A 918,973-nucleotide genomic window follows, 5' to 3' on the forward strand; every position below is an offset into this window, starting at 1 on the left:
GTGGACGCCCTCGTCATCGCCGAACCGGCCACCGACGCGGAGTTCGACGCCGCCGCCCGCGTACAGCACCACGGCTACGGCGGGACGGGCGAACCCGAGGGCGGCGAGGCGGCCTGGCTGCGCAACGCGGTGGCGGGCGGCGGCGTGGCGGCCCTCGCCACCGTGGACCGCGTCCCGGCAGGCGCGGGCGGCTGCTCGGTCCCGGTCGACGGCCTCACCGAACTGGCCGGTCTCGCCGTCGCCGACACGTTCCGCCGCCGCGGCATCGGCGCCGCGCTCTCCGCGCATCTGACCGCGACCGCGTTCGCGCGGGGGTGCCGGGTGGTGTGGCTGGAGCCGGGCGACGCCGATGTGGAACGGATCTATGCGGGCATCGGATACCGCAGGATCGGCGAGAAGCTGAACATCTCGCTCGACCCCGCCTGAGCACCTCGGGAGTCTCGGCCCCGCCGGTGCGCCTGCGGGGCTCTCGGCCCGCCGGTGCGCTTCCGGAGTTCAGACCAGCCGTCGAGCCGTCGCCCACCGCGTCAGCTCGTGCCGGTTCGACAGCTGGAGCTTCCGCAGCACCGCCGAGACATGCGACTCGACCGTCTTCACCGAGATGAACAGCTGCTTGGCGATCTCCTTGTACGCATAGCCGCGGGCGATCAGCCGCAGCACCTCGCGCTCGCGCTGCGTCAGCCGGTCCAGGTCCTCGTCGACCGGCGGCGCGTCCGTCGAGGCGAACGCGTCGAGAACGAAGCCGGCCAGCCTGGGCGAGAACACGGCGTCGCCCTCCTGGACCCGGAACACCGAGTCGATCAGGTCGGTGCCGGTGATCGTCTTGGTCACGTAGCCGCGGGCGCCGCCGCGGATGACGCCGATGACGTCCTCGGCGGCGTCCGAGACGGACAGCGCCAGGAAGCGCACCGGCTTCTCGACCGCGCCCATCAGCGGGGCGCAGCGGCGCAGCACCTCGACGCCGCCGCCGCCCGGCAGGTGGACGTCGAGGAGGACGACCTCGGGACGGGTCGCCGTGATGACGGTGACCGCCTGGTCGACGTCGGCGGCCTCGCCGACGACCTCGACGCCGGTCTCCTCGGTGCGGCCGATCTCGGCCTGCACCCCGGTGCGGAACATCCGGTGGTCGTCGACGAGCACGACCCGTACCCGGCGCTCCGGGCCCCCGGTTGCCTCAGTGGTCTCCGTCATCGCTCGCCCTCTCCATCTCCAGCTCGACTTCCGTGCCCCCGCCGGGCACCGAACGCAGCCGCGCCGTACCGCCGTTGCGCTGCATCCGGCCGATGATTGATTCTCTTACGCCCATTCTGTCCGCCGGTACGGAATCCGGATCGAACCCCGGCCCCCGGTCCCGTACCGAGACGAAGACCGTACGGCCCTCGACCTCCGCGTAGACCTGCACGGCGCCGCCCTCGCCACCGTACTTCGCGGCGTTGACCATCGCCTCGCGTGCAGCCTGCATCTGGGCGGTGAGCTTCTCGTCGAGCGGGCAGTCGCCGACGACGACGACCTCCAGCGGGACGCCGTGCTTGTCCTCGACCTCGGCGGCGGCACGCTTGACCGCTTCGGCGAGGGTCTCCGGTTCGTCGCCCTCGTCCTTGCCGGTGCCCTGGGGGTTGTACAGCCAGTTGCGCAGTTCGCGTTCCTGGGCGCGGGCCAGCCTGCGGACCTCGCCCGGGTCCTCCGCGTTGCGCTGGATCAGAGTGAGGGTGTGCAGCACGGAGTCATGGACATGGGCGGCGACCTCGGCCCGCTCCTGGGCCCTGATACGCATCAGGCGTTCCTCGGAGAGGTCCTGGGTCATGCGTACGAGATAGGGGCCGGCCAGCAGCGCGATGCCGGTGAGGACGGCGATCGCCGCGGTGAGGACGTTGCCGAGCTGAGCCGCGGAGCCGCGTACCACCATGAAGCCGGCGAGACCCAGGCCGACCAGGGCGACCCCGGCCAGCCCGCGGGCCAGATGCAGCACCCGGCGGCGGCTGCCGACCTCCATCCAGCGGGCCCGCCGGGCATTGTCGGCCTGCCGCCACACCAGGACGGACCCCGCGCCGATCAGCAGCGTCGGCCAGATGTAACGGTCGGCCTTGCTGCCCATGTCGACGTTGCCGACGAAGACGACAGCGCCGATCAGCAACGCTATGAGCGCGAAGACCTGCCCCTTGTCGGGCTTACGGAGCCGACGCCGGCCGTCGACGCCGGTCTCGAAGACGGAGCGCGGCGCCTCGACCCCGCCGACACCGAGCGGGACGACGATCCAGAACACGGCGTACAGCAGCGCACCGAGGCCGTCCGCGAAGAACAGGCCGAGGAAGACGAACCGCACCCAGGCGACGGGCAGCCCGAGATGCCCGGCGAGTCCGCGCGCGACGCCGCCCAGCATCCGCCCGTCGGCGCTGCGGTACAGCTTGCGCAGCGGTGGCTCCTCCGGGTCGGCGGTGAGGGAGCTTGCGGCTCGGGGCGTGGCGGCTGGCATGCTCCGATCGTCACATGTCGGGGCGGGCGGCGGCATCAGGGTCGGCCCCCACTCGACCCTGAGACGGCCGGTCGTGCGGAGACCCGAGGGCCTCCCTTCAGGGTCCGGCGCGGCCAATATCAGGGATCGGCCAGGGTCGGCGCGGGTGCCGCGGGCGCGCACGGCCCGTCACCATGGAGCCATGACCGTTCCCCAGGACGCCGCCCCCGGCGTCGCGCCGCCCGCCGCACCCGGTCCGCAGCTGCAGCGCAGCTCGCGGCAGAAAGTGGTGGCCGGGGTGTGCGGCGGGCTCGGCCGGTACTGCGACGTGGACCCGGTGATCTTCCGGATCGTGCTCGGTGTCCTGTCGGTGACCGGTGGCCTGGGCCTGATCTTCTACGGCTTCGCGTGGCTGCTGATCCCGCTGGAGGGCGAGGAGGAGAACGAGGCGCGCAGGCTGCTGTCGGGCCGGGTCGAGGGGGCGTCGCTGATCGCGGTGCTGTTCGCGCTGATCGGCTGCGGGCTCTTTCTCTCCATGCTGGGCAACGGCGGCACGCTGGCGTTCTCCGCGATGCTGACGCTCGCGGTCATCGGCTGCTGTGTCTGGACGCAGCGCCGCAGGACCGCGGCCCCCCAGGACCCGCTGCACCCGGCGGCCGCACAGGCGGTGGCGGACGCACCGCCGGAGGTGAAGGCTCCGCCGTCGCCGGCCGGCCCGTCCTGGTGGCGGGATCCGATCATCAAGGACGGCACCTCGGGGCCGGTGGGCGCCGGCTATCTGTGGGGTCCGGCGGACACGGTGCTCGACGAGGGCACGGTACGGCCCCGCAGGGCCGCGGCGGACGCGCCGTTCCGCGCGCCCGAACGGGCGCGGGCGGACCAGGGGCCGCACTCGATCGGCGGCCTGGTCTTTCTGTTCGCGCTGATCGCGGGCGGTCTGTCCACGGGCCTCAGCTGGGAGACCCATCCGCTCGGTACGAGCCTGCAGTTCGGTCTGGCCGCGGCGCTCGCCGTGTTCGGTGCCGGCATGGTGGTCAGCACGTTCCTCGGCCGGACCGGGTTCGGCACGCTGCTGCTGTCGGTGATCACGGCGGCGCTGCTGGCGGGCGCGGCCGTGCTGCCGAAGGACATCAGCACCCAGTGGGTGCGCGAGGAGTGGCGCCCGGCCTCGGTCGCCGCGGTCCAGCCGCGGTACGAACTGGGCTCCGGGGTCGGCACGCTCGACCTCACAAAGGTGCCGGTCCCGAAGGGTGACACGGTCAGCACCGGGGTGCAGGTCGGCGCAGGCCGGGCGGTCGTCGTCGTACCGAAGGCGGTGACGGTCCAGGTGCGGGCGAAGGCCGGACTCGGGGAGATCCGGCTGCCGGCCGATCCCCCGGGCGATGTGGACGTCAGCCCGGCGCAGAACGAACACCGGACGATCGCTCCGCCGGCCGGCGTCACCCCGGCCGGCACGGTCGAGCTGGACCTGGAAGTCGGTATCGGACAGGTGGAGGTCACCCGTGCTGCGTCATGAGATCCGGCCGGGCCGCGCGGTGGCGGGCATCGCGATGCTCGCCCTGGCGGCCGGCTACGCGGCGGATGCGGCGGGCAGCTGGGACGCCCCTTGGACCTTCTTCTTCCCGGTACTCTTCGGCGGCCTCTGGCTGGCCGCCATCACGACGTGGGTGAGCTATCGGATGCGTCGCCGCCGCGACGCGAAGAAGGCGTCCACGGAGAACGACGCGGCACCACCGAGCACGAGCGGCAGCCATGCCATGAGGTAGGCCAGGTCGTTGCCGAAGTAGTACGGATCGGCCTGCCAGCTCATGGTCAGCCACAGGCTCAGCGAGATCAGTGCCCCGCCGAGTGCGGCGAGCCGCGCCCACAGCCCGATCAGGGTGCCGATGCCGACGGCGAGTTCGCCGAAGGCGATGGCGTACCCGAACGCTCCGGGGTTCTTCAGCGCGAGGTCGACAAGGGCCGGGATCGCGGACGAGTCGCGCACCCCGTGCATCATGTCGCCGACGGAGCCCGGCCCGGCGGCGCGGAAGAAGGCACTGTCCGTCAGTTTGTCGAGCGCGGCATAGATGAAGGTGACGCCGAGAAATATGCGCAGCGGCAGCAGCGCATGCTCCCGTGCCAGCTCCCGCAGGCTCGTCTTCTCGCCCAGACCACCCGTATTCGTGCCGTATCCATGCATAGCGACCCCGCCTTCCGTCGACCCGTCACCAGACCATACGTACGCGGTGAACGCGCTGCTCACCAGCCCTACGGTTCGATCAGGTGCAATCGGCGTGGCTCCGGCCGGCCGTTCAGTCCGTGACGTCGATCTCGACCCGATTCGTCTCCACCCCGGCGGCCGTCACGACCTGTACGTCCACCAGTCCCGGTTCGACCTCCACCGGCACCGGCACGGTGAGCAGGGTGTCCGCCGGGTTGGCGAAGCCGCCTGCCACCGGGACCAGCGGGACATGGACATGGACCCGGCCGATCCGGACGACCACGCGGGCCAGCCGGTCCGGGGCCCCGGCGCCGGGCGGTACGAAACCTGCACCGCGGATCTCGATGTCGTCGCCGGTACGGATCGGTGCGTCCAGATCTCCGGGCTCCCGGGCCCGTACGACGGACAGCACGACCGGACGCCCGCCCTCCGTGTACTTGCCCGCGAAGTACGTCGCCGCGGAGACACCCACCAGGAGGGCCAGCCCCCAGGGCAGATCGGGCAGTTGCTCGGGCCGGCGGGCCAGCCGGACCACTGCGAAGAGTACGGCGACGGCGCTCACCAGCACGTACTGCACGTCGGTGAAACTGCCGCGCCCGGAGTCGTCGGTGAGCAGATCGGCTGCGCGCGGCCGGTCGGCGCGCAGCTTCTGCAAACGCCCGGCGAGGGCGCGTACGGTCACCACTCGGCGCACGACCACGGCGATGGCGCAGACCAGCGCCAGCGCGGTCAGCACCCCGGCGCCACGCGCCAGTTCCAGACCGTCGATCAGCGCGTCGCGCTCCGCGTGTCCGGAGGCGCCCGCCAGCTGGAGTGCGAGGACGAGTACGGAGAAGACGGCGAGCAGCACCCAGGCCACGGCGACCGCACGGGAGGTGGAGAGCCGGTTGTCCTCGCCGATCAGCGGGGCGAGGACGCCGCCGCGGGCCCGGTGGAAGCGGGCGGCTCCGGTCAGCAGCCCGGCGGTGACGAGCGCGGCGACCAGACCGGCGGTACGGGCCGTCGACCAGCCCGCACCGATGGCGGTGCCGGCCTCACCGATGGCGAGCAGGGCGACGCCTCCCCAGACGACGGCCAGGGTGCGCACCCACACCTGGTGAAGCCAGGCGTCGCCCGCCTCCCGGCTGCGCTCGGCGACCGTACGGGCCGACTCGGTCAGCTCGTCGGAGACCCACTGGCGGGTCGCGGACGCGGACTGGGCGACACCGGTCGGCAGCCCCTGGCCCGCGGCGAGTTCGTCCCGCTTGGCCAGGAAGGCGGCCACCGCGCGCCGGTGTCCCTCGCGCGCTCCGTGCGGACAGTCGGCGCACGTACAGCCACCGCCGTGAGCGCCTTGTCGTGCCTCGTCCAACGCCACGGAGAACGCCGCCCTTTCCCGCCCACGTACTGCCAACTGACCACTGATTGCTGCGAATTGTGCCGTACGGGACGGGCCGGGCCCGCATCGGGGCCGCCGGGACGCGCGGATCGTCAGAATGTTCGGGAGATCCTCTTCCACAGCGGCTGGTAGTTGATCCAGGCCACCAGGTCGCTGCCGAGCTGTTCGCGGGTGGCCACCGCCTCCCGGTGCTCGATCAGAACCGGCTTCCCGGCCGCCCGCGCGGCCAGCTGCACCTGGCAGGAACGCTCCATCGTGACGAACCACCAGGCGGCCGCGTCCACCGAGTCGCCGACCGTCAGCAGCCCGTGGTTGCGCAGGATGATCGCCTTGCGGGTGCCGAGCGCGGCCGCGATCCGCCGCCCTTCCTCCTCGTCGACGACGACCCCGGTGTAGGCCTGGTAGACCGCGTGGTCCTCGTAGAAGGCGCAGGACTCCTGGGTGATCGGCTCGATGAACTCACCGAGCGCGGACAGCGCCCGCCCGTGCAGGGAGTGCGTGTGCGCGACGGCGACGACGTCCGGGCGGGCCCGGTGCACCTGGGCATGGACGGCGAACGCCGCCTGGTTGACGTGGTGGCGCCCCTCGACGACCTGCCCGTCACCGTTGACCAGGATCAGCTCGTCCGGCAGGAGTCCGTCGAAGGGGGCACCGAACGGGTTGACCCAGAAGCAGCTGGTGTACTCCGGGTCCCGCGCGGTGATGTGACCGGAGACGCCGTCCTCGTACCCGTACGCCGCGAACAGCCGCAGCGCCCCGGCCAGCCGCTCCTTGCGGTACGCGCGCTCCTCGTCGATCGACTGATGGACGGGCGGCATCGCGAACTGCAGCTGTTCCACGGGTATCGGTGTGGGCTCGGGCATGGCGGCTCCTCGGGGCTCCCAGGGCGTACGGGACCGGAAGTTACCGCCGGTCGCCGCAGGTGGCCAGAGCGATCACGCACCGATTCGGGAACGGTCAGGCGCTCAGCACGAGGTAGGCGAGGGTGAAGTCCCCGCGGTAGCCGCCGTAGTAGCCGGTGCGGCGGGCGTCGACCTCGGCGATCACCTCGTCGTACAGCGGATGGCCAGGGTTCTCCAGCGCCCAGCGCTCACCCCGTCCGATCGGCCCGTTCGACTCGAAGAGGTCCCATTCGCGCTGGTCGGCGACGGTCACCTGGAGTGCGCGCAGCCCGACGGACTCGGCGAGCCTGATCAATTCGAGCAGCGAACCGAAGTCGCCGGGTTCGGCCCCGATGCCGTCGAGTGCGGCGGGGGACGGATCCCGGAGCCAGATCCCGTCGCCGTACAGCACCCGCCCGCCGGGCCGGACGGCGGCGCGCAGGGCCTTCAGCGCCTCGGCCGTCGAGCCGGGCCAGGCATGGGCGGAACCGATGGAAACGGCGAGGTCGTATCCGCTCCCGGTCCACTCGGTGGCGGGCGTCGTGTGGAACCGTACGCGCTCCGCGAGCCCCCGTTCCTCGGCGAGCGCCCGCCCGCGCGCCACGGCGTCGGGGTCGGTCTCCACACCGTCGCCGGTGCTGCCGGGCGCCGATGCCACCAGTCGCATCAGCAGTTCGCCCCAGCCGCTGCCGATGTCCACGATGCGCGCCCCGGGGGCGGGTGCACAGGCCGAGATCAACTGCGCGGCGTGCTCCTCGGAGAGCGGGGTGTTCCAGGTCAGTCGGTAGTTGTGAGGCGCGGAGATGATCGGGCGGATCTGATCGGCAGACATGGTCGCGGAGCCTCGCACGGGCATGCGGGCGGCGCAATCGGTTTTCTCAGCCGGTACGACGATGCCGCCGCTCAAACGAATGAGCGACGGCATCACGTTGACACAGCGGGGAGGGTTACTCCCACTCGATGGTGCCCGGCGGCTTGCTCGTCACGTCGAGGACGACGCGGTTGACGTCGGCGACCTCGTTCGTGATGCGGGTGGAGATCTTCGCCAGGACCTCGTACGGCAGGCGCGACCAGTCGGCCGTCATCGCGTCCTCGGAGGAGACCGGGCGAAGGACGATCGGGTGGCCGTAGGTACGGCCGTCGCCCTGGACGCCAACCGAGCGGACGTCGGCCAGCAGGACCACGGGGCACTGCCAGATGTCACGGTCGAGGCCGGCCGCGGTCAGCTCCTCGCGGGCGATGGCGTCGGCCTCGCGCAGCAGGTCGAGCCGGTCCTTGGTGACCTCGCCGACGATCCGGATACCGAGACCGGGGCCGGGGAACGGCTGGCGCTGGACGATCTCCTCCGGCAGGCCGAGTTCCTGGCCGACCATCCGGACCTCGTCCTTGAACAGCTGGCGCAGCGGCTCGACGAGCTGGAACTCGATGTCGTCGGGGAGGCCGCCCACGTTGTGGTGGGACTTGATGTTGGCGGTGCCGGTGCCGCCGCCGGACTCCACGACGTCCGGGTAGAGCGTGCCCTGCACGAGGAACGCGACGTCCTCGCCGGCCGCGCCCGCCTCGGCGACGAGCTCGGCCTGGGCCTGCTCGAAGACGCGGATGAACTCGCGGCCGATGATCTTTCGCTTCTGCTCGGGGTCGGAGACCCCGGCCAGCGCGTTCAGGAACCGCTCCTCGGCGTCGACGACCTTCAGCTGGACGCCGGTGGCGGCCACGAAGTCCTTCTCGACCTGCTCGGTCTCGCCCTTGCGCATCAGACCGTGGTCGACGTACACGCAGGTCAGCTGGGAGCCGATGGCCTTCTGTACGAGGGCTGCGGCGACCGCGGAGTCCACGCCGCCGGAGAGGCCGCAGATGGCGCGCTTGGTGCCGACCTGCTCGCGGATCAGCGCGATCTGCTCCTCGACCACATTGGTCGTGGTCCAGGTCGGCTCGATGCCGGCGCCGCGGTAGAGGAAGTGCTCCAGGACCTGCTGGCCGTGCGTGGAGTGCAGCACCTCCGGGTGGTACTGGACGCCGTACAGCTTCTTCTCGTCGTTCTCGAAGGCGGCGACCGGCACGACGTCCGTGGACGCGGTGACGGTGAAGCCCTCGGGGGCGGCGGAGCAGGCGTCGCCGTGCGACATCCACACCGACTGCTCGGCGGGCGTGCCCTCGAAGAGCGTGGAGCCGGTCTTGGAGACGGACAGCGGGGTGCGGCCGTACTCACGGGCACCGTTGTCGTCGACGGTGCCGCCGAGCGTGGTGGCCATCAGCTGGAAGCCGTAGCACATGCCGAAGACCGGGACCCCGGCCTCGAACAGCGAGCGGTCGAGGCTGGGCGCGCCCTCCGCGTACACCGAGGAGGGGCCGCCGGACAGGATGATCGCCCGGGGGTTCTTGGCCAGCATCTCGGCCACCGGCATCGTGGACGGGACGATCTCGCTGTAGACCCGGGCCTCACGGACGCGTCGGGCGATGAGCTGGGCGTACTGCGCGCCGAAGTCGACAACAAGGACCACGTCGGGTGTGGTGTCGGGGGCGGCGGGGGGTGCTGCTGGCACGGGGCGGCCTTCCGGCGGTGAAGGGGGGTCGGTCCTCCCGATTCTACCGGGGATGCGAGGGAGACCCTGTTCGCGTCCGCCGGGACGGGGTCGCCGGCCGCTCTCACTGCGGCGTCTCATCATCCGGGCGCCGCGTTGGACCACCGGCGGGGGCGGGTCCATACTGGCTCCATGCGTCAGCACACGACCTACGTCTTTACCTATGGCACCCGGCCCGCCGGCTGCCATGGTCGTGCTGCTTGAGCCACTGACAAGCAACGTTCCAGGCGCCCCGGGCCGACAGGCCCGGGGCGTTCTGGCATTCCGGGTCCGATCGCTTCGGGGGGCCGCACCCCACCAGGACACCAGGAGTCACGGAATGAACAGCACCGCCGTCGCCGCGAAGAAGCTCACCGGGAAGACCCTCACCGAGGAGACCGGCGCGCACACCGACGAGGCCGCCGCCCTGATCGCCGGAGCCCGCGAGCGCATCGATTCACTGGACGACCGGATCATCGGGCTCGTCCAGGAACGGATGGCCGTCTCGGCGGTCATCCAGGAGGCCCGGGTCACCTCTGGCGGCCGCCGGGTCAACCTCTCCCGCGAGATGGAGATCCTCGGCCAGTACCGGGATGCGCTCGGCAAGCCCGGCACCTCGCTCGCCATGACGCTGCTGGAGCTGTGCCGCGGCCGCGTGTGAGACCTGTGAGGCTGCCGCACCGGCCGCGGGGCTGTACGGACGTATCTGCGTTCGGGCCGACTCTCACCCGTACGGCGCGTGACCGGGCGCACGGTGACTTCGTTGGTCCCGGTGTCCGTGCCAGCCAGGGGCGGCTTTCGAAGAATCCACGCGTGGCTCCGTTGGAGCGTGTGGCGTACTGCAGGTACGCCGTGGGACCGCGCCCCAGCGTGCGTGACCGGTCGGCAGGGGACAGCAGCCCGGTCACCCCAAGAACGGTCGGCTTCGGGGACGCCCGGAGCCGACCGTATCCGGTCGAAACGGTTGTGCGGGGCGCAGCCCGTCCAGCACGACGCAAAGGGTAGGTCTCCCCCTCATATCGCACCACCCCTGACTTGGGTCGACACCACTCGTGCGCCCCCGGTACGCCGGGGCGCAGACCCGATGCACCACAGCCTGCGGCACTCCCCCGGCGCCGCTTCTCGGCACCGGCGCTGCCCTGACGTCGGTGCTGATCGACAAGGGCCCCATGGACCGGTTCGCGGCCCACGGGGCCCTTGGTCATGCCCTGATCCTTTTCGTGGCTGCCGTTTCTTGAAGGCACAGCGGGGCCGTCGCGTCAGCAGGGCGACGGCGGCGCACCACAGGTACCGGAGGGGCCACAGAGAGGGACGTGACGGGCGTCACATAAGGATTCTGTGAGGATCCGAACAACCATTACCCCGGACCACGGGTCATGCATGCAGAACAACGGCCCCACCCGTGACCCCACCACGCGGAAGGCCTGTCCCTGCATCCGTGCCGCACCGAAGCGGTACGCCGGACTTCCGAGGTCTTTCATGAAGCTTCGCCGCGCGATGGCGGTGGCCGCAGCCACTGCGGTCATAGCCCCCGCTGCCATCCTGGCCGCCCCGATCGCGTTCGCCGACGACACGGTCCCTGCGACCGAGACGACGTCCGCAGCGCCCACCGAGCCCGCTCAGACCGAGACGCCGTCCGCCGACGTCACCACCACCGCGCCCGCCGAGAGCACCTCCTCCTCGCCCGCCGAGGAGACCGAGGAGCCCGCGGGAGAGACGGGCGACCCCGCCGCGGACGCGTCGTCCACTCCCTCCGGGAGCACCACCCCGTCCGGCACGCCGTCCGGCTCCGTGACCCCGTCGGGCACCCCGTCCGAGTCCGAGGACCCGGAGGAGCCGGCGGAGTGCGAGAAGTCCGCCCTGGACATCTCGATCAACGGCCTGCCCGGCAAGATCGCCCGCGGCAGCGGCTGGCACGAGTTCAAGATGAACGTCTACAACTCGTCGAAGACGACCGTGCACGAGATCGACTACTTCGCGGGCGCCTCCTCCGACAAGGCCGGCGACGACCTGTTCAAGTCGAAGCAGGTCAGCCTCCAGGCCCTCGACCCGGAGACCAAGACGTGGGAGGACCTCAGCGAGGACGGCCGCGCGGTCGGCTACGTCGGTCAGTCCGACGAGATCCAGGCCGGTTACGAGGTCGACATCCCGCTCCGCATCAATGTGAAGTCGACCGCCCCGGTCGGCGCCGGTTTCACCCTCGGCGCCGGTCTGTACGTCGGCGACAAGGACTGCCTGGGCGTCAGCGACGTCGCGTACAAGTTCCAGATCGTGAAGTCCGGCGGCAGCGGCTCGACGCCGCAGACCGGTGGCTCCGCCCCGGTCCCGGCCGAGTCGCCGGCCTCCAACACGACGGGCAACGTCTCCGGCACGCTCGCCGAGACCGGTTCGTCCTCCGCAGTGCCGATGTTCGCCCTCGCGGGCGGCGCGGCCGTAGTGCTCGGTGCCGGTGCGATGTTCGTCGTGCGGCGCCGCAGGAACGGTGACGCCGCCGCGTAACGGGCGACATCACCGGTAGGCGTGAGGGGCTGCACTCGGAGGGGGGTGCAGCCCCTTTCCGCTGCCCTGCTTCTCCCCTACTTGTCCGCGCTCTTCTTCGGCGGAACCGCGGGCAGGCCCAGGAACGGCAGCTTCAGCGCGCCGAAGGCCTCCTTCGGCACCGCCGGCGCCTTCGGTTCGACCGCGGCCAGCCGCTCGTACGCCTCGCCCTGCGCCGGACGCGGGTCCGCCTCACCCTTGTTGGGCCAGAACGACATGGCCCGCTCCGCCTGCGCGGTGATGGTCAGCGACGGGTTGACGCCGAGGTTCGCGGAGACCGCCGAGCCGTCGACGACCGAGATGCCCGGGTGCCCGTACAGCCGGTGGTACGGGTCGATGACCCCCTCGTCGGCGCTCGCGCCGATCGGGCAGCCACCGAGGAAGTGCGCGGTGAGCGGGGTGCCCATGAGTTCCCCGACGTTCGACCCGGCGAACCCGTTGATCTCCTCGGCGAGCAGCGAGGCGCTGCGCGTGGCCTCCTCGATCTGGGTCGGGTTCGGAGCGCCGTGCCCCTGGCGGGCGGTGAGCAGGCCCTTTCCGATGCCGCCCGGCTTGCGGTACGTCGTCAGGGAGTTGTCCAGCGACTGCATGACGAGCCCGATGATGGTCCGCTCCGACCAGCGCCGGTTGGAGAGCGACCGCACGGCGAGGGCCGGATGCCTGGCCATGTTGCCGAGCCAGCCCAGCACCCGGCGGCCGCCGTACGGCACCTGCAGGATCGACATCGCGCCCATGGCGTTGGAGCCCTTGCCGTAACGGACCGGCTCGATGTGGGTGTTCTCGTCGGGGTGGATCGACGAGGTGATGGCGACGCCCTGGGTGAAGTCGGCCTTCGCGGTGCCGTGCTTCTTGCGGTAGCGGCGGTCGCTGGTCTGCGAGCCGACGAGCGCCTCGGAGTTGGTACGGGTCAGCTCACCGAGCCGCGACGACAGCCGGGGCAGCAGTCCCTGGTCCCTCATCGTGTGGAGCAGGGTCTGGGTGCCGTACGTGCCCGCCGCGACGACCACCCTGCGGGCGCGCAGCAGCGTCGGCTCGCCCTTCCTGCGGCGGTCCGTCGGGACGGTGGTGACGTGGTAACCGCCCTCCGGGTCGTCCGTGATCGCGACCACGGAGGTCATCGGGTGGATGACCGCTCCGGCCTTCTCGGCGAGGTGGAGGTAGTTCTCGTTGAGGGTGTTCTTCGCGCCGTGACGGCACCCCGTCATGCATTCGCCGCACTCGGTGCAGGCCTTGCGGGCGGGCCCCGCGCCGCCGAAGTACGGGTCGGCGACCGTCTCACCGGGCTTCGCCCTCGCCGTACCGTCGGCGTCCTTGCCGTCGCCGAAGAAGACGCCGACCGGGGCGAGGTGGAAGGTGTCGCCGACCCCCATGGCCTGCGCGGTCGCCTTCAGATGGACGTCGGACGGGGTCATCGTCGGATTGAGCCGGACTCCGAGCATCCGCTTGGCCTGGTCGTAGTACGGCGCCAGCTCGTCCTGCCAGTCGGTGATGGCGGCCCACTGCCGGTCCTCGAAGAACGGTGCCGGGGGTACGTACAGCGTGTTCGCGTAGTTGAGCGAGCCGCCGCCGACACCCGCCCCGGCGAGCACCATCACATTGCCGAGCAGATGCACGCGCTGGATGCCGAAGAGCCCGAGTGCGGGGGCCCACAGGTAGTTCTTGATGTCCCAGGAGTTCTTGGGGAGGGTGCCGGGGGTGAAGCGGCGGCCCGCCTCCAGGACCCCGACCCGGTACCCCTTCTCGGTCAGCCGCAGGGCCGACACCGCACCACCGAAGCCCGAGCCGACGACAAGGACGTCGTAGTCGTACGCCGCGTCGTCATCGGTCTCGTCGGCCGGTTCGGCCTGATTCTGGGCAGGGCTGTCCTGGGACATGGCTCTCCTCGGTACGAAAAGGGCAGAAGGTGCCGCGGTGTTACGGGGTCAGCGCAGGCGGAACGCCTTCATCGCCTTCAGGCTGCGGCTCATGAACGCCGCGTACTTCTCGTCGTCCATCCCGAAGGCCGGGGCGAGCGGGATCAGCCTCTGCTGGGCGACGGTCTGGGCCTCGGTGTACTTGAGGATGCCCTCGGAGCCGTGCCGCCGGCCGAGACCGGAGTCCTTCATGCCGCCCATCGGGGACTGCACGCTGCCGTACGCGGGGGCGTACCCCTCGTTGATGTTGACCGTGCCGGTGCGCAGCCGGGCGGCAACCTGGTGACCGCGCTTGGAGTCCTTGGTCCAGACGCTGGAGTTCAGGCCGTACGGGGTGGCGTTGGCGAGGGCGATGACCTCGTCCTCGTCGGAGAAGCGGTAGATGGAGACGACCGGGCCGAAGGTCTCCTGGGTGCAGACGGCCATCGGCGCCTCGACGCCGTCGAGGATGGTCGGCTCGTAGAACAGCGGACCGATGTCGGGGCGGGCGACACCGCCGGCGACGAGCATGGCGCCCTTCTCGACGGCCTCCGCGACATGCTGGGTGACGGTCTCCAGCTGGCGCTCGCCGACGAGCGAACCCATGTCGGCGCCGTACGCGAGGGAGTTGCCGAGCCGCATGGCCTTCGTGCGGGTGGCGAACCGCTCCACGAAGTCGTCGGCGACCGACTCGTGAACGTACAGCCGCTCGATGGAGATGCAGAGCTGTCCGGCGGAGGAGAAGCAGGCGCGGACGGCACCGGCGGCGGCCTTCTCCACATCGGCGTCCTCGAGGACCAGCATGGCGTTCTTGCCGCCGAGCTCCAGCGAGACTCCGACCAGGCGGGCGGCGGCGCCCTGGGCGACCTCGCGGCCGGTGCGCGTGGAACCGGTGAACGAGACGTAGTCGGCGTGCTTGACGACCTCGGGCCCGACGACCGGTCCGTCACCGAGGACGACCTGGAACACCTCGGCGGGCAGCCCGGCCTCGATCAGCAGGTCACGGGCCCAGAGCGCGGTCAGCGCGGTCTCCGTGTCGGGCTTCATCACGAGGGCGTTCCCGGAGACGAACGCGGGCAGCGCATCGCCGACGGAGAGCTCGAACGGGTAGTTCCACGGCGCGATCTGGCCGATGACACCACGCGGCTGCCGCAGCTCGGTGACCTTGGTCAACGTCGGAACGACACCGGTGTGCCGCTTCGGCTTCAGGTACGAGGCCGCCCTGCGCCCGTAGTGCCGGGCGGAGACGGCGACCGCCTGCACCTCCTCGTGGGCGTGCAGCCGGGCCTTGCCGGTCTCCAGCTGGATGAGGTCGAGGACCTCCGCCTGCCGCTCGAGCACGAGGTCGTGGAAGCGGAGGAGGACGGCGGCCCTGGTCCGGACGGGGGTGGCGGCCCAGGCGGGCTGGGCGGCGCGGGCCCGCTCGAAGGCGGTCGCGACGTCCTCGGGCGTGGACTCGGGCAGGTCGGCCAGCTTCTCCCCGGTGAACGGGGTGTGGTTCGCGGTACGGCCGGAGCCGACGACACCACGGGTCAGCTGGGCGATCACCTCGGGTGTCACCACATCGGCAGCCGTGCGCACACCCGCGGGGGCGGCGGCCACGGGGTTGGTACCGAGGGGGGCGGCAGAAGCCTGCGAATCCGTCGAGTCCGTCATGAGGGCGAGGGTATGTCCAGCCAACCGCTTTGGGTACCCGTCGGTAATAGGTTTTCACACTCCCCACAAACGAGCCAGTGATCACTGGCAACAAAGCCCCTGATCAGGGAGCTACTGTGGTTTGTGGCCGGTGGAATCCCGGCGGTCTCAGCCGGTGCCGGCCGGTGCGCGCCAGCCGCGCAGCATCGTGTCGAACCGGTCCCGGGTGGTGTCCCAGTCGTCGGCCGGACCCGTCATGTACAGCGCATACTCCGGGCCGCCCTCCTCGTCGTAATACATCTGGTCGATCGCGTGGCGCGGGCCCGGGTGGTCCTTGGACTCGGTCCAGGTGAACTCCCAGAGGGAGCCGGTCCGATCGCGGTAGTTGTGGGAGTGCAGGGTCTTGCGGTCGTACCCGGGCAGCCGCTGGATGAGGCGCGTCTCCATGTTCAGCATGTGCATGTACGAGTTCTCGAAGTCGGGCTCCGGGTCGACGCTGATCCGGATGTAGTGGTTGCCGTCGTCCGGGGTGTAGTCGACGTTCTGCCCGTCCGCCCGGCGCTTCCAGCCGTCCGGTACGAGCAGGCTGAACCCCTCGGGGTCGTCCACCCGGTGCCAGCCGTCGGGCACGACCGCGGTGGACGGTGCGCTCTTCGATGTCTCGGCCGAGGGCCGCGGCGAAGTGCTGCTGCCGTGCAGCGAACCGCTCCCGGCGGAGTCCGCCCCCGAGTTGTCGCCGTACTTCATCGCGGCCAGTCCGGCACCGCCGCCGACCAGCGCCGCGAGAGCGACGACCAGGATCGCCGCACGCCAACGACCGCGGCTGCGGCGGGTCACCGGAGCCGTGGCGGTGAACTGCGGGACGGCGGCGCGTGATTCCGCTCCGGTGCCGTCCGCGCCCATCGAGCGCAGAGCTTCCTCGGACACCCGCTGGGTCGGGACGTAGGCCTGCGCCGCCCGGGGTTCGCGCCCCTCCATCGCCTGCAGCAGCATCCGCTCCGTCTCGGCCGCCGACGGCCGGTCTGCCGGGTCCTTGCGGAGCAGGGCGGTGATCACCGGTGCGAGCGCCCCGGCCCGGGCGGGCGGCGGCGGTTCCTCGGTGACGACGGCCTGCATGGTGGAGATCGGGGACGTACGACGGAACGGCGAACACCCCTCGACCGCTGTGTAGAGCGTGGCGCCGAGGGACCAGAGGTCGGACGCGGGGCCGGGGTCGCCGCCCCGTACCCGCTCGGGCGCCAGATAGTCGATGGAACCGACCAGTTCACCGGTCCTGGTGATGGTCGAGTCGCCCTCTATCGCGGCGATCCCGAAGTCGGTGAGCAGCACCTGGCCGTCACGGGCGAGGAGTACGTTGCCGGGCTTCACGTCCCGGTGCAGCACACCGGCGCTGTGCGCGGCGCGCAGGGCGCTCAGGACATGGAGGCCGATCCTGGCCGCCTCGCGCGGTGCGATCTCGCCGCTCTCCTTGGCGGCGTCGGCGAGTGACGGTCCGTCGACGTACTGCATGACGATCCAGGGCCGGTTGTCGTACTCGACCACGTCATGGACGGTGACCACGCCGGGGTGGGTGATGCGGGCCGCCGCCCGGGCCTCCTTCTGGGTACGGGCATGCAGCACGACCCGGTCGGCCTCCGCGACGTACAGACCGGCGGTCAACTCCTTGACGGCTACGGTGCGGTGCAGCACCTCGTCGTGGGCACGCCAAACCTTGCCCATGCCTCCGCGCCCGAGGACTTCACCGAGCCGGTATCTTCCGGCCAGCACCAGCCCCGCGCCCGTTTCCTGTGATCGGTCCACTTGCCCCCGCCCCGTTTCCTTCGGCTGCCAGGTTACGGAGGGGAGGTACGGCCACGGAACCTCGGATCGCTCACGAGACCTCACTGTGATGCTTGTCGCCCGGCCGCCCGTGTTCCTGCCGACGGTTCAGGAAGTCACGCGGTAGGAGGAGATGGCCTGTTCGTAGATGGCTGTCACCTTGTCGCGCTCGCTGTCCGGACCGAGCACCTGGAGCACGTGGTAGCGGCCGTCGACGATCATCGCGAGGTTGCGGACGTACACCTCGCGCCCGGTGTCGTCCTGCCAGGTGAACTGGCCCTCCGCCATGGCCTGTCGACCGACGTCGATACGGCGCAGCCCCGTCGCCGAGGACCAGCTGGAGTCCCGGAAGGGCTGCAACTCCCGCTCCTTGTCGCGCTGGTAGACCAGCGGATCACCGCCGTGGGCCCGCACGGTGTCGCGCCCCGGCACGATCAGCAGACTGAACCCGTCGCTGCCGTACCGTATCTGCCGGTCCGCGTCGGCGGGGCTGCGCTGCCAGCCCTTCAGCACGCCGACCTCGAAGCCCTCCTCGTCCTTGCGCAGGGTGTATCCGGGGGCGAGCGCGACAGCGGAGCGGCTGGTCTGCGGCTTCTGGGTGCCGGGCGACGGCGACGACCGCGGCGACTGCGACGGCGGCTTCCCGTCGGACGTGCCGGGGGCGCCGGTGTCCGTAGCGGCCGGGGCCGATCCCTTCGAGTCGGATCCGGTGCCGGCCTTGGGCATGAACATCACGGCGTACGCGATGGCCGCGGCCAGGGCCAGCAGGATCAGCACGAGCAGCAGCCGCCCGAGCTGCCGTGGCGCACGGCCGTCACCCTGCTGCGGACGGGGCGGGGTGCGCAACGCCTTGGGCCCCTTGGGCTCACGCGGAGCCCTGGGCGCTCTCTCCACCCGTGACCGCTCATACCGGTCGGGCCTCTCCCTCGTCTGGCGGTGGCGGCCGTGCGCCGAGGCACTGCCCAGCCGGCCGCGGCGCTTACGGACCAGCTCGCCCCGGCGGCGTACGACGGGCAGCCGGGTGTCGTCGACGGACGGCAGGGGCACGACATCGAGACCGGCCTCGGGCTCGGGCGCCGACCGTACGAGAGAGCGCAGCCAGCCGCGCAGCTCCTCGAAGTCCGGCCGCTCGGTGGGGTCCTGGCGCAGCAGCGACTCGACAACGGGGCGCAGCGGACCGCACTCCTCGGCGAAGGCGGGCGGCTCGCCGCAAACCATCTGGACGAGCTCGGCCGCGTTCTCCTCGGGGTACGGGGCATGGCCCTGGACGGCTCGGTAGAGCAGGGCGCCGAGCGCCCAGAGGTCGGTGGCCGGGCCGATGGGCGGCGCCAACTGCCAGTTCTCGTGGACCGGTCCGGCCTGCTCGGGCGCCCAGCGCTCGGTGACCGCACCGACGACGGCGATCCGGGTCTGCCGGGCGCGCTCGGCGGCCAGGGTGGTGGCGGGGCCGCGGTAGGCGGAACTCCCACGGTCACCGGCGACGATGTCGTCCCAGCGGCCGGAGGCGGCCTTCTGCGGTTGCTGATGCCCGCGTTCCGCTGCGGAGGTGGTGCCGTGGCGTCGGGCGTCGGCGCGCAGAGCGTCTTCGTTGGAGCCCCCGGCCGGAACGGGGCGCCCGAAGTCGGCGCCGTCGCCCCAGGTGCCGGTCAGGTGCAACCGCCGGCCGGGCGGCCCCTGCCCACGGTGACCGCCGTTGCCGTCGTCGCCCCTGTCGCTGCCGTACGGGACGCCGTACTCGTTGTCGTCCTCCTCGTCGCCCTCGTCGTCGTACGGGTCGTCGGCGGTGGGGCCCCAGCCGCCCGTCGGCTGCACCCGGCCGGTGTCGGGCCGTCCGGGGCGCTGGACGGGAAGGATGCCGCTCTCCTCCGCTTCCGCCGGCTCACTCGTCCCGGCCTGTCGCCGGTCCTCGCTGACACGTGCGGCGGCGCGAGTGCCCGCCTGGTAGGCAGCGATGGCTCCGGCCCGTGCGGCCCGCAACTCCGCGGCGCTGCCCGTGCCGTGAACGTCGGGGTTCGGCGGCCGTCGTACGGCTTCCAGCTCACCGGCGGGGTGGCGCGAGGCCGGCAGCCCGACCGGATCGACGGACTCGACCGGGTGATCGATGGCCTCGCCCGGCCCGGCGATCCCGACCGGCCCGGCGGGCGGCAGCGACGCGGTGGGCGGAACGTACGGACCGGTCGGGCCCGACTCGACCGCGGGCCGCCCGTACGCGTCCTCGTCGTCGGGCTGCGGCGTCGGCACGTACCCGCACAGCGCCTCCTCCGCCGCCCCGGCCGCCAGGCCGGTCAGCACGACGCGTCCGTCGTCGCAGATCAGCACCGTACGGACGGTGATGTTCCGGTGGGTCCAGCCGTGCGCGTGCAGCACCCGCAGGGCCATCAGCACATCGGAGCCGATCTCGGCGGCCCGGTACGGATTCAGCGGCCGCTCGGCGAGCAGCGCGGCCAGCGGGCGGGCTGCGACCAGTTCACTCACGATCCAGAGCGACCCGTCCTCGGCGAACACATCGAAGACCTGGTCGAGCCTCGGATGGTCGGGCACCTGGGCGGCGGCCTGCGCGGCCTCGATCGCGCGACGGACCGCGGGGTCCGTGGACCGGCGCACCGCCCGCCCGGTGGTCCGCCGGGCGGCCGAGGGCAGCCCGTCGGCGTCGAGCACCTCGGCGTCCACAACCTCCGGCAACGGCAGCTGGCGCACCAGGACTTCCTGGCCGCTGGCCGTGTCGAACGCCCGGGTCTCGACCAGTTCGTACTCGTCCGAAGGGGGCAGCGGCAGGCGGTAGCGGTCGGCAAGCACCCGACCCGCATAGTCGTCCACGACGCCTCCCCAGAGCGCGCTGTCCCCCGGCCACGAACCCCGTACCAACCCGTCAATTGCGGTCACTTACCGTGCAATTGACCTATGCATTCGGCTGCGTACGGTTCTCAAGCTCTCACAATACGTGGCAAGTGCCGGCCGTGCGGCAGGGTCGCCGCAACCCGGCGCTCAGTCCTTGGGCTTGAACGTGGCGAAGGCCGTCTCGCGCAGTGTCCGGCACTCCTTGCTGTTCCACTCGCTCGCCTTGCAGCTGATCATGATCGAGTAGCCGTGCGTGTCGTCGGCCCGGAAACCACGGTTCAGTACCCGGATCCGCTGGCCCTGCTGCGTACGCTCGAACTCCCAGTCGGCGACAGTCGGGTAGCCGTTGTACTCGACCTTCCTTATCCCGAGGTGCCGGTAGCCGTCGCTGCTGGCGGCGACCGCGCTCCTCGCGGCGTTCCAGGCGGCAGCGGCGTCCTTCCCGGGAGAGCTGTTGTAGTCGATCTGGACGCGCGGGAATCCACCGCCGACGGCGTAGATCTGGCCCGAGTTACTGCCCGCGATCTTGTAGCGCGTGAAGTTCTTGGGCATCGCCATCGTGAAGTGGAACTGCTTGTTGGTGACCGTTCTGTACCCGTCGGGCAACGCGTCGCCGGCCTTCGAACTCCCGGTCCCGGAGTCGTCCGACCCCTTGCCCGAGTCGTCGTCCTTGCCCTTGCCCTCGCCCTTGCCCTCGCCCTGATCGTTGCTCGGGTCCTGGCCCTGGTCCTTGCCGCTTGCGTCGCCCTCGCCCGTGTCGGCGGAGGCGCCGGCCGCCGAGGCGGAGGTGCCGCCCTTGCCGGAACCGCTGCTCCCGCTGCCCTTGTCATCCCCACCCAGCGTGAGCGCAAGGACCGTGCCGAGCACGGCGAGCGCGATGACGACCGCAATGATCACCAGGGTGCGGCGGGGCACCACGTCCGTGATGGATGCCCGGACCGGCGCGTTCGACGACCCGCCCGGACGCTGCGGGGGTACGCCACCGACGCCGGAGGCCGGCGAAGCCGTGGGCCGGGCCGGAGCCGAAGGAGCGGTCCGCGGCGCAGTCGAAGCCGCAGAAGCGGAAGCAGTGGTCGTCGAGGCGGCAACAGCCACACCCGCACCGGCGCCCGGCGCCGCCTTCGCGTTCCGCACGGAACGCAGCGCGCCGCGCAGGCGGTCACGCGCGCCCTCCCCGGCCTCCGCGAGCTTCGAAGCCCCCTTGGTGCGGGGGGCGGCGACGCGGCCGGGCAGCGCCATCACCTGGGTGGAGTCGGCCGGCGGGGGCACCACAGGGGCGGGCTTGTCGGGTGCGTGGATCACATCGTTGAGCAGGGCCCGCGCACCCGCGTCGTCGAGCCGCTGCTCCGGGTCCCTGGCGAGCAGACCGTAGATGACCTCCTCCAGCGGACCCGCGTTCTTCGGCGGGTCGAGCGGCTCGGTCATCACCGCGGTCAGGGTCGCGATGGCCGACCCCTTGTCGTACGGCGGGCAACCCTCGACGCTCGCGTACAGCAGTCCGCCGAGCGACCACAGGTCGGCGGGTGGTCCGGGCTTGTGCCCGCGGGCGCGTTCCGGCGAGATGTACGAGGGGGCACCGACGAGCATGCCCGTCGAGGTGACGGACGGGTCGCCCTCGACCTGTGCGATGCCGAAGTCGGTCAGGACGACCCGGCCGTCCTCGGAGATCAGCACGTTGGACGGCTTCACATCGCGGTGCAGAATGCCCTCGCGGTGCGCCAGACGCAGCACGTCGAGGATGGCAAGGCCGACCTCGGCCGCGCGCTTCGGCGTCAGCACACCGTCCTCGCGCACCACCTCGGCAAGCGACTTGCCCTCGATGAGTTCCATCACGATCCATGGCCGGTCGTCCTCGTCGACCACGTCGTAGACCGTCACCGCACCGTTGTTGCGGATCCTGGCGATCGCCTTCGCCTCGCGCAGTGTGCGAGTGATCAGCCGGCGCTTCTCGTCGTCGTCGATGGCCGACGGGAACCGCAGCTCCTTGACCGCCACCGTGCGGCCCAGCGTCTCGTCGACGGCACGCCAGACCGTGCCCATACCGCCCCGGCCCAGCACCTCCCCGAGCCGGTACCTACCCGCAAGGAGACGTCCATCCGTGTCCCGTTGGGGCTCCCGTGCCTGCTCCGCCTCCGACATGCGTCCCCTCTGCGATCAACCCGCCCTGGCAGAGCGTTCATTGTCCCTCACCCCGGGACCGGTCATGGTGCCGGGTCCGTGGTCCGTCATGATGTGGCCGGAGGAAGGGACTCCCCGCCATGCCGATAATCAGGTCGCTGCTCATCACCCCGTTGGTGATAACGCTGCTCGGCCTCGGAACGGCGAGCCTGCCCAGCGAACCACATCTGACTCCCGCAGCCTCCTACCTTCCCCGGCTCGTCGCCCAGGGCGGTGCTCCGACTGCGGCCCTTCTGGCCCATCGGGCCTCCACCGCCCCGTACGACACCTACCGTTCGACAGGCCCCGGCATCCGGCGGCAGGACCGGTTCCGGGCAGGCAGCATCACCAAGACCTTTGTCGCCACGGTCGTCCTCCAACTCGCCCGGGAGGACAGGCTGCAACTGTCGGACACCGTGGACCGGCATCTGGCAGGACTGGTCCGCGGACACGGCAACGACGGCCGCCGCATCACCCTGCGCGCCCTGCTCACCCACACCAGCGGCCTGTACAACTACACGGCCGACACGGACGCCCACCCCGTCACCGCCACCGACGCCGTCCGTGTGGCCATCGCTCACCGTCCCACGAGCACCACCGGCGGTTTCGCCTATTCCAACACCAATTACGTCCTGCTCGGCCTCGTCGTTCAGCACGTCACCGGACACAGCTACGCCACCGAGATCCGCCGCCGCATCATCAACCCCCTCCATCTCACCGGCACGTCGCTCCCCGGCGCCCGCACCGGGCTCCCCGCACCACACGGCCGCGGCTACTCCCGTGACCCGGCCGACGGCAGCCTCCGCGATGTCACCGTCCTCGACCCGCGCACCGCGGGCGCCGCGGGCGAGCTCATCTCCACACTCGCCGATCTGAACCGCTTCTACGCTGCCCTGCTGGGCGGGCGCCTGCTCCCGCCCGCCCAGCTCCACACCCTGCTGAACACCGGTACGGCGGACGGGATCTATGGCATGGCCATCTATCCGCAGAGGCTCTCCTGCGGTATCACCGTCTGGGGCCATAACGGCCATATAGCGGGCAGTTACGTCCGCACGGCCGCCACCCGCGACGGCCGGCACACCCTGACGTTCCGCATCAACACGGACAGCCTGTCCGATGCGACGCTCGAACCGGCCCTTCTCGACGCCGAATTCTGCCGACCTCACCAGGGGCCCTCCGGCGCGCCACGGCCGGGCCGCGGACCGGCTCAGATCGGCACGATGTCCGGTGCCCCGAGCCGCGCCGCATCCGCCGTCTGATCGTCCGGCTGGCGCTGCGACTCCCGCTCCGCCTGCACCCGCTTCTCGTAGTGCTCCACCTCCCGCTCGATCTGGCTCTTGTTCCACCCCAGCACCGACCCCATCAGCTCCGCGCAGAGCCTCGCGCTGCGGATGCCCCGGTCGAAGGTCTCGATGGAGATCCGGGTCCGCCGCGTCAGTACGTCGTCGAGATGGCGGGCCCCCTCGTGCGAGGCGGCGTAGACGATCTCGGCCTTCAGGTAGTCGTCCGCCGCGGGCAGCGGCTCGCCGAGCGAGGGGTCGGCGACGATCAGATCGAGGATCTCCTCGGTCATGGATCCGAACCGGTTCAACAGATGCTCCACTCGGGCGACATGGAGCCCGGTGCGGGCTGCTATCCTCGCCCGCGCGTTCCACAGGGCCCGGTATCCCTCTGCGCCCAGCAGCGGGATGTCCTCCGTGACACAGTCCGCCACCCGCTGGTCGAGGCCGTGGACCGCCTCGTCGACGGCGTCCTTCGCCATCACCCGGTATGTCGTGTACTTGCCGCCCGCGACGACCACGAGTCCCGGCAGCGGATGCGCCACCGTGTGCTCGCGCGAGAGCTTGCTGGTCGCGTCCGACTCACCGGCCAGCAGCGGACGCAGCCCGGCGTAGACACCCTGAACGTCATCCCTGGTCAGAGGGGTGGTCAGGACCGAGTTGACATGCTCAAGCAAGTAGTCGATATCGGCGCTGGAAGCCGCCGGATGAGCCTTGTCCAGGTCCCAGTCGGTGTCCGTCGTCCCGACGATCCAGTGGCGCCCCCACGGGATCACGAACAGCACGGACTTCTCGGTGCGCAGGATCAGACCGGTCGAGGAATGGATGCGGTCCTTCGGGACGACCAGATGAATGCCCTTGGACGCCCGGACATGGAACTGTCCGCGCTCGCCGATCAGCGCCTGGGTGTCGTCCGTCCACACCCCGGTGGCGTTGACCACCTGCTTGGCCCTGACCTCGTACTCCCCGCCCGCCTCGACGTCCTCCACCCGCGCGCCGACGACCCGCTCGCCCTCCCGCAGGAAGCCGATCACCCGCGCCCGGTTCGCCACGTGCGCGCCGTAGCCGGCGGCCGTGCGCACCAGCGTCGCCACATAGCGAGCGTCGTCCATCTGGGCGTCGTAGTACTGCAACGCTCCGACCAGTGCGTCCTTCTTGAGCGCGGGCGCGACCTGCAGGGCACGGCGGCGGGAGAGATGCCGGTGCACGGGCAGCCCGCGACCGTGCCCCGACGACACCGACATCGCGTCGTACAGCGCGACACCCGAACCGGCGTAGAGCCGCTCCCAGCCCTTGTGCTGCAGCGGATAGAGGAACGGCACGGGCTTGACCAGGTGCGGGGCCAGCCGCTCCAGCAGCAGCCCACGCTCCTTCAGCGCCTCCCGTACGAGCGCGAAGTCGAGCATCTCCAGATAGCGCAGCCCACCATGGATCAGCTTGCTCGACCTGCTCGACGTGCCGGAAGCCCAGTCGCGCGCCTCGACCAGTCCGGTCGAGAGTCCTCTTGTGGCCGCATCCAGCGCCGTCCCGGCGCCGACCACGCCCGCTCCCACGACCAGCACGTCCAGTTCGCGCTCGGCCAGCGCGGCGAGCGCCTCGGCACGCTCCGCGGGTCCCAGTGTCGCTGTCCTCACTGCTGCCTCCCGGTAGATCGGGGTGGTCCGGCACAGGGATGCGGTCCGACCGCGGGGTCGGGTGCCCGTGCCCACCACTCGATTCTGTCCGCGGTCCGCGACTTCAGCCACCGCCTGTGGACAACACCCCGTAGACGAGAGCCACACAATGCGACATATAGGTCATATTTACGCCTAGTGTGACATTGCACTGTCCCCAGCGGTTGCGCTTTCTGCCTTCATGGTCTTAGGGAAGGACGGCCACCCACATGCCCGCAGACCTCGCCATCATCGGACTCGGTCACCTCGGCCTGCCCCTCGCCCAAGCCGCCGTCGCCGCCGGTATCCAGACCGTCGGCTACGACACCGATCCCCGCCCGTTCGCCGAGCTCTCCGCCGGCCGCACACCCGTCGAGGGCTCACTCGCCGCTTCGGAGATCCGCCGGATGCTCTCGGGAGGCTTCCGGCCCACCACCGACCCGGCCGAGCTCGGCCGGGTCCGTACCGCCGTGATCTGCGCGCCCACCCCCCTCGGCGCCGACCGCACCCTCGACCTCACCGCCGTCGGCGACGCCGCCCGCGCCCTCGCCGCCCGGCTGCGCCCGCACACCACCGTCCTGCTCGAATCGGCCGTGCCCCCCGGCACCACCGAGAACTTCGTGCGCCCCCTCCTCGAAGAGGGATCGGGGCTGCGCGCCGGCCGCGACTTCCACCTCGCGTGCTCCCCCAGCCGCCTCGACCCCGGCAATCGCACCCACGTCTACAGCAACACCCCCAAGGTCATCGGTGGCCTCACCCCGGCCTGCACCGAATCGGCCGCCACCTTCTACGGCCGGCTCACCGACAAGGTCGTACGGGCCCGCGGGCCGCGTGAGGCCGAGATGACGAAGGTCCTGGAGACCAACTTCCGACACGTCAACATCGCGCTGGTCAACGAGATGGCGGTGCTCTGCCACGACCTCGGCGTCGACCTCTGGGACGTCATCCGGTGCGCCGAGACCAAGCCGTTCGGTTTCCAGCCGTTCCGTCCGGGCCCCGGCGTCGGCGGCCACTGCCCCCCGGTCGACCCGGGCTTTCTCCCGTACAGCAGCCGCACCCCCGGCCATCCGCTGCGAATGGTCTCGCTCGCCCAGGAGATCAACGACCGGATGCCGAGCTACGTGATCCAGCGCTGCGCCACCCTGCTGAACGAACACGGCAAGTCCGTCCGCGGCGCCCGGGTCCTGCTCCTCGGCGTCACCTACAAGCCGGATCTCGCCGACCAGGAGGCCTCCCCCGCCCGGGAGATCGCCACCCGGCTGATGGACATGGGTGCACAGATCGGCTACCACGACCCGCACGTCCTGGACTGGCGCGTCCGCGAACTGCCGGTGCCGCGCGCGGACTCGCTGTACGAAGCCGCGTCGAGCGCGGACCTGACGGTGCTGCTCCAGCACCACCGTACGTACGACCTCCAGGGCCTCGCCGTGAAGGCCCAACTCCTCCTGGACACCCGGGGCGCCACCCCGGCAGGAGCGGCGCACCGGCTGTGAGGGCGGTCCCCCCAAGGATTTCGGTGGGCGATGTCGGAGACGGCTGCTAGCCTGCGGCGTCACTTCTCGCACAGTCGTGCGCTTCCGTCCCAGGGGGGATCCAGCACCATGAGTCAGCCCGTGCCGCCGCCGAACCAGCCGCAGCAGCCGTACGACGCCCAGCCCGGCGACGGCAACCCGTTCGCCGCCCAGCAGCCCGGCCAGCCCGGTCAGCCCGGCGTCCCGACCGGCAACCCGTTCGCCGGTCAGCAGCCCGGCCAGCCCGGCCAGTTCGGTGGCGCGCCGTTCACCCCGGCGGCTCCCGCCCGCAACAACGTGGCCCTCGGCCTGCTCGCCGCGGTCGTCGCCGCCCTCGTCGCCGCCGGCATCTACGGCGGGATCATCGGCGCCACCAAGCACGAGATCGGCTACGCGGCCGTGGGTGTCGGATTCCTCGTCGGCCTCGCCGCGGGCAAGGTCGGCGGCCGCAACCCCGTGCTGCCGGTCCTCAGCGCGGTGCTCGCGCTGGTCGGCGTCTACTTCGGCCAGCTGCTCGGTGTGGCCATGATCAACAAGTCGGACAGTGTGCCCCTCTCCGAGGTCTTCCTCGATCACTTCAGCGAGCTGAACTCCCTGTGGAAGGCCGACATCGACCCGATCGCCTTCCTCTTCTTCGCTCTCGCCGCGTTCGCCGCGTTCTCCGGCGCCAAGAAGGCCGCAGGCTGATCCGGCTCATACGGGAGGGCCCGGACCGCTTGTGCGGTCCGGGCCCTCCCGTATGTCCGAGAAAAATCAGCGGCGGTGCTGCGAGTCCGCCACCGTCACCTCGACGCGCTGGAACTCCTTGAGGTCGCTGTACCCCGTCGTCGCCATCGCCCGGCGCAGCGCACCGAAGATGTTCATCGAGCCGTCAGGGGTGTGCGAGGGGCCGGTGAGGACCTCCTCCGTCGTGCCCACGGAGCCCAGGTCCACCAGCTTGCCGCGCGGCACGTCCTCGTGGACCGCCTCCATGCCCCAGTGCCGGCCGCGGCCGGGCGCGTCCGTCGCACGGGCCAGCGGGGAGCCCATCATCACGGCGTCGGCGCCGCAGGCGATGGCCTTCGGCAGGTCGCCGGACCAGCCGACGCCGCCGTCCGCGATCACGTGCACATACCGGCCACCGGACTCGTCCATGTAGTCGCGACGGGCCCCGGCCACATCCGCGACCGCGGTCGCCATGGGGACCTGGATACCGAAGACGTTGCGCGTGGTGTGCGCGGCGCCGCCGCCGAAGCCGACGAGGACACCGGCCGCACCGGTACGCATCAGGTGCAGCGCCGCGGTGTACGTGGCGCAGCCGCCGACGATCACCGGGACGTCCAGCTCGTAGATGAACTGCTTGAGGTTGAGCGGCTCGGCCGCGCCCGAGACGTGCTCGGCGGAGACCGTCGTACCGCGGATGACGAAGATGTCGACGCCCGCGTCGACGACGGCCTTGGAGAACTGGGCGGTGCGCTGCGGCGAGAGCGCGGCGGCGGTGACGACACCGGAGTCGCGCACCTCCTTGATGCGCTGCCCGATCAGCTCCTCCTGGATCGGCGCGGCGTAGATCTCCTGGAGGCGGCGGGTCGCCGACTCCACGGGCATCTCGGCGATCTCGTCGAGGAGCGGCTGCGGGTCGGCGTGCCGGGTCCACAGGCCTTCGAGGTTGAGGACGCCGAGACCACCCAGCTCACCGATCCGGATCGCGGTCTGCGGGGAGACCACGGAGTCCATCGGAGCGGCCAGGAACGGCAGCTCGAACCGGTAGGCGTCGATCTGCCACGCGATCGAGACCTCCTTCGGGTCGCGGGTGCGACGGCTCGGCACGACGGCGATGTCGTCGAAGGCGTACGCCCGGCGGCCGCGCTTGCCGCGCCCGATCTCGATCTCAGTCACGATGGTGTGGCCTTTCAGTTCCCTAGGCGTACTGTCTGCGTTTTCCAGTATCCCCGACACACAGGTGAGGGGCGGTTCCAGTACGCCCGGACCGCCCCTCACCTGTTCTGTTGCGTTACTTCCTGCTGTAGTTCGGCGCTTCGACCGTCATCTGGATGTCGTGCGGGTGGCTCTCCTTGAGCCCCGCCGAGGTGATCCGGACGAACCGGCCGTTGGCCTGGAGCTCCGGGACGGTGCGGCCGCCGACGTAGAACATCGACTGGCGCAGACCGCCGGTGAGCTGGTGGACGACCGCGGAGAGCGGGCCGCGGTACGGAACCTGGCCCTCGATGCCCTCGGGGACCAGCTTCTCGTCGGAGGCGACGCCCTCCTGGAAGTAGCGGTCCTTGGAGAACGACTTGCGGTCGCCACGCGTCTGCATCGCGGCGAGCGAACCCATGCCGCGGTACGACTTGAACTGCTTGCCGTTGATGAAGAGCAGCTCGCCCGGGGACTCCTCGCAGCCCGCCAGCAGCGAGCCGAGCATCACGGTGTCCGCACCGGCCACCAGGGCCTTGGCGATGTCTCCGGAGTACTGCAGGCCGCCGTCGCCGATGACCGGGACACCGGCCGCCTTGGCGGCGAGCGACGCCTCATAGATCGCGGTGACCTGCGGAACGCCGATGCCGGCGACCACGCGGGTGGTGCAGATGGAGCCGGGGCCGACGCCCACCTTGATGCCGTCGACGCCCGCGTCGATCAGCGCCTGGGCGCCGTCACGGGTGGCGATGTTGCCGCCGATGACGTCGACACCCGACGCGTTCGACTTGATCTTGGCGACCATGTCGGAGACGAGACGGGAGTGGCCGTGCGCGGTGTCGACGACGATGAAGTCGACGCCCGCCTCGACGAGTGCCTGGGCCCGCTCGAAGGCGTCGCCCGCGACACCGACGGCGGCTCCGACCAGCAGCCGGCCTTCCCTGTCCTTCGCGGCGTTCGGGTACTTCTCCGCCTTGACGAAGTCCTTGACGGTGATGAGGCCCTTGAGAACCCCTGCGTCGTCGACCAGCGGAAGCTTCTCGATCTTGTGGCGGCGCAGCAGCTCCATGGCGTCCACGCCGGAGATGCCGACCTTGCCTGTGACGAGCGGCATGGGCGTCATGACCTCGCGCACCTGGCGCGAACGGTCCGGCTCGAAGGCCATGTCACGGTTGGTGACGATGCCGAGGAGCTTGCCCGCCCCGTCGGTCACCGGCACGCCGCTGATGCGGAACTTGGCGCACAGCTCGTCGGCCTCGCGCAGGGTCGCGTCTGGGTGCACCGTGATCGGGTCGGTGACCATGCCGGACTCGGAACGCTTCACCAGGTCGACCTGGTTGGCCTGGTCAGCGATGGAGAGGTTGCGGTGCAGCACACCGGCGCCACCCTGGCGGGCCATGGCGATCGCCATGCGGGCCTCGGTGACCTTGTCCATCGCGGCGGACAGCAGCGGGATGTTCACCCGCACGTTCTTCGAGATGTACGAGGAAGTGTCGATCTGATCGGGCGCCATGTCGGACGCGCCGGGCAGCAGCAGCACGTCGTCGTATGTCAGCCCGAGCGACGCGAATTTCTCGGGCACTCCGTCGACGTTTGCAGTCATGACACCTTCCCCAAATGGCCTTGATCGGTGCGGATGTCCATGCTAACGGCCTCCGGGGGTGTCTCATTCCACGAGCAAGATCACCTAGAGGTTCTGTAGCTTCGTACGGAACTCCGTTTCGGGGTGAAGCCGGTGCTGCTCACTGCTCGGCGAGGGCCCGCAACCTGCTCAGCGCACGGTGCTGGGCGACCCGGACGGCGCCCGGCGACATGCCCAGCATCTGCCCGGTCTCCTCGGCGGTCAGACCGACGGCGACCCGCAGAACCAGCAGCTCGCGCTGGTTCTCCGGGAGGTTGGCAAGGAGCTTCTTGGCCCAGGCGGCATCGCTGCTGAGCAGCGCACGCTCCTCGGGCCCGAGCGAATCGTCCGGCCGCTCCGGCATCTCGTCGGAGGGCACGGCGGTCGATCCCGGGTGCCGCATGGCGGCGCGCTGGAGATCGGCGACCTTGTGGCCGGCGATGGCGAAGACAAAGGCTTCGAAGGGTCTGCCGGTGTCCTTGTAGCGCGGCAACGCCATCAGCACCGCGACACAGACCTCCTGCGCCAGGTCCTCCACGAAGTGGCGGGCATCACCGGGCAGCCGGTTCAGCCGGGACCTGCAGTAGCGCAGCGCGAGGGGATGGACATGGGCCAGCAGATCATGGGTGGCCTGCGCGTCGCCGTCGACGGCACGGTGCACCAGAGCACCGATCACCGTCGTCTCGTCGTCGCGCATCGGACCATGGTGCCTCGGTGCCGCTTCATCCGTGGCACCGCGTCCGTAGTTGTGCACCGAAGCGTTATGAGCGGGTGCGCCGGAAGTCATGTCCTGCGCCCTCCCCTTCCGCTCGACCGAATCGTTCCCGAGGAACTCCACATCTCAAGGATGCGGCATCGGCCGGGAAGCGTCACATACCGCGGGGCACCGGCTCCCGATCTGCGGCCCGGCGCCCCCGTCGCCCCGCCCGCCGGAGGGCGGACGGGGAGACCCCCTACCGGCCATCGCCGGTCATCAGCGCACCAGGCCCCAGCGGAAGCCGAGCGCCACGGCGTGCGCCCGGTCCGAGGCGCCGAGCTTCTTGAAAAGCCGCCGGGCGTGCGTCTTCACCGTGTCCTCGGAGAGGAAGAGCTCGCGCCCGATCTCCGCGTTGGAACGGCCGTGGCTCATCCCTTCGAGCACCTGGATCTCACGTGCGGTGAGCGTCGGCGCCGCACCCATCTCGGCCGACCGCAGCCGACGCGGGGCAAGCCGCCACGTCGGATCGGCCAGCGCCTGGGTGACGGTCGCCCGCAGCTCCGCGCGGGAGGCGTCCTTGTGCAGATATCCGCGGGCACCGGCGGCGACCGCGAGCGCGACACCGTCCAGGTCCTCGGCGACGGTCAGCATGATGATCCGCGCCCCGGGGTCGGCGGAGAGCAGCCGCCGGACCGTCTCCACACCTCCCAGACCGGGCATGCGTACGTCCATCAGAATGAGATCCGAACGGTCGGCACCCCAGCGGCGGAGAACTTCCTCACCGTTGGCCGCCGTCGTCACACGCTCGACGCCGGGCACGGTCGCGACCGCGCGACGGAGCGCCTCTCGGGCAAGCGGGGAGTCGTCGCAGACGAGGACGGATGTCATGACCGTCCTCCGCAGCTGATGCGCGTCACCTTGAGCCTCCAGGCTGAATACAAGTCGTCACCTGTGCGGTTGACACTCTCGGACATCTGCCCGATCGCTTTTTCCGTCAACCGCCTCCGCCCTCTCAACGATGGTCACTCGAAAGAGTTACGGGTCCGACGACCAGGTTCGGCACTCTACGTGAGGAGTCGCACACGGAGGAGAACGGCGCGGATTGTCCAGTCGTCAATCGAAGCTTCACCTGAAGGTATGCCCCATTTAGCGGGTTTTCTTCCCTTTTGCTGGTGTCTGTGGATAGATTCGCAATCAGTCATATTTACATCTACTTACACCGTAGATGTACGGTCATGAGCACGGTCACCGACGAACGACTACCGCGTAGCCGACTCAGCATGGTTTCGAGGGGACAAGCAATGGCAGATTTCTCCCGCCTTCCCGGACCCAACGCCGATCTGTGGGACTGGCAGCTGCTGGCGGCCTGCCGTGGGGTCGACAGCTCACTGTTCTTCCACCCGGAGGGTGAGCGCGGAGCGGCCCGGAGCGCCCGCGAGAACTCGGCGAAAGAGGTCTGTATGCGATGCCCGGTACGCGCCGAGTGCGCAGCGCACGCCCTGGCCGTGCGTGAGCCCTACGGAGTGTGGGGCGGACTGACCGAGGACGAGCGCGAAGAGCTCATGGGACGGGCCCGCAACCGACTGATCGCGACAGCAGGGGCTCCATCGGGGTTGTCCGCCCCTTCAGGGCACGGCTGACCCTCGAACCGCGCAGAACAATCGAAGAAACGTTCCTGCACTCCCTAGCGGGCGGCCGCCAGGGAAAGCTGGTCCAGCGTGGCCGCCACGGCCGGGACCTGCGCCAGGTCCGGGAGCGTCAGCGCGACGATCTCACGCTCGACCGCCGGCTCCACCGTCACGGTGCGGGCCCCTTTGGGACGTACCGACTCGATCGCCAGTTCCGGCAGCACGGCCACCCCCAGACCGGCGCCGACCAGGCCGATCACCGCCGGGTAGTCGTCGGTGGCGAAGTCGATCCGGGGGGTGAAACCGGACTCCTCGCAGACCTCCACCAGTTGACGGCGGCAGCGGGGGCAGCCCGCGATCCAGGACTCGTCGGCCAGTTCACCGATCCCCACCGCATCCGCGTCGGCCAGCCGGTGCCCGTCGGGGACGAGGCCGATCAGGCGGTCGGTGAGCAGCGGACGTACGACCAGGTCGTCCCATTCGGGGCCCGAGGTGCCGTAGCGGAACGCCAGCGCGATGTCGCAGTCCCCCTCCCGGAGCATCTCCACCGAGCGCGGCGGCTCGGCCTCGACCAGGGAGACCCTCGTACCGGGGTGGGCCGCACGCAGGGCGGCGAGGGCGCCGGGAACCAGGGTGGAGCTGCCGCTGGGGAACGAGACGAGCCGGACCCGGCCGGCCCGCAGCCCGGCGATCGCGGCGACCTCCTCCTCGGCGGCGGTCAGCCCGGCGAGGATGCCGGAGGCGTGACGTACGAGCGCATCACCCGCCTGCGTGAGCCGCATCTCGCGACCTGTGCGGATGAGCAGCGGGGTGCCCGCGGAGGACTCCAGGGCCTTCATCTGCTGGCTGACCGCGGGCTGGGTGCAGCCCAGTTCACGCGCGGCGGCGGAGAACGAACCGGTGGCGGCCACGGCGCGCAGGACACGGAGATGACGGGCTTCGATCACCTTTCAACCATAAGGCCCTCTTGGGGCGGACGCCAGTAACCGACCTGTGACTTTGAGACCGGGTGGTTACCGTTGGCCCCTATGAAGCCGATGAAGTTGCTGACTGTGAATGTGGGACGGCCCAAGGCGGTCGACTACACCGACGCTCACGATGGCGTCACCGGGATCGACAAGCGGCCGGCCGACGGCCCGGTACGGGTCACCGATCCCGGCCCCAAGGGCACCGGTGGCAGCGGCGTGGCCGGGGACGCGGTCTGCGACCGGCGCCATCACGGCGGCACCGACCAGGCCGTGTACGCCTTCGCCCGCGAGGACCTCGACGCCTGGGAGAGCACGCTCGGCCGCACGCTGGCGAACGGCGCGTTCGGCGAGAACCTGACGATCTCCGGACTGGACGTGAGCGGCGCGAAGATCGGCGAGCGCTGGCGGATCGGCCCCGACCTGGTGCTGGAGGTGACCTCCGGCCGGATTCCGTGCCGAACGTTCGCCGGTCACCTCGACGAGAGCCGCTGGGTCAAGCGGTTCACGGAGGCGGCCGCTCCGGGTGCCTACCTGCGAGTGGTCGAGCCGGGCGAGATCCGTGCCGGGGACCCGGTCGAGATCGTGCACCGGCCGGACCACGACGTCACCGTGCAGCTGGAGTTCCTGGCCGCGACGACGCGCCGGGAGCTGCTGCCGGAGCTGCTCCCGGCCCGGGACGCACTCCATCCCCGGACGCTGCGCTCCGCCCTGAAGTACGTGGAGTCGAGGACCGCAGGCGAGTGACCCCGGCGGCGGGCGTGGCACTAACGTGCCGCGTATGACGACTGCACTGATTACGGGCGCGACCGCGGGGATCGGGGCCGCCTTCGCACGACGGCTCGCGGCCGAAGGGCACAACCTGGTGCTGGTGGCGCGCAACACCGAGCGGCTCCGGGAGCAGGCAACCGAACTGCACGACCTGCATGGCATCGAGGCCGAGGTGCTGACCGCCGATCTGTCCGAGGACGACGGGATCGCCTCGGTCGAGGCGCGATTGACGGACCGTCGGCAATCCGTCGATCTGCTGATCAACAACGCCGGGTTCGGCAACAAGGGCCGCTATCTGGAGGTGTCGATGGCCGATGAGCTGAAGATGCTGAAGGTGCACTGCGAGGCGGTGCTGCGGCTGACCTCGGCGGCCGCGGCCGGAATGAAGGAGCGCGGGCGGGGCGGGGTCGTCAATGTGGCCTCGGTGGCGGCGTTCGTACCGCGCGGGACGTACGGCGCGTCCAAGGCCTGGGTCGTGCAGTTCACCCAGGGCGCGGCGAAGGATCTGGCCGGGTCGGGGGTGCGGCTGATGGCGCTCTGCCCCGGCTTCGTACGGACCGAGTTCCATGAGCGGGCGGGGATGGGGACCGGCAACATCCCGGGCTGGATGTGGCTCGACGCGGACAAACTGGTGGCGACGGCGCTGGCGGATCTGGCGCGCGGCAAGTCCCTCTCGATCCCGGACGCGCGGTACAAGACGCTGATGGGGCTGGTGAAGGTGGCGCCGCGCGGCCTGCTCGGAGGGGTCACCTCCAAGACCGGCCGCAAGTACGGGCCCCAGTGAGCGGGTTCTTGTCGGATGCCGCGGCCCGCGCGGGCGCCGATGTCGGGGGCGGCGGGCTTCGGCTTGTTGCCGAACCGGTCCTCGCCGCCGTTGTTCTCGATGACGGGGCCGGCGGCGAGGGCGGGCGAGTCCGGGCCGCGCCGGAGGTCGCGGCGCGGCTCCGGGTCCTCGGTGATACGCCGGGGCGCGTAGCACCACGCCGGATGTGACGGATCTTCACCTTCCGTCCGGGATGCCGCCGTTGCACTGCCTGCCGAATGCGCTGTCGTCTCCGCATGTCGCACCGTCGCCCAGTGCCGGGTGGCACCGGACGACGGGCCAGGCGCTGGACGGGATGGCGCGGTTCGCGACCGGTCCGCCCTTCGCGAAACCGGTGCCCATCGAGAGGCCTGAATCACTCGGTCCGACCGCTCCACCCGAACCGTCATGAACCCCGTATCCCAATAAAATGGAACCATCCCATCCAGGCTCGTGAGACCGGGAGACACCATGAGATTCGTACAAGTAATCGACTGCAAGACGGAGCGGTTCGATGACATGGACCGCCTCATGGACGAGTGGGTCGAACAGACCAAGGGTTCCCGGACCGCCACTCACAGTCTGATCGGCAAGGACCGCTCCGACGGGGCCCACTACGTGGAGATCGTCGAATTTCCCTCGTACGAAGACGCGGTGGCGAACTCCAAGCTTCCGGAGACCGACCGGATCTTCCAGGAAATCGTGGCGCTCTGCGACGAGACGCCCACCTTCATCGATCTCGACGTGGTCCGCGACGAACAGTTGAACCAGACACTGTCCCGCAGGTTCTTCCACGAGATCGCCGTCGGCGGCAATCTGGACGCCATCGACGAGGTGTTCGCGCCCGACTACGCCGACCACGACATCGCGAAGGAAGAGGAGACCGTGATCGGGTCCGGCAGCCTCCGGGACGATCTCATCGGATGGCGGGCCGCCTTCGACTTCTCCTTCGACCTGGACCGGCAGATCTGCGAGGGCGACGACGTCGTGACGCTGTGGACCTGGACCGGCACCCACAAGGGCGACTTCATGGGCATCCCGCCGACGGGCAGGCAGTGCATCATGACCGGCACCACGATCTTCCGGTTCAAGAACGGCAGGATCCAGGAGGGCTGGTGGCACGAGGACGTCATGGGCCTGATGCGCCAGCTCGGCGCGGTCGACTGAACCGCGCTCGACCGAGCACCGAGGAACGAAGAACACCGAAGGCCCCCTGTTCCCGCCGCTGAGCGGCGGGAACAGGGGGCCTTCTACGGCTGTGCGCCGGTGCGGCTACGCGTCAGTGCGAGTGACCGTGACCGCCGTGACCGGCGTCGGCCTCGTCCTCGGCCGGCTTCTCGACGACCAGGGTCTCGGTCGTGAGCAGCAGCGACGCGATGGACGCGGCGTTCTCCAGCGCGGAGCGGGTGACCTTGACCGGGTCGATGACGCCGGCCTTCACCAGGTCGCCGTACTCGCCGGTCGCGGCGTTGAAGCCCTGGCCCTTGTCGAGCTCGGCGACCTTCGAGGTGATGACGTAACCCTCGAGGCCCGCGTTCTCGGCGATCCAGCGCAGCGGCTCGACGGCGGCGCGGCGCACGACCGCGACACCGGTGGCCTCGTCGCCGGTCTTGCCGAGGTTGCCCTCGAGGACCTTGACGGCGTGGACCAGAGCGGAGCCACCACCGGAGACGATGCCCTCCTCGACCGCGGCGCGGGTCGCGGAGATGGCGTCCTCCAGACGGTGCTTCTTCTCCTTGAGCTCCACCTCGGTGGCGGCACCGACGCGGATCACGCACACGCCGCCGGCCAGCTTCGCAAGGCGCTCCTGGAGCTTCTCGCGGTCCCAGTCGGAGTCCGTGGAGTCGATCTCGGCCTTGATCTGGTTGACCCGGCCCTTGACGTCGCCGGGCTCGCCGCCGCCGTCCACGATGGTCGTGTCGTCCTTGGAGACGGTCACGCGGCGCGCCGTGCCCAGCACGTCCAGACCGGCCTGGTCGAGCTTGAGGCCGACCTCCTCGGCGATGACGGTCGCACCGGTGAGGGTGGCGATGTCGCCGAGCATGGCCTTGCGGCGGTCACCGAAGCCCGGGGCCTTCACCGCGACGGCGTTGAAGGTGCCACGGATCTTGTTGACCACCAGGGTCGACAGGGCCTCGCCCTCGACGTCCTCGGCGATGATCAGCAGCGGCTTGGAGCCACCGGCCTGGATGACCTTCTCCAGCAGCGGGAGCAGCTCCTGGATCGAGCCGATCTTGCCCTGGTGGATCAGGATGTACGGGTCGTCGAGGACGGCCTCCATACGCTCCTGGTCGGTCACCATGTACGGGGACAGGTAACCCTTGTCGAAGGCCATGCCCTCGGTGAACTCGAGGTCCAGACCGAAGGTGTTGGACTCCTCGACGGTGATGACACCGTCCTTGCCGACCTTGTCCATCGCGTCCGCGATGAGCTCGCCGACCTGCGAGTCCTGCGCGGAGAGCGCGGCCACGGCGGCGATGTCGGACTTGTCGTCGATCGGGCGGGCGGTCGCGAGGAGCTCCTCGGACACGGCCTTGACCGCGGCGTCGATGCCCTTCTTCAGGGCGGCCGGGGACGCACCCGCGGCAACGTTGCGCAGGCCCTCGCGGACGAGCGCCTGGGCGAGCACGGTGGCGGTGGTGGTGCCGTCACCCGCCACGTCGTTGGTCTTGGTCGCCACCTCCTTCACCAGCTGGGCACCGAGGTTCTCGTACGGGTCGTCGAGCTCGACCTCGCGCGCGATGGTGACACCGTCGTTGGTGATGGTGGGAGCGCCGAACTTCTTGTCGATGACGACGTTGCGGCCCTTGGGGCCGATCGTCACCTTCACCGTGTCGGCAAGCTTGTTGACGCCACGCTCAAGGGCGCGACGGGCGTCCTCGTCGAACTTCAGAATCTTCGCCATGGGAGCTGAGCTGTCCTCTCAAACGAACTGCGCCCCTGACCGCCGGCTAGGTATTTCGCAGGGGGCCAGGGGCGCAGAACAGAAGCAAACGTGGGTGAATTACTTCTCGACGATCGCGAGCACGTCGCGAGCCGAGAGGACGAGGTACTCCTCGCCGTTGTACTTCACCTCGGTGCCGCCGTACTTGCTGTAGAGCACGATGTCACCGGTGTTGACGTCGAGCGGAAGACGCTCGCCGTTCTCGAAGCGACCCGGGCCCACGGCCAGGACGACGCCCTCCTGGGGCTTCTCCTTGGCGGTGTCCGGGATGACCAGGCCAGAGGCCGTGGTCTGCTCGGCGTCGAGCGGCTGGACCACAATGCGGTCCTCAAGCGGCTTGATGGCAACCTTGGAGCTGGTGGTCGTCACGATCCGGCCTCCCCCTTCGGAGATCTCGGGGTTAACTGCGGGGTTAACTGTCTGGGGTGGCGACCAGGTGGATCCGTCGTCGCGGGTGCCGGACCTGCCAGTCGCACAGTACTGCTGGCACTCTCCAGTGGGGAGTGCCAGAGCCGAGACTATGACCGCGATTAGCACTCGGTCAAGCGGAGTGCCAATTCGGTGCGGTCGTGGCGTGGCAGCCACGGGCAGGGTCCCCTGGGTCGCAGCCCAGGAGCATGCGCCCCGGGCGAGGCTCGCGGGGCGAAGTTCACGGGCCCGCGACGTCCACGGGCACGCGGCTACCGCCGGTCGCACCCGGCCCCGGGGTCCACGGAGCCGTACGATTCCGGCCGGTCCGGCTGCCGCTGCCTCTGCGGTGGCGACAGCCGGGGGTCCGCGGACTCCTGCGGCCCGTCCCGCCGCCCGCAGGCGGTGACGACCCGCGACCCGGGCGCCTCGTGATCACCCCGCACGTCCGCCTTCGGCCCCGACTCCGACGTCCGCCCCGCCGTCGGCCCCCGGTGCGGGCCGTGCACCTTCTGCGCAGCCTTCCGGCCCAGTCGTTCGATCGGGTCGACCGACTGCGCACACCCGGCGGTGGCAGTCAGAAGAACGCCTGCCGTCAGTAGTCCGGCGAGCAGCCGGCGCGCCCGGCTCATACGTAGTCCTCCGGCCGTGCCACGGCGTACCCCTTGTCCGTGTTGGTCTTCATGACCGCCGTGACCGTCTTCATGACCGCGCGGATCATGGCGGCCAGGCTGCCGCTGCCGTCCAGGTCCGGGGCGCCCCCGGAAGTGCCCGAGGGGCGCGGCCGGAACCGCGTATCCCGGCCGCCCCGTCGCAGGTCACCCTGCCTGCGACGGATCGAGCACGGCCTCCGCCCCGTCATGGCAAATTCTTCCTTTTGTCGTAAAACCGCATGATCTCGGATGGTGGCAGCAGTCGAACGATCACTCGGCCCGACACCGCCGCCGACCCCCGAGCGGTCCCCCGGCTGGCTCACAATGGGCCGGTGAACGCCTTCGCCCCGACCGGCCCGACAGACCCGCGCGACCCGAGCAGCCCGAGCGACCCATCCGGTGTCGCCGACCCGCTCACCGACCCGCTCGTCGCCTTCACGGCACTGCGCACCCCCGAGGGCACGGCGCTCCTGACCGAGCTGCGGTCCTACGACCCCGCCCAGGAGCTCGCCACCGCGACCCGGCTGCGCCGCAGCCACCCGGCCGCGCTGGTCTCGGCGGCGCTGGGGCAGGCGCGGCTGCGGCAGCGGGCGGTGGCGAAGTTCGGTGCCGAGGACGCGTACCGGATGTTCTTCACGCCGAACGGTGTCGAGCAGGCGACCCGTACGTCGGTAGCCACGTACCGGGCCGGCCGGTTCGCCGCAGCCGGTGTCCGCAGCGTCGCCGATCTCTGCTGCGGGATCGGTGGTGACGCCATCGCGCTCGCCCGCGCGGGCATCTCCGTCCTCGCCGTGGACCGCGACCCGCTGACCGCCGAGGTGGCACGCGCCAACGCCGCCGCGCTCGGGCTGGACGCCCTGATCGAGGTGCGGTGCGCCGATGTCACCGAGATCGACACCGCCGCGTACGACGCCGTGTTCGTCGACCCGGCCCGGCGCGGCGGACGCGGCAGGATCTTCGACCCGGAGGCGTACTCCCCGCCGCTCTCCTGGGCGACCGGCGCCGCGCTGAAGGGCCCCCACGCCGCGCTGAAGATCGCCCCCGGCATCCCGCACGAGGCGGTCCCCGAGCAGGCCGAGGCCGAGTGGATCTCGGACGGCGGCGATGTGAAGGAGGCAGTGCTCTGGTTCGGCGAGGGGTTCGCGGCCGGCTCGTACCGCGCCACGCTGCTCCCGGCCGGCGCGACCCTGTCGGCTCCGGCCGCGCTGCCCGCCCCGCCCGTCGGCCCGGTCGGCCGCTATCTGTACGAGCCGGACGGTGCCGTCATCCGTGCGCATCTGGTCGCCGACATCGTGGAGCGGTCGGGCGGCCGGCTGATCGACGAGACGATCGCGTACGTCACGAGCGACGAACCGTACGACTCCCCGTACACCTCCGCGTACGAGATCACCGACCGGCTGCCGTTCAACATGAAGAAGCTCAAGGCGCTGCTGCGGGAGCGGAAGGTCGGCGTCCTGACCGTCAAGAAGCGGGGCTCGGCCGTCGAACCGGAGGAGTTGCGCCGCAAGATGAAGCTCCAGGGCCCGAACGCCGCGACCGTGTTCCTGACCCGGGTCGCCGGGGCGCCGACCATGCTGATCGGCCACCCCGTGCGGCCGGAGATGCCTTAGGCCAAGTCGGTCAGGTCTTCTGCGTACACCTGGGAGAGCGGCTGCGGGCCCACGTACTGCTGGCAGTTGCACTGCCCGGCTTCGAAGCGGACCGGCTTCTTGCTCTCGTCCCAGGCCGCCGGCACCTCGACCCGCTCATGGCACTTGCCCCGCTTGTCATGCTTCGCAAGGTGGTGCGTGCAGCCGCAGACCGGCTCCGGCGGCCGGTTCGCCGCCTCGACGGCCAGGCGTTCCTGCTTGCTCGCCTCCAGCAGTTCCAGCTTGCGGGTGTGCCGGTTGCGCAGCGCCGTACGGACGTTGTCGACCGCCCATCCGAAGCCGCCGGTCCAGAAGACGATCAGCACCCACCAGTACCACTCCATGTGACACCCTCCCCCTGCGCAGATCCTGCTACGCGGCCAGGATAGGGGCGGGGGCAGCGGTGAGCGCCGCCGCTGACGGAGAACAGCGGCTCGGACCCGCGCGCCCCGACGAGCACCCGCAGGAGCCGACGGCGGTGCACGAACGCCTTGGTGACGCCGGCCAGGCCGGACAGCCGGCCGATCGTCGGGAGGCTCATGAACGACAAGTGGGACGGACGGGGTCGGTCGACAGCGCGGAGCCCCGCCCGTCCCGGTCCGGTTCAGTCGTACTGCTCACTGTCCAGGTAGTCGTCGTAGGCATCGGGCTCGCCGGCCGAGCCGAGGTACTCGGAGTCGTGGACGGCATCCGCCACGTCGGGATCGTGCTCCGGCTCGCCGCTGTAGTCGTACTGATCGGACATGGCGCCTCCTCTCTCGACGGGCACCCGATGCGCCCGGTCACACAGTCAACGAGGCCGCCGAACCGACCGGTGCGCCCGCGCGATCGGAGTGACTCCATGCGGATGACCGGCGCCACCTCAGTGGCGTACAGCCCGGCCGGCCGGTTGACCGTGTGCGGCGGCAGCCCCGCCCGGAGTGGCCGCGGCCCGGACCGTCAGGCGTTGAGCAGCGCCTCGATGTCGAGCTTCTTCATGCCGAGCATGGCCTTCATGGCCCGGTCCGCCTTGGCCGGGTCCGGGTCGGAGAGCGCCTCGGACAGCCCGCGCGGGACGATCTGCCAGGACAGCCCGTACTTGTCCTTGAGCCAGCCGCACTGACTCTCCTCGCCGCCGTCGGTGAGCTTGGCCCACAGATCGTCGACCTCCGCCTGCGACTCGCAGTCGACGGAGAGCGAGATCGCTTCGGTGAAGGGGAACTGCGGGCCGCCGTTGAGTGCGACGTACTCCTGGCCGGCCAGCCGGAATTCGACGGTCATGACCGCACCCGGCTCGCCCGGCGACGCCTCGGTGTAGTGCGTGACGCCCAGCACCTTCGAGTCCCCTCCGAAGACGGAGACGTAGTGGTTCGCGGCCTCCTCGGCCTGGTTGTCGAACCACAGGAAGGTCTTGATCTTCTGCATGGCCTGCTCCTCGGCGACTCGTACGGGGGGTGGCTGTGCAAGGTAGACCCTGCCGCCGCCCGAAACTCATCGCGGCGCGCCGCCTTCCTCCGCCTCCTTCTCCGCCCGCGCCAGCAGCAGCGCCCGCTCGCGTGCGTTGCGGGTCAGTCCCGCCGCCCGCACGAATTCCGCCCGCGCCTCGTCCGCACGCCCCAGCCGTGCCAGCAGATCGCCGCGCACGCTCGGCAGCAGGTGGTACGCCGCCAGCGCCCGGTCGCCGGCCAGGGCATCGACCAGTGCGAGCCCGGCCCCGGGCCCCTCGGCCATCGACACCGCGACCGCGCGGTTCAGTTCCACCACGGGTGACGGGGCCGCCTTGGCCAGCAGGCCGTAGAGCGTGGCGATGACCGCCCAGTCCGTCTCCTCGTACGTCACCGCGTGGGCGTGGCACGCTGCGATGGCGGCCTGCAGGGCGTACGGGCCGGGGGCCCCGCCCAGCGCGTTCGCCCGCTCCAGGGCCGCGTACCCGCGCCGGATCAGCAACCGGTCCCAGCGGGACCGGTTCTGGTCGGCGAGCAGGACGGGCTCGCCGTCCGGGCCGGTCCTGGCCGCGGTGCGGGACGCCTGGAGCTCCAGCAGGGCGACCAGGCCGTGCACTTCGGGTTCCTGCCCCATCAGCCCGGCCAGCACCCGGGCCAGCCGCAGCGCGTCCTCGCAGAGCCCCGGGCGCAGCCAGTCGTCGCCCGCGGTGGCCGCGTACCCCTCGTTGAAGATCAGGTAGATCACTTCGAGTACGGAGTCGAGCCGGGCCGCGCGGTCGGCGCCGTACGGCACTTCGAAGGGGACGCCGGCCCGGCCCAGGGTGCGTTTCGCGCGGACGATGCGCTGGGCGACTGTCGGCTCGGAGACCAGGAACGCCCGGGCGATCTCGTCGGTGGTGAGGCCGCCGAGCAGCCGCAGGGTGAGCGCGATCCGGGCCTCGGTCGACAGCACCGGGTGGCACGCGGTGAAGATCAGCCGCAGCAGGTCGTCGTCGATGTCGTCGGCCCCTGCGATGTCGTCCGGCCCGGGCGGCTGCACGTCCTCCAGGGTCCGTCCGACCTCGGCGAGCTTGCGGGCGTACGTCTCCTTGCGGCGGACCAGATCGATCGCGCGGTGCTTGGCGGTGGCCGTCAGCCAGGCGCCCGGCCGGTCCGGGACACCCGACTCCGGCCACTGCTCCAATGCCGCGACCAGGGCGTCCTGCGCGAGTTCTTCGGCGATGCCCACGTCCCGCACGATGCGGGCGACAGCGGCGATGATCCGCGCGGACTCGATCCTGAATACGGCCTCGACCGCCGCGGCCGCGCTTGCTTCCGTCACGGCCACCCATCAGAGCAGCCCATCAGAGGCGGAGCAAGCGCGGCCGGGCCGGGGCGGTAGCGCGTACTGGCTCAGCCCTCGGCGATCTCGCGGACCTCGGCGGTGACCGTCCAGTTGTTCGGGTGGATCTCCAGGAACCGCTTGGTCCACTCCAGCGCCTCGGCCTTGTCCTTGCACTGCATGAGCGCGTAGCCGCCGACGACTTCCTTCGTCTCGGTGAAGGGTCCGTCGGTGTAGCTCAGCTTGCCGTCCTCCCAGCTGACCCTCGTCCCCTGGGAGGTGGGGGCGAGCCCCGCGGTGTCCAGCATGACCCCGGCCTTGGTGATCTCCTCGAACAGCGCCCCCATGCGCGCCTCGAACTCGGGGTCCGGGGTCTGGGCGGGCAGGTTCTGCTCATCGATGCGGATCATCGACAGAAAGCGCGGCATGGTGACTCCTCGGTGCGGGAGGACGGGGGCTTTCCCTGCCTCTCACCCTTGCGTCGAACGGGAGACGCCGCAATCGACACACCTCCGGAAGATTTTTCCGGCCTTTATCGCAGGGACGCCCAGAGCCTGCTCGCGGCGGGCTCCTGCGCCACCACCCGGTTGGGGTCGGACGGGGCCGCGACGACGGGCATGGTGACCGTGGTCAGCCCGGTCGAGGAGAGGGCGCCGAGGCTCTGCGCCAGGCCCCTCAGCTCGCCGAGCGAGTCGAGGCCGGTGTCCGTGGTCAGACTGCCGGTGACCGCGTCCACCATCTTGTACAGGCCGGCCGGGTCGGTCAGCAGATCGGTCTTCCCGGCCTCCTGCAGCAGCGCCTCGACCAGCTGTTGCTGGAGCTTTATCCGGCCCAGGTCGCTGCCGTCGCCGATGCCGTGGCGGGTGCGGGCGAAGGCCAGGGCCTGGGTGCCGTCGAGCCGGTGGGTGCCCGCACCGAGGTGGAGATGACTGCTGTCGTCGTCGATGTCCTGCGTCGTGGTGACGGTCACCCCGCCCAGCGCGTCGACGAGACCGGCGAAGCCGGCGAAGTCGATCTCGATGTAGTGGTCCATCCGGACGCCGGTGAGCTGCTCCACCGTCTTGACCGCGCAGACGGGACCGCCGACCGCGTACGCGCTGTTGAACATCGCCCGGTAGGTCGTCGGAGTGGTGCCGCCCGAAAGGGTCGGACACGAGGGGCGCGTCACCAGGGTGTCGCGCGGAATGCTGACGACGGTGGCCTTCGTACGGTCGGCATCGACATGGACGACCATCGCCGTGTCGGAGCGGGCGCCCGTGCTGTCACCGCCGCCGAGCGCGGAGTTCTCGCTGCCGCTGCGCGAGTCCGACCCGAGAACCAGGATGTTCAGCACACCGGTCGGCAGCGGGGACGCGGAGGCCGAGGGCGACGCCGACGCCGAGGGGGCCGCGGCCGGCACGGTGACGGGCACCCTGGCGGGGCGGTCGTCGCCCAGCGCGCTGTCGATGTCCACACTGCGGATGTTCTGGTTCAGATGCCAGTACGTCCACCCCGCCCCGGCCGCGGCGAGCACCAGGATGCAGCCCATCACAGCCGCGGCCGCCTTGAGCCGACGGGAACGGCGTCTCTTGTCTCCGGTCACGTCGAGGAACGTAGGTCCGAATTATTACGCCGGGAACCCTTGTTCGGTTTTCTTTCGGGAAATCTCAGGATCCGTTGAGTTTTCTCATGTCCCGCCGACATCCCGGCCGGTGTCCGGACCGGCGACCTCGAACCGCCAGCGGTGCACTGCCCGGGTGATCAACTCCGGCTCGGGCTCGGGAAGTTCGGGCAGCACGTCGCCGTACGCCGCCTCCCACCAGGTGATGACCAGCACCCGGTCCTGCGGCGCGCGCAGCAGTTCGTACCGCAGCGGCTCGTACGCCAGCTCGCCCGCGCGCGCCCGCGCCCACTCCAGCAGCTCGGCGCCCCGGCCGGCCACGGCCCGGGCCTCCCACATGAGGGCGACGGTCATGAGTAGAGGTTGTCCTTGCTGACCTCGTGCACATGATCGTGGTCGTGGTGGTGCGCACTGCCCGGCACATGCGTGTCCGTCACCGGCAGCGACGAGTCCGCCGACAGCTCCAGGTCCGACGCCGACCGGTTGCGGGCCACCATCTCGGCGCCCAGCGCCGCGACCATCGCACCGTTGTCCGTGCACAGCCCCGGCCGCGGCACCCGCAGCCGGATGCCGGCCCGCTCGCACCGCTCCTGGGCCAGCGCCCGCAGCCGCGAGTTGGCCGCGACCCCGCCGCCGATCATCAGATGGTCGACGCCCTCGTCCTTGCAGGCCCGGACGGCCTTGCGGGTGAGCACATCCACCACGGCCTCCTGGAAGGACGCCGCCACGTCCCGAACCGGCACCTCCTCGCCCGCGGCCCGCTTCGCCTCGATCCAGCGGGCGACGGATGTCTTCAGGCCGGAGAAGGAGAAGTCGTACGCGGGGTCGCGCGAGCCGCTCAGTCCGCGCGGGAACGCGATGGCCTTCGGGTCGCCCTCCTTCGCCAGCCGGTCGATGACCGGCCCGCCGGGGAAGCCGAGGTTCAGCACCCGGGCGATCTTGTCGAAGGCCTCGCCCGCCGCGTCGTCGATGGTCGCGCCCATCGGCCGTACGTCGTTGGTGATGTCCGGCGCGAGCAGCAGCGACGAGTGGCCGCCGCTGACCAGCAGCGCCATGGTCGGCTCGGGCAGCGGGCCGTGCTCCAACTGATCGACGCAGATGTGCGAGGCGAGGTGGTTCACGCCGTACAGCGGCTTGTTCAGCGCGTACGCGTACGCCTTCGCCGCCGAGACGCCGACGAGCAGCGCGCCCGCGAGCCCGGGACCGGCCGTGACGGCGATGCCGTCGAGGTCGCGGGCGCTGATGCCGGCTTCCTTCAGGGCGCGTTCGATGGTGGGGACCATCGACTCCAGGTGGGCGCGGGAGGCGATCTCCGGGACGACGCCGCCGAAGCGGGCATGGGTGTCGACGCTGGACGCGATGGCGTCGGCGAGCAGCGTCGTACCGCGGACGATACCGACGCCGGTCTCGTCGCAGGAGGTCTCGATGCCGAGTACGAGCGGTTCGTCAGCCATCAGTCAGTCTCTGTCTCTTGTACGGGCTCTTGTGCGGGCTCTTGCACCGTCAGGCGCATGACGAGCGCGTCGATGTTGCCCGGCTGGTAGTAGCCGCGGCGGAAGCCGATCGGTTCGAAGCCGAAGCGTTCGTACAGCTTCTGCGCGCGGGTGTTGTCGACCCGGACCTCGAGCAGCACCTCGGCGCACTCGAAGGCCGTGGCGTGCTTCAGCAGGTCGGTGAGGAGTTCCGAGCCGAGGCCGCCGCCCCAGTGGTCACGGGTGACGCCGATCGTCTGGACGTCGGCGAGGTCACCGGCCGCGGCGAGCCCCGCGTACCCGACGATCCGGCCGGTGACCGGGGACTCGGCGACGACATAGCGCCGGGTCGCCTGCGGGCCGCGCGCGTGCGCCAGCTCGGACCAGAACATACCGGCCGACCAGGCGTCCTCCGGGAACAGCTCGTGTTCGAGCTCCAGCACCGGATCGATGTCCCACCAGCGCATTTCACGCAGTACGGCGGTCGGGGGCGTCACTTCGGGGTGACCACCTTGTAGTTCTTCGGGACCTGGGCGTCGGGCCTGCGCAGATACAGCGGCTGCGGCGGCAGCAGCTGCGCTCCCGCGGCGAGACGCTCGGCGGCCAGGGCTGCGAGCGCACCCGCGGAGACGTGCTCGGGACCGCGGGCGTCCGGGAACGCGTCGGGGTAGAGCGCCGCGCCCGCCCCGACCACCGGAAGGCCGGCGAGCTGTTCGGCGATGTCGGCGGGCCGGTCGACGGCGGGTTCACCGATGCGGGTACGGGGGTCCTCGTACCGCGCCCAGTAGACCTCCTTGCGGCGGGCGTCCGTCGCGACGGCGAACGGGCCCTCCAGGCCGCTGCGTCCGGCGGCGTACGCGAGGCCGTCCAGCGTGCACAGCCCGTACACCGGCACGGAGAGCACCGAGCCGAACGTCGCGGCCGTCACCAGCCCGACCCGCAGGCCCGTGTACGGTCCCGGGCCGACGCCCACGACCACCCCGGTCACGGCGTCGAGTCCCGTCCCGGCGTCGCCGAGGACCCGGTCGACAGCGGGCAGCAGCAGCTCCCCGTGCCGTCGGGCGTCGACCTGACTCGACTCGGCGACGACGGCGGTCCCGTCGTGCAGGGCAACGGTGACGGCGGGGGTGGCGGTATCCACAGCGAGCAAGAGCACGCAAACAGCCTACGGCTCCGGCGACGGCACCACGGCTCCCCGTACGGAGTCCCGTTCCCACCGGCCGCTGCTGCTACCGTCACCCGGTGTACGCGGGTACGACGTAAACGCTTGTACGACATGCGACATACGAAGCGCTTGCGTGACAGACGAAAGCGAAAGGGGCGCGCACGGTGGCAAGGGGCAGCTCGGGAATCGTGGCCGGGCTCACTGCGGCGGCACTCGCCGCGGTCGGTTTCCTGGCCTACCAGGCATCGGCGAATGTCCCCGAGACACTCGCCGTCCCCAGTCCGAAGGCGACCAGCACCGCCCCCGCCGCCGGCCACGCCGCCGAGCACAAGGACAAGAAGAACCCGCTCGCGGTCCCCGCCGACTCCGGCGCCGGGGCGCGGGTCGTGTACGCGCTGGACGACCGGCGGGTGTGGCTGGTCGACGCGAAGGGAAAGATGCTCCGGTCCTTCGCGGTCATGCCGAGTTCCGTGAATCCGCGGCCCGGGTCGTACAAGGTGCGTTCGCGCACGGGCGTCATCAAGGGCTCGGACGGCGTGCCGATCGAGCACGTGGTGCTGTTCGCGATGGCCGACGGCGGCGTGCCCGTCGGGTTCAGTGCGGCGCAGGACGGCTCCATGAAGAGCCCCGACCCGAAGCGGAAGACCGGCGGGGTACGGATGAAGCGGGCGGACGGCAACGCGATGTGGGCGTTCGCGACGGTCGGCGCAAAGGTGGTCGTGGTCCCGTAACGCCCGGGCGGAAGCCGGCTGCGCGTCGTCTCGTGCGGAAGCCCGCTACGCGGCGTCGCGCTCCTCGGACGCCTGCGGCTCCCCTGATTCCTGCCGTTCCTCGGACGGCGGGGTGGAGACCGCGGTGGCCGCGGCGCAGGCCGCCAGTAGATCCTTCATCGACACCGCGGACGGCACTGGCGGCTGCGGCTGCGCTTCACGCTCGGGCGTCGGCATGGATGCCTCCTGGGGCTCCGGTGGAAGGCGTGGTTAGGTAGACCTAACCCGCTCTCGGCATCCATGTGACCACGCCCGGCCTGCCCCGCGCAACAATATGCCGACAGCCTGTCGGAAAACTCGTCTGCGCGGGCTCAGTGCGCCGCTTCCAGCGCCGCCCGCAGCCCGGACCAGCGCGCGCCGATCCCGACCAGCGTCACCGAGCGCCGTTCGTCGGCCGTATCGCCGACCGCGCGGTGGATCACCACGTGCAGCCGGTCGTCCGACAGCTCCTCGACCTTGCCGTCTCCCCACTCCACGACCACTACCGACTCCGGCAGCGACACGTCGAGGTCCAGGTCCTCCATCTCGTCGAGCCCGCCGCCCAGCCGGTACGCGTCGACATGGACGAGCGCCGGGCCGATGCCCAGGGACGGGTGGACGCGGGCGATCACAAAGGTGGGAGAGGTCACGGCGCCGCGCACCCCGAGGCCCTCACCGAGGCCCCGGGTCAGCGTCGTCTTCCCGGCACCGAGCTCACCGCTGAGCATCACGAGGTCGCCGGGGCGCAGCAGGCCGGCGATCCGGCGGCCCAGGGCCTGCATCTGTTCGGGGGAGGTGACGTCGAGACGGGCGGTGACCGGGGTTTCCCCGGCCGGGGCTGCTCCGGCCTGCGTCTCCCCGATCGCCGGGTGCGCGCCCGGTGCGTTTGCGGCGTCAGCCGCCAGGCTGTTGTGCGGTGCTTCCATGCCCGCCAACGTTAGCCGCTGCCGGTACGGCTCCGATCCGGACCAGCAGGTCCGCCATCCGGTCCGTCACCGTCTCCGGGTGCTCCAGCATCACCAGATGCCCGGCGTCCGGCACGATGACCAGCTCCGCGTCCGGCAGCTCGTCGGCGATGGCCTCGCTGTGCGAACTGGGCGTCACCAGGTCCTTGTCGCCCGCCAGGATCAGCACCGGGATGTCGCGGAACGCGGGCAGCGCCGCACTCTTGTCGTGCTCGGTGAAGGCCGGGTAGAACTCCGCGACCACATCGATCGGGGTGGACTCGATCAGCCGCTCGGCGAACCGCTCGACCGCCGGATCCACGTCCCGCGAACCGAACGAGTACCGCTTGATGAGCCCGGCGAAGAGATCGGCGGTCGCCCGCCTGCCCCGCTCCACCAGCTCCGCCTGCGAGCCGAGGGCCTTCAGCACCCCGGGCAGTACCCGTCGCACGGCGTTCACGCCCGCGACCGGCAGCCCGAAGCTGACCTCGCCGAGCTTCCCGCTCGACGTGCCGACGAACGCGACGGCGGCGACCCGGTCCCGGATCAGCTGCGGGTACTGATCGGCGAGCGCCATGATCGTCATGCCGCCCATCGAGTGCCCGACCAGCAGCAGCCGGCCCTCGGGGGCGGCCGCGTCGATGACCGCCTTCAGGTCGCGGCCGAGCTGGTCGATGCCGACCGTCACACCCTCGGCCTGGGCCCGGCCACGCTCGGAGCGGCCGTGGCTGCGCTGGTCCCAGTGCACGGTGCGCACCAGTCCGCGCAGCGCCGCCCGCTGGAAGTGCCAGGAGTCCTGGCTGAGGCAGTAGCCGTGGCTGAAGACGACGGTGACGGGCCCGGGGGCCTTGCGGCCGAAGAGCCGGCGCCGCCGCGGTCCGGTACCGGCGGCCCCGGCGCCCGCCCCCGGTCTGGTACCCGCGCCCGTACCACCGTCCGGTTCGACCTCGTCGGTCTCGTAGTACAGCTCGGTGCCGTCGTCGGCGGTGGCCCGGCCGGGCATGCCGCGCAGCGAGCCGTACGGCCCCGAGGCGTCCAGCGCCAGCCTGGCCCTCCTGCGCATGCCCCGGCCGACAGTCATCCGCTCGACCGCGACCCCGGCCGCCGCACCGGCCGCGATCACGCCTATGGCGGCTCCGGCAATGCCTGCCCGGCGCCAGCCGACCGCCACAGCGGCCGCCGTCGCCATCGCGTCCCCCGCACTGCTCTCGCTCACCGTGCCGCGCTCCTCGTCGATCGTTGTCCGTCAGGTCTGGTCAGGAGATGCAGGACGTGCCGGATCGGGCTTGATCAGGTCGGATCGGGCGCGGTCTCGTTCTCGGCGGCCCGGATCCCGTCCGGGCCGGCCTGGGCGTCGTTCTCGTCGGCCGGGGTCTCGTTCACATAGACGCGCGGTACCCGGCCGCCGATGCGGGTGACGATCTCGTACGCGATCGTGCCGGCCGCCTCCGCCCAGTCCTCGGCACTCGGCTCACCCCGGTCCCCCGGCCCGAACAGCACCGCGTCGCTGCCCACCTCGACGACGTCCCCACCGAGGTCGACGACGAACTGGTCCATCGCCACCCGGCCCGCGACCCGCCGCAGGGCGCCGCCGACGAGGACCGGGCCGCGCCCGGAGGCGTGGCGCGGGATGCCGTCCGCGTAGCCGAGCGGGATCAGGCCGAGCGTCGTCTCGGCGGACGTCGTGTAGTGGTGCCCGTAGCTGACACCGTGACCCGCCGGCACCTGCTTGACCAGGGCGATCGACGCGGCGAGCGTCATCACCGGGCGCAGCCCGAAGTCCGCCGGGGTGCCCAGCTCGGGGCTGGGCGAGATGCCGTACATGGCGATCCCGGTCCGTACGAGGTCGAAGTGCGACTCGGGGACCGTCAGCGTCGCCGGAGAGTTCGCCATGTGCCGTACCTCGGGTTCGACGCCCGCCTTCTCCGCGTACGCCACCATGTCCCGGTACACACCCAACTGGGCGGCGATCGACGGGTGGCCCGGCTCGTCGGCGCAGGCGAAGTGGGACCAGAGGCCGGTGATGCGGACCGTGCCCGCCTGCTCGGCGGTGCGGGCGGCGGCGACCAGCTCCGGCCAGTCGGCGGGCTGGCAGCCGTTGCGCCCGAGGCCCGTGTCGGCCTTGAGCTGGATACGGGCCGGCCGGCCGGCGTCCTCGGCCGCGGCGACGACCTCGCGCAGCGCCCACATACCGCTCACCGACACGTCGATGTCGGCCTCGATCGCCTCGCGCCAGGGTCCGCCCGGCGTCCACAGCCAGCACATCACCCGGCCGCCGAGCCCGGCGGCGCGCAGGGCCAGTGCCTCGTGCGGCGTCGCGGTGCCGAGCCAGGTCGCCCCGGCTTCGAGCGCGGCCCTGGCACACGGCACCGCCCCGTGCCCGTACGCGTCGGACTTGACGACGGCCATGAGTTGCGCGCCGGCCGCCCGGGCACGCAGCGCGCGCACGTTGGCGCGCAGTGCGGCGAGGTCGATCTCGGCTCGGGCTCTCAAGGACGCTGTCTCGTTCATCGCGCCCAGTCTCTCAGAGGCGTACGGCAGGGCCCTCAGGTACCGGGCCCGGGGCGCGTCAGGGGCGTCGGGACCACGCACGACGCCACCGACGTCACCGGTGGCGCAGCTCATGTTCCACATGCTCGACGAGAACCGGGACATGACTGTGCGGGACGTCCTTCACCGCCGTGACCAGGGTCACCGGACCGCCCGCGCGGACCAGTTCCACCAGCTCATGGACCGCCGCCGTGTGCACGGGGTCGGCGAGCTCGGCACGGTAGCGGTCGACGAAGTCGTCGTAGCGGGTGCCGGTGCGGTCCTCGTGGTACCAGGAGCGGAGTTCGTTCGACGGCGTGAGGTCCTTGAGCCACCGGTCGATCCTCGCCCGGTCCTTGGCGACGCCGCGGGGCCAGAGCCGGTCGACGAGGACCCGGGTCCCGTCACCGTCCTCCTGCGGGTCGTACACCCGGCGTACCCGTACCGAACTGCTGCCCACCGTCGACCACTCCTCACCGGCTCTCATCTGCGGTTCCCTGCCTGCTGGTGCTCAGGATCGCTCAGGCCCGTACGTCCCGCCACGCCGCCGGGATCGCGTCCGCGACGTCCTGCGCGGCGACCGGGCCGCCGTCCGAGGCGTGCCGGGCCGCCAGACCGTGCAGATGGGCACCGACGGAGGCGGCGTCGCGCGGATCGAGGCCCGCGGCCAGCAGGGATCCCGTCAGCCCGGAGAGGACGTCGCCGCTGCCCGCCGTGGCCAGCCAGGAGGTGCCGGTCGGATTGACCCGTACGGGAGTGTGCTCGGTGTCGGTGGCGACCAGCGTCGTCGACCCCTTGAGCAGCACGGTGGCGCGGTAGCGGGCGGCGAGTTCCCGCACGGCGGCGAGCCGCCCCGCCTCGACCTCCTCGCGCGGCACGCCGAGCAGCGCGGCAGCCTCCCCGGCGTGCGGGGTGAGCAGCGTCGGAGCGGTGCGCGACCGCACGACGGAGGCGTCGAGCAGCCGCAGCCCGTCCGCGTCCACCAGCACCGGGACATCGGCGGCCAGCACGTCGGCGACCGCCGAGACGGCCGCCGTACCGTCACCGAGCCCGGGGCCGACGACCCATGCCTGCACCCGCCCCGCCTTCGACGGCGGCCCCGAGTGGACGAGGGTCTCGGGGTGCCGGGCGATCACGGCGTCGGCGCCCGGGCCGACGTACCGCACCGCCCCCGCACCGCCCCGCAGCGCCCCGCCGACGGCGAGCACCGCCGCTCCCGGATACCGGGCGGACCCGGCGACGATGCCGACGACCCCGCGCCGGTACTTGTCGCTCTCACTGGCGGGAACGGGCAGCAGCGCGGCGACATCCGCGTACTGCAGCGCCTCCAGATCGGGTACGCCGGGCAGCTCGTCGTCGAGCCCGATGTCGACGAGGCGCAGCGCGCCCGCCCGGTCGGCGGCCGGGTCGATGAGCAGCCCCGGTTTGTACGTGCCGAAGGTGACCGTCGCATCGGCCCGCACGGCGTCGCCGAGCACCTCACCGGTGTCCGCCTCGACACCGCTGGGCAGATCGACGGCGACGATCGGCGCCCCCGTCGCCTCGAGGGCCCGCACCAGCGCGGCAGCGCCCTCACGCAGCCCGCCGCGGCCGCCGATGCCGGTGATGCCGTCGACGACGAGATCGACACGGCCGATCAGGTCCGTGCTCACCTGGTCGGCGCCGTCCACACGCCCGCCCGCCGCGCGGAGCGCCGCGACCCCGCCCTCGTGGGCCCGGTCCGGCGCGGTCAGCAGGGCGCGGACGCCCGCGCCGCGCCGGGCCAGCCGGGCCCCCGCGTACAGCGCGTCGCCGCCGTTGTCGCCGCTGCCGACGAGCAGGACGACCCGGGAGCCGTACACCCGGCCGCTCCGCCGCAGCAGATCGGCGCAGGCCGCCGCGAGACCCGCGGCGGCCCGCTGCATCAGGGCGCCGTCGGGCAGCCGCGCCATCAGGGCGCGCTCGGCGGCCCGTACGGTCTCCACGCTGTACGCAGTTCGCATACGGTCAACCCTCCGCGATCACCACGGCCGACGCCACCCCCGCGTCATGGCTCAGCGAGACGTGCCAGTGCTGTACGCCCAGCTCGGCCGCGCGCGCGGCGACGGTGCCGACGACGCGCAGCCGGGGCTGCCCGCTGTCCTCGACGAACACCTCGGCATCCGTCCACAGCAGATCGCCGGGCGCACCCAGCGCCTTGGCGATGGCCTCCTTGGCGGCGAACCTGGCGGCCAGCGAGGCGATCCCACGCCGCTCGCCGCTGGGCAGCAGCAACTCGCTGTCCAGGAACAGCCGCTGAGCCAGATGCGGCGTACGCTGCAGCGCCGCGTCGAACCGTTCGATCTCCGCCACATCGATCCCGACCCCGATGATCACGCGCTCACTCACTCATTCATTGGTTCACTCGACGGTCACGGACTTCGCCAGATTGCGTGGCTGGTCCACCTCGTTGCCGCGGGCGGTGGCCAGTTCGCAGGCGAAGACCTGCAACGGCACGGTCGCCACCAGCGGCTGAAGCAGCGTAGGCGTAGCGGGGATCCAGATCAGATGGTCGGCGTACGGAACGACCGCCTCGTCGCCCTCCTCCGCGATGACGATGGTGCGCGCGCCACGCGCCCGGATCTCCTGGATGTTCGACACGATCTTCTCGTGGAGCACCGACCGGCTGCGCGGCGACGGCACGACCACGACGACCGGCAGGTCGTTCTCGATGAGCGCGATCGGCCCGTGCTTCAGCTCACCGGCGGCGAAGCCCTCGGCATGCATGTACGCGAGTTCCTTGAGCTTCAACGCGCCTTCGAGGGCCACCGGGTAACCCACATGGCGCCCCAGGAAGAGGACGGTGTCCTGGTGCGCCAGCGAGCGGGCCAGCTCTCGCACCGGCTCCATGGTCTCCAGCACCTGTTCGACCTGCCCGGGGACCTCGGAGAGCTGCCGGACGACGGTCCGGATCTCGTCGCCCCACTTCGTGCCGCGGGTCTGGCCGAGATACAGGGCGACGAGATAGCAGGCGACGAGCTGCGTCAGGAACGCCTTGGTCGAGGCGACGGCGACCTCCGGTCCGGCGTGCGTGTACAGCACCGCGTCGGACTCACGTGGAATGGTCGACCCGTTCGTATTGCAGATGGCGAGGACCTTCGCTCCCTGCTCGCGGGCGTGCCGCAGAGCCATCAGCGTGTCCATCGTCTCCCCGGACTGGGAGATCGCGATGACGAGGGTGCGCTGGTCGAGGATCGGATCGCGGTAGCGGAACTCGCTGGCGAGCTCCGTCTCGCAGGGCAGCCGGGTCCAGTGCTCGATGGCGTACTTGGCGATCATCCCGGCGTGGAACGCGGTCCCGCAGGCGACGATGACGACCTTGTCGACCTCCCGGAGCACATGCGGCGGGATGCGCACCTCGTCGAGGTGGAGCGAGCCCGCGCGGTCGATCCGGCCCAGCAGGGTATCGGCGACCGCCTTCGGCTGCTCGGAGATCTCCTTGAGCATGAAGTAGTCGTAGCCGCCCTTCTCGGCCGCGGAAGCGTCCCAGTCCACGTGGTACTTACGGACATCGGCGGGCTGTCCGTCGAAGTCGGTGACCGTGACGGACTCCCGCCGCAGCTCGACGACCTGATCCTGCCCCAGCTCGATAGCGGAGCGGGTGTGCGCGATGAACGCGGCCACGTCGGAGGCCAGAAACGCCTCCCCCTCCCCGACCCCGACCACCAGCGGCGAGTTCCGCCGGGCCCCCACCACCACATCCGGCTCATCGGCATGCACGGCCACCAGAGTGAACGCCCCTTCGAGCTGCCGGCAGACCTGCCGCATCGCCTCCGCCGGATCACCGCTCGACGAGTACGCCTCGGCGAGCAGATGGGCGACGACCTCGGTGTCGGTCTCGGACGCCAGATCGTGGCCGCGCTCGGCAAGTTCGGCGCGCAGCGCGGCAAAGTTCTCGATGATGCCGTTGTGCACGACGGCGACGCGCCCCGCGTTGTCGAGATGCGGGTGGGCATTGGCATCGGTGGGAGCGCCGTGGGTGGCCCAACGGGTGTGCCCGATCCCGGTGGTCCCGGCCGGAAGGGGCTGCTCCACCAGCGCCTTCTCCAGATTGACGAGCTTCCCGGCCTTCTTCACGGAGGCAAGCCCGCCGTCCGCGAGAACGGCGATGCCCGCGGAGTCGTAACCCCGGTATTCGAGGCGCTTGAGCCCCGCGACGACAACATCAAGCGCGGACTGCCCACCGACGTAACCGACGATTCCACACATAACGATCCTTTCGTGGTCGCCCTCCCCTCGCTTGGCATCGTCGCAGAAGGGGCGCGGGGCGGCCGGGAACATTCGTCGGCGGCGTCGGCGTGGCCCTGACGTGAGGTGAAGTCCCCTCCGGTTCCGCGCGGCGGACGGCTGGAAAACTCACCGCCGCACTGTCCGCGCAGGCTGCTAACCTCCGGTTCTTCGTTGTCTCACCCCGCCCGTCGTCGACACGCCCGCGAGCCGTCCCGCACGCGAGCCCCCACCGGTCGCGTCCGCTCCGAGGACTGTCATGTCACAGACCAGCACCCTGATACGGCCTCAGCTACGCCGAGTACCGCACCTGGCATCTGACCGCGGACGCGGTGCGCGACTGGGCACGGACCCGGTTCACCCGGGACAACGCCGTCCTGTGGATCACCAGTGACACCGTGCCCGACGGACTCGACCTGGCCCTTCCGGCCGGCTCCCCGCAGCCGCCGCCCGTGGTGACGTCGGCGCTGCCCGTCACCCCGGCCTTCATCCACGGTGACGACGGCGGAGTCGTCCTGGACGGCATCGTCCGACGCTCCACGGCCGCCACGCTCCTCCGCGAGGTGCTCGGCCGTGCGCTCTACACCGATCTGCGCCAGAACGGCGGCTACTCGTACATCGCCGACAGCAGCTACCACCCGCGCGACAACGACTTCGCGACCATCACCGCGTTCGCCGACGCCCTTCCAAGAAGCGGGACGCGGTGGTCGGTGGCTTCGTTGACGTGCTGGCCAGGCTGCGGGCGGGCCGCATCGAGCAGTCCGAACTCGACTCGGCGCGTGCCAAGATCCTCAAGGTGTACGACACACCCGACGCCGGGGCGGCCAGACTGCCCTCGTACGCACTGAACCTGCTCTGCGGACACCGGAACCTCACCCCCGACGAGCACCGGGCCGAGCTGGCCGCCGTCACCGTCGGCGACCTGCGCGACGTGGCCCGCGAGCTGCACTCCACGGCACTGATCCAGGTGCCGGGCCGGGACGTCGAAGGGGCCGGGTTCACGTCCGCCCGCAGTGGTCCACCACGTCCCGGGCCCTCGCGGGGACCACGCACCGCTCCCCCGGGAACGACGACGTGGCACTGGTCGTCGGCCCCAGGAGTGTCACGCTGCGCACCCCCGGCGGCGAGATCACCGTGCGGTACGAGGCCTGCGCCGCCCTGCAGGTCTTCCCGGACGGCGCCCGGCACCTCACGGGCCTCGACGGCTTCACCGTCGCGGTGGAACCGACGCTGTACGACCGGCTCGGCCCGGACCGGTCGCGGTGATCGACGCCGGGGTACCGGCCGCCGCGGTGGTACGGATGCCGGAACGTGACGCCGACTCCATCCCCCGGCCCGCGTCCTCTCCCGGCGGCGGGCTGAAGAGCCGGACCCGGTCCGTGCTGAGGTCGCTGCGGATCGGCCGCTGAGGCTGATACCCCCCGCGGCTGCAGGTAGGGCCCGGTGTCCGCCACAGAGGTGCGGACACCGACCCCTGTCGTCGACGGCGGACACCCACGGGTGCATCATGTCGCTGCCGGGTGTCAGCCCACCGGCCGAGCACTCGGGGGGTGCGGGCGCGTGTCCGGCGCCGAGAGACCAGACGTACCGACACGCCCGCCGTGGGACCTCCGGCCTTCTCAGCCGCACCCGGGGCCTCCTCCGCCCCATCGGCCGAAGCGCCCGATGTCGAACGGGACCGCCGTCGTGCTGGGGCTTTGCATCGGTGCGGGCCTCGTGGTGCTCCTTCCCATGGGTCTGGTCATCCTGCGTACCGTGAACGCTCCCCCGGAGCCGGACGACCAGGGCGGACAGCTCGTATTCGCCGCGAACGGCACCTTCAGCGCCACGGAGGCCTGCGGCGACTACCGGGACGCCGGCACCGGCGCCAGTTCCGGATTCGATTTCCCCTCCACCATGACCGGGACCGGAACCTGGGACTCGCAAGTGTCCGAGTACGACGACAACGCCACGGAGGTGTCCGTCGAGTTCGCCCCCAGCGATGTCAGTGGCGAACTCGTGGCCAGGGGCAAGCCCGATTCCGCCCTCCTGTGGACCTTCATCGGCGACCCCGACAGCGGAGAGCTCTGTGTGCTCAGGAAAGTGAGCACACAACCGTAGGTGGCACGTCCGGCACGAGCCCTTTCGTCTCCCCACGTGACCGACCCCACCCCCCACTCCGTCAAAACTCCCGCAACAATGAACCTGTGATCACTTCGCCGCCACGGAGCACCCAGCGACGCGCCGAGCACGCTTCGACGCCGTACGTCGACCTGTCGCGTGCCGAATGGAGTGCCCTGCGCGACAAGACCCCACTGCCGCTGACCGCCGCCGAGGTCGAGCAGCTGCGCGGGCTCGGGGACGTCATCGACCTCGACGAGGTGCGGGACGTCTACCTGCCGCTCTCCCGGCTCCTGAACCTCTACGTCCAGGCCACCTCCGGCCTGCGCGGCGCCCTCAACACCTTCCTCGGGGACGCGGGCAACGGCCACGGTGCGCAGCGCGGCACTCCTTTCGTCATAGGGGTCGCGGGCAGTGTCGCCGTCGGCAAGTCCACCAGCGCCCGTATCCTCCAGGCGCTGCTGGCCCGCTGGCCCGAGCACCCCCGGGTCGAGCTGGTGACCACGGACGGGTTCCTGCTGCCGATGAAGGAGCTCCAGGCGCGCGGGCTGATGTCGCGCAAGGGGTTCCCGGAGTCGTACGACCGACGCGCCCTGACCCGCTTCGTCGCCGACATCAAGGCCGGCAAGGACGAGGTGACCGCGCCCGTCTACTCGCACCTGATCTACGACATCGTGCCGGGCGAGCGGCTCACCGTACGCCGCCCCGACATCCTGATCGTCGAGGGCCTCAACGTGCTGCAGCCCGCGCTGCCCGGCAAGGACGGCCGCACCAGGGTCGGGCTCGCCGACTACTTCGACTTCAGTGTGTACGTGGACGCGCGGGCCGAGGACATCGAGACCTGGTATCTCAACCGCTTCCGCAAACTGCGCGAGACCGCGTTCCAGAACCCGTTCTCGTACTTCCGTAAGTACACACAGGTCTCCGAGGAGGAGGCCATGGAGTACGCCCGCACGATGTGGCGGACCATCAACAAGCCCAATCTGCTGGAAAATGTGGCCCCCACCCGGGGCCGTGCCACCCTGGTGCTGCGCAAGGGCCCGGATCACAAGGTCCAACGTCTGTCGCTGCGCAAACTCTGAGACTCCGACCTCCCGGGAGTACCCGCGTGCTGCACCTGCGCCTGATCGTCCCCGCCGACCGTACGGACGAGGTGCTGCATCTCGTCGAGCACACTGTCGGCACCACGCATCTGGTGGTGCTGCCCGCGGCCGCCCGTGACCCGGCGGGCGATGTGGTGCTGTGCGACGTGGCGCGCGAGGCGGGCGACGAGCTGATCAACGCCCTGCGCACACTCGGTATCGACGAGTCCGGCTCGATCACCGTCGAACACTCGGACCTGACGCTCTCCGCCCTCGCCGACCGGGCCAAGAAGGACGCTCCGGGCGAGGGCGTGGACGCCGTGCTGTGGGAGAAGCTGACGGACGCGACCCACGAGGAGTCGACGTTCAGCATCACCTATGCGGCATTCCTCTCGGTCGCGACGATGCTCGCCGCCTGCGGCGTGATGCTCGACAACGCGATCCTGATCGTGGGCGCGATGGCGGTGGGCCCTGAGTTCGGGCCGCTGGCCGGTATCTCCACGGCGCTGGTGCAGCGCGCCCCGCGTCTGGCGTGGCGTTCGCTGTGGACGCTGATCGCCGGGTTCGCCGTCGCGATAGTGGTGACGGTCGGGTTCGCCTGGATGATGAACGCCTTCGGGCTGTTCACGGAGGCGATGGTCGAGGCGGCCCGGCCCAACACGGCGTTCATCTGGAAGCCGGACTGGATGTCGTTCGTGGTGGCGTTCCTGGCGGGCATCGCGGGGACGCTCTCCCTCACCTCGACGAAGTCCGGGGCGCTGATCGGCGTCGCGATCTCGGTGACGACCGTGCCGGCCGCGGCCAATGCCGCGGTGGCGTTCAGCTACCGGGACTACGGGCAGATGTGGGGCTCGGTGGGCCAGCTGATGGCGAACCTCGGCGGGATCGTGCTCGCGGGGACACTGACGCTGCTGCTCCAGAAGGCGCTGTGGGCAGCCCACCACCGCCGGACCGCCGCCGCGGCCTCGGGCGCCGCCCAGGCCTGAGAGAAGCGCCGGAGGGGCCCGATGCGTGCATCGGGCCCCTCCGGCGCTCGGCAACAGCAGGACGACGCGCTACCCGAGCGCGGACTTCACCACATCGGCCAGCCGCCCGGCCACCGACCGCGCCTGCTCGATGTCGGCCGCCTCGACCATGACCCGCACCAGCGGCTCGGTGCCCGACTGGCGCAGCAGTACGCGGCCGGTGTCACCCAGCTCGCGCTCCGCCTCGTCGATCGCGGCCGCCAGCTCCGCCGACGTCTCCACCCGGGACTTGTCGACGTCCGGGACGTTGATCAGGATCTGCGGGAGCCGCTGCATGACGCCGGCGAGTTCGGCGAGCGTACGGCCGGTGGCAACGACCCGGGCCGCCAGCAGCAGGCCGGTCAGCGTGCCGTCACCGGTCGTGGCGTGGTCGAGGACGATGACATGGCCGGACTGCTCGCCGCCCAGCGCGAAGCCCTCGGCCTTCATCGACTCCAGTACGTACCGGTCACCGACAGCGGTCTGGACGACGTGTATGCCCTCACGCTCCATGGCGATCTTGAAGCCGAGGTTGGACATCACCGTGCCGACCACGGTGTCCTTGCGCAGCTGTCCGGCCTCGCGCATGGCGAGGGCGAGCACGGCCAGGATCTGGTCGCCGTCGACCTCCTCGCCCGAGGCGTCCACGGCGAGGCAGCGGTCGGCGTCGCCGTCGTGCGCGATACCGAAGTCGGCGTGGTGCTCGACGACGGCGGCCTTCAGCAGGTCCAGATGGGTGGAACCGCAGCCGGCGTTGATGTTCAGACCGTCCGGCGCCGCACCGATCGTGATCACCTCGGCGCCGGCCCGTGCGAAGGCCTCGGGCGAGACCCGGGCGGCCGCGCCATGCGCCTCGTCGAGGACGATCTTCAGCCCGTCGAGCCGGTTCGGCAGGACCGCGACGAGGTGCGCCACATACCGGTCGAAGCCCTCTGCGTACTCCGTGACACGGCCCACACCGGCACCGGTCGGACGCTCCCACGGCGCACCGGTGCGGTGCTGCTCGTACAGCGTCTCGATCCGGTCCTCGAGCTCGTCGGAGAGCTTGTGACCACCACGGGCGATGAACTTGACCCCGTTGTCCGGCATGGCGTTGTGGCTGGCGGAGAGCATCACGCCGAGGTCGGCGCCCAGCGCGCCGGTGAGGTACGCCACCGCGGGGGTGGGCAGCACACCGACGCGCAGGACGTCCACGCCGGCGCTCGCCAGACCGGCCACGACAGCGGCCTCCAGGAACTCTCCGGACGCGCGTGGGTCACGGCCCACCACGGCTGTCGGCCGCCGCCCTCCGTCGAGGGTGCCCGTCTCAGCAAGCACATGCGCCGCAGCCACCGACAGACCGAGCGCGAGCTCGGCCGTCAGATCCGCATTGGCGACACCACGTACACCGTCCGTGCCGAAGAGTCGTCCCACTGGTGTCCTCCGAAGATGCTCCGAAACCGAACCGCAAAAACAAAACAAGCCATCACAAGTCAAAACGACTGAGGGCAAGACGCAAGGCGAGACGCGTGGCGACGCGAAGAGTGATGCCGACCAGGGCGGGCCTATGAACGTCTCATGCCGTTATACGCCTGAGGGCGTCTATAGACGAACGCCCCGGAGGCACGAGAAGTGCCGCCGGGGCGAACGTGTAAAGCAGCTGAGCAGGCGGATTAGCGCTTGCTGTACTGCGGGGCCTTACGGGCCTTCTTGAGACCGGCCTTCTTGCGCTCGACCGCACGGTCGTCGCGGGAGAGGAAGCCGGCCTTCTTCAGCGGGGCGCGGTTGTTGTCCACGTCCGCCTCGTTCAGCGCACGGGCGACACCGAGGCGCAGGGCACCGGCCTGACCCGAGACGCCGCCACCCGAGATGCGGGCGATGACGTCGTAGCGGTTGTCGAGCTCGAGCACCTTGAAGGGCTCGTTGACTTCCTGCTGGTGCACCTTGTTGGGGAAGTAGTCCTCAAGGGTGCGACCGTTGATCTTCCACTTGCCGGTGCCCGGAACGATCCGGACGCGGGCAATGGCGTTCTTCCGACGGCCAAGGCCGGCGGCGGGCTGCGGGTCGCCGAAGCGGGACGCCAGCGACTCGCTGGTGTACTCGCCCTCGACGGGAACCTCGGACTCGAAGGTGGTCACCTCGGCGAAAACCTCTTCGCCCTCGGTGCCCTCGATGGGGTTCTCAACAGTGGTCTCGGCCACGATGCTCCTCAGATCTTTCTTTATGTCTTAGGGGGAGGCCGGAACTACTGCGCGACCTGGGTGATCTCGAACGGGACCGGCTGCTGAGCAGCGTGCGGGTGCTGGTCGCCCGCGTAGACCTTGAGCTTCGAGAGCATCTGACGGCCCAGGGTGTTCTTGGGGATCATGCCCTTGATGGCCTTCTCGATGGCCTTCTCCGGGTTCTTGGAGAGCAGCTCGTCGTAGCGCACGGAGCGCAGACCACCCGGGAACCCGGAGTGGCGGTACGCCATCTTCTGGGTCTTCTTGTTGCCGGAGAGGTGAACCTTCTCGGCATTGATGATGATGACGAAGTCGCCCATGTCCATGTGGGGGGCGTAAATCGCCTTGTGCTTGCCTCGGAGGAGGTTCGCAGCCGTGGTGGCCAGACGACCCAGGACGATGTCCTCGGCGTCGATGATGTGCCACTGGCGAGTGACATCGCCGGGCTTGGGGCTGTACGTACGCACTTCGTAGCCTTCGCTTCTTCAGTGGATGAGGTCCAGACACATGGCACCCCTGAAGCGATCATGCAGCTGGGGCCCACAATGCCGGGAACGCTGTCCGTATGCGAGCCACTGGTAACTGCTCCAGAGAACCTACGTAAGGGCTCTTCGCGTGAGAACGACGAAGCCGATACGTATAACAACCCCCGACAGTACCCGCCCCGCCCGGGACGGGTCAAAACGCGCCGGCCCTACCGCTCCCGCTCGACCCTGCGCTCGTCCCACACCGGCTCCACGGTCTCCCGCACCACCCCATCCGACCCGAACACCAGATAGCGGTCGAACGACTTCGCGAACCACCGGTCGTGCGTGACGGCCATCACGGTCCCGTCGTACGCCTCGAGGCCGTCCTGCAGCGCCTCCGCCGACTCCAGGTCCAGGTTGTCCGTCGGCTCGTCCAGCAGCAGCGCGGTGGTCCCCGCCAGCTCCAGCAGCAGGATCTGGAACCGCGCCTGCTGCCCGCCGGACAGCTTCTCGAAGGGCTGGTCCCCCTGCCGCTCCAGCTCGTACCGGCGCAGTACCGACATGGCCCCGCCCCGGTCCTTCGCGTGCTCGGTCCACAGGATCTCGACGAGCGTGTGCCCCATCAGCTCCGGATGGGCGTGCGTCTGCGCGAAGTGCCCGGGCGCGACCCGCGCGCCGAGTTTCCACTCGCCCGTGTGCGCCACCGGCTCCCCGGCCAGCAGCCGCAGGAAGTGCGACTTGCCCGACCCGTTCGAGCCGAGGACGGCGACCCGTTCCCCATAGAAGATCTCCAGGTCGAACGGTTTCATCAGCCCGGTCAGTTCGAGCCCCTTGCAGGTCACGGCGCGCACACCGGTCCGGCCGCCGCGCAGACGCATCTTGATGTCCTGCTCGCGCGGCGGCTCCGGCGGCGGCCCCGCGTCCTCGAACTTCTTGAAGCGGGTCTGCATGGCCCGGTAGCGCGACGCCATGTCGGGACTGATCGCCGCCTGCTGCCGCAGCCGGTGGACCAGCGCCTTCAGCCGGGCGTGCTCCTCCTCCCAGCGCCGCAGCAGCTCCTCGAACCGCGCGAACCGGTCCTTGCGGGCCTGGTGGTACGTATCGAAGCCGGCGCCGTGCACCCACACATCGCTTCCCGCCGGGCTGGGCTCCACGCTGACGATCTTCTCGGCGGCCCGGGACAGCAGCTCCCGGTCGTGGGAGACGAAGAGCACCGTCTTCCGCGTCTCCTTGAGCTTCGACTCCAGCCACCGCTTGCCGGGGACGTCGAGATAGTTGTCCGGCTCGTCGAGCAGCAGCACCTCGTCCGGACCGCGCAGCAGCGCCTCCAGCACGAGCCGCTTCTGCTCGCCCCCGCTGAGCGTCCGCACCTCACGCCACTGCGCCTTCTCGTACGGAACACCGAGCGCGGCCATGGTGCACATGTCCCAGACGGTCTCGGCCTCGTATCCGCGGGCCTCCGCCCAGTCACTGAGGGCCTGCGCGTACTTCATCTGCGCGGCCTCGTCGTCGACCGTGAGGATCAGCTCCTCGGCCCTGTCGACCGCCTGCGCGGCCTCCCGGATGCGCCGCTGGGCGACGGAGACGAGCAGATCCCTGACCGTACGGTCGTCCCGGACCGAGCCCACGAACTGCGGCATCACCCCGAGTCCGCCGCTCACCGACACGGTGCCGCCGTGCGGCTGGAGCTCCCCGGACAGGAGTCGCAGCAGCGTCGTCTTTCCGGCGCCGTTCGCCCCGACGAGGGCGACGACGGCCCCGTCCGCGACCCGGAACGAAGCATCGCCGAGCAGCACCCGCCCGTCCGGTAGGTAGTACTCCAGATGACCCGCTTCAAGATGTCCCATGCACAGCATTGTCACGGCCCGCGAAGCCCTGGCCCAACCGGTTTACGTTCCGTCTAGGATTCGCGGCATGAGCTTTGGGCAAGGGGGGCCCTCCTGGGGGCCCGGGGGCAATCAGACTCCGGACTGGGCGGCGCTGGCCGAGGCATCCGCCGCGCGGAGCCGTCGTAAGAAGTGGCTGCTGATCGGCGGCGGCGCGCTCGCCACCGCCGCGGTCGCGGCAATCGTCGCCACAGCCGTCATCTCGACCAACAACAACGGCGGCTCCACCGGCTCGGACACGAACGCGAGCCAACTGCCGGGACCCGCCGATCTGCCGACCGACTCGGCCGAGCCCGAGCCGTCCTTCTCCACGGTGGCGCCCCCGCCCCCGCCGGACCCGAAGGACTACGTCTCCGACGTGAAGAAGGACAAGGCGCCGCTCACCATCGACTCCTTCTACCCGGGCAAGAAGCTGACGATGGGCGACCGCGGGTACACCAAGGGCGCCACGCACCGCACCACGAACTGCGCGGCGACCACGCAGGGCGCACTCGGCTCGATCCTCATGAACAACGGTTGCGACCAAGTCATCCGCGCCACGTACAGCAGGGCGGGGGTCGCCGTGACCGTCGGTGTCGCGGTCTTCGAGACGGAGGCGCAGGCGAAGAAGTCGGCGCAGCAGGCGTCGGGCGGCCTGGCGTCGCTGAGCGGTGCGGGCGTGCCGACATTCTGCCGCGGTGGTTCGATCTGCCGTCGCACCACCAACTGGTACGGCCGCTACGCCTACTTCACCATCGGCGGCTTCACGAACGGCAAGAACGTCACCAAGGCCGACAAGAACGTCTTCACCGTCGGCGACGACCTGCGGAACTTCACGTTCCGGCAGATACGCCACCGCGGCGAGGTCCAGGCCTCCGCCGCGGCCACCGCGTCGACCGGCTGATCCGGCCCCGAAGACGTCGTGCGCCTTCCCTTCCTGCTCACGCTCCCCCGGGTACTGCGCCACAGCGCCACGATCGGCGCGGACCTGCCGCCGGACGAGGCCGTGGTCGTCGACCCGCCGGACGCGCCGCTGCGTGCGGCACTGACGGCGGCCGCCGCGGGCGACCACGGCCCCGCCCGTGACCTCCTCGCCGCGACCCGCGCGCACGCCCAGTGGGAGCTGAGGGACGGGTACGTCACGCGTCTCGCCGAGGCCGCGCTGCACAACCCCGGCTGGCTGGACGCGTGGCTGGACGGGGCGCCCGAGGATCCGGACGCGGCCCTGGTCAAGGCCGAGCTCCGTATCGGCCAGGCCTGGGAGATACGTACGGCGGCCCGCGCCCGGCATGTCTCGCACGACCAGTTCCAGGCCTTCTTCGCGCTCCTGGAGGACGCGGCCCCGGTGATCGGCGCGGCGGCCGAGCTCAACCCCACCGACCCGGTCCCCTGGCGCATCGCCCTCACCCACGCACTCGGCAGCCAGGCCCCGCGTGCCGTCTTCGACGACTACTGGGCCGAGGCGACCGCCCGCGATCCGCACCACTACGGCTGCCACACCGCGGCCCTGCAGTACCTGTGCGCGAAGTGGCACGGCTCGCACGAGGAGATGTTCGCCTTCGCCGAGAGCGCGGCCGACACGGCCCCGCCCGGCTCCAAGCTGCACGCGCTGCCCCTGTCGGCGGCGCTGGAGTACGAGGTCCTCACCACCGGCCCGACGACCGCCCCCGCCGGCCCCGACCCGTTCGCGCCCCGCGTGGCGGCCGCCGTCACCCGCGCTCTGGCCCTCTCCGCCGAATACGCCCCGGGCAGCCGCGAAGCCGCCGGCTTCCGCAACCAGCTGGCCCTGATGCTGCTGCGCCAGGACCGCTGGCACGACGCCCTGGACACGTTCCGCGCCATCGGTACCGCCGCCACCAAATACCCCTGGGCGTACTTCGGCGACGACCCGCGCCAGGAGTTCCTCGAGACCCGCTCGGGCGTCCGTATCCATGTGGCGACCAGGACCCCGTTCTTCGCCCGTCCCTCGCACCCCCACTCCGTACCGGCCACCGGCTGGACGGCGGACGCCCCGTGCGCGCTCGCGATAGCGGCCGCCCGCCCGGAGGACGTGGCACAGGCCGCGCTGATGTGCGGCATCTCCCTGCGTACGGCCCCGGCATCGGCGACGCACACGTACATCGAGGCCGTCCCCGACCTCAAGCCGGCCAAACGCTCGGTCCTGTCCACGGAGGACCGGCTGACCACGGCGGCCGACAACTTCACCACCGGTGAGAAGTGGCCGACGCTGGTCCTGCGCCGCACCCCCGAACGCTGCGGCTTCACCGTGTTCCACAAGGGCAGACCGCTGGCAGCGCACGAGTGGAACACGACGTCCCCGGCTCCGGACCACACCACGGTCACCGCCACGGCCGCCACCCTGTCCCGGCTCTTCGCCGTCGCGGACCCGCGCCCTCTGACCCACATCCTCCGCTCCACCGGCAACCCGACCCGGCACCAGTCCGACCTGCTGGCCGCCCTCGCCCTGCCACCGCTCCCCGCGGACTTCGGCACCCGCCCGGAGATCCTGGACACCCTCCCCGGCGCCCGGGTCCTCACCCGCCGCGGGCTGCTCGCCGGGATGCGCGACACGATGGCGACGGAGGACGGCAGCCACCCGCCGGCCCCCGGCACCTACGAACCCCGCCCGGTCCGCTGGTGGCTGCTGCGCGTCCTGGGCCTGCTGCTGTTCACGGCGGCCGCGGCCTACGCCTGGTGGACCCCGGACATCGGCCCGGTCCGGTCGACGCTGTCGACGCTCACCGCACTGTTCCTGGCGGGACAGTTGACGGGGGCGTGGTGCCGACGGCGGGCACACCAGGGAAAGATGTCCCGCTGAGCCCGGTCCGCCTCAGCAGCACCCGCGTCCCGGCAGCGACCGCACATTGCGCGCCTCCTTGTTGCGCGCGGCAAGCAACTCATCGGCCGGGTAGGCGACTTCCTCCAGCGTCAGCCCGTGCGGCCGCACCACATGCACTCCCGGATCCCGCACCCCGGCAGCCAGCACCTGGGCGGGCCACGGGTCGGGCCGACGCCCGTCACCCACGAACAGCATCGCCCCCACGAGCGCACGCACCATGTTGTGGCAGAAGGCATCGGCCTGCACGGTCCCGGTGACGACCCCGGACTCCGCGTCCCGTACCCAACTCAGCTTCTGCAGCGTACGGATGGTCGTCGCGCCCTCGCGCTTCTTGCAGTACGCGGCGAAGTCGTGCTCCCCGAGCATCCGGGCCGACGCCGCATTCATCGCGTCCACATCCAACGGCCGGTCGTGCCAGAGCACATGACCACGCATCAGCGGATCGGCCCCACCGGGCCGGTCGGAGATCCGATACGCGTAGCGCCGCCACAACGCGGAGAAGCGCGCGTTGAACCTCACCGGGGCCTCGGCCACCCGCCAGATCCGTACGTCGGGTGCCATCCGCCCGGCCATCCGCCTCAGGAGCAGCTCGCCGTGCTCGGCCCACACCTCGGCCGGCAGATCGACATGCGCGACCTGGCCCCGGGCGTGCACCCCGGCGTCGGTGCGCCCGGCGACCGTCAGGTCGTACGTCCGCGACGACCTCGTCACGGTCCGCAGTGCGTCCTCGATCTCCCCCTGCACCGTGCGCCGGGCGGTCTGCTTCGCCCAGCCGGAGAACTCCTTGCCGTCGTACGCAAGGTCCAGCCGTACCCGCACGAACCCCGGCTCTACTTCGTCACTCACCCAACGATCCTCTCAAGCCTGAACATGCGGAACGGGCCCGCACCGCCCCGAAGGGTGGTGCGGGCCCGTCCAGTGGTCTCAGAACGCTCAGGCGTCCTTGGACTCCTCCGCCGGAGCGGCGTCCTCGACGACCTCGTCGGACTCGGCCGGGGCCGCTTCCTTCTTGAGGGAGTCTTCCTTGACCGCACGCTTCGTCGCCGCCTCGGCCTCACCGGTGGCCTGCTGCGCCACGGTCAGCGCCTCGACCAGCTCGATGACGGCCATCGGGGCGTTGTCGCCACGACGGTTGCCGATCTTGGTGATGCGCGTGTAACCACCGGGGCGGTTCTCGTAGCGCGGGGCGATCTCGGTGAAGAGCGTGTGCACGATGCCCTTGTCCGTGATCGTCTGCAGAACCAGGCGACGGTTGTGGATGTCGCCCTTCTTCGCCTTGGTGATCAGACGCTCGGCGACCGGACGCAGGCGGCGGGCCTTGGCCTCGGTCGTCGTGATGCGGCCGTGCTCGAACAGCGACTTCGCGAGGTTCGCGAGAAGCAGACGCTCGTGCGCGGCGCTGCCGCCCAGACGGGCACCCTTTGCGGGACGCGGCATGGTGTATCTCCTTGTGTGCTGCACCGGCCGTATCAGGTACCGGTGTCAGTTCCCGTGAAGCGGCCGCCTCACGGAAGATCATGGGCCGTCGGGGCTCATCGAGCCCGTCCGGCGATTGAGGCCGGAGCCTCACCCCGGTCCGGGGCGCCCGGAAATCCAGGCGCCCGGCCGGAGGCGTACTAGTACTGCTCGGTCTCGACGAAGCCCGCGTCCGCGTCGTCGTCGGCGCCGAAGGCGTCGGCAGCGGCGGTCGGGTCGAATCCGGGCGGGCTGTCCTTGAGCGCCAGGCCCATACCGGCCAGCTTCGCCTTGACCTCGTCGATCGACTTCGCACCGAAGTTGCGGATGTCGAGCAGGTCGGCCTCGGAACGAGCGACGAGCTCACCCACGGAGTGGATGCCCTCACGCTTGAGGCAGTTGTACGAACGGACCGTGAGCTCGAGCTCCTCGATCGGCAGCGCCAGATCGGCGGCGAGCGCGGCGTCCGTCGGGGACGGGCCCATGTCGATGCCCTCGGCATCGATGTTGAGCTCGCGCGCCAGACCGAACAGCTCGACCAGGGTCTTACCGGCCGACGCCATGGCGTCACGGGGACGCATGGCCTGCTTGGTCTCGACGTCGACGATCAGCTTGTCGAAGTCGGTGCGCTGCTCGACACGGGTCGCCTCGACCTTGTACGTGACCTTGAGCACCGGCGAGTAGATGGAGTCGACGGGGATACGGCCGATCTCCTGGCCCACCTGCTTGTTCTGGACGGCGGAGACGTAGCCGCGACCGCGCTCGACGGTCAGCTCCATCTCCAGCTTGCCCTTGCTGTTCAGCGTGGCCAGGACCAGGTCCGGGTTGTGGACCTCGACACCGGCCGGCGGGGCGATGTCAGCAGCGGTGACCAGGCCGGGACCCTGCTTGCGCAGGTACATCACGACCGGCTCGTCGTGCTCCGAGGAGACGACCAGCTGCTTGATGTTGAGGATGAGGTCGGTGACGTCCTCCTTGACGCCCGGCACGGTGGTGAACTCGTGCAGGACACCGTCGATCCGGATGCTGGTGACAGCAGCGCCGGGGATCGAGGAGAGGAGCGTACGGCGGAGAGAGTTACCGAGGGTGTAGCCGAAGCCCGGCTCCAGCGGCTCGATCACGAACCGGGAGCGGAACTCGTCAACGACCTCTTCGGTCAGCGAGGGACGCTGAGCGATAAGCATGCTTCGATCCTTCAGTCGTGGGCGCCCACTATTTGACGCCCCCAGATACTGACAAGGGTACGGGCGGCACGACCCGAAAGAGCCGTACCGCCCGGACCCACGAGCTCTCCTACTTGGAGTAGAGCTCGACGATCAGCTGCTCCTGCACCTGGGTGTCGATCACCTGGCGCTCGGGCAGGGAGTGCACGAGGATCCGCATCGTCGACGGCACGGCTTCGAGCCATGCCGGAACGGTGCGCTCGCCGGCCTCGGCCTGGGCCACCTGGAAGGGGGTCAGGGCCTTGGACTTCTGGCGAACCTCGATGACGTCGTTCGCGGCGACGCGGGCCGACGGAATGTCGGTCTTCGTGCCGTTCACGGTGATGTGTCCGTGACGCACCAGCTGACGGGCGTGGTCGCGGGACTTGGCGAAGCCGGCCCGGTAGACCACGTTGTCGAGGCGGGTCTCAAGGATGCGCAGAAGGTTCTCACCGGTCTTGCCGGACTTCTTGTTCGCTTCCTTGTAGTAGTTCACGAACTGCTTTTCAAGGACACCGTAGATCCGCGAGCACTTCTGCTTCTCACGAAGCTGAAGAAGGTACTCGCTGTCCTTGGTGCGCCCGCGTCCGTGCTCACCCGGGGGGTAAGGACGGATCTCGATCGGGCACTTCGCGCTCTCGCACTTGCTGCCCTTAAGGAACAGCTTCTGCTTCTCCCGACGGCAACGCTTGCAGTCGGCCCCGGTGTATCGCGCCATTTTCCAGTTGTCTCCGTTGCTTCAGTGCGTCAGACGCGACGGCGCTTGGGCGGCCGGCATCCGTTGTGCGGAGTGGGGGTGACGTCCTGGATCGAACCGACCTCGAGGCCCGTGGCCTGGAGGGAGCGGATCGCGGTCTCGCGGCCGGAGCCCGGACCCTTGACGAAAACGTCAACCTTGCGCATGCCGTGCTCCTGCGCGCGGCGGGCGGCCGACTCGGCGGCCATCTGCGCGGCGAAGGGGGTGGACTTGCGCGAGCCCTTGAAGCCGACGTGGCCGGCGGAGGCCCAGGAGATCACGTTGCCCGAGGGGTCCGTGATCGAGACGATGGTGTTGTTGAACGTGCTCTTGATGTGCGCGTGGCCGTGAGCGACGTTCTTCTTTTCCTTGCGACGCACCTTCTTGGCTGCGCCCTGACGACCCTTGGGGGGCATGTCTTGACTCCAGATGGAGAGGGGAGGTGATCGGTCCTACAGCGAAGACCGCTGGATGCTGCGACGATCCGGGGATCCGAACTGCCGCAGTACGTCCGCTGAGGACTACTTCTTGCCCGGCTTCTTCTTACCGGCGATCGCGCGACGCGGGCCCTTGCGGGTACGGGCGTTCGTGCTGGTGCGCTGGCCGTGGACCGGCAGACCACGACGGTGGCGGATGCCCTGGTAGCAGCCGATCTCGATCTTGCGGCGGATGTCGCCCTGGATCTCGCGGCGAAGGTCACCCTCGGTGCGGAGGTTGGCGTCCACGTACTCGCGGATCTTGACCAGGTCCTCTTCGGCCAGGTCACGAACGCGGGTGTTCGGGTTCACACCCGTGGTGGCAAGGATCTCCTTGGACCGGGTGCGCCCGATACCGAAGACGTAGGTGAGGGCGACCTCCACGCGCTTTTCGCGCGGGATGTCAACACCTGAAACGCGTGCCATTCAATGGCTCCAGTTGTTATTTCGGGGGTCTTCCGCAGTGCCACTCCCGGCCGCCGACCGCTCCGAGGAAGGAGAGGTGGTACGTCCGGGTCCCCGGCCCCCGCCGGAGGTGTCGTCAGCCGTGGCTTGGACGGGCTCTGCGTATGTACGTATTACGTGCGTCGCGCGAAGTGCTGCGAGATGCAGGGGGTCGTGCGTCAGCCCTGGCGCTGCTTGTGGCGCAGGTTGTCGCAGATGACCATGACCCGACCGTGACGGCGGATCACCTTGCACTTGTCGCAGATCTTCTTGACGCTCGGCTTGACCTTCATGGGATGTCAGGTTCTCCGGGTCAGTGCCACCACTCTGCCGAAGCAGGGCGTGGGCAAGATCTACTTGTATCGGTAGACGATCCGGCCACGCGTCAGGTCGTACGGAGAGAGCTCCACCACGACCCGGTCGTCCGGGAGGATTCGGATGTAGTGCATCCGCATCTTGCCGGAGATGTGCGCGAGGACCTTGTGACCGTTCTGGAGTTCCACCTTGAACATGGCGTTCGGGAGGGACTCGATCACGGTGCCCTCAATTTCGATGGCACCTTGCTTCTTGGCCACGCTTCGCCTTTCGAATCGGCTACCTTGATCGACTCTCTGCCCCGTATGTGGACACACGGATGCACGAGAGCCGACGAGTCAGTCTACGTCAGCGGACCCCAAAAGACGAATCCGTCAAGTTTGCCCACCAGAGTAGATCCTTAGACCTGCCCGGGCGAGCGTTCTCGGCCCGGCGGGTCCGGGGCCGCATCGACCGACCCACAAGCTTCGGCCCGCTGCGCCGGACTCCGTCCGTCGGGTGAGTGATCAGCCCAGCGGGTCCGGGGCCACCTCGACGCCGTACTGCGCGAGCTTCGCGCGGCCGCAGTCGGGGGCCGTCAGGACCAGGGGGCCCTGCTCGGTGAGGGCGATCGAGTGCTCCCAGTGGGAGGACCAGGTACCGTCCGTCGTGATGACCGTCCAGTCGTCCTGGAGCACCTCGGTCTGCGCCGTACCGAGCGAGACCATCGGCTCGATCGCCAGGCAGACGCCGGGTACGAGCTTGATGCCCTTGCCTCGCTTGCGCGCGACATAGTTCAGCAGATGCGGGTCCATGTGCATCTCGGTGCCGATGCCGTGGCCGCCGTAGTCCTCGATGATCCCGTACTTGCCGGTGGCGGGGCGGGGCTGGCGGCGGATGTAGGACTCGATCGCCTTCGAGATGTCGACGAGGCGGTTGTTCACCTTCATCGCGGCGATCCCGGCCCACATGGACTCCTCGGTCACCCGGGACAGCTCGATGAGCTCCGGAGCGTGACCGGTGCCGACGAACGCGGTGTACGCGGCGTCGCCGTGCCAGCCGTCGACGATCGCGCCGGCGTCGATGGAGATGATGTCGCCGTCCTTGAGGACGGTCTTGTCGTCCGGGATGCCGTGGACGACGACCTCGTTGACCGAGGTGCAGATGGTCGCGGGGAACCCGCCGTACCCGAGGAAGTTCGACTTCGCACCGTGGTCGGCGATCACCTTGCGCGCGACCTGGTCCAGGTCCTGGGTGGTGGCACCGGGCACGGCCGCTTCCCGCGTGGCCGCGTGAATGGCAGCGACCACCAGCCCTGCCTCACGCATCTTCGCGATCTGCTCGGGGGTCTTGATCTGCACCATTACGCGGCGCCTCTCTGCATCGGACGGGTATCGAAGGGTGACGGGTGCTGCGGCGTACTCCACGATACGGCGCAAACAGAGCCGGCCGCGGCGCCCAAGGACGCCGCGGCCGGCCGTACAGCTACTACGGGTGTTTCCTCAGTCCTCGCCGGACTTCTTGAGGGCCTCCATCGCCCGCTCGGTCACGTCCGTGACCTTGCCGAGCGCGGAGATCGTGACCACCAGGCCCTGGGACCGGTAGTAATCGATGATCGGCTCGGTCTGCGTGTGGTAGACCTCGAGCCGGGTCCGGACCGTGTCCTCCGTGTCGTCGTCACGCTGATACAGCTCGCCGCCGCAGATGTCGCAGACACCCTCGGTCTTCGGCTGGTTGTACGTGACGTGGAAGACGTGCGAACCGTCGTTCCGGCAGATGCGGCGGCCGGCAATGCGCTTGACCACCTCGTCCTCGGGGACCTCCAGGTCCAGGACCGCGTCCAGCTTGGCGCCCTCGTCCTTGAGCATCGCGTCAAGGGCCTCGGCCTGTCCCACGTTGCGGGGGAAGCCGTCGAGCAGGAACCCGTTCGCGGCGTCCGGCTGGGCCATGCGGTCCTTGGCCATCCCGATGGTGACCTCGTCCGGCACCAGCTGGCCTGCGTCCATGTAGGCGCGGGCCTGCTTGCCAAGGTCAGTGCCCTGGCTGATGTTGGCGCGGAAGAGGTCGCCCGTGGAGATCTGCGGAATCGACAGGTTCTTGGCAAGGTACGCAGCCTGCGTTCCCTTGCCGGCACCGGGCGGCCCGACGAGGACGATTCGCATCAGCGGAGGAACCCTTCGTAATTGCGCTGCTGGAGCTGACTCTCAATCTGCTTCACGGTCTCCAGACCCACACCCACGATGATGAGGATGCTCGTCCCGCCGAACGGGAAGTTCTGGTTAGCGCCACCGAAGCCTGCCAACGCCATCGTCGGCACCAGAGCGATCAGACCCAGGTACAGCGAGCCCGGCCAAGTAATCCTGTTGAGCACGTAGCTCAGGTACTCGGCAGTAGGTCGACCAGCCCGGATACCCGGGATGAAGCCACCATACTTCTTCATGTTGTCGGCGACTTCCTCGGGGTTGAACGAAATCGCCACATAGAAGAAGGCGAAGAAGACGATCAACAGGAAGTACGCCGTGATGTAGTACGGGTGGTCGCCCTTGACGAAGTGGTCCTTGATCCATGTGGCCCAGCCCGCCGTGGAGTTGGAGAACTGGACGATCAGGGCCGGGATGTAGAGCAGCGAAGAAGCGAAGATGACGGGAATCACACCCGCCTGATTCACCTTCAGCGGGATGTACGTGGACGTACCCCCGTAGGACCTGCGGCCGATCATGCGCTTCGCGTACTGCACCGGAATCCGACGCTGGGCCTGCTCGACGAAGACCACGAGGGCCACCATCACGAAGCCGACCAGGATGACGGTGCCGAACTCGATCCAGCCGTCGGCCAGCTTGCCGCTCTGCTTGATGGCCCACAGGGCGCCGGGGAAGCTGGCGGCGATCGAGATGAACATGAGGATCGACATGCCGTTGCCGATGCCGCGGTCGGTGATGAGCTCACCGAGCCACATGACGGCGGCGGTACCCGCGGTCATCGTGACCACCATGACGATGGTCGTGAAGATGGAGTGGTTCGGGACGATCTGGTCGGCGACCGGGCAGCCGCTGAACAGTGCGCCGCTGGTGGCGGTGGCCACCAGGCCGGTGCCCTGGAGGATGGCGAGCGCGACGGTCAGATAACGCGTGTACTGCGTGATCTTGGCCTGGCCGGACTGCCCCTCCTTCTTGAGCGCCTCGAGTCGGGGAATGACCACGGTCAGCAGCTGAAGAATGATGCTGGCCGTGATGTACGGCATGATGCCGAGCGCGAAGATCGTGATCTGCAGCAGTGCACCACCGCTGAACATGTTCACCAGGCCGAAGAGGCTGTTGTTGCCCTTACTTGCCTGGTCAACACAGGTCTGGACGTTCTCGTAGCTCACTCCCGGTACCGGGATGTGTGCCCCGAGCCGGTAGAGCACGATGATGCCGAGCGTGAAGAGCAGCTTCTTGCGCAGGTCGGGCGTCTTGAACGCCCGGGCGAACGCGGTGAGCACGGTGCCTCCTGCGACCCCCGCGCAGAGCGAGAGGTGACGGTCTTGAGGATCGACGAATACGTAACAGTCAAAGATTCCTGGGCGTGGGCCCAGGGGTTACCACAGCAACAGTGCTGGCCACCTTACCGGCGACCATGCCCCCCTAGGAACGACCAACCGGGGATGCCCCAAATAAGAGGCATCCCCGGTCGGATGTTCAGGCCATCGAGTTGTCCGAGTTGTCTCAGACGAGCTCAGTGACGGTGCCGCCGGCGGCGGCAATCTTCTCCTTGGCGGAGCCGGAGACGGCGTCAACCGAAACCTGCAGCGCCACGGAGATCTCGCCCTGTCCGAGGACCTTGACGAGGTGGTTGTTGCGCACCGCACCCTTGGCGACCAGGTCGGCCACGGTGACCTCTCCACCCTCGGGGTAGAGCGTCGCGAGCTTGTCCAGGTTCACGACCTGGTACTCGGTGCGGAACGGGTTCTTGAAGCCCTTGAGCTTCGGGAGACGCATGTGGAGGGGCATCTGGCCACCCTCGAAGCGCTCCGGAACCTGGTAGCGGGCCTTCGTGCCCTTGGTACCACGACCAGCGGTCTTACCCTTGGACGCTTCACCACGACCCACACGGGTCTTGGCGGTCTTGGCGCCCGGGGCAGGCCGGAGGTCGTGGGCCTTCAGCGGCTTGTTCTCCGCCATGTCAGTCGACCTCCTCAACCGTCACGAGGTGGCGGACGGTGTGCACCATTCCGCGGAACTCGGGGCGGTCCTCCTTGACAACCACGTCGTGCAGGCGCTTGAGCCCGAGCGAACGAAGGGTGTCGCGGTGGTTCTGCTTGCTACCGATGTACGACTTCGTCTGCGTGATCTTGAGGCGAGCCATTACGCACCCGCTCCCGCACGTGCACGAAGCAGAGCCGCGGGGGCGACGTCCTCGAGGGGCAGACCACGGCGAGCCGCGATCTCCTCGGGACGCTGCAGACCCTTGAGGGCCGCCACGGTCGCGTGCACGATGTTGATCGCGTTGGACGAGCCAAGCGACTTCGACAGGATGTCGTGAACGCCGGCGCACTCCAGAACGGCGCGCACCGGGCCACCGGCGATAACACCGGTACCGGGGGAAGCCGGCTTCAGCAGCACGACACCCGCGGCCCGCTCACCCGTGATCGGGTGAGGGATGGTGCCCTGGATACGCGGAACCTTGAAGAAGTTCTTCTTGGCTTCTTCCACGCCCTTGGCAATGGCCGCGGGAACTTCCTTGGCCTTGCCGTAACCGACACCGACGGTGCCGTCACCATCGCCCACCACGACCAGCGCGGTGAAGCTGAAGCGACGACCACCCTTCACAACCTTGGCGACGCGGTTGATCGCGACAACGCGCTCAACGTACGCGGTCTTCTCGGCGGCAGCTGCGCCGCCGTCACGGCCCTTCCGGTCCCGCCGCTCGCCGCCACCGGCACCGCTTCCGCGGCGCTGGGGTCCAGCCATTGGATTTACCTCTCTCTGTTACGTCCGCTGTGCGTAGGAACCGGGGCTTAGAACTTCAGCCCGGCTTCACGGGCGGCGTCAGCCAGAGCGGCAATCCGCCCGGCGTACTGGTTGCCACCGCGGTCAAACACGACGGCCTCGACGCCTGCAGCCTTGGCGCGCTCGGCGACCAGGGCGCCGACCTGCTTGGCCTGGGCGCTCTTGTCACCCTCGCCACCACGGATGGACACGTCCAGGGTCGACGCCGACGCGAGCGTGTGGCCCGCGATGTCGTCGATGACCTGAGCGACCATGTGGCGGTTGGAACGCGTCACGACCAAGCGGGGACGCTCCGGCGAACCGGAGATGTGCTTGCGGACGCGGATGTGGCGACGCTTGAGGGCAGCGCGCTTGTACGCGTCGCCCTTGGCGATCTTTACGCCGTATGCCATGGCTACTTACCAGCCTTTCCGACCTTGCGGCGGATGACCTCGCCGGCGTACTTGACGCCCTTGGCCTTGTACGGGTCAGGCTTCCGCAGCTTGCGGATCTTGGCCGCGGTCTCGCCGACCTTCTGCTTGTCGATGCCCTCGACGGAGAACTTCGTGGGGGACTCCACCTTGAAGGTGATGCCCTCCGGGGCCTCGATCAGGATCGGGTGGCTGTAGCCCAGGGCGAACTCCAGGTTGGAGCCCTTCGCCTGGACTCGGTAACCGACACCACTGATCTCGAGCGCCTTGGTGTATCCCTGGGTCACACCGGTGATCATGTTCGCCACCAGCGTGCGGGACAGGCCGTGAAGGGCCTTGTTCTGACGCTCGTCGTTCGGGCGGACGACGTTCAGGACGCCGTCCTCACCCTTGGTGACCTCGATCGGCGACGCAACGGTGTGCGAGAGGGAACCCTTGGGGCCCTTCACCGCGACCGTACGGCCATCGATGGTGACGTCCACACCGGCGGGAACCTGGATGGGGAGCTTGCCGATTCGCGACATTAGCTATTCCTCCGTTCCCGACTACCAGACGTAGGCGAGGACTTCCCCACCTACGCCCTTCTTCTGAGCCTGCTGGCCGGTCAGGAGACCGTGGGACGTGGAGATGATCGCCACGCCCAGGCCGCCGAGGACCTTCGGCAGGTTGGTGGACTTTGCGTATACACGCAGACCCGGCTTCGAGATTCGCTTGATGCCGGCGATCGAGCGCTCGCGGTTCGGGCCGAACTTCAGCTCGAGGACGAGGTTCTTGCCAACCTCGGCGTCCTCGACCTTCCAGCCCGTGATGAAGCCCTCCTGCTGGAGGATCTCCGCGATGTGCGACTTGATCTTGCTGTGCGGCATCACGACGGAGTCGTGGTACGCCGAGTTCGCGTTACGCAGACGCGTGAGCATGTCTGCGATGGGATCAGTCATGGTCATGAATTGGCCTTCGGCCTCTCTCGCCGGGGTTTCCTGTATGCGCCATCCCTCTCCCCACTCAGTGGCGGGACGGGTGCGGTGCGGGGACCTACGGCGTAGTAAGTCGGTCTTGGGCGGCAGGCGCCCAACCCCACAAGCCTACGGCATGTGAGGCCGGACTCCTGCCGACCAGATGCTTACCGAGAGCTTCCGTCAATTCCCAACGCCCAGAGGGCGAAGAAGAATTACCAGGAACTCTTGGTCACGCCCGGCAGCTCGCCACGGTGAGCCATCTCACGAAGGCACACGCGGCACAGGCCGAACTTGCGGTAGACGGAGTGGGGCCGGCCGCAGCGCTGGCAGCGGGTGTACCCGCGAACGCCGAACTTCGGCTTACGGGCGGCCTTAGCGATCAGAGCCTTCTTCGCCACGGTCAGTTCTCCTTGAACGGGAAGCCGAGGTGACGAAGGAGGGCACGACCCTCGTCGTCATTGGTCGCCGTGGTGACCACGGTGATGTCCATGCCCCGGACCCGGTCGATCTTGTCCTGGTCGATCTCGTGGAACATGACCTGCTCCGTGAGACCGAAGGTGTAGTTGCCACGGCCGTCGAACTGCTTCGGCGACAGGCCACGGAAGTCACGGATACGCGGCAGCGCGAGCGACAGCGTACGGTCCAGGAACTCCCACATCCGGTCACCACGGAGGGTGACGTGGCAGCCGATCGGCTGACCCTCGCGCAGCTTGAACTGCGCGATGGACTTGCGGGCCTTGGTGACGGCCGGCTTCTGGCCGGTGATCGTGGTGAGGTCGCGCACGGCGCCATCGATCAGCTTGGAGTCGCGGGCGGCGTCGCCCACACCCATGTTGACCACGATCTTGACCAGACCGGGAACCTGCATGACGTTCTCGTACGAGAACTCCTCACGCAGCTTGCCGGCGATTTCCTCGCGGTAGCGCGTCTTCAGACGCGGCGCAGTGGTGGCAGTCATCAGATGTCCTCACCGGTCCGCTTGGCAACGCGGATCTTCTTGCCCTCGTCGTCAAAGCGGTAGCCGACGCGGGTGACGACCTTCTTGCCGTCCTTCTCCACGATCAGCTGAACGTTGCTGACGTGGATCGGGGCCTCGGTGGTGACAATGCCACCGGTCTGCGAGCCGCGAGCCGTCTGACCGGCCTTCGTGTGCTTCTTGACCCGGTTGACACCCTCGACGAGGACACGGTTCTGCACGGGATAGGCCACGATGACCTTGCCCTGCTTGCCCTTGTCCTTACCGGTGATGACCTGAACCAGGTCGCCCTTCTTGATCTTCATGCTTACAGCACCTCCGGCGCGAGCGAGATGATCTTCATGAACTTCTTCTCGCGCAGCTCACGGCCCACCGGGCCGAAGATACGGGTGCCGCGGGGGTCGCCGTCGTTCTTCAGAATGACGGCGGCGTTCTCGTCGAAGCGGATGTACGAGCCATCCTGACGACGACGCTCCTTGACGGTGCGAACGATGACGGCCTTGACGACGTCACCCTTCTTCACGTTGCCACCGGGGATCGCGTCCTTGACGGTGGCGACGATGACGTCACCGATGCCCGCGTAGCGGCGACCCGAACCACCGAGAACACGGATGGTGAGGATTTCCTTCGCACCCGTGTTGTCGGCGACGCGAAGTCGCGACTCCTGCTGGATCACGTCTATCTCCTGATCGTCTGCCGGTTCCCGGCGGGGTTCGAACCTGTGTGGATCCGAACCCCACCGAGCCTGGCGGAACTTGCCTGAGGGGAGTGCCCCTCAGGAATTACTTGGCCTTCTCGAGGATCTCGACGACGCGCCACCGCTTCGTGGCGGACAGCGGCCGGGTCTCCATGAGGAGGACACGGTCGCCGACGCCGGCGGCGTTCTGCTCGTCGTGAGCCTTGAGCTTGTTCGTACGGCGGATGACCTTGCCGTACAGCGCGTGCTTGACACGGTCCTCGACAGCGACGACGACGGTCTTGTCCATCTTGTCGCTGACGACCAGACCCTCACGGGTCTTGCGGAAACCGCGGTCGGTGTTCGTCTCAGTCACAGTCTTCTCGCTCATCAGGCGCTCTCCACCGTCTCGATGCCCAGCTCGCGCTCGCGCATCAGGGTGTAGATCCGGGCGATGTCCTTACGGACGGACTTGAGCCGGCCGTGGTTCTCGAGCTGACCGGTCGCCGCCTGAAAGCGGAGATTGAACAGCTCTTCCTTGGCCTCGCGGAGCTTGTTGAGGAGCTCCTCGTTGCCCAGCTCGCGCAGCTCGGACGCCTTGGTACCGGCCGACATCACGACTCACCTGCCTCGCGCCGAACGATCCGGCACTTCATCGGAAGCTTGTGAGCAGCGCGGGTAAGCGCCTCACGAGCAATCTTCTCGTTCGGGTAGGACAGCTCGAACATCACCCGACCGGGCTTGACGTTCGCGATCCACCACTCGGGAGAACCCTTACCGGAACCCATGCGGGTCTCGGCAGGCTTCTTCGTCAGGGGGCGGTCCGGGTAGATGTTGATCCAGACCTTGCCGCCACGCTTGATGTGGCGGGTCATCGCGATACGAGCTGCCTCGATCTGGCGGTTCGTCACGTACGCCGGGGTCAGCGCCTGGATGCCGTACTCGCCGAACGCAACCTGCGTGCCACCCTTGGACATACCGCTGCGCTTCGGGTGGTGCTGCTTGCGGTGCTTGACCCTACGGGGGATCAGCATTTCGGTCAGGCCTCCGTTCCGGTGCTCTCAGCCGGAGCAGCGGCGGCGGGAGCCTCGGCCTTGGGGGCCTCGGCTGCCGGCGCGGACTGCTGCGGCTTGCGACCGCGACCGCCACGCTCGCCACCACGGCCACCACGGCCGGCCGGGCGGTCAGCGCCGCCACGGGCCGGGCGGTTGCCAGCGCGGGCAGCAGCGTTCTCGGCGCGGACCTCGGCGATGTTCTTGACGTCGCCCTTGTAGATCCAGACCTTCACACCGATGCGGCCGAAGGTCGTCTTGGCCTCGAAGAAGCCGTAGTCGACGTTCGCACGGAGCGTGTGCAGGGGCACACGGCCCTCGCGGTAGAACTCCGAGCGGGACATCTCGGCGCCACCGAGGCGGCCACCGCACTGGATCTTGATGCCCTTGGCGCCGGCCTTCATCGAGCTCTGCATGCTCTTGCGCATCGCACGACGGAAGGAGACGCGGGAGGAGAGCTGCTCGGCGACGGCCTGGGCCACCAGCTGAGCGTCCACCTCGGGGTTCTTGACCTCGAGGATGTTCAGCTGGACCTGCTTGCCGGTCAGCTTCTCCAGCTCGCCACGGATGCGGTCGGCCTCGGCGCCACGGCGACCGATGACGATGCCCGGGCGGGCGGTGTGGATGTCAACGCGGACGCGGTCGCGGGTGCGCTCGATCTCAACCTTCGAGATGCCGGCTCGCTCCATGCCCTTCGTCATCATGCGACGAATGGCGACGTCTTCCTTGACGTAGTCCTTGTACAGCTTGTCGGCGTACCAACGGGACTTGAAGTCCGTGGTAATGCCGAGCCGGAACCCGTGCGGGTTTACCTTCTGGCCCATTACCGGGTTCCTTCCTTGCTGCTGACGACCACGGTGATGTGGCTGGTCCGCTTACGGATCCGGTAGGCACGGCCCTGAGCACGCGGACGGAACCGCTTCAGGGTCGGGCCCTCGTCCACGTACGCCTCGCTGATGACCAGCGAAGAGGCGTCGGTGTGGTCGTAGTTGTGTGCAGCGTTGGCAATGGCGCTGTCAAGCACCTTGCCAACCGGCACGCTCGCGGCCTGCGGGGCGAAACGCAGGACCGCCTGAGCCTCCGTGGCATCCATGCCACGGATGAGGTCCACCACGCGGCGGGCCTTCATGGGCGTGACGCGGATGTACCGCGCCTGGGCCCTGGCTTCCATGGTTGTCCCTTCGGTGTAAGTCATAGTCAGTCACCCCGCGTTAGCGGCGCTTCGACTTCCGGTCGTCCTTGACGTGGCCGCGGAAGGTGCGAGTCGGCGAGAACTCGCCGAGCTTGTGGCCGACCATCGACTCGGTGACGAACACCGGGACATGAATCTTGCCGTTGTGCACCGCGATGGTGTGACCCAGCATGGCCGGGACGATCATCGAGCGACGGGACCAGGTCTTGATGACGTTCTTGGTGCCTGCCTCGTTCTGTACGTCCACCTTCTTGATGAGGTGGCCGTCGACGAAGGGCCCCTTCTTGAGACTGCGCGGCATCTAAACCCGCTCCTAGCGCTTCTTGTTCGTCTTGCGGCGGCGGACGATGTACTTGCTCGATGCCTTCTTCGGCGAGCGAGTACGACCCTCCTTCTGACCCCACGGCGAGACCGGGTGGCGACCACCGGAGGTCTTGCCTTCACCACCACCGTGCGGGTGGTCAACCGGGTTCATCGCGACACCGCGGACGGTCGGGCGAACGCCCTTCCAGCGCATGCGGCCGGCCTTGCCCCAGTTGATGTTCGACTGCTCGGCGTTGCCGACCTCGCCGATCGTGGCGCGGCAGCGGGCGTCGACCAGGCGGATTTCACCCGACGGCATACGAAGGTGGGCCATGGTGCCCTCCTTCGCCAGCAGCTGCACGGAGGCACCCGCGGAACGGGCGAACTTCGCGCCGCCGCCGGGCCGCAGCTCGATGGCGTGGAGGGTCGTACCGACCGGGATGTTGCGCAGCGCCAGGTTGTTGCCGGGCTTGATGTCGGCGGCCGGGCCGTTCTCGACACGGTCGCCCTGCGACAGTCCACGCGGCGCGATGATGTAGCGCTTCTCGCCGTCCGCGTAGTGCAGGAGCGCGATGCGCGCGGTGCGGTTCGGGTCGTACTCGATGTGCGCGACCTTGGCCGGCACGCCGTCCTTGTCGTGACGACGGAAGTCGATCACTCGGTAGGCGCGCTTGTGGCCACCGCCCTGGTGGCGAACGGTCACACGACCGGCGTTGTTACGGCCGCCCTTGCTGTGCAGGGGGCGGACCAGCGACTTCTCCGGCGTGGACCGCGTGATCTCGACAAAGTCGGCGACGCTGGAGCCACGACGGCCCGGGGTCGTCGGCTTGTACTTGCGGATACCCATTTCTCAGTCCTCGTCCGATTTCGGACGATCCAGACCGCCCTTAGGCGGTCGGACCGCCGAAGATGTCGATACGGTCGCCCTCGGCGAGGGTCACGATGGCGCGCTTGGTGTCGGCGCGCTTGCCGAAACCGGTCTTGGTGCGCTTGCGCTTACCCTGCCGGTTGATCGTGTTGACCCCGGTGACCTTGACCGAGAAGACCGCTTCCACGGCCTGCTTGATCTGGGTCTTGTTGGAGCCGGGCGCGACGATGAACGTGTACTTGTTCTCGTCGAGCAGCGCGTAGCTCTTCTCGGAAACGACCGGCTTGACGAGAACGTCGCGCGGGTCCGTGAAGGTCTTGCTGGTTACGGTCGCCTCGCTCATCAGGCGTCGCTCCCTTCGGTCTCATCGGCCTTGGGGCCAGACACGAAGGACTCGAAAGCGGCCTGGGTGAAGACCACGTCGTCGGAGACGATCACGTCGTACGTGTTGAGCTGGCCCGGCTCCAGGATGTGCACCTGGGGCAGGTTGCGGGCGGACAGCCACGCGGCCTCGTCGGCGCGGTCGACGACCAGGAGCAGGTTCTTACGCTCCGAGATCTTGCCGAACAGCGTCTTGGCTGCCTTCGTGGAGACTGCACCGTCGACCACGCCGGTGACGACGTGGATGCGGGAGTGGCGTGCCCGGTCGGAGAGGGCACCGCGCAGGGCGGCGGCCTTCATCTTCTTCGGGGTGCGCTGCGAGTAGTCACGCGGCTGCGGACCGTGGACGACGCCACCGCCGACGAACTGCGGCGCACGGGTCGAACCCTGGCGGGCGCGGCCGGTGCCCTTCTGGCGGTACGGCTTGCGGCCACCACCACGGACTTCGCCGCGACGCTTGGTCTTGTGCGTGCCCTGACGGGCAGCTGCCAGCTGAGCGACAACGACCTGGTGGATCAGCGGAACGCTGGTCTTCGCGTCGAAGATCTCCGCGGGGAGCTCGACGGTACCGGCCTTGTCGCCTGCCGGCGAAAGGATGTCAATGGTGCTCATTACCTCAAGCCCCCTTGGCCGCGGTACGGACCAGGACGAGGCCGCCGTTCGGACCGGGGACTGCGCCCTTGATGAGGAGCAGACCCTTCTCCGCGTCAACCGCGTGGATGGTCAGGTTCTGGGTGGTGACGCGCTCGTTGCCCATGCGACCCGCCATGCGCATGCCCTTGAAGACACGGCCGGGGGTGGCACAGCCACCGATGGAGCCGGGCATGCGGTGCACACGGTGGGCACCGTGGGACGCCTTGCCACCCTTGAAGTTGTGGCGCTTCATCACACCGGCGAAGCCCTTGCCCTTGCTCTTGCCCGTGACGTCAACCTTGACGCCGGACTCGAACACTGCGGCAGTGACCTCCTGGCCCAGCGTGTACTCGCTGGCGTCAGGGGTGCGGAGCTCCACCAGGTGGCGGCGCGGGGTCACGTCGGCCTTGGCGAAGTGGCCCTTGAGGGGCTTGTTCACCTTGCGCGGGTCGATCTCGCCGAAGGCGATCTGGACCGACTCGTAGCCGTCGCTGTCGTTCGTGCGGACCTGGGTGACGACGCAGGGCCCGGCCTTGACGACGGTCACCGGGACAACCCGGTTGTTCTCGTCCCAGACCTGGGTCATGCCGAGCTTCTCGCCCAGGACGCCCTTAATGTTCTTAGCCATCTCGCGCGTCACCTCAGAGCTTGATCTCGATGTCGACGCCGGCCGGCAGGTCGAGACGCATGAGCGAGTCAACCGTCTTCGGCGTGGGGTCGAGGATGTCGATGAGGCGCTTGTGCGTGCGCATCTCGAAGTGCTCGCGCGAGTCCTTGTACTTGTGCGGCGACTTGATGACGCAGTACACGTTCTTCTCAGTGGGCAGCGGCACCGGGCCCGCGACCGACGCACCAGTGCGGGTCACCGTCTCGACGATCTTCTTCGCCGAGGAGTCGATGACCTCGTGGTCGTAGGCCTTGAGCCGGATGCGGATCTTCTGTCCCGCCATGGCTACTAGTAGTCCTGTCTCTCGTAACGCTCTGGAACCCGAGGGCTCTCGTAACTCCACCTCCGACCCACGCGGTCGGGCGTGTCGCATCCCCTCTACGCAGAATTCCCGAAGGAATTCCCAACCAAGGGGGTGCGGGCCATGAGACCGCGGAACCGGGGGCGGAACACCCACCGGGTGCCTGGTCGGCGCCCCACTGTCACTTCCCGGAAGATTCCCGTACGTCCGGCCCGCATGGGGCCGACGAGTACTGTGGGACTCGCTTCCAGTCCTCCCGGCGGGAGGCGTGCAGCATTGACACTCAACCGAGCAACCTGGTCAGTGTGCCATATGCTGCACGGCGCTGGCCAATCGGGCGGAGGATCTTACCCCCCGTGGCCGACTGGTCAAACGCGGCCGGACGTCGCCGGGGAGCTGCGGCGACGCCGACAGGTCCGGACACGGCCATTCCGGCCCGGCCCGCCACCGTGACCAACAGCACGCCGCACGCCCGTGACCGGGCCCGATCCGGCCTGCCTCACAGCCGCTGGAATACTCCGGCCATGGATACGATCACCAAGCCGGCCTGGACGCTGCGCCCGGCGGAACCGGCGGATCTCGAGGCCATGACCGAACTCCGGGCCCTCGTCATGCACCCGGATCTGGAGCGCCTCGGCCGGTACGACGAACATCGCGTACGGCAACGGCTGCGGGACATCTTCGCGCCCGAGCACACCTCGGTCGTCCTCGCGGACGGCGAGTTCGCCGGCTGCGTCACCATGCGTCCGGTCGAGGACGGCTGGTGGCTGGAGAACTTCTACCTCTCCCCCGCGATCCATGGCCGGGGGATCGGCTCAGCCGTCCTGCGGACCCTGCTGGAGCGCGCCGACGCGGACGGGGCGGACGTCCGCCTCGATGTCTTGCAGGGCAGCGCGGCACGTCGGCTGTACGAACGTCACGGGTTCACGCTGGAGCACGAGGACCCGATCGATGTCTATCTGGTGCGCCGCTCCGGCGTGTAGCAGCGACACTCACCGTCAGCGCCCCGATCGCCGTCTAATCTGCCGCGGGAAGCGGCACCCGGCCGGCCGCTCGGACGGGGTGAGCGGACGGAGTACGGCGCGTGACGGATCGATCCGGCCCTGAGTGGGGCAGTGGCGGGGTGCGCCGGCGCAGCATCGTCCGAGCCGCCGCCGCAGCCGCTCTGATGGGCGTCGGTGCCTGTTCCGTACCGGCTCCGCGGCGCAGCGGTCCCATGGCGGACCCGGCCCCCGGCCTCCCGGTCGCCGCCCCCCGGCCGGCCCTGATGATGCAGATCCTCGCCCACCCGGACGACGACCTGTACTTCATGAACCCGGACACCCAGCAGGCCCTGGCCGCCGGGACCCCGCTGGTCTGTGTGTACCTCACCGCCGGTGAGGCCGCCGGCCTCAACAGGATCCCCGGCCGGGCACGGCCCGCCCCCGACAAGGCCGCGTACTCCTCGGCCCGGCACCAGGGGCTGCGCCAGACCTACGCGGCCCAGCTCGGGCTGCCGATGTTCACCCGCTGGCACAAGGCCGTCCTCGGTCTGGCCGGCGGACATCGGGCGGAGATCAACACCCTGGTGGGCAGCGGCCGACGGGTCGAGCTGATCTTCCTCAACACGGCGATGCACATCGGCCGCGGCCGGCTCGGCCTGCCCAGCCTCTGGCACGACCGGGCGCTGAACCTGCGCACCGTCGTCGCCGCCGACTCACCGCTGGAGCGGGCGGCTGCGTACACGTACGACGGGCTGATCGATGCCCTCGTCGGGCTGCTCGACCGGTACCGGCCGACCGTCGTCCACACACTCGACCCGGACCCGGACATCCAGCACAGCACCGAGGCCGTCCGCCGCCAGGACATCGAGCAGCCCGGCTACTCCGACCACGCCGACCACACCGCGACCGCCTCGTTCGCCTGGGCGGCGCTGATCCGGTGGGTGGCCCGCGCGACCGAGGACGGCGGGGGCGTGCCGCGGTTCGTCACCACCGCGTTCCGCGGCTACTACAACCGGCACTGGCCGAAGAACCTGCCGGACGGGGTGCTGAGGGAGAAGGCCGCGCGCCTGGTCCCGTACGGCGGCGAGGCCGACTGGCAGTGCGGGAACCAGGCGGGATGCGGTGACTACAACGTGGGCGGCGACCGGCCCCTGACCAACAGGAAGGGCTGGGTCCGCGCCACCCGCTACCGCTACCCCGGCCCCCGCCCCACCGTCTCCGCCGAACCGGACGGGCGGCTCGCCGTCTACGGGGTAATGGGGCTGCGGGTGGTGCGGTGGCGCGAGAGCACCCCCGGCAGCGGGGTCTGGGACGGGCCGGACGATCTCGGCGGCGGGCCCTTCGCGCCGGTACTGGGCCAGGCCGTGACGGCGGACGGCAGGCTGCTCCTGTTCGGGCTCCGCTTCGCGGCCCTCGGCGGACACGGGGCGGCGAACGAACGGGAGATCGCACTCCTGGAACAGAGCTCCCGGGGCGGCACCTTCCACACCTGGCGCGGACTGGGCAACCCGGAACCGGCCCCGGACCGGGGCCGCCGGATCGGCGTCCCGGTTGCGGTGACCGCACCCGACGGGCGGGTCCATCTCTTCGTACGGAACGCGGACAAGGGCGTGACTACGCGGGTGCGGGGCGCGTTCGGCCGGTGGGGCGAGTGGACGGACCTGGGCGGCGGCGAGATCCAGGACGGGCTGAGCGCCGTGGTGGACGAGCACGGCCTGGTCCATGTGTACGGCGCCGGTCATCAAGCGGTGCACCACTGGACGCAGGAGACACCCCGAGCGCGGCTGACCGCCCAGCGGCAGATCGACGGGGCGCCGGTGCCGGGCGACGGGCCCGCCGCTCGGATCACCACGGACGGTTCCGTCGAACTGCTGTACCGGGCGGCGGCGCGGGCCCGGCTGACGGCCGTCACCGGGGGTGCGGCGGTGGAGCGGACGGACTTCGACGGGTACGGGCCGGTGAGCGTCGCCGACTCGCCGCTCGGGCCGGTGCTGCTGGGCCGCACCGAGGAGGGCCGGATCCAGCTGCGTACGAGCGAACGGCTGTCGGTACGCGTGGGAGGGCCGGTGGCGCTGGACGGTCCCGCGCTGTACGTCGCGGGCCTGGGACGCCCGGCAGTCGTCGGCCTGGGCCCGGACGCCGTCCCCTGGCTCTGGCGTCCGTGACCGCGCGCACCGGGGAATGACGAAGGGCCCCGGTCCACCGCTTACGCGGCGGGCCGGGGCCCTCCTTGATGCTCTGTGCGGAGCAACCAGGTCAGACAGTCAGGTAATTACTTGACGATCTTGGTGACCTGGCCGGCGCCCACGGTCCGGCCACCCTCACGGATGGCGAACTTCAGGCCCTCTTCCATGGCGATCGGCTGGATCAGCACGACGTTCATGACGGTGTTGTCGCCCGGCATGACCATCTCGGTGCCCTCGGGAAGGGTCACAACGCCCGTCACGTCCGTGGTACGGAAGTAGAACTGCGGGCGGTAGTTGTTGAAGAAGGGGGTGTGACGGCCACCCTCGTCCTTCGACAGGATGTAGGCCTGGGCCTCGAACTCGGTGTGCGGCGTGACCGAACCGGGCTTGATGATGACCTGGCCGCGCTCGACGTCCTCGCGCTTGATGCCACGGAGGAGCAGACCGACGTTCTCACCGGCCTGGCCCTCGTCGAGCAGCTTGCGGAACATCTCGATGCCGGTGACCGTCGTGGTGGTCTTCTCCTGCTTGATACCGACGATGTCGACGGTCTCGTTGACCTTCAGGACACCACGCTCGATACGACCGGTGACGACGGTGCCACGACCGGTGATCGTGAAGACGTCCTCGATCGGCATCAGGAACGGCTTGTCGACGTCACGCTCGGGCTGCGGGATCGCCTCGTCGACGGCGGCCATCAGGTTCAGGACCGACTGGCCCCACTCCTTGTCGCCCTCGAGCGCCTTGAGCGCCGAGACCTTGACGACCGGCAGGTCGTCGCCCGGGAACTCGTACTCGGAGAGGAGCTCACGGACCTCGAGCTCGACGAGCTCCAGGATCTCCTCGTCGTCCACCATGTCGGCCTTGTTCAGGGCGACAACGATGTACGGAACGCCGACCTGGCGGGCCAGGAGCACGTGCTCCTTGGTCTGCGGCATCGGGCCGTCGGTGGCGGCGACCACGAGGATGGCGCCGTCCATCTGCGCCGCACCCGTGATCATGTTCTTGATGTAGTCGGCGTGACCCGGGCAGTCGACGTGCGCGTAGTGACGCGACGCCGTCTGGTACTCGACGTGCGCGATCGAGATCGTGATACCGCGCTGGCGCTCCTCAGGAGCCTTGTCGATCTGGTCGAAGGCCGAGGCCTCGTTCAGGTCCGGGTACGCGTCGTGCAGCACCTTGGTAATGGCGGCCGTGAGGGTCGTCTTACCGTGGTCAATGTGACCGATGGTGCCGATGTTGACGTGCGGCTTAGTCCGCTCGAACTTCGCCTTCGCCACTGGGTCCTCCTGTGGAGTGGTTCTGTACGCCTTGCTTCATCGGCGCCAGGTGATCTTTGCTGGGATGCCGGGGCCGGGGGCATTCACCGCATTGCTTGCGCTCTGCGACGAATGCCCCACCAGGCTCCGGTGACAAGCCTAAAGCGTGAGCTCGGGAGAGTTACTCGCCCTTGGCCTTCGCGATGATCTCCTCGGCGACGTTCCGCGGAACCTCGGCGTAGGAGTCGAACTGCATCGAGTAGCTTGCGCGACCCGAGGTCTTGCTGCGGAGGTCTCCGACGTAGCCGAACATCTCCGAGAGGGGCACGAGGCCCTTCACGACGCGAGCGCCGCTGCGCTCCTCCATGGCCTGGATCTGGCCACGGCGGGAGTTGAGGTCACCGATGACATCGCCCATGTAGTCCTCGGGCGTGGTGACCTCGACGGCCATCATCGGCTCGAGGAGCACGGGGGACGCCTTGCGGGCACCCTCCTTGAACGCCTGCGAACCGGCGATCTTGAAGGCGAGCTCCGAGGAGTCGACCTCGTGGTAACCACCGTCGAGGAGGGTGACGCGAACGCCGACCATCTCGTAACCGGCCAGGATGCCGAACTGCATGGCTTCCTGAGCACCCGCGTCCACCGAGGGGATGTACTCACGGGGGATGCGGCCACCGGTGACCTTGTTGACGAACTCGTAGGACGCGTCGCCACCCTCGATGGGCTCAAGGGCGATCTGCACCTTCGCGAACTGGCCGGTACCACCAGTCTGCTTCTTGTGCGTGTAGTCGATGCGCTCGACGGCCTTGCGGATCGTCTCGCGGTACGCGACCTGCGGCTTGCCGACGTTCGCCTCGACGCGGAACTCGCGCTTCATGCGGTCGACGAGCACCTCGAGGTGAAGCTCGCCCATACCACCGATGATGGTCTGGCCGGTCTCCTCGTCGGAGTGCACCTGGAAGGACGGGTCCTCCTCGGAGAGACGCTGGATGGCGACACCCAGCTTCTCCTGGTCACCCTTGGACTTCGGCTCGATGGCGACCTGGATGACCGGCGCCGGGAAGTCCATGGACTCCAGGATCACCGGGTTCTTGTCGTCACACAGCGTCTCACCGGTGGTGGTCTGCTTCAGACCCATGACGGCGACGATGTCACCGGCACCCACCGAGGGGATCTCCTCACGCTTGTTCGCGTGCATACGGTAGATCTTGCCGATGCGCTCCTTCTTGCCCTTGACCGAGTTCAGCACCGCGGTGCCGGCCTCGAGGCGACCGGAGTAGATCCGGACGAAGGTGAGCTTGCCGAGGTGCGGGTCGCTAGCGATCTTGAACGCCAGGCCGGAGAACGGCTCGTCGTCCGAGGGCTTGCGCTTGATGACAACCTCGGGGTCCTTGACGTCGTGGCCCTCGATGGCCTCGACGTCCAGGGGGGAAGGCAGGTAACGGACGACCGCGTCGAGCAGGGGCTGGACGCCCTTGTTCTTGAACGCCGTGCCACAGAACACCGGGGTGACGGTGACGGAGCCCGCGCCGCCCTTCGATGCCAGGGTGATCCGGCGGATCGCCTCGTACAGCTGCTCCTCGGTGGGCTCGACGCCCTCCAGGTACAGCTCCATCATCTGGTCGTCGTTCTCGGAAACGGCTTCGAGCAGCTTGCCGCGCCACTCCTGAGCCGCCTCGATGTGGGTGTCCGGGATGTCGACGGTGTCGTACATCTCGCCCTTGACGGCCTCTTCCGGCCACACAAAGGCCTTCATCGACACGAGGTCGACGACGCCCTTGAAGTCGGCTTCGGCACCGATGGGGAGCTGCATGACGAGCGGGACCGCACCGAGGCGGTCGACGATCATGTCGACACAGCGGTGGAACTCGGCACCCGTGCGGTCGAGCTTGTTGACGAAGCAGATACGCGGCACGCCGTAGCGGTCCGCCTGACGCCAAACGGTCTCGGACTGCGGCTCGACGCCGGCAACACCGTCGAACACGGTGACAGCGCCGTCGAGGACGCGGAGCGAACGCTCCACCTCGACGGTGAAGTCGACGTGACCCGGGGTGTCGATGATGTTGATGGTGTGGTCAACATCATTGAGCGGCCAGTGACAGGTCGTCGCGGCGGACGTGATCGTGATGCCGCGCTCCTGCTCCTGCTCCATCCAGTCCATCGTGGCAGCGCCGTCGTGGACTTCACCGATCTTGTACGAAACACCGGTGTAGAACAGGATCCGCTCAGTGGTGGTCGTCTTGCCCGCGTCGATGTGGGCCATGATCCCAATGTTGCGGACCTTGGCCAGGTCAAGCGAAGTGGTGGCCATAAGGCTCAATCTTCTCTCGGTCTCGATGTGGGTAGCGACTACCAGCGGTAGTGCGCGAAGGCCTTGTTGGACTCGGCCATCTTGTGGGTGTCCTCGCGCTTCTTGACGGCAGCGCCAAGACCGTTGGAGGCGTCGAGCAGCTCGTTCATGAGGCGCTCGGTCATCGTCTTCTCGCGACGGGCGCGGGAGTAACCCACGACCCAGCGGAGCGCGAGGGTGGCGGCGCGACCGGGCTTGACCTCGATCGGCACCTGGTAGGTGGCGCCACCGACACGGCGGGACTTGACCTCGAGCGAGGGCTTGACGTTCTCAAGCGCGCGCTTCAGCGTGATGACCGGGTCGTTGCCGGTCTTCTCGCGGAGGCCTTCCATGGCGCCGTACACGATCCGCTCGGCAGTGGAACGCTTGCCGTTGAGCAGGATCTTGTTGATCAGCGAGGTGACAAGAGGAGAACCGTAGACCGGGTCGATGATGACCGGGCGCTTCGGGGCGGGGCCCTTACGAGGCATTCTTACTTCTCCTTCTTGGCGCCGTAGCGGCTGCGGGCCTGCTTGCGGTTCTTGACACCCTGGGTGTCAAGGGAGCCGCGGATGATCTTGTAACGAACACCCGGCAGGTCCTTCACACGGCCACCACGCACGAGCACGATGGAGTGCTCCTGCAGGTTGTGTCCCTCACCCGGGATGTAGGCCGTGACCTCGATGCCGGAGGTCAGACGCACACGCGCGACCTTACGGAGTGCCGAGTTCGGCTTCTTCGGGGTGGTCGTGAACACACGCGTGCAGACGCCGCGGCGCTGGGGCGAACCCTCGAGCGCGGGCGTCTTGTTCTTCTCGACCTTGTCCTGCCGGCCCTTCCGGACCAGCTGCTGGATCGTAGGCACTACTTCTCCGGTTTCTGTGTGCCGTTCGTGAAACTAACCTGGAACGTCGCCGACCCACGCGGTCGGGTGTGTCGAATGCTGCAGGCTTCTGCCCTGGGGCAGAAGGGGCGCAGATTGCGGTGGCCAAAAACAGGCTCGCCATGCGGTTGAGGACACGCACACGAGCCCAGGCACACCCCAGGCACAAGGTCTGAGCGTACCTACCTCACGGACTCCGGTCAAAACAAATGCTGTCCACGAGGACGGGGCCGCGCGTGACATTCCCGACAGTACCTCTGTTCCGGTACCGACGGGCAACGCCGCAGGGCGGCCACCCCGTACGAAACGGAGTGACCGCCCTGCGGGACGGGACATGCGCCTTACTGGTTGTACGGACCGTAGTCGTAGTCCTCCAGCGGAACGGCCTGGCCGGAGCCCGTGCCGAACGGCGAGTAGTCGATGTCGTCGTAGCCGACGGCCGAGTACATCGCGGCCTTGGCCTCCTCGGTCGGCTCGACCCGGATGTTGCGGTAGCGGGACAGGCCCGTACCGGCCGGGATGAGCTTACCGATGATGACGTTCTCCTTGAGGCCGATCAGGGAGTCCGACTTGGCGTTGATCGCCGCGTCGGTCAGGACCCTGGTCGTCTCCTGGAAGGACGCCGCCGACAGCCACGACTCGGTGGCGAGCGAGGCCTTGGTGATACCCATCAGCTGCGGACGGCCGGAGGCGGGGTGACCGCCCTCGGTGACCACACGACGGTTCTCGGTCTCGAACTTCGAGCGCTCGACGAGCTCGCCCGGCAGCAGCTCCGCGTCGCCGGACTCGATGATCGTCACCCGGCGCAGCATCTGCCGGATGATGATCTCGATGTGCTTGTCGTGGATCGACACACCCTGCGAGTTGTAGACCTTCTGGACCTCGCCGACCAGGTGGACCTGGACCGCGCGCTGACCGAGGATCCGCAGCACGTCGTGCGGGTTGGTGGCACCCACGGTGAGCTTCTGGCCCACCTCGACGTGGTCGCCCTCGCCCACCAGCAGACGGGCACGCTTCGAGATCGGGAACGGCGTCTCGTCGCTGCCGTCGTCCGGGATGACGACGATCTTCTTGGTCTTCTCGGTCTCCTCGATACGGATGCGGCCGGCCGCCTCCGAGATCGGGGCGACACCCTTGGGCGTACGGGCTTCGAAGAGCTCGACGACTCGGGGCAGACCCTGGGTGATGTCGTCACCGGCCACACCACCGGTGTGGAAGGTACGCATCGTCAGCTGGGTACCGGGCTCACCGATGGACTGGGCGGCGATGATGCCGACCGCCTCACCGATGTCGACCAGCTTGCCGGTGGCGAGCGAGCGTCCGTAGCAGAAGGCACAGGTGCCGACCGCGGACTCACAGGTCAGGACCGAACGGGTCTTGACCTCCTCGACGCCGGCGCCCACCAGGGCGTCGATCAGGACGTCACCGAGGTCGACGTTGGCAGGCGCGATGACCTTGCCGTCGACGACGACGTCCTCGGCGAGCATGCGGGCGTAGACCGAGGTCTCGACGTCCTCCGTCTTGCGGAGCACACCGTCCGCACCCTTGACGGCGATCTTCAGCTTGAGGCCACGGTCGGTGCCGCAGTCCTCCTCGCGAATGATCACGTCCTGCGAGACGTCCACCAGACGACGGGTCAGGTAACCCGAGTCGGCGGTACGCAGGGCGGTGTCCGCCAGACCCTTACGGGCACCGTGCGTGGAGATGAAGTACTCCAGAACGGTCAGACCCTCACGGAACGACGCCTTGATGGGACGCGGGATCGTCTCGTTCTTCGCGTTCGACACCAGACCACGCATACCCGCGATCTGACGCATCTGCATCATGTTTCCTCGGGCACCCGAGTCAACCATCATGAAGATGGGGTTCGTCTTCGGGAAGTTCGCGTTCATCGCCTCGGCAACCTCGTTGGTCGCCTTGGTCCAGATCGCGATGAGTTCCTGCGTGCGCTCGTCCTTGGTGATCAGACCGCGCTCGTACTGCTTCTGGACCTTCTCGTCCTGCGCCTCGTAGCCCTGGACGATGGCCTTCTTGGCCTCCGGCACGACGATGTCCGAAACGGAGACGGTGACGCCGGAACGGGTCGCCCAGTGGAAACCGGCCGCCTTCAGGTTGTCGAGCGTCGCCGCCACGATGACCTTGGGGTAGCGCTCGGCCAGGTCGTTGACGATCTCGGAGAGCTGCTTCTTGCCCACCGAGTAGTCGACGAACGGGTAGTCCTCGGGCAGCAGCTCGTTGAAGAGCGCGCGGCCCAAGCTCGTACGCAGCCGGAAGGTGTCACCCGGCTGGTACTCCGGCTCACCCTCTTCGGCGACCGGCGGCACCCAGCCGCGCGGCGGGATGGTGCCCACCGGGAAGCGGATGTCGACCTGCGTCTGGAGCGAGAGCTCCCGGGCGTCGAAGGCCATGATCGCCTCGGCGGTGGAACCGAACGCGCGGCCCTGACCGATGACGTTGCGCTCCTCCTCGTCCGTGGTGAGGAAGAACAGGCCCAGCACCATGTCCTGGGTCGGCATGGTGACGGGACGACCGTCGGCCGGCTTCAGGATGTTGTTCGAGGACAGCATCAGGATGCGGGCCTCGGCCTGCGCCTCCGCGGAGAGCGGCAGGTGCACGGCCATCTGGTCACCGTCGAAGTCCGCGTTGAACGCGGTGCAGACGAGCGGGTGGATCTGGATGGCCTTGCCCTCGACCAGCTGCGGCTCGAAGGCCTGGATGCCGAGGCGGTGCAGGGTCGGTGCACGGTTCAGCAGCACCGGGTGCTCGGCGATGACCTCTTCGAGGACGTCGTACACCACGGTGCGGCCGCGCTCGACCATGCGCTTGGCCGACTTGATGTTCTGCGCGTGGTTCAGGTCGACCAGGCGCTTCATCACGAACGGCTTGAAGAGCTCCAGCGCCATGGCCTTCGGCAGACCGCACTGGTGCAGCTTCAGCTGCGGACCGACGACGATCACGGAACGCGCGGAGTAGTCCACACGCTTACCGAGAAGGTTCTGACGGAATCGACCCTGCTTGCCCTTGAGCATGTCGCTCAGGGACTTCAGCGGGCGGTTACCCGGACCGGTGACCGGGCGACCACGGCGGCCGTTGTCGAACAGCGCGTCGACGGCCTCCTGCAGCATCCGCTTCTCGTTGTTCACGATGATCTCGGGGGCACCGAGGTCAAGGAGACGCTTGAGGCGGTTGTTGCGGTTGATCACACGGCGGTACAGGTCGTTCAGGTCGGAGGTCGCGAAGCGGCCACCGTCCAGCTGCACCATCGGACGCAGGTCCGGCGGGATGACCGGCACGCAGTCGAGCACCATGCCCTTGGGGCTGTTGCTGGTCTGCAGGAACGCGGAGACGACCTTGAGGCGCTTGAGCGCACGGGTCTTCTTCTGGCCCTTGCCGGTACGGATGATCTCGCGGAGGCGTTCGGCCTCCTCGTTGAGGTCGAAGGACTCCAGGCGCTTCTGCAGGGCAGCGGCACCCATGGAGCCGTCGAAGTACGTGCCGAAACGGTCACGCAGCTCGCGGTAGAGCAGCTCGTCGCCCTCGAGGTCCTGGACCTTGAGGTTCTTGAAGCGGTTCCACACCTCGTCGAGACGGTCGATCTCGCGCTGCGCACGGTCGCGCAGCTGCTTCATCTCACGCTCGGCACCTTCGCGCACCTTGCGGCGCACGTCGGCCTTGGCGCCCTCGGCCTCGAGCTCGGCCAGGTCGGTCTCGAGCTTCTTGGCACGAGCCTCCAGGTCGGAGTCGCGACGGTTCTCGACCTGCTGACGCTCGACGGAGACGTGCGCCTCCAGCGAGGGCAGGTCACGCGTACGGCGCTCCTCGTCCACGAACGTGATCATGTACGCGGCGAAGTAGATGACCTTTTCGAGGTCCTTCGGCGCGAGATCAAGCAGGTAGCCGAGGCGCGACGGGACGCCCTTGAAGTACCAGATGTGAGTGACGGGAGCGGCAAGCTCGATGTGGCCCATGCGCTCACGACGCACCTTGGCGCGCGTGACCTCCACGCCACAACGCTCACAAATGATGCCCTTGAAGCGGACACGCTTGTACTTGCCGCAGTAGCACTCCCAGTCCCGGGTCGGACCGAAGATCTTCTCGCAGAAGAGTCCGTCCTTTTCGGGCTTGAGCGTGCGGTAGTTGATGGTCTCCGGCTTCTTCACTTCGCCGTGCGACCAGGTCCGGATGTCGTCCGCGGTGGCAAGGCCGATCCGCAGCTCGTCGAAGAAGTTGACGTCGAGCACTTGTCGTCAATCCCTCTTTCGGGGTCGAGTCTCAATCAATGGTCTGAACGGGTCCGGGGCAGGGCCGGGGCCTCATGAGCGAGGCCCCGGCCAGACCCGTCAGACCTCTTCGACGCTGCTCGGCTCGCGCCGGGACAGGTCGATACCGAGCTCCTCCGCCGCGCGGAAGACGTCCTCGTCCGTGTCACGCATCTCGATGGACATGCCGTCCGAAGAGAGCACCTCCACGTTGAGGCAGAGCGACTGCATTTCCTTGATGAGCACCTTGAAGGACTCGGGGATGCCCGGCTCGGGGATGTTCTCGCCCTTGACGATGGCCTCGTAGACCTTCACGCGGCCGGTCACGTCGTCGGACTTGATCGTCAGCAGCTCCTGGAGGGCGTAAGCGGCGCCATATGCCTCCAGCGCCCACACCTCCATCTCACCGAAGCGCTGTCCACCGAACTGAGCCTTACCACCCAGCGGCTGCTGGGTGATCATGGAGTACGGGCCCGTCGAACGAGCGTGCAGCTTGTCGTCGACGAGGTGGTGGAGCTTGAGGATGTACATGTACCCGACCGAAACCGGGTCCGGGAACGGCTCGCCGGAGCGGCCGTCGAACAGGTGGGCCTTGCCGGAGGGCTGCACCAGGCGGTCGCCGTCGCGGTTCGGGATCGTGGCCTCGAAGAGACCGGAGATCTCGTCCTCGCGCGCACCGTCGAAGACGGGCGTGGCGACGTTGGTGCCGGGGGCGACCTGGTCGGCGCCGATGGCCTGCAGGCGCTTGGCCCACTCGTCACCGAGGCCGGAGACGTCCCAGCCACGGCTGGCGAGCCAGCCGAGGTGGATCTCCAGGACCTGTCCCGGGTTCATTCGGGACGGGACACCCAGCGGGTTGAGGATGATGTCGACCGGGGTGCCGTCCTCCAGGAACGGCATGTCCTCGATCGGGAGGATCTTCGAGATGACGCCCTTGTTGCCGTGACGGCCGGCGAGCTTGTCACCATCGGTGATCTTGCGCTTCTGCGCGACGTAGACGCGGACCAGCTGGTTCACGCCCGGCGGCAGCTCGTCGCCCTCTTCGCGGTCGAAGACGCGGACGCCGATGACCTTGCCGATCTCGCCGTGCGGGACCTTCAGCGAGGTGTCGCGCACCTCGCGCGCCTTCTCACCGAAGATCGCGCGGAGCAGGCGCTCCTCGGGGGTCAGCTCGGTCTCGCCCTTGGGCGTGACCTTGCCGACGAGGATGTCACCGGCGACGACCTCGGCACCGATACGGATGATGCCGCGCTCGTCGAGGTCGGCGAGGACCTCTTCGGAGACGTTCGGGATGTCCCGGGTGATCTCCTCCGGGCCGAGCTTGGTGTCACGGGCGTCGACCTCGTGCTCCTCGATGTGGATCGAGGAGAGGACGTCGTCCTGCACGAGGCGCTGCGACAGGATGATCGCGTCCTCGTAGTTGTGACCCTCCCACGGCATGAACGCCACGAGCAGGTTCTTGCCGAGCGCCATCTCACCGTTCTCGGTGGCCGGCCCGTCGGCGAGGACCTGGCCCTCGATGACCCGGTCGCCCTCGGAGACGACGACCTTCTGGTTGACCGAGGTGCCCTGGTTGGAGCGCGAGAACTTGGCGATGCGGTACGTGGTGTACGTGCCGTCGTCGTTGGTGACGGTGATGTAGTCCGCGGATACCTCCTGGACGACACCGTCCTTCTCGGCCTTCAGGACGTCACCGGCGTCGGTGGCGCAGCGGTACTCCATGCCCGTGCCGACGAGCGGGGCCTCCGACTTGATCAGCGGCACCGCCTGACGCATCATGTTCGCGCCCATGAGGGCACGGTTGGCGTCGTCGTGCTCCAGGAAGGGGATCATCGCGGTGGCGACGGACACCATCTGGCGCGGCGAGACGTCCATGTAGTCGACGTCGTCGCCCGGGATGTAGTCGACCTCTCCGCCACGACGGCGGACCAGGACGCGGGGCTCGGTGAACCGCATGTCCTCGGAGAGCGTCGCGTTCGCCTGGGCGATCACGAAGCGGTCTTCCTCGTCGGCGGTGATGTAGTCGACCTCGTCGGTGACCTGGCCGTCGACGACCTTGCGGTACGGCGTCTCGATGAAACCGAACGCGTTGACACGTCCGTACGAGGCGAGCGAACCGATCAGACCGATGTTCGGGCCTTCAGGGGTCTCGATCGGGCACATGCGTCCGTAGTGGGACGGGTGCACGTCACGGACCTCGAAGCCGGCCCGCTCACGGGAGAGACCACCCGGACCGAGCGCCGACAGACGGCGCTTGTGGGTGAGACCCGACAGCGGGTTGTTCTGGTCCATGAACTGCGACAGCTGGCTGGTGCCGAAGAACTCCTTGATGGAGGCGACGACCGGCCGGATGTTGATCAGGGTCTGCGGCGTGATCGCCTCGACGTCCTGAGTCGTCATGCGCTCACGCACGACGCGCTCCATACGGGCCAGACCCGTACGGACCTGGTTCTGGATGAGCTCGCCGACGTTACGCAGACGACGGTTGCCGAAGTGGTCGATGTCGTCGGTCTCGACGACGATCGAACGACCGGACTCACCGACCGTCTCGGTCTCCCCGGCGTGCAGCTTGACCAGGTACTTGATGGTCGCGATGACGTCGTCGGAGGTGAGCACGCCGGCGTCCAGCGGCTCTTCGGCGCCGAGCTTCTTGTTCACCTTGTAGCGGCCGACCTTCGCGAGGTCGTAGCGCTTCGGGTTGAAGTAGAGGTTCTCGAGCAGCGTCTGAGCAGCCTCGCGGGTGGGCGGCTCGCCCGGGCGCAGCTTGCGGTAGATGTCGAGCAGCGCGTCGTCCTGGCCCTGGGTGTGGTCCTTCTCCAGGGTGGCGCGCATGGACTCGTACTCGCCGAACTCCTCGAGGATCTGCTCGGTGGTCCAACCGAGAGCCTTCAGGAGGACGGTCACGGACTGCTTGCGCTTGCGGTCGATACGGACACCGACCATGTCACGCTTGTCGATCTCCATCTCCAGCCAGGCACCCCGGGACGGGATGATCTTGGCGGAGAAGATGTCCTTGTCGGACGTCTTGTCGATCGAGGAGTCGAAGTAGACACCCGGCGAGCGCACGAGCTGCGACACGACGACACGCTCGGTGCCGTTGATGACGAAGGTGCCCTTGTTGGTCATGAGCGGGAAGTCGCCCATGAAGACCGTCTGGGACTTGATCTCGCCGGTCTCGTTGTTGGTGAACTCGGCCGTGACGAAGAGCGGGGCGGCGAACGTGAAGTCGCGCTCCTTGCACTCGTCGATCGAGTTCTTCGGGGGCTCGAAGCGGTGGTCGCGGAACGTAAGCGACATCGACCCGGAGAAGTCCTCAATCGGTGAAATCTCCTCGAAGATCTCCTCCAGGCCGGACTTGGTGGGGACGTCTTGTCCACTGTCCAGAGCAGCCTCGACGCGAGCCTTCCAGGCGGCATTGCCGAGGAGCCAGTCGAAGCTCTCGGTCTGCAGCGCGAGGAGGTTCGGAACCTCGAGGGGCTCCTTGATCTTTGCAAAAGAGATGCGCAGCGGGGCGGTGCTGGCACCGTTGTTCGTATTCGCGGTCGAGGCGTTGCGCGAGGCGGCCAAGAGGGGGTCCTTCCGAGGGCTCGGACTCACTACGCGCGTACCGGTCCCAAGTTGGACACGGTGACGGAAATCCCAGGTCAGGGACGATCAGTCATCGGTGTTCAAACATCGGGCATGCCCCTGGTGACGGGCAGGAGGCAGCTAACAGGCAGCGCAAAGGGTCAGTGTAGCCAAACGGCACACTGATGTCCAGTCCGGGTTCTCAGAGACCCTCGAAGCTCGCAACAGCTGTTCTCAACACCTATGAATCGCCCTCGCGCGGATGCGCTCTTCTTTACTGCCCTCTTCGCCAACGATCCATGCATCGGATCCGGATCGAGTGACGACGCGTCCTGAGAATTGCGCGCCGCGTGCGGTTCGTCAAGGCCCCCCTGCCGGACAGAGCCCCGAGACCCTCATCCGCCGCCTCTCGGCACCGGCCGCAAGCCCCCGTCGGAGGCGTACGGCGAAGATCACCATACTCGTCAGGCACGGAAGAGCAAGGCGAGCGCCTCGGGTACGCCGAAGGGCGACCACCCGGATGGGTGATCGCCCTTCGCGATGTGACGTCCGTGCCGCGCGGCACGAGCAGTCCAGACGAGTCAGGAGACTCGCAGGGTCACTTGACCTCGACCGAGGCGCCAGCGGCCTTGAGGGAGTCGGCAGCCTTCTCGGCGGCCTCCTTCGCGACCTTCTCGAGGACCGGCTTCGGGGTGCCGTCGACGAGGTCCTTGGCCTCCTTCAGACCCAGGGAGGTCAGCTCACGCACGACCTTGATGACCTGGATCTTCTTCTCGCCGGCGCCGGTGAGGATGACGTCGAACTCGTCCTGCTCCTCGACGGCCTCGGCGGCGGCAGCAGCGCCACCGGCGGCGGCAACGGCGACCGGAGCGGCAGCCTTGACGTCGAACTTCTCCTCGAACGCCTTGACGAACTCGGAGAGCTCGATGAGGGTCAGGGTCTCGAACTGCTCGAGCAGCTCGTCCTGGGACAGCTTCGCCATGATGGCGTCCTTCCACTAAGTCGGCAGGTGCCGGGTGTATATGAAGGCGGGCGTACGGGCCCGCTGCGAGCCGTGGGGCGGAGTGTTACTCCGCCACCTCGGCGTCGGCGGGAGCCGGCGTACCGGCACCGCCCTGCTCGACCTTGGCGCGAAGGGCGTCCGCAGTGCGGACGAACTCCGACAGAGGGGCCTGGAAAGTCGCCGCGGCCTTGGCCATCGACGCCTTGATTCCACCGGCCACCTTGGCGAGCAGAACCTCGCGGGACTCGAGGTCCGCAAGCTTCTTGATCTCATCGGCGGACAGCGCCTTACCGTCAAGGACACCGCCCTTGATGATGAGGTTCGGGTTGTCCTTGGCGAAGTCACGAAGACCCTTCGCCGACTCCACCGGGTCACCGGTGACGAAGGCAACCGCCGTCGGGCCTGCGAACAGGTCGTCCAGCGTGTCGATCCCGGCCTCGTTGGCCGCAATCTTGGTCAGCGTGTTCTTCACCACGGCGTACTGGGCGTTCTCACCGAGCGAACGGCGCAGCTGCTTGAGCTGTGCCACGGTGAGACCCCGGTACTCGGTCAGCACAGCGGCGTTCGAGCTGCGGAACTGGTCCGCGAGCTCGGCTACCGCGGCAGCCTTGTCGGGCCTTGCCATGAGCGTCGGCCTCCTTCCGGGTGATGAGGACCGCTCAGAAGGGGCCGGGAAAAACGAAACGCCCCAGCACAAGTGCCAGGGCGCAGCTCGACCGGACAAAGTCCGGGAGCGTTCCACAGTCACCTGCGCAGGTCGTCCGCACTCAACGGATCCTTCGGTCACTGCACCCTCTTGCGAGAACACAGCAACGACCAGCGGTCTTTGGCTTCTGTAGGAGAGTACGCGACCGGGGTCGCGCCGAGCAAATCCGTCCCGGTTCGGGCGGTGCGGGAGGTTTAAGAAGCGCCCGCAGCACTGCCCTGCTGCCGCTCCAGGGGCTTCTGGAGGTCGACGATGTGGGAGGCCGGGGGCTCCTCGACGGTGACGTCGGTACGGCCGGCCTGGCCAGGGCGTCGTAGGAGTGACGGATCCAGCGCCTGCCGCCCGCCTGCCGGCGAACGCCTCGCCCATGTCTGCGGCCTCCGTGCGGTCGCCTCACGCCGACGCACGGCGCGGACAGCCACAGCTGCGCACGAGAACGAGGACGGGCCCCGCACCTCGAAAGGTTGCGGGGCCCGCCCATGTCACACGAGACGCGGCTTTCGTACGAGCGCGGAGGCTCAGACGGCGGCCGGGTCCTCCTCGACGAGGAGGTTACGGGTGCGGTTGGCGTCCAGCGGGATGCCGGGGCCCATCGTGGTGGCCAGCGTGGCCTTCTTGATGTAGCGGCCCTTGGCGGCGGACGGCTTCAGACGGAGGATCTCCTCCAGCGCCGCGGCGTAGTTCTCGACCAGCTTCGTGTCATCGAAAGAGACCTTGCCGATGATGAAGTGCAGGTTCGAGTGCTTGTCGACGCGGAACTCGATCTTGCCGCCCTTGATGTCGTTGACAGCCTTCGCGACATCGGGGGTGACCGTACCGGTCTTCGGGTTCGGCATCAGACCACGCGGACCGAGCACGCGGCCGAGGCGGCCGACCTTGCCCATGAGGTCCGGAGTGGCGACGACGGCGTCGAAGTCCAGACGGCCCTTCGCCACCTCGTCGATGAGCTCGTCGGCGCCGACGATGTCGGCGCCCGCGGCTTCCGCGGCCGCAGCACGGTCACCGGTCGCGAAGACCAGGACCCGGGCGGTCTTGCCGGTGCCGTGCGGGAGGTTCACGGTGCCACGGACCATCTGGTCGGCCTTGCGCGGGTCTACACCCAGGCAGAACGCGACCTCGACGGTGCCGTCGAACTTGGTGCTGGCGGTGTCCTTGGCGAGACGGACGGCCTCGAGGGGGGCGTAGTTGCGCTCCCGGTCGATCTTGGCGTCCGCAGCGCGGAGGTTCTTGCTGCGCTTCACTGCTGCTCCTGTGGTTTCAAGTGTGGAGGCGTGGTGCGGGCCAGCGCTTGGCCCTACCACTGAGGGACTACGGGGCTGATCAGCCCTCGACCGTGATGCCCATGGAACGGGCGGTGCCGGCGATGATCTTCGACGCGGCGTCCAGGTCGTTGGCATTCAGGTCGGGCAGCTTGACCGTGGCGATCTCGCGGACCTGGGCGCTCGTGAGCTTCGCGACCTTGGTCTTGTGCGGCTCGCCGGAGCCCTTGTCCACACCTGCGGCCTTGAGGATGAGCTTGGCAGCCGGCGGGGTCTTCGTCACGAAGGTGAAGGAGCGGTCCTCGTAGACCGTGATCTCCACCGGCACGACCATGCCACGCTGCGACTCGGTCGCGGCGTTGTAGGCCTTGCAGAACTCCATGATGTTGACGCCGTGCTGGCCGAGCGCGGGGCCGACCGGCGGGGCCGGGTTGGCCGCACCGGCGTTGATCTGGAGCTTGATAAGCCCCGTGACCTTCTTCTTCTTGGGAGGCATTGCTCTCTCCGGGTCCTAGTGAGAGTTTTTCGCCATCATCCGGATCATCCGGATGCAGGCATACCGCACAACGATAACGGGTATAGCTGCGCGACCAAAAACCGAGCAGGTCAGACAGGCTGTAGAGCCTGTCTGACCTGCTCGGTAGGCATGTGTCCAGAAGTCGGCGAAAACCGTCAGTTCTTCTGGATCTGGTCGAAGCTGAGCTCGACCGGGGTCTCGCGACCGAAGATCTCGACGAGGCCCTTGACCTTCTTCGAGTCGGCGTTGATCTCGTTGATCGTCGCCTGCAGCGTCGCGAACGGGCCGTCGGTGACGGTGACCGAGTCGCCCACCTCGAAGTCCAGCACCTGGACCTCGACCTTGCGGGACGGAACCGGCTTGCCCTCGGCCTCTGCGGCCTCGCGGGCGGCCTTCTCCTCGGCCTCCGGGGCGAGCATCTTGACGATCTCGTCCAGGGTCAGCGGGTACGGGTCGTAGGCGTTGCCCACGAAGCCGGTGACACCGGGCGTGTTACGCACGACGCCCCAGGACTCGTTCGTCAGGTCCATGCGCACCAGGACGTAACCCGGGAGCTTGTTCTGACGGACGTTCTTGCGCTCGCCGTTCTTGATCTGGACGATCTCTTCCTCGGGCACTTCGGCCTGGTAGATGAAGTCCTCGACGTTGAGCGAGACGGCGCGCTGCTCCAGGTTGGCCTTTACACGCTTCTCGTAACCGGCGTACGTGTGGATGACGTACCACTCGCCGGGGAGACCGCGGAGCTCGTCACGCAGAGCGGTGACGGCGTCCACCGGAGCGGCCGGCTCGGCCTCTTCCTCGGTCTCGTCATCGCCCTCGGCGGCCTCGTCCTCGCCGGACTCCTCATCGGAGTCGGCCGCAGCGGCCTCGTCCTCGACGTTCACGGCGGCCTGCTCGGCGGGCTCTCCCGCGGCGTCGGCGTCGGCAGCTTCGGCCTGGTCCGGCTCCACAGCGTCAGCCGCCTCGACGATCTCGGCCTCGGCCTCGGCGGACTCGAAGGCGCCCGCCGTCGGCTCGACGGCGTCGTTCAGGTTCGGGTCAGACACGGTGGCTGCTTCTTCCTGGATACAAATGGGTGGAACATGCGAAAGGGGCGCCCATGAGGCGCCCTCCGCGGGATCAGCCGAAGACGTACTTGATGACCCGCTGGAATCCGAAGTCAATCACGGTCACAAGACCAATCATGACGACCACGAAAACAATCACCACGGACGTGTACGTCGTCAGCTGATTGCGAGTCGGCCAGACAACCTTGCGCAACTCGGCGACGATCTGGCGGTAGAACAACGCGAGGCGACCCATGGGGCCCTTCTTTCCGCGCTTGCCGCCCTTCCGAGTCCTCTTCTTCGACTCGGGCACTTCATCCTCGGCATCAGGCATGTCGATGGAGCCCACGGCGTCCGTCACGCTTCTCACCTGATTCCGGGTCATGGCCGTGCCGCGCCCGGTGGAGCCGCACGGCGGTGCATTGAAGTACGTACATGCGCACACATCCTGGCGAAGGAGTGTGTAGCAGGGCCGGAGGGACTTGAACCCCCAACCGCTGGTTTTGGAGACCAGTGCTCTACCAATTGAGCTACGACCCTTTGTGGTTTCCACCAACCTACCGCATCTTCCCCGATGCTCCGGGTGCAGGAACGGTGCGGCTGGTGAAGGCCAACGACAGGTGAGTGTACGTGCTCAGCGGCCTGGCGTCGAACAGATAGCTCCGGACAACTCCTGTCCGGTTCTTGTCCGCATGCTGTCCGGGTGCTGTCCGGTCCCTGAAACCCCTGTGCCGACAGGGATTGCGGTCTGGGAGCATGGGGCCCATGAGCGCTGCAACTTCTCCCTCCGAGCGCCGGGTCTCCGCCCGCATCGGTGCAATCTCCGAGTCCGCCACTCTCGCCGTCGATGCCAAGGCCAAGGCCCTCAAGGCCGCCGGTCGTCCGGTGATCGGCTTCGGTGCCGGTGAGCCCGACTTCCCGACCCCTGGCTACATCGTCGACGCCGCGGTCGAGGCCTGCCGCAACCCGAAGTACCACCGCTACACCCCTGCGGGCGGGCTCCCCGAGCTCAAGGCCGCCATTGCAGAGAAGACGCTGCGCGACTCCGGTTACCAGGTCGACGCCTCCCAGATCCTGGTGACCAACGGCGGCAAGCAGGCCATCTACGAGGCGTTCGCCGCGATCCTCGACCCGGGCGACGAGGTCATCGTCCCGGCGCCGTACTGGACCACCTACCCCGAGTCGATCCGTCTCGCCGGCGGTGTCCCGGTGGAGGTCGTGGCCGACGAGACCACCGGCTACCGGGTCTCCGTCGAGCAGCTGGAGGCGGCACGCACCGAGCGTACGAAGGTCGTCCTGTTCGTCTCCCCGTCGAACCCGACCGGTGCGGTGTACAGCGAGGCCGACGCCAAGGCGATCGGTGAGTGGGCCGTCGAGCACGGCCTGTGGGTGCTCACCGACGAGATCTACGAGCACCTGGTCTACGGCACCGCGAAGTTCACCTCGCTGCCAGCGCTCGTGCCCGCTCTGCGTGACAAGTGCATCGTGGTCAACGGTGTCGCCAAGACGTACGCGATGACCGGCTGGCGCGTGGGCTGGCTCATCGGCCCCAAGGACGTCGTCAAGGCTGCGACCAACCTGCAGTCGCACGCCACCTCCAACGTCTCCAACGTCGCCCAGATCGCCGCGCTGGCCGCCGTCTCGGGGAACCTGGACGCGGTCGCCGAGATGCGGACCGCCTTCGACCGCCGTCGGCAGACCATCGTGCGGATGCTCAACGAGATCGACGGCGTGCTGTGCCCGGAGCCCGAGGGCGCGTTCTACGCGTACCCGTCGGTGAAGGCGCTGCTCGGCAAGGAGATCCGCGGCAAGCGCCCGGCCACCTCGGTCGAGCTGGCGGCCCTGATCCTGGACGAGGCCGAGGTCGCGGTCGTTCCGGGCGAGGCCTTCGGCACGCCGGGCTACCTGCGGCTTTCGTACGCACTTGGCGACGAGGACCTCGCCGAGGGCGTGTCGCGGCTCCAGAAGCTGCTGGGCGAGGCGAAGGACTGACCTCCCCGCCCTTCCGCTCAGGTGCCCCCCGGCCGAGGCCGGGGGGCACCTTTTTTGTGCACATTTTCGATCGAGCTGTCGTACGGGCTTGCGTTCGAGGATCAACTCGATGGGGAATCCCGCTACCGCGACAGCCCACGGGTGCGGCAGGATCTTCGAATGGAGCGTGACGTACGGCTGTTGCCCAAGGCCCATCTGCACTTGCATTTCACCGGGTCGATGCGGCCCACGACGCTGCTCGAACTCGCCGACAAGTACGGCGTACGGCTGCCCGAGGCACTGACCGGTGGCGAGCCGCCCAGACTGCGGGCGACGGACGAGCGCGGCTGGTTCCGCTTCCAGCGGCTCTACGACATCGCCCGGTCCTGCCTGCGGGCACCCGAGGACATCCAGCGACTGGTGCGCGAGACGGCCCAGGAGGACGTCGCGGACGGCTCCGGCTGGCTGGAGATCCAGGTCGACCCCACCTCGTACGCCCCGCTCCTCGGCGGGCTCATCCCGGCGATCGAGATCATCCTGGACGCGGTGGACTCCGCGGCGCGCGAGACCGGGCTCGGGATCCGTGTGGTGATCGCGGCGAACCGGATGAAGCACCCGCTGGACGCGCGGACGCTGGCCCGGCTCGCGGTGCGGTACGCGGACCGGGGGGTTGTCGGCTTCGGACTCTCCAACGACGAGCGGCGCGGAATGGCGCGCGACTTCGACCGGGCCTTCGCCATCGCCAGGGAGGGCGGGCTGCTGGCGGCCCCGCACGGCGGCGAACTGGCCGGCCCATCGAGTGTGCGGGACTGCCTGGACGACCTCGACGCGGCCAGGATCGGTCACGGCGTCCGGGCCGCCGAGGATCCACGGCTGCTGCGCAAGCTGGCGGAGCGCGGGGTGACCTGCGAGGTGTGCCCGTCGTCGAACGTGGCACTGGGCGTCTACGAGAAGCCTGCGGACGTACCCCTGCGCACTCTGTTCGAGGCGGGCGTGCCGATGGCGCTCGGCGCGGACGACCCGCTGCTCTTCGGGTCCCGCCTCGCCGCACAGTACGAGCTCGTACGGCACCACCACGCGTTCACCGACGAGGAGCTGGCGGAGCTGGCACGGCAGTCGGTGCGGGGGTCGGCGGCCCCCTCGGACGTACGGGCGCGGTTGCTGGCGGGGGTCGACGACTGGCTGGCAAAGCCGGCCGACTAGCCGCCTCCTCCTCCCGGCACCGGGCCTGAGCCGGACTTGTGCGTGGACTCAGGCCTGTGTGCCGATCCCGTGCAGCACCGTCCGCGCGACGGAAGCGGCGAATTCGTCCAGAGACTGCGGCGGCCGGCCCTCCTCCGTCGCGTCGTACGCGAACGCACGCTGGACACAGGCGCCGAGCAGCAGCGACGCGGCCGCGTAGGTGTCGGCGCCGGGCCGTACGCGGCCGGCCGCCTGTTCGCTGCGGAGATAGCCCGCGACGCCCCGGATCGGCATGTGCGGGCCGGTGCCGAGCTCGCGCATGGCCGCGTCGTGGCGGCTCTTGAGCCGCGGCTCGGCGTAGAGCGAGGCGGCGATCGGGAAGCTCTGGGCGTAGAAGAGCGCGGCCTCGCGGGCGATGTCGGTGAGATTCTCCTCGACGGTCCGCTCCCCCGCCCCCGGGTCGGCGGTCAGCCGCCGCAGCAGCGGGTTGAGCTTGGGCAGCCGTTCCTTGAGCACGGCCACGAACAGTTCTTCCTTGCTGGGGAAGTGCTTGTAGAGCGCCGCCTCCGAGCAGCCTGCGGCCCGGGCGATCTCCTTGGTGGTGGCCCGTGCCAGGCCGATGGTGAGCATCAGCTGGTGGGCGGCGTCGATGATGCGGCCCCGGGTCGACTTCTGCTCCATGGGCGCTCCAATGAGGCTTGACGCGTGGTGAGTATCCACTCACTCTAGGGGTGAGTGAACACTTACCCACCCCAGGAGGGTGCGCAATGAAACTCACGGTGTTCGGCGCGACAGGCGGCATCGGCCAGGAGATCGTCCGCCAGGCCGTGACGGCGGGTCACGAGGTGACGGCGGTGGTCCGCGATCCGGCGCGGCTGCCGGTCCCGCTCTCCGACGTCACGGTCCACACCACCGCGCGGATCGACGATCCGGAAGAGCTGCGCGAGGCGGTCGCCGGGCGGGACGCGGTGCTCTCGGGGCTCGGCTCGCGCGGCCGGAAGGCCGACGGGATCGCCGAACGGCTCACCGGCTCGGTGATCCGGGCGATGGAGGCCGAGGGGACGCGACGGCTGCTCGTGGTGAGCGCGGCCCCGGTCGCGCCCGAGCCCGCGGACGACCTGCTGCTGGACCGGATGATGCTGAAGGCGATCGGCGCGATCCTCAAGGAGGTCTACGCCGACCTGACCCTGATGGAGGGCGCGCTGGCCCACAGCGCCACGGACTGGACGTCGGTGCGGCCGCCGAAGCTCACCAACGGGCCGCTGACGGGGAGGTACCGGACCGTCTACGGCAGCAACCCGCGCAGCGGCAGGTCCATCTCGCGGGCCGATGTGGCACACGCGATGCTGGCGCTGATCGACGATCCGGCGGCGGTCAAGCAGGGCGTGGGCGTGGCGTACTGACGCCACTGCCCCCAGCGTCCCCGAAAGGCTCGGAAGGCGGGGACCTCAGAGGCTGACGCCGACCGTCACCGGTTCATTGACGAGCGTGACGCCGAAGACCTCGTGGACCCCTGCCACGACCTCGCGGGCCAGCGCGAGCAGATCCTCCGTGGTCGCCCCGCCGCGGTTGGTGAGGGCGAGCGTGTGTTTGGTGGAGATACGGGCGGGGCCGGTGCCGTACCCCTTGGTGAAACCGGCCCTGTCGATGAGCCAGGCCGCCGAGGTCTTGGTGTGTCCCCCGTCCGCCGGGAAGGCGGGGGGCGTCACCTCGGGGCCGAGCCGGTCCTTGGCGCGGGCGAGGAACGCCGCGTACTGCGCGCCGTCGAGGATCGGGTTGGTGAAGAAGGAGCCCGCCGACCACGTGTCGTGGTCCTCCGGGTCGAGCACCATGCCCTTGCCGGCGCGCAGCCGCAGCACGGTCTCACGGGCGGCCGTCGCAGGCACCCGTTCGCCCTGCTCGACGCCCATGGCGCGGGCCGTTTCGGGGTACTTCAGGGGCGCGGAAAGACCACCCGCGTCTTCCAGCTCGAACCGGACACGCAGAACCACGAAGCGGTCGGGTTCGGCCTTGAAGCGACTGTGCCGGTACGAGAATGCGCACTCGTCATTCGGGATGGTGACCGTTTCGCGGGTGTACCGGTCGTAGGCGACGACCTCCGTGATGGTCGACGCCACCTCCTGGCCGTACGCACCGACGTTCTGGATCGGCGTCGCACCCGCGGAGCCGGGGATTCCGGCCAGGCATTCGATACCGGCGAGACCGGCCTCGACGGTCCGGGTGACGGCGTCCGTCCACACCTCTCCGGCGGCCAGTTCCAGCGCCGTGCCGACCAGCTCGAACCCCTTGGTCGCGATGCGCAGGGCGGTTCCTTCGAAGCCCTTGTCGCCGATGACCAGGTTGCTGCCGCCGCCGATGACGAGGAGCGGCGTACCGCTGTCGTCGGCCTCGCGCACGGCTGCGACCACCTCGGCGTCGGTCGTCGCCGTGAGGAGGCGGGCCGCGGGGCCGCCGAGCCGGAAGGTGGTCAGGGGGGCGAGGGGGGCGTCGTGGAGTTCCTGCACGGGGACAAGAGTACGGTCCGTGGCCCCGCCGCTCGGGCGGGGCCACGGACCGCGTACGCAGCGGGCCATCGATCAGGCGGCGACCGGAGCCCGCCCCTCGGCGGGCTCCGCACCCGCCGTCGGGTCCGACTCCGGGTCCACCGCGGGCGCCGGTGCGGTGCGGCGCCCCGGGATCAGCAGGGCGGCGACCGCGGCGAGCACCACCGCCCCGGCGCCGATCCAGACTGCCGGAACGGTCCCGTCCGTGAAGGACTGCGCGGAGCCGTAACCGCCCTGCGCCGAGAAGACCGAGGCCAGCACCGCGACACCGAGGGCGCCACCGACCTCGCGCAGGGAGTTGTTGGCACCGGAGGCGATGCCCTGCTCGGCGGGGCGGACGCTGGACATCACCAGGCTGGCGGCCGGCGCGAAGTAGAGCGCCATTCCGATGCCGCCGATCATCAGGGCGGGCAGCTGGGTCGTGTACGGGGTGTCGGGGGCGATGATCATGGCGAAGAGGGCCAGTCCCACGGCCTGGAGCGCGAGGCCGGTGACGACGACCGGGCGGCCGCCGAACCGGTCGGAGAGATATCCGGCGATCGGGGCGACCAGCATCGGCATGCCCGTCCAGGGCAGCATCCGCAGCCCGGCCTCGCTCGGCGAATAGCCCAGCACGCCCTGGAAGTACTGGCTGAGCAGGAAGATCGAGCCGAACATCCCGAGGAACATCAGCAGGCCGGCCATGTTGATCCCGAAGAAGCCGCGGTTACGGAAGAGCCGCATGGGCAGCATCGGGTTCTTCGCGTGAAAGCCGTGGTGGATGAATCCGCCGATCAGCGCGGTACCGGCGATCAGCCCGGTGAGGACCGTGGGGCTGGTCCAGCCGTCGGCGTTGGCGCTGACCAGCCCGTAGACGATGCCGAAGAGGCCGCCGCTGACCAAGAGGGTGCCGGGGATGTCGAGCCGGGCGTTCGGGGCGTACGACTCCGCCAGACGCAGCCGGGCCAACGGCAGCAGAACCAGGCCGATCGGCACGTTCAGCCAGAAGATCCACTGCCAGGAGAGGTGCTCGGTGAGGCTGCCGCCGATCAGGGGCCCGCTGGCGACGGCAAGTCCGGTGACGGCGCTGAAGATGCCGAGCGCCATGCCGCGGCGGGCGGCGGGCACGGCGGCCGTGAGCAGGGTGAGCGTCAGCGGCATCATGATCGCCGCACCGACCCCCTGGACTGCCCGGAAGGCGATCAGCTCATTGATCCCGGACGACAGGGCCGCGGCGGCGGAGGCGCCGGTGAAGACGGTGAGCCCGGCGAGGAAGAGCCGCCGCCGGCCGAACCGGTCACCGAGGGCCGCACCGAGCATCAGCAGCACGGCGAAGGTCAGGGTGTACGCGTTCACCGTCCATTCGAGCTCCGCCAGTTCGCCGCCGAGGCTCTTGCGAATGGAGGGCAGGGCGGTGGTGACGACGAGATTGTCGAGCGCGGCCATGAAGCCGGCGACGCTGGTGATGACGAGGGCCCAGACCGCTCCTGAGCGGCCTGTGGTGTGCTGGTTCACTGCTCCCCCTGAGGGTTAGTTATTGATTACTAACTTTGATGGGCAGAAAACCGGGCCGAACCCGGGTCGCACTGTTCAGACGGTCGGCCGCGCCGAGGGATAGAAACCGGCCCAGACCCGGTGGTCGGGCGGGAAGCCGAGCGAGGCCAGGGTGTTGATGAGCATGCCGTACGCGAGGAATGTCGTGGTCTCGCCGATGTCGGCGCCGAGCGCGAGGTGGATCTCGTCCCACATCTGCAGCCAGCCGGCCCGCACCGACTCGCCGAACTCGTGGTCCCCGGCAGCCTCGGCCGCGGCGATGGCCGCGTACATCTGCATCTGCAGCAGCAACTTGTCGGGGTCGTCGACGATGAGGCGCTGATACGCCGCCGCCATGCCCTGGCGCGCTTCCTCGCCCTCCAGGCCGTCACCGGCCTCGGCGAAGACCTTCCGGGTGTCCGCCAGGCAGCGGTCGGAGGCGGCGAGGAACATGGCCTGCTTGCTCGGGAAGAGGCGGAAGAGGTACGGCTGCGAGACGCCGACCCGCTTGGCGATCGCCTCCGTGGAGGTGGCGTTGTACCCGCCGCGGGCGAACTCGGCGACCGCCGCGAGGATGACGCTCTCGCGCCGCTCTTCTGCACTCATCCTGACCATGCGGCTAAGTTAGTACTCAATCACTAACTTGGTCAAGCGGTATGCGACGGCACTCGGAAAGCCGCACAAGGAGCCGACGCGTAAGGGGCACCCACCATAAGGCGGGTGCCCCTTACGCACGGATCGACTCAGCGGCTCAGGCGAGCTGCACAACGGCGCGGGACATACCCAGCACCTTCTTGCCCTCGCTCATCGCCGTCAGGTCCACCCGCACCTGATTGTCGTCCAGCAGGGCGGCCACCTTGGCACTGACCTCGACCAGCGCACCCTTGTCGTCGTTCGGCACGACGACCGGCTTGGTGAACCGCACCCCGTACTCCATGACCGCACCCGGGTCCCCGACCCAGTCCGTGACCACCCGGATCGCCTCGGCCATGGTGAACATGCCGTGCGCGATCACATCCGGCAGCCCGACCTCACGCGCGAACTTCTCGTTCCAGTGGATCGGGTTGAAGTCACCGGAGGCACCCGCGTACTGCACCAGCATCGCGCGGGTCACCGGGAACGACTGCGCCGGCAGCTCCGTACCGACCTCGACCGACTTGTACGCAACCTTCGCCGTCATCACGCCTCCTCGGCGGCGCGCGCCACCAGCTTCGTCCACGCGGTCACGACATGCTCGCCGGCCTCGTCGTGGACCTCGCCACGGATGTCGAGGATGTCGTTGCCCGCGAGGGACTTGATGCCCTCGATCGTCGAGGTGACCGTCAGCCGGTCCCCCGCCCGCACCGGACGCACATACGCGAACTTCTGGTCACCGTGCACCACACGGCTGTAGTCCAGACCCAGCTGCGGGTCCTGCACCACCTGCCCCGCGGCCTTGAATGTGATCGAGAAGACAAAGGTGGGGGGCGCGATCACATCGGAATGCCCGAGCGCACGGGCAGCCGCCGGATCCACGTACGCCGGATTGGAGTCGCCCACCGCCTCGGCGAACTCGCGGATCTTCTCCCGGCCGACCTCGTACGGCGCGGTGGGCGGATAGGTCCGCCCCACGAAGGACTGGTCGAGCGCCATGGGCTCGCTACCTCCTGATGGAAAGACGAATGGGCCGAAGAGCAGCCCTGCACAGAACAGCCCTATACAACGACACGAGGCCGCCCCCAGTGGGGACGGCCTCGTGTACGAGCCTGATTCAGCGGGTTTCGCGGTGCGCAGTGTGCGAGTTGCAGCGCGGGCAGTGCTTCTTCATCTCAAGACGGTCCGGGTTGTTACGCCGGTTCTTCTTGGTGATGTAGTTCCGCTCCTTGCACTCCACGCAGGCCAGCGTGATCTTCGGGCGGACGTCGGTGGCAGCCACGTGAGTGCTCCTTGGACGGACGGATGGACGGATGAACGCAAAAAAGAGTAGCCGATCGAAGGACCGACCCCACAATCGGCTACCGTAAGTAGCGGTGACCGGACTTGAACCGGTGACACAGCGATTATGAGCCGCTTGCTCTACCGACTGAGCTACACCGCTTTGATGCCGGATCCCCCCGCCGTGAGGCGGGGTTCCCCGATCACCAGAGCCCCAATACGGAATCGAACCGTAGACCTTCTCCTTACCATGGAGACGCTCTACCGACTGAGCTATTGGGGCGAGCGATGAAGACATTACACGGTCCCTCGCCGATCGCCCAAATCCGTTTCGGAGCCCCCCACCGAGACGTAGATCGCCACCGCCCCGATCCCTTTGATCAGCCACTCGTCCCCAGCCGGTCGAAGACCGGACCGGCCACCTGATCAGCGACTTGATCCACCCCCGGCCACCCCCGGTCCGGCCACCGCACCGACCGCCCCGGCCGCCCACACCCGCCCCGTGGCCCGCACCAGGCCACACCGGTACGACTATTTCGCCCCTGCTCGAACCGGGACGAACACGCCCCTAGGCTCGACTCACTCTGCGTGATCTTGCAACCCATCCAGGAGCACGATGCCCGACAGCCAGCCACGGCAGCCGGACGACCCCGCCGCCGACCTCACCAGCACCACCGAAGCCACCCCGCTGGTGCTGTGCGGCGCCCGTCTCACCGACGGCCGCATCGTGGACGTACGGCTCGGCGGCGGCCGCATCGAAGCTGTCGGCACCACAGGCAGCCTGACCGCACCCGGCGCCCGCGTGGACCTCCGCGGCTACCTCCTGCTCCCCGCCCCCGCCGAACCCCACGCCCACAGCGACACCGCCCTCACCGCCGACAGCGCAGGCCCCCACAGCCGCGGACCCGCCTCGCACCACCCCGAGGACATCCAGCGCCGCGCCACCGAAGCCGCCCTCCTGCAACTCGGCCACGGCGCCACCGCACTGCGCTCACACGTACGGATCGGCGACGCAACCGGGCTCGCCCCGCTCGAAGCGATACTGCAGGCACGCCACTCACTGCGCGGACTCACCGACCTCACCCCGGTCGCCGTACCCCGCCTGCTCACCGGAACCGCGGGCGCCGACAGCCTCGCGATGCTCCGCGACGCGGTGAAGATGGGGGCCGGCGTCGTCGGCGGCTGCCCCGACCTCGACCCCGACCCGGCCGGATACGCCGAAGCCGTCCTGGACATCGCCGCGGAACACGGCTGCCCCGTCGACCTGCATACGGACGGTGACGATCCCGCCCGCCTCACCCGCCTCGCCGCCATGGCGGCCGGCCTGCGGCCCGGAGTCTCGATCGGCCCGTGCGCCGGCCTCTCCCACCTCCCCCCGCAGACCACGATCCGCGCCGCCGATCAGCTCGCCGCCGCCGGAGTGACCGTCATCTGTCTCCCCCAGGGCGGCTGCTGCGCGGCGGAACGCCGGGGCACGGCACCGGTACGGCTCCTGCGCGCGGCCGGAGTGCACGTCGCGGCCGGCAGCGGGGCACTGCGCGACGTCGCCAACCCGGTCGGCCGAGGCGATCCGCTGGAGGCCGCCTACCTGCTGGCCTCACAGAGCGGACTACGGCCCGAGGACGCATACGACACGGTGTCCACCGCCGCCAGAAAGGCCATGGGGCTGCCCGAAGTGCGCGTCGAAGCAGGCTTCCCCGCCGAACTCCTCGCCGTACGCGGCGAACGACTCCCGGGCGTGCTCTCCCTCGCATACAGCCGGATCGTCGTGCACCACGGACGGGTAGTGGCACGCACGAGCGCGGTACGCGAGTACTGCGACTCGGAGACCGTCGTGGCCCTCGACCTGCCGCGCCAGGGACGACCGGATTCCGGTCCGGGCGGCGGGCCTTGAGCGGGGCGGCGCGCCGCGGCGTACGGTCGTGACCATGCGCATTGTCATCGCAGGTGGACATGGTCAGATCGCGCTGCGGCTGGAGCGGCTGCTCGCTGCGCGCGGAGATGAAACGGCAGGCATCATCCGCAATCCGGAACAGAGCGAGGACCTCCGGGCGGCCGGTGCCGAACCGGTCGTCCTGGACCTCGAATCGGCCACCGTGGAGCAGACGGCGGAGGTCCTGCGCGGCGCCGACGCAGCGGTCTTCGCAGCCGGCGCGGGGCCCAACAGCGGTACGGAACGCAAGGACACGGTGGACCGCGGCGCAGCAGTGCTCTTCGCCGACGCCGCGGAACGGGCCGGCGTACGGCGCTACATCGTGGTGTCGGCCATGGGCGCCGATCCGGACCACCCGGGCGACGAGGTCTTCGACGCATACCTGAGGGCCAAGGGCGCCGCCGACATGTACGTACGTTCCAGGACGGCACTCGACTGGACGATCCTGCGCCCCGGAATGCTGACGAACGACGCAGGCACCGGCCAGGTCCAGATGTCCGTCTCGACGGGACGCGGACCGGTGCCGCGCGACGACGTGGCGGCAGCACTGCTGGAACTGCTGGACACCCCGGCGACGGCCGGCCTGACGCTGGAACTGATCTCGGGAGGCGTGCCGCTGACGGTGGCGGTTAAGGACGTCGCGGGGAACTGAGGGGACGGCTGCGCGGCTCCGGGTTCCCGGAGAAGTTCGACGGTGATCACGCACGATCACCGTCGAACGTTCTCCGCACGCCCCTCGCCAACTCTTGATCGCACGGGCATTCTTAGGCCGAATGAGCGACCACCCGCGTCCGCACGACGACGACCGCCACTGGGGCCGGGCGTCGGGGTAGCAGCCCTCGCCGCGGACACCACTCCCACCGGCGCCAAGCTGCCCAGCCGGGACTTGACTACCTGTCTGCCGACAGCGGTGGGGCGCCCCCGAGCTCCTCGCAGACACCGCCGGTTCGTCGCGCGTCGCTTGCGTGGGGACGAACCTGCCGCGCGCGAACTCCGCGTGACCGTCGCCGCTATCACTGCTGCACGGCCGACTCCCTGAGGAGTGCGCGGACCCAGGCTTCATCCGGCTGTTCCAGGACGAGTTGTTCCATCCGTTCGGGGACGCCCGAGCCTGTGAGGGCAGTGACACGATGCTGCCGGGGATGGCCTCGGCCGGGGGCGTGCCGATCCCCGCCGACGCCTCGGACATCCGCTACGTCACCCGGAAGGGCCTCCTCGCCCAGGTCTCCTCGTGAGTGATCGGATGCCGGACTACCTGCACCGCGCTGGAATCGTCCCGGCAGGGGAACCCCTGCTCGACGACGAGAACTACGGCAGCGCGTACGGGCTCGGTGAGGATGCAGGCGAGCTCCCCGCCGGAAGTTCAATGCTGTCCGAGGACAAGTGGGGGAGGGAGTTCGTGTCTTGTCGAGCCCTCGGCGTGCAGATGGGCCGAGCTACACCGTTGCAGTACTAGTGCTGCCCCGCGCAAGTTCGTGGAGGGGTGTTGGTTCTGATCAGGCGGTCTTGAGTGGGCTGCCGTCATAGGTCCACCTGTACGGCTTCGCGGTCTCGTTGCGGCCGATGACGTAACTCTCCAGCTTGTCGATGAGGTCATCGCGGCTGGAGAAGTCACCGTGTCGCAGCACGCGGCGGGTCAGGACAGAGAAGAACAGCTCGATCTGGTTGAGCCAGGAGGCGTGCGGCGGGGTCCAGTGCACGTGCCAGCGCGGGTGGTCGGCGAGCCACGCCTTGGTGTGTTTGGCGGTGTGGGAGGAGCCGTTGTCCAGCACGACATGGATGTCCTGGCCTGGGACGATGGCCGTGTCGAGCTGGTCGAGGAAGGCAGTGAACGTCGCTGCGTCGTTGCGGGCAATGATCTCGGTGAGGACCTCGCCGGTGCGCACATCCAGGGCGGCGACCAGCGAGGCGGTGCCGTGGCGGCGGTACTCGAACTCCTCGCGAGCGGGCTCGCCCGGCCCGGCGGGACGACCGGGGTGGCGCCTGGCGCGGGCGGCGATCGCGGTCTTCTCGTCGATGGACAGCACCACCGCCCCTTCAGGCGGGTCGCGGTACAGGTCGCACACGTCCGCGACACGGTCCCAGAAGTCAGGGGTGTCCCGGCGGGTGAGCCAGCCGCGGACCCGGTGCGGCTTGAGGTCCAAGTCGGCCAAGATTCGACCGACTTGGGAGGCAGAGATGGTGGCGAAGACAGTGCCGGCGACCTGGGCGGCGATCGTGCGGTGCGACCAGGTCGCTTCCGGGTGCGGGGGTGCACTGGTGGCGGCGGCCACGATCGCCACCGTCACCTGGGGCCCGTATCCCTTGGGCCGGCCCGAGCGGGCGGCGTCCTTCAGCCCGTCCCGGCCCAGAGCGGCGAACCGTCCGCGCCATTTACGGACCGTGTTCACGCTGACCGCCAGGTCCCGCGCGATGGCCCCGTTGCTCAGGCCCTCAGCCGCTGCCAGCACGATCCGCGCCCGGAGCACCGCCCGCACCTGCGCTTTCAGGGAAACCGCTGTACGGATCAGACGCTCGCGCACCCTCTCGTCCAACTCCACCACGACCGCCTCGACCATCCCGGCCACACCCTCGCCCGCCCCGACCAAAGTGATGATCATGGCGTATGCGGGGGTGACCCAGCAGGATGGACCCGTGCCGAAGAATCCGCCCGAGTCCATGCAGGATCACCTGCGCCACCGTCTGAACGTCCGCGTCAAGGAACGCTGGCCCCAGCTCGCCCGCGTCCAGGTGCGCTTCCGCTCCGGATTCGCCTACGTGGCAGGGGAACTGCCGGGCGAGGAGGAACCGCTGCCGCTGTGCCGCCTGCGCTTCACCGGCGTCCTGCACACCTGGGGCTTCGCCCTCTACCTCGCCAGCCGAGGCAAGTACGAGGACAACTTCCTGCCCACCGGACTGCCCTTCGGCTCACCCGAAGACGCCCTGGACTGCGCCTGCGGCTTCTACCTCGGCGACCCGACGCCCTGATCAACACCCCTCCACGAACTTCCGCGGAGCAGCACTAGAAGCCGGCCTGGATGCGGGACTGGACGCTGGACTCGTCGACGGGCGGGTCGAAGCCGGCCTCGATGCGGGTCTGGATGCCGAACTCGTCGACGGGCGGGTCGGTACTGCCTCTCGTGCTGACGCCGTCAGGGTCCTCCCTGGCGCGCACATCGGCGCCCCAGTCGATGCCACCTCTTGTGTTGACGCCGTCAGGATCTTCCCTGGCGTGCACGTCGGCGCCCCAGTCCCCGCCATCGCCCCTGGTGTCGCCGTCGCCCCTGGTGTCGTCGTCGCCCTGGTCGGTAATCCCTCTTCCGTTGACGCTGTCAGGGTCATCGTCCAAGGCGACCACGTCCTGCTGCAGCGCTACCGGTGCAGCCACGGCAGCCGCCGGCACTGCCAGGCCGCCACCGGCCAACACCATGGAAGCCGTGACCACCACAAGCCGACGATTGTAAGAATGCTTGGTCATCGGAATTCTCTATTCGGTATTGCGGGGCTCTGCATTCACCCGCGTCGAAAGCTCGGGTATTCACAGCTCCCTGTTTCCCGGGTTCACCGAGACGGGACCTGCTTCCAACCAACCAGGGCTGGAAGCCTCCCGGCACGTCACGACAAGACGTGGCTTGACGATCGAAAACCGGCGGCGGCTCGTTGGGCGCTGACCGCCGGTCTGCGCAGTACCAAACCCTGGCACAGCCGCCGATGCCACCCGTGCATGCAGTAACCCGTACGGCCAGGGCGAGCAATTCGTCGCACGTCACCTGCTAGGCACGGTTCATGGCGTGCGGTGCTACGCGCTCCGGCTCTTGGTCGCGTCGTGAACGCGCTCCGTTTCAGCCTCGATCCCGGTCATCCGAGATCTCCTGATCGGGTAATTGTACCGCTTTACAAGCTCGATCAGCAGGCCTGCTCATCTGCCTGCGCCCCCTGTTTCTCGGGGGAACGACCTGTTCAGAGGCGGGGTACCGGCGGTGCGAGGTGAGACGAGCCGCCATTTCGGCACCCCTCCCCCAGGCCGGTCCAGAGCATGCAGAAACCCCCGCTGATTGCGGGGCAATGCCACTTAGTTAGGAAACGGCGAGGATTTTGATGTGGGGTGGGTCGGGGTGGTGGATGATGGTTTCGGTGGGCTGCTTCTTTCTGTAGGCGTGGACGTGGACACGCTTTACGGCTCGTGGGCTGGTGCGGTGTCTCCGACGGGGGTTGGGCCTTTCTATTATTTCCGTGCGGGCGACTTCAAGGGCCTTCGCGAGGCGGTCAGGGGGAAAAACCCGCCTGGCCTGTGATCTGGCGGCGGATGATACGAAGTGACCGCATGAACGATAGGCGGTCCGGGTCGATGTCGGCCTGTTCGGCTGCCTCACACATCAGGTGCCGGACCGCGTAGTGGGTCAGGAGCAGTGCCCAGATCTCCTGCTCGACCATGTCCGGTGTTTTCGAGCGCAATACACCGCCGCGGCCGCGTTGGTGGGTCTTGATCTCGTCAAGGCTGGACTCGAACTCCCACCGTTCGGCATAGGCAGCGGCGAGTTCAGCGGCACCAGCCTCGTCCGGGTCCATAACGGTGGTGATCAGGCAGAAGATCTCTCCTCTACCTTCGCGGTTCGTCACTTCGTATTCGACGACACGGACCGGAATCCCGGACGGCTCCTCTATGTTGTCCGACCCGCGGTGACGCTGGACTGCACGCCGCCGACGGACCTTCGGGTCAAGCAGGAACGACTCATAGGATCCGTCCTTCAGCGGCCGGACTACCGGCAGATGAGGGCCGTCGGGCATGCGCCACAGCAAATCAGCACCGGTTGCCGCGGCCGCTTCCCACAGACGATATGCGTAAAATCCCCGGTCGGCGGTAACCAGCATGCCTGGTTCGAAATCGGCGACGAGTTCCCCGGCGAGAACGCCTTCGTCCACGCGCCAGGGACCCAGCCGGGCCGCCACCACAGCATGAGTCCCGCATTCACCCAGCCCCACGATCTTCACCTGGGGGAAAGGTGCGGGACTTCGTGTGCCCCCGGACCGGCCGAACTCCCCATCATTTGCTGGGGTGTCAGGAATATCCAGGACGAACCCGTCAATGGCCATCAGACGCCACCGACCCATCCACGCTCCCTGCGTGCCCCGCTGCGCGCAGGGCAATGCCACCCGCTCGAACAGCACCCGCAGCGGCTCCGAACCCAGACGCCGGCGCGCCTGGGAAATCGCACCCGTCGTGGGAATCGTCCAGTCCTTCCGCCATGTCCCCAGAAAACGTAGGCCGTTGACGAGAAGACGCATCACTTCCTCGTACGACTCGCCGAAGAACAGACACAGAGCCATCACGTAATAGACGACGACACGCGCCGGCAGCAAACGTGACCGTTTCTCTGTACGGCCCGTCTCCGCGAGTACCTCATCGACCAGGTCCCGATGAACCAAACGTGTCAGAACCCCGACACCCACCCGGTCGGTCAAGCGCACACCAGAAACCGGCACCACGTTATCCCGCACCCCGCCCATGAGCGAGGAACATAACCGGTTCACCGGCAGGAAGGAAGTGCGGCAACCGGATCAGTTGACCATCCACAAACACCCCGGGCGTGTCCCTGTGCATATGTGGACGACCGATTACCAGACCGCTTATCTAAGTGGCATTGGATTGCGGGGGGCGACGGCGTCGACTACGACCAGTTCGACTCGCTCGGCCCGATGCTGAACGCCGTGGCGCTGCGGAGCACCCGGTACATCCACGCTGCGGTCGGGTCACGAGGTCACTTTGGCAATGAACGCGGCGAGATTCGCCACGGTCCGCTGGACCTTCTCCTCCAGGGTGAGGGACTCGTGGAGGCGTGCGCCGATACCTGCGTCCTTCTTCCCGCGTACATACAGGGAGCAGGCCAGGTCGCTGCACATGTAGACGCCGACCGAGTTGCCCTGCTGCCCGGCCTTCCCGGACCTCGGCGCGACCATCAGGGAGACGCCCCCGGTGTGGGTGGTCACGCACACCGAGCACATGCTGCGCCGCATCTGCCAGGAGCCGACGCCGGAGGAGCGCAGCTGGAGACCGACCGGGCTGCCGTCCAGTTCGATCACGAGGTAGGCCCGGTCGGGGGCCTGAGGATCTCGCCAGCCCAGGAAGTCCAGGTCGTCCCAGCACCGCTCGGCCAGGTCACGGGGGACGGTCAGGCGCTTGGCCTCGCCTTTGGTGCAGTTCACAAACGCGGCACGGATCTCTTGCTCAGTCAGTGGTTTCATAAAGGACACGTTAATTTGCCTAATCAGATTAGGCAAGTGCATAATCGTTGATGCCAGGGATGAGAAGCGATTCGGAGGATGACCATGGGACGGGTAGGACGGGTAGGACTGACCACGGAGCGCCTGGTCCGAGCGGGGGCAGAGCTGGCCGACGAGGTCGGCTTCGAGCAGGCGACCCCCGCGGAACTCGCCCGGCGGTTCGGTGTCAAGACCGCGAGCCTGTACTCGCACGTGAAGAACGCCCACGACCTCAAGACCAAGATCGCCCTGCTCGCCCTGGAGGAACTCGCCGACCAGGTCTCCACCGCGGTGGCCGGACGGGCCGGCAGAGACGCCCTGACCGCTTTCGCGAACGTCTACCGCGACTACGCCCTCAAGCACCCGGGGCGCTTCGCCGCGGCCCAGTTCCGGCTCGACCCGCAGACGGCGGCCGCCAGCGCCGGCGTTCGGCACGCCCAGATGACGCGGGCGATCCTGCGCGGATACAACCTGGCCGAACCGCACCAGACGCACGCGGTGCGGCTGCTGGGCAGCGTCTTCAGCGGCTACGTCGGCCTGGAGACCGCCGGCGGCTTCAGCCACAGCACCCCTGACTCGCAGGAGAGCTGGACCGAAATCCTCAACGCGCTCGACGCCCTGCTGCGCACCTGGCCCACCACTTCCTGACCAACCCTTCCGGCCGGCTCTGCCAACTGACCCTCCTGATCGAAGAGACCGACGAGATGAACACCGAGCACGACTGGACCACCACTCCCATCACCGCCGGCCTCCTGCGCGGCGCCCTCGATCTGGAGCGCACCGAACGCGGCATACTGCCCCACCGGTTGCCCGCGCGCGCCCGGCAGCAGATCCCCGACGGCCAGCTGGCCATGGCGGAGTCACAGCCCTCCGGAGTGCGGCTGGCCTTCCGCACCCGGGCCACCGCCGTCGAGCTGGACGTCGTGGCCACCAAACGGGTCTACGTCGGAGCGCCGCCACGCCCCGACGGGGTGTACGAGCTCCTCGTCGACGGGCGGCTCGCGGGCCGGGCCGGCGCGACCGAGGGCGACACGCTCACCATCGACATGGCCTCCGGGACCGCACAAACCCGTCCCGGGCCGGTGGAGACCCTGCGCTTCACCGATCTGCCGGACGAGGAGAAGGACGTCGAGATCTGGCTGCCGCACGACGAGACCACCCAACTGGCCGCCCTGCGCACGAATGCCCCCGTCCACACTCCACTGCCCAGCGGCCGCAAGGTCTGGCTGCACCAAGGCAGTTCGATCAGCCACGGCTCCAACGCTGCCACCCCGACCGGGATCTGGCCCGCCCTTGCCGCAGCTCTGGGCAAGGTGGAGCTGGTCAACATGGGATTCGGCGGCAGCGCTCTGCTCGACCCGTTCACCGCCCGCACCATGCGCGACACCCCCGCCGACATGATCAGCGTCAAGATCGGCATCAACATCGTCAACGCCGACCTGATGCGGCTGCGCGCGTTCGGCCCGGCCGTCCACGGTTTCCTCGACACCATCCGCGACGGCCACCCCACCACCCCGCTGCTGGTCGTCTCGCCCATCTACTGCGCCATCCACGAGAACACGCCCGGACCCAGCGCCCCGGACCTCAGCGCGATGAGGGAGGGGCGGCTGCGGTTCGTGGCCACCGGCGATCCCGCGCAGAGCGCCGCCGGGAAACTGACCCTCACCGTGATCCGGGACGAGCTGGCCCGCATCGTCCGGCAGCGTGCCGCCACCGACCCGAACCTCCACTACCTCGACGGCCTCGACCTCTACGGCGAGGCCGACCACGCCGAACTGCCGCTGCCCGACGATCTGCACCCGGACCCCGCCACCCACCAGCTCATCGGCGAACGCTTCGCCCACCTCGCCTTCGGCGGCGGCCCATTCACCATGGAGAACCACTGACCGGCTGTCGGACAGGAAGGACGCGCCGGCGCGTCCGGCAGGCATACAGAGTGCCGTGCGGATGCCGCAAGCCCCAGGCCGGCGAACCCGGCCAGGGGCCTCTCGCACTCACCAGCGCGGGCGACCCGATAGATCTGCCGCGCTCACCGGGCTCAACACCTCCTGACAAACAGCCAGAAGAGTGCGCCACCGACCAGTTCGGCGGCGCACGGCGGGCCAACCCGGTCAGAGTCTGTATCTGCGAGTGTCCCCGTCCGGTCATGGAAGGGTTGAACATCCTCTGGTCGGTCTCAGTCGGCGATGGCTCGGCGGCAGCGATTTACCCGTCCTGGCCGTCCCTCCCCTTCCTGCCCTGATGACCATGTCTACCGACATGACCGTCTTCCCCGTTTCGCCCGGGCTTGCCGTCCTTTCCTGGCGGGCCGGAGGGGCCGGGCGGACCGGGGGGGCCGGACGGACCGGGGGGGCCGGACGGACCGGGGGGGCCGGACGGACCGGGGGGGCCGGACGGACCGGGGGAGCTGGGCTCGACGCGGTGCGCCTGGAGGTCGATGTGCTGTGTCTGCAGATCGTCGATCTGCATTTGGTGGGCGACGAGTGCAGCCGACTGCGCGACGAGCACGAAGATCAGCACGGCGCCGAGCACGAGGGGGCGCCACGGCCTACGCGGCGTTTCGTTTACGCTGCTCACATCATTCCTCGCGGTGCGTGACGGCGAAAGTTCAAGTGGCGAGGACCTGGAGGAGGCGGACCTCCTCGTCGAGTGTCTGCCCCGCGGCGACCTCACAGACCCCAAGTTTTTGAGGCGAAGCGCGACCTCACGGTTCGCCGGCACCGTGACTGCGAGTGCCCCCGTCCGGTCATGGAAGGGTTGAACATCTTCTAGTGCGTGACGGAGGCGCCGCCCCGGAGGGTTCTGTCGTCAGCCTCCCCACGGCGACTCCGGGTCTCAGTCGGTGACGGCTCGGCTGCAGCGTCTTGACCGTCCTTCCCGTCCTTGCCCGGCGGGCCGTCCTGCCCATCCCTCCCGTCCCGCCCGTTCTGCCCGTTCTGCCCGTCCTGCCCGTCCTGCCCGTCCTCGCCTGGCGGGCCAGGGGGGCCAGACGGACCAGGGGGGCCGGACGGACCGGAGGCACTGGGCTCGACGAGGTGTCCCTGGAGGTCGATGTGCTGCGTCTGCAGCTCGTCGATCTGCTCTTGCTGGGCGACGATCGCAGCCGACTCCGCGATGAGCACGAAGATCAGCGCTGCCCCGAGCACAAGGGGGCGCCACGGTTTACGCAGCATTTCAGTTACCCTGCCCACGTGATGTCTCACTATGCGTGACGGCGAAAGTGTAAACGACGAGGATCTGGAAGAGGCGGACCTCCTCATCGAGTGTCTGCCCCGCGGCACCCTCGGCCCGGGGGTTGCACGGCCATCAGCTCGGGCCGCCTGCCGGGGGAAGGCGAGAGGACTCCGCTCGCGTCTGGGCTGCTCCGAGTTCGAATGAGTGGCACACAAACGCAGTGGCCACGGAACATGAAGAACCGCCGACCGCCCCGCCGGACACGCCCTGCATCACACTCACCACTCCAGCGATGCGTCAGGCGGCGTAGTCCTCGAAGCCGTGCTCAGCCGACGCTGTTCGTCGCTGCGCGAGCCACCCTGAGACGCGTGGTCCACCGTTCACGGCGTCGCCCTCTCGGACCGTGCGGATGTGCTCGAACCCCTGCTGGAGGTAGTACCGCCGTAGCGCCTCATTCGTTGTCCACGCACCAAGACGGAACCACTTGGCTGCGGGCGCCTTCGGTGTCGTCCGTCAGGGTGGCGACGGTTTGCAGCAGCGGCTGCGAGGTCCCTGGGCAAGACAACAGCGTCGCGCAATGCTCACCTGCGCAACACGAAGAGGGAGGCGGACACCCCGAAGGGTGATCCGCCTCCCGAACCACCGGAAGGGGAAGGCGCGTTGCCTCCGGCCCTACTTTCCGGCCCACTCCCCGCTCGTGGCGATCGACTTCAGCTGCTGCATGGTCAGCGCCGGGGTCTGCCGCGTGGCCTTCGCGTTCTGGGACCCGGAGTTGAACGCGGACACCACGACCTGGAGGCCGTCCGTACGGATGGTGTCGGCGGTCCACATCACCACGCCCGCACCGCCCTTCTCGCCCGGGCCCTGATGTGTGACGACCTTCGTCCCGTCCGGCAGTACCTCCGCCCCGGACCCGAACAGCTCCCCCTCCACGTCGGACATGTTCGGCTGCACATTGATCTGCACCAGGCTCGCGCCCTTGCCGTCATTCACGACGACGTACGCGTATCCGTCGTCACCGCGCTCGGAGGCTACCTTCGCGGACCCGGGCAGCAGCGACTTGAGCTTCCTCAGGATCGCCTGGCCGTCCTGCCCCTGCGCAGGTGGCTGCTGTACCGGCTCCGGGGCCGCCTTCCCCAGAGCGTTCATCACGGGCCGCCACTCGTCGGAGATGACGAGTACCTTCAACTGCCCGGCAGTAAGCAGGGGTTCGGCCCGCGAAACGGCGGCACCCTTCTCTGCGGGCGCGTTCCACTCGCTGACATCGACCGTGTAGCCGTCGGGGGTCACGACATAGGCGTGCCACCACTTGGTGTCCACACGCTTGTCAGGGTATTCGTACCCGCGCAACACCATCAGGCGCGAACCGTCGGCGAGCGTCTCGTTCCGGCAGGAGTCGTACGGCACGAAGGTCTTGCCGGGGCATTCGAGCTGCTGCTCCGCCTCCGTGCCGTCCGGGTCGACGGCGCCGACGCTCACGCCGATCGCAGCTTTGCCTTTGCCGTCGTCGAAGACGAGGTGCGCCGATGGCCCGAACCGGTCGGCCGTGCCGCGCCCTGCCTGCCCGCTGACCTTCCCCTCCGGCAGCAGCCCCTCCAACCTCTCGATCACCTGCTGCGCCGAGAGCTGCGGCCCCTTGCCGGGCGACGACTTCGTCGAAGGGCCGGCCTCCTGCACCTTCGGCTGCGTGGCCACGCCCGCCCCGCCCTGCCCCGAGCCGCCGCCGAACGCCCCTGTGGTGTACGACGCCCCGAACCCCACGACGGCGAGCGCCGCGACGCTGCCGGTCACGGCCGCGATCCGCCTGCGCCGCAGCCCCCGCCGGCCGCGCACGACACCGCCGTCCACCAGCGGGCGCCCCTCCACGGAGAAGCCCTCCCCGGTGCGGCGTAGCGCGTCAGCAAGCCCGCCTTCGAACGCGTCCAGGTCCTCCTGCGTTCCAGACATGCCAAACCACCACCATTTCTCGTAAAAGTCGGTCGGACTGATCAGCGCGCGACGAACTCTCCGATGCTGTCGCCCAGTTGCACCCTCAGCCGGGCGAGTGCACGGGTGCTGCGGGTACGTACGGCTGCGGAGCTGACGTTGAGGACGTCCGCAGTCTCCGTGACGGACCGGTCCTCCCAGTACCGCAGCACGACCACCGCCCAGTCCTTCGCCGGCAGCTTCCGCAGCGCGTCCAGGAGCATGAGCCGCAGCGAGGCGTCACCCCTGCGCGGCCGTCTCCGAGACCTCGGGAATCTCGTCGCTCGGCCGCTCTCCCGACGAACGCCGCCGCTGGTGCGCCAGAAAGACACGCACAAGAACGGTCTGCGCGTACGCCGCCGGATTGCCGAGCTTCGACGACCGGCCCCACACCACATACATCCGCCCGAGCGTCTCCTGCACCAGATCCTCGGCAAGATAGGTGTCACCGCTGGTCAACAGGCACGCCGAACGGAAGAGATGCCCCATGCGGGCCGCCGCGAACTCCCGGAAGCCGCTCTCCTGGGACCGTCTCATCCGCCGAACTCCCCCTTGCCTCGTCGCCTACACCATTTAGATGCGGTGGGGGCGGCGGGATGTTTCACCCGAGGTGCTTCCTCTCCCCGCGAGCTCATCGGCGAGTAGTTCCCGCAGGGCCCGAACACCGAGGTGCCGGTCCCCTCCAGCGCTCAGAGGACGTGCGCCATCGCCCGTATGCCTCTTACGCGCGGAGGTGGGTGTAGGCCCTGGTTGTTGAGTCCGCGCGTGCACTACGCCAACTGTGCGGCGGCCCTCAGCGACGGTTTTCGGGCTGGGTCGTCACCGCGACAGAACGCAAAGGGGTGAGCGCCATCGACGAACGTCTCATCGCGCGGGATGCTATCTGCCCAGGTGAAGACGCTTCCTCGGCCCACCTTGCGGCTGCGCGCCCGGCGGAGCCTGAGCGACGCCTTGCGCCTTGTGCCGTCTTCCGAACCTGCATCCTGGCCCAGGTTGGCCGAACGCACCTGTCGGCGACCACCTGCCGTGCCAGACATCTGCCCAGGTCAACACCTTGGCATGAGTTGGTGTGGCACTGCGGGCGGAAGATGCGGGGAGGGGATCCTCTTCCCGGCTTCTCCCAGGTCCGCATCATTCGCCTACCGCTCTGCCGTCAGTAGTTCCGATCCACGGCGAGACCCTGTTTGTCGTCCGCTTCCCCGGTGATCGTCACGAAGACTGCCGGTAGCCGGTCTTCCTCACTCCGAGCCGCATCTTCCAGAAGAGTCAGTAGTGCCTCAGCAGCGTTCAGTTCGAACCACTCGCTCTCACCAGTGGCAACGGTCAACCACCTATCCGCCGTGGCCAGGCCGGGAATGAAGACCTCCAGGACGAGCCCGGCCCCTTTGTCTGCAGCCTCCCGCACACGGACGCTCACGATGTCCTCGCTTCGCACCCACGCGCCAGTCATTGAGCGAGTGCTCAACCAGACGCGCGGCCCCCGAGCAGCACTGAATCCGCCCCGCAGCACTGCGTAGGCAACGGCGGCAAGGCCCTCTCCAACCGCGTCCGTCAACTGACTGTCACCTGTGCGATTTTCTGCGCGCCTGGCCAGTGCTCCAGCTTTCTTCTCCCATGCGAACACGAGGTGCCCCCTCCCATTTGGATGTCTGTCCACCGTGCAGTCCCCGCCGTGGCGACGCGTATGCGCCTATGGCGGGTGCCATGCGGTGAGAGAGCCGCAGCAGAGGGCGCGAGGCCGCGGAACGCTGGACAGGGTCTGAAGCCCCGGGCTGGGTTCTCGTCTCATGCCCCTGCGGCGCACGCTTTTGTCAGTTCGAGGTCTTGAGGAAGGCCGTCAAGCTTCCCAGGAGCATGGTGGTGCCCTGCTCGGCGACGTCGCGCTCGCCGGCGGTGTCGCAGGTCTGGGCCACCACGATGCGAGTCCGGTGAGCACTCTGCTCGGCAAGTTCGACGGTCATGACCGTCGGCTCGTTCTTCCCGGGTACGTCCATGCCGATCACCAGACGCCGGTTCTCATCGACCTCGGAGTAGGAGCCGGTCAACGGGAACTGCCCGCCGTCCGGGGTGACCATCGTCGCCTTCCACGTCCCACCCGGCCGCACGTCCATCTCGACGGATCCGGGGGCGGCATAGGACCACTGTGCGTAGGACTCCGCAGTGGTCCAGGCGCTCCACACCGCTGCCACAGGAGTCTCCAGCGTCCGCTCCAACGTGTAGGAGAAAGCCTCAGCCGTCGTCTGTTCCGTGGTCATCGCACGCTCCCTGTCTCGCTCTTGCTCGGGTTGTCGCAATGTAGACAAGGGCTGGCCCCAAAAGTCATCGGTCTCCCGCGCCTTTCCTGAGCAGGCACCGATAACAGCGCCAGATCAGCCTCAGCCCCCTTGGCCAACCCCTCCCACAGACATACACATCACCCGCAGGGCTGCGGCAGACGCTACGCAGGCCGCATCCACTCGTTGTTGCTCAGATCTCCCCGCCCTGCGACCAAAGCAACGACCACATCATCGGACCGTCGCGAGATTCGCCGGGCAGACCCTAGAGCCCAACGCCCTCTTCGTCCCGAACGCGATCACGCGCGCAAGTGGCATTCTGCGTCTGTCACTTGTCCTGTGCTATCCAACGTTGAGCTTCGTGCCAACGAATCTTGATCGACCGCGCGTAGGGTGCGCGCACAAGGCGTACGTCGACTACGAGAGGTCACGCACGGGGATCTCGGGCGCAAAGTGGGCGACGGCAGTGGCTAGTCGGTCGTTGTCCAAGCGCCACCCCGTCACTGCCCGTGAGGCCAGCGCGACGTCCGCCGGCACCGGAACGAGGTACTTGAGGGCAGCACGGGCCTTTGGGCCATCTCCCGGGAGGGCCGGAGCGCCTTCCCGCCGGGTGACCCCGACATAGGGCAGGGAAGCGCCGCCCGCGGCCTGGCGCCAGAGCACGAAACCTGTGACGTCATCCCAGGGCACATGGCTGGTGGTGGCCCTGTACCGGGCGGGGCTCCCTCCAAGAAGCACCCCTGTCTCGTCCACCCGGAACGCGACCTTCCGGCTCAGTGCCACGTACGACATGAACAGCCCGCCCCCGCCGAAGAGCGGCAGGCCCAGTATCTGCGCGAACAGCGGTACGCCCGGGAGCAGCAGGACTGCTGTGAAGACGGCGGAAAGCGCGACGACTCCAGCGGTCCTGAGGTCCCAGCCGTAGCGCACCTGGTAGACGGGTGAGCTGTTGTGAGCCATGGCTGGATCATGACAACGGCCAGCCCTTAAGGGAAGCCCTGGGGCAGTGCTGCTCAAGGTTCGATGACACACGCTCAGGGTTCGCTGTCACCTCCGCCCGGAGTGATCGCCGACGGTGGTGATCAGCGGCCTCTGTGTGCCGTCGTTGCCGTCAGGGTTGGCATCACTCACGGATCACTGATGGCTGCACCTCCGCGCAAGCGGAACGGTCCACAGAACCCCTGGCCATGGATATTCTCTGGCGATGTCGAGTCGGTCAGTGACAGCGGGAGTCGCTCTCGCCGGTGTGATGGCGCACTGCGGCGGAAGCCCGGTCGGCGCCATGGAGTTCCTGGTGGGGGCGATAGCCTCCGCGCCGGCGGCCCCGGAGCCCTATGCGGCCCTCGCCGAGTTGTGGCGGGACCGTCGCTCGGAGCTTAAGGAGGGCCTCGAAGGGGACGGGTCCTTGAGCGCTGTGCTGGCACAGGCGTACTTCCTGTTCCTCGACGGGGACATGGACGACGCGGTAATGACCCTCGGTTCGGTCACGGGGGCGCGGCCCGACGTGGCGTGGGGCACCGCCCCCTGGTTCGGCGATGCGCGGTTCCTCAGCGCGGTGAGTGCCGAGGCGTTGGCGGAGGCGTGTCTGCGGACGTTGGACTACGGCCACAACCTGGACACCGACGAGATGCGCGAGCGGTTCACGCCCTGGTTCCATGCCATCGACGTGGTGTCCGAACGGAGTCCCGTGCCGGAGTCGCTGGCCGCCGTGGCCCGGTTGCCCCGTGCCTGCGGCCGCTACGAGCTGGCTTTCGCCCTGTGCGACCGTGGCGATGCCGTCGATCGGGTCATGTGGACTGCGGTCGCACGCGCGGGCACCTGGCGTGCAATGGGCGACCTGGACCAGGCTGCGGTGTCCTTCGAAGGCGCCCTGGCCCTGGACCCTGCCAACTGGTCCCTCTATCTGGACCTTGCCGACGTGCGCGCCGAGCAGGGTGATTTCGCCGCCGCCGTGGGTCTCGTCGAACAGGGCCTGCAACACGAACCGCGGGAAGTCTCCCTGCGCGCGGCGGGTGCCGCCTATCGCACGCGCCTATCCGGCTCGTCTGACGACCTGCGAGCCCTGATCATCCTGGCTCCGGAGCTCGCGAGCACCTCCTACCGGGACCTGCTGATCGACTACGCGTGCGCGGGGCCGGGACTGCCCCACAGACTCGTGGCCAAGGCGCGCCGTATCTGCGAGAACTGAACACGCGCTCTCCGGCAGGACGCTCGGGGGCTGATCTCAGCACGGAGTACAGCGAAAAGGGCCCCGGGACGATCTCCCAGGTCCTTGACCTGTGTGCACTCAGCAGGATCCGAACCTGCAACCTTCTGGTCCGTAGGTGGGTGCGCAGCCAATGCAGCCCCTCCCCCCGCCTCTCCACAGTCACGCGCATGGCCCTTGGCGTGGCTGTGTCCGGCTGCCGGTGTGCGCCAGCGTTGATGTCAGCCGTTGATGTCAGCGGGGGCCGTGCCAACGGCCAGTAGGTGCGAGCTGGCGGCGAGCAACTCCGGGTACGCCTCTGCCATGCACGCTGCCGCCATGACAGAGGCGATCAGGTACTCCATGGGCCCCTCGCCCGGTTGTTGCTCGGCCGCCGTTACAAGAGACCACGCGGGCCCCTCGATACCGAAGGCCTGCATGTCCGTCAGACCGGAGGCAGGCGGCTCAGCCACAAGCTCTTCGGCGCGGTGGAAGTAGGACAGGGCGAACCCCGTACCCCGTCATAGACAGCCGTCCCAAAGATCTTGGAGACGGAGTCATGAATCCGCTCGGTGTGAAGGTGGGCGTACGTGACGTGCTCAAAGAGTGACGCATAACGGTTGATTGCAGCCGCAGCGACCAGCCTGCCTGGCTTCACCACGCGGCGGGCTTCCGCCAGCGCCGCCCTCCCCGAAGCGCGTCCGGAGCATGCAGAAACCCCCGCCGATCTGCTGTGCTAGCAGGTCAGCGGGGGTTTCCCGTTCTGTGGCGGCGCCAGGGTTCGAACCTGGGTAGGCTGAGCCGGCAGATTTGCAGTCCGCGCCCAACGTGCCCGCGGACCAGGCACTTCCTCAGTCGCTGGATGTGGCGCCCCACGCCGACCCCACAGGGCCCCACCAAGAGTTGCAGAGCGCTACGTCAGAACCCGCTTGACCTGGGGTGCCCCGCGGGGCAGCCGACGCATCGGAGACACATGATGGAGCCAGCAGAAGCCCTGAGGTTGGCGGCCTCGTTTCTTGAGCGCAGCCAGCGCGACGACGAACCGCCCCTTGCCATCGATGCAGAACGGGTACGGGAGAGCAACGGGCTTCTGATCGCCCCCTACAACTCTGTTCAATACCTCGCCTCACGCGATCCGAGGCAACAGCTTCTGGATTGCTGGCCCATCCTCGTAGACCTTGACAGCGGAAACGTACGGTTCGGCACGCTCGACGAGCGGCATCTCTGGAGGACCCCGTCCATCTGAGCACCGCTCTCAAGGCTGTTTGCTCAGGATGCAGTACTCGGCGTTGTCCAGCCTCGTCGTCCCACAGCTTGGGCGACTCGACTGTGCCGCCCACGTCATAATCGGCGGACCATTCGGCGAACTCAATCCGTACAGTCGTGACCCTTCGCCCATCAGCCCTTTCGGGATCCCAGGTCAAGAGGTCCCATGCCCCCGTTCCGGTCATGGTGAGAGGCTCTTCGACACCCACGATCTCGTCCCCGGTCGCCGAGTAGTCGCCGCAGACGTCAGTCGCAATAAAGCTTCCGTCCGCAGAGAAGGTGAGACGTCCGTGCGCCTCGTCCCGCCAGGTACCGATCGGATCCTCTGTCAACAGGGTTCGAGGCGGACCGGGCGGTGGCGGCGGGGGATTGAGCAAGAGGCCGCATCCCGACAGCAGTATTCCCAGCGCCGCACAGGCCAGTACAGCCCTGAGGGCCGCACGCGTCCCCAAGTTCATGCCTCGCATGCGCATCCCCCTGCCGGCCACGCCGACTCCCCTGCAATAGCTGGGCGCTCATCATGCACCTGGCGATCGCAAGCGTCCACAGCGGCCCTCCGGCTCACGCAGCCAGAACGAGTGCCGCCGGGTAACGATCCGCGCTCGGATAGCGAGCTTCACCCGCAGCGACTCCGCCTGGGCCGTGGGTGAAGAGATGGCGGCCCCGCGAAGGCGGCCGTCGGGGCGAGGCGTGAAGTGCCCGATCGGAGAGGCGACTGCCGTGGTTCGCCCGATTGGGTCGCTGGGTTGCCATTTGACCAAGGCCGCTCACATTTAACTTGGCGGCTGACTTAGTTCCGAAAACCCCGCCGAAGCGGCGAGTCACCTCTTGGACCTCACCGCATTTCTCCACGGGGGCTACGTTTCGCTGGCGATACGAGAGGATTTGCCTGCTGTTCTGTCGGAAGAAATTAACCGGAGGGTCGACTGTACTATCGTGAGAGCGAAGGCGCGCGTAAAGGGATTGGCTGATCGTTTTCATGGTATAGTCCTAATGAATTTACAGGACGCCACGAAAAAAGGGGAATGGCGTGAATACCGAGAAGGTTACGGCTCGACGTCTTACGGCCGACGAGGTTTCCGAATTGGGCCTCCAGGACGGCATCTTCGTCTCGGCGGAGATGGATGGCCTTCCTCTCGACTGCTGCGCCCCGGCTTTCCTTACGAAGCCGGGTAAGAATTTCGAGGGAGGATCCTTCACCGCGAGGACGATCTTCGGTGAGGAAATTCATGTTCTCCCGGACAATGTCGAAGAGCGCGGGATCTGGATTGCCGACGAGGCAGGGGAAGAAATCGAGGTTCTCCAGAGTGCCGGCGTCCTCCTGAACCTCGCCCTCTTCGTGCCTGACGGGAACAAGGAATCCCTGGAGTCGCTCTACTCCGCCGCACGGGAAGCGTTCGGCGCGGGGATCGTTCAGCGCTGGAGCGAGGAAACCGTCGCGGTGCCGGACGTCAAGGTCGACCTGTACGAGGAGCCGGCCCGGGGGCGGAAGAACACGAACAGCCAAAACCGGGACCGCCGTGCCCTGGACATCTACCCGACCCGAGTGCGGTTCCTGGAGCCCAGCGACGGCTGGAGGTTCATTGTCGAACCGCACAAGGAGATCGTCGATGACACACCGACGATCTGACCTGATGCCAGGTTAGCCTCGATCTTTCGCGGGAGCCCGTCAGCTTGCTGACGGGCTCCCCTTCGCTAGTTGGGGCGTGTGGGCAGAGGGCTCCCGTTGGCCCCTCTCACCTGCGGCTTCTCCGTTTCTAGACACCCCCGGGGCACACCTGGGGAAGGGACCCGAGAACACCGCTTCAGGAGTTCGGCTGTCTGGACGGCTCGCCTGCTTGCCGAACTGACGGCAAGGCGCAGTACGTGCTCCGGGAAGCGGCTAAGTCCGCTTCAGTCTGCCAACGTCGCCGCCACAGACTGCCGTCACCGCAGCTTGTAGAGGACTTGCATGCCGGCACGCCACCAGGCCCGAGTTGTGCGGTCTTACCTGAGGGTTGAGTGGTGTGTGCTCGTCAGGCGAGCGGACCGTCAGCGGTAATGCGGCTCAGCAGTGTGCGGGCTTCCTGGATCCGGGGGTGGAGCGGATGCAGGAACTGCTCGCAGGCGTCCAACGCTTGATGAGCGGTGGCTTCCGCCTCGCTGTGGCGGCCCAGGCCGTGCAGGGCTGTAGCCGTGCCGATGTCCAGGGCCCCGCTCTCGGTGCGGACCCAAAGGGGCGTCAGGCGACGGGCTTCGGTCAACGCCTCCTCGTGTCGGCCCTGCCCGTTCAAGCTGCTTACCAGGACGCAGTGCAGGGTGGCAGCCGTGCCCGCCGGCGCGCGTGGGAGGTTCCCGCGGGCGATGGCCCCCGCCTCTTCGTAACGGCCCTGCCCGCACAGGGCAACTGCCAGGTTGGCCAAAGTGGACAGCTCGATTCCCCACACCTTGGTGAGGTGCGCGAGACGGACCGCGGCCCGCAGTATGCCGTCCGCTTCAGCCTCTGCCTCCGTATACCGCCCCTGGTCGACGAGGGCCGCCACGCGGTTCACCCGGACGTCCAAGAGCAACGCCCGCCCAGCTCCAGTCGTCCGCTCCAGATCCGCGATCAGGGCGTCCAGCTCAGCCAGCACCTCGACTCCACGACCGTGAGCAATGGCCGCTGCCGTGGCCAAGGCCCCGGCCAGCCACTCCACAACGGGGCCCCGGTCCCAGAAGCGCCGGGACGCGGCCGCAAAGGCTCTCGCCCCGACCTCGGCCTCCTCGTACTCGCCCACTTCGAACAGATCCCGCAGGCGGTCGTAGACCACCGCCTGCGAAGGGGTCAGCTGGTCCCGTGCCCACCTGCCCCGCTCGCGGCCCCACACCGTTCCTATGAACCCCACAAGCCGCGAGGCTACGTGAACCCCGTGGCTGCCTTCGACACTCCAGCAACAGCTGTCACTCGGACTGCGATGAGACCTGCTCACGTAGCGCGCCGTAGAGGCGCCGTGCGCGGGCCTTGATGAAGCAGGGAAACGCGCCCCCCTTCTCCACGGCAGAGGTGACACCTTGGGCGGCCTGCACGGCCCTGTTCACCCTGGTTCGCGGTCGTCCGGCGGCCAGGTCACAGATGGGGTCGCTGGGAAGCCGAACGGCCACGAACGGCGATGAACGAGACTGTGGATGAGACTGGACAACGGTCTCTCGCGGCGTCTACCGCTTCTTGCGGATTTGGCGCTTCTTCGCCTTGGCCTCCTTCTCCTTGCGCTGCGCGACCCCGTAGGAAGACCAGGAACCTTGGTGCTTGGCGCAACGAGAAGTGCCGATCACTGCGAGGCTTCGGCACGATGTTCCAGCCTTGGTACGAGCGCCACACTTGGACTGAGATGCCATTGCATACCCCCTCCCGACCTTGATACCTCGAGACCTCACGCACACTCCCACCCGTCGCCCGGGGGCGGGAGGCGCATACGCGATGCACGGGCGCACACTCGCGCTGACTGTCTTTCCGCTGATTGGGATCTCTGGAATCGGCCAGTGCCGCTCGTCGCCGCATCCGCTCGTACCCGGTGTCCTGGACCAGCCCGCCGCACTGGGTGCCCAACGGAGTTCTTCGCTGGCTAAGCGCCCATACGACCTACGTCATGCGGCAATCTCGACCTGGCTCAGTTCGGGCGTGGAACCTCAGGTGGTGGCGCAACGCGCCGGCCACAGCGTGGCCGTACTGTTCCGCGTCTACGCCAAGTGTCTGGATGGTGCCGCGGCGACGGCGAACGTCCGGATCGAAGCAACGCTGCGGGAGGGAAGGTAGCCCGGCTGAACGCTTCCCCACGCCTGCCCCACACAAGCTGGTCACCACGCGAGATCTGGCGCGACAAGGTGAGACAAAGGCCCCATAACGAACTATCGGCCCCACCCAAAGCGAAAGGGTCTGTGACCAACGTTTCCGCTGGTCACAGACCCTCTTGTTCGTGTGGCGACGCCAGGGTTCGAACCTGGGTAGGCTGAGCCGGCAGATTTACAGAGGGCTCCCGTTAGCCCCTCTCACCTGCGGCTTCTCCGTTGCTAGATGCTCCTGGGGCACACCTGGGGGAAGGGGCCCCAGGAACACCGCTTTAGGAGTTCCTTCCGGCGGCCCAAGGGCCGGGTATGCGGCTCGCTAGCGTCCTGCGCAGCGTCCGGCATCGACTTTCCTGGTACGGCAGGGTGCACCGGTGTTGCCGTCAAAGACTGCAGTCAGACCAGCGGTCTCGATGTCCTCCGGCGACAGAGTTCGTCAGGTGGTCACGTCACCTGAATGGCTGCCGCGATTCCCGACCATTCCGATCACGTGTCCGAGGGTCGTGGCACCCCGCTCCGATGCTGCCCGAGCGCGGTCCCATAGCGGGCGGCGGTCAACGGCGCATCCCGTCCTACGACACATGATGTGGCGTCAGTCTGTATTTGGTGAAGGGCTACTGAGTTCACGTCAGGCATTGATCTCACAGCCTCAAAGGCAGGTTCGGCAGCCGTGTGGCGGCGCCGCGAACTGGGTCGCTTCTCTACCGCCCTCGGGAGACATCCGCCGAGGTGTCACACACCCACACGAGGGCTGTCACTTTTTGTGCATGAACGAGCACTCTTAGGCTGATCTAGGTACGTTCATAGAGGGTTCTGATCGATCACCCCAGTCCACGCCGGATTGCCCAAGGGGTCCCACCCCAGCTGCATGAATGTCTTCGGTGCCGTTGGGGCCGATCTCAGGCAACCAATGGGCTGCGAAGTCCTTCCGGCACATCCAGTCACACAGGAGGTACGTCATGAGCGCTTTCTCGATCTTCAACGGCCGCGGTGGCCGAGGTGGTGGCCGCGGTGGCCGAGGTGGTGGCCGCGGTGGCCGAGGTGGTGGCCGTGGCGGCTACAGCGGCCGTGGCGGCTACGGCGGACGTGGCGGCTACGGCGGACGTGGCGGCTACGGCGGCGGCTACGGCGGCGGCTACGGCGGCGGCTACGGCGGCGGCTACGGCGGCGGCTACTAAGCATCGCCGCCTCACCCGAGGATCGTCATCGGGGGGCGACGGCGCGTCCCGTCCGTCGCCCCCCTTCCGCCGCATGCCCCCACCCGGCTCCCTCCCCGAGAAGGTGACCCCGCTTGGCGGACGCGACACCCGCCGACTCGGCTCACATCAAGCCCGTGGCCCCGGCAGCCGAGGACAGTCCAGTGCCCCTTGCGGCGGCCGTGTCTTCGGCCGACGCGTTCCGCCGCTTCTGGCCGTGGGCACGCCCCGACCGGTACCGGCTCGCCGCGAGTGTCGTCCTCCTCATCGCGGGGTCCGCGGGTGAAGTCGCTTCGGTGTGGCTCTTCAAGAACCTGGTCGACCAAGTCCTGATCCCCCACCGGTTCACAGCGTTCCTGCCGCTGGCCGGACTCATGGCCGCCGTGGCTGTGGTCGCGGCGCGCCACGGCATCCGCTTCGACCATTCGCAGGAAGCGAGCGATCTTCCACAACGCGCTCGGCTACGCGGTCGACGCCGGGCTTCTGTCCCAGAACCCTCTCCCCCAGGTCCAGTGGAAGGCGCCTGAGCAGGTGGAAGAGGAGTTGGACCCCGCGACGGTGCCTGACCCTCGACAGGCGCTCGCGCTGCTCGATGAAGTAGGGAAAGTTCTACCGCGCTCGCACAGTGACGGCTTTCAAGACCGTTCTGTGAAGCGTCCCTGCAAGCCTGCGACCTGGCCGTACGAACCGGGAGGGCCTCAACGCTGGCTTCCTGGCCGCAGGTTGGCCGAACGCACCAACCGCCGACCTCTTCGTCCCGAACGCGATCACGGACTCAAGTGGCCTTGTGCGCCTGCTGTTTGACCAGGGATGGCGCGCAAGGCTCTGTCCGTAGTCGTCCGAGGCAGTACGAGGAAGGCTGCTGTCTTTGGCCCCCCGGTTGGCCCCCTGAGCCGGCCAGAGCCAGGTGGGCCTACACCCGCTTTAGGAGCGTGGTGGGGCGGTCCGGACTGTGACCTGCGGACTCTGTATCTGAGCGGGACCTCGTCACGTGCTCCGCTTTGCGCCCCGATTCCCCCTGAGTCCCCGCCCGTTCTGGCACGAGAGTGGCACGGGAAGTTTCCTGAACGGCGATGACGGGCGTCTCGACGGACGTTACGATCGCGCGATGGATGTCGCTCAGGCGGTGCAGGACAACGAGCAGATACCCGGATGGATGCTGCTTGTGTTCTTCGCCATCGGAGCGTTCTGCCTCTGTTTGGGGCTGGCCCTCGTGCGGGACTACCGGGGACTGTCGAGCCAAAATGCAGCTGCCGCGCGCCACCAGGACGCGCAGCGCCTCATCAACAAGATAGTGGGTGGATCTTCATCATCGGTGGTGCCGTCTTCGTGTATGGCGCGACGACTGTCACAATTAAGTTGATCACAAGCTGACAAGCCCCGGCAGACCCGCCGGCGCCCGCACTGACACAGAGTTTGAGGTCTGGCCTCATCCTTATTAGGCCGATCGTGGGGGCCTGTCGATGTCGGTCAGCTCGCTCCGTACTTCGGCCGGCGGGCTGCTGAGGTTCGGCGTTGACCAGCGCCGTTCGTGCCGGTTGGTGTCAGGCGCTGATGTCAGGAATCGGGCTGCCCTTGACGTGCGTCCGTATCCCCGTTTGTAGTGCTTCGAGCTCTCACGGGCCTGCCGAGGATCTGAAGCACCGCGCCGAGCGCGACGAGAACCAGGGCTACGGTGGCGAGGTCCGCGGCCACTTCATAGGACCATCCGACCAGCCTTGGTACTCCGTTCAAGGCCAGGCCGCCGCCCATCGCGATGGCACCCCAACCAGCCTTCCGGGGATGCCGGTACTGCGCTGCTTTCCAACCGTTCAAGGTCAACGTTCCCCCGGCTGCCATCAGGCATCCGGAGGCCAACATGATCCACGCTGTCATGGCATTCCTCCGCCGGGAGATTACCGCGCGGTCGGCGGAGTCTTGTTGAGAGTCAAGCGCCGCTGAGTGCGATCAGTAGCCGAAGAAGTGAGGGGCCGGGTCTCTGACCTGCAACCCTCCAATCGATCAACGCTGCGACCTGCGACTTAGCTGTCGACGGTTGTCAGCGTCAGTCGTCGTTGAGCACCCTCGGACGGCCCACAGACGGCCCGGCTCACGGACCCGATGAGCCGCTGGCCCATGCATCGCGACCAGGTACGACAAGACCCCGGACGGCTACCTCGCCGGACTCCGCCTGCGTGCGTCGATGAGTGCGGACCCGTTACCGTCCGACGACGTTGATGTCAGCCGTGGATGTCAGCCACCGCCGATCAAGCACGACTTCGGAGGCCGTTGCGACTTCCGGCGTGGCGCTGATCAGAGACGAACGATGCTCCTTCGCTCAGGTGCCAATCCACGAATATGCGGCAGCTTGGCCGGCCCGTGCGTTATCGCCTGAGCCGTCCCGGGCAGCCGCGGAGCCATTGGCGACGTCAAATGGAGACGTCAGTGGTAACTGACGCGCCGTTCCCGAGAAGGAGCTCGAGCAGGGCAGCGTCGTGGGGGCGTAGCCAGTAGGACTCGGTGCCGAGATCCACAGCTACGGTGTACCCCATTCGGGCCTGTGTGCCATTCTGCTGCTGGCGCTCCCGACGTGCGGCCACCGGGCCCTGAAGGTTGATCGGCTGGTCAGTACTGCCCTTCCCGCGCTTGCGCCAGGCCAGACAGACCTCGCCGTCCGAGGACTGGTGCAGGAGCACGTGGCCGAGGGTCTGACTGCCGTCGCGCAGGCCAAGCGAGAGCATGCTGAGACGCACTCCTTGCCGAAGCCTCGCGGCGTCGGCCTCGACCGTGCGGGAGGCTCCCAGCCCGAGGCGAGCGGTCAGTTTTGCGGCCCAGCCGCGGTACAGGGCGCAGGTCGCTTGCGCCCCCTTCGGAGCCATGAGGAAGGAAACCGGAAGTAGCGCCCAAATCAACGGCTGAAGAACAAAAAAGAAGATCACGAAGCCCAGCAGACCGAGTGGCGCCCCTCCCAACGTCAGGCCGCCGAAAAACAGACCGAAGCCGACAGCAAACAGGATCAAGAGGTGTATCTGAGTACGGACGTTCACGGTTCCCACCAGTGTGCTTACTGTTCCAATTAGGCGAACCGGCAGGCTACCTGATGATCAGAGCTCGTTGACCATGGAGAACGTAGTGGTTCTCAGGCCAGCCTCGGGCGGGAGTGCGGACACACGTGGGCGTCGGCGCGATCTTTGGTCGATGGCACGCCCGGACTGGGGTCGAGCATGGCCAGGGAGCCGTACGCCAGCCGCGAATGCGGCTGGCTCCTGCCTGCCCGTAACAAGCCCGATCGGCTCCCTCGTCTTGCTCGACGTCGGGTTCCAGGCAACACGTTCTCCGGGTGCGGTGGGGCAGCGACGATCAGTCGGCCTGACGGCTCGAACTACCGAGCCTGTGGCACGGGTGTGGCACGGCCGTGATCACGACAAGGGCCAGCTCCAGAGGATCAAGCCTCTGAACTGGCCCTTAGCCGTGTGCCCCGGCAGGATTCGAACCTGCGACACCCGCTTTGGGAGCGAGGTGAGGTGGTTACAAGCCTGACCTGCGGGTTCACTGCCTTGGGTAGATTCGGCGGCGCGTCCCCCTGCGCCCCCTGATTCCCCGCCCGTTCTGGCACGAGAGTGGCACGGGGACCTGCGCTGGTGACCTTCTCGATGCGAACTACTGGCTGCTCGGTCGCTCAGGTCTGCCGGGCCGGTGGCGTCGTTTCTCCTCCCGTTGGGCGGCCACGTCGGGGATGACGGCAATAGCCTCGGTGAGGCGGCCCTGCCGGATCAGTAGTTCGGCCAGGTCGGTCGCGGCCCGTTCGCCGGGCAATGGGCGTAGGAGGGCGATGGCCTCCTCGACGCGGCCGTCCTGGGCAAGCAGCCAGGCGATGGTCAGCTCGCGGTCCTCGACCCTGTCGGCTGGCAACGCCTGGATCTCCGCGATTGCCTCCCTGGCGCGTCCCGACTCTCCCATCAGCCACCACCGGTTGGACCGGAGCCAGAACTCATCGTTCTCCGCCAGGAATTCGGGGCTGCGCCCTTCCGTGAGTCCAAGGGCTCTGTCGTGCAGGCCCCGGTCGGCGAGCACGATCAGGGTCGCCTGGAGAAGGTTCCCGTCGTAGAGGTCGTCGAACGTGTGCTCCACCGCCTCGATCGCGTCGTCCACCCGGCCCTGACGGATGAGCAGTCCCATCAGTGTGCTCTCGTGCCAACCCGGATGCTTGGCGGCGATGAGGTCGCGCAGGTACGCCTCCGCTTCCCCGGCTCGGCCCAGATTCTCCAGGGCCGTCACGTACGGGCTTACGGCGGCGTACCTCTGGGTGTCGGCAAGGTCGCGAAGTGCCTCAACCCGACCGTGTCGGGCCAGCAGCTCGGCATAGAACTTGACGTTGTTCTGCGGCCCGTACCGGCGTGCGGCCATGTCCACGCCGAGCAGCCGGATTGCCTGGTCCGCCCGGCCGGACCGCTCCAAGACCCGGGCCTGTGCAGGGAGGGCACCCCACAAGTCGTCGCACTGCTTCGGGTCGTGCCGGAACTCCTCGGCGATCGGGGCCAGCAGCTCCAACACCCGCTCGTCGCATCCCTGGCCCTCGGTCATCTCCACCAGGGCCCCCAGCAGGCGCCCGCCGCGCAGATGCGGGCCGAGTACGCCGATCGCGTCGTCCACCCGCCCGGCCCGGACCAGCGCCTCGGCGTAGTCCCGCCACGCGTCGACCGCGTTCTCCTGCGGCCTCTTGGGGTGCGCCAGCTCCAGCGCCTGGTCGACGCGGCCCCACCGCAACAGGACGTCGGCGCCCGCCCGCACCGCCGGCTGCCAACCGGTGGCCGCGAACGGCTCCACCACCGTCCAGGCCCGTCCGAACTCCCCCACCGCACACAACCCCCGCACCGCACCAGCAGCGCAGAACCAGTCCTCACGCTCCCGTGCCGCCTCCACTAGGGCCTCCAGGCCGCCGCGTTCGAGGATCTCGTCCACGATCCGCGGCAGGACGCCGCCGAGGTTGCTCAACTGCCACTGAAGATCATCCACATTCACGGGGGCACCCTAGGGTCAGCCGCCGACACACCCGCGACGCGGCTTGCCGGTTGGCCCACCGAGCCTGTCAGTGGGCCACCCGCTTGCTGCTACGCGCGGTGTCGAGCATCACGGTTAGCGCGTGCGGTCTTCCATTGCCGATCCCTTCGGAGCAGAGGCGTGCTCCTCTTGCTGTTCGGCGGAACGCTGCCCGAAGGTCGCGCCGCGAAGCGGCTCCTTCTTCACGCTTGAGGCGCACCGAACTACAACAGACGCCCCCTCTTTTGTCCTAAGAGGGAAGACGCTGCGTCACCTGCGTCATGCAGGCCGAAAAACGGCCCCTGACCTGCGGCCAAAGCCATGACGTAGACAGCGGCCTCTGCGTCATCCTGCGTCATCTGCGTCATCCGATGACGCACCCCATGACGCTGCGATGACGCACGCCCTAGCTAGTGCGTCAAGCAAAACCACAGGTCAGAAGCCTAAGTGACGCTGATGACGCAATGACGCAGAAATCCACGCCTCGGACACACGCGGACTCCCGACAAGCCCCATGCCCGAAGACCCCGTCACTCCCCCAAAAGATCGACGCCTCGAAGGAGTCGCACCGTGGCACACCCCAAGATGCTCAAGCTCCCTGAAGTCCTCGAAGAGATCGACATGAGCCGCGCCGCCTTCTACCGCATGCGCGCCCGCGGCCAGGCCCCTCGCATCCAGAAGTTGCCCAACGGCCAACTCCGCGTGAGCCGTGCTGACCTGGACGCTTGGTGGGAGCGCTGCGAGCAGCGCGCTGCCGTCTGACCCGATGCAATGCACGCACCCGAGGGCCCGCCGATACGGCGGGCCCTCGGCCTGTTCCTGGAGAGTCATGCCCCTTACGTACGACGTGCGCCTCTATGCGATCGAGGCGCGTCCGGACCGCCCCAAGCCCTATCGGGTGCGCTGGGTGGTCGGGCAGCGCAAGCATTCCAAGAGCTACAAGCTCAAGGCTCAGGCCGACGGGCGCCGTTCGGAGCTGATGGCGGCCGTTCGGCGCGGCGAGCAGTTCGACGACGACAAGGGCCTGCCGACATCAGAGCTCCGGGCCCTTCAAGGCTCGATCACTTGGTACGAGCACACCCGGGCATACATCGACCGTAAGTGGACGACGGCGCCGGCCAAGTCCCGCAAGAACTACTCGGATGCCCTGGCAACGATCACTCCAGCTCTGGTGAAGTCGACTGTCGGAAAGCCCGACGCCGCACTGCTGCGGCGCGCCCTGTACGGGTGGGCGTACAACCGAAACCGGTGGGACGAGGAACCACCTGAGGATGTCGCCCGCGCTCTGCAATGGATGGCCAAGAACTCGCTACCGGTCTCCGCCCTCGAAGACGCAGCCACGGTCCGCGTGGCACTGGACGCCCTGGGGCTGAAGGTCGATGGAAAGCCGGCCGCGCCTCGCACCGCACGGCGCAAGCGTGCCTGCCTCAGTGACGTGCTGGGGCTCGCCGTCGAAGAGCGGTATTTCACCACGCCCGTGAATCCGCTTACGACCGTCAAGTGGGCCGCGCCGAAGTCCGCCGAGGAGGTCGACCCCGACAGCGTCGCCAACCCCCGCCAGGCCCGCTCGTTGCTCAAGGGAGTGCGCGAGCAGGTGCCGCGCGGCGCGCACCTGGAGGCGTTCTTCGGGTGCCTGTACTACGCGGCCATGCGGCCGGCCGAAGCTACCGCCCTTCGCCGCGAGCAATGCCACCTGCCGGAAACGGGATGGGGCACTCTGACGCTGCGCCAGGGGGCCACTCGGGCCGGGCGGAATTGGACCGACGACGGGCAGGCGCACGAGATGCGACACCAAGGCGCGGGCGGTCAAGGACTCGCGTCCCGTACCGATCCCGCCGCATTTCGTACGGCTGCTGCGCCGGCACATCGCCACGCACGGCGTCGCTCCGGATGGTCGGCTGTTCCGGACGAGCCGTGGGGGGGCTGCTCCAGGAGACTGGATACGGCGAGGTCTGGGCGCGGGCCCGCAAAGACGTGCTGACCGAGCAGGAGGCCGCGTCTTTACTCGCCCGCCGTCCTTATGATCTCCGCCACGCCGGGGTCTCGTTCTGGCTCAGTTCCGGGGTGGATCCGATGGAGTGCGCGCGGCGGGCGGGGCACACCATCGCCGTTCTGTTCCGGGTGTACGCGAAGGTGCTGGCACAGACGCAGGAGCGTGCCAACCATCGGATCGATGCGGCGATGCGTGAGTGGAACGAACCGGAGTGAGGGTGCCACCTGTCCCCCGGGGGACAGGTGGGGGACACGACCTGATCAGAGGCGGGATACCGGCGGTAGGAAGTGAGACAAGCCGCCCATTTCGGTCCCCTCCCCGAAACGCATCCGGAGCATGCAGAAACCCCCGCTGATCTGCTGTGTCAGCAGGTCAGCGGGGGTTTCCCGTTCTGTGGCGGCGCCAGGGTTCGAACCTGGGTAGGCTGAGCCGGCAGATTTACAGTCTGCTCCCTTTGGCCACTCGGGCACACCGCCTCGAACGACGCGCTGGAACTCCGTTTGACCGGGGCTCCTTGGCGACGACGTAAACGATACCTGATGACCGGGGGTGCTCCGCCACCTGATTGATCAGTGCTCGCGGCGGTCGGCGGTGGCTAGGCTTTGCCCTGTACCCACCGCATACGACGCAAGGAGCCACACGTCATGGCCGACTCCAGTTTCGACATCGTCTCGAAGGTCGAGCGGCAGGAGGTCGACAACGCCCTCAACCAGGCCGCCAAGGAGATCTCGCAGCGCTACGACTTCAAGGGCACGGGTGCCTCGATCTCCTGGTCCGGCGAGAAGATCCTGATGGAGGCGAACGGCGAGGAGCGCGTGAAGGCGATCCTCGACATCTTCCAGTCCAAGCTGATCAAGCGGGGCATCTCACTGAAGTCGCTGGACGCGGGCGAGCCGCAGCTGTCCGGCAAGGAGTACAAGATCTTCGCCACGATCGAGGAAGGCATCTCCCAGGAGAACGCCAAGAAGGTGGCGAAGATCATTCGCGATGAGGGTCCGAAGGGCGTCAAGGCGCAGGTCCAGGGCGATGAGCTGCGGGTCAGCTCGAAGAGCCGCGACGACCTGCAGGCCGTGCAGGCGCTGCTGAAGGGGCAGGACTTCGACTTCGCCGTGCAGTTCGTGAACTACCGCTAGGTCATTCGGCCGCCCGGCCGGGCGCGGCGCGGGGTCGGGGCGGCGTGGCATGTGCCGGCCGGCCTCGCACCTCCGGGTGCGATGTCCGAATACCGCCAGTCATAGGGAGCGGGCGGGCACAGACTTGTCGGTACGGAGCGATGAATCGGGCAATTCGCGCGATTCGGGTGGCTGGGTGATTCGTCGCCCTGTACGGAGTCGCCCTGTACGGAGGAAGAGAGGGACCGGCCATGACCATGTACGCGACCGTCGACAGCCCGCTGGGCGAACTGCTGCTGGTCGGCGAGGAGGCAGCTGCCGAGGCGGGCGGTGTGGCGCTCGCCTCGCTCTCCGTGCCCGGCCAGAAGGGTGCCGCGGTCGTCCAGGACGGCTGGGTCCACGCGCCAAAGGCCTTCGCCGGGATCGCCGGCCAGCTGCGGGCGTACTTCGAGGGCCGGCTGACTCACTTCGACATCGCGTACGTGGAGGGGCAGGGCACGGAGTTCCAGCGCCGGGTCTGGGGCGCGCTGGACACCGTCCCGTACGGGGAGACGGTGTCGTACGGACAGATTGCCGAGCGGATCGGCACGCCCGGGGCGGGCGTGCGGGCCGTGGGGACGGCGATCGGACGCAATCCTCTGCTGGTCGTGCGCCCGTGCCATCGGGTGATCGGCGCGGACGGGGCACTGCGGGGTTACGCGGGCGGTCTGGAGCGCAAGGAGCGGCTTCTGGGACTGGAAGGTGCCCTGGTGGTGCGCTGAGGGGCCGTGTGCTCCATGGGCGTGCGCAGAGCGGCTGGTGCCGAATGGCGCTGAGTACCGAATGGCGGTGTGCTGAATGGCGGGTCTCTTCCCCAGGCCGCGGACCGCTGTGACGCCGGGGGCGGTGCATGTGCCGGAGTGGCTGTCGGTGGAGCGGCAGCGCGAGCTGGTCGAGGCGTGCCGGGAATGGGCACGGGGGCCGGTGCCGCTGCGGCACACGGTGTTGCCGGGTGGCGGGGTGATGTCCGTGCAGTCGGTCTGTGTGGGCTGGCACTGGCAGCCGTACCGCTACTCGCGCACCGCGGATGATGTGAACGGCGCCCGGGTGGCCGAATTCCCGGACTGGTTGGTGGATTTGGGGCGGGCGGCGCTGGCCGAGGCGTACGGGGAGGAGTACCCGGCCGAGGCGTATGCGCCCGACACTGCGCTGATCAACTTCTATGACGGTGCGGCAAGGATGGGCATGCACCAGGACAAGGAGGAGCGGTCGGACGCTCCGGTCGTCTCGCTCAGCATCGGCGATACGTGCGTCTTCCGATTCGGCAACACCGAGGACCGTGGATGGCCTTACACGGATCTGGAGTTGGCTTCCGGCGACCTGTTCGTCTTCGGCGGGCCGTCACGCTTCGCGTTTCACGGCGTGCCGAAGGTCTGTCCGGGGACGGCTGATCCTGCGACGGGTATGAGCGGTGGCCGGCTCAATGTGACGCTGCGCGAGACCGGGCTGGGCGGACCGGGCGCGGACGGGCGTCAGTGACGTTCTCGTGAGTTCCCGAAGAGCAGGCGGTAGATGATGAGCAGCACCAGTGAGCCGCCGATGGCGGAGATCCACGTCGTGGTGTCGTAGAAGTCGTTGGAGATCGGCCGGTCGAGGAAGTGCGACGATATCCAGCCGCCGATGAAGGCGCCGATGATTCCGATGAGGGTGGTGCCGACCAGCCCGCCCGGGTCTCGGCCGGGGAGCAGGACCTTGGCAATGGCTCCGGCCAACAGTCCGAGAATGATCCAACCGATGATGCTCATGTTGCCGAACCTACCCTTCGCCTGGTTGTGAAACCCAAGACGTTGCACAGGCCTGCGTGGTTGCCGGTCGGGCGGAAAGAGCGGCAGGTCACAGCGGGCTCGGATGCGGGCTCACAGCGGGCTCAGATGCGGGCGTTGTAGTCCGGCCAGGGTTGCAGTTCCGGTGCGTCGTCGTCGAGGTCCTCTCCGTACCAGCCGGTTCCGTCCAGCAGGGCGACGAGTGACTGTTGCCCGGAGAGGGCGGGTCCACCGGTGACCGGCAACAGCTCGCGTGCCGGACCGCGGCCGCCGTCGGTGGTGCGGTTACGGAGGGCGGTGGGCAGCGGCGGCGGGGGAAAGCCGGGGGGCGCCGCCGCACGGGCCACGTCTTCGGCGGTGCGTGCGGCGGGGAGGAGACGGTTCTCCCGTCGCGGGGTGATGTGCGCTGTCTTCTCGACGACTGTCAGCAACTGCTCGGTGTCGTTCATGGGTTCATGGTGGACGACGGCACTGACAGTGGGCAGTTGGCGGGTCGACGAGGTGGTCTTCGGCGGCTGCGCCGCCTCGCTGTCCGGTTGTCCGGCCTGCGTCACCGTCCGGCGAACGGCTCGTCCGTTCGCACGATTTCCTTGCCGAAGGGCATGAGGGAGACCGGGATCAGCTTGAAGTTGGCGATGCCCAGTGGGATGCCGATGATCGTGAGGCAGAGAACGATCCCGGTGGTGATGTGGCCGAGGGCGAGCCACCAGCCCGCCAGGATCAGCCAGAGCACGTTGCCCACGCAGGAGGGCGCGCCGGCGTCGCGGCGGTCGACGACTGTGTAGCCGAACGGCCAGAGGGCGTAGAGGCCGATACGGAAGGCGGCCAGGCCGAACGGGATGCCGATGATGGTGATGCAGAGGAGGATGCCGGCGGCTATGTAGGCGAGGAACATCCAGAAGCCGCACAGGACCAGCCATATGACGTTCAGGATTGTCTTCACGGGCGATGACCTGCCATCTGCTCGAGTCGGGCGATGCGCTCCGCCATCGGCGGATGTGTCGAGAACATCTTGGACATGCCCTGACCGGGGCGGAACGGGTTCGCGATCATCATGTGGCTCGCGGTCTCGATCTTCGGCTCAGGGGGCAGGGGGAGCTGTTTTGTTCCGGCGTCCAGTTTGCGCAGGGCGCTGGCGAGGGCCAGGGGGTCGCCGGTCAGCCGGGCGCCCGAAGCGTCTGCTTCGTACTCACGGGAGCGGCTGACGGCGAGCTGGATGACGGAGGCGGCGAGGGGGCCCAGGATCATGATCAGCAGCATGCCGAGGATGCCGGGGCCTTCGTCGTCGTTGGATCGGCCCACGGGGATCAGCCAGGCGAAGTTCACCAGGAACATGACGACGGAGGCGAGTGCTCCGGCGACGGATGAGATCAGGATGTCGCGGTTGTAGACGTGGCTGAGCTCGTGGCCGAGGACTCCGCGCAGTTCGCGTTCGTCCAGGATCTGGAGGATGCCTTCGGTGCAGCAGACTGCCGCGTTGCGCGGGTTGCGTCCGGTGGCGAATGCGTTGGGTGCCTGGGTCGGGGAGATGTAGAGCCGTGGCATGGGCTGCCGGGCTGCGGTGGAGAGTTCGCGGACGATGCGGTAGAGCTGTGGCGCCTCGAACTCGCTGACCGGGCGGGCCCGCATGGCTCTGAGTGCGAGCTTGTCGCTGTTCCAGTAGGCGTAGGCGTTGGTGCCTACTGCTACGACGAGCGCGACGACGAGGCCTGTACGTCCGAAGAAGCTGCCGATGACGATGATGAGTGCTGACAGGCCCCCGAGGAGTACGGCGGTTCTCAGCCCGTTGTGCCGGCGGTGCACGGTACGCCCTCCAAGTGGTGCAGCAGGGGAACCCTTTGCTGGTGGTGCTCCACTCCCCAGTGGAGCCTCCTGTACTGGTCAACGCCAGGCGAGGAGAGCTAGTTCCCTTGTGCGCACGGCCGGAGGGCGGGCCGTGTCCGGCGGCTTGCCCGGCTGTCGGGGCCGGAGCAGGCATTGGGCCGTACGGGTGTCGGGGGTCGGTGCCGGGCGGCGCCGGGTGGGTCAGCGCTGGGCGGGGAGTTCGGCGAGCGCGAGTGCCTCGGGGTCGGGCTTGACCTCGCTGGTGCAGTGGGCGCAGCGGGAGGCGATGGCGGGGATCTCGGTGTAGCAGCGGGGGCAGTCGCGCAGGGCGGCCTTGATGTCGACCTTCTGGTCCTTGCTGGACGCGAAGCGGTTCTGGACCTTGGTCATCGGGACGACGACGCAGAAGTAGAGCACCGCGGCGGTGATCAGGAAGGCGATGGTGGCGGCGAGGAACTTTCCGTACGGAAATTCTGCGCCCTCGACCGTGAACCGGGCATTGCTGAAGTCGCCGACGGAGCCGGTGGCGAGGCCGATCAGGGGCGTGATGAAGGCGGTGCTGAAGCCGGTGACGACTGCGGTGAACGCGGCTCCGACGGCGAGTCCGATCGCCATGGAGATGACGTTTCCGCGCAGGATGAAGTCCTTGAACCCGTTCAGCACTGCTCTCGCTCCTCTTCGCTGTGTGCGTGTGTGTGTCGTACGTCTGTGTCGTTGTGCGGGCATGACCCTGCCCTGTTCCGTCCGCTCGGGGCAAACCGGTCTTGGGCGGGGATGCCGGGTCAGAAGAGGTTGACCGCGGCGAACCGGAGCACGAGCTGCGGGGCGCCGGAGAGCACGATGCCGACTGCGGCGGTGAGGGCGATCGCCGTGGTGAGCGAGACGGGTGCCGCTACGGGTGCGCGCAGGGTCTGGACCGCCACCGCCGGGCCGTCGGCCAGGGCGGCGGCCGGGGCCGGGGCGGCCGGCTCGGCCTCCTCCGGAGCGCGGAACAGCGCCGCCGTCCACTGCAGATAGTAGTAGAGCGCGATCACGACGTTCACGGCCATGACGACGGCGAGCCAGCCGAGTCCTGCGTCCACGGCGGAGGAGAAGACCGTGACCTTGGCAAAGAGGCCGACGATACCTGGCGGGAGGCCGGCCAGGCAGAGCAGGAAGAAGCCCATCGCGAGGGCGGTGAGAGGGCGGGTGGCGTACAGGCCTCGGTAGTCGGAGAGGCGGTTGTCCGGCTTCGTGCGGGCGACAAGGGCGGCCACGGCGAAGGCGCCGAGGTTCACGACGGCGTACATGAGGGCGTACGCGACGGTGGAGCCGATCTGTTCGTCGCCGGAGTAGGCGGCGGAGGCGATCGGCACAAGGAGGTAGCCGGCCTGGGCGATGGACGACCAGGCGAGCAGGCGTACGGCGCTGCGGGCGCGGGTGGCGGTCTGGCGCAGGGCCGCGACGTTACCGACGGTCATGGTGAGGGCGGCGACGACGGCGAGGGCTGGTCCCCAGACGTCGGCGTACGACGGGAACGCGATCACGGTGACGAGGATCAGCCCGGAGAAGCCGACGGCTTTGCCGACGACCGACAGGTAGGCGGCGACCGGCAGCGGGGCGCCGACGTAGGTGTCGGGGACCCAGAAGTGGAAGGGTGCGGCTGCCGTTTTGAAGGCGAAGCCGACGAGGGTGAGGGCGACGCCCGCCTCGGCGAGGGTGGAGAGCTGGTCGGGGACGTCGTGGAGGCGGGTGGCGAGCTCCGTTAGGTGGAGGGTGCCGGTCGTCGCGTACACGAAGCTGACGCCGAGGAGCATCACAGCGGTCGCGACGACGGAGGAGAGGAAGAACTTGAGGGCAGCCTCGGAGGAGCGCCGGTCGTCGCGCTTGATGCCGACGAGGGCGAAGGCGGGCAGGGAGGCGACTTCGAGGGCGACGACGAGGGTGGCGAGGTCGCGGGCGGCGGGCAGGAGTGCGGCGCCTGCCGCGGAGGACAGGAGCAGGAACCAGAATTCACCGGCGGGGAGTCTGCGGGTGTCGCCGAAGGAGAGCAGCGCGGTGAGCAGGGCGCCGCCGAGGACGAGGACCTGGATGATCAGGGCGAAGTGGTCGGCGGTGTAGCTGCAGGCTTCGGTGCCGGTCCCCGTGGTGAGGCAGAAGGTGGAGTGGTTGCCGCCGCGCAGCGGGATGAGGAGGGCGAGGCCGGCGACGAGTCCGGCGATGCTCGCCAGGCCGAGGAGGGGTTTGCGTTCCTCGGGGAGGAAGAGGTCGGCGACGAGGATGATCAGGGCGACCGTCGCGACGACGACGGGGGGCGCGATGGCCAGCCAGTCGACGGACTGGACGAGGCTGGTGGTGCTGTCGGCCGCTGTGGTCACGACTTGCCTCCTGCGAGGAGCTTCTGCACGGCCGGGTCGGTGAGGCCGAGGAGGACGGCGGGCCACAGGCCGGCGAGGACGGTGAGGGCGGCGAGCGGGGTCCAGGCGGCGAACTCGTACGTCTGGATGTCTGCGATCCGATGCGGTTCCTCGCGCTTCTCGCCCATGCAGACGCGGCGTACCACGATGAGCATGTATGCGGCGGTGAGCAGGGTGCCGAACGCGCCGATCGACATGAAGGTGAGGAAGGCCGGGCGGCTGAGGCCCCGGGCCGGGTCGAAGGCGCCGAACAGGGTGAGCATCTCGCCCCAGAACCCGGCGAGTCCGGGCAGGCCGAGCGAGGCTACGGCGGCGAAGGCGAGGAGGCCGCCGAGCCGGGGAGCGCGGCCGTAGAGGGCGGCTCCGGTGGCGCCGGCGAGGGTGTCGAGGTCGGCGGTGCCGTACCGGTCCTTGACAGCGCCGACCAGGAAGAACAGCAGGCCGGTGATGAGGCCGTGGGCGATGTTGGCGAAGAGCGCGCCGTTGACGCCGGTGGGGGTCATGGTCGCGATGCCGAGGAGCACGAAGCCCATGTGGCCGACGGAGGAGTATGCGATCAGGCGCTTCAGGTCGCCCTTGGAACCGGGGCGGGCGAGCGCCAGGCAGGCGAGCGATCCGTAGACGATGCCGACGACTGCGAACGCGGCGAGGTACGGCGCGAAGGTGTGCATTCCGTCGGGGGTGATGGGCAGCAGGATGCGGACGAATCCGTACGTGCCCATTTTCAGCAGGACGCCTGCGAGGAGCACCGAGCCGACGGTCGGGGCGGCGGTGTGGGCGTCCGGCAGCCAGCTGTGCAGCGGCCACATCGGGGCCTTCACGGCGAGCCCGATGCCGATCGCCAGTACGGCGATGACCTGCACGGACGAGGTGAGCCCACGGCCGTTGTCAGTGGCGAGTGCCACCATGTCGAAGGTGCCGCTCTTCAGTCCGATGAGGAGGAGGCCCAGCAGCATGATCACGGAGCCGAGCAGCGTGTAGAGGATGAATTTCCAGGCGGCTGCCTGCCTCTGTGCGCCGCCCCAGCGGGCGATGAGGAAGTACATCGGGATGAGGACCATCTCGAACGCCAGGAAGAACAGCAGCAGGTCGAGGACGGCGAAGGTCGCGAGGGTGCCGGACTCGAGGACGAGGACGAGTGCGACGAAGGCCTTCGGGGAGGGGCCGTCGGGCATTTTGAAGTAGCTGTAGAGCGCGCAGAGGAAGGTCAGCAGCGCGGTCAGTACGAGAAGGGGGAGCGAGATGCCGTCGATGCCGAGGTGGATGCGGACGTCGAGCGCCGGGATCCAGCTGATGTCGGTGGTGGCCTGCATCTTCGACGGGTGGTCGTGGTCGAAGCCGAGGGCCAGCACGATCGCGGCGATGAGGATCGCGCCGGTGACGGTCACGCCGTGGCGGAGCACGGCCTGGTCGGGGTTCTTTCCCCGCAGCCCGGGCGGGGCCGGCAGGAGGGCGGCGACGGCGCCGACGAGCGGGCCCACGACGATGAACGCGAGAAGGAACTGCATCACGGATTCGCTGATATCGATCACGGCTCACGACCCGGCGTTGACGGTGGCAAAAACGACGGCGGCGATCGCCAGGACAAGGGAACCGGCGAGCAGTGCGCTGAGGTAGGTCTGCACATTGCCGGTCTGAGCGCGGCGGACGGCGGTGCCGAGCAGGCGTGCGCCGGTGCCGGAGCCGCGTACGTACGTGTCGACGACCTCGCGGTCCAGGAAGCGGACGAGGCTCGCCGCGGCCTGGACGGGGCGGACGAACAGTTTCGTGTAGAGGGCGTCCAGGTGGAAGCCGGTGGCGGCGTGGCGGTGGAGCGGGCCGAGCAGCAGACGGCCCGGGTCGGCCGGGTCCGGGGTGCCGGGGGTGTCGCCGTAGCCGGCGGTGTGGTGGGTCATGGCCTCGGCCTCGACGAGTGCGGGTTCGGCGTCGGGGTGGGCGACGACGGCGCCGACGGGGGTGCGGGCGGCGAGGGCCGTGGTGTGGCGCCAGGCGGCGTAGGTGACGAGGCCGCCGACGAGGGCGACGCCTGTGGAGAGGACGGCGGTGGTCACGGTCGGGGTGAGGCTGTGGCCGTCGAACCAGTCGGTGATCACGCCGACGGTCAGTCCGAAGGCGATGGTGGGGATGGCGAGGACCCAGAGGACGGCGGTCATCGCGACGGGCTGCCTGCCGTGGTCGGGGACCTCGGCGCCGCGGCCGCGGAAGGCGAGGAGCCAGAGGCGGGTGGCGTATGCGGCGGTGAGAACGGCGGCGAGCAGTCCGGCGACGAGGACGGTCCAGCCGGCGGCGGCCGGGGCGACGTGCCGGTCGCCGAGTGCGGTGTGTTCGGCCGCGACGAGGACGGCTTCCTTGGAGAAGAAGCCGGCGAACGGCGGGATGGCGGCGAGCGCGAGGAGGGCGACGGTCATCGTCCAGTAGGCGTCCGGGATGCGCTTGGCCAGTCCGCCCATGCGGGACATGGCTGCCAGCGAGTTGGTCCCGGCGGCGTGGATGACGACGCCCGCCGCAAGGAAGAGGACGGCCTTGAACGCGCCGTGCGAGAGGAGGTGGAAGACGGCGGCCCCGCGGTCGCCGACGGCCAGTGCGCCTGACATGTAGCCGAGCTGGCCGATCGTCGAGTACGCGAGGACGCGTTTGATGTCGTCCTGGGCGAGCGCTGCGAGTCCTGATCCGATCATCGTGACCGCCGCCATGACGGCGAGGACGACGAGGGCGGCGCCGGATTCGGCGAAGACCGGGAGGAGCCGGGCCACGAAGTAGATACCGGCGGCGACCATCGTCGCGGCGTGGATCAGCGCGGAGACGGGGGTCGGGCCGGCCATCGCGTCGGGCAGCCAGGTGTGCAGGGGGAACTGCGCGGACTTGCCGGCGACGCCTGCGAGGAGCAGCAGGGCGATGACGGTGGGGTGGTCCAGGCCGCCGTTGGCGACGGCGCCGAGGATGCCGGTGATCCGGAAGGTGCCGGTGTCGGCGGCGAGCGCGAACAGGCCGATCAGGAAGGGGACGTCGCCGAGCTTGGTGACCAGGAAAGCCTTGAGGGAGGCGGCGCGTGCTTCGGGTGTCTCCCAGTAGTGGCCGACGAGGAAGTACGAGCAGATGCCCATGATCTCCCAGCCGACCATCAGCACCATCAGGTCGCCGGAGTAGACGACGAGCAGCATCGCGGCGGTGAAGAGGGAGACGAGGGCCGCGTACGAGGGGTAGCGGGGGTCGTCGCGCAGGTAGCCGGTCGAGTAGATCTGCACGCAGGTCGCGACGAGCCCGACCAGGACGGCGACGAGGACCGCGAAGCCGTCGAGGTGGAGGGCGAGGTCGATCGGGACCGAACCGGTGGGGGTGAACCGGGTCGCGGCGTCGATGGCCGGGCCGCCGCCCTGGCGTGCGGCGACGACGACGGCGAGTACGGCCGCGACGAGGGTGGGGAGGACGGCGAGGGGTCGTACGTAGCCGGGGGCGGTGCGGCCGAGGAGCAGGCCGGCTGCGGCACCGAGGAACGGGAGGAGGGGGACGAGGACGGCGAGGGTCGTGGTGGTCACGCGGTGGCCTCTGCCTTCTTTGCCTTCCCTGCCGGAGCAGTGGCCTGGTCTTCGGTGCTGTCGCCGGGGAGGGCTTCGGCGGCATCGGTTTCGGCGGTGTCGCGGAGGCGGTCGACGTCCGAGCTGCCGCGGTTGCGGTAGACGGCGAGGACGATCGCCAGGCCGATGCCGATCTCCGCCGCCGCGATGGCGATGGTGAAGAGGGTGAGGGCTTGGCCGGAGTGCAGGGCGTCGCGGAGCCAGACGTCGAAGGCGACCAGGTTGAGGTTGACGGCGTTGAGCATCAGCTCGACGGACATCAGGACCAGGATCGCGTTGCGGCGTGCGAGGACTCCGTACAGCCCGGTGCAGAAGAGGAGGGCGGCGAGCACGGCGGGGTAGGCGAGGTGCATCAGCTCTGCTCCTTACTGCGCTTGCGGGACAGGACGATCGCGCCGACGAGGGCGGCGAGCAGCAGGACGGAGAGTGCTTCGAAGGGCAGGACCCAGTGCCGGAAGAGGAAGGCGCCGGTCGCCTCGGTGGACCCGTGGGCCGGTCCGTCCAGGTCGATCCAGGTGGTGCGGAAGGCGTCGACGACGACCCAGACGAGGGCCGCCGCGGCGGCGATCGCCACGCCGAGGGCCGCCCAGCGGTTGCCGGAGTCGGCGTCCGGGGAGGGGCCGATGGGGGCCTTGGTGAGCATCAGTCCGAAGAGAAGGAGGACGACGACGGAACCGACGTAGATCAGCACCTGCACCCAGGCGATGAACTCGGCGGTGAGCAGGAGGTACTCCACGGCGAGGCCGCCGAGCGCGACGACCAGCCAGAGGGCGGCATGGACCAGCTGCTTGGTCGTGACGGTGATGAGGGCCGCTCCGAGGGTGGCGATGCCGACCAGGACGAAGGCGATCTCGATGCCGGTCGGGGAGAGGAAGCCGGGGTGGGCCGTGGCCGCGGTGGCTGCGAGTGTCACTCCTCTCCCTCTTCCTCTCCGTGGGCCTGCTGGGGCGGCTGGGCTGCTTCCTTGGCCTGCTCGGCCTCCTGAGCGCGCTGGGCTTCGAGTTTCTCCGCCGTCTTGCGGGCGGCGGAGATCTCCTTCGGGTCCTCCGCGCCCGGATCGAGCGCGGGCGGTTCGGGCACCGTCCACATCCATTCGCGGAGCTTGTCCCGCTCATGGGTGAGGTCGTGGATGTCCGTCTCCGCGTACTCGAACTCCGGCGACCAGAACAGCGCGTCGAAGGGACAGACCTCGATGCAGATGCCGCAGTACATACAGAGCGAGAAGTCGATCGCGAAGCGGTCGAGGACGTTGCGGCTGCGCTCGCGGCCGCCCGGGACGGCAGCGGGCACCGTCTCCTTGTGGGAGTCGATGTAGATGCACCAGTCCGGGCACTCACGGGCGCACAGCATGCAGACCGTGCAGTTCTCCTCGAACAGCCCGATGACACCGCGGGAGCGGGGCGGGAGCTCGGGCTGGACGTCCGGGTACTGCGCGGTGACCGTCTTCTTCGTCATCGTCCGCAGGGTGACGGCCAGGCCCTTGGCCAGGCCTGAGCCGGGGATCGGAGACATCAGCTGATCGCCACCTTCACGATGCCGGTGAGCGCGATCTGCGCGAGAGCGAGCGGGATGAGTGTGGTCCAGGCGAGCTTCTGCAGCTGGTCCTCGCGGAGGCGGGGGTAGCTCACCCGCAGCCAGATGACGACGAAGGCGAGGACCGCGGTCTTGAGGAGCGTCCAGACCCAGCCGAGTCCGTCGGCGCCGAGCGGGCCGTGCCAGCCGCCGAGGAAGAGGACGGTGGTCAGTCCGCAAAGGACGACGATGCCCGCGTACTCGGCGAGCAGGAACAGTGCGAACCGCAGACCGGTGTACTCGGTGTACGCCCCGAAGATGATCTCCGAGTCGGCGACCGGCATGTCGAACGGCGGGCGCTGCAGTTCGGCGAGTCCGGCCGTGAAGAAGACCAGGGCACCGACGATCTGCCAGGGCAGCCACCACCACTCGAAGGCATTGACGATGCCGGGGAGGGAGACGGTGCCGGCCGCCATCGCGACGGATGCCGCGGCGAGCAGCATCGGCAGTTCGTACGCGAGGAGCTGGGCGGCGGTGCGGAGGCCGCCGAGGAGGGAGAACTTGTTCGCCGATGCCCAGCCGGCCATCAGCGAGCCGAGCACTCCCACACCCATGACGGCGAGCACGAAGAAGATGCCCGCGTCGACCACTTGGCCGACCGCGCCCTCGCTCGGGCCGATCGGGATGGCGACGAGCACCAGGAGGTACGGGAGGAGGGCGACGGCCGGCGCGAGCTGGAAGATGCGGCGGTCGGCGTCGGCCGGGACGATGTCTTCCTTCTGGGCGAACTTCACACCGTCGGCGACGAGCTGGGCCCAGCCGTGGAAGCCACCGGCGTACATGGGACCGAGGCGGCCCTGCATGTGGGCCATCACCTTGTGCTCGGTCTGGCCCACGACGAGCGGGACGACCATGAACACCCCGAAGACGATGACGAGCCGGAGGGCGACGTCGAGTACGTCGTTCACGCGGTATCGCCTCCGGCGGGGGGGTTGGGGGTCGGCTCGGATGCGGGGTCCGGGTTCGGGGTGTCCGGCCGATCCGGGGTGTCGGGCTGGTCAGGGGCGTCGGGCTGGTCAGGGGCGTCGGGCTGCGCCGGAGGCGCGGGCTCGTTCGAGGTGTCCGTGGTGTCGTCGGCGGGGCCGCTGCGCGGGGCCTCTCCCCTGCCCGCACCTTCCCGGACCGGGGGCTCCGCCCCGGGGCCCCCGCTCCTCGGTTGCCGGAGCGGTTGAGAGGCACCCGGCTCCTCGGTCTTGCCCACGGTCTGAGCGGAGCCCTCTTCCGGGGTCTCGTCGAAGGCCGGGCGGGCGCTGTGCCAGGGCGCGTCCGTGCTGCGGGGCGCCGGTGCCGGTTCCGCCGGTGCCGATGTCGGTTCCGTCGCTGCCGGTTCCGTCGCTCCCGGCTCGGGCGCCGCCGCCTCCCCCTGCTGGCTCGCCGAGCCCTGGGACGCACTGCGGGTGCGGCGCGGCGTCGCGGTCGGGGGTGCGGTTTCCGTGCTCGCGGCCGGTGCTGCCGCCTCCGGCTGCTGGCTCGCCGAGCCCTCGCTCACGCTGCGGGCGCGGCGCACCGGGCGGTCGCCCGCGGCCCTGGCGGCGCGGGCCGGGCGGGTCGGGGCGGGTGGGAGTTGGCCCTTGAGAGGGCCCCATTCGTTCGGGTCGGGGACGCCCGGCGGCAGCATCGTGCGTCGCTTCGGTCCACCGTGTTCGGATTCGCCCGGCTCCTTGGCGCCCGGCCAGGCCTTGGCGACCCGGGCCGCCAGCACGAAGTCCTTGCGCAGCGGGTGGCCCTCGAAGCCGTCGGGCAGCAGCAGCGGCACCAGATGCGGGTGGCCCTCGAAGCCGATGCCGAACATCTCGTGCGTCTCGCGCTCGTGCCAGGCGGCGCCCGAGTAGACGCCGACGGCCGTGGGAAGGACGGCGGCGTCGTGCGGAACGGTCGTACGGATCAGGAGCCGGCGGACCTTGCCGTGTGCCGGGGCGGCGACGTGGGCGCAGACGCGGAAACCGGTGCCCGGTTCGTCGACGGCGCTCAGCCAGTCGAAGTAGGTACAGCCCAGCCGGTCGCGGGCCGTTTCGAGGGCGGCGATCCAGGCGGCGGCCGGGACGTCGACGGTCAGCAGGTCGTACGCGTGCTCCGCGGTGGCGTCCTCGCCGAAGAGCTCGGTGACGGCGTCCGGCAGGCTGTCGTACGCCTCGGTGGCGGGAGTGCTGGTCACGTCCGGTCCTCCCCCGGTGCGGGCGGGGCGGCGACCAGGCCGCTGCGCAGCGCGGCGGTGGAGGGCCGGCTGCCGCCGCCCGTCGCGTACCGCTCACCCAGCGACTCGCGGGCGATCTTCTCCTGCAGCTTGAGGATGCCCTGGAGCAGGGCCTCCGGCCGGGGCGGGCAGCCCGGTACGTAGACGTCGACGGGGATGATCTGGTCGACGCCCTTCGTCACGGAGTACGAGTCCCAGTACGGGCCGCCGCAGTTCGAGCAGGCGCCGAAGGAGATGACGTACTTGGGCTCGGGCATCTGCTCGTACAGCCGCTTGACGGCCGGAGCCATCTTGTCCGTCACCGTGCCGGAAACGATCATGAGGTCGGCCTGGCGGGGGCCGGGGGCGAACGGGATCACCCCGAGCCGGATGAAGTCGTGCCGGGCCATGGACGCGGCGATGAATTCGATGGCACAGCAGGCGAGGCCGAAGTTGAAGACCCAGAGGCTGTAGCGGCGCCCCCAGTTGAGGACCACCTTCATCGGCTCCGGTGCGAGCCGGGACAGCACGCCGAGCCGCTTCGGCTCCGGCAGCAGGGTCGTTTCGGGCCGGGGCTGCGACTCGGGGGTCTGCGGGCTCGTCACGTCCATTCGAGGACGCCCTTCTTCCATGCGTAGAGCAGTCCCACGGCCAGGAAACCGAGGAAGATGAACATTTCCACCAGCGTCGTCGCGCCGTATCCGGGTGCGGCGAATACGGTCGCCCATGGAAACAGGAAGATCGAGTCGACGGCGAAGATCACGTACAGGAAGGCATAGACGTAATAACGGACCTGGGTATGTGCCCATCCTTCACCCACGGGGTCCACGCCGCACTCGTACGTGAGGAGCTTTTCCGGTGTCGGAACCACGGGGCGCAGCAGTCGTCCGGCCCCGAAGGCCACGGCCACGAACAACACGCCGATCAGCGCGAGCAGTCCGACCACCGAGTAGCTGTCGAAGTAGTCCGACGCGAGAACGGTCGATTCCGGCAGGTCCGCCACGTAGGCCACGTCCGCCCCTCCGCTCCCTCATACCTGTTCGACGATCTGTACGCACGGGAGTCTAGGCCCTGCTAAAGAGACGGTAAGCAGCCGCGTCGGGCAAGAGGTGGGGTTATCCCTACTTCACCCCACCTATGAACCCCATGGCGTGCGCAGGTCCGGCCCGGCAGGCTGGGCGTATGACCATGAGCCCCCCGGTGCCCGACGGCGACCGGCTGCCGCCCGCCCGCTTCGCCCTCGATCCGTGGACGTGGAAGGAGATCTCTTATCTCCTGTCCAACCTGCCGATGGCTCTTGCCGGGTTTGTTTACACAGTGTTCATGATCGGTGTCGGCGTGGGGCTTTCGGTCACGGTGATCGGTCTGCCGCTGCTGGCCGCCGGGCTGCAGGGTGCGCGGCTGCTCGGCCGGGCCGAGCGGGGCCGGGCCCGGGGGCTGCTCGGGATACGGATCGACGAGCCGAGCTCGGTGGCGCTGGCCCGTCATGACCAGGGCTTCTTTCCGTGGCTGTGGTCGAGTCTCAAGGATCCGGTGGGCTGGCGCGCGGTGCTGTACTCGTTCATCCGGCTGCCCTGGGGCGTGCTCACGTTCACGGTGACGTCGGTGAGTCTGTTCGTTCTGTGGCCCGTGCTGCCCTTCACCGCGCGTCTGCTCACCAATGCGGACCGGGCGATGGCGCGCGGGCTGCTCTCGCCGTCGGACGAGCTGGAGCGCCGGATCGCCGAGCTGGAGTCGGACCGCGGGGTGGTCGTGGACACGGCCGCCGCCGACCTGCGGCGTATCGAGCGCGATCTGCACGACGGCGCCCAGGCCCGCCTCGTCGCCCTGGCGATGGGACTCGGTCTGGCGAAGGAGAAGCTCACCGAGGACCCGGAGGCGGCCGCCCGCATGGTCGACGAGGCTCACGGCGAGGTGAAGGTCGCCCTCCAGGAGCTCCGCGATCTCGCCCGCGGCATCCACCCGGCCGTCCTCACCGACCGCGGCCTGGACGCCGCGCTCTCCGCCATCGCCTCCCGCTGCACCGTCCCGGTGCGGGTGGGGGTGGACCTGCCGGGGCGCCCGGCGGAGGCGATCGAGGGCATCGCGTACTTCACCGTCTCCGAGCTGCTGCAGAACGTGAGCAAACACAGCAGGGCGCGCTCGGCGTCCGTCGAGGTCTGGCGGTCGGCGGAGCGGCTGCTGATCCGGGTCAGCGACGACGGCCGGGGCGGGGCGCGGATGGAGGGCGGTACGGGGATGTCGGGGCTGGCGGAGCGGCTGGGAGCGGTCGACGGGCTGTTCGTCCTCGACTCGCCGGCCGGCGGGCCGACGACGGTCACCGCGGAGCTGCCCTGGCGGGACCGGGACCTGAGGCGGGGCCCGGACCGGGACCGGGGTCGGGACGGCGCGGGCGCCGCTGAGCGCCGTTAGCCGCAGCCCGGAGGCCAGGGGTGGGGAAAACCCCCGGTCGAAGAGGGATACCGGCCTCATGGTGCCTCGTCCCGCAGAACAGCACCCTTGATGTATCAGCCGCTGTACGGGCTGTACCGGACAAGACCACCGCCGAAAGAAGAAACGGACGGCACCCATGGCCACGGCATACGGACCGGACACTCGGGACCATCAGCGGTCCGGTGCCAACCCCGGGAACAACCCCCCGGTGAAGCACTTCTTCCCGGCGGTGCTGCGCGCGCCGCTGGAGGCGAGGACCTGGCGCGAGTTCGGCTATCTGCTGCTGAGTCTGCCGATCAGCGTGGTGCTCTTCAGCTTCGCGATCACCATGACGTCGCTGGGCGCGGGCCTGCTGATCACCTTCCTCGGCATCCCGGTCCTCGCACTCGGTCTGGCGATGTGCCGCGGCTTCGGCGTGATGGAGCGGGCCCGGGCGCGGGGGCTGCTGAAGCTGGAGGTGGCGGAGCCGGCGCCGGTGCGCGGCAGGACGGGCGGCCTGATGTCGTGGGTAGGGGCGGTCCTGAAGAGCGGGGTGTCCTGGCGGCATCTGCTCTACGCGCTGCTGCACTTCCCGTGGGCGGTCTTCGCCTTCACCGTGTCGTTGACGTTCTGGGTGTACGGATGGGCAGCGTTCACCTATCCGCTGTGGCAGTGGGTGTTCCCTGCGTACGTGGGGGTCGACGGCGTACAGCTGTACGGCGACGCCACGCACCACTTCTACCTCGACTCGTCGTTCGAGCTGACCGCGACCAGCGCGTTCGGTCTGGTTCTCGTCCTCCTCACCCCGTGGATCATCCGCGGTCTGGTTTCCGTGGACCGGGTGATGGTGTACGGGCTGCTCGGGCCGTCGCGGCTGGCGTCGCGCGTCGTCGAGCTGGAGTCGGACCGCGGGGTGGTCGTGGACACGGCCGCCGCCGACCTGCGGCGTATCGAGCGCGATCTGCACGACGGCGCCCAGGCCCGCCTCGTCGCCCTGGCGATGGATCTGGGTCTGGCGAAGGAGAAGCTCACCGAGGACCCGGAGGCGGCCGCCCGCATGGTCGACGAGGCTCACGGCGAGGTGAAGGTCGCCCTCCAGGAGCTCCGCGATCTCGCCCGCGGCATCCACCCGGCCGTCCTCACCGACCGCGGCCTGGACGCCGCGCTCTCCGCCATCGCCTCCCGCTGCACCGTCCCGGTGACGGTCGAGGTGGACCTGGCGTCTCGGCCCGCGCAGGCCATCGAGGGCATCGCCTACTTCACCGTGTCCGAACTGCTGCAGAACGTCAGCAAGCACGCGCAGGCGACGCGTGCGACCGTCGATGTGTGGCGTACGGCCGACCGGCTGCTGCTCCAGGTCACCGACAACGGGCGGGGCGGTGCGGATCTGTCGGCGGGCAGTGGTCTCGCCGGTCTGGCCGAGCGGCTGGGGGCGGTCGACGGCGTTCTTGTCGTCGATTCCCCGGTGGGCGGCCCGACGAGGGTCACGGCCGAGCTCCCCTGGCGTGGCTGAGGCGGAGCACCTCCCGGAGAGCGCGCCACACAGAACATTGTCGCGCAGCACATCTCGCGCAGCACATCTATACGCAGGTACGAATCGTCGTGCGGCGCCCGGAGCTCGTCCGGGCGCCGCCGCCGCGTCCCCCGCCCGCACACGAGCGTCCGTCACAGCCCCCGCCCGCGGACCGATGCTGGAATGCTGGGGGCGCGAGGGACGGATCGGGTCGGCCGTGGGCCGACGGACAACAACAGGGGGACAGGGCGTCGTGGTGGAGGACAGGGTGCGAGTGGTCATTGCCGAGGATTCGGTACTGCTCCGGGAGGGGCTCACCCGATTGCTGACCGATCTCGGGCACGACGTCGTCGCGGGGGTGGGGGACGCCGAGGCTCTGATCAAGACCGTGGGCGATCTTGCCGAGCAGGGCGAGCTGCCCGATGTGGTCGTCGCTGATGTGCGGATGCCGCCGACCCACACCGACGAGGGCGTGCGGGCGGCGGTGCGGCTGCGCAAGGAATACCCCGGCATCGGGGTCCTGGTCCTTTCGCAGTACGTCGAGGAGCAGTACGCCACCGAGTTGCTGGCCGGCAGCAGCCGTGGTGTGGGCTATCTGCTGAAGGACCGGGTGGCGGAGGTCCGTGAGTTCGTGGACGCCGTGGTCCGGGTGGCGCAGGGCGGCACGGCACTGGACCCTGAAGTTGTGGCTCAGCTGCTGGGCCGGAGCCGTAAGCAGGACGTCCTGGCCGGGCTGACGCCGCGCGAGCGCGAGGTGCTCGGTCTGATGGCGGAGGGGCGGACCAACTCGGCGGTCGCGAAGCAGCTGGTAGTGAGCGACGGCGCGGTGGAGAAGCACGTCAGCAACATCTTCCTGAAGCTCGGCCTGTCACCGAGTGAGGGGGATCACCGACGGGTGCTGGCCGTTCTCACCTACCTCAACTCCTGATTACCTGACACCCTGTCAGATAATGGCCGGTGGCCGTACCGGGCCGCGGAATGAGCGCCTGCGAGCGCCCGGCCACGCCGACGGAGAGCCCAGGGGGTTCGCGAAATATGGCAAAGCGGCGCGAAAAGGCGTCTCATAGTGGCGTCCACCATGTGACCGGTCCGGGGAAGGCGACCCTTACCGACGTAGGGTGGGCCTTGGGACCGCCGGCGGGCCGGACGGTCCCGAGCCGCCGCCCCGAGGGAGGTCCAGTTCAGTGACCAGCCAGGTCAGTAGCCCAGCCGACCAGGCCGATGAGGCCAATGACGCCGATCAGGCCAGTGAGGCTGTTCTCGGGGAGCAGCGAGCCCCCCAGCCCACCAAACCGGGCGCCGGCGAGAAAGAGATCCGCCGCCTGGACCGGGTGATCATTCGCTTCGCGGGTGACTCCGGAGACGGTATGCAGCTCACCGGTGACCGGTTCACCTCGGAGACGGCGTCGTTCGGGAACGACCTGTCGACGCTGCCGAACTTCCCGGCCGAGATCCGGGCCCCCGCAGGCACCCTGCCGGGCGTCTCGTCGTTCCAGTTGCACTTCGCCGACCATGACATCCTCACGCCGGGCGACGCCCCGAACGTGCTGGTCGCGATGAACCCCGCCGCGCTGAAGGCGAACATCGACGATGTGCCGCGCGGTGCCGAAATCATCGTCAACACGGATGAGTTCACCAAACGCCCGATGGCGAAGGTGGGCTACGAGACCAGTCCGCTGGAGGACGGCTCGCTGCAGGCGTACAACGTCCATCCGGTGCCGCTGACGACGCTGACGATCGAGGCGCTGAAGGAGTTCGGGCTCTCCCGCAAGGAGGCCGAGCGCTCGAAGAACATGTTCGCGCTCGGGCTGCTCTCCTGGATGTACCACCGGCCGACCGACGGCACCGAGACGTTCCTGCGGGCGAAGTTCGCCAAGAAGCCGCAGATCGCCGAGGCGAACGTGGCCGCGTTCCGGGCGGGCTGGAATTTCGGTGAGACGACCGAGGACTTCGCGGTCAGCTACGAGGTGGCGCCCGCCTCGCACACCTTCCCCACCGGTACGTACCGGAACATCTCCGGGAACCTCGCCCTGTCGTACGGGCTGATCGCCGCGAGCCGGCAGGCGGATCTGCCGCTCTACCTGGGCTCGTACCCGATCACCCCGGCCTCCGACATCCTGCACGAGCTCAGCAAGCACAAGAACTTCGGCGTCCGCACCTTCCAGGCGGAGGACGAGATCGCGGGAATCGGTGCCGCGCTCGGCGCGGCGTTCGGCGGCTCGCTCGCCGTGACGACGACGTCCGGGCCCGGTGTGGCCCTGAAGTCGGAGACCATCGGTCTCGCCGTCTCGCTCGAACTGCCGCTGCTCGTCATCGACATCCAGCGCGGTGGCCCGTCCACCGGCCTGCCCACCAAGACCGAGCAGGCTGACCTGCTCCAGGCGATGTACGGGCGCAACGGCGAGGCGCCGGTGCCGATCGTGGCGCCGAGGACCCCGGCCGACTGCTTCGACGCCGCGATCGACGCGGCCCGGATCGCACTGACGTACCGCACACCGGTCTTCCTGCTCTCGGACGGCTATCTCGCCAACGGCTCCGAGCCGTGGCGGATCCCGGACATCGACGAACTTCCGGATCTGCGCGTGCAGTTCGCCACCGGGCCCAACCATGAGCTGGCCGACGGCACCGAGGTGTTCTGGCCGTACAAGCGCGACCAGCACACCCTGGCCCGCCCGTGGGCCGTCCCCGGTACCCCCGGTCTCGAACACCGCATCGGCGGCATCGAGAAGCAGGACGGCACCGGAAACATCTCGTACGACCCGGCGAACCACGACTTCATGGTCCGCACCCGCCAGGCGAAGGTCGACGGCATCGAGGTCCCCGACCTGGAGGTCGACGACCCGGCCGGCGCCCGGACCCTGGTCCTGGGCTGGGGCTCCACGTACGGCCCGATCACCGCCGCCGTCCGCCGGCTGCGCGCGGGCGGGCATCCGATCGCCCAGGCCCACCTGCGCCACCTCAACCCCTTCCCGAGGAATCTCGGCGAGGTCTTGAAGCGTTACGACAAGGTGGTCGTCCCGGAGATGAACCTCGGCCAGCTGGCTGCGCTCGTCCGGGCGAAGTATCTGGTCGACGCCCACAGTTACAACCAGGTCAACGGTATGCCGTTCAAGGCCGAGCAGCTCGCCACAGCTCTCAAGGAGGCCATCGATGCCTAACACCGACGAGGCACTCCCCACCGGTCTCCCGGCACTCCAGCTGGTGCCCAAGGCCGATGCCAGGCAGTCCATGAAGGACTTCAAGTCCGATCAGGAAGTGCGCTGGTGCCCCGGTTGCGGTGACTACGCGGTTCTCGCCGCCGTGCAGGGCTTCATGCCCGAGCTCGGTCTGGCGAAGGAGAACATCGTCTTCGTCTCCGGCATCGGCTGCTCCTCCCGGTTCCCGTACTACATGAACACGTACGGGATGCACTCGATCCACGGCCGCGCCCCGGCCATCGCCACCGGTCTGGCCTCGTCCCGCCGCGACCTGTCCGTCTGGGTCGTCACGGGTGACGGCGACGCGCTTTCCATCGGCGGCAACCACCTGATCCACGCGCTGCGCCGCAATGTGAACCTGAAGATCCTGCTGTTCAACAACCGGATCTACGGGCTCACCAAGGGCCAGTACTCGCCGACGAGCGAGGTCGGCAAGATCACCAAGTCGACGCCGATGGGCTCGCTCGACGCCCCCTTCAACCCGGTGTCGCTGGCCCTCGGCGCGGAGGCGTCGTTCGTCGCCCGCACCGTGGACTCCGACCGCAAGCACCTCACGAGCGTGCTGCGCGAGGCGGCGGCCCATCCCGGTACGGCGCTGGTGGAGATCTACCAGAACTGCAACATCTTCAACGACGGCGCGTTCGAGGTCCTCAAGGACAAGGACCAGGCCGAGAACGCGGTGATCCAGCTGGAGCACGGGCAGCCGATCCGCTTCGGCACCGGGCAGTCCAAGGGTGTCGTACGCGACCCGGCCACCGGTGACCTCAAGGTCGTCGAGGTCACCGCGGAGAACGAGTCGCAGGTCCTGATCCACGACGCGCACGCCGCCAGCCCCACCACGGCGTTCGCGCTGTCCCGGCTGGCCGACCCCGACACCCTGCACCAGACCCCGATCGGGGTGCTGCGCAGCGTGGAGCGCCCGGTCTACGACACGCAGATGGCCGAGCAGCTCGACACCGCGGTCGAGCAGAACGGCAAGGGCGACCTGGCCGCGCTGCTCGCCGGCAACGACAACTGGACGGTCGTCGGGTAGGGCCTTGCTCTCGGGTCGGCCCGCGAGCCGTCAGGATCCGGAAGAGAGGCCGTGGGACACGGACGGGCACACCGTACGGGTGCCGGACCGGGGAGTCTTCACCGCTCCCGGCCCGGCACCCGTTCTCATGTGCCCATGGCCCTGGACCGTCCCGCGTACCGCATCAAACGGCATCTGCTCGGCAAGCCCCTCACCACCGAGCGCATCAGCGACGAGAAACTGAGCAACCGGACGGCGCTCGGGGTACTCGCCTCCGACTGCATCAGTTCGTCCGCGTACGGCTCCGAGGAGATGCTGCGGGTCCTCGTGCCCGTCGTCGGCGCGGCGGCCTTCACCCTGCTCATGCCGGTGACCGGCGCGATCCTGCTGGTCCTGCTGCTCCTGACGCTCTGTTACAGCGATGTCGTCATGATCTATACCCGGGCGGGCGGTTCGTACGTCGTCGCCCGGGAGAACTTCGGGCCGAACATCGCGCAGATCGCCTCCGTGGCGCTGCTCGTCGACTACATCGTGACCGTCGCCGTCCAGGTGTCGGCCGGTACCAACGCCCTCATCTCGCTCGCCCATCTGATCGGGGGCGGCTGGACCGGCCTGGACCATCTGCAGCTGCCGGTCTCCGTAGCGGTGATCGTGCTGCTCGCGTACGGGAATCTGCGGGGCATCCGTGAGGCGGGCCGGACCTTCGCGCTGCCCGCCTATCTCTTCATGGCCGCGGTCGGTCTGGTGCTGGTCGTCGCCGGTGTGCGCGGGCTGACGGGCGGGCTGCCGCACGCCGATCTGCACGCGCCGGGGGTGGTGCCGCTGGGCACGCCGGGCAACGGCTGGCTCTACGGCGCCTCGCTCTTCATCGTTCTGCGGTCCTTCGCCAACGGCGGCTCGTCGCTCACCGGACTCGAAGCGATCTCCAACGGCATCTCCGCGTTCCGCGAGCCGCAGGGCCGCAACGCCCGCCGCACGCTCATCACCATGAGCTGTGTACTCGGCGTCCTCGTCCTCGGCGTCTCCACCCTGGCGCACTTCACGCACGCCGTCCCGTACACCGACGGCACGCCGACCGTCATCGCGCAGGAGGCCCATCTCGCCTTCGGCAGCGGGCCATTGGGGACGGTCGGGCTGATTTTCGTACAGCTGGCGACCGCGCTGGTCCTCTATACGGGCGCCAACACGCCGTTCACCGGCTTCCCGTTCCTCGCCAGCTTCGTGGCCGCGGACCGGTTCCTGCCACGGGTGCTGACCCGGCGCGGGCACCGGCTGGCGTTCTCCAACGGGATCATCGCGCTGACCGTCGTCTCGCTGGCGCTGCTGCTGGCCACCGGCGCCAGCGTGGACAGGCTGGTGGCGCTGTACGCGATCGGTGTGTTCACCGCGTTCACCATGGCCGGGTCCGGCCTCACCGCGTACCATCTGCGCCGCCGCGAGCCGTACCGCAGGGTGAAGATCGTGGTCAACGGGCTGGCCGCGGTCATCTCGGCCGCCGTGGTGCTGATCTTCGCGGTCACCAAATTCACCGAGGGTGCCTGGCTGGTCGTGGTGGTCTTCCCGCTCGGCGTCTGGGCGCTGATGCGGATCAACCGCGAGTACCGGCGTGAGGCCGCCGCGCTGCAGAGCATCCAGGCGCCGGGCGCCGACCGGCCGCGGGTCCGGCGCCATCTGGTCTTCGTCCTCGTCGACACGCTCGATCTGGCGACGCTGAAAGCGCTGCGGTACGCCCATGAGCTGCGCCCGGACGAGATCCGGGCGGTGCACTTCTCCATCGACGAGGCGCACGGCAGGCGGCTGGCCGCCCGGTGGGAGGCGACGGCCGCGACGTCCGTGTCGCTGGAGCTGGTGGCGTGCCCGGACCGGCGGCTGCGTCATGCGATGAAGGAGCTCGCGACCCGGACCACGGCGGACGGGGAGACCTCGCTGACGGTGCTGGTGCCGCGGCGGCTGTACTCCAACGCACTCGGGAAGATCCTGCACCGGGGCACCGGTGAGGCGATGGCCATCGCGCTGGAGCAGCTGCCGCACGTGGCGGTGACGATCCTGCCGTTCGACGTCTCGCGCGCGCTGCGGACGCTGGCGGAGGGGCGGGCCCCTCAACCCGACTGAGCGCCACCTGCCCACCTGGGCCCGGCTGCCCCCGGCTGCCTCCGGCTGCCCCCGAGCGCCTCAGCCCGGCTGGTCCTGCGTCGCCTTCCGCGCGTCGTACGTCTCGCGGGCCGCGTGCACGGCGTCGAGGCGCCGCTCGGTCCAGCGCGCCAGCCCCCACACCTGCTCGGCGGCCTCCTTGCCCAGCCCGGTGAGCGAGTAGTCCACCCGTGGCGGGATCACCGGCTTGGCATCCCGGTGCACAAATCCGTCGCGCTCCAGCGTCTGGAGGGTCTGGGCCAGCATCTTCTCGCTGACGCCGCCGACCTCGCGGCGCAGCTCGCTGAACCGGTACGAGCGCTCCAGCAGGGCGGCGAGGACGAGGACGCCCCAGCGGCTGGTGACGTGTTCGAGCACCAGCCGGGATGGGCACATCTGCCGGTTCACATCCGGCACCTTGCTTACGCTCATATCAGTACCTTACTTCAGAGTGGGTACTTTCCCGTGGTTAGTGCTGCCCTTAGGGTGAGTGACAGAGAGCCCGAACGAGGACCAGAGCAACCAAAGAGGAGAAACCCCCCATGAGCATCGTCGTCACCGGAGCCACCGGAGAGCTCGGCCGTCTCGTCGTCGACGAGCTGCTGGCCACCGTGCCCGCGAGCGAGATCGCCGCTGTCGTCCGCGACAAGGAGAAGGCCGCCGGCCTGGCCGCCCGCGGTGTCGAGCTGCGGATCGCCGACTACGACCGGCCCGAGACCCTCACCGACACCTTCGAGGCCGGCGACCGGGTCCTGCTCATCTCCGGCAACGAGGTCGGCAGGCGCGTACCGCAGCACACCGCCGTCATCGACGCGGCCAAGGCCGCGGGCGTCGCGCATGTCGCGTACACCGGCGTGCTGGGCGGCCCCGACGCCGACTTCCAGCTGGCCGCCGAGCACAAGGTCACCGAGCAGCTGATCCTCGACTCGGGCCTGCCCCACACCTTCCTGCGCAACGGCTGGTACACCGAGAACTACACGGCGAACCTCGCCCCGGTCCTGGCGCACGGCGCCGTCGTCTCCAACGCGGGCGAGGGCCGCGTCGCCTCCGCCACGCGCGCCGACTACGCGGCCGCGGCAGCCGCCGTGCTGACCGGCGAGGGTCACCTCGGCAAGGCATACGAGCTGAGCGGCGATGTCGCCTGGTCGTTCGCGGAGTACGCGGCCGAGGTGTCGAAGGCCACCGGCAAGGAGATCGCGTACAACAACGTCCCCGCCGCCGTGCACCAGGAGATCCTGGTCGGCGCCGGTCTGCCCGAGGGGTTCGCGGCGATCCTGGTCGACGTCGACGAGGCGATCGCGCGCGGGCTGCTCGCCGGGACGAACGGCGATCTGGCCCGCCTGATCGGCCGCCCGACGACACCGCTCGCCGAGACGGTGGCCGCCGCGGTCGCCGCCGCGTAGGGCGTTTCCTCCGGACCGGCCCGGGCCCGGCGTCATGACCGTATCGCAATACGGGTATGACACCGGGCCCTCGTGGCGCTACCGTCGTGCAGTTGGCGGTGCAGCCGAATGGCTGACGCGGAGGATGCCGGGAGGGCCTGTGGCGGGGACAAATGAACAGCGGGCGGGCTTGCTGTCCGGCTTCGGCGCGTACGGCCTGTGGGGCCTCGTGCCGCTCTTCTGGCCGCTGCTGAAGCCTTCCGGGGCGATCGAGATCCTCGCCCACCGCATGGTCTGGTCACTCGCCGTCGTCGGTATCGCGCTGCTCGCGCTGCGCCGCTGGGCATGGATCGGCGAGCTGGTACGGCAGCCGAAGAAGCTGGGCCTCATCGCGGTCGCCGCGGCCGTCATCACCGTCAACTGGGGCCTTTACATCTGGTCCGTGAACAACGGCCATGTCGTCGAGGCGTCACTCGGCTACTTCATCAACCCGCTGGTCACCATCGCCATGGGCGTCCTGCTCCTCGGCGAACGGCTGCGCCCGGTGCAGTGGGTGGCGGTCGGCACCGGCGTCGCGGCGGTGCTCGTGCTGGCGATCGGATACGGGCGTCCGCCGTGGATCTCGTTGACGCTGGCGTTCTCCTTCGCGACGTACGGCCTGGTGAAGAAGAAGGTCAACATGGGCGGCCTGGAGTCGCTCAGCGCAGAGACCGCGGTGCTGTTCGTGCCCGCGCTCGGGTATCTGCTGTGGCTCGGGGCGCAGGGCGACGCGACGTTCGTGTCCGCGGGTGCGGGCCATGCGGCGCTGCTCGCCGCGACAGGTGTCGTGACGGCCGCACCGCTGGTCCTGTTCGGGGCCGCGGCGATCCGCGTACCGCTCTCGACGCTGGGCCTCCTCCAGTATCTGGCGCCGGTCTTCCAGTTCGGCCTCGGCATCCTGTACTTCCACGAGGCGATGCCGCCGGAGCGGTGGGCCGGGTTCGCGCTGGTGTGGCTGGCGCTCACGCTGCTGACCTGGGACGCGTTCCGGACGGCGCGGCGGACGAGGACGCAGGCGGCGCAGCTCGCCGCTTCGGCGCAGCAGCCGCCGCAGCGTCTCCCGCAGCAGCTTCCGGCCGACGGGAGCTCTTCCCCGTACGCAGCCAGAGGGCAGTGACCGGCGCGCCCGGCGTCACCATCGCCACCGGAACGGCGAGAGCCGTCCGGAAGGCCGCCAGGACGGCTTCGGGCATGCCGCCAGGCACTCGGGTGACCACGGTCGACAGTCAAATATGACTCAGTTGCTTTTTTAACTCTGTTGCGTTTTCCTGGATGTCCACGGAACCGCAACCGAGGAGTACCCATGCCCGCATCCCCGCCCACGGCCGCCGTCCTGATCGTGGGGGCCGGACCGACGGGACTCACCCTGGCCTGCGACCTCGCCCGCCGCTCGATCCCCGTACGGATCATCGACAGGTCCCCCGAGTTCCCGCGCAGCTCGCGGGCCAAGGGGCCCAACCCCCGCTCCCTGGAGGTCCTGGCGGATCTCGGCGTCGTCGAGGAGATCCTGGCCGCCGGCTCGGCACCGCTGCCCATGCGCAAGTACCGGGACGGGGTGCCGGTCGCCGACGCCGACCCGTTCGCGACATCGCGCCCGACACCCGACGTCCCGTACGACCGGCCATGGTTGATCGCCCAGTGGAAGCTGGAGGAGATCCTGCGGACCCGCCTGGCGGAGTACGGCGTGCAGGTCGAACTGTCGGCCGAGGTGACGGGGTTGAAGGAGGGACCGGACTCGGTGACCGCGTCGCTCGCCGACGGCAGGGACATCGAGGCGCGGTACGTGGTGGGCTGCGACGGCGGCCACAGCGCGGTACGGAAACTCCTCGGCATCCCGTTCGAGGGGCAGACGAACGAGGAACAGGCCATGGTCTGCGGCGACGTCGAGGTGGACGGCCTCGACCGCGGCTACTGGCACCAGTGGTTCGACGAGGACGGCGCCGTGATGCTGTGCCCGATCCCGGGTACGCGGTCGGGCTGGTGGTTCCAGGCGGGACCCGAGACCGACGCCTCGGGAGCACCCGTACCCCCGTCGCTGGAGAGCTTCCGCCGGCTCTTCGCCCGGCACACCGGACTGCCGGCCACCCGCCTGTCGAACGCCACCCTGCTGTCCACGTACCGGGTCAATGTCCGAATGGTCGACCGCTACCGGGTGGGCCGCGCATTCCTGGCCGGCGACGCCGCGCATGTGCACTCGGTGGCGGGCGGTCTGGGCATGAACACCGGGATCCAGGACGCGTTCAACCTGGGCTGGAAGCTCGCGCTGGTCGTCGGCGGCCAGGCAGGACCGGCCCTGCTCGACACATACGAGGAGGAGCGGCTGCCGGTCGCCTCCTGGACGCTGGACATCACCTCCGAGCGGCTGCGGGCGACACTCGAAGCGATCAAGAAGCCGGGCGGCGGACTGGACGCGGCGGCCACCCCGGAGACCACCGGCCTGAGCCGCGGCTACCGCTGGAGCTCCCTCTCCCACAACGGCACGGGCGGGATCTCCACCGGTCCGCTGCGGGCGGGCGACCGCGCTCCTGACGCCCCCTGCCGCAAGACCGCGACCGGCGCGCCGATCCGCCTGTTCGAGGCATTCGCCGGACCGCACTTCACCCTGCTGGGCTTCGGCTCGGGCACGACTGAGGCACTGCGGGAGGCGACCGTGAAGTACGGCGACGCGTTGCGGGCGTACGAGCTGGACCCGGCGAGCACGGACGGCCTGGCCGACGACGAGGGTCATGCCCACTCGGCGTACGGAATCGTGCCGGGTGAGGACACCCTCGTCCTGGTCCGGCCCGACAACCACGTGGGTCTGATCGCCCCGGCCACGGACGGCCGGGCCGTCGTGGACTACCTCGACCGGCCGGCGTGAGTCAGCAGCCCTTGCGCAGCGGGGTGAAGGACAGCTTGGCGCCCTCCTTGAGCTGGGTGGCCCTGCGGTAGACGTCCGACTCGACCTCGTACCAGACGTCGTCCTTGGTGGAGTTGCCACCGACGTTGTCGAGTTCGACGCACCAGCGTGCCCGGCGCACGACACGGGTGTAGCGCGTGGTGCCCTGCTGGACCTTCTTGCAGTCCTTGTAGGAGTCGTTTGTGTACCAGGTCCGGGTCCTCTTCCGGCGGCCCGTGCCGCTGGTGGAGGTGTGCTTGACCCGCCTGACACGGGACGTGCAGCGCTTGACCATGCGCGGCCGGGTGCCCGTGGTGGTCTTCCGCGTGATGTGGCGGGTGTCGTCGCGCAGTCCGGAGACGGTGCGGTCGGGCGGGCTCGGCACGGTGCCGTCGACCACTCCCGAGCCGGCGGGACCGTTGGGCGCGGCGTGGCTACCGGGACTGCTGGGCCCGTCGGAGTTGCCGCAGGCGGTGAGCAGGGCGGCCAGGAGGACGGCGGCGAGGACCGGACGAATACGGATCCGAGCCGTCGAGGTCCTGACGGACCGTATGGACTGGCTGCTGTCGGGCGGGTTGGTCACGGGACGCCTGTTCTGGACGGCGGGGACAGTGGGGGCTGTTGTCACCACTGGCTGACCTGCGCGAAGGTACCTCACGGCCGACGGCGTGGGTGCCGCGGGCAACGGTCCGGGCCGTCGGCCGAAGGCGCAGGCATCCAGGGTGAGTTCTGTCGGCTCACCCGCGACGCGACGCCGAGGCGGCGCGGCTGCAGGGAATGGGGGCGACACGGCTGCACAAGGTGGCAGAACCGGGGGCACCTGGTGGGTACCGGCCGATCCGGAGGGCAACGAGTTCTGCGCGCAGTGATGCCGGGGCGGGTTCGGGCCTCCCCCTCTGCGCAGTTCCTCCGGCTATGCCCCTGACGGGTCGCCATCGCGCCCCGGACCCGGACCGTCCGTGCAGGTCAGGGCCGTACGACAGAAAGCGGATCTCCCTAGGCTTGGCCCATGCCCATCCCTCCCGCATATGCCCTTGTCGCCACGGACCTGGACGGCACTCTGCTGCGCCACGACGACACCGTCAGCCCCCGCTCCCGTGCCGCGCTCTCGCTGGCCGCCTCGGCGGGGGCGCTCCATCTCGTGGTCACCGGGCGGCCGGTGCCGGGCATACGGAACCTGCTCGCGGAACTGGACTACCGGGGTCTCGCGGTCTGTGGCCAGGGCACGCAGCTGTACGACGCCGGGACCGGGCGCATGGTGCACGCGGTCACGCTGGACCGGGACCTGGCCGACACCGCGCTCGGCAAGATCGAGGCCCAGGTGGGCCCGGTCTTCGCGGCCGTGGACCAGGACGGGCCCGAGGGCCGGACGCTGATCGAGCCGGGTTACCGGATGCCGCACCCGGCCCTGCCCGCCCAGCGGACCGGCCACCGGGACGAGTTGTGGGCCACCCCGATCGTCAAGGTCCTCGTCCGCCACCCCGAGCTCACGGACGACGCACTGGCCGCCGCGGCCCGCGCGGTCGTCGGCGATCTGGCCACCGTCACACTGTCCGGCCCCGGCACGGTCGAACTCCAGCCGTACGGCGTCGACAAGGGCACCGGGCTCGCCCTGGCCGCCGAGGCCCTGGGCGTGGATCCGGCTGCCACGATCGCGTTCGGGGACATGCCCAACGATCTGCCGATGTTCCGCCGGTCCGGGTACGGGGTCGCGATGGCCAACGCCCATCCGGACCTGCGTGCGGCAGCGGACGAGGTGACGGCCTCGAACGGGGACGACGGGGTCGCGTTGGTGCTGGAGCGCGTGTTCGGCTGAGCCACCCCCGGAGCGACATCCGTGCGGCGCCGAAACGGCGTCAGCCGGCGGAAGCGGCGCGTACCCGTTCCCAAAACTATATGCACATGCATACAGTTCAGATGCACGCAGTCGCAGCACGCAACCGTTCACGGGGGACCCGGCCATGACCACTCGTACGTTCCTGTTCCTGCTCGGCAGCAGCCGCACCGACGGCAACACCGAGGAACTCGCGCGGCTCGCCGCCGAACAACTGCCGCCCGAGACCGAGCAGCGCTGGCTGAACCTGAACGAGCTGACGCTCCCCGACTTCGAGGACCTGCGGCACGACGGCGAGGGCCGCTACCCCGCCCCCACCGGCAACGGCGCCACCCTGCTGGACGCGACGCTCGGCGCAACCGATCTGGTGCTCGCGTCACCGCTGTACTGGTACGCCATGTCCACCTCCACCAAGCGGTATCTGGACCACTGGTCGGGGTGGATGCGGGTGCCCGGCCTCGACTTCAAGGAGCGGATGGGCGGGCGGACCCTGTGGGGCGTCACGGCGCTGGCGACGGCCGATCCGAGCGTCGCGGAACCGGCGACGGGCACGCTGCGGACCATCGCCTCGTACATGCGGATGGAGTGGGGCGGGATGCTGCTGGGAGTCGGCAGCCGGCCCGGCGACGTACTGGGCGACACGGCCGCCCTCACCCGCGCCAAGACCTTCTTCGGCTGACGGCGCCTCACCTCACGCTTCCGGTGCGCCCAACGCCCTGAGCACATGCGTGACCAGTGCCGCGATCGTCGCCTCGTCCTGGCTCGGTTTGCGCAGCACATGGCGGTAGTAGACCGGTCCGTAGAGCATCTCCACGGCCAGCGGCAGATCCGCGCCCGGCGGGATCTGGCCCTGCTCCTGGGCTCGGCGCAGCCGGGCCACCGCCTCGCCGAAGCGGGGTTCGATCAGCTGGGTCCGGACCGTTTCGGCGAGTTCGTCGTCATGGTGGAGTTCGGAGAGGATCCCGGCGTAAGCGGGGCCGAACGGCGGCGTGGAGAGCAGTCTCACCGCCCCCGTCACATGGGTACGGATGTCGGCGGCGATGTCGCCGGTGTCGACGAACGGCGTGGCGTCGACCAGCGCCTCCGTGAACGCCTCCAGCAGCACCGCGCTCTTCGACGGCCACCAGCGGTAGATCGTCTTCTTGCTGACGCCCGCCCGGGCCGCGATCGCCTCGATGGTGACGCGGCCGTATCCCTTCTCCGTGCACAGCGCGAGGGCGGCGTCCAGGGTCGCCCGTCGTGATCGCTCGCTACGGCGCAGTGAACTCGGCGATGTGATCATTCGGTGAGCATAGGGGTGTTCGGTCCAATCCTTGTTGACAGGGCGTCGCCAGAAGTCGAACAATACAGACGCAGAAACGGAACGTACCGTGTCGGGTTGTTCCTGCTGTTCGCACCGTTCGTGCCGTTCGTGCCGCGACGAGCCGATCGGGGGACGGCTCGCCCGGCCGACGGCACGGGCGGAATCGCGAACTCCCCGCCGCTCAGGCCGTGATGTCCTTCGCGGTGAGGCGTGCCCAGGCTGCCGAGCCGAACACCGCCGCGTACAGCCCCTGCAGCCCCAGGTTCTTGACCACGTCGTCCCAGTAGACGGGGTCGCGCAGCAGGTCCGCGAAGGACAGCCAGTAGTGTGGGAACAGATATGGGTGCATTCCGCTCAACTGCGGGATCGAGTCCAGGATCTGCACCGTGATCAGCACCCCGACCGTCGCGGCCATCGCCGCGATCCCGCTGCCGGTGAGCGTCGAGATGAACAGCCCGAGCGCCGCGAACCCGATGAGCGACGCCGCCACCGCCACCGCGATCAGCCCGGCCCTCAGCAGCCCCTCGCCGAAGCCGATCTGCGTCCCGGAGATCGTCGTGACCTCACCGACCGGGAACAGCAATGCCCCGACCGCCAGCGCCGACGCCGCCACGACCACCGTCGCGACCAGGCAGAACGCCAGTGTGGAGGCGTACTTGGCGAGCAGCAGCCGGGTCCGGCCCGCGGGCGCGACCAGCAGGTAGCGCAGGGTGCCCGCACCGGCCTCGCCCGCGATCGAATCACCCGCGATGACGCCGACGGCCATCGGGAGAAAGACCGGCAGGGTCACGGAGAGGGCGGCGAAGACCAGGAACAGGCCGTTGTTGGTCACCTGGGAGAGAAACGCCGGGCCGCCTCCCCCGCCCGGGCCGGCAGGCGAGCCGTCGCTCGTCTCGATCCTCACCGCGATCCCGATCAGTACGGGGACGGCGGCCAGCACCCCGAGGAGTGCGAGCGTGCGCCAGCGGCGCAGCGTCGTGGTCAGTTCGGAGCGGAGGATCCCGAAGGTCCACAGCGGGTTGCGGGACCGGCCCACCCCCGCCGGTCCGACTGCTTCAGCCTGCGACATCGAAACCCTCTCCGGTGAGTGCGACAAAGGCGTCCTCCAGCGAGGCCCGCTCGACGCCGAACGACCGTACGCGCACCCCGCCGCGGACCAGCGCGCCGTTCAGGTCCGCGAGTTCGACGTCGGCCGGCGGGGCCTCGGCGCTCACCCGGTCACCATCGGCGGTGATGCCGGTGACGCCGAGCTCCTTGAGGATGCGGGCGGCGTCGCCCGGGTCGGGGGTGGTGACGGCGAGCCGGCCACGGGTGCCCGCCGCGAGGTCGGCGACCGGGCCCTGGGTGATCAGCCGGCCCCGGGCCATCACCGCGGCATGCGTACAGACCTGCTCGATCTCGTCGAGGAGGTGGGAGGAGAGGAAGACGGTGGTGCCGTCCGCCGCCAGTTCCCGGACCAGGGCGCGGATCTCGCGCATCCCCTGCGGGTCCAGTCCGTTGGTCGGCTCGTCCAGGACGAGGAGGCGGCGCGGCTGGAGCAGGGCGGCGGCCAGTCCGAGGCGCTGCTTCATGCCCAGCGAGTACGCCTTCGCCTTCTTGCCTGCCGCCGCGCCGAGCCCGACCCGGTCCAGCGCGGTCGCGACCCGGGCCCGACGGGTGCGCGGATCGGCGGTCGGGTCGGCGGAGTCGTACCGTACGAGATTGTCCCGGCCGGTCAGGAACCCGTACAGCGCGGGCCCTTCGATCAGCGCTCCGACCTGTGGGAGTACGGTGCGGGCGGCGCGCGGCATGGGGTGGCCGAGGACCCGGGCGGTACCGGACGTCGGGTCGATGAGGCCCATCAGCATCCGGATCGTGGTGGTCTTCCCGGAGCCGTTGGGCCCGAGGAAGCCGAAGACGCTGCCGCCCGGGACGCTGAGGTCGAGGCCGTCGACGGCGAGCTGGCCGCCGCGGTACCGCTTGGTGAGACCGCGGGTCTCGATCACGGCCGTTCCGGTCCGGGGCACCGCCTCGGACTCGATCACGGCGCCGGTCTCTGTCATGCGTGACTCCCCATGGGTCGGGTAACCGACTGCCCCGCCGTACGGAGCGTACGGCGGGGCGGTCGCGCGGTGCGGGAGGTGCGGGTCGTCCGGGCAGCAGGGGTGGTGCCGGGGCGTCAGTTGGCGCTGTCGGCCGCCCTGACGAGCGCGTCCTTGGTGACCAGCCCGACGTAGACCTTGCCGTCGTCCGTCATCAGTGCGTTGACCAGGCGGGTCTTGAAGACCGTGCCCGAGCCGAACTTTCCGGTGACCTTGTCGCCGAACGAGTCCAGGAACTGCTGTGCCGCAGGCGGCACATCGCCGGACTTCGGCGACGTCGGGATTGCCCGGCCGCCCGGCGCCTCGATCTCGGCGACCGCGCTCCAGCCCCCGCCGATCACCTTCACCCCCTTGCCGCCGGCCAGCCCGTCCAGCCCGGCCGGTGCACCCGGCACCTTGAACTCCGGTGCCTGCTTCTCGGCTTGCTGCTGCGCCTTCGCGTCGTCGGCCTCGGTCACCTTGGCGCCCTTCGGCGGAGTGAACGTGAACGAGGAGCCGGCGGGCTTCGCGAAGTCGACGCTGGTGAACCCGGCGTCGATCACAGCCTTGCCGCCGCTGCTCGGCGAGAGCGTGAACTTCAGCGGTACGCCGTTCTTCGCGTCGACCGCGACCGTGATCGCGCCGATCGTCGAGCCGCCCTGCTTGGGCTTGATGACCAGCTTGTACGCGTCACGTCCGGCGACCTGCGCCGTGCCGTCGACCGTCACCGACGTGGTGGGGCCGGCCGTCTTCAGCGCCTCTTCGGCGAACGCCTTCGGCGTGGTCGGCACGCCGTCCGGGGTCGTGGCCCCGCCACGCTTCTCCGCGTGGCCCGAAGCCTTGTCGCCGGTCGCGTGGTACGCCTCGTTGGACTTGCTGTCGTACGCCCAGACCTGGTCCCCGTTGCGGATCACGCTGTACTCGGCGGCGCTGTCCAGTATCGAGACGCGCTGCTTGTCGGGGCCGTCGGCGGCCACCCGCAGCGTGTGCGTACCGGAGGCGAGCTCCGTCAGCTTCTCCTGCGGGTCGGCGCTCGAACCATCGTGCGGTCCGTCGCCGCCCTGTGCCAGGGAGCCGGCGAGCCCGCCCAGCGACGGGATGCCGAGGTCGGTGCTGATCTTCACCGTGCCGGAGAGCTGCTCGGTGTCCGATGCGGCGATCTTCTCGATGAGCTGCTGTGCGGTGATCTTCGGCAGATCGGGGTCACCGGAGTCCGCGAGCGCCGGGACCAGCCCGATCGTCGCGGCCGCGACCCCCGCCACCGCGACCGGGACCACGTAGCGCGCCGCCCTGCGACGGCCGGCCATGGTGCCGGTGGCCTCGTCCGCGGCGTTGCCGGTGGTCTCTGCGCTGTCGTTCGGTGCCATGTGTGCCCTACCTCCGTGGTCGGCGGCTTCCGTCCGGATGCACTCGTCCACTCCGTGCCGCCATTCTCACCCGTTTTGGTCAGGAGTGGTTGTTCTCCATCTGACCAAATTCGAGGTGGCGAAGCGTCAGCCCGCGGGAGCAACTCCGCATACCTCTGCGGTATGACACCACCCGGCCGGGCCTCCCCCGACCCGTAGGGGTCGGGGTGCGCAGCACGCCTGCCGGGGTCAGCCCGCGCGGTGAACCACGGCGTCGCACAGCTCTTCCAGCGCGGCCTTCGCGTAGCACTCGGGCAGCGGCGCCAGCGTCGCCCGCGCCTCCTCCGTCCACCGGATGGTGTCCCGCCGGGCCTGCTCCAGCGCCGGGTGCGCGCGCAGCCGGCAGAGCGCCTCGGCGAGCCGGGCGTCGTCGCTGAGGTCGCCGTCCAGCAGCTCCAGCAGCTCCAGGTCGTCCGGCTTGCCGTCGGCCGCCGCCTGCGCCCGCAGGTGCAGCACGGGGAGCGTCGGGATGCCTTCGCGCAGGTCCGTGCCGGGGGTCTTGCCGGACTCGTGGGAGTCGGAGGCGATGTCGAGTACGTCGTCGGCGAGCTGGAAGGCGACGCCGAGCCGCTCCCCGTACTGGGTGAGGATGTCGACGGCCGAATCGTCGGCGCCGGCCATCATCGCGCCGAACCGGCAGGCCACGGCGATCAGCGAGCCGGTCTTGCCGCGCATCACGTCGAGGTAGTGCTCGACCGGGTCGCGGCCGTCGCGCGGGCCCGCGGTCTCCAGGATCTGGCCGGTGACCAGGCGCTCGAACGCCTCCGCCTGGATGCGCACGGCCTCCGGACCGAGGTCGGCCAGTATGTGCGAGGCGCGGGCGAAGAGGAAGTCGCCGGTCAGCACGGCCACCGAGTTGCCCCAGCGGGTGTTGGCGCTGTCGACTCCGCGGCGTACTTCCGCCTCGTCCATGACGTCGTCGTGGTAGAGCGTGGCGAGGTGCGTCAGCTCGACGACCACGGCGGACGGCACGACACCCGGCGCGTCCGCGTCACCGAACCGGGCGGACAGCATCGCCAGCAGAGGCCGGAAACGCTTGCCCCCGGCCCGTACGAGATGCTGCGCAGCCTCTGTGATGAAGGGGACGTCGCTCTTGGTGGCATCGAGCAGCCCCGCCTCGACAGCTGCCAAACCGGTCTGGACATCGGCCTCAAGAGCCTGGTCCCGCACGCTCAGTCCGAACGGCCCGACGACGGTCACGAGGGGATCTCCTGTCTGCTGACGATCACACGGAATGTCGATGTGTCGCTGTCATCACTCAAGTCAGCGTATCCGGTCCCCTTTGGATCACCGTGGGCGCCTTCCCGCCACCGCCGGTATGTTCGGCTTGTCCAGGAGCACCGCGACAGCCGGACGGACCCGGCTGCGTCCCGGCGATGCCCGGGCCCTTTCCGGTCGGCCGGGGGCTCGCGCCCCCGTCCTGCCCCGAGGTCCGGGTGGCGGCCGCCGTCGGGATGACGTTCGGTCCGATCGAGTACCTGCCGGTCCGGCGTCACCTGGCCGGGCGCAGCCACGACGCCGAGTTCCCCGTCGCCCCGGAGCCGCGCCGTACGGCCGATCGTCGGCGGTGCGGTCCCCGCCACCGTCGGCGCCGCCGGACCCCCGCTCGAGCGCCCCATGCCCCCCGTCCACCGAGGTACGCCATGCGCATCCGCGTACGCGGGCCACGGCTACGCCTCCGTACGCGTCGATGCCCGCGGGCACGGCAACAGTGAGGGGCTGCCGGGCGACGCGTACGACGAGACCGGGCCGGCCGACGGGGTTGCCGTCGTCCACTGGCTGGCCGGGCAGGAGTGGTGCTCCGGCCGGGTCGGCATGTTCGGCATCTCCTGGGGCGGCACCATCTCGCTCCGGATCGCCGCGCTCGCCCCCGAGCCGCTGAAGGCGATCGTCACGGTCTGCTCGACCGACGACCGCTACGACAACGACGTGCACTACATGGGCGGCTCGGTCCTCGCCGTCGGCATGCACGCCCGGGCCGCCACCACGCTGGCCGTGGTCGCACCAGTACCCGGACCGCGGCCTGCCGCCGGGCCCGTCGATCGGCTTCCTCCAGGAGACGCTGCGCTGGTGGGACCAGCATCTGAAGGACGAGGACACCGGTGTCATGTCCGAGCCACGGCTGCGGTCCTGGATCAGCGAGTCGCACCGGCTCGCGACGGTGTACGAGACGCTTCCCGGCCGGTGGGTCGGCGACACCGGCTGGCCGTCGAAGAACGTCGTGACGATCGCGTACGCCCTCCAGGGCGGCCCGCAGACCGTGCGCTCGCCGCAGCAGACCGGGCTGGACGCCGGGCGCCTCGTCCCGTTCGGCAACGACGCCGATCTGCCGCCCGACCAGCGCGACGAGGACGCCAAGTCGGTCTCGTTCGAGTTCCCGGTCGAGGACGCCCCCATCGAGATCCTGGGCCGCCCACGGGTGAAGCTCCGGATCCGGATGGACGTACCGCACGGCCAGGCGATCGTCCGGCTCTGGGACGTCATACCCGACGGTGCCTCCACGCTCGTCACCCGCGGCGTCCTCAACCTGTCCGCGCGGCACGGCCGCGACCGGTCCGACGACTGGACGCCCGGCGCGACCGAGGACGTCACCTTCGAGCTGAACGGCATCGGGCACACCTTCTCGCCCGGCCACCGGATCAGGCTCGCCGTCTCCTCCTCGTACTGGCCGTGGATCTGGCCGCAGGCCGGTTCGGCGGGGTTCACCCTGCACGCGGACGGCAGCCTCGTCGAACTGCCGGTGCGCCACCGCACCGAGGAACCGGCGATCACATTCGAGGAGGCGGAGCATGCGGAGCCGCTCGTCGTCGTCCTCCCGGTGACGCTCGACGAGCCGCGCCCCGAGCGCCTGGTGGTCCGCGATGTCGCCAAGGGCGAATGGCGGCTGGAGGTCGACCCGCGCTACGGCGGCACACGCGTTCACCCGGACGGCCTCGAATTCACCGAGGAGGGAGTGGATGCGTACACGATCCAGGAGAACGACCCGCTGTCGGCGCGCACCCGCTCCGACTGGACGATCAGGCTCCACCGGCCGGAGATGGCCTGGGACGTGAAGATCGAGACGCGATCCGAGATCAGTGGGGACGAGCACGACTTCCTCACCTCCGACGAGATGGTGTGCAAGGACGGCGACGAGATCGTCTTCCACCGCACCTGGGTGAAGCGGATCCCCCGCACGGCGGGCTGAACCACCGCCGCACCCCGTCCGACGTGGGGGTACGGCGGAACTTTCGGGGAATGCGGCGAAGTTGGGGCACTGCCGCGCGGTGGCCACACCGACGTAACGTGTCCCCCAAGCGACCTGGAAAGCGAGGCAGCACCACATGCCCGAGCAGAGCAGCCCGCTCGATCTGGCCGAGGGCGATCCCTTCGGTCCGCACAACCTTCCCTACGGCGTGTTCTCCACGACCGGCCACCCCGCCGAGCGCCGGGTAGGTGTCCGCATCGGCAACCATGTGCTGGACGCCGGAGCCGCGGCACACGCGCTCGGCTCGCCCTACGCGCAGCTCCTCGCCCAGCCGGACCTGACCGCACTGCTGTCGGCCGGCCGCACCGCCTGGCGGGACGTCCGGCGGGCGCTGACCGCATGGGTGACGGTCCCGGCACACCGTGCGGACATCGAGCCACTGCTGCATCCCGTCGAGTCGGTGACGCTCCATCTGCCGTACCAGGTCGCGGACTACGTCGACTTCTACGCGAGCGAGAACCACGCCACCAACGTCGGAAGGATCTTCCGCCCGGACGGCGACCCGCTCACCCCCAACTGGAAGCACCTCCCGATCGGCTACCACGGCCGGTCCGGCACCGTCGTCGTCTCCGGAACGGATGTGGTGCGCCCCGCCGGCCAGCGCAAGGCGCCCTCCGACGCCGCCCCGGTCTTCGGCCCCTCGGCCAAGCTGGACATCGAGGCCGAGGTCGGCTTCCTCGTCGGCGTGGGGTCCGAGCAGGGCCGGCCGGTCGCGCTCGGCGACTTCCGCGACCATGTGTTCGGGCTCTCGCTGCTCAACGACTGGTCGGCGCGGGACATCCAGGCGTGGGAGTACGTCCCGCTGGGCCCGTTCCTCGGCAAGTCCTTCGCCACGTCCGTCTCGGCGTGGGTGACCCCGCTCGAAGCCCTGGAATCGGCCCGGATCGCACCGCCTGCCCGGGACTTCCCGCTCCTCCCCTATCTGGAGGACGGGGCCGAGGAGGAGCCGGGCGGCCTGGACCTGCGGATCGCCGTCGCGATCAACGGACAGCTGGTCGCCGAGCCGCCGTTCGCCACCATGTACTGGACGGCGGCCCAGATGCTGGCGCAGATGACGGTGAACGGCGCGTCGCTGCGCACCGGCGACCTGTACGGCTCCGGCACGGTCAGCGGCCCCGAGGCGGGCCAGCGCGGCTCCCTGCTCGAGCTCACCTGGAACGGGCGCGACCCGCTGGACCTCCCGGACGGCAAGCGGACGTTCCTGGAGGACGGCGACACGGTGACGATGACGGCCTGGGCACCGGGCCCGCACGGCACGCGGGTGGGTCTCGGCGAAGTGACGGGCCGAATCGTGCCGACACCATGACCCCGGCCCACCCGGGTCTCACGCTCCCCGAGGAACTGCTGCTGCTCGCACTGGACCCGCAGCGGGGCAAGCCGTACTGCCGTAATCGCTTCCTGGAGTACGGGATGGCGGGCGCGGTCCTCGCGGAGCTGGAGCTCCAGGGCCGGATCACCGAGCAGCTCGGCCGGATACGGGTGATCAACCCGCTGACTCCCCAGGACCCGCTCCTCGCGCAGGTCCTGGGGAGTCTGCCGGCCCCGCACAAGGGCAGGTTCACGGGCGGCGTCAGCGCGAAGCGGTGGATCCGGCGGACCGGCCGGCAGGTCGAGGAGCTGTGCCTGGACCACCTGGTCGACCGCGCGGTCCTGCGCAGGGAGACCCGCCGCTTCCTCGGCCTGCTGCCGTACCACCGCCACCCGGCGGCATCCCCGGACCTGCCGGCCACGGTCCGGGAGCGCTTCACGGCCGCCCGGACGGCCGGCTTCCCGGACCCGCGCAGCCGCACACTGGCCGCGCTGGTATCGGCGATCGGCCTGTCGAGCGCGCTGGCGCAGGGCGGCTGGAGGGCCCGTTCGGCGATGCGCGACCTCGTACGCCAGGAGTGGACCGCGCACGCGGTGCACCAAAACGTCCGTCAGGACAAGGCGAACCGGAGCGGCGGGAGCGCGGGCGGCAGCGGAGGAAGCAGCGGCGACGGAGACTGAGCGGCGGCGGGGGCTGACCGCGGCGTGAGGCGATCAGCCGCAGTCGGGGCCCGATCCGGTTTCCGGCGCGCACGCCCCGGACAGCCGCGGGGCTGTCCGCCCCCGCCCGGCCGCGGGCTCACTCGTACTCGGGCGGCTCCTCGTCCCAGCCGAACTCAGTGTCCGCATCCGGGACCGCGGGTGCGACCGGGCGCGGAGCCGCCGGCTGACGCGTTGCCTCCACCGGATGCGCGGCCGGTTCCCCGTCGCCCGGCTCGGGCGCCCCGGCCTCCCCGAACGACGCGAGCACCTCCAGCACCCCCTCGCCGTACGTCGCCAGCTTCTTCTCGCCGAGGCCGCTGATCGTGCCCAGCTCGGTCAGGGAGCCGGGGCGCAGGGAAGCGATCTCCCGCAGCGTCGCGTCGTGGAAGATGACGTACGCCGGGACGCCCTGCTCCTTCGCCCGGGAGCCGCGCCATGCGCGCAGCGCCTCGAAGACCGGTACGGCCTCCGGGGTCAGCTCGGCGACGGCCGCCGCCGCCTTCGGGCTCCGTTCGCCCTTCGAGGAGCGCGACGCGGGCTTCGGCGCCTCCTTGCGCAGCCGTACCTCCCGCTCCCGGCCGAGCACCGAAGCGCTCTGCTCGGTGAGCACCAGCGTGCCGTACTCGCCCTCGACCTCCAGCAGGCCCTGGGCCAGCAACTGCCGCACCACGCCCCGCCATTCCGCCTCGGACAGCTCCTCGCCGATCCCGAACACCGACAGCTGGTCGTGATCGAACTGGATGACCTTCGCGGTCTTGCGGCCCAGCAGGATGTCGATGATCTGGCCGGCGCCGAACTTCTGGCCGCGCTCCCGCTTCAGCCGCACCACGGTGGACAGCAGCTTCTGCGCGGCCACCGTGCCGTCCCAGGTCTCGGGCGGGGTGAGGCACGTGTCGCAGTTGCCGCAGGCCGCCTTCTGCGGCTCCTGGCCGAAGTACGTCAGCAGCCGGGCGCGGCGGCAGTCGGCGGTCTCGCACAGGGCGAGCATCGCGTCGAGGTGGGCGCCCGCGCGGCGGCGGAACGCCTCGTCGCCCTCGCCGCCCTGGATCAGCTTGCGCTGCTGCACGACGTCCTGGAGGCCGTAGGCCATCCAGGCCGTGGACGGCAGCCCGTCGCGGCCCGCGCGGCCGGTCTCCTGGTAGTAGCCCTCGACGGACTTCGGCAGGTCGAGGTGGGCGACGAACCGTACGTCCGGCTTGTCGATGCCCATACCGAACGCGATCGTCGCCACGACGACCAGTCCGTCCTCGCGCAGGAACCGCGCCTGGTGGCGCGCCCGCGTCCCGGCGTCCAGACCCGCGTGGTACGGGACGGCCTCGATGCCGTTGCGACAGAGGAACTCGGCTGTCTTCTCCGTCGAGTTGCGCGACAGGCAGTAGACGATGCCGACATCCCCGGCGTGCTCCTCCTTCAGGAAGGACAGCAGCTGCTTCTTCGGGTCGGACTTCGACACGATCCGGTACTGGATGTTGGGCCGGTCGAAGCTGGCGACGAAATGCTTCGCGTCGGGCATGCCGAGGCGCTGGGTGATCTCCTGGTGCGTGGCGTTCGTCGCCGTCGCCGTCAGGGCGATCCGCGGTACGTCGGGCCAGCGCTCGCCGAGCACGGACAGGGCCAGATAGTCCGGCCGGAAGTCGTGGCCCCACTGGGCGACGCAGTGCGCCTCGTCGATGGCGAAGACGGAGATCTTGCCCCGCCCCAGCAGATTGAGGGTGGAGTCCAGGCGCAGCCGCTCCGGTGCCAGATAGAGCACGTCGAGCTCACCGGCGAGAAATGCGGCCTCCATCACACGGCGCTCGTCGAAGTCCTGCGTGGAGTTGACGAACCCGGCGCGCACGCCGAGCGCCCGCAGCGCGTCCACCTGGTCCTGCATGAGGGCGATCAGCGGGGAGATCACAATGCCCGTACCGGGTCTCACCAGGGCCGGGATCTGGTAGCAGAGGGACTTTCCGGCGCCGGTCGGCATCAGGACGACGGCGTCACCACCCGCCACCACATGGTCGACGACCGCTTCCTGCTCGCCGCGGAACGCCTCGTAGCCGAACACCCGATGCAGCGTCCGCAATGCGTCGCTCTCGGTCACACCCATGGTCACGCCCGTCCCGCTCATCGCTCTGTCCCCCGGGGTCTGCCCTGTTCTGTCCGGCACCGTCCCTGCCACGATAAGCGCCGCCTACGACAACGCCGGACGGGCTTGACTTCTGGGGCCCGTCCGGCGTTTGCGTGGTCTCTGCGCGTTACCGCACGAACACTCCCGCCTGGCTCGCCAGGTCGAGGAAGTACTGCGGGGCCAGGCCCAGCACCAGCGTGACCGCGACGCCGACCGCGATCGTCGTCATCGTCAGCGGCGACGGGACGGCGACCGTCGGGCCGTCCGCCTTCGGCTCGCTGAAGAACATCAGCACGATGACCCGGATGTAGAAGAACGCGGCGATCGCGGACGAGATCACACCGACCACGACCAGACCGCCCGCCCCGCCCTCCGCCGCCGCCTTGAAGACCGCGAACTTTCCGGCGAAGCCCGAGGTCAGCGGGATACCGGCGAAGGCCAGCAGATACACCGCGAAGACCGCGGCGACCAGCGGCGAGCGCCGGCCGAGCCCGGCCCACTTCGACAGGTGCGTCGCCTCGCCTCCCGCGTCGCGCACCAGGGTGACGACGGCGAACGCGCCGACCGTCACGAAGGAGTACGCGCCCAGGTAGAAGAGCACCGAGGAGATGCCGCTGGGGGTCGTCGCGATGACACCGGCGAGGATGAAGCCGGCGTGCGCGATGGACGAGTAGGCCAGCAGTCGCTTGATGTCGGTCTGGGTGATGGCGACGATCGCACCGCCCAGCATCGTGACGATCGCGACGGCCCACATGACCGGCCGCCAGTCCCAGCTGAGGCCCGGCAGCACCACGTACAGCAGGCGCAGCAGAGCACCGAACGCGGCGACCTTCGTGGCCGCGGCCATGAAGCCGGTGACCGGGGTCGGGGCGCCCTGGTAGACGTCCGGGGTCCACATGTGGAACGGGACGGCACCGACCTTGAAGAGCAGCCCGGTCAGGATCATCGCGCCGCCGATCAGCAGCAGCGCGTCGTTGCCCATGGTGTCGGCGAGCGCCGGGTCGATCTGGGTGACGGATCCGTCGACCACATCGGCGACGGCCGCGTACGAGACGGAGCCCGCGTACCCGTACAGCAGGGCGATCCCGAAGAGCAGGAACGCCGACGAGAAGGCGCCGAGCAGGAAGTACTTCACCGCGGCCTCCTGCGACATCAGACGCTTGCGGCGGGCGACGGCGCACAGGAGGTAGAGCGGGAGGGAGAAGACCTCCAGGGCCACGAAGAGCGTCAGCAGGTCGTTGGCCGCCGGGAAGACCAGCATGCCGGCCACCGAGAAGAGGAGCAGCGGGAAGACCTCGGTGGTGGTGAAGCCTGCCTTGACCGCGGCCTGCTCGCTCTCGCTGCCGGGGACGGACGCGGCCTGTGCGGCGAACGAGTCGACGCGGTTGCCGTGCGCCACGGGGTCGAGCCGGCGCTCGGCGAACGTGAAGACGGCGACCAGCGATGTCAGCAGGATGGTGCCCTGCAGGAACAGGGCGGGTCCGTCGACGGCGATGGCACCCATCGCGGCGATGTGTGCCTTCGTCGTGCCGTACCCCCCGGCCGCGAGGCCGACGACCGCGGCGAACGCGGCGGCGAGGGCGACGACGGTCAGGAAGATCTGCGTGTAGTAGCGGGCCCGGCGCGGCACGAAGGCCTCGACGAGTACGCCGACGACGGCGACACCGATCACAATGAGGACCGGGGTCAGCTGGGCGTACTCGATGACCGGTGCGTTGAACTTCTCTTTCGGGGCGGCCGATGTCACCCCGCCCGCCATTGTCCACAGGCTGTGGACAGCTGTTGCGCTCACTTGGCGGCCTCCACCTCAGGCTGGGGGTCCTTCTTCTGGACGTCCGACATGGTGTGCTGCACCGCCGGGTTGACGATCTCCGTCAGCGGCTTCGGATAGACACCCAGGAAGATCAGCAGCGCGATCAGCGGGAGGACCACCACCAGCTCCCGGGCCTTGAGGTCGGCCATGCCCTGGACCCCGGCCTTCACCGGGCCCGTCATCGTCCGCTGGTAGAGGACGAGGACGTAGAGCGCGGCGAGCACGATGCCGGTGGTGGCGACGATGCCGGCTGCCGGGTAGGCACTGAACGTGCCGACCAGGACCAGGAATTCGCTGACGAACGGGGAGAGCCCGGGCAGCGACAGGGTGGCGAGTCCGCCGATCAGGAAGGTGCCGGCCAGGACCGGCGCCACCTTCTGCACTCCGCCGTAGTCGGCGATGAGCCGCGAACCGCGCCGGGTGATCAGGAAGCCGGCCACCAGCATCAGCGCGGCCGTCGAGATGCCGTGGTTGACCATGTAGAGCGTGGCGCCCGACTGCCCCTGGCTGGTCATCGCGAAGATACCCAGGATGATGAAGCCGAAGTGCGAGATCGACGCGTAGGCGATCAGCCGCTTGATGTCGCGCTGGCCGACGGCGAGCAGCGCCCCGTACACGATGCTGATCAGCGCCAGGACCAGGATCACCGGCGTCGCCCATTTACTGGCCTCCGGGAACAGCTGGAGGCAGAAGCGGAGCATCGCGAACGTGCCGACCTTGTCGACGACCGCGGTGATCAGGACGGCGACCGGTGAGGTCGCCTCTCCCATGGCGTTGGGCAGCCAGGTGTGCAGCGGCCAGAGCGGGGCCTTCACCGCGAAGGCGAAGAAGAACCCGAGGAACAGCCAGCGTTCGGTGCTGGTCGCCATGGAGAGCGAGCCGTTGGCGCGGGCCTCGGCGATCTCGGAGAGCGAGAAGGTGCCCGCGACGACATACAGGCCGATGACGGCGGCCAGCATGATGAGCCCGCCGACCAGGTTGTAGAGCAGGAACTTCACGGCTGCGTAGGAGCGTTGCGCCGCGGCGTTCTCGTCGCTGCCGGCGTGGGCCCGGTCCCCGAAGCCGCCGATGAGGAAGTACATCGGGATGAGCATGGCTTCGAAGAGGATGTAGAAGAGGAAGACGTCGGTGGCCTCGAAGGAGAGGATCACCATCGCTTCGACCATCAGGATCAGGGCGAAGAAGCCCTGGGTGGGGCGCCAGCGCGAGGACTTCGTCTCCAGGGGGTCGGCGTCGTGCCAGCCGGCCAGGATGACGAACGGGATCAGCAGGGCGGTGAGCGCCATGAGCGCCACCCCGATGCCGTCCACCCCGAGTTCGTACCGGACGCCGAAGTCCTTGATCCAGGCGTGTGATTCGGTGAGCTGATAGCGGGCGCCGCCGGGCTCGAAGCGGGCGAGCGCGACGCCCGCCAGCACGAGCGTGGCCAGCGAGAAGAGCAGCGCCAGCCATTTGGCGGCGGTGCGCCGGGCGGCCGGGACGGCTGCGGTGGCGATCGCGCCGATCGCCGGGAGCGCCGCCGTCGCTGTCAGGAGGGGAAAGGACATGTGATCAGACCGCCCTCATCAGCAGGGTTGCGGCGATGACGACCGCCGTACCGCCGAACATCGAGACCGCGTAGGAGCGGGCGTAGCCGTTCTGCAGCTTGCGCAGCCGGCCGGAGAGCCCGCCCATCGACGCGGCCGTACCGTTGACGACGCCGTCGACCAGGGTGTGGTCGACGTACACCAGGGAGCGGGTCAGGTGCTCGCCGCCGCGGACCAGGACCACGTGGTTGAAGTCGTCCTGCAGGAGGTCGCGGCGGGCGGCCCGGGTGAGCAGCGAGCCGCGCGGGGCGACGACCGGTACCGGCCGGCGGCCGTACATCGTCCAGGCGATGGCGACGCCGATGACGAGCACCACCATGGTGGCGCCGGTGACGGTCGCGGCACCGACCGGCGATTCTCCATGGCTGTGGCCGGTGACCGGCTCCAGCCAGTTCAGGAAGCGGTCGCCGATGGAGAAGAAGCCTCCGGCGAAGACCGAACCGAACGCCAGGACGATCATGGGGATCGTCATCGACTTCGGGGACTCGTGCGGATGCGGCTCATGACCTTCCGCATCGGGCTGCCACCGCTTCTCGCCGAAGAACGTCAGCAGCATCACGCGCGTCATGTAGAACGCGGTGATCGCGGCGCCCAGCAGCGCGACACCGCCGAGGATCCAGCCCTCGGTGCCGCCCTTGGCGAACGCCGCCTCGATGATCTTGTCTTTGGAGAAGAAGCCGGACAGGCCGGGGAAACCGATGATCGCCAGATAGCCGAGGCCGAAGGTGATGAAGGTGACCGGCATGTACGTGCGCAGGCCGCCGAACTTCCGCATGTCGACCTCGTCGTTCATGCCGTGCATGACCGAACCGGCGCCGAGGAAGAGCCCGGCCTTGAAGAAGCCGTGCGTCACCAGGTGCATGATCGCGAAGACGTAGCCGATCGGGCCGAGCCCGGCGGCCAGGATCATGTAGCCGATCTGCGACATCGTCGACCCGGCGAGGGCCTTCTTGATGTCGTCCTTCGCGCAACCGACGATCGCACCGAAGAGCAGCGTGACCGCACCGACGACCACGACGACCAGTTGTGCGTCCGGCGCGGCGTTGAAGATCGTGCCGGAGCGGACGATCAGGTAGACGCCCGCGGTCACCATGGTGGCGGCGTGGATGAGGGCGGAGACCGGGGTCGGGCCCTCCATCGCGTCACCGAGCCAGGACTGCAGCGGCACCTGGGCCGACTTGCCGCAGGCGGCGAGCAGCAGCATCAGGCCGATCGCCGTCAGCTTGCCCTCGCTCGTCTCCCCGGTCGATGCCAGGACGGGTCCGAAGGCGAACGTGCCGAACGTGGTGAACATCAGCATGATCGCGATCGACAGGCCCATGTCGCCGACCCGGTTGACCAGGAACGCCTTCTTGGCGGCGGTGGCCGCACTGGGCTTGTGCTGCCAGAAGCCGATCAGCAGGTACGACGCCAGACCGACGCCCTCCCACCCGACGTACAGCAGCAGGTAGTTGTCGGCGAGGACCAGCAGGAGCATCGCCGCGAGGAACAGGTTCAGATAGCCGAAGAACCGGCGCCGGCGCTCGTCGTGCTCCATGTAGCCGATCGAGTAGATGTGGATCAGGGTGCCCACACCGGTGATCAGCAGCACGAACGTCATCGACAACTGGTCGAGCTGGAAGGCCACATCGGCCTGGAAGCCCTCGACCGGGATCCAGCTGAACAGGTACTGGTGCAGCGCCCGGTGCTCGGCGCCCTTCCCCAGCATGTCGACGAAGAGAACCGCACCGATGACGAATGAAACGGCGGCGAGCAGCGTGCCGATCCAGTGTCCGGAGCGGTCCAGCCGACGGCCTCCGCAGAGCAGGACGGCCGCTCCGAGCAGGGGCGCCGCGACGAGCAGCGCAATGAGGTTGTCCACGATTCAGCGTCCCCTTACAACTTCATCAGGCTGGCGTCGTCGACCGAGGCCGAGTGGCGGGAACGGAACAGCGACACGATGATCGCGAGCCCGACCACGACCTCGGCGGCGGCGACGACCATCGTGAAGAAGGCGATGATCTGGCCGTCGAGGTTGCCGTGCATCCGGGAGAAGGTGACGAACGCGAGGTTGCAGGCGTTGAGCATCAACTCGACGCACATGAACACCACGATCGCGTTCCGCCTGATCAGCACCCCGGACGCGCCGATGGTGAACAACAGAGCGGCGAGATAGAGGTAGTTGACCGGATTCACTTGGCGACCCCCTCTTCTTCGTTGTCACGGCCGAGCCGCTCCTCGGAGCGCTGCTCCAGGGCCTTGAGCTGGGCGAGCGACTCCTTCGACACGTCGCGGACCTGGCCGCGCTTGCGCAGCGTCTGCATGACGGTGAGCTCGGACGGGGTGCCGTCCGGGAGCAGACCGGCGATGTCCACCGCGTTGTGCCGGGCGTAGACACCGGGGGCGGGCAGCGGCGGCAGGTGCTTGCCGCGTACGCGCTCCTCGGACATCTCCCGCTGGGTCTTGGCCCGTTCGGTGCGCTCGCGGTGGGTGAGCACCATCGCGCCGACTGTCGCCGTGATCAGCAGGGCGCCGGTGATCTCGAAGGCGAAGACGTACTTGGTGAAGATGAGGCTGGCCAGCCCCTCGACGTTCCCGCCGTGCGCGGCGTTGGCGGTGCCGAGTCCGTTGAAACTGTTCAGGGATGCGTGGGCGATGCCCGCGATCAGCAGCACACCGAAGCCGAGTCCGCACCCCGCGGCCAGCCAGCGCTGGCCCTTGAGTGTCTCCTTCAGCGAGTCCGCCGCCGTGACACCGACGAGCATGACCACGAAGAGGAACAGCATCATGATCGCGCCCGTGTAGACGACGATCTGGACGACGCCGAGGAAGTACGCGCCGTTGGCGAGGTAGAAGACCGCCAGGACGATCATGGTCCCGGCGAGGCTCAGCGCACTGTGCACGGCCTTCTTCATCAGTACGGTCGACAGCGCGCCGACCACGGCGACCGTGCCGAGCAGCCAGAACTGGACGGCCTCCCCGGTCGATGTGAGGGAGGCTGCGGCGAGGCCGGTCATGCGTCCACCTCCTGGGCCGCGCCGTTGTTCTCGTTGTCGTCGTCGGACGGCTTCTCGCCCTTGGAGACCGCGACCTGACGCTCCGTACCGGGCGCGGCCTCCGTCACCAGGCCCCGGTAGTAGTCCTGCTCGTCCATCCCCGGGTAGATCGCGTGCGGGGAGTCGACCATGCCTTCCTCCAGGCCCGCGAGCAGCTCGGCCTTGGTGTAGATGAGGCTCTCGCGGGTGGTGTTGGCGAGCTCGAACTCATTGGTCATCGTCAGCGCCCGGGTCGGGCAGGCCTCGATGCACAGTCCGCAGAGAATGCAGCGCGCGTAGTTGATCTGGTAGACGCGGCCGTAGCGCTCACCCGGGGAGTAGCGCTCATCGTCGGTGTTGTCCGCGCCCTCCACATAGATGGCGTCGGCCGGACAGGCCCAGGCGCACAGCTCGCAGCCGACGCACTTCTCCAGGCCGTCGGGGTGACGGTTGAGCTGATGCCGGCCGTGGAAGCGCGGCGCCGTCACCTTCTGCTGTTCCGGGTACTGCTCGGTCAGCCGCTTCTTGAACATGGCCTTGAAGGTCACGCCGAAGCCGGCCACAGGGTTCTGGAACTTCTCCCCCGAAGGTTCCGATGACTCAGGCACCGTCGGCCTCCTTTCCGTCACTCGGACTTGCGCCCACCTGACTGCCGTCGCTCTGAGTATCCGACCCGCCACTGACAACGAGCTCCCGCTCATGCCGTGACCTGCGGCGCGGTACCGGCGGCAGGGTCTGTCCGGGCAGCGGTGGCACCGGGAATCCGCCCGCCATCGGGTCGAACGCGGGTCCTGGTTCCGGTGCCGGTTCCGCCCCGGTCCCCTTGGCCGAGCGGTCCCGGAAGATGTCGGCGACGAAGGAGACCAGCAGGATCGCGATCACGGCGCCTGCCACGGACAGCAACAGCGTGTTGAAGTCGTAGCCGTCGTTGCGCAGAGCCCGCACGGTCGCGACCAGCATCAGCCAGACCACGGAGACCGGGATCAGGATCTTCCAGCCGAGCTTCATCAGCTGGTCGTAGCGGACGCGGGGCAGGGTGCCGCGCAGCCAGATGAAGAAGAACAGCAGCAGCTGGACCTTGATGACGAACCAGAGCATCGGCCACCAGCCGTGGTTCGCCCCCTCCCAGAAGGTGCTGATCGGCCACGGGGCCCGCCAGCCGCCCAGGAACAGGGTCGTGGAGACCGCGGAGACGGTGACCATGTTGACGTACTCGGCGAGCATGAACATCGCGAACTTGATCGACGAGTACTCGGTGTTGAAGCCGCCGACCAGGTCGCCCTCGGACTCCGGCATGTCGAACGGGGCACGGTTGGTCTCGCCGACCATCGTGACGATGTAGATGATGAACGAGACCGGCAGCAGGATGATGAACCAGCGGTCGTGCTGCGCCTCCACGATCTTCGAGGTCGACATCGACCCGGAGTAGAGGAAGACGGAGGCGAACGCCGCGCCCATCGCGATCTCGTACGAGATCATCTGCGCGCAGGAGCGCAGGCCGCCGAGGAGCGGGTACGTCGATCCGGAGGACCAGCCGGCCAGCACGATGCCGTAGATCCCGACCGAGGCGACCGCGAGGATGTAGAGCATCGCGATCGGCAGGTCGGTGAGCTGCATCGCCGTACGGTGGCCGAAGATCGAGACCTCGTTGCCGGACGGGCCGAACGGGATCACCGCGATCGCCATGAACGCCGGTACGGCGGCGACGATCGGCGCGAGGACATAGACGACCTTGTCCGCCCGCTTGACGATGACGTCTTCCTTCAGCATCAGCTTGATGCCGTCGGCGAGTGACTGGAGCATGCCCCAGGGGCCGTGCCGGTTGGGGCCGATGCGCAGCTGCATCCAGGCGACGACCTTGCGCTCCCACACGATGGAGAAGAGCACGGTCACCATCAGGAACGCGAAGCAGAACACCGCCTTGATGACGACGAGCCACCAGGGATCGGTGCCGAACATCGACAGATCCTCGGCGGCGAGTACGGCACGGTCGGGTGCCGCGGCCAGTTGAGCGAGGGCAGTCACGCTCGCACCTCCGGTGTGACGTCGGGAGTACCCGGTGCGGCGGGGCCGATCCGGACCAGGCCGCCGGGGTGGGCGCCGGTGTCGGCCGGGACACCCCGCCCGACGGAGTTCAGCGGCACCCAGACCACCCGGTCCGGCATGTCGGTGACCTGCAGCGGGAGTTCGACGCTGCCGGACGGTCCGGTGACGGCCAGCAGATCGCCGTCCTTCACCCCCGTCTCGGCGGCGGTGACGGCGGAGAGCCGGGCGACCGCGGCGTGCCGGGTGCCGGCCAGCGCGGCGTCGCCCTCCTGGAGCCTGCCCTGGTCGAGCAGGAGCCGGTGGCCCGCGAGGACCGCCTCGCCGTCGCCTGCCCGGGGCAGCGGCTGCGCCGACTCGTGCGGGTCGGAGGCGTGCGTGCCGGTCCAGCCGCCGAGCCGGTCCAGCTCACGGCGTACGGACTTCACATCCGGCAGCGCGAAGTGGACGTCCAGCGCGTCGGCCAGCATGTGCAGGACCCGGGCGTCCGTCGGCGCGGGCGCCCGCGTCAGCTGGTCGGGCTTGAGCGCGGCCTCGAACATCCGTGCACGGCCCTCCCAGTTGAGGAAGGTGCCGGCCTTCTCGGCGACCGCGGCGACCGGGAACACCACGTCGGCCCGCTCGGTGACCTCGCTGGGCCTCAGCTCCAGCGAGACGAGGAAGCCGACCTGGTCCAGTGCCTCCAGGGCGCGCGCCGGGTCCGGCAGGTCGACGGCCTCGACGCCGGCGACGAGCAGCGCGCCCAGTTCGCCGGTGGCCGCGGCCTCGACGATCTGGCCGGTGTCGCGGCCGAACCGGGCGGGGAGTTCGGCGACGCCCCAGACGGCCGCCACCTCATCCCTGGCCCGCGGGTCGGTGGCCGGGCGGCCGCCGGGCAGCAGCGACGGGATCGCGCCCGCCTCCACCGCACCGCGCTCGCCGGCCCGGCGCGGGATCCAGACCAGCCGGGCCCCGGTCGCGGTCGCGGCCCGTACCGCGGCGGTCAGCCCGCCCGGCACCGCGGCCAGTCGCTCGCCGACCACGATCACGGCGCCCTCGCCACGCAGCGCCTCGGCGGCCGCGGCCCCGTCGCCGTCAAGTCCGACGCTGCCCGCGATCGCGTCCAGCCACTCGGTCTCGGTGCCGGGTGCGGCGGGAAGCAGCGTGCCGCCCGCCTTCGTCAGTCCGCGGGTGGCGTGCGAGGCGACGGCGAAGGTGCGCTGGCCGTGCTTGCGGTTGGCCTTGCGCAGCCGCAGGAAGACGCCGGGGGCCTCCTCCTCCGACTCGAAGCCGACCAGCAGCACGGTCGACGCCTTCTCCAGCGTGGTGTACGTGAGGCCGCTGCCGTCCAGGTCACGTCCGCGCCCGGCGACGCGGGCGGCCAGGAAGTCGGCCTCCTCGCCGCTGTGTACCCGGGCCCTGAAGTCGATGTCGTTCGTATCGAGGGCGATCCGGGCGAACTTGCTGTACGCGTACGCGTCCTCGACGGTGAGCCGGCCGCCCGTGAGGACACCGGTCCTGCCGCGTGCGGCGGCGAGCCCGGCGGCCGCGGCCTCCAGCGCCTCGGGCCAGCTCGCCGGTGCGAGGACGCCGTCCTCGTTGCGTACCAGCGGAGTGGTGAGCCGGTCCCGCTGCTGCGCGTAACGGAACCCGAAGCGGCCCTTGTCGCAGACCCACTCCTCGTTGACCTCGGGGTCGTTGGCGGCGAGCCGCCGCATGACCTTGCCGCGCCGGTGGTCGGTGCGGGTCGCGCAGCCGCCCGCACAGTGCTCGCAGACCGACGGCGACGACACCAGGTCGAAGGGCCGCGAGCGGAATCGGTAGGCCGCCGAGGTCAGCGCGCCGACCGGGCAGATCTGGATGGTGTTGCCGGAGAAGTACGACTCGAACGGGTCGCCCTCGCCCGTACCGACCTGCTGGAGCGCGCCGCGCTCGATCAGCTCGATCATCGGGTCGCCCGCCACCTGGTTGGAGAACCGGGTGCAGCGCGCGCAGAGCACACACCGCTCACGGTCCAGCAGCACCTGGGTGGAGATCGGGACGGGCTTCTCGTACGTCCGCTTCTTCCCGTCGAACCGGGAGTCCGGGTCGCCGTGCGACATCGCCTGGTTCTGCAGCGGGCACTCGCCGCCCTTGTCGCAGACCGGGCAGTCCAGCGGGTGGTTGATCAGCAGCAGTTCCATCACCCCGCGCTGCGCCTTGTCGGCGACCGGTGAGGTGAGCTGCGACTTGACGACCATGCCGTCGGTGCAGGTGATGGTGCAGGACGCCATCGGCTTGCGCTGGCCCTCGACCTCGACGATGCACTGCCGGCAGGCGCCGGCCGGGTCGAGGAGCGGGTGGTCGCAGAAGCGCGGGATCTCGATCCCGAGGAGTTCGGCGGCCCGGATGACCAGGGTGCCCTTCGGCACGCTGATCTCGATGCCGTCGATCGTCAGCGTGACAAGGTCCTCGGGCGGGACCGCCGCCTCGCCGCCCCCGGAGGGCGCACTTGTGGTGACTGTCATGCGTTCACCCCCTGGTGAGAGTTCTTGTCGTCGGCCCAGGCGGTCGACTTGGCGGGATCGAAGGGGCAGCCCTTGCCGGTGATGTGCCGCTCGTACTCCTCGCGGAAGTACTTCAACGAGGAGAAGATCGGCGAGGCGGCGCCGTCGCCGAGGGCGCAGAAGGACTTGCCGTTGATGTTGTCGGCGATGTCGTTCAGCTTGTCGAGGTCGGCCATCTGTCCCTTGCCGGCCTCGATGTCGCGGAGCAGCTGGACGAGCCAGTAGGTGCCCTCGCGGCACGGCGTGCACTTGCCGCAGGACTCATGGGCGTAGAACTCGGTCCAGCGGGTGACGGCACGCACCACGCATGTCGTCTCGTCGAAGCACTGGAGCGCCTTGGTGCCGAGCATGGAGCCTGCGGCGCCGACGCCCTCGTAGTCGAGGGGCACATCGAGGTGCTCGTCGGTGAACATCGGGGTGGAGGAGCCGCCCGGGGTCCAGAACTTCAGCCGGTGGCCGGGGCGCATGCCGCCGCTCATGTCGAGCAGCTGGCGCAGCGTGATGCCGAGCGGCGCCTCGTACTGGCCGGGGCTGGCGACATGCCCGCTGAGCGAGTACAGCGTGAAGCCCGGGGACTTCTCGCTGCCCATCGACTTGAACCAGTCCTTGCCCTTGCTCAGGATCGCGGGAACCGACGCGATGGACTCGACGTTGTTCACCACAGTGGGGCAGGCGTACAGACCGGCGACCGCGGGGAAGGGGGGCCGCAGCCGGGGCTGGCCGCGTCGCCCTTCGAGCGAGTCGAGCAGCGCGGTCTCCTCACCACAGATGTACGCGCCCGCGCCCGCGTGCACGGTGAGTTCCAGGTCGAGTCCCGAGCCCAGGACGCTCGTCCCGAGGTAACCCGCCTCGTAGGCCTCGCGCACGGCCTCGTGCAACCGCCGCAGTACCGGGACGACTTCACCGCGCAGATAGATGAAGGCGTGCGAGGAACGGATCGCGTAGCAGGCGATCACGATGCCCTCGATGAGGCTGTGCGGGTTGGCGAAGAGGAGCGGGATGTCCTTGCAGGTCCCGGGTTCCGACTCGTCGGCGTTGACCACCAGGTAGTGCGGCTTGCCGTCGCCCTGCGGGATGAACTGCCACTTCATGCCGGTGGGGAAGCCGGCGCCGCCGCGGCCGCGCAGTCCGGAGTCCTTGACGTACGCGATGAGGTCGTCCGGCGACATGGCGAGGGCCTTGCGCAGACCCTCGTAGCCGCCGTGGCGCCGGTAGGTGTCCAGGGTCCAGGACTCGGGCTCGTCCCAGAAGGCGGAGAGCACGGGCGAGAGCAGCTTCTCGGGGCTGGCCCCGCTGCCGTTACCGCCCCCGTCGTTGATTTCGGCTGCCAATGTCATCACTCCCCCTCCTCAGCTGCGGGACCGGCCGGGTGGTCCGGGTCGGATGCCGAGGTCTGCTGCGGCGCGTCGTGGGAGCTGAGGTGCTCGGCGCCCGGCTGCGGACGGTCCTGCGGAGCTTCCGCGCGGGCTGCCTCGCCGCGCGGGGCGACGACCTTCGGGTGCGGCTCCTCGCCCCTCGCCAGCCGGAGGCCGACGAGCGAGGCTGGGCCGGCGCCGCCGGTCGCCTCGACGGCGCCGGGGCGCTGGTCGGGGAAGCCGGCCAGGATCCGGGCGGTCTCCTTGTACGAGCAGAGCGGGGCGCCCCGGGTGGGTTCGACGGTGCGCCCGGCGATCAGGTCGTCGACGAGCTGTGTCGCGCTCTCGGGCGTCTGGTTGTCGAAGAACTCCCAGTTGACCATCACGACGGGTGCGAAGTCGCAGGCCGCGTTGCACTCGATGTGTTCGAGGGTGACCTTGCCGTCCTCGGTCGTCTCGTTGTTGCCGACGCCGAGGTGCTGCTTGAGCCGGTCGAAGATGGCGTCGCCGCCCATCACCGCGCACAGCGTGTTGGTGCAGACGCCGACCTGGTAGTCGCCGCTCGGCCTGCGCCGGTACATCGAGTAGAAGGTGGCGACCGCGGTGACCTCGGCGGTGGTGAGGCCGAGCAGCTCGGCGCAGAGCGCCATGCCCGTACGGGAGACGTACCCCTCCTCGGACTGCACCAGGTGCAGCAGCGGCAGCAGCGCGGAGCGGCTGTCGGGGTAGCGGGCGATCACCTCCTTCGCGTCCGCTTCGAGCCTGGCGCGCACCTCGGCCGGGTAGGCGGGGGCGGGGAGCTGCGGCATCCCCAGACTGACTTCCTGACGTGCTTCGGTCACCGGTCGACGCCTCCCATCACGGGGTCGATGGACGCGACGGCGACGATGACATCGGCGACCTGGCCGCCCTCGCACATCGCCGCCATGGCCTGAAGATTGGTGAAGGACGGGTCGCGGAAGTGGACCCGGTAGGGGCGGGTTCCGCCGTCCGAGACGACATGCACACCGAGCTCGCCCTTGGGCGACTCGACGGCGGTGTACGTCTGGCCGGCCGGGACCCGGAAGCCCTCGGTCACCAGCTTGAAGTGGTGGATCAGGGCCTCCATGGAGGTGCCCATGATCTTCTTGATGTGGTCGAGCGAGTTGCCGAGCCCGTCGGGTCCGAGCGCGAGCTGCGCGGGCCAGGCGATCTTCTTGTCGGCGACCATCACCGGTCCCGGGGCGAGCCGGTCGATGCACTGCTCGATGATCCGCAGCGACTGGCGCATCTCCTCGAGACGGACGAGGAAGCGGCCGTAGGCGTCGCAACTGTCGGCGGTGGGGACGTCGAACTCGTAGTTCTCGTACCCGCAGTAGGGGTCCGTCTTGCGCAGGTCGTGCGGCAGCCCGGCGGAGCGCAGGATCGGACCGGTGGCGCCCAGCGCCATGCAGCCGGTCAGGTCGAGGTAGCCGACGTCCTGCATGCGAGCCTTGAAGATGGGGTTGCCGGTGGCGAGCTTGTCGTACTCCGGCAGGTTGTTCTTCATGGTCTTCACGAACTCGCGCAGCTGGTCGACCGCGCCCGGCGGCAGGTCCTGGGCGAGTCCGCCGGGCCGGACGAACGCGTGGTTCATCCGGAGCCCGGTGATCAGCTCGAAGAGATCGAGAACCAGTTCACGATCGCGGAACCCGTAGATCATGATCGTGGTGGCGCCGAGCTCCATGCCGCCGGTGGCGATGCACACCAGGTGCGAGGAGATCCGGTTGAGCTCCATCAGCAGGACGCGCAGGACGCTCGCCCGGTCGGGGATCTGGTCCTCGATGCCGAGCAGCTTCTCGACGCCCAGGCAGTACGCCGTCTCGTTGAAGAACGGCGTCAGGTAATCCATGCGCGTGACGAACGTGGTGCCCTGGGTCCAGTTCCGGAATTCGAGGTTCTTCTCGATGCCGGTGTGGAGGTAGCCGATGCCGCAGCGGGCCTCGGTGACGGTCTCGCCGTCGATCTCCAGGATCAGCCGCAGCACGCCGTGCGTGGACGGGTGCTGGGGACCCATGTTGACGATGATGCGCTCGTCGTCGGACTTGACCGCCGACTCGACGACCTCGTCCCAGTCGCCGCCGGTGACTGTATATACAGTCCCCTCGGTCGTGGCCCGGGGCGTTGCATGTGGAGTAGACATCAGGAGTACGACCTCCGCTGGTCCGGAGCCGGGATCTGGGCGCCCTTGTACTCGACGGCGATGCCACCGAGCGGGTAGTCCTTGCGCTGCGGGAAGCCCTGCCAGTCGTCCGGCATCATGATCCGGGTGAGAGCCGGGTGCCCGTCGAAGATGAGCCCGAAGAAGTCGTAGGTCTCACGCTCGTGCCAGTCGTTCGTCGGATAGACCGTGACGAGCGACGGGATGTGCGGGTCACTGTCCGGGGCCGAGACCTCCAGCCGGATCAGCCGGCCGTGGGTGATCGACCGCAGGTGATAGACGGCGTGCAGCTCCCGGCCCTTGTCGCCGAGGAAGTGGACACCGCTCACCCCCGTACAGAGCTCGAAGCGCAGGGCCGGGTCGTCGCGCAGGGTGCGAGCCACGGTGGGCAGGTGCTCGCGAGCGATGTGGAAGGTGAGTTCGCCGCGGTCGACGACGGTCTTCTCGATGGCGTTCTCGGGAAGCAGGTCCTGTTCCTCCAGGGCCCCTTCGAGTTCGTCGGCCACCTCGTCGAACCAGCCGCCGTACGGCCGGGGCGTGGCGCCCGGCAGCGTCACCGTGCGGACGAGGCCGCCGTAGCCGGAGGTGTCACCGCCGTTGTTGGCGCCGAACATGCCCTTCCGTACGCCGATGACCTCGCCGGTCTCGTCGCGCGGCGCGGGTACGCCGTTGCTGTTCTGCTCGTCGCTCACCGCAGCAGCCCCTTCATCTCGATCAGGGGAAGCGCCTTGAGTGCCGCGTCCTCCGCCTCGCGGGCGGCCTCCTCCGCGTTGACCCCGAGCTTGGAGCTCTGGATCTTCTGGTGGAGCTTGAGAATGGCGTCCATCAGCATCTCGGGACGCGGCGGGCAACCCGGCAAATAGATATCGACCGGGACAATGTGATCAACACCTTGCACAATGGCGTAATTGTTGAACATCCCACCCGATGACGCACAAACCCCCATGGAGATAACCCACTTGGGATTCGGCATCTGGTCATAGACCTGCCTCAGGACGGGTGCCATCTTCTGGCTGACCCGCCCTGCCACGATCATCAGATCCGCCTGCCGCGGCGATCCGCGGAAGACCTCCATCCCGAAACGGGCCAGGTCGTAGCGCCCGGCTCCGGTCGTCATCATCTCGATGGCGCAGCAGGCGAGGCCGAAGGTGGCAGGGAATACGGATGACTTCCGCACCCAGCCGGCGGCCTGCTCGACAGTGGTCAGCACGAAGCCGCTGGGCAGCTTCTCTTCGAGTCCCATGGTGTGCCCCTCAGCCCCTCAGTCCCATTCCAGGCCGCCGCGACGCCATACATACGCATAGGCGACGAAGACGGTGAGCACGAAGAGCAGCATCTCGACGAGCCCGAAGATCCCCAGGGCGTCGAAGGTGACCGCCCAGGGATAGAGGAAGACGATCTCGATGTCGAAGACGATGAAGAGCATCGCCGTCAGGTAGTACTTGATGGGGAAGCGGCCGCCTCCGGCTGGAGTGGGGGTGGGTTCAATACCGCACTCGTACGCTTCGAGCTTTGCTCGGTTGTATCGCTTCGGGCCGATAAGCGTGGCCATGACCACGGAGAAGATCGCAAACCCTGCCCCGAGGGCGCCGAGCACGAGGATGGGCGCGTAGGCATTCACGCTCCTCGCTCCTTCCAGTCGTCCTTGACCGTTGGACCGCATCGGGCGACCGGCTCGCCACCTCACCAAGATCGTGCACATGTGAGGCAGTTCACAAGCCCGACTGCCCCGCATCCTATGCCCGCCGTCCTGTGATCTGCGACACGGGGTACTACACGAGCTTTGTGATCTCCACCACCAGGCGAAGGATCATGAAGCCGGATGAGAGGTGATCTTCGTACGCAAAGCGGCCGGGTGATCACGAGACGTGACATCTGATGTTGTTACCGCTGGTCAAAGCGATGTTCCACTAACAATCAGACGCCTCGAGATGCAAATTGGCAATGGACAACGGGGAGTGATAAGAGGATCCGTCCCGGTCTGAACTCACCCGCGCGAGGGGTTCACGGGGAGCGAAGTGGACGCGTGCGCACATTCGCGATCTTCCGGGTGAAAGGCCACTCGCCCGGCACCGCCGACGGCACCAGGTGCGCCGGGCGCTCTTATGCCCGCCACGTAACAGTCACGCTGTGACCTGTGTCACGCCACTCGACCTTCAACAAAAGCGGGCTTGGCCATTGGTGTGAACGGATGGTAAGTGGCGGGCAATTCGGGCGAATTCCCGAAAGACCGTGATCACGGCGGTGATCACCCCTGCCCGTTTTGCCCGTTACGGCGTCAATAAGGGTCGCCAGAAAGCGGATTCACAGATTCCGTACGTAACTGTGTCGCAACACACGTTTCTTGAAGGGACCCCTGAGGCCCTGATAGCGCTAGTACCCATGTCCCACACCGCTCACATACCCAGCCACCGGAAGCCCCGCCGAAACGCCTCGAAGACGGCGCTGCGGGCCGGAGTTGCCGGTGGCGTCCTCAGCACCATCGCGGTCGCCGCAGCCGCCGGTCCGGCCCAGGCCGAGCCGGTGACTCAGACCATCGAGATGCCCACCCTCACCTCCGGGCTCTCCACCGCCGTCGCCGCATCCGCCGAAGCCACGCAGCAGGTCGCCCTCGACCTGGAGACGCAGGCCCACGAGGACGCCGCCGCCACCACCGCCGCCAAGGCCGCCAAGACGGCCAAGGCCGAGGCCGTGCGCAAGGCGGAGGCCAAGAAGAAGGCGGAGGCGGCCGCCAAGGCCAAGGCCGAAGCCGCACTGCGCGCCTCCCGCTCCGAGGCCCGTACGACGCTCAGCGCCACGTCCGGCTCCGTCTCCGTCGCCTCCTCCTCGTCGAGCGCCACCGGTTCCGCCGCGTCCGTCATCTCGTTCGTCAAGGCTCAGGTCGGCGACGCGTACGTGTCCGGCGGCACCGGCCCCAACTCCTGGGACTGCTCCGGTCTGGTCCAGGCCGCGTTCCGCTCGGTGGGTGTCGACCTCCCCCGCGTCTCGCAGGCCCAGTCGACCGCCGGCACCCAGGTCTCCCTGAGCAACCTTCAGCCGGGCGACATCCTGTACTGGGGCAGTGCGGGCTCCGCGTACCACGTCGGTGTCTATGTGGGCGGCGGCCAGTTCGTCGGCGCGCAGAACCCGAGCACCGGTGTGGTGCTCCGCTCCCTGGACTACGACCCGCCGTCGGGCGCGGTCCGCGTTCTCTGAGTTCTCTGAGTTCTCTGAGTTCTCTGAGTTCTCTGAGTTCTCGGATTCACAAGCGCATGTGATCCGGCTGAGGGCCGTCACTCCCCGCTCGGGAGTGACGGCCCTCAGCCGTGCGGACCGCCCCGGTCGACCCCGAACTCGCCCCGGGCCGAAGGTGTTCGGAAGCCCCGGCCCGAAGCGCACCTCGTTGATGCGCTTGAGAGGCTCCGGCTCGGGCGGCCGGTAATGACCCCAGGTCTGCTCGCGGGTGCACTGCTTGGCTGTCTTCCCGTAGGGAATGCCCGGCTTGTCCCACTCGGAGGCGATCGCCGGGACACAGGCGAGACCGTCGCGGCCCACGCCCCGGAGGACGTGGGCCGTCATCCCGGCTTCAGGAGCGCGGGGCCACCTTCGCCAGGCCGTTGATGATGCGGTCCATCGCGTCGCCGCCCGTCGGGTCGGTGAGGTTGGCCAGCATCTTCAGCGTGAACTTCATCAGCAGCGGGTGCGTCAGACCGCGCTGCGTGGCGATCTTCATGACCTTCGGGTTGCCGATCAGCTTCACGAAGGCCCGGCCCATCGTGTAGTAGCCGCCGTAGGTCTCCTTGAGGACCTTCGGGTAGTTGTGCAGCGCCAGTTCGCGCTGGGCGGGGGTCGCACGGGCGTGCGCCTGGACGATGACGTCCGCGGCGATCTGGCCCGACTCCATGGCGTATGCGATGCCTTCGCCGTTGAACGGGTTGACCATGCCGCCCGCGTCACCGACGAGCAGCAGCCCCTTGGTGTAGTGCGGCTGGCGGTTGAAGGCCATCGGGAGCGCGGCGCCACGGATCGGGCCCGTCATGTTCTCCTCGGTGTAGCCCCAGTCGGCAGGCATCGAGGCGCACCACGCCTTGAGGACCTCGCGCCAGTCCAGCTCCTTGAACGCGGAGGACGAGTTGAGGATGCCGAGGCCGACGTTGGACGTGCCGTCGCCCATGCCGAAGATCCAGCCGTAGCCGGGCAGCAGCCGGTCCTGGGGGCCGCGCCGGTCCCACAGCTCCAGCCAGGACTCCAGGTAGTCGTCGTCGTGCCGGGGCGAGGTGAAGTACGTACGCACCGCCACACCCATCGGGCGGTCCTCGCGGCGGTGCAGGCCCATGGCGAGCGACAGCCGGGTGGAGTTGCCGTCGGCGGCGACCACGAGCGGAGCGTGGAAGGTGACCGGGGTCTTCTCCTCACCGAGCTTGGCGTTCACCCCGGTGATGTGGCCGGTGCGCCCGTCGACGATCGGGGCGCCGACGTTGCAGCGCTCGTACAGCCGCGCGCCCGCCTTCTGTGCCTGGCGGGCCAGCTGCTCGTCGAAGTCGTCGCGCTTGCGGACCAGACCGTAGTCCGGGTACGAGGCGAGTTCCGGCCAGTCCAGCTGGAGGCGGACGCCACCACCGATGATGCGCAGACCCTTGTTGCGCAGCCAGCCGGCCTCTTCGGAGATGTCGATGCCCATGGAGACGAGCTGCTTGGTGGCTCGCGGGGTGAGGCCGTCGCCGCACACCTTCTCGCGCGGGAAGGCGGTCTTCTCCAGCAGGAGAACGTCGAGTCCGGCCTTGGCGAGGTAGTACGCGGTCGTGGAGCCGGCTGGGCCTGCCCCGACGACGATCACATCCGCGCTGTGTTCGGAGAGGGGCTCGGTCACGGTCGGATCTCCCGAAGACTCGAAATCGCGTGCCGCGCGGCACATGTCCCGTGCAGTCTATGGGGGCCTGCTGATCAACCTTCCGAAGGGCTCCCCGATGTCGACCGTGCCCCCCGCCGCCCCCTCCGTGCAGCTGCGTGGCCCGACGGACGAGGACGCCTTCTCCTGGCACCGGGCGTTCGACGACCCTGAGGTCATGGAGTTCTTCGGCGGTACATCGGCGGAGCTCTCTCTCTACGAGGAGTGGACCGCCCTTCCCCAAGCTCTCAGCTTCGTTCGAGCAGGGGAGACCCCATTCGCAGGCACGACGCCGAACTCGGCTACTGCCTGTGGACCGTGCTCGGCGAGGACGGTGAGGTGGTCGGCTTCACCGGTGCGCAGCCATGGCCGCAGACCGCGTACGGCCCGGTGGGCGAGACCGAGATCGGCTGGCGGCTCGGCCGGGCGGCCTGGGGCCGGGGTTACGCCACCGCCGCCGCACGTCTCACGCTGGAGCGGCTGCGCGCGGCCGGGGTGGAGCGGGTGGTGGCGGCGATCGACTCGCGCAACGAGCGGTCGATCGCCGTGGCCCGGCGGCTGGGGATGGAGCGGGCGGAGACCTTCACGACCGAGCGGTCGGGACAGGTGGTGCAGTGCTTCCGGCTGGCGCTGAATGCGTGACGAGCCGGATCAGTCGATGTCGTTGAGCATCCAGGTGGACAGGGCGGTGTCGAAGATCTGCCGGGCGTCCGACCAGTAGCGGTCACGCTCGGTGGTGTAGATCGCGTACTCGGTGCCGTCGTCGGCGATGTAGCTCTGGTCGATCGCGTGGATCGTCTCGCCGCTCTGCTTGTCCTCGTACGTGTACTCCCAGATCGCGCCCCGGAGTCCCTGGAAGGTGTTGGTACCGAGCTGCAGCCGCCGGTAGTTCTTCTGGTTGGCGTCGGCGGTCCGCTCCAGGTTCTGGAAGTTCTCGTACGAGGTGTACGGGGCGTTGCGGATGACGCCGACCTTCAGCTCGGCCCGGCCGGTGGAGCCCGCGTACGTGATCTGGTGGTTCTTCTCGCTCTCCCGGTCCCACCGGACCGGGACGGCGAAGGAGAAGCCGGCGCTGTCGGAAACCATCCGGTAGCCGTCGGGGACGGTGGGCGCGGCGGGGGGCGTGGTCGCGGACGCGCTGGGGGACGTGGTCGGGGACGGCGTCGGGGTGGCTTCGGGGGGCGCGCTGTCGCTGCTCCCGGACGCCGCGGGCTTGTTGTCCTCGGCGGCCGCCGCGGGCGGGTGCTGGTGGTCGCTCCTGTCGTTCCTGAGGAACAGGACTCCGGCGGTGACCCCGCCGCCCAGCACGATGGCCGCGACGAGGGTCACGCTCCAGACGACGACGGAGCGCCTGCGGGCGGCGGTGGCCGCTGCGTCGGCGTCGGCCGGGGGCCGAGCCACTGCGGGGCCGAGTTGTACGGTCCGCGGATCGTACGGGGGGTACGGGGTGGGCGTGGGAGTGGGCGTGGGGACGGTCCCGGGCGGCGTCTGCGGCGGGGGGTTCCAGGCGGGAGGCTGAGGCTGCGTTCCCGGACCCCACGCCGGCGCCGGAGCCACCGGGCCGAGCGGACGCCCCACCAGCCGCAGCAGATGCGGCGCCACCAGCACCGCTCCCCCCACCCACAGCAGCCCGAAGAGCAGCGCATCCGGCACGCTCGGGGCGATTTCCGCCATGCCCTGACCGCCCACACCGGCGACATCGCCCGAGAGTTGCGCGGACACCCCGCTGAACCCGGTGAGCAGCAGATACAGCACGAGGAACAGCCCACCGGCGATGGCCTGTTCACGACGGTCCGCCGAGCGGCGGGCGGCCGACACACCGGCGTACAGCGCGCAGACGACGCCGGTCAGCACCGCACCGGTCACCGCCCACCCGTTCACCGCGTCGCCCAACTCGGAGAGTCCGAAGCCGCCGTGCTCCATCCCGGAGCCGAACCAGCCGAACTCGCCGCGCACGTCGTACTCGACCGGGGCGCCCCAGCTCACCCCGAGCACCGCCAGACCGATGTTGGGCAGCACCGGCAGTGTGAGCAGCATGGCCGTGCCGTCCACCCCGTCGACGTTGGCGTACGCGATGAACCCGATCAGCGCGCAGAGCGCGATGACCGCTCCGAGCGCCCGGACCGCCGTGCCCGTCGCACGGACCACGGCGTGCGCGGCAGGGTGCTGCGCCAGCCACTGGGCCGCCGCGTCCTGTTGCAGGACGCCGCCGGTGACGAGCAGCGAGAGCACGAGCGCGCCGAGCGCCGCGAGCAGCGGGGAGGACGAGACCGAGACCCCGGCGATGTCCGGCTGGGCGAACAGCCCGAGGACCAGGATCGCGCCGGTGACCAGGGCGCTGATCCGCACTGCCGCCTCCATGCCGCCGCCCTGCTTGCGGGCCGCCCGGGTGGCGAGCAGCAGCGCACCCACCCAGAGCACGGTGACGGTGAGCGGTACGAGGGAGAGCGTGGCGCCGGCTTGTCCGGCGGCTCCGTAGCCGGCGCCGAACGCGTCGGAACCGGAGCCGTACGGCGAGCCCGGCCCCTCCGCCCGGAGCTCGAAGCCGCCGCCGAACGCCTGGAGCAGCATGGCGAGTGCGATCCGCAGGCGGTCGCTCCAGCCGACGACGATCTCGTCGCCCTGACCGTACGAGGGGATGGCCAGCGCCACCGCGAGCGCCAGGATCAGCCCGGTCGGCCAGGCGGCCGCCCTCAGCGACCCCGCCCAGTCGCCGCGCATCGCCCGGCCGAGGAACTCCCCCGCGGGCGACGGCCGGACGGGCGCGTGACCGGGCGGGGGCACGTAACCGGGCGACGCCGGTCGGGGTGCGTGGCCGGGCTGCGGGGCCATGGGCGGCAGCCCGGGAGGAGCCGGGTCCGCTGCTCCCGCCGCGGTCGGCTGTTCTCGCCCGCATTTCATGCAGAAGCGCGCCCCTTCGGGCGCGGCGGTTCCACAGTGCGGGCAGTAGGTCGGCGGCATGGGAAGACTCCGGTGCAGCGACGGGGACACAGAGAACCGGTGACACACGGGAACGGAGAAAACGCGTGCCGTATCAACGGACACATCTTCCCGCCCACCGGTTCCCGCATTCACCGAACCCGGCAACTTCCGTCCGGGTTCAACACGGTTCATCGCGGCCGCGCCGCCTCCGAACCGCCTCGGCACCGCCGCCTCCCGACCGCCGCAGGGGTCAGGGGCGTACGCCCCGGTGCAGTGCCACGACACCGCCGGTGAGATTGCGCCAGGCCACCTTCGACCAGCCTGCCTTCTGCAGCAGCTGGGCGAGCCCGGACTGGTCGGGCCAGGCGCGGATGGACTCGGCGAGGTAGACGTACGCATCGGGGTTGGACGACACGGCACGCGCGACCGGCGGCAGTGCCCGCATCAGGTACTCGGTGTAGACCGTGCGGAACGGCGCCCAGGTCGGCTGCGAGAACTCGCAGATCACCACCCGGCCGCCCGGCTTGGTCACCCGGTACAGCTCGCGCAGCGCCGTATCCGTGTCCTGGACGTTGCGCAGCCCGAAGGAGATCGTCACCGCGTCGAACGTCTCGTCGCGGAACGGCAGCTTCGTGGCGTCGCCCGCGGTGAACGGCAGCCAGGAGTGCCGCTTCTTGCCCACCTGGAGCATCCCGACGGAGAAGTCGCACGGCACGACGTACGCACCGGTCGCGGCGAACGGCAGCGAGGACGTCGCCGTGCCCGCGGCCAGGTCGAGAACCTTCTCCGCCGGGCGGGCGTGCACCGCCTTCGCGACCTCCTTGCGCCACAGCCGGGCCTGGCCGAGCGACAGCACGTCATTGGTGAGGTCGTAGTTCGCCGCCACGTCGTCGAACATCGAGGCGACTTCGTGCGGCTGCTTGTCCAGGGATGCTCGGGTCACCCACCCATTCAAGCAGCCCGGCCGACGGCGCCTCGCGCCGGTCGGCACCCGACCCGCCGGAGGCCGGCTTCGACCGTTCGGGTGCGTGGGGGCACTGCGCGTCGCGTGGAAATCCGCCGGGGCGAGAGGCGGCCGTCCACCGCCCGCCCCGGCGCGGGCTCACACCCCCGGGATGCCCCGGTCCTGGAACGCCTTCCGCACGGCATCCGCCGCGCTCCTGCCGTACATCTGCTGCGCGGTCGCGATCGTCGTCAGGGCCGCGTCCTGGAAGGACGTGTCCGGCGCGAAGCCGAACTGGGCGTTGACGATGATCCGGTCGGCCTCGCGCGCGCCGAGCGCGCCGCGGATGTCGAACAGGGCCCGCGACCAGATCTCACCGTCCGCGTGCACCTCGCCCACCTTGTCCGCGTAGGTCTTGTCGCCGTCGACGCGGCGCAGGCAGTGCGGCACGGAGGAGGTGTACGAGACGGAATCCCAGTCCGCGACGCAGCCCGGATCGGTCCTGCGCGGCCAGCCGTACTTGGAGTCCGCGTACGCGCCGACCGACACGGCCAGGTAGTCGCCCCAGGCCTCTCCGATGGACCCGGCCTCCTCCGACGTACCGAAGCCGGGAACCTGGGCGTTGTGCACGGCATGCCCGTACTCGTGGACGATCACCTCCGCGTCCTCGGCATCGTCGACCCCGCCCTTGCCGAAGCGGATCTCGGCCTTCTTGTCGGTGAAGAAGGAGTTGTCGGCGCCCCACTGGTTGATGCGGACGGGCTGGGCCCGGTCGTTGGCACCGGGCAGCTCGCTGCCGAAGCCGAGGCTCTGCAGGTACTCCTGCGCCTCGTTGACCCAGAAGTAGGCCATCACCTGCTCGAACTGGTCGTCGTTGCGGGTGTACGTGCCCGCGGCGGCGACCTTCGCGGAGGATCCGGTGTCGGATCTGATGTACGCCCACTTGCCGGAGAGCCCGCCGCTGCCGTCCAGGTTGCGCAGGGCGGCCAGGGCGTAGGCGTCGGCGGGCACGGCGGTGGCCGAGTCCTTGGCGTCGGCCAGGTTCTGGTCCCCGGAGGACTGCACGGGGTTGACCATGAAGACCCGCCCCTGCGGAGAGCCGGCGGCCGATGCCGTGACGGGGGCGGCGAGGGCGGCGAGCGCCACGGTGGCGGTGGCCGCGGCGAGCAGAACGCGGGATGTGCGGCAGGCCATGAACATCCTCCTGGTGGGAGTACGTGGGCGGCGTGCGGGGGGCGGTAGTGCGCTGCGGGATCTTCCCGCACCCGGGGCCCGTGTGACCAGGGGCCCGACGTCACGGTTCGCCCCGGTCACCGCCGCCGGTACACCAGCCGTCCGCCCAGCACCGTGGCCACGCATGTCGCCGCCCCCGCGGCGCACAGCGCCGCCTCGTCCGGTACGTCGAATACCGCGAGGTCGGCGCGGTCGCCGACGGCGAGCGGGCCGTGCGCGGAGCCGGGCAGGTCGTGCCCCTCCGCGAACGGGTCCAGGCTCGGTTCGCCGATGAGGATGCCGGGGGCGCCGACGGCCGAGACCTCCGTCAGACCCGAGCGGGCGACGGCGGTGCGCACAGCCGGGTCGTGGAACCGGCCCGCGAGGTGCGTCGTCCCGTACCGCAGCATCTGCTGCAGCCCGCGCCGTACGCTGCCCGCCCGCCGCGTCGTGTCCATCCCGTCGGCCAGCCGCTCGAACGCCTCGCCCCACAACGGCCGGTCGCCGAGCTCGTCCGCCTCGCGCGGATCGGGGTGGTAGCAGCGGGTGAGCAGCCAGAGGCCGTGCCACTGCCGCAGACCGGGAGTGATGACGCCGGGCCACTGGCGGACGCGGGCCGTCGGATGGGCGGCCATGACGTCGTCGTACGGTCCGAGGGCGGCGATCCGGTCGCCGTCCACCGCCACCGCGCCCTGCCGGACGGCAGCCGCGCCGACCGGAAGAACCAGCGGCGAGGCATGAACGGTCAGCAATGCGGCCTCAGTTGGCGCTCAGGAGCTTCAGCTCCGGATGCGCGGTGCCGCCCTCGATCGCGGTCGACGAGATGTGCGAGACGACGCGCTCGTCGACCGGGTCGTTCGCCGGGTCGTCGTGGACGACGAGGTGCTCGTACGTCGTGGCGCGCTGCGCCGGGACGCGGCCCGCCTTGCGGATCAGATCGATGATCTCCAGCCGGTTGGAGCGGTGCTTGGCACCCGCCGAGGAGACGACGTTCTCCTCCAGCATGATCGAGCCGAGGTCGTCCGCGCCGTAGTGCAGCGACAGCTGGCCGACCTCCTTGCCCGTGGTCAGCCAGGACCCCTGGATGTGCGCGACGTTGTCGAGGAAGAGCCGGGCGATGGCGATCATCCGCAGGTACTCGAAGAGCGTGGCCTGTGTCTGCCCCTTCAGGTGGTTGTTCTCCGGCTGGTACGTGTACGGGATGAACGCGCGGAAGCCACCGGTCCGGTCCTGTACGTCACGGATCATCCTCAGGTGCTCGATGCGCTCGGCGTTGGTCTCGCCGGTGCCCATCAGCATGGTGGAGGTGGACTCGACACCCAGGTTGTGCGCGGCCTCCATGATCTCCAGCCAGCGCTCGCCGGACTCCTTGAGCGGGGCGATCGCCTTCCGCGGCCGGGCGGGCAGCAGCTCGGCGCCCGCGCCCGCGAAGGAGTCGAGACCGGCGGCGTGGATCCGCTGGATGGCCTCCTCGACGGAGACCTTGGAGATCCGGGCCATGTGCTCGACCTCGGAGGCGCCCAGCGAGTGGATCACCAGCTGCGGGAACGCCTTCTTGATCGCGGAGAAGTGCTCCTCGTAGTACTCGACGCCGTAGTCCGGGTGGTGTCCGCCCTGGAACATGATCTGCGTGCCGCCGAGTTCGACGGTCTCCGCGCAGCGGCGCAGGATGTCGTCGAGATCGCGGGACCAGCCCTTGGCGGTGTCCTTCGGCGCGGCGTAGAAGGCGCAGAACTTGCAGGCCGTGACGCACACGTTGGTGTAGTTGATGTTGCGTTCGATGATGTACGTCGCGATGTGCTCGGTGCCGGCGTAACGGCGGCGGCGCACGGCGTCGGCCGCCGCGCCCAGCGCGTGCAGGGGCGCCGACCGGTAGAGGTCGAGGGCCTCCTCCGGAGTGATCCGCCCGCCCTCGGCGGCTCGGTCGAGGATGGGCTGGAGGTCGGCCTTCTCGGTCACCGGGCTGTCACCTTTCGGCGGTTTTTCAACGGATCAACGGACCGATCCAGCGTACGCCAGCCCCTGCCGGGCTCAGCCGCCGGACCTGCTGAGCGTGCCGTACGGAAGACCCGCGCCCCTCTCCTCGGACCTGAAGCGCAGTGTGCCGTCGGCGGCGAGGGTGAAAACGACGTCCGTCGTGGTGCTCGTGCACAGCCCGGCGGTGCTCGGGCGGTCCGGATCGGTGCGCTCCCGGAGCGTCAGTTCCTCGGCGGTGCCCGAGGAGAGCCGGGCGATGCTGTGGCAGCTGACGGTCACTCCGAGGGTGGAGACCGTGGTGTTCATGCGGACGACGTCCGTGCCCTTCTTCCCCTCGGTGAACACGGCGGTGAGGGTGCCGTGCGGCTGTCCGGTGGTCTTCTCGGTCACCGGCCCCTTCCAGGTGCCGACGAACGCCTTCGGCACTGCGGTGACCGAGTCCGCGCCGCCGGTGCCCGCGTCCGTCGGGGTCGACGGCCGGGTGGCGGACGTGCTGGGCGGGGGCTTGGCCACACCGTCGTGCTCCCCGGCGCCGCCGCCACCGCTGCCCGGCAGCAGATCGAAGAGGAAGGCGCTGCCCACGGTCACGGCGGCAAGCGCGCCCGCCACCGCGAGGGCGACGGTGCAACTGAGCCTGCGGCCGCGGTTCCGGTCGGGGCGGGCGGGCCCGGAGTCGGCGCTGACGGTGAGGGAGAAGCGCGAGTCGGGGGTGCGGGGGCCGGGCAGCCCGGCCGAGTTGTCCCCGACGGCCTCGGCCGGCTGATGCGTCCGAGGAGGAAAGGCCGGCTCGATCGGCGGCCCGAACACCCCGGGCGCACCGCCGGCCCGGCCCACGGACTGCGCCTCGTTGCCACCCGGTGTCCCGTCGGCCTGGCCGTCGAGGAACGCATTGCTGAACGGCACCGGCCCCGACTGCACGGGCGCCTCCTGCGGCTCCAGGTCCAGCAGGGCCACCGCGGCCCGGCTGAGCTCACGCACCAGGGTGCCGGGCAGCCAGCCCGCCGCCACCCGCGCGGCCGCCCCGTCCGGCGCCAGCCGCCGGGCCAGCTCCGAAGGGGTGGGCCGGAGCGCCGGGTCCTTCGCCAGACACGCGGCGATCACCTCCCGCAGCTCGCCCTCGATCTCGCCCAGCTCCGGTTCCTCGTGCACCACCTTGTAGAGGAGCACCGCCGAGGAGTCGCCGAGGAAGGGAGCGAGGCCCGTCGCCGCGTACGCGAGCACCGCGCCGAGCGAGAACATGTCGGCCGCACCCGAGATGTCCAGGCCCCGGATCTGCTCCGGTGCCATGTAGCCGGGCGAGCCGACCGAGACGCCGGTGGAGGTGAGCGAGGCGGTGGCGTCGATGGCGCGGGCGATACCGAAGTCGATCAGGCGGGGGCCGTCGAGGGCGAGCAGCACGTTGGACGGCTTCACATCACGGTGGATGAGTCCCTGCCCATGCACGGCGGCCAGCGCCTCCGCCAGTCCGGCGCCCAGGGTCCGTACCGACTGTTCGGGCAGTGGCCCGTGCTCGGCGACCGCCCCCGACAGCGGCGGCCCGGCGACATAGCCGGTGGCCACCCACGGCACGGGCGCGTCCGGATCGGCGTCCAGGACGGGCGCCGTCCACTGGGCCCCGATCCGCCGCGCCGCGTCCACCTCGAGGCGGAACCGGGCCCGGAACTGCTCGTCGAGCGCGAAGTGCGGATGGACCACCTTGACCGCGACGGTGCGTCCCCCCGCGCTGCGCCCCAGATAGACCCGGCCCATGCCGCCCGCACCGAGCCTGCCGAGCAGACGGTAGCCGCCGATGGTGAGCGGCTCGCCGGCTTCCAGCGGCTGCATATGGACTCCCCCTGTGGACCGGCCGGACCTCCGACCGAAGCCTAGGGGCGAAGGTCATGCGATCACAGAGAAACCATCCGCCGATTTCGCCCCTATGGGAACGAACAGCGGTTTTCGACACAGCAAAAGGCGCGAATGTGTCGTTCACTCGAACGATTCCTGCACTCAACCGGGACTCGCCCCGGACGCCATCCGCTAATCGGATACGGCGTGCGGGGTGACCGGCAGCGGCATTCGCGGCATTCGCCGGAAGGGAATCCCCGGGACCGGGCAATAAATACCGGGCTATAAATAACGCCGGCGCGGGCGGGAAGGGCAGAAGAAGGTTCAGGATTCACCCATTGCCGGTCCCTTTCCCGTACGCAGGGATCAGTGGTCGAGCAGCTCGACGTTCACATCCGCCGGGAAGCCGGTCGTCGGTCCCGTCCGGCGCGCGAACTCCCGTACACCCTCCAGCTGGGCCGCACCGAAGCGGAAGTCCAGCGTCGTGAAGTACCGCTCCAGCAGTTCCGCGTCGAAGACCTCCCACCGCGCCGCGGTCTCCGAGACCTTGGTGACCTCTTCCAGGGACAGGTCACGCGAGGCGAGGAACGCCCGGTGGACCTCGTTCACCATGGCCGGGTGGGCGGCCAGGTAATCCTTGCGGGCCGCCCAGACGGCGAAGACGAACGGCAGCCCCGTCCACTCCTTCCACATCTGCCCGAGGTCATGGACCTGCAGGCCGAGCCGCGGCGCGTCGTGCAGCGAGGCGCGCAGCGCTGCGTCGCCGATGAGCACGGCGGCGTCCGCCTCCTGCATCATCAGGCCGAGGTCGGGCGGGCAGGTGTAGTAGTCCGGCGACACCTCGTAACGCTCGGCGAGCAGCAGCTGAGCGAGGCGGACCGAGGTGCGCGAGGTGGAGCCGAGCGCCACCCGGGCACCGTCGAGCTCCTCCAGCGGCCGCTGGGAGACGATCACGCATGACATGACGGGACCGTCGCAGCCGACCGCGATGTCGGGGAAGGCCACGAGCTGATCGGCGTTGCGCAGGTACTCGACCAGGGTGATGGGGCCGATGTCGAGATCACCGCGGACCAGCTGCTCGCTTAGCTTCTCCGGGGTGTCCTTCGACAGCTCCAGGTCGAGCAGGGTTCCGGTCCGTGCCAGGCCCCAGTACAGGGGGAGACAGTTCAGGAACTGGATGTGGCCGACGCGCGGCCTGCTGCGACGGTCGTCGCCTGCTACGGGAGAGACGGTTGAATTGTCCACATCGCGAGGCTAGACCCGCGCGGGAACCCCGGCGCCACCGGGGCTCGCAGCCTCGCCCGAGCCCGCTCTCCGGACCGCCTCGGACCGCCCCCCGAGCACCCCCGGGTCCCTATGTTCGTCAGCTCATCGGCACGGCTATCAAACATCCGAGTGAAGTGATCTTTCCCTCTACCCCTCCGCACATGCTGCGTGCTAGGCTCATCGCCAAGTTGCAGTTTGGTTTCCCTTGCAGTACAGAGCCTGCGGAGCATGTAACCCGCAGGCTTTTGTAGTTTTCAGACTTCTTTGCAGGTTCTGGAGCAGGGCAACCCTTTGGCCCAAGGAGGGCTTATGGCTACCGGAACCGTCAAGTGGTTCAACGCTGAAAAGGGCTTCGGCTTCATCGCCCAGGACGGCGGCGGCCCGGATGTCTTCGTTCACTACTCCGCGATCAACGCGTCCGGGTTCCGCTCCCTCGAGGAGAACCAGGTCGTGAACTTCGACGTCACTCAGGGGCCGAAGGGCCCGCAGGCTGAGAACGTCACCCCGGCCTAGTTGCCCGGGTCGGCCGATCGCGGCCGGCATGCAGTACCCAAGGAGCCCCGCTCCTCCGCTTCGGCGGGGAACGGGGCTCCTGCCTTTTGGTGCCCCGTCGCGGTGCCGGCGCCACGGACGAGGGGTTGACCTTGACACCGTGTGAGGCCGTGCACTGGGAGACATCATGTTCACCATCGGAGACTTCGCCAGGTACGGACGGGTGTCGGCCCGGATGCTGCGTCACTACGACGCCATCGGACTCCTGCCTCCCGACCGCACCGACCCCGCCACCGGCTACCGCTTCTACGGCGCCGCCCAGCTCGCACGCCTCAACCGCATCATCGCCCTGAAGGATCTCGGCTTCACGCTCCAGCAGGTGCAGGCCGTCCTCGACGACCAGGTCGGCCCCGAGGAGTTGCGCGGAATGCTGCGGCTGCGGCAGGTGGAGCTGGAGGCTGCCATGGCGGCAGCGGCGGCGCGGCTGGCGCAGGTCGAGGCGAGGCTCCGGTCGATCGAGAGCGAGGGACACATGCCCGCTGACGAGGTTGTGGTCAAGAACGTTCCGGCCGTACGCGTGGCGGAACTGACCGGGACGGCGGCGAGTTATCAGCCGCAGGACATCACTCCGGTGATCGGACCGCTGTACGACCGGTTGTTCCCGCTGCTGGAGGCGGCCGGGATCAGGCCCACCGGTCCCGGTGTCGCACGGTACGAGGACGCACCGGGCGGCAACGGCACGATCGTCGTGCACGCCGGAGTGACGGTCTCGGTACCGGCCGGCCCGGTCGGCGACACCGGTGTCACGGTGGTGGAGCTGCCCGCGTTCGAGGCGGCGACCATCGTCCACCGCGGTTCCATGGACGGGGTCCTGATCACCGAGCAGACGCTGGCCCGCTGGCTGGACGCCAATGGATACCGGTCGCTCGGCTACACCCGGGAGATCAATCTGGAGTGCCCCGAGGACAAGGACAAGTGGGTGACCGAGCTCCAGGAGCCGGTGACCAGGGCCTGACCACGGCACGCGGGGGCCCGCCCGAGACGGTGGGCCCCGTGCCGTACCACCCGTCGGCGGGGTCTGCGCGCTACGCCCCTGGCCCCGCCCACAGTCCGTCGGCCGTGAGCCCCAGAAGGTCGATCGCGTTGCGGCGCACGATCCGGTCCACCACGTCCGGGTCCAGGTGCCCCATCTGCGCCTCGCCGACCTCACGGGACTTCGGCCAGGTCGAGTCCGAGTGCGGGTAGTCCGTCTCGTACAGCACGTTCCCGACGCCGATCGCGTCCAGGTTCTTCAGCCCGAAGGCGTCGTCGAAGAAGCATCCGTACACATGCTCGGTGAACATTTCCGACGGCGGCCGGTGCACCTTGTCGGCGACCCCGCCCCAGGCCCGGTTCTCCTCCCAGACCACGTCGGCGCGTTCCAGGATGTACGGGATCCAGCCGATCTGGCCCTCCGCGTACATGATCCGGAGGTTCGGGAATCGTTCGAACTTGCCGCTCATCAGCCAGTCGACCATCGAGAAACAGCAATTGGCGAAGGTGATCGTGGACCCGACCGCGGGCGGGGCATCGGCCGAGGTGGACGGCATCTTCGAGGAGGAGCCGATGTGCATCGCGATCACGGTGCCCGTCTCGTCGCAGGCCCGCAGGAACGGATCCCACTCGTCCGTATGTATCGACGGAAGGCCGAGATGTGGGGGTATCTCGGAGAACGCGACGGCGCGCACCCCTCGCGCGGCGTTCCGCCTGACCTCGTCGGCGGCGAGCTGCGCGTCCCACAGCGGGACGAGGGTGAGCGGGATCAGCCGGCCCCCGGCCTCGGGGCCGCACCACTCCTCGACCATCCAGTCGTTGTACGCGCGCACGCCGAGCAGTCCGAGTTCGCGGTCCTTCGCCTCGGTGAACGTCTGGCCGCAGAACCGCGGGAAGGTCGGGAAGCAGAGCGCGGACTGGACATGGTTGATGTCCATGTCGGCGAGCCGGTCCGGCACCGAGAACGAGCCCGGACGCATCTGCTCGTACGTGATGATTTCGAGCTTGATCTCGTCCCTGTCGTAGCCGACCGAGGTGTCGAGCCGGGTGAGCGGCCGGTGCAGATCCTCGTACACCCACCAGTCGCCGATCGGCCCTTCGTCCCCCTTTGCACCCATGACCGGTGCGAACTTGCCGCCCATGAAGGTCATTTCCTTCAGCGGGGCACGGACGATGCGCGGGCCGCGGTCGAGGTACCTGGACGGGAGCCGGTCCCGCCAGACATGAGCGGGCTCCACCGTGTGGTCGTCCACCGAGATGATCTTCGGGAAGGTCTCCATGCGCACCACGGTAGCGCCGATCTGACGAGCCGTCAGCTCTCTTGACCGGGGCCCCGTGCCGAATCGTTGTCGAGGGCTTGTGCAGAGAGTCACCCACTGCTGACGTGTCCGCCCATGACAAGGCAGACTGTTGAGCGCGATAGCAACGGTAGGGCGCAATCCGGATCCACCCGGCGCACATGGGTGCACCGGTGGACATTCCGAGCAGAAGAACCAGCGGGACCAGCGTGACCGGCAGGACCGGCGGGGCGAGCAGGACAGGGGGCATCAATGGACCGTGACAACGGGCCACGCGTGCGTGTTCCGGAGCAGCGGGCTCCGCAGCAGCAGACGGCCGACACCGACCTCCGCTTCGCCGTACTCGGACCGGTACGCGCCTGGCGGGGCGGCGAACCGCTGCCCTCCGGCTCACCGCAGCAGCGAGCCCTGTTGACCGCCCTGCTCCTGCGCGACGGCCGCACGGCCACCGCCGCCGAACTCATCGACGCCATCTGGGGCGAGGAGCCGCCGTCCCAGGCGCTCGCCGCCGTACGGACATACGCCTCCCGGCTGCGCAAGATCCTCGACCCGGACACGCTGATCAGCAACGCCGGCGGATACGCGATACGGACCCGGCCCGACGCGCTCGACCTCACGGCGGCGCAGGAGCTGGCCGCGGACGCGGAGAAGGCGCGGGCCGGCGGCGACCGGTCCCGGGCCCGCGCCCTGATCAACGAGGCACTGGCGCTGTGGGACGGCGAACCACTGGCCTCCGTCCCGGGGCCGTACGCCGAGAACCAGCGCACCCGGCTGGAGGAGTGGCGGCTCCAGCTCACCGAGACACGGCTCGACCTCGACCTGGAGCTCGGCTGCCACGCGGAGGCGGTCTCCGAACTGACCGCACTCACCGCGGCGCACCCGCTGCGGGAGCGGCTGCGCGAACTGCTGATGATCGCCCTGTACCGCAGCGGCCGTCAGGCGGAGGCACTCGCCGTGTACGCCGACACGCGCCGGCTGCTCGCCGACGAACTCGGCGTGGACCCGCGCCCGGAGCTCTCGCAGCTCCAGCACCGGATCCTGCAGGCCGACGAGGAACTGGCCCACCCGGCCGACGAGGCGGTGCCCGCACCCGCCGCCGTCCGCCCGGCCCAGCTCCCGGCCACGGTCCCGGACTTCACCGGCCGCGCCTCCTTCGTCCGCGAACTGGGCAACCGGCTGGCGACGGCCGAGGGTTCGGTCATGGCCGTGTCGGCGCTGGCGGGAATCGGGGGCGTGGGCAAGACGACGCTGGCCGTGCACGTCGCGCACCAGGCGCGCCCGCACTTCCCGGACGGCCAGCTGTACGTCGACCTGCAGGGCGCGGGCGCACGCGCCGCCGAACCGGAAACGGTCCTGGGTGCCTTCCTGCGCGCCCTGGGCACGGCCGACTCGGCGATCCCCGACTCCCTGGACGAACGGGCCGCGCTCTACCGCTCCACGCTCGACGGCCGCCGCATCCTGGTCCTCCTGGACAACGCCCACGACGCGGCCCAGATCCGTCCGTTGCTCCCCGGCACGGCGGGCTGCGCGGCCCTGGTCACGAGCCGCGTCCGCATGGTCGACCTCGCGGGCGCGCACCTGGTGGACCTCGATGTGATGTCACCCGAGGAGGCGCTCCAGCTCTTCACTCGCATCGTCGGCGAGGAGCGGGTCAACTCGGAGCGCGAGGCGGCCCTGGACGTGGTGGCCGCGTGCGGCTTCCTCCCTCTCGCCATCCGCATCGCCGCCTCCCGCCTGGCCGCCCGCCGCACCTGGACCGTCTCGGTCCTGGCGGCGAAGCTCGCCGACGAGCGCCGCCGCCTGGACGAACTCCAGGCGGGCGACCTGGCGGTGAAGGCGACGTTCGAACTCGGCTACGGCCAGCTGGAGCCGGCCCAGGCCCGCGCGTTCCGGCTGCTGGGCCTGGCGGACGGCCCGGACATCTCCCTGGCGGCAGCGGCGGCGCTGCTGAACCTGGAGGTGCATGCGGCGGAGGACGTACTGGAGTCCCTGGTCGACACGAGCCTGCTGGAATCGGCAGCGCCGGGCAGGTACCGCTACCACGACCTGGTACGGCTCTACGCGCGTGCATGCGCGGAGCGGGACGAGCAGCCGCCGGAGGAGCGGGAGTTGGCGCTGTCGCGGCTGCTGGACTTCTACCTGGCCACGGCGGCGGGGGTGTATGCGCTGGAGCGGCCGGGGGATCGGACGGTCAATCACCTGCAGCGCACGGAACACCCCGGGCTGTCGTTCACCGACCACGGCCGGGCCCTGGACTGGCTGTATTCGGAGGCGAACCCCTTGCTGGCATGCGTGCAGCAGAGCGTCACCACCGGAACCATCCGGCGTGCGGTGGACCTCCTTCTGGCTTCCAAGGACCTCGCGGAGTCAGGCGCCAACTCTCGCCAGTTCGAATCGGTCGCCACCATCGTGCGGGATGCTGCGGCAACTACGGGCGATGCGCGCTCCGAAGCGCGAGCGAGGACAACGCTCGCTCAGGTGCACAGCACCGCCGGCCGTTTCGACCAGGCCGAGGAAGAAGCCCGGCGGGCCATGCTGCTCACTCCTTCGACGGATGATGTATGGACCCACTGCAACGCTCCGAACGAGCTCGGAATCATAGCCGGCTACCGCAATCGGCTCGACGAGGCGGAAGTCCTTCTCCAGCGCACCATCACCGCGTTCCGGGCCGACAACAATCAAGCGGGTGAAGCCAGCGCCCTGTGCAATCTTTCCCGGGTCCATCTGGCTATCGGACAGACCGCGAGCGCAGTGGAACTTGCCGGCCAAGGCATCGCTCTCTACAACCGGTTGGGGCTCACACTGCGCCTGGCGAACGGTCGCTATGCCCTGGGACTCGCACTGGCGCGCGCGGGCCGACACGACGAAGCCGAGGGCCGCCTCTCCGAGGCGCTCTCCGTCTTCCGGGACAGTCGGCAACGGCTGTGGGAGGGAATGACTCTCTTCCGGCTGGCCGAAGTCCACCTCGCAGCACAGCGCTCGGCCCAGGCTGCCGCGCTGGCAGAGCAAGCGTTGACAGTACTGCTCCACATAGGCGGGGAGTGGCGTCGCGCGAATGTGCTGACGGTGCTCGGCCAGGCGCTGGCGGGCATTGGGCAGGCAGATCGCGCGAAGGCCTGCTGGCGAGAGGCGCTCTCGATCTTCGATCAGCTCAAGGCCCCCGAAGGCGACACCGTTCGTGGCCTCCTCCGTCTCGCGACGGCCCCCAACGGGCGCTGACCCTGCGTTCATCGTTCGTTTATCGCCGCCAGGCATTCTCGTACCTGTCGATGCGTCGCGTCGGGGGGCAGACGAGTCGACAGTGGAACCGCGCACTAAGGTGAACGGCTCTGAACAGCCCGTCCGGCGGCCCACGGGGGAGCAGCCGGACGGGCTTTGCCGACCATCCATGCATCGAGCAACGGAGTTCACAGCATGAGCGACGACAAGAAGATCCAGGTGCCCACGCCGAAGGCCGGGACCACGGGCGACGCCAATCCCGAGGACAGCCACATGACCGACGAGCCCGAGATCAAGCCGCTGGACAGCCACATGACCGGCGAGCCCGAGATCAAGCCGCTGGACAGCCACATGACCGACGAGCCCGAGATCAAGCCGCTGGACAGCCACATGACCGGTGCAGATCCGCGCTGAGCCACCCGGCGGGGGCACGGGGAGCACGGGGGTAGGGGGAACGGCCGCGGCGGCGCGGAGGGGGAGCCGTCGCGGCCGCTGCATGTCCGCGCAACATCAGTGCAATCGAGCCGATGTTCGACCGATTTGCGGCTGAGGGGTACCGCCATCGCCCCCCTGTCACTAGCGTCACTTCACGTCCGGAAGCTCTCTCCTATCCCAGGAGTTGGAATGATCCGCACGAAGAAGACGCTTGTCGCCGCCGCGTTCGCCGTGGCCCTCGGCCTCGGCTCGGCCAGCCCGGCCCTGGCCGACATGCACGCCACCGGCGAAACTCCGGTCACCACACAGGACATGCACGCAACTTCGGTGACCACGCAGGACATGCACGCCACCTGAGCCACACCCGCGCGCAAGAGGGGTCCGAGCCGCTGGCTCGGACCCCTCCCCCGTCTCCCCTGCAACCCCTTGACCTGCGCTCCCGGTCGGCACAACTTCCGCATGGCGTCCTCGTCCGAGATGAACACCACCACCCGTCCCCGCTGCCGCCCAGCGAGTCCCGATCTCCGAGTACCACACGCGACAACGCCTTACAGTCGAGCACGTAGCGACGTCGGACGTGGAGGACATCCGACTGCTCACCGCCGGCCATCCCCGGGTGGCAGCGGAGAAGGTCTGATCGATCAGGCGCCCCCTACCTCTGTCCCCGCCCCCGCAGCTCCCCCTTCACCACCTTGCCGCTCGCGTTCCGCGGCAGCTCGTCCACGAACTCCACCGTCCTCGGGACCTTGTAGTTCGCCATCTCCCGCCTCGACCAGGCGATCAGGTCGTCGGCCGTGAGCGTCGCGCCCGGGCGGCGGACCGCGTACGCCTTGCCGACCTCGCCCAGTCTGGGGTCCGGGATGCCGATCACCGCCACGTCGGCCACATCCGGGTGCAGGCCCAGGAGTTGTTCGATCTCCGCGGGGTACGCGTTGAAGCCGCCGACGATGAACATGTCCTTGATCCGGTCCGTGATGCGCAGGTTGCCCGCCTCGTCGAGGATGCCTATGTCGCCCGTGCGGAGCCAGCCGTCCGGGGTGATGGTGGTGGCTGTGGTGCCGGGGTCCTCGAAGTAGCCCTGCATCACGTTGAAGCCGCGGACCAGGACCTCGCCGGGGGTACCGGGGGCCGCCAGGACGCGGACCTCCGTGCCGGGGATCGCGCGGCCGGAGGTGGAGGAGATCACGTCGGGCCGGTCACCGCGGCGGCACATCGTGACGATGCCGCTCGCCTCGGAGAGGCCGTATGCCGTGAGGACCGTCGCGATGCCAAGCTCCGTGCACAGCCGTTCCACCAGTTGGAGCGGGACGACCGCCGCACCCGTCACCACCAGGCGCAGGGCCGAGAGGTCGTGCGCACCCCGCGCCGGGTGGTCCAGCAGGGACTGGTGGAGGGTGGGTGGGCCGGGGAGGACCGAGATGCGTTCGGCGGCGATGTTCGCGAGGACCGTGTCCACGTTGAACACCGACTGCGGGATCATCGTCGCGCCCCGCATCAGGCACGCGATGATGCCCGCCTTGTAGCCGAAGGTGTGGAAGAACGGGTTCACGATCAGATAGCGGTCGCCCTCGCGCAGGCCCGCCAGCTCGCTCCAGATCGCGTAGCAGCGCAGAGTCTGGGTGTGGGTGATCACGGCACCCTTGGGGCGACCCGTGGTGCCCGAGGTGTAGATGATGTCGGAGGGGGACGAGGGGGCGATCGCGTCCGCTCGCGCCCGTACCTCCGCCGGAGAGATCCGCTCGCCCGTCGCCAGGAAGTCCTTCCAGGTGACGTAGGACTCGGGGGCCGCGTCCGCCAGCACCACGACCCGTTCCAGGTGCGGAAGTTCCACCTCCGCCCGGCGCAGCGACGCCACGTACGACGTGCCGAGGAACGTGCCGGTGATGAAGAGCAGCTTCACCCGGCTGCGCTGCAGGATGTACGCCGCCTCCGTACCCTTGAAGCGCGTGTTGACAGGGACCAGGACCGCGCCGGCTGTGACCGCTCCGAGCGCCGAGACGATCCAGTCCAGGGTGTTCGGCGCCCAGACCGCGACCCGGTCCCCCGGCTCCACACCCGACGCCATGCACGCGGCGGCGGCTCGCTCGACGCGGTCGCCCAGTTCGGCGTACGAGATGCGGGTGCGGCCCTCGACGACCGCCTCCCGGTCCCCGTACCGCCGCGCCGCCGTCCGTATCAGTCCCGGGATGCTGCCCCATTCCTCGTCGCCGCGCATCGCATGCCCTCCCGCCGAACCGCAATAGCTGACTATCCGTCAGATTAGCTGTAGCCTCTGCGGCTGTCAGCAGTCATGACGATCGCGGAGGTGGCGGATGGCGACGCTCAAGGACGTGACGGCGATAGCCGGGATCGGGCAGACGGCCTTCGCGAAACACCTTCCCGAGTCCGAGAAGACCCTGGCCTGCCGGGCGATCGTCGCAGCCCTCGACGACGCGGGCATCGCCGCGTCGGAGGTCGACGCGTTCGCCTCGTACACGATGGAGGAGACCGACGAGGTCGAGGTCGCCAAGGCGATCGGGGCCGGTGATGTCACCTTCTTCTCCAAGGTCGGCTACGGAGGCGGGGGTTCGTGCGCGACGATCGCGCATCTCGCCGCCGCCGTCGCCACCGGGCAGGCGAGTGTCGGGGTCGCCTGGCGGTCACGGAAGCGCGGCTCGGGGCCCCGGCCCTGGAAGAACACCACCGTGCAGCTGCCGACCCCCGCCCAGTGGACCCGCCCGTACGGCCTGCTGAGGCCGGCCGACGAGATCGGGATGCTTGCACGGCGGTACATGCACGAGTACGGGGCCACCCGCGACCACCTCTTCAATGTCGCGCTCGCCTGCCGCAACCGCGCCAACCAGAACCCCGATGCGGTGATGTACGAACGCCCCCTGACCCGCGACATGTATATGACCTCGCGCTGGATCAGCGAGCCGCTCTGCCTCTTCGACAACTGTCTGGAGACGGACGGGGCGCTCGCCTGCGTCATCGTCTCCTCCGAACGGGCCCGCGACTGCCGGCACAAGCCCGTCTACATCCACTCCGTCGCCCAGGGCCTGCCCGCCCAGCACCACGGGATGGTCAACTACTGGAACGACGACCCGCTCACCGGACCCGCCTGGACAGCTGCCCGGCAGCTCTGGAAGCAGGCCGACTTCGGTCCGGACGATGTCGATGTCGCTCAGGTCTACGACGCGTTCACCCCGCTCATCCCGCTCTCCCTGGAGGGCTACGGCTTCTGCGGGCGCGGTGAGGGTGCCGCGTTCACCGAGGGCGGGGCGCTGGAGAGCGGCGGCCGGCTGCCCATCAACACGGGCGGCGGCGGACTCAGCGAGGGGTACGTGCACGGTTTCAACCTCATCAACGAGGGCGTGAAGCAACTGCGCGGCACCTCCACCGCCCAGGTGCCGTCCGCCGCCACCTGCCTGGTCACCGCCGGTGAGGGCGTTCCCACCTCCGCCGTACTGCTGAGGAGCTGACATGGAATCGCTGTTGCTGCCCGTCGTCGACGAGGACGGCGCGCCCTTCTGGGAGTACGCCGCCCGGGGTGAACTCCGCGTCCAGGCGTGCGCCGCCCCCGACTGCGGCAGGCTCCGCTTCCCGCCCCGGCCCTGCTGCCCGCACTGCCGGTCGTTCGAGAGCGAGTGGCGGGCGATGAGCGGGCGCGGGCGCATCTGGTCGTACGTGGTGCCGCATCCGCCGCTGCTGCCCGCGTACGCCGCACAGGCCCCGTACAACGCCGTCGTCGTCGAACTCGCCGACGCCCCGCACATCCGGCTGGTCGGCAATGTGGTCAGCGGACCCGAGGCGCCGCTGAACTCGGTCGATCCGGGGAGGTTGCGGATCGGGGCGTCGGTGAAGGCGGTCTTCGCACCGGTGAGCCCGGAGCTGGCCATGGTCCGCTGGCAGTTGGAGCGATGAGGGGCAGGAGGCGTGTGGTGAGGGGACGACGATGACACTGCGGACGGAGACCGACAAGAAGACCGGGGTCGCGGTCGTCACCCTCGACCGGCCCGAGAAGCTGAACGCGATCGATCTGGCGACGGCCGATGAACTGGCCGGTGTCTGGCGGGCGTTCCGCTTCGATGACGGGGTGCGGGCCGTCGTCGTGACCGGCGCGGGCGGGCGCGCCTTCTGTACGGGTCTCGACCGGGACGTGGAGGTGCCTCAGCCCTCGTCCCCTTACACGATCGACGATCCGCTGATCGCGATCGGGCCGAAGGCGAACGACCTGTGGAAGCCGGTGATCGCCGCCGTGGAGGGGATGGCGTGCGGCGGGGCGTTCTATCTGCTGGGCGAGGCGGAGTTCGTCGTCGCATCGGAGGAGGCGACCTTCTTCGACCCGCATACGACGTACGGCATGGTCAGCGCGTACGAGGCGATCCACATGGCGCAGCGGATGCCGTTCGGGGAGGTGGCCCGGATGTCCTTGATGGGTACGGCCGAACGGGTGACGGCCCGCCGTGCGTACGAGACCGGGCTGGTCAGCGAGGTGACGGCGCCCGGCGGCGCGGTGGAGGCGGCGGTGCGGGCGGCGGACGTGATCGCGTCGTATCCGACGGAGGCGGTGCAGGGGACGGTACGGGCGGTGTGGTCCGCGAAGGAGTCCGCGAGGGCGCAGGCGCTGGCCCATGCCCCGCAGCTGATCGCGCTCGGGAACCTGCCGGTGGAGCGGCAGGGGGAGCTGTTCAGGGGGCGGGGGCGGGGCGGCGGGGAGTTCCGGCTGCGGTGACGCGAGGCCGGAACTCCCGCTGCGGTGAGCCGGAGCCCCCGTCCGCTTAGTAGCTGAGTTCGGCCTCGGCCCGGCACTTCTTCACCCGGGACACCTTGCCCGGGCTGTCCATCCGCACGGAGACGGTCGCGCTGTCGACTCCCGTCAGCTCCACGTTCGCCTGGCCGGTGTCGACGGTGTTGCCACGCGCGTCGAGGAAGGTGACATCGACCTCGTACATGTGCGTGCCGAGCTCGCTCGAGCTGACCCGGACGGTGGAGGAGGTCACAGCCCGACGCTTGCCCTTGCGGGGCCGGGCGCAGCGGATCACGGTCGCCCCGGGCTCGTCGGTCGCCGTGGCGCCGGGGGTCGCGGTCTCGTAGGTGGAGCTGCCGGACGAGCTGCTCGACGAGTCGTCGTAGATGTCGTCGTCGTAGTCGTTGTGGTGGTAGCTGCCGTTGCTCTTCTTGGAGTTGGAGCAGCCCCCGCCGCTACCGCTCGAACCGTGACTCCTGCTGCCCCGGCTCTTGCCGCCGTGGCTCGACGTCGAGAAACCGGTGAGTGCGAGCACCACCACGACCAGAACCGCCGAAAGTTTCAGATGCTGCCGCATCATCGATGCAGCCCCCCCTTGATTTGTTGTCATGTCGCTGTCCATGGACCGCGCGACACCGTAACGCATGGCCTATGCAGGAACAGGTGCCAGGCCGGTCCGCCCCTGGTGGCGAGGGTCTACGGCCGGGCGTAGCGTCGACGCCGAGAGCGGTGCAGATCCACGACGCCGATCCGCACACCCGCAGGAGGCCGACGATGATCCGCAACATCCTCGGCTCGATCGTCGCTCTCGCAGGAGCGGCGGCCGTCGTGCTGAGCCCCTTCCGTGTCTGGTACGACGGCCGTCTCGGGCGCCATTACCGGGTCGCGGACCTCTTCAACGGCATCAGTGGTGCGCAGCCGGGTCCGTTGGCATCGATCTGGCTGCCGTTTCTGTTCGCGGCTGCCGTGGCGGCGGTGGGCGTGGTGCTGCGATCGCGGCTGCTGGTGGCCTGCGCGGGCGTGATCGTGCTCGGCTTCACCGTGCTGTGGATGGTGCGGCAGGGGCAGGTGGCCGGGAACCTGACGGTGGCGGCGGACGGGTCCGGGCTGCAGCTGGGGGTGGCGTATGCGGCGGGCGGCGGGGTGTTGCTCCTGCTGGGCGCGCTGCTGATGTCGGGACGGCACGGCAGTGGCAGTCGCCTCGGCCGCAGGGCCCGCAACCAGCCGTACGCGGCGCCGGGAGCGGAGCATCCGGATACCTGGCCGCCGACGCAGGAGCCGGGGCCGTCGGTGCAGACGAGTCCGTGGCCGGAGCCGGAGGTCGATCCGTACACGGGTCCGGACACGCACGGGAAGGACCAGGACACGGCGTCGTACCCGGTGCAGGAGGAGGGCCCTGACACGGCGCGGTACCCCGTGCAGGGGGAGGGCCCTGACACGCGACGCCCTCCCCGGCCGTGACGCGTCCCCCGGTGCAGGGGTTTCCGTCCTCGAACGCCGGACGGGCGGGAAGCGGCCGCTGAGTGGCCGCTTCCCTACGCCCGTGCTCTGTTCCCCGTACCCGTTCCCTTCAGCGCGTCCAGCGCGTACACGCAGCGGTCCTTGCTGCACGCGTACACCACGCCTCCCTGCGCCACCGGTGAACCGGTGATCTCGCCGCCCGTCGCCAGCTTCCATCTCAGCTGGCCACCTGCCGCGTCCAGCGTGTACAGCACATGGTCGGCGGAGCCGAAGTGGACCCGGCCGTCGGCCACGACCGGGGCGCCGACGACCTCGCCGCCCGCGGCGAAGCGCCACTTCGGGGTGCCTGTCACCGCGTCCAGCGTGTAGAGCGCGTTGCCGCTGCCGACGTGGACGTTGCCCGCTGCCACGAGCACCGGTTCGATCGACTGGCGGGCCTCCGTCGCGATGCGCCAGCGGTCCTTGCCGGTCGACGCGTCGAGCGCGTACACCGTGCCGAGGTAGTCGGCCAGGTACACCCCGCCGCCCGTGACCGCGGGGCCCGGTGCATAGGCCGGGGGGGAGAGGAAGACCGCGGGCGACTCGAAGTGCCAGCGCACCCGGCCCGCCGCGATGTCGGCGGCGAGGACCCGGGTGCCTGCGGCGATGTACACGTAGCCGTCCGGCGCCGGCGTCACCCGGACGGGCACCCCGCCGCAGGAGGCCGCGTCGCCGATCGGGTACGACCAGCGCTCGATGCCCGTGCGGGCGTCGACGGCGCGCAGCCGGGCGTCCTGCCACAGGTACACGGTGCCTTCGTGGATCGCGGGCCCGGCCTCCGCCGTCTCGAAGTCGGTCTGTACGCCGCTCGTCTCCCACAGCTTCTCGCCGGTGGACGCCTCCCACGCCTGGACGCCGCCGCCACGCGTGCCGGTGACGACCGTGCCCCGGTCGGCCTTGAGGGAGTACACCCAGGCGTCCGTCTGCAGCCGCCACCGCTCGGCGCCGGTCAGCGCGTCCAGGGCGTACAGCGAAGGGCCGTCGGAGCCGTGGATGCGGCCGCCGTCGAGCGCCATCGACCAGGCCACGTCACGGGTCTTGAACTGGCGCCGGCCGTTGCCGACATCCAGGGCATGCACCTCGAAGGACGTCACGTACAGCAGGTCCCCGGCGACAACCGGCGTGCCCCACACGTCGTTCGACATCCGGAACCGCCAGGGCCGCCAGCGGTCCGGCCCGGCGGGGGCCGCTTCAGGGGCGTGCGCCGGAGCGGGTACGGGCGGGGCGGCGGCCGGGGCCGTGCCGTTCAGCCCGGCGGGCGGGCGCACCCAGCCGGTCGCGGGACCGGCCTCGGCGCCGGCCATGGCACGCACGTCACCGGCGCGCGGCCCGGGCCCGATCGACACCTTCGCACCGCTCAGCCGCACCGGACCGCCCCCGTCCGGACCCTGAACGGGCGACGGGGAGAAGAAGGGTGCCGGGGACGGGGATCTCAGGTCCGCACCGCTGCGCCACGCCGGCTCCCGGTCCGCGCCCGGCGGGCGATGGGGCGGCGGGGGCGCCGGAGCAGGCGCGGGTGCGGGTGCGGGTGCGGACGCCGCGGGTGGCGCCGTACGCCCTCCCCCGCGCCGCTGCTCGATCATTGCCGTGGCCGATGTCGGCAGCCAGGCCGACGCCGTACCGCTGTCGTCGCTGCCGGAGGCGAAGAGGTGCGGGGCCAGCTGGGCCTGCAGATCGGCGGGGCTGGGCCGCAGCGCCGCATCCATCTGCATACAGGACTCGATCAGGGGACGCAGATCGTCGGGCAGGCCCTCCACATCGGGGCCCTCCCGCAGCAGCATGAAGACCGTCTCGACCGGGTTGGCCCCATGGAACGGCGCATGACCGGTGGCGGCGAACACCAGCGTCGAGCCGAGCGAGAAGATATCGCTGGCCCCCGTCACACTGCGCGAGTCCCGCGCCTGCTCGGGCGACATGTAGGCGGGGGTGCCGACCGCCACGTTGGTCATCGTCAGCCGGGTGTTGGAGACGCCGGACGCGATCCCGAAGTCGATCACCCGCGGGCCGTCCTCGACCACCAGCACGTTCGACGGCTTGAGGTCGCGGTGGACCAGGCCCGCGCCATGGATGGACTGCAGGGCCTCGGCGATCCCAGCAGCCAGCCAGCGCACCGCCTGGGTCGGCATCGGACCGCACTCATTCACTATTTCCTCGAGTGAGGGAGCGGGCACGTACGCGGTGGCCAGCCACGGCACGGCGGCGCGCGGATCGGCGTCCACCACGGCCGCCGTGTAGAACCCGCTGACCGCCCGGGCGGCCTCCACCTCACGCGTGAAGCGGACCCGGAACAGCTGGTCCTCGGCAAGTTCTGTACGTACGGTCTTGATCGCCACCCGTCGGCCCGACGCCGAGCGGGCGAGATAGACCAGCCCCATGCCGCCGGCCCCGAGCCGTCCCAGTACCTCGAACGGGCCGATCCGTCTCGGGTCGTGCTGCGTCAGCTGCTCCACCACTTACCTGCCACCTCCCCGTACGGACCTCAGCAACAGAGGCCCGCGAAAAACCGCCCCGTGCAGGGTCTCACCACTGGGCACCACCCGGCGGTGCGCACCCCGATTGTTGCTGGCTGAAGCGATGGTTGCGAACCCGGGGGCGGATCGGGGTGTCACATGTCACTCTGCCCTCTATCGGGACACCGGGGGCTGAAGTACGGCGAACTCGGCACCCTGATTGTCGTGCAGGACCGCCATCCTCCCGTACGGGATGTCGAAAGGCGGCACGGAGACCCGGCCGCCGAGGTGGACGCCGGTCTCGGCCGTGGCGTCGCAGTCCGCGACAGCGAAGTAGTTGAGGAAATAGCTGGGCATCTCGGCCGGGAACGCGTCGGTGATGACGCTGCGCCCGCCGATCGCGGTGTCGGGGCCCGGTTCAGTGCCTGCCGGGGACCACATCCGGAAGTCGGCCCCGGGCATGTCCGCGCCCGATCCGCCGATGCCGGACTCAACCGGGCCGGACTCGGGCGTCTCGGGCTCAGGAGTCTCGGACTCGGGGGGCTCTGACTCAGGGGGCTCGGACTCGGGGGTCTCGGACTCCCCCGTGCCGGGCTCACCGGTCCCGGCCTCGGTCGAGCCGGGCCCGCCGGTGCCGGGCTCCCTCGTTCCGGACTCGCCCCTGCCCGACTCACCCATGCCGGCCGCGCCGAGATCCGTGCCACGGAACCCGAAGACGCGCTCGTAGAAGGCGTCCACGCGGTCCTTCTGCCGGGTGTACACCTCGGTCCAGCAGAAGGATCCCGGCTCGTTCTGCTTCTGGAACCCGCTGCGGTCCCCCGCCTGCCAGAGCCCGAAGACCGCGCCTCCGGGGTCGGCGGCCTGCGCGAGCACCCCAGCACTGCCCACCCTCACGGGGTCGGTGATCACCTGGCCGCCCGCCTGCCGGATCCTGGTGACGGTCGCGGCGATGTCGTCGGTGGCGAAGTAGATGCCCCAGGCGGTCGGCATCCGGCCGTCCTGCTTGGCGGCCAGTGCGGCAACGAGCTTGCCGCCGCTGAGGGCATCGACACCAGGGCCGCCCCTCTCCACCTCTTCGCCGGCCCGGAAGGTCCATCCGAAGAGCTCACCGTAGAAGCGCTTGCCCGCTTCGAGGTCGGGGAGCTGCACATCCACCCAGCACGGCGCGGAGTGCGCGAATGCGGCCATGAGCCCGGATCCTTCCGCAGTAGTGACGCTCGTCACACCCAAAGTAGCCGCGGGCCGTCCGCACCGCGCTGCAACGAGCAGTCGAACACACTCTCGATATTGGAGTTCCCTGCCCACCGCGTCACGGAAAGTTATCCACGGAAGTTGTCCACAGGCTGTTGATAACACAATTCAAGCTGTGGATCGGATCCGCCGAAATCCGGCCACTTGCCCCACACCACCCCACCGCACCTGCGGAACTCCCCATTTGCAGTCGGCCGAATCGCGCTCCGATCACCCCTCGGTAAGCTGACGGCATGACAGGACAAGTGCGCACCGTCGACGGCCGCGTGGCCGGTCGACGCGGACAGGCGACGCGGCAGAAGCTGCTCGACTGCCTCAGCGAGATGCTCAGCTCCTCGCCGTACCGGGACGTCAAAGTCATCGACGTCGCCCGGAAAGCAGGGACTTCACCCGCGACCTTCTACCAATACTTCCCCGACGTCGAGGGCGCCGTCCTCGAGATCGCGGACGAAATGGCCAAGGAGGGCGCCGGGTTGACGGAACTGGTCGCAGGCCGCTCCTGGGTCGGCAAGTCCGGCTGGCAGACCGCCGAAGAACTCGTCGAGGGATTCCTCGACTTCTGGCGGCGCCACGACGCGATCCTGCGCGTGGTCGACCTCGGCGCGGCCGAGGGCGACAAGCGGTTCTACAAGATCCGCATGAAGATCCTGAACTCGGTCACCAACTCGCTTACGGATTCGGTGAAGGATCTCCAGGCCAAGGGCAAGGTCGACAAGGACATCAGCCCCGCGGCGATGGCGGGCTCACTGGTCGCGATGCTGGCCGCGGTCGCCTCGCACCAGAAAGGCTTCCAGACCTGGGGTGTCAAGCAGGCCGAACTCAAGCCGAACCTGGCGCTGTTGGTGCACCTGGGCATCACCGGCAAGAAGCCGACGAAGTAGCGCCGGCTCCCGGCTTCCCCTTCCGCTCCGGGCACCGCACGGCCATCCCGGGCTGCCCATGTCCTGTCGCGCCGACGGCGGACCACGCAATGTGGTCCGCCGTCGGCGTATCCCCGCGCCTTACTAAGTCGCGGGCCGCTCCAGCCGGAAGAGCCGGATCTCCCGCTCCACCCGGGCCTGGTACGTGGCGTACGGCGGCCAGAACCTCAGCGCCGCCTGCCACACCTCCTCCCGCTCCGCGCCCTCCAGCAGCCGGGCGCGTACCGCGATGTCGCGTCCCTTCCAGTTGATGACGGCGTCATCCGGATGGGCCAACAGGTTCGCAGTCCAGGCAGGATGACCCGTACGGCCGAAGTTGCTGCCGATGAGGATCCACGTCCCGTCACCGTGCTCCGGGGTGGGCATACAGGCCAGTGGGGTGGTCCGCAGCTGCCCGCTCCTCGCGCCGCGCACCGTGAGGATCAACCCCGGCAGCATCTGCGCGCTGAGCAGTACCTTGCCGCGGGTGAGCCGGTGGACGGTGCGGTCCATTGCGGGTATGACGTGCGGGGCGATCCTCGCGAAGGTGCGGGTCGAGGACACCTTCTGGATCAGCCGGACTCCGGGTGCCATCAGACCGCCACCTCCATGCGCGGCCCGTGCCCCTGCCCCTCTCCCTGCCCCTGGGTGTCCTGCGTGAAGAGCCCGGCCTGCTCGGCCGCGTGGTCGCGCAGCCGGTGGACCGGCCCGAAGAGCAGTTCGTCGGCGGCGGCCCGCTTGAAGTAGAGATGCGCCTCGTGTTCCCAGGTGAAGCCGATCCCGCCGTGCAGCTGGACGGCCTCGGCGGTGGTGATCCGCTGGGTTTCCAGCGCCTGGGCGAGGGCGAGCCCTCCGGCCGCCGGGTCCCAGGCCGCGTAGTAGGCCGCAGACCTGGCTGCCTGCACCCGCACGTACAGATCGGCGAGCCGGTGCTTCACGGCCTGGAAGGAGCCGATGGCGCGGCCGAACTGCTCGCGCGCCTTGACGTATTCGACGGTCCGGTCGAGTGCACTCGCCGCGGCTCCGACCGCCTCCGCCGCCAGTACGGCGGCGGCGGTGCGCCCGACAGAGGTCAGGGCGCCCGCCGGGCCGGCCACATCGACCGCGTCGTCCGCGCCGAGCAGGTCCGCCGGGGTGTCGCGCAGTTCGATGCGGGCCAGCGGCCGGGTCTCGTCCAGCGAGGTCTGCCGGGTTCGGACGAGCCCGGTCGCCGTGTCCGCGCGGACCAGGAAGAGGAGCGTACGGCTGCGCGGGAAGCCGCCCGCGTGGGCCGCGACCAACAGCACTCCGGCGCTGTGCCCGTCGAGTACCCGTGCGGCCTCCCCGTACAGCCGCCACCCCTCCCGGCCGGACCGGGCCTGTACGCCACCGGCCCGCCCGCCGCCCGCCCAGGCGCCGCCGGTGGTGTCGCCGGTGAGACCGAGGGCGGTGGAGAGCGAGCCTCCGGGGACGGCGAGGGTCGCAGTCAGTTCACCCGCGGCGATGCGCGGCAGCAGGGCGGTGCGCTGGGCCTCGGTGCCGAGTGCGGCGATCAGAGGCGCGGCGAGCACGGCGGTGGCGAGCAGCGGGGACGGCAGCAGCGCGCGGCCGGTCTCCTCGCAGGCGACGGCGAGTTCGACGGGCCCGCAGCCGACCCCTCCGTACTCCTGCGCGAGCGCGAGCCCCGGCAGCCCGAGATCCTGGGCGAGTTGCCGCCACAGGGCCTCGTCATATCCGTGCGCGGTCCGCACGGCGCTCCTGACCTCGCCGGGTCCGCAGCGTTTGACCAGCAGTTCGCGCAGGGTGCGGCGGATCTCGTCCTGCTCCGCGGTGAAGGCGGCGTCCATCGTCGGGCTCCTTCCCCTCAGGGGCCGTAGGCCTCTGATCTGACGGTTCGTCATGCTAGGCGTGATGTTGCGAGAAACCCAGAGCCGCGCACGCGCTCGCCCCACCCCCTCATGCCACATCTGATGTACCGTCAGATTTATGCCTTCCTCGCCCTCCTCTCCCCCGCGCAAGGTCGCTGTCGTCGGCATATCCCTCGCGGACTGCGGACGCGTCGACGGCCCCACCCCGTACGCCCTGCACGCCCAGGCCGCCCGCCGGGCGCTCGCCGATTCGGGCCTGGACCGCTCGGTCGTCGACGGCTTCGCCTCCGCCGGACTCGGCACGCTCGCCCCGGTCGAGGTCGCGGAGTATCTGGGCCTCAAGCCCACCTGGATGGATTCCACCGCGGTCGGCGGGGCGACCTGGGAGGTGATGGCCGCCCATGCCGCCGACGCCGTCGCGGCGGGCCGCGCCGACGCCGTACTGCTGGTGTACGGGTCCACGGCGCGCGCAGACATCCGGGCCGGGCGCCGCACGTCGAATCTCTCGTTCGGCTCGCGCGGCCCGCTCCAGTTCGAAGTGCCGTACGGGCACTCACTGATCGCGAAGTACGCGATGGCCGCCCGCCGCCATATGCACGAGTACGGGACGACGCTCGAGCAGCTCGCCGAGGTGGCCGTGCAAGCCCGCGCGAACGCGGCGGCCAACCCGGACGCGATGTTCCGGGACCCGATCACGGTGGACGACGTCCTGTCGGGCCCGATGATCGCGGACCCCTTCACCAAGCTGCACTGCTGCATCCGCAGCGACGGCGGGTGCGCGGTACTGCTGGCGGCCGAGGAGTACGTACCGGACACGGCGAAGGCCCCGGTGTGGATCCTCGGCACGGGCGAGTACGTCTCGCACTCCACGATGTCCGAGTGGGACGACTTCACGGTCTCCCCCGCCGCGGTCTCGGGCCGGCTGGCCTTCGGGCGTGCCGGGGTGCGGCCCGCCGACATCGACCTGGCCGAGATCTATGACGCCTTCACCTACATGACGCTGGTGACGCTGGAAGATCTGGGGTTCTGCGCGAAGGGCGAGGGCGGCGCGTTCATCGAAAAGGGTCGAATCGGTCGGTCCGGCGAACTTCCGGTGAACACCGACGGGGGTGGGCTTTCGGCCTGCCATCCTGGGATGCGCGGGCTCTTCCTCCTGGTGGAATCCGTCCGCCAACTCCGTGGTGAGGCGGGGGAACGGCAGGTCAGAAGGGCGGACGGCAGCTTTCCCGAGCTGGCCGTTGCCTCGGGAACGGGTGGCTGGTTCTGTTCCTCGGGCACGGTCGTGCTGGGACGGGGCTGAGAAGCCCGAAGCCGGGCGGGCGCTGCCTGAAAGCGCTCTCTCTATAACTTTTTGACCCGGGCACCTCAAGCCTCTAGGTTCTGGCGTCCAGGCTCGGTCCAGCGAGGACGGGCCACCATCGTCCTTGGGGGGACACATGCACTGGTTATCTCGATGTTCTGAAGAAGTACGCGGTGTTCAGCGGCCGTGCGCGCCGCCAGGAGTACTGGATGTACGTCCTGTTCAACGCCATTGCCGCCATCATCGCGTTGGTGCTCGACGCGGCGCTCGGCACGTTGCCGATCATCACCGCGATCTACTACGTCGCTGTCCTTCTGCCCAGCCTCGGTGTCTTCGTGCGCCGCCTGCACGACACCGGCCGCTCCGGCTGGTGGGTGCTGTTCGGGGCCGTCCCGCTGGTGGGCGGGATCACGCTGCTCGTCTTCGCGTGCCTCGAGGGCGAGCGCACCCAGAACGCGTACGGCCCGGACCCGAAGTCGGGCTACGCCGCGGCCTAGTGGGCCCCGCGGTCGGCCCTCCGTCCGACCGCACACATGACCGCATGACCGTGCGCTCACCGCTCTGAGCGCACACCACACAGGGCGTCGCCCGGCAACCCACTGCCGGCCGACGCCCTGTGGGCGTCCGGCCACGGCCGCGCTCCCGGGGATCGTCGTCCCCCACCCGGTCCTCGACGCCGAAGAACTCGTCCGCCTCACACCACCGCGGACCGACCCGGCGGCCCCGCGCCCCGCGCCTCGGCGGGCATGATGGGGCCGCATGACCGATGTGACGCCTGATCCGCACTCCGCCCAGCAGGCCTTCCGGGACCTCCTGCACGCCCAGCGGGTATGGGACGTCGAGCTGCCCTCGTTCGATCCCGCCGCCGCGCCCCTCACCCCGCTCCCCCTCTTCCACGCCTGGTTCGCCGAGGCGGTGGCCGCCGGACAGGCCGAGCCGCACACCATGACGCTGGCCACCGTCGACGCCGAGGGACACCCGGACCTGCGGACGCTGATGCTGCACGACGCGGACGACCGTGGCTGGCACTTCGCCACGCACGCCACCAGCGCGAAGGGCCGCCAGCTCGCCGCGCACCCGCACGCGGCGCTCGGCTTCTACTGGCCCGCGCAGGGGAGGCAGGTGCGGGTACGAGGTCCGGTCACCGCCTGCACCCCCGCCGAGAGCCGGGCCGATCTGCATGTCCGCTCGACCGGGGCACTGGCGTCGGCGCTGGTGGGACGGCAGAGCGAGGTGCTCGGCTCGTACGAGGAGCTGAACCGCGCCTCGGACGCCGCCTGGGAGCGGGCACAGGCGGAACCGGAGGCGGACGTGCCGAGCTGGACACGGTACGTGGTCGAGCCGCGCGAGGTCGAGTTCTTCCAGGGTGACGCGAGGCGGCGCCACATCCGGCTGCGCTACCGCCGGGACGGCGGGGCGTGGGAGCGGGAGCTGCTCTGGCCGTGACCGGCCCGTCCGGCTCACTCGTTCCATCCGGTTTCATTCCGCTTATCGGGTTCCGACGCAAAAGGAGCACTATGGGAGACAGGTGAGTTGCTGGAGGCATTCCATGACACGAACCCGTTCCCGCTACGCCCCCGACCACGGTCTGACCACGCGCATGGTCACCACCATGTTCCTGATCGGACTGCTGTACGTGATCCTGGTGGGCGTGCTCCTCGCGGTGCTGCGGGGCGCCTGGCCGATCATCCTGATCTTCACCGGCGGCCTGTTCATCGCCCAGTTCTGGTTCAGCGACCGCATCGCCGCATTCAGCATGGGTGCCCGCGAGGTCACCCCGGAGGAAGCACCCGAGCTGCACGGCACCATCGACCGGATCTGCGCCCTGGCGGACATGCCGAAACCCCGGGTGGCCATCGCCCGGAGCGACGTACCGAACGCCTTCGCCACCGGCCGCGGCGAGAAGACCGCACTCGTCTGCGCCACCACCGGGCTCCTGCGCAGACTCGAACCCGAGGAGCTGGAAGGCGTCCTCGCGCACGAGATGTCGCACGTCGCCCACCGGGACGTCGCTGTCATGACGATCGCCTCGTTCCTCGGCGTCCTGGCCGGCATCGTCACCCGCGTCGCCCTCTGGGGCGGCTTCTCCCGCAATCGCAGCAGCGACCCCGTCGGCATCGCGATCATGCTGATCCCGTTGATCAGCGCCGTCGTGTACTGCCTGAGTTTCCTGCTCACCCGGCTGCTCTCGCGCTACCGCGAACTCTCCGCCGACCGCGCCGCCGCCCTCCTCACCGGCCGCCCCTCCGCGCTCGCCTCGGCGCTCACCAAGGTCAGCGGCCAGATGGCCAGGATCCCGACGGAGGACCTGCGGAAGGCGGAGCCGTACAACGCCTTCTACTTCGTCCCGGCGTTCTCCTCGAAGGAGAGCCTCAGCCGGCTGCTCTCCTCCCACCCGACCCTCGAACAGCGCCTCGACCAGCTGGCCCGAATCTCCGCCGAACTCGCCCGCCCGTAAGGAACCAGGGAGTCCGCAGTGGGTCTTCTCGACACCATCCTCGGCCGCAGCAAACCGGTCCGCCCCGACCTCGACCAGCTCTTCGCCGTACCGTCCGCCGCCCTCACCCTCCAGGCGGGCGCCGGCTTCACCCCCACCGGACTGGGCTCGGTCTGCTTCGCGGGGGTGGAGGGCGGCACCTTCGCCCGTATCCGGCAGGACGTACAGGAACTGCTCGACGCGGACACGGACCGGGGCGGCATCCCGGTGGAGTTCAGCCAGGACACGTACGGCTACACCTGGCTGCTCTCCCGCCGCTCCCCCGACGATGTGGCCGCCCTGGTCAACGACCTGCACGCGGTCAACACCCTGCTCCAGGACGGCGGCTTCGGCCCGCAGTTGCTCTGCTCGCTGATCGGCTTCCGGGATGCCGAGGGGCGGTCTCTGGCGCTGGTCTACCTGTACAAGCGCGGCACGTTCTATCCGTTCACCCCGGTGCGGGGCGGCGGCGAAAAGCGCGACAACCAGTTGGAGTTGCAGATCAGGGCGACACTCGGGGACGACCTGCGGGTCGAGAAGGATCTCTCCCGGTGGTTCCCGGTCTGGGGGGCGCCCGGACTGTGAGCCGGGCGCCGAGCCGTTCCGTATCATCAGGTTCATGACTGCTGAGCGCCCGAACTCCGTCAGTCGGCTGCGCGCTTCCGACGCCGACCGTGAAGCGGTGGTGGACCAGTTGAGGGAGGCCGCGGCCGAGGGCCGTATCGACCTCGACGAGCTGGATACCCGGCTGGGCCAGGCGCTGGTCGCCAAGACCTACGCCGAGCTGGCGCCCCTCACCGCCGATCTCGGGCCCGCGCCGCAGGACGCGGGGAAGCCGCTGGTCCTCAAGGGTGGCATCCACGGCGCGGTGCGCACCGGGCGCTGGAAGGTGCCCGCGCACATCGATGTGGACGGCGGCATGGGCGGCGCCAGGCTCGACTTCACCCGGACCGACTGCCGGCTGCGCGAGATCGAGCTGGAGGTCAACGGGCAGATGGGCGGGGTCAGGATCATCGTCCCCGCGGGCTGGGCCACGGAGACCGACGAGGTCGATCCCGGCCTGGGCGGCTTCAAGGACCGGACCACGGACGAAAGGCTCCCGGGCACCCCGCTGATCCGCGTCACCGGCACGGCCGGCATGGGCGGCGTGGTCATCCGCCACCCCAACGTCTGGGAGCGGTGGAAGCTGCGGCGCGCGCTGCGGCGCAGCAAGTCGTTCTGAGTCGTACCGGGCGAACGGCGGAGTCAGGGCCGACTCACGGCCGGAAGACCGGGACCGCCTCGCCGCCCTCCTCCTGCCGGAAGGTGACGCGCAGTTCCATACCGATGGCGAGGTCGGACTCAGCGCAGTCGACGATCTCCGTCATCATTCGCGGCCCCTCGGCGAGGTCGACGACGGCCGCCGTGTACGGGACGCGGGCGCCGAACGGCGGCAGGTCGTTCCGGTGGACGACGGACCAGGTGTAGAGCGTGGCACGGCCGCTCGCCCGCTCCCAGGTGACGTCCTCGCTCCAGCATCGCGGGCAGAACTCGCGTGGGTAGTGGTGGGCCCTGCCGCAGGCGTGGCAGCGGCGCAGCAGCAGGTGCCCCTCGGCGGCCGCGTCCCAGTAGGGCCGGGTGAAGTCGTCCGGTCCGGGCAGGTCGAAGCGGGGGGCGGCCGTGGTCATCCGAAGAGTCCGATCACGTGGTCGAGGGACCAGACCTGCCAGGACATGGCGAAGAGGGCGACGAGGGAGATCAGCGCCATCATCGCGTTCTGCCCCTGCTCGGCCCAGTCGTGGATCATCAGCACCAGGTAGAGGAGGTTGAGAAGCAGTCCGCCGAGGAGCGCGACGGGTGTCAGAAAGCCGGCGATCAGGCCGAGCCCCAGGGCGAGTTCGGCGTAGACGACGAGGTAGGCCATGGCCTTGGGGCGGGGCGCGACGATCCGCTGGAAGCCGGTACGTACCGCCGCCCATCGGTGCTTGCCCGCGACGTCCGCCGCCCAGGCGATTCCCGTACCGCGCTCGAACCAGCCCTTCTTGTCCTTGTGCCGCCAGCTCTCCAGCCACCACAGGCCGAGCCCTATTCGAAGGACGGCGAGCCACTCGGCTCCGCCGAGCCAGATCGTCTGCATCGGGGCCCCTCCCACTCAAGGGATCTGACGGTACGTCAGTTCACCCAATCCGGCACCGCCGCGCAAGAGGTACGCAGAACACGGGCCGGACGCACACACTCGTGATCAATTCGCAATCGATTCCGGTCTTGACCGAGACCCATCAAGTAATCGGGCGATTACGCTCCGATCCATGCCCAACAGCACCTCCACCTCCGGCAGTAGTCCCGTGCCCGCGCCCGCCCCCGCGCCCACCGACACCACCGACCACCGGCCCGTCTACGTCGTCGGCGGCGGCCCCGGCGGTCTCGCCGCCGCGGCGGCCCTGCGCGAGCAAGGGGTACGGGCCGTCGTGCTGGAGAAGTCCGGAAGCATCGGCGCGTCCTGGCGCGGCCATTACGACCGGCTGCACCTGCACACCACCCGACGCTGGTCCGCGCTGCCGGGGCTCGCGATGCCACGCCGGTTCGGACGCTGGGTGTCCCGCGACCATGTGGTGCGCTACCTGGAGAAGTACGTCGAACACCACGAGCTGGAGGTGGTGACGGGCGTCGAGGTGACCCGCATCGACCGGGCTGCCGACGGCACCGGGTGGCAGCTGACCGCGACCGGCGGCCGGGTGCTGACCGGGCGGGCCGTCGTCCTGGCCACCGGCTACAACCACACCCCGCGGATCCCGGACTGGGCCGGCCGCGACACCTTCGCCGGCGAGCTGGTGCACGCCCGCGACTACCGCAACCCCGCCCCGTACGCGGGCAAGGACGTCCTCGTCGTCGGGATCGGCAACACCGGCGCGGAGATCGCCGTGGACCTGGTGGAGGGCGGCGCTTCCCGGGTACGGATCGCGGTACGCACCGTTCCGCACATCGTGCGCCGCTCGACGGCGGGCTGGCCCGCGCAGGCGACCGGCATCCTGGTCCGCAGACTGCCGGTGCGGCTGGTCGACCGGGCCGGCCGGCTGATGGCCAAGGTCGCCGTGCCCGACCTCGCCGAACAGGGTCTGCCCCGCCCGGACACGGGCCTCTATTCACGGGTCAAGGACGGCGCCATCCCGGTCCAGGACGTGGGGCTGATCGACGCCGTGCGGGGCGGCCGCGTGGTGCCGGTGGCAACGGTCGAGTCGTTCGACAAGGAAGCGGTCGTACTGGCCGACGGGACCCGGATCACCCCGGACGCGGTGATCGCGGCGACCGGCTACCGGCGGGCCCTGGAACCGCTGGTCGGACACCTCGACGTGCTGGACGCACGCGGGCGGCCGGTGGTGCACGGCAGCCGCACACCGAAGCACGCACCCGGGCTCTACTTCACCGGGTTCACCAATCCGATCAGCGGCATGTTCCGCGAAATGGCCCTGGATGCACGGAAGATCGCCAGGAAGCTGGCGAAGGACACCGGCCGCCTCCGCCCCTGACCCGGACCTTTTGACCGCGTCGACATCACCACCGGGCAGCCGGCGGACCCGCCTGCCCGGCAATCGGTGCATGGAGAAGGGCCTCCGCAACCATGGAGGCCCTTCTCGCTCCCGCCGGGCCCTACTTGGTGAAGATGAAGTACTTCCAGGCGCCGTGGGTGGTGGAGTTCACGTTGTCGCCGGAGGAGTTGTTGACGTACGAGGAGCGCATGCGCATCCGGTAGCCGGTGTCGTGCGTGCCGCCGAGCGTCACGACGGACTTGCCGCTGGTGCCGAGCTTGAAGTACTCCCAGCCCGCGTCGTACCACTTGCCCTGGTAGTAGATCTCCAGGCTCAGCTTCTGGGAACGGCCCTTGTAGTACGTCATGGTCGTGGTGAAGACCGGGTCGGTCTTCTTGTGGAAGTACGCGTACGAGGTCGAGCCGATCTTCGCCGTCCTGTACTGCTTGGCCACCGACGTGGAGACCTTGACCTTGGCGTACGCGACGGACTTCGCGGTCTTCGACGCGTAGCGGGCGTCGCCCGCGAAGACGGCGGTGACGGTGGTGTCACGGGTCATGTCCACGGTGGCGGACAGGTTGCCCTTGGAGTTGACCGTGCCCCGCTTGACCAGCTTCTTCGGCTTGTCCGTGCCGAACGGGTCGGCCCAGATCTCGACCGTCCGGTTCTTGTACGTCGTACCGAGGTGCGCCGTGAACGAGACATCGGTGCCGTACGAGTACAGGGCGCCGTTGTGGTTCAGCGTCAGCGAGGGCGTCGCCCGCGAGACGGCGACCGAGGCGCACGCGGAGGCCGTGGTGTGCGTGGCGTCACCGGCGTACGACACCTTGTACGTGACCTTGCCGCCCGCGGGCGGGGTGTCCGTGAACGAGAACGCGCCGTTCGCGGCGACCGTGCTCGTACCGAGCGACTTGCCCTTCGGGCTGTCGAGGTCGGTACGGACGACCGTGACCTTCGCGTCCGCCGGGAACGGCTTGTCGGAGGTCAGCCTCCCGGTGGCGCCGAGTTGCTTGCCGCGGGTCGCCCGGGCGGGAGCGGAGACGGTCGCCGTGACCGAGTAGCGGGCAGCGTCGTCGAGGACGCGGAGGTAGGTCCTGCCCTGTCCCCGGGCGATGGCGAACAGCCGACTGCCGTCCGGCGCCCAGCTCAGCCCCTGGGCGGCGATGATGTCGCCACCGGACGCGGACGCGCCGTACGTGTACGTGCGGAACGGCTCCGTCATGCCCGGCTTGAAGACGAAGACGTCCTTGTCGTACGGGCTGTTGGCGGCCAGGGCGACCGTGCCGTCCGGTGCGATGGCGGCGGAGTCGGGGCCGTACGCGTCGATCGGGTAGCCGCCGGTGCGGGTCAGGTCACCGGCGTTGATCGCGGTCGCCTCGTATGAGGAGGTACCCGAGGTGGTGACGATCTGCGCGCCGTCGGCACTGAGCGCGAAGTCCGCCATATCGCTGCGGGCATCGGCCTGCGTCCCCTCCTTGCGCAGGACGGGGGCGCCGGTGGACACGTCGTACACGGCCAGCTCCGACCAGGTGCCGTGGAATCCGAGCACCAGGGTGTTCCCGGCGGACTCCAGCTCGGGGGCACCGGTCCACGCATTGCCGGGGAGCTGGTCGAGAGCGATCTCGGGGGTGCCCTGCGCGGGGTCGAACGAGCCCAGGTTGCGCGAGGACGCCTGCCCGTACGCGAACCAGACCCGGCCGCCCGCCACCGCTACGGTCTGCGGATCGGTGTTCTCGCCGGTGGCGTACCGGGCGGCCGCGGTCGAGCCGGTCGTCTCGATGGCCACGACGGCGTCGGCGCCCGGGAGGGCCGCGTAGACGAATCCGGAGTCGGGCGAGATCGCCAGATCCCGCACGCCGGAGAGATCCGGGACGGTCGCCACGACCCGGCCCGTGTAGTCGGTGACGACGACCTTGTTGCCGGTCGGGTCGCTGATGTACACCCGCTTGTGGACGCCGTCCACGGCGATGTCGCCGTACGAGGTGATCGGCAGGGCGCCGGCGGAGTCGGCCGCCGCCGGTCCTGCGGTGCCGACGGCCATGACCGTCGAACTGAAAAGGACCGCGAGCGCGGTCGCCACGGTGCGCATGCGCACGTTGATGAACCCCCAGGGAGAAACCCGGTTCGGTCGGCCGGGTGACGAGTCGGGCCGCGCGACACCCGCACATCGTCATGTGAAGAAGGTGAAGACAACGTGAAGGGCGCGGCCGCACGCGCAGCGTATGTCATGACTGCGGCAAATGGGGAGAGGTTCCTGTGGGGCGGCTGTGCGGCCCGGGGGCCGAAGCGCCCCGGCCCCCCGGACCTCGGGCGCGCAAAGGGGCGGGGAATCCCGGCCAGGGCCCGTCCAGCCTTTGCCTTCCTACCCATTCCTGACTGAGCGTCAGTTCAGTAACCTGACATGGCGTCAGCTAATTGGATGCGGGCGCCCCGAGCCCGGACGGACCTCTAGCAGGAGTGGGCGGAACGATGCTTGGATCGACTCACGGCACCCTCACCACACACTTCCGCGCCCGGGTGGTGGCCTGCGGCGAGGAACCGCACGCCGCCGTCCACAGCATGACGGCCACCGCCGCGGAACGCGATCTCGACGTCAGCGGCCGCCCGCTGCACGCGCCTGTGCCCGACCTGGACCGGTTCTTCCGGCCCGAGTCCGTCGCCGTCATCGGGGCATCCGACGCCGAGGGCCGGCCCCGTACCGGCATCACCCGGCAGCTCGTCGCCTGGGCCGAGCGGGTCGGGGCACGCCTGCACCCGGTCCATCCCACCCGGGAGTCCGTCTTCGGCCGCCCCTGCTCCCCTTCCGTCGCGGACCTGCCGGAGCAGGTCGATCTGGCGGTGCTGCTGGTCGGCGACCCGCTCCCGGTGATCGAGGAACTCGGGCAGGCCAAGGTGAAGTTCGCGGTCGCCTTCGCCTCGGGTTTCGCCGAGACCGGCGAAGAGGGCGCCGCCGCCCAGGCGCGGCTGGCGGCCGCGGTGGAGCGGTCGGGGCTGCGGCTGCTCGGACCGAACACCAACCTCAACGCGTTCGAGGCGTTCCGGGACGACCTCGACGGGCCGGCGATCGCCCTGATCACCCAGTCCGGCCACCAGGGCCGCCCCGTCTACACCCTCCAGGAGCTGGGCGTACGGCTGTCGCACTGGGCGCCCACGGGCAACGAGGCGGATCTGGAGACGGCCGACTTCATCTCGTACTTCTCGCAGCACCCCGAGGTCGGGGCCATCGCCTGCTACGTGGAAGGGCTCAAGGACGGGCGTTCCTTTCTGCTCGCCGCCGACCGGGCGGCACGAGCCGGGGTTCCGGTCGTGGCGGTCAAGGTGGGGCGTACGGAGACGGGGGCCAGGACGGCCGCGTCACACACCGGCAAGCTGACCGGCGCCGACCAGGTGGTGGACGCGGCGATGCGGCAGTTCGGCGTGATCCGGGTGGACGGGCTCGACGAACTCCAGGACACCGCGGCCCTGCTGGCCCGGGCGCGGAAACCGCAGGCCGACGGGGTCGTCGTGTATTCGATCTCGGGCGGCACGGGCGCGCACTTCTCGGACCTCGCAACGGGGGCGGGGCTGAAGCTCCCCACCCTGTCCGAGGAGAAGCAGCGCGAGCTGCACGAGTGGATTCCCGGCTATCTGAACGTTGCGAACCCGGTCGACAACGGCGGGCATCCGGTCGGCGACTGGCGCGGCCGGAAGATCATCGACGCTGTCCTCGCCGACCCGGACGTCGGGGTGCTGATCTGCCCGATCACCGGCCCGTTCCCCCCGATGAGCGACAGGCTCGCGCAGGACCTGGTGGATGCGGCGGAGACCACGGACAAGCTGGTGTGCGTGGTGTGGGGATCGCCGGTCGGTACGGAGGACGCGTACCGCACGACGCTGCTCGGCTCGTCGCGCGTCGCCACCTTCCGCACGTTCGGCAACTGCATCACCGCCGTGAAGGCCTATCTGGACCACCACCGGTTCGCCGGCTCGTACCGCTCGCCCTTCGACGAGGCGCCGCGCACGCCGTCGCCCTCGTTCCGCAAGGCGCAGGCCCTGATGCGTCCGGGCCACCAGCTGAGCGAGCACGCGGCGAAGCAGCTTCTGCGGGCGTACGGCATCCGCGTCCCGCGCGAGCAACTGGTCACCAGCGCGGCGGCGGCCGTCCGGGCGGCGGGTCTGGTCGGCTACCCGGTCGTCATGAAGGCGTCCGGCGCGCGGCTGGCCCACAAGACGGAGCTCGGGCTGGTCAAGGTCGGGCTCACCTCCGCCAGCCAGGTCCGCGACGCGTACCGCGAACTGACCGACATCGCCCGCTACGAGGGCATCGAGCTGGACGGCGTCCTGGTCTGCCAGATGATCGAGCGGGGCGTCGAAATGATGGTCGGCGTCACGCACGATGCCCTGTTCGGGCCGACGGTGACGGTCGGGCTCGGCGGCGTCCTCGTGGAGGTACTGCACGATGCGGCGATGCGGGTGCCGCCGTTCGGCGAGGACCAGGCGCGGGCGATGCTCGGCGAACTGCGCGGCCGGGCCCTGCTGGAAGGCGTACGCGGCGGACCGCCGGTGGATGTCGACGCGCTCGTCGAGGTCGTGCTGCGCGTCCAGCGGATGGCACTGGAACTGGGCGACGACCTCTCCGAACTGGACATCAACCCGCTGATGGTGCTGAGCCGCGGGCAGGGCGCGGTGGCGCTGGACGCGCTCGCCGTCTGCCGCTGACCACCTACGCCACCTGCCGAGGAGCCGCCTCATGCCGTCCTCCCCCGAAGACACCCCCGGGTCCGCCGACCCGCTTGACTCATTGGTACTCCACGCCACTGACAACGGCGTCTCATGGATCACTCTCAACCGCCCCGAAGCGATGAACGCCGTCACCTGGGACCAGCGGGAACGCCTCATCGCCCTCCTCTCCCGGGCCTCCGCCGACCCGGCGGTCCGGGCCGTCGTCCTGACCGCCACCGGCCGCGGCTTCTGCGCGGGCGCCGACCTGCGCGGCGTCCCGTCCACCGGCGACCGGGTCCCCGGCGATGTGGCCCGCACCATCCGGCTCGGCGCGCAGCGCCTGATCGCGGCGGTCCTGGACTGCGAGAAGCCGGTGATCGCGGCCGTCAACGGTACGGCGGCCGGCATCGGCGCACACCTGGCGTTCGCCTGCGACCTGGTACTGGCCGCCGACTCGGCGAAGTTCATCGAGGTGTTCGTACGCCGCGGCCTCGTACCGGACGGCGGCGGCGCGTACCTGCTGCCCCGCCTGATCGGACCGCAGCGTGCCAAGGAGCTGATGTTCTTCGGCGACGCACTCCCCGCGGCGGAGGCGGAACGCCTGGGCCTGGTCAACCGAGTGGTCCCGGCCGAGGAGTTGACGGCGACGGCCCGCGCATGGTCGCAACGCCTGGCGGACGGTCCGACCCGTGCCCTCGCCCTCGCCAAACAGCTGGTCAACGCATCCCTGGACGCCGACCGTGCAACGGCGTTCGCCGCCGAGGCAATGGCCCAGGAGATCAACATGACCACGCAGGACGCGGGCGAGGGAGTGGCGAGCTTCGTGGAACGCCGCGCACCGAAGTACCGGGGACTGTGACGATCCGGCTCAGCCCTTCTTATCTGACGCTCCGTCAGCTTAACTGGGAGATGTGATGGGACACGCAGGCATGGCCGCCACCGCCATCCGGTACCTCAGGTCCGTCGGCGCCGCCACAACCGCCGGCCCGGCACCGGTCGATCCGCTGCCGCGCCCCGATCTGCGGGCCGTCGCGGACGACGAGCGGCTGCCCGTCGATCCGGCCGAATTCCGGCGCGTGCTCGGTCACTTCGCGACCGGTGTCACCGTCGTCACCGCCCACGCCCCGGACGGCCCTGCGGGGTTCGCCTGCCAGTCGTTCGCCTCGCTCTCCCTCGACCCGCCGCTGGTCACCTTCATGGTCGCCCGCACGTCGACGACCTGGCCACGCATCGCCCGCGCCGGGGCGTTCTGCGTCAACATCCTGGGCGCGGAGCAGGACGCGTTGTGCCGGGGGTTCGCGGTGAGCGGGGCCGACAAGTTCGCCGGGGTGACGTACGGGGCCGCTCCCGCGACCGGGTCGCCGCTGCTGGCCTCCGTACCCGCCTGGGTCGACTGCCGCATCCAGGCCGTCCACACGGGCGGCGACCATCTGATCGTGGTCGGGCGGGTGGAGGCGCTGGGGGCGGCGGACGGGGTCGCTCCGCTGCTGTTCCACCGGGGGGCGTTCGGCCGCTTCAACGGGTGAGCGTGTACCGGCGTGGTGCGTCGATGCCGACGTACTGCCGGCCGGGCTTCGGACTTCGCGCACGGTCGGCGACCGCCTCAGCCGGTGCCGGTCAGCGCCGCCGGCTCCGGGGTCTGCGCCTGCCGCCGGATCACCAGCGCCATCAGCGCCGCCGTCGCGCACAGCGCCCCCGACGCGTACCAGACCATGTCGTACGAGCCGAACACATCGCGCGCCACACCGCCCAGGAACGCCACCAGTGCTGCGCCGACCTGGTGGGAGGCGAGGACCCAGCCGAAGACGATCGCGCTGTCGTCGCCGTACTGTTCGCGGCACAGGGCCAGTGTCGGCGGGACCGTGGCCACCCAGTCCAGGCCGTAGAACACGATGAAGAAGACCATCGGCGGGTGCACCGTCGGCGCCATCAGCATCGGCAGGAAGAGCAGCGAGATGCCGCGCAGCGCGTAGTAGACGGCGAGCAGCCGGCGGGCGTCGAAGCGGTCGGTGAGCCAGCCGGAGAAGATCGTGCCGATGATGTCGAAGACCCCGATGACGGCGAGCAGCGAGGCCGCTGCCGTGATGGGCATGCCGTGGTCGTGGGCCGACGGCACGAAGTGCGTACGGATCAGGCCGTTGGTCGATGCGCCGCAGATCGCGAACGTGCCCGCGAGCAGCCAGAACGGTCCGGTGCGGGCGGCGTCGAACAGGACGCGTACGGTACGCGCCGCCGCACCCCGGGCGGGCGCCGGCTTCTCCACGTACGAGCCGCCGTAGGGGGCCAGGCCCACATCGGCCGGGTGGTCGCGCATCAGGAGCCAGACGAACGGGACGACGACGAGCGCGGCCAGCGCGACGGTCACCGAGGCCGGCCGCCAGCCGTGCTCCTCGACGATCCAGGCGCACAGCGGCAGGAAGACCAACTGGCCGGAGGCGCCGGCCGCGGTGAGGATGCCGGTGACCAGGCCGCGCCTGGCGACGAACCAGCGGTTGGTGACCGTTGCCGAGAAGGCCAACGCCATCGAGCCGGTACCGAGACCGACGAGCAGGCCCCAATAGATCATCAGCTGCCAGGAAGCCGTCATCCAGACACTGGCCAGGGCTCCCGCCGCGACCGTGGACAGGGCCACGACGACGACCCGGCGGATGCCGAACCGGTCCATCAGCGCGGCGGCGAACGGCGCGGTCAGTCCGTACAGCGCCATGTCGATCGAGACGGCCAGCCCGATCTCCCCGCGCGACCAGCCGAACTCCGTGTGCAGCGGGTCGATGAGGAGGCCGGGCAGGGAGTTGAACGCGGCGCCGCCGATGATCGTCACGAACGTGACGACGGCGACGATCCAGGCACGGTGGATGCGCGGGCGGGACGGCTTGCGGTCGGCCGGGCGGGCGTCGTCCTGCGCGGGACCTGCGGCGGCGCTATCGGTTGTCTGGGTCACGTCACCCAGCATCCGGTCCCGGGGCATCTCCTCACGAGTGGCCCGAGGGACATGGTTCGTAGGGATCGGGCCATGGGGGAAGGCGTACGATCATCCGTCGGCCGGGGCGAACGCTCACCCGGCCGAATGAGACGGACGAGCCGATCGAACCGGGGGATCTCATGCAATGGGTCGCGCGTCAGCAGTTCCATCACCGTTCCGCACTGATGCAGGCGTGGGGCGCCGGACTGCTGCTCATCGCCGCCGGGCTCTGGATCTGGCTGGCGTTCCTGCTGGTGGATCAGGCGGACGCGTACTGCTACCGCGTCACCATGCAGTGCACGGTGGTGTCGGAACTGCCCAAGCAGCTCACCGTCCTGGCGGTCTCCGGACCGCTCTCCGTCCTCGGCTCCGCGCTGCTCGTCGGTGGCAGTGTGCGCAGGCAGACCAGTGCGCATGTCTTCCAGGTCATCGAGATGCAGAAGTCCGAGGAGCGGGACCGGCAGAAGCGCTGACGGCCGTCGGCCCGGCCGGACTGCAGCCGTCCGGGCGGCCGCCAGGCGGTGCGCGGACCGGGCCCCCGCCGCGGTCGCCCGGCTCACCCGATCCGCTCCAGGCGGCGGATCGGGCGGGCCGCCAGCAGCAGCCCCACCACCAGCGCGTTGATCACCGCTCCGGCCAGCAGCACTTCCGAAGCGCCCACCGCGTCCGCGACCGGTCCCGCCAGCGCGCGGCCCGCCGCCAGCATCAGCAGGGAGCCCGCCACGTCGTAGGCGTGCAGCCGGTTCAGGGCCTCCGGCGGGACGTGCGTCTGGACCGTCGTCGACCACATCACCAACCAGAACGCGAACACCGCGCCCGCCACGAACTGCCCGACCCCCAGCGCGAACACCGGCATCCCGAGACCGAGCACCACCAGGTTGACGCACACCCCGGTCAGGGCGATAGCGCCCGCCGCGAGCGGGCGGCGGGGTCTCAGCCGCAGGGCCAGCAGGCCGCCGAGCACGCTGCCCGCGCCGTTCACCGCCATCATCACGCCGTACGTGCCCGAGCCGTGTGCCTCGGTGACCTCGACCGCGGTCAGCGGGAGCATCGGGCCCATCACGGTGAAGCCGTACACCGTCCAGATCGCGATCACCCCCCACAGCCAGCTGCGCGCACTGAATTCCCGCCAGCCATCCACCAGTTCGGCGACGAATGTGCCGCGTGGCGCCTCGTCGGACGGCATCGGGGCGAGGCGCAGCAGGAAGAGGCAGGCGCCGGAGACCGCGAACGTCGACGCGTTCGCCGCGTACACCGCTCCGGCGCTCGCCAGCCCGACCAGCAGCCCCGCGAAGGCGGGGCCGGCCATGGTCATCAGCGCCTCGGAGACCCGGAGCACCGCATTGCCGCGCTGCACGTCGAGCGCCACCCGGGGCACCGTCGATGCGACGCCCGGCTGGAAGAGCGCGGCGCCGACGCCGGCCACCGAGCTCAGTGCGTACACCGCCCACAGCGGCGGGTTGCCGGTGGCGAAGGAGATGGCCAGCACGGATGCCCCGACCAGCCGCAGCGCGTCGGCGATGATCATCATCCGGCGTGGGGTGAACCGATCCGCCAGTACGCCGCCGAAGAGCACGAAGAGGGCCAGCGGCCCCATCCAGGCGGCCAGCGCGAAGCCCACGGAGGAGTGCGGCCGGCCGGCCCCCAGCAGACCCGCGGTGAGCGCCACGGGGATCATGCCGTCGCCGAAGAGTGCGGCGGTACGGGCGATGAAGAAGAGCCGGAAGTTACGGTTCCAGAGCTCGCTTCCCGGTCGGTCGTCGTCCCATCGCGCAGCCAGCGGCGGCAAGGAAGCCGTAGGGCTGAGGGAAGACGAAGGGGATGGGGCGCTCTCGCGGGTCGCGCCGGGAATGCACTCGTGCTCTGCTGACTTTTCCTTCACGTCAGTGACATGTATCAGTTTAAGGTCTATACCACTAGGGGTGAAGGGAGTCCGCCATGCGGCATCGAGTCGTCGTCCTGGCCCTCGACGGGCTGCTCCCTTTCGAACTGGGCATCCCACAAAGGATCTTCGGCCTGGCCCACGGTTCCGAGCCCGGCGACCGGGGCCGGAAACTGTACGAAGTCGTGACCTGTTCCGTCCGCCCACCTGGTCCGGTGTCCACCGACGCGGACTTCACCATCACCGTGGAGCGCGGCCCCGAGGCGCTGGCCACCGCCGACACGGTCGTCATCCCCGCTTCCTACGAGCTCGGCCCCGTCTACGACGAGGGCAGGCTGACGGACGAACTGACCGCCGCGTTCGCGTACATCAGGCCGGGCACCCGTCTGGTCTCGATCTGCACGGGCAGTTACGTGCTTGCCGCCGCCGGACGTCTCGACGGACGCCCCGCCACCACGCACTGGTCGTCCGCCGACCACTTCCAGCAGCTGTTCCCGCAGGTCCGGGTCGACCCCGACGTCCTGTTCATCGACGACGGGGACGTCCTCACATCCGCCGGGGTCGCCGCCGGGATCGACCTCTGCCTGCACATCGTGCGCCGCGACCACGGCACGGCCGTCGCCAATGACGTCGCCCGCCGCACGGTCGTGCCGCCGCACCGCGACGGCGGGCAGGCCCAGTACATCCGACGCCCGGTCCCCGAGGCTCAGTTCGCGACCACGACGAGCGCGCGGGCCTGGGCACTCGGCCGGCTCGACCGGCCGATCCTGCTGCGCGACATGGCGCAGCAGGAGTCGATGAGCGTACGGACGTTCACGCGCCGGTTCCGGGAGGAGGTCGGGATCAGTCCGGGGCAGTGGCTGACCCAGCAGCGGGTGGAGCGGGCACGGGGGCTGCTGGAGGCCACGGACCTGTCGATCGACCAGGTGGCACGGGAAGCGGGGTTCGGGACGGCGACGTCGCTGCGCCAGCACATCCAGGCGGCGTTGGGCGTGTCACCGACGATGTACCGGCGGACGTTCCGCGTGGGGGCGGGCGGTCGGTGAGGGCGCGGATGCGGATGCGGCGCCCGAGGAGCTGGTGCCGCGACCGGCAACGCTTGCGACGGGGTAGAGCTCGCCGGGAAGGGCACTAGAACACCAGCACGCCGCGCGCCACCCGCCCGTGGTACGCGTCGTCCGCCGCCTTCGCGAAGTCCTCCACCGGGTACGTCTCCGTCACCAGCTCGTCGAGGAGCAGCCGGCCGTCCCGGTACAGGTCCGCGTAGAGCGCGATGTCGCGCTGCGGGCGCGAGGAGCCGTACCGGCAGCCCAGGATCGACTTGTCCAGGTACATCGACGAGACCAGGAACGACGCCTCCGCCGTCGCCGCCGGGACACCCAGCAGGATCGCCTGGCCGTGCCGGTCCAGGAGGTCGATCGCCTGCCGGATCAGTTCCGTGCGCCCCACGCACTCGAAGGCGTGGTCGGCACCGGTCGGCAGGATCTCGCGCACGCCGTCCGCCGACGGCAGGAAGTGCGTCGCGCCGAACTGCCGTGCCACCGCCTCCTTCGCCGGGTTGGCGTCCACCGCGACGATCGTCAGCGCGCCCGCGATCCGCGCACCCTGGATCACATTGAGCCCGATGCCGCCGGTGCCGATCACGACGACCGTGTCGCCCCGGTCGACCTTCGCCCGGTTGAGCACGGCGCCGACCCCCGTCAGCACACCGCAGCCGATCAGGGCGGCCGACGTCAGCGGGATGTCGGCGGGGATCTTCACCGCCTGCACGGCCTTGACGAGGGTCCGTTCGGCGAACGCCGAGTTGGAGGCGAACTGATACAGCGGCTTGCCGCCCCGCGAGAACGGCTGCCCGGGCATCCCGATCGCCTTGCGGCACATCGTCGGCCTGCCCCGGTCGCACTGGGCGCACGCGCCGCAGCTGGCCAGCGTGGACAGCGAGACATGGTCACCGGGCGCGACATGCGTGACGCCCGCGCCGATCGTCTCCACCACGCCCGCACCCTCGTGCCCGAGCACCACCGGCAGCGGGAACGGAATAGTCCCGTCCACGACCGACAGATCGCTGTGGCACAGGCCGGCGGCCGCCACCGCGACGAGCACCTCGCCGGGTCCCGGGTCACGTATCTCCAGGTCGTCGACGACCTCGGTCTGCTTGCCGTCGAAGACGACGCCTCTCATCTCGGCTCCCTCGGTAGGCCGAGCACCCGCTCGGCGATGATGTTCCGCTGGATCTCGTCCGAGCCGCCGTAGATGGTGTCGGACCGGGTGAACAGGAACAGGCGCTGTGCCTCGTCGAGTCCGTACGGTGTGGTGGGCGACCAGTCGTCCGGGCCCACGGCTGCGGCGGCGCCCCTGATCTCCACGGCGAGCTCGCCGAGCCGCTTGTGCCAGCCGCCCCAGAGCAGCTTGGCGACGCTCGGGGCGCCCGCGTCGCCGGAACCGCCCAGGGTGCGCAGGGCGTTCCAGCGCATGGTCTTCAGCTCGGCCCACTGCCGGACGAGCCGTTCGCGCAGTACGGCGTCGGCGACCGCACCGCCGGCGACGGCGGCCCGGACCACACGGTCCAGCTCGGCGGCGAAACCGATCTGCTGGACCAGGGTGGAGACGCCGCGCTCCAGGGCGAGCAGCCCCATGGCGACGGTCCAGCCGTTGCCCTCGCCGCCGACCACCTCCTCGGCGAGCGCGCCGTCGAAGAAGACCTCGTTGAACTCGCTCGTCCCGGACATCTGGCGGATCGGGCGCACCTCGACACGGCCCGGCTGGTCCATCGGCACCAGCAGGAACGACAGTCCGTGGTGGCGCTGCGAGCCGGGGGTGGTGCGGGCGAGGACGAAGCACCAGTCGGCGTCCTGGGCGAGCGAGGTCCAGATCTTCTGGCCGGTGACGATGTACCGGCCGGTGCCGTCCGGCACGGCGCTCGTCCGCACCCCGGCGAGATCAGAGCCGGCGCCGGGTTCGCTGTAACCCTGGCACCAGAGCTCCTCGCCCCGGGCGACGGCGGGGAGGAACCGCTGCTTCTGCGACTCGGTCCCGTACGCGATGAGGGTGGGGGCAAGGAGGTTCTCGCCGATGTGGCCGACGCGGGCGGGGGCGGTGGTGCGCGCGTACTCCTCCGCCCAGGCGACCTGCTGGGTGAGGGTGACGTGCCGGTTTCCGTAGCCGGCCGTCCCGGTATCCCAGCCGAGGCCGATCCAGCCGGCGCGGCCCAGCTCCCGCTCCCAGGCGCGGCCGCCCGCGGTGGCGCAGGGCTGTGCGAGGTGGGCCTCCAGCCAGGACCGGGCCTCCTGGCGGAAGGCGTCGTCCGCCGCGTCGAACGCGAAGTCCACGTCCACTCCTTGAGGTCGGGCGGAAAATCCAGCCGCTCCGTCGTTCGAGGAGCGGGGTCCGGGGCGGAGCCCCGGTGGGAGGTCACGCGTTGGGCCTCGTCCTCGCCGCCGCCGCGGCCGCCATCGCCTCCAGCTGCGCCAGCATCGGCATCGGATCCACCCCCACCGTCCCCGGCAGGAAGTCGGCGATCCGCTCCGGCGTCCAGGCCCCCTCCGCGTACCCCGCCCGCAGTTCCCTCGGCTGCGCCCAGACCGCGATCTTCGGGCCGGCGATCGTGTAGACCTGACCGGTGATCTTCTCCTCGCGGGCCCGATCGCTCAACAGGTAGACGACGAGTGCGGCCACGTCCTCCGGTTCGCCGATCTCCTTCAGTTCCATCGGGACGTTCGCGGACATCCGGGTCCGGGCCACCGGGGCGACGGCGTTCGCCGTGACGCCGTACTTGTGCAGACCGAGCGCCGCGCTCCGGACGAGCGAGATGATCCCGCCCTTCGCGGCGCTGTAGTTGGCCTGGGCGACACTGCCCTGATGATTGCCGCTGGTGAAGCCGACCAGCGTGCCGCCGCCCTCCTGCTTCCGCATGACCGCCGCGGCCGCCCGGAAGACGGTGAAGGTGCCCTTCAGGTGGGTGGCGACGACGGGGTCCCACTCCTCCTCGGACATGTTGAACAGCATCCGCTCGCGCAGGATCCCGGCCACGCAGACGACCCCGTCGATCCGCCCGAACCGCGCCAGCGCCGTGTCCACGATCCGCTGTCCGCCCGCCATCGTGGAGATGTCGTCGGCCACCGCGACGGCCTCGCCGCCCGCCGCCTCGATCTCCTTGACGACGGACTCGGCTATCTCGCTGCTCGGTTCGCCGCCCTCGATGGAGACGCCGTAGTCGTTGACGACGACCCGGGCCCCCTGTGCCGCCGCGGCAAGCGCGACCGCTCGTCCGATGCCACGGCCGGCACCGGTCACGGCCACCACCTTGCCTGCCAAGAAGTTCCCCATGCCCGGCCCCTTCCCGCGGTTTCTGACGGACCGTTAGATTTTACGGGTAGTCGGCTCCGTCAGCACAAGACCGGCGACCAATCGATTCCAGGAGGCCCCCATGCCACTGCCGGCCGAGTTCCACGAGATCGCCGAGCGCGTGAACAACTGGGGGCGCTGGGGCGCGGACGACGAGATCGGGACGCTCAACCTGATCACCGACGCGGTGGTACGGGACGCGGCGGCGACCGTCCGCACCGGGCAGCGGATACCTCTCGCGCTCGCCCTCCAGCAGGACGGTGTACAGAGCGGGCTGATTCCGGGACGGGTCAATCCGCTGCATGCCATGGTCCAGATCAATCAGGAGATCTTCGGCCCCGGCACGGTCGCCACCAGCGACGACGTCGTGACGCTCGGCCTGCAGGCCGCCACCCACTGGGACGCGCTCACGCACGCCTCGCACTCCGGGAAGATCTACAACGACCGCCCCGCCGCCACCGTCACCGCGCACGGCGGCGCACAGTTCAGCTCCATCGCCGCACCCCCGCACCTCGTCTCACGCGGCGTACTGCTGGATGTGGCGCGCGCCCGCGGCGTGGACCGGCTGCCCGGCGACCATGCCGTGACCCCGGAGGACCTGGACGCGGCGGAGGAGTTCGGCGGGATCCGGGTCCGGGCCGGCGACATCGTCCTCGTACGGACCGGGCAGATCCAGGTCTATCTGGCGGGCGACAAGCATGCGTATGCCTATCCGTCGCCCGGTCTGTCGATCCGGACGCCCGAGTGGTTCCACGCGCGCGATGTCGCCGCGGTCGCCAATGACACACTGACCTTCGAGATCTTCCCGGCGGAGATCGAGGATCTGTGGCTGGGCGTGCATGCGCTGGACCTGGTCGAGATGGGCATGCTGCAGGGCCAGAACTGGAATCTGGAAGGGCTGTCCACAGCCTGTGCGGAGGCGAAGCGCTACGGCTTTCTGCTCTCCGCGATGCCGGAACCGTTCGTCGGCGCCACCGGCACCCCGGTCGCCCCGGTGGCCGTCCTGTGACTGCTATGCGGGATGGGTGACGACGGCGGGCGACGGCTCATGCAGGCCGGCCCCGTGCGCCCCCACCTGCATCTGGACCTGCACCACGGGTGCCCCGCGGTCCACCTCGCACCAGATTTGCTTGCCGGCGCCTTCCGGCTGCCAGCCCCAGCGGTCGGCGAGGCCGTCGACCAGCTCCAGGCCCCGGCCGCCGGTGTCCTCGCCCGCCGCGTGCCGCTGCTGCGGCGGGCGGCAGCTGGCGTCGGCCACCTCGACCCGTACGGTCCCGGCCGTCCCCGCCGTTTCGGCCGCGCCGAACAGCATGCGCAGCACGGCCGGACAGCCGGTATGGACGACCGCGTTGGTGACCAGCTCCGAGATCAGCAGGATGAGCGTCTCGGCCAGCGGCTCGTCGTCCCTTATCCCGGACCCGACCAGTCTCGACCGCGCCCACCTGCGGGCCCGCCCGACCTCTGCGGGATCCGGCCCGACCTCCAACTGAACCTGAAGCACCTGCACCGCTCACACCATCCGAACCGGCGGACACATCGCCTCGCGCCTCCTCAGGGTCACGGAACGTGATTCCCTTACGAGACAGCATGGTTGACGTACAGTCACCGCAACAAGCGCTTCGGGCATATTCCAGCGCGAAGGAGTACGCGTGGTGCATACTGTGCGACGCACGCTGCGGGGGGTCGAACAGAAGCACACAGAGGGCGCGGGAATCGCCCCACGGGCAGGCCCGGCGCTTCTGACAGGAACGCGAGCAGGGCACCTCGGCCGGACCGCAGTCGCCCCACGGGCAACACCCGGATCGCCAGGTTCCACAACCACTCGCATCCAACGGAGCGTACCCGAGCCGACGGCAACTGCGGCCCGTGACGAATCACGCAAAGGACACAAGCCGGTATCGGCACTTACCGACTGCACTGCGTAACTCCGCAGCGTGAAGTTCAGGGCCCTTTCGCGTGACATGCATGCGCTCGGCACTCATCGTCCCGACCTCAGCCGCACCCGTACCCGGTAAGCCATCGGTCCGCCGTGCGCTCAGCACAGATCGGCCGCAAGCGCCTCCTCGGCCTCGGCCGCCGTCAGCCACTGCCCGGCCCGCAGCCACGCCCGCTTGAGGTGCAGATGCACGTCCGCCTCCCAGGTGAAGCCCATCCCGCCATGCACCTGGAGACAGTCCCGCGCATTGCGGACGGCCGCCTCGTCGGCGATCAGCTTCGCGCCGGCGATCTCGACCGGGCCCGCGGTCACGGCCGCCGCGTACACCGCGGCACGGGCCAGCTCGGCGCGTACCAGCATCTGGGCGCACAGGTGTTTGACCGCCTGGAAGGCGCCGATCGGTGAGCCGAACTGCTCGCGCCCACGGGCGTGTTGAACAGCCATCTCGGTGGTGCGGGCGGCGCTGCCGAGCTGCTCGGCGGCGGACAGCAGGGTGCCTTCGCGCCGGAACCGCGCCGCCCCGGCCCCGGGCAGGGGGTCCCCGAGCGCGACCGGGGCCGTCACACGGTGCAGCGGCGTGAGCGGATCGAGTGACCGTACGGGGCGGGTGGCGCCCCGTACGAGCGTGCGCAGCGCAGCCCCCTCCAGCACCCGCACCTCCCCGCCCACCACGGCGATCAGTGCGTCCGCCGCGCCCAGGTGGGCGACCGGGCGGCCCTCGTCCAGCACCGCGACCACCGTCCCGCCCTCCGCCGCCCCCTTCACCGCACCGGCGGCGAGATGGGTGGCCGCCAGCGGCCCGGGCAGCAGCACCCGCCCCGCCTCCTCGAACAGCAGGACGGCCTCGGGCAGCCCGAGCCCCACCCCGCCCTCCGCCTCCGGCAGCCGCAGCGCGAAGAACCCGGCCGCGCCCAGCTCTCCCCACACCACCCGGTCGACGTCCGTGCCCGCGTCGAGCGCCGCCCGCATCCGGTCCCTGCCGAAGCGGCCGGCGAGCAGCTCCCGTATCCCGGCCCGCAGTGCCCGCTGGTCGTCCGAAAGCTGGAAGTCCACAGTCCGCTCAGCGCCCCTTCGGCAGGCCGAGGATCCGCTCGGCGACGATGTTCTGCTGGATCTGCGAGGTGCCCGCGGCGATCGTGTACGAGAGCGAGGTCAGCCGGTCCAGGACCCACTCCCGGTCCAGATCGGCCCCGTCCGCTCCGAGCACCTCGGCCGCCGCGTCGTACAGCTCCTGGCGGGCCTGCGAGTAGCGCAGCTTGAAGACCGAGCCGCCGGTGCCGGGCACGCCACCGGCGACCCCGGCCCGCTGCACCTCGCTGACGTTCCACTGGGTGAGCCGCCACAGCGCCCGGAATTCGGCGTTCAGCCTGCCGAGCGTCCTGCGCAGCACCGGGTCGTCCCAGCGGCCGTTCGCCCGGGCCTCGGCGGCCAGGGCGGCCAGCGTGCGACGGCAGGCGACGACCTCGCCGACGAACGCCGTACCGCGCTCGAAGGAGAGGGTGACCATGGTGACCCGCCAGCCGTCGTTCTCCGCGCCGACCCGGTGGGAGACCGGCACCCGCACCTCGTCGAGGAACATCTCGGCGAATTCGGTGGACCCGGCGAGCGTCCGCAGCGGGCGGACGGTGACGCCGGGGGTGTCCATCCGCATCGCGAGCCAGCTGATCCCGCGGTGTTTCGGCGCGGCCGGATCCGTGCGCACCAGCAGCTCGCACCAGTCGGCGACCTCCGCGTGCGAGGTCCAGATCTTCTGGCCGCTGACCACGTAGTGGTCGCCGTCACGGACCGCCCGGGTCCGCAGCGATGCCAGGTCGGAGCCCGCTTCCGGTTCGCTGAACCCCTGGCACCAGATCTCGTCCCCGCGCAGGACCGGCGGCAGCCAGCGGGCCCGCTGCTCGGCCGTGCCCTCGGTGGCGATCGTCGGCCCGGCGTGCAGCAGCCCGACGAAGTTCGCGCCGACGTACGGCGCCCCGGCCCTCTCCGTCTCCTCCAGGAAGATCAGGTGCTGTGTGGGGGTGGCGCCCCGCCCGCCCGCGTCGACGGGCCAGTGCAGGCCCGCGTACCCGGCGTCGTGCAGCATCCGCTGCCAGGCGGTGTCGTACGCCCGCCGCCCCGGCCAGTCGTCGGGACGGGGCTTGGCGGGCAGTCCGGGCAGCACGTCGCCGAGCCACTCCCGCAGCCGCGCCCGGAACTCCTCCTCCTCGGGCGTGTACGACAGATCCGTCACTTGCCGAGGTCCCGGTCCAGGTCCAGACCCAGCATCCGGATCGCGTTTCCGCGCATCAGTTTGTAGACGGTCTCGTCGTCCAGTCCCTTGACGTGGTCGAGGGCGACCTCCTTCGTGTGCGGAAAGGTCGAGTCGACGTGCGGGTAGTCGGTCTCGAACGTCGCGTTGTCCCGCCCGACCACATCGAGCGACGCGACACCGTGCTTGTCGCGGAAGAAGCAGCAGAACATCTGCCGGTAGTAGTACGTCGACGGCGGTTCGGGGATCAGATCGCGCACCCCGCCCCACGCCCGGTGCTCCTTCCACACGTCGTCGGCGCGCTCCAGGGCGTACGGGATCCACCCCATCTGGCCCTCGCTGTAGGCGAGCTTCAGCCGCGGGTACTTCACCAGCACCCCGCTGAACAGGAAGTCCATCATCGAGGCCATCGCGTTGTTGAAGGAGAGCGAGGCCTGTACGGCGGGCGGGGCGTCCGGCGAGGCGGCCGGCATCTGCGAGCTGGACCCGATGTGCATGTTGACGACCGTGCCGGTGTCCTGGCAGATCGCGAAGAACGGGTCCCAGTGGCCGGTGTGGATCGACGGCAGCCCGAGATGCGTCGGGATCTCCGAGAAGGTCACCGCCCGCACCCCGCGCGCGGCGTTCCGCTTGATCTCCGCGACCGCCAGGTCGATGTCCCAGAGCGGGATGATGCAGAGCGGGATCAGCCGGCCGCCGCTGTCGCCGCACCATTCCTCCACCATCCAGTCGTTGTAGGCGCGGACACACGCAACCGCCACTTCTTTGTCCTGCGCCTCGGCGAAGGTCTGGCCGCAGAAGCGCGGGAAGGTGGGGAAGCAGAGCGACGCCTCGACGTGGTTGAGGTCCATGTCCTTGAGCCGCTCGACCGGGTCCCAGCAGCCCCGGCGCATCTCGGCGCGGGTGATGCCCTCCAGCGTCATGTCGTCGCGGTCGAAGCCGACGGCGGCGATGTTCCGCTTGTACGGGAACTTCAGGTCCTCGTAGATCCACCAGTCGGTCGGCGGGCCGTCCGGATCCATGGTGATGACGTACTTGCCGCCCGTGTACGCCAGCTCGCCGATGCCCGCGGTGAGCGGCTGCGGACCGCGGTCGCGGTACTTGGCGGGCAGCCAGGTCGAGAAGAGGTGCGGCGGCTCGATCACATGGTCGTCGACGCTGACGATCCGAGGCAGTTCCGTCATGGTGTCCCCTTCGGCGCACACGGCTCGTACCGGATGCGTGTCCGGTACGCATCCGATACGTATCTGATGACCCGTCAGATTCAGTTCGGCTCCCAGGCTAGCTCCGCACCCCTGGACCGACAAGGCGCAGCGCTCTACGCTCTCCGCACGATCTGACTACCCGTCAGCTATGAGGGAGCGGGGAACGCAGTGAACGAGACCGCACACGCCCTGGGCGCATCGGCCACCTTCTGGGAGCTCATCGAGCGCCGCGCCGCGCTGACCCCGGACCGCCCCGTCCTCCTCCAGGACGACCGCTCCCTCACCTTCGGCGAACTGCGCGAGCGCTGCGAGCGGGTCGCGGCCGGGCTGTACGGGCTGGGGGTGCGCCCCGGCAGTGTGGTCGCCTGGCAGCTGCCGACCCGCCTCGAAACGGCGCTGCTCTCCTTCGCCCTCACCCGGATCGGGGCCGTCCAGACACCCGTCATCCCGTTCTACCGGGACCGCGAGGTGGGGTTCGCGCTGCGCGAGTCGAAGGCCGGCTTCTTCGCCGTACCCGGCGCCTGGCGCGGCTTCGACCACACGGCGATGGCGCACCGGCTGGCCGCGGAGCTGGACCGTCCGCCGCTGATATTCGAGGCGTACGACCAGCTGCCGGACGCCGACCCGGCGGTACTGCCCGCACCGCCCACCGACGGCACGGCGGTGCGCTGGATCTACTGGACGTCGGGGACGACCTCCGATCCGAAGGGCGTCCTGCACACCGACCGCAGCCTGATCGCGGGCGGCTCGTGCCTGGCCCACGCGCTGCACCTGTCGGCCGACGACATCGGCTCGATGGCGTTCCCGTTCGCCCATATCGCCGGGCCGGACTACACCGTGATGCTGCTGCTCTACGGCTTTCCGGCGGTCCTTTTCGAGCAGTTCGCCATGCCCGGCGCGCTGGACACCTACCGGCGCCACGGAGTGACGGTCGCGGGCGGCTCGACCGCCTTCTACTCGATGTTCCTGACCGAACAGCGCAAGGACCCCACGGCCAGGGTGGTCCCCACCCTGCGGCTGCTGGCGGGCGGCGGGGCCCCGAAGCCGCCGGAGATCTACCACGCGGTCGTACGGGAGATGGGCGTCCAGCTCACCCACGGCTACGGCATGACCGAGGTCCCCATGATCACCATGGGCGTCCCGGACGACACGGTGGAGCACCTCGCCGAGACGGAGGGCCGGCCGCCCGAGGGCATGGAGATACGGATCACCGACGAGGACGGCAAGCCGCTGCCGTACGGCACGGACGGCGAGGTACGGCTGCGCGGGGAGGCCGTCTGCCGGGGCTATCTGGACGCCGACGCGACACAGGACGCCTTCGACGGGGACGGCTTCCTCGTCACCGGTGATGTCGGCCATCTCCGGAGGAGCGGCCACCTGGTCCTCACCGGCCGGCTCAAGGACATCATCATCCGCAAGGGCGAGAACATCTCCGCCAAGGAGATCGAGGACCTCCTCCACCGCCACCCCGGCGTGGCCGACGCGGCCGTGATCGGCCTGCCGGACATGGAGCGCGGAGAACGCGTCTGCGCGGTCGTCGAGCAGCCGGCCGGGGCCGGGACGCTGACGCTGGCGGAGCTCGCCGGGTATCTGCGCACGGAGGGACTCGCGGTGCACAAGCTGCCCGAGCAGCTGGAGGTGGTGGACGCGCTGCCGCGTAATGAGACGCTGCGCAAGGTGCTCAAGTACAAGCTGCGCGAGCAGTTCTCCTGATACGCGCACAACAGGACACACTCCGCGCACCGGCGGGAGACACCTCCGCGGACGCGCGGGACACCCCACCCCGGCGCGCCGGGGTGGGGCCGGGTGGGGCCCCGGCGAGGAGGCCACGCACCCGGCCCGGTCGGTGGGGCGCTGCGGACCGGTCCGGAGGAAAGGCCCTACGCGTCCGGTTCGATCACCGTGAAGTAGACGGCGAACGCGGCCACCGCGTCCTCCTCGGCGATCCGGCCATCATGGTCCGCATCCAGGCTCCGTGCCGCCAGGCTCGCCGATTCGGCACTCGCACCGAGCACCTTCAGCGCACGCTCCACGGCCGGCACCGAGGCCGCGCCGTTGTTGTCGTCGTCGGCCACGGCGATCGCCGCGCGCAGGAACGGGCGGGCGATCTCCGCGAAGCGCTCGGGGTTGTCGCGCAGCCGTTTCACGGCCCCGCCCACGAACTCCTCACGGGTGACGCGCTGGTCCCCGTCCACGTCGGCGATGCCCGCCATGCCCTGCCAGAAGGCCTCGGCCCCGGTGTAGAGCGCCTGGCCCTTGTCGCAGCGGGCCGTCGTGCCGAATTCGGCGAGCAGACGGGCCGCGGCGGCATTGAAATCGGCGCGATCGATGTATCCGTTGCCGTCCTGGTCGAAGGCGGCGAACCGGAAAGCGATCTTGCGCTCGTACTCTGCGCTGTCCATGCGGGGAGCGTACGACGCCGAAGGGCGTCACGTGTCACTTACGCGCGCCACCGGTGTTACAACCTGGTCTTAACACGGGGTGGCGGACACGTTTCAGGCCGAGAGCGGCTGGGCCTCTTCGTCGACGGCCGCGTCCCGGTCGGGGTAGACCTCGAACAGCCGTCGTACGCCGAGGGCGGCCAGCACCCGGTTGACGTGGGAGCCCTCCTCGGCGCCGCGGGCGGGCAGGATCAGTCGCAGCCGGCCACCGCAGGAGCGCATCAGGCGGCGGGCGGCGACCAGTACGCCGACGCCGCTGGAATCGCAGAACAGCACCTCGGAGAGGTCGAGCACCACATCGTGCCGCCCGAAGGCAACCGCGTCGTGGATGCTCTGGCGGACGACCGGTGACGTCACCAGATCCAGTTCGCCGTATATGCGCAGTACGGTCCATGGGCCCTGCTCGGTCTCGGCCACTTGCAGAGTCACGCAACTCGGCCTCTCGTTCCAGGGATCCCAGAGATCCGGAAGTATCCGTTCCTCCTCGCGGCTGCCCCACCGCGCGCCTATGAAACACCGACCCGCCGAGGAAGGCACAGCTGATTTCAGGCAGAAATGATCACTTCAGGTCCGATTCCAACACCCTGGACGCCGCATTCCCTACCATCCAGGGCGTTCGCCGGGGCGTACTTGCCGCAAAGAGACGTGCATGGTCAGTACGGCCGACTACATTCGACGGGACGAGGGGTACAGGGCTGGGGGTCCTATGGCGAAAGACACACCACCCCGCTGGGACCGCAAGATGCAGCAACGGCTGGCACGCGGCGAGGCGGCGGCCCTCGGCGAGCTCTACGACCGTTTCGCGTCGCTCGTACACAGCCAGGCCCACCGGATGCTCGACGACGAGCCGGCCGCCGACCTGGTGACCCGCGAAGTCTTCGGTTACGTGTGGGAGAACCCCGACGCGTACGACCCCAAGCAGGGCTCGATGCGGTCCTGGGTGGCCCGGCTCACCCACCGCCAGTCCGTGCGGCGGCTGCGTGGGACAGCACCGTCCGCGTTCGCGCAGGGATACGAGGACGGGACCGACGACGACGGCAGCGAGACCGGCGATGCGGAAGACACCGTTGCCCGGGAGGAACTGGAGGAGCGGGTGAGGCGCGCCACGGCCTCGGCCCGCGCCGACTACATCGTCGCCTCCATGCCCGCACCGCTGCGGGCCGCGCTGGAGCTCGCGTACATCCAGCGCAGGGACTACCGGCAGACCGCGGCCGACCTCGGGGTGACCGAGGACGAGGCCCGCCGTCGCCTGCGGCTCGGGCTGCAGCTGCTCTCCACCGCCAACACCCGCCCGCTCGAAGGGTCCTCGCCACCCGGATACGGACGGGCCCTGTGAGCGCGAACGACGACGCGGACGGGCGCGAGGGCAACGGGCGCGAGGACGAGGTGCAGGGCCCACGGCGCATACCGGGACCGCGGGCCGCCGCGGACGACTTCGACCTCGACGCCGTACCGCTGCCCGCCCCGCGCACGGACCCCACACAGCAGGGGGCACCGGAGCCCGAAGCGGAGCCGGAGTCCACGGCTGAACCGGCGGTGCCGGCGGGACCGACGGAGCCCACGGGACGTACGGCACCCATGGAACCCCCGGCAGCGCCGGCCCTGGCGACCCCGCCTGCCCTGGTGCTCCCCCACCGCGTCCTCAAGTCCCTCCTCGGCGCGTGGGCCCTCGCCGCCTGTTCCGCCGAGGAGACCGAAGCCGTCGAGGCGCACCTCACCGAGTGCGCCGCCTGTGCGGACGAGGCGCTGCGGCTGCGCGACGCGGTCGGCCTGCTGCACACCGACGGCAGCCTGGACCTCGATCCGATGCTGCGCTCCCGGGTGCTCGACGCCTGTCTGAGCCGCCGCCCGGCCAAGATCCCGGTGCCGGACTGGGCCGCTCCGTACGACGCGGAGACCGCCCGGCTCGATGCGCTGCTCCGGGACATCGGCGGCTCCGAGTGGCACGCGCCGGTGCGGCTGAAGTGGTTCGAGCGTGAGCGGGCGGTCAACCGGAAGACGACGGTCGCCGGCGTGATCGGCCATCTCATGACCGTCGACGGACTGGTCGGCACGGCCCTCGGCCTGGACGATCCGCTCGGCAACGCCACCGCCGAGCGGGGCGGCGGCGTCCCGCTCTCCCCCGGCGCGCGCACCGAGGCGTACTGGTCGGCCGCCCGGCGCCCGCCCACCCGGGCCGTCCGCGGGCCCTGGCGCGAGCAGAGCCACGCCCTCATCCGCACGGTGTCCTTCGCCGGCCGCGGGGCCGCCGAGCTCTCCGTCTCGTACGGGGACTTCGCCCATCCGCTGCAGGACTCCATGCTGGACCGGGCCTTCGAGTGCTGGGTGCACGGCGGTGACATCGCGAACGCGGTGGACTATCCGTACGAGGCCCCGTCAGCCGCCCATCTCCACCGGATGATCGACCTGGCCGCGCGGCTCCTCCCGGCTGCCCTCGCCGGACGTCGCCGGGCCGGACTCGCAGGGCCCGCCCGCCATCTGGTGACGGCCGGTTCGCCGGGCCGTTCGCTCCATCTGGAGATCGAGGGCTCGGGCGGCGGCAACTGGTACATCGCGCTGGACTCCCCGGCCGCGCTCGGCTCACCCGCCCACGCGGTCGCGCAGGTGGCGCTGGACGGCGCCGAGTTCTGCCAGCTGGTCGCGGGCCATGTGTCGCCCGTCGAGGCGGCGGCCGGGCAGGGGGGCGACCGCGAGGCGATCCGCGACGTCCTGTTCGCCGCGGCGTCCCTCAGCCGCCTCTGAGCCGTACCGCAGCCGCCTCTGAGCCGTACCGTCCGGCGCGCTACGCGAAGATCACCGTGCGGCGGCCGTTGAGCAGAATGCGGCGCTCCGCGTGCCACTTCACCGCGCGGGCCAGTGCCTGGCACTCCACATCGCGCCCGATCGCGACCAGCTCGTCCGGCGTGACACCGTGCCCGACCCGCTCGACCTCCTGCTCGATGATCGGTCCCTCGTCGAGGTCGGCGGTCACATAGTGCGCCGTCGCACCGATCAGCTTCACCCCGCGGGCGTGCGCCTGGTGGTACGGCTTCGCGCCCTTGAAGCTGGGCAGGAAGGAGTGGTGGATGTTGATGATCCGGCCGCTGAGCTGCTTGCACAGGTCGTCCGAGAGGACCTGCATGTAGCGGGCGAGGACGACCAGCTCGACGTTCTCCGTGCGCACCAGCTCCAGCAGCTGCGCCTCCGCCTCCGGCTTGTTCTCCCTGGTGACCGGGATGTGCCGGAACGGGATGTCGTACGAGGCGACGAGCTCGGTGAAGTCCGTGTGGTTGGAGACGACGGCCGCGATCTCGACCGGCAGCGCACCGATGCTGGCGCGGAAGAGAAGATCGTTGAGGCAGTGGCCGAACTTGCTGACCATCAGTACGACCCGCATGCGCTCCGACGACCGGTGGATCTGCCACTCCATCCGGAACGAGTCCCCGACGGCGGCGAAGCTGGCGCGCAGTTTCTCCACGGTCACCGGGGCGTCCGCCGAGAAGTGGACGCGCATGAAGAAGAGACCCGTGTCGTGGTCACCGAACTGCTGACTGTCCTCGATGTTACAGCCGGTCATGAAGAGATAACTCGACACGGCGTGCACAATGCCCTGTCTGTCCGGGCACGAGAGGGTGAGGACGTACTGCTCGGGGACGGTCTCAGCAGGCTGCGGCGCGGTCATGTCCGTAGCGTGCCACACCGACCGCGGTTCAGGCGGTCCTGGTCATGATGCGGAGCACATCCAGGGAACGTGGCGGAACGTCCGGGTCCTCGCCGTCGTTCGAGGCGAGCAGCACATGGGCCTCGCGGGCGGCCCGTACGGCCTCCGGCCAGCCGTGGTGCTCCAGATAGGCGGAGACCGGGGCATCGGCGCCGACCTGGTGCATGATGCGCAGCACCCGCAGCACGGCGACGTCGACGAGAGCGGCCTCGCCGGAGTCACGGAAGACCGTCCCGACGTACTTCTCGGCGGACCAGTTGTCCAGCCAGGTGTCCTCGACCAGGCGGTACACGGCGTCGGTGACGTCGCCGTACCCTTCCCGGCCGGCCAGCCAGCACTCGTGGTGGAAGACGGGGTCGGAGAGCATGTGCAGCGCCGAGCGCACGTTGCTGCGCCAGCGCCACCAAGGAACGTCATTGAGCGGCATGCCGCCCATGGTGGAGGAGCGACGGCCGCGACGGGAAGAGTTCTCCGAACCTTGCTGCACGGTTGTCGATCGTACGTTCCCCCTCGCCGGGCTTGCACCGGCCCCTGCAATTCACCTGTATGTCACCGAGCGTTGAGCGAAGCACACATCTGCGTTACCCCAAGCGCGGAAATGTTCATGCCCATGACCGGATGGCGACGCCTCACCTCCCCCCGTCCCTACAAAGTCCTCACATGTATGGCGGCGGTCGGGGCGTCGCTGATCACCGGCTGCGGTGTACTCCCTGGGGCCACGGGGGGCTCCAGGGAGCCCGTCACCGTCATGACCTGGGCCCCCAACGGCTCCACCGGCCCCGACGCGGCGAACATGGCCGGCATGACCGCCATGGCGCGGGCGTACGCACGCTGGGTGAACAACAACGGCGGGATCGACGGTCACAAACTGCTCGTCGTCACATGCAACGAGGGCGACACCTCGGTCGGAGCGGGGAACTGCGCCCGGCGGGCGGTCAAGGAGAAGGCGGTCGCGGTGGTCGGCTCGTACAGCCGGCACGGACAGGCCTTCATGGCGCCGCTGGAGGTCGCCGGGATCCCGTACATCGGCGGCTACGGCGCCTCCGAGGAGGAGTTCAGCAGCTACGACTCGTACCCCGTCAACGGCGGCCAGCCGGCGCTCCTCGCGGGCAACGCCAAGCAGCTCGCCCGTGGTTGTGAGCGGGTCTCCGTGGTGCGGCCCGACACACTGGGCGGCGAGAACCAGGCGTGGCTGCTCAACACCGGCCTCAAGGAAGCGCATCGGCCGGCTCCGACGGACGTCCGGGCCGCGGAGTCGGCGACTTCGTACGACGAGGCGGCCGGTCAGGCGCTGCAGGGGGCCGGAACGGCCGACGGGTGTGTGACGGCGGTGCTCGGGGACCGCACGGAGACGTTCTTCGACTCCTTCCGCCGGCTCGAACCGTCGTACGGGGACGTACGGATCTCCTCCGTGCTCGGCAGCATCGACCAGCCGCTGATCGACCGCACCGGCGGCCGGGAGAGCCCGTTCGAGGGGGCTTACGTCGCCGGCTGGTACCCGGACGCGGGGGACGCCCGCTGGGACGAGATGCGCGAGGTGATCCGGAAGCACGCCTTCGGCGACAACCGGATCGACCCGGACGACACGGGTGTCCAGACGACGTGGATCGCGTACACGGCGCTGAAGGAGATCGTCACGGCGATCGACGACCCGCAGATCAGCGCGGGCAAGCTCACGGTTGCCCTGAACCAGGGCGTCCGGGCGGACACCGGCGGACTCACACCGGTGCTGAGGTGGCGGTTCAAGGACATGCTGGGGTCGTCGGCGTACCCGCGGATCGTGAACCGGAAGGTGACGTTCCAAGTGGTACGGAAGGGACGGCTGGTGGCGGAGAAGAAGGGGTTTGTGGACGTGACGAAGACATTGGCGGACGCCAGCGCGAAGGGGTGAGGGGAACACCCCCGCCTCCCTGCCCGATACCCGGGGGCTCCGCCCCCGGGTCCCCGCTCCTCGAACGCCGGAGACGCCGATCTTCGGATCAGAGATCGGTCGACGATCGCCGGGTCAGCCCGTACTTCGTCGCGATCGAGTTCCACAGCCCTGACGCCCGCTGCTTCGCCTTGCTCGCCTCACCGCTCGCCACGGTGGCCTGAGCCTTCTCGGGCGTCGCACGGGCCTTCCCGTGCCTGCACACCTTCTTGCCGTTCTTGGCCTGACGGGCCCACGCCGCGTAGTGGTCGTCGGCGGAGGCCGATGCCTGCCAGGCCTTCGTGAGCGCCTCGGTCAGCTGCGCGTGGTCGGGGAGCTTGTCCACGGACAGCCCCTGCAGCCGTGTCACCAGCTCGCGGCGCTGCTGAGCGGCGCCCTGCAGATCCGTGATCGCCTGGTCCAGGTCCGTGCAGGACTGGGTCTTTGCGACGGCCGCGATCACGGTGGAACGGCTGTTGTTGCTGTCCGCCAGCAGCTTGTCGAGCGCCTCGGCCTGCGGCTTCGCCGGGTCGGCGGCCGCCTGCGTGGAGGGCTTCGCGGCGGGTGAACTCGCCGCGGCCACCGGCTGCTTGTCGTCCTTGCCCTTGTCGTCGCCGCTCATCAGCGCACCCGCGCCGAGCCCGATGATCGCGCAGCCGACGACGACCGCGGCGATCAGCGGGACATGCGACGGCTTCTTGCGCTGCCCGGCCCGCCCCTGCGGGGGCTCGCTGTGCTGCGGCGGCTGCGGCTGCTGGAACGGGGGCTGCCGGCCGCCCCCGTACGGCGCCGCCTGTCCCGGGTCGAACCGGGGCATCTGCTGCGTGGCGCCCGCGGGCTCCTCGCTGCGGAACAGGTTGTCGAACTCGGCGGGCGGCTGCCGCTCGCCGGGCGTCCCGGGCCTGATGCTGTACGGAGCGCCGCCGGGCACCGGCGGGATGTACTGGGTCGCATCGGCGTCGGAAGCCGGTGCGGGCTGGGTGTGGGCCAGGAACTGGGTGGCCTCCGCGGGGCTCTCGGGCGGGAGACCGCCCGGCGCGGGACCGGCCGGCACCGGGGCGATGTACTGCGTGGCATCGGCGTCCGCACCCGCGCCCATGCCCGGCACGACCTCCGGGGGCAACGGCTGCGCATACGGCTGGGGCAGGGGTTGCCCCTGGGGCTGCTGTCCGTACGGCGGCTCCTGGGCGTACTGGCCCTGCTGCTCGTACTGGCCCCCCTGGCCGTACTGGCCCTGCTGCTGGTCGTACTGGCCGTGGTCGTACTGCCCCTGTGACGCCTGAGGCCCCCAGGGCTGGCCCCACGGCTGCCCACCCGCCGGAGCGGCCTGGTCGGCCGATCCGCCCGGTATCCAGGGCTCTCCGCCACCTGCGGGCAGCACGACACCTTCGTGCGTGGGCCGTACAGCAGGGAGCTGCTCGTCACCCTGTCCGCTCTGCGTCACCGGGACTCCTACGTGTAAACCTACGGAATCGTCGGCCCACGCTATCGGGTGGTTGCCACCCTTTGCCAAGCGCCCGTTCTCGCTCACCGCCCCTTCACCGGGGCAGTAACACACAGCGCCCTCACGGCGCAGTTAACGGGCGCCCCGGTCAGGCCGCCTGGAGTTCCAGTCGCGCCCCGAACTCCCGTACCGCCGGCTCGTCCCCGTACGGCACGAGCCGCTGCTGCAGATCGTCCAGATACTCCGTGCCCCGGCTGGACCGCACCGTCCCCAGCAGTTCCATCGCCCGCATCCCCGTATGACACGCCTGCTCCACCTCGCGCAGCTGCACCTGCGCCGTGGCGAGCAGCACCAGGCCGATGCCGCGGCGGCGGGCCCGGGACTCCGGGTGGCCCTCCAGGGACTCCGTCGCCCGCCGGACAGCCGCCTCGGCCTGACCGAGGTCGCGGTGGCAGTGCGCCAGCTCGTCGGCCAGATAGGCGTGGTCGAAGTGGGCGATCCACGCCGGGTCGTCGCCCGTGTCCGGCTCGGCATGCTCCAGGGCCGTCAGCGCCCGGCCCGTCACCTGCTGGCAGGTGCGGGCGTCGCCGAGCAGGGCGTGCCCGCGGGCCTCCGCCGCGTAGAACATCGCCTCGGCACGCGGGGTGACCCGCCCCCGTGCCCCCTCCTGCGCGGCCCGCGCCAGCTGCGCGATCTCCCGTGGGTTGCCGAGCTGGGCGGCGAGATGACTCATCGACGCAGCCAGCACATAGCCGCCGTACGCCCGGTCGCCCGCCGCCTGCGCCAGCCGCAGCGCCTGGATGTAGTACCGCTGGGCGAGCCCGGGCTGCCCCGTGTCGACCGCCATGTACCCGGCGAGTTCGGTGAGCCGGGCAACGGCCGCGAACAGCTGCCGCCCGACCGTTTCGCGGTACGCCCCGGCGAGCAGCCCGGAGACCACGCTGTTCAGGTAATGCACCAGCACCGGCCGGACGTGCCCGCTGCCGAACCGGTGGTCGAGGTCGACCAGTGCGGCCGTCATCGCCCGCACCGCCTCGACGTCCGACATCCCGACCCGGGCCCCGGCGGCCCGCGCCACCTGCGGGTCGGCCGCGGTGATCAGCCAGTCCCGGCTGGGCTCGACCAGCGCCGAGGACACGACCGCCGAACCGGACAGGAAGTCACGGCGGCCGACATCGCTGCGCCACAACTCGCAGACCTGCTCGATCGCGCCGGTGACGGTAGGTGCGAACTGCAGGCCGACGCCGGACGCCAGATTCTTGCCGTTGGCCATCCCGATCTCGTCGATCGTGACCGTACGGCCGAGCTTGCGGCCGAGCGCCTCGGCGATGATTCCCGGTGCCCGGCCGCGGGGTTGCTGTCCGCGCAGCCAGCGGGCCACGGAGGTCTTGTCGTACCGAAGATCGAGGCCGCGCTCCGCTCCGACCATGTTGACGCGGCGGGCCAGGCCCGCGTTGGAACATCCGGCTTCCTGAATGAGTCCCTGGAGCCGTTCGTTCGGCTGGCGGGCGACGAGAGGCCTGGCTGCCATGTTTCCCCCTGAGGCCGCAGTGATCGATGGGGAGATCACTGCCCGGCAATTGCAGAAGAAATGCACACATTCACGGTGTTGGTCGTTTCCGCGTTGTTCACGGTGTTCGCTCGCTCATCGTGTCGTTGTTCGCGTTTGGTACGTATTCGGCTTGGGCGAACTGTTCCGGATTTCCCCCCCTGTGGCTACCCGCCCATCGACGCACCGCCTCATGCGCGCCCCCGTCCATGCACCCATGCGCCCCATATGCGTGATCGGTGTGCCGTGACCGCGTTCGCCACGCCCGTAACCCCAGGTGGTTGCGGCAGTTGAGGTGTTCGTGGAAGAGCCCATCAAAGTCATGGAAGCCGCACAGATCCCCAAGCAGCGAGGAGAACAACTGCTCGACGCCGCAGTGCGGTACACGGAGGAGCGGCACTGGGACGTGTTCCCCGGCACCTGGCTGGAAGCGGTGGGAGGGGCGGAGCGCTGCTCGTGCGGGGAGGCCGGCTGCGCCTCCCCCGGCGCCCACCCCACCCGGACCGACTGGGCGGGCCGGTCGACCGGCAGCGGCGCCGCGGCCCGTCGGATGTGGTCCGAGTACCCCACGGCATCGGTCCTGTTGCCCACCGGGCGCACCTTCGACGCGATCGACGTACCGGAGTCCGCCGGTTTCCTGGCGCTGGCCCGGATGGAGCGGATGAACCTGCCGCTCGGCCCCGTCACCTGCACCCCCGACCGCCGGATGCTCTTCTTCGTACTGCCCGGGGCGGCGGCCAAGGTGGACGATCTCGTACGGAAGCTGGGCTGGAGCGCCGCCGCGATCGATCTGTCCGGCCGCGGCGACGGCGACTACGTGGCGGCGCCGCCGACCCGGATCGGCGGGCGCGGTGCGGTTCAGTGGGCGCGCCGCCCGACCCCCGCAAACCGGTGGTTGCCGGACGCGGGGGAGGTCATCTGCCCGCTCGCCTACGCCTGCGGGCGGGAAGCAGCCGACGCGCGCGCACGCCTTTCGTAGTCTGTCCACCACAGACGGGGACACCGAAAGGCAGTGCACCATGTCGGACCGGACAGCAGCGGAATCGAGCGGGGCGGTGGAGGCTCCGCCCGCCGTTCGCGTGCAGGGCCTCTGGAAGCGGTTCGGCGAGCAGACCGCGGTCGCCGGGATCGATCTGGAGCTGCCCGCCGGGAAGTTCATCGGTCTGGTCGGACCCAACGGCGCAGGCAAGACCACCACGCTGTCGATGGTGACCGGCCTGCTCCGACCCGACCACGGAACGATCGAGGTCGGCGGGCGCGACGTCTGGCGCGACCCGGTGGACGTCAAGGCCAGGATCGGCGTCCTGCCGGAGGGGCTGCGGCTCTTCGAGCGCCTCTCGGGGCGCGAACTCCTCGCGTACACCGGCCGGTTGCGCGGACTGCCGGGCGCCGAGGTCGACAAGCGTGCCACCCAGCTCCTGGACGTACTGGATCTGGCGGGCGCCCAGCACAAGCTGGTCGTCGACTACTCGACCGGCATGCGGAAGAAGATCGGGCTCGCGGCGGCGCTGCTGCACAACCCCGAAGTGCTCTTCCTGGACGAGCCGTTCGAGGGCGTCGACCCCGTCTCGGCACAGACCATCCGCAGGGTGCTGGAGCGGTACACCGGCTCGGGGGCGACCGTCGTCTTCTCCAGCCATGTGATGGAGCTCGTCGAGTCGCTGTGCGACTGGGTGGCCGTCATGGCGAACGGCACGATCCGGGCCCAGGGCACCCTCTCCGAGGTACGCGGCTCGGCGTCGTCACTGCAGAACGCGTTCCTCGAACTCGTCGGCGCGGGCGGCCGGGACACCGGCGAGTCCCTCGACTGGCTGGGCGGCACCCGATGAGCGTGCTCGGCACCCCCGTCATCCCCGCCCCCCGCCCCTCGGACGGCCGGGGCGGTGAAGGACTCGTCTCCGTCTTCGTTCGGCTCAAGCTGACACTGCTGCGCAACGGGCTGCGGCAGTCGTCGGGCCGGCGGGCCGCCTACATCTCGTCCGTCGTCGTCACCCTGCTGATCGCCGCCGGCCAGGTCATCGCGCTGATCGCGCTGCGCGGCCACGACCACGCGGGCTCGCTCGTGGTGCTGCTCACGGCGGTGCTGGCGCTCGGCTGGGCGGTGATGCCGCTGTTCTTCCCCAGCGGCGACGAGACCCTCGACCCCAGCCGGCTGGTGATGCTGCCGCTGCGGCCGCGCCCGTTGATCAGGGCGCTGCTGATGGCGTCCCTGGTCGGTATCGGGCCGCTGTTCACGCTCTGCCTGGCGGTCGGTTCGGCGTTCGCGGTGGTGCACGGGACGGCGGCCGTGGTGTGCGCGGTGGTGGCCGCGCCGCTGACCCTGCTGGTGTGTGTGGCGCTGGCCCGGGCCGTCGCCACGGCCAACACCCGGCTGCTGACCTCCCGCAAGGGCCGCGATCTGGCGGTGCTCAGCGGGCTGGTGATCGCGGTCGGTATCCAGGTCGTCAACTTCGGTGCGCAGCGGCTCGGCCGGTCCGGCGGGCTGTCCGCGCTCGACCCGGCCGCGGACGTGGTGCGCTGGTTGCCGCCGGCCTCGGCAATCGGTGCGGTGGACTCCGCGGCGCAGGGCTCGTACGGCCGGGCCGTGCTGCAACTGCTGCTCTCCGTCGCGGCATTGGGCACACTGCTGTGGCTGTGGCAGCGGAGCCTGGTGAAGCTGATGACCGCCCCGGACGGTTCGACACTCGCCGCCGCCGAACCGACCCGCAAGAAGTCCGCGGCGGCCGGCTCCCGGCTCTCCGCACTGCTGCCCGAGGGACGCACGGGGACGGTGATGCGGCGCAGTCTGCGGTACGTCGCACGGGACCCGAAGACCAAGGCGGCCTGGGTGACGGCGCTCGCCATCGGTCTGATCGTGCCGCTGCTCAACGCCGTGCAGGGCACCGGCTCGGTCTACTTCGCGTGCTTCGCCGCCGGGATGCTCGGCATCCAGATGTACAACCAGTTCGGGCAGGACACCTCCGCGTTCTGGATAGTGGCGCTGACGATCTCCTCCACCCGCGACGCGTACCTCGAACTGCGGGCGCGGGCGCTGGCGCTGCTGGTGATCACCCTCCCGTACACAATCCTGGTGACCGTCGTGACGGCGGCGGTGCTCGGGGACTGGGAGGTGCTGCCGGGCGTCATGGGTCTCTCCTTCGCCCTGCTGGGCGCGATGCTGGCGACGGGCGCGGTGGCGTCGGCCAACTTCCCGTACTCGATCCCGCAGGACGGCGCGTTCAAGAACGTGGCACCGGGGCAGGCCGGGCTCGCCTGGATCTCGATCTTCGGCGGCATGGTCTCGGCGGCGGTGCTGTGCGCGCCGGTGATCGTGGCGACGATCTGGCTGCATCTCGCCGATGCGGAGGACTGGTTGTGGCTGCTGGTGCCGGTGGGTGGCGCGTACGGGACGCTGATCGCCTGGGCGGGGCTGCGGCTGGCGGCTCCCCGCACGGCGAACCGGCTTCCGGAGATCCTGGCGGCGGTCAGCAAGGGGTGACCTGAGCAGGTCCGGCCGGCGGTGCGGCTTTCGTTACGAGGAGACGGGCTCGCGGTCGTCCTGGGAGTCCTCGGCGAACTGCTCCAGGAACGGCTCGACCGCCGCGCGCCAGCCCTCCGGCTGGTCGTAGTGGACGAGATGACCGGCGTCCGCCACCTCCGCGTACTGCCCGCGCGGCAGTACGCGGACCATCTCCTGGGCCTCCGCCCGGCCCAGTTCGCCGTCCAGGCCACGGACCACCAGCGTCGGGCACCGGACCTGTGTCAGCTCCTCCCAGTGCGCGTCGTGGACCCAGGTCGCGCGGGACTGGAGCATCTGGCGGCGGGAGAAGACCGGCCGCCAGCCGTCGGCCCGCTCGGCCATCACCTCGGCGAAGAACTCGCCGCGGGACGCGTTCGGCCGCTCCACCCAGGGGTCGTCCTCGCCGAACCACTTCCGCACGTCGGAGAGCGTCGCGAACGGCAGCGGCCAGGACTTGAACCAGTCCTCCCACTCCCGCTGGGAGGCGGCGCCGAGCGCGGAGGCCCGCATGTCGCAGATGATCAGGGCCCGGACGAGATCGGGGCGCTTCGCGGCGAGCTGCCAGGCGGTGAGGGCGCCCATCGAGTGGCCGACGACGGTGGCGGGGCCGAGGCCGAGCTGTTCGATCGCCGCCTCCGCGTCGGCGACGTACGCGTCGCGGGTGTACGGGCCTTCGGCCGGCTTCTCGCTGCGGCCGTGCCCCCGCTGGTCGAGGCCCACGGCCCGGTGCCGCTCGGCGAGCCAGCGGGTGGTGGGGGCCCAGTGGGAGGCCCGGCCCATCAGTCCGTGGAGCAGTAAGACCCCGGGGGCGCGCTCGCCCTCCGTGCGCCCCTTGGGCGGATCGGCGAACTCCCAGGCCGCGAGGCGTACGCCGTCGGATCCCGTCACATCGATGCGCCGCACCATATGTCCTGGCACCCCCTTCTGATCCTCGATCACCGCTCGATCACCGTGCGGTCGCGTCACGCAGACTATCGAACCTTTATTCGAACAACGGGTTCCGGCTCGCAACACCCCTCGTTCGAGTGACAGCCCCCAAGGATTGACGTCGGCCCCGGCGGGGAGATCTTCTTCGGGAGGCGGACCACTCGGGGATGAGGGCCCGCGGGGACCGACCTTGAGAGCTCGGGGCTCCAGGTCGGAACAGGGGAGGACAGGCCCCGGCGCCGCGCGGCGCCGGGGCCCTCCCACGTCAGGGGGGCGTGCGAGGCGGTCTGCGCCGGAGTGCGGTCGACCGGGGCGAGCAGGCCTGCGGACGCCGGAGTGCGTGCGGGCGGGGCGGGCCGGCCGGACGCAGTCGTCGGGGCGGCCGGGCTCGTGGCAGTCACCTTCTGGTGCACATGCCAGTACGACGGGCGCATCTCCTGCTCCCTCCCCGACCGCGTGGCCAGGCGGCCGCCACTCTCAGGTATGCCTCAGCCACAGCCTGGCACGCGATCCGCCCGAGCGCTGCAATTCCGGACGGAAAAACGGAAAGCGGACGTTACGCTTCAGTATCGCGGTCAGCGCTTGGCGACGAAGACGTGCGAAGCGACCTCGGCGTCCAGCTCCGCCGCCTCGCCACTGCTGCCGACCAGCACCCCGCCGGGCGACTGGGTCACGCTGACCACGGAGCCGGGCTGCACGCCCGCCCGCCGCAACGTGTACATCAGCTGGGCGTCCGTCTGGATCGGCTCACCGATCCTCCGCACCACCACGGTCTTCCCCTCGGCTCCCGGGTCGAGCTCCGACAGGCTGACCATGTCCGCGTTCAGGAACGGGTCGGCCTCGGCCTTCTCACCCAGCTCCTCCAGGCCCGGGATCGGATTCCCGTACGGAGACTCCGTCGGGTGCCGCAGCAACTCCAGCACCCGGCGCTCCACGGCCTCGCTCATCACGTGCTCCCAGCGGCAGGCCTCGGCGTGCACCTGCTCCCACTCCAGGCCGATCACGTCGACGAGCAGGCACTCGGCGAGCCGGTGCTTGCGCATCACCCGGGTCGCCAGCCGGCGGCCCTCCTCCGTCAGCTCCAGATGCCGGTCGCCCGCGACCTGCACCAGCCCGTCGCGCTCCATGCGCGCCACCGTCTGGCTGACCGTCGGACCGCTCTGGTCCAGCCGCTCCGCGATCCGGGCGCGCATGGGGACGACGCCTTCCTCTTCGAGTTCGAGGATGGTGCGGAGATACATCTCCGTTGTGTCGATCAGTCCGGACATTCGTGCCCCTCGATGCTGTGACATGAAAAACGCCGTCAACGCCATGCGCTGGCCCTCAGCCAATTCTGACGCATACCTCCGACAACCGTGCCGCGCCGACCGAACCCTGGACCGCGTGTGCGGGACCGAGCGGTATTGACAGGTCACTGGTCCAGACCGCAACGTGATCCGCGACACGGACACCCCACGGTCACCCAACCCCGCCGAAAGGGCCTCCTCGATGAGCGACAGCAAGCTGGCCGGTCAGTTCCTCGACGCAGCGATCGGCCTGCTGGAGCGCGTACGCGACGAGGAGTCCGGCAACATCGCGGCCGCCGGGGCCGCGATCGCCGACACCGTCGCGGCCGGCGGCCGGCTCTTCGCGTTCGGCGCCGGCCACTCGTCGCTCGCCGCCCAGGACGTCGTCTACCGGGCCGGCGGTCTGGCCCTGATGAACCTTCTCGCCGTGCCCGGCACGCTCGGCGTCGACGTGATGCCCGCGACGCTCGGCTCGGCGCTGGAGCGGGTCGACGGTCTGGCCGGCGCCGTGCTGGACTCCAGCCCGGCGAGCGCGGGCGACCTGCTCGTGATCATCTCGCTCTCCGGGCGCAACGCGCTGCCTGTCGAGATGGCGCGGGACGCCCGCGCGCTCGGAGTGACGGTCGTCGGCGTCACCTCGGTGGCGTACGCGGACGCGACACGGTCGCGGCACAGCTCCGGCGGATTCCTGCGGGACCACTGCGACATCGTGGTCGACAGCAAGATCGCGATCGGTGACGCGGAGCTGACCGCGAAGGGCATCGAGGCGCCGTTCGCCCCCGCCTCGACGGTGGTCACCAGTGCGCTGATGCAGGCGATGATGGCGGCGGCCGCGGAACGGCTGGTGGAGCGGGGGATCGAGCCGCCGCTGCTGCGGTCCGGAAACGTCGACGGCGGCCACGAGTGGAACGGACGCGTGATGACGGAGTACGCGGACCGGATCTTCTACCGGCAGTAGAGGAACCGGCGCCCGGCACGCACCCGCGCTCGGCGCCGGAGCACCTCCGCCGGTGGGACCCACGACGCCCGCCAGGCCGGGCAGAAACCGCCGGCAGACCGTCGCGGGCGATTTTGCCCCCGGCCGCACCGGCCTCAGCCGCCCAGCACCTGCGCCAGGTCCACCGCACCCGCCACCCGGACCGCAACGCTCTCCGCATACGCCGCGTCCGGACGCTCGAAGGCCGTGCGATGGGCCGCCCGCAGGAACGTCACCACACCCAGCGTCCGGCCCCGGCTGCGCATCACGGCGCACAGAGCGTGCACCGAACCCTTCGGCCACTGACGCTCATCCGCCCAAGCCCCCGCCCCCGGACCGGCACTCGACCGGACCGAACCCGTCCGGTCCACCGCCTGCAGCGCCGGATGCCCCGGCGCGTACCGCAGGGGAAGGCCGCCACCGGCCACCGGCAGACACGGACCCGGAGCATCGGCCGGCGTCGCCGCCGCCCGCACCAGCCGCTCCCCCACCAGCACATCGATCAGCACATGGTCGGCGAAACCCGCGAGCGCGAAATCCAGATACGACGTCGCCGCCTCCATCGGGTCCTCGCACTCGGCCGCCGACCGGCACGCCCGGTACAGCTGATTCGACCGGAACCGCACCCGGTCCGCCTCCTGCGCCGCCAGCTTCTCCGCCGTCACGTCCTGGAACAGCCAGCCGACCCCCAACGGCACCGGCTCCTCCGCGAGCGGCGACGCCAGCTGCAGAAACCCGCTGCGCCAGCAGCGCCGCCGATCCCCGTCCGCCGTCCGCAACGTCACCCACAGCTCGGTGGGCGCGGGCGGCTGCCCCTCGGCCAGGACATGCTGCAGCGCGCCCTCCAGCTCCTCCACCCCCTGCACGACCAACTCGGCGAGCGGACGCCCCAGCAGCGTCGTACGGCCACCGCCCAGCGCCCGCCCCGCACACGCGTTGACGACCGTCGGCCGCAGATCCACATCGACGAGGACCACACCCCACGACGCGTCCTCGAACAGCGCCTCACTCAGCGCGATCGACCGCTCCAGATCGATCTGCGCATGCACCTCGCTGAACGCGCAGTACACCCCGGCCGGCTTCCCGTCCGCACCCCGCACCCCGGCCGACTGCATCCGCACGAGCACCCGCCCGCCGTCCTTGCGCAGCAACGCGAACTCATGCACCTGACGCCCCGGCGCATCCATGGCCGCCATCAGCCGCCCCTGCACCTCACCCACGTCCGCACTGCGCACCGCCCACCCCGCGAACCCGGGGCGCCCCACGGCCTCCTCGGCCGACCAGCCGAGAATCCGCTCCGCCTCACGGTTCCAGTGCGTGACCGTGCCGTCCGCGCCGAACGCACAGAGCGCCGCGTCCATCCCGTCGAGCAACGCCGCAAGCAGCTCCGACCCGGGGATCGGGTCGGGGCCGAGGGCATCAGTGGTTCCACTGCTCGTGGAAGCGCTCATCCCGGACCCCCTGCAGGACGTGTCCGCCATTGCCGCACGTCAGACCATTGAACTCGAACGTGACCCAGCACACATCGACTTCCAGGAAATCCGCCCCGTCCCCGGCGCAGGATCCGGCCTACCAACACGCCGAACGATCACACATTCGAGCGTCGCCGGAAGATCACGCATACGTGCGGTCGCAGCCACTCCCCCGGCCACTGCGAACCCGCCACAGCTAGCGTCCATGAATGACCAACACGCTGAAAGTCGACGCCCTCTGCGTCGGGCAGCTCGACCACGAGGCGGGGGCTGGGACCGTCCGCGTGCCCCAGCAGGTCCACGTCGTCACGGCAACGGGGCGCGGAAGCTACGCCCGCACCACCCCCGACCGGTACGGATTCCCCCGACTCGCCCGCGCGCGCCAGAAGCGGCATCACGGCTTGGCCACCGGCGACCTCGTCCACGCCTCCATACCCAAGGGCAAGTGGGCAGGCACTTGGACCGGACGCGTCTCCGTCCGCGCCTCCGGGAAACACGGCCTCAGCACGCCGGTGGGCCGCTGCACCGTGTCCCACAGGAACCTTCGACCACTGCAGCGTGCCGACGGATACGCGTACAGCCACCGGCAGGAAGTCACCGAATAAATGGGTTGAGACATTCGCCGAGGGTTCTTAGGCTGCTGCCAGCGAAGAAAGGAGGTGTTCCGGAAGTGATTTCTTCTCGGACTCGTGAGGTGACTGCGGGCTGACGCCCGTTGTCGCGCTCTTTGCAGTGCAGGCCGGTCATCGGCCAATCCCAAGCAGTCACCGACCCGCAGGCTCGCCGGTAAGTCCGGCCGGCTCCTCCGCAAGGAGGAACCAGAGCCTGCGGGTTTCTGCGTGTGCGGGGCCGCCCGGTCACGGGGAGAGGCGCTCCACCCGCCAGTCGTCGCCCTCGCGTACGTATCGCAGCCGGTCGTGCAGCCGGTTCTCGTGGCCCTGCCAGAACTCGATGGTGTCCGGCACGACACGGAAGCCGCCCCACTGCGGGGGCGCGGGGATGCGTTCGCCCTCGGGGTAGCGGGCGGCCAGTTCCTCGTACCGGTCGATGAGCTCCTGGCGGGAGCCGATCACGGCCGACTGTTCGCTCGCCCAGGCGCCCAGCTGGGAGCCGTGGGGGCGGGTGCGGAAGTAGGCGACCGTCTCCTCGCGGGCGATGCGGGCCGCGGTGCCGTTGACGACGACCTGGCGGGCCAGCGGGTGCCAGGGGAAGAGCAGCGAGACGTACGGGTTGGCGTCCAGTTCGCGGCCCTTGCGGGAGTTGTAGTTGGTGAAGAAGACGAAGCCCCGGGCGTCGTACTTCTTCAGCAGCACCGTGCGGGAGGACGGGCGGCCGTCGGGGGTGGCGGTGGAGACCACCATGGCGTTCGGCTCATAGACCATTCCACCTGCGGCGATCTGCCGGAACCAGTGGGCGAACTGCTGCATGGGGTCGGCGTCGAGCGTGTCCTCGGTGAAGGCCTCGGAGCGGTACTGCTCGCGCATCGCGGCCGGGTCGGTGGTGGAATCGGAAGGGGAATCTGCGGTGGGCACGGGGTCATCCTGCCGCAGCGGCCCAGTTTGCCCGGCGAGGAGGGGTGTCAACCACGCATCGGTAATGCCGGGGGCTGTGCGGGATGTCACGCTTCCCCGCGTCGTGGGAACCCGCCAATATCTTGGGGCAGGCCAGTGTGGCCTCCGTACAGCCGCCGATTCGAGGGAGCCGCATGATGTCCGACTTCGTACCCGGGCTCGAGGGAGTCATCGCGTTCGAGACGGAGATCGCCGAACCCGACAAGGAGGGCGGTTCGCTCCGCTACCGCGGGGTCGACATCGAGGATCTCGTCGGTCATGTGTCGTTCGGGAACGTGTGGGGTCTGCTGGTCGACGGGGCGTTCAACCCCGGTCTGCCGCCCGCCGAGCCGTTCCCGATCCCGGTGCACTCGGGTGACATCCGGGTCGATGTGCAGTCCGCGCTGGCGATGCTGGCGCCGGTGTGGGGTCTGAAGCCGCTGCTCGACATCGACGAGGAGACCGCGCGCAACGATCTGGCGCGGGCCGCCGTGATGGCGCTGTCGTACGTCGCCCAGTCGGCGCGCGGGCAGGGGCTGCCGATGGTTCCGCAGAGCGAGATCGACAAGGCGCAGTCCGTCGTCGAGCGGTTCATGATCCGTTGGCGCGGGGAGCCGGATCCGAAGCATGTGAGGGCCGTCGACGCGTACTGGACGTCGGCCGCCGAGCACGGCATGAACGCGTCCACGTTCACCGCGCGGGTCATCGCGTCGACGGGTGCCGATGTGGCTGCGGCGCTGTCGGGTGCGGTGGGTGCGATGTCGGGGCCGCTGCACGGCGGTGCGCCGTCCCGGGTCCTCGGGATGATCGAGGAGATCGAGCGGACCGGTGACGCGACCGCGTATGTGAAGAAGGCCCTGGACAAGGGTGAGCGGCTGATGGGCTTCGGGCACCGGGTCTACCGGGCGGAGGATCCGCGGGCGCGGGTGCTGCGGCGTACGGCGAAGGAGTTGGGCGCGCCGCGGTTCGAGGTGGCGGAGGCGCTGGAGAAGGCGGCGCTGGAGGAGCTGCATGCGCGGCGTCCGGACCGGGTGCTGGCGACGAACGTGGAGTTCTGGGCGGCGATCATGCTGGACTTCGCGGAGGTTCCGGCGCACATGTTCACGTCGATGTTCACGTGTGCGCGTACGGCGGGCTGGTCGGCGCACATTCTGGAGCAGAAGCGGACGGGCCGGCTGGTGCGGCCGTCGGCGAGGTATGTCGGGCCGGGGCCGCGCGATCCGCGGGCGATCGAGGGGTACGACGACATCACGGGGTGAGCCGGCCGGGTGTCGGACAGGCGCGGTGTCTCACGTCGGGGCGCCGCGCTCTCCGTGTCCGGTCCGGTGGGGTCGGACTCGGTGCGGAAGCGGTGGGTCGGGCCGGGCCGTCCCCGGAAGGGGAAGCCGAGGGTGCGGCACGTCTGGAGTCGCTGCCCCGGGGCTCAGTTGAGTGCGTCGTCCAGCAGGGCCGCCCACTGTGCCACGACCCTCTGCCGCCGGGCGGTGTCGTCGGTCAGTACGTTGGCCAGGCCGAGGCCGCGGGCCATGTCGAGGAGGCCCTGGACGGTTTCGCGTACGCCTGGCCGTGTCTCGTCGGCCTTCAGGAGTTCGACGGCGATGCGGTGGGTCTCGCGGCCGACGCGGGCTTCGAGTTCGCTGACGCGGGGGTGCAGTGACGCCTCGTTGGAGGCGGCGACCCAGAGCTGGAGTGCGGCGCGGAACAGCGGTCCTGTGTAGAGGTCGACGAGGGCGGCGACGACGGCTGCGCGGCCCTGGACGGGCAGGGCGCGCAGGGCGGCGGAGCGTTCCTCGGCGACGTATTCGACGGCTGCGGTGAACAGGTCCTCGCGGGTGGGGAAGTGGTGCTGGGCAGCGCCGCGCGATACGCCTGCGCGTTCGGCGACGACGGAGACCGTGGAGCCTGCCCAGCCGTGTTCGGCGAGGCAGGCGACCGCGGCTTCGAGCAGCCGTCGGCGGGTGGCGCGGCTGCGGTCCTGCTTGGGGGTCCTGTCGGTGGAGGGCGTCACAACACCCATGCGGGGTCCCGTCGTTCGTGGAAGGCCGCTATCCCTTCCCGTGCCTCGGCGGAGGCGAAGAGTGCTGCCGAGCGGACGATGAGGTCTTCGGCGTACTGGTCGAAACTTTCCCGCACAGTAGCTGTGACCAGCTCCTTCGATGCCGCCAGCCCCTGTGGTGAGGCTCGGCGCAGTCCGTCGAGTACGGGGACGAGCGCCTTGTCCACGTCGTCGGCGGCGGCGAGGGTGATCAGGGAGATCCGGGCGGCTTCGGTCGCGTCGAAGCGTTCTCCGGTGAGGTAGTAGCGTGCGGCGGCGCGCGGGTCGGTGCGGGGCAGCAGGGGCAGGGAGATCACGGCGGGGGCGAGGCCGAGCCGGGATTCGGTGAGGGCGAAGGTGGAGGCGGGTCCGGCGGCCGAGATGTCGCAGGCGGCGAGGAGTCCGAGGCCGCCTGCCCGGACGTGTCCGTCGACGCGGGCCACCACGGGTTTGGGCAGGGTGACGATCTCTCGCATCAGGGCGACGAACGCTTCCGGGTCGGGGGGTGCGCCGAGGTCCGCACCGGCGCAGAACGTGTTGCCCGTGTGGGTGAGGACCACGGCTCGTACGGTGTCGTCCTCGCCGTATCGGGCGAGGGTTTCGCGGAGTTCGGCGACGAGCCGCGCGGAGAGTGCGTTGCGGTTCGTCTGCGAGTCCATCCGTACGGTGGCGATGCCACGTTCTCTGCCGGTGCGGACCAGTTTCATGCCTCTGCCGCCTTCTCGATGACTTTTTCGTTGGCCTGTTCCCGGTCGCGCAGTTCGCGCCGGAGGATCTTTCCGGAGGTGGCGCGGGGTACGGCGCCGATGAATTCGACCCGCCGGACCTTCTTGTACGGGGCGACGTGCTCGGTGACGTACGCCATGACGTCGTCGGCGGTGAGGTCGTCGGGGGCGACTCCCGCCTGCCGGACCAGATACGCCTTGGGGACTTCGTTGCCGTCGGTGTCGTACACCCCGATGACGGCGGCGTCCGCAATCGACGGGTGGCCGAGCAGCAGGGCTTCGAGTTCGGCGGGGGCGACCTGGTAGCCCTTGTACTTGATGAGTTCCTTGACCCGGTCGACGATGCGGAGCCAGCCGTCGGCGTCGACGCGGCCGATGTCGCCGGTGTGCACCCAGCCGTCGGCGTCGATCATGTCGGCGGTGGCCTCGGGCCGGCCGAGGTAGCCCTTCATCACCTGCGGGCCGCGGATGAGTACCTCGCCGTCGGTGTCGATGCCGGCGTCGCGGTCCGGGTCGTCGAGGGAGACGATGCGCATCTCGGTGCCCGGCAGGAGTTTCCCGACGGCGCCGGGCGGCGGGTTCTCGGCGGCGAGCGGGACTACGTGGGTGCCGGGCGAGAGTTCTGTCATGCCGTACGCCTGCCGTACCGGTGGCAGTCCGAGGCGCCGGGAGCAGGCGGCGGCGAGTCCTGCGTCGAGTGGGGCGGCGGCGCTGACGATGTACTCCAGCGAGGACAGGTCGTACTGGGCGACGGCCGGGTGTTTGGCGAGGGCCAGGACGATCGGCGGGGCCACGTACAGTCCGCTGATCCGGTGCTTCTCGATCGCGGTGAGGAACTGGACGAGGTCGAAGCGTGGCAGGACGACGACGGTGGCGCCGAGCCGGAGCGGGGCGTTCATCAGGGCGGTCAGCCCGTAGATGTGGAAGAACGGGAGGACGGCGAGGATCCGGTGGCCGGGGTTCATCGGGATGAACGGCCGCAGCTGCTCCAGGTTGGTGGCCATGGAGCGGTGGGTGAGCATGACGCCCTTGGGTGTGCCGGTGGTGCCGGAGGAGTACGGCAGTGCGGCGATGTCCTCGGCCGGGTCGATGGTGATCCGTGGTTCGGGGGCGGTGGAGCCCAGCATGTCGAGTACGGAGGTGTGTCCGTCGGCCCGGTCGCAGACGAATATCTCCTCTATGCCGCCGACGAGTTCGGCGGCGCGGCGGGCGGTTTCGAGGAGTGGAGAGACGGTGACGATCCAGCGGGCGGAGGAGTCGCGGAGTTGTTTGGCGAACTCCTCCGCCGTGGCGAGGGGGTGCACGGTGGTGACGGTGGCGCCCGCCCTGGTGGCTCCGAAGAACACGGTCGGGTAGGCGAGGGTGTTGGGGCTGTGCAGGGCGACGACGTCGCCCTTGCGGACCCCGGTGGCGGCGAGCGCCGCCGCGATCCGGCGGTGGAATGTGTCGAGTTGCCGGTAGGTGAGCGTGGTGGTGCCGTCGGTGCCGTCGATCAGGGCGACCGTGTCGCCGTAGGTGGCGGCGGCCTGCCCGAGGACCGCGTCATGGATGGGGAGGTCGAGCGGCTGGACGTCTGCGTACTCGCTGCGGAACACGTTCACCATGGCGGGTCCCTTCGAACGGCGGCTGGAGGGACAGAGTCCCCTGTGTCAGTACGACTTGGGGAGACCCAGGGACTGGTGGGAAACGTAGTTCAGGATCATTTCCCGGCTGACGGGTGCGATCCGGGCGACGCGGGCTGCGGTGATCAGGGAAGCGATGCCGTATTCGCGGGTGAGGCCGTTGCCGCCGAGGGTGTGCACGGCCTGGTCGACGGCTTTCACGCAGGCCTCGGCGGAGGCGTACTTGGCCATGTTGGCGGCTTCGCCCGCGCCGATGTCGTCGCCCTCGTCGTAGAGCCTGGCGGCCTTCTGCATCATCAGGCGGGCCAGTTCGAGTTCGATGTGCGCCTGGGCGAGGGGGTGGGCGATGGCCTGGTGGGAGCCGATGGGCTCCTTCCACACCTGTCGGGTCCGCGCGTAGTCGACGGCGCGGCCGAGGGCGTACCGGCCCATGCCGAGGGCGAAGGCGGCGGTCATGATGCGTTCGGGGTTGAGTCCGGCGAAGAGCTGGAGGAGGCCCGCGTCCTCTCCCCCGCTCTCGGCTTCGCTCGAGCGGGAGGTACCCCCTCCGACGAGGGCGTCGGCGGGCAGCCGCACGTCGTCGAGGACCAGTTCGAACTGCTTCTCCGGTGCCTGGAGTTCCATGTCGATCTGTGAGCGCTGAAATCCGGGGGCGTCGCGCGGGACGATGAAGAGGCAGGGCTTGAGCTTGCCGGTCCTGGCGTCCTCGGTGCGCCCGACGATGAGGGTGGCGTCGGCGATGTCGACGCCGGAGACGAACACTTTCCGCCCGGTGAGCAGCCAGTCCTCGCCGTCGCGGCGGGCGGTGGTGGTGATGCGGTGGGAGTTGGAGCCGGCGTCGGGTTCGGTGATGCCGAAGGCCATGATGAGGGTGCCGTCGGCGAGGCCGGGGAGCCACTGCTGTTTCTGGGTGTCGGTGCCGAAGCGGGCGATGACGGTGCCGCAGATCGCCGGGGAGACGATCATCATGAGGAGGGGCGATCCTGCCGCTCCCAGTTCTTCCAGGACTATGGAGAGTTCGGCCATGCCGCCGCCTCCGCCGCCGTACTCCTCGGGGAGGTTGACCCCCAGGTAGCCGAGCTTGGCGGCTTCGGTCCACAGTTCGCGGGGGTGGGCGCCGTCGCGTACGACGGAGGTCATGTAGTCGCGCCCGTACCGCTTTCCGAGTGCGGCGACGGCAGCGCGCAGGGCTTGCTGCTCTTCGGTTTCGAGGACGGTGCTCATGGGGTCGGTTCCTCCTGTGCGTCTTGCACGACGGCGAGCAGGGCGCCGACCTCCACCTGGAGGCCGGGTGCGGCATGGAGCGCGGTGAGGGTGCCGGAGGCGGGGGCGAGGATGCGGTGTTCCATCTTCATCGCCTCCAGCCAGATGAGGGGCTGCCCGGCCCGGACGGTGGTGCCGGGTGCGAGGCCGTCGGCGAGCCGGACGACGGTACCGGGCATGGGGGCGAGCAGGGAGCCGGGTTCGGTGCGTTCGGTGGGGTCGGTGAAGCGGGGGAGGGCGGTGAAGCTGTGCGTGCCGGTGGCGCCGTCCACGTGGACCCGGTCGTGGTGGGTGGCGAGGCGGAAGTGGTGGGTGACGCCGTCGTCGGTTTCGACGGTGACGTGTCCGGGGGTGGCGGTGAGGATCCGGGCGCCGGGGGTGTCGATCGCGCCGCTGCGGGTGGTGCGGTAGGCGATCTCGTGTTCGGCGCCGTCGGGTTCGCTGCGGTAGCGCCTGATCTGCGGCTGGGAGGGGAGGTTGCGCCAGCCGCCGAAGCGGGATGTGCCGACGGCGTCCGGGTGCCGGGCGGCGTGGGCGGCGGCGGCGAGGGCCGCGAGGTGCCGGTCCGCGTTGTCGCCCGGGGTGCGGGTGAGGGCGTCCAGGTGACGGTCGTAGAAGCCGGTGTCGGGGCGGGCGCCGGTGAAGTCCGGGTGGCGCAGGGACCGTACGAGCAGCTCGCGGTTGGTGACCGGGCCGTGGATGCGGGTGCGTTCCAGGGAGCGGGCGAGGAGCCGTACGGCTTGGGCGCGGGTGGGGGCGTGGGCGATGACCTTGGCGAGCATCGGGTCGTAGTGGATGCCGATGGTGTCGCCGCCGGTGTATCCGGTGTCGAGGCGCAGACCGGGTTCGTCCGGTACGTCCAGCGTGAGCAGTGCTCCGGTCTGTGGCTGCCAGTCGCGGGCCGGGTCCTCCGCGTAGAGCCGGGCCTCGACGGCGTGCCCGTGCGGGGTCGGGGGCGTGGTGGGGAGGGGTTCGCCTTCGGCGACGGACAGTTGCAGGGCGACGAGGTCGAGCCCGAAGACGGCTTCGGTGACGGGGTGTTCGACCTGGAGGCGGGTGTTCATTTCCAGGAAGTACGGGCGTCCGTCGGCGGCGAGGAGGAACTCGACGGTGCCCGCGCCCCGGTAGCCGACGGCGCGGGCCGCTGCGGTCGCCGCGTCGTGCAGCCGGGTGCGCAGCGCGTCGTCGAGGCCGGGTGCGGGGGCCTCCTCGATGACCTTCTGGTGGCGGCGCTGGAGCGAGCAGTCGCGGGTGCCGAGCGCCCATACGGTGCCGTGTGCGTCGGCCATGATCTGGACCTCGACATGCCGGCCTCGTTCGACGTAGGGCTCGGCGAAGACTTCGCCGTCGCCGAAGGCGCTCGCGGCCTCGGCCGTGGCGGCCGCCATCTCGCCCGGCAGTGCGCCCAGTTCACGTACGACCCGCATGCCGCGCCCGCCGCCGCCCGCCGCGGCCTTCAGCAGCAGCGGCAGGTCACCTGCGGTCGCCTGCGCCGGGTCGACGGGTGCGAGCAGCGGCACCCCGGCGGCGGCCATGAGTTCCTTGGCCCGGGTCTTGGACGCCATCATCTCGATGGCCTTGACCGGCGGGCCGACCCAGACGAGCCCGGCGTCCTGCACGGCCCGGGCGAACCCGGCGTTCTCGGAGAGGAAGCCGTAGCCGGGGTGCACGGCGTCGGCGCCCGCCGTGCGCGCGGCACGTACGACGAGATCGCCGCGCAGATAGGTGTCGGCGGGCGCGGCCCCCGGCAGCCGTACGGCGGTGTCGGCCTCCCTGACGTGCAGTGCGTCGGCGTCCGCGTCCGAGTACACGGCGACGGTGGCGATGCCCAGTGCACGGCAGGTGCGGAAGATCCGGCAGGCGATCTCGCCCCGATTGGCGACGAGCAGGGTGCTGATCATGGTCGGCCTCACATCCGGAAGATGCCGAAGCCGCCGCGGGCGCCTTCGACCGGGGCGGTGTGGATCGCGGACAGGCAGATCCCGAGGACGGTCCTGGTGTCGCGCGGGTCGATGACCCCGTCGTCGTACAGCCGCCCGGAGAGGAACATCGGCAGCGACTCGGACTCGATCTGCTGCTCCACCATGGCGCGCAGCCCGGCGTCGGCCTCGTCGTCGTAGGGCCGTCCCTTCGCGGCGGCGGAGGCCCGGGCGACGATGGACAGCACACCCGCAAGCTGCTGCGGGCCCATCACGGCGGACTTGCTGCTCGGCCAGGCGAAGAGGAAGCGGGGGTCGTAGGCGCGCCCGCACATGCCGTAGTGCCCGGCCCCGTAGGAGGCGCCCATCAGCACGGACAGGTGCGGGACCCTGGAGTTGGACACTGCGTTGATCATCATCGCGCCGTGTTTGATGATGCCGCCCTGCTCGTACTCCTTGCCGACCATGTAGCCGGTGGTGTTGTGCAGGAAGAGGAGGGGGATGTCGCGCTGGTTGGCGAGCTGGATGAACTGGGCGGCCTTCTGCGACTCCTCGCTGAACAGCACGCCTTGCGCGTTGGCGAGGATGCCGACGGGGTAGCCGTGCAGCCGCGCCCATCCGGTGACCAGGCTCGTCCCGTACAGCGGTTTGAACGCGTCGAAGTCGGAGCCGTCGACGAGCCGGGCGATCACCTCGCGCGGATCGAACGGGATCTTGAGATCCCCCGGCACGATCCCGAGCAGCTCGTCCTCGTCGTACTTAGGCGGTTCGGCGGGTCCCGGATCGGCGTGGGCCTTGCGCCAGTTGAGCCGGGCGACGATCCGCCGTGCCTGGCGCAGCGCGTCGTGCTCGTCGACGGCGAAGTGGTCGGCGAGTCCGGAGGTGCGGGCGTGCATGTCGGCGCCGCCGAGGGACTCGTCGTCGCTCTCCTCGCCGGTCGCCATCTTCACCAGCGGTGGTCCGCCGAGGAAGACCTTCGACTGTTCCTTGATCATGACGGTGTGGTCGGACATGCCGGGGACGTATGCCCCGCCGGCCGTGGAGTTCCCGAAGACGACCGCGACAGTGGGGATACCGGCGGCGGAGAGCCGGGTGAGGTCCCGGAACAGTGCGCCGCCGGGGATGAAGATCTCCTTCTGGGACGGCAGATCGGCCCCGCCGGACTCGACGAGGCTGATGCAGGGCAGCCGGTTGGCGAAGGCGATCTCGTTGGCGCGCAGGGCCTTCTTCAGGGTCCAGGGGTTGGAGGCGCCACCGCGTACGGTCGGGTCGTTGGCGGTGATCAGGCACTCCACGCCCTCGACGACCCCGATGCCCGTGACGAGCGAGGCGCCCACGGCGTACTCGCTGCCCCAGGCGGCGAGCGGCGACAGCTCGAGGAACGGTGTGTCGGCATCGATCAGCAGCTCGATCCGCTCCCGGGCGAGGAGCTTGCCGCGCCCCCGGTGCCGTTCGACGTACTTCTCGCCGCCGCCCTCGAGTGCCTTGCCGTGCTCGGTGTCGAGCTCGTCGATCCGGTCGAGCATGGTGGCGCGGTTCGCGGCGTATTCGGGACTCGTGGTGTCGAGCCCGGTGGCCAGGACGGTCATGCGTGCGCCTCCGGTGCGTCGGTGGTTTCGAGCAGGGTCACGGGGATGGGGAGGTGCCGGGACCGCAGCCACTCCCCCACCGCCTTGGCCTGCGGATCGAAGCGGGCCTGTGCGGCGACGCCTTCGCCGAGCAGGCCGTGGACGACGAAGTTCAGCGCGCGGAGGTTCGGCAGGATGTGCCGGACGACGGTCAACTCGGCTGTTTCGGGCAGCAGTTCCTGGAAGCGTTCGACGGTCAGTTCGTGCGCCAGCCAGCGCCAGGCGTCGTCGGTGCGGACCCAGATGCCGATGTTGGCGTCACCGCCCTTGTCGCCGCTCCGCGCCCCGGCGATGCGCCCGAGGGGGGTGCGCTGGGTCGGCCCGGCGGGCAGGGGTTCGGGGAGAGCGGGCTCGTCCACGTCCTCGAGCGCCTTTGTCCGTACGGGTGGTGCCACCCGCTCCCGTCGCCCGTCCGGCCCCACGGCGATGTGCTCGACGTCTTCCGCCGGTACGTACCTCGCCTCGAACACTCCGTAAGGCGCGCCCTTGCCGGGCGGGGCGGTGACGTGGAAGCCCGGGTAGCTGCCCAGGGCCAGCTCGATCGCGGCCCCGGAGACCGACCTTCCGACGGCCTCCGGGTCCTGGTCGCGGACGACGAGCCGGAGCAGGGCGCCGGCGGTCTCCTCGGTGTCGGCGTCGGCCCTGTCGGTACGGGCCAGCTCCCACCGCACCTCGTCGGGCGGCCCGGTACGGGACCGGGTGAGCGCCTGCGCGAACTGGTCCTGCACCAGCTGTGCCTTGGCCTCGATGTCGAGTCCGGTGAGCACGAAGACGACCTCGTTGCGCCAGCCGCCGAGCCGGGTGAGCCCCGCCTTGAGGGTGGGCGGCGGGGCCTCGCCGCGCACCCCGGAGATCCGGACCCGGTCCGGCCCGTCCTGGGTCAGGCTCACGGTGTCGAGCCGGGCGGTCACGTCCGGCCCGGCGTACCGGGCGCCCCCGGTCTCGTAGAGGAGCTGGGCGGTGACGGTCCCGACGTCGACGAAGCCGCCCGTGCCGTCGTGCTTGGTGATGACGGACGACCCGTCGGCGTGGATCTCGGCAAGCGGGAAGCCGGGCCGGCGGATGTCGTGGCCGCGGAAGAAGGAGTAGTTCCCGCCGGTGGCCTGGGTGCCGCACTCCAGGACGTGCCCGGCGACGACGGCCCCGGCGAGTGCGTCGTGGTCGTCCGGCCCCCAGCCGAAGTGGGCGGCGGCGGGTCCGGTGACGAGGGCGGCGTCGGTGACCCGGCCGCTGACGACGACATCGGCCCCGGCGCGCAGGCAGGCGGCGATGCCGTGGCCGCCGAGGTAGGCGTTGGCGGTGAGGAACCCGTCGGGCACGGGCAGGCTGTCGCCCTCGACATGCGCGACCCGGACCGGCACGCCCACCTTGCGTGCCAGCTCGGCGACGGCTCCGGCGAGTGCGGCCGGGTTGAGCCCCCCGGCATTGGCGACGATCTTCACACCGCGCTCGTGGGCGAGCCCGAGGCCTTCTTCGAGCTGCTGCAGAAAGGTGGTGGCGTAGCCGCGGGCGGGGTCCTTGAGCCGGCTGCGCCCGAGGATGAGCATGGTCAGCTCGGCGAGATAGTCGCCGGTGAGGACGTCGAGGGGGCCCTCGGTGAGCATCTCGCGTACGGCGTCGAAGCGGTCGCCGTAGAACCCGGAGGCGTTCCCGATCCGCAGCGGTGCGGCGGTCATCGGGCGCCGCCCCGTGCACCGCCCCCGGGTGCGCGGCCGGGGCCGGGTGGGCCGGCGAAGGCCTGGGCGATGTCCAGCCACTGGTCGGCGTCGGCCCCGAAGGCACGGACGGCGAGGTCGTCGCGGTGGGCGCGCTGGGTGACGAGGAGGCAGAAGTCGTGCAGCGGTCCGGTGACCCGCTGTCCGGCATCCTCGGGCCCGAATGCGATCACCTCACCGTCGGGGGCTTCGAGTTCGACGTGGAACTCCTCATCGGGCGCCTTGATCCCCCGTACGAGGAACGCGTAGTCACGGGCCCGCACCCCGATCCGGGCGATGTGGCGCAGCCGGGCGGTCGGGGCGCGTACGGCGCCGAGGGCGTCGGCGATGTCCTGCCCGTGCGCCCAGGTCTCCATCAGCCGCGCGGTCGCCATGGACGCGACGCTCATGGGCGGCCCGTACCAGGGGATGCGGGTGCCGGGCGGGGCGGCGCGCAGGGCTCGTTGGAGCCGGTGGCGTCCGTCGCGCCAGCGGGCGAGCAGCGCGGCCGGCTCCACGGCCACGAGCACCTCGGCGGCCTGGTCGACGAAGCTGTCGGGTGCCGCCTGCGCCTTGGCGACCTCCGCCGCGAAGGCGTTTGGGTCGGTGACGGCGAGCAGGGCGACCTCGTCGGTCCAGGTCAGATGGGCGATCTGGTGGGCGACGGTCCAGCGCTCGGCGGGGGTCGGTCCGGCCCACTGGTCGGCGCTCAACTCCGCTACCAGCAGGTCGAGTTCGTCGCTCTCGCTGCGCAGATCGTCGAGCACGGCTGCGGCATCGGACACGGTGCGCTCCCCTCGGGGCGTGGCGGTGTGCCCAGGAGCATGTCAGCGGACCAGGAAACAAGCAAGCATGCTTGCATTATTTGATGCATCCGGCTCCACGGCCGGGCCGGGACCCGGCTGCTAGCCTCCGCCGATGACTGACGAACCTCGCACCACGGGTGTGCGTTTCGACGACAACAGGCTTGTCCTGGAGCAGTATCGGGACGAGACCGGCATCTACTACTCCTTCCCGGGCGGCGCCCCGGGTTCCTTCCGCGCCGACGGCCGGGCCACCGGGGGCACATCGGCCGCGCTCTCCCTGGCCGAGGCGCTGCACGCCCGGATCCGCCCGGTCGGCACGGCGGAGAGCGTCCTGCGCGCGTGGTCGCAGGGAGCTCCCCCGCAGGACACGGCCGCCCTGGACGACCCGACGGCAGCCGAACCGACCCGGGTCCGCGGCGGCGCGATCGTCATCCGCGACCGGCGGATGCTGCTGATCCACTTCCCCGGGGACGACGGCTGCCACTACGAGATCCCGGGCGGCGGCGTCGAAGCCGGCGAGACACCGGAGGTGGCGGCGGTCCGCGAACTCCGGGAGGAAACCGGCCTGCACGGAACGGTCGTACGCGAGGTGGCCCGGATCTGGCGGGGCGGCACCCGGGGCCACTACTTCACGATGGAGGCGGAGGGCGAGGTGGGCGAACCGGAGACCCTGGACAACTACGGTGGCGTCCCGGCCTGGGTACCGGTCTCCGACCTGCCCACCACCCCGGTCTGGCCCCGCCGCCTGTCCTGGCGGATCGCCCACTGGCACGCCTCCGGCTGGCCGACGTCTCCGGCCGAACTGGCGGATTCGGTCTGGGACCTGGACGCGGCCTGCGGATGGTGACGGCAGCCCTCAGGAATTCGCCTTCGCGCGGCGGCCGGCGCCCACCTGGCTGCGGACCGCACCCATGCTCGCCCCGATGACCAGCGCGATCGCCAGCGCGTCGGTGGCCGTCAGGGCCTGGTCGAGGATGAGGAAGCCGGCCGTCGCCGCGATGGCCGGTTCCAGGCTCATCAGTACGGCGAATGTGTGCGCGGGCAGCCGGCGCAGCGCCATCAGTTCGAGGGTGTACGGGAGCACCGAGCTCATCAGCGCCACCGCCGCACCCATCGCCAGTGTCGACGGGACCGCCAGCTTCGCGCCGGATTCCAGGATGCCCAGCGGCAGTGACAGCACTGCGGCGACCACCATCGCCAGGGCCAGACCGTCGGCCTGCGGGAAGCGGCGGCCGGTGCGGGCGCTGAAGACGATGTACGTCGCCCACATCGCCCCCGCACCCAGCGCGAACGCCGCACCGAGCGGGTCCAGCCGGTCGAAGCCTCCGCCGCCCAGCAGGAACACCCCGCCCAGCGCGAGCCCCGCCCAGACAAAGTTGATCAGGCGGCGGGAGGCGATCACCGAGAGCGCCAGCGGGCCGAGCACCTCCAGGGTGACGGCCGCGCCCAGCGGAATGCGGTCGAGAGCCTGGTAGAAGAGCATGTTCATGGCGCCCATGGCGATGCCGAACGCGACCACCGTGCCCCAGTCGGCCCGCGAGTGGCCGCGCAGCTTCGGGCGGCAGACGACCAGCAGGACGACCGCGGCGACCACCAGCCGGAGCGTGACCACCCCGAGCGCACCGGCCCGCGGCATCAGCAGGGCCGCGACCGCCGAGCCGAACTGCACGGAGAGGCCGCCCGCGACCACCAGGGCCACCGGGGCGAGCGCCGCCCTGCGGCCGCCCGGACGTACAGGGCCCCCGTCGAGGGCGGACACCGCCTCCGGTACGGCGACGGCTGCTGCGGCCGGCTCTGCGGCACTGCGCTGGTCGTTCACGTGGCGGCCTTCGTCCTCGATGGGCTGAGCAGGGTCGGGTTCACTTCATTGCACTACGCGATTGAAGATACTGCACTCTTGCGGCATCGACCGTTTCTTTACGGTAGAGACCTCCGCGCGGCGCGTGAAATGCCGAATGCGCTCCCGTTATGCTGCCGACGCATGAGCACAGGACAGGGCCGCAGCGTCGAGCTGCGCCACTTGCGGGCCTTCCTCGCCGTCGCCAATGCGGGCAACGTCACACGCGCCGCAGCCGCGCTCCGGCTCACCCAGCCCGCCGTCTCCCGCACCCTCGCCGCCCTTGAGCAGCATCTCGGCGTCCGTCTCGTGGACCGCTCCACCCATCACCTCGCTCTCACCCCCGAGGGCGTCGTCTTCCGCGACAAGGCGGCCGCCGCGGTCGCCGCCTTCGACGAGGCGGTCGACTCCGGCGGCCTGCGCCACTGGCCGCTGCGGCTCGGACACGCCTGGTCCGCGTTCGGCCCGTACACCACACCGCTGCTCCGCGGCTGGCACGAGCGGTACCCGGAGACCCCTCTCGAACTGCTGCGGATCGACGACCGCACGGCCGGGCTCACCCGAGGCGAGGTCGACGCGGCGCTGCTGCGCGGGCCCGTCGACGCGCCGGGGCTCGTCACCGAGGTGCTGTTCAGCGAGGACCGGGTGGCGGCGGTGACCGCGGACGGGCCGCTCGCCGCACACACCACGCTCCGTCTCGCCGATCTCGCGGACGGCACGGTCGTCCTCAACACCGTCTCCGGCACCACCACCGTCGACCTGTGGCCGCCGCACGCCCGGCCCGCCGCCACCCTCACCGTCGCCAACACCGACGACTGGCTGACCGCCATCGCGGCCGGGCGCGGATCCGGGGTGTCGGTCGCCTCCACCGCCGACATGCATCCGCACGCCGGGGTCGCCTACCGCCCGCTCGTCGACGCCCCGACCGTGCCGCTGCTGCTCGCCCGCCGCGACGCGCCCGGCCATCCGGCGCTGCCGAAGCTCGCCGAAATGGCCCGGGAAATCATTGGAGAAGACATCACCGGTTGAGGGAATTTCCCCGCACAACAAGGGAGTTGGGGTGCTGTGAAAGCCGGACACAGGCCGGCCGACACCTGGGGGATCACCTTGACGAACGACATCACCGTGCACGGCACGGTCGCACCGGGCTTCGAAGGCGTACGGGACGCCTACGCCGCCGTACTCGCCGAGGACACCACCGAGCCCGGGTCCCAGCTCGCAGTGCGGCTGCACGGCCGGACGGTCGTCGATCTGTGGGCCGGGGACGGGATCGAGGCGGATTCACTGCCCGCCGTGTACTCGTCCACCAAGGGCGCTGCGCACCTGGTCGTCGCGCTGCTGATCCAGGACGGCGTTCTCGACCTGGACCGTACGGTCGCCTCCTACTGGCCCGCGTTCGCCGCCGAGGGCAAGGGCGAGCTGACACTGCGGCAGCTGCTCGCGCACGCCTCCGGAGCGATCGGGGTGGAGGGCGGGTTCAGCGACGAGGAGCTGGCCGACGACCGGCTGCTCGCCGCCCGGCTGGCGGAACAGAAGCCGTTCTGGACGCCCGGCACGGCCTACGGGTATCACGGCCTGGTGATCGGGGCCCTCACCGGTGAAGTGGTGCGCCGGGTCACCGGTCAGTCCATCCAGGAGCTCTTCGAGGAGCGGATCAGGGCCCCGTACGGGCCGGACTTCTTTCTGGGGCAGCCCGAGGCGCTCGAGGCGCGCTACGTCGCCATCCGGCCGATGGCACCCACCCCGGAGCAGGCGGCCGGGCTCGCGCTCGACCCGATCGATCCGAAGAGTCTCAGGGCCGTCGCCTTCAACTACCCGACCGACCTGATCGCGTGGATCAACAAGCCGTCCGTGCGGGCGCTCGGCCCGGCCTCGGTGGGTGGTGTGGGCTCCGCGCGCGGGCTGGCCGGGATGTACGCGGCCGCCATCTCGGAGGTGGACGGCCGGGCCCCGCTGCTCAAGGCGGAGACGCTCGCCGAGGTCGCCCGGCCGCACGCGGTGGGCACCGACCTGGTGACCGGCGAGGAGGACCACTTCGGGCTCGGCTTCGAGCGGCCGTCCGTGCCGTATCCGTCGCTGGGCGAGGGGGCGTTCGGGCACTGCGGTGCGGCGGGGGCGCAGGCGTTCGCGGATCCGGCCAGTGGGGTGGCGTACGGGTACACACGGCGGCGGTATGCGTTTCCCGGCGGGGCGGCGCCGGAGAACGAGCGGTTGGTGGCGGCGGTGGCGCGGGCGGCCGCCACGGGCTGATGGCGCGCGGGGCGGGGCGGTTCTGTTCCCCACCTCGCCCCTTCCCGAACCCGGGGCTCCGCCCCGGAGCCCCGCTGCTCGATCGCCGCACGGACTTGGGGTGTTGCCGCCAGGGCCCGGGGCGGGGCGCCGCAGGGGCTGGGGTCAGACCGGGTGGGTGTCGGTACTGTTCAGGCCTTCTGCCAGCAGCTCTGCCAGGTGTCTCGACCGCACGCCTGCCAGCTGTGCCAGCTGGGTCCGGCAGGAGAAGCCGTCAGCCAGGATGTCCGTGCCGGGCTCCGCGCTCCGTACCGACGGCAGCAGCTGCTCCTCCGCGCATGCCACCGACACCCCCCAGTGGCCTCGTTCGAAACCGAAGTTGCCCGCCAGTCCGCAGCAGCCACCGGTCAGTTCCCCTTCCAGTCCGGCGCGTTCGCGCAGCCGTCGTTCCGCCGCGTCGCCGAGGACGGCGTGCTGGTGGCAGTGGGTCTGGCCGACGACCGGGCGGTCCAGGCGCGGTGGCTGCCAGTCGGGGGCGTACTCCTCCAGGTACTGGGCCAAAGTGCGTACGGAGGCGGCGAGTTCGGCGGCTCGGGGGTCGTCGGGGAGGAGTTCCGGAAGGTCCGTACGGAGGGTGGCGGCGCAGCTCGGTTCGAGGACGACGAGCGGGTCGCCGAGGGAGGCCCCCATCCGGTCCAGCGTGCGGCGCATGACCCTGCGGGCCTTGTCCAGCTGGCCCGTCGATACGTAGGTGAGGCCGCAGCACACCCCCCGCCCCGGGTACAGGGCCGTCCGGCCCGCCGCCTCCAGGACCCGGACAGCCGCCCTGCCGACCTCCGGGGAGAGGTGGTTGGTGAAGGTGTCCGGCCAGACCGTCACCACCTGGTCGCTCGAAAGGAGCACCGTCCCCCGGCCCCCGCGCTTGACCGCCCACCGGGTGAACGTCTCCCCCGCCAGCACCGGAATCGTCCGCTCCGCAGCGATGCCCGCGAGCCGTTTCGCCAGTGCGGCGAGCGGGCGGATCCGGGCCAGCAGGTTCAGCACGGGCGCGAACGGGGCCGCGAGCCGCAGCCACCCCGGCAGCCGGCCCATCACGTAGTGGGTGGCAGGGCGCAGCCGCCCCCGGTAGTGGTGGTGCAGGAACTCCGCCTTGTACGTGGCCATGTCCACGCCCACCGGGCAGTCGCTGCGGCATCCTTTGCAGGACAGGCACAGGTCGAGCGCGTCCCGGACCTCCTTCGACCGCCATCCGTCCGTGATCACCTCACCCGCGAGCATCTCGTGCAGCAGCCGGGCCCGGCCGCGGGTGGAGTGCGCCTCCTCGCCGGTCGCCCGGAACGACGGGCACATCACGCCCGTGCCCGGCGCCTGCGCCGTACGGCACTTCGCGACGCCGACACACCGTCGTACGGCCGCCGAGAAGTCGCCGCCGTCGTGCGGGTAGCCGAAGGTGACGTCCACCGGGCGCGTCGGCAGGACGTCGAAGCGGAGGTTCTCGTCGAGGCGGGCAGGGCGGGCGAGCACACCGGGGTTCATGCCGCCGTCCGGATCCCAGAGGTCCTTGAACCTCCCGAAGAGAGCGACGAGTTCGTCCCCGTACATGCGGGGAAGCAGTTCGGCCCGGGCCTGCCCGTCGCCGTGTTCCCCGCTCAGCGATCCGCCGTGCGCGACGACAAGCGTGGCCAGCTCCTCGGAGAAGCGGCGGAACCGGGCCACGCCGTCACCGCTCAGCAGGTCGAAGTCGATCCGCACATGGATGCAGCCGTCGCCGAAGTGTCCGTACGGTGTGCCGCGCAGCCCGTGTGCCGTGAGCAGGGCGCGGAATTCGCGCAGATAGGGGCCGAGGCGGGCGGGCGGTACGGCGCAGTCCTCCCAGCCGGGCCAGGCCTCACTGCCGTCGGGCATCCGCGTCGCCGTGCCGGATGCGTCCTCCCGGATGCGCCACAGGACCCGCTGCCCGGCCGGGTCGGTGACGACGGCCGCGTCCAACGCGTCGGCCGCCCGCAGGATTTGTGCGGCGCGTGCCCGTGCCTCGGCCGGGGTGGCGCCGCCCGTCTCGACGAAGAGCCAGGCTCCGCCGCGCGGCAGACCGGCCGGTTCGCGTACGAGATCGGCGGCCATGCCCTCGACCGTCAGGGGGCAGTACGGGAGGAGGCCGGGGGCGGCTTCGGCGGCCGCGGACTCGTCGGCGTACCCGAGTACGGCGAGGGCGCGGGCCTCGGGCGCCTCGACCAGCCGCACGGTCGCCTCCGTCACCACGCCGAGCGTCCCCTCGCTGCCGCAGAAGGCGCGGGCGAGGTCCGGTCCGCGCTCCGGCAGCAGGGCGTCGAGGGCGTACCCGGAGATGCGGCGCGGGAGTTCGGGGAAGCCGGTGCGCAGCAGGGCGAGGTGGCTGCCGGCCAGTTCGCGCAGGCCGGCGGGCGCGCCGTCCCACCGGCCGCGGCCCAGCCGCAGCGTGTCGCCGCCGTAGCGGGCGACGGTCAGCGCTTCGACGTTGTCGGCGGTGGTGCCCCAGGCCACCGAGTGCGAGCCGCAGGAGTTGTTGCCGATCATCCCGCCGAGTGTGCAGCGGCTGTGCGTGGACGGGTCCGGGCCGAACGTGAGGCCGTGCGGTGCGGCGGCGCGGCGCAGGTCGTCCAGGATCACGCCCGGCTGGACGACGGCCGTGCGGACCCCGGCGTCCAGCTCCACGATCGACCGCAGGTGGCGGGTGAGGTCGAGGACCACACCGGTGCCGGTGGCCTGCCCGGCGATGGAGGTACCGCCGCCGCGCGGGACCACGGGCACCTCGTGCGCGCGGCAGACGGCGAGCGCGGCGGCGATGTCGTCGGCGTCGCGCGGGGCGACGACGCCGAGCGGTACGCGACGGTAGTTCGAGGCGTCCATCGTCATCAGCGCCCGTGCGGCGGCGTCGAACTCCACCTCTCCACGCACGGCGCTGGAAAGGGCCCGCACAAGAGAGGTCCGCATCTGCTCGTCGGTCATGCGCCCAGGATGCCGTCGATCGTCCCGCCGACCGCGCCACTGGAGCTGCCGCCCCTCGCGTTTCCCCTGAATACGTCAGTACGTCGGAATACGTCGGAATGCGCCGTCCCGTAGTCACATACGTAACAAAGAAAGCCGCAAGCGCTTCCCAAACAGATCGTCAATTCTCATATAGTGACCTCGACTTGATTAGGAATTATCAGCTCCAGTTATCGCCTTCACCCTCGCCCGCGCCGAACTGTCCGGATTCGCCCTGTCCGTCACCGTCCGCCCCCAAGGACTCCGCTTGCGCTCCTCATCCAGGCCGACCGCACTGGCCCTGCTGGTCTCGGTGGCCGTCACCGGCTCCTGCTGCCTGTGGGCGGTCGTCGCCGCCCCCGCCTCGGTAAGGACCCCGCTGGCCTGGGGGGCGGGCGCCGCCGCCGTGCTGCTCTCGGTCGCCGTGGCCGCCGCCGTGCACGCCCGGGTCACCATGCGCCTGCTGCGCGCGCGTCACGCGGTGGAGGCCGAGCGGTTCACCGCGGAGACCTCGCGGCTGGTGTCGACGTCCGCGGCCGAGGCCCAGCGGTTCACCGCGGAGACGGCCAGGATCAAGGCCGCCGCCTCGGCCGAGACCGCCCGGATCACCGAGCAGGCGGCCGCCGAGGCCGGCCGGCTGGGCGCCGAGGTGGAACAGCTGACCGCCCGCGCGGCCCGCAGCGCCACCGAGCGCTCCGCCGCGGTCGCCGCATGCGCCAATGCCGCGGGCCGGATGCAGGCCCTGGCCACGAGCATGCTCGCCGACCTGCGCGAGATGGAGCACCGGCACTCCGCCGAGGACATCCTCGGGGATCTGCTGCACCTGGACCACCGCACCGCCCAGGTCGGCCGGGTGGCCGACTCCATCGCCGTGCTGACCGGTGCCCGCTCCGGGCGCCGCTGGGCGAAGCCGATCGTGATGGAGTCCATCCTGCGCGGCGCGATGGGCCGGATCGGCGGCTATCAGCGAGTACGTCTCCACTCGACCAGTGATGTCGCGATCGCCGGCCACGCCGCCGAGGGTGTCATGCACGCCCTCGCCGAACTCCTTGACAACGCTGCCAACTTCTCGCCGCCCACCGCGGAAGTCCATGTGTACGTCGAGGAGGTGCCGGCCGGTGTCGTGCTGACTGTCGAGGACAGCGGTCTGGTGATGAGCGATGTGCAGTTGCGGCGCGCCGAGCGCGCGGTGTCCGCGACCGACCAGGACCTGGCCGGGCTGTCCGGCACCCGGCTCGGCCTGGCCGTCGTCGGCCGGCTGGCCCGCAAGCACGGTCTGACGGTGTCGTTCCGGCCGTCCGCGCGGGGCGGCACGGGGGCATTGATGATGCTCCCGCAGGAGCTCATCACCCGGACCCCGGTGGCCGTTCCGGCACCCGCCCCGGTCACCGCGACACCGCCCCTCGCGCCGGCCGCCGGGTCGGAACCCGCCCACGACGCGACGGGCACGGCACCGAAGGCCGACGCCGGCACCGGCGCTGAGCCCGGCACAGAGACCGGCACCGACGCCGAGCCCGAGCCCGCCACCGGCGAGAGCGGACTGCCCAAACGCACCCGCGGCCGCACCCTCGCCGCCGCCGAGGCCCGCGCCCGGACCGACGGCGCCACCGCAACTCCCCGGCCCCGTACCGCCGGCCCCAAGGAACAGGCAGCGCGCTTCAGCAGCTTCCGCCAGGCTGTACGGCCCAATTCCCCGCACCCGGAAGGCAACACCCGATGACCGCGACCACCGACGAGAAGCTCAACTGGCTGCTGGAGGGGCTCCTGGAGCGCACCCCCGGCACCCGGCATGCCCTCGTCCTCTCCAGGGACGGCCTCAAGCTGTGCCGCACCCCCGAGCTCTCCGTCGACCAGGCCGACCAGCTGGCCGCGATCTCGGCCGGCATCCAGAGCCTCTCGCACGGCGCGTCCGTCGAGTTCGGTGACGGCACCGGCGGCGTACGGTCCGCGATGGCCGAGTTCTACGGCGGCGTGCTGTTCATCGTCGAGGCGGGCGCGGGCGCCCATCTCGCGGTCGTCGCCTCCGAGGACGCCGACGTCGGCCTCATCGGGCACAACATGAGCGAGCTCGTCGAACAGCTCGGCGAGCACCTCAGTACCCCGCCGCGCTCCACCGCGGACCCGGCTGCCACCGTCGACGCGACCGCCGACGTATGACCCGCCCCCGACCCGGCCGGGACGACGGTCCGGACCGGCTGTACACCCTCACCGGTGGCCGCAGCCGGTCCGATTCGGACGCGTTCGACCTGGTGACGCTGGTGGTCTCCGAATGCGAGCCGTCCCCCGGCATGCAGTCGGAGCACGTCACCATCCTGCGCATGTGCGAGCGCCCCACCGCGGTCGTGGAGATCGCGGCGGGCCTCGGCCTGCCGGTCAGCATCGTCCGGATCATGCTGTCCGATCTGCTGGCCACCGGCCGGATCAGCGCCCGTCACCCCCGTACCGCCCGTGTCGCGGACCGGTTCCCCGACCCCGACATCCTGGAACAGGTGCTCGTTGGACTCCGCAACCTCTGACCGTTCCGCCCTGCAGGCGACGGCCGACAACGGACTGAAGATCGTCGTCGTCGGCGGCTTCGGCGTCGGCAAGACCACCATGGTCCGATCCGTCAGCGAGATCCGTCCGCTGAACACGGAAGAGACCATGACCCGCGCGGGCGAGGCCGTCGACCGTCTCGACGGGGTGCACGCGAAATCGTCCACGACCGTCGCCTTCGACTTCGGCCGGATCACGCTCGACGAACGCTCGGTGCTGTACCTGTTCGGCGCACCCGGTCAGGAGCGCTTCTGGTTCCTGTGGGACCGGCTGTTCTCGGGCACGCTCGGCGCCGTCGTCCTCGTCGACACCCGTCGGCTCGCCGACTCCTGGTACGCGATCGACCGCCTGGAGCACCACGGCACGCCGTTCATCGTGGCGTGCAACGACTTCGGCGGCCCGCTCCACACCGAACAGCAGATACGTGAGGCGCTCGACCTCTCGGACGACATACCCCTGGTGGAGTGCGACGCCCGGGACCGTTCGTCGAGCAAGTACGTACTGATCACGCTGGTCGAGCACCTCCATGCGCTCGCGCAGGGCAAGGTGTCCGCCCCGTCCGCCGCCCGTCCGGAGAGCGCGCCGGAGCCCGCACCGCAGAAGACCCCGGAGCCCAGCTCGTGACTCAGCCCCCGGCGCCCCCCGCCGGCTGCCCCGTCCCGCACGGCCCCGCGCCGCTCTCGGGCCCCCGGTTCCAGACCGAACCGACCCGGCTGTACCGGGAGATGCGCCGCGACCACGGAGCCGTGGCGCCCGTCGTCCTCGACGGCGACGTACCCGCCTGGCTCGTCCTCGGCTACCGCGAACTGCACCAGCTGACCAACGACCCGGTGCTGTTCAGCCGCGACTCCGACCTGTGGAACCAGTGGGACCGCATTCCGGACGACTGGCCGCTGCTGCCGATGATCGGCCGCAAGCAGCCGTCGATCCTGTACACGGTCGGCCCGCGCCACACCGAGCGTGCCGCGATGATCAGCAACGCGCTGGAGGCCGTCGACCCGTTCGCGCTGAAGCGGTACGCGGAGGACTTCGCGGACACGCTCATCGACCGGTTCTGCTCCAAGGGCGGGACCGACATCATCGCCGACTACGCGATGCTGCTCCCGGCGCTCGTCCTGGCGAAGATCTACGGCTTCGGCAGCGACACCGGATTTGCGCTCGTCGGCTCGATCAACGACATGATCGACGGCCGCGAGCGGGCCCTCGCCGGGCAGCAGCACCTCGCCTCGTCCATGGTCCAGCTGCTGGTCGACAAGAACGCCGAGCCCGCCGACGACGTCGCCACCCGGATGCTCGCCGACCCCGGCGGCTTCACCGACGAGGAAATCGCCCAGGACCTGATGGTCATGATGGCCGCGGGCCACCAGCCGACCGCCGACTGGATGGGCAACTCGCTACGGCTGATGCTCACCGACGACCGGTTCGCCGCGTCCCTGTCGGGCGGTCGGCACAGCGTCGCCGAGGCCATGAACGAGGTCCTCTGGGAGGACACCCCGACGCAGAACGTGGCGGGCCGCTGGGCGTCGCGCGACACCCACCTCGGCGGCCGTCACATCCAGGCGGGCGACCTGCTGCTGCTCGGCATCGCCGCCGCCAACGGGGATCCGCAGGTCCGCACCGACGGCTCGTCCCTGACCGGCGGCAACAACGCGTTTCTCTCCTTCGGCCACGGCGAGCACCGCTGCCCGTTCCCGGCCCAGGAGACCGCCGAGGTCATCGCCCGTACCGGCATCGAGGTGCTGCTGGACCGGCTGCCGGACCTCGACCTCGCCGTCCCCGCCGAACAGCTGACCCGGCGCCCGTCCCCCTGGCTGCGGGGCCTGACGGACCTGCCCGTGACGTTCACTCCCACTCCCGCCCTTGGAGGCCATTGATGACCCGGATCGCCCTTGACCCCTTCGTCACCGATCTCGACGGCGAGAGCGCCCGGCTGCGCGCGGCGGGTCCGCTCGCCGAGGTGGAGCTGCCGGGCGGGGTGCACTGCTACGCGGTCACCCACCACGCCGAGGCGCGGCAACTGCTCACCGACAGCCGGGTCGTCAAGGACATCAATGTCTGGAGCGCCTGGCAGCGCGGCGAGATACCGATGGACTGGCCGCTGATCGGCCTCGCCAACCCGGGCCGTTCCATGCTGACGGTCGACGGCGCGGACCACCGCCGGCTGCGCACCCTGGTCGCACAGGCGCTGACCGTGAAGCGGGTGGAGCGGCTGCGGGCCGGCATCGAGGCGCTGACGACGGCGAGCCTGGACCGGCTGTCGGCGCTGCCCCGGGGCGAGCAGATCGACCTGAAGGCGGAGTTCGCGTACCCGCTGCCGATGAACGTGATCAGCGAGCTGATGGGCGTGGACGCCGCCGACCACCCGCGGCTGAAGGAGCTGTTCGAGAAGTTCTTCTCGACGCAGACGCCGCCGGAGGAGGTCCCGCAGATGATGGCGGACCTCGGCGCCCTCTTCACGAAGATCGTCGACGCCAAGCGCGAGAACCCGGGCGACGATCTGACGAGCGCCCTGATCGCGGCCTCCGAGGACGGCGACCACCTCACCGACGAGGAGATCGTCAACACCCTCCAGCTGATCATCGCGGCCGGCCACGAGACCACGATCAGCCTGATCGTGAACGCGGTCGTGGCACTCCAGACCCACCCCGAGCAGCGCAAGCAGGTGCTCGGCGGGGAGGTGCCGTGGGAGAACGTGATCGAGGAGACCCTGCGCTGGAACACCCCGACCTCGCATGTGCTGATCCGGTTCGCCACGGAGGACGTCGAAGTCGGCGACAAGGTGCTGCCGAAGGGCGAGGCGCTGATCGTCTCCTTCGGTGCGCTGGGCCGCGACGAGGCGCAGTACGGGCCGACCGCCGGTGACTTCGATGTCACCCGCTCCCCCAACCGCCACATCGCGTTCGGCCACGGCCCGCATGTGTGCCCCGGGGCGGCGCTGTCGCGGCTGGAGGCGGGGGTGGCGCTGCCCGCGCTGTACGAGCGGTTCCCGGATCTGGAACTCGCCGTCCCGGCCTCCGAGCTGCGGAACAAGCCGATCGTCACCCAGAACGACCTGTACGACCTGCCGGTGGAGCTGGGCTGATCCGCCGTTAGGTGGTCCACAGGCCGGAGCGGGTGTCTCATCCGACGGACACGGTCCTCGACCGTGTCCACGAGGTACTACGCTCCGGTTCGTGGCCGATATCCAGATTCCCGCTGACATCAAGCCCTCCGACGGACGCTTCGGCGCCGGTCCTTCCAAGGTGCGGACGGAGGCGCTCGACGCGCTGGCCGCCACCGGAACGTCTCTTCTCGGTACGTCCCACCGCCAGGCCCCGGTCAAGAACCTGGTCGGCTCGGTGCGTCAGGGTGTGCGCGACCTCTTCTCCCTCCCCGAGGGCTACGAGGTGATCCTGGGCAACGGCGGTTCCACCGCCTTCTGGGACATCGCGACGCACGGTCTGATCGAGACGAAGTCCCAGCACCTCAACTTCGGTGAGTTCTCGTCGAAGTTCACGAAGGCCGCCAAGCTCGCCCCGTGGCTGGCCGACCCGAGCGTCATCGCCTCCGACCCGGGCACCCACCCGGAGCCGCAGGCCGAGGCGGGCGTCGACGTCTACGCGTTCACGCACAACGAGACGTCGACCGGTGTCGCCATGCCGATCAAGCGCGTCGCGGGTGCCGACGAGGGCTCCCTCGTCGTGGTGGACGCCACCTCCGGCGCCGGTGGTCTGCCGGTCGACATCACCGAGACGGACGTCTACTACTTCGGGCCGCAGAAGTCCTTCGCCGCCGACGGTGGCCTGTGGATCGCCGTGTTCTCCCCGGCGGCCCTGGAGCGCGCCGCGCGCATCCATGCTTCCGGCCGGCACATCCCGGAGTTCTTCTCGCTGCCGACGGCGATCGACAACTCCCTGAAGAACCAGACGTACAACACCCCGGCGCTCGCCACGCTGTTCCTCCTGAACGAGCAGCTGACCTGGCTGAACACCCAGGGCGGCCTGGACTTCTCGGTCGGCCGCACCGCCACGTCCGCGCGGAACCTGTACGGCTGGGCCGAAGAGTCGAAGTACGCGACCCCGTTCGTCACCGACCCGGCGAAGCGCTCGCAGGTCATCGGCACCATCGACTTCGCGGACGAGATCGACGCGTCGGCGGTCGCCAAGGTGCTGCGCGCCAACGGCATCGTCGACACGGAGCCGTACCGCAAGCTGGGCCGCAACCAGCTGCGTGTCGCGATGTTCCCGGCGATCGACCCGGCGGACGTGCTGGCCCTGACGGCCTGCATCGACTACGTGATCGAGAAGCTGTAACGAGAGCTGCACGTCTCCGAGGGGCCCTTGGTACGGATCCGTACCAAGGGCCCCTCGCCGTTACTCAGCCCGCCGCCTCCATCAGGACCGTCCGGAGCCTGCCGATCCCTTCCTCCCACGGCTCCCCGTGCCCGCCCTCGCTCCACAGCTCCAGCAGCTCGGACGGCTCGGTCACCACCCGGTCGAGGGCCTGGACCGCAAGGCTACGCAGCTCCAGGGGAAGCGCCGGAAGCGGCTCGTCCGGCCCGTACGCAGTCGTCACGGGCTCCCCGCCCGGGCACTGCGCGGCCACCAGGGCGGCCGCTGCCACGGCCACAACGGCCTCGTCGGAGTCGAGGTAGTCCTGAGTCACGACGACGGCCGAAAGAGCCTCCCGGATCAGCTCGGCACGCTCGCCCTGCGGGGCGTCGTCCAGATCCCCCGAGAAGTCCGCTGCGGTGTCGCTGTCGAAATGACCGATGTCCCAGGTGCCCATGGCAACCCCTCCCTCAGTGATGCGGTTCATCGTGCCAACGACCACTGACAGTGATAGTGGTATTCGGGTTCCCGGTGGTCGTGGCTCGATCACTGACTGACGTCCTGCTGGGCTGTCTTCGCCTTGGTCTGTCCGGCTGCCGGGGCCCGTTCCCGAGGCCCCGGCCGGGTGGAACATGACCTCATAGCGCCTCTGTGTGTCAAGCGGCTTGAGCGAGGTGGTTCCGTTGGTCGCGTTTCATGATCCGGTAGACCACGTTGGACAGGCGTCGTTTGAGGGCTCTGCGAGCCTCTGCGGGCGTCTTTCCTTCCGTGATTTTGCGCAGGTAGTAGGCCTGCCCGCGTCCGCCGTCGCGGATCTGGCAGATGGCGATGGTGTGCAGCACCGAGTTCAGCGCGCGGTTGCCGCCGGTGTTGAGCCGGTGGCGGACGTTGTTGCCGCTGGAGGCGTCCAGGGGCGCGCTGCCGGTGTAGCTGGCGAAGTGGTGCTCGGTGGGGAATCGTGTGGCGTCTCCGACATGGCCGATCACCTTGGCGGCCAGCACGGTGCCCAGGCCCGGCAGGGTGGTCAGCGTGGTGTGAGTCGCGGCGACAGCCTCACGCATCTCAGCCTCGTTGTCCTTGACCTGCCGGTCCAGGCGTCGAAGATCGGCCAGCAGATCACGGGCTATGTCCCGACGGCAGGAGTCGGTGGCTGTAATCGGCCGGATGCCCTTCATCACGGTGGCGGCTTTGTCGGCAGACAACCCGGTGGGTGCACCGCCGGGCACCAGATCTCGCAGGACAGCGTGCAGCCGGTTGAGGACCCGGGTGCGTTCGTGCACCAGGTCGTCGCGCCGCTCGGTCAGCAGCCGCAGGATAGTGGTCTGGTCTTCCTGTGCCACTGGCCGCAAGTCTGCCCTGAACAAGGCGACCTGAGCGACATGAAGGGCGTCCGCGGCGTCGGTCTTGCGGTCGCCACCAGTGGCCAGGAGCCGAGCCCGAGCCGACAACGTGGAGGGCACGTCGACCACGTTCTCGCCCGCGGCAGCCAGCTGCTGGGCAAGCGAACGCCCCAGTCCGCCGGCACCTTCGACGGCAAACCGGCGCTCAGGCCACTGCTCGCACCAGCGCATCAACTGACGAAAAGTCCCAGCGTTGACGACGAAACGGCGCTGGGCCACTTGGTGGCCCGCAGCGTCGACGGCAACAGCGGTGTGGGACGACTTGTGGGGATCGACACCGATCAGAATCACAGGATGCTGGCCTCGCACTCGATGAGATAGGGACGGGAGTGCGGCGGGCACCCTGACTTGAAGTCACTGCGTCACCTTCATGCCTCTGTCGAGCCACACCGCGCGGGTGCCGGTCAGCGGCGGCACGCTATCAGTGAGCCAGCCCGAGGGCGGCAAGGAGCACTGCGGGCCCGTGCCGACCGACACCCTGGACGCTACGGCTGCAGACCGAGCGTCTGGACTCGATTGAACAAGTCAGGAGCCTGGCCAGAGGCCCCATCACTGTCCTGTCTGCCCCACCCGGCTGGAGCCACCTCCGGTCAGGAAGGCATTTCCAGCATGACAGAAACGGACACTGCAGCAGCCGTCGAACACGTGGTGATCGGCGGCGTGGACTCTCATGCCGACACTGTCCACGTTGCCGTGGTGACCGACCGCGGTGGGCAGGTCGCCGATGCCGAGTTCCCCACAACGGCCGCCGGATACACGGCTGCTCTGGCCTTCCTGGCTGCTCACGGCACCGTCGCCGCCGTCGGCGTGGAGGGCACGTCCTCCTACGGGTCGGGGTTCACGCGCGCGGCCCGCAAGGCCGGTCTGACCGTGGTCGAGGTCAACCGGCCGGACAAGGCCGAGCGCCGCAGGATCGGCAAGTCCGATCCGATCGACGCCTATGCCGCAGCTCGTGCGGTCGTGTCCGGCCGGGCCACCAGCGCCCCCAAAGGCGATGCCGTCGCCGGGATCCGGGCTCTGCACAACGTGGCACGATCCGCCGTCAAGGCCCGTACAGCGGCGCTGAACCAGATCGGACACATTCTGATCACCGCGCCCGACAGCATCCGCACGAAGTACGAAGTGCTGCGGGGCGACAAGCGCATCGACGCCCTGGTCCGGCTCCGGGTCGGCAACGCCCCTGTCCATGTCCCGATCCTGACCGCCCTGCGCACGCTCGCGCGACGCGTCCAGAACCTGACCGCTGAACACGCCGCTCTGACAGCGGAGTTGGACGCCCTGGTCACGCAGCTCAACCCCGGCCTGCGCGCCGCCTACGGCGTCGGACCCGACACCGCTACGCAACTGCTGATCACCGCTGGCGACAACCCCGCCCGCCTACGCACCGAAGCATCCTTCGCCGCCCTGTGCGGTGTCGCCCCGGTTCCGGCCTCCAGTGGCAAGACCAACCGTCACCGGCTCTCGCGCGGCGGTGACCGCGCGGCGAACGGGGCCCTTTACCGCATCGCGCTCGTCCGCATGCGCCGTGACCAGCGCACCCGTGACTACGTGGAGCGTCAAACCAAGGCCGGCCGGACGAAAAAGGAGATCATCCGGCTGCTCAAACGCGCCATCGCCCGGGAGATCTTCCGCCTCTTGACCACCGCAGTCGAGGTTCCCGAGATCGCGGACCTCAGGCCCACCCGCCAGGCCAAGAACATCACGCTCACCGCCGCAGCGAACCACTTCGGAGTCTGGCCCGCCGTCATCTCCAACATCGAACGAGGACTCCGCCGCGACGACACCTTCGCCGACGCCTACCGCAGCTGGCTCGATGCCGCTTGACCGACGATAGGAGCATCAAGGGCGTGTGCCGCTCGTTCACTCGACCGAGTGGACGATCACCATCGGGACATGTGGGGGCACACCGTCCTACGATGATGCTCTCGACGCCACCCATGCAGGAGGCCCGCAATGTCTGCGGCAGCAGTCGGGCACCCCTGTGACGGTGAGCCGGAATCCCTGCGCAAGCACGGCCGGGTCCACGTCCTGACCGAGCCCACCGCCGACGGGTACGACAGCCACCAGGCGTACGCCCCCGGCCGGCAGGCATCGCTCCCCGACTCCATCGGTGCCGAGGTCACCCTCGATGTCTCGGATCTGCTCAAGGCCGGGCAGCACCGGAAGTGACGTCCGTGCGGTGCCACCGCCGCTCCCCGTCCTCCCACTCGTCGGTGGGGACGAGTCCTGCCGCCGAGGCCACCGCCGCGGACGCGGTGTGGTCGGGGTGGATGTGCGCGACGACCGTATGGACCGTGCCCCCGGCCAGCAGGTGCGCCACCAGCCCCGCCGCCGCCTCCTTCGCGTAACCCAGGCCCTGCCACCGGGTGCCGATCACCCAGGCGATCTCGGCCCGCCGACCCACCACCGTGGCTTGGACCCAGCCCGCCAGGCGGCCGTCGGCGCGGACCCGGAGTACCCAGTTCCACCAGTGTTCGGCAGGGTCGGGGGAGCCGGATTCCCAGCGGGTGTAGCGGGCCCGGAGGGTGTCGAGGTCCTCCGGGGCGCCGCCCGTGTACGTGTGCAGGGCCGGGTCGGCGAGGACCGCCGCCATCTCCTCGGCGTGCGCGGCTCGCAGCGGAGTTGCGTCGAGCCGCTCGGTGGAGAAGGCCTCGGGCCCGTGGTTCGTCATAGCGCTCGACCCTACGTCCGGCGCTGCACGGGATGGCTCCGGCCCCGGGATCTGCGCCGACGGGGGCCGGGTGCGGTCGGTCAGCCGCGCTTGCGGCGCCGGTTCATGAAGACGAGTGCGCCCACGGCGGCGAGCAGCGCCGCTCCGACGAGCGTGCTGCCCTTCATCTCACTGCCGCCCCCGCCCGCGCCGCCGGCGGACGACGCGCCGCCGCCGTCCTTCGACGGAGACTTGGAGTCGCTGCCGTTTCCGCGCGCTCCTGCGACGTCCACCCGTACCACCTCGCTCCGCGCGCCCTCCGAGCCGAACATCAGCGCCGAGCCGTCCGCCGTGTACGTCACGGACTCGGCCTGCCCCTGCAGCGGCGCGTCCACGCGGTGGTCGGCGCCGAGCCGTCCGTCCTCGAACGCGTAGCCACGGGCGCTGAAGTAGGACCGCAGCACCAGTTCCTTCCCGTCCGGCGAGAACGTCCCGTCCGTCACCCATGGCACCTCCCCGACCCGCCGGAACACATTGGTCCGGCCGGTGGTGAGCCGTGCGGGGCCTTCGTAGAGTCCGCCGCCGCCCTCGTTCTTCGAGGCGATGTAGACCCGGCCGGTCTTCGGGTGGACCATCAGCGCCTCGGCGTTGCGTGCCCCGTCCGCGTACTTCACGTCGAACTGGGTCGCCCGGACCGTCGCGTCCTTCAGCACCTTCGGTTCGGGGAACCGGTAGATCCAGACGTGGTCCCAGCTGCCGTTCAGGTTGTCGCCGATGTCGCCGACGTACAGATTGCCGTCGGGCCCGAGCGAGATCGCCTCCACGTCGCGCGGCGCGCCGACCCCGCGCATGGTGATCGTCGCGACGGTCTTCCCGGTCCGGGAGTCGACGGCGTAGATGTACGGTCCGTCCTCGCTGTCGTTGTGCGTCCAGTAGATGCCCGGGTGGGCGCGGCTCGCGGCGAGGCCGCTGGACTCGGTGATCCGGGGGTCCTCGATCGTGAAGCTGCGGTCGGCAGCTCCGTCGTCGGCCGTGGCCGGGGTCGCGGTCACGGCCGCACCGGCGAGGACGAGCAGCGCGGCAGCGCCGGAGACAGTCAGATACGAACGCATGGGGTCAAGTGTCCATCGTCACGTCGCAGCCCGGCGCGTAGATCCGCCATGATGTCGCCATGCGTTTCATGTTCGTCGGCGATTCCATGACCATCGGGCGCGCCGGCGACTTCACCTGGCGCTACCGCATGTGGCAGCACCTCGAAGCGGCCTTCGACAGCCCGTACGAGATCGTCGGCCCGCGCACCGAGCTGTACGACACCGTGACGAACACCCCGGTCTCGTACGCGTACGGCGACCCGGAGTTCCCCGCCGAGGCCCGCCGCCATCTGGCGGGCTGGGGCGAGGGGTGGCTGCACATGGCCCCGGTGATCGCGGACACGGTCACCGCGACCCGCGCGGACGTGCTGCTCGTCTCGCTCGGCCTGATAGACCTCGGGTTCTACACGGACAGCGAGCAGACCGCCCTGAACGTAAGGGCGTTCATCGAGGCCGCCCGCACCGCCGCACCTCACATCAAGGCCGTGCTCCTGCCTGTGATACCGAACGTCCGGGCCGAGTCCGATGCCCCGTTCGCCGCCGAGTGCGACCGCTTCAACGAACTGCTCGCGAAGGCCGTCGCCGATCTCGACACGCCGGCGTCCCCGATCCTGCTGGCGTCGCGCCCGGCCACCTACGACATCCACACGGACACCTACGACGGTACGCACCCCGGCCCCACGGGTGAACAGAAACTTGCCGGGGCGTTCGCCGACGCGATGCATCAGGCGTGGGGCCTGGGCGGTCCCTACATGTCGAGCCCGTCCGGCGGTTGAGGACAACTGCCCCGGACGCCTCGAACCTCCTCACTGCCCCGCGGGTCGCGCCCGCACATGCATCCGCTCGCCCTGTCTCCCGAACAGGCTGAGGAACTCGACCGGTTCCGGCCCGGCGCTGGCCCACGCATGGGGAGTACGGGTGTCGAACTCCACGACCTCCCCGGCGGTGAGTACGAGATCGTGCTCACCCAGCACCAGCCGAAGCCTCCCGGCCAGCACGTACAGCCACTCGTAGCCCTCGTGCACCCGCTGCTCCAGCGGCCCGGTCGTGCCTCGGCCGCCGGGAAGGATCTGCTTGTACGCGTGCGGCCCGCCGAGGTGACGGGTCAGCGGCATGAATGTCATGCCGTCGCGGGTGAAGGGGCGCAGATGGACGCGGGGATCCCCGGTGGGCGGGGCGCCGACGAGTTCGTCCAGCTGCACGCCGTACGCCTTGGCCAGCGGCAGCAGCAGTTCCAGGGTCGGTCTGCGGTGGCCGGACTCCAGCCGGGAGAGGGTGCTGAGCGAGATGCCGGTCGTATCGCTCAGCTGGGCCAGGGTCGTGCCGCGGTCCCGGCGCAGCGCCCGCAGTCTCGGACCGACACCGGTCAGGACGGCGGCGAACCCGTCTCCGTCCGCCTCTTCTTCTCCCGCTGTCCTCACACCCTCTGCCATACCTCCATTTGCCGTCCCGGCAAGTGAAGTTGTCAAGCCACGTGGTCATGTCGAGCTGTCACGGCGAGCCCAGCATGATCAGGGAGAGCCGGGTCAGCTCATCGGTCAGCCAGTCGGGCGTGACCTGGCGCGGACGCCGGCCGTGGTGCGCGAGGAGCTCGTCGACCGAGTGGGTCATCACCATGACCGCGACCCGCTGGTCGCCGTCCCCCACTTCACCCCGCTCCGCGGCACGCTCGGCCTCGCAGGTCAGGAACTCCGACCACATCGTCCGCCACATCGCGAGATGGTCGTCCACCGTGCGGCTGACGCCCAGCACTTCGACGAACGCCACCCGCGCGGCGCGCGGATCATCCGTGACGGCCCGCACATAGGCGTCGAAGAGGCGACGGAACCGCTCCTCGGTCGAGCACTCGTCCATGCCGTCGGAGAGCAGGACCGCCTCGGACGCGCGCAGTCCGCGGGTCGCCACCTCGTCGTACAGCGCGGTCAACAGCGCCTCCCGCGAGGTGAACTGCTGGGAGAAGGCCCGGACCGGCACCTTCGCCTCGGCACACAGCTGCTCGACGGTCGTGTTTGCGTAGCCGTAGGCGGCGAACAGGGCCCGTCCGGCCCGCAACAGCCGTCCACGCCACTGCGCACGGTCCTCGGCGATCGCATGGACCGTCCCGACCGCCTCGCCCGTCCCTGTTCCGCGGCTCACCAGGGCATCCACCACAGGTCCTCTTTCGTCGGCCCCGACATCCCGACTCGGGGCGGCAACCCAGGAAACGCCGCCATTCTCCCCGTTTCGCCCCACAAGCGGAGGATCCGCCACGCCTTCGATGCCTGCCGATCGACAGGCGATCCGAGCCCTCCCCAACTCCGTTCGTCCGCGGCACCACTGCCGCTACGGACTGGTCCTTTCGTTAACAGGAAGCAGAGTTGTCACCCGATGACGGGCTCATACATGGTCGGCGAGGTGCGGCGCGGGCTCAGCCGCCCGAGCCGCACCTCGCCGTCCCCGCCCTCGCCCTTTCCCCCACCACCTGGGCGGACTTCCCCCCGTACGCCGCGCGGCAGCAGGGGCCGGGCGGCGCCGGAGGCCGCGTCGCCGGCTGCCGGACCCGCTCCGTAGGGTGTCGGCATGTCCACCGAGTCGCCCCTGATCCAGAGCATGCGTACCGCTGTCGCCGCGGCGCCCACCGACGTACCGCTACGCCTGCACCTCGCCGAGCTGTTGCTCGGTGAGGGTCTGAGCGAGGCCGCGGTCGCCGAGACCGCCGTGGCGTTGCAGCACGCGCCCGGGGATGCGGGGGCGCGGGCGCTCATGATGCGGGCGATGGGCCTGCCCGCACCGGCTGCCGAAAGGCCCGGGTCCGTGCCGACTCCGGCACCGCAGGAGCCCCGGGCCCAGGAGCCGGCACCGGAGGTGCCCGACGCCCCCGCGCCGCCCACCGGCTTCGACTGGGCGGCCGCCGAGAACGAGGTCGCGGACGCCGTACCGCCGAGGTTCGTCACCTCCGGCCCCACCTCCACCGCTCCCGAGGCACCCCTCGCCGCGGACGGCGGCGGCGACCCGGGGGACGCCACGGCCTGGGAGGTCGACACCCCCGGCACCGTCACGCTCGCCGACGTCGGCGGCATGGAGGAGATCAAGGAGCGCCTCGAAGCCGCGTTCCTCGCTCCCATGCGCAATCCCGAACTGGGCAGGCTGTACGGGAAGAGCCTGCGCGGCGGGCTGTTGATGTACGGGCCGCCCGGCTGCGGGAAGACGTTCATCGCGCGGGCCGTCGCCGGTGAGCTCGGGGCGAGCTTCATGTCCGTGTCGATCAACGACGTGCTCGACATGTGGATGGGCAACTCCGAGCGCAATATGCACGAGGTCTTCGAGACCGCCCGCCGCCAGGCGCCGTGCGTGCTGTTCCTGGACGAGGTCGATGCGCTGGGAGCCAAGCGCAGTCGTATGCAGCACGGTGGGATGCGCAACACCGTCAACCAGTTGCTCACCGAGCTGGACGGCGTCGGCGGGGCCAACGAGGGCGTGTTCGTGCTCGCCGCGACCAACGTCCCCTGGGATGTGGATATCGCGCTGCGGCGCCCCGGCCGGCTCGACCGCACCCTGCTCGTCCTGCCGCCGGACGCGCCCGCACGCGAGGCGATCCTCCGCTACCACCTGCGCGACCGGCCGATCGAATCCGTCGACCTGGGCAAGCTGGTCAAGGTCACCGAAGATCTGTCGGGCGCCGATCTGGCCCACCTCTGCGAATCCGCGTCGGAGCGGGCGCTGCTCGACTCGACCCGTACCGGGATGGTCCGGATGATCAACATGAAGGATCTGCTGGGTGCGGCGAAGGAGGTCCGGCCGTCCACCGATCCGTGGTTCGCCTCGGCGCGCAATGTCGCGATGTTCGCCAACGAGGGCGGCATGTACGACGAGTTGCTCGCCTACCTGAAGAGGAAGCGCAAGCTGTGACCACTGCCGAGCACCCCCTGACCGAGCAGGCGGCCGCCCTCATCGGCCTGGACCGGCTGGACGAGGCGAAGGCCCTGCTGACCAAGCGACTCGCCGAGGACCCCGAGGACTTCCGGGCCTGGGTGCGGCTGGCGCGCTGCCATCTGCGCGAGCGGGAGTTCGAGGACGTCGTCACCACCACCGGCGAGGCGCTGCGGATCGCCCCGCAGGACTGCGACGCATGGATCGTGCGGATGTACGGGCTGCGCAGGACCGGTCGTCGGGACGAGGCGCTCGCGGCGGCCCAGGAGGCGGTGCGGATCAACCCGCAGTCGTGGCAGGCGGTCGACGCGCTCGCGGAGGCGGTCAGTGCCTGGCAGCCGCGCTGGCCCGAGGTCCTCGAGCTGGCGCAGACGGCGGTCCGGCTGGCCCCGGAGGAGCCGGCGGCGTACCAGGGGCTGTGGAAGGCGGCGCTGCTCAACGGGGCCTTCGACGTGCGGGACCACGCGATCCGCGAGACGCTGCGGCTCGACCCGACGAGCGCCTGGGCGCTGCGTGAGCTCGCCGAGAAGCAGGCCGCCGCGCCCGGCACGGGGCCCAAGCGGCGGGCGGAGGTGTACGCGTCCGCGCTGGCCGCCGACCCCGATTCCAACAGCATGCGCATGGGGCTGGACCGGGCCGTGTTCCAGATGCTGCGCGGCACCCGGTGGCTCGCCGTGCTGAGTCTGGTGCTGGCGGGTGCGGCGATCAACCTGTTCCCGTCCGACGGGGACGGACCCGAGCTGCCGCTGCCGATCGGCACCCGGCTCTACGTGCTGGCGCTGATCGCGGTGGTCTGGGCGTTCGGCGCGTGGCGGCGCTACCGGAAGCTGCGCGCGGGGGTGCAGCTGAGTGTCCGGTCGCTGTTGCGCCGGATGTTCTGGGCACGGCTGGTGCTGGTGCAGGCGGTGCTGGGGACACTGTGCGCGGTGGCCGTCGTGGCGGTGCCGTGGACGGACCGGGGTGTTCCGCAGGTGGTGTTCTGGGTGGGGCTGGGGCCGACACTGCTGACGATCTGGTTCGACCGTCCGCGCACGCGGTAGCTCAGCGGGCCAGCCGGCCGAGGAGCGAACCTGCGGCGACGATGCCGACGAGCGCGGCGAAGGCGAGGATCGCGAAGTCCAGCCCCAGGTGGGCCGGCGTACCGATGAGCAGCCCGCGCAGGGCGTCGACCTGGTAGCTCAGCGGGTTCACCCTGCTGATGGCCTGGAGCCAGCCCGGCATCAGGGCGACCGGGTACAGCGCGTTGGACGCGAAGAACAGCGGCATGGTGATGGCCTGGCCGATGCCCATCAGCCGGTCGCGGGTCAGGACGATGCCGGCGATCGACATCGACAGGCAGGAGAAGAACGCCGAGGCGAGGACGACGACCACGACCACGCCGAGCAGGCGCAACGGGTTCCAGGTCATGCCGACACCGATCAGCGCGGCGATCACGATGACGACTGCCGCCTGGATCACGGCTTTCACTCCGGCGGCGAAGGCCTTGCCGGTCACCAGGGCGGTCCGGGGCGTCGGTGTGACCATGAGTTTGGTGAGGACACCCGAGTCCCGCTCCCAGATGATCATGATGCCGTAGAAGATCGCGATGAACATGGCGGACTGGGCGATGATGCCGGGCGCCAGGAAGTCGAGGTAGGGGACGCCGCCGGTCGGGATGGCGTGGATACGGGAGAACGTCACGCCGAAGATCAGCAGCCAGAGCGCCGGCTGCACGGCGCGGGTGTAGATCTCGGTGCGGTCGTGGCGCAGCTTCTGCATTTCCACGACGCACATCGCGGTGACGCGCGCGGGGACGACGCGCCAGCCGGTGCGGGGCGGCGGCGGGTCCAGCAGCAGAGCGAACCGCTCGTCGGGCGAGCCGGGTTCAGCCGAGGCGTGATGCGGTGCGACGGGTACGGCGGACATCGCGGAACGCTCCCTTCCGTTCGTCGGAACCTGAGCCGGGGCCGGAGCCGGAGCCTGAACCGGAGCCGGAGCCGGGGCCGGAGCCGGAGCCGGAGCCGGAGCCTGAACCGGAGCCGGGGCCGGCGTCGTCCAGGCCGCTTCCGGAGTGGTACCGGAAGACGTCCTCCAGGGTGGGCGGCGACAGGGCGGTCTCGCCGGACTCCCGGCGGTGCGCGACCAGTTCGGCCTTGAGCTCGGCGGGCGTGCCGAGCGCGCGGAGTCTGCCGAGGTGCATGAGGGCCAGCCGGTCGCAGCGCTGGTCGGCCTCGTCCATGGAGTGGGTGGTGACCAGCACGGTCATCCCGGTGCCGGTCCGGATCTCGGTGATGCGGTCCCAGACACTGTCGCGCGCGATCGGGTCCAGGCCGATGGTCGGCTCGTCCAGGATCATCAGGCGGGGTGCGCTGACCAGGGCCTGGGCCAGTTCGAGGCGGCGCACCATGCCGCCGGAGTATGTGGCGGCGAGCCGGTGCGCATGGGGGCCGAGGCCGACCGCGTCCAGCGCCTGTCCGACACGGGCCGCGCGCTGGCGGCGGGGCACGTCGAAGACGCGGGCGAAGAGGGCGACGTTCTCCCGGCCGGTGAGACCGGCGTCGGCCGACAGCTGCTGCGGTACGTAACCGAGCAGGCGCCGTACGGCCATCTTCTGCCGGGCCGCGTCATGGCCGAACACCTCGATGACACCGGGCGGCACGGGCAGCAGGGTGGTGATCGCGCGCATGGTGGTCGTCTTGCCCGCGCCGTTGGGCCCGAGCAGGCCGAAGACCTCGCCGGGGTGGACCAGCAGGTCCAGACCGTCGACGGCTTTCGACGTACCGAAGGAGTAGGTCAGTCCGGTGCAGCTGAGAGCGGGGGTCACGGGGGCTCCTCCCCTTCGCGCAATGAGTCGGCGAGTCTGCGCAGTGACGGGAGCGCGGCGGTCAGCGCGGCCCGGTCGGCCGCGTCGAGCTTCGCGACGTGTTCACGGAAGAGCGCGTCGCGCCGGGCGCGCCACTCGCGCAGCCGCGCGACGCCTGCGGGGGTCGGGTACAGCAGTGCGGCACGCCCGTCGCCGGGGTCGGTCTCCCGTCGCAACAGCTCTTGCGCGACCAGGTGGTTGACCAGGGTGCTGACGGAGTTGGCCGCGAGGCAGAGCTCGTGCGCGGCGGCGGAGACCCGGATGCCGGGTCCGGCGGCGACAAGACGGAGCAGTTCGGCGTGCGCCCCACGCAGCCGGGGTGGGGGCAGCCCGCTCCACAGCCGTCGCCGGGCGAGCCTCTGGATGCGGGGCAGAAGTCCGGCGAGCTCATCAGGTAGATCACCCGCCGCCATGCATCCATTTTAGCTCTGTATGCGAGGTATCGGCCGGGGTGCGACTGCCGCAATCCGGCGGAGGGCCGCGGCGACGGCCACAAGGTTGACACACGGTGACGAATCGAGTGCGCTGTCGGTGGAAGTGAAGCGGATCGACTCGGCGTCACGGAACAGCGATGCCCGGCGAGAAGTCGTCGATGACAGGTTCTCGCCACCTGGTGCACCCCTTGTGAGGGACTGTCCGGCCGGTCAGGATGGCCGCCATGCTTGAGGTGTTGGGCGTCGACCCCGAATCCGAGACCGTGTACGCCGCACTGCTCGACGGGCAGCCCGTGACCGCGGACGAACTGGCGCGCACTGTCGGGTTCCCACCGACCCGGGTGCGCGCGGCGCTGCGTCGGCTCCAGTCGTGCGGGCTCGTCGGCCGCCACCACGGGCACCCGGCCACCTACGCCGCCATCGACCCCGAAGTCGCACTGGACGCACTGCTGTTGGGGCGACAGGAGCAGCTGCACAAGGCGAGGGTCCGGGCCGGCGAGTTCACCGAGCGTTTCCGCCGGGCGGCGGCCGACCGGGATCCGGCCGAGGTCATCGAGATCATCACGGGCGCGGAGGCCGTGCAGCAGCGAAGCCACCAAGTGATCCGCAGCGCACAGCAACAGCTGCGCGTCTTCGACAAACCGCCCTACCACGCCAACAGTGAGCTCGACCCGAACCAGGCCGAACTCGACCTGCTCGCCCGCGGGGTGTCGGTCCGGGGCCTGTACGACGCGGAGAGCATCGACATGCCCGGCCGGGTGCACCTGCTGCGCATGTGGGCGGCGGCGGGCGAACAGGCCCGGGTGCTGGCCGACGTCCCCGCCAAGATGGCACTCGCCGACGACCGGCTGGCGCTCCTGCCGCTGCGCCCCGGCTCGGGCCCGGACCCGAGCCCGTCCTTCGTCGTCCTGCACCGGTCGGCGGTCCTCGACGCCCTGGCGGCGCTGTTCGAAGCTCTGTGGGCGGTCGCCCAGCCGCTCCGCCTGGACGGTGTGGAGAGCGAGGACCCGCACGCCCTGTCGGCGGAGGACCAGTTGCTGGTCAGCCTGCTGACCGCGGGCCTGCCGGACGAGGCCATCGCCCGCCAGGCCGGCGTCAGTTACCGCACGCTGCAACGCCGCCTGCACGCGCTGATGGAACGGGCCGACGCGCACACCCGGTTCCAGCTGGGCATCTACGCCGCAGCCCACGGCTGGGTGAACGGAGCAGCCCCCGGGAGACCCACCGGCGACGAGTAGACCGCGGCACGCTCACCGCTCCGGGAACCGCTCCCCGCACCTGCTGCAGAACACCGGCGCCGGATCGACCGAGAAGCGGCCGCAGTCGGGACAGACCCGGTCCAGCATGCAGGGCCCCTCGCCGCCTTCGTGCGCCGCCGGGACCTCGACCGAGGGCTTGATGGTCAGGCCCGGACGGCGGCGGTGGACGGTGAGGTACGCCAGGCCGTCCGGGCCGGCCGCGAGGGCGCGGCGGGAGGTGCGGGGCAACCAGAGGACCGTGGTGGGGGCGAGCTCCAGGACCTCTGCGCCCGTGGTCGCCCGGCCGCTTCCCGCGATGACGACGAGGAGCACGTCGAGGACGTCCTCCTGATGCTCCCCGACCTCGCCGCCCGGCGGCAGACGCACCAGGTTGGCGTCCAGCTCCCTCCCCTGTTCAGCCAGTTGCCAGAGCGCACCGCGCCGGTCGGGGGCTGCGGTGGCGAGCAGATCGTCGAGTACGGCCAGGACCCGTGGGGTGGAAATCACGGCAGCCACGCTACGCCCCGCCATAAGCTGAGCCCTTTGGCCCGGACCGGAAGGACGCCGCCATGGACCGCAAGCCCGACGAGAAGTACCCGGTGATCGAACCGTACGACCAGGGCATGCTCGACGTCGGTGACGGCAACCTCGTGTACTGGGAGGTCTGCGGCAACCCGGACGGCAAGCCCGCGCTGGTCGTCCACGGCGGTCCGGGGTCGGGGTGCGGCGCGCACACCCGGCAGTACTTCGACCCGGACCGGTACCGGGTCGTCCTCTTCGACCAGCGGGGCTGCGGCCGGTCGACCCCGCACGCGAGCGACCCGGCCGCCGACATGCGGCACAACACCACCGCCCACCTGATCGCCGACGTGGAGCGGCTGCGTGCCCGTCTCGGGATCGAGAAGTGGCTGCTGTACGGGGGGTCCTGGGGGTCGACGCTGATCCTGGCGTACGCCGAGGAGCATCCGGAGCGGGTCTCCGAGATCGTGATCCCGGCCGTCACGACGACCCGGCGCAGTGAGATCGACTGGCTGTACCGGGGTGCCGGGCGGATCTTTCCGGAGGCGTGGGACCTGTTCCGGGCGGGCGTCCCGGAGGCGGCCGGGAGCGGCGACCTGGTGGCCGCGTACGCCCGGCGGATGGAGAGCCCCGACACCGCGGTACGGGCGAAGGCCACGGCCGACTGGTGCGCCTGGGAGGACGCGGTTCTCTCCCAGGAGACGTACTCGGGACCACCCCCCTACAGCGGCCGGCCGGGCAGGGCCCAGCAGGCGCTGGTACGGATCTGCTCGCACTACTTCTCCCACGGCGCCTGGCTGGAGGAGGGGCAGCTGATCCGGAACGCCGCGCGGCTGGCGGGGATCCCGGGGGTGCTGGTGCACGGCCGGTTCGACCTCGCCGGCCCGCTGATCACCGCGTGGGAGCTGGCGAAGGCCTGGCCGGACGCGGAGCTGACCGTGATCGACGGGGCGGGGCATCTGGGTGGTCCGGCGACCACCCGGGCGGTCCTGGAGGCACTGGACCGGTTCGCCGCGCAGTAGAGGACAGGGACCGGTGGAAGGCGGGGGCGGTCCCGTCGGCCGGAGACAGCAATGGCATGCTATGCAGCTCGTCGCAGTGCGGCGGATCTTGCTTCCCTCGTCGGAATTCACGTGGCGTTCCCCCAACCTGCCCCCGAGCCGACGGAACCTGACTGTCCAACCACTCTCTTCCCAAGGGATACGACTTGAGATCGCGGCGACGACTCTGGGCCACGGCTGCTGTTGCGACGACGGCGGTGGCCGGTGTCCTGGTGTTCCAGGGCATGACCGGAAATTCCGGCGACAGTGCCGACAGCAAGGCAGGTCCGGTCAGGGCCGAGGTGCGCGAGGCGGCGCTGAAGGTGTCCGCCGACGGCAGTTCCGCGACTCTCGGCAGGCGGGACACCGCTCCGCTCAGCATGCTCGGCGTCACCTGGACCGACCCGGCAGCGAAGGTGACGGGAGCGGTCGAGGTACGGACCAGGGCGGCCTCGAACGGCACCTGGTCGTCCTGGACGCCGTTGGAGACCGACAACGACGGCCGCACGGAGGCGGGCCGCTCCGGTGTCCGCGGGTCCACCGAACCACGGTGGGTCGGCCCGTCCAACGGCGTCGAGGTACGCGTCACCTCGGGCGCCAAGGTCTCCGCGAAGCTGCCCGCCGGGCTGCGGCTGGACACCGTCGACCCCGGCAAGGGCTCGTCGCTGCACGCGGCCCCGGCCGCCTTCGTCGCCGAGACCGAAATCCCGGCCGACCCGTCGCCGTCCGACTCCCCCTCGGCCGATCCGACGGCCACCTCGGAACCGACCCCCACGGCCACGGAGTCCGACACCGCCCCGGCATCCGAGACGCCGGCCGTGACACCTTCCGAGACGGCAACGGACAGCCCCTCGCCCTCGGCGAGCGACAGCTCCTCGCCGACCGCGAGCACCTCACCGTCCGCGTCGCTGCCGCCCGCACCGCCGTCGACCGTGCCCAAGCCGCCCATCACCTCGCGTGCGGGCTGGGGTGCCGACGAGTCGATCAGCCCGGAGGCGCCGGAGTACAACGACACGGTCAAGGCCGTCTTCGTCCACCACACCGCGGGGACCAACGACTACTCCTGCGCCGACTCCGCGGCGATCGTGCGCAGCGTGTACACGTACCACGTCCAGAGCGAGGGCTGGAAGGACATCGGCTACAACTTCCTGGTCGACAAGTGCGGGACGATCTTCGAGGGCCGCAAGGGCGGCGTGGACCGGCCGGTCCTCGGCGCACACACCTACGGCTTCAACCGGGAGTCGACCGGTATCTCCGTCCTCGGCACCTACACGGATGTGGCCGCCCCCAGCGCGGTGACCACCTCGGTGGCCCGGATCGCCGCGTGGAAGCTCGGCCAGTACAAGGGCGACCCGGCGGGCAGCACCATGCTCACCGCGGGCGCCACCGGGTCCAACGGCTTCGGGAAGACCTTCACCGCCGGTACGCAGTACTCCTTCAAGCAGATCTCCGGCCACCGCGACGGCTTCAACACCGAGTGCCCCGGCACCAAGCTGTACGGGCAGCTGCCAGCGATCCGCAGCCTCGCCGCGGGCCCCGTCACCGGACTGGCCATCAAGTCGGTGACCGGTGCCACGCTGTCCGGGACGTCGTACTACACCAAGTCCGCCATCACCGTGGGCTGGTCGGCCACCACGCCGAGCACCCTGATCTCCAAGTACGAACTCCTGGTCGACGGCAAGAGCGTCGCCACGGCCGCGGCCACCGCCACCTCGGCGAAGGCCACGCTCGGTGCCGGCACCCACAAGATCCAGGTCCGCGCCACGCACCAGTCGGGGAAGACGGCCACGTCCGCGGCCGCGACCATGATCACCGATCAGACGGCTCCCACGTTCACCACCAAGCCGAACCTCGCCCTGCGCACCGGCACGGTGAACACCACCGCCGTCCCGCTCACCCTGAAGTGGAAGGCCACTGACACCGCGTCCCTGAAGGAGGTCCGGCTGACCGCCCCGGTCGCCAAGACCTACGGGCCGACCACCACGAGCGCCTCGCACACCGCCAAGTCCGGCGTGGCGACCGCCTGGTCCATGACCGCGTACGACCTGGCGGGCAACACCGCCGCCGCCTCCGTCTCCGGCACCCCGGTCATCCTCCAGGAGACCTCGGCCACGAAGACGGGCACCTGGACGACGAAGTCGTCGTCCAGCTATCTCGGCGGCAAGTCGTACTCCAGCTCGTCCAAGAGCGCGAGCCTGACCTGGACGTTCACCGGCCGGTCGGCAGCCTGGGTGGTCTCGCGCGCCAGTACGTCCGGCCAGGCGTACGTCTATGTCGACGGCACGAAGGTGGCCACGGTCGACCTGAAGTCGTCCACCACCAAGTACCGCGACGCGCTGTGGACGAAGAGCTGGTCCACTAGCGCCAAGCACACGGTCAAGATCGTCGTCGTCGCCACCTCGGGGCGTCCGACGATCACCACCGACGGCCTGGTCTACCTCAAGTAGCCGCCGCGCACGATGACCTGAGCCCGGCTCCGCGCGCTTGTGCCGCAGAGCCGGGCTCAGGTGTTCACAGGGCGCCGCTGCTCACCAGGCGAAGGCCTCCGGCGACGGGCCGGGGCCCGGGAAGATCTCGTCCAGGGCGGCCAGCACCTCGTCCGACAGCTCCAGGTCCACCGCGCGCACCGCCGAGTCCAGCTGCTCACGCGTACGCGGGCCGGAGATCGGGCCGGTCACGCCCGGCCGGGTCAGCAGCCAGGCCAGGCCCACCTCGCCGGGCTCCAGGCCGTGCTTCTCCAGCAGGTCCTCGTACGCCTGGATCTGCGCACGCACCGTGGTGTTGGCGAGCGCGTCCGCGGACCGGCCGGACGCCGAACGGGCCGCACCGCCCTCGCGCTCCTTGCGGATCACACCGCCGAGCAGTCCGCCGTGCAGCGGGGACCACGGGATGACACCGAGGCCGTACTCCTGCGCGGCCGGGATGACCTCCATCTCGGCGCGGCGTTCGGCGAGGTTGTAGAGGCACTGCTCGCTGACCAGACCGTACGAGCCGAGGCGCTTCGCGGTCTCGTTGGCCTGGGCGATCTTCCAGCCGGCGAAGTTGGACGAGCCGGCGTAGAGGATCTTGCCCTGCTGGATCAGGACGTCGATGGCCTGCCAGATCTCCTCGACCGGAGTGGCGCGGTCGATGTGGTGGAACTGGTACAGGTCGATGTGGTCCGTCTGCAGCCGCTTGAGGCTGGCGTCGACGGCGCGCCGGATGTTGAGCGCGGAGAGCTTGTGGTGGTTGGGCCAGGCATCGCCCTCCGCGGCCATGTTCCCGTACACCTTGGTGGCGAGTACGACCTTGTCGCGGCGTTCACCGCCCTTGGCGAACCAGGTGCCGAGGATCTCCTCCGTGCGGCCCTTGTTCTCGCCCCAGCCGTAGACATTGGCAGTGTCGAAAAAGTTGACGCCCGCGTCCAGCGCGGCGTCCATGATCGCGTGACTGTCGGCCTCATTGGTCTGCGGACCGAAGTTCATGGTGCCGAGGACGAGTCGGCTGACCTCAAGTCCGGTGCGTCCGAGCTGCGTGTACTTCATGGGCACCAAGCCAACGCCTTCGAGTCCGCTCGAAGCAAGGGCTCAGCGAGCGGACTCAACGGGTTCCGAGATCCTTCAGAGTCGTTGTCAGCCAGCTCAGTTCCGCTTCGCTCGCCGCGCGGGCGATCGTGAGAACGCCTCGGCGGAACGGGTCGTCGAAGGCCTCCGGGCCGAGCGGGCGCTCGCCCCCGGAGCCGTAGTCGTAGAAGAAACTGCTCGGCTCCTGCAGGAACGTCAGCCTGCGCCGCAGTACGTCCGCCTGCTCGGCGGGTGCCTGCAGGTGGCGGAGGAAGGCGAGGACGGTGAACCAGCGGTTCTCGTCGCTGATGTCCACGTCGTCGGCCTCGCGCAGCCGGCGGCGCAACTCCTCGCACCCGTCGTCCGTCAGGGTCAGCGTGTGGCGGGGCGCGGCCCTGCTGCCGGGCTCGGTCCGGCGGCCGAGCCACCCGGCGCGCTCCAGGCGCTTGATCGCCGGGTACAGCGTGCCGTCCGCGATCGGGCGGACATGGCCGGTGAGATGGGCGACGCGTCGCTTCAACTCGTAGCCGTGCAGCGGCTGCTCGTACAGAAATCCCAGGATGGCCAGTTCCAGCACCCGAGCATCCTCCGCCCTCGCGTCATACATCGGCACCGATATATGGTCTCGCCGATGGTTTCATGGGCCGGAGGGGAGCGGGAGACATGCAGAACGCACAGGTGACAGCGGGCGGTGCGCGCATCCGGTGGGTGGAGATCCCGGGCAGCGACGGACGGACCCGCGTCTATCTGCACGGTCTCGGCGCCTCGTCCGGTCCGTACTTCACCGCGAGCGCCGTCCATCCGCTCCTCGCCGGCAGCCGTTCGCTGCTCATGGACATGCTCGGCTTCGGCATCAGCGACCGGCCCACGGATTTCGACTACACGCTCGAAGCGCACGCCGACGCGATCGCCGTCGCACTCAGGGCCGCCGATGCGTACGCCACTGACGTCGTCGCGCACAGCATGGGCGGCTCGGTGGCCATCGTGCTCGCGGCACGCCACCCGGAGCTGGTGGCGCGGCTCGTCCTGATCGACGCCAACCTCGACCCGGTCGCGCCCGATCGGCAACGGCCCGGCAGCAGCGGCATCGCCGCCTACACGGAGCAGGAGTTCCTCGATCACGGCATGGCCGAGGTGCGCGACCGGGTGGGACCCCACTGGTGGTCGACGATGCGGCTCTCGGGCTCGGAGGCACTGCACCGCAGCGCCGTGCACCTCGCGCGCGGAACGACGCCCACGATGCGCGAGCAGCTGCTGGAGCTGAAGATTCCGCGTACCTACCTGCGGCCGGAGAGCGACGGGCCGCTGCCCGACGAGGACGGTCTGGTCGAGGGCGGGGTGCGGGTCGTGCCGGTCCGGGGGTGCGAGCACAACATCATGCTGGACAACCCCGAGGCGTTCGTGAAGGAGACGGCCCGGGGCCTGGGGCTCGGCTGACGGGAGCCGGTGTCGGCGCCTCAGCCTCCGACCGCGGCTGTCACAGCGACAACGGCGAACATCAGTACGAGCACGACGGCCATGATGCGGTTTCTGGTCTTCGGGTCCACCCGTCGAGCGTAACCGCACCGCTCAGTGCCCCAGCGGCCAGGAGGCCACCACCTCGTACCGCGGCTGCTCCCCCGGCACCCCGGTGACCGGCAGATTGCTGCGTACGAGAGCGACCTCGCCGACCTCCCACGGTGTGCCCTCGAAGGTGTCCAGGGCCTCCAGGTAGGGATGCAGGTCGGTCTCGGAGCGGCTGCGGGCGAGGGTGAGGTGCGGGGTGTAGCGGCGGTGCTCGTCCATCGCGACGCCGGCGCGGCGGGCTGCCGCGTCGGCGCGTTCGGCGAGGAGCCTCAGCGTGTCGAGTCCGCCCGCGGCCCCGGCCCACAGCACATGGCCGTCGAACCGGCCGCCGCGGTGGATGCGCAGCGGGAACCGCTCGGTGCGGCGGGCGGCGCGTCCCAGCCGCTCGTGCAGATCGGGCAGCAGCCCTTCGTCGACCACACCGAGGAAGGCGAGCGTGAAGTGCCACGCGTCGGTGCCGGTCCAGCGCATGCGAGCGGCGTCCGGAAGGGTGTGCAGCGGGGCCACGGCACGGCGGAGCTCCGCGATGGCGGAGTCGGGCGGCAGGACGGCGACGAAGAGTCTCATGCGGCTCATGGGCCGAGTGTCGCACCGTACCGGCACGCATCCCGGTCACCGTGCGTACCGCGTTGCACCTGCGTAACGGGCCCCGCGTATCCGTGAAACGGCCCCGGCCGGTGTCCACCGGCCGGGGCCTTGCCACGTCGCGTACGGGCGGCTCTCAGGCCGCTGTAGTCAGCTGCTCGCGGGGGACGAACCGCACATGCGGGCGGCCCGGCCGCAGATCGACCTTGATGCGCAGACCGCCGACGCGGGCCAGCATGAAGCCGACGCCGAGTGCGGCGAACATCGAGAACGCGCCGCCGACCGCCATGGCGGTCCGGACGCCGTACGTGTCGCTGATCCAGCCCACGATCGGGGCCCCCACCGGCGTACCCCCGGCGAAGACCATCATGTACAGGCTCATCACCCGGCCGCGCATGGCCGGATCTGCGGCCATCTGGACACTCGTGTTGGCGCTGATGTTGGTGGTCAGGCCGATCATGCCGATCGGGAGCAGCAGGATCGCGAAGAGCCAGACGTACGGCGACACGGACGCGATGATCTCCAGGAGACCGAACACCGTCCCCGCCGCCACCAGCATCCGCAGCCGCGAGGAGCGCCGACGGGCGGCCAGCAGTGCGCCGGCCAGCGAACCGGCCGCCATGAGGATGTTGAAGAACGAGTACATCCCCGCGCCGCCGTGGAAGATCTCGTCCGCGAAAGCGGTGAGCCAGATCGGGAAGTTGAAGCCGAACGTGCCGACGAAGCCGACCAGGACGATCGGCCAGATCAGCTCGGGGCGTCCGGAGACATAGCGCAGCCCCTCGCGGAGCTGACCCTTGGCACGCGGCACGACGACCGCCTTGTGCAGTTCGCCCGTACGCATCAGCAGCAGGCCCACGAGCGGGGCTCCGAAGGACAGGCCGTTGAACATGAAGGCCCAGCCGCTGCCGACCGTGGTGATCAGGACACCCGCGACGGCGGGACCGATCAGCCGGGCCGACTGGAAGTTGGCCGAATTCAGACTGACCGCGTTGCGCAGCTGGGCGGGGCCGACCATCTCGGAGACGAACGACTGGCGGGCCGGGTTGTCCACGACCGTGACCATGCCGAGCAGGAAGGCGATCAGGTAGACGTGCCAGACCTGGACGACGCCGGAGAGGGTGAGGGCGGCGAGGGCGAGCCCACAGAGGCCGAGCGCGGCCTGGCTGACGAGGAGGAGCTTGCGCTTCGGGAGCCGGTCGGCGATGACCCCGCCGTACAGGCCGAAGAGCAGCATGGGGAGGAACTGGAGGGCCGTGGTGATGCCGACGGCGGTGGCGGACCCGGTGAGGCTCAGAACGAGCCAGTCCTGCGTGATGCGGGACATCCAGGTACCGGTGTTGGAGATCACCGCGCCTGTGGCGAACAGGCGGTAGTTGCGGATCTTCAGCGACGAGAAGGTCCCGCCGGGCTTGCTCTCGTGGGTGGACGTCGGTGCGGGGGCGGAGTCTGCTCCGGATCCCGTACTCAAAAGGGTTCGCCTCCTCGGGCGTGGACTGCGTGCTGACTGACGGGATGCGGCCGTACGGGCTGCACGCCGACTCTGGCCCGGCGTACCCCCCGTACCGCTACAGGTGGGCGAGCTTCTCCAGCACAGGTGCGGCCTTGCGCAGCGTCTCCCACTCGTCCTCGTCCAGGCCTTCGGCGAGGGTGGCCAGCCAGGCGTTCCGCTTGGAGCGGCTCTCCTCGAGCATGGCTTCGGCCTGCTCGGTCTGGCTGACCATCTTCTGGCGACGGTCATCGGGGTGCGGTTCCAGTCTGACCAGTCCCTTGGCTTCGAGCAGCGCGACGATGCGGGTCATCGACGGAGGCTGCACATGCTCCTTGCGGGCCAGCTCACCGGGGGTGGCGGATCCGCAGCGGGCGAGCGTGCCGAGCACCGACATCTCGGTGGGGCTCAGCGACTCGTCGACGCGCTGGTGCTTGAGGCGTCGGCCCAGCAGCATCACGGCGGAACGAAGGGAGCTCACGGCGGCCGCACTGTCGCCGTCGTGGATCAGGTCAGGCATGTTTGTTAGCGTAACTCATTACCTACCCTAAATACCACTCGACTGGTACACGCGCGGTCTATCGATCACCCAAACGAGTGAGTCAGATCCGGAAAGTGACGCGAAACGACCCCAAAGGCCGTAACCCTGCTTGCCATGGGATCGACAGTGCTCAGCCTGCGGATAGACGGTGAGCTGCTCGACCGGCTCCGGCAGCACGCCGCCAGACGCGGAATGAGCGTCCAGGACTATGTCGTCAGGACGCTCATCCGCAGCGATTTCGACGAGCGCTTCAAAACGGCCGTCGAGGAGACGGAAAAGTTCTACGGGGCGGACGACCGGGTGAACTGATTCGCCCGGCCGGCCGCCCCGCAGAGGGTGACGTGTGAAGGGTTACGACGTCAGGCCGAGGGCCGGCATCGCGTAGTAGAAGACGAAGACCGCCGACACCACGTACATGGCCACCGGCACCTCGCGCCAGCGACCGGCCGCCACCCGCAGCACGGAGAAGGCGATGAAGCCGATGCCGATGCCGTTGGTGATCGAGTACGTGAACGGCATCATCACCATGGCCAGGAAGGCCGGGATGGCGAGCGTGTAGTCGCTCCAGTCGATGTCCCGCACCGACCCCGCGATGATCAGGAAGCCGACCGCCAGCAGCGCCGGCGTGGCCGCCTGCGACGGAACCATGGTCGCCAGCGGCGTCAGGAACAGCGCCACCGTGAACAGCAGACCCGTCACCACGCTCGCGAAGCCGGTGCGGGCACCCTCTCCGACACCCGCCGTGGACTCCACGAAGCAGGTGCTGGCGGAGGAGGAGCTCGCACCGCCCGCGGCGACCGCGATGCCGTCCACGAACAGCACCTTGTTGATGCCGGGGAAGTTGCCGTCCTTGTCCGTCAACTTGGCCTCGTCACCGACACCGAGGATGGTGCCCATCGCGTCGAAGAAGCAGGACAGCAGCACGGTGAAGACGAACAGGAGGCCGGTCAGCACACCGACCTTGTCGAAGCCGCCGAACAGGCTGACCTTGCCGATCAGCCCGAAGTCGGGGGTGGCGACCGGGTTGCCCGGCCACTGCGGAACGGTCAGGCCCCAGGCCTCGCCCGGCAGGTCGGCGACCGTGTCGATGACCATCGCGACAACCGTCATGGCGACGATCGAGATCAGGATCGCGCCCGGCACCTTGCGGACAATCAGCGCGAGGGTGAGCAGCGCGCCGAGGATGAAGACCAGAACCGGCCAGCCGTTGAGGTGACCGTCGCTGCCGAGCTGGAGCGGCACGGTGGTGTGCGCGATGTCCGGGATGCGGGAGACGAAGCCCGAGTCCACCAGGCCGATCAGCAGGATGAAGAGACCGATACCGATCGCGATGCCCTTGCGGAGCGACTTCGGTACGGCGTTCATCACGCGTTCGCGCAGCCCGGTCGCTACGAGCAGCATGACCACGATGCCGGCGAGGACGACCATGCCCATCGCGTCCGGCCAGCTCATCCGGGGGGCGAGCTGCAGGGCCACGACGGTGTTGACGCCGAGACCGGCGGCCAGCGCGATCGGCACATTGCCGATGACGCCCATCAGCAAGGTGGAGAACGCGGCGGTCAGCACGGTGGCGGTGACCAGCTGGCCGCCATTGAGCTGGTGCCCGTACATGTCCTTCGCGCTGCCGAGAATGATCGGGTTCAGCACGATGATGTACGCCATCGCAAAGAATGTGGCGAATCCGCCGCGGATCTCGCGCGCGACCGACGACCCCCGCTCGGAGATCTTGAAGAAACGGTCCAGGCCGCCGTGCGGCTGTGGAGCTATGGGCTGCCTGGAGTCGACCGAAGCGGTGGCCGAGGGGGACATGTATGACCTCAGTCGTGCGTAGAGGGGAGAGAAGAGCGGTCAGCTTTGGACTTTTACACGAATAAATCGAGACAGCCGTAAGCAGATTCAGTATGAATACATAAGTCGAAGATCGCTATCTCCGCGCGTAGACCCTTGGGCCGACTGGGCCGACCGGCTTTACATACGGGCCGCATACACTGACCTCATGGCGAAGTGGACACCGACACACGAGGCACCCGAGCCCCTGGAGGGGCCCGTCGTCGCCACCATCACCGGCGGAACGATCCTCTGGTTCGTCCTCTTCCTCGTCCAGCTCCCGTTCTACGGCTGGTTCGACGACCACGGGCACACCTGGTGGGTGTGGACGTGTCTGGCCGGCGCCGGGCTCGGACTGATCGGCATCTGGTACGTGCGGGGGCGCGACGCGGCGCTCAAGCGGGCGGCCGCCGCCAAGGCCGGAACGGCCGACGCGGCCGACGGCGGCCACTGACGCGACCGGCGCAAGCCGCTGACCCGAGCCACCGACGGAGACCGCGACCCGGGCCGGCGCGCAACCACTGCGAAAGTCGGGGACGCCCCCCGAACTTCCCTGACGCCCCGCACCGCACCCCGTCCTCCTGCGGTCCGATCTTCGGAATCCCGGCAGGTGAATCGGGCGTTCCGCCCGTACCGTCGGAACCATGACGCAGCGGGCAGTCGACTCCTCCGGGAAGCAGAAACCCCGCCGGCCCCGGCCGGCCCCCATCGACGCCGGTTCCGAGCTCGACCCGGTCCACCCGATGAAGCTGCCGGCCTCGGCCGTGCGCAGCAGCGGGCTGACCGCCGCCGAGGTCGCCGAGCGGGTCGCCCGGGGCGAGGTCAACGACGTACCCGTCCGCTCGTCCCGCTCCATCGGCGAGATCGTCCGCGCCAATGTCTTCACCCGGTTCAACCTGATCATCGGCGTGCTCTGGCTGGTCATGCTGTTCGTCGCGCCGTTCCAGGACAGCCTCTTCGGCTACGTGATCATCGCCAACACCGGCATCGGCATCGTCCAGGAGTGGCGGGCCAAGAAGACCCTCGACGGCCTGGCCGTCATCGGCGAGGCGAAACCCACGATCCGGCGCGACGGGGCCGCCGCCGAGATATCCACCTCGGAGATCGTCCTCGGCGATCTGGTCGAGCTCGGCCCTGGCGACAAGGTCGTCGTGGACGGCGCGGTGGCGGAGGCCGACAACCTGGAGATCGACGAGTCGCTGCTCACCGGCGAGGCCGACCCCGTACTGAAACAGCCCGGCGATCCGGTGATGTCCGGCAGCTTCGTCGTCGCGGGCGGCGGCGCGTTCTCCGCCACGAAGGTCGGCCGCGAGGCCTACGCCGCGCAGCTCGCCGAGGAGGCGTCGCGCTTCACCCTCGTCCAGTCCGAACTGCGCAGCGGCATCAGCACGATCCTCAAGTACATCACCTGGATGATGGTGCCGACCGCGATCGGCCTGATCATCAGCCAGCTCGTCGTCAAGAAGACCGACCTCAAGGACTCCATCGCCCGGACGGTCGGCGGAATCGTCCCGATGATCCCGGAGGGCCTGGTCCTGCTCACCTCGGTCGCCTTCGCGATCGGTGTCGTACGGCTCGGCCGCAAGCAGTGCCTGGTGCAGGAGCTGCCCGCCATCGAGGGCCTTGCCCGGGTCGACGTCGTCTGCCTCGACAAGACCGGCACACTCACCGAAGGCGGCATGGACGTCACCGAGGTGCGGACGCTGGGCGGTGCGGACGACCCGTACATACGCCAGGTGCTGGCCAACCTCGGCGCGTCCGACCCACGGCCCAATGCCAGCCTGCAGGCGATCATCGACGCGTACCCGTCACCGAACGGCGAGGCGTGGCGCTGCACGGAGGCGCTGCCGTTCTCCTCGGCACGCAAGTACAGCGGCGCCGCGTTCGACGAGGGCAGCGGCAAGGCGTCGAGCTGGCTGCTCGGCGCACCCGATGTGCTGCTCCCGGACCACGACCCGGCGCTCGGCGAGATCGAGCAGCTCAACCAGGAGGGACTGCGGGTCCTGCTGCTGGCCCGCGCGCGGGGGGAGCTGGAAGGGCCGCAGAGCGCCGCCGGGGCCGAACCGGCCGCGCTGGTCGTCCTGGAGCAGCGGCTGCGGCCGGACGCCGGCCAGACGCTGCGCTACTTCGCCGACCAGCGGGTCGCCACGAAGGTCATCTCCGGGGACAACGCCGTCTCGGTCGGCGCGGTCGCGGGCAAGCTCGGCCTGCCCGGCGCCGAACACACCCTGGACGCGCGCCGGCTGCCCACGGACCCGGACGACATGGCCACCGCCATGGAGGAGAACGCGGTCTTCGGCCGGGTCACCCCGCAGCAGAAGCGGGAGATGGTCGCCGCGCTCCAGTCCCGCGGCCACACGGTCGCGATGACGGGTGACGGGGTCAACGACGTGCTGGCGCTCAAGGACGCCGATATCGGGGTCTCGATGGGGTCCGGCTCGGAGGCGACGCGCGCGGTGGCGCAGATCGTGCTGCTCAACAACAGCTTCGCGACCCTGCCGTCGGTGGTCGCCGAGGGCCGCCGGGTCATCGGCAACATCACCCGGGTCGCCACCCTGTTCCTCACGAAGACCGTCTACTCGGTGCTGCTGGCGATCCTGGTGGTCTGTTTCCAGGTCGAGTACCCGTTCCTGCCCCGGCATCTGACCCTGCTGTCGACGCTGACGATCGGCGTCCCGGCGTTCTTCCTGGCCCTCGCGCCCAACAAGGAGCGGGCCCGGCCGCACTTCGTCCGCAGAGTCATGCGGTACTCGGTCCCGTCCGGCGTCATCGCGGGCATCGCCACGTTCGCGACGTATCTGATCGCCAGGCACTACTACACGGGTCCGCATGCGCTGGACGCGGAGACCAGTGCGGCGACGCTCACGCTGTTCCTGGTCTCGATGTGGGTCCTCGCGATCATCGCCCGCCCCTACACCTGGTGGCGGATCGTCCTGGTCGCGACGATGGGGGCGGCGTTCCTGATCGTGCTGGTGGTGCCGTGGCTGCAGGGCTTCTTCGCGCTGAAGCTGGTGGGCGCGGTCATGCCGTGGGCAGCAGTGGGGATTGCGGTGGTGGCGGCGACTGCCCTGGAGTTCACCTGGCGCCTGGTCAGTCGCCGCTTCCCGGTATAGCTGTTACTGCACGTCGACGTAGTCACTCGTGCTGGTGACGGCCGGGGTGGTGGACGTGCCGGCGAAGCTGTAGCGCCAGTAGCCGTCGACCGAGGCCGTGACCGTGGTCTTCAGGGCGCCGGTGCTGCTCGACTTGATCGTCTTCACCGTGCTGTAGGCGGTGCTGGTCTTCTTACGGAACTGGAGCTTCACCGGCTGGACGGTGTAGCCGGCGTAGGCGTGCGTCTCCCAGTTGGCGCGCGTCAGCTTCCCGGTGACCGTGATGGTCCTGCCCTTCTTGACGGGCTCCGGGGCGGCGTTGACCGTCAGCTTCGACAGCCGCTGCACATGGGTCGTGGCGTAGGAGTCGTACGACGTGCTGGAGCCGTCCTTGGCCTCGGCGCCCGCGAGGATGTGCCAGGAACCGGCCAGCGCGTTCCTGGTCAGGTCGGCCCTCGGGTCGACCGTGATGGTGAGCGAGCAGGTGGCGGTGGTGGCGCTCGCCTCCTTGCAGGTCGCTTCCTGCGTCGGCACCAGCGCGCCGTCCATGCCCTTTTCCAGGTTCGTCCCGTGCCAGAGGATCGCCCAGCCGGTGGCTATGCCGGAGGCGTGCGAGGCGGTGACGGAGACGGTGACCGTCTTCGGCACCGTCGTCCCCAGAACGATGTCCGTGCCGCCGTTGACGGTGACCTTGGAGAGGACGGGAGCCGTTGCCGCATGCGCGGCCGGCACGGCGAGGGCGGAGAGAGCCAGGGCGCCGGTCAGGGCGGCCACAGTGGCACGAATGCGCATAAGTGTCCCAGGTGAGAAAGGAGAAAGGGGCCCCGCGGGCAGTGGCTCCGATGGCTCCGGCCTCTGCGGGACCCGATGAGTCGGTGGGTCCGCCGGACAGCCGGACCTCGCTCGGAGATCCCGCTGCCCGGATGGAACCGATGGTGGAACTACTGCTGTGGCTACTGCACGTCGACGTAGTCACTCGTGCTGGTGACGGCCGGGGTGGTGGACGTGCCGGCGAAGCTGTAGCGCCAGTAGCCGTCGACCGAGGCCGTGACCGTGGTCTTCAGGGCGCCGGTGCTGCTCGACTTGATCGTCTTCACCGTGCTGTAGGTGGTGCTGGTCTTCTTACGGAACTGGAGCTTCACCGGCTGGACGGTGTAGCCGTGGTAGGCGAAGTCGTCCCAGTTGGCGCGCGTCAGCTTGCCGGTGACCGTGATGGTCTTGCCCTTCTTGACGGGCTCCGGGGCGGCGTTGACGGTCAGCTTCGAGAAGCGCTGGAGCTTGGTGGTGCCCAGGCCGTCCTGCTCCACGAAGCCGATCTGGCTCGGGTCGAAGTCGGGGTCGGACGGGTCCTGGCCGTTGAAGTCGGCGGCGAAGCCCACCGCCTTCCACGTCGTGGCGTCCGCGTTGCCGATGAAGTCGATCTGCGGCCAGACGTCGATCTGCCCCTTGCAGGTGGCGACCGTCGAGGAGACGGTCTTGCAGGTGGGGGCCACGTCGCCGAACAGGATGTTCGTCGGGTCGTCGAACGAACCGCGGTAGAGCTCGACATCGAGCATGAAGTCGTCGGCGAAGATGTCCACGTCGGCGCCGTGCGTCACGGTGAACGTGGTCGCCACGGTCTTCGTGTTGGTGGTGCCCACGACGATCGGCTTGCCGCCGTTCACCGAAAGCTTGGAGAAGGTGAGGTCGAGCGGGGCGGCGTCGGCGGCGCCGACGGAGCGCGCGCCGGTCTTAGTGCCGGACGCGGCCTGCGCAGCACGCACGACGTCGCCGAGGACCGAGTGGTGCGCGTCGGCGGCGTTGGCCGCCGACGGTACGACGAGGGCGGAGAGAGCCAGGGCGCCGGTCACGGCGGCCACAGTGGCACGTATACGCATGTTCATTCCCCAGTGGAGAAAGGGGCCCGCGGAGGTCGTCCGTCCGTGGGGCCCAAGATCGTCTGTGAAGCCTGGTGGCTTCGTGGACGAGATCGATGAGGCGGGTGAACGGTTGTACGGCCGGGGAGAATCTTTACGTATGCGTGACCGGGCCCTGGCAATTGGGCCCGCGCCGTCAGTCGAACCAGCGGTCCCGGGCCAGTTCCTCCGTACGCGACAAGTCCTCCAGCAGCGCGGCGACCTCGAAGCGCCGCGGCCACTGACCGGCCGCCCACGCCAGGCCCGCCGCGACGCCCTCGAGCGTCGACGCGTGGACGACCCCGTCCGAGGTACGGCGCCAGTCCAGTTCGACGCCGCCCGCGCGGAGTTCGCCGTGTTCGATGTACGTGTCCGGGGTCCCGGCGCCGAGCAGGACCCGTACCGGTTCCGGCACCTGGTGCTCCTCGCCCTCCGTCGTCACCTGCGCCTCGACGGTCTCGCCGAGCCGCCGCACCTGGAACAGCTCGGCCAACTCGGCGGCGCGCGCCGGGGCCACCGGCAGCAGCGGAAGACTGTCCGTCAGCGGCAGCAGATCGGGGGCGTCCGCGATCACCGCGTCCGCCGCGTCGACGATCCGCACCTCGCCGTCGACCACGGCCCGCAGCTCGTCGGGCAGTGTGACGTGTTCGGGGTCGAGATCGGCCAGGGCCGTGTACAGCTCGTGGAGTTGCACGGAACCGACCGGGCGGCCCTCGTCCGCGAGCCGGCCGAGGAGTTCGGCGGCACCGCCCGGCTCGTCGAGGAGCGCCGCGACCGACGTCCGTACGCCGAGCGCGCGCAGCACCTGGACGTCGTCGAAGCCGGCCGCGTCGGCGGAGTCGTACAGCCCGGACAGCCGCGGGTCGCTGCCCGCGGCCCGCAGACCCGCCGGGCGGCGGCCGTCGAGCACCGGGTGGTCGCGCAGCCACCAGGCGGTGTACGGACGCACGGACCGGGTCGTGCCGTCCGGGAGCAACACCCGCACCGGCTGCGTCAGTGCGTCGCGCAGCGGCGGGCGGGAGAGCAGGGCGAGCGCCTGCGGCCAGGCGTCGTCGTCGACGAGGTCGAGGTCCCGGACGGCGACGAGTTCGGTGGCGACCGGCGGCACAGGGGTGTCCGGCAGCTGGTCGAGGATGTCCTCGCACCACACGTCGACGGCGTCGAGCAGCCCCGCGTCGTCGGGTTCGGCGAAGTCACCTTCGCGCGGCTCCAGTTCGTCCGGGTCGAGGACGACATCGGTGGCGCGGACCAGTGCGAAGGTGGCCAGCACCCCGCAGGCGGTCAGCGGCTGCTCGCCCCAGCGCACGGCCAGTTCCTCGTCGCAGAGGGCGAGTTCGCCGTCGCGCATGATCTGTGCGAACGGGCTTCCCGGCAGCACGAGTTCACCGGCCGGAGCGGGTTCGCCCTCCTCGTCCGGGAGCGCGAGGGCGCCGAGCCAGGGTTCGTCGCCGGGCGACAGGTCTGCGTCGCGGACCAGCGTGAGGACGGTCTCCGCGAGCTCTTCGGCGTCCAGCGCGTCCTCGTCCCACACCTCGCCGGCGTCCAGCGAACCGGCGACGGCCGCGCGCACCTGCGGGGTCGTCAGCACGGCGCGCGGGGTGGCGGGCAGCGCGCCCAGCTTCTCCAGGAGCGGATGGGCGGCGTCCGGATGCGCGACCTTCAGGCCGAGCCGGGCCAGCCGGTCGAGAACGGGGCCGGTGAGCGCTTCGGGCAGCGGCAGCAGGACCTGACGGGGACCGATCGTGGTGCGCGGGGCCGCAATGCCGTCCGGCCCCTCCGTCGCCTGATCCACCGTCCCGGCCAGCGGCACCGGCAGTCCGGAGAGACGGTCCGGGTCGATGCCGGACAGGCTGTCGTACAGCCGCCGCCACCAGGCGGGATCGCGCTCCAGACCGGCGAGCCGGTCGATGGCCTCGGTCAGCGGCACCCTGGCCACCCCGAGCGTGCGCAGTTCGCTGCGGCGCTCAAGTCCCGCGGGCAGCAGGCACGGCAGCACCTCGGAGAGCACCTGGACGGTCTCGGCGCCGACCCCCTCCAGCACTTCGGCCTCGATGGGCCGCAGCGCGGTGGTGGCCTCGTGGGCGCTCTCCGGCTCCGCGTCCCAGGCGTCCCAGCGGTCCGGTTCGGCGGCGGTGTCGCGCGGGGCGGCGGCCTCCAGGAACGCGACGCGCGGCAGGCGTTCCAGGATCGCGCCGCGCAGCGCACCGTCCAGTTCGCCGCTGCCGAGCGGGCCGGGCACCAGGTCGATCGTTCCGACGCTCACCGGATGCCAGTCCGCGAGCAGTTCGGCGTAGGCGTCGGCCGCGCGCTGCACCAGGAAGTCGGTGAGCGGGCCGGGTGCGGGGTGGCGGCGGGTGGTGTCGAGCGGCAGCGACGCGATGAGCAGCGCGGGCACGCCGAGGGGTTCGTCGGTGGAGGTCGGGGCGTGGACGACGGGGGCGGTACGGGGGTAGACCGGCGCCCCGTCAATGTCCACGGGCACCGCCCAGGTCACCGACCAGTGCGGGCGCAGCCGTTCCTCAAGGGGGCGGTCGGCGAGCAGGGCCGGCTCGATCGGACCGTGGTGCGCGACCGTGCGCCAGCGGTTCCTGCCGTGCACGGAGTCGTCGACATGCGTGTACGGGCCGTGCTGGGAGTGGTGCAACGTCCGTACCCCGTCGGGGGTGTCGATGACGATCTCTTCGAGGCCGGGCAGCGTCAGGAGCAGCGCGTCGTCGACGGCGGCGAGCAGCCGGCCGACGAGGTCCTCGGCGACACCGTCGCGCAGCGGCAGGACGACGACCGTGTCGTACCCGTCCGGCGCGGTGCCCTCGGCGGGCAGCGGGAGACGGAGCAGCGGTACGTGACCGTCGCGGCGGCGGAGTTCGTCACCGAGGCCGGGGCTGCCGACGGCGGCCTGCCGGGCGAGGCCGCGGGCCTCGGCGAGGGACCAGCGGACCCCGCCGTGCCGGCCGACGACGGCGGGCTCGTCACTGACCGCGAGCACGGCGGCGAACCCGACACCGAACCTGCCGACGGCGGACTCGTGGCCCTCGCGCTTGGCGGAGGCCCGGAGCGTGCTGAGCGATTCGACGCCGGTGGCGTCGAGGGGGGCGCCGGTGTTGGCGGCGGCGAGGACGGCGTTCCCGGTGTCGCCGGGGTGCAGGGTGAGACGGAGACGGCCGGGGACGCCGGCGCGGGCGGCGGCGTCGGCGGCGTTCTGGGCGAGCTCGACGACGAGGCGGTCACGGTAGCCGCCGAGCGCGAGGTCCTCCTCGGCGTTGGCGTCCTCCCGGAACCGGGCGGGACCGGCGCCCCAGGCATCGAGCACCCCGCGCCGCAGCCGCGCCGTCCCGAACGGATCGGCCCCCTCGGTCGCATTCATGCTCACGCTCTGACTCCGCTCTGTCCGGTGACGCGTTATCCGTGTGCGGCGGGGAGTGCGGGTGCACCCGTGCCGTCAGTGTGCGCCCGAAGGTACCGCGAGCGGAAAGCCGGTGCGCCGAGCCCATGCGCCACGTTTTGTCCTCAAACGCCGGACACGCTCGAGTCAGGCCCCTCGAAGGGGTCCCCCATGCCCTTGGGGGAGATCGAGGACGAAGCGGTCACAGGACGAAGTGGTCACCGGGTGGCCGGGCACCGCAAGCCCGGATCCCCCGGCGACGAGGAGCGTCAGGAGTGGCCGAGGTCCTCCGACGGCGCATCCGGCTCCGCCGGAACCGACCCGCCGTCCCTCGCCGGGCGCAGCAGGTACTCGTCCACCTGCATCGTGTCCAGCGCGTGCGGCGCCGGCTTCGGCGGCTTCGGCATCACCGCGGCCTCCGAATGCCCACCGCACCCGTACGACAGCGAGACGACCCGCCCGTCCGCCGGGCTGAACTCGTTCGCGCACACCCCGAACGCCTGCCGCAGGGATCCCGCGATCGGCACCAGGAAGGCACACGTGTCACAGGACGCCGGTGCCGCCTGCGCCATCGGCGTCTTCGCGCCGAATGCCTCGTCCCACCGGTCGGCCGCCGCATGCAGCCCGTACCGGGACAGCACCCGCGCCCGCCGCATCCCGAGCTCTTCGGCGACCGCCGCGATCGAGCCGCGGTCCGTCGCCTCCGGGCGCGTCGTCAGCTCCGCGTCCTCCGCGTCGACGAGATCGGCCAGTTCCTCCGACATCTCGGAGACCACCGAGTTCGGCGGCGCCTCGTCCTCACCGGTGTACCCGGGCTCCAGCCGGAGATCCTCCGCCTCGGTGGGCAGCAGATCGCCGGGTCCCATGTCGCCGGGGCGCAGCCGTTCGCTCCACGGCACCCACTCGGGGGCGAGCAGCGCATCCGTCCCGGGCAGCAGTACCGCCTCGTCGAGCGTGACGTTCTTGGCGCGGGAGGCCCTGGCGACCGTCACCGCCCAGCGCCAGCCCCGGTAGCCGGGCTCCTTGCACTCGAAGTAGTGCGTGACGACCCGGTCCCCTTCGGAGACCAGCGCCACATGCTCACCGACCACTCCTGGCGCGGCGGCTTCCTCGGCCGCCGAGCGCGCGAGGTCTACCGCCTCGGCGCACAGGCGGTCGGGGGCAGGGGTACGGGCAGTACGGCTTCGCGTCGTAGCAGCACTCACAGGTCTCGCTTCTCTCCATACGCCGTCTCACGAGCGCGCCAGCAGATCCATCGATTTCGGCCATAACGGTTGCGGGCGGAGCGGACCTGGGGGCCGCGTCGACGTCCACACCCGTTGTGCCTGCCTCGGGCGCGCCTTCTGCTATCCATTCTGCGGGATCGCCGAGAGGCGCGCGGCCAAGAACAACCGCCGGTGGCGCGCTACGCACGCTACCCTCTCCGCCGCTCCCCGCCCACCTGCCCGTCCCAAACAAGGCCGTATCCACTGCCGTGTCCGTGTCAGAACGGACACGGCAGCGGCGGCTACGGGCGCCCGCGGCCCTCACTGGCCCGACAGGGCGGCGCTCATCGTGCCTCGCACCGTTCTCGGTTCGTTACCGGTGTGACTGGGGCACTATGACGGGGTGGCTTCCGCCAGGTCGCACGACGGGTCCGGCCCGCTCCGCAGGACGGGCCGGACGATCGGTCATGCCCTGCACGCGCCGTTCACCGGTACAGCGAAGGGCATCCGCAAGGCGACCCACGCCCACGGCGCCGGCGAATCCGGGCTCGGCAAACTGATCGAGCTGCATGCCGTGAACGGCGCGGGCGACGTGATGATCACCGTCGCGCTCGCCTCGACGGTGTTCTTCTCCGTGCCGACGGACGAGGCCCGCGGGCGCGTCGCCCTCTATCTCGCCGTCACGATGGCGCCCTTCACACTCCTCGCCCCCGTCATCGGCCCGCTCCTGGACCGCCTGCCGCACGGCCGCCGCGCCGCGATGGCGGGCGCCATGCTGGCCCGGGCGCTGCTGGCACTCACCATGTCCAGCGCGGTCGCCACGGGCGGTCTGGAGCTGTATCCGGCAGCGCTGGGCGTCCTGGTCTCCTCGAAGGCGTACGGGGTCGTACGCAGCGCGGTCGTGCCGCGCCTGCTGCCACCCGGTTTCTCCCTGGTGAAGGCGAACTCCCGGGTCACCCTGGCCGGGCTGCTGGCCACCGGTGTGGCGGCGCCGATCGGGGCCGGGCTGCAGACCGTCGGATCCGGCTGGCCGCTGTACGGCGCGTGCGCGATCTTCATCGGCGGCACCGTGCTCGCCTTCACACTGCCGCGCAAGGTCGACTCGGCGAAGGGCGAGCGCCGGGCCCAGCTGGTCGAGCACCACGCCCCTCAGCCGTTGGCCAAACCGTCCAAGGCCAACGGAAAAAGGACCAACGGCAAGAAAGCCACCACGAGGTCCGGGGAGAAGGAGAAGCGGCCGGGGCTGCGGACCGTCGGGCCGTCCGTCCTGCACGGGCTCCAGGCGAACGCCGCGCACCGCGCCCTCTCCGGCTTCCTGATCTTCTTCCTGGCGTTCCTGCTGCGTGAGCAGCCGCTGGCCGGGCAGAGCGCCGCCGTCTCGCTCGGCATCGTCGGTGTCGCGGCCGGTGTCGGCAATGCCCTCGGTACGGCCATGGGCTCCTGGCTCCGGACCCGCGGCCCCGAGGTGATCATCGCCTCGGTGCTGGGGCTGGCGCTCGGCGTCTCCGTCCTCGCCGCGGTCTTCTTCTCCACCCTGATGGTCGCCGCGCTCAGTGCGATGGCGGGCTTCACCCAGGCTCTGTCCAAGCTGTCGCTGGACGCGATGATCCAGCGCGACGTGCCGGAGGAGGTACGGACCTCCGCGTTCGCCCGGTCCGAGACACTGCTGCAGATGGCCTGGGTGGTCGGCGGCGGCATCGGCATCTCTCTCCCCCTCAACGGCGTACTGGGGATGTCGGTCGCTGCGGGGATCCTCGCCCTGGGTGCGGCAGCCTCCGTACGGGGTCTGCTGAGCGCCGCGCGGCGCGGCTCGCCGCACCCCCGCGTGGCGTGAGCCGGGGCGACCGATAACCTTCGGCCCATGACCGTTGCGTTCTTCTCCGGTAAGGGCCGTCGTATCGGCGTCGCTCTTGGTGCCGTGTCCGCGGGACTCCTTGTCCTGTCCGCCTGCGACAAGCCGACGCCGCTCGCCACCGTGACGGTCGGCGACACCTCGGTGACCACCGAGGCGTCCTGCTACAACGACGGCGACGCCCTCAAGGACTCGCAGATCAAGACCTGCCTGAACAAGAAGGCGGAGAAGTCCGTCAAGGTCGCGATGGACGACAAGGTCCGCTTCGGCGTCGACCCTGAGATCGCGGACAAGGGCTGGACGCTCTTCATCAACGGCCAGCAGGCCGAGCAGGAGCCCTACAAGAAGACCTACCGGTCCATCCCGGGCAGCGCCTTCTTCTCCAGCCAGACCGGCGGGACCACGAACAAGACGCAGATCAGCATCGTGGAGACCGACGGCAAGAAGCTCACCGGCATCTGGCACTTCGAGCTCAAGAAGACCGACTGATCCCCTCCTGACCTGGGAGGGCCCTCCCCGTGCGTGTGCTTGTCGTGACCGCTGTCCCGGTGGAACGGGACGCGGTCACGCGTGCGTTCACGGACAGACCGCAGGTCCTCGATGTGCCCGGCGCCGAGCTGCACCGCGTCGGCGCCCTCGATGTCGTCGCGGGCGGCGCGGGTCCGGCTTCCGCGGCCGCCGCGGCCGCCTTCGCCCTGGCCTCGGGGGCCGGGGCGGGGGTCGGTCCCGGAGCCGGGGCGGGACCGTACCGCCTGGTCGTCTCGGCCGGGATCGGCGGCGGGTTCGCGCCCGACGCCCCCGTCGGTTCCCTCGTCGTGGCGAGCGGGATCGTCGCCGCCGATCTGGGCGCCGAGACCCCCGACGGCTTCGTGCCCGTCACCGCCCTGGGCTTCGGACGGGAACGGTTCGTGCCGCCGCCCGACCTGGTACGGGACGTGGCCGCGGCCACCGGCGCGCTGACCGGCGAGGTCCTCACCGTCTCCACCGTGACCGGCAGCGCCGGACGCGCAGCCGCCCTGCGCACCGCCCACCCGCACGCCGTCGCCGAGGCCATGGAGGGCTTCGGGGTCGCCGAGGCCGCCGAGCGGCTGCACGTACCGGTGCTGGAGATCCGGGCCGTCTCGAACGCCGTCGGCCCGCGCGACCGGGACGCCTGGCGCATCGGCGACGCGCTGACCGCGCTCACCGAGGCGTTCGGGAAGCTCACCCCCGTACTGGAAGGCTGGACCACCCCCCATGACCGACACCGCTGACACCACCGGCGACGCCCTGCGCATCGCCTTCTCGCCGTGCCCGAACGACACGTTCGTCTTCGACGCCTGGGCGCACGGCCGGGTCCCCGGCGCGCCCGCCCTCGATGTCACGTTCGCCGACATCGACCTCACCAACGGCATGGCCGAGCGCGGCGAGCTGGACGTACTGAAGGTGTCGTACGCGGTGCTGCCCTGGGTCCTGGAGGAGTACGCGCTGCTGCCCTGCGGCGGGGCGCTGGGGCGCGGCTGCGGGCCGCTCGTCCTGACGAAGGAGCCGGGTGCGGATCTGACGGGGAAGACCGTCGCCGTGCCGAGCGAGCGCTCGACCGCCTATCTGCTGTTCCGGCTCTGGGCGGCGGATGTCGTCCCGGGGGACGTCGGCGAGATCGTCGTCATGCCGTTCGACGAGATCATGCCCGCCGTACGGGACGGGAAGGTGGACGCCGGTCTCGTCATCCACGAGGCGCGGTTCACCTACCGGAACTACGGTCTGCACAGCCTCGCCGACATGGGCGAGCACTGGGAGTTGACGACCGGCCTGCCGATCCCGCTCGGCGCGATCATCGCCAAGCGGTCGCTGGGCGCCGAGAAGCTGAAGGCGCTGGCCGAGTCGGTGCGTACATCGGTCCGGATGGCCTGGGACGACCCGGAGGCGTCGCGGCCGTACGTGCTGGAGCACGCCCAGGAGATGGACCCGGCCGTGGCCGACCAGCACATCGGGCTGTACGTCAACGAGTTCACCGCCGACCTCGGCGAGAACGGCTACGCGGCGATCCGCGGACTGCTGACCCGCGCGGCGGCCGAGGGGCTGGTGCCGCCCCTCGGCCCGGACGCGCTGTCGTTCGTCTGACGATGCCGGGCGCCGGCCGACCGGCGACAGACTGCCCAGCCTGTCGCCGGTCCGCTATACGTCGAGCTGGTCGGCCACCGCGCGCAGCAGGCCGCCGATCTGCTTGCCGGCCGCCTTGTCGGGGTAACGGCCCCGCTCCAGCATCGGCGTGATGTTCTCCAGCAGCGTCGTCAGATCCTGCACGATCGATGCCAGTTCGTCCGGCTTGCGGCGCTGGGCGGCCGCGACGGACGGCGTCGGGTCCAGAATCGTCACCGACAGCGCCTGGTCTCCGCGCTGACCTGCCACGACGCCGAATTCGACGCGCTGGCCGGGCTTGAGGGCGTCGACTCCGTCAGGGAGCACCGACGAGTGCACGAACACGTCGCCACCGTCGTCGCGGGAAAGGAAGCCGAAGCCCTTCTCGCTGTTGAACCATTTGACCTTGCCAGTCGGCAAAGCACGCACCCCATCTCAACCCGTATGCCGGAACCAAGCCTCAGCAGGTCAGGCCGGACCATGGTCGTGCTCCCCTGCTGGCAGAAGCCTCCACAGGTGCAGTACCCCTCGTCAAGCCTGGTCATCCGGACTGTGTCCAGAAACGGCGCACTACGGGTGAAGAGGGGTTCTTCCGGGGTGGGAACTACCCTTGCGGGGTGAGTACTCCTCCTTCTGCAGGCGACCGGCTCGTCCGGGTCGGCGCGATCGTCTTCTTCATCGGGGCGCTGGCCACGCTGGTCACGGTGGCCCCGCTGTTCCTCGGGACCGACCCGTTCCCGTCCATCGCGTATGCGGTGTGCATGTTGATGGGGGTGGGATTCCTGATCGCGGCGGCAGGCGTGGTCCGGTCGGCGTGGGCAGGGTCTCCGAAGCGGGACGCCACGCGGTAGAGCGAAAGCGGGCGTGACGGGTGGGGCGATCCTCCGGGCAGCCCCTACGCGGCCCGGTAGGTGTCCAGCCAGGCCGGGAACTCCGTCAGGTTCCGCAGGATCACATCCGCGCCCGCCGCTCGCAGTTCGTCCGCGTCGCACGGGCCCGTGGTGACCGCCACCGACAGCGCCTGTGCCGTGCGGGCGCCGCGTACGTCCCCGGTGTGGTCGCCGACATACACCTGCGCGCCGTGCTCGCGCAGCGCCCGCGCCTTTCCCTCCGCCCACAGGCCGCCGACGATCTCGTCGGCCTCGATCCCGAGATGCGCCAGGTGGAGCCTGGCGTTCGGCTCGTACTTCGCCGTGACGACGATCGTCCGGCCGCCCCGCTCGCGGATCGCGGCGACGGACTCCCGGGCGCCGGGCAGCGCCGGGGTCGGGGTGATGGCGTGCGTGGGATAGATCTCCCGGTAGCGGTCGGCCGTGGCGGCCAGGGTGTCCGCCGGGAACCAGTTCGCCAGTTCGTCCTCCAGCGGCGGACCGAGCCTGCTGACCACCAGATCGGCGTCGATCGGCCTCCCCGTCTCCGCGGAAAGCGCCTGGTAGGCGGCCTTGATGCCGGGCCGGGAGTCGATGAGCGTCATATCGAGGTCGAAGCCGACCGTCAGGGGGTGCGAAGCCATGGCTCCCATTGTGCCGAGGTCACGGATCCGCCCCTCGCCCTCCGGGCCCCATGACGCCCCGCCTAGACTAAGCCAAGCCTTACCTGGCTGTGCCGGCCCTGCGTGGCGGCACAGAGCCAGGTCGTCCAGTTTGCCGATTGGGTCCGATGTCAGCCGCCGCACCTCGCCGCCACAGACGCGCTCTCGCGACGGCGACGGCCGTCCTGGCGCTGCTGGTGGCCGTACTGCTCAGCCTTGCCGTGGGCGCGCGCACCATCGCGCCGTCCGCGGTGCTCGACGCCCTGCTGCACGGCGGGCACTCCGACGCCGCCGAAGTGATTCGCCAGTTGCGGGTGCCGCGCACCCTGATCGGGCTGATGGTCGGTGCGGCGCTGGCCCTCGCGGGCACGGTGCTCCAGGGCATCACCCGTAACCCCATCGCCGACCCCGGCATCCTCGGCATCAGCCAGGGCGCCTCGGTCGGCGTGGTGCTGGCCATCGCGTACGCGGGGATCCACACGCTGACCGGGTACGTCTGGTTCGCGTTCGCAGGGGCAGCCGTCGCGTCCGTCGCCGTGTACGCGATCGCGTCACGTGGGCGCGGCGGCGCGACGCCGGTGAAGCTCGCGCTGGGCGGCGCCGCGATCAATGCGCTGCTGGTGTCCGTGACGATGGCGGTGCTGACGACGAAGGCGTCCGCACTCGACGAGTTCCGCTTCTGGCAGGTCGGTTCGATCGCCGGGCGGGAGGCCGAGGTGGCGCAGCAGATCTGGCCGTTCCTGCTCGTCGGCACGCTGCTCGTGCTGTCCGTGGCACGAGGCCTCGACGCGCTGGCGCTGGGCGAGGACGTGGCGAAGGGGCTGGGGCAGAAGGTCGCGACGGTACGGATCGTCGGCGGCGTCGGGGCCACCGTGCTGACCGGGGTCGGGGTGGCCGCGGCCGGGCCGATCGCGTTCATCGGGCTGGCCGTCCCGCACATCGCACGCGCGATCGTCGGCAGCGACCACCGGTGGGTACTGCCGATGGCGGCGCTGATCGGCCCCGTGATGCTGCTGGTCTCGGACGTCATCGGCCGGATCGTCTTCCCTCCGAGCGAGGTCCCGGCGGGCGTGATGACGGCGCTGATCGGGGTGCCGTTCCTGGTCGCACTGGTACGTCGGAAGGCGGTCCCGGCATGAGCGGCACCCTCACCCGGACCCCGGTCCGGCCCGCCGGGTACAGCGTCGTACGGATCGGGGCGCGCGGGCGGTTCCTGCTGCACCGGCGTGCGGCCGTCGCCGCGACGGCCCTCGTCGTACTGCTGGCGGTCGTCTGCGTCGCGTACCTCTGTGCCGGCGAGAGCTTCGTCGCACCCTCCGAGGTCGTGAAGGTGATCCTCGGGCAGCCGTCGCCGTACGAACTGGTCGTCGGGACGCTGCGGCTGCCGCGCATGGTCGTCGGTCTGCTCGTCGGCGCGGCCTTCGGGATCGCCGGGGCGCTGATCCAGACGGTGGCCCGCAATCCGCTGGCCAGCCCCGACATCATCGGCATCAGCCAGGGTGCGGGCGCGCTCACGGTCGGCGCGATGACGTTCGGCGTCACCTCGTACACCGTGCTGCCGTATCTGTCGGTCATCGGCGGAGTCGCGGCGGCGGCGCTCGTCTACGTCTTCGCATGGCGCGGCGGGCTGCACGCCACACGGTTCGTCCTCATCGGCATCGGCTTCGCCATCGCGCTGCGGTCCGTCACCACACTGTTCCTGACCAAGGGCGACTATCTGGTCGCCCAGCAGGCGCAGATCTGGATGACGGGTTCGCTGAACGGCCGCGGCTGGAACGAAGTGGCGCCGATCGGCTGGACGCTGCTCGCGCTCGTACCGGCCGTCGCGTGGGCGGCTCGCGCGCAGCGCACCGTGTCGATGGACGACGACACCGCGACCGCGCTGGGGGTACGGCTGGGCCGGGTGCGCCTGGGGCTCGTCGCGCTCGGTGTGATCCTGGCGTCCGTGGCGACGGGGACGGCCGGGCCGGTCGACTTCGTGGCGCTGCTCGCCCCGCAGATCGCCCGCCGCATGACACGTACCGCACAGATCCCGCTGCTGTGCTCGGCGCTGCTCGGCGCGGTGATCGTCGTCTTCGCCGATCTGCTGGCGCGCAAACTCTTCTCGCCCACCGAGCTGCCGGTGGGTGTGCTGACGGCGGCGGTCGGCGCCCCGTATCTGATCTGGCTGATCATCCGCGGTCACGGTGGCCGCAATGGAGGCAAGGCATGAGCTCGACCCGTACGTCCGATGCCGTCGCCGAGGCGACGACCGGCCGGCTCACCGCGCGCCGGCTGACCCTCGCCTACGAGGACCGCACGGTCGTGCACGAGCTGGACCTCACCGTTCCCGACGGCCGGGTGACGGTCATCGTCGGCCCGAACGCATGCGGCAAGTCGACCACCCTGCGCGCGCTGGGCCGGCTGCTCAAGCCGCGCGGCGGCGCCGTACTCCTCGACGGTACGGAGCTGTCCCGGATCCCCACCAAGAAGATCGCCCAGTCCATAGGACTGCTGCCGCAGACTCCGGTCGCGCCCGAGGCGATCACCGTCTCCGACCTCGTAGCCCGCGGCCGTCAGCCGCATCAGCACTGGTGGCAGCAGTGGTCGGAGGAGGACGAGCGGGCCGTCACCGATGCCATGGACCGTACGGACATCACGGCGCTCGGCGACCGGTCGGTGGACGAACTGTCGGGCGGTCAGCGGCAGCGGGTCTGGATCGCGATGGCGCTGGCCCAGGAGACGGATCTGCTGCTGCTCGACGAGCCGACGACGTACCTCGACATCTCGCACCAGGTGGAAGTTCTCGACCTGGTGCGCCAGCTCGCCGCCCCGGCGGCGGACGGCAGCCGCGGCCGGACGGTCGTCACCGTGCTCCACGATCTGAACCAGGCCGCGCGGTACGCGGACCACCTGGTCGCGATGAAGGCGGGCCGGATCGTCGCCGAGGGCCACCCGGCGGACATCGTCACCGCGGAGCTCGTACGCGAGGTGTTCGGCCTGGAGGCAGTGATCGTCCCGGACCCGGTGACGGGTTCGCCCCTGGTCGTGCCGGGCGCCCCCTGGACCCCGCCGTCCTGAGCCCCCACACCGGGCCGCGGGCGCGAGTGATGCCCGGGTGGGGCCGTGCAGGGGTGTCCCCGCAGGGACTGGCGCACGTGCCGGGTTCGTCCGCGTCGACGGCTTCCGCGCCAGTTCTGAGGAGACACCCCGGAGGGGCACCGCCCACCACTCCCCGGGCAGAGGCACCGGCGCCCACCCGGTGCCGGCACCCCTTCAAGCCCGTCCGGCGCTTGAGGACGGAACCGCCCACCCCGTGGACCCGAACCCGCCCGGACAAAACCGGCAGCCGGACACCGGCACCAAGCCCCCCGCCTACCCCACCCGCCTCCGCGCCCGCCACACCAGGAACAGCGCAGACGTCACCGCCGCCGCCCGCACCACCACCGGCCACACCCCGCTCAGCGCCTCGCCCATCCCGTCCTCCGGGATCGGCTCGCCCCAGCGCCCGTCCATCCGCCCCCACAACCAGACCAGGCCGCCCGCCGCGACCGCCCCCGGCAGCCCCATCGCAGCCAGCTTGGCCTCCCTGCGCGAGAGCGTGCGTGAGCCGTACGCGAGCAGCCAGCCGCCCGCCAGGGCCACCCAGTACCCGGTCACCGCACCGGTGACCAGCAGCGCGGCGGCGAGCAGCAACAACGGGTGGGAGAACCGGAACCCCTTGTTCTCGTCGCGGGGTGTACGCCGACGCAGCCGCGGCCGCCACCGACCGCGCGGCGCGTCGTCCGCCTCACCGGCATCACCACCGTCGGAGCCGGCCCCGTCACCCTCAACGCCCTCGTCCGCATCCGCACCGGCCCCCTCCGCAGCCCCCTCCACCGGCGGCCGCGGTGGCCTCAACAGCTCGGGGATCTCCACCCCGCCCACGAACCCCGGCACCTCCACGCCGTCCCCGAACGGCCCGGACTCGATGCGCCACCAGTCGGGTTCGCTCCCGGACGCGCCCAGTTCGTCCGTCCCCGCCATGTGCGGCGGCGACGGCACCCGTTGGGCCGGCACATCGCCCCCCGAAATCCCCGAGGCCCCCGAGATCTCCGAGGCCCGAGAGGGCCCCGTCGCCCCCTCCGACGCGCCCTTGCGCGAACTCTCTTTCCGGAGCGTCCCTCTGCGCGGCCGGGGGATCCCCCGCGACTCCGGATCACCCGCATCCGGAGCCCCCGGCGCCCCCGGCAACGTCACCGTTCCGTCGGCCGACCGGGCCGCCGCGGCGACCAGTTCGTCCGGTGTGCCGAGCCGCCCGATGATGCGGCGCACCGCCGCCGGCGTGTCCGTGGCCTGGCTTCCGCGCTGCCGGTCGATCTCGGTGCGCAGTGCCGCCACGAGCCGCATCCGGGTGCCCGAGGACAGCTGTTGCTGCTGGGCCAGATCCCCGACCCGGCTCAGATAGTCGTAGACGAGCTGGTCGCTCTCGATCCCCACGCGATGGTTCCCCTCTGACCGGCCTGCACCGACGGTAGCGCCCTCGGGCCTGTCCGGAGCGACTACCGTGGGACGGATGGGGATGACCACACCACCGCGGACGCTCGCCGAAGCTCTGCGCGCCCGGGACGACGAGTCGTTGGCCGGGCTGCTCCGCGCCCGCCCCGATCTTCTGTCTCCGGTACCGAACGACATCACCCAGTTGGCGACGCGAGCCGGCACCCGGGCCTCTGTCGTACGCGCGCTGGAACACCTCGACCGGTTCGCCCTGCAGACCGCGGAGGCGCTTGCCGTCGCGCCCGATCCGGCCCCGTACGACACTCTGCTCGCCCTGCTCACCGGCGACGGCCAGGACGACGGCACGGCCCGCGACGATGCGGGTACGGCAATCCGGAGCGCGGCGCCCGGCGCCGTCGCGACCCTGCGCGAACAGGCCCTCGTCTGGGGCGAGAACGACCGGCTGCGGCTGGTGCGTACCGCGCGCGAACTCCTTGCCCCGTCCCCGCAGCACCCCTCCCCCACCGGGCTGGGGCCGACCGTCGCCGAGGCAACGGCCGGGATGTCGCCGGGCCGGCTCCAGGAGATCCTGGCGGCGGCCGGACTGCCCGCCACCCATGACCCGGTCTCCGCCGTGGCCTCCCTGTCCGCGCTCTTCACCGACCGCAGCAGGATGGGCGAGCTGCTCGACACCGCGCCGGTCGAGGCCCTGTCGGTGCTGGACCGGCTGGTGTGGGGCCCGCCGTACGGGGAGGTGACCCCGAACCCGACGCCGCCCGTGAAGTGGCTGCGCGACCGCGGGCTGCTGCTGCCCGTGTCGACGCGCACGGTCGTCCTGCCGCGCGAGGCGGCCCTGCACCTGCGGGCCGGGCGCGCCCACCGCGTACCGGAGCCGCTGCCGCCCGCCGTCGTGGCGGCCGCGACGCGCGATCCCCAGGCTGTGGACAGTGCGGCGGCGGGCCAGGCGTTCCTGGCGGTGTCCACCGTCGAGGAACTCCTGACGAGCTGGAACGGCGGCGGCCCACCGATACTGCGCGCCGGCGGCCTCAGCGTCCGCGAGCTGAAGCGGATCGCGGCCGTCCTCGACGTGTCCGAGCCGATCGCCGCGTTCTGGCTCGAACTCGCCTACGCGGCCGGACTGCTGGCCTCCGACGGCGAGGCCGACGAGCGGTATGCGCCGACGCCCGCCTACGACGACTGGACCGAACTCCCCGTCCAGGACCGCTGGGTGCACCTCGCCACAACCTGGCTCACCGCCACCCGCACCGCCGGCCTGGTCGGCGGCCAGGACGCCAAGGGCCGGGCCCTGTCCGCGCTCGGCCCCGAACTCGACCGCTCGGCCGCCCCCGAGGTACGCCACCGCATCCTGGCCCTGCTCGCCTCGCTGGACCCCGGCACCGCCCCGGACCCGGAGTCGCTGCTCGCCCGGCTCCGCTGGGAGCGGCCGCTGCGCGGCGCCTCCACGTCCGCCGGGAACACCACCGACCTGCGGTCCCGGATCGCCCTGTGGACGCTGAACGAGTCCGAACTCCTCGGCATCACCGGCCGTGGCGCGCTCTCCTCCCAGTCCCGCGCCCTGATCGACTCCGGCCCGGCGAAGGCTGCCGCGCTGCTCGCCCCGCTCATCCCGGAGCCCCTCGACCACGTCCTGCTCCAGGCCGACCTGACGGCCGTCGCGCCCGGCCCGCTGGAACGCCCCCTCGCCGACACGCTGTCCGTCCTCGCGGACATCGAATCGAAGGGTGGTGCGACGGTCTACCGGTTCACGCCGGGCTCCGTACGCCGTGCGCTGGACGCCGGACAGTCCGCGGCCGATCTGCACGCGTTCCTCGCCGCACACAGCCGTACGCCGGTCCCGCAGCCCCTCAGCTACCTCATCGACGACGTCGCCCGCCGTCACGGCCATCTGCGGATCGGCGCCGCTTCCGCGTACGTACGCTGCGACGACGAGGCCGTGCTCAACGAGATCCTCGCCGACAGGCGCTCGGCCACCCTGCGCCTGCGCCGCCTCGCACCGACGGCACTGGCCGCCCAGATCGACCCGGCGTCCCTGCTCGAAGGGCTGCGCGAGATGGGCTACGCCCCGGCCGCCGAGTCCGCCGAGGGCGACGTCCTGATCACCCGTGCGGGCATCCGCCGCACCCCGCCCCGTACCCCGCCCGCCCCTATCCCCGAAGGCCCGCCGGTGCCCGACGGAACGCTGCTGGGCGCGGCGGTACGGGCGATCCGCGCCGGGGACACGGCCGCGACGGTCGTCCACAAGGAGACGGACGGGACCGCCGCCACGGCCGGCTCACTGCCCCGCACGACGTCCGCGGAGACCCTCGCCACGGTCCAGGCGGCGGCGATGACGGGCTCCGCGGTGTGGATCGGGTACGTCAACGCGGAGGGCGCGGCCAGCCAGCGGGTCATCGCCCCGGTCCGGGTGGAGGGCGGTTTCGTGACGGCGTACGACCACACGGCGGACGAGGTCCGCACCTACCCGCTGCACCGGATCACCGGCGTCGCCGAACTGGCCGACGACGCCACCACCTGACCTCCCGGCCCAGCGGGACGGGCCACCGCCGGCGCGGCCGCTCCGGGGCCGTACGCCCGGCAGCGGCACGGGTCACCGCGGGCCGGGACACGTCCCGTACCCGCACGGCGAGCGAGTGGCCGGACATCCCGCTCGCCGCCACCTACGCGCCACCTACCTCGCATGGGGCACACTGGACGTTTGGCCGCACGGGCGGCCGCACCCCCGTAGAAAGGGCCGAGACGCGTGACCGGACCCCTCATCGTCCAAAGCGACAAGACCCTGCTCCTGGAAGTCGACCACGACCAGGCCGATGCCTGCCGTCGCGCGATCGCGCCCTTCGCGGAACTGGAGCGGGCGCCGGAACACATCCACACCTACCGGCTGACCCCCCTCGGGCTGTGGAACGCACGCGCCGCCGGGCACGACGCCGAGCAGGTCGTCGACGCGCTCGTGCAGTACTCGCGCTATCCGGTACCGCACGCACTGCTCGTCGACATCGCCGAGACGATGGCCCGGTACGGCCGCCTCACGCTCTCCAAGCATCCGGTCCACGGTCTGGTGCTGACCTCCACGGACCGGCCCGTTCTGGAGGAGATCCTCCGGTCGAAGAAGGTCCAGCCGCTGGTCGGGGCCCGGATCGACCCGGACACCGTGGCGGTGCACCCGTCCGAGCGCGGGCAGATCAAGCAGACCCTGCTGAAGCTGGGCTGGCCGGCCGAGGACCTGGCCGGGTACGTCGACGGCGAGGCGCACCCGATCGAGCTGGCCGAGGACGGCTGGGCACTGCGGCCGTACCAGAAGCAGGCCGTCGAGGGGTTCTGGCACGGTGGCTCCGGCGTCGTCGTACTCCCCTGCGGTGCGGGCAAGACACTGGTCGGGGCCGGTGCGATGGCGGAGGCCAAGGCGACCACGCTGATCCTGGTGACGAACACCGTCTCGGCCCGGCAGTGGAAGCACGAGCTGGTGAAGCGGACGTCGCTGACCGAGGACGAGATCGGCGAGTACAGCGGTACGCGCAAGGAGATCCGGCCGGTCACCATCGCCACGTACCAGGTGCTGACGACCCGCCGTAAGGGCGTCTATCCGCATCTGGAGCTGTTCGACTCCCGCGACTGGGGCCTGGTGATCTACGACGAGGTGCATCTGCTGCCCGCACCCGTCTTCAAGTTCACCGCCGACCTGCAGGCCCGGCGGCGGCTCGGCCTCACCGCGACGCTCGTCCGGGAGGACGGCCGCGAGTCGGACGTCTTCTCGCTGATCGGCCCCAAGCGGTTCGACGCGCCGTGGAAGGAGATCGAGGCGCAGGGCTACATCGCGCCTGCCGACTGTGTCGAGGTCCGGGTCAATCTGACGGACTCGGAGCGGCTGGCCTACGCGACCGCCGAGGCCGAGGAGAAGTACCGGTTCTGCGCGACGACCGCGACGAAGCGGAAGGTGACGGAGGCGCTGGTGCGCAAGCACCGGGGCGAGCAGACCCTCGTCATCGGGCAGTACATCGACCAGCTCGACGAGCTGGGCGAGCATCTGGACGCCCCGGTGATCAAGGGCGAGACGAGCAACGCACAGCGCGAGAAGCTCTTCGACGCGTTCCGCCAGGGCGAGCTCAGCGTCCTCGTCGTGTCGAAGGTCGCGAACTTCTCGATCGACCTGCCGGAGGCGACCGTCGCCATCCAGGTGTCCGGCACGTTCGGCTCACGGCAGGAGGAGGCACAGCGGCTCGGCCGGGTGCTGCGGCCGAAGGCGGACGGGCACGAGGCCCGGTTCTACTCGGTGGTCGCCCGCGACACGATCGATCAGGACTTCGCGGCACACCGCCAGCGGTTCCTGGCCGAGCAGGGGTACGCGTACCGGATCGTGGACGCGGACGAGCTGCTGACGGACAACTGAGCAGCTGAATCGAGCGCTCCACGCGCGGGGGCGGGGCTCCTCGCCTCCGTGCCGGATGCTCGTACCGGAGCGGTCGCGCGAACTCGTGGCCCCGCCGTACTCAGTGTTCGCGGCGTACGGATCGGTCGTGCTGTTCTCGATGCTCGCGGCGGAGGACGCCCGCCTCCTCCGCGTACTCGCCGAGGACGGCCACGCCGAACGCGGCGCGTGCGAAAACCTTCACAGCGCGCATGGCGTCGCCGATGTGGTGGGTGGGCGGGTGACCGGTGGCGGCCGTCGCGCCGTGCGCGGGGCCGGTCCCGTGTGGGTTCAGGCTGGCGGTGCTCATGTAATCCATGGTCCTGCGCCCGTGCCGTAAAGGCATCGGCCCGCGGGCGGAATCCCCGTGGTCTTCGCATAGGCCTCCGGTCGCATGCCGTCCCCTACGGGATGGGGCGGGGGCTGGACGGGGAAGGGACTGCGGGTGGGCCGGGCAGCTCAATTCGTTCGACCCCGCCGGTCGCGGTCGATACAATCGCCGGTCTGCCCGCCTCCCGCACCGTGGTACCGGCTCGTCGCCGGCAGCCGGGGGAGCGCCGCCGACCGGACGGAAACCGGCCGACAGTCGTACGTGCACCTGCGTGCGTACCCCGTGATCGATCCTCGAGCGGACCGCGTCGCCCCCTGCCCGTAACCGGGAGCGAGCTGCGGGCCGCCGTCCTGCGTTGAAAAGCCGGAGGCAACACCGTGCCCGCGCACGAACACGAAAGCGACACCACCACCACCGATCCGCTGGGTCGCGAGCGCGCCCATCTCGCGGCGTCCCGGGCCGCATTGCGCGCCATGCGTGAGGACGCCCAGGCGCTCGACATCCGCGATGTCACCGCGAACTGGGTCAACGCCGCCGTCCTGCAGGCCCAGATCGACGAACGCATCAAGTCGCTCGCCGACCTCTCCCACACCCCGCTCTTCTTCGGCCGCCTCGACTATCTGCACCCGGTCGGTGCCGAACAGGCCGAGGGCGCGGAGGGCGAGCAGTTCTACATCGGGCGGCGCCATGTCCATGACGCCGACGGCGATCCGATGGTCATCGACTGGCGTGCGCCCGTCTCGCAGCCGTTCTACCGGGCCTCGAAGAAGGACCCGCAGGACGTCGGACAGCGCCGCCGCTTCGGGTACACCGGCGGCGAGCTGACCGCGTACGAGGACGAGCACCTCAGCGACCCGACCGAGGCCGCGCAGACCAGCAAACTGCTCCAGGCGGAGATCGAGCGGCCGCGCGTCGGTCCGATGCGCGACATCGTGGCGACGATCCAGCCCGAGCAGGACGAGATCGTCCGCAGCGGGCTCGGCGGGACGGTCTGCGTGCAGGGAGGGCCCGGAACCGGCAAGACCGCCGTCGGCCTGCACCGGGTCGCGTATCTGCTTTACGCGCACCGCGAGCGGCTCGCCCGCACCGGCACGCTGGTCATCGGGCCGAACCGGTCGTTCCTCCACTACATCGAGCAGGTGCTCCCGGCCCTCGGTGAGCTGGAGGTGAAGCAGGCGACCGTCGACGATCTGGTGGCGGCGCATGTCGAGGTGCGGGGTACGGACGCGGCGGAGGCGGCCGTCGTCAAGGGTGACGCCCGGATGGCGGAGGTGCTGCGGCGGGCGATCCGTTCGCATGTGACGCTGCCGACGGAGCCGGTGATGGTGGTGCGCGGTTCGCGCCGCTGGCGGGTGCCCGCGTACGAACTGGAGGAGATGGTCACCGAGTTGCTGGCCCGCGACATGCGGTACGGAGCGGCACACGAGGCGCTTCCGCAGCGCATCGCGCACGCCGTCCTGGTACGGATGGAGGAGGCCGGGGAGGCCCCCGACGACCGGGTGCAGAACGCGGTGGCCCGCACTCCCGCGGTCAAGGCGGCCGTGAAGGCGATCTGGCCCGCCGTCGACCCGGCGAAGCTGGTGCTGCGACTGCTCTCCGACCCGGAGTTCCTGGCCGCGCACGCGGACGGGCTGCTCACCGAGGACGAGCAGAAGACGATCCTGTGGACGAAGCCGGCCCGGAGCGTGAAGTCGGTGAAGTGGTCGGCGGCGGACGCGGTGCTGATCGACGAGGCGAGCGATCTGGTGGCGCGTACCCACTCGCTCGGCCATGTCGTCCTCGACGAGGCGCAGGACCTCTCCCCCATGCAGTACCGGGCGGTGGGCCGCCGCTGCACGACAGGTTCGGCGACCGTGCTCGGCGACCTGGCACAGGGGACGACGCCGTGGTCGACGGAGAGCTGGGCGCAGGCGCTGCACCACCTGGGCAAGGCGGACGCGGTGGTGGAGGAGCTGACGGCGGGCTTCCGTGTGCCGAGGGAGGTCATCGCGTACGCGTCCCGGCTGCTGCCGGTGATCTCGCCGGGTCTCGCGGAGGTGGAGTCGGTACGTGAGTCGCCGGGTTCACTGGCGGTACGGGGAGTGGCCGGCCCGGCCGCTCTGGACGCGGCGGTGCTCGCGGCGTGCGAGGAGTCGCTGACGCAGGAGGGGTCGATCGGCCTGATCGCGGCGGACGCCCGGATCCCGGCGCTGGCGGAGGCGCTGACAGCGGCGGGGCACGCATATCTGTCCCCCGGCGAGGAGACGACGGCCGAGTCCCGGCTGACGCTGGTCCCGGCGTCGCTGGCGAAGGGGCTGGAGTACGACTATGTGGTGCTGGACGAGCCGGCGGCGGTGGTCGACGGCGAACCGGACGAACGCACGGGCCTGCGCCGGTTGTATGTGGCGCTGACCCGTGCGGTGTCGGGGTTGACGGTGGTGCACGCGGCGGGGTTGCCGGAGGCGCTCGGGGGTGCCGGGACCGCCCGGTAGCCGCCGGGCCTCAATCGCCGGACGGGCTCGGCTCTCCGGCCCGTCGAGCGGGTGCCCCCATGCCCTCGAGGCCATGGGGGTGGTTGAGGACGGAACCGGTCACCCCGGTGAGCCGCCCTGTCCGTCGAGCCGCGCCCGCCACTCCCGTACCGCTGCCTCGTCCACCGGCGCGTCCCATCCCTTGGGGCGCGCCGCACCCCCGATGTGCACCGCGTCGATGCCCGCGGCCAGCAGCTCCGGCAGGTGTTCGAGCCGCAGCCCGCCCCCCACCAGGATCTGCGGCTCGTAGCCGGGCTCGCCGTTCCGTGCCGCCTCGACGAGCAGCACCGGGATGCCGTCGTCGACGCCCAGCGCCGATCCGGCCGTGAGGTACGTGTCGAGGCCGGGCAGGTCCGCCAGCTGCTTGCGCAGGGCGTCCCGGTCGGTGGCGCGGTCGATCGCACGGTGGAACGTCCAACTGCAGCCGTCCAGCTCGGCGACGAGCCGCTCGACGGCGACGAGGTCCGCGTGGCCCTGCGCATCCAGGAAGCCGAGGACGAATTCATCGGCCCCCTCGGCCCGCAGCTCGCGCGCCTTCCGTACGAGTACGTCGATGTCACCGGCCGCGAACCCGTCCGCCACTCTGAGCATCACCCGCAGCGGAATGTCGACTGCGGCACGGATCTTCGCGAAGGTCGCGCAGGACGGGGTCAGTCCGTCCGCCGCCATGTCGGTGACCAGCTCGAGCCGGTCTGCACCACCCGCCTGGGCAGCGACCGCGTCCTCCGCGTCGAGAGCGATCACCTCCAGGACTGCACGGTTGCTCATGGGACCCCATTCCTCCAGTAAACAGCTATAGGTCTAGTCCAATGGCCAGCCTACGGGTCAGTCGGCTGAAGGTGCAGCTTCCCTGCGGACGTGAAGATACGCGAGGTCAGAGGGGTGCCCGACGGCCGGACACACCCGGGTCCGCGGCTCGGCACCGGATCCACCCTTGCGCTTCATAGGGGTGGGGGGTATACATACATCAGTATCGGATACCCCCTAGGGGTATATACGCCAGGGAGGACACCGTGTCCGCGCACACCGCCGCAACCGGCACCGGCACCACCGCAGAGGTCGAGCTCTCCATCGGCGGCATGACCTGCGCATCCTGCGCGGCCCGCATCGAGAAGAAGCTCAACCGGATGGACGGCGTCACCGCCACCGTCAACTACGCCACCGAGAAGGCCAAAGTCAGCTACCGGGGCGAGGACCTGTCCGTACAGGACCTGATCGCCACCGTCGAGAAGACCGGCTACACGGCGCAGGAGCCCGCGCCTCCGGTACGCACCGAGGAGCCCTCGCCCGCCGCCGAGGACGGGGCCGACGCGCTCCGCCCGCTGCGGCAGCGGCTGCTCACCGCCGTCGTGCTCGCCGTCCCGGTGATCGCGATGTCGATGATCCCGGCGCTGCAGTTCACGTACTGGCAGTGGCTCTCACTGACCCTGACCGCCCCCGTCGTCACCTACGCCGCCTGGCCGTTCCACCGCGCCGCCTGGACCAACGCCCGGCACGGCGCGGCGACGATGGACACACTGATCTCCGTCGGCACATCGGCCGCGTTCCTGTGGTCCGTGTGGGCGCTGTTCTTCGGCATGGCCGGAATGCCCGGCATGACGCACCCCTTCGAGCTGACCATCGGCCGCAGCGACGGCGCCGGGAACATCTATCTGGAGGCCGCGGCCGGAGTCACCGCGTTCATCCTGGCCGGCCGCTGGTTCGAGGCCCGCTCCAAGCGGAAGGCCGGTGCGGCGCTCAAGGCGCTCCTGGAGTTGGGTGCCAAGGAGGTCACCGTGCTGAGGGACGGTCGCGAGGTGACCGTGCCGACGGCTGAGCTGCAGGTCGGGGACCGGTTCCTGGTCCGTCCCGGCGAGAAGATCGCCACCGACGGCACCGTCGTCGAGGGCGCCTCCGCGGTGGACGCGTCGATGCTCACCGGCGAGTCCGTTCCGGTCGAGGTGGGGGTCGGTGACGCCGTCACCGGTGCCACGCTCAACGCGGGCGGCCGTCTCGTCGTGCGCGCCACCCGGGTCGGCGCCGACACCCAGCTGGCACGGATGGCCAGGCTCGTGGAGGACGCGCAGAACGGCAAGGCGGCGGCCCAGCGCCTCGCCGACCGGATCTCGGCGGTCTTCGTCCCGGTCGTCCTGCTGATCGCGCTGGTCACCCTGGTCGTCTGGCTGCTACTCACGGACGACGTCACGGCCGCGTTCACCGCCGCCGTCGCCGTACTGATCATCGCCTGCCCGTGCGCACTCGGCCTCGCCACACCCACCGCCCTCATGGTCGGCACGGGGCGCGGCGCACAGCTCGGCATCCTGATCAAGGGGCCCGAGGTCCTGGAGACCACACGCCGCGTCGACACGATCGTCCTCGACAAGACCGGCACGGTCACAACCGGCCGGATGACACTGCTGGACGTCCACATGGCGGCGGACACCGCGGACGAGGCGCAGCTGCTGCGGCTGGCCGGCGCCCTGGAGCACGCCTCCGAACACCCCATCGCCCAGGCGGTCGCCGCCGGCGCCCGCGAGCGGACCGGGGCCGCCCTGCCCGCCGTCCAGGACTTCGCCAATCTCGCGGGGCTCGGCGTCCAGGGTGTTGTCGAGGGCCACGCCGTCCTCGTCGGCCGGGAGCAACTGCTCGCCGAGTGGGAGATCCACCTGCCTGAGGAGCTGGCCCGCAAGAAGGCGGCGGCGGAAGCGGCCGGACGGACGGCCGTCGCGGTGGCCTGGGACGGCGAGGCGCGGGCGGTCCTGGAGGTCGCGGACGCGGTGAAGGAGACCAGCGCGGAGGCGATCGCACGGCTGCGGGCCCTCGGTCTGACACCGATCCTCCTCACCGGGGACAACCGGGCGGTGGCGGAGGCGGTCGCGGCGGAGGTCGGGATCGACCGGGACGACGTGTACGCGCAGGTCATGCCCGAGGACAAGGTCGATGTCGTCAAGCGGCTGCAGGCCCGGGGCCGTTCGGTCGCGATGGTCGGCGACGGCGTCAACGACGCGGCGGCACTGGCCCAGGCGGACCTGGGCCTGGCGATGGGCACGGGCACGGACGCGGCGATCGAGGCCGGCGACCTGACCCTGGTCCGCGGGGACCTGCGGGCGGCGGCGGACGCGATCCGGCTGTCGCGCAAGACGCTGGGGACGATCCGTACGAACCTGTTCTGGGCGTTCGCGTACAACGTGGCGGCGCTGCCGCTGGCCGCGGCGGGGCTGCTGAACCCGATGATCGCGGGGGCGGCGATGGCGTTCTCGTCGGTGTTCGTGGTGGGCAACTCGTTGCGGCTCCGGGGGTTCCGCGCGGTGGCGTAGGACCGGCCCGACGGGGCCGGTGGTCAGCCCGCGCTCACGAACCGCACCCGGGTGCCCGGCACCGCCTGTGCCGCCCCCGCGAGTGCGGTCTCGTCCACGACCCCGACGACCGGATAGCCCCCGGTCGTCGGATGGTCGTTGAGGAACACCACCGGGCGGCCGTCCGGCGGCACCTGAATGGCGCCGAGCACCATCCCCTCACTGGGCAGTTCGCCCTCGTGGGCGCGCGTCAGGGCCGGGCCCTCCGTGCGCAGGCCGATCCGGTTGCTGTGCGGCGAGACCCGGTACGTGGCCGTGGTGAGCGTGCGCAGCGCCTGATCCGTGAACCAGGTGTGGCGGGGGCCGAGGCGTACGGGGAGAACGAGCTCGGCGGGCGCGCCCGGCCAGGGCACGGCGTCGGGGGCCGCGGGCCGCGACGCCCCGTGTCCCAGCGGCAGTACGTCGCCGTCGCGCAGCGGCGCCGGGCCGAGCCCGGAGAGCAGGTCCGCGGACCTGCTGCCCAGCACCGGTTCCGGCAGCAGGCCGCCCCCGAACGCCAGATAGCTGCGCAGCCCCTGCACCGCGGGCCCCGCGTCGAGCACCGCGCCCGCCGGTACGTGCACGGGTGTCCCCCAGGCCACGGGCCGCCCGTCGACCGTGACCCGGCAGGGCGCACCGCCGACGACGGCGACCACGGGCCGGTCCGGGCGGACCGCGCAGCCGGTGGCGGTCGTCTCCAACAGCGCCGCGTCCGCAGGGTTTCCGGCCAGCCGGTTGGCGAGGCGGCGGGAGGGGGCGTCCAGGGCGCCGGCGCGCGGCACCCCGAGGTGCGCCCAGCCGATACGGCCCGCGTCCTGAACGGTGGTCAGGGCTCCGGCCCTGACCACCTCGATGGCACCGGTCATGGCCGCACCTCCGCCGCGACAAAGCGCACCCGTGCCCCGGGGCTCAGCAGGGCGGCCGGTTCGCGGGCCGGGTTCCACAGTTCGCCCGGCTCGGGCATCCGCCCGATGATCTGCCAGCCGCCGGGCGACGGGCGTGGGTAGACCCCGGTGTAGGCCCCCGCGAGGGCCAGCGCACCGGCCGGAACCCTGGTGCGCGGAGTCGCGCGGCGCGGCAGGTGCAGGTGCTCGGGGAGGCCGGTGAGGTAGCCGAAGCCGGGGGCGAACCCGCAGAAGGCCACGCGGAATTCGGTCCCGGCGTGGATGCGGGGCACCTCGGTGACGGTGACGCCCCAGGCCGCCGCGACGTCGGCGAGGTCCGGGCCGTCGTAGACGACGGGGATCTCGACGGCTTCCCCGGTGTCGCGCCGCAGCGGCGGTATCTCCCAGGAGACAAGTTCCCGGGCGAGCCGCGCGCTGCCGTCCGGGATGCGGTCCGCGATGCCGTCGAGCAGGACGGTCCGGGCACCGGGCACGATCTCGCGTACGGCAGGCAGTTCGCCGCGTGCGCGACGCCGCAGCAGTTCGGCGTGAAAGGCCTCGGCGTGCTCACCGGAGGACAGCTCGACGAGCAGCGCTCCGGAGCCGGCGGGAAGAATGCGGATGCCGGCCGGGGCGCCCGCCTCGCGGGACGGGCGGGTACTCGTCCCCCGCGACGCGGACGTACGCGCGTCGCGCGACTGTCCCGTGAGGACGCTCCGCTCGGCCGTGACCTCACGCGCGGCGCCGGTGCCCGCGCTCATGCGAATGCCCGCACGGCCACGCCCGCTTGTTCGAGCGCCGCTCTGATCCTGCGTGCCAGCGCCGCCGCGCCCGGGGTGTCGCCGTGCACGCAGAGCGAGCGTGCCGCGACCGGTATCCGGCTGCCGTCCGCGCCGGTGACGCCCCGGTCCACCGCCATCCCGACACTGCGGCGTACGACTTCGTCCTCGTCGTGCAGCACCGCGCCGGGCTCGCTCCGCGGGACCAGCGTGCCCTGCGGGGTGTACGCGCGGTCGGCGAAGGCCTCCTCGACGGAAGTGAGACCCGCGGCCCTGGCGTGGGCGAGCAGGCGCGACCCGGGGAGCCCGAGGACCGCCAGGTCCCCGCCGGCCAGCCCGACGCCCTCGACCACGGCTGCCGCCTGGTCGTCGTCCCAGACGGCACGGTTGTAGAGGGCGCCGTGCGGTTTGACGTACGCGACCGTGGAGCCGGCCGCTTCGGCGAAGACCCGCAGGGCGCCGATCTGGTAGGCGATCTCGGCGGTGAGTTCGGCGGGTGGCACATCCATGGAGCGACGCCCGAAGCCGGCCAGATCGCGGTAGGCGACCTGGGCACCGATCCGGACGCCTCTGGCGGCCGCGATGTCGCAGACCCGCCGCATCACGGAGGCGTCGCCCGCGTGGAACCCGCAGGCCACATTGGCGCTGGTGACGCAATCGAGCAGCGCGTCGTCATCGGTGAGGGTCCAGTGCCCGAACCCTTCGCCGAGATCCGCGTTGAGATCCATCGGGTTCGTCGGGCTCGCCGGGTTCGTCGGGTTCGTCAGATCCATCACGGGCGCACGCTAGCGATTGTTCAACAATCTGACAAGACCCGGCTTGGGGAGTGAGACACCCGTACGGTTCACTGGGCACAGAGTGCGCACCGGACGACGCGCACGGCAACAGGCGGAGGACGGGCCATGGCGGGGAATGCGGGCGGCCGGACTTCTCCGGATCTCTCGGAACTGGCGGCGGACAGTGCCTCCCTGGCCCGGTCCGGCACCGCCGAGCGGGTCGCCGCCATCCTGCGGGACCGGATCATGGAAGGCTACTTCCCGCCGGGCAGCCGGCTCTCCGAGGAGAGCATCAGCGGCGCCCTCGCCGTGTCCCGGAACACCTTGCGCGAGGCCTTCCGCCTGCTGTCGCACGAACGCCTCCTGGAACACCGGCTCAACAAGGGCGTCTTCGTCCGCGTCCTCGCCGTCGACGACCTGGTGGACATCTACCGGGTCCGGCTGCTCGTCGAGTGCGCCGCCCTGCGGACGCTGGGCGAGCCGCCGTACGACCTGACGGCCGTCGAGGCCGCCGTGTCGACGGGCGAGCAGGCGGCGCTCGCCAACGACTGGCCGGTCTGCTCGACCGCCAACATCCGCTTCCACCAGGCCCTGGCCGGCCTCGCGAACAGCCCCCGCACGGACGAGCTGATGCGCAACGTCCTCGCCGAACTGCGGCTGGCCTTCCATGTGATGGCCGACCCGCGCCGGTTCCACGAGCCCTACCTCACCCGGAACAGGGAGATCGCGGACAGACTCGCCGAGGGCGACGCGGCGGGCGCCGAGCGGATGCTGGCCTTCTACCTGGAGGACTCACGGCGCCAGCTGGCGGAGGCGTACGCGGAGCGCCTGACCGCGCGATAGCCCCACCCGGGCACCCGCCGCGCGGCAACCCCACTCGGTACGGCCCGGCGTTTCACCCCGCGCCGGGCCGTGTCACGCATGGAACGTTCCACAATCCGTGCGATCCCCCGAACCCCGCCCGTCGCACCACGCGCCGGACTCTCTCCGGGCGAAACCACAGATCAGGGCCAAAGCGCACCATCTTTCGCCCGCGTCGGCCGAACCGGGCACCATCCGCTCCGGCCGCACCACGGCCCCACCTCACGCTTTGCTATCCATGTAGCCCACACCCTTGTGGGTTTGTTGAACAATCGCTTAATGTCTCGCGCACTACCCCGTCTGATCAGGACCGTGCAGGCATGCCTGCACGTCCATGCGCGGAAGAAGGCCGACGCGTGATCGTTCTCCTCGGCGTGCTCGTGGTGATCCTCGGATTCGCCACCCGCCGCAATCCCCTCCTTGTGGTGGGTGTCGCAGGCATCGTCACAGGGCTGCTCGGCAAGCTCTCCCCGCAGGAGGTGCTGGCCACATTCGGCAACAGCTTCGCCTCCGCGCGCTCCGTGACCGTCTTCGTCATCACCCTGCCCGTCATCGGGCTTCTCGAGCGGTACGGACTCCAGGAGCAGGCCCGTACTCTCATCGGCAAGCTGGGCAGGCTGACCACCGGCCGCTTCCTGGCGCTCTACCTGCTGATACGGCAGCTCACCGCCTCCGTCGGCCTCACCAGCATCGGCGGCCCCGCGCAGAGTGTGCGGCCGCTGATCGCCCCGATGGCCGAGGCCGCCGCCGAGGCCAAGGCGGGTCGTCCGCTGCCGCAAAAGCTGCGCGAGAAGGTCCGCTCGCACGCGTCAGGCGCCGACACCATCGGGGTGTTCTTCGGCGAGGACTGCTTCATCGCCATCGGATCGATCCTGCTGATCACCGGCTTCGTGAACTCCACGTACGACCAGCACCTCGAACCCCTGCATCTGGCCCTGTGGGCGATCCCCTCCGCGATCTGCGCCTTCCTGATCCACGGGGCCCGCCTGCTCAACCTGGACCGGCAGCTGGAGCGCGAACTCGCCGTCGCCGCCGCCGAGAACGACCTGACGACGCACGCCGGGCTCCGGACGGAGGACGCCAAGTGATCAAGTCCGAGTACTTCTTCTGGCTGGTCGGCGCGGTGTTCCTCGTCATGGCCGCGCAGATGGTCATGGACCGCAGCAACCCCAAGCGCTTCGGTTCGGCCGGTTTCTGGGGTCTGCTCGGCGCCGCGTTCTTCTACTCCACCGGAGTCGTCGACAAGTCCCTCCCCGCCGAACCGCTGGGTGTCGCCGTCCTGATCCTGATCGTCCTGGGCGGCTGCGGTCTCACCGGCAAGGGCGCATCACACACTCCTTCCCGCGAGAAGCGCGCAGCCTCGGCCGCCCGCCTCGGCAACAAGCTGTTCCTTCCGGCTCTCACCATCCCCGTCGTCGCGATGGTCTGCGCGACGCTCGTGAAGAACTGGAAGATCGGTGGCGAACCGGTCCTGGAGCCGGGGTACGAGACCATCCTGGGTCTCGGCGTCGGCGCCATCGCCGCGCTGATCGTAGGCATGGTGCTGTTGCGCGAGCGCAGGATCTCCGTGCCGCTGCACTCCGGTCGCAACATGCTGGAATCGATGGGCTGGGCGCTGATCCTGCCTCAGCTGCTCGCAGTCCTCGGCTCGATCTTCCAGTCCGCCGGTGTCGGTGAGCAGGTCGGAAGGATCAGTGAGGCGGTGCTGCCGGACGGTCAGAAGTTCGTGGCCGTGGCCGTCTACTGCTGCGGCATGGCGCTGTTCACCATCGTCATGGGCAATGCCTTCGCCGCGTTCCCGGTGATGACCGCCGCGATCGGCTGGCCCGTCCTCATCGAGCAGATGAACGGCAACGCGCCCGCGATCCTCGCGATCGGCATGCTCTGCGGCTTCTGCGGCACCCTCGTCACCCCGATGGCCGCCAACTTCAACCTGGTTCCCGCCGCTCTGCTCGAACTCAAGGACCAGTACGGCCCGATCAAGGCGCAACTCCCCACGGCAGCGGCCCTGCTGGTCTGCAACGTCGCGATCATGGCCCTCTTCGCCTTCTGACCCGGACCGCCCCTCACCCCAGCCGCCCCTGACCCCCTGGCCCGAGCCGCCCCTTGACCCGAGCCGCTCGCCCACCTCCTTGGAGTGACCCCGATGTCCCCCGCGCTCCCTGCCGCGTACGCCGTCCCCTTCACGGAACTGGCCCTCGCCAACGTCGTACGCGAGTACCCCAACGCCCCTGCCCACCTGTACGCCGGCCCCGAGGAGCTGGTCGCGCCCCGCACCCTGCACCCCGCCTTCTACGGGGGGTACGACTGGCATTCCACCGTGCACATGCACTGGCTTCTCGTCCGCCTGCTGCGCCGCTTCTCCGCCACCGGCGACCTCCCGGCCACGGTCACCACCCGTGTCCACGAGGTACTGAACTCCCACCTCACCCCGGAGAACCTCGCCTTCGAGGCGGCGTATCTCCGCAAGCGCCCGCACTTCGAACGCCCCTACGGCTGGGCGTGGCTGGTGGCGCTGGCGGCGGAGTGCCGCGCGCTCGCCACCCCCGAGGGCGACCGCTGGGCCGACGCTCTCGCCCCCGCCGTGGAGACGGTCGGCGAACTCCTCACCGGCTGGCTGCCCAAGGCGACGTACCCGATCAGGCACGGAATCCACCCCAACAGCGCCTTCGGCCTGGGCATGGTTCTGGACGCGGGCGAGCGCGCCGGTCTGTCCCGCCCGGTGCTCGACGCGGTGGCGGAACGGCTGCGCACCTGGTTCGCCGAGGACCACGACGCCCCCGCCCACTGGGAGCCGTCCGGGCAGGACTTCCTCTCCCCCGCCCTGACCGAGGCGGACGCGATGCGCCGGGTGCTGCCCGTCGCGGAGTTCCGGACCTGGCTGGCCGGGTTCCTGCCCGGGCTGACGGACTCTCCGCTGCTCACCCCGCCCGTGGTCTCCGACCACTCGGACCCGCAGATCGGCCACCTCCTGGGCCTCACCATGAGCCGGGCAGCGGCCCTCCGTACGATCGCCGACGCGCTGGGCGAGGGCCCCGCCCACACCGCTCTGACCGCTTCGGCCGAGGCTCATCTCGCCGTCGGCCTGCCGTCGGTCTCCTCCGGCGACTTCAGCACGGACCACTGGCTGGCCACCTTCGCCGCACTGGCCCTGGACACCCCGCCCGGCCACTGACCGGTCCGGCACACCGCACAACGACCGGGGCGGCCCTCGACGGGCCGCCCCGGTCCCGGCCGTGCGGCCCGGTCCTCCGGCGGCCGACCGGCCCTTAGGGTCGTCCCATGACCGACAGCTCGCGCGAAAGCAGTGCCTCCGCGGCCGCCCACGAGGCGGGCAGCGTCCACGAGGCGGGAACTGCCGCCGACGTCCTCCGTGGCCGCTGGCACGCGGCTCTCGTCGCCGTCCGGGGCGGCGCCCCCACTCCCGATCCGCGCCCCTACGCCGACAACTTCCTTGCCCGTTGGGCCGAACCGCAGCGCCGCTACCACACCACGGCCCATCTGACGGCGGTCCTCGACCGCATCGACACACTGGCCGGCCACGCCGCCGACCCGGACGCCGTCCGCCTCGCCGCGTGGTTCCACGACGCGGTGTACCGCCCGGACCGCTCCGAGAACGAGGAGCGCAGCGCCGCCCTGGCCGAGCGCGCCCTGCCCGAGGCCGGTGTCCCGGACGACATCACCGCCGAAGTGGCGCGGCTGGTCCGGCTCACCGTCACTCACGACCCGGCGGCCGGCGACACCAACGGCGAGGTGCTGTGCGACGCGGACCTGGCGATCCTGGCGGCCGCCCCCAAGGAGTACGCGGAGTACGCGGCGCAGGTACGGGAGGAGTACGGCTTCGTCCCCGACGACGCGTTCCGGGACGGCCGGGCGGCCGTACTGCGTCAGCTGCTGGGGCTGCCGAGACTGTTCCGTACGCCGCACGGGATCGCGGAGTGGGAGCCGCGTGCCCGGCAGAACCTGCTCACGGAGCTCGAGCTGCTCACCCGTTGAGACAGTCGGCACGATCCGCCGATACGGGAATGTAACGGACTGCATCGTCGTTGGCACCTGTCATGCCCGACTCTGCCGTTCGTCATCGCACCCGTATGCCCTTGGCCGTATACATTTTGGGGCTCTCGGTTTTCGCCCTCGGTACGAGCGAGTTCATGCTCTCCGGTCTGCTGCCGCCGATCGCCGACGACATGAATGTGTCCATCCCCCGGGCCGGGCTCCTGATATCCGCCTTCGCCATCGGCATGGTGATCGGTGCACCCCTGCTCGCCGTGGCCACGCTCCGGCTGCCGCGCCGGACCACCCTGATCACGCTGATCTCGGTCTTCGGCCTCGGGCAGGTCGCGGGTGCGCTTGCTCCGACGTACGAGGTGCTCTTCGCGTCCCGTGTGGTGAGCGCCTTCGCGTGCGCCGGGTTCTGGGCCGTCGGTGCGGCGGTCGCCATCGCGATGGTGCCGGTGAACGCGCGGGCCAGAGCGATGGCCGTGATGATCGGCGGGCTGTCGATCGCGAACGTCCTCGGCGTACCGCTGGGGGCGTTCCTCGGTGAGAACCTCGGCTGGCGGTCGGCGTTCTGGGCGGTCGGTGCGGCGTCGGCGGTGGCTCTGGCCGGTGTGGCGACGCTGATCCCACGTATCCCGCTCCCTGCGGAGAAGCCGCAGCTCAAGCGGGAGATGTCCATCTACCGTGACCGTCAGGCGTGGCTGTCGATCATGGTCACGGCGCTGGCGGCGGGCGGGGTCTTCTGCGCGTTCAGCTATCTCGCGCCGCTGCTGACGGATGTCGCCGGGCTGGACTCGGGCTGGGTGCCGACGGTCCTCGCGCTGTTCGGGGTCGGTGCGCTGATCGGCACGACGATCGGCGGCCGGGTCGCGGACGCGCACCTCTTCGGGGTGCTGATGAGCGGCATCGCGGCGTCGACGGTCTTCCTGGTCGCGCTGGCGCTGTTCGCCTCGAACCAGGTCGCCGCGGTCGGGCTCGCGTTCCTGCTGGGCCTGTCGGCGTTCTACACGGCCCCGGCACTGAACGCCCGGATGTTCAACATCGCGGGCGCGGCCCCGACCCTGGCGGGTGCGACGACGACTGCCGCGTTCAATCTGGGCAACACGGGCGGCCCCTGGCTGGGCGGCACGGTGATCGACGCGGACTTCGGGTTCGCGGCGACGGCCTGGGCGGGCGCGGCGATGACGGTGCTGGCGCTGGTGGGGGTGGTGTGCTCACTGCGGCTGCAGGGCGGGGGCAGGTCGCGCCGGGTGACCGGTTCGCCCGCGGCGGCGGCTTCGCCGGAGGCGTCCGTGGAAGCGCCTGCCCCGGCGGTGTGACCCCGGCGGCCGCGTCGGCCGCATCCGTTCAGCTGCCGGGAGCCGGGCGTCCCTTGGGGCGTCGCAGCCCCGCGTCCGTCAGCCGGCGCACCAGTTCCTTGGAGCCGATCTCGCGGGCCCCGGCCCGCACCGCGTCCGCGTACCGGGTCTCCGGTACGTCGTAGTGGTCGCGCTCGAAGGCCTTCGGCGGGCAGCCGATCGAGGCGGCGAAGGCGTGCAGCTCCTCGAACGAGACATCGCTCACCAGGTGCGACCAGAGGCGTCCGTGACCCGGCCAGTCCGGCGGGTCGATATAGACCGTCACCGACGCAGCACCCCGCTCAGCGCGCCGACGCGCGCCACCATCACGGTCGCCTTGGTGCATACCCAGCGCGGGTCCGGCCCCAGTTCGGGTTCGACGTCGAGGGCGTGCGGGTCGCCGGCGTCGCAGACCGGGCAGAGCGGCCACCGGCCGTAACGCTCCAGCAGCGCGTCCTGGACGTCCTGGGCGACCAGTCCGACCAGGTACTCCATACCGTCCGGCCACTGTTCGACCCACCAGCGCCGGTGCGTCACCGCGTCCTCGACGAGGGAGACGATTTCGGCCTCGGCGACGTCGCCGGCTGCGAGATCGGCCATCACCAGCGCGCGGGCGGTATGCAGCGCCTGCTCCAGGCGGTTCAACTCCATGGAGTCATTCTCACCCCGCATCCAACCGGCCCTCGCCGTAAGACGGCCTTCGTCACAGACAGATTCTCGGTACCGCCAGAGGTCGGGACCAAAGAGGGGTTGACGGGTCGCAGGGTTGAAAATATCTTTCAAACGTGACCAATGACCTGAAGGAAAGTTTCAGCGGTGATTCTCCGCCCGCACCGGCCGCCCTCGCGGCCAAGGTGCGGACGCTCGCGCCGTCCATGACCCGCTCCATGCAGCGGGTCGCCGAAGCCGTCGCCGGTGACCCCGCCGGCTGCGCCGCCCTGACGGTCACCGGTCTCGCCGAGCTCACCGGCACCAGCGAGGCGACCGTGGTCCGCACGGCCCGCCTCCTCGGCTACCCCGGCTACCGTGATCTGCGCCTCGCCCTGGCCGGGCTCGCCGCCCACCAGCAGTCCGGCCGCGCCCCCGCTGTCACGGCGGACATAGCGGTCGACGACCCGATCGCCGATGTGGTCGCCAAGCTCGCCTTCGACGAGCAGCAGACCCTCGCCGACACGGCCGCCGGGCTCGACACGGTACAGCTCGGCGCCGCCGTCGCCGCCGCGTCGACCGCCCGCCGGATCGACATCTACGGCGTCGGCGCCTCCTCCCTCGTCGCCCAGGACCTGGGGCAGAAGCTGCTCCGGATCGGCCTGATCGCGCACGCCCACATGGACCCGCACCTGGCTGTGACCAACGCCGTGCAGCTCCGCTCCGGCGATGTGGCGATCGCGATCACCCACTCCGGCTCCACGGTCGATGTGATCGAACCGCTCCGGGTGGCCTTCGACCAGGGGGCGACGACGATCGCGATCACCGGCCGCCCCGACGGCCCGGTGACGCAGTACGCGGACCACGTGCTGACGACCTCCACCGCCCGCGAGAGCGAACTGCGCCCCGCCGCGATGTCGAGCCGTACGAGCCAGCTGCTCGTCGTGGACTGTCTGTTCATAGGCGTCGCCCAGCGGACGTACGAGACGGCCGCCCCGGCGCTGGCCGCCTCCTACGAGGCGCTCGCCCACCGACATACCCCTCGCAGCACCCGCTGACCACAACGCCGTACCCGCTGAACCGCACGAGACACGAGATCGAGAAAGCAGAGCCGCTGTCCATGACCTCCACCACCGACGCCAACGCCGCGACGCCCGGCCGGGACTCCGAGTACGGGGAGCTGCGCGCCGAGCTCGCCACCCTCACCACCGAGGCGTTCCGGCCCGAGCTCGCCGAGATCGACCGGCTGGACACGCTGGAGATTGCCCGGATCATGAACGGCGAGGACCGGACCGTCCCGACCGCCGTCGCCGCCCGGCTGCCCGAGATCGCAGCGGCGATCGACGGAACGGCCGCCCGCATGGCCCGTGGCGGCCGGCTGATCTACGCGGGCGCGGGCACCCCGGGCCGGCTCGGCATCCTGGACGCCAGCGAGTGCCCGCCCACGTTCAACACCGACCCGTCCGAGGTCATCGGCCTGATCGCGGGCGGACCGTCCGCGATCATCACGGCCGTCGAGGGCGCCGAGGACAGCAAGGAGCTGGCCGCCGCCGACCTCGACGCCCTGGACCTCACCCTCGACGACACGGTGGTCGGCATCTCCGCCTCCGGCCGTACGCCGTACGCGATCGGGGCCGTCGAGCACGCCCGCGCCAAGGGCGCGCTGACCATCGGCCTGTCCTGCAACGCGGACTCGGCGCTCGGCGCCGCGGCCGAGCACCCCGTCGAGATCGTCGTCGGTCCCGAGCTGCTCACCGGCTCGACCCGGCTGAAGGCCGGTACGGCGCAGAAGCTCGTCCTCAACATGCTGTCCACGATCACGATGATCCGGCTCGGCAAGACGTACGGAAACCTGATGGTCGACGTCCGCGCCTCCAACGAGAAGCTGCGCGCCCGCTCCCGCCGGATCGTCGCCCTCGCCACCGGCGCCTCCGACGAGGAGATCGAGGCCGCGCTCGCCGCCACCGACGGCGAGGTGAAGAACGCGATCCTCACCATCCTCGGCCAGGTCGACGGTCCCACCGCCGCCACACTCCTGTCCGCGTCCGACGGCCACCTCCGTGCCGCCCTCGCGGCCGCACCACGCACCACCACCTGACCCCATCCGGGGAACCGCTCCGACACCCCCCGCACAGCAAGGCACCACGCACCATGGCTACAGAAGACAAGAACCGCGCCACTGCCGCCGCGATCCTTCCGCTCGTCGGTGGCGCCGCGAACGTCAGCTCCGTCGTCCACTGCATGACCCGGCTCCGGCTGGGCCTGCACGACCGCTCGCTCGTCGACGACGAGGCCCTCAAGGCGCTCCCCGCCGTCATGGGTGTGGTCGAGGACGACACGTACCAGATCGTCCTCGGCCCGGGCACCGTCGCCCGGGTCACCCCGGAGTTCGAACAGCTGGTGCGGGAGGCCCGCGAAGCCGCTCCCGAACCGGCCACCGCGGCCGAGCCGGCCACTACCACCACCACTACCACCGCGGCCGAACTCGCCGCCCAGGGCGCCGCGATCAAGGCGGCGCGGAAGGCGAAGAACGCCACCCCGTTCAAGCTCTTCCTCCGGAAGATCGCGAACATCTTCGTCCCGCTGATCCCGGCCCTCATCGGCTGCGGCATCATCGCCGGTCTCAACGGCCTGCTGAAGAACCTGGGCTGGCTGACGTCGGTGACGCCCGCGCTCGGCGCAATGGCGTCCGGCTTCATGGCGCTGATCGCCGTCTTCGTCGGCTACAACACGGCCAAGGAGTTCGGCGGCACGCCGATCCTCGGCGGTGCGGTCGCCGCGATCATCGTCTTCCCCGGCGTCGCGGACATCGAGGCCTTCGGCCAGAAGCTCTCCCCCGGCCAGGGCGGTGTGCTGGGCGCGCTCGGCGCGGCGGTCCTCGCGGTGTACGTGGAGAAGTGGTGCCGCCGCTGGGTCCCGGAGGCACTGGACGTCCTGGTCACCCCGACGCTGACGGTGCTGATCTCCGGCCTCGTGACGATCTTCGGCCTGATGTACGTGGCCGGTGAGGTCTCCACCGCGATCGGCGACTTCGCCAACTGGCTGCTGTCCAACGGCGGTGCGGGCGCGGGCCTGGTCCTCGGCGGCTTCTTCCTCCCCCTGGTCATGCTGGGCCTGCACCAGGCGCTGATCCCGATCCACACCACTCTGATCGAGCAGCAGGGCTACACGGTCCTCCTCCCGATCCTCGCCATGGCGGGTGCGGGCCAGGTCGGCGCGGCCCTCGCGGTCTACCTCCGTCTCCCCCGCAACGAGTCGATCCGCAGGACGATCAAGTCGGCTCTCCCCGCCGGTCTGCTGGGCGTGGGCGAGCCCCTGATCTACGGTGTCTCGCTCCCCCTCGGCCGCCCGTTCATCACGGCCTGCGTGGGCGGTGCGTTCGGTGGGGCGTTCGTCGGCTTCTTCAACCAGCTCGGCAGCGCGGTCGGCTCCACGGCGATCGGCCCGTCCGGCTGGGCCCTGTTCCCGCTCCTCGACGGCAACCACGGCCTGGGCACGACGATCGCGATCTACGCGGGCGGCCTGCTGGTCGGCTACCTGGCGGGCTTCGTCGCCACGTACTTCTTCGGCTTCAGCAAGGACCTGCTGGCGGAGTTCAACGTGTCGCAGGAGCCGGCGGTCTCGGCGGTCGCCGCAACCGGCGGCCCGACCGCCCCGGTCACCGACCCGGCACCGGAGCCGGCCCGCGCCTGATCCCGTGACGCAACGGAGGGCGGCACCCGTGCGGGTGCCGCCCTCCGTGTGTCTCACGGCAGCCGCCCCTCCCGGTTGACCTCCCTGACCCTGGCCCGCAGCGCATCCCCGGGCGAGGCCGGCTGCACGGACTCCGGTGGGCAGTCCCACTCGGCCCCTCCTCCCGGCGGCCGCAGCTGCACGTACGGTCCGACGCACCCCATCACGCGCCCCACTCGCCCGTCCCGCGAGTCCACCGCGTACGTCCCGGGCTCCGGCGTACACGGTTCGAGTCCCTCACCCGTCATGACCGGCCTCCCCGTCACACTTCTTCTCCAGAACGGCGCTCAGCTGCAGCGCCGTGTCGATGTTGCAGCGCCCCAGATCCACCAGCGGCGCGGGCTCGTTCCCCGAGCACGACACCGGATCGATCCGCAACGACGGCAGCGTGAGCCCCACGCCCTTCAACCCCTGTCTCAGCGTCTCCACCGCGTCCTCCGCCTCCTGCGCTCTTCCGGCGGCAACCCGTCGTCGCTCCGTACTGGTCATCCTGCACACCTTCCACGCTCGGTAATCGCAATGCCTACCCAGCGTGTCCGACGCCCGACTAGCCTGGAAGTGCCGCAGGTCCAACAACCGCAGGTGTGTCACAGGGAGTTGCCATGCCGGGCCCCAAGAAACTCGACCCGTCCTCCTCGCCCCGCGCCCTCCTCGGCGCCGAACTCCGCCACCGGAGGGACAGCGCCGGCCTCTCACAGGAAGAACTCGGACTCCCGCTCTTCGTCAGCGGCTCGTTCATCGGCCAACTGGAGTCCGGTACGCGCCGGATGCAGTTGGACCAGGCCCAGAAGTTCGACGAGATCCTGACGACGGACGGGTTCTTCGTACGGAACTGCGTCGCCCTGAAGAAGTCGAAGTACCCGGACCACTTCGCGGAGGCGGCGGAGGCGGAGGCCGTCGCGAGGACCATCAAGGAGTACGCGCCGCAGCTGATCCCCGGGCTGTTGCAGACGGAGGCGTACGCACGGGCGGTGTTCCGCGCATACCAGCCGACAGCTCCGGAGAACGTGATCGACGATCTGGTCGCGGCGAGGCTGGAGCGGGCGCACCTGCTGTCCGATCCAACAACCCCCTTGGTTTGGTCGGTTCTGGACGAGGCGGCGTTACGTCGGGAGGCCGGCGGACCGGCAGTGATGGCAGAGGCGCTCAACCACATCCTGAAGCTGACACGCGATCACCGGATCATCGTGCAGGTACTGCCGTTCAACGCCGGCGCACACATGGCCATGGAAGGACCGCTCAAGCTGATGTCCTTCGATGACGCGCCCCCGCTCGCCTACCTTCAGGGCCTGGGCACAGGGAAGTTGCACGACGATCCCGCAACCGTCAGGCACTACGAACTGACCTACGATCTGGTGGCGGCCAGCGCATTGTCACCGGAAGCGTCCCTGGCCCTGATCGAGTCGGTGGCGGAGGATCACGCCCATGAAGCTCAGCAGTTCTGACTACGACCTGGCCGCAGCAACCTGGCGCAAGTCCTCGTACAGCGGCGGAAGCGGTGGCGACTGCCTGGAGGTCGCCGACGGCCACCCCGGCGTCGTCCCCGTCCGCGACTCAAAGGCCCCGGACGGCCCGGCGCTCGTCTTCCGTACGGCGGCGTGGTCGTCCTTCGTCACGGATCTCAAGCGCAACTGAGGCCCGGAGCTCAAGCCCCGTACTCCGAGCGCTCTTTTCGAGGAAGGGGTGGAGGGCTTCAACCCACCCACCCTCCCCAGCAGGCAAGTTCACTTTTCGTGACCGGCTTGCCACGCACGGTGCGGACGCTCTAGCGTTCCGAATAACGAACGACCCCTGCCGGTGCGGGAACACCGAACAGGGGTCTGACCAACGAGATCGAAACAGGCGATCAAATGGCTGACAGCCAGCTTAGTGCTGCCCCGCGCGCACCGCACGTACCCCCGCACAGCCCGCACACACCGCCGCACCCGATGGCCAACCCGGGCTACGGCAAGCGGTCCGCGTCCGGCCAACGGCCCCGTACCGCAAACGACTTCGCGCGCCTTCCGCCGCGTGAGGCCGCCGTCGCCGCCTATGTCGACCGGCTGCCGGACGGCGCCGACATCTCCGTGAAGACGCTGGCCAAGGTGTTGCCGTACGGGCAGTGCGCACTGCGGACCGCGCTGAACAACCTCCAGCGGGCCGGGCATCTGCGCCGGGGCAGCGAGCACGTCATCGGCTCGGGCAGCGCACGCTGGGTGACGCGTACGTTCTTCTCCCGCACGCCTCGCGACGACGGCTGGTGGGCTGCGTTCACCAGGGGCGACGTACCGCCGGAAGAACGGCGGCCGGCCCGTTCCCGGGCATTCGTCCTGCTGGCCGCGCTCGGCCGTACCGCACCCGCGCTGAGCCTGTCGTCGACGGACTGCACGGCGCTGGAGCCGTACGTCACAGCGTGGTTCGACCGGGGCGCCACCGAGGTACAGCTGCTGCACGCACTGACCGACGGGTTGCCGGTCCCGGTGCATCACGCGGCGGCACTGGTCCGCAGCCGCCTGACCACCAAAATGCCACCCGAACGGGCCGCTCCGCCCACCCCATCCGCCGCGCTGCGGGTCCTGGAGTGCGCGAAATGCGGCACACCGGGCCGGGCGCAGACGCTGCCCGGCGGCGAGTGCGGGCCATGCCGAGGTGAGCAGGCCTCCGTACCGCCGGACAGCCGCGGGATCCCGGCCGACGGGGTCCGCGACCGGATGGCCGAGGTGCGGGCCGCGATGGTCCCCCGCCCCAACAGGCAGGGCGTAATCACGTGACGCTGCGGCCGCGACTCCGGACTCCGGGCCCGCAGGCGTCGGTCTGCAGGTGGCTGCGCGCCGGGGCGGCCGTGTCACCGCAGCGGGCCCGACACCGCTCGGTGTCGGGCCCGCTGGACGGTCAACGCGTGGGCCGGGGTGCCTGGTCGGCACCCCGCCTCATGTGTCAGGCGTGGGAGCCGGCCTTGCGACGGCGTACGACGAACACCGCGCCCGCGCCGATCGCCAGGGCCGCGCCGCTCGCGAGGGCGAGCTGCGACGTCGCGGAGGACGAGCCCGTGGCGGCGAGGGTGCCGCTCACGGGACTGGCCGACGCGCCGCTCTGCGGCTCGAGGTCCGAGGTGGCGGGTTCGGTCGTGCTCGGCTTGGCGTCGTCGACCTTGCCGGGCTTGCTGCCCGCGGCAGCGATCAGGAACTCGTAGCCCTCGAGGTCCGGGTTCCCGCCGCAGGTTCCGTTGTCGTTGAAGTAGTCACCGGCGACGAAGGTGACGCCGTTGCCCGCGGGGGCCGAGGCGTCGACCGTGAGGCGCATCTTGACGTCGGCGTGGGCGCCCGCCTTCAGCGGGCTGATGGCGTCCATGTAGTGCTCGTTGTCGACGGTCTTCCACGTCGAGGACGAGGCGGACGACCACTGCAGGTGCACCAGGTCGTCGATGTCCTTGAGCCCGCTCTTGTCGGTCGCGTGGACGTAGGCGAACGGAAGTACCTCGTCCATCGTCTTGTCGGTGCCGTTGGTCACCCGGAGATTGAAGTTGACCTTCGTGCCGGCGACGACTGTGGACGGCAGACCCGTGACGACCGTGGTGAGCTTGGCCTCGGGGACGCAGTCCTCGCCGCCCTCGCCCGCCTCCTCCTTCGCCTTGGCCAGCGCCTCGTCGGCGGCGGTCTTGTCAGCGAGCGCCGCCTCGGTGGCCTTCTGCGCCTGGTCCAGCGTGCGGGTTGCGGCGACCCGCTCGTCGTCACGCGCGTCCAGGGCTTCCACGACCTTGGCATCGGCGGCGGTCTTGGCATCGGCGGCGGCTGCGGCGGCGGCTTCCGCCTCGGTGAGAGTCGTCGCCGCCGCGGTCTTCTCCTCCTCGGTCGCTGTCTCCGGGAGGGCGTCGACCGCCGCCTTGGCGTCGACGACCGCCTGGTCGGCGTCGGTCTTCGCGGTGGCGGCGTCGGCCGCCGCGGCCTCGGCGGCCTTGGCTGCCACGGCCAGGGGAGCGGTGTCGGACAGGACCGCTTCAAGAGCCGCGTAGGCGGCGCTCTGGGCCTCTACGGCGTCGTCGTACGCCTCCTGCGCTGCGGCGGCGGCCTTTTCCAGCTCCGCGATGGACGGCTTCTCCTGCGTCTGCGCTGCCGGCTTGTCGTCGGCGAACGCGGGGGTGACCGACAGCAGGAGGACAGGCGTGGTCACTGCGGCGGCAACAGCTGTGGCAAGAATCCGGCGAATCTTCACAAGAGCCCTTCGGAGTCCGAGAAAGAGAAGAAGGGGTCGCAGCGGAATGGGACACGCAATGCGACTTGAGGCGATCGTATGCCCGGGGCAACGATCGACCGTCACGAGTCTTTCACCCGTTCCGATCAACGCCACAACACCGGGAGAGACAGAAGAGACGAAAGGGCGTAGTTGCTTTCGCCGTCTGCACTTTCGCTGTGAGGAATGCCACATAGCCCTGGACGCGTCGTTCCACGCCTCTCCGGCCCGCCCCACCCGGCGAGCGCCTGCACCTTCGCGCAGGCGACCCCGCCGCCGCCACTGAGCTCACAACCTGGAGGGCCGGCAGGAGAGTTGGGGCGTTGGTGCGTCCATTTCATGGTGCGTCCATGAAAAGTTTCCTACCGGCCAGTAGACATGAGACCCGGCCTCACCGAGGGTTGGGCGCGTGCATGTCAACCTCGACACAGGAGGCACCCTCATGAGCCGAAGCCGTACCCGGTCCGCCCGTACGGCGGGCGTCGCCGCCGCGGCCGCCGTTCTCGCCCTCGTCGCGCCCGCCACAGCCGCCCAGGCCGCCCCCGTGTCGTCGCCCACCGCCGGGGCCACCACCGCGTCCTGGGCCCCCGGCGGCAATGCCGCCGTCCTGGGCATCGACTACGACACCTGGCAGCGTGATGTCGCCGCGGTCATCGACGTGGCCCGCCCCTACGTCCAACAGCGCATCGCGCAGACCCCCGCGGGCCAGAAACCGGCGATCGTCCTCGACATCGACAACTCGTCGCTGGAGACGGACTTCCACTACTTCTGGACGTTCCCGACCCCCGCGATCGCCAAGGTCCGCGATCTGGTCCGGTACGCCGACTCCCAAGGCGTCGCCATCTTCTTCGTCACCGCCCGCCCGGGCATCATCGCCTCGCTGACGCAGCACAACCTCACCGCGGTCGGCTACCCGGTGACCGGTCTCTACGTCCGCGACCTGCCCGACCTCTTCGACGAAGTCAGCACGTACAAGACCGCCAAGCGCGCCGAGATCGAGGCCCGGGGCTACACGATCATCGCCAACATCGGCAACAACGACAGCGACCTGGTCGGCGGCCACGCGGAGCGGACGTTCAAGCTCCCGGACTACGACGGCAAGCTCTCCTGACCGCTGACCGGCCGTCACCGCCGCGGACATGGCATCGGCCCCCGGGACCAGTACAGGTCCCGGGGGCCGATGTGCGACCAAACTACTGATCCGTCAGGATCAGAAGTCCATGTCACCGCCCGGCATGCCGCCCGGAGCGGCCGCAGAGGCCTTCTCCGGCTTGTCGGCGATGACGGCCTCGGTGGTCAGGAACAGCGCGGCGATCGACGCGGCGTTCTGCAGAGCGGAGCGCGTGACCTTCGCCGGGTCGAGAATGCCCTCGGCGATCATGTCGACGTACTCGCCGGTCGCGGCGTTCAGACCGTGACCGATCGGCAGGTTGCGCACCTTCTCGACGACGACGCCACCCTCGAGACCACCGTTGACGGCGATCTGCTTGAGCGGGGCCTCCAGCGCCAGCTTGACGGCGTTGGCACCGGTCGCCTCGTCACCCGAGAGCTCCAGCTTCTCGAAGACGGCGGAGGCCTGCAGCAGCGCCACGCCACCACCGGCGACGATGCCCTCCTCGACGGCCGCCTTCGCGTTGCGAACGGCGTCCTCGATGCGGTGCTTGCGCTCCTTGAGCTCGACCTCGGTGGCGGCACCGGCCTTGATGACGGCCACGCCGCCGGCCAGCTTCGCCAGGCGCTCCTGGAGCTTCTCGCGGTCGTAGTCCGAGTCGGAGTTCTCGATCTCGGCACGGATCTGGTTGACGCGACCCTGAACCTGGTCGCTGTCACCGGCACCGTCGACGATCGTGGTCTCGTCCTTGGTGATGACGACCTTGCGGGCGCGGCCCAGCAGGTCCAGGCCGGCGTTCTCGAGCTTGAGACCGACCTCCTCGGAGATGACCGTGCCACCGGTGAGGATGGCGATGTCGCCGAGCATGGCCTTGCGGCGGTCACCGAAGCCCGGGGCCTTGACGGCAACGGACTTGAAGGTGCCACGGATCTTGTTGACGACCAGGGTCGACAGGGCCTCGCCCTCGACGTCCTCGGCGATGATCAGCAGTGCCTTGCCGGACTGCATGACCTTCTCCAGCAGCGGAAGGAGGTCCTTCACGTTGCTGACCTTGGAGTTGACGATCAGGATGTACGGGTCGTCCAGGGACGACTCCATGCGCTCCATGTCGGTGGCGAAGTACGCCGAGATGTAGCCCTTGTCGAAGCGCATACCCTCGGTGAGCTCCAGCTCCAGACCGAAGGTCTGGGACTCCTCGACGGTGATGACGCCTTCCTTGCCGACCTTGTCCATCGCCTCGGCGATGAGCTCGCCGATCTGGGTGTCGGCGGCGGAGATGGAGGCCGTCGAAGCGATCTGCTCCTTGGTCTCCACGTCCTTGGCCTGCTCCAGCAGAGCGGCGGAGACGGCCTCGACGGCCTTCTCGATGCCCCGCTTGAGGGCCATCGGGTTTGCACCCGCGGCTACGTTGCGAAGGCCCTCACGGACGAGCGCCTGGGCGAGAACGGTGGCGGTGGTCGTACCGTCGCCGGCGACGTCGTCCGTCTTCTTGGCGACTTCCTTGACCAGCTCTGCGCCGATCTTCTCGTACGGGTCCTCGAGCTCGATCTCCTTGGCGATGGAAACACCATCGTTGGTGATCGTGGGCGCGCCCCACTTCTTCTCGAGGACGACGTTGCGGCCCTTGGGGCCAAGGGTGACCTTGACGGCGTCGGCGAGCTGGTTCATCCCGCGCTCGAGACCGCGCCGTGCCTCCTCGTCGAACGCGATGATCTTGGCCATGTGAAGTGGTCCTCCCGGACAGGGGTGGATTTCTCCGGACCGAGTGGCGCCCGCGACGGACGGCCTGCCTGCCCGGTGGTTCCTTGCCCCACCAAGCCTGCGGGCCTCACCGGCCCGGTCCAAGTTCTGTCACTCTCACCTGGAGAGTGCTAACGCAATGATTAGCACTCGACCCCCACGAGTGCAAGCGCCCCCGGCGGTCGTGGACAACGTGCGGACCGGGCGACGGCGCGCGGGATGCCGCGGGCATGCCACGCGGGGCGACGGTCGGCATCACGCGTGAAGGGCCCGTCCCCCTGGGGGTACGGACCCTTCATGCGTGAGTGGTGTCGTTGGCCGACCGCGCCGAGCTCAGCCGACGGCGAGCTTGACCATGTCCGCCTGCGGCCCCTTCTGGCCCTGCGAGATCTCGAATTCAACTCGCTGACCCTCTTCGAGGGTGCGGTACCCGTCCATCTGGATCGCGCTGTAGTGGACGAAAACATCCGCACCACCGTCGACCGCGATGAAGCCGTACCCCTTCTCCGCGTTGAACCACTTGACGGTGCCCTGAGCCATGCCTAACTCCCCTATTACTGGCCCTTGCACAGGACCGCACTTCGCGGGCCCGGGTCAGAACTCACCCTCCGACAGGAGAGGGTGCGTGCGCCGGAACGCGTCGACCGCGGCCGAATGTATCTGCCCAACTGCCCTCTGCAACAGGTCAATCAGACGAGAATTCTGGGCAGCACCGAACGCCCGAATATGCGGAATTTATGCGATTCCAGGGCAACTCGGGCCGGGCAAAGGCCACTTATGGCGCAAGGAGTTCGAACACTTTGGCTGCATCTTGTCGCGGGCGGACGCATTCTCATATGCGGTCGGCACGGGCAGCGGAGGGGACTTCCCAACTGTACCGCGCTTAACCATGCAGAATTGCCCCCTCCGCTTACCTCGCAGAGGGGGCAATTCCGGTGACGCTGTGAAGTCGGCCGCGGGGCCTACGGAGAGTCCGTGCCTGGGCGACGGAAGGTCAGCAGCCGCCCGCGACGGCCGGGATGATCGAGATGCCGGCGCCGTCCGGGGTGGCCGCCTCCAGGCCGCCCTCGAAGCGCACGTCGTCGTCGTTGACGTACACGTTCACGAACCGGCGCAGCTTGCCCTGGTCGTCCAGGACACGCGCGGCGATGCCCGGGTGGTTCTGCTCCAGCGACTCGATCACCTGGGAGAGGGTCGCGCCCTCGGCCGGGACCTCGGCCTGACCGCCCGTGTAGGTGCGCAGGATGGTGGGGATACGGACCTTGACGCTCATGTGGGTGCCTTCCTTGCGTCTCGGGTGGACGTCACGGGTGGACGTCCCGGTGGTCGGGTCAGCTGCGGGCCAGGCCGGCGTCGCGGAACGCGTCGAGGCTGGGCCGGATGGTCGCCGTCGGACCGGTGGTCGGGGCCACCGCGTCCAGCGTCTTCAGACCGTCACCGGTGTTGAGGACGACGGTGGTGAGCGTCGGGTCCAGCAGGCCGGCCTCGATCAGCTTCTTCGTCACGCCGACCGTCACCCCGCCCGCCGTCTCCGCGAAGATGCCCTCGGTGCGCGCCAGCAACTTGATCGCGTCGACGACCTGCTCGTCGTCGACGTCCTCGACGGCGCCGCCGGTCCGGCGGGCGATGTCCAGGACGTACGGGCCGTCGGCCGGGTTGCCGATCGCCAGCGACTTGGCGATCGTGTTCGGCTTCTGGGGGCGCACGACGTCGTGACCGGCCTTGAAGGCGGTGGAGACCGGGGAGCAGCCCTCGGCCTGGGCGCCGAAGATCTTGTACGGCTTGTCCTCGACGAGACCGAGCTTGATCAGCTCCTGCAGACCCTTGTCGATCTTCGTGAGCTGCGAGCCGGACGCGATCGGGATGACGAGCTGGTCGGGCAGCCGCCAGCCGAGCTGCTCGCAGATCTCGTACGCGAGCGTCTTGGAGCCCTCGCCGTAGTACGGGCGCAGGTTGACGTTGACGAAGCCCCAGCCCTCGCCGAGCGGGTCACCGATGAGCTCCGAGCAGAAGCGGTTGACGTCGTCGTAGTTGCCCTCGATGCCGACCAGTTCACCGCCGTACACCGCAGCCATGACGACCTTGCCCTGCTCCAGGTCGTGCGGAATGAACACGCAGGACCGCAGGCCGGCCCGGGCGGCGGCCGCGCCCACGGCGCCGGCGAGGTTGCCGGTGGAGGAGCAGGAGAGAGTGGTGAAACCGAAGGCGCGGGCGGCCTCGACGGCGATCGCGACGACGCGGTCCTTGAAGGAGTGCGTCGGGTTGCCGGAGTCGTCCTTGACGTACAGGCCGCCGGTGACGCCCAGTTCGCGGGCGAGGTTGTCTGCCTTGACCAGCTTGGTGAAGCCGGGGTTGATGTTGGGCTTGTCCGCGACATCGGCGGGGACCGGCAGCAGCGGCGCGTAACGCCAGATGTTGTTCGGCCCGGCCTCGATGCGCTTCTTCAGCTCGTCCGGGGAGCCGCTCGGCAGGTCGTACGCCACTTCGAGCGGCCCGAAACAGATCGCGCAGGCGAAAATGGGACCGAGCTCGAAACGCTCTCCGCACTCGCGGCAGGAAAGTGCCGCGGCGGGACCGAGGTCGACAGCTTCGGCGGAAGAATTGGTGCTCACTGCAACGGTCTGCGTAGCCATGATGGCGAGGCCCTTTCTCCTCATCTTCCTCGCGACGCATTTCGCCACGAGACGGAATTGGCACCTTCCCCACCTGACCTCGCGGTCGGCAGGAGGGTTGCCGGGACTTCAACGGGCCGTTCCCTCAGTCCCTCTGGATGAGCGCTGTGGCACTGGATCATCGATCCAGGCGTTTATCGGCGGAGGACCCCGGCATGCAAGGGTCATCCGCGTTGTTCAAGACTGTAACCGAAGCATCGGACGGTTGAGATAGCCGTCCGAACCGCGAGATGGATCACATACAGGGAGTATCGACCGTGCTGGAAGAGGTCGAACGCTGGCTGACCAGACGTTCCTGGTCGGCCGCCGACCGTCCGCTGGACCGGCTCGTCGCCGCCAGGGCCAGGGATCCGCGGCGCGGGAGTGTGAGCGTCGTGCTGCCCGCCCTCAACGAGGAGGCGACGGTCGGCGCGATCGTCGAGACGATCCGGGTCGAGCTCATGGAGAAGGTCCAGCTGGTCGACGAGCTGCTGGTGATCGACTCCGGGTCGACGGACGCCACCGCGGAGGTCGCCCGGAAGGCGGGCGCCCGAGTGGTGCACCGTGACGACGTACTCCCCCGGATACCCGCGCTGCCCGGCAAGGGCGAGGTCCTCTGGCGATCACTCCTGGTCACCGAAGGTGACATCGTCTGCTTCATAGACGCCGACCTGAAGGACTTCTCCGCGGATTTCGTCTCCGGCATCATCGGCCCGCTGCTCACCGATCCCGAGGTGCAGTTCGTGAAGGCGATGTACGACCGCCCGCTCGGAGACACAGCAGGCCAGGGCGGTCGCGTCACGGAACTGGTGGCCCGCCCGCTGCTCAATCTGCACTGGCCGCAGCTGGCCGGCTTCGTCCAGCCGCTGGGCGGCGAGTACGCGGTGCGGCGCTCGCTGCTGGAGCGGCTGCCGTTCCCGGTCGGTTACGGAGTGGAACTCGGCCTGCTCGTGGATGCGCTGCACACCGTGGGGCTGGACGCGCTGGCCCAGGTCGATGTAGGGGTCAGGAAACACCGCCACCAGGACGGGCAGGCGCTGGGCCGGATGGCGGCGGCGATCTACCGGACGGCGCAACTGCGCCTCTCCCGCGGCCACTTGGTGCGACCGTCCCTCACCCAGTTCGAACGGGGCGAGACCGGCTTCGTACCACGCACGCACGCCGTGGACACGGAGGAGCGACCGCCGATGCAGGAGATCAGGGAGTACGTTTCGCGCCGCGCCGCCTGAGGTGGCCTGACTTCGCACGTTTGGGCGGTTCGCGATCGGGCTAGATTCCGCAACATGGCCTCCGAGCACGTGATCACATCTGCCGCCCAGGTACTCGTCGCCTCCAACCGCGGCCCGGTCTCGTACGCACTGGGCGAGGACGGTTCGCTCAGCGCCAAACGGGGCGGCGGCGGACTCGTCTCCGGGCTGAGCGCCGTCGAGGACAAGCTGTGGGTCTGCGCGGCGCTCGGCGACGGGGACAGGGAGGCGGTCCGGCGCGGGATCGCCGAGCCGGGCGTACGGATGCTCGACATCGACGCCGATGTGCACGCCGACGCGTACAACGGCATCGCGAACTCGGTGCTCTGGTTCGTCCACCACATGCTGTACCAGACGCCGCTGGATCCCGTCTTCGACGTGGAGTTCCGCCGGCAGTGGGCGTCGTTCGAGGCGTACAACCTGGCCTTCGCACAGGCGCTCGCCGAGGAGGCGGGCGAGGGCGCGGCAGTGCTGGTGCAGGACTACCACCTGGCCCTGGTCCCCGGCATGCTCCGCGACCTCCGCCCCGACCTGCGGATCGGTCACTTCTCGCACACCCCGTGGGCCCCGGTCGACTACTTCCGCCTGCTGCCCGACGACATCGCGGAGCAGCTGCTGCGCGGCATGCTCGGCGCGGACCGGGCGGCGTTCCTGACCCGGCGGTGGGCAGACGCGTTCACCGCCTGCTGCACGGAGGTCCTGGGCGGCACCGGCCGGACGAGGATCGGCGTGCACGGCCTCGGCGCGGACGCGGACTTCCTGCGCCGTCGTGCGCACCAGCCGGACGTGGACGAACGCATGGCGATCCTGCGGGAGCAGGTGGGCGGCACCGGCCGGAAGACGATCGTGCGGGTCGACCGTACGGAACTCTCCAAGAACATCGTGCGCGGGCTGCTGGCGTACCGGGAGCTGCTGAACACCCGCCCGCAGTGGCGCGAGCGGGTGGTGCATGTCGCGTTCGCGTACCCGTCGCGACAGGACCTGGCGGTGTACCGGGAGTACACGGCCGAGGTGCAGCGGCTGGCGGACGACATCAACGAGGCGTACGGAACGCCCGATTGGACCCCGGTCCTGCTGCATGTGCACGACGACTTCGCGCGCTCGCTGGGGGCGTACCGGCTGGCGGACGTAGCGCTCGTCAACCCGATCCGCGACGGCATGAACCTGGTCGCGAAGGAGGTCCCCGTGGTCTCCGACCAGGGCTGCGCGCTGGTGCTGTCGCGGGAGGCGGGGGCGTACGAGGAGCTGGGCGCAGACGCGATCGTGGTGAACCCGTACGACGTGTCGGCGACGGCGGCGGCCCTGCATGCGGCGCTGACGATGCCGGAAGGGGAGCGAGCGGAGCGGTCGAAGCGGCTGGCTGCGGCGGCGACTGCGCTGCCGCCGCAGCAGTGGTTCCTGGAGCAGTTGGAGGCGTTGCGGTGGGACTGACCGTTCGGCGGTGACCGTTCAGAGGCGCCGGGCGAGGGCCGCGAGGAAGTCGACCACGGCCGCCGGACCCGGCAGCAACAGGTCCGCCCGCTCGGCCAGTTCCGGCACTTCCGCGCTTCCGCTGCACACCAGCAGACCGGGGATGCCGTCGGGGCCCTCCGTGCGGAGCTTCTCCACCGCGGCGTACGCGGCGAGGTCGCCCAGGTCGTCCCCGGCGTACAGGACGGACTCGGCGTCCGTCTCCCGTACGTATTTCGCGAGCGCCACGCCCTTGTCCATGCCGGGCGGGCGCAGTTCCAGGACGAGTCGCCCCGGCTCGACGATCAGTCCGTGCAGGGCCGCGAGCTCGCCCAGCGGGCCGCGCAGCGCGTCGAATGCGGCCTGCGGGTCGGCTGCGCGGCGTGTGTGGACGGCGAGCGCCTGCCCCTTTTCCTCGATCCATGTGCCGTGCCAGGAGTCGAACCGGTGCAGCACGCCCGGGAGTTCGGCACGGGCCGCCGCCACACCGGGATGCGGGGCGGGGGTGTGAACGGTGCCGGACACGGCGTCCCAGCGTTCGGCGCCGTAGTGGCCGAGTACGACGAGGTGGTCGAGGCCCGGGACGCCCGCGAAGCCGCCGTGCCGGACCGCGACGCCGGCCGGGCGGCCGGTGATCACAGCGACGGAGGCGACCTTCGGGGCGAGCGCGGCGATGGCCGGGACGGCGCCGGGGTGGGCACGGGCCTGCTCCGGGTCCGGGACTATGTCGGCGAGGGTGCCGTCGAAGTCGAGGGCGACCACGGCACGGTCGGGACGGGCCAGGAGGGCGGCGAGGCCTTCACGGCCGGCCGGGGTGGTGGGGATGGGGAGGGATCGCTCTGGGTTGCTGCCCATGGGCCGAGCCTATCGGGGGTGACGGAGCGCGGCTACGGCTGCACCTGCGGCAGGCCTGTTCCCCTGCCCCGCCCGTTCCCGGGACCCGGGGCTCCGCCCCGGACCCCGCACCTCGAACGTCGGAGGCCGGTCCTTCCGGAGCGACGCCCCGGCTAACGCCTCCCCCGCCGGGCCTCCCGCACGCGCCGCAGCCGGTTGACCGTCACCGGGTCCTCCTCCAGCGCCCTCCGGTCGTCCAGCAACGCGTTCAGCAGCTGGTAGTAGCGCGTCGGCGAAATCCCCAGCCCCTCGCGGATCTCCCGTTCCTTCGCCCCGGGCCCGGGCCACGACCGCCGTTCCACGGCCAGCACCGCACGCTCCCGCTCGGAGAGCCCCGGCTGCGTCGTGTCCGGGGTCTCCGCACCGTGGGAGTCGTTCTCGGAGGCGGTCATATCAGCCAACATAATGCCCGCGCGGCGGCCTGCTACTCCGCCGCTTCCGCCGTCGCCGCCCCCCGCGCGATCTCGGACAGCACACCCGCCGGACTGCCGCCCGGCTCCACCGCCTTGCCGATGTTCTGCTTGATCAGCTCGCTCGTCCGCGCCCACGACGTATTGCCGACAGGGTAGAACTCCGAGTTCGGCAGCGCCTCCAGGAACTTCCGCAGCGGCTTGTGCTTGGCGTCCGTCTCCATCACCGCGGACGCGCTGTCGGTGACCGGCAGCAGGTCGTACTCGTCGGCGAAGGCCACCACGTTCTTGTCCTCGAACATGTAGTCGAAGAATTTACCGATGGCTTCGCGGTGGTTGTTCTGCTTGAAGCCCATGATCCAGTCGGCGACGCCCATCGACCCCTCGGTCGGGCCGGTGATGCCGGGCAGCGGCACCATGCCGACCTGGACGCCCTTCCGCTCGGCCTCCTGCATCAGCGTGGGGTGCCCGTTGAGCATCCCCACCTTGCCGCTCGTGAACGCCTCGAACGCCTGCGCCCGGTCCAGCTTTCCGGGGGCCACCGGGCCGACCAGTCCCTTGTCGACCAGATTCGTCTTCAACCAGTCGAACGTCTTGATGTTCTCGGGCGAGTCGATGTCGTACGAGCCGACGTCGTCCGTGTAGCCGCCGCCCCCACTGAGCAGCCACATCATGGTCTCGGCCTGGGACTCCTCCTGACCGAGCGGCAGCGCGAACGGGTAGGTGACGCCACGCTGCTTGAGCACCACGGCGTCGTCACGGATGTCGTCCCAGGTCTTCGGGGCGTCCAGGCCCGCCCGGCTGAAGTACTTCTTGTTGTAGAACAGCAGCCGGGTGCTGGCGACGAACGGCAGTCCGTACTGGGTCTGGTTGTACTGGCCCGCATCGGCCAGCCGGGGCAGGAAGTTCGCCTGCGTGCGGATGGCGAGCATGTCGTCGGCGCTGTAGAGCTTCCCGGCCTTGGCGTAGTCCGCGTAGGCACCGATCTGCGCGATGTCCGGGGCCTGCCCCTTCTTGACCATCTCGGCGACCTTGCGGTCGACGTCCTTCCACGAATAGACGTTGACATCGACCTTGATGCCGTCGTGGGACGCCTCGAAGTTCCTGGCGAGTTCGTCCCAGTACTTCGTGGAGCTGTTCGCCGCGCTGTTGCCGTAGTCGGCCGCGACGAGTTTGAGGGTGACATCCCCCGCTGCGCTGCCGGTGCCACAGCCCGACAACGTTGCCGTCATGCCGAGTGCGGCTACCGCCGCGGTCAGTGCCAAGTAGTGCCGCTGCACAGCCAGTCCATCCTCATCGATTCGGTGACCACCCGACCGTCCGGATGAGCTGCGATTTTTACCCATGTCGCCAGGGGAGGTCTACACCAGAGAAGTATCGCTTCTGCAACGTAACCGGACCTGTGTCCGGATGGTCCGGGGTGTCATTGCACGGGAACGGGACCCGCTGTTAAGTACATCTCGGCACACGGCACTTCGTGGTCTGTACCTTTCCGCGTCCACCGTTCTGCACCGCCCCGCCGTTACCGTTCCCCACGCACCGAGGAGCCGTCCAGCATGTCCCGTACCGCATCAGAGATTGCCACCCAGCCCAGCTGCTGGCGGCGCGCCGCGGAGGCAGGGGCCGCGTTCGACGGACTGCCGCGGCCGGGTGAGCGGGTCGCCGTCACCGGGTGCGGCACCTCCTGGTTCATGGCTATCGCGTACGCGGCGCTGCGCGAGGCGGCCGGGCAGGGCGAGACCGATGCGTTCGCCTCCTCGGAGTTCCCCGCAGGGCGTCCGTACGACCGCGTCGTGGCGATCACCCGCTCCGGCACGACGACCGAGGTCCTCGACCTCCTCGGTGAGCTGCGCGGCAAGGTGGCCACCGTCGCACTGACCGCCGACCCGAAGACGCCCGTGATGGACGCCGCCGACGCCGTGGCCGTACTGGACTGGGCGGACGAGGAGTCGGTCGTCCAGACCCGGTTCGCCACCACCGCGCTGGCCTTCCTGCGGGCCGGCCTGGAGGCGGCAGGTCCGCTTCCGGCCGGGGTGAAGACGGTCGCCGAGGCAGCGGTCGACGCGGAGCTCGCGGTGACGGAGCCGCTGGCGGAGGCGGTCGTCGCGGCCGAGCAGTGGACATTCCTGGGGCGCGGCTGGACGTACGGGCTGGCCCAGGAGGCCGGGCTCAAGATGCGCGAGGCGGCAGGTGCCTGGACCGAGTCGTACCCGGCGATGGAGTACCGCCACGGACCGATCTCGATCACCGGTCCGAACCGGGTCGCGTGGGTGTTCGGCGCACTGCCCAAGGGACTCGCGGGCGAGGTCGCGGGGGTGGGCGGCACGCTGGTGGCCCATGTCACGGCCGACCCGATGGCCGATCTGATCCGGGCCCAGCGGCTCGCGGTCGAGATCGCGGAGTCGAAGGGGTACGACCCCGACCACCCGCGCAATCTTTCGCGCAGCGTGATCCTGGCACCCTGAGCCGGTGGCCGCGCCGACCGCCCTCATCGTTTTGTATGGATGCGCAACAAACAGCGAGAGTGGACTAGACCTATCGGGGTCCGGCGGGCGAAACTGTTTCCCGTGAAACACGTCATCGCCCTCGATGTGGGCGGCACCGGAATGAAGGCCGCCCTGGTCGGGGCCGACGGCACCCTGCTGCACGAGGCCCGGCGCGCGACCGGCCGGGAGCGCGGGCCCGACGCCGTCGTGGAGTCGATCCTCGCCTTCGCCGCGGAGCTGCGCGCCCACGGCGAGGAACAGTTCGGCGAGAGTGCCGCCGCGGCCGGTGTCGCCGTGCCGGGCATCGTCGACGCGGAGAACGGGATCGCCGTCTACGCCTCGAACCTCGGCTGGCGCGACGTACCGATGCGGGACAAGCTCGGCGAGCGGCTCGGCGGAGTGCCCGTCGCGCTCGGCCACGACGTCAGGACCGGTGGCCTCGCCGAGGGCCGGATCGGCGCGGGCAAGGGCGCCGACCGCTTCCTCTTCGTGCCGCTGGGCACCGGTATCGCCGGGGCCATCGGCATCGCAGGCAGCATCGAGGCCGGCGCGCACGGATACGCGGGCGAAATCGGGCACATCGTGGTCCGGCCGGACGGGCCGGACTGCGGCTGCGGACAGCGCGGCTGTCTGGAGACCCTGGCCTCCGCCTCCGCGGTCAGCCGCGCCTGGGCCGCCGCCTCGGGCGACCCGGAGGCCGATGCGGCGGACTGCGCGAAGGCCGTCGAGTCGGGCGATCCCGCGGCCGTACGGGTCTGGCAGAACGCGGTCGACGCGCTCGCCGCCGGGCTGGTCACCGCGCTCACCCTGCTCGACCCGCGCACGCTGATCATCGGTGGCGGGCTCGCCGAGGCGGGGGAAACCTTGTTCGTACCACTCCGTGCGGCCGTCGAGGAACGCGTCACGTTCCAGAAGCTGCCCCACATCGTCCCGGCGGCCCTCGGGGACACCGCTGGATGCCTGGGCGCAGGGCTGCTCGCCTGGGATCTTCTCTCCACGGAGGTATCCGCCTGATGGCCGGACGCGCAGACAGCACGGTTCTCGCAGGGGCCAGGGTGGTTCTTCCCACCGGGACCGTCGAGAACGGGCGGGTGATCGTCGAGGGCACCCGGATCGCGGGCAGTACTCACGAAGGCGCCCGGACCATCGATCTGACCGGCCACTGGGTCGTGCCCGGCTTCGTCGACATGCACAACCACGGCGGCGGCGGCGCGTCCTTCACCTCCGGCACCGTGGACGAGGTCCTGACCGGCGTCCGCACCCACCGCGAGCACGGCACCACCACCCTGGTCGCCTCCACCGTCACCGGCGAGATGGACTTCCTCGCCCAGCGGGCCGGCATCCTCTCAGAGCTCGTCGAGCAGGGCGATCTGGCCGGAATCCACTTCGAGGGCCCGTTCATCTCGCCGTGCCGCAAGGGCGCGCACAGCGAGAAGCTGCTGCGCCACCCGGACCCGGCCGAGGTCCGCAAGCTGATGGACGCGGCGCGCGGCACCGCGAAGATGTTCACGCTCGCCACCGAACTGCCGGGCGGCATCGAGTCGGTGCGGCTGCTCGCCGAGCACGGGGTGATCGCCGCGATCGGGCACACCGACGCGACGTACGAGCAGACCGTCGAGGCGATCGACGCGGGCGCCACCGTCGCCACCCACCTGTTCAACGCGATGCCGCCGCTCGCCCACCGTGAGCCCGGCCCGATCGCCGCGCTCCTGGAGGACGAGCGGATCACCGTCGAGCTGATCAACGACGGTACGCACCTGCACCCGGCCGCCCTGGAGCTGGCCTACCACCACGCGGGCGCCGCCCGCGTCGCCCTGATCACGGACGCGATGGACGCGGCCGGCTTCGGTGACGGCCAGTACCAGCTGGGCCCGCTCGCCGTCGAGGTCAAGGACGGCGTCGCCCGGCTCGTCGAGGGCGGCTCGATCGCGGGCTCCACACTCACCCTGGACACCGCGTTCCGCCGGGCCGTCACCCTCGACAGGATCCCGGTCGACGACGTCGTGCAGTCCATCTCCGCCAACCCGGCGCGCCTGCTCGGCGTGTACGACAAGGTCGGCTCGCTGGAGCCGGGCAAGGACGCCGACCTGGTGGTCCTGGACGCGGACTTCGCGCTGAAGGGCGTCATGCGCAAGGGCGATTGGGTCATTGAGCCCCATCTTGGCTGATTCGGCCCATTATTGACGACGGGTCGAATACGTAACGAAGAGAAGGCGGTTGGCCCCGAGGTCTGGGCCGACCGCCGTCTCTTTGGCATGATCGCTTCGTAAACAGCAGGGAAAGCGCGTTCTGGCAAGGGATCCGCGCTCCGGCACGGATCGAAGGGGTGACCGAGGTGATCCTCACGGTCACGCTGAACACGGCACTCGACCTGACGTACGGCGTACCGGCGTTGGTCCCGCACACCAGCCACCGCGTCGGCGACATCTCCGAACGCCCCGGCGGCAAGGGCCTCAACGTGGCCCGGGTGCTCTCCGCACTCGACCACGAGACCGTGGTCACCGGCTTCGCCGGAGGCGCCACCGGAGCCGTCCTCCGCGACCTGCTGGCCGGCCTCCCGCCGCGCGACGCCCTCGTCGCCGTCACCGGGAACACCCGCCGTACGATCGCCGTCGTCGACGCGTCCACCGGCGACACCACCCAGCTCAACGAGCCGGGCCCGCTCGTCACCGCCGGGGAATGGGCCGCCTTCCTCACCACGTACCGAAAGCTCCTCGGCGAAGCGGACGCGGTCGCCCTCTGCGGCAGCCTGCCGCCCGGGATCCACGTCGGGGCGTACGCCGAACTGGTCCGCCTGGCCCGCGCCGCCGACGTCCCCGTCCTCCTCGACACCAGCGGCGAACCGCTGCGCCGGGGCATCGCCGCCCGCCCCGACCTGATCAAACCGAACGCCGACGAACTCGCCCAGCTCACCGGCTCCCGCGAACCGCTGCGCGCCACCCGCGACGCCCGCCGCCGCGGCGCGCACAGCGTCATAGCCTCGCTCGGCGCGGACGGCATGCTCGCCGCCACACCCGACGGCACCTGGCGGGCCGCGCCGCCCACCCGGGTCGCGGGCAACCCGACCGGAGCGGGCGACTCCGCAGTGGCCGGACTGCTGTCCGGGCTCGTCGAGGGCCTGAGCTGGCCGGACCGGCTGCGCAGGGCGGTGGCACTGTCAACGGCGACGGTACTGGCCCCCGCGGCCGGGGAGTTCGACCGGGCGGCGTACGAGGAGCTGCTGTCGCGCGTCCGTGTCGAGGAGTACGCCCCGACGACGGCCTGAGCCGCGGAACCGCCCGGCACCATCCCTCAGTCCAGCACCAATCCCGCAGTCCAGCACCATCCCGCACCATCAGAAGTTTCAGGGGGCAGCATGCCGCTCGTCAGCACCGGTGAACTCGTCTCGGCGGCCCAGGCCGACCGCCGCGGGATCGCCGCCTTCAACGTCATCACGCTGGAGCACGCGGAGGCCATCGCCGCGGGCGCGGAGCGCGCCGGGGCGCCCGCCATCCTGCAGATCTCCGAGAACGCCGTGAAGTTCCACGGCGGCCGGCTCTCCGCCGTCGCCGCCGCGGCGGCCGCCGTCGCCCGTGCCTCCAGCGCGCCGCTCGCCCTCCACCTCGACCATGTCGAGTCCGTCGACCTGCTGCACCAGGCGCACGCGGAGGGCTTCGGCTCGGTGATGTTCGACGCCTCGAAGCTTCCGTACGAGGAGAACGTTCAGGCCACGGCCGACGCGGTGGTCTGGGGCCACGAGCGCGGGATCTGGATCGAGGCGGAGCTCGGCAAGGTCGGCGGCAAGGAGGGCGAGGCCCCGCTCGACGCCCACGCCCCCGGCGTCCGCACGGACCCGGCCGAGGCCGCCGCCTATGTCGCGGCGACCGGCGTGGACGCGCTGGCCGTCGCGGTCGGCTCCTCGCACGCCATGACGGAACGCACCGCCGCCCTGGACCACGCCCTGATCGGGCAGCTGCGCGACGCGGTGACGGTCCCGCTGGTGCTGCACGGCTCCAGCGGCGTCCCGGACGACGAGATCCGCCAGGCGGTCGCCTCGGGCATGCGCAAGATCAATGTGGGCACCGCCCTGAACACCGCATTCACGGGCGCGGTGCGCGCCTACCTGGCCGAGAACCCGACGGGCGTCGACCCGCGCAAGTACCTCGTCCCCGGCCGCGAGGCGATGGCCGCGACGGTGGCGGGATTCCTGGCGCTGATGGGCTGAGGAGCCACCAGGCGGTCGGTCGGAAGAGCCGCACAGAAGATCTGCCCTACGTCCTCGTCCGAACCGTCGCGGTTCGGAAGAAGGCGTAGGGCAGATCGGTTCCGGGAGTGCTCAGCCCTTCGCCGACGTGACCTCGAGCCAGTCGAGGATCACGTCGCACTGGTTGCCGGTCTCGCACGAGATCTTGATCTCGTTGTCGCCCTGGTTCAGAGTCACCGGCGCCCACGTGGTCTGCCAGTTCTTCTCCCAGTTCGGGTCCGAGGACTTCACGAAGTTCTTCAGACCGATGGGCTGGCTGTTGGCCTTGCCGTTGACCGTCAGCGTGGCGTTGGCGTCCTTGGCCGGGATGGCGTACCGCACAGTCAGCCGGTACGACCCCGCCGCCTTCATGGACGCCTTCCAGGTCACCGAGGACCCCGGCTGGTTGAAACCGGTGACGTACACGCCGTCCGCGCCCTCGGCGCCCTTGATGGTCTTCTCGACGGTGGCCGTGCCGCCCAGCTTCAGCGTCGCCGCGTCCTGCTTCGGCAGCTCCACCGGAGCTTCGGAGGACGACCCGGTGTCCTTCGGCTTCGGGGACTCGTCGACCTGACCGGCGGCACCGGCCGAGGTGGCGGCCTCGTTCTTCTTGTCGTCGTTGCCGTCGCCGGTCATCAGCGCGGCGCCGATACCGATGAGCACGACCGCGACGACCGCGACCGCACCGATCAGCAGACCCTTGTTGTTCGGACCGCCCTTGCCGGGGCCACCGGTCCGGCCGCGGCCGCCCTGCGTCGCGACCGGTGCGGTGGGCGCACCACCGGGGTAGGTCTCGGGGGCGGCGTACTGCGCATTCGGCCCGCCGTAGGGAGGTTGCGGCTGACCGTACGGTGCCTGCGGCTGGCCGTACGGCTGCTGCTGCGGCACCTGCTGCCCGTACTGGCGCTCGCCCACGGTCCGGACCTGGTTGTACGAGGTCCTCGGCACGCCGGGCTGCGGGACCGGACCCGGGTAGCCGTATCCGCCCTGCCCCGGCGACTGAGCGCCGGCCGCCTGTCCGTCCTCGTACAGGTAGCCGAACGGATCGTCGTCCTCGGGTGTGTTTGCGCCGTTGTTCCCGGCCGTCATCCCTGGGTCACTCCTCACCATGTCGCCAGCCGTCGCCGAAAATCGCCAGCCGTGGCCGACCGGCCGAGCCTACCTCGAACGGAGCACACCAAGAATTGCCGTTGGCCTCCGGGGCCACTCACTCACCGTGGTGGGGGTACGGCGACGGATGCCGGAACGGACCTGTCGTGAACGTCAGCCGGCCCTGCGGTGAACCTTCGACCGGGACCGCTTTTCCACATACATCCGCTGGTCGGCGGAGCGCAGCACCTCTTCGGCGGTCATGCCGCAGCCGGCCCAGCCGATCCCGAAGCTCGCCCCGACCCGCACCGCGCGACCATCCACCCGAATGGGCGGAATAATGGCGTTTCGGAGACGTACGGCCAGATCCGCGGCGTCTGCGGCGCCGAGCCCGTCCGCGAGGACGACGAATTCGTCACCCCCGAGGCGTGCGACGGTGTCGCCGTCGCGCACACAGGTGGTGAGCCGGCGGGCGACCTCGATCAGGACGGCGTCACCGGTGTGGTGCCCGAAGCGGTCGTTGATCGACTTGAAGCCGTCGAGGTCGCAGAAGAGGACCGCGAGCCCCTTCGCCCCCTCGTCGCTCTCGTCGTCGGGTGCCACGGCGTGCACATGGTGGTCGTACGGGCCGCCGGCCACCGCGTCGGCCTCGAAGCCGTCGGCACGGAAGCCGTGCACGCGGCCCTCCGCGTCCTCGACGTCGCCGTAAGCCGCGTCCAGCGCCTGCACGGCGGTGGTGGCCGCCGCGTGCGGGCGCTCGCAGAGCCGGGCACTGAGCCGCGCGCGCAGCTCGGCACTGTTGGGCAGTCCGGTCAGCGCGTCGTGCGAGGCGCGGTGCGCCAGATGCAGCTCGTGCCGCTTGCGCTCCTCTATGTCCTCTACATGGGTGAGGAGGAAACGCGGGCCGTCGGCGGTGTCCGCTACGACGGAGTTGCGCAGCGAGACCCAGAGGTACGAGCCGTCCCGGCGCCCGAGCCGCAGCTCGGCGCGGCCGCCCTCGGCGGACGTCCGCAGCAGGGTGCCGACGTCCTCCGGGTGGACCAGGTCGGCGAAGGAGTAGCGGCGCAGTACGGAGGCGGGGCGGCCGAGCAGCCGGCACAGGGCGTCGTTGGTGCGCAGCAGCCTGCCGTGCTGATCACCGCCCATCTCGGCGATGGCCATGCCGCTGGGGGCGTACTCGAAGGCTTGGCGGAACGACTCCTCGCTGGCCCGCAGCGCCGCCTGTTCGCGTTCGAGCCGGACCAGGGCGCGCTGCATGTTTGCTCGGAGCCGCGCGTTACTGATCGCAATGGCCGCCTGCGACGCGTACATCTGGAGAGCTTCGCGGCCCCACGCGCCGGGGCGGCGGCCGTTGCGCGGGCGGTCGACGGAGATGACGCCGAGGAGGTCCTGCCCGCCCCCGGACGCGTACATCGGGGCGTAGAGCCGGTCCTGCGGGTGCCACTCGTCCTCGAAGCGGGGCTCGGGGCCCTCGGTGTGCCACTGCGGTACGTCGTCGTCGAGGAGGACCCAGCCGTCGGTGTGCGGTATGAAGCGGAGCCCGTCCCAGCACTCACCCATGGCCAGCCGGCGATCCCACGAGGTGCGGGAGCCGACGCGGCCGGTGATCAGGGCTTCGGCGGCGGAGTTGCCCGCGAAGGCGGCGACGACGAGATCACCGTCGGGACGGACGAGGTTGACGCAGGCCAACTCGTATCCGAGACCGGCGACGATTCCGTCGGCCACGGTCTGCAGTGTGTCGGCCAGGCTCCGCGCCGTATTGAGATCGGCGACGGCCTGATGCAGCTGCCGCATCGTCGCTAGACGGACGTACGGCTCCGACTCGGCCTCCATTGCTCGCACTCCCCGAGACCTCGACAGCACTCCAGGTTTCTATCGACGTACTTGTTCGCAGTGTCACCGCCACTGAATCACAGTGAGCTGTGCACCCGGTACACAGGGTCAACAAATATTGCGCTCTGTGACTCAAGTCACAACAGATGATGAAGGGTTGCGAGTGGCCCACCCAGGTGGCCCGTCCGTTTCTTGAACGCAAATCTGTACGTTGCAGTACGTTGCACCGCGCCGTCCCGGCACATCCCCGTCGGCCCGGAGTCCTAGGACCCCTCTGGTCCCCTGGCCCGATGCGGTGGCCCGCGACCCGCGGCTAGCGTGCCCGTTGTGTTGCAGACGAAGCCCCCCACCCCGCGGTCCGAGCCCATCCCCCATGCTGAGGGGGTGAGCAACGACGAGTTCCGCGGCGCCCTCGCCCGGCTGGCCGCCGGCGTGGTCCTGATCACCGCCCAGGAGCCGCCGCTCGACGAGAACGGGCGCGGCGAGGACGTCGGCATGACGGCGACCGCCTTCATGTCCGTGTCGCTGGACCCGCCGCTCGTCCTGGTGAGCCTGCGCAACGGCTCCCGGATGGACGACCTGCTCGACGAACAGCCGGTGTGGGCGGTCTCCGTGCTGTCGGAGAGCCAACGGCACATCGCGGGACGGTTCGCGATGAAGGGCCGGATCAGCGACCGGCTGCTGTTCCAGGACATCCCCTATGTAAGGGGAGAGGTGTCGAGCGCACCGCTGATCGGCGGGGCCCTCGCCACCCTGGAGTGCCGCACGGAGCAGCGGGTGCCCGCGGGCGACCACACGCTGGTGATCGGACGGGTGCTGAGCGCGGCGCTGCCGAGCGCGGACGGCGGGCCGCTGACCTACTTCCAGGGGCGCTACCGGCAGCTGGGCTGAACCCCGGCGTCCCGGTTCACCAGTCGCGGCCGGAGCGGCCGCGCTTCGTGTCGCCGCGCTGCTTCTTCTCGCGCAGCCGGCGTTCGTTGATCCCACGCGGGATCCTGGTCTTGCGGCGCGGCTTGGGGGGCGGCGCCGTGGCTTCGGCCAGCAGGGAGGCGAGGCGGACGAGGGCGGTCTCGCGGTTGCGCCACTGGGAGCGGTGCTCCGACGCCCGCACCGTGACCACGCCGCCCACCAGCCGGCTCTCCAGTCTTTGGAGCGCCCGGTCCTTCCACACCTCGGGAAGCGCGTCGGTCGCCGCGAGGTCGAAGCGGAGCTCCACCTGGGAGTCACTGGTGTTGACGTGCTGACCGCCGGGCCCGGAGGACCGCGAGAAACGCCACATGAGCTCGGCCTCCGGCAGGGAGACCGAACCGCGGATGACATAGGGCCCGGACATGACACCCATGTTCCCTGGCCGTCGGCCCTCCCGTCACCTCCTTTTGCCGCATCCGGTCACCCGTTCGGCCGACAGTTCGGTAAAGAAAGTAAAGGGAGCAGGAACCTCCCGGTCCTCTGCCTGCGTTATGAGGTGTGACGGTAGCTTCGTGATGGCACGAAGCCCGCACACGACGATGAAAGGGACTTCCCATGGCAGTAAGCCTGTCCAAGGGCGGCAACGTCTCGCTCACCAAGGAGGCCCCGGGCCTGACCGCCGTCACGGTCGGCCTCGGCTGGGACGTCCGCACCACCACCGGCACCGACTTCGACCTCGACGCCTCGGCGATCGCGGTGAACCCGGGAGGAAAGGTCGTCTCCGACGGCCACTTCGTCTTCTTCAACAACAAGTCGACCCCGGACCAGACCATCGTCCACACCGGTGACAACGTCACGGGCGCGGGCGAGGGCGACGACGAGCAGATCAACGTAAACCTGGCGGGCCTGCCGGCCGACGTCGACAAGATCGTCTTCCCGGTCTCGATCTACGACGCCGAAACCCGCAGCCAGAACTTCGGCCAGGTGCGCAACGCGTTCATCCGCATCATCAACCAGGCCGGCGGCACCGAGATCGCCCGCTACGACCTGAGCGAGGACGCCGCCACCGAGACCGCGATGGTCTTCGGCGAGCTGTACCGCAACGGCGCGGAGTGGAAGTTCCGCGCCGTGGGCCAGGGCTACGCCTCGGGCCTGCGCGGCATCGCCCAGGACTTCGGCGTCAACCTCTGACGCAAGAGGGTTCATGGCCTGACCTGACAGACGGGAGCCCCCGGTCGATTCCTTCGGCCGGGGGCTCCCGTCTGCCATGCCGTCAGAAGGCCCACGTCCGGCCGCACGACACCTGACGCATTACACATAACGGACAGCGCTCCCCCATGAACGGACAAGATCCGGTCAAATATTTGACACGACCCTGCCAAATTTAGGCGCACCGGTGCCAGTCTCACCGCACACCCCTCACGGAGCTCATGGACCGAGTGAAGGAGAACGAGTGAGAACCACTCTGCGTGCCGCCGCTCTTGCCGCGTCCGCCGCCATGGTCGTCGTCGGCGTACAAGCAGGCTCGGCCGATGCCGCCCAGGACCGCGCGGCCGGAGCCACCGCGCTGCCGATCAGCGCGTCCCAGCGGGCCGCGGCCATCGAGGAAGCCCAGGCCGGGGCCGCCTCGACCGCCGCGAAGATCAAGCTGGGCGGCAAGGAGAAGCTCGTCGTCCGCGATGTGATCAAGGACGCCGACGGCACCGTCCACACCCGCTACGAGCGCACCTACGCCGGACTGCCCGTCCTCGGCGGCGACCTCGTCACCCACACCAGGAAGGACGGCTCCCTCAAGGGGGTGTCCAAGGCAACCGACGCAAAGATATCCGTGGCATCGACGACTGCCACGGCCACCGCCAAGTCCGGTGCCCGGAAGGTGATCTGGGCCGTCACCGGCAAGCCTGCGCTCGCCTACGAGAACGTGGTCAAGGGCACCCAGGCCGACGGGACGCCCAGTGAGCGCCACGTCATCACCGACGCCGCCAGCGGCAAGGAGCTCTACTCGTACGAGGCCATCGACACGGGGTCCGGCACCAGCCAGTACAGCGGCACCGTCGCCCTCGGCACCTCGGCCTCCGGATCCGGCTACAACCTGACCGACGCCGGACGCGGCGGCCACAACACGTACGACCTGAACGGCGGCACCTCCGGCACCGGGACCCTCTTCACCGACGCCGACGACATCTGGGGCAACGGTCTCGCGACCAACCGTCAGACCGCCGCGGTCGACGCCCACTACGGCGCCGCCATGACCTGGGACTTCTACAAGAACGAACTGGGCCGCAACGGCATCGCCGGCGACGGCAGGGCCGCATACTCCCGGGTCCACTACGGCAACGCGTACGTCAACGCCTTCTGGCAGGACGCCTGCTTCTGCATGACGTACGGAGACGGCTCGGGCAACCTCAAGCCGCTCACCTCGCTGGATGTCGCCGGACACGAGATGAGCCACGGTCTGACCGCGGCGACCGCCGGTCTGAAGTACAGCCGTGAATCGGGTGGCCTCAACGAGGCGACCAGCGACATGTTCGGCACCGCGGTCGAGTTCTACGCGGGCAACAGCAGCGACGCCGGCGACTACCTCATCGGCGAGAAGATCGACATCAACGGCAACGGCACCCCGCTGCGCTACATGGACAAGCCCAGCAAGGACGGCGGTTCGGCGGACTACTGGTCGAGGACGGTCGGCCGCCTCGACGTCCACTACTCGTCCGGGCCCGCCAACCACTTCTTCTACCTGCTGTCCGAGGGCAGCGGCGCGAAGACCATCAACGGCGTCGCCTACAACTCGCCGACCTCCAACGGCTCCACGGTCACGGGCATCGGGCGCGCGAAGGCCGTCCAGATCTGGTACAAGGCGCTCACCACGTACATGACCTCGTCCACCGACTACGCGGCCGCGCGGGTCGCCACCCTGCAGGCGGCGAGCGACCTGTACGGAGCAGGCAGCGCGGAGTACGCAGCCGTCGCCTCCGCCTGGTCCGCGATCAACGTGAACTAGTAGGCCGTCCGGCACCACCGCCCGACGGCTCCTGCGGATCGCCCACGCGCCGCGCACAGCCACCGGTTTCCCGGAGATGTGCGCGGCGTCCGGCCGTTCCACGGGCGGTCGCGCCGTGGGTGGCCGCCGTACGGGTGGCTGCCCGCGGCGGCACCGCACGGCGGCACCGCGCGCCCGCATAGGCTGCGCCGAGTGATCATCGAACCGCTGCTGCCGGTGGCCGGCGCGCTTCCCGGCCCGCTGCTCGCCGAACTCACCGCGCTCTACGCGTCCGATCCGACGTTCCAGCAGCTCAGCGGCGGCTTCCCGGACCCCCACGACATCCGGTCGGAACAGGTCGCGGCCTCGCTCGCCGAGGAGCTGGCGAACCCGGACACCGAGGTACTGCTCGCCCGGTCGCAGGGGCAGTTGGTCGGCGTGGCCATCACCCTCGCGCACCATCCGGACCCGGCCGACCCCGACCCGTGGATCGGACTGCTCATGGTCGACGCACGGCAGCACCGCTCCGGTTACGGGCGGCAGCTGGCCGGCCTCGTCGAGGAGCGGTTCCGGGCAGCCGGGCGGGACGGAGTCCGGCTGGCCGTCCTGGAGAACAACCCCAGGGCGCTCGCCTTCTGGACCGCGCTCGGCTACGAGGTCATCGACCACCGGCCCGACCGCCAACTGGGCCGCCCCTGCGCGGTGTTGCGCAAGCTGCTGAAGCCCGCCGAATAACGGACACAAGAGCGCCCCAGTCGGACAAGAAGTGGTCAAAAGAATGTGAGGCAATTGTCGGCACACCGTCAAACTCGGTCATCCGATGGCACGCTCTCCGCTCGTAACCCCCCACGGAACGAACAACGGAGAACGCATGACCCCCCACATGACCACCCGTCGCTCCGCAGCCCTGGCCGCCGTGGCCGCGATGGTCGTCGTCGGCGTGCAGTCCGGTGCGGCAACCGCGGCCCCGGGCAACGCCCACGACGGCGCCTCCGCCACCCGTACCACCAGCACGTCCGGCGCGAAGACCGCGATCGGCACGGACACCGCGTCGGAGCGGACCGCCGCCATCAAGTCGGCCCAGTCGGAAGCCTCTTCGGCGGCCGACTCGCTCGGGCTCGGCAGCCAGGAGAAGCTGATCGTCCGCGATGTGATCAAGGACGCCGACGGCACCGTCCACACCCGCTACGAGCGCACCTACGCCGGACTGCCGGTCCTCGGCGGCGACCTCGTCACCCACACCACCGCCGGCGGAAAGCTCAAGAGCGTCACCAAGGCCACCGGCGCCCGGATATGGGTTCCGTCCACGACGCCGAAGGTGAAGACCGTGGCGAGCGCCCGCAAGGTGATCTGGGCGGGCAGCGGCAAGCCCGTCCTCGCCTTCGAGACGGTGCGGACCGGCGTGCAGAAGGACGGCACGCCCAGCAGGCGTCACGTCATCACGGACGCCGTCACCGGCAGGACGCTGCACAGTTACGAGGCGATCGAGACCGGCGTCGGCAACAGCCAGTACAGCGGCAAGGTCACCCTGTCGACCACCGCGAGCGGCTCGGGCTTCGAGCTGACCGACGGCGACCGCGGCGGCCACAGGACGTACGACCTGAACCAGGGCGAGAGCGGCACCGGCTCGCTCGTCACCGACGCCGACGACACCTGGGGCGACGGCACCGGCAGCGACCGGCAGACCGCCGCGGTCGACGCCCACTACGGCGCCGCCATGACCTGGGACTTCTACAAGTCCGCGCTGGGCCGCGAGGGCATCGCGGGCGACGGGAAGGCCGCCTACTCCCGGGTCCACTACGGCAACGCGTACGTCAACGCGTTCTGGGACGACAGCTGCTTCTGCATGACGTACGGCGACGGCGCCGACAACAGGAGCGCCCTCACCAGCCTCGACGTCGCGGGCCACGAGATGAGCCACGGCCTGACCGCGGCGACGGCCAAGCTCGACTACGCAGGCGAGTCCGGCGGCCTCAACGAGGCGACCAGCGACATCCTCGGCACCTCGGTCGAGTTCTTCGCCGACAGCAGCAGCGACGCCGGCGACTACCTCATCGGCGAGAAGATCGACATCAACGGCGACGGCACCCCGCTGCGCTACATGGACAAGCCGAGCAAGGACGGCGGTTCGGCGGACTACTGGAGCGCCGGCGTCGGCGACCTCGACGTCCACTACTCCTCCGGCGTCGCCAACCACTTCTTCTACCTGCTGTCCGAGGGCAGCGGCGCGAAGACCGTCAACGGGGTGGACTACGACTCCCCGACCGCCGACGGCTCGACCGTCACCGGCATCGGCCGGGACAAGGCGGTCCAGATCTGGTACAAGGCGCTCTCCGCGTACATGACCTCGTCCACCGACTACGCGGCCGCGCGCACGGCCACCGAGAAGGCGGCGACCGACCTGTACGGGGCGGGCAGTCCGGAGCTCGCGGCCGTGGACGCCGCCTGGTCGGGCGTCAATGTGAAGTAGTTCCCGGCGGGTTCCCGGGGCCGGTCAGCTCTTTTCAGGGGCGGGCCGGCCGTGGCCGTACAGCCAGGTGTTCCACAGATCCGTCAGGTCCTTCCCCGTCGTCCTCTCCACGTACGCGGTGAAGTCGGCCGTCGACGCGGTGCCGTACCGATGGGCCTTCGTCCAGCCCGCGACGAGCGCGAGGAACCGCCGGTCGTCGTCGACCGCCTGCCGGATCTTGTGGATCACCATTGCCCCGCGCTCGTACACCGGGTCCTGGGAGATGTCCGCGGCCGTGGGCGGATCGGCAGGCGGGAACGCCCAGTTGGCATCGTCGGCGAAGGCGGCGTCGAAACTGCGCCGGACGGGAACACCCTCCTTGTCCGCCTTCCACAGCCACTCGGCGTATGTCGCGAAGCCCTCGTTGAGCCACATGTCGCGCCAACTGGCGGGCGTGACGGAGTCCCCGAACCACTGGTGGGCCATCTCGTGGACGAGGAGTCCCACGGTCGGCGGCCCGGGGAAGTACGGCCGGTTCTGGGTCTCCAGCGCATACCCGGAGTCGTGCGGACGGCCGACGATCGCGCCGGTCGACGAGAACGGGTACGGGCCGAAGCGCTCGGCCTCCCACCGCACCACCTCGGGGATCCGGGCGAGGGTCCGGGCACTAGCCGCGGCCACCTTCGGGTCCACGGCCGTGAACACCTTGATGCCGTCGGGGGTCGTAGACGCCTTCGTGTCGAAGCGGCCGACGACGAGCGTCGCGAGATAGCTCGCCATGGGTTCGGCGGTGTGCCAGTGGTACGTGGTGGTGGCGCCGGAGACCTTCCGGGAGGTCAGCTCACCGTTGGAGACGGCCGTCAGACCCCGGGGGACGGTGGCCGTGAGGTCGTACGTCGCCTTGTCGCTCGGGTGGTCGTTGCCGGGGAACCAGGCCATCGACCCGACCGGCTCACCGAGCGCGACCGATCCGTCCGCCGTCCTCAGCCAGCCCTCCTTCGAGCCGTCCGGATCGGTGAGGGTCAGCGGGGAGCCGGAGTAGTGGACGACCGTGCGGAAGGTCCTGTCCTTGTGCAGATGGCTCTCCACCTCGGCGGCGGGGCGCAGTGTCAGCTCGCGGCCCGCCCGGTTGACGGCGGCCGGATGCCCCTCGACCTGCGCGGACTCGACGGTCAGCCCGGCCAGGTCGAGGTTGAAGGCGCTGAGGTCCTGGGTGGCGCGCGCGGTGATCACGGCGGTGGAGCGGATCCGCTGGGCGGCCGGGTCGACGTCGAAGGTGAGGTCGTAGTGCGTGACGTCGTAGCCGCCGTTGCCGGCCTTCGGGAAGTACGGGTCGCGCAGACCGGCGGCGCCGGGAGTGCCCTCCACACCGCCGGTCCCGCAGCCGGCGGCGAGGGAGACGACGGTGGCCGTGGCGAAGGCCAGGAACAGGGCGGTGGGGCGCACACAGTGATCCTATGTGCGGAATGTCGGATTGACGGATCGGCGGATGCTCACCTCGGGTCCCTGTTCCGCAGCAGCGCCGCGATTTCCGCGAACCCGCGCCGCTCCGCATGTTCCAGCGCCGTCACCCCGTCTCCGTCCGGCAGACCGGGGGTCGCGCCCGCCGCCAGCAGCAGTTCGACGATCTCCTGGTGCGCCCGGCCGCCGTCGCCCAGGATCACGGCCTCCAGCAGGGCGGTCCAGCCGAGCCGGTTGACGTGGTCGACGTCGATGTCCGTGACGCGGAGCAGCTCCCGTACGTAACCGACGTGGCCGCGCTCGCTCGCCGGGATCAGCGCGATGCCGCCGAACCGGTTACGGAGCTTCAGGTCGGGACCGGCCGGCAGCAGGGTGTGCAGCATCGCGACGCTGCCGGTGACGCCGGTCGCCAGCCAGGGACTGTCCTCGCGCCGGTCCTGCGCATCGGGATCAGCACCCGCCTCGACGAGCAGCCGGGCGAGCGGGACATGGTCGCCGTGCACGGCGAGGAGCAGCGGGGTGCGCCGCTCCTCATCGCGGACGTCGACGCGGGCGCCGCCCTCGATCGCGGTTCGTGCGGCATCGGTGTCACCGGTGCGCGCGGCTCGGAGGAGGTCCTGATCGAGGGTGTTCATCCGCGGTTTCTCCTGGGCTGTGGTCGGCTGTCCTACTTGGCGAGTGCGGCGACGCCCGCCCGGGCGAACTTCTCGTCGAGGTCGCCGCTGGGAGCACCGGCCACTCCGATGCCGGCCACCGGTGCGTCCTCGACCTGCACCGGGGCGCCGCCCGCGAGGAACAGGGTGCCAGGGATGTCCTTCAGGTTCGGGGCCTGCGCCAGGCGGCCCGCGAGCACGGAGGTGGGAGCGTTCCAGGAGACAGCGGTGTACGCCTTCTTCTCGGCGGACTCGTACGCCTGCGGGCCGGAGCCGTCGCCGCGCAGCGTCACGACGGTGTTGCCGTTCCGGTCGACGACGGCGACCGCCACACGCTGGTTCTCCTTCTCGGCGGCGTCGAGGGCGGCCCGCGCGGCCTTGGTGGCGGCGGCGACTGTCAGATGGGTGGTCTGCTGAAGGTTCCGGTCCGCCGTGTCGGCCGTGACGGCGGCGGCAGGCGCAGCAGCGGGTGCGGAGGCGCTCGCGGACACGGCACCGAAAGTTCCGGCGCCGAGCGCGGCGGCGACGGCACCGGTGAGGACACGGGTGCGCAACGGCATCTTCTTCATGGTGGGGCTCCTCGACGATTCGATGGCGTTCCGCCTGTGCGGTGATCCGGTCAGGCGGTCTCTGCGATCGATCCTCCGACCGGATCCGGCCCCGTGACGTCGACGTACCGGCTCGACACCGCGCGCAGGACGGCTGACGGACCCATCGGCCGATCGGTTGATGCGGGGGTGGCCGCCCCGGGTCACCATGGATGTATCCGCGCAGGTGAAGCAGTAGCTCTTGGGCAGTCGGCAGGGAGTAAGAGGTACGAGGTGGAGCACCGAACCGAAGCCACCGACCCGGATGCCCGGTGGCTCGCGCTGCTCATGCACGCCGCGTTCTTCCTGCTGCTCGGCGCGTCCCTGGCCCGCTTCCTGCTCCGCCACCCCGGCGAGGACCGCACCCCGTGGATCATCGCGCTGTCCGTCGCGCTCGCCGCGCTGTATCTGCTGGGCCCGGTGCTCGGTTCTCGCCCCACCCCGCGCCGGCTGGCCCGGCTCGGCGTGCTTGTGGCCGTATGGATGGTGCTCGTCGTCCTCGCGCCGAGCTTCGCCTGGTGCGCGGTGCCGCTCTTCTACACCGGGCTGCGGCTGCTCCCGCCGCGCGCCGCGCTCGTCCTCGTCACCCTGCTCACCGTGTTCGTCGTGGCCGCGCAGTTGCGGCTGGCCCACGGCTTCGACCCGAACCTGGTGCTCGCGCCCCCCGCCGTGGCAGCCACCGCGACCGCGGTCTTCGTCCACATGCAGCGCCAGGCCGCGCGCCAGCGCGAACTGATCGACGATCTGCTGCGTACCCGCCGCGAACTCGCCGCCACCGAACGCCGCGAAGGAACCCTTGCCGAACGCCAGCGGCTCTCCATGGAGATCCACGACACCCTCGCGCAGGGCCTGTCCAGCCAGCAGATGCTGCTCCAGGCCGCGGACCGCACCTGGGACGCCGACCCGGCGACCGCCCGCCGCCATGTCCGTACCGCCACCGGCATCGCCGAGCGCAACCTCGCCGAAGCGCGCCGCTTCGTCCACGACCTGGCACCGGCAGACCTCGCGGAAGGTGGCGGCCTGGAGGCGGCGCTGCGCGCACTGGCCACCCGCGAAACGGCGCAGGCCCACGGACTGCTCACCGTTCGCTGCCATGTGGAGGGGACGCCGGACGCGGCACTGCCCGACCGGGCGCAGTCCGCACTGCTGCGCATCGCCCAGGGGGCCCTGGCCAATGTGAGGGAGCACGCGGACGCCACGGAGGCCGCGCTGACACTGACCCATGGCCCGCATGCGCAGCCCCCTGCCGACGCTCACGGACCGCGAACGCGACATCCTGGGCCAGCTGTCCCAGGGCCTGGGCAACCGGGAGATCGCCCGGGCCCTGTTCATCAGCGAGGCCACGGTCAAGACGCACCTGGGCCGCATCTACGACAAACTCGGCGTCGACACCCGCGCAGGCGCCGTGTCCGTGGCGAAGGAGCAGCGGCTGCTGCCGTGAGGCAGGCCGCCTGCGGCGAGGACCACCGGGGCGCCGGGCGCCCACGGCCCCGGGGCAGTGGGGCACCCACCGCTCCGGCGTCGGCGCACCCCCGGGCATGACACCATCGAACTGTGCTCGACATCGGCTACTCCCTCTCCCGACGCTTCCCCGATCCCCCGCAGACCGACTACCGCCGCGCGGACGCCCACGCCCTGCGGCACGATCTCTTCTCCGGGGACGTCTACCTCGCGGACACCAAGGCGGACCGCGAAGTATCCACAGCCTGGGGATGGGTTCCCGTGCTCGACTTCGCCTGGGCGCTCTGCGACATCGTCGAGCAGATCGACCAGGACCCCCGCGGCAGCCGTTCGCACCGGCGGCAGTTCGCCGAGCTCGACTTCACCGAATCGTCCGACCGGATGCTCTTCGAGCGCCGCTTCGGCTGGGTCGACGTCGAGGCCGACTGGATGCCCGGCGACGAGCCCCCGCTGACCTTCAGCCACTCCCTCCTGCGCCGCGAGGCCCGCGACTTCCTGCACGACCTGATCGCGGACCTCGCCGACATGCACGAGGGGCTCGCCGACAACCCTCTGATCTGGGACCTCCAGGCCCGCTTCCCCCGCGTCTGACCTGTCCCGGAGGGCCGGGGCAACCCTCTACGCCTCCACCCGCACCCCGATCTGTGCCGCGAAGGCCGGTGCCAGCTCCATCAGCTGCATCGGGCTGATCACCGCCCCCGCCAGCCGCTCCACCCCCCGCGCGATGTCCAGCTCGGCGGCCGTCCGCAGATCCACCGCGTCCATCCGCGCGGAGCTGAAGTCGGCCCGCTTCAGCACACAGTCCCGGAACTCCACCCGCACCAGCTGCGCGTCCCCGAAGTCCGGCTCGGACAGCACACAGCTCTCGAAGACCACGTCCGTCAGCCGCGCCTTCCGCAGATTCAGGTAGTCGATCTTCCCGCCTCGCACATGCACCCGCTCCAGCACCGCACCGTGCAGCTGCACCCCGCCCAGCCGTGCGTCCACCACCTCCACATCGCGCAGCGACGCCCCCGCCAGGTCGGTGCCGACACCCCGAACCCCGGTCAGCACCGAGTCGATGAAACGCGCCCTGACCAGCTCCGTACGGTCGAGACCGCACCCCTCCAGCGCGCAGTCCATGAACCGCGCGCCCGGCCCCGACCCGTCCGCGAAATCCACCCCCTCGAACCGCACACCGTCGTAGTCGCCGTCCGGCTCCAGTCCCTCCCCGTCGTACGGAACGAGCGGCGGCAGCCGCACCTCCGGCCGCCGCGCCGCCGCCACGACGCCCTTCCCGCCCCGGCCATCACCCCTGCTGTTACGTGCCATGGGCCCCATCGTGACCCATGCCACCGACAACGCCCCGCGCCGATGTCACACATCGGCGCTTCCGGCCGTCCCCTCCATGACGCGTTCTTCGACCGAGGGGACCGGAACATGCAGCGCATCCACATCATCGGCGGCGGCCTCGCCGGGTTCACCGCAGCGATCACGGCCGCCGAGTCCGGTGCCCTGGTGACCGTCCACGAGGCCCACCACACCCTCGGCGGCCGCGCCAGGACCGCCGAAGGCCCGTATCGCACCAATGACGGACCCCACGCCCTGTACTGCCGGGGACCGCACTGGACCTGGCTCGCGCAGCGCGACCTCCTCGGCCCGACCGCCGCCGTGCCGCTGCGCCAGGCCGGCAAACTCCGCTTCCGGCTGGGCGGCACCCTGCGCAGGACCCCACCCCTCGCCCTCCTCCGGCTGACCCGCCGCCGGGCCGAACACGCCCCCGTCGACACCGATTTCCGCACCTGGGCCACCGCTCAGGTCGGCGAGGAGGGCGCCCGCACGGCCGCGCATTTCGCCGCTGTCGCGCTCTACCACCACGACCCTGGTTCGCTCTCCGCCGCGTTCGTCCAGGAGCGGCTGCGCCGCGCCGCCGCACTGCCGCCCGAGGCCCGCTACCCCGTCGGCGGCTGGGCGCAGGTCATCGACCGGATGGCCGCGCGCGCCTGGAATCTGAGCGTCCGGATCGAGACGGCGACCCGGATCGACCCGAGCACCCTCGACCACCTGGCCCGCAGCGGCCCGGTCGTCGTCGCCACCTCCCTCGACGCCGCCCGCGGCCTGCTCCGTGACCCCACCCTGACGTGGGACAGCGGCAGGACCGCGCTGATCGACCTGGCGCTGCGCACCCGGCGCGGCGACGCGTTCGCCGTCTCCGACCTGGACGCCCCCGGCTGGACCGAACGCTTCACCGCCCAGGACCGCACCCTCGCCCCGGCGGGCCGGCAGCTCGTCCAGGGCCAGATTCCCGTCGCCCCCGGCGAGTCGAAGGCGGCCGGCATCGCCCGGGCCGAAGACCTCCTCGACCTCGGCTTCCCAGGCTGGCGCGACCGTGTCGAGTGGCGGCGCGAGGCCCTCGCCGGCGGCCGTACGGGCGCGGTCGACCGCCCCGGCACCACCTGGCGGGACCGGCCGGCCATCGACCGCGGCAACGGCATCTACCTCGCGGGCGACCAGGTCGCCGCGCCCGGACTGCTCAGCGAGGTCTCGTTCAACAGCGCTATGGAGGCCGCCGTGCTCGCGCTCGGAGCGAGCGAACAGCCGCGGCCGGCCCGTCGGCCACTTGACCTCAAGCGGAGTTGAGGTCAGAGGGTGAGCCCCGACAGCCAGTCGACCCGGGGAGCCCGCCATGCACGCCGTCCGCCTCCACACCTTCGGCCCCGCCGAGAACCTCACGTACGAGACGACCGACGACCCCCTACCCGGCCCCGGCCAGGTCCGTATCGCCGTCGCCGCGGCGGGCGTGCACCTCCTGGACACCGCCCTGCGCGAGGGCATGACGGGCCCCTTCCCGGCCCCCGCCGAGCTGCCCACCGTCCCCGGCCGGGAAGTCGCCGGAACGGTCGACATGCTCGGCGAGTCCACCGACCCCGGGCTGCTCGGCAACCGCGTCGTCGCCCATCTCGGCACGGCCCCCGGCGGTTACGCCGAACTCGCCGTCACCGACGCCGACAGGCTCCACCGGATCCCGCCCGGCCTCGACGAAGCCGAAGCCGTCGCCATGATCGGCACCGGTCGCACCACACTCGGCATCCTGCAGTTCACCGACCTGGGCCCCTACTCCATCGCCCTGGTCCCGGCCGCCGCAGGCGGTATCGGCACCCTGCTCGTGCAGTACGCCAAGAACGCCGGGGCCACCGTCATAGGCCTGGCCGGCGGTCCCGCCAAGACCGCCGCAGTCAGGGCCAACGGCGCCGACCTCGCCGTCGACTACACCCTCCCCGACTGGCCCCGGCGGGTCCGCGCCCACCTGGACGGCCTCGGCCGCCGCGCCACCGTCGTCTACGACTCCGTGGGCGGCGTCACCGGCCGCGCGGCCGTCGACCTCCTCGGCAAGGGCGGGCAGCACATCGTCTTCGGCTGGTCCGGCGAAGGACTCCACAACGGGTCCCCGCTCACCTTCACCGACGAGGAACTCACCGAACGCGGCATCACGTCCGAGAGCGTCCTCGGACCGGCGATGATGCAGAAGGCGGGCGGCCTGCGCGTCCTCGAAGAACGCACGCTCGCCGAAGCCGCCGCCGGACGCCTGCGCCCCGCCGTCCAGCGCTTCCCCCTCGCCGAAGCGGCCGCCGCCCACCGCGCCCTGGAGACGCGCGGCACGATGGGCAAGGTCGTCCTCGTGCCGTAGGAGGTGCGCGGCAGAGGTCAGCTGCCGAGCTCCGCCAGCGCCCCGTCCGTCAGCCGGTACACCGTCCACTCGTCCTGCGGCCGCGCGCCCAGCGAGTCGTAGAAGGCGATGGACGGGGCGTTCCAGTCCAGCACCGACCACTCCAGACGCTCGTAACCACGCTCCACACAGATCCTCGCCAGCTCCGTCAGCAGCGCCTTCCCGTGCCCGCCACCGCGCCGGTCCGGACGTACGTACAGGTCCTCCAGGTAGATGCCGTGCACCCCGCGCCACGTCGAGAAGTTCAGGAACCACAGCGCGAAGCCGACGATCTCGCCGTCCTCGTCGGACTCGGCGATGTGCGCATACGCTGCGGGCCGCTCACCGAACAGTGCCTCGCGCAGCTGCTCCTCGGTGGCGTTCGCCTCATGGAGCGCCTTCTCGTAGTCGGCCAGCTCGCGGACCATCGCGTGAATGACAGGGACATCGGCAGCGGTAGCGGTACGAATCATGAGGGCAGCGTAAACACGCGTCCGCCCTGTGCCGCCGCTCGCCCCTGCTCCTCCCTCACTCACCCCCGCCCCAGCAGCTGCCGGGCGATCTCCACCTGATCCGGTGGCAGCCGGTGTCCGCCCTCCGCCACACCCCAGAGGCCGTTCTGAAGCGCCCGCCCCAGTGTCCAGGCCCGCGCCCGCTCCCGGTCCAGCCCCAGCGCCTCCGTCATCAGATCGAACCGCCACCGCACCGCCGACGCGTCGAACCGGTTGGCCAGGGCGGGCATCAGATCGAAACCGGGGTCCCCGGCAATGAGGTCTCCCCTGCTCCTTAAGAGCTTGGGGAAGGCTTCGGGTCCAGTGCGATCCACTCGTGCGCCCGGCCCTCGTCGGCCCGCCCGGCCAGGATGTTGTCGTAGTGCAGGTCCCAGTGGAGCAGCCGGTCCCCCGGTTCGCCCGCCACCTCCCGTACCGCCGCCGCGCAGTCCCTCAGCAGCCGCCGTTCGTCCGCGTCCGCCAGCCCGGCCACCGCCCGCGCCACTCCGTCCAGCATCCGCTCCGCGGCATCCCCGAGCCGGCGCAGCCCGTCCGGCGCAGGTACGGACGTCAGCCGGGCCAGCAGCCCGGCGAGCACCTCGACCGCCGCCCGCTCATCGGCCACCTCCGACAGCGGCCGCCGCTCGTCCAGCCGTTCCAGCAGCATCGTGCCGGTCCCGGGGTCGTGGTCGAGCAGCCCCACCGCTCCCGCACCTGCCTCGCCCCAGACCCGCAGCGCGACCGGCTCCCCCGCCGTCTCCTCGTCCTGCGCCTGAAGCTTCAGCGCCGCCGGCCGGCCGTCCGACGTGCGCGCCACCGGCAGCACCAGCGCACACACCCCGTACATCGCGGCCCCGTCCCGCCGCAGCCCCCACTCCCCCAGGAAGCGGTCCGCGAGCCCGGGCAGCGCGGCCACGAACGCCCGCCCGGCCTCCCCGTTGTACTTGGACCGGGTGGCGATCAGCGCGTCCGGAATGTCAATCACGCACCCGATCGTAGGACCGTGCATCAATCGACTATGGCCCCGAGCAGCCCTTCCCCACCCGCACACCCGGCCCCCGCGCGAGCCATCCGCGCCATCGGCTGCTGGATCCGCAGCGCCCCCGGCACCTACATCTGGCTGACGATCCTCTTCGCCACGACCTTCGTCGTGCACCAGATGTCACCCGACTTCGAAGAGGACTTCCTGCGCCAGCGCTCGACGAACATCCACGAGCTCCTCCGCGACCCGGTACGCGTCCTCATCTCCAGCGCCTTCTGGATCGAGGGCGGCCACTGGCTCACGTACGCCTTCCTCTTCACGGTCTTCCACGCCCCCGCCGAGCGCTGGCTCGGCACGCTGCGGTGGTTCGCGGTCGCCGCGCTCGCGCACGTCCTGGCCACGCTCGTCAGCGAGGGCGTCCTCGCCTGGGCCGTCCGCCACGGGCAGGCGCCCGTGTCCGCCGTCAACACCCTGGACGTCGGGGTCAGTTACGCACTCGCGGGTGTGGTCGCCGTCCTCACCTACCACGTCCCCCACCCCTGGCGGCTGGCGTACCTCTTCGCCGTCCTCGTCGTCTACGGCGTCCCCCTGATCACCGGCCGCACCTTCACCGACCTCGGCCACTTCACCGCCGCACTCATCGGTCTCGCCTGCTACCCGCTCACCCGGGGGACGACGAAACCACCCCTCGCGCAGTAACGTCCCGCCACACAGGAACTCGGGCTTCACACAGACTCGGCTTCACACCGGACAAGCAGGGGCAACATGAGCACCGTCAGCACGGTCAACGGCGGAATATCGTTCTGGTACGCGGATCAGGGCACCCCCACAGCCCGCGAACCCCTGCCCGGCGACACCACGGCCGACGTCTGCATCGTCGGCGGCGGATACACCGGCCTGTGGACCGCCTACTACCTCAAGAAGGCCGTCCCCTTCCTCAACATCACCGTCCTGGAAGCCAAGTTCTGCGGCTACGGCGCTTCCGGACGCAACGGCGGCTGGCTCTACAACGGCATCGCGGGCCGCGACCGCTACGCGAAACTCCACGGCCACGACGCCGCGGTCCGCCTCCAGAAGGCGATGAACGAAACCGTCGACGAAGTCGTACGCGTCGCCGCCGAGGAGAACATCGACGCAGACATCCACCGGGGCGGCGTCCTCGAAGTCGCGTACACCCCCGCCCAGCTGGCCCGCCTCAAGGACTTCCACTCCGTGGAGATCGCCTTCGGCGAGACCGACCGCGTCCTGCGCGGCGCCCGCGAGACCGCCGAGCGCATCCGTGTCACCGGAGCCGTCGGCTCCACCTGGACCCCGCACGGCGCCCGCCTGCACCCGGTCAAACTCGTCAAGGGCCTCGCCGACGCCGTCGAAGCGCTCGGCGTCACCATCCACGAATCGACCCCCGTCACCGAGATCAAGCCCAAGCACGCCCACACCCCGTACGGCACCGTCCGCGCCCCGTACATCCTGCGCTGCACCGAAGGCTTCACCTCGGGACTCAAGGGCCAGCGCCGCACCTGGCTCCCGATGAACTCCTCGATGATCGCCACCGAGCCGCTCCCCAAGGAGATCTGGGACACCATCGGCTGGGACGGCCGCGAGACCCTCGGCGACATGGCCCACGCCTACATGTACGCCCAGCGCACCGCCGACGACCGCATCGCACTCGGCGGCCGGGGAGTCCCCTACCGCTACGGCTCCGCCACCGACAACGACGGCCGCACCCAGCCCGCCACCATCGAGGCGCTCCGCGACATCCTGGTTCGCTTCTTCCCCACCACGGCGGGCGTCCGCATCGACCACGCCTGGTCCGGGGTCCTCGGCGTCCCCCGCGACTGGTGCGCCACCGTCACTCTCGACCGCTCCACCGGCCTGGGCTGGGCCGGCGGTTACGTCGGCTCCGGCGTCGCCACCACCAACCTCGCCGCCCGCACCCTGCGCGACCTGATCCAGCAGGACTCCGGCCAGTCGGGCCCCACCGACCTGACGACCCTCCCCTGGGTCAACCACAAGGTCCGCCGCTGGGAACCGGAACCCTTCCGCTGGATCGGCGTCCACGGCATGTACGCGGCCTACCGCACCGCGGACCGCCGCGAACTCACCTCCCCCCGCCCGGGAACCGACCCCATCGCCAAGGCGGCGGACCGGCTGGCGGGGCGTCACTGACCGACGGAGATCCCGCGAAGAACTTCTGGAGATCCCGCGAACCCGCGAACCCGCGATGACCTGAATATCCCCTTCACATGCCTTTGATCACGCGCGGCCGTGCCATGCGTCGGCCAGGGCCGGGATCGCCGGTTGAACGGGCGCGCCGCGTTCGCGAGGATGGTCTCCTGTGCGATCACTCGGCCTGACAGGGGGAAGCGAATGAAGTTCGACATGGGGGCGCAGGTTCTGTCCAATCTGACGTCGAAGTCGCGTGGTTCGAGTGATGACTTGGGCACGCTGATCCGTCAACTGGTGCAGGCGGCGGCGCCGTTGGAGGGGAAGTTCAACGGTGCGGGGCGGGTGGCGTTCGATTCGTTCAAGAACCGGTCGGACGAGATCACGGCGGCGTTGAACGGTTCGCTGTCGGCGCTGCTGGGTGGTCAGTCGGGCATGGAGCAGGCGTTCGGCTCGGGTGACCAGGAGCAGGGTGACAACGCGCGTCAGCAGATGGGCGCCGCGAACTTCGACGCGGCCCGCTTCGGCGGACGCTGAGCAGTAGGGGTTGGGGTTTCTGATGGCTGGTGGCAGTGATCGTCGTGCGTATGACACGGGTGCGTCGGCGGATGCGCAGGGCAACATCCAGGTCGTGATCGCGCGTCTGGAGGAAGTGATCGCGGCGCGTGACGGCCAGGTGAAGGCCGCGATGGCGGACTTCACCGCGGACGGTGTGGCGGATGAGTACCACGGCAAGGAAATGCGGTGGAACCGGGCCTCGCAGGAGGTCAAGAGCATCATCCAGCTGCTGAAGACGACGCTGGAGAAGAACGACGGCACCGCGCAGCACACGATCACGCGCGCGAAGGCAGCCGTCGACAACATCGGCTGATACGCGGACGGAAGCCGCGGTGGACAACATCGGCCGGCCTGGGTGCGGTTGGGCGCCGGTCGGTGACGGGGAGCATGGGGTAGGGCATGACCGGGTGGGATCTGAAGCCGCAGGGTATTCAGGGTGTGCTGAAGACGACGGGTGAGACGGCGGGGAAGATCGAGACGTACGCGAAGTCGTACGGCACGCATCTGACGTCGGCGGCGACGAGTGCGGGCACGATCACCGCGGAGGACGGTGGTGAGGGCGGGGAGAAGGCCGGTGGCGGCCTGGTCGCTCTCGCCCTGTCGCAGTACGCCGAACACGCCACGACAGACCTGAAGTTCATCGCCGCCCGGGCCGGGAAATCCCTGACCGGCGCGGTGGACGCGACGACCGCCTACCTCAACGGTGACCTGGAAATGGCCGCCGAATCGCAGCGCAAGGCTTTGGGCATCCCGGACCTGGACCTGACGAAGCCCGGGGTGCAGACCAAGTGATCAAGCCGGAAGCGATACCGCAGTTCACCGGCAACCTCGGCCAGCTGGAGAAGGACTACGGCAGCCTCAAGACGGACGCCGGGCACATCCGCAGCACCGGATCCGACGTCCACACCCAGTTCCAGGGCCTGTCCGCCTACTACCAGGCACCCGAGGCGGAGAAACTCTTCGCGTCGACGAAACCGGTCCAGGACCGGGCCGACACCTTCGCCGACGACCTGGAAAAAGTCTCCACCGCCCTCTCCGACTACGCCACCGAAGTCCGCCCGCTGGCCGCGAAGCTCGAGCAGCTGAAGACGGACGCGACGACGTTCGTCAACGCGAACAAGGGCGACGACGACTGGGAATACGACGAGGACAAGGTCGACGAGCACAACCAGCTCCGCGACGACGTCACCGCGACCGTCGCCGCGTTCTGGGCCGCCGAACGCACCTGCCACAACAAGATCACCGCCCTGTTCGGCGGAACCCAGATGGTCGCCGGCGACGGATCCGACCGCAAAGACCAGTACGGATTCAACGCCGACGACCTCAAGAACGCGAAACTCCCCTGGGGCGACCCGGTCGAGGAAAAGCACCACGTCTGGGAAGTCGGCCACTGGGTCAAATCGTTCGTCTGGGACGGACTGATCGTCGACGGGATCTGGGGCACCATCAAGGGCCTGGGAACCCTCGTCGGGTTCGGCGGCTGGGACGCCATGGGCCAGGCCTGGAAAGGCCTCGCCCAACTCGCCACCGGCCTCGCGATCACCTCGATCCCCGGCGCAGGCGCCCTGTTCTGGACCCTGCCCGACGACAAACTCCCCTCCTGGCTGCGTGACTCACGCACCGCGATGAAGGAAACCGGCAAAGCACTCGTCGCCTGGGACGAATGGGGCAAGAACCCCGGACGCGCCGCCGGAGCCGTCACCTTCAACGTCCTGACCACCGTCTTCACCGGCGGCGCAGGCGCCGGAGTCTCCGGCGCCGGCAAAGCCGGCGCCGTCGCCAAGGTCCTCTCCGTCGCAGGCAAAGCCGGCAAGGTCATCGACCCCATGACCTACATCGCCAAAGGCGCAGGCGCAGGCCTCTCCAAAATCGGCGACATCACCAAAGGCCTCAAGGGCATCGGCAACGTCGAAATCCCCACATTCCCCGACGGCTCGTTCCAGTTGCCCGACGGACACGTGCTGGACCCCAACGGCAACCTCATCCCGCCGACCGGCGCAATCGACACACCATCGATCCCGCACGCCACGGTCCCCGGGACGTCGCTGCCCACCTCCTGGCAGATCCAGCCCACGTCGGTGCCCGGAGTCCATGCCGGAAGCGGCATCCCCGATGTGCCGCACACGGGTGGCGGCTTCGACAACGTGCCGACCGGCGGCGGCAGCCATGTGCCCGGCGCTCCGGCGACCCACGTACCGAACGGTTCCTTCGGGCCCGCCCCGGCAGCCTTCGACCCGGCGGGACACGTGCCGGGGAGCCCTGCGGGTCACATACCCGGCACACCGGCAGGCCACGTCCCGAGCGGCTCGTTCGGCCCTGCCCCTGCGGCGTTCGACACCGCGGGCCACGTGCCCGGCGGTCCAGCAAGCCACATACCCGGCGGACCGGCAGCGCACGTTCCCGGGGAGCACTTCCCGACGGCTGCGGGGCACGACGTCCCGACCACGGGCCCGCACGGCCCGGGGCACGACATACCAGCCACGCACGGGCACGACGCACCGGGTACGCACGGGCACGACGCCTCACACCCCGGCGGGCACGCCGACGACGCGGCCGCACACGCCGACGATGCGGCGCACGCCGGTGACACCGGTGGACACGTCGACCCGCACGGCGCAACCGGAGACGCACTGCACGGCGCGGACGACGCGGCGACGGCCGGCCACCACGGTGCGGACGGGACTGATGTCGCCGGCGCGGCGGACGACTTCAAGTACACCCCGCACATCTCTGCGGACGACTTCGATGAACTCTCGACTGCCGCGAAGCACCGGGTCGCTGCAGCCGAACTCGCCGATGGCACCGTCCCGTTCACTGACGACCTGGCGGCGATCGAATACGGCCGGGACTACTGGAACGACTACGTCGACAACCTGGACCCGTCGGCGAAGCAGGCGCTCTGGGACTACACCGGCGAGACGTTCCCCTCGTACCACGACATGAACGGCCATCTGCGAGGCACGCCCGGCTTCGGGCCGAGGCCCGAGGTGCTGCATGACATCGGCGAGATGGACAGAGTCATGTCGACCCGGCCTGTTCCCGAAGACATCATGGTCGTCCGAGGTACTGGTCTGGGTTACCTCAACCTGGAGTCTCCGCTCGACATGCTGGGCAATACCTACCCTGACAAGGGATACACCTCCACTTCCCTCGGCAATCACCCGGTGCCCAGCTTCGCGGGCAAGGAGGCGATCCTGCATCTCCGTGTGCCGAAGGGGACGCCCGCACTCTGGCTGGAGAAGGTCAGCAAGTTCGACGTGGAGGAACGGGAGCTGCTCCTGGCCCGTGGTTCCGAGTTCAGGGTGACCCGTGTATTCATGGACAATGGCCAGGCCCAGGTCTACGGGGAAGTCCTACCTGCAAAGTAAGGGAGCATTGCACGTATGAGCAGGGAACAGCGACCTGATCCGGGACCTAATCCGCGCTTGAACGAGGATCTGTTGTTCAACGCGGCGCCCGGTGGACCACCGCGCTACAGCCATCTGTCCCAGAAGCCTGTTCACTACCTCACCGTCGCGGACAGAGACGGTGACGTGATCGGCTATGTCTGGGCGAACGACGAGGACGACGCCGCCGGATGGGTGGTCCGCAAGGCGGGCGGCGACGAGGCATTCAACAAGGGCGCCAGATGGGCCAGGAAGCTCCACGACGCGAAGGCCCGGGGCATTGCGCCTTCCGCCGCCCTGGCTGAAATGGTTCAGGAGTCGGACCCCACGAAGAGCAGCCACGTCGTGCCCGGGTCCTTGACCGAGGCGGCGAACGCCGACGTGGTCAGGAGACTGGCCAACCCGGAGTGAGGGTGACCAGCGAAAACCGACCCCATCCGCACTTCGAAGAAGACATGCAGTTCAAGCGCATCGCCGGGCCGCCCCGCTACAACCGTGTCGCGCAGGGGCCTGTGGAGTACGTACGGGTGGCCGCCGACAACGGCGTGGTGATCGGGTACGTGTGGGCGGACGACAAGGACGATGCAGCCGGCTGGGTTGTGCCGCCAGGGCTCGGAGCCCCCGAGATCAACGCCGGCGCCGCATGGCTTCGGAAGCTGCGGGACGCGAAGGCGCGCGAGATCGCCCCCACCGCCCTGCTCGCCGAGCTGGTCCGGGACACGAGCGACATCCAGGGCAGCCGCGTCGTATCCGGCTCGCCGGCCGAGTCCACGACTCTCGATGAACTCAAAGAACTGGCGAACAAGGGCTGACCACCCCCATCGAGAAGTGACGGAGCACAGCCCGAATGAGGAGGGAACAGCGGCCCAATCCGCGCTTCGATGAGGACCTGCACTTCGAGCGCAGCGACGGGCCTCCGGACTATGGCTACAGGACGGATGGCCCCGTCCGTTATTTTGCCGTGGCGGACGAATCCGACACGGTACTGGGCTATGTGTGGGGCAACGACGAGGATGGCGCGGCAGCCTGGGAGCCACGGCCGTTGCCGGCCCCCGCGCATTCAATGGTGGCTTTCTGTGGGAGATGAAACTGCGCGAGTTCAAGGCGCGAGGTACAGCTCCTACCGTCGCCGTCGCCGAGATGATCAGGGATTCGAGCGACATCGAATCGAGTCATGTCGTCCCTGGTTCGCAGGCCGAGGCGCCTACCCTTGCCGCTCTCAAAGAGTTGGCCAGGGAGCCGGACACGGCGTGACTGATCGCAGTCGGCACTGTCATGCGTTGGTCACAACGGGCGGCCTCGGGTTGAACCGGCGCCACTCGTTCGTCAGGATGGCTTTGTAAAGGATCACTTGGTGTGGCAGGGGGAAGCGAATGAAGTTCGACATGGGGGCGCAGGTTCTGTCGAATCTGACGTCGAAGTCGCGTGGTTCGAGTGATGACTTGGGCACGCTGATCCGTCAACTGGTGCAGGCGGCGGTGCCGTTGGAGGGGAAGTTCAACGGTGCGGGGCGGGTGGCGTTCGATTCGTTCAAGAACCGGTCGGACGAGATCACGGCGGCGTTGAACGGTTCGTTGTCGGCGCTGCTGGGTGGTCAGTCGGGCATGGAGCAGGCGTTCGGCTCGGGTGACCAGGAGCAGGGCGACAACGCCCGTCAGCAGATGGGCGCCGCGAACTTCGACGCGGCCCGCTTCGGCGGACGCTGACCGCCTCTCGGTTTCATGGGTCCACAGATTTCACGGATTTCACGGGGAGTGTTTGTTGATGGCTGGTGGCAGTGATCGTCGCGCGTATGACACGGGTGCGTCGGCGGATGCGCAGGGCAACATCCAGGTCGTGATCGCGCGTCTGGAGGAAGTGATCGCGGCGCGTGACGGCCAGGTGAAGGCCGCGATGGCGGACTTCACCGCGGACGGTGTGGCGGATGAGTACCACGGCAAGGAAATGCGGTGGAACCGGGCCTCGCAGGAGGTCAAGAGCATCATCCAGCTGCTGAAGACGACGCTGGAGAAGAACGACGGCACCGCGCAGCACACGATCACGCGCGCGAAGGCAGCCGTCGACAACATCGGCTGAGACTTCACCGGGCCGGATTTCCGGGGGTGTTGACCCCCGGGGCCGTGGTGCGCGCGGAAACGTTTTGTTCGACTGTTCGTGGCGGGCTAGTTGGGGCACGGGGGTGTGCTGGTGACCGGGTGGGATCTGAAGCCGCAGGGTATTCAGGGTGTGCTGAAGACGACGGGTGAGACGGCGGGGAAGATCGAGACGTACGCGAAGTCGTACGGCACGCATCTGACGTCGGCGGCGACGAGTGCGGGCACGATCACCGCGGAGGACGGTGGTGAGGGCGGGGAGAAGGCCGGTGGCGGCCTGGTCGCTCTCGCCCTGTCGCAGTACGCCGAACACGCCACGACAGACCTGAAGTTCATCGCCGCCCGGGCCGGGAAATCCCTGACCGGCGCGGTGGACGCGACGACCGCCTACCTCAACGGTGACCTGGAAATGGCCGCCGAATCGCAGCGCAAGGCTTTGGGCATCCCGGACCTGGACCTGACGAAGCCCGGGGTGCAGACCAAGTGATCAAGCCGGAAGCGATACCGCAGTTCACCGGCAACCTCGGCCAGCTGGAGAAGGACTACGGCAGCCTCAAGACGGACGCCGGGCACATCCGCAGCACCGGATCCGACGTCCACACCCAGTTCCAGGGCCTGTCCGCCTACTACCAGGCACCCGAGGCGGAGAAACTCTTCGCGTCGACGAAACCGGTCCAGGACCGGGCCGACACCTTCGCCGACGACCTGGAAAAAGTCTCCACCGCCCTCTCCGACTACGCCACCGAAGTCCGCCCGCTGGCCGCGAAGCTCGAGCAGCTGAAGACGGACGCGACGACGTTCGTCAACGCGAACAAGGGCGACGACGACTGGGAATACGACGAGGACAAGGTCGACGAGCACAACCAGCTCCGCGACGACGTCACCGCGACCGTCGCCGCGTTCTGGGCCGCCGAACGCACCTGCCACAACAAGATCACCGCCCTGTTCGGCGGAACCCAGATGGTCGCCGGCGACGGATCCGACCGCAAAGACCAGTACGGATTCAACGCCGACGACCTCAAGAACGCGAAACTCCCCTGGGGCGACCCGGTCGAGGAAAAGCACCACGTCTGGGAAGTCGGCCACTGGGTCAAATCGTTCGTCTGGGACGGACTGATCGTCGACGGGATCTGGGGCACCATCAAGGGCCTGGGAACCCTCGTCGGGTTCGGCGGCTGGGACGCCATGGGCCAGGCCTGGAAAGGCCTCGCCCAACTCGCCACCGGCCTCGCGATCACCTCGATCCCCGGCGCAGGCGCCCTGTTCTGGACCCTGCCCGACGACAAACTCCCCTCCTGGCTGCGTGACTCACGCACCGCGATGAAGGAAACCGGCAAAGCACTCGTCGCCTGGGACGAATGGGGCAAGAACCCCGGACGCGCCGCCGGAGCCGTCACCTTCAACGTCCTGACCACCGTCTTCACCGGCGGCGCAGGCGCCGGAGTCTCCGGCGCCGGCAAAGCCGGCGCCGTCGCCAAGGTCCTCTCCGTCGCAGGCAAAGCCGGCAAGGTCATCGACCCCATGACCTACATCGCCAAAGGCGCAGGCGCAGGCCTCTCCAAAATCGGCGACATTGCGAAGGGCCTCAAGGGGATCGAGAACATCGAGATCCCGAAGCTGCCCGATGATGCGATCGTGCTGCCGGAGGGTGCGCTCAAGCTGCCCGACGGTGCCGTACACCTCCCCGAGGGAGCAGCCATCCCGGACGGAGCGGTCAAGCTCCCCGACGGTAATTTCAAGCTCCCCGACGATGTCCCGGTCCTGCCCGAGGGCGCCACCAAGCTGCCCACGGCACCCGGCGCACCCGCACGCTACTTCGACAACGAGTACAACCTCCTCGACGAGAACGGCAACGTTCTCCAGAAGGTCGACGACGCCCGCGTCGAAGGCTCCCCCGACATCAACCCCGACACCGGCGCCGACACCCCGCACACCGGCACCCCGGACAGGGAACCGGCGCTGGTAGGCGCGGGCGCCCACACCGCCGACACCACGGCCCACGTCGGCGCCAACGCGGGCGACCACGTCATCCGCATCGGCGACAGCCTCGGCAACGACCTCGGCGACATCGGCCGCACCGGCGACAACCTCCCGGGCGGCAACATCGGCGACAACCTTCCCGGAGGCAACGCAGGCAACCACCTCCCCGGAGGCGGAGTCGGCGACCACATGCCCACCGGCCACGCCGGCGACAACCTCCCCGGCGACGGCTCCCACCACGTCCCCGGCGGCAACGTCGGCGACACCCTTCCGGGCGGCCACGCCGACGACCTCGGACACGGGCCCTCAACCAGCCACGAACCGCCCATCGGCGGCAGCCACGGTGAAGGGCCCGGCGGACCGCACGACCACACGTCCCCGCACCACGATGACCACGCGCCGGGCAACCACACCGACGACGCCGTGCACCAGGGCAGTAGGGACGGTCACGACGCTCACGACCCTGGGTCGGACGGCCACAACAGCGAGGGTGCGACGCCACACGACCACTCAGGCGACAGCACGCACCCCAGCGAGAGGGACGTTCGTGAGCCAGGGGGCACGGTTGCGGAGGACGTCTCTCGGCGGGCTGCGGAACCGATCCGATTCGGAGATGAACCACTCCCACCCCCGGGCCCGGGCGAGAAGCTCCTCGGTCAGCTACCGGAGAGTCGAGTGCAGCGAAATTCAGACGGTCTGATAACCCATGTCGACGGTCGCAATTTCGAGCATTTCCTCAAGGACCTCTCCTTCCAGCGCGGTGCTGCGTACAAGGAAGCCAAGGAACTCGGGATCTTCCCCAGGAAACAGGTCGGAGCTTGTGTCGGCTCCGTCATGGATCTGCGAACGGGGATGGTCTTCGAGGGAATCAACGGGAAATTCGACAACATCATTCCTACCGACCGCGTCCACCCGACAATTGCCGCAAGGTACGAGTCGATCCTCGACTCCAAGCCTGCCCCGGATCACCCACTCGGACATGCCGAAGTCAAGGCTGTCAACGAACTGCTCTGGGAGCGGAAGAAGTTGGGTCTCCCGGATGGTGAAGCAGCACTCTCAGAGCTCCACGCTTCAGTCGAGTTCCCATTCCTGTCACACATGAAGACCGATCTTCCTGGACGCCCCGCTTCCTTCTGCGCAAACTGCAACCTTATGCTGGATGGCGTGGACAGCTCGCATGGAAGGTTCACCGGCAATCCGCCGACCGACGACAATTGGATTCCCTGATGGCCGAGGTAACACGAATCGACATCGACGACCCCGACGTCGATATGGATCAGGGGCAGCGCGTGCTGTACCGGGGGGAACTCTTCACGGGCGAGGCCGAAGAACGCCTGGGGGGCGTTGTTGTCAGCCTGGATTCCTACGTGGCCGGCGTGCAGGACGGTCCCAGCCGTGAGTGGTACAAGGACGGCACGCTCAGGTCCGAGGGAACAGCCCGCATGGGGCTTCCTGTAGGGGTTTCCAAAGAGTGGCACCCGAACGGCACGCTCGCCGCTGAGCGCGTGTTCGCCGAAGACGGGTTGACCTTGCTGGCGGATCGCCAGTGGGACGAAAAGGGTCGGCCCACGAAGAACTGGCGCAAGGGCGAGGGATAAGCCCTCCCTGGCATAAGCGGAGTCACCGGCCTGGTCCATCTCTGACCGTCATACCGATGTCGCCGCTGCGCGTGTCCGGGACGCGTAGCGCGGGACTCGTTGCCCTCAGTGCTTGATCAATTACCTGAGAATTTCCCTCAAGGCCGTCGATGGCTTGAACTGCTGCCGTATGGAGCAGTTCCGCCTCCTCCGCCGCGCCATCTGTGGGGTATTCGTGGCGGGTTACGGTTGCAAGCACCGCGCAGCCCTCTCCAGCCGATGTCGAAGTGCTTCATTGTGTTCACGCAGTGGTTCGGCGGCGGCTCGGCCGGCAGGGAATTCGCGCGGGAGCCGTCGGCGTGAGGGATGTGACCGTCGCCCCTCCCCTGCATGGTGCGCCAGGGACCCGCGCCGGGCGCATCAAGTCCGCCCGGAACCCGGTGTCGACGCCGCGACCGTCACCGCAGTCCCGGTCCGGGACATGATCAAGCGGCTCATCGTTGCAGGCCAGCGCCCCCTGTTGACCCGTGCATTCTCCTGGTCGACGAAGAGGAGAGAATCAGTGAGCACGAACGTTACCCGTCATGAGTTCCCCATAGAAGGTATGGCGGAGGCCATGGCGGCTCGTATCCAGAGCGTCAGCCAGGTACTCGACCGGCTTGAGACGTCGGAGACATCCCGCTCCCGTGCCCTGAGCAGCATGCTGACTGTGGTCAAGTCGTACTGCTTGGCGGACCCCACAGCGCAGAAGTTCCCGACGTGGGAGGCATGGGTCACAGCCATGCAGGTCGGCTCCGCACTGTTCGCCGCGGGCACCGCGGCCGAGGGACCTGTGCCGTGCCGTATCGGGCCGACGGCGAGGTGAAGAACCTTCCCGCGACCGGACCTCAGGACTATCTGCACGCGGGAAGCTGGCTCACCTCCTACTACCTGGCGGTGGTCTGCCGCGAGAACGGCCGTGCCAACCAGCTGGCCCAAGTGCCCGTCTCGTTCCTGCGTGAGTCGGGTGCCATGTTCGACGAGTACATATACGCGTGGGTGGAGACCCTTCAGAACGCCTGGTTCGGCCGAAACTTGGGACACCCTGGTCACCGCGGTCAACGGCACCGACCCCGAGACCACACAGATCGCAGGCAAAGAGCTGATGCTGAAGATCCTGTATCCGCCCCTCGAGCTCTTCCACCTCTACCTGCGCCGGGAGACCGAGCGGTTCAACGAATCGCTGGCCACGGCTCTCACCTGGCACAAGGAGTACTGGACCGCGAACGAGGCACGTTCCCTGAGCGGCGAAGGCCTGGTGGCCCTCGGCCCGCTCGCCATCGCCTGTATGGCCCGCGATGCCGACATGCCGATCGAGGTCGAGTCCGAGTACCTGCCCAAGGAGCTCCTGGAGTTCGGCTGGGTCGGCGAACTCGACACCTGAGCCCCAAACTGCAGTTGACGGAGATCGTCCATGGAGGCGCGGCGCCGTGGCGAAGGATCTTCGGTATTCGGGCAGGCACATGCGCGTACCGAAGCCGGTGCGGAGCAACCGAGCCGCACGACTCGGGGGGTACAGGCCCACCGGGCCGAGCAGTACCGGTCGTTCATCGGCATCGTTGCGGACCGGGCAGCCCCGGCGCCCCGCCGTTCCTCATCCCCCGCCCCACAACTCACCGGTGCACCGTCTGTATCGCCCTGATTCCTCTCCTTTGGCTCTGCTTCATGATTGTCCGGGGTCTGTCCCACTCCCGGCTCCGGGTTGTACTGCTGACTTGTCCATGCCTTATGTTGCGGAGGCAAAGCAAGGGGGATTCCGTATGCCGCAACACACGCAGCCGACTGCAGCGCCGCGGACGACATCGGCCGGCGTCGGCGCCGTGGTGCGTGTCGGGCGGGCCCGATAGGCAGTGGCTCGGCGAGGCAACGTTCATGCAGTGGACGCAGGACGCGGTACGCGCGACGGTTCGCCGACGACTGAGGCAATGGACGACTGAGGCAGCGGACGACGAATGGCACGGGATTACGACAGCCAGCTTCTGGAGTCGGTGGCGGTACGCCGCCGCAGGATGCGGGACGCGCTGCTGTTCGGTGTGCAGCGGTCCCGGCGCACGGCAGACGAGCGGCTCGGGAAGGTGTTCGCCGGGATCGCCATCGCGGCCGTTCTGTGCGCGGGATGCGTCGGGTGGTCCTTCCTCCAGCACACGCTGGCGAAGCAGAAGGCCGAGCAGGAGAAGCAGCAGCGCCAGGAGCAGCAGTACGAGCAGCCGACGCCCACGGCGAAGCCGGACAAGTCCGGGAAATCCAGCCCGGGTTCTCCGTAGTACCGGCCGCCCGATGACGACTTCCGTGAACAGCACCCTGGGCGCGTCCAGCCGGCCCCCGTCCTCAACGTCGCGACGATAGGTTCCCGTAAAGTGGTGAGCACAGCAATGACTTCCCGGGCTCAGCTGAGCCGGGTGACCCTGGTAGGCGAGCGACGCCGGGCCGACATCGTCCTGCCGTCCGACACACCGATCGGTCAACTGCTTCCGGACATATTGCAGTTGCTGGACGACCGGGCCGCATCGCGCCCGATGACACGCCAGTTGATCACATCGGACGGCTCCGCGCTGCCGCACGACAGCACGCTGTCCTCCGCCGAGATCGCGGACGGCGCCGTGCTCCGGCTGGTCCGGGCCCACTCCGCGCCGCCCGCCCCCGTCGTGCACGACGTCACCGATCTGGTGGCCGACGACCTCGACCTGCAGGCGTGGCGCTGGCGTCCCGCCGCCCGCCGGGCCAGCGCGGGCGTGGCGACCGTCGCATTCGCGGTGATCGCGGCACTGCTCGCCCGCCGCGAGTTCGCGCTCGACGCCCTCGCGGGCGCGCTCGTCGCCGTCACACTCCTCCTCCTGGTGACCGGCGCGCTCGTCGCCAAGATCGGGCAGGGCAACCGCGGCCTCGCTACCGCCCTGCTGCTCGCCTCCGGCGGCCTCGGCATCCTCACCGCATGGACCGCCGCGGACGCCTACGCCTGGTCGGGAACCGCACGGCTCGCGGCCGTCGCGGGCGCGCTCGTCCTCGTACTGCTGCTGCTCGGCTACTTCTCGCCGCTCGGCCGCGGCGGACTCATCGGGGCCGTGGCGACCGCCGCGATCACCGTGGTGTGGGAAGCCGTCGCCGCCGTCCAGGACGACCTGTCCCGGCTCGGCGCCGTCATGGCCGTCTTCTCCGTGGTGCTGCTCGGACTGCTGCCCCGGCTCGCGCTGATGGCCTCCGGGCTGACCGCACTCGACGACCGCCGCTCCGGCGGCGTCTCCGTCAGCCGCCACCAGGTGGGCAACGCGCTCGCGGCCACCCACCGCGGCCTCGCTCTCGCGACGACGGTCACCGCCGTATCCGCGGCGGCCGGCGGCTGGCTGCTCACCCAGGCGCAGACACCGACCGTGTGGACCGCGGCGCTGCCCGCACTCGTGGCCCTCGTGCTGCTCTCCCGCGCCCGGGCCTTCCCGCTGGTCGCCGAGGTCGTGGCGCTCATCGCCGCCGCCGCGGTCCTCGTCGTACGCCTCGTCTTGGTGTGGATGCAGCACTCCGGAGGCGCCGGGCCGCTCGCCGTACTGTGCGCGGCCGCGGTCCTGCCGCTGCTCGTCCTGGCGGTACAGCCGCCCGAGCATGTGCAGGTCCGCCTGCGGCGCATGGCCGACCTGGTCGAGTCCATCGGTGTCGTGGGGCTCTTCCCGCTCGCCGTCGGGGCGTTCGGCGTGTACGGACAGCTGCTCAACAAGTTCTGAGTCCACGCTCAGGCGCTCCGAGCGGGGCAGCAGGGCGGAAAGAGGAAGGCTGACATGCCGAACGGAGACAACTGGCAGGGCGATGTGCTGCGCGACCTGCGCGGCGGCGCCGGCCGGCAGAGCGAGCCGCAGCAGGGTCCGCCGCAGCAAGGAGCGGGGCAGCAGGGTGCGCAGGGCCCCGCCGGACAGGCGCAGGGCGGCCCCACGCCGAACGCCGCCCCCGGGCACGCGGCACCCCAACAGGTCGCCCCCGCATCGGAGTCCGGCTACGGGTACCCACCGTCGCAGGGCGCCCCCGCAGCACCCGTCGGATACGCCCAGCCCGCCCCCGCGCCGGACGCCGCATACGGGTACCCGCCCCAGCAGCAGGCCGGCCCCATACCCGACGCCCCGTACGGATACGCACCACAGCAGCAGGGTGCCCCCGCACCGGACCCCGCCTACGGCTACCCGCCCCAGCAGGCCGTCCCCGCGCAGCAGCAGCCCCGGGCCACGCCCGCGCACACCTCCGCCTACACCCCCACGACCCGCCCCCACCACACCCCCGACTCCCGACCCGTGGTGGACAAGAGCCTGGTCACCGCAGGGCGCAAGCCCCGGCACGGGCAGTCGTTCGCCTCGCGTGCCACGCGCGCCCTGCGCCGTACCGTCTCCTCGTCGGCCGCGAAGGAGGTCGCCGAGATCACCCGGATCGCCGAGGTACTCCAGCAGCCTGTGACGACCGGCAGGCAGATCTCCGTCACCTCCATCCGGGGCGGCGCCGGCAAGACGACCGTCGCGGCCCTGCTCGGCACCACGTACGCGCACTACCGGCAGGACCCGGTCCTCGTCGTCGAGGCCGATCCGGCGCTCGGCTCCCTGCCGCTGCGGCTCGGCGCGGAGACGCTGCGCTGGACCATCGGCGACTTCGCGGACATCGTCGAACCGCAGATGTCGCTGCTCGACATCACCGGCTACCTCGTCCAACTGCCGGGCAACGCCTGGCTGCTGCCCGGCAGCCAGGGGCAGATCGGCGCGATGCTGGGCAGCAAGGCGTACGAGGGCGTCATGGTCTCGCTGCGCCGCTACTTCGGTGTCACGGTCGTGGACTGCGAGACGCTGCCCGCCGAGGTCGCCCGGGTCGCGCTCTCCGCCTCCCAGGCCCGCGTCCTGACCGCCCCCGCCACGCTGGAGGGCGTCACCAGTACGTACTCGGTGCTCCAGTGGATGCAGGGGCTGCCGCAGCATGTCATCGCCGGCACGGTCGTCGTGCTCACCGAACTGGTGCCGCACCCGGGACTCGACCTGGCCGAGGCCGCAGAGAAGCTCAGGTCCACCGGGGCGAGCGTCCAGGTCCTGCCGTACGACCGGCACCTCGCGGCCGGCGGCCTGATCCGTACCGAGCTGCTCGCCCACTCGACCCGGGAGGCCGCCACCCGCCTCGCCGCGGACGTCTTCCAGCTCTCCCAGAAGCGCCACTGACCCAGATGCCGAGCCCGACCGTGAGTGACGGACGCCGATGAGTACCCGACTGATCCACCGCCCGGCAAGGACCACCCGGCCCGCGCCCCCCTCCGAGGCACGCACCATCGAGGCGCCGCCCAACCTCCCCGAGGGGAAGTCGGGCAACATCGCGATGTCGCTGCTGCCCGTCGCCGGTGTCATGTCGTCCGTCGTGATGATGACCGTCGTACGCAACAGTCAGTTCGCCGGGCTCGGCGCAATCATCCTCGTCGTCACCGTCATCGGCTCCGTCGCGCTCGTCTTCTCCCAGCGCGGCAAGGCCCAGCGCACCCGCCGCACCCAGCGCGAGGCCTATCTCGCCTATCTGGAGGACCTGCGCGAGGAACTCTCCGGTGAGGAACGCGAACGACGCGAACGCACCGAGATCCTCACACCGCCGCCGGACGCCCTGTACGACATAGTGCGCGACCCGGCCCGGCTGTGGGAGCGCCGCCGCCTCGACGGCGACTTCCTGCGGGTCCGCGTCGGCACCGGCGAAATGCCCGTACGCGATCTGAAGGTCGCCCAGCAGGGCTCCTCGGTCCTCTCCCCGCCCGACCGCTTCATGCTCAACGAGGCGTCGGCGCTGATGTCCCGGTTCCGCACCGGCACCGAACTCCCGCTCACCGTCCCGCTCGACCGCGTCGGCAACGTCAGCGTGATCGGGCCCCGCGAGGACTGCCTGCGCGTCGCCCGCGCCCTGCTCGTCCAGACCGCCGCCACCCACGCCCCCGACGACGTGGCGATGGCCCTCGCCGTACCCGGCGACCGGCTCGCCGACTGGGAGTGGGCCAAGTGGATGCCGCATCTGCTCGACCCCGAGCAGCTCGACGGCCCTGTCGCCGCCCGCCGTATCGCCCCGTCCGCACCCCAGCTCGCCCGGCAGATCGGAGCGGAGCTGCGCCGTCGCGCCTCGTACGCGGCCGAGGTGCGCCGCGGCCTGTCCGGCAAGGACGCCCTGTCCATGACGTCCCGTCTGCTCGTCGTCGCCGACGGGCACGGCGAGGATGCCGTGGACCTGCCCTGCCCCGACGACGCGGTGGGCCTGCGCGAGATGAGCGTCACGATGCTGCACCTGCTCGAGCAGCGGGTACAGGAGCCCGGACACGTCGGCGTACGCATCACCGTCGACGGCGACCAGGTCGTCATCGAGGACCTGCGCGAACAGGAACCGATCAGCGCCCACGGCACCGTGGACGAGGTCAGCATCCCGTTCGCCGAGGGCCTGGCCCGGATGCTGGCACCGCTGCGGCTCGCCGCCGAGTCACTCGTCGACGCCCCGCTGTCCGGACCCGTCGACTTCGCCAACCTGCTCGGCATCGACGACGTCGCGCAGCTCGACCTCGCACGCCTGTGGGCGCCGCGCGGCGAACGCTCCTTCCTGCGCGTGCCGATCGGTGTCAGCGACGCCCGCGAGCCGGTGCTCCTCGACCTCAAGGAGTCCTCCGAGCTCGGCATGGGCCCGCACGGCCTGTGCGTCGGCGCCACCGGTTCCGGAAAGTCGGAGCTGCTGCGCACCCTCGTCCTCGCCCTGGTCGCCACCCACCCGCCGGAGGACCTCGCGCTCGTCCTCGTCGACTACAAGGGCGGTGCGACGTTCGCACCGTTCGCCGACCTGCCGCACGTCGCCGGTGTCATCACCAACCTGGAGAACCAGGCCGGTCTCGTCGAGCGCGTCCACGCCTCGCTCGCCGGTGAGGTCAAGCGCCGCCAGCAGGTCCTCAAGGACGCGGGCAACGTCGCCGACATCGGTGACTACGCCGCCCTGCGGTCCGACAGCCGACCCGACCTGGACCCGTTGCCGCACCTGTTCGTCGTCATCGACGAGTTCGGTGAACTCCTCACCGCCAAGCCGGACTTCATCGACCTGTTCCTGTCCATCGGACGCATCGGCCGCTCCATCGGTGTGCATCTGCTGCTGTCCAGCCAGCGCATCGAGGGCGGCAAGCTCAAGGGCCTGGACACCTACCTCTCGTACCGGCTCGGCCTGCGCACCTTCTCCGCCGACGAGTCCCGCACGGTCCTGGACACCACGGACGCCTTCCACCTGCCGCCACTGCCCGGCTTCGGCTACCTCAAGGTCGACACCAGCCACTACGAGCGTTTCAAGGCGAGCTACGTCTCCGGTGCCTACCGCGGCCCCGTACAGCGCGCGGAAGAGGTGGAGACCGGGCCGCTCGCCCTCGAGTACGAGGCGTTCAACACCCTCGCGAAGAAGGAGAGTTCCGGCGAGCAGGAGCCGACCGTACGGCGTCGCGAGACCGGGCCGACCGAGATGGGCGTCATCGTCGGACAGCTGGAGAACGCCGCCGGTCCCGTACGCCGCATCTGGCTGCCGCCGCTGCCCGACGCCATCGCCCTGGACAAGGTCGCCGGCCCGCTCGACGTCGGCCCGCGCGGCATGCAGCTGGCCAAGCGGAGCGGACCACTCCGAGTTCCGCTCGGTCTGCTCGACGACCCCACCAAACAGTGGCAGGGCCAGTGGTACCTGGACCTCACGGTCGCGGGCGGCCACGCCGCCGTCATCGGCGGCCCGCAGTCCGGCAAGACCACCCTGCTGCGCACACTCGCCCTGTCGATCGCACTGACCCACACCCCGCAGGAAGTCGGCGTCTACGGCCTCGACCTCGTCGGCGGAGGGCTCCAGGCACTGGCGGACCTGCCGCACGTCGGCGGCGTCGCAGGCCGCGCCGACCGCGAACGCGCCGGACGCACCGTCGAAGAAGTACGCAACGCACTCGCCGCCCGCGAGGAACTCTTCCGCGAACACGGCATCGACTCCGTCGAGCAGCTGCGCACCCTGCACGCGGCAGGCCGGCTGCCCCAGCTGGCCTCCGCCGAGATCGTGCTCATCATCGACGGCTTCGGCGCACTCCGCGACGACTTCGAGGAGCTCGACGACGCCGTCGTCGACATCCTCAAGCGCGGCGGCGGCTACGGCATCCATGTCGTCGCAGGCATGCTCCGCTGGAACGACGTCCGCATCGCCACCCAGTCGAACTTCGGCACCCGAGTCGAGCTGCGCCTCAACGACCCCAGCGAGTCCAGCATCGACCGCAAGCTCGCCCAGACCCTGTCGCCCGACGAGCCCGGCCGCATCCTCACCGACAGCAAACTCTTCGCACAGGTCGCGCTCCCCCGTACGGACGGGCTCCCCGACACGTCCGACCTCGGCGCCGTCCTGGAACGGACGACCCGCACCGTCCGCGCCACCTGGAGCGGTGACGTCGCCCAGCCCGTACGGGTCCTGCCGCACATCCTGGAACCTCATCTGCTGCCCGGCCCGGTCGCCGAGCCCAAGCGGGTACCGATCGGCCTGGACCAAACAGCCCTCGCACCCGTCCTGCTCGACCTGTTCCACCACGACCAGCACCTGCTGATCATGGGCGACAGCGAGTGCGGCAAGACGAACCTGCTCAAGACCGTCGCCGGCGGACTCATCGAGCGCTACAGCGAGGACGAGCTGGTCTTCGCCGTCATGGACCCGCGGCGCGGACTGCGCGGCGCGATCCCCGAGGAGTTCCGCGGCGGCTACGCGTACAACGCCAAGATGTGCGCCGGCCTCGCCGCCGGCATCGCCACCGAGCTGGAGAAACGGCTGCCCGACGACAGCGCGGACACCGAGGACCTGGAGCCCGGCAGCTGGGGCAGCGGTCCACGGATCGTGGTCCTCGTCGACGACTACGACGTACTGACCACCGCAGGGCTCGCCCCGCTCGCCCCCTTCCTGCCGTACATCCCCTCCGCGGTCGACATCGGGCTCCACTTCGTCCTGACCCGCCGCGTCGCGGGCGCCTCGCGCGGCATGTACGAACCGCTGATGCAGGGCCTGCGGGAGTCCGGCGCCTCCGCGATCCTCATGGCGGGCGACCGCAGCGAAGGCCAGCTGTTCCCCGGGGTGTACGCCACCCAGCAGCCGGCCGGCCGCGGCGTGCTCATCCGCAGAGGCCAGTCGAACCGCCTGATCCAGACCGTGTACACCGCCGGGTGACGCCCCCGGGAACCGTCCCGCGCACGGCGCCCACCGGCGGAACCGCACCGACATCCACACCCCGCACCACGAAGGACCGGACGACCACATGACCAAGGACGTCATCGCCCTCACCCGGAGAATGCCCGACCCGCTGACCGTGCTCGCCGGTCTGCTCTCCGGAGGCCCCGACAAGCTGGTGGAGACCGTGGGCGAGGACGCCGTCGTACGGCTCTGCGACGAACAAGGCCGCCCCCTCGTCTCCGTCGAGGCACCGCTGCTCGTACAGGTCGCCGGCGAGGCCGAGCGGCTGCTCGGGGCGACCGCACCCGCCGTCCCGTTCTGGTGGACCGAAGCGCGCGCCACCACCGGCGTCGAGGAGGCCGAGCGGCTCGCGGGCACCTTCGCGGCCCGCCTCATCGCCCTGGCCGGGGGCTCCGCCTGGCCACCGGAGGCCGCGCGCTCCGTCGCCGTGGTGAAGACCGACGGCGTCAGCGTCGCACCCACGCCCGCCGCGGCCCAGCCCGCGATCGACGCGCTCACCGACAAGGTGGCCGTCGTCATCCAGGACCGGCCGGTGGTCGCCATGACCGCATGGCTCTCCGACGCGTTCCGGGCCACCGCCGACGCCGAGCTCGGCCTCCAGATCGTCACCTCCCCGGGCACCACGCTCTCCCCTGCCGTACGCAACAGCCTGACCGGCTGGCCGTCGCGCTGGGTCGTGCAGGACGAGCGGGACGGCTACTACGACGGCCTGTCCGGCGCCGTGCTGAGCTGGCAGAACGGCATGTTCGCAACGGTCGAGGCGATCGACGCCACGCCCGACGACCCACGCACCCCGGTGGCCGCCTCCTTCAAGGAGTTCGCCGACACCGGCGAGCGCCAGCTCGCCATCTCGTTCCGCACCGTCCACCCCGCCGACGACCGGCTGGTGCTCGGCGGCGCCCTGGAATCGGTATGGCGCGAGCTCACCGGCAACCCCCCGGCAGGCTGGGGCACCGCCGAGCCCGCCAACCTGCCCTGGTCACTGCGCCAGCTCACCGATGTCGCCCACGACAGGTCGCCCGCGCCGACCTGGGTCGTGGTGGTCGGCGGCCCCGACCGGCCCGGCCTCGCCACGGTCCGTATCAGCCGCACGACGGGGGGCGTGGAGGAGGACGTCACCCTGGCGTTCGGCTACGGGGCCGGCGAGGAGCCACCGGTGGACGCCCTGCCCCGGGTGGCAGAAGTCCTCGCCACCCGCCACCACCTGCAGTCGATGCTGATCCAGCTCCGCAAGGCCCGCCGCGACCTGGCGGTACCGCCCCGCTTCGAAGGTCCCGGCGTACCGGTGGCGTTCGTGCTCGGCGCGGAGGAGGTCCGCGAGATGCCCGGCGACCGCGCCCGGCGCACCCCGCTGTCCGAGCCCCCGGTCCAGCTCGGCCCGAAGACCCGCCCCGCGCTGTACTACCCGCTGCCCGGCGACCCTTCGGATCTGTCCGGCTGGCAGGACTTCGAACGCCTGATGCGGCACCTGAAGGGCGCCTGACCGGTCTCCCCCAGGGCAACCCGCCCTGGGGCAGCCCACGCACGGCGACCACCCCACCGTTCTTTCCCCGCGATCCTTATCGACGGGGGCGCGACGCCCTCGCTTCATCGCTCTGCTGACGGATGTTCATCACCGGTGTCCAACATGGCCCTTCACTGTTTCCAGTTGTGGAGGTACCCACACATGACTCGACCGGCCCGCCGCCGGATCGCCGTCGCAGCAGTCTCGGCACTTGCCGTTTCCCTGCTGCTGCCGGCCGCGGCTGACGCCACCACCCAGTCGGGACCCGAGCGGGGTGTCTCCGGCAAGGTCATCCGCACGTCCACCCTTCCGGACATCCCGCTCGCCACCTTCTCCAACGCCCTGCTGCACCACTCGGTGGCCGACGACCACGGCGTCGACCTGGGCGGCATCGGCAGCGACCTCTTCCCGGCCGGGCGGCCCGGCGAGTTCTGGACCGTCACCGACCGCGGCCCCAACGGCCAGATCAAGATCGACGGTGTCAACCGGCGGACCTTCCCGGTCCCCGGCTTCGACCCCGCGATCGTCAAGGTCAAGGTCGAGGGCTCCGGGCTCGAGATCCTCAAGGCGCTCCCGATCAGAACGCGCAGCGGCGCACCCGTGACCGGCCTGCCCAACCAGAGCAGCCGTGACGAGATCCCGTACACCTACGACGCCTCCACCCCGCTGGGGTTCAACCCCGCCGGGCTGGACACCGAAGGCATCGTGCGATCTCACGACGGCACGTTCTGGCTGGTCGACGAGTACGGCCCGTCGCTCGTCCATGTCTCCGCGACCGGCCGGGTGCTCACCCGGTACGTCCCCAAGGGCCTGGCTCTGAAGGGCGCCGACTACCCGGTGGTCGAGGGTCTTCCGTCGGTGTTCCTCACCCGCAAGGGCAACCGGGGCTTCGAGGGCCTCGCCCAGCTTCCCGGCGGGGACCTGGTCATCGCCCTGCAGAGCCCGCTGCTCAACCCCTCCAAGCAGGTCGGCGAGGCGTCGGGGACCACGCGTCTGCTGCGCTTCTCGCCCCACCGGGGCAAAGTCACGGCCGAGTACGCCTACGCCTTCGACCCGGTCGGCACGGTGGACCCGGGCGAGGACGACCCGACCGAGCTGAAGGTCTCCTCGGTGGTCGCGATCGGCCCGGACACCCTGCTGGTGCAGGAGCGCACGGACCGGGCCGCCCGTCTCCACCGCGTGGTGCTGCGGCGCGAGAACAACATCCTGGGCACCGCCTGGGACTCGACCGCCACGACCCCGTCGCTGGAGGCGCTGCCGAACCCGGCGGCCGCGGGGGTGCCGGTGCTGTCGAAGAAGCTCGTCGTCGACCTCAACACGGTGCCCGGCGCGCCGAAGAAGATCGAGGGCGTCGCCGTCGTCGACTCGCGGACGATCGCGGTCATCAACGACAACGACTTCGGCATGACCGACGGTGCCGGGGCATTCGGTCCCGACGGCCGCCTCGTCGACAGCGGTGTGGAGACCACGCTGGTCCAGATCCGTCTGGACGCGCGGCTGCGCTGATTCCCCGGCCGCCGACGGCGGCCACGAGCGGTCCCGGCCTGCCCGTGTGCGGGCCGGGACCGTCCCGGCGTCGCCACTGCCGGGCTTCACAAGTGGCCCACATTCAGCCCCACTTGGCGTCAGACGTTCATGCGGAACGCATCCGCCGGTCAGCCGGTGATCATCATCGGCCGGGATCGTCCCCCCATGACGATCACCTCCCGCACCGCCGGGATCCGCCCGTCCGCCGTCGTGGCGATCGCCCTGGCCGCGTCCGCGTCCCTCTTCGTCGGCACGACGCCCGCGCAGGCCACGTCCAACGCGGTTCCGACCTACGAAGTGAAGATCAACCTCACCACCGCCGCACTGGACGCGTCGCACGCTCCGCTCGCGGCCGTGAAGTCCGCCTTCGGGATCACGGGCTCCGCCAAGGCCCGTTCGTACACCTACTACGACACCGGCGCCCAGGCCCTGGACGCCCAGGGCTGGAGCGTCCGGCTCCGGCACAAGAGCGGCTCGTCGTTCGAGGAGAGCTACAAGAAGCGGTTCACCGTCACCGACGGCGACATCGACGGCGCCCTCACGACGGCCAACGCCGCCGGATTCGACAGCAGCGACACCAACTACGACGCCGAGGTCGACTGGGGCTACGCCAAGCAGACCCTCAGCTTCAGCAACGAGAAGTCCCACAGCGCCTCCGGGTACTCCGGCACGGCCATGCCGAGCAGCAGCACCGGTCTGAGCTGGCTGGTGAACGAAATCCCGGGCAAGCTCCAGGACTGGAACGCCGACAACTGGGGCAAGACGACCCTCCAGGCCTCCCGGTCTCACGGTCCGGTGACCTCGCAGGTCTGGGAAGGCGCATGGGAGGCGTCCGACGACGCCGGCATCGAGGTTCTCCCGGTCGTGGGTGCGAGCGGTTCGGGCACCGAGTACGTCGTCGAACTGTCCTTCAAGACGGACAACTACGACGACGCGGCGAAGCTGCACACCGACGCCATCAACGTCGCGGAGTCCCACGGCTGGCTGTACCACGGCGACATCCTCAAGACCGGGCTGATCCTCGACCGCTACTAGCAGTGCCCGGTCGGGCCGGTATCGGGGTCGACGCGTCGCGGCGGCAGGTGGGGCAGGCCCCGGCGCGGTCCGCGAGTCTGTAACGCGCGGGCCACCTGGCAAGGGCTCGAGCCGGCGCCGCGCCCTTCGGGGCCTGGGCCGGTCGCTGCAGGGTGCAGAAGGCCTCCCGCGACGAAGACGCAGGTCGCCGTCGCGGGGGCCTCTCCGATCACGTGAAGCCGAGCCGTAGTGATCAAGAACTTCAGGACAGGGCGCTCGACGCCGGTCCAGGGCGTGAACGGCACCATCCCGGCCACTCGCCCGATGAGCATTCGCCGGTACGCCCCCGCGGCTGCCGTACAGGTCGGCCCGCAGCGCGCCTGCCCGCCCACGCTCCGCACGCCCACTGCCCGCTTCTCCGCCGGCTGCCCACCGGCGCCCCAGAGCAGCGGCCATCGGGCCGGCCAAGCACGGCGACACCCGGCCCCGGAAAGCAAAAGACCCAGGTCAGAGCAGTGTCTGACCTGGGTCGTTCCCGAGCCCCCTGTCGGATTCGAACCGACGACCTACGCATTACAAGTGCGTTGCTCTGGCCAGCTGAGCTAAGGAGGCAACGCGCACACCAAAGCCGCGCGCGCAAGTTCCCTCACTCTACACAGCGGCCCGCCTCCTGATCCACGAAGTTCTTCCGCGTCCGCGACCACCTGACCAGTGCGAGATATCTGTCCCTCTCGAACTACTGACAGATTCTTGATGGCCAGGTAGCGTCGCTAAGGGTTCACTCAAGTGGACCAGACCACTCCCTTACTCGGATCGTCCGGCACGTTCCTGCCGGTGGAGGAGAAGATCAGCATGGCCAGTGTCACGTTCGACAAGGCGTCCCGCGTCTACCCCGGCTCCACCAAGCCCGCTGTGGACCAGCTGGAGATCGACATCGCGGACGGTGAGTTCCTCGTCCTCGTCGGTCCTTCCGGTTGTGGCAAGTCGACCTCCCTGCGCATGCTCGCGGGTCTCGAGGACGTCAACGGCGGCGCGATCCGCATCGGTGACCGCGACGTCACGCACCTGCCGCCGAAGGACCGGGACATCGCCATGGTGTTCCAGAACTACGCGCTCTACCCGCACATGTCCGTCGCGGACAACATGGGCTTCGCGCTGAAGATCGCCGGTATCAACAAGACCGAGATCCGGGCGAAGGTCGAAGAGGCCGCCAAGATGCTCGACCTCACCGACTACCTGGACCGCAAGCCGAAGGCGCTCTCCGGTGGTCAGCGTCAGCGTGTCGCGATGGGCCGCGCCATTGTGCGTGAGCCGCAGGTCTTCCTCATGGACGAGCCGCTGTCGAACCTCGACGCCAAGCTCCGTGTCTCCACCCGTACGCAGATCGCGTCGCTCCAGCGTCGCCTTGGCATCACGACCGTGTACGTCACGCACGACCAGGTCGAGGCCCTGACCATGGGTGACCGCGTCGCGGTCCTCAAGGACGGTCTGCTGCAGCAGGTCGACTCGCCGCGCAACATGTACGACCGCCCGGCCAACCTCTTCGTCGCCGGCTTCATCGGCTCCCCGGCCATGAACCTGGTCGAGGTCCCGATCACCGACGGCGGCGTGAAGTTCGGCAACAGCGTCGTCCCGGTCTCCCGCGAGGCGCTCACCGCCGCCGCGGACAAGGGTGACACCACGGTCACGGTCGGCATCCGCCCGGAGCACTTCGACATCGTCGAGCACGGTGGCGCCGCCGCCAAGACGCTCTCCAAGGACAGCGCCGACGCCCCGGCCGGCCTGGCCGTCTCGGTCAACGTCGTCGAGGAGCTCGGCGCCGACGGCTTCGTCTACGGCTCCGCGCAGGTCGGCGGCGCGGACAAGGACCTCGTCGTCCGCGTCGGCGGCCGCGCCGTGCCGGAGAAGGGCACCAAGTTGCACGTCGTGCCGCGCCCGGACGAGCTGCACGTCTTCTCCACCTCGACGGGCGAGCGCCTCGTCGGCTGACGTCGCGCACAACGCCGTACGACGGCCCCGCACCCCTTGTGGTGCGGGGCCGTTCGCGTATCCGGGCGCACGCTGAGGTTTGGGCGGGGAGACCTCGGCGACACCGCCAAATACCCCGATACTTCGGTCATTTCACCGGCGGTCGTCAACACGGGATTCGAAAAGCACCCTCGAACCATCCCCCGCGAGGGTGACGAAATGTCGCCAAATCATCACTGCCCGCTACGCTCGCTGCGTGACCCACACCGCGCGCCGCATCGGCCGAACTCTCGCTCTTGTCCTGCCCGTCGTCATGGTCCTCTCCGGGACCCTCGCGGTCACCCGTGTGCCGTGGGCAGCGCACAACTCCGAGTCGCAGGTACTCACCGCGTCGGCGGAGACCGTATCGAAGAAGTCCGCCGTGGCGCGTGCCCCGCAGGACGTGCTGCGCGACCGGCTGCTCGTGGAACTCCGGGAGAAGGACCCGGGCACCGCGCTGACGGATCTTCAGCGGGCCGTCGAGGGACGTCCGTCGCTCGCCCGGCACTGCATGTCGATCGCCAGGGCGCTGGGCCGGGCCGCGGTCGAGCAGTACGGTCCTGTGCGGGCGCAGCGGTTCTCCCGTCCCGTCTGTGACACGTCCTTCGCCTCGGGTGTCGCGCAGTTCAGCTGACCGGTGCGGGACGGGCACGGCATATCGTGCCTGGCATGCATACGTATCCGACGCAGGCCGTGATCCTGGCGGGTGGCCAGGGGACGCGGCTGCGCCCGTACACCGATGACCGCCCCAAGCCGATGGTCGAGATCCCGGGCACCGGGACCCCGATCATCGGCCATCAGCTTTCCTGGCTGGCCGCCGAGGGCGTGACCGATGCCGTCGTGTCGTGCGGTCATTTTGCCGAGGTGCTCCAGGAGTGGCTGGCCGAGGCCGTGTTGCCGCTCCGGGTGACCACCGTGGTGGAGTCGGAGCCGCTCGGCCGTGGCGGCGGTCTCAAGTACGCCGCCGCCCGGCTGCCGGATCCTTCGGAGCCCTGGTACGCCACGAACGGCGACATCTGGACCCGTTTTTCACTGCGCGAGATGGCGGCGTTCCATGCGGAGCGCGATGCGACCGCCACGCTGGCCCTGGCCCGTCCGCGGATCCCTTGGGGTGCCGTGGAGACGGATGCGTTCGGGCACATCACCGACTTCATCGAGGCGCCGCCGTCGCCGTATCTGATCAACGCGGGTGTGTACGTCTTCTCGCCGACGTTCACGACGCTGCTGCCCGACCGGGGCGACCATGAGCGGACGACGTTCCCGCGGCTGGCCCGTGAGCGCCGGCTGGCCGGGTATCCGTTGCCGCTGGGGGCGTACTGGCGAGCCATCGACACGGCGAAGGACCTCACGGAGGCGGCGCGGGAGCTGGACGTGGACGGCCCGCAGGCCCGCTGAGGCGGATCGAGGACGACGGTACGGAGGGGGGCGGTCGCCGGGAACCCGGTGACCGCCCCCCTCCGTGTCTGTCGGACGCCGGCCCTCAGCCGAGCAGGCCACCGATCGGATTGCGGCCGCCGCCCGACGTGCCGCCGGACGTCGAGCCCGTGGAGCCGCCGTCGGTCGCGCCGCCGCCGGTGGAGCCGCCGCCCGTGCCGGTGGAGCCGGACGAGGTCGGTCCGGAGCTGGTGGCCGGGGGCTGCTGCGGGGTCGTCTGCTGCGGGGGCTGCTGGCCGGTGCCCTGCGTCTGGCTGGGCTGTCCTGCGCCGGCGGCCTGGCCGGACTCACGGACGGTGTCCGTACCGGGCGTGGACGCCTGCGCGGACGGGGTGGCGGAGCTGGACAGGGACGGTGACGGCTTCCGTCCGGCGGGGGTGTGCGATGCCTGGCCGCCGGTGGACTCCTGCGGGAGCGGGGTTCCCGGCAGCTGGTTGGTCGGGTTGCCGTCGGGGCCGGGCACGGTGACGACCTCGGAGGAGCGGACGGCGCCGCCGAGCATCGAACCGACCAGAAGTGTGAGCCCGACGACGACGGTGGCGACGACGGCGCTGCGGCGCAGTACGCGGCGGCGCAGGTCCCAGATCGTTGAGCGCGGGCCGAGCCTGCGCCATGCCTCGCCGGCCAGCCGTCCGTCGACGGAGTAGACGGGGGCGCCCGCGATGATCAGCGGGCTCCAGGCGGCGAGGTAGATGATGTCCGGCGCGTCGTAGACGGCGACGGTGCGCCAGCTGACGGTGACCAGCAGCGTGGCGGAGAGCAGGGCGCCGACGGAGGCGGCGACCCGCTGCCACAGGCCGAGGACGGTGAGGACCCCGACGACGACCTGGAGGAAGGCGACGGTGAGCCCGGCGCCGACCGGGTGGGAGAGCGCGAAGTCCCGCAGTGGTTCGGCGAGCGCCCAAGGGTGCAGTGACGTCAGCCACTTGACCATGGAGCCGCGGTCGCCGCCGTCGAAGTACACGGGGTCGCAGAGCTTGCCCATGCCGGCGTAGATGGAGATGAAGCCGAGGAAGACCCGCATGGGGAGGAGGACGACCCCGAGGTTCATCCGGCGGCCGGGGTAGTACGCGTGCCGGACGGTGTCCGCGGCGTGGCGGTGTGACCTGCTCCCGACGGTCTCGTCGAACTCGCCGTCCCCGTAGGGCTCTTCCGCGTACGTCCCCTGCTCGTACGGACCGGTGTCGGCGTCGTCGTAGGCGCCGACCGCCTGCCGCATGGGCGGCAGCAGCGGGCCGTTGCCGGTGCGGCCGGGCTGGTGGGGTGCCGTGATGACGGGGTTCGGCTGGGTCTCGTCCAGGCGCGGGATGACCTGCGTGGCGCCCGGACCTCGTCCGTCGTCGAACTCGGAGCCGTACGAACCGTACGATCCGTACGAGTCGGCGGGGCGGCCCGCGGTGGAGTTCCGTACGGCCTGGAGGAGTCCGGTGGCGCCGGGGTCGCCGGGGGCGGACTTGCCGCTCCACACGACGGGCGAGCGCCGGCCGCGCCCCGCACCGGGGCCGCTCATGGCCGGGATCCTGACCGAACCCGCGGGAGCGGCACCACGCAGCCGTGCTTGCCGGCCGGGCGCGAGCTGCACCCGGAAGCTGGCGTGGTTGACGATGACCTGCGCAGGGTCGCAGTCCACCTTGGTCATACTCAGGGCGGGTAGTTCGTCGAACCGAGGCGTTCTGGTGTCCACACTCATCTAACCGAGTGATGTGTGTTTAGGACACTGCCTTGACGGACCCGATGTGTCCGAGGCCCGTCAACAGGTGGTGGCGGCTGCACCCTCCGTCGGCCGACGTCCGACCGGGTGCTTTTCCGTGGAGCGCCTACTCGCGTTACTGCGGCGGGCGTACCGGAATTGGCCCTCCCGCCCCGTCGGCGCGAGGAGCGCCTGCGATGACTTCCCCCCGGCCTGCGGTCTCCCGGCGCACCGGTTCGTTGCTGCTGGTCGACCCTGCCGACGGTGCCACGCCCGACCGTCGGGAGGCTCCGCCGACCGGTCCGGTCGGCCCGGACCGGTCACCCGGCGCGTCAGGCGCGGCGGCGTGCCGTCTCGTACAGCACGATGCCTGCCGCGACACCCGCGTTCAGCGACTCCGCGCCACCCGGCATCGGGATCCGCACCCGGTAGTCGCAGGTCTCGCCGACCAGGCGGCCCAGACCCTTGCCCTCGCTGCCGATCACGATGACGACGGGGCCGCCGAGGGCCTCCAGGTCCTGCACGGTGTGCTCGCCGTCCGCGGCGAGGCCGACGACCGTGATGCCGGCCTTCTGGTAGCCCTCCAGGGCGCGGGTCAGGTTCGTCACCCGGGAGACCGGCGTACGGGCCGCCGTGCCCGCCGAGGACTTCCAGGCGCCCGCCGTCATCCCGGCCGCGCGGCGCTCCGGCACGACCACACCGTGGCCGCCGAACGCGGATACGGAGCGGACGATCGCACCCAGGTTGCGCGGGTCGGTGACCCCGTCGAGCGCGACGATCAGCGGGTCCTCGCCGTTGTCGTACGCGGCGGCGGTGAGGTCCTCCGGGTGCGCGTACTCGTACGGCGGGACCTGGAGGACGAGGCCCTGGTGGTTCAGGCCGTTCGTCATCCGGTCGAGCTCGGGGCGCGGCGCCTCCATCAGGTTGATGTTGCCGCGCTGGCCGGCGAGCTGGAGCGCCTCGCGGACCCGCTCGTCGTTGTCGATGTACTGCTGGACGTAGAGAGTGGTCGCCGGGACGCCGTCGCGCAGCGCCTCGTAGACCGGGTTGCGGCCCACGACCATCTCGGACGTGCCCTTGGCGCCACCGCGCCGTGGGGCGGGTCGGCGGACGGCGGCCTGCCGGGCCTGGGCGTTCGCCACCCGGTTCTTCTTGTGTCCCTTGCGGGCGGAGGCGGGCGGCGTCGGTCCCTTGCCTTCGAGACCACGGCGTCGCTGGCCACCGCTGCCGACCTGCATGCCCTTCTTGTTGGACGTGCGGCGGTTCCTGCGCTGGCTGTTCCCGGCCATGACCTACCTGTTTCGTTGCTTCAGACGTGCGTACGTAATGAAAGTGTGCCGCCCGGATCGCCGGGCGGCACACGGTGAGGACTACTGGCGCGGGCCGAGCGTCCATCGTGGGCCGGTCGGGCTGTCCTCGATGACGAGGCCCGACTGGTTGAGCTGGTCGCGAATCGCGTCGGCGGCGGGCCAGTCCTTGCGGTCGCGGGCCGACTGACGCTGGTCCAGGACCAGCCGTACGAGCGTGTCGACGACCCCGTGCAGGTCCTCGCCGCGGTCGCCCTCGCCCGCCCAGTGCGGGTCGAGCGGGTCGAGGCCGAGGACGCCGAGCATGGCCCGTACCTCCGCGAGCCTTGCGACGGCCGCTTCCTTGTCGTCGGCGGCGAGAGCGGAGTTGCCCTGCCGGACCGTGGTGTGGATGATCGCGAGCGCCTGCGGGACGCCCAGGTCGTCGTCCATCGCCTCGGCGAACGCGGGTGGCACCTCGGCGGCGGCCGCGACCTCGCCGCCCGCCTTCTCGATGACGCGCTGCACGAAGCCCTCGATCCGCGCGAACGCGGACTCGGCCTCGCGCAGTGCCTCCTCGCTGTACTCGATCATCGACCGGTAGTGCGGGGTGCCGAGGTAGTAGCGCAGCACGATGGGGCGCCATGCCTTGACCATCTCGCTGACCAGCACGGAGTTGCCGAGCGACTTCGACATCTTCTCGCCGGCCATGGTGACCCAGCCGTTGTGCACCCAGTACTTCGCGAACTCGTCGCCGTAGGCCTTGGCCTGGGCGATCTCGTTCTCGTGGTGCGGGAAGATCAGATCGATGCCGCCGCCGTGGATGTCGAAGGCGGTGCCGAGGTACTTGTGCGCCATGGCGGAGCACTCCAGGTGCCAGCCGGGCCGGCCGCGGCCCCACGGGGTCTCCCAGCTCGGCTCGCCGTCCTTGGCGACCTTCCACATCGCGAAGTCGCGCTGGTCGCGCTTGCCGGTCTCGCCGTCGCCGGACGGCTGACGCAGATCGTCCAGGTCCTGGTTGGAGAGCTCCAGATAGCCGGGGAACGACCGCACGTCGAAGTAGACGTTGCCGTCCGCCTCGTAGGCGTGACCGCGCTCGATGAGGCCGCGCATCATCTCGATCATCTCGGTGATGTGGCCGGTCGCGCGCGGTTCGTAGGTGGGCGGGAGGCAGCCGAGGGCGTCGTAGCCGGCGTTGAACGCGCGCTCGTTCTCGTACCCGATCGACCACCAGGGTCGGCCCTGCTCGGCCGACTTGTTGATGATCTTGTCGTCGATGTCGGTGACGTTCCGGATGAACGTGACGTCGTAGCCGCGGTACTCGAACCAGCGGCGCATGATGTCGAAGTTCAGACCGGACCGGATGTGCCCGATGTGCGGGGCGGCCTGGACAGTCGCGCCACAGAGGTAGATCGAGACACAGCCCGCTGCGAGCGGGACGAAGTCACGGATCTGCCGGGCGCTGGTGTCGTACAGGCGAATAGTCACCCCTCAAGGGTAGTGGGCCCGCACCAGTGCCCCGCGACCCATTGGGGATCGCGAGGGCAACTTGTGACAGGGACGATCCCCGAACGGGTCCTCAGATACGCCCGACGATCTTCTCCGGGGTGATCCGGACGACGACACGCTCGTCGTCGTCGCCGGAGGCGGGGTTGAATTCCGCGTACTTCTTCCCGGTGTACTTCACGGACAGTTCGTCGATGAGTTCGTCGCCGCCCTCGGTGGTGAGAGCGGCGACGCCGCGGATCTCGGCGTAGGTGTACGGGGCGGCGAACGGCTGGACAACGACGGAGACGCGCGGGTCGCGGCTCAGGTTCTCCTCCTTGCGGCGGCCGCGGGTCGTCGAGAAGAGGACGTCGTTGCCGTCCCTCTTCACCCAGACAGGGGACAGCTGGGGGCTGCCGTCGGGCTGGATGGTGGCGACGGTCACGAAGACGGGGGTGTCGAGAAGGGACCTGAGCTCTTCGGAGAGTTCGGCAGTCATGGCGTACGTCCTCCAGGAGACGGGGTGTGTGCAGTGCTCCTACACGTACCCCGACCGGGCAACGCCGCCCCGGCTTCCCGCACCGCCCACCCGGAAGGTGGCTGCCCCTTGTTCCCGCAGGTACTGGCGCACGTGGCGGGTTCGTCCTCGTTGCCGGTTTCCGCGCCGGTTCCGAGGAGACGTCCCGGAGGGGCGCCGCCCGCCACCCATCGGGCAGCGTCGGCGCCCGACCGGGTGCGCCGTCAGCCCGTCCGGTAGACCAGGGCCGTCGCGAGCCCCGCGAGGCCCTCCGCGCGGCCGGTGAAGCCGAGACCGTCCGATGTTGCGGCCGACAGCGAGACGGGGGCGCCGACCGCCGCCGACAGCACCTTCTGCGCCTCGTCGCGCCGCTTGCCGATCTTCGGCCGTACGCCGATGACCTGGACCGCGACGTTCCCGATCTCGAACCCCTCGGCCCGCACGATCCGTGCGGCCTCGGCCAGCAGGGTGACGCCCGCCGCGCCCGACCATTCGGGGCGCCCCGTGCCGAAGTGTTGGCCCAGGTCACCGAGACCGGCCGCGGAGAAGAGCGCGTTGCAGGCGGCGTGGGCGACGACATCGGCGTCGGAGTGGCCGGCGAGGCCGGGGCCCTCGCCCTCCCAGAGCAGGCCCGCGCACCACAGCTCGCGGCCCTCCTCGAAGGCGTGGATGTCCGTGCCGATACCGACCTGCGGAATCACCGGTGCGTGCTCAGAACCCATCGTTCGCCCTCCTGCGCGCGAGAACCGCCTCGGCCAGCACCAGATCCAGCGGCCGGGTCACCTTGAATGCCTCTTCGTGCCCGGGTACGACCACGACGGGCGCCCCGAGCTGTTCGACCATGCCCGCGTCGTCGGTCGCGCCCTCGCCGTCGACGGCGACCGTCGCGTGGGCGCGGACCAGGGTGTCCCGGTCGAATCCCTGCGGGGTCTGTACGGCGCGCAGCCTGGCCCGTACGGGTGTGCCGAGCACCGGTTCCGGCTCGCCGGGCGCGCCGGGCTCGACCTCCTTGACGGTGTCGGCGAGCGGCAGTGCGGGTACGACGGCGGGCGCCCCGTCCCGTACGGCCTCGATCACCGCGTCCACGGTGTCGACGGGCACCAGCGGGCGGGCCGCGTCGTGGACGAGGACGACGGAGATGTCCTCGGGCAGGGCGTCGAGGCCGCGCCCGACCGACTCCTGGCGGGTTTCTCCGCCCGGCACGACGACGTAGTCGGTGCGTTCGGGCAGGGCATGTTCGTCCAGCAGGTTCTTGACCTCGGGCGCGCCGTCCGGTGGTGCGACCACCACCACCAGGGAGACGGACCGGGACGCCGCCATGGCCCGTACCGCGTGGATGAGCATGGGCGTCCCGCTCAGCGCACGGAGCGCCTTGGGGGCGCCCGGGCCGAGCCGAACGCCACGGCCGGCGGCGGGAATCACCGCGGCGGTGCGGTACGGACGCGATTGATCAGACATCGGTTGCACTCCGAAGCATCAGCATGTTTGTTTCCACGGCCGACATGGGTATGGCCACAAGCGAGCCGGACGCGACGCTTGACTCGACCGGGACCCTTTCCGTGATCCCCGGTCGGGGTCGGGGCAGCCGCATCGGCCGTTCGGAGTCGGCTGTGCAAGATCGCAAGCAAGATATCGAAAGGTATCGATGAGGTGGTCCGGACCGATTCCGGACATGCCGCAGCGCCCGACGACACACCGCGAATACGGCTGGTCAGCGGGCACCGCGGCACATTTATTAACGACCGGTGCGATCCGGGTCAGGACGCGAGGACCTCGTCGAGCAGAGCCTCGGCCTTGTCTTCGTTCGTGTTCTCCGCGAGAGCGAGCTCACTCACCAGGATCTGCCGAGCCTTGGCGAGCATGCGCTTCTCACCTGCGGAGAGTCCACGCTCGCGCTCACGACGCCACAGGTCGCGCACTACTTCGGCGACCTTGATGACATCGCCGGAGGCGAGCTTCTCGAGATTTGCCTTGTAGCGCCGGGACCAGTTCGTCGGCTCTTCGGCGTACGGCGCGCGCAGCACCTCGAAGACCCGGTCCAGCCCCTCCTGCCCGACCACGTCGCGCACGCCCACGAACTCCGCATTGTCCGCCGGCACACGAACCGTCAAGTCGCCCTGGGCGACCTTGAGCACCAAGTAGGTCTTGTCCACGCCTTTGATCTGGCGAGTTTCGATAGCCTCGATCAGCGCGGCCCCGTGATGGGGATAGACCACGGTGTCGCCAACCTTGAACGTCATGTGACAGGTACCCCTTCCGTGGCTATCCAGAGTAACACGAGAACGGCTTCTCCTGAATGGCGTTTTCGCAGGTCAGGGCATATCTCGGGGCTTGACAACAGCAACACGAACGTGCTGCGGAAGGCTTCCGGGAGACGGTATTCGCAGGTCGGAGCGGCTGTACGGGCGAGGCGAAACGCGCGCGTTACGTATCCCCGAACCCACTCCGAAGTGGTTGAACGTCCCGGTTTGCCGGATTCCAGATGGCGGACTTTCCCTACTCCGTTCGGAGATCGATCACCCGTACGGACCTAAGTGCCGATGGCCAATGAAATTGATCACCGCCCGGCCACTGCGGAGATTATGTGCAAGGAATGCGCCAAGGTCCGGAGAATTGATCAAGCCCGTTATGTGAACGGCCTGCAAATCGCGAGGCGGGGGCCGAGCCGGGGATCCGGTGAGGGCTCCGGTGGTGATGCCCGGGGCAGTAGGGGCGGGTCGGGTGCGGGGCGGGGACGGCGGCTCGGTAACCTAAGGCCGCTGACACACCCTTAGGGCGGCTTTACGCCGCTCGCCCCTCCGTCCGTGAAGTCGTACGTTCAAGGAGTTGCCGCAGCCGTGAGCCGCAGCCTTCGACGCGGCGCCCTTGCCGCCGCCGCCATCGTGATCTCGATCGGTGCACTTTCCGCGTGTGGTGCCGGCAATGACGCGCAAACGCTCGAGATCAAGCCGGACAACGCTGCCACCACCCTCGGTGACATCAAGATCCAGAACGCGAACGTCATCACCCAGCCGGAGCACGGCGCCGAGGGTCCGGCCGTCATCGCGGCGACGGTGTTCAACAACGGCACCAAGCGCCAGACGCTCGACGCGATCACCCTGCCGGGCTCCGACGTCTCGGTGCAGCTGCACGCCGCCGAGGGCGCGGGACCGGTCGTCGTCCCGGCCGGCGGAAGGGTCGTCCTGGGCGGTGAGGGCAACGCGTCCGCCGTGATCGAGAACGGCCGCGAGGCCGCGCAGAACGGCAACGTGCAGGCGGTCGTCTTCAAGTTCAGCGAGACCGGCGACGTCCCGCTCGGCGCGTTCGTCGTCCCGGCCGCCAGCTTCTTCAAGGGCTTCGGCCCGAGCTCGCTGCCGAAGGCGCCGGCAAAGACGCCGGCCGCCTCGCCGGCCGCGTCCGAGACCCCGGGCGCGCCGTCGGGCACCCCGTCCGAGGAGGCGGGCGCCGCGGGCAGCGAGAACGAGACCACCCCGACCGACGCGGCCTCCGCGTCGGTGTCGACGGACACGTCGACCGACTGACGTGACACATGCATGACGCAGGCGTCTCCCGGACGGGGGGCGCCTGCGTCATATGTGCGTGATGGCCGGTTTACGGCTCGAACTTGTACCCCAGGCCTCGCACGGTGACCAGGAAGCGCGGCGCCCCCGGGTCCGGCTCGATCTTGGCGCGCAGGCGCTTGACGTGGACGTCGAGGGTCTTGGTGTCGCCCACGTAGTCCGCGCCCCAGACGCGGTCGATCAGCTGCATCCGGGTGAGCACCCGGCCCGCGTTGCGCAGCAGCATCTCCAGCAGGTCGAACTCCTTGAGCGGGAGGTCGACCTTGCCGCCGGAGACCGTGACGACGTGACGGTCCACGTCCATCCGGACCGGACCCGCCTCCAGGGCGGCCGGCGTGACCTCCTCCGGCTCGCCGCGGCGGCGCAGCACCGCGCGGATGCGGGCGACGAGCTCCCGCGAGGAGAACGGCTTGGTCACATAGTCGTCGGCTCCTATTTCCAGGCCGACGACCTTGTCGATCTCGCTGTCCTTGGCCGTGACCATGATCACGGGGACGTTGGACCTGCTGCGCAGCTGGCGGCAGACCTCGGTACCGGGCAGACCCGGCAGCATCAGGTCGAGGAGGACGAGGTCGGCGCCGTTGCGCTCGAACTCGTCGAGCCCGTCCGGGCCGGTGGCCGCGATGGCGACCTCGAAGCCTTCCTTGCGAAGCATGTAGGACAGGGCGTCGCTGAAGGATTCCTCATCCTCGACGACAAGCACTCGGGTCACGGAAGGACCTCCGGGGCAGGGAATGTTTCAAGGGAGTCGGGGTTGGCGGTCCGGTAGGTCCCGTCGTCACCGTTGACGACGAGCGATCCGCCGGATGCACGGTCTCGGTCCCGTACGGAACCCGCTTCGGGCAGCCGCAGGGTGAAGGTGGAGCCCTGGCCCTCCGAGCTCCACACGGTGACCTCCCCGCCGTGCGAGGCGGCCACATGCTTGACGATGGCGAGGCCGAGACCGGTGCCACCGGTGGCCCGTGAGCGGGCCGGGTCGACGCGGTAGAAGCGTTCGAAGACCCGCTCGCGGTCCTTCTCCGAGATGCCGATGCCCTGGTCGGTCACGGCGATCTCGATCTGGTCCCCACCCGGTACGGCCAGGCGCCTCGCGGCGATGCCGACGCGGGTGCGAGCGGGGCTGTAGTTGACGGCGTTCTCGACGAGATTGCCGAGTGCCGCGGCGAGCTGGCCGCGGTTGCCCCAGATGCGGAGCTCCGCGGTGCCGCCTGCGGCCATGGTGATCTGCTTCGCTCCTGCCTGCTGGCGGCAGCGGTCGATGGCCTCGACGACCAGTTCGTCCACCCGGACCGGCTCGGCGTCCTCCAGCGGGTCGTCGTTCTGCACCCGGGAGAGGTCGATCAGTTCCTGTACGAGGTTGGTCAGCCGGGTCGCCTCGATCTGCATCCTGCCCGCGAACCGCTCCACCGCCTCCGGGTCGTCGGAGGCGTCCATGACGGCCTCGGAGAGCAGCGAGAGCGCACCGACCGGGGTCTTGAGCTCATGGCTGACGTTGGCGACGAAGTCGCGTCGCACCGCTTCGATACGGCGTGCCTCGGTGAGGTCCTCGACCAGCAGGAGCACCAGCCGGGAGCCCAGCGGGGCGACCCGGGCGGAGACCGCGAGGGCCTCGCCACGGCCCGTACCGCGCCGCGGGAGGTCCAGTTCGACCTGTCGTATCTCACCGTCCCGGCGGGTGTCCCTGGCCATGTGCAACATCGGTTCGACGGCCAGCCGGCCGCCCCTGACCAGGCCCAGCGCATAAGCGGCGGAGCTGGCCTTGACGACACTGTCGCTCTCGTCGAGCACGACCGCGGAGGACGAGAGCACGGAGAGGACCGTGTCGACTCCGGGGGGCAGTGCCCCGTTGCTGTCTGGCCGCAGGGACGTGCGCGTCGGTTTCTTCTGGTCGCGCTCGCTCCAGCGGAACGCCAGCATGGCGATCACACCGGTACACAACCCGGCGATCGCTGCAGCTGCGGCGACCGCCGCGTTCACGTCCATACCTAAAGGTTAAGCGGGTGCGACCCCACTCTCCCAGCCGTCCGGGTGCCTACTCGAACACTCGTCGCCCAGAGTTCACCGAGGGGCAAGGGTTGGTTCACTTGGTCGGCCGGATCCGGACGCGTACGCCACGCAGGGTGAGAGCGTGGGGTTCAGACTGGCCCCGGCCTTAGTGAGGACTGGAGAGGACTTCCATGCGCGACGCTTACCACGAGGAACTCGACTCGATCGGCGAAGGCCTCGTCGAAATGGCCCGGCTCGTCGGGTCGGCGATCGGGCGGGCGACGACGTCCATGCTCGACGCCGATCTCAAGCTCGCGGAGAGCGTGATCGCCGCGGACCAGAAGGTCGACGACCTCCAGCACGACCTGGAGGCGAGGGCGATCGCCCTGCTCGCGCGCCAGCAGCCCGTAGCGACCGACCTGCGGATCGTGGTCACCTCGCTGCGGATGAGCGCCGACCTGGAGCGCTCGGGCGACCTCGCCCAGCACGTCGCCAAGCTGACCCGGCTGCGCTTCCCGGAGTCGGCGGTGCCGCACGACCTGCACGCCACCATCCTGGAGATGGGGCAGCTGGCGCAGCGGCTGATGGCCAAGGCGGCCGAGGTGATCATCACGAAGGATGTCGACCTGGCGCTCCAGCTGGAGCAGGACGACGACGAGATGGACCTGCTGCACCGCACGCTGTTCCAGCACCTGATGGACGACCGCTGGAAGCACGGCATCGAGACGGCCGTCGACGTCACGCTGCTCGGCCGCTACTACGAGCGCTTCGCCGACCACGCGGTGTCGGTCGCCAAGCGGGTCGTCTACCTGGTCACGGGCGAGCACGCCGATGACCTGCAGACGCCGACCCCGGTCGAGGGCGCGTAGCGGAGACGGGCGGCTTCTGCGCTTGTGCGCCGTCGGTGCGCCGTTCACATACGGGTCCGACTGGGCATGCAATGGGATGGGGCGGCACGCCGACGTCGTACGCCCCGGTCGTACGACGTCGTCGGTCGTACGGCCCTGTCGTACGCCTGGATGTACGTCCTTGAGGAGGAACGATGGCTGACTCCCCCACGACCGACCCACAGCAGGAGACACCCGCTGAAGTGGTCCACCTGACGGTGCTCGGCGCCTGTGGCTGCGGCTCGGGCTGCGGGTGCGGCTGCCAGTCGGGCGCCCCGTGCCAGTGCGGCGGCTAGCTGCGGCTGACCGGACGCATGCGTGCAGACGGCGCCCCGCGCGGAACTCCGCGCGGGGCGCCGGTCCATGCCGTTTCAGGCGGCGGTGACGACACCGGTGTACTACCTGTGGGCCCGCCGGGGCGAAGCGGCGCCGGTTTCCGACCGGCGGGCCGCACCGCGCGAGCCGGCCGCCACCGCGTAGCGAACGCCGTGCGGGGGCGAGCACACCCGCACCCGCCCCCCGTTGCCGGTCAGACCGCCGGCTCGACCACGCCCTTCGGCACACCCGAGGCCGCGTCCGGCTCGGCCTCCGCAGCCGTCACCGCCACCACCTCGGTCGCCTTCTCCTCCGGCGGAAGCCCACGCATGAGCATCCAGTACCCGAGCGCCGCCACGGTCCCCAGCACCCCGCACATCCCCCACAGCCACTTCGCCCCGTAGTGGTCGATCACCAGACCGGACATCAGTGGGGCGACCAGCGCGGCCGCCGACCACGACATCGTGTACATGCCCTGGTAGCGGCCCCGGCCGTGGCCCGGCGAGAGACGGACGACCAGGTTGCTCTGGACCGGTGCGTTGATGATCTCGCCGATCGTCCAGACACAGATCGTCAGCGCGTACACAGCGACCGATCCGGCGAACGCGGTGAGCCCGAATCCGTACCCCGCCAGCAGCGACGACACGATCAGCAGCCGGCGCGGGTCGCGGTGCTGGATGAAGCGGCCCACCGGGATCTGGAGTGCCACGATCATCACACCGTTGACGGCGATCGCGGTGCCGAAGTCGGAGCTGGAGAGCCCGTCCGTGCCCATCGCGACCGGCAGCCCCACGTACCCCTGCTGGAAGATCAGCGCCACCACGAACGACAGCCCGACGACGCTCATGAACCGGCCGTCGCGCAGCACGGTGGAGAGCCGGACGTCGGGCTCGGCCGGCAGCGTGCCGCCGACCGCCGCGGGCGCCTTCTGCGGCCGGGACTCCGGCACCTTCAGGAAGACGACGACCGCGCAGAACAGCGTCATCGCGGCCTCGACCATGAACCCGGCGAGATAGCTGTACTCGGCGATGAACCCGGCACCGGCGGAGGAAACCGCGAAGCCGAGGTTGACCGCCCAGTAGTTCAAGGAGAACGCCCGCACCCGGTCCTCGGGGCGGACGATGTCGGCCATCATCGCCTGGACGGCGGGCCGCGACGCGTTGCTGGCCATACCGACGACAAAGGCGACGGCGGCGATCGCGACCGGGTGGACCATGAAGCCGAGCACGGCCACCGACACGGCGGTCGAGCTCTGCGCGATCAGCATGGTGGGCCGGCGTCCGAGCCGGTCGGTCATCACCCCGGCACCGAGCGAGGAGACGACCCCGCCCAGTCCGTGCAGCGCGGCGACCAGACCCGCGTACGAGGCGGAGTAGCCGCGGTCCAGGGTCAGGTAGAGCGCCATGAACGTGGCGACGAACGCCCCGAGCCGGTTGACCAGGGTGCTGGTCCACAGCCACCAGAACTCTCTGGGGAGACCGGAGACGGTCTCGTGTGCGGCCCGTCTGAGACCGGCGACAGACATACGGGTTCCCCCAGGGACGTACGGAACGGATGCGGTCGGTAAGTGTCCCGACTGCAGTCCGAACATTACGAAGCAGGGGTTCCGGACCGCCACTCGATTGACGCGCGCCGTCAATCGTCCCCGGCCGCCCCCTTGCGCTGTCCGCCCTGTGACCGGGGGAGCGAGGGCCCCGAGGCTTCGATTACGCTCGGGCGCATGGCCGACGCACCGTACAAGCTGATCCTCCTCCGCCACGGCGAGAGCGAATGGAACGCGAAGAACCTGTTCACCGGTTGGGTGGACGTCAACCTCACCGAGAAGGGCGAGAAGGAGGCAGTCCGCGGCGGTGAGCTGCTCAAGGACGCCGGTCTGCTCCCCGATGTCCTGCACACCTCCCTCCAGAAGCGCGCCATCCGCACCGCCCAGCTCGCGCTGGAGGCCGCGGACCGCCACTGGATCCCGGTCCACCGCTCCTGGCGGCTGAACGAGCGCCACTACGGCGCCCTCCAGGGCAAGGACAAGGCGCAGACGCTCGCCGAGTTCGGCCAGGAGCAGTTCATGCTCTGGCGCCGCTCGTACGACACCCCGCCGCCGGCCCTCGAGGACGGCACCGAGTTCTCGCAGAGCGACGACCCGCGCTACGCCACGATCCCGAGCGAGCTGCGCCCGCGGACCGAGTGCCTCAAGGACGTCGTCGAGCGCATGCTGCCGTACTGGTACGACGACATCGTCCCGGACCTGCTGACCGGCCGCACGGTCCTGGTCGCCGCCCACGGCAACAGCCTCCGCGGCCTGGTCAAGCACCTCGACGGCATCTCCGACGCCGACATCACGGGCCTGAACATCCCGACCGGCATCCCGCTCGCCTACGAGCTGGACGTCGACTTCCGCCCCCTGAAGCCGGGCGGCACGTACCTCGACCCGGACGCGGCAGCGGCCGCCATCGAGGCCGTGAAGAACCAGGGCAAGAAGTAGTAGCCGTTTTTGATCATGCCTCCCACCTGCGCAAACGGCGCGGATGGGAGGCATTTTCGCGGCCCGGGACCGCTCCGGTCCCTCAGCAGCCCCGGATCGGAGCGCCCGAGCGGTACGGCCCTCGGCAGACCGTTTACGAGCGGCATCGCCGCTGGTCGGCCGACGGCACCTGGAAAGCCGTGCTGAACGGCGCTCCGGCCATCACCGTGATCATCATCCGGCTCTGCGACAAGGTCCGAGCCATCGGAAACGGCCTAGGCTACTGCTCGTCGGTCAGCAGCAACTCGCTTGTCGACCGGGGGATCAGGGGGGACGAAATGGCGATGTGCGATGCGCCCGGGGTGTTCCAGCCGCTGCAGGCGGACGATCCGTCCGTGGTGGCCGGTTACCGTTTGGCCGCGCGGCTCGGCGCAGGCGGCATGGGGCGGGTCTATCTGTCGCACACGCAGGGCGGCCGACCGGTGGCGATCAAGGTCGTCCGGCCCGAACTGGCCGACGACCCCGCCTTCCGGCGGCGTTTCCGCCGGGAGATGGAAGCCGCCCGGCGGGTCAGGGGCGCGTACACCGCGGAGCTGATCGACGGCGACGCGGACGGCGCACCGCCCTGGCTGGCCACGCTGTACGTACCCGGACCCTCGCTGGCGGAAGTTGTCGGACGGGGCGGGGCGCTGCCGGTGCCCGCGGTGCTGTGGCTGATGGCCGGAGTCGCCGAGGCTCTCCAGGCCATCCACGGCGCGGGGATCGTGCACCGCGACCTGAAGCCGTCGAACGTCCTGCTCGCGTCCGACGGACCGCGCGTGATCGACTTCGGCATCTCGCTGGCTGCGGGCGTCAGTTCGTACACCGCCACGGGGGCCACCATCGGCACGCCCCAGTTCATGGCTCCCGAGCAGGCGTCCGGGGGCACGGTCACGGCGGCGACCGACGTGTTCGCGCTCGGCCAGACCGCGGCGTTCGCGGCGCTCGGTGAGCCGCTGTACGGGGATGGTCCCGGGGTCAGCGTGCTGTACCGGATCGTGCACTCCGAGCCCGATCTGTCGCTGCTACCCACTCGGCTCCGCCCGCTGATCGCCCGCTGCCTGGCCGCCGATCCGGCGGAGCGGGCCACCCTGGCCGAGGTCGTGGAGTGGTGCCGGCAGGAGCTGGGCGGGGACGCCGACGCGGGCGCGGGGCCGACCGTCTGGCGAGAGGTCATGGGACCGGAGGTGACGGTGCCGCCACCGGTGCCCGATCCCACGCCGGCACACACGCTGCCGCTGGTCGCCACCGGGCCGCAGCAGGCGCGGGATCCGTGGGCGGCGCCGACGGACCCGGGCAAGGCGCCGTCACGAAGACGCGGGACCAGGCTGGCTGTGGGCGCGGCCGTGACGGCGGTCGTGCTGGTGCTCACGGTCCTGGCGTGGACGGTCATGGACGCGACGGGCGTGTTCCGTGGCCGGGACGATGGCCGCTCGGGTGGTACGGGCTCGGTGGCGGGGGCGTCGACCTCCCCTTCCCCGTCCGCCCCTCGGGCGAAGTCGGGGGCCGATGGCGATGGGGCGGGCAAGGGGCCGGGCGCGGCGTCGGGAGCAGCGCACCCCTCCGCGACCGCACCCGAGTCGACGCAGGGCGAACCCCACTCCCAGCAGTGGCTGGACGCGAAGAACTCACTGAGCTTCAAGAAACCGGTCCAGCGCAAGGACCGCACGGGGGACATCCGTTTCACCTGCGCGAAGGAGGTCAGCTGCGCGCTGGAGAGCGACACCAGCGTGTTCACCATGGTCTTCGGCGAACCGGTCGCGGGCGTCGACGAATGCCGCCTCCTCACCAACGGTCAGACGGCCCATCGCCTTCCGCTCGCCGCGGCGGCTTCCGGCAGCGAGATCTGCGTCCGGCACCGCAACGGGGACATCGCGCTGCTCGTGATCGTGACGAAGTCGACCGCGATGCCGGACGGCGCCTTTGTGACCGCGGACATGACGGTGTGGCGGCGGGCGGGCTAGGGCTGGTGGGCCGATCACGCTGAGGGGAAGTCGTTGGCACCGAGTCCACAGTTACTTGGTTCTGCGTCCATTCCGACGTGGCCATTCCCTGTCGCACTGAAGGGCGTTACAGCCCTTGGATTGGGGCGCGCGCGTTGAGAGATCGGGAGAACGAACATGGGTGAGCCTCTCAAGACCTTTGTCGGCGGCACCGAAGTCGAAGTACCCAACAGCATCCCGGACATCCGTGCCACGCTCCCCGAGGACAGGCGCAAGGAGTTCGACCGCGCCATCAACGAGGCCGGGGTGCACGAGATCCAGGCGGTCATGCGGCACTGGATGCTGGAGGCCGTGCCCGATCCCGAGGCCGAGCGGATCCTGGACCGGCTGGCGCAGGACGAGGCGGAGAGGCGGAGCGTCTCTTGAGTTTCCGCATCTCCTACGCCCCGCCCGCCGACGACACCCTCGCCAAGATGCGGGAGAGGGGTACGTTCCGCGACGAGATGGCGCGGACCTTGGGGCGCGACCCGTACGGGCACGGGTCGTCGGCCGTCAAGAGTGAGCACGACCGGCGCGAGGCGACGGTCCTCGGGGCCATCGTGCTCTATTACGTCTCCGGGTCCGTTCTCACGGTCACCGTCGTGCGGCTCGTCCCGCTGCCCTGAGGCCGTTCGCCCCAGGGCCCGTTGCCCGGACGAGCTCCGCTGTTCAGACCAGCTTCGCGAGCTGTGCGTCGACCACCGCGGTCGGCAGTCCGAAGTCCTTGCCCGTGCCGGACGCCGCCAGGTTGAGCGATGTGAACGAGGCGATCGTGGCGCCCTGGCGCACGACCACCAGCTTGAACGGGGCCTTCTCGCCGCCCTGTTCCACCGTCACCGTCCAGGCCGCGGCGTCCTCGCCGCCCGAGATCTTCTCCTCCTCGATCTTGACGACCTTCTGCTTGTCGCCGGCCACGGTGAGACCGAAGCCGCCGGAGCACGCGGTGGCCGCGGTGCGCAGGCCGTCGATCGTGTCCTGGGCGCCCTTGCCGTCGTAGGAGGAGAGGGACGTCATCGTCGTCGTGATGTCGAAGGCCGCGATGAACGCCTCCTCCGCGTCCGCGCTGTCCTGCTTCCCCTTCTGGTCCTTCTTGGGCTCGCTGACGACCTTGCGCTGGTTGGCCGCCACAGGCTTGCCGACCCCGGCGCCCAGCAGTGCGTCGGCGAAGGTGTCACAGGCCTTGTTGTCCACGGTGACGGCGGACGCCGCGACGGCGTCGTCCTTGCCCGCCTTGCTGACCTTGTGTCCCTTGACGTCACCCTGGACCAGCGCCACCTTGTCCAGCTCGGCGGCGGTCAGCGCCTTGGCCACGGCGGGCTCGGCCGCAGCGCCCTCCTTGCCCTTGCCATCCGCGCCCCCGCTGCCGGAATCCGAGCTTCCGCAGGCGGTGGCGACCAGAGCGAGGGAGGCCGCACAGGCGGCAACGGCGGCGCGACGTATGACAGTAGGTCTCATGGCCCAACTCTATGAGCCAGCTGTGGTTTGACGATCAACCAACTCGGGCACAGGAGTTGATCGTAATTGCGTTGTGATCATGCCGTGAAGACGCCGGGCCGGTGACCGGGTCGGTGCAGAACAGTCCGGTCCACAACCGGCTTAAAGGGGCACGCACATGCAGAGCCGAGCAACCGTCTCGACCGTCCTCGACGACATCGGAATCGGGGCGGACCACATCGCGGCGTGCAGCCCCCTCACCGGTGGCACATACAACGCCGTCACCCGCGTCACGCTCACCGACGGGCGGGACTGGGTGGTGAAAATACCGCCGCCGCCGACCGCCGCGGGGATGAGCTACGAGCGCGACCTCCTGGTCAACGAGGTCACCTTCTACGCGGCAGCGGCGGCGACGGGGGACGTCGCAGTCCCCGGTGTCGTGCACAGCCGGCTCGATCCCGGCTCCGCGACCGGACCGTACCTGATCATGTCGGCCTGCCCCGGGCAGCCCTGGTACGGGATCAGCCCGGCCCTGGCGGACCGCGAGGAGCGGCGGCTCAGGCATGAGCTGGGACGGCTCGTCGGGCGGCTGCACTCCGTCACCGGGCCCGGCGGATTCGGCTATCCGGCCCAGGCGCTGGGCCCGTTGGCCCCGACCTGGCGGCAGGCGTTCACCGCGATGACGGACGCCGTGCTCGCCGACGCCGACACGTACAGCGCCCGACTGCCGCGCCCGACGGACCGGATCCGCGCGCTGCTCGCCGCCGCGGCGCCCGTACTCGACGACGTCATCCGGCCCGCTCTCGTCCACTTCGACCTGTGGCAGGGCAATCTGCTCGTCGACGGGGAGCCGGGGGCCCGGACGATCGGCGGGATCATCGACGGGGAGCCGGGGGCCCGGACGATCGGCGGGATCATCGACGGGGAGCGGATGTTCTGGGGCGACCCGGCCGCCGACTTCGTCTCGCTCGCCCTGCTCGGGGAGGTGGAGAAGGACGAGGATCTCCTCGCCGGATATGCGTCGTCGGCGGCGGACGGGGCCGTGGTGTTCGACTCGTCCCTGCGGCTGCGGCTCGCGCTCTACCGCTGTTATCTCTACCTGATCATGCTGGTGGAGACCGTCCCCCGCCGCTCCCCCGCCGAGGTGCGGGAGTGGGTACGGCGCGAGGTGGGGCCGCAGCTCGAATCGGCCCTGGTGGACGTCGAGTCGGCGCTGCGGACCCGGGAGTGACCGCAGCGCCGACACCCGTCAGCGCACCAGGGCGCGCTGTGCGTCGTGCAGGTTCGGCGGCCACACCGCTTCCGGTGTGCCGTACGCCTCCAGCCGCGTGTGCAGGTCGCCGGCGAAGTCCGGGACGTCGATCTGGTCGAACTCCGTCACCTCGCTGACACCGACCGTCGCGCTGTACGGGGCCAGCCCATCGATCCGCATCAGGCCGGCCCGCCCGTTGGTGACCCGGATGTTCCAGTGCGTGAAGCGGGCGCCGAAGAGCGGTCCCGCGCTCGCGTCGCCGCCGTGCCGGCCGTTGTTGTTCACCGTGATGTCGGTGCGGACATTGGCGAACGGCATCCCGCGGTGCGAGTCGAACGTTCCCATCTCCATCTCGCCGCGCGACCAGACGTTGTAGCTGGACAGCCCCTCGACGTTGATGCCGTGCAGCTGCGTCCCCGCGGGCGCCGAGACGGTGCGCTGAGCGATGGTGAAGTCCTCGATCAGGTTGTCGTGCGAGCCCTCACGGCAGTAGTACGGGTGGTGGGAGCCGCGGCCCTCGACCCGTGTGCGGCGCAGGGTGCAGGCAGACGCGCCGATCAGCCCGAAGCCGTTGTCGACGTGGCGGACGGTGATGTCGTCCGCCCAGCAGTCGTACGCGCACTGGAACGCGACCCCGTTGTATCCCTTGTCGAGCAGGTGCTGCGACTGCGGGGTCTCGACCGCCTCGAGGGTGAGCCCCTCGACGCCCGAACCGGTCAGCGGGGTGGCGAGCGTGGTCAGGCGCGGGTCCCACTCGGGGCGTACATCCAGCGGAAGCGGGCGCTCCAGGGTGACCTTGTGCCCGTGTACGGCGGTGATGCGGACCGGCCACTCGTAGGGAACGTACGAGGTCAACTTGGTCTTGTCGTCCCAGTAGTACGCCTCGGGGCCGGGGCCGCCGCCCGCCATGTGCTCCAGGAGGGTGTGGTCGGCGTCGTCGGCGAGGCGGAGCAGGACGAGCCCGCCGCGCTTCAGCTGCTTCGTGGACTCGACGGTGATCGACCGGTCGCCGCGGCGGGCGGGTGCGACCGTCGTCAGTGTCTGCCACTCGTCGCGCTTGTTGCCGGTCCAGCCCTCGAAGGGCCAGGCCTTCGCCTTGATGGCGTCGGTGAGCGAGGTCCAACGGTCCTCGGGGCAGAGCCAGATGAGGCCGCCGGCCCAGGACCAGCTGGACTTGTCGCCGCCGTAGCGGCTGCCGTACACGCCGATCAGCTCGGTGAGGTTCTTGGTCGCGTACAGCTTCGTGCGTCCGCTGCCGGCACCGCGCACCACCACATCGCTGTGGCCGATCCGGATGATGTCGTCGATGCGGTACGTGCCTGCGGGGATGAGCACCGTGCCACCGCCACGCTCTCCGGCAGCGGCGATGGCACGGTTGATCGCGGGGGCGGCGTCGGCGGAGCCGTCCGGTTCGGCGCCGTAGTGCAGGACGTTGGCGACGACAGCGCGGTGCCGGGGGAGGTCGGAGCCGCCCCGGTAGCCGGCCCGGCCGATGAACGGGACCTGGGCGTGGCTGAAGGGGTTGGCGGCGAACTCGCGCCAGAGGGGGGTGACTCCACCCGAAGCATGACCGCCCCGGGTGGCCGCCCGGGCGGTGCCCGCGCCCATCACGCCGGTCGCCGCGGCTGCGGCCACGACCACCGCGCTGCCGAGCAGTCCACGTCTGCTGATGTTCCCCACAGAAGCCATCGAACCGACCCGCCTTTCATGCATGTGAACGACGTTCATGTTTGCGTCGGCGGCGAGCATGCCACGGCGCGGCGGCGCAGCGAAAGAGTCGTGCGCCGCCGAATTGGGTGGACAGAGAAGGTCAGTTGGCGGGGCGCTGGGTCAGATGCGTGAACGCGTCCAGATTCCGTGTGGACTCGCCGCGCGACACCCGCCACGCGTACTCCTTGCGGATCGCGCTTGCGAAGCCCAGCTCCAGCAGTGTGTTGAAAGAGCCGTCGGCCGCTTCGAGGACGACGCCGAGCAGCCGGTCCAGCTCCTCGGGGGTGACCACGGAGAGCGGCAGCCGACCGACGAGATAGATGTCGCCGAGCCGGTCGATCGCGTAACTCACACCGAAGAGGCGCAGATTGCGCTCCAGCAGCCACCGGTGGACCGCCGCGTCGTTCTCGTCCGGGTGGCGGATGACGAACGCGTTGAGGGAGAGCGAGTGCGCGCCGACGATGAGGGAGCAGGTGGTGGACAGCTTGCGGGTGCCGGGCAGCTTCACGACATAGCTGCCGGACTCGGCGCTCTCCCACTCGAGCTCGGCGTCCTTCAACGTCGCCTCGATGACCTGCGCTGTTGCCGCTGCGGCGGATACGTCAGCCATGGGGCGAGCGTACGTCAGCGCCGGCTGCGCGCGTACGTCAGCCGGGAGGCGCGCATGGGTGCGGGCGTGGGCCCGCGTGGGTCTTCTGTGGCGCACGCCTGCCTCGGCCATGAGCTCGCGCGTGCGTCAGCCGTGGTGCACGCGTACGCGACGGCGGTGCTCGTGCAGCGCGGCCGTGTAGACATCGGCGGTCGCGGACGCCGCCGTGTCCCAGCCGAAGCCCTGCGCATGCGCGGCGGCCGTCGCACCCATCCTGGCGACGAGCTCCGGCGACTCGGCGAACCGGGCCAGCTGCTGCGCGTACGCCTGCGGGTCGTGCCCGGGGATCAGGAAGCCGCTGGCCCCGTCCCGCACCGCCACCGGGAGTCCGCCGACGGCCGCCGCGACGACCGGGGTGCCGGCCGCCTGCGCCTCTATGGCGACCAAGCCGAACGATTCGCTGTACGAGGGCATGACCAGCACGGACGCCGCCCGGAACCAGTCGGCGAGCTGGTCCTGCCCGACCGGCGGGTGAAACCGTACGACATCCGCGATCCCGAGCCGCGCGGCCAGCTTCTGCAGCCCCTCCGGCTTGGCGAGCCCGCTGCCGCTGGGACCACCGACCACCGGTACGACCATCCGGGACCGCAGCGACGGATCGCGGTCCAGCAGCACGGCCACCGCACGCAGCAGCACATCGGGGGCCTTCAGCGGCTGGATACGGCCGGCGAAGAGCGGGACGAAGGCGTCCTGGGGCAGTCCGAGGCGGGCCCGGGCAGCGGCCCTGCCGTCGGCGGGGCGGAAGCGTTCCAGGTTGACCCCCGGGTGGACGACGGCGACGGCCGCCGCATCGGCCTCGTAGAACCGGACGAGCTCGTCCGCCTCCCCCGCGGTGTTCGCGATCAGCCGGTCGGCGGCGCTGACGATCTGGGTCTCGCCGATGACCCGGGCGGCCGGCTCGGGGGTGTCGCCCTCGGCGAGCGCCGCGTTCTTCACCTTCGCCATGGTGTGCATGGCGTGCACGAGAGGGACGCCCCAGCGCTGCGCGGCGAGCCAGCCGACATGGCCGGAGAGCCAGTAGTGGGAGTGGACCAGGTCGTAGTAGCCCGGGCGCTGACCGGCCCAGGCCTGCATCACCCCGTGGGTGAAGGCGCAGAGCTGGGCGGGCAGGTCCTCCTTGGCCAGACCTTCGTACGGCCCCGCGTCGACGTGCCGCACCAGGACGCCGGGCGCCAGCTCGACCGCCGGGGGCAGGGCGCCGGTGGTGGCCCGGGTGAAGACTTCCACCTCGATGTTGATCGCGGCGAGCCGTTTGGCCAGCTCCACGATGTAGACGTTCATGCCGCCCGCGTCGCCCGTGCCCGGCTGGTGCAGCGGGGAGGTGTGCACGGAGAGCATCGCGATGCGACGCGGTTTGCGGTGACTGCCGGGGAAGGCGCCGGGAAACCTCAGGCGTGGTGCCATGCGGTTGCTGCCGAGCCGAGAGACGTACTGGCTCACGTCGTCCGGTCCTCCTCGCTCGGGGCATGACAGTGAAAGGGCATGCGCCCCCTCGGAAGCCTGGAACAGCGGAACGCACCCTTTCATTTCCGCTTCCGTCTCTGTTTTGCCAAATCATTACGATCAGCCACGGCGCGTCACCGCAGCCCGCCCGGGCCCGCGGGATCGTTAGGCTCGCTGTCATGCGCCCCATCGGCACCGCGACCCGCGGGACCACCAACCCGAACCGGCTCCGCCGCATGGACCGCTGGATCGCCGCCACGCACGGCCCCGCCCTGCGCCGCTCCGACTCCCCCGTCGCGGTCGACCTCGGATACGGCGCCGCCCCCTGGACCGCCGTCGAGCTGCTGCAACGCCTGCGCACCGCCGAGCCGCGCACGGCGGTCGTCGGCATCGAGATCGATCCGGAGCGGGTCGCGGCCGCGAAGCCGTACGAGCGCGAGGGGCTCACCTTCGTCCACGGCGGCTTCGAGATCCCGCTGACCGGCCGCCCCACCCTCATCCGGGCGGCGAACGTGCTCCGCCAGTACGACGAGGGTGAGGTCGCCGCGGTCTGGCGGCGGCTGTGCGCCCGGCTCGCCCCCGACGGGCTTCTGGTGGAGGGCACCTGCGACGAGATCGGGCGCCGCCATGTGTGGGTGGCGCTCGGCCCGGAAGGCCCGCGCACGGTCACGTTCGCAACCCGCCTCGGCTCCCTCGACCGCCCCTCCGACCTCGCGGAACGCCTCCCCAAGGCGCTGATCCACCGCAATGTGCCGGGCGAACCGGTCCACGCGTTCCTGCGCGACTTCGACCGGGCGTGGGCCGCGGCGGCTCCGTACGCCTCACTGGGCGCGCGGCAGCGTTGGATCACCGCGGTGCGCACGCTGTCGGGGGACTGGCCTCTGACGGACGGGGTACGGAGGTGGCGGCAGGGCGAAGTCACGGTGAAGTGGGCCGCGTTGCGGCCCGAGCGGTAGCCGAGCACGCGCGGACCGATGGCTCGACGGGCGTCGATGGGCGGCCCGACAGGCGCTGAACCGGCGAAGTTCGGGGCGCATCCGGGAACACGGACGCGACGCCGTTCGTCCGAGATGACGGGGAATGCCTCTGTTGCTTTTCGGTACGGCATGGCACGATCGCGACGCCGCGAAAAGTTACTGACGGTAAGTCAGATCTGCTCGGAGGGGGAGCTTGTGAACCGACGTCACTGTGCCGCTGCCGCGATCACTCTGGTCTGCGCTCTGGCCGTACTGACCGTGCCGACCCAGGCCTTCGCCACACCCGGACCGCCTTCCCCCTCCCACTCCCCCACCGCACCGGCAGCTCCGCAGCGGAAGAGCCTCGAAGAGGTACGCAAGGAGATCGACGCCCTCTACCGCAAGGCCGGGACGGCCACCGACGCGTACAACCTCGCCGAGGAGCAGGCAAAGAAGCAGTCCGGCGAGATCGTCAAACTGGCACAGGCGATCGTCGCGGGACAGGCGAAGATCGCCGACCTCAAGAGCAGGGCGGGCGCCCAGGCCCGCGAGCAGTACCGCACCGGCGGGCTGCCGCCGGGCGCGCAGATGATGCTCAGCGACGACCCGCGGATGTTCATGGACGGCGTGAACAGGGTCTGGCAGGGCCAGCAGGCCGCCAAGGGGGTCCTCGGCGAACTGACCAGGACCCAGGAGGACTTGGAGACGTACACCAAGGACGCGAGCAGCAACTGGAAGAAGCTCGAGGCCAACCGTCTGAAGCAGGCCAAGGCCAAGAAGCGGATCAACGGGCAGATCGCAGCGGCGAAGAAGCTCGAATCGCAGCTGGAGAAGGAGGAGCGGGCACGCCTCCTCAAGCTGGAGCAGGAGGCGGAGTACAAGGCGCAGACCGCCTGGCTCGGCTCCGGCGCCCTCAAGGAGATCAACCGCGAGGCGAGCGCGCACGGCAAGAAGGCGGTGGCCTTCGCGACGGCCCAGATCGGCAAGCCGTACGTCTGGGGGGCCGAGGGGCCCGGATCGTACGACTGCTCGGGGCTGACGTCCCAGGCGTGGGCGGCGGCGGGACGGCCGATCCCGCGCACCTCGCAGGAGCAGTGGCGGCAGCTGCCGCACATCGCCGTCAAGGACATGCGCCCCGGCGACCTGATCATCTACCACAGTGACGCCAGCCATGTGGGGATGTACATCGGCGACGGCGCCATCGTGCACGCACCGCGCCCGGGGCGGAACGTGACGCTCGCGGGGGCGGGCTCGATGGAGATCCTCGGGGTGGTTCGCCCGGACCGGTGACCGGTCCACGCCGGTACGGATACGGGCGGCCCCGCGCGAGTGACCCGGACCACCCGCTCACTCCCCCGCGCCGTGAGGCACGCCACCCGCGCCCACGCCGCAGGGGTGATGTTCGTCATGACCCTCGGACCACTCATGGGCGCGCATTTCTCGCCGGATCCGTGACGGGACGCGGCTTATGGCTCCGCATATGCCGGAGGGCAGATGACATTCGCCATTCCGTTCGCATGTCCAGTACCGCTATCGTCCCGGTCTGGTGGGTCGTCGATCGTCGTTCCGCCGCGCCCTCGGGGGGAGGGAAGGAAACCGAACCTATGCCCGTACCCGTACCGCAGCAGCGTGTCGCTCCCACTGCGGAGGCCACCCACGTCGCCCACCTCACCCTCCTGGTGATCGAGGACGACCCGGCGGGCACCTTCACCGTCCCCGAGCTCCCTGCCGCGGCCGGCACCCGGGTCCGCGTCCGGACCGCCCGCAATCTGACCGAGGCGGGACGGCTCCTCACGGACGACGTCGACTGCATCCTGCTGGACCTGTCCCTGCCGCCCAGCAGCGAGACACGCGCCGACGAGGGGGCCGCCGAGCTCGCCACCCTCAAGCACGTCCTGCGCATCGCACCGCGCCACGCCGTCCTCGCGCTCACCGCGGAGGACGACACCGAGCTGGCCGCCGAGGCGGTACGCGTCGGCGCCCAGGACTACCTCTTCCGCGGCGAGCTCGACGGGCGGCTGCTCACGCGCGCCATCCGCTACGCCGTCGAACGCAAACGCGCCGACGTCGCGCAGCACCAGCTCACCGAGTCGAAACTGCGCGCCCAGGAGAACGCCCGGCTGGAACGCGGGCTGCTGCCCACCCCGCTGCTGCAGGGCTCCGATCTGCGGTTCGCCGCCCGCTACCGCCCCGGCCGCAGCCGTGCGCTGCTCGGCGGGGACTTCTACGACACGGTCCGCACTCCCGACGGCACCGTCCACGCGATGATCGGTGACGTCTGCGGCCACGGCCCGGACGAGGCGGCGCTCGGCGTCGAGCTGCGCATAGCGTGGCGGGCGTTGACGCTGGCAGGACTCTGCGGCGACGAACTGCTCTCCACGCTCCAGCAGGTTCTGGAGCACGAACGGGAGAGCGAGGAGATCTTCGCGACGCTCTGCACCGTCGACATCACCCCCGACGGCCGGCGCGCCGGGCTCTGCCTGGCGGGCCACCCGGCCCCGCTGATCACTCGTCACGGACGGGCGGCGCAGCTGCTCCCGTACGAGGACGGCGGCCCGGCGCTGGGTCTGCTGCCGCATGCCCGCTGGCCGCGCCGCCAGGTCGAACTGGGCGGGTCGTGGAGCCTGATGATGTACACGGACGGGCTGATCGAGGGCCGCGTCGGGCCGACCGGAACCCAGCGGCTCGGCCAGGAAGGGATGCTCGCGATGATCAACCGCCAGCTGGCGGAGGGGCTCGGCGGCGAGGCGCTGCTGGAGGCGGCCGTCGCCGAGGTGCGCGAGCTGAACGGCGGCGAACTCACCGACGACGTCGCGGTCCTGCTGCTCGACCGCGACCGGAGCACCGACCGGAGCCGCAAGGGTGATCGGGGCCGGAGCGCGTCCCTTCCACGCCCCCGCCCCGCAACGGCGTCACCCGTGAGCGCTCAACGACCGCCGTTGTAGGGCCCGTACGGACCGTCGCTGCTGGAACCACCGCGCCGGCCGCCGCCGCCACCGGAGACCGCCTTCAGCGCGGGCCGTACGTCGACCATGAAGACGATCGACGCGACCGCGCCCGCAAGCTGCAGGAACAGCATCGGCACGAAGAGGTTCACGGCAACGGTGATGCCGAGAATGATCAGCCAGAAGGACTTCTTCTGCTTGTCCGCGGCGCGGTACGCATCCTCGCGTGCCGTCGCTGCCAGGAACAGCGCGACCACGGCCAGGACGAGCATGATCAGGTAGAGCAGCCAGACAAGTGTGCTGAACCCCGTGAGCAACATGGTGTGCACCGCCTAATGAATGGATGAGCGCCTCGCCGCCAAGGTACCGGGACAACGAGCCGGCCACCCCGAAAGGTGCCCGGCCCGCGCCCCGGTACACATCGGCCGTGGCGCTACTTGGCGGTCGGCGGCGTGGGCTTCTTCGCCACGGGCTTGCGCGCGGGCGTCGCCGGCTTCTTGGCGGGCGTGCCGGAGGTCCGGGTCTCCGCCTTGGCAGCGCTCTTCGGCTCGCTCTTCGCGGCAGGCGCCGGCTTCGGCTCGGACTCCCGCCGCGGCTCGACCACGACGGCGATCTCGACAAGATCCTCGGCGGTCTCGCCACGCCACGTCTTCACGGTCTGCTCGCCGCGCTCGGCGACCTTCTCGTACGTCTCCCGGGCCCGGACCGCGTACTCCGCGGCCACGCCCAGGCTCCGCAGGGCCAGGTCCTGAGCGGACTCGCCGAGCTTCTTCAGATCGGTGTCGAGCGACCCGAGCACCTCGGTGACCTTGGCCTGCACGGTGGCCTGTGCCTCCTTGGCCTGCGTGGTCACCTTCTCCTGCACGGCCCGCGGGTCGGCGTTGCGCACGGCCTCGAACCGCTCGGGCGCCTCGGCCCGCAGCTGCTCGATCAGCGCCGGGACCTTCCGCGCCTGCTCGACGGCGAGGTCGGCCGTACCGGCGGCGAAGTAGAGAGGGGTGGGGTCGGTGAGGGTCTTACGCAGGTCATCGGTGATGGCCATGACTGTGGTCCTCCCGGATCATCAGACTCAGTTTGAGGGTGGTGAAGGCTTTGAAGCTGTATCGGCATCTGTGCCGTCGGCGCTGAGGCCGGATTCGTCATCGGTGTCCCCGGAGCCGGATTCGAACCCGTTCTCCTTGCGGAAGGAGTCGTAGATCTGCAGCAGCACGTTCTTCTGCCGCTCGTTCATGGACGGATCGGCCAGGATGACCGCCCGGGTCTCCAGCTCCCCCCGCTCCCGCTCGTCCAGAATCCCGGCCCGCACATAGAGGGTCTCCGCGGAGATCCGCAGCGCCTTGGCGACCTGCTGCAGCACCTCGGCGCTCGGCTTGCGCAGCCCGCGTTCGATCTGGCTGAGATACGGATTGGACACCCCGGCAGCATCGGCGAGCTGCCGCAGCGAGAGCTGAGCAGTGCGGCGCTGCTCGCGCAGGTACTCGCCGAGATTGCCGACGTTGAGTGATGCCATGACTCGATAGTGCGCCATCACTGCTAACTATTGCAAGCACATGCTTGCAATAGTGTCCTGAGTCACGGTACGTGACCGAACGAGTCCGAACGCGACAGGTGTCGTACGTGCAGGACGCCTGTCGTGTCCCGCCTCATCCGACGCGTTCAGCCGACCGTAGCGCCGAACCACCTCGGCATCCGGCTGAGCAGATCTGCCTGATCTTCACCGACCCACGCCACGTGGCCGTCCGGCCGCAGCAGCACCGCGGGCACGTCCAGTTCCTCACTGACGTCGACTACGTGGTCGACCCGATCCGCCCAGCCCTCCACCGAGAGCCGGCCGGTGCCGTCGAGCAGCAGGCCGCGGCCGCCGTGCATCAGCTCGTAGAGGCGCCCCTGCTTCAGCTTCACGTCCCGCATCCGCCGGCCCAGCAGTTCATGGCCCTCGCCGAAGTCGTAGCGGACCCCGACCGCGGTGATCATCCCGGTCACGTACCGGTTCACCTCCTCGAAGTCCATCAGCGTCGAGAACAGCTCCCGCAGCGCGGTCGCACCCGGATCGGTCCCCAGCAGCGTGATCTGCGCGCGGGTGTTGTCCAGCACGCGGGCGCCGACCGGGTGCCGTTCGTCGTGATAGCTGTCCAGCAGCCCCTCCGGTGCCCAGCCGTTGACCTCGGCGGCCAGCTTCCAGCCCAGGTTGAACGCGTCCTGCAAGCCGAGGTTGAGCCCCTGCCCGCCGGTCGGCGGGTGGATGTGCGCCGCGTCGCCGGCCAGCAGTACCCGGCCGACCCGGTAGCGCTCGGCCTGCCGGGTGGCGTCGCCGAACCGGGACAGCCGGCGCGGCGAGTGCACACCGAAGTCGGTGCCCGCGACCGCCCGCAACTGCTGCTTGAACTCCTCGAGGGTCGGCGCGGTCGCACGGTCCTCGGCCACGCCGTCGGCGGGCACGATGACGCGGTGCGTCCCGTCCCCGTTGGGGATGGTGCCGAACCGCAGCTGGGTCTTGCGGACCTCCGCGACGACGGCGGCCACCGTCGCCGGATCCTCGGCCATCTCCATGTCGCCCAGCAGCGTCTCGACCCTGGCGGGCTCGCCGGGGAAACCGACGCCGAGCAGCTTGCGCACCGCACTGCGGCCGCCGTCGCACCCGACGAGGTGGCGCGAGCGCAGGTGCGTGCCGTCCGCCAGCTCGACGGTCACCCCGTCCTCGTCCTGGCTCAGCCCGACCACTTCGCAGCCGCGCCGGATCTCGGCCCCGAGTTCGAGGGCACGCTCGTTGAGCAGCCGCTCGGTGACCGGCTGCAGAGTGGAGAGGCCGTACGGGTGCGCTGTGTCCAACCGGTCCGGCCACGGCTTCTGGATGCCACCGAAGAAACCGCCGACCTGGAACTTCTCACTGACCGCGAGGAACCGGTCCAGCAGGCCGCGCTGGTCCATCATCTCGACGCTGCGCGTGTGCAGGCCGCGCCCGCGGGACTCCCCGGTCGGCTCCGTCAACTTCTCCAGCACGATCACGTGCACTCCGGCCAGCCGCAACTCGCCGGCCAGCATCAAGCCGGTCGGTCCGCCGCCGACCACGATCACGTCAATCATCAAAACGCCCATTCAACGAGATTGGATTTCGGCCGGCGGCTCCGCGCGGTCCGGCGGCGCACACATCCGCACCTCCGCGCCGAGTTCCCGCAACCCGTACGTCGGCAAAAACAGACGCACTTCACGGATCCCTGATTTCCGCAGGTTCTGGCCTCGGCCGACGATTCTGCGGCACGCCCCGGGTCTTGCCGCAAGGCCCCCCGTGCGCTATAAGTTGAGAGTGGCAAGGAGTGGATTACCTCCTTGCCTTTTCTTTTTGTCGCCCGCCGTGGACGGACAACCTCCTCGCGAAGCGGCGGCACTCGACGAAATACGTCTTCGTTTGCGGCATCCTCGGAATGACAGTTCCGCGCGCGACGGCAGGGATCCCGTCGTGCGTCGCGAAACAGGCGGCCGAACCGATCAGGATTCGAGAAGCGCGGACCCCCGAGCCGCAGCTAGCGTGACCGCGCAGAGGTGATTCCGGTGGTTCTCCTTCTCTTGCGGGCTGGACCCGGTCAAGACGAACGGCCAACGGCGAAATCACCATCCGGGGCGATGGGCTGCCGATTTCCGGACTTCCCTTTCGCACCTGCGCCGGACAATCCCACCGGACCCACGACTTCAGGAGTGACCATGACCGACTCTGCCACCCAGGGAATCAAGACCGTGCTGCATCCCGTCTCCGACCTGGCGGCGGCCAAGAAGGTGTACGCCGCCCTGCTCGGCGTACCGCCACAGGCCGACGAGTCCTACTACGTCGGCTTCGAGGCCGCGGGCCAGCACATCGGGCTGGTGCCGGGCGGTGGGCCGCAGGGCATGACCTCACCGGTGGCCTACTGGCACGTGCCGGACATCGAGGCGAAGCTGGCCGAGGTGACGGCCGCGGGTGCCACCGTGAAGGAGCCCGCTCACGACGTCGGTGGCGGCCGCCTGGTGGCCACCGTCACCGACCCCGACGGCAACGTCCTCGGGCTGCTTCAGGACCGATGAGCGCCGACTGAGTGCCGACCACCCGCTCCCGCGCCCTGGTCCACCCGCGCGGTGTCCGTGATCGAGGGCGAAGTCGAGGTCCTCGGGATCGACGCTCTGAGGCAGGAGCGGGATGGCCGGTTCACCGCGCACACCGGCCTCGACCCGCGTGCGTCGGTCCACCCTGTACCGCTCGTTCCGCATCGCCCCCGCGCGCCGCCGGCTGGTCCGACACCTCGGCGGGCGGGACGCGTCGCCCGGAACCAGAGGTTCCACGGACCGAAGCAAATGAGAGTCGGACGTACTGCTCGAATTTTGGTTGGATCGAGCCAGGCGACACCGACGGAGACCGCGAAAGCGGGCCCGCCCAACAGATGGAGACACCATGAGCCCGGCCAAGAGGAAGAACACGCAGTCGCCTGCGCTGCACGCTGCCGACAGCCACGATCTGCTCCGCGTGCACGGCGCGCGCGTGAACAATCTCAAGGACGTCAGCATCGAGATCCCCAAGCGCCGCCTGACGGTGTTCACCGGCGTCTCCGGCTCGGGCAAGAGCTCGCTGGTGTTCAGCACGATCGCCGCCGAGTCGCAGCGGATGATCAACGAGACCTACAGCGCCTTCGTGCAGGGCTTCATGCCGACGCTGGCGCGGCCGGAGGTCGACGTACTCGAAGGGCTGACGACCGCGATCATCGTCGACCAGCAGCGGATGGGGGCCGACCCCCGCTCCACCGTCGGTACCGCCACCGACGCCAACGCGATGCTGCGCATCCTCTTCAGCCGGCTCGGCAAGCCGCACATCGGCCCGCCCAGCGCGTACTCCTTCAACACCGCCTCGGTCCGGGCGAGCGGTGCGATCACCGTCGAGCGCGGCGCCAAGAAGACGGTGAAGGCGACCTTCAACCGCACCGGCGGCATGTGTACGCGCTGCGAGGGCCGCGGCTCGGTCTCCGACATCGATCTCACCCAGCTCTACGACGACTCCAAGTCGCTCGCCGAGGGTGCGTTCACCATCCCCGGCTGGAAGTCGGACAGCCAGTGGACCGTGGGGCTCTACGCCCAGTCGGGCTTCCTCGACCCGCAGAAGCCGATCCGCAGGTTCACCAAGAAGGAAATGCAGGACTTCCTCTACGGCGAGCCGACCAAGGTAAAGGTCAACGGTGTCAACCTCACCTACGAAGGGCTGATCCCCAAGATCCAGAAGTCGTTCCTGTCCAAGGACAAGGAAGCGATGCAGCCGCACATCCGTGCCTTCGTGGAGCGTGCGGTCACCTTCACGACCTGCCCCGAGTGCGACGGCACCCGGCTCAGCGAGGGGGCCCGGTCGTCGAAGATCAAGCGGATCAGCATCGCCGACGCCTGCGCGATGGAGATCCGCGACCTGGCCGAATGGATCCGTGACCTCGACGATCCGTCGGTGGCGCCGCTGCTCACCGCGCTGCAGCACACCCTCGACTCGTTCGTGGAGATCGGTCTCGGCTACCTCGCGCTCGACCGGCCGTCGGGCACGCTGTCGGGCGGCGAGGCGCAGCGCGTGAAGATGATCCGCCACCTCGGCTCCTCGCTCACCGACGTCACCTACGTCTTCGACGAGCCCACCATCGGCCTGCACCCCCACGACATCCAGCGCATGAACGGCCTGCTGCTGCGGCTGCGGGACAAGGGCAACACGGTGCTGGTCGTGGAGCACAAGCCCGAGGCCATCGCGATCGCCGACCACGTCGTCGACCTCGGCCCCGGCGCCGGTACGGCGGGCGGCGCCGTCTGCTTCGAGGGCACCATCGAGGGGCTGCGGGTCAGCGGTACCGTCACCGGCCGCCACCTCGACGACCGGGCCGCCCTCAAGGAGACGGTGCGCAAGTCCACCGGCACGCTGGAGATCCGGGGCGCCACCCGCCACAACCTGCAGGGCGTCGACGTCGACATCCCGCTCGGGGTGCTGTGCGTCGTCACCGGCGTCGCCGGCTCCGGCAAGAGCTCACTGATCCATGGCTCCGTGCCCGCCTCCGCGAGCGTGGTGTCGGTCGACCAGGCGCCCATCCGCGGCTCGCGACGGAGCAACCCGGCGACGTACACCGGACTGCTCGACCCGATCCGCAAGGCGTTCGCGAAGGCCAACGGCGTGAAGCCGGCCCTGTTCAGCGCCAACTCCGAGGGCGCCTGCCCCAACTGCAACGGCGCCGGCGTCATCTACACCGACCTGGCGATGATGGCCGGGGTGGAGACCACCTGCGAGGACTGCGAGGGGAAGCGGTTCCAGCCATCGGTCCTCGAATACACCCTCGGCGGCCGCGACATCAGCGAGGTGCTCGCGATGTCGGTGACCGAAGCCGAGGAGTTCTTCGGCGCCGGCGAGGCGCACACACCGGCCGCGCACAGAATCCTCGACCGGCTCGCCGACGTCGGGCTCGGCTACCTCAGCCTCGGCCAGCCGCTCACCACGCTGTCCGGCGGCGAACGGCAGCGGCTCAAGCTGGCCACCCACATGGCCGACAAGGGCGGCGTCTACGTCCTCGACGAGCCGACCACCGGCCTCCACCTCGCCGACGTCGAGCAGTTGCTCGGCCTGCTCGACCGGCTCGTCGACTCCGGCAAATCGGTCATCGTCATCGAGCACCACCAGGCGGTGATGGCGCACGCCGACTGGATCATCGACCTCGGCCCCGGCGCCGGTCACGACGGCGGCAAGATCGTTTTCGAGGGCAAACCGGCCGACCTCGTCGCCGACCGCTCCACCCTCACCGGTGAACACCTCGCGGACTACGTCGGCACCTGACCGAGGCCCTCGCGACATCAGGCACCTCGAGGGCGGCGAGATCGGTGGGGAGGACACCGAAGCCCGGCAGACTTCGCCCGCGGTGGAGGAGTTCATGACGCGGTCGGGCGGGAAGCGGGGCGCCGCGTTCGCCGCCCCGGGCGCGGACCCGGGGGGCGTGGCGGCCACCACGGCAGCGACGAGCGGGTTCTGCACAGGCGGGGGCGCCGGGCTCAGGACGTCTGCCTGCCCGCCCGCCACTCCGGTGCAAGCACCGACCAGATCTCCTCGTCGTGCCGCTTCCCCCGGTACAGGTAGCTCGCCCGCAACACGCCGTCCTTCGTCATCCCGAGCCGCCGGGCCACGGCGATGCTGGCCTCGTTCGTCGACGAGACCCACCACTCCACGCGGTGGATGCCCCGCTCCTCGACGGCCCAATCGATGATCACACGCGCGGCCCGGGTCACCAGCCCCTTGCCCACCGCCGACGGCTCCAGCCAGCAGCCCGCCTCGGCGGTGCCCTGCTCGATGTCCATGGTGCGGAGGAGGACCGCGCCGACCAGCTTGTCGCCCGTCCAGATGCCGTGGAGCCGCCCGGCGTCGGCGGCGGTCTTCTCCGCGTACGCCTGGAGGAACGCCCGGCTCGACTCCAGGTCCCTGACGACATCGGGCAGCGCGTTGTGCTGCCCGATGAACTCCCGCCCCCGGTCGATGTGGGCCAGGAACTCCTCGGCCCGCCACGGCTCCAGCGGGCGCAGCTCGGCGCCGTCGTCACCCAGGGATATCGCGTACATCGTCACCTTCGACAGTCGGAAGCAGCGCACTACACAGGGATCTTCCCACTGGCCGCGTGACCGGCGACGCCTCAGTGGTCGAGGACTGCCAGGTCGAGCTGGTGCAGCCGTTCGGGGTCGGACAGTACGTCGATGGCGACGGTCCTGCCGTCCGTGACGGTGAAGGCCATGACGGACAGCGGCCTTCCATGGGCAACGACCACGACTCCGGCAGCCCCATTGATGAGCGCCGGGCGTGCGAACGGCGACAGCTGACCGAAGGTGAGCGCCTGGCCGGCCACGGTCCGTGCGCCGTGGAGCACGGCCGTGTGGCGGGCGCCGGCGACGCCGCCGTCGGACCGCAGCACGACGTCGGGATCGAGTACGGCGACGAGCGCGTCGAAGTCGCCGTCGCGAGCGGCGGCGAAGAACGCGTCGACGGCTTCGCGTTGGCGGATGAGATCGGGGTCGGGAACCGGGGCCCCTCCCTGCACCCGGCGGCGGGCGCGGCTCGCGAGCTGTCTGGTCGCGGCCGGGGTCTTCTCGACCATCGGGGCGATCTCGTCGAAGGGCACGGCAAACATGTCGTGCAGTACGAACGCGAGCCGCTCAGCCGGTGTCAACGACTCCAGCACCACCAGCATCGCCAGCCCGACCGAGTCGGCCAGCAACGCCTCCTGCTCGGGATCGACCCCGTCCTCGTGGCTGATGACCGGGTCCGGCATACGTATCTCGAGAGGTTCTTCGCGCCGCTGCTCACGCGCGCGCAGCATGTTCAGACAGACCCGTGCCACCACCGTGGTCAACCATCCGGCGAGGTTCTCGACGCCGCTGGTCCCGGCGCGATCGAGGCGCAGCCAGGTTTCCTGAACGGCGTCATCGGCCTCGCTGAGCGAGCCGAGCATCCGGTAGCCGACCGCCCGCAGACGAGACCGGTGTTCCTCAAAACGCTCCGTCAGCAGTGCGTTGTCGTCCACGTGTCACATTCCTTCGTCGCGGCGGGTCAATGCAGTGGACCCACGGAACCCCGACTGATCCAACCGGGAGATCGGCTCCCGTACGAGCGAATTGGAGATGACCGTGACGACCTCACCCATCCTGGTCACCGGTGGCACGGGCACCCTGGGGGGCCACGTCGTACCGCTTCTGCGGCAGGCCGGCCGCGACATTCGTGTCCTCAGCCGGCACAGCCGCGAGTCCGGGGGCGGCATCGAGTACGTGACCGCTGACCTGCTCAGGGGCGAGGGCATGGAGCCCGCAATGGATGGGGTCGAGACCGTGCTGCACCTTGCGGGCGGCCCCAAGGGCGATGACGAGGCGACCCGCAATCTGGTGCGGGCCGCGTCGCGGGCCGGGGTGCGGCACCTGGTGTACATCTCGGTGATCGGGGCGGACAAGGTACCGCTGGGCTGGTTCCGGACCAAGCTCGGCGCGGAGCGCGCCGTGGCCGACTCCGGCCTGGAGTGGACGACGCTGCGTGCCGCCCAGTTCCACGACCTGGCCCTCGATGTGGTGGAGAAGATGGCGAAGCTGCCGGTGGTCCCGTGCCCGGGCGGACTCCGGTTCCAGCCGGTCGACTCGCGCGAGGTGGCGGCCCGGATCGTGGAACTCACCCTCGGCAGGCCCGCCGGCCTGGTGCCCGATCTGGCGGGGCCGAAGGTGTACGGGATGGCCGATCTGGCCCGCGGATATCTGCAGGCGCGCGGCAAGCACCGGTTGATGATGCCGGTGCGTATGCCGGGAAAGGCCGGCCGCGCGTACCGGGCCGGCGAGAACCTGTCTCTTGAGGGGGCTGTGGTGGGGCAGCGGACCTGGGAGCAGTTCCTGGCGGAGCGGGTGGGTTAGTACCCTCGACGAGTTCTCCGTCACTGCCGGTCACCGCCCACACCCGGTCGGGGCCGGCCCGGATGCAAACGGCCGGGTCAGGCCTGACCCGGCGGGACGTCGCCGCCTCCCCCACGTCACGTGGATCCCTGGCCACACATCCCAACGGCCTTTATTTCATAGGCAGTTGCAGGTTCATCTACGCGCAGAGCCATGCCTACCGAACGATCATTCGGGCATATCCGGCGAGTTCTTGCGCGTCTATTACCGGCCGGTACCCACAGCTGCTAGAAACGTGCTCGCTCACTCAACCCCCCACCCACCCCCCACACTTCGGAGGGCTGACAGTGATGTCAGTACGGAGATTCTGGGCGTCCGCATCCACTCTGGTCCTCGCAGCCTCGGCCGCACTGGGCGTTGCCCAACCGGCCTCGGCAACCTCCGCGGCCGCCGCCGGCGGGTACGTCGCTCTCGGCGACTCCTACTCGTCCGGCGTCGGCTCGGGAAGCTACATCTCCGACAGCGGCGACTGCCATCGGAGCACCAAGGCCTACCCCTACCTCTGGGCCACCCAGAACTCACCGTCCTCGTTCGCCTTCGTGGCCTGTTCGGGGGCCACGACGGGTTCGGTGGCGAGCAGCCAGCTGGGCGCCCTGAGTTCGTCCACCACCCTGGTCAGTGTCACGGCGGGCGGCAACGACGTCGGCTTCGCCGATGTCATGGAGGACTGTGTTCTGTACAGCGAGGCCACCTGCCTCAGCAGCGTGGACGCGGCTGTCTCGCAGATGCAGAACGCACTGCCGTCCGGCCTCGGTTCGCTCTACGGCTCCATCCGCTCACGCGCCTCGCAGGCCCATGTGGTGGTGCTGGGATACCCGCGCTTCTACCGGCTGAGCGGGGACTGCATCGCCGGTCTCTCCGAGACCGAGCGCTCCGCCATCAACAACGCGTCCGACGTACTGAACAGCGTCATCGCCCAGCAGGCAGCCAATGCCGGGTTCACATTCTCCAGCGTGGTCGACGAGTTCACGGGGCACGAGTTGTGCTCCGGCAGTCCGTGGCTCAACAGCGTGGCTGTCCCCGTCTACGAGTCGTACCACCCCAAGTCCGCAGGGCAGTCGGGCGGTTATCTGCCCGCCTTCCACTCAGCCGCGTAATTCGCACGTACGCAGCCCTGTGTGAGATGGCGGTCCACCGGCACGTCTCCGGTGGACCGCCTCTCTGTCCCGTTCCGTTCCGTCCGTTACGTGTCAGGCGCGGCCCGAGGCGCCCGGCCGGGGCAGTGCGAGGGCGGCCGCCGCGGCGAGTACGGCGATGGCGGCCGCCGCCCACCAGCCTTGCCGGAACGCATCGAGCGCCTCGGCCGGGCCGTCCGGGGTGGCGAGCAGCGTGACCATCAGGGCCACGCCGAGCACCGAACCGGTCTGGCGGGCCATCGTGGTGACGGCCGATCCGGTCGCGAACCGGGTGGGCGGCAGGGCCGCCGCGGCCGCACCGACCAGAGTGGGCAGGGCGAAGCCGACGCCGATACCGGTGATCAGCATGCCGGGCAGGAGTCCGGCCACGTAGTGCGGGGCCGTATCGAGCGCGACGGCCCACCAGCCGAGGCCCACGGCGAACAGCAGGCAGCCGAGCGCCGCCGTACGGCCCGCGCCGAGGCGGCGGAGCATGGGGCCCGACGTGACGGCGAGCACCGGTACGACCAGGGGCCCGGGAGCGATGGCCAGTCCGGTACGGATCGCCGAGTAGCCCCACACCTGCTGGCACCAGAGCACCGAGGTCAGCAGCATCGCCGCGAACGCGACGGAGAAGAGCAGCGCAGCGAGGGTCGCCGCCGCGAAGGCCGGGGTACGCAGCATCGGCAGTTCGACGATCGGTGCGCTGTGCCGGGCCGAGCGCAGCCAGAACGCCCCGGCGAGGACGACCGTCGCGACGAGCGAGCCGATCACCTCCGGCGAACCCCAGCCCCACGCATCCGACTTGACCAGGCCGAGCGCGAGTGCGCCGATGGCGAGCGTGAGCAGCGCGGCGCCGGCCAGGTCCGGCAGCCGTCCGTCGCGGTCCGGGCGCACATCGGGCAGCAGCCGGGCCCCGGCCACCAGGCCGACCGCACCGACCGGCACGTTGACGAGGAACACCCAGCGCCAGTCGGCCTCCACGAGCAGCCCGCCGATCACGGGACCCAGACCGGCGGCGATACCTCCGATCGCCGCCCAGCTGCGAATGGCCTGCGGCCGGCGCTCCGGCGCGGTGTTGACCAGCAGCAGCGCCAGCGAGGTGGGCATCAGGGCGGCGGCTCCGGCCGCCTGCAGGGCACGGGCGGCGACCAGCCAGCCGACCCCGGGGGCGACGGCGCACAGCGCGGAGGCCACGGTGAAGGCCGCCAGGCCGAGGAGGAAGCCGCGCCGGTGCCCGTACCGGTCCGCGAGCCGGCCTGCGACGACGAGCAGCGCGGCGAAGACGATCGCGTACGCGTTGAGCACCCAGGACAGCGAGGCGAGCGAGCTGCCGTCGAAGGAGTCACCGAGGGCGGGGACGGCCACGTTGACGATGAACAGGTCGAGGTTCACGACGAAGACCCCGGCCGAAACGATCCAGGCCGTCGCGCGGGATCCAGTGGATGGACTCTTCGCGGACCCGTTCGCCGAGCCCTTCGCGGGCCTGTTCGCCGCGGGCGGCCCGGACTCCGCGGGCGGGGCGGACGGCCCAGGGTCGGCCGCACCTGCGAGTGAGTTTGATTTTCCAACTGTCATGACGGCAAGGTAGCGCCAGTAAGTTTGAGATGGCAACCTTGTAGGGGTGAGTGCAATGAATGGTTCCGGCAGCCGTATCGACATCGGCACACTGCCCGGCCGCCCGTGTTCCGCCGCCGCCACACTGCAGGTGGTGGGCGAGAAGTGGGCGCTGCTAGCGGTCCGCGAGATCTTCTTCGGCAATCACCGGTTCGAGGCGATCGCCCGGAACACCGGCGCACCCCGGGACCGGCTCGCGGCCCGGCTGCGGTCACTGGAGCACGCCGGGGTGGTCGAGCGGCGCCCGTACAGCGAACGGCCGCTGCGCCACGAGTACCACCTGACCGAGGCGGGCCGGGACCTCGCTCCGGTGATCCGCGCCCTGCTGGACTGGGGTGACCGCTGGGTGCACGAGGAGCCGCCGGTCGTCATGGTCCATGAACCGGTGGCCACCACGGGCGCGGAGAGCCCTGGCGAGGGCGAGGACGAGGGCGCACACGGCCACGACCTGGACGCCGCGTGGATCTGCCGGACCTGTGGCGAGGAGGTCGTGATGAACACCCTCACCGTCGACGTCCGCTCCCCCGGCTGGGGCCGGGCCGGCCCCGCACCCGCACCGGCGACACCCTGACAGCCCATCAGCCGTACGGCGTGCGCGACGCCGGCCCGCGGCCGGCCAGGGAGTTGTCCACAGGCTGCGGACGATACGAGCCGAGTGTGCGGCCCCCGGCGCAGAATGGGGGGCATGACTGAGATCACTGGCTCGACGACCGATTCCGTTCCGGCGCTGACGACCGACTCCGTTCCGGAGTGGGAGCAGCGCTTCCGGGCGCCCCGGGTGTCGTTGCCCGACTGGGCGGAGGACGCGCCGGACCGTGCGCTGTTCGTCTCCAACGCGACGGGGACGTACGAGCTGTACGCGTGGGACCGGTCGACCGGGGAGCAGCGACAGGTCACCGACCGGCCGAACGGGACGACGGACGGGATACTGACGCCGGACGGCGAGACGATCTGGTGGTTCAACGACACCGACGGCGACGAGTTCGGGGTGTGGATGCGTCAGCCGTTCCACGGCGGCAATGGGAGCGGACGGGCGGCGGACGAGCCCGCGGCCCCGGGGCTCGAGCCCTCGTACCCGGCCGGGCTCGCGATCGGGCGGGACGGGACGGCGGTGGTCGGCCGGTCGACCGATGAGGACGGGACGACGATCCATGTCGTACGGCCCGGGGCTCCACCCGTCGAGATCTACCGGCACCGCGAGTCGGCGGGCGTCGGGGACCTGTCGCACGACGGGACGCTGATCGCCCTGGAGCACACCGAGCACGGCGACGCGATGCATTCGGCGCTGCGCGTGGTGCGGCAGGACGGGACAACGGTCGCCGAGCTCGACGACACCAAGGGCGGTACGCAGGAGCTGGGCCTGTCGGTGCTGGGCTTCGCGCCGGTGGCCGGGGACACCCGGCTGCTGGTCGGACATCAGCGGCGGGGCCGCTGGGAGCCGATGATCTGGGACCCGGTGGCGGGGACGGAGACGGATCTTGCGATCGATCTGCCCGGTGACGTGGGCGCCGAGTGGTATCCGGACGGCTCCGCGCTGCTGATCGTGCACGGCTTCGAGGCCCGCAGCGACCTGTGGCGGTACGAGCCGGCGACCGACAGCGCTCCGGTACGGGTGGAGACACCTGCCGGATCGGTGTCGGGTGCCACGGCCCGGCCGGACGGCACCGTGGAGTACCTGTGGTCGTCCGCCGCTCAGCCCCCCGCCGTGCGGTCCACGACGGGTGCGGTGGTGCTCGATCCGCCGGGTGCGAAGGCTCCGGCGTCCGTGCCGGTGGAGGACGTGTGGGTCGACGGGCCCGGCGGCCGGATCCACGCGCTCGTGCAGCGGCCCGCTGCCCCGGCCGAGGGCCCGTTTCCGACCGTCTTCGAGATCCACGGCGGCCCGACCTGGCACGACAGCGACGCCTTCGCGTCCGGGCCCGCCGCCTGGGTGGACCACGGCTACGCGGTCGTCCGCGTCAACTACCGCGGCTCGACGGGGTACGGGCGGGCCTGGACGGACGCGCTCAAGCACCGGGTCGGCCTGATCGAGCTCGAGGACATCGCGGCGGTCCGGGAGTGGGCGGTGAAGTCCGGGCTGGCGGACCCCGCGAAGCTGGTCCTGGCCGGGGGTTCGTGGGGCGGCTATCTGACGCTGCTCGGCCTCGGTACGCAGCCGGAGGACTGGGCGCTGGGCCTGGCCGCGGTCCCGGTCGCGGACTACGTCACGGCGTACCACGACGAGATGGAGGCCCTGAAGGCGATGGACCGCACGCTGCTGGGCGGTACGCCGGAGGAGGTGCCGGAGCGGTTCGAGGCCTCGTCCCCGCTCACGTACGTCGACGCCGTGCGGGCGCCGGTCTACATCTCGGCGGGGGTCAACGACCCGCGCTGCCCGATCCGCCAGGTCGAGAACTATGTGGACCGGCTGAAGGCCCGGCAGGCGGTGCACGAGGTGTACCGGTACGACGCGGGGCACGGCTCGCTCGTCGTCGAGGAGCGCATCAAGCAGGTACGGCTGGAGCTGGACTTCGCCCGGCGCCACCTCGGGTAGCGGGCACCCCGGCCACCGGGGGTGGTGCCGTCGGCGGCACCCCGCTCCGGGGTTCCGGAGCGGGGACCGTACCGTGGAGGGGTGTACCGGTTCCTGCTGACCCCGCGATGGTGGGGGATCAACCTCTTCGCCGTACTGGCCATCCCGCTCTGCGTCTTCATGGGCACCTGGCAGCTCGGCCGCTTCGAGGACCGCGTGCAGTCGCACGAGCAGGCCACGAAGCAGCCGGCCCCGGGGGCGAGAGCGGCAAAGCCTCTCGATGATCTGCTGCCGGTCGACACGGTGACGTCCGGCCGCCCGGCCACCGCCACCGGCCGGTACGCCGACCAGTTCCTGGTGCCCGGCCGGGAGTTGGACGACAGGAGCGGCTTCTACGTCCTGAACATGCTGCGCACCGACGGCGGCAAGGCCCTTCCGGTGGTACGCGGCTGGCTGCCCGGCAAGCCCGGGCACGCCCCGGTGCCTGCCGCGCCGACCGGCGAGGTCACGGTGACCGGCGACCTCCAGGCGTCCGAGAACACGGGCACCGACGGCGTCGACACGGCGGGAGGCCTCCCCGACGGACAGCTCGGCATGATCAGCGCCGCGTCCCTCGTCAACCTCGTGCCGTACGACGTGTACGACGCATGGGTGACACTCCAGGACACCGAGAGCAGCGGCGGCGCCGAAGGCAGCGCGCTGCGCCCCGTACCGGCCGTGGCACCGCAGGGCAGCGGTCTCGACCTGAAGGCGTTCCAGAACCTCGGCTACACCGGCGAGTGGTTCGTCTTCGCCGCTTTCGTGCTCTTCATGTGGTTCCGGCTGGTCCGCCGCGAGGCGGAGGCCGCGCGGGACGTGAAGCTGGGCCTCGTGCCCGACACGGACGCGGACGCGGGCACGCACGCGGGTACGCGCACGGCCTGAGCCGTCCCGGCTTACGCACGCACGTGAGGGGGCCCGCCGGTTCGACCGGCGGGCCCCCTCACGTATGCGTCATGGTGCTAGGCCGTCGGTGCGAGCACGCCCGTCCGGTAGATCGTGCCCGCGCAGGCGTTGGGGATCTCCGTCTCCGCGACCGGCGCCCCGGGCTCCGGGGTGTGCGTCACAGCGACGCTGCCGTCGAGCGTCGTGCCGCCGTCCTCGCTGCCGAGCTGCACCTCCGTCTGCGACGTGCTGCCGTCACCGGTGCCGTCGGAGGTACCCGCCGCACCGTCGGTCGGGGTCGGGGTCGGCGACCCGCCGGAGGTCGGACAGGTGTCCTTCGGGACCCAGGCGAACTGCACCTCGTACGCCATGGCCGGCTTCAGCAGCACTGTGCCCGCCTCCTGCGACGGGTCGGGCAGACCGGCCGCCGCGTCGCCCGCGGTGTGCTGCACGACGTCGATCTTGGCCGGGTCGGCCGCGCCCATCGCCTGGAAGCCCACGGTGCCACTGGTGGTCACCGAACACTCCGTGCCGGAGATGTTCGAGATGCGGAAGCTGCCGTACACCGTGCCGTCGGCACCGGCCGCGCCCGTCTGGGCCGAGACGACGCCGAGCTGGCCCGGATCGCAGACCGGCATCGAGGCCGCCGCGCTGTCGGCGGGGCCCGCACCACCGGTGGCCGCGTCGCCGGCGGTGCCCTGGCCACCGGTGTCCGAGTGGCCGCCGGTGCCGTTCGGGTGGCCGTTGCCGCCGGTGCCCTGTCCGCCGGCGGTGCCACCACCGGCCTTCTCGCCGGCTGCCGAGCCGGTGTCGGAGCCGCTGCCGCCCTGCGCCTGCTCGCCGTGCGCGGCGATGGCCGGGCTGGCGGTGCTCGAGCCCTCGGAGTTGGCGACGTGTACGAACGCGGGGATCGCGGTGCCGATGAGCAGCGCCGCCGCCGCCATTCCGACGACGGCCTGCCGCTTCTTGGCGCGCCGCGCGGGGACGGCGCGCTTCAGATGGTCGAGGGTGCCGTCACCGGGTTCGAGGCCCTCGACAGCGCCCCGCAGCAGACGGCGCAGGGCGACCTCGTCCAGGTCCGAACCGGAGTCGTCGAAGTCGCCGGAACCACCGGAGCCCCCGGAACCGCCGGAGCCGCCACCGGCACCCCGGCCCGATCCTGCACCCTGGCCCACGCCCGATACCGCGCCGAAGAGGGCCGTCAGGCCGGCGAGCCGTTCCGTTTCGGCGCGGTCGTCTCCCCCGTCCTCCGTCTCCGGCACTCCCTCGACGGACACGGCGTCCGTATCCTGGTGCCCGTCCGAGTTCACGTTCGGCGCGTTCGGCGCGTTCTCCGGCCCGTGGTTCACAATTCCGTTTCCAGTCCGGTCGATCTCACGCTCGTGCGTGCGTTCCTGCGCGGGGTCCTTGTGCTCGCGCCAACTCATGCCTGAGCCTCCATCACGGCGCGCAGCGCCGCGATACCGCGGGAGCCGTACGCCTTGACCGAACCCAGTGAAATCCCCAGCGTCTCGGCCACCTGGGCCTCGGTCATGTCCGCGAAATACCGCAGCACCAGCACCTCCCGCTGGCGCCGTTGCAGCCCCCGCATCGCTTTGATCAGCGCGTCCCGCTCCAGCTGGTCGTACGCACCCTCCTCGGCGCTCGCCATGTCGGGCATCGGCTTGGAGAGCAGCTTCAGCCCGAGGATGCGGCGGCGCAGCGCGGAGCGCGACAGATTGACGACCGTCTGGCGCAGGTACGCGAGTGTCTTCTCCGGCTCACGTACCCGGTTCCGCGCCGAGTGCACGCGGATGAACGCCTCCTGCACCACGTCCTCACACGACGCGGTGTCGTCCAGCAGCAGGGCCGCGAGCCCGAGCAGCGAACGATAGTGGGCGCGGTAGGTCTCGGTGAGATGGTCGACCGTAGTACCGGCTGCCACTGTCTCCTCAGCGCCCCCGCGCTGCGACGGCAGCTGGGCCGGGCGCGCAGCGGGCATGGGCGCAATCACCGGCATACCGCCGGGTGCGCGGGGCCGCCGGAGCGGACGCACGGTAGCGCCTCGCAACGGGCCCACCACTGTGATTTCGAGAACCTCTGCCACGCCAGTTGGACACGCGTCCCCCCGTCAGGGTTGTACGCGTGCGGCACCGCGTTTGACGCTGTGCGACATGCCCTCATACGTACCTGCTCTTCCACAAATGCCCCGTTTTCGCGCCCCACCACCCGCGAAGTGACGGCATAGACGCGCGCTGCCCGACTGCTGGTTCCAGCGGGCCGAAAGGTCATCGTCGGACACCGCAACGCCCCAGCTCAAGAGGTTCAGACCAGCAAGTTGCTCACAAGGGCTTCACAGAGAGTACAAAACAGGTTCGATCGTGAGCCGTCGGGTCGGATCAGACCTGGGGGAACTCGGCAGCCACCGATTCGGCGATCTGCGCGACGTTCAGCGCCGCCCCCTTGCGGAGGTTGTCGCCGCATACGAACAGCTCCAGGGCGCGTGGATCGTCCAGCGCCCGCCGCACCCGCCCCACCCAGGTCGGGTCGGTGCCCACGACATCGGACGGCGTCGGGAAGTCGCCGGAGGCCGGGCTGTCGAACAGGACCACACCGGGTGCGGTCGCCAGGATCTCGTGCGCCCGGTCGACCTCGACCTCGTTCTCGAAGCGGGCGTGCACGGACATCGAGTGCGTCGCGACGACGGGGACGTACACACAGGTCGCCGCCACCGGCAGGTTCGGCAGGTCCAGGATCTTGCGGCACTCGTCGCGGATCGACAGCTCCTCGGACGACCAGCCGTCCCCGGCCTCCGTTCCGGCCCAGGGCACGACATTGAGGGCCACCGGAGCGGCGAAGGGCGAGTCCTCGGTGTCCCCGACGGCCCGGCGCACGTCTCCGGGCTTCGTGCCCAGTTCCGTACCCGCGACCATCGACAGCTGTTCGCGCAGCGCCGCGACACCCTCCCGGCCCGCTCCGCTCACCGCCTGGTACGAGGAGACGACGAGCTCCCGCAACCCGAACTCGGCGTGCAGCGCACCGACCGCGACGATCAGCGACGCCGTTGTGCAGTTGGGGCTGGCGACGATGCCCCGGGGCCTCATCCGTACGGCGTGGGGGTTGATCTCGGGCACGACCAGCGGCACATCCGCGTCCAGCCGGAACGCCGCCGAGTCGTCGACGACGACCGCACCCTTGGACGCGGCGATCGGCGCCCAACGCGCGGACACGTCGTCGGGCACCAGGAAGAGGGCGACGTCCACGCCGTCGAACACGTCCTCGGTGAGTTCGAGGACTTCGGTCTCCTCACCGCGGACGACCAGCTTGCGGCCGGCCGAACGCGGCGAGGCGATCAGCGACACTTCGCCCCAGACGTCCGCGTGCTGCGAAAGGATCTGGAGCATGACGCCGCCGATCGCCCCGGTCGCTCCGACGACCGCGAGCGAAGGGCGGCGAGGTGTCATCGGCCGGTGCCCCCGTAGACGACGGCCTCGTCGGAGTCGCTGTCGAGGCCGAAGGCCGTGTGCACGGCACGCACGGCCTCGATGACGTCGTCGGCGCGGGTGACCACCGAGATGCGGATCTCGGACGTCGAGATCAGCTCGATGTTCACACCGGCGTCGGACAGCGCCTCGAAGAAGGACGCGGTGACCCCGGGGTTCGTCTTCATACCCGCGCCGACCAGGGAGATCTTCGCGATCTGGTCGTCGTAGCGCAGCGACTCGAAGCCGATCGTGCCGCGGTTGCGCTCCAGGGCGTCGATCGCCTTGCGGCCCTCGGCCTTCGGCAGCGTGAACGAGATGTCGGTCAGACCGGTCGACGCGGCGGAGACGTTCTGCACCACCATGTCGATGTTGACTTCCGCGTTCGCGATGGTTCGGAAGATCGCGGCGGCCTCGCCCGGCTTGTCCGGCACGCCGACAACCGTGACCTTGGCCTCGGAGACGTCATGGGCGACTCCGGAGATGATCGCGTGCTCCACCTTCTGGTCCCCTTGCGGCTCGTTGCTGACCCAGGTGCCACGCAGTCCGGAGAAGGACGAGCGGACGTGGATCGGAATGTTGTAGCGGCGTGCGTACTCCACGCACCGGTGCAGCAGCACCTTGGACCCGGACGCGGCCAGCTCCAGCATGTCCTCGAAGGAGATCCAGTCGATCTTCCGGGCCTTCTTCACGACCCGCGGGTCGGCGGTGAAGACACCGTCCACATCGGTGTAGATCTCACAGACCTCGGCGTCCAGCGCGGCCGCCAGTGCGACGGCGGTGGTGTCGGACCCGCCGCGGCCGAGGGTGGTGATGTTCTTGCCCTCCTGGCTCACCCCCTGGAACCCGGCGACGATGGCGATGTTGCCCTCGTCGATCGAGGTCCGGATACGGCCCGGCGTGACATCGATGATGCGCGCTTTGTTGTGGACCGAGTCGGTGATGACGCCGGCCTGGCTGCCCGTGAACGACTGGGCCTCGTGGCCCAGGTTTTTGATCGCCATGGCCAGCAGGGCCATGGAGATCCGCTCCCCTGCGGTCAGCAGCATGTCGAACTCACGCCCGGCAGGCATCGGTGATACCTGCTCGGCGAGATCGATCAACTCGTCCGTCGTGTCGCCCATCGCCGACACCACGACAACCACCTGGTTGCCGTTCTTCTTGGCATCGACGACTCGCTTGGCGACGCGCTTGATGCCTTCGGCATCGGCTACGGAGGAGCCTCCGTACTTCTGCACGACAAGGCCCACGTGCGCTCCTCGCTCATTCCATTGCTTCGGTCCGCTCAGTTTAACGAGCAGTCCGGAAACGCCCCGTCGATATCACATCGTGAGATGTCCCGCTCACCACGTGATCTCGACGTGCCGCCCCGAACCGCTCGTACCGGGCTGCTGCCCGGCGCACCGGAATCCACTCCTGCATGTGCCCCACTCCACACGCCGGGCCGGCCGCTCGGTGCGGCCGAACGGCTACTTCACCGGGCGCAGGCCCAGCGGTCCCGCGATCTCCTCCGCCATGACCCGGCCCGCCTCCTCGGCCAGGTCGTCCTCGCCCGCGTCCTGGTCCGTGTCCAGCCCGTCCAGCTCCTGGAGGGGCTGGTTCAGGCGGATGTGGGCGACCAGGGACTGGATGGCGCGCAGGGTTGCGGAGGCGGTGGAGCCCCAGTTGGAGAAGTACGAGAACTGCCACCACCACAGCGCCTCGGTCGTGCGGCCCGCCTCGTAGTGGGCCAGGCCGTGGCGCAGGTCCGTGACCAGGTCGGCCAGGCCGTCGGAGATGCGGCACGGGACCGGGGCCTTGCGGGGCTCGTACGGGTCGAAGACCTCGGAGTAGACGTCGATCGGCTCGAGGAGGGTCGCGAAGCGCTCGCGCAGGCCGTCCGCGTCCGGTTCGGCGCCCAGGTCCGGCTCGTAGCGCTCGTCCGGGAGGATGTCCTCGTACGCGCCGAGCCGGCCCCCCGCCAGCAGCAGTTGGGAGACCTGGAGGAGCAGGATCGGGACGGCCTGTTCCGGCTCGTCGACCTTGGACACCTCGGTCACGGCGACGATGAACGATTTGATCTGGTCCGCGATCTGGACGGCGAAATCGTCCGGGTCCTGCGTGACGGAGTTCAGCGTGGCGTCAGACATCGAGGGGACCTCCCGTGGGCACGGTCGCGAACGGTGAGTAGAACATAGCGTCGCTGAACATAAAACCGTCGTGAGACGTGGTGGTACGGGTGCTACACATCGAGCAGCCGCCTCCCCTCGAACGCGCGGCCCAGGGTGACCTCGTCCGCGTACTCGAGGTCGCCGCCCACCGGCAGCCCGCTGGCCAGCCGCGTCACCCGCAGGCCCATCGGCTTGATCATCCGCGCCAGGTACGTCGCGGTGGCCTCGCCCTCCAGGTTGGGGTCGGTGGCCAGGATCAGTTCCGTGATGGACCCGTCGGAGAGCCTCGCCAGCAGCTCACGGATGCGCAGATCGTCCGGACCGACGCCCTCGATCGGGCTGATCGCCCCGCCGAGGACGTGGTAACGGCCGCGGAACTCACGGGTCCGCTCGATCGCCACGACATCCTTCGGCTCCTCGACCACACAGATCACCGTCCGGTCGCGACGCGCGTCGCGGCAGATCCCGCACTGCTCCTCCTGCGCGACATTGCCGCACACCGAGCAGAACCGGACCTTGTCCTTGACCTCCAGGAGAGCATGGGCGAGACGGCGTACGTCGGTGGGCTCGGCCTGCAGGATGTGGAAGGCGATCCGCTGCGCGCTCTTGGGACCGACGCCGGGCAGCCTGCCCAGTTCGTCGATGAGGTCCTGGACCACGCCTTCGTACAACGGAACGCCTTCCTGAGCTGAGACCCGCGGCTGTTGCCGTCGTGGTACGTACGGTAGTTGGTGTGCTGACGGATCAGAAGGGCAGACCGGGCATGCCGCCCAGCCCCTGGGCCAGCGGGCCCAGCTTCTGCTGCTGAAGCTGCTGCGCGTTCTCGTTCGCTGCCTGGACGGCCGCGACGACGAGGTCGGCGAGCGTCTCGGTGTCCTCGGGGTCGACGGCCTCGGGGGCGATGACCAGGCTGCGGAGCTCGCCGGAACCGGTCACGGTCGCCTTCACCAGGCCGCCGCCCGCCTGCCCCTCGACCTCGGTCCTCGACAGCTCCTCCTGGGCCTGCGCGAGGTCCTGCTGCATCTTCTGGGCCTGCTGCAGCAGCTGCTGCATATTGGGCTGACCACCACCGGGAATCACGGTCACTCCTGGCATTTCGACGACAAATGTTTCGGTATGCCGAGCCTACGTGGTCCCCGGGCACCACGCCCCACCCACTGGCGAGCAACTCTTTCGGGTGAGATCCCGTCAACGACAGGGAGACTCCTATACCTGATCACAGGCCCTGCCCACCCAGGAATACCGCGATTTCGACCCCACGCCCCACCATTCGGCGGTAGGAAGGGCATGCGTATCAGTACGCATACGTGCACCGCCCGTCACGCAGGGTTACGCAGCGGGACGGGTCGGCCACGTCGAAAGTCCGCCCGCCGTCGAGTGCACGCGTCGAAGCACGCGTTGGTACGTCGATACGCAGAGTGCAGAGGAGTGCCCCGGTGAGTCAGCCGGAGATGCAGCCCGAGGGGGCGCCCCGCAACGAGCCCGGTACGCCTGGTTCGGCCGTTCCGCCGAGTTCGGGCCCGGAGGCGAACCCGGATCCGGACCCGGGCCCGGGTTCGGGTTCGGGTTCCGGTGCGCGGGGCGGGGATCTGACCGGGCAGCCGTTCCCGCTCGGCGACTGGGGTGAACCCGCGGAACGCCTCGACGAGCTGTACCGCTATGTCGAGGCCGACGCGCTGCGCACCGCCGGCTGGTACCTGGCCGACCGGGTGTGGAAGCGGCGCGGCGCCAGGGCGCTGCGGATCGGCACGGCGGCCGGGGTGGTCGCAGGCGCCGCGCTGCCGCTCCTCGATCTGACGGGGGCGCTGGACGGCGCGGCCGGCTGGGGCTATCTGTTGCTGTTGCTGGGCGCCGCGTGCATGGCCTGCGATCGGTTCTTCGGCCTGACCTCCGGCTGGATAAGGAACCTCGCCACGGCCCAGGCGGTGCAGCGAAGGCTCCAGGTGCTGCAGTTCGACTGGGCGTCGGAGTGCGTACGCGAGGTCCTCGGGCCGACCGAGGGGACGGCGAGCGAGGCGGCGGAGCGGTGCCTCGGGGTGCTGCGACGGTTCTCGGAGGACATCACGGAGCTCGTGCGGTCCGAGACCGCGGACTGGATGGTCGAGTTCCGGGCCGGGCCGGCGCCGATGGGAATGCAGGCGCTGGTGTCCGGCAGCGGGGTCGGGGGGCGTACGGAGCAGTGGGTGCCGCCGGGGCGGTTCCCGCTCCAGTCGATGGCCCGGCCGAACATGCCGCGGCAGCGGCCCCCGGAGCCACCGCGCTGATCGGTGACCGGCGATCGGTGGCCCCGGGCGGGCTCGTGACTCCGGGGCGGGGGCCCGGCCGTCGCGTCAGCTGAAGATGATCATTGAGCCTTGGGCGAGGCTGCGGGTCACCGCCGCGTGCAGGCCCAGCCAGACGTGCCGTTCCCGGGCGAACGGACTGTCGTCGTACGGAATCGGGCTCGCCGGCTCCTCCAGGGAGGTCGGTGCGGCGGGCGGTGCGGGGGCGGCCGGCGGGTTCGCCGGGTCGATGCCGATGGAGGGGGCGACGAACTCCAGCTCCCGCAGCAGCCCGTGCGCCGAGCCCAGCGGGCCGCCGCCCTCCAGCAGCTCGTCGTTGGTGAGCGGGGAGGGGAAGTCCACGGGGACGTACGCCCCCGCGTGGTCGTAGTGCCAGACCAGATGGGACTGCTGCGCCGTCGCCTCGAACATCTCCAGCAGCTGCTCGTAGTCCCCGCCCAGTTCGTCGACGGGTGTCACAGCGAGGCCGCTCAGCTGGAGCAGATAGGCGCGGCGCAGGAAGTGCAGCGCGTCGTAGTCGAAGCCCGCCACGGGGGCCACGTCGCCGGTCAGGCCCGGCATGTAGGCGTAGACGGGTACGGCCGGCAGTCCGGCATCGCCCAGCGCCTTGTCGTAGATGGCTATCTCTTCGGCGAACGGATTGTCGGGGCTGTGGCACAGCACATCGACGAGGGGGACCAGCCACAGGTCACAGGCCACGAAGTCTCGCTCTCCAACGGGTTCTCGCAAGGGTGCGTGCGATGGTCGGGACAGCGTAATGCGATCGGCACGTTGCGCACAGTGGTCCCCCATGACCGGCTCGGGAACACCTCGTTGCCGGGGCCGGTCGCCCCTACGGCGCCGTCGGCTTCCCGCCGTGTCCCGGGTGCGCCGGGTCACCGGCCGCGAGCCGGTCCGCCCACATCAGCGCGTGGGCGTTGTAGTCGTCGATCGCCGCACGAACCGCGTCGTGCTCGCCCAGCGTGATGGCCGCGACCAGGGCAGGATGGCCGTTCCAGAGCCAGTCCCGTACGTCCACGTCGCTGCGCAGGTACGGCACGGCGAACACCCAGCACTGGACGCGCAGCCGGTGCAGGAAGTCGGTGATGTACGTGTTGCCGACGAGCGCGCCGAGTTCACGCCAGAAACGCAGGTCGTAGCCGATCAGGATGTCGAGGTCGCCGCCGCGCGCCGCCCGTGCGGCCTCGTCGGCTCTGCGCCGCACCGAGACCAGTGCCTCGCGGTACTTCGCCGCCTGCGCGCGCGAGGGCGGTGGTCCGGAGAAGATGTCGCGGATGACTCCGTCCATGACCAGGGTGCGGGCCTCGACCATCGCCCGGTAGTCGGCCACGGTGAACTCGTGCACCCGGAATCCGCGGTGCTGATCGGATTCGAGCAGGCCCTGCGCCGAGAGGTCGAAGAGCGCCTCGCGCACGGGCGTCGCGGAGACCCCGTACTGCTCGGCGATCTGCTTGACGGTGAACTCCCGCCCCTGCTGCAGACGACCGGCGAGCACCTCGTCACGCAGCGCGTCCGCGATCTGCTGCCGCAACGTACTGCGGGTCACAGTTCCGCTCGCGCCCATGGCGACCCTCCCTCTTCGGCTGCGGCCACCTTAAGCCAGGGCCGGTGTGCCCGGTTCCGGGCACGGGGAGGGGCGCCATGCGGGATGCGTACGGATGTGTCGGACGGATGCGTCAGACGGTGTGCTCGTCCGCGACCGACAGGGCCACGTCCAGCGCCGCCAGTCCCTCCTTGGCCTCGGCCTCCGTGACGTTGCAGGCCGGAACGGCGTGGGTGCGGTTCATGTTGATGAAGGGCCACAGGCCGTTCTTCTTGCACGCCGCACCGAAGGCCGCCATCGGGGCGTTGGCCTCGCCCGACGCGTTGTACGGGACGAGCGGCTCGCGGGTCTCCCTGTTACGGACCAGGTCCAGCGCCCAGAACGCGCCGAGGCCGCGCACCTCGCCGACCGACGGGTGGCGCTCGGCGAGCTCGCGCAGGCCGGGGCCGAGGACCGTCTCACCGATGTGGGCCGCGTGCTCGACGACCTTCTCGTCCTCCATCACACCGATGGTGGCGACGGCGGCGGCACAGGCCAGCGGGTGACCGGAGTAGGTGAGTCCGCCCGGGTAGGGGCGGGTCTCGAAGGTGGCGGCGATCTCGGCGGAGACGGCGACGCCGCCGAGCGGCACATAACCCGAGTTGACGCCCTTGGCGAAGGTCATCAGGTCGGGCGTGACGTCGAAGTGCTCGGCGGCGAACCACTTGCCGGTGCGCCCGAATCCGGCCATCACCTCGTCGAGGACGAAGACGATGCCGTACCGGTCGCAGATCTCGCGGACACCGGCGAGGTAGCCGGGCGGCGGCGTCATGATCCCGGCCGTGCCGGGGATCGTCTCCAGGATGATCGCGGCGATGGTGGCGGGGCCCTCGAAGGCGAGGGTGTCCTCCAGGTGCTGGAGGGCGCGGGCGCACTCCTCGGCCTCGGTCTCGGCGTAGAACGGCGAGCGGTACAGGAACGGGGCCCAGAACCGGACGACGCCCGCCGAACCGTTGTCGGAAGGCCAGCGGCGCGGGTCGCCGGTCAGGTTGATGGCCGTCGAGGTGGCGCCGTGGTACGAGCGGTAGGCGGAGAGCACCTTCGTACGGCCGGTGTGCAGCCGGGCCATCCGGACGGCGTTCTCGACGGCCTCGGCACCGCCGTTGGTGAAGAAGATCTTGTCCAGGTCGCCGGGGGTCCGCTCGGCGATGAGGCGTGCGGCCTCGGAGCGGGCCTCGATCGCGAACGCGGGGGCGAAGGTGGCGAGCTTGCCCGCCTGCTCCTGGATCGCGGCGACGACGGTGGGGTGCTGGTAGCCGATGTTGGTGAAGACGAGGCCGCTGGTGAAGTCCAGGTAGCGGTTGCCGTCGTAGTCCCAGAAGTACGCCCCCTCGGCGCCGGCGACGGCGAGCGGGTCGATCAGGCCCTGGGCGGACCAGGAGTGGAACACGTGCGCACGATCGGCGGCCTTCACGGCCGCACCGGCCGCGGAGTCGACCTGCGGAGCGTGGGATCCATGGGAGGCATGAGGGGTCATGCGGCGAGCGTAGGTCGTGCGGTGAGCGGCTCGACATGGCCATCTTGTATGGCGTGGGGCGGTTTGGTCGGCAGGGTGTCGGGTCGGCGGGCAGCGGTGTCCCGGTCAGGGCTTCCGCCGGACGCTATTCTCATGCCGCATCGGCGGCGTGTCGCCGGAGGGGGAAGGACTGCACACCATGGACAAGCTCGGCTCCGGGGATCCGCAACGCATCGGCGCATACCGCCTGCTGGGGCGGCTGGGCGCGGGCGGCATGGGGCAGGTCTATCTGGCCCGCTCCGACCGGGGCCGTACGGTCGCGATCAAGCTGGTACGCCGGGAGCTCGCCGAACAACAGGAGTTCCGTGACCGCTTCCGTCAGGAGGTGCGGGCCGCCCGCCGGGTCGGGTCGGCCTGGACGGCCCCCGTACTCGACGCCGACACCGAGGCCGCGGTGCCGTGGGTCGCGACCGGGTACGTCGCCGGGCCGTCCCTCCAGGCCACCGTCTCCGGTCGCGCGGGCGCCCCGGCGGGTCCGGGCCCGGGGGCGTACGGTCCGCTGCCCGAGCGTTCCGTCCGCAGTCTGGGGGCCGGGCTGGCCCGCGCACTCCGGTCCATCCACTCCGCCGACCTCATCCACCGGGACCTGAAGCCGTCCAACATCCTGCTGACGATCGACGGTCCACGGGTCATCGACTTCGGTATAGCCCGGGCACTCGACACCGTCACCGACGGGGGTCTCACCCGCACCGGCTCATTGGTCGGATCCCCTGGCTTCATGGCGCCGGAGCAGGTGCGGGGCGAGCGGGTTACCGCGGCGTGCGATGTGTTCTGCCTCGGCTCGGTGCTGGCGTACGCGTCGACGGGCCGGCTTCCGTTCAGTGGGGCGGACAACGAGGTCCATGCCCTGCTGTTCCGGATCGCCCAGGAGGAGCCGGACCTGACCGGTGTCCCGGTGGACCTGGCCGACCTGGTCCGGGACTGCCTCCTCAAGGACCCGGCCGCCCGGCCGACCACGGACGCGATCCTGGAGCGGCTGGTGGAGGGCGAGGCGGCCGAACCGTGGCTGCCGGGCGCACTGATCGCCCAACTGGGCCGCCACGCGGTGGAGTTGTTGGACTCGGAGGACCCTGAGGAGTCGGCGGGGGCCGCGGGGCCGCAGGACGCGGTGCCACCCGTGGGCAATCCGCAGCCTCCGCCGGTCCAGGCGCCCGGCGCAGTCCACGCGCTCCCCACGGTGATCGGCACCCAGCCCCCCGCCCCGGCCCCGGTGCCCGGGTTCGGACCGCCGCCGCCCGGGCCTCCGCCGCCAGGACAGCCCGCTCCCGGGTACGGCTATCCGCAGCTGCCCGCCCAACCGCACCCCGGTCAGGGTTACGGCTACCCGCAGCAGCACCCCGGCTTCGGCCCCACACCCCCGTACGGCCCGCTCCACCCCACCGTCGCGCCGGGCGCGCAGCCCGCGCCGACGCGGCGCAGCACGGGGTCGACCATCGCGCTCGTCGCGGTCGCGGTGCTCGTCGCGATCGGTGCGGGCGGTTCGGTGTACGCGTTCATGAGCGAAGACGGCAAGAAGCCCGCCGCGTCGCCCACCGCGTCCCCCTCCGCTTCCTCCGACCCGTCGGACTCCCCCGCCCCGGACGACTCCCCGTCCTCCACCGGCCCGTCCCCCGGCGACGAGTCGAAGAACGGCGACGGCCCCATCCCCGAGGCCTACCTCGGCACCTGGTCCGGCAACATCGACAACGCCGCGGGCCACTCCACCCGCGAACTCGTCATCCAGCAGGGCAAGGTGGGCCAGGCCGTCCTCACCCTCACCGCGCAGGGCCCCATCGACAGCGGTGGCACCTACCGCTGCGTCTTCCAGGCCGACCTGACCTCCGAGCCCTCCCCCGACGAACCGATCCACATCGGCCCCTCCACGGTGACGCTCGGCGAACCCATGTCGTCCTGCACCCCGGGCAAGGCCACCACACTCACCCTGCTTTCCGACGGCACCCTGCGCCGCGAGAACACGGAAACCGGCGAGCAGCTCACGTACACGAAGAGCGACTGACCCGCCGCCGCACCGGTCAGGCGCCGGACCTCACGCCGTGCCGGTGCCGCCTGCGACGTCCAGCGCGTGGAACGCCAGCCACAAGTCGTAACGTGCGCTGGGGGTTTGGAGCAGCGAGCGTTGAAGTACGGCTTCGAGCCGGGTAAGGCGTTTGCGTACGCCCGGTACGGAGATGTCCAACGCGGCGGCCGTCGGACCGAGTTGAGCCTCGCACTTCAGCCAGGTACGCAGGGTGGTCTCGGCCGCCGTACCGGTCGCAGCGAGCGGGCGCAGCTGCTCGGCCGCCCACTGCCCGACGGCGGGATGCCGCAGGATCTCGTCCAGCGCGCCGGCCGGTACGGGTTCCGTGGGCCGGACGGCCCGCCGGGGTACGGCCCGGATGCGCAGGGCCAGGTCGAGCGCGGCCTGATCGGCGACCCGGTTGAGGTCCAGGCCGAGCAGCTCGCCGATCAACCGCAGTCGTGCGGCGAGGGTGTTGCGGTGGATTTTCAGGTGCTGCGTCGCATGCGACGAGAACGCCAGCCAGGAGGAGAGGGTTGCCGACAGCTCCTGGCTGCCGGGGTCCTGGCTGCGTCGTGGCAGGTGGGTGAGCAGCGGTGCCAGCAGGGTGTCCGCCCACTGCGCGCCCACCGCGCCGACGACCAGGGCCGGTTCCGGTGCCGAGCCGAACCGGGCGTGGCGCGCGGGCAGTCCGCGGGCCACGGCCAGGGCGTGGAACGCCTGCCGGTATCCGGTCGCCGTGTCGCTCAGCGGCACGTCCTCGCTCACGCCCACGACACAGTCGTCCACCACGGCGGCGACGTCGAGGCCGAGTCGCGGATCGGCGCCGTCCGGCCCGGCAGGCACGATGAGGATCAGGTGGCGTGCGTACACCGGACACCGCACGATCCAGGACCGGCCGCCGCAGATGTCCGTGCACACCCGCGCCACCTCGTCCCGCCGGCCGCCCGAGCACTGGACCACGCAGACCTGGACGGGGTCCGGCAGCGTGGGTTTCAGCGCGCCCGCCACCTGATGGGCGATGGAGAGCTGGCCGGTCATCAGCAGATGCAGCACCGCCTCCCGGCCGCGGGACTCGGCGAGGTCGACGCGGCGGCGCTTGCGTTCGACCGTCTCGGCCGCCCAGCACATGGTCAGGGGCATCGCCACATCGGCGAGAAGCGTGGCCAGTCCGTCCGGCAACGGCCGGCGGGCGACGACGGCGAGGACCGGTGCGGGTGCGCCGGGAGTGCCGTCGAGGGGGAACAGCAGGGCGGTGTCCGGGCCCTTGTCGAGAGCGAAGGAGCGGCCACGGAGAGCTGTGAGCTCCTTCACGCCCTCGGTCGCCAGCGCGAGGGCCGAGGCGCTCGTGAGGTCCGGGGTGCGGGCCACGCCGCGCAGGACGGTGCCGTCGCTTCCGAGCAGACCGGCCCAGCCGCCGGCCCGCCCCGACACCCAGCGCAGCAGCTCCTGTGAGCCGCCGGCGCGGGCCAGGCGGTGCATCCGCAGCACGTCGTCGGCACGTTCTCCTGCTCGCACCGGTCCCTCGCTCCCTACCCGTCCTGCATTCCACAGAAAAGCGGAGTGCAGCGTACCGGTTTGACTGTGCGAACTGATACCCCTGTAACGCCCACACAGTGCGAATTGAATCTCCCTGCCGTCTACCCGCAGTCCTAGAGTCCGAACGTGTTCCGGGGCGTCGGGGGAACACGCGGCCACCTCGGACTCGGGGGACGACGGGGAGTCACGACGGCAGCGACCCACGGGGGTGGTCGCTGTCGTCGGCCGCACCGGCCCCGGGCCGATTGTCAGTGGCACCGCCTAACGTCGGGTCCTCACCTGGACCGACGGAGAAGGGCCCCGCCATGGAGTTCCGTATCGATCGCAGTGCACTGACCGATGCCGTGGCCTGGGCGGCCCGCGTGCTGCCCACACGCTCTCCGGTGCCCGTGCTCGGCGGGCTGCTGCTGGAGGCGGACAGCGGGTGGCTGCGGATCTCCGGCCTCGATTACGAGGCGTCCGCCTGCATCGAGGTCGAGGCGGAGACCGTACGGGCCGGGCGGGTGCTGGTCATGGGGAGACGGCTGCTCGATGTGTGCCGGGTGCTGCCCGAAAGTCCGGTGGTGTGCGCGGTGGAGGGTTCACGGTTCTCGGTGACCGGCGGCGGCGCCCGGTTCGGGCTGTCGGTACTGCCGTTGGACGACTATCCGGCGCTGCCGCCGCTGCCCGGGGTGCTGGGGGCGGTGGACTCGGAGGAGTTCGCCGCGGCCGTCGCCCATGTGGCGGTGGCCGCGGGCCGGGACGACACTCTGCCGACCCTCACCGGGATCCGGGTCGGGCTCGACGGCGACACGATGACGCTGGCCGCCACCGACCGGTACCGCTTCGCGGTGCGCACGCTCGCCTGGAAGCCGGCGACGGCGGATGTCTCGGCCGATGTGGTGGTGTCGGCCCGGCGCCTGACGGAGATCGCCCGCTCCTTCGGCCGCTCCGGCATGGTCAGCGTCGCCCTGGATGCCGGGTCGGCCGGCTTCGAACTCGCCGGAATGCGCACCACGGTCCGGCTCCTGGACGGCCGGCTCCCCCGGCACGACAAGCTGTTCGCGATGACCGACCCGACGACCGCGATGACGGACCGGGCGCCCCTGGTCGAGGCCGTCAGGCGCGTCGCGGTGGTCGCGGACGGCGACAGCCCCCTCCAACTGACCTTCTCCGGCGAGTCGGTGCTGCTTCAGGCGGGGTACGAGGACGATGTCGCATCCCAGCGGCTGTCCGCCGTCCTGGAGGGCGCCGATGAGCTGACGGTCGCGTTCAAACCCTCGTACCTGATGGACGCCTTGGCCTCGTTCGACGCACCGGTCGTCCAGTTCAGCCTGATGGGTCCCGGCCAACGCGCCATGATCACCGGCCGGGCGGCCGAGGGCAGCACCGCGGAGTCGGATCAGGGCCCCGCACCTCGTCCGACGCACCGGCACCTGTTGATGTCTGTGAAACCACTGGTCTGAGGCCGGCGAGGCGGTGACCGGTCTCATGTGAGCCGATCCTTCCGGCGAACCGCCCGGAAGAACGAAGCGGGGGTGTGCCCGGGCCGTGCCCGGGCCGTGGCCGGGCACACCCCCGTCGGGCGGAGGGATCCACAGGCTGTGGATCGGAGGGACGGTTCAGCGGCGGATCAGCAGCTCAGGTTCGAGCCGGGGGTGGTGCCCAGGATCTGCACGAAGGCCCGGTACCGGTCGATGCGGCTCTGGACCTGGGCGGGGTTGCCGCCGTTGCACTCCAGCGAGCCGTTGATGGAGCGGATCGTCTCGCCGAAGCCGGCGCCGTTGACCATCGCGTTGTGGGCGGTCATGGTGCCCGGACCGTTCTGGGTGTTCCAGTACCAGAGACCCGTCTTCCAGGCCACGGACGCGTTCTGCTCGACCAGGTACGGGTTGCCGAGCAGGTCGATGCCGAGTGCGTCGCCCGCTGCCTTGTAGTTGAAGTTCCAGCTGAGCTGGATCGGGCCGCGGCCGTAGTACGCGGACTGCCCGGCCGGGCAGCCGTAGGGCCGGCCGGTGTCGCAGTAGTGCGGGTAGTTGGCCGTGTTCTGCTCGACCACATACACCAGTCCGCCCGTCTCATGGCTGACGTTGGCGAGGAACGCCGCCGCCTCCTGACGCTTGACCGTGTCGCTTCCGGTGTTGGCGAAGCCCGGGTAGGCGCTCAGGGCCGCGGTCAGTCCGCTGTACGTGTAGAAGGGGTTCCGGCTCGGGAACATCTGGTTGAACTGCGCCTCGCTGACGACGAATCCCGACGGGGTGCCCGGATCCGTTCCGCCACCGCAGCTGCCCTGGTCCGCCCAGACGTCGGAACTGCCCGGCCGCTCGTTCTGGGTCCACCACTTCGCGGTCCAGTTGTGCCCGTTGTACGAGGCCGCTCCGCCGCCCGTGTAGACGGACGAGGCGTTCCAGGGTGCCGCGCACTCGGCCGCCGAAGCGGTGGAGGCGGGGAGGACGACGAGCATCGCGACGACCGCGCCCAGCGCGGCCAGCATGCCCATGACGCGTCTCATCATGTGATCACTCCTTCGGCGCGGTGCACCGAGCTCGTCGGTGCACCGCCATGGGGGGTGACCGTCACTCAAGCGCCGCTGGTCTGTACCTGTCAAGGTCTAGACCAACGCAAGAAGTCTATCCGGAGAGGCGCCGCGGAGTGCGTCCACAGCAAATACGCAACGCCGAAGCGGGCCTCAACAGGAGTAATTCCGGAAGAAGTTCATCCGGATCACCGGGCGGGCAGCCGGCTGGACCCGAACGAAAAACCTTTGCGCCCGTCCAGCATGCGGAACGACGAACCGGCCGGCCCGCCGGACCCCGCCGCTGCGCGAACGGCAGGCGAACGTCAGCCGAAAGGATCCGGCTGCCCGCCCCGACTCCCCCATCGCACACATACGGTGGCCCGAACCGGGGGCCGGTACCGCACCGGTACGCGTACGCGCGTGCACGCGTTCGACGAGGGGAGCGCGAGGAAGCCGTGGAGTGGTTCAGCGCCGAGAACATCGTGGCCGTGTGCACCGCCGTGCTCGGTGTCCTGGCCTCCGTCGGAGTGCTCTGGTACGAGCGCCGGGTACCCCGCCGCAAGCGCATCGGCTACCGGGTCCAGATGGACACCCCGATCGGCAGCGACGTCAGCGAGGGCCGGGCCAATGTCCGGCTCGGGCTCTTCAGCGAGACGCCCGACATGGCCGATGCCACGCTCGTCCTGCTGCGCGTCGAGAACGACGGCTCGCAGTCCATCGCCGACAACGACTACACGGGCCGTGAACTGCACGGACTGACCGTGGAGTTCACCGGCCGCACCGTACGCGGCATCGCGGTCACCCAGGCACCCGGCGCCGACCATCTGATGGAGCACTTCACCCCGGCGGGCGGGATGCGCCACAGCGGCCGGCTCATCCGGCTGCCGCGCGTCCCCCTCAACCGGGGAGAGCACTTCAAGCTGCTGGTGCTGCTCACCGGCTCGCACGTGGGCAGCCCCATCAGGATCACCGGCGGCATCCGGGACGGCGAGGTGACCCCCAACAGCGCCGCCCGCCCCGACGAGAAGCCCCCGATGTTCGGCCGGTCCGCCCGGCTCATCACCGTGGCACTGACCGTCTGCGTCATCACCCTGGCCTCGATCATCCTGGTCCGCGACGACACCCCGCCCCCGATGGGCTGCGCCCGGGGCACCCTGACAGTGACCGGCTCCACCGCCTTCGAACCGGTCGTGCGGGAATTGGCTCAGAAGTACGAGAAGGAGTGCGAGGGTTCCACCGTCACCGTCGACGCACACGGAAGCAACGCGGGGATACGGGAGCTCGCCGACCGTGGCGCGACAGCCGGTACGTCCGGCTCCCCCGCACTGATCGCCCTCTCCGACGGCCCCAAACCGGACGGCTACCCGCAGCTGCGCGAGAACCGGGTCGCGGTCTCGCTCTTCCGCCTGGTCGTCAACGACCGGGTGCCCGTCAAGAACCTCTCCCTGGCCACCGTCCGGAAGATCTACCGGGGCGACATCCGCAACTGGAAGGCGCTCGGCGGTCCCGACCTGCCCGTACTCCTGGTCAGCAGGGATGCCAACTCCGGCACCCGCGAGGTCTTCCAGCGCCGCGTCCTCGGCCACAACGAGCCCGCCCAGTCGTCCCGCGACTGTGCCACCAAGGACGACGCCGCGGCCCGGGTCATCCGCTGCGAACTCGACTCCACCGACCAGGTCCTGGCCACCGTCGGCCGGCTCGACGGTGCGATCGGCTACAGCGAGCTGCGTTCCGGAACCGCGCTGAAGGGGGCGCACCAGCTCGCCATCGACTCCACCGTCCCGTCCGTCGACACGATCGGCTCCAGCACCTACCCGTACCGCGAGATCGAGTACGCCTACACGTACGGCCAGCCGCCCGCCGACTCGCTGGCCTCCAGCTTCCTGGGCTATCTGAGCCGCGGCAACGGCCAGGACGTCATCCGAACGCACGGACATCTGCCGTGCGCGACGCCGAAGGGGCTGCGGATCTGCGGGGAGGAGTGAGAGCGCGGAGGGGGCCGGGGCAACAGCCGCCCCGGCCCCCTCACGTTGTCCCGTCCTACAGGAACGAGTTGATCTCGATGGTCTCGGTACGGCCGGGGCCGACACCGATCGCGGAGATCGGGGCGCCGGACATGTCCTCCAGCGCCTTCACGTACGCCTGCGCGTTCTTCGGCAGATCGCTGAAGGTCTTGGCCTTCGTGATGTCCTCGGACCAGCCCGGCAGCATCTCGTAGACCGGCTTCGCGTGGTGGAAGTCGCTCTGGCTGTACGGGAGTTCCTCGACCCGCTTGCCGTCGATCTCGTACGCGACGCACACCGGGATCTGCTCCCAGCCGGTCAGCACGTCCAGCTTGGTGAGGAAGAAGTCGGTGAGACCGTTGACCCGGGTCGCGTACCGCGCGATCACCGCGTCGAACCAGCCGCAGCGGCGGTCACGGCCGGTGGTGACACCGCGCTCGCCACCGATCCGGCGCAGCGCCTCGCCGTCCTCGTCGAGCAGCTCCGTCGGGAACGGGCCGGCGCCGACGCGCGTGGTGTACGCCTTGAGGATGCCGATGACCCGGCTGATCTTCGTCGGGCCCACGCCGGACCCGGTGCAGGCGCCGCCCGCGGTCGGGTTCGAAGAGGTGACGAAGGGGTACGTGCCGTGGTCGACGTCGAGCAGCGTGCCCTGACCGCCCTCGAAGAGGACGACCTTGCCCGCGTCGATGGCGTCGTTCAGGATCAGCGTGGTGTCGGCGACATACGGCTTGATCTGATCCGCGTACTGGAGCATCTCCTCGACGATCTTCCCGGCCTCGATGGCGCGCCGGTTGAAGACCTTGGCGAGGAGCTGGTTCTTCTGCTCCAGCGCAGCTTCGACCTTCTGCTCCAGGATCGACTCGTCGTAGAGGTCCTGGACGCGGATGCCGACCCGGTTGATCTTGTCGGCGTACGTCGGGCCGATGCCGCGGCCGGTCGTGCCGATCTTGCGCTTCCCGAGGAACCGTTCCGTCACCTTGTCGATCGTGACGTTGTACGGGGTGATCAAATGAGCGTTACCGCTGATCAGCAGCTTGGACGTGTCCACGCCGCGGTCGTTCAGCCCACTCAGCTCGGAGAGCAGGACGGCCGGGTCGACGACGACACCGTTACCGATGACCGGGGTACACCCCGGTGAAAGGATTCCGGAGGGGAGGAGATGAAGTGCGTACTTCTGGTCACCGACGACCACCGTGTGGCCGGCATTGTTGCCGCCCTGGTAACGCACCACATAGTCCACGGATCCACCGAGGAGGTCGGTGGCCTTTCCCTTGCCCTCGTCACCCCACTGAGCACCGAGCAGCACAAGTGCGGGCACAGGCGTACACCCCTTCCGGGCGGGGCATGTCCAAGGTCAGGGGGCGTACGTAAACGTCGTACATGCCGTACGACGATGTACGACGAAGCCTGAACCGTCGAACCGGGTGCCCCGGAATAGACGAAGCCCCTGGCGCAATAGCGCAAGGGGCTCTTGCACCAAGATGCTACCCGAGGAAGGACCGAGGTGTCGGCTGCCCAGCCCCCCGGCAACGGTGCGCACCAACTGCTGGTGGTGATCGACCCGGTCGCCCGCCGGACGGACGGCGAGTCCGTCCGTATCGCGAAGGACGTGCTGAGCGCGGGTTCGCACGCAAAAATCTGCCTCCCGGACGGGCCGGAGGAATTCGCGCGGGCCTTGTCCCGCCGGGGCAGTCGGCGTCCGGTGGTGGTCGGCGACGACCGGACACTGCTGCGCGCCGTGACGCTGCTGCACCGGGACAGGGAGCTGACCGGTGAGGCGCTCGCACTGGTTCCGGTGGGCCCGGCGACAATGCTGCAACTCGCGCATTCGCTCGGCGTGCCCATGGGCACGGTGGCCGCGGCGCGGGCGGCGCTGGACGGTGCCGTACGCCGGCTCGACCTGCTGGTCGACGACAGCGACGGCGTCGTCCTGGGCGCCCTGCACATCCCCGCCCTGCCCACGACGCCGGGCTCGGCGGCCGCGCACACGGGCGTCACGGCGATCTGGGACACCTGTCGCTCCCTGGTGCGCACACTGGTCCGCCCCGCCCCGCCCACCTCACCCGCCACACCACGCACCCATCGGCTGCGAGTCGAGACGGACGGGGTGGTGCTGAACGATCTGGACAGCCCGGTCGAATCGGTGACGGTGACCTCGCAGGGCGGCGGCGGAGGCCTCGCGGACGTGGTCGTCCACACCGCGAAGGGCGAAACTCTGACGGCGGAGGCCAAGGCGGTCACGGTCTCCGGCGCGGACTTCCGCTACCGGGCGGACACCCAGATCGGCGGCCCGGTCCGGACGCGGACCTGGACGGTGCGGGCGGGCGCGTGGGGACTGATGCTTCCGGTGGCCGAGGGATAGCTCCACGCGTCGCGGGGCCGGCCGTGCGCGGGCGCGGGAACGGGCGCACTCTGGTAGCAGGTCCCGGAGGTGATGGTCATGATGAAGACCGCTGTCGGATGGCACATCGAGCTGGAATTCGAGGAGGACAACCGCCGCACCCGCGCCGCCGCCCTCGTACGGCTCCCTGATGGCAACGAAGTACGTGCGCACGGGTACGCCAGCCGCCACCCTTCCGACTCCCAGCAGCCGAGGGTCGGCGAGGAGATCGCAGGAGCCAGAGCGATGAACGAACTCGCGATGAACCTGCTGACCAAGGCGCACGACGAGATCGACGAGGCGTCCGGCCGGACGTCGCACCCGCTGGCCTGAGCCGCCCCGGGGCTCAGGGGCCGGCACCACCCGTCCCCACCCGTTCCGTTACGAGAGGTCCAATTTCTTGCGGTAGTCGCGCCAGCGGTCCATCAGGCCGATCAGCTCCGTCTGCAGGAACTCGAAGAACTCCGCCGTCTCCGTGAGCCGCGCACCGGCAGGCGTGTCCTGGCCCAGGGTGCGTGCGCCTTCTCTGAGGGTGTGCTCCCAGCGGGTCAGGACCCGGTCGCGGCTGGCGAAGGTGGCGTACCAGATCTCGTTGTGCAGGCGGTAGCGGTCCCGGCGCGAGCCGGGGTCGCGCTCGCGGCCGACCATGCTGACCTGGGTGAGGTAGTTGATCGCCCCGGACACCGCCGCCGGGCTGATCTGCAGCTGTTCGCTGAGCTCCGCCGAGGTCATGGAGCCGTCGTCGTCCGCCAGCAGCGCGGCGAAGACGCGGGACGCCATCCGCTGCATGCCCGCCTCGGTCATATCGGCCGCGAAACGCTCCACGAACCGCGACACGGCCTCCTCGTCACGGCCCTGCTCGGGTTCGCTCCCGGGTTCGTGCGCACGTCCGTCTGCGCCGGTTTCGCTGCTCATCGCCCCATCGTCTCCCCTGGAATTCCGGCGGGGTTCCCGGCCCCGGACCACACCTTGACTTTATACGCTTCCTTAACTTCACAACTTTGTGAAAGTAGCGTACGTTCAGAAACATGACGAAGGCAATCACCGTGGCCGGACTGCACAAGTCGTTCGGGCGGACGCACGCGCTGGACGGCCTCGACCTCGCGGTCGAGACCGGTGAGGTCCATGGCTTCCTCGGGCCCAACGGTTCCGGGAAGTCCACCACCATCCGGGTTCTGCTGGGCCTGCTGCGGGCAGACTCCGGCGCCGCACAGCTGCTCGGCCGGGACCCGTGGAAGGACGCGGTCGAGCTGCACCGCCGGGTGGCGTACGTCCCCGGTGACGTCACCCTGTGGCGCAACCTCTCCGGCGGCGAGGTGATCGACCTGTACGGGCGGCTGCGCGGCGGCGGCCTCGACAAGCAGCGGCGCGCCGACCTCATCGAGCGGTTCGAGCTGGACCCCACCAAGAAGGGGCGGACGTACTCCAAGGGCAACCGCCAGAAGGTCGCCCTGGTCGCCGCACTCGCATCCGACGTCGACCTGCTGATCCTGGACGAGCCGACCTCCGGGCTCGACCCGCTGATGGAGGAGGTCTTCACGGACTACGTGCGGGAGGCCGCCCGCGAACGCGGCCAGACCGTACTGCTCTCCTCGCACATCCTGAGCGAGATCGAGACACTCTGCGATCGCGTCAGCATCATCCGCAAGGGCGTCACGGTCGAGACCGGGTCCCTCGCGGACCTGCGCCACCTGACCCGTACCAGCGTCACCGCCGAACTGGCCGCCGCACCGAACGGGCTCGCCCAGTTGCCCGGCGTCCATGACCTCGACGTCCAGGGCAGGCGGGTACGGCTCCAGGTGGACACCGACAAGCTCGACGCCGTGCTGCGTTCGCTCACCACCTCGGGCGTACGGTCGCTGACCAGCACCCCGCCCACCCTGGAGGAGCTGTTCCTCCGGCACTACCAGGACGATGCGGCCACGGTCCCGGAAGAGGCGATGTCGCGATGACCGCGGAACTCGCGGTACGCCGCGGCGGTGCCGGGCAACTCACGGGAATCACCCCGCTGTTCAGGCTCGCTCTGCGCCGGGACCGCATCATGCTTCCGGTGTGGGTCCTCGTGCTCACCCTCATGGTCGTCAGCGGCGGCTCGTCGATCGAGCGGCTCTACGACACTCCGGCCGCCCGCGCCGAGGTCGCCGCGTCCATGAGCGCGAACAGCTCCTTGCGCTCCATGTACGGACCGGTCTTCGGCGACTCGATCGGAGCTCTGGTGGCCTGGCGGTTCGGTGTCCTCGCCGCCACCCTGGCCGCCGTGATGAGCCTGATCATCGTCATCCGGCACACCCGCGAGGAGGAGGAGACGGGCCGTCAGGAACTGCTCTCCTCAGCAATGGTGGGGCGGCGCGCCCCACTGACATCGGCGCTGTTCACCGCCCTGGCCGCCAACGCGCTGGTCACGCTGTTCATCACGGGCGGCCTCGCCGGACGGGGCGGAACAGGAGCGCTGGCACTCGGGCTCGCCGTCGGCGCGACCGGAATGCTCTTCGCGACCATGGCGGCGATCGTCGCGCAGCTCACCGAGAGCGCGCGGCTCGCCAAGGGGATGACGGGCGGCGTGCTCGGCCTCGCCTTCCTGCTGCGGGCGGCCGGAGACTCCGGTGTGAACGACGGGTCGTCCGTACTGACCTGGCTGTCGCCGATCGGCTGGGCCGAGAACATGCGACCGTACGCCGGCGAGCGCTGGTGCGTGCTGCTGCTCTTCGTGGCGGCAATCGCGGCTCAGGCCGCGGCCGCGTACACACTGGCCGGGCGGCGCGACATCGGCATGGGCTTCCTCCCGGCCCGTCCGGGCCCGGCCGAGGGCCGACTCGCCACCGCGGGTGGCCTGGCCCGGCGGCTGCAGCGCGGCACGCTGCTCGGCTGGACCGCGGGCTTCGCCGTCGCGGGCGTCGTCTTCGGCGGCATGGCCGAGGGTGCGGCCGACCTGGTGGGTGACAACGAGCAGGCCAAGGAGATCTTCATGCGGATGGGCGGACAGGAGGGCATGACCCAGGCCTTCCTGGCCACGATGGTCGGGATGCTGGGGATGATGGCCGCGTTGTATGTGGTGGCATCGATCCTCCGCCTGCACAGTGAGGAAACCTCGCAGCGCGCCGAACCGCTGCTCGCGAACCGCCTGGGGCGGTTGCGGTGGGCAGCCGGGCACCTGGTGATCGCGTTCGGCGGCGCGGTGGCCATCATGCTGGTCGGCGGGCTCGGTCTGGCCGTCGGATACGGCGACGAGTTCGGCGCGGTGCTCGGGGCGTCGCTGGTCCAGGTGCCCGCGATCTGGCTCCTCGGCGGTCTGGCGGTCCTGCTGTACGGAGCGCTTCCCAAAGCGGCTCCGGCGGCGTGGGGTGTGGTGGGAGCGTGCCTGCTGATCGGCTGGATCGGCCCGGCGCTCGACCTGCCCCAGACAGTGATGAACCTGTCACCCTTCGGTCATCTGCCGAAGCTGCCGGGCACCGAGATGCAGTGGGCTCCGGTGCTGCTGCTCACCGCGACGGCGGTGGCGCTGACGGGCGCGGGACTGGCGGCGCTGCGGCGACGCGACCTCCTGACCTGAGCAACGGTCCGGCCGGTCGGACCGAGTCCGGCTGAACCGCGTGCACGGCCGGACCTCCATGCGGCCGGCCCCCGGAGGGGCAGAACTCTTCCGGGGGCGGGCCGCTCCTCCCGCGAGGCACGTGGGGCCGGGCCCTGTGCCGTGGTCCTGCCGGCGCTCACCGCCTTCGGGGTCGCCTTCGACGTCCTGGACGGACCGCGCCTCGCGAGCGGCCCGGGGTGCTGAGCGGCGCTCGGCGGCTTCCCGTCACAGCTCCACGCGCAGCTCCTTCACGCCCCTGATCACGTAACCCGGGTTCCACTCCGGCTCGGCCGCCAGCCGCATCCCGGGCGCCCGGCGCAGCAACTCGCTGAAGGAAGCCGAGAGTTCGACCCGGGCCAGCGGCGCGCCCAGGCAGAAGTGGATGCCGGCGCCGAACGAGACGTGCGGATTCTCCCGCCGGGACAGGTCCAGCGTCTCCGGGTCCGTGAAGCGGGCCGGGTCGCGGTTGGCGGAGCCGAAGAGGAGGGCCACCTCCGAGCCGCGCGGGATGACCGTGCCGTCGATCTCGATGTCGTCGAGGACCCAGCGCTCGAACATCTGCAACGGAGTGTCGTACCGCAGCAACTCCTCCACGGCCGTGGGCAGCAGCCCGTGGTCGGCGCGCAGGGCCGCCAGCTGCTCGGGGTGGCGCAGCAGCGTCCACCAGCCGTTGACGGTGGTGTTGACCGTCGCCTCGTGTCCCGCGTTCAGCAGCAGCACACAGGTGGAGACCATCTCCTGCTCGCTCAGCCGCTCCCCCTCGTCGTGCGCGGCGATGAGCGCGGAGATCAGATCCGTACCGGGGTTCTTGCGGCGCTCCGCGATCAGCTCCCGCAGATAGGCGGAGAATTCCACCGAGGCGCGAACGGCGGCGCTCGCGGTCTCCTCGGACGGGTTCAGTTCGAACATCCCGCAGATCGCCGCCGACCAGGGCCGCAGCGGAGCGCGGTCGGACGCGGGGATGCCCAGCATCTCGGCGATGACGGCGACGGGCAGCGGTTCGGCGACCGCGGTGAGCAGGTCGCCGCCGCCCGCCTCGACGAAGCTGTCGACCAGCTCGGCGGCCAGCCGCCGCACCGTCGGGACGAGCCGCTCCACCGTACGCGGGGTGAATGCCTTGGAGACCAGGCGCCGGATCCGGGTGTGGGCGGGGGCCTCCAGATCGAGGAGCCCCTGCCCGTTGAGGGTGGTGAAGGGCTCGTACGCGGCGGGCGGAGGCGTGCGGCCGAACTCCTCGTGGGTGAAGCGGTGCAGATAGGTGCGGCCCAGGCGCCGGTCCCGCAGCAGCGCCGACACATCGGCGTGGTGCGGGACGAGCCACTGGTCCGTGGGCTCGAACCGGTGCACACGGCCGGTGGCCCGCAGCGCGGCGTAGGCGGGATACGGGTCGGCGACGAACGCCGGCGACCAGGGATCGAACGAAGCGGCGGACTCGGGCTGCGGAGACGGGTGCATGGAGGGACGCTAGCCGCCCGCCCGCCGGTGCGGCAGCTCAGGCCGGGGTGACCAGCCGCGCCTCGTACGCGAACACCGCCGCCTGCGTACGGTCCCGCAGCCCCAGCTTCACCAGGATGCGGCTCACATGCGTCTTGATGGTGGACTCGGCGACCACCAGGTGCGAGGCGATCTCCGCGTTCGACAGGCCCTGCGCGATGAGGACGAGCACCTCCGTCTCGCGCTCCGTCAGATCGCCGATCCGGGCGAGCGCGGGCGGCCGCGGGGCCCCGGCGAGCCGGGAGAACTCGGTGATCAGCCGCTTCGTGACGGTCGGCGCCAGCAGCGCCTCCCCGGCCGCCACCACCCGTACCCCGTCGGCGAGCTGGCGGGCGGAGGCGTCCTTCAGCAGAAACCCGGACGCCCCGGCGCGCAGCGCCTGGTACACGTACTCGTCGAGGTCGAACGTGGTCAGCACGAGCACCTTGGCGGCCGCGTCGTTCGCGACGATCTCACGGGTCGCCTCGATGCCGTTGAGCTCCGGCATCCGGATGTCCATCAGCACCACGTCGGGCCGCAGCGCGGCGGCCTGGGCGATGGCCTGCCGGCCGTCGACGGCCTCGCCGACGACCTCGATGCCCGGCATCGCCCCCAGGAGCACCGAGAAGCCCTCACGGACCATCATCTGGTCGTCGACGATCAGGACACGGATGTCGTTCATGAGGTCTCGCTCTGCGTCGGTTCCTGGGCCAGGGGTACGGGGATGAACACGGCGATCTCGTACCCGCCGTCCGGCGTCGTCCCGGCGGTCATCTCGCCGTTCAGCATGGCGACCCGCTCCCGCATCCCCGTGATGCCGTGCCCGGCGCCCGGCGAGGGCTTCACCGGACCGGTCGGCGGCCCGTTGACTACCCGCAGCCCGAGCCCGCCGAGCACATAGCCGATCTCGGCCTTGGCGGCGGCGCCGGGCGCGTGCCGCAACGTGTTGCTGAGGGCTTCCTGGATGATCCGGTACGCCGACAGCTCGACGCCCTGCGGCAGTTCGCGTACCGCACCGGTGACGGTCTTCTCCACCGCCAGGCCCGCGTCCGCCACGTTGGCGAGCAGTCCGTCCAGCTCCGCGAGGGTGGGCTGCGGGGCGTCCGGCGCTTCGTAGTCCTCGGCCCGCACGACGCCGAGGACCCGGCGCAGTTCGGTGAGGGCGGCGACGGCGTTCTCCCGGATGGTGACGAAGGCCTGCTCCAGCTCGGGCGGCGGGTTCTCCACCCGGTACGGGGCGGCCTCGGCCTGGATCGCGACGACCGACATGTGGTGGGCGACCACGTCGTGCAGCTCGCGGGCGATGGTGGTGCGCTCCTCCAGCAGCGTGCGCCGGTCGCGTTCCACGGCGGTGACGGTGCGCTGCACGGTCACCTCGCGCTCCGCCTCCCGGCGGGTCTGCACCACGGTCACCACGAGCAGGGCGAACGCGGAGGCCACGGCCATCGGCCCGGTGGTCGACGAGTAGTGCCAGCCGAAGTTCTCCAGGAAGGTGCCGAGCACCACGGTCAGGACCCACATCCAGGCGGCGGTACGCGGCCGGGTCCGGGCCGCGACCACGACGAGCACCACCAGGTGCGAGAGGAACATGCCCGGTACCCACGGCCAGTCGCCGCCGGTGATCACGGCTGTCACCGGAGTGAGCGCCATCGACATCCAGAACGCGCCGACCGGCCGGAACAGCGTCATCACGACGGTCAGCGCCGGGAGCAGCCCGGTCAGGATGATCTCGATCCCGGACCATGTCCCGGAGCCGTCCGCCGCGCCGATGCCTATGAGGACCGTGATCAGCGCGGCCAGCCCGACCAGCGCGTGCGGCGTCCGGGCGGCCCGCGCGCGCATCCGCTCGGACAGCCGCCGGGTCAGCGCCCCGTCGGTACGCATGGGCGCCAGCGGACGGTAGGCGAACGCATCGTGGAAGAGGTCCTGCCGCAGGCCGCCTATCGCCCCTGCGGCCAGCCGGAACTCGGGGCTTCTGGTCTTGGTGGTCTCGGTCACGCTCCCAAGGTAGGCGGCCGGGCGCACCACGTCGTCAGCAGTGATACGGATCCTGCGGCGTCCATCGCAAGGACTACTGGACCCGGGAAATCACTGACAAATGCGACTGTCGGGTGCCCTCGGCGCCCCCTGTCACCACGCCAGCTGGGCGATCTCCTCCGCCACCACCGCGCACGCGTCCGCCGCCGGATCGATCAACGGGAAGTGCCCGACCTCCTCCAGCAGCGTCAGCCCCACCGTCTCGCCCGCCTTGGCCGCCGCGTCCACGAACGCCTCGGCGACCGCGTGCGGCACGGTCAGATCGGTGCGTCCCTGTACGACCGCGGTGGCGATACCGGTCGGCAGCAGCGCGGCCGGATCGGCGTACGGGCTCCGCGCGGCGAAGTCCTCTTTCCTCCCCAGGAGTTGACCCACCGCGCCGGAGCAGACATCCAGCTCCACCGCCGTGCCGAAGTCGGCGATCGGCGCGAGGGCGACGACCCCGCGCAGCGGCGGCGCCGCGGCAAGCCGCCATGGCGACCCCTGCGGCAGTACGTGCCGGGCCGCGGCCCACAGCGCCAGCTGGCCGCCCGCGGAGTGCCCGGTGACGACGACCCGTCGCGCATCGGCCTCCGGAAGTGCGACGGCCAGCAGCCCGGGCAGCGCGTCCATCGCCGCGGCGACATCGTCGAACGTCTCCGGCCAACGGCCCGCGACCGGACCGGAACCCCGCTGCTGCGGGAGCTCGCTGCCGCGCCGGTACTCGACGTTGGCGACGGCGAAACCGCGACGGGCCAGGAAGTCCGCGAACGGCGTCACATGGAGCCGGTCGTACGGCCCCCGCCACGCACCACCGTGCAGGACGACCACGACGGGCGCCCCGGCCCGCCCGTCGCGCGGGGCGTAGAAGTCGATCACCTGGTCGGGATGGTCGCCGTAGGCGGCCGAGGCGTCGGGGGCGACGGCCGGATGCGAGAAGGCCGACTCGGTCTCGACTGCGTCCCGATCACGCGCGGCGGAATCCGACATGCTGCTCCAACCATCCGACAGAGGTGCCCAACTGGCCTGACCAGCGGGGACGGTATCAGCACGCGGTTCCGCGTCCCCACGGGGATTCACCGTGGGGACGCGGCAGGCGTCACACCTCGCCGAGCACCCCGTCGAGCGCCCTGCCCGACACCTCGCTCAGCACCTCACCCAGCACCCGCGCAGCCCGCTCCACATCCGCGAACCCCACGTACAGCGGCGTGAACCCGAACCGCAGCACATCCGGCCGCCGCAGGTCCCCGACCACGCCCCGCGCGATCAGCGCACGCATCACCGGCTCGGTGATGCCCGCGTCCACGCACCGCAACGACACCTGGCTGCCGCGCTCCGCATGGGCCTGCGGCGTGACCGGAACGACCACACCTTCCGGCGCATACGCCCCGACGCATTCCAGGAAGAAGTCCGTCAGGGCCAGCGACTTGGCCCGTACCGCCTCGACCGGCACCCCGTCCCACACGTCCAGCGCCGCTTCGAGCGCCAGCATGGACAGGATGTCGGGGGTTCCGACCCGGCCGCGTACGGAACCGTCCGCGGGCGCGTACCCGGGATCCATCGCGAACGGGTCGGCGTGCGACGTCCACCCCGGCAGCGGCGAGTCGAAGGCCGCCTGATGCCGCTCGGCGACGTACAGGTACGCGGGCGAACCGGGCCCGCCGTTCAGGTACTTGTACGTACAGCCGACCGCCAGGTCCACGCCGTGCGCGTCCAGACCCACGGGCAGCGCGCCCGCGCTGTGGCACAGGTCCCAGACGGCGAGGCCGCCCGCCGCGTGCACGGTCGCGGTGAGTCCGGGCAGGTCGTGCAGCCGGCCGGTGCGGAAGTCGACGTGGTTGAGCAGGACGACCGCGGTACGGGGCCCGACCGCGCCCGGTACGTCACCGGGTGCGACGGGGACGAGCCGGTGCCCGGTCATCCGGGCGGCGGACTCGGCTATGTACCCGTCGGTGGGAAAGGTCGTCGCGTCGACCAGGATCTCGTCGCGCCCCTCCGGCGCCAGCCGGCTCGCGGCGACGACGGCCTTGAAGACGTTCACGCTCGTCGAATCGCCGACGACGATCTGTCCGGCGGCCGCCCCGACGAGCGGGGCGATCCGGTCGCCGATCCGCTCGGGCGCTGTCCACCAGCCGCTCTCGTCCCAGGACCGGATGCGCAGCTCGCCCCACTCGCGGGTGAGGACCTCCTGCACCCGGGCGGGTACGTGTCGCGGCAGCGCCCCGAGCGAGTTTCCGTCGAGGTACACACCGTCGTCGAGGGTGAACAGCTTGCGCAGATCCGCGAGTTCGTCGGCGGTGTCGAGTGCCGCGGCCCGCGCGGCGAAGGTCTCAGACATGGCTGCGCGCCGTCCAGAGCTCGGGGAACACATTCTTCGTGGCCCGCTTCTCCAGCCACGCGACCCCGGCGGAGCCGCCGGTACCGGTCTTCGAGCCCATCGCGCGCCGGGTGGCGACGAGGTGGTCGTTGCGCCAGCGCCACACCAGTTCGCCGACGTCGGTGAGCGCCTCGCCGAGCCGGACGAGCTCGTCGTACCGCTCGGGGTCGGAGTAGATCTCCGTCCAGACGGCCTCGACCTCGGGGGACGGCTCGTACTTCTGCGTCAGGTCGCGGCCGAGCACGGACTGCGGCACCCGGTGGCCGCGCCGGGCGAGCAGGGCGAGCACCTCGTCGTACAGGCTCGGCTCGGCGAGCGCCTTCTCCAGCTCGGCGTGGACGCGGGGCGCGCCCCGGTGCGGTACGAGCATGGACGCGGACTTGTCGCCGAGCAGGAACTCCATCCGCCGGTACATCGCCGACTGGAAGCCGGAGCCCTCGCCGAGTGCGGCACGGTAGGAGTTGAACTGGGCGGGGGTGAGCTGGGCGAGCGGCGTCCAGGACGCGTTGAGCGCCTCCAGTTCCCGTACCGACCGCTTCAGCGCATCGCGCGCGACCGGCAGCCGGTCCTCACGCAGGGCGTGCGCCGCGGTCTCCCACTCATGGACGATGACCGTGAACCACAGCTCCATGACCTGGGTGGTGACCAGGAAGACCATCTCGCCCGGGTCGTCGGAGCGCAGGTGCTGGAGGTGGGTCAGGACATCCGCCTGGACGTAGTCCTCGTACGGAGTCGTTCCCGCGAAGTCCAGGTGCGGGGTGTCCGCACCGGTGGCTTCGGGGTCGGGGTGGATCGTCGACATCGCTGTCTCCTCGACACGAGCTTCCGGGTAGCGGTCCGCCCCTTCCGTGAGGTGATGGAGCTCCGGTCCCCTGCCCGCATCCTAAGCGGACCCCGGGGAAACGTGCAGGCCCCGCAGACGGCGGTACGTCTGCGGGGCCCGGATCACCGTCCCGGAGGTCCTAACCCAGGATCTCGGCGGCGGTCGGCGACGAGTCGCGGAGGAACGTCGAGCAGCGCTCGTACTCCTCCTGCTCACCGATCGACTGGGCGGCGCGCGCGAGGGCGTGCAGGGCGCGCAGGAAACCGCGGTTCGGCTCGTGCTCGAACGGTACGGGCCCGTGGCCCTTCCAGCCGGCCCTGCGCAGTGCGTCGAGGCCACGGTGGTAACCGGTGCGGGCGTAGGCGTACGACTCGATGACACGGCCGCCCTCGAACGCCTCGTCGGCGAGCTGCGCCCAGGCCAGCGAAGAGGTCGGGTACTTCGCGGCGACATCGGCGGGGGCCGTGCCGTTCGCGAGGAGCTCGCGCGGCTCGGGGTCGTCGGGCAGGTGGGTCGGGGGAGGCCCCCCGAGCAGGTTCTCGTGGATGGACATGGGTTCAAGTGTGCCTGGCGCATGCGCGTCGGGGGTAGCCGGGCGTCCTCGGATCGGTCAGGTCCGGCCCGGGTCCCCGTTCTCGTCCCGAGCGGGCTCCAGGGGAGGCGCCGCGACAGCGCAGTGCACGGTGCATTCGGGACGCGCCTTGCTCTTCCGGACCGCGGGCGGTGTCCGTACGGTCGCCCAGGCGATCACCGAGCCCAGCACCATCAGACCGGCACACATCGGCATGGCCCGCTTGAAGGCCGCTGCGAACTGCCCGGCGTCGCGGTACGCCTCCGGGCCCATCCCGGCGAGCAGCGGCAGCGCGGCCACGGCGATCAGGCCTGCGGCGCGGGCGGCGGCGTTGTTGATCCCGCTGGCCAGCCCGGCCCGGGCGGTGTCGACGGAGGCGAGGACGGTCGAGGTGAGCGGCGCCACCACGGTGACCAGGCCGAGGCCGAGCACGGTGACGGCGGGCAGCACGTGCTGTACGTACCCGGAGACGGTGGCGTCGCCGGGACCCACCCGCAGCATGAGCAGCATCCCGGCGGCGGCGAACAGCGGCCCGACAGTGAGCGGGATACGGGGACCGATCCGCTGCCCCAGCTCGCCCGACGAGGCGGAGAACAGCAGCATCAGCACAGTGGTCGGAAGGAGGGCGGTCCCGGCGCCGAGGGCGGAGTACCCCGCCACGACCTGGAGCTGGATGGCGGAGAGGAAGAAATAGCCGCCGAGCGCCGCGTACACACAGAGCGTGACGATATTGACCGCGGTGAACTGCCGGGACCCGAACACCGACGGCGGCAGCATGGGGTTCGCCCGCCGCCGCTCCACCTGCACGAACGCCACCCCGAGCAGGACCCCGCCCACGGCCGCCCCGATCACCGCGGCGGACGCCCCCTGGCCGGGTGCCTCGATCAGCGCATAGGTCACCAGGGCAAGGGCGAGCGCGCCGAGCACGGCCCCCAGGACATCGAAGCGGCCGTGTGCGTGCGGGTTACGCGACTCGGGTACGTGACGCAGCGCGACCGGCACGCAGACGGCGGCCACCGGCACATTGATCAGAAACACCCACCGCCACCCGGGGCCGTCGACGAGCCACCCCCCGACGAACGGCCCGATGGCGGCCCCCACCCCACCGAACCCCGACCACAGCCCGACCGCGCGCGCCCGGTCGTCCGGATGAAAACTTGCCTGGATCAACGCCAGCGACCCGGGGGTGAGGAGCGCCCCGCCGACCCCCTGGAGGGCGCGGGCACCGATCAGAACGGCGGCATTCGGCGCAATGCCGCACAGCAACGAGGCACTGGCGAACCAGATCACCCCCACGACGAAGACCCGCCGCCGCCCGTAACGGTCCCCGAGCGCCCCACCGAGAAGGATCAGCCCGGCGAGCGTCAGCATGTAGGCGTTGACGGTCCACTGAAGGGCGGCCAGGTCGGTGCCGAGGTCCTTGCCGATGCGGGGCAGCGCAACGTTGATGACGGTGGAGTCGAGCAGGGCCATGCTGGACCCGAGGACGGTGGTCAGGACGACCCAGCGCCCGGGTGCGGAGGCAGCACGGATCTCGCCGGCCGGTTTCTCGCCCATGCGAGCAGCATCGCCGTTACGCGGCACTCCGGCCAGTCCGGGTCCGGCCGCCCCGCCCGTCGCCCGCGCCCGCGCCCGCAGCGCGTGAGCCCTGAGTAATGTGTGCGGAAATGTCCCGGTTCCGGAGATGGATTCCATGGAAGACGACGAGACCCGCTCCGCAGGCACGGGCGCAGGCACGGGTCCCGGCACCCACCGCATCCGCAGCGCCGCCATCGGCCAGGTGGTACCGAGGACCGCCGTGATCGCCGGCGGCGGAGCGCTGGCGATCTGGGAGCCCGCCTTCACCCTCGGCGCCTACAACGTCGTCTTCTACTACCAACTGCTCACCCTCTGGGCGGTGTCGACCGCCGTGATGCTGACCGCCCTGCTGATGCGCGAACGCGGACCGCGGCACGGCTGGATGTACTGGGCCTGTCTGGCCCTGCCCAGCGTGTGGATCGTCATCGCCGCCGTGGTGCCCCGCCACGACGGCTGGCCGGACAAGACGCTCTTCCTGGCGGGCGGCATCCTCAGCATCGTCGGCACCCCGCTGCTGGTCTGGGTGCTCCTGCACCTCCTGCTCTTCGGGGAGTCGGAGCTCTCCGTGCGCGAGCGAAGGACGGTCATCGGGGTCGTCGTGGCCGTCGGCGTGCTCGCCTACGGGCTCGGCCAGTTGAACCACGTCTTTCTCACCTGCGGGGACTTCGACATCAGCGGAAACAGCGTCCCTTCCGGGTGCCGGCCGGGACACGCCTCCCCGCTCGGCTGACGCACGGCGCCCGGCAGGGAACGCGTTCGCCCTTCGCCGCCGGGCGGGCAGTCGTCCGCTACCTCACGGCCTCCAGAGCCCGCACCAGCGCCTCCACGCCCGCCTCGACCTTGCTCCGCGGGCACCCCACGTTGAGCCGCAGGAACCCCTCGGCCCCGTACACCGCACCCGGCATGATCGCGACCTTCTCGCGCTCGATCAGCACCCGCTGCAGCGCCTCGTCGTCCACACCCAGGGGGCGCAGATCGATCCACGCCAGATAGCCGGCCTGCGGGGGCTGCCAGGACAGTTCGGGGAACGCCGCGTTCAGGCGTTCCGCGACCAGGGCCAGGTTCCCGGCCACGTACGCGCGTACCGCGTCCAGCCACGGCCCGCCCTGCCGGTACGCGGCTATGTGCGCGGTGAGCGACAGTACCGCCGGGGAGGCCAGGCCCTCCGCCGTCTCCATGCGGCGCAGGAACTCCGTCCGGTCGGCCGGATCGCCGATGATGCCGTACGAGCCTGTCAGCGCCGGGAAGTTGAAGGACTTGGACGCGGACGAGATCACCGCCCAGCGGGCGTCACCCGCCACCCGCGTCCACGGCACATGCCGGTGGCCGTCGTGCACGAAGTCCGCATGGATCTCGTCGCTGATCACCGCGACCCCGTGGAGCGCGGCCAGAGCGGCCATGTCGACCAGTTCGGGCTCCGTCCACACCCGGCCCGTCGGGTTGTGCGGCGAGCAGAGCACCAGCACCTTCGCATCGGGGCGCGCCAGTTCCCGTTCGAGCGCCCCGGTGTCCCCCACCGGCACGCCCCGCAGCTCGCGGCCGAGGCCGGTGATCGCCTTGCGGAAGCCGTCGTACGTGGGGGTGTGGACCACCACGCCGTCGCCCTCGGCCGTCCACATCTGGAGGAGCTGCGAGAACTGGCTGAGCACGGACGGGCCGTACACCAGCCGGCCGGTGTCCAGCTCGGTGCCGTACCGGGTCTCGTACCAGTGCGCGATCGCCGACCTGAAGTCGTCGTGCTGCCAGCTGGTGTAGCCGAGCACGCCGTGATCGAGGCGGGTCCGCAGTGCGGTCAGGACCTCGGGGGCCGTCTCGAAGTCCATGTCGGAGATGGTGAACGGGAGCAGCCCGTCGACACCGAACCGGTCGGCGACCCCGTCCCACTGGACACACCAGGTGCCCCTGCGGTCGATGACGGTGTCGAAGTCATAGCGCGCGTTCGCTTGCACAGTGGGCTCCTCGTGCTCGTTCTCGGACATGCCGTGGGCCCGGCACCCCAGGGAGTACCGGGCCCACGGCCGCCGTTCGTACCTACTACTACTTCAGCTTGGTGCCGGTGGACCGCAGGTTGGCGCAGGCCTCCGTGACGCGCTTGGCCATGCCCGCCTCGGCGGACTTGCCCCAGCTGCGCGGGTCGTAGACCTTCTTGTTGCCGACCTCGCCGTCGACCTTCAGCACGCCGTCGTAGTTGCGGAACACGTGGTCCACGATCGGGCGGGTGAAGGCGTACTGGGTGTCGGTGTCGAGGTTCATCTTCACCACGCCGTTCTCCAGCGCGGTGGCGATCTCCTGCTCGGTGGAGCCGGAGCCGCCGTGGAAGACGAAGTCGAACGGAGACGACTTGCCGTACTTGGCGCCGACGCCCTCCTGGAGGTCCTTGAGGAGCTCGGGACGGAGCACGACGTTGCCCGGCTTGTAGACGCCGTGCACGTTGCCGAAGGAGGCGGCCAGCAGGTAGCGGCCCTTCTCGCCCAGGCCGAGCGCCTCGGCGGTACGCAGCGCGTCGTCGACGGTCGTGTACAGCTCGTCATTGATCTCGTGGGTGACGCCGTCCTCCTCGCCACCGGTCGGGGTGATCTCGACCTCGAGGATGATCTTGGCGGCGGCGGCCTTGGCCAGCAGCTCCTTGCCGATGGCCAGGTTGTCGGCGAGGGTCTCGGCCGAACCGTCCCACATGTGGGACTGGAACAGCGGGTTCAGGCCCTTGGCGACGCGCTCCGCGGAGATGTCGAGCAGCGGACGTACGTAACCGTCCAGCTTGTCCTTGGGGCAGTGGTCGGTGTGCAGCGCGACCGTGACGTCGTACTTGGCGGCGACGATGTGCGCGAACTCGGCGAGGGCGACGGCGCCCGTGACCATGTCCTTGTTGTGCTGGCCGCCCAGGAACTCCGCCCCACCGGTGGAGATCTGGACGATGCCGTCGCTCTCCGCCTCCGCGAAGCCGCGCAGTGCAGCGTGCAGGGTCTGGGTCGACGTCACATTGATGGCCGGGTAGGCGAACTTGCCTGCCTTCGCCCGGTCGAGCATCTCGGCGTAGACCTCGGGGGTTGCGATGGGCATCTGTCCGCTCCTTGGGATGTGCGGGTGTGCGTTGCTGGTTCCCTGACCTGGGGGCGACGTCATCGTCGCCCCCATCTTCCCAGACTCTCGCTTCGGCTCCACCCGGCGTACTCCCTCAACGTTCCGGCCGGGGAACTGAAGGCATACGACAAGGGCGGACGGTTTCACGTGAAACCGTCCGCCCTCGAAGGAAATCGCAGGTCAGGCCAGTGATCAGGCCAGGTCGAGGTCCGCCACCGTGTAGGCGTGGACGTACGGGAGACCGGCCTCGGCAATGGCCGGAGCGGCACCCCGCTCCACGATCGTGGCGACGGCGACGACTTCGCCACCGGCCTCACGCACCGCCTCGACGGCCGTCAGCGGCGAACCGCCGGTGGTCGAGGTGTCCTCGACCACCAGACAACGGCGGCCCTTCACGTCCGTGCCCTCGATCCGGCGCTGCATGCCGTGCGCCTTCTGCGCCTTGCGGACGACGAACGCGTCCAGGGTCTTCCCGCGCGCGGCAGAGGCGTGCAGCATCGACGTGGCCACCGGGTCGGCGCCCAGCGTCAGCCCGCCCACGCAGTCGTAGTCCAGCTCGGCGGTCTCGTCGAGCATGACCTGACCGACCATCGGAGCGGCCGTGCCGTCCAGCGTGATGCGACGCAGGTCGATGTACCAGTCGGCTTCCAGACCCGAGGAGAGGGTCACCTTGCCGTGCACCACGGCCTTGTCCTTGATCTGCTGGAGCAGCTCAGCGCGTACGTCAGTCATGGCTACGAGCTTAAGGGCTGTCCCGGAGGGCGTGTCCGGCTCAGAGCCTGCGCCAGCTCCAGGTCGTCGCGATCTCCAGCGGCTCGATCGGGGTCACATACCGGGGCGCGGTGTTCAGTCCGTTCGGCGGGCCCGACTGCGGCTCCACGCAGACCGCCTCGGCCTGTTCGTCGTAGACGACGACCCACTCGGCCCGGCTCTTCACCTTCAACTCCAGTTGCTCCGGCCAGGTGAGCGTCACATCGACCCCGTCGGGCATCCCGAAGCAGTCGTCCCACGGGCCGGGCATGACCGGGATCCGGCGACCGGTCGGCAGATGGTCCTCGCCCCGCTCCTCCTGCCAGGCGGCATCGAAGGCGATCTGTACGTCGCCGCCGGTGCCTAGGTTCCGCAGGAACCACGGGTGCCAGCCGGCCTGCGCCGGGAACGAGTCCCCGTACGTCTCGATGCCGAACGCGACCGTGAGTGAGTCCTCGGCCAGTTCGAAGGTCTGGGTCACCCGGCCGGGATACGGCCACGGCTCGGCGAGGTCGTAGTAGAACGCGGCCTGGGACTCGCCCGCCTTGGCGGTGCGCCAGGCCGTGTCGCGGCCGGTGCCGTGAATGGCGTGCGGCGGGGAGTTCAGAGGCAGCTCATGAGGCACATCGCCGTTGAGGAAGTGGCCGTACCCGGTCCGCCCGCACCATGGCACCATCGGGAAGCAGCCGTACCGCTCCCCCTGCCGCAGCAGCTCGGTACCGCCGATCCGGAGGCTGCTGATCCGGCAGCCGTTGGCGGGGTTCACGGTCAACTCGGTGTCGCCGACGGACAGCCGGACGTTCTTCTCGCTACTGCTCACACGACGACACTACTGGCGCCGCTACCTCCGGCGCCGCAGCGCCCGGCCCACCACGACCGCGGAGGCGAGCGCGAGGGCGGCCGCCGGGGCCACCCAGCGCAGGGTGGCGCCCGCGGTGGTCGAGTCGGGCGACGGCACGGGGGCGTACCGTCCGCGTGGCGGCGCGTGGTCGACCTCCTCGGCACTGCGCCCGATCATGGTCCGCCGGGCGTGCGCGGCCTCGGCGGGCGGTTCGTCGGGGACGGTGAACTCCATGTCCGCGACGGGGTCGAGCGACGGCGGGGGGACGGGCGCGTCGAATACCGAACCGGTACCGGGCAGCGAGCCTGTGGCGTCGTCCTGAGCGGGTCCGTTCTCGGGGGACTCTTCGGAACCGTCCTCGGGGGCAGCCTCGGGGAACTCCCCCACCGTCGTCTCGTCCGCCGTCTCCGCGGCCTCCTCGATCGCCCGGTCCACGGCTTCGTCGACGGCCAGGTCCACGACCGCCCCGGCCGGCCCGTCGGACTCGCCCGCCGGTCCGTCGGCAGCCGGTCCGTGGGACGCCAGCGTCTCCGTCACCAGCTGCTGCGTGAAGCGGTCCAGCAGCCGGTGGGCCGCCGTGAGCGTCGCCTCGCGTTCCAGTTCCACGATGCGGCCCTCGCCGCCCGCCGTGCCCGTGAAGCCGATCGTCGTGCCGCCGTCCGCCTCCGTCAGGCGGATCGTCAGTGCGAGCTTCGCCGAGCCGCTGCCCCGCGCCTCGACGCCCTCGCCCTCCACGGAGATCCCGGCCCCGTCCGGCAACGCGGCCGAAGTCAGCGTGCCGCGGTATGTGATCGTGTGGCTACCGATCCGGACCTTGAGCCGGCCGGACAGGGGGCCCGCGGACGCGTCGGCGTCCTGCTGGAGGCCCGGTACACAGCGCGCGACCCGGGCAGGATCGCCCAGCGTCCGCCGAAGGGACTGGACCGGAACCGGAACGAACACCTCATGCTCCATGGAAACCGAGCCTACTCAGGCCCGGCCGCCCCGTCAGCGCTTCCGCACCCGGAAGCGGCACTCAGCACCCAAGACCTCCCCCGCCCCCCTCACGGCTCCTCCCAGTACCGCGGGTGCACCAGCGTCGACGGCGCCTGCTCCGGCAGCCGCCCCCGCTGCGCGTACCGGGCCGCGCCCGCCAGTACCCCTTCCGTCAGGGAGCGGAGCTTCGGTGCCCGGGGGGACAGGCCCAGCGCCGGGGCTCGCGACCCCGGGCGGGCGAGGACGAAGCCCCAGCCGTGCGGGGCCCTCGCTCGGTCCGTCGTGCGGTCCGGGTCCGCCGCGAAGCCGGTGCGGCGGCCGCTGATGCCGTACGGGCGGGTGCTCAGGCCCGCCGCCCGTACGGATGCCTCGACCGTCCAGAACGTACGCGGCCGGGTGTCCGGCGGCCCCCCGTGCACCACCAGGCGGCCGCCCGGGGCCAGGGCCTCGGCGATCAGGCCGTAGAACTCCGCGGAGTACAGCTTCGTGCTCGCCGTGATGCCGGGGTCGGGCAGATCGGAGATCACCACGTCGTAGCCGCCGTGCCCCGCCCGCAGCCAGTTGAACGCGTCCGCCGTCACGGCCGTCAGCCGCGGGTCGCGGTACGCGTGCGCGTTCAGCGCGGAGAGCGCCGGGTCCGTACGGGCCAGTCGGGTGACGCCGGGGTCGATCTCGACGAGCGTGACACTCCGTACGTCCGGGTAGCGCAGCACCTCGCGGGCGGCCAGACCGTCGCCGCCGCCCAGGATCAGCACCCGCGCGTGGCGCCCGTCCATCGCCGGGTGGACCAGCGCCTCGTGGTACCGGTACTCGTCCTGGGCGCTGACCCGCAGCCGCCCGTCCAGATAGAGGTCCAGGGAGCTGCGGCCCGTCCCGGTGAGGACCACCTCCTGCACATCGGTCTGCACAGCGACCCGCACCTCGTCCCCGTACACCGCGCGCCGCGCCGCCCGCTCGAAGTCGTCGTCCAGGACCGTGGCGGTGGCCAGCAGGGCGATCACCGACACATTGACGAGGATCAGCAGCCACCGCGAGCGCGGGGTGAGGTCCCGGCGGAACACCCACAGCACCAGCGCCCCGCCCGCTGCCGCGTTGACCATGCCGGTGACCAGCGCCCCGGTGAGCTGGCCAAGGACCGGCAGCAGCAGGAAGGGGAACGCCAGTCCGCCGACGAGCGCCCCCACATAGTCGGCGGCGAATAGGTCCGCGACCGTCCCGCCCGCGTCCTGCCGGTCGACGCGCTGGATCAGGGTCATCAGCAACGGGATCTCCGCACCGATGAGGACGCCTATCGCGAGCGAGAACCCGACCAGCGCGAACCGGGACTCCCCGATCCAGGCGAACGACGCGTACAGCACGAGCGCGGAGGAGCCGCCGATCAGTGCGAGCCCCGCCTCGATCAGCCCGAAGCCCACTGCCGCGTGGCTGCGCAACCGTTTCGCGAGCAGCGAGCCGATGCCCATCGCGAAGACCATCACGGACAGCACGACGGAGGCCTGGGTGACGGAGTCTCCGATCAAGTAGGAAGCGATCGCGACCAGTTCGAGCTCGTACACCAGTCCGCAGGCGGCGCAGACGAACACGGCGGCCAGCACGAGGAGCCGACCGGTCCGCGGCCGCACGGGGATTCGCGCCGCGCCCCCTCGCAGCGACACCTGCTGGTCGATCATGGTGCGAACGCTACGTCACGACGGCGTCGCCACCTGTCACCCACAAGGGTGCAAGTGCCGCATGCGCAACAGAGTTTGGACAATCAGTGAGCCACCGCCGGCATCCGCACGCCCACGCGGGTGCGGGTCACCACCAGCTGCCCCTCCTGCGGGTACGCATGCCAGGTGCGCCACCGCACCTGGCCTTCCGTCCGCTGCGCGAGCATGGCGGTGAAGGCGTGCGGACTGCCGGGAAACGTCCCGGCGAGGCCCTGCGGATGGTCGGTCACCAGCGCGAGGAGTTCCTGCGCACGCCCCGCGAAGGAGTCCGCGGAGAGCGTCTCGACACGCGCCGCGAATTCGTACTCCCACTCCCCGAGCCGTTTGGCGACTCCGAGCGGCAGCGGTGTGCTGCTGCCGGGGATGCAGGCCACCGTCTCGGAGCAGCTGCCGCCGTCCTCCTCGAGAAGCACCTGATGGGAGGCGCCGAGCAGACGCAGTTGCAGTTGGGCACCGCCGAGCTGCAGGTCGAGCACGGCCAGGGCGGGGAGCGGTTCACGCCCCAGCGCCCAGGCCAGGTCGGCAGCACGGGTGTCGGAATAGGCCGTCTGGAGGGTCGTGAGCATGGGTCGGCTCCGCAAAACACGCGTGGACACATGGACAGGGGACGCCCCCGTGGCGACATACGTGGGAGGTGGGGAGCGCCCGATCAGGTCCAACTGGGGTCCGAGGGCTGGATGTTCTCTCCAACGAGGGAATCACGAAGTGCGACGATCCACAGCATTTTTGCCCAACTTGCCGTGGTTTCCATCCCCTCGGGGGCCCTACGGTTCAGGTGTTCACCGGGTACGCGCTGCCTGACCCAACAAAAAGGTGCCCGGCGGGAGTTCACCCGCCGGGCACCCGGTGACGCGGACCAGCTGCCCCGTGTCAGCTGCCTCCGCCGCATCCGCCCCCGCCGCCGCACGACGAACCACCACCGCACGAGGAACCGCCCCCGCACGAGTGACCACCGGAGTGACCGCCCGAGTGACTGCTGCCTCCGCAGGACGCGCCGCCGCCACCGCCGCCCGCCCACCAGCTGCCACCGGCGGCCGCGCCGCCGCCGACGCTACGGCGCCCGGAGCGCCGGGAGGACAACGACTTGCTGCTGTTCGCCGACCGCCACATCGCGACGACGCAGCCGATCACAACGATCCCGGCCACCACCCAGAAGAAAGCCACCGACCTCACGTCCTTCCGTCCCCCGAAGCGAGGTCCCCCGCTTCATGTTCCTTCCGCTACTTGCGTGAGTGGGGGATGCCCCCGGCCCCGCGGAGCCAAAGCAGACTTGAGCAACTCCAGAGCTTCGGCACAGGATGGCGGTCATGACACAGGGACGACCGCTGCTCAACCGCCGCCTCGCCGAATTCGGCACGACGATCTTCGCGGAGATGTCGGCGCTGGCCGTACGGACCGGCTCCATCAACCTCGGCCAGGGCTTCCCCGACACCGACGGCCCCGAAGAGATCCGGGAGGCCGCGGTCCGCGCGCTGCGCGCCGGACACGGCAACCAGTACCCGCCGGGCCCCGGGGTTCCCGAGCTGCGCACCGCGATCGCCGCCCATCAGCAGCGGCGGTACGCGGTCACGTACGACCCCGACTCCGAAGTTCTCGTCACGGCGGGCGCCACCGAGGCCATCGCCGCCACCCTGCTCGCCCTCGTGGAGCCCGGCGACGAGGTCATCGCCCTGGAGCCGTACTACGACTCGTACGCCGCCTGCATCGCCATGGCCGGCGGCGCCCGCGTCCCGGTCACCCTGCACCCGGACGCGGAGAGCGGAACGTACCGGCTCGACCTCGACGAGCTGCGCGCCGCCGTCACCCCCCGCACCCGGCTGATCCTCCTCAACACCCCGCACAACCCCACCGGCACCGTCCTGACCCGCGAGGAGCTGGCGGCGATCGCCGAACTCGCCTGCGAACGGGACCTGCTCGTCGTCACCGACGAGGTGTACGAGCACCTGGTCTTCGAGGGTGAACACCTGCCCATCGCCGGCTTCCCCGGAATGCGCGAGCGGACCGTAACCATCGGTTCGGCGGGCAAGACGTTCTCGTTCACCGGGTGGAAGGTGGGCTGAGTCAAGGCTTCTTCGCCTACCTATTCAGATTATGGGGCGGAAGCTCGAACACTCCCTCTCGCCGACTCACTATCTTGAATCCCAAATGACGTGCACTGCCTGAAAGTGCTTCATCTTCGGGCGCGCGCCTTAGGAAATCCCAAACCGCGTGCACCCATGGGCGCGTGGCGTACGTCTTCTACTGTCCTACCTGAAGCCGGGGATCACGCGGCTCACTCGCCCACTTGGAGATCCCCCCGACCTCAGAGAGGAACCACGTGCAGCAGACGCTGATGTACGTGATCATCGCGGTCCTCGCGGCGCTTGTCGTCGCGCTTGCCGGCAGCTTCGTGACCGTTGTCGAGGGAGGACGTCCCACGACGGCCCTCAAGGCAGGAGCATTCACCTTCGCCGGCTCCCTGACGCTCCTTATCGTGGTCATGGACGCCCTGGGGGTGGTGGGCTCATGAGCGATACAGGTGCCCTTCGAAGGCGCGTGCAGGCCGAGGATCTCCTCTCCCTCGACGAGGTGCTCCTGAAGGTGGAGGTACACCGCAAGCACCTCTCGCGGCTGATGAACGCCCACGACGCGACTCGCCTGGTCCTCGGGCTGCTGTTCCTGAGCCGGAAGGCGCGCGCCGCTCCCGGCACCGGCGTACCGACATGGTCGTGGTTGCTGGGTCAGCCGGCAGCGGGCGGTTCGGGAATCCGCGCTGCCGTGAGCAAGTGCCTGGCCCACTGGCTCCCCACAACCGACGCTCAGGGCATCGACGCGGGCACGAGGAGCCTGATGCCCATTCCGCCCCCTCGTTCCGATGAACACCTGCACGCTCTCATCCAGGCCATTGGATCCACCCAGCGGGTCGGCCCCCTGCTCGACCAGTGCCTACGGGACCTCTCTGCGGACCAGGCAGGCGGCAGCCACTACTTCACGCCCGTTGACATGGCGCGTCTCATGGTCGGCGCAGCCGTGCCCCGCGACAGGCACAGAGTGCTGGACCCCGTCTGCGGTTCAGGGGGCCTGCTCGTCGAGAGTTACCGCTACGTCCACGACCGCGTCGAGGCAGACCTGGCCATGTCGTTGCAGGGGAGGGAGCAACACGCCTACACCTCGCAGGTGGCTCGTATGAACTTCGCCGTGCGGGGGATCAACGCCGACGTCTCCCCGCCCGGGGACAGCCTCGCGGAGCCCGAACGCGAGCCCCACGACATCATCCTGGCCAACCTCCCCTTCAACCAGCGCGACTGGGCACCGGAGGACAGGACGGAGCAGAGCACCCGCCGGCCGGCTTCCCGGGTCCCTGCCGATCCCCGGTGGCCAGAGGAACCGCCGTCCCGAGGATCCGCCAACTCGGCGTGGATTCAGCACATCGCGCACGCGCTGGCTCCGGCCGGACGCGCCGTCTTCCTGATGGCCGACACCGTGGCCAACACCCGCCAGCCCATCACCCGAAGGCTCCGCGAGCGCCTTCTGCGAGACGATCTCGTCGAGTGCGTGATCGCCCTTCCGCCCCGCGTGTTCGGTCACACCCAGACCACGGCCTGCCTCTGGGTGCTGAACAAGGACAAGAGCGCGCGTCCCGGCTGGGGCATCCAGGACCGCCACCGTCAGGTGCTCTTCATCAACGCGCGGCGAGCCTTCGAGCAGATCCCGGACTCAAGAGCGCGCAGGCTGGGCGAGATGAACGCGGCACTGATTCTGGAGACCCTCGCAGCCTGGCGTGGCCTCTCCGAACACGGCGTCGCGGCCACACCGTACAAAGACGAGACCGGCTGGTCCCGAAGCTGCTCTACCGAGGAGATCGCCGGCCACGGGCATAGCTTGATGCCAACCTCGTACGCCGTGGATCCTCCCAGCCCCGAACGCGACACACGAAGCCGGATCGACGAGCTCAAGCTCGAATTGGCTGATTCCTTCGACCGGATGCGTGATCTGGAACTGCGGTTGCTGGATGTCTTGGAGGAGATCTGATGGAAGCCGACACCAACCAGGCCGACTCGGGTACATCGGCTTGGCCGACCACCTCCATCGCGATCGAGCAAGTCCGCAGGGATATCTACACGACCTGCGGCGCCGTCGACGATAAGGCATCCGATCAAGCGCCAGGAGTGGTCGGCTCCGAGTTCGTCCGGCACGGCAGGATCCTCTCACCCCGCATGAATGAGTACGTATCGGGCGGCCCTCCGGCCACCCGCGCCCTCCGACAGGGCGACTTGGCCGTCGTTCTCGTCAGGCGGGTGGGTGAGTCCGCGCTGGTCACCTCCGAGCACGCAGGATGGCCGGCGCACAGGTCGATCGGCATCATCCGCGCTGAGCCGCACATCGTGCGGTGGCTGCGCATCTGGCTGCAAACGTCCACGGCGAAGGCACGGATCGACGAGGACGTGACGGCACACGTCGAGCCCACCATCAGCCTCGACACCCTCCGCCGCATGCTGTTTCCGCTGCCCCCGTCGGACGTCGTCGCTGCATACGATCGGGCCTTCGGCCTCATCGAGGAGATGGCCTCCCTCTACGAGAAGAGCGCCCGACAGGCTGTTGACCTGGCCGACGCCCTCCACGACGACTGGGCGTCGGCGGAACCGTCCTGGGAATCACGGGTACTCGCCGAGGTCGCCAAAATGAAGACGGGTAAGGGTTCCGAAAGCTCGCTCCCTCCTTTGCCGACAGGACCCGCCGTCGACGCAATCGCTCCGCGCGACCTCTTCGACCTCCCCGTGCCCCACCTGGAGCGGTTTCGCCTCCGAAGCCCAGCGGACGCCGTCCAGGCGCATCCTTCCGGCACCTTCATGCTCAGCACCCGTCCCGACGGCACGCACATCGCGGTGACGCGCCGCCCGGCGACAGCACTCAGAAGCGTCGTGGCGGTGCGCCCCACCGAGGACACGGACAGTTGGTGGCTGCTTCACGAACTCAGAAGCAGGAGCGGCGAGATCATGCAGACTGCGCAGGGGCGGAACGCTCGGGAGATCTCCGCCCTCGCCCTCAAGCGCCTGAAAGTCACCTGGCCAGACCAGTTCACGCGCACCGCCTTCCACAGGATGGCCGAGCCCCTGCACGCCACGGCACGGCTCCTTGTCTCCAAAATCGCTACGTTGCACAACCTGCGGGACGCGCTCCTGCGCGATATCTCGGCAAAGGCCGGTGTCCTCAGGGAGCCGACAGCACAGCCGGGAGAAGAGGGCGCTCGCACTCCTCACCCCACTGCGGTCCCCGCACCACGCGGGGGCAAGAGCGGCCATGGGTCAGGATGGTCCCCCAGAGACTCGACGGGTACCCGAGTGAGAACGGTGGAGACATGAACACCAGGCCACTGCTGAACCGAAGGCTGGATGGACTCGGGACAACGATCTTCGCGGAGATGTCGGCACTGGCCACCGCGACGGGCGCGATCAACCTGGGCCAGGGCTTCCCCGACACCGACGGCCCCGACGAGATCCGCGAAGCCGCGGTCCGCGCCTTGCGGGAGGGCAAGGGAAACCAGTACCCGCCCGGCCCGGGGGTTCCGGAACTGCGCGCCGCGATCTCCGAGCACCAGCAGCGCTTCTACGATCTGCCCTTCGACCCCGACACCGAGGTCCTGGTCACCGCCGGCGCCACCGAGGCCATCGCCGCCACCCTGCTGGCGCTCCTGGAGCCGGGCGACGAGGTGATCGCCTTCGAACCCTTCTATGACTCCTACGCCGCCTGTATCGCCATGGCCGGGGCAAAGCGCGTGCCGCTCACCCTGCGTGCCCCGTCCTTCCGCCCGGACCTGGACGAGCTGCGGGCCAAGATCACTCCGCAGACCCGCCTCCTGCTCCTCAACACCCCGCACAACCCGACCGGGATGGTTCTCTCCACCGAAGAGCAGGACGCCATCGCCGCACTCGCCGTCGAGCACGACCTGCTCGTTGTTACCGACGAGGTGTACGAGCACCTTGTCTACGAGGGCACGCATCGCCCCATCGCGGCCTTGCCCGGCATGCGCGAGCGAACCGTCTCCATCTCATCCGCCGGCAAGACCTTCTCGTTCACCGGATGGAAGGTTGGCTGGGTCACGGCGAACGGCCCGCTCGTCTCAGCGGTCCGGACCGCCAAGCAGTACCTGACCTACGTCAGCTCGGGCCCCTTCCAGTACGCGATCGCCGAAGCCCTCCGACTGCCGGACGCGTACTTCGACAGCTTCCGCGCCGACCTACGACGCAAGCGCGACCTGCTCGGCGACGGCCTGCGCGCGGCCGGGTTCGAGGTCTACCAGCCCCAGGGCACGTACTTCATCACCACCGACATCACTCCCTTCGGCGAGAAGGACGCCTACGCCTTCTGCCGCGCCCTCCCCGAACGCTGCGGCGTCGTCGCCATCCCCAACTCCGTCTTCTACGACAACCCCGACGCCGGCCGCAGCCAGATCCGCTTCACTTTCTGCAAACGGGACGACGTCCTCCACGAGGCCGTCGGCCGCCTGCAACGCCTGGCGTGCTGAACTCACGGCCCCCGTCGTCACGAATGAGGCAAGGACCTTCCCTTGACTTGCGAGAATCGCAAACAACGGCGCCAAGGCACTGGCGGGTGCTGGTCTGGCACGTCGGTCTCGGGGCTTCTTTTCGTGATCGTCTCCCGGTTTCCCGATACTCTCCCGGAGAACCTGGACTAACTTGCTCCGTCGCCTTCGCCGTATGTCCGACTTCAACGTCGGCGCTGGGATCCGACTTTAGTTTCGGACCTACGCAGGCGCTTGGCCAGTGTCTTGTCCCGAGCCCGCAGGTGTCGCCCTGCCGCTTCCAGGACGGCCCGGGTGGCGGGGTGGTCGCAGCGCCACAGATCGTCGGCGGCCTGCTCCAGGAGTGGGAGCACCGAGTCCTCCTCCTGGTCCAGGAACGCGGCGAGTGCCTCGTCGGCTACGCCGAGCGGACCCCACAGATGATCGACGAGCCCCCACAGCTGGAGTTCCCGACCGTGTCCCTCGGAAATCTCACCACGGCCGATCAGCGCGATCGCCGCAGTCTCGGCGCAGCCAGGGACCTGGGATGCTGCGGCTTTGCGCAGGACCGCGAGCGCTCTGGGTTCGTCGAGCTCTGCCAGTACTGGTGCGGCGGCCAGGCGGCGGAGGGCCGCGTCAGCCTCCAACCCGGCGCAGGCATCGATGAGCTGGACTGCGGCTGGGCCCTGGCCCCGATGGCTGATCCATCCGGTGATCTCGGCCTGGGCGGCGTCCTGGTCGTAGTCGAGCAGGGCGTCGAGCAGTGTCGGGGCGTCGACGTCGGCCAGTTCGCCGATGAGCGGAGCGTGGACTCCCTCGGCGAGAAGGTACTCGCGCAGTCCGTGGCGTCCCAGCGGGGTGAGCCTGAGCCGCGTCCCGAGCAGGGGAGCGTCGTCGCTGTTTTCGGCGCTCCCCTCGATGCCGAGGATGTCGAGGAGGATGTGGTCGCGCTCCCGGCTCGTCTCCGGGCCTGGCTCGACCTCCGCTGCCTGGTACTCGGCGAGGAGCAGGGCCGCTTGGTCGAGGATCTGCAGGAAGAGCAGTTCGACCAGTCGTGCCTCCTGCTTGGGGAGGCCCTCGCGGAGTGCACCGACGAGCAGCGCCGTGTCCAGCCATTCGCCGTCGGGAACCTCGTACAGCGCCCGCAGCACCACCGCTGCCAAGCCGTCGCCGTCCTCGTCCTGCATGCCCAGCGCGGCCAGCAGCACCGGAGGCAGGCCGAGGTTCCCGAGGTCGTTCAGGGCGTCGAGTTCGTCCTCGAGTGCCTGGCACCAGACCTCCAGTACTCCCTCGTCTCCCACGGTGGCAGGCAGGTCAGTACCCGGACGGGCGGTGCCTGCGCTGATCTCCACCAGGTCCCCGTCCAGGGCGAGCTGCCAGGGGCCGTCCAGGCAGGGCAGGTCGCCGGAGCTGCGCAGGCGGGCCAGCCGCTTGTCGCGCTCCGCGGGCCGGAGTGCGCTCAGCTCGTCGTCCTGGGTCCACAGTTGCAGTTCCTGGACGGCCTGGCGGCCCAGTGCGGGCTTGAGCACGTCCCGGGACGTGACGACTCGTCCGCCCTGGCACCAGTGGGCCAGGCGGAGCGCGGAGGTGATCAGCGGCACCTGCCGGGCGGCCGCGGCGAGCTCCGCGCGCGGTGCCAGGGAGACGGGGCGCACGGGGACGGACTCCGCGTCCAGGTCCTCGTCGTCGTGGAACTCGCCGCAGGAGCAGCGCCGCCCGCCGGGGGCGGCTTTGGCCGCGGCCCGGGCGGCCGTGGGCGGCTGCGGGTCCAGTCCGGCCAGTTCCTGGTCCAGGGCGTCGCAGTCGAAACAGGCGGGGTCGAACCCCTCCTCACGCAGGGTTTCGACCAGGTCGGTCCACGGCTCGGGGGCCGGTGCGCCGCGGTCCGCGACGGCGTCGAGTACGGCCTGCAGCCCCCAGGCGCCTCCGGTGTCCTCGGCGTAGGGCATGGCGCGGCGTCCACCGGTGCAGCGGACGCGCCGGTCGGGGGTGGACGTGGGGAGGGTCTTCTCCAGGGTGATCTGGTGCCGCCAGTCGTCGCCGAAGTCGTAGGTGTACTCCAGCCGACCGCCTTCGTAGGGCAGTACCTCGGCCACGGTCACGGACTCTTCGTCGGTGTCGCGGAAAGGATCTCGGTCCAACGGTGCGTCAAAGTCGACGAACTGGCGGCCCGACCCTGGTTCGGTGAAGGAATGCAGGTGCGAGTCGCCCCAGCCGAAGCACACTTGGATGATGTCGTGCAGGCAGCCGAGCGAGGTGTCGGCGGGCAGGGTGACCCGGCGCCAGATCGGCGGGCTGGTGTCTCGCAGGGCGATCTTCAACTGGTAGGTCGGAACGGACTCGGCGGTCACAGCGAAGGGTTCCCTTGAAGTGGAGAGACGGATTCCGGCACCGGTAAGAGGCTGCGACCGCATATGCGTCACGGCCTTCCGTGGCAGGTACCGGTGCCATCTTCCCGCACTGCGCCGAGTGGGCGAAGCCCTTCTTGACACATCCTGTCCGCCTGTGCGGATAACCTTGACCCGCCGAGGGCTCGCGAGCGACCCGCACCCTCCCGAACAGTTGTAGGAGTGTGTGCCAGGAGTGGGCGCAGTGGCGAAGGTTTACCCGTCGGCAGAGTTCGCTGCCGCCCGCACGGACGGATCCGGCGGGTCGGCCACGCCAGAGCCGACGGCTCCGAATCAGGAGCAACTGTTCGCCCGGATGCCGGAACTCGCCGCAGGCGAGGCGGTGTTCCTTCCCGCGGATCCGCCCCGGATGGGACGGATGGCGTTCTGGACGCCCGGGGGTGAGCCGCCGGGCGTCGGGGCGGAACCCGAGGAGCTCACCGTGGTTCGCCCGCACGGTTCGTCCGTGCGCCGGGCGCGGGTGGTCGCCGTGCTGCTGCCCGTGGAGCAGGCGCTGCCGCTGCTGACTCGCTGCCGGGCACTCGGCACCGGCGGCAGCGGTCGGGCGTCGGCCGGTACCGCGTTCTGGGGCACGGCGGCCCTGCTCGGTCTGCGTCTGCTCGCCCGGGGCCGGATGCTGCCCGGGGTGTCGCCGGAAGGATTCGACGCGTGGCGGGTAGGCCCGCTGGACGCCGAGGACCACGAGCGGCTGAGCTCCCTGGCAGCCGTCATGCCCGCCGAGGCCCGCGCGGTCGCGGTTCCCGGGCTCTCCCCCCTCACGCTTCCGGCGGCCGAGCCGCTGCTGCGGGCCTTCCTCGACGCCGTGGCCGACTCCCTCGCCCGCCCTCCCGCCGCCCGCCAGGTGACCGGCGGATCGGCGTTCGCGGCGCACGCTCCGCAGTCCGTGCCCGAGCAACGGGGCTGGGCGGCGGAGGTCGCCGCCGGCCGCGACACGGGTCTGGCGGTGTCGCTGCGGCTGGAACTGGGCCGCGCGGACTCCTTCCGGGCCGTGGTCCAACTGCGCAGCCTGGCTGATCCCACCGTGCTCGCCGACGCCGCGGACCTCTGGTCCGGGAAGGTCACCGCTCCCGAACTGTTCGGTCCACGGGCTCAGGTGGACACGCTGCTGACGCTGCGGCGGGCCGCGCGCGCATGGTCCCCGGCCGGACGGCTGCTGGACTCCGCCGCCCCGGCCGGCCTGGAGCTGTCCGACGAGGAGGCCCAGGCGCTGCTGGGCGACGCGGCGGAAAGCCTTGCCGCCGCCGGAGTCCCCGTGCACTGGCCCAAGGAGCTGGTACGCGAGCTGACCGCCTCCGGCGTCCTCGAACCCGTACGCCGCAAGGGGACGCAGTCCTCGGCCGAGTCCTTCCTGTCCTCCGGCGGCCTGCTGAACTTCCGCTGGCGGGTCGCGCTCGGAGACCAGGAACTCACGGAGGACGAGCTGGAACGGCTGGTCCAGGCGCACCGGCCGATCGTGCGGCTGCGCGACCAGTGGGTGGTCGTGGACCCGGAGCTGGTCCGCCGCCTGCGACGGGCCGCGCAGTCCAGGACGACCTCGCTCACCGCGATCGAAGCCCTGAGCGCCGCGCTGACCGGCAGCGTCGAGGTGGACGGCGAACAGGTGGCGGTCACCGCGGTCGGTGTACTGGAGGAGCTGCGCTCCCGGATCGCCGACCCCGAGGCGCGCGCCGCGCGTGAGCCCCAGGGGCCGCCGAAAGCCCTTGTCGCGACCCTGCGCGACTACCAGCTGCGCGGCCTGAACTGGCTGCACCGGATGACCTCGCTCGGCCTGGGCGGCTGCCTCGCCGACGACATGGGCCTGGGCAAGACCGTCACCCTGATCGCACTCCACCTGCGTCGCCAGGAACGGGAAGCCACCGCCGGCCCGACCCTGGTGGTCTGCCCCGCCTCGCTGCTCGGCAACTGGGAGCGCGAGATCCAGCGCTTCGCACCGACCACCCCGGTACGCCGCTTCCACGGCCCAGGCCGCGACCTGTCCTGTCTCGACGGCGGAGCGGGCGGCGGCTTCGTACTGACCACCTACGGGACCATGCGCCGTGACGCCGGACGCCTCGCCGAACAGCCCTGGGGACTGCTCGTCGCCGACGAGGCCCAGCATGTCAAGAACCCGCACGCGCAGACCGCCCAGGCGTTGCGCGGGATCCCCTCGCGGGGGCGCGTCGCGCTGACCGGCACCCCGGTCGAGAACAACTTGTCCGAACTGTGGGCACTGCTCGACTGGACCACCCCCGGCCTGCTCGGCACGCTCACCTCCTTCCGTCACCGCTACGCCATGGCCGTCGAAGGCGAACGCGACGAACAGGCCGCCCGGCATCTGGCCGCGCTGGTCCGCCCCTTTTTGCTGCGCCGGCGCAAGTCCGACCCCGGCATCGCTCCCGAACTGCCGCCCAAGACCGAGACCGACCAGCCGGTGTCACTGACGAAGGAACAGGTCTCGCTGTACGAGGCGCTGGTACGCGAGCTCATGGCCGAGATCGAGGAGAAGCAGGGCATCGCCCGGCGCGGCCTGGTGATGAAGCTGCTCACCGGCCTGAAGCAGGTCTGCAACCACCCCGCGCAGTTCCTGAAGGAACCCGCGGGCGCCAAGCTCCCCGGCCGCTCGGGGAAGCTGGAACTGCTGGACGAACTCCTGGACACCGTCCTGGCCGAGGACGGGTCGGCCCTGGTCTTCACCCAGTACGTGGCCATGGGCGCTCTGATCGAGCGCCACCTGGCCGACCGCGGCGTGGACACCCTGTTCCTGCACGGAGGCACCACCGTCAAACGCCGGGAGGAGATGGTCGACGCCTTCCAGGGCGGGGAGAAGAAGGTGTTCCTGCTGTCCCTCAAAGCCGCCGGCACCGGTCTGAACCTGACCCGGGCCGGACACGTCATCCACTACGACCGCTGGTGGAACCCGGCCGTGGAGGACCAGGCCACCGATCGCGCCTACCGGATCGGACAGACCCAGCCGGTGCAGGTGCACAAGCTGATCGCCGAGGGGACCGTGGAGGACAGGGTCGCCGAGATGCTCCGTCAGAAGCGGGAACTGGCCGACTCGGTGCTGGGCTCGGGCGAGGCGGCGTTCAGTGAACTGAGCGACAGCGAACTGGCCGAACTGGTCACACTGCGAAGGACGGGACGATGACCAGGCGTAGCCGGCCAGGCAAGTCGGCCGCCCGCACCTTTGAGACACTCCCTCCGGCAAAGGGCAGTCGCGCGCCCTTCGCCGAGTCCTGGTGGGGCCGCGAATGGCTGCGCTCGCTGGAGGAGTCCTCCTTGGACTCCGGCCGCCTCCAGCGCGGCCGGACCTACGCGCGCGGCGGCGCGGTCGGCCCGGTCACCATCGTCCCTGGCTCAGCCGCCACCCTGGTACAGGGCAGCCGCAGCACCCCGTACCGCTCCACGGTCCGAGTCGAGCAGCTGACGGACCGGCAGTGGGACCAACTTCTCGACGTGATCGCCGAGCGGGCCGCGAACATCGCCGCACTGCTCGACGCCGAGATGCCCGCCGGCCTCGCCGACGACGCCGCGGCCGCCGGCGTCCCGCTGCTGCCCGGCCCCCGGGACCTCAACCCCGAGTGCAGCTGCCCCGACTGGGGCTACCCCTGCAAACACGCCGCCGCCCTCTGCTACCAGGTCGCCCGGCTCCTGGACCGCGACCCCTTCGTGCTGCTGCTCCTACGGGGCCGCGGCGAGCGGGAGCTGATGGACGAGCTCGGCCGCCGCAACACCGCCCGCGCCTCCACCGAAGCCGCAGCGTACGCGGCAACCGCAGGCACGGGCCCCGCCACACCCCCGGCCCGCAGCGGTGATCCCGCCGGACCCGCCTTCACCTCCCGCACCGCACTGCCGCCCCTGCCCGCCCCGCCGCCGCTACCCGAGCGACCAGGCCGCGGCCCGGCCCTGGTGGCCTCGGCTGTTCCAGAGCCCGGCATGGACCCGGCTGCGCTCGAACTGCTCGCCGCCGACGCCGCGATACGCGCCCACCACCTGCTCGCCGCAGCCCTCAGCGCCCGTCACGCCGACACCGCGCCACCCGCCCCGCTCACCGAGTGGCAGGACGCCGTCCGTTTCGCCGCCGCTCACCCCACCTTGGAGGTCTTCGCCCGGATCTCCTCGGACTGCGGCCGCACCCCCCGCGAACTCGCCGCCGCCACCCGCGCGTGGCGGCACGGCGGCGCGGCATCCCTGGATGTGCTGGAGAGCCCCTGGAACCCACCCACCTCACGCATGCAGCGCGACCGCGAGGCGCTGCGCGCGGACTGGACCGACGGCAAACCACCCCGGCTCCGCTCCTGGCGCAACCGCTGGACCGTCGAGGGCCGCGACGCCCAACTGCGCCTGGGCCGCGACGGACTGTGGTACCCGTACACCAAGGATCAAGGCACCTGGTGGCCGGCCGGACCACCCGACGTCGATCCCGCCGTCGTCCTGACCGCCCTTCTCGGGACATGACGCCCTTCTTTCGAAGCACGCACGCCGCCCTGGGCGTCCGACGTCGGAGAGATGGACGCTTACGCCTTCTGCCGAGCACTCCCCCGAGCGCTGCGGGGTCGTCACCGTCCCCAACTCCGTCTTCTGCGACCACCCCACCGTCGGACGCACTCAGGTCCGCTTCGCCTTCTGCAACAAAGACGGCGTTCTCGCCGAGGCCACCAGCCGGCCTCGACGCCTCGCGCCCTGAACTCACGCCGCCTTGGGCGCGTTCGAAGCACTCGTCTTCGTCGGCAAGAACGTCGACGGTCGGTCGGAGTTCGGCGATTCCGCGCGCACTGCGGCGCTTGAGCCCGTCGGGTGCGACCACGTCCGACGACGGCGGTGCCGACGGCAAGGCCGCACCGGGAATCCTTCGTCAGCGGACGTTCGCCTCGGGCTCAGGACGCGGGAGTTCGTCGAGGTCGAGGGTGAAGGTGCGACCGTCGGCCAGGGGGATGGGCAGCTTGCCCGTGCCGTACTTGTGGGTGTGCGCCGCGATGTAACCGGTGGCGGTCGGCTGGGTGTGGAGGACGACCTCCTGGGCGTAGGGATCCACGACCAGGTAGACGGGGATGCCGTACCGGCCGTACTTCGCGGTGCAGTCGTCGTAGTCCTTGCGTGCGGAGGAGGTCGAGACGACCTCAGAGATCAGCAGGACGTCTTCGAAGCTGTAGCGCTTGCTCTCCCGGCGGGCGTCCTCGCGAAGGATCGCCAGATCGGGGGCGGAGTTCTCGTCGGCGGGGAAATCGATGTAGACGTCAGAAGTGACCTTCGCGTGACGGCCGAGGGCGAGAGCGGAGTCGATCTGCATCGATCTGATGGTGCTGGAGTGCTCTTCGCTCTGCGGAGTCATGATCACCTTTCCGTCGGCCCCGAACAGGACCGTGTACCCCTCGGGGAACTCGGTGTGCACGATCGCGTCGACACTCATGGACGGCTCCTTCCCGTGTGCGGTCAGGATACGGCGGACAGTGTCACGTCACCGAGAACCCGGCGGTGCGGCTGTGAGACCGGAGAGGTTCCGCGGTCGCACGGCTCCGTCTTCATGAGGACGGTCCAGAGTTTGTTCGGAGCCGAAGCGCCACGGGCGGCGACCAGGAAAGCGCGGATGCCTCGGAACCGTGCATCACGGGACGCGCACAGCGGCCAGCTCACCGGCGGTCCCGGAGGCGCCCAGGCGGACCTGCTGCGCGGCATAAGAATGAGTGCGTGAAAACGGAGTGGCCTGGGTGACCGCTAGCCCCGGGCTGGTGACGGCGGTCCGCTCGGCCAAGCAGTTCCTGACGTACGTCTCCGCGGGCCCGTTCCAGTACGCCGTCGCCGAGGCGCTGAACCTCCCCGACAGCTACTTCGAGGGGCTGCGCGCGGATCTGCGGGCCAAACGGGATCTGTTGAGCGGCGGGCTCGCGGAGGCCGGTTTCGAGGTGTACCGGCCGGCCGGGACGTACTTCGTCACCACCGATATCCGCCCGCTCGGCGGCGGGACCGACGGCTTCGCCTTCTGCCGCGCGCTGCCCGAGCGGTGCGGGGTCGTCGCCATCCCCAATGCGGTGTTCTACGACGATCAGGAGGGCGGCCGCAGCAAGGTCCGATTCGCCTTCTGCAAGCGCGAGGACGTCCTGCGCGAGGCCGTTTCACGGCTCAAGGGCCTATGACTCCAGGGAAATCCACCGTGCCGGAGCTCGCCTTTCCGGCGTGTGGAGCGACAGAAGCCCGGCCTGAGGCGGCGGTCGTGGTGACCGTCGCCCCGGCCGGGCTGTCGTTCGCAGGCGCTCCGGATCAGGCGCTGGGCGCCGCGTCGTCGCCGTCGGTCTTCTTCTCGGCCGGCTCCAGGCCGAGACGCTCCAGCAGCCACTTGTCGAACTCGATCGAGGCCCGCACCCAGCTGACCGTCGACGAGACGAAGTGCTCCAGGCTGACGCCCGTACCGATGAGCATCTGCGCCTCACCGATCAGACGGACCGAGGTCTCGGTGTCCTCGGCGCCCTCCTCGGCCTCGTGGACGTGCGTGTAGACCTTGGGCCACAGCGTGCGGCGGTTCCAGTCGTCGATCGCGTCGAGGAGGACCGGGCGCTGGTCCATGGCGTGGGGGCGGTCGTAGAACGTACGGACCGAGAAGACCTGCTGCTCGTCCTCGCCACGGAACATGAAGTACGTGCGGAACTCTTCCCACGGCGCCGCGAGGTCGCCCTCGTCGTCGACGACGTACTTCAGCTCCATCTGCTCGAGGAGCTGCTTGACGAGGTCCTGGTCAGGGACGACGGGGCCCTCCGGTCCTGCCGCCTGCGGTTCGGGCTGGCCCCCGAAATTCGGAATCGAGGACGGGTCGATGCTCACCGTGAATATCCCTTCGTACGGTTGCCGCCATCCTCTCCCATGGCAGGCGGGGGATGGCAACCCCCAGCTGGGCCGATCAGCTACAGGCTGACACGATCCGGTCCGCTCGGAGCTCCGGGGGAGCCTGTCCGGAGGGGGAATGTCATGGAAGGGACACGCAGACGGACCCATGTGGGCCCGGACAGCCGTGTGCGAGGGCGGGGACACCGCCCTCGCACACTTCAGTCGGTCCGGCGTCCTACGCCCGCCGGGTCCGTCACCGCACGGCGCCCACGATCAGGCCTGCCTCCTCGCCCTCCCCGAACACGTCCACCCGTACGGTGTCCCCGTCCGTGACCTCGCCCGCGAGGATCTCCTTCGCGAGCCGGTCACCGATCGCGGTCTGGATGAGGCGACGCAGCGGCCGCGCCCCGTAAGCCGGGTCGTTGCCCTCCTTCGCCAGCCAGGCCAGCGCGGCCGGGGTGACGTCGAGGGTGAGCCGCCGGTCGGCCAGCCGCTTGGCGAGCCGGTCGATCTGGAGCGCGGCGATGTGCGCGAGCTCGTCGCCGGAGAGGGCGGAGAAGACCACCAGGTCGTCGAGCCGGTTGAGGAACTCCGGCTTGAACGAGGCGCGTACGACCTCCAGGACCCGCTCCTTCTTCTCCTCCGGCTTCATCAACGGATCGACCAGGAACTGGCTGCCCAGGTTCGACGTCAGGACCAGGATGGTGTTGCGGAAGTCCACCGTCCGGCCCTGGCCGTCGGTGAGCCGGCCGTCGTCGAGCACCTGGAGCAGGATGTCGAAGACCTCGGGGTGGGCCTTCTCCACCTCGTCCAGCAGGATGACGCTGTACGGACGGCGGCGGACCGCCTCCGTGAGTTGGCCGCCCTCCTCGTACCCCACATAGCCGGGCGGGGCACCGACCAGCCGGGCGACGCTGTGCTTCTCGCCGTACTCGCTCATGTCGATGCGGACCATGGCCCGCTCGTCGTCGAACAGGAAGTCGGCGAGCGCCTTCGCCAGCTCGGTCTTGCCGACACCGGTCGGGCCGAGGAAGAGGAACGATCCGGTGGGCCGGTCCGGGTCGGCGATGCCGGCCCTGGTGCGGCGTACCGCGTCCGACACCGCCTGCACGGCCTCGGTCTGGCCGATCAGCCGCCTGCCCAGCTCCTCCTCCATGCGCAGCAGCTTCTGTGTCTCGCCCTCCAGGAGCCGGCCGGCCGGGATGCCGGTCCAGGCGCCGACGACATCGGCGATGTCGTCCGGGCCGACCTCCTCCTTGACCATGGTGTCCTTGGCGGCCTCCTGCTCCGCCTCGTCGGCCTCCGCGAGCTCCCGCTCCAGGCCAGGGATCTCCCCGTACAGCAGCTTGGAGGCGGTGTCGAAGTCGCCGTCGCGCTGGGCACGCTCGGCCTGTCCGCGCAGGTCGTCGAGGCGCTCCTTCAGCTCACCGACGCGGTTGAGGCTCTGCTTCTCCTTCTCCCACCGGGCGGTGAGGCCGCGCAGCTCCTCCTCCTTGTCGGCGAGGTCGCGGCGGAGCTTCTCCAGACGCTGGACGGAAGCGGCATCGGTCTCGTTCTTCAGCGCCAGCTCCTCCATCCGCAGGCGGTCGACGGCGCGCTGCAGTTCGTCGATCTCGACGGGCGAGGAGTCGATCTCCATGCGCAGCCGGGACGCCGCCTCGTCGACGAGGTCGATGGCCTTGTCGGGGAGGAACCGGGAGGTGATGTAGCGGTCGGACAGGGTCGCGGCGGCCACCAGCGCGGAGTCCGCGATCTGCACCTTGTGGTGCGCCTCGTACCGTCCCTTGAGCCCGCGCAGGATCGCGATGGTGTCCTCGACGGACGGTTCGGCGACCAGGACCTGCTGGAAGCGGCGCTCCAGCGCGGCGTCCTTCTCGATGCGCTCGCGGTACTCGTCGAGCGTCGTCGCGCCGACCATCCGCAGCTCACCACGGGCCAGCATCGGCTTGAGCATGTTGCCGGCGTCCATGGCGGAGTCCCCGCCCGCCCCGGCGCCCACGACGGTGTGCAGCTCGTCGATGAACGTGATGATCTGCCCGTCGCTCTCCTTGATCTCGGAGAGGACGGACTTCAGCCGCTCCTCGAACTCGCCGCGGTACTTGGCTCCGGCGACCATGGCCCCGAGGTCCAGTGAGACGAGCCGCTTGTTCCTCAGGCTCTCGGGCACATCGCCCTTGACGATGCGCTGAGCGAGCCCTTCGACGACGGCCGTCTTGCCGACACCGGGCTCGCCGATGAGCACGGGGTTGTTCTTGGTACGCCGCGACAGGACCTGCACGACGCGCCGGATCTCGTGGTCACGCCCGATGACGGGGTCGAGCTTGCCCTCGCGCGCGGCCGCCGTGAAGTCGGTGCCGAACTTCTCCAGGGCCTTGTACTGGCCCTCCGGGTCGGGTGTGGTCACCCGGCGCCCTCCCCTGCTCTTCTCGAATGCGTCCAGCAGCCTCTTCGCACTGGCACCCTGCTGGGTGAGGATCTCACCGGCGCGGCCGCCCTCGGCCGCGATACCGATCAGCAGATGCTCGGTGGAGAGGTAGTCGTCGCCGAGCTCCTTCGCTCGCTGCGCGGCGTCGGAGATGACGGCGAGCAGCTCACGGTTGGGCTGCGGCGGGGCGACGGTCGCCCCGGTGACGCTGGGCAGCGACGCGAGCAACCGGTCCGTCTGGCTCCGTACGGCGACCTGGTCGGCGTCTACGGCGGCGAGCAGGTCGGTGATGTTCTCGTTGTCCTCGCCCTCCAGCAGAGCGAGCAGCAGATGCCCCGGGGTCAGATCGGCGTGCCCGTCCTTCACGGCCCTGCTGGTGGCCGCATTGATGGCGTCCCGGCTCTTGTTGGTCAGCTCGGCGTCCACGTGCGCTCTCTCCTCCTTGCGGTGGCTGGTCCGTCCACTTCTTTCGTGACAACTGACTCAGCCAACGTCCACAAAGTTGAGTCTATTCCACTCAAGTCGGGATCCTGACGAAAACCACCGGGCTCCGGCAGCAACCACCGACAGAAACCCGCTCGTGTCCGAGTCAACCGGCCGGACAACCCCTGCGCCACCGCAGGGCCGGGCGACGGCTGCCTACCCTTGGTCCATGGCCGTAGACGTACGCAACCCCAGCCCCGAGTACCTCGCCTTCTGGCGCGAGTACCACGTGTGCACCCTGACCACCCTCCGCCCCGACGGCACCCCTCACGTGGTGCCGGTCGGCGTGACGTACGACCCCGAGGCCGGGCTCGCGCGCATCATCACCAACAAGAGCAGCAGAAAGGTCGCCCACGTCCTGGCCGCCGGCCCGGACGGGGCACGGGTGGCGGTCTGCCAGGTCGACCGGGGCCGCTGGGCGACGCTGGAGGGCCGCGCGACGATCCGCACGGAGCAGGACGTGGTCGACGACGCCGTACGCCGCTACGCGGAACGCTACGAGCGCACCCCGGCGCCCAACCCGGACCGGGTCGTCATCGAGATCACCCTCGACCGGGCCCTCGGCAGGGGCGCACCGGTCCGCACGGCCTGACCCCCGGCAGCTCCCCGCCGCCCGTCCCTGGACAGCACAGCGGCGCCACCGTGTTCAGGTCACGATGACGCCGCTGTGTGGGGGAAGTGTCTGAGCGACATGGAACGACGGGGGATCGCTCAGGCACTGCGGGGGGTGGCGGTGATGGTTTCGGGTTCGATCAGCTGGTGGTCACGCTGATCGAGGTTGACGAAGATCATTCCGTACCGGATGGCACAACGAACGGGCTGCGGCGCCCCGCGGGGGCGACGAAGGCATCGGTAGGCGCGCACTTCTTCGTCGTCCTCCAGGACAACGACGATCGGCTCCCCGAGCAGGGTGACCATCAACGAATCGCCATGGCGGGGGAGTGCCGTGAGCAGATCGATGAAGTGCCACCCTGAGCGGTAGGCAGAGGCCATCTCCCGCCGGAAAACCCGGTCGTCCGGCGGGATGGTCATGCGCCCGCCAGATTCGCCGGGGTGGTGTCCCAGCCGACATCGGAACCCTGGACGCCGATGGCGGAGCCGGACTGCACGCTGTCCCAGCCGACATCCCCGGGAGACATGTTCGCCGCGAGCAGCAGCGCAGCAGCGGCAAAAGCAGTGACAAGCACTGAGCGAAGCATTCGCTTGTACATAGTCGGCTTCGTCCTCACTTGATGGTTTCCTCTCCCCCGCCTGACAAGACGATGGCTCATTCAGGCACGTCAATGCCACAGGAGCGATGCATCATGTTCCTGCACGTACAGGACCCTGGGGGGTGGAGATTTGCCTACAACCAACACGAAACCGACACATAATCACCCGGTCACGGACCTGTGCACCGAGGGTGCTCGGCTGTACGCCAGCGCACTGAGCGTCGGACGCATCGCTCGCACCGAAGTGGAACCCGCACCCTGCCTCATCGAACTCGGGCTGCTGCTGCCCGACCCGGACGACGCCTCGTGGCTCCGCCCGGTTCCGCCCTCCGCCGCCCTGGCGCAGCGGCTACATCCGCTGGAACGCGAGATCCAGGACCGCAGACGGACATCCGTGGAATTGACCGAGGCCTTCGAACCGTTCATGGCCATCAGCGCCCAGAGTCCGGCACCCACGCACGCGATCACTGTGCTGGAAGGCATCGACCGGATCAACGGAGCACTCGATCTGGCCATCGCCGAGAGCCGCACGGAGGTACTGACCATCCAGCCCGGTGGTGGACGCAGCGAGGACGTCCTCAGCGAGGCCCTGACCCGCAGCAAACCCCTGATAGACCGTGGCATCAGTGTCCGCACCCTCTACCAGCACACGGTCAGGCACAGCCAGCGCACGTTCGCCTACGTGGAACTGATGGCCGGCGCCAAACTGCAGATACGCACACTCGAAGAGCTCATCGAGCGTCTCATCATCTGCGACGAGACCGTCGCCTTCATCCCGGCCAGGGACGACCGCCGCATCGCACTCGAGCTACGGCATCCCGGTCTGGTCGCGTACCTGACGAAGGTCTTCGAACAACTCTGGCGCCGGGCCCTTCCATTGAACGAAGCAGCCCCGTACAACCCGGCTCCCGACGGCATCACGGGCGTCCAGCGCGCCATTGCAACCCTGCTGGTCGAGGGGTACGTCGACGAGGCAATAGCCCGCCGCCTCGGCATGAACGTCCGCACCTGCCGTGCGCATGTCGCCAAGCTGTCCTCCACTCTCGGCAGCAGCAGCCGAGCCCAACTCGGCTATCTGATAGCGCGGTCAGGAATCCTGGAACAGGGTTCCTGACCGTTCGCAGCCACACCGTCCCATTCGCCGGCCGGCTGCGTGGCCACACGACGGGGGAGAGCTTGTTCACGCCCCGGATGCACCATGGGAGTTCCCCGTTCCCGGGACATCACCACACTCTCCTGACAGCTAGTCTTTTCGCCACCGTCATCTTGTTGCACTGCACAGAGTGGGGGGTTCCCGATGGGCACGTTGGAGGGCAAAACAGACCACCCACACGGAACCACCGAACTCTGCGAACCGGCGATCCGCCTCTACTCCGAAGCTCTGCGCAACGGACGCATCGCCCGGACCGACGTCGCCCCGGCTCCGTGCCTCATCGAGATGGCCCTGCTCCACCCCGATCCCCACGAGGCCGCTTGGATGCGTCCCGTACCGCCATCGGCAGCCATGGCACACCTGTTGCAGCCCATCGCCCGGGAGATCCTCGACCGGATACAGATCACTACCGCCCTGGCCGCATCCCTGGCACCTCTGACCGCTCTTGCCAGCGAGGACCCCAACCTCGGGATCACAGTGCTCGAAGGCAGGCCGGTGATCAATGCCGCCCTGGAGCATGCATCGGCAGCCGTACGAGAGGAGGCACTGACCGCACAACCGGGCGGGATACGGCAGCAGCACCTTATGCACCGAGCCCGCAGCAATGGTCTGACAGCCGTCAACCGGGGAGCCCGGCTGCGCCACATCTACCAGCATCCCGCCCGCTACAGCACCTTCATCAGAGATTATCTGGAGGTACTGCCCGCCGACCGCGTGCAAGTGCGTACGGCGGAACAGACCATCGAGCGGCTCATCATCTTCGACCGCACCGTGGCCTTCATCCCGGCCAACCCCGAGCGGGACATCGCCCTGGAGATCCGCCACCCCGCCCTGATCCGCTTCCTCGTGCAGGTGTACGAGGTCCTCTGGGAGCAGGCCACCCCGCTCACCGAGCCCCTGCACACAGCGGCTCCCGGCACCCCCGTCACCGCCGTACAACGCAGCATCGCGCGCCTCCTGGTCGAGGGCCACGTGGACGACGCCGTCGCCCGCAAGCTGGGCATCAGCGTGCGCACCTGCCGGTCCCACATCGCCAAACTCATGCAGGCACTCAACGCCTCCAGCCGGACCCATCTGGGCGCGCTCATCATCCGGTCGGGCATCGTCGAGCCGGACGGCGCCGCTGCCGCCACCGCCGACGCGGAAGGCCCGCCACCCGTTTCCGGGTGACGGGCCTCGGCCGTCGTGCGTGCGCCGTAACCGCGCCTATTCCTTCGGCCTCTTCGGCCGCCAGACCACCAACGCACTGGTCTGCTGCACATCCTGATACGGCACCAGATCGCGTCGGTACGACGCATGCACCTGCGCCTCGCGCTGCTGCATCGCCGCCGCCGCGCCGTCCACTGCCGCGGAGAGTTCGGCGACGCGCTGCTGGAGCGCGGCCACCTGGTTCTCCAGTTCGATGATGCGCTTGATGCCCGCCAGGTTGATGCCCTCGTCCTGCGACAGTTGCTGCACGGTGCGCAGCAGCTCGATGTCACGGGCCGAGTAGCGCCGGCCGCGGCCGGCCGTGCGGTCCGGGGAGACCAGGCCGAGGCGGTCGTACTGGCGCAGTGTCTGCGGATGCAGGCCCGAGAGCTGGGCCGCGATCGAGATCACGTACACCGGTGAGTCATCGGTCAGTTGGTACGGATTACGTCGTCGGCCGTCCACATCATGCTCCCTTCGCGGCCTGGAACAGCTCCGCCCGCGGGTCCTCCCCCGCGGTCGCCTTCCGGTAGGCCTCCAGCGCGTCCTGCGCCTCGGGACCCAGTTCCTTCGGCACGGCCACCTCGACGGTGACCAGCAGGTCGCCCCGGGTGCCGTCCTTGCGCACCGCACCCTTGCCCCGGGCGCGCATCGTACGCCCGTTGGGGGTACCGGCCGGCAGTTTCAGGGTGACCGGGGGTCCTCCGAGCGTGGGGACCTTCACCTCGCCGCCGAGCGCCGCCTCCACGAAGGTGACGGGCACGGTGACCGTGAGGTTGTCGTCCCTGCGGCCGAAGACCGGGTGGGCGTCGACATGGACGACGACGTACAGATCGCCGGCCGGGCCGCCGCGCTCGCCCGGAGCGCCCTTGCCGCGCAGTCGGATCCGCTGGCCGTCGGAGACGCCCGCCGGGATCCTGACCTGCATGGTGCGCGACGAACGCGCCCGCCCGCTGCCCTTGCAGACATCGCACGGGTCCTGGGCGATGAGGCCCCGGCCCTTGCAGTCCACGCAGGGATCGGTGAGCGAGAACCCACCGCCGCTGCCACGCGACACCTGGCCGGTGCCGACACAGGTCGGGCAGACCCTCGGGGTGCCGTTCTTGTCGCCGGTGCCCGAACACGCCTTGCAGGGCGCCTGGCTGGACATCCGCAGCGGGACCGTGGCCCCGTCGACCGCCTCGGTGAAGCTGAGCGTCACCTCGGACTCGATGTCCTGGCCGCGGCGCGGCTGCACGCGTGTCCCCGCACCGCCGCCCCGGTTGAACAGGCCGCCGAAGACATCGCCGAGACCGCCGCCGCCGAAGCCACCGGGGCCGCCGGCTCCGCCGCCCTGGGTGCCTCCGAAGAGGTCGCCCAGGTCGAAGTTGAAGTTTCCTCCCGCACCACCGGGACCGGCCCGGAAGCCGCCGTTGCCGAAGAGGGCGCGCGCCTCGTCGTACTCCTTGCGCTTCTTGGAGTCGCCGAGGATGTCATTGGCCTCGGAGATCTCCTTGAAGCGCTCCTCCGCCTTGTCGTCGCCCTTGTTGGCGTCCGGGTGGAACTCGCGGGCGAGCTTGCGGTACGCCTTCTTGATCTCGGCGTCGGTGGCGTCCTTGGGGACGCCGAGGACCTTGTAGTAGTCCTTCTCGACGAAGTCCTTCGTGCTCATCGACGTCCCTCCTTCCGGACGATCGGCCGGGCGACCGGCCCGAGGGCCGGTCGCCGGGGCAGACGGTGGGCCCCGCGGTGGTCGGACGAAATGTCAGACCTCCTCGGTGCCACCGCTCTCCTCGTCGTCTGTCTTCTCTTCCTTCGCCGCCGCAGGGGCCGCCCCCGGCTGGGGTTCGGCCACCGCCACCCGCGCGGGGCGGATGGTGCGCTCGCCGATGCGATACCCCGGCTGGAGGATCGCCACGCAGGTCGTCTCGGTGACATCCGGCGCGTACGAGTGCATCAGCGCCTCGTGGATCGTCGGGTCGAAGGGCTCGCCCTCCTTGCCGAACTGCTGCAGGCCCAGCTTGGCGACGACCGTCTCGAGCGATTCGGCCACCGACTTGAACCCGCCCACGAGCTCGCCGTGTTCCCTGGCGCGACCGACGTCGTCGAGCACGGGCAGGAGCTCGGACAGGAGACCCGCGACAGCGATCTCCTTGACCGTGACCCGGTCCCGCTCGACGCGGCGGCGGTAGTTCTGGTACTCGGCCTGGAGCCGCTGGAGGTCGCCCGTGCGCTCTGCGAGCGCGGTGCGGACCTGGTCCAGCTGGGCGGTGAGGCCGACTGTCTGTACTGCGTCCCCGGCCGGGGGCGCCCCCTCCTCCGAAGAGGGGGCGGCGTCCTTCGGCTCAGCTCCGTCAGGGGTGGCGCCGGAGGGGACGTCAGGCTTCTCCTCGAAGCCCGGAGTCTCCTCGGTCACACCGCACCGCCCTTGGCGTCCCGCTCGTCGTCCACGATCTCGGCGTCGACGACGTCGTCCGCGCCGTCGGCGTGCGCCTGGCCGGGCTGCGGGTCACCCTGCGGGCCACCCTCGGCCTGTGCGTTGGCGTACATCGCCTGGCCCAGCTTCTGCGAGACGGCCGCGACCTTCTCGGTGGCGGTACGGATCTCGGCGGTGTCCTCGCCCTTGAGCTTCTCCTTCAGCTCGGTGAGCGCGGCCTCCACCTCCGTCTTCACGTCACCGGGGACCTTGTCCTCGTTGTCCTTGAGGAACTTCTCCGTCTGGTAGACGAGCTGCTCGCCCTGGTTGCGGGACTCGGCGGCCTCGCGACGGCGGTGGTCCTCCTCCGCGTACTGCTCGGCCTCCTCACGCATCCGGTTGACCTCGTCCTTCGGCAGCGAGGAGCCACCGGTGACGGTCATCTTCTGCTCCTTGCCGGTGCCGAGGTCCTTGGCAGCGACGTGCATGATGCCGTTGGCGTCGATGTCGAACGCGACCTCGATCTGCGGGACACCACGCGGGGCCGGCGGCAGACCGGTCAGCTCGAACATGCCGAGCTTCTTGTTGTACGCCGCGATCTCGCGCTCACCCTGGTAGACCTGGATCTGCACCGACGGCTGGTTGTCCTCGGCCGTCGTGAAGATCTCGGACCGCTTGGTCGGGATCGTGGTGTTGCGCTCGATGAGCTTCGTCATGATGCCGCCCTTGGTCTCGATACCGAGGGACAGCGGCGTGACGTCGAGGAGCAGAACGTCCTTGACCTCACCCTTGAGGACACCGGCCTGGAGCGAGGCACCGATGGCGACGACCTCGTCCGGGTTCACACCCTTGTTGGCCTCCTGGCCACCGGTCAGCTCCTTGACGAGCTCGGCGACGGCCGGCATACGGGTCGAGCCACCGACGAGAACGACGTGGTCGATCTCGGAGAGCTGGATGCCCGCGTCCTTGATGACGTTGTGGAACGGGTTCTTGCAGCGGTCCAGGAGGTCCGCGGTGAGCTGCTGGAACTGGGCGCGCGTGAGCTTCTCGTCCAGGTGCAGCGGGCCCTCGGCGGACGCCGTGATGTAGGGCAGGTTGATCGTGGTCTCCGTCGAGGAGGACAGCTCGATCTTCGCCTTCTCCGCGGCCTCGCGGAGACGCTGGAGAGCCATCTTGTCCTTGGACAGGTCCACACCGTGACCGTTGGCGAACTGCTTCACCAGGTAGTCGACGACGCGCTGGTCCCAGTCGTCACCACCGAGGTGGTTGTCACCGTTGGTGGCCTTCACCTCGACGACACCGTCGCCGATCTCCAGAAGCGACACGTCGAAGGTGCCGCCACCGAGGTCGAAGACGAGGATCGTCTGGTCGTCCTTGTCGAGCCCGTACGCCAGCGCGGCAGCGGTCGGCTCGTTGACGATACGCAAGACGTTCAGGCCCGCGATCTCGCCGGCCTCCTTCGTCGCCTGACGCTCGGAGTCGTTGAAGTACGCCGGGACGGTGATCACCGCGTCGGTGACCTTCTCGCCCAGGTACGCCTCCGCGTCGCGCTTCAGCTTCTGCAGGATGAAGGCGCTCATCTGCTGCGGGTTGAAGCTCTTGCCGTCGAGGTCGATCTTCCAGTCGGTGCCCATGTGGCGCTTGACCGAGCGGATGGTCCTGTCGACGTTGGTCACCGCCTGACGCTTGGCGACCTCGCCGACCAGCACCTCGCCGTTCTTCGCGAAGGCGACGACGGACGGCGTGGTCCTGGCGCCTTCGGCGTTGGTGATGACGGTGGGCTCGCCGCCTTCGAGAACGCTGACGACGGAGTTAGTCGTGCCCAGGTCGATGCCGACCGCACGTGCCATTTCAATTCCTCCAACTGACTACTTGAGTGGATCTGACTCAAGGATGCATGACACCAGCCCCAGAGTCAACAGACCTGAGTCGAGTCGACTCAACTATCGTGCACACACCACACGCCACCTGCGATTTCTCCGAGATCCGAGGGGTGCATATCCGGGCACATGTCCGGCGACCACTACCGGCGATCGAGGGTGACACCTGCCGACCCGACGGCCCACACGCCCCGCTCCATCATCGCGCATGGGATCGTTCTGTCACAAAATGCCGCGAGATGCACAAAACCGGCATCCGACCCGTCCAACCCGACAGGTGTGCACGATGCAGACGCAGATGACGGCGAAGCGCGCGCTGGATCTGGCCCTCGGCTCGGTCCTGCTCGTCCTGGCCGCCCCCCTGCTCGCCGCAGGAGCCGTCGCGCTCGCCGCACGGCGGCCCCCCGGCGGCGTACTGACCCGCTCCGTGCGGATCGGCCTGGCCGGCCGGCACTTCGTACTGCGCACCCTGCGCACCCGCCGACTGCGCCTCGACCTGCTCTCCCGGCTGCCCCATGTCGTACGGGGAGAGCTCTCCCTCGTCGGACCGGAACCGCTCACCCCGGACGACGAGCGGGCCGGAACCGCCGACGGAGCGACCGGCGGCACCGGGGACGGGGCCGGCGCGCGACACTGGCGGCAGGAGCTGAGACCCGGCCTGACCGGCCTGGCCCAGATCCGCTCACGCTCCGGAATGCCGTGGGACGAACCGGCCCTGCTCGACCAGCACTACGCCGAGCACCACTGGCTGGGACTCGACCTGATGATCCTGGCGGCGGCGGTACACATTCCGCTTCGCGCCACGGTCCACGGGCTCTCCCGCCGCGGCAAGGCACACCTGAGCGACACAGATCACCGACTGCGCGGCTACAGCGCGGCGGAATAAGTGGATAGTGTCAGCACAGACTGATTAAGTTACTGCTTAGTAATCGCTTGTACTCCGACACGTCCCACAAGTGCCGGATCCCACCCTCGCAGGCCCGAGGAGCCCCCAAATGCAACTCGCCGCGATCATCGTGTCGCTGGTGCTGACTGTGGTCGGCGTTGCGCTCATCGCCCGAGCCGTCGCGCAGATCTACCGGTTCGTCAAACTCGGACAGCCGGTCCCGGCAGGCAGCCGCACCGACAACCCGAAGCAGCGCACGATCACCCTGGTCAAGGAGTTCCTCGGCCATACCCGGATGAACCGGTGGGGGATCGTCGGCTTCGCGCACTGGTTCGTCGCCATCGGCTTCCTGACGCTGCCACCGACGCTGCTCCAGGCGTACGGACAGCTCTTCAAGGCCGACTGGGTGCTGCCGATCATCGGTGAATGGCTGCCGTTCGAGCTCTACATCGAGTTCATCGGCCTGATGACGACGGTCGGCATCCTGGTGCTGATCGCCATCCGGCTGCTGAACCTGCCCTCCCGGGCCGGCCGCAAGTCCCGCTTCGCGGGCTCCAAGGCCTGGCAGGCGTACTTCGTCGAGTACGTCATCCTCATCATCGGCCTGGCGATCCTGACCCTGCGCGGTCTCGAGGGCGCGATCCACCACGTGGGGGGCTACGAAGCCGCGTACTTCGTCTCGTACCCCCTGGTCCTCGCCTTCAAGGGACTCGGCCTCGGCGCGCTCCAGAACCTCATCTACTTCACCGCGATGATCAAGATCGGCACCTCGCTGATCTGGATGATCACGGTCTCGCTCAACACCAACATGGGTGTCGCCTGGCACCGCTTCCTCGGCTTCCCGAACATCTGGTTCAAGCGGAACGCGGACGGCGCGGTCGCACTCGGCGCGCTGCAGCCGATGACGTCCGGCGGCAAGGAGATCGACTTCGAGGACCCGGGCGAGGACGACGTCTTCGGTGTCTCCCAGGTCGAGCAGTTCTCCTGGAAGGGCATCCTCGACTTCTCCACGTGCACGGAGTGCGGTCGCTGCCAGTCGCAGTGCCCCGCCTGGAACACCGGCAAGCCGCTCTCCCCGAAGCTCCTGATCATGTCGCTGCGCGACCACGCGCACGCCAAGGCCCCGTATCTGCTCGCCGGTGGCGGCAAGGACATGGAGGGCAACGAGAAGGCGTCCGAGGAACAGCTGAAGGACGTCCCGGCCGCGGCTCTGGCGGAGGCCGAACGCCCCCTCATCGGCACGGTCGAGGAGAACGGCGTCATCGACCCGGACGTGCTCTGGTCCTGCACCACCTGCGGTGCGTGCGTGGAGCAGTGCCCGGTCGACATCGAGCACATCGACCACATCGTCGACATGCGCCGCTACCAGGTGATGATCGAGTCCGCGTTCCCGTCCGAGGCGGGCACGATGCTCAAGAACCTGGAGAAGAAGGGCAACCCCTGGGGGCTCGCCAAGAAGCAGCGCGTCGAGTGGACCAAGGAGGTCGACTTCGAGGTCCCGATCGTCGGCAAGGACGTCGAGGACCTGTCGGAGATCGACTACCTCTACTGGGTCGGCTGCGCGGGCGCCCTGGAGGACCGGGCCAAGAAGACCACCAAGGCCTTCGCCGAGCTGCTGCACATCGCGGGCGTGAAGTTCGCGATCATGGGTGGCGACGAGAAGTGCACGGGTGACTCGGCCCGCCGCCTGGGCAACGAGCCGCTGTTCCAGCAGCTCGGCCAGGAGAACGTCGCGATGCTGAACATGGCGTTCGGCGAGGACGACGAGGACGAGACGACGAAGAAGCCCAAGTCGTCCAAGAAGATCGTCGCGACCTGCCCGCACTGCTTCAACACCATCGCCAACGAGTACCCACAGCTCGGTGGCGAGTACGAGGTCATCCACCACACGCAGCTGCTCCAGCACCTGGTGGACGAGGGCAAGCTGATCCCGGTGACCCCGGTCGAGGGCCTGATCACGTACCACGACCCGTGCTACCTGGGCCGGCACAACAAGATCTACACGCCGCCGCGCGAGATCATCGCGAAGGTGCCGGGTCTGCGGAACGAGGAGATGCACCGCCACAAGGAGCGCGGCTTCTGCTGCGGCGCCGGTGGTGCCCGGATGTGGATGGAGGAGCGGATCGGCAAGCGCATCAACAACGAGCGCGTCGACGAAGCCCTCTCCCTCAACCCGGACATCGTCTCCACCGCCTGCCCGTTCTGCCTGGTCATGCTTACCGACTCGGTCAACGGCAAGAAGAACGACGGCAAGGCGAAGGAGTCGATCCAGGTGGTCGACGTATCGCAGCTGCTGCTCGACTCGGTGAAGACCCCGGCGGACCCGGCGGGCGAGCCGGAGTCCGAGAGTGCACCGGAGCCGGAGCCGGTGAAGTAGCTTTCGGCCGCAGGAGGGGCTGATGGGGAACTCCCCATCAGCCCCTCCCGTCATTTCCGGCCCCTCCGCCCCCACCGCTGCCCCTCCCCCACCCCACCGGCATCATGGGCGAGTTGCAGTCGAGGCACGGGCGGGGTCACAGCTGATGGTGCACAGGGCGGTGCACCCGGGCGCCGACGGTGGCGGCTTCGTCGCCAAGAAGCCTCACGTCACCTTCTCCCCGAAGGAGTTCACCGCCTGATGCGTCCGTTCCGCCGGCTGTCCGCGTTCTTCCGCCCGCGTACGTTCCCGGCGGCGGCCGCCGCCCTGTGCGGCGCCGCCCTCCTCGCCGGCTGCACCGCCGACCCGCACCCGCTGACCTGGTCGAAACCCGACGCCGGGAAGCGCTCCGCGCACCCGGACTCCGGGGACTTCAACGGCGACGGGTACGATGACTACACGACCGTCGTGGACTCGGCCTCCCAGGACAAGAAGCGCTTCACGTCGACCCTGGTCGTGGTCTACGGGTCCCGGGACGGCCTGCGCACCGACTGGTCGGACCGCTTCCCGGCCGGCCGCAAGGACTGGCACTACGAGGGCCCGCCCCTGCGCGCCGACCTGAACGGCGACGGCTTCACCGACCTGGCCGGCACCCGAGCCGTGGCGGAGCAGCGCTACGGCTTCGTGATGTACGGCGGCGCGCGCGGCCTCGAACCGCCACGACGGGTCGGCGGGCCCGACCTGTTCCACCCCCTCGCCGCCGCAGATTTCGACGGGGACGGCCACATCGATCTGCTCGACGGCGGCTACGGCGGCAGAGGCGACCCGAACTACGGGAAGCCGGGCGGCAGCGGACGCATCCTGTACGGCCCGTTCGACCACGACGGCCGCCACCGGCGCTCGGTGCAGGTGGACCTCTCCCAGGAGGGCTACGCGACGCCTTACTCGGCGACGACGGGCGACTTCGACGCGGACGGCCGCGCGGAAGCGGTGCTCACGTACCGGTTCGACTCCGAGGAGGACGAGACCGCGCCCGACGGCCTCACCTCGGTGGCGTACTACGAAGGCGGCGCGGAGAAGGACGGACCGCGGGGCGCCTTCGTACGCGACCGCGGGCCCGAGGCCGCGCTCGGCCGGGCCGTCTCCACCTTCGACGGCCCCGCCACCCCGGACACCGGGGACGCCGACGGGGACGGCATTCCCGACCTGCTCCTGCCGACACCCGGCGCCCGGGGCGGCGTCACCGTCCGCTACGGCGCCACGTCCGGGCTGGGGACGGGACGTTCGGACACGGCGCTCGGCACCGGGCGGCGCGAGGACTTCGGCGACGGGCCCGTCGTCGGCGAGGTGAACGGGGACGGCAAACCCGACGTCCTTGTCGACACCCCCGGCTTCCGCCGCCACGACGGAAAGATCACGCTGCTGCCGGGCGGCGCTTCCGGTGTGCCGTCCACCGCCGGTGAGCAGTCGGTCGACGCGGAGAGCGACGGGCTGCCCGGCAGCCCGAACCCGCACTACTGGAACTACTTCGTCCACTCGGGCCCGCTGCTCGACGTCAACGGCGACGGACACGATGACGCGATCGTGTTCGGGGAGCTCTACAACAAGCGCAAGGGCCAGTACATCGTGCTGCGCGGCACGGCCGACGGCCTCGATCCGCACCGGTCGCAAGGGTTCACACCGCACGACATCGGCATACAACTCCGGATCGAATAGCCGCGCCCGGCCCGATGCTACGCGGACGTGTCGGCGGGAGCACCCGGCGCGAACGCGAGGTCGGGCGGGATCCGGCATCGCGAGGCGGACGAGGAGCCGCCGCGCCCGGGTGCGGTCCCGGTGAAGCCGGGAAGGGGTTTTGGGATGGTTTCGTACAGGCTGTGCTCGGCCGGCAGCGGGAGTCTCAGGGGAGGCCCCGTGCCTCCTCCCTCCCGCCTCCACCTCCCGCCCCAGAAATAGTTGTGCCCCCCATACAACCCTCCGGCCCCACCGCGAGTCTCCTGTTCGCCAACCGCACGGCTACGCCTGGGACAACTCCCGGCAAACGCCCGCGGAACGCACCCCATTGACTGCGGATGCCCGCCAGGCATCCCCGCATGCTGCAGGAGAACCCGCATGCAGAAGCACAAGCGCACCCCCGCTCCTTCTCCCACGCGCATACGCCTCGCCACCGCGACGGCGGCGGCCGCCGCGCTGACCGCGGGGCTGCTCGCCGTGTCGGCAGGCAGCGCGTCCGCGGTGACCGGCGTGGCCCGCGCCGACGCCGATGCCGACTTCAACGGCGACGGCATCGGCGACACCGCCGTCTCCGCCTCGCACGCCTATGTCGGCGGCCACGCGGATGCCGGGCAGATCGCCGTCGTCTACGGCGGCACGGTCTCCAAGAAGTACGCGACGATCAGCCAGAACACGGCAGGCGTACCCGGCAACGCCGAGAGCGGCGATGTCTTCGGCGCAGACTCGGCGTACGGGGACTTCGACGGCGACGGGTACGACGACCTGCTGGTCAGCGCCCCCGGAGAAGACGTCGGCTCCGACAAGGACGGCGGCACGGCGGCCATCCTCTGGGGCTCGCCCTCGGGCCTCACCGGCGGCACGACGGTCGCCGACCCGCGGCCCACCAAGCACGACGGCTTCGGCGGGCCGGCCGAGGCCGGCGACTTCAACGGCGACGGCAAGGCCGACTTCGCGATCGCGTCCGACCAAGGTTCCGCCACGGTGGACATCTTCACCGGCCCGTTCACCCGCACCAACACCACAGGTCGGCACACCACGCTCTCCGCCGCCGTCTACAGCGGCGACGGCGCGGGCATCTGGAACCTCCACTCGGGCGACGCCAACGGCGACGGCAGCGACGACCTGATCGTCAACGGCTACTCGACCGAGACCGACTACAACGCCAACCTCTGGATCCCGGGCAGCACGTCGGGCCTGAGCGCGGCGCGCTCCCAGCGCCTGCCCACCGGTGTCATCACGGATCTCGGCGACACGGACAGCGACGGCTACGACGACGTCGTCATCGGCAACTTCTGGGCCGACTCCAACAGCAAGGCCGAAAGCGGGGCGGTCTCCGTGGTGCACGGCACCGCGTCGGGCCCGTCCGCCGGCGACACCCAGAAGTTCACGCAGGAGACCCCCGGCGTCCCGGGCGGCAGCGAGGGCGGCGACGGCTTCGGCGCCGAGGTCGACCTCGGCGACGTCAACGGCGACGGCCACCTCGACCTGGTCGTCGGCACCCCCGGCGAGGACCTGACCGGCGGCGCCGACGCCGGAGCGGCGACGGTCCTGTACGGCGCCGCGGACGGCTCCGGAATCACCGGCTCGGGCGCCCTGTTCCTCGAGCAGAACAACGCGTACGTACCCAACACCAATGAGAAGAACGACCAGTTCGGTTCGGACGTCCACCTCGACGACCTCAACGGTGACGGCCGCGACGAGGTGTACGTGGGCGCGCTGGGGGAGAACGGCTCCAACGGCGCTCTCTACCCGGTCCGCGTGAACGCCGACGGCACCCTCGCCGCCTCCTCCGGCATCTACACCTCCACCCTCGGTATCTCCGCCACCGGCACCCCGCGCCTGGGCGCCAACTTCACGGACTGACGCCGACCTCGCACCACAATCCGGCCGGGCCCGCGCATCCGTCGCGGGTCCGGCCTCCCCCTCTCCCGGAAGCCCGACATCATGCGCAAGCGCACCCTTGTCCTGGCGGCAGCCCTCACGACCGGTCTGCTCGCCCTGCCCGTGACGACGACGGCGGCCTCCGCCACACCGTCCGGGCTGCAGGGCGACTTCAACGGCGACGGCTACCGCGACCTCGCGATCGGTGTACCCGCGGGCATCAGCGGGGCCACCGACGCCGGATACGTAACCGTCGTGTACGGCACATCCGCCGGCATCGACCCGGCCAAGCACAAGATGATCAGTCAGAACAGCAGCGGTGTCCCGGGTTCCTCTGAAGGGGGCGACTCCTTCGGTGCCAAGTTGGCCACTGCCGACTTCGACAAGGACGGCTACACCGACCTGGCCGTGGGCGCCCCCGGCGAGGACGTAGGACCGAACTCCGACCAGGGTTCCGTCAGCATCCTGTGGGGCGGCTCCGCCGGCGTCTCGGGCGGGACAACCGTCTCCGTGCCGAAGGCCTTCGACGGCTCCATGATCGGCAGTGAGCTCGCCGCCGGGGACTTCGACGGCGATGGCAGCGCCGACGTCGTCGTCAGCACACCGCAGAGTGACCTGCAGATCCAGCACGGCCCCTTCGACCGTTCCGGGGGTGCGGGGGCAACGGAGACGGTCCACGTCCCCGCCGAGACCGGCACCTTCGTCCGCAACCTCACCGCCGGCGACGTCACCGGCGACAAGAAGGCGGATCTGGTGATCCAGGCCCGCAAGGACGACGAGGGCCAGTCCCAGGCCTGGCTCTACACCGGCTCCGCAACGGGCCTCGTCAAGTCATGGCAACTCCCGGACAGCGACAGAGCCGCGATCGGGGACCTCGACAAGGACGGCTACCGCGATATCGCACTCGGCGACTCGTACGAGACGACGGCCATGGGTGGACGGGTCACCATCGTCTACGGCGCACCGTCCGGCATCAACACCACCAAGGGCGTGAGCTTCCACCAGTCGACGCCCGGAGTGCCCGGCTCTGCGGAGCCGGGCGACATGTTCGGCGGGGCGCTCGCCATCGGCGACACCAGCGGCGACGGCTATGGCGACCTGGTGATCGGCTCTCCCGGCGAGGACATCGGCACCAAGCCCGACGCCGGTTGCTTCGTCGTACTGCGGGGCTCCGCGTCCGGCGTCACCACCATCGGCGCCAAGTCCTTCAGCCAGGACTCCACCGGTATCCCCGGCAGCGTGGAGAAGGGCGATCTGTTCGGCTCGGCGCTGCAGCTGTCGGACACGAACAAGGACGGCAGGGCCGACCTCGCGGTCTCGGCGATCGGAGAGGCCGCACCCCAGGAGTCCGTCCGCTCCGGAGCCGTCTGGCGCATTCGCGGCTCGAGCACCGGCCCGACCGCCACCGGCTCGATGGCCATCAGCCCCGACGACGCGGGCCGCCCCTGGGACGACGAGACGTTCGGCGCCGCACTCACCGGCTGACACCAGCACGTCCCCATCGCCCGCCGGCCGGACCCGCACGCGTCGCGGGTCCGGCTCCCCCTCTCCAGGAAGCGGACATCATGCGCAAGCGCACCACCACAGTGGTCCTCGCACTCACGGCGGTCCCCGCGCCAACGAGGACAACGACCACTTCGGTTCGGCCGTGCGGCTCGCCGACCTCAACGCGGACGGCCGCGCGGACCTCTCCGTCGGCGCGGACGGCGAGAACAGCACGGACGGCGCCATCTGGAGCCTGCGCGGCTCCTCTTCGGGCGTGACCACCCATGGCGCCGTCAGCTTCCGCGCGTCGGCCGTGGGCATCTCCACGACTGGATACCTGTTCTGCCGAAACGTCATGGCCGACTGACCACGCACGTGCCGTGTGAGCGCAGTGAGCCCGTCCCGGGTGGTGGACAGCACCGGGACGGGCTCGTCGCTTTCGCAGAGGAGAAGGGGCCCTGTTCCCGGCGCTGCCCTGCCCGACCCTGCGTGGTCCTGGCCGCACAACCCTGGCAGCGCCCAGAACAGCCAGGCCCCGGCACCCCCCGCGTCGCCGAGGCCGGGGACCCCTTCGGAACCCCCTGACGGCCGACGGCCACGGCGGCTACGGCGACGGCCCGCCCGACGCCACGGCCGGCTCCCCCGGAACGGCTCGCTCGGCGCGGCCTGGCAGCTGCGCGGCGACGAGGACGCCGTGCCCAGCCCGTTCTCCCCGCGCATGCTCGGACTGCCCTCGTCCGTCGATCCCTGCGGTACGGATCCGTGCCTCCGAGCGCCCTGTAGACACCCCTCACTGCTGCATCGGGACACCCTTAGGGGATGTCACAGCTCGGCCGCAAAGCCGGGCCCGATCCTCCGGGCCCGGCACCTCACTGTCCCGGACCAGGTACGTTCGATTACGTGGCTGGATTCAGGATCGGACGCGGCCGGGACAACCGCACCCCGCAGCAAGGGCAACAGCAACCGCGGCAGCAGCCGTACGGCACGCAGGCACCACCGCCGCCGTACGGTCAGCAGCCATGGCCGCCGACGGGAGGCAACGGCACCCCGTACACAGCCGGCCGACCCGGGGCACATCAGGACAACGGCGGCTACGGCGGCGCACACGGCGAGCCCGAATACTTCGGCGACCCGTACAACCAGCCCCAGCAGCCCCACCGAGGCGACCCGTACGCCAACAACCCGGGTCACACGCAAGCGTTCAGCATCAACGAGGACCCGTACGGCGACGGCAACACCTACCGCGCCGGCCAGGCCCCCGCCCAGCCCGCAGGCCCCCGCCTGCACTGGAAGGAACTGCTGAGCGGCATCGTGCTGCGCCCCGGCCCGACGTTCTGGCAGATGCGCGACTACCCCGTCTGGGGCCCGGCGCTCATCGTCACGTTCCTCTACGGCCTGCTGGCACTCTTCGGCTTCGACCAGGCCCGCGACGACGCGATCCACGCGACGCTCTCCGCCGCCGTCCCGTACGTCGTCCTCACGGGCGTCGGCTTCGTCATCGGCGGCCTGGTCCTCGGCGCGGTCACCCACACCCTCGCCCGCCAGCTCGGCGGCGACGGCGCCTGGCAGCCGACGGTCGGCCTCTCCATGCTGATCATGTCGATCACGGACGCACCGCGCCTGATATTCGCGCTGTTCCTGGGCGGCGAGAACTCCCTGGTCCAGGTCCTCGGCTGGGTGACCTGGCTGGCGTCGGCCGCACTCTTCACCTCGATGGTCAGCAAGTCGCACGACCTGCCGTGGCCGAAGGCACTCGGCGCATCCGCGATCCAGCTGATCGCGCTTCTGTCGATCATCAAACTCGGCACGATCTGACGCACCCACCACCCGCACCACAGAAATGACCCCCGGCGCCTCGGCACCGGGGGTCATCCACTTTCCACTGCTGCTCCCGCCTCAGGCGTCGAGAACCTGCCCACTGCGCCGCACGACAGGCTTCTCCACACTCCACGGGAAGTTGATCCAGCGATCGGTCTTCTTCCACACGTACTCGCACTTCACGAGCGAGTGCGACTTCTCGTAGATGACCGCGCTGCGCACCTCGGCGACGTGATCGATACAGAAATCGCGGACCAGCTTCAGCGTCTTGCCCGTATCGGCGACATCGTCGGCGATCAGGACTTTCTTGTCCGAGAAATCAATGACATTCGGAACGGGCGCCAGCATGACCGGCATCTCCAGAGTCGTCCCGACCCCGGTATAGAACTCCACATTCACCAAGTGGATGTTCTTGCAGTCCAGCGCATACGCCAGTCCGCCGGCGACGAAAACCCCGCCCCGCGCGATGCTGAGCACCACATCCGGCTCGTAGCCGTCGTCGGCCACGGTCTGCGCGAGCTCCCGCACGGCATGACCGAACGCCTCGTACGTCAGGTTCTCCCGTACGTCATTCATGGTCCGGCATCACACCTGAGTCCGATGGAAGTTCATGAACGAACGCGAGGCCGTCGGCCCACGCTGCCCCTGGTAGCGCGACCCGTACCGCTCCGAGCCGTACGGGAACTCCGACGGCGAACTCAGCCGGAACATGCACAGCTGACCGATCTTCATTCCCGGCCACAGCTTGATCGGCAGCGTCGCGAGATTCGACAGCTCCAGGGTCACATGCCCGGAGAACCCGGGATCGATGAACCCGGCCGTCGAATGCGTCACCAGCCCGAGCCGGCCGAGCGAACTCTTGCCCTCCAGCCGCGACGCAAGATCGTCGGGCAGTGAGATGACCTCGTACGTCGAGGCGAGCACGAATTCGCCGGGATGCAGGATGAACGCCTCGTCCCCGTCCGGCTCGACCGTACGGGTCAGGTCCGCCTGCTCGACGGCTGGGTCAATATGCGGATAGCGGTGGTTCTCGAACACCCGGAAGTAGCGGTCGAGCCGCACGTCGATGCTCGAGGGCTGCACCATCGACGGATCGAACGGATCAATGCGGACCCGCCCGGCGTCGATCTCGGCCCGGATGTCCTTGTCTGAGAGAAGCACGTCCCGAGGATACGCAGAACGCGCGGGCCCGCCCCAACCGGACCGCCCCGCGCGCTCTGCCGCAACCGTCTGCCGACGCCTCTACCGCTCCTCGAACACCACAGGAACGGCATGCCGCAACCGGGCACAACGCGGGCAGCGAATAAGCCTCCCGGGACCGATCCGACCGGCCCCGAGCTGCTGCATCGGGAACGAAGCGGTAGCGAAAATGTGCCCTTCGGCACAGCGGACGACGGTGCGCTCCATGGAGTCCATCAAGTCCCTTCCCCAACAAGCCTTGGACGAGAACGCCACATTAGGGGATGAAGAGGACGCCGCTCCAGGCGGCACTCCGACTACGTACGCTACGCCCCAACTCCCGCCCCCGGCACCCGCATCCACACCTCGGACACGACACCCAGGCTTCCGGCTCACGCACCGGGGGCCTGCCATGGGGTAGAGTGTGCGACGATGAGCGTTGATCGACCAGCGCTCCGCGCGGGTGTAGTTTAATGGTAGAACATGAGCTTCCCAAGCTCAGAGCGCGAGTTCGATTCTCGTCACCCGCTCCACACAAAAGCCCCAGGCCATCGGCCGGGGGCTTCTTTGTTGTCTGGACCGGCCTAAGCGTCACGCACCACCTCCGCACCACCTCCGCACCACCTTGACCGCCTTTTCGCTGTTCAGCGCCCTTCCCCCGAGCAGCTCGGACCATCTTGTCCAGCCCGCTCGCCACCTCTTTCTGCCGCTCGTGATTCGAGTGCTGATAAATCAGCGCGGCCTTCTCGGAGGACTGTCCGGCCCGGACCATCGTGTCCTTGAGCGTTGCCCCCGAGCGCGTGGCGAGCGTGTGCCCGGTGTGACGAAGGTCGTAGAAGCGAAAGCTGTCGGGCATGCCCACCGTCCGTCGCGCCTTGCGCCACTTCCGCCCGAAGGAGGAGCGGCGGAACGGCGCTCCCTGCTCACCTGTTCCACCGTGGCGATCTCACGCTCGGCAGGCGACTCCTTGCCCGCGCCACGGATGCGGCAGGGGTTGCGGCGGATCAGTTCGTCGTCGGTGGCGGTTTCGAGGATCGCTTTCAGCAGCCGGTATGACTTGGCCACGGTCGTTGCCCCAGTGGCCTTGCGTCGCTCTGCCCGCCACTCCCTGACCTTGGGAGCAGTGATCTGATCGAGGTCGACGCCCTCGAATCCCGGAAGGATGTGCAACCGCAGCAGTCGCCGGTAGAGCTCGTCGGTCGTCGCTGCAAGTTCCCGTTCGTCCACCCACTTCAGTGCGTACTCCCCGAAGTTGACCGCTCCCACATCGGGGTCTCGCCAGTTCCCACGGGTGAGGTCAGCCTCCACCTGAGACAGCCAGACTTCGGCATCCGTCTTCGTGGCGAAGGTTTCCTGCGCACGGCGCCGCTCCCCCGTCGAATCGAGGTACGAGGCGGTCCAGCGGCCGGAGCGGTACTGCCGTACCGCGTCAGATGAGGTGACCGGACAGTCGGACAGCTGGGACACCTCCGGCGTGGCCTGTGTCCGGGTCTCGGTATCCGGGAAGTACCGGCCGCCGCCGTCCTTGGTGACCTGTCCGTCAGCGGCCATGCGCGAGCACGTCCGGCGCACGGCCCGCTGATCGTTGGTGCGCTCCGGCGACGCCCGTACGATCCGCAACGCTCCCTGCCCCAGGTCGATGTCGTTGCGTCGCAGCTCCGCCAGTTCCTCGGGGCGGAGCGATGCGAACGGGCCCAGGAAGGCCATCAGTCGCCAGCGCGGGTCCATCGCCTCGGCCAGTGCGAAGACCTGCTCGACCGTGGCACCGGCCGCTCGTCGGGTTCTTCCTTGCTGGCGCCCTTGATCCGGCAGGGGTTGCGCTGGAGCAGTTCATCGTCGACGGCGGTTTGAAGGATCGCCTTCAGCCCAGATGGCTTGCCGACAAGGGTCGACCTGTCCGGCCGGAGCTTCGTGTGCTTGTCCACCCATTGGGGATCCAAGCCCATTACGTGGATCTTGTGCCCCCGTAGGTGCCGTAACGGGCGGCACGATCAGGACCGCAAAGGACGCCGCTGCTGATTAGACGCGCGTCCTGTGGGCGGCGCGCCGTCAGAGTTCGCCGTCCCTTCGGCGCGCCGTTGTCCGATGTTGTGTCCCGTCCTGTGTCATGCCGTCTGTCGAAGATCTGGCACCCAAAGAGATATGACGGGACATCACATGATGAGATCTGTTGGTCGGGCTCGTACGGTCGTCGCCGCGGCGGCCACCGTGGGTGCGGTGGTCGCGGGTGCGGGTCTCGGGCAGGCGACCGCGCTGGACAAGGTCCGGTTGGCTGACGATGTGTCCGTGGCACCGGGCATCAGTTACCGGGCGTTCTCGGTGACGGGCTCGCACGGGGTGGTGTCCGGGCATCTGGTCACCGCCGACCTCACCGACCGGCATGTCTCGGTGGACCTGCTCACCCCCGGCACTGTCTCCAGCCGCGTCAAGCTGTCCCAGATGGCCGCCGCCCAGGGCGCGGTGGCGGGCGTCAACGCGGACTTCTTCAACATCGAGGAGTCCCAGCACGTGGGGGTGGCCCCGACCAACTCCGCGGTCGGCCCGGCGATTGCTCACGGTGAGGCACTCAAGGCGGCTGTGCCGGACGGCCAGCGGTTCGGTCCCGGTCTGCCGCCCGGCACATCGACGCGCGATGTGATCGGGGTGGGCTCCGACAAGCGGGCCCGGCTGGACGAGTTGACGCTCAAGGGAAGCGTCCGCACCAAGTCCGGTTCGTTCGACCTGGGCGGCTTCAACCAGTACGCCATCCCGGTGGGCGGGGTGGGAGCATTCACCCCGAAGTGGGGCGAGGTCTCGCGGCAGCGCTCGGTGTGCGGGACCGACACCGTCCGGGCTGCGGCCTGCTCCACGAACACCTACGAGGTCACCGTCCACAACGGCCGGGTGGTCTCCGGATCCCCGACGATCGGGGCCGGCGCGATCGCCGAGGACACCGTGGTGCTGGTCGGCCGGGAGGCCGGAGCGGACCGGCTGCGCGCGCTCCGGACCGGGGACGCGGTCAAGGTCTCCGACCAGCTGAGGACGGCGAGCGGCAAGCAGTTCCAGTTCGCCGTGGGCGGCTTCCCGGTGCTCCGGGACGGCGCGCCGCTGCCCGGCCTGGACACCAAGGCCGCCGCGACCCGGACCGGCGCGGGTGTCGGTGACCACGGTCAGCTGCTCTACTTGCTGGTACTGGACGGAAGTGCGGAGAGCGGCTCGGGCCTGACGGTCGCCGAGGTCGCCGACGTACTCGGCACCGTGGGCGCCGACGCGGGCGTGAACCTGGACGGGGGCGGTTCGTCCACCCTGGTGACCCGGGACCCGGTGACCGGCACCCCCCTCGTCCGCAACCACCCGACCGGTGGCGCAGAACGCCCGGTCCCGGAGGGCATCGGGCTCTTCTCGCGCTGATCCAATGGCCGGGCGGGCCATGGTGCGTGGCAGGTGCTGCCCCCCGGAAGCGAACCTCGGCAAGATCAAGAAGCTCCTCCACCACGGAGCCGATCAGGAGTGGTGGCACATGGAAGAGGGCTGCGTCACGGAAGCTTGGCGAACCACCGAGGTTGCTTAAGACCACCGCTTGATGATCTTTGCTGGAGATTCCGGGGCCGGCCACACCTGGATACGCATCTTCTCGGTGGTTTCGGGGCTCTCGTCAGAGTCGATGTCGGCCTGAGCTGCCCGAGCCAAGTTGCTCTGGGACACGCGGACGCGGTTCCAGCCTGACGGGACCTCGAACGTAGCCGCATCGGGGGCGTAGTCCGTGCAACCCAGAACCATCAGGCGACCCAACGACATGTCGAGGCTGGCCTCGACCACGTGATCGAATTCCGAGCTGTCATCACTCGGCTCCTGAGGCAGGATGAAAACAGTGACGGATACGTTGACATTAACCGCCGTGCCGATGCCCAGCGCATCCTGTGCAACCGCGAGGTGATCGGCAACGGCCTGGTCCGTCCACGCGTCGCTTAGATCACCGTCCGAATCCGCATCGGATACGTGTATCTGAAAGTAGTCCGCGAAGAGGGTGAGCTCTGCCGTTGTCGTCATGGCGGCACAGTGCCATGCAGCACTGACAGCCGGAGATGCCGTATAGCAGAGAAGCACAGCAACCGTGTCAGCTGTCCGTGGCCTGCGTAGCCGTGTACTGACCGAAATGCCGCTGACCGACCTGCATTGAGCTACGGATCAGAAGTTCCCCTGTGCCACAACCGCGCCAGATCGGGCGGGGACTCGCGGGGAACTGCGGCTGCTGGCGGTGGGCGAAGCCAGTAGCCGCCGAAGTCGGCATCCCGCAGGTCAGATCCCAACTCGCCCCACCACGCTCCTAAAGCGGGTGTCGTAAATCATGCGCGAGGCCCCTAATGAGCTCAGGTCGCTCGGCGGACAATGGCCGCATGACGTTGACGATTTGGATCGATGACTGGCAGATCCAGTGCTGCGGACAGAGCTTCGCGCCAGGGGATGTTGTCTCCTGGACGCTGCTGGAGGTCGATCCGGAGGATTACGCCGACGTCGTTGGCGGCGAACGTGCGGATGAGATCGACTTCCGCGAGGAGCATCACGGCCAAGGGGATGGGCATGCACCCACCTCGGTGGAGGTGGTGTCGATTGCCGAGGTGCACTGCCGTTACGGGGTACCCCCGGGCGCTACGGACAAGGTGAACTACCCCGTTCCGGGCACGACCATGCTGGTTCCGGTGAAGGAGGCGGACGGGCGGGCGAAGGCCAGGCCGGACGTTAGTTTCGCGGGCTATCTGGTGACGGCTCGGCGTGCCACAGACGGACCGGAAGGTGCTGCTGCTCACGGTCAATGAAGGAGTCGGCGGGGCAGGCTTCCTGCCCGGTCGCTGTACAGCAGCTCCGTACCGCAACCCCAGCAACCGCCCCTGTTCGGTAGCGTCCCTCCGGGGCCTCGGGGTGGTCGGTATGGCCGTCGCTGACCGATCCGGCTAGAGCTACGGATCAGAAGGTTCGGTGCACCGATCTGTCCTAAAGCGCGGCGGGGCTAGGATCGCAGCCGGGCGAAGCCGTAGCGCAGAGGTAGTCGCGCGCGGTCTCCAAAATCGCGAGGACGCCGGTTCGAATCCGGTCGGCTTAGCCTGCCCCAGCTGTGCGTCCAGGACGAAGAGCGACCGTGCCAGGTGTGAGCCAGAACGGCCGGCGACCCGCGGTCCATCCCGGTCACGCCACGGCACTGTCTCGGAGTGACCGGGACGGCCTTTCCGCAGCTCAAGCGTCTTATCCCAACTTGTGGGCCCGGTGATTCCCAAGCTTATGCGCCATGCGCCAGGCGCGTCTGCGTGGTGGAAGCCGTAGGCTTCCCTGCATGGTGACTGCGACTGTCCGCGAGTGGGACGACGAGCAAGGGTGGGGCGTTCTCGACTCCCCCGAGACCCCCGGCGGCTGCTTCGGCCACTACGCCGACATCCAGGCGACCGGTTTCCGCACGCTGTCGGCCGGGCAGCAGGTCGACCTCACATGGGAAGCCCCTGGCTTCAAGCAGGACGGGTACGACTACCGCGCGGTGATCATCGTGCCTCGGACTGCCTGACATCCACAGCTGACATCAACGACGGCGTACCTCCACGATTCCCAGCAGTCCGCAACGCCACCGCACTCTTCACCACAACATGCAGTAGCTCCCGGTTGATCGAACTCCTAAAGCGGGTGTCGCCGAGGTGCCTTCTACGAGCGGCCGGCCAGACGGCGACGTTGAGTGTGGGAGACGATGTTTCCCATGCGCTACTTCAACCTGACGGGCTGGCTCGCCATCTTCAACGGCACGGAGTCGGCGATCGGGCGCACCGTGGCTGTGGAGACCTGGGACGAGACCACCGGTACGGCTCTCGTCGTCGACCCCCAGCGCGGTGCGCTGCGCCCAGTCACGGACTACCCGGACTTCTCTCACCTGGAGCGAGCCGACCGGGTCGTGGCCGCTGTGCCAGGTGGTGGTTGGCGCGCCCACTGGAAGGACGAAGGGCCCAACGGGACACCGCTGACCGAGCAGGTGCTCGCATGGCTGATCACAGCGACGGGCCGGGCCACTCCTATCACCGTCGACGCCACCGGCCACGTGGACGACGCCGAGGGAGCCGACCGCCTGATTCCTCCCGAAGAGGACTGACGACCAGGGGGAGCCGGTGCCCATCTCGTGGCAGCCGTGCCAGATACGTGCCAGAACAGGTGGGGAAGAGGGGGCAACAGCGGTTACCTCGACGCGTAGCCCAGCTCAGTAGAGGCACGCTTACGCACAGGTCAGGACCCTGGGGTAGCTTGATCGGCCGGTGATTCCCAAGCTCAGAGCGCGAGTTCGATTCTCGTCACCCGCTCCATACAAAAGCCCCAGGCCAACGGCCCGGGGCTTCTTTGTTGTCTAGACCGGATCAGGCGTCGCGTGCCCGTTCCGTGCCCGATGCCTGAACGTCGGGCACAATCGCAGCCTTCTCCCGCTCGGCGCGGACGCGGGCGTCGATCCCGTCGGCCACCTCCCGCTGACGCTCCAGGTTCGAGTGCTGATAGATCAGCGCGGCACGCTCGGAGGACTGCCCGGCGCGGACCATCGTGTCCTTGAGCGTGGCGCCCGACTGCGTCGAGAGCGTGTGTCCGGTGTGACGAAGGTCGTAGAAGCGGAAGCTCTCAGGCAGCCCGACCTCGGTTCGAGCCTTCCGCCACTTCCGCCCGAACGTGGAGCGCCGGAACGGCTTGCCCCGCTCCCCCACGAACAACAGTCCGTCCGGCTGCTTCTCCGCGTACCAGGCGAGATGCCGCTTGAGGTCCTTCTCCAGAAAGGCCGGCAGGACGAGGAACCGCTTGCCCGCATCAGACTTGGTGTCGCCCGGTGCACGCCGACCGGTGGTGAGTTCGGGCTCGGCGGTCCGCACCCAGATGCCGACGTTCTCCAGGTCCACGTCACGACGGCGCATCGCGGCCTGTTCCTCCGGACGGGCGGGGCCGTACGCGGCGATGTAGACCATCAGGCGCCAGCGCGGGCCCATGGCGTCGGCGAGCGCGTCAACCTGGGCGACGGTGGCGGTCGGGCGTTCTTCCGCGGTTTCCTTGCCGGCGCCCCTGATACGGCAGGGGTTGCGGCGGATCAGCTCATCGTCGGCAGCGGCTTCCATGATGGCCTTCAGGAGCCGGTACGCCTTGGCGATCGTGGTCTCCGCCCCGGTACTGTCGAGCCGTTCGGAGCGCCAGGAGCGGACGCGCGGCGGGGTGATCTCGTCCAGGTCCAAGCCCTCGAAGGTGGGCAGGATGTGCAGTCGGAGGAGCCGCCGATACAGCTCATCGGTCGTGGCGGAGAGACGGCGCTCCTTTACCCATTGCAGCGCGTAGTCCTTGAAGTTGACTGCCCCGGCGTCCGGGGCCTGCCAGTCCCCCCGCCGAACCTCGGTCTGCTGTTCCGCGAGCCAATCGTCAGCGTCCCGCCTGGTCTCGAAGGTGTGCGGGGCCGGACGGTCGATGCCGTCGGGGCCGAGGTAGCGAGCCTGGTACCGGCCTGAGGTCAGCTTTCGGATGCGGCCGAAGCGCCGCTTCGACCAGCAGCCGTAGGCGATGGACAGCACGCCCCCGGTCCGCCATGCTGCCTTGGCGATCATGCGCCCGTGGTGGCTGCATCGTGTGAGGGTGGGGATTGTGGAGCAATCGCAGGTCGAGGCTAAGCCGCCGAAGCGCATCCGTTACCGGTATGAACTTCTCCAACGCGTACTGCCTACTCTGCCCTTTCTTGCCGTCTTCGTGGGCACGACGGTCTTGGATTGGATGACCTGGAAGCCTGCCGGGTCTGAGCCAGCCGAGTCATTGGGTACATGGGCCGCCATGCTGCTCGTGTTCCTGATCCTCGGGCAGTACTCCGGCATCACCCTCACGGAGTCGACAGCCATCGTGCACAGCCTCCGCCGCCGGACCATCCAGTGGTCCAACGTCCAGGCCATCCGCGTCGAACGCTTCCAGGGGTCCCAAATCGTTGTGATCTACGAAGCGGGTGGCCGTCGTACTCGCCTTCGGGCACCGGTCACCGGGTTCCTCTGCTGGGATCGCGAGTTCGAGGAGAAGTTCCGCACCATCGGCAGGTGGTGGCTGGACCACCGCGGCCCGGATTGGACGCCTGTCCTGCTTCCGGGGGCGCAGTGGAGCGGCCCACCGGTTCCCGACGGGAACCCTTTCGCCTCTCCCACGTAGTCGGCGGCTGGTCCACGCACCCTCGGCCGGTGGAGCGCCTGATGGCCGTCGCTGGCCTTTCGGAACCATGACGTGACCGCAGGTCGGGAAACCGGCCTGTCGCTTCTTCGGCTACTGAGCACCGCGGCGACGGTCGTGGTGGGCGTGCCCGTTCCGTGCCCGGCCCGGCGGGACCTTCTGGTGACTCACGGGGAACAGCGGCGAAAGCCGCGATCCAGAGCAGGTCAGGCACTCGGCAGGTCAGCCGCGATCCGCATACGGGGTCTTCCAAACTGGGGACCTCTGAGCGGCGCTCGGTCACCGAATCAGGGCGACCACGGCTGCCTCGATGGGTTCGATGTCCGGATCGCCATCATCTGAGGTGTCGACTTCAACGACGGCATCGACTCCACCCGGCGGATCGAAAATCGACCGCTTCATCTCGCCTCGCTGGAACTGAGATGAGAGCTGTCGGTCGGCTGCCCCGCCTTCGGCCGCTCGGGCGCGGAGGCGCTCGTCGATGACCGATTCGTGGGCGACGACATGAACAGCGAGCACTCGGGCGTCAGATGCGAGTAGCGCATCTAGCAGCTTGTGCGACAACACGGAGGACTCCACGACGAAGCTCACCCCTGAGGAGGCGAGGAGCCGGGCTGCGTTGACCATCACGGCCTCAGCGCGGAGGCTCAAAGGACCGCCGGCGATGTGGAAGTCCGGGTTGAGCTGAACACCGCCGCCCTTGCCGACGGAAGCCGAGGACAGCCCGAGACCGACCTTGATCTCATCCCGGGTCAGGAACGGCACACCGAGGCGACGCGCCGTTGCGCAGGCAACGGTGGTCTTTCCGGCCCCCGGAGACCCGCATACGGCGACCACCACCGGCCGTTCCCACCTCAACATCCGCCGATCCTGCCGGATCTCGACCGTGCTGTCTACGAGCCGATCATGGTCGGCCGAGCAGCCCTCAGCGACCGCACCGACCGCAGTTCGCATCGCGGGAGCCCAAGGAACGGCCCTGTGGCCGTGCCACTCTTGTGCCAGAACGGACAGGGACTCACGGGGAACCGGGGTCCCCAGGGGTGAGCTCGGCCGGACTCCGCCCGCGGTACGGAATCCGCAGGTCACGCGCGTGATCGCCCCACCGCGCTCCTAAAGCGGTGGTCCGAGTCAAGGGAAAGCTTCTTCACCTGGGCAGATAGCATCCCTCGCCATGAGGCGTTCATTGATCGCGCTGACCAGCGCAGGGGCAATCGCTCTCGTCATGGGCGGGTACGCCGTCGGGGCAGCGCAGCACGACAGCACATCCGAGCGGTCCGCGACGTGCGAGCAGGCCAATCGGGAGTTCGAGACACGGGCCGGTCAGATCCGAAGGCAACTGCGACGGGAGTCCCAAGAGGGGGAGACCGATTCCCACCAGCTCACCATAGACACAACGCGGGCGGAGATCATCAGGACGCTCGTGGAGCAGAATCCAACATGCTTCGATGCCGGGACTCGTGCAGCAGCGGCCATTCAACAGCACCCCTCTGAGGGCCAAGCGGACGCCGCCGTGTGTGATCTCACCGCCATCGAGCCTGAGAACTGTTCCGTCGCGGCTGACTGATCCGGTAAAGCCTGGGACTTTAAGGTGTACCCGATCCGTGCCCGACAGGTCGGTAAGCCACGGTCAACAGTCGGGGTGACGAACCGCCGGTCACGAGGACACGAGCGGTGTTGCCTCCGGGTGTGGTGACCGGAAGGTTCCGGCATGCCGTTCGATCCGTCGGGGGCTCATATCCCCAGGACCGCCGCACTCCGCGGGATGCCCCGCCGGAGTACCTTGGACATACCCAGAACATTCCGTACACGAGCTTCCGAGCCCGTGTCGTTCTTGGCGATTCACAACGCCGGGCCGGTGTAGACCGGCCCGGGGCAGGGTTCGCGTCATGACTGCGACCATTCTGTACACGTCCGCGGTCGACGAGCGGACCTTCTCTTTGTCCTCGTTGCCGCCGCGCCTCTCGCTGGCCCCGGCCGGCACCGATCCCGCGCTGCTGGACGGCGCGTGGTGGCCGCGGTCGCGCGATCTGACGGCGGAACTTCCCGCGCTGACAGCGGTGCTCGACCCGCTGTGGGGGCGGATCACCCGCGTGACGGTGAACCCCACCGTCTGGCCCGTGATCCCACGGAAGGTGCCCGTCCGGGGGCATGTGGTCCACGTCGGCTGGTTCAAGGCCGAACAGGACCCGAACAAGTTGCTGCTTCTTTCCTACGCCACCGGCCGCTGGGACCTGCTGGTGATCCCACCGCAGACCGCCCCGGGTACCGCCGCCCGACTGCTGACCGCAGCCGCCGATCCGGCACAGAGCCTCACCGCGAGTGGGCTGATGCGGGAGGCCGAGCTCTTCCGGGCTGCGGCCGAGGCCGACTGGGACCTCGTCCGGGAGACGGTCTGGGACTCCGAAGGCGGCCACAGCGCCCGTCCGGCCTCGCAACGCAGTGTCGGAGCAGTTGTCGCCCGGGCGCGGGGCTCGAGGGAAGGGATGTGAGGCATGGAGATCTTCATCGACGTGCACGTCCGGAGGAGTGGCCTGCCATGACTTCGGACGTGCATGTCCCTGGCCGTACCGATGACGCGGCACCGCTCCTGCTCCTGTCGAACACGAGCGGCTCGCCGATCGTCCCCGGGGCCGCGGTGCTGCGGATGGAGACGACCTCTAATCGTGAGGGGATCTTCGACGGTGCGTGGTGGCCGCGTTCCCGCGACATAGCGTCCCAACTGCCCCGGCTGATCGACGCCTTGGTCGCCCGGCTGGGAGCCATCGCGCGGGTCGGTCTGGACGCGAGTGCCTGGGACGATGCCCCGGGCCACCTCGTGATCGGTGGCCGGACCGTCCGTATCGACTGGTCCGCCGTCGGCGACAGCACGATGATCGTCACGCGTGGTGAGCAGGACCACTTCTCGTTCCTGGTGATCCCGCCCCAGGCCGGTGCCGCCGCCGCGCGCGCTGCGATGGCCATGGCCGTGCAGGACGGAAACTGCACGCCTGCGGAGCAGATCCTCATGGGCGTGGGCATCATCCCCGCATCACCGAGTTGATGCGGGCATGGAAGCGGCTCCGGATGGTCTCGCCACCGGAGCCGGCCCTTCCAGGGCGCCACACGTGAGAGTGTGCGTCCTTGCTTTTAGGGTACACCGCAAATCGGACTAAAGCGTATTCGTTCCCCGTTTATTCCGTATTGCCGTGCCGCCGCCCTGCTATGCGCCACAGGTAATGAGCATTGCCCTAGGAGTCCGGCCGGGCCGGTTGTGCGCCCCTGGAGGGTATGTCCAGGGGCGCAGTCACCTCACGGACGCATGGCGCTGCCACTCAGAGGCCGCCGCCGTGCGATACAGCCATGAGAACGAGCGGACGCTACCAAGCCTTGTGACTGTTGACCTTGTGGCCATTGCCCTTGTGGCTGTTGTCCTTCTTGCCGTGGTCTTTCTTGCCGTGGTCTTTCTTGCCGTGGTCTTTCTTGCCGTTGTCCTTGTGACCGTTGTCCTTGTGACCGTTGTCCTTGTGACCGTTGTCCTTGTGACCGTTGTCCTTGTGACCGTTGTCCTTGTGACCGTTGTCCTTGTGACCGTTGTCCTTGTGACCGTTGTCCTTGTGACCGTCACCCTTGGGGCCCTTGGGGCCCTTGGGGCCCTTGGGACCCTGTGGACCCTGTGGACCGTGAGGGCCCTGTGGACCGTGGGGACCCTGTGGACCTGAGGGCCCAGCGGGTCCGGTCGGCCCGGGAGGCCCGGCGGGTCCGGTCGATCCCGTCGGTCCAGGAGGACCAGAGGGTCCGGTGGACCCGGTCGGCCCAGGAGGCCCGGTGGGGCCGGTCGATCCGGTCGGTCCAGGAGGCCCAGGCGGTCCCGTCATGCAGACCGCCCTCGTGATGACGTTGTGGTCCAACGTGACCGCACCATTACGCGCCAGCGCCCGGCCCTCAATCGCCGCATTGGTGGTCACCGTGATGGCCGTCAGGGCCAGGATGTTGCCCTTGAAGAAGGAGTTGGTGCCGAGGGTGGCGGAGCTCCCCACCTGCCAGAACACGTTGCAGGCCTGCGCTCCGTTGATAAGCAGGACGTTGCTCGACGAAGCTGTGGTCAGAGTGGAGCCGATCTTGAAGATGAAGACGGCGTTCGGGTCACCCTGGGCGTCGAGAGTGACAGTCCCGGTGAGACCCAGCGACGACGAAGCGCTGTAGACGCCGGGAAACAGCGTGGATCCGCCGATGTCACCCGGGGAGGTCAGGACGGTGTTGGTCGGCCTGCTAGCCGCGTCGTTGTACGCGATGGTCAGGTCGGACTTAGCCTGAACGGCGGCGGCATCGGCGACGTGCTGCACTCCGTTGACGATTCCGGGCGGAAAGCCCGTCACCGAGCTCCCAGGGCTGAGTCCCAGGTCGCCGTTGACGACCGTGTTGGGGACCGGGGGGACGACCACATTGGTGACCGTTGTACCGGCCAGGACCGCGTAACTCGTGGCGGCCCCCAATCCCACGGACGCCTCAGCTGCGCTCGCAAGGTTCGAGATCAAAGTCATCGTCAGCACCAGCGCGGCCGCGGGCAGCATGGCGACAGTTGCTTTGAATCTCCGTGTTCTCCGCCTGCCAGGAGGGGTGCAGGGGATGGCATCCAATGCCATGGATGAGTCCTTTCTTGTCACCGTTGAGCTCAGTCGCCAGGCTCCCTGGCGCTCGAGGTGAGCTCTGGTCAGTCACAGGCGCTGTACTCGCGACGAGGTCCCACGGACTCGTGATGCACCGTCACCCGCCTATAGAAACTACTCATATACATGTAAAAAGGATCTTATTTGGACTCAAGGAGTCGCACTGGCATGGCGTTCGCTCTACCGGCGGATACCAACGGATCAATTGGGCTACCGACGCAGCAGCAATGCCGAGCACAATCACGCCGTCGACCCTGGCCCGGCTGGGGTGGTACAGCAGTGCGGTAACACCCCAGCAACCGCCCCCGGACTGCAGCATCCGTCCGGGCCCGCAGAGTTACCGGCATGACTGTCGCCGACCGATTCTGCTGGGCAAGGAACAGAAGGTGCCCGTGCCCGATCCGTGCCCGACAGGGCGGGGAGCCACGGTCAAACGCGGGTGCAAAGGCGAGCGCCATGGGCCCCCTTAGCACCTATTCCCGCGGGTCAGCTCGCCGATGGGGGCACAAAGCCCGGTGATTCCCAAGCTCAGAGCGCGAGTTCGATTCTCGTCACCCGCTCCATACAAAAGCCCCAGGCCATCGGCCCGGGGCTTCTTTGTTGTCTGGACCGGCCTAAGCGTCGCGCACCACTTCCGCACCACCTCCGCATCACCTTGACCGTCTTTCCGCTGTTCAGAACCCTTCCCCCGAGCGGCCCGGACCATCTTGTCCAGCCCGCTCGCGACCTCCTTCTGCCGCTCGTGATCCGAGTGCTGATAGATCAGCGCAGCTTTTTCGGAGGACTGTCCGGCCCGGACCATCGTGTCCTTGAGCGTCGCCCCCGAGCGCGTGGCCAGCGTGTGCCCGGTGTGACGAAGGTCGTAGAAACGAAAGCTGTCGGGCATGCCCACCGTCCGTCGCGCCTTGCGCCACTTCCGCCCGAAGGAGGAGCGGCGGAACGGCGCTCCCTGCTCACCTACGAAGAGCAGTCCCTCCGGGCCCTTCTCCGCGTACCGGTCGAGATGCCTCCGCAGATCCAGGTGCAGAAAGGCCGGCAGGACGACGTACCGATTGCCCGCCTCGGACTTGGTGTCCCCCACGGCGCGCTCCCCGGTGTTCAGCTCCGGCGCTGCCTTGCGAACCCGAATGGTCATCGCGTCCAGGTCCACGTCCTTGCGGCGGAGCTCCGCCTGTTCCTCCGGCCGCAGCGGACCGTAGGCACCGAGGTAGACCAGCGCGTATTCGGCTTCGCTCACATCGCGGCCGGTGACGTGCAGGATGCCGTCGGCCTGTCCGCGGGCCCGCTTGAGTACGAGCGTGGCGTCTGCTGCTCCGGCGATGCCGTTGGTGCCTGAGACCTCGGTCAGGAAGTCCTCGGAGGCCATCTTGCGGACGTGGTGGACCAGGACGACGGCGATGCCGTAGTGGTCCGCAAGCCGCTTGGCGTAGCCGACGGAGACGTAGTCCGCGTCGTAGGCGGACACGCCTTGCGGGGCCTGTCCGCGCATCTTGGCGAACACGTCGATGACGACCATCCGGGCATCCTGGTTGCGCTCCAGCCACTGCGCGATGGCCTCGCTGCCGCCTTGCGGGAAGGGAGGGCATTCGGTCACCAATGTGAGCCCGGACGGTGCGGGCTGTCCGCCCAGGAGCTTGCCCATGCGGCTCAAGCCGAGAACTCGCAGCAGTCGTGAGGGAGCGCTACAGCACAGAACCTGCTGCGAAGGAATACCTGGCTCATCTGCGCGACCTCGGACAGGCCAAGCCCGTTTTCCTGCCGTCGTAAGTCGCGCCGCACAGCACCAGAACAGCCGGGCCCCCGGACGCTTAGCCCGGGGGCCCGGAGCTGTCCCAGCTGTGATGAGGACTCTTGAAATCGGCCGGGGTTGCTCTTCCTCCCCAGGTGGTCTCCTTTTCAAGGAGTGGGAGATCGGGTGAGAGCGGAGCGGGGTAGGCACACGTGCTGTGCCCGCCCCGGTCTTCGGACGGTGGTTCCGCTGTGGCTGTCGGGCCCGGGCTCAGCCGCAGCAGCCCGAGCTGCCTGTGCTGGACTGTTCGCCGTGGAGGTCGTCGTCGTGCCCGGCCGCGATCCGTGCCCATTGCGCGGTTGGCCGTCCGTCCTTGCGGAACTGCTGGCCGCGGGCCTCATACGGCTGTGGCCAGTCTGCCGGGGAGTCCTCCCAGATCTCCTGCCGTCCGTGGACGGTCATGTCGAGGATGCCGTAGGAGGGCGTCATGGGCTCGACTCCTCGGCCGGTGGTCCAGTACGTCTCGTAGACACGGCCCTCGTCGCGGAGGTAGCACGCTTTCATGCCGAAGTAGCGGCCGGCGAGGAGCCGTTCGTGGGACTCGGCGGGTACGGAGTACCAGGGCATCTCCCAGCCCATGAAGCGGCGGTAGCGTTCGGACTCCTCGTAGGGGCCCTGGCAGAAGGCGACGAAGGTGACGTCACGCTGGTGCAGATAGGACAGTTCGCGTACCTGGCCGGTGAAGAAGGTGCAGCCCTCACATTGGTCGGCGGCGGGGCGGCCCTCGTGCCACATGTGATACGACGCGAACAGCTGGGTACGGCCGTCGAAGACGTCGATCAGGGGAACTTTTCCGTTGCCTCCGACGAGCGGAGTCGACGGGTCGACCTCGGTCATGGGCATCCGTCGCCGTCCTGCGGCGATCGCATCGCCCTCCCGGGTGTGCACCTTCTCCCGGCCGCGCAGGGTGTCGATTGCGGCCAGCCACTCCGAGCGGGAGACGACCGGCGGCTTGTTCATAGCAGTCATGCCCGTACTGACCCGGCAGCCGACAGAAACTCATCGGCAGGGCCCGAAGCGGGCGGGTCAAGCGTCCGCAGCCCGTCCCCGACCCGCCCGCCGCCATCGGCACGCCGGACCCAACTGTCGAGCCCCACAACGAATTTCATTCTGAAACGATCAGTGATCCGGCCCCGACTCGACCGAGTCGGGGCCGGAACCCGAGACTTTCAGCAGCCTTCTAGAACCAACGCCGGGACTCTGTTGGTGATCTTGTGGGGGTCAGGTGACGGCGGTGCAGAGGGCGTGGAAGTGGCTGGGTGCTCGCCGGGGGCGCGTAGGGTCGGCGATCCAGTCGGTGATGCGGGTGACGTTGCAGGCCAGGCCGGTCAGTACGTGCTGGACGTGCGTCTTGGGCAGGCCTCGGTAGCGTGTCCGGCGCAGGCCGCAGGTGCGGACGTTCTGGGAGAGGGTGGCTTCGATGCCGGCGCGGATCGCGTAGCGGCGCTGCCAGTCTTCGGTGCGCTGGTCGAGGCGGTTGCGCTGCTGGATCTCGTGCAGTTCGCGGGTGGGCAGCAGTGCGAGCGAGCGCGGACCACTGACCGCCTTGGTGCACTGGGGTCGGACGGGGCAGGCCAGGCAGGTGGCCTTGTCGAACTTGACCTGGATGTAGTTGTGGCCGCTGATGTGCAGGGGACGCCACTCGCGGCTGACGGTGCCCTGGGGGCAGGTGGCCTGGCAGCGGTCCCAGTCGATGGCGAAGGCGGCCTTGTCGAAGCCGGCCCCGCTTTTGGCCTGGTGGCTGTGGTCGGGCACGACCGGGCCGAGCAGGGTGATGCTGTGTACCCGGTGAGCGCGTTCAATCTGCGCGGGGCTGATGTAGGCGGCGTCGACGGCGTGCTCGGCCGGGATGAGGCCGACCTGGGCCAGATCGTCGTGGATCTGGGCGGTGAGTTCGCCGTCCTGGACCGGGGCGATCGTGGTGGCCACATGCACGACCACCTCCGGCAGGTCTGACGTGCACGTCTCGGTGAAGTGAGTGCGGTAGCCGGACCAGGCGGTGTCACGTTTGACGCAGTAGTGCGCGTCGGTGTCGTACGGGGAGTCGAACCGCAGCGATGCCGGAGGCAGCGCGTGTCCGTCGCGCCAGCGCAGCCGCCCGCGGGTATCCCAGACGTAGTGGTGCACCCAGACCTGGCGCAGGATTTCCACCTGCGCCAACGCCCGGAGCTGGGGAGGGGCGTCGGCCGCCCACGCGGCGGCCAGGACCTTGTGTCCGTCCCGGCCGAAGGTCTCGGCCAGCGCGGTGACCCCGGCCTTCCCGCCGGGCACCTTGCCGATCTCGATCTTGCGCCCGTAGCGCTTGTCCCACTCCGGCTCGACCAGCGGCAGCAGCCAGTCCGGGTCCGCCTGGGCGAGCTGCTCGAGGGCGGCCCGCAGGCTCTCGCCGACCAGCTCCAGCCGGCTGAGCGTGCGCACCGCCGCAAGCACATGGGTCGCATCCGTGCGTTGCCGACCGCCGGATTTAAGCAGCCCGGCCTCGGTCAGCCGATGCAGCATCACTCGCAGCAGCCGGTCGGCCGCGTCGTCCTGGGTCAGCCTGGCCCGGAACTCGCACAGCACCGAGTGGTCGAAGCCGGGATCGTTCAACTCCAGGCCCAGGGCGTACTTCCAGTCGATCCTGGTGCGGACCGCGTTCGCGGCCGCGCGGTCCGAGAGGTTCTCCGCGAACTGCAGCACCGACACCAGCGCCAACTGCCCAGGTGACAGTCCCGGACGACCGTCCTTCGGATACAGGTCAGCGAACTCGCCGTCCTCGAACACCACATCCAGCCGGTCCCGTATCAGCATCGCCGGCGTGCCCTTCGGACACGCCGCCCACGCCGTCACCATTGTCCGCGTCGGTATGCGCTGGAAACTCCTGGCCCGCAAGGACATCTCCGCCCCTCTCCCCGAAACCACCCCGCTCCACTCCAGCGAACCGCCGAACGGACGACCTGTCAGCACCCCACACAAGATCGCCAACAGAGTCACGGCGTTGCTTCTAGAACAGGCCCTTGTACCCCTGCCACCCCGTGGTGATCTGCGTGCGCGAGGTGAACGATCCGTTTCCCTTGCCGTCGTTGCGGTAGAGGTTGCCGGAGGTGTCGCGGACGACCAGGTCACCCTTGCCGTCACCGGTGATGTCACCGACGCCCACCATCGCGTTGTACGTCTTGCCCCAGGCGGTGAATACGGTGACCCGGTCCTTGAACTGGCCCGCGCCCGTGCCGTCGTAGCGGAAGAGCGTGCCGTCGCTGCGGCGGGCGAGCAGATCTCCGAAGCCGTCGCCGTTGAGGTCGCCGACACCCGTGATGTGGGTGTACGTGGTCCACGCCGAGCGAATCTTCACCCGGCTCTTGAAGCCGCCGGCGCCGTTGTCGGCATACAGGTAGACGTCGCCCGTGGAGGCCTGCCGCGCGATGAGGTCCGTACGGCCGTCGCCGGTCAGGTCGCCGGGCGCGGTCAGCACGTTGTACTGCTGCCAGCCGGTGCTGATGGACGTGTAGGCGCCGCTGGGGCTGTAGCCGCCGCCCGCGCACTTGCCCGTGTAGCGGCGCAGGGTGCCGTCGGGCGTGCGGACCAGGAGGTCGTTGCAGCGGTCCTTGGTCAGGTCCCCGAAGGGCACGGCGTAGGTGCCCGCGGGCCAGCCGGAGCCGGACGCCTTGCTGCCGAAGGCGCCCTTGCCGTCGCCGTAGTGGGTGGTGAGGTAGCCGGAGGAGCTGAGCGTCATCACGTCGCCCGCGCCGCCGTTGAGGTCGTGGTGGCCGCGTGCACCACCGGCCACCGTGATGCTCCCGGTGAGCTGCAGGGCCGCGCCCTGGCCGTCCTTCGGCGCTGCAGTCAGCGTCCAGGTGTACGTCCCGTCGGTCGCGTACGCCGCGTCGGAGACCTTGCCGTCCCAGTCGGCGGTCAGCGCGGCGCCGTGCGCGGTGGCGGTGAGCGTCCGCACGGTACGGCCGGCCCTGTCCTTGATCACGATCTGTGCGCCGGACACCGCCGGCTTGGACAGCTGCCAGGAGCCGTCCCAGCGAACGTCCGTCGTGGACTTCAGGTCGATGGACGTGTCTGGGTGCGACTCGATCTCGGCCAGCGGGGACGTGGGCAGACCGGTGGACTCGGCGTGCACAACGCCCGTGGCCGTGTCCAGCCAGGCGACGCCACCGCCGAACCGGTCGGCCGTGATCTTCCCGGTGGCACCGGGCAGATCGGCCAGGTCCCGGGTGTCACCGACGGTGCCTGCGGTGAGGTCGGTCAGGCGGACCTTCCCGGCGTCCTTGTCGAGGCCGAGCAGATAACCGTCGCCCAGCTCACCCACGGCGGGAAGGTCGGCCTTCTGCTTCGTCGTACGGTCGTAGAACCCGGAGCCGGAAGCGCAGTCCCAGGCGACCCAGCGGCCCACGGCCTGGAGCCGGTTCGGCGTGCAGCCGATGTCGACGGTGTCGGCGGTCTCCTCGGACTTGAGGTCGACGGCCTTGATGGTGCCGTCGGTGTCGCCCACCGTCCACAGCTTGGTGCCCCACACGGCGCTGCCGCCGCCCACGCGCTCGGAGACAATCTTCGGCCCGCCGCTCGCGGCCATGTCCGCCACGTACTGGTGGTCATCGGGGCCGGTGCCCTGCCCGAAGACGACATAGCGGCCGGACGCCGAGAGCAGCTTGCTGCCGTACGTCGTGGGATAGCCGTTCGGGTCCGGGGGCAGCGTCAGGGACAGCGAGTCCTGCTCCGAGGAGCGCACCTTCAGGACTCCCTTGGAGGTGTCCCGGTACGCAAAGCGGCCGTCGCCGGTGCCTACGGGGAGCGCGTCCCCGAACCGGCGTACAGTGCTCGCGTCGTCCGTCGCCGCGGGCTCCTGGAGCACCGAACGGTCGCCCGCGGACGGGCTGTCGCCGAGGTCGAGGGTGCGCTTGAAGATCGAGGGGTAGGGGTTGGTGTCCCACTCGCTCGTCGCCAGCACTCCGGTGGACAGGGCGAGTTCATGCACCTGGCCGGCGCGTGCCGGCAGCTCGCGCAGCGTGCTGAGGCCGATCGCGCCGTCGGAGCCGACCGTGGCCTTGCGCACCGCCCAGTGGCCCGCGTCCGCGCCGCCCGTCACCAGGACGCCGCCGTCGGGCGCCGCCGCCATGGAGAGGGCCGCGTGCGGCAGCAGGGTCTTGGCTTCGCCGCCGCCGATGGGCAGCGCCCGCAACTCCCCGCCCTGGCGTAGCTGGTACTCGTCGCCGGGTTGCTGTGGCGAATAACCCGTGGCGGCAAGAACGTAGTCGCCGAGCACCGCCACGGTGGCCGGGTACTCGCGGCTGCCCGCCACGTCGACCGTCGTCTCGGCGCCGTCGAGTGCGTCCCGGCGCAGCAGATGCACCTTGTCGTCGCCGGACTCGCTGTCGTACCAGCCCACGTACGTGTCGGAGAGCACGACCTGCAGCTGCGCGCTCGCCCACGCGGTCGGGAAGGCCAGGGTCGCGCGCCCGGTGTCCAGGTCGACGAGCGTGATCTGCTGGCCACCAGTGATGGGGGTGCGCAGGGCGATGGTGTGCCCATCGGCGCCGACCGCCCACGCGGATGCCGGCACGGCACCGGTCACCGTGGTGTCCGTGAGCTCGCCGCCGTCCGGCTTGCGCAGCACGTGCAGCGCTTCGATGGCGCCGGTGTCCTTCGAGGTGGCGGTGAGGACGGCGCCGCCCGTGGCGCCGAGATAGATGTGCCCGTCGGGCAGCGTGAACGTCGTCGACGCACCCGCCTTGAGGTCCTTCAGCTCGACTGTGCGGGACGCTTTCGTGTACAGGGCAACGACGTCCGAGGCCGAGCCGTCCACCCGCACTCCGGAATCGGCGGGGTCGGAGCCGACGGCCTGTGCGTCGCCGCTCTGTGGGATCCACCGGTAACCGCCCATGGGCCCCAAGCCGGTGTTGTACGCGTCGCCCTCCTGCTCCTCCCTGGCGAGGAAGCCCGAAGTGCCCGCATCGTGCACGGTGTTCTTCAGCGGTGCGAACCGGTCGGGGACCGGGATCGTCAGGGCGGCCGGCTCGGCCTGGGCGCCCTGGAGGAGAAACGGAGCTGCGCCGCCGGCCACAGCGAGGGCGGCGGCCGTCGCGATGCCCGTGCGTATGAGTTTGCTTCTGCGACCATGCGAATGGCGTGCTGCCACGCATACCTCCAACTGACTGGTAGTGGGGAGACGGCTCGACGCGGGCACCGACGGACAGGCGCATACGGCGCGTATCGACGTGATGCGATGCGGAGCAGACCTCCGGAGGCCGCGAAAGCTAACACAGGAAGTACACGGAATTCGAACGTGCCCGCGAATCGTTCGTCAGCGGCTAAACGGTTGGCGACACCGCCGTGTGACGTTTGAGCATGGCGTCGCGCTGTGTACTTCGGGCAGCCGATGTGGCAGCTGCGCTCAAGCCCACAGATGTGGTGACTGGTGCGCTGGAGTTGGTGCAGACCATGTACATCGAGATGCCAGGGCGGGAATCTGTGTCGAACAGCAGTAATACAGGGTTGGGCAGACGTCGGCTGCCGCAGCGAAGAATGCGCAGGATCGTCCTGCCCTCCCTCGCCACGGCGCTGATCGGTTCCGGCGCGCTGGCCGCCCTGGCCATCGGCACCACTTCCTCGCCCGAGGACTCGCAGCGCGAGGTTCGTCCCGCCGCCGTCCGCACCCTGGCCCTGGAGGGTTCGTCCGCGACGGCGCGTGGGCGGCAGCAGACCACCACCGAGGATTTCTCGATGGTGGCCGTGAGCTGGCCCTCGGCCAAGACGCGGCTCAGCGGCGAGGTGGAGATCCGCACGCATGCCGCCGGCAGCAGCACCTGGAGTGGCTGGCGCGGGCTCGAGATCGCTGACACGCCGCCCGACTTGGGGCGTGACGGCTCGGGCAAAGGCATGCGCGGCAGCACCGAGCCGCTGTGGGTGGGCCCGTCGAACGGCATCGAGGCCCGGGTGAGCGGCAAACGATCCCTGCCCGCGTCGATGCGTCTGGACCTGGTCGACCCCGGGACGGGCGGGTCCCCCGCCGCGGACAGCGAACTCGCCGCGTTCACCGCCGAGAGCGCGAGCCCGTCGCCGTCGCCGACCTCGGTGACCGGGCCGCGTTGCCTGGACGGCCTGTCGACTGCGCCCGCGACGCCGGCCACCGGGCCTGTCCCCAAGCCGGCGATCATCTCCCGCGCCGCCTGGGGCGCGGACGAGTCGATCGTGCAGTGCCCGACCGTCTACAGCCCGGCAGTCAAGGCCGTCGTGGTTCATCACGAGGCAGGCAGTAACAGCTACAGCTGTGCGCAGTCCGCAGCCATGGTCCGGTCCATCCAGGCCTTCCACGTCAAGACCCAGGGCTGGGGCGACATCGGGTACAACTTCGTCGTCGACAAGTGCGGGCAGATCTTCGAGGGCAGCAAGGGCGGTGTCGACAAGCCGGTCAAGGCCCGGCACACCCTCGGCTTCAATCCCGACACGGTCGGCATCTCTCTGCTGGGCAACATGGAGACCGCCAAGCCCACTACGGCCGCGCTCGCCGCGATCTCCCGTATCGCCGGGTGGAAGCTCGGCCTGTACGGCGCGGACCCGCTGTCGAAAACGACGCTGACCGCCGAGTTCGACAACGGCCGCTACACCGCGGGCCAGCAGGTCGAGACCGACCGCATCACCAGCCACCAGGACCTCATGGCGACCGCCTGCCCTGGTGCCAACCTGCACGACCGACTCGCCGACCTGCGAGCACTGACCACCTCACCCACCGCTTCCGCCGCCCGCCCCACCGCGGACCTGGGCCGCGACGGCGTCAGCGACCTCGTCGCCGGTATGCCGAAGAACGCGAGCGGCAGCCTCACCGTCGTCCCCGGCTCGCTCACGGGACCCTCTGCAGCCGCCAGGAAGACGCTGACCCAGGCCAGTTCGGGCGTCCCGGGCACGGCGGAGAGCGGCGACTCGTTCGGCGCCGCCACGGCAGTGGGCGACATCAACGGGGACGGCTACGCGGACCTCGCCATCGGAGCACCCGGTGAGGACGACACCTCCGGCAACGCCGACCGCGGCGCCGTCACCGTCCTCTACGGCCCCGGCCTCACCTCAGGCCTCTCGTACACCACGGTCGGCACGACCGCGGCGGGCGCCAAGCTCGGTTCCGCCGTCACCGTCGGCGACTTCAACGCCGACGGCAAAGCCGACGTCTTCTCCGCGGGCACCGGCAACGGCGGCAGCTGGAACACCCACCTGCCCGGCACCACCACGCAGTACGGCACCCTGACCACGGCCACCACCCCACTCGCCTACGAGGACGCCGCATCCGGCGACTTCAACCGCGACGGCTACGCGGACGTCGCCCTCACCTACCGTGACGCCGCCGGCATCGGCCGCCTCGTCTGGTTCAAGGGTGGCACCAGCGGCCTCACCAAGGTCGGCGTCCTGTCCGTCAAGGGCGGCCGCTCCCTCGCCGCCGGCGACATCAACGGCGACGGCATCGACGACATCGCCGTCGGTCAGCCCTACACCTCCGAGTCCGGCGCGCACGCGGGCGGCCAGGTCACCGCCCTCTACGGCACCGCCGGCACGGGCCTGACCTCCACCGGCGCGACGGTCATCCACCAGGACACCTCCGGCGTGCCGGGCGCGGCCGAGTCCGGCGACGCCATGGGCGCCGCCGTCTCGGTCGGCGACTACAACGCCGACGGTTACGCGGACGTCCTGACCGGCGCCCCGAACGAGGACATCACCCGCAACTCGGTGAACGAATCCGACGCCGGCACATCGGTCCTCCTCAAGGGCAGCTCGACAGGACTCACCGGAACCGGCGCCCAGGCCATCTCGCAGGACACCAGCGGCGTCCCCGGCTCCACCGAGACAGGCGACAACCTGGGCTCGTCCGTCTCTCTCACGGATCTCTCCGGCTACGGCCGCGCCGACCTGACGATCGGCGCGGCGGGCGAAGACACGGGCAACGGCGCACTCCTGGCCATCCCGAGCAACAGCACCGGCCTGGGCCTGTCCACGTCCACCTACTACGGATCGACCCAGCTCGGCACACCGGCCGGGGCTCACCTGGGAACAACCGTGACCCCATAAGCACCACCTCTTGCGTCCGCGTGGCACGGCAACGACCACGCTGCCGCGCAGACATCGCAGCCGGATTGGTGGGCGGTTCGGTCTCCAACCGGACCGCCCACCCCAGCAACGCGAGCAGCGATCGCTAGCGCCTTCCTTCTCGCAGAAACGCGCACCACGTCGCACCACCTCCGCACCATCTGCGGCGGAGAACCACGGTCAACAGCGGTAAACCCACCGTCGCGCGAAGCGAGCACTCGACGGTATCCGTGCAGGCCAGAGCGCCGCGCCCACACCGGGACTTCTTCTCAGGATTCCCAAGCTCACAGCGCGAGTTCGATTCTCGTCACCCGCTCCATGCAAAAGCCCCAGGCCATCGGCCCGGGGCTTCTTTGTTGTCTGGACCAGTTCAAGCGTCCCGCACCAGATCCGCACCAGAAGGCTTCTCCACGGCCTTCTCGCGGGCGGACCGCACGAGCTCATCCAGCCCGCTCGCGACCTCCTGCTGTCGCTCAAGATCCGAATGCTGATAGATCAGCGCGGCCTTCTCCGACGACTGCCCGGCGCGGACCATCGTGTCCTTGAGCGTGGCCCCGGACCGGGTGGCCAAGGTGTGTCCGGTGTGACGAAGGTCGTAGAAGCGGAAGCCGTCCGGCATCCCGACGAGCACACGGGCGCGGCGCCATTTCCGCCCGAAGGTGGAACGCCGGAACGGCTTGCCCTTCTCCCCCACGAACAGAAGCCCGTCCGGTCCCTTCTCCGCATACCAGTCGAGGTGACGTCGGAGGCCCCAGTGCCCAGTCAGTCGAGGGACGGGACGGGTTGACCGAGCTCAACGGCTTCCCGTGATCGACCTGATAACGATGAGGCCAGACCGCAAAGCCTTTGTGCCTCACGGGCCGCTGTCCTGAACCGGCGGACAGCGCTCCGCTGCTTGAGCCCGGCTATAGAGCCTCGCTGACCTTCGTGAGTCAGCGCCCGTAGATGTGGCCGCGTACTAGCGGGTCGTGCTCCAAGATGAAGTCGGATACCTCCCAGAAATCCGACAACCTCGAGTGCTGGAGAGCAAGCCTCGCGATCGAGCTTGGTGCCAAACAGTGGACCGTCGGGGTGCGCGAGCCCGGCAGTCACCAAGGTCGAAGCCGGGGTGTTCTGCCCAGCCACTGGACCGACGCGGCAGGCGAACGAAACGTGATCGGCCCGCTGTTCAGCTCCAGCACCCCAGGTCCCGAAGATCACGTCGATCCAGGCATCGTGATCCCTGTCCTTGTGGTGGTAGCAGTTCGCGAAGTAGACGGCATACGCCGCACCGCCAGCGTGGATGAAGTTCCACGCCCGTTCAATCGGAGCTTGGCAGCAGTCACACTGGGACTCGCGGGTCTGCCGGTCCGGGCCAAAGGTCAGTGACATGCCGGACATCATGCGACACGATCGATCACCCCGAAGCAGGAGCTGTTGCTGTGCCCCATCCATGCCCGACCGGACGGGAAGCCACGGGGAACAGCGGTCGCCGACGGGCACCGGTTAGCAGAACGGCCCCTGACCGAGTTGCCTGGTCAGGAGCCGTTTACCTGCGGTGGGTGTGGGATTTGAACCCACGGTGACATCGCTGCCACGACAGTTTTCAAGACCGATCCGTCAGGTCAGCGCTTGGCCCCGTGACCTCGGACTACGCTCCAAAGTGGTCTGACCGACCGTCATCTTGGCCACAGGTGCGCACTCCTTCTCTGCGGCCCAGATGCCGTCTTGGGTGGCGCACGCATTCCAACTCTGCACGGCCCCTTTCGTCCTGCGTCACGGTCGTCCGTGGGCCGGTCCCCTGAACTGCCTGCAGGAGAGCTGAACGGCCGCGAACGGCGACGAATGAGACTGTCCGTGAGACTGCTTGCCCGCTCGGCCGGCAGTCGAGACCTCGCAGCACGTTCAACTCAGGACGCGTGGGCTGACACCCGCTTCGGGAGCGAGATGCGGCCATGCTCTTGGAGGCCGGCCCCTGCCGCGGCCGCGCGCCACATGACCACGGTCGGGTTGTCGTGCCGGGGGACCGCTACTGAACGGCGACGTAGTCACCCGTGGCCTTGACGGCCGGGGTGGTGGAGGTGCCGAGGAAGGAGTAGCGCCAGTAGCCCGAGTAGGTGGCGGTGTACGTGGTCTTCAGCGAGCCCGTGGAGGACGACGTGACCGTCTTCAGGTAGGTCGTCGGGTACGACGACGAGCTGCTCTTGCGGAACTGCAGCTTCACCGGCTGGACGGTGTAGCCGGCGTACTTGTGGGTGTCCCAGTTCGCGCGGGTCAGGGCGCCCGTAATGGTGAGCGTGCCGCCCTTCTTCACCGGCTCCGGCGACGCGTTGACCGTGAGCTTGGAGTAGCGCTGGAGGGCGTTGGAGGACACGGCGTCCTGGTACGCGGTGCCGACCTTGCTCCAGTCGGCGTTCGGGTCGTTGGGGTCCTGGCCGTTGTAGGCGATGGCGAACGCCTCGCCGGTCCAGTGGGCACCGGCGTCGGTGTTGGTCAGCTCCTCCTGCGGGTTGATGTCGATGCTGCCCTTGCAGTTCGCGACGGTCGACGAGGCGGCCGTGCAGGTCGCCGGAACGTCGCCGAACAGGAAGTTCCCGTCGTCCGTGTTGCGGTAGAGGTCGATGCCCGAGACGAAGTCGTCGGCGGTGGGGTCCGCGTCCGAGCCGTGGGTGAAGGTGAAGCTGTACGAGACGTGGACCGTGTTGGTGGTGCCGACGACGATCGCCGACTTGCTGCTGTTCACCTCGATGTTCGAGAAGGTGGCGTTCAGCTCGTACGGGTCGCCGGAGTCGGCGGCCGTCAGCGAGCGGGCCTGCATGCCCGACTGGTGGCCCGAGGCCTGCTGCGCGAGCTTATGGGCCTGCGCCAGGCCCGTTCCGTCGGTCGCCTGCGCGGCCGGCACGGCGAAAGCGGCCAGGGCGAGAGCGCCGGAGACCGTCGCGGCGGCCAGGGTGGCACGTATGCGCATGTGTTCCCCATGTGGAGAAGGGGTCCCGCGGTGCAGAAGTCGTCACGCGGGGCCCAAGTGATCTAGGAGTCTGTTGGCTCGCGTGATTCTGACCTGTGTCCCCGGCGACGGTTATACGGCAGGTGAATGCTTTGCGCACGCTTTGCCAAGCCGCACCGGCCTTTGCCAACGTCACACCGGCCTTTGCCAACGTCACACCGGATGCATACAGACCCGCGGTCCGGCGTCTGTCGAACCAGCGCTCCCGGGCCCAGCCCGGTCAGGCCTCTGCGCGATCAGCGTCTTGCTGCCCTTGGCGTGGCTGTGTCTGGCTGCCCGTGTGCGCCAGCGTTGATGTCAGCCGGAGCCGTGCCAACGGCCAGTAGGTGCGAGCCGGCGGCGAGCAACTCCGCGTACGGCCCTGCCATCCGCGCTGCCGCCATGGCAGAGGCAATCAGCTCATCCGTGGGCCCGTCGTCTCCGGCCAAGGCGCGCGTGCTGCGCGAGACCCTGCGGGCCGAGCGTGCGGACGGACCGGTTGAGGCGGCGGCCTGATGGCCACGCTCCCCGCATACGCGTGGCACCTGGCCCCGGACGGATATGCGACCCGCCGCCAACTCCGTTCGATGGGGCTACGGCCGGGCGGGCAGGACGTCGCCGCCGAACTGAAGCGCCCGCGTCGTCGGCGCGGCCATCGTCGACCGCCTCACCTCCAACGGCACCATCATCGAGACCGGCACCGACTCCTACCGCCTCGCCACCACCTGAGCCCGAGCCCTTCGCCACTTTCGCCCGAAGGTGGAACGGCGGAACGAATTACCCCGCTCCGCCAGTGACAAGGTGAACCGTCCATGGCGTCTTAGGGGTGAGAGCGGCTCGCGAGAGCGCGACCGGAAGGGGAGGACACGGATCGCATGGGCGCGTTCGGCGTCAGACACGAGGGCCGGCTGGCGGAGTTCCAGGAGTTCGCGAGCACGGCCGGCCCCTGGCTCTTCCGTACGGCGCTGCTGCTGACCGGCGGGGACTGGCACCAGGCGGAGGATCTGGTGCAGACGGCGCTGGCCAGGGCCTTCGCCTCCTGGGGACGAGTGCGGCGCGCGGACAACCGGGACGCCTACGTCCGCACCGTCCTGGTCCGCGTCCACCTCTCGCAACGACGGCTGCGGCGCAGCACGGAGCGGCCTGTCGAGGCGGTGCCCGACAGTGCATTGGACGTTCATGGCGACCCGGCCCTGCGCGTGGCGCTGCTCGCGGCCCTGGCCCAGCTATCGCCCAAGGACCGGGCAGGCCGTGCTGGTGCTGCGCTACTGGGAGGACCGCAGCGTCGAGCAGACCGCCTCGGAACTCGGCCTGCGGCCGGGCACGGTGCGCAATCGCAGCATGGCCGCGCTGGCCAGGCTCCGCGAACTGCTCGGCAGCGAGCGCGAGTCGCTCACCACGATCTGAGAGAGGGGCAGGGACGGACATGAAGTTGGACGAGCACGAACTCAACAGGGTCATGGGGGAAGCCGTCGGCGATGTGCGACCGCCGACGCACGCCCTGGTCGACGGTGCGACGCGCCAGGGCAGGCGGATGCGCAGCCGACGCCGGATCGCGGTCGGCGCGGGCGTGCTAGCGGTCGGCGCGGGCGTGCTAGCGGTCGCCGGGATGGTGGCGGGAGCGTCGCTGTTCGGCGCCTACTTCCCGACGTATACGGACGGTGTGGAGACGCTTTCGGCAGGGTCAGGCGCCAAGCCGGGCAAGGTGACAATCCCCGACTTCTCGAAACTGCCGAAGAATCCGCAGCCGCCGGCCGGGACAGAGCGGATCACGGGGCGGGCGACCGTGCAGACGCTGAAAGAGCTGATGCCCCAGGAACGGACCTCGGGGTACGAGAGCCAGCAGGGTCCCCCGATGGCATATGAGGTCTTCGGTCGGCTCAACACCGAGGGCTGGCCGGCCGGGGCGGAGGTGCAGGTCAATCTGCAGCCGACCTTCGGGCGCGACATGTTCGTCCAGCACCGCGGGGCAGAGCTGGCTCACAGCTTGAAAGGGTTCTACTCCTGCGAACACCGCGTGCCGGAGGACGGGAAGATGTCCGCCTGCCGGGTCTCCAACCTGCGCGACGGCTCGGTACTGATGGTGTACGAGGACCGGTCCGGGCTGCTGCTGAGGCGGCACGCGGATCTGCTCCGTACGGACGGCACGCGGGTCGTCGTGGGCACGTCCAACGGCGCGGACACCCAGGACGGGCCCGTCGTCGATCTCCACCCGCCACTGAGTCTGAACGAGTTGCGCTCGATCGTGACGAGTTCGCGCTGGCAGTACTTCGTAGACCCACAGGTCAACGAGAAGGCGAAAAGTCTCAAGCCGCACACGGACAGGAGCCAGCAGATCCCGGCCGACGGCTCGATTCCCACCGACGACTCCCGGGGCACCACGGCGAAGCCGTCCAGCTCAACCAGGCACTGATGGTCCCAGAGGCGGACCACGCCGATCACGGCGATCGCGGGGCGGTCGCGCCCGCCAACCGCCTTCAGATGAAACTCAGTTCGACTGCCTGGGGCGTTGGTCAGCGACATGCGTGGCGTAGACGGTGTCACGGGCGAGGTCCTGCGGGACCACGTCGGCGGCCGCGCGGACGGCGAGGAGATGAGCGAGCGCCTTCTCGAACTGCTCGGGCAGCGTCCCCACGACGGCCTTGCCGGGTGTCCTCCGCGGTGTCGATCGCCACCAGGCGCTCGCGGAGATCTGCGAGAGAGTCCACTTCCGGCGCCGGGGCGAGGTGCTTGCGACGGAAGCGGTGCCCTCGGTGCTCGACCCCGCCCTTCTCGTTCGATCGGTATCCGTGCAGGCCAGAGCGCCCTCAGCGGGACGTCTTCTCAGGATTCCCAAGCTCAGAGCGCGAGTTCGATTCTCGTCACCCGCTCCATGAAAAAGCCCCAGGCCATCGGCCCGGGGCTTCTTTGTTGTCCAGACCACATTAGGCGTCGCGTGCCCGTTCCGTGCCCGATGCCTGATCGTCAGGCACAATCACAGCCTTCTCCCGCTCGGCGCGGACGCGGGCGTCGATCCCGTTGGCCACCTCCCGCTGACGCTCCACCTCCTCGCTCCGCTCGTCGCGCGCTCCCCGGCTACGCCGGTCGCGCAACTAGGGTGCGTATCGAGTCGTGATCAATCTGCGGGATTCGCCCTCGCGGCGGCGCCTGGACCGGTAGATGTTCTTGCATGACGCGAGTGCAACTGGCGGACACGGATTGGGAGTTCATCGAGCCGTACCTGCCCATCGGCGAGTACGGCCCGTATCCCGAGCGGCTTCGGCAGCAGTTCGAGGGCGTGATCTGGCGGTTCAAGACGGGCGGGCAGTGGCGGGAGATGCCGAAGGAGTTCGGTGCCTGGTCGACCGTCCACAACCGCTTCCGGCAGTGGCGTGACGCGGGGGTCTTCGAGGCCCTGCTGGAGGGCCTGATCGCGGAAGCCGCGAAGCGGGGCGAGGTAGACCTGTCCCTGGTCAGCGTCGACTCCACCACCGCGCGGGCTCACCACGACGCCGCCGGGATGCATCTGGAACAGGACGTCGTCGCCGCGCTGGAGAAGGCCGCCGCCGAGGAGGAGAAGGCCAGATCAAAGGGGGCGGCCTCGAAGAACAAACCGGGCCGGACACAGAATCCGATCCCGAGCGGGAAGAGCGACGACGCATCCGGCGTCGCCGAAAACTCCGACTGAAGGCCGCCCTCCTCGGACGCTCCAGAGGTGGGCAGACCAGCAAGGTCCACCTTGCCGCCGACCGCAAGTGCCGCCCGCTGGCGTTCGTCCTGACCGCGGGACAGGCCGCCGACAGCCCGCAGTTCATCCCCGTGCTGGGTAAGATACGGGTCCGCGGGCCCGTCGGCCGCCCCCGCACCCGGCCGGACGCGGTCGCCGGGGACAAGGCCTACTCGTCCCGCGGTAACCGGGCCCACCTGCGGAAACGCCACATCAAGGCAGTCATCCCGGAGAAGAAGGACCAGGCCGCCAATCGGACGAAGAAGGGCAGCAGGGGCGGCCGGCCCGTCAGTCACGACGCGGACCTCTACAAAGAGCGGAACACCGTCGAACGCCTGATCAACAAGCTCAAGGCCTGGCGAGGCATCGCCACCCGCTACGACAAGACACCGGACAGCTACCTCGCCGGCCTCCACCTGCGCGCCTCGATGATCTGGATCAAAGACCTCACCCGGACCACCCATTGATCACGACTCGATACGCGCCCTAGGGCGAGAGAGCCTGGACTAGGGGAAACGGAAGGCCCAAGAACATGCCTCCGGCGGGGGCGCTCAGACTCCGCAGCCGAATGCGGATTGCCTTCGAGCTGTAGCCCTTGTCGCCGATGGCGTGATCGGGCCTGACGCGCGGGCACTCAGTCAAGGACCGCGAGGGGGTCGGCAGCGCCTCCGTGCCACTCGATCATGAAGAGGGTGGCGTCGTCGCTGGTGCGCCCACGCCGTTCCCACTTCAGCGTGTGGGAGAGCCGGCGCAGATCCGCCCGCAGCCCTTGCGGAGGCTCCTCCCCCAGGCGGTTCACGCAGCGGATGAGGCGTTCCTCGCCGAACTGCTCCCCGCCGTTGACGTGTTCCTCGATGATGCCGTCGGTGTAGCACAGCACCCGGTCGCCCTGCTGAAGCGTGTGCTCTCTGATCCGGGGCTCCTCACCACCGAAGCCGACGGGCAGCGTCGTCGCGCTCTCCAGCTGCTGCACGACCCGGCCGTCGCGGATCAGCAGCGGCGCGGGGTGGCCCGCGTTGACCAGTGCCATCTCACCGGTGGCGATGTTCACATGCATCAGCTGCGCCGTGACGAAGTGGTCGGGCCCGAACTGCCGCGAGATGGCATCGTCCATGGCCGCGTACTTCTCGGCCAGGCTGATGCCCACGCGCCGGGCATGCCGGTAGGCGCCGATGGCCACGGTCGCCATCGTGGCAGCGTCCAGGCCGTGGCCCATCGCGTCGATCACGGCCGCGTGCAGGATGTTGTCGTTGAGGGCGTAGTCGAAGCTGTCACCGGCGATGCGGTAGGCGGGCTCCAGGATGCCGGCCACCTCGACCTGCGGCACGGACATCGACATCGGCGGCAGCAGGCTCCACTGGATCTCCGCGGACACGCTCATCGGCTCACGCCGCCGGGCCCGGAAGAACTGGTCGGTGTAGGCGCCCTTGGTGACCAGCATGTCGGCGACCAGGCCGGAGAGCCGACTCAGCAGCCGCCGGTCGTCGTCGCCGACGGCGTCCAGCGTGAGGGCCAACACGCCCACCGTGTCACTGCCGTCCAGCAGCGGCAGGTACATCCGGACGCCCGAGGGGCTCTGCGACACCTCGACGACGGCCCCGCGCAGGAAGGCCCGGCCGGCGGGGGAATCGATGATCGGCTCGGGCTGGCTGACATGCAGTTTCCTGCCCGGCAGCGGCACCAGCAGCTCCTGCGCGTAGTCCTGGAGCAGGATGGAGACGTCACGACCTCCGATCCTGGCCACCTCCTCCGCGACCAGCGGGGCGATCAGCTGCGGCGGCAGCAGCCGTGCCCTGTCCAGCAGCAGACCGAGCAGCCGCTCGCCAAAACCCTCCGACCGATCCACGCTCTCCTCGCCCATGGCCGGAATGCCACCTCCTTCCTGCCACCGCCCCGGTCCCGCCTCCGCACAACGTGACCGGATACGCCCGCCCGATCGGCTCATTACGCCAAGCGCGGCATGTCGGCCCATGTCGTCGGCGGTCCGCGGTTCACTCGGAGCTATGAGCAAGGCTGGACAACCCCGAGGCCTCCCGCACAGGTAGGCCGCTGAGAGGGAAGCGCCGTTGGTGCTTCCCTCTCAGCTGTTCATCAACCGATGGTTTCCGGCGCGTCGGCGTGCGCGGTCGGGGACATGAGCAGGGGTGCGGCCAGGGCGGCTGCTGTCAGCGAGGCGGCGCTTGAGCCGGACGGCCCGGCGGGCGCCGGGAAAGAGCAGGCTGTTCACCGTGCACACCTTGATGCGGCGGATCTCGCCGCGGCCGTGGCCGGTGTCGCAGGTGCGGTCCTGCAGCGGGATCTACTTCCAGGGAAGGGACTTGAGCTGCTTGTGGAGCTTCTTCTGGTTCCCTTTCACGGTCACGATGCAGTGAGCGCCTCGGCCGAGCAGGTAGTTGGCGTGCTCGCGCTGGGTGTGCGTGGCGTCGCTGGTCACGACCACACCCGCCAGGTCGGCGAGGGTCTCCAGCAGAGGCTGGAAGCGGGTGATCGTCCATGCGGTCCGCGTGCCGTGTCACGGGCCGGCGGTGCCAGGCGTTTTGACGCCCGCCCTGGGGCGCGTCATCCGCCCGCGGCGTCCTCGGCCTCCCAGCGCAGCAGGTCGCCCGGCTGGCACTTGAGCACCTCGCAGAGCGCGGCGAGCGTCGCGAAGCGCACCGCCTTGGCACGGCCGTTCTTGAGCACCGCCAGGTTGGCGGGCGTGATCCCTACGCGGTCCGCGAGCTCGCCCACGGACATCTTCCGCCTGGCCAGCATCACGTCGATGTCGACGGTGATCGGCATCAGATCACCTCGTCCAACTCGGCCTGCATCTTCGCCGCTTCGACATCGCGCGCGACGGCCTGGGCGAGCAGCATCCGCAGCACGAGCACCATGAGCGCGACCCCCAGGATGGCCACGCCAACCCCGCCCATGATGACGGTGACGCCCGGGTCGTCCCGCTGGCCCGGCGCATTGAGGGCCGTGACCGCGAACCACACGAGGGAAGCCGCCACGATCGCGCCGATCATGACGTCCACGTACCGGAAGGCGGTGTGGGAGAACACGGTTCCGCGTCGCACCATCGTCACCAACCGCCATACGCAGACCAGGGCGACCTGGACCGACACCATGCCCAGGATCGTGATGATGCGCAGCGGGGTCAGCGGGAGCGACCCGTCCTCCGGGTCACTCCCGCTGACCAACGCCCACACCATCCCTGCCTGCACGAACACGGTGCCGGCCAGCACCACCACGAGCACGGCGCGCAGCGCACCCACTGTCAGCTTTCCCACGGCCCATCCTTCCATCGAGTCACGATGGGAATCTATCGAATTTCGATAGATGAAGCAAGGGCTGATACGGAGGCTGGGCGGCGGTTTCGCGCCGTGGCGGGACGCCGCCGCCCCTCCATGGCATGGCGTTCGCGCGAACCGTCTTGATCTTGACGAAGTCGCCACCCGACTACGCCGAAGCGCTGCGGCAACACCCCCGGATGTTGCAGCCCGGTGGCGAAGCCGCCCCTCGTGGGTCGCGGGCGCCGGAGACCACGGTAAACAGCGGTCGACCCCACCGTGGTGCGAAGCCAACATAGGACGGTATCTGTGCAGGCCAGAGCGCCCACAGCGGGACGTCTTCTCAGGATTCCCAAGTTCAGAGCGCGAGTTCGATTCTCGCCACCCGCTCCAGCAGGAAGCTCCAGGCCAGCGGCCCGGGCTTCCTGCTGTCTAAAGGTCGTCCCACAATGACGGCGGAACTACTGGCTCACCAGCGCCAGCGCTGACTGGTCTTCGCGGACCGCTGGGTCGGGAACGACGAGCGCGGTCTCGGACTCGGTCGGGGTTTCCTTCTGGGCCTCTTCGACGATCGCCATGTCCTCGCTGGGGATCGCATCACTGGCCGAGGAGCCGCTGTTCTCCGCAGCGTCCACGACGGTATCCACGATCTCGCCGATGGCGGCCTGAGACACGTCCTGTGGACTGTCCACGACGACCGGCTCCGAGGCGGCGATCACTTCGTCCGTAGCCGGGTCCGTGAGCGTTACGGCGACCACGCTCGGGCGACTACGTCGACGTGCAGTAACTCGACGTCCATCAAGTCGACGTGCAATATTCAGTAACCCGTAATCTGTAATTCCCGATTCGTTACCCATAGTCGGTTAATGGCTACGGGTAACGGACTCCGTAATAACCCGCATAAACGCGTACTCGAAAAAATTTCACGGAATCGCACAACCATTCAATGGTGCCCCACGTCTGATCAGTGGAGTCAGCAGGCTCCAGAGACTGACTGGATCGGGCGCCGCGGAAGCATGCAACAGAGCTGTCCCGTGCGCCCCTTTTTCAGACGTGGGGAAACACATGCGCATTCGTGCCTCTGTCGCCGCCGTGACAGGCGCCCTGGCCCTCTCCGCCCTCGCCGTCCCGGCGGCCCAGGCGGATGACAGCAACACCGTCTCCTCGTTCACGCAGAGCGTCGAGACCGACGCGGCGATCGACCCGGCCGACGACGTCAGCGGAGACACCACGATCTCGAACGTGGTCGTAAACGGCGGCAAGGCCGTCGTCATGGGTGCGACCACGAAGAAGACCTTCACGGTCAGCTTCACCGCCACGGACGACTCGGGCATCGAATGGGCGACCGCGGTGCTGTGGCACGGTTCGACCTTCGACAACCTCGACGGCGGCGTGGTGCCCAACGAGGACGAGGCCGTCTGCACCAAGGTCAACGACACGACCTCCACCTGCAAGCACACCTTCACTGTCGACGCCGACTACGACCTGCTGAACAAGCTGGCCGGCGGCTGGAAGGTCTGGGCGATCGCTCAGGGCACGGACGCTGACTACGTCCAGAAGGACAACGCCAAGGCTTTCAGCCTGCAGCGCATGTCGAAGCTGACGGTCAACGCGTCCCCGGAGCCGGTGGTGAAGGGCAAGACCATCACGGTCACCGGCGCGCTGACCCGTGCCGACTGGGAGTCGAACAAGTACGTAGGCCTCAGCGGCCAGTCGGTGGTGCTGCAGTTCCGCAAGGCGGGCACCACCAACTACACCAACGTCAAGGGCATCAAGTCGACCACGGGCGGCGCGCTGAAGACCACGGTCACGGCGTCCACCGACGGCTATTACCGCTTCACCTACGCGGGTATCGCGTCCACCGCGACGGTCAGCGCCGCGGGTGACTACGTCGACGTGAAGTAAGTCGGCGTGAAGTAAGCCGGCGTGAAGTAAGCCAACGTGAAGTAGCCCATAGCCCCGTAGACGCGGGGCCCGTAACGGATTAACGGATTTCCGCGGGAAAGCGGCGGTCGACCCACCTCCACACGAGCTCCAGGGTGGCCGCCGCCGCCACCACGGCGATACCCACCGCGACCCACGGCTTCGTCACCCCGACCAGCTTCAGCGCGAAGAAGTCCTGAAGCCAGGGCACGGCGAGCACCAGCAGGAACGCCACGCCCATCGCGGCGACGAGGCAGATTCGCCACCAGGTGTACGGCCGGGCGATGATCACGAGCACTGCGCGTCCGGTAGGGCGCGGGCGCCCGCTTGCCCGCATCAGACTTGGTGTCGCCCGGTGCCCGCCGACCGGTGGTGAGTTCGGGCTCGGCGGTCCGCACCCAGATGCCGACGTTCTCCAGGTCCACGTCACGACGGCGCATCGCGGCCTGTTCCTCCGGACGGGAACACGGCGTAGGCGAGTCGGGTGCCGTGGAGAGTGGGGCGGAGAGTGGGCGGTTAGCCTGAGCTGACCAGGAGCCCAGCAACGTCGGGGGTTACACGTGGCAAGGCTGGGAGCGTGGAAGTGGGTGGGGAAGCGGGGCCGCCTGCTGCCGGCCATCCTGCTTCTCATTGCCGCATTGATTGACCTCAGCACGCCTCGCACCGTCAGCGCTGCGGCCCTCTATGCGGCTGCGATCTTGGCGGCCGCTGCACTGCTGTCTCTGCGGGGCACCGTTCTCACGGGGGTGTTTGCGCTCCTCATCGACTGGATGATGTTCCGGCTTTTCGGCTATCGCCGGAGTGCGATCGAGATCAGCGAGCTGATCATGGTTGCGACAGTGACCGTGATCGCGGGCTTCCTCAATCGCGTCTTGTACCACCGGAAAATGCAGCTGGAGTCTGTACGTGACATTGCCGCGGCTGTTCAGCATGCTGTCCTGCCACGCCCTCCGGACGGAATCGGTCCGCTGCGCTTTGCCGCACGTTACGAGGCTGCTCAGGCGGATGCGCAGATCGGCGGAGACCTCTACGCAGTGGTCGACACTCCGTTCGGCGTGCGCTGCGTGATCGGCGATGTGCGTGGCAAGGGGATAGGGGCAGTCAGGGCGGTCGCGCTCAGCATCGGGACTTTTCGGGAGGCAGCCCTGCACGAGCCCACCTTGACCGGTCTCGTGGAACGGCTGGAGCAGGCCCTCGTCCTCGAGGCTCAGCAGTCGGGGAACCTGACCGAGCTCGAAGGGTTCGTCACAGGCGTATTGGTCGAGTTCCCCCGGCGGGGAAACAAAGTTCGGTTGGTCAACCGCGGCCACCCGGCGCCCCTGCTCATCGTGGGAGACACGGTGCAGTATGTCGAGCCCGGTAGGCGAAGTTTGCCCCTGGGCTTGGGGGCCCTCGACGCCGTCCCTGAGTGCGTCGACACGGTGACGTTCCCCGAAGGGGCCACTCTGCTGCTCTACACCGATGGCCTCATCGAAGCCCGGGACGAGACGGGTACCTTCTACGACCCTATCGGCAAGTGCACGGGGCATCGCTATGCCGACCCGGACGCTCTTCTTGACGCTCTGATTGCCGACCACTGCCGACACACCGGTGGCCGGAGAACTGATGACATGGCGCTGCTGGCCATCACCCATGCACCCAGCAACTCATGACCGATGAACGCCCCGGATACAGCCGTCATGGACGATCGTTGATCGAACTTGTAAGGCGGCGGTCGAAGGCCGGTAGCACGGCGTACCGCTTGCCCGCCTCGGACTTGGTGTCCCCCACGGCGCGCTCCCGGGGTAGGTGCGGTACAGCAGTGCCGTACCGCAACATTGCGGCGAGCTTCGCGACGGCGTGGCTGGTGCCCGCCTTCCGTGGCCAGAGCCTGCTCATGGTGGCTGGCGCCGTGCTGATTTGGCGGGCCCGGGGCTGGGGACATCGGGAAACGACCCGAGCGAAGTGATTCTGTGCTGACGTGAGCCTGGACCGTCTCGGGGCCGTGAAAGGACGCTCAACGATGACCAACGCTGACAACTGCCAACAGATCAGCAGCAGCTCACAGCGTAGATCCATGACGGACCGCAGGTCGGAAACCCGGCAGGTCACTTCTTTCGGCTCCTGAGTTCACCCCATCGAAGTCGCTTGACTCGACGTCGTCCTTACCTGAGACCAAGGTGCAAGCCCTGCCTCAGCGGAACGGCAGGCCTGAGGCTTCAGCCTGCGAAGCAGCCGAAGTTTTCGTTATCACGGCCCTCGTAGTCCTTCAGCGACTCACCCTTGCCATCGCTGAAGACCACTTGTCCGACCGCGAGCTGATCCGGCCGGAAGGTGAGGAAGCCAGAGACCAGTTCGTCCGAGGTCATGTTCGTCCGCAAGGCGTATGTAGTTCCCGAGTCGAGCTCAGTAGTCAAGGGGAGCCGAGTCGTGAAACCTGTCGGCGCTTCGCCGAGGGGGATACGGTGCAAGACGTGGGCTTCGTCGGCTTCGATGTGCCACAGCAGCTCACCCGGGTCATCCGCGGTACCGTTATGCGCCCACTTGTAGAGACCGACCTCCGCGATCCCGTCGTGCTCAGCACCCGGGCATTCGCGCCAGCCGATCACCGGTTTGGACGCCGCGCCCCCGATGAAGAGCGGGTCGTACTCCGCCCCGCACGCGCTCAGCAGCGAGACAAGCCCCAGCACGACCAACGCTCTCCCCCACCTCATGCTGTGGGAGTCTACGAGCCGGGGGTTCGTAGCGGGCTGGTTCAGGAACAACCCTGCGCCACAACCACGCCAGATTGAGCGGGCTCTCACGCGGAACTCCGGTGGCCGGCAGAGGTAAGGAGCCACCAAACACCACGACCTGCCAGCCGCACTCGGCAATTGAGACTCCGACGCCCTCCATGAGTACGCTCCACCAGCTTGGGCTGACGAGGGCCGGCGATCACGCAAAGTGGCGATGGGGGCTGATATACACTCCGCGCCTGTTCGCCCTGTCCGTGACCGGAGGACGGCTACAAGATCGAAAGTGTGAATGCGGAATGATCGGACGGATGGCATCAGGCGACGATCTCGGTTCCGACCTCGGCTCCTCTTCGCTGCCCTGGATGGTTGTCTCATCCCGTTCGCTGCCCGGCTCCCCGGGGGACCTCGTGCGGCGGGGCATGGCCGTGTTCATCGATCTGGTGATCGCCGTGGCTGTCATTCTCGGCCCGCTGATAGTCCTCGACCGGATCCTCGTGGCGGCCTCGGTGGATGACCTGTGGTTGCCGTCGGCCGCGGCGTGGTCGCTCGCCTTCCTGCTGCTGTATTCGCCACTGAGCGTGTCGCGGTGGGGCGGCACGGTGGGCAAGCGGCTCCTCGGCATGGAGGTCGTGCGGGACGCCGACGGCGGACGGCTCTCCTACGGCGCCGCACTGGCACGCCACCTGAGCAACCTCGCGGTGCACGCGGTCCCGGTATTCATGATCGCCCACGTGACGGTGACCAACCTCAGCCCGAAGAAGCAGGGCCTGCACGACCGACTGGTCAGCAGCAGGGTGGTCATGCGGGGCCGGTAACGGTGCAGCCATGACGGGGCGATCACGAGCAACAACCCGGGCCGGCCGCACAAGCGCTCGCGGGCGGTCCCGAGCGGAGTTCGCATCGAGAGAGGCGGTCCGTGCCACAGACGTGCCGGAAGGAGCGGGGAACCACGAGGACTCCGGAGGCCTGACGATTGCTCAGGCCGGCTGCGGTCACGGCTGGGATCCTGCAGGTCAGTCACGACGTGGCCCAACCTCGCTCCTGGAGCGGGGGTCGCAGTTCGCAGCCCGCTCCGGTCGAGATCATCGCCGGACGGCGTCGCTCACCCTTTCCTCGGGCGGATCAAGGGCACAGACGCCAGTCGCGCCACAGAGGAGACCAGCCCTGGTACGAGGAACCATGCCGGCAGATTCTCCGCCGGCATTCCGATGGAGAGGGCCACCACGGACAGCATCAGCTGCACCGCTGCCACGAAGCAGCCGAACGTCCGGTTCGGAGGCAGCCAGGGCAGCGCGGCCCAGGCGACGGGCAGCAGTAGCCATAGAACGAGCGCGAGAACCATCAATACCTTCAACTTCCAGAGCGCGTCTCTGAGTTGTTGCGCGACCTTTCGGAGGATCGGGCCCGTGCCAGTGGAGCCCGGGCGCTTCCCCTTGCCGGAGACCGAGCGCCAGGGCGACGACCCACCGCGCAACTGCGGAAAGGTCACCTACGAGTGTTCGGAGGTGACCTTTGTCATCCACGGGGGCGGTCGCTGACGACCGGGGTGTCTCCCGAGCAGCCGATCCATGTGGCTCGTGGCTTCGCGCTGCGTGTCCTGCACGATGTGCGCTCCGCTGTAGCGCTCCCTGACGTCGCTGCGAGCTCTCGGCTCGTCATGATGAGAGAAGCCCCGCCTCATAGCGGCACAACGGCCGAACCCCCGGACGCAGTGTCCGGGGGCTTGGGGGCCCGGAGTCGCTGGGCGCGGCGGACGGCCGGGAAAGTGCCGCCCCAGACGTCCCACGCTCACCCCCCTCAAGGACCGATGCCAGTCAGCTGCCGAGAGGGTGGCTCGGAGCGACGGACCAAGTGATGCCGTGCCACTACCGCGCCAGATCCCGCGGGGACTCACGGGGAACTACGGCGACCAGCGCCTCAGATGGGGCCGCCGCTGGACCGCCAGGTGCTTGATCGGGCCGTATCGAAGACAGCGGCCACTCCCGTGCGCGTACACACAGAGCGCGAGCCCGGGTCCCTTACCGGCGGCAAGCATGCCATGCAAAGATCACGCCTGGCGGCCGTCGAGTCGCACACTTGTTGCATGGGGGCTCGCTGTGGATGTCATCGGATGGACCGCGTCGGCCCTGTTTTGGCTCGTGACGTTCGTTCCTGGCATTGCCGCCATCTGCGTCGGATGGGTCCCCCCGTGGTTCAGGAAGACGGTTTCGTCAGCGCGACTTGGAGGCTGGGCGGACATCTGCGCAGGCGTCGGGGGCACGATCATCGTGGGTCCTGTGCACCGCCACTTGGAATCGACGCCAGTGGCAACTTTCGCCACAATCGTGGGCTTCTGCTTCCTCTTCAGTGCCTTCGGCCTCTACCGACGGTCCTACCGGCCGGAGCCATCGGGGGCAGCGGCATACCGGTACACAGCAGCCCCAGCCTTCCAAGCCGGTGCTGTACAGCAGCGAGATACAGCAACCACCGAGCCCACAACCGACACCCACCAGCCTCATACGCCCAACTGACGCAGTTGGCGGGCCCCTGTGACCGCCGTGCCCATAGTTCGCATCTAGGGGCTGTGGGCGCCCCGCATCCGTACTTGCGCGGGGAAGCCGGGGTTGTGTACGTCGACCCGCAAAGCCTCGTCCATCCGCCATCACTCGACGCGCAGCCGCCTGGGCAATCAGTTCGCGGCCTTTGCAGGGAAGCGAACCAGGGGAACCGGCATCAGGCAGAGCGCGAAGACGACCTGCGCCAGGACTGGGACGAAGAGCAGCGCCACGAAGTTCTGGAAGAGCAGGAACCACGTGGGCAGGAGGAGCAGCCCCGCCAGACGGATACGGAATGCCGCCCCCTTGCGCTCGTTGAGCAGCCCGAACAGCAGGATTATCAGCAGCGAGGGGATACCCACAATCAGCCCCACCCAGGCAATGGAGTCGTCCCGCAAGTAGTAGACGGTGTCCTCCCAGTACGAGCGGGTGTGGGGCAGGTAGGACACAAGCTCGTGCTGGCGGGGAGCCGTCAGGGCATAAACGAGCCATGCCGCCACCCAGGTCAGCAGATAGCGACCGGTGGCATCAGCGATGCACACGCCCACACGGCCGAGTCGGCGCCAGGGAGAGGTGATCACGGAGGGCATAGCACATAGTGACATGTCTTTTGAACGCGTTCAAGAAGACCGAGGGGTAGGCCGAGCGGTGATCCGAGTCAAGGGTGCCCGCAGCCTCCGAGCGAGGCCGCACGCCGGCAGGTGGTGAAGAAGGCGATGGCCTCCGTGTGCGGTGGAGGCGTTGAACAACACCGTGGTGAACCATTGGCCAACGCCGTACGCTCCCTCTGATCGATCAAAGACTCCCGTGGGGGGACATTCATGCGCACAACCACGCGCCTTGGCCTGCTCGGTACCAGCGTCGCGCTGGTCGCCACCGCGATCGGCGCCACCGCCGCCCAGGCGGAGGACGGCGGCGAGGGCAACATCACGATCGACAAGGTCGTCGTCAACGGCGGCAAGCCGGTCGTGGTTGGTACCACCAAGGTGGTGTCCGCCAAGGTCTCCGTGACCGCGTCGGACGATTCGGGCATCGCCGAGACCACGTACATCAGCGCCTTCGGTCCGAAGCCGAACTTCGCGCAGGTCTGGGACGACGAGATCACGTGCGTGAAGGCGAGCGCCACCACGTCGACCTGCACGGGCACGCTGACGTTCGACCCGCAGGCGTCGACCGGCTTCGTCGGCAACAGCGCGGCGGCCACCTGGAACCTCGGCACGCTGGTCTCCGCCAATGACTACGACTACATCCACCGGGACGCGGCCACCACGTTCAAGGTGCAGCGCTACTCGCGGCTCACCACGAACGCCGCGCCCGAGCCCGTCAAGAAGGGCAAGACCATCACGGTCACCGGCCTGCTGTCCCGGGCCAACTGGGACACCAACAAGTACATGGGCTACACGCAGCAGAAGGTGACGCTGCAGTACCGCAAGAAGACCTCCAGCACGTACACCGACGTCAAGACGGTCACGTCGTCCTCGACGGGCTCCCTGAAGACGACAGTCACCGCGTCCGCGGACGGATACTTCCGCTACAAGTTCGCCGGCACCTCGACCACCCCGGCCGTGACCTCCACCAGCGACTTCGTGGACGTCCAGTAGCCACGTACCAAGGGCGTTTCTGACCGTTCTTGAAGCCGTCCGATGGCTGTCACCAACGGCCCGGCGAGACGGTCGGCGCCTCACGAAGCGACGGCAGGGCCGCGGCCTGGTGTCATTCATGCCAGGCGGCGGCCCTGCCGTCGCCATGCACGGGCAGGACACCCTCGGCGTCCCGCCCGTCCCCGATCCCGAGAGCCGCTTGTGCTCGCTGCAGCGCCTGAGGGTGCTGTCCTCGGCGGCCAGTGATCGGTGTGCAGGTCCACGTCCCGGCCGCGTCCACCGTCGCGGTGCAGACGATGCCGCCCGCGTCGGTCGGCCTTACCGCGCCCCCCGCCTCCCCGGTCCCGGCGAAAGCCGGAGTGCCGTCGCGGAGAGTCCGGCTGTCCGCGGGTGTCGTCGGCCAACCCCAACGCGATCTGCTGGGGTTCCTGCCCCGGAATTGCGGTCTCCTTCGTTCTCCTCGGCACCTCCAGCGTAGCGTTCACTTTCATTCTATTGCAACGAACGAACAGCAAGCGTTGCGTTAGATCTGAAACCGTTGCAACGATTTAACGGCTTCTACCTGCACTGATTGCAATAATGCGCAACGCGTCTATTGAGGGATCCTTGAACGCAACGTAGCTTTTCCTTCATCGGAAACACCGATCCGAAGGAGAGCACGATGCAGAAGTTCGACACCCCCGCCCCGATCTCCGCCATCCTCGACGTCCCTGCGGGACGCATCCGGTTCATCGCCGCCGATCGGGCCGACACCGCGGTCGAGATCCTGCCCGCGGACGCCTCGAAGGGCCGCGACGTGAAGGCTGCGGAGCAGATCACGGTCGAATACGGCGACGGCGTCCTGCGGGTCGAGGCCTCACCGGCGAAGAACCGGATCCTCGGCAGCTCCGGATCCGTCGAGGTGACCATCCAGCTGCCCGTCGGCTCCCGCATCGAGGCGAAGGCGGCCAGCGCCGAGTTCCGGGGCGTCGGACGACTCGGCGACGTCGGCTTCGAGGGCGCGCAGGGCTCGGTCAAGCTCGACGAGACCGCGAACGCCCGCCTCACCCTCCTCGCCGGTGACGTCTCGGTCGGCCGCCTGGGCGGCCCCGCGGAGATCAGGACCAAGAAGGGCGACATCCGGATCGCCGAGGCCGTGCGCGGCACGGTCGTGCTGCACACCGAGGCCGGTGAGGTGTCGGTCGGCGCCGCCCGCGGGGTCTCCGCCTCCCTGGACGCCGGCACCACCTACGGCCGGATCCACAACGCGCTCAAGAACACCGACGGCGCCGCCGGCCTGAACATCCACGCGACCACCGCCTACGGCGACATCGTCGCCCGCAGCCTCTAAAGGAGCACCGATCATGACCAACCCGGCCATCGCGGCGAACGGTCTGCGCAAGTCCTACGGCGACAAGGTCGTGCTCGACGGCATCGACCTGACGGTGCCGGCCGGCACTGTCTTCTCCCTGCTCGGCCCGAACGGCGCAGGCAAGACCACCGCCGTCAAGATCCTCTCCACCCTCATCACCGCCGACGCCGGCGAGATCCGCGTCGGCGGCCACGACCTGACCACCGACCCACAGGCCGTACGCGCCGCGATCGGCGTCACCGGGCAGTTCTCCGCCGTCGACGGCCTGATCACCGGCGAGGAGAACATGCTCCTCATGGCCGACCTGCACCACCTCTCCCGCAGCGAGGGCCGCCGCACCGCCACCGAACTCCTTCAGCGCTTCGACCTGGTGGACGCCGCGAAGAAGCCCGCCTCCACCTACTCCGGCGGCATGAAGCGCCGCCTCGACATCGCCATGACCCTGGTCGGCGACCCGCGGATCATCTTCCTCGACGAACCCACCACCGGCCTCGACCCCCGCTCCCGCCACAACATGTGGCAGATCATCCGCGAACTCGTCACCGGCGGCGTCACCGTCTTCCTCACCACCCAGTACCTGGAGGAGGCCGACGAGCTCGCCGACCGCATCGCGGTACTGAACGACGGCAAGATCGCCGCCGAGGGGAGCGCCGACGAGCTGAAGCGGCTGATCCCCGGCGGACACGTCCGGCTCCGCTTCACCGACCCGTCCGCCTACCAGACCGCCGCCTCCGCACTGCGCGAAGTCACCCGGGACGACGAGGCACTGTCCCTGACCATCCCCAGCGGCGGCAGCCAGCGCGAGCTGCGCTCCATCCTCGACTGGCTGGACTCCACCGGCATCGAGGCCGACGAACTGACCGTGCACACCCCCGACCTCGACGACGTGTTCTTCGCCCTGACCAGCTCCAGCGTCCCCGACCAGCCCAAGGAGACTGTCCGATGAGCGCCCTCTCCCTCGCCGTCCGCGACTCGAACACGATGCTGCGGCGCAACCTGCTGCACGCCCGGCGCTACCCGTCCCTCACCCTGAACCTGCTGCTCACCCCGGTCATGCTGCTCCTGCTCTTCGTCTACATCTTCGGAGACGTGATGAGCGCGGGCATCGGCGGCACCGACCGCTCCGACTACATCGCCTACATCGTCCCCGGCATCCTGATGATGACCATCGGCGGCACCGTGATCGGCACCGCGGTCTCCGTCTCCACCGACATGAACGAGGGCATCATCGCCCGCTTCCGCACACTGGCGATCCACCGCGGCTCCGTACTCATCGGACACGTCGTCGGAAGCCTGCTGCAGTGCATCGCCAGCGTGATCCTCGTCGGCGCCGTCGCCGTCGCCATCGGCTTCCGCTCCACAGGCGCCACACCCCTGGAGTGGCTGGCAGCCCTCGGGCTGCTCGCACTGTTCTCCCTGGCACTCACCTGGATCGCGGTCGGAATGGGCATGGCCAGCCCCAACGCCGAAGCCGCCGCCAACAGCGCACAGCCGCTCATCCTCCTCCCGCTCATCTCCAGCGCCTTCATCCCGGCCGACACCATGCCCGGCTGGTTCCAGCCCATCGCCGAATACCAGCCCTTCACCCCCGCCATCGAAACCCTGCGCGGCCTGCTCCTCGGCACCGAGATCGGCAACAACGGATGGATCACCATCGCCTGGTGCATCGGCCTGGCCGCGCTCGGCTACCGCTGGTCGACGGCAGCGTTCAACCGCGACCCGAAGTAACCGCCATGACAACGCGGGCCGCCTCCCGCAACTCGCCCCGCCCCAGGGCGGCGTACTCCGACACCGCGTCGGAGTACGCCGCCCCGTCGGCATCCTCAGCCGCCCGCCGAGCCCGGACCGCAGACATCGTCGGCTGGAACTCCCTTAGCACGCCGAAGCGTTCGGTCCGCGCGAGCAACCGCACTGCGCAATGATCGCCGCCGGCAGGGCCTGCCCACGGCGAGCCCGTGCAGGTGCGAATCAGCGAGAGACTATGGCTGCCGAGATCATCATGGGACCGACGATCAGAAGCACCGATCTTTCCAGGCTGAGAAGAGATCGTAGGACCGACAGCACGCGGGGAAGTGGCCTGATGCCAAGGTCCGCCAGGGCCAGCCGGGTAACGTGCACCGGCTGCGCATAAGGCACCTTCTGCGGCCGTTCCCACGCGTACCACCGTACGAGCTGATGTCCCTTGGCGTCGGAGTCGTCGGTGAAGATCAGGCGGGTACCCGAGACGTCGGTGATGATGATGTGCATCGTGGAACCCCCGCGGTAGACCTCTTTCCAGGTCCGCACTCTCCGCAGGGCATGCAGGTCGATCGTGCGATGTCCGGTCCACGTTCGCGCGGTGAGGAACCGTGAGTCAGGTCCATGCCTGCGCCATGGTTTCCGAGCGACGCGCAGGTAAGGCAGAGCATGGCAACCGAAACCCGCCATGACACCCGTTGTCATCATAATCGGGGAAGCGTCTGAGAGGGGAGCTGCCAGCGCGGCCGGAATCACCATGACCACTGCCAGGCCGGCGACGATGGCGGCCGTCAGGACGCGGACTCGTCGAAGCGTGCAGCATCGTGAGGTTGAGCAGGATGGCGCTGGCATGAAGCTGTCCTGCACCGTGCAACATGTTGACACCGAAGTCTCTTTATCGGACGCCCTGCCGCTGGCATTGTTTTCCCCGCAAGCACGGTCCGGTGAATTCGGGGGAATTAATGACCGCCAATGCCAGGCGCACTTCACAACGCGTCATCCAGTTTGTCGCACCGTCTTTCTTGGCCAAAATTCCCTCGTTCGCCGCACGGTCCGTTCACCCGGTGAACGGGTGGCAGTGATCCGGACCGTAGAGAGAGAACAGGGGAGAACATGAAGAAGGCAATCGCTGCTGCCGGTATCGCACTCGGTGGCGCGGCTCTGGTGCTGTCCGTCCAGGGCTCGGCCCAGGCCGCTCCCGCGGCACCGGTTCTGCAGCAGGCGTCCGTCACCAAGGGTGGCCCCGAGGCCGCTCCCATGTGGATCGGATCCGTCGCCAAGATCGCCCAGAAGGCGTACGTGCACGGCAAGGCGGCCGCCGGCACTACCGCCCTCCGCAACCAGGTCGGCAACATGACGAAGATCGCCAGCCTTGGCTCAGCCCCCAAGGACGGCGTCGGCGCCGGCACCCGATCGGCAGAGACGATCTTCGACAAGTGATGGCACACCGCATGACCAGGAGGGCGGTGCTGCTTGTCGGCGCCGCCCTCCTGGGCCTTCATTTCCTCCTCGCCGCCTTCTCGCAGAGCCCGTACACCCCGATAAAACTGCGTTATTACGACAAGGTGAGCGACTATCTGGACCCCTATTTCGCACAGAACTGGATGCTCTTCGCACCCGACCCGCTCGCGGACGACCGCGGAATTCTCGCCCGGGCGAAATGTGCGGACGGCCGGGTCACCGAGTACTACGACGTGACGTCGCCGTACATTCACGCCGCGCAGGACAGCCGTTTCTTCCCCTCCCGTATGTCACGGCTGGTCGGCAGCAGCCTGCAGTCCCTCTACAACTCGGACCCGCTGCTCGACCGGCTGCGCAAGTCGGAGAAGGAGAAGGAGAAGCCGGTTCTTCCCCTCATGCCGTACGAGAAGAGCTCACGCGAGGACGCCGTCCGCTTCCTCTCCCGGTACTCCATGACGCAGATGCCTCAGGCGTGCGGAGGCGATCCCCGGAGCATCCAGATCCGCATGTACGTAAGGGAGTTGCCGCCCTGGTCGAAGCGCGACGACCCGAGCGCGAAGGACAGGATCAGCGTGCAGGACTTCGACTGGCAGAAGGCAGGTGACCTGCGATGAGCAACTCCGTCCCGCTGCTGGACAGATGGAGCAGCCACCCGGTGAGCGTGCTGGGCGTGTCCGGCACGCGGGCGCTGATCGGCTTTGTCGGGCTCATGTTCTACGTCAGCCAGTACAGCGACCGCGGGTATCTCTTCGGGCCGGACGGCGTGTTCCCGTGGAAGGACTTCCTGGCCGCCCTCGACCGGGACGGCACCTTCAGCCTGTACGCGCTCAGCAGTTCGGCGTCCTGGTTCGAACTCGTCTTCCACGTCGGCATGCTGAGCGCGCTGGCCGTCACCTTCGGCGTGGGCGGCCGTCCGGTGCTCGTCATGCACTGGGTACTGCTGTGGTCCGTCTACCAGCGTCAGCCACTCATCCTCGACGGCGGCGACAATCTCGCCTACCTCGTGATCCCGATGCTCGTTCCGACCCGGTGCTACGACCGGCTCTCGCTCTCGCCGGGACTCACCGGGCGCTGGACCCGTCGGATGCCCGAAGGCCTCGGCGCACTGCAGGCCCCGCTTCACAATCTCGGCGTACTCGCCATCGCCACCCAGATCTGTCTGGTGTACGTCACCAGCGGTCTGTACAAGGTGCAGGGCAAGCTGTGGCAGGACGGAACTGCGCTCTTCTACATCATGCGCATTCCCGAATTCTCCCTGCCCGGCGTGTCCGACCTGGTCTACGGCAACGACATGCTGGTCTTCGTCGGCACCTACTCGACCACCTTCTTCCTGGTGTACTTCCCGCTCGGCATCCTGGTGCCCCGGCTGCGCCCATGGGCCGCCGTTGCGTCCATCGGATTCCATGTCTCCATCGGATTCTTCATGGGACTCACCGGCTTCGCCCTGACGATGGTGGCGTGTGACCTCATCTTCCTGAGTCGGCCACTCGGAGAGGGTGTGGCCTTCGTGACCCGCGCCACGGCCCGGATCGAGCGGTCCCTGCGTGAAAGGCTGCGGCGGCCGGAAAAGGACGCCTGCAATACGACCGCCCGCGGGGCGGTGGAAAATACTGGCTGATCGTCAGGCCGGTTCCCTGAGAATGCATTTCAGATCGAACCCATGGCAATACGCGAACGGTGGAGTCAACTGTGGCAATGGTCGGGCTGTTCTGGGTCTCCGAGGATGCGGTCCACCTCGGTGCACCACCTGGTGAGTCGGCCGCCGGCGTCCGGGTGGCCGCCGCGGGCCTCGATGCGGTCGGATCACGGTCCGGCACCTGGAAGTGGGCCGACCTCAGCTCGGTAGCCGTCGTCGGTGCGCCGGTGAGAGCGACTCCCGGCCGGCAGCTGTCGATGACGCTGGACGTGGTGCTCGGAGCCATGGGGCTGGGCGGACCGGAGGGTCCCGCCGAGATGACCGTACGTGTCCAAGCATCCGACGGTGTGGATGAGTTGCTCGTACACTCGGCCGCCGCCGGCGGGTACACCCCTCGTGAGGTCGCGCTGTCCCATCAGGTACTGGACCGCTTCGTCGCCGGGACTCTCAGCCCGGCGGTCCTCAGCGCATGGGGGCGTGCGCACGGTGCAGGGAAGACTCCGCGCCCCGCCGAACGCGAGGCCCTTCTCCAGCAGTGGGCGCAGTCCTGATGGCGGGCTGGTCACTGCGACCCGTTCCTGTCTGCGTACTCAGGAACTCGGCTCCGCCGCTGGCCCGGCACGGGCACGATCCGGCCGCCTTCGTCGAGATCGGGTCCCTGACCAAGGTTCTCACCGGCACCGCACTGGTACGGATGGTCCGGGCGGGCCTGCTCGGCCTCGACGACCCGGTGGAGCAATGGCTCCCGACGCCGCCCGGATCGGGGATCACGCTACGGAACCTGGCAGACCACACCTCGGGCCTGCAACGGCTGCCACCGGGCCTGACCGGCCCCGATCCCTACGCGGCCTTCGACGAGGACGCGCTGCAGGCCCTTCTGGGACGGCTCGGAGAGGTCACCGTGAGGCAACCGGGGCAGGAGGCCGAGTACTCCAACCTCGGTTACGCCGTACTCGGTGCGGCCCTCGTGTCCGCGGCCGGGCGGCCGTACGAGGAATTGCTTCGTGAGCACGTGCTCACGCCGCTGGGGGTGGACGAGGTGACCGCGCATCCGCCCGCCGATCGACTGCTGGGCGCACGGAGCCTGTTCGGCGGGGAACGCGACCGGTGGACCTTGGACGGGCCGATGCTGCCCGCGGGCGGGCTGTGGGCCACGCCTCGCGCGTTCGCCACCGTGGTCACCGGACTGCTGCTCGAGCGCGCGCTGGGCGAACCGGCGCCGTCCTGGCAGTCGGCGGGGCCGCTGTTGTGGCACAACGGGGCGACCCGCGATGCCTCCGCCTTCACCGGGGTGATCCCCCGGACGGGGAACTGGGTGCTCGTGCACCGGCTCGGCGGTGCGCCCGACCGCACCGACAAGATCGGACTCGGTCTGCTCGGCGCCGGGGACACCGCGGGACAGAACGAAGGCGAACGCGCATGACCAGCATCGACGCCGCGGTCGTCGGCACCGGCCCCAATGGACTCGCGGCCGCCGTCACGCTGGCACGCGCAGGACTGAGGGTGGAACTGTACGAACGCGCCGACGACATCGGCGGCGGGCTGCGCAGCAAGGCACTCTTCGACGAGGACGTCATGCACGACATGTGCGCCGCAGTGCATCCGATGGCCGCGGCCTCGCCTTTCTTCCGCGAGTTCGACCTCGGCGCGCGCGGCGTCGAACTGCTGAACCCGGATATCAGCTATGCCCACCCGCTCGACGATGGCCGGGCCGCCCTCGCCCACCGGGACCTCTCCGCAACCTGTGAGCAGCTGGGGCCGGACGGAGAGCGCTGGCGCAGCCTGATGCAGCCGCTGCTCGATCACAGCGCGGGCGTCGTCGACTTCGTCCTCTCGGGCCGGCGGACCCTGCCGCGCGATCCCCTCGCCCCGCTCCTGCTGGTTCGGCGGGTGCTGCGCCACTCCACCTCACTCGGCAGTTTCCGGGGGGAGAAAGCGGCGGCACTGCTGACGGGCGTGGCCGCGCATGCGATGGGCCGACTGCCCAGCATCGCCTCCGGAGCGGTCGCGATGCTGCTCGGTCACCTGGCCCACGGATCGGGCTGGCCGCTGCCGCGTGGGGGAAGTGCGCGCATCGCGGAGGCGATGGCCGTCGACATCACCGCGCACGGCGGCCTCTTCCACACCGGTGCGCCCATCACCGACCTGCGCCAACTGCGGCATGCCAGGACCGTGTTCCTCGACACCAGCCCCAAGACCTTCCTCGCTCTCGCCGCTTCCCGGTTGCCCGCCCGGTACGCCCGCGCGCTGGCCGCCTTCCGCTACGGCCCCGGCGCGGCCAAGGTCGACTTCCTGGTCTCGGAACCGATCCCGTGGCGCAACCCGGCGGTGGGCCGGGCCGGCACCGTACATATCGGTGGCACCCACGCCGAGATGGTGCGTCAGGAAGCGTTCACCGCCAGGGGTGTGCCGACCGGCGAGCCGTTCGTCCTGCTCTCGGATCCCACGGTCACCGATCCCGACCGGGCTCGGCCGGGCAGACGCCCGGTGTGGGCCTACGCCCACGTGCCCAACGGCGATACGCGTGACCCGATCCCGCTCGTACGATCCCGGATCGAGCGGTACGCCCCCGGCTTCGGTGACACGGTCATCGCTCAGCGCGCCATCACCGCGGCCGACTACGAGTCGTACAACCCGAACTACGTCGGCGGGGACATCGGCGCCGGCGCGATCACGCTCACCCAGTCCCTCCTGCGCCCGACCCCGCGCCTGGATCCCTACCGCACTCCCCTGTGCGGGGTGTACCTGTGCTCCGCCTCCACGCCGCCCGGGCCCAGCGTGCACGGCATGTCCGGCTACCTGGCGGCTGTTTCGGCACTCCGCCGTGAGTTCGGCGTCCGCACGGCTCCCGTCCTCTCCCCTGCCGCAACCGCGTCGACGCGGTGACGTCCTCGCGTGAGGAACTGACGGAGGTCGTTCTGGTCCGGCAGCAGGCATCGGCCGCACCGGGTGCGGTCGCCGTGGTCCGGCTGCTCGCCGGGCTGCCGCCGCACTGGGCATGCGCCTGGGCCGTCGGGGGCGACCGGATCACGCTGCGCGTCGGGACGCCGGCCCCGGGCGGGGCGGAGGCTGTGGCCACAGTGGTGGCGGGCAGTGCGCCCCCCGGCTGGGCCGTCCCCCGGTGACCCGGTGGCCGGCGCGCCCGGAGGACACCCGCCCCCCTCCGATCGGATCCGGTGATCAGATCCAGCCACGTTCGCGGGCCACCAGGGCGGCGTGCGGGCGGCTGGAGGCACCCAGGAGCCGCAGCAGCTCCGCGACATGCCGTCGATAGGTGCGTATGGAGATGCCCAGGGCACGGGCACCGATCTCGTCCTTGCTGCCGCGGCACATCGCTTCCAGCACCCGCCGCTCGATCTCCCCGGGACCGCTGCCATCGGCGTCGGCCTGTCCGTCGGCGCTGTCCGTCAGGTCCTCGGCCTGGTCCCAGATCTTCTCGAACAAGGCCACGATGTTGGCGACCAGGCCCTCCTCATGGGCCAGCAGGGCGCCACGTGCGGTGTCGGCGGGGTCCTTGGGCACCAGGGCGGCACGCCGGTCGTAGACGAGGATCCGCTCGGAGATGTCCTCGGCCACCCGGATCGTGGCGCCCTGCGCCACAAGCTCACGCAGGTAGACCATGGTGGGCGGGTGATCGAGCGCCTCCCTGCGGACCACGCTGCGCATGCGGACACTCCGGCGCAGACAGCGCTGGTCGAGCCTGCGGGCGTGCGCGATGTTTTCGGGCGTCAGCGCGGTGTAGGGCTCGATGGAGAGGATCTCCTCACGCGCGAAGAAGGCGAGGTCGTCGATCCTGTCACGGATCTGCGGCAGGCTCTGTAGGTGCTCCACGCCGTGCACCGGGACGCCCTTCGGCCCCTGCTCGGTGCGGAGTTCAGAGATGAGGTGCTGGGATCGGATGACGCGTTCGAGCTCCTGGTGCAGCTCGCGCAGGCGCAGCTCGGTGAGGCGCCCGACCGCGGTCTCCGGACTGACGGCGGACAAGAGACCGGGAGCGGTGCGTTTCAGCACTCCGACCGCACACAGCCGATTCACCGACTCCATGGCCTGTTGCGGAGCAATGCGCAAGAGTTGATGGATCTCATCACTGGATGCCTTCTGATTTCGCAAGAGATGCCGATATATCGCCTCTTCCGTCTGTGACAATCCGAAAACAGAAATGCTTGTGCTCACGATGTCTTCCCCCTGGAACAATGAGCGACTCTCTCGCCGCGCTCGCTGGTCAGGCGGGCTCGGCCGTCGACGGGTCTCTGTTCGATCCGCGAGTCTAATAGCGCACCACGTGGGCGTAGTTGCCGAGGGGACATGCGAACACCCCGGACGTGACATTTCTTGATCGGCGTGCGCTCTCGTCCAGTCCGCCGGGCACGGTCTGCGCATCACGGACGTGGCGACCGGCGCCGCTACCGAGCCGCAGTGGCCGACGGCGGGAACCTCGGCGTGCTCACCGACCGTCCCGTGACCCTCACGGACTGGCTGACCCCAGGGCCGCGGGGCTCCGGCCCCGGCAGGCCTCGGCAGCCGTCCGTCCCGGTGGGCGTACGGCCGACCGCCCCACTCCGGCGCGCCAAAGCGTCCGCCACTTCGACCGAGGCCGATCGCTACCGCGCCCAGGCGCACGGTCGACCTGCCCGACAGGCCTCAACAACTGGTGCGCGTCAAGAGGAACAGTCCGTGCCCAACCGACGGCACCTTCGCAGAAACACTTCGTTCACGGTGAGCCAATATGTGTGGTCGCGAAGTTAGAAATCAGAACAAGGCGCAATGAGGGTATCTCACACAGCAGGCCGAGCGAAATCATTCACCACGCAGAGCCGATCCCACCGTGCTACTGTCGATGTCAGTTGCAGTTGTGGTTCCCAAAAACTCCAAGTGCCTCCACCGGCTTTTGCTGCCGTTGGGAGCACTTTTGTATTTCCGGTCATTTCCGGGCGGGGCAATCATCACGCGACGCGGAGTCGGCACAGTGCGGACTCCGGGCACTGCCCCGAAGGAGATTTGACATGGCATCTGGCACCGTGAAGTGGTTCAACGCAGAAAAGGGCTTCGGCTTCATCGAGCAGGACGGTGGCGGCGCTGACGTGTTCGCCCACTACTCGAACATCGCCGCCCAGGGCTTCCGCGAGCTGCAGGAGGGCCAGAAGGTGACCTTCGACATCGCGCAGGGCCAGAAGGGCCCGACGGCCGAGAACATCGTTCCCGCCTGACGCTGACGCATAGTACGAGCTGGGTCCCGCACCTTGGGGTGCGGGACCCAGCTCGTTCCATTTGAGGGTGCAGCCCTCCCCCGCGGCCGATGGCGCTTCCAGCGGCAAGCATCCCGGCATCGCAGCCCCGTCGCACGGGGCACCCCATCCGGCTCCAGACGCAAATTCCGTATGAGATTCCACTCCGGAAATGCGTCCCTGGCCCCGAGGCTCTGCACGAATTTCAGCGACTGACGCTGTTTCTTCTGCCGCTCGGATCAGCTTTCGCTTTCACTTCGGCCCGTTCTTGCGATTCACCGTGCTGCTCATTTGCTGCGGGAACGCCTTGATGTCTGCCGCATCGAGGAAGATGCGTGTCGTCCGGTTCTACGTCCTGGCGGGGCTCAGTGGTAGCTGAAGTCGCCCACGGTCCAGGCGCTGACGTCCTCGATCGACACCCGGTACATCCCGCCCGTCTCCGGGATCCCCACAGCTCCCTGCAGGATCCTTGCGACGTGGAAGTGCAGATGCGTGGGCGGCCCGTCCTTGGGCGTGGAGGCGGTGAACGTGCCGGCGAACTCGCCCAGGTGGGCCGAATCCGTCAGGACCTCCGACACCCGCTGTCGCCAGACGGCTTCGGGAGCCAGTCGACCCGTGATGACAGCACCACCGGTGACCACGGTCAGGGACATCTGATTGCTTTGCCCGGACTCCACCATGGCGGCGACGTCAACGAGCAATTCGTCGGGCTTCGACATGAGCCGATTCTATTCACCGGACCGTCCGATCGGCTTCGGCAGTGCGGCCGTCGGCTGAATGCCGAATGCCGCCGCGCCGCGGCAAAAACGGTCGAGAGCTCCGGCTGAGCCCGTCAGCGCTCGGAGCCGACACCATGCTCCGACGGTGCACGCAAGCGTGCGCAGAGCGGGAGGGCGAGGGCGGCACCCACGCCTGCTCCACCCACCGATCGCCGGCGAGGTAATCCCCGAGCCCGGAGCGCGAGTTCGATTCCCTTCACCCGGTCCACGCAAGTGCCCCCGGTCCGGCGGCCCGGGGCCGGCGAAGCCCGGCCGCTCATCCCGGTATTCGTGACGACATGTCCGGGAGAAGGACGCACCACCGCCAGCAGATCTTTGCAGCAGCGTCACAAGGGCTGCGCATCACCTTCGGCGAGTGCCAGTAGCGTTACTGCCCGCTCGATCCCGCGTGCGAACTCGAGACAGGTCGCCGGCGTCCCTGGCGGCGCAGCCATCACAGAAAGATCGCAGATGGACTACTGCTCCGCGTGCCGCCGAATTCTCAATGGGGCGCTCGTGTGCCCGGGGTGCGGCGCATACGCTCCCGACATTGCCCCGCCCGCCCATCACTCCCACGGCACGGCCGCCTCCACCCCAACGGCGAATCAGTCATGGCGCGCGGAGGAGTGGCCTGCTCCGGGGTCCTACACCAGCACTCATCACTCCGAGCCGGACCCGATCGGCAGCGGCGCGTCCGGAGACGCGTCGGCCACTGGTTCGTCCAGCGGCCACGAAGGCACTGCCTCCACCGGGCAGGGTCGGGCGGCTCGCCGTCGGCAGCTGGCGCGTTGGAAGAAGAACAAGCGCCGGGCCGTGGCCGCAACGGCCGTTGCCCTCGTCGGTGGCGGCCTGACCGTTGCCGCGCTGCCGACCACCAGGTCTTCCAACAGCCACACACAGGCAGCCTCACCGCCGGAGCCGGTGACCGCGGCCACACCCCGGACAGCGACCACCGACTCGCTATCGGAGCAACCGGACACCCAGGTTCCGCGGCATCCCAGCCCTCACCGCCCCGCGGCAACGAGCCGACAGCAGAGCACCACCGTGGCGGTGCCGCACACCGCGACGCCGAGCCGGCAGCCGAGAGCCGCCGCCACGGCCTCCTCTCCCGCGACCTCGAGCACCACACCGAACACCACACCCGAGTCGGCCACCGGGACGCACACAGGCGACGAAGAGACGCCGTCCCAGGCCCAGGCCCCGGCGACGACGCCGCCCGCTTCCACCGAGCACCCCGCCTCAGGCCCGTCGGCTGTGCACCTGCTGCCGATCACGTCGGCGGGTGATCCGACATCTCCGACGCAGATCTGTCTGATCGCTGTGTGCATCGGCTGATCGCACCGTTGCCATCGCACGCAGACGTCCACGTGCGCGGACGGAAACGCTGTCCGTCCACGCCCGGACGGACAGCGCCCCGCGACCCCTGGGGTGCGAGCGGCCGTACGCCGCCCGGCACACCCCAGGGGCGTATCGGCTCAGGGCTGGACGAGGACCTTCAGGGCCTCGCGGTCGGCCATGGCCCGGTATCCGTCGGGCACCTCGTCGAGGCCGACGGTGCGGTTGAAGACCCGGCCCGGCTCGATCTTCCCGTCGAGTACGTCGGGCAGGAGCTCATCGATGTAGGCGCGGGCCGGGGCCACACCACCGGTCAGGGTGATGTTGCTCAGGAACTCGGGGAAGCCCAGCGGGACCTGGTCGTACTGCGGCGCGCCGACCCGGCTGATCGTGCCGCCGGCGCGGACCACTCCGATGGACGTCTCCAGGGCCGGCAGCAGGCCGACGCACTCCAGGACGGTGTGGGTACCGTCGCCGCGGGTCAGTTCCCGAACGCGCTCGATGCCTTCTTCGCCCCGTTCCGAGACGATGTCGGTCGCGCCGAAGTCGCGGCCCAGGTCGGTGCGGTCCTTGTGCCGGCCCATGAGGATGATGCGCTCGGCGCCGAGCCGCTTGGCGGCCAGCACCGCTGACAGTCCGACCGCACCGTCGCCGATGACGGTGACCGTGGTGCGCGGGTTGACCCCGGCCGTCACCGCACAGTGATGCCCGGTGCAGAACACGTCCGACAGGGTCAGCAGGGACGGCAGCAGCGCGGAGTCCTCGGCGACGGGCAACTTCACCAGCGTGCCCTGCGCCTGCGGGACCCGCACGGCCTCGCCCTGGCCGCCGTCCACGTCGTCAGCGGCCCAGAATCCTCCGTGCCGGCAGGAGGTCTGGAGGCCCTCGGCGCAGAAGTCGCAGGTGTTGTCGGCCCAGACGAACGGGGCGACGACCAGGTCACCGGCCTTCAGCCCGGACACGTCCGAGCCGGTCTCCTCCACGACGCCGAGGAACTCGTGGCCGATGCGGTCACCGTGCTCGGTGGCCGGCCTCGACCCGTAGGGCCACAGATCGCTGCCGCAGATGCAGGAGCGGACCACGCGCACGATCGCGTCGGTGGGCTGCTGAATCCGCGGGTCGGGCACGTTCTCCACGCGCACGTCACCGGCACCGTAAATCAATGTTGCTCGCATGAGATCTTTCCGATCGATTCTTCTCTTGGGTACGGGGGACGACTTGACGGTGTGCCAGTGGTCAGTAGCGGCCGCCCTCCGGCGCGGGCAGTGCGTCCAGATCCGCCAGATCGGCCGGGCTCAGCTCCACGTCCCCCGCCCCGGCGTTGTCCGCCAGGTACTTCGGGGTCTTGGTGCCGGGGATGGGGATGACGTGCTCGCCCTGGGCCACGACCCACGCCAGCGCCACCTGCGCCGGGGTGATCCAAACGTGCTTCTCCTTGCTGCTCGGCGCCGGCGGACTGGCTCGGCGCAGGTGGCTTCGCCCGGGACCCTGGCCCGCTCCCGGTTTCGGTCTCGACGATGCCTTTCGGCCGCATGACCGCGCCCATGGCGCTGAGCCATCCGCGTAGAAGGCGATGCGGATGACGGGCCTCGGCCAGCTCGTCCTGGCCACCAGGTCGCTGGACCTCCATAGGCCGCTGCATGGGGGAAGCCGATCTTCCACGTGTCCAGCCTGCTCCCCGGGCCGGCATTCCGGCAGGCCGCGCTGTGCCGGGGAATGGCGTTCCGAGGTATGACAGGGCCCCCCACACGCCTGCCGGGCAGGACACGGCGCCCGCCGCACCGGAGGGCATGACGAGTGAGCAGCAGAACGGCAGCGAGCCGGGTCGCTGCCTGCGCGCACGCCGGGCGCGGGTGAGACCCCCGAGCAGGTCGGTCCCACAGCAGGCCGCGGCCTGCGCAGCACGCCCGGTCGTCGCACCGCGGGCTGCGGCTGATGATGGGGGTACGGCCGAACACTCGGAGATGATCATGACGGGTTGGTTTGTCAGGGACTACTCCCAGGACGATCTCGAGGCGGTGATCCTCCTGGACACGGAGAGCGGCACGACCGGAGAGCCTCCTGTCTTCCAGCTCTCCGACACCGTGGCGGCCCTCCAAGCCCTTCATCCGGCCGTGGTTGCGGTGGCGGACGATGTGATGATCGGGGCTGCCGTGAGCAGGGTGGAAGGCGACAGGGCATGGATCCTGCGCATCTGCATGGCCCCGTCCTGGCGGCATCGAGGTCTGGGCAGTGCCCTGATCACAGATCTTGAGCACCGGCTCTTCGCCGGTGGTGTCCGGACGGTGCACGCGGTACTGCCCGAGGGCGAGACCGGTGTCGCCGCTCTGCACAACTGCGACTTCGTCACCCGCTCCGGCCTGGTGTTCTTCGAGAAGCGCGGGCCCGTGACGCCCCAGGCGATCAGCATGCTGGCCGCGCTCGGAGCGGAGCTGCCGCCCGGGGGGCTGTGGCAGAAGGTCGCGGGCATGGAACGGGAGAAGCGGCTCATCGAGCGGCGTCTGGTCCTGCCGCTGGCCCATCCCGAACTGGCCGCCCAGCACGGGGTGGAGCTGCCACGCGCGGTCATGCTGTTCGGTCCGCCCGGGACGGGCAAGAGCACTTTCGCGCACGCGATCGCCAGCCGTCTGGGATGGCCCTTCGTCGAACTGTTCCCCGCACGTCTCGCCGCCGAATACGGGCTGGCGGCCGGGCTGAACCGACGGTTCGACGAGATAGCCCAGCTCGATCACGCACTGGTCTTCATCGACGAGGTCGAGGAGATCGCCGCCGAACGCACCGGTGCGGACCCGACCGCGGTCGGCATCGTCAACGAGCTGCTCAAGGCGATCGTCCGGTTCCGCAGTCAGGACGGCCGACTGCTGGTCTGCGCCACCAACAACGTGACCACGCTGGACCCGGCCTTCCTGCGGCACGGTCGCTTCGACTACGTACTGCCCATCGGCCCTCCCGACCACACGGCCCGGGCCGCGCTGTGGGAGAGCTACCTGGCACGAGCGGGCGCGGAGGCCGACAACGCGGCACTCGCGTCCGCCAGCGAGGGATTCACGCCCGCCGACATCGCCCACGTCGCGCGTACCGTCTCCCAGGCCCAGTTCGAGCGCACCGTCGACACCGGAACCCGGGCCCGCCCCACCACGGACGACTACCTGGAGACGATCGGCACCACCCAGCCCACGGTCAGCAGCACCATGGCCCAGGAGTTCTCCGACCAGAGCGACAGGTTCGCCCGCATCTAACACTTCGCGCCGCCGCATCCGCGGTGAGAATTCGGTCACCTCCGCGCAATGAAATGTGCTGGAAACGCATGGGTGTTCGTTACGAAACGCGACCCGGCCACCCTCTCTGTCGCCGGACCCCCACGCCGCCCCGAGGAGGGACTCCCTCTTGACCCCCGTGACCCTGGCCGCAGCAGGCCTCGACACAGGCGACACCGCCTGGCTGCTCGCCGCCACCGCGCTTGTCCTGCTGATGACTCCCGGGCTGGCCCTGTTCTACGGCGGCATGGTCCGCTCGAAGAGCGTCCTCAACATGCTGATGATGAGCTTCGTCTCCATCGCGCTGGTCACCGTCGTCTGGCTGGTCGCGGGCTATTCGCTGGCCTTCGGCGACGACGTCTTCGCCGGCCTCATCGGCAACCTCCACCACGTGGGCCTGGCGGGCATCGGTCCCGGCACCCTCACCGGCAGCGTCCCCACCCTGCTGTTCACCACGTTCCAGCTCACCTTCGCGATCATCACGGCGGCACTGATCAGCGGCGCGATCGCGGACCGCATGAAGTTCGCGGCCTGGCTGGTCCTCGTACCGGTGTGGACCCTGCTCGTATACGTTCCCGTCGCGCACTGGGTGTGGGGACCCGGCGGATGGATCGCGCACTCCCTCGGCGCCCTGGACTTCGCCGGTGGCCTCGTGGTGGAGATCACGTGCGGAGCGTCGGGTCTGGCACTCGCCCTGGTGGTGGGCCCGCGGATCGGCTTCAAGAAGGACGCGATGCGCCCGCACAACCTGCCGATGGTGATGCTCGGGGCCGGCCTGCTCTGGTTCGGCTGGCTCGGCTTCAACGGCGGCTCGGCCCTCGGCGCCAACGGCCTGGCGGCGGCCTCTCTCCTCAACACCCTCGTCGCCGGATCCACCGGCCTGCTCGGCTGGCTCTTCGTCGAGCAGAGGCGCGACGGCCACCCGACCACCTTCGGCGCGGCGTCGGGCGCGGTCGCCGGCCTGGTGGCGATCACGCCCGCATGCGGCACGGTCAGCATCCTGGGCGGCGCCGTGGTCGGACTCGCGGCGGGCGTCGTCTGCTCGTACGCGGTCGCGTGGAAGTTCCGGTTCGACTACGACGACTCGCTGGACGTGGTCGGCGTGCACTTCGTCGGAGGCGTCGTCGGCACGTCGCTCATCGGCCTGTTCGCGACGGCCACGATGACCGGCGGCAAGGAGGGTCTCCTCTACGGCGGCGGACCGGGCCAGCTCGCCCGGCAGGCCGTCGCCGTGCTTGCCGTGGCTGCGTACACGTTCCTGGTGACCTACGGGATCGGTAAGGCGATCGACAAGCTGATGGGGCTGCGGGCCTCCGCGGAGGAGGAGGTCACGGGCCTGGACCAGACGGTGCACGCGGAGAGCGCCTACGATCACGGCGTCCTGGGTCATGCAGCCCCGCAGGCCCTGGCCCTCTCGACACCTCATTCCAAGGACAGGAGCCCTGCCACATGAAGCTCATCACCGCGATCGTCAAGCCGTACCGCCTTGACGAGGTGAAGACCGCACTGCGGGAGCTCGGCGTGCACGGCATGACTGTTACGGAGGCCAGCGGATACGGGCGTCAGCGCGGCCACACCGAGGTGTACCGGGGCGCCGAGTACCGGGTCGACCTGGTGCCCAAGGCCCGCATCGAGGTCGTCGTCGAGGACGCGGACGCGGACCTGGTCATCGACGCGGTGGTCCGGGCCGCACGGACCGGCAAGATCGGCGACGGCAAGGTGTGGGCGGTGCCCGTGGACACGGTGGTACGGGTCCGCACGGGCGAGCGGGGCCCGGACGCGCTGTAGGCGGTGCCGACCGCCGTCACCACCGAGGGCGTCACTGCCACGGTGAAACCCGGACCGGTGCATGCCCCTGGGCGGGCCCGGGTGCGCGCCTGCCCAGGGGCTTACGAGGCGTTCCCGACGCCGCGCGGACACTTCGGCTCAGCGGGCCGAGCGGTTTGCGATGCTTGCGCGTTCCCCGTGCGCAGCGGCTGGAAGTAGTGGGCGAGCGCCCAGGTGCCGATCCGGTTGCCGGCCAGGCATCCGGTGACGTCCGAGGTGCGGAAGTGGATTCCGCCGTACACACGGGCGTTGATCATGTCCTCGTTGAGCTGGTCGGCGTACTCGTAGTGCCGTGTGGTGCCGGTGACCTCGGAGGTGACGTCGAGGTCGACGCGCGAGGTGCCGAGTACCCCGGTCACAACCCGCATCACGGCGCCCGTGAGCGTCGTGTGGCCACTGACGTACTCGGGGTGCGGGGGCGTGATGAGCAGCGGTTCCCACAGCGGGTCCGCCTCGGTCGCGGGGTTGCCGTCCGTGTCGGCCAGCTGGATCGCGGTGATCGGCCGCCAGACGCCGTACCGGAGCTTGGAGTCCCACGCGGTGATGACGGCGTCGGTCGCCGATGTGTTGGCCGCGGCGAACAGCCGCGCTGTCTCGGCGATGCCGAGATGGTGCCGGGCGGCATGGTCGCGGAGGGCCGTCTGGATCTGCACCATCAGGTTGCCCCCGTAGAAGAGGGCGGTCTCGGTCTGGTGCGCGGTTCTGCCCGAGCCGGTCCGCACGCCCATGGTCTTCACTTCGTTCGCGTCCCGGGCGTAGCGGGCTGAGGACAGGGCGGGCGGCTCGCCGGGACGGAACTGGGCGGGGGAGGTGAGCAGGAGCGGCCGGAGTCTGCCGAGCCAGGTGTCGATGAAGGGCAGCCGGGCGGGTGGCGTGGGGCGCCAGATGCCGGGTGCGGGCGGCTCGGTGAAGGGCACGTCCACGAACCGGCCGTCGCCCTCGCGGAGGTCGACGATGTGGGCGGCAGCGCGTGCCCCGAAGGCCACGCCCTGGTCCTTTGCCGGGCCGCTGGGGATCTCGGCGAGGGAGGCGGCGTACGCGGTGTCGAGCTGGGCCTGCGAGGCAGGGAAAAAGGCCAGCAGGATGTGGTGTGCCGCGGTCACGGCCGACGCCTCGGGAGACGCCGTGGCGGGGCCGCTCTCCCGCCACTTGTACGGGGCGTAGTCGCCCTGAATACCGACCACGGCGTTGTAGACGGCGGCGGAGACGAACCCGTGCCAGACGGCCACCTGCCCGGACGGGCGGGTCGGGCCGAGGTTGGCGCTGATCGTCTCGGTGGCGATGGCGTTCCAGTCGCGGATCGCCGCGGGGTCCGCCGAGGGCGGCTGACGGTGGTCGGCGGCGGCTGTGGGGCCGGCCGGGACGATGAGGGCAACAAGCGCGAGTAGCGCGATGGCGCCGACGGCGGCCCGCAGGCCTGAACGAGACGAACGGGGGGAACAGGAACGACGGAATGAGAAGGGGTGATGCTGACCCACGGCGCTCTCCCTTGATTCGGCAGAACCGAATTAGCACCGGATGGAGAGCTGGATCAAGATCAACCGCCGTGGCCCGGGCTTCGCAAGCCGAACGACGCATTGCGGTCGCTGCCGTTCGGGCCTTTCCGGTGGCCCGCTTCCGCCGGCCACTACTCGCCGATGCGTACGACCGCCAGCGTGATGTTGTCGGGGCCGCCCGCCTCGATGGCCGCTTTCCACAGCTCGAAAGCGGCCCTGCCGTCGTTGTGCACCCGCAGCAGGCTGTCGAGTTCGTCCTCCGTCACCGGGTCGGTCAGCCCGTCGGTGCAGACCAGGTAGCGATCGCCTGCGGACAGCGGCGACGTCGTTACGTGGGGCGTGACGGCGCTGAACCGGGAGGCGCCACCGAGCGCCTGCGTGATGAGCGACGTGGTGCGCCGGCCCGGCGCCAACGGCGGGCTGTCGTCGACGCTCACCCGGCGAAGTCCGTCCTGACTCACGTCGAGCACCCTGCTGTCGCCGACGTTGAAGGCGAGCAGCGTGTCCGCCAGCACGACGGCACCCGCGACCGTGGTACCCATGGCGGCCAGCTCCGGATGGCCGTCGGCGGCCGCGTACACCGCACGATTGCAGGCCTTGAGAGCGTCACGAACGGCTTCCTCACTGTCCAACGAAGGGCCGATCGCAGCGAGTTGGCGGACGACCAGCGCACTGGCCACCTCGCCGGCCGGCTGCCCGCCGATACCGTCGGCGACCGCGACGACGAGCGGTCCGCCGAGAGGGAACAGCAGCGTCTGCGGGTTCTCGGTCACGGTGCCGCACAGCGTCCACGGTCCGACCACGAGGCTGTCCTCGTTGCGATCGCGGATCAGCCCGGTGTGGCTCAATGCAGTGACAGCTACGTACGGCATCAGAGGGTCCCGCTTCTCCGCAGCGGACGACAGACGCGTCCCGCACCTCCATTGTGGCGCTGCGGCCCTGCGGATGCCCTCATCGCTGCCCGGTTCTCGTCGGGAGACGGGCGCCGGACTTACTAGCGGGCGAGATAGTATCTTTTGCGAAACCATCTGTCCGGCCGGATGGCCAGGAGGTGCGCCTTGCACCGCTTCATCGGACGGGCCCGGGAGCTGCGCGTCCTGGGACGGACACTCGACGAGGTCCGGGCAGCCGCAGGGTCCGCGAGGCCCGGGCAGTGCACGCTTCTGCGCGGTCGGCGGCGGGTCGGGAAGTCCAGCCTGGTCGAAGAGTTCCTGCAGCGTGCCGGGGTGCCGTATCTGTTCTTCACCGCGGCCGGCGGGTCGGCCGAGGACGAGCTCGCCGAGCTGGCCGATGCGGTGGCGACCTCCACCCTGCCGGAGCGCGGCCTGTACTGCGAAGAAGCGCCGAGCCAGTGGAACGCGGCCTTCAGACTGCTGGCGGAGATCGTGCCCGAGGACACTCCGAGCGTGGTCGTCATCGACGAGGTCCCGTACCTCATGGACCGCGTCGACGCCTTCGAGGGGATGCTGCAGCGAACCTGGGACCGCCTGCTCAGTCGCAAGCCGGTACTGCTGCTCCTGATCGGCTCCGATCTGTCGATGATGGAGGCACTCGGCAGCTACGACCGTCCCTTCCATCAGCGTGGCCGCGACATGGTGCTGGGGCCGCTCGACCCGGCCGACATCGCCGAGATGCTCGACCTGGACCCCGCCACCGCCTTCGACGCCACGCTGATCACCGGCGGGCTCCCGCTGCTCTGCCGGGAGTGGCGCCCGGGGGCCTCCATGTGGGAGTTCCTGAGCACCGCGCTGGACAACCCGACCTCTGCCCTCCTGGTCTCCGCGGAACGCTCACTGGCCGCGGAATTCCCACCCCAGGCGATGGGCCGGGAAGTCCTTCGCGCGATCGGCACGGGAGAGCGGACCTTCAGCAACATCGCACGGGCCGCCGGAGGCATCGCGCACAGCACCCTCAGCCGGGCGGCGGAGCTGCTCATCGACAAGCGTGTGGTGGCTGCCGAGCTGCCGGTCTCCCTGCGGCCCTCCAAGGAACGCCGCTACCGGGTGGCGGACCCCTACATGCGGTTCTGGCTGGCCTTCGTCGAACCCCACATGGCGGAGATCGAGCGCATGCGCGGGGACCTCACGCTCGCCCGGATCAGGGACCGGTGGACCACCTGGCGCGGGCGTGCGGTCGAGCCGCTGATCCGCGAGTCGCTCGCACGCGCCCTGCCCGACGACCAGTTGCCCGCCACACCGGCCATCGGCGGCTACTGGACCCGCAGCAACGACGTCGAGATCGACCTGGTGGGCGCCGACCGGCAGCCCGTCGCCAAGAAGCTGCTGTTCCTCGGCTCGATCAAGTGGCTGGAGACCTCGCCGTTCGACAGCCACGACCTCGCCGCACTGCGCAGGCACCGGGCAGCCGTAACCGATGCCCCCGTCCCGCTCGTCGCGGTTTCGCGCAACGGAGTCGCCTGTCCGGGACTGCAGGCGGTCTACGGCCCCGACGAACTGCTCGCCGCGTGGCGCACACGCCCCTGACCGACGGCTCGCGCCATGCGGCTCTCGCACCGCCTGTGCCACATGAGCCCCGTGGGTCTCCCCCGGGGTGAGGCGTCACGGCCGGCGTTACGTCCTCCGGCCTCACGGGCAGGCATCGGACCATGCCCATGCTCGTCGGAACGTCAGGGTGGCAGTACAAGGACTGGCGCGGCGTTCTCTATCCACCCGGGCAACCGCAGCGGCTGTGGCTGGAGGAGTACGCCCGGCAATTCGCCACGGTGGAGAACAACAACGCCTTCTACCGGCTTCCCACTGCGGAGATCTTCGCCTCCTGGCGGGAGCGGACCCCGGAGGGGTTCGTCATGGCGGTCAAGGCCAGCCGCTACCTGACCCACCTGAAGCGGCTGCGCGACCCCGAGGAGCCGGTGGGCCGGCTGATGGATCACGCCCGGGGTCTCGGCGATCGCCTGGGACCCGTGCTGCTGCAACTGCCGTCGCACTTCCGGGAGGACATCGAGGCTCTGGACGCCTGCCTGACCTGCTTTCCCGACACGGTCCGGGTGGCCGTCGAACTCCGGCACACCTCGTGGTGGGAGGCGGAGCGGAAGCTCCGGGCGGTGCTGGAACGGCATGGCAGCGCGCTGTGCTGGGCAGACCGGGGGTCCCGCCCGGTGACGCCGCTGTGGCGTACGGCGTCGTGGGGGTACGTACGGTTTCACGGCGGCATCGCAGAGCCGCTGCCGCGCTACGGCCGCCAGGCGTTGAAGTCCTGGGCCCGTCGCATCGTCGACACCTGGCCCGACAAGGACGACGTGTATGTGTACTTCAACAACGACCTGGGCGGTGCGGCCGTCGTGGACGCCGCGAAGTTCGCGCGGGCGGCAGCCGCGTTGGGCCGGACGGTGAGCCGTACGCCTCCGGCCCCGCCGGCACGGTCCACGTCCTGAGGGAAGCGGCAGACCGGAAGCAGCGCCTGCACCACGGGCGGCACGGCGAGGCCGGTGCACCCGTCGTCCCGTGACATCAGCCACACAGACTTTTGGCACTCAGGTCGTCGAATAGTAGGTCGAGGCTTGACGGCATAGTGCGTTTTATCCGTCTTGATGCAGAAATACTCCGAGCGGGATCGAGCTGTATTCGACCCGCTCAACACTTTCGCCCGTTCGCGTAGCGAACAACGGCTTCTGACGGACCAACGGACTTCTTCGCCACCCCGTGAGCCGGACCAGCACGCCCGCGCGCCCGTTTCAAGAGCCGTCCATGGCTACGGGCCGAGGTAGTACTGCCGCCTGTTGCCGCACCCCGACACCAGTTCTAAGAATGTCGGCCGCAAGGCGTCTCCGCGGCCCAGGTGCAGGAACTGGGCAGAGCCGGACCCCCTGGGGGCGCTCCGCGATCACCGAGCGAGGTCACGCATGAGGAAGCACCGCAGGAAGTCGTACTACCGGCCGATAGCCATCGCTGCCATCGCCGTAGGAGCCGTGGGTGTGCCCTCCGCCGCCATGGCCTGCCTGGACACTCAGGGTGATGCGGGCGGTCGCCCCTCCGGCCACTGGGAGCACGTGAGCTCCCACAAGCGGTGGACGGGCTCCGCCTGGGGTCACGGGCCGACTGCGGGAGCGTCGAAGAGTCCCACCGCGGCTCCCAGCGCACCGCAGGCCACCGCGTCTCCCAGCGCACCTGCTACGACCGCACCGGCATCCGGGGCCACGGCCCGCGTACTGACGCTCGTCAACAACGAGCGCAGCAAGGCCGGATGCTCTCCGCTGACCATCAACGCGAAGCTGACCAAGGCCGCTCAGGACCACAGCAAGGACATGGCATCCCACCAGAACATGTCCCACACGGGCTCCGACGGGTCGTCGCCCGGCGACCGCATCACGCGTGCCGGCTACAGCTGGAGCTCCTACGGCGAGAACGTCGCATACGGCTACTCCACGCCCGAGAAGGTCATGGCGGGCTGGATGTCCAGCCCGGGCCACAAGCGCAACATCCTCGACTGCTCGTTCAAGGAGATCGGCATCGGCCTCGCGCAGCCCAACAACTACTGGACTCAGGACTTCGGCACGGCCCGATAGGGACACCGCGGGGATGGTGCGCAGCCTCCATCGGTGAAGGCGCCGACCGGTTCGCCGGCCGGGGCCTTCACCATGGGTGCAGTTCCATGCGGGTGGGCGACCGTCGCCGCAGGTCATGGCACAGATGGGCCGGGCCGCCCCGGCGGCCCGGCAGCAGGGTTCCCCGGATCCGCGTCAGGAGGCGCCGCTCGGGCCCTCCTGGAGATACGCGGCGATATCGGCCATGTCGTTCCCGATCGCCAGCACGCCCTTGATGTCGGGCGCCGACGCACCGTTCACCCCGGCGAAGAACACGTCGTAATGCCCCTTGCCGGTCTCCAGATACCCGGCGATGGTCTCCGCGCCCACGCTCAGCCGGTCGTTGAGGAGGTCTCCACCCGCGACGGTGCCGGTCTTCGCGGAGACCTTGCCGCGGGCGGGGCAGTTCCGGCAGGAGATCGCGAGGGACCCGTCGACGCCCAGCGTGGGCAGCGCCTCCCGGAAGCGGGTCGCGTCGGGGGTGCTCTGCCAGTGCGTGAGGATCTGGGCGACGGCGCGGGGCGTGGTGCGGTCGTTCGGGTTGCCGCCGCGGCCGTCGGCGAGCTGAACCGTCCTGCGGTCCACCTTGGCGCTGTCCAGGAACTTCGCAAGCACGGGAAAGCCGTCCGCGCACCGGGAACTGCCCGTGCTGACGGCCATGAGGCAGATCCCGAGGTTCGCCCCGAGGTTGTGGCTCACCTTGAGGATGAGCCGGGCGTACTCGTCGTAGGACGGAGAGGCGAACCGGGCCACCTCCGGCGCGCCCTCGTACGACCGGGGCAGCCGGCCGGCCGGGTTGGGCCCCACGGGTTTGGCGGTGACCTCGACCCCGGCCCGCTTCAGTGCCTCGATCAGGGCAGTACGGCCGAAGGTGTTCGGATCGCGGATGTCGGACACCCGCAGAACCGGGTCGGAATCGGCGGCGATGGTGCCGGAGAGCTTGATGCGGGTGCCGTCGGCGGAGGGTTTCACCGTGATGTCGGTGGGCTTGCCGGCCGCGACGGTACGGACGGTGGACGACACGGTGTACGGCGCCACCCGCGGACGCCAGTCGAGCCGGGCCGGCGCGCCCGGACCGTCGCCGGGGGTGGTGAGCAGATCGATCAGGTTGTCATTGATGATCAGCGGCGTCGGGGTCGGATCGAGCTCCGGGTCGGGGCGGAACAGCCGGGCGTCCACGATCACGTCGCCGTCCACCTTGGTGATCCCCGAGGCGCGCACCTGCTGGGCCAATTGGTCGATGCCGGCCAGCGGGTTCTGCGGGGTGAGGGTCGCTCCGGGGACATCGTCGGCGTAGGTGTGGTCGATGGCGGTGAAGGCGACGGTGCCGTCCGCACGCGTGCGGCCACCGAGGGTCAGGTCGCCCTGGGCAACGAGATCCAGGTCCCCGGTGAGGGTCGCGCCCCGGCGCTTTCCGACGGCGTGCACCGGTGTGACGAAGCGGTGATCGCTGCCGAGCGTGTGCCAGGTGCCGCTGACGCTGAACAGTTTGGCCACCGACCCGGGGACGAAGAACTCGTCGGCGGCGCGCGTCTGCACGATCTCGCCGGTCGCCGGGTTCTGCTGGAACAGCCCCCACTGGGCATGCGGGTAGTAGGGCTTGTGCATGATCGCCGCGATGCGCGGGTCGAGGCCGGCCAGCTCCTTCGACGGCGTCACCCAGGCAAGGCCGAACGCGGCCACACTGCCGGCGAGCAGGAGGCCGAGGACGGTGAGGACACGCTGACTGTTCCGGCTTCGGCTCCGGTCTGGCGTGATGGCTGATGACATGCGGACTCCACGTGGTGTGTGGTTCGCGGTGCTCACTGGGACCGAAAAAGGGTGCTTCGAGGCTATGGGCCATGAAGGGCGGAACGTTTCGGCGCGGCGAGCGGGTCCCCCGGACGGTCGCGGAACGGGGCGCCGGATGCGCCCGTATGGTCGCGAGGGGGCGTCGGCTCACGCCTCCAGCAGCGCGGGCAGGTCCGCGAAGGAGTCCAGGACGTGGTCCGGGGTGCCGGTGGCGGACCTGTGTGTCTCGGGCAGGTACTTGCCGGTCCTGACCAGTACGCCGGTGATGCCGAAGCGCTGCGCCGCCAGTACGTCGGTCTCGATGTCGTCGCCCACCATCAGCGTCTCGGACGCGACGGCGCCGAGGTGGGCCAGCGCGGTGGCGTAGAACGCCTCGGCGGGCTTGCCGGTGACTTCCGCCTCGACCCGGGCGGCCCGTTCCAGCCCCGGGAGGAACGCCTCGGTGTCGAGATCGAACCCTTCCGACGTGCGCCAGTACAGGTTCCGGTGCATCGCGATCAGCCTGGCGCCGCGCTGGAGGTGGCGGAAGGCCGCATTGAGGGCCGCGTAGCTGAACGCGTCGCCCGCGCCTCCCACGACGACCACGTCCACGTCCCCCCGGGCGCCCTCCCCCACGTCGACGAGTGTCACGCCCGCCAGGTCTTCGCGGACATCGCCGCTGTTGAGCAGCGCGCACCGGGCGCCGGGATAGTGCTCGCGCAGATACGCGGCGGTGACCGACGGTGCGGTGAGGATGTCGTCCTCGCCGATGGGGAAGCCCGCCCCGGCCAGTTTCGCGGCGATGCGGGCGCGGGTGCGGGACGTGGTGTTGGTGACCAGGGCGAGCGGGAGTCCGGCGGCACGCAGCCGCTCCATGGCCGCCACAGCGCCGGGCAGCGGCTGCCAGTCCACGGTGAGCACGCCGTCGATGTCGATCAGGGCCGCTCCGGACACTCCGATTCGTTCCATACAGTCGAATGTCGCCGACTTGCGGGACCGCCGCACATGGGGTTGCTTCGAAGTAGGTACGTACGTGGTCACTGTCTCCCCTGGGTCGGGGGTGAACCACTGTGTTGTTCACCGATCGCACGGATGCGGGGCAGCGCCTCGCCGAAGCGCTCAGGCATCTGGCGGGGGAGAAACCCGTGGTGCTGGGTCTGCCGCGCGGCGGGGTTCCCGTGGCCGCAGCGGTTGCCACGGCCCTCGGCGCCCCCCTCGACGTGATCGTGGTCCGCAAGCTCGGTGTCCCGTACCACCGTGAGCTGGCCTTCGGTGCCATCGGGGAGGGTGGTGTGCGGGTGATCAACGACGACGTCGTCCGACGCGGAGGGCTGAATCCCGCGGACATCGCCACTGTCGAGCGCGCCGAGCAGGCGGCACTCGTACGGCAGGCCGAACAGTTCCGTCACGACCGGCCCCGGCTGCCGCTCGAGGGCCGTACCGCGATCGTGATCGACGACGGGATCGCGACCGGTGCCACGGCCTCGGCGGCCTGTCAGGTCGTACGGGCACAGGGCGCGGCCCGCGTGGTGCTGGCCGTTCCGGTGGCTCCCGCGGACACGGTGGCCTGGCTGCGTACGCAGGTGGACGAGGTCGTCTGCCTCTCCACGCCGGTTCTGTTCTCGGCCGTCGGCGAGTGGTACCGGGACTTCTCCCAGACCTCCGACGAGGAAGTCCTCTCCCTGTTGAAGGCATAGAGCCACCCTGGTCCTGATCCCTACGGGGCCGGGTGGAGCCCGCCCAGAGGCCGCTCCATCGGTTCACGCGTGCCGTCGTACAGACCCGTATACAGTGCGAAAAACATGCAACTTCAAGTACATGGGGGCCGACATGGCACTGTTCGGGAACGCGCACACCATCGATACGGCGACGGCGCAGCAGGACTTCGCGCGGCTGCTGGGCCAGGGCGAGCAGGTGCACGCCGCGTACCTGCTGATACGCGACACCATCCTCTTCACCGACCGGCGTCTCCTCCTCGTCGACAAGCAGGGGATCACCGGCAAGAAGGTGGAGTACCACTCCGTGCCGTACCGGAGCATCACGCATTTCGCTGTGGAGACCGCCGGCACGTTCGACCTCGACGCGGAGCTCAAGATCTGGGTCTCGGGCACCTCGTTGCCGATCCAGAAGACCTTCACCAAGGGCGTCGACATCTACGAGGTGCAGGCGATCCTCACCCAGTTCGTGGCGAAGTAGGGTCCCGTCGGCACTTCGCCGGTGCGGCCTGGGCCGTCGGGGCGGTGGCGGCCGTCAGGGACGTGGCGACGGCGGCTGCGGAGAGCACGAGAAGCAGGGCCCGATTGCTGTAAGTGGTCATGGGACAAGGCTTGTTGAGCGGGATCCTCTTTCCCATCCGGCAGGCGTCACGGCCTCCGGTGGGGATAGCCCCCGAGGCCCTCGGGGCGGTCACCCGAGCGTCGTGCCGGGCCACGGGCGCGGGACGGTCCGGTGCCCACCGGTGTTCAGGGCAGAGGGACTTGCTCGGCATGCGGCCGCCCGGAGAACGAACCGGAGGTCAGCCGTTCTTCCTGCCGAACAGCAGCTTCCACGGCGCGATCGCCGACTCGATCTGTACGCGCAGCCCGAGCTTCGATTCGCCGTTGACCCGCTCCTCGAATCTGATCGGCACCTCGACGATTCTCAGTCCGCGCCTGACCGTCCGGTAGTTCATCTCCACCTGGAAGGAATACCCGTTGCTGCGGATGGACGGCAGATCGATCGCGTTCAGGGCGTCCGCACGCCATGCCTTGAAACCGGCCGTTGCATCCTTCACGTGCAACCGCAGAATCGCGTTGACGTAGAAATTCGCCCAGGCGGAGAGCGCCTTGCGGTGCCAAGGCCACTCGGTCGCGAGCGAACCGCCCGCCACATAGCGGGAGCCGATCACGACTGCGGCATCGTCGGCGAAGAGTTTCTCGACCATGAGCGGGACCACCGAGGCCGGGTGGGAGAGGTCGGCGTCCATCTGAATGACGACGTCCGCTTCTTCTTCGAGCGCGCGCGTCATACCGGCGACATACGCGCGGCCCAGCCCGTTCTTCTCCGTTCGGTGCAGAACGCCGACGACGCCCGACGTCTCGGCCGCGAGCCGGTCCGCGACCTCGCCCGTACCGTCGGGCGAATTGTCGTCGACCACGAGAATATGCAGGTTCGGTACGTGCAGATCCGTGAGCAGATCGACGAGGACGGGCAGGTTCGTCCGCTCGTTGTAGGTGGGGACGACCACCACGACCTTCGGGGAAGTCTTCTCCACGACCATTCCCTTGCGTTCTCAGGCGTTTGCCGGTGATTCACGCTCTTGATCCGCGCGAGCCTAGCAGTCGGGAACGGCGCCTCCGCGAGTTCGTCCGGGCAGCTGCGCGCATCGCACCGGCCGCCCGATCCGCAAGACAGCCGCTGTCGCCGAGGCGCTACGGGCCCGGCAGAAGTCGATACGCGAGCACGCCACTTATTTCAAGGGCCCGGATCGATGAAAAGGGCCATCTCGATTCCGCACGCACCGTGCGGGAACGGGACTGAATCTTCCCGGACTTCCCGGGTTCTGGGTACGCTGACGGGAGCGCAGACCCGGGTCCGTTGCACCCTTTCGCCGCCGAATCGGAGTGCGCCATCAACCTTCCGCAGACTCCGGCCGCTCTGCGCGCGACGCGCCGTCCCGAGAGACGCCACGAACCGGGTTCGCAACGGGACTCCGCGCCACTGTCCCGATACCGGGCCGGCTTATTGCCCGCGCTGCTGGCACTGCTGATGGGTCTCTGGGGGATCCGTCGCGAAAACTCCATGTGGCGCGACGAGTCGGTGACGTACCAGGTCGCCCATCGAAGCCTCTCCGAGATCTGGCATCTGCTCGGCAATGCCGATGCGGTGCACGGCCTCTACTACTTCTTCATGCACGCGCTGTTCGCCGTGGGGGGCGACAGTCTTGTGACACTCCGGCTCCCGTCGGTGCTCGCGACTTCGGTGTCCGCCTTTCTGGTGGCGTCGACCGGAAGCCGCCTCGTGGGCCCCCGTACCGGACTCATCGGCGGTCTCGCCTTCGCTCTCCTGCCCATGGTCCAGATGTACGCGCAGGAGGGCCGCTCCTACGCAATGGTGTGCACGCTCATCGCCCTCTCCACCTATCTCCTCGTCGGCGCCGTCGACAATTCCTCCCGCCGGCGCTGGACCGCGTACGCACTCACCGTCGTCGCCGCCGGATGGCTCCACGAATTCGCGGTCCTCGCCCTGCCCGCCCACGGCCTGACGCTGTACCTCGCGCGGCTGCCCCGTGCGCTGATTCGGTCCTGGGCGGTCGCCGCAGGGCTGTCCGTGGCCGCGGTCGCCCCGCTCGCCCTCCGGTCCACGGACCAGTCGGGGCAGGTCTCCTGGATCGGGTGGCCGCATCCGGGCGAATGGCTCGTCATCGCGGCCGTCACCCTCGTCGGCGTGCTCTGCGCCGGATACGCGACGAGGCCGGCGGAACCGGCCACGGGTACGAGGGCTCGGGCGGGCGTGCTCCGTCTGGTCAGGCTGACCCTCCCACTGCTGATCGTCCCCACGGCCACCCTCCTCCTCGCCTCTCTCCACGACCCGATGTACCTGGACCGCTATGTCCTCTACTCCCAGTTCGCCCTGGCCCTGCTCATAGGGGTGGCCGTGGACCGGCTGTGGGACGCCGCGGGACGGACCGCCCGGCCGGCGGCGTCCAGGTCGCGGGCGGTGGTGTTCGGCATCGCGGCGGCCGGTGTGGCCGCCGCGCTCCTCCCGGTGACGCTCCAGATGCGCACCCCCGACAGCCGCAAGGACAACGTCACCGCCATCGCCGCCCAGGTGCGGACCATGGCGTCGGACGACGCCGGCGTGCTCTTCATGCCGTCTCGACGGCGGGAATGGGCCCTCTCCCACCCGGACGATTTCCGGGGCCTGACCGATCTGGCCCTGCAGCGGGGACCGAGGGCCGACAACACCCTTGAAGGCACCGAGTTCTCGGCCGCCCGGATCCGGGTCCGGCTGCGCGCGTTCGACCGGATCGTGGCGCTCACCGATCCTCCGGGGCAGCCGGAGGACGCGTTTCCCGAAGAGGCGGTCAAGCGGGACGTCCTGCGGCAGGAATTCGTCGTCTGCCGCCGGGTGCAGGCCAAAGGTGGCCAGGTCACGCTGTACGCACGGCCGGGCAGGTGCTGACCCGGCCGAGCCGGCCGTCCGGAACCTCTGCGCCGGGCGGGGCGCACACGCGGGCGATACTCTGGTGCGAGCAGGGACTGTGATGGTGACTGACGGTTGCTGCGCGGCGGTGGGGCCCGCCGTACCCGAACCGCGGCAGCAGTGCCGCCAACGGTCCCTACTTGCGGTGGAGTGTGCCCGCGTACGGGCACTCAGCAGGTAGGAGACGCATGCCCATGGGAGCCCAGCAGCCCCACGTGTCCCCCGTACCCACAAGGTCTCAGGGATCTGCGGCGGATGAACCCGACGACGCCGAGGCTGCCATGTCCGTACCCGAGCAGCGGGCGGAGCGGTTTGGCCGACGGTGGTCCGGCAGGCGGTGGCCCGGCAGGCAGGGGCCCGTCGTCGCCGTCGTCGCCCTCGGCGGTGCGCTCGGGGCGTGCGCCCGTTACTGGGCTTCCCTGATCTGGACGACTCCGCCGGGCGGCTTCCCCTGGACGACGCTGCTGGTGAATGTCGTCGGGTGTGCGGTGATCGGCGTCTTCATGGCGGTCATCAGCGAGGTCCGGTCGGTGCACCGGCTGGTGCGGCCCTTCTTCGGTACGGGGGTGCTGGGCGGGTTCACCACGTTCTCCACGTACGCGGTGGACATCGAGCGGCTCGCGGACGCCGGACGGGCCCGTGCGGGTGTCGCGTATCTCGGGCTGACCCTGCTGGCGGCGCTGGCCGCGGTGTGGACTGCGGTGTGGCTGACGCGCCGTGTGCTGGCGTGGAGGCAGCCATGACGAGGAAGTCCAAGAAGACGCACGAGACCGAGGAGACCGAGGAGAGCAAGGTGACCGAGGGGACCAGGGCGACCGAACGGGGCCTGCGCCTGACCGTCCTCATCGGGGAGTCCGACGGCTGGCACCACCGGCCCCTCTACTCGGAGATCGTGCACCGGGCACACCGGGCGGGGCTGGCGGGCGCGAGCGTGTTCCGGGGCATCGAAGGGTTCGGCGCCTCGTCGATGATCCACACCCAGCGGCTGCTGTCGCTGAGCGAGGACCTGCCGGTGGCGGTCGTGATCGTGGACACGGAGGAACGGATCCGCGCGTTCCTTCCGCTCGTCGACGAGGTGATCGGGGAAGGCGTGGTCGTCCTGGACGCCTGCGAGGTCATCCACTACCCCGGCCGGGAGGAGAGCCGGTGAACTGGCTGCTGGTGATCGTCGGCGCGGCGATCGGCGCACCACTGCGCTATCTGACCGACCGGGCGGTCCAGTCCGGGCACGACACGGTCTTCCCGTGGGGGACGTTCACGGTCAACGTGGCCGGCTCCCTGGTGCTGGGCCTGCTCACCGGAGCGGTGGCGGCCGGCGCGGCGTCGTCGCAGGTGCAGCTGTTCGTGGGTACGGGGCTGTGCGGGGCGCTGACGACGTACTCGACGTTCAGCTACGAGACGCTGCGGCTGGCGGAGGACGGGGCGAAGCTCTACGCGGCGGCCAACGTGGTGGCGAGCGTGGTGGCGGGGCTGGGCGCGGTGTTCGCGGGGGTCGCGGTCGCCGATGCGCTGTGGGCGTAGGCCCGTTCGGTACGCACGCGCGAAAGGGCCGGGGGCCGGGACGCGCGTCCCGGCCCCCGGCCCTCGTGTCGCTCACCCGCCCAGGTGTCAGACGGTCGTCGCCGATCCGAGCATCGCCGACGCCGCTTCGAGCGGCGTCTGCGCGGTCGCCGGGACGGGCACGTCCGCGGTACGGCAGGTGAAGCCGAGACGGGTCAGCGCGCGGGTCACCTCGCCGGAGGTGAAGTCGCGGCGGTCCTGGCGGGTGATCACCTCGCCGACCTGCTTGACCGGATAGACCCGGCGGCCGATGACCACCGAATCACCTGTGACGGGCTCCGGCTTGATGCCCTTCATCGAATCCATGACCTCGCTCTTGAACAGGTCGAAGGGGAAGCGGGCGATTACGCAGCGCATAGTGCCTCAACGGGGTTGAAGAGAAGGAACGGGATCAGTGGGCCGACTGTCACTCAGGCCGCGCGGTTGCCCGAGGACCTGCGCGGCGAACTGCCGCTCCCCCCGCGGGCCGAGGAGGACGACTGCGACGACGAGGACGACGTGCGGCGCGCCTGCGCCGGGCGGCTGCGGCGGCCACGGGACGACGACGCGCCGCTCCTGGCACGCTCCGTCACCGGTGCCGTGATGGTGACCGGTACACCCGACGGGGCCTGCGCCCCGGTGATCCGGTTCAGCTCGGCCTCGCCGGAGCGGACCTGGGCGATCTTCGGGGTGATCCCCGCGTCGGCCATCAGGCGGGTCATCTCACGGCGCTGATTGGGCAGCACCAGCGTGACGACGCTGCCGGACTCGCCGGCGCGGGCGGTGCGGCCGCCGCGGTGCAGGTAGTCCTTGTGGTCGCTCGGCGGGTCGACGTTGACGACCAGGTCGAGGTTGTCGACGTGGATGCCGCGGGCCGCGACGTTCGTGGCGACCAGCACCGTGACGTGCCCTGTCTTGAACCGGGTCAGGGTGCGGGTGCGCTGCGGCTGCGACTTGCCGCCGTGCAGCGCGGCAGCCCGTACACCGCTGTTGAGGAGGTGGTCGGTGAGCTTGTCCACGGCGTGCTTGGTGTCCAGGAACATGATCACCCGGCCGTCGCGCGCCGCGATCTCCGTCGTGGTGGCGTACTTGTCGGCGCCGTGGACGTACAGCACGTGGTGCTCCATCGTCGTGACCGCACCGGCCGCCGGGTCGACGGAGTGGACCACCGGGTCGTGCAGATAACGGCGGACCAGCAGGTCGACGTTACGGTCCAGGGTGGCCGAGAACAGCATCCGCTGGCCCTCGAGCGCCACCTGGTCGAGCAGCTCGGTGACCTGCGGCATGAAGCCCATGTCGGCCATCTGGTCGGCCTCGTCGAGGACGGTGATGGTGACCTGGTCGAGGCGGGCGTCGCCGCGCTCGATGAGGTCCTTGAGCCGGCCGGGTGTGGCGACGACGACTTCGGCGCCGCCGCGCAGCGCGCCGGCCTGCCGGCCGATCGACATCCCGCCGACGACGGTCGCCAGGCGCAGCCTCAGCGACTTGGCGTACGGGGTGAGCGCGTCGGTGACCTGCTGGGCCAGCTCCCGGGTGGGGACGAGGACCAGGGCCAGCGGGGAGCGGGGCTCGGCGCGCCGGCCCGCGGTACGGGCCAGCAGGGCGAGGCCGAAGGCGAGTGTCTTGCCCGAGCCGGTGCGGCCGCGGCCGAGGACGTCGCGCCCGGCGAGCGAGTTGGGCAGTGTGGCCGCCTGGATCGGGAACGGCGTGGTCACGCCCTCGGTGGCGAGCGCCGCCAGCAGGGGCGCGGGCAGGTCCAGATCGGCGAACGCCTCGGCGGCGGGCAGCGCGGGGGTGATGGTCTTCGGCAGGGCGAACTCGCCCTGCTTGGCGGCGGGCCGACGGCCGTAGCCACCGGAACCGGAACGCGAACCGGAGGCGGAGCGGCCCGGGGCGCCGTAGCGGCTCTGGCCACCCTGGCCGCTGCCGGCCTGGGAGCGGAAGCCGCCGCTGCGGGAGTATCGGTCGTTCGTGCGAGCTGTGCGGTTCATGCAGAACCCTTCCTCGATATGGCGCGTATCGAGGAATTCACTGCGGCGGAGCGGCGCAGGAATCGCAAGAACGGGCCGATGAAATGCGTGGACGAAGCCCGGCTGCGAAGAATGAGCCGTGTCCGACACGGATGAACCGTGTCCGTCACAGGGACTGGGGGGCGGCGCACGGTGGCGGGCCCGGAAAAAGCAACGAGCTGGGGCCCGCACCCCAAGGTGCGGGCCCCAGCTGCGCAAGTGCGTGTCAGCGCGTCAGCGCCGGAGCATTCGCAGGATCACGCGGGGGTGATGTTCTCCGCCTGCGGGCCCTTCTGGCCCTGCGTGACGTCGAAGTTCACCTTCTGGCCCTCCTGCAGCTCACGGAAGCCGCTCGCGGCGATGTTCGAGTAGTGGGCGAAGACGTCAGCGCCGCCACCATCCTGCTCGATGAAGCCGAAGCCCTTTTCCGCGTTGAACCACTTAACGGTGCCAGTAGCCATGTTTTATCTCCTTCTGGGGCAGTGCCCGGGGATCCACACTGTGCGGAACCCGCGTCGCCGCGATGATTACCCCGTCCGGAATAAGAATGCCGGAAATACAAAAGCGCGCTCACCGGCACATTACGTCGGCGAGAGCACTTGGAGTTTTGGGAACCACAACTGCAACTGACATCCACACTAGCACGGTGGAGCCGTCCGGGCGCGGCAAGTAATTACACTCCGTCCAGTGTGTCATAAACCCTCATCGCACATTGCATAAAATTCTGCGCTTGCGGCAACAGATATTCTGCCCCGTGGACAGGTCTCAGGACCCCGCACCCGCCCCACCGGCCGAACCCGCCGTGGGCCGGCGCAGCTCCGCGTTGAGGCGCAGCGCCTCCTCCAGCTGGTCCTCCAGGATGACGATGCGACAGGCCGCCTCGATCGGCGTACCGCCGTCGACGAGCTCACGGGCACGGGCCGCGATCCGCAACTGATAGCGGGAGTAGCGACGGTGGCCGCCCTCGGACCGCAGGGGCGTGATCAGGCGGGCGTCACCGATCGCCCGGAGGAAGCCCGGCGTGGCGCCGATCATCTCCGCGGCGCGCCCCATGGTGTAGGCGGGGTAGTCGTCGTCATCGAGTCGACCGGCGGCATGCGGAGGGGTCTCTGCGGGCATTTGCACCTCTTCCGGGCCCGCGGCGAGAGACATCGGAAGCGTCTCTGATTTCGTTGACCGAAAAAGAAACTCTCATGGTGCGGGCCATCATCTCTAGCATAGCCGCGACAGATTTCCCGGGCCTGCCAGGTGAAATTATCTGCCTGCCGGAGAGGGCGCACCCCGGGGCGCGAGGACCGCCGTGCACCCCGGGGCGCACGCATCCCCGTGCGCCTGTCCGCACACCCGGTCGGGACACACTGACCGGCCGGTCAGTTGATGACGGTCCGGCCGGCGGCCATAATGACGGGGTAGCCCTTCACGCATCCCCCGTCGTGAAGGGCTACGACTCGTTGCGGGCCCGCGCGGACGCACGACGACTTCATGGGCAAGGGACTCCCCTCGTGGTCCCTTGCCCATGTTTTTTCGAGTTAACAGTGACGTAGAGTGTTTGCGCAAGCCCGCTCCTGGCACCGGAGCAGGATGTTCCGCTCGGACGGACGCGCGTACGGCGGACGTGGACGTGGGGGCCCCGATGGACAACGGCGAAGAACACGCGCCGGAGCTGCGGACGCTGCAGCAGAAGGTCGAGTACATGGTGGAGGAGACCTTCCCCGGCCAGAAGATCTCCGGGCGGGTCTTCGCGGACCTGGTCAAGGAGCGCGGCGGCTCGCTGTCGCACAGCTACTTCTCGAACATCCTCGCCGGGAAGGTCACCCAGCCGTCCGAGGAGATCCTCAAGGCCCTCGGGCTGGGCTTCGGCGTCGACTGGCGCTTCTTCAAGGAGGAGTCCGAGGTCGTCGACGATGTCGTCGCGGGGCTGCGGTTCCTCGCGAAGCGGCGTACCGGGGAGATCAGCGGGCTGGCCGGCCGTGGCCTCGACGACGACGGTCTTCCGCCGGAGCTCCTGCAGTTCGCGCTCTCGCTCCTGGAGGACGCGAAGGACCGCCGGGGCGACGCAGCCGACGGCCGGTCGGAGCAGTAGATCTCATGTCTCTGCGTGCGCTGCGGAAAGAGTGCGAGGCCGGACTGGCCGACCTTCCCATCCCCGCCCCGTTCTCCGTCGCCGGCCTGGTGACGAACATGGAGGCGGCCCGCGGGCGCACCATCGTGCTGCATGAAATGCCCGACCGGCTGGCGCGGGTCAACGCCGCCTGCGGGCTGCGCCTGGCCTCCGGCCGGATCAGCTTCGTGCTCTACCGGCGGCGCCCGACCGCGTACCAGACACAGCACGTCATCCTGCACGAGCTGTGCCACGAGTGGTTCGACCACGGCACCTCGCTCGACGCGGAGCAGCTCCAGCGGCTGCTGCCCGTCTTCGACACGTCCCTGATCTCCCGGGTCCTCGACTCCGGTGTCGCGGACGCGCTGCGGGCGGGCGACGGCACGGTGCAGGCGCGCGCCCAGTACGACACCCATGACGAGCGGGTCGCCGAGTTCGGTGCCTCGCTCATCCCCCGTATGGCCAGGGACGTGACGAGCGACGACATGATGGGGCGCCTCGCCAACTCGCTCTCCCGCCCCGTCGCGCACCGCCGTCGCCGCGGCCTGTTCCGCCGGCCCTGACCCTCCGGCTCTCCCCGCCCCACCCTCCAGCTGTCCCCCACCCAGAGGAATTCCGCCGTGACCCCGCTCGACCTCGCCGGCTATCTCATAGCCGCCCTGATGACGGCCGTCGCCGTGTGGCGCATGCCGGCCGCCCTGTGGGGCGACGAGGAGGACAAGCGTCGCCGGGCCCTGTGGGGCTGCTACGCCGGATTCGCCGCCGCCCTGTGGACCAAGACCCGGGTCGTCCGGATCGGCCTCAACGACAGCCCGGTCACCGACCTTTCGGTCCTGATCAAGCACTACACCGCGACCGTCGCGATCCTGGCGATCCTCAGCTACATCGTCGCCATCTACGGCCAGTACCCCGACGCCGGTGACATCCCGCGGCACGTACGGTTCGCCCGGACGATCCAGCAGGTGGCGGCGAAGGCGTCCGTCGCCACGCTGGTCCTGCTGACGGTGCTCTTCTTCACCGTCGTCGACCGTTCCGTGCCGTCGGACCGTTTCGTCTCCGACCACGCAGGCCAGTGGGGCGCCACGCTGTACATGACCGTGTTCTACCTCTACCTGGGTGCCGCGTCCGCTGTCTGCGCGTACCAGTGGACGCTGGCCACCGCCGGCGCCCGGCTGCGTCATCTGCGGGTCGGGCTCGGCATGATGACGTTCGCGATGTTCATCGGGGTCGGCTACACCGTCAGCCGCACGCTGTTCCTGTGGGTCAGTGTCATCGACCGGCCGAGCCCGGCCTTCGCCCTGGAGTTCGACGAGGTCACCGAGGCCGCGCAGCTCGTGCTGTTCGCGTTCTTCGCGGTGGGCGCGTCCATCCCCGCCTTCAGCAAGGGCGGGCGCCGGGTGAAGCTGTGGCGGGCCCAGAGCCGGCTGCACGCCCTGTGGTACGAGCTGATGACCGCGTTTCCCGACCAGCCGTTCGAGCCGCCGCGTTCGCTGCGCCGCGAACTGACCCGGTTCGACACCCCCGCCGATCTGCGGATCGACCGGTGGACCGCCGACATCGCGGACGCGGTCGAGAAGCTGCGTCACTACGTACCGGACGCCCTGCTGCCGGCCGCCGAGGCCGCGGCCGCCGCCGACACGCCGGACCCCGCGAAGTCCGGACCGCTCGCCGACGCCTACTGGATCAAGGCTGCCCTGACGGCCAGGAACGCCGGCGCCCCCGCGGGGCCGGCCGGGGCGGTCGGCACGCAGCACGCCACCGACCAGGACGGCGAAGTGGCGTGGCTGGTACAGGTGGCGGCCGCGTACCGAACGATCACCGACGACCGGGCCCGACGCGTCCTGGCGTCCCTCACCGACCGGGAGAAGACAGCGTGACGTCCACCGTCGACCCGACCCTCGACTCCACCGTCGGCGCCGAGGCGTCGGCCGCCCGCAGGGTCACGGACGTGCTCCAGCCCCGCAACGTCCTGCTGGTCGGCATGCTCGCCATCGGGCTGGCCGCCGCGGGCCACTGCACCGGTCTGCTGTGGGGCCTGCTCGGGGCCCTGTGCGCGGGGCTCGTCCCGGCCGGCTACATCGAGTGGGAGCGAGGGCGCGGCACCTGGGGCGACCGGCATGTCGTCGACCGTACGAAGCGTGCGCCGATCTTCTTCGTCATCCTGGGCTCGATCGGTGCCGGCTCGGTCGTCATGGTCCTCGGGCACGCGCCGACCGGGATCCTGGTGGCGATGCTGGCGCTGTGGGCGATGACGGTCGTCCTGCTGGCCGTCAACACCGTGTGGAAGATCTCGGTGGACGCGTCGGTCGCCTCGGCGGTCGTCGCGCTGCTCGCCGCCGTCCACTCCCCGTGGTGGCTCCTGGCGTACGCGATGACGGCCGCCGTGTGCTGGTCACGGGTGGCGCTCGGCTACCACACCGTCGCACAGGTGGTGGCGGGAGCGTCGCTGGGCGCGGCGACGGCGGGTGCGTTCCTGCTCGTCTGACGGCCGTCCGGCCACCGGTGCTTCTCCCGGCGCATCCCCGGTTGCGTAACGTCAGGCATGCCCAAATAGTCGTGTACCGACGGACTTTTACGGACTGAAGCGTCCTGCGGTACGGGGCCGGGACGGCGCTTCACGTGCCCCGGGAGGGATTCGTGGGCGACGCCATCGGTCAGATGCCCAGCTCGGCGGCTGGTATCGCCATCGGCCCCAGGAGATCAGCATGACCACAGCCGCCGCATCGGGCACACCTGCCGCTCCGGTCACGCCGGACTTCGCGGATCGCACCGATTTCGAGAACGCCGACCGGGGCTTCGTGGCCGGCCCCTCGTCCACGACCATCACCACCGACGACGGACGCATGGTGTGGGACTTCGCCGGCACCGCTTTCCTGGAGGGGGACTGCCCGGACACCGTCAACCCGAGCCTGTGGCGGCAGTCCCAGCTGTGCGCCCGCGCCGGCCTGTACCGGGTGACCGACGGCATCTACCAGGTCCGCGGCTTCGACATGTCGAACATGACCCTCGTCGAGGGCGACACCGGTGTGATCGTCGTCGACCCGCTCGCCTCCGCCGAGACCGCCGCGGCCGGCCTCGCGCTCTACCGCGAGCAGCGTGGCGACCGCCCGGTCACCGGCGTGCTCTTCACCCATTCGCACGTCGACCACTTCGGGGGCATCCACGGCGTCATCGGCCGGGCCGAGCAGGCCGACGGCGTACCGATCCTCGCCCCGCAGGGCTTCATGGAGCACTCGGGCACGGAGAACCTGTACGCCGGTACGGCCGTGCGGCGGCGCGGCGCCTACTGCTCGGGCAGGAACCTCGACCGCGGCCCCACCGGTCTGGTCGGGACGGGCCTCGGCTTCACCACCTCCACCGGAACTCCCGGCCTCCTCCCGGCCACCATCGAGATCACCGGCACCGGGCAGGTCGAGACGGTCGACGGCGTGGTGTTCCACTTCCAGCTGACGCCCGGCACCGAGGCACCCTCGGAGATGAACTTCCATCTCCCCGAACACCGCGCCCTTTGCATGGCCGAGAACGCCACCCACACCCTGCACAACATCCTGTCGCTGCGCGGCGCCGTGGTCCGCGACGCCCGGACCTGGTCCCGCTGCCTCGACGAGGCCGTCCAGCTCTTCGGCTCCGAGAGCGACGTCCTCTTCGCCTCCCACCACTGGCCCACCTGGGGCACGGAGCGGCTCACCGCATTCCTGTCCGCGCAGTGCGACCTGTACGCCTATCTGCACGACCAGACCCTGCGCCTGGCCAACCAGGGCCGCACCGCCGCCGAGATCGCCGAGGTGATCGAACTGCCGCCCGGCCTCGCCCGCCCCTGGCACGCCCGCGGCTACTACGGTTCCGTCAGCCACAACGTGAAGGCGATCTACCAGCGCTACCTGGGCTGGTACGACGGCCACCCCTCCTCGCTGTGGGAGCACCCGCCGACCGAGTCCGCCCGCCGGTACGTCGACTGCATGGGTGGCGTCGACGCGGTGGTCGCCCGCGCCGGGGAGTACGTCTCCGACGGCGATCTGCGGTTCGCCGCCCAACTGCTCAAGCACGCGGTCTTCGCGCAGCCCGACCACACCGGGGCCAAGGAACTGCTCGCCCGGACCTTCGAGCTGCTCGCCCACGGGGCCGAGAACGCGATCTGGCGCAACTGCTACCTCATGGGCGCCCTCGAACTGCGCCAGGGCGTCACCGGGGCCGCCCCCTCCACCGGAAGCATGCCCGACACACTGAGCGTCGAGCAGATCTTCGATGCGCTCGCCATCCGCATCAACGGCCCCGAGGCATGGGACCACCGGGCCACTCTGGACTGGCACTTCACCGATCTGGACGAGCAGTTCCGCACCAGCCTGCGCAACGGCGTCCTCGTGCCGACGAGGATGGATCCGGCGGACGCCGCCGTCGGCTTCGAAGGCGCCCCCGGCTTCGAAGGCACCCCCGCCGACGTGACGTTCACCCTGACCCGGCCGCAACTGCCGGACCTGCTGGCCGGGAAGGGGCTCGACACCATCGAGTACACCGGGGACATCGGCGCGCTCCGGACCCTGGTCTCGGTCCTGGACACCGCCGACCCGGACTTCCCCGTCGTCACGCCCTGACCGCGCGCGATCCGGTGATCCTGATTCTTACGCTCCGGTGACGTGCCCGTACGGCGCCGCAGCGGAGCGCGCCCGGGGACCTAACGTGGCGTCATGCGCGTACTGCTCACCGGCGGAGCCGGGTTCATCGGGGGACACATCGCCGAGGCGCTGGTCGCGCGCGGCCATGAAGTGGTCGTGTTCGACGCGCTGCTGGAGTCGGCGCACGGTGGGGGTGCCCGCAGCGGCCGGGAAGGAATGATCGTCGCCGATGTACGGGACCGGGACGCCGTGGCCGATGCGCTGCGGGGCGTCGACGCGGTGTGCCACCAGGCCGCGATGGTCGGCCTGGGCAAGGACTTCGCGGACGCCCCTGAGTACGTCGGCTGCAACGACCTGGGGACGGCGGTCCTGCTGGCGGAGACGGCCCGCGCCGGGGTGGGCGATCTGGTGCTCGCCGGGTCGATGGTCGTGTACGGCGAAGGGCGGTACGACTGTCCCCGGCACGGGCAGGTCCGGCCCGGGCCGCGAGCCGTGGACGATCTGGCGGCGGGCCGGTTCGAACCGCGCTGCCCGCGTTGCGGGGCCGAGTTGACCCCGGGCCTGGTCGCCGAGGACGCCCCGGCCGACCCGCGCAATGTGTACGCGGCGACGAAGCTCGCCCAGGAACATCTCGCCGCCGCGTGGGCGCGGGCGACGGGCGGCCGGGCGACGGCCCTGCGGTACCACAACGTGTACGGGCCGGGGATGCCGCGCGACACCCCGTACGCGGGTGTCGCGTCCTTCTTCCGCTCGTCGCTGGCCAGGGGCGAGGCACCGCAGGTCTTCGAGGACGGCTGCCAGCGGCGGGACTTCGTCCACGTACGCGACGTGGCGGCCGCCAACGCAATGGCGCTGGAGGCCGTGCGGGAACGGGCAGCCGGCAGCTTCACCGCGTACAACACGGGCAGCGGCGAACCGCACACCATCGGCGAGATGGCCACGGCACTGGCCTGCGCGCACGGCGGCCCGGCACCGGAGATCACCGGTGGGTACCGGCTCGGGGACGTACGCCATGTGACGGCGGACTCGCGCCGTCTGCGCGACGAGCTGGGCTGGCGGCCGGAGGTGGGGTTCGCGGAGGGGATGAAGGAGTTCGCGGGGGCGGAGCTGAGGTCGGGCCCGGCGGGCGGTCGAGGACGGCCCGCTCATGCCTGAGCGGCCGCCGGGAGGGTGACCTCGAAGCAGCAGCCGCCCGTGACGTTGCGGACCTCCGCCCGGCCCTCGTGCGCCTCCACGATGCCGCGGACGATCGCCAGCCCGAGTCCCGCACCGGCGGGTGGCGTACGGGCGTGGCTGCCGCGCCAGCCCGTGTCGAAGACTCTCGGCAGGTCCTCCTCGGGGATGCCACCGCAGCCGTCCGTCACCGAGAGCACCACCCCGCCGTCGGCGCGGTGAGCGGCCACCGCGACCGTGCCGTCGGCCGGGGTACGGCGGATCGCGTTGATCAAGAGGTTGCCCAGGACCCGGCTCATCTCCTTGCTGTCGACCTCCACCGGCACGGCGTCGATACGGTCGCCGACCAGCCGCACCCCGTGCTCGCGCGCCAGCGGGTCCGCGCCCGCAAGGGCGTCACCGACCAGGTCGTACACGGAGATGCGGGTGGGGGTCAGGGTGAGCGATCCGGCGTGGATCCGGGAGAGTTCGAAGAGGTCGCCGACCATGTCGTTCATGCGTTCCACCTCGGTCCGTATCTGCCGCAGGTAGCGGCCGGAGTCGGCGGCCATGCCGTCCTCCAACGCCTCCGACATGGCCCGCAGCCCGGCGAGCGGGGTCCGCAGATCGTGCGAGATCCATGCGACGAGCTCACGGCGCGACGTCTCCAGTGCGCGTTCGCGCTCCCGGGAGCTGTCCAGCTTGGCGCTGGTGGCCGCCAGTTCCTTTGCCAGGTGGGAGAGTTCGGCGGTCGCCTGCTCCTCGGGGGCGGCGAACGTGCCGCCGTCGCCGAACGAACGGGCCGCGAGCGCCAGGTCCCGGCTCCTGGCCGCGACCCAGCGGCCCAGCAGCATCGCGGTGGCGAGGGACACCACGGCGGCCATGGCGACGACGGTCGTGACGACGGTCAGATCGTGCGCCGACAGGAACATCGCCCAGGCGACCGCGAGGGTCCCGGCGAGCATCGCGGTCACGGCGACGGCGGCGACGACGGCCAGCGACACGACGAGCGAACGGTGCCGGAAGACGCGCAGGACCAGTGCGCCGAGAAGCCCGGCCGCCGCGGCGCCCAGGAACGCGAAGAGCGCGATGAGGAGCAGGTCGGTCATGAGGGGTCCGCCTCGGTGGTCGGGGCGCCCGGCGGGGCGGCTTCCGTGCCGCCCGGGCGGGCCGGGACGGGGGCCGGGTCCAGGCGGTAGCCCAGCCCCCACACCGTCTGGATCAGCTGCGGACGGGCCGGATCCGTCTCGACCTTGCCGCGCAGCCGCCGCACATGGACCGTCACCGTCGACAGGTCCCCGAAGTCCCACCCCCAGACCTCCCGCATCAGTTCCTCCCGGGTGAACACCCGGCCGGGGTGGCGCAGGAAGAAGGCCAGGAGGTCGAACTCCCGGAGGGTGAGGGCGAGCTCCCGGCCGTCCCGCACCGCGCGGCGGGCCGCGGGATCGAGACGGAGTCCGGCGCACTCCAGCGGGGCCCGGGCGGCGTCCGCGCCGGGCGCCGCTGCCCGGCCCCGGCGCAGCACCGCGTCGACGCGCAGCACGAGCTCGCGCGGGCTGAACGGCTTGGTGACGTAGTCGTCCGCGCCCGTCTCCAGGCCCAGGATGCGGTCGTCCTCGTCCCCGCGCGCCGTCAGCATGATGACCGGCACACGGCCGTGCGCCCGCATCCTGCGGCAGACCTCGAAGCCGTCCATGCCGGGCAGCATCAGGTCGAGGACGACCAGGTCCGGCCGGCGCGCCGTGAAGCACTCCAGCGCCGCGGGACCGTCGCCGGCCCGCCGGACGTCGTAGCCCGCCCGGTCCAGATAGCCGACGACCACCTCGGCGACCGTCGGATCGTCGTCCACGACGAGGACATGGCCGCGCGGAACGCCGGGGGCGGTGCCGGAACCCGGGGCGTCCGGGATGTTCTCCATACAGCCACTCTGGCATCCCGGTTGCCGGGAGAGCCGGTCGGCGGTCCGCCGAAGGGCCGACGTCCGGCTTTCGTAAGAACCGGAAGCCCGAAATGCCGGTTTCCGCTCCGTAGGGTGAGCAAGGTGACCGACTCCTTCCGCACTCAGTCCCCGCGCGCCGATGTGGTGCTGCCCTGTCTGAACGAGGTCGCGGCGCTGCCCCGGGTACTGGCCGGCATCCCGTACGGCTGGCGCGCCATCGTCGTCGACAACGGCTCCACCGACGGGTCGGCGGACCTCGCCCGCTCCCTCGGCGCGACCGTCGTGCACGAGCCGCGGCGCGGCTTCGGCGCCGCGTGCCATGCCGGTCTGCTCGCCGCCGGGGCGGAGTTCGTCTGCTTCTGCGACTGCGACGGTTCCCTCGACCCGGGGCTGCTGCCCGGCTTCGTACGCCGGATCGCCGACGGGGAAACGGATCTGCTGCTGGGCCGCCGGCGCCCCGAGGGCCGCGGCGCCTGGCCCCTGCACGCCCGCGCCGGGAACCTGGCGCTCGCCCGCATGCTGCGCCGCCGGACGGGCCTGCGCCTGCACGACCTCGGTCCGATGCGGGCCGGGCGCCGGGCGGACCTGCTGGCACTGGACCTCACCGACCGGCGCAGCGGCTACCCGCTGCAGATGGTGGTGCGCGCGTCGGACGCCGGGCTGCGGGTCACGGAGACGGACGTCCCCTATCTCCCGCGCACCGGCAGATCCAAGGTGACCGGCACCTGGCGGGGAACCTGGCAGGCGGTACGCGACATGCGCGCCGTCCTGCGCGAGCCGCCGGAACGGACCTCGGCGCGGGCGGTACGCCCGGGGGCGTCCCGATGAGCGTGGCGCGCGCCCGCCGCGGCGTGGCGACCGGCCCCACCACCCTCCTCGTGATCGCCAAGGAACCGCTGCCCGGCCTCGTCAAGACGCGGCTGACCCCGCCCTTCACCCCTGCCGAAGCCGCGCAGCTCGCCGAGGCCGCGCTCAGAGACACGCTGCGCACGGCGCTCTCCCTGCCGGTCCGGCGGCGCGTCCTCGTGCTCGACGGACAGCCCGGTCCGTGGCTGCCGTCCGGCATCGAAGTCGTCGCGCAGTCCACCGGCCGCCTCGACGAGCGGCTCGCGGCGGCGTTCGGCGGCTGTGCCGGACCGGCGCTCCTCATCGGCATGGACACCCCTCAGATCACCGCCGCCCATCTGACGCCCGCGCTCTCCCCGGACGCCTGGGACGGGTGCGACGCCTGGTTCGGGCCCGCCGACGACGGCGGCTTCTGGGCGCTGGGCCTGGCCGCACCCGACCCGGACCTGGTGCGCGGCGTGCCCATGTCCGCCCCGGAGACCGGCGCCGTCCAGCGGCGCCGGCTCGTCGACGCGGGGCTGACCGTGCGCGATCTGCCGCCGCTGCGCGACGTGGACACGGCAGCGGACGCCGCGCACGTCGCAGCCGCCGCACCGCACGGGCAGTTCGCCGCGACCCTCGCCCGGCTGACCGGGGCGGCGACCCGATGAGGGGGACCGTTCCGAACCACTCGGTGCTGACTCCCGTGCCCCCGGACACCCGGCACCCGGACACCGACCACCCCGGCACCACGCATCCGGACATGGTCCCGTGGAGCACCGACCCGTACGCCAACGCGCTGCGCAACGGCCACGGTCCGCTCTTCCTCCGCCGCACGGACGGCTGGCTGCTGCCCCTGGACGTCGAGCGCTGGTGCGGAGGCGCCGACCCCGCCGACCTGTCCGCGCTGCGCCGCTGCGAAGGGCCGGTCCTCGACATCGGCTGCGGGCCCGGCCGCCTCGTCGCGGAACTGGCCGCCCGCGGCCACCGTGCGCTCGGCATCGACGTCAGCGAGACGGCCGTCGACCACACGCTGCGGATCGGCGGCTCGGCGCTGCGCCGTTCCGTCTTCGACCCGCTGCCCGGCGAGGGCCGCTGGGGCACCGTCCTGCTCATCGACGGCAACATCGGCATCGGCGGCGACCCGCACGGCCTCCTGCTGCGCACCGCGGAGCTGCTCGCCCCCGGCGGTCTGCTCATCGCGGAGACCGTGTCGCCGGACATCGACGAGCGGGTCCAGGTCCGGTTGTACGACGGCCGCCAGGTACCGGACGGGGCCGGCGGGCCGGACCGTACCGATGCCGGGGACGGGCACTTCCCGTGGGCCCGGATCGGCACCCCTGCCCTGCTCCGGTACGCGCAGCCGAACGGCTGGCACCCGGTCGATCAGTGGGTGGCGGACGGCCGCCCCTTCGTCGCCCTGCGCCGCGACCGGAGGGTCCGGACCGTGAGCCAGAGCGCCGACACCGCGAACAGCGCAGCCGTGATCAGCAGCCAATTCCCGAGGAAGACGTCGGGGGACAGCCCGCTCGCCGGCTCGTAGTGCTTCGCCTGCCGGGTGATCAGCGGGAACCACATCAGCAGGAGCAGCCCGGACAGGAAGGCCGGTACGCGGACGAAGTTGACCAGGCCGGTGCGCGGCCCGAGCGCCATGCGTACGGCCCGGTCCGCCGTCGCGTACACCGGCAGCAGCACCAGATCGTGCAGCAGCGCAGCCCCGACGAACCACACCGCCACGGCGAACGTGTCCCCCTCCAGCAGCCGCACCCCCGCATAGCCCGCGAGCGCGAACGTGGCGGCCAGCAGGACGAGGTGCAGCGGCCCTTCCCCGTACCAACGCCTGAGGACCGCACCCGGCCCGGTCGGCCTCGTCCGCTTCGCCCGCTCATCGCTCCGTCTCATCGCAGCTCTCCGAACGTCAGCCGGGTCACCCATTTGGTGTTCAGCACACCGGGCGCCGCCGGCACGATGATCCGTGCCGGGAACCCGTGATCCGGCGACAGCGTCTCGCCGTTGACCTCCAGCGCCAGCAGCGAGCTCGGGTCACGCACCTGGTTGTCCCGCAGTGCCGCCTTGCGGAACGGTCCGCTGCGCTGCACCGACTCGACCAGCACCCCCGGCGGCCGGTCCGGATACCCCGCGAGCGCCGCCAGGTCCCGCAACCGCACCCCGCGCCACCACTGGTCCGAGGTCGACCAGCCCTCCACGCACGCGATCGGCAGCGCCGCGCTGAACTGGTCCATGGCCAGCAGCTGCTCCCGGGTGAACGTGAGTTCCCCGGCAGCGCCTTGGACGGTCAGCCGCCACCGTTCCCCCGTGTCGGCCGGGGTGACCCGGACGGACGCGGCCGTCTTGTTGATCTGGAACCCGTTGGGTCCCGATCCGGGGTCGGCGACCCCGCGCGGGGTGAGGAGAGCGGTGCTCCGCAGCGCGTCGAAACTCCGGCCCACCGAGGTGACCAGCAGAAGCAGCGATCCGGCGCCCACCATGGCGAACGCACCGCGCCGGGAGATGGTGGGCGCGTCGGGGGCGGGGGCTGCCAACTCGTCCACCTCACCACGCAGTTCCCCGCTGCGCAGCACCCGTACGGCCCGTGGGAGCTTCAGCCCGACATGGGCGACGAACCCGGCGAAGAACACCCACGCGCCGTAGAAGTGCAACGGATAGAACGACCCCGGAAACACGTACTCCACCTGGATGTTGAGCAGCCCCGTGATGAACTCGAACAGCGCCCCGCCGACGAACAGCAGCAACGAGACCCGTTCCAGCGCGTGCCCCACCGACCGGGCCGGTGGCAGCGCGAAGAGTTTCGGGATCACCGACCACAGCTTCGCCAGCAGCACCGGTACGAGCACGATGCCGCCCGTGACATGCACTCCCTGGTCCAGCCGGTACAGCCAGTGCGGTCCGGTGGGCCAGGCGAAGAGGTAGAACCCCAGCAGCCCCTTGTCCGGCGTCTTGTCGTTGACCGCGGCGAGATCCGGGTTGTACGCGGCGTACGACAGCAGACCTGTCACGAACACCAGCGTCAGCCCGACGAGGAGGACGAGCCCGAGCACTGCCGTGAACCGGACACCGCGCACCGGGCTGCGCCAGAATCCGGGCGCGGAAGGCAGCCGTTCCCGGACCCGTGACCGGTCCGGGAACGACGGGAACGGGAAGCGGGATGCTCTGCCGTGACGTGTGTCGCCCATGCCCCGAAGCTATGCCCGGGCTGCCGGGCCCGGGTCCGCACGACTCCTGACGAAACGCTGACGTCACTCCCCGCGACGGCCAACCGGACCAAGATCTCCGGGCCGGATCTGACAGTTCGGTGACGTGGCCCGGTGGCACCGCCCGCAGCCGCCCCACCCTGCATAGCGTGCCTGCGTGAAGACCGAGGAACGCACCACCGGCCACCACCCCCCGCAGCAGCGCACCACCGGCCGCCGCGGCGATCTGATCGCCGCCGCCGCGGGTGTCCTGCTCGTCACCGCGGCAGTCCTGATCGGGCGCGCGATCCAGGACGCCCACGGAACCCTGGTCGCCCACTGGCCGCCCCTGCTGGCGTCCTGGTATCCGCACACCGGCCCCGGCACTCCGGCCGCCGTCGTCGTCGCCGCGGCCGTCGTCGCGTACGGGCCGGGCCTCGCCGGCCGGCTGCCCTGGCGGGGCCTGCTCGCCACCGCGTGGGGCACCTCCCTGGCCTGGATCCTCTCGCTGGCGATGATCGACGGCTGGGGCCGGGGCATCGCCGACCGGCTCACCACGAAGCACGAATATCTCCAGGTCATCGGCCGGTTCGGCGACATCGGGACGGCCCTGCACGGCTTCACCGGTCACATCCTGATCGGCCGTCCGGACAACTGGCCCGCGCATGTCGCCGGTCATCCGCCGGGCGCGACACTCACCTTCGTCCTGCTGGACCGGATCGGACTGGGCGGCGGCGGATGGGCCGGTGTCTGGTGCATCGTGCTCGGCGGCTCGGCGGTGGTCGCGGCGCTGATCGCGGTGCGCGCCCTGGCCGACGAACGCCTGGCGCGGGGCGCCGCGCCGTTCCTGGTCCTCGCGCCGATGGCGGTCTGGACGGGGGCCTCGGCGGACGGCTACTTCGCCGCGGTCGCCGCATGGTCGGTCGCGCTCCTCGCCCTGGCCGCGACGCGACGGCCCCACAGCCCCCGCCCGGCCGCCGCGGCCGCCGCCCTCGGTTCCGGGCTGCTCTACGGCCTGACCTGCTACCTCTCGTACGGTCTGACGCTCATCGCGCTCCTGCTCCTCACCGTCCTCCTCCTGACCCGCACGGCCCGCCCCGTGCCCCTCTTCCTTCTCGGAGCGCTCGTGGTCCCCGTCGCGTTCACCCTGGGGGGCTTCAACTGGTGGGAGGGGTACCGACTGCTGGTCGAGCGGTACTACCAGGGGGCGGGCGGGATCCGTCCGTACTCCTACTGGGTCTGGGCGAATCTCGCGGCCACCACGGTCTCCGCCGGTCTCGCCACGGTCGCCGGCCTCCGCCGGGCCGCGGGCGGCGCTCCGGGGTCCGTACGCGCCCTGCGCACCGGCACCACCTCCGCCCGGCAACGGCTGATCCTGCTCACCCTGGCCGCGCTCCTCGCTCTCCTCGTCGCGGATCTGTCCGGGATGAGCAAGGCGGAGACGGAACGCATCTGGCAACCGTTCGTCCTCTGGCTCCTGCCCGCCGCCGCGCTGCTTCCCCCGGACGCCCGCCGCGGCTGGCTGACCGCACAGGCCGTCGTCGCCCTGCTGGTCAACCACCTGCTCTGGACCGGGTGGTAGCGCAGTGGCGAATGGCCGAACAGCCGCCCTTGAAGCGATCACGTCCCGGGTACAGGTGCCCCGTGCCGACATTCGAGATCACCACAGCAAGCGCCGACGACATCGAGATGCTGGGCGAGTGGGCCCACGCCGAGGGCTGGAACCCGGGCCGGACCGACAGCCACGCCTTCTTCGCCACCGACCCGCGCGGCTTCCTCATCGGCCGGCTCGACGGTGCGCCCGTGTCCTCCGTCTCCGTCGTCCGGTACGGCTCCGGCTTCGGGTTCCTGGGCTTCTATCTCACCCGCCCGGAACTTCGCGGCCAGGGTTACGGCATCCAGGTCTGGCGCGCCGGAATGGACCGGCTCGCCGGGCGCAACGTCGGGCTCGACGGCGTCGTCGCCCAGCAGGCCAACTACCGGAAGTCCGGGTTTCGTTCTGCCTGGACGAACATGCGGTGGGTCGGCCGGCCGGCCGCGGACATCGCCGTACCGCCCGGGCTCACGCTCGTCGACGCCCGCTCGCTCCCCTTCGACCGGCTGGCCGTCTACGACCGCCGCTTCTTCCCCGCCGAGCGCGACAGCTTTCTCGCCCCGTGGATCGCCGCCCCCGGACGCACCGCCCTCGCCGCCGTCGGTGACGACGGGGAGTTGCGGGGGTTCGCCGTGATGCGCCCCTGCCGTACGGCGTCACGCATCGGCCCCCTCCACGCTTCGTCGCCCGAAGTCGCCGCCGTCCTGATGAGCGCGCTGTCGGCCACCGCACCGGACACCGAGATCGCCGTCGACGTACCCGACATCAACCCGGCGGCGGTCGTGCTCGCCGAACAGCTGGGCCTCGCTCCGTCGTTCGAGACGGCCCGCATGTACACGGGCCCGATGCCGGACGTCGATCACACCGGGCTGTTCGGCATCACCAGCCTGGAGCTCGGCTGACCGCTGGGCCCGCTATCGCCGGAGCTTCGCCAGCACCCGGTCGCGGAGCAGTTCGTACTCCTCGCGCAGCCGTACGATCTCCGCCGGCCGAGGTATCACCGTGCCGCCCGAGACGATCTCCTCCGGCCCGAACTGCTCCCGTGTGAGGTCGATCTCCACACCCATGCCCAGCCGGTTCCACCAGTGGAAGTCGGTGCGTTCGCCGTCGACCCGGACCTCGCCGCGGATCAGCTCGCCACCCAGCAGGTCGTTGAGCACCATGGCGGTGACACCGCACTGGTCGCGGGCCGGGTTGTCGGCCGTCCAGTTCGGCCGGTGGCCGGGTGTGGCCGTGTCGGCGCCCCAACTGGCACGGACGGCGGCTTCGATGTCGGCGAGAAGCAGTGGCTTCGAGGACTCCATGACACCGATCCTCGCAGCGACCACTGACAACACCGCTGGAAAGTGTCCTGCTCCGGGGCCGGAAGCCGGGACCGTGAAGCCGGCACCGCGATGTCGTCGCCACGCCTGGGGCCTCTCGTTCGGATCATGCTGGGCTCGCAGGGGCCGGCACGCACATCTGCCACGCGGTACGTCACGAGGGGCGCACGGCCGCGGCGTCGCCCCCGGCGCGCAGCCGGTCGTAGTCCAGCGTGCCGTCCGACGCCGGTGCGTCCAGCGGCAGCCGGAGGGCGGCGTCGACCGCCGCCGGGAGCGCGGACAGTCCCAGCAGGCCCCTCACCAGGCCGGTCGTCATCGTGTGCCACGCCCGGGCCCGGCGGAGCATCGCATGGTCGCTGGCGCGGATCGTCACCAGACAGGAGCGGGCACCGGCCCGGCGGGCACGGGTGGCGAGGGACTGGGAGGCTTGAGGGCTCGTCACACGGTCACGGCTGCTGTGCAGCAGAACGACGTCCCGGTCCGCGAGTTGGGTGACCGGATCACCGGGCGGACACCACGGCGCAAGGCCGACCACTCCTCGTACCAGGGGATGCCCGGCCGCGCGCAGGGCGGCCCGGGCGCCCATCGAGTGCCCGACGAGCACGACCGGCACCTCGCCGAACTCGCGCCGCACGCCGTCCAGCGCCCGTACCGCATCGTGCAGGGCATCCTCCCGGGACCCGTTCCACCCGCGGTGCCCGTACCGGACCTCCCGTACCGCCACGTCCACCGGTTCGTCCCGGGTCACACGGACCACGCCCCGCGCGAACGGCCGCATGCGCAGGGACGGAAGGTTCAACGGCCCGGGCGGGGGCGGCCCCAGCCCCGTCTCGCGCCCGCCGTGCAGGAGGAGCACCGCCGCCGACGGTGGTCGCCGATCCGCCATGCGTACCTCCTGGTCGCGGAAGCCACCACCGTACCGAGCATGCTGTACCGAGACATCGCCGTATGCCGTACACCCGTCGCACACAAGGGGACCCGCCATGGGATCGTCACCACAAGTCGGCCGGCCCGTACCGGACTTCACGCTGCCGGGCGGAGCGCTCGCCGGAGACACGTTCGAACGCAGCGACTACACACTCTCGGACGCCCGCGGCCGTACCGTCGTTCTCGCCTTCTACCCCGGCGACAACACGACCGTCTGCACCAAGCAGCTCTGCTCGTACTCCTCCGGCATGGAGACCTTCACCGGTCTCGACGCGGAGGTCTGGGGAATCAGTCCACAGGGTGTGGACAGCCATGAGTCGTTCGCCCGCACATACGGTCTGCGGATGCCGCTGCTCGCGGACACCGGGCGGGAGATCGCCCGGGCGTACGGGATCACGGCGCCCGGGATCGGGGTACGCCGAGCCGTGTTCCTGATCGGGCCGGACGGAGTGCTCCGGTGGAAGCATGTCGCGGTCCTCGGGGCCACCTTCCAGTCCCTGGACACGCTCGCCGAGCACATCGCCGGCATCAAGGGCCCGACGGGCGGATCCGCTTAGCCCACCCCCGAGCAGCCGGCCGACGGCAGGACCGGGACCCGGCTGACGGCGTTCCCCACCCCACGTGCCCGGCGGTGGGCAACAGACCGCCGGGCACGGCTGCGTCCGGGCCCCGGCAGCCTCCCGCGCCGTGCCGATCGGGCGGTCCGCGACACGTGCCCCGCAAGCGGCGGAAGTCTCCGGTTAAGGTAATGAGACGTTAAAGAGATCGCCAAGTGTGTCGCTGTGCCGTCGTGCGCCTCGGGAGGAAGCCATGGGAACCCACCGGACCACGCTGCCCGGAGTCGGTGTGCAGTACGACTACACCACCGAGTCGGGACAGCACATTTCGGTCGTCGTCCACCACGACGGGCGGCGGTTCATCGGCTTCTACGAGCACGACGACCCCGATTCGTGCCGGCTCTCCGTGCCGCTGACTCCGCAGGAGGCCACCGCACTCGCGCATCTCATCGACGCCGCGCCCATCGATGCCGTACGGACCGAGGGCATCGATCTCGTCACCGAGCACATACCGCTCGGGTCGCGCTCCCCGTACGGGGGGCGGCTGCTCGGGGACACCCGGGCGCGGACGCGAACCGGAGCGTCGATCGTGGCCGTCCTGCGGACGCACAGTGCGCACCCGTCGCCGGGGCCGGACTTCCGGCTGGCCATCGGGGACACGCTTGTCGTCGTCGGTACGCGCGAGGGCGTCGACGCGCTCTCCGAGATCATTGCGGAGGGCTGACCGTGCACGACACGACCGCACTGCTGGTGGAGCTCGGCTCCGTCATTCTGGGGCTCGGGATCATCGGGCGGTTCGCCGGGCGGATAGGGCTCTCGCCTATTCCGCTCTATCTGCTGGCCGGCCTGGCGTTCGGGGACGGGGGGCTGCTGCCCCTCGGGGCCAGCGAGGAGTTCACCGCCGTCGGCGCCGAGATCGGCGTCATTCTGCTGCTGCTCCTACTGGGGCTGGAGTACAGCGCGTCCGAGCTGGTGACCAGCCTGAAGACGCAGTATCCGTCCGGGGCCGTCGACTTCGTACTCAATGCGACGCCCGGCGCGGTGGCCGCACTGCTGCTCGGGTGGGGGCCCGTCGGGGCCGTCGCGCTGGCCGGGGTCACCTGGATCTCCTCGTCCGGCGTCATCGCGAAGGTGCTCACCGATCTGGGGCGGCTGGGTAACCGGGAGACGCCCGTCATTCTCGGGGTCCTCGTCATCGAGGACCTGTCGATGGCCGTCTATCTGCCGCTGCTCACCGCGATGCTCGCCGGCGTCGGCCTGGCCGGCGGCAGCATCGCCCTGCTGGTCGCGCTCGGCACCGTCGGGTTCGTGCTGTATCTGGCGCTGCGGCACGGCCGGCTCATCAGCCGGGCCGTCTCCTCCGACAATCCGGAGATGCTCCTCCTCGTCGTCCTCGGGCTGACCGTCCTGGTGGCCGGGGTCGCCCAGCAGTTGCAGGTCTCCGCGGCGGTCGGGGCGTTTCTCGTCGGGATCGCGCTCTCGGGGGAGGTGGCGGAGGGCGCCCGCAAGCTGCTGACGCCGCTGCGTGATCTGTTCGCCGCCGTCTTCTTCGTGTTCTTCGGGCTCTCCACCGATCCGGCCCAGATTCCGCCCGTGCTGCTGCCGGCCCTGCTGCTGGCCGTCGTCACCGTCTTCACCAAGATCGGCACCGGGTGGTACGCGGCCCGGCGTGCCGGGATCGGGTCGCCCGGGCGGTGGCGGGCCGGTGGCACGCTTGTGGCGCGCGGTGAGTTCTCCATCGTGATCGCCGGTCTGGCCGTGGCGACCGAGCCCCGGATCGGGCCCATCGCCACCGCGTACGTCCTGATCCTGGTGATCGTCGGTCCGCTCACCGCCCGCTGGACCCAGCCCGTCGTGGCCCGGATCCGGAAGCGGCGGGACCGTGGGGGCGGTGTTTCCGGGGGCGGCGTGCCTCTCACTCACGAGGAGCTTCCGGTCGTGGAGCGCGCCTCGGCCGTCGACTGAGCCGTCGTCAGAGCGGGGTCGCCGCGTGCAGGATCCGTACCAGTGTCACCGTCGCGTTCAGCGACGACAGCGCCGACATCGTGGTTCCGGCGGTGGCCACCAGTCCCGCGAAGGCGACATGGGCGGACGACGGCGGCCAGAGCCGGGTCGGCGGGACGGGGTCCAGGAGCGCGGCGACCCGGCGCGGGATCGGGCCGACCGCCGCGAGCGCGGGCAGGGCGTCCGGTGACCGGTGCGCGAAGAGCGCCGCCTTGCCGACCGCGCCCGCCACCGCCCGCCGGTCGCCGGTCGCCTGCGCCGCCGCCTCGTCCGCCCATCGTTCCGTGCTGTATGCCACCGCCGTACGCAGCGGCAGCAGGAACGGGTTGGCCCGGGCGGCGAGCTGGGTGGCGAGGAGGTAGCGGTGGTGGCGGGCGGTCAGGTGGGCCCGCTCGTGGGCGACGAGCGCCCGGCGTTCGCGCGCGGTCAGGCACTCCATCATCGCCGTCGACACGACCACCCGGCCGGGGGCGCCGGGGAGTGCGTACGCGTACGGCTCCGGATCCGGCAGCACGGCGACCCCGGACGGCTGCTCCGCGAGGGACCGCAGGGCCCGTGCGGCGCGGACGCGTTGGCGTACGTGGTGGTGGACCGCCGACCCGCATGCCACGACCACCGCCGCCAGCACCCCGATCGCGACGATGCCCGCCTTCTCCTCGTACGGCACCGCCGCGCGCACCTCGGGGTCCGACCAGCCGTCCGGCAGCGGGTTGCCGGGGAGTTGGGCCGTGCCCACCACCATCAGCAGCGCCAGGCACACCGTGCTGCACAGGGCGAGCGTCGTACCGACGGCCGCCAGCAGGCGGGTGGCGCTGCGTGGGTGCAGATGCTGTTCGGCCAGGCGCGCGATCGGCAGCGCGGTCAGCGGCAGCACGAGGGGCAGGTGGACGAAGACGCCCATCGGTCAGTCCTCGTCCTTCTCCGTCGTCTGCGCCAGCAGCGCGCGCAGGCGTTCCTCGTCGCCCGGGGGCAACGCCGAGACGAACCGGGCGAGTACGGCTTCGCGGTCCCGTTCGCCGTCCAGAACCCGGCGCATCCGCAGCGCGGCAAGACCGGCCTCGTCGGAGGCGGACGTCCAGACGTAGGAGCGGCCCTGGCGGGAGCGGGTCACGCACTTCTTCTCGTACAGACGGGACAGGATCGTGATGACGGTGGTGTACGCGAGATCGCCGTCGAGGTGTTCCTGTACCCAGCCCGCCGTCGCGGGGCCGTTCGCCGAGCGCAGAACGGCGAGGACCTGGGCCTCAAGCTCGCCCTGTCCGCGCTTGCGGGGGCGCCGGGCGTCGGAGGCGGAGCCCGCCGGGGGCACGTTGTCGTGAGGCAGTTCGTTGTGCGGGTGGTAGCTGGCCCCGGCCGTGTCCATCGTGGTGACTGCCCTTCGTGCGATACCGCGTCGTCCACGGCGTGCAGCATCGTACTGAAGGCCGGTTCCCGGACACAGCGGGCGATCATCCTGCTAACTTCTACACGTCTGTAGAGTTGAATCTCGTTCCGGCAACGCAACGCAACGTATGGAGACGTCATGGCACTGTGGGATCGGATCAAGGAATCCGCGACGACGATGCAGTCGCAGCTCGAGGCGAAGAAGAACGACCTGAAGAGTGGTGCGTTCCGGGACGCGAGCATGGCCATGTGCGCCCTGGTCGCCGCCGCCGACGGTTCCATCGACCCGTCCGAGCGCCAGCGCGTCGCCTCGCTGATCGCCTCCAACGAGGTGCTGCAGAACTTCCCGGCGGACGACCTGCAGCGACGCTTCAACGAGTACGTCAACAAGCTCACCGCCGACTTCGCCTTCGGCAAGGTCAGCGTGCTCCAGGAGATCGGCAAGGCGAAGAAGAAGCCGGCCGAGGCGCGCGCCGTCATCCAGATCGGCATCGTCATCGGCGGCGCCGACGGCGACTTCGACAAGTCGGAGCAGGCCGTCGTGCGGGAGGCGTGCTTCGCACTCGACCTTCCGCCCCACGAGTTCGACCTCTAGACACCTTCGTCGGGCACCCTCTCCGGGTCGGCCCGACAGCCCCCCGTACCGCCGGGAACACACCGCGGTCCGACTGACCATCGGACCGCTCCCGGCCCGGCCGGGGACTCGCGACTCCCCCGAGCGGGTCCCCGGCCCACCTCCGCCCGCACCGCCCGGCGTCGATGTCACCGTGGGCCGAGCCTCGCTCGCCGAGGCCGCCGGCCGGTTCGGTACGCGCGGACGTCAGGCGCGGACCGGTGCCGCGTCCTCGACCAGCTGCGGGCGGGGCGCACCCCTGCGGTACAGGACCACGGTGACCAGCAGCCCGAGGGCGAAGTATCCCGCCGACCACCAGTACGCGGTGGAGTAGCTGTGCAGCTGGGCCTGGGCGATGTTCGCGGGGGTCGGCGGGCGTCCGACGAGGTAGCTCGTGGCGGCGCCGGTGGCGAGCGTGTTCAGCAGCGCCGTACCGATGGAACCGCCCACCTGCTGGCTGGTGCTGACCATCGCCGAGGCCACACCCGCGTCACGGACGGCCACCCCGTACGTGGCCAGGTTCATCACGGTCGCGAAGACCATGCCGAGGCCCAGACCGAGGCAGAGCAGGTTGGGCAGCACATGGGTGATGTAGCCGCTGGTCAGGTCCAGGCCGGTCATCCACACCATGGCGGCCGCGGCGATGCCCATGCCGAGCGGCACGATCGGTTTCGCGCCGAACCGCGGCACCAGCACATTGGTCGTCGTCATCGACGTCGCGATCATCAGGGCGACCATCGGGATGAACGCGAGACCGGTGGCGACCGGCGAGTAGAGCAGAGTCCTCTGCAGGTAGTACGTGAGGAACAGGAAGACGCCGAACATGCCGCCGCCGGCGATGAACATCGCCAGATACGACGCTCCTCGGTTCCGGTTCAGCACCACCCGCAACGGCAGCAACGGATGCGCGGCCCGCGTCAGCCACCAGGCGAACGCCGCCACGAGCACACCGCCCGCCGCGAGAAAGCCCCAGGTGTGCGGTGAACTCCACGGGTGCGACTCCGCGTTCGAGAAGCCGAACACGATACAGAAGAGGCCCGACGAGACCAGGACCGTGCCCGGGACATCGAGCTTCGGACGGTGGGCGGGGGCGCCGCCGGTCAGCAACCTGGCGCCGCCGACAAAGGCGACCAGGGCGAACAGCAGGTTGACGTACAGACACCAGCGCCAGTTCAGGTACTCGGTGAGCACCCCGCCGAGCAGCAGCCCCACCGCGCCGCCCGTGCCCGCGATCGCACCGTAGATCCCGAAGGCCTTCGCCCGCTCGTTCGGGACGTTGAACGTCGTGGTGAGGAGAGAGAGCGCAGCCGGCGCCAGCAGCGCGGCGAACATGCCCTGGAGAGCGCGGGCGACGACCAGGACCTCGAAGCCCGGGGCGGCGCCGCCGATCGCCGACGCCACCGCGAAGCCGACCAGACCGGTCAGGAAGACGATCTTGCGGCCCACCAGGTCGGCTATCCGGCCGCCGAGCAGCAGCAGCGAGCCGAAGGCCAGGGCGTACGCCGTCACGATCCACTGCCGGTTGCCGTCGGAGAAGCCGAGGTCCTGCTGGGCGGAGGGCAGGGCGATGTTCACGATGGTGGCGTCCAGGACCACCATCAGCTGCGCCAGACCGATCACCCCGAGCACCCACCACCGATGCGCCGGTCCACGCTCACGCCCGGCCGCGGAGCGAGCCGGCGAGGAGGTCGTGGTCCCTCTCACGCCACCCACGGAGCGTTCCCCCTCGAACGGCTCTCGCGCATGACGTGCGTGACGGGCCATGGTCCTGGGTCTCCCTCGGTGCGCACCCCGAAATCCCCCGCACTTCACGCTAAGCGCGGGTCAGGATCGCCGCACGCGGTGAGCAGCGCCCGGGTTCGGGCCTGCCGGGAGCCGGCAGCGGGGCAGGTGCACCGGGATCCGGCAGCGGGGCGGACCCGCCGGTCAGAGCTCCTTGGCGGGCCAGTCCAGCAGCCGGGCGCCGATCACCGCCGTCTGCAGCGTGTACCGGTGCATCGGGTCCGACGGGTCCGAACCGGTCAGCTGATGGACCCGCTCCAGCCGGTACGTGAGCGCCCGCACGCTCAGCGCCAGCCGCCGGGCCGTCTCCGCGGCGACACAGCCCGCGTCGAAGTACGCGGAGAGCGTCTTCAGCAATGGTTCGGCGCCGCCGCGGGCCTGCTGGAGCGGGCCCAGCTGGCTGCGCACCAGATCGGCCATCGCCTGCCGGTCCCGGGTCAGCACCGGGTAGACCAGCAGATCGGCGGCGTACAGCACCGGATCGTCCAGGTTCATCCGGTCCGCCAGGTCGAGTGCGGCGAGCGCCTCGTCGTACGACTGGACGACGCCGCCCGGCCCCCGGTGCGGGCGGCCGACCCCGACCCGGCCGCCGTCCGTCGCCGCGTGCGCCTGTTTGCCGAAGTAGCGCAGGACGTCCGGCTGGGAACCCGGGGCGATACAGACCAGACGCCCGTCCTTCGTCGTCAGCAGGATTTTCCGGCCGTCGAAGCGGGCCAGCAGCGCCGACTCCACCTGCCGCGGCACGGTGTCCGTCTCGGTGTACGCCTGGGGGCCGGCCGCCACCGCGACCGCATGGGCGCGTGACAGCCGGAGCCCGAACCGGGTGGCCCGCTCGGCGAGCCGTCCCAGGTCGCTGCGCCCGTACAGCAGGTCGTCGATGAACTCGCGGCGCGCCGCCTCCTCCCGCCGCACGGTGAGCCGCTGGGCCCGCTCGAACCCCTCGGCGAACGCGTCGACGGACTGCTCGACCGCGGCCAGCACACAGTCGGTGGACGCCGGGTCGGTGGCGTCGGCGCCGGGCCAGGCGGTGCGGGTCGCCGCCAGGTGGAGACGGACCAGGGCGCGCAGCTGGAGTCCGGCCTCGGCGGCCTCCCGGCCCAGGGCCCGGCGGCTCTCCAGCTCGTCGCGGGTCAGCCGGCGGCCGGTCGCGGCGACCTCGCCCAGGATGCGGGCATAGTCCCCCAGATACTCGTCGGGAATCTCCGGCTCCGGCACGTCCATGCCCCCAGTCTTGACGCGTCACTGACACTCGCTCAACGCATCGGAGCAGGTGCTGGTGCCCGGCATCGAGGGCGTACAAAGATTGCCGGACTCCGGCAATGCGGAACGGCGGCATCGGCTGTCACGATCAGGCCCAGCACCACCGGGGGAAACACGGGGGAGCACGGGGGATACGGGGACGGGGGAAGACCCGGCTGCTGCGGCGCCGCTTGTCGGCGACGTCGCGGCACCGGGGTCACCGTCGAACAGCACATCCGCCGCACCCCCGCTCACACGCAGGGGGGAGTGGACCGATGCAGGAGTTCCTGAGCGCGGCGCTCTCCTTTCCCGCCGCCCTCTTCGGCGCGGCCCTGGTCGTCGTCATCTGCTTCCGGCTGCTGGTCCTGGCCGGTGCCGCCGACCACCACTCCTTCGACGCCGACCTCGACACCGACCTGGCCGGGATCGGCGGTGTGCCGGTCGCCGTCTCGGTGTCCGTGATGATCGTCGTCGCCTGGTTCACCAGCCTGACCGGCACCGTCCTGCTGCACCGCAGTTCGGTCACCGGCACCCCGCGCGCCGCGCTCGCCTGTGCCGTGCTCGCCGGGGCGCTGCTGGTCTCCTGGGCCGTGGTCCGGATGCTCGTCACCCGCTACCGGCGCCGTTTCCCGGCCGAACCCCCGCCGTCCCGCCAGGACTTCCTCGGCCGGGTCTGCACCGTCCGTACCGGCTCCGTCAGCTCCGACTTCGGCCAGGCCGAGGTCGCGGCGGCCGACGGGTCCACCGCGATCGTGCAGGTCAGGCAGTTGCGGCAGACGGACGAGGCGGTCTTCACGGCGGGCAGTGCGGGGCTTCTCTACGCGTACGACGACGAGGGCGAGTTCTTCTGGGTCTCGCCCTACGACGTGACACTCGACCCGGGACCACCGACGCCACCGCGGCAGCTGCCGCGTACCCGGCCCCGCCGCACCGGCTGAGCCACCGGCCGCCGCCGTACGCCGCGATCCGGCGCGCACACGGCTGCCCGCCGCAACTCGGGCGGTCCGGCTCCTCTCACCTTCCTCGCCTTCGTCACCAGCCGCCAAGGACTGTCATGGACGCCATCTCCCTGGGCTTCGGTGTGCTCATCGCCGTGGTCCTGCTCATCGCGATCGCTCTGCTCCTCGTCGTCAGCAGGCTCTTCCGCAAGGTCGAACAGGGCAAGGCCCTGATCATCTCCAAGACCAAGAAGGTCGACGTGACCTTCACCGGTGCCGTCGTCCTGCCGGTGCTGCACAAGGCCGAGTACATGGACATCTCGGTGAAGACGATCGAGATCCGGCGCACCGGCCGCGAGGGCCTCATCTGCCAGGACAACATCCGCGCCGACATCCACATCAACTTCTTCGTACGGGTCAACAAGACCGTCGAGGACGTCATCAAGGTCGCCCAGGCCATCGGCACCGAGCGGGCCAGCGACAAGATCGCCATCCAGGACTTCTTCGCCGCGAAATTCGCCGAGGCCCTCAAGACAGTCGGCAAGCAGCTGGACTTCGTCGATCTCTACACCAAGCGCGAAGAGTTCCGGGACCGCATCATCCGGGTCATCGGAACCGACCTGAACGGCTACCACCTCGACGACGCGGCGATCGACCACCTGGAGCAGACACCGATGGCGCAGCTCGACAGCGCCAACATCCTCGACGCTCAGGGGATCCGCAAGATCACCGAACTGACGACGATCGAGCACGTACGCACCAACGAGTTCCAGCGCACCGAACAGAAGGAGATCACCCGGCAGAACGTCGACGCCCGCGAGACCATCCTGGAGCTGGAGCGCCGGCAGGCCGAGGCCGAGATCAAGCAGCGGCGCGAGGTCGAGACGCTGCGGGCCCGCGAGGAGGCAGCCACCGCCCGGGTCCAGGAGGAGGAACGGCTGGGCGCGCAGGCGGCGTTCATCCGTACCGAGGAACAGCTCGGCATCCAGCGCGAGAACCAGGCGCGGGAGATCGCCGTCGCGCAGAAGAACCGTGAGCGGGTCATCGCGGTCGAGAACGAGCGCATCGAGAAGGATCGGCTGATCGAGGTCATCGGGCGCGAACGGCAGACCGAGCTGAATCGGATCGCCGCGACGAAGGAGGTCGAGGCAGAGCGCCGCGAGGTCGCCGATGTGATCCGGGAGCGGATCGCCGTGGACCGTACGGTCGCCGAGCAGGAAGAGTCGATCAAGACACTGCGGGCCGTCGAGGAGTCGGAGCGCACCCGCAAGTCGGTGATCATCGCCGCCGAGGCGGAGGCCCAGGAGAAGCTGGTCAAGGACATCAAGGCGGCGGAGGCGGCCGAGGCGGCGGCCACCCACCGGGCGGCGGAGCAGCTGACGCTCGCCGAGGCCCGGCTCAAGAGCGCGGATCTCGACGCCCGGGCCAAGCTGCGGCTCGCCGAAGGCGTCCAGGCGGAGTCCGCGGCGCCCGGCCTGGCGGAGGTGCAGGTGCGGGAGGCGGCGGCCGACGTCATCGAGAAGACCGGTCTCGCCGAGGCGGAGGCCACGTCCGCCCGGCTCAGGGCCGAGGCGGAGGGCGCACGGCTGAAGGCCCTGGCGACCGCCGAGGGCACCCAGGCGCAGGCCACCGCGGACGCGGCGATGATCGGCGAGAAGCTGAAGGCCGAAGCGGCCGGGCTCACGGAGAAGGCGGCGGCCATGGCGGCACTGGACGACGCGTCGCGCGGGCACGAGGAGTACCGGCTGCGGCTCGCCGCCGAGAAGGAGATCAGGCTGGCCGGACTCGATGTGCAGCGGCAGGTCGCGGAGGCGCAGGCGACGATCGTGGCCGCCGGTCTGGAGAACGCCGACATCGACATCGTCGGCGGCGAGTCGGTCTTCTTCGACCGGCTGGTCTCGTCGATCTCGCTCGGAAAGAGCGTGGACGGGTTCATGGAGAACTCGGACACGGCGAAGGCCCTCGCCGGGCCGTGGCTGAACGGGTCGTCGTCGTTCACCGAGGACCTGACCCGGGTGCTCGGGTCGGTATCCACGGGCGATGTGCAGAACCTGACGGTGTCGGCACTGCTGATGCGGATGATGGCGGCGCCGGGGACGGGGGCGGATGCCGGCCAGGTCCGGCAGCTGCTGGAGTCGGCGCGGAAGCTCGGGCTGGCGGATGTACGGGTCGGGGCCCTGGCGGAGGCGCCGGATGTGGCGGCGCGCAACGGGACGCCGGCGGCGTAGCGGGGCGGTCCGGCGGCCGGTCCGTCCTCGATCGCCGGACAGGCTCGACATGCCCGACCGCCACCTCGAGCCCGGCCGGCGATCGAGAGCAACGTGCGGCTGGAGGCCGCGCAATCCGCAAGCACACCCCGTAGGGAGCCGTACGCATGGACACCGACCCCGCCCTCACCGTGGACGCGGGCACCTACGACGTGCTGCGGCGCCGCCTCGCCGCGCACGCCGCCGAACTCGCCCGCCGCGCCGAAACCCTCAACGCCCGCCGCACCGAGGCGTTCGGCTCGACGGAACTGCGGTTGCTGGCCACCGAGCAGATCCGTACGGAGCAGCCATCGCTGCCGCGCGATCTGGTCGCCGTGGGCGGACAGTTGCTGTTCGGCTTCGAGCGCGGGCCGGGCGCACGGGGCGAGGCCGCCGTCGCCGACGTACTCGCGCTGTACGGACCGGACCTGGCCGGGAGTGGCGACACGCTGCTCGCCGACGAGGCGTTCGTACGCGAATTCACCGCCCTGCACCGCTACTACCGCGACGCCCGCCTGCTCCGCCTGCGCCGCGTCGACGGCCGGCTGCTCGCCGTGTTCCGTACCGGCGAGACCGCCGACGACATCCGTGTCCTGCGCTGGGCGCTCGCCGCGGACGGCTCCCCCGGCCCGTTCCTCGACGCGCGCGGCGACCGCGACCACGTCTTCCCGCCGTCGCACGACTTCACCTGGACCCCGGCGGGCCGCGACTCGCACATCCCCGGCCGCCACCCGCACATAGCGATCGGGGACAGCGGCACCCTCTTCGTCGACACGCTCGGCGGCACCCTGACCGTGAAGACGGTCGACGACACCGACACACCCGACGGCATCTACGAGGAGCCGGTCACCGAGCCGCTCCAGTCCCTCGCCGACGCCGACGTCGAGTACGCCGAGGTCGGGCCGCTGATCCTGCTGCGCATCCGCCCGTACAACGAGGACTCCTGGCGCCACCTTGTCTTCAACAGCCTGCTCTCCACCGTGCAGCGCCTCGACGCCATCGGTCCGGCCTGCCGCCGGCTCCCCGAGGACCAGGGGATCATCTTCCCCGGCGGCACCTATCTCACCACCGGCACCGCGAAGACCTTCGACCTCGCCGAGCCGCTCGCCGACCCCGTATTCGAGGGGGCCGTCCGGTCCCCCAACGGCGAAGACGTCCTCTACCTCTTCCGCTCCCGGGACGGCGGCCGCAGCCTGCTCCTGCCCTACAACCTGATCCGCCAGGAGGTCGCCGCCCCGCTGCTCGGCCGCGGTCACGCCCTGCTCGACGACGGCGCGCTCGTCCTCCTCAAGGACACGGCGTCGGCCGAGCCCGCGCGTGTGCACACGGTGCAGCGCTGGCGGACCCCGTACGTCTCCGACACCTACGCCGCCTCCCGCCCGGCAGGAACGGGTCCGCTCGCCCGGGTCGGCAACGCCGATCTGGTCCGCGGCATCTCCGACTGTCTCGCCCTCGCGCACAGCGCCACCGAAACCTCGCCGACCGCCGCCGTGTATGCACAGCTGGTCGCCGACTGCACCCGCACCACCGACCGATACCACTGGCTGGCCGACCGCGAACTCGGCGTACTCACGGCCCCGTTGACCGATCTCCGGGACACCGCGCAGCAGGTCCTCACCGAATTCGAGACGGTGCAGGAGCTGACCCGGCAGGCCGCCGACGCGCTCGCGGAGTCGGCGGACCGGATCACCGCGCTCGTCCGCCGTATCCGCGGCGAAGCCCCGCGCTCGGCCGCCGCCTGGGTCTCTCAGCTCACCGAACTGCGCCGCGCGTACGGCCGCTTGGCGACGCTCGCCGAGATGCGGTACGCGGACACCGACCGGATCGCCGCACTCACCGCCACCACCGCCGCCGACATCGGCTCCGCCGCCCAGCGCGCGGTCGCGTTCCTGAGCCGGGACGACGCGTTCACCGGCTACCACCGGGACATCGAGCAGCTCACCGCGGACGCCTCCGCACTCGCCACCGTCGTCGACGCCGCCGCGCTCGGCGACCGGCTGACGGAGATGACGGACGGGCTGGCGACGGTCACGGACGTCGTGGCCGGTCTGGAGATCGGCGACGGAGCCGTCCGTACATCGATCCTGGAGCGGATCGCCGAGGTCCTCGGCGGTGTGAACCGGGCCCGCGCCACGCTCGACGCCCGCCGCCGGGAGCTCATCGACCACGAGGGACGGGCTGAGTTCGCCGCCGAGTTCGCCCTGCTCGGGCAGGCGGTCACCGGCGCGCTGGCCACCGCGGACTCCCCCGACGCATGCGACGAACAACTGGCGAGACTTCTCCTCCAGTTGGAGAATCTGGAGTCCCGGTTCGCCGAGTTCGACGACTTTCTCGCCCAGCTGTCCGAGCGACGGACAGAGGTGTACGAGGCGTTCTCGGCCCGCAAGCAGACGCTGCAGGACGCCCGCGCGCGCCGCGCGGAACGGCTGGCCCAGTCGGCGGCCCGGGTCCTCGAAACGGTCTCCCGGCGCCTGTCCGCCCTCCCCGACCTGGACGCGGTCCACACATACTTCGCCTCCGACCCGATGGTCGCCAAGGTCCGCCGCACGGCGGACGAGCTGCGCGGGCTCGGCGACCCGGTACGGGCCGAGGAGCTCGACGGGCGGCTGAAGGCGGCACGCCAGGAGGCGGGGCGGGCGCTGCGCGACCGCAGCGAGCTGTACGCGGACGGCGGTGCGACGATCCGGCTCGGCCGGCACCGGTTCGCCGTGAACACCCAGCCGTTCGACCTGACGCTCGTGCCGTCCGGGGACCGGCTCGCGTTCGCCGTCACCGGAACCGACTACCGGGCTCCCGTCACCGACCCGGCGTTCGACGCGGCCCGCCCGTACTGGCAGCAGCAGCTGCCGTCGGAGTCCCCGTCGGTCTACCGCGCCGAGCACCTCGCCGCCCGCCTCCTGGACGAGCACGGCGCGGACGCGCTGGCCGCCCGCGCACCGGCCGAACTGGCCCTGCTGGTAAGAGAGTCGGCGGCCTCCGCGTACGACGAGGGATATCAGCGCGGCGTCCATGACGAGGACGCCACCGCCATCCTGGCCACCCTGCTGCGACTGCATGCCGGAGCAGGTCTGCTGCGCGTCCCGTCGGCGGTGCGCGCGGCGGCACAGCTCTTCTGGACATGGGAGGCGGACGACGCCCTGCGCACCTCCTGGACGCGCCGGGCCGTCTCCCTGGCCCGGGCGCGCGAGACGTTCGGCCCGGCGCCCGCGATCACCGCGCTCCAGGAGGAGTGGGCGGCCAGGATCGGGGCGGATGACGCGCAGACCACCGCCGCATATCTCTTCGAGGAGCTGACCTCCGGCCCCGCCGGGTTCGTGACGAGTGCCGCCGTCCGCACCTTCCTGGACAAGTTCCGCCGCACGACCGGAACTTCGGCGTACGACGAGGACCTGTCCGCCCTCCGCGACGACCTCCCCGCACGCCGCCAGCTCGTCGAGGGCTGGCTGACCTCGTACGCCCGCGCGGGCGGCGCGGACATCACGAGCGGTGACCTCGCGGAGGCGGTCGCCGTGGAGCTCTGCCCGGAGCCGGGGACCGAGCGATACGACTGCGAGGCACCGATCGCCGCTACCGTGGACGGCCTGCTCGGCATCCACCCCCGCATCGACCGTGGCCGTCTCGCCGTGCGCCTGGACGAACTCCTTTCCCGTACAGCGGAGTTCCGCACGACTGCCGTCCCCGGCCTCCGCGCCCACCAGCGGCAGCGCACCACCCTCGTCGCAGCCGAACGCGCCCGGCTGCGGCTCGACGACCACCGGCCGCGGGTGATGTCCACGTTCGTCCGCAACCAGCTCATCGACGAGGTCTACCTGCCGCTGATCGGCGACAGTCTCGCCAAGCAGCTCGGCACGGCCGATGCCGACCGGCGCACCGACTCACAGGGCCTCCTGCTGCTCCTCTCACCGCCCGGCTACGGCAAGACGACCCTCATGGAGTACGTGGCCGACCGGCTCGGCCTGGTCCTCGTCAAGATCAGCGGCCCCTCACTCGGCCGCGAGGTGACCTCCCTCGACCCGGCGCAGGCACGCAGCGCGACCGCCCGCCACGAGATCGAGAAGATCAACTTTGCACTGGAGGCGGGCAACAACACGCTCCTCCACCTCGACGACATCCAGCACACCTCGCCCGAACTGCTCCAGAAGTTCATCCCCCTCTGTGACGCCACCCGCCGCGTCGAGGGCGTACGGGACGGCCGGCCGCGCAGCTACGACCTGCGGGGCAAGCGGTTCGCGGTGTGCATGACGGGCAATCCGTACACCGAGTCCGGCGAGCAGTTCCGGATCCCGGACATGCTGGCGAACCGGGCCGACGTGTGGAACCTGGGCGAGGTGCTGAGCGGCCGCGAGGACGTCTTCGCGCTCAGCTTCGTCGAGAACGCGCTGACCGCCAACCCGGTGCTGGCACCCCTCGCCGACCGCTCCCGGGAAGATCTCGCGCTGCTCGTGCGCCTGGCCTCCGGCGCGCCTTCCCCGATCGCGCGCACCGACCGTCTCGACCACCCGTACACACCCGCCGAACTGGACCGGATCGTCTCGGTCCTGCGCCACCTGCTGACCGCCCGCACCACCGTTCTCGCGGTGAACGCCGCATACATCGCCTCGGCCGCACAGACCGACGCGACGCGCACCGAACCGCCGTTCCGGCTGCAGGGCTCGTACCGCAACATGAACAGGATCGCCGAACGGATCGTGCCCGTGATGAACGACGCCGAGCTCGACGCCGTCGTCGACGACCACTACGCGGGCGAGGCCCAGACGCTCACCACCGGCGCCGAGTCCAGTCTGCTGAAACTGGCTTCCCTGCGCGGAAGGCTCACCGCCCAACAGGCCGACCGGTGGGCGGCGATCACCGCCTCGTACGTGCGCACCCAGGCGCTGGGCGGCCCGGACAGCAGCCCCATGACCCGGGCGGTCGCGGCCCTCGGTCTGCTCGCGGACCGGGTCGCGGCAGTCGAGTCGGCGATCCGTCGATCCGGCGGGTCGATCACCGGGGCGAAGATCACCGACCGGTCCGAATAGGAGCGTCCGGCAATTGGGGGGCGGGCAAGGCATGCTGGGTTCCGTGTCGACACTTCCCCAGCAGCCCCAACGCTCCCCGATCAGCGGCCACATGGTCGTCTGCGGCGACGACGCACTCGCCCAGCGGCTGGCGGTGGAGCTGCGTTATGTCTACGGGGAGCGGGTCACGCTGCTGCTCCCGCCGGGGCGCGACCCGCGCCGCCCGGAGCTGCCGCTGACCCAACGCGGGCGGGCGGCCACACTGTTCGGCCGGATGTCGGCGGCGATGAACCGCAACCTGGGCAACGGCGGCACCGTAGCCAACGGCGGCTCCGACAACGACACCGGCGCCGGCCTGGAGGCGGTCCGCATCCTCGAGGCCGCGGAGCCGTCCGACGAGGCGTTCGAGGAGGCGGGTGTCGACACGGCCGCCGCGCTGGCGCTCGTCTACGACGACGACGAGCGCAACATCCGCGCCGCACTCACCGCCCGGCGCCTCAACCCCCGTGTCCGGCTGGTCATCCGGCTCTACAACCGCAAGCTCGGCCAGTATCTGGAGACCCTCCTCGACCAAGCCGCCGCCGTCGCCGTGCCCGGACTCGACCCGACGGCACTGGACACGTCCACCACCGTCCTCTCCGACGCCGACACCGCCGCGCCCGCGCTCGCCGCGACGGCGCTCACCGGCTCCAGCAAGGTCGTCCAGGCGGAGGGCCTGCTCCTGCGGGCCGTCGAACGCACCCCGCCCCGGCAGGGCGAGGTCGCCGACCCGGGCCTGTGCACGCTCGCCCTGCTCTCCTCCACCACCCATGACCCGGCGGGCGCCGAAGGCTCCGACAGCAGCGGCGCCGAGGGCCCCCAACTCCTGCCCGACCAGCAGTCGGTGGCCGCCGCGACCGGCCGTGGCACGGTGGTCCTCGAGGCCATCCGGGAGGCCGCACCGGACCGGCCGGCCCCGCGAATGGGCGGCAGGAGCGCGCCCCTGAGCCGGATCTTCTCGCGCCGGCTGCGCCGGTCGGTGCTGGGCGTCGCAGCGGCGGTGCTGGGCCTCGCCGTCGCCTCCACGCTCACGACGGGCGAACACCCGCTGCACGCCGTCTACTTGACGCTGCTCGACCTGTTCGCGATGGGCGATCCGGCGATCGACGGCTCCGCCGCCCGGCAGGTCATCCAGCTGCTCTCCGGCGTCGCCGGGCTGATGCTGCTGCCGCTGCTGGTGGCGGGTGTCCTCGAAGCCTTCGGCTCCCTGCGTACGGCATCGTCGCTGCGCCGCCCACCGCGCGGGCTCTCCGGCCATGTCGTGCTGCTCGGACTCGGCAAGATCGGCACCAGGGTGCTGGTCCGGCTCCGCGAGCTCAACATTCCTGTGGTGTGCGTGGAGGACGACCCGGCCGCGCGCGGCATCCCCGTCGCCCGGCGGCTGCAGGTACCGGTCGTCCTCGGGGACGTCACCCAGGAGGGCGTCCTGGAAGCGGCGAAGATTCAGCGCTCCCGCGCCCTGCTCGCCCTGACCAGCTCCGACACCACCAATCTGGAGGCCACCCTCTACGCCCGCTCGGTCAAACCGGACCTGCAGGTGGCGCTGCGCCTCTTCGACGACGAGTTCGCCACCGCCGTCTACCGCACCCTGCGCACCGCCCACCCGCAGGCCCTGACCCGCTCCCGGTCCGTCTCCCACCTGGCTGCCCCGTCCTTCGCCGTCGCGATGATGGGGCGGCAGATCCTGGGCGCGATCCCGGTCGAGCGGAAGGTGATGCTGTTCGCGGCGATCAAGGTGGCGGGCCACCCGCAGCTGGAGGGCCGGACGGTCGAGGAGGCGTTCCGGGCGGGGGCCTGGCGGGTGCTGGCGCTGGACGCCACACCGCCGGAGGACCGGCACCCGGACCTGACGACGGCCGGTCCCTCGTCCTCGGACCGGCCGTCGGGCCTGATCTGGGATCTGCACCCCGGGTACGTACTACGCGCCGAGGACCGCGTGGTGATCGCGGCGACCCGGCGCGGACTTGCGGAGCTGTTGCGCAGACGGCGGGCGGTGACACCGCGATAGGGCGTCCGGTACGGGTCGGCAACCCGCCCGTACCGACCGACCCGACTGACGTGACCTGATCCGACGGGATCCGCTACAGCACGCCCCCCATCACCTGTCGCACCTGCGCCAGCGTCGCCTCGGCCACGGCATCGGCCCGCTCGTTGCCCTCCCGCAGCACCGACCGTACATACGCCATGTCCCGCGCGTACTCGGCCCGCCGCGCCCGCACCGGCGCCAGCCGCTCGTTGACGGCGTCCGTCACGGTCCGCTTGAGCGCGGCGCCGCCGCCGTCACCGATCTCCTCTGCGACCTCGTGCGGGTCGCGGTCGAGGCAGAGCGCAGCGAGGAGGACGAGCCCCGACACTTCGGGCCGGGTCTCCGGTTCGTACGTGATGCGCCGGTCGGTGTCCGTCTTCGCACCGCGGATCAGCCGGGCGGTCTCGTCGGCGGTGGCGCCGAGCGCGATGGAGTTGGCCCGGCTCTTGCTCATCTTCGTGCCGTCGGTGCCGAGCAGCAGGGGTGCGGCGGAGAGCAGGGCGTCCGGTTCCGGGAAGACCGGCCCGTACCGCTCGTTGAAACGGCGGGCGACGCTTCTGGTCACTTCGAGGTGCGGCAGCTGGTCCTGTCCGACGGGGACGAGGTTGCCCTTGCAGAACAGGATGTCGGCGGCCTGATGCACGGGATACGTGAACATCAGCCCGCTGACGGCGGACTGCCGGGAGTGCGCGATCTCGTCCTTGACGGTGGGATTGCGGCTCAGCTCGGCGACGGAGACGAGGCTGAGGAACGGCAGCATCAGCTGGTTCAGCGCGGGCACCGCGCTGTGGTTGAAGATCGTGGTGCGGGCGGGGTCGATACCGATGGCCAGATAGTCCAGCAGCATCCCCTCCATGTGCTCGCCCAGCCGCTCGGCGACGTCCCGGTCGGTGAGCACCTGGTAGTCGGCGATGATCACGAAGACGTCCACACCGAGGTCCTGGAGCCGTACGCGATTGTGCAGGGTGCCGAAGTAGTGCCCGAGGTGCAGCGCCCCGGTGGGCCGGTCCCCGGTCATCACGCGGAACCGCCCGGGATCCTGCTGGATCTGCTGCTCCAGCTCGGCACTGCGACGCTGAGCGGGGGTGGTGGCGGGTGCGGCGACGGTGGTCATGGGTCTCTCCTCGCGGGTGCTGGTTGCGTGGAGGACGGCCCGCCGGGATCGGCATCCGTACCCGTACGAGGGCAGAGAAAAGGGCCGTCCATATCGAACGGCCCTGGTTCCGTGCAGATGAGGCGGCCGCTCCTAGAAGGAGCGCCACCGGTTTCGGCACGGTACGGAGGTCATGGGCCCACTGTAACGCGACCCGGCGACACGCTCACGGGACTTCCACGCGGAATGCGGGTTGCCGACGGCGTGGTGCCGGTGCGCGGTGGCCGGTACCGCGCAGGGCCGGGGGCGCCGGTCGACGACGCGACCGCCCGCTCCCGCAGACCCGGACTCGATCCACCGAAGGTGCGGACGCGGTGAGTTGTATGTCGGACCCATGTCCTACTCTGCGATCACCGCGCCCGGATACACGGGCCGGTTTCACAGTGGGGGGATACCACTCGTGCCCAGACGCACTCTTACGGCTGCGACAGCTCTCGCGGTCCTCTTCAGCTCGGCCGCACTGGTGGCCGGCACAGCGGGGTCGGCCGCGGCCGACTCCAGCAAGGTTCTGCCGGTGAAGTCCGCCGGTGACATCGTGGTGGACGGCGTCCACCAGAAGATCTTCATCAGCGATCCGTACGGCGGGACGCTCATCGCCACCGACTACTCCGGTACGGTGCTGGCCACTCTGACCGGTCTGACGGGCGTGGACGGGCTCGCCCTGTCCGCCGACTCGGGGCAGCTGTACGCGGCCGTCCCCGGCGACGACTCCATCGTGTCCGTCGAGACGCAGACGGTCACCCGGACCGCCCGGTACGCGACCGGCGACGGCACCGACCCGGAGCACCTTGCGCTCGCGGGCGGCAAGATCTGGTTCGGGTACGGCAGCAACGACCACGGCGACATCGGTTCGCTCGACCTGTCCGGCGCCGAGCCCGTGGTGACCCTCGGCCAGGACCCCGAGACCGGTTACGCCGTCGCTCCGAAGCTCGCCTCCACTCCGGGCGCCCCGAACGTGCTGGCCGCCGGTTCCCCGGATTACAACGGGTCCTCGCTCGGCGTGTACGACGTATCCACCGGCACGGCGAACCGTACGGCTCAGTATTCGAGCGGCCCCGGCGTGCCGTGGCTGGGGATAACGTCCGATCTCGCGCTCACGCCGGACGGCAGTGGGCTCGTCACCGCCAATCCGGGCGACCATCACCGGCTGTGGCGGACTTCGGACCTCACCGACGTGGGGTCCTACCCGTCCGCGTACCACCCCGACGCGGTGGCCATCGCCCCCGACGGCACGGTCGCGGCGGGCACCTCGTCCCCGTACGACCCGGACCTCTACGTCTTCACGCCCGGGACCACGACCGCGGTCCGGCAGTACGACCTGCCCGACACGGACGACTCCATCAGCGGCGGCGACGAAGTCGTCCCCGGCGGTCTGGCCTGGGAGCCGGGCGGGAGCCGCCTGTTCGCGGTGACCAGCAACAGCAAGGGCGACCGCGCTCTCCGTGTCCTGACCGACCCCACCAAGTCGGCCCCGACGATGACCGTGACCGCGCCGGCCTCCGCGCCCCGCGCCAAGTCGCTCACGGTCAAGGGCACGCTCAAGGCCACCCTGCCGCTTCCGGCCGGGACGCCGCTGACCGTCACCCGTACCGACATGGAGTCCCCGACCGGCAAGTCCCTCGGGACGAAGGCGCTCGGTACGAACGGCGCGTTCTCGTTCACGGACACCCCGCCCGCGGGCGGCAAGGTCACGTACAAGGTGTCGTACGCCGGTGACGCCACGCACACCACGGCCTCCGCGTCCGCCTCGGTCGCCGTCTCGCGGGCGACGCCCTCGCTGACGCTGAACCACAACGGCGCCCTGTACTCGTACGGCACCGATGTCTCGTTCACGGCGCACCTCGGTACGACGTACAAGAACCGGACGGTCGAGATCTGGGCCGACCCGTTCGGCACGGACAAGCCGAAGAAGCTGGTCAAGCGGGGCACGGTCAACTCCAAGGGCAACCTGTCCGCCACCGTGGACATGACCCGTGACACCACCGTCACCGCCGTCTTCGCGGGCGACGCCCGCTACGCGTCGAAGACCGCGAAGTCCGTCGCGTACGCCAAGGTCAAGGTCTCCACGTCGGTGGCCAAGCAGTACAGGACGGCGAAGATCGGCTCGACCTCGTACGCGTACTTCCACAAGAAGACCGACCCGGTCTTCACCACGACCATGACGTACTACAAGGGCCGTTCCCAGAAGCTGAGCCTGGAGATCTACTACCAGGGCAAGTGGTACGACGCGGGCTGGGAGTACTTCAAGCTCGGCACCAGCGGCAAGTCCGTCGTGACGCTCGGCGGCACGCACGACACCGGCTACCGGATGCGCATGCGCTCCTCGTACGTCAACAACTCCTCCGGCGACAACGTGAACTCCACCACCCACGGCGCCTGGAAGTACTTCATCTTCACCAAGTAGGGCCCGGCAGGTCCTCAGCCCACGGCCGTGGGAGTTCGCGCCGCAATCGCGGCGAGAACTCTCGCGGCCGTTCGCGTTCCGTCCGGCGAACGGCTCACTTGTGGGCGTGCTCGCCCACGTAGAACAGCAGATAGACGAAGCCGGCGAAGAGATGCGTGGCGAAGACGTACACGAAGACGCGCAGCGTGACGCCCCGCTCCTTCCAGCGCTCGCTCTCGCTCACCGACCCTGCCTCTCCCGGTCCCGGGTGCCCGGCGTCCACCGGGAAGTCCTCGTCCAGGGTACGCATCGCCGACAGCTCTCCCCGGCCGCCGGAATAGAGAGGGCCGGTGCCCCGTTGTAGGCGGTGAAAGAATTGGTTTAAGGTTCAACCATCGCTACTCACGCTTACGGAGGCGGACGCCATGCAGTTCGGGATCTTCACCGTCGGAGACGTCACCACCGACCCCACGACCGGTAGGACACCGACCGAGCACGAGCGGATCAAGGCGACTCTCGCGATCGCGCTCAAGGCCGAGGAGGTGGGCCTGGACGTCTTCGCGACCGGCGAGCACCACAACCCGCCGTTCGTCCCGTCCTCGCCGACGACCACGCTCGGCTACATCGCCGCCCGCACCGAGAACCTGATCCTGTCCACGTCCACCACCCTCATCACCACGAACGACCCGGTGAAGATCGCCGAGGACTACGCGACGCTCCAGCACCTCGCGGACGGCCGTGTCGACCTGATGATGGGCCGCGGCAACACCGGTCCGGTCTACCCGTGGTTCGGCAAGGACATCCGCCAGGGCATCCCGCTCGCCGTCGAGAACTACGCGCTGCTGCACAAGCTGTGGCGTGAGGACGTCGTCGACTGGGCGGGCAAGTTCCGCACGCCGCTGCAGTCGTTCACCGCGACCCCACGCCCGCTGGACGGCGTCCCGCCGTTCGTCTGGCACGGCTCGATCCGCTCCCCGGAGATCGCCGAGCAGGCCGCGTACTACGGCGACGGCTTCTTCCACAACAACATCTTCTGGCCCATCGAGCACACCAAGAAGATGGTGAACCTCTACCGCCAGCGGTACGCGCACTACGGGCACGGCACCGCCGAGCAGGCCATCGTGGGCCTCGGCGGCCAGGTGTTCATGCGGAAGAACTCGCAGGACGCGGTACGGGAGTTCCGCCCGTACTTCGACAACGCGCCGGTCTACGGACACGGCCCGTCCCTGGAGGACTTCTCGCAGCAGACGCCGCTGACCGTCGGCTCCCCGCAGGAGGTCATCGAGCGGACCCTGTCGTTCCGTGACGCCGTGGGCGACTACCAGCGCCAGCTGTTCCTGATGGACCACGCGGGACTCCCGCTGAAGACGGTCCTGGAGCAGCTCGACATCCTCGGCGAAGAGGTCGTCCCGGTGCTGCGCAAGGAGTTCGCCAACCTGCGGCCGGCCGGAGTGCCGGACTCCGCACCGGTCCACCCCGCCGTCGCCGCCCGCACCAAGGAGATCTGACCCACCATGCAGACCGAGGCTCTGAAGATCGTCGCCGTCTCCGCCGGGCTGAGTCAGCCGTCGTCGACCCGGCTGCTGGCCGACCGGCTGGCGGCGGCCGCCCGGGAGCGGCTGGCCACCGAGCAGGACAGGCCGGTCGAGATCCGGGTGATCGAGCTGCGCGATCTGGCCGTCGACATCGCGAACCACCTGGTGACGGGCTTCCCGCCGCACGCGCTGGACGAGGCGATCGAGGCGGTGACGGGCGCGGACGGCCTGATAGCCGTGTCGCCGGTCTTCACCGCCTCGTACAGCGGCCTGTTCAAGTCGTTCTTCGACCTGATCGGCAACACGGCGCTGACCGGCAAGCCCGTCCTGATCGCGGCGACCGGCGGCACCGCCCGGCACTCGCTCGTCCTGGAGCACGCATTGCGGCCGCTCTTCACGTACCTGCGGGCCACCGTCGTACCGACATCCGTGTACGCGGCGTCGGAGGACTGGGGCTCGGCCGGCGACGAGTACACCGAGGGGCTGCCGTCCCGGATCCGGCGCGCGGGCGGCGAGCTCGCAGGGATGATCTCGGGCGGCCGGGCGGTCTCCGGAGCGTCGAGGGCCCTTGGGCTCGACGACGAGGTGGTGCCGTTCGAGCAGCAGCTGGCCGACCTGCGACTGGACTGAACGCCGGGACACACGGGCACCCGGACGCCCGAATGACGGCAGCCGGACCGACAGCCGAGCCCATGTCCGGTTTGATGTCAGTTATCCGCAAAAATGCGCTGCGGCGTATCGGCAGATGCGTGCTGAACCGAGCTGGAGGCAGAGATGGGCAGGATCGTGGTGGGCGTGGACGGCTCCGAGTCGTCGATCAAGGCGCTGCACTGGGCCGTACGCCAGGCCGAGCTGACCGGTGACTCGGTGGAGGCCGTCAACAGCTGGGAGTACCCCGCGACCAGCTGGGCGTCCATGATGCCGGGCATGCCGGAGGACTTCGATCCGCAGGCCGTGGCGATCGTCTCGCTCACCGAGGCACTGGAGGAGGCCCTCGGTGCGGAGGGCGCGGCCGCGGTCAGCAAGATCGTGGTGATCGGCAACCCGGCGGAGGCCCTGCTGGACCGGGCGAAGGGCGCCAACCTGCTGGTCGTCGGGGCGCGCGGGTACAGCGGGTTCAAGGCGACACTGCTCGGCTCGGTCAGCCTGCACGTCACCCAGCACGCGCCGTGCCCGGTGACGGTCGTCCGCGACTGAGAGACCTGAGCGATCCGGTGAGACGGACGGCCCCGCGCGCCGGTGCGCGCGGGGCCGTCCGCGTCTACAGCGCCACCACGTCCGCGACGACGCAGGCCACGTTGTCCGGGCCACCCGCCGCATGCGCCAGGGCGACCAGTTCCCGTACGGCTGTGTCGGGGCCGTCCGCCGCGCCCAGCGCCCCGGCCAGTGCCGCACCGTCGACCACCGCCGACAGACCGTCCGAGCAGAGCAGATAGCGGTCGCCGGGCCTGGCCTCCTGCAGCTGTACGTCGGCCCGCGCCGGACCGTCCTGCCCGGGCCCGCCCACCAGCGCCTTGAGCAGCAGCGCGCGCTGCGGGTGCGAGGCCGCCTCCTCCTCGGCGAGCGAACCGTCGTCGATCATCGACTGGACCAGGCTGTGGTCGTGCGTGATCCGGAACAGTTCGCCGCCACGCAGCAGATAGGCCCGCGAGTCCCCGATGTGCACCAGCCCCAGCTGCGAACCGGTCCACACCATCGCGGTCAGCGTCGTCCCCGACTCGTCCGGCGCACCGCTCCCCGCGACCGCGTCCCGTACCGCCCGCGCGGCCAGGTCCGCGGCATCCTCCAGGGCGTTCAGGAGCTCCGCGGCCGGCACCGCACTGCGCACCGCACCCTGCGCAACCGGCTTCAGCGCATCGATCGCCGCCGTGCTCGCGCCGGCGCCGCGTTCCCCGAACCCGTCGGCGACCGCGAGCAGCCGGGCCCCGGCGAACGCCGCGTCCTGGTTGGTCCCGCGCACCGCACCCGGGTCGGACTGCGCCGCGTACCGGATTCCGAGCGTCCCCAAGGTTCCCCGGTCCATGTCCACCTGTGACATTTCGACTTCCTCCGCTGACAGATGGTCGACGAGGAAGGTCGCCAGGTCCCGCCGGGCCGCCGTCTCGGCCTCCACCTGCGCCCAGTACGCCCGGATCGCCGCGGCTGCCGCGCCCGCATCGAGCGCGACCACCTCCTTGATCCCGGCCAGCGGCATCCCGATCCGGCGCAGCCAGGCCACCAGCCTGGCCGTCTCCAACTGCGTCCCGTCGTAGTACCGGTAGCCGTTCACCGGATCGACCAGGGCGGGCCGGAGCAGTCCCAGTTCGTCGTAGCGGCGCAGGGCCTTCGCGGACAGCCGTGACGACCGGGCGAACTCCCCGATCGTCACGAGCGCCGACGTGCCCTTCGCACGCGCCTCGCGTTCCACAGACCTCCTCGTACCGGGCGGTCCGCCCGGCCCCACCGATGCTGGGGCTTCCCCCGCGGAGAAGGTCAAGGATGACGGAGACGGAAGGAGAAGGGCGGGGCTCAGTCCTTTGTCACGTAGAACGCATAGAACGCGCACACCAGCATCCCGGCACCGGTGACCAGGCCCAGGACGATGGCCGCGAGCACGGTCGTCTTGTCGGACAGGCTGTAGAGGAAGCCGACCGAACCGCCGAACAGCGTGCCGTACGCGATGGCCTTGGCCTCCACCGGCAGTCGCTTCTGCGCCCGGCCGACGGCGTAGCAGAGCGCCGCCAGCACGGCGCCCGAGATCAGACCGAGCGCGAGCTGCGTGCCGGTGAGCACGCCGCCGCCGCGCACGATGGACGTCGCCCACCAGCCCAGGATCACGCCCAGCGTGACGGGCATGGCCCAGCTGAGTGTGCTGGGGTGCTTGGTGCGCGTCGGCGCGGCACGGCGTGGCATCGAAGCGTGTGTGGCCATGGCCCAGAACTCCTTCCGTGGCCCCCTGTTCACTCAAGGGCACACCCGGTTGCGCCGCCCGGCAACTCGAATGGCTCACTGCGCCTGGGCGCGGCGTCGCCATCCGGGATTCCCTTGAGAGGTGCGCACTTATATCTCAGCGGCTCTGTCGGCGGTAGTGCTGGTGCTGCTCGCTGTCCTCGTCCCGCTGAGCGCGCTGTCCGCCTGGGTCGATCTGGAGATCGACAACACGGACCGGTACGTCGCGGCGGTGGAGCCGCTCGCCTCCGACCCCGGTGTGCAGGCCACCATGTCCACTCTGATCACCGACGAAGCGACGAAGCAGATCGACCCCGGGCTGCTCCAGGACACCTCGCGGGACTTCCTGCACGAGGCGGTGCAGTCGTTCACCACCACGGATGCCTTCCGTTCCGCCTGGGTGGCCGCCAACCGCACCGCCCACGAGGCCGTCACCGCCGCGCTGAACGGTGAGAGCGGCGAAGCCGTGGGCATGGACCTGGCGCCGGTGATGCAGCAGGCCAAACAGAACCTGGTGGACAGCGGGGTGCCGTTCGCCGACGGAATCCCGGTCCGGCGGACCGACATCACCCTGCTCTCCGCCGATCGCGCCGACCAGCTGCGCCAGACGTTCCGCCTGCTGCGGGCCGGCAGCATCTGGCCCGCCGTCGGCACGCTGGTGTTCGCCGTCGCCGCCGTGCTCGTGGCGGCGGTGCGCGGCGGGCCCGGACGACGGGGCGCCCCCCTCGCCGCGCTGGCCGCCACGGCGGTCGTCGGGCTGGGCTTCGCGATCGGTGCGCTGGTGCTGCGCGGGGCGATCGCGGTCGCCCGGAACCGGGTGCTGGCCGGGGTGTCCGGCAGTGATCGCGACGGGGCGGCGGCGGTGTACGACGCGCTGACGAGTTCGCTCCGTACGGCAGTGTGGGTCGTTCTCGCCGCCGGGCTGGCGGTGGCGCTGTGCGCGGTGTTCGCGCGGATGTGGGCGGGGCGCGGGTCCACACGGCCCGAGCCGGCCGCACCCGGGAGTGGATCCGGGCCTTTGACACCGCTCACCGCGAAAGGACCCGTCCCCGGGTACAGCTCCGGGCACGACCGCTGACGCCGGGTTCGACGTGCGGCGACGCGCGGGCCGGGGAAGAGTGGAGCCCGAGACTGCGTCACTGTCTGGGCGACTGAGAGGTCATCCGTATGCGAGCCGTAGCCGTCAGCGCGTTCCGGGCCGAGCCGACCCTGGTCGAGGTGCCCAAGCCGATTCCCGCGGCAGGCGACGTACGGGTGCGGATCGAGTACGCCGCGCTCAACCCGTCCGACTGGCAGACCGCGGACGGCGCCCTGGAGGGACAGGCGCCGCATGTCTTCCCCCTGGTCATGGGCGTGGACTACGCGGGCCGTGTGGACATGATCGGCGCAGGCGACAACCGCTTCCGGGTCGGCGACGCGGTCTTCGGACGGGTCACCGGATCGCCGGTCGGCGCAGGCACGTACTGCGAGTACGTGTCCGTCCCGCAGGACTCCGCGATCGCCCTGGTCCCGGACGGCCTCCCCCTGCGGATCGCCGCCGCGCTGCCGACCGCCGGGATGACCGCCGCCCAGATCCTGGAGACGGCGGTGCTCCGCGGCCACGAGAGCCTGCTGGTCATCGGGGCGGCGGGCGGCGTCGGCAGCTGTCTGACCCAGCTCGCGTCCGCCCGGGACCTGCGCGTCCTCGCGGTGGTGCGGGGCGACGAGGGGTGGCGGATGGGGGCGCTCGGCGCCGCCGTCACCATCGACACGACGGCTCGTCCGCTCGAAGAGGCGGTACGGGAGGTGTCTCCGGGCGGCGTCGATGCGCTCGTCGACCTGGTCTCCACCACGCCGGAGGCGTTCGCGGCCATGGCGGCGCTGGTGCGGAGCGGCGGTGCCGCCGTCACCACGCGGGGCGTCGCCGGCCGGGCCGCCGTTCCCGAGGGCGTCGGGTCCATCGACTTCCGGCTCGAACCGACACCCGTTCTGCTCGACGTCCTGGCGGCGGGCGCCGCGGAGGGCGTGCTGAAGGTGCTCATCGACATCGAACTCCCGCTGGAGAAGGTCCCGCAGGCCCTCGACCGGAACCGCGCGGGCGGCGCCCGTGGCAAGACCTTGTTCGCGCTCTGACCCGCGCCCCGGAAGAACCACTCGCAGAGGGAGTCCGAACAAGTCCGAACGAGCCCGAAGGAGGCGTCATGGACGACCGGGAGATCCTCGACAACATCGGCGGTCTGGTCTCCGAGGAGCGAAATCTGCGCGACCGCTCCACCCGGGAGATGGGCCTCTCCGCGAACGAGAAGTCACGCCTGCGCACGGTGGAAGCCGAACTCGAACAGTACTGGGACCTGTTGCGGCAGCGGCGCGCGCTCAGCGAGTTCGGTGAGGACCCGTCCGGAGCGAAGGTGCGCCCGGCCGGCGAGGTGGAGGGCTACCAGAACTGACGCACGGCACCGGAGGCTGAGCGCATTGGCAGATGCCGAGGCGGACCGGAAACGGTACGCGCCGCCGGCCTGGCTGCTGACGGGACTTCGCCCACAACCGGCCCCCGTCCCGTGGGCCGCGGCCGTCCGCGCCTCCGTTGCCCTGGCCGCACCGCTCGCCGTCGGCTTTGCGCTGGACCGGCCCGCGTACGGCGCGCTCGTCTCCATGGGCGCGCTCTCCGGTGTCATCGGCGACACCGCCGACGCGTATCGGATGCGGATCCTCAACATCGCTGTTCCGCAGCTGTTCGGCGCGCTCGGCATCATGCTCGGCTCGTTCGTGTACGGGACGGGCTGGGCGGCCGTCGGTGCGCTGACCGCCGTCGCCCTGGTGTCCGGCATGATGTCGACGATCGGCGCCGTGGCCTCCCTGTCCGGGCTGCTGCTCCTGCTCAACTCGGTTGTCGGCACCGGGCTGCCGCTGCCGAAGCCCTGGTGGGTGGCGCCGCTGCTGCTGATGCTCGGCGGCCTGTTCGTGCTCGCCCTGACGCTGCTGGCGTGGCCGCTGCGGCGGAAACTGCCGGAGCGGCTCTCGGTCGCGGACACATACTTCACGGTTGCCGATCTGCTGGCCGCCGCGGGCACCGACGCGTACGAGGAGCGAAGGCAGGCGGTCACCCGGTCGCTGAACACCTCGTACGACCTGATCCTCGCCCGCCGGGCCCGGTACCACGGCCGCAGCGGCTCGACGGTGCGGCTGCTCGCCCAGCTCAATGTGGTCATCCCGCTCGTCGAGGCGGCGCCCGCGGTGCATGTACGGCGGTGCCCGCTGCCCGACGCGATCCCGGCGGCCGTGCGTGAACTGGCGGAGGACGTCGAGGAGAGCCGCGCCGGCGGGGCCGAACCGGAGCTGCCCGCACCCGACTCACCCGCCACCCGGGCGGTGGACAGCGCGCTGCGCCACGCGGTGGCCGTCGTGCACAACACCGATGCCTACAACATCGACGACCGGCTCGGACGCCCCGCCGCACTGGGGGTGAGGATCCGGCGGGCGACCCGCTCCGTGCTGTTCTCCGGGACCTCCTGGCGGTACGGGCTGCGGCTGGCCCTCTGCATCGGCCTGGCCCAGGCGCTGACCTCACTGGTCTCCATGGACCGCTCCTACTGGGTGGCGCTGACCGTCACGTTCGTGCTCAAGCCGGACTTCGGCTCGGTCTTCTCCCGTGCGGTGCTGCGTGCGGTGGGCACGGCGGCCGGTCTCGTCGTCGCCGCGCCCGTCCTCGCCGAGGTGCCGATCGGGTGGTGGGACGTACCGGTGATGGTGCTGCTGGCCCCGCTGATCCCGGCGCTCGCGGTCAAGGGGTACGCGTTTCAGACCGCGGCCATCACACCGGTCATCCTGCTGCTGTCCGATCTGCTGAACCACCGGGGCGTCGCTCTGGTGCAGCCCCGCCTGGTGGACAGCCTGATCGGCTGTGTGATCGTGCTGGTGGCGGGCTATCTGCTGTGGCCGGAGAGCTGGCACACCCGGATCGGCCACCGGCTCGCGGACACGGTGATGGACCTCGCCGACTACGTGGGGTCGGCATTCGGCACGGCGGGCGCCGGCAGCGGGGTCGCCCGCCCCGACCAGGCGGAACGGGCACGGGCCCGGCGCCGCATCTACCGCGATCTGTCCTCCATACGTTCCGAGTTCCAGCGCGCCCTGACGGAACCGCCGCCGGTCGGCACCCGGGCCGCTGCCTGGTTGCCGCTGGTCGTCGCGGTCGAGCGGATCGTGGACGCGACGACGGCAGCCCGGGTCCGGGTGAACCACGGGGCGCCGGAACCGGCGCCCGCGGAGGTGGCCGAGATCCGGCAGCAGCTGCGGGAACTGGCGGAACGGCTACGGGCCACCGTGGTCCTGGTGGGAGTGCGCACCGAACTGCCGGGCGACGAGGAAGGGGTGCTGGCGCCGCTGCGCCAGGAGGTGGCGGCGGCACGCGCGATCGCCTCACCACAGCCGTAGGCGGCCGCGGGAACGCGACAGGTCAGGGTGCATGTACGCGTTCCCGCAGAGGTGTGCAGCCCACGACGAGCCCGCGACCGCACGCCCGTGCCCGGCTCAGGCCGGGTGGTCCCCGGGGCCACGGCCCTGCAGGCGCTCCATCTCGCGCCGGTCGCGTTTGGTCGGGCGGCCCGTGCCCCGGTCGCGGACCGGCACCTGGATCACCGCTTCCCGCGGCGGCGGGGGCGGACTGTTGTCGACGAAGCACTCCGCGGCCACCGGAGGGCCGACCCGCTTCCTCACGATGCGCGACACCACGACGATCCGGTCCCGGCCGCCGTGCCGGAGCCGCACCTCGTCCCCCACGTGCAGGGTCTGCGCGGGCTTGGCGCGGTCGCCGTTGACCCTGACGTGTCCGGCGCGGCAGGCGGCAGCGGCCTGCGAGCGGGTCTTGGTCAGCCGTACCGACCAGATCCAACTGTCGACGCGGACGCTTCCCTCCGCCTGCGGTGCCTCACCGGAAACCATGGATCCGACTCTAGACGCCGTGCAGACGTCGCGTAACGCTCGTGGCGGTCAGGTCCACTCAGCTGTAATCACAGGACTACGATGCGGTCAGTCTTCCCGAACGGACCGACCGCTTCCGTTCGGATTTTCGAAGATCTGTTTCTGACATGCCGCCACATGTCGTGCCGCTGAAGGATGTACGGGATTCCGGCCGGGGCACGGCACACTTCCGGAAGCAGTTGAGAACAGCGATGCGCAGCATGCCCGACCGGCCCGGCCGTGGGCTCCAGCCCAATGTCCTCGGCACGTTCCACACGATCGTGATGGCCGTGGCGGGCAGCGCCCCCGCCTACTCGCTGGCCGCCACCAGTGCCGTGCTCGTCGGCACGGTCGGTCTCGGCGGGCCCGCCGCCCTGCTGTACTGCGCGATACCGATGCTCGGCATCGCCCTCGCCTACCGGCAGCTCGGCCGGATCGACGTCAACGCGGGTGCCGGCTACTCCTGGGTGGGCAGGACCCTGCACCCGTTCCTCGGCTTCCTGAGCGGCTGGGCACTGGTCGTCGCGGCGACCCTGTTCATGGTCGCGGGATCGCTGCCCGCCGGGACGATGACGCTGACCGTCATCGACTCCCGGTTCGCCGACGACACGACGCTCGCCACCTTCATCGGGGCCGGCTGGTTCCTGGTGATGCTGCTCGTCGTGCTCGGCGGAGCCCGGCTCAGCGCCCGCACCCAGCTGGTGATCTCCGGGGTCGAGCTGGTGATCCTGCTGGTCTTCGCGGTCGTCGCACTCGTCCGCGGGACCACCCCCGGTGAAGGCACCGGAGCCGGACCCGGCGTCGCGCACGCCTTCGACTGGTCCTGGCTCGGCTTCGAGCACTTCGACGGCGTCTCCGGCTTCGCCTCCGGTGCGCTGATCGCCGCCTTCTACTACTGGGGCTGGGACGTCACCGGCAACCTCAGCGAGGAGACCCGCAACAGCCGCCGCACCACGGGCCTGGCCGGGATCGTGGGCGTGCTCACCGTCTTCGCGCTCGTCGAGGTGTTCACCATCGCGGTGAACGTGGTCCTCTCCGCCGACGACATCGAGCGGCACAGCGCCAACGTACTGACCGTGCTCGGCGAACGGGTCTGGCCCGGCGTCGGCGGAAAGCTGCTGGTGGTGGCCGTGATGTTGTCGACCGTCGCGACGCTGCAGACCACACTCATCCAGGTCACGCGCTCGCTGTTCGCGATGGGCCGCGACCACACGATGCCCGCCGCGTTCGGCCGGGTGCACCGCGGCTGGAACACCCCGTGGGTGGCGGTCGCCGCCGTCGGAGGCGTCGCCCTCGCCCTGATCCTCGCCTCCCTCGCCCTCGGCCCGGTCCACCACATCCTGGGCGTGGCCGTCGAGGCGATCGGGCTGCAGATCGCCGTGTACTACGGCCTCGCGGGCCTGGCCGCGGTCGTCGCGTACCGCAAACTGCTGTGCCGCTCGGTCGCCGACCTCGTCCTCGGCGGACTCTGGCCGCTGACCGGCTCGCTCTTCATGTTCTGGATCTTCTTCGAGGCGCTCGGCGAATTCAGCGCAACGGCGCTCGCGCTCGGCCTCGGCAGTCTCGCCGTGGGAGCCGTCCCGATGCTCTGGTACTGGCGACGCGGCAGCTCGTACTACCGGCCGGCGAAGCTCGACGCCTCGCAGACCGTACGGACCGAGGATCCGTCCGACTACGCCCACTCCACCACGATCGTCACCGATTACTGATGGCTGCACGCCGCCGTACACCCCCGCCGGTGCACTTCGACCCGGATCTCGGCGACCGGCCGCTCACCGCGGCCCGCCAGGACATCGTCATCGGCCGCTGGCAGGGCGTACGCGATCTGCTGCACGCCACCGGCAACCGGTGGGCCCTGCGGACCCACCGGATCCGGATCCTCGCCCACGCCGTCGCGGGCAGCACCACCGTGGAGACCTGGCTGGCCGCCGAGCCGAAGAGCGCCGACGCGCAGGTACTGAAGGCGGCGACCGAAGTGGTCCGGCTGTTCGGCCGGGCCGTCGCGGCAGGACGTGGCACCGGACTCGACCAGAACCGGGTGGACCGGGTCGTCGACTGCTGTCTGCGGGCCGCCGACGTCTGCCCGCCCGATCCGATGCCCTGGGCGTCGCTGCTGACAGCGGCCCGGCTGTACGAGGACGGGGCCAGGCGACGCGTCACACAGTGGTGGGACGAGTTGCTCCGCCGCGATCCGCACCACATGGAGGGGCACACCCAACTGCTGCGGTACTACTCGGCGCGCTGGCACGGCACCCACGGCACCATGTACGACTTCGCGCGCTACGCGGCGAGTGCGGCGCCGCCCGGTTCGCCGCTGCCGGTGCTGGTGCAGATCGCCAGGGTCGAGGAACACCGGTACGTCTCCGACGCCACGCACGGGCGGCCCGTCGTCGCGCCGCTCACCGGGCAGCAGCACTGGAACCACGAACTGGCCGTCACGGACGTGCGGCGCACCTGGGACCGGTGGCTCGGGATGCGTGAGGCGGGACCGGTGGAGGCGGAGGAGGTCGGCGAGCTGAACTACCTGGCGCACGCCGCGTGTTACGCGGGGCGGCCGGCGGAGGCCGCGGACGCGTTCCGGCTGCTGGACGGGCGGGCGGTGCGGGTGCCGTGGTCGTACACCGGGGACGCGGCGGCCCAGTTCGCGCGGTGGCGCCGCCAGGTCGCCACCGCGTGAACCGCAGCGCGCGGACGGAACCCCGGCGCCGACGCCGCGGCCGCTCCTGCGCCGGACGACGACGAGCACCCGGCGGTCCTGGATCGGCGTGTCCGCCGTGACGGTAGGTGCGCAATCACGCGGTACGAGAGACTCCAAAAGAATGCAGAGTGAAGTCCGGGCCACCGCCGTCCGATTGACACGGAGGCGGGCCGCGCCACCGAACGGCCGGATCCGGCCGCTAACCTTACGTATCCGCCCTGGCCAGGGATCAATTCCCGCAGTACGGACATTCATCGCACTCAACTCATGCGAAAGGCCTCGCCCATGGGCATTCGGAGCTTGCTGCGCAAGGTGTTCGGCCGCGACCGTACGGAGCAGGACGAGCCGACGACGGCCACGGTCCCGTCCCAGACGGAGCGCACCCGGCCCACGGAGTCGGAGTCGGTCGCGGTGGACGAGCCGGTGGCCGAGACCGCACCGGCAGTCGAACCCGCGTCGGCCGCAAAGGTCTCAGTACCCGCCCCCTCCTCGCCCCGGACCCTCTCGGGCGACAGCGGCCTGGCGACGGACCTGGTGGCGGAGGCCTTCGACAAGGCATCCGCATCCAGCCCGAAGCCCACCCCCACGGTCCCGCCCCAGGGCTCGGCCTCGAAGCGCGTCGCGGCCGCGGCGAAGGCGGAGCCGGTGCCGGCTGCCGCCGAAGCAGAGGTGGAGGTAGCGCCGGCCACCGCCACGGCCGAGGTGGAGACCGAGGCAGTACCGGCTGCCGCCGAGGTGGAGGCCGAAACCGCACCGGCCGAGATCAAGACCGAGGCAGAACCGGTCACCGCCGAAGTCGAGCCCGCGGCCGCACCGGCCGAGATCAAGGCCGAAGCAGAACCGGTCACCGTCACCGCCGAGCCGGAGGCCGAGGTCGCCCAGGTCCTGGAGCCGACCCCCGCCGAGGCCGTCACCGAGCCGGTCGCCGCCGAAGTCGAGCCCGCGGCCGCACCGGCCGAGATCAAGGCCGAAGCAGAACCGGTCACCGTCACCGACGAGCCGGAGGCCGAGGTCGCCCAGGTCCTGGAGCCGACCCCCGCCGAGGCCGTCACCGAGCCCGAGCCGGTCGCCGTCGCGGCCGCCGTCGAGGCCGTCACCGAGCCGGTCGCCGCCGAGGCCGTCACCGAGCCCGAGCCGGTCGCCGCCGAGACCCCCGCCGAGGCCGTCACCGAGCCCGAGCCGGTCGCCGTCGCGGCCGCCGTCGAGCCCGAGCCCGAGCCGGTCGCCGTGGCGGCCGACGCCGCGCCGGTCGCCGACGCCGCGCCGGTCGAGCCGGACGCCGAACCCGCACCCGCAGAGGTCACCGAGGCGCCCGCCCCCGCGGTGGCCGCCGAGGCATCCGCACCGGCAGAGGTCACCGAGGCCCCCGCCGTCGCCCTCGCCCGGGTCGAGGCCGACGCACCCGCGCTCGTCGACGCCTACAAGGCGGCCCAGGCAGGATTGAAGACGCACGGGCTGACCGGACTTCGGGCCACCGTGTACCTGGTGCTCGACCGCTCCGGCTCGATGCGGCCGTTCTACAAGGACGGCAGCGCGCAGCACCTGGGCGACCGCACGCTCGCCCTCGCCGCGCACCTCGACGAGAACGTCACCGTGCCCGTCGTCTTCTTCTCGACCGACATCGACGGCACCGGCACAATCGGTCTCACCGACCACGAGGGCCGGATCGACGAACTGCACGCGGGCCTCGGCCGCCTGGGCCGTACGAGCTACCACCGCGCCGTCGAGGAGGTCGTCGCGCACTACGAGAAGTCGGAGGCCACCGGCCCCGCCCTGGTGATCTTCCAGACGGACGGACCGCCGGACGCCAAGCAGCCCGCCAAGCAGGCGCTCGCCGAGGCGGCACGGCTGCCGCTGTTCTTCCAGTTCGTCGCGTTCGGCGACGAGGACGCGAAGGGCTTCGACTTCCTGCGGAAGCTGGACGCCCCGAACGCCGCGTTCTTCCACGCCGGCCCCGCCCCGAGCGAGGTGCCCGACGCCACGCTCTACCAGGAGATCCTCGCCGCGCTCCCCGCCTGGCTCGCGGCCCGCGAGAACGCCGCCGACAACGGCTGACCAGGCAGGACGACCGGCGGACGTACGGTCACGGCGAGCTCGCCCTCGGGCCGGGCACCGCCGTGACCGTACCGCCGGGCACCACCGCTGCAGAACGTACGGTCGAAAGGCCGAGCACCGACCCCGCCCCATCCGGCGGCAGGTCCAGCGCCAGGTCGTCCCGGGACACGACGCACCGCACCGTGTCGAGCCGGACGCCGTGCCGCCCCGGCTGCGGCGGGCGAATCCCGCCCGGAACAATCCCGTGACGACGAGTTCCGCGAAGATCTCCGCTCCCTCCCAGGACGGGTCCTGGCCACCGGAAGAGGCGGCGGCGTTTATCGGTGTGAGTGGATCACCCACGGGCCGTTAGGATTTCGACCATGGCGGCCACTGGATCCGAGAAGCAGGGGGCGACGGCGTACTACGTCTCGACCCCCATTTACTACGTCAACGACGCTCCTCACCTGGGCCACGCCTACACGACCGTCGCAGGCGACGTGCTCACCCGCTGGCACCGCCAGCGTGGCGAGAAGGTGTGGTACCTCACCGGCACGGACGAGCACGGTCAGAAGATCATGCGCACTGCCGAGGCGAACAACGTCACCCCTCAGGAATGGTGCGACAAGCTCGTCGAGGAGGCCTGGAAGCCCCTCTGGGAGCACCTGAACATCGCGAACGACGACTTCATCCGTACGACGGAGAAGCGGCACACGGACCGTGTGCAGGAGTTCGTGCAGGACCTGTACGACAAGGGTGAGATCTACAAGGGCGGGTACGAAGGCCCGTACTGCGTGGGCTGCGAGGAGTACAAGCTCCCCGGCGACCTCATCGAGGCGGAGGACGGCACGAAGCTGTGCCCGATCCACAAGAAGCCGGTGGAGATCCTCAAGGAGGAGAACTACTTCTTCAAGCTGAGCGAGTACGGCCCGAAACTGCTGGAGTTCTACGCGAACAACCCCGGCTTCATCCAGCCCGAGTCGGCCCGCAACGAAGTCGTGAACTTCGTCAGGCAGGGCCTGCAGGACCTGTCGATCTCGCGCTCGACCTTCGACTGGGGCGTCCCGGTGCCGTGGGACGAGAAGCACGTCATCTACGTGTGGGTCGACGCGCTGCTCAACTACGCGACGGCGGTCGGCTACGGCGCCAACCAGGAAAAGTTCGACGGGACGTTCCCGGCCGATGTGCACCTGATCGGCAAGGACATCCTCCGCTTCCACTCGGTCATCTGGCCCGCGATGCTGATGGCGCAGGGTCTGCCGCTGCCCGGCAGGGTCGTGGCCAACGGCTGGCTGATGGTCGGCGGCGAGAAGATGTCGAAGTCGAACCTGACCGGCATCAAGCCGCAGGACCTGACCTCGCACTTCGGCGTGGACGCGTACCGCTGGTACTTCCTGCGGGCGATCGCGTACGGCAACGATGGCTCGTTCTCCTGGGAGGACTTCGCCGCCCGCTACACCTCCGAGCTCGCCAACGACTACGGCAACCTCGCCTCGCGCGTCGCCGCCATGGTCAGCAAGTACTTCGGCGGGACGCTCCCGGAGGCCACCGCCCCCGGCGAGGCCGAGAAGGCGGTCCAGGAGGGTCTCGCGAAGGCCGTCGCCACGGCCGACCGGAAGATCGGCGAGGAGCTGGACTTCCAGGCCGGCATCCTGGCGATCTTCGAGTTCGTGAAGCAGGTCAACGGCTACATCACGGAGCAGGAGCCCTGGAAGGTCGCCAAGGACGAGTCGCCCGAGGGCCGGGCCCGGCTCGCGACGATCCTGTACACGGCCGCCGAGGCGCTGCGCGGTGTCGCGGTGCTGCTGAACGCGGTGATGCCGGAGACCTCGCAGAAGCTGTGGGAGTCGCTGGGCGCCGAGGAGTCCCTGGGTGCGCTGCCCGACCAGCGCGTGCAGGACGCGGGCGGCTGGGGGCAGCTGCCGGCGGGCGCGACGGTGACGAAGGGTGCGGTGCTGTTCCCGCGCCTCGAGGAGAAGCCCGCGTAGGGCCACGGCTCGGTACACGGAGGCCCGCACAGGGCTCGGTACGCAGATGAGGGGCCCGGACCGGTGACGGTCCGGGCCCCTCCCGTATGCGCGCGTACGGGCAACTCGTATACGTGACATCCGGTCAGCGGGCCAGCGCCGCCCCGTCACCCATCACGATCACCGGAACCTTTGCCGGGTCGAGGATGCGCAGCAGCTCCTCCATCCGGTCCTCGGGAAGCGAGATGCAGCCCTGGGTCGGCCCGCCGTGGTCGACATGGAGCCAGATGCCGCCGCCCCGGTCCTCGCCGAGCGGACGGGTCGGGTCCAGCGGGGAGGCGCCGGGGACGCGGTTGTAATCGATGGCGATGACGTAGTCGAACGACCCCTCCAGGGACTCCCCGTCGAACCCTTCGCCGCTCACCGTGAAGGCCGGGCTCTGCACATAGGGCAGCTCGGTGCCCGGCGCCTCGAGCAGACCGCCCGCGGCCGTCAGCCCGTAGACGCCGATGGGGGTCCGGAGGTCGTTCACCCGGTGCTCGTCGGTCCACCCGTACAGGGCGTTGTGGGCGGGCCACGGGCCGGCGGCCGGCTGCCAGCCCACCGTGGGGTCGTCGCGGGTGTAGAGGACGGCCGTGGCCTCGCTGGAGTCGGGGGAGTTTCCGGTGACGACGAGCGCTTGCCGGGACTCGGCCGGGATCGCGGACCGGACCACCTGCCCCAGCATCCGGATCTCGCGGGGCCCGGTCGGGGCGGCCGGCCCGCGCGCGGCAGCGGCCCCGGGGCCCGCCGCGCCGGCGCTGCCGGTGGGCGCGTGGGCGCCGGTGCGCACGGCGGTGGGTCCGGGTGCCGTACCTGCCGCAGCGCACCCGGTCAGCAGGAGGAGGAGCGCCGCACAGACCGCGTACGGGGGACGTCCGGACGCGCGAGGGCCGGGACGGGGCACGGGTTCGGGAACAGGCACGGGGGGCTCCTAGCAGTCGGCGTCGAGGCAGCGGGGACGGAGATCCCCGCACCAAAGTCCCCGAGCCAGTCTTTGCCGAGCCGACCGACGACTAATCAGACAAAGCGGCCATACGGCTGCATCCGATCCGGTGCGACCTGTCATCCCGGGCGTGTCCTGCTGTGCGAATGTGACTGCGCACGCAAGGGAAAGGGCCCGGAACCGCGCCCTGTCGTGGCGGTTCCGGACCCGTCCCCTCCGCGGGGGAACGGGGCGTCAGAGGTCCGTTCCGTCGTGCGTCTCGTCCGGGTCCACGCCCATCGTGATCGAACCGACGACGCCACGCGCCATGTGGTTCTTGCGGTACGAGAGCTTCATCAGCCCGCCCGTGACACCGCTCTGGTCGTAGATGGTGTCCTCGGTGAGGGTCGTACGCGTGGTGGTACTGGTCGAGTACGGCGCGATCTTCGCCGAGTCGAGCACCGCGGACTCCGCGAAGAAGAACTGACCGGTGTGGCAGGTGCGTCCACCCTCGTACCCGGCGTCGGTCATCTTCCCGCCGACGTGCACCTTGGTGTGGATGTGCACACAGCGGCCCTGGTACCAGCCAGGGAAGATCGTCTTGAACTCCACATAGCCGTGCTTGTCGGTGAGCTGGGTGCCGCGCAGATAGCGCTCGTCGTCGGTGGGCTCCGAGTGCCCGCCACCGCCGCCACCGGGCCCGCCGGACGGGGGTGTACCCGTCGGGGTGCCGGTCGGGGCATCCGTCGGGGCGCCGCTCGGCGGAGTACCGCCACCGCCGGGGCCGCCCGAGCTCATCGACTCGTAACCGGAGTAGATGCCCAGCGCGTCACAGTGCCAGATGTCGACGGCCGCCCGGCTCACGGGCTTGCAGGTGTCCGAGTCGATCACCTTGAGGCGGAGGGTCATCGGGATGCCCTCCTTGTCCTCGGTGATGTCCTTCCGGATCTTGTCGGCGTCGATGTAGTACGGGCCCTCGGTGGTCTCCGAGGTCAGCCGGTAGCACTCCTCGCCCTGCCCGGCGGCGGACTTCTTCCCACTGCCGCTGCTCGTGACCTCGTCGGCCGAGGCACCGGCAACCACGCCCGCCCCGATCCCGGCGGCCACGACCGCCGCTCCACCGGCGAGCACCATCCGGCGACGCGTCATGTCTTTCTTGTGTGCGGGTCCTTGAGTCTCTGTCATGCGAAGTGAGGCTAGGCAGGGGAGCTGGCAGGGGCGTGTGTGTCAGCTGTGCGTTGCTGTGGAAGGCGGCCATGACGCGGAACAGCCCCTGGCCGACGGCCAGGGGCTGTTTCACGTGGAACAGAAGCGGAACCGCTGACGCTTACTTCGCGCCGGTGTCCCTCGCTACCGAGTCCTTGGCCTCGGCCTTCTCCTTCACCGCCGCGGCGGGCTTGCGGAGCTGGATGTTCAGCTCGCGCAGCCGCGCCTCGTCCAGCACGGTCGGCGCGCCCATCATCAGGTCCTGCGCGTTGCCGTTGAGCGGGAAGGCGATCGTCTCGCGGATGTTCGGCTCGTCGGCCAGCAGCATCACGATGCGGTCGACACCGGGGGCGATGCCACCGTGCGGCGGGGCGCCGAGACGGAACGCGCGGAGCATGCCCGCGAACTCGTGCTCGACGGTCTCGCGGTCGTAACCGGCGATCTCGAACGCCTTGAGCATCAGCTCGGGTTCGTGGTTACGGATGGCGCCGGAGGACAGCTCGATGCCGTTGCAGACGATGTCGTACTGCCAGGCAAGGATGTCCAGCGGGTCCTTCGTCTCCAGGTCCTCCAGGCCGCCCTGAGGCATGGAGAACGGGTTGTGCGAGAAGTCGATCTTGCCGGTCTCCTCGTCCTTCTCGTACATCGGGAAGTCGACGACCCAGCAGAACCGGAAGACGCCTTCCTCGAAGTGGCCGGCGCGCTTGGCGGCCTCGACCCGGACGGCCGACATGATCTTGGAGACCTCGTCGAACTCGCCGGCGCCGAAGAAGACGGCGTGGCCCGGGACGAGCGCCAGGCGCTCGGTGAGGGTCTTGATGTCCGTCTCGGTGAGGAACTTGGCGATCGGACCGGCGAGGGTGCCGTCCTCGCCGACGCGGACCCAGGCGAGGCCCTTGGCGCCCTGCTCGACGGCGTACTCACCGAGGCCGTCGAAGAACTTACGGGACTGGCCCGCGGTGTCCGGCACCGGAAGGGCGCGGACGTGCTTGCCGGCGAACGCCTTGAACTCCGAGCCGGCGAAGACGTCGGAGATGTCGACGAGCTCCAGCTTGGCGCGCAGGTCGGGCTTGTCGTTGCCGTACTTCAACATCGACTCGCGGAACGGGATCCGCGGGAACGGCGACGTGACGTGGCGGCCGTTGCCGAACTCCTCGAAGAGCTCGGTCATCAGCTTCTCGATCGGCTGGAAGACGTCCTCCTGCTCGACGAACGACATCTCGACGTCGAGCTGGTAGAACTCGCCGGGCGAGCGGTCGGCGCGGGCGTCCTCGTCGCGGAAGCACGGCGCGATCTGGAAGTAGCGGTCGAAGCCCGAGATCATCAGGAGCTGCTTGAACTGCTGCGGGGCCTGCGGCAGCGCGTAGAACTTGCCGGGGTTCAGCCGGGACGGGACGACGAAGTCACGGGCGCCCTCGGGGGAGGTCGCGGTGAGGATCGGGGTCGCCATCTCGTTGAAACCGAGAGCCACCATCTTCGAGCGGATCGAGGCGATGACGGCGGAGCGCAGCATGATGTTGCGGTGCATGCGCTCGCGGCGCAGGTCGAGGAAGCGGTACTCCAGACGCCGCTCCTCGTTGACCCCGTCGTCGGTGTTGATCGTGAAGGGCAGCGGGGCGGCCTCGCCCAGCACCTCGACCTCGGTGACCTCGATCTCGATCTCGCCGGTCGGGAGGTCCGGGTTCACGTTGTCGTCGCCACGTGCGGAGACCTTGCCGTCGATCCGGACGACGGTCTCCTTGGTGAGCTTCGACAGGGCTTCGTTGCCGGGCGTGCCGGGGCGGGCGACGAGCTGCACGAGACCGTAGTGGTCGCGCAGATCGATGAAGAGGATGCCGCCCAGGTCTCGACGATTGTGCAGCCAGCCGCTCAGCCGGACGTCGGTGCCGACGTCAGAGGCGCGGAGCTCGCCGCAGGTGTGGGACCTGTACCGATGCATCGTCGTTCATCCAGTCTTCGCGGTTGGGGTGGATTCAGCCTCCCCAGGCTACCGCCCGCGCCCCCACGACTTCATTGTCATAGTCACTTCAAGATCATCCGGCGAGGTCAGGACCACCCGCCGACGGCCGCCCTCGGTGGCGTCGGCCGAGCACATCTTCATAAAGTGGGGCAATGCGCACCGAGGAAGTCCTGGCCGCGACGGCGACCGGCCTGTGGCGCTGGGACCACGGAGCCGGTTCGGTCACGCTCGATGCGGAGGCGGCCCGGCTGCTCGAGCTCCCGGCCGAGGCCGGCGTCTTCCGCGAGGCCGCGGTGCGCGCGCGTTTCCACCCGGTCGACTGGAACGAGATCTACGGGGTGGTGAACCTCGCACTCGACGAGGGCACCCTGGCCGAGGCCAGGCTGCGGATCGTGGACGGAGGCGGCCGGGTGCTGCGTACCGTACGCAGCCGCTCCAAACCGCTGCCGGTCGCATCGGCCGGCAGCGAGAGCTACGTACTGGTCGGCACCCTCCAGGAGGTCGCCGAACCGCAGCCGGGCACCACCGGGGCGCACACCCCCATCACCGGGGACTGGCGCCGGTCCCGCGAGGCATTCCTGCTGGACGCGGGGCGGGCGCTCGCCGAGGCCCGTTCCACGGCGGAGGTGCTGCGGGTCGCCGCCTCGCTCTCCATGCCCGGGTTCTCACCGGACGGGCTCGCCGTCTTCGGTGTCGCGGGCGAGCGGCTGACGATCATCGGCCACCACGGGCACAACAAAGGTGACGAGGACCCGTTCGACGACATGCCCCTGGAGACCGACTACCCGGCCGCCCAGGTCGTACGGACCGGGCGGGCGATCTACCTCCCGTCGCCCGAGGAGTACCACCGCCGCTTCCCGGCCACCTGGCCGTTGGCCAGCCGCTTCGGGCGCCGTTCCTGGGCCTTCCTTCCGCTGATCGTGTCGGGCCGGACGATGGGTGCCTGGATGGCGGGGTTCCGGCACCCGGTGTCGTTCTCGCCGGACGAGCGTTCGGTGCTGACGACGGTGGCCCGGATGCTCGCCCAGGCCCTGGCGCGGGCCGGGGAGGCCGAGACCGAGCGGGAGCTGTCGCAGGGACTCCAGCGGTCGATGATGCCGACCCTGGGGCCCGAGATCCCCGGCATGACGGTGGCCGCCCGGTACGTGCCGACCGGTGGCGGGCTCCAGGTGGGCGGCGACTGGTACGACATGATCCCGCTCCCCAACGGCCGTATCGCCCTCGTCATCGGCGACGTCCAGGGCCATGACGTGCGGGCGGCCGGGCTGATGGGCCAGTTGCGGATCGCCCTGCGCGCGTACGCCTCCGAGGGGCACCGCCCGGACGCGGTGCTCTCCCGTGCCTCCCGGTTCCTCTCCGGGCTCACCGACGCGTACGACGACGGGGAGGAGACCGGCCCGCGGTTCGCGACATGTCTGTACGCGGAGGTCGATCCGGAGACCGGCACCCTCGACATCGCCCGGGCGGGCCACCCCGACCCCGTGGTGATCAGCAGCGACGGGACCGCGGTGATCCGGCAGACCGGCGGCGGACTGCCGCTCGGTGTCGAGACCGACGCCGACTATCCGACGACCCGGCTCGTCCTGGAGACCGGCGAAACGATCATGCTGTGCACGGACGGGCTGATCGAGACCGGCGGCCACGACATGGCCACCGGCTGGGACCGGCTCCGACCGGTCCTGGAGCAGCAGAGCGGTGACCTGGAGAAGCTCGCCGACGAGCTGGTGCAGGCCGTGCACGGGCCGACGTCGCACTACACGACGGGCCCGCTGGCCGACCGCCGCGAGGACGACGTCGCGGTGCTCGTACTGCGTCGCGAGGCCGGCACCATGCCGCGGACCGCGCCGCGCCGCACCGCGATGACCATCGCCCAGGCCGAACCCGAGCGAGTGTCGGCCGCCCGGCAGCAGCTGCGGGAGCTGCTGCACGACTGGGAGGACCCGGAGCAGATCGACGCGGCCGTGCTGATGGTCTCGGAGCTGACCACGAACGTCCTCGTCCACACGGACGGCGACGCGCTGATGGTCGCCGAGGCCACCGGGGAGCGGGGCGAACGGCGGCTGCGGGTGGAGGTGGCGGACGGCAGCGACGAACTGCCGCACAAGCGGCGGCCCGGCGAGATGGCTTCCAGTGGGCGGGGCCTGGTGCTGATGGAGATGCTGGCCGATGCGTGGGGGGTGGATCCGCGAGGGGCGGGGAAGTCGATCTGGTTCGAGCTGCACGAGTCGTAGGGGGCGGCCCGGGTGCGTCCGGTGGCCGCTCCGCCCTCAATCGCCGGGCAGGCTCGATGTGCCGGGTGATGGTGTGTCCGGCGGCGTCGGTGGGTCGGGCGGGGTGGAGGGGGGCGGTGGGTTCGGGTCGGGGCTGTAGCCCTTGCGGAGTTCGCCGAGGACGCCGAAGGCCGCCGCGCACACCGGTACCGCCAGCAGCATCCCCAGCAGGCCCGCCACGCTCGCCCCCGCGGTCAGCGCGATCATGATCATGGCCGGGTGCATCTGGACCGTACGGCTCTGGATCACCGGCTGCAGCACGTGACCCTCCAGCACCTGGACTGCGAGCACCACTCCGAGCGCCCAGAGCGCGATCACGACGCCCCGGTCCGCGAGCGCGACCAGGACGGCGACGGCACCCGAGAGGAACGCGCCGAGGTACGGGATGTACGCGCCGACGAAGACCAGCGCCCCGAGCCCCACCGCGCCCGGCACCCGCAGGATCAGCAGGCCGACCGTGATGCAGACGGCATCGATCAGCGCGATGAACGTGGTGCCGCGCATGAAGCCCTCGACGGCCTCGAAGGCCCGCCGCCCCATCGCCTCGACCAGCTCACCGGTGCCGCGCGGGGCGATGGTGTGGGCGAGGTCCACGGCCCGGTGGGAGTCGCGCAGGAAGAAGAAGGTCAGCAGCAGGGCGAGGACGCCGGTCGCGATCAGTGAGCCGACCAGGCTGATCCCGGTGAGCAGCCCGCCCGCGGCGCTTGCGCCGAACTTCTCGACGAGCTTCTGCGCGTTGGCGGCGAGGTCGTCCACATTGATGTCGCGCGCGAACCCGAAGTGGTCGACGACCCACTGCCCGGCGGCCTTCAGCGACCGGACGATCTGGCCGCCGCTGTCGATGAGCGCGGTGACGACGATGTACCCGGCGCCGCCGCCCACCGCGACGAGCAGCGCGCAGGTGAGCCCGGCGGCCACCGACCGGTTCACCCGGTGCTCGGCCAGCCACCGGTGGACGGGGCCGAGCAGCGCCGTACCGAGCAGGGCGAGCAGCACGGGTGTGACCGCCGTCTTGAGGACGATGCACAACCAGATCGCGACCGCGGCGACACCGGTGACCAGCAGAAGTACGGCGCACCAGGCGGCTGTCCGCCACGCGGCGTCGGGCAGGAGGGGCTTCCGGGTATGCACCCTCCCACCCGATCACGGTGCGGCAGTCATGTCCCGCCTGCACGGCCGTACGGGTGACGGACCGTCAGCGCGGCCCTTGCCGCAGGATCACTCACCCATGCCGTGGACCGCGGGCACGGTGCCGAGACGGCCGGCCTGGAAGTCCTCGAACGCCTTCTTGAGTTCGGCCTGGCTGTTCATGACGAACGGCCCGTAGTGCGCCATCGGCTCCCGGATCGGACGGCCACCGAGCAGCACGACCTCCAGGTCAGGAGTGTTGCCGTCCTGCTTCTCGTCCGCGCGGACGGTCAGCGACGACCCGGCGCCGAAGACCGCGGTCTGCCCCATGTGGACCGGGCGGCGCTCCTCGCCGACCGTGCCGCGGCCGGCCAGCACGTACGCGAGTCCGTTGAAGTCCTCGCGCCACGGCAGGGTCACCTCGGCGCCGGGGCGCACGGTGGCGTGGACCATCGTGATCGGGGTGTGGGTGACGCCCGGGCCCTCGTGCCCGTCGAGCTCACCGGCGATGACGCGGAGCAGCGCGCCGCCGTCCGGGGAGGCGAGGAGCTGGACCTGGCCGCCGCGGATGTCCTGGTAGCGGGGGGCCATCATCTTGTCGGCCTTGGGCAGGTTCACCCAGAGCTGGAGGCCGTGGAAGAGGCCGCCCGACATGACGAGGGACTCCGGCGGGGCCTCGATGTGCAGGAGGCCGGATCCGGCCGTCATCCACTGGGTGTCACCGTCGCGGATGGTGCCGCCGCCACCGTTGCTGTCCTGGTGGATGAAGGTGCCGTCGATGATGTACGTGACGGTCTCGAAGCCGCGGTGGGGGTGCCAGGGAGTGCCCTTGGGCTCGCCCGGCGCGTACTCCACCTCGCCCATCTGGTCCATCATGATGAACGGGTCGAGGTGCTTGTAGTTGATCCCGGCGAACGCGCGGCGAACCGGGAAGCCTTCGCCCTCGAATCCGCTCGGCGCCGTGGTGACGGCGAGCACGGGACGGGCCGTGGCGTCGCCCGAGGCGGCGACCTTGGGCAGGGTCAGTGGGTTTTCGACGGTCACTGCGGGCATGGGAGCCACCTCCGGGATTGTTCTGCCAATTTAGTTGAACAGTGAACATCTTGCAAGGGGCGCCGCATTCCCGGCCTGTCGCACGCAGCAGTAGGGGCCCATACCTGAGCGGTACGGGCCCCTACTGGCGTCCGGAAGGCCGGCAATCAGCCGTCGGCGGGCGGCGACGTCTAGCCGTACATGCGGCGCATCGCGAAGTCGACCATCTGCTCCACGGCCTTGGCGTCGAAGACCATGCGGTGCTCGCCCTCCATGTCGAGGACGAAGCCGTAGCCGGTGGGCAGCAGATCGATCACCTCGGCGCCGGTGATCACGAAGTACTTGGACTCCTTGCCTGCGTACAGCCGCAGCTCCTTGAGTGTGGTGAACATGGGGATCACCGGCTGCTGGGTGTTGTGCAGAGCGAGGAAGCCGGGGTTGTCGCCGCGCGGGCAGTAGACCTTCGAGGTCGCGAAGATCTGCTGGAAGTCCTCGGCGGACAGGGATCCGGTGGTGAAGGCCCGTACCGCGTCACCGAGAGACGGCGGCGAGGGCTCGGGATACAGCGGCTGCTCGCCGTAGCCGCCACCCATCTGCTGCTGTGCGCCCTGGTTCTGGTCGTAGCCGTACATACCCCAAAGAGTAATGGGACACATCCACCCCTCGAGGGGTTGCGTCTTATTACTGACGGGTAGCATCATCGGGGAGGTCAGCTGATATGCCTACCGCCAGCTCGTCGCCCGCCCGGCCCTCACGCCTTGACCGGGGCGCTGTGCGCCACTGCTATTGATTACGGAGCCTTCCCATGGGGCACTACAAGTCGAATCTCCGCGACATCGAGTTCAACCTCTTCGAGGTCCTCGGGCGCGACAAGCTGTACGGCACCGGCCCGTTCGCCGAGATGGACGTCGAGACGGCGAAGAGCATCCTCGACGAGGTCGCCCGCCTCGCGGAGAACGAGCTGGCCGACTCCTTCACCGACGCCGACCGCAACCCGCCGGTCTTCGACCCGGAGACCAACACCGCGCCGGTCCCGGAGACGTTCAAGAAGTCGTACCAGGCGTTCATGGACTCCGAGTACTGGCGCCTGGGTCTGCCCGAGGAGATCGGCGGCACGACCTCCCCGCGCTCCCTGATCTGGTCCTACGCGGAGCTGCTGCTCGGCTCGAACCCGGCCATCTGGATGTACTCCTCGGGCCCGGCGTTCGCCGGCATCCTCTTCGACGAGGGCAACGAGGCGCAGAAGAAGATCGCTGAGATCGCCGTCGAGAAGCAGTGGGGCTCGACGATGGTGCTGACCGAGCCGGACGCCGGTTCGGACGTCGGCGCGGGCCGCACGAAGGCCGTCGAGCAGGAGGACGGCTCCTGGCACATCGAGGGTGTGAAGCGCTTCATCACCTCGGGCGAGCACGACATGTCCGAGAACATCATTCACTACGTGCTGGCCCGCCCCGAGGGCGCAGGTCCGGGCACGAAGGGTCTGTCGCTCTTCATGGTCCCGAAGTTCCACTTCGACTGGACCACCGGTGAGCTGGGCGAGCGCAACGGCGTGTACGCGACGAACGTCGAGCACAAGATGGGCCTCAAGGCGTCCAACACGTGCGAGATGACGTTCGGCGACCAGCACCCCGCCAAGGGCTGGCTGATCGGTGACAAGCACGACGGCATCCGCCAGATGTTCCGCATCATCGAGTTCGCCCGGATGATGGTCGGCACGAAGGCCATCGCCACCCTCTCGACGGGGTACCTGAACGCGCTGGAGTACGCCAAGGAGCGGGTCCAGGGCACCGACCTGGCGAACTTCATGGACAAGACCGCGCCCAAGGTCACCATCACGCACCACCCCGATGTGCGCCGCTCGCTGATGACGCAGAAGGCGTACGCGGAGGGCATGCGCTCCCTCGTGCTGTACACCGCCTCCGTCCAGGACGCGATCCAGGAGAAGGAGGCCGCGGGCGAGGACGCGAAGGCGCTGCACGGCCTCAACGACCTGCTGCTCCCGATCGTGAAGGGCTACGGCTCCGAGAAGTCGTACGAGCAGCTGGCGCAGTCGCTCCAGACGTTCGGCGGCTCCGGGTACCTCCAGGAGTACCCGATCGAGCAGTACATCCGGGACGCCAAGATCGACACCCTCTACGAGGGCACCACGGCGATCCAGGGCCAGGACTTCTTCTTCCGGAAGATCGTCCGCGACCAGGGTGCCTCGCTGAACGCGCTGTCCGAGGAGATCAAGAAGTTCCTCGCCGGCGCCCAGGGCAACGAGGAGCTGTCCGGTGCGCTGGACTCGCTCGCCAAGGCGGCCGTGGACCTGGAGGCGATCGTCGGCACGATGATCACCGACCTCACCGCGACCGGCGAGGACGTCAAGAACATCTACAAGGTCGGCCTGAACACCACCCGCCTGCTGCTGGCCTCCGGCGATGTCGTCGTCGGCTACCTGCTGCTGAAGGGCGCGGCCGTGGCGGCCGAGAAGCTGCCGACCGCCTCCGCCAAGGACGTCGCCTTCTACCAGGGCAAGATCGCCGCAGCGAAGTTCTTCGCGGCCAACGTCCTGCCGGGCGTCTCGGCCGAGCGCGCGCTCGCCGAGGCGGTCGACGGCTCGCTGATGGACCTGGACGAGGCCGCGTTCTAGCCTTCGGCCCGCAGCATCGGTCAACGAGGCGCCGCCACCCGAATACTTTCGGGCGGCGGCGCTTTCGTATCGTCTCGTCCCGCCGCCTGCGGGGGGACAGGTCCGGTAGTTCCCGGCAGCGGGCTGCCACCCCGACCGGGCCGGTCCTTGTAATCGGCATCCGTATCCGCCGGGGCCCCCTCGCCACCGTGATCGCGGAGTGCGCGTAACAGGCGCTGGACGGCAAGGAGCCGACAGCCGTGGCGGCCGCGGGACAGGTATGTGCCGGGGTGGCGGTACGCGGATTCTTCCCGGTCCATCGTCGTTACAGTGAAGAACATGAGTTCTCCCCTCCGCTTCGACCGCGGTCACACCGACGACCTGATGGCCTTCCTGATGGCCAGCCCCTCCCCGTACCACGCCGTGGCCACCGCCGCGGCGCGGCTGGAGAAGGCCGGCTTCCGGCAGGTCGAGGAGACCGCGGCCTGGGACGCGTCCACCGGTGGGAAGTACGTGCTGCGCGGCGGGGCGATCATCGCCTGGTACGTGCCGGAGGGTGCCGGGGCGCACACCCCGTTCCGGATCGCCGGGGCGCACACCGACTCGCCGAATCTGCGGGTGAAGCCGCTGCCCGACACGGGGTCGTACGGCTGGCGGCAGATCGCCGTCGAGGTGTACGGCGGCACCCTGCTCAACACCTGGCTGGACCGGGACCTCGGTCTCGCGGGCCGGATCAGCCTGCGCGACGGCACGCACCGGCTGGTCAACATCGACCGGCCGCTGCTGCGCGTGCCTCAACTGGCCGTGCATCTGGACCGGTCGGCCAACACCGACGGTCTCAAGCTCGACCGGCAGAAGCACATGCAGCCGATCTGGGGACTCGGGGACGTCGAGGAGGGCGACCTGATCCGGTTCGTCGCCGAGGAGGCGGGCGTCGACGCCCAGGAGGTGACCGGCTGGGACCTGATGCCGCACGCCGTGGAGCCGCCGGCCTACCTGGGCCGGGACCGCGAACTGCTGGCCGGGCCGCGGATGGACAACCTGCTCTCCGTGCACGCGGCGACGGCCGCGCTCGCCGCCGTCGCCGGACAGCCGGACGACGAGATTCCGTACATCCCGGTGCTGGCCGCGTTCGACCACGAGGAGAACGGTTCGCAGTCGGACACCGGCGCGGACGGACCGCTGCTCGGCACGGTGCTGGAGCGCTCCGTCTTCGCCCGCGGCGGCACGTACGAGGACCGGGCCCGGGCATTCGCGGGGACCGTCTGTCTCTCCTCCGACACCGGTCACGCGATCCACCCCAACTACGGCGAGCGCCACGACCCGACACACCACCCGGTGGCGAACGGCGGGCCGATCCTCAAGGTCAACGTCAACATGCGGTACGCGACGGACGGCAGCGGCCGGGCCGTGTTCGCGGCGGCGTGCGAGAAGGCGGGCGTGCCGTGGCAGACGTTCGTCTCCAACAACTCGATGCCGTGCGGCACGACAATCGGCCCGATCACCGCGGCCCGGCACGGCATCCAGACCGTGGACATCGGCGTCGCGATCCTGTCGATGCACAGTGCGCGTGAGCTGTGCGGCGCGGACGACCCGTATCTGCTGGCGAACGCGCTGGCGGCGTTCCTGGCGGGCTGAGCGGGCCTGTCTCCGGGCCGGCCCCTTCCGTCGGGGCCGCCCCGTGCGCCGTCGGCCGGGCCGGTCCGTCCTTGACTCCGAAGAATTTCCGGAAGTCTGTGTAACGCGCGCCGCAGGCTCGGGCGTCTTCCCTATGCAGGGAGTTCGCGGGGCCGACGGCTGAGGGGTGACGCAGGTGACCGGTGGGACGGACGGGTTCCAGGAGTTCGCCCGCGCCACCGGTCCGCGCATGTTCCGTACCGCACTGCTGATGTGCGGGGACTGGCATCTCGCCGAGGATCTCGTGCAGACCGCGCTCGGGAAGGTGTTCGCCTCCTGGTCGCGGGTGCTGCGCGCGGACAGCCCGGACGCGTACGCGCGGACCGTCCTGATGCGCACGTACTTCTCGTACCGGAGGCTGCGGCGGTCCGCCGAGCGTCCGGTGGCCGCGCTGCCGGACGCCGCCGCGCCCGAGGGCGACAGCGCCCTGCGGGTCACCCTGCTCCACGCGCTGGCCACGCTGCCCGCCAAGGACCGGGCCGTGGTCGTCCTGCGCTACTGGGAGGACCGCAGCGTCAAGGAGACCGCCGACGCGCTCGGGATGAGCGAAGGCAGCGTCCGGGTGCGGTGCACCCGCGCGCTGACCCGGCTGCGCGCGCTGATCGGCGAGGACACAGGAAAGGACGGTGCTTCCCATGGACTCGTACGACGGTGAACCGGCCTACGCCGCCGAGCTGTCCCGGACCATGGACGTGGCTCTGGCCCGGCTCCCGGTGGACGCCGAACTGCTGCTCACGGGGTCGCTGGTGCGGGGCACCCGCCGACGGCGGCGTCGACGCGCCGCGGCCTGGGGCACGGCCTGCTCGGCGGCGGTGGCACTGACCGCCACCGCGCTGCTGGTGGTCCTGCCCGGCGGACGGTCCGGTCCGGTAACGGTCGTACTGCCCGAGTTCGCGGCGACCGGAGCCCCGGCCCCCGCAGGACGTGAACCGGCGACCGGGGCCGCCACGGCCGCGCTGCTGGTGGAGCTGCTGCCGGGACAGCCGGAGGTCACGGATGTGCAGACCCGGGACAGCGACCCGGCGTACACCTCCGTGCAGACCTACGGCCGGGTGACGCTGGCGAGCGGCGGGACGGTGGCGGTGTGGCTCCAGGGCGACTACGTCCGGGAGCCCGTCCGGGAACCGCTGCCCCGTGGCACGGCCGGCGCGCGGGACCCGAAACAGCAGCCGTGGAAGGACGGCAAGGGCGCCGTCGCGACACCCACGCACGCCCCCGCCCGGGACGACCTGGAGCAGCACTACTCGTGCCCCGCGGAGCAGGAGGCCAAGACGTGCCGGGTCGTCAAACTCGCCGACGGCTCCGTGCTGCTGGCCTACGAGGACCCGTCGAACTCCCTGACCTCGCGCACGGCCGACGTCCTGCGGCCGGACGGCACCCGGGTCAAGGTGACCGCAACCGGAACCAGGTTCGGCATGGACCAGCTGCGGGCCGTCGCGGCCAGTGACCGCTGGTCGGAATGGGTGGATCCGGCCACGAACGACGCCGCCGACCGATCCGATCCCGCCACGTCGAAGAGCCGGCCATGATTGGCAAGATCTCGATATGCGCAAAAAGGGCGGAATTACACATACCGGCTGATCGGCATGGACGTCACACCCGCCGCCGAAGACTCACCGAATGCCCGGTATCAGAGGCAACCCCAGGCGAACATGCGCACGAAACCTCATACGGGAATGAGAAGCGGTCAAAGTCCCAACTCTGCTGTCTCAAGCCGCTGTTAGCGTCTCGCAAGCCCCACAGGACCACAGCAGTCGACCTGTGCTCCCGGGGTCTCATCCATCCGCGAGACGAAGCAGGAAGAGACACATATGTCCAAGCGCATCGCCGCCGCACTGCTCTCCACCGCCGCAGCCCTCGGCCTGGGCAGCCTCGCCCTTGCGGCCCCGGCCTCAGCCGCGGACCGGGACGGCGTCTGCAACACCGGCGAGGTCTGCTACTTCTTCAACAGCAACTTCGGCGGATCGCGTTCCGACTTCTTCGGCAACGACGCCAACCTCCAGGACAACAACTTCCTGAGCTCCGGCAGCGGCCAGGGGCAGACCGTCAAGAACAACGCAGCCGGCGGCCGCAACCTGGACGCGACGTACAACGTCACCGTCTGGTTCAACAGCAACTACAACAACGGTACGTACACGGGCCGTTCGGACACGCTGCCGACCAACTACGGCGACCCGCAGTTCGACAACGTGTACAACGAGAACGCCTCGCACAGCTGGTGGCGCTCCTAGTCCGCGTCCGCACACCGCAGCACGCGAGTCGGGTGTCCTCCGGTCTCCGGAGGGCACCCCCCGTCGCGGCGCCGCTTCCCCTCCCACCGCCGCCACGCACACCGCCGCCGCGCGCACCTCCGACTGCTCCGGCGCCCCGTGCCCGTGCCCGTACGATCCCGAGCGGAGCCATGAAGTCCGTTGCGTCACGCCCTCTCGCGGCGTCCCTGCTGGCCCTGAACTGCCTTTTACTGAGCGCCTGTTCCACCGGTGGGACGCCGGTCCCCGCTCCGTCGCCGTCCACCGGGCAGAACAGGCCGTCGTCCTCCGCCGCGGCCGAGGACGTACACGTCCAGCAGCCCTTTCCGATGCCGGTCGACCCGTACCGGCTGAGCGGCGCCGACCGTACCGTTCTGTACGCCGCCGAGCAGAAGCTGGTCGCCTCCTGCATGCGGACGTACGACGTCGGCTACCGGGCCCCGGACACCGGCAACGCGCGACCCGCGCCCGAGGCCCCGTACGGCGTCACCGACCCGCGCTGGGCCCGCGACTACGGCTACCGGCTTCCGCCCGGCCTCCTCGGGGGCCGCCCCGAGTCGGCCGCGCAGCCCGACCTCACCACGGTCTCGCTGATCACCGGCGGCATCTCGTACGACCCCGACGGGCACGTACTGAGGAACGAGGACCAGCAGCGCCTCACCACGTACAAGGGGAAGCCCGTACCACCGGGCGGCTGCCTCGGACAGGCCCGCCGCACCCTCGCCGGCAACGACGGCAACCGGGACCTGACCCGCGTCGGGAGCCAGATCTACGGCACCGCGTACGCGAAGTCCAAGCAGGACCGGCGAGTGACCGCGGTCATCGCGGCCTGGTCGGCCTGCATGAAGAAGCAGGGCTTCGACTACACCTCCCCGCTCGATCCGGCCAACGATCCCGGCTTCCCCAAGGCGCCGCCCGCCGACGCCCGGGAGAAGAGGACCGCCGTCGCCGATGTCGCCTGCAAGAAGAAGACCGGTCTGGTCGACGTCTGGCACCGGGCCGAGAGCGCCGTAGAACGCTCCCTCATGACGAACCGCACAGCCGAGCTGGCAGCCGCCAAGGCCGACAGGGACACCCGGCTGAAGAACGCACGCCGCGTCATCTCCTCGTAGACCACCCCGTAATGGAGCAGCCACGATGAACCTCCCCTCCGCCCGCCCGGCCTGCCTCCGGCTGGCCGTTCCCGCGCTGGCCCTCGTCGCCGTCACCGCCGTCGCGGGCTGCGGCGGCCAGTCCGACGACGACTCCGCCGCGCCCGGCACCGGCGGCAAGGGCTCCACCGCTCAGGGCGGGACGGGCGCCTGGGAACCCCTGCCGCTCACCGCCTACATCCAGAACTCCGACGACGACGCCCGAACCATTCAGCGGGCCACCAACCTGCTCATGGTGTCCTGCATGAAGCGGTACGGCTTCGACTACCGCGCGCAGCCCGAGGTGGTGGAGGCCAAGCCGGCCCGCGACTCGGAGTACCGGCAGTTACCTGCCGCGCAGGCCGCCTCATACGGCTACCGCTCCCCGGCCGCGGCCGACGCGGCCGCCCAGGAGACGGGCGACGACGGCAAGACCGGCTCCGCGGCGGAGGAAGCCGTGCGCATCGGCACCGGCGCCGCCACCGTCGGCGGCAAAGCCGTACCCGACGGCGGCTGCAAGGGCGAGGTGTCCCGGACGATGGCGAAGGGCCTGCCCGAGCTCCCCGTTCCCAGCCCGGTCGACGAGGCGGCGAACGCCGCCGCGCAGAAGGCGCAGGCCGACGGCTCGCTGACCACGGCCGTCGGCAAGTGGAGTGCCTGCATGAAGGAGCAGGGCTTCGTCTTCTCCCAGCCGCAGGACCCGCTCGCCCAGTTCTCCGGCAAGAGCGGCCGCGACAGCGGCGGCAGCCCCGACGGCGGCGACCGGGTCGCGGCGACCGCGACCGACGAGGAGAAGAAGGTCGCCGTCGCCGACAGTGCCTGCAACAAGAAGTCCTCGCTCGAACAGACCTGGTACACGGTCACCAAGCCTCTCCAGCAGGCCGAGATCGACCGGCGGGCCGAGGAGTTCAAGCTCGTGGAGGAATGGAACCAGGGGTACGTGAAGAACGCCCAGAAGGCCCTCGCCAAGAACTGATGAACAGTCAGGACGAGTACATGAATGAGGACCCGCAGCTGCTGGACGACGAGACCGAAGCGGGCGCGGGCCTGTCCCGTGCCCGCCGCTGGGTGATCGCCGTGGCCGTCGGAGCCGTGGTCCTCACCGGTACGGGCGTCGGGGCCTCGCTGCTCATCAAGTCGCCCGCGCAGGCCGCGGCCGACTCGGCGCCGCCGCCTGCCGATGTGTTGACCGCACCGGTCGACAAGCGCGTACTGCGGTCCTCGGTGATCCTGCGCGGCACGGTCGTCGCCGGACAGAGTCTGGATGTCACCCCCGTCGCGGCCGGAGTGGGCGACGGCGGCACCACGCCGACCGTGACCAAGACCCCGCTGAAGGCGGGCGACACCGTCCTGGCCGGCAAGCCCCTCATCGAGGTGTCGGGGCGTCCGGTCATCGCTCTCCCGGGGGCGCTTCCCGTCTACCGTGACCTCAAGCCGGGGGCCGAGGGCGACGACGTGACCCAGCTCCAGCGGGCCCTCGCCGGCCTCGGACACGGAACCGCTCCCGACCCCTCGGGGACGTACGGCCCGGGCACGAAGGGAGCCGTGAGCAAGCTCTACGCCTCGCTCGGATACGACCCCGCCGTGGCGGGCGGCGACGACGGGGAGGGGCTGAAGGCGGCCGAGCAGCTGGTGAAGTCCCAGGAACGTGCGGTCGAGGACGCGCAGGACGCGCTGGACACGGCGCAGGCCGCGGAGGGGGCGTCGGAGGCTTCAGGGACGTCGGGTGGCGCGGGTTCGTCGGATGACGCCGGTGCCCCGGGCACCTCGGGCGCCGCGGACGGCGCAGCGGCAGCCGGCGGGCGGGCCGGCGGAAGCGGCGGCAGCGGGCTGAAGGAACTGCGGAAGAACCTGACCCGCTCCCAGCAGGACCTCGCCGACGCCCGGACCGCCCTGGCCGCGGTGCAAGCCGCCGACGGTCCCATGCTGCCCGCATCCGAAGTGGTGTTCCTGGAGAAGTTTCCGGCCCGGGTGGACAGCGTCTCGGCTCACGTCGGCAGCCAGGTGTCCGGCCCGGTGATGAAGGTGTCCGCCGGTGCACTCGTCGTCCACGGCTACCTCCAGGCCCATCAGAAGGGTCTGATCAGGGAGGGTCAGAAGGTGGATGTGCTGTCCGAGATCACCGGTGCACAGGCAGCCGCCCGGGTGCAGTCGGTGGCCGGCAGTCCGACCGTCCAGCAGTCCGGTTCCTCGGGCCAGGGCGGCGAACAGACCGGCGCGCAGGCACCTGCCACAGGCGGCGGGTCCGGGTACCTCATGGTGGTCAGGCCCGACCGGAAGCTCCCCGCGGAGCTGGCCGGGCAGGACGTACGGCTGACCGTGGAGTCCAGCGCGACCGAGGGCAAGGTCCTTGTCGTCCCGGTGAGTGCGGTGTCCGCCGGGGCCGACGGCAGGACGGTCGTCACGGTGGTCACCGGCCAGGGCCAGGAGAGCGAACGCCGCCGGGTGTCCGTACGCCCGGGAACCAACGGCGACGGCTTCGTCGAGGTCACCCCGCTCTCCCCCGGCACCCTCCGCGAGGGCGACCGCGTCCTGACCGGGCTCAAACAGCCGGACGGCAGCGGCGGCGAGGGGGCCACGCCATGACCGGTATCGAGGGGGAGGCCGGCACCCCCGACACCCCGGTGATCGAATTCCGCCGGGTCGCGCTCACCTACCCCGGCCCGCCCCCGGTGCACGCCTTCCGGCCCTGCGACCTCACCGTCCACCGGGGCGACTTCATGACGGTCGTCGGCCCGTCCGGGTCCGGCAAGTCCACGTTCCTCAACATCGTGGGTCTGCTCGACGCCCCGACCGCCGGCACCTATCTGCTGGACGGCATCGAGACCGGGGCGCTCGGCGATGCCGACCGGACCGCGTTGCGCGGCCGGCGCATCGGCTTCGTCTTCCAGGCATTCCATCTGATGCCGCACCGAAGCGCGCTGGAGAACGTGATCCTGGCGATGGTCTACTGCGGCGTCCCGCGCATCGAACGCCCCGACCGGGCCCGCGCCGCACTCCAGCGGGTCGGGCTCGGCCACCGGGTGCACGCGTTGCCCAGCCGGATGTCCGGCGGTGAGCGCCAGCGCGTCGCCATCGCTCGCGCCCTGGTGGCCCGGCCCTCCCTGCTGCTGTGCGACGAACCGACCGGCAATCTCGACTCCGTCAACGCCGGCACCGTGCTCCGGCTGCTGGAGGAGCTGCACACCGAAGGCATGACGATCGTGCTGATCACCCATGACGCGGAGGTCGCCGCCCGCGGTCTGCGCACGGTCGCCATCCGCGACGGAGTGCTCCGCGAGCAGGTGACCGTCGCGTGAGTGACCGCCGCACGGGAGCCCGCCGCACAAGCGCCGCTCTCATGAGTGCCCTTCGCAGGAAGCGCACCCGCACTCCCCGCATCACGCCCTCCTCCTTCTCACCCCGCGACCTGCTCTCCGAAGCTCTCGCCGGAGTGCTCCAGCGGCCCGCCCGCTCGGTGCTCACCGCCCTCGGAACCGTCCTGGGGGTGGGCACGTTCGTCGCCGTGCTCGGACTGACGGCGACGGCCTCCTCGCAGATCGACTCCCGGTTCAGCCTGCTCACCGCGACCGAGGTGACCGTGGGGGACGTGGCACGCGAGAAGGACGAGTTCGCCGGGCCGGCCTTCCCCGACGACGCGGGACCCCGCGTGGAGAAGCTCGGCGGCGTACGCCACGCAGGCGTGTTCTGGCCGGTACGCCCCACCGGCGGCAGCCCGGACGTCCGGTCCTCACCGGTCGGGGACTCCACCGGTCAGAAGATCGATGTGGTCGCCGCGTCACCCGGCGCCGTGCAGGCGGCCGAACCGCGGCTCTCCCAGGGACGGCTGTACGACACGTACCACGCGGCCGACGGTCTGCAGGTCGCCGTCGTCAGCAGGGGAATCGCCGCCCGGCTCGGCATCAGCACGCTCGAGACGGCGCCCGCCGTGTTCATCGACGACCAGCCGTTCACAGTGATCGGCATCATCGACGATGTGCGGCGCAAGCCCGAGGTACTGATGTCCGTCATCGTCCCGGACACCGCGGCCCGCAGACTGTGGGGTCCGCCCACCGAAGGGGCGCAGATGCTGATCGCCACCGACGTGGGGGCCGCACGGCAGATCGCGTCGGAGGTGCCCACCGCGCTGCGCCCCGACCATCCGGAGTACCTCAAGGCCGTACCTCCGCCGGACCCCAGGGCGCTGCGGTCCTCGGTCACCTCCGACCTGGACCAGCTCTTTCTGCTGCTCGCGGCGATCTGTCTGGTCATCGGCGCGGTGGGGATCGCCAACACCACACTCGTCGCCGTCCTGGAACGGACCGGTGAGATCGGGCTGCGCCGGGCACTCGGGGCGCGCGGGCGCCATGTCACGGCCCAGTTCCTCGCCGAGTCGGGCGCGCTGGGAACCCTGGGCGGACTGGTCGGCACCAGCATCGGCACGATCGCCGTGGTGGCCGTGGCGGTGGTCCGCGACTGGACGCCGGTGGTGCACACCGCCACGGTCGCCGCCGCACCGGCGATCGGGCTGCTCACCGGGGTACTGGCCGGGATCTACCCGGCCTGGCGGGCCGCCCGCATCCAGCCGGTGGAGGCCCTCCGGCGCTGAGGGCCGGTGACCGCGCCGACGCCGTCCCCGGCCGACTGATCCACCTTCCACACATGGTTGTTGCCGGGCCGGGTACGCGATCCGTACACGGTCCGGAGCCTCCGGGCCGCCGAGGAGGCGTGACCCATGGGACTCGGAGGATTTATCATCCTCATCGCCGTCGGGGCGATACTCACCTTCGCCACCGACTGGCAGATGGACACCGTCAATGTCGACCTGGTCGGCTGGATCATGATGATCGTCGGCATCATCGGAGTCTTCGTCTACGCGAGCATCGCGCGGCGCCGCCGGATGGTCGTACCGCCCAGCACCACGGTCGTGTCCGAGGACGAGCGCCACGGAATCTGAACCGAATTCCGGCCTCTTTGCTGTTGGCTCACGGCGGTCGGTTCGGCGGGGCCCCCGGGCGGTGATCTCAGTTCTTTGCCCGGGGGACGAGTGACAGTGGAGTTCCACCTGCTCGGTGCGCTGTCCGTAGCCACCGGGTCCGGTGATCTGCCACTCGGCCCCGCCGAGCGCCGCAGTCTGCTCGCCGCACTGTTCCTGCCCTGCTCACCGGCAACGGTGCGGACGAGTACGCCCGAGCTCCGCAACGGCGCCGACGACTTCTGAGCCGGTCGGCCCGTCAGGCCTGCTCGTCCATTCCGGCGAGCACCAGCGGCAGCCGCGCCGTCCCCTGCACGCTCACGCGGACGGGGACACCCCAGTCCTGCTGGTGGACGTGGCAGGCCGGGTACTCGTTCTCCGGGTCGTCGTCACAGGACGCCGCCATCGCGGACACATGCAGGACGCCTTCGGTGACGCCGTCGGCCAGGACCAGGTCGCGGAAGAGATCTGTGCCGGGGCCGGCGCCCTCCGCCAACAGCTCGGGCGGGGTCGACGAGACCAGCAGCCGGGTCGAGGGACCGTACCGGGTGTCCAGCTTCTGACCGGCGGGCGCCTGGAAGACCACGTCCAGCCGGAGCGTGCCGGGGGCGATCTCGGTGGCCGCGCGCTGAGTGCGGTGCGCCTGGTCGGCGACCCGTACGGCCTCCTCGGGCAGCCGCAGCCGGGTCAGCCGGTGCCGGGCGGACTCGACGACGACGAGATCGCCGTCGACCAGCACGGCATCGCTCGGCTCGCGCAGATCCGTGGCCAGCGTGGTGACCTCGCGGGTGGCGGGGTCGTAACGGCGCAGGGCGTGGTTGTACGTGTCGCTGACGGCGACGGACCCGTCGGGCAACGCGGTCACGCCCAGCGGGTGCTGGAAGAGCGCCTGGTCGGCGGCGCCGTCGCGGTGACCGAAGTCGAAGAGGCCGGTGCCGACGGCCGTGTGCACGGTCCCGTCCCGGTCCACGTACCGCAGCGCGGACGTCTCCGAGTCGGCGACCCAGAGCCGGTCGCCGTCGGCCGAAGCGGCAAGTCCGGACGGCTGGGCGAACCAGGCCTCGTCGGCCGGACCGTCGACAAGTCCCTCGTTGGTCGTGCCCGCGGCGACCTGCACGGTTCCGGACCCGGGGTCGTACGACCACAGTTGGTGGACGCCGGCCATGGCGATCCACAGCCGGTCGGCGAACCAGGCGACGTCCCACGGGGAGGAGAGGTCGACCTCTCGCGCCGGGCCGGACGTCGGGGAGCCCTGCCACCACTGGCGGCCGGTGCCCGCGAGGGTCGTCGTCACCCCGGTCGTGAGGTCGAGGGCGCGGATGGCGTGGTTGACGGTGTCGGCGACGGCGATCCGGCCGTCGGGCAGCACGGCGAGCCCCTGCGGCTCACTGAACCGGACCTCGTCGGGCCCGCCGTCCGCGAGCCCGCGGTCCCCCGTGCCGAAGTGACGGCGGACCGTCTCGCCGTCCCGTTCGATCTCGACGAGGCGGTGCCGGGTGGTGTCGGAGACGAGGAAGCCGCCGTCCGGCAGCAGCAGGGCCTTGCCGGGGAAGCGCAGATGCGTGGCGACGGGCTCTGGCGCCACGTACGGGCCGTCGCCGCGGCGCAGCGTGCCCTTCGCGGCGTGCTCGGCCTCCAGCTCCTCGACGAGCTTCTCGATGGCGTGCGCATGGCCCTCACCGGCGTGCTGGGCGACGACATAGCCCTCGGGGTCGATGACGACCAGTGTCGGCCAGGCGCGTACGGCGTACTGCTTCCAGGTGGCGAGCTCGGGGTCGTCGAGGACGGGATGGTGGACCTCGTACCGCTCGACGGCGTCGACGACGGCCTGGTGCTCGGCCTCGTGGACGAACTTCGGCGAATGGACACCGATGATCACCACGGTGTCGCGATGCTTCTCCTCCAGCTCGCGCAGCTCATCGAGGACATGCAGACAGTTCACACAGCAGAACGTCCAAAAATCCAGAATGACGATGCGTCCTCGCAGGTCAGCGAGGGTGTATTGCTGGTCGCCGGTATTGAGCCAGCCACCCTTGCCGACCAGCTCGGGGGCCCTGACGCGCGCACGTGTTGCCATGTGGACAGTCAACATCACCGTCGTGCGTCCGCATTCCGGAGGGTCTCAGGCATGGCGGACGACCCAGACGTCCCAGCCGTCCCAGCCGTCCAAGGGAGTCCCACCGGGACGTTTCACGTGAAACCGGGCCCCGCCCGACGCTGGGGCGAGGCCCGGTCCGACGGATACGTCAGCGGATACCCGACGGTGGTGCGATTTCCGGTCCGACCGATGCGTCAGCGACCGCTCGACGGCGGGGCAAGACCCAGCCGCCGGTCCTTGAGCGCCGGGAACTGCTCCCGCGTGGCGGTGACCCCGGCCGGGTCGAACTCCACGGTGAGCACCTCCTCGTCCGCGCCCGCCTCGGCGAGCACCTCGCCCCACGGGTCGACGGCGATGCTGTGCCCGGCCTGCTCCACCCCGGCGTGGGTGCCCGCGGTGCCGACGGCCAGGACGTACGCCTGGTTCTCGACGGCGCGCGCCTGGGCCAGCAGCGTCCAGTGGGCGCGGCGCCGCTCCGGCCAGCCCGCCGGGACGACGAGCGTCTGCGCGCCCGCGTCGACAAGGCCGCGGAACAGTTCGGGGAAGCGCAGGTCGTAGCAGGTGGCCAGGCCGAGCGTGGTCTGCGGCAGGGTGACCGTCACGAGGTCCTCACCGGCGCCCATCATCACCGCCTCGCCCTTGTCGAAGCCGAAGCGGTGGATCTTGCGGTAGGCGGCTGCCCGCTCGCCCTCCGGGGTGAAGACCAGCGAGGTGTTGTAGAGCGTGCCGTCGTCGGCACGCTCCACGAAGGAGCCGGCATGCAGCCAGACTCCGGCATCGGCCGCGGCCTTCGCCATCAGGTCGTGGGTGGGCCCGCGGAGCGGTTCGGCCTCGTCGGCGAAGGCGGTGTACGCGAACGCGCCGACCGGCCAGAGTTCGGGGAGGACCACCAGATCGGCGCCACGCTGGTCCGCGACCAACGACGCCACGCGATCCCTACGGGAATTGACGGATTCGTCCGGGTCTACTGCGATCTGGATGAGGGAGGCGCGCACACTACCACCGTCCTGGCATTCGAGCCGTCAACACGGGCCTACGATCGTCACACGAAAGCACTGCCGGGGTGCCTGCTCGCAGCGTAACTTAGCGACCGAGCCTCCCACGCAGCCCGCAGCCGCCACCCGCCGACCGCGCCCAGCAGTCCAGCCCATGCACCGCAGAACCGCACGAGGGGTCCCGTGACCGTCCATCCCAGCCTCCAGACCTACGCCGATGCCTGGACCCACTCCGTCGAGTCGATAGCCGAGCTGGTGAAGCCGCTCGCCGAGGGGGAGTGGAACCGCCGTACACCGTGCCCCGGTTGGTCGGTGCGCGATATCGTCTCGCACGTCATCGGCATGGAGTGCGAGCAGCTCGGCGATCCGCGGCCGATCCACACGCTGCCGCGCGATCTCTACCACGTACAGAACGACTTCACCCGCTACATGGAGATGCAGGTCGATGTGCGGCGCCACCACACCGCACCCGAGATGACCTCCGAGCTGGAGTACACGATCATCCGCCGCTCCCGTCAGCTGCGGAACGAGTCGCGTGACCCGGAGACCATGACCCGCGCGCCGCTCGGCGCCGAGCAGACCCTGGAACTGGCGCTGCGGATGCGGGCCTTCGACGTCTGGGTGCACGAGCAGGATCTGCGGACGACGCTGGGCAGGCCCGGCAACCTGGACTCCCCCGGAGCCACCATCGCCCGGGACACGCTGCTCGCCGCGCTGCCGAAGGTGGTCGCCAAGGACGCGGGCGCGCCGCCCAACTCGGCGGTCGTGCTCGATGTGCACGGGCCGGTGGAGTTCCTGCGCACGGTCAGGGTCGATGCGGACGGCCGTGGTTCGGTGGACGGTTCGCCTTCGCTGGGGCCCGCGGTGACGCTGTCGATGGACTGGGAGACCTACGTCCGGCTGGCCTGCGGCCGGGTCCGCCCGGCGGCGGTCGCGGACCGGATCAAGGTCGAGGGCGACCAGGAGCTGGCGACGGCGATCCTGCAGAACTTCGCCGTGACCCCGTAACGGCACGGTCGGCGGCGCCCGTCTTTCGTGAAGTGAAGAGACGGGCGCGCCGCCGAGCCGGCTGCCGCAGGGGTCACGCGGGTACGTGCACAGCCTCCACGCGGCTGATCACATGATGGTTCCGCTCCCGCAGCGTGGCACGGGCGTGCAGCCGCAGAATCTGGACGACCCCGAGCGCCTCCAGCACGAAGACGGAGGCAAAGGCGATGCGGTAGTTGTCGCCTGTCGCGTCGAGCAGCACACCGACGGCGAACAGGGTGGTCATCGAGGCGGTGAAGCCGCCCATGTTGACGATCCCCGACGCGGTGCCCTGCCGCTCCGGCGGGTTGGCCGGGCGCGCGAAGTCGAAGCCGATCATCGAGGCGGGACCACAGGCGCCGAGCACCACGCAGAGCGTGATCAGCAGCCACATCGGCGCGTGGTCGCCCGGGTACAGGATGGCCGATGCCCACAGGACGGCGGTCAACGCGACCGTGCCGAGGGCCAGCGGGGCACGCGCGGCATGGTGGCGGGCGATGACCTGCCCGTAGACGAGGCCGACGGCCATGTTGGAGAGCACCACCAGGGTGAGCAGCTCACCGGCGGTGGACCGGCTCAGCCCCTGCGCCTCCACCAGGAACGGCATCCCCCACAGCAGCAGGAACACCATGGCCGGGAACTGCGTGGTGAAGTGCACCCACATCCCGAGCCGGGTGCCGGGTTCCCGCCACGAGGCGGCGATCTGCTTGCGTACGTAGGCCGCGCCGGCGTGCTCGGCGGGCGGCGGCTCGTGCCCCTCGGGGTGGTCCTTCAGGAAGAGGAGCAGCAGCACCAGCACCACGACCCCGGCGACCGCGCTGCCCGCGAACGTGGCAGTCCAGCCGAAGCCGTGGAGGGCGCGGGCGATGAAGAGCGTCGAGACGAGGTTGCCCGCCATGCCGAAGAGCGCGGCGATCTGGCCGATCAGCGGCCCGCGCCGGGCCGGGAACCAGCGGGCGCCGAGCCGCAGCACACTGATGAACGTCATCGCGTCGCCGCAGCCGAGCAGCGCACGGGAGGCCAGCGCCGTGGCGTACGAAGGGGAGAACGCGAAGCCGAGCTGCCCGACGGTGAACAGGACGACCCCGATGGTGAGGACCTTCTTGGTGCCCAGCCGGTCGACCATCAGGCCGACAGGTATCTGCATGCCCGCATAGACGAGCAGCTGAAGGATGGAGAACGTCGACAGGGCCGAGGCGTTGACGCCGAACCGGTCGGCGGCGTCCAGGCCGGCGACACCGAGGCTCGTACGGAAGATGATCGCGACGAAGTAGACGGCGACACCGATGCCCCAGACCCCGGCGGCACGCCGGCCGCCGGGCGGATCACCGGGCAGGGACAGGCTGGGAGCGGCGGCAGAACTCACCGGTCCTCACCCCGGACCAGCACCTTGACCCGGCTGACGTGGCGCCGTACGACCTGTGCGGCACCGTCCGCGTCACCGGCCCTGATCGCGTCCAGCAGCTCGCCGTGCTCGGTGATGTTGGCGGCGATCCTGCCGGGGTGCGCCTCCATCACCGCGACGCCCATCCGTAGCTGCCGGTCGCGCAGCTGGTCGTAGAGGCGCGACAGGATCTCGTTGCCCGCGTGGCGCACGATCTCGGCGTGGAAGCAGCGGTCCGCGACCGAGACTGCTGCGAGATCCCCGGCCGCCACGTGCTGCCGCTGCTCGTCGAGCAGCTCCTCCAGCCGGGAGATCAGCTTCGCCGAGGCAGGCACGGCCTTGCGGGCGGCGAACTCCTCGACCAGCAGCCGGGTCTCCACCACGTCCGCGATCTCCTGCGCGGAGACGGCGAGCACCAGCGCCCCCTTCTTCGGGTAGAGCTTGATCAGCCCTTCGACCTCCAGCCGCAGCAGCGCCTCGCGCACCGGGGTACGGGAGACGCCGACGGCCTCCGCCAGGTCCCCCTCGGTGAGCAGCGTCCCGCCCTCGTACCGGCGGTCGAGAACCGCCTGCTTGACGTGGGTGTAGACGCGCTCGGCGGCGGGCGGCTGCTTGACGGGCGGGCGGGTCACGGCAGGGGGTGCGGCAGGCATGCACACAGCATAGATACAACATGCGCGCATGCCGGGACGCTGTCCGGGATCCGGACGGTAAATCCCTGGAAATTACCTCGGGGATCGGCACATCCATCCACTCGTCTCATGAGTCTCACCACCGAGCGGCACCTTCATGTAGCCGCATTCCAGGGGCATTTGGAGCGTTCAAGTTGAAAATCGGCATTAAGGGCATAAGCCGCGCATCCGCCACTGTCACCGTGGCCCTGACCGCGGGTGCCGTCCTTGCAGGCAGCGTGTTCGCTGCCACGGCGCAGGCCGCCACGCCGCCCACACCCACGATCGCCGCCAAGGGCGGCTACGTGATGAACAACGGCACCGCGAAGACTCTCTTCACGAAGGCCGCGGACACCCGTCGCTCCACCGGCTCCACCACCAAGATCATGACGGCCAAGGTGGTGCTGGCGCAGAAGAACCTGAACCTGGATTCCAAGGTCACGATCCAGAAGGCGTACAGCGACTACATCGTCGACAAGGGCGCCTCGTCGGCCCACCTGATCGTCGGCGACAAGGTCACCGTCCGCCAGCTTCTGTACGGTCTGATGCTGCCGTCCGGCTGCGACGCCGCGTACGCCCTCGCCGACAAGTTCGGCACCGGCACCTCCCGCTCGGCCCGGGTGAAGTCGTTCATCGGCAAGATGAACGCCTCCGCCAAGTCCCTCGGTCTGACGAACACCCACTTCGACTCGTTCGACGGCATAGGGAATGGCTCGAACTACTCGACGCCGCGCGACCTGACGAAGATCGCCAGCAGTGCGATGAAGAACTCCACGTTCCGCACGGTCGTCAAGACCAAGTCGACCAAGCAGAAGGTCACCACGAAGAGCGGCGGCTACCGCTACATGTCGTGGTCCAACACCAACACGATGCTCAGCAGCTACAGCGGTGCGATCGGTGTGAAGACCGGCTCCGGCCCGACGGCCAAGTACTGCCTGGTCTTCGCCGCGACCCGGAACGGCAAGACGGTCATCGGCACCGTGCTCGCCTCCACGAGCGCGACCACCCGGACCGCCGACATGAAGAAGATCATGGACTACTCCTTCAAGAAGTAGTCCTCCATCCCGCACCCGGGACACCAGGAGGGGCCTGCCGCGCACTGCGGCGGGTCCCTTCCCGTACCCGGGCCCTCCCCGCCATCCGGCCTGAAAGGGCAACACGGACTTGACCAGTATTTCTCACAGACGCCTGCGCACCGTCGCCGCGGTGTCGGTCGCCGCGACCTCCTGCAGTCTGCTCACGGCTGTGAGTACCACGACCGCTTCGGCGGCGACGACGTGCGCCTCGCCCGTCTTCAAGCGTCAGTTCTTCGCCAACACCACGTTCTCCGGAACGCCGAAGAAGACCGACTGCGACTCGCTCATCGACCAGAACTGGGGCACCGGCGCCCCCGCCTCCGGCCTGCCGACGAACAACTTCGGTGTCCGCTGGTCCCTGACCCGGGACTTCGGCTCCGGCGGTCCGTTCACCTTCGCCGCGTCGGCCCTGGACGGCATCCGGGTCTACGTCGACGGAGTGCGCAAGGTCGACATCTGGAAGAACGTCTCCACCACGCAGAAGAAGACGGTCAACGTCACCGTCCCCAAGGGCAAGCACTCCCTGCGCATCGACTTCGTCAACTGGACGGGCTCCGCCAACGTCAAGTTCGCCTACACACCGCGGACGTCGGCCACCGTCGACAAGGTCAAGCCGCTCGCCCCGGTCGGCGTGAAGGCGGTCCTCGACAACGCCACGGCCAACGCCAAGGTGACCTGGACGAAGAACAACGAGATGGACCTCGCGGGCTACCGGGTCTACCGCCGGCTCGAGGGCTCCAGCACCTTCACCCACGTCAAGACGACCACCGCGACCTCGTACGCGGGTCTCCCGCCCGAGGCCGGGAAGACGTACTACTACGAGGTCCGCGCCTACGACAAGGCCGGAAACGTCTCCACCGGCAGCACCGACCAGCCGGTGACCACCGTCGCCGTCACCGCTCCGGCGGGTCTCACCGCGCAGGGCACGGACGCCGCGATCGTGCTGTCCTGGCAGCCCGTCCCGGGTGCGGTCCGCTACAACCTGAGGAGCAACGACCTGAAGGTCCGCTCCGTCACCGCCACGTCCTTCAGCGACACGACGGTGAAGCGCTCCAAGGAGTGGACCTACGAGGTGGCCGCCGTGGACGGCGCCGGGCGCGCCTCCGCGTACAGCTCCGGCGTGACGGCCTACCGTCCGGTCGCGGCGCCGAAGGACATCGTCGCGACGCCGGGGATCAGCAAGGCGACGTTCACCTGGACGACCGATCACGCCGTCGACGGTGCCGTGTACGACTACCACGTCTACCGTTCCGAGACGCTCCCGGTGGACACCTCGGCCGAGCCGGTCCGGTGCACCACCAGCTGGAAGTCGCTCGGCGACGGGCGGCTCCAGTACACGTGCACCGACACCTCCCCGGCCGGCGGGCGTACGTACCACTACGTCTTCAAGGCGTACGACGACGCGAGCAAGGAGTCGCTGCCTTCCGCGACCGTCGACGTCACCACGCTCGCGCGGGACACCACACCCCCCGCGGCGGTCACCGGGCTCACCACCGAGGCGACCGAGTACGGCATCGAGCTGCACTGGAACGCCAACACCGAGCCCGACCTCAAGCGGTACGTGGTGTACGTCGGCGAGCTGATCGACAGCGAGGACGAGCGGGTCTGCTACGGCGTCTCGTCCGTGTACCTCGGCACGGGCACCACGTCCTACACGGATGAGCGGCTGCCCGACGGCGAGGAGCGGTGCTACTTCGTCGACGTCGAGGACACCTCCGGCAACTCCAGCTTCCGGATGACTCACGACGCCGAGATCGGCGTCGTGACCGAGCTGGATCTGACACCGTCCGTCGAAACGCCGGACAACGCGTCCCTCACGCTCACCGCGCTCAAGGGCGCCACCGGCACCTCGGTGGACCTGTCCTGGGACACGGTCGCGGACGCCAAGGGCTACCTGGTCGAACGCTGGAACCCGGCCACGGACGCCTACGAGCAGCTGACCACCGGACCCGTCACGGAGGTGTCGTACACGGACGCCACCGCTCCGGCCGGCACCACCCACTTCTACCGGGTGACGCCCGTGCTCGGCGACGGAACCGAGGCGGCACCCGCCGCGGCCTGGGTCGTCCTGGCACCCGCCAAGTGACCTGACCCGGCAGCAGAAGCGGGCCTGCGCGGAGGAAACTCCGCGCAGGCCCGCTTTCTCATGTCTCACACAGCCGTCAGGCCCAGGTGATGAGCCTCTTGGGCTGTTCCAGGATCGCGGCGACGTCCGCCAGGACCTTGGAACCGAGCTCACCGTCGACCAGGCGGTGGTCGAACGACAGCGCCAGCGTGGTGACCTGGCGGGGCTTCACCTTGCCCTTGTGGACCCACGGCTGCAGCTTGATCGCACCGACCGCAAGGATCGCGGACTCGCCCGGGTTCAGGATCGGCGTACCCGTGTCGACGCCGAAGACGCCGACGTTGGTGATCGTCACCGTGCCGCCCGCCATGGCGGCGGGGGACGTCTTGCCCTCGCGCGCCGTGCTGACCAGCTCGCCCAGCGCCGCGGCGAGCTGGGGCAGGGTCTTGTCGTGCGCGTCCTTGATGTTCGGCACGATCAGACCGCGCGGGGTGGCGGCCGCGATGCCCAGGTTCACATAGTGCTTCTGCACGATCTCCTGGTTGGCCTCGTCCCAGGCGGCGTTGACCTCCGGGTTCCGCTTGATCGCGACCAGGAGCGCCTTGGCAATGATCAGGAGCGGGTTGACCCGGACCCCCGCCATGTCCTTGTCTTCCTTGAGCTCCGCCACGAGCTTCATCGTGCGCGTGACGTCCACCGTCACGAACTCGGTGACATGCGGCGCCGTGAACGCACTGTCGACCATCGCCTGCGCGATGGCCTTCCGTACGCCCTTGACCGGGATACGGGTCTCCCGGGCGCCCGGGACGGGGGCTGCGGCAACGGGCACCGCAACAGCCTCGGGTGCCGCGGCCTGGGCGGCGGGTGCGGCTGCCGGCGCCGGTACGGGCGTGGCCGCCGCGTGCACGTCCTCGCGGGTGATGATCCCGCCCGGACCGGTCGGGGTGACCGTCGCCAGATCGATGCCCAGGTCCTTCGCCAGCTTGCGCACCGGCGGCTTGGCGAGCGGACGGCTCTCCGGGACGACGGTGGCGGCGGGGGCGGGGACTGCGGTGGCGGTGTGGCCGTTCAGCTCGCCCTGGATCGCGGCAGCCGCGGCAGCCGGCGGCTCGGTGCCCTTGCGGGCGCGCCGCTTGGTGGAGGACTCGGCCACGCCGTAGCCCACCAGCACGGGCTGGCGGCCCTTCGGTGCCTCCGGTTCCGCAGCCGGCTCCGGTTCGGCCACGGCCGGAGCCACCGGCTCCGCCGCCGCTTCGCCGCCGCCCGGCACCACGTCCACCGCGATGATCACCTGACCGACGTCGACGGTCGTGCCCTCGGGGAAGCGCAGCTCGTGCACCACCCCGTCGAACGGGATCGGCAGCTCCACGGCCGCCTTGGCGGTCTCGACCTCGCACACGACCTGGCCGTCGGTGACGGTGTCGCCCGGCTGGACGTACCACTTGAGGATCTCGGCCTCGGTCAGTCCCTCGCCCACATCGGGCATCTTGAACTCACGGAAGCGAGCAGACGTTTCGGTCATCGTCGTCACGAACCTTCTCCTCAGTACGCCAGCGAGCGGTCGACGGCGTCGAGCACGCGGTCCAGGCCCGGCAGGTACTCGTCCTCGAGGCGCGCCGGCGGATACGGGGCGTGGTAGCCACCGACCCGGAGCACGGGTGCTTCGAGATGGTAGAAGCAGCGCTCCGTGATGCGGGCGGCGATCTCGGCCCCGGAGCCGTAGAACACCGGCGCCTCGTGGACCACGACCAGCCGGCCGGTCTTCTCGACCGACGCCTGGACGGCGTCGAAGTCGATCGGGGACATCGACCGCAGGTCCAGGACCTCGATGGACTTGCCCTCCTCCTGGGCGGCCGCGGCCGCTTCGAGGCAGACCTTCACCATCGGGCCATACGCGACGAGGGTGAGGTCCGAGCCCTCCCGTACCGTCGCGGCCTTGTGCAGCGGTCCGGGGATGAGGTCGGTCTCGACGTCGCCCTTGTCCCAGTAGCGCCGCTTCGGCTCGAAGAAGATGATCGGGTCGTCACTCTGGACGGCCTGCTGCATCATCCAGTAGGCGTCCGAGGCATTGGACGGCGAGACCACCTTCAGCCCCGCGACATGTGCGAACAGGGCCTCGGGCGACTCGCTGTGGTGCTCGACGGCGCCGATGCCGCCGCCGTACGGGATCCGGACGACGACCGGCAGCTTGATCTTGCCGAGTGCGCGGGCGTGCATCTTCGCGAGCTGCGTGACGATCTGGTCGTACGCCGGGAAGACGAAGCCGTCGAACTGGATCTCCACGATCGGCCGGTAGCCACGCAGGGCCAGACCGATCGCCGTGCCGACGATGCCGGACTCGGCGAGCGGGGTGTCGATGACCCGGTCCTCGCCGAAGTCCTTCTGGAGTCCGTCGGTGATCCGGAAGACTCCGCCCAGCTTGCCGACGTCCTCACCCATGATGAGGACCTTGGGGTCGGTGTCGAGGGCCTTGCGCAGCGATTCGTTGAGCGCCTTGGCGAGGGACATCTTCTGAGTGGCCATGACTAGTTGCCCTCCTCGGCGAACGAAGCCTGGTAGGCGGCGAACTGGGCGCGCTCCTCGTCGACGAGGGGGTTCCCGTCGGCGTAGACGTGGTCGAAGATCGCCATCCGGTCCGGGTCGGGCATGGCCCGTACCGCTTCGCGGACCCGCTTGCCGAGGGCTTCGCTCTCCTCGTCCAGCGCGGTGAAGTACGCCTCGTCGGCGAGTTCCTGCTTCTCCAGGTACGTACGCAGCCGCAGGATCGGGTCCTTGGCCTCCCAGGAGACGCGCTCCTCGTCCGCCCGGTACTTCGTGGGGTCGTCGGAGGTGGTGTGCGCGCCCATCCGGTAGGTGAACGCCTCGACGAGGGTGGGGCCCTCGCCCCGGCGGGCCCGCTCCAGCGCCGACCTGGTGACGGCCAGGCAGGCGAGTACGTCGTTGCCGTCGACCCGGACGCCGGGGAAGCCGAAGCCCTGTGCGCGCTGGTAGAGCGGCACCCGGGTCTGCTTCTCGGTCGGCTCGGAGATCGCCCACTGGTTGTTCTGGCAGAAGAACACCACAGGCGCGTTGTAGACCGCGGAGAAGGTGAACGCCTCGGCGACGTCGCCCTGGCTGGAGGCGCCGTCACCGAAGTACGCGATCACGGCCGAGTCCGCGCCGTCCTTGGCGACGCCCATGGCGTAGCCGGTGGCGTGCAGGGTCTGCGAGCCGATGACGATCGTGTACAGGTGGAAGTTGTTGGTGTTCGGGTCCCAGCCGCCGTGGTTCACACCGCGGAACATCCCGAGCAGATTGGTCGGGTCGACCCCGCGGCACCAGGCGACGCCGTGTTCCCGGTAGGTCGGGAAGACATAGTCGTCGTCGCGCAGCGCCCGGCCGGAGCCGATCTGGGCGGCCTCCTGGCCGAGCAGCGAGGCCCACAGGCCCAGCTCGCCCTGACGCTGCAGCGCGGTGGCCTCGGCGTCGAAGCGGCGGGTCAGGACCATGTCCCGGTACAGACCGCGTAGCTCGTCCGCGGTCAGGTCGATCGTGTAGTCCGGGTGCTCCACCCGCTCGCCCTCGGGCGTCAGCAGTTGTACGAGCTCGGGCTCGGAACTCTGTGGCGTCTTTGCGGCGCTGGTCCGCTTGCTGCTGCGTCGCGGTTTGCGCGCGGCAGTGCTCTCCACGGTCACGTGCGTGCTCCTCCGTCGGTCCGGCCCCCGGGGTCTGCCGGGAGACCAGTGCGGCTCGCCTGTGTCCGTACCCGTGCACGGGGTGGGTGCCGCTCGGCCGGGAACAGGCGTGACAGGTGCCCCGGCGAGCGTCCTGTCAAAGGCACGTTACCCAGTGCGTCGCACAACTGCGAAACCCTATCTGACCTGCGATTTTGCTTGGATTTCCAAGTAAATCGAAAAAGTCGGGAACTTTCGCTGGTCACAGCACTGGTAACAGCCTTGCAGGCCGCCGGAACAACGGCACGTTATCCCGCCGTTCAGCGGCAGGGAAGAGGGGAGTGTGTGAGACTGCATTTGTGCGCGAAGAAGGAAAAATCACCGTATTTCTGCTGGATGACCATGAGGTCGTCCGCCGCGGAGTGCACGAATTGCTCGCGGTCGAGGACGACATCGAGGTCGTCGGCGAGGCGGGCACGGCGGCGGACGCGCTGCTCCGTATCCCCGCCACCCGGCCCGATGTGGCGGTGCTCGACGTGCGGCTGCCGGACGGCAGCGGGGTGGAGGTCTGCCGGGAGATCCGCTCCAAGGACGAGAGCATCCACTGCCTGATGCTGACCTCGTACGCCGACGACGAGGCCCTCTTCGACGCGATCATGGCGGGCGCGTCGGGATACGTGCTGAAGGCGATCCGTGGCAATGAGCTACTGACCGCGGTACGGGACGTGGCGGCCGGAAAGTCGCTGCTCGACCCTGTCGCGACCGCGCGCGTGCTGGAGCGGCTGCGCAAGGGCAAGAAGGCCCGGGGCGACGACAAGCTGTCCGCCCTCACCGACCAGGAACGCCGCATCCTCGATCTGATCGGCGAGGGCCTGACGAACCGGGTGATCGGCGAACGGCTGCATCTCGCCGAGAAGACGATCAAGAATTATGTCTCCAGTCTGCTGTCCAAGCTGGGCATGGAGCGGCGCTCGCAGGCCGCCGCCTATGTGGCGCGGCTGCAGGCGGAGCGGCGCTGAGCCGCGCGGGCGGGCCTTCGCGAGGGGTTTGGCAGGTTTCGGGACCTTGGTCCCCGATCACCGGGGCCCGCGGCCTCTTTCTGCGCCCGTCGAGGTACCGGAAAGTGGACCCATGTCCTCTGCGGAACCCCGAGCGATGGAAGCCCAAGTGATGGAAGTCCGAGCGATCGAGCTGATCAGCCGGGTGCGGTACGGCCGGCTGGCGACCACCCGCCGGGCTCTCCCGTTCCTGGCGGTGGCCCGCCATCTCGTGATCGACGGGCGCGTGGTCCTGCGGATGCACAGCGGTCTCGGTCACCACGAGTCGTGCGACGGCACCGTCGTCGCGTACGGGGTGGACAACTTCGACGCGGCGGCCACCGGCGAGGGCGGCGGCGAGGACACCGACGCCCTGTGGTCGGTGCAGTTCACCGGGCCCGCCGAGGTCGTGCACCCCACGGAGGAACAGCGCACGCGCTTCGGTGCGACGCCGCTGCAGGTCAACGGCGAACCCTTCGAGCCGGTCTATCTCCGCCTCGACCCGCACTTCGTCACCATGCACACTCTGGACTTCCACGCAAGTCAACCGAGCCACCACACAGCGTGATCTAACATTTGGTGAGTGCCGCGCTCATCTGTAACCCTCCCGCCTGTTCCGCCGGTCGGCGAAGTGCTGCGCCGCTATCCGAACGCCGGTGAGCCCCTCACCTGCAAGCCCATCACCCTGGGCCTCCTCAACCACGGCTACCGCGTCTCCACCACCCGCGGCTCGTACTTCCTCAAGCACCACCTCGACGACTCCACCGGCGACCGCGCGACGATCGTCCGCCAGCACCGCGCCACCCAGCGGCTGCAGTCGCTCGGGGTGCCCGTCGCCCCGCCCGTCGAGGACACGGAGGGCGACACGGTCACGGAGATCGGCGGCCGGTGCTACGCCCTGCACCCCTGGGTCGACGGACTGCACCGGGTCGGCGCCCAGCTGACCACCGCCCAGTCGCAGCGGCTCGGGGCGCTCCTCGGAGCCGTACACACCGGGCTCGCGCAGGTGATGGAGAGGGGGGTGGCCCAGGCGCGCGGACATGCCGGCCCGGACGCCGCCGACACGTTCGCCCTGATCGACGATCTGCTGGCCGCGGCGCGCGGCCGGCGCCCCCGGGACGCCTTCGACGAGCTGGCCGAACACCGCCTCGTCGAGCGGCGCGCCCTGCTGGAGCAGTACGCCGACCACCGGCCGCCCGCCCCCGACATCCCGGCGACCGGCTGGGTGCACGGCGACTTCCACCCGCTGAACGTGCTGTACCGGGACGCGGACCCGGTGGCGATCATCGACTGGGACCGGCTGGGGGTGCAGCCGCGCGCCGAGGAGGCGGTAAGGGCCGCGGCGATCTTCTTCGTCCAGCCGACCGGGAAGCTGGAACTGGAGAAGGTACGGGCGTACACACGGGCCTACCGGCGGGCAGCCGGGGCGAGCGCCGCCGAACTCGCCGCCGCGGTGCACCGGGTGTGGTGGGAGCGGCTCAACGACTTCTGGATACTGCACTGGCGGTACCGCCTGCACGACCGAAGGGCCGACCCGCAGTTTCCTGCGGTGTCGGCCCTGGCGGTCTGGTGGACGCGGGAGTACGAGGCGGTGCGCGAGGCCTTCACGGAGTGAGGGCCCGGGGCATCAGGGAGTGGCGCCCGCGGCGGTTCCGGCGGTGCCGTTGGTACCGGTGGTGTTCCCGCCGTCGGTGGTCGTACCGCCGTCGGTGGTCGTACCACCGTCGGTCGTCGTACCACCGTCCGTGGTCGTACCACCGTCCGTACCGGTGCCGCCGTCCGTGCTCGTACCGCCATCGGTCGTCGTGCCGCCGCCGGTGGTACCGGTGTCCGGCGGGGAGGCCGTCTCGGACGGGGCCTCGGACGGCTTGCTGGGCGTGGTGGACGGCGAGGTGGACGGCTGCCAGCTCGGCTGCTGCTCACCACCGGTGGTGTCGTCCTGCGGCGGGACCACCTTCGTCTCCTCGTCGCTGGGCGCCTCCGAACTCTTCGTCGGGGCCGGGGAGCTGGAGGTCGTGGTCGTCGGCTTCCGGGGATCCTTGTCGCCGTTGTTCGCCGCGTTGACCGCGATGGCGACACCGGCCCCGATCGCGATCAGCGCGAGGACGACGAACAGCCAGAGCTTGCCGCGGCCGCCGCCGCCCCCGTGACCGCCGTCGTATCCGCCGTCGTCCGGGTTCATCGGCGGCAGGATCGGGCCCTGCGAGGTGTCCCCGTGCTGCGGGTGCCCCATCGCCATCGTTCCGCCCGCCATGCCCATGGCGGGGGTGTGGCCGCCCTCGTGCATGGCGACCGGGCCGGTGTTCCAGGTGCCCGTGTGACCGCCCTGCACCTGAAGCATCTGCAGGCTGTACTGGACCAGCCCGCGCATCTCCTCGGCGCTCTGGAACCGGTCGTCCGGGTCCTTCGCGAGCGAACGCATGACGAGCCCGTCCAGCTCCGGCGGCACCACGTCCGCGACCTCGGACGGCGGGACCGGGATGTCCTGGACGTGCTGGTAGACGACGGAGAGCGGCGTCTCGCCCGTGAACGGGGGCCGCAGCGCGAGGAGTTCGTACAGCAGACAGCCGGTGGCGTACAGATCGGAGCGGTGGTCGACGGCCTTGCCGAGTGCCTGCTCGGGGGAGAGGTACTGCGGCGTGCCCATGACCATGCCGGTCTGGGTCATGGTCGACTGCGCGCCGTGCAGCGCACGGGCGATGCCGAAGTCCATCACCTTGACCGCACCGGAGTGCGTGATGATCACGTTCGCCGGCTTGATGTCACGGTGCACGATGCCGTGCTGATGCGAGTAGGCGAGGGCTTCCAGCACCCCCGAGACGATGATCAGCGCCTGCTCCGGCGGCGGGGCCTCGGCATTGAGCAGCAGATCACGAATGGTGCGGCCCTCGACGAGCTCCATCACGATGTACGGGACGGTCTGGCCGCCCACCACGTCCTCGCCGGAGTCGTACACGGCGACGATCGCGTGGTGGTTGAGGCCCGCGACCGACTGTGCCTCACGTGTGAACCGGGCCTTGGAGACCGGGTCCTCGGCAAGATCGGAACGGAGGAGCTTCACTGCGACCGTACGTCCGAGCCGGACGTCCTCGGCCGCGAAGACCTCGGCCATGCCGCCCCGGCCGAGCCGGTGCGTCATCCGATAACGTCCGTCACCGACCACACCGCCGATGCCCCAGGAGTCGGCCGCATCCGAAACTCCGCCGCCGTTTGCTTCGGGTTCGGGTGCCATCAGTCCTCGCCGTCGTATCTGTCCGCGCGTCCGCGCGTTCTCACGGTGTCTTGCATGCCTTGCTGCATTGCCACGTCACGCTACAGCCTCTGTCGAACACCCCGTTTCGAGAGGGACGGGCCATCCAACCGGCTGCCCCACCGCTCACGCAAATTCCATGCGGTTCCTGTAACGCTTCCGAGACGCTTCCTGTGCGTAGGGTCACGGAACGGGCACCCGGCTTGACGTGTCGTACCCCTCGGGCAGACTTGGCGCCTAATAGGGATCTTCGCGTGAGACGCGCGCCGAGGGGGAGCAAGTCATGAGCCAGGACGGCGCAAACGGTGCCCAGGGTCGCTACGCGGGCGGTTCGGTCGCCGGCGGCCGCTACCAGCTCCGCGACCTGCTCGGCGAAGGCGGAATGGCGTCCGTATACCTGGCGTACGACTCCGCGCTCGACCGCCAGGTGGCGATCAAGACGCTGCACACGGAGCTGGGGCGCGAGCAGTCCTTCCGCGAGCGGTTCCGGCGCGAGGCGCAGGCTGTTGCCAAGCTGCAGCACACCAACATCGTCTCGGTCTTCGACACCGGCGAGGACGAGCTCGGCGGCGCGCTGATGCCGTACATCGTCATGGAGTACGTGGAAGGGGAGCCGCTCGGCTCCGTACTCCAGGCGGACATCCGTAATTACGGTGCGATGCCGGCCGAAAAGGCGCTCAAGGTGACCGGCGACGTGCTGGCCGCGCTGGACACCAGCCACGAAATGGGCCTGGTCCACCGCGACATCAAGCCCGGCAACGTGATGGTGACCAAGCGCGGTGTCGTGAAGGTCATGGACTTCGGTATCGCCCGCGCCATGCAGTCGGGCGTCACGTCGATGACCCAGACCGGCATGGTCGTCGGCACTCCCCAGTACCTCTCTCCCGAACAGGCCCTCGGCCGTGGCGTGGACGCGCGCTCCGACCTGTACTCGGTCGGCATCATGCTGTTCCAGCTGCTGACCGGCCGGATCCCGTTCGACGCGGACTCCCCGCTCGCCATCGCGTACGCACACGTCCAGGAGGAGCCGGTCGCGCCGTCGTCCATCAACCGGTCGATCACCCCGGCGATGGACGCGCTGGTGGCCCGCGCGCTGAAGAAGAATCCGAACGAGCGCTTCCCCAGCGCGGCGGCGATGCAGGACGAGATCACGCGCGTGCTGAACGCGGGCGGCCGGACGGGCGCCCCGGTGATCATCGGCGGCGGCGCACCGGCGAACAGCGGCTCGGGCGTCGGCTCGGCGGTCTTCCCGCCGGTCGACCAGTCCACACCGGCGCCGCAGAGCGTGCAGATGCCGTACCAGCCGCAGCAGTACCAGCAGCAGCCCGGCCCGTACGGCCCGCCGACACCGACACCGGCCCCTTCGCCGTCGTACGGCTACCCGCAGGCGAACCCGGCGTACGGGACACCAGCGCCGATGCAGCATCAGTACCGGACACCGGCGCCGTACGACATCGCACCGCAGCCGGTGGGTGGCGGCGGTTCCGGCAGCGGTGGTGGCAACAAGCGGAACATGCCCGTGATCGTGGGCTCGATCGTGGTCGCGCTGATCGCGATCGGCGGGCTGATCACTGTGCTGTCGCTGAAGGACGACCCGGGCTCGGACTCGGGCAACGGCGGCGACCCGAGCAGCTCGGCGGTGGCCGGCGAGCACAAGGATCCGGAGCGGAACCGGACGATGAAGACCGAGGACTGCACGGACGCCATGGAGGACAGCGACGACCCGAACAAGGTCGACGCACCGAGCTTCCTGTACAAGGACATCGTCTCCGCGAAGGAATGCGCCCTGGCCGCGGGCTGGACGATCAAAACGATCGAGGTCGCCGGGAACACCTATGCCGAGGACCAGATCATCGACCAGTTCCCCTCTGCGGGTACCGCCATCCCCGAGAAGGGCGCCCACTTCGAGCTGCGCATCTCCACGGGTGACCCGGCCTGAGCAAGCCGGTGACGCTGTTCGGCGGTAGCCCGTTCAGCGGTACCACTGCCCGGCGGCAGCGCTGTGCATACGGAAGTGACGGCCCGGCACGCGTGAGGTGTGCCGGGCCGGTTCGCTTCCTGATCCACCGGATGCCGGAGATATCGGGACATGTGACGCTGGCCTCATGGTTCCAGGACTCCTCCCCCCATGGGCTTCGAGGTGCCTTGCCTGTCTGGTGATAGCGACGGGGGCGGCGCTAGGGCCGGTGCAGGGTCAGGCACGCGCGGACCAGCGCGAAACCGGCTGGACGCCGGGGTCGGCACGCAGGTCGCCCAGCCCTTCGGCGGCCGCTCCGACGGCCCCCGAGACCCCCACGACTCCCCCCTCCCCTCCGTCCACCGGGCTGCCCGACGGCCCCCCGGCCGGTCCGGCCGCAGCTCCCCCGGCCGATCAGCCCGCCGCCCCCTCGACTGATACGCCCATAGCCCCATCGGCCGATCCGCCCCTCGCCCCTTCGGCCGAACCGCCGTCGAAACCTCGCACTCCAGCGACTGCGACCCCGTCGGACAGCGCCCCGGCCACCCCCTCCGCCTCCGCCTCGGCGTCTCCGTCCGCTTCCGCCCCGTCGTCGCCCTCGCCCTCGCCGTCCGCTTCCGACTCACCCTCGCCGTCCGCTTCCGACTCCCCCTCGCCCTCGCCGTCCGCTTCCGACCGGCGCTCCCCCTCACCCTCCGCCGGTCCGTCCACCCGACGGCCCGCGCACCCCAAGGCGCAGCCCCCGCTCGCCGGGCGGCAGGCCGGGGAAGGGCGGCTGCGGCCCGGGCGGCCGTACTCCCCGCGGGAGCTCGCGAAACGGGACGACTCCTTCGAACAGTCCGACCAGCTGCCCGCCGCGACGGCCCCGGCGGCGCCGCCCTCGGCGACGATCACGGCGACCACCACGGCCGGCGGCTCCCCCGTGCCGGGCCGGCTCGCGCCGCAAGCCCTCGAACAGCCCGCCGTGCGGCAGGTACGGCTGGTGTCACTGGGCACCGGAATCGCCCTGATAGGGCTGGGTCTGGGCTTCCTCGGGCTCCGTCTGCGCCGTACGAACTGAAGGGGGCGGGGCTTGCATCGACCAACATACTCGGTATACATACTGAGTATGTCGATCCGCCATGGGCTCCTGGCCCTCCTGGAGCGCGGGCCTCGCTACGGCTCCCAGCTCCGCACCGAATTCGAGTCGCGCACCGGCTCCACGTGGCCCTTGAACGTCGGCCAGGTGTACACCACGCTCAGCAGGCTGGAACGCGACGGCCTGGTCGTCCAGGACGGCGAGGACGATCAGGGACACGCCCTCTACTCGATCACCGACGACGGCCGCACCGAACTGCGGAACTGGTTCGAGACGCCCGTCGACCGCAGCAGCCCGCCCCGCGACGAGCTGGCGATCAAGCTCGCCATGGCCGTCGGGGCGCCCGGAGTCGACATCCGGGCCGTCATCCAGTCCCAGCGCCACCACACCGTGAAGGCGATGCAGGACTACACCCGGCTGAAGGCGCAGGCCCTCGCCGACGTCCCGGGCAACCGCGACGAGGTGGCCTGGCTGCTCGTACTGGAACAGCTGATCTTCCAGGCCGAGGCCGAGGCCCGCTGGCTGGACCACTGCGAGTCGCGGCTGGTCCGCCTCGCCGAGGCCGCCGCCACGGATCCGGTACCTGAGGCGCGGACCGCCAACCACACCCAGGCGCGCACGCCTGCCCGCCCGCGTACACGGCGCTGACCACCCGCGTACGCGGCACCGACTGTCCTCGATCGCGGCACTGCCCGCCCGCCTACGCGGCGTCCACCGCCTTCGACCGCATCGCCGACCGCCCGCGCGGTATCGACCACAGACCATTCCCGAGGGGGAACCACTCACCATGTCCTCGCACGAACCGTCCACAACCCCGTTGCCCCGGCTGTCCGCCGCGCCCCTGCCGGTCGACGCTCCCGTGCTCGAACTCCGCGCCCTCACGCGTACCCACGGCACCGGCATCGCCGAGGTGCACGCCCTGCGCGGCATCAATCTCTCGGTGCACACCGGTGAACTCGTCGCCGTGATGGGCCCGTCCGGCTCCGGCAAGTCCACCCTGCTCACCCTGGCCGGTGGTCTCGACACCGCGACCGGCGGCCAGGTGATCATCGAGGGTCAGGACATCTCCGCCCTCGGCCGCAAGGGCGTCGCGGCCCTGCGCCGGCGCAGCGTCGGCTATGTCTTCCAGGACTACAACCTGATCCCGGCGCTGACCGCGGCCGAGAACATCTCCCTGCCGCGCGAGCTCGACGGGGTCTCCGTGCGCAAGGCACGCAAGGAGGCGCGGGCCGCGCTGGAGGAGATGAACCTCCTGCAGATCGCCGACCGGTTCCCCGACGAGATGTCCGGCGGTCAGCAGCAGCGGGTCGCGATCGCCCGCGCGCTGGTGGGGGACCGGCGCCTGGTGCTCGCCGACGAACCGACCGGGGCGCTCGACTCCGAGACCGGTGAGGCCGTCCTCGCCCTGCTGCGCAACCGGTGCGACCAGGGTGCGGCCGGGGTGATGGTGACGCATGAACCGCGGTACGCCGCCTGGGCGGACCGGGTCGTGTTCCTCCGGGACGGCTCGATCGTCGACCAGACACTGACCGCCGATGCCGACTCGCTGCTCGCCGCCGAGGGCGCCAAGTGAGCGTGTTCACGGGCTGGCGTGCCGCCCTCAGGATCGCCCGGCGCGACGCCATGCGGGCCAAGGGCCGCAGCGCACTGGTCGTCGCGATGATCGCGCTGCCGGTGCTCGGGGTGACCGCCGCCGATGTGACGTACCGCAGTGTGGAGCCGACCCGGGCCGAGAAGCTGATGGCCTCGATGGGCTCCGCGGACGCGCTGTTCAGCGATCCGGGGATGGGGGCGGGCGCGATCCAGCAGATGCCCGACGGGCAGTCGTACGGCCCGGCTTCGGAGGACAGCGCGCGGCCGGCCGGCGAACCCGTTCCGCCGATCGACATAAAGGCCGCGCTCCCCGAAGGTGCGCACGCGATCAGCATCCAGTCCGTCCCGGCCACCGTCACCACCAAGTACGGCATCACCACCGCCGACATCGTCGAGTTCCGGACGTCGGACCCGATGGCCCGCGGCAAGGTCACCCTCGTGCGGGGCGCCTTCCCGCACGGCGACGGCGAGATGGCAGCCACCGAGCCCTTCCTGGCCAAGTCGGGGCTGCACGTCGGTTCGCGCACCACTCTGCACGGCGCCGAGCGCACGTACACCATCACCGGTGTCGTGGAACAGCCCGACGACCTCAAGTCCGCGGCGCTGTACGCCGAGCCGGGGGCGGTCATCGCCCCGTGGACGAACACGGCCGAGCACGACAAGAAGGTGCTGCCGCCGAACGCCGACTCCAAGGACTGGCTGGTCAGGGGAGCCGAGGGAGCCGGCGTGAACTGGTCCGACGTGCTCGCCGCCAACGCGCGGGGCGTCCTCGTCGTGTCCCGGCAGGTCGTCCTCGACCCGCCGCCGGACTCCGAGGTTCCGATGGCCCGGTCCATGAACGGCAGCTCGTACGGCGGTTCCGAGGAGCTCAGCGCGGCGCTGATCACCGTGGTCGCCATGGCCGTCCTGGAGCTCGTACTGCTCGCCGGACCGGCCTTCGCGGTCGGCGCCCGCCGCTCCCGTCGCCAGCTCGGCCTCGTCGGCACGTGTGGTGGAGACCGGCGCCATGTCCGGGCCGTGGTGCTCTCCGGCGGGCTGGTGCTCGGCGGCGTCGGTGCCGTGGCCGGTGTTGCGGCCGGATTCGCGCTCACGGCGGTGTTCCGCCCGATGATCGAGGGCTGGGCCGGAAACCGCTTCGGATCGCTGGCGGTGCACCCGTCGGAGCTGCTGATCATTGCCGTGATCGGTCTGGTCACCGGTCTGCTGGCAGCGCTCGTACCCGCGATCGTGGCGAGCCGGCAGTCCGTGCTGGAGTCGCTCAGCGGCCGCCGCGGAATCCGCCGCAGCTCCCGGGTACTGCCGGTGCTGGGCTCCATCACCCTGCTGATCGGCATCGCGGTCGCGGTCTACGGCGGCACCAGCGGCAACTCGACACTGGTCGCCGGCGGGTCGGTCGTCGCCGAACTCGGCCTGCTCGGCTGCATCCCGGTGATCGTCGGCTTCCTCGGACGGCTCGGCCGAAGGCTGCCGCTCTCCCCGCGGATGGCGTTGCGCGACGCGGCCCGCAACCGAGGGCGTACGGCCCCCGCGGTCGCGGCCGTGATGGCAGCCGTCGCGGGTTCGGTGGCCATCGCCACCTACATGTCCAGCGGCCAGGCCGAGTCGGAGTTCGAGTACACCGCGAGCCTCACCCCGGGCACGGTCGCGCTCGTCGCCACCGACGACAAGGCGGCCGACCGGCTCCCGCTCGCCCGCGCCGCCGTCGAACGCAACCTCGCCGTCACCGGTGGACACGCCGACGTCGGCCGGGTCTGGGCGGGCAGCGACTGCAACGTCTACTACGAGGAGGGGGACGGCTGCGGTTCGGTCGAGCTGATCAAGCCCGCCGGCAAGGGCCACTCCTGCCCGCTCGTCGGCAAGGGAGCCAAAAAGCTCGCGGCGAGTCTCTCCGCCGAAGAGCACAGGAAGCTGATGCGGTCCCCCGCCTGCCTGGACGAGCTCATGTACGCGAGCCCGTTCATCGGCATGGCGGACGGCGTCGTCCTCGGCGACGCCAAGTTCCTCTCCACCTATGTGAACCTCCAGGACCCCGCGGCCGCCAAGGCCCTGGAGGCCGGCACACCCGTGCTGCTCAACCCGGCGTACGCGAAGAACGGCGAGGTCACCCTCAAGGCCGTCCACAGGTACAGCGACCGCGACAAGAACCGCAAGCTGCACCCGGGCAAGGCCGAGACCCGTACCGACCGGCTGAAGGTGTATCAGGCACCCGAGCAGTACGCCACCACACCCGGGGTCCGCATGATCCTGCCCCTGCAGACAGCGAAACAGCTCGGTCTGCACACCGAGATGAACGGCAGTGTCTACGCGGTCGCCCATGAGCCGACGGACAGCGAGGAGCAGCGGGTCTCGGCGGCGGTCGAAGTGGTCGGCGGCGGGATCTATCTCCAGTCGGAGACGGGACCGTCCGGGCGGCAGGACACGATCCTGCTGTTCCTCTCCCTGTTCGCCGGTGTGGTGACCCTGGGCGCGGCCGCGATCGCGACCGGTCTCGCCAAGGCCGACGCGGAGGCGGACCTCACCACGCTCAGCGCGGTGGGCGCACCCCCACGCGTACGGCGCACCCTCTCCGGTTTCCAGTGCCTGGTCGTCGCGCTCACCGGCGTCCTGCTCGGCACGGCAGCCGGTCTGGTGCCCGCGGTGGCGCTCCGGCTCATCGATCTGCGTGAGGCCGTGAAGAACATGCGGGTGCAGCCGATGGAGTCCGCATACACGCCGATCGTGCTGCCGTGGGCGACCATCGGGTTGCTGGCCGTGGTGGTGCCGCTACTGGCCGGGCTGGGTGCGGCGGCGTTCACCCGCTCACGGCAGACCGTGGCGCGCCGGGCCGGGTGACGCGCGGCCGGACACTGCGGTCGAAGGCTGATTGCGGGGCTGACCGGGCGGTTTCGTTGCCCCCGAGAATGGTGGATCAACCGTAATCGGGGGCACCACCCTGTTGAGCAGCACGTGTGCGAGACAATGGCGGCATGGAGATGCCGAGGAATGAACGGTCGCACGAGCACCCCCAAGTCCTCGTAGTGGGACAGGACGGCATGGCGATCGGCGGCGGCGGTGGCACTGACGACGAATCGCGTGAGGTCCCGGTGACAGAAATGGTCGAACAGCCCGCGAAGGTCATGCGCATCGGCAGCATGATCAAGCAGCTCCTGGAAGAGGTCAGGGCGGCTCCTCTCGACGAGGCGAGCCGGGTCCGGCTCAAGGAGATCCACGCAAGCTCCGTCAAGGAGCTGGAGGACGGCCTCGCGCCGGAGCTGGTGGAGGAGCTCGAACGGCTCTCCCTGCCGTTCACGGAGGAGTCGGTCCCCTCCGAAGCGGAACTCCGGATTGCACAGGCCCAGTTGGTGGGCTGGCTGGAGGGTCTCTTCCACGGCATCCAGACGGCACTGTTCGCCCAGCAGATGGCGGCCCGCGCGCAGTTGGAACAGATGCGCCGCGCGCTTCCGCCGGGCAGCGGTCACGAGGACGACGACGGCTCGGACCCGCACGGGGCGATCCGGTCGGGCCCGTACCTGTAAGGCCGTACGCCGATTTCGTACCTCACCTCATCCACGTACATACGAACAGCGGGCCCGGCACACAGGAACGTGTGCCGGGCCCGCTGTTTTTCCGGCTGCGTTCAGGCCGCCGGCGTGGCCAGGAGCACCTTGCCGATGTGGGTGCTGGACTCCAGCACCCGGTGGGCCTCCGCGGCGTCCGGCATCGGCAGCGTACGGTCCACGATCGGCCGGACCACGCCACTGCCGATCAGCGGCCACACATGCTCGCGCACGGCGGCGACGATGGCGGCCTTCTCGGCGAGCGGACGCCCGCGCAGGGATGTTGCGGTGATCGCCGCTCGCTTGTTCAGCAGAGCGCCCAGGTTGAGATCGCCCTTGACGCCACCCTGGAGGCCGATGATGGCGAGCCTGCCGTTGACGGCGAGCGCCTTCACATTCCGGTCCAGGTACTTCGCACCGACGATGTCGAGGATGACGTCCGCGCCCGCCCCGTCCGTCGCCTTGCTCAGCTCCTCGACGAAGTCCTGCTCCCGGTAGTCGATCAGGATGTCGGCTCCGAGCTCCGCGCACCGCGCCAGCTTCTCGGGACCACCCGCGGTCACCGCGACCCGTGCGCCCACGGCCTTGGCGAGCTGGATCGCCATCGTGCCGATACCGCTGGAGCCTCCATGCACCAACAGCGTCTCGCCGGGGCGCAGATGGGCCACCATGAACACGTTCGACCAGACCGTGGCCGTCACCTCGGGCAGCGCCGCGGCCATCGCCGGATCGACGCCGTCCGGCACGGGCAGCAGTTGCCCGGCAGGTACGGCGACCTTCTCCGCGTAACCGCCGCCCGCGAGCAGCGCACACACCTCGTCGCCGACCGACCAGCCGGTGACACCGGGGCCGACCTCCGCGATCCGGCCGGCGCACTCCAGACCGGGGTACGGGGACGCGCCGGGCGGTGGGTTGTAGAAGCCCTGCCGCTGCAGAACATCGGCGCGGTTGACCGCGCTGGACACGACCTCGACGAGGACCTCGCCCTCGCCGGGTACGGGATCGGGGACCTCGGCCCAGACGAGCGCCTCGGGGCCACCGGGTGCGGGGATTGTGATCGCATGCATGGCGGCGAGGCTACTCCGTGGCGGCGGCGCGACGGGTCGGCGGCAGGGTTACGACGCGCCGTGGTCGCCTGCCGTCCGAGGCGGACGACACGTTGCCCGACTTCTGTCCGAAGCGCGCGACTCGCCGCGGACGAGTCGACGCAGGCTCTCACGCCCCTTGCTGGCGCGGCGTATTCAATGGCGTGCCGCCGCCCGAGACACGCACGATCGTGATCAGGCGGTCCGTCAACTGCAGCGGACTGGCCGCCGGATCGTCGTAACCGATCAGCCGGTGGCCGCGCAGCACGCTCACGACCAGATCGTCGGTCTCCCGGACGCTCTTGCCGACCTCGGCCTTTATCACCGGCCGTTCGACAAGATCGAGGCCGGTGCCCTGCTGGATGAGATCCTCCATCACCGTGCCCGCACTGGGACTGAGGACGGAGAGACCGAGCAGCCGGCCTGCCGCACTGGCACTGGTGATCACGGCGTCGGCGCCGGACTGCCGCAGCAGCGGAGCGTTCTCCTCCTCGCGGACCGCAGCGACGATCTTCGCGCCGCGATTGAGCTGCCGCGCGGTCAGCGTGACCAGCACCGCCGTGTCGTCGCGCTGAGTGGCGATGATGACCTGCCGCGCCTTCTGGATCTCGGCGCGCAACAGAACATCGCTGCGCGTCGCATCGCCGGCGACACCCACGAACCCCTCGGCGTTGGCCGACTCGATCACCTTGGTCGCCGGGTCGACGATCACGATCTGTTCCTTCTTCAGACCGGTGGCACAGAGCGTCTGGATCGCCGACCGTCCCTTGGTGCCGAAGCCGACGACAACTGTGTGGTCACGCAAGTTGGTTCTCCAACGGTTCAGCCGGAAGTCCTCCCGGGTCCGCTCCGTCAGGACCTCCAGGGTGGTGCCGACCAGAATGATCAGGAAGAGCACGCGCAACGGTGTCACGAGCAGCACATTGGTCAGCCGTGCGGTGTCGCTGTACGGGGTGATGTCGCCGTACCCGGTGGTGGAGAGGGTGACCGTCGAGTAGTAGACGGCGTCCAGCAGATCCACCGAGCCATCGGCAGCGTCGTGGTAGCCGGAACGGTCGAGCCAGACGATCAGCACCGTGGCGGCCAGGACCAGTATCGCCATCAACAGCCGCTTGGCGACCTGCCGGAGTGGCCGGTCGACGACTCGGCGCGGAAGCAGGATCCGGGTGGGCACAAGGTGCTCGTCGACCCGCCGGGCCATCGCGTCGTGGCCAGGAAGTTTCACGTGAAACACCCTTCCGTCCACGGCGTCGCCGAGGCCCACGGCAGATCGAGGATCTCCACCTCGGTGCCGGACCGTACCCCGCCCGGTGGTACGACGGCCAGCCCGTCGGCGGCGGCGATCCCGCGGAGCATGGCCGGCCCGTTGTAGTGCAGAGGCACGACGTGCTCGACGCCGGCACCGGACCCGCTGCCGGCACCCTCTGTCGATCTGACCCGATGGACGACGGGGACCAAGCGGGTGTCGTGCGGGTGGCCGTGCACCTCGTCGCGTACGACGACCCGGTACGGCTCCTCCGGTGCGCGGCCGCCCAGCCCGCGCAGAAGAGGCTCGGCGAGCGTGAGGAGACCGGAGACGGCAGCGAGCGGGTTGCCGGGCAGTCCGACGAGATATGGGCCACCGGAGGGCAGCCGGGCCAGCAGCATCGGGTGGCCGGGGCGTACGGCTACGCCGTCGACCAGCAGCCCGGCGCCGATCTTGGCGAGGACCGGGTGGACATGGTCGACCGGACCCGCCGCGGTGCCCCCGGTGGTGATGACAAGGTCCGCGTCGGAGGTGGTGAGGGCGTGCTGGAGAGCCTCCGCGTCGTCGCCGAGACGGCGGGGGGCGGAGACCTCGGCACCCAGGGCCCGCAGCCAGGGTCCGATCATGGGTCCCAGAGCGTCCCGGATCAGCCCGTCGTGCGGCAGGCCGGCGGTGAGCAGTTCGTCCCCGAGGACGAGGACGTCGACACGCGGGCGGGGAACCGTCACCAACTCGTCGTACCCGGCAGCGGCGGACAGACCGAGGACAGCGGGCGTCACCAGGGTTCCGGCGGGCAGCAGTTGATCGCCGGAACGGCACTCCTGGCCGCGCGGCCGGATGTCCTGCCCGGGGACCACCTGCCGTTGTGCGTACAACAGCCCCTTGGCCTCGTCCACATGGGCGTGCTCGCTCCGGATCACGGCAGTGGCGTTCGCCGGGATGCGGGCGCCCGTGGCAATCCGTACGCCATCACCGTCGGCAAGCGGGACCGGCGTGCTGTGCCCGGCGAGGATGCCCAGCTCTCCGCTCCCGCCTTCGCCCTTGCCGAGAGCCCAGGGGCCGGGTCCGGCGACGACCCAGCCGTCCATGGCGGACGTATCGAACGACGGCAGATCCGTCAGCGCGGCCAGGGGTTCGGCCAGCACGTGTCCGAGAGTCCGGTCGAGGGGGAGCCGCTGGGTACGGGGGGCGGCGCCGGGCCCCGCCCGCGCGGCAAGAGCACGAGCCTCACGCCAGTCGGTGGCCTGTCTGCGCCGGTCGCGAGCGGGGGCCTGACCGGAACTCCGGCCGGAGCCGTGACCGGAACCGTTGCCAGGACTGTTGCCTGGATTCTGATCAGGGCTGTGACCGGGACTCGGGGCAGCGCTGTGACCAGAACTGTGGTCGGAACGGTGGTGCGGACTGCCCCCGGAACTGCCGGCGCTGGGGCCGGGTGCGTGTTCGGAGCTGTGGCCGGAACTGTGACCAGCGCTCTGCGGAGGGCTCTGCACCGAGGCCCCGACCTGGGGCTGCGACTGAGCCACGAATCGAGGCTCACGCGAAGACTGTCCCGCAACCAGCGCAAGAGCCTGATCGACAGCACGGTCCTCCTCGGCAGCGCGGGCCGCGTCGGCAGCACGGGCCTGCTCAGCGGTGCGGGTCGCGTCGGCAGCACGGGGCACGTCGGCAGCACGAGTCACCTCCGCCACCGGGGCTTGCTGATCGTCGTGAGCCACTCCGGCCGCCCGGCCTGGTGCCGTCGAGCAGGCCTGCTCGACGGCACCCGTTTCCTCCGCGGCGCCGGTCACCCAGGCTGCCCCGACCGTCTCAACCGACCCGGCCGCCCCGGCGTCCGGCAGAGTAACCGCGGAGGCATGCTCAGCCGTCGGAGGCCCGCTCCCCGGATCCGGCGGAGGAGCCGGTGCCCGTTCCGCCGCCGGACCGCCTTCGGCCTTGCGTGAGTACGCCGTCATGGCGTCTCGTTCTCGTCCGCCCAGCGGAGGGCGAGCGCGGCCGCCTTGCGAGCGGCCTCGGCCACCGCCTCGGGTCCGCCCCCGCCGTCGCTCGCCTTCGCCGCCGCGTACCCGACCAGAAACGTCGTCAGGGGCGCGGCGGGCCGGGCGACACCGTGGGCGGCATCGCGGGCGAGGTCGAGCAGGACGCCGGTGTCGACGTCGAGTTCGATGCCCAGTTCGTTCTTGACTGCGGTGATCCATTCGTCCAGCACGGTTCCATGCTCTCTGATACGGGCCCGGGCTGCGGCAATGTCTTCCCAGGTGTCGCAGTCGAACGAGGCGAGCGGACCCGCCTCGACGCGGGCGAGGCCCAGTTCGTGTGTCAGCAGCCGCAGCGGCAGTCCGGCCAGACCGCCGTGCTCGGTGGCGAGCAGAGCCAGCTCGCGGCGGAGCGGTTCGGCGCGGTAGACCGCGACCAAGGGCTGGTCCCGGCCGTCCTGATCGACGCACAAGGCCCCGTCGCGGTCCCCGTGCCCGGCGGCGGCCAGCAGCGCCTCGACCGTGCTCTCCATCAGGAACGGGAGGTCGGCGGAGAGTACGAGCACGCGCTCTGCGCTCGTATGCCGTACCCCGGCGCCGAGTGCCGCCAACGGGCCCCCGCCCTGCGGCTCTTCGCGTGTCCAGGTCACAGCGCGCGGGGTGGGCCGCCGACCGCCCACCACGACGGTGGTCGCGGCATCGGCGCAGGCGGCGAGCACCCGGTCGAGCAGTGCCCGGCCACCGACCCGAACGGCCGGCTTGTCGGCACCCCCGAGGCGCTTGGCGGCCCCTCCGGCAAGAACGATGGCGTCATACGCGGTCATGCCCCGAGTATGCGTGCCACACGCTCCCGTTGAACCTCCCCGCCCCCTCCCTCCTCTTCCTCCTCCTACAACGTGCGCAGCAACAGCGCCGGTTGTTCCACGCAGTCGGCCACGTATCGCAGGAAGCCGCCCGCCGTGCCGCCGTCGCAGACCCGGTGGTCGAAGGTCAGCGAGAGCTGGACGACCTGGCGCACGGCCAGCTCGCCCCGGTGCACCCATGGCTTGGGCACGATCCGGCCGACACCCAGCATCGCCGCCTCGGGGTGGTTGATGATCGGCGTCGACCCGTCGACCCCGAACACCCCGTAGTTGTTCAGCGTGAAAGTGCCGCCGGTCAGATCCGCCGGGGTCAGCGTGCCCGTCCGGGCCGCCTCGGTCAGCCGACCGATCTCGGCGCCGATCGACTCCGCGTTACGTGACTGCGCATCCCGTACGACAGGGACGACCAGCCCTCGCTCCGTCTGGGCCGCGAAGCCGAGATGGACGGCGGGCAGCCGCACGATCTCCCGGGCCTCCAGGTCCACCGTCGAGTTGAGCTCGGGGAACCGGGCCAGGGCCGCCGTGCAGATACGGGCCAGCAGGGCGAGCACCGACACCTTGGGCCCCGCGGTCGGACCACCGGCGCCGTTCATCGCGGCTCTGGCAGCCATCAGCTCGGTGGCATCCGCGTCGACCCAGCACGTGGCATCGGGAATTTCGCGCCGACTGCGTGCCAGCTTGTCGGCGACCGCGCCCCGTACACCGCGCAACGGAATCCGCTCCCCGGCAGCCGAAGCCGACACCGGGGCCGGCCCCGAGGCAGAGGGCGACACCCGGACCGGCGCCGGCGGCGCCACCGCCGTCCCGTTCGCCGCAGCCTTGATCGCGGATTCGACATCGGACCGCAGAATCAGCCCGTCGCGGCCCGACCCCGTCAACTGCCGCAGATCGAGATCGTGCTGCCGCGCCAGCCTCCGTACCAACGGAGAGACGACCGCCACGGGCCCCGACGCCTCAACGGGAACCGGCGCAGGGACCGGTCCCTGCGCCGGAGCAGGAGCCATCACAGGTACCGGTCCCGGCTCCGCCGCCGTCCCCGCGGCAGCCGAAATGGCCTCGGGCCGCACCCGACGACGTCGTGCCGCCGGCGCTCCCGTCCCGTACCCCACCAGCACATTGCCGGACGACTCGGCCCTCGCGGCGCCCTTGCCGGAGAGATCCCCGGGAAGGTCGCCTTCCGTGGACCCCACGGCCACCGTCAACAAAGGTGCGCCGACCGGAAGTTCCGTACCCTCGTCGCCGAAGCGGGCGGTCACCACGCCCCCGTACGGACATGGCACCTCCACCATCGCCTTGGCCGTCTCGACCTCGACGACCGGCTGGTCGATGGCGACCACATCGCCGACCTCCACCAACCAGCGGACGATCTCCGCCTCGGTCAGGCCCTCGCCGAGGTCGGGCAGCTTGAATTCGAGCACCTGTGGCATCAGCTCTCCGCCTCCCACTGCAGCCGCGCGACGGCATCGAGCACCCGGTCCACGCCCGGCAGATGGTGCCGCTCCAACATCGGCGGCGGATACGGGATGTCGAACCCGGCGACCCGCAGCACCGGCGCCTCCAGGTGGTGGAAGCAGCGCTCGGTGATGCGAGCCGCGATCTCACCGCCGGGGCCGCCGAACCCGGACGACTCATGGACGACGACCGCTCGACCGGTACGCCGCACGGAAGCGGCAACCGTCTCGTCGTCGAACGGCACCAGCGAACGAAGGTCGACCACTTCGAGGTCCCAGCCCTCCTCGACGGCCGCCTCCGCGGCTTCCAGGCAGACCGGCAGGGACGGCCCGTACGTGATCAGCGTCGCGCTGCGCCCGGGACGGCGGACAACGGCCCGCCCGATCGGCTCGACCTCCACCGGCGCGTCCGGCGACCATGCCGCCTTCGACCAGTACAGCCGCTTCGGCTCCAGGAAGATCACCGGATCGTCGGAGGCGATCGAGGCCCGCAGCAGCCCGTATGCGTCGTCGACCGTGGCAGGCGTGACGACATGCAGGCCCGGCGTCGCCATGTAGTAGGCCTCCGAGGAGTCGCTGTGGTGCTCGACCCCGCCGATCCCGCCGCCGTACGGCACCCGCACCGTGATCGGCAGCGGCATGGCGCCCCCGGTCCGGTTCCGCATCTTGGCGACATGGCTGATGAGCTGCTCGAACGCCGGATAGGCGAACGCGTCGAACTGCATCTCCACCACAGGCCGCAGCCCGTACATCGCCATGCCGACGGCCGCACCGAGGATGCCCGCCTCGGCCAGCGGTGTGTCCGTACAGCGGTCGTCGCCGAACTCCTTCGCCAGCCCGTCGGTGATCCGGAAGACCCCGCCGAGCGTGCCGACGTCCTCACCGAGGACGTGCACCGTCGGGTCCTCGGCCATCGAGTCACGCAGCGCACGCCCGAGAGCCTGCGCCATGGTGGCCGGCTTGGCCTTGTCCGTCTGCTCGCCGGCCATCGCCGCCGTCGTCATCGGCCGTCCCCCGCACCACTCGTACCGTCCTGGCCCTGCTCGGCGTCCAGCTCCACCCGCAGCCGGGCCGCCTGCTCCCGCAGTTGCGCGGTCTGTTCCGCATAGACATGGGCGAAGAGGTCCATCGGGTCGAGCACCGGATCGGCGTTCATCTGCTCGCGCAGCCCGGCCGCCATCCGCTCCGCAGCCGCGCGCGCCTCCTCGATACCGTCCTCACCGAGCAGCCCGCGCGCGGTCAGTTCCCGCTCCAGGAGCTGGATCGGGTCGTGCGCCCGCCACGCCTCCACCTCGCTCTCGCCGCGGTAGCGCGTGGCGTCGTCGGCGTTCGTATGCGCGTCCATCCGGTACGTCACGGCCTCGACCAGGGTCGGACCGCCACCCGCCCGGGCCCGCGCCACCGCCTCGCCGAGCACCTGGTGCACGGCGACCGCGTCATTGCCGTCGACCAGCCGGCCCGGCATGCCGTACCCCACCGCCTTGTGCGCCAGCGACGGCGCCGCCGTCTGCTTGGCCAGGGGTACGGAGATCGCAAAGCCGTTGTTCTGCACCAGGAAGACCACCGGGGCCCGCCAGACGGCCGCGAAGTTCAGCGCCTCGTGGAAGTCGCCCTCGCTGGTCCCGCCGTCGCCGACCATGGCGAGCGCCACCACGTCGTCCCCCTTGAGCCGCGCCGCGTGGGCCAGGCCCACGGCGTGCGGCAGCTGGGTGGCGAGCGGGGTGCAGAGCGGGGCGATGCGGTGCTCGCGCGGGTCGTAACCGGTGTGCCAGTCACCGCGCAGCAGGGTCAGTGCCTCGGCCGGGTCGAGGCCGCGCGCCACCGCCGCGAGGGTGTCGCGGTAGCTGGGGAAGAGCCAGTCGCGCTCCTCCAGCACCAGCGCCGCAGCTATCTCGCAGGCCTCCTGTCCGGTGCTGGACGGGTAGACGGCGAGCCGGCCCTGCTTGGTGAGGGCGGTGGCCTGGGCGTTGTACCGCCGACCGCGCACCAGCTCGGCGTAGAGCCGCAGCAGCAGCTCGGGGTCTGCGTCGGCCACGGCGTCCGTACCGAGCACGCGGTACGGCTCGGGGTCCGGGAGCAGCGGCGCGGGGTCGGTGAGCGGCTTCCAGGCCGGGGGCGGCGTGGGCCGGTAGGCGGCCGCGCCGGGCAGCTCTTGGACCGTCATGACAAGCACCTCCTGGCATCGAGGGATATCGAGCAGCGTGTGGCGATATCGAGGCGTCGCCCGATATCGAGGGGTGGCTGAATACGTCGAAATGTCGAGCACTGGCCGAGGCGCGGATGTGGTGTGCCTCACCTACCGATTGTTCGGTCGCGAGCGCATTTTGGCTACAGGCACCGTCAGCCTGTGGACAAACGGTTCTCCACAGCCTGGGATAGGGGCAGGTCGTCCAAGGCAGGGAGGCACGGGGACATGGCAGCTGAACAAATGGCCGACGGGGCCGAGGACCCCGGTCAGGTTCCGCCCGCGCGTCCGCTCGACTCGATCGACCGCGACATCCTCCGACTGCTCCAGACGGACGGCCGGGCCTCGATACGGTCGGTTGCCGACCGCGTCCATGTGTCGCGCGCCAATGCCTACGCCCGGATCAACCGGCTCATCGACGACGGAGTGATCCGCGGCTTCAGCGCGCGCGTGAACCATGAGCGGGCGGGGCAGGGCGCCTCCGCATACATCACGCTCAAGATCGTCCAGAACTCCTGGCGGACGGTGCGGGAGCAGCTCCAGGCACTGCCGGGGGCCACACACATCGCGCTGGTCAGCGGCGACTTCGACGTACTGCTGCTGGTGCACACCCCGGACAACCGGTCGCTGCGCGAGCTGGTTCTGACGAGGATCCAGGCCATCCCAGAGGTGCTCTCCACCCACACGCTCCTGGTGTTCGAGGAGACCGACCTGGCCCCGGGCCCGGAGCGCCCCACCGAACTCAGCTAGCGCGCAGCCGCGCCCCTGCAGCAGGTCGGCGGCACGGCGCCCGAGCATCACCGCAGCTCAGGAAGGCAGGCATCCGCAGGAGGGCAGCCATTGAGCAGGGTGGTGGTCTTCCCTCTCCGGCCATGGGCGGTTCAGCGGCTGGAACGCATCCCCTCGAATGCCAGCTGAACGACCGTGTCCGCCAGCTGCTCCCCCTCGGCGCCACCGCCCGGCTGCGGCCGGTACCACTCCACCAGGGAGTTGACCATCCCGAACAGCAGCCTCGTCGCCAGCCGTATGTCCACGTCGGAGCGGAGATCACCGTCCGCGACCGCCGCCTTCAGCAGTTCGGCCACCCGCTGGTCGAATTCGCGCCTTCGCTCCATGGCCCAGCGCTCGGCCGTCGTATTGCCCCGCACGCGCAGCAGCAGCGTGACGTAGGGCAGTTCGGCTATCAGCACCTCGACGGTGCGGCGGGTGACGTATTCGACCCGCTCGATCGCGCGCCCCCGACTCGCCCCCGACTCGTCGAGAATCCCGAAAAGCCCGTCCAGCGCCCGGCTGACCGCACGTCGCAGGAGCTCTTCCTTGCCCGCGACATGGTGGTAGATCGACGACTTGGAGATGCCCGCCGCCTTGGACAGGTGCTCCATGGACGTGCCGTCGTAACCGCGCTCGTTGAAGACACGGACGGCGACGGTGAGGAGAGTCTCCGGGGTGTATGTGTCCCGCTTGGCCGTGGTCATGTCCGCGATCCTCCCCTACGAGTTGTCCACAGGTTCCGTGGGGCCCCTTGTCCCGACCGATCGTTCGGTTACTCTAACTCTGTCCGCCCGTCCCTGCCCAGCTCGATGAGGAGTTGGTCCGTCATGGCCGCCGAGCTCTCCCCGCAACTGCTGTCCGAGAAGCACCGCCCCACGCTCGACCAGGCCCTCGACGCGATCCGCACGCGCGCCTACTGGTCCCCGCATCCCGAGCATCCGAAGGCGTACGGCGACGGCGGCGCCCCGGGCAGCCTGAGCGCTGCCGAGGGCAAGGCCGCGTTCGACGCCGTGCTGCACACCCGGCTCGACCTCGGCCAGCCGGGCACCGACGGCTGGACGGGCGGGGAGGTCTCTCCCTACGGTCCGGAGCTCGGCGTCGAATATCCGCATGCCGATCTGGACGTGCTGCTTCCGGCGATGCGTGCGGGGATGGCTGCCTGGCGCGAGGCGGGGCCCGAGACCAGGGCCCTGGTCTGTCTGGAGATCCTGTCGCGGATCAGCGCCCGCACCCATGAGTTCGGCCACGCCGTGATGCACACGAGCGGGCAGGCCTTCATGATGGCGTTCCAGGCGGGCGGCCCGCACGCCCAGGACCGCGGCCTGGAAGCGGTGACGTATGCGTACGAGGAGCAGATCCGCACTCCGCGGACCGCGGACTGGTCCAAGCCCCAGGGCAAGCGCGACCCGCTCCAGCTGCACAAGTCGTTCATCGCGGCTGGCCGCGGCATCGCGCTGCTGATCGGCTGCAACACGTTCCCCACATGGAACGGCTATCCGGGCCTCTTCGCCTCCCTCGCCACCGGTAATCCCGTCCTGGTGAAGCCGCATCCGCGCGCGGTGCTTCCCCTGGCGCTCACGGTGCAGGTGGCCCGCGACGTGCTGAGTGAGGCGGGCTTCGACCCCAACCTGGTCTGTCTGGCCGCCGAGCGTCCGGGCGAGGGCATCGCCAAGACCCTGGCGGTCCGGCCCGAGATCAGGATCATCGACTACACCGGATCCACCGCCTTCGGCGACTGGCTGGAGGCCAACGCCCGCCAGGCCCAGGTCTACACGGAGAAGGCCGGGGTCAACACGATCGTCGTCGACTCCACCGACGACTACCGGGGCATGCTGGCCAATCTGGCCTTCTCCCTCTCCCTGTACAGCGGCCAGATGTGCACCACCCCGCAGAACCTGCTGATCCCCCGCGACGGCATCACGACGGACGCCGGCGACAAGACGTACGACGAGGTGGTCGATGACATCGCCGCCTCGGTCACCGGCCTGCTCGGAGACGACGCCCGGGCCAACGCACTGCTCGGTGCGCTGGTCAACCCGGAGGTGAAGGTCCGACTGGAGGCGGCGGCCGGACTGGGCGAAATCGCCCTGGCGTCGCGTGAGGTGGCCAACCCGGAGTTCCCGGACGCGGTGGTCCGCACCCCGCTCGTCGTCAAGCTCGACGGCACCAAGCCGGACGACGAGGCGGCCTATCTCGCGGAGTGCTTCGGACCGGTCGCTTTCGCGGTCGCGGTCGACTCGACGGCGGACGCGGTGGAGCTACTGCGCCGCACGATCCGCGACAAGGGCGCGATGACGGTCGGTGCGTACACGACCTCGCCGGAGGTGGAGCGCGCGGTGGAGGACGTCTGCCTGGACGAGTCGGCCCAGCTCTCGCTGAACCTGACGGGCGGGGTGTACGTCAACCAGACGGCGGCCTTCTCCGACTTCCACGGCTCGGGCGGCAACCCCGCGGCGAACGCCGCCCTGTGCGACGGAGCTTTCGTATCGAACCGCTTCCGCATGGTGGAGGTCCGCCGCCAGGCCTAGCAAGGGCCCGTGTGTCAGTGCTCCGGCGCCGGGGGGCGCAGGAGCAGGAGCCAGGGGGCAGGCAGAACCCCCTGGCTCCGGTGTGCCGCCCCCTCAGACCCCGGGGTCCGGAATGTCGGCGTACCGCTGCACCCACGCATGCATGGCGATGGCCGCCGCAGCCCCCGCATTGATCGACCGCGTCGAGCCGAACTGCGCGATCGAGCAGACGATCGCCGCGTGCTCGCGGGCCTCTTCCGTAAGCCCCGGCCCTTCCTGCCCGAAGAGCAGCACACACCGGCGCGGCAGCTCGGTCCGCTCCAGCGGCACCGCCCCCGGCAGATTGTCGATCCCGATGATCGGCAGCCTCTCGGCCGCCGCCCAGGCGGTCAGATCGGCCGTGTCGGGATGGTGCCGCACATGCTGGTACCGGTCGGTGACCATCGCACCGCGCCGGTTCCAGCGCCGTCGGCCCACGATGTGGATCTCCTTGGCGAGGAAAGCGTTCGCGGTGCGCACCACCGACCCGATATTGAAGTCGTGGCCCCAGTTCTCCACCGCCACATGGAAGTCATGTCGTCGCAGATCCAGATCGGCGACGATCGCCTCCCGCGTCCAGTAGCGGTACTCGTCGCCGACATTGCGCCGGTCGCCGTGGGCGAGCAGCCCCGGGTCGTACCGCTCGCCCTCGGGCCAGGGCAGCGCATGCGGCCCGACACCGATCTCCGCCCCGAACCCGTCGTCGTACTGCATCGGTTCCACGGGCGGCTCACCCGCGGCAAGGGCTGCGTTCGACGGATCCTCGCTGCTGGGACTGCTGGGACTGCTGCTACTGCTGCTACTGCTGCTACTGCTGGTACTGCTGGTACGGCCGGTGCTGCCGGTATCGCTGCTCACCCGACGAGCGTATGGCCACCGCTTCCGCTGTGCTGCGGGGCCTCCTCCTCGCCGCTGCGCCGCTGCTCGGGCACTCGGTCCGCGCGCGAGAACAGCAGCTGCCGCCCGAGCGTCACCCTGCCGCCGAGCCAGACCAGGAAGACCGTCGGCAGGAAGACGGAGTCTGCGGCGATCATCGCCATCGAGAAGAAGGGCAGACCCAGCAGCAGGGCGATACCGGCGTGCTCGCACATCATGGCGACGAGCAGGACGTTCTTGACGCGACGGTTGAAGAGGGTGAAGGGGAAGGCGACCTGCACGATGACCGTGCCGTACGTCAGGATCATGACCATCACACCGCTGGACGCGAGGATGTCGGACAGTGCGGGCCAGGGCGTGAAGTAGTCGAGCTTGAGCGGGTAGTACAGCGCCGTGCCGTCCTGCCACCGCGACCCCTGGATCTTGTACCAACCCGCTGTCGCGTAGATCAGACAGACCTCGGCCATGATCACGACGAGCGTGGCGTTGTGGACGAGGTTGGCGATGACATCGAGCAGAGTGCGCGGCTCGCTCTGCGGTGCGTAGCGGTTCACGGCCCACCAGGCCCCGTGGCCGATCCACATCACCCAGAAAAGGGCCGGCAGCCACCAGGTGCCGCCGAAGCCGTCGGCCACCGAGCCCGCCACGAGAACCAGGCCGAGCACCACCCAGAGGACCGCCCCGGCCACATTCCGCACCGGCCGAACGGCGCCCGTCTTTTCAGGGGGCGCTTCCCGAGCCACCCGCGCCGCTCGCCGCGCGTCCAACGACCAGACCTGCCCGCAGCGCGTCAGCACCAGGTAGATCGCCATCAGATGGATGACGTTGTCGCCACCGTCGCCCAAGAAAATGCTGCGGTTCTGCAGCGACAGCACACCGACCATGAAGAGGACGGACATCGCGCGGGTGTGCCAGCCGAGCATCAGCAGTGCGGCGGACAGCAGGGCGACCGCATAGACGATCTCGAACCAGACCGTGCTGTCCGACCACAGGAGCGCAGAGAAAGCTTCGTTGCCCGATATGAGCTGCTTCGCCATACCCCAGCCCCACGGGGAGTCGGGGCCGTACATCTCGTGGCGGTTCGGCAGCTCGCGCAGCAGGAACAGCAGATAGGTGACGGAGAAACCGATCCGTATGACAGCGCTCTGGTACGGCCCGAGGGCCGAGGACGTGATGGGCTGGACACCGCGTGCCAGTGGAGAAGGCGTGCTCACTTGTCCGCCTCCTTGGCGCTCTCGGGAAGGTCGGCGGGGGTAACGGTCCACCACGGCAGCACCCGGTAATTCGGCCTGGTACTGATCTTCTCCGTACTCCACGGCGGCGCCGCGACGGAGCGCACTTCGGAGCGGACCTGGATGCGCTCGACGGTGCCGCCGTAGTCGTGCTCACTCAGGCGGAGCATCACGATGCGGCGGATGTAGCGCTCGGCGAGTTCGCCGCGCAGACCGTTCGGACGGTTCTCGGTGTCGTGGGAGTTGAGGTAGAAGTCCCAGCCACGGCGGAGCTCGTTCTGATGGACGTGGCTGGGGAGGAGATTGCCGCGTATCGCCTTGCCGTCCTCGCCGGAGAGGCTCATCCAGGGAGTCGTGCGGCGTCCGTCGGCGCCGGTTATCTCGGCCCGGACGTGCACGCCGACGTTCTGCTGAAGCGGATTGGGCGCGAAGAGCTTCCAGTTCTGTTCGAACTCGGGATAGACCCAGTCGTCGACCACTTTGCCGTGCTGCTTGGTCAGGGTGTTGGACGGGGCGACGTGCAGAAACACCATGGCCAGGTGAGTGCAGGCAATCAACCCGATGATCGACAGCGCGACTGCGGCGCCGATCTGGTACGGAAGAGACAGGCCGGAAATGCCGGCACGGAGCGGCGCGGGCACTGCGGCGGAACCGGCGTCCCGGGCGGTGTCGAACGGCGCGTCCTCGCGCTGCTCCGCCTCTGACCCGACGCTTCCGTTCCCGCCTCCGACACCCCTGTCGTCGTACGAATCCATCCCGCCCCGATCCCCGTCGATCCCCGGTCAGTTATCCACAGGGTTGACACCCTACGGGCCGCCGACTCACCATTGAAGTCAATGAACCGAACGATCGGTCGGTAGGGAGCCCGGGATGGCGGCAGTGACTGCGGACCAGACGACGCAGGCGAAGGCGCAAGGGACGGTGCAGGCGACAGCAGGCGGCCCCGACGGGGCTGACGGTGCCCAGCTGGCCGCGTTCGACGCCGCGGTGGCAGCCGAGGAGCGCATCGAGCCGCGTGACTGGATGCCGGACGCCTACCGGGCCTCGCTGGTCAGGCAAATGGCCCAGCATGCCCACTCCGAAATCATCGGCATGCAGCCCGAGGCAAACTGGATCAGCCGCGCCCCTTCGCTGCGCCGCAAGGCGATCCTGATGGCCAAGGTGCAGGACGAGGCAGGACACGGGCTCTATCTCTACAGCGCGGCGGAGACCCTCGGGACGAGCCGCGAAGAGCTGCTCGACAAGCTCCACGCCGGCCGCCAGAGGTATTCGTCGATCTTCAATTACCCCACGCTGACCTGGGCGGATGTCGGCGCAATCGGGTGGCTGGTGGACGGCGCCGCGATCACCAACCAGGTGCCGCTGTGCCGCTGCTCGTACGGTCCGTACGCCCGGGCCATGGTCCGCATCTGCAAGGAGGAGTCCTTCCACCAGCGCCAGGGGTACGAGCTGCTGCTCACCCTCGGCCGCGGCACTCCGGCACAGCGTGAGATGGCCCAGGACGCGGTGAACCGCTGGTGGTGGCCGTCCCTGATGATGTTCGGCCCACCGGACGACGCATCGGCGCACTCGGCGCAGTCGATGACCTGGAAGATCAAACGGCACTCGAACGACGAGCTGCGGCAGCGGTTCGTCGACATCTGCGTCCCGCAGGCCGAGGCGCTGGGGCTCACCCTCCCGGACCCGGACCTCCGGTGGAACGAGGAGCGTGGACACCACGACTTCGGATCGATCGACTGGACGGAGTTCCAGGAGGTCCTGAAGGGCAACGGCCCGTGCAACGAACAGCGCCTCACCCAGCGGCGCCGGGCGCACGAAGAGGGCGCCTGGGTACGGGACGCGGCGGCTGCGTACGCCGTGAAGCACCACGCAGAGAAGCACACCACACAGACACCGACCGCGGAGGCGACAGCATGAGCAGCTCGACGGACTGGCCGCTGTGGGAGGTGTTCGTGCGGTCGCGGCGCGGCCTCTCCCACACCCACGCGGGCAGCCTGCACGCCCCAGACGCCGAGATGGCCCTGCGCAACGCCCGCGATCTGTACACGCGCCGTTCCGAGGGCGTCTCCATCTGGGTGGTGCCGTCCACCGAGATCACGGCCTCCTCGCCGGACGAGAAGGACTCGTTCTTCGAACCGGCCGGCGACAAGCCCTACCGGCACCCGACGTTCTACGAGATCCCGGAAGGGGTGAAGCACCTGTGACCGCGGCCCTCGCCCTCGGCGACGACGCGCTGGTGCTGTCGCACCGGCTGGGGGAGTGGGCGGGCCATGCGCCCGTGCTGGAGGAGGAGGTGGCCCTCGCCAACATCGCCCTGGATCTGCTGGGGCAGGCCCGGGTGCTGCTCTCGCTCGCCGGGGACGAGGACGAGCTGGCGTTTCTGCGCGAGGAGCGGGCGTTCCGCAACGTCCAGCTGGTCGAGCAGTCCAACGGCGACTTCGCCCACACCATCGCCCGTCAGCTCTACTTCTCCGTCTATCAGCGTGGGCTGTACGAGCAGTTGGCAGCCGGTGAGGGAGAGTTCGCCGGGCTGGCGGCGAAGGCCGTCAAGGAGGTCGCCTACCACCAGGACCACACCGAGCACTGGACGCTGCGGCTCGGCGACGGTACGGCGGAGAGTCACCAGCGGATGCAGCGCGGGGTCGACACCCTGTGGCGGTTCACCGGTGAGCTGTTCCAGCCGGTCGAGGGCGTGGACATCGACTGGCAGTCGCTGCAGAACAGCTGGCTGGCGACCGTCACCGGCGTGCTGGAGCAGGCAACGCTGACCGTACCGGCCGGCCCGCAGTCCGGGGCCTGGACAGCCGGGGCGGGCCGGCAGGGCATCCACACGGAACCCTTCGGCCGGATGCTCGCCGAGATGCAGCATCTGCACCGCAGCCACCCGGGAGCGTCATGGTGACCGGAACGCTGCTCGAGGAGGAGGTGCGCAGGCTCGCCGGGTCCGTGCCCGACCCCGAGCTGCCCGTCCTGACCCTGGAGGAGCTGGGCGTGCTCCGCGGGGTGGAGGTGCTCGCCCCCGGCAAGGTCACGGTCCGCCTCACCCCGACGTACACCGGCTGCCCGGCGATCGAGGCCATGTCCGCCGATATCGAGCAGGTCCTGCACGACCACGGGATACCGGAGGTCTCCGTGGTCACCGTCCTCGCACCGGCCTGGTCGACGGACGACATCAGCGCGGAAGGGCGGCGCAAGCTCGCCGAGTTCGGCATAGCGCCGCCGCGCCCGCATGACGCGGCCGGCCCGTCCGGCGGGCCGGTGCCGCTCACTCTGTCCGTACGCTGCCCGCACTGCGGCTCCACGGACACGGAGCTGCTGAGCCGGTTCTCCTCCACCGCCTGCAAGGCACTGCGCCGCTGCGTGAGCTGCCGCGAACCGTTCGACCACTTCAAGGAGTTGTAGATGTTCCATCCGCTCCGGGTCCGCGCGATCGAGCGGCTGACCGACGACTCGGTGGCCGTCACCTTCACGGTGCCGGCCGAGTTGCGCGAGACCTTCCGCCACCAGCCCGGCCAGCATCTCAACGTGCGTTACACGGTCGACGGCGAGGAGATCCGGCGTTCGTACTCGATCTGCGCGCCGGCCACCGAGGCGCCGGCCGATCCGGCTCTGCGGGTGGGCATCCGGCTGGTCGACGGCGGTGCGTTCTCCACGTACGCCCTCAAGGAGCTCGCCGTCGGCGACCAGGTCGAAGCGATGCCTCCGATGGGACGCTTCGTGCTCACGCCGCGCGCCGGGCATTACGCGGCGATCGTCGGTGGCAGCGGCATCACCCCGGTGCTGTCGATCGCGTCGACACTGCTGGCCCGGGAGCCTGCGGCCCGGTTCTGTCTGATCCGGAGCGACCGGACCGCGGCCTCGACGATGTTCCTGGACGAGGTCGCCGACCTCAAGGACCGCTACCCGGACCGCTTCCAGCTGGTGACGGTGCTCTCCCGCGAGGAGCAGCAGGCCGGTCTGCCGTCCGGCCGGCTCGACCGGGAGCGACTGACCGAGCTGCTGCCCGCGCTGCTCTCGGTGGGAGAGGTGGACGGCTGGTACCTGTGCGGACCGTTCGGTCTGGTCCTGGCAGCGGAAGGCGCGCTGCACGGCCTCGGTGTCGACCGGGCCCGTATCCACCAGGAGATCTTCCACGTCGACGACGGACCGGCTGCGACCGCCCGCACCCGCGTCGAGGCGCCCGCACACAGCACACTGACCGCGAGGCTGGACGGCCGCTCAGGCAGCTGGCCGGTTCAGGACGGCGAATCACTGCTGGAGACGGTGTTGCGCAGCCGCGCCGACGCGCCGTACGCCTGCAAGGGCGGGGTGTGCGGGACGTGCAGAGCCTTCCTGGTCTCCGGCGAGGTCCGGATGGACCGCAACTTCGCGCTGGAACCGGAAGAGACGGGGGCGGGTTATGTGCTGGCCTGCCAGTCGCATCCGGTCACACCGGAGGTGGAGCTCGACTTCGACCGCTGACACCAGCGGATCCCGGCCCGCGCCCTCTCCTTCTGCCCTCCTCCTCTCTGCTGTTCCCTTCTTGTAGAACCTGTTCTATCTTGACGACCCGTCAGGTCCGAGTACGAGCGCAGCGGTTCGCAGGAGGCCAGGGCAGTGGACTTCACCTTCACAGAGGAGCAGCAGGCAGCCGTCGAGGCAGCGAGGGCGATCTTCTCGGGTGTCGAGCCCGACGGAGTACCCAGCCCCGCTCTCACCCCGGGCGCGGTGGCCGAGGACATCGACCGTCCCCTCTGGGCCCAGCTGGCCGCGGGCGACCTGCTGGGCCTGACGCTGGCGCCGGAACACGGCGGGGCCGGGCTCGATCCGGTCGCGCTCTGCCTGGTCCTGCGGGAGTCGGCCAAGGTGCTCGCCCGGGTACCGCTGCTGGAGACCTGCGCGGTCGCGATGTCGCTCCAGCGCGACGGCGATCCCGGTCTGGCCGCCGAACTGCTGCCCCGCGTCGGCCGGGGCGAGCTGGTCCTCAGCGTCGGGGCCAACGGCCGCACCGGCCACGACCCGGCCGAACTCGCCGTCACCGCCCTCCGGGACAGCAACGGGAAGAACGACCGGTCCAGCAGTAGCGACAGCAGCGACAGTTCGGTCTGGGTACTCGACGGGGTGCAGTCAGGCGTGCCGTGGGCTCGCTCCGCGGACTGGATCGCCGTGCCCGCCCACACTGCCGACGGCCGCGCCGTCCTGGCCCTGGTACACCGCACCGCCGAAGGCGTCACGCTGGCCGAACAGGTCTCCACCAGCGGCGAGTTGCTCGCCGAGGTCCGGCTCGACGGGGCACGGATCGAGGACCGCGCACTGATCGACACCCCGGGAGCCTGGGAGTGGCTCCGCGCCCTGCTCACCACCGGAACCTGCGCGCTCGCACTGGGACTTGGCGAGACGGCGCTGTCCATGACGAGCGAATACACGGGAAAGCGCGAGCAGTTCGGGTTCCCCGTCGCGACGTTCCAGTCCGTCGCCGTCCAGGCCGCCGACCGGTACATCGATCTGCGGGCCATGGAAGTGACACTCTGGCAGGCGGCCTGGCGGATCTCCACGGGGACAGCCGGCGCTCTGCCCGTCGCGGGCGATATCGCCGTGGCGAAGATCTGGGCCTCGGACGGCGTCCGCCGGATCGTGCAGACGGCGCAGCATCTGCACGGCGGCTTCGGCGCGGACACCGACTACCCGCTGCACCGCTTCCACGCCTGGGCAAAGCAGATCGAGCTCTCGCTCGGCCCGGCGGCGGCGCATGAGGAAGCACTGGGCGACCTGCTGGCCGCTCATCCCCTCGGCTGAGAACCACGGGCCCGGCCCCGGACCACCCGGGGCGGACCCGACGGGACCCCGGCCGGGTCAGAGAACGAAGGCCGGGGTGCCGTTGTCGGTGACCATCGGGCGTCCGGCACCGTCCCAGGCGAGCATCCCGCCGTCGATGTTCACGGCGTCGATGCCCTGCTGCACCAGGTACTGCGTGACCTGGGCGGACCGGCCACCGACCCGGCACATCACATGCACGCGCCGACCGTCCTCGGCCGCCTCGGTCAGCTCACCGAAGCGGCCGACGAAGTCACTCATCGGAATGTGCAGGGCACCTTCGACATGCCCGGCGGCCCATTCGTCGTTCTCCCGGACGTCCAGCACCAGGCCGTCCGACGGCACCGCCGCGACATCCACCGAGGGCAGCGGAGCGAAATTCATGGGTCATGCCTTCTCTCGTGCGTACGCTCCGGAGTCACGCTCCAGAGTCACCGGAAACGCTACTGCACCAGTCCCGCAAGCTCCGCCTCGCGCTGCGAGACCTCGCCCAGCAACTGCTCGGCGATCTCGTCGAGCAGCCGGTCCGGATCTTCAGGTGCCATCCGGAGCATGGCCCCGATCGCGCTCTCCTCCAGCTCCTGGGCGAGGACCGTCAGCAGCTCCTTGCGCTGGGTCAGCCAGTTCAGCCGGGCGTAGAGCTCCTCGCTCTCGCTGAGCTCCGCCGGTTGCGTGGACGGTCCGGCAGCCCACTCCTGCGCCAGCTCCTTCAGCAGCGCTTCGTCCCCAAGCCCGTAAGCCGCATTGACACGCGTGATGAACTCGTCCCGGCGCGCCCGCTCCGTCTCGTCCTGAGCCAGATCCGGGTGGGCCTTGCGTGCCAGCTCGCGGTAGAGCTTGCGCGCCTCCTCGGTCGGCCGGACCCGCTTGGGCGGCCGGACCGGCTGCTCGGTCAGCATGGCCGCCGCCTCGGGGGACAGCCCGTCGGAATCGATCCAGTCGTGGAAAAGCTCCTCGACACCCGGCATCGGCATCACGAGCGCCCGCGCCTCCTGCGCCTTGCGCAGGTCCTCGGGGTCACCGGTCCTGGCGGCCCGGGCCTCCGCGATCTGCGCATCGAGCTCGTCGAGGCGGGCGTACATCGGGCCGAGCTTCTGGTGGTGCAGCCGGGAGAAGTTCTCGACCTCGACCCGGAAGGTCTCCACGGCGATCTCGAACTCGATCAGTGCCTGCTCCGCCACCCGCACAGCTTTCGCCAGCCGCGCCTCGGGACGCGCCCCATCGGCAGCACTGCCGGCATCGGCATCCGGGCCTGCGCCCGCACCCTCGTCGGCCCTGCGGCCAGGCTGCTCGTCCGCCGCATGCTGCTCGTCCTGCACATGCTGCTCGTACGGCACCTGCTGCTCGTGCTGCCGGTCGTTGTCCTGCCGGTCATCGTCGTTCCGGGTGGTCGGCACCCCGGCGGCTTCGTGGGTCACCCGTCCAGCGTATGGCCCCGCCCCGCGCCCCGAAGCCGCGAGGTCTGCGGAACCGTGCCTCACACCCCGAGCTCGGCCGCTATTCGACCCGACCCGACGGTCCGCACCAACTCCGCATGATCCGCCTCCGTACGGTCCGCGTACGTCACCCCGAAGTCCGCCATCGCCTCGTCCAGCTCGTCGTTCTTCCCGCAGTACCCCGCGATCAGCCGCGGGTCGGCGCTGTGCGCATGGGCCCGCGCCAGCAGCGCACCTGTCATCCGCCCGTAGTCGTCGACCTGGTCGGCCGTCAGGGCCACCGGGTCCACACTCCCCTTACGGTTCCGGAACTGCCGCACCTGGAACTGCCGACCGTCCACGGTCGCCCACCCCAGCAGAATGTCGCTGACGACCTGCATCCGCTTCTGTCCGAGCACCACCCGACGTCCCTCGTGCGCCACCTCCGGCACGTCGAACCCGACGGCCGGCAGATACGGCGCCAGCGCGGACGGCCGCGCCTCCTTCACCTGCAGCACCAGCGGCTCGCCCCGGTGATCGAGCAGCAGCACCACATACGACCGGGTGCCGACGCTCCCCGTGCCGACCACCCGGAACGCCACGTCGTGGATCGCGTACCGGGCGAGCAGCGGCACCCGGTCCTCCGAGATCGTGCCCACATAGTCGCCGAGCCCCGCCGCCACCGCGGCAGCCTCCGCATCCGGCACCCGCCGCAGCACCGGGGGTGCGTCGACGAAGCGGCGTCCGCCGTCCTCGGACTCCTCCGTGGACTTGGCCGCGAAGCGGGCACTGGTGTTGTTACGGGCTTTCTGCGAGACCCGCTCCAGTGTGCCGAGCAGATCCCGCGCGTCCGTGTGCGAGACGAGCTCCTCATCGGCGATGGCATTCCAGGCATCGAGAGCGGGAAGCTTGGCCAGCAGTCGCATCGTCCGCCGGTACGCGCCCACCGTGTCGTACGCCCCCTGGCGGCAGGTGTCCTCGTCCGCCCCGGCCTCGCGCCCCGCAAGCACCAGCGACGTGGCGAGCCGCTTCAGATCCCACTCCCACGGGCCGAACACGGTCTCGTCGAAGTCGTTCAGATCGATGACCAGGCTGCCCCGCGCATCGCCGTACAGCCCGAAGTTGGCCGCATGCGCATCGCCGCAGAGCTGGGCGCCCACCCCCGTCACGGGTGTGCCCATCAGGTCATGGGCCATCAGCCCGGCCGAGCCTCGCAAGAACGCGAACGGCGTGGCAGCCATCCGCCCCACCCGGATCGGCGCGAGGCCGGGGACGCGGCCCCGGCTCGAATCCTCGACCGCCTGCACCGCGTCGGGCCGGCCGACCGGAAGGACAAGGGAGTCGTGCGAGGCCCTGGGCACCCGGTCACGCAATGCCTTGCCGGCCTCTCGGGGCGACCGCGGCGCACTCTGCTCCGGCACGGCCACGCGCCGTGCAAACCCGGGCACGACCGGAATGCGCGGGCCATCCGTCACAGCCCGCTGCACCGGCACCGTCGCCTCGAACTGATCCATGGCACGCAGCCTCCCCCGCCCTCGACCGGCGTCCTTGTCCAACATCAACTGGCGACGACGGTACCGCCGTCCGCCAACAGGCGTCTGCCCCTGTGGAAAACCAGGGCAGACGCCTGTGGACAACGTCCTGCCCTGGTCAGACGCCGACGGTCTCCTCGAGCTCTTCCTCCAGCTCCTGGCCAGCCTCCGTCTCGGACCGACGCCCGGCCTCGGACAGGCTCTCCGCCCCGGAACGGCTCGCTGTCACCGACCGGCTCTCCGCCCCGGCCCGGTGTTGGGACCCGACCGCGCCCTGGGCATGCGCGGCGACGCTCCGCCGCTTCGCTTCGGCCAGCCCGGCCACGCCCATCACGGCCAGCCCCGCCACGAACCACAGCGTGAGCACCAGCACCTGTCCGCCGAGCGCGTACCCGCCGAAGTACACATGGCTGCGCACACCCTCGACAAAGCCCGCTCCGTTCCAGAAGGCGTGCAGCGAACCGAAGAAGCCGGGCTGCAGTTCGGGCCGGAAGATGCCGCCGGAGCTGGTGAAGTTGAGCATCACGAACAGCACCATCACGCCGAGCGTGGTCCACCGCTTCAGGAACGTGTGCAGCCCGACCCCGACCAGCAGGATGCCCGCCGAGTAGAGCCATGCCATCGCCCAGACACCGCCGAGCCCGTGATCCACCAGTCCGAACAGCGGTCCCGCGAACGCCGCACCGATGGCGCTCACCGCCAGCGATGCGCCGACGACCAGCGCCGCCCTGATCCGCAGCGCCAGCGCCGCGCCCGCGCCACCGATCACCGCGACGGATGCGTACGACCCGATGCTCACCGCGACGAGCAGGAAGAAGATTCCCTGGCCGGTCGGATCGCCGTCCGCGGTCGGCGCCGTGTCCGTCACCTTCAGCGGGTCGCCCTGTGCGGCCGCCACTTTCGTGAAGACCTTCTCGGCCACCGTGGCGCTGGTGTCCGAGGAGGCGGTGGCCACCAGCAGCTCGGGGTGCTTCCCCGGCAGGTAGGCGCCGTAACTCTTCTGTGTCTTCAGGTGGTTCACCGCAGTGGCCCGATCGGCGACGGTACGCACGCTCAACGCCCCGTCGCCCTTGTCCTGCAGCGTCTGCGCGAGCACCTGGGCCCTCGGCCCCGCCCCCACCACGTCCACCCGCAGGTCGTGCGGTTCCGGAGCGTGGAACGCCCCCAGGTAGGCGAGCCCCATACCTATGCACATCAGCAGTGGAGTGACGAGGTGGCCCAGCACGTGACGCAGGGCGCCTGCGGTGGAGCCGGCGGCGGCACTCTGGCCTGTGGACATCGGAACTCCAATGGTTGGCTTTTACAACTCCTCTATCTGTTGTACTATACAACTGAAATTTTAGGAAGGTGAGCTCCGTGACAGGCACCCCCCGGGAACGCGAAGAGTCACTGGATGTCATTCAGCGGGAATTGACCGCGTTCGCACGCCGAGCGCGCGCCGCCGCAGCCCGTCTCCATCCCGAGCTGCCCCTGGTCTCGTACACGCTGCTGGCACACATCGACGACCAGCACGGCTGCCGCGCAACAGACCTGGCGGCGCACTACATGCTGGACAAGTCGACGGTCAGCCGACAGATCGGCACCCTGGAGAAGCTCGGCCTGGTCGAGCGCCACCCGGACCCCGCGGACCACCGCATCCAGGTGCTGCATCCCACCGAGGCCGGGACCCGGGCCCTCACCTCGACACAGGCCAGCCGCCGCGCGGCCTATCAGGAACGCCTCGCGGAGTGGACGGCGGACGATCTGGCCCGGTTCGCGGAGTATCTACTGCGCTACAACTCGTCGGGCGGGACGACCGCCCAGGACGCACCCCAGCAGCCATAGCCACAGCCCCGGCCACAAAAACTGTTGCCGGATCCTGAGCCGCTAGCAGCCGCCGTCGTCCGCGAGGTACGTCTTCGACCAGAGCGCCAGCTCCTTGAGCGCGGGCTCCATCGCGGCGCCCGCCTGCGTCAAGCGGTACGAGACCCGCAGCGGCGGCCCCTCGTCGACCTCGCGGACCACCAGCCCGGCAGCACCGAGCTCGGACAGCCGGTCCGAGAGCATGCGCTCACTAATGCCCGGAATCGCCCGCCGCAGATCGGCAAAGTGCACCGGATGCTGCATGAGTACGGAGACGATCGGGCCTGTCCAGCGCTTCCCGAACAGCTCGAAAACGCGCGTGATGCCCACGTCGACCCGCCGACACGCCTGTTCGCTGTGCTCCGCCATACACCCAGAGTACTGCGTCACTGTGCGGGACTTACGAATAGTAAGGGCCTATGCTATTACTAGGTACGCACGAAAAAGACGCCCTCCCATTCGGCCGGGCACCGTCCCTAGATATCCGTGGAGACCCCCCATGGCCACGCTCCTGCACCTCGACTCCGCCGTCTTCCCCCAGGGCTCCGCGTCGCGCGAGGTCACCGCCACATTCGTCCAGACGTGGCTCGAGCAGCACCCCGACGGCCAGGTCGTCTACCGCGACCTCGCCGCGAACCCGCTGCCCCACCTGGACGCCGCCGCGGCCGCCGCCGGTGCCGGGGACCCGCTGCGCAGCGAACTCGCCGCCGAACTGGCAGCGGCGGACGCCGTCCTGATCGGCGCTCCGATGTACAACTTCAGCATTCCGTCCACCCTGAAGGCCTGGCTCGACCAGGTGATCATCGTCGGCCACAACGCGGGCCCCGACAGCCCCGTGGCCGGCACCCCGGTCACCGTCGTCGCCAGCCGCGGCGGTTCTTACGCCCCCGGCACGCCGCGCGCAGACTCCGAGTTCGTCCAGAACTACCTGGAGAAGCTGCTCACGAGCATGTTCGGCGCCGAGGTCGACTTCATCGTTCCGGAGCTGACGCTGGCTCACTCCCAGCCGGCGATGGCCGAGCTCATCCCCCTCGCCGAAGCCTCCCGCGCCAAGGCGTTCACCGATGCCGCGGAGAAGGCCAAGGCCCTCGCCGCCCGCCTCGCGGCCTGAGCCATGCAATGAAGTGCCGGGGCCCGCGGAGTTCGACCACTCCGCGGGTCCCGGCCCTTCGTCACGCTGGTACACACCGGAACACCCACCCGGACCGCCTGAATGGGGCGTTTCACGTGAAACAACGTGCCGAATCCGCCGGGGAACGAAGAAGCCCCACAGGCCGTTGGCCTGTGGGGCTTCTCTCTTGTGCGCGAGGGGGGATTTGAACCCCCACGTCCCTAAGGACACTGGCACCTGAAGCCAGCGCGTCTGCCGTTCCGCCACTCGCGCATGAGTGGTGTTTTCAGACTCTCTCACCTGTTGGTGCGAGCGCCTGGCGACATCCGGAAGATTAGCACGCTGGACAGGGTGGATTCACATCCGTTGTTTCGCAGACGGATGCAGAACGAATGACGGACAGCGGGAACGCGCGACGACCGCCCCCACTCCTCCTCAGTGCACCCCGGGTGCGGGACACTGTCAGGACACCACCTCTACGATCCGTGTGAGAGGTGACACTCATCCACAGGGCAGACAAGGGGAACCAGCCGATTTCCCGACGCGTGGATACGATCAGTAAGCAGTACAGGGACGAGAACACCGGAGGAGGTGCCCCATGGGAGTCATGAAGCGTTTCGAGCAGCGTCTCGAAGGTCTGGTCAACGGCACCTTCGCCAAGGTGTTCAAGTCCGAGGTCCAGCCGGTCGAGATCGCGGGTGCCCTCCAGCGCGAGTGCGACAACAACGCAACAATCTGGAACCGCGAGCGAACCGTCGTCCCCAATGACTTCATCGTCGAGCTCAGCGCCCCGGACTACGAGCGCCTCAGCCCGTACTCCGGCCAACTCGGCGACGAGCTCTCCGGTCTGGTCCGGGACTACGCCAAGCAGCAGCGCTACACCTTCATGGGACCCATCAAGGTCCACCTGGAGAAGGCCGACGACCTCGACACCGGGCTCTACCGCGTACGGAGCCGCACTCTCGCGTCGAGTTCGTCACAGCAGGGCCAGCAGGCCCCTCAAGGCCACCTGGGACAGTCCGGCCACCCGGGCCAGGGGCGGCCCGCCGCCCCCCAGCCCACCGGCGGCTACGGCTACCCGCCCAGCTCCGTCCCGCCCATGCCCGCGGCCCCGCCGCCGGGCGGCGGCCGTCCCGGAGCACCCACCGCCGACCGGCGCCCGCCGGCCGCGCCCGGCATGCCGAGCGCGCAGGTGCGACGCTGGATCGAGATCAACGGCACCCGCCATCAGATCTCCCGCCCGACGCTGGTGCTGGGACGCAGCACCGAAGCCGACGTGCGGATCGACGACCCCGGCGTATCCCGCCGGCACTGTGAGATCCGGACCGGAACGCCCTCGACGATCCAGGATCTCGGGTCTACCAACGGCATCGTGGTAGACGGGCAGCACACAACCCGCGCTACGCTCCGCGACGGCTCGCGGATCGTCGTGGGCAGCACCACCATCGTTTACCGGCAAGCCGAAGGGTGAAGCGGGGGCAATGTCAGAGCTGACCCTGACGGTCATGCGGCTAGGTTTCCTGGCTGTTCTGTGGCTGTTCGTGATCGTGGCCGTCCAGGTCATCCGCAGCGACCTGTTCGGAACGCGCGTCACGCAACGCGGCTCGCGCCGCAGCGCGAGCGACGCACGTCCGCAACAGGCACGTCAATCTGCCGCGGCACCGCCGCAGCAACGCCAGCAGCCCGGCCGCCAGCGCCGGGGCGCACCGACAAAGCTGGTCGTCTCCGAGGGCACCCTCACCGGCACCACGGTGGCGCTCCAGGGGCAGACCATCACCCTGGGACGGGCCCACGATTCAACGATCGTGCTGGACGACGACTACGCGTCCAGCAGGCATGCCAGGATCTACCCCGACCGTGACGGCCAGTGGATCGTCGAGGATCTCGGGTCCACCAACGGCACGTATCTCGACCGGACCCGTCTCACCACCCCGACGCCTGTTCCGCTGGGCGCGCCGATCCGGATCGGCAAGACCGTCATCGAGCTGCGGAAGTAGTACGACAATGAGCGAGCGGAGCGAGCGAGCCGCGGCCGTCCGGGCAACGGACCCGGCCCGGCTCCCGACCGGAGGGTGGGCAGTGTGGCTCGAGACCGGCTGTACCCCGAGCCGACGGGCGAGGTGCGCATGAGTCTGTCCCTGCGCTTCGCCGCCGGATCGCACAAGGGCATGATCCGGGAGGGCAACGAGGACTCCGGCTATGCCGGTCCGCGCCTTCTCGCCATCGCCGACGGCATGGGCGGTCAGGCGGCCGGTGAGGTCGCCAGCTCCGAGGTGATCTCCACGCTCGTCCAGCTCGACGACGACGTGCCTGGTTCGGACATCCTCACCTCGCTCGGTACAGCGGTCCAGCGGGCCAACGACCAACTGCGCATGATGGTCGAGGAGGACCCCCAACTGGAGGGCATGGGCACCACGCTCACCGCCCTGCTCTGGACCGGTCAGCGCCTGGGCCTGGTCCACGTCGGCGACTCCCGCGCGTACCTGCTGCGCGACGGCGTACTCACCCAGATCACCCAGGACCACACCTGGGTGCAGCGGCTGGTCGACGAGGGCCGGATCACCGAGGAAGAGGCCACCACCCACCCGCAGCGCTCCCTGCTGATGCGCGCGCTGGGCAGCGGCGATCACGTCGAACCCGACCTCTCCATCCGTGAAGTCCGGGCCGGTGACCGCTATTTGATCTGCTCCGACGGGCTCTCCGGCGTCGTCTCCCACCAGACGATGGAAGAGACCCTCGCCAGCTACCAGGGCCCGCAGGAGACGATCCAGGAGCTCATCCAGCTCGCCCTGCGCGGCGGTGGCCCGGACAACATCACCTGCATCGTCGCCGACGTCCTCGACGTCGACAGCAACGACACCCTGGCCGGGCAGCTCAACGACACCCCGGTCATCGTCGGCGCGGTCGCCGAGAACCAGGCCGCCCAGCTCAACGACGGCGGCGCGATGGAGACCCCCGCCGGACGCGCGGCCGGCCTCGGCCGTCCCGTCCCACCGCCCGCGGGCGGCTTCGGCCCACCCGGAAGCGGTGACGGCCTCGGCTACGGCGGAATGCCGAACGGCTCCTTCGACGCGTACACCGACGACGACTTCATCAAGCCCGGCGGCGGCCGCAGGTGGCTGAAGAGGTCCCTGTACATCGTGCTCGCGCTGGCCGTCATCGGCGGCGGTGTGTACGGCGGTTACCGCTGGACCCAGAACCAGTTCTACGTGGGCGCCAAGAACGAACACGTCGCGCTGTTCCGCGGCATCAGCCAGGACCTCGCGTGGGTCTCGCTCTCGAAGGTCGAGAAGGACCACCCCGAGATCGAACTCAAGTACCTCCCGCCCTACCAGCGCAAGCAGGTCGAGGCGACCATCGCCGAGGGCAACCTGGCGGACGCCCGCGAGAAGATCAGCGAGCTCTCGACCCAGGCATCCGCCTGCAAGAAGAACGCGCAGCGCCGCGCGGCCGAGGCGGAGAGCAACGCCCGCACCGGCGAGGGCGAAGCCGGCGGCACGGGCTCGGAGGTCACCAAGACGTCCGCCCGGTCCGACGCCACCAAGACCAAGCCGACCACAGCGACTCCCACTCCCGGCCCCAGCCTCTCGGAGGAAGAGCAGAAGCTGGTCCCGCAGTGCGGTAAGCAGTAAGCCGTAGGGGAGCCTTCAGCACCATGAGCGTTGTCACCAATACGACCACGATCGGCGCGATCGACGCGCCGAGCCGTCGCAACACCGAGCTGGGCCTGATGGCTTTCGCCATCGGCATCTCGGTGTTCGCGTACGCCAATGTGGGCCTTGCCATCGACGGCGAGCTGCCCTCCGGCATGCTCGGATACGGGCTCGGCCTGATCCTCCTCGGCGGCGTCGCCCACCTCGTAGTGCGCAAGTTCGCTCCGTACGCGGATCCGCTGCTGCTGCCACTGGCGACCCTGCTCAACGGGCTGGGGCTGGTGTTGATCTGGCGCCTGGACCAGTCGCCCCGGCTGATCCAGCGGGCCGAGACCGCCTGGGGTTCCTTCAGCCCCGACGCCCCCAAGCAGCTGATGTACTCCGCGATCGGCGTCGCCCTGTTCGTCGCCGTCCTGCTGGCGCTCAAGGACCACCGGATCCTGCAGCGCTACACGTACATCTCCATGGCGGTGGCGCTGGTCCTGCTGATACTTCCGATGTTCTTCCCTCCGGTGAACGGCGCCAAGATCTGGATCAGCCTCGGCCCGTTCTCCATCCAGCCCGGTGAATTCGCGAAGATCATCATCGCGGTCTTCTTCTCCGGCTATCTCATGGTGAAACGAGACGCGCTGGCCCTGGCCAGCCGCCGCTTCATGGGTCTGTACCTGCCCCGCGGCCGTGACCTCGGACCGATCCTCGTGATCTGGGGACTGTCGATCCTGATCCTGGTCTTCGAGACGGACCTCGGTACATCTCTGCTGTTCTTCGGCCTCTTCGTGATCATGCTGTACGTCGCCACGGAACGGACCAGCTGGATCGTCTTCGGTCTCCTGATGTCCGCGGCAGGGGCGGTCGGTGTGGCCACGTTCGAGTCGCACGTCCAGCAGCGCGTCGAGGCCTGGATGGACCCGTTCGCCTGCTACACGACCGACGGCGCCTGCCAGCAGATCGGTGACGCCATCATGTCCTTCGGGTCGGGTGGCACGCTCGGCACCGGCTGGGGCCAGGGCAACTCCGACCTGATCGGCTTCGCCGCCAACGCCGACTTCATCCTCTCCACCGTCGGCGAAGAGCTCGGCCTCGCCGGAATGATGGCCGTCCTGCTGATCTACGGTCTGATCGTCGAGCGCGGTGTGCGCACCGCCCTCGCCGCCCGCGACCCGTTCGGCAAGCTCCTCGCGATCGGCCTCTCCGGCGCCTTCGCGATCCAGGTCTTCGTCGTCGCCGGCGGTGTCATGGGGCTCATCCCGCTGACCGGTATGACGATGCCGTTCCTCGCCGCCGGTGGTTCGTCCGTGATCGCCAACTGGGCTCTGATCGGCATCCTGATCCGGATCAGCGACACCGCACGCCGCCCCGCACCGGCCCCCGCGCCGTCCTCCGATGCCGAAATGACCCAGGTGGTCCGACCGTGAACAAGCCCCTGCGCCGGATCGCGATCTTCTGCGGCGTCCTCATCCTCGCCCTGCTCGTGCGGACCAACTACCTCCAGTACGTCCGCGCCGACGAGCTGAACACCCGCGACGAGAACCGCCGCGTGCGCATCGAGCGGTACGCCCATGAGCGCGGCAACATCATCGTCGACGGCAACCCGGTCACCGGTTCCGTCCTGACCAAGGGCAGCGACTTCAAGTACAAGCGGGTCTGGAAGAACGGCCCCATGTGGGCGCCCGTCACCGGGTACTCCTCGCAGGCGTTCGATGCCAACTTCCTGGAAAAGCTCGAGGACGGCATCCTCACCGGCAACGACGACCAACTCTTCTTCGACCGCACCCTGTCGATGTTCACGGGTGAGAAGAAGCAGGGGGGCAACGTCGTCACCACCCTCAACGCCGCCGCCCAGAAGGCCGCTTTCCAGGGGCTCGGCGACAAGAAGGGTGCCGTCGCCGCCCTCGACCCGCAGACCGGCGCCATCCTGGCCCTCGCCAGCACTCCCTCGTACGACCCCTCGACCTTTGCGGGCAACTCCAACGCGGACTCCAAGGCCTGGCAGAAGCTGTCGAAGGACAAGGACAAGCCGATGCTCAACCGGGCATTGCGCGAGACCTATCCGCCCGGCTCGACCTTCAAGGTCGTCACCGCCGCCGCGGCCCTGGAGAACGGCCTCTACACCGACATCGACGGCAAGACGGACTCCCCGCTGCCCTACCGGCTGCCTCAGTCGAGCGACAACCTTGTGAACGAGGGCAACATCCCGTGCGAGAACGCCTCGCTCAAGGAAGCGCTGCGGATGTCCTGCAACACCGTCTTCGGCAAGATCAGCGACGACCTCGGCAACCAGAAGATGATCGACGAAGCCAACAAGTTCGGCTTCAACAAGGAAATCTTCACACCGGTCCGCGCCGACGCCAGTGTCTACCCGAAGGACAACCGGCCGCAGAACGCCATGGCGGGTATCGGCCAGGCGTCCAACCGCGCCACCCCGCTGCAGATGGCCATGGTCGCCGCCGCGGTCGCCAACGACGGCAAGCTCATGCAGCCGTACATGGTCGCCGAGCGGCAGGCTCCCAACCTCGACGTCATCTACACCCACGAGAAGGAGCAGCTCAGCCAGCCCCTCTCGGGTGAGAACGCGCAGAAGCTCCAGCAGATGATGGAGACCGTCGTCAAGAGCGGCACGGGAACGAACGCCCTCATCGACGGCGTCACTGTCGGCGGCAAGACCGGTACCGCCCAGCACGGTCTGAACAACAGCGAGAAGCCGTACGCCTGGTTCATCTCGTACGCGAAGACCGACAGTGGCTCCCCGGTCGCAGTGGCCGTAGTGGTCGAGGACAGCCAGGCCAACAGGGATGACGTCTCCGGTGGTGGCCTCGCCGCGCCGATCGCCCGGGATGTGATGAAGGCGGTCATCGACAACAAGTAGTGACGCCCATCACATGGGGCGCCATATCTGCACATTGGGATACCGGTCAGATATCAGGTGACGGCTCTGGGCCGATCAGGTAGTGCGTGGCCGGTAGCGTATGCGCGAGCAGCACACCGCCGGACCACACACCGGTGTGGTCGGGACTGACGGAGAGGGCTGGAACAGTTATGGAAGAGCCGCGTCGCCTCGGCGGCCGGTACGAGCTGGGCTCGGTGCTCGGCCGTGGTGGCATGGCCGAGGTCTACCTCGCTCACGACACCCGGCTCGGCCGCACCGTCGCTGTGAAGACGCTGCGGACCGATCTCGCCCGCGACCCGTCCTTCCAGGCCCGGTTCCGCCGTGAGGCCCAGTCCGCCGCCTCCCTCAACCACCCGGCGATCGTTGCCGTCTACGACACCGGCGAGGACTACGTCGACGGGGTCTCCATCCCGTACATCGTGATGGAGTACGTCGACGGGTCGACGCTCAGAGAACTTCTGCACTCCGGCCGCAGGCTGCTGCCCGAGCGCACCCTCGAAATGACGGTCGGGATCCTCCAGGCGCTGGAGTACTCGCACCGGGCAGGCATCGTCCACCGCGACATCAAACCGGCGAACGTCATGCTGACGCGCACCGGCCAGGTCAAGGTCATGGACTTCGGCATCGCCCGTGCCATGGGTGACTCCGGTATGACGATGACCCAGACGTCGGCCGTCATCGGCACCGCCCAGTACCTCTCCCCGGAGCAGGCAAAGGGCGAGCAGGTCGACGCGCGTTCCGACCTCTATTCGACCGGCTGCCTGCTCTATGAGTTGCTGACGGTCCGGCCGCCGTTCATCGGCGACTCACCTGTCGCGGTTGCCTACCAGCACGTACGGGAAGAGCCGCAGCCCCCCAGCAACTTCGACCCCGAGATCACGCCCGAAATGGACGCGATCGTGTTGAAGGCCCTGGTCAAGGACCCGGACTACCGCTACCAGTCGGCCGATGAGATGCGCGCCGACATCGAGGCCTGCCTCGACGGCCGTCCGGTCGCCGCCACTGCGGCGATGGGCGCGGCCGGCTACGGCGGCTACGACGGGTACGGGCAGGACCAGCCGACCACGGCACTGCGCGCTGCCGACCAGCACGGCGCCCAGACCTCCATGCTTCCCCCGGTCAACCCGGACGACGGCGGCTACGGACACGACGACCGCCCGGACCGCCGGCGCCAGAAGAAGAGCAACACCTCGACGATCCTGCTGATCGCCGCGGGCATTCTGGTGCTGATCGGCGCGATCCTGATCGGCAGATCCGTTTTCAGCGGCGGCAACGGCGACAGCGGCAAGGTCGACGTGCCGAACATGGTCGGTTCGACCTTGGACGACGCAAACGACCTCGCCAAGAACGCCGGCGTCATCCTCAAGGTCGGCTCGCGCGAACCCTGCGAGGACCAGCCCAAGGGGAAGATCTGCAGCCAGAGCCCCAAGGACGGCCAGATGCAGGAGAACGAGACCGTCACGGTCGTCGTCTCCACCGGTGCACCGAAGGTCGAGGTCCCGGACGTCACGAATCAGTCCGAGGACGACGCCCGCAAGACACTGGAGGAGAAGGGCTTCACGGTGACGGTCGTCGCGTCCGAGTCCGCCGACGCGGAACCCGGCACCGTGCTCGACCAGAAGCCCAAGGGCGGCGCGAAGGCTGAGCGGGAGTCCGAGGTCAAGATCACGGTCGCCAGGGAGAAGACCCAAAACATCCCCCCCGTGGTCGGCAGGTCGTACGACCAGGCCGTGGCCCAGCTCAACGGTGCCGGCTTCCAGAACGTCTCGCAAACCCCCGTCGACTCGGAGAAGCCGGCGGGTGAGGTCATCGAACAGACCCCTTCGCCGACGGACGGCAAGAAGCCGCTGGACACCCCGATCGTCCTGAAGGTCTCCAAGGGCCCCGCCCAGCCGGAGCAGGTCACGATCCCCGGCGACATCTACGGCAAGCGGTACCAAGATGTGAAGGCCCAGCTCGAAGGCATGGGTCTGGTGGTCGCGCTCGCCCCCAACTCGGTCGACAAGCCGGGCGCCACGGTGTTGAACAGCAACCCGCCCCCCAACAGCCCGGTAGCCAAGGGCAGCACGGTCAACCTCTTGACCGTCGGGGGCGGCGGCGGGGACGGCAATATCTTCGGCGGCCCGTCCGGCTTGACGAACTGACCCTCAGAACACCGCACCACTCATCGGGCCCCGGCACCGCAACGGTGACCGGGGCCCTTTGCTGTGCCTACCGCGCTGCCTCCTGCCCGGCATACCGCACACACAGCCGCAAACCGATCGTGTCTTCATATGTGCTGATTCGTTGATCCTTTGGGGCGGGATATCGAGGTCCGCCCACCGCGGAGACCGCGAAAGGACATGAACGTGATCAATGAGGTTGCACTTCTGGAATCACAGGCGCTTCGGCAAGGCCTGGCTGAACGCACAGAGGTACTCGACCGAGTCAAAACGCTGTCACTGCTGCCCGACGGCATACATGTGACAACCGCAATGGTCGCCACGTATTTCGGGGTGGGGATCAAGGCCATCCGGTCCCTGATCTTCGATCATCGAGAGGAGCTGACAGCCAACGGCTATCGCGTATTGACAGGTACAGAACTGAGCTCCTTCAAGGAACTCAGTGGGATCAAGTCACGCACACCCACCCTCGCCATCTTCAGTCGGCGCTCAATCCTCAACGTAGCCATGCTGCTCCGCGACAGCGAAATCGCACGTCAGGTGCGTACGTACCTCCTCGACACGGAGTACGCCGCACGGACTCAGCCTGTGGATAACTCTGTCCACAGTCCCTCCGCTGACCTCGACGACCGCATCGACGGCCGCATCACCCACATCCTCGGCAAGACCGTCGTCCCCATGCTCAACGCTCTCATCGAGACCTCGGGCGAGCAGCGCAGGGATCTCATCTCCGCGCGCGCGGACATCCACCGCGTGCAGCGCAAGCTGGCCCAGCACGAACAGCGGCTGCATCGAATGGAGCGCACCCGGGAGCAGCGGCCGCTCGCCGGGGTCATGGCGTCGATGGACGCCATGAACTGGCGGGAGTTCGAGCAGCACATCGCAAGCCTGCTGCGTCGTGACGGCTGCACCGGCGTCGAGATCCACGGCGGCAGCGGCGATCGCGGCGCCGACATCACGGCGTACACCGCCGACGGGCGGCGTCTCGTCGTCCAGTGCAAGAACTTCGCGCCCTACCGCTCAGTGTGGAGCGGCGAGATGCAGAAGTTCGTCGGTACCAAGACGCTGCACCAGGCAGACGTGGCCGTGTACGTGGCGACCTGCCCGTTCTCTCGCGAGGCCCTCGACATCGCGCTACAGGTCGGCGTCACCGCCGTACACCGCGGCCTGCTGGAGGCCTGGAGCGCGGGCGCAAAACTTCAGGTGCTCAGGTAGTAGCCACGCGCAGAAGGCCCGAAGTCGCAAAGGATAGTTGCGACTTCGGGCCTGACCCATCGTAACGGCTAACGCAGCTCCACCGGTTTCGTACGGTCCTTGTCGACCTTCTCCGTACGCACCAGTTCGCCCCACACGATGTACCGGTACCTCGACGTATAGACCGGCGTGCACGTCGTCAGCGTGATGTAGCGGCCGGGCTTCTTCACGCCCGCTTCCTTCGGGATCGGCTGGAGCACCTTGACGTTGTACTTCGACGTCTGGGGAAGCTCCTTGAAGACCTTGTAGACGTACCAGGTGTCCTTGGTCTCGAAGACGACCGCGTCGCCCGTCTTCACCTTGTCGATGTTGTGGAACTTCGCCCCGTGCCCGTCGCGGTGCGCCGCCAGCGTGAAGTTGCCCTGCTTGTCCCAGGGGAGAGCCGACTTCACCGGGTCCGTGTAATAGCCGGCGATGCCGTCGTTGAGGTTCTTGGTGTCAGTGCCCTTCTTGACCAGCACCTCGCCGTTCTTCATCGCGGGTACGTGCAGGAAGCCGATGCCGTCCTTGGTGTCGAGGGCGCCCGGTCCGTCGGCCCAGCGGTCGCGGACGGTGTGTCCCTGCTTCTCGGCCTCGCGGTCGGCGAGCACATTGGTCCACCACAGGGAGTAGACGACGAACAGGCCCAGCACCAGGCCTGCAGTGATCAGCAACTCACCGAAGAGACTGACCGCGGTCGCCACGCGGTGACGGTCCCTGCTCCGCACCGGGGGCGCGGACTCGTCGGTCTGTTCTTCCTGCTGCTGGGTCCTCGCTGCCACCGCACCCGTCCCTGTTGTAATGATGTTCAGCCGACGAGCGCGTCGGGCTTTCCCTTGCTGCGCGGCCGTTCGTCGACCATCTTGCCCCAGACGATCAACCGGTACGTACTTGTGAATTCGGGCGTACAGGTCGTCAGAGTGATGTAGCGGCCGGGCTTTGTGAAACCCGATCCGGGTGGCACCGGTCCGATCACGGAGACGTTGGACGGCGACGTCTGCGGAAGGACGCTGGTCATCTCGTACGTGTAGTACGCGTCCTGCGTCTCGACCACGATCGGGTCGCCCTTGCGCAGCCGGTTGATGTAGCGGAACGGTTCGCCGTGCGTGTTGCGGTGACCGGCCAGCGCGAAGTTGCCCTTCGCGGCCGACGGCATCGCCGTACGGAGCGCGCCGTCGCCGTAGTGACCGACCATGCCGCGGTCGAGGACCTTCTCCTTGCTGGTGCCCTCGGCGATCGGCGCGACCACATCGAGTTTCGGGATGTGGATGATGGCGAAGCCCTGCCCCGGCTCGAACGCTCCGGGCTTGCGGTCGCCCTTCGCCCAGTCGTCCTGGATCTTGTGCGTCTCGTTGCCGGCGAACTGGTCCGCGCGCACATTTGTCCACCACAGCTGGTATGTGACGAACAGCAGCATCAGCACACCGAGCGAGATGAACAGCTCGCCGACGACCCGGCTGGCGACGACGGCGGGGCTGTCCTTGGCCGCGCGGGCGGCGCGCCTCGCCTCGACGCGCGTCAGCGGTCTCCCGTCCGGCGCCGTCGATTCCGACCGGCCTTCCGGCCGCGGGTCGGCGCGTCGACGGCCGCGCCCCTTGGCAGCGCGCCGGCGCTCGGCGCGGCCGCCGGCGGGTGGGTCCGTCCGCGGTCCGGGTTCGGCCGGCTCCGAGCGGGAGTCGGCAGCCGCCGTACTGTCCGCGTCGGGCTCCGGTGCGTACTCGGACACGTACTGCGGCTCCGCCCCCGGTCGCAGTGGAGGTGCGGGTGGAGGCATCGCACGATCGGCCGTGCGCCGGGGGTCGGCCGTCCGCAGACCGACCGTCTCGTCGTTGAGGGGGAGCGGCTGAGGCGAAGACGCCGTGACGGGCTCCTGCTGCCCGTACCAGTCCCGTTCGTACCCCTCGGGGTCGTACCACTCGCGCGGCGGCCCCTGGGGCTCTTGAGCCCCTTGCGACGCCTGTGGCTGCCCGCCCTGCGCCGCCCCGGTGTCGGCCCCCTCCGCCGGAGGGCTCTCCCCCTGGAACCACGGCGAGGCGTGCTGCCCCGGCAGCGGATCGTTCAGGGGATCCGCCAACTGGTCGACTGCCGCCTCGAACGCGCCCGTGGCCTCGTACGCATGTTGCTCGTACGGGCCGTCCTGTCCGGGGTCGTGCTCGGGACGGAGTGCGGTCACGCGACGGCCTTGCCCACCACCGGCGCGAGCCCCACCGACCTCGCGACAGCGCCCGCATCACCGCACTGCGTCAGCCAGTTGGCCAGCATCAGATGGCCGTACTCCGTCAGCACCGACTCCGGATGGAACTGCACGCCCTCGACCGCCAGGTCCCGGTGGCGCAGGCCCATGATGATGCCGTCGGCCGTGCGCGCCGTGACCTCCAGCTCCTGCGGGATCGTGTCCGGTTCGGCGGCGAGCGAGTGGTAGCGGGTCGCGGTGAACGGGGACGGCAGTCCGGCGAAGACGCCCTTGCCCTCGTGGGTCACCGGCGACGTCTTGCCGTGCAGCAACTCCGGGGCGCGGTCCACCACACCGCCGTATGCCACGGCCATCGACTGCATGCCGAGGCAGACACCGAAGACCGGAACGCCGGTCGCTGCACAGTGGCGCACCATGTCGACGCAGACGCCGGCCTGCTCGGGGGTGCCGGGGCCGGGCGAGAGCAGGACGCCGTCGAAGCCGTCCTGGGCATGGGCCGTGGTCACCTCGTCGTTGCGCAGCACTTCGCACTGGGCGCCGAGTTGGTAGAGGTACTGAACGAGGTTGAAGACAAAACTGTCGTAGTTGTCGACGACAAGGATGCGGGCGCTCACTGGCCGGCCCCCGTTCCGCTCGTGCCGTCGACCGTCACGTCGCCGAACGGGAGCAGCGGTTCGGCCCACGGGAAGACGTACTGGAAAAGCACATAGACGACGGCGAGCGCCAGGACGAGCGAGATGAGCCCGCGCACCCACACATTGCCCGGCAGATGCTTCCAGATCCAGCCGTACATGCTGTCCCCTCCATTCGGTACGGGACCAGACTAAAGGGCCGGGGCTTGGGCGTGGGTCAGCTGTGGAAAGCTGCGGGTCTGCCGTCGGTCACAGGCTGGGTCGCGTCGAGATGCGCCCAGGCGATCAGCCGGTGGCTGCTGCCCCATTCGGGGTCGCAGGTCGTCAGCGTCAGATAGCGTCCGGGGCCGTCGAAGCCGGACTTGCGGGGGACGGGGTCGATCACACCGGTGTCGCTCGGCACGGTCCGGTAGGGCTCCCTGTCGATTCGGTACGTGAACCATGTCGTGCCGTCCGTCACGATCACCGCGTCGCCGGGGCGCAGTTTCGGGAAATCCTTGAAGGGGTCCCCGTACGTTCGTCGGTGTCCGGCCACGGCAAAGTTGCCTGTCGCGCCCAGGGAGGCGGTTCCCCGGTAGTGACCGAGGCCCTTCTGCAACGTCCTGACCTTGGTGTTCTCCAGGATGGGCCACTCCCAGCCCTTGCCGAGGCGAGGGATGTACAGCATCGCGAACGCCTTCCCGTCCGGGTACGCGGCGGGTGCGGGCGGCGCGGGCACGGTGGAAGTGGGCGCATTGGCGGTGGGCGAGGGCGACACCGTCGGCGCGGGTGCGGACACGGCCCCGTGAGCCCACCGGTCCTGAAGGCCGTCGATCTGCCCCTCGGTCGCGCCGGCGGCCTTCACTCCGGTCCAGAACAGCACGTACACCACAAAGAGGATGATCAGGGCGCCAACGGTGATGCACAGTTCGCTGAACGTCCTGACGATCAGTCGCACCGACACCGGTCGGCCTCCCCGGAACCGCTCGCTACTTCACCGGCTTCGCATAGTGGAGATCCACTGTGCCCGAGTAGCCGGGAAGAGTCACCGCCTCGCGCTCGTCGACTTTCCAGCCCAGCCCGTACGCCTTCACGTACAGCAGGTAGTTCTGGATCGCCGGGGAGTTGTCGAGGGCCTTCTTGAGGCTGTCCGGGTTGCCGACCGCGGTGATCTTGTACGGGGGTGAGTAGACCCGGCCCTGCAGGATCAGGGTGTTGCCGACGCAGCGCACGGCACTGGTGGAGATCAGTCGCTGGTCCATGACCCGGATACCGCGGGCGCCGCCCTGCCAGAGAGCATTGACGACCGCTTGCAGATCCTGCTGGTGAATGACCAGGTCATTGGGTTGCGGGTCGGGGTAGCCGGGCTTCGCGGTGGCGTCCGGCGGGGCATCGTCGAGGGTGACGGCGACGGCCCGGCCGGAGAGCTTGGTGGTGCCCGCCTCCCGCTCCAGCGCCTTGAGCCTGGCGTCCTCCGCCTTCGTACTGCCGTCGTCGCGCTGGGCGAGGGCGTCGATGTCGTCGCGCAGGGATGCGTTGGAGTCGTCGAGCGCCGCGTTCTTCCCGTTGCGCTGCTGGATCAGGTCGGAGAGCTTCAGCAGCGAGGAGTCGGTGCGGATGTTGGTGCCCTTGGCCGTGTTGGCGCTGGTGACGAAGATCAGTCCGGCGAGGGCGAAGACGGCAGCGGTGAGCACCCGGACCGGGTGCCTGAAGGGGCGCCGGACCGGCCCTTGGGGAGAGTCGGCAGAATTGCTCAACGTACCCTTATCTCCTTCGGCGCCGCGGAAGCACTACGCTAACGGACGCCCGGGGGAGGCAGCATTCCCCCTCGCGCCCCGGCGCCAGCCATAGTTCCCTGCGCGGTCACGCAGCGCATCGACAGGAGAGTTCCTCGTGCCGAAGTCACGTATCCGCAAGAAGGCCGACTTCACGCCGCCCCCGGCGAAGCAGGCAACCAACATAAAGCTGACCAACCGCAGTTGGGTGGCGCCGGTGATGCTGGCGTTCTTCCTGATCGGTCTGGCCTGGATCGTCGTTTTCTATGTGACCGACGGCGATCTGCCGATCAATGCGCTCGGGAACTGGAACATCGTCGTCGGCTTCGGCTTCATCGCCGGCGGCTTCGGCGTCTCCACACAGTGGAAGTAGCTCCACCTCGTACCCGGCACCACAGCTGACCCCGGTATTGCAACCCTTGCCCTGAGTTACCCACAGCGTTATCCACAGGCGGGGGAAAAGGTCAGACGATCTGTGGATAACTCCCTGGATGTTGACGCCGGTGTGACTGCAGCCTCCCCCATCGAGGGGTGGCACGCCCCTTGTCCGGGCTGGAAAAACCCAGCTCAGCGACAAGGGGCACAGTTGTACCCACAGAATGCACAAGATCACACCCCTGCTGTGGACAACTGCACGAAGGGCGACCTCGGCCGGTCCCCGATCACCCCTGTGATCAGGTCAGTGCGGCCGTTCTGGCGACCACGATGAGGATCACCGCCGCCAGGACCAGCGCACAGGTGCCGTACTGCACCAGCGCACGCCGCCCGCGCGGTGCATGCACCATGGCGATGGCGATCACCGTGCCCGCGATCAGACCGCCGACATGCGCCTGCCAGGCGATTCCACCCCAGGTGAAGGTGAAGAGCAGGTTCAGCGCGAGGAGCACGAGGACCGGCCGCATGTCGTAGTTCAGGCGGCGCATGAGCACGGTGGTGGCGCCCAGCAGACCGAAGATGGCGCCGGAGGCACCGAGCGAGGGCTGATTCGGTGCGGCGAGCCAGTAGGTGAGAGCGCTGCCCGCCAGGCCCGAGAGCAGATAGAGCGCGAGGTAGCGGGCGCGCCCGAGCGCTGCCTCCAGGGGGCCGCCGAGCCACCACAGTCCCAGCATGTTGAACGCGATGTGCCACACCTCCTGGTGCAGGAACATCGATGTCACCAGCCGGTACCACTGGCCCTCCGCAACACCCTCCGGCGGGCCGCCGTAGTAGAGGTTGGCCCGGCCGAAGAGCGTCAGGTCCTGGAGCAGCGATCCCTTCACGTGCACCACGATGAACAGGGCGATATTGAGAGCGAGCAGGATCTTGGTGACCAGCCGGGGGTCGGCCGCGACGCTGCCGCCGGCGAGGGTGCGCGGCTGATTGGCCGCCGGTCCGTGCCCCGTGCCGGATCCCTGGCGGACGCAGTCCGGACACTGGAAGCCGACCGAGGCGCTGACCATGCACTCGGTGCAGATCGGGCGGTCGCAGCGGGTACAGCGGATCCCTGTCTCACGGCCCGGGTGGCGGTAGCAGCCGAGCGGGCCGTCGGTGGCGGCGGACTGGTCCCGGCTGCCGGGCGGCTGCTCGTCCATCGGTCCCATCACTTCCTGGTCCCCTCGGTATCTCTCGTGAGCGGCAGCGCGCACAAAGCCGCCCTGCTCATCCGCTATGTATGCAGTACGGACAAGCAGGGCGGTTGGTTCCCGTCAGAGGAATCAGAGAGTGATCACCTGGTGACCACCGGAGATCATCGGGTCTCGACGACGACCGACTCGATCACCACGTCCTGCACCGGACGGTCGGTGCGGGCGTTGGTCTGGGTGCCGGCGATGGCGTCCACGACCTTCTTGCTGGCCTCGTCCGTCACCTCACCGAAGATGGTGTGCTTGCCGGTCAGCCACGCGGTGGGCGAGACGGTGACGAAGAACTGCGAGCCGTTGGTGCCCGGGCCGGCGTTGGCCATGGCCAGCAGATACGGCTTGTTGAAGCTGAGGTCCGGGTGGAACTCGTCACCGAACTCGTAGCCCGGGCCACCGGTGCCGTTGCCCAGCGGGTCGCCGCCCTGGATCATGAAGCCGCTGATGACACGGTGGAAGACGGTGCCGTCGTACAGCCGGTCCTTGGACTTCTTGCCGGTCGCGGGGTGGGTCCACTCGCGCTCGCCCGTGGCGAGCTCGACGAAGTTCTTGACCGTCTTGGGCGCGTGGTTCGGCAGAAGCCGGATCTCGATGTCGCCTTGGTTGGTCTTCAAGGTGGCGTAAAGCTGCTCGGCCACGATCTGCCTTCCGTAAGTCTTCGCTGACGTCCACCGATCCTCGCACGGACCATCCCTCACGGCGCCCGACCGCCACCCGCGAACGGACATCCCTCACCTTCTTGCCTGATTTCACTCCGCTCGCCTGCCGCTTCCCGCAGGAACAAATGAGGCCAAGCGCGTGACGAACCGGCGCGTACTGAGCTGAACCGTGGCATTGTCGTCGGCAAGCTCCCCTTGCACCGCATTGCCCGAGGACGTCTCTCACGACCGTCCCTCACAACGGTCGCTCATGACCCGGATGCCCGCCCCACATGCCACTTGGGCCACCGGCAGGCATGATCTCGAAATGGGTGGAAAGGCGGAGTACTACCCGCCACCAAGGAGGAGGATCCCGTGACCCGCATCGACAGCGTGCGCGCCGCAACCGACTCGGCGAAGGAGAGCGTGCAGCACGCCGCGGAAGTGGTGGCGCCCTACGCCGAAACGGCCAAGGACCAGGCCGCACGCTATGCGCACGAGGCCCGTACGCGGCTCGCGCCGAAGGCGTCGAAAGCAGCCCAACAGGCCCGCGTCCAGTACGACGCATATCTGGCACCACATATCGAACTGGCCCGCTCTCATGTGCCACCCAAGGTCGACGAGGCCGCGCAGCGCGCCGCGCTCCGCACCCGCCGGGCCGCCAAGAACGCCGCGGAGTACACCGTGCCCCGCGTCGAGTCCGCGGTGGCCGCCGCCCAGCCCGTCGCCGAGGAGGCCACGTCCCGCAGCATCGCGGCCCTGGCCGCCCTGCGCGGGCAGGTCACGCCGAAGGAGATCCAGCAGCTGGCCAGAAGGAACAGGAGGCGGGCCAAGGCCGGCCGCGCGCTCAAGGGTTTCGCCGTGGTCTCCCTGCTGGCGGCCGCCGCCTATGCCGCCTGGCGGTGGTGGGACAAGCAGGCCAACCCGGACTGGCTGGTCGAACCCCCCGCCCCCACGGAGGTCTCCGACCGCGCACCGTTGACCTCGGTCGACGGCAGCGGCCCGACCGTCCTTGACCCCGAGGTCCGGGCCAAGCAGGACGACACCGGCCCCGACGGGACGGACGAGGTGGACGGAACTGACCTCGACGACCGTCGCTGAGCCACCGGCCCAACAGAACGGGCGCCGGAAAACCCCTGAGGTTTTCCCGGCGCCCGTTGTGTTGTCCGTGGTGAGCCATCGGCAGAAGAGAAGTGTGGACTTTCCGCTTCCGCCCCGATCCTCTCCCACGAATGTCCGCAGTTCGCCGACGGCCAACTCGTCGACGCTCCGCTCGACTCGCATTCCACGATGTACGTCGACTGCATCCGCGTCTGGCAGTGGCCCAGTCCGGTGCCGCCGGCACCGCCGAACAGCCACTCCCGTGGGACGGGCACGCGGGAAGAGGCGGTACGGATTCCGTACCGCCTCTTCGCACATGGGGATGCGTCGAAGTCCGCCCGGGACCTCGCCGAACGGGGCGCCCACACGCTGCACATCGGCACGTTCCCCACGGCCGGCGCGCTGCTGCTGCCGCCCGCGGTGAAGGCTCTCCGTCATGCCGGGGTGCATATCTCGCTCAACGAAGGCGAACTGCCGACCCTGCTGCAAGGACTGCGCGCACGGGAGCTGCACGCCGCGCTCGTCTTATCCCAGCCGGGTGACCGTCTCGATCTCGACGACGACTTCGAGCTGTATCCACTGCCGCACGATCCGCTGCAGGTGGTCCTGCCCGAGGACCACCGGTGCGCCGACCAGACCAATGCCGGTGAGTTAGCGCGTCGGTGCAGGTCAGGCACTTGATAGTGCGGGGTTTGGTTGGGAATATCCCCTGGTGACGTTGCGTGATCCGTCACTTCTGGTGACGTGTCGGCGGAGGCCGGGACACGGCAACGGAGTTCCCGGTAGGACAGAAGATCGACCAAGATCCGACTGTCCGCGAGGGAACTCCGTTGGGTACTCAGTGTGCCATCGTCCGCATGTCGTCTGCCATCACCGAGGGCAGCCAGGCCCCGTTGAACAGGCTGGTGACCCCCACGGACCGGCGCTTTGGCGAGCACGTCCGTCTCGGCGTGTTGACCGAGGAGATCAGCCCTGAACTGGTTGACGAGGTCGTGGAGTTGACCGGCTGCGGCGAGCGTCGCCGCCGGCTGTTGCCCGCCCGGGCGGTGGTCTACTTCATCCTGGCGTTGTGCCTGTTCAGCAGCTCCGACAGTGCCGGGCCGCCGGGATACCGGTCGGTCCTGCGCACGTTGACGGAGAAGCTGCGGCATCTGCCAGGCCTGTGTGTGCAGCGCTTGCCCACCAGCTCGGCCCTGACACGGGCCCGGCAGCGGCTGGGCGACAAGCCGCTGCAGGCGCTGTTCGAGCGGCGGTGCGGCACGCTGGCCACGACCGTCACTCCGGGCGCGTTCGCCTTCGGGCTGCGGCTGGTCGCCTGGGACGGCACCGCGCTGGATGTCCCCGACACCCCGGCAAACGCTGCTGAGTTCGGTTTCACCGGCAAGGGTGGTGTCAACCAGAGCGGACACCCACAGGTCCGCCTGATGGCCCTGACCGAATGCGGCACCCACGCCCTGGTCGACGCGGCCTTCGACGCCGTGGCCAGGTTCAGCGAGCACAAGCTCGCCCGCCGGCTGCTGGCCTCCCTGCGAGGGGACATGCTGCTGCTGGCCGACCGCAACTTCGCCGGATACCAGCTGTGGGGCCTGGCCCGCGCCACCGGCGCCCACCTGGCCTGGCGGATCAAGAAGAACCTGGTCTTCGTGCCGCTGCGGGTGCTGTCCGACGGGTCCTACCTGTCCATCATGCGCACGCCCGCGGAGAACATCCGCCACGGTCAGGCCCGCGCGGCCGGACGCACCCTGACCGAGCCGCCCCGGGGACACCTGGTACGGATCATCGAGTACACCGTGACCATCCACCCACAGGCCGGCCCACCCCGCACCGAGACGTTCCGGCTGGTCACCAGCCTGCTGGACCACCGCCTCGCCCCGGCCCACCAGCTGGCGAGGGCATATCACCAGCGGTGGGAGATCGAAAACGGATTCGCGGAACTGAAGAACCGCCTGCGCGGCGCCGGATTCATCCTGCGCTCCAAGGCGCCCGAGCTGATCTACCAGGAGATCTACGCCCTTCTCACCGTCTACCAGGCACTATGCGCACTGCAGACGCGCGCGGCAGAACACGGCGGGACCGATCCTGACCGGATCTCCTTCACCGTCACGGTGCAGCTCGCCCGGCTGGCCGTCGCCGCCCAGGCCGCAGCCGACGTCACCACACTGGCCGCCGCCCGCCGCGAAGCCACCACAGAGCTCTTGGCCGCCCTCCTGCCGCCCCGGCGCAACCGGCAGTGCCAGCGCATCAAGAAGCCGTCCAAGAACACCTTCGAGGTCAGAAAACGGGACCAGACCCGCACTCCCAGTAACGTCCGCTACACACTCAAAGTCACCAAGCACCCCACCTGACCTGCACCGACGCGCTAACTCACCGGCATTGCCGACCAGACACACGTATCCCTCGAAGAACTCAGGCACGACGACTGGATCGGCGCGGCGGACCCCCGTGACCCGTGCGACCGCCTCCTGTCGTGGGCCTGCGCCCAGCACTCCTTCGAGCCCGTGCACACCCTGCGTACGGACGACTACGCAGTCGTCCAGGGATTCGTCGCAGCAGGCGCGGGCGTGGCACTCATCCCCCGGCTCGCCCTCGGCCCCCCGCGCGAGGACGTCGCCGTACGACGGCTCAAGGGCGCCCCGCTGGCACGGGAGATCAGCGTTGCCGTGCTCCGTACCACCGCCGCGCGCAGCATTCGCGAGCTGGTGGAGGCCCTCACGGAACAGGCGAGGCTGATCCAGCGGCGCTGGAGTGATGCGGACGCCGACGCCGGACTCGCGTAGCCGGCTTCGCGCGGTCCTCGTCAGGCCGCTGCCGCGGACTCGCTTTCGTCCCGCTTCCTGATGGATGCCATACGGCGGCGGTACAGCGGCCCCGCACTGACACGGTGCTGACGTCAGAAGCGCAGAGACTCCCCTGGTCTGCGTTTCCACAGGCCAAGGGAGTCTCTACAGATGTGGAGCCTAGGAGATTCGAACTCCTGACATCTGCCTTGCAAAGGCAGCGCTCTACCAACTGAGCTAAGGCCCCGAAAAGCGGACAGCACCGGACGCATCAGCGTCTCGGTCACCGCCGCAGACCAGACTACCGGGTGACCCCCTGAATCTTCCAAAAAGATTGGGGCTCCCGGTCGGCAACCCCTCTCCGTAAGATGCTCGTCGAGGTTCGCAGCAGCGAAGCCGCAGCGAAGGGGAGACGCAATGGACGCAGCTCAGCAAGAGGCAACGGCAAGAGCCAGGGAGCTTCAGCGCAGTTGGTACGGAGAGCCACTGGGGGCGCTCTTCCGTCGGCTGATCGATGATCTCGGCCTGAATCAGGCCCGGCTGGCCGCCGTACTCGGGCTGTCCGCCCCCATGCTCTCCCAGCTGATGAGCGGCCAGCGGGCGAAGATCGGCAACCCGGCGGTCGTCCAGCGTGTCCAGGCCCTGCAGGAACTGGCCGGCCATGTCGCCGACGGCAGCGTCAGCGCGGGGGAGGCCACCGACCGCATGGAAGAGATCAAGAAGTCCCAGGGCGGCTCCGTCCTCACCGGCACCGGTCAGACCTCGACCACCGGCGGGGCACCCACCGTCCGGCGTGTGGTCCGCGAGATCCAGTCGCTGTTGCGGTCGGTCTCGGCCGCCGGGGACATCATCGATGCCGCCGACTCCCTCGCCCCGACCCACCCGGAACTGGCAGAGTTCCTCAAGGTGTACGGGGCAGGGCGCACCGCGGACGCTGTCGCGCACTACGAGGGACACCAGGGCTAGGGCCTGTCCGACAAGTCCTAGGGCACTACCCGAAGAGCCGGGCACGAGCCGAAACAGGAACTGGGAGCGGGCGCAGCGCAATGGGTGAGGTCTTCGCGGGTCGGTACGAGCTGATCGATCCGATCGGACGTGGTGGCGTCGGCGCCGTCTGGCGTGCCTGGGACCACCGGCGCCGCCGGTACGTGGCGGCCAAGGTGCTCCAGCAGAGCGACGCGCACACGCTGCTGCGCTTCGTCCGCGAGCAGGCACTGCGGATCGAGCATCCGCATGTGCTCGCCCCGGCCAGTTGGGCTGCGGACGACGACAAGGTCCTGTTCACCATGGATCTGGTCAGCGGCGGCTCGCTGGCACATGTCATCGGCGACTACGGCCCGCTGCCCCCGCGCTTCGTCTGCACGCTGCTGGACCAGCTGTTGTCCGGGCTGTCGACGGTGCACGCGGAGGGGGTCGTGCACCGCGACATCAAGCCCGCCAACATCCTGATGGAGGCCACCGGCACCGGCCGGCCGCATCTGCGGCTCTCCGACTTCGGTATCTCCATGCGCAAGGGCGAGCCGCGCCTCACCGAGACCAACTATGTGGTGGGAACGCCGGGTTACTTCGCGCCCGAGCAGATGATGGGTGCGGAGCCCGATTTCCCCGCGGACCTCTTCGCCGTCGGTCTCGTCGCGCTGTATCTGTTGCAGGGTCAGAAGCCCGACTCCAGGGCTCTCGTCGAGCATTTCGCGTCGCACGGCACGCCCAGCGCCCCGCAAGGCATCCCGGAACCGCTGTGGCAGGTCCTCGCGGGCCTGCTCCAGCCGGATCCTCAGGCCCGGTTCCGGACGGCCACGGGCGCGCGCAAGGCCCTGACCGCCGCTGTCGAGATGCTGCCGGAGCCCGGCGTCGACGACGAACCGGTGGAGGTCTTCGACCAGATCGGCCCGCTGCCCGCCGGATTCGGTCCCGCAGGCCCCCTCGCGGCCCCCCGAGCTCCCGCCCAACCCGCGCATGCCTCGCAGAACGTACAGATCACACCCACGGGCCAGGAACTCCAGCAGGACGCCCATCTGTCCAAACAGCCGCCTGTACAGCCGTCCGTACCGCAGCCGCACACCCCGTCGCCGTCCCCTATGTCGGAGACGGGCAGCTTCCACCTCGCCCCGCCTCCGCAGCAGCCACCCAGCCCCCAGCCACAGGCCCAGCCCCAGCCGGTGCAGCCGGCCGTTTTCCCCCATCCGCTCCCGGCGCATACAGGCTCCCCCTTCCCTGCCGCCGCGCCGGATCCCTCCCAGGCCCCGACAGCCGCGGTGCAGCACGAACAAGCTCTCACTCGTGCTTACACCGCTCAGCAGCCGCAGGTTCCCCGTCCCACAGCGGGAGTTCCCGCGCACGTTCCGCAGAAGCGTCCGGGACCGCCCCCGAAGGTGGCGGTCCCGGTCCTGCTGGTGGCGCTGATCTGTTTCGCCGTGGGCATCTGGGCGTTGACTCAGACCTGAGTTCGCCGGCCTCAGCCGCTGACGCTCCGGACCGCCGGGCCCGCGCGCGGAATCACCAGGCCTGCGGCGGTCCTCCGTACGGCGGCTGCCCGGCCGTGCCCACGGCTTCCTGCCCGCCCGCGACGGTCTCCGCGCGTCGCCGCGCGAGCAGCGTCCACGCCCCGAGCACGAGCACGAGCACGGCACCCGCGCCGATCCCGGCGGCGGCAACCACCTTCATCGTGTCGCTCTTGGCGGCCTGCGGGGCGCTCTGCCCGCTCCTGGCCATGTCCTTGTCGTCCTGTGTGACACCGAAGACCCCGGCGGAACCCTCGTACGGCGACGGACCCGCGGAGTTCTCGACCTTCACCTTGAGGGTCATCGGGATCGCCTTCTCGCCGTAAGCCTTCTCGACCTCCGGGCTCAGCGTCACCGACAGGTAGTACCAGCCCGCGAACCGCATGGCGCTGACATCGGCGCCGGAGGCGAACCGGTTCTCGTACGCCACCGGGGGCAGCGGATCCAGTGACACGGAGGCCGGCCTGCCGGAGTACGACAGCGGCGAGGCCTCGTCGACATGGCCGTGCGCCGGATTGTCCAGGGACAGCGCGAGCGCGCTGCCTACGTATTCGCCCGAGCCGTCGACGCTGTTGCCGAGATCGACGGTGGCGAAGATCTGCTGTCCCCAGTCCACCGGCACCTGGTAGAAGCGGGTCTGCCCCGGCTCGATGCTGTCATCCCACTCGCCGGTCTCCAGGCTGGTGGCGTCGTAATAACTGGTGCCGCCCGGCCGCTCCTGCGTGGCCTGGGTGGGCGGTGACGGCGACGCCGACGGCCAGTTCGTCGGCGCCTCGGTCGGTACCGACCCGCCCTTCTTCAGCTTCGGCTCCGACTCGTAGCGGAGCTCCAGGTCCCACTCCTCCGGAGTCGAGGTCTCCTTGCCCTCCCGCTCGACCAGCACGTTGTACGTACCGGCCTCGTTGCAGGTGGTGCTGTCCTTCTCCGGGACCCGGTACGCGTAAGCGGCGATCGGGCGGGGGAACTCCGCCGACTCGAACCTGGCATCCTCCGAGCTGCACTGCAGGTCGGTGCTGTCCCGGATGCTGACCTTAATGCCGTCCCCGTACGCGACCTGACCGCCGAGCTTGGGCACCGCCACCGCCGAGACATACGCATTCGTGTCGGCATCGAGGTCGAGGCGGTAGTAGAGCTTCTCGCCCGGCTTGATCGAGCTCTTGTACACGGATCCGGGGGTCAGTGCCGACGCGTCGGTGCTGACCTCCGCGCCCCGAACCGCCTTGGCCTCGGGGTCGAAGGTGTACGGAGCAGGCTCCCCGGCCGCGTACGCCTGCCCCGGCAGCGCCGCCACCGCGCACATCGCCGCGACCGCGGCCAGCGTCGCCCGGCCCCTGTTGCGCTGCCTCATCACGCGCTTCCCCTCGTCGTCTGGGTGGCCACCCTGCGGCGGCTGCGCACGAACACGAGCCCCGCGATCACAACCACCACGGCGCCCGCCCCGGCAGCGGCCGCGATGCCGGTCCATCCTGCCCCGCCCGTACCATCGCTGTCTGCGGCCGCAGTCGAATTGCCCCTCTTGTCAGGCCCGTTGTCCGTCTTCTTCCCGAAGACGGCCGCACCGTGCTCCGGTCCGGCCCGCTCGTCGCCGAGTACTGATACCCGAAGCACCACGCCGATCTGCGGGTTCTCGGCGATCTCAGCGGCCCGCGCACCCAGCGTCACGGAAATGTAGAACTCGCCCCTGGTGTGCACCGGCTGGACCGTGGAGCGGTACTCGTAACGGTTGGTCCGGGCGACCGGGACCGACCCCATCCTGATTGCGGCCGGACGGCCGCTGTACACGGCCGTCGAGGTGAACTCGCCGCCACCGCCGACCGGGAAGCGGGCCGGTGTGAACAGCTGCGTCGCCCCGTACGAGTACGCGGAGGCCTGCTCCACGGTCGGCTCGTTGGCGAACTCGACGTCGTAGCGCACCTGCTGGCCCCAGCCGGCCGGAACCTTGTACCAGAGCGTCTGCGACGGCAGGATCCGGTCGCGCCATACACCCCGGCCGAGCTCCTTGGCATCGTTGAATCCGGTGCCTCCCCGTACATCACGGGGGTCGCCGGAAGGCAGCGCGGCGCTCTTGCCGCCCACGCCGTACTCCGGCTCCGAGGCGGCGGGCGTGACGCCCTTCTTCAGCGGCGTCTCCACCCCGTGGACGACCTCCAGCGGCCAACGCGCGGCATCGGAGCCCTTCCTGCTCTCCCGCTCCACCACCAGCCAGTAGCGGCCCGTCCTGTCGCAGACGCGGGTTCCCTCCGGGGCGGGGATGCGGGCTACCGCCGAGGTCAGCGGGGTCGCACCTTCCTTCTGATAGAAGTGCTCGGTGTTCGTCGCGCAGGAACTGTCGGTGCCGTACGCAATGCTGGTACGCAGTGCATCGAGGGTGTCGACAGCCGCCCCGGGCTGCGGCACAGCCGTCGCCGAGAAGTTCGCTGTGGACACCGCGTCCAGATCGACCGCGTAGTACCGCTTCTCACCCGGGCCGATGGCGTCCAGATACTGCCCGGGTGCGAGCAAAGGTGCCCGGTCGCCGGTCGTGGCACCCTCGACCCGCTTGCCGCGGAACCGGTAGCCGTCCGCGGAGGGTTGCGATGCCCGCTGCAACTGCCTGGCCGGCGACTTGGCGTCCGGCGCGTCGTAGTAGCGGCCGTTGCCCGCCTCCGCGATGCATTCGAGCTGCTCGCGAGCCTCGCCCTCCACCTGGAAGCCGACGGTGTCGATCCGCAGCCCGGCCCCGACCTTGCCGAGCTGCTCGGCCACCTCGCAGGGCTGCGGCGTGCCGCAGTTGTCCTCACCGTCGGAGATCAGCAGGATCGTGCGCGTCCCCATGACGCCATCGGCGGGCCCGGGAAGATCCTCCGCAGCCTTCTGCTAGGACAGACCGATGGGCGTGTCACCCTTGGGCCGCACGCCCGCCACGGCCTGCTTCACTGCGGTGCGGTCGAGCGGTTGCACCGGCCGTAAGAGCCGGGTGTCCGTGCATCCCTGAGGGCGATCGGCGCCGTACACCCGCAGCCCGGTCGGTTAGTGGTCGGGAAGACCGTCCACGACCGTGCCCACTGCGCTACGTGCGGTCTCCATCCGGGTCCGGCCGGTGCCGTCGTCATCCGCCATGGATCCGGAGGAGTCGAGCACCATGACAAGGCTGCTGTTGTCCGGGGCAGCCGTGCCCGGCGCGGCAGCTGCACCATGGGCGCCGTGGGCTCCGGATCCCGCCGCCGCGGCCGGCAGTGCTCCTGCCATCAGGGCGAGCAGCGCCCCGCCGGCCCATGTCCCCACTGCTGTTGCAGTCCAGCGGTGATTGAGTCCTCTCACCCGTGCCCCCTCGACCGAAATACCAGCTTCTTTGCTCACGCAACTTATTGATTTGCGTACGTGAACTCAAGAGCACAGGTGTCACGGTCCCGCAACAGCACGAAGCCCCGGCCGCTCAGCGACCGGGGCCCCGCAAAAGGCTGTTCTGTCTCACACACCCGAACCTGCGGGCACGGAGTCAGTCGCCTCCGTCCACAGATCCTGCTCGGCGCGATCCGCCTGGATCTGGCGGTACACGAGGAGCCCGCCGATGGCGGCCAGTGCGACCAGGAGAAGCTTCTTCACCGCGCGACCTCGTCTTTCCTTGACGTAGGAGACTTCTGCCGCCCGACTATACACACCGGCCGATATCGATCGGTTACCTCCCCGCGCCCCGGCCGGCGCCCGGGCAAACCCCACCATCCCGACCAGCCCGCGCCGACTCGTCCAGCCCGGTTGAACCATACGAGTGGTGTTCATCTGAAGATCGGCGGATCCGTGGCGTCGATCCCTGAAATCGCGAGCCGGATCCACATCATCAGAAAGGTAAGCAAACCGGACCACCCGAAAGCGAGGGGCCATGAGCGCCTTCAAGGTCAAGAGCATCTGGACCGCCTTCATCACCGCCTTCTTCGCGCTTCTCGCGTCGATGGGGCTCATCAGCGCCCCCGCCGCGACCGCGCAGCAGCAGACGGCCACGAACCAGGAGCACACGGGTGCTGCCACCGCAACCGCGACCACTCCGTCGGTGCGATGGACCCTTCCGCGTGACAGGGCGCTGCCACCCACCATGAAGCAGCGCATCCGCGCCGAGGCGCACGGCTCGTCACCGGCCACCAGGAATCTGACCGTGGACACGAGGAACACCCTGGGCGCCACAGGCACCACAGGTGCCGCCCGCATCGCTCACGGCGCCCCGGCGGGAAAGGCATCACCCCTTCCACCGTGAGAGCGGCGCACCCGACGCACAGGGCCCCCTGGTCCGGTTCACACCGGACGGGGGCTTTTCCGTGCGCCCACGCGCACCCTCGCGGCGTTGCACCGTCCCACGCGCGACAACCGCAGGCAGCCCACACACCCCGCGCACACAGAAGGCCCGGTATCTCCGAAGAGGTACCGGGCCTTCTGTTGTCACTGTGGAGCCAACAGGATTTGAACCTGTGGCCTCATCTTTATCAGGTCGGTCCGTGGGCGTCGCGCACCACGGCCAGTCCTGGCCGTGGTGGGTCCACCTGCCGCGTGAGTCCCGCGGGATTCGCCGGTACCGGCAGTGTTGGTGTCAGCCACTGATTCATCGCCGGATGGCTCTCTTGACACGCCTTGTGTCGCCTCGCCTTCCTCGTCCTCGTCGCCACCCATGGCGTCGAGCAAACGCTGCCGTGCCTGCTCCAGACGACCGGCGTGGTCGGGCATGAAGATCTCAACGAGCGACTTCTCCAGGGTGCCGGAGATCGCGTAGATGCCTGACGGCGCGGTCCGGGACGATCGCATCGAGTGGATGACGACCGGCGGAAAGCGGCGGCCGCTCGCCGACCTTCTGGAAGATCCGCTCATCGGCTGATGTCGGCCGGCAATCACAAGCGCCCAACCATGATCGGCAAGAGGGCTAGGTGTACTGACCCGTGAGGTTGGGGACGCGGCTGGCGGGTGGTTGGCCCTTGAGCGCGGTGTGTCCGCGGTGGTGATTGTAGGTGTGCAGCCAGGCGGGGTAGGCCTCGCGTCGTTCGCTCTCGGTGCGGTAGAGCTTTGCGTAGGCCCATTCGTCGAGGAGAGTGCGGTTGAACCGCTCCACCTTCCCGTTGGTCTGGGGCCTGTAGGGCCGAGTGCGCTTGTGTGAAATGCCTTGTTCGGCAAGGGAGTTGCGCCAAAGGTGTGACCTGTAGCAGGACCCGTTGTCAGTGAGAACCCGCTGGACGGTGATGCCGGCAGCGGTGAAGAAGGTCTGGGCTCGCTGCCAGAATCCGACGGCGGTTTCCTTCTTCTCGTCGGTGAGGATCTCGCTGTAGGCGAGTCGGGAGTGGTCGTCGACGGCGTTGTGCAGGAAGCTCATGCCGGCGTTCGCCCGGTTCTTTCGGCCCTCGGCCCGGCCGAGGACCTTGTGGCCGCCGCCGTCGGGGATGTTGCCGAGTTTCTTGATGTCGACGTGCACGAGGTCGCCGGGAGCGACGTGTTCGTAGCGGCGGATCACCCGGCCGGTGGCGCGGTCCAGGTGGGCCAGGCGGGCGAGGCCGTACCGGGTGAGAACACGGTGCACGGTCGCGGGATTCAGCCGTAGCAGGTAGGCGATACGGGCCGGTCCCCAGCGGCGCAGAAGCCGGACTTTGATGATCCGCCGCTCGGTGCGGGTCGGGGTCCGACGCGGGCTGTGGTGCGGCCGTGAGGAGAGGTCGGCCATACCGGCCTCGCCGAGCTCGCGGTAACGGGCGGCCCACCGCTGGGCCGTCGTGGGCGAGACCTGGAAGCGTTCGGCGGCCCGCCGCAGCGGCCAGCCGTCCTCGACGACGCAGCGGGCCAGACGCAGACGTCCGGTCTCGGTCAAGGGTGCATTACGGTGGGGCATGAGGGCCTTCTGATCGTTCGGTGGAGATGTCGCAATCCACACCGAACCCGGAAGGCCCTCACTCGTTCAAGATCCCCAAGCCGTGGGATCCGTCACCAACCTCCGTGGTCAGAACAGCTAGGGCTTCCGCTGAGCGAAGGCCCAAGCGGACCACGCCACGCCGATCACGCAGATCACGAATCCCGCGAGAAGGATCCAACGCACAAAGGCCCAATCCAGCTTCCCGCGCTCGAAGGGATCCCCGTCATCGGTGCTGTCGGACCAACCGTGATCAGTCATGGCGCCCCCGCTGGCCCTAAGGTGTGAGCCTCGACACAGCGGTCGAAGCCACTGCACTCGGGGCTGCTGGCAGATCTACTCATCGGCTGATGTCAGCCGGAGATGTCAAAGACCCCCAACCATGATCGGTTGGGGGTCTTTGTACTGGTGGGGCTAACAGGATTTGAACCTGTGGCCTCATCCTTATCAGGGATGCGCTCTAACCAACTGAGCTATAGCCCCGCCGCGCTGCGCGCTGACTTCTGAAGATTAGCGCACGTCGGGGCCAGTCCCAAAATCGATACCCGAAGCCCTACTCGTCCTCGGCCAGCGTGAGCTCCACGCCGCCCACGAAGCCCGCCGACAAGTTGTAAATGAAGGCGCCCAGCGTCGCCAGCGCGGTGGCCAGCACCACGTCGATCACCGCGATGACCGACGTGAAGATGAGAACGCGCGGAAGCGACAGGAACGACTGCAGATCGAAGCCGTTGCTCTCGTTGGAACCGGTCGCCTCGCTGATCGTGCCGCCCACGGTGGAGAAGACGCCCATGGCGTCCATCACCATCCACAGGACCGCGGCCGCCACGATGGTGCAGATGCCGAGCGCGATGGAGAGCAGGAAGCTGACCTTCATCACCGACCACGGGTCGGCCTTCGCCACCCGCAGTCGCGCCTTACGGATGCGCGGAGTTGTCCGCGCCCCCGTCCGGGGCAGACGGGTCGCCTGCGTGCCACCGGCGCCCTGTGCACCGCCCTGTGTGCCGTGCTGCTGCGCTCCTTGGGGCCGGCCACCCTGCGTCCCGCCCGCGGGCGAGGCGTACGCCTGTGGCGGGTGGTAAGGCCCGCCTGCCTGCCCCGGTGCGGGCTCGCGCTCACCGGGCAGCGGCCCGGTCGCGTATCCCTCGTACTGGGGCTGAGGCCCCCGGGTGTCTGTCACAGTGCCCCCTTGGGAGTCCGTGGCAGGGCCACGGGCACCGTTCGCTCCAGCTCCGGAAGCGGCCGAACCGGCGCCCGTGGCTCCACTCACGCTCTACTCCTCGTGCTCCCCGGCCGAAGGCGACATGCCTTCGACAGTGCCCTCGACAGTCGACTCGGCTGTCGTCACCTCGGCAGTCGTCTCAGCCGTCTCGCCCTCGGCGTCATCAGCCCCGTCGACCTCTTCGGCCTCGCGGCCGGCCTCGGCGTTACGAGCGATACCGACGACGGCATCGCGCTTGCCCAGATTGATCAGTTGGACGCCCATGGTGTCACGACCCGTCTCCCTGACTTCATTGACTCGCGTACGAATCACACCACCGCCGAGCGTGATGGCAAGGATCTCATCCGTCTCCTCGACCACCAGCGCGCCGACCAGCGAGCCCCTGTCCTCCACGATCTTGGCGGCCTTGATGCCGAGGCCGCCGCGACCCTGAACGCGGTACTCGTCGACGGCGGTCCGCTTCGCGTACCCGCCATCGGTGGCAGTGAAGACGAACGTACCTGGCCGGACGACATTCATCGAGAGCAGTTCGTCGCCCTCGCGGAAACTCATGCCCTTGACACCCGAAGTGGCACGGCCCATCGGGCGCAGCGCTTCGTCCGTCGCAGTGAACCTGATCGACTGGGCCTTCTTGCTGATGAGCAGCAGATCGTCCTCGGCCGAAACCAGCTCCGCACCGATCAGCTCGTCGTCGCTGCCGTCCTCCGTCTCACGGAGGTTGATCGCGATGACACCGCCCGAGCGCGGCGAGTCGTAGTCCTTCAGCACGGTCTTCTTCACCAGGCCGCCCTTGGTGGCCAGGATCAGATACGGCGCGGCCTCGTAGTCGCGGATCGCCAGGATCTCAGCGATCTGCTCGTCCGGCTGGAAGGCCAGCAGGTTGGCGACATGCTGCCCGCGCGCATCACGGCCGGCGTCCGGAAGCTCGTACGCCTTGGCCCGGTAGACCCGGCCCTTGTTGGTGAAGAACAGCAGCCAGTGGTGGGTCGTCGAGACGAAGAAGTGGTCGACGATGTCGTCTTCCTTGAGCTTCGTGCCGCGTACGCCCTTGCCGCCGCGCTTCTGCGAGCGGTAGTCGTCCGTCTTCGTACGCTTCACATAGCCGCCGCGCGAGATCGTGACGACGATGTCCTCCTCGGCGATCAGGTCCTCGATGGACATGTCACCGTCGAAGGGCACCAGCTTGGAGCGTCGGTCGTCGCCGAACTTGTCGACGATCGCCCCCAGCTCTTCGCTGACGATCTGCCGCTGCCGCTCGGGCGACGCCAGGATCTGGTTGTACTCGTTGATCTTCGCCTGGAGCTCGTCGTGCTCGGCCGTGATCTTCTGGTGCTCCAGCGCGGCCAGTCGGCGCAGCTGCATCTCCAGGATCGCGTTCGCCTGGATCTCGTCGATCTCCAGGAGGCCCATCAGGCCCTCACGGGCGATCTCGACCGTCTGGCTGCGCCGGATGAGGGCGATGACCTCGTCGATAGCGTCGAGCGCCTTGAGCAGACCGCGCAGGATGTGCGCCCGCTCCTCCGCCTTGCGCAGGCGGAACCTCGTACGCCGGACGATGACCTCGATCTGGTGCGTCACCCAGTGGCGGATGAACGCGTCGATCGACAGCGTGCGCGGCACCCCGTCGACCAGGGCCAGCATGTTCGCGCCGAAGTTCGTCTGCAGGTCGGTGTGCTTGTACAGGTTGTTCAGTACGACCTTGGCGACCGCGTCCCTCTTCAGCACGACCACGAGGCGCTGGCCGGTGCGCGAGGACGTCTCGTCACGGACGTCCGCGATCCCGCCGACCTTGCCGTCCTTGACCAGGTCGGCGATCTTCTGCGCGAGGTTGTCGGGGTTGGTCTGGTACGGAAGCTCCGTGACGACCAGGCACTGCCGGTTCTGGATCTCCTCGACCGCGACGACCGCGCGCATCGTGATGGACCCACGGCCCGTGCGGTACGCCTCCTCGATGCCCTTGCGGCCCACGACGAGCGCACCGGTCGGGAAGTCCGGGCCCTTGATCCGCTCGATCAGGGCGTCCAGCAGCTCCTCGTGCGAGGCCTCCGGGTGCTCCAGGTACCACTGCGCACCGGACGCGACCTCGCGCAGGTTGTGCGGCGGAATGTTGGTCGCCATGCCGACCGCGATGCCCGCGGAACCGTTGACCAGCAGGTTCGGGAAGCGCGCCGGCAGGACCGTCGGCTCCTGATTACGGCCGTCGTAGTTGTCCTGGAAGTCGACGGTCTCCTCGTCGATGTCCCGGACCATCTCCATGGACTGCGGCATCATCTTGCACTCGGTGTACCGCATGGCGGCAGCCGGGTCGTTGCCCGGAGAACCGAAGTTGCCGTTGGAGTCCACCAGCGGCATCCGCATCGACCACGGCTGCGCCAGTCGCACCAGTGCGTCGTAGATCGACGAGTCACCGTGCGGGTGGTACGTACCCATGACGTCACCGACGACACGGGCGCACTTGTAGAAGCCCTTCTCGGGCCGGTAGCCGCCGTCGTACATCGCGTACAGCACACGGCGGTGGACGGGCTTGAGACCGTCCCGTACGTCGGGCAGCGCACGCGACACGATGACGGACATCGCGTAGTCGAGGTAGGAGCGCTGCATCTCCGTCTCGAGCCCGACGGGCTCGACACGCATGCCCACACCCGCGGTTGCGGGTTCCTCTTCGGGCGTCACAGGGGTGTTCTCGTCGGCCATTGCTGGTCAAAGTCCTTTCGAGCGGCGGCGTGCTGGTACGGCCGACTCAGATGTCGAGGAAGCGGACGTCCTTGGCGTTGCGCTGGATGAACGAGCGCCGTGCCTCGACGTCCTCACCCATCAGCACCGAGAAGAGGTCGTCGGCCTGCGCCGCGTCGTCCAGCGTGACCTGGCCGAGCACCCGGTGGTCGACGTCCATCGTGGTGATGCGCAGCTCCTCGGCGTTCATCTCACCGAGACCCTTGAAGCGCTGGATCGAGTCTTCCTTGATCCGCTTGCCGTTCTGCTTGCCGAGCTCGACAAGGGCGTCGCGCTCGCGGTCCGAGTACGCGTACTCGAAGTCGTCCCGACCCCACTTGATCTTGTAGAGCGGCGGGCGGGAAAGGTAGACGTGCCCGGCCTCGACCAGCGGACGCAGGAAGCGGAAGAGGAACGTCAGCAGCAAGGTGTTGATGTGCTGACCGTCGACGTCGGCGTCCGCCATCAGAATGATCTTGTGATAGCGGAGCTTCTCGATGTCGAAGTCCTCATGGACTCCGGTGCCGAAGGCCGAGATCAGCGCCTGGACCTCGGTGTTCTGCAGGATCTTGTCGACCCGAGCCTTCTCGACGTTCAGGATCTTGCCTCGGATCGGCAGGATGGCCTGGTACATCGGGTTGCGGCCGGACTTCGCCGAACCACCGGCGGAGTCACCCTCGACGATGAAGATCTCGCACTTCGTCGGGTCGTTGGACTGGCAGTCGCTCAGCTTGCCCGGCAGCGAGGCGCTCTCCAGGAGACCCTTGCGACGCGTCAGATCGCGCGCCTTGCGGGCCGCAACGCGGGCCGTGGCCGCCGCGATGCCCTTGCGGACGATGTCCGCAGCCTCGTTCGGGTTCCGGTCGAACCAGTCCGTGAGGTGCTCGTGGACGACCTTCTGGACGAAGGTCTTCGCCTCCGTGTTGCCCAGCTTGGTCTTCGTCTGACCCTCGAACTGCGGCTCGCCCAGCTTCACCGAGATGATCGCCGTCAGACCCTCACGGATGTCGTCACCGGTGAGGTTGTCGTCCTTCTCACGCAGCAGCTTCTTGTCCCGCGCGTACTTGTTGACCAGCGTGGTCAGCGCCGCACGGAAGCCTTCCTCGTGGGTGCCGCCCTCATGCGTGTGGATCGTGTTCGCGAAGGAGTACACACCCTCGCTGTACTGCGTGTTCCACTGCATCGCGATCTCGGCCGAGAGGAGTCGCTCCTTGTCCTCGGCCTCGATGTCGATCACCGACTGGTGAATGACGTCGCCCTTGCGGGAGTTGAGGTACTTCACGAAGTCGACGATGCCGCCCTCGTAGTGGTACGTGACCGTGCGGGCCGCTTCCTCCTCCGCGATCTCGACCGCCTCCGCGACATCCGCACCCGCCGTCGCCTTCGCCGACTCACGCTCGTCGGTGAGCTTGATCGTCAGACCCTTGTTGAGGAACGCCATCTCCTGGAAGCGGCGCGCCAGAGTCTCGAAGGAGTACTCGGTGGTCTCGAAGATGTCACCGTCGGCCCAGAAGGTGACCGTCGTCCCCGACTCCTCGGTGGCCTCGTTACGGGCCAGCGGCGCCGTCGGCACACCGAGCTTGTAGTCCTGGGTCCAGCGGTAGCCGTCCCGCCTGACCTCGACGGAGACGCGCGACGACAGCGCGTTCACCACGGAGACACCCACACCGTGGAGACCGCCGGAGACGGCATAACCGCCGCCGCCGAACTTACCGCCGGCGTGCAGCACGGTCAGCACGACCTCGACGGCCGGCTTCTTCTCCGACGGCACGATGTCGACCGGGATACCACGGCCGTTGTCGATCACACGAACCCCGCCGTCGGGGAGGATCGTGACGTCGATCGTGTCCGCGTGCCCGGCCAGGGCCTCGTCGACCGAGTTGTCGACCACTTCCTGCACCAAGTGGTGCAGGCCACGCTCACCGGTCGAGCCGATGTACATACCAGGTCGCTTGCGGACCGCGTCCAAGCCCTCGAGGACGGTGATCGCGCTGGCGTCGTACGAGGCAGTTACCCCGCCGCTCTCACCGGGTGTGGACGGAATGTTCTCGTTGGGGTTGCCGGAATCGGCCACGAAGCGCCCTTTCTGGCACAGCACAGGCCGTTCTCCGGGCAGGCGGGAGCGGCTGCGTCGTTCGGCTTGTATCGACGACTCCCGCGAAGATGCGGGATTGTTCACCAGTCTACCGGTAGCGCCGACATGAATGGGGGTTTGCCGGTACCTGAGTCCGCATGTGCCGCCCTGGATGAGCGCCTGACGACTCCCCATATTCAGGATGGGGCTCTAAGAGGCTCACGCGGGCATTGAGCGCTTCGGCCTGTCAACCTCCCGCTACGGTGAGGGACGCATCAGCCGATCCGTACGGTTTCAATCGCCACAGAACGACATATCCCGGATCCCGCGGGCAGCACGACGCACCAGGCAGCACACCGCCACAGCCGAGCCTCGGCGGAACCGGGAACGGTTGCCGCCGGAGCCCGACAGATGGCCGAACAAGGAGAGAAAGCGCGGGTCAGCCGTACGTGTCGCCCGGACCGACGCTCCCCGGCGCGCGCAGCGGACCGAACCTGCGCTGCGGACCGCCCGGCCCCAGCACCTTGATCAACTTCACTGTGCCGTGCCCCAGATCCGCGTTGAGCCGCGCCACCAGCTGCGGCGCCAGCAGCCGCAGCTGCGTCGCCCACGCCGTCGAGTCGCACTGCACCGTGAGCACCCGCTCCTCGGGGTCCTCGTCATAACGCAACGGCACACAATGATTGGCCAGATCCTCACCGACGATCTGCGGCCACCGACCCATCACCCCGCCCACCGCAGCAGGCGTCTCCCAGCCACGCTCGGTGATCAGACGATTGATCGCAGCGCCCAGCGGCAACGGATCACGGCCGTCCGCCCGCGCCCCGGAACGCAGACCGCCGCCCCGTCTGGCCTGCTTCTTCTGCTGGGCCGCAGCGCCACGCGCCCGGGCCTGCTCCTTCGCGGCACGCAACGCCACCCGAGCCAGATCGACCCCCGACGCCTCCGGCTGCTTCGCCTCGCGCGCCGGTTCCTGCGGCCCCGAGCCGCCGGCAGCGCCCATGCCCTTCGCCGTACCACCGGAGCCACTCATACGCGCTCCACCTCGCCCGCCGACACCGTGTACCGCGTACCCGCCAGCACGCCCGGAACGTCATCGTCCACCGCGGCCGTCACCAGCACCTGCTCGCCCGGAGCCACCAACTCCGCCAACCGCTCCCTGCGCCGCGCATCCAGCTCGGCGAAGACATCGTCCAGGACGAGCACCGGCTCATTGCCCTCGCTGCGCAGCAGATCGTACGAAGCCAGCCGCAGCGCCAACGCGTACGACCAGGACTCGCCATGGCTCGCGTACCCCTTGGCTGGCATGCCGCGCAGCCCCAGCAGCAGATCGTCGCGGTGCGGGCCGACCAGCGTCACACCCCGCTCGATCTCCTGCTTACGCACCTCCGCGAGGGCGGCGATCAGCTGCTCGTACAGCTCGTCCCGGGTACGGGCCGGCTCCACGCCCGCACCGACCGAACTGCGGTACTCCAAGGTCACGGGGCCACCGCCGGGCGCGACATCCGCATACGCCTTGTCGGCCAGCGGCTGCAGAGTCGCGATCAGATCGAGCCGCTGCGCCAGCAGCTCCGCGCCCACCCGGCCCAGATGCTGGTCCCACACATCGAGGGTGGACAGATCCATCGACCGGCCACCGTGCCGGCGCGCCATCGCCGCAGACTTCAGCAGGGTGTTGCGCTGCTTCAGTACCCGCTCGTAGTCCGAGCGGACCCCCGCCATCCGCGGCGAACGCGCCGTGATCAGCTCGTCGAGGAAGCGCCGACGCTCCCCGGGATCGCCCTTGACCAGCGCCAGATCCTCCGGAGCGAACAGCACCGTCCGTACGATCCCCAGCACATCACGTGGCCTGACCTGCGACGATCTATTGATCCTGGCGCGATTGGCCTTGCCCGGGTTGAGCTCGAGCTCGATCAGCTGGGAGCGCTCGCCCTGTGCGACGGCGGCCCGGATGACAGCCCGGTCCGCGCCCATCCGTACCAGCGGCGCGTCGGAGGAGACGCGATGGCTGCCGAGCGTCGCGAGGTAGCCGACGGCCTCGACGAGATTCGTCTTGCCCTGACCGTTGGCACCCACGAACGCGGTGACGCCCGGATCAAGAGGTACCTCGACCCGGGCGTACGAGCGGAAGTCGGCCAGCGAGAGATGCGTGACATGCATGGGTGTACGCCGACCTTCCCGGCTTCCTGCTCCGTGCTCCGTAGCGCGGGCCGGTGATGCTGGTCGGCCCGCCTTGCGTTGCGGTTACTTCTTGTTCTCGACCGCGTGGCCGCCGAACTGGTTGCGCAGCGCGGCGATCATCTTCATCTGCGGGGAGTCGTCCTGACGCGAGGCGAAACGCGCGAAGAGCGACGCGGTGATCGCGGGCAGCGGCACCGCGTTGTCGATCGCAGCCTCCACCGTCCAGCGTCCCTCACCCGAGTCGGCGGCGAAGCCGCGCAGCTTGTCGAGGTGCTCGTCGTCGTCCAGCGCGTTGACCGCCAGGTCGAGCAGCCAGGAACGGATGACCGTGCCCTCCTGCCAGGAGCGGAAGACCTCGCGCACATCGGTGACGGAGTCGACCTTCTCCAGCAACTCCCAGCCCTCGGCGTAGGCCTGCATCATGGCGTACTCGATGCCGTTGTGGACCATCTTCGCGAAGTGGCCGGCGCCGACCTTGCCCGCGTGGACGGAACCGAAGTCACCCTCCGGCTTCAGGGCGTCGAAGATCGGCTGGACCTTCGCCACGTGGGCGGCGTCGCCGCCGTACATCAGCGCGTAGCCGTTCTCCAGGCCCCAGACGCCACCGGAGACACCGCAGTCGACGAAGCCGATGCCCTTGATGCCCAGCTCGACCGCGTGCTTCTCGTCGTCCGTCCAGCGGGAGTTCCCGCCGTCCACGACGATGTCGCCGGGCGACAGCAGCGCGGCCAGCTCGTCGATCGTGGACTGTGTCGCCGCACCGGCCGGGACCATCACCCAGATGACCCGCGGGCCCTTCAGCTTGTCCACAAGCTCTTCGAGACTGTGGACATCGGAGACGTCCGGATTGCGGTCATAACCGAGAACGGTGTGGCCTGCGCGGCGGATGCGCTCGCGCATGTTGCCGCCCATCTTGCCGAGGCCGACGAGACCGAGCTCCATCAGAGATTCCTTAAGCGTTGTGCCGATTCGTACCCAAAGCCGAGCGTACGCCCGGGCGGGGACAGGCCGACGGGCATGCTCGGCGCTGAGCGTGCCCGTCGGGATCTGCCGTGACGGACCGACGGTCGTATCAGCCGGAGAGGCGGACCGGCATGATCAGGTACTTGTACGCGTCATCTGCCTCGGCATCCACCGCGGGCCGACCGCTGAGCAGCGCAGGCTTGGTGGACGTCGTGAAGGAGAGCTGGGCGACCGGGGAGTCGATCGCGCTGAGCCCGTCGAGCAGGAACGTCGGGTTGAAGGCGATCGAGATGTCGTCTCCGTCCAGCGCGGCGTCGACACGCTCCACAGCCTGTGCATCGTCGCTGGAACCGGCTTCCAGGATCAGCACACCCTGCTCGAAGCTGAGCCGCACCGGGGTGTTCCGCTCGGCGACGAGGGCCACACGCTTGACGGCCTCGACGAACGGGGCGGTCTCGATGACCGCGACCGAGTTGAACTCGGTGGGGAACAGTGTCCGGTACTTCGGCAGGTCGCCTTCGAGCAGCCGCGTGGTCGTTCGCCGGCCCGCGCCCTCGAAGCCGATGAGGCCCTCACCGGCACCCGAGCCGGACAGGGCCAGAGTCACCGTGTCACCACTGGTCAGCGCCTTGGCGGTATCCAGCAGCGTCTTGGCGGGCACCAGGGCGACGGCCGAGGCGTCCGGGTTCTCCGGCTTCCACAGGAACTCGCGGACCGCGAAGCGGTAGCGGTCGGTGGAGGCCAGGGTGACCGTGTCGCCCTCGATCTCGATCCGCACACCGGTCAGGACGGGCAGCGTGTCGTCGCGACCCGCCGCGATTGCGACCTGGGCGGCGGCGGAGGCGAAGACCTCGCCGGGGACCGTGCCCGTCGCGGTCGGCATCTGCGGCAGCGCCGGGTACTCCTCCACAGGAAGGGTGTGGAGTGTGAATCGCGAGGAGCCGCAGACCACCGTGGCCCGTACACCGTCGGTGGAAATCTCCACCGGGCGGTTCGGAAGGGCGCGGCAGATGTCGGCGAGCAGTCGGCCGGAGACCAGCACCGTGCCGTCCTCCTCGACCTCGGCGTCCACCGAGACCCGGGCCGAGACCTCGTAGTCGAAGCTCGAGAAGCTGAGAGCCCCGTCCTCAGCCTTCAGCAGAAGGCCCGCAAGAACGGGCGCCGGCGGACGGGCCGGAAGGCTGCGAGCCACCCAGGCCACCGCCTCCGCGAGTACATCGCGCTCCACCCGGATCTTCACCGGAACCGCCTCCTGCTGTTGCTCGCTCGCCCTGCTGGCCTTCGTCGTCTGGTCGGGGTCACTCCGCCGATGGCAGGAGGAGGACGCCGGGGACCAGTCTGACGTACGGCACCGACACTCGGTGCTGCTCGGGGTCAAGTCGCGACAAGAGGTTCGGGGAGCTCCGGCGTCGAGTTGTGCACAGGCCCCACTTCGAAGCAGATTCCGAGCTAACTCTAAGTGGCAGTAGTAGTAGGGGCTGTGGAAACCGTGGATAACGTCGTTTCCGCAGGTCAGGCCCCATTTTTTGTCCACCGGCCCTGTGGGCGGCACCGGTGGACAACCCGGTGCTTCTGTGGACACGCGAAAGTTCTGCACACCCGATGCACAGGGCGGGGGTGTTTCTCCCCAGGGCTGTCCCCAGCTTTACCCAGGTTCCCCACAGCCCAACCAGCCTCCTTGGTGTGACGCCTTTCACTCTGCGCGGTGAAAGGCGATGTCACGTTGCCGAACAGTGGACAGGGGTGTGGAGAAGCTGGGGACAACATGGCCCTGCCTGTGGGCCGCCAGTGGACAACATCGGATGCCCCCTGTGGACGAATATTCTGTCCACAGGCTGTGGATCACTGTTGGCCACAAATCCCCAGGCTCTTGACCTGGCCTGATGAAGTATCGGCCGTCGTCCCTGTGGAAGCAGTATGGACAACTTGGTGGTCCCCAGGCTGTGGAGGGCGAATTCTCCCCAGATCTGTGGAGAACCCCAGGTCGGCGGCATCTATTCGAACACCGGGGTCGCGACGGAGGCGCACGGAAGCCGTTCGAGGGGGTCTCGGACGTGCTCCGGACGCCCGTCGGAAGCGTTCTTGAGGTCCGTCGAGACGGTGCGGAGGTCCGCGGAGACGTTTCAGAAGCCCCCTGGAGGAGCTCGGGAGACCTTCGCGGGCGTCCCGAAACGACGAAGGGCGCCCCGAGGACTGTGTGAGAGTCCGTCCGGGGCGCCCGTCCGGCGCCGTACAGAGAACGTGACAGATGCCGTACCGGCTGTCCGTCAGCCGTTCTTGATGCGGTTGGTGAGTTCGGTGACCTGGTTGTAGATGGAGCGTCGCTCCGCCATCAGCGCACGGATCTTGCGGTCCGCGTGCATCACGGTCGTATGGTCGCGACCGCCGAACTGCGCGCCGATCTTGGGCAGCGAGAGATCGGTCAGCTCGCGGCAGAGGTACATCGCGATCTGGCGAGCTGTCACCAGTACCCGGCTGCGCGAGGATCCGCAGAGATCCTCCACCGTCAGACCGAAGTAGTCCGCGGTCGCCGCCATGATGGCCGACGCCGTGATCTCCGGGGCCGAGTCCTCGCCGCCCGGGATCAGGTCCTTGAGCACGATCTCGGTCAGCCCGAGGTCCACCGGCTGCCGGTTGAGGCTGGCGAAGGCCGTCACCCGGATCAGCGCGCCCTCCAGCTCGCGGATGTTGCGCGAGATACGGGACGCGATGAACTCCAGGACCTCCGGCGGGGCGTTGAGCTGCTCCTGCACAGCCTTCTTGCGGAGGATCGCGATCCGCGTCTCCAGCTCCGGCGGCTGCACATCGGTGGTCAGCCCCCACTCGAAGCGGTTCCGCAGCCGGTCCTCCAGGGTGACCAGCTGCTTGGGCGGCCGGTCCGAGGACAGCACGATCTGCTTGTTGGCGTTGTGGAGCGTATTGAAGGTGTGGAAGAACTCCTCCTGCGTCGACTCCTTGCTCGCCAGGAACTGGATGTCGTCGACCAGCAGGATGTCCACATCGCGGTACCGCTTGCGGAAGGTGTCGCCCTTGCCGTCGCGGATCGAGTTGATGAACTCGTTGGTGAACTCCTCGGAGCTCACGTAGCGCACCCGGGTGCCCGGGTAGAGGCTGCGCGCGTAGTGCCCGATGGCATGCAGCAAATGGGTCTTGCCGAGCCCCGACTCCCCATAGATGAAGAGGGGGTTGTACGCCTTCGCGGGTGCCTCGGCGACGGCGACGGCGGCAGCGTGCGCGAACCGGTTGGACGCGCCGATGACAAAGGTGTCGAAGAGGTACTTCGGGTTCAGCCGGGCATGCGGCTCGCCGGGACCGGGCGCGGGTGCGGGCTGTGCGCCCATCGGCCCGGTGGCGCCGCCGGGGCGTCCGGTGCCGGGACCACCCTGCCGGTGCTGGGGCTCGGGCAGGGCGTGGCGCCCGGGGCGCTGTTGCTCGTAACCCTGGCGCTCGGGCGGCTGCGACCGGTAGTCGTGCTGAGGCTGTTGCGGACGGTAGTCGTGCTGCTGCTCACGCCACTGTTCCGCGGACGTGTCGCGCTCCTGGAAACCGCCGAGCCGGGGCTGCTGCCAGGAAAGATCCTCAGGGGTGCGCGGCCAGGCGCCCGGCTCGGGGCGCTGCTGCTGGTAGTCGGGGTAGGCCGGCCGGGCCGTCGGCATGCCGTCGTCCGCGGGCCGGTGGCCGTAGCCCTCGTACCCGTCGTCCTGCTGCCGTTCGTCGTGCTGCGGTCCCTGGTAGCGGTGCTGCTGCGGCTGCTGGGACTGGTGCATCGGGGGCGCCGGCGGGTTCGGCGGTTCGCCGGCGGAGTCGTCGACGGTGATCGCGATCCGGATCGGGCGGCCGCACTCCCGGCTCAGCGTTTCGCTGATGAGCGGCGCGAGCCGGCCCTCCAGGACACGCTTGCCCCATTCGTTGGGGACGGCGAGCAGCGCGGTGTCGGCGACGAGTGCGAGCGGCTGGCAGCGCTCGATCCACTGCTTGTCCTTCGGCTCGATGCCCTGCTGGCCCTCCCCGAGGAGCTGCTCCAGCACTCGTGGCCACACTGCGGCAAGATCGGCAGGTACGTCAGCCACAAGGCACGCTCTCTCGCTGGTCCCACGAATGTGTGGTTCTCGGGACGGGATGGGTAAGGCCCGGCAGGCGGGAAGAAAAAGAACCGGAGTTCAGCCACGGTAGTCAGGCCGACCCGCGTCGTTCAAGTTGTTGTCCACAGGCTGTGTACAGCGCGGGTCGTGGTAAGGCCGTCGCGGGGCCACCGCGGAGCCGGTTTGACCGGATGGCGTAGCCGCGCGTACCGTGACCAGGTCGAGTTGTCGATGGCTGCTGCCGCCTGCCTCCGATGGGCAAAGATCACGATCAGTGATTGTGAAGCGGTGCACTAAGGCGTTTACGCGAGTCTCTCGTGGGCGCACGGTGACAGCCAGGCGATGTCCCGCCAACACACGATCATTTCTGGAGCCCCCGAGTGAGCAAGCGCACCTTCCAGCCGAACAACCGTCGTCGCGCGAAGACCCACGGCTTCCGGCTGCGTATGCGCACCCGTGCCGGCCGCGCGATTCTCGCGTCCCGCCGTGGCAAGGGTCGCGCCAACCTGTCCGCCTGATCGCGTACAGGTCATGACGTGCTGCCTACCGAGAATCGGCTGAGGCGGCGCGAGGACTTCGCGACCGCAGTACGTCGAGGACGCCGGGCCAGCCGCCCGCTACTCGTCGTTCATCTACGCAGCGGTGCAACGGACCCGCACGTGACTGGGGAGAGTGCTCCCCCGCCGCGTGCGGGTTTCGTTGTCAGCAAAGCCGTGGGTGGCGCGGTCGTACGCACAGCGGTGAAGCGCAGGCTTCGCCATCTGGTCCGCGAACGACTGGCCCTGCTGCCCCCCGGTAGCCTGGTTGTCGTACGAGCGCTGCCCGGATCGGGCGACGCCGACCATGAACAGCTGGCCCGAGACCTGGACGCCGCCCTTCAGCGGCTACTGGGAGGGGGCGTGCGATGAAGTACCCGCTGCTGGCTCTTATCAAGCTGTATCAGTGGACGATCAGCCCACTACTCGGGCCCGTCTGCCGTTACTACCCGTCGTGTTCCCACTATGGATATACGGCGATCGACCGGCACGGAGCGATCAAGGGAACGGCGCTGACCGCATGGCGCATCCTGCGATGCAATCCGTGGTCACCCGGCGGCGTGGATCATGTTCCGCCACGCAAACGCCCGCGTTGGCACGAACTGCTGCGTAACGCAATACGTGGCAACAAGGGCGGGGACTCCGCCGCTGATGTGCCTCCTGGGGGGACGGTCTCCGAACCTCCCAGCCTGGCCTCAGAGACCTCGCCCAAAGCTCAAGGAGCCTGATTAGTGGACACGATTGCCAGTCTGTTCAGCTTTATCACCTACCCCGTTTCGTGGGTCATCGTTCAGTTCCACAAGCTGTACGGAGCGATCTTCGGCGATGACACAGGGTGGGCCTGGGGCCTGTCCATCGTGTCCCTGGTCGTGCTGATCCGGATCTGCCTGATCCCGCTTTTTGTTAAGCAGATCAAGTCGACCCGGAACATGCAGGTGCTCCAGCCGAAGATGAAGGCGATCCAGGAGCGCTACAAGAGCGACAAGCAGCGTCAGTCCGAAGAGATGATGAAGCTGTACAAGGAGACGGGTACCAACCCGCTCTCCTCGTGCCTTCCCATCCTGGCGCAGTCGCCGTTCTTCTTCGCCCTCTATCACGTGCTCTCGGCCATCGCCTCGGGCAAGACGATCGGTGTCATCAACCAGCCGCTGCTGGACAGTGCCCGGCAGGCACACATCTTCGGCGCTCCGCTGGCTGCGAAGTTCACCGACAGCGCGTCGGAGGTCGCCGCTCTCGGTGCCTCGCTGACCGACGTCCGCGTCGTCACCGCGGTCATGATCGTGATGATGTCGGCGTCGCAGTTCTTCACCCAGCGCCAGCTGATGACGAAGAACGTCGACCTGACGGTCAAGACGCCGTACATGCAGCAGCAGAAGATGCTGATGTACATCTTCCCGCTGATCTTCGCCGTCATGGGCATCAACTTCCCCGTCGGTGTCCTCGTCTACTGGCTGACCACCAACGTCTGGACCATGGGTCAGCAGATGTACGTGATCAACCAGAACCCGACCCCGGGCAGCAAGGCGCAGGACCAGTACCTGGGACGTTTGCTGAAGAGCGTTACCGCTCACGGTGAGGTGCGCGGCAGGACCAAGCGCAACACCGTCAAGCGGATCGTCTCCAAGGGCTCGGACCGCAATGACATCGAGCGGAAGTTCATCGCCGGACTGTCCAAGCTCGACCTCGCCGCCCAGGAGGACGGCACGGTGATCAAGAGCGACACCGCTCTCGCCGAGGCCGAGGGCGGAGCCGCGCAGAAGCGCCAGCAGCCCAAGCGCCAGACCAAGGCGAAGCGTCAGAGCGGTGCCGCCCAGCAGGGCGCGGCGAAGGAGGCCGATTCCCCCGAATCGGAGCCCAAGACCTCGCTGGAGAAGCAGGACGCACCGCAGGACGACAAGCCCAAGCCGGCGGGCAAGCCCGCGTCCGGCTCCTCACGCCAAGCCAAGTCCGGACAGCGCAAGGGTCCGCAGCGGCCCAAGCACCCGTCCAAGAAGTAAGAAGGAGTCCATCCGTGACGGAAGGCACCACCTCCACGGCCGCTGAGGGCAGCGACACCTTGACCCGCCTCGAGCAGGAAGGGGAGATCGCAGCCGACTACCTCGAGGGCCTGCTCGACATCGCCGACCTCGACGGTGACATCGACATGGATGTCGAGGCGGACCGGGCCGCGGTCTCGATCATCAGCGACTCGGCACGTGAACTGCAGAAGCTCGTGGGCCGCGACGGTGAGGTGCTGGAGGCGCTCCAGGAGCTTACGCGACTGGCCGTGCACCGGGAGACCGGTGACCGCAGTCGGCTGATGCTGGACATCGCGGGCTTCCGGGCCAAGAAGCGTGCGGTCCTTGCGGAGCTGGGTGCCAAGGCCGCGGACGAGGTCAAGAAGACCGGCGAGCCGGTCAGGCTGGACCCGATGACGCCGTTCGAGCGCAAGGTTGTGCATGATGCGGTTGCGGCCGCAGGTCTGCGCAGTGAGTCGGAGGGCGAGGAGCCGCAGCGCTTCGTCGTCGTTCTCCCGGCCTGACCGGACCCCTGTTCTGTCGGCCCCGTCTGTTCGCAGGCGGGGCCGATCTTTGTCAGCCTGATAGTCAGCCACCCACAGTGCGGTAATGCGGTACGGAAGGACGGTTCCCGTGACGGCGGAGGTAGAACTTCCCCAGGCGCCCGAAGGGGCGCGGGCGGTTTTCGGTGAGTTCTTCCCGGAGGCTGTCCGGTACGCGGAGCTGCTTGCCGATGCCGGGGTCAAGCGAGGGCTGATCGGTCCTCGTGAGGTGCCGCGGCTGTGGGAGCGGCACCTGCTGAATTGTGCGGTGCTCTCCGAGGTCGTGCCCGAGGGTGTCACGGTCTGCGATGTGGGTTCCGGCGCCGGTCTCCCGGGTATTCCGCTGGCGCTGGTGCGTCCGGATCTGAAGATCACCCTGTTGGAGCCACTGCTTCGGCGGACGAATTTCCTTCAGGAAGTTGTCGAGCTGCTGGGGCTGGACCACGTGACGGTCGTCCGGGGCCGGGCCGAGGAGGTCCTGGGGACGCTGCAGCCGGTTCATGTCGTGACCGCTCGCGCCGTGGCGCCGCTTGATCGGCTGGCGGGCTGGGGCGTGCCACTGCTGCGTCCGTACGGAGAGATGCTTGCGCTCAAGGGCGATACCGCCGAGGAGGAGATCAGCGGCGCGCGTGCGGCCTTGAGCAAGCTCGGCGTGGTGGACACCGAGGTACTGCATGTCGGTGAGGGCGTGGTCGAACCGATGTCCACCGTGGTGCGGGTGGTGGTCGGTGAGAGTCCGGGCGGTGTGAGGTTCGCCGCAAAGAGGGCGAAGGCCGCCAGGGTCAGCCGTACACGGCGGCGCCGCTGAGGCCGCGCCGTAACGCTACGGCATAGCCCGTTACATACGGTTCGCGCCGTTTACCAGTGATGCTCCGCGCAAGCGGCCATATGCACCGCATGCGGAGTGTCGTGCCCCTGTAGCTACGCTGCAGGGGCATCGTGTTTCACGTGAAACGTCGCTCTCTGCTGCATGGAATCATCAGTCGCGGTCGCGCGGCTGCCGCGCCGCGGCATCGCAAGCCCGTCAGGGCTACGGGGTTGTCCACAGAAGTGGATTCATCCACAGAAGAGTGGGCCTCGCTGGTTCGCGACCCCGAAAGCATGGCAGGCTCTGCTCATTGCGAGCCTGAAGTCGAGGAGAGTGAATCCGTGCGGTCCGACGCCAACATCGCGGGACCGATGACCGATCCGGTCCCCGGTCCCCGAACCGAATCGGCGGGGGACGGTGTTTCACGTGAAACACCGCCGCCGATGGATGACACACCCATCGGCCGTGCAGCCCAGCTGGCCGTCGAGGCCCTCGGCCGTGCCGGCGAGGGGCTGCCCCGTCCTGACCAGACGCGCGTCATGGTGGTGGCCAACCAGAAGGGCGGGGTGGGCAAGACCACTACGACGGTCAACCTTGCCGCCTCGCTGGCCCTTCACGGCGCACGCGTTCTCGTGGTCGACCTCGACCCGCAGGGCAATGCCTCCACGGCACTGGGCATTGATCACCATGCCGAAGTTCCCTCGATCTATGACGTCCTGGTCGAGAGCAGGCCGCTCTCCGACGTGGTTCAGCCCGTCCCGGACGTCGAAGGTCTCTTCTGCGCCCCGGCCACCATCGATCTCGCCGGTGCGGAGATCGAGCTGGTGTCGCTGGTGGCGCGGGAGAGTCGACTGCAGCGGGCGATTCAGGCGTATGAGCAGCCGTTGGACTACATCCTCATCGACTGCCCGCCTTCGCTCGGTCTGCTGACGGTCAATGCCCTGGTCGCGGGCGCCGAAGTGCTGATTCCTATTCAGTGCGAGTACTACGCGCTGGAAGGATTGGGGCAGCTGCTGAGGAACGTCGACCTCGTTCGGGGGCACCTCAACCCCGATCTGCATGTGTCGACGATCCTGCTCACCATGTACGACGGCAGGACCAGGCTCGCTTCCCAGGTGGCGGAGGAGGTGCGCAGCCACTTCGGTAAGGAGGTGCTGCGCACAAGCATTCCTCGATCCGTACGGATCTCGGAGGCGCCGAGCTACGGACAGACCGTGTTGACCTACGACCCGGGTTCCAGCGGGTCCCTGTCGTATCTTGAAGCCGCTCGTGAGATCGCCTTTCGGGGGGTCGGGGTGCATTACGAGGCTCAGCATGCCCAGACGGGCAGCCAGAACAGCCAGCAGAACATTTCGGAGGGGATCCAGTGAGTGAGCGTCGTAGAGGGTTGGGGCGTGGGCTCGGTGCGCTGATTCCCGCTGCCCCGCAGGAACGTCAGGTGCCGGCCTCCGGAGCGGGTTCGGACTCGCCGGGCGTGAGCCCGGTGATGACCACCGAGCGAGGCGTGGCCGCCGCGAAGGTGACCACACTCACGGCTGCTCCCGTGGTGCCGGAGCCGAGCGCACCCGCGGAGTCCGAGTCGTCCGCGGGACCGACGGATGCCGCGGGGGCGTACTTCGCCGAGGTTCCCATCGGATCCATCACTCCGAACCCGCGTCAGCCGCGTGAGGTGTTCGACGAGGACGCGCTCGCGGAGCTGGTCACCTCCATCAAGGAGGTCGGCCTTCTCCAGCCCGTAGTCGTGCGGAAGCTGGGGCCGGAACGGTACGAGCTCATCATGGGCGAGCGGCGCTGGAGGGCCTGCCGTGAGGCCGGTCTGGAGCGGATCCCGGCCATTGTCCGGGCCACGGACGACGAGAAGCTGCTTCTGGATGCGCTCCTGGAGAACCTGCACCGGGCTCAACTGAACCCGCTGGAGGAGGCAGCCGCGTACGACCAGCTGCTCAAGGACTTCAAGTGCACGCATGATCAGCTGGCCGACCGGATCGGGCGCTCCCGTCCGCAGGTGTCGAACACGCTGCGACTGCTGCGCCTGTCTCCGCCAGTGCAGCGCAGGGTCGCTGCCGGGGTGCTGTCTGCTGGCCATGCGAGGGCGCTGCTGTCCGTGGACGACTCCGAGGAGCAGGACCGGCTGGCCCATCGCATCGTGGCCGAGGGGCTCTCCGTGCGGGCGGTCGAGGAGATCGTGACGCTGATGAGCTCCCGCCCCAGCAGCACTCCCAAGTCCAAGGGGCCTCGGGCCGGCGGCCGGTTGTCGCCCGCGCTCTCCGACCTTGCTTCGCGGCTCTCCGACCGTTTCGAGACCAGGGTGAAGGTCGACCTCGGACAGAAGAAGGGAAAGATTGTCGTCGAGTTCGCCTCGATGGAAGATCTGGACCGCATTCTCGGCAGCCTCGCGCCAGGAGAGGGCCGGGTGCTGGAGCGGGGTCTCTCCGACGAGACTGCCGAGGACGGCGAGAGCTGACGTCCGGCGGAACGTCGGGGCGGGCTGTATTCCGGAACATGCCGGAATACAGCCCGCCCTTTGCTTTCTCACGGTATCGACTTCATCTCCGGGTGGATACGATTCGTTCTGGTATGGCACATCAGCTTGATCCACCTCGGCGGAGGGAGGGCCATGCGATCAGTGAGCCGCAGCCAACTGGTGACAGTGGGGCTGGGCCTGGGGGCTGTCGGAGGATTTGTCGGCGGCCTGCTCAGTGAACGGAGCGCATTGGCCGCCGCACGCGATGCGGCGGGCGAAGGAAGCGAGGAACAGCCTTCATGGGACGGCGGCTCGTACCGCTCACACTGGATAACCTTCCCGATCTCCCCAAGCGGTGCCGCTCGTGTGTCTTCTGGGAACTTGATCCGGTCAGTGGGGAAGCTGCGATAAAGGCAGGGACCCCGGAGCTGGAGAAGGAAGCCTGGATCTCCGCTGTCCTTCTGGAATGGGGATCCTGCGGCCGTGTCGTCTATGTGGACGACGTACCGGTCGGTTTCGTTCTCTATGCACCACCGGCGTATGTGCCGCGCTCGACCGCCTTTCCCACCAGCCCGGTCTCCCCTGACGCCGTGCAGTTGATGACTGCTTGGATCACGCCCGGCTACCAGGGCCAGGGACTCGGGCGTGTCATGGTGCAGACCGTCGCCAAGGATCTGCTGCGACGGGGATTCAAGGCGATCGAGGCGTTCGGGGATGCCCGGTGGAAGGGACCGGCGTGTGTGCTCCCGGCAGACCATCTGCTGGCGGTGGGCTTCAAGACCGTACGTCCGCATCCGATTCATCCACGGCTGAGACTGGAGCTGCGCACGACGCTCTCGTGGAAGGAAGACGTCGAGCTGGCGCTGGACCGGCTGCTCGGTGCCGTGCAGAAGGAGCCGGCGCTGCGCCCGCTGTGATCCGGGAGCCACGACAACGTGAAACGGGTCCATCCCCAAGGGATGGACCCGTTTCACGTGAAACAGCGGACCGTGGCCTTACTCGGCGATGAAGCCTTCGAGGTCGCGGAGGATGGCGGCCTTCGGCTTGGCGCCGACGATGGTCTTGGCGACCTCGCCGCCCTGGTACACGTTCAGCGTCGGGATGGACATCACGCCGTACTTGGCAGCGGTGGCCGGGTTCTCGTCGATGTTGAGCTTGACGATCTCGATCTTGTCGCCGTGCTCAGCCGCGATTGCCTCCAGCGACGGGGCGATCTGGCGGCACGGACCGCACCAGGCGGCCCAGAAGTCCACCAGTACGGGCTTCTCGCTCTTCAGGACGTCCTCGTCGAAGGAGTCGTCAGTCACGTTCTTCAGGGCGCCGGCCACGGCGGCCTCCTTAACTTTGCGGGGTGTGGGGTGAGAGGCGTGGATCAGACGGCGGCCGCAGCGGCCTTCTCCTCGTCGGCGAGCGCGGAAAGGAAGCGCTCGGCGTCGAGGGCGGCGGAGCAGCCGGTGCCGGCAGCGGTGATGGCCTGCCGGTAGGTGTGGTCGACGACGTCGCCGGCACCGAAGACGCCGGTCACGTTGGTGCGCGTCGACGGAGCATTGACCTTGAGGTAGCCCTCGTCATCGAGGTCGAGCTGGCCCTTGAAGAGCTCCGTACGCGGGTCGTGGCCGACAGCGATGAAAAGACCGGTGACCGCGAGCTCGGACGTCTCGCCGGTCTTGGTGTTGCGCAGTGTCAGCCCGGAGAGCTTCTGCTCGCCGTGGACCCCGGCGACCTCGCTGTCCCAGGCGAACTTGATCTTCGGGTCGGCGAAGGCTCGCTCCTGCATGGCCTTGGAGGCCCGCAGCGAGTCGCGGCGGTGGACGATCGTGACCGACTTGGCGAAGCGGGAGAGGAACGTTGCCTCCTCCATAGCCGTGTCGCCACCGCCGATCACGGCGATGTCCTGGTCCTTGAAGAAGAAGCCGTCACAGGTCGCGCACCAGGAGACACCACGTCCGGAGAGGGCGTCCTCGTTCGGCAGGCCGAGCTTCCGGTGCTGAGAGCCGGTGGTGACGATGACGGCCTTGGCGCGGTGCACCGTGCCTGCCGTGTCGGTGACGGTCTTGATGTCACCGGCCAGATCGACGGCAACCACATCGTCGGGGATGAGCTCGGCGCCGAACCGCTCCGCCTGGGCGCGCATGTTGTCCATGAGCTCGGGGCCCATGATGCCGTCCTGGAACCCCGGGAAGTTCTCCACGTCGGTGGTGTTCATCAGAGCGCCACCAGCAGTCACGGCGCCCTCGAACACCAGAGGCTTCAGCGACGCACGCGCGGTATAGAGGGCCGCGGTGTAGCCCGCAGGCCCGGAGCCGATGATGATCACATTACGGACGTCGCTCACGGGTTTCTTCCTCGTCTCTGCAGACTGCCTACTGTCCACGCCTAATGGGGTCGGTTCAACGACTCACACCCCACCCAACGGATCCTACGGGGGATGCATTCCCGACGTGCCGGAGCGGCGCCCGGCACGATTCTCAGGGTCGGGCGTAGCTGTGGGTCAGGAGCAGCTTGCCCTTGCCCGTGGGGTCTGCGTCGACACAGCTGGCGTCCATGACATAGACCTGGACGAGCGCCGCGCTGGTCCGGTGCGGCAGGACTACGAGGTAGGCGTGCGTTCCTTCGTAGGTGCCTTCCTCGATGGCGAGAGCGGCAGTCCTTCGTCCGATGCCCTGCTGGATGCAGGCCGGGACTGTCACTGCGGGGGTACGCAGCGGCGTTTTGGGCGAGGAGGGCGTGGGGGACTCGGTATCCGGCGTCGACTGCATCTCGACGGACGGTGCTCGCTTCTCGTCTGATTCCCCTGAGGCGGGCATGCCGGTGCTGTTCAGGAGCGCTTCCACGTGTCGGCTGAGCGGAGAACCCGAGAACGCGTTCACTCCGTCCTCGGGGGCGCTCACGCCGCTGTCGTAAGCCTTGGCCTTGCTGGCCCCTGAAGAGTCCGCGGAATTCTGGACCGTCTGCAGCATGAGGACGCTCACGCCGACCATGGCTGCACCGAGGGCTGTGCCGAGAACGATGCCGCGGCGGCGTCGTCGCGGGGGTCTGCGGCCGGGGCCGGTGGTGGCCCGCGGGTGTCCCGTAGGGCGGTCCTCGAGGGCGGGGTGTGTCTCCCGGTCCCGTGTCTCCTGGCCCTCTGTCTCCTGATCTCCGGCTTCCTGATCGTGTCCGACGACGGCCTCTGTTTCACGTGAAACATCTGCCGCGTCGTCCGGGGTGCGAAGTGGTTCGGCGGCCAGTGCGGCGTGGATGCGGTCTGCGATGTCGTCGGGCATGCGCTCGGGAGCAGGCAGGGTGCCGAGCAGGGCACGGATCTCTTCGAGAGAGACCAGGACCTCTCCGCAGATGCCGCACTCGTCCACGTGACGGCGTACTTCCGCCGTGCGGGACGGAGACAGTAGTCCTTCGGTGAGGTCGGAGATCTCCGAGACATCCGGGTGCTGGGTCGTGTCGGCCGTTGATGTCATGTTTGCCCACCTCCGCCCTTCGCTCCGGCAGGATCACTGGTTCCTGCGTCCCTCGGCCCCGACGCGGGTGGGACGGATGCTCTCTGCGTCCGGTTCCTTCTGGCGCTTAGTTCACCGGCCTCTCCGCCCTCGCTGCGCAGATGGACAAGCAGAGGAGCGAGCCGGGCCCGGCCCCGCGCGCAGCGGCTCTTCACCGTGCCGGTCGGTACGTCGAGGATGCGGGCGGCCTCGGCCACGGGGTATCCCTGCATGTCCACGAGGACAAGCGCGGCGCGCTGCTCGGCGGGAAGGGTGCCGAGCGCTGCCAGAAGTTCACGGTGCAGATCCTGGCGTTCGGCCGGCGCCTCGGCGGATTCGTGAGGCTCAAGAAGCTGCTCGAGCCGCTCGGTGTCGTCGACCGGTGAGGTCTTGCGTGTGGCAGCCTTACGGACCCGGTCGAGGCATGCGTTGACCGTGATGCGGTGCAGCCAGGTGGTGACGGCGGACTGGCCACGGAAGGTATGGGCGGCGCGGAAGGCGGAGACCAGGGCGTCCTGGACCGCATCGGCTGCTTCCTCACGGTCACCCAGGGTCCGTAGTGCCACGGCCCACAGCCGGTCTCGGTGGCGTCGGACGAGCTCACCGAAGGCATCCGGTTCACCGGCTACATGGCGAGCGAGGAGGTCTGAGTCGCTGAGTGGCTCTGACGGCTCGGAGGCCACCTCCCCTCCCTCCCTCTGTGCGTCGGAGCCGTCTGTCTATCACGATTCATATGTCGTGCGGCATAGAGATGAGGAAGATCGGTTCAGCGAGGGCTGCGGTCACCACCGACCGGACATGCGGCAGGCCGGCAGGGAGGTTGGTCCCTGCCGGCCTGCTCGGTCAGCCGAGTACGGAGATCTCCGAGATCCCGCCACGGAAGTCCGACCCGTCCGGTGGGAGTTCGGTGACATGGATTAGCACGTAGCGGGTGCGTACGGGCTTGGCGAGCGTCTCCTCCAGGCTGTTTCCTGCCTTGCTCTTCTTGGTGAGGCGCTGCGGGAAATCCGAAAGCGACGACGGAGCGGAGGCATCCTCGGCAGCTGCGAGCACTTCGGTCGTTTGGCCGCTGCGGTACAGCTGGACCTTGATGCCTCTGACGTTCTGCACACTGCCCAGGTCAACGACTATGCCGCTGCCGTCTCTGCGGGGCGGGAGGTTCCCGAAATTCGGGTAGCCCTTGTACCTGGGGGTGATCCAGGCCGTGTCGGGCTTGCCGTCGACGGCGTTCGGTGCGTCCTGTTGCTTGATTCCCGACCCGCTGGGCATGAACTCTGTCGCACCGCTGAGCCGCAGCGGCTTGGCCGGGGCAGGCGAAGGTTTGTCACCGTTCTCCGGATCCGTCTGTGTGGTCCCCGGGTCGTCCGTCTCCTTGCCTCGGTCGAGGAGTGTCTCCGCGAGCTGCCAGCTGCCGAGGCCCAGGGCCGCGATGAGGAGGGCTGACACGGCCCACTTGAGCGCCTTGCCGGTTCGACTCTGGAGCGGTGCCGGCGGTGTGGCCATCACGGGCTGCGTCACGGGAACGCCGGGGCTGGCGGGCGGACGCCCGTAGTTGCCCTGCTGATAGGTCGTGCGCTGGTACTCCGGCGGAGCCGTGAAGGTGGGCTCCGGCGGGCGGATGCGGGGCATCGCCGCGACCGCCTTGGCCAGCTCGTCCGGTGTGGTGCACGGCTGCTCCTGCCGGGAGGCGGTGGCCCCGTCGTTGACGAGGGCACGCATGGCGAGTTCGGAGAGACCGCGGTGAACTCCGGCCCGCACCTGGTCGGGGGCGATCAGCCCCACACCCTTGGGGAGCCCGGTGAGACCGTAGGCATCGATCTCGTACGGCCAGCGCTGCGTCAATGCGGCATAGAGCAGGGCGCCGATCGCCTCGGTGTCCGCGCGCTGCGGACCGTCGGCGGTAATGCCGCGCAGGGCGGCGTTCACGGCGAGGCCACGGATCCGGTACTGGCCGGTCGAACTCCGCAGTACCGCACCCGGGGTGAGCCTCAGATGCGCGAGGCCCTCACGGTGCGCGGCCGCCATGGCTTGGGATACCTGGCTGACCAGTTGGTAGGCGTCGTGAGCGTCCATCGGACCGGCGGCCAGCAGAGCCGTCAGCTCGGTGGCGTCGGGGAGCCATTCGTGGACGACGTAGACGAGGTCGTCCTCCTCGACCGCGTCGAGAACCTGCACGAATCGCGGGTCCCCGAGCAGCGCGGAGGACCGGGCCGCGGCCAGCACGGAACGGGCTCGCGGATGGTCCGCCGGGAGCAGATGGACACCCACCGCGCGGCGCAGTTTCTCGTCGACAGCACGCCAGCTGCTGAATCCGTCCAGACGGGTGACGCACTCCTCCAACCGGTAGCGTCTGGCCAGTTTGTGACCGCTGTGCAGGTCCGGGGTCGCTGCGGCGGCTTCAGAGCTGATTCGCTCACCGTCCGCGTCCTGGGGGCTTGTGCCCTCCGTGTCCTGGGCTTCTGTCGTCCCGTCGGTCGTGGCCTCGTCCGCCTTGGCGGTCAGCGGTTCATCACCGCTGTTGTCGGCCACGTCGACGGCAGCCGTGCTACGTTCCGCCACCGTCGTTCCTGCCTCCCCATCCGTTGCGCGATGCCAGCCAGCTCTGCACAGTCACGCCAATTGTGCCCACACTCCAGCGCTATGCACGACACACGGAGACCGGCGATGGTTGTGCGGGCTGCCGGTCTTCAGCGTCCGAGCCGTCCGCGGACCATACCGACCATGCCGTTGATCTCTTCGATCCGCATCCGCTTCGCGGCGACGAAGAAGACCCCCATGAGCGCGGCCCCGCCCAAGACCAACGCGACCAGCGAACCGAAAGCACCCTCGCCCAGGCCCAGCAGCAGGGCGAAGCCCACGCCGCCGCCGATGATCGCTGCGGGGATCGCCGCGAGGCACAGGCGGGCGTACGTACGCACGACATGGGCGCCGTCCAGGTCGCCGCCCAGCCGGTTGCGCAGTCGACGCCAGGCGATGCCCACGCCGACGGCGTAGGCCAGCCCGTACGAGGCCGCCATACCGACGACCGCCCACTGGGCCGGAAGGACCACGTAGCAGAGAGCGGAGGCGGCAGCGTTGACCGCGGCGACGATGACCGTGTTGTAGAACGGCGTCCGGGTGTCCTCGTACGCATAGAAGCCGCGCAGCACGACGTACTGCACGGAGTACGGGATGAGGCCGAGGCCGAACGCCATCAGGATGAAGCCCATGGACCGGGCAGCCTCGGTGCCGCTGGACGAGTACAGCAGGGTGCACATCGGGACGCCGAGCGCGAGAAATGCGAAGGCCACCGGCACGATCGCCACGGCGGAGTTGCGCAGCCCCTGGGAGATGTCGTCACGGACCGCGCCGGGGTCGTTGTCGTGGGCGGCGCGGGAGATACGGGGCAGCAGGGCCGCCATGACCGAGACGGTGATGATCGCCTGCGGCATTCCCCAGATCAGCTGGGCATTGGAGTAGGCGAGGAAACCCGCGCCGTTCCTGCCGGAAGCCTTGCCGGCCGCGGTCGCCAGCTGCGTGACGACCAGGACACCGGCCTGGTTGGCGAAGACGAACAGGACGGTCCACTTGGCCAGCTTGACCGTCTTACCGAGGCCGTGGCCCTTCCAGTCGAAGCGCGGACGGAAGCGGAACCCGGCCTCGCGCAGATACGGAATCATCGCCAGGGCCTGGACGACCAGACCGAGCAGCGTGCCGATGCCCAGCAGCCGGATGCCCTCCGGCGGAATGGTCTGCACACCCATGTGGGATTCGGCGGAGGTGCCGTAGACCCAGATGAACATGCCGAACGTGAAGATCATGACGATGTTGTTGAGGACCGGGGTCCACATCATCGCGCCGAACCTGCCACGGGCGTTCAGGATCTGGCCCATCACCACATGCACGCCCATGAAGAAGATGGTGGGCAGGCAGTACCGGGCAAACGTGGTGGCGACGTTGTCGGCCGCCGGGTCGTTCGCGATCGTGCTCGACATCAGGTGGATCAACAGGGGTGCGGCGAAGACCGCGATCGCCACGATCACGCCGAGCGCGACCATCACAAGGGTCAGCAGACGGTTGGCATAGGCCTCGCCGCCGTCCTCGTCGTCCTTCATGGAACGGACGAGCTGAGGAACGAAGACCGAGTTGAGTCCGCCGCCGACGGTGAGGATGTAGATCATTGTCGGCAGCGTGTAGGCGATGGTGAAGCTGTCACCGAGCAGCGCCGCACCCAACGCAGCGGTGATCACCAGGCTGCGTACGAATCCGGTGAGCCGGGACACCAGGGTGCCGGCCGCCATCACCGCGCTGGACTTCAGCAGGCTGGAGGCCCGGCCGCCGGACTTCGGCGGGGCGGGCGTCGGAGCAGGTTCAGGCTCGGGCGGAACGGGCGGCCCGGCCGGCCCCTCCTGGTCCCGGAACAGGTGCGCGAACGCATCTGGTTCCTCGTGGCCCCCGGACGCCTGGGTGACGAGGTCGTCGACGCCGACGAACTGGGTGGTTGCCGCGTCTTCGCCGTACGGCAGATGCCGGGACGGCCCGGCGGGCTCGGGCGGCGGGGTCTGCGCCCAGACGCGCGGATCGGGGGCGTACTGCGCCGCGGGCGGCTGCTGGTAGAGCGGCTGCGGAGACTGGTATGTGCCAGGGGGCGGGGGCGGGTGCGCGGCGCGGTCGTACAGCACCTCGGCCACCGGGTCCTGGGCGGAGAGGTCCTGGGCGCGATAGGGATCGTGGTTGTACGCGTCCTGGAGGTACGGGTCCGGCGCCGGATCCACCTGCCCCGGGTCCGAAGGCGTCGGGGATCCGTCGGAAGGCCCAGCTCCGCCCGCACCCTGACCGCGGTCACCGTCGTACGGCGCGTTCATCGATACCCCACCTCATTGTCCCCGGCCGACCGGCCACGACAGACATCGCTCAACGGTCCACTTTCTCACCCGTGCCCGACGGCTCCCCGCTTTCCGGACCGGTGTCCGGCGTCGGGTCACTCGGCTGCTCGGGTTCACCGCCCTCGCCTCCGGACGGGCCGTCCGCGTTGGCACGCTTGCGATGGGTGTACATCCTGATGCCCGCGAGGACCAGCAGCAACAGTCCGCCGGCGATCACCAGCAGCACGGTCGGTGTGACCTCTGAGACCTTCACCGTGAAGGTCATCTCCTCGCCGTACGGCGTGTTGTCCTCGGTGTAGAGCTGCGCCCTCACCTGCACCTGGCCGTTGGCGTTCGCCGAGGCGTCGAACTTCACGGACTGGCTGTGGCCACCCGCGATGCGGATCGGCTTCTCCGCCACGGCGCCGCCGTCGTTCAGCCTCAGCCGCGTCGCGTTGTCCGACTTCAGCCGGAGAACAAGATGATCGACACCCTGCACCAGCTTGTTCTGCACGGTCACCGGGATGGTGGCACTGCGGCCGGACAGGGTGACGTCCGACTTGGAGATGAGTTGCACCTCGTTGGTGAGGCCGTGCAGATACGTGCGAACCGAGTCCCGGTACTGCTGTGCCTCCAGCGGCTTGCCGCGCCACGAGGTCGACATGGACCGGTTGATCGCGTTGCCGAAGGGTGTGACGACCCGCTCCGGCTGGGTGAGGATGACCCGGAAGCTGTCGAGTGAGGCCTGGGTGGCCTTGATGTCCTGGAAGGCCTGGGTGGGCAGCTCCTGGCTGCGGAGCTTCCTCGGGTACTGGGAAGTCCCGGGAACCCTCGTCGTCGCGTCGGCGTCGGGCTCCGCCTCGGCTGCGTCCACCAGGTCGAGGGGCTGCGTCCACCGTTCGTCGTCGAGGGCGTGCAGGGCGCGTGCCATCGACTGTGCCTGAGCGGCGGTCGGCATCCTCTGCGGTGCGACGACGATGCTGCGTTCGGCGTCCGTGTCCTGGTTGTTCAGGGCGAGGGTCGTGGCGAGGAACTTCTGAACGGCGAGGGTGGAATTCCCCGCACTGGACATGTCCCCCTCGAAGGCCTTGGAGAGCCGGTAGTCGGCGACGACAGCGGTGGTGCCGCCACCGATCGGACGGGCCGCGCTCGGCGTGTACGGCAGTCCCCCGGTCTCCTGGAGGCTGTCGCTGCGGGCGATCACGTTGTGCGCACCGGCCGATGTGGCGACATCGACGATCGACGGATCGATGGCGCCTTCGACCGGCCACGCGAAGTCCGTGGACGGCTTCACATGCAGGACGGTCTCCACCGTCGGGCCGGCCACCTCGGTGGCGTTCTGCAGGTGGCTGAGGCTTCCCGAGACGTTCTTTCCGCGGTGGGCGAGGGACGCCAGATCCGGGTCGGCGAACGGCAGCGCGACGACCTTGTCGTCCGCCACAGCTGTCTCCAGCTTGGTGAGCCACTGCTTGGCGACGGCCTGGTTCTTCCCGGCGATGGTGGTATCGCCGACCTTGATGCGGTAGCTCTTCGTCATCGCGTCGACACCGGCCAGCAGATCCGGGTCGATCACCCAGGTCACAGGAAGCTGGGTGCCCAGCGAGACCATCTGCTCGAGGCGCCCGCCCGGAGCGAGCTCCGCGGCGAGGTCGTCGTCGGCGAAGACCGGGGTCTGCTGCTCGTCGGAACCCGTCTCGGCAGTGAGGTGGGCCGACGCGATCAGCGGCCAGAGATAGGTGATCCGAGTCCTGGAGTCACTCTCGTCCTCCTGCCAGGGAAGGAAGGTCCGCTCGATGCCGAGGACCTGCTCGTACGGGGCACGGGAGGTCCGTCCGGACAGCGAGACGCCGAACTGGTAGACACCGGCCTCGTCGAGCCCCAGCTTGCCCACGGGCACGGACAGCGTGAAGTTCTGGGTGATCCCGGACGGGAGCTTCGCGATCTTCAGTGTGTACTTGCCGCCGATCGCCGCCGGATCGCTGCCGGGCACATACCCGGTGCGTTCGGCTGCCGCGTCGATGGATGTCCTGCCGAACAGTCGCGGCCCCACCCGCAGGTCGACCCGGGCATCGGTGACCGCTTCCTTGCTCCTGTTGGTCAAAGTGCCGGAGACAGTGAGTGTGTCGCCCTTCACCGGCGCGCTGGGCGCCAGGGAGTCCAGGGTCACGTCGACGGTGCTGGAGCCGGTCGGAGCCTTGCTCGCCTCGTCGGCCTGCGCTCCGGGCACGGCCGGACCGGCCAGCAGAGCGGCGACGAGCGGCGCTCCGAGGATCACGGAGGCTGTGCGCCGCAGCCACCGGCGGGCAGGAGAGTGACTGATCCCCTGAATGTCTGCCGCCTCGGCCACGCGCCTGTCCGTCCCTCGTCGTAGTCAGCTGCTGTCGATCGTTGTCGGTTGCTGCGTCCCCGCATGGTAACGATGTGCGTGGGGGCCACGTGCTGGGGAGTGCGCTTGGTGGTGATCGGGAGAGTCTTGCAGGGCGGAAAGAAACGATGACGCCCGGGCCGGTCCGGGCACGTACCCTTTTCTGTTGTGCCGAACGCCAATGAAGACATCTCCAGTGCCCTGACCCAGGTGCAGCACCGCGCAGTCAGCGAACTGCTGCGGGTGTCCCCGGTCGCCGACGACCTCGCCCGCCGTTTCCAGGATGCCGGATTCAGTCTCGCCCTGGTTGGCGGCTCGGTTCGGGACGCGCTTCTCGGCAGGCTGGGGAACGACCTGGACTTCACCACCGATGCCCGCCCCGAGGACGTCCTGAAGATCGTCCGTCCGTGGGCGGACTCGGTGTGGGAGGTCGGTATCGCCTTCGGCACGGTGGGGTGCCAGAAGAACGGCTACCAGATCGAAGTCACCACGTATCGGTCAGAGGCGTACGACAGGACCTCGCGCAAGCCGGAGGTTTCCTACGGCGACTCCATCGAGGAAGACCTCGTACGCCGCGACTTCACGGTCAATGCGATGGCCGTCGCGCTGCCGCAGAAGGAATTCATCGACCCGCACGGCGGCCGCGAGGACCTGGCGGAGCGCGTGCTGCGCACCCCCGGGACGCCCGAGGAGTCGTTCTCCGACGACCCGCTGCGCATGCTGCGCGCCGCGCGCTTCGCCGCGCAGTTGGACTTCGACGTCGCCCCCGATGTGGTCACCGCGATGACCGAGATGGCAGGACGTATCGAGATCGTCTCCGCCGAACGGGTCCGTGAGGAGCTCAACAAGCTGCTGCTCTCCGCTCACCCCCGGAAGGGTCTTGGCCTACTGGTCTCCACGGGACTGGCACAGCAGGTGCTGCCGGAGCTGCCCGCGCTGCGACTGGAAAGTGACGAGCATCACCGTCACAAGGACGTCTACGAGCACTCGCTGACCGTCCTGGAGCAGGCGATCGATCTGGAGGAGGACGGGCCCGATCTGACCCTGCGGCTCGCTGCGCTGCTCCATGACATCGGCAAGCCGCGGACCCGGCGCTTCGAGAAGGACGGGCGCGTCTCGTTCCATCACCACGAGGTGGTGGGCGCCAAAATGGTCAAGAAGCGAATGGTCGAGCTCAAGTACTCCAACGACATGATCAAGGACGTCTCGAAGCTGGTGGAGCTGCATCTGCGCTTCCACGGCTACGGCGACGGGGAGTGGACCGACTCCGCAGTTCGTCGGTATGTGCGCGATGCGGGTCCGCTGCTGGAACGGCTGCACAAACTGACCCGCTCGGACTGCACGACGCGGAACAAGCGCAAGGCCGGTGCCCTCTCGCGGACGTATGACGCACTAGAGGAGCGCATTACACAGCTGAAGAACCAGGAGGAGCTGGATGCCATCCGGCCCGACCTGGACGGCAACGAGATCATGCAGACGCTGGGTGTCGGTGCTGGGCCGGTCATCGGCAAGGCGTACGCGTTCCTTCTGGAGCTGCGGATGGAGCACGGCCCGATGGGGCACGACACCGCGGTCGCTGAGCTCAAGAAGTGGTGGGCCGCGCAGACCTGAGGTCGGAATCGGCGTCATGTTTCACGTGAAACATGACGCCGCCGATGGGACGAGGGGCACTGTTTCACGTGAAACAGTGCCCCTCGTCGCGGTCTTCCTGGCGGTTCACGGCGTCCTCATTTCCGTGGTGGCGCTCGGTGCGCTCACAGGTCTGAAGTTCTGGGGCGGCCGGCCCTGCGGTGGCGGACCGCCGGGGTGGCCGCCGTCATAGCACTCCAGCGACACGGCTCCATCGGAACATCGTCACTGCGACGATCGTGTAGAGCGCGGCAACTCCGATCACCACTGCGGCCGACTCGCCGTCAGGAGGCAGGACAAGGGCGGCTACTGCGGCAGCGCCCACAAAGGCCACGTTGAACAGCACGTCGTACAGGGAGAAGATCCGGCCGCGGAAGGAGTCGTCCACCGACGTCTGAACGACGGTGTCCGTTGCGATCTTCGCTCCCTGGGTGACCAGTCCGAGGACGAACGCCGCGACCAGCATCGGGCTCGGGCTGAACCACAACCCCAGTGCGGGTTCGAGGACGGCGGCCGCGGCTGCACAGGCCGCCATCCAGCGGAACCGGCCGAGCCACCCCACCGCCCAGGGCGTCACCACGGCCGCCGCGAAGAATCCCGCACCTGAGAACCCCACGGCAAGGCCGAGCAGGGCCAGTCCGCCGGAGTTGCTGTCGGACCAGGCGTACCGGCACAGCATCAGCACCATGACGGTCAGCGCCCCGTAGCAGAACCGGATCACCGTGATGGCGGCCAGCGCCCGTGCTGCGTCCTTCCGTTCCGCCAGATGGCACAGTCCGCCGACGAGTCCCCGTGCGGTGGTGGCCAGGGAGTCCCTCAGCCGGAGACGGGGGCCGCCCGGATCCGGCCCGAGGAGATCGGCCGCAAGGTCCAGGGATGCCAGCGCCGACGCAAGGTAGAGCCCCGCGCCCAGCAGCACGACCGCCGCATCGGAGTCCGCCGCGACCAGACGCACAGCGAAGGCAAGGGCGCCGCCTGCCGTGGCGGTGAGCGTTCCCGCTGTCGGTGAGAGCGAGTTGGCCATGACCAGTCGGCCCTCGTCGACGACCCGGGGCAGTGCGGCCGAGAGGCCCGCCAGTACAAAGCGGTTGACCGCGGTGACGCACAGGGCCGAGGCGTAGAAGAGCCAGTCGGGCGCGGTGCCGAGGATCAGCAGGGCGGTGCAGCAGGCGAGGGCGGTGCGCAGCAGATTGCCGTACAGAAAGACCTGGCGGCGCGGCCAGCGGTCCAGGAAGACGCCGGCGAAGGGGCCGATGAGCGAGTACGGAAGCAGTAGTACGGCCATCGCGGAGGCGATGGCTCCCGCCGAGGTCTGCTTCTCCGGGGAGAAGACGACGTGTGCGGCGAGGGCGACCTGGTAGACGCCGTCGGCGGACTGGGAGAGGAGCCGTACGGCGAGCAGACGACGGAAGTTCCGAAGGCGCAGGAGTACGCGCAGATCACGTACGACGGGCATGAGGGCAAGGGTCACATACGTTGAGGGTCCCCGGGCGGATTACCCGGGGACCCTCAACGATGCGGGAGAGAAAGAGCGTTGCCGCTCATCGCCCTCCTACGGTGACGCGCCGTTTCCGGTCGGGTCAGCGCTCGACGTCGCCGTTGATGAACTTCTCGACGTTCTCGCGGGCCTCGTCGTCGAAGTACTGGACTGGCGGGGACTTCATGAAGTACGAGGACGCGGAGAGGATCGGGCCACCGATGCCGCGGTCCTTGGCGATCTTCGCGGCACGCACGGCGTCGATGATGACACCGGCGGAGTTCGGGGAGTCCCAGACCTCGAGCTTGTACTCCAGGTTCAGCGGAACGTCACCGAAGGCGCGACCCTCGAGGCGCACGTACGCCCACTTGCGGTCGTCCAGCCAGGCCACGTAGTCCGACGGGCCGATGTGCACGTTGTCCGCACCCAGCTCACGGTCACGGATCTGGGAGGTGACGGCCTGCGTCTTGGAGATCTTCTTGGACTCGAGGCGCTCACGCTCAAGCATGTTCTTGAAGTCCATGTTGCCGCCGACGTTCAGCTGCATCGTGCGGTCCAGGACGACGCCCCGGTCCTCGAAGAGCTTCGCCATCACGCGGTGCGTGATGGTGGCGCCGACCTGAGACTTGATGTCGTCACCGACGATCGGGACACCGGCCTCGGTGAACTTGTCAGCCCACTCCTTGGTGCCGGCGATGAAGACCGGGAGGGCGTTGACGAACGCGACCTTGGCGTCGATGGCGCACTGCGCGTAGAACTTCGCAGCGACCTCGGAACCCACGGGCAGGTAGCAGACGAGAACGTCGACCTGCTTGTCCTTGAGGACCTGGACGATGTCGACCGGGGCCTCGGTGGACTCCTCGATGGTCTCGCGGTAGTACTTGCCCAGACCGTCGTGGGTGTGGCCGCGCTGGACCGTCACGCCGGTGTTCGGCACGTCGGCGATCTTGATCGTGTTGTTCTCGCTCGCGCCGATGGCGTCCGCGAGGTCGAGGCCGACCTTCTTCGCGTCGACATCGAAGGCGGCGACGAACTCGACGTCACGCACGTGGTACTCGCCGAACTGGACGTGCATCAGACCGGGCACCTTGCCGGCCGGATCGGCGTCCTTGTAGTACTCGACGCCCTGCACCAGCGAGGCGGCGCAGTTGCCCACGCCGACGATGGCTACGCGAACCGAACCCATTCCGGTTGCTCCCTGTGTTGAGTGTTCTCGGTGATTCCGATGAAGGCCCTGCGGAACTGCCGGGACTTCATTTGCCGGTGTCGTCGGACGGATCCGGCGGGGTATGACCCCGATGCCGGGGCAGGCCGTCCGACTCTCCTGCTGTGTTCTGCGGAGCCGAGCCCTCGGGCGAGGATCGTCGCTGATCCCGTCCCGACCGCTCGCTCTCGATGAGCTCGTTCAGCCAGCGCACTTCGCGCTCCACGGACTCCATGCCGTGTCGCTGCAGCTCAAGTGTGTAGTCGTCGAGTCGTTCGCGGGTTCGTGCCAGAGAGGCGCGCATCTTCTCCAGGCGCTCCTCCAGCCGGCTGCGGCGGCCTTCCAGCACGCGCATCCGCACCTCGTGCTCCGTCTGCCCGAAGAAGGCGAAGCGGGCTGCGAAGTGCTCGTCCTCCCAGGAGTCGGGGCCGGTGTGCGAGAGCAGCTCCTCGAAGTGCTCCTTACCTTCTGCCGTCAGCCGGTAGACGATCTTGGCGCGGCGCCCAGCCAGTGAAGAGGCAGGGGCGACCGCACGGCCGGTGACGGGCGGGAGGTCGACGGGAGCATTTCCTGTCTCCTCGATCAACCAGCCGTTGGCGACCAGCGTCTTGAGGCAGGGGTAGAGGGTCCCGTAGCTGAAGGCGCGGAAGATCCCCAACGAGGTGTTGAGGCGTTTGCGCAGTTCGTACCCGTGCATCGGCGACTCGCGGAGCAGGCCGAGTACGGCGAATTCGAGGATGCCGGAGCGTCTGCTCAACTTCGCCTCCTCCTTACTCCGAGTGCTCTCGTGGAGCCCTATGCCGAGCTGATGTATCGACTCGATACATCCAGACGATAGATCGCTCGTCGCGTTGCGACAAGGGGGACCGTCGTGAACGGCGTCACATCATCAATTCGTAGTAAGCGACTTGCGTTATTTGGGGTGAACTTCGGCTCTAGGGGGGTTTTGAGCGTGCGTAGTCTGTGCGGGATGCAGACCACCGGGAACCGTGTGACGTCCGCGCGCGTCAGTCATCGCGGACCGACCGGACCGGCTGCGGATGAGCCTGTCGCAGGGCTGGTCCGTAATTCGGGGGGACCGGATCTCAACTGCCGCTTCCAGGCGTTCTTGCCTGCCCGAGGAGTAGTCGTTCGATGAGCGAGCACCGTCGCAAAACGCAGCAACCGCAAGGTGGCGGGCGTGCCGCGGCCAGACGAGCCGCCCAGTCGTCCTCAGGACGCCGTGCAGCGCCGTCACGCGGAGTAACTTCCGAGTCACCTTCCGATTCTTATGGCGGAGAGAGTCCGTACGGCGGACGCGCCGAGGCCAGGAGGGCCGCCCAGCGCGGCGGGCGCCGTGCCGCCGAGGGGGGTGGCGCAGGTTATGGCGGAGGGGGTCGCCGTCGTGGTGGCGGCGACGGGCGCGAAGGCCCCGGCAGGGGCCGGGGGCGCGGCAATCAGCCTCCTGCCAAGAAGCGCTTCATCGACTACCCGCGCGCCGACAAGTACGGAGCGAGGCGCTGGCTGCCGTCGTGGAGGCTGGTCTCCGGTCTGTGTATCGGCTTCCTCGGCCTGCTCATGGGCTTCGCCGGGCTGGCGTACGCGATGGTCGGCACGCCCAAGGTGAAGGATGCTGCGAAGGCGGAGAACAACGTCTACTACTGGGCGAACGGCAAGCAGATGGTCGCCACGGGTGGTGGGACCAACCGTCAGATCATCGCTTACTCGCAGATCCCCGCAGCCATGCGGAACGCTGTCATCTCGGCAGAGAACAAGTCGTTCGAAACGGACAGTGGTATCGACCCCATGGGTATCGCCCGGGCCCTCTACAACATGGCCAAGGGTGGTGAGACCCAGGGTGGCTCGACGATCACCCAGCAGTATGTGAAGAACTCGCGGCTCTCTCAGGATCAGACGCTGAGCCGCAAGTTCGAGGAGTTGTTCATCACGCTCAAGGTCGGCAAAACGATGGACAAGAAGGACATCATGGCCGACTACCTCAACATCTCGTACTACGGACGAGGCGCATCGGGGATCCAGGCCGCGGCCCGTACGTACTACGGCACGGCCGCCAGCAAGCTGGACGCGAGTCAGTGTGCCTTCCTGGCCACGTTGCTCAAGGGCGCGACCTACTACGACCCGGCGGGTGCTCCCGAGTACGACCCCATACAGGCCACCCCGGCGAAGAACCTGGCGCGCGCGAAGACGCGCTGGGCCTGGATCCTCGAGGAAGAGGTGAAGGACGGCCGGATGAAGCCCGAGGATCGCCAGAAGTTCCTGAAGCAGGGGTTCCCCATGCCGGACCCGCCGAAGAAGGGTGCGGAGTTGGGCGGCCAGATCGGTTATCTGGTGGACCTGGCCAAGTCGAACTTCCTCAACAACAACACCAAGGGCATCACCGCGGACAAGCTCGCCCAGGGCGGATACGAGATCCACACCACCTTCGACGAGAAGAAGGTCAAGAAGCTCAACGCCGCGGTCAAGAAGGTCTACGACAACAAGATCAAGCCGAAGCAGCGCCCCAAGACGGACACGCACGTCCAGTTCGGTGGCGCGTCGGTGGATCCGAAAACTGGTGCCATCGCCGCGATCTACGGCGGCCAGGATGCGACGACGCACTTCACCAACAACGCGGACATCACCGGTGCGCAGGTCGGTTCGACCTTCAAGCCGTTCGTGCTGACGGCGGCGATGGAGTACGGCAAGCGTGACCCGGCCGGCGACCCGGATCAGGGCGAGTCGATGCGCACGAAGGTCTCGCCGAAGAGCATCTACAACGCCGACGACCTGCTGAAGATCAAGAAGTACAACGGTGAGATCTGGACCGACGAGAACGGCAAGGAATGGCTGCAGTCCAACGACGGCCATGAGTCGAGGGGCAACATCACCCTTCGCGAGGCCATGCAGTGGTCAGCCAACTCCCCGTATGTCCAGCTCGGTATGGACGTCGGCACCGACAAGGTGAAGGAGGCGGCCGTCGCCGCAGGTCTGCGTGACGACCGCTCCATGGCGGACTCGACCGTTCCGTCCTTCTCCATCGGCACGTCCCAGCCGAGTGCGATCCGGATGGCGGGGGCGTACGGCACCTTCGCCACCAGCGGTATGCAGCGCGATCCGTACTCGGTCGAAGAGGTCAAGTACCGCGGCGAGTCCGTCTATCAGCACCCGAAGGTCAACAAGCGCGCTTTCGACAACGCCATCGCCGACAACGTCACCGACGTCCTGAAGAACGTCGTGGAGAAGGGAACCGGCACGCCTGCCCAGCTCCCCGGCCGCGAGGTGGCGGGCAAGACGGGTACGACGGACGACAACAAGTCCGCCTGGTTCGTGGGCTACACCCCGCAGCTGTCGACGGCCATCAGCATGTACCGGCTGGACGACAACGAGAAGCACAAGAACCGTAAGTTCGAGAAGATGTACGGGACGGGTGGCGAGGAGACGATCCACGGTGCCTCGTTCCCGGCCCAGATCTGGCACGACTACATGATCGAAGCGCTGAAGGGAACGACGCCCGAGAGCTTCCCGAAGCCGGAGCCCTGGGGCGACACGGTCTATGGCGGTGGCGCGCCGAGCCCCAGCCCGACGCCGAGCATCGTCCCTTCGGAGACCCCCTCCAGCACGCCGTCCTCGACGCCTTCGAGCACCCCGTCCTTCCCGAACCCCGGCCCGAGCAAGAGCTGCAAGGCGTGGGACTGGAACTGCCAGGACAGCAACGGCGGCACCAACACAGGCGGCAGCACCGGAACGACCGACGGCAGCACGGGAGGAACGCCCGTGCCCTCGACAGACCCGACGTCGTCCCCCGGGGGTGCCGGTGGCGGCAACGGGAACGGAAACGGGAACGGCAGCATCTTCGGAGGCCCGGCCGGGTAGCGCCCGGCAGGCAAGCGCTCCACCCGGCCGAGAGGCCGGCGAAGGGGGAGCCGCAGGAGACGTCCCCAGGGCCGCCGCACCACTCGGTGCGGCGGCCCTCGCCGTTTCCACAGTCCCGTACGGCAGGATGTGCGGCATGCCAAGCGCAGAGGACACGAGCGTGCACCACGAGCGGCCCGTCGTACGGCCCACGCAACAGGACGAGATCGCGGCGGCCGGCAGCGAGCTGATCGGCGGCCGGTCGGGACGCTGGGCGAGGACCGGCACCAGCCCGCTCACACCCGTGCGTGTCGTCGCGCTGGTGGCCATCGGGATGTTTGCGCTCGGCATGGTGCAGAAGGCGCCCTGCTACAACTGGGCGTGGTTCAGAGGTGCCAGCTCGCAGTACACGCATGCCTGCTACTCCGACATTCCGCATCTCTTCGTCGGGCGTGGCTTCGCCGACGGCCTCGTGCCGTACTTCGACCGGCTGAGCGGCGACATGCAGTACCTCGAGTACCCCGTATTGACGGGTGTGTTCATGCAGGTCGCGGCTTGGCTGACGCCCGGCGGCTCCATGCAGTACCGCGAGCAGATGTACTGGATGGTCAACGCGGGCATGCTCATGATCTGCACCGCGGTCATGGCCGTGTGTGTCGCCCGTACGCACCGGCGCCGTCCGTGGGACGGGCTACTGGTCGCCCTGGCGCCCGCCTTCGCGCTCACCGCGACGATCAACTGGGACCTGCTGGCCGTCGCCCTGACGGCCGCGGCCATGCTCATGTGGTCCCGGCAGCGGGCGCTGGCGTTCGGCGTCCTCATCGGCCTCGCCACGGCCGCCAAGCTCTATCCCGTGTTCCTGTTGGGGCCGATCTTCGTGCTCTGCTGGCGCGCGGGCAAATGGCGGGAGTTCTTCGTGGCGACGCTCGGCGCGGCCGCATCCTGGCTGGTGGTGAACCTGCCGGTGATGGTGTTCGCGCCCGAGGGGTGGAAGAAGTTCTACACGTTCAGCCACGACCGGCCGCTCGACTTCGGTTCGTTCTGGCTGATCATCGCGCAGCGTGCCGGTATCTCCATCTCGGTCGACACCGTGAACAACATTTCGCTGCTGCTGACGATCCTGCTGTGCGCGGGCATCGGTGTGCTGACGCTGATGGCCCCGCGCCGGCCCCGCTTCGCTCAGCTGGCGTTTCTCGTCGTCGCGGCGTTCATCCTCACCAACAAGGTCTATTCACCGCAGTACGTGCTGTGGCTGATCCCTCTTGCGGCGCTGGCCAGGCCGCGCTGGCGGGACTTCCTCATCTGGCAGGCGTGCGAGGTCATGTACTTCCTGGGGATCTGGATGTACCTCGCGTACACGACGAGCGGCGACAAGCACCAGGGGCTGCCGACGGAGGGGTACCAGCTGGCGATCGCCGTGCATCTGCTGGGCACGCTGTACCTCTGCGCCGTCGTCGTACGGGACATCCTGATGCCGGAGCGGGACGTCGTACGCAGCGACGGGTCGGACGATCCGTCGGGCGGGGTGCTCGACGGGGCCGAGGACGCTTTTGTACTGGGACACGCAGCGACGCACCGGCCGCGGCACGCGGCGCACGCGGTCGAGGGACCGTGGGTGGAGTGGGGCGCGGCGCACGAATCGGCCACCGACTGAGCAGGGCCTCGCCGGAAGGCTGCGAGCCCTCGGCGAGACCCTGGCCTCAACGGTCGTTCTCCGGGTCGGCCCAGCGCCTCAGCGGTCGACGAGACGGTCGAACTGGGTGGTCGTGTGGCGCAGATGGGCGACCAGCTCGTCCCCGACCTTCGGCTCCGGCGCGTCCGCAGGTACGAACAGGATCGACACCTGCATGTGCGGCGGCTCGGCGAACCAGCGCTGCTTGCCCGCCCAGACGAACGGTGACAGGTTGCGGTTGACCGTGGCCAGGCCGGCGCGAGCGACGCCCTTGGCCCGCGGCATCACGCCGTGCAGGGCCTTCGGGGCCTCCAGGCCCACGCCGTGCGACGTACCGCCGGCGACGACCACCAGCCAGCCGTCGGAGGCGGCTCTCTGCTGGCGGTAGCCGAACCGGTCGCCCTTGACGACACGTGTGACGTCGAGGACGGAGCCCCGGTACTCCGTCGCGTCGTGGTCGCCGAGCCACAGCCGCGTGCCGATACGGGCGCGGAAGCGGGTCTGCGGGAACTGCTGCTGCAGCCGGGCCAGTTCCTCGGCACGCAGATGGCTGACGAACATGGTGTGCAGCGGCAGCCGGGCCGCCCGCAGACGGTCCATCCAGCCGATGACCTCCTCGACGGCGTCCGAGCCGTCCGTCCGGTCCAGCGGCAGGTGCAGGGCAAAACCTTCGAGGCGTACGTCCTCGATGGCGGCGTGCAACTGCCCCAGCTCCTCCTCCTTGACGCCGTGACGCTTCATCGAGCTCATGCACTCGATGACGACACGGGCCCCGACCAGGGCGTGCACACCGTCCACGGAGGACACGGACCGGATGACGCGGTCGGGCAGCGGCACCGGCTCCTCGCCCCGCCGGAACGGGGTGAGCACCAGCAGATCGCCGCTGAACCAGTCCTTTATGCGGGCCGCCTCATAGGTGGTGCCGACGGCCAGGGTGTCGGAGCCGAAGCGGATCGCCTCGTCGGCGAGCCGCTCGTGACCGAAGCCGTATCCGTTGCCCTTGCAGACCGGGACGAGCCCGGGGAACTGGTCGAGCACGGATTTCTGGTGCGCCCGCCAGCGCGCGGTGTCGACGTAGAGGGAGAGCGCCATGGCCGGTCCGGAACCTTTCTGGTGGCTGCGGTGTATCAGAGGTATGCGGAGCTTGATGAAGTGCCTGAGATCGTTGGCCTGCCTTCAGGCATGCCTGCTGAAGCACCTATTGAAACGAATGAAGCCGGTTTCGTCAGCGGCGCGACATGTACATATCGAGAGCCTTGTGGAGCAGCTTGTTGAGCGGGAAGTCCCACTCGCCGACGTACTCGACGGCTTCGCCGCCGGTACCGACCTTGAACTGGATCAGACCGAAGAGGTGGTCCGTCTCGTCGAGCGAGTCGCTGATGCCGCGCAGGTCGTAGACGGTAGCGCCCATCGCATACGAGTCGCGCAGCATGCGCCACTGCATCGCGTTCGAGGGCCGGACCTCGCGCCCGATGTTGTCGGATGCGCCGTACGAGTACCAGACGTGGCCACCGACGACGAGCATCGTCGCCGCCGACAGGTTCACGCCGTTGTGCCGCGCGAAATAGAGCCGCATGCGGTTGGGGTCCTCGGAGTTGAGTACCGTCCACATGCGCTGGAAATAAGAGAGCGGGCGCGGCCGGAAGTGGTCGCGGACCGCGGTGATCTCGTACAGCCGCTGCCATTCGGCGAGGTCCTCGTAACTGCCCTGGACGACCTCGACACCGGCCTTCTCGGCCTTCTTGATGTTGCGGCGCCACAGCTGGTTGAAGCCCTTGAGGACGTCTTCCAGCGACCGGTTGGCCAGCGGGACCTGGAAGACATAGCGAGGCTGTACGTCACCGAATCCGGCGCCGCCGTCCTCGCCCTGCTGCCAGCCCATCTTCCTCAGCCGGTCGGCGACTTCGAAGGCGCGAGGCTCGATGTGGGTGGCCTCGACGTCGCGCAGACGCTTCACATCAGGGTCCTGGATACCGGACTTGATGGCGGCCGCGTCCCAGCGACGGATGACGACCGGCGGGCCCATCTTCACGGAGAAGGCCCCCTGCTGCTTGAGATGCGCCAGCATCGGCTGCAGCCAGTCGTCCAGATTCGGGGCGTACCAGTTGATGACCGGACCCTCGGGGAGGTACGCGAGGTACCTCTTGATCTTGGGCAGCTGGCGGTACAGGACCAGGCCAGCGCCGACCAACTTGCCGCTCTTGTCGAACCATCCCAGATTCTCCGAGCGCCATTCGGTCTTCACATCAGCCCACGCCGGGACCTGGCAGTGACTGGCCGAAGGCAGACTCTGGATGTACGCCAGATGCTGCTCTCGGCTGATGGTCCTCAGGGTCAGGCTCATGTCGGGGCGCTCCTCGGCAGGTGTGTCCCCATCGGTCAGGGGCTCCGGCTCTCGCGCCGAAGCCTACTGCGACCGGGGAACGTCCCGTCTGGCCCTATGGGACCTTGCCGTCCCGGTGGAACCCGGCAGCCCGGTCCACCGGGACCTGGACGGCCCCGTGGTGTGGACCGGCGCCGGGTCCCGATGTGTTCGGCCGGGTCCGGGCCGGGATCAGCCGACCACGCCGCCGAAGAGGCCTCCATGGGCCATGCCCAGGAAGAATCCGATGGCGGACGCGCCCATGCCGAGGATCAGCGGGAACCTCTCGCGCGTGGTCACCGAGATGTACTGCCCGTACGCACCCGTCAGGATCCCGACGAGTCCGGCCCACGAGCTGATCAGATGCAGACTGTGGAACATCGCCGTCACGAAGGCGAGAAGGCCGAGAACGGCGGTCACCGCTACCAGGGTGTCCTGGAGCGGATGGGGCCTGCCGTCCGTGGCCAGCAGGGAAACGGCAGGGCGGGTTCGCGTTGTCTGTGCCATGGAGTACCTCCTGGCCGAAAGGCGGCGCATGGTGTCGCCGCTCACACCCGATGTGTACAGATTGCGTCTCCTGAGCACCGGATTTCAACCGGAAGCCGGTGTGCGGGTACTCTGTACGGTCTGCACCGGTGTCTGCCCAGGCCAGCACATCAGCTCCTCTCGATGGAGGGCGTTGTCAGTGCCGGCTGTTTTACTCGGAGACACTGTTGCTTTACGCATCACGACCCTCCTGCCACGGAACGACCGTGGCCGCTGAGTCCAAAGGAGGTGGGTTCCACATGCGTCACTACGAGGTGATGGTCATCCTCGACCCCGATCTCGAGGAGCGCGCTGTCTCCCCGCTGATCGAGAACTTCCTCTCCGTCGTCCGTGAGGGCAACGGAAAGGTTGAGAAGGTCGACACCTGGGGCCGTCGTCGTCTCGCTTACGAGATCAAGAAGAAGCCCGAGGGCATCTACTCGGTCATCGATCTGCAGGCCGAGCCTGCGATCGTCAAGGAGCTCGACCGCCAGATGAACCTGAACGAGTCGGTCCTCCGGACCAAGGTCCTCCGTCCCGAGATCCACTGAGCATCTAGCTCAGCGGTCATCGGGTTCGAGTAGCAGCAAGCAGCCAGAAGCAATCCCCGCCGAGAGGTTCACCCATGGCAGGCGAGACCGTCATCACGGTCGTCGGCAATCTCGTCGACGACCCCGAGCTGCGCTTCACCCCGTCCGGTGCGGCGGTCGCGAAGTTCCGTGTCGCGTCCACTCCCCGCATCTTCGACCGGCAGACCAATGAGTGGAAGGACGGCGAAGGCCTGTTCCTCACCTGCTCGGTCTGGCGACAGGCGGCGGAGAACGTCGCCGAGTCGCTCCAGCGAGGCATGCGCGTTGTCGTGCAGGGCCGGCTGAAGCAGCGGTCGTACGAAGACCGCGAAGGCGTGAAGCGCACGGTCTACGAGCTGGACGTCGAGGAAGTCGGCCCCAGCCTCAAGAGCGCCACGGCCAAGGTCACCAAGACCACCGGTCGCGGTGGCCAGGGCGGCCAGGGTGGTTACGGCGGTGGCCAGCAGGGCGGCGGCAACTGGGGCGGCGGTCCCAGTGGCGGTGGCCAGCAGGGTGGCGGCGGTGCTCCCGCCGACGACCCGTGGGCCACCAGCGCGCCGGCCAGCGGCCAGCAGGGCGGGGGTCAGCAGGGTGGCGGAGGCGGTTGGGGCGGAAGCTCCGGCGGTTCCGGCGGTTCTGGTGGCGGCTACTCGGACGAGCCCCCCTTCTAGGGAAGCTCGTACCCCCACTTCTTGATCACACAGGAGAAACACCATGGCGAAGCCGCCTGTGCGCAAGCCTAAGAAGAAGGTCTGCGCGTTCTGCAAGGACAAGACCCAGTACGTGGACTACAAGGACACGAACATGCTGCGGAAGTTCATTTCCGACCGCGGCAAGATCCGTGCCCGCCGCGTCACCGGCAACTGCACGCAGCACCAGCGTGACGTCGCCACGGCAGTCAAGAACAGCCGTGAGATGGCGCTGCTGCCCTACACGTCCACCGCGCGATAAGGGAAGGGTGACCGAATAATGAAGATCATCCTCACCCACGAGGTCTCCGGCCTCGGCACTGCCGGCGACGTCGTCGACGTCAAGGACGGGTACGCCCGTAACTACCTGGTTCCGCGTGGCTTTGCCATCCGCTGGACCAAGGGCGGCGAGAAGGACGTGGCGCAGATCCGCCGCGCCCGCAAGATCCACGAGATCGCGACGATCGAGCAGGCCAACGAGGTCAAGGCCAAGCTCGAGGCCGTGAAGGTCCGTCTGGCTGTTCGCTCCGGCGACGCCGGCCGTCTCTTCGGCTCCGTCACCCCGGCCGACATCGCCTCGGCGATCAAGGCTGCCGGTGGCCCGGACGTCGACAAGCGTCGCGTCGAGCTCGGCTCGCCGATCAAGACGCTCGGCGGACACCAGGTGTCCGTGCGTCTGCACCCCGAGGTTGCGGCGAAGCTCGGCATCGAGGTCGTTGCTGCCTAAGGGCAGAGCTCACCAGAGCAGGTGAGGGGCCGCACTCCATGGGAGTGCGGCCCCTCGTCGTTTCACGTGAAACAGGCTCCGCGGCCGGTGGTCAGCGGGTGGCCCCGGTGACGATCCACTTGCCCGAACGAGTCCGCAGCCAGAGCGTCACCATGCGCACTGTCATCATCAGGGCCATCGCCCACCACAGCGCCGTCAGCCCCCCGCCGATCGTGGGCACAAGCAGGGCGACCGGAGCGAAGACGGTCAGAGTGATCAGCATGGCCCAGGCGAGGTAACGGCCGTCCCCCGCGCCCATGAGTACACCGTCCAGGACGAAGACCACGCCGGCGATCGGCTGGGACAGTGCCACCACCAGCAAGGCCGGGATGAGTGTGTCCTGCACTGCTCCGTCGCGGGTGAAGAGCGGGATGAACAGGGGTCTGGCGAGCACGATCAGTGCCCCGAGCACCACACCCGAGGTAATGCCCCACTGGACCATGCGACGGCATGCCTCACGTGCGCCCTGGGTGTCATTGGCTCCCAGATAGCGGCCGATGATGGCCTGCCCGGCGATGGCAATGGCATCGAGGGCGAAAGCCATCAGGCTCCACAGGGAGAGGATGATCTGGTGGGCGGCGATATCGGTGTCGCCAAGGCGTGCGGCGACGGCGGTGGCGATCATCAGTACGGCACGGAGCGACAGCGTACGGACCAGCAGGGGGACGCCGGCCTGCGCGCTGGCCCTGATCCCTGTCGCGTCGGGGCGCAACGAAGCCCCGTGCCGACGCGCTCCCCGTACCACCACGATCAGATAGGCGGCAGCCATCCCGAACTGGGCGATCACCGTGCCCCAGGCCGATCCGGCGATGCCGAGCCCGGCGCCGTAGACGAGACCCACGTTGAGGGCGCCGTTGGCCGCGAAGCCGCCGATGGCGACATAGAGCGGGGTTCTGGTGTCCTGCAGGCCGCGGAGTACGCCGGTCGCGGCCATCACGATGAGCATGGCGGGGATGCCGAGACTGGATATCCGCAGATAGGTGGTGGCGTACGGGGCGGCGGTGTCGGAGGCGCCGAAGATCCCGACGAGCCAGGATGCCGAGGGAAGCGTCACGGCTATGACGGCGACGCCGAGGAGCAGGGCCAGCCAGATGCCGTCCATGCCCTGCCGTATCGCGGAGGCAAGATCGCCTGCCCCTACCCGCCGGGCGACCGCTGCCGTGGTGGCGTACGCGAGGAAGACGAAGATGCTGACGGCGGTGGTCAGCAGTGCCGCGGCGACGCCCAGGCCGGCCAGTTGCGGTGTGCCCAGATGGCCGACGATGGCGCTGTCGACCAGGACGAAGAGCGGCTCGGCTACGAGTGCGCCGAAGGCGGGGACGGCGAGCGCGATGATCTCGCGATCGTGCCGTCGACGGCTGGAGTGCGAGGTCGCTGGGGCCAGGGTCATGGGCGCCAATCTAACCTTCCACAGGTAACGGATGCAATGCGATAGTGATCCTTACATTTACCGGTGCGTTGTGTTCTTCTGCACCTGGTTTGCCGTGATCTTGTGCCGAGTCGGAAAGTTTTTCTCCCCCACAGCCCGTGGACGGAGAAAGGCCAGGTCACGGCAGTGGTCAGGGCGGCGTTATGAGTTTGTCCACAGTGCTGTCCCCCGCTCCGTGCACAGGTTCTGCGGAGTTCTCCACAGCATCTGATCCGTCGTCCACATGCCCTGTGGATAACCAGATTGGCGGACGGTGCCGGGGCGCCTACCGTGGACCGGCGCCCACACCCCGTTTCAGCCCTGGAATCCCACAGAAGCTCGACGTGATGGAACCGGAGTCGAGCGTCTTGATTGTCGGTGCTGTGCCGTAAGAAGGAGTGGCACGGCGAGGGTCCGCGGAGCGGACGGGAGGAGGTGGCCGGTGAGTATTCCCGAGCCTTTGGACGACCCCTGGACCGACGCCGGTCCCAGTGACCGTCTGCCTGTTTCTCGCCAGCGTCGCGGTGACAGCCGGGAACGTGGTGAGCAGCACGACCGCGGCCGGGAGAGCAGCGGCTGGGACAGCGGATCGCCCGGCTTCGAGCGTGTACCTCCGCAGGACCTCGACGCCGAGCAGTCGGTTCTCGGCGGCATGCTGCTGTCCAAGGACGCCATCGCCGACGTCGTGGAGATCATCAAGGGGCACGACTTCTACCGCCCCGCCCATGAGACCGTCTTCCAGGCGATCCTCGACCTCTATGCCAAGGGCGAGCCGGCCGACCCGATCACGGTCGCGGCCGAGCTGGTCAAGCGCGGCGAGATCACCAAGGTGGGCGGCGCCCCCTATCTGCACACTCTCGTCCAGTCCGTGCCGACCGCGGCGAACGCTTCGTACTACGCGGAGATCGTCCACGAGCGGGCGGTCCTGCGGCGGCTCGTCGAGGCCGGCACGAAGATCACGCAGATGGGATACGCGGCCGACGGCGACGTCGACGAGATCGTCAACTCCGCGCAGGCCGAGATCTACGCCGTCACCGAGCAGCGCACCAGCGAGGACTATCTGCCGCTCGGCGACATCATGGAAGGCGCACTCGACGAGATCGAGGCGATCGGATCGCGCTCCGGTGAGATGACCGGTGTACCGACCGGCTTCACCGACTTCGACGCGCTGACCAATGGCCTGCACCCGGGCCAGATGATCGTCATCGCGGCACGCCCGGCCATGGGTAAGTCCACGCTGGCCCTGGACTTCGCCCGGGCCGCTTCCATCAAGCACAACCTGCCCAGCGTGATCTTCTCCCTCGAAATGGGGCGCAACGAGATCGCGATGCGTCTGCTGTCCGCCGAGGCGCGGGTGGCGTTGCACCACATGCGCTCGGGCACGATGACCGACGAGGACTGGACGCGGCTGGCCCGTCGGATGCCGGATGTCTCGGCCGCCCCGCTCTACATCGACGATTCGCCGAACCTGTCGATGATGGAGATCCGGGCGAAGTGTCGTCGTCTGAAGCAGCGGAACGACATCAAGCTGGTGATCATCGACTATCTGCAGCTGATGCAGTCCGGTGGTTCGAAGCGGGCCGAGAGCCGTCAGCAGGAAGTCTCGGACATGTCCCGAAACCTCAAGCTGCTGGCGAAGGAGCTGGAGCTGCCGGTCATCGCGCTGTCCCAGCTGAACCGTGGTCCTGAGCAGCGCACGGACAAGAAGCCGATGGTTTCCGACCTGCGTGAATCCGGCTCCATCGAGCAGGACGCCGACATGGTGATCCTGCTGCACCGCGAGGACGCGTACGAGAAGGAGTCCCCGCGAGCGGGCGAGGCGGACCTGATGGTGGCCAAGCACCGTAACGGTCCGACGGCGACGATCACCGTGGCGTTCCAGGGCCACTACTCACGCTTCGTGGACATGGCGCAGACCTGAGGTGTGCCCGGCGGAACATCGCCGGGTCCGTGAGCTGGGTGAGTTCCCCGGTGGGCCGCGTGTGACGCACCGGGGGCCGGGATTAAGCGAGGGCGGCCCGGCCATGCTTGCCGCGTTCACCCGACGTGGTCACTCCGTCGGGATGATCCGCGTGACGATCGTCTCCACCAGCCGGTCCAGGTCGCGGTCGGCGGTGTCGCTGCCGGTGAGCATGCCGGGCAGGGTGAAGTGATCCAGCAGCAGGCCCGTCATGGCGAGGTAGAGCACGAGGAAGGCATCGGCATCGCCCGGCAGGCCGGCCTCCCGGTGGAAGCGGGCGTTCTCGTCCAGGTCGGCGCGAACAGTTCGGTTGAGGTGGTCGCGGAGGGCCGGCCGACGGGTGGCCTCCAGGCGTAGTTCCAGCATGGCGAGATAGCCGGTGCGGTCGTCCGCCATGCGCTGCACCAGCCACTGCATCAGCTCGGTGACCAGCTCGCGTGAGGGCGTCGGGCGTATGGCCTCCTCGACCCTGTCCGGGTCCGGTGTCATCCGGTCGGTGATCCGGGCGCCCGTCTGCATGAACAGATCGTCCCGACTGGCGAAGTAGTTGGACGATGTGCCCACAGGGACGCCCGCCCGTGCATCGACCGCGCGGAAGGTGAGCCCTCGTGCGCCCTCGTGCGCCAGCACCTCGATGGCCGCGTCGACGAGCGCCGTCCTGCGCTCGGGGTTCCTGACCATGCGTATCTCCGCATCCTTCGGCTCATCGGTGGAAAGGGATTGCTCAACCACTACATATGAAGCACTATAAGTGTAGTGGTTGAGCGCTACGCCAACCCTCATCGAACGGGGACCTCGTGCGAAAGCTGACCTACTTCATTGCCTGCTCCATCGATGGCTTCATCGGGGACCCGGGCGGCGACGCGTCGTCCATGTATCCGTTCGTGAACGAGGAGTTCATCGAGTTCCTCACATCCCAGTATCCGGAGACGGTTGCGACGGAGGGCCGCCGCCAGCTCGGCTTTCACGACGCCGAGAATCAGAAGTTCGACACCGTGATCCAGGGAAGGGGCAGCTATCAGCTGGCGCTGGACATGAACATCACCAGTCCGTACGCCCAGCTGCGTGAGCTCGTGGCCTCGCGGACCCTGAAGGAATCGCCCGACCCGAACGTCGAGCTCATCTCGGACGATGTGGTCGGCAGGGTGCGGGAACTCAAGGCGGAGGACAGCGGGCTCGGAATCTGGCTCTGCGGCGGCTCACAGCTCGCGGGGGAGTTGCTCGACGAGATCGACGAGCTCGTGATCAAGACGTATCCGCTGGTCTATGGATCGGGCATGCCCATGTTCGGTTCGGATTTCGCGGCCACCGAGTTCGCGCTGGAGTCGGTGCGTATCTTCGACAACGGGGTGTTGGTCAGGACGTACAGCCGCAAGCGTTGACCTCTCGGCCCGCATACCGCGAAATGAGGTCGCCACGGAGCGGTTGCGCCGGTACTTGTTGACCATGACCTACCACTCAGAAGAACTGCTTCCCGGCACACAGCGTGCTCTGCTGCACCGCATTGCCACTGCGCAGGCCGAAGGCCGGGCCCCCTCACTCGTCGCCGCGGTGCAGCGCCGGGGCCGGACCGTCTGGAGCGGCTCCCGCAGCTGCGTCGACGGCCATGGCCCTGACGCCGATACGCAGTTCAGGATCGGTTCCCTCACCAAGACCTTCACCGCCGTACTGGTTCTGCGGCTGCGCGACGAGGGCCTGCTGGATCTCGACGACCCACTGGAGAAGCATCTGCCCGGCACAGGCGTCGGCGGTGTCAGCATTCTTCAGCTGCTCGGCCACAGCGCGGGACTGGGCGCCGAGTCGCCCGCACCCTGGTGGGAGCGGACGCCGGGCACGCTCCGTCCCGAACTCGCCGATGTCCTCGGTGAGCAGACCCGGATGCATCCTCCGGGCCGGCGGCATCACTATTCCAACCCCGGCTACACACTGCTCGGCGCGCTGATCGAGGCGGTGCGCGGGGCATCCTGGGCGGAGGTGCTGGAGCGCGAGATTCTGGAGCCGCTGGGCATGAGCCGTACTTCCACCCAGCCGCAGGCGCCGCACGCGGGTGGCTGGGCGGTGCATCCCTGGGCCGATGCCTTGCTGCCCGAACCTGCCGAGGACCTCGGCCTGATGGCTCCGGCAGGGCAGCTCTGGTCCACGGCCACCGACCTCCTCCGGTTCGCCTCCTTCCTTGCCGAGGGGGACGACCGGGTTCTCGGCGCCGCCTCGGTGGAGGAGATGCGCGCGCCGTCGGCGCCGCCCGAGTCCGGTGACTGGGAGGGCAATTACGGTCTCGGCCTGCAGGTTGTACGCCAGGACGGGCGCACCCTTCTCGGGCACACCGGTTCGCTGCCGGGCTTCCTGGCAGCGCTCTGGCTCAGCACCGAGGACGATGTGGCTGCGGTGGTGCTCACCAACACCACCTCGGGACTGTTCGTCGGTGAGGTCGCCGCAGACCTCGTGGGGATCGTCGCCGAGGCCGAGCCCCGTATCCCGGAGCCCTGGCGTCCGCTGACCGAGGTCGACGCGGAACTCCTCGCCCTCACCGGTCCTTGGTACTGGGGCACGCGTCCGAACATCCTGCAGCTGACCGCGGACGGGGGGCTGACACTGCAGCCGCTGCGTGGCAGTGGCCGCGGCGCCCGCTTCGTCGCGCAGCCTGACGGCAGCTGGATCGGTCTGGACGGGTACTACGCCGGGGAGACGCTCCGCGTCGTCAGAGCCGGCGACGGCAGCGTGAGCCACCTCGACCTGGGGTCGTTCGTCTTCACGCGTGAACCGTACGACCCTGCATCGGCCGTCCCCGGTGGGGTGGACGCAGGGGGCTGGCGAGGCCTCGGCGCCTGAGTGTCACGCCGTCACGGCCCTGTGCCGCGTCGGCGTCAGGTTTCACGTGAAACGCGACGCGTGGTGACCGATACAGGCCGTCGACGCGGACCGCTCAGGCCGTCAACTCCCTTTCCAATGGCGTACGGAAGCGCGGAGTGATCCGCGTTTCACCCACCCATCCCGACAGCCGGGACGCCTCCGCCTCGATCGCGGTGGTGGCCTCCCGGCCGGCGTCGGTCAACAGCCGCCACACCGTCTCACCGTCGGTGCGCTGAGCCCAGCCGCCCACGATCCGGCCGTTCCACCACACCGTCGGTCCGACATTGCCGGCCCGGTCGAATAGTGGCGCCCGGTACTCGGCCGGAAAGTGGAAGCCGCGATCGGCCCAGCCCATCGCGCTCGGGTCGAGGGCCGGCAGCAGCGCCGCCCAGGGTTCCAGCACCGGTTCGGGTTCCGTGTCCCCCGGCGAGACCCAGCCTGTGGCACCGTTGTCGAGCCGGACCTCCTCGGCTCCGGCGGCTTCCAGCGCCTGGCGTACCTGGCCCAGGCTCCAGCCCGTCCACCACTTCAGGTCGGCCTCGGTCGCTGGGCCGTACGAGCGGAGCCAGCGCAGGGCCAGTTCCGCCTGTGCTGCTGCGGGCTCCCGGGCGGGCCAGGGCTCGGCTGCTGTCCATCGGAACTGGCTGGACGTCCAGGAGCCGCGCGGCCTGTCCCTGCGGATCAGGCCGTCGGCCGCCAGCACTCGTATGACGCGTGTGGCGACGCCCTGCACCGTCTCCTGCTTCTTGCCGGGAAAGACCGTGATCTTCGTACGCAGCGCCGGTACGGCGGCGGACAACTCACTGCCGGTGGCGGAGCCGCGAGCCGTCAGGGCGGCGAGAGTCTCCTTCTCCGTCTCGGCGAGCCAGTGCGCATCCAGTCCGTGCCCGTCGTCCCGCAGGTGCTTGAGGAAGGTCCGGCGCTCCTTGGCGGCCACGGCCCGGGCGTTCGACGCGTCAACGTACGGGGCGAGCCCGTGCGACACGGTGAAGAGGGTGTTGCGCATGGAGAGCAGCCGGACCAGCGAGACATCCTCGTAGAGAGCCCGTTCCACCGTGCCGACGCTTGCCGCGGACAGCCGGGCGCAGACGGAGAGGAAGACCGTGGCCGCGTCGGTGGCGTGCAGAGCCACGACCGCGTCGGCCACGGACTCCGCCGACGCTGCCCATACGGAGGGTGCCAGGAGATGGCGCCGGCCGAGCCTGGTCCGGCGCTGTGCGTCGCTGATGCCGTGCACCGGGACCTCCTTCGGTCCTTGGGATCCCGCCGTCCGGCTGGGAGCAGCGGTCAGAGGGCGAGCTTGAAGCCCACATGACTGGCGATGAAGCCGAGTCGCTCGTAGAAGCGATGCGCATCGGTCCGGGTCCCGTCGGACGTCAGCTGGACCAACTGGCAGTCCTGGCGCCGGGATTCGTCCACGGCCCACTTGATCAGCCGAGTGCCGAGTCCGCTCCCGCGCTCATCGGCACGGACACGGACGCCCTCGATGATCGAGCGCGTCGAGCCGCGCCGGGACAGTCCGGGGATCACGGTCAGCTGCAGGGTCCCCACGACAGCGCCGTCGCGTACGGCGACGACCAGATGCTGGTTCGGGTCGTGGGCGAGCCGCTGGAACGCGGCGCAGTACGGGGCGAGGTCGTCCGGTGACTCACGCTGTGCGCCCAGTGGATCGTCCGCCAGCATGGCCACGACGGCCGGGATGTCGGTGAGGGCGGCAGGCCGTATCTCCAGATCGCTCATGATCGGCAGACTACGCAGATCACACGGCCCGCGCGGGGACCTTCAGCTCTTCGACCGTCCTGACGAGGGGAGCCAGCTCGGGATTCTTGGCGGCCTCGTCGAGAGCGGCACGCAACGCCGTGTCATTGGTCGGCCGAGCCTCGGCGAGAAGAGTGAGGCCGGCTTCGGTGACATCCGTGTAGATGCCGCGGCGGTCGGTGTCGCAGAGGTACCGGGTCAGCAGCCCCCGGTCCTCGAGACGGGTGACCAGGCGGGTGGTGGCGCTCTGACTGAGCACGACGGCGTCCGCGACCTGCTTCATCTGGAGATGGCCGCCCGGGCCGTTGTGCTGCCGGCTCAGGACGTCGAGCAGGGAGTACTCCCGCACGCTGAGGCCGTGCCCGGACTGCAGGGCCCGTTCGATGCGGGCCTCGATGTTGCCGTGGAGCAGGGAGAGGGCGCACCAGCCCTGGGAGAGGGCGGTCAGTGCGGGATCCGTCGCTGTCATGGTCTCTCCTCCGTGCGGGAGCTGCTTCCGTCCAGGATAGGGGACATCTGCAATAGCCCGCGCTTGCAATTAATCGGCGTCTGCAATTATTGTCGACGCTTGTAAGGCGCAGACGCAATCTTCTGGGAAGGTGAAACCCATGCCGCTCGCGCTCCTCGCCCTCGCCATCGGGGCATTCGGTATCGGAACCACCGAGTTCGTGATCATGGGGCTGCTCCCCGAGGTTGCTGCGGACTTCCAGGTCTCCATCCCGACCGCAGGATTCCTGGTCACGGGCTACGCCCTCGGTGTCGTACTAGGTGCCCCGCTGATGACGGTCCTCGGCACCCGGGTCACCCGCAAACGCATGCTGTTGCTCCTGATGGGGCTGTTCATCCTGGGCAATGCGGTGTCCGCCGTCGCCCCCGTCTTCGGCGTGATGCTCGCGGGACGGGTGATCGCCTCACTCGCCCACGGCGCCTTCTTCGGCATCGGCTCGGTCGTCGCGGCCGATCTGGTCGCCCCGCAGAAGAAGGCGGGCGCGATCGCCATGATGTTCACCGGCCTCACCGTCGCCAATGTCGTCGGCGTACCGCTGGGCACGTACATCGGGCAGAGCGTCGGGTGGCGCACCACGTTCTTCATCGTCGCGGCCCTCGGAGTCGTCGGCCTCCTCGGTGTGGCCAAGCTGGTTCCCGAGCAGCCGAGGGCCGAGGGCGTACGGCTCCGCCACGAGCTGGCCGCGTTCCGCAATGTGCAGGTGCTGCTCGCCATGGCGATGACCGTCCTGGGCTTCGGCGGTGTCTTCGCTGCGATCACCTACATCACGCCGATGATGACCGAGATCGCCGGCTACTCCGCGTCCTCCGTCACATGGCTGCTGGTCCTCTTCGGGCTCGGCATGGTCGGGGGCAATCTGCTCGGCGGCAAGTTTGCCGACCGCCACCTGATGCCGATGCTGTACGTGTCACTGGGCGCCCTCGCCGTGGTCCTGTCCCTGTTCACCCTGACCGCCCACAACAAGATCGCGGCTGCCGTCACCATCGTTTTGATCGGCGGCCTGGGCTTCGCGACCGTACCGCCGCTGCAGAAGCGCGTGCTGGACCAGGCCGCGGGTGCCCCGACCCTTGCCTCCGCCGTCAACATCGGCGCCTTCAACCTCGGCAACGCACTGTCGGCGTGGCTCGGCGGCATCGTCATCGCGGCGGGCCTCGGCTACACCGCACCCAACTGGGTCGGCGCCGCACTGGCCGCATCCGCCCTGGTCCTTGCCGTCCTCTCCGGCGTCCTGGAACGCCGGACGGTCACGCACAGCCGACGCGTCGCCGGTCACGTCCCCGAGCCGGTCGCAGTCGCCGAAGCCCGGCGCTGACACCCCCACAGCCACCACACGTACATACGCCCCACCGCACCAAGGAGATATCCCTCATGACCACCGCCCTCTCGCAGGCCGCCGTCACGCCGCTGACCATCCAGGACGCGGAAGCGCTCGTCGCCACTGCTCGCACCGCCGCGGAGGCCGCCGGTGTCACCGCTGCCGTCACGGTCCTCGACGCGGGCGGTCACCTGCTGGCTTTCCGGCGCGACGACCGGGCCGTTCTCATCGCGGGGGAGACCAGCACCCGCAAGGCGTACACGGCCCTCCAGCTCGGTGCCCCGACCGCCGACCTCGTCGATGCGGTCCAGCCGGGCGGGCTCTTCCACACCCTGCCGACCGCCCTTGACCGGCCGCTGCTCTTCATCGCCGGTGGGGTCCCGGTCTTTCGTGACGGCCGGCTGATCGGCGCCGTAGGCGTGGGCGGCGGCGCACCCGAGCAGGACCACGGCTTCGCGACGGCTGCCGTGGAGGCGCTCGCCTAGTCGGCGAACCACCGCACAGACAGCGGAAACGCATGAATGTCCGTTCCCGAGCGCCTGGAGAGCCACGGCACTTGGGGGCGGACATTCGCGGTTGCGCGGGCTGACAACACTTCGGCCGGCCGGTCGGCGTCAGCCCGTCGCCACAGTCAGCGGCGCGAAGCGACGGGTCCAGTCGCCCGGCAGCTCCGGGGCCCGGTAGGTCATCACCGTGGTACCGGAACCGGCTTGCAGACCGCACTCCTTGAGCAGGGTCAGCAGCTCCTCGTGGCGTGCGTCGATATCCACGCGAAGGGGACGGTCCGTTGCCTTCGCGAGGGAGGTGACGAGCGCCATAGCCGTGTCGGTGTCCCGGGCGATCAGCGGACCGACCGCATGGATCCGCTCACTCGGCCAGATCGCCGCGTAACCCACCAGCTCACCGTCGTCCTCCGCGACCCGCAGGTGGTCCGCGAACGACGGCAGCCGGGCGAGAAGGTGCGTCCGGTCGGCACCGAAGACCTCGGTGTCCAGCCGGAGCAGGGCATGCAGATCCCCGGCGGCGGCCGGGCGGACGGTCACGGGACCTGCAGTCGGAACGCCGTCGCCCGATGCGTCGCTCGGCCGGAAGTGCCCGATCACTCGCTCTGCCCGCCCCACCGTTTCGAAGCCGAGCTCTTCGTAGAGCGGCCGCCCCGACTCCGTCGCGTACAGGCTGAGCGAGGTATTCCCGGTCGCCTCGATCACATGGCGCATCAGACGACGGGCGATCCCCTGCCGTGTGTACCGCTCGGCGACGAGCAGCATGCCGATGGCGGCGAGGCCCTGGCCGTAAGAGGTCAGCACGCAGGCGGCCATCAGGCCTTTGCCCTCGGGGTCGTCGATGCCGTAGCCCGTCCCCGCGGAGAGGAGCAGGCCCCATCGGAGCTCATCACGCGGCCAGCCGCGGTCCTCACAGAGATCGGCACAGGGGACCAGGTCTCCCCGGGTGAGACGCCGGACGGGTGCGTCGGCATGCGGACGGGGCAGTGGGCTGGGCATGAGGTTCAGGCTGTCCGACGCAGTGATCGCTCGTCCACCGCTTTACCGGAACTGGCCGAGACGCGTAGCCGTCGGCCGCGCCGGGTCGGCCCCCATGGCTTCAGTACCGAGACCGCGGTGATGAAGAGATATGTGGCTGTTGCCACGGAAGGCGCGACGACCAGATTGATGTCGACGGCGCCCTGTGCCGCGGCTTCGTTGATGCCCGGTCGCAGCGAGAAGATCGACAGGGCCGTGGTGATCAGAGTGAGCCAGAACTTCGTCCAGACCCAACGGTGTCTGGCCAGGCCCCACGGGGTGCCGAGCGCCAGCACGAGACCGCTGAGGAGCGAGACCAGAGCGACGGGCACGACCAACCAGTCACCGAAAATCTTCATGGCGCGGGTCGCGGCCTGCGCGGTGGTGGTATCGCCGGTCAGGAAGGCCGTGATCCCGAGTGTCAGCAGGCCGACGGTGAGGCCCAGCCAACTGACGGAGACCGCGACATGGGCGACCAGGAGACTTCGGCGAGCGGGACGCTTGAGTGGTTTCACGTGAAACACGGTGCCTGGCAAAGGGCAGTTGGGCGTCCGGCGGCGGGAGTATCCGTGCGTACTTGCTTGGGCGTACGTGGTGCCCTCCTGCCGCACTCTCCGGGTGGGTGCGGTGGGTCGAAGCCCTGCCGTGGATTCCGGGTACGGCCATGGGGCAAGGGAGCGTAACGGGAAACGTGGTTCGGATACCCGGACTTCCCGTTATTTGTCCGGCCTGGAGTCGGCGCAGTCATGCTGGGGCGAGGAGCCGCACGCGGTGGCTGCGAGCACTGTCGGCACGCAAGGCGACCAGAAGATGTTCGAGGCGAGGCACAGTTATGGACGCTCCGGCCACCATGCCCGGCGACGAAACTCTCAGATCTCCCGATGCGACCCTGATCCACCGCACCCTGACGGAGATCGCCCCTGTCGCGGACCAGGCCACCTCGTACTTCTACGCCTTGCTCTTCGTCCGCCACCCCGAACTGCGCGCCCTGTTCCCGGCCGCGATGGACACCCAGCGAGACCGTCTCCTGCGGGCGCTCCTGACGGCCGCCGACCGCATGGACGACCCCGATGCGCTGACCGAGTACCTCGGCGGACTGGCCCGGGGACACCGTAAATACGGCACCCTGCCCACGCACTATCCCGCGGTCGGCGAGGCCCTCCTCGGCGCCCTGAGCCGCTACGCCACCACGTGGGACGGGGCGGCCGAGGCGGCCTGGATCCGCACCTACACCACGCTGTCGCAGATCATGATCGACGCGGCCGCCGAGGACGAGGAACGAGCGCCCTCCTGGTGGGTCGCGGAGGTCGTCTCCCATGACCTCAGAACGCCCGACATAGCGATCCTCACGCTCCGCCCCGACCAGGCCTACCCCTTCCTGGCCGGCCAGTACACCGCCCTGGAAACCCCGTGGTGGCCGCGGATCTGGCGGCATTACTCCTTCGCCTCGGCGCCACGGCCCGACGGTCTGCTCACGTTCCACATCAAGGCGGTTCCGGCGGGCTGGGTCTCCAACGCACTGGTGCACCGGGCCCGCCCCGGCGACGTCCTGCGGCTCGGCCCGCCCACCGGCTCGATGACGGTCGACCACACCACCCACAACGGTCTGCTCTGTCTGGGAGGCGGCACGGGCATCGCACCCATCAAGGCGCTCGTCGAGGATGTCGCCGAACACGGCGACCGGCGCCCGATGCAGGTCTTCTACGGTGCACGCAGCGACCGCGACCTGTACGACATCGGCACGATGCTGCGGCTCCAGCAGACCTTTCCCTGGCTCGCCGTCCGCCCGGTGGTCTCCGGCGGGTCGGGCAGGGGACTGAAGGGCTTGTTGCCCGACGCGGTGCGCGAGCTCGGCCCGTGGCACGAGTACGACGCCTATCTCTCGGGCCCGCCGGGGATGGTCCGCAGCGGCGTGGACGTACTCACGGGCATCGGCATGCCGCCCGGGCGCATCCGATACGACTCCGTCGAGGAATTGGCACCCACGACGGGCCCGGCCTAACACGAGCCTGCCCCAGCTGGAGCAGGAGCAGACAGAAGCAGGTCCCAGGGCCCCGGATCAGCCCAGGTCCGGCGCGTGCATCGCCCGCACGCCCTCGATATTGCCGTCCAGGTAGTGCCGCAATGACAGCGGTACGAGATGAACGGCGGCGATCCCGATCCGGCTGAACGGCACCCGTACGACGTCGTACTCGCCGCACGGATCCTCGATCTCGGGGCCGTGCCGGCGGGACAGGTCCATCGAGTCCAGCCGGCAGACGAAGAAGTGCTGCACCTTCACGCCCTTCACCCCACCGCCCTCGATGTGCTCCACGGTGTCGACGAAGCAGGGGACCACATCGGTGATCTTGGCGCCGAGCTCCTCGTCCACCTCGCGGTGCAGAGCGTCGACAACGGTTGCATCCTCGGGCTCGACCCCGCCGCCCGGCGTGAGCCAGTACGGATCCACCCCAGGCTTGGTGCGCTTGATGAGGATGAGGTCGTTGCCGTCGAGCAAGATGGCGCGTGCGGTGCGCTTGACCACAGGACGTTCGGTCATGGCAAGAGAGTGGCCCACAGAACCCGTTCTGAAACACCCACACGCCCGGGGGTCACCAGTCGGCTGCAGCGCGCACCAGCCACTCGTGCGCCCGCGCGATGTGAGGCAGGGCGAGTGTGCCGGTCCGCGCGGCCAGGAAGTAGGTGCGGAGCGGCGGGACCGGCGGGTCCAGGAGCGCCACCACCTCGCCGCGCTCCAGCGCCCCCTCGCAGAGATAGCGCGGCAGTACGGCAAGCCCGGCGCCCGCGGCGGTGCACTCCAGGACAGCCCGCAGATCCGGTGCTATGACGGTGCCCGCGGCTGCGGGACGGCGGTCGAAGACAGCGGCCCAGTAGCGGGAGACGAACGGCAGGCTCTCGTGCACTTCCACCACCGGCAGCTGCTCCAGCACCACAGGACCTTTGTGCCGCAGCGTGCCGGGGCCGAGGCGCGCGGCCCAGCGCGGGGAAGCGACCAGTACATGCTCCTCGTCGCAGAGCGGTGTCGCGGTGAGCAGCCCACCGCGTGGCCGGGCCGTTGCGATGGCCAGATCATGGTGTCCGGCGGCGAGCCCTTCCAGCGTCTCCTCGGCGTTGGCGAGGAACGAGCTGCGCAGGGCGAGGCCGTGGGAGACGAGGAGGGTGAGTGCGGGCAGAGCGCGCAGCGAGATGAATTCCGGGGGCCCGGCCAGATGCAGCGTGCGTGCGGTCGACTCCTCGTCGACCCCGCTCTCGGCGATCTCGACCAGCGCGTCCAGATGGGGGGCGGCCCGGTGCGCGAGTTCGTCGCCCATGGTCGTCGGGGTCACACCGCGGGCCCGGCGCAGGAAGAGCGGGCGGCCCAGCTGCCGTTCCAGTGTGCGTATCTGCGAGGTGACCGCGGGCTGGGAGAGGCCGAGCAGCGCGGCGGCGCGGGTGAAGGACCCGGCCCGGTGCACCGTCACGAAAGTACGCAGCAGGGCCAGGTCCACGTCCTGTCCCCTCCCACCCTTGCGAAGCGTCCGACCCGAACAACTATAAATATGTCGATAGGTCGCTGTCGCTACTGTGATTGGACACTGACGCAGAGTCAATTAGCCTTGTCCAAGCGGTTCTTCGCGCGTGGAACCGGGACGGTCCGAGCCAAGAGGGGGGAGGCTCGGACCGTCCGTACCGGCCATGTCTTCCTGTGCGCGGCCGGCTCAGCGCCGGCCCATCGCCTCGTCCAGCGCCCGCTCCACGTCGGCCACCAGGTCGTCCGCGTCCTCGGCCCCGACCGAGAATCGGATGAAGCCTTCCGGTACGGCGTCGCCGCCCCAGCGCGCCCGCCGCTCGGCGGTGGAACGCACGCCGCCGAAGCTCGTGGCGTCGTCGACCAGCCGCAGCCCGGCCAGGAAGCGCTCGGCGATCTCGCGGTCGGGCAGCACGAACGACACCACGGAGCCGAAGCGCCGCATCTGCCGCACGGCGACCGGGTACGAAGGGTCGGTGGGCAGCCCGGGATACCGCAGCCCGGTGACTTCCTGGCGCTTGCCCAGCGCCTCGGCCAGAACGAGCGCGTTTGCGCACTGCCGGTCGATCCGCAGCTCCAGCGTGGCCAGCGAACGGTGCGCGAGCCAGGCCTCCATCGGCCCGGGGATCGCCCCGACGACCTTGCGCCAGCGCCGCACGCCCGCCGCCAGTTCCGGATCGCGGCACGTCACGTGGCCGAGCAGGATGTCACCGTGTCCGGTCATGCCCTTGGTGTCACTGGCCACCGAGAAATCGGCGCCCAGCTCCAGCGGACGCTGACCGAGCGGGGTGGCGAGCGTGTTGTCGACAGCCACCAGGACGCCGGCCCCGTGCGCGGCCTCGATGAGCCGCCGCAGGTCGCAGACGTCGAGCCCAGGGTTGGACGGTGTCTCGATCCACAGCAGCCGGGCCCCTTCCAGGACCGCCAGCTGTGCGTCGCCTCCGGTCGGCGCGGTCCGCACCTCGACGCCGTACGCCTCCAGTTGCTGACGCACGAGCGGCAGCGCCTGATAGCCGTCGTCGGGCAGGACGACCGTGTCACCGGACCGCACCTGGGACAGCAGTACCGCCGAGATCGCCGCCATGCCGGAGGCGAACACCGTGGTCTCGACCGTCTCCCCCGGCGCTTCGAGCTCGCCGATGGCCCGCTCCAGATGGGTCCAGGTCGGATTGGTGTCCCGGCCGTACGTGTACGGGCCGGTCGGCTCGCCGGAGAGGTGGAAGTGCGCGGCGAATACCGGACCGGGCAGTGTGGGTTCGTACTGCTCCGGTTCGGGAAGCCCCGCCCGTACCGCCCGGGTTCCGTCACCCATGGTGCTCATGCTGTTCCTTCTGTTCTCTGGTCGTGCCGGTACTTCTGATCCAGCTGATCCTGCTGATCGCTCTGATTCGGTCGGATCAGTCCTCGTCCGGCAGGACGACATTCAGTGCCCAGGACACGACCGAGATGATCAGGCCGCCGAGCACGGCGGTCCAGAAGCCCTCGACATGGAAGCTGAGGTCGAACTGGTCGGCCAGCCAGGAGGTCAGCAGCAGCATCAGCGCGTTCACCACAAGGGTGATCAGACCCAGTGTGAGGATGAACAGCGGCAGGGTGAGCACCTTGACTATGGGCTTCACCACGAAGTTCACCAGCCCGAAGAGCAGGGCCACGAGTATCAGGGTGAGCACCTTGCGACCGGTACTGCCGCCGGACAGCGTGATGTTGTCGAGCAGCCAGATGGCCACGGCCAGCGCACCTGCGTTGGCGATCGTCTTGACTACAAAATTCTTCATGTGTCTGATCGTGGCAGACATGATCGGTGGCGAACACCGGCAGAACGAAAGCAAGGGGCGGACGGGCCATGAAGGCATTCAGACTGGACGAACTGGAGGCGGAACGGGCCGCCAACGACGGCGCGTATCTGCAGTTCCTGCGGGAACGGAACATGTCCGTCGGCCTGTACGCGCTGGACGCCGGCGACCTCGATCCGCAGCAGCCGCACAACCAGGACGAGGTCTATTTCATTGTCAGCGGCCGCGCCTCGATCACCGTCGGCATGGAGACCACACAGGTGGGCAGGGGAAGCGTGGTGTACGTACCGGCCGGTGTGGCCCACAAGTTCCACCACATCACCGAGGATCTGCGGGTCATGGTGGTCTTCTCTCCGCCGGAGAGCTGAGCCGGGCCCTCAGGGATCCCTAAGGGTTCGATCAGGGGAGTTCGGGGGCTCCGGTGCCCCCGCAGGCCACCCCCGCGCCTCTAGCATCGAAGCAGGTGCTCATCGAAGCCGTTACGCACAGAGACGAGGTTGGGACGATGGCCGTTCGGGAGATATTCGCGGGGATGCCCTGGTGGGTGAAGTGGGTCGCGGTGCCCGTCATCGCGATCGTCGTGTTCGGCGGCCTGATCGCCAGCGTGATCGGGTTCGTGATCGGTCTGCTCTTCAAGGTCCTGGTCTTCGTGATCCTGGTCGGCGGGCTCGTGTTCGTCGTACGGAAGTTCATGTCGTCCTCGTCATCGCGCGGCGACTGGTAGGCGGCGGCCGGTCACCAGTCGGGCAATTAGCCCAGCTGAGCTAAGTACAAGACGAAACGACACCCCTTGCGGACGCTGCCGATACAGTGGCGGTCCGCTGTCGTTGCCTGGGAAACAACTGTCCGTCACCACCCTGACCAGTGGTTTGTGTACACGCCCGGTCTCCGGACCCCAGGTCTGCGGCAGGTCCGTGGGGGCGGCCCCCACGAACGGGCTGACTGCCCGTCACCATGCCTGGGGGTGACCTTTGACCACGGCATCGAGTACCGCTGTCCCGACGTTGATCGGTTCGGTTCAGCGGGCATTGAGGCTGTTGGAGGCTGTGGGCGCCCATCGGGACGGGGCACCTGCGAAGCAGCTCGCACGGGAAGCGGGGCTTCCCCTTCCCACTGCCTATCACCTGTTGCGCACCCTGACCCATGAAGGCTATCTGCGCCGGGAGAACGGTGTGTTCCTCTTCGGCTCCGCCGCCGAGAGGCTGGTCGACGACGGTGCGCTGCAGAATCGTCGCAGCACCATGGCCCAGTCGCTGGCCCGCTGGCGCGACATCATCGGTGCACCGGTGTACTGCGCCGTCTACCGCGAGGGCGAGATCGAACTCATCGCGGTCGCCGACACCCCCGCAGCACCTGCGGTCGAGGAGTGGGCCTCGTTCCGGGAGACCGGGCATGCTCATGCGATCGGCCAGTGCCTACTGAGCCGGCTCGACGAGAAGGCCCGTGAGGACCATCTGGATCGTCACCCTGTGCAGCCGCTGACCCGGTACTCGGTGCGGGACCGACCGGCGTTTCTCGAGCGGTTGAGGTCGTTGGAGCGAACGGAACCTGTTGTCGAACGACAGGAGTACGCCCTCGGAACGGTCTGCGCCGCCATCCCGATCGCAGTCGGATTCACGGCCGCCGCCATGGCCATTTCGGTACCTCTCGACGAGGAAGATCGGTTGCTCCCCGCAGTCGAACGACTACGCATTGAAGTGGCGAGCCTCTTGCGTTCGTTCGTGTTCTCTATCAGTATCTGAAAAATCACTCCTTGTGATCTGCTATCGCGTGCACCACGATGGCGTCAATAGGGCCATGGGGGATCATTCCTGGCCAGATTCATCTACTGCGGGGTTGAACGATGCGCGAGTCGGTTCAAGCTGAGGTCATGATGAGTTTCCTCGTCTCCGAGGAGCTCTCATTCCGTATCCCGGTGGAGCTCCGGTACGAGGTATGCGATCCGTACGCGATCCGGATGACCTTCCATCTGCCCGGTGACGCCCCCGTCACCTGGGCTTTCGGTCGTGAGCTGCTGTTGGACGGCCTCAACAGCCCCAGCGGTGACGGTGATGTGCACATCAGTCCCACGGAGCCCGAGGGGCTGTCGGACGTACACATCCGGCTTCAGGTCGGCGCGGATCGCGCTCTCTTCAGGGCCGGTACCGCGCCACTCGTTGCGTTTCTCGACCGGACGGACAAGCTCGTCCCCCTCGGCCAGGAGTGCACGCTGAGTGACTTCGAGGGCAACCTCGAGGAGGCGCTTGGCCGGATCCTCGCCAAGGAACAGAACGCTGGCTGAAAAGGTTTGCGCCGACGGTCGGCGCACCGGTCGAACGCGGTACTGCCGAACGGGTGATATCTGCACCGCGCCGACCCGCCACTGCCAGCGTCAATGCCTCGACCTGCGACGCCGGCCCCTTCCGTTCCGTGCGGGTGCCGAAGCTCCGGCTTCCGCGCCGAGCCCTGTGCGGTCCGCGGAGACGACCAGCGCCGCCAGCACCGTCGTCACCGGCACCGAGGCGACCAGCCCGATCGACCCGACCAGCGTTCGTACGATCTCCTCCGCCACGAGTTCGCTGTTGGCCACCGTGCCCACGCTGCTCTGCGCGATCGAGAACAGCAGCAGAAGGGGAAGCGCGGCGCCGGCGTAGGCGAGCACCAGCGTGTTGACCACTGAGGCGATGTGGTCGCGACCGATCCTGATACCTGCCCGGTACAGCTTCCGCGCACCCATCGTCGGGTCGGCCTGGTGCAGCTCCCAGACCGCCGATGTCTGGGTGACCGTCACATCGTCCAGCACGCCGAGCGAGCCGATGATGACACCGGCCAGCAGCAGGCCGCTCATGTCGATGTGGGGGTACAGGCCGTGGATGAGGCCGGTGCTGTCGTCGGTGTTGCCGGTCAGGCTCGCCCAGTCGATGAAGAGTGAGCCGAGCAGCCCGATCAGCAGCAGCGAGATCAGCGTGCCGATGACCGCGACCGAGGTGCGGGCGGTCAGCCCGTGACACATGTAGAGCGCGATCAGCATGATCGCGCTGGCCCCGACGACCGCGACCAGCAGCGGGTTCGAACCCTGCAGGATCGCGGGGAGGATGAACAGGGTCAGCACGGCGAACGACACGGCGAGCGCGATCAGCGCCATCACCCCGCGCAGCCTGCCCACCACGACCACTGCGAGAGCGAAGATCCCGGCCAGCAGAGCCATCGGGACTTTCCGGTCCACATCCGTCACGGAGTACTGAAGATCATGGGGCGCGTCGGGCGCGTACGCGACGATCACGCCCTGCCCCTCGTGCAACTGCCGTGGCGCGTCGGGCTGAACGATCTCGACGAAGGTCCTTCCCTTGTCGTGGCCGGTCGTCACCTCGATCGTGGCCTTCTCGCACAGCCCCGGCTCCTGGCCGGGAGTGGCGTTCCCCGTCGGCGTCGTGGTGTTGCCGGTGGCCGGGGTCTGCGCGGCGTTCACGTCCTTGCAGTCGACCTTGTCGACGTTCACCACCGTGGCCTGCTGAGTCTGCCGGTCGAAGCCGACGCCGGTGCGCTCGTGCGCGGGTGCACCGCCCGGCCAGAGCACCGCCATGCCGACGACGACGGCGGTGGCGAAGGGGATCAGGACGGCCGCGATGACCTTACGCAGATGTTTCGAGACCGGCGCGGCGGGCCCGTGGCTGTGCGAGTGACCGTGCTGATGGTCCTGCGGTCCGGAGTCATTTTGAGGGGACGTCACCGGGGGATCATCGCAAGAAGAGAAGGGGTCCACTGTTCAGTACGCCTCGAAGGGCGCTAGCTTGGTGGCACCTTTGAACACGCGGGAGCTCGGAGCACCGGGCTGAGAGGGCGCTGATATCCGTACATCCGTACGGGACAGGCTGCGCCGACCGCCGAACCTGTTACCGGGTAATGCCGGCGTAGGGAGTAGGTCTCATGACCACATCGGACGCACGCACGCCTGCCTCGAACCAGAGCGACGAGGCCGGAAAGTCCATCGGCTGGCACAAGGGATACGTCCAGGGCTCGCGCCCGGACCTCCGGGTGCCGGTCCGGCAGGTGCACCTCACCAACGGCGACGCCGTGACGCTGTACGACACGTCCGGGCCGTACACCGATCCCGCCACCGACACCGACGTCCGCCGCGGCCTCGCGCCGCTGCGGGAGAACTGGATCGTCGCCCGCGGCGACACCGAGGAGTACGCGGGCCGCCCGGTCCGCCCCGAGGACGACGGGCTCAAGCACACCTCGCCCCGCGGCGGACTGCGCAACCTCGACGCGGTCTTCCCCGGCCGCCCGCGGCAGCCGCGCCGCAGCCGCGACGGGCAGCCGGTGACCCAGCTCGCGTACGCCCGCTGGGGCGAGATCACCCCGGAGATGGAGTACGTGGCGATCCGGGAGAACGTCGAACCCGAGGTCGTGCGTGAGGAGATCGCCGCCGGCCGGGCGGTCCTGCCGGCCAACGTCAACCACCCGGAGATCGAGCCGATGATCATCGGTAAGCGGTTCCTGGTGAAGGTCAACGCCAACATCGGCAACTCCGCGGTCACCTCCTCCATCGAGGAGGAGGTCGAGAAGATGACGTGGGCGACGCGGTGGGGCGCCGACACGGTCATGGATCTCTCCACCGGCCGCAACATCCACACCACCCGCGAGTGGGTTCTGCGCAACTCCCCGGTGCCGATCGGTACCGTTCCGCTCTACCAGGCCCTCGAAAAGGTCGACGGCAGGGCGGAGGAACTGACCTGGGAGATCTACAAGGACACCGTCATCGAGCAGGCCGAGCAGGGCGTCGACTACATGACGGTCCATGCCGGCGTGCGCCTCCCGTACGTCCCGCTCACCGCCCGCCGCAAGACCGGCATCGTCTCCCGCGGCGGTTCGATCATGGCGGCCTGGTGCCTGGCGCACCACAAGGAGTCGTTCCTGTACGACAACTTCGAGGAGCTCTGCGAGATCCTCGCGACGTACGACGTGACGTACTCGCTGGGCGACGGGCTGCGTCCCGGCTCGATCGCCGACGCCAACGACGAGGCGCAGTTCGCCGAACTGCGCACGCTCGGCGAACTCAACACGATCGCCAAGCGGTTCGGCGTCCAGACGATGATCGAGGGCCCGGGCCATGTCCCGATGCACAAGATCAAGGAGAACATCGACCTCCAGCAGGAGATCTGCGAGGAGGCGCCGTTCTACACGCTCGGCCCGCTGACCACCGATGTGGCCCCGGCGTACGACCACATCACCTCCGGCATCGGCGCCGCGATGATCGCCTGGTGGGGGACGGCGATGCTCTGCTACGTCACGCCCAAGGAGCACCTGGGCCTGCCCAACCGGGACGACGTGAAGACGGGCGTCATCACCTACAAGATCGCGGCCCATGCGGCCGACCTCGCCAAGGGGCACCCGGGTGCCCAGGACTGGGACGACGCGCTGTCGGACGCGCGCTTCGAGTTCCGGTGGGAGGACCAGTTCAATCTGGCTCTCGACCCGGACACGGCGCGGGAGTTCCACGACGAGACGCTGCCGGCGGAACCGGCGAAGACGGCGCACTTCTGCTCGATGTGCGGCCCGAAGTTCTGCTCGATGAAGATCTCCCAGGACATCCGTCGTGAGCACGGCGGTTCGCAGTCGGAGATCGAGGCGGGCATGGCGGAGAAGTCCAAGGAGTTCGCGGCGGCCGGCAACCGCGTCTATCTGCCGATCGCGGACTGAGCCATTGGGTGGAGCACTGCGCCGGGGCGCTGCGGGAACCGTCCCGGCTCAGTGCACCTCTGCGGGGCCGAAGACCAGAAGGAAGAGCAGGGCCACGGGGACAACGAGACCCGCTCCGATCGCCGGCACGAGGACGAACGAACAAGGGATTCGACCCGGTCAGTCCAGCTCGTGTTCCGGGCCGCCGAAGTCCGGGCTGGTGAAGTCGGGGCTGGTGAACGACGGGCGGGGACCCGCCGCCGGGCCCTCCTCCGGGCTCGAGAAGTCCGGCCTGGAGTAGCCGATTTTCGGGATGCGGTTGGCCGAACGGTGCGGTGTACGAGATGCAGGGCCGGCCGTGGGATCGGCGAGCGCATCCCGCAGGAACGGCAGGATGCCCCGCTCCAACAGCGCATGGCGCCAGGCCTCCCTGGCGCGCGCCACATCCTCCGGCAGCTCGTCCTCGGTGTCCTCGGCCGGCAGCGACGTCGAGCCGTTGCGCAGCGCCGTGGTGAGCAGTCCGATGGCGGCGGCCAGTATCGCTGCCGCCATGACCGCCGCGAAGAACCAGCCGGCGGTGACCATGGTGTCGGCGAACGACGGGGGCCGATTGAGCATCTTCAGGATGTAGCCGACCAGCAGGAAGATCAGCGCGGCGGTGCCCGCGAGCATCGGCGCCAGGACGGTGACGACCGCCCCTATGCCGGCGCCCGGCCGGTCCGGATCGTCCGCTTCGGACCCGAGGCCCGACCCCTGGGCCGAGTCGGCGGCCGGTCCGCGCAGCTCTTCGCGGACCTTCACGTAGTGGTCGTACTCGGTGGCTGCCGCCGCGGTGATCAGGGCCGTGGCGTTCAGCGCCATGGTGCGCAGCTGTTCGGTGTTGAGCCGTTCGCCGACTCCGGCCAGATCCGGTCGTTCGTGCGCGTGACGTAGCGCATCGCCGAGGATCCGCTCGTACTCGGGTCGGTCCTCGGCCAGCAGGTGCGGAGCGCTGTTCATGTGCATCCCCCGATGCTCCGTTGGGCCTGAGTACCCGCTTGGACCGGGCAGTTGGGCGGAAACGGAGGAGAGCCTGCTACTGATAGGCCGATGGTAGAGCGCCCACGGCACGGGGTGACAGGGGGTTTCCGTAAATAGGCCCAGTGGTCGGCGTGGTCAGGTCGTGGATGCGTCTTCCCCGAAGACCGTCAGTCATGCAACGGCAGCCGGACGACCAGCAGCTTTCCAGCCATGGTCACACCGCCGTCCATGGCGATGGCGAGCCCGTCCGCGTACAGGTGCGGGCCGTCCACCACGGGGCCGGCGCTGTCCTCGCCGTCCTCCGAGCCGACCTCGCCGAGCAGATACGGAATGGGGCTGTGACCATGGACGATGCGCTGGCCGCCGTACGCCGCCATCAGCTCCTGGACCGCCTGCGAGCCCCCCTCGTCGCGGAAGGCGAACCGCTTGGTGAGCTTGCGGAACAGGTCCCAGCACTCGTCGGCGTCGTTACGCGTGAGAATGGCGTGCACGGTCTCGTTGACGTCTTCGATGGTGGAGCCGTAGTCGAGGTACGCCGTCGTGTCGGAGTGCATCAGAAGGTGCCCGTCCTCCTCGACGACCGCGTCGAGACGGGACATCCACTGGAGGTGGACGTCCTGGAGCCGCTCCATGTCGGTCTTCTGGCCGCCGTTGAGCAGCCAGGCGGCCTGGAAGGTGGCGGTACCCGCACCGGAGTTGACCGGCGTGTCGGCGAACCGCTTGGCGCCGATGAGCAGCAGTTCGTGGTTGCCCATCAGAGCCTTGCAGTAGCCGCCCGCGGCCGCGGCCTCGGCGGACAGACGCATGACCAGGTCGATGACACCGATGCCGTCCGGACCGCGGTCGGTGAAGTCGCCGAGGAACCAGAGCCGGGCGTTGCCCGCGGCCCAAGCACCTTCGGCGTCGATGAGGCCCTGTTCCATGAGGGCGTCGCGAAGCTCGTCCAGATAGCCGTGGACGTCGCCGACCACGTACAGCGGTCCGAGCCCCTGGTCCGTGGCGGGCCGCGGATCCGGGACGGTCTGCACCTGGACGGTGTCACCGCGGTTGATCACGGGAAGATCGCGCGCGGTGGGTGTGTATCCCTCCGGCTCGTCGCCCGGTACGGCATTGCCGGGGTGCGGCGCCGCGGGTGGCGCCGGAGTCTGCGCATAGGGCGGCACACGGAAGTCACGCAACGTCGCCGTCCGCTCCACGGGTTCCTGACCGGCCCCCTGTGTCATCGACCCCTCCACCACCGTCGCGCCGCCGTACACCTGACGGGCCCTGCTGGTCGGGGTGGTCCGCGGTGTCGTGCGCCCATCATAGGAATGCGGATCGTGCAGTGTGATGCACCAGGGGTGGTGAATCCGGGCGCACGACAGGTTCACCGGGCGATTGGTCCCAATTGGCCTGATCAATCCCTGGACGGGGACCGAGGTGGGCTGACCGTGGTGCGGGGCGGACGGCGTTGCGAGGACGTCCGGACGATGAGTTCGGTCGGTATGACCCGCTCCACCGGACCGTCCTGGTCGACGCCTTCGATCGCGTCGATGAGGAGCTGGACGACCGCGGTGCCGATCTGGCGCGGTTTGAGTGAGAGCGTGGTGATGGGGGGCTCGGTCGTCGCGTACACGGTGGACTCGCTGCAGCAGACGAGCAGCAGATCCTCGGGCACGCGCAATCCGTACCGGCGGGCGGCCGCCAGCAGGTCGGTGCCGTTGGGGTCGAAGAGCCCGTACACGGCGTCGGGCCGGTCCGGGCGGGCGAGGAGCCGGTCGGCGGCGACCGCTCCCGCGCACGGGTCGTGGGCGGGATAGGACTCGTACACCGGATCCTGGCCCACGCGCTCGCACCAGTGGAGGTATGCGGTGGTGGAGAGCCTGGTGTACGTGTCGGTGGTGGTGCCGGTGAGCAGGCCGATCCGGCGGGCCCCGGCGGCGGCGAGGTGGTCGAGGAGGTCGAGCACGGCGGCCCGGTGGTCGTTGTCCACCCACGCGGTGACCGGCAGGGTGCCGGCGGGGCGGCCGTCCGAGACGACGGGCAGCCCCTGGCGGACGAGTTCGGTGACGACCGGGTCCTGGTCGGAGGGGTCGATGACGACGGTGCCGTCGAGGGCGACGTTCGACCAGACGTCGTGGCGTGAGGTGGCGGGAAGGATGACAAGGGCGTAGCCGCGGGCCAGCGCGGCGGAGGTGGCCGCTCTGGCCATCTCGGCGAAGTAGGCGAATTCGGTGAAGGTGAAAGGTTCATCCCCGTACGTCGTCACGGTCAGGCCGATGAGGCCGGACTTGCCGGTACGGAGGGTTCGGGCCGCGGCGGACGGGCGGTAGCCCAGGCGCTCGGCGACCTCGCGGACATGGCGGCGGGTGGCGTCCGGGAGCCGTCCCTTGCCGTTGAGCGCGTCGGAGACGGTCGTGATGGAGACCCCGGCGGCGGCGGCCACATCCCGGATTCCCGCTCGTCCCTGCCGGCCGCCGCGCCGGGGTGTGTCCGTCCGGCTCACCTGGTGCTTCCCTGCTGCTGTCATGGCGAGCCGATAGTAGGGCTCGGGCAGGCGGTTGGGCCGGTCGCATATTCACGCATTGACAGGCACGTTTCTGCATGATCGTTTGATGCCAAATGCCTTGCAAAGCAAGGACGTTGATGGGGTCAACGGCAGTGTGTGATGCGTCGATGAGGATGGGCCTACTAAATGGTCGATGTTTCGAAGAGGTCTCAACTCACCTCTTCGGGGGACGCGCGCTACGGAGTGAGCCACCGGCGCACGCCGGGATGAGGGACGCTCCCCCCATTCCCGGCCCACCGGACGATTCCTTCGCTCGCCCATTCGCACCGGCGCGCAATCCTCATAAGGTGAGCAGTATTGATGTGTACGACGGTCGAGGAGGACCTGCGGTGAGCGAGACGAGCCCCAAGCTGCGTGCCGAACTGGACGGTGTCCCCGCCTATGTGCCGGGCAGGCCGGCGGCGGCCGACGGGCCGCTCGCGTTCAAGCTGTCCTCCAACGAGAACCCGTATCCGCCGCTGCCCGGCGTGATGGAGTCGGCCCTGGCCGCGGCCGCGAACTTCAACCGCTACCCGGACATGGCCTGCACCGGTCTGATGAACGAGCTGGCCGACCGGTTCGGCGTGCCCGTCTCGCACCTCGCCACCGGAACCGGCTCCGTCGGGGTGGCGCAGCAGCTGCTCCAGGCCACGTCGGGCCCGGGCGACGAGGTCATCTACGCCTGGCGCTCCTTCGAGGCGTACCCGATCATCACCCAGGTCAGCGGCGCGACCTCGGTGAAGGTGCCGCTGACCGACGGCGAGGTGCACGACCTCGACGCGATGGCGGACGCGATCACGGACCGTACCCGGATGATCTTCGTCTGCAACCCGAACAACCCGACCGGGACGGTGGTGCGCAGGGCCGAGCTGGAGCGGTTCCTGGACCGGGTGCCGGGCGATGTGCTCGTGGTGCTGGACGAGGCGTACAAGGAGTTCATCCGCGATGTCGAGGTGCCGGACGGCATCGAGATCTACCGGGACCGGCCCAATGTGGCGGTGCTGCGGACGTTCTCCAAGGCCTACGGTCTGGCCGGTCTGCGGGTCGGATTCGCAGTGGCCCACGAGCCGGTGGCGGCCGCACTGCGCAAGACGGCGGTGCCGTTCGGGGTCAGTCAGCTGGCACAGGACGCGGCGGTCGCCTCGCTGCGTGCCGAGGACGAACTGCTCGGCCGGGTCGGCTCCCTGGTCTGCGAGCGCATCCGGGTGCACAAGGCTCTGGTGAGCCAGGGCTGGACCGTTCCGGAGTCGCAGGCCAACTTCGTCTGGCTGCGGCTCGGCGACCGCACGCTGGACTTCGCCGGGGCGTGCGAGCGGGCCGGAGTCGTGGTCAGGCCGTTCGCGGGCGAGGGCGTGCGGGTCTCGATCGGCGAGGACGAGGCGAACGACGTGTTCCTGAGGGTGGCGGAGGCGTACCGCAAGGAGCTGTAACCGAAGTCCCGCTTGCGCATACGGCGCGAGCCTCGTGCGTGCAGCGGTGGGTGTACATGCCGCGGCCGGCCTCGCGCTTGCCGCGACCAGTCGCGGCGCGGCGTGTACGCGTGCACCGAAGGCCCCGTACCTCTCGTTCGTCGAGGTGCGGGGTCTTCGCGTGGGAGCGTCCCGATAGGGGGACCCCCATCGAACACCCCGAAAGTCCGTGCGCCATAATGCTTGTGAATGTGAACGCGTTCACAAGCGCGTCCTGTTCCTCCCGTGATCGGTCGGTTTGCAGTGCACACTTCCGCTCACTACGGCGACGTAAGGAGAAGACGACGTGGAGCTAGCTCTGGCGCCCGAGACCTTGGCGCGATGGCAGTTCGGAATCACCACCGTCTACCACTTCCTCTTCGTTCCCCTGACGATCTCTCTCGCCGCGCTCACCGCCGGCCTGCAGACCGCCTGGGTGCGGACCGAGAATCAGAAGTACCTCAGGGCCACCAAGTTCTGGGGCAAGCTCTTCCTGATCAACATCGCCATGGGTGTCGTCACCGGCATCGTGCAGGAGTTCCAGTTCGGCATGAACTGGTCCGACTACTCGCGCTTCGTCGGCGACGTCTTCGGCGCCCCGCTGGCCTTCGAGGCGCTGATCGCCTTCTTCTTCGAGTCCACCTTCATCGGGCTGTGGATCTTCGGTTGGGACAAGCTGCCGAAGAAGATCCACCTCGCCTGCATCTGGATGGTCTCCATCGGGACGATCCTCTCCGCGTACTTCATCCTCGCGGCGAACTCCTGGATGCAGCACCCGGTCGGCTACCGGATCAACAAGGAACGAGGCCGGGCCGAGCTCACCGACTTCTGGCATGTGCTCACCCAGAACACCGCGCTCACCCAGTTCTTCCACACCATCACGGCGGCCTTCCTGGTCGGCGGCGCGTTCATGGTCGGCATCGCCGCCTTCCACCTGGCGCGCAAGCAGCACATCCCGGTGATGCGCACCTCGCTGCGGCTCGGACTGATCACCGTCGTGATCGCCGGACTCCTCACCGCCGTCAGCGGCGACCTGCTCGGCAAGGTCATGTTCAAGCAGCAGCCGATGAAGATGGCCGCCGCCGAGGCTCTCTGGGAGGGGCAGAACTCGGCACCCTTCTCGATCTTCGCGGTCGGCGATGTGGCCAAGGGGCACAACACCGTGGAGGTCTCCGTCCCGGGGATACTGTCGTTCCTCGCGGACGACAACTTCCACTCGTACATCCCCGGCATCAACGACATCAACAAGGCCGAGCAGGAGAGGTTCGGACCCGGCGACTACCGGCCCAACATCCCGGTCGCCTTCTGGAGCTTCCGCTGGATGATCGGCTTCGGCATGGCGTCCTTCGGTCTCGGCCTGCTCGGACTGTGGCTGACACGGAAGAAATTCATGCTGCGACCGGGGCTGCGGACCGGTGAGGACGAGGTGCCGCATCTGGTCCTCTTCAAGAGCAAGGCACTCAGCCCGAAGCTCACCAAGCTCTACTGGATCGTCGCCCTCTGGACGCTGCTCTTCCCGCTGATCGCCAACTCCTGGGGCTGGATCTTCACCGAGACGGGCCGCCAGCCCTGGGTCGTCTTCGGGGTTCTGCAGACCCGAGACGCCGTCTCCCCCGGCGTCTCGCAGGGCGAGGTGCTCACCTCGATGATCCTCTTCACCCTGCTCTACGCGGCGCTCGCTGTGATCGAGGTCAAACTGCTCACGAAGTACATCAAGGCCGGGCCGCCAGAACTCACGGAGTCCGACCTCAACCCGCCCACCAGGATCGGCGGCGACGACCATGACGACGCCGACCGGCCGATGGCCTTCTCCTACTGAGAGCAGAGGAGCGGAGAGATGGAACTCCACGACGTCTGGTTCGTCCTCATCGCCGTCCTCTGGACCGGCTACTTCTTCCTGGAGGGATTCGACTTCGGGATCGGTGTCCTCACCAAGCTGCTGGCCCGTGACCGCCAGGAACGGCGGGTCCTGATCAATACGATCGGGCCCGTCTGGGACGGCAATGAGGTATGGCTGCTCACTGCGGGCGGCGCTACCTTCGCTGCCTTCCCGGAGTGGTACGCCACGCTGTTCTCCGGCTTCTACCTGCCGCTGCTGATCATCCTGCTCTGCCTGATCGTGCGTGGTGTCGCCTTCGAGTACCGCGCGAAGCGGCCCGAGGAGAAGTGGCAGACCAACTGGGAACACGCGATCTTCTGGACTTCGCTGATCCCGGCCCTGCTCTGGGGTGTGGCCTTCGGGAACATCGTGCGCGGCGTGAAGATCGATGCCGACATGGAGTACGTGGGCAACTTCGGGGACCTGCTCAACCCGTACGCGATCCTCGGCGGTCTGGTCACGCTCTTCCTGTTCACCTTCCACGGTGCGGTGTTCGCCGCACTCAAGACGGTCGGGGACATCCGGGAGCGGGCGCGGGGCATGGCGCTCAAGCTGGGTCTGGTCACCGCGGTGCTCGCGCTCGGTTTCCTGATCTGGACCCAGGTCGACAACGGCGACGGCAAGAGCCTTGTCGCGATGATCGTCGCTGTGCTGGCGCTGGTCGGAGCGATCGGTGCCATAGCGGTGGGACGTGAGGGCTGGTCGTTCGCGCTCTCCGGAGTGACCATCACCGCCGCGGTCGCGATGCTCTTCCTGACGCTCTTCCCGAACGTCATGCCGTCCTCGCTGAACGACGCCTGGAACCTCACGGTCACCAACGCCTCGTCCAGTCCGTACACACTGAAGATCATGACCTGGTGCGCAGGGATCGCCACCCCCGTGGTGATGCTGTACCAGGGATGGACGTACTGGGTGTTCCGCAAGCGGATCGGCACGCAGCACATCGCCGAAGCGCACTGACGCACCCGGGCCTCTCTTCGGGCGAGCGAAGGGCCCCGGCCCTTCGCTCGCCCCGGTCCACCGAACGAGCTCTCTGGGGGCTGTTTCACGTGAAACCGATCGACCCGCGTCTGCTCCGTTACGCCCGCGCCACCCGGCTCTTCCTGGCGGCCGTGGTGGCACTCGGAGTGGTCGGGGCTGCGCTGGTCATCACTCAGGCCATGCTCATCGCCGACGTGGTGGTGGGCGGGTTCGAGGACGGGCTCACCGTTCCCGGGCTGCGCACCCCGCTGATCCTGCTCGTGGCGGTCGCGCTCGGCCGCGGGCTGGTCTCCTGGCTGACCGAGCTGGCCGCGTACCGGGCCAGTGCGGCGGTCAAGTCCGAGCTCCGCGGCCGGCTGCTCGACCGGACGGCGGCGCTCGGACCGGACTGGCTGAGCGGCCAGCGCACCGGCTCACTGGTGGCGCTCGCCACCCGTGGTGTCGACGCGCTGGACGACTACTTCGCGCGCTATCTGCCGCAGCTCGGACTCGCGGTGGTCGTTCCGGTGGCAGTCCTCGCCAGGATCGTCACCGAGGACTGGGTATCGGCAGCGATCATCGTGGTCACGCTGCCGCTCATCCCGCTCTTCATGATTCTGATCGGCTGGGCCACCCAGTCCCGGATGGACCGCCAGTGGCAGCTGCTCTCGCGGCTCTCCGGACACTTCCTCGACGTGGTCGCCGGACTGCCGACGCTGAAGGTCTTCGGCCGCGCCAAGGCCCAGGCCGAGTCCATCCGCACCATCACCTCGCAGTACCGCAGGGCCACCCTGCGGACCCTGCGGATCGCCTTTCTGTCGTCCTTCGCCCTGGAGCTCCTCGCCACCCTTTCGGTGGCACTGGTCGCCGTCACCATCGGCATGCGGCTCGTGCACGGTGAACTCGACCTCTACACCGGCCTGGTGGTGCTGATCCTCGCGCCCGAGGCCTATCTGCCGATCCGGCAGGTCGGGGCGCAGTACCACGCGGCAGCCGAGGGGCTCGCGGCCGCGGAGGAGATCTTCGCGATCCTGGAGACCGAGCCGCGGGCGGGCGGTGCGGCGGACGTCCCGCCGTCGCTGCGGCTGGAGCTGGAGGGGGTGACCGTCCGGCACGAGGGCCGTGCCGAACCTTCGCTGGACGGGGCCTCGCTGGTGGTGGACGAGGGGGAGACCGTCGCCCTGGTCGGCCCGAGTGGTGTCGGGAAGTCCACGCTGCTCAATGTGGTGCTGGGGTTCGCGGCGCCCGACGAGGGACGGATACGGGTCGGCGGCGTCGATCTGGCGATGCTCGCGCCCGAGCGCTGGCGGGAACGGATCGCCTGGGTGCCGCAGCGCCCACAGCTCTTCGCGGGCACGATCGCGGAGAACGTGCGGCTGGCCCGGCCGGACGCGGACGACAGCGCGGTGACGGCGGCGCTGCGGGACGCGGGGGCGTACGACTTCGTGGCGGAACTGCCCGACGGCGCGCAGACACTCCTCGGCGAGGACGGCGCGGGACTCTCCGCCGGTCAGCGGCAGCGGCTCGCGCTTGCGCGGGCGTTCCTCGCCGACCGGCCGCTCCTGCTGCTCGACGAGCCGACCGCGAGCCTGGACGGCGAGACGGAGGCGGGGATCGTCGAGGCGGTACGGAGACTGGCGGCGGGGCGGACCGTGCTGCTGGTCGTGCACCGTCCGGCGCTGCTCTCGATCGCCGACCGGGTGGTGGAGCTGGAACCCGGTGCGGCACCGGCACGGCAGTGGGCAACGGTGTCGGACGAGGGGGCGGCCGTGGTACCCCGGCAGGCGCGCACGGACGGCTCCGGGAACCGGGACACGTACGGAGCCGGGCAGGAGCCCGAGGTGCTGCGGGAGACCGCAGCCCGGTCCGGGCAGGTACTCGCCCGGGTCCGGGAGGCCGCAGGGGCACAGCGCGGACAACTGGCGCTCGCGCTGCTGCTGAGCAGCCTCGCTCTGGCGTCGGCCGTCGGACTCATGGCCGTCTCCGGCTGGCTGATCTCCCGCGCCTCCGAACAGCCCCCGGTGCTCTATCTGATGGTCGCCGTGACAGCGACCCGCGCCTTCGGGCTCGGGCGCGCTGTCTTCCGCTACGCCGAGCGTCTCGTCTCGCACGACGCTGTGCTGAAGATGCTCGCCGAGCTGCGCGTCGCCGTGTACCGCGGACTGGAACGCATCACACCGGCCGGACTGGGCCGGACGCGGCGAGGGGATCTGCTGTCCCGGCTCGTGGCCGATGTGGACGCGCTGCAGGACTACTGGCTGCGGTGGCTGCTGCCTGCCGGAACCGCGGTCGTGGTGGGAGCTGCGGCAGCCGGGTTCACCGGCTGGCTGCTGCCCCAGGCGGGTGTCGTGCTCGCTCTCGGACTGCTGCTGGCCGGGGTCGGGGTGCCGCTCGTGAGTGGCGCCTGTGCCCGTCGTGCGGAACGCCAACTGGCGCCCGCGCGGGCCGATCTGGCCACCCGGATCACCGATCTGCTCGGCGGGACCGCCGAACTGACCGTCGCGGGCGCGCTGCCCGCGCGCAAGGAGAGGACGCGGGAGGCCGACACCGTCCTGACCCGGATCGCATCACGCGCGGCGACGGCCACCGCACTCGGCGGCGGCCTCTCCGCCCTGATCTGCGGCCTCACCGTCGTCGCCGCCGCACTCGTCGCTCTCCCGGCGGTTCACGACGGACGGCTGGAGGGTGTGGAACTCGCGGTGGTGGTGCTCACCCCGCTTGCCGCCTTCGAGGCCGTCACCGGGCTGCCACTCGCCGTGCAGTACCGGCAGCGGGTCAAGCGGAGCGCGGAGCGGGTGTACGAGGTGCTGGACGCCCCGGTGCCGGTGCACGAGCCCCTGACCCCGGCCGAGGCCCCCGCGACACCTTTCCCGCTGGAGGTACGGGGGGTGGCGGCCCGCCATGCGGGAGCGTCGCGGGACGCCCTGGACTCCGTCGACCTGACGCTGACCGCAGGCCGGCGCATCGCGGTCGTCGGCCCCTCGGGCTCCGGGAAGACCACCCTCGCGCAGGTCCTGCTCCGCTTCCTGGACGCGCGGGCGGGGACGTACCGGATCGGTAGTGTGGAGGCCTCGGCGCTGGACGGGGACACCGTCCGGCGGTTCGTCGGGCTCTGTGCCCAGGACGCGCATGTCTTCGACAGCTCCATCCGGGAGAACCTGCGGCTGGCCCGTACCGTCGCAACGGACGACGAGCTGCGGGCCGCCCTCGCCCGGGCACGGCTGCTCGACTGGGCAGAAGCGCTGCCCGACGGGCTCGACACCCTCGTCGGCGAGCACGGGGCGCGTCTCTCCGGCGGCCAGCGCCAACGGCTCGCGCTGGCCCGGGCGCTCCTCGCCGACTTTCCCGTGCTCGTTCTGGACGAGCCCGCCGAGCATCTCGACCTGGCGACGGCGGACGCCCTGACCACAGATCTGCTGGTGGCGACCCGGGGCCGCACGACAGTCCTGATCACCCATCGACTGGCGGGGCTCGAAGCGGTCGACGAGGTATTGGTGATGGACGCAGGCAGGATCGTGCAGCGTGGTCCGTATGCCGCTCTCGCGGCGGCGGACGGCCCGCTGCGCCGGATGCTGGAGCGCGAACGGGAGACTGTGCGGGCGGCGGATCGAGTGCCGGACGGTGCCGCGCGGGCGTAGCAGGAGGGTGGCGGCTGCCGGATCGATTCGCAGGACCCATCGGTCCACTTTCCTCCCCAAATAGGACTAACTAGGCTCTGGGTATGGCAGAGCAGGACCCGAAGGACTCACTCGAAGCCGCAACGCAGGCGACCCGCGGTCTGCAGGGCCTGTCCACCGAGCTCACCGCCCGCGTCCCGCAACTGCTGGAAGCGATGCGATCCGTCGGCACCGGGCTCGAACTGCACTCCACCCTCGATCGGATCTGCGAGACCGCCGCCGAGCTCACTCACGCCGACTACGCCGCCATCGGCGTCGCCGACGAGGGGGGCAAGGGGCTTTCCGACTTCCTCACACACGGGGTGTCGACAGAGGTGGAAGCCGCCATCGGGCACCGGCCCGACGGGCACCGGGGGCTTCTCGGTGCACTGCTCCACGACCCGGCCCCCGTGAAGCTCGCCGATCTGACGGCCGATCCGAGGTTCGCCGGATTTCCGCCGGGCCATCCCCCGATGCGGACCTTCCTCGGCGTCCCGATCCGGGTGCAGGGCGAGATCTTCGGCAATCTCTATCTGGCCGAGAAGGACGGCGGGGGCGAGTTCACCGACTACGACCTGCACATGGTTCGGGTGCTCGCCACAGAGGCCGGGATCGCCATCGGCAACGCCCGGCTGTACGAGGCGGCACGCCAGCGCGAGCGGTGGATCGACGGATCGGTGGCCGTGACCACCGCGCTGCTCTCCGGCGGGGACGCCGACGACGCCCTCGCCGTCGTCGCCGAGCAGGCTCGCCATCTCGCTGCCTCCGCCGCGGGGATCGTGCTTCTTCCGGCCGAGGGGGGCGGGCTGGAGGTCGTCGCCGTCTCCGCCGACGAGCCGTCCGCCCCGCTCGGGGTGATCATCGGCCCGGAGAGCCCGGTGGTGGCGAAGCTGCTGGCCGGCGAGGCGGTCTTCACGGACGACTCGGCCACCGACTTCCGCATGGTCACCGGTCTTGCCCACCGATTCGGCCCGAGCATGCTGCTGCCGCTGCACAGTGGCGGACGGGTGCTCGGCGCACTCGCCACCCCGCGGGCCCGGGGCGACCGGCCGTTCACCGAGACCGAACGGACCCTGGCCACACAGTTCGCCTCGCAGGCCGCACTCGCGCTGATGATGGCCGAGGCGCAGCGGGACCGGGAGCGGCTCGCAGTGTATGAGGACCGTGACCGGATCGCCCGTGACCTGCACGACCTCGTCATCCAGCGGCTGTTCGCCACCGGGATGATGCTGGAGAGCGCCCAGCGCCGGTCGCTGGTGCCCGAGGTGCAGACCGGTGTCGGCCGGGCGGTCGACGAACTGGACGTGACGATTCAGGAGATCCGTACCGCGATCTTCGCGCTGCAGCAGGAACCGGCCGAAGCACCGTCCGGGCTGCGCATCCGCGTCCTGCGCGAGATCAACATGGCGGCCGTCCCGCTCGGCTTCAAGCCCGCGCACCGCTTCCTCGGCCCGGTCGACTCACTGGTCGGCGAACTGACCGGCAAGAACCTGATCGCGGCGTTGCGGGAGGCGCTGTCGAACGCCTTCCGGCATGCCGGGGCGTCCCGCATCGACGTGGTGGTCGATGCGACTGTCACGCTGCCCGACGGACGCGACGCGGTACGTCTGTCGGTCGCCGACGACGGGGTGGGCATCCCGGAGGGCGGCCGGCGCAGCGGGCTGCGGAACCTGGCGCGCCGGGCGGAATCGCTGGGTGGGGCGAGCTGGTTCGGGCCGGGAATCGCTGAGGACGGGGGCGGCACGACGGTGGTGTGGGAGGCACCGCTGTGACGGCCGTCTTTCGACGTTCGGGCGGGCCTCGGGGTGAACGGCGTCTCAGCCTTCGCTACGGTGCCTCCGGCGCTCGGCAACGAGCCGCTCGATGACGACCGCGACACCGTCCTCGTTGTTGGTGACGGTCCGACCGGAGGCGGCGGCCAGCGCTGCGGGGTGGGCGTTGCCCATCGCGTACGAGGTGCCCGCCCAGCAAAGCATCTCCACGTCATTCGGCATGTCCCCGAAGGCGACGACCTCGGCGGGCGAGATGCCGCGTTCGGCGCAGCAGAGCGCCAGCGTGCTGGCCTTGGAGACGCCGGGACCGCTGACTTCCAGCAGGGCCGTGGGGCTGGACCGGGTGAAGGACGCGCGGTCACCGGCTGAGGTGCGAGCCACTTCGAGGAATTCGTCCGGTGCCAGTTCCGCGTGGTGCGCGAGGAGCTTCAGCACGGGGGCGCCTGAGCCGCGCACCTCTTCGTGGAGCAGCTTCTCGGCGATGGCGACGGTGGCACCCGGGTCGAGGTGAAACGGCGGGTAGGACGGTTCGTAGTGGATGCCGGTGGTCAGCTCGACGGCGAACGAGGTGCCGGGGGCGGCCACACGCAGGGTGTGGACGACATCGAGGGCGACGTCGCGATCCAGCGACCGGACCTGGACCAGCTCGCCGCCCGCGTGCAGATCGGCGACCGCGGCGCCGTTCGCGCAGATCGCCAGACCATGGCCGTGGACATGGTCGCTGACGACATCCATCCAGCGGGCGGGCCGGCCGGTGACGAAGAAGACCTCGATCCCGGCATACTCGGCCGCGGCGAGTGCCGCGATTGTGCGGTCCGAGACGGTTTTGTCGTCGCGCAGCAGAGTGCCGTCCAGATCGGTTGCAATCAGCCGGGGAACGGCAGGCAGAGGCGAATCGATAGCTGAGGTCACCCAGCCATTCTCGCGTACGGGAGCGCACGGGTGTGCGGAGGGGCGCGCATTTGAGGATGCGCGCCCCTGAGCTGGGGAACATGCCTACGGCATATGCCAGAGGATCCGACGAGCCGCTGCCGCGCTGTCGGTGACGGGTGTGCAGCCAGTGGGCGCGGCGGGTACAGAGGTCGGCGGGCGGCAGGTGCGGGTCAGCCGAGCTGGGACAGGCCCTCCGTGGCGATCCGCTCGAAGACCTTTTCGTCCGCCGCGAAGTCGGAGTCCGCGATCGGCGTGTGGATGACGATCTCCGTGAAGCCCAGCTCGAAGTGGGTGCCCGCGAAGTCCACGAACGCGTCGAAGGACTCCAGCGGGCGGTCCGGGGTGAAGCCGGTGAGCAGGATCTTGTCCAGCTCGGCCACATCCCGGCCGACAGCCTCGCAGGCCGCGCCGAGCTTGGTGATCTGCCCGCGGATGGCCTCCACGGACTGCTCCGGGGTGCCCGTCTCGAACAGCTTGGGGTCTCCGGTGGTGACCCATGCCTGGCCGTACTGTGCGGCGAGCTTCAGCCCGCGCGGCCCGGTGGCGGCCACCGCGAAGGGCAGCCGCGGCCGCTGTACACAGCCGGGGATGTTCCGCGCCTCGTTCGCCACGTAGAGCTCGCCCTCGTGCGTGACCGACGGCTCCCGCAGCAACCGGTCGAGCAGTGGCACGAACTCGGCGAAGTGATCTGCCCGTTCGCGCGGGGTCCAGGGCTCTTCGTCGCTCCTGCGCAGCGTCGTGGCGTCGAAACCGTTGCCGCCTGCGCCGATGCCGAGGGTGATACGTCCGTCGGAGACATCGTCCAGCGTGATGAGGTCCTTGGCCAAGGTCACCGGGTGCCGGAAGTTGGGGGACGTGACAAGCGTGCCCAGACGCAGCCGCTCGGTGACGGCGGCCGCGGCGGTCAGGGTCGGAATCGCACCGAACCACGGTCCGTCGCGGAAGGTCCGCCAGGCCAGATGGTCATACGTGTACGCGGCGTGGAACCCCAGCTCCTCGGCGCGCTGCCAGATCTTCCGGCCGTCGCTCCAACGGTGGATCGGCAGAATTACAGTGCTCAGACGCATACCTACGACCATACGGTGGACGTGCTGCGGACAAAAAAAGCCCATGACAGCCCCTAACGACGGACGCTGCGGCTGAGCCAGGGCGACAGAGTTCCGCGCGGCACGAGCTCCTTGTAGGTCTCGTCACCGGGCAGCGGCACAACCAGCCACCAGACGGGCGGGAAGACCTTGCCCTTCACATGGGCCATCCCGGTATGGACCGACCGCAGGAAAGCGGGCACGGAGTCGCGCGGGACGTCGGGGAACTCGATGCCGTCGACAGTGATCTTCGCGTCGTCCTCAGGGAAGACCTGAATGGTGACGGCCGGGGAGCCGCTCAGCTCGACGAAGGCCTCGTGCGGCAGCGAGCCGTCCGGATCGATGACCGCGAAGGCGCCGGCGGAAGTACGCCGGGAGAGCTGGTCGGCGCCGATGTCATCGGTGGTCCGCACCTCCAGATCGAATGCGCGGGCGACCTCGCGGATCGCTACGACTACGGCTTCGGTGCCGGCGAAGTGCGGACGGTCCATGCTCACGATCATGCCGCGTGCCACCGGTCGGTGCACTGGGTCGGTGTGGTGGGCGACGGTGCGATCGGACCCCGGTCGGTTCCGTTCGGGTTCAGCCGGGGAAGCGCAGGAACTCGGGCGGTACCGCCTCCGTGAGCCAGACCCCGTTCGCGCTGACGTAGAAGACATGACCCGCTCGGTGCATCGCGGCCGCGTCCACGGAGAGGACGACAGGTCGGCCGCGCCGGGCACCGACATGGGTCGCCGTCTCACGGTCGGGCGAGAGGTGGACGTGGCGTCGGTTCATGGGGCGTAGCCCCTCGGTACGGATCGCGTCCAGGGCGTGGCCCACCGTGCCGTGGTAGAGGTACGCGGGCGGCTCGACCGGCGGCAGATCGAGGTCCACCGGGACGGTGTGGCCCTGGCTCGCACGGATGCGGTCGCCTTCGATGGCGTAGCGCTGTTTGTCGTTGACCGCGACGACGTGATCGAGCTCGGCCCGGGTGATGGGGAAGTTGTGCCGGGTCGTGGCGCGGAGCAGCTCGTCGATCGGCACCCAGCCGTTCGCATCAAGAGCGATGCCGATCCGCTCGGGGTGATGCCGCAGGTGTTTCGAAAGGTACTTGGACACCTTGACGGTGCGTCTTTCGTCCATCCCGCAAGAGTGCCCGTGACGATCTCGTCGGCGCATCCGGATTTGCTCAGGATTCACACCAGCGATTTTCGTCCACAGGTTTGATCCACAGCCAACTTGAGTTATCCACAGGGTATTTGGCGATTCTGTGGACAAGTGACTGTGAAATCAATCCATTTGATCAACTTCACTGATTTTGGCGCGTGATGTGGCAAGTGCATCCAATGTCCGTGCCTGGACTTCGCGTTCGGTGGCGGCTACGACGAAGGCCGCGACGTTCTGTGGCCCAACGAGCTGTTCGACAGCTCGGATTGTGTCCGATGCCAGGAGTACGGGACGGGACTCGCCCGCAGGCGGGGCCGGACCGAGCGGTGTGTCCGCGCCGAGGTGATGCTGGAGGTGACGGGTGGCGAACGTCCGCATGGCGCGCGCCAGTTCCGCATCGACTGTCTGCTGGGCGAGCGGGCGGAGTCGCCGCACGAGCTCGGCGGCTTCGGCCGCATCCGCGTCCGTCGGTGGACGATGACCGAGGTAGCGGGCGAACACATGCTCCGTGGTGAACTCCAGGAACCGGCAGGCGATGTGTTCGACCTGGCCGCGAAGTTCCCTCAGATGCCCGGAGATTGCGGTCAGCGGTACACCGGCTCCATGCAACTCGACTGCTACCGAAAGCTCTTGTGGACTCGGCACCAGAAATTCGTCGGGCCGTCCCAGGATCGGCTCGAGCACACCGAGCTCGACCGCCTCGGCGACCGCCTGGTCGTCCTGCACACCTCCGAACTTCCTGTGCAGCTCGTCCCGGGTGATCCGGTCGGCCTGTTCGTCCGTCCAGGGCCCGTGCACCTCGGCGACGAGCCCGAGCACCCCGCCGAGACCGCGGCCCGCGTCCCACGCCTCCAGCAGTTCCTTGATGCTGGCCAGTGTGTAACCGCGGTCCAGCAGGTCGGCGATCTGCCGGAGCCGGGCGAGATGCGTGTCCCCGTACACATTGGCCCGGCCGCGCCGCTCCGGTGTCGGCAGCAGTCCCCGGTCCTGGTAGGCCCGGATCGTGCGGACCGTGGCGCCGCTCGCATGCGCCAGGTCCTCGATCCGGTACTCGGCGGCAGATCGGCTCGTCACCGCCGATGTTCCCTGCCCGGTCACAGCGGCGGCTTCAGCCGGGCGATCCCGCGCAGCGCGCCGGGGCCGAACCTGGACAGGAACCGGGCGGCGCGGGCCTCCGGTGTCACCGGCACCACGGCCCGGTTGTGCACCACGGCCTCGATGATCGCGTCGGCGACCTTCTCCGGAGGGTAGTTGCGCAGCCCGTACAGTCGGCTGGTCCGCTTCTGCAGCCGTTTCTCCTCGGCGGCGTCGGCCCCGGCGAAGCGCGTCGTCGCAGTGATGTTGGTGTTCACGATGCCGGGGCAGATCGCACTGACCCCGATCGAGCGCTCGGCCAGTTCGGCCCGCAGGCACTCGCTGAGCATCAGCACGGCCGCCTTGGAGGTGCTGTACGCGGGCAGCACCCGGGACGGCTGATACGCGGCGGCGGACGCGGTGTTGACGATATGGCCGCCCTGGCCACGCTCGGCCATCTGCTTGCCGAAGATCCGGCAGCCGTGGATGACTCCCCACAGATTGACGTCGAGGACGTTCTTCCATTCCTCGCTCGTGGTCTCCAGGAAGGAGCCCGACAGTCCGATCCCGGCGTTGTTGACCAGGACGTCGACGATGCCGTACTCGGCGGCGACCTTCTCGGCGAGCTTCTCCATCGCCTGCTCGTCGCTGACGTCGACCGCCTCCCCCCAGGCCGCGGGGGAGCCGATCAGACGGGCCATCTCGGCCGTTCTGGCCGCCCCTTCCGCGTCCCGGTCCACGGCCACCACCCGGGCGCCGGCCTCGGCGAAGGCGAACGCGGTGGCCCGTCCGATACCGCCGGCCGCGCCCGTCACCAGCACCAGCTGCCCGCCGAACCGGTCCGCGTGCGCCCCGGTCGGTGCGGGGTCGGGGAGCGGCCGCCCGTCCTCCTGAGCCGACTCGATGCCGGCCACGAACTCGCTGATCCAGGAAGCCAGCTGGTCCGGCCGGGTGCGTGGTACCCAGTGCTTGGCCGGCAGGGTGCGTCGCACCAATTGCGGTGCCCACAGCTCCAGTTGGTCGTAGAGATGTTCCGAAAGGAAGATGTCACCGGTCGGTGTGATCAGCTGGATCGGCACATGTGCGAAAGCGTCTTCACGCGGCCTGCGCAGCCGGGCACGGACGTTGTCGCGGTAGAGCCAGGCGCCGTGCGCCGCGTCGTTCGGCAGGGACGGTGTCGGGTAGTCGCCCGCGGGCACGCTCTCCAGCCGCTGCAGTATCCGGGGCCACCGCTTGCCGAGCGGACCGCGCCAGGCAAGCTCCGGCAGCACCGGAGTGTGCAGCATGTACACATACCAGGACTTGGCGCCCTGGCCGAGCAGCTGGCCGACCCGGCGCGGGGTGGGCCGGGACATCCGCTGCTTGATCCAGTGCCCGAAGTGGTCCAGGGAGGGACCCGACATCGAAGTGAAGGAAGCGATCCGGCCCTCGGTGCGCTTGACCGTCGCGAACTCCCACGACTGGACCGAACCCCAGTCGTGCCCGACCAGATGCACCGCGCGGTCCGGGCTCACCGCGTCGGCCACGGCCAGGAAGTCGTCGGTCAGCTTCTCCAGCGTGAACCCGCCGCGCAGCGGCGTCGGAGCCGTCGACCGGCCGTGTCCGCGCACGTCGTACAGCACGACATGCCACTGCTCGGCCAGCTGCTCCGCGACCTCCGTCCAGACTTCCTTGCTGTCCGGGTAGCCGTGCACGAGCACGACCGTGGGACGCGTCTCGTCGCCCAGCTCGGCAACACACAACTCGATCCCGCCGGTACTTACCCGGCGCTCGCGGATCCCCGGCACATCCTGAAGACTCACGCCGCCACCCTCTCCTCGGCCCAGCGCCGCACATGCGGCAGATCGTCGTCCAGCCAGAAGGCGCTCTGTTCGGGGTCCTTGGAGTCGGTGACGACCAGTATTTCTTCGAACTTGGCGCCTGTGCCCCGGAATCCGAGATGGGGCTCGACCGCCCACAGCCCCGGCTGCGGGGGATGGTCGGAGAAGCTGTACGGACTCCACAGCGGTGACCAGCCGTCCCGGTGCCCGTGCAGTGCATCGCTGACCAGCCCCTTGAGCGACTGCGTACCGAACCCGAAGACACGCGGGGACCAACGGCGTTCGGCGACGCGGTCGATCTTGTGAGCGATGACTCCGAAGGGGTACGCGCGATGTCTGTTGGCATACCCCTGCCTGATCATGAGGCGCTCGACGTCCTCATAGATCTCGCGCAGCGAACGCCGCTCGCGCACCTCGCGCAGAATCAGCGCGCGGTGGGCCTCCAGATCGGCGAGGAGCTTGTCGTGCAGCGGGTTGAGCCCGAGACAGCCGGAGTATCCGATGTCCGCCGTGAACCCCTTGTACACCGGAGCCATGTCGAGGATGAACGGCATCCCCGGCTCCAGCTTCCGGTTGGTCGGGAAGAACTGCAGTGGCACCTTGAAACCGGCGAACGCCGTACGGTCCCCGAACCAGGCGAACGGGAGATGGAACCAGTCCCGCACCCCGCGCTCGCGCAGCCACTCCCGCTGCATCCGGGCCGCCTCGCGCTCCGTCACGCCCGGTTCGAGCCGGGCGGCGACCGCCTCCGCGCATGCGTACGCGAGGCGCTGCACCTCTCTGAACCCCTGGAGTTCCGGGGCCGTTGCGTCCTTCACCGGTGATGCCATGCCACCGTCCGTCCCATGCCGTGTGCGGTACGTGCTCGTAACGTGACATTGATGAATGTGACAATGCTCGGCGGCTACGTCAAGGGGCGTGCGCAGACCTGTGGACAACTCCATGAGCACCTCGCACCGGCCTGCCTCCGGCCCCACCCCTTGCTTTCGTCGCGCTTCGCCGTCCTCCTTCGTGGGGTCCCCCTACGGGTCCGTACGACTGGAGTCTGATGCGGATCCAACCGCCTGGTCTGACGACCGGTGTGGCCCGCGCCACTACCTTCGAGTACGTGACTGTGATCGCAACCGAAAGCCTGAGCAAGCGGTTCCCCCGGGTGACCGCTCTTGACCGGCTCTCCCTGGACATCGGGCCCGGTGTAACCGGCCTGGTGGGTGCCAATGGAGCCGGCAAGTCCACACTGATCAAGATCCTGCTGGGTCTGTCCCCCGCCACCGAAGGCCGGGCCGCGGTGCTCGGGCTGGACGTTGCCACCAGCGGCGCCGCCATCCGGGAACGGGTCGGCTACATGCCCGAGCACGACTGCCTGCCGCCGGACGTCTCGGCCACCGAGTTCGTCGTCCACATGGCGCGGATGTCCGGGCTGCCGCCGACGGCGGCGCGCGAGCGCACCGCCGACACCCTGCGCCATGTGGGGCTGTACGAGGAGCGCTACCGCCCCATCGGCGGCTACTCGACCGGTATGAAGCAGCGTGTGAAGCTGGCTCAGGCGCTGGTCCACGACCCGCAGCTGGTCCTCCTCGACGAACCGACCAACGGGCTGGACCCGGTCGGGCGGGACGAGATGCTCGGCCTGATCCGCCGCATCCACACCGACTTCGGCATCTCGGTCCTGGTGACCTCGCACCTCCTGGGCGAGCTGGAGCGCACCTGCGACCATGTCGTCGTCATCGACGGCGGCGCGCTGCTGCGCTCCAGCTCCACCAGCGATTTCACCCAGACCACCACGACCCTCGCGGTCGAGGTCACCGACAGCGACACCCACCCGGACGGCACGGACGCACTGCGCCGGGCGCTGACGGCGGCCGGGGTCAGGCTCGTGGGCCGCGACGGCATCGAGGCCGACAGCCTGCCCGGCGCCGGTCACATCCTGCTGATCGAGGCCACCGGCGAGGAGACGTACGACGTCGTCCGCGACAGCGTCGCCGGGCTCGGGCTCGGACTCGTACGGATGGAACAGCGACGCCACCACATCGCCGAGGTCTTCCGTACCGAAGGCACCACAGAGGCCGCGGAGACAGCCCTGGCCGGCGCCGCACAGCAGAAGGGGAGCGGTCACGATGAGCACTGAGACCGGGGCCGTGACCGGGAGCGACAACACCCGGATCCATAACATCGGGTACCGCGCCTACGACGGCCCGCGCCTGGGCCGCAGCTATGCCCGCCGCTCGCTCTACTCGCAGTCCCTGCGGGGCTCCTTCGGACTGGGCCGCTCCGCCAAGTCCAAGGTGCTGCCGATGCTGCTCTTCGGTGTGATGTGCATGGTCGCGCTGATCACCGTGGCCGTCGCGATGGTCGCGCCCGACGCGACGAAGCTCATGATGAAGTACACGGACTTCGCGATCTATCTGCAGGCCGTCATCGGCCTCTTCATCGCTTCGCAGGCACCGCAGTCCGTCTCCCGGGATCTCCGCTTCAAGAGTGTCCCCCTCTACTTCTCCCGGCCCATCGAGCGGGCCGACTACGTCGTCGCCAAGTACGCCGCCATGGCATCCGCCCTGTTCATCCTCACTGTGACGCCGCTTCTGGTGATGTACGTGGGCGCCCTGCTGGCGAAGTTCGACTTCGCCGACCAGACCAAATGGTTCGGGCAGGGGGTGGCGTCGGTGACGCTGCTGTCCGTGCTCTTCGCCGGGCTCGGTCTGGTCGTCGCCGCACTGACACCACGCCGCGGCTTCGGGGTCGCGGCGGTGATCGCCGTGCTGACCATCTCGTACGGAGCGGTCTCCACGGTCCAGGCCATTGCCTGGGAGACGGGCTCGACGGGCGCGGTGCAGTGGCTGGGGCTCTTCTCGCCCATCACGCTGATCGGCGGCGTCCAGACCGCGTTCCTCGGTGCCGCCTCCGCCTTCCCCGGAGGGGAAGGGCCGGGCGCCGGGACAGGTGTGGTGTATCTGATCGTTGTTCTCGCGCTTGTCGCCGGCTCGTACGCCGTACTGATGCGCCGCTACCGGAGGGTCGGGCTGTGACCACCATCGAGATCGACCACACCTCGCGCTGGTTCGGCAATGTGGTCGCCGTCAACGACGTCACCATGACCGTGGGCCCCGGCGTGACCGGGCTGCTCGGCCCCAACGGCGCGGGGAAGTCCACGCTGATCAACATGATGGCCGGGTTCCTTGCGCCGTCGACCGGCAAGGTCACGCTCGACGGCGCGCTGATCTGGCGCAACGAGGCGGTGTACCGGCAGATCGGCATCGTGCCGGAGCGAGAGGGGATGTACGACTTCCTCACCGGCCGCGAATTCGTCGTCGCCAATGCGGAACTGCACGGACTCGGTGATGCGGCGGCGCGCAAGGCGCTGGCCACGGTCGAGATGGAGTACGCGCAGGACCGCAAGATCTCCACGTACAGCAAGGGCATGCGCCAGCGCGTGAAGATGGCGTCCGCGCTGGTCCACGAGCCGTCGGTGCTGCTCCTCGACGAGCCGTTCAACGGGATGGACCCACGGCAGCGGATGCAGCTGATGGAGCTGCTGCGGCGGATGGGCGCCGAGGGCCGTACGGTCCTGTTCTCCTCCCACATTCTCGAAGAGGTCGAGCAACTCGCCTCGCACATCGAGGTGATCGTGGCCGGGCGGCATGCGGCGTCCGGTGACTTCCGGAAGATCCGCCGACTGATGACGGACCGCCCGCACCGCTATCTCGTACGGTCCAGCGACGACCGCGCACTCGCTGCCGCGCTCATCGCCGACCCGTCGACGGCCGGGATCGAAGTCGACCTGGGCGAACGGGCCCTGCGTATCCAGGCGGTCGACTTCGGACGATTCACCACGCTGCTGCCGAAGGTCGCGCGTGAACACGGCATCCGCCTGCTGACCGTCTCGCCGTCCGACGAGTCCCTCGAATCGGTCTTTTCCTATCTCGTAGCGGCCTGAGTAGCGGCCTGAAAGGAGCTGTGAAGCGTCATGTACAACCCCACAGTCGCCCGGCTCACCTACCGGGCCCTGCTCGGCCGGCGCCGGGCCGCGATCCTCTTCGTCCTGCCCGCGCTGCTGATCGTCATCGCCGTGGCGGTACGGATGTTCGCCGGGGCCGATGACCAGGTCGCCGCCAATGTGCTGGGCGGTTTCGCCATTGCCACGATGGTGCCGCTGATCGGTGTGATCGCCGGTACGGGGGCCATCGGCCCGGAGATCGACGACGGATCGATCGTCTATCTGCTGGCCAAGCCGGTGAAACGACCGACGATCATCTTCACCAAACTGATCGTGGCGATCGCCGTGACCATGGTCTTCTCCGCGCTGCCGACATTCGTCGCGGGCCTGATCCTCAATGGCAACGGCCAGCAGATCGCGGTGGCGTACACGATCGCGGCGCTGGTCGCCTCGATCGCGTACAGCGCGCTGTTCCTGCTGCTCGGCACGGTCAGCAGGCACGCAGTGGTCCTCGGTCTGGTCTACGCGCTGGTGTGGGAGGCCCTCTTCGGCAGCTTCGTGCCCGGGGCGCGCACGCTCAGCGTCCAGCAGTGGTCGCTCGCGCTTGCCGAGAAGGTCGGCGGGGAAGGCGCGATCACCTCCGAGGTCGGACTGCCGCTCGCGACGGTTCTGCTGGCGGCGGTAACGGTGCTCGCCACCTGGTACGCGGGCCAGAAGCTGCGCACACTGAAGCTCGCCGGCGAGGAGTGAGCGGGAGTCCATCGGAATCTCTTCACGCCTCATATGCGGCAACCCCCGTCCGGTGGGCGGGGGTTGCCGCATGAGCGGACAGTCGTACGCGTAACTGTCCGTTTATCGGCTCGTTGTTCAGGGAGCGTGGAGGCAACTGGAATCCGTGGCGTCGTAGCGTTCGTGAAATCGGGGATTGCCGATGCCGGTGAGGGAACACCTGCCGGGTCGGTCATTGGGTGAGTGGCAACCGTGAGCGTCCTCCGCCTCTGAAGCCCGGGGGCAGGGCCGTCCATCGTCGGTTTCACCATCGGAAGACATGTCCATGCCCACGGAAGTCGCCCTGCTCGAATCGCGCGTGCTGCGTGTCGAGCAGAGGGGGCACGTCGACGTCCTCGACAGGGTCAAGAGCCTTGTCATGCTCCCGGACGGAATTCATGTCCGCACAGAGGACGTGGCTCGTTATTTCGAAGTATCCACAACCGCCGTCAGGAGGCTCACCGACCGGCATCAGGGTGAGCTCGCGGAGAACGGCATGCGGGTGCTGCGCGGCGCTGAGCTGCGCTCTTTCCATAGCGACATCCTGTCGCTATGGGAGAGGAAGGATAGGGAGAAGCCGGAAAGTTATCCACAGGCGGCCACTCAGCTCCGGCTGTACACCCGCAGGGCCGTGCTCAATGTCGCGATGCTTCTTCGCGACAGCGACATTGCCCGATGCGTCCGTACCTACCTGCTCGACGCCGAGCATGACCTGCGTGCGGGGTACGCCTCGCTCGAACATCGCGTCACCCGGGTCGAGAGTTGCCTCGCCGGAGTCGGCAGCGCTCTCCAGGAGCTCGGGCCGGTCCTCAACCGGATGTCGCACCGGCTGGACAGCCTCGACCGTCGGCTGGACGTCACGCATCAGGTCATCGGCGCCATGAGCGTACGGCTCGGCCACATGTCCGAGGACATCGGCCGCATCGATGGCCGGATGGATGATCTTGCCCGCAACCTGAAGGATCTGAGCCGCCGCAACAGGCAGCGTTGATCCGACGGCTGATCGCGGACTTTCGCTGCCACCCGGAAAATGGGTGGCACCGAAAGTCCGCCCCGGGCACAGTTGTTGGTGCGGCACAGGCCGACAGGAATTTCACAGACCGGGAGAGGAGCGCGGCGATGACCGAGAGTCCGAGTCCGTCGAGTTCCCATCGGGGCGGCCCGGAGCAGGCGCCGGAGTAACCATCACCTCACTCCGCCGAGCCGCTCGCAGCGGGAAGCCCGGGGCGGCCCTTCTGCGCGCATCGCGCGGCCGCCCTCCCGGAGGATTGGCCGAGTGGTAAGGCAGCGGCTTGCTAAGCCGTCGTCGGGGCCTGGACCCCCGCGCGCGTTCGATCCGCGCATCCTCCGCACAGTCACGTCAGCCCAGCCGGCACAGCCAACTCATCTGCGTATCCCGCGCGTCGGTGCAACTGTGCGACCGGCGCAGATGTCTAGAGCAGCCGTTCCAGCACCACTGCGATGCCGTCGTCCTCGTTCGACGCGGTGATCTCGTGTGCCACGGCCTTCAGGTCGTCGTGCGCGTTGGCCATCGCCACACTGTGCTGCGCCCAGGCGAACATCGGGATGTCGTTCGGCATGTCACCGAAGGCGAGCGTGTCCGCCGCCTTCACGCCCAGTCGGCGCGCGGCCAGCGAGAGCCCGGTCGCCTTGCTCAACCCCAGCGGCAGGATCTCCACCACACCGGGTCCTGCCATGACCACGTCCACCAGGCTGCCGACGGCTCCGCGCGCGGCCTTCGCCAGTGCGTCGTCGTCGAGTGCCGGATGCTGGATGTAGACCTTGTTCAGCGGCGCGGACCACATCTCGGTCGGGTCCTCCACGAAGACGGCCGGAAGCGGCCCTTCCTGCACCTGGTAGCCGGGGCCGACCAGCACCTCGCCGTCGAGTCCGTCGCGGCTCGCCGCCAGCGCCAGCGGGCCGACCTCCGCCTCGATCTTGGACAGCGCGAGTCCGGCGAGCTGCCGGTCCAGCGTCAGCGAGGTCAGCAGCTTGTGTTCGCCCGCGTGGTACACCTGCGCGCCCTGACCGCAGACCGCGATGCCGTTGTAGCCCAGGTCGTCCAGGATGTGGCGGGTCCACGGAACGGCCCGACCGGTGACGATGATGTGCGCGGCACCGGCCGCCGTCACGGCGGCCAGTGCCTCGCGGGTGCGCTCGGAGACCGTGTCGTCGTTACGCAGCAGCGTGCCGTCGAGGTCGGTCGCGACGAGCTTGTAGGGGAAGGTCACTTGGCGACCGGCTCCAGAACCTCACGCCCGCCCAGGTACGGACGGAGCACCTCGGGCACCCGCACCGAACCGTCGGCCAGCTGGTGGTTCTCCAGGATCGCCACAATGGTGCGCGGTACGGCGCAGAGCGTGCCGTTCAGGGTGGCGAGCGGCTGAACCTTCTTGCCCTCGCGCATCCGGACGGAGAGACGACGCGCCTGGAAACCGTCGCAGTTCGACGCGGAAGTCAGCTCGCGGTACTTGCCCTGGGTCGGGATCCAGGCCTCGCAGTCGAACTTCCGGGAGGCCGAGGACCCCAGGTCGCCGGTGGCCACATCGATCACCTGGAACGGCAGCTCAAGTCCGGTGAGCCACTGCTTCTCCCAGTCGAGGAGACGCCGGTGCTCGGCCTCGGCGTCCGCCGGGTCGACGTACGAGAACATCTCGACCTTGTCGAACTGGTGGACCCGGAAGATGCCTCGGGTGTCCTTGCCGTACGTACCGGCCTCGCGGCGGAAGCACGGCGAAAAGCCGGCGTACCGCAGCGGAAGCTTGTCCGCGTCGATGATTTCGTCCATGTGGTACGCGGCGAGCGGGACCTCGGAGGTGCCGACCAGGTAGTAGTCGTCCTTCTCCAGGTGGTACACGTTCTCCGCGGCCTGGCCGAGGAAGCCGGTGCCCTCCATGGCGCGCGGGCGGACCAGCGCCGGCGTCAGCATCGGGATGAATCCGGCCTCGGTGGCCTGCGCGATCGCAGCGTTGACGAGGGCGAGCTCCAGCAGCGCGCCGACACCTGTCAGGTAGTAGAAGCGCGAGCCGGAGACCTTGGCGCCGCGCTCCACGTCGATGGCGCCGAGCGCCTCACCGAGCTCCAGGTGGTCCTTGGGCTCGAAGCCCTCGGCGCCGAAATCGCGGATGGTGCCGTGCGTCTCGAGAACGACGAAGTCCTCCTCGCCGCCGACCGGCACGTCCTCGTGGACGATGTTGCCGAGCTGCAGCAGCAGGCTCTTGGCCTCCGCGTCCGCCTCGTCCTGTTCCGCGTCGGCGGCCTTGACGTCGGCCTTCAGCTGCTCGGCCTTCTTGAGCAGCTCGGTGCGCTCCTCGGGCGAAGCCTTGGGGATGAGCTTGCCGAGCGCTTTCTGCTCGGAGCGGAGTTCGTCGAAGCGGACACCGGACGACCTGCGCCGCTCGTCGGCGGAGAGAAGAGCGTCGACGAGTGCGACGTCCTCTCCACGGGCGCGCTGGGAGGCGCGAACACGGTCGGGGTCCTCACGGAGCAGGCGAAGGTCAATCACGCCTCCAGGCTACCGGTGTGCGCTTCCATAGCTCGAACCGATATTGCCGAGCGTGTCACTTTGCCCGAATTGCCGGAATTAGTAATGCTGGGGAACGCTCGATGGCCGCAGTTGATCTTGACTGTCAAATAATGAGCCTCTATTCCCCTAAATGGGGTATTAAGGGGCTCCCATTCTTGACGCACCGACCTTGCGTGGAGCGGGAGTTGGAGGTCGCTTGTCCACAGGGGGTGGTGACCCTCCGAAGTTATCCACAGGCTGTGAAGAAGATCTGTGGACACAGGAAGAGATCATTCCGAAAGCCACATGAAGGCTCATGGATTCCCCGTTCAAACTCGCTTCACACACTCATTCGGGTGGGAATTCCTCGTCCTAGAGAGTTGATCAATGGAATTGAGGTGACACGGGCCGACCTGCGGGTCTGTGGAGGGGTGTGGGGTGACTGGAGCGATTTGTCGACCATGTCGTATTGAGGTGTCGACTTGTCCCCAGGTCGAGAACCAACCCTGTGGATAACTCTGCGGGTTGTGAAAATCGGCATATAGCACCGGTGATGGGCGCACGCCACCGCGGCACGAGGGCCGACACCCTCGATCCCGACTCTCGGCCCCGACCGTCAAGCGCGACTCTGGTCCCGACCGTCAGGCCCGACCGTCCTGATTCCGGGCCAGCCAGTCCGAGGCGTCCGTGAAGTCGGTGTCCGACGTCCCCGCACGCAGCGGCCGCACGTCCTCCGGCGCCACGCCGGCCCGCGGATACGAACCGAGGAACCGCACCTTCGGGCAGATCCGCTTCAGACCCATCAACGCCTCGCCGACCCTGCGGTCCGCGATGTGCCCCTCGGCGTCCACCGCGAAGCAGTAGTTCCCGATGCCCGCACCCGTCGGCCGTGACTGGATCAGCATCAGGTTCACCCCGCGCACCATGAACTCCTGGAGGAGTTCGAGCAGCGCACCGGGGTGGTCGTCGCCCAGCCAGATGACCACCGACGTCTTGTCCGCACCGGTCGGCGCCGCCGGCCGGGCCGGGCGGCCCACCAGGACGAAGCGAGTCTGCGCGTTCTCCGCGTCGTGGATCTCCGTCACCAGCGGTTCGAGACCGTACGTCGCCGCAGCGAACTCACCGGCGAAGGCGGCGTCGTACCGCCCCTCCTGCACCAACCGCGCACCGTCCGCGTTGGACGCGGCCGACTCCCACAAGGCCTCCGGCAGATGGGCCGCCATCCAGTTGCGTACCTGCGGCTGCGCTGCCGGGTGGGCAGTGACCGTCTTGACGTCGGACAGCTTGGTGCCGGGCCGCACGAGCAGCGCAAAGGTGATGGAGAGCAGCACCTCGCGGTAGATCATCAGCGGTTCGCCGGTCGTCAGCTCGTCGAGGGTCGCGGTGATGCCGCCCTCGACGGAATTCTCGATCGGTACGAGGGCTGCCGCGGCAGCCCCGCTCCGTACCGCGTCCAGAGCCGCCGGTACGGAGACCATCGGGACAAGTTCCCGAGTGGCTGCTTCCGGGAGCGTACGGAGGGCGACCTCGGTGAAGGTGCCTTCGGGACCGAGATAGGCGTAGCGCGTGGCGGACATACCGTCACCCTAGTGCGCCGCGGTGGCTCACGACTCCAGCAGCCGCTGACCCACGTACTCCCCGTCCGCCGCGCCGCCCGGCACCGCGAAGAGGCCGCTCGCCTCGTGCCGGATGAACGGCGACAGCGCGTCTCCCCGGTCGAGCTTGCGCTGCACCGGCACGAACCCCTTCAGCGGATCAGCCTGCCAGCAGATGAACAGCAGCCCGGCATCCGGAGTGCCGTCCGCCGCGATGCCGTCGTGGTACGAGAAGGGGCGTCGCAGCATCGCCGCGCCGCTGTTCCTTTCGGGGGAGGAGATCCGGGCGTGTGCGTTGTCCGGGATCAGCAGCTTGCCGTCGGTCCCCGCCTTGTCGAGGTCCATCTCGGTGGTCTCGGTGCCACCGCTCAGCGGCGCACCGTCCGCCTTGCGCCGCCCTATGACCCGCTCCTGCCGGTCCAGCGGGAGCTTCTCCCAGTCGTCGAGCAGCATCCTGATCCGCCGCACGACTGCGTACGAGCCACCGGCCAGCCAGGCGTATTTCGCGTCGTCGCCCTCCCCCGTGTGCGACGGGACGAAGATGCGCCGGTCGAAGTCGCTCTCCGACGGCTTCGGGTTTCCGGTGCCGTCGATCTGGCCCATCAGATTGCGGGCTGTCATCGGCTTGGCCGTGGCGCCGGGGGTTCGGTTGAAGCCGTTCATCTGCCAGCGCACCCCGGCGGTCGTGGCGGCCTCCTTCTGGATGGCGCGCAGTGCGTGGAAGGCGACAAGAGCGTCGTCGGCACCGATCTGCACCCAGAGATCTCCGCCCGAGCGCTTGGGGTCGAGCCGGTCGGAGGAGAACGGCGGCAGTGGGTCCAGCCCCGGCGGCCGATGGGCCGCCAGGCCCGTGCGTTCGAAGAAGGTGTGCCCGAAGCCGAAGGTGACCGTCAGCGAGGACGGTCCGGCGTCCAGCGCGATCCCGGTGTCGTGTGTCGTGCCGTCCGCACTGCCGCCGGCGGTGGGTTCGCCGGCCATCAGCCGCTGGGCCACGGCGGACCATCGGCGCATCAGGGCGGTGGCTTCCTTCCGTCCCGCGCCGGGTGCCAGATCGAACGCGACGAGATGGCCGCGCGCCTGAAGCGGAGTGGTGATCCCCGGTTGATGTTTCCCGTGAAACATTGCCCGGGCCGTGCCGATCGTCGCCAGCGCGGTCGGCTCGTCGGATCGGGTCGCGGCGTAGCCCGTCGCGCCACCCGCCGCGCCCAGCACCAGTCCGGCCGCACCGGCTGCGCCCACACTGCCGAGGAGCCGCCGCCGGGAGAGGTCCCCCGTGGCGGCCTCGGCTCCGGCATCCGTGCCGGGCTTGCTGCCCGCACCGTTCTTGCTGCTCGAGCCGCGCTTGCTGTTCGCGCTGCTCATGCTGGTTCCGCTCATGATCCTGCTCAGCCGATCTTCACGTTCTTGGCGATGGTGGTCTGATCGATGTCCGACGTACGCACGGTCACCGCGATCTTCCAGTTGCCCGCCATCGGGATCTGGACGCCGCTCGCCGTCCAGTGCCCCTCGGTGAGCCGGTCGGGGACGACGGGCAGCGGACCGATGTCCTTGGACGCGAGGGTGAAGGCGAGCTTCACCTCGGGGACGTCCATGGGCTGTCCGTCGGGGCCGTCGATCCAGATGTGGAGCCCGTTGGCGCCGGTACGACCGGGGTCGATGTCCATCCGGACCGTCCCCTTGCCGTTCCGGCCGCCGGTGTCGAAAGGCAGGCTCACCGCGAGGGGGCCTGCGGTCGTGGGCGCGGATGCGACCGTCGAGGTGCGGGCCGCTTCCTCCTCGGTACGTCCGGGCTCGGTCGAGGTCAGCACGGTCGTCACCGCCAACAGCGCCACCGCGACCCCGACTTCCGCCAGTACCGAGCGGCGGAGCCCGGACCGATCGCGATCGGCGTCGCGGATCCGCTTCTTCGTGGCGGTCGCCACGGCGGCCTTCTGCCGGGCGAGTTGGGTGGCCCGTGCGGGATCCTCGGGCACAGCCACCGGCTCGGTCTCCACAGCGGCCCCGGTATCGGCGTCAGCGGTGCCGGCGCCCGTGCCCTCCGCCTCCGTCGTGCCCGCACCGAGGCGAGCCGTCCACCGCCGCGAGATCCAGGCGACCCCGACCAGGACGGCGACGAGCCCCACCTTCAGGAGCAGCAGCTGCCCGTACCGGGTACCGGTCAGCGCGGACCAGGAGCCGACCTGCCGCCAGGACTGGTAGAGCCCGGTCGCGGTGAGCACCAGCACACTGCCGAACGCGATACGGGAGAAGCGGCGTACGACCGTGACTTCGATGTCCGGCGTCCGGTACAGCGCGACCAGCAGCGCGGCGAGGCCGCCCAGCCATGCGGCGACGGCCAGCAGGTGCAGTACGTCGACCGGCATCGCGATGCCGGGCTGGATCCCGGTCGAGGCGTGTTCGGCCAGCGCCCATGTCCCGGCGATCCCGGCGGCGATGACCGCGCCGCCGATGGCCAGCCCGAAGGTGAGGTCCTTCTTCTCCCGCCCGTCCTCGCGCTTCGCGTACGCCCCGAACAGCACGGCGATGAAGAGCGCGGCGGCGCCGAGCAGCAGCAGCCGGGAGACCAGCGCGGCCCCCGGCTTGGTGTCGAGCACGGTCTTCAGGCCGTCCAGGTCGAAGATGTCCGCGAGCTTTCCGGAGCCGGTGTACGGGTTGCGCAGCAGCAGCATGGCCAGGGTGGCCGTGGTGAGCGTCATCCAGCCGCGCACGACGAGGCGCTGCAGCGGGCGGGCGCTCGCCCCGCGCTGCCAGCAGGCCAGTACGAAGGCCGCGCCACCGGCCAGCAGGATGAATCCGGCGTACGCGGCGTAGCGCGCGATGCCGTAGAGCGTGCCGACCAGGCCGCCTCCGGCCTGGTCCGTCGGCAGGGCGACGGTGGTCTTGGACGGGGCGCCGATGGAGAAGGTGAAGGCGCCGGAGACCGGGTGGCTGTCCGCGGAGACGGCCTGCCAGGCCACGGTGTACGTGCCGTCGGGCAGCCCTGTGTGCAGCGGGACGCCGTACTTCACGGTGGAGCCGCTCTGCAGGTCCCGTGGTTCCGCACCGGTATCGGCGCGTTTGCCGCTGGGGTCCAGGACCCGGACGGAGTCGTCGCCCATGGCGACCTGTTCGGAGAAGGTGAGCGTGACCTCCTTGGGGGCGGTGGCGACCACCGCCCCGTCCTGCGGATCGCTCCCGGTGAGCGCGGCATGCGCGGACGCCGGTCCCGCGCCCCCCAGCAGCAGGCCGAACACCATGCCGACGAATGCGGCGAGGAGTGCGGCAGCGGCGAGTGGCCGGCGCATCGGGGACGCGGACGGGGTCGGCCCGAAGTGCGGGGCGGTGGCTGTCATGGAGTGTCAGTCCCTCACTGCTTCTTCGGGTTGTGGGTGGTCTCCTTCACGGGAAGATCGACCTTGATGGGATCGGCCTTCTCGAAGTGCAGCTCGACGGACACCTTCTCGCCCTGCCTGGGCCGCTGCTTCAGTTTCATGAACATGATGTGGTTGCCGCCGCGCTCCAGGTCCAGCTCGCCGCCCGCGGGCACCTCGAAGGACGTCACCATGCGCATCGTCTGGTTCGTCGTCCGGTGGATCGTGACGTCGTCGGAGAGCGGGCTGGTGACCGAGGTGAGCCGGTCGGAGCTGTCGCCGCTGTTCTGTACGACGAGGAAGCCGGCCGCCATGTCGTTGACGGGTTGCGGCATGAACGCACCGGTCACCTTCAGTTCGGGCTTGCCGCCCGAGGACGAGCACCCCGCCAGCGTCAGCCCGGTGGTGAGGGCGACGACGCCGGCGAGGACGGTGCGGCAGTTCACGGGTTCTCCCCCTTGATGATCTTGGGGAGGTCCTTGGTGTAGTCGTCGGGCGTGGTGTCCTCGCTGTACAGCACATACCCCTTGTCGGTCTTCGGGGAGAACGCGATGACCTGCGACCCGTGCATCGAGACGACCGTGCCGTCCTTCTCCTTCTTCGGAGGGTCTATGCCGATGCCGATCTGGCGTGCGCCCGCCTGGATGGTCGGGAAGTCGCCGGTGAGACCGATGAAGGAGGCGTCCTGGGCCCGGAGCCAGCTGCCCAGCGAGGACGGGGTGTCCCGCTCGGGGTCGGTGGTGACGAAGACGACCTGGAGCTTCTCCTGGTCGGCCTTGGGCAGGGACTTCTTGGCGATGGCGATGTTGCTCATGATGAGCGGGCAGACGTCGGGGCAGTTGGTGTAACCGAAGTAGATGAGCGTCGGCTTGCCCTTGGTCTGCTCGCGCAGGTCGTACTTCTTGCCGTGGGTGTCGGTCAGGACGAGGTCGGGCTTGGTGAACGGCTGGTCGAGCACCGTCGCGGCCTTGGTCTTCGCCTGGGCGGAGACGTCCGCGAGGGGCTTGTTGGGGTCGTCGCTGCTGCCGCAGGCCGACAGGGTGAGCGCGGCCGCGGCGACGAACGCCGCGGCCAGCACTGTCTTCTTACGCATGGATTGCTGATTCCTGGTGGGTCGATGGTTCGGTGGGGCCGGAGGGTCAGGCGGTGCGCCGGCGGCCGGCCAGGACGCCGAAGGCGACCCCGGCGGCGCCGATGAGGATGCCGACGATGCCGAGGACCCGGGCCGTGGTGTCACTGGAGGACGACGACGCGGACGACGCCTCGGTGTGCTCGTCCTTCGCCCGGTCGGCGCCGGCCTTGTCGTCGGCGGCGCCGTGCTCGTCGGTGGTCGCGGCGGTCAGCTTGAGAACCGGCGCGGGGCTCTCGGGCTCCTCGGCGCCGTCCTTCTGCTCCTCGATCCAGCGGACGACTTCTTTGTTGTCGTACGTCTGGATGGCCTTGAACACCAGTTGCTCGGCATCCTCGGGGAGCTGACCGACGGAGAGCGGGAACTGCTGGAACTGGCCCGGGCGGATGCCGAGGTCGCTCTTGCCGCCCTCGGCGGACCAGGTGACCTTGGAGACCGCCTCGTTGATCTTGTTGCCGTGGACCTCGAGCGGCTTGGCGAGCTTGCTCTTGGTGACGACGATCTTCCAGCCGGGCACCGGCTGCGGCATCACGGAGGCGAGCGGGTGGTCGGTCGGGAAGTTGACCTCGAGCTTGGTCGTCGAGGCGTCGTCGCGCTCGTTGGGGACCTTGAAGTTGATCGTGGCATAGCCGCCCTTGGCGGCCTCGCCCTGCGGCTGCACGCTGACGTGCGCGGAGGCCGTACCGGCAAGGATCAGCACGGTGGACGCGGCGACGCCGCCGGCGAGGGCGATGCGGGAAACGTTCATGGCAGGAATCACTCCACTGAAGCACGAAGGAAAGGTGGTCCGACACGCGGATGCGCGACGGCATCGCGACACCGCTTCCTCACGTGCGGCGTGCCTGCACCGAGCCGGGCGGCCACCGCATGGCGGGCGCCGAGCGGTGACTGCGGTCGAGTCGTGCGTGCAACGAGCGGAGGGTGTCGCGTCAGGCTGCGAGGGTGAATACGGGTGGAGGCCCGCGCCTGATCACCAGGTGCTGCAGTGGATCGCCGGTTGCGGGAGCCGGGGCGTCGACAGCGGTACGGGGGATGCGCGGCCCGGTCGCCGGTTCGCCCGGGAGACCGCACAGTGCCCGTACGAGAGCGAGCGCGGCCCGCAGCGCACGCAACCGGGCCCCGGCCATGAGCTGCTTGGCGCGGTGCGCCGACAGCCGGACCAGCCGGAACAGTGCGATTTCGCCGCGCCGCAGCAGCCAGCCGGTGGCCAGCGCGGCCAGCAGGTGGCCGAGCAGCATGGGCAGGCTGGGCAGTAGACCGGCGAGCGCGGCCGGGTCGGTCACGGCGGTGACCGCCGCTCCTGTCCCGGTGGCCATGTGCTGATGGCCCTGGTCCACCGCCGTCACGGTCGCCGGATCGATGCCGGCGTCGGTGACGATGCGGTGGGCGGCGGCGGCGTTCAACTGTTCCGGTCCTGCGCCGCAGACGAGGCCTGCCGCGAACCGGATCAGTGAGCGGTCGCCCGCCGCGTCGCCCGTCGTCGTGCTGGGGACGCCGTGCGAGCCGAGGCCGAAGAGAGTGTGCAGAGCGATCTGCCCGCCGGCCAGGGCGGTGGCGATGGACGGCATGGAACGCTCGCGTCCGGCGAGCGGCGCCACCACCGCGAAGACCCCGAGGAAGCCTGCGAGCAGCGTCCACCAAGGAACGGTCGCGCAGGAGGCCAGTGTGTGCCCTGCCGCGGACAGCGCGACACAGGCCGCGGTGAACACCGCGGCCCTCAGTAGCCGCAGACCGGCTCCGGCGCGTGCGACAGGCGTAGACATGGCCGGGTCATCATCGCACTGCGCCCCCGGCCTCCGTACGTCAGGTCCGGAAGGTCGCCTTCTGACCGGTTGGACACGAGGCGCGTGAGCTGGACGGGTCCGGCATACACGGGTGTACGGAGTGCTGGTATCCGCCGAATGAGCGGTCTCACATCAGAACTGTGCTTACGAACCGCCCGCCGCGGCAATACGTATCGGTATGTCGAGCCGCAGCCAGGAGGCTGGAGCATGAGCATCTGGTGGTCACTCCATTTGCGGCGCGAAGCTGCGAGCGTTCCGCTCGCCCGTCGCTTCCTGCTCGGCACCATGGAGTCCGCGGGCGTGGATCCGGACATCTCCTTCGACCTGTCGCTCGCGCTCAGCGAAGCCTGTGCGAACGCCGTCGAGCACGGCGGGGAGCAGAGGGGTGCCGACGACCGCGTCGCCCCCGGGGACTGTGACCCATGGGACGCGTGGGACTCCTGGAGCGAGCAGTCCGGTACGGCCTCCGGGCAGTACTGGGTCACCGCATATCTGGACGGTGAGAAATGCCGTATCGAAGTCGCCGACTCGGGGCCCGGCTTCCCCGCGCGGCGTGTGCTTCGCACTGCCGAACAGCCGCATGCGCATCAACCGCCCGCGCACCATCCGCAGCAGCTCCCGCCGCTCAGCGCCGAGGACGGCCGAGGACTCTGCCTCATCGAACAGCTCGCCGACCACGTCCACTTCGCCAACCGCCCGGGGCGTGGTGCGGTGGTGAGCTTCGACAAGGTCCTGAAATGGCGGGAGGGCGCCCTGCTCATGGTGTCCTGAGCGGAGCGCCCTCCGACGCGCGGTGCGGTCACGACCGGTCGATGATCAGCGTTTGATCAGCCCTTGAGCTGAGCCATCCAGGCCTCGACCTCGTCGGCCTGGCGCGGCAGCTTGTCGGAGAGGTTCCGGTTGCCGTCCTCGGTGACGAGGATGTCGTCCTCGATCCGGACGCCGATGCCGCGGTACTCCTCCGGCACGGTCAGGTCGTCGGCCTGGAAGTACAGACCGGGCTCGACGGTGAGGCAGACGCCGGGCTCCAGCGTCCCGTTGACGTACGTCTCGGTGCGTGCGGCGGCGCAGTCGTGGACGTCCATGCCGAGCATGTGGCCGGTGCCGTGCAGGGTCCAGCGACGCTGCAGACCCAGCTCCAGGACCTTGTCCACGGACAGGTCGCCCAGCAGACCCCACTCGACGAGCTTCTCGGTGAGCACGCGCTGCGCGGCGTCGTGGAAGTCGCGGTAGGCCGCGCCGGGCTTGACGGCCGCGATTCCCGCCTCCTGGGCCTCGTACACCGCGTCGTAGATCTTCCGCTGCAGCGGCGTGAACGTGCCGTTGATGGGAAGGGTCCGCGTCACATCGGCGGTGTAGAGGTCATTGGTCTCCACACCGGCGTCGAGCAGCAGCAGTTCGCCGGAGCGCACGGGGCCGTCGTTGCGCACCCAGTGCAAGGTGGTGGCGTGGGGGCCCGCCGCGCAGATCGAGCCGTAGCCGATGTCGTTGCCCTCGATGCGGGCGCGCAGGAAGAACGTGCCCTCGATGTAGCGCTCGCTGGTCGCCTCGGCCTTGTCGAGGACCTTCACGACGTCCTCGAAGCCTCGTGCCGTGGCATCGCAGGCCTTCGCCAGCTCGGCGATCTCGAAGGCATCCTTGACCAGGCGCGCTTCGGAGAGGAAGACCCGCAGCTCCTCGTCGCGCTCCGCGGTGACCTTGTCGGTCAGCGCGGACTCGATGCCCGAGTCGTGGCCGCGGACGTTACGGACCGGTCCGGTGGCCTCGGTCAGCGCGGCCGGGAGCTGACGTACGTCCTTCGCCGGGATGCCCAGCAGCTGCTCGGCCTCGGCCAGGGAGTGGCGGCGGCCGACCCACAGCTCGCCCTGGCCGTCGAGCCAGAACTCGCCGTTCTCGCGGTTGGAGCGCGGCAGCAGGTAGATGGTCGCCTCGTGCCCGTCCTCCTTCGGCTCCAGGACGAGCACGCCGTCCTGGGTCTGGTCGCCGGTGAGGTACGCGTACTCGGTGGAGGCGCGGAAGGCGTACTCGGTGTCATTGGAACGGGTCTTCAGGTTGCCCGCGGGAATGACCAGACGCTCGCCGGGGAAGCGCGCGGACAGTGCGGCGCGGCGGGCCGCAGTGTGCTCGGCCTGGGCGATCGGCTCGAGACCGTGCAGCTCGGTGTCGGCCCATCCCGACTTCATGTTGGCGGCGAGCTCATCGGAGACGCCCGGGTACAGGCCGTTCTTCCGCTGCTTGACCGTCTCTGTCTCTTCGGTCTCCGGGGTCTCCGGGGTGGGCTCCTCAGACACGACTTGTCTCTCCTTGATACGACACTGGACCCCGTCCATCGTACGGGCGTGCGGAAGGGGGCCCAGGGCCGGAAGACCTCTTACAGAGACCGGCTGCCGAGACTTGTTGCAGAGACTGATCACAAAGACCGATCGGAGAGACCGGCCGAACCACCTGCTCGGCCGAATCGCGAAGCTCCGCCGATGACGCGGGTCAGTCGAAGCGTGCGGCCAGAATGACGACGTCCTCGGCGCTGTCGACCTGGTCGAGCCCGTTCGGCAGGACGGTCCGCAGCACATGGTCGGCCACCGATCCTGCGTCCCGGCGCAGCGCCTTCGGTACGCTCGCGGCCGCCGAGTGGAGCCGTGCGAACGCCCGGTCCATCGAGTCGCCGGTGCGGCGCAGCAGCCCGTCGGTGTACAGCAGCAGCGTCTCGCCGGGCGCCGGAGCGAACTCCACGCTCGGCGCCTCCCAGCAGGCGAGCATGCCCAGCGGCGCGGACAGGGTTGTCTCGACGAACTCCGTGCGCCGGTCGCCGGTCACCAGCGGTGGGGTGTGCCCGGCACCGGCCAGCACGATCTTGCGTGCGGCGGGCTCGCAGCAGGCGAAGAGCGCAGTAGCGGACCGTGCGGGTTCGGTCAGCCGCAGCAGTAGCTCCAGATCGGAGAGCACGGCAACCGGATCCTCGCCCTCCATCACCGCGTACGCCCGCAGACCGGCCCGCAGCCGTCCCATGGCAGTCAGCGCGCTGGGCCCGGAGCCGCCCACCGAACCGACGGCGAGACCGAGCGCACCCTCCGGCAGCGCCATCGCGTCGTACCAGTCACCGCCGCCGCGCGGTGCGGCGCGATGGCGGGCGGCCAGCTGTACGCCGGGGACCCGGGGCAGCCGGCCGGGCCGCAGCTCCTCGGTGAGGGCGGCCACTTCTGCCCTGGCCCGGTGCAGCTCCAGCAGCCGGGCCAGGTGCGCGCCCGCGTAACGGGCGTAGAGACCGATGAGGTGGCGCTGGCGTTCCAGGGGTTCGGCGGGCTCGTCGTAGAGCCAGACGGCCGCGCCGAGCCGTCCGGTCGCGGCGGTGGTCAGGGGCAGCGCGTAGCTGGCGGCGTATCCGAGCCGGGCGGCGACTTCGCGGTGGCGGGGGTCCAGGCCTGTGTCGCCGAGCAGATCGGGGCTGGTCTGGGGTCCTTCGGCGCCCGGGAGGCCGTCCAGGATCCTGCCGTACGAGGTTGCGCTGCGCGGCACCGTCTCGATGTGGCCGAGCTCGGCGTGGGCGAGTCCGAGACCGATGGTGGAGACCGGGCCGCGACGGTCGGAGGGTTCGAAGACGATCAGCCCGCGGCGGGCGCCGACCAGGGCCGCACCGGCACCGAGCAGCTCGTGCAACGCGTCGTCGAGGGTGTTGGTTCCGGCCAGGCGCTCGGTGAGCTCGTGCAGCGTGGTGAGGTCGGAGACCCAACCGGCCAGACGGTCTTGAAGAAAGGCCCCTGGCGCGGCCGGCACATCGTCCAGAGAGCCGGCAGTGTGCGCTGAAACAGGAACTGTGGGATCGATTCCAGCCACTTTCGGCAGGTGAGGGGCGCTCATGGCAACCGGCTTTCCGACCAGTGCGTTTCGTCGAATAGCATCGCAAACCCCCATGTCATTCTGCGCCGCTATCAGTGCATCCACATGTACACGCACAAGTAAGCAGATGTCCAGCATTGTCCCTGCTGGATTCGTGGTGTCCGCGGACTGCTAAGTTGGCCCAAAAATGCACCCTATGGACGCTATTTGCTGTCGACTGGGTCTGGCTCGACAGGGGGTTACCTCGGGGTGAAGTCCCGGGGGAGCGTCATTCCGGGCATGCTGGGTACGTAATCGGTGATGAACCAGGGGTAGTTCTATCGCCCCGGAACCTGGCAGCGAGCCCGGACGTCCTCACATGTGACGGCCGCGCCCCACCCCCGAGTGGCGGGGTTGTGCACCATGGAACGGCAGGCGCGATGCGCGCTGCCCCTCGCCATGTTTTTGGCTGGACCGGCTCAGCTCGACTCGGCTCACGCTCGGTACCGACGGGTTACCCGTACCGCAGACTTAGAGAACATGTACGCATGGTGAAGTAATGCACACGTGGCGTGACGCACGCGTGTTGTGATGTGGCCCTCGGCGTTCAACGGAAAGGAACGAGCGCTCATGCGCGAGATCCTCGGAAGGCGACGCAGGCTCCGGCTCCGGCGCAAGGCACGGCCCGCCCAGCTCGACGCGGCCCTGACCTGCGCCACCGCATGGCAGTGGCCCGTGCTTCCCGGAGTGGGGCTGAGCGCAGGCGGTGGTCGCGGTGACCGCGGCCGTGGCTGTGCCTGCCCCGATCCCGAGTGCGTCGTACCCGGCGCACACCCCTTCGACCCCGGTCTCCTCGCGGCGACCACCGACGAGCGCATGGTGCGCTGGTGGTGGACCAATCGGCCGACCGCGCCGATCATGCTGGCCACCGGCGGCCGTGCCCCGTGCGCGCTCAGCCTGCCGGCCATGGCCGGCGCCCGGGCGCTGACCGAGCTCGACCGCATGGGGATGCGGCTCGGTCCGGTGGTGGCGACGCCGACGCGGTGGTCGCTGCTGGTCGCTCCCTACACCCTCGAACAGCTCGGCGAGCTGTTGCACGCCAAGGACTGGGTGCCCAGTTCGCTGCGTTTCCACGGCGAGGGGGGCTATCTCGTCCTTCCCCCGTCCGAGGTGGGTACGGGGCAGGTGCGCTGGGAACGGGCTCCACTGCCCGGCCCTGTGACGCCCTGGCTGCCGGGCGTGGAGGCGGTCCTGGACGCGCTGGTCGAAGCAAGCAACAGCGCTCCCGACGGCGGCAGCCGGCTCGCGTACTGAGAGCGGCCGGTCGGGCGTCGGCGGAGACCGGTGGGGCTCCCGAGCGGGCGTACGGGCTGCCGCTCGGCTCACTCGTTCGGGTGTGAGCCGGTCGAGTTCTGCGTTAAATGAGTGCGCTCCACCCCGGCATCCGCTTTTCCGTCGATATCTTCGGCGCACCGTCAGGAATTCCCGCGCAGTCGACAGGTGGGGCTGCCACGGATCTCCGCATGATCGTTATGGCGGGCGTGGTGGTCTCCGCCGTCGTGCTTCCGCTCGCGGCTTCTGCGGAACCCCCGGGCGGCCTCGGTCTCGTACCGCGCAATGCAAAGCCTGCCGATGCAAAGTCCAGTCATGGCGGGCTTTCTGATGGACCTTCCGGAACCGGTGCGAAGGAGCCTTCGAAGGAGTATTCGGGGGCGCTTTCAAAGGGATCTTCACGGGGGAGTTCCTGGCCCGGACTTCTGTCCGATACCGACCTGCCGAGCGGTCGCGGGAAAGTCGGCGGGCCCGGCGGAGGGGGCGGCTCCGCCTTCACCGGATCGGCCGGTTCCGCGCTGCGGACCGTCGCCGGTGCGGTCCCGAGCTGACCTCCCCCGAGGGCGTCGAAGGGCAGACCTGTGTCATGACCGACGGACGTGCCACATGGGCGCGCAGCTACTACCGCAATACGACGGGTGACGAACTCCGGTCCGTACTCACGCTGATGGGACCCGGAGGCAGGGCCGTCGAAACGCACTGCGCGGTGGAGTCGCAGGACGAGCCGGGCGGCTGCGAGACGCCGCGTCGCTCGTCCTGCGGAGGTCCTGACGAGTGCCTGGCGGCGGGGTGCCCGACGGGACGGCCGAGGAGGTTCCGCTGCTGCTGAGGTCCGGATCCAATCCGGCGCCTTCCGTGGCGGGTTGACGCCGGTTCCGCAGTCGCCGTGCCCGGTCCCGTGCGTCGCTCCGTGCGCCGTGTCCGGGCATGAGAACGCCCGGTCGCTGGCGACGGGGGATGCACCAGCGACCGGGCTTCTAGAACGGTAACAAGAGATCTGCCGTTCGCAAATTCGATCTCGCTTATTCGGACAGCTATTTACTTGCGGGTACTGTGAGTTGTGACGTGAGTCACCGATCGGCCCGCCGCTGTCGTCACGCGGACACGGTCAGCTGAGCGTCACCTGGCGGTTGGTGAGACCGCCGCGGGCCCGCCGCTCGTCCGCGGTGAGCGGAGCATCCGAGGCGAGCGCGTGCGCCAGCCGCTCCGCGAGCTCGGCCGCGGGCTTCTCGCACTCCTCGGCCCCCATCGCGCTCGGCAGATCCCAGACCGGGACCATCAGTCCGTGCGCGCGGAAGGAGCCGACCAGCCGCGTCCCCTCACCGAGCGAGGAGGTGCCGGCGGCGTGCAGCCGGGCGAGCGCGTCGAGGAGCTGTTCCTCGGGGTGCGGCATGACCCAGCGCAGGTGGTTCTTCTCCGGGGTCTCGCACCAGTACGCAGCGTCCACGCCGGAGAGCATGGTGGTCGGGATCGCCGCCTCGTTCGCACGCTCCAGGGATGCCGACACCTCGGGCGTGACGCTCTCCGCGTCCGGGACCCAGAACTCGAAGCCGGAGTGGACGACCGGCTCGAACGCGGCTTCCGGGTCGAGCAGGTCCTGCAGGCGCGGCCCGTCGGCCGGTACGCGCCGGGCGGCGACGGGTGAGCCCGGCTCGGTGGCCAGCGCGCGTTGCAGGGTGTCCGCGAGGTCGCGGCTGAGGTCGCCGGAGGAGGTGTCGTTCTGCAGGGCGAGCAGGACGGAGCCGTCGTCGCGGCGCAGCGCCGGCCACGCCATCGGCAGCACGGTCGCGAGCGTCACGGACGGCACGCCCTCGGGCAGTCCGCCCTTCAGGGTCAGCTCGACCGTTGCGGCGGGCACCAGCTCGCGCAGGGCGACCCAGTCGCACTCACCCGCCAGGCCCTCGAACGGGCGCTGGATCAGCTCGGTCACGGCGTGGGCGGCGGCGCGGCCGTGACAGGCCTTGTAGCGGCGGCCCGAACCGCACGGGCAGGGCTCGCGAGCCCCGACCACCGGGATCTCGCCGTCCTTGAGCTGCTGCTTCCCGGCCTTGGTCTGAGGGCGCTTCTTGGCCATGGTGGGCTTTCTCCCGATTGCGACAGTGCGGTCTGGGCCGCGAGCCTAGCCGCCCGTGTCGGGTCCGGGACACAGACGCCCGGGGCGCATGGGGTACGTACGCCGGAGCGCCGGTGTGTCGCGCTCCGTTGAGCGGCCCCCGGGCCCCGTCCGGACATCGGTGCACAGGCTCATCCGTACACAGGTTCGCAAGCCCGTCAGTTCACCGGTCCGTGCGTACGCCGAACCGGTGCATCGACCTCGGGCCACGTCAGCCCGCGTCGTCGAAGGCGTCGGCGAGGTCCAGCCCGTCGAGCCCCGGCAGATGCCCGTTCCCGTGGCCGTGCCCCCGGCCCTCGCTGACCAGCACCCACACGGTGACCTCGCCGGACGAGCTGTCGCGTACGCCCCACTCCTCGGCGAGCGCGCTGATGATGTTGAGCCCGCGGCCACCGCGGGCCGTCACGGACGGTGTGGCAGGAATCGGTCGGGTCGGACCGCCTCCGTCCGTCACTTCGACGGTCAGCCCACCTGTTCTGTCGACGTGCCAGGCGGCACGTACGTCGCCGTCACCCACATCTGTGTGTCGGCCCAGCGGCCTGCCGTGTCGGCAGGCATTGCTGAGAAGTTCGGAAAGGATCAATACAGCATCGTCGACGACCGAATCCGACACCCCGTAGCTGCGCAATTGCTCGCGCATCCGGTGCCGCGCCTGCCCCACGCCCGCAGGGCCATGGGGTACGGCCATGCTCGACGACGTGGGCACTTCCTGTGCCACCACCAACGCCACCCCCGAGACCTCCTTTGCCCCACGCCACGGAGTGGATGCCCTCCTGGACTGGACCGGAAACCGGCCAATGGCCCGCCAGTGACGCATTCGTAACGATCGAATACAGGCTGAATGCGCCGGTGTACACCCTGTAACTGATGTTAAAAGCGACCCAGTTGGGACAGGACCTGTTTTGGGCGGTTTGTGATGATTGCCTCGACGCCAAGGCGGGCGCAGAGCTCCACGTCCTCGGGTTCATTGACCGTCCAGACGTGCACGCGGTGGCCGGCGCGGTGCAGCCGCTCGATGTAGCCCGGGTGACTGCGTACGATCCGCAGCCCCGGACCGGCGATCCGGGCACCGGCCGGCAGCCGCCCGTCGCGCAGCCGCGGCGAGACGAACTGCATCAGATAAACGGTGGGCAGGGTGGGCGAGGCTGCCTGAATGCGGTGCAGGGAGCGTGCCGAGAAGCTCATGATCCGGACCGGCGAGGGGCCCTCGTCCGGCGGAGTGTCGAGCTCGAAGCGCTTCAGCAGATGCAGCAGCCGTTCCTCCACCTGGCCCGCCCAGCGAGTGGGGTGTTTGGTCTCGATGGCCAGCTGGAGGGGGCGACCGGCAGCACGCGTCTCGACGACCAGCTCGAGCAGTCGCTCCAGAGTGAGTACGGAGGTGAGCTCGCCCGGCACCGGATCCCAGTCCGGGGACTCCTCGCGGTCCTTCCAGGAGCCGAAGTCGAGGGCGGCGAGTTCGGCGAGTTCCAGGGCGGAGACGGCGCCGCGGCCGTTGGACGTACGGTTCACCCGGCGGTCGTGCACGCAGACGAGGTGGCCGTCGGAGGTGAGCCGTACATCGCACTCCAGCGCGTCCGCGCCGTCCTCGATGGCCTTCCGGTAGGCGGCCAGGGTGTGCTCGGGAGCGTCGTCGGACGCCCCGCGGTGTGCGATGACCTGGATGGGATGCTGCATGGTGTGCTGCCGTGCGTGGGTCACCGCGTCATGGTGCCACCGAGTGGCGGCGGGGATGCGTACCTTGCGGTGGGGGACCGTTTTGCCGGATATAAAGATTGGTGCACGGACGCACAGGTCCTGCTTACAGTGGCCTGACGGGTCATGGGAAAAGCTGGCTCCGGACACGTACACAGCGGATCTCTTGCCGAAAATTGATGAGGAACCGAGGAGTAAAGAGCTGTGAGCACAGAGAACGAGGGCAACGAGGGCACTGCGGCTCAGGCCGTTCCGTCCGTTCCGTCCGCACCTCCCGTGCCGGCCGCTGCTCCTGAGGGCACGCCTGCGCCCCCGTCGGCGCCCGCGGGCCCGGATTCGTCGGACGCGGCGGCGACGCAGCAGTCCGGGCCGGCGATGGACTGGCCGCCGCCGCAGCCCTCCGGGCCGCAGCACGCGCCGTCCGCGCAGCCGGCCGGTGCCTGGCCGCCGCCCCCGCCTGCCGTTCCCGCGTACGCGCAGGGCGCGGGTGGTGGCGGTGGGCCCGTGTGGGGGACGGCCGGCCAGCTGCCGCCGGAGGCCCCGCGAAAGAGGCGCGGCAGCGGCCTGGTGGCCGCGGTGGCCGTCGCGGCCCTCGTGGCGGGCGGGGTCGGCGGCGCCCTCGGCTACTGGGCTGCCGACCGGAACGACAGCGGCAACTCCTCCGGTTCGACCACGGTCACGGCGTCGACCAATCCGCAGGCCCTCAAGCGCGACCCCGGCACGGTCGCGGGCGTCGCGGCCAAGGCGCTGCCCAGCGTGGTCACCATCGACGCGCAGAACGGCGACGGCGAGGGCGGCACGGGCACCGGCTTCGTGTACGACAAGGAAGGCCACATCCTCACCAACAACCACGTGGTGGCTTCCGCGGCGAACAGTGGCCAGCTCACGGCGACGTTCTCCAACGGCAAGAAGTACGACGCCGAGGTGGTCGGCCGCGCGGAGGGTTACGACGTCGCCGTACTGAAGCTCAAGAACGCGCCGTCGGGGCTCTCCCCGCTGGCCCTCGGCAACTCGGACCAGGTCGCGGTCGGCGATTCGACGATCGCGATCGGTGCGCCGTTCGGTCTGTCCAACACGGTCACGACCGGCATCATCAGCGCGAAGAACCGCCCGGTCGCCTCCGGTGACGGTTCCGGCGGCAGCAACTCCTACATGAGCGCACTGCAGACCGACGCCTCGATCAACCCGGGCAACTCCGGCGGTCCGCTGCTTGATGCGCGCGGTGCGGTCATCGGTATCAACTCGGCCATCCAGTCGACCGGCAGCAGCGGCCAGGCCCAGGCGGGATCCATCGGCCTCGGCTTCGCGATCCCGATCAACCAGGCGGAGAACGTCGCCCAGCAGCTGATCAAGACCGGTCAGCCGGTCTACCCGGTGATCGGTGCCACGGTCACCATGGACGAGAAGACCGGCGGCGCCGTCATCTCGGACCAGGGCTCGGGCGGCACGCCGCCCGTCAGCCCGGACGGTCCCGCCGCCAAGGCCGGTCTCAAGGCGGGCGACGTCATCACCAAGTTCAACGAGACGGTGATCGACAGCGGCCCGACCCTGATCGGCGAGATCTGGACCCACAAGCCGGGCGACAAGGTCACGCTGACCTACAAGCGCGACGGCAAGGTGTCGACGGCCGAAGTCACCCTGGGGGAGCGCAAGGGCGACAGCTGACCGGCTAGGCTGTCCTCGCGTCAAGGCCGGTCGATGACCGATGACGTGGGGTGGGTTGCCCGAGCGGCCTAAGGGAACGGTCTTGAAAACCGTCGTGGCAGCGATGTCACCGTGGGTTCAAATCCCACACCCACCGCAACACCTGTGAAGGGGCGTCCGAGAGGGCGCCCCTTCTGCGTGCGCGGCCGACGGTGTCGAGTCCGGTCGGCGGTGCGGGCTCAGGGGAATCGGTCGGGACGGTCGGCGTCCTCCGGGCCCATGGGGCGGCCGGAGGTGAGGCGGGCGGCTGAGGCGATGGTGGCTCGGGCCTCGCGTTCGGTGAGGCCGGTGCGGACGGCGGCGTCGGTGAGGGCGTCCGCCAGGGCTTCGCCGAAGCCGTGTTCGTACGCACGGCAAGCAGCCCAGAAGAGACGGGTGTTGCGCTGTCCTTCGTGTGCCGCGAGAACGAACTGGACCAGGCCCCGGCCGTGGTGGGGGCGGCCGGAGGGGTGGTGAGGACGTGCGGGGGGCGTGAGCAGCCGGAGGAGCGCGCGGGGGCAGGGGGCCGGGGAGAGATCGGCGGCGCCGGGAGCGAGGCGGTAGGTGCCGCGGGCGGTGACCGAGCCGGGACCGACCAGGTAGCCGCCGGTGCCGCGGATGTCGATGCCGGGGGCGAGGCGGCTTGCGGAATTCGGTACGGATATGCCGGGCGGGCCGGTGAGCCAGATGTGGCGGCCGCCGCTGGGAGTGATCACCGTGACCGTCGGCGGGATGGTGAACAGGTGGTGCAGGGCCAGTTGCTGGAGGGCCGCCACGGAGTCCATCCGGCCGGTGGTGTCGACGTCGAGGTCGACGCCGATGAGGTGGTGCGGGGCCAGGCCGCAGGCGATTCCGTAGCCGGTGGCCCAGGGGGCGGCGGCGAAGAGGGCGCGTACGGCAGCAGGGTTCGTGGTGGCGTCGTGGACGCCGTGTCCAGGGAGACCGCAGGCGCCCCGGCACGTGACCGGCCGGTCCTCGTCGTGGTGCGGAGAGCGCAGGGCAGGGAGCTTGGTGGCGGACAGCGGGATGACGGGGAGCCCGTGCTCGGCGGCGGAGAGCGCGTGGGCGAGGGCCAGGGTGGCGGTCTGCCGGTCGGTGATGGCCATAGCTCTATGTTCGTACAACTGTTCGAATAAAGGAAGGGGTGGCGGGGGTGAGCGGCGGGCGACGGTGGAGGGTGGGGCCGGATCGGTTGCTGTGGATCGGACGAGTGGATCGGGCGGGGTGGAAGGGCGGGAAATGTGCCGAAACGCTTTTCCTCCTGGGTGCGCGGGATTGCGTGGTGTCGGGGGTGTGTGCCGGGGGTGTGAGCTGGGGCTTCGGGGCGGGCAGGAGGTTTATCGGGTGTTCCTCATGCTTGCGGGGGAATCGGTGGACCTGGGTGGTTCGCCGGGGATTCGGTGGGCAGCTTTGGTCTCGCGACGTCGTGACCAAGAGCGAGGCGGTCGGCCAACTGCCTCGAAAACAGCCGCACTTTCGGTTCCTGGAGGAAATTGACATGGCAAGCATCCGTACCGCACGCGCCCTCGCCGCTGTTGCCGCACTGCCCCTCGCCGTCGCGCTATTCGGCGGCGTTGCCCAGGCCGACAACGGCTCGTTCGCGAACGACGGGTCGAACGCGGGTGTTGCGACGATCGGCGGCAGTGGAGTCGGCAGGAACAACTCCGGCAACTCGTCGACGTCGCAGCAGCAGGCCACCGGTTCCGGGGCATCGAACCAGAGCAACTCGGCTCAGGTGAACCGCTCGGCGTTCGCCGCGATCTACCAGTCCAATAGGAATGTCACGGTGAACTTCACGAAACTCTGGTGAGCCGGGGTCCACCATGGGCCGGTCGGGGGGCCGGCGCGGGGTGGGGTGAACAACGGCCTGCGTGAAGGCGCTTCTGCGTCTTCACGCAGGCCGTTCGCGTTTCCCGCGCAGGCACGTTCGGGCGTCGCCGACCTTGACAGCGGCCACGAATCTGACGGACAGTCAGAAACCCTGATCCGTACGCCCGCGTCCGGAAGGCCCGCCGCCGTGCACCTCGCCCCGACGGAGCGTCAGCAGCAGCTGCGCGCCGAGCTCCGCACCTATTTCCGCGATGTGATCACCGGGCCTGACGCGGCCTCCGGGACGGATGCGACGTCCGGGATGCGGGCAGGACATGCCGATGATCCGGTCGAACAACGCCGGCTGCTGCGTCGGATCGGCGCCGACGGGATGCTCGGACTGGGCTGGCCCGTGGAGTACGGAGGTCAGGGCCGCGGTCCCGACGAGCAGTTCGTCTTCTTCGACGAGGCGTACCGGGCGGGTGCGCCCGTGTCCATGGTCACGCTCAACACTGTCGGCCCGACCCTGATGAAGTACGGGACCGAGGCGCAGAAGGCGTACTTCCTGCCGCGGATCCTCAACGGCGACCTCGTCTTCGCGATCGGCTACAGCGAGCCGGAGGCCGGCACGGACCTGGCGGCCTTGCGCACCAGGGCGGTGCGGGACAGCGACGCCTGGGTGATCGACGGACAGAAGATCTTCACCAGCAATGCGCAGAACGCGGACTGGATCTGGCTCGCCTGCCGCACGGATCCGGATGCGGCCAAGCACAAGGGCATCTCGATCATCCTGGTCCCGACGAACGCCCCCGGGTTCGCCTGGACCCCCATCGAGACCGTAGGTGGTCTGACCACGACGGCCACCTATTACGACGGGATACGGGTACCCGCCACGAATCTGGTCGGCGAGGAGAACGGCGGCTGGGGGCTGATCACCAACCAGCTGAACCATGAGCGGGTGGCGCTCGCCGCGATCGGGATGCAGGCGGAGGAGTTCTACGAGGCGGTGCTCGCCCACGCCCGTACCCCCGATCCGGTGAGTGGGCGGCGCCCGGTTGACGAGCCGTGGGTGCGGTCCCGGCTCGCTGAGGCCTATGCCCGGCTGGCGGCAACGCGCCTGCTCAACTGGCGTTTGGTGGGGGATGTGGGGGCGGGCTCGCTGGCCCCCGGCGAGGCGAGCGGCGTGAAATTCATGGGAACCGAATCGGCCGTCGAGGTGTATCGAATGTGCCAGGAAATCACGGGCGAGGCCGGAATGGTCCGCGGTGGTTCGCTCGGCTCCTTCGGGGACGGGGAGCTGGAGCGGATGAACAGGGCGGCGCAGATCAACACCTTCGGGGGCGGGGTGAGCGAGGTGCAGCGGGAGATCGTTGCGACGATGCGGCTCGGCATGAAGAGGGGGAAGCGGTGACGGACGCGCGATACGAGCAGGGCGGGCAGGGCGGCCGGAGCCCGCAGGGCGACCGCGGCGGGCAGGGAGGGGCGGACGAGTTGTACGAACGGCTCAAGGCGTACGAGGGGCGGGCGGCCGCCACCGCCGGCGTCGGCAAGGACCTGGTCAACGAGCCGATGATCAGGCACTGGTGCGAGGCCGTGGGAGACACGAACCCGGCATATGCGGGGCCCGGGGCGATTGCTCCGCCCACCATGCTGCAGGCGTGGACGATGAGCGGCCTGTCGGGGCACTCGGACCGTTCCGGGGCGTACGACGAGCTGTTCGCCCTCCTCGACGGCGCCGGGTACACATCGGTGGTCGCGACCGACTGCGAGCAGGAGCATCTGCGGCCGCTGCGTCCCGGGGACCGCATCACCTTCGACGCGGTGATCGAGTCGGTGTCGGAGCGGAAGACGACCAGGCTGGGGACGGGCTACTTCGTCACGACGCGGATGGATGTCCGAGCAGCCGGGGAGCCGGCCGGGACGCACCGCTTCCGGATCCTCAAGTACACGCCCGCAGCGTTGAGGCGAGGGGCGAGGCCGGGAGGGCCGGCGGGGGTGAAGGAAGGCGGCCGGAGTCTGCGGCCGAGGCCGGTGATCAATCGGGACAACGCCGGGTTCTGGCAGGGCGTCGCCGAACACAAATTACTCATCCAGCGGTGCGGGGAGTGCGAGACCCTGCGCTTCCCCTGGCTGCCCGGGTGCAATGAGTGCGGTTGTCAGGACTGGGACACGGTCGAGGCGAGTGGCGAGGGCGCCGTCTTCAGTTATGTAGTGATGCATCACCCGCCCTTCCCCGCCTTCGGCGCCTCCGACGATGCCGGGCCGTACGCGGTGGCGCTGATAGAGCTGGCGGAGGGCGTACGGATGGTCAGCAATGTGGTCGGTGTGCCGTACGACAAGGTGCGGACCGGGATGCCGGTCAGGCTCGAATTCCTGCGCACGGACCCAGAGTTGGAGTTGCCGGTCTTCCGGGGGAGCGAGGGTTGACATGGACTTCACGCCCACGGAGGAGCAGGCCGCGGCGCAGGGTCTCGCCGCGCAGATCTTCGGAGATCTGGCCACGCACGAGCGGCTGGCCGCCGCCGGGACGGGGACGGACAGCGAGCTGTGGAAGGAGCTGTGCGCGGCCGGGCTGACCGCCGCCGTCGAGGAGATCGGGCTGCTGGGCCTGGTGCTGCTGCTGGAGGAGCAGGGGAGAACGACTGCGCAGGTGCCCTTCGCCGTGACATGTGCGTACGGGCT

The 918,973-nt window shown here is 69.7% G+C and carries 827 protein-coding genes, 13 tRNA genes, 30 pseudogenes and 2 riboswitches (2 of these 872 cut by a window edge); of the genes and pseudogenes, 398 read left to right on the top strand and 472 right to left on the bottom strand.

All coding sequences use genetic code 11. The features are described 5' to 3' along the window. A protein-coding gene (locus OHA03_RS09920; protein WP_267002850.1) for a GNAT family N-acetyltransferase crosses the window boundary here: on the top strand, positions 1-426 show its 3' portion. The gene continues 336 nt to the left of window position 1, outside the view; 426 of the gene's 762 nt are visible here — the last part of the coding sequence; its start codon lies beyond the left edge, outside the window; its stop codon occupies positions 424-426. 69 nt (positions 427-495) lie between these two features. Here the strand turns inward: OHA03_RS09920 and OHA03_RS09925 are convergent, their stop codons facing one another. Together OHA03_RS09925 and OHA03_RS09930 are read right to left on the bottom strand one after the other, a co-directional pair. Next, on the bottom strand, positions 496-1,191 hold the full coding sequence (locus tag OHA03_RS09925; RefSeq protein ID WP_267002852.1) for a response regulator transcription factor: 696 nt from the start codon (positions 1,189-1,191) through the stop codon (positions 496-498). Beyond that, positions 1,175-2,473 (bottom strand): ATP-binding protein, encoded by a 1,299-nt coding sequence (locus tag OHA03_RS09930; RefSeq protein WP_267002854.1) that lies wholly within the window; start codon positions 2,471-2,473, stop codon positions 1,175-1,177. The genes OHA03_RS09925 and OHA03_RS09930 overlap by 17 nt, the downstream gene beginning before the upstream one ends. Positions 2,474-2,654: 181 nt before the next feature. Between OHA03_RS09930 and OHA03_RS09935 the strand changes: the two genes are divergently transcribed. Then, positions 2,655-3,968, top strand: coding sequence for a PspC domain-containing protein (locus tag OHA03_RS09935; protein ID WP_267002856.1), 1,314 nt, complete (start codon positions 2,655-2,657; stop codon positions 3,966-3,968). 156 nt (positions 3,969-4,124) lie between these two features. Here OHA03_RS09935 and OHA03_RS09945 read toward each other — a convergent pair whose 3' ends face one another. From OHA03_RS09945 to guaA, 5 genes are all read right to left on the bottom strand, one after another. Beyond that, positions 4,125-4,634 (bottom strand): DoxX family protein, encoded by a 510-nt coding sequence (locus OHA03_RS09945; RefSeq protein WP_267007994.1) that lies wholly within the window; start codon positions 4,632-4,634, stop codon positions 4,125-4,127. Positions 4,635-4,746: 112 nt separating this feature from the next. Further along, positions 4,747-6,012, bottom strand: coding sequence for a hypothetical protein (locus OHA03_RS09950; protein WP_267002860.1), 1,266 nt, complete (start codon positions 6,010-6,012; stop codon positions 4,747-4,749). A gap of 113 nt (positions 6,013-6,125) precedes the next feature. After that, positions 6,126-6,896, bottom strand: a complete 771-nt coding sequence (locus OHA03_RS09955; protein WP_267002862.1) for a class II aldolase/adducin family protein — start codon at positions 6,894-6,896, stop codon at positions 6,126-6,128. 94 nt (positions 6,897-6,990) lie between these two features. Further along, positions 6,991-7,746, bottom strand: coding sequence for a cyclopropane-fatty-acyl-phospholipid synthase family protein (locus OHA03_RS09960; RefSeq protein ID WP_267002864.1), 756 nt, complete (start codon positions 7,744-7,746; stop codon positions 6,991-6,993). Between the two features lie 115 nt (positions 7,747-7,861). Continuing rightward, on the bottom strand, positions 7,862-9,457 hold the full coding sequence (gene guaA, locus OHA03_RS09965; RefSeq protein WP_267002866.1) for a glutamine-hydrolyzing GMP synthase: 1,596 nt from the start codon (positions 9,455-9,457) through the stop codon (positions 7,862-7,864). Positions 9,458-9,815: 358 nt separating this feature from the next. Here guaA and OHA03_RS09970 point away from each other — a divergent pair, with 358 nt between their 5' ends. Continuing rightward, the gene (locus OHA03_RS09970) at positions 9,816-10,136 is read left to right on the top strand and encodes a chorismate mutase (RefSeq protein ID WP_267002868.1); all 321 of its coding nucleotides are present in this window, start codon (positions 9,816-9,818) and stop codon (positions 10,134-10,136) included. Positions 10,137-10,954: 818 nt separating this feature from the next. Next, on the top strand, positions 10,955-11,974 hold the full coding sequence (locus OHA03_RS09975) for an LAETG motif-containing sortase-dependent surface protein (protein ID WP_267002870.1): 1,020 nt from the start codon (positions 10,955-10,957) through the stop codon (positions 11,972-11,974). A 77-nt stretch (positions 11,975-12,051) separates the two neighbouring features. On the opposite strand, the gene OHA03_RS09980 is transcribed toward OHA03_RS09975, so the two are convergent. The 5 genes from OHA03_RS09980 to OHA03_RS10000 all read right to left on the bottom strand — a co-directional run bounded on the left by OHA03_RS09980 (position 12,052) and on the right by OHA03_RS10000 (position 22,335). Further along, positions 12,052-13,887 (bottom strand): GMC oxidoreductase, encoded by a 1,836-nt coding sequence (locus OHA03_RS09980; protein WP_267002872.1) that lies wholly within the window; start codon positions 13,885-13,887, stop codon positions 12,052-12,054. A gap of 48 nt (positions 13,888-13,935) precedes the next feature. Further along, positions 13,936-15,561 (bottom strand): succinic semialdehyde dehydrogenase, encoded by a 1,626-nt coding sequence (locus tag OHA03_RS09985; RefSeq protein WP_267002874.1) that lies wholly within the window; start codon positions 15,559-15,561, stop codon positions 13,936-13,938. A 147-nt stretch (positions 15,562-15,708) separates the two neighbouring features. Further along, positions 15,709-17,340, bottom strand: a complete 1,632-nt coding sequence (locus tag OHA03_RS09990; protein WP_267002876.1) for a serine/threonine-protein kinase — start codon at positions 17,338-17,340, stop codon at positions 15,709-15,711. A 126-nt stretch (positions 17,341-17,466) separates the two neighbouring features. Beyond that, positions 17,467-20,175 (bottom strand): protein kinase, encoded by a 2,709-nt coding sequence (locus tag OHA03_RS09995; protein WP_267002878.1) that lies wholly within the window; start codon positions 20,173-20,175, stop codon positions 17,467-17,469. A gap of 168 nt (positions 20,176-20,343) precedes the next feature. Then, positions 20,344-22,335, bottom strand: a complete 1,992-nt coding sequence (locus OHA03_RS10000; RefSeq protein WP_267002880.1) for a serine/threonine-protein kinase — start codon at positions 22,333-22,335, stop codon at positions 20,344-20,346. A gap of 119 nt (positions 22,336-22,454) precedes the next feature. On the opposite strand from OHA03_RS10000, the gene OHA03_RS10005 reads away from it, so the two are divergent. Further along, positions 22,455-23,612, top strand: coding sequence for a serine hydrolase (locus tag OHA03_RS10005; protein ID WP_267002882.1), 1,158 nt, complete (start codon positions 22,455-22,457; stop codon positions 23,610-23,612). On the opposite strand, the gene OHA03_RS10010 is transcribed toward OHA03_RS10005, so the two are convergent. Continuing rightward, positions 23,561-25,267, bottom strand: coding sequence for a glycerol-3-phosphate dehydrogenase/oxidase (locus OHA03_RS10010; protein ID WP_267002884.1), 1,707 nt, complete (start codon positions 25,265-25,267; stop codon positions 23,561-23,563). The genes OHA03_RS10005 and OHA03_RS10010 overlap by 52 nt on opposite strands. 248 nt (positions 25,268-25,515) lie before the next feature. Between OHA03_RS10010 and OHA03_RS10015 the strand changes: the two genes are divergently transcribed. Both OHA03_RS10015 and OHA03_RS10020 read left to right on the top strand, forming a co-directional pair. Next, entirely contained in the window at positions 25,516-26,778 is a 1,263-nt protein-coding gene (locus OHA03_RS10015) for a nucleotide sugar dehydrogenase (RefSeq protein WP_267002886.1), read from the top strand. Positions 26,779-26,886: 108 nt separating this feature from the next. Then, complete coding sequence (locus tag OHA03_RS10020; protein WP_267002888.1) at positions 26,887-27,483, top strand: hypothetical protein; 597 nt, start codon at positions 26,887-26,889, stop codon at positions 27,481-27,483. A 66-nt stretch (positions 27,484-27,549) separates the two neighbouring features. Here OHA03_RS10020 and OHA03_RS10025 read toward each other — a convergent pair whose 3' ends face one another. The 4 genes from OHA03_RS10025 to OHA03_RS10040 form a co-directional block, all read right to left on the bottom strand. After that, the gene (locus OHA03_RS10025; protein ID WP_030914322.1) at positions 27,550-28,674 is read right to left on the bottom strand and encodes a GuaB3 family IMP dehydrogenase-related protein; all 1,125 of its coding nucleotides are present in this window, start codon (positions 28,672-28,674) and stop codon (positions 27,550-27,552) included. Between the two features lie 115 nt (positions 28,675-28,789). Beyond that, complete coding sequence (guaB, locus tag OHA03_RS10030) at positions 28,790-30,295, bottom strand: IMP dehydrogenase (protein WP_267002890.1); 1,506 nt, start codon at positions 30,293-30,295, stop codon at positions 28,790-28,792. A gap of 139 nt (positions 30,296-30,434) precedes the next feature. Beyond that, entirely contained in the window at positions 30,435-31,010 is a 576-nt protein-coding gene (locus OHA03_RS10035) for a sigma-70 family RNA polymerase sigma factor (RefSeq protein WP_030084428.1), read from the bottom strand. A 276-nt stretch (positions 31,011-31,286) separates the two neighbouring features. Next, on the bottom strand, positions 31,287-31,898 hold the full coding sequence (locus tag OHA03_RS10040) for a response regulator transcription factor (RefSeq protein ID WP_003948568.1): 612 nt from the start codon (positions 31,896-31,898) through the stop codon (positions 31,287-31,289). 413 nt (positions 31,899-32,311) lie between these two features. Here OHA03_RS10040 and OHA03_RS10045 point away from each other — a divergent pair, with 413 nt between their 5' ends. Beyond that, positions 32,312-32,650, top strand: a complete 339-nt coding sequence (locus tag OHA03_RS10045; protein ID WP_267002893.1) for a WhiB family transcriptional regulator — start codon at positions 32,312-32,314, stop codon at positions 32,648-32,650. 44 nt (positions 32,651-32,694) lie between these two features. Here OHA03_RS10045 and OHA03_RS10050 read toward each other — a convergent pair whose 3' ends face one another. After that, entirely contained in the window at positions 32,695-33,585 is an 891-nt protein-coding gene (locus tag OHA03_RS10050; protein WP_267002895.1) for a LysR family transcriptional regulator, read from the bottom strand. Positions 33,586-33,675: 90 nt separating this feature from the next. Between OHA03_RS10050 and OHA03_RS10055 the strand changes: the two genes are divergently transcribed. From OHA03_RS10055 to OHA03_RS10065, 3 genes are all read left to right on the top strand, one after another. Further along, complete coding sequence (locus OHA03_RS10055; protein ID WP_267007995.1) at positions 33,676-34,350, top strand: MOSC domain-containing protein; 675 nt, start codon at positions 33,676-33,678, stop codon at positions 34,348-34,350. A gap of 34 nt (positions 34,351-34,384) precedes the next feature. Then, a complete protein-coding gene (locus tag OHA03_RS10060; RefSeq protein ID WP_267002897.1) occupies positions 34,385-35,158 on the top strand; it encodes an SDR family oxidoreductase in 774 nt (257 codons plus the stop codon). A 489-nt stretch (positions 35,159-35,647) separates the two neighbouring features. After that, positions 35,648-36,343 carry an ester cyclase gene (locus OHA03_RS10065; RefSeq protein ID WP_267002899.1) on the top strand — a complete coding sequence of 232 codons (696 nt, stop codon included), beginning with the start codon at positions 35,648-35,650 and terminating at the stop codon, positions 36,341-36,343. Between the two features lie 112 nt (positions 36,344-36,455). Here the strand turns inward: OHA03_RS10065 and groL (OHA03_RS10070) are convergent, their stop codons facing one another. From groL (OHA03_RS10070) to OHA03_RS10085, 4 genes are all read right to left on the bottom strand, one after another. Then, positions 36,456-38,081, bottom strand: a complete 1,626-nt coding sequence (gene groL, locus OHA03_RS10070; RefSeq protein WP_267002901.1) for a chaperonin GroEL — start codon at positions 38,079-38,081, stop codon at positions 36,456-36,458. Positions 38,082-38,180: 99 nt separating this feature from the next. After that, entirely contained in the window at positions 38,181-38,489 is a 309-nt protein-coding gene (groES, locus tag OHA03_RS10075) for a co-chaperone GroES (RefSeq protein ID WP_030914297.1), read from the bottom strand. A 311-nt stretch (positions 38,490-38,800) separates the two neighbouring features. Continuing rightward, positions 38,801-39,160 (bottom strand): hypothetical protein, encoded by a 360-nt coding sequence (locus tag OHA03_RS10080; RefSeq protein WP_267008281.1) that lies wholly within the window; start codon positions 39,158-39,160, stop codon positions 38,801-38,803. After that, positions 39,157-39,390 (bottom strand): hypothetical protein, encoded by a 234-nt coding sequence (locus OHA03_RS10085; protein WP_267002904.1) that lies wholly within the window; start codon positions 39,388-39,390, stop codon positions 39,157-39,159. Before OHA03_RS10085 ends, OHA03_RS10080 begins: the two co-directional genes overlap by 4 nt. 30 nt (positions 39,391-39,420) lie before the next feature. Between OHA03_RS10085 and OHA03_RS10090 the strand changes: the two genes are divergently transcribed. Further along, positions 39,421-40,791, top strand: coding sequence for a class I SAM-dependent methyltransferase (locus OHA03_RS10090; RefSeq protein ID WP_267002906.1), 1,371 nt, complete (start codon positions 39,421-39,423; stop codon positions 40,789-40,791). Here OHA03_RS10090 and OHA03_RS10095 read toward each other — a convergent pair. The 10 genes from OHA03_RS10095 to tsaB all read right to left on the bottom strand — a co-directional run bounded on the left by OHA03_RS10095 (position 40,788) and on the right by tsaB (position 47,782). Next, entirely contained in the window at positions 40,788-41,153 is a 366-nt protein-coding gene (locus OHA03_RS10095; protein WP_267002908.1) for a hypothetical protein, read from the bottom strand. The two genes, OHA03_RS10090 and OHA03_RS10095, sit on opposite strands and share 4 nt — an antisense overlap. A 260-nt stretch (positions 41,154-41,413) precedes the next feature. Further along, positions 41,414-41,554 carry a hypothetical protein gene (locus OHA03_RS10100; RefSeq protein WP_267002910.1) on the bottom strand — a complete coding sequence of 47 codons (141 nt, stop codon included), beginning with the start codon at positions 41,552-41,554 and terminating at the stop codon, positions 41,414-41,416. Between the two features lie 194 nt (positions 41,555-41,748). Further along, on the bottom strand, positions 41,749-42,213 hold the full coding sequence (locus tag OHA03_RS10105; RefSeq protein WP_267002912.1) for a VOC family protein: 465 nt from the start codon (positions 42,211-42,213) through the stop codon (positions 41,749-41,751). A 66-nt stretch (positions 42,214-42,279) separates the two neighbouring features. Continuing rightward, complete coding sequence (locus tag OHA03_RS10110) at positions 42,280-43,560, bottom strand: RNA polymerase sigma factor (RefSeq protein ID WP_267002914.1); 1,281 nt, start codon at positions 43,558-43,560, stop codon at positions 42,280-42,282. Between the two features lie 65 nt (positions 43,561-43,625). Further along, positions 43,626-43,982 carry a YciI family protein gene (locus OHA03_RS10115; protein WP_267002916.1) on the bottom strand — a complete coding sequence of 119 codons (357 nt, stop codon included), beginning with the start codon at positions 43,980-43,982 and terminating at the stop codon, positions 43,626-43,628. 104 nt (positions 43,983-44,086) lie between these two features. Beyond that, positions 44,087-45,082, bottom strand: a complete 996-nt coding sequence (locus OHA03_RS10120) for an LCP family protein (RefSeq protein ID WP_267007996.1) — start codon at positions 45,080-45,082, stop codon at positions 44,087-44,089. A 138-nt stretch (positions 45,083-45,220) separates the two neighbouring features. Next, on the bottom strand, positions 45,221-45,508 hold the full coding sequence (locus OHA03_RS10125) for a hypothetical protein (protein WP_267002918.1): 288 nt from the start codon (positions 45,506-45,508) through the stop codon (positions 45,221-45,223). Then, positions 45,505-46,608 (bottom strand): tRNA (adenosine(37)-N6)-threonylcarbamoyltransferase complex transferase subunit TsaD, encoded by a 1,104-nt coding sequence (gene tsaD / locus OHA03_RS10130; RefSeq protein ID WP_267002920.1) that lies wholly within the window; start codon positions 46,606-46,608, stop codon positions 45,505-45,507. Before tsaD ends, OHA03_RS10125 begins: the two co-directional genes overlap by 4 nt. Further along, the gene (gene rimI, locus OHA03_RS10135) at positions 46,608-47,123 is read right to left on the bottom strand and encodes a ribosomal protein S18-alanine N-acetyltransferase (RefSeq protein ID WP_030914270.1); all 516 of its coding nucleotides are present in this window, start codon (positions 47,121-47,123) and stop codon (positions 46,608-46,610) included. Before rimI ends, tsaD begins: the two co-directional genes overlap by 1 nt. Further along, positions 47,120-47,782, bottom strand: a complete 663-nt coding sequence (gene tsaB, locus OHA03_RS10140) for a tRNA (adenosine(37)-N6)-threonylcarbamoyltransferase complex dimerization subunit type 1 TsaB (RefSeq protein WP_267002923.1) — start codon at positions 47,780-47,782, stop codon at positions 47,120-47,122. The genes rimI and tsaB overlap by 4 nt, the downstream gene beginning before the upstream one ends. A gap of 173 nt (positions 47,783-47,955) precedes the next feature. Here tsaB and OHA03_RS10145 point away from each other — a divergent pair, with 173 nt between their 5' ends. After that, positions 47,956-48,522, top strand: a complete 567-nt coding sequence (locus tag OHA03_RS10145) for a hypothetical protein (protein WP_267002925.1) — start codon at positions 47,956-47,958, stop codon at positions 48,520-48,522. 45 nt (positions 48,523-48,567) lie between these two features. On the opposite strand, the gene OHA03_RS10150 is transcribed toward OHA03_RS10145, so the two are convergent. The 8 genes from OHA03_RS10150 to glmS all read right to left on the bottom strand — a co-directional run bounded on the left by OHA03_RS10150 (position 48,568) and on the right by glmS (position 56,240). Beyond that, the gene (locus tag OHA03_RS10150) at positions 48,568-48,738 is read right to left on the bottom strand and encodes a hypothetical protein (protein ID WP_267002927.1); all 171 of its coding nucleotides are present in this window, start codon (positions 48,736-48,738) and stop codon (positions 48,568-48,570) included. 134 nt (positions 48,739-48,872) lie between these two features. Continuing rightward, a complete protein-coding gene (gene tsaE, locus OHA03_RS10155; RefSeq protein ID WP_267002929.1) occupies positions 48,873-49,466 on the bottom strand; it encodes a tRNA (adenosine(37)-N6)-threonylcarbamoyltransferase complex ATPase subunit type 1 TsaE in 594 nt (197 codons plus the stop codon). Continuing rightward, entirely contained in the window at positions 49,435-50,700 is a 1,266-nt protein-coding gene (locus OHA03_RS10160) for an alpha/beta fold hydrolase (protein WP_030979644.1), read from the bottom strand. The genes tsaE and OHA03_RS10160 overlap by 32 nt, the downstream gene beginning before the upstream one ends. A gap of 74 nt (positions 50,701-50,774) precedes the next feature. After that, positions 50,775-51,995 (bottom strand): alanine racemase, encoded by a 1,221-nt coding sequence (alr, locus tag OHA03_RS10165; protein WP_267002931.1) that lies wholly within the window; start codon positions 51,993-51,995, stop codon positions 50,775-50,777. 94 nt (positions 51,996-52,089) lie between these two features. Then, positions 52,090-52,500, bottom strand: coding sequence for a DUF488 domain-containing protein (locus OHA03_RS10170; RefSeq protein WP_267002933.1), 411 nt, complete (start codon positions 52,498-52,500; stop codon positions 52,090-52,092). A 34-nt stretch (positions 52,501-52,534) separates the two neighbouring features. Then, complete coding sequence (locus tag OHA03_RS10175) at positions 52,535-53,995, bottom strand: NAD(P)H-hydrate dehydratase (protein WP_267002935.1); 1,461 nt, start codon at positions 53,993-53,995, stop codon at positions 52,535-52,537. A gap of 4 nt (positions 53,996-53,999) precedes the next feature. After that, positions 54,000-54,368 carry a holo-ACP synthase gene (locus tag OHA03_RS10180; protein WP_267007997.1) on the bottom strand — a complete coding sequence of 123 codons (369 nt, stop codon included), beginning with the start codon at positions 54,366-54,368 and terminating at the stop codon, positions 54,000-54,002. Positions 54,369-54,392: 24 nt separating this feature from the next. After that, on the bottom strand, positions 54,393-56,240 hold the full coding sequence (glmS, locus tag OHA03_RS10185; protein ID WP_267002937.1) for a glutamine--fructose-6-phosphate transaminase (isomerizing): 1,848 nt from the start codon (positions 56,238-56,240) through the stop codon (positions 54,393-54,395). Between the two features lie 350 nt (positions 56,241-56,590). Here glmS and OHA03_RS10190 point away from each other — a divergent pair, with 350 nt between their 5' ends. The 6 genes from OHA03_RS10190 to OHA03_RS10215 all read left to right on the top strand — a co-directional run bounded on the left by OHA03_RS10190 (position 56,591) and on the right by OHA03_RS10215 (position 60,426). Further along, positions 56,591-57,106, top strand: coding sequence for a hypothetical protein (locus OHA03_RS10190; protein WP_267002939.1), 516 nt, complete (start codon positions 56,591-56,593; stop codon positions 57,104-57,106). Positions 57,107-57,332: 226 nt separating this feature from the next. Then, positions 57,333-57,524, top strand: coding sequence for a hypothetical protein (locus tag OHA03_RS10195; RefSeq protein ID WP_267002970.1), 192 nt, complete (start codon positions 57,333-57,335; stop codon positions 57,522-57,524). Next, a complete protein-coding gene (locus OHA03_RS10200) occupies positions 57,521-57,667 on the top strand; it encodes a hypothetical protein (RefSeq protein ID WP_267002972.1) in 147 nt (48 codons plus the stop codon). The genes OHA03_RS10195 and OHA03_RS10200 overlap by 4 nt, the downstream gene beginning before the upstream one ends. A gap of 256 nt (positions 57,668-57,923) precedes the next feature. Beyond that, complete coding sequence (locus tag OHA03_RS10205) at positions 57,924-58,358, top strand: hypothetical protein (protein ID WP_267002974.1); 435 nt, start codon at positions 57,924-57,926, stop codon at positions 58,356-58,358. 86 nt (positions 58,359-58,444) lie between these two features. Further along, a complete protein-coding gene (coaA, locus tag OHA03_RS10210) occupies positions 58,445-59,440 on the top strand; it encodes a type I pantothenate kinase (protein ID WP_030914205.1) in 996 nt (331 codons plus the stop codon). Positions 59,441-59,466: 26 nt separating this feature from the next. After that, positions 59,467-60,426 carry a DUF389 domain-containing protein gene (locus OHA03_RS10215; protein ID WP_267002978.1) on the top strand — a complete coding sequence of 320 codons (960 nt, stop codon included), beginning with the start codon at positions 59,467-59,469 and terminating at the stop codon, positions 60,424-60,426. A 69-nt stretch (positions 60,427-60,495) separates the two neighbouring features. Here OHA03_RS10215 and glmM read toward each other — a convergent pair whose 3' ends face one another. The 4 genes from glmM to OHA03_RS10235 all read right to left on the bottom strand — a co-directional run bounded on the left by glmM (position 60,496) and on the right by OHA03_RS10235 (position 64,968). Continuing rightward, positions 60,496-61,857: a phosphoglucosamine mutase gene (gene glmM / locus OHA03_RS10220; RefSeq protein ID WP_267002981.1), complete on the bottom strand. Its 1,362-nt coding sequence runs from the start codon at positions 61,855-61,857 to the stop codon at positions 60,496-60,498. A 239-nt stretch (positions 61,858-62,096) separates the two neighbouring features. Further along, entirely contained in the window at positions 62,097-62,624 is a 528-nt protein-coding gene (gene rpsI / locus OHA03_RS10225; protein ID WP_030979658.1) for a 30S ribosomal protein S9, read from the bottom strand. Between the two features lie 44 nt (positions 62,625-62,668). Then, positions 62,669-63,112 carry a 50S ribosomal protein L13 gene (gene rplM, locus OHA03_RS10230; protein ID WP_030979660.1) on the bottom strand — a complete coding sequence of 148 codons (444 nt, stop codon included), beginning with the start codon at positions 63,110-63,112 and terminating at the stop codon, positions 62,669-62,671. A 227-nt stretch (positions 63,113-63,339) separates the two neighbouring features. Next, positions 63,340-64,968 (bottom strand): ABC-F family ATP-binding cassette domain-containing protein, encoded by a 1,629-nt coding sequence (locus OHA03_RS10235; protein ID WP_267007998.1) that lies wholly within the window; start codon positions 64,966-64,968, stop codon positions 63,340-63,342. Positions 64,969-65,026: 58 nt separating this feature from the next. On the opposite strand from OHA03_RS10235, the gene OHA03_RS10240 reads away from it, so the two are divergent. Continuing rightward, complete coding sequence (locus OHA03_RS10240) at positions 65,027-65,881, top strand: hypothetical protein (RefSeq protein ID WP_267002984.1); 855 nt, start codon at positions 65,027-65,029, stop codon at positions 65,879-65,881. Between the two features lie 18 nt (positions 65,882-65,899). Continuing rightward, complete coding sequence (locus OHA03_RS10245; RefSeq protein WP_267002986.1) at positions 65,900-67,795, top strand: hypothetical protein; 1,896 nt, start codon at positions 65,900-65,902, stop codon at positions 67,793-67,795. Between the two features lie 12 nt (positions 67,796-67,807). Here the strand turns inward: OHA03_RS10245 and truA are convergent, their stop codons facing one another. From truA to rpsJ, 32 genes are all read right to left on the bottom strand, one after another. Further along, positions 67,808-68,662, bottom strand: a complete 855-nt coding sequence (gene truA / locus OHA03_RS10250; RefSeq protein WP_267002988.1) for a tRNA pseudouridine(38-40) synthase TruA — start codon at positions 68,660-68,662, stop codon at positions 67,808-67,810. A gap of 87 nt (positions 68,663-68,749) precedes the next feature. Beyond that, positions 68,750-69,253, bottom strand: a complete 504-nt coding sequence (rplQ, locus tag OHA03_RS10255) for a 50S ribosomal protein L17 (RefSeq protein WP_267002990.1) — start codon at positions 69,251-69,253, stop codon at positions 68,750-68,752. A gap of 179 nt (positions 69,254-69,432) precedes the next feature. Then, positions 69,433-70,455, bottom strand: a complete 1,023-nt coding sequence (locus OHA03_RS10260; RefSeq protein WP_031080491.1) for a DNA-directed RNA polymerase subunit alpha — start codon at positions 70,453-70,455, stop codon at positions 69,433-69,435. A gap of 109 nt (positions 70,456-70,564) precedes the next feature. Further along, positions 70,565-71,191 (bottom strand): 30S ribosomal protein S4, encoded by a 627-nt coding sequence (gene rpsD, locus OHA03_RS10265; protein WP_267002997.1) that lies wholly within the window; start codon positions 71,189-71,191, stop codon positions 70,565-70,567. A 29-nt stretch (positions 71,192-71,220) separates the two neighbouring features. Continuing rightward, positions 71,221-71,625 carry a 30S ribosomal protein S11 gene (rpsK, locus tag OHA03_RS10270; RefSeq protein ID WP_003956432.1) on the bottom strand — a complete coding sequence of 135 codons (405 nt, stop codon included), beginning with the start codon at positions 71,623-71,625 and terminating at the stop codon, positions 71,221-71,223. A gap of 105 nt (positions 71,626-71,730) precedes the next feature. Next, complete coding sequence (rpsM, locus tag OHA03_RS10275; RefSeq protein ID WP_014047799.1) at positions 71,731-72,111, bottom strand: 30S ribosomal protein S13; 381 nt, start codon at positions 72,109-72,111, stop codon at positions 71,731-71,733. Between the two features lie 197 nt (positions 72,112-72,308). Next, positions 72,309-72,422: a 50S ribosomal protein L36 gene (rpmJ, locus tag OHA03_RS10280; RefSeq protein WP_003956441.1), complete on the bottom strand. Its 114-nt coding sequence runs from the start codon at positions 72,420-72,422 to the stop codon at positions 72,309-72,311. Positions 72,423-72,482: 60 nt separating this feature from the next. Beyond that, positions 72,483-72,704, bottom strand: a complete 222-nt coding sequence (gene infA / locus OHA03_RS10285) for a translation initiation factor IF-1 (RefSeq protein ID WP_003956442.1) — start codon at positions 72,702-72,704, stop codon at positions 72,483-72,485. 246 nt (positions 72,705-72,950) lie between these two features. Beyond that, positions 72,951-73,787, bottom strand: coding sequence for a type I methionyl aminopeptidase (gene map, locus OHA03_RS10290; protein WP_267003000.1), 837 nt, complete (start codon positions 73,785-73,787; stop codon positions 72,951-72,953). A 138-nt stretch (positions 73,788-73,925) separates the two neighbouring features. Further along, positions 73,926-74,585 (bottom strand): adenylate kinase, encoded by a 660-nt coding sequence (locus tag OHA03_RS10295; RefSeq protein WP_030977966.1) that lies wholly within the window; start codon positions 74,583-74,585, stop codon positions 73,926-73,928. Then, positions 74,585-75,904, bottom strand: coding sequence for a preprotein translocase subunit SecY (gene secY, locus OHA03_RS10300; RefSeq protein ID WP_030914158.1), 1,320 nt, complete (start codon positions 75,902-75,904; stop codon positions 74,585-74,587). The genes OHA03_RS10295 and secY overlap by 1 nt, the downstream gene beginning before the upstream one ends. A gap of 223 nt (positions 75,905-76,127) precedes the next feature. Next, on the bottom strand, positions 76,128-76,583 hold the full coding sequence (gene rplO / locus OHA03_RS10305) for a 50S ribosomal protein L15 (RefSeq protein WP_018550610.1): 456 nt from the start codon (positions 76,581-76,583) through the stop codon (positions 76,128-76,130). Position 76,584: 1 nt separating this feature from the next. After that, positions 76,585-76,767: a 50S ribosomal protein L30 gene (gene rpmD, locus OHA03_RS10310; RefSeq protein ID WP_018550611.1), complete on the bottom strand. Its 183-nt coding sequence runs from the start codon at positions 76,765-76,767 to the stop codon at positions 76,585-76,587. Next, positions 76,767-77,372, bottom strand: a complete 606-nt coding sequence (gene rpsE / locus OHA03_RS10315) for a 30S ribosomal protein S5 (RefSeq protein ID WP_030977962.1) — start codon at positions 77,370-77,372, stop codon at positions 76,767-76,769. Before rpsE ends, rpmD begins: the two co-directional genes overlap by 1 nt. 47 nt (positions 77,373-77,419) lie before the next feature. After that, entirely contained in the window at positions 77,420-77,803 is a 384-nt protein-coding gene (gene rplR / locus OHA03_RS10320; RefSeq protein WP_030914149.1) for a 50S ribosomal protein L18, read from the bottom strand. Positions 77,804-77,805: 2 nt separating this feature from the next. Next, complete coding sequence (gene rplF / locus OHA03_RS10325) at positions 77,806-78,345, bottom strand: 50S ribosomal protein L6 (protein WP_267003005.1); 540 nt, start codon at positions 78,343-78,345, stop codon at positions 77,806-77,808. A 21-nt stretch (positions 78,346-78,366) separates the two neighbouring features. After that, positions 78,367-78,765 carry a 30S ribosomal protein S8 gene (gene rpsH, locus OHA03_RS10330; protein ID WP_005313538.1) on the bottom strand — a complete coding sequence of 133 codons (399 nt, stop codon included), beginning with the start codon at positions 78,763-78,765 and terminating at the stop codon, positions 78,367-78,369. 224 nt (positions 78,766-78,989) lie between these two features. Further along, positions 78,990-79,175 (bottom strand): type Z 30S ribosomal protein S14, encoded by a 186-nt coding sequence (locus OHA03_RS10335; protein WP_003948630.1) that lies wholly within the window; start codon positions 79,173-79,175, stop codon positions 78,990-78,992. A 2-nt stretch (positions 79,176-79,177) separates the two neighbouring features. Further along, positions 79,178-79,735, bottom strand: coding sequence for a 50S ribosomal protein L5 (gene rplE / locus OHA03_RS10340; protein ID WP_006126888.1), 558 nt, complete (start codon positions 79,733-79,735; stop codon positions 79,178-79,180). Then, a complete protein-coding gene (rplX, locus tag OHA03_RS10345) occupies positions 79,735-80,058 on the bottom strand; it encodes a 50S ribosomal protein L24 (RefSeq protein WP_266982596.1) in 324 nt (107 codons plus the stop codon). Before rplX ends, rplE begins: the two co-directional genes overlap by 1 nt. A gap of 2 nt (positions 80,059-80,060) precedes the next feature. Next, complete coding sequence (gene rplN / locus OHA03_RS10350; RefSeq protein ID WP_003966950.1) at positions 80,061-80,429, bottom strand: 50S ribosomal protein L14; 369 nt, start codon at positions 80,427-80,429, stop codon at positions 80,061-80,063. 106 nt (positions 80,430-80,535) lie between these two features. Beyond that, positions 80,536-80,820 (bottom strand): 30S ribosomal protein S17, encoded by a 285-nt coding sequence (gene rpsQ / locus OHA03_RS10355; RefSeq protein WP_030977953.1) that lies wholly within the window; start codon positions 80,818-80,820, stop codon positions 80,536-80,538. Continuing rightward, positions 80,820-81,044 carry a 50S ribosomal protein L29 gene (rpmC, locus tag OHA03_RS10360; RefSeq protein WP_015035581.1) on the bottom strand — a complete coding sequence of 75 codons (225 nt, stop codon included), beginning with the start codon at positions 81,042-81,044 and terminating at the stop codon, positions 80,820-80,822. Before rpmC ends, rpsQ begins: the two co-directional genes overlap by 1 nt. Beyond that, positions 81,044-81,463, bottom strand: coding sequence for a 50S ribosomal protein L16 (gene rplP / locus OHA03_RS10365; protein ID WP_014047785.1), 420 nt, complete (start codon positions 81,461-81,463; stop codon positions 81,044-81,046). Before rplP ends, rpmC begins: the two co-directional genes overlap by 1 nt. A gap of 5 nt (positions 81,464-81,468) precedes the next feature. Beyond that, entirely contained in the window at positions 81,469-82,305 is an 837-nt protein-coding gene (gene rpsC / locus OHA03_RS10370; protein ID WP_030914139.1) for a 30S ribosomal protein S3, read from the bottom strand. Further along, positions 82,305-82,652 carry a 50S ribosomal protein L22 gene (rplV, locus tag OHA03_RS10375; protein ID WP_004571827.1) on the bottom strand — a complete coding sequence of 116 codons (348 nt, stop codon included), beginning with the start codon at positions 82,650-82,652 and terminating at the stop codon, positions 82,305-82,307. Before rplV ends, rpsC begins: the two co-directional genes overlap by 1 nt. A 40-nt stretch (positions 82,653-82,692) precedes the next feature. After that, positions 82,693-82,974: a 30S ribosomal protein S19 gene (rpsS, locus tag OHA03_RS10380; RefSeq protein ID WP_003966956.1), complete on the bottom strand. Its 282-nt coding sequence runs from the start codon at positions 82,972-82,974 to the stop codon at positions 82,693-82,695. A 12-nt stretch (positions 82,975-82,986) separates the two neighbouring features. Further along, positions 82,987-83,823 carry a 50S ribosomal protein L2 gene (rplB, locus tag OHA03_RS10385; RefSeq protein WP_267003009.1) on the bottom strand — a complete coding sequence of 279 codons (837 nt, stop codon included), beginning with the start codon at positions 83,821-83,823 and terminating at the stop codon, positions 82,987-82,989. 40 nt (positions 83,824-83,863) lie between these two features. After that, on the bottom strand, positions 83,864-84,187 hold the full coding sequence (gene rplW, locus OHA03_RS10390) for a 50S ribosomal protein L23 (RefSeq protein ID WP_030914135.1): 324 nt from the start codon (positions 84,185-84,187) through the stop codon (positions 83,864-83,866). Beyond that, complete coding sequence (gene rplD / locus OHA03_RS10395; RefSeq protein ID WP_030914133.1) at positions 84,187-84,837, bottom strand: 50S ribosomal protein L4; 651 nt, start codon at positions 84,835-84,837, stop codon at positions 84,187-84,189. Before rplD ends, rplW begins: the two co-directional genes overlap by 1 nt. A 4-nt stretch (positions 84,838-84,841) precedes the next feature. After that, positions 84,842-85,486 (bottom strand): 50S ribosomal protein L3, encoded by a 645-nt coding sequence (gene rplC / locus OHA03_RS10400; protein ID WP_030914132.1) that lies wholly within the window; start codon positions 85,484-85,486, stop codon positions 84,842-84,844. A gap of 13 nt (positions 85,487-85,499) precedes the next feature. Then, the gene (gene rpsJ / locus OHA03_RS10405) at positions 85,500-85,808 is read right to left on the bottom strand and encodes a 30S ribosomal protein S10 (RefSeq protein WP_003948644.1); all 309 of its coding nucleotides are present in this window, start codon (positions 85,806-85,808) and stop codon (positions 85,500-85,502) included. A 542-nt stretch (positions 85,809-86,350) separates the two neighbouring features. On the opposite strand from rpsJ, the gene OHA03_RS10410 reads away from it, so the two are divergent. Both OHA03_RS10410 and OHA03_RS10415 read left to right on the top strand, forming a co-directional pair. Beyond that, on the top strand, positions 86,351-86,809 hold the full coding sequence (locus tag OHA03_RS10410) for a GNAT family N-acetyltransferase (RefSeq protein ID WP_267003012.1): 459 nt from the start codon (positions 86,351-86,353) through the stop codon (positions 86,807-86,809). Between the two features lie 185 nt (positions 86,810-86,994). Continuing rightward, complete coding sequence (locus OHA03_RS10415; RefSeq protein ID WP_267007999.1) at positions 86,995-88,974, top strand: PIG-L family deacetylase; 1,980 nt, start codon at positions 86,995-86,997, stop codon at positions 88,972-88,974. 107 nt (positions 88,975-89,081) lie between these two features. Here the strand turns inward: OHA03_RS10415 and tuf are convergent, their stop codons facing one another. The 13 genes from tuf to OHA03_RS10480 all read right to left on the bottom strand — a co-directional run bounded on the left by tuf (position 89,082) and on the right by OHA03_RS10480 (position 106,363). Further along, a complete protein-coding gene (gene tuf, locus OHA03_RS10420; RefSeq protein ID WP_267003014.1) occupies positions 89,082-90,275 on the bottom strand; it encodes an elongation factor Tu in 1,194 nt (397 codons plus the stop codon). A 160-nt stretch (positions 90,276-90,435) separates the two neighbouring features. After that, positions 90,436-92,565 (bottom strand): elongation factor G, encoded by a 2,130-nt coding sequence (fusA, locus tag OHA03_RS10425; protein WP_267003016.1) that lies wholly within the window; start codon positions 92,563-92,565, stop codon positions 90,436-90,438. Positions 92,566-92,603: 38 nt separating this feature from the next. After that, positions 92,604-93,074, bottom strand: coding sequence for a 30S ribosomal protein S7 (rpsG, locus tag OHA03_RS10430; RefSeq protein WP_030977935.1), 471 nt, complete (start codon positions 93,072-93,074; stop codon positions 92,604-92,606). Positions 93,075-93,076: 2 nt separating this feature from the next. Next, on the bottom strand, positions 93,077-93,448 hold the full coding sequence (gene rpsL, locus OHA03_RS10435; RefSeq protein WP_003948652.1) for a 30S ribosomal protein S12: 372 nt from the start codon (positions 93,446-93,448) through the stop codon (positions 93,077-93,079). A 359-nt stretch (positions 93,449-93,807) separates the two neighbouring features. After that, positions 93,808-97,707 (bottom strand): DNA-directed RNA polymerase subunit beta', encoded by a 3,900-nt coding sequence (locus OHA03_RS10440; protein WP_267003019.1) that lies wholly within the window; start codon positions 97,705-97,707, stop codon positions 93,808-93,810. Between the two features lie 99 nt (positions 97,708-97,806). Next, positions 97,807-101,292 (bottom strand): DNA-directed RNA polymerase subunit beta, encoded by a 3,486-nt coding sequence (gene rpoB / locus OHA03_RS10445; protein ID WP_267003021.1) that lies wholly within the window; start codon positions 101,290-101,292, stop codon positions 97,807-97,809. A gap of 598 nt (positions 101,293-101,890) precedes the next feature. After that, positions 101,891-102,274, bottom strand: coding sequence for a 50S ribosomal protein L7/L12 (rplL, locus tag OHA03_RS10450; RefSeq protein ID WP_267003023.1), 384 nt, complete (start codon positions 102,272-102,274; stop codon positions 101,891-101,893). An 85-nt stretch (positions 102,275-102,359) separates the two neighbouring features. Beyond that, positions 102,360-102,920 carry a 50S ribosomal protein L10 gene (rplJ, locus tag OHA03_RS10455; RefSeq protein ID WP_030914107.1) on the bottom strand — a complete coding sequence of 187 codons (561 nt, stop codon included), beginning with the start codon at positions 102,918-102,920 and terminating at the stop codon, positions 102,360-102,362. 599 nt (positions 102,921-103,519) lie between these two features. After that, a complete protein-coding gene (rplA, locus tag OHA03_RS10460) occupies positions 103,520-104,242 on the bottom strand; it encodes a 50S ribosomal protein L1 (protein ID WP_267003026.1) in 723 nt (240 codons plus the stop codon). 79 nt (positions 104,243-104,321) lie between these two features. Next, the gene (gene rplK / locus OHA03_RS10465; protein WP_030914099.1) at positions 104,322-104,756 is read right to left on the bottom strand and encodes a 50S ribosomal protein L11; all 435 of its coding nucleotides are present in this window, start codon (positions 104,754-104,756) and stop codon (positions 104,322-104,324) included. A 176-nt stretch (positions 104,757-104,932) separates the two neighbouring features. Beyond that, positions 104,933-105,823, bottom strand: a complete 891-nt coding sequence (gene nusG / locus OHA03_RS10470; protein ID WP_267003029.1) for a transcription termination/antitermination protein NusG — start codon at positions 105,821-105,823, stop codon at positions 104,933-104,935. Positions 105,824-105,896: 73 nt separating this feature from the next. Further along, the gene (gene secE / locus OHA03_RS10475; RefSeq protein WP_267003030.1) at positions 105,897-106,184 is read right to left on the bottom strand and encodes a preprotein translocase subunit SecE; all 288 of its coding nucleotides are present in this window, start codon (positions 106,182-106,184) and stop codon (positions 105,897-105,899) included. 106 nt (positions 106,185-106,290) lie between these two features. Beyond that, positions 106,291-106,363 (bottom strand) — tRNA-Trp (locus tag OHA03_RS10480). 225 nt (positions 106,364-106,588) lie between these two features. Between OHA03_RS10480 and OHA03_RS10485 the strand changes: the two genes are divergently transcribed. Further along, positions 106,589-107,815 (top strand): pyridoxal phosphate-dependent aminotransferase, encoded by a 1,227-nt coding sequence (locus tag OHA03_RS10485; RefSeq protein WP_267003032.1) that lies wholly within the window; start codon positions 106,589-106,591, stop codon positions 107,813-107,815. Between the two features lie 159 nt (positions 107,816-107,974). Continuing rightward, complete coding sequence (locus tag OHA03_RS10490; protein ID WP_267003034.1) at positions 107,975-108,997, top strand: adenosine deaminase; 1,023 nt, start codon at positions 107,975-107,977, stop codon at positions 108,995-108,997. A 48-nt stretch (positions 108,998-109,045) separates the two neighbouring features. Here the strand turns inward: OHA03_RS10490 and OHA03_RS10495 are convergent, their stop codons facing one another. Then, positions 109,046-109,657, bottom strand: a complete 612-nt coding sequence (locus tag OHA03_RS10495; protein ID WP_267003036.1) for a TetR/AcrR family transcriptional regulator — start codon at positions 109,655-109,657, stop codon at positions 109,046-109,048. An 86-nt stretch (positions 109,658-109,743) separates the two neighbouring features. Here OHA03_RS10495 and OHA03_RS10500 point away from each other — a divergent pair, with 86 nt between their 5' ends. Then, entirely contained in the window at positions 109,744-110,379 is a 636-nt protein-coding gene (locus OHA03_RS10500; RefSeq protein WP_267003038.1) for an NAD(P)-dependent oxidoreductase, read from the top strand. A gap of 45 nt (positions 110,380-110,424) precedes the next feature. Here the strand turns inward: OHA03_RS10500 and OHA03_RS10505 are convergent, their stop codons facing one another. The 8 genes from OHA03_RS10505 to OHA03_RS10540 all read right to left on the bottom strand — a co-directional run bounded on the left by OHA03_RS10505 (position 110,425) and on the right by OHA03_RS10540 (position 115,228). Further along, complete coding sequence (locus OHA03_RS10505) at positions 110,425-111,480, bottom strand: UDP-N-acetylmuramate dehydrogenase (protein WP_267003040.1); 1,056 nt, start codon at positions 111,478-111,480, stop codon at positions 110,425-110,427. Between the two features lie 72 nt (positions 111,481-111,552). Beyond that, complete coding sequence (locus OHA03_RS10510; protein WP_267003042.1) at positions 111,553-113,013, bottom strand: MFS transporter; 1,461 nt, start codon at positions 113,011-113,013, stop codon at positions 111,553-111,555. Positions 113,014-113,088: 75 nt separating this feature from the next. Further along, positions 113,089-113,637 (bottom strand): TetR/AcrR family transcriptional regulator, encoded by a 549-nt coding sequence (locus OHA03_RS10515; RefSeq protein WP_267003044.1) that lies wholly within the window; start codon positions 113,635-113,637, stop codon positions 113,089-113,091. 145 nt (positions 113,638-113,782) lie between these two features. Continuing rightward, the gene (locus tag OHA03_RS10520; protein WP_267003046.1) at positions 113,783-114,211 is read right to left on the bottom strand and encodes a MaoC family dehydratase; all 429 of its coding nucleotides are present in this window, start codon (positions 114,209-114,211) and stop codon (positions 113,783-113,785) included. Continuing rightward, positions 114,211-114,663 carry a MaoC family dehydratase N-terminal domain-containing protein gene (locus OHA03_RS10525; protein WP_267003048.1) on the bottom strand — a complete coding sequence of 151 codons (453 nt, stop codon included), beginning with the start codon at positions 114,661-114,663 and terminating at the stop codon, positions 114,211-114,213. The genes OHA03_RS10520 and OHA03_RS10525 overlap by 1 nt, the downstream gene beginning before the upstream one ends. Positions 114,664-114,781: 118 nt before the next feature. Further along, the gene (rpmG, locus tag OHA03_RS10530; RefSeq protein WP_003956487.1) at positions 114,782-114,946 is read right to left on the bottom strand and encodes a 50S ribosomal protein L33; all 165 of its coding nucleotides are present in this window, start codon (positions 114,944-114,946) and stop codon (positions 114,782-114,784) included. Between the two features lie 89 nt (positions 114,947-115,035). Next, positions 115,036-115,108 (bottom strand) — tRNA-Met (locus tag OHA03_RS10535). A gap of 47 nt (positions 115,109-115,155) precedes the next feature. Beyond that, positions 115,156-115,228: transfer RNA gene (locus OHA03_RS10540), tRNA-Thr, on the bottom strand. A gap of 333 nt (positions 115,229-115,561) precedes the next feature. Between OHA03_RS10540 and OHA03_RS10545 the strand changes: the two genes are divergently transcribed. From OHA03_RS10545 to OHA03_RS10555, 3 genes are all read left to right on the top strand, one after another. Continuing rightward, the gene (locus tag OHA03_RS10545) at positions 115,562-116,839 is read left to right on the top strand and encodes an amidohydrolase family protein (RefSeq protein WP_267003050.1); all 1,278 of its coding nucleotides are present in this window, start codon (positions 115,562-115,564) and stop codon (positions 116,837-116,839) included. Between the two features lie 34 nt (positions 116,840-116,873). Continuing rightward, positions 116,874-117,530: an SDR family oxidoreductase gene (locus OHA03_RS10550; RefSeq protein WP_267003052.1), complete on the top strand. Its 657-nt coding sequence runs from the start codon at positions 116,874-116,876 to the stop codon at positions 117,528-117,530. 579 nt (positions 117,531-118,109) lie between these two features. Then, positions 118,110-118,334, top strand: coding sequence for a hypothetical protein (locus tag OHA03_RS10555; protein ID WP_267003054.1), 225 nt, complete (start codon positions 118,110-118,112; stop codon positions 118,332-118,334). Positions 118,335-118,374: 40 nt separating this feature from the next. Here OHA03_RS10555 and OHA03_RS10560 read toward each other — a convergent pair whose 3' ends face one another. After that, complete coding sequence (locus OHA03_RS10560; protein ID WP_267003056.1) at positions 118,375-119,478, bottom strand: IS630 family transposase; 1,104 nt, start codon at positions 119,476-119,478, stop codon at positions 118,375-118,377. A gap of 34 nt (positions 119,479-119,512) precedes the next feature. Here OHA03_RS10560 and OHA03_RS10565 point away from each other — a divergent pair, with 34 nt between their 5' ends. Then, complete coding sequence (locus OHA03_RS10565) at positions 119,513-119,845, top strand: hypothetical protein (protein WP_267003058.1); 333 nt, start codon at positions 119,513-119,515, stop codon at positions 119,843-119,845. 34 nt (positions 119,846-119,879) lie between these two features. On the opposite strand, the gene OHA03_RS10570 is transcribed toward OHA03_RS10565, so the two are convergent. From OHA03_RS10570 to OHA03_RS10580, 3 genes are all read right to left on the bottom strand, one after another. Then, positions 119,880-120,335, bottom strand: coding sequence for a hypothetical protein (locus tag OHA03_RS10570; RefSeq protein WP_267003060.1), 456 nt, complete (start codon positions 120,333-120,335; stop codon positions 119,880-119,882). A 788-nt stretch (positions 120,336-121,123) separates the two neighbouring features. Further along, positions 121,124-122,365, bottom strand: coding sequence for an IS4 family transposase (locus OHA03_RS10575; RefSeq protein WP_267003062.1), 1,242 nt, complete (start codon positions 122,363-122,365; stop codon positions 121,124-121,126). A 243-nt stretch (positions 122,366-122,608) separates the two neighbouring features. After that, a complete protein-coding gene (locus OHA03_RS10580; RefSeq protein ID WP_267003064.1) occupies positions 122,609-123,100 on the bottom strand; it encodes an FBP domain-containing protein in 492 nt (163 codons plus the stop codon). A gap of 84 nt (positions 123,101-123,184) precedes the next feature. Here OHA03_RS10580 and OHA03_RS10585 point away from each other — a divergent pair, with 84 nt between their 5' ends. From OHA03_RS10585 to OHA03_RS10600, 4 genes are all read left to right on the top strand, one after another. Then, positions 123,185-123,766, top strand: a complete 582-nt coding sequence (locus OHA03_RS10585; protein ID WP_267003066.1) for a TetR/AcrR family transcriptional regulator — start codon at positions 123,185-123,187, stop codon at positions 123,764-123,766. A 56-nt stretch (positions 123,767-123,822) separates the two neighbouring features. Further along, positions 123,823-125,004: a GDSL-type esterase/lipase family protein gene (locus OHA03_RS10590; protein ID WP_267003068.1), complete on the top strand. Its 1,182-nt coding sequence runs from the start codon at positions 123,823-123,825 to the stop codon at positions 125,002-125,004. Positions 125,005-125,539: 535 nt separating this feature from the next. Continuing rightward, a complete protein-coding gene (locus OHA03_RS10595) occupies positions 125,540-125,716 on the top strand; it encodes a hypothetical protein (protein WP_267003070.1) in 177 nt (58 codons plus the stop codon). A gap of 437 nt (positions 125,717-126,153) precedes the next feature. Beyond that, positions 126,154-126,330: a hypothetical protein gene (locus OHA03_RS10600; RefSeq protein ID WP_267003073.1), complete on the top strand. Its 177-nt coding sequence runs from the start codon at positions 126,154-126,156 to the stop codon at positions 126,328-126,330. Between the two features lie 259 nt (positions 126,331-126,589). Here OHA03_RS10600 and OHA03_RS10605 read toward each other — a convergent pair. The 6 genes and pseudogenes from OHA03_RS10605 to OHA03_RS10630 form a co-directional block, all read right to left on the bottom strand. After that, positions 126,590-126,781 (bottom strand): annotated as a pseudogene (locus OHA03_RS10605) (GNAT family N-acetyltransferase); the annotation flags it as partial. A 183-nt stretch (positions 126,782-126,964) separates the two neighbouring features. Then, entirely contained in the window at positions 126,965-128,239 is a 1,275-nt protein-coding gene (locus OHA03_RS10610; RefSeq protein ID WP_267003075.1) for a hypothetical protein, read from the bottom strand. Positions 128,240-128,280: 41 nt separating this feature from the next. Next, a pseudogene (locus tag OHA03_RS10615) lies at positions 128,281-128,794 on the bottom strand (SigE family RNA polymerase sigma factor). Positions 128,795-129,410: 616 nt separating this feature from the next. After that, positions 129,411-129,692: a hypothetical protein gene (locus OHA03_RS10620; RefSeq protein ID WP_267003077.1), complete on the bottom strand. Its 282-nt coding sequence runs from the start codon at positions 129,690-129,692 to the stop codon at positions 129,411-129,413. Between the two features lie 376 nt (positions 129,693-130,068). Further along, entirely contained in the window at positions 130,069-130,512 is a 444-nt protein-coding gene (locus tag OHA03_RS10625; protein ID WP_267003079.1) for an SRPBCC domain-containing protein, read from the bottom strand. A 435-nt stretch (positions 130,513-130,947) separates the two neighbouring features. Continuing rightward, positions 130,948-131,490 (bottom strand): hypothetical protein, encoded by a 543-nt coding sequence (locus OHA03_RS10630; RefSeq protein ID WP_267003081.1) that lies wholly within the window; start codon positions 131,488-131,490, stop codon positions 130,948-130,950. Positions 131,491-131,734: 244 nt separating this feature from the next. On the opposite strand from OHA03_RS10630, the gene OHA03_RS10635 reads away from it, so the two are divergent. Further along, positions 131,735-132,718, top strand: a complete 984-nt coding sequence (locus tag OHA03_RS10635) for a M48 family metallopeptidase (protein ID WP_267003083.1) — start codon at positions 131,735-131,737, stop codon at positions 132,716-132,718. Between the two features lie 239 nt (positions 132,719-132,957). Here the strand turns inward: OHA03_RS10635 and OHA03_RS10640 are convergent. Together OHA03_RS10640 and OHA03_RS10645 are read right to left on the bottom strand one after the other, a co-directional pair. Further along, a pseudogene (locus tag OHA03_RS10640) lies at positions 132,958-133,397 on the bottom strand (SAM-dependent methyltransferase); the annotation flags it as partial. A gap of 84 nt (positions 133,398-133,481) precedes the next feature. After that, positions 133,482-133,597 (bottom strand) — tRNA-Cys (locus OHA03_RS10645). Between the two features lie 91 nt (positions 133,598-133,688). Between OHA03_RS10645 and OHA03_RS10650 the strand changes: the two genes are divergently transcribed. Continuing rightward, positions 133,689-133,961, top strand: a complete 273-nt coding sequence (locus tag OHA03_RS10650) for a YrhB domain-containing protein (RefSeq protein ID WP_267003085.1) — start codon at positions 133,689-133,691, stop codon at positions 133,959-133,961. A gap of 1,050 nt (positions 133,962-135,011) precedes the next feature. Next, positions 135,012-135,611, top strand: a complete 600-nt coding sequence (locus tag OHA03_RS10655; protein WP_267003087.1) for a hypothetical protein — start codon at positions 135,012-135,014, stop codon at positions 135,609-135,611. Between the two features lie 385 nt (positions 135,612-135,996). On the opposite strand, the gene OHA03_RS10660 is transcribed toward OHA03_RS10655, so the two are convergent. Next, on the bottom strand, positions 135,997-136,845 hold the full coding sequence (locus tag OHA03_RS10660) for a tetratricopeptide repeat protein (protein WP_267003089.1): 849 nt from the start codon (positions 136,843-136,845) through the stop codon (positions 135,997-135,999). A 695-nt stretch (positions 136,846-137,540) separates the two neighbouring features. On the opposite strand from OHA03_RS10660, the pseudogene OHA03_RS10665 reads away from it, so the two are divergent. The 4 genes and pseudogenes from OHA03_RS10665 to OHA03_RS10680 all read left to right on the top strand — a co-directional run. Next, positions 137,541-137,753 (top strand): annotated as a pseudogene (locus OHA03_RS10665) (site-specific integrase); the annotation flags it as partial. Positions 137,754-138,741: 988 nt separating this feature from the next. After that, positions 138,742-138,960, top strand: coding sequence for a hypothetical protein (locus tag OHA03_RS10670; protein WP_267003091.1), 219 nt, complete (start codon positions 138,742-138,744; stop codon positions 138,958-138,960). 113 nt (positions 138,961-139,073) lie between these two features. Further along, positions 139,074-139,505, top strand: a complete 432-nt coding sequence (locus OHA03_RS10675; protein ID WP_267003093.1) for a hypothetical protein — start codon at positions 139,074-139,076, stop codon at positions 139,503-139,505. Between the two features lie 581 nt (positions 139,506-140,086). Beyond that, entirely contained in the window at positions 140,087-140,341 is a 255-nt protein-coding gene (locus OHA03_RS10680) for a hypothetical protein (protein ID WP_267003095.1), read from the top strand. Between the two features lie 1,045 nt (positions 140,342-141,386). Here the strand turns inward: OHA03_RS10680 and OHA03_RS10685 are convergent. Then, entirely contained in the window at positions 141,387-141,977 is a 591-nt protein-coding gene (locus OHA03_RS10685) for a hypothetical protein (protein ID WP_267003097.1), read from the bottom strand. Between the two features lie 640 nt (positions 141,978-142,617). Then, on the bottom strand, positions 142,618-143,979 hold the full coding sequence (locus tag OHA03_RS10690; RefSeq protein ID WP_267003099.1) for a hypothetical protein: 1,362 nt from the start codon (positions 143,977-143,979) through the stop codon (positions 142,618-142,620). A gap of 588 nt (positions 143,980-144,567) precedes the next feature. Here OHA03_RS10690 and OHA03_RS10695 point away from each other — a divergent pair. After that, positions 144,568-144,759, top strand: coding sequence for an AlpA family transcriptional regulator (locus OHA03_RS10695; protein WP_267003101.1), 192 nt, complete (start codon positions 144,568-144,570; stop codon positions 144,757-144,759). Between the two features lie 67 nt (positions 144,760-144,826). Beyond that, positions 144,827-146,205: pseudogene (locus OHA03_RS10700) on the top strand (tyrosine-type recombinase/integrase). A 179-nt stretch (positions 146,206-146,384) separates the two neighbouring features. Here OHA03_RS10700 and OHA03_RS10705 read toward each other — a convergent pair. Continuing rightward, positions 146,385-146,466: transfer RNA gene (locus OHA03_RS10705), tRNA-Tyr, on the bottom strand. Between the two features lie 168 nt (positions 146,467-146,634). Here OHA03_RS10705 and OHA03_RS10710 point away from each other — a divergent pair. From OHA03_RS10710 to OHA03_RS10720, 3 genes are all read left to right on the top strand, one after another. Beyond that, on the top strand, positions 146,635-147,123 hold the full coding sequence (locus tag OHA03_RS10710) for a YajQ family cyclic di-GMP-binding protein (RefSeq protein WP_030926258.1): 489 nt from the start codon (positions 146,635-146,637) through the stop codon (positions 147,121-147,123). Between the two features lie 230 nt (positions 147,124-147,353). Next, complete coding sequence (locus OHA03_RS10715) at positions 147,354-147,863, top strand: methylated-DNA--[protein]-cysteine S-methyltransferase (protein ID WP_267003103.1); 510 nt, start codon at positions 147,354-147,356, stop codon at positions 147,861-147,863. Positions 147,864-147,939: 76 nt separating this feature from the next. Then, positions 147,940-148,620 carry an alpha-ketoglutarate-dependent dioxygenase AlkB gene (locus OHA03_RS10720; protein WP_267003105.1) on the top strand — a complete coding sequence of 227 codons (681 nt, stop codon included), beginning with the start codon at positions 147,940-147,942 and terminating at the stop codon, positions 148,618-148,620. On the opposite strand, the gene OHA03_RS10725 is transcribed toward OHA03_RS10720, so the two are convergent. The 15 genes from OHA03_RS10725 to OHA03_RS10795 form a co-directional block, all read right to left on the bottom strand. Then, positions 148,614-148,886 carry a GlsB/YeaQ/YmgE family stress response membrane protein gene (locus OHA03_RS10725; RefSeq protein ID WP_030926262.1) on the bottom strand — a complete coding sequence of 91 codons (273 nt, stop codon included), beginning with the start codon at positions 148,884-148,886 and terminating at the stop codon, positions 148,614-148,616. The two genes, OHA03_RS10720 and OHA03_RS10725, sit on opposite strands and share 7 nt — an antisense overlap. A gap of 122 nt (positions 148,887-149,008) precedes the next feature. Then, a complete protein-coding gene (locus tag OHA03_RS10730; protein WP_267003108.1) occupies positions 149,009-149,353 on the bottom strand; it encodes a hypothetical protein in 345 nt (114 codons plus the stop codon). Positions 149,354-149,454: 101 nt separating this feature from the next. Beyond that, complete coding sequence (locus OHA03_RS10735; RefSeq protein WP_267003110.1) at positions 149,455-149,847, bottom strand: YccF domain-containing protein; 393 nt, start codon at positions 149,845-149,847, stop codon at positions 149,455-149,457. Next, the gene (htpX, locus tag OHA03_RS10740) at positions 149,844-150,707 is read right to left on the bottom strand and encodes a zinc metalloprotease HtpX (RefSeq protein WP_030977873.1); all 864 of its coding nucleotides are present in this window, start codon (positions 150,705-150,707) and stop codon (positions 149,844-149,846) included. The genes OHA03_RS10735 and htpX (OHA03_RS10740) overlap by 4 nt, the downstream gene beginning before the upstream one ends. A gap of 222 nt (positions 150,708-150,929) precedes the next feature. Then, a complete protein-coding gene (mscL, locus tag OHA03_RS10745) occupies positions 150,930-151,391 on the bottom strand; it encodes a large conductance mechanosensitive channel protein MscL (RefSeq protein ID WP_267003113.1) in 462 nt (153 codons plus the stop codon). Between the two features lie 119 nt (positions 151,392-151,510). Then, on the bottom strand, positions 151,511-153,085 hold the full coding sequence (locus OHA03_RS10750) for an NADH-quinone oxidoreductase subunit N (RefSeq protein ID WP_267003115.1): 1,575 nt from the start codon (positions 153,083-153,085) through the stop codon (positions 151,511-151,513). Next, the gene (locus tag OHA03_RS10755; protein WP_267008000.1) at positions 153,082-154,632 is read right to left on the bottom strand and encodes a NuoM family protein; all 1,551 of its coding nucleotides are present in this window, start codon (positions 154,630-154,632) and stop codon (positions 153,082-153,084) included. The genes OHA03_RS10750 and OHA03_RS10755 overlap by 4 nt, the downstream gene beginning before the upstream one ends. A gap of 27 nt (positions 154,633-154,659) precedes the next feature. After that, positions 154,660-156,660 (bottom strand): NADH-quinone oxidoreductase subunit L, encoded by a 2,001-nt coding sequence (locus OHA03_RS10760; protein ID WP_267003117.1) that lies wholly within the window; start codon positions 156,658-156,660, stop codon positions 154,660-154,662. Beyond that, on the bottom strand, positions 156,657-157,052 hold the full coding sequence (gene nuoK / locus OHA03_RS10765) for an NADH-quinone oxidoreductase subunit NuoK (protein WP_030926276.1): 396 nt from the start codon (positions 157,050-157,052) through the stop codon (positions 156,657-156,659). The genes OHA03_RS10760 and nuoK (OHA03_RS10765) overlap by 4 nt, the downstream gene beginning before the upstream one ends. Beyond that, on the bottom strand, positions 157,052-157,612 hold the full coding sequence (locus tag OHA03_RS10770; RefSeq protein WP_267003119.1) for an NADH-quinone oxidoreductase subunit J: 561 nt from the start codon (positions 157,610-157,612) through the stop codon (positions 157,052-157,054). The genes nuoK (OHA03_RS10765) and OHA03_RS10770 overlap by 1 nt, the downstream gene beginning before the upstream one ends. Beyond that, positions 157,609-158,211 (bottom strand): NADH-quinone oxidoreductase subunit I, encoded by a 603-nt coding sequence (locus OHA03_RS10775; protein WP_267003121.1) that lies wholly within the window; start codon positions 158,209-158,211, stop codon positions 157,609-157,611. The genes OHA03_RS10770 and OHA03_RS10775 overlap by 4 nt, the downstream gene beginning before the upstream one ends. Further along, positions 158,211-159,179 carry a complex I subunit 1 family protein gene (locus tag OHA03_RS10780; protein WP_267003123.1) on the bottom strand — a complete coding sequence of 323 codons (969 nt, stop codon included), beginning with the start codon at positions 159,177-159,179 and terminating at the stop codon, positions 158,211-158,213. The genes OHA03_RS10775 and OHA03_RS10780 overlap by 1 nt, the downstream gene beginning before the upstream one ends. Next, positions 159,176-160,426, bottom strand: coding sequence for an NADH-quinone oxidoreductase subunit C (locus OHA03_RS10785; RefSeq protein ID WP_267003125.1), 1,251 nt, complete (start codon positions 160,424-160,426; stop codon positions 159,176-159,178). Before OHA03_RS10785 ends, OHA03_RS10780 begins: the two co-directional genes overlap by 4 nt. Then, a complete protein-coding gene (locus tag OHA03_RS10790) occupies positions 160,423-161,055 on the bottom strand; it encodes an NADH-quinone oxidoreductase subunit B (protein WP_267003127.1) in 633 nt (210 codons plus the stop codon). The genes OHA03_RS10785 and OHA03_RS10790 overlap by 4 nt, the downstream gene beginning before the upstream one ends. Further along, a complete protein-coding gene (locus OHA03_RS10795) occupies positions 161,046-161,447 on the bottom strand; it encodes an NADH-quinone oxidoreductase subunit A (protein WP_267008001.1) in 402 nt (133 codons plus the stop codon). Before OHA03_RS10795 ends, OHA03_RS10790 begins: the two co-directional genes overlap by 10 nt. 179 nt (positions 161,448-161,626) lie before the next feature. Between OHA03_RS10795 and OHA03_RS10800 the strand changes: the two genes are divergently transcribed. The 6 genes from OHA03_RS10800 (at position 161,627) to OHA03_RS10825 (ending at position 170,690) form a co-directional block, all read left to right on the top strand. Further along, positions 161,627-162,856 (top strand): sensor histidine kinase, encoded by a 1,230-nt coding sequence (locus OHA03_RS10800; RefSeq protein ID WP_267003129.1) that lies wholly within the window; start codon positions 161,627-161,629, stop codon positions 162,854-162,856. Between the two features lie 157 nt (positions 162,857-163,013). Further along, positions 163,014-164,369, top strand: coding sequence for a sensor histidine kinase (locus OHA03_RS10805; protein WP_267003131.1), 1,356 nt, complete (start codon positions 163,014-163,016; stop codon positions 164,367-164,369). A 268-nt stretch (positions 164,370-164,637) separates the two neighbouring features. Then, a complete protein-coding gene (locus OHA03_RS10810) occupies positions 164,638-165,297 on the top strand; it encodes a response regulator transcription factor (protein WP_267008002.1) in 660 nt (219 codons plus the stop codon). Positions 165,298-165,553: 256 nt separating this feature from the next. Continuing rightward, positions 165,554-167,527, top strand: a complete 1,974-nt coding sequence (locus OHA03_RS10815) for a 2-oxoacid:acceptor oxidoreductase subunit alpha (protein ID WP_267003133.1) — start codon at positions 165,554-165,556, stop codon at positions 167,525-167,527. Then, the gene (locus OHA03_RS10820; RefSeq protein ID WP_267003135.1) at positions 167,520-168,599 is read left to right on the top strand and encodes a 2-oxoacid:ferredoxin oxidoreductase subunit beta; all 1,080 of its coding nucleotides are present in this window, start codon (positions 167,520-167,522) and stop codon (positions 168,597-168,599) included. Before OHA03_RS10815 ends, OHA03_RS10820 begins: the two co-directional genes overlap by 8 nt. Before the next feature lie 135 nt (positions 168,600-168,734). Then, the gene (locus tag OHA03_RS10825) at positions 168,735-170,690 is read left to right on the top strand and encodes an APC family permease (protein WP_267003137.1); all 1,956 of its coding nucleotides are present in this window, start codon (positions 168,735-168,737) and stop codon (positions 170,688-170,690) included. 60 nt (positions 170,691-170,750) lie between these two features. Here the strand turns inward: OHA03_RS10825 and OHA03_RS10830 are convergent, their stop codons facing one another. Further along, complete coding sequence (locus tag OHA03_RS10830; RefSeq protein ID WP_267003139.1) at positions 170,751-171,140, bottom strand: helix-turn-helix domain-containing protein; 390 nt, start codon at positions 171,138-171,140, stop codon at positions 170,751-170,753. 110 nt (positions 171,141-171,250) lie between these two features. Here OHA03_RS10830 and OHA03_RS10835 point away from each other — a divergent pair, with 110 nt between their 5' ends. From OHA03_RS10835 to OHA03_RS10845, 3 genes are all read left to right on the top strand, one after another. Then, positions 171,251-172,111: an SDR family oxidoreductase gene (locus OHA03_RS10835; RefSeq protein ID WP_267003141.1), complete on the top strand. Its 861-nt coding sequence runs from the start codon at positions 171,251-171,253 to the stop codon at positions 172,109-172,111. A 139-nt stretch (positions 172,112-172,250) separates the two neighbouring features. Then, the gene (gene rarD / locus OHA03_RS10840; protein ID WP_267003143.1) at positions 172,251-173,246 is read left to right on the top strand and encodes an EamA family transporter RarD; all 996 of its coding nucleotides are present in this window, start codon (positions 172,251-172,253) and stop codon (positions 173,244-173,246) included. A 186-nt stretch (positions 173,247-173,432) separates the two neighbouring features. Continuing rightward, the gene (locus tag OHA03_RS10845; RefSeq protein ID WP_267003145.1) at positions 173,433-174,989 is read left to right on the top strand and encodes an FAD-dependent oxidoreductase; all 1,557 of its coding nucleotides are present in this window, start codon (positions 173,433-173,435) and stop codon (positions 174,987-174,989) included. Between the two features lies 1 nt (position 174,990). Here OHA03_RS10845 and OHA03_RS10850 read toward each other — a convergent pair whose 3' ends face one another. Further along, on the bottom strand, positions 174,991-175,590 hold the full coding sequence (locus OHA03_RS10850) for a hypothetical protein (RefSeq protein WP_267003147.1): 600 nt from the start codon (positions 175,588-175,590) through the stop codon (positions 174,991-174,993). 426 nt (positions 175,591-176,016) lie between these two features. On the opposite strand from OHA03_RS10850, the gene OHA03_RS10855 reads away from it, so the two are divergent. Together OHA03_RS10855 and OHA03_RS10860 are read left to right on the top strand one after the other, a co-directional pair. Continuing rightward, a complete protein-coding gene (locus OHA03_RS10855; RefSeq protein ID WP_267003149.1) occupies positions 176,017-176,823 on the top strand; it encodes an HAD family hydrolase in 807 nt (268 codons plus the stop codon). 145 nt (positions 176,824-176,968) lie between these two features. Then, positions 176,969-177,520, top strand: coding sequence for a flavodoxin family protein (locus OHA03_RS10860; RefSeq protein WP_267003151.1), 552 nt, complete (start codon positions 176,969-176,971; stop codon positions 177,518-177,520). A 12-nt stretch (positions 177,521-177,532) separates the two neighbouring features. Here the strand turns inward: OHA03_RS10860 and OHA03_RS10865 are convergent, their stop codons facing one another. The 5 genes from OHA03_RS10865 to OHA03_RS10885 form a co-directional block, all read right to left on the bottom strand. After that, positions 177,533-178,123 carry a TetR/AcrR family transcriptional regulator gene (locus tag OHA03_RS10865; RefSeq protein WP_267003153.1) on the bottom strand — a complete coding sequence of 197 codons (591 nt, stop codon included), beginning with the start codon at positions 178,121-178,123 and terminating at the stop codon, positions 177,533-177,535. Positions 178,124-178,325: 202 nt separating this feature from the next. Next, entirely contained in the window at positions 178,326-179,213 is an 888-nt protein-coding gene (locus OHA03_RS10870) for an ABC transporter permease (RefSeq protein ID WP_267003155.1), read from the bottom strand. Beyond that, positions 179,200-180,186, bottom strand: a complete 987-nt coding sequence (locus tag OHA03_RS10875) for an ABC transporter ATP-binding protein (protein WP_267003157.1) — start codon at positions 180,184-180,186, stop codon at positions 179,200-179,202. Before OHA03_RS10875 ends, OHA03_RS10870 begins: the two co-directional genes overlap by 14 nt. A 116-nt stretch (positions 180,187-180,302) precedes the next feature. Further along, positions 180,303-181,571, bottom strand: a complete 1,269-nt coding sequence (locus OHA03_RS10880; protein WP_267003159.1) for a DUF2092 domain-containing protein — start codon at positions 181,569-181,571, stop codon at positions 180,303-180,305. A 228-nt stretch (positions 181,572-181,799) separates the two neighbouring features. After that, positions 181,800-182,810 carry a polyprenyl synthetase family protein gene (locus OHA03_RS10885; RefSeq protein ID WP_267003161.1) on the bottom strand — a complete coding sequence of 337 codons (1,011 nt, stop codon included), beginning with the start codon at positions 182,808-182,810 and terminating at the stop codon, positions 181,800-181,802. A 357-nt stretch (positions 182,811-183,167) separates the two neighbouring features. On the opposite strand from OHA03_RS10885, the pseudogene OHA03_RS10890 reads away from it, so the two are divergent. The 3 genes and pseudogenes from OHA03_RS10890 (at position 183,168) to OHA03_RS10900 (ending at position 186,846) form a co-directional block, all read left to right on the top strand. Next, positions 183,168-184,797: pseudogene (locus tag OHA03_RS10890) on the top strand (CocE/NonD family hydrolase). A gap of 136 nt (positions 184,798-184,933) precedes the next feature. After that, entirely contained in the window at positions 184,934-186,163 is a 1,230-nt protein-coding gene (gene fahA, locus OHA03_RS10895; protein ID WP_267003163.1) for a fumarylacetoacetase, read from the top strand. Continuing rightward, entirely contained in the window at positions 186,160-186,846 is a 687-nt protein-coding gene (locus OHA03_RS10900; protein ID WP_267003165.1) for a GPP34 family phosphoprotein, read from the top strand. The genes fahA and OHA03_RS10900 overlap by 4 nt, the downstream gene beginning before the upstream one ends. A 118-nt stretch (positions 186,847-186,964) precedes the next feature. On the opposite strand, the gene recQ is transcribed toward OHA03_RS10900, so the two are convergent. From recQ to OHA03_RS10975, 15 genes are all read right to left on the bottom strand, one after another. Continuing rightward, positions 186,965-188,977 (bottom strand): DNA helicase RecQ, encoded by a 2,013-nt coding sequence (gene recQ, locus OHA03_RS10905; protein ID WP_267003167.1) that lies wholly within the window; start codon positions 188,975-188,977, stop codon positions 186,965-186,967. Between the two features lie 127 nt (positions 188,978-189,104). After that, positions 189,105-190,769: an NADH-quinone oxidoreductase subunit NuoN gene (nuoN, locus tag OHA03_RS10910; protein WP_267003169.1), complete on the bottom strand. Its 1,665-nt coding sequence runs from the start codon at positions 190,767-190,769 to the stop codon at positions 189,105-189,107. Then, entirely contained in the window at positions 190,766-192,337 is a 1,572-nt protein-coding gene (locus tag OHA03_RS10915; protein ID WP_267003171.1) for an NADH-quinone oxidoreductase subunit M, read from the bottom strand. The genes nuoN and OHA03_RS10915 overlap by 4 nt, the downstream gene beginning before the upstream one ends. 4 nt (positions 192,338-192,341) lie before the next feature. Further along, positions 192,342-194,237, bottom strand: a complete 1,896-nt coding sequence (nuoL, locus tag OHA03_RS10920) for an NADH-quinone oxidoreductase subunit L (protein WP_267003173.1) — start codon at positions 194,235-194,237, stop codon at positions 192,342-192,344. A gap of 14 nt (positions 194,238-194,251) precedes the next feature. Then, a complete protein-coding gene (gene nuoK, locus OHA03_RS10925) occupies positions 194,252-194,551 on the bottom strand; it encodes an NADH-quinone oxidoreductase subunit NuoK (RefSeq protein WP_024493678.1) in 300 nt (99 codons plus the stop codon). Beyond that, entirely contained in the window at positions 194,548-195,372 is an 825-nt protein-coding gene (locus tag OHA03_RS10930; protein ID WP_267003176.1) for an NADH-quinone oxidoreductase subunit J, read from the bottom strand. The genes nuoK (OHA03_RS10925) and OHA03_RS10930 overlap by 4 nt, the downstream gene beginning before the upstream one ends. Beyond that, complete coding sequence (nuoI, locus tag OHA03_RS10935) at positions 195,369-195,998, bottom strand: NADH-quinone oxidoreductase subunit NuoI (protein WP_267003178.1); 630 nt, start codon at positions 195,996-195,998, stop codon at positions 195,369-195,371. Before nuoI ends, OHA03_RS10930 begins: the two co-directional genes overlap by 4 nt. Beyond that, complete coding sequence (nuoH, locus tag OHA03_RS10940; RefSeq protein WP_267003180.1) at positions 195,991-197,415, bottom strand: NADH-quinone oxidoreductase subunit NuoH; 1,425 nt, start codon at positions 197,413-197,415, stop codon at positions 195,991-195,993. Before nuoH ends, nuoI begins: the two co-directional genes overlap by 8 nt. Next, positions 197,412-199,919 (bottom strand): NADH-quinone oxidoreductase subunit G, encoded by a 2,508-nt coding sequence (locus tag OHA03_RS10945; protein ID WP_267003182.1) that lies wholly within the window; start codon positions 199,917-199,919, stop codon positions 197,412-197,414. Before OHA03_RS10945 ends, nuoH begins: the two co-directional genes overlap by 4 nt. Beyond that, entirely contained in the window at positions 199,916-201,298 is a 1,383-nt protein-coding gene (gene nuoF / locus OHA03_RS10950; RefSeq protein WP_267003184.1) for an NADH-quinone oxidoreductase subunit NuoF, read from the bottom strand. The genes OHA03_RS10945 and nuoF overlap by 4 nt, the downstream gene beginning before the upstream one ends. Then, positions 201,295-202,122, bottom strand: coding sequence for an NADH-quinone oxidoreductase subunit NuoE (nuoE, locus tag OHA03_RS10955; protein ID WP_267008003.1), 828 nt, complete (start codon positions 202,120-202,122; stop codon positions 201,295-201,297). The genes nuoF and nuoE overlap by 4 nt, the downstream gene beginning before the upstream one ends. 29 nt (positions 202,123-202,151) lie before the next feature. Further along, a complete protein-coding gene (locus OHA03_RS10960; RefSeq protein ID WP_267003187.1) occupies positions 202,152-203,474 on the bottom strand; it encodes an NADH-quinone oxidoreductase subunit D in 1,323 nt (440 codons plus the stop codon). Then, a complete protein-coding gene (locus tag OHA03_RS10965) occupies positions 203,474-204,184 on the bottom strand; it encodes an NADH-quinone oxidoreductase subunit C (RefSeq protein WP_267003189.1) in 711 nt (236 codons plus the stop codon). Before OHA03_RS10965 ends, OHA03_RS10960 begins: the two co-directional genes overlap by 1 nt. Next, on the bottom strand, positions 204,181-204,735 hold the full coding sequence (locus tag OHA03_RS10970) for an NADH-quinone oxidoreductase subunit B family protein (RefSeq protein ID WP_030975705.1): 555 nt from the start codon (positions 204,733-204,735) through the stop codon (positions 204,181-204,183). Before OHA03_RS10970 ends, OHA03_RS10965 begins: the two co-directional genes overlap by 4 nt. Positions 204,736-204,753: 18 nt before the next feature. Further along, entirely contained in the window at positions 204,754-205,113 is a 360-nt protein-coding gene (locus tag OHA03_RS10975; protein WP_003992243.1) for an NADH-quinone oxidoreductase subunit A, read from the bottom strand. 761 nt (positions 205,114-205,874) lie between these two features. Between OHA03_RS10975 and OHA03_RS10980 the strand changes: the two genes are divergently transcribed. Beyond that, a complete protein-coding gene (locus OHA03_RS10980; RefSeq protein WP_267003191.1) occupies positions 205,875-206,687 on the top strand; it encodes a C40 family peptidase in 813 nt (270 codons plus the stop codon). Positions 206,688-207,057: 370 nt separating this feature from the next. On the opposite strand, the gene OHA03_RS10985 is transcribed toward OHA03_RS10980, so the two are convergent. Beyond that, positions 207,058-208,341 (bottom strand): geranylgeranyl reductase family protein, encoded by a 1,284-nt coding sequence (locus OHA03_RS10985; protein ID WP_267003193.1) that lies wholly within the window; start codon positions 208,339-208,341, stop codon positions 207,058-207,060. Positions 208,342-208,438: 97 nt separating this feature from the next. Between OHA03_RS10985 and OHA03_RS10990 the strand changes: the two are divergent. Continuing rightward, positions 208,439-209,001, top strand: a pseudogene (locus OHA03_RS10990) (GNAT family N-acetyltransferase). A 9-nt stretch (positions 209,002-209,010) separates the two neighbouring features. On the opposite strand, the gene OHA03_RS10995 reads toward OHA03_RS10990, so the two are convergent. The 8 genes and pseudogenes from OHA03_RS10995 to OHA03_RS11025 form a co-directional block, all read right to left on the bottom strand. Further along, positions 209,011-211,191: a hypothetical protein gene (locus OHA03_RS10995; protein ID WP_267003195.1), complete on the bottom strand. Its 2,181-nt coding sequence runs from the start codon at positions 211,189-211,191 to the stop codon at positions 209,011-209,013. A 57-nt stretch (positions 211,192-211,248) separates the two neighbouring features. Beyond that, positions 211,249-211,473, bottom strand: a pseudogene (locus OHA03_RS47995) (zinc ribbon domain-containing protein); the annotation flags it as partial. A 58-nt stretch (positions 211,474-211,531) separates the two neighbouring features. Then, positions 211,532-212,224, bottom strand: a complete 693-nt coding sequence (locus OHA03_RS11000) for a demethylmenaquinone methyltransferase (protein ID WP_030926348.1) — start codon at positions 212,222-212,224, stop codon at positions 211,532-211,534. A 159-nt stretch (positions 212,225-212,383) separates the two neighbouring features. Then, entirely contained in the window at positions 212,384-213,418 is a 1,035-nt protein-coding gene (locus tag OHA03_RS11005; RefSeq protein WP_267003198.1) for a M36 family metallopeptidase, read from the bottom strand. A gap of 116 nt (positions 213,419-213,534) precedes the next feature. Further along, entirely contained in the window at positions 213,535-214,188 is a 654-nt protein-coding gene (locus OHA03_RS11010; RefSeq protein ID WP_267003200.1) for a hypothetical protein, read from the bottom strand. Positions 214,189-214,195: 7 nt separating this feature from the next. Beyond that, complete coding sequence (gene mqnC / locus OHA03_RS11015; protein ID WP_267003203.1) at positions 214,196-215,395, bottom strand: cyclic dehypoxanthinyl futalosine synthase; 1,200 nt, start codon at positions 215,393-215,395, stop codon at positions 214,196-214,198. 72 nt (positions 215,396-215,467) lie between these two features. Continuing rightward, entirely contained in the window at positions 215,468-217,237 is a 1,770-nt protein-coding gene (locus OHA03_RS11020) for a serine/threonine-protein kinase (protein WP_267003205.1), read from the bottom strand. A 369-nt stretch (positions 217,238-217,606) separates the two neighbouring features. Further along, complete coding sequence (locus OHA03_RS11025; protein ID WP_267003207.1) at positions 217,607-218,485, bottom strand: menaquinone biosynthetic enzyme MqnA/MqnD family protein; 879 nt, start codon at positions 218,483-218,485, stop codon at positions 217,607-217,609. Positions 218,486-218,815: 330 nt separating this feature from the next. On the opposite strand from OHA03_RS11025, the gene OHA03_RS11030 reads away from it, so the two are divergent. Together OHA03_RS11030 and OHA03_RS11035 are read left to right on the top strand one after the other, a co-directional pair. Continuing rightward, positions 218,816-219,019 (top strand): cold-shock protein, encoded by a 204-nt coding sequence (locus tag OHA03_RS11030; RefSeq protein WP_003967102.1) that lies wholly within the window; start codon positions 218,816-218,818, stop codon positions 219,017-219,019. Positions 219,020-219,185: 166 nt separating this feature from the next. Continuing rightward, positions 219,186-220,013 (top strand): MerR family transcriptional regulator, encoded by an 828-nt coding sequence (locus tag OHA03_RS11035; protein WP_267003209.1) that lies wholly within the window; start codon positions 219,186-219,188, stop codon positions 220,011-220,013. Between the two features lie 70 nt (positions 220,014-220,083). Here OHA03_RS11035 and OHA03_RS11040 read toward each other — a convergent pair whose 3' ends face one another. Continuing rightward, positions 220,084-221,310: an amidohydrolase family protein gene (locus OHA03_RS11040; protein WP_267003211.1), complete on the bottom strand. Its 1,227-nt coding sequence runs from the start codon at positions 221,308-221,310 to the stop codon at positions 220,084-220,086. A 270-nt stretch (positions 221,311-221,580) separates the two neighbouring features. Here OHA03_RS11040 and OHA03_RS11045 point away from each other — a divergent pair, with 270 nt between their 5' ends. The 3 genes from OHA03_RS11045 to OHA03_RS11055 all read left to right on the top strand — a co-directional run bounded on the left by OHA03_RS11045 (position 221,581) and on the right by OHA03_RS11055 (position 225,339). After that, positions 221,581-224,547 (top strand): BTAD domain-containing putative transcriptional regulator, encoded by a 2,967-nt coding sequence (locus OHA03_RS11045; RefSeq protein ID WP_267003213.1) that lies wholly within the window; start codon positions 221,581-221,583, stop codon positions 224,545-224,547. Positions 224,548-224,742: 195 nt separating this feature from the next. Then, entirely contained in the window at positions 224,743-224,961 is a 219-nt protein-coding gene (locus OHA03_RS11050; protein WP_267003215.1) for a hypothetical protein, read from the top strand. Between the two features lie 210 nt (positions 224,962-225,171). Next, positions 225,172-225,339: a hypothetical protein gene (locus OHA03_RS11055; protein WP_267003217.1), complete on the top strand. Its 168-nt coding sequence runs from the start codon at positions 225,172-225,174 to the stop codon at positions 225,337-225,339. Between the two features lie 295 nt (positions 225,340-225,634). Here OHA03_RS11055 and OHA03_RS11060 read toward each other — a convergent pair whose 3' ends face one another. Beyond that, positions 225,635-227,197, bottom strand: a complete 1,563-nt coding sequence (locus OHA03_RS11060; RefSeq protein ID WP_267003219.1) for a FadD3 family acyl-CoA ligase — start codon at positions 227,195-227,197, stop codon at positions 225,635-225,637. Positions 227,198-227,294: 97 nt separating this feature from the next. Here OHA03_RS11060 and OHA03_RS11065 point away from each other — a divergent pair, with 97 nt between their 5' ends. The 3 genes from OHA03_RS11065 to OHA03_RS11075 are packed head-to-tail and all read left to right on the top strand — an operon-like array spanning position 227,295 to position 229,696. Then, positions 227,295-228,443 (top strand): lipid-transfer protein, encoded by a 1,149-nt coding sequence (locus OHA03_RS11065; RefSeq protein WP_267003221.1) that lies wholly within the window; start codon positions 227,295-227,297, stop codon positions 228,441-228,443. Between the two features lies 1 nt (position 228,444). Further along, positions 228,445-228,885 (top strand): Zn-ribbon domain-containing OB-fold protein, encoded by a 441-nt coding sequence (locus tag OHA03_RS11070; protein ID WP_267003223.1) that lies wholly within the window; start codon positions 228,445-228,447, stop codon positions 228,883-228,885. Positions 228,886-228,916: 31 nt separating this feature from the next. Continuing rightward, positions 228,917-229,696, top strand: coding sequence for an enoyl-CoA hydratase/isomerase family protein (locus OHA03_RS11075; RefSeq protein ID WP_267003225.1), 780 nt, complete (start codon positions 228,917-228,919; stop codon positions 229,694-229,696). Positions 229,697-229,742: 46 nt separating this feature from the next. Here the strand turns inward: OHA03_RS11075 and OHA03_RS11080 are convergent, their stop codons facing one another. Then, on the bottom strand, positions 229,743-230,291 hold the full coding sequence (locus OHA03_RS11080) for a hypothetical protein (RefSeq protein ID WP_267003227.1): 549 nt from the start codon (positions 230,289-230,291) through the stop codon (positions 229,743-229,745). A gap of 194 nt (positions 230,292-230,485) precedes the next feature. Between OHA03_RS11080 and OHA03_RS11085 the strand changes: the two genes are divergently transcribed. Further along, entirely contained in the window at positions 230,486-231,172 is a 687-nt protein-coding gene (locus OHA03_RS11085; protein ID WP_267003229.1) for a hypothetical protein, read from the top strand. Between the two features lie 74 nt (positions 231,173-231,246). Here the strand turns inward: OHA03_RS11085 and OHA03_RS11090 are convergent, their stop codons facing one another. Continuing rightward, positions 231,247-233,664 (bottom strand): PQQ-binding-like beta-propeller repeat protein, encoded by a 2,418-nt coding sequence (locus tag OHA03_RS11090; protein ID WP_267003231.1) that lies wholly within the window; start codon positions 233,662-233,664, stop codon positions 231,247-231,249. 171 nt (positions 233,665-233,835) lie between these two features. After that, positions 233,836-234,849 carry a VOC family protein gene (locus OHA03_RS11095; protein WP_267003233.1) on the bottom strand — a complete coding sequence of 338 codons (1,014 nt, stop codon included), beginning with the start codon at positions 234,847-234,849 and terminating at the stop codon, positions 233,836-233,838. 296 nt (positions 234,850-235,145) lie between these two features. Here OHA03_RS11095 and OHA03_RS11100 point away from each other — a divergent pair, with 296 nt between their 5' ends. Beyond that, positions 235,146-235,793: a TetR family transcriptional regulator gene (locus OHA03_RS11100; RefSeq protein ID WP_030975659.1), complete on the top strand. Its 648-nt coding sequence runs from the start codon at positions 235,146-235,148 to the stop codon at positions 235,791-235,793. Positions 235,794-235,916: 123 nt separating this feature from the next. Here OHA03_RS11100 and OHA03_RS11105 read toward each other — a convergent pair whose 3' ends face one another. Together OHA03_RS11105 and OHA03_RS11110 are read right to left on the bottom strand one after the other, a co-directional pair. Beyond that, a complete protein-coding gene (locus OHA03_RS11105) occupies positions 235,917-236,405 on the bottom strand; it encodes a nitroreductase family deazaflavin-dependent oxidoreductase (RefSeq protein ID WP_267003237.1) in 489 nt (162 codons plus the stop codon). Further along, positions 236,405-237,637: an acyl-CoA dehydrogenase family protein gene (locus tag OHA03_RS11110; RefSeq protein WP_267003239.1), complete on the bottom strand. Its 1,233-nt coding sequence runs from the start codon at positions 237,635-237,637 to the stop codon at positions 236,405-236,407. Before OHA03_RS11110 ends, OHA03_RS11105 begins: the two co-directional genes overlap by 1 nt. Positions 237,638-237,776: 139 nt before the next feature. Between OHA03_RS11110 and OHA03_RS11115 the strand changes: the two genes are divergently transcribed. The 6 genes from OHA03_RS11115 (at position 237,777) to OHA03_RS11140 (ending at position 242,656) form a co-directional block, all read left to right on the top strand. After that, positions 237,777-238,958 (top strand): acetyl-CoA acetyltransferase, encoded by a 1,182-nt coding sequence (locus OHA03_RS11115; protein WP_267003241.1) that lies wholly within the window; start codon positions 237,777-237,779, stop codon positions 238,956-238,958. 173 nt (positions 238,959-239,131) lie between these two features. Next, a complete protein-coding gene (locus OHA03_RS11120; protein WP_267003243.1) occupies positions 239,132-239,455 on the top strand; it encodes a DUF805 domain-containing protein in 324 nt (107 codons plus the stop codon). A 262-nt stretch (positions 239,456-239,717) separates the two neighbouring features. Then, entirely contained in the window at positions 239,718-240,404 is a 687-nt protein-coding gene (locus OHA03_RS11125; protein WP_267003245.1) for a pyridoxal 5'-phosphate synthase, read from the top strand. A gap of 103 nt (positions 240,405-240,507) precedes the next feature. After that, positions 240,508-241,416, top strand: coding sequence for a zinc metalloprotease HtpX (htpX, locus tag OHA03_RS11130; RefSeq protein ID WP_267003247.1), 909 nt, complete (start codon positions 240,508-240,510; stop codon positions 241,414-241,416). Positions 241,417-241,434: 18 nt separating this feature from the next. Next, positions 241,435-242,019 carry a hypothetical protein gene (locus OHA03_RS11135; RefSeq protein ID WP_267003249.1) on the top strand — a complete coding sequence of 195 codons (585 nt, stop codon included), beginning with the start codon at positions 241,435-241,437 and terminating at the stop codon, positions 242,017-242,019. Positions 242,020-242,053: 34 nt separating this feature from the next. After that, a complete protein-coding gene (locus OHA03_RS11140) occupies positions 242,054-242,656 on the top strand; it encodes a DUF1707 domain-containing protein (RefSeq protein ID WP_267003251.1) in 603 nt (200 codons plus the stop codon). 34 nt (positions 242,657-242,690) lie between these two features. Here the strand turns inward: OHA03_RS11140 and OHA03_RS11145 are convergent, their stop codons facing one another. After that, positions 242,691-243,101, bottom strand: a complete 411-nt coding sequence (locus OHA03_RS11145) for a Zn-ribbon domain-containing OB-fold protein (protein ID WP_267003253.1) — start codon at positions 243,099-243,101, stop codon at positions 242,691-242,693. Next, complete coding sequence (locus tag OHA03_RS11150; RefSeq protein WP_267003255.1) at positions 243,098-243,550, bottom strand: DoxX family protein; 453 nt, start codon at positions 243,548-243,550, stop codon at positions 243,098-243,100. Before OHA03_RS11150 ends, OHA03_RS11145 begins: the two co-directional genes overlap by 4 nt. 172 nt (positions 243,551-243,722) lie before the next feature. Between OHA03_RS11150 and OHA03_RS11155 the strand changes: the two genes are divergently transcribed. After that, entirely contained in the window at positions 243,723-244,940 is a 1,218-nt protein-coding gene (locus OHA03_RS11155) for an NAD(P)/FAD-dependent oxidoreductase (protein ID WP_267003257.1), read from the top strand. 121 nt (positions 244,941-245,061) lie between these two features. On the opposite strand, the gene OHA03_RS11160 is transcribed toward OHA03_RS11155, so the two are convergent. Then, positions 245,062-247,029 (bottom strand): Ig-like domain repeat protein, encoded by a 1,968-nt coding sequence (locus tag OHA03_RS11160; RefSeq protein WP_267003259.1) that lies wholly within the window; start codon positions 247,027-247,029, stop codon positions 245,062-245,064. Between the two features lie 380 nt (positions 247,030-247,409). Here OHA03_RS11160 and OHA03_RS11165 point away from each other — a divergent pair, with 380 nt between their 5' ends. From OHA03_RS11165 to OHA03_RS11175, 3 genes are all read left to right on the top strand, one after another. Continuing rightward, the gene (locus OHA03_RS11165) at positions 247,410-249,638 is read left to right on the top strand and encodes an acetate--CoA ligase family protein (protein WP_267003261.1); all 2,229 of its coding nucleotides are present in this window, start codon (positions 247,410-247,412) and stop codon (positions 249,636-249,638) included. Between the two features lie 31 nt (positions 249,639-249,669). Next, the gene (locus OHA03_RS11170) at positions 249,670-250,500 is read left to right on the top strand and encodes an enoyl-CoA hydratase/isomerase family protein (protein WP_267003263.1); all 831 of its coding nucleotides are present in this window, start codon (positions 249,670-249,672) and stop codon (positions 250,498-250,500) included. Between the two features lie 70 nt (positions 250,501-250,570). Beyond that, a complete protein-coding gene (locus tag OHA03_RS11175) occupies positions 250,571-251,167 on the top strand; it encodes a flavin reductase family protein (protein WP_267008004.1) in 597 nt (198 codons plus the stop codon). A 77-nt stretch (positions 251,168-251,244) separates the two neighbouring features. On the opposite strand, the gene OHA03_RS11180 is transcribed toward OHA03_RS11175, so the two are convergent. Further along, on the bottom strand, positions 251,245-252,594 hold the full coding sequence (locus OHA03_RS11180) for an MFS transporter (protein ID WP_267008005.1): 1,350 nt from the start codon (positions 252,592-252,594) through the stop codon (positions 251,245-251,247). A 149-nt stretch (positions 252,595-252,743) separates the two neighbouring features. Between OHA03_RS11180 and OHA03_RS11185 the strand changes: the two genes are divergently transcribed. Continuing rightward, on the top strand, positions 252,744-253,076 hold the full coding sequence (locus OHA03_RS11185) for a hypothetical protein (RefSeq protein WP_030975625.1): 333 nt from the start codon (positions 252,744-252,746) through the stop codon (positions 253,074-253,076). A gap of 83 nt (positions 253,077-253,159) precedes the next feature. Here OHA03_RS11185 and OHA03_RS11190 read toward each other — a convergent pair whose 3' ends face one another. Further along, positions 253,160-254,392: an MFS transporter gene (locus OHA03_RS11190; RefSeq protein WP_267003267.1), complete on the bottom strand. Its 1,233-nt coding sequence runs from the start codon at positions 254,390-254,392 to the stop codon at positions 253,160-253,162. 149 nt (positions 254,393-254,541) lie between these two features. Here OHA03_RS11190 and OHA03_RS11195 point away from each other — a divergent pair, with 149 nt between their 5' ends. Next, positions 254,542-255,531, top strand: a complete 990-nt coding sequence (locus OHA03_RS11195) for a GlxA family transcriptional regulator (protein WP_267003268.1) — start codon at positions 254,542-254,544, stop codon at positions 255,529-255,531. Positions 255,532-255,616: 85 nt separating this feature from the next. On the opposite strand, the gene OHA03_RS11200 is transcribed toward OHA03_RS11195, so the two are convergent. The 3 genes from OHA03_RS11200 to OHA03_RS11210 form a co-directional block, all read right to left on the bottom strand. Then, positions 255,617-256,666, bottom strand: coding sequence for a Zn-dependent alcohol dehydrogenase (locus OHA03_RS11200; protein ID WP_267003269.1), 1,050 nt, complete (start codon positions 256,664-256,666; stop codon positions 255,617-255,619). Next, positions 256,663-257,814, bottom strand: a complete 1,152-nt coding sequence (locus tag OHA03_RS11205) for an acyl-CoA dehydrogenase family protein (protein WP_267003270.1) — start codon at positions 257,812-257,814, stop codon at positions 256,663-256,665. Before OHA03_RS11205 ends, OHA03_RS11200 begins: the two co-directional genes overlap by 4 nt. 82 nt (positions 257,815-257,896) lie before the next feature. Then, positions 257,897-258,811 (bottom strand): SDR family oxidoreductase, encoded by a 915-nt coding sequence (locus OHA03_RS11210; protein WP_267003271.1) that lies wholly within the window; start codon positions 258,809-258,811, stop codon positions 257,897-257,899. Positions 258,812-258,911: 100 nt separating this feature from the next. Between OHA03_RS11210 and OHA03_RS11215 the strand changes: the two genes are divergently transcribed. Then, entirely contained in the window at positions 258,912-259,838 is a 927-nt protein-coding gene (locus OHA03_RS11215) for a cyclase family protein (RefSeq protein WP_267003272.1), read from the top strand. 3 nt (positions 259,839-259,841) lie between these two features. On the opposite strand, the gene OHA03_RS11220 is transcribed toward OHA03_RS11215, so the two are convergent. From OHA03_RS11220 to OHA03_RS11235, 4 genes are all read right to left on the bottom strand, one after another. After that, positions 259,842-260,336, bottom strand: coding sequence for an ATP-binding protein (locus OHA03_RS11220; RefSeq protein WP_267003273.1), 495 nt, complete (start codon positions 260,334-260,336; stop codon positions 259,842-259,844). Between the two features lie 528 nt (positions 260,337-260,864). Next, positions 260,865-261,818, bottom strand: coding sequence for an acyl-CoA dehydrogenase family protein (locus tag OHA03_RS11225; protein ID WP_267003274.1), 954 nt, complete (start codon positions 261,816-261,818; stop codon positions 260,865-260,867). Positions 261,819-261,825: 7 nt separating this feature from the next. Continuing rightward, on the bottom strand, positions 261,826-262,992 hold the full coding sequence (locus OHA03_RS11230) for an acyl-CoA dehydrogenase (RefSeq protein WP_267003275.1): 1,167 nt from the start codon (positions 262,990-262,992) through the stop codon (positions 261,826-261,828). Continuing rightward, a complete protein-coding gene (locus OHA03_RS11235) occupies positions 262,989-264,194 on the bottom strand; it encodes an amidohydrolase family protein (RefSeq protein ID WP_267003276.1) in 1,206 nt (401 codons plus the stop codon). The genes OHA03_RS11230 and OHA03_RS11235 overlap by 4 nt, the downstream gene beginning before the upstream one ends. Positions 264,195-264,383: 189 nt before the next feature. Between OHA03_RS11235 and OHA03_RS11240 the strand changes: the two genes are divergently transcribed. Further along, entirely contained in the window at positions 264,384-265,928 is a 1,545-nt protein-coding gene (locus tag OHA03_RS11240) for a class I adenylate-forming enzyme family protein (RefSeq protein WP_267003277.1), read from the top strand. Positions 265,929-266,095: 167 nt separating this feature from the next. On the opposite strand, the gene OHA03_RS11245 is transcribed toward OHA03_RS11240, so the two are convergent. Next, positions 266,096-266,617: an EF-hand domain-containing protein gene (locus OHA03_RS11245; RefSeq protein ID WP_267003278.1), complete on the bottom strand. Its 522-nt coding sequence runs from the start codon at positions 266,615-266,617 to the stop codon at positions 266,096-266,098. Positions 266,618-266,710: 93 nt separating this feature from the next. Beyond that, a complete protein-coding gene (locus OHA03_RS11250) occupies positions 266,711-267,085 on the bottom strand; it encodes an STAS domain-containing protein (RefSeq protein ID WP_030926424.1) in 375 nt (124 codons plus the stop codon). A 277-nt stretch (positions 267,086-267,362) separates the two neighbouring features. On the opposite strand from OHA03_RS11250, the gene OHA03_RS11255 reads away from it, so the two are divergent. After that, complete coding sequence (locus tag OHA03_RS11255; RefSeq protein ID WP_267003279.1) at positions 267,363-267,992, top strand: RNA polymerase sigma factor; 630 nt, start codon at positions 267,363-267,365, stop codon at positions 267,990-267,992. Next, the gene (locus tag OHA03_RS11260; RefSeq protein WP_267003280.1) at positions 267,989-269,398 is read left to right on the top strand and encodes a zf-HC2 domain-containing protein; all 1,410 of its coding nucleotides are present in this window, start codon (positions 267,989-267,991) and stop codon (positions 269,396-269,398) included. The genes OHA03_RS11255 and OHA03_RS11260 overlap by 4 nt, the downstream gene beginning before the upstream one ends. A gap of 40 nt (positions 269,399-269,438) precedes the next feature. Here OHA03_RS11260 and purU read toward each other — a convergent pair whose 3' ends face one another. Together purU and OHA03_RS11270 are read right to left on the bottom strand one after the other, a co-directional pair. Beyond that, entirely contained in the window at positions 269,439-270,317 is an 879-nt protein-coding gene (gene purU, locus OHA03_RS11265; RefSeq protein ID WP_267003281.1) for a formyltetrahydrofolate deformylase, read from the bottom strand. A gap of 28 nt (positions 270,318-270,345) precedes the next feature. Then, a complete protein-coding gene (locus OHA03_RS11270) occupies positions 270,346-270,792 on the bottom strand; it encodes a hypothetical protein (RefSeq protein ID WP_267008006.1) in 447 nt (148 codons plus the stop codon). A 174-nt stretch (positions 270,793-270,966) separates the two neighbouring features. Between OHA03_RS11270 and OHA03_RS11275 the strand changes: the two genes are divergently transcribed. After that, the gene (locus OHA03_RS11275) at positions 270,967-272,247 is read left to right on the top strand and encodes an ABC transporter substrate-binding protein (RefSeq protein ID WP_267003282.1); all 1,281 of its coding nucleotides are present in this window, start codon (positions 270,967-270,969) and stop codon (positions 272,245-272,247) included. Between the two features lie 88 nt (positions 272,248-272,335). On the opposite strand, the gene OHA03_RS11280 is transcribed toward OHA03_RS11275, so the two are convergent. Beyond that, on the bottom strand, positions 272,336-273,709 hold the full coding sequence (locus OHA03_RS11280; protein WP_267003283.1) for a hypothetical protein: 1,374 nt from the start codon (positions 273,707-273,709) through the stop codon (positions 272,336-272,338). 148 nt (positions 273,710-273,857) lie between these two features. Further along, positions 273,858-275,240 carry a transcriptional regulator gene (locus tag OHA03_RS11285; RefSeq protein WP_267003284.1) on the bottom strand — a complete coding sequence of 461 codons (1,383 nt, stop codon included), beginning with the start codon at positions 275,238-275,240 and terminating at the stop codon, positions 273,858-273,860. Between the two features lie 340 nt (positions 275,241-275,580). Between OHA03_RS11285 and OHA03_RS11290 the strand changes: the two genes are divergently transcribed. The 3 genes from OHA03_RS11290 to OHA03_RS11300 are packed head-to-tail and all read left to right on the top strand — an operon-like array spanning position 275,581 to position 278,736. Continuing rightward, positions 275,581-276,237 carry a bifunctional DNA primase/polymerase gene (locus OHA03_RS11290; RefSeq protein ID WP_267008007.1) on the top strand — a complete coding sequence of 219 codons (657 nt, stop codon included), beginning with the start codon at positions 275,581-275,583 and terminating at the stop codon, positions 276,235-276,237. Positions 276,238-276,277: 40 nt separating this feature from the next. Further along, on the top strand, positions 276,278-277,087 hold the full coding sequence (locus OHA03_RS11295; protein ID WP_267003285.1) for an ABC transporter ATP-binding protein: 810 nt from the start codon (positions 276,278-276,280) through the stop codon (positions 277,085-277,087). Then, positions 277,084-278,736 carry a transporter gene (locus OHA03_RS11300; protein WP_267003286.1) on the top strand — a complete coding sequence of 551 codons (1,653 nt, stop codon included), beginning with the start codon at positions 277,084-277,086 and terminating at the stop codon, positions 278,734-278,736. Before OHA03_RS11295 ends, OHA03_RS11300 begins: the two co-directional genes overlap by 4 nt. 33 nt (positions 278,737-278,769) lie before the next feature. Here the strand turns inward: OHA03_RS11300 and OHA03_RS11305 are convergent, their stop codons facing one another. Both OHA03_RS11305 and OHA03_RS11310 read right to left on the bottom strand, forming a co-directional pair. Then, a complete protein-coding gene (locus OHA03_RS11305; protein WP_267008008.1) occupies positions 278,770-279,663 on the bottom strand; it encodes an alpha/beta fold hydrolase in 894 nt (297 codons plus the stop codon). Between the two features lie 596 nt (positions 279,664-280,259). Next, on the bottom strand, positions 280,260-280,952 hold the full coding sequence (locus OHA03_RS11310; protein WP_030926443.1) for a metal-dependent transcriptional regulator: 693 nt from the start codon (positions 280,950-280,952) through the stop codon (positions 280,260-280,262). A gap of 220 nt (positions 280,953-281,172) precedes the next feature. Here OHA03_RS11310 and OHA03_RS11315 point away from each other — a divergent pair, with 220 nt between their 5' ends. Beyond that, on the top strand, positions 281,173-281,928 hold the full coding sequence (locus OHA03_RS11315; RefSeq protein WP_267003287.1) for an SIS domain-containing protein: 756 nt from the start codon (positions 281,173-281,175) through the stop codon (positions 281,926-281,928). A gap of 134 nt (positions 281,929-282,062) precedes the next feature. Here OHA03_RS11315 and OHA03_RS11320 read toward each other — a convergent pair whose 3' ends face one another. Beyond that, entirely contained in the window at positions 282,063-283,397 is a 1,335-nt protein-coding gene (locus OHA03_RS11320) for a PAS domain-containing protein (protein WP_267003288.1), read from the bottom strand. A gap of 230 nt (positions 283,398-283,627) precedes the next feature. Between OHA03_RS11320 and OHA03_RS11325 the strand changes: the two genes are divergently transcribed. Further along, on the top strand, positions 283,628-284,023 hold the full coding sequence (locus OHA03_RS11325) for a hypothetical protein (protein ID WP_267003289.1): 396 nt from the start codon (positions 283,628-283,630) through the stop codon (positions 284,021-284,023). A 252-nt stretch (positions 284,024-284,275) separates the two neighbouring features. Here OHA03_RS11325 and pdxH read toward each other — a convergent pair whose 3' ends face one another. Continuing rightward, the gene (pdxH, locus tag OHA03_RS11330; RefSeq protein ID WP_267008009.1) at positions 284,276-284,902 is read right to left on the bottom strand and encodes a pyridoxamine 5'-phosphate oxidase; all 627 of its coding nucleotides are present in this window, start codon (positions 284,900-284,902) and stop codon (positions 284,276-284,278) included. 224 nt (positions 284,903-285,126) lie between these two features. Between pdxH and OHA03_RS11335 the strand changes: the two genes are divergently transcribed. Beyond that, complete coding sequence (locus OHA03_RS11335; protein WP_267003290.1) at positions 285,127-286,227, top strand: citrate synthase 2; 1,101 nt, start codon at positions 285,127-285,129, stop codon at positions 286,225-286,227. A gap of 164 nt (positions 286,228-286,391) precedes the next feature. Here the strand turns inward: OHA03_RS11335 and OHA03_RS11340 are convergent, their stop codons facing one another. Genes OHA03_RS11340 through OHA03_RS11375 form a run of 8 tightly spaced genes read right to left on the bottom strand, consistent with a single transcriptional unit; the run spans position 286,392 to position 296,639 of the window. After that, positions 286,392-286,985, bottom strand: a complete 594-nt coding sequence (locus OHA03_RS11340; protein WP_267003291.1) for a TetR/AcrR family transcriptional regulator — start codon at positions 286,983-286,985, stop codon at positions 286,392-286,394. After that, positions 286,973-287,710, bottom strand: coding sequence for an enoyl-CoA hydratase family protein (locus OHA03_RS11345; protein WP_267003292.1), 738 nt, complete (start codon positions 287,708-287,710; stop codon positions 286,973-286,975). Before OHA03_RS11345 ends, OHA03_RS11340 begins: the two co-directional genes overlap by 13 nt. Beyond that, positions 287,707-289,332, bottom strand: coding sequence for a 4-coumarate--CoA ligase family protein (locus OHA03_RS11350; RefSeq protein WP_267003293.1), 1,626 nt, complete (start codon positions 289,330-289,332; stop codon positions 287,707-287,709). Before OHA03_RS11350 ends, OHA03_RS11345 begins: the two co-directional genes overlap by 4 nt. A gap of 45 nt (positions 289,333-289,377) precedes the next feature. Further along, positions 289,378-290,574 (bottom strand): acyl-CoA dehydrogenase family protein, encoded by a 1,197-nt coding sequence (locus tag OHA03_RS11355; RefSeq protein WP_267003294.1) that lies wholly within the window; start codon positions 290,572-290,574, stop codon positions 289,378-289,380. Further along, the gene (locus tag OHA03_RS11360; protein ID WP_267003295.1) at positions 290,571-292,514 is read right to left on the bottom strand and encodes a biotin carboxylase N-terminal domain-containing protein; all 1,944 of its coding nucleotides are present in this window, start codon (positions 292,512-292,514) and stop codon (positions 290,571-290,573) included. Before OHA03_RS11360 ends, OHA03_RS11355 begins: the two co-directional genes overlap by 4 nt. A gap of 8 nt (positions 292,515-292,522) precedes the next feature. After that, the gene (locus tag OHA03_RS11365) at positions 292,523-294,121 is read right to left on the bottom strand and encodes an acyl-CoA carboxylase subunit beta (protein ID WP_267003296.1); all 1,599 of its coding nucleotides are present in this window, start codon (positions 294,119-294,121) and stop codon (positions 292,523-292,525) included. Continuing rightward, positions 294,118-295,836, bottom strand: coding sequence for an acyclic terpene utilization AtuA family protein (locus OHA03_RS11370; protein WP_267003297.1), 1,719 nt, complete (start codon positions 295,834-295,836; stop codon positions 294,118-294,120). Before OHA03_RS11370 ends, OHA03_RS11365 begins: the two co-directional genes overlap by 4 nt. After that, positions 295,833-296,639, bottom strand: coding sequence for a TIGR03084 family metal-binding protein (locus OHA03_RS11375; protein ID WP_267003298.1), 807 nt, complete (start codon positions 296,637-296,639; stop codon positions 295,833-295,835). The genes OHA03_RS11370 and OHA03_RS11375 overlap by 4 nt, the downstream gene beginning before the upstream one ends. A gap of 133 nt (positions 296,640-296,772) precedes the next feature. On the opposite strand from OHA03_RS11375, the gene OHA03_RS11380 reads away from it, so the two are divergent. After that, positions 296,773-297,507 (top strand): NUDIX domain-containing protein, encoded by a 735-nt coding sequence (locus OHA03_RS11380; protein WP_267003299.1) that lies wholly within the window; start codon positions 296,773-296,775, stop codon positions 297,505-297,507. A 9-nt stretch (positions 297,508-297,516) separates the two neighbouring features. Here the strand turns inward: OHA03_RS11380 and OHA03_RS11385 are convergent, their stop codons facing one another. Beyond that, positions 297,517-298,479 carry a DMT family transporter gene (locus OHA03_RS11385; RefSeq protein ID WP_267003300.1) on the bottom strand — a complete coding sequence of 321 codons (963 nt, stop codon included), beginning with the start codon at positions 298,477-298,479 and terminating at the stop codon, positions 297,517-297,519. A 162-nt stretch (positions 298,480-298,641) separates the two neighbouring features. Here OHA03_RS11385 and OHA03_RS11390 point away from each other — a divergent pair, with 162 nt between their 5' ends. Continuing rightward, positions 298,642-299,526 (top strand): LysR family transcriptional regulator, encoded by an 885-nt coding sequence (locus OHA03_RS11390; protein WP_267003302.1) that lies wholly within the window; start codon positions 298,642-298,644, stop codon positions 299,524-299,526. A 78-nt stretch (positions 299,527-299,604) separates the two neighbouring features. Then, positions 299,605-300,747 (top strand): serine hydrolase domain-containing protein, encoded by a 1,143-nt coding sequence (locus OHA03_RS11395; protein ID WP_267008010.1) that lies wholly within the window; start codon positions 299,605-299,607, stop codon positions 300,745-300,747. Between the two features lie 144 nt (positions 300,748-300,891). Here the strand turns inward: OHA03_RS11395 and OHA03_RS11400 are convergent, their stop codons facing one another. Beyond that, complete coding sequence (locus OHA03_RS11400) at positions 300,892-303,711, bottom strand: FAD-binding and (Fe-S)-binding domain-containing protein (protein ID WP_267003304.1); 2,820 nt, start codon at positions 303,709-303,711, stop codon at positions 300,892-300,894. 286 nt (positions 303,712-303,997) lie between these two features. Here OHA03_RS11400 and OHA03_RS11405 point away from each other — a divergent pair, with 286 nt between their 5' ends. The 7 genes from OHA03_RS11405 to serC all read left to right on the top strand — a co-directional run bounded on the left by OHA03_RS11405 (position 303,998) and on the right by serC (position 310,556). Beyond that, positions 303,998-305,449: an ATP-binding protein gene (locus tag OHA03_RS11405; RefSeq protein ID WP_267003306.1), complete on the top strand. Its 1,452-nt coding sequence runs from the start codon at positions 303,998-304,000 to the stop codon at positions 305,447-305,449. Then, positions 305,446-305,886, top strand: coding sequence for a roadblock/LC7 domain-containing protein (locus OHA03_RS11410; RefSeq protein ID WP_267003308.1), 441 nt, complete (start codon positions 305,446-305,448; stop codon positions 305,884-305,886). The genes OHA03_RS11405 and OHA03_RS11410 overlap by 4 nt, the downstream gene beginning before the upstream one ends. Then, positions 305,883-306,245 (top strand): DUF742 domain-containing protein, encoded by a 363-nt coding sequence (locus OHA03_RS11415; protein ID WP_267003310.1) that lies wholly within the window; start codon positions 305,883-305,885, stop codon positions 306,243-306,245. Before OHA03_RS11410 ends, OHA03_RS11415 begins: the two co-directional genes overlap by 4 nt. Continuing rightward, positions 306,226-306,888, top strand: coding sequence for an ATP/GTP-binding protein (locus OHA03_RS11420; protein ID WP_267003312.1), 663 nt, complete (start codon positions 306,226-306,228; stop codon positions 306,886-306,888). Before OHA03_RS11415 ends, OHA03_RS11420 begins: the two co-directional genes overlap by 20 nt. Continuing rightward, the gene (locus OHA03_RS11425; protein ID WP_267003314.1) at positions 306,885-308,138 is read left to right on the top strand and encodes a cytochrome P450; all 1,254 of its coding nucleotides are present in this window, start codon (positions 306,885-306,887) and stop codon (positions 308,136-308,138) included. The genes OHA03_RS11420 and OHA03_RS11425 overlap by 4 nt, the downstream gene beginning before the upstream one ends. Then, positions 308,138-309,346, top strand: a complete 1,209-nt coding sequence (locus OHA03_RS11430) for a cytochrome P450 (protein WP_267003316.1) — start codon at positions 308,138-308,140, stop codon at positions 309,344-309,346. Before OHA03_RS11425 ends, OHA03_RS11430 begins: the two co-directional genes overlap by 1 nt. 91 nt (positions 309,347-309,437) lie before the next feature. After that, positions 309,438-310,556 carry a phosphoserine transaminase gene (gene serC / locus OHA03_RS11435; RefSeq protein WP_267003318.1) on the top strand — a complete coding sequence of 373 codons (1,119 nt, stop codon included), beginning with the start codon at positions 309,438-309,440 and terminating at the stop codon, positions 310,554-310,556. Positions 310,557-310,620: 64 nt separating this feature from the next. Here the strand turns inward: serC and OHA03_RS11440 are convergent, their stop codons facing one another. Further along, entirely contained in the window at positions 310,621-311,031 is a 411-nt protein-coding gene (locus OHA03_RS11440; RefSeq protein ID WP_267003320.1) for a DUF4259 domain-containing protein, read from the bottom strand. Between the two features lie 199 nt (positions 311,032-311,230). Further along, positions 311,231-312,316 (bottom strand): IS110 family transposase, encoded by a 1,086-nt coding sequence (locus OHA03_RS11445; RefSeq protein ID WP_323181192.1) that lies wholly within the window; start codon positions 312,314-312,316, stop codon positions 311,231-311,233. Between the two features lie 267 nt (positions 312,317-312,583). Here OHA03_RS11445 and OHA03_RS11450 point away from each other — a divergent pair, with 267 nt between their 5' ends. Then, entirely contained in the window at positions 312,584-313,798 is a 1,215-nt protein-coding gene (locus OHA03_RS11450) for an IS110 family transposase (RefSeq protein ID WP_267003324.1), read from the top strand. Positions 313,799-313,978: 180 nt separating this feature from the next. After that, positions 313,979-314,143, top strand: a pseudogene (locus OHA03_RS11455) (Uma2 family endonuclease); the annotation flags it as partial. Here the strand turns inward: OHA03_RS11455 and OHA03_RS11460 are convergent. Next, positions 314,118-314,645: a GNAT family N-acetyltransferase gene (locus OHA03_RS11460; protein ID WP_267003326.1), complete on the bottom strand. Its 528-nt coding sequence runs from the start codon at positions 314,643-314,645 to the stop codon at positions 314,118-314,120. The pseudogene OHA03_RS11455 and the gene OHA03_RS11460 sit on opposite strands and share 26 nt — an antisense overlap. An 80-nt stretch (positions 314,646-314,725) precedes the next feature. Next, on the bottom strand, positions 314,726-315,736 hold the full coding sequence (locus OHA03_RS11465; RefSeq protein WP_267003328.1) for a WD40 repeat domain-containing protein: 1,011 nt from the start codon (positions 315,734-315,736) through the stop codon (positions 314,726-314,728). Positions 315,737-315,795: 59 nt separating this feature from the next. Between OHA03_RS11465 and OHA03_RS11470 the strand changes: the two genes are divergently transcribed. Further along, positions 315,796-316,491, top strand: a complete 696-nt coding sequence (locus tag OHA03_RS11470; RefSeq protein ID WP_267003330.1) for a GDSL-type esterase/lipase family protein — start codon at positions 315,796-315,798, stop codon at positions 316,489-316,491. A gap of 30 nt (positions 316,492-316,521) precedes the next feature. Here OHA03_RS11470 and OHA03_RS11475 read toward each other — a convergent pair whose 3' ends face one another. The 3 genes from OHA03_RS11475 to OHA03_RS11485 all read right to left on the bottom strand — a co-directional run bounded on the left by OHA03_RS11475 (position 316,522) and on the right by OHA03_RS11485 (position 318,276). Next, entirely contained in the window at positions 316,522-317,148 is a 627-nt protein-coding gene (locus OHA03_RS11475) for a helix-turn-helix domain-containing protein (protein ID WP_267003332.1), read from the bottom strand. Positions 317,149-317,206: 58 nt separating this feature from the next. Beyond that, positions 317,207-317,851 (bottom strand): TetR/AcrR family transcriptional regulator, encoded by a 645-nt coding sequence (locus OHA03_RS11480; RefSeq protein WP_267003334.1) that lies wholly within the window; start codon positions 317,849-317,851, stop codon positions 317,207-317,209. Between the two features lie 224 nt (positions 317,852-318,075). Continuing rightward, positions 318,076-318,276 carry a hypothetical protein gene (locus OHA03_RS11485; protein ID WP_267003336.1) on the bottom strand — a complete coding sequence of 67 codons (201 nt, stop codon included), beginning with the start codon at positions 318,274-318,276 and terminating at the stop codon, positions 318,076-318,078. On the opposite strand from OHA03_RS11485, the gene OHA03_RS11490 reads away from it, so the two are divergent. Then, complete coding sequence (locus tag OHA03_RS11490; RefSeq protein ID WP_267003338.1) at positions 318,275-319,603, top strand: 26S protease regulatory subunit; 1,329 nt, start codon at positions 318,275-318,277, stop codon at positions 319,601-319,603. The genes OHA03_RS11485 and OHA03_RS11490 overlap by 2 nt on opposite strands. After that, on the top strand, positions 319,600-320,664 hold the full coding sequence (locus OHA03_RS11495; RefSeq protein ID WP_267003340.1) for a lipopolysaccharide assembly protein LapB: 1,065 nt from the start codon (positions 319,600-319,602) through the stop codon (positions 320,662-320,664). Before OHA03_RS11490 ends, OHA03_RS11495 begins: the two co-directional genes overlap by 4 nt. Before the next feature lies 1 nt (position 320,665). Here the strand turns inward: OHA03_RS11495 and OHA03_RS11500 are convergent, their stop codons facing one another. From OHA03_RS11500 to OHA03_RS11510, 3 genes are read right to left on the bottom strand one after another with little or no spacing between them, the layout of a single operon-like run. Continuing rightward, positions 320,666-321,529 carry an ABC transporter permease gene (locus OHA03_RS11500; protein WP_267003342.1) on the bottom strand — a complete coding sequence of 288 codons (864 nt, stop codon included), beginning with the start codon at positions 321,527-321,529 and terminating at the stop codon, positions 320,666-320,668. Further along, positions 321,489-322,427 carry an ABC transporter ATP-binding protein gene (locus OHA03_RS11505; protein ID WP_267003344.1) on the bottom strand — a complete coding sequence of 313 codons (939 nt, stop codon included), beginning with the start codon at positions 322,425-322,427 and terminating at the stop codon, positions 321,489-321,491. The genes OHA03_RS11500 and OHA03_RS11505 overlap by 41 nt, the downstream gene beginning before the upstream one ends. Then, positions 322,424-322,879: a MarR family winged helix-turn-helix transcriptional regulator gene (locus tag OHA03_RS11510; protein WP_267003346.1), complete on the bottom strand. Its 456-nt coding sequence runs from the start codon at positions 322,877-322,879 to the stop codon at positions 322,424-322,426. Before OHA03_RS11510 ends, OHA03_RS11505 begins: the two co-directional genes overlap by 4 nt. A 245-nt stretch (positions 322,880-323,124) precedes the next feature. On the opposite strand from OHA03_RS11510, the gene OHA03_RS11515 reads away from it, so the two are divergent. Then, positions 323,125-324,138, top strand: a complete 1,014-nt coding sequence (locus tag OHA03_RS11515) for a helix-turn-helix domain-containing protein (RefSeq protein WP_267003348.1) — start codon at positions 323,125-323,127, stop codon at positions 324,136-324,138. A 12-nt stretch (positions 324,139-324,150) separates the two neighbouring features. On the opposite strand, the gene OHA03_RS11520 is transcribed toward OHA03_RS11515, so the two are convergent. Continuing rightward, positions 324,151-324,645: a hypothetical protein gene (locus OHA03_RS11520; RefSeq protein ID WP_267003350.1), complete on the bottom strand. Its 495-nt coding sequence runs from the start codon at positions 324,643-324,645 to the stop codon at positions 324,151-324,153. A gap of 62 nt (positions 324,646-324,707) precedes the next feature. On the opposite strand from OHA03_RS11520, the gene pip reads away from it, so the two are divergent. Both pip and OHA03_RS11530 read left to right on the top strand, forming a co-directional pair. Beyond that, complete coding sequence (gene pip, locus OHA03_RS11525) at positions 324,708-325,679, top strand: prolyl aminopeptidase (RefSeq protein WP_267003352.1); 972 nt, start codon at positions 324,708-324,710, stop codon at positions 325,677-325,679. A 185-nt stretch (positions 325,680-325,864) separates the two neighbouring features. Beyond that, the gene (locus OHA03_RS11530; protein ID WP_267003354.1) at positions 325,865-328,144 is read left to right on the top strand and encodes an N-acetylmuramoyl-L-alanine amidase; all 2,280 of its coding nucleotides are present in this window, start codon (positions 325,865-325,867) and stop codon (positions 328,142-328,144) included. Positions 328,145-328,225: 81 nt separating this feature from the next. On the opposite strand, the gene OHA03_RS11535 is transcribed toward OHA03_RS11530, so the two are convergent. Beyond that, complete coding sequence (locus OHA03_RS11535; protein WP_267003356.1) at positions 328,226-329,221, bottom strand: aldo/keto reductase; 996 nt, start codon at positions 329,219-329,221, stop codon at positions 328,226-328,228. Between the two features lie 55 nt (positions 329,222-329,276). Then, a complete protein-coding gene (locus OHA03_RS11540) occupies positions 329,277-329,846 on the bottom strand; it encodes a PadR family transcriptional regulator (RefSeq protein ID WP_267008011.1) in 570 nt (189 codons plus the stop codon). Between the two features lie 56 nt (positions 329,847-329,902). On the opposite strand from OHA03_RS11540, the gene OHA03_RS11545 reads away from it, so the two are divergent. Continuing rightward, the gene (locus tag OHA03_RS11545; RefSeq protein ID WP_267003358.1) at positions 329,903-330,676 is read left to right on the top strand and encodes an alpha/beta fold hydrolase; all 774 of its coding nucleotides are present in this window, start codon (positions 329,903-329,905) and stop codon (positions 330,674-330,676) included. Positions 330,677-330,808: 132 nt separating this feature from the next. Here OHA03_RS11545 and thpR read toward each other — a convergent pair whose 3' ends face one another. From thpR to OHA03_RS11560, 3 genes are all read right to left on the bottom strand, one after another. After that, positions 330,809-331,372: an RNA 2',3'-cyclic phosphodiesterase gene (thpR, locus tag OHA03_RS11550; protein ID WP_267008012.1), complete on the bottom strand. Its 564-nt coding sequence runs from the start codon at positions 331,370-331,372 to the stop codon at positions 330,809-330,811. Between the two features lie 154 nt (positions 331,373-331,526). Continuing rightward, positions 331,527-332,861, bottom strand: a complete 1,335-nt coding sequence (locus tag OHA03_RS11555; protein ID WP_267003360.1) for an MFS transporter — start codon at positions 332,859-332,861, stop codon at positions 331,527-331,529. A gap of 97 nt (positions 332,862-332,958) precedes the next feature. Continuing rightward, on the bottom strand, positions 332,959-333,399 hold the full coding sequence (locus OHA03_RS11560; RefSeq protein WP_037692928.1) for a MarR family winged helix-turn-helix transcriptional regulator: 441 nt from the start codon (positions 333,397-333,399) through the stop codon (positions 332,959-332,961). A 135-nt stretch (positions 333,400-333,534) separates the two neighbouring features. Between OHA03_RS11560 and OHA03_RS11565 the strand changes: the two genes are divergently transcribed. After that, positions 333,535-333,729: a ribbon-helix-helix protein, CopG family gene (locus OHA03_RS11565; RefSeq protein ID WP_267003363.1), complete on the top strand. Its 195-nt coding sequence runs from the start codon at positions 333,535-333,537 to the stop codon at positions 333,727-333,729. 42 nt (positions 333,730-333,771) lie between these two features. Here OHA03_RS11565 and OHA03_RS11570 read toward each other — a convergent pair whose 3' ends face one another. Further along, complete coding sequence (locus tag OHA03_RS11570) at positions 333,772-335,229, bottom strand: NCS2 family permease (protein ID WP_267003365.1); 1,458 nt, start codon at positions 335,227-335,229, stop codon at positions 333,772-333,774. A gap of 187 nt (positions 335,230-335,416) precedes the next feature. On the opposite strand from OHA03_RS11570, the gene OHA03_RS11575 reads away from it, so the two are divergent. Continuing rightward, positions 335,417-335,701 carry a DUF2530 domain-containing protein gene (locus OHA03_RS11575; protein ID WP_267003368.1) on the top strand — a complete coding sequence of 95 codons (285 nt, stop codon included), beginning with the start codon at positions 335,417-335,419 and terminating at the stop codon, positions 335,699-335,701. Positions 335,702-335,891: 190 nt separating this feature from the next. Continuing rightward, the gene (locus OHA03_RS11580) at positions 335,892-338,360 is read left to right on the top strand and encodes an HAD-IC family P-type ATPase (protein WP_267003370.1); all 2,469 of its coding nucleotides are present in this window, start codon (positions 335,892-335,894) and stop codon (positions 338,358-338,360) included. A gap of 3 nt (positions 338,361-338,363) precedes the next feature. Here OHA03_RS11580 and OHA03_RS11585 read toward each other — a convergent pair whose 3' ends face one another. From OHA03_RS11585 to OHA03_RS11600, 4 genes are all read right to left on the bottom strand, one after another. Further along, the gene (locus OHA03_RS11585; protein WP_267003372.1) at positions 338,364-339,131 is read right to left on the bottom strand and encodes a DUF5707 domain-containing protein; all 768 of its coding nucleotides are present in this window, start codon (positions 339,129-339,131) and stop codon (positions 338,364-338,366) included. Positions 339,132-339,292: 161 nt separating this feature from the next. Continuing rightward, positions 339,293-340,216: a hypothetical protein gene (locus OHA03_RS11590; RefSeq protein WP_267003374.1), complete on the bottom strand. Its 924-nt coding sequence runs from the start codon at positions 340,214-340,216 to the stop codon at positions 339,293-339,295. A gap of 175 nt (positions 340,217-340,391) precedes the next feature. Beyond that, positions 340,392-343,598 carry a sacsin N-terminal ATP-binding-like domain-containing protein gene (locus tag OHA03_RS11595; RefSeq protein ID WP_267008013.1) on the bottom strand — a complete coding sequence of 1,069 codons (3,207 nt, stop codon included), beginning with the start codon at positions 343,596-343,598 and terminating at the stop codon, positions 340,392-340,394. 287 nt (positions 343,599-343,885) lie between these two features. Beyond that, positions 343,886-344,821, bottom strand: a complete 936-nt coding sequence (locus tag OHA03_RS11600; protein ID WP_267003376.1) for a DUF3027 domain-containing protein — start codon at positions 344,819-344,821, stop codon at positions 343,886-343,888. 403 nt (positions 344,822-345,224) lie between these two features. Between OHA03_RS11600 and OHA03_RS11605 the strand changes: the two genes are divergently transcribed. From OHA03_RS11605 to OHA03_RS11620, 4 genes are read left to right on the top strand one after another with little or no spacing between them, the layout of a single operon-like run. After that, the gene (locus tag OHA03_RS11605; protein WP_267003378.1) at positions 345,225-346,655 is read left to right on the top strand and encodes an MFS transporter; all 1,431 of its coding nucleotides are present in this window, start codon (positions 345,225-345,227) and stop codon (positions 346,653-346,655) included. 27 nt (positions 346,656-346,682) lie between these two features. Beyond that, positions 346,683-347,162 carry a DUF2771 domain-containing protein gene (locus OHA03_RS11610; RefSeq protein WP_267003380.1) on the top strand — a complete coding sequence of 160 codons (480 nt, stop codon included), beginning with the start codon at positions 346,683-346,685 and terminating at the stop codon, positions 347,160-347,162. A 29-nt stretch (positions 347,163-347,191) separates the two neighbouring features. Continuing rightward, positions 347,192-347,926: a futalosine hydrolase gene (locus OHA03_RS11615; protein WP_267003382.1), complete on the top strand. Its 735-nt coding sequence runs from the start codon at positions 347,192-347,194 to the stop codon at positions 347,924-347,926. Further along, entirely contained in the window at positions 347,910-348,776 is an 867-nt protein-coding gene (locus OHA03_RS11620) for a 1,4-dihydroxy-6-naphthoate synthase (RefSeq protein ID WP_267003384.1), read from the top strand. Before OHA03_RS11615 ends, OHA03_RS11620 begins: the two co-directional genes overlap by 17 nt. 54 nt (positions 348,777-348,830) lie before the next feature. Here the strand turns inward: OHA03_RS11620 and OHA03_RS47805 are convergent, their stop codons facing one another. Continuing rightward, entirely contained in the window at positions 348,831-349,214 is a 384-nt protein-coding gene (locus OHA03_RS47805; RefSeq protein WP_030926546.1) for a cold-shock protein, read from the bottom strand. 197 nt (positions 349,215-349,411) lie between these two features. On the opposite strand from OHA03_RS47805, the gene OHA03_RS11630 reads away from it, so the two are divergent. Next, a complete protein-coding gene (locus OHA03_RS11630; RefSeq protein ID WP_267003386.1) occupies positions 349,412-349,645 on the top strand; it encodes a hypothetical protein in 234 nt (77 codons plus the stop codon). Between the two features lie 44 nt (positions 349,646-349,689). Here OHA03_RS11630 and OHA03_RS11635 read toward each other — a convergent pair whose 3' ends face one another. Continuing rightward, positions 349,690-350,307 (bottom strand): HAD family hydrolase, encoded by a 618-nt coding sequence (locus tag OHA03_RS11635; RefSeq protein WP_267003388.1) that lies wholly within the window; start codon positions 350,305-350,307, stop codon positions 349,690-349,692. 146 nt (positions 350,308-350,453) lie between these two features. On the opposite strand from OHA03_RS11635, the gene OHA03_RS11640 reads away from it, so the two are divergent. From OHA03_RS11640 to OHA03_RS11650, 3 genes are read left to right on the top strand one after another with little or no spacing between them, the layout of a single operon-like run. Further along, a complete protein-coding gene (locus tag OHA03_RS11640; RefSeq protein ID WP_267003390.1) occupies positions 350,454-351,464 on the top strand; it encodes an iron ABC transporter permease in 1,011 nt (336 codons plus the stop codon). Continuing rightward, the gene (locus tag OHA03_RS11645; protein WP_267003392.1) at positions 351,461-352,537 is read left to right on the top strand and encodes an iron chelate uptake ABC transporter family permease subunit; all 1,077 of its coding nucleotides are present in this window, start codon (positions 351,461-351,463) and stop codon (positions 352,535-352,537) included. Before OHA03_RS11640 ends, OHA03_RS11645 begins: the two co-directional genes overlap by 4 nt. Continuing rightward, on the top strand, positions 352,534-353,385 hold the full coding sequence (locus tag OHA03_RS11650; RefSeq protein ID WP_267003394.1) for an ABC transporter ATP-binding protein: 852 nt from the start codon (positions 352,534-352,536) through the stop codon (positions 353,383-353,385). Before OHA03_RS11645 ends, OHA03_RS11650 begins: the two co-directional genes overlap by 4 nt. 294 nt (positions 353,386-353,679) lie before the next feature. Here OHA03_RS11650 and OHA03_RS11655 read toward each other — a convergent pair whose 3' ends face one another. Beyond that, the gene (locus OHA03_RS11655; RefSeq protein ID WP_267003396.1) at positions 353,680-354,783 is read right to left on the bottom strand and encodes a hypothetical protein; all 1,104 of its coding nucleotides are present in this window, start codon (positions 354,781-354,783) and stop codon (positions 353,680-353,682) included. Between the two features lie 76 nt (positions 354,784-354,859). Here OHA03_RS11655 and OHA03_RS11660 point away from each other — a divergent pair, with 76 nt between their 5' ends. Together OHA03_RS11660 and OHA03_RS11665 are read left to right on the top strand one after the other, a co-directional pair. After that, positions 354,860-357,316, top strand: coding sequence for a helicase C-terminal domain-containing protein (locus OHA03_RS11660; RefSeq protein WP_267003398.1), 2,457 nt, complete (start codon positions 354,860-354,862; stop codon positions 357,314-357,316). A 225-nt stretch (positions 357,317-357,541) separates the two neighbouring features. Then, complete coding sequence (locus OHA03_RS11665) at positions 357,542-359,185, top strand: DNA repair helicase XPB (RefSeq protein WP_267003400.1); 1,644 nt, start codon at positions 357,542-357,544, stop codon at positions 359,183-359,185. A gap of 100 nt (positions 359,186-359,285) precedes the next feature. On the opposite strand, the gene OHA03_RS11670 is transcribed toward OHA03_RS11665, so the two are convergent. After that, the gene (locus OHA03_RS11670) at positions 359,286-359,513 is read right to left on the bottom strand and encodes a hypothetical protein (protein WP_267003402.1); all 228 of its coding nucleotides are present in this window, start codon (positions 359,511-359,513) and stop codon (positions 359,286-359,288) included. A 398-nt stretch (positions 359,514-359,911) separates the two neighbouring features. On the opposite strand from OHA03_RS11670, the gene OHA03_RS11675 reads away from it, so the two are divergent. Next, on the top strand, positions 359,912-362,005 hold the full coding sequence (locus tag OHA03_RS11675) for a UvrD-helicase domain-containing protein (RefSeq protein WP_267003404.1): 2,094 nt from the start codon (positions 359,912-359,914) through the stop codon (positions 362,003-362,005). A gap of 99 nt (positions 362,006-362,104) precedes the next feature. Here OHA03_RS11675 and OHA03_RS11680 read toward each other — a convergent pair whose 3' ends face one another. Then, complete coding sequence (locus OHA03_RS11680; RefSeq protein ID WP_267003406.1) at positions 362,105-362,812, bottom strand: copper homeostasis protein CutC; 708 nt, start codon at positions 362,810-362,812, stop codon at positions 362,105-362,107. A 245-nt stretch (positions 362,813-363,057) separates the two neighbouring features. Between OHA03_RS11680 and OHA03_RS11685 the strand changes: the two genes are divergently transcribed. After that, on the top strand, positions 363,058-365,340 hold the full coding sequence (locus tag OHA03_RS11685) for a cation-translocating P-type ATPase (protein ID WP_267003408.1): 2,283 nt from the start codon (positions 363,058-363,060) through the stop codon (positions 365,338-365,340). Positions 365,341-365,363: 23 nt separating this feature from the next. On the opposite strand, the gene OHA03_RS11690 is transcribed toward OHA03_RS11685, so the two are convergent. The 3 genes from OHA03_RS11690 to pxpA form a co-directional block, all read right to left on the bottom strand. Next, complete coding sequence (locus OHA03_RS11690) at positions 365,364-366,224, bottom strand: biotin-dependent carboxyltransferase family protein (protein WP_267003410.1); 861 nt, start codon at positions 366,222-366,224, stop codon at positions 365,364-365,366. Beyond that, a complete protein-coding gene (locus OHA03_RS11695; RefSeq protein WP_267008014.1) occupies positions 366,221-366,859 on the bottom strand; it encodes an allophanate hydrolase subunit 1 in 639 nt (212 codons plus the stop codon). Before OHA03_RS11695 ends, OHA03_RS11690 begins: the two co-directional genes overlap by 4 nt. Positions 366,860-366,999: 140 nt before the next feature. Beyond that, positions 367,000-367,749 (bottom strand): LamB/YcsF family protein, encoded by a 750-nt coding sequence (pxpA, locus tag OHA03_RS11700; protein WP_267008015.1) that lies wholly within the window; start codon positions 367,747-367,749, stop codon positions 367,000-367,002. 174 nt (positions 367,750-367,923) lie between these two features. Between pxpA and OHA03_RS11705 the strand changes: the two genes are divergently transcribed. From OHA03_RS11705 to OHA03_RS11730, 6 genes are all read left to right on the top strand, one after another. Continuing rightward, positions 367,924-368,640 carry a GntR family transcriptional regulator gene (locus OHA03_RS11705; RefSeq protein WP_267003412.1) on the top strand — a complete coding sequence of 239 codons (717 nt, stop codon included), beginning with the start codon at positions 367,924-367,926 and terminating at the stop codon, positions 368,638-368,640. A 374-nt stretch (positions 368,641-369,014) separates the two neighbouring features. After that, on the top strand, positions 369,015-369,746 hold the full coding sequence (locus OHA03_RS11710) for a DUF969 domain-containing protein (protein WP_030979511.1): 732 nt from the start codon (positions 369,015-369,017) through the stop codon (positions 369,744-369,746). Beyond that, positions 369,743-370,711: a DUF979 domain-containing protein gene (locus OHA03_RS11715; protein ID WP_267003417.1), complete on the top strand. Its 969-nt coding sequence runs from the start codon at positions 369,743-369,745 to the stop codon at positions 370,709-370,711. Before OHA03_RS11710 ends, OHA03_RS11715 begins: the two co-directional genes overlap by 4 nt. A gap of 93 nt (positions 370,712-370,804) precedes the next feature. Further along, positions 370,805-371,833: a DUF2891 domain-containing protein gene (locus tag OHA03_RS11720; protein ID WP_267003419.1), complete on the top strand. Its 1,029-nt coding sequence runs from the start codon at positions 370,805-370,807 to the stop codon at positions 371,831-371,833. A gap of 107 nt (positions 371,834-371,940) precedes the next feature. After that, entirely contained in the window at positions 371,941-372,654 is a 714-nt protein-coding gene (locus tag OHA03_RS11725) for a hypothetical protein (protein ID WP_267003421.1), read from the top strand. A gap of 95 nt (positions 372,655-372,749) precedes the next feature. Beyond that, on the top strand, positions 372,750-373,976 hold the full coding sequence (locus OHA03_RS11730; protein WP_267003423.1) for a Cmx/CmrA family chloramphenicol efflux MFS transporter: 1,227 nt from the start codon (positions 372,750-372,752) through the stop codon (positions 373,974-373,976). Positions 373,977-374,004: 28 nt separating this feature from the next. Here OHA03_RS11730 and OHA03_RS11735 read toward each other — a convergent pair whose 3' ends face one another. Both OHA03_RS11735 and OHA03_RS11740 read right to left on the bottom strand, forming a co-directional pair. Further along, positions 374,005-374,280: a DUF4031 domain-containing protein gene (locus tag OHA03_RS11735; RefSeq protein ID WP_093931498.1), complete on the bottom strand. Its 276-nt coding sequence runs from the start codon at positions 374,278-374,280 to the stop codon at positions 374,005-374,007. Next, positions 374,277-374,645, bottom strand: a complete 369-nt coding sequence (locus OHA03_RS11740) for a hypothetical protein (RefSeq protein WP_267003429.1) — start codon at positions 374,643-374,645, stop codon at positions 374,277-374,279. The genes OHA03_RS11735 and OHA03_RS11740 overlap by 4 nt, the downstream gene beginning before the upstream one ends. A 134-nt stretch (positions 374,646-374,779) precedes the next feature. Between OHA03_RS11740 and OHA03_RS11745 the strand changes: the two genes are divergently transcribed. From OHA03_RS11745 to OHA03_RS11755, 3 genes are all read left to right on the top strand, one after another. After that, positions 374,780-375,700 (top strand): MurR/RpiR family transcriptional regulator, encoded by a 921-nt coding sequence (locus tag OHA03_RS11745; protein ID WP_267003431.1) that lies wholly within the window; start codon positions 374,780-374,782, stop codon positions 375,698-375,700. 62 nt (positions 375,701-375,762) lie between these two features. Next, positions 375,763-376,740, top strand: coding sequence for an N-acetylmuramic acid 6-phosphate etherase (murQ, locus tag OHA03_RS11750; protein WP_267003433.1), 978 nt, complete (start codon positions 375,763-375,765; stop codon positions 376,738-376,740). A 53-nt stretch (positions 376,741-376,793) separates the two neighbouring features. Beyond that, the gene (locus OHA03_RS11755) at positions 376,794-378,335 is read left to right on the top strand and encodes a PTS transporter subunit EIIC (protein ID WP_267003435.1); all 1,542 of its coding nucleotides are present in this window, start codon (positions 376,794-376,796) and stop codon (positions 378,333-378,335) included. 53 nt (positions 378,336-378,388) lie between these two features. Here the strand turns inward: OHA03_RS11755 and OHA03_RS11760 are convergent, their stop codons facing one another. Together OHA03_RS11760 and OHA03_RS11765 are read right to left on the bottom strand one after the other, a co-directional pair. After that, positions 378,389-378,622 carry a hypothetical protein gene (locus tag OHA03_RS11760; protein ID WP_267003437.1) on the bottom strand — a complete coding sequence of 78 codons (234 nt, stop codon included), beginning with the start codon at positions 378,620-378,622 and terminating at the stop codon, positions 378,389-378,391. Further along, the gene (locus OHA03_RS11765) at positions 378,612-378,863 is read right to left on the bottom strand and encodes a hypothetical protein (protein WP_267003439.1); all 252 of its coding nucleotides are present in this window, start codon (positions 378,861-378,863) and stop codon (positions 378,612-378,614) included. Before OHA03_RS11765 ends, OHA03_RS11760 begins: the two co-directional genes overlap by 11 nt. A 113-nt stretch (positions 378,864-378,976) precedes the next feature. On the opposite strand from OHA03_RS11765, the gene OHA03_RS11770 reads away from it, so the two are divergent. The 3 genes from OHA03_RS11770 (at position 378,977) to OHA03_RS11780 (ending at position 381,124) form a co-directional block, all read left to right on the top strand. Beyond that, positions 378,977-379,819: a helix-turn-helix transcriptional regulator gene (locus tag OHA03_RS11770; protein WP_267003441.1), complete on the top strand. Its 843-nt coding sequence runs from the start codon at positions 378,977-378,979 to the stop codon at positions 379,817-379,819. Continuing rightward, positions 379,800-380,009: a DUF397 domain-containing protein gene (locus OHA03_RS11775; RefSeq protein ID WP_267003443.1), complete on the top strand. Its 210-nt coding sequence runs from the start codon at positions 379,800-379,802 to the stop codon at positions 380,007-380,009. Before OHA03_RS11770 ends, OHA03_RS11775 begins: the two co-directional genes overlap by 20 nt. A 293-nt stretch (positions 380,010-380,302) precedes the next feature. After that, complete coding sequence (locus OHA03_RS11780) at positions 380,303-381,124, top strand: hypothetical protein (protein WP_267008016.1); 822 nt, start codon at positions 380,303-380,305, stop codon at positions 381,122-381,124. 166 nt (positions 381,125-381,290) lie between these two features. Here OHA03_RS11780 and OHA03_RS11785 read toward each other — a convergent pair whose 3' ends face one another. After that, entirely contained in the window at positions 381,291-382,565 is a 1,275-nt protein-coding gene (locus OHA03_RS11785; protein ID WP_267003445.1) for an LAETG motif-containing sortase-dependent surface protein, read from the bottom strand. A 460-nt stretch (positions 382,566-383,025) separates the two neighbouring features. Here OHA03_RS11785 and OHA03_RS11790 point away from each other — a divergent pair, with 460 nt between their 5' ends. Next, positions 383,026-383,694, top strand: coding sequence for an HAD family acid phosphatase (locus tag OHA03_RS11790; RefSeq protein ID WP_267003447.1), 669 nt, complete (start codon positions 383,026-383,028; stop codon positions 383,692-383,694). Between the two features lie 99 nt (positions 383,695-383,793). Here the strand turns inward: OHA03_RS11790 and groL (OHA03_RS11795) are convergent, their stop codons facing one another. The 4 genes from groL (OHA03_RS11795) to thrC all read right to left on the bottom strand — a co-directional run bounded on the left by groL (OHA03_RS11795) (position 383,794) and on the right by thrC (position 388,067). Continuing rightward, positions 383,794-385,416, bottom strand: coding sequence for a chaperonin GroEL (gene groL / locus OHA03_RS11795; RefSeq protein WP_030933074.1), 1,623 nt, complete (start codon positions 385,414-385,416; stop codon positions 383,794-383,796). Positions 385,417-385,767: 351 nt separating this feature from the next. Continuing rightward, a complete protein-coding gene (locus OHA03_RS11800; protein WP_003967346.1) occupies positions 385,768-385,974 on the bottom strand; it encodes a cold-shock protein in 207 nt (68 codons plus the stop codon). Positions 385,975-386,428: 454 nt separating this feature from the next. Further along, entirely contained in the window at positions 386,429-386,707 is a 279-nt protein-coding gene (locus tag OHA03_RS11805) for a MoaD/ThiS family protein (protein ID WP_030933077.1), read from the bottom strand. Positions 386,708-386,765: 58 nt separating this feature from the next. Next, the gene (gene thrC / locus OHA03_RS11810; protein ID WP_267003452.1) at positions 386,766-388,067 is read right to left on the bottom strand and encodes a threonine synthase; all 1,302 of its coding nucleotides are present in this window, start codon (positions 388,065-388,067) and stop codon (positions 386,766-386,768) included. A gap of 17 nt (positions 388,068-388,084) precedes the next feature. Further along, positions 388,085-388,211, bottom strand: a riboswitch (SAM riboswitch). A 152-nt stretch (positions 388,212-388,363) separates the two neighbouring features. Between thrC and OHA03_RS11815 the strand changes: the two genes are divergently transcribed. Then, positions 388,364-389,314, top strand: a complete 951-nt coding sequence (locus OHA03_RS11815) for a glucosyl-3-phosphoglycerate synthase (protein ID WP_267003454.1) — start codon at positions 388,364-388,366, stop codon at positions 389,312-389,314. A 54-nt stretch (positions 389,315-389,368) separates the two neighbouring features. After that, entirely contained in the window at positions 389,369-390,763 is a 1,395-nt protein-coding gene (locus OHA03_RS11820) for a trehalose-6-phosphate synthase (RefSeq protein WP_267003456.1), read from the top strand. A gap of 18 nt (positions 390,764-390,781) precedes the next feature. Here the strand turns inward: OHA03_RS11820 and otsB are convergent, their stop codons facing one another. The 3 genes from otsB to OHA03_RS11835 form a co-directional block, all read right to left on the bottom strand. Then, complete coding sequence (gene otsB, locus OHA03_RS11825; protein ID WP_267003458.1) at positions 390,782-391,636, bottom strand: trehalose-phosphatase; 855 nt, start codon at positions 391,634-391,636, stop codon at positions 390,782-390,784. 152 nt (positions 391,637-391,788) lie between these two features. Continuing rightward, complete coding sequence (locus tag OHA03_RS11830; protein ID WP_267003460.1) at positions 391,789-392,067, bottom strand: DUF3263 domain-containing protein; 279 nt, start codon at positions 392,065-392,067, stop codon at positions 391,789-391,791. A 32-nt stretch (positions 392,068-392,099) separates the two neighbouring features. Then, a complete protein-coding gene (locus tag OHA03_RS11835) occupies positions 392,100-393,317 on the bottom strand; it encodes an ABC transporter substrate-binding protein (RefSeq protein WP_267008017.1) in 1,218 nt (405 codons plus the stop codon). 324 nt (positions 393,318-393,641) lie between these two features. Here OHA03_RS11835 and OHA03_RS11840 point away from each other — a divergent pair, with 324 nt between their 5' ends. The 5 genes from OHA03_RS11840 (at position 393,642) to OHA03_RS11860 (ending at position 398,775) form a co-directional block, all read left to right on the top strand. Further along, complete coding sequence (locus OHA03_RS11840) at positions 393,642-394,550, top strand: SIS domain-containing protein (RefSeq protein ID WP_267003462.1); 909 nt, start codon at positions 393,642-393,644, stop codon at positions 394,548-394,550. Positions 394,551-394,652: 102 nt separating this feature from the next. Next, positions 394,653-395,585, top strand: coding sequence for an ROK family protein (locus OHA03_RS11845; protein WP_267003464.1), 933 nt, complete (start codon positions 394,653-394,655; stop codon positions 395,583-395,585). Then, on the top strand, positions 395,585-396,739 hold the full coding sequence (gene nagA, locus OHA03_RS11850) for an N-acetylglucosamine-6-phosphate deacetylase (RefSeq protein WP_267003466.1): 1,155 nt from the start codon (positions 395,585-395,587) through the stop codon (positions 396,737-396,739). Before OHA03_RS11845 ends, nagA begins: the two co-directional genes overlap by 1 nt. A 167-nt stretch (positions 396,740-396,906) precedes the next feature. Continuing rightward, complete coding sequence (locus tag OHA03_RS11855; RefSeq protein WP_267008018.1) at positions 396,907-397,836, top strand: 1-phosphofructokinase family hexose kinase; 930 nt, start codon at positions 396,907-396,909, stop codon at positions 397,834-397,836. A 90-nt stretch (positions 397,837-397,926) separates the two neighbouring features. Next, entirely contained in the window at positions 397,927-398,775 is an 849-nt protein-coding gene (locus tag OHA03_RS11860) for a class II fructose-bisphosphate aldolase (RefSeq protein ID WP_267003468.1), read from the top strand. Positions 398,776-398,886: 111 nt separating this feature from the next. On the opposite strand, the gene OHA03_RS11865 is transcribed toward OHA03_RS11860, so the two are convergent. Both OHA03_RS11865 and cdgB read right to left on the bottom strand, forming a co-directional pair. Continuing rightward, on the bottom strand, positions 398,887-399,882 hold the full coding sequence (locus tag OHA03_RS11865; protein WP_267003470.1) for a CBM35 domain-containing protein: 996 nt from the start codon (positions 399,880-399,882) through the stop codon (positions 398,887-398,889). Between the two features lie 174 nt (positions 399,883-400,056). Then, the gene (gene cdgB / locus OHA03_RS11870; RefSeq protein WP_267003472.1) at positions 400,057-401,715 is read right to left on the bottom strand and encodes a diguanylate cyclase CdgB; all 1,659 of its coding nucleotides are present in this window, start codon (positions 401,713-401,715) and stop codon (positions 400,057-400,059) included. Between the two features lie 384 nt (positions 401,716-402,099). Here cdgB and OHA03_RS11875 point away from each other — a divergent pair, with 384 nt between their 5' ends. Beyond that, on the top strand, positions 402,100-402,606 hold the full coding sequence (locus OHA03_RS11875; protein WP_323181195.1) for a flavin reductase family protein: 507 nt from the start codon (positions 402,100-402,102) through the stop codon (positions 402,604-402,606). A 16-nt stretch (positions 402,607-402,622) separates the two neighbouring features. On the opposite strand, the gene arfB is transcribed toward OHA03_RS11875, so the two are convergent. After that, on the bottom strand, positions 402,623-403,048 hold the full coding sequence (gene arfB / locus OHA03_RS11880) for an alternative ribosome rescue aminoacyl-tRNA hydrolase ArfB (RefSeq protein WP_030979457.1): 426 nt from the start codon (positions 403,046-403,048) through the stop codon (positions 402,623-402,625). Between the two features lie 191 nt (positions 403,049-403,239). Between arfB and OHA03_RS11885 the strand changes: the two genes are divergently transcribed. The 4 genes from OHA03_RS11885 to OHA03_RS11900 all read left to right on the top strand — a co-directional run bounded on the left by OHA03_RS11885 (position 403,240) and on the right by OHA03_RS11900 (position 408,074). Beyond that, on the top strand, positions 403,240-403,815 hold the full coding sequence (locus tag OHA03_RS11885; protein WP_030933124.1) for a TerD family protein: 576 nt from the start codon (positions 403,240-403,242) through the stop codon (positions 403,813-403,815). 307 nt (positions 403,816-404,122) lie between these two features. After that, entirely contained in the window at positions 404,123-405,625 is a 1,503-nt protein-coding gene (locus OHA03_RS11890; protein ID WP_267008019.1) for a M4 family metallopeptidase, read from the top strand. A 192-nt stretch (positions 405,626-405,817) separates the two neighbouring features. Next, a complete protein-coding gene (locus OHA03_RS11895) occupies positions 405,818-406,339 on the top strand; it encodes a GNAT family N-acetyltransferase (protein WP_267003478.1) in 522 nt (173 codons plus the stop codon). Between the two features lie 136 nt (positions 406,340-406,475). Beyond that, positions 406,476-408,074 (top strand): M4 family metallopeptidase, encoded by a 1,599-nt coding sequence (locus tag OHA03_RS11900; RefSeq protein WP_267003480.1) that lies wholly within the window; start codon positions 406,476-406,478, stop codon positions 408,072-408,074. Between the two features lie 24 nt (positions 408,075-408,098). Here OHA03_RS11900 and OHA03_RS11905 read toward each other — a convergent pair whose 3' ends face one another. Genes OHA03_RS11905 through OHA03_RS11915 form a run of 3 tightly spaced genes read right to left on the bottom strand, consistent with a single transcriptional unit; the run spans position 408,099 to position 410,736 of the window. Next, entirely contained in the window at positions 408,099-409,499 is a 1,401-nt protein-coding gene (locus OHA03_RS11905) for a M1 family metallopeptidase (RefSeq protein ID WP_267003482.1), read from the bottom strand. A gap of 47 nt (positions 409,500-409,546) precedes the next feature. Next, positions 409,547-410,149, bottom strand: a complete 603-nt coding sequence (locus OHA03_RS11910; protein ID WP_267003484.1) for an ankyrin repeat domain-containing protein — start codon at positions 410,147-410,149, stop codon at positions 409,547-409,549. Between the two features lie 32 nt (positions 410,150-410,181). Beyond that, complete coding sequence (locus OHA03_RS11915; RefSeq protein WP_267003486.1) at positions 410,182-410,736, bottom strand: heme-binding protein; 555 nt, start codon at positions 410,734-410,736, stop codon at positions 410,182-410,184. A gap of 306 nt (positions 410,737-411,042) precedes the next feature. Here OHA03_RS11915 and OHA03_RS11920 point away from each other — a divergent pair. The 3 genes and pseudogenes from OHA03_RS11920 to OHA03_RS11930 form a co-directional block, all read left to right on the top strand. Then, a pseudogene (locus OHA03_RS11920) lies at positions 411,043-411,978 on the top strand (sensor histidine kinase); the annotation flags it as partial. Between the two features lie 7 nt (positions 411,979-411,985). After that, complete coding sequence (locus tag OHA03_RS11925) at positions 411,986-412,195, top strand: response regulator transcription factor (RefSeq protein ID WP_267008020.1); 210 nt, start codon at positions 411,986-411,988, stop codon at positions 412,193-412,195. Positions 412,196-412,308: 113 nt separating this feature from the next. Beyond that, the gene (locus tag OHA03_RS11930) at positions 412,309-412,806 is read left to right on the top strand and encodes a hypothetical protein (RefSeq protein ID WP_267003488.1); all 498 of its coding nucleotides are present in this window, start codon (positions 412,309-412,311) and stop codon (positions 412,804-412,806) included. A gap of 27 nt (positions 412,807-412,833) precedes the next feature. On the opposite strand, the gene OHA03_RS11935 is transcribed toward OHA03_RS11930, so the two are convergent. Next, positions 412,834-413,535: a pentapeptide repeat-containing protein gene (locus tag OHA03_RS11935; protein ID WP_267003490.1), complete on the bottom strand. Its 702-nt coding sequence runs from the start codon at positions 413,533-413,535 to the stop codon at positions 412,834-412,836. 99 nt (positions 413,536-413,634) lie between these two features. Between OHA03_RS11935 and OHA03_RS11940 the strand changes: the two genes are divergently transcribed. Continuing rightward, entirely contained in the window at positions 413,635-414,834 is a 1,200-nt protein-coding gene (locus OHA03_RS11940; RefSeq protein WP_267003492.1) for an NAD(P)-binding protein, read from the top strand. A 46-nt stretch (positions 414,835-414,880) separates the two neighbouring features. Then, positions 414,881-415,882, top strand: coding sequence for a zinc-binding dehydrogenase (locus tag OHA03_RS11945; protein ID WP_267003494.1), 1,002 nt, complete (start codon positions 414,881-414,883; stop codon positions 415,880-415,882). Between the two features lie 17 nt (positions 415,883-415,899). Here the strand turns inward: OHA03_RS11945 and OHA03_RS11950 are convergent, their stop codons facing one another. Both OHA03_RS11950 and OHA03_RS11955 read right to left on the bottom strand, forming a co-directional pair. Beyond that, the gene (locus OHA03_RS11950) at positions 415,900-416,373 is read right to left on the bottom strand and encodes a GNAT family N-acetyltransferase (protein ID WP_267003496.1); all 474 of its coding nucleotides are present in this window, start codon (positions 416,371-416,373) and stop codon (positions 415,900-415,902) included. 59 nt (positions 416,374-416,432) lie between these two features. Further along, a pseudogene (locus OHA03_RS11955) lies at positions 416,433-417,376 on the bottom strand (aminoglycoside phosphotransferase family protein). 33 nt (positions 417,377-417,409) lie between these two features. Between OHA03_RS11955 and OHA03_RS11960 the strand changes: the two are divergent. From OHA03_RS11960 to OHA03_RS12070, 22 genes and pseudogenes are all read left to right on the top strand, one after another. Next, on the top strand, positions 417,410-418,072 hold the full coding sequence (locus tag OHA03_RS11960; protein WP_267008021.1) for a rhomboid-like protein: 663 nt from the start codon (positions 417,410-417,412) through the stop codon (positions 418,070-418,072). Between the two features lie 66 nt (positions 418,073-418,138). Next, positions 418,139-419,539 carry an FAD-binding oxidoreductase gene (locus OHA03_RS11965; RefSeq protein ID WP_267003498.1) on the top strand — a complete coding sequence of 467 codons (1,401 nt, stop codon included), beginning with the start codon at positions 418,139-418,141 and terminating at the stop codon, positions 419,537-419,539. Positions 419,540-419,740: 201 nt separating this feature from the next. Continuing rightward, positions 419,741-420,073, top strand: a complete 333-nt coding sequence (locus OHA03_RS11970) for a hypothetical protein (RefSeq protein ID WP_267003501.1) — start codon at positions 419,741-419,743, stop codon at positions 420,071-420,073. 22 nt (positions 420,074-420,095) lie between these two features. Continuing rightward, a complete protein-coding gene (locus OHA03_RS11975; RefSeq protein ID WP_267003503.1) occupies positions 420,096-420,407 on the top strand; it encodes a pore-forming ESAT-6 family protein in 312 nt (103 codons plus the stop codon). Positions 420,408-420,493: 86 nt separating this feature from the next. After that, on the top strand, positions 420,494-420,886 hold the full coding sequence (locus tag OHA03_RS11980; RefSeq protein ID WP_267003505.1) for a DUF6507 family protein: 393 nt from the start codon (positions 420,494-420,496) through the stop codon (positions 420,884-420,886). After that, on the top strand, positions 420,883-423,462 hold the full coding sequence (locus tag OHA03_RS11985; RefSeq protein WP_267003507.1) for an ADP-ribosyltransferase: 2,580 nt from the start codon (positions 420,883-420,885) through the stop codon (positions 423,460-423,462). The genes OHA03_RS11980 and OHA03_RS11985 overlap by 4 nt, the downstream gene beginning before the upstream one ends. A gap of 57 nt (positions 423,463-423,519) precedes the next feature. Beyond that, entirely contained in the window at positions 423,520-423,891 is a 372-nt protein-coding gene (locus OHA03_RS11990; protein ID WP_267003509.1) for a hypothetical protein, read from the top strand. A 2-nt stretch (positions 423,892-423,893) separates the two neighbouring features. Continuing rightward, positions 423,894-424,292 carry a hypothetical protein gene (locus tag OHA03_RS11995; protein WP_267003511.1) on the top strand — a complete coding sequence of 133 codons (399 nt, stop codon included), beginning with the start codon at positions 423,894-423,896 and terminating at the stop codon, positions 424,290-424,292. A 561-nt stretch (positions 424,293-424,853) separates the two neighbouring features. Then, positions 424,854-425,186 carry a hypothetical protein gene (locus OHA03_RS12000; protein ID WP_267003513.1) on the top strand — a complete coding sequence of 111 codons (333 nt, stop codon included), beginning with the start codon at positions 424,854-424,856 and terminating at the stop codon, positions 425,184-425,186. A gap of 58 nt (positions 425,187-425,244) precedes the next feature. Next, positions 425,245-425,556, top strand: coding sequence for a pore-forming ESAT-6 family protein (locus OHA03_RS12005; protein ID WP_267003503.1), 312 nt, complete (start codon positions 425,245-425,247; stop codon positions 425,554-425,556). A 111-nt stretch (positions 425,557-425,667) separates the two neighbouring features. Then, complete coding sequence (locus OHA03_RS12010; RefSeq protein ID WP_267003505.1) at positions 425,668-426,060, top strand: DUF6507 family protein; 393 nt, start codon at positions 425,668-425,670, stop codon at positions 426,058-426,060. After that, positions 426,057-428,780, top strand: a complete 2,724-nt coding sequence (locus tag OHA03_RS12015; protein ID WP_267003515.1) for a hypothetical protein — start codon at positions 426,057-426,059, stop codon at positions 428,778-428,780. Before OHA03_RS12010 ends, OHA03_RS12015 begins: the two co-directional genes overlap by 4 nt. Further along, positions 428,780-429,151 (top strand): toxin-antitoxin system YwqK family antitoxin, encoded by a 372-nt coding sequence (locus OHA03_RS12020; RefSeq protein ID WP_267003517.1) that lies wholly within the window; start codon positions 428,780-428,782, stop codon positions 429,149-429,151. Before OHA03_RS12015 ends, OHA03_RS12020 begins: the two co-directional genes overlap by 1 nt. A 541-nt stretch (positions 429,152-429,692) precedes the next feature. Continuing rightward, a complete protein-coding gene (locus OHA03_RS12025) occupies positions 429,693-429,995 on the top strand; it encodes a hypothetical protein (RefSeq protein ID WP_267003519.1) in 303 nt (100 codons plus the stop codon). Beyond that, a pseudogene (locus OHA03_RS47810) lies at positions 429,899-430,553 on the top strand (immunity 49 family protein). The gene OHA03_RS12025 and the pseudogene OHA03_RS47810 overlap by 97 nt, the downstream one beginning before the upstream one ends. Before the next feature lie 568 nt (positions 430,554-431,121). Then, the gene (locus tag OHA03_RS12040) at positions 431,122-431,433 is read left to right on the top strand and encodes a hypothetical protein (RefSeq protein WP_267003521.1); all 312 of its coding nucleotides are present in this window, start codon (positions 431,122-431,124) and stop codon (positions 431,431-431,433) included. Positions 431,434-431,541: 108 nt separating this feature from the next. Then, complete coding sequence (gene eccD, locus OHA03_RS12045) at positions 431,542-432,882, top strand: type VII secretion integral membrane protein EccD (protein ID WP_267003523.1); 1,341 nt, start codon at positions 431,542-431,544, stop codon at positions 432,880-432,882. Between the two features lie 54 nt (positions 432,883-432,936). Further along, positions 432,937-434,343: a MinD/ParA family protein gene (locus OHA03_RS12050; protein ID WP_267003525.1), complete on the top strand. Its 1,407-nt coding sequence runs from the start codon at positions 432,937-432,939 to the stop codon at positions 434,341-434,343. A gap of 37 nt (positions 434,344-434,380) precedes the next feature. Beyond that, complete coding sequence (gene eccCa / locus OHA03_RS12055; RefSeq protein WP_267003527.1) at positions 434,381-438,355, top strand: type VII secretion protein EccCa; 3,975 nt, start codon at positions 434,381-434,383, stop codon at positions 438,353-438,355. 88 nt (positions 438,356-438,443) lie between these two features. After that, positions 438,444-439,862: a DUF6177 family protein gene (locus OHA03_RS12060; protein ID WP_267003529.1), complete on the top strand. Its 1,419-nt coding sequence runs from the start codon at positions 438,444-438,446 to the stop codon at positions 439,860-439,862. Between the two features lie 183 nt (positions 439,863-440,045). Next, positions 440,046-441,389 carry an esterase-like activity of phytase family protein gene (locus tag OHA03_RS12065; protein ID WP_267003531.1) on the top strand — a complete coding sequence of 448 codons (1,344 nt, stop codon included), beginning with the start codon at positions 440,046-440,048 and terminating at the stop codon, positions 441,387-441,389. Positions 441,390-441,575: 186 nt separating this feature from the next. Then, on the top strand, positions 441,576-442,445 hold the full coding sequence (locus OHA03_RS12070) for a hypothetical protein (protein WP_267003533.1): 870 nt from the start codon (positions 441,576-441,578) through the stop codon (positions 442,443-442,445). A 517-nt stretch (positions 442,446-442,962) separates the two neighbouring features. Here the strand turns inward: OHA03_RS12070 and OHA03_RS12075 are convergent. Further along, positions 442,963-443,036: transfer RNA gene (locus tag OHA03_RS12075), tRNA-Thr, on the bottom strand. 240 nt (positions 443,037-443,276) lie between these two features. On the opposite strand from OHA03_RS12075, the gene OHA03_RS12080 reads away from it, so the two are divergent. The 3 genes from OHA03_RS12080 (at position 443,277) to OHA03_RS12090 (ending at position 445,826) form a co-directional block, all read left to right on the top strand. Beyond that, positions 443,277-444,413 carry an ABC transporter ATP-binding protein gene (locus OHA03_RS12080; protein WP_267003535.1) on the top strand — a complete coding sequence of 379 codons (1,137 nt, stop codon included), beginning with the start codon at positions 443,277-443,279 and terminating at the stop codon, positions 444,411-444,413. A 235-nt stretch (positions 444,414-444,648) separates the two neighbouring features. Continuing rightward, complete coding sequence (locus tag OHA03_RS12085; protein WP_267003537.1) at positions 444,649-445,065, top strand: hypothetical protein; 417 nt, start codon at positions 444,649-444,651, stop codon at positions 445,063-445,065. A 35-nt stretch (positions 445,066-445,100) separates the two neighbouring features. Beyond that, positions 445,101-445,826, top strand: coding sequence for a nucleotidyltransferase family protein (locus OHA03_RS12090; RefSeq protein WP_267003539.1), 726 nt, complete (start codon positions 445,101-445,103; stop codon positions 445,824-445,826). A gap of 85 nt (positions 445,827-445,911) precedes the next feature. On the opposite strand, the gene OHA03_RS12095 is transcribed toward OHA03_RS12090, so the two are convergent. The 7 genes from OHA03_RS12095 to OHA03_RS12125 all read right to left on the bottom strand — a co-directional run bounded on the left by OHA03_RS12095 (position 445,912) and on the right by OHA03_RS12125 (position 453,083). Continuing rightward, positions 445,912-447,504, bottom strand: a complete 1,593-nt coding sequence (locus tag OHA03_RS12095; protein WP_267003541.1) for a DoxX family membrane protein — start codon at positions 447,502-447,504, stop codon at positions 445,912-445,914. 383 nt (positions 447,505-447,887) lie between these two features. Further along, on the bottom strand, positions 447,888-448,844 hold the full coding sequence (rlmB, locus tag OHA03_RS12100) for a 23S rRNA (guanosine(2251)-2'-O)-methyltransferase RlmB (RefSeq protein ID WP_030929505.1): 957 nt from the start codon (positions 448,842-448,844) through the stop codon (positions 447,888-447,890). Between the two features lie 81 nt (positions 448,845-448,925). Then, positions 448,926-450,329 carry a cysteine--tRNA ligase gene (gene cysS / locus OHA03_RS12105; protein WP_267003544.1) on the bottom strand — a complete coding sequence of 468 codons (1,404 nt, stop codon included), beginning with the start codon at positions 450,327-450,329 and terminating at the stop codon, positions 448,926-448,928. A 91-nt stretch (positions 450,330-450,420) separates the two neighbouring features. After that, positions 450,421-450,825 (bottom strand): PPOX class F420-dependent oxidoreductase, encoded by a 405-nt coding sequence (locus OHA03_RS12110; RefSeq protein ID WP_267003546.1) that lies wholly within the window; start codon positions 450,823-450,825, stop codon positions 450,421-450,423. A gap of 242 nt (positions 450,826-451,067) precedes the next feature. Beyond that, entirely contained in the window at positions 451,068-451,565 is a 498-nt protein-coding gene (gene ispF, locus OHA03_RS12115; RefSeq protein WP_267003548.1) for a 2-C-methyl-D-erythritol 2,4-cyclodiphosphate synthase, read from the bottom strand. Beyond that, the gene (gene ispD / locus OHA03_RS12120) at positions 451,555-452,301 is read right to left on the bottom strand and encodes a 2-C-methyl-D-erythritol 4-phosphate cytidylyltransferase (RefSeq protein WP_267003550.1); all 747 of its coding nucleotides are present in this window, start codon (positions 452,299-452,301) and stop codon (positions 451,555-451,557) included. The genes ispF and ispD overlap by 11 nt, the downstream gene beginning before the upstream one ends. Before the next feature lie 299 nt (positions 452,302-452,600). Beyond that, the gene (locus OHA03_RS12125) at positions 452,601-453,083 is read right to left on the bottom strand and encodes a CarD family transcriptional regulator (protein WP_006380568.1); all 483 of its coding nucleotides are present in this window, start codon (positions 453,081-453,083) and stop codon (positions 452,601-452,603) included. Positions 453,084-453,680: 597 nt separating this feature from the next. Between OHA03_RS12125 and OHA03_RS12130 the strand changes: the two genes are divergently transcribed. Further along, positions 453,681-454,364: a DUF461 domain-containing protein gene (locus OHA03_RS12130; RefSeq protein ID WP_267003552.1), complete on the top strand. Its 684-nt coding sequence runs from the start codon at positions 453,681-453,683 to the stop codon at positions 454,362-454,364. 70 nt (positions 454,365-454,434) lie between these two features. On the opposite strand, the gene OHA03_RS12135 is transcribed toward OHA03_RS12130, so the two are convergent. Both OHA03_RS12135 and OHA03_RS12140 read right to left on the bottom strand, forming a co-directional pair. Then, complete coding sequence (locus OHA03_RS12135) at positions 454,435-455,115, bottom strand: response regulator transcription factor (RefSeq protein WP_030977814.1); 681 nt, start codon at positions 455,113-455,115, stop codon at positions 454,435-454,437. Then, positions 455,112-456,386: a cell wall metabolism sensor histidine kinase WalK gene (locus OHA03_RS12140; protein WP_267003555.1), complete on the bottom strand. Its 1,275-nt coding sequence runs from the start codon at positions 456,384-456,386 to the stop codon at positions 455,112-455,114. The genes OHA03_RS12135 and OHA03_RS12140 overlap by 4 nt, the downstream gene beginning before the upstream one ends. 194 nt (positions 456,387-456,580) lie before the next feature. On the opposite strand from OHA03_RS12140, the gene phoU reads away from it, so the two are divergent. After that, positions 456,581-457,258 carry a phosphate signaling complex protein PhoU gene (phoU, locus tag OHA03_RS12145; RefSeq protein ID WP_267003557.1) on the top strand — a complete coding sequence of 226 codons (678 nt, stop codon included), beginning with the start codon at positions 456,581-456,583 and terminating at the stop codon, positions 457,256-457,258. A gap of 547 nt (positions 457,259-457,805) precedes the next feature. Here the strand turns inward: phoU and OHA03_RS12150 are convergent. Beyond that, the gene (locus OHA03_RS12150; protein ID WP_267003559.1) at positions 457,806-459,116 is read right to left on the bottom strand and encodes an MFS transporter; all 1,311 of its coding nucleotides are present in this window, start codon (positions 459,114-459,116) and stop codon (positions 457,806-457,808) included. Between the two features lie 195 nt (positions 459,117-459,311). On the opposite strand from OHA03_RS12150, the gene OHA03_RS12155 reads away from it, so the two are divergent. From OHA03_RS12155 to OHA03_RS12175, 5 genes and pseudogenes are all read left to right on the top strand, one after another. Continuing rightward, positions 459,312-460,070 (top strand): phosphoglyceromutase, encoded by a 759-nt coding sequence (locus OHA03_RS12155; RefSeq protein ID WP_267003561.1) that lies wholly within the window; start codon positions 459,312-459,314, stop codon positions 460,068-460,070. 104 nt (positions 460,071-460,174) lie between these two features. Beyond that, positions 460,175-460,255: pseudogene (locus OHA03_RS12160) on the top strand (IS5/IS1182 family transposase); the annotation flags it as partial. A 138-nt stretch (positions 460,256-460,393) separates the two neighbouring features. After that, a complete protein-coding gene (locus tag OHA03_RS12165; protein WP_267008023.1) occupies positions 460,394-462,052 on the top strand; it encodes a serine/threonine-protein kinase in 1,659 nt (552 codons plus the stop codon). A gap of 156 nt (positions 462,053-462,208) precedes the next feature. Further along, positions 462,209-462,457 carry a hypothetical protein gene (locus OHA03_RS12170; RefSeq protein ID WP_267003563.1) on the top strand — a complete coding sequence of 83 codons (249 nt, stop codon included), beginning with the start codon at positions 462,209-462,211 and terminating at the stop codon, positions 462,455-462,457. Next, on the top strand, positions 462,454-462,696 hold the full coding sequence (locus OHA03_RS12175) for a hypothetical protein (protein WP_267003565.1): 243 nt from the start codon (positions 462,454-462,456) through the stop codon (positions 462,694-462,696). The genes OHA03_RS12170 and OHA03_RS12175 overlap by 4 nt, the downstream gene beginning before the upstream one ends. 43 nt (positions 462,697-462,739) lie before the next feature. Here OHA03_RS12175 and OHA03_RS12180 read toward each other — a convergent pair whose 3' ends face one another. Further along, entirely contained in the window at positions 462,740-463,525 is a 786-nt protein-coding gene (locus OHA03_RS12180; protein ID WP_267003567.1) for a hypothetical protein, read from the bottom strand. A gap of 157 nt (positions 463,526-463,682) precedes the next feature. Between OHA03_RS12180 and OHA03_RS12185 the strand changes: the two genes are divergently transcribed. Continuing rightward, positions 463,683-464,735 carry a phosphotransferase family protein gene (locus OHA03_RS12185; RefSeq protein WP_267003569.1) on the top strand — a complete coding sequence of 351 codons (1,053 nt, stop codon included), beginning with the start codon at positions 463,683-463,685 and terminating at the stop codon, positions 464,733-464,735. A gap of 18 nt (positions 464,736-464,753) precedes the next feature. Here OHA03_RS12185 and OHA03_RS12190 read toward each other — a convergent pair whose 3' ends face one another. The 3 genes from OHA03_RS12190 to mshA all read right to left on the bottom strand — a co-directional run bounded on the left by OHA03_RS12190 (position 464,754) and on the right by mshA (position 468,555). Continuing rightward, positions 464,754-466,445 carry a glycosyl hydrolase family 28-related protein gene (locus OHA03_RS12190; RefSeq protein ID WP_267003571.1) on the bottom strand — a complete coding sequence of 564 codons (1,692 nt, stop codon included), beginning with the start codon at positions 466,443-466,445 and terminating at the stop codon, positions 464,754-464,756. A 121-nt stretch (positions 466,446-466,566) separates the two neighbouring features. Further along, on the bottom strand, positions 466,567-467,076 hold the full coding sequence (locus OHA03_RS12195; RefSeq protein ID WP_267003573.1) for a YbjN domain-containing protein: 510 nt from the start codon (positions 467,074-467,076) through the stop codon (positions 466,567-466,569). Positions 467,077-467,202: 126 nt separating this feature from the next. After that, entirely contained in the window at positions 467,203-468,555 is a 1,353-nt protein-coding gene (gene mshA / locus OHA03_RS12200) for a D-inositol-3-phosphate glycosyltransferase (protein WP_267003575.1), read from the bottom strand. 182 nt (positions 468,556-468,737) lie between these two features. Here mshA and OHA03_RS12205 point away from each other — a divergent pair, with 182 nt between their 5' ends. From OHA03_RS12205 to OHA03_RS12215, 3 genes are all read left to right on the top strand, one after another. Beyond that, positions 468,738-469,514: a class I SAM-dependent methyltransferase gene (locus tag OHA03_RS12205; protein WP_267003577.1), complete on the top strand. Its 777-nt coding sequence runs from the start codon at positions 468,738-468,740 to the stop codon at positions 469,512-469,514. A gap of 216 nt (positions 469,515-469,730) precedes the next feature. Next, the gene (locus OHA03_RS12210) at positions 469,731-470,804 is read left to right on the top strand and encodes a C40 family peptidase (protein ID WP_267003579.1); all 1,074 of its coding nucleotides are present in this window, start codon (positions 469,731-469,733) and stop codon (positions 470,802-470,804) included. 314 nt (positions 470,805-471,118) lie between these two features. Then, on the top strand, positions 471,119-472,459 hold the full coding sequence (locus OHA03_RS12215; RefSeq protein ID WP_267003581.1) for a PP2C family protein-serine/threonine phosphatase: 1,341 nt from the start codon (positions 471,119-471,121) through the stop codon (positions 472,457-472,459). On the opposite strand, the gene OHA03_RS12220 is transcribed toward OHA03_RS12215, so the two are convergent. The 4 genes from OHA03_RS12220 to rox form a co-directional block, all read right to left on the bottom strand. Next, on the bottom strand, positions 472,441-472,779 hold the full coding sequence (locus OHA03_RS12220) for a DUF2516 family protein (RefSeq protein ID WP_030977789.1): 339 nt from the start codon (positions 472,777-472,779) through the stop codon (positions 472,441-472,443). The two genes, OHA03_RS12215 and OHA03_RS12220, sit on opposite strands and share 19 nt — an antisense overlap. A 113-nt stretch (positions 472,780-472,892) precedes the next feature. Beyond that, positions 472,893-473,501, bottom strand: coding sequence for a hypothetical protein (locus OHA03_RS12225; RefSeq protein WP_267003584.1), 609 nt, complete (start codon positions 473,499-473,501; stop codon positions 472,893-472,895). 27 nt (positions 473,502-473,528) lie between these two features. Next, entirely contained in the window at positions 473,529-473,969 is a 441-nt protein-coding gene (locus tag OHA03_RS12230; protein ID WP_267003586.1) for a helix-turn-helix domain-containing protein, read from the bottom strand. 146 nt (positions 473,970-474,115) lie between these two features. After that, positions 474,116-475,543, bottom strand: coding sequence for a rifampin monooxygenase (rox, locus tag OHA03_RS12235; RefSeq protein WP_267003588.1), 1,428 nt, complete (start codon positions 475,541-475,543; stop codon positions 474,116-474,118). Positions 475,544-476,158: 615 nt separating this feature from the next. Between rox and OHA03_RS12240 the strand changes: the two genes are divergently transcribed. After that, complete coding sequence (locus tag OHA03_RS12240; RefSeq protein WP_267003590.1) at positions 476,159-476,515, top strand: VOC family protein; 357 nt, start codon at positions 476,159-476,161, stop codon at positions 476,513-476,515. 364 nt (positions 476,516-476,879) lie between these two features. Beyond that, positions 476,880-479,270, top strand: a complete 2,391-nt coding sequence (locus tag OHA03_RS12245) for an excinuclease ABC subunit UvrA (protein WP_267003592.1) — start codon at positions 476,880-476,882, stop codon at positions 479,268-479,270. A 212-nt stretch (positions 479,271-479,482) separates the two neighbouring features. Here the strand turns inward: OHA03_RS12245 and OHA03_RS12250 are convergent, their stop codons facing one another. Then, a complete protein-coding gene (locus tag OHA03_RS12250) occupies positions 479,483-480,043 on the bottom strand; it encodes a GNAT family N-acetyltransferase (RefSeq protein ID WP_267003594.1) in 561 nt (186 codons plus the stop codon). Between the two features lie 71 nt (positions 480,044-480,114). Next, positions 480,115-480,999, bottom strand: a complete 885-nt coding sequence (locus OHA03_RS12255) for a sigma-70 family RNA polymerase sigma factor (RefSeq protein WP_267003596.1) — start codon at positions 480,997-480,999, stop codon at positions 480,115-480,117. Between the two features lie 97 nt (positions 481,000-481,096). Here OHA03_RS12255 and OHA03_RS12260 point away from each other — a divergent pair, with 97 nt between their 5' ends. Together OHA03_RS12260 and OHA03_RS12265 are read left to right on the top strand one after the other, a co-directional pair. Further along, entirely contained in the window at positions 481,097-481,867 is a 771-nt protein-coding gene (locus OHA03_RS12260; RefSeq protein ID WP_267003598.1) for an SDR family oxidoreductase, read from the top strand. Positions 481,868-482,196: 329 nt separating this feature from the next. Then, complete coding sequence (locus tag OHA03_RS12265) at positions 482,197-483,003, top strand: SGNH/GDSL hydrolase family protein (protein WP_267003600.1); 807 nt, start codon at positions 482,197-482,199, stop codon at positions 483,001-483,003. 93 nt (positions 483,004-483,096) lie between these two features. Here OHA03_RS12265 and OHA03_RS12270 read toward each other — a convergent pair whose 3' ends face one another. Continuing rightward, entirely contained in the window at positions 483,097-484,683 is a 1,587-nt protein-coding gene (locus tag OHA03_RS12270) for an MFS transporter (RefSeq protein ID WP_323181196.1), read from the bottom strand. Here OHA03_RS12270 and OHA03_RS12275 point away from each other — a divergent pair. The 3 genes from OHA03_RS12275 to OHA03_RS12285 all read left to right on the top strand — a co-directional run bounded on the left by OHA03_RS12275 (position 484,655) and on the right by OHA03_RS12285 (position 488,074). Beyond that, complete coding sequence (locus tag OHA03_RS12275; RefSeq protein ID WP_267008024.1) at positions 484,655-485,209, top strand: helix-turn-helix domain-containing protein; 555 nt, start codon at positions 484,655-484,657, stop codon at positions 485,207-485,209. The two genes, OHA03_RS12270 and OHA03_RS12275, sit on opposite strands and share 29 nt — an antisense overlap. Positions 485,210-485,323: 114 nt before the next feature. After that, positions 485,324-487,171, top strand: a complete 1,848-nt coding sequence (locus OHA03_RS12280) for a prolyl oligopeptidase family serine peptidase (RefSeq protein ID WP_267003604.1) — start codon at positions 485,324-485,326, stop codon at positions 487,169-487,171. Positions 487,172-487,252: 81 nt separating this feature from the next. Beyond that, positions 487,253-488,074, top strand: a complete 822-nt coding sequence (locus tag OHA03_RS12285; RefSeq protein ID WP_267003606.1) for an SURF1 family protein — start codon at positions 487,253-487,255, stop codon at positions 488,072-488,074. A 77-nt stretch (positions 488,075-488,151) separates the two neighbouring features. Here OHA03_RS12285 and OHA03_RS12290 read toward each other — a convergent pair whose 3' ends face one another. The 7 genes from OHA03_RS12290 to OHA03_RS12320 form a co-directional block, all read right to left on the bottom strand. Beyond that, the gene (locus OHA03_RS12290) at positions 488,152-489,501 is read right to left on the bottom strand and encodes a hypothetical protein (RefSeq protein WP_267003608.1); all 1,350 of its coding nucleotides are present in this window, start codon (positions 489,499-489,501) and stop codon (positions 488,152-488,154) included. After that, on the bottom strand, positions 489,498-490,073 hold the full coding sequence (locus OHA03_RS12295) for a SigE family RNA polymerase sigma factor (protein ID WP_267008025.1): 576 nt from the start codon (positions 490,071-490,073) through the stop codon (positions 489,498-489,500). Before OHA03_RS12295 ends, OHA03_RS12290 begins: the two co-directional genes overlap by 4 nt. Before the next feature lie 379 nt (positions 490,074-490,452). Next, positions 490,453-491,517: an aspartate-semialdehyde dehydrogenase gene (locus tag OHA03_RS12300; protein WP_267003611.1), complete on the bottom strand. Its 1,065-nt coding sequence runs from the start codon at positions 491,515-491,517 to the stop codon at positions 490,453-490,455. Beyond that, positions 491,514-492,785, bottom strand: a complete 1,272-nt coding sequence (locus OHA03_RS12305; RefSeq protein ID WP_267003613.1) for an aspartate kinase — start codon at positions 492,783-492,785, stop codon at positions 491,514-491,516. Before OHA03_RS12305 ends, OHA03_RS12300 begins: the two co-directional genes overlap by 4 nt. A 219-nt stretch (positions 492,786-493,004) precedes the next feature. Continuing rightward, positions 493,005-493,664, bottom strand: coding sequence for a DUF5063 domain-containing protein (locus OHA03_RS12310; protein ID WP_267003615.1), 660 nt, complete (start codon positions 493,662-493,664; stop codon positions 493,005-493,007). Between the two features lie 92 nt (positions 493,665-493,756). Continuing rightward, positions 493,757-494,356, bottom strand: a complete 600-nt coding sequence (gene recR / locus OHA03_RS12315) for a recombination mediator RecR (protein WP_267003617.1) — start codon at positions 494,354-494,356, stop codon at positions 493,757-493,759. A 73-nt stretch (positions 494,357-494,429) separates the two neighbouring features. Further along, a complete protein-coding gene (locus OHA03_RS12320) occupies positions 494,430-494,765 on the bottom strand; it encodes a YbaB/EbfC family nucleoid-associated protein (RefSeq protein ID WP_267008026.1) in 336 nt (111 codons plus the stop codon). 356 nt (positions 494,766-495,121) lie between these two features. On the opposite strand from OHA03_RS12320, the gene OHA03_RS12325 reads away from it, so the two are divergent. Continuing rightward, the gene (locus OHA03_RS12325; protein ID WP_267003619.1) at positions 495,122-495,949 is read left to right on the top strand and encodes an SLATT domain-containing protein; all 828 of its coding nucleotides are present in this window, start codon (positions 495,122-495,124) and stop codon (positions 495,947-495,949) included. 66 nt (positions 495,950-496,015) lie between these two features. Here the strand turns inward: OHA03_RS12325 and OHA03_RS12330 are convergent, their stop codons facing one another. The 3 genes from OHA03_RS12330 to OHA03_RS12340 all read right to left on the bottom strand — a co-directional run bounded on the left by OHA03_RS12330 (position 496,016) and on the right by OHA03_RS12340 (position 499,026). Next, positions 496,016-496,666, bottom strand: coding sequence for a hypothetical protein (locus OHA03_RS12330; RefSeq protein WP_267003621.1), 651 nt, complete (start codon positions 496,664-496,666; stop codon positions 496,016-496,018). Between the two features lie 133 nt (positions 496,667-496,799). Beyond that, a complete protein-coding gene (locus OHA03_RS12335) occupies positions 496,800-497,531 on the bottom strand; it encodes a GntR family transcriptional regulator (RefSeq protein WP_267003623.1) in 732 nt (243 codons plus the stop codon). Between the two features lie 112 nt (positions 497,532-497,643). Beyond that, complete coding sequence (locus tag OHA03_RS12340) at positions 497,644-499,026, bottom strand: aspartate aminotransferase family protein (RefSeq protein WP_267003625.1); 1,383 nt, start codon at positions 499,024-499,026, stop codon at positions 497,644-497,646. A 178-nt stretch (positions 499,027-499,204) separates the two neighbouring features. On the opposite strand from OHA03_RS12340, the gene OHA03_RS12345 reads away from it, so the two are divergent. Beyond that, positions 499,205-501,061 carry a serine/threonine-protein kinase gene (locus OHA03_RS12345; RefSeq protein WP_267003627.1) on the top strand — a complete coding sequence of 619 codons (1,857 nt, stop codon included), beginning with the start codon at positions 499,205-499,207 and terminating at the stop codon, positions 501,059-501,061. Between the two features lie 30 nt (positions 501,062-501,091). Here OHA03_RS12345 and OHA03_RS12350 read toward each other — a convergent pair whose 3' ends face one another. Continuing rightward, positions 501,092-502,543: a helix-turn-helix domain-containing protein gene (locus tag OHA03_RS12350; protein WP_267008027.1), complete on the bottom strand. Its 1,452-nt coding sequence runs from the start codon at positions 502,541-502,543 to the stop codon at positions 501,092-501,094. A 362-nt stretch (positions 502,544-502,905) separates the two neighbouring features. Here OHA03_RS12350 and dnaN (OHA03_RS12355) point away from each other — a divergent pair, with 362 nt between their 5' ends. Next, positions 502,906-504,045: a DNA polymerase III subunit beta gene (gene dnaN, locus OHA03_RS12355; RefSeq protein WP_267003629.1), complete on the top strand. Its 1,140-nt coding sequence runs from the start codon at positions 502,906-502,908 to the stop codon at positions 504,043-504,045. Between the two features lie 167 nt (positions 504,046-504,212). Here dnaN (OHA03_RS12355) and OHA03_RS12360 read toward each other — a convergent pair whose 3' ends face one another. After that, entirely contained in the window at positions 504,213-505,094 is an 882-nt protein-coding gene (locus OHA03_RS12360) for a glycoside hydrolase family 19 protein (RefSeq protein ID WP_267003632.1), read from the bottom strand. Positions 505,095-505,552: 458 nt separating this feature from the next. Between OHA03_RS12360 and OHA03_RS12365 the strand changes: the two genes are divergently transcribed. After that, entirely contained in the window at positions 505,553-507,082 is a 1,530-nt protein-coding gene (locus OHA03_RS12365; protein WP_267003634.1) for a substrate-binding domain-containing protein, read from the top strand. Positions 507,083-507,137: 55 nt separating this feature from the next. Here the strand turns inward: OHA03_RS12365 and OHA03_RS12370 are convergent, their stop codons facing one another. Beyond that, positions 507,138-508,421, bottom strand: a complete 1,284-nt coding sequence (locus OHA03_RS12370) for an adenylosuccinate synthase (RefSeq protein ID WP_267003636.1) — start codon at positions 508,419-508,421, stop codon at positions 507,138-507,140. 186 nt (positions 508,422-508,607) lie between these two features. Here OHA03_RS12370 and OHA03_RS12375 point away from each other — a divergent pair, with 186 nt between their 5' ends. Both OHA03_RS12375 and OHA03_RS12380 read left to right on the top strand, forming a co-directional pair. Next, positions 508,608-509,465, top strand: a complete 858-nt coding sequence (locus OHA03_RS12375) for a diacylglycerol kinase (RefSeq protein WP_267003638.1) — start codon at positions 508,608-508,610, stop codon at positions 509,463-509,465. A gap of 78 nt (positions 509,466-509,543) precedes the next feature. Next, a complete protein-coding gene (locus OHA03_RS12380) occupies positions 509,544-509,816 on the top strand; it encodes a DUF1876 domain-containing protein (RefSeq protein ID WP_267003640.1) in 273 nt (90 codons plus the stop codon). 48 nt (positions 509,817-509,864) lie between these two features. Here the strand turns inward: OHA03_RS12380 and OHA03_RS12385 are convergent, their stop codons facing one another. Continuing rightward, positions 509,865-510,398 (bottom strand): GbsR/MarR family transcriptional regulator, encoded by a 534-nt coding sequence (locus tag OHA03_RS12385; protein WP_267003642.1) that lies wholly within the window; start codon positions 510,396-510,398, stop codon positions 509,865-509,867. A gap of 113 nt (positions 510,399-510,511) precedes the next feature. On the opposite strand from OHA03_RS12385, the gene OHA03_RS12390 reads away from it, so the two are divergent. Further along, positions 510,512-511,435, top strand: coding sequence for an ABC transporter ATP-binding protein (locus OHA03_RS12390; RefSeq protein ID WP_267003644.1), 924 nt, complete (start codon positions 510,512-510,514; stop codon positions 511,433-511,435). Next, positions 511,432-513,033: an ABC transporter permease gene (locus OHA03_RS12395; protein ID WP_267003646.1), complete on the top strand. Its 1,602-nt coding sequence runs from the start codon at positions 511,432-511,434 to the stop codon at positions 513,031-513,033. Before OHA03_RS12390 ends, OHA03_RS12395 begins: the two co-directional genes overlap by 4 nt. Before the next feature lie 246 nt (positions 513,034-513,279). Here the strand turns inward: OHA03_RS12395 and OHA03_RS12400 are convergent, their stop codons facing one another. The 8 genes from OHA03_RS12400 to OHA03_RS12435 all read right to left on the bottom strand — a co-directional run bounded on the left by OHA03_RS12400 (position 513,280) and on the right by OHA03_RS12435 (position 521,871). Beyond that, on the bottom strand, positions 513,280-514,509 hold the full coding sequence (locus OHA03_RS12400; protein ID WP_267003648.1) for a cytochrome P450: 1,230 nt from the start codon (positions 514,507-514,509) through the stop codon (positions 513,280-513,282). A gap of 37 nt (positions 514,510-514,546) precedes the next feature. Continuing rightward, a complete protein-coding gene (locus tag OHA03_RS12405) occupies positions 514,547-515,209 on the bottom strand; it encodes a response regulator transcription factor (protein ID WP_267003650.1) in 663 nt (220 codons plus the stop codon). Beyond that, a complete protein-coding gene (locus OHA03_RS12410; protein ID WP_267003652.1) occupies positions 515,206-516,525 on the bottom strand; it encodes a sensor histidine kinase in 1,320 nt (439 codons plus the stop codon). Before OHA03_RS12410 ends, OHA03_RS12405 begins: the two co-directional genes overlap by 4 nt. A 132-nt stretch (positions 516,526-516,657) precedes the next feature. Then, complete coding sequence (locus OHA03_RS12415) at positions 516,658-517,533, bottom strand: S9 family peptidase (RefSeq protein ID WP_267003653.1); 876 nt, start codon at positions 517,531-517,533, stop codon at positions 516,658-516,660. 109 nt (positions 517,534-517,642) lie between these two features. Continuing rightward, positions 517,643-518,881 (bottom strand): kynureninase, encoded by a 1,239-nt coding sequence (gene kynU / locus OHA03_RS12420; protein WP_267003654.1) that lies wholly within the window; start codon positions 518,879-518,881, stop codon positions 517,643-517,645. Beyond that, positions 518,874-519,722 (bottom strand): tryptophan 2,3-dioxygenase family protein, encoded by an 849-nt coding sequence (locus OHA03_RS12425; protein ID WP_267003656.1) that lies wholly within the window; start codon positions 519,720-519,722, stop codon positions 518,874-518,876. Before OHA03_RS12425 ends, kynU begins: the two co-directional genes overlap by 8 nt. Positions 519,723-519,882: 160 nt before the next feature. Beyond that, positions 519,883-520,296 carry a DUF3151 domain-containing protein gene (locus tag OHA03_RS12430; RefSeq protein ID WP_030977723.1) on the bottom strand — a complete coding sequence of 138 codons (414 nt, stop codon included), beginning with the start codon at positions 520,294-520,296 and terminating at the stop codon, positions 519,883-519,885. A gap of 57 nt (positions 520,297-520,353) precedes the next feature. Continuing rightward, positions 520,354-521,871 (bottom strand): MFS transporter, encoded by a 1,518-nt coding sequence (locus OHA03_RS12435; RefSeq protein WP_267003658.1) that lies wholly within the window; start codon positions 521,869-521,871, stop codon positions 520,354-520,356. 136 nt (positions 521,872-522,007) lie between these two features. Here OHA03_RS12435 and OHA03_RS12440 point away from each other — a divergent pair, with 136 nt between their 5' ends. Next, on the top strand, positions 522,008-522,622 hold the full coding sequence (locus OHA03_RS12440; RefSeq protein WP_267003661.1) for a hypothetical protein: 615 nt from the start codon (positions 522,008-522,010) through the stop codon (positions 522,620-522,622). A 58-nt stretch (positions 522,623-522,680) separates the two neighbouring features. Here OHA03_RS12440 and OHA03_RS12445 read toward each other — a convergent pair whose 3' ends face one another. From OHA03_RS12445 to OHA03_RS12475, 7 genes are all read right to left on the bottom strand, one after another. Further along, positions 522,681-523,841: a MalY/PatB family protein gene (locus OHA03_RS12445; protein WP_267003663.1), complete on the bottom strand. Its 1,161-nt coding sequence runs from the start codon at positions 523,839-523,841 to the stop codon at positions 522,681-522,683. 88 nt (positions 523,842-523,929) lie between these two features. After that, positions 523,930-524,952 carry a class II fructose-bisphosphate aldolase gene (fbaA, locus tag OHA03_RS12450; protein WP_267003665.1) on the bottom strand — a complete coding sequence of 341 codons (1,023 nt, stop codon included), beginning with the start codon at positions 524,950-524,952 and terminating at the stop codon, positions 523,930-523,932. A 213-nt stretch (positions 524,953-525,165) separates the two neighbouring features. Continuing rightward, entirely contained in the window at positions 525,166-525,705 is a 540-nt protein-coding gene (pyrE, locus tag OHA03_RS12455; protein WP_267003667.1) for an orotate phosphoribosyltransferase, read from the bottom strand. Positions 525,706-525,745: 40 nt separating this feature from the next. Then, positions 525,746-526,543: an aldose 1-epimerase gene (locus OHA03_RS12460; protein WP_267003669.1), complete on the bottom strand. Its 798-nt coding sequence runs from the start codon at positions 526,541-526,543 to the stop codon at positions 525,746-525,748. A 21-nt stretch (positions 526,544-526,564) separates the two neighbouring features. Continuing rightward, positions 526,565-527,518, bottom strand: a complete 954-nt coding sequence (locus tag OHA03_RS12465) for an SRPBCC domain-containing protein (RefSeq protein WP_267003671.1) — start codon at positions 527,516-527,518, stop codon at positions 526,565-526,567. Positions 527,519-527,607: 89 nt separating this feature from the next. Then, positions 527,608-529,209: a polyamine aminopropyltransferase gene (locus tag OHA03_RS12470; RefSeq protein ID WP_267003673.1), complete on the bottom strand. Its 1,602-nt coding sequence runs from the start codon at positions 529,207-529,209 to the stop codon at positions 527,608-527,610. A gap of 83 nt (positions 529,210-529,292) precedes the next feature. Then, positions 529,293-529,814: a DUF2617 family protein gene (locus OHA03_RS12475; RefSeq protein ID WP_267003675.1), complete on the bottom strand. Its 522-nt coding sequence runs from the start codon at positions 529,812-529,814 to the stop codon at positions 529,293-529,295. A 741-nt stretch (positions 529,815-530,555) separates the two neighbouring features. Between OHA03_RS12475 and OHA03_RS12480 the strand changes: the two are divergent. From OHA03_RS12480 to OHA03_RS12500, 5 genes and pseudogenes are all read left to right on the top strand, one after another. Continuing rightward, positions 530,556-531,305: pseudogene (locus tag OHA03_RS12480) on the top strand (aminotransferase class I/II-fold pyridoxal phosphate-dependent enzyme); the annotation flags it as partial. Between the two features lie 260 nt (positions 531,306-531,565). Then, a complete protein-coding gene (locus OHA03_RS12485) occupies positions 531,566-531,757 on the top strand; it encodes a hypothetical protein (protein ID WP_023418495.1) in 192 nt (63 codons plus the stop codon). Then, complete coding sequence (locus OHA03_RS12490) at positions 531,754-533,259, top strand: N-6 DNA methylase (protein WP_267003680.1); 1,506 nt, start codon at positions 531,754-531,756, stop codon at positions 533,257-533,259. The genes OHA03_RS12485 and OHA03_RS12490 overlap by 4 nt, the downstream gene beginning before the upstream one ends. Before the next feature lie 413 nt (positions 533,260-533,672). After that, positions 533,673-534,590, top strand: coding sequence for a hypothetical protein (locus OHA03_RS12495; RefSeq protein ID WP_267003682.1), 918 nt, complete (start codon positions 533,673-533,675; stop codon positions 534,588-534,590). Beyond that, positions 534,587-535,753 carry a pyridoxal phosphate-dependent aminotransferase gene (locus OHA03_RS12500; protein WP_267003684.1) on the top strand — a complete coding sequence of 389 codons (1,167 nt, stop codon included), beginning with the start codon at positions 534,587-534,589 and terminating at the stop codon, positions 535,751-535,753. Before OHA03_RS12495 ends, OHA03_RS12500 begins: the two co-directional genes overlap by 4 nt. 203 nt (positions 535,754-535,956) lie before the next feature. On the opposite strand, the gene OHA03_RS12505 is transcribed toward OHA03_RS12500, so the two are convergent. Next, a complete protein-coding gene (locus tag OHA03_RS12505) occupies positions 535,957-538,101 on the bottom strand; it encodes a plasmid pRiA4b ORF-3 family protein (protein WP_267003686.1) in 2,145 nt (714 codons plus the stop codon). Between the two features lie 352 nt (positions 538,102-538,453). Between OHA03_RS12505 and OHA03_RS12510 the strand changes: the two genes are divergently transcribed. The 3 genes and pseudogenes from OHA03_RS12510 to OHA03_RS12520 all read left to right on the top strand — a co-directional run. Beyond that, positions 538,454-541,285, top strand: a complete 2,832-nt coding sequence (locus OHA03_RS12510; RefSeq protein ID WP_267008028.1) for a DEAD/DEAH box helicase — start codon at positions 538,454-538,456, stop codon at positions 541,283-541,285. Beyond that, the gene (locus OHA03_RS12515; RefSeq protein WP_267003688.1) at positions 541,282-542,595 is read left to right on the top strand and encodes an SWIM zinc finger family protein; all 1,314 of its coding nucleotides are present in this window, start codon (positions 541,282-541,284) and stop codon (positions 542,593-542,595) included. Before OHA03_RS12510 ends, OHA03_RS12515 begins: the two co-directional genes overlap by 4 nt. Positions 542,596-542,631: 36 nt before the next feature. Further along, positions 542,632-542,824, top strand: a pseudogene (locus OHA03_RS12520) (aminotransferase); the annotation flags it as partial. A gap of 168 nt (positions 542,825-542,992) precedes the next feature. On the opposite strand, the gene OHA03_RS12525 reads toward OHA03_RS12520, so the two are convergent. Next, entirely contained in the window at positions 542,993-543,547 is a 555-nt protein-coding gene (locus OHA03_RS12525) for a Uma2 family endonuclease (RefSeq protein ID WP_267003690.1), read from the bottom strand. Positions 543,548-543,842: 295 nt separating this feature from the next. Between OHA03_RS12525 and OHA03_RS12530 the strand changes: the two are divergent. Continuing rightward, positions 543,843-544,271 (top strand): annotated as a pseudogene (locus OHA03_RS12530) (aminotransferase class I/II-fold pyridoxal phosphate-dependent enzyme); the annotation flags it as partial. Positions 544,272-544,395: 124 nt separating this feature from the next. On the opposite strand, the gene OHA03_RS12535 reads toward OHA03_RS12530, so the two are convergent. Further along, positions 544,396-544,953 (bottom strand): YbjN domain-containing protein, encoded by a 558-nt coding sequence (locus OHA03_RS12535; protein WP_030929311.1) that lies wholly within the window; start codon positions 544,951-544,953, stop codon positions 544,396-544,398. Positions 544,954-545,209: 256 nt separating this feature from the next. After that, complete coding sequence (clpB, locus tag OHA03_RS12540) at positions 545,210-547,807, bottom strand: ATP-dependent chaperone ClpB (protein ID WP_267003693.1); 2,598 nt, start codon at positions 547,805-547,807, stop codon at positions 545,210-545,212. 226 nt (positions 547,808-548,033) lie between these two features. Here clpB and OHA03_RS12545 point away from each other — a divergent pair, with 226 nt between their 5' ends. Then, the gene (locus tag OHA03_RS12545; RefSeq protein WP_030929307.1) at positions 548,034-548,456 is read left to right on the top strand and encodes a pyridoxamine 5'-phosphate oxidase family protein; all 423 of its coding nucleotides are present in this window, start codon (positions 548,034-548,036) and stop codon (positions 548,454-548,456) included. 119 nt (positions 548,457-548,575) lie between these two features. Here the strand turns inward: OHA03_RS12545 and OHA03_RS12550 are convergent, their stop codons facing one another. Further along, a complete protein-coding gene (locus tag OHA03_RS12550; RefSeq protein ID WP_030929305.1) occupies positions 548,576-548,896 on the bottom strand; it encodes a hypothetical protein in 321 nt (106 codons plus the stop codon). Beyond that, positions 548,893-549,051 carry a hypothetical protein gene (locus OHA03_RS12555; protein WP_267003696.1) on the bottom strand — a complete coding sequence of 53 codons (159 nt, stop codon included), beginning with the start codon at positions 549,049-549,051 and terminating at the stop codon, positions 548,893-548,895. The genes OHA03_RS12550 and OHA03_RS12555 overlap by 4 nt, the downstream gene beginning before the upstream one ends. Before the next feature lie 154 nt (positions 549,052-549,205). Between OHA03_RS12555 and OHA03_RS12560 the strand changes: the two genes are divergently transcribed. Together OHA03_RS12560 and OHA03_RS12565 are read left to right on the top strand one after the other, a co-directional pair. Continuing rightward, positions 549,206-550,189: a helix-turn-helix transcriptional regulator gene (locus tag OHA03_RS12560; RefSeq protein WP_267003698.1), complete on the top strand. Its 984-nt coding sequence runs from the start codon at positions 549,206-549,208 to the stop codon at positions 550,187-550,189. Positions 550,190-550,372: 183 nt separating this feature from the next. Further along, on the top strand, positions 550,373-551,398 hold the full coding sequence (locus OHA03_RS12565; protein WP_267003700.1) for a LuxR C-terminal-related transcriptional regulator: 1,026 nt from the start codon (positions 550,373-550,375) through the stop codon (positions 551,396-551,398). 36 nt (positions 551,399-551,434) lie between these two features. Here the strand turns inward: OHA03_RS12565 and OHA03_RS12570 are convergent, their stop codons facing one another. The 4 genes from OHA03_RS12570 to dnaK all read right to left on the bottom strand — a co-directional run bounded on the left by OHA03_RS12570 (position 551,435) and on the right by dnaK (position 555,661). Further along, entirely contained in the window at positions 551,435-551,881 is a 447-nt protein-coding gene (locus tag OHA03_RS12570) for a helix-turn-helix domain-containing protein (RefSeq protein WP_030929299.1), read from the bottom strand. A 1-nt stretch (position 551,882) separates the two neighbouring features. Then, positions 551,883-553,067: a molecular chaperone DnaJ gene (dnaJ, locus tag OHA03_RS12575; RefSeq protein WP_267003701.1), complete on the bottom strand. Its 1,185-nt coding sequence runs from the start codon at positions 553,065-553,067 to the stop codon at positions 551,883-551,885. A 93-nt stretch (positions 553,068-553,160) separates the two neighbouring features. Beyond that, a complete protein-coding gene (grpE, locus tag OHA03_RS12580; RefSeq protein WP_267003702.1) occupies positions 553,161-553,811 on the bottom strand; it encodes a nucleotide exchange factor GrpE in 651 nt (216 codons plus the stop codon). Next, entirely contained in the window at positions 553,808-555,661 is a 1,854-nt protein-coding gene (gene dnaK, locus OHA03_RS12585) for a molecular chaperone DnaK (protein WP_267003703.1), read from the bottom strand. The genes grpE and dnaK overlap by 4 nt, the downstream gene beginning before the upstream one ends. 316 nt (positions 555,662-555,977) lie before the next feature. On the opposite strand from dnaK, the gene OHA03_RS12590 reads away from it, so the two are divergent. The 7 genes from OHA03_RS12590 (at position 555,978) to OHA03_RS12620 (ending at position 565,848) form a co-directional block, all read left to right on the top strand. Beyond that, on the top strand, positions 555,978-556,577 hold the full coding sequence (locus OHA03_RS12590) for a sugar transferase (RefSeq protein WP_267003705.1): 600 nt from the start codon (positions 555,978-555,980) through the stop codon (positions 556,575-556,577). Between the two features lie 109 nt (positions 556,578-556,686). Continuing rightward, the gene (locus OHA03_RS12595) at positions 556,687-558,954 is read left to right on the top strand and encodes a (Fe-S)-binding protein (protein ID WP_267003707.1); all 2,268 of its coding nucleotides are present in this window, start codon (positions 556,687-556,689) and stop codon (positions 558,952-558,954) included. Positions 558,955-559,194: 240 nt separating this feature from the next. Further along, positions 559,195-560,649, top strand: a complete 1,455-nt coding sequence (locus OHA03_RS12600; RefSeq protein ID WP_267003709.1) for a VCBS repeat-containing protein — start codon at positions 559,195-559,197, stop codon at positions 560,647-560,649. 396 nt (positions 560,650-561,045) lie between these two features. Then, on the top strand, positions 561,046-562,530 hold the full coding sequence (locus OHA03_RS12605) for an FG-GAP and VCBS repeat-containing protein (RefSeq protein ID WP_267003711.1): 1,485 nt from the start codon (positions 561,046-561,048) through the stop codon (positions 562,528-562,530). Between the two features lie 81 nt (positions 562,531-562,611). Further along, positions 562,612-564,033: an FG-GAP-like repeat-containing protein gene (locus OHA03_RS12610; protein WP_267003713.1), complete on the top strand. Its 1,422-nt coding sequence runs from the start codon at positions 562,612-562,614 to the stop codon at positions 564,031-564,033. A 163-nt stretch (positions 564,034-564,196) separates the two neighbouring features. Further along, the gene (locus OHA03_RS12615) at positions 564,197-564,400 is read left to right on the top strand and encodes an FG-GAP repeat protein (RefSeq protein ID WP_323181197.1); all 204 of its coding nucleotides are present in this window, start codon (positions 564,197-564,199) and stop codon (positions 564,398-564,400) included. Between the two features lie 533 nt (positions 564,401-564,933). Further along, on the top strand, positions 564,934-565,848 hold the full coding sequence (locus OHA03_RS12620) for a YIP1 family protein (RefSeq protein ID WP_267003715.1): 915 nt from the start codon (positions 564,934-564,936) through the stop codon (positions 565,846-565,848). Positions 565,849-565,929: 81 nt separating this feature from the next. Here the strand turns inward: OHA03_RS12620 and OHA03_RS12625 are convergent, their stop codons facing one another. Further along, positions 565,930-566,427, bottom strand: a complete 498-nt coding sequence (locus tag OHA03_RS12625) for a phosphoribosyltransferase (RefSeq protein WP_267003717.1) — start codon at positions 566,425-566,427, stop codon at positions 565,930-565,932. 9 nt (positions 566,428-566,436) lie between these two features. Further along, positions 566,437-567,012: a dCTP deaminase gene (gene dcd, locus OHA03_RS12630; protein ID WP_030977663.1), complete on the bottom strand. Its 576-nt coding sequence runs from the start codon at positions 567,010-567,012 to the stop codon at positions 566,437-566,439. Positions 567,013-567,489: 477 nt separating this feature from the next. Here dcd and OHA03_RS12635 point away from each other — a divergent pair. After that, positions 567,490-567,563: transfer RNA gene (locus OHA03_RS12635), tRNA-Gly, on the top strand. A 110-nt stretch (positions 567,564-567,673) separates the two neighbouring features. Here the strand turns inward: OHA03_RS12635 and OHA03_RS12640 are convergent. Both OHA03_RS12640 and OHA03_RS12645 read right to left on the bottom strand, forming a co-directional pair. Beyond that, positions 567,674-568,488: pseudogene (locus OHA03_RS12640) on the bottom strand (hypothetical protein); the annotation flags it as partial. Between the two features lie 117 nt (positions 568,489-568,605). Further along, a pseudogene (locus tag OHA03_RS12645) lies at positions 568,606-568,895 on the bottom strand (site-specific integrase); the annotation flags it as partial. Between the two features lie 292 nt (positions 568,896-569,187). Here OHA03_RS12645 and OHA03_RS12650 point away from each other — a divergent pair. After that, complete coding sequence (locus tag OHA03_RS12650) at positions 569,188-570,420, top strand: phosphodiester glycosidase family protein (protein WP_267003720.1); 1,233 nt, start codon at positions 569,188-569,190, stop codon at positions 570,418-570,420. Positions 570,421-570,576: 156 nt separating this feature from the next. On the opposite strand, the gene OHA03_RS12655 is transcribed toward OHA03_RS12650, so the two are convergent. Further along, on the bottom strand, positions 570,577-571,059 hold the full coding sequence (locus tag OHA03_RS12655) for a hypothetical protein (RefSeq protein WP_267003722.1): 483 nt from the start codon (positions 571,057-571,059) through the stop codon (positions 570,577-570,579). Between the two features lie 347 nt (positions 571,060-571,406). On the opposite strand from OHA03_RS12655, the gene OHA03_RS12660 reads away from it, so the two are divergent. The 4 genes from OHA03_RS12660 (at position 571,407) to OHA03_RS12675 (ending at position 573,136) form a co-directional block, all read left to right on the top strand. Then, complete coding sequence (locus OHA03_RS12660; protein WP_267003724.1) at positions 571,407-571,826, top strand: DUF6578 domain-containing protein; 420 nt, start codon at positions 571,407-571,409, stop codon at positions 571,824-571,826. 208 nt (positions 571,827-572,034) lie between these two features. Next, positions 572,035-572,110, top strand: a tRNA-Trp gene (locus OHA03_RS12665). Between the two features lie 228 nt (positions 572,111-572,338). Continuing rightward, positions 572,339-572,563 carry a cold shock domain-containing protein gene (locus OHA03_RS12670; RefSeq protein WP_267003726.1) on the top strand — a complete coding sequence of 75 codons (225 nt, stop codon included), beginning with the start codon at positions 572,339-572,341 and terminating at the stop codon, positions 572,561-572,563. A 186-nt stretch (positions 572,564-572,749) separates the two neighbouring features. Then, on the top strand, positions 572,750-573,136 hold the full coding sequence (locus tag OHA03_RS12675) for a hypothetical protein (RefSeq protein ID WP_267003728.1): 387 nt from the start codon (positions 572,750-572,752) through the stop codon (positions 573,134-573,136). 259 nt (positions 573,137-573,395) lie between these two features. On the opposite strand, the gene OHA03_RS12680 is transcribed toward OHA03_RS12675, so the two are convergent. Then, complete coding sequence (locus OHA03_RS12680; RefSeq protein ID WP_267003730.1) at positions 573,396-574,610, bottom strand: tyrosine recombinase XerC; 1,215 nt, start codon at positions 574,608-574,610, stop codon at positions 573,396-573,398. 220 nt (positions 574,611-574,830) lie between these two features. Between OHA03_RS12680 and OHA03_RS12685 the strand changes: the two genes are divergently transcribed. Beyond that, positions 574,831-575,193 (top strand): hypothetical protein, encoded by a 363-nt coding sequence (locus OHA03_RS12685; protein WP_267003732.1) that lies wholly within the window; start codon positions 574,831-574,833, stop codon positions 575,191-575,193. Positions 575,194-575,490: 297 nt separating this feature from the next. Here OHA03_RS12685 and OHA03_RS12690 read toward each other — a convergent pair whose 3' ends face one another. Next, entirely contained in the window at positions 575,491-576,165 is a 675-nt protein-coding gene (locus tag OHA03_RS12690; RefSeq protein WP_267003734.1) for an AAA family ATPase, read from the bottom strand. 932 nt (positions 576,166-577,097) lie between these two features. Here OHA03_RS12690 and OHA03_RS12695 point away from each other — a divergent pair. Then, complete coding sequence (locus tag OHA03_RS12695; protein WP_267003736.1) at positions 577,098-577,700, top strand: DUF5994 family protein; 603 nt, start codon at positions 577,098-577,100, stop codon at positions 577,698-577,700. 47 nt (positions 577,701-577,747) lie between these two features. Continuing rightward, positions 577,748-578,251, top strand: coding sequence for a DUF5994 family protein (locus OHA03_RS12700; protein WP_267003738.1), 504 nt, complete (start codon positions 577,748-577,750; stop codon positions 578,249-578,251). Between the two features lie 316 nt (positions 578,252-578,567). On the opposite strand, the gene OHA03_RS47815 is transcribed toward OHA03_RS12700, so the two are convergent. The 5 genes from OHA03_RS47815 to OHA03_RS12730 form a co-directional block, all read right to left on the bottom strand. Further along, positions 578,568-579,761, bottom strand: a complete 1,194-nt coding sequence (locus OHA03_RS47815) for an ice-binding family protein (RefSeq protein WP_323181198.1) — start codon at positions 579,759-579,761, stop codon at positions 578,568-578,570. A gap of 562 nt (positions 579,762-580,323) precedes the next feature. Then, the gene (locus OHA03_RS12715; RefSeq protein ID WP_267003740.1) at positions 580,324-581,499 is read right to left on the bottom strand and encodes a tyrosine-type recombinase/integrase; all 1,176 of its coding nucleotides are present in this window, start codon (positions 581,497-581,499) and stop codon (positions 580,324-580,326) included. A 357-nt stretch (positions 581,500-581,856) separates the two neighbouring features. Then, positions 581,857-582,615 (bottom strand): DUF899 family protein, encoded by a 759-nt coding sequence (locus tag OHA03_RS12720; protein WP_267003742.1) that lies wholly within the window; start codon positions 582,613-582,615, stop codon positions 581,857-581,859. A 252-nt stretch (positions 582,616-582,867) separates the two neighbouring features. Next, positions 582,868-584,523, bottom strand: coding sequence for an IS1182 family transposase (locus OHA03_RS12725; RefSeq protein ID WP_267003744.1), 1,656 nt, complete (start codon positions 584,521-584,523; stop codon positions 582,868-582,870). A 106-nt stretch (positions 584,524-584,629) separates the two neighbouring features. Beyond that, a complete protein-coding gene (locus tag OHA03_RS12730) occupies positions 584,630-587,770 on the bottom strand; it encodes an FG-GAP-like repeat-containing protein (RefSeq protein ID WP_267003746.1) in 3,141 nt (1,046 codons plus the stop codon). A 386-nt stretch (positions 587,771-588,156) separates the two neighbouring features. Between OHA03_RS12730 and OHA03_RS12735 the strand changes: the two genes are divergently transcribed. After that, complete coding sequence (locus OHA03_RS12735; RefSeq protein WP_267003748.1) at positions 588,157-590,685, top strand: FG-GAP-like repeat-containing protein; 2,529 nt, start codon at positions 588,157-588,159, stop codon at positions 590,683-590,685. 388 nt (positions 590,686-591,073) lie between these two features. Here the strand turns inward: OHA03_RS12735 and OHA03_RS12740 are convergent. The 3 genes and pseudogenes from OHA03_RS12740 to OHA03_RS12750 all read right to left on the bottom strand — a co-directional run. Further along, positions 591,074-591,451 (bottom strand): annotated as a pseudogene (locus tag OHA03_RS12740) (site-specific integrase); the annotation flags it as partial. A gap of 1,260 nt (positions 591,452-592,711) precedes the next feature. Further along, positions 592,712-593,650 (bottom strand): hypothetical protein, encoded by a 939-nt coding sequence (locus tag OHA03_RS12745; RefSeq protein ID WP_267003750.1) that lies wholly within the window; start codon positions 593,648-593,650, stop codon positions 592,712-592,714. 275 nt (positions 593,651-593,925) lie between these two features. Further along, positions 593,926-594,105 (bottom strand): annotated as a pseudogene (locus tag OHA03_RS12750) (hypothetical protein); the annotation flags it as partial. 205 nt (positions 594,106-594,310) lie between these two features. On the opposite strand from OHA03_RS12750, the pseudogene OHA03_RS12755 reads away from it, so the two are divergent. From OHA03_RS12755 to OHA03_RS12765, 3 genes and pseudogenes are all read left to right on the top strand, one after another. Beyond that, positions 594,311-594,397 (top strand): annotated as a pseudogene (locus tag OHA03_RS12755) (AAA family ATPase); the annotation flags it as partial. A 146-nt stretch (positions 594,398-594,543) separates the two neighbouring features. Continuing rightward, positions 594,544-595,075: pseudogene (locus OHA03_RS12760) on the top strand (SigE family RNA polymerase sigma factor). A 19-nt stretch (positions 595,076-595,094) separates the two neighbouring features. Beyond that, positions 595,095-596,081 (top strand): hypothetical protein, encoded by a 987-nt coding sequence (locus OHA03_RS12765; protein ID WP_267003752.1) that lies wholly within the window; start codon positions 595,095-595,097, stop codon positions 596,079-596,081. Positions 596,082-596,156: 75 nt separating this feature from the next. Here the strand turns inward: OHA03_RS12765 and OHA03_RS12770 are convergent, their stop codons facing one another. Next, complete coding sequence (locus tag OHA03_RS12770) at positions 596,157-596,303, bottom strand: hypothetical protein (RefSeq protein ID WP_267003755.1); 147 nt, start codon at positions 596,301-596,303, stop codon at positions 596,157-596,159. Positions 596,304-596,592: 289 nt separating this feature from the next. Then, positions 596,593-596,760 carry a hypothetical protein gene (locus OHA03_RS12775; protein ID WP_267003757.1) on the bottom strand — a complete coding sequence of 56 codons (168 nt, stop codon included), beginning with the start codon at positions 596,758-596,760 and terminating at the stop codon, positions 596,593-596,595. Between the two features lie 77 nt (positions 596,761-596,837). Here OHA03_RS12775 and OHA03_RS12780 point away from each other — a divergent pair. Further along, positions 596,838-597,841: pseudogene (locus tag OHA03_RS12780) on the top strand (IS5 family transposase). A gap of 167 nt (positions 597,842-598,008) precedes the next feature. On the opposite strand, the gene OHA03_RS12785 reads toward OHA03_RS12780, so the two are convergent. The 5 genes from OHA03_RS12785 to OHA03_RS12805 all read right to left on the bottom strand — a co-directional run bounded on the left by OHA03_RS12785 (position 598,009) and on the right by OHA03_RS12805 (position 601,404). After that, complete coding sequence (locus tag OHA03_RS12785) at positions 598,009-599,235, bottom strand: PP2C family protein-serine/threonine phosphatase (protein WP_267003759.1); 1,227 nt, start codon at positions 599,233-599,235, stop codon at positions 598,009-598,011. Between the two features lie 438 nt (positions 599,236-599,673). Then, on the bottom strand, positions 599,674-599,808 hold the full coding sequence (locus OHA03_RS12790) for a hypothetical protein (protein WP_267003761.1): 135 nt from the start codon (positions 599,806-599,808) through the stop codon (positions 599,674-599,676). A 125-nt stretch (positions 599,809-599,933) separates the two neighbouring features. Beyond that, positions 599,934-600,155, bottom strand: coding sequence for a helix-turn-helix transcriptional regulator (locus OHA03_RS12795; protein WP_030609318.1), 222 nt, complete (start codon positions 600,153-600,155; stop codon positions 599,934-599,936). After that, the gene (locus OHA03_RS12800; RefSeq protein ID WP_267003767.1) at positions 600,155-600,646 is read right to left on the bottom strand and encodes a DUF2975 domain-containing protein; all 492 of its coding nucleotides are present in this window, start codon (positions 600,644-600,646) and stop codon (positions 600,155-600,157) included. The genes OHA03_RS12795 and OHA03_RS12800 overlap by 1 nt, the downstream gene beginning before the upstream one ends. A 461-nt stretch (positions 600,647-601,107) precedes the next feature. Next, positions 601,108-601,404: a hypothetical protein gene (locus OHA03_RS12805; RefSeq protein WP_267003769.1), complete on the bottom strand. Its 297-nt coding sequence runs from the start codon at positions 601,402-601,404 to the stop codon at positions 601,108-601,110. Positions 601,405-601,711: 307 nt separating this feature from the next. Here OHA03_RS12805 and OHA03_RS12810 point away from each other — a divergent pair, with 307 nt between their 5' ends. Next, positions 601,712-602,551 carry a DUF5707 domain-containing protein gene (locus tag OHA03_RS12810; protein ID WP_267003771.1) on the top strand — a complete coding sequence of 280 codons (840 nt, stop codon included), beginning with the start codon at positions 601,712-601,714 and terminating at the stop codon, positions 602,549-602,551. A 79-nt stretch (positions 602,552-602,630) separates the two neighbouring features. Here OHA03_RS12810 and OHA03_RS12815 read toward each other — a convergent pair. Both OHA03_RS12815 and OHA03_RS12820 read right to left on the bottom strand, forming a co-directional pair. Beyond that, positions 602,631-602,867 (bottom strand): annotated as a pseudogene (locus OHA03_RS12815) (hypothetical protein); the annotation flags it as partial. Positions 602,868-602,892: 25 nt separating this feature from the next. Then, positions 602,893-603,030: pseudogene (locus OHA03_RS12820) on the bottom strand (site-specific integrase); the annotation flags it as partial. Positions 603,031-603,156: 126 nt separating this feature from the next. Between OHA03_RS12820 and OHA03_RS12825 the strand changes: the two are divergent. Next, positions 603,157-604,221: a PP2C family protein-serine/threonine phosphatase gene (locus OHA03_RS12825; RefSeq protein ID WP_267003773.1), complete on the top strand. Its 1,065-nt coding sequence runs from the start codon at positions 603,157-603,159 to the stop codon at positions 604,219-604,221. A gap of 546 nt (positions 604,222-604,767) precedes the next feature. Here the strand turns inward: OHA03_RS12825 and OHA03_RS12830 are convergent. Then, positions 604,768-605,238, bottom strand: a complete 471-nt coding sequence (locus tag OHA03_RS12830; protein ID WP_267003775.1) for a hypothetical protein — start codon at positions 605,236-605,238, stop codon at positions 604,768-604,770. Between the two features lie 353 nt (positions 605,239-605,591). Between OHA03_RS12830 and OHA03_RS12835 the strand changes: the two genes are divergently transcribed. Beyond that, on the top strand, positions 605,592-606,098 hold the full coding sequence (locus OHA03_RS12835) for an RDD family protein (protein ID WP_267003777.1): 507 nt from the start codon (positions 605,592-605,594) through the stop codon (positions 606,096-606,098). Positions 606,099-606,385: 287 nt separating this feature from the next. Here OHA03_RS12835 and OHA03_RS12840 read toward each other — a convergent pair whose 3' ends face one another. Both OHA03_RS12840 and OHA03_RS12845 read right to left on the bottom strand, forming a co-directional pair. Then, positions 606,386-606,772 carry a hypothetical protein gene (locus OHA03_RS12840; protein ID WP_267003779.1) on the bottom strand — a complete coding sequence of 129 codons (387 nt, stop codon included), beginning with the start codon at positions 606,770-606,772 and terminating at the stop codon, positions 606,386-606,388. Positions 606,773-607,951: 1,179 nt separating this feature from the next. Further along, positions 607,952-608,398, bottom strand: a complete 447-nt coding sequence (locus OHA03_RS12845) for a hypothetical protein (protein WP_267003781.1) — start codon at positions 608,396-608,398, stop codon at positions 607,952-607,954. 240 nt (positions 608,399-608,638) lie between these two features. Between OHA03_RS12845 and OHA03_RS12850 the strand changes: the two genes are divergently transcribed. The 4 genes from OHA03_RS12850 (at position 608,639) to OHA03_RS12865 (ending at position 612,497) form a co-directional block, all read left to right on the top strand. Continuing rightward, positions 608,639-609,418 (top strand): calcium-binding protein, encoded by a 780-nt coding sequence (locus OHA03_RS12850; protein WP_267003783.1) that lies wholly within the window; start codon positions 608,639-608,641, stop codon positions 609,416-609,418. A 661-nt stretch (positions 609,419-610,079) separates the two neighbouring features. Then, positions 610,080-610,748, top strand: a complete 669-nt coding sequence (locus tag OHA03_RS12855; RefSeq protein WP_267003785.1) for a DUF4097 family beta strand repeat-containing protein — start codon at positions 610,080-610,082, stop codon at positions 610,746-610,748. A 13-nt stretch (positions 610,749-610,761) separates the two neighbouring features. After that, complete coding sequence (locus OHA03_RS12860; RefSeq protein WP_267003787.1) at positions 610,762-611,715, top strand: ATP-binding cassette domain-containing protein; 954 nt, start codon at positions 610,762-610,764, stop codon at positions 611,713-611,715. Further along, positions 611,712-612,497 carry an ABC transporter permease gene (locus OHA03_RS12865; protein WP_267003789.1) on the top strand — a complete coding sequence of 262 codons (786 nt, stop codon included), beginning with the start codon at positions 611,712-611,714 and terminating at the stop codon, positions 612,495-612,497. Before OHA03_RS12860 ends, OHA03_RS12865 begins: the two co-directional genes overlap by 4 nt. Here the strand turns inward: OHA03_RS12865 and OHA03_RS12870 are convergent. Next, positions 612,478-612,702: pseudogene (locus OHA03_RS12870) on the bottom strand (hypothetical protein); the annotation flags it as partial. The gene OHA03_RS12865 and the pseudogene OHA03_RS12870 overlap by 20 nt on opposite strands. A 35-nt stretch (positions 612,703-612,737) precedes the next feature. Further along, positions 612,738-613,016, bottom strand: a complete 279-nt coding sequence (locus tag OHA03_RS12875; protein ID WP_267008282.1) for a hypothetical protein — start codon at positions 613,014-613,016, stop codon at positions 612,738-612,740. Positions 613,017-613,619: 603 nt separating this feature from the next. Here OHA03_RS12875 and OHA03_RS12880 point away from each other — a divergent pair. From OHA03_RS12880 to OHA03_RS12910, 7 genes are all read left to right on the top strand, one after another. Continuing rightward, on the top strand, positions 613,620-613,946 hold the full coding sequence (locus tag OHA03_RS12880) for a hypothetical protein (protein ID WP_267003791.1): 327 nt from the start codon (positions 613,620-613,622) through the stop codon (positions 613,944-613,946). Positions 613,947-613,957: 11 nt separating this feature from the next. Then, positions 613,958-614,581 carry a DUF5819 family protein gene (locus OHA03_RS12885; RefSeq protein WP_267003793.1) on the top strand — a complete coding sequence of 208 codons (624 nt, stop codon included), beginning with the start codon at positions 613,958-613,960 and terminating at the stop codon, positions 614,579-614,581. Next, the gene (locus OHA03_RS12890) at positions 614,578-615,585 is read left to right on the top strand and encodes an HTTM domain-containing protein (RefSeq protein ID WP_267003795.1); all 1,008 of its coding nucleotides are present in this window, start codon (positions 614,578-614,580) and stop codon (positions 615,583-615,585) included. Before OHA03_RS12885 ends, OHA03_RS12890 begins: the two co-directional genes overlap by 4 nt. A 71-nt stretch (positions 615,586-615,656) precedes the next feature. After that, complete coding sequence (locus OHA03_RS12895) at positions 615,657-616,154, top strand: hypothetical protein (RefSeq protein WP_267003797.1); 498 nt, start codon at positions 615,657-615,659, stop codon at positions 616,152-616,154. Then, positions 616,139-617,026, top strand: coding sequence for a serine hydrolase (locus OHA03_RS12900; RefSeq protein WP_267003799.1), 888 nt, complete (start codon positions 616,139-616,141; stop codon positions 617,024-617,026). Before OHA03_RS12895 ends, OHA03_RS12900 begins: the two co-directional genes overlap by 16 nt. Next, a complete protein-coding gene (locus OHA03_RS12905; RefSeq protein ID WP_267003801.1) occupies positions 617,023-618,489 on the top strand; it encodes an NAD(P)/FAD-dependent oxidoreductase in 1,467 nt (488 codons plus the stop codon). The genes OHA03_RS12900 and OHA03_RS12905 overlap by 4 nt, the downstream gene beginning before the upstream one ends. Further along, positions 618,486-618,728 (top strand): hypothetical protein, encoded by a 243-nt coding sequence (locus OHA03_RS12910; protein WP_267003803.1) that lies wholly within the window; start codon positions 618,486-618,488, stop codon positions 618,726-618,728. The genes OHA03_RS12905 and OHA03_RS12910 overlap by 4 nt, the downstream gene beginning before the upstream one ends. A gap of 55 nt (positions 618,729-618,783) precedes the next feature. Here the strand turns inward: OHA03_RS12910 and OHA03_RS12915 are convergent, their stop codons facing one another. Further along, on the bottom strand, positions 618,784-619,764 hold the full coding sequence (locus OHA03_RS12915; protein ID WP_267008029.1) for a helix-turn-helix transcriptional regulator: 981 nt from the start codon (positions 619,762-619,764) through the stop codon (positions 618,784-618,786). Between the two features lie 842 nt (positions 619,765-620,606). On the opposite strand from OHA03_RS12915, the gene OHA03_RS12920 reads away from it, so the two are divergent. Next, complete coding sequence (locus tag OHA03_RS12920; RefSeq protein WP_019056860.1) at positions 620,607-620,810, top strand: cold-shock protein; 204 nt, start codon at positions 620,607-620,609, stop codon at positions 620,808-620,810. Positions 620,811-621,193: 383 nt separating this feature from the next. On the opposite strand, the gene OHA03_RS12925 is transcribed toward OHA03_RS12920, so the two are convergent. From OHA03_RS12925 to OHA03_RS47820, 4 genes are all read right to left on the bottom strand, one after another. Continuing rightward, positions 621,194-621,547 (bottom strand): hypothetical protein, encoded by a 354-nt coding sequence (locus tag OHA03_RS12925; protein ID WP_267003805.1) that lies wholly within the window; start codon positions 621,545-621,547, stop codon positions 621,194-621,196. A 1,043-nt stretch (positions 621,548-622,590) separates the two neighbouring features. Continuing rightward, complete coding sequence (locus OHA03_RS12930; protein ID WP_267003807.1) at positions 622,591-622,914, bottom strand: hypothetical protein; 324 nt, start codon at positions 622,912-622,914, stop codon at positions 622,591-622,593. A 147-nt stretch (positions 622,915-623,061) separates the two neighbouring features. Next, a complete protein-coding gene (locus OHA03_RS12935; protein ID WP_267003809.1) occupies positions 623,062-624,096 on the bottom strand; it encodes a zinc-dependent alcohol dehydrogenase family protein in 1,035 nt (344 codons plus the stop codon). Between the two features lie 61 nt (positions 624,097-624,157). Continuing rightward, positions 624,158-624,841, bottom strand: a complete 684-nt coding sequence (locus tag OHA03_RS47820; RefSeq protein ID WP_323181200.1) for an aldo/keto reductase — start codon at positions 624,839-624,841, stop codon at positions 624,158-624,160. A 50-nt stretch (positions 624,842-624,891) separates the two neighbouring features. Here OHA03_RS47820 and OHA03_RS12945 point away from each other — a divergent pair, with 50 nt between their 5' ends. From OHA03_RS12945 to OHA03_RS12955, 3 genes are all read left to right on the top strand, one after another. Continuing rightward, positions 624,892-626,160, top strand: a complete 1,269-nt coding sequence (locus OHA03_RS12945) for an ATP-binding protein (protein ID WP_267003813.1) — start codon at positions 624,892-624,894, stop codon at positions 626,158-626,160. 148 nt (positions 626,161-626,308) lie between these two features. Next, positions 626,309-627,631 (top strand): ammonium transporter, encoded by a 1,323-nt coding sequence (locus OHA03_RS12950; protein WP_323181202.1) that lies wholly within the window; start codon positions 626,309-626,311, stop codon positions 627,629-627,631. Next, positions 627,628-627,966: a P-II family nitrogen regulator gene (locus OHA03_RS12955; protein WP_267003815.1), complete on the top strand. Its 339-nt coding sequence runs from the start codon at positions 627,628-627,630 to the stop codon at positions 627,964-627,966. The genes OHA03_RS12950 and OHA03_RS12955 overlap by 4 nt, the downstream gene beginning before the upstream one ends. A gap of 101 nt (positions 627,967-628,067) precedes the next feature. Here OHA03_RS12955 and OHA03_RS12960 read toward each other — a convergent pair whose 3' ends face one another. Next, entirely contained in the window at positions 628,068-629,483 is a 1,416-nt protein-coding gene (locus tag OHA03_RS12960; RefSeq protein ID WP_267003817.1) for a vanadium-dependent haloperoxidase, read from the bottom strand. Positions 629,484-629,632: 149 nt separating this feature from the next. Further along, positions 629,633-630,373, bottom strand: a complete 741-nt coding sequence (locus OHA03_RS12965) for a PP2C family serine/threonine-protein phosphatase (protein ID WP_267003819.1) — start codon at positions 630,371-630,373, stop codon at positions 629,633-629,635. Between the two features lie 186 nt (positions 630,374-630,559). Here OHA03_RS12965 and OHA03_RS12970 point away from each other — a divergent pair, with 186 nt between their 5' ends. The 3 genes from OHA03_RS12970 to OHA03_RS12980 all read left to right on the top strand — a co-directional run bounded on the left by OHA03_RS12970 (position 630,560) and on the right by OHA03_RS12980 (position 634,023). After that, the gene (locus OHA03_RS12970; protein ID WP_267003821.1) at positions 630,560-631,984 is read left to right on the top strand and encodes an ATP-binding protein; all 1,425 of its coding nucleotides are present in this window, start codon (positions 630,560-630,562) and stop codon (positions 631,982-631,984) included. Between the two features lie 122 nt (positions 631,985-632,106). Continuing rightward, positions 632,107-632,892, top strand: coding sequence for a DUF72 domain-containing protein (locus OHA03_RS12975; RefSeq protein WP_267003823.1), 786 nt, complete (start codon positions 632,107-632,109; stop codon positions 632,890-632,892). Between the two features lie 468 nt (positions 632,893-633,360). Then, a complete protein-coding gene (locus OHA03_RS12980) occupies positions 633,361-634,023 on the top strand; it encodes a CAP domain-containing protein (protein ID WP_267003825.1) in 663 nt (220 codons plus the stop codon). A gap of 174 nt (positions 634,024-634,197) precedes the next feature. Here OHA03_RS12980 and dacB read toward each other — a convergent pair whose 3' ends face one another. Both dacB and OHA03_RS12990 read right to left on the bottom strand, forming a co-directional pair. Further along, positions 634,198-635,811, bottom strand: coding sequence for a D-alanyl-D-alanine carboxypeptidase/D-alanyl-D-alanine-endopeptidase (gene dacB, locus OHA03_RS12985; RefSeq protein WP_267003827.1), 1,614 nt, complete (start codon positions 635,809-635,811; stop codon positions 634,198-634,200). Between the two features lie 168 nt (positions 635,812-635,979). After that, positions 635,980-636,780: an HAD-IIA family hydrolase gene (locus OHA03_RS12990; protein ID WP_267003829.1), complete on the bottom strand. Its 801-nt coding sequence runs from the start codon at positions 636,778-636,780 to the stop codon at positions 635,980-635,982. Between the two features lie 101 nt (positions 636,781-636,881). Between OHA03_RS12990 and OHA03_RS12995 the strand changes: the two are divergent. Both OHA03_RS12995 and OHA03_RS13000 read left to right on the top strand, forming a co-directional pair. Beyond that, positions 636,882-637,499: pseudogene (locus tag OHA03_RS12995) on the top strand (phosphoribosyltransferase); the annotation flags it as partial. A 142-nt stretch (positions 637,500-637,641) separates the two neighbouring features. Beyond that, positions 637,642-638,007, top strand: a complete 366-nt coding sequence (locus OHA03_RS13000) for a PH domain-containing protein (protein ID WP_030931508.1) — start codon at positions 637,642-637,644, stop codon at positions 638,005-638,007. Positions 638,008-638,326: 319 nt separating this feature from the next. Here the strand turns inward: OHA03_RS13000 and OHA03_RS13005 are convergent, their stop codons facing one another. After that, the gene (locus OHA03_RS13005) at positions 638,327-639,064 is read right to left on the bottom strand and encodes a polyprenol monophosphomannose synthase (protein WP_267003831.1); all 738 of its coding nucleotides are present in this window, start codon (positions 639,062-639,064) and stop codon (positions 638,327-638,329) included. A 323-nt stretch (positions 639,065-639,387) separates the two neighbouring features. Between OHA03_RS13005 and OHA03_RS13010 the strand changes: the two genes are divergently transcribed. The 4 genes from OHA03_RS13010 (at position 639,388) to crcB (OHA03_RS13025) (ending at position 642,516) form a co-directional block, all read left to right on the top strand. Continuing rightward, positions 639,388-640,974 (top strand): glycosyltransferase family 39 protein, encoded by a 1,587-nt coding sequence (locus OHA03_RS13010; RefSeq protein WP_267003833.1) that lies wholly within the window; start codon positions 639,388-639,390, stop codon positions 640,972-640,974. Between the two features lie 302 nt (positions 640,975-641,276). Then, entirely contained in the window at positions 641,277-641,738 is a 462-nt protein-coding gene (crcB, locus tag OHA03_RS13015; protein ID WP_267008031.1) for a fluoride efflux transporter CrcB, read from the top strand. Then, the gene (locus OHA03_RS13020; protein ID WP_267003835.1) at positions 641,735-642,145 is read left to right on the top strand and encodes a DUF190 domain-containing protein; all 411 of its coding nucleotides are present in this window, start codon (positions 641,735-641,737) and stop codon (positions 642,143-642,145) included. The genes crcB (OHA03_RS13015) and OHA03_RS13020 overlap by 4 nt, the downstream gene beginning before the upstream one ends. Then, positions 642,142-642,516 carry a fluoride efflux transporter CrcB gene (gene crcB, locus OHA03_RS13025; protein WP_267003837.1) on the top strand — a complete coding sequence of 125 codons (375 nt, stop codon included), beginning with the start codon at positions 642,142-642,144 and terminating at the stop codon, positions 642,514-642,516. The genes OHA03_RS13020 and crcB (OHA03_RS13025) overlap by 4 nt, the downstream gene beginning before the upstream one ends. Positions 642,517-642,603: 87 nt before the next feature. Here crcB (OHA03_RS13025) and OHA03_RS13030 read toward each other — a convergent pair whose 3' ends face one another. From OHA03_RS13030 to OHA03_RS13045, 4 genes are all read right to left on the bottom strand, one after another. Further along, positions 642,604-642,912 (bottom strand): SCO5918 family protein, encoded by a 309-nt coding sequence (locus tag OHA03_RS13030; protein WP_267003839.1) that lies wholly within the window; start codon positions 642,910-642,912, stop codon positions 642,604-642,606. Positions 642,913-642,965: 53 nt separating this feature from the next. After that, positions 642,966-644,525 (bottom strand): DEAD/DEAH box helicase, encoded by a 1,560-nt coding sequence (locus tag OHA03_RS13035; RefSeq protein WP_267003841.1) that lies wholly within the window; start codon positions 644,523-644,525, stop codon positions 642,966-642,968. A gap of 275 nt (positions 644,526-644,800) precedes the next feature. Next, complete coding sequence (locus OHA03_RS13040) at positions 644,801-645,004, bottom strand: cold-shock protein (RefSeq protein WP_015609674.1); 204 nt, start codon at positions 645,002-645,004, stop codon at positions 644,801-644,803. 304 nt (positions 645,005-645,308) lie between these two features. After that, positions 645,309-645,662, bottom strand: a complete 354-nt coding sequence (locus OHA03_RS13045) for a MerR family transcriptional regulator (protein ID WP_267003843.1) — start codon at positions 645,660-645,662, stop codon at positions 645,309-645,311. Positions 645,663-646,176: 514 nt separating this feature from the next. Here OHA03_RS13045 and OHA03_RS13050 point away from each other — a divergent pair. From OHA03_RS13050 to OHA03_RS13075, 6 genes are all read left to right on the top strand, one after another. Beyond that, positions 646,177-646,626 carry a hypothetical protein gene (locus OHA03_RS13050; protein WP_267003845.1) on the top strand — a complete coding sequence of 150 codons (450 nt, stop codon included), beginning with the start codon at positions 646,177-646,179 and terminating at the stop codon, positions 646,624-646,626. 5 nt (positions 646,627-646,631) lie between these two features. Then, positions 646,632-647,207: a toxin gene (locus OHA03_RS13055; protein ID WP_267003847.1), complete on the top strand. Its 576-nt coding sequence runs from the start codon at positions 646,632-646,634 to the stop codon at positions 647,205-647,207. Positions 647,208-647,264: 57 nt separating this feature from the next. Beyond that, positions 647,265-648,521, top strand: a complete 1,257-nt coding sequence (locus OHA03_RS13060; protein ID WP_267003849.1) for an MAB_1171c family putative transporter — start codon at positions 647,265-647,267, stop codon at positions 648,519-648,521. Beyond that, positions 648,518-649,129: a hypothetical protein gene (locus OHA03_RS13065; RefSeq protein WP_267003851.1), complete on the top strand. Its 612-nt coding sequence runs from the start codon at positions 648,518-648,520 to the stop codon at positions 649,127-649,129. Before OHA03_RS13060 ends, OHA03_RS13065 begins: the two co-directional genes overlap by 4 nt. Before the next feature lie 220 nt (positions 649,130-649,349). Next, positions 649,350-651,236, top strand: a complete 1,887-nt coding sequence (locus OHA03_RS13070; protein ID WP_267003853.1) for an alkyl/aryl-sulfatase — start codon at positions 649,350-649,352, stop codon at positions 651,234-651,236. 93 nt (positions 651,237-651,329) lie between these two features. Beyond that, positions 651,330-652,412 (top strand): NAD(P)-dependent oxidoreductase, encoded by a 1,083-nt coding sequence (locus OHA03_RS13075; protein WP_267003855.1) that lies wholly within the window; start codon positions 651,330-651,332, stop codon positions 652,410-652,412. Here OHA03_RS13075 and OHA03_RS13080 read toward each other — a convergent pair. Both OHA03_RS13080 and OHA03_RS13085 read right to left on the bottom strand, forming a co-directional pair. After that, on the bottom strand, positions 652,403-653,518 hold the full coding sequence (locus OHA03_RS13080; RefSeq protein WP_267003858.1) for a sensor histidine kinase KdpD: 1,116 nt from the start codon (positions 653,516-653,518) through the stop codon (positions 652,403-652,405). The genes OHA03_RS13075 and OHA03_RS13080 overlap by 10 nt on opposite strands. Then, complete coding sequence (locus tag OHA03_RS13085; protein WP_267003860.1) at positions 653,515-654,327, bottom strand: response regulator transcription factor; 813 nt, start codon at positions 654,325-654,327, stop codon at positions 653,515-653,517. Before OHA03_RS13085 ends, OHA03_RS13080 begins: the two co-directional genes overlap by 4 nt. Positions 654,328-654,441: 114 nt before the next feature. On the opposite strand from OHA03_RS13085, the gene OHA03_RS13090 reads away from it, so the two are divergent. The 3 genes from OHA03_RS13090 to OHA03_RS47825 all read left to right on the top strand — a co-directional run bounded on the left by OHA03_RS13090 (position 654,442) and on the right by OHA03_RS47825 (position 656,716). Next, entirely contained in the window at positions 654,442-655,176 is a 735-nt protein-coding gene (locus OHA03_RS13090) for a glycosyltransferase family 2 protein (protein ID WP_267003862.1), read from the top strand. Continuing rightward, positions 655,173-655,844: a DUF2064 domain-containing protein gene (locus OHA03_RS13095; RefSeq protein ID WP_267003864.1), complete on the top strand. Its 672-nt coding sequence runs from the start codon at positions 655,173-655,175 to the stop codon at positions 655,842-655,844. Before OHA03_RS13090 ends, OHA03_RS13095 begins: the two co-directional genes overlap by 4 nt. Before the next feature lie 92 nt (positions 655,845-655,936). Then, entirely contained in the window at positions 655,937-656,716 is a 780-nt protein-coding gene (locus OHA03_RS47825; protein WP_323181329.1) for a methyltransferase domain-containing protein, read from the top strand. Between the two features lie 355 nt (positions 656,717-657,071). Here OHA03_RS47825 and OHA03_RS13110 read toward each other — a convergent pair whose 3' ends face one another. Continuing rightward, positions 657,072-658,367 carry a molybdopterin-dependent oxidoreductase gene (locus OHA03_RS13110; protein WP_267003867.1) on the bottom strand — a complete coding sequence of 432 codons (1,296 nt, stop codon included), beginning with the start codon at positions 658,365-658,367 and terminating at the stop codon, positions 657,072-657,074. 175 nt (positions 658,368-658,542) lie between these two features. On the opposite strand from OHA03_RS13110, the gene OHA03_RS13115 reads away from it, so the two are divergent. Continuing rightward, positions 658,543-659,946, top strand: coding sequence for a hypothetical protein (locus OHA03_RS13115; protein WP_267003868.1), 1,404 nt, complete (start codon positions 658,543-658,545; stop codon positions 659,944-659,946). A gap of 62 nt (positions 659,947-660,008) precedes the next feature. After that, positions 660,009-660,860 carry a GNAT family N-acetyltransferase gene (locus OHA03_RS13120; protein ID WP_267003870.1) on the top strand — a complete coding sequence of 284 codons (852 nt, stop codon included), beginning with the start codon at positions 660,009-660,011 and terminating at the stop codon, positions 660,858-660,860. A 12-nt stretch (positions 660,861-660,872) separates the two neighbouring features. Here OHA03_RS13120 and OHA03_RS13125 read toward each other — a convergent pair whose 3' ends face one another. Together OHA03_RS13125 and OHA03_RS13130 are read right to left on the bottom strand one after the other, a co-directional pair. Beyond that, entirely contained in the window at positions 660,873-661,262 is a 390-nt protein-coding gene (locus OHA03_RS13125; RefSeq protein ID WP_267003872.1) for a hypothetical protein, read from the bottom strand. 172 nt (positions 661,263-661,434) lie between these two features. Then, a complete protein-coding gene (locus tag OHA03_RS13130) occupies positions 661,435-662,166 on the bottom strand; it encodes an alpha/beta hydrolase (protein WP_267003874.1) in 732 nt (243 codons plus the stop codon). Between the two features lie 97 nt (positions 662,167-662,263). Between OHA03_RS13130 and OHA03_RS13135 the strand changes: the two genes are divergently transcribed. The 3 genes from OHA03_RS13135 to OHA03_RS13145 all read left to right on the top strand — a co-directional run bounded on the left by OHA03_RS13135 (position 662,264) and on the right by OHA03_RS13145 (position 664,729). After that, the gene (locus OHA03_RS13135) at positions 662,264-662,764 is read left to right on the top strand and encodes a peroxiredoxin (RefSeq protein WP_267003876.1); all 501 of its coding nucleotides are present in this window, start codon (positions 662,264-662,266) and stop codon (positions 662,762-662,764) included. 253 nt (positions 662,765-663,017) lie between these two features. Then, positions 663,018-663,488: a cation:proton antiporter regulatory subunit gene (locus OHA03_RS13140; protein WP_267003878.1), complete on the top strand. Its 471-nt coding sequence runs from the start codon at positions 663,018-663,020 to the stop codon at positions 663,486-663,488. A gap of 2 nt (positions 663,489-663,490) precedes the next feature. Then, the gene (locus OHA03_RS13145; RefSeq protein WP_267003880.1) at positions 663,491-664,729 is read left to right on the top strand and encodes a cation:proton antiporter; all 1,239 of its coding nucleotides are present in this window, start codon (positions 663,491-663,493) and stop codon (positions 664,727-664,729) included. A gap of 7 nt (positions 664,730-664,736) precedes the next feature. On the opposite strand, the gene OHA03_RS13150 is transcribed toward OHA03_RS13145, so the two are convergent. Further along, a complete protein-coding gene (locus tag OHA03_RS13150; RefSeq protein ID WP_267003882.1) occupies positions 664,737-665,669 on the bottom strand; it encodes a M56 family metallopeptidase in 933 nt (310 codons plus the stop codon). 3 nt (positions 665,670-665,672) lie between these two features. Continuing rightward, positions 665,673-666,131 (bottom strand): BlaI/MecI/CopY family transcriptional regulator, encoded by a 459-nt coding sequence (locus tag OHA03_RS13155; protein WP_267003884.1) that lies wholly within the window; start codon positions 666,129-666,131, stop codon positions 665,673-665,675. Between the two features lie 159 nt (positions 666,132-666,290). Here OHA03_RS13155 and OHA03_RS13160 point away from each other — a divergent pair, with 159 nt between their 5' ends. Continuing rightward, positions 666,291-666,746 (top strand): tellurite resistance TerB family protein, encoded by a 456-nt coding sequence (locus tag OHA03_RS13160; protein ID WP_030931413.1) that lies wholly within the window; start codon positions 666,291-666,293, stop codon positions 666,744-666,746. A gap of 225 nt (positions 666,747-666,971) precedes the next feature. Here OHA03_RS13160 and OHA03_RS13165 read toward each other — a convergent pair whose 3' ends face one another. After that, positions 666,972-668,393 (bottom strand): MFS transporter, encoded by a 1,422-nt coding sequence (locus tag OHA03_RS13165; RefSeq protein WP_267008032.1) that lies wholly within the window; start codon positions 668,391-668,393, stop codon positions 666,972-666,974. Positions 668,394-668,690: 297 nt separating this feature from the next. Then, on the bottom strand, positions 668,691-669,761 hold the full coding sequence (locus OHA03_RS13170; protein WP_267008033.1) for a CdaR family transcriptional regulator: 1,071 nt from the start codon (positions 669,759-669,761) through the stop codon (positions 668,691-668,693). Positions 669,762-670,060: 299 nt separating this feature from the next. Between OHA03_RS13170 and OHA03_RS13175 the strand changes: the two genes are divergently transcribed. The 4 genes from OHA03_RS13175 to OHA03_RS13190 all read left to right on the top strand — a co-directional run bounded on the left by OHA03_RS13175 (position 670,061) and on the right by OHA03_RS13190 (position 680,013). Continuing rightward, the gene (locus OHA03_RS13175; protein WP_267003886.1) at positions 670,061-670,723 is read left to right on the top strand and encodes a hypothetical protein; all 663 of its coding nucleotides are present in this window, start codon (positions 670,061-670,063) and stop codon (positions 670,721-670,723) included. A gap of 116 nt (positions 670,724-670,839) precedes the next feature. Then, on the top strand, positions 670,840-672,951 hold the full coding sequence (locus OHA03_RS13180; RefSeq protein WP_267003888.1) for a flotillin family protein: 2,112 nt from the start codon (positions 670,840-670,842) through the stop codon (positions 672,949-672,951). Positions 672,952-673,097: 146 nt separating this feature from the next. After that, on the top strand, positions 673,098-677,987 hold the full coding sequence (locus tag OHA03_RS13185; protein WP_267003890.1) for a DNA repair ATPase: 4,890 nt from the start codon (positions 673,098-673,100) through the stop codon (positions 677,985-677,987). A 31-nt stretch (positions 677,988-678,018) separates the two neighbouring features. Further along, a complete protein-coding gene (locus tag OHA03_RS13190; RefSeq protein WP_267003892.1) occupies positions 678,019-680,013 on the top strand; it encodes an NAD(P)-binding protein in 1,995 nt (664 codons plus the stop codon). Between the two features lie 73 nt (positions 680,014-680,086). On the opposite strand, the gene trpS is transcribed toward OHA03_RS13190, so the two are convergent. Next, the gene (gene trpS / locus OHA03_RS13195) at positions 680,087-681,145 is read right to left on the bottom strand and encodes a tryptophan--tRNA ligase (RefSeq protein WP_267003894.1); all 1,059 of its coding nucleotides are present in this window, start codon (positions 681,143-681,145) and stop codon (positions 680,087-680,089) included. A 439-nt stretch (positions 681,146-681,584) separates the two neighbouring features. Between trpS and OHA03_RS13200 the strand changes: the two genes are divergently transcribed. Beyond that, the gene (locus OHA03_RS13200) at positions 681,585-683,588 is read left to right on the top strand and encodes an Ig-like domain repeat protein (RefSeq protein WP_267003896.1); all 2,004 of its coding nucleotides are present in this window, start codon (positions 681,585-681,587) and stop codon (positions 683,586-683,588) included. Between the two features lie 94 nt (positions 683,589-683,682). On the opposite strand, the gene OHA03_RS13205 is transcribed toward OHA03_RS13200, so the two are convergent. Continuing rightward, on the bottom strand, positions 683,683-683,811 hold the full coding sequence (locus OHA03_RS13205) for a DUF6126 family protein (protein WP_267008034.1): 129 nt from the start codon (positions 683,809-683,811) through the stop codon (positions 683,683-683,685). A 181-nt stretch (positions 683,812-683,992) separates the two neighbouring features. On the opposite strand from OHA03_RS13205, the gene OHA03_RS13210 reads away from it, so the two are divergent. From OHA03_RS13210 to OHA03_RS13220, 3 genes are all read left to right on the top strand, one after another. Continuing rightward, a complete protein-coding gene (locus tag OHA03_RS13210; protein WP_093773706.1) occupies positions 683,993-685,075 on the top strand; it encodes an LLM class flavin-dependent oxidoreductase in 1,083 nt (360 codons plus the stop codon). A gap of 6 nt (positions 685,076-685,081) precedes the next feature. Next, entirely contained in the window at positions 685,082-685,732 is a 651-nt protein-coding gene (locus tag OHA03_RS13215) for an FMN reductase (RefSeq protein ID WP_267003901.1), read from the top strand. A 144-nt stretch (positions 685,733-685,876) separates the two neighbouring features. Continuing rightward, positions 685,877-686,299 (top strand): universal stress protein, encoded by a 423-nt coding sequence (locus OHA03_RS13220; protein WP_030931386.1) that lies wholly within the window; start codon positions 685,877-685,879, stop codon positions 686,297-686,299. A 64-nt stretch (positions 686,300-686,363) separates the two neighbouring features. On the opposite strand, the gene OHA03_RS13225 is transcribed toward OHA03_RS13220, so the two are convergent. Further along, entirely contained in the window at positions 686,364-687,509 is a 1,146-nt protein-coding gene (locus tag OHA03_RS13225; RefSeq protein WP_267003903.1) for a MerR family transcriptional regulator, read from the bottom strand. 101 nt (positions 687,510-687,610) lie between these two features. After that, on the bottom strand, positions 687,611-688,012 hold the full coding sequence (locus tag OHA03_RS13230; RefSeq protein ID WP_267003905.1) for a hypothetical protein: 402 nt from the start codon (positions 688,010-688,012) through the stop codon (positions 687,611-687,613). A 121-nt stretch (positions 688,013-688,133) separates the two neighbouring features. Here OHA03_RS13230 and OHA03_RS13235 point away from each other — a divergent pair, with 121 nt between their 5' ends. The 4 genes from OHA03_RS13235 to OHA03_RS13250 all read left to right on the top strand — a co-directional run bounded on the left by OHA03_RS13235 (position 688,134) and on the right by OHA03_RS13250 (position 692,443). Further along, positions 688,134-689,108 (top strand): hypothetical protein, encoded by a 975-nt coding sequence (locus OHA03_RS13235; protein ID WP_267003907.1) that lies wholly within the window; start codon positions 688,134-688,136, stop codon positions 689,106-689,108. An 89-nt stretch (positions 689,109-689,197) separates the two neighbouring features. Then, complete coding sequence (locus tag OHA03_RS13240) at positions 689,198-690,142, top strand: NADP-dependent oxidoreductase (protein WP_267003909.1); 945 nt, start codon at positions 689,198-689,200, stop codon at positions 690,140-690,142. A gap of 68 nt (positions 690,143-690,210) precedes the next feature. Further along, positions 690,211-690,456: a DUF2630 family protein gene (locus OHA03_RS13245; RefSeq protein WP_267003911.1), complete on the top strand. Its 246-nt coding sequence runs from the start codon at positions 690,211-690,213 to the stop codon at positions 690,454-690,456. A gap of 25 nt (positions 690,457-690,481) precedes the next feature. Beyond that, positions 690,482-692,443, top strand: a complete 1,962-nt coding sequence (locus tag OHA03_RS13250; protein WP_267003913.1) for an FUSC family protein — start codon at positions 690,482-690,484, stop codon at positions 692,441-692,443. Positions 692,444-692,539: 96 nt separating this feature from the next. On the opposite strand, the gene OHA03_RS13255 is transcribed toward OHA03_RS13250, so the two are convergent. After that, positions 692,540-692,950 (bottom strand): RNA-binding S4 domain-containing protein, encoded by a 411-nt coding sequence (locus OHA03_RS13255; RefSeq protein ID WP_267003915.1) that lies wholly within the window; start codon positions 692,948-692,950, stop codon positions 692,540-692,542. Positions 692,951-693,189: 239 nt separating this feature from the next. On the opposite strand from OHA03_RS13255, the gene OHA03_RS13260 reads away from it, so the two are divergent. From OHA03_RS13260 to OHA03_RS13270, 3 genes are all read left to right on the top strand, one after another. After that, positions 693,190-694,677 (top strand): APC family permease, encoded by a 1,488-nt coding sequence (locus tag OHA03_RS13260; RefSeq protein WP_267008035.1) that lies wholly within the window; start codon positions 693,190-693,192, stop codon positions 694,675-694,677. Then, positions 694,677-695,645, top strand: a complete 969-nt coding sequence (locus OHA03_RS13265; protein WP_267003917.1) for a hypothetical protein — start codon at positions 694,677-694,679, stop codon at positions 695,643-695,645. The genes OHA03_RS13260 and OHA03_RS13265 overlap by 1 nt, the downstream gene beginning before the upstream one ends. A 306-nt stretch (positions 695,646-695,951) precedes the next feature. Continuing rightward, positions 695,952-697,721, top strand: a complete 1,770-nt coding sequence (locus OHA03_RS13270; protein WP_267003919.1) for a VWA domain-containing protein — start codon at positions 695,952-695,954, stop codon at positions 697,719-697,721. Here OHA03_RS13270 and OHA03_RS13275 read toward each other — a convergent pair. Then, a pseudogene (locus OHA03_RS13275) lies at positions 697,652-697,851 on the bottom strand (two-component sensor histidine kinase); the annotation flags it as partial. The gene OHA03_RS13270 and the pseudogene OHA03_RS13275 sit on opposite strands and share 70 nt — an antisense overlap. Positions 697,852-698,083: 232 nt before the next feature. Between OHA03_RS13275 and metG the strand changes: the two are divergent. Beyond that, on the top strand, positions 698,084-699,688 hold the full coding sequence (metG, locus tag OHA03_RS13280; RefSeq protein WP_267003921.1) for a methionine--tRNA ligase: 1,605 nt from the start codon (positions 698,084-698,086) through the stop codon (positions 699,686-699,688). 124 nt (positions 699,689-699,812) lie between these two features. Here the strand turns inward: metG and OHA03_RS13285 are convergent, their stop codons facing one another. The 3 genes from OHA03_RS13285 to aspS all read right to left on the bottom strand — a co-directional run bounded on the left by OHA03_RS13285 (position 699,813) and on the right by aspS (position 703,776). Next, positions 699,813-700,631, bottom strand: coding sequence for a L,D-transpeptidase family protein (locus tag OHA03_RS13285; protein ID WP_267003923.1), 819 nt, complete (start codon positions 700,629-700,631; stop codon positions 699,813-699,815). 255 nt (positions 700,632-700,886) lie between these two features. Then, the gene (locus OHA03_RS13290; RefSeq protein WP_267003925.1) at positions 700,887-701,816 is read right to left on the bottom strand and encodes an intradiol ring-cleavage dioxygenase; all 930 of its coding nucleotides are present in this window, start codon (positions 701,814-701,816) and stop codon (positions 700,887-700,889) included. 142 nt (positions 701,817-701,958) lie between these two features. Further along, entirely contained in the window at positions 701,959-703,776 is a 1,818-nt protein-coding gene (gene aspS / locus OHA03_RS13295; protein WP_267003927.1) for an aspartate--tRNA ligase, read from the bottom strand. Positions 703,777-703,949: 173 nt separating this feature from the next. On the opposite strand from aspS, the gene OHA03_RS13300 reads away from it, so the two are divergent. Further along, positions 703,950-706,028 (top strand): SpoIIE family protein phosphatase, encoded by a 2,079-nt coding sequence (locus tag OHA03_RS13300; RefSeq protein ID WP_267003929.1) that lies wholly within the window; start codon positions 703,950-703,952, stop codon positions 706,026-706,028. A 36-nt stretch (positions 706,029-706,064) separates the two neighbouring features. Here OHA03_RS13300 and OHA03_RS13305 read toward each other — a convergent pair whose 3' ends face one another. The 3 genes from OHA03_RS13305 to OHA03_RS13315 form a co-directional block, all read right to left on the bottom strand. Further along, the gene (locus OHA03_RS13305) at positions 706,065-707,198 is read right to left on the bottom strand and encodes an AI-2E family transporter (protein ID WP_267003931.1); all 1,134 of its coding nucleotides are present in this window, start codon (positions 707,196-707,198) and stop codon (positions 706,065-706,067) included. Positions 707,199-707,285: 87 nt separating this feature from the next. Continuing rightward, a complete protein-coding gene (locus OHA03_RS13310; protein WP_267003933.1) occupies positions 707,286-708,248 on the bottom strand; it encodes a pirin family protein in 963 nt (320 codons plus the stop codon). A gap of 170 nt (positions 708,249-708,418) precedes the next feature. Next, a complete protein-coding gene (locus OHA03_RS13315) occupies positions 708,419-708,859 on the bottom strand; it encodes an SseB family protein (RefSeq protein WP_030930244.1) in 441 nt (146 codons plus the stop codon). Between the two features lie 173 nt (positions 708,860-709,032). Here OHA03_RS13315 and OHA03_RS13320 point away from each other — a divergent pair, with 173 nt between their 5' ends. The 12 genes from OHA03_RS13320 (at position 709,033) to OHA03_RS13375 (ending at position 721,094) form a co-directional block, all read left to right on the top strand. Next, positions 709,033-710,859 (top strand): acyl-CoA dehydrogenase, encoded by a 1,827-nt coding sequence (locus tag OHA03_RS13320; protein WP_267003936.1) that lies wholly within the window; start codon positions 709,033-709,035, stop codon positions 710,857-710,859. Between the two features lie 318 nt (positions 710,860-711,177). Next, positions 711,178-712,476, top strand: a complete 1,299-nt coding sequence (locus OHA03_RS13325) for a M18 family aminopeptidase (RefSeq protein ID WP_267003938.1) — start codon at positions 711,178-711,180, stop codon at positions 712,474-712,476. Between the two features lie 175 nt (positions 712,477-712,651). Then, a complete protein-coding gene (locus OHA03_RS13330) occupies positions 712,652-713,170 on the top strand; it encodes a SigE family RNA polymerase sigma factor (protein WP_267003940.1) in 519 nt (172 codons plus the stop codon). Continuing rightward, a complete protein-coding gene (locus OHA03_RS13335; protein WP_267003942.1) occupies positions 713,151-714,044 on the top strand; it encodes a hypothetical protein in 894 nt (297 codons plus the stop codon). The genes OHA03_RS13330 and OHA03_RS13335 overlap by 20 nt, the downstream gene beginning before the upstream one ends. A 282-nt stretch (positions 714,045-714,326) precedes the next feature. Further along, the gene (locus tag OHA03_RS13340; protein ID WP_267003944.1) at positions 714,327-714,746 is read left to right on the top strand and encodes a peptidase inhibitor family I36 protein; all 420 of its coding nucleotides are present in this window, start codon (positions 714,327-714,329) and stop codon (positions 714,744-714,746) included. A gap of 347 nt (positions 714,747-715,093) precedes the next feature. Beyond that, positions 715,094-715,876: a hypothetical protein gene (locus OHA03_RS13345; protein ID WP_267003946.1), complete on the top strand. Its 783-nt coding sequence runs from the start codon at positions 715,094-715,096 to the stop codon at positions 715,874-715,876. A 25-nt stretch (positions 715,877-715,901) separates the two neighbouring features. Further along, positions 715,902-716,870, top strand: coding sequence for a hypothetical protein (locus tag OHA03_RS13350; RefSeq protein ID WP_267003948.1), 969 nt, complete (start codon positions 715,902-715,904; stop codon positions 716,868-716,870). 20 nt (positions 716,871-716,890) lie between these two features. Further along, complete coding sequence (locus tag OHA03_RS13355; protein ID WP_267003950.1) at positions 716,891-718,480, top strand: peptidoglycan-binding protein; 1,590 nt, start codon at positions 716,891-716,893, stop codon at positions 718,478-718,480. Then, positions 718,477-719,193 carry an ABC transporter ATP-binding protein gene (locus OHA03_RS13360; protein WP_267003952.1) on the top strand — a complete coding sequence of 239 codons (717 nt, stop codon included), beginning with the start codon at positions 718,477-718,479 and terminating at the stop codon, positions 719,191-719,193. Before OHA03_RS13355 ends, OHA03_RS13360 begins: the two co-directional genes overlap by 4 nt. 41 nt (positions 719,194-719,234) lie before the next feature. Beyond that, a complete protein-coding gene (locus tag OHA03_RS13365) occupies positions 719,235-720,482 on the top strand; it encodes an ABC transporter permease (RefSeq protein ID WP_267008036.1) in 1,248 nt (415 codons plus the stop codon). A 126-nt stretch (positions 720,483-720,608) separates the two neighbouring features. Further along, on the top strand, positions 720,609-720,830 hold the full coding sequence (locus OHA03_RS13370) for a DUF6458 family protein (protein ID WP_267003954.1): 222 nt from the start codon (positions 720,609-720,611) through the stop codon (positions 720,828-720,830). Positions 720,831-720,920: 90 nt separating this feature from the next. Beyond that, positions 720,921-721,094, top strand: a complete 174-nt coding sequence (locus tag OHA03_RS13375) for a hypothetical protein (protein WP_267003956.1) — start codon at positions 720,921-720,923, stop codon at positions 721,092-721,094. Positions 721,095-721,107: 13 nt separating this feature from the next. On the opposite strand, the gene OHA03_RS13380 is transcribed toward OHA03_RS13375, so the two are convergent. Then, positions 721,108-722,925, bottom strand: coding sequence for an NHL domain-containing thioredoxin family protein (locus tag OHA03_RS13380; protein WP_267003958.1), 1,818 nt, complete (start codon positions 722,923-722,925; stop codon positions 721,108-721,110). A 215-nt stretch (positions 722,926-723,140) separates the two neighbouring features. Further along, positions 723,141-723,941 carry a carbon-nitrogen family hydrolase gene (locus OHA03_RS13385; RefSeq protein WP_267003960.1) on the bottom strand — a complete coding sequence of 267 codons (801 nt, stop codon included), beginning with the start codon at positions 723,939-723,941 and terminating at the stop codon, positions 723,141-723,143. A 183-nt stretch (positions 723,942-724,124) separates the two neighbouring features. Here OHA03_RS13385 and OHA03_RS13390 point away from each other — a divergent pair, with 183 nt between their 5' ends. Then, positions 724,125-724,949 (top strand): maleylpyruvate isomerase family mycothiol-dependent enzyme, encoded by an 825-nt coding sequence (locus OHA03_RS13390; RefSeq protein WP_267003962.1) that lies wholly within the window; start codon positions 724,125-724,127, stop codon positions 724,947-724,949. A 73-nt stretch (positions 724,950-725,022) separates the two neighbouring features. Here the strand turns inward: OHA03_RS13390 and OHA03_RS13395 are convergent, their stop codons facing one another. Then, entirely contained in the window at positions 725,023-726,333 is a 1,311-nt protein-coding gene (locus OHA03_RS13395) for a nitrate/nitrite transporter (protein WP_267003964.1), read from the bottom strand. Further along, positions 726,330-727,004, bottom strand: coding sequence for a GntR family transcriptional regulator (locus tag OHA03_RS13400; protein ID WP_267003966.1), 675 nt, complete (start codon positions 727,002-727,004; stop codon positions 726,330-726,332). Before OHA03_RS13400 ends, OHA03_RS13395 begins: the two co-directional genes overlap by 4 nt. Before the next feature lie 173 nt (positions 727,005-727,177). On the opposite strand from OHA03_RS13400, the gene OHA03_RS13405 reads away from it, so the two are divergent. Beyond that, on the top strand, positions 727,178-728,077 hold the full coding sequence (locus OHA03_RS13405) for a D-alanyl-D-alanine carboxypeptidase family protein (RefSeq protein WP_267003968.1): 900 nt from the start codon (positions 727,178-727,180) through the stop codon (positions 728,075-728,077). A gap of 190 nt (positions 728,078-728,267) precedes the next feature. Then, positions 728,268-730,184, top strand: coding sequence for a fibronectin type III domain-containing protein (locus tag OHA03_RS13410; RefSeq protein ID WP_267003970.1), 1,917 nt, complete (start codon positions 728,268-728,270; stop codon positions 730,182-730,184). A 76-nt stretch (positions 730,185-730,260) separates the two neighbouring features. Here OHA03_RS13410 and OHA03_RS13415 read toward each other — a convergent pair whose 3' ends face one another. From OHA03_RS13415 to pdhA (OHA03_RS13425), 3 genes are read right to left on the bottom strand one after another with little or no spacing between them, the layout of a single operon-like run. Continuing rightward, positions 730,261-731,694: a dihydrolipoamide acetyltransferase family protein gene (locus OHA03_RS13415; protein ID WP_267003972.1), complete on the bottom strand. Its 1,434-nt coding sequence runs from the start codon at positions 731,692-731,694 to the stop codon at positions 730,261-730,263. A gap of 11 nt (positions 731,695-731,705) precedes the next feature. Next, a complete protein-coding gene (locus tag OHA03_RS13420; RefSeq protein WP_030930280.1) occupies positions 731,706-732,686 on the bottom strand; it encodes an alpha-ketoacid dehydrogenase subunit beta in 981 nt (326 codons plus the stop codon). Between the two features lie 2 nt (positions 732,687-732,688). Next, entirely contained in the window at positions 732,689-733,837 is a 1,149-nt protein-coding gene (gene pdhA, locus OHA03_RS13425) for a pyruvate dehydrogenase (acetyl-transferring) E1 component subunit alpha (RefSeq protein ID WP_267003975.1), read from the bottom strand. Between the two features lie 338 nt (positions 733,838-734,175). On the opposite strand from pdhA (OHA03_RS13425), the gene OHA03_RS13430 reads away from it, so the two are divergent. From OHA03_RS13430 to OHA03_RS13440, 3 genes are all read left to right on the top strand, one after another. Continuing rightward, positions 734,176-734,835 (top strand): response regulator transcription factor, encoded by a 660-nt coding sequence (locus OHA03_RS13430; RefSeq protein ID WP_267003977.1) that lies wholly within the window; start codon positions 734,176-734,178, stop codon positions 734,833-734,835. Positions 734,836-734,986: 151 nt separating this feature from the next. Continuing rightward, positions 734,987-735,421 (top strand): pyridoxamine 5'-phosphate oxidase family protein, encoded by a 435-nt coding sequence (locus tag OHA03_RS13435; protein ID WP_323181203.1) that lies wholly within the window; start codon positions 734,987-734,989, stop codon positions 735,419-735,421. Positions 735,422-735,484: 63 nt separating this feature from the next. Then, on the top strand, positions 735,485-736,468 hold the full coding sequence (locus OHA03_RS13440) for a phosphotransferase (RefSeq protein ID WP_267008038.1): 984 nt from the start codon (positions 735,485-735,487) through the stop codon (positions 736,466-736,468). Between the two features lie 12 nt (positions 736,469-736,480). On the opposite strand, the gene OHA03_RS13445 is transcribed toward OHA03_RS13440, so the two are convergent. Further along, entirely contained in the window at positions 736,481-738,085 is a 1,605-nt protein-coding gene (locus OHA03_RS13445) for a protein kinase (protein ID WP_267003979.1), read from the bottom strand. Positions 738,086-738,386: 301 nt separating this feature from the next. Between OHA03_RS13445 and OHA03_RS13450 the strand changes: the two genes are divergently transcribed. After that, positions 738,387-740,042, top strand: a complete 1,656-nt coding sequence (locus OHA03_RS13450) for a protein kinase (protein ID WP_267003981.1) — start codon at positions 738,387-738,389, stop codon at positions 740,040-740,042. 432 nt (positions 740,043-740,474) lie between these two features. Here OHA03_RS13450 and OHA03_RS13455 read toward each other — a convergent pair whose 3' ends face one another. Then, positions 740,475-740,966 carry a hypothetical protein gene (locus OHA03_RS13455; RefSeq protein ID WP_267003983.1) on the bottom strand — a complete coding sequence of 164 codons (492 nt, stop codon included), beginning with the start codon at positions 740,964-740,966 and terminating at the stop codon, positions 740,475-740,477. 16 nt (positions 740,967-740,982) lie between these two features. On the opposite strand from OHA03_RS13455, the gene OHA03_RS13460 reads away from it, so the two are divergent. The 5 genes from OHA03_RS13460 (at position 740,983) to OHA03_RS13480 (ending at position 746,246) form a co-directional block, all read left to right on the top strand. Next, positions 740,983-741,120 carry a hypothetical protein gene (locus OHA03_RS13460; protein WP_267003985.1) on the top strand — a complete coding sequence of 46 codons (138 nt, stop codon included), beginning with the start codon at positions 740,983-740,985 and terminating at the stop codon, positions 741,118-741,120. Positions 741,121-741,168: 48 nt separating this feature from the next. Beyond that, positions 741,169-741,786 (top strand): PadR family transcriptional regulator, encoded by a 618-nt coding sequence (locus OHA03_RS13465; protein WP_267003987.1) that lies wholly within the window; start codon positions 741,169-741,171, stop codon positions 741,784-741,786. 139 nt (positions 741,787-741,925) lie between these two features. Beyond that, positions 741,926-742,711: an ABC transporter ATP-binding protein gene (locus OHA03_RS13470; RefSeq protein WP_267003989.1), complete on the top strand. Its 786-nt coding sequence runs from the start codon at positions 741,926-741,928 to the stop codon at positions 742,709-742,711. Next, on the top strand, positions 742,708-745,563 hold the full coding sequence (locus OHA03_RS13475) for an FtsX-like permease family protein (protein ID WP_267003991.1): 2,856 nt from the start codon (positions 742,708-742,710) through the stop codon (positions 745,561-745,563). Before OHA03_RS13470 ends, OHA03_RS13475 begins: the two co-directional genes overlap by 4 nt. Before the next feature lie 134 nt (positions 745,564-745,697). After that, a complete protein-coding gene (locus OHA03_RS13480) occupies positions 745,698-746,246 on the top strand; it encodes a bacterial proteasome activator family protein (RefSeq protein ID WP_078879122.1) in 549 nt (182 codons plus the stop codon). Between the two features lie 101 nt (positions 746,247-746,347). Here the strand turns inward: OHA03_RS13480 and OHA03_RS13485 are convergent, their stop codons facing one another. The 7 genes from OHA03_RS13485 to pdhA (OHA03_RS13515) form a co-directional block, all read right to left on the bottom strand. Continuing rightward, positions 746,348-747,334, bottom strand: coding sequence for an NAD(P)H-quinone oxidoreductase (locus OHA03_RS13485; protein WP_267003993.1), 987 nt, complete (start codon positions 747,332-747,334; stop codon positions 746,348-746,350). Positions 747,335-747,482: 148 nt separating this feature from the next. Beyond that, positions 747,483-748,616 (bottom strand): TrkA family potassium uptake protein, encoded by a 1,134-nt coding sequence (locus tag OHA03_RS13490; protein WP_267003995.1) that lies wholly within the window; start codon positions 748,614-748,616, stop codon positions 747,483-747,485. Beyond that, entirely contained in the window at positions 748,574-750,157 is a 1,584-nt protein-coding gene (locus tag OHA03_RS13495) for a molybdopterin molybdotransferase MoeA (protein ID WP_267008039.1), read from the bottom strand. Before OHA03_RS13495 ends, OHA03_RS13490 begins: the two co-directional genes overlap by 43 nt. Positions 750,158-750,546: 389 nt before the next feature. Then, positions 750,547-751,395: an NTP transferase domain-containing protein gene (locus tag OHA03_RS13500; protein ID WP_267003997.1), complete on the bottom strand. Its 849-nt coding sequence runs from the start codon at positions 751,393-751,395 to the stop codon at positions 750,547-750,549. Positions 751,396-751,460: 65 nt separating this feature from the next. Further along, on the bottom strand, positions 751,461-752,861 hold the full coding sequence (locus OHA03_RS13505) for a dihydrolipoamide acetyltransferase family protein (RefSeq protein ID WP_267003999.1): 1,401 nt from the start codon (positions 752,859-752,861) through the stop codon (positions 751,461-751,463). Then, positions 752,861-753,889 (bottom strand): alpha-ketoacid dehydrogenase subunit beta, encoded by a 1,029-nt coding sequence (locus OHA03_RS13510; RefSeq protein ID WP_267004001.1) that lies wholly within the window; start codon positions 753,887-753,889, stop codon positions 752,861-752,863. The genes OHA03_RS13505 and OHA03_RS13510 overlap by 1 nt, the downstream gene beginning before the upstream one ends. Continuing rightward, positions 753,886-755,049 (bottom strand): pyruvate dehydrogenase (acetyl-transferring) E1 component subunit alpha, encoded by a 1,164-nt coding sequence (pdhA, locus tag OHA03_RS13515; protein WP_267004003.1) that lies wholly within the window; start codon positions 755,047-755,049, stop codon positions 753,886-753,888. The genes OHA03_RS13510 and pdhA (OHA03_RS13515) overlap by 4 nt, the downstream gene beginning before the upstream one ends. A 249-nt stretch (positions 755,050-755,298) precedes the next feature. On the opposite strand from pdhA (OHA03_RS13515), the gene OHA03_RS13520 reads away from it, so the two are divergent. Beyond that, entirely contained in the window at positions 755,299-755,820 is a 522-nt protein-coding gene (locus OHA03_RS13520; protein WP_267004005.1) for an Lrp/AsnC family transcriptional regulator, read from the top strand. Positions 755,821-755,951: 131 nt separating this feature from the next. Here the strand turns inward: OHA03_RS13520 and OHA03_RS13525 are convergent, their stop codons facing one another. Continuing rightward, a complete protein-coding gene (locus OHA03_RS13525) occupies positions 755,952-756,545 on the bottom strand; it encodes a TetR/AcrR family transcriptional regulator (protein WP_267004007.1) in 594 nt (197 codons plus the stop codon). Positions 756,546-756,668: 123 nt separating this feature from the next. On the opposite strand from OHA03_RS13525, the gene paaN reads away from it, so the two are divergent. Continuing rightward, positions 756,669-758,369, top strand: coding sequence for a phenylacetic acid degradation protein PaaN (gene paaN / locus OHA03_RS13530; RefSeq protein WP_267004009.1), 1,701 nt, complete (start codon positions 756,669-756,671; stop codon positions 758,367-758,369). A gap of 93 nt (positions 758,370-758,462) precedes the next feature. Here the strand turns inward: paaN and OHA03_RS13535 are convergent, their stop codons facing one another. The 3 genes from OHA03_RS13535 to OHA03_RS13545 all read right to left on the bottom strand — a co-directional run bounded on the left by OHA03_RS13535 (position 758,463) and on the right by OHA03_RS13545 (position 761,250). Next, entirely contained in the window at positions 758,463-759,101 is a 639-nt protein-coding gene (locus OHA03_RS13535) for a TrmH family RNA methyltransferase (protein WP_267008040.1), read from the bottom strand. A gap of 140 nt (positions 759,102-759,241) precedes the next feature. Further along, entirely contained in the window at positions 759,242-760,477 is a 1,236-nt protein-coding gene (locus tag OHA03_RS13540) for an HTTM domain-containing protein (protein ID WP_267004011.1), read from the bottom strand. Next, on the bottom strand, positions 760,474-761,250 hold the full coding sequence (locus OHA03_RS13545) for a DUF5819 family protein (RefSeq protein WP_267004013.1): 777 nt from the start codon (positions 761,248-761,250) through the stop codon (positions 760,474-760,476). The genes OHA03_RS13540 and OHA03_RS13545 overlap by 4 nt, the downstream gene beginning before the upstream one ends. A gap of 115 nt (positions 761,251-761,365) precedes the next feature. Between OHA03_RS13545 and paaA the strand changes: the two genes are divergently transcribed. The 6 genes from paaA to OHA03_RS13575 all read left to right on the top strand — a co-directional run bounded on the left by paaA (position 761,366) and on the right by OHA03_RS13575 (position 766,270). Next, the gene (gene paaA / locus OHA03_RS13550) at positions 761,366-762,412 is read left to right on the top strand and encodes a 1,2-phenylacetyl-CoA epoxidase subunit PaaA (RefSeq protein WP_267004015.1); all 1,047 of its coding nucleotides are present in this window, start codon (positions 761,366-761,368) and stop codon (positions 762,410-762,412) included. Next, positions 762,409-762,699 (top strand): 1,2-phenylacetyl-CoA epoxidase subunit PaaB, encoded by a 291-nt coding sequence (paaB, locus tag OHA03_RS13555; protein WP_030972485.1) that lies wholly within the window; start codon positions 762,409-762,411, stop codon positions 762,697-762,699. Before paaA ends, paaB begins: the two co-directional genes overlap by 4 nt. Then, positions 762,696-763,397: a 1,2-phenylacetyl-CoA epoxidase subunit PaaC gene (gene paaC / locus OHA03_RS13560; RefSeq protein ID WP_267004018.1), complete on the top strand. Its 702-nt coding sequence runs from the start codon at positions 762,696-762,698 to the stop codon at positions 763,395-763,397. Before paaB ends, paaC begins: the two co-directional genes overlap by 4 nt. Further along, entirely contained in the window at positions 763,391-763,897 is a 507-nt protein-coding gene (paaD, locus tag OHA03_RS13565; protein WP_267004020.1) for a 1,2-phenylacetyl-CoA epoxidase subunit PaaD, read from the top strand. Before paaC ends, paaD begins: the two co-directional genes overlap by 7 nt. Next, entirely contained in the window at positions 763,898-764,956 is a 1,059-nt protein-coding gene (locus tag OHA03_RS13570; RefSeq protein ID WP_267004022.1) for a 2Fe-2S iron-sulfur cluster-binding protein, read from the top strand. 135 nt (positions 764,957-765,091) lie between these two features. Beyond that, the gene (locus tag OHA03_RS13575) at positions 765,092-766,270 is read left to right on the top strand and encodes an acyl-CoA dehydrogenase family protein (RefSeq protein WP_267004024.1); all 1,179 of its coding nucleotides are present in this window, start codon (positions 765,092-765,094) and stop codon (positions 766,268-766,270) included. A gap of 57 nt (positions 766,271-766,327) precedes the next feature. Here the strand turns inward: OHA03_RS13575 and OHA03_RS13580 are convergent, their stop codons facing one another. From OHA03_RS13580 to OHA03_RS13595, 4 genes are all read right to left on the bottom strand, one after another. Continuing rightward, on the bottom strand, positions 766,328-766,672 hold the full coding sequence (locus OHA03_RS13580; RefSeq protein WP_030930368.1) for a rhodanese-like domain-containing protein: 345 nt from the start codon (positions 766,670-766,672) through the stop codon (positions 766,328-766,330). 59 nt (positions 766,673-766,731) lie between these two features. Next, positions 766,732-767,706, bottom strand: a complete 975-nt coding sequence (locus OHA03_RS13585) for a hypothetical protein (RefSeq protein WP_267004026.1) — start codon at positions 767,704-767,706, stop codon at positions 766,732-766,734. A 59-nt stretch (positions 767,707-767,765) separates the two neighbouring features. Next, complete coding sequence (locus OHA03_RS13590) at positions 767,766-769,217, bottom strand: DUF2252 domain-containing protein (RefSeq protein WP_267004028.1); 1,452 nt, start codon at positions 769,215-769,217, stop codon at positions 767,766-767,768. Between the two features lie 136 nt (positions 769,218-769,353). After that, on the bottom strand, positions 769,354-770,514 hold the full coding sequence (locus tag OHA03_RS13595) for a hypothetical protein (RefSeq protein ID WP_267004030.1): 1,161 nt from the start codon (positions 770,512-770,514) through the stop codon (positions 769,354-769,356). 77 nt (positions 770,515-770,591) lie between these two features. Between OHA03_RS13595 and OHA03_RS13600 the strand changes: the two genes are divergently transcribed. Then, the gene (locus OHA03_RS13600; RefSeq protein WP_267004032.1) at positions 770,592-771,059 is read left to right on the top strand and encodes a MarR family winged helix-turn-helix transcriptional regulator; all 468 of its coding nucleotides are present in this window, start codon (positions 770,592-770,594) and stop codon (positions 771,057-771,059) included. Positions 771,060-771,101: 42 nt separating this feature from the next. Here OHA03_RS13600 and OHA03_RS13605 read toward each other — a convergent pair whose 3' ends face one another. Continuing rightward, positions 771,102-771,446 carry a helix-turn-helix domain-containing protein gene (locus tag OHA03_RS13605; RefSeq protein ID WP_030972465.1) on the bottom strand — a complete coding sequence of 115 codons (345 nt, stop codon included), beginning with the start codon at positions 771,444-771,446 and terminating at the stop codon, positions 771,102-771,104. A 130-nt stretch (positions 771,447-771,576) separates the two neighbouring features. Between OHA03_RS13605 and OHA03_RS13610 the strand changes: the two genes are divergently transcribed. Further along, complete coding sequence (locus tag OHA03_RS13610) at positions 771,577-772,188, top strand: FMN-dependent NADH-azoreductase (protein ID WP_030972462.1); 612 nt, start codon at positions 771,577-771,579, stop codon at positions 772,186-772,188. A 190-nt stretch (positions 772,189-772,378) separates the two neighbouring features. Here OHA03_RS13610 and OHA03_RS13615 read toward each other — a convergent pair. Beyond that, positions 772,379-772,461: transfer RNA gene (locus OHA03_RS13615), tRNA-Leu, on the bottom strand. 325 nt (positions 772,462-772,786) lie between these two features. Between OHA03_RS13615 and OHA03_RS13620 the strand changes: the two genes are divergently transcribed. From OHA03_RS13620 to OHA03_RS13650, 7 genes are all read left to right on the top strand, one after another. Further along, on the top strand, positions 772,787-773,659 hold the full coding sequence (locus OHA03_RS13620) for a DUF3662 and FHA domain-containing protein (RefSeq protein ID WP_267004036.1): 873 nt from the start codon (positions 772,787-772,789) through the stop codon (positions 773,657-773,659). Positions 773,660-773,669: 10 nt separating this feature from the next. Further along, complete coding sequence (locus OHA03_RS13625; protein WP_030930391.1) at positions 773,670-774,185, top strand: FHA domain-containing protein; 516 nt, start codon at positions 773,670-773,672, stop codon at positions 774,183-774,185. 129 nt (positions 774,186-774,314) lie between these two features. Continuing rightward, positions 774,315-775,820 (top strand): Stp1/IreP family PP2C-type Ser/Thr phosphatase, encoded by a 1,506-nt coding sequence (locus OHA03_RS13630; RefSeq protein ID WP_267004041.1) that lies wholly within the window; start codon positions 774,315-774,317, stop codon positions 775,818-775,820. 23 nt (positions 775,821-775,843) lie between these two features. After that, complete coding sequence (locus OHA03_RS13635) at positions 775,844-777,256, top strand: FtsW/RodA/SpoVE family cell cycle protein (RefSeq protein WP_267004043.1); 1,413 nt, start codon at positions 775,844-775,846, stop codon at positions 777,254-777,256. After that, the gene (locus tag OHA03_RS13640) at positions 777,253-778,707 is read left to right on the top strand and encodes a penicillin-binding protein 2 (protein WP_267004045.1); all 1,455 of its coding nucleotides are present in this window, start codon (positions 777,253-777,255) and stop codon (positions 778,705-778,707) included. Before OHA03_RS13635 ends, OHA03_RS13640 begins: the two co-directional genes overlap by 4 nt. 170 nt (positions 778,708-778,877) lie before the next feature. After that, positions 778,878-780,872 carry a Stk1 family PASTA domain-containing Ser/Thr kinase gene (gene pknB / locus OHA03_RS13645; protein WP_267004047.1) on the top strand — a complete coding sequence of 665 codons (1,995 nt, stop codon included), beginning with the start codon at positions 778,878-778,880 and terminating at the stop codon, positions 780,870-780,872. A 198-nt stretch (positions 780,873-781,070) separates the two neighbouring features. Continuing rightward, entirely contained in the window at positions 781,071-782,105 is a 1,035-nt protein-coding gene (locus OHA03_RS13650) for a restriction endonuclease (protein WP_267004049.1), read from the top strand. 68 nt (positions 782,106-782,173) lie between these two features. Here the strand turns inward: OHA03_RS13650 and OHA03_RS13655 are convergent, their stop codons facing one another. Genes OHA03_RS13655 through OHA03_RS13680 form a run of 6 tightly spaced genes read right to left on the bottom strand, consistent with a single transcriptional unit; the run spans position 782,174 to position 786,685 of the window. Beyond that, positions 782,174-782,905 carry a class E sortase gene (locus tag OHA03_RS13655; RefSeq protein WP_267004051.1) on the bottom strand — a complete coding sequence of 244 codons (732 nt, stop codon included), beginning with the start codon at positions 782,903-782,905 and terminating at the stop codon, positions 782,174-782,176. Between the two features lie 26 nt (positions 782,906-782,931). After that, positions 782,932-784,296 carry a class E sortase gene (locus tag OHA03_RS13660; protein WP_267004053.1) on the bottom strand — a complete coding sequence of 455 codons (1,365 nt, stop codon included), beginning with the start codon at positions 784,294-784,296 and terminating at the stop codon, positions 782,932-782,934. After that, positions 784,293-784,931: an aminodeoxychorismate/anthranilate synthase component II gene (locus OHA03_RS13665; protein WP_030930417.1), complete on the bottom strand. Its 639-nt coding sequence runs from the start codon at positions 784,929-784,931 to the stop codon at positions 784,293-784,295. The genes OHA03_RS13660 and OHA03_RS13665 overlap by 4 nt, the downstream gene beginning before the upstream one ends. Beyond that, a complete protein-coding gene (locus OHA03_RS13670; protein WP_030930420.1) occupies positions 784,928-785,110 on the bottom strand; it encodes a hypothetical protein in 183 nt (60 codons plus the stop codon). Before OHA03_RS13670 ends, OHA03_RS13665 begins: the two co-directional genes overlap by 4 nt. Positions 785,111-785,166: 56 nt before the next feature. Then, positions 785,167-785,892 carry a class E sortase gene (locus OHA03_RS13675; protein ID WP_267004056.1) on the bottom strand — a complete coding sequence of 242 codons (726 nt, stop codon included), beginning with the start codon at positions 785,890-785,892 and terminating at the stop codon, positions 785,167-785,169. Positions 785,893-785,917: 25 nt separating this feature from the next. Then, entirely contained in the window at positions 785,918-786,685 is a 768-nt protein-coding gene (locus OHA03_RS13680; RefSeq protein ID WP_267004058.1) for a DUF881 domain-containing protein, read from the bottom strand. A gap of 136 nt (positions 786,686-786,821) precedes the next feature. On the opposite strand from OHA03_RS13680, the gene crgA reads away from it, so the two are divergent. After that, positions 786,822-787,076: a cell division protein CrgA gene (gene crgA / locus OHA03_RS13685; RefSeq protein ID WP_267004060.1), complete on the top strand. Its 255-nt coding sequence runs from the start codon at positions 786,822-786,824 to the stop codon at positions 787,074-787,076. A gap of 301 nt (positions 787,077-787,377) precedes the next feature. Here crgA and OHA03_RS13690 read toward each other — a convergent pair whose 3' ends face one another. Further along, complete coding sequence (locus OHA03_RS13690) at positions 787,378-788,274, bottom strand: rhomboid family intramembrane serine protease (RefSeq protein ID WP_267004062.1); 897 nt, start codon at positions 788,272-788,274, stop codon at positions 787,378-787,380. 155 nt (positions 788,275-788,429) lie between these two features. Then, a complete protein-coding gene (locus tag OHA03_RS13695) occupies positions 788,430-788,957 on the bottom strand; it encodes a peptidylprolyl isomerase (protein ID WP_030972436.1) in 528 nt (175 codons plus the stop codon). A gap of 375 nt (positions 788,958-789,332) precedes the next feature. Here OHA03_RS13695 and OHA03_RS13700 point away from each other — a divergent pair, with 375 nt between their 5' ends. The 4 genes from OHA03_RS13700 (at position 789,333) to OHA03_RS13715 (ending at position 792,835) form a co-directional block, all read left to right on the top strand. Next, complete coding sequence (locus OHA03_RS13700; RefSeq protein WP_267004065.1) at positions 789,333-790,058, top strand: DUF5324 family protein; 726 nt, start codon at positions 789,333-789,335, stop codon at positions 790,056-790,058. 189 nt (positions 790,059-790,247) lie between these two features. Beyond that, the gene (locus tag OHA03_RS13705) at positions 790,248-790,739 is read left to right on the top strand and encodes a LysR substrate-binding domain-containing protein (RefSeq protein ID WP_267004067.1); all 492 of its coding nucleotides are present in this window, start codon (positions 790,248-790,250) and stop codon (positions 790,737-790,739) included. Positions 790,740-790,915: 176 nt separating this feature from the next. Beyond that, positions 790,916-792,403 (top strand): IS4 family transposase, encoded by a 1,488-nt coding sequence (locus OHA03_RS13710; RefSeq protein WP_267000869.1) that lies wholly within the window; start codon positions 790,916-790,918, stop codon positions 792,401-792,403. A 27-nt stretch (positions 792,404-792,430) separates the two neighbouring features. Then, positions 792,431-792,835, top strand: coding sequence for a LysR substrate-binding domain-containing protein (locus OHA03_RS13715; RefSeq protein WP_267008041.1), 405 nt, complete (start codon positions 792,431-792,433; stop codon positions 792,833-792,835). Positions 792,836-793,009: 174 nt separating this feature from the next. On the opposite strand, the gene OHA03_RS13720 is transcribed toward OHA03_RS13715, so the two are convergent. Further along, positions 793,010-793,082: transfer RNA gene (locus tag OHA03_RS13720), tRNA-Ala, on the bottom strand. A gap of 170 nt (positions 793,083-793,252) precedes the next feature. Here OHA03_RS13720 and OHA03_RS13725 point away from each other — a divergent pair. Further along, complete coding sequence (locus OHA03_RS13725) at positions 793,253-793,801, top strand: DNA-binding protein (RefSeq protein WP_267004069.1); 549 nt, start codon at positions 793,253-793,255, stop codon at positions 793,799-793,801. Between the two features lie 80 nt (positions 793,802-793,881). After that, complete coding sequence (locus tag OHA03_RS13730; RefSeq protein WP_267004071.1) at positions 793,882-795,279, top strand: serine/threonine protein kinase; 1,398 nt, start codon at positions 793,882-793,884, stop codon at positions 795,277-795,279. 52 nt (positions 795,280-795,331) lie between these two features. Here OHA03_RS13730 and OHA03_RS13735 read toward each other — a convergent pair whose 3' ends face one another. The 3 genes and pseudogenes from OHA03_RS13735 to OHA03_RS13745 form a co-directional block, all read right to left on the bottom strand. After that, the gene (locus OHA03_RS13735) at positions 795,332-796,684 is read right to left on the bottom strand and encodes a hypothetical protein (RefSeq protein WP_267004073.1); all 1,353 of its coding nucleotides are present in this window, start codon (positions 796,682-796,684) and stop codon (positions 795,332-795,334) included. Next, a pseudogene (locus tag OHA03_RS13740) lies at positions 796,684-798,564 on the bottom strand (VWA domain-containing protein). The gene OHA03_RS13735 and the pseudogene OHA03_RS13740 overlap by 1 nt, the downstream one beginning before the upstream one ends. A 222-nt stretch (positions 798,565-798,786) precedes the next feature. Further along, complete coding sequence (locus tag OHA03_RS13745; protein ID WP_003958712.1) at positions 798,787-798,921, bottom strand: DLW-39 family protein; 135 nt, start codon at positions 798,919-798,921, stop codon at positions 798,787-798,789. 274 nt (positions 798,922-799,195) lie between these two features. On the opposite strand from OHA03_RS13745, the gene OHA03_RS13750 reads away from it, so the two are divergent. Further along, positions 799,196-799,564, top strand: a complete 369-nt coding sequence (locus tag OHA03_RS13750; RefSeq protein ID WP_267004075.1) for a DUF6344 domain-containing protein — start codon at positions 799,196-799,198, stop codon at positions 799,562-799,564. A gap of 657 nt (positions 799,565-800,221) precedes the next feature. Here OHA03_RS13750 and OHA03_RS13755 read toward each other — a convergent pair. The 10 genes from OHA03_RS13755 to dnaA form a co-directional block, all read right to left on the bottom strand. Beyond that, the gene (locus OHA03_RS13755; protein WP_267004077.1) at positions 800,222-801,175 is read right to left on the bottom strand and encodes an IS481 family transposase; all 954 of its coding nucleotides are present in this window, start codon (positions 801,173-801,175) and stop codon (positions 800,222-800,224) included. Positions 801,176-801,599: 424 nt separating this feature from the next. Continuing rightward, positions 801,600-801,676, bottom strand: a tRNA-Ile gene (locus tag OHA03_RS13760). 70 nt (positions 801,677-801,746) lie between these two features. After that, entirely contained in the window at positions 801,747-802,370 is a 624-nt protein-coding gene (locus OHA03_RS13765) for a DUF3566 domain-containing protein (protein ID WP_267004079.1), read from the bottom strand. A gap of 93 nt (positions 802,371-802,463) precedes the next feature. After that, positions 802,464-805,106, bottom strand: a complete 2,643-nt coding sequence (gyrA, locus tag OHA03_RS13770) for a DNA gyrase subunit A (protein WP_267004081.1) — start codon at positions 805,104-805,106, stop codon at positions 802,464-802,466. Between the two features lie 46 nt (positions 805,107-805,152). After that, positions 805,153-807,222 carry a DNA topoisomerase (ATP-hydrolyzing) subunit B gene (gyrB, locus tag OHA03_RS13775; protein WP_323181204.1) on the bottom strand — a complete coding sequence of 690 codons (2,070 nt, stop codon included), beginning with the start codon at positions 807,220-807,222 and terminating at the stop codon, positions 805,153-805,155. A 415-nt stretch (positions 807,223-807,637) separates the two neighbouring features. After that, on the bottom strand, positions 807,638-808,201 hold the full coding sequence (locus OHA03_RS13780) for a DUF721 domain-containing protein (RefSeq protein ID WP_267008043.1): 564 nt from the start codon (positions 808,199-808,201) through the stop codon (positions 807,638-807,640). 26 nt (positions 808,202-808,227) lie between these two features. Then, on the bottom strand, positions 808,228-809,358 hold the full coding sequence (recF, locus tag OHA03_RS13785) for a DNA replication/repair protein RecF (protein ID WP_267004083.1): 1,131 nt from the start codon (positions 809,356-809,358) through the stop codon (positions 808,228-808,230). Between the two features lie 84 nt (positions 809,359-809,442). Beyond that, entirely contained in the window at positions 809,443-810,321 is an 879-nt protein-coding gene (gene gnd / locus OHA03_RS13790) for a phosphogluconate dehydrogenase (NAD(+)-dependent, decarboxylating) (protein ID WP_267004085.1), read from the bottom strand. Positions 810,322-810,451: 130 nt separating this feature from the next. Next, the gene (gene dnaN / locus OHA03_RS13795; RefSeq protein WP_267004087.1) at positions 810,452-811,582 is read right to left on the bottom strand and encodes a DNA polymerase III subunit beta; all 1,131 of its coding nucleotides are present in this window, start codon (positions 811,580-811,582) and stop codon (positions 810,452-810,454) included. 1,027 nt (positions 811,583-812,609) lie between these two features. Beyond that, positions 812,610-814,412 carry a chromosomal replication initiator protein DnaA gene (dnaA, locus tag OHA03_RS13800; protein ID WP_267004088.1) on the bottom strand — a complete coding sequence of 601 codons (1,803 nt, stop codon included), beginning with the start codon at positions 814,410-814,412 and terminating at the stop codon, positions 812,610-812,612. Between the two features lie 392 nt (positions 814,413-814,804). Here dnaA and rpmH point away from each other — a divergent pair, with 392 nt between their 5' ends. The 9 genes from rpmH (at position 814,805) to OHA03_RS13845 (ending at position 821,688) form a co-directional block, all read left to right on the top strand. Beyond that, entirely contained in the window at positions 814,805-814,942 is a 138-nt protein-coding gene (rpmH, locus tag OHA03_RS13805; RefSeq protein ID WP_030930485.1) for a 50S ribosomal protein L34, read from the top strand. An 18-nt stretch (positions 814,943-814,960) separates the two neighbouring features. Beyond that, on the top strand, positions 814,961-815,332 hold the full coding sequence (gene rnpA / locus OHA03_RS13810) for a ribonuclease P protein component (RefSeq protein WP_267004089.1): 372 nt from the start codon (positions 814,961-814,963) through the stop codon (positions 815,330-815,332). Next, the gene (gene yidD / locus OHA03_RS13815; RefSeq protein WP_267004090.1) at positions 815,329-815,688 is read left to right on the top strand and encodes a membrane protein insertion efficiency factor YidD; all 360 of its coding nucleotides are present in this window, start codon (positions 815,329-815,331) and stop codon (positions 815,686-815,688) included. Before rnpA ends, yidD begins: the two co-directional genes overlap by 4 nt. 3 nt (positions 815,689-815,691) lie before the next feature. Next, positions 815,692-816,957, top strand: a complete 1,266-nt coding sequence (gene yidC, locus OHA03_RS13820; protein ID WP_267004092.1) for a membrane protein insertase YidC — start codon at positions 815,692-815,694, stop codon at positions 816,955-816,957. Between the two features lie 14 nt (positions 816,958-816,971). Then, complete coding sequence (locus tag OHA03_RS13825) at positions 816,972-817,481, top strand: R3H domain-containing nucleic acid-binding protein (RefSeq protein ID WP_267004094.1); 510 nt, start codon at positions 816,972-816,974, stop codon at positions 817,479-817,481. Positions 817,482-817,590: 109 nt separating this feature from the next. Beyond that, positions 817,591-818,307, top strand: a complete 717-nt coding sequence (rsmG, locus tag OHA03_RS13830; protein WP_030973746.1) for a 16S rRNA (guanine(527)-N(7))-methyltransferase RsmG — start codon at positions 817,591-817,593, stop codon at positions 818,305-818,307. 293 nt (positions 818,308-818,600) lie between these two features. Further along, entirely contained in the window at positions 818,601-819,677 is a 1,077-nt protein-coding gene (locus OHA03_RS13835; RefSeq protein ID WP_313941610.1) for a ParA family protein, read from the top strand. Next, positions 819,674-820,771, top strand: coding sequence for a ParB/RepB/Spo0J family partition protein (locus tag OHA03_RS13840; protein WP_267004099.1), 1,098 nt, complete (start codon positions 819,674-819,676; stop codon positions 820,769-820,771). The genes OHA03_RS13835 and OHA03_RS13840 overlap by 4 nt, the downstream gene beginning before the upstream one ends. Before the next feature lie 299 nt (positions 820,772-821,070). Further along, on the top strand, positions 821,071-821,688 hold the full coding sequence (locus tag OHA03_RS13845; protein ID WP_267004101.1) for a GNAT family N-acetyltransferase: 618 nt from the start codon (positions 821,071-821,073) through the stop codon (positions 821,686-821,688). 78 nt (positions 821,689-821,766) lie between these two features. Here OHA03_RS13845 and trxA read toward each other — a convergent pair whose 3' ends face one another. The 7 genes from trxA to OHA03_RS13880 all read right to left on the bottom strand — a co-directional run bounded on the left by trxA (position 821,767) and on the right by OHA03_RS13880 (position 831,438). Continuing rightward, positions 821,767-822,099 (bottom strand): thioredoxin, encoded by a 333-nt coding sequence (gene trxA, locus OHA03_RS13850; protein WP_030930508.1) that lies wholly within the window; start codon positions 822,097-822,099, stop codon positions 821,767-821,769. Positions 822,100-822,143: 44 nt separating this feature from the next. After that, positions 822,144-823,106: a thioredoxin-disulfide reductase gene (gene trxB, locus OHA03_RS13855; protein WP_267004103.1), complete on the bottom strand. Its 963-nt coding sequence runs from the start codon at positions 823,104-823,106 to the stop codon at positions 822,144-822,146. Between the two features lie 133 nt (positions 823,107-823,239). Next, a complete protein-coding gene (locus OHA03_RS13860) occupies positions 823,240-824,229 on the bottom strand; it encodes an anti-sigma factor (RefSeq protein WP_267004105.1) in 990 nt (329 codons plus the stop codon). Beyond that, the gene (gene sigM / locus OHA03_RS13865; protein WP_267004107.1) at positions 824,226-824,930 is read right to left on the bottom strand and encodes an RNA polymerase sigma factor SigM; all 705 of its coding nucleotides are present in this window, start codon (positions 824,928-824,930) and stop codon (positions 824,226-824,228) included. Before sigM ends, OHA03_RS13860 begins: the two co-directional genes overlap by 4 nt. A 160-nt stretch (positions 824,931-825,090) precedes the next feature. Then, positions 825,091-826,806 carry a protein kinase family protein gene (locus tag OHA03_RS13870; RefSeq protein WP_267004109.1) on the bottom strand — a complete coding sequence of 572 codons (1,716 nt, stop codon included), beginning with the start codon at positions 826,804-826,806 and terminating at the stop codon, positions 825,091-825,093. A gap of 128 nt (positions 826,807-826,934) precedes the next feature. Beyond that, complete coding sequence (murJ, locus tag OHA03_RS13875; RefSeq protein ID WP_267004111.1) at positions 826,935-829,091, bottom strand: murein biosynthesis integral membrane protein MurJ; 2,157 nt, start codon at positions 829,089-829,091, stop codon at positions 826,935-826,937. Between the two features lie 49 nt (positions 829,092-829,140). Continuing rightward, positions 829,141-831,438: a DUF6049 family protein gene (locus OHA03_RS13880; protein ID WP_267004113.1), complete on the bottom strand. Its 2,298-nt coding sequence runs from the start codon at positions 831,436-831,438 to the stop codon at positions 829,141-829,143. Positions 831,439-831,624: 186 nt separating this feature from the next. On the opposite strand from OHA03_RS13880, the gene OHA03_RS13885 reads away from it, so the two are divergent. Continuing rightward, positions 831,625-833,067 carry a CCA tRNA nucleotidyltransferase gene (locus OHA03_RS13885; RefSeq protein ID WP_267004115.1) on the top strand — a complete coding sequence of 481 codons (1,443 nt, stop codon included), beginning with the start codon at positions 831,625-831,627 and terminating at the stop codon, positions 833,065-833,067. A 205-nt stretch (positions 833,068-833,272) separates the two neighbouring features. Here the strand turns inward: OHA03_RS13885 and OHA03_RS13890 are convergent, their stop codons facing one another. The 3 genes from OHA03_RS13890 to OHA03_RS13900 all read right to left on the bottom strand — a co-directional run bounded on the left by OHA03_RS13890 (position 833,273) and on the right by OHA03_RS13900 (position 836,523). Beyond that, positions 833,273-834,541 (bottom strand): MFS transporter, encoded by a 1,269-nt coding sequence (locus tag OHA03_RS13890; protein ID WP_267004117.1) that lies wholly within the window; start codon positions 834,539-834,541, stop codon positions 833,273-833,275. 124 nt (positions 834,542-834,665) lie between these two features. After that, complete coding sequence (locus OHA03_RS13895) at positions 834,666-835,748, bottom strand: inositol-3-phosphate synthase (protein ID WP_030973768.1); 1,083 nt, start codon at positions 835,746-835,748, stop codon at positions 834,666-834,668. Between the two features lie 67 nt (positions 835,749-835,815). Beyond that, positions 835,816-836,523 carry a PadR family transcriptional regulator gene (locus tag OHA03_RS13900; RefSeq protein WP_267004122.1) on the bottom strand — a complete coding sequence of 236 codons (708 nt, stop codon included), beginning with the start codon at positions 836,521-836,523 and terminating at the stop codon, positions 835,816-835,818. Positions 836,524-836,900: 377 nt separating this feature from the next. Between OHA03_RS13900 and OHA03_RS13905 the strand changes: the two genes are divergently transcribed. Beyond that, positions 836,901-839,618 (top strand): transglycosylase domain-containing protein, encoded by a 2,718-nt coding sequence (locus OHA03_RS13905; protein ID WP_267004124.1) that lies wholly within the window; start codon positions 836,901-836,903, stop codon positions 839,616-839,618. A gap of 136 nt (positions 839,619-839,754) precedes the next feature. Further along, on the top strand, positions 839,755-841,251 hold the full coding sequence (locus OHA03_RS13910; protein WP_267004126.1) for a glycosyltransferase family 87 protein: 1,497 nt from the start codon (positions 839,755-839,757) through the stop codon (positions 841,249-841,251). 78 nt (positions 841,252-841,329) lie between these two features. Here the strand turns inward: OHA03_RS13910 and OHA03_RS13915 are convergent, their stop codons facing one another. From OHA03_RS13915 to OHA03_RS13925, 3 genes are all read right to left on the bottom strand, one after another. Further along, on the bottom strand, positions 841,330-842,361 hold the full coding sequence (locus tag OHA03_RS13915; protein WP_030973776.1) for an alanine racemase: 1,032 nt from the start codon (positions 842,359-842,361) through the stop codon (positions 841,330-841,332). Positions 842,362-842,494: 133 nt separating this feature from the next. After that, on the bottom strand, positions 842,495-843,613 hold the full coding sequence (locus tag OHA03_RS13920) for a peptidoglycan bridge formation glycyltransferase FemA/FemB family protein (RefSeq protein WP_267004130.1): 1,119 nt from the start codon (positions 843,611-843,613) through the stop codon (positions 842,495-842,497). A gap of 210 nt (positions 843,614-843,823) precedes the next feature. Further along, positions 843,824-844,138: a hypothetical protein gene (locus tag OHA03_RS13925; protein ID WP_267004132.1), complete on the bottom strand. Its 315-nt coding sequence runs from the start codon at positions 844,136-844,138 to the stop codon at positions 843,824-843,826. Between the two features lie 278 nt (positions 844,139-844,416). On the opposite strand from OHA03_RS13925, the gene rpsF reads away from it, so the two are divergent. The 4 genes from rpsF to rplI all read left to right on the top strand — a co-directional run bounded on the left by rpsF (position 844,417) and on the right by rplI (position 846,141). Continuing rightward, positions 844,417-844,707: a 30S ribosomal protein S6 gene (gene rpsF / locus OHA03_RS13930; protein WP_030930552.1), complete on the top strand. Its 291-nt coding sequence runs from the start codon at positions 844,417-844,419 to the stop codon at positions 844,705-844,707. A 74-nt stretch (positions 844,708-844,781) separates the two neighbouring features. Continuing rightward, entirely contained in the window at positions 844,782-845,396 is a 615-nt protein-coding gene (locus OHA03_RS13935) for a single-stranded DNA-binding protein (RefSeq protein ID WP_267004134.1), read from the top strand. A gap of 43 nt (positions 845,397-845,439) precedes the next feature. Then, positions 845,440-845,676, top strand: coding sequence for a 30S ribosomal protein S18 (rpsR, locus tag OHA03_RS13940; protein ID WP_003967857.1), 237 nt, complete (start codon positions 845,440-845,442; stop codon positions 845,674-845,676). An 18-nt stretch (positions 845,677-845,694) separates the two neighbouring features. Next, on the top strand, positions 845,695-846,141 hold the full coding sequence (rplI, locus tag OHA03_RS13945; protein WP_030930556.1) for a 50S ribosomal protein L9: 447 nt from the start codon (positions 845,695-845,697) through the stop codon (positions 846,139-846,141). A 91-nt stretch (positions 846,142-846,232) separates the two neighbouring features. Here the strand turns inward: rplI and OHA03_RS13950 are convergent, their stop codons facing one another. Next, on the bottom strand, positions 846,233-847,570 hold the full coding sequence (locus tag OHA03_RS13950; protein WP_267004138.1) for an MATE family efflux transporter: 1,338 nt from the start codon (positions 847,568-847,570) through the stop codon (positions 846,233-846,235). 478 nt (positions 847,571-848,048) lie between these two features. Between OHA03_RS13950 and dnaB the strand changes: the two genes are divergently transcribed. Next, positions 848,049-849,509: a replicative DNA helicase gene (gene dnaB, locus OHA03_RS13955; RefSeq protein ID WP_267008045.1), complete on the top strand. Its 1,461-nt coding sequence runs from the start codon at positions 848,049-848,051 to the stop codon at positions 849,507-849,509. 129 nt (positions 849,510-849,638) lie between these two features. Here dnaB and OHA03_RS13960 read toward each other — a convergent pair whose 3' ends face one another. Beyond that, positions 849,639-850,229: a TetR/AcrR family transcriptional regulator gene (locus OHA03_RS13960; protein WP_267004140.1), complete on the bottom strand. Its 591-nt coding sequence runs from the start codon at positions 850,227-850,229 to the stop codon at positions 849,639-849,641. Positions 850,230-850,345: 116 nt separating this feature from the next. On the opposite strand from OHA03_RS13960, the gene OHA03_RS13965 reads away from it, so the two are divergent. Both OHA03_RS13965 and OHA03_RS13970 read left to right on the top strand, forming a co-directional pair. Continuing rightward, complete coding sequence (locus OHA03_RS13965; protein ID WP_267004142.1) at positions 850,346-850,930, top strand: dihydrofolate reductase family protein; 585 nt, start codon at positions 850,346-850,348, stop codon at positions 850,928-850,930. 64 nt (positions 850,931-850,994) lie between these two features. Then, a complete protein-coding gene (locus OHA03_RS13970) occupies positions 850,995-852,377 on the top strand; it encodes a serine hydrolase (RefSeq protein ID WP_267004144.1) in 1,383 nt (460 codons plus the stop codon). Between the two features lie 94 nt (positions 852,378-852,471). On the opposite strand, the gene OHA03_RS13975 is transcribed toward OHA03_RS13970, so the two are convergent. Genes OHA03_RS13975 through OHA03_RS13985 form a run of 3 tightly spaced genes read right to left on the bottom strand, consistent with a single transcriptional unit; the run spans position 852,472 to position 854,625 of the window. Then, positions 852,472-853,635, bottom strand: coding sequence for a winged helix DNA-binding domain-containing protein (locus OHA03_RS13975; RefSeq protein WP_267004146.1), 1,164 nt, complete (start codon positions 853,633-853,635; stop codon positions 852,472-852,474). A 50-nt stretch (positions 853,636-853,685) separates the two neighbouring features. Beyond that, the gene (locus OHA03_RS13980) at positions 853,686-854,138 is read right to left on the bottom strand and encodes a GNAT family N-acetyltransferase (RefSeq protein WP_267004148.1); all 453 of its coding nucleotides are present in this window, start codon (positions 854,136-854,138) and stop codon (positions 853,686-853,688) included. Between the two features lie 19 nt (positions 854,139-854,157). Continuing rightward, positions 854,158-854,625, bottom strand: coding sequence for a MarR family winged helix-turn-helix transcriptional regulator (locus OHA03_RS13985; protein WP_267004150.1), 468 nt, complete (start codon positions 854,623-854,625; stop codon positions 854,158-854,160). 139 nt (positions 854,626-854,764) lie between these two features. Here OHA03_RS13985 and OHA03_RS13990 point away from each other — a divergent pair, with 139 nt between their 5' ends. Both OHA03_RS13990 and OHA03_RS13995 read left to right on the top strand, forming a co-directional pair. Continuing rightward, entirely contained in the window at positions 854,765-855,976 is a 1,212-nt protein-coding gene (locus tag OHA03_RS13990) for an MFS transporter (RefSeq protein WP_267004152.1), read from the top strand. Between the two features lie 56 nt (positions 855,977-856,032). Next, a complete protein-coding gene (locus OHA03_RS13995; protein WP_267004154.1) occupies positions 856,033-856,464 on the top strand; it encodes a heme-binding protein in 432 nt (143 codons plus the stop codon). 129 nt (positions 856,465-856,593) lie between these two features. On the opposite strand, the gene OHA03_RS14000 is transcribed toward OHA03_RS13995, so the two are convergent. Together OHA03_RS14000 and OHA03_RS14005 are read right to left on the bottom strand one after the other, a co-directional pair. Beyond that, positions 856,594-857,481: a GNAT family N-acetyltransferase gene (locus tag OHA03_RS14000; protein WP_267004156.1), complete on the bottom strand. Its 888-nt coding sequence runs from the start codon at positions 857,479-857,481 to the stop codon at positions 856,594-856,596. A gap of 5 nt (positions 857,482-857,486) precedes the next feature. Then, positions 857,487-858,014, bottom strand: coding sequence for a DUF2269 domain-containing protein (locus tag OHA03_RS14005; protein ID WP_267004158.1), 528 nt, complete (start codon positions 858,012-858,014; stop codon positions 857,487-857,489). Positions 858,015-858,373: 359 nt separating this feature from the next. Here OHA03_RS14005 and OHA03_RS14010 point away from each other — a divergent pair. After that, positions 858,374-859,501: pseudogene (locus tag OHA03_RS14010) on the top strand (globin domain-containing protein); the annotation flags it as partial. 57 nt (positions 859,502-859,558) lie between these two features. Here OHA03_RS14010 and OHA03_RS14015 read toward each other — a convergent pair. The 4 genes from OHA03_RS14015 to OHA03_RS14030 form a co-directional block, all read right to left on the bottom strand. Beyond that, a complete protein-coding gene (locus tag OHA03_RS14015) occupies positions 859,559-860,038 on the bottom strand; it encodes an NUDIX domain-containing protein (protein ID WP_267004160.1) in 480 nt (159 codons plus the stop codon). 52 nt (positions 860,039-860,090) lie between these two features. Further along, positions 860,091-860,987, bottom strand: a complete 897-nt coding sequence (locus OHA03_RS14020) for a LysR family transcriptional regulator (protein ID WP_267004163.1) — start codon at positions 860,985-860,987, stop codon at positions 860,091-860,093. A gap of 210 nt (positions 860,988-861,197) precedes the next feature. After that, positions 861,198-862,328: a cystathionine gamma-lyase gene (locus OHA03_RS14025; protein WP_267004165.1), complete on the bottom strand. Its 1,131-nt coding sequence runs from the start codon at positions 862,326-862,328 to the stop codon at positions 861,198-861,200. Positions 862,329-862,404: 76 nt separating this feature from the next. Next, the gene (locus tag OHA03_RS14030) at positions 862,405-862,782 is read right to left on the bottom strand and encodes a phage holin family protein (protein WP_030930596.1); all 378 of its coding nucleotides are present in this window, start codon (positions 862,780-862,782) and stop codon (positions 862,405-862,407) included. Positions 862,783-862,850: 68 nt separating this feature from the next. Between OHA03_RS14030 and OHA03_RS14035 the strand changes: the two genes are divergently transcribed. The 4 genes from OHA03_RS14035 to OHA03_RS14050 all read left to right on the top strand — a co-directional run bounded on the left by OHA03_RS14035 (position 862,851) and on the right by OHA03_RS14050 (position 865,081). Next, positions 862,851-863,168, top strand: a complete 318-nt coding sequence (locus OHA03_RS14035; protein ID WP_267004167.1) for a cupin domain-containing protein — start codon at positions 862,851-862,853, stop codon at positions 863,166-863,168. Positions 863,169-863,305: 137 nt separating this feature from the next. Next, positions 863,306-863,524: a DUF5326 family protein gene (locus tag OHA03_RS14040; RefSeq protein WP_030930600.1), complete on the top strand. Its 219-nt coding sequence runs from the start codon at positions 863,306-863,308 to the stop codon at positions 863,522-863,524. Positions 863,525-863,771: 247 nt separating this feature from the next. Continuing rightward, a complete protein-coding gene (locus OHA03_RS14045; RefSeq protein WP_323181206.1) occupies positions 863,772-864,542 on the top strand; it encodes a helix-turn-helix domain-containing protein in 771 nt (256 codons plus the stop codon). Positions 864,543-864,643: 101 nt separating this feature from the next. Continuing rightward, the gene (locus tag OHA03_RS14050; protein WP_030930605.1) at positions 864,644-865,081 is read left to right on the top strand and encodes an SsgA family sporulation/cell division regulator; all 438 of its coding nucleotides are present in this window, start codon (positions 864,644-864,646) and stop codon (positions 865,079-865,081) included. A 90-nt stretch (positions 865,082-865,171) separates the two neighbouring features. Here OHA03_RS14050 and OHA03_RS14055 read toward each other — a convergent pair whose 3' ends face one another. Next, positions 865,172-866,509 (bottom strand): YibE/F family protein, encoded by a 1,338-nt coding sequence (locus OHA03_RS14055; protein ID WP_267004172.1) that lies wholly within the window; start codon positions 866,507-866,509, stop codon positions 865,172-865,174. Between the two features lie 71 nt (positions 866,510-866,580). Then, positions 866,581-866,714: riboswitch (TPP riboswitch) on the top strand. Here OHA03_RS14055 and thiC point away from each other — a divergent pair. Then, complete coding sequence (gene thiC / locus OHA03_RS14060; protein ID WP_267004174.1) at positions 866,707-868,482, top strand: phosphomethylpyrimidine synthase ThiC; 1,776 nt, start codon at positions 866,707-866,709, stop codon at positions 868,480-868,482. It overlaps the preceding riboswitch by 8 nt. 159 nt (positions 868,483-868,641) lie before the next feature. Here the strand turns inward: thiC and OHA03_RS14065 are convergent, their stop codons facing one another. The 3 genes from OHA03_RS14065 to OHA03_RS14075 all read right to left on the bottom strand — a co-directional run bounded on the left by OHA03_RS14065 (position 868,642) and on the right by OHA03_RS14075 (position 871,990). Further along, positions 868,642-869,466, bottom strand: a complete 825-nt coding sequence (locus OHA03_RS14065; RefSeq protein WP_267004176.1) for a hypothetical protein — start codon at positions 869,464-869,466, stop codon at positions 868,642-868,644. Positions 869,467-869,648: 182 nt separating this feature from the next. After that, entirely contained in the window at positions 869,649-870,704 is a 1,056-nt protein-coding gene (locus OHA03_RS14070; RefSeq protein ID WP_323181207.1) for a metallophosphoesterase, read from the bottom strand. A gap of 173 nt (positions 870,705-870,877) precedes the next feature. After that, the gene (locus OHA03_RS14075; RefSeq protein WP_267004178.1) at positions 870,878-871,990 is read right to left on the bottom strand and encodes a LacI family DNA-binding transcriptional regulator; all 1,113 of its coding nucleotides are present in this window, start codon (positions 871,988-871,990) and stop codon (positions 870,878-870,880) included. 368 nt (positions 871,991-872,358) lie between these two features. Between OHA03_RS14075 and hisC the strand changes: the two genes are divergently transcribed. The 5 genes from hisC to OHA03_RS14100 all read left to right on the top strand — a co-directional run bounded on the left by hisC (position 872,359) and on the right by OHA03_RS14100 (position 881,723). Beyond that, positions 872,359-873,438 (top strand): histidinol-phosphate transaminase, encoded by a 1,080-nt coding sequence (gene hisC, locus OHA03_RS14080; protein WP_267004180.1) that lies wholly within the window; start codon positions 872,359-872,361, stop codon positions 873,436-873,438. Between the two features lie 325 nt (positions 873,439-873,763). Beyond that, entirely contained in the window at positions 873,764-875,275 is a 1,512-nt protein-coding gene (locus OHA03_RS14085) for a cytochrome ubiquinol oxidase subunit I (protein ID WP_267004182.1), read from the top strand. A gap of 18 nt (positions 875,276-875,293) precedes the next feature. Next, on the top strand, positions 875,294-876,295 hold the full coding sequence (cydB, locus tag OHA03_RS14090; RefSeq protein ID WP_267004184.1) for a cytochrome d ubiquinol oxidase subunit II: 1,002 nt from the start codon (positions 875,294-875,296) through the stop codon (positions 876,293-876,295). 89 nt (positions 876,296-876,384) lie between these two features. Further along, entirely contained in the window at positions 876,385-879,933 is a 3,549-nt protein-coding gene (cydD, locus tag OHA03_RS14095; protein WP_267004186.1) for a thiol reductant ABC exporter subunit CydD, read from the top strand. A gap of 83 nt (positions 879,934-880,016) precedes the next feature. Beyond that, complete coding sequence (locus tag OHA03_RS14100) at positions 880,017-881,723, top strand: GAF domain-containing sensor histidine kinase (protein ID WP_267004188.1); 1,707 nt, start codon at positions 880,017-880,019, stop codon at positions 881,721-881,723. Between the two features lie 45 nt (positions 881,724-881,768). Here the strand turns inward: OHA03_RS14100 and OHA03_RS14105 are convergent, their stop codons facing one another. The 7 genes from OHA03_RS14105 to OHA03_RS14135 form a co-directional block, all read right to left on the bottom strand. Beyond that, positions 881,769-882,635: a Cof-type HAD-IIB family hydrolase gene (locus tag OHA03_RS14105; protein WP_267004190.1), complete on the bottom strand. Its 867-nt coding sequence runs from the start codon at positions 882,633-882,635 to the stop codon at positions 881,769-881,771. A gap of 191 nt (positions 882,636-882,826) precedes the next feature. Continuing rightward, entirely contained in the window at positions 882,827-883,768 is a 942-nt protein-coding gene (locus OHA03_RS14110; protein ID WP_267004192.1) for an LLM class flavin-dependent oxidoreductase, read from the bottom strand. 8 nt (positions 883,769-883,776) lie between these two features. After that, complete coding sequence (locus OHA03_RS14115) at positions 883,777-884,232, bottom strand: hypothetical protein (protein ID WP_267004194.1); 456 nt, start codon at positions 884,230-884,232, stop codon at positions 883,777-883,779. Positions 884,233-884,323: 91 nt separating this feature from the next. Further along, positions 884,324-884,866 (bottom strand): RNA 2'-phosphotransferase, encoded by a 543-nt coding sequence (locus OHA03_RS14120; protein ID WP_267004196.1) that lies wholly within the window; start codon positions 884,864-884,866, stop codon positions 884,324-884,326. A gap of 147 nt (positions 884,867-885,013) precedes the next feature. Next, positions 885,014-885,964, bottom strand: a complete 951-nt coding sequence (locus OHA03_RS14125) for a MerR family transcriptional regulator (protein WP_267004198.1) — start codon at positions 885,962-885,964, stop codon at positions 885,014-885,016. A gap of 20 nt (positions 885,965-885,984) precedes the next feature. Next, entirely contained in the window at positions 885,985-887,766 is a 1,782-nt protein-coding gene (locus OHA03_RS14130) for an SDR family oxidoreductase (protein ID WP_267004200.1), read from the bottom strand. Continuing rightward, a complete protein-coding gene (locus tag OHA03_RS14135) occupies positions 887,763-888,614 on the bottom strand; it encodes a M24 family metallopeptidase (protein WP_267004202.1) in 852 nt (283 codons plus the stop codon). Before OHA03_RS14135 ends, OHA03_RS14130 begins: the two co-directional genes overlap by 4 nt. A 323-nt stretch (positions 888,615-888,937) precedes the next feature. Between OHA03_RS14135 and OHA03_RS14140 the strand changes: the two genes are divergently transcribed. From OHA03_RS14140 to OHA03_RS14165, 6 genes are all read left to right on the top strand, one after another. Further along, positions 888,938-889,912 carry an ABC transporter ATP-binding protein gene (locus OHA03_RS14140; RefSeq protein WP_030929939.1) on the top strand — a complete coding sequence of 325 codons (975 nt, stop codon included), beginning with the start codon at positions 888,938-888,940 and terminating at the stop codon, positions 889,910-889,912. Then, complete coding sequence (locus OHA03_RS14145; protein ID WP_267004204.1) at positions 889,902-890,810, top strand: ABC transporter permease; 909 nt, start codon at positions 889,902-889,904, stop codon at positions 890,808-890,810. Before OHA03_RS14140 ends, OHA03_RS14145 begins: the two co-directional genes overlap by 11 nt. Beyond that, positions 890,807-891,718: an ABC transporter ATP-binding protein gene (locus tag OHA03_RS14150; protein ID WP_267004206.1), complete on the top strand. Its 912-nt coding sequence runs from the start codon at positions 890,807-890,809 to the stop codon at positions 891,716-891,718. Before OHA03_RS14145 ends, OHA03_RS14150 begins: the two co-directional genes overlap by 4 nt. Before the next feature lie 30 nt (positions 891,719-891,748). Then, a complete protein-coding gene (locus OHA03_RS14155) occupies positions 891,749-892,468 on the top strand; it encodes an ABC transporter permease (protein ID WP_267004208.1) in 720 nt (239 codons plus the stop codon). 304 nt (positions 892,469-892,772) lie between these two features. Continuing rightward, positions 892,773-893,477 carry a hypothetical protein gene (locus tag OHA03_RS14160; RefSeq protein WP_267008047.1) on the top strand — a complete coding sequence of 235 codons (705 nt, stop codon included), beginning with the start codon at positions 892,773-892,775 and terminating at the stop codon, positions 893,475-893,477. A gap of 271 nt (positions 893,478-893,748) precedes the next feature. After that, positions 893,749-893,836: transfer RNA gene (locus tag OHA03_RS14165), tRNA-Ser, on the top strand. A gap of 83 nt (positions 893,837-893,919) precedes the next feature. Here OHA03_RS14165 and OHA03_RS14170 read toward each other — a convergent pair. The 9 genes from OHA03_RS14170 to OHA03_RS14210 all read right to left on the bottom strand — a co-directional run bounded on the left by OHA03_RS14170 (position 893,920) and on the right by OHA03_RS14210 (position 903,828). Continuing rightward, the gene (locus tag OHA03_RS14170; protein ID WP_267004210.1) at positions 893,920-894,717 is read right to left on the bottom strand and encodes an HAD family hydrolase; all 798 of its coding nucleotides are present in this window, start codon (positions 894,715-894,717) and stop codon (positions 893,920-893,922) included. Beyond that, the gene (gene serS, locus OHA03_RS14175; RefSeq protein WP_267004211.1) at positions 894,714-895,991 is read right to left on the bottom strand and encodes a serine--tRNA ligase; all 1,278 of its coding nucleotides are present in this window, start codon (positions 895,989-895,991) and stop codon (positions 894,714-894,716) included. The genes OHA03_RS14170 and serS overlap by 4 nt, the downstream gene beginning before the upstream one ends. A 641-nt stretch (positions 895,992-896,632) precedes the next feature. After that, complete coding sequence (pheA, locus tag OHA03_RS14180; RefSeq protein WP_267004213.1) at positions 896,633-897,568, bottom strand: prephenate dehydratase; 936 nt, start codon at positions 897,566-897,568, stop codon at positions 896,633-896,635. Between the two features lie 27 nt (positions 897,569-897,595). Further along, on the bottom strand, positions 897,596-898,963 hold the full coding sequence (gene efeB, locus OHA03_RS14185; protein WP_267004215.1) for an iron uptake transporter deferrochelatase/peroxidase subunit: 1,368 nt from the start codon (positions 898,961-898,963) through the stop codon (positions 897,596-897,598). Between the two features lie 8 nt (positions 898,964-898,971). After that, positions 898,972-900,918, bottom strand: coding sequence for a copper resistance protein CopC (locus tag OHA03_RS14190; protein ID WP_267004217.1), 1,947 nt, complete (start codon positions 900,916-900,918; stop codon positions 898,972-898,974). A gap of 14 nt (positions 900,919-900,932) precedes the next feature. Beyond that, complete coding sequence (locus OHA03_RS14195) at positions 900,933-901,382, bottom strand: copper chaperone PCu(A)C (protein ID WP_267004219.1); 450 nt, start codon at positions 901,380-901,382, stop codon at positions 900,933-900,935. Further along, complete coding sequence (locus OHA03_RS14200; protein ID WP_267004221.1) at positions 901,379-902,029, bottom strand: SCO family protein; 651 nt, start codon at positions 902,027-902,029, stop codon at positions 901,379-901,381. Before OHA03_RS14200 ends, OHA03_RS14195 begins: the two co-directional genes overlap by 4 nt. Positions 902,030-902,075: 46 nt before the next feature. Continuing rightward, positions 902,076-902,813, bottom strand: a complete 738-nt coding sequence (locus OHA03_RS14205; RefSeq protein WP_267004223.1) for a YcnI family protein — start codon at positions 902,811-902,813, stop codon at positions 902,076-902,078. 181 nt (positions 902,814-902,994) lie between these two features. Next, positions 902,995-903,828 (bottom strand): hypothetical protein, encoded by an 834-nt coding sequence (locus OHA03_RS14210; RefSeq protein ID WP_267004225.1) that lies wholly within the window; start codon positions 903,826-903,828, stop codon positions 902,995-902,997. Positions 903,829-904,056: 228 nt separating this feature from the next. On the opposite strand from OHA03_RS14210, the gene OHA03_RS14215 reads away from it, so the two are divergent. Next, complete coding sequence (locus tag OHA03_RS14215) at positions 904,057-904,620, top strand: ATP-binding protein (RefSeq protein ID WP_267004227.1); 564 nt, start codon at positions 904,057-904,059, stop codon at positions 904,618-904,620. A gap of 56 nt (positions 904,621-904,676) precedes the next feature. Here the strand turns inward: OHA03_RS14215 and OHA03_RS14220 are convergent, their stop codons facing one another. Both OHA03_RS14220 and OHA03_RS14225 read right to left on the bottom strand, forming a co-directional pair. Then, positions 904,677-906,140, bottom strand: coding sequence for an aminopeptidase P family protein (locus OHA03_RS14220; protein ID WP_267004229.1), 1,464 nt, complete (start codon positions 906,138-906,140; stop codon positions 904,677-904,679). A 193-nt stretch (positions 906,141-906,333) separates the two neighbouring features. Further along, positions 906,334-907,821 carry a PP2C family protein-serine/threonine phosphatase gene (locus OHA03_RS14225; RefSeq protein ID WP_267004231.1) on the bottom strand — a complete coding sequence of 496 codons (1,488 nt, stop codon included), beginning with the start codon at positions 907,819-907,821 and terminating at the stop codon, positions 906,334-906,336. A gap of 471 nt (positions 907,822-908,292) precedes the next feature. Here OHA03_RS14225 and OHA03_RS14230 point away from each other — a divergent pair, with 471 nt between their 5' ends. After that, positions 908,293-908,976, top strand: a complete 684-nt coding sequence (locus OHA03_RS14230) for a bifunctional DNA primase/polymerase (protein WP_267004233.1) — start codon at positions 908,293-908,295, stop codon at positions 908,974-908,976. Between the two features lie 1,126 nt (positions 908,977-910,102). Here OHA03_RS14230 and OHA03_RS14240 read toward each other — a convergent pair. The 3 genes from OHA03_RS14240 to OHA03_RS14250 form a co-directional block, all read right to left on the bottom strand. Continuing rightward, positions 910,103-911,068, bottom strand: a complete 966-nt coding sequence (locus OHA03_RS14240) for a DUF5926 family protein (RefSeq protein WP_267004235.1) — start codon at positions 911,066-911,068, stop codon at positions 910,103-910,105. Positions 911,069-911,318: 250 nt separating this feature from the next. Further along, on the bottom strand, positions 911,319-911,924 hold the full coding sequence (locus OHA03_RS14245; protein ID WP_267004236.1) for an ATP-binding protein: 606 nt from the start codon (positions 911,922-911,924) through the stop codon (positions 911,319-911,321). 53 nt (positions 911,925-911,977) lie between these two features. After that, a complete protein-coding gene (locus tag OHA03_RS14250; RefSeq protein ID WP_267004237.1) occupies positions 911,978-912,805 on the bottom strand; it encodes a glycerophosphodiester phosphodiesterase in 828 nt (275 codons plus the stop codon). 198 nt (positions 912,806-913,003) lie between these two features. Between OHA03_RS14250 and OHA03_RS14255 the strand changes: the two genes are divergently transcribed. Further along, positions 913,004-914,464: a S1C family serine protease gene (locus OHA03_RS14255; RefSeq protein WP_267004238.1), complete on the top strand. Its 1,461-nt coding sequence runs from the start codon at positions 913,004-913,006 to the stop codon at positions 914,462-914,464. 49 nt (positions 914,465-914,513) lie between these two features. Continuing rightward, positions 914,514-914,600, top strand: a tRNA-Ser gene (locus OHA03_RS14260). Between the two features lie 82 nt (positions 914,601-914,682). On the opposite strand, the gene OHA03_RS14265 is transcribed toward OHA03_RS14260, so the two are convergent. Beyond that, entirely contained in the window at positions 914,683-915,588 is a 906-nt protein-coding gene (locus OHA03_RS14265; protein ID WP_267004239.1) for a bifunctional DNA primase/polymerase, read from the bottom strand. 392 nt (positions 915,589-915,980) lie between these two features. Between OHA03_RS14265 and OHA03_RS14270 the strand changes: the two genes are divergently transcribed. The 4 genes from OHA03_RS14270 to OHA03_RS14285 form a co-directional block, all read left to right on the top strand. Continuing rightward, positions 915,981-916,292, top strand: a complete 312-nt coding sequence (locus OHA03_RS14270) for a hypothetical protein (RefSeq protein WP_267008048.1) — start codon at positions 915,981-915,983, stop codon at positions 916,290-916,292. A 207-nt stretch (positions 916,293-916,499) separates the two neighbouring features. Next, the gene (locus OHA03_RS14275) at positions 916,500-917,702 is read left to right on the top strand and encodes an acyl-CoA dehydrogenase family protein (RefSeq protein ID WP_267004240.1); all 1,203 of its coding nucleotides are present in this window, start codon (positions 916,500-916,502) and stop codon (positions 917,700-917,702) included. Positions 917,703-917,782: 80 nt separating this feature from the next. Then, positions 917,783-918,718 (top strand): bifunctional MaoC family dehydratase N-terminal/OB-fold nucleic acid binding domain-containing protein, encoded by a 936-nt coding sequence (locus OHA03_RS14280; protein ID WP_267008049.1) that lies wholly within the window; start codon positions 917,783-917,785, stop codon positions 918,716-918,718. A 1-nt stretch (position 918,719) separates the two neighbouring features. After that, a protein-coding gene (locus OHA03_RS14285; RefSeq protein ID WP_267004241.1) for an acyl-CoA dehydrogenase family protein crosses the window boundary here: on the top strand, positions 918,720-918,973 show its beginning. It continues 835 nt past the right edge of the window; the window shows 254 of its 1,089 coding nt (coding positions 1-254); the start codon lies at positions 918,720-918,722; the stop codon falls past the right edge of the window.

Source organism: Streptomyces sp. NBC_00154 (assembly GCF_026342835.1).
Classification (GTDB): domain Bacteria; phylum Actinomycetota; class Actinomycetes; order Streptomycetales; family Streptomycetaceae; genus Streptomyces.

Bases quoted from the DNA above. Each gene is read 5' to 3' on its own strand.
- OHA03_RS12150 (WP_267003559.1), bottom strand. From the start codon at position 459,116: ATGTCTGTCGCCGGTCTCAGACGGGCCGCACACGAGACCGTCTCCGGT.
- OHA03_RS13835 (WP_313941610.1), top strand. From the start codon at position 818,601: ATGGCAGGCTCTGCTCATTGCGAGCCTGAAGTCGAGGAGAGTGAATCC.
- pxpA (WP_267008015.1), bottom strand. From the start codon at position 367,749: ATGGATCTCAACGCGGATCTCGGCGAAGGGTTCGGGCACTGGACCCTC.
- OHA03_RS10060 (WP_267002897.1), top strand. From the start codon at position 34,385: ATGACGACTGCACTGATTACGGGCGCGACCGCGGGGATCGGGGCCGCC.
- paaB (WP_030972485.1), top strand. From the start codon at position 762,409: ATGAGCAGCTCGACGGACTGGCCGCTGTGGGAGGTGTTCGTGCGGTCG.
- OHA03_RS10995 (WP_267003195.1), bottom strand. From the start codon at position 211,191: ATGGCCCCGCAGCCCGGCCACGCACCCCGACCGGCGTCGCCCGGTTAC.
- OHA03_RS13545 (WP_267004013.1), bottom strand. From the start codon at position 761,250: ATGGATTCGTACGACGACAGGGGTGTCGGAGGCGGGAACGGAAGCGTC.
- OHA03_RS11175 (WP_267008004.1), top strand. From the start codon at position 250,571: ATGGCCGCCACCGCCATCCGGTACCTCAGGTCCGTCGGCGCCGCCACA.
- OHA03_RS12695 (WP_267003736.1), top strand. From the start codon at position 577,098: ATGACTGCGACCATTCTGTACACGTCCGCGGTCGACGAGCGGACCTTC.
- rplQ (WP_267002990.1), bottom strand. From the start codon at position 69,253: ATGCCGCGTCCCGCAAAGGGTGCCCGTCTGGGCGGCAGCGCCGCGCAC.
- OHA03_RS13735 (WP_267004073.1), bottom strand. From the start codon at position 796,684: ATGAGGCAGCGCAACAGGGGCCGGGCGACGCTGGCCGCGGTCGCGGCG.
- nuoK (WP_030926276.1), bottom strand. From the start codon at position 157,052: ATGCACCTCGCCTACCCCGCCGTGCTCGCCGCCCTCCTCTTCTGCACC.
- fahA (WP_267003163.1), top strand. From the start codon at position 184,934: ATGCCCGAGCAGAGCAGCCCGCTCGATCTGGCCGAGGGCGATCCCTTC.
- OHA03_RS12395 (WP_267003646.1), top strand. From the start codon at position 511,432: ATGACCGCGGAACTCGCGGTACGCCGCGGCGGTGCCGGGCAACTCACG.
- OHA03_RS13635 (WP_267004043.1), top strand. From the start codon at position 775,844: ATGAGCGTTGTCACCAATACGACCACGATCGGCGCGATCGACGCGCCG.
- pknB (WP_267004047.1), top strand. From the start codon at position 778,878: ATGGAAGAGCCGCGTCGCCTCGGCGGCCGGTACGAGCTGGGCTCGGTG.
- OHA03_RS12595 (WP_267003707.1), top strand. From the start codon at position 556,687: ATGCAACTCGCCGCGATCATCGTGTCGCTGGTGCTGACTGTGGTCGGC.
- gnd (WP_267004085.1), bottom strand. From the start codon at position 810,321: ATGGAGCTCGGTCTCGTCGGCCTCGGCAAGATGGGCGGCAACATGCGC.
- OHA03_RS11050 (WP_267003215.1), top strand. From the start codon at position 224,743: ATGAGCGACGACAAGAAGATCCAGGTGCCCACGCCGAAGGCCGGGACC.
- OHA03_RS11315 (WP_267003287.1), top strand. From the start codon at position 281,173: ATGAGCGACAGCAAGCTGGCCGGTCAGTTCCTCGACGCAGCGATCGGC.
- OHA03_RS10105 (WP_267002912.1), bottom strand. From the start codon at position 42,213: ATGCAGAAGATCAAGACCTTCCTGTGGTTCGACAACCAGGCCGAGGAG.
- OHA03_RS11235 (WP_267003276.1), bottom strand. From the start codon at position 264,194: ATGACGGAACTGCCTCGGATCGTCAGCGTCGACGACCATGTGATCGAG.
- OHA03_RS11595 (WP_267008013.1), bottom strand. From the start codon at position 343,598: ATGAATGCGACCGAGGGGGCCGATCCGTTCGGGACGGCGCGGCTGCGG.
- OHA03_RS12275 (WP_267008024.1), top strand. From the start codon at position 484,655: ATGAATGGTTCCGGCAGCCGTATCGACATCGGCACACTGCCCGGCCGC.
- OHA03_RS12090 (WP_267003539.1), top strand. From the start codon at position 445,101: ATGCATACGTATCCGACGCAGGCCGTGATCCTGGCGGGTGGCCAGGGG.
- rpsC (WP_030914139.1), bottom strand. From the start codon at position 82,305: ATGGGCCAGAAGGTAAACCCGCACGGGTTCCGGCTCGGCATTACCACG.
- OHA03_RS11170 (WP_267003263.1), top strand. From the start codon at position 249,670: ATGCCGTCCTCCCCCGAAGACACCCCCGGGTCCGCCGACCCGCTTGAC.
- OHA03_RS11180 (WP_267008005.1), bottom strand. From the start codon at position 252,594: ATGCTGGGTGACGTGACCCAGACAACCGATAGCGCCGCCGCAGGTCCC.
- OHA03_RS12905 (WP_267003801.1), top strand. From the start codon at position 617,023: ATGACCAGCATCGACGCCGCGGTCGTCGGCACCGGCCCCAATGGACTC.
- OHA03_RS11640 (WP_267003390.1), top strand. From the start codon at position 350,454: ATGTCAGCCGCCGCACCTCGCCGCCACAGACGCGCTCTCGCGACGGCG.
- OHA03_RS11335 (WP_267003290.1), top strand. From the start codon at position 285,127: ATGTCCGACTTCGTACCCGGGCTCGAGGGAGTCATCGCGTTCGAGACG.
- OHA03_RS13400 (WP_267003966.1), bottom strand. From the start codon at position 727,004: ATGCCTGCCGCACCCCCTGCCGTGACCCGCCCGCCCGTCAAGCAGCCG.
- OHA03_RS12965 (WP_267003819.1), bottom strand. From the start codon at position 630,373: ATGCCGTACGTAGCTGTCACTGCATTGAGCCACACCGGGCTGATCCGC.
- OHA03_RS10170 (WP_267002933.1), bottom strand. From the start codon at position 52,500: ATGAGAGCCGGTGAGGAGTGGTCGACGGTGGGCAGCAGTTCGGTACGG.
- OHA03_RS13465 (WP_267003987.1), top strand. From the start codon at position 741,169: ATGTCGATCCGCCATGGGCTCCTGGCCCTCCTGGAGCGCGGGCCTCGC.
- rlmB (WP_030929505.1), bottom strand. From the start codon at position 448,844: ATGGCCGGGAACAGCCAGCGCAGGAACCGCCGCACGTCCAACAAGAAG.
- OHA03_RS12500 (WP_267003684.1), top strand. From the start codon at position 534,587: ATGAACACCAGGCCACTGCTGAACCGAAGGCTGGATGGACTCGGGACA.
- OHA03_RS11380 (WP_267003299.1), top strand. From the start codon at position 296,773: ATGACTGACGAACCTCGCACCACGGGTGTGCGTTTCGACGACAACAGG.
- OHA03_RS11820 (WP_267003456.1), top strand. From the start codon at position 389,369: ATGGCCTCCGAGCACGTGATCACATCTGCCGCCCAGGTACTCGTCGCC.
- OHA03_RS13630 (WP_267004041.1), top strand. From the start codon at position 774,315: ATGAGTCTGTCCCTGCGCTTCGCCGCCGGATCGCACAAGGGCATGATC.
- OHA03_RS11095 (WP_267003233.1), bottom strand. From the start codon at position 234,849: ATGGCCGCATTCGCGCACTCCGCGCCGTGCTGGGTGGATGTGCAGCTC.
- OHA03_RS10520 (WP_267003046.1), bottom strand. From the start codon at position 114,211: ATGACGGCGAAGGTTGCGTACAAGTCGGTCGAGGTCGGTACGGAGCTG.
- OHA03_RS13730 (WP_267004071.1), top strand. From the start codon at position 793,882: ATGGGTGAGGTCTTCGCGGGTCGGTACGAGCTGATCGATCCGATCGGA.
- OHA03_RS13960 (WP_267004140.1), bottom strand. From the start codon at position 850,229: ATGGTCAGGAACCCCGAGCGCAGGACGGCGCTCGTCGACGCGGCCATC.
- OHA03_RS13055 (WP_267003847.1), top strand. From the start codon at position 646,632: ATGTCTCTGCGTGCGCTGCGGAAAGAGTGCGAGGCCGGACTGGCCGAC.
- OHA03_RS11340 (WP_267003291.1), bottom strand. From the start codon at position 286,985: ATGGGTGTTGTGACGCCCTCCACCGACAGGACCCCCAAGCAGGACCGC.
- OHA03_RS12690 (WP_267003734.1), bottom strand. From the start codon at position 576,165: ATGCGAACTGCGGTCGGTGCGGTCGCTGAGGGCTGCTCGGCCGACCAT.
- OHA03_RS12785 (WP_267003759.1), bottom strand. From the start codon at position 599,235: ATGGGCGAGGAGAGCGTGGATCGGTCGGAGGGTTTTGGCGAGCGGCTG.
- dnaJ (WP_267003701.1), bottom strand. From the start codon at position 553,067: ATGAGCACGAAGGACTTCGTCGAGAAGGACTACTACAAGGTCCTCGGC.
- OHA03_RS12680 (WP_267003730.1), bottom strand. From the start codon at position 574,610: ATGATCGCCAAGGCAGCATGGCGGACCGGGGGCGTGCTGTCCATCGCC.
- OHA03_RS13980 (WP_267004148.1), bottom strand. From the start codon at position 854,138: ATGAGCGATCTGGAGATACGGCCTGCCGCCCTCACCGACATCCCGGCC.
- rpsS (WP_003966956.1), bottom strand. From the start codon at position 82,974: ATGCCGCGCAGTCTCAAGAAGGGGCCCTTCGTCGACGGCCACCTCATC.
- OHA03_RS11835 (WP_267008017.1), bottom strand. From the start codon at position 393,317: ATGACGGCAACGTTGTCGGGCTGTGGCACCGGCAGCGCAGCGGGGGAT.
- OHA03_RS11755 (WP_267003435.1), top strand. From the start codon at position 376,794: ATGGCTACAGAAGACAAGAACCGCGCCACTGCCGCCGCGATCCTTCCG.
- OHA03_RS11100 (WP_030975659.1), top strand. From the start codon at position 235,146: ATGACAGGACAAGTGCGCACCGTCGACGGCCGCGTGGCCGGTCGACGC.
- OHA03_RS14025 (WP_267004165.1), bottom strand. From the start codon at position 862,328: ATGAGCACCATGGGTGACGGAACCCGGGCGGTACGGGCGGGGCTTCCC.
- OHA03_RS12360 (WP_267003632.1), bottom strand. From the start codon at position 505,094: ATGATGAGACGCGTCATGGGCATGCTGGCCGCGCTGGGCGCGGTCGTC.
- OHA03_RS10630 (WP_267003081.1), bottom strand. From the start codon at position 131,490: ATGGCTCACAACAGCTCACCCGTCTACCAGGTGCGCTACGGCTGGGAC.
- OHA03_RS10575 (WP_267003062.1), bottom strand. From the start codon at position 122,365: ATGGGCGGGGTGCGGGATAACGTGGTGCCGGTTTCTGGTGTGCGCTTG.
- OHA03_RS11560 (WP_037692928.1), bottom strand. From the start codon at position 333,399: ATGCCTGACCTGATCCACGACGGCGACAGTGCGGCCGCCGTGAGCTCC.
- OHA03_RS13535 (WP_267008040.1), bottom strand. From the start codon at position 759,101: ATGCAGTACGACGACGGGTTCGGGGCGGAGATCGGTGTCGGGCCGCAT.
- OHA03_RS10515 (WP_267003044.1), bottom strand. From the start codon at position 113,637: ATGAGTGCAGAAGAGCGGCGCGAGAGCGTCATCCTCGCGGCGGTCGCC.
- OHA03_RS11255 (WP_267003279.1), top strand. From the start codon at position 267,363: ATGGCGAAAGACACACCACCCCGCTGGGACCGCAAGATGCAGCAACGG.
- OHA03_RS11215 (WP_267003272.1), top strand. From the start codon at position 258,912: ATGCCACTGCCGGCCGAGTTCCACGAGATCGCCGAGCGCGTGAACAAC.
- cdgB (WP_267003472.1), bottom strand. From the start codon at position 401,715: ATGGAGGCCGAGTCGGAGCCGTACGTCCGTCTAGCGACGATGCGGCAG.
- OHA03_RS13500 (WP_267003997.1), bottom strand. From the start codon at position 751,395: ATGACCGCGTATGACGCCATCGTTCTTGCCGGAGGGGCCGCCAAGCGC.
- OHA03_RS12405 (WP_267003650.1), bottom strand. From the start codon at position 515,209: ATGAACGACATCCGTGTCCTGATCGTCGACGACCAGATGATGGTCCGT.
- OHA03_RS11150 (WP_267003255.1), bottom strand. From the start codon at position 243,550: ATGCAGACGATCTGGCTCGGCGGAGCCGAGTGGCTCGCCGTCCTTCGA.
- OHA03_RS14200 (WP_267004221.1), bottom strand. From the start codon at position 902,029: ATGCGTAAGAAGACAGTGCTGGCCGCGGCGTTCGTCGCCGCGGCCGCG.
- thrC (WP_267003452.1), bottom strand. From the start codon at position 388,067: ATGGCTACGCAGACCGTTGCAGTGAGCACCAATTCTTCCGCCGAAGCT.
- OHA03_RS11465 (WP_267003328.1), bottom strand. From the start codon at position 315,736: ATGCGTTCGTATCTGACTGTCTCCGGCGCTGCCGCGCTGCTCGTCCTC.
- OHA03_RS13420 (WP_030930280.1), bottom strand. From the start codon at position 732,686: ATGGCCACTCAGAAGATGTCCCTCGCCAAGGCGCTCAACGAATCGCTG.
- OHA03_RS12270 (WP_323181196.1), bottom strand. From the start codon at position 484,683: ATGTCGATACGGCTGCCGGAACCATTCATTGCACTCACCCCTACAAGG.
- OHA03_RS09975 (WP_267002870.1), top strand. From the start codon at position 10,955: ATGAAGCTTCGCCGCGCGATGGCGGTGGCCGCAGCCACTGCGGTCATA.
- OHA03_RS12670 (WP_267003726.1), top strand. From the start codon at position 572,339: ATGGTGACTGCGACTGTCCGCGAGTGGGACGACGAGCAAGGGTGGGGC.
- OHA03_RS12110 (WP_267003546.1), bottom strand. From the start codon at position 450,825: ATGACTGCCGAACTCTCCGAAGAGCTCAGGTCCCTTCTCGACACCCCC.
- OHA03_RS12880 (WP_267003791.1), top strand. From the start codon at position 613,620: ATGAAGAAGGCAATCGCTGCTGCCGGTATCGCACTCGGTGGCGCGGCT.
- OHA03_RS10870 (WP_267003155.1), bottom strand. From the start codon at position 179,213: ATGTCGCAGGCTGAAGCAGTCGGACCGGCGGGGGTGGGCCGGTCCCGC.
- OHA03_RS12095 (WP_267003541.1), bottom strand. From the start codon at position 447,504: ATGACCAAGGTGGACTGCGACCCTGCGCAGGTCATCGTCAACCACGCC.
- crcB (WP_267008031.1), top strand. From the start codon at position 641,277: ATGTCCGTACCCGAGCAGCGGGCGGAGCGGTTTGGCCGACGGTGGTCC.
- OHA03_RS13610 (WP_030972462.1), top strand. From the start codon at position 771,577: ATGGCCACGCTCCTGCACCTCGACTCCGCCGTCTTCCCCCAGGGCTCC.
- OHA03_RS10590 (WP_267003068.1), top strand. From the start codon at position 123,823: ATGAACACCGAGCACGACTGGACCACCACTCCCATCACCGCCGGCCTC.
- OHA03_RS13255 (WP_267003915.1), bottom strand. From the start codon at position 692,950: ATGGTTTCCGGTGAGGCACCGCAGGCGGAGGGAAGCGTCCGCGTCGAC.
- OHA03_RS11740 (WP_267003429.1), bottom strand. From the start codon at position 374,645: ATGGAGTTGAACCGCCTGGAGCAGGCGCTGCATACCGCCCGCGCGCTG.
- gyrA (WP_267004081.1), bottom strand. From the start codon at position 805,106: ATGGCCGACGAGAACACCCCTGTGACGCCCGAAGAGGAACCCGCAACC.
- OHA03_RS12125 (WP_006380568.1), bottom strand. From the start codon at position 453,083: ATGACGTTCAAGGTTGGCGACACCGTGGTCTATCCCCATCACGGGGCC.
- OHA03_RS13920 (WP_267004130.1), bottom strand. From the start codon at position 843,613: ATGAGCCTGACCCTGAGGACCATCAGCCGAGAGCAGCATCTGGCGTAC.
- OHA03_RS13625 (WP_030930391.1), top strand. From the start codon at position 773,670: ATGTCAGAGCTGACCCTGACGGTCATGCGGCTAGGTTTCCTGGCTGTT.
- OHA03_RS11800 (WP_003967346.1), bottom strand. From the start codon at position 385,974: ATGGCTCAGGGCACCGTCAAGTGGTTCAACGCGGAGAAGGGGTACGGC.
- OHA03_RS12300 (WP_267003611.1), bottom strand. From the start codon at position 491,517: ATGACACCTCGCCGCCCTTCGCTCGCGGTCGTCGGAGCGACCGGGGCG.
- OHA03_RS47825 (WP_323181329.1), top strand. From the start codon at position 655,937: ATGGTCCCGTGGAGCACCGACCCGTACGCCAACGCGCTGCGCAACGGC.
- aspS (WP_267003927.1), bottom strand. From the start codon at position 703,776: ATGCATCGGTACAGGTCCCACACCTGCGGCGAGCTCCGCGCCTCTGAC.
- OHA03_RS13110 (WP_267003867.1), bottom strand. From the start codon at position 658,367: ATGGGCGACACACGTCACGGCAGAGCATCCCGCTTCCCGTTCCCGTCG.
- OHA03_RS12430 (WP_030977723.1), bottom strand. From the start codon at position 520,296: ATGTCCATCCACGAGAACCTGCTCGGGGGGCCTCCCCCGACCCACCTG.
- rplE (WP_006126888.1), bottom strand. From the start codon at position 79,735: ATGACTGCCACCACTGCGCCGCGTCTGAAGACGCGCTACCGCGAGGAA.
- pyrE (WP_267003667.1), bottom strand. From the start codon at position 525,705: ATGACTGACGTACGCGCTGAGCTGCTCCAGCAGATCAAGGACAAGGCC.
- htpX (WP_267003247.1), top strand. From the start codon at position 240,508: ATGACACGAACCCGTTCCCGCTACGCCCCCGACCACGGTCTGACCACG.
- glmS (WP_267002937.1), bottom strand. From the start codon at position 56,240: ATGTGTGGAATCGTCGGTTACGTCGGTGGGCAGTCCGCGCTTGATGTT.
- OHA03_RS12835 (WP_267003777.1), top strand. From the start codon at position 605,592: ATGGCATCAGGCGACGATCTCGGTTCCGACCTCGGCTCCTCTTCGCTG.
- OHA03_RS13580 (WP_030930368.1), bottom strand. From the start codon at position 766,672: ATGAATTTCGCTCCGCTGCCCTCGGTGGATGTCGCGGCGGTGCCGTCG.
- OHA03_RS13670 (WP_030930420.1), bottom strand. From the start codon at position 785,110: ATGTACGGCTGGATCTGGAAGCATCTGCCGGGCAATGTGTGGGTGCGC.
- OHA03_RS10830 (WP_267003139.1), bottom strand. From the start codon at position 171,140: ATGAGCGTAAGCAAGGTGCCGGATGTGAACCGGCAGATGTGCCCATCC.
- tsaD (WP_267002920.1), bottom strand. From the start codon at position 46,608: ATGGCTGACGAACCGCTCGTACTCGGCATCGAGACCTCCTGCGACGAG.
- OHA03_RS13320 (WP_267003936.1), top strand. From the start codon at position 709,033: ATGGGGCACTACAAGTCGAATCTCCGCGACATCGAGTTCAACCTCTTC.
- OHA03_RS13710 (WP_267000869.1), top strand. From the start codon at position 790,916: ATGTCGTCTGCCATCACCGAGGGCAGCCAGGCCCCGTTGAACAGGCTG.
- OHA03_RS12935 (WP_267003809.1), bottom strand. From the start codon at position 624,096: ATGCGAGCAACATTGATTTACGGTGCCGGTGACGTGCGCGTGGAGAAC.
- OHA03_RS10055 (WP_267007995.1), top strand. From the start codon at position 33,676: ATGAAGTTGCTGACTGTGAATGTGGGACGGCCCAAGGCGGTCGACTAC.
- OHA03_RS12005 (WP_267003503.1), top strand. From the start codon at position 425,245: ATGGCTGGTGGCAGTGATCGTCGCGCGTATGACACGGGTGCGTCGGCG.
- OHA03_RS12700 (WP_267003738.1), top strand. From the start codon at position 577,748: ATGACTTCGGACGTGCATGTCCCTGGCCGTACCGATGACGCGGCACCG.
- OHA03_RS10115 (WP_267002916.1), bottom strand. From the start codon at position 43,982: ATGCCGCGCTTTCTGTCGATGATCCGCATCGATGAGCAGAACCTGCCC.
- OHA03_RS13485 (WP_267003993.1), bottom strand. From the start codon at position 747,334: ATGCATGCGATCACAATCCCCGCACCCGGTGGCCCCGAGGCGCTCGTC.
- OHA03_RS13570 (WP_267004022.1), top strand. From the start codon at position 763,898: ATGTTCCATCCGCTCCGGGTCCGCGCGATCGAGCGGCTGACCGACGAC.
- pdxH (WP_267008009.1), bottom strand. From the start codon at position 284,902: ATGCGCGAGCAGTACCGCTCCGAGGCCTTCACCGAGGACACGCTCGAC.
- OHA03_RS12140 (WP_267003555.1), bottom strand. From the start codon at position 456,386: ATGGACGTGAACGCGGCGGTCGCCGCAGCTGCAGCGATCGCCGGGTTG.
- OHA03_RS11900 (WP_267003480.1), top strand. From the start codon at position 406,476: ATGACCCCCCACATGACCACCCGTCGCTCCGCAGCCCTGGCCGCCGTG.
- rpsK (WP_003956432.1), bottom strand. From the start codon at position 71,625: ATGCCCCCCAAGGGTCGTCAGGGCGCAGCCAAGAAGGTGCGTCGCAAG.
- OHA03_RS10005 (WP_267002882.1), top strand. From the start codon at position 22,455: ATGCCGATAATCAGGTCGCTGCTCATCACCCCGTTGGTGATAACGCTG.
- OHA03_RS11490 (WP_267003338.1), top strand. From the start codon at position 318,275: ATGTCCACCGAGTCGCCCCTGATCCAGAGCATGCGTACCGCTGTCGCC.
- OHA03_RS10980 (WP_267003191.1), top strand. From the start codon at position 205,875: ATGTCCCACACCGCTCACATACCCAGCCACCGGAAGCCCCGCCGAAAC.
- OHA03_RS13380 (WP_267003958.1), bottom strand. From the start codon at position 722,925: ATGGCAACACGTGCGCGCGTCAGGGCCCCCGAGCTGGTCGGCAAGGGT.
- OHA03_RS14050 (WP_030930605.1), top strand. From the start codon at position 864,644: ATGCGCGAGTCGGTTCAAGCTGAGGTCATGATGAGTTTCCTCGTCTCC.
- OHA03_RS12425 (WP_267003656.1), bottom strand. From the start codon at position 519,722: ATGTCGACGATCCACCCCGACCCCGAAGCCACCGGTGCGGACACCCCG.
- OHA03_RS11570 (WP_267003365.1), bottom strand. From the start codon at position 335,229: ATGTCCCCCTCGGCCACCGCTTCGGTCGACTCCAGGCAGCCCATAGCT.
- OHA03_RS10035 (WP_030084428.1), bottom strand. From the start codon at position 31,010: ATGCGCGACGACGAGACGACGGTGATCGGTGCTCTGGTGCACCGTGCC.
- OHA03_RS13525 (WP_267004007.1), bottom strand. From the start codon at position 756,545: ATGACCACGGCCAAGCGGGACACATACACCCCGGAGACTCTCCTCACC.
- OHA03_RS11310 (WP_030926443.1), bottom strand. From the start codon at position 280,952: ATGTCCGGACTGATCGACACAACGGAGATGTATCTCCGCACCATCCTC.
- OHA03_RS11305 (WP_267008008.1), bottom strand. From the start codon at position 279,663: ATGGTGCGGCGCATCGATGTGACGGGATCCGACGGCGTACGCCTCGCG.
- OHA03_RS12265 (WP_267003600.1), top strand. From the start codon at position 482,197: ATGTCAGTACGGAGATTCTGGGCGTCCGCATCCACTCTGGTCCTCGCA.
- OHA03_RS11890 (WP_267008019.1), top strand. From the start codon at position 404,123: ATGGTCGTCGTCGGCGTACAAGCAGGCTCGGCCGATGCCGCCCAGGAC.
- OHA03_RS12885 (WP_267003793.1), top strand. From the start codon at position 613,958: ATGACCAGGAGGGCGGTGCTGCTTGTCGGCGCCGCCCTCCTGGGCCTT.
- OHA03_RS11610 (WP_267003380.1), top strand. From the start codon at position 346,683: ATGACCGTTGCGTTCTTCTCCGGTAAGGGCCGTCGTATCGGCGTCGCT.
- OHA03_RS10945 (WP_267003182.1), bottom strand. From the start codon at position 199,919: ATGACAGTCACCACAAGTGCGCCCTCCGGGGGCGGCGAGGCGGCGGTC.
- rplO (WP_018550610.1), bottom strand. From the start codon at position 76,583: ATGGCGGAGAACAAGCCGCTGAAGGCCCACGACCTCCGGCCTGCCCCG.
- fusA (WP_267003016.1), bottom strand. From the start codon at position 92,565: ATGGCCACCACTTCGCTTGACCTGGCCAAGGTCCGCAACATTGGGATC.
- OHA03_RS10730 (WP_267003108.1), bottom strand. From the start codon at position 149,353: ATGAACGACACCGAGCAGTTGCTGACAGTCGTCGAGAAGACAGCGCAC.
- OHA03_RS11140 (WP_267003251.1), top strand. From the start codon at position 242,054: ATGACTGCTGAGCGCCCGAACTCCGTCAGTCGGCTGCGCGCTTCCGAC.
- rplW (WP_030914135.1), bottom strand. From the start codon at position 84,187: ATGAGCGAGGCGACCGTAACCAGCAAGACCTTCACGGACCCGCGCGAC.
- OHA03_RS10065 (WP_267002899.1), top strand. From the start codon at position 35,648: ATGAGATTCGTACAAGTAATCGACTGCAAGACGGAGCGGTTCGATGAC.
- OHA03_RS13895 (WP_030973768.1), bottom strand. From the start codon at position 835,748: ATGGGTTCGGTTCGCGTAGCCATCGTCGGCGTGGGCAACTGCGCCGCC.
- rplP (WP_014047785.1), bottom strand. From the start codon at position 81,463: ATGCTGATCCCCCGTAGGGTCAAGCACCGCAAGCAGCACCACCCGAAG.
- OHA03_RS11085 (WP_267003229.1), top strand. From the start codon at position 230,486: ATGATCCGCAACATCCTCGGCTCGATCGTCGCTCTCGCAGGAGCGGCG.
- OHA03_RS11370 (WP_267003297.1), bottom strand. From the start codon at position 295,836: ATGACCGCCGCACCGCTGCGGATCGGGAACGCCTCCGGGTTCTACGGC.
- OHA03_RS11645 (WP_267003392.1), top strand. From the start codon at position 351,461: ATGAGCGGCACCCTCACCCGGACCCCGGTCCGGCCCGCCGGGTACAGC.
- OHA03_RS12525 (WP_267003690.1), bottom strand. From the start codon at position 543,547: ATGAGTGTCGACGCGATCGTGCACACCGAGTTCCCCGAGGGGTACACG.
- OHA03_RS10295 (WP_030977966.1), bottom strand. From the start codon at position 74,585: ATGCGAATCGTCCTCGTCGGGCCGCCCGGTGCCGGCAAGGGAACGCAG.
- OHA03_RS13245 (WP_267003911.1), top strand. From the start codon at position 690,211: ATGGACGACCGGGAGATCCTCGACAACATCGGCGGTCTGGTCTCCGAG.
- rpsF (WP_030930552.1), top strand. From the start codon at position 844,417: ATGCGTCACTACGAGGTGATGGTCATCCTCGACCCCGATCTCGAGGAG.
- OHA03_RS09930 (WP_267002854.1), bottom strand. From the start codon at position 2,473: ATGCCAGCCGCCACGCCCCGAGCCGCAAGCTCCCTCACCGCCGACCCG.
- OHA03_RS13605 (WP_030972465.1), bottom strand. From the start codon at position 771,446: ATGGCGGAGCACAGCGAACAGGCGTGTCGGCGGGTCGACGTGGGCATC.
- OHA03_RS12390 (WP_267003644.1), top strand. From the start codon at position 510,512: ATGACGAAGGCAATCACCGTGGCCGGACTGCACAAGTCGTTCGGGCGG.
- OHA03_RS13315 (WP_030930244.1), bottom strand. From the start codon at position 708,859: ATGTACGGCTACGACCAGAACCAGGGCGCACAGCAGCAGATGGGTGGC.
- OHA03_RS13300 (WP_267003929.1), top strand. From the start codon at position 703,950: ATGCGCACCGAGGAAGTCCTGGCCGCGACGGCGACCGGCCTGTGGCGC.
- OHA03_RS11940 (WP_267003492.1), top strand. From the start codon at position 413,635: ATGCAGCGCATCCACATCATCGGCGGCGGCCTCGCCGGGTTCACCGCA.
- OHA03_RS13240 (WP_267003909.1), top strand. From the start codon at position 689,198: ATGCGAGCCGTAGCCGTCAGCGCGTTCCGGGCCGAGCCGACCCTGGTC.
- OHA03_RS11055 (WP_267003217.1), top strand. From the start codon at position 225,172: ATGATCCGCACGAAGAAGACGCTTGTCGCCGCCGCGTTCGCCGTGGCC.
- OHA03_RS11300 (WP_267003286.1), top strand. From the start codon at position 277,084: ATGAGCGTGCTCGGCACCCCCGTCATCCCCGCCCCCCGCCCCTCGGAC.
- OHA03_RS11960 (WP_267008021.1), top strand. From the start codon at position 417,410: ATGGCCCCGAGCAGCCCTTCCCCACCCGCACACCCGGCCCCCGCGCGA.
- OHA03_RS13220 (WP_030931386.1), top strand. From the start codon at position 685,877: ATGGGCAGGATCGTGGTGGGCGTGGACGGCTCCGAGTCGTCGATCAAG.
- OHA03_RS11470 (WP_267003330.1), top strand. From the start codon at position 315,796: ATGCGTTTCATGTTCGTCGGCGATTCCATGACCATCGGGCGCGCCGGC.
- OHA03_RS11620 (WP_267003384.1), top strand. From the start codon at position 347,910: ATGACCGACACCGCTGACACCACCGGCGACGCCCTGCGCATCGCCTTC.
- OHA03_RS13270 (WP_267003919.1), top strand. From the start codon at position 695,952: ATGGGCATTCGGAGCTTGCTGCGCAAGGTGTTCGGCCGCGACCGTACG.
- OHA03_RS12545 (WP_030929307.1), top strand. From the start codon at position 548,034: ATGGCCGTAGACGTACGCAACCCCAGCCCCGAGTACCTCGCCTTCTGG.
- OHA03_RS12180 (WP_267003567.1), bottom strand. From the start codon at position 463,525: ATGAGACCTACTGTCATACGTCGCGCCGCCGTTGCCGCCTGTGCGGCC.
- OHA03_RS12380 (WP_267003640.1), top strand. From the start codon at position 509,544: ATGATGAAGACCGCTGTCGGATGGCACATCGAGCTGGAATTCGAGGAG.
- OHA03_RS13780 (WP_267008043.1), bottom strand. From the start codon at position 808,201: ATGGGCGCTGCCGGCGGCTCGGGGCCGCAGGAACCGGCGCGCGAGGCG.
- OHA03_RS12170 (WP_267003563.1), top strand. From the start codon at position 462,209: ATGGGTGAGCCTCTCAAGACCTTTGTCGGCGGCACCGAAGTCGAAGTA.
- rplR (WP_030914149.1), bottom strand. From the start codon at position 77,803: ATGGCATACGGCGTAAAGATCGCCAAGGGCGACGCGTACAAGCGCGCT.
- OHA03_RS11970 (WP_267003501.1), top strand. From the start codon at position 419,741: ATGAAGTTCGACATGGGGGCGCAGGTTCTGTCCAATCTGACGTCGAAG.
- OHA03_RS14215 (WP_267004227.1), top strand. From the start codon at position 904,057: ATGAGCATCTGGTGGTCACTCCATTTGCGGCGCGAAGCTGCGAGCGTT.
- OHA03_RS11885 (WP_030933124.1), top strand. From the start codon at position 403,240: ATGGCAGTAAGCCTGTCCAAGGGCGGCAACGTCTCGCTCACCAAGGAG.
- tsaE (WP_267002929.1), bottom strand. From the start codon at position 49,466: ATGGAAGCACCGCACAACAGCCTGGCGGCTGACGCCGCAAACGCACCG.
- OHA03_RS11210 (WP_267003271.1), bottom strand. From the start codon at position 258,811: ATGGGGAACTTCTTGGCAGGCAAGGTGGTGGCCGTGACCGGTGCCGGC.
- OHA03_RS13690 (WP_267004062.1), bottom strand. From the start codon at position 788,274: ATGGACGAGCAGCCGCCCGGCAGCCGGGACCAGTCCGCCGCCACCGAC.
- OHA03_RS11415 (WP_267003310.1), top strand. From the start codon at position 305,883: ATGACCCGCCCCCGACCCGGCCGGGACGACGGTCCGGACCGGCTGTAC.
- rplI (WP_030930556.1), top strand. From the start codon at position 845,695: ATGAAGATCATCCTCACCCACGAGGTCTCCGGCCTCGGCACTGCCGGC.
- OHA03_RS13125 (WP_267003872.1), bottom strand. From the start codon at position 661,262: ATGGAGTCCTCGAAGCCACTGCTTCTCGCCGACATCGAAGCCGCCGTC.
- OHA03_RS12215 (WP_267003581.1), top strand. From the start codon at position 471,119: ATGCCCGTACCCGTACCGCAGCAGCGTGTCGCTCCCACTGCGGAGGCC.
- OHA03_RS10415 (WP_267007999.1), top strand. From the start codon at position 86,995: ATGGGCGTCGGTGCCTGTTCCGTACCGGCTCCGCGGCGCAGCGGTCCC.
- OHA03_RS12000 (WP_267003513.1), top strand. From the start codon at position 424,854: ATGAAGTTCGACATGGGGGCGCAGGTTCTGTCGAATCTGACGTCGAAG.
- guaB (WP_267002890.1), bottom strand. From the start codon at position 30,295: ATGACTGCAAACGTCGACGGAGTGCCCGAGAAATTCGCGTCGCTCGGG.
- rpsJ (WP_003948644.1), bottom strand. From the start codon at position 85,808: ATGGCGGGACAGAAGATCCGCATCCGGCTCAAGGCCTACGACCACGAG.
- paaA (WP_267004015.1), top strand. From the start codon at position 761,366: ATGGCGGCAGTGACTGCGGACCAGACGACGCAGGCGAAGGCGCAAGGG.
- OHA03_RS10495 (WP_267003036.1), bottom strand. From the start codon at position 109,657: ATGGAGCAGAAGTCGACCCGGGGCCGCATCATCGACGCCGCCCACCAG.
- OHA03_RS10525 (WP_267003048.1), bottom strand. From the start codon at position 114,663: ATGGCGCTCGACCAGTCCTTCGTGGGGCGGACCTATCCGCCCACCGCG.
- OHA03_RS13080 (WP_267003858.1), bottom strand. From the start codon at position 653,518: ATGACCGACCTGCTCCTCATCGCGCTCTTCGCGTTCCTGGGCGCCGCG.
- OHA03_RS14075 (WP_267004178.1), bottom strand. From the start codon at position 871,990: ATGACAGCAGCAGGGAAGCACCAGGTGAGCCGGACGGACACACCCCGG.
- OHA03_RS12765 (WP_267003752.1), top strand. From the start codon at position 595,095: ATGAAGTTGGACGAGCACGAACTCAACAGGGTCATGGGGGAAGCCGTC.
- OHA03_RS12590 (WP_267003705.1), top strand. From the start codon at position 555,978: ATGCAGACGCAGATGACGGCGAAGCGCGCGCTGGATCTGGCCCTCGGC.
- OHA03_RS10930 (WP_267003176.1), bottom strand. From the start codon at position 195,372: ATGACCGGCCTCGCCGCAGCCTCCCTCACATCGACCGGGGAGGCCGTC.
- OHA03_RS11400 (WP_267003304.1), bottom strand. From the start codon at position 303,711: ATGACCGACGAGCAGATGCGGACCTCTCTTGTGCGGGCCCTTTCCAGC.
- OHA03_RS10410 (WP_267003012.1), top strand. From the start codon at position 86,351: ATGGATACGATCACCAAGCCGGCCTGGACGCTGCGCCCGGCGGAACCG.
- OHA03_RS12050 (WP_267003525.1), top strand. From the start codon at position 432,937: ATGCCGAACGGAGACAACTGGCAGGGCGATGTGCTGCGCGACCTGCGC.
- OHA03_RS13995 (WP_267004154.1), top strand. From the start codon at position 856,033: ATGACCACCGCCCTCTCGCAGGCCGCCGTCACGCCGCTGACCATCCAG.
- OHA03_RS13985 (WP_267004150.1), bottom strand. From the start codon at position 854,625: ATGACAGCGACGGATCCCGCACTGACCGCCCTCTCCCAGGGCTGGTGC.
- OHA03_RS11965 (WP_267003498.1), top strand. From the start codon at position 418,139: ATGAGCACCGTCAGCACGGTCAACGGCGGAATATCGTTCTGGTACGCG.
- OHA03_RS11720 (WP_267003419.1), top strand. From the start codon at position 370,805: ATGTCCCCCGCGCTCCCTGCCGCGTACGCCGTCCCCTTCACGGAACTG.
- OHA03_RS12060 (WP_267003529.1), top strand. From the start codon at position 438,444: ATGACCAAGGACGTCATCGCCCTCACCCGGAGAATGCCCGACCCGCTG.
- OHA03_RS13890 (WP_267004117.1), bottom strand. From the start codon at position 834,541: ATGCCCGTCGTACGTGATCTGCGCGTACTCCTGCGCCTTCGGAACTTC.
- OHA03_RS14205 (WP_267004223.1), bottom strand. From the start codon at position 902,813: ATGAACGTTTCCCGCATCGCCCTCGCCGGCGGCGTCGCCGCGTCCACC.
- OHA03_RS10680 (WP_267003095.1), top strand. From the start codon at position 140,087: ATGGATGTCGCTCAGGCGGTGCAGGACAACGAGCAGATACCCGGATGG.
- OHA03_RS13085 (WP_267003860.1), bottom strand. From the start codon at position 654,327: ATGGAGAACATCCCGGACGCCCCGGGTTCCGGCACCGCCCCCGGCGTT.
- OHA03_RS13860 (WP_267004105.1), bottom strand. From the start codon at position 824,229: ATGACATCAACGGCCGACACGACCCAGCACCCGGATGTCTCGGAGATC.
- OHA03_RS10710 (WP_030926258.1), top strand. From the start codon at position 146,635: ATGGCCGACTCCAGTTTCGACATCGTCTCGAAGGTCGAGCGGCAGGAG.
- rpsQ (WP_030977953.1), bottom strand. From the start codon at position 80,820: ATGAGCGAGAAGACTGTGACTGAGACGAACACCGACCGCGGTTTCCGC.
- OHA03_RS13450 (WP_267003981.1), top strand. From the start codon at position 738,387: ATGAGCCAGGACGGCGCAAACGGTGCCCAGGGTCGCTACGCGGGCGGT.
- OHA03_RS11080 (WP_267003227.1), bottom strand. From the start codon at position 230,291: ATGATGCGGCAGCATCTGAAACTTTCGGCGGTTCTGGTCGTGGTGGTG.
- OHA03_RS13510 (WP_267004001.1), bottom strand. From the start codon at position 753,889: ATGACGACGGCGGCGATGGCCGGCGAGCAGACGGACAAGGCCAAGCCG.
- rplX (WP_266982596.1), bottom strand. From the start codon at position 80,058: ATGAAGATCAAGAAGGGCGACCTGGTTCAGGTCATCACCGGTAAGGAC.
- OHA03_RS09970 (WP_267002868.1), top strand. From the start codon at position 9,816: ATGAACAGCACCGCCGTCGCCGCGAAGAAGCTCACCGGGAAGACCCTC.
- rplL (WP_267003023.1), bottom strand. From the start codon at position 102,274: ATGGCGAAGCTGTCCCAGGACGAGCTGCTCGAGCAGTTCGAGACCCTG.
- rplJ (WP_030914107.1), bottom strand. From the start codon at position 102,920: ATGGCAAGGCCCGACAAGGCTGCCGCGGTAGCCGAGCTCGCGGACCAG.
- OHA03_RS12470 (WP_267003673.1), bottom strand. From the start codon at position 529,209: ATGATCGACCAGCAGGTGTCGCTGCGAGGGGGCGCGGCGCGAATCCCC.
- dnaN (WP_267003629.1), top strand. From the start codon at position 502,906: ATGGAGTTCCGTATCGATCGCAGTGCACTGACCGATGCCGTGGCCTGG.
- OHA03_RS12080 (WP_267003535.1), top strand. From the start codon at position 443,277: ATGGCCAGTGTCACGTTCGACAAGGCGTCCCGCGTCTACCCCGGCTCC.
- rpsR (WP_003967857.1), top strand. From the start codon at position 845,440: ATGGCGAAGCCGCCTGTGCGCAAGCCTAAGAAGAAGGTCTGCGCGTTC.
- OHA03_RS14240 (WP_267004235.1), bottom strand. From the start codon at position 911,068: ATGGCCAAGAAGCGCCCTCAGACCAAGGCCGGGAAGCAGCAGCTCAAG.
- OHA03_RS14120 (WP_267004196.1), bottom strand. From the start codon at position 884,866: ATGGACGAAAGACGCACCGTCAAGGTGTCCAAGTACCTTTCGAAACAC.
- OHA03_RS11780 (WP_267008016.1), top strand. From the start codon at position 380,303: ATGGCCAACCCGGGCTACGGCAAGCGGTCCGCGTCCGGCCAACGGCCC.
- OHA03_RS11475 (WP_267003332.1), bottom strand. From the start codon at position 317,148: ATGGCAGAGGGTGTGAGGACAGCGGGAGAAGAAGAGGCGGACGGAGAC.
- OHA03_RS13130 (WP_267003874.1), bottom strand. From the start codon at position 662,166: ATGGCGGATCGGCGACCACCGTCGGCGGCGGTGCTCCTCCTGCACGGC.
- OHA03_RS13335 (WP_267003942.1), top strand. From the start codon at position 713,151: ATGGACTCGTACGACGGTGAACCGGCCTACGCCGCCGAGCTGTCCCGG.
- OHA03_RS13520 (WP_267004005.1), top strand. From the start codon at position 755,299: ATGGCAGCTGAACAAATGGCCGACGGGGCCGAGGACCCCGGTCAGGTT.
- OHA03_RS12600 (WP_267003709.1), top strand. From the start codon at position 559,195: ATGCGTCCGTTCCGCCGGCTGTCCGCGTTCTTCCGCCCGCGTACGTTC.
- OHA03_RS11285 (WP_267003284.1), bottom strand. From the start codon at position 275,240: ATGGCAGCCAGGCCTCTCGTCGCCCGCCAGCCGAACGAACGGCTCCAG.
- OHA03_RS10775 (WP_267003121.1), bottom strand. From the start codon at position 158,211: ATGTCTCCGATCCCCGGCTCAGGCCTGGCCAAGGGCCTGGCCGTCACC.
- OHA03_RS12795 (WP_030609318.1), bottom strand. From the start codon at position 600,155: ATGCCGATCACCGTCGACATCGACGTGATGCTGGCCAGGCGGAAGATG.
- OHA03_RS12675 (WP_267003728.1), top strand. From the start codon at position 572,750: ATGCGCTACTTCAACCTGACGGGCTGGCTCGCCATCTTCAACGGCACG.
- OHA03_RS11575 (WP_267003368.1), top strand. From the start codon at position 335,417: ATGGCGAAGTGGACACCGACACACGAGGCACCCGAGCCCCTGGAGGGG.
- OHA03_RS13470 (WP_267003989.1), top strand. From the start codon at position 741,926: ATGTCCTCGCACGAACCGTCCACAACCCCGTTGCCCCGGCTGTCCGCC.
- OHA03_RS11510 (WP_267003346.1), bottom strand. From the start codon at position 322,879: ATGGCGGCGGGTGATCTACCTGATGAGCTCGCCGGACTTCTGCCCCGC.
- OHA03_RS12990 (WP_267003829.1), bottom strand. From the start codon at position 636,780: ATGGAACGAATCGGAGTGTCCGGAGCGGCCCTGATCGACATCGACGGC.
- OHA03_RS10900 (WP_267003165.1), top strand. From the start codon at position 186,160: ATGACCCCGGCCCACCCGGGTCTCACGCTCCCCGAGGAACTGCTGCTG.
- OHA03_RS13620 (WP_267004036.1), top strand. From the start codon at position 772,787: ATGGGAGTCATGAAGCGTTTCGAGCAGCGTCTCGAAGGTCTGGTCAAC.
- OHA03_RS13310 (WP_267003933.1), bottom strand. From the start codon at position 708,248: ATGCCCGCAGTGACCGTCGAAAACCCACTGACCCTGCCCAAGGTCGCC.
- OHA03_RS10820 (WP_267003135.1), top strand. From the start codon at position 167,520: ATGCCTAACACCGACGAGGCACTCCCCACCGGTCTCCCGGCACTCCAG.
- OHA03_RS11945 (WP_267003494.1), top strand. From the start codon at position 414,881: ATGCACGCCGTCCGCCTCCACACCTTCGGCCCCGCCGAGAACCTCACG.
- OHA03_RS13910 (WP_267004126.1), top strand. From the start codon at position 839,755: ATGCCAAGCGCAGAGGACACGAGCGTGCACCACGAGCGGCCCGTCGTA.
- OHA03_RS11725 (WP_267003421.1), top strand. From the start codon at position 371,941: ATGACCGACAGCTCGCGCGAAAGCAGTGCCTCCGCGGCCGCCCACGAG.
- rpmC (WP_015035581.1), bottom strand. From the start codon at position 81,044: ATGTCGGCCGGTACCAAGGCGTCCGAGCTGCGCGAGCTGGGCAACGAG.
- groL (WP_267002901.1), bottom strand. From the start codon at position 38,081: ATGGCGAAGATTCTGAAGTTCGACGAGGACGCCCGTCGCGCCCTTGAG.
- OHA03_RS09935 (WP_267002856.1), top strand. From the start codon at position 2,655: ATGACCGTTCCCCAGGACGCCGCCCCCGGCGTCGCGCCGCCCGCCGCA.
- OHA03_RS11865 (WP_267003470.1), bottom strand. From the start codon at position 399,882: ATGACGGCCGGGAACAACGGCGCAAACACACCCGAGGACGACGATCCG.
- pheA (WP_267004213.1), bottom strand. From the start codon at position 897,568: ATGTCCGCCACGCGCTACGCCTATCTCGGTCCCGAAGGCACCTTCACC.
- OHA03_RS11105 (WP_267003237.1), bottom strand. From the start codon at position 236,405: ATGGCACCCGGAGTCCGGCTGATCCAGAAGGTGTCCTCGACCCGCACC.
- OHA03_RS10175 (WP_267002935.1), bottom strand. From the start codon at position 53,995: ATGCGAACTGCGTACAGCGTGGAGACCGTACGGGCCGCCGAGCGCGCC.
- OHA03_RS13750 (WP_267004075.1), top strand. From the start codon at position 799,196: ATGAGCGCCTTCAAGGTCAAGAGCATCTGGACCGCCTTCATCACCGCC.
- OHA03_RS11910 (WP_267003484.1), bottom strand. From the start codon at position 410,149: ATGAACACCCTCGATCAGGACCTCCTCCGAGCCGCGCGCACCGGTGAC.
- OHA03_RS13340 (WP_267003944.1), top strand. From the start codon at position 714,327: ATGTCCAAGCGCATCGCCGCCGCACTGCTCTCCACCGCCGCAGCCCTC.
- OHA03_RS11035 (WP_267003209.1), top strand. From the start codon at position 219,186: ATGTTCACCATCGGAGACTTCGCCAGGTACGGACGGGTGTCGGCCCGG.
- OHA03_RS10805 (WP_267003131.1), top strand. From the start codon at position 163,014: ATGGCCACGGCATACGGACCGGACACTCGGGACCATCAGCGGTCCGGT.
- OHA03_RS10825 (WP_267003137.1), top strand. From the start codon at position 168,735: ATGGCCCTGGACCGTCCCGCGTACCGCATCAAACGGCATCTGCTCGGC.
- OHA03_RS11030 (WP_003967102.1), top strand. From the start codon at position 218,816: ATGGCTACCGGAACCGTCAAGTGGTTCAACGCTGAAAAGGGCTTCGGC.
- OHA03_RS12245 (WP_267003592.1), top strand. From the start codon at position 476,880: ATGAGCCCGGCCAAGAGGAAGAACACGCAGTCGCCTGCGCTGCACGCT.
- OHA03_RS11680 (WP_267003406.1), bottom strand. From the start codon at position 362,812: ATGAGCAACCGTGCAGTCCTGGAGGTGATCGCTCTCGACGCGGAGGAC.
- OHA03_RS11290 (WP_267008007.1), top strand. From the start codon at position 275,581: ATGGAAGCCGCACAGATCCCCAAGCAGCGAGGAGAACAACTGCTCGAC.
- thiC (WP_267004174.1), top strand. From the start codon at position 866,707: ATGACCACATCGGACGCACGCACGCCTGCCTCGAACCAGAGCGACGAG.
- OHA03_RS12490 (WP_267003680.1), top strand. From the start codon at position 531,754: ATGAGCGATACAGGTGCCCTTCGAAGGCGCGTGCAGGCCGAGGATCTC.
- OHA03_RS12875 (WP_267008282.1), bottom strand. From the start codon at position 613,016: ATGCACATCATCATCACCGACGTCTCGGGTACCCGCCTGATCTTCACC.
- OHA03_RS11110 (WP_267003239.1), bottom strand. From the start codon at position 237,637: ATGGACGCCGCCTTCACCGCGGAGCAGGACGAGATCCGCCGCACCCTG.
- OHA03_RS13505 (WP_267003999.1), bottom strand. From the start codon at position 752,861: ATGCCACAGGTGCTCGAATTCAAGCTGCCCGACCTCGGCGAGGGCCTG.
- OHA03_RS10880 (WP_267003159.1), bottom strand. From the start codon at position 181,571: ATGGCACCGAACGACAGCGCAGAGACCACCGGCAACGCCGCGGACGAG.
- rpsG (WP_030977935.1), bottom strand. From the start codon at position 93,074: ATGCCTCGTAAGGGCCCCGCCCCGAAGCGCCCGGTCATCATCGACCCG.
- OHA03_RS13350 (WP_267003948.1), top strand. From the start codon at position 715,902: ATGAACCTCCCCTCCGCCCGCCCGGCCTGCCTCCGGCTGGCCGTTCCC.
- OHA03_RS13935 (WP_267004134.1), top strand. From the start codon at position 844,782: ATGGCAGGCGAGACCGTCATCACGGTCGTCGGCAATCTCGTCGACGAC.
- OHA03_RS11775 (WP_267003443.1), top strand. From the start codon at position 379,800: ATGAAGCTCAGCAGTTCTGACTACGACCTGGCCGCAGCAACCTGGCGC.
- OHA03_RS11730 (WP_267003423.1), top strand. From the start codon at position 372,750: ATGCCCTTGGCCGTATACATTTTGGGGCTCTCGGTTTTCGCCCTCGGT.
- OHA03_RS13030 (WP_267003839.1), bottom strand. From the start codon at position 642,912: ATGCGCTGCGTAATCGCCCGCTTCCCCTTCGACCTGTTCAAGAGCGAG.
- OHA03_RS10045 (WP_267002893.1), top strand. From the start codon at position 32,312: ATGGCAGATTTCTCCCGCCTTCCCGGACCCAACGCCGATCTGTGGGAC.
- OHA03_RS12350 (WP_267008027.1), bottom strand. From the start codon at position 502,543: ATGCACCGCCTGGCCCGCGCCGGCGGCTCACAGGAGCTGCTGCGCTGG.
- OHA03_RS14040 (WP_030930600.1), top strand. From the start codon at position 863,306: ATGGCCGTTCGGGAGATATTCGCGGGGATGCCCTGGTGGGTGAAGTGG.
- OHA03_RS10120 (WP_267007996.1), bottom strand. From the start codon at position 45,082: ATGGGCTGCATCCTGGTGCTCGCCGCGGCCGGGGCGGGGTGGACGTAC.
- OHA03_RS11345 (WP_267003292.1), bottom strand. From the start codon at position 287,710: ATGAAACTGGTCCGCACCGGCAGAGAACGTGGCATCGCCACCGTACGG.
- OHA03_RS10755 (WP_267008000.1), bottom strand. From the start codon at position 154,632: ATGCAGTTCCTTCTCGCGTTCATCGTCGTGGGCCCGCTCGTCGGCGCC.
- OHA03_RS14145 (WP_267004204.1), top strand. From the start codon at position 889,902: ATGAGCACTGAGACCGGGGCCGTGACCGGGAGCGACAACACCCGGATC.
- OHA03_RS14070 (WP_323181207.1), bottom strand. From the start codon at position 870,704: ATGACACAGGGGGCCGGTCAGGAACCCGTGGAGCGGACGGCGACGTTG.
- OHA03_RS10915 (WP_267003171.1), bottom strand. From the start codon at position 192,337: ATGTCCTTTCCCCTCCTGACAGCGACGGCGGCGCTCCCGGCGATCGGC.
- OHA03_RS12925 (WP_267003805.1), bottom strand. From the start codon at position 621,547: ATGTCGAAGCCCGACGAATTGCTCGTTGACGTCGCCGCCATGGTGGAG.
- purU (WP_267003281.1), bottom strand. From the start codon at position 270,317: ATGACCGCGCCGCAGCCTGCTGAGACCGTCCCCGAGCAGTACGTCCTC.
- OHA03_RS13040 (WP_015609674.1), bottom strand. From the start codon at position 645,004: ATGGCTACTGGCACCGTTAAGTGGTTCAACGCGGAAAAGGGCTTCGGC.
- OHA03_RS10580 (WP_267003064.1), bottom strand. From the start codon at position 123,100: ATGAAACCACTGACTGAGCAAGAGATCCGTGCCGCGTTTGTGAACTGC.
- OHA03_RS11950 (WP_267003496.1), bottom strand. From the start codon at position 416,373: ATGATTCGTACCGCTACCGCTGCCGATGTCCCTGTCATTCACGCGATG.
- OHA03_RS12510 (WP_267008028.1), top strand. From the start codon at position 538,454: ATGCCGGAACTCGCCGCAGGCGAGGCGGTGTTCCTTCCCGCGGATCCG.
- OHA03_RS13755 (WP_267004077.1), bottom strand. From the start codon at position 801,175: ATGCCCCACCGTAATGCACCCTTGACCGAGACCGGACGTCTGCGTCTG.
- OHA03_RS14100 (WP_267004188.1), top strand. From the start codon at position 880,017: ATGGCAGAGCAGGACCCGAAGGACTCACTCGAAGCCGCAACGCAGGCG.
- OHA03_RS10725 (WP_030926262.1), bottom strand. From the start codon at position 148,886: ATGAGCATCATCGGTTGGATCATTCTCGGACTGTTGGCCGGAGCCATT.
- murQ (WP_267003433.1), top strand. From the start codon at position 375,763: ATGACCTCCACCACCGACGCCAACGCCGCGACGCCCGGCCGGGACTCC.
- OHA03_RS11585 (WP_267003372.1), bottom strand. From the start codon at position 339,131: ATGCGCATTCGTGCCACTGTGGCCGCCCTGACCGGCGCCCTGGCTCTC.
- OHA03_RS10485 (WP_267003032.1), top strand. From the start codon at position 106,589: ATGAGCGCTGCAACTTCTCCCTCCGAGCGCCGGGTCTCCGCCCGCATC.
- OHA03_RS12855 (WP_267003785.1), top strand. From the start codon at position 610,080: ATGCAGAAGTTCGACACCCCCGCCCCGATCTCCGCCATCCTCGACGTC.
- OHA03_RS10570 (WP_267003060.1), bottom strand. From the start codon at position 120,335: ATGACCAAGCATTCTTACAATCGTCGGCTTGTGGTGGTCACGGCTTCC.
- OHA03_RS11355 (WP_267003294.1), bottom strand. From the start codon at position 290,574: ATGAGCACCGTCCTCGAAACCGAAGAGCAGCAAGCCCTGCGCGCTGCC.
- OHA03_RS13160 (WP_030931413.1), top strand. From the start codon at position 666,291: ATGGCACTGTGGGATCGGATCAAGGAATCCGCGACGACGATGCAGTCG.
- dnaK (WP_267003703.1), bottom strand. From the start codon at position 555,661: ATGGCACGTGCGGTCGGCATCGACCTGGGCACGACTAACTCCGTCGTC.
- OHA03_RS10125 (WP_267002918.1), bottom strand. From the start codon at position 45,508: ATGACCGTCGCCCTCATGTGGGAGGCCCGGGCCGTGGCCGGCCGGGGC.
- OHA03_RS10000 (WP_267002880.1), bottom strand. From the start codon at position 22,335: ATGTCGGAGGCGGAGCAGGCACGGGAGCCCCAACGGGACACGGATGGA.
- OHA03_RS14015 (WP_267004160.1), bottom strand. From the start codon at position 860,038: ATGACCGAACGTCCTGTGGTCAAGCGCACCGCACGCGCCATCTTGCTC.
- OHA03_RS14190 (WP_267004217.1), bottom strand. From the start codon at position 900,918: ATGACAGCCACCGCCCCGCACTTCGGGCCGACCCCGTCCGCGTCCCCG.
- OHA03_RS11545 (WP_267003358.1), top strand. From the start codon at position 329,903: ATGCAGAACGCACAGGTGACAGCGGGCGGTGCGCGCATCCGGTGGGTG.
- OHA03_RS12335 (WP_267003623.1), bottom strand. From the start codon at position 497,531: ATGGGCGCGAGCGGAACTGTGACCCGCAGTACGTTGCGGCAGCAGATC.
- OHA03_RS11125 (WP_267003245.1), top strand. From the start codon at position 239,718: ATGACCGATGTGACGCCTGATCCGCACTCCGCCCAGCAGGCCTTCCGG.
- OHA03_RS12225 (WP_267003584.1), bottom strand. From the start codon at position 473,501: ATGGCCATCACCGATGACCTGCGTAAGACCCTCACCGACCCCACCCCT.
- OHA03_RS13180 (WP_267003888.1), top strand. From the start codon at position 670,840: ATGGACGCCATCTCCCTGGGCTTCGGTGTGCTCATCGCCGTGGTCCTG.
- OHA03_RS11535 (WP_267003356.1), bottom strand. From the start codon at position 329,221: ATGAAGTACACGCAGCTCGGACGCACCGGACTTGAGGTCAGCCGACTC.
- map (WP_267003000.1), bottom strand. From the start codon at position 73,787: ATGGTGCAGATCAAGACCCCCGAGCAGATCGCGAAGATGCGTGAGGCA.
- dacB (WP_267003827.1), bottom strand. From the start codon at position 635,811: ATGTCATCAGCCATCACGCCAGACCGGAGCCGAAGCCGGAACAGTCAG.
- OHA03_RS14115 (WP_267004194.1), bottom strand. From the start codon at position 884,232: ATGGACCGTCCGCACTTCGCCGGCACCGAAGCCGTAGTCGTAGCGATC.
- OHA03_RS13325 (WP_267003938.1), top strand. From the start codon at position 711,178: ATGAGTTCTCCCCTCCGCTTCGACCGCGGTCACACCGACGACCTGATG.
- OHA03_RS11020 (WP_267003205.1), bottom strand. From the start codon at position 217,237: ATGCAGCCGCTGGAAGCCGGCGAGCCGCTCACCATCGGCGGCTACCGT.
- rpmD (WP_018550611.1), bottom strand. From the start codon at position 76,767: ATGGCTCGCCTCAAGATCACGCAGACGAAGTCGTACATCGGTAGCAAG.
- trpS (WP_267003894.1), bottom strand. From the start codon at position 681,145: ATGACCACCGTCGCCGCACCCGCCACCACCCCCGCTCAGCGTCGCAGT.
- OHA03_RS10100 (WP_267002910.1), bottom strand. From the start codon at position 41,554: ATGTCCGATCAGTACGACTACAGCGGCGAGCCGGAGCACGATCCCGAC.
- OHA03_RS12205 (WP_267003577.1), top strand. From the start codon at position 468,738: ATGCGCCCCATCGGCACCGCGACCCGCGGGACCACCAACCCGAACCGG.
- rplD (WP_030914133.1), bottom strand. From the start codon at position 84,837: ATGAGCACCATTGACATCCTTTCGCCGGCAGGCGACAAGGCCGGTACC.
- groL (WP_030933074.1), bottom strand. From the start codon at position 385,416: ATGGCCAAGATCATCGCGTTCGACGAGGAGGCACGGCGCGGTCTCGAG.
- OHA03_RS11840 (WP_267003462.1), top strand. From the start codon at position 393,642: ATGTCCCGTACCGCATCAGAGATTGCCACCCAGCCCAGCTGCTGGCGG.
- cydB (WP_267004184.1), top strand. From the start codon at position 875,294: ATGGAACTCCACGACGTCTGGTTCGTCCTCATCGCCGTCCTCTGGACC.
- OHA03_RS14265 (WP_267004239.1), bottom strand. From the start codon at position 915,588: ATGGCCATCACCGACCGGCAGACCGCCACCCTGGCCCTCGCCCACGCG.
- OHA03_RS10875 (WP_267003157.1), bottom strand. From the start codon at position 180,186: ATGACAGAGACCGGCGCCGTGATCGAGTCCGAGGCGGTGCCCCGGACC.
- OHA03_RS11765 (WP_267003439.1), bottom strand. From the start codon at position 378,863: ATGACCAGTACGGAGCGACGACGGGTTGCCGCCGGAAGAGCGCAGGAG.
- OHA03_RS13000 (WP_030931508.1), top strand. From the start codon at position 637,642: ATGGCACTGTTCGGGAACGCGCACACCATCGATACGGCGACGGCGCAG.
- OHA03_RS11590 (WP_267003374.1), bottom strand. From the start codon at position 340,216: ATGCGTATACGTGCCACTGTGGCCGCCGTGACCGGCGCCCTGGCTCTC.
- OHA03_RS11515 (WP_267003348.1), top strand. From the start codon at position 323,125: ATGCTTGAGGTGTTGGGCGTCGACCCCGAATCCGAGACCGTGTACGCC.
- OHA03_RS13290 (WP_267003925.1), bottom strand. From the start codon at position 701,816: ATGACAGAGACTCAAGGACCCGCACACAAGAAAGACATGACGCGTCGC.
- OHA03_RS11155 (WP_267003257.1), top strand. From the start codon at position 243,723: ATGCCCAACAGCACCTCCACCTCCGGCAGTAGTCCCGTGCCCGCGCCC.
- OHA03_RS12400 (WP_267003648.1), bottom strand. From the start codon at position 514,509: ATGCACCCGTCTCCGCAGCCCGAGTCCGCCGCTTCGTTCGATCCCTGG.
- paaD (WP_267004020.1), top strand. From the start codon at position 763,391: ATGGTGACCGGAACGCTGCTCGAGGAGGAGGTGCGCAGGCTCGCCGGG.
- OHA03_RS10095 (WP_267002908.1), bottom strand. From the start codon at position 41,153: ATGGAGTGGTACTGGTGGGTGCTGATCGTCTTCTGGACCGGCGGCTTC.
- otsB (WP_267003458.1), bottom strand. From the start codon at position 391,636: ATGGGCAGCAACCCAGAGCGATCCCTCCCCATCCCCACCACCCCGGCC.
- rpsE (WP_030977962.1), bottom strand. From the start codon at position 77,372: ATGGCTGGACCCCAGCGCCGCGGAAGCGGTGCCGGTGGCGGCGAGCGG.
- nagA (WP_267003466.1), top strand. From the start codon at position 395,585: ATGGCCGGACGCGCAGACAGCACGGTTCTCGCAGGGGCCAGGGTGGTT.
- OHA03_RS11350 (WP_267003293.1), bottom strand. From the start codon at position 289,332: ATGGTGAACGTGTTCCGCAGCGAGTACGCAGACGTCCAGCCGCTCGAC.
- OHA03_RS11460 (WP_267003326.1), bottom strand. From the start codon at position 314,645: ATGACGAACCACGGGCCCGAGGCCTTCTCCACCGAGCGGCTCGACGCA.
- OHA03_RS10970 (WP_030975705.1), bottom strand. From the start codon at position 204,735: ATGGGACTCGAAGAGAAGCTGCCCAGCGGCTTCGTGCTGACCACTGTC.
- OHA03_RS11565 (WP_267003363.1), top strand. From the start codon at position 333,535: ATGGGATCGACAGTGCTCAGCCTGCGGATAGACGGTGAGCTGCTCGAC.
- OHA03_RS11200 (WP_267003269.1), bottom strand. From the start codon at position 256,666: ATGAGAGGCGTCGTCTTCGACGGCAAGCAGACCGAGGTCGTCGACGAC.
- OHA03_RS14210 (WP_267004225.1), bottom strand. From the start codon at position 903,828: ATGTCTACGCCTGTCGCACGCGCCGGAGCCGGTCTGCGGCTACTGAGG.
- OHA03_RS12340 (WP_267003625.1), bottom strand. From the start codon at position 499,026: ATGACCCCTCATGCCTCCCATGGATCCCACGCTCCGCAGGTCGACTCC.
- OHA03_RS12165 (WP_267008023.1), top strand. From the start codon at position 460,394: ATGTGCGATGCGCCCGGGGTGTTCCAGCCGCTGCAGGCGGACGATCCG.
- OHA03_RS11275 (WP_267003282.1), top strand. From the start codon at position 270,967: ATGACCGGATGGCGACGCCTCACCTCCCCCCGTCCCTACAAAGTCCTC.
- OHA03_RS14135 (WP_267004202.1), bottom strand. From the start codon at position 888,614: ATGGCATCACCGGTGAAGGACGCAACGGCCCCGGAACTCCAGGGGTTC.
- OHA03_RS12230 (WP_267003586.1), bottom strand. From the start codon at position 473,969: ATGGCATCACTCAACGTCGGCAATCTCGGCGAGTACCTGCGCGAGCAG.
- OHA03_RS14030 (WP_030930596.1), bottom strand. From the start codon at position 862,782: ATGAAGAATTTTGTAGTCAAGACGATCGCCAACGCAGGTGCGCTGGCC.
- OHA03_RS12625 (WP_267003717.1), bottom strand. From the start codon at position 566,427: ATGAATGACGTACGGGAGAACCTGACGTACGAGGCGTTCGGTCATGCC.
- OHA03_RS13050 (WP_267003845.1), top strand. From the start codon at position 646,177: ATGGACAACGGCGAAGAACACGCGCCGGAGCTGCGGACGCTGCAGCAG.
- OHA03_RS13845 (WP_267004101.1), top strand. From the start codon at position 821,071: ATGGGACGGCGGCTCGTACCGCTCACACTGGATAACCTTCCCGATCTC.
- kynU (WP_267003654.1), bottom strand. From the start codon at position 518,881: ATGTCTGAGACCTTCGCCGCGCGGGCCGCGGCACTCGACACCGCCGAC.
- OHA03_RS13135 (WP_267003876.1), top strand. From the start codon at position 662,264: ATGGGATCGTCACCACAAGTCGGCCGGCCCGTACCGGACTTCACGCTG.
- OHA03_RS12195 (WP_267003573.1), bottom strand. From the start codon at position 467,076: ATGGCTGACGTATCCGCCGCAGCGGCAACAGCGCAGGTCATCGAGGCG.
- OHA03_RS12860 (WP_267003787.1), top strand. From the start codon at position 610,762: ATGACCAACCCGGCCATCGCGGCGAACGGTCTGCGCAAGTCCTACGGC.
- OHA03_RS10860 (WP_267003151.1), top strand. From the start codon at position 176,969: ATGACCACTCGTACGTTCCTGTTCCTGCTCGGCAGCAGCCGCACCGAC.
- rplB (WP_267003009.1), bottom strand. From the start codon at position 83,823: ATGGGTATCCGCAAGTACAAGCCGACGACCCCGGGCCGTCGTGGCTCC.
- OHA03_RS11660 (WP_267003398.1), top strand. From the start codon at position 354,860: ATGGGGATGACCACACCACCGCGGACGCTCGCCGAAGCTCTGCGCGCC.
- rplV (WP_004571827.1), bottom strand. From the start codon at position 82,652: ATGGAAGCCAGGGCCCAGGCGCGGTACATCCGCGTCACGCCCATGAAG.
- OHA03_RS10610 (WP_267003075.1), bottom strand. From the start codon at position 128,239: ATGTCTGGAACGCAGGAGGACCTGGACGCGTTCGAAGGCGGGCTTGCT.
- OHA03_RS14270 (WP_267008048.1), top strand. From the start codon at position 915,981: ATGGCAAGCATCCGTACCGCACGCGCCCTCGCCGCTGTTGCCGCACTG.
- OHA03_RS14155 (WP_267004208.1), top strand. From the start codon at position 891,749: ATGTACAACCCCACAGTCGCCCGGCTCACCTACCGGGCCCTGCTCGGC.
- OHA03_RS11185 (WP_030975625.1), top strand. From the start codon at position 252,744: ATGCAATGGGTCGCGCGTCAGCAGTTCCATCACCGTTCCGCACTGATG.
- OHA03_RS12955 (WP_267003815.1), top strand. From the start codon at position 627,628: ATGAAGCTCATCACCGCGATCGTCAAGCCGTACCGCCTTGACGAGGTG.
- OHA03_RS13990 (WP_267004152.1), top strand. From the start codon at position 854,765: ATGCCGCTCGCGCTCCTCGCCCTCGCCATCGGGGCATTCGGTATCGGA.
- rox (WP_267003588.1), bottom strand. From the start codon at position 475,543: ATGATTGACGTGATCGTGGTCGGCGGCGGACCGACCGGCTTGATGCTG.
- OHA03_RS14230 (WP_267004233.1), top strand. From the start codon at position 908,293: ATGCGCGAGATCCTCGGAAGGCGACGCAGGCTCCGGCTCCGGCGCAAG.
- OHA03_RS13435 (WP_323181203.1), top strand. From the start codon at position 734,987: ATGGAAGTCCGAGCGATCGAGCTGATCAGCCGGGTGCGGTACGGCCGG.
- OHA03_RS13175 (WP_267003886.1), top strand. From the start codon at position 670,061: ATGCAGGAGTTCCTGAGCGCGGCGCTCTCCTTTCCCGCCGCCCTCTTC.
- OHA03_RS13230 (WP_267003905.1), bottom strand. From the start codon at position 688,012: ATGGCCACACACGCTTCGATGCCACGCCGTGCCGCGCCGACGCGCACC.
- thpR (WP_267008012.1), bottom strand. From the start codon at position 331,372: ATGAGACTCTTCGTCGCCGTCCTGCCGCCCGACTCCGCCATCGCGGAG.
- OHA03_RS13370 (WP_267003954.1), top strand. From the start codon at position 720,609: ATGGGACTCGGAGGATTTATCATCCTCATCGCCGTCGGGGCGATACTC.
- pdhA (WP_267004003.1), bottom strand. From the start codon at position 755,049: ATGACGGTCCAAGAGCTGCCCGGCGCGGCCGCCTACCGGCCCACGCCG.
- OHA03_RS13925 (WP_267004132.1), bottom strand. From the start codon at position 844,138: ATGGCACAGACAACGCGAACCCGCCCTGCCGTTTCCCTGCTGGCCACG.
- OHA03_RS09985 (WP_267002874.1), bottom strand. From the start codon at position 15,561: ATGACGGACTCGACGGATTCGCAGGCTTCTGCCGCCCCCCTCGGTACC.
- OHA03_RS12435 (WP_267003658.1), bottom strand. From the start codon at position 521,871: ATGGGCGAGAAACCGGCCGGCGAGATCCGTGCTGCCTCCGCACCCGGG.
- OHA03_RS12250 (WP_267003594.1), bottom strand. From the start codon at position 480,043: ATGTACGCGATATCCCTGGGTGACGACGGCGCCGAGCTGCGCCCGCTG.
- OHA03_RS13190 (WP_267003892.1), top strand. From the start codon at position 678,019: ATGCTGGGTTCCGTGTCGACACTTCCCCAGCAGCCCCAACGCTCCCCG.
- OHA03_RS12745 (WP_267003750.1), bottom strand. From the start codon at position 593,650: ATGCGCATACGTGCCACCCTGGCCGCCGCGACGGTCTCCGGCGCTCTC.
- OHA03_RS13155 (WP_267003884.1), bottom strand. From the start codon at position 666,131: ATGGACACGGCCGGGGCCAGCTACCACCCGCACAACGAACTGCCTCAC.
- OHA03_RS12190 (WP_267003571.1), bottom strand. From the start codon at position 466,445: ATGGCTTCTGTGGGGAACATCAGCAGACGTGGACTGCTCGGCAGCGCG.
- OHA03_RS13445 (WP_267003979.1), bottom strand. From the start codon at position 738,085: ATGGCACCCGAACCCGAAGCAAACGGCGGCGGAGTTTCGGATGCGGCC.
- OHA03_RS14035 (WP_267004167.1), top strand. From the start codon at position 862,851: ATGAAGGCATTCAGACTGGACGAACTGGAGGCGGAACGGGCCGCCAAC.
- OHA03_RS14225 (WP_267004231.1), bottom strand. From the start codon at position 907,821: ATGCTGGACATCTGCTTACTTGTGCGTGTACATGTGGATGCACTGATA.
- eccCa (WP_267003527.1), top strand. From the start codon at position 434,381: ATGAGTACCCGACTGATCCACCGCCCGGCAAGGACCACCCGGCCCGCG.
- rplC (WP_030914132.1), bottom strand. From the start codon at position 85,486: ATGGCTAAGAACATTAAGGGCGTCCTGGGCGAGAAGCTCGGCATGACC.
- OHA03_RS13705 (WP_267004067.1), top strand. From the start codon at position 790,248: ATGTACGTCGACTGCATCCGCGTCTGGCAGTGGCCCAGTCCGGTGCCG.
- OHA03_RS11245 (WP_267003278.1), bottom strand. From the start codon at position 266,617: ATGGACAGCGCAGAGTACGAGCGCAAGATCGCTTTCCGGTTCGCCGCC.
- OHA03_RS12735 (WP_267003748.1), top strand. From the start codon at position 588,157: ATGCGCAGGATCGTCCTGCCCTCCCTCGCCACGGCGCTGATCGGTTCC.
- metG (WP_267003921.1), top strand. From the start codon at position 698,084: ATGGCGGCCACTGGATCCGAGAAGCAGGGGGCGACGGCGTACTACGTC.
- OHA03_RS12475 (WP_267003675.1), bottom strand. From the start codon at position 529,814: ATGCTCACGACCCTCCAGACGGCCTATTCCGACACCCGTGCTGCCGAC.
- OHA03_RS10855 (WP_267003149.1), top strand. From the start codon at position 176,017: ATGCCCATCCCTCCCGCATATGCCCTTGTCGCCACGGACCTGGACGGC.
- OHA03_RS11410 (WP_267003308.1), top strand. From the start codon at position 305,446: ATGACCGCGACCACCGACGAGAAGCTCAACTGGCTGCTGGAGGGGCTC.
- OHA03_RS12890 (WP_267003795.1), top strand. From the start codon at position 614,578: ATGAGCAACTCCGTCCCGCTGCTGGACAGATGGAGCAGCCACCCGGTG.
- OHA03_RS12975 (WP_267003823.1), top strand. From the start codon at position 632,107: ATGCCCATGCTCGTCGGAACGTCAGGGTGGCAGTACAAGGACTGGCGC.
- OHA03_RS12040 (WP_267003521.1), top strand. From the start codon at position 431,122: ATGGCACGGGATTACGACAGCCAGCTTCTGGAGTCGGTGGCGGTACGC.
- OHA03_RS10715 (WP_267003103.1), top strand. From the start codon at position 147,354: ATGACCATGTACGCGACCGTCGACAGCCCGCTGGGCGAACTGCTGCTG.
- OHA03_RS12295 (WP_267008025.1), bottom strand. From the start codon at position 490,073: ATGCCGGTGATTGCGCCCATGCCCGCTGCGCGCCCGGCCCAGCTGCCG.
- OHA03_RS13480 (WP_078879122.1), top strand. From the start codon at position 745,698: ATGGAGATGCCGAGGAATGAACGGTCGCACGAGCACCCCCAAGTCCTC.
- OHA03_RS11040 (WP_267003211.1), bottom strand. From the start codon at position 221,310: ATGGAGACCTTCCCGAAGATCATCTCGGTGGACGACCACACGGTGGAG.
- OHA03_RS13070 (WP_267003853.1), top strand. From the start codon at position 649,350: ATGACCACAGCCGCCGCATCGGGCACACCTGCCGCTCCGGTCACGCCG.
- OHA03_RS13360 (WP_267003952.1), top strand. From the start codon at position 718,477: ATGACCGGTATCGAGGGGGAGGCCGGCACCCCCGACACCCCGGTGATC.
- OHA03_RS13075 (WP_267003855.1), top strand. From the start codon at position 651,330: ATGCGCGTACTGCTCACCGGCGGAGCCGGGTTCATCGGGGGACACATC.
- OHA03_RS12865 (WP_267003789.1), top strand. From the start codon at position 611,712: ATGAGCGCCCTCTCCCTCGCCGTCCGCGACTCGAACACGATGCTGCGG.
- rplF (WP_267003005.1), bottom strand. From the start codon at position 78,345: ATGTCGCGAATCGGCAAGCTCCCCATCCAGGTTCCCGCCGGTGTGGAC.
- OHA03_RS12565 (WP_267003700.1), top strand. From the start codon at position 550,373: ATGGGCACGTTGGAGGGCAAAACAGACCACCCACACGGAACCACCGAA.
- ispD (WP_267003550.1), bottom strand. From the start codon at position 452,301: ATGTCTGATCAATCGCGTCCGTACCGCACCGCCGCGGTGATTCCCGCC.
- OHA03_RS10090 (WP_267002906.1), top strand. From the start codon at position 39,421: ATGATCTCGGATGGTGGCAGCAGTCGAACGATCACTCGGCCCGACACC.
- phoU (WP_267003557.1), top strand. From the start codon at position 456,581: ATGCGCGACGCTTACCACGAGGAACTCGACTCGATCGGCGAAGGCCTC.
- OHA03_RS11635 (WP_267003388.1), bottom strand. From the start codon at position 350,307: ATGGCTTCGCACCCCCTGACGGTCGGCTTCGACCTCGATATGACGCTC.
- OHA03_RS11070 (WP_267003223.1), top strand. From the start codon at position 228,445: ATGGAATCGCTGTTGCTGCCCGTCGTCGACGAGGACGGCGCGCCCTTC.
- OHA03_RS13595 (WP_267004030.1), bottom strand. From the start codon at position 770,514: ATGTCCACAGGCCAGAGTGCCGCCGCCGGCTCCACCGCAGGCGCCCTG.
- efeB (WP_267004215.1), bottom strand. From the start codon at position 898,963: ATGAGCGGAACCAGCATGAGCAGCGCGAACAGCAAGCGCGGCTCGAGC.
- OHA03_RS11160 (WP_267003259.1), bottom strand. From the start codon at position 247,029: ATGCGCACCGTGGCGACCGCGCTCGCGGTCCTTTTCAGTTCGACGGTC.
- OHA03_RS10020 (WP_267002888.1), top strand. From the start codon at position 26,887: ATGAGTCAGCCCGTGCCGCCGCCGAACCAGCCGCAGCAGCCGTACGAC.
- OHA03_RS13905 (WP_267004124.1), top strand. From the start codon at position 836,901: ATGAGCGAGCACCGTCGCAAAACGCAGCAACCGCAAGGTGGCGGGCGT.
- OHA03_RS13215 (WP_267003901.1), top strand. From the start codon at position 685,082: ATGCAGACCGAGGCTCTGAAGATCGTCGCCGTCTCCGCCGGGCTGAGT.
- OHA03_RS13915 (WP_030973776.1), bottom strand. From the start codon at position 842,361: ATGGCGCTCTCCCTCTACGTCGACACCGCGCGCTGGCGGGCGCACCAG.
- OHA03_RS11295 (WP_267003285.1), top strand. From the start codon at position 276,278: ATGTCGGACCGGACAGCAGCGGAATCGAGCGGGGCGGTGGAGGCTCCG.
- OHA03_RS13185 (WP_267003890.1), top strand. From the start codon at position 673,098: ATGGACACCGACCCCGCCCTCACCGTGGACGCGGGCACCTACGACGTG.
- OHA03_RS13725 (WP_267004069.1), top strand. From the start codon at position 793,253: ATGGACGCAGCTCAGCAAGAGGCAACGGCAAGAGCCAGGGAGCTTCAG.
- OHA03_RS10585 (WP_267003066.1), top strand. From the start codon at position 123,185: ATGGGACGGGTAGGACGGGTAGGACTGACCACGGAGCGCCTGGTCCGA.
- rpsD (WP_267002997.1), bottom strand. From the start codon at position 71,191: ATGGCGCGATACACCGGGGCCGACTGCAAGCGTTGCCGTCGGGAGAAG.
- OHA03_RS10865 (WP_267003153.1), bottom strand. From the start codon at position 178,123: ATGATCACATCGCCGAGTTCACTGCGCCGTAGCGAGCGATCACGACGG.
- OHA03_RS11500 (WP_267003342.1), bottom strand. From the start codon at position 321,529: ATGTCCGCCGTACCCGTCGCACCGCATCACGCCTCGGCTGAACCCGGC.
- OHA03_RS10150 (WP_267002927.1), bottom strand. From the start codon at position 48,738: ATGCCGACGCCCGAGCGTGAAGCGCAGCCGCAGCCGCCAGTGCCGTCC.
- rplK (WP_030914099.1), bottom strand. From the start codon at position 104,756: ATGCCTCCCAAGAAGAAGAAGGTCACGGGGCTTATCAAGCTCCAGATC.
- ispF (WP_267003548.1), bottom strand. From the start codon at position 451,565: ATGGGTTCTGAGCACGCACCGGTGATTCCGCAGGTCGGTATCGGCACG.
- nuoE (WP_267008003.1), bottom strand. From the start codon at position 202,122: ATGCCGCAGCTCCCCGCCCCCGCCTACCCGGCCGAGGTGCGCGCCAGG.
- OHA03_RS13140 (WP_267003878.1), top strand. From the start codon at position 663,018: ATGGGAACCCACCGGACCACGCTGCCCGGAGTCGGTGTGCAGTACGAC.
- OHA03_RS14065 (WP_267004176.1), bottom strand. From the start codon at position 869,466: ATGCACATGAACAGCGCTCCGCACCTGCTGGCCGAGGACCGACCCGAG.
- OHA03_RS13045 (WP_267003843.1), bottom strand. From the start codon at position 645,662: ATGCCCGCAGAGACCCCTCCGCATGCCGCCGGTCGACTCGATGACGAC.
- OHA03_RS09955 (WP_267002862.1), bottom strand. From the start codon at position 6,896: ATGCCCGAGCCCACACCGATACCCGTGGAACAGCTGCAGTTCGCGATG.
- OHA03_RS11860 (WP_267003468.1), top strand. From the start codon at position 397,927: ATGCCGCTCGTCAGCACCGGTGAACTCGTCTCGGCGGCCCAGGCCGAC.
- OHA03_RS11935 (WP_267003490.1), bottom strand. From the start codon at position 413,535: ATGGGGCCCATGGCACGTAACAGCAGGGGTGATGGCCGGGGCGGGAAG.
- OHA03_RS10845 (WP_267003145.1), top strand. From the start codon at position 173,433: ATGCCCGCATCCCCGCCCACGGCCGCCGTCCTGATCGTGGGGGCCGGA.
- OHA03_RS09960 (WP_267002864.1), bottom strand. From the start codon at position 7,746: ATGTCTGCCGATCAGATCCGCCCGATCATCTCCGCGCCTCACAACTAC.
- OHA03_RS10205 (WP_267002974.1), top strand. From the start codon at position 57,924: ATGTCGAACGGGACCGCCGTCGTGCTGGGGCTTTGCATCGGTGCGGGC.
- OHA03_RS10500 (WP_267003038.1), top strand. From the start codon at position 109,744: ATGAAACTCACGGTGTTCGGCGCGACAGGCGGCATCGGCCAGGAGATC.
- OHA03_RS11430 (WP_267003316.1), top strand. From the start codon at position 308,138: ATGACCCGGATCGCCCTTGACCCCTTCGTCACCGATCTCGACGGCGAG.
- recF (WP_267004083.1), bottom strand. From the start codon at position 809,358: ATGCATGTCACGCATCTCTCGCTGGCCGACTTCCGCTCGTACGCCCGG.
- OHA03_RS11670 (WP_267003402.1), bottom strand. From the start codon at position 359,513: ATGAGCACCGCCAGCCTGAACCCACACGGGACCGGCCCCGCGCACGGC.
- OHA03_RS14245 (WP_267004236.1), bottom strand. From the start codon at position 911,924: ATGCGTCACTGGCGGGCCATTGGCCGGTTTCCGGTCCAGTCCAGGAGG.
- OHA03_RS11195 (WP_267003268.1), top strand. From the start codon at position 254,542: ATGCGGCATCGAGTCGTCGTCCTGGCCCTCGACGGGCTGCTCCCTTTC.
- OHA03_RS12220 (WP_030977789.1), bottom strand. From the start codon at position 472,779: ATGTTGCTCACGGGGTTCAGCACACTTGTCTGGCTGCTCTACCTGATC.
- OHA03_RS12310 (WP_267003615.1), bottom strand. From the start codon at position 493,664: ATGTCTGACGCCACGCTGAACTCCGTCACGCAGGACCCGGACGATTTC.
- rpsM (WP_014047799.1), bottom strand. From the start codon at position 72,111: ATGGCACGCGTTTCAGGTGTTGACATCCCGCGCGAAAAGCGCGTGGAG.
- OHA03_RS13095 (WP_267003864.1), top strand. From the start codon at position 655,173: ATGAGCGTGGCGCGCGCCCGCCGCGGCGTGGCGACCGGCCCCACCACC.
- OHA03_RS14160 (WP_267008047.1), top strand. From the start codon at position 892,773: ATGCCCACGGAAGTCGCCCTGCTCGAATCGCGCGTGCTGCGTGTCGAG.
- OHA03_RS13365 (WP_267008036.1), top strand. From the start codon at position 719,235: ATGAGTGCCCTTCGCAGGAAGCGCACCCGCACTCCCCGCATCACGCCC.
- OHA03_RS10800 (WP_267003129.1), top strand. From the start codon at position 161,627: ATGACCATGAGCCCCCCGGTGCCCGACGGCGACCGGCTGCCGCCCGCC.
- OHA03_RS10625 (WP_267003079.1), bottom strand. From the start codon at position 130,512: ATGACCACGGAACAGACGACGGCTGAGGCTTTCTCCTACACGTTGGAG.
- OHA03_RS12920 (WP_019056860.1), top strand. From the start codon at position 620,607: ATGGCATCTGGCACCGTGAAGTGGTTCAACGCAGAAAAGGGCTTCGGC.
- OHA03_RS13590 (WP_267004028.1), bottom strand. From the start codon at position 769,217: ATGGATCAGTTCGAGGCGACGGTGCCGGTGCAGCGGGCTGTGACGGAT.
- OHA03_RS12810 (WP_267003771.1), top strand. From the start codon at position 601,712: ATGCGCATTCGTGCCTCTGTCGCCGCCGTGACAGGCGCCCTGGCCCTC.
- OHA03_RS11760 (WP_267003437.1), bottom strand. From the start codon at position 378,622: ATGACGGGTGAGGGACTCGAACCGTGTACGCCGGAGCCCGGGACGTAC.
- OHA03_RS12240 (WP_267003590.1), top strand. From the start codon at position 476,159: ATGACCGACTCTGCCACCCAGGGAATCAAGACCGTGCTGCATCCCGTC.
- OHA03_RS12440 (WP_267003661.1), top strand. From the start codon at position 522,008: ATGGAAGACGACGAGACCCGCTCCGCAGGCACGGGCGCAGGCACGGGT.
- OHA03_RS14110 (WP_267004192.1), bottom strand. From the start codon at position 883,768: ATGGGCTTTTTTTGTCCGCAGCACGTCCACCGTATGGTCGTAGGTATG.
- OHA03_RS13035 (WP_267003841.1), bottom strand. From the start codon at position 644,525: ATGAACCGCACAGCTCGCACGAACGACCGATACTCCCGCAGCGGCGGC.
- OHA03_RS10085 (WP_267002904.1), bottom strand. From the start codon at position 39,390: ATGACGGGGCGGAGGCCGTGCTCGATCCGTCGCAGGCAGGGTGACCTG.
- OHA03_RS47815 (WP_323181198.1), bottom strand. From the start codon at position 579,761: ATGCTGCCCGCGGCCGCGCTGGTGCTGACGATGACTTTGATCTCGAAC.
- OHA03_RS11390 (WP_267003302.1), top strand. From the start codon at position 298,642: ATGAGCACAGGACAGGGCCGCAGCGTCGAGCTGCGCCACTTGCGGGCC.
- OHA03_RS12155 (WP_267003561.1), top strand. From the start codon at position 459,312: ATGGCCGACGCACCGTACAAGCTGATCCTCCTCCGCCACGGCGAGAGC.
- OHA03_RS12280 (WP_267003604.1), top strand. From the start codon at position 485,324: ATGACTGAGATCACTGGCTCGACGACCGATTCCGTTCCGGCGCTGACG.
- OHA03_RS10015 (WP_267002886.1), top strand. From the start codon at position 25,516: ATGCCCGCAGACCTCGCCATCATCGGACTCGGTCACCTCGGCCTGCCC.
- OHA03_RS10790 (WP_267003127.1), bottom strand. From the start codon at position 161,055: ATGGACGTGACGAGCCCGCAGACCCCCGAGTCGCAGCCCCGGCCCGAA.
- OHA03_RS13650 (WP_267004049.1), top strand. From the start codon at position 781,071: ATGAACGTGATCAATGAGGTTGCACTTCTGGAATCACAGGCGCTTCGG.
- OHA03_RS11650 (WP_267003394.1), top strand. From the start codon at position 352,534: ATGAGCTCGACCCGTACGTCCGATGCCGTCGCCGAGGCGACGACCGGC.
- OHA03_RS11325 (WP_267003289.1), top strand. From the start codon at position 283,628: ATGACCAACACGCTGAAAGTCGACGCCCTCTGCGTCGGGCAGCTCGAC.
- OHA03_RS11115 (WP_267003241.1), top strand. From the start codon at position 237,777: ATGCCTTCCTCGCCCTCCTCTCCCCCGCGCAAGGTCGCTGTCGTCGGC.
- OHA03_RS12980 (WP_267003825.1), top strand. From the start codon at position 633,361: ATGAGGAAGCACCGCAGGAAGTCGTACTACCGGCCGATAGCCATCGCT.
- OHA03_RS12930 (WP_267003807.1), bottom strand. From the start codon at position 622,914: ATGCACACAGCGATCAGACAGATCTGCGTCGGAGATGTCGGATCACCC.
- OHA03_RS10040 (WP_003948568.1), bottom strand. From the start codon at position 31,898: ATGACATCCGTCCTCGTCTGCGACGACTCCCCGCTTGCCCGAGAGGCG.
- OHA03_RS11065 (WP_267003221.1), top strand. From the start codon at position 227,295: ATGGCGACGCTCAAGGACGTGACGGCGATAGCCGGGATCGGGCAGACG.
- OHA03_RS12070 (WP_267003533.1), top strand. From the start codon at position 441,576: ATGACGATCACCTCCCGCACCGCCGGGATCCGCCCGTCCGCCGTCGTG.
- fbaA (WP_267003665.1), bottom strand. From the start codon at position 524,952: ATGCCCATCGCAACCCCCGAGGTCTACGCCGAGATGCTCGACCGGGCG.
- OHA03_RS12725 (WP_267003744.1), bottom strand. From the start codon at position 584,523: ATGTCCTTGCGGGCCAGGAGTTTCCAGCGCATACCGACGCGGACAATG.
- OHA03_RS13265 (WP_267003917.1), top strand. From the start codon at position 694,677: ATGGCTGCACGCCGCCGTACACCCCCGCCGGTGCACTTCGACCCGGAT.
- rpmJ (WP_003956441.1), bottom strand. From the start codon at position 72,422: ATGAAGGTCAAGCCGAGCGTCAAGAAGATCTGCGACAAGTGCAAGGTG.
- OHA03_RS13210 (WP_093773706.1), top strand. From the start codon at position 683,993: ATGCAGTTCGGGATCTTCACCGTCGGAGACGTCACCACCGACCCCACG.
- OHA03_RS09925 (WP_267002852.1), bottom strand. From the start codon at position 1,191: ATGACGGAGACCACTGAGGCAACCGGGGGCCCGGAGCGCCGGGTACGG.
- OHA03_RS11440 (WP_267003320.1), bottom strand. From the start codon at position 311,031: ATGGGCACCTGGGACATCGGTCATTTCGACAGCGACACCGCAGCGGAC.
- OHA03_RS11060 (WP_267003219.1), bottom strand. From the start codon at position 227,197: ATGCGCGGCGACGAGGAATGGGGCAGCATCCCGGGACTGATACGGACG.
- OHA03_RS11450 (WP_267003324.1), top strand. From the start codon at position 312,584: ATGACAGAAACGGACACTGCAGCAGCCGTCGAACACGTGGTGATCGGC.
- OHA03_RS12385 (WP_267003642.1), bottom strand. From the start codon at position 510,398: ATGAGCAGCGAAACCGGCGCAGACGGACGTGCGCACGAACCCGGGAGC.
- OHA03_RS11320 (WP_267003288.1), bottom strand. From the start codon at position 283,397: ATGAGCGCTTCCACGAGCAGTGGAACCACTGATGCCCTCGGCCCCGAC.
- OHA03_RS12020 (WP_267003517.1), top strand. From the start codon at position 428,780: ATGGCCGAGGTAACACGAATCGACATCGACGACCCCGACGTCGATATG.
- eccD (WP_267003523.1), top strand. From the start codon at position 431,542: ATGACTTCCCGGGCTCAGCTGAGCCGGGTGACCCTGGTAGGCGAGCGA.
- OHA03_RS12290 (WP_267003608.1), bottom strand. From the start codon at position 489,501: ATGAGTTGGCGCGAGCACAAGGACCCCGCGCAGGAACGCACGCACGAG.
- OHA03_RS10635 (WP_267003083.1), top strand. From the start codon at position 131,735: ATGTCGAGTCGGTCAGTGACAGCGGGAGTCGCTCTCGCCGGTGTGATG.
- OHA03_RS12650 (WP_267003720.1), top strand. From the start codon at position 569,188: ATGATGAGATCTGTTGGTCGGGCTCGTACGGTCGTCGCCGCGGCGGCC.
- OHA03_RS11580 (WP_267003370.1), top strand. From the start codon at position 335,892: ATGACGCAGCGGGCAGTCGACTCCTCCGGGAAGCAGAAACCCCGCCGG.
- OHA03_RS10260 (WP_031080491.1), bottom strand. From the start codon at position 70,455: ATGCTTATCGCTCAGCGTCCCTCGCTGACCGAAGAGGTCGTTGACGAG.
- OHA03_RS13260 (WP_267008035.1), top strand. From the start codon at position 693,190: ATGCCCGACCGGCCCGGCCGTGGGCTCCAGCCCAATGTCCTCGGCACG.
- OHA03_RS13970 (WP_267004144.1), top strand. From the start codon at position 850,995: ATGACCTACCACTCAGAAGAACTGCTTCCCGGCACACAGCGTGCTCTG.
- OHA03_RS13355 (WP_267003950.1), top strand. From the start codon at position 716,891: ATGAATGAGGACCCGCAGCTGCTGGACGACGAGACCGAAGCGGGCGCG.
- OHA03_RS11045 (WP_267003213.1), top strand. From the start codon at position 221,581: ATGGACCGTGACAACGGGCCACGCGTGCGTGTTCCGGAGCAGCGGGCT.
- OHA03_RS13150 (WP_267003882.1), bottom strand. From the start codon at position 665,669: ATGGGCGTCTTCGTCCACCTGCCCCTCGTGCTGCCGCTGACCGCGCTG.
- OHA03_RS10550 (WP_267003052.1), top strand. From the start codon at position 116,874: ATGCGCATTGTCATCGCAGGTGGACATGGTCAGATCGCGCTGCGGCTG.
- OHA03_RS14000 (WP_267004156.1), bottom strand. From the start codon at position 857,481: ATGCCCAGCCCACTGCCCCGTCCGCATGCCGACGCACCCGTCCGGCGT.
- OHA03_RS12945 (WP_267003813.1), top strand. From the start codon at position 624,892: ATGACGGGTTGGTTTGTCAGGGACTACTCCCAGGACGATCTCGAGGCG.
- OHA03_RS10235 (WP_267007998.1), bottom strand. From the start codon at position 64,968: ATGCTGTGCATGGGACATCTTGAAGCGGGTCATCTGGAGTACTACCTA.
- OHA03_RS11365 (WP_267003296.1), bottom strand. From the start codon at position 294,121: ATGACCGTCCTGGCCACCGGGCTCGACACCACGAGTCCCGAATACGCC.
- OHA03_RS11165 (WP_267003261.1), top strand. From the start codon at position 247,410: ATGCTTGGATCGACTCACGGCACCCTCACCACACACTTCCGCGCCCGG.
- OHA03_RS10240 (WP_267002984.1), top strand. From the start codon at position 65,027: ATGAGCTTTGGGCAAGGGGGGCCCTCCTGGGGGCCCGGGGGCAATCAG.
- OHA03_RS11805 (WP_030933077.1), bottom strand. From the start codon at position 386,707: ATGAGCGTCAAGGTCCGTATCCCCACCATCCTGCGCACCTACACGGGC.
- OHA03_RS12550 (WP_030929305.1), bottom strand. From the start codon at position 548,896: ATGACCATCCCGCCGGACGACCGGGTTTTCCGGCGGGAGATGGCCTCT.
- murJ (WP_267004111.1), bottom strand. From the start codon at position 829,091: ATGAACGCGCCGTACGACGGTGACCGCGGTCAGGGTGCGGGCGGAGCT.
- OHA03_RS12185 (WP_267003569.1), top strand. From the start codon at position 463,683: ATGCAGAGCCGAGCAACCGTCTCGACCGTCCTCGACGACATCGGAATC.
- OHA03_RS12715 (WP_267003740.1), bottom strand. From the start codon at position 581,499: ATGGGCAAGCTCCTGGGCGGACAGCCCGCACCGTCCGGGCTCACATTG.
- alr (WP_267002931.1), bottom strand. From the start codon at position 51,995: ATGAACGAGACAGCGTCCTTGAGAGCCCGAGCCGAGATCGACCTCGCC.
- pip (WP_267003352.1), top strand. From the start codon at position 324,708: ATGGACCGCAAGCCCGACGAGAAGTACCCGGTGATCGAACCGTACGAC.
- OHA03_RS13020 (WP_267003835.1), top strand. From the start codon at position 641,735: ATGACGAGGAAGTCCAAGAAGACGCACGAGACCGAGGAGACCGAGGAG.
- OHA03_RS10650 (WP_267003085.1), top strand. From the start codon at position 133,689: ATGATGGAGCCAGCAGAAGCCCTGAGGTTGGCGGCCTCGTTTCTTGAG.
- OHA03_RS11790 (WP_267003447.1), top strand. From the start codon at position 383,026: ATGAGCCGAAGCCGTACCCGGTCCGCCCGTACGGCGGGCGTCGCCGCC.
- OHA03_RS12720 (WP_267003742.1), bottom strand. From the start codon at position 582,615: ATGACTGCTATGAACAAGCCGCCGGTCGTCTCCCGCTCGGAGTGGCTG.
- OHA03_RS09945 (WP_267007994.1), bottom strand. From the start codon at position 4,634: ATGCATGGATACGGCACGAATACGGGTGGTCTGGGCGAGAAGACGAGC.
- OHA03_RS13345 (WP_267003946.1), top strand. From the start codon at position 715,094: ATGCCGGTCGACCCGTACCGGCTGAGCGGCGCCGACCGTACCGTTCTG.
- yidD (WP_267004090.1), top strand. From the start codon at position 815,329: ATGAAGTACCCGCTGCTGGCTCTTATCAAGCTGTATCAGTGGACGATC.
- OHA03_RS13950 (WP_267004138.1), bottom strand. From the start codon at position 847,570: ATGACCCTGGCCCCAGCGACCTCGCACTCCAGCCGTCGACGGCACGAT.
- OHA03_RS12685 (WP_267003732.1), top strand. From the start codon at position 574,831: ATGCTGCTCGTGTTCCTGATCCTCGGGCAGTACTCCGGCATCACCCTC.
- OHA03_RS11975 (WP_267003503.1), top strand. From the start codon at position 420,096: ATGGCTGGTGGCAGTGATCGTCGTGCGTATGACACGGGTGCGTCGGCG.
- OHA03_RS12660 (WP_267003724.1), top strand. From the start codon at position 571,407: ATGACGTTGACGATTTGGATCGATGACTGGCAGATCCAGTGCTGCGGA.
- OHA03_RS12465 (WP_267003671.1), bottom strand. From the start codon at position 527,518: ATGGAGCATGAGGTGTTCGTTCCGGTTCCGGTCCAGTCCCTTCGGCGG.
- OHA03_RS12065 (WP_267003531.1), top strand. From the start codon at position 440,046: ATGACTCGACCGGCCCGCCGCCGGATCGCCGTCGCAGCAGTCTCGGCA.
- OHA03_RS10545 (WP_267003050.1), top strand. From the start codon at position 115,562: ATGCCCGACAGCCAGCCACGGCAGCCGGACGACCCCGCCGCCGACCTC.
- OHA03_RS11705 (WP_267003412.1), top strand. From the start codon at position 367,924: ATGGCGGGGAATGCGGGCGGCCGGACTTCTCCGGATCTCTCGGAACTG.
- OHA03_RS11005 (WP_267003198.1), bottom strand. From the start codon at position 213,418: ATGGCCTGCCGCACATCCCGCGTTCTGCTCGCCGCGGCCACCGCCACC.
- OHA03_RS10080 (WP_267008281.1), bottom strand. From the start codon at position 39,160: ATGAGCCGGGCGCGCCGGCTGCTCGCCGGACTACTGACGGCAGGCGTT.
- OHA03_RS12515 (WP_267003688.1), top strand. From the start codon at position 541,282: ATGACCAGGCGTAGCCGGCCAGGCAAGTCGGCCGCCCGCACCTTTGAG.
- OHA03_RS10560 (WP_267003056.1), bottom strand. From the start codon at position 119,478: ATGATCATCACTTTGGTCGGGGCGGGCGAGGGTGTGGCCGGGATGGTC.
- OHA03_RS12415 (WP_267003653.1), bottom strand. From the start codon at position 517,533: ATGTCGGATTCCGCCGCGCGTGATCGGGACGCAGTCGAGACCGAGTCG.
- paaN (WP_267004009.1), top strand. From the start codon at position 756,669: ATGGCCGCCGAGCTCTCCCCGCAACTGCTGTCCGAGAAGCACCGCCCC.
- OHA03_RS10670 (WP_267003091.1), top strand. From the start codon at position 138,742: ATGAGCGCTTTCTCGATCTTCAACGGCCGCGGTGGCCGAGGTGGTGGC.
- OHA03_RS11360 (WP_267003295.1), bottom strand. From the start codon at position 292,514: ATGATCAGCACCCTGCTCGTCGCCAATCGGGGCGAGATCGCCTGCCGG.
- OHA03_RS12345 (WP_267003627.1), top strand. From the start codon at position 499,205: ATGGACAAGCTCGGCTCCGGGGATCCGCAACGCATCGGCGCATACCGC.
- OHA03_RS12610 (WP_267003713.1), top strand. From the start codon at position 562,612: ATGCGCAAGCGCACCCTTGTCCTGGCGGCAGCCCTCACGACCGGTCTG.
- OHA03_RS11980 (WP_267003505.1), top strand. From the start codon at position 420,494: ATGACCGGGTGGGATCTGAAGCCGCAGGGTATTCAGGGTGTGCTGAAG.
- OHA03_RS11145 (WP_267003253.1), bottom strand. From the start codon at position 243,101: ATGACCACGGCCGCCCCCCGCTTCGACCTGCCCGGACCGGACGACTTC.
- OHA03_RS11925 (WP_267008020.1), top strand. From the start codon at position 411,986: ATGCGCAGCCCCCTGCCGACGCTCACGGACCGCGAACGCGACATCCTG.
- OHA03_RS12260 (WP_267003598.1), top strand. From the start codon at position 481,097: ATGACCGTGACGACCTCACCCATCCTGGTCACCGGTGGCACGGGCACC.
- OHA03_RS10835 (WP_267003141.1), top strand. From the start codon at position 171,251: ATGAGCATCGTCGTCACCGGAGCCACCGGAGAGCTCGGCCGTCTCGTC.
- OHA03_RS11690 (WP_267003410.1), bottom strand. From the start codon at position 366,224: ATGACCGGTGCCATCGAGGTGGTCAGGGCCGGAGCCCTGACCACCGTT.
- OHA03_RS11540 (WP_267008011.1), bottom strand. From the start codon at position 329,846: ATGTATGACGCGAGGGCGGAGGATGCTCGGGTGCTGGAACTGGCCATC.
- OHA03_RS11075 (WP_267003225.1), top strand. From the start codon at position 228,917: ATGACACTGCGGACGGAGACCGACAAGAAGACCGGGGTCGCGGTCGTC.
- recQ (WP_267003167.1), bottom strand. From the start codon at position 188,977: ATGAGCGGGACGGGCGTGACCATGGGTGTGACCGAGAGCGACGCATTG.
- OHA03_RS11485 (WP_267003336.1), bottom strand. From the start codon at position 318,276: ATGCCGACACCCTACGGAGCGGGTCCGGCAGCCGGCGACGCGGCCTCC.
- OHA03_RS10490 (WP_267003034.1), top strand. From the start codon at position 107,975: ATGGAGCGTGACGTACGGCTGTTGCCCAAGGCCCATCTGCACTTGCAT.
- OHA03_RS09980 (WP_267002872.1), bottom strand. From the start codon at position 13,887: ATGTCCCAGGACAGCCCTGCCCAGAATCAGGCCGAACCGGCCGACGAG.
- OHA03_RS11915 (WP_267003486.1), bottom strand. From the start codon at position 410,736: ATGAAGAAGATGCCGTTGCGCACCCGTGTCCTCACCGGTGCCGTCGCC.
- OHA03_RS10960 (WP_267003187.1), bottom strand. From the start codon at position 203,474: ATGTCTACTCCACATGCAACGCCCCGGGCCACGACCGAGGGGACTGTA.
- rpsH (WP_005313538.1), bottom strand. From the start codon at position 78,765: ATGACCATGACTGATCCCATCGCAGACATGCTCACGCGTCTGCGTAAC.
- OHA03_RS12605 (WP_267003711.1), top strand. From the start codon at position 561,046: ATGCAGAAGCACAAGCGCACCCCCGCTCCTTCTCCCACGCGCATACGC.
- OHA03_RS11770 (WP_267003441.1), top strand. From the start codon at position 378,977: ATGCCGGGCCCCAAGAAACTCGACCCGTCCTCCTCGCCCCGCGCCCTC.
- OHA03_RS12655 (WP_267003722.1), bottom strand. From the start codon at position 571,059: ATGACGACAACGGCAGAGCTCACCCTCTTCGCGGACTACTTTCAGATA.
- OHA03_RS11830 (WP_267003460.1), bottom strand. From the start codon at position 392,067: ATGACCGCCTCCGAGAACGACTCCCACGGTGCGGAGACCCCGGACACG.
- OHA03_RS10720 (WP_267003105.1), top strand. From the start codon at position 147,940: ATGGCGGGTCTCTTCCCCAGGCCGCGGACCGCTGTGACGCCGGGGGCG.
- OHA03_RS11270 (WP_267008006.1), bottom strand. From the start codon at position 270,792: ATGGGCGGCATGCCGCTCAATGACGTTCCTTGGTGGCGCTGGCGCAGC.
- arfB (WP_030979457.1), bottom strand. From the start codon at position 403,048: ATGTCCGGGCCCTATGTCATCCGCGGTTCGGTCTCCCTGCCGGAGGCC.
- OHA03_RS12850 (WP_267003783.1), top strand. From the start codon at position 608,639: ATGCGCACAACCACGCGCCTTGGCCTGCTCGGTACCAGCGTCGCGCTG.